This window comes from Arthrobacter sp. MOO21 (assembly GCF_057369995.2).
Genome location: NZ_CM170671.2, coordinates 1416640 through 2328549, shown reverse-complemented (window position 1 = coordinate 2328549; position 911910 = coordinate 1416640). Strand labels below are relative to the sequence as shown.

Below are 911910 nucleotides of genomic sequence, written 5' to 3'. Positions count from 1 at the left end.
TCGACGACGGTGCTTCCGGCCTTCTCATACAGCGCCTTGCGCGCGGTGTGGGTGGCCAGCACGGAGCCGTTGCCCGGCAGGGACAGGCCGATGGCCTCGGTAAGGCAGTTCATGGAGTTGGCGGTGAACATGCCGGAGCAGGAACCGCAGGTGGGGCAGGCGTTCTCTTCGATGAGGTTGATGTCCTCGTCGGAGATCGACTCATCCACCGCGTCGGCGATCGCGTTCACCAGGTCCAGGGAGCGCACGGACCCGTCGGTCAGGGTCACACGGCCGGCCTCCATGGGGCCGCCGGAGACGAACACTACGGGGATGTTCAGGCGCAGGGCAGCCATGAGCATGCCGGGGGTGATCTTGTCGCAGTTGGAGATGCAGACCAGGGCGTCGGCGCAGTGTGCGTTCACCATGTACTCCACGGAGTCGGCGATCAGGTCCCGGGACGGCAGCGAGTAGAGCATGCCGGAGTGCCCCATGGCGATGCCGTCATCCACGGCGATGGTGTTGAACTCGCGCGGCACGGCCCCGGCGGCGAGGATGGCGTCGGAGACGATCCGGCCCACGGGGGCGAGGTGGGTGTGGCCGGGGACGAACTCGGTGAAAGAGTTGGCCACGGCGATGATCGGCTTGCCGATGTCCGAGTTGGCGACGCCGGAGGCGCGCAGCAGTGCGCGGGCTCCGGCCATGTTGCGGCCGTGGGTGACTGTTTTAGAGCGAAGTGCAGGCATGTCTACCATCCTGTCCGCTCCGGGCGAGCCGGGGAAGACGCTCCTGCTACTAGTAGTAGGAGTACCAGAGTAATAGTATTTTGGGGTGAATGAACCCGGACGCCGCAAAGAACTTGGCTTGTTCCTGCGCGCCCGCAGGGACCAGGCGCTGCGGGCCGACTACGGCCTGCCGCCCATAGGCCGCTCCCGTGAGCGGGGGCTGCGGCGCGAGGAGGTCGCTTTCCTGTCCGGGGTGAGTGTCACCTGGTACACCTGGCTGGAGCAGGGCAGGGACATCAGCCCCTCCCGGCAGGTGCTGGAAGCCGTCAGCCGGGCCCTGCACCTTTCGGCCACCGGCCTCGGCTACGTCCTGTCACTCGGTGGCTATGCGTCGGCAGCACCGGCCAGCCCTGCCGCCGATGCCGCGCCGCCGCACATCCAGCGCCTCCTGGATGCCCTGGACCCCAACCCGTCATTCGCGCTGTTTCCCGATTGGGGTGTGGCCGGGTGGAACAAGGCCTATGCTGCGCTCTATCCGAACATCGCCACAGTGGCCCCGGCGGACCGCAACCTTCTGTGGCTGGTGTTCACGGACCCCTACGTGCGGGACCTGCTCCCGGACTGGGAGACCACCAGCAAACGCTTCCTTGCCGAGTTCCGGGCCGAAACGGGGCAGCGCCTGGGCGACCCCGACATCCAGTACCAGGTGGAACGGCTCAAGGAGGCGAGTCCGGAGTTCCGGGCGGGATGGGACCGCTATGACATCCTGGGCTTCGAATCCCGCGAGCGCCTGTTCCACCACCCCGCAGTGGGTGTCCTCCAACTTGAGCACCACCAGGTCTCCCCATCCGACCGGCCGGACCTGCACATCGTGGTCTACACCCCGGCCCTGGGGAGTGACTCCGCCACCCAGATGCAGTCCCTCCTCGCCAAGGCCGGGTAGCAGCAGTTAGGGGATATGGATCCGAAATTAGGGGTTTCTGTCGCGCCAACAAATTAGGGATTGCTTTTGGTGCACTGGCGGCTGACACTGAACGCACCTGGGGACTGGGCTTTCATCTGCGCAATTCCGGGAGCAACAATGCAGGACCATCCAATTCTCCACCGGGACGTCCGCAGCGGAGCCCGCAAGTCCCGGCTCCCGGCTCTGCTGGCAGCACTGGTCCTTGCACTGGCCGCCCTGGTGGTACCGGGTATGGCGTCAGCCGCCACAGGCGATGTCGGGGTTCAGGGCCCCTCCCACTCCGGTACTGGAACACCAACCGGCACCAAGCGGGCCACCAGCACGTTGTGGTTCAACGATGGATCCTGGTGGGGGGTTCTCTGGGATACGTCCAGCCTGAGTTTCCATATCTTCCGGTTCAACTCCGCGACGAGCTCGTGGGCGGATACGGGGGTTGTGGCCGAGACGCGGGCCAACACCCACCATGACGTGCTGTGGGACGGGACGACACTGTTCGTGGCGAGCTACCGGTTCGTCAACGACGGCCTGCCCGCGGAACCAAACTTTCCCACGACGCTGCGGCGTTACAGCTACGACGCGGGCACGAAGAAGTACACGTCGCTGGGTTCATCAACCATCAACAACTACAAGGTTGAGGTCCTGACCATCGACAAGGACTCCACCGGTCGGCTGTGGGCCACATGGCAGCAGGGCAACAGGATTTGGCTGAACGTCACCGGCACGGACGGCAAAACCTGGGGCACGCCGTTCCAGCATCCTTCGTCGATGAGCAACGTGTCCGTGGACGACACATCGGCCGTGATCGCCTTCGGCCCCGGCAAGATGGGCGTGATGTGGAGCCGCCAGGTTGGTGACCCCACCGACGGCATGTACTGGAGCTACCACGCCGATGGCGCATCCAGCACCGCCTGGAGCACTCCGGTGGCTGCGGTGTCGGGGCTGCGCAGCGGCGATGACCACATGAACCTGAAGTGGCTTGACTCCTCCGGCGGCCGGGTATTCGCCGCCGTCAAGACGTCATTCACGTCGTCGGCCCAGCCCCTCATCCAGCTGCTGGCCCTGAGTGGGACCACGTGGGCAGCGCACACGATCGCGCCGGTATCCGAGTGCCCCAACCGGGTGATCGTCCTGGTTGACGAGAGCACGCAGATGCTGCGCACCTTCGCCACCTATCCGAAACCCAGCGGCACAACGAACGCCGGTGTCTGTACCAGTTCGGGCGGCGCGATCTACGAAAAGTCCACCCCGCTGGACAACATTAACTTCACCAGCGCGAAGACCGCCAGGATCGTCGACGCCGACCAGTACGTCCACAACGTGACGTCGACCAAGCAAAACCTCAACAGCGCGGCGCGGGGCACGGCCAACAGCGGCCTGCTGGTGCTGGCCGATGTCAACGCCACGAGCCGCTACTGGCACTACTTCGATCCCAGCACCGGCGGCGGGACCGGTGACACGACGGCCCCGACGGTGACGGGCACAACCCCGGCCAGCGGTGCGACCGGCGTCGCCGTGACAACCAACGTGACCGGAACTTTCTCGGAAGCGATGAATGGCTCGACGATCACTTCAAGCACCTTCACGCTGCAGGCAGGCACGACGACGGTACCGGCCGCCGTGACGTACAGCAGCACGGGCAATGTGGCGACGCTTAACCCCAGTGCGGACCTGGCGGCCGGTACGACGTATACGGCAACGATCAAGGGCGGTTCCAGCGGCGTGAAGGATGCTGCCGGCAACGCGCTCGCGTCTGACAAGACCTGGACCTTCACCACCGCTTCCGCCGGTGGCGGAGGCACGCAGACCGTCACGCTCACGGCCACTGCCGACAGCTACGTCAACAGCGGGGCTACGGGCACGAACTACGGCGCGGGCACCACGCTGGCCGTGGACAACAGCCCGGTGGAGGTGGGGTACCTGAAATTCGACCTGTCGCCCTACGCGGGCAGGACCCTGCAAAGTGCCACGCTCAAGCTGCAGAGCGCCGCGAATGCGTCCACGGGCAAACAGAACGTCAAGCTCGTGGCTGATGACAGCTGGACCGAGGGCGGCATCACGTATAACAACAGGCCGGCACTGGGCACCGTCCTCGGCACCCTTGGACCCACGGCGATCAACACCGGCTACAGCGTTCCGCTGGCTGTCAGCGGCCTGGCCGGCGAGCCCGGCCAGCAGCTGTCACTGGGGATCGATACCGCCAGTACCGACGGGCTGACCCTCAACTCCAGGGAAGCCGGCAGCACGGCGGCGCCCCAGCTTGTCCTGACCTTCAACTAAATGGGCGTTCAACAAGATGGGCGGAGGAGTACAACCCTCAAGATTTGCTCAGTTTATCCGGTAACTGGATAAACCCTCTTCCGTCCGCAATAACAGGCTCCTAGTGTTGGCACACGAGCTTGCCAAGGGGGAAAAATGAACAGCTCAACAGACAGTTCTTCGGAAACCACATGCCCGGATCCACAGCAGGAGGCGGCAGTGCAGCCGCGGGAAATTCCGGCGAAAGACTGGACCTCTACTGATTGCCTTCAGCTCGTGCGGGCGCCGATCCGCTTCACCCGCGCCGACTGGCCCTGACACATTCAGGCCCGACACATTCAGGCCCGGGGACGGGCCACCTGGACCACTGGTATGACTTCGGTGAAGCCATGCGCCCAACACGGCCAGCGCACTGGTCCAGGTTGTTACCTGCCGTTTCAGGCCCGCCGGTTTGCTCCCCGGCGAAGATGCCAGGGATCAGCTGGAGGCGTCCTTCTCGATTTCTTCCGCGAGGTCATCCACTTCCTCGGGGCGGGCCCTGATTCCCGCCTCTTCGAAGCGTTCTTCGAGGACATGGCTGACGTCGTCCTGGACATGGCCCAGTCGGATCTCGTCCCGGACCTCTTCCGCGATGCTCTCCGGCGTCTCGAAGGCCGCCGCGCCAGCCACGTCCTCGGCGCTGTCGATCGGGTCGTTCACGTTGCCGGCTCCGGGATCAGTCATATCCCACCGTTACCCGTCTTGTTCCGGCTGTAAACAAGACGGGCTGCTATGCCACGGCACCTTCGCTGACGCGGGCCGGCTCAAGCGCCGCGCCGGCACCCGGGAACGTCGGGACGGTGATCCTGGCGTGGGTATGGACCTCGTTGACTGTCGCCTTGGTGTGTTCGGCGATCCGTTCCATGGTGGTCACCCACATGCCGTCCATCGCCTTCACCCGCTCGATCAGTCGCTCCAATGCCACAGCCTTCGACGGCCGGCCGGAGATGAAGGGGTGGTTGGTCAGGACGAAGCAGCTGCCTTGGGAGTGGTGGGCCTCGGCTTCAAGGGTCCACATTTCCAGGACCTTCGCCGGGCTCTCGATGACGCCGCTGCCCGTGACGCCGGGGTAGAACGCATACTGCTCCCAGTCATCCAGGGTCCAGTCCACCGGGATCTCCACGATGTCCCGGGGATCATCGGCGGCGACGGCGAAGCGGTAGGGGGCATCGCCGTCGAGCAGGCTTGAATCGTAGAGGAAGCCGCGGTCGGCCAGCAGGCCTGGTGAGTGCCAGTTCAGTTCCCACCACGGCGCCCGGTACCCCACCGGCCGGACCCCGGCCACCTTCGCCAGGGCTTCCAGGCCACGGTCGATGTAGCTGGCCTCGGCGGCGGCGTCGATGCCCTGCATCGGTTCGTGCAGGTAGCCATGGTGGGCCACCTCGTGGCCGCCGTCCACGATCTGCCGCACCACGTCGGGGTAGGACTCGGCGGTGAAGCCGGGGATGAAGAAGGTGGCAAGGATGTCCTGGCGCTCGAGGATCTTGAGCAGCCGCGGCACGGCGATCCTGGGCCCGTAGGACTGGTGGCTCATCAGCGACATCCGCCGCGTGCTGGCGGGATCGTGGGCGATGGTGCAGGACTCGGCGTCGACGTCGAACGTGAAGGACGCGGCGGCCTTGGCACCGTCGGGCCAAGTGATCGGGTGCAGGGCATCGGCAATGGCGGGATGGTTCACGAGGAAATCCTTTCGGCGGGCGCAGTGCGCCCGCCAGGTTTGGGGGAAGAGGAGGTTAGAGGGCGGGCAGGGCAGGCGTGCTGCCGGCCGGCCGGGTCTCTGCAGTCCGGGGCTCCAGGGCGAGGTAGCGGATGTGCTGGCGCGGGCCGAGGATCGCGTAGACGGCGGCGCTGGTCAGGCCGCCGGCCAGCCAGGAGAGGTCCCAGCCGCCGAGTGCGACGGCGATCGGCCCCTGCATGACGGGGATCAGGCCGTACATGAACAGCCATGTGGCGAAGATGCCGGCCAGGAGGGAGACGACGCCCGCCCAGTTCACGCCGGGCAGCCGGTGGGTGCCAACGCCGTCGAACAGCCTTTCCGGGTCGCCGGGCCAGCGCTTGTCCAGCCAGAAGTAGTGCACCAGCATGATCCCGCCCCAGGCGGCCACCCAGGCCACCAGGCCGATCAGCCAGGCGTCCAGCACCGCGGCAAAGTCCTCCTGGAAGATGAAGAAGACGACGGCGGCGAGCGAGAGGACGCCGACGAACAGGTTGAGCTTGCGGCGGCTGATGGAGATGTCCAGTGCCTGGGTGGCGACGGAGAAGGTGTAGATGTTCAGGATGTTGGTGGCGATGGGTCCGTGGAGGACCATCAGCAGCACGGGCAGCGCCATGGCGCCGAAGTTGAGGACGATGAGCTTGCCGGGATCGATTTCGCCGCTGTTGGTGGCCAGGCTGGCGCCGAGGACACCGAGCCACACTACGGGGATGAACTGCCCCAGGACCGAAGCCAGGTAGACCTTCTTTTTAGGGACGCTGGTGCTGACGAACCGGGAATAGTCCGCCGCGTAAGTGAACCAGGTGATGCCCCAGCCGATACCGATGGCGGTCATGACCGCACTCATGGCGGCGATGCGCTCGGAGCCTTCCAGGATCGCACCTGCCGGTCCGGCGTAGCTCCAGTCGATGTCCATGCCGAACCACGCCACCGCTGACATGACGGCCAGGATGAGGATGGTGGGCGGAACAGTCCATTTTTCGAAGGCCGCGATGGCCTTGTAGCCGAACCAGGCGATGGCCACCTGGAGGGCCATGATGAAGGTGGCGACGCCAATCTTCCACGCGTAGTTGGGCGCCTCGGGGTCAACCCAGCCCAGGGTCCCGAAGAGAGCCATGACCAGGTCCAGGATGATCCAGGTGTTGACCGCGCACCAGCCGATGACCAGCATGGCCTGGATCGCGGCTGGCAGGTAATTGCCGCGCCGTCCGAACGCCGCCCGGGCCAGGACCATGCCGGTGGCTCCGGTCTTCTGTCCCAGGAGGACGAAGCAGCCGAAGAGCAGCATGCCGATCAGGTTGCCCAGCACCAGGACGGTGATGGTGTCCGCGAGCCCGAGTCCCAACTGGATACCGAGTGCCCCCAGCACCCAGTTGATCGGCGCCAGGTTGGCACCGGCCCAGATCCAGAACTGGCCGGATACCTTGCGTGTTCGTGCTGATTCCGGGATGGCCTGCAGCCAGGCTTCGTGGTCCACGACGTTGTGGTCCTGTGTGGCCTGGGCAGGTTGCCCGTGCGTTGCTGTTGAAAGCTTTTCTTGCATGGGGGCCTCCGTGAGGTGAATAAGTACCACAAGGCTATGTGGCCCTCATCACAAGCAACAAGATACGATGTGTCGAACAGATTCTCCTAATACGTTACGGAATGTCGTGTCAGTCCTTCTCGGCGAAATACTCGCCCATCCTGCCCTTGCCGCCGCCGACCCCGTGGTCCACCCGCTGGGGGCGGACGCGGGCTCCCAGCCGGTCCGCTGGGTCCACTCCAGCGAAGTGCTGGACATCGCTCCCCTGCTTCGGGGCGGGGAGCTGCTGCTGTGTGGCGGCATCACACTGGCAGCGGCCAGCCCGGCCAAACGCGAGGACTATGTCCGGGAGCTGGCGCAGCGGGGCATCGCAGCCCTCGCGGTTGAGACCGGCGGCGTGCTGCCGGAGATCCCGCCCGCCATGCTGGAAAAGGCCGCGGAGTTCGGCCTGCCGGTGGTGGAGCTGCGCAAGGTCGTGCCGTTCGTGGGCGTCATGCAGGCCATCAACTCCATGCTGGTCAGCGACTCGGTAGGCCACCTGCAGCAGGCGGACGCCGCCACCCGTGCCATGGCTGCCGAGCTTGCCCATGGAGCTTCGCTCGACAAGATCCTGGGCGTGCTCGCCGGCATCACCGGCTCTGCCGTCAAGCTCACCTCCCCCTGGGGCGTCACCATGGGCAGCGCGGTGCCGGAGGGCTGGAGAGATGAGGTGGACGGGGAAGGAACGGCGGACGACGACGATCCAGGGGCGGGCGCGCACGGCGCCTTTTACGCGGTGCCCGGCGGAACGGCCATCACCGTGGACATCCCCGTGCGTGGGGTCCTCATGGGACGGCTCGAAGTGCATGTGCCGGAAGATGCGGACACCGCGCTCGCGCAGGTGGCCGGGGAACGCGCCGTGGACATCCTGGGCCTGGCGCTGCTGCAGCACACGCCTCCCGGGCTGCATGCCCTGGCCGGCGCCGAGCTGATGCGCGCGGTGCTTAACTCCGCGCCGGAGTGGCGCCTGGAGCAGCTGGCTCCCGGCGCCGGCTTTCCTACTGGCTCCCCCGCCGTGGTGGCGGCCATCCATGCCGCCTCACCGCAGGAGCTGCGTGGCGCCGTCGAAAACTTCCTGGGTTCGCGCCGCATCCCCTGCGCCGCCTACCTTGACGACGCCGAACTGGTGGTGATGATCGGACTCCCCTGCACCGGGACGGCCGGCGAGCGGCGGACGCTCCTGGAGTCCCTGCAGGCCCTGGAAGGTGATCACGATGCGGTGATCGCCGTAGGGCCGCCTGCCGGCAGGGTGGCTGAGGCGGCCTGGTCACTCGCGGAGGCGCGCCGGGCCCTGGAAGTGCGGCAGATCCGGCGGCGTAATGCGTCGGCGCGCCGACGGTACCCGGCCCGCGGCCTGGTGGTGATCGATGCGGAAGACGTCGCGGTGGAGAGCCTGGCCCTCACGGTGGTGGACGCTTCGGCGCGGGAAGCGTTTGTCAGCCGGCAGCTGGGGGCCGTCCTGGAGCATGATGCGCAACGGCAGTCCCAGCTGCTGGAGACCCTGCAGGTGTGGCTGGACTCGGGCTGCAACACGGCGCAGTCCGCCCGCGAACTGCACCTGGAGCGGCAGTCGATGCACCACCGCCTGCAGCGGATCTTCGAGTTGTGCGGCGGTGATCCGCGCGGCACCGGGCGGCTCGCGGCGCTGCACCTTGCGGCCCGGCTGGCCGGGCTGCCGTGACAATCGCGTCCGCGACGGGCCGGTCAACCTGTCTTTCGCCAAAATGCCAGACGGGAGTGACCGGGAGCGTGCTACCCGTCAGCACCAACGATGGCGCCGCCCAGCCACTTCTTGACTTGGTCGGGCGCAGCCGTTGTTACCGTCCAGTTCTTGCCGACGTTGACAGCCGTCTGATCCTGAGGCGTCCTCATCGCCAACTGGGCGTCCAAGGATGCATCGTTCGGATACAGGGCCATGCCAATCTCCCCGCAGTACCCCGATGTGGATGCGTACTTCGCATGGTTGGCCAATTCGAGTTCCGGGCACTGAAAGCCTGCTCCTTCCAGCGCCACCCTCAAGTCCTCAAGGGTTTCAAACGTTCCGCCGTCAGCGGGTGGCGCTGACCCGGGCCGGCTTCCCCATGGCCCACTGCAACCAGCTAAGGCCAGGACCACGGCCATCCCTGTCGCGACGACTACGCTGCGCATACTTCTCACAAGTCCCCCTACTGTGATCGGTGTTTTTCCAAGCTATCAGCCCTGTTTTGGGGAAAGTTGCGGCGGATGCACTGCAATGCCGGGCGGCGCCGCGGCTTCTACGGGTGAACGCTGGGCCAGTTGGCCCCCAGTAGCACATTCGAGTGCACGTGGTGTCCGGACTGCGTCGAACGCTTTCCGAATGGTTCTTGTCCTAACTGCGTAGGAGACCTTCGGCGACGTCCTAGGCACCAGCTCAGCGCCTGACTTCATACCTCGTAAGGAGCACGCCGCCGGGAAACGTCTGGGTATTCACCAGGCGGAGGTTCACCCAGTTGTCCAAGGTGGCAAAGAACGGGGTGCCGCCGCCCACCAGAACCGGATGGGTAACCATCGCGTACTCGTCGATCAGCCCGGCCCGCATGGCCGCCGCGGCGAGTGTGGCACCGCCAATGTCCATGGGGCCGCCGTCGCCGGCCTTCAGCCGGGCGATCTCGGTGACCGCATCGCCTGTCACAAGACGGGCGTTCCCGTCAACCGCGCTGATGGTTGAAGAGAAGACCACCTTGGGCATGGCCCGCCAGCGGTGGGCGAACTCCGCCTGCGCCGGCGTGACGCCAGGCTGCTGGTCGGCCGTGGGCCAGTGGGAGCTCATCGTCTCCCAGAGTTTGCGCCCGTACAGCGCCAGGCCCGTCGCCCCCACCCGGTCGGACCACCATTGGAACAGCTCGTCATTTGGCGCACTCCAGCCGAGGTCGTCGCCGGGCGCGGCGATGTAGCCGTCCAGGCTCACGTTCATGGCAAAAATCAGTCTGCGCATGGCGCCAGTCTTCCGTGAGCTTCATCCGGTGTACAGACTTGCCTGCGTCAGCCCGCGGTCCGCCCGCCCAGCCGCGTGGTGACCTTGGCGGCGGCGGCCACGCAGGCCTCGCCCAGGCTCTCGAACTGCTCCTTGGACACCCGGAACCGTGGCGCCGGAATCAGGACGGCTGCCACCACGTCTCCCCGGTGGTCGCGGACGGGCGCGGCAACGCCTACCTCGTCCATGGACGATTCGCCATAGTTGCCGGCCCATCCCCTCCGCCCCACGTCCTGGAGCCTTGCCTCGTAAGCTTCCAGGCCGGCGTCGTCCAGTCCCGGATAGGTGATGGTTCCGCTGCGCAAGAGTTCGCGCACCCGTTCGGCTGGGAGGGTGGACAGGAACACCTGGACGGAGGCGCTCATCGCGTCGCGGTAGCGCGCCCCCAGGGGCGTGGTGTGCTTGATCTGGTGGTGGCTGGCGATCTGCTCCACGCAGACGGCCTCATCGCCGTTCCACAGCATGAGGGCGCTGGTTTCCCCGGTCTGCTCGGCCAGCTGCCGCAGGACGGGGTAGGCGACCCGGCGTTCCTCCATCTCGGCCAGCAGCGGGCCGGCCACGGCGATCAGGCCCAGGCCCAGGCGGAACCGCTTGGTCTCGGGATCCCGTTCCACCAGGTTCTCCTGCTCGAAGGTCGCCAGGATCCGGGAGACGCTGCTTTTGTGCATGCCCACCCGGTTGGCGATTTCCGTGACGCCGAGCAGGGGCTCATCGGCAGTGAAGGTGCGCAGGACGGCGATGGCATTGACGACGACGGAAGCGCCTTTCGCATCCGTCCCGCCGTTGGTGCCGGTTCCGTTGCCGTTGGCGTCTTTGGCTTGTGCAGGAGTCATGGTGGACACCATCTTTCCTCATAAAACGGCGGAAGCGGCGCCACGTGTCCGTGACGCCGCCCTGCCGGTGCTGCTGGTTAGGCCTCGATGATGTTCTTCTCCGGGCCGAACGGGAACTTGGTGATGTTCTCGACAGTGTTGTCCTCGCCGATGACCAGGATGTCGTGCTCGCGGTAGCCGCCGGCGCCCGGCTGGCCGTCCGCCACGGTGATCATCGGTTCCATGGAGACCACCATGCCCGGTTCCAGGACGGTGTCGATGTCCTCGCGCAGTTCCAGGCCGGCTTCGCGGCCGTAGTAGTGGCTGAGGACGCCGAAGGAGTGGCCGTAGCCGAAGGTGCGGTTGGCGAGCAGGCCGTGGCTGATGTAGATCTCGTTGAGTTCGGCGGCGATGTCCTTGCAGACGGCGCCGGGCTTGATGAGTTCCAGGCCGCGGCGGTGCACCTCCACGTTGATGTTCCACAGCTCCAGGGAGCGTTCGTCCGGCTGGCCGAGGAAGAGGGTGCGCTCCAGGGCGGTGTAGTAGCCGGAGGTCATGGGGAAGCAGTTGAGCGAGAGGATGTCGCCCTTCTGCAGCTTCCGTGTGGTGGCCCAGTTGTGGGCGCCGTCGGTGTTGATGCCGGACTGGAACCACACCCAGGTGTCGCGGACCTCGCGGTGGGGGAAGGTCCGGGCGATCTCGTGCACCATGGCCTCGGTGCCGGCGAGGGCCACCTCGTACTCGGTGATGCCCTCGCGGATGGCTTTGCGGATGGCTTCGCCGCCGAGGTCGCCGATGCGGGCTCCGTGCTTGATGACTTCGATTTCCTCGGCGGACTTGATCATGCGCTGGCGCATGGCGTCCTGGGAGACGTCCAGGAGTTCGGCTCCCGGGAAGGCGGCGGCGATCTTCTCGCGCGTCAGGCCCGGAAGGAAGTCGTCCTCGACACCCAGGCGGGCTGCCTTGACGCCGCGCTGGCGCAGCGCCTCCTGCAGGCCGAAGTAGAAGTTGTCGCGGCGCCAGTCGGTGTAGACGATGTTCTCGCCGTAGGAGGTGCGCCACGGCATACCGGCATCGATGTTGGCGGTGACGGTGACGGAGTCATCCGCGGTGACCACCAGGGCGTAGTTGCGGCCGAACGTGGTGTACAGGAAGTCGGAGTAGTACTTGATGCCGTGGTAGCTGGTCAGGATGACGGCATCCAGGTCCTTGGCGGCCATGATCTGCCGCAGTCCGCCCAGGCGGCGCTCGAACTCTGCGTCGGAGAACGTGAGCTTGCCCTTGGAACCGTTGTGCAGGACCTTAAGGCGCTCGAGCTCTGCGATGGAGGATGCGTTGTCGGCGGTGATAGTCACGTAAGTGTGCCTTTCTGGGTGTGGTTGGGTTCCAGCGCCGCTGTGTCTGCGGCGCTGCTGGTTGTGATGTGAAGGATGGTGAAGGGGGCCTGGCGGCAGGTCAGACGTGCTTGAGCGGCTTGCGTGAGGTTTCCGCGGCGAACAGCACGGCTATCAGGGACACCACCGACGCCGCCACCAGGTACCAGCCGGGAGCAAGCTTGCTCTGGGTCAGGCCGATCAGCAGGGTGGCCATGAAGGGTGCGGTACCGCCGAACAGGGCATTGGAAAGGTTGAAGCTGACCGCGAATCCGCTGTAGCGGACCTTGGTGGGGAAGAGCTCGGCCAGGAAGCTGGGCAGCGTTCCGTCGTTGAGGGTGAGCATGCCGCCCAGCAGGATCTGGACCAGCACGATGACCAGGAAGTTGCCGGTGTCCAGCAGCATGAAGGCCGGAACCGTCAGCAGCATGAACAGCACGGAGGCGGTGATCAGCATCCGTTTGCGGCCGAACCGGTCCGAGGCCATGCCGGTGAGGAAGATGAAGCCGATGTAGCTGGCCAGGGCGATGGTGGTGGCAAGGAAGGATTCGGTGGAGCCGAAGCCCAGTTCCGCCGAAAGGTAGGTGGGCATGTAGCTGAGGATGACGTAGAAGCCGACGGCGTTGAGCAGCACGGCCCCGCAGGCGATCACCAGCTGCTTCCGGTAGGTCCGGAACATATCGAACACCGGCGCCTTGACGGCCTGGTCCTCCTCCGCCGCCAGGGCACGGAACGCGGGGGTGTCCTCGAGCTTGGTGCGAATGTACCGGCCGATCAGGCCCATGGGGGCGGCGAGCAGGAACGGCAGCCGCCAGCCCCAGTCATGCAGCTGTTCGGCGCTGAGGACGGAGCTGAGCAGTGCCGCGATCAGCGAGCCGAGGAGCAGCCCGGCGGCGGTGCTGGCAGGCACGACGGCGGCATAGAGTCCGCGCCGGTTGGCCGGGGCGTACTCCACCAGGAAGGCGGAGGCTCCGGCGTACTCGCCGGCTGCCGAGAATCCCTGGACGATGCGGACCAGCAGCAGCAGGACCGGTGCCAGGAGGCCGATGGTGGCGTAGCCGGGGATGAGGGCGATGCAGAAGGTAGAGACGGACATGATGACGATCGAGAGCGACAGGGCCTTGCGCCTGCCGACCTTGTCGCCGATGTGGCCCCAGACGAAGCCGCCCAGCGGCCGGACGAAGAAGGAAATGGCGAAGACCGCGAAGGTTGCCAGCAGCGCGGTCTGCCGGTCTGCCTCCGGGAAGAAGACCGAGGAGATGACGGCGGCAAGGTAGCCGTAGACGGCGTAGTCGAACCATTCGACGAAATTGCCGATGAAGCTGGCCGTGACCACCCGGCGCCGTACATCTTTGCTGGGCACGTCGTAGCTGGGCGCTTCTTTGCTGGGCATGGCGCTGTCAGCGCCGGCGGGGGCAAGGCCGCTGGCGCCATCGGCAATGGCTCCTGCCCCGGGAAGGTTTGATTCGGTGCGCATGTAACCACCAGTGAGAGTTGGAGTTGCAGAGATTGCAACGTGGTTGTCTCAACATAGGTCGTGATACGCGCCACAGTCAAGGGCTTTTCGAGTAATCGCACGCAATATTTCCAGCCCGAGACTGCGCAGGGAAGCACTGCGGGGCCACTTCGCCCGATCAGCGTACCAAGTTGCAAGAGAAGCAACATCGTTGAGATAGGCGAGAGATCCTGACGTAAGTCTGGAACGGAAAGGGACACGCATCCAAGCAAGAAACAGGCCCAATGGCACAGGCCCCGATCGCCCCCGCGCGTGCATACTTGCGGCATGGACGACCACACAGCGCGAAAACCCGACCGGATCCTTCTGGCGATTGTCGGCGTAGTGGCTGTGCTGGTGGTAGTGGCGCTGGCCGTCGTCTTCTCCCGGGGCGGACCGGCCCCGCTGGATGAGGCCAGCCCCGCGGGGGTGGTCCAGCGGTACAGCGCCGCGGTGATCGACGGCGATACTGCCACCGCAGACTCCTACCTCACCGACGCCGCCCGGAGCACGTGCCGCGGTTCCTACCCGGGGGCGCCACGGCCCACGCGGATTGTGCTGATTTCGACGACGGAGCGCGCCGATACTGCCACGGTGAGGGTCTCGCTGGTCCAGACGTCCCCGGGCGGCCCCTTCGGTTCGTCCGAGTATGAGTCGGAGGATGCCTTCTCCCTCATCAAGGTCAACGGAAAGTGGATGGTGGACCAGGTGCCCTACCCGCTGATGTCCTGCACGGGAATGCCGGTGAAGCAATGACGTCCCAAGTCGCCACCACTCCCCCGGGGGCGCCCGCCGGCGGAACACTGGCGTCCCTGCGCCGCCTGATCCTGTACGTCCTGCTGTTCGCCCTGGTGGTGATAGCGGCCACTGGCCTCAGCGGGCTGCTGGAGCGGCTGTTCACCTCCGCCTCCGTCCTGGTGTCCGGTGGCGTGGCCGGGCTCGCGCTGTCCCTGGCTTTCACGCTGATCGGCGGCCCGCTGGCGCTCCTGCTGTGGTGGTTTGTGTGGCGGCGGCTGGACGACGAGTCGGAGCGGACCGCGGCCGGGTGGGGCTTCTACCTGACCGGGATGTACGCATTCTCGCTGATCCTCTTCACTACTTCATTCCTGAATGTCGCTTCGTCCTTGATCGGCACGCAGAAACCGGCATGGCAGTCGCCCCTGGCCAACGGACTGGTCTGGGCAGGCATCTGGCTGTGGCACCGGTGGATGTGGAAGCACCCCGCCAAACCGTCTACCCACCTGGAGGACGTGCGCGCCGTCGTCGGGTCCGTCTTTGGCCTGCTGCTGGGCGCAGGCGCAGGGATTGCCGCCCTCAGCGCCCTGCTCGACGTCGCCATCCGAGGCTTCCCGCTGACCGCAGCCGTGGAACCGTGGTGGTCACCGGTGCTGCGGTCAGTGGTGTGGGCGGCCGGCGGAACCGTGGTGTGGTGGTGGCACTGGTTCCGCGAAGGCGGCCGCCGCTTCCAGACGGGCCTGGTGGACGCCGCCATGATCGCCGCGGGCATCTTCCTTGCCGGCGCCGCGGCCCTGGGCGGCCTGGGCGTGGTGCTGTTCGTGCTCCTGCGGCTCGCCTTCGACCGCAGCGACCCGGAAAACCTGCTGCTGGAACCCCTGGCCCCCGCCATTGCCTCGGCGCTGATCGGCACCCTGGTGTGGCGCTACCACCGCGCCGCATCTGCGTCCCGTTCCACCAGGACCAGGCGCGCCAGCCTCCTGGTGACCTCTGCCGTCGCGCTGGCGGCAGCCGCGTCCGGCGTGGGCGTGGTGGTCAACGCCCTCCTGGCCGCCATAGTGTCCCCGCTGGCCGGCAGCGCCACCCGCACCCTGCTCCTCGGCGGCATCAGTTCCCTCGTGGTGGGCGGCCCCGTGTGGTGGCTGGCGTGGAAGCCGCGGCACCAACCGCGGACTGCCGCCGAGATCCCGCCGGGCCGCCGCGTGTACCTCGTGGCATTCTTTGGCGTCAGCGCAGTAGTAGCGCTCATCTCGCTGCTGGTGATTGGCTACCGGCTCTTCGAGTTCCTGCTCGGCGACGTCTCCGGCGGCAGCGTCATCGACCGGATCCGGGCACCGCTGGGGCTGCTGGTGGCGGCCGGACTTGTCGCCGGGTACCACTTTGCCCTGTGGCGGCACGACCGGGCACTGCTGGCAGCAGAGGCCCCTGCGGGCAGGCGGGTGATTGAGCGCCTCACGCTGGTCTGCCCGCGCCCTGCGACTGTTGCCGACTCCGAGGCACTGGTGCGGGGCGTCGCCGAGGCGGTCGGCGGGGCCAAGGTGACGGCCTGGTGGCGGGCGGACGACGGCGGAACGGCACCTGTTGTGCCTTCACCCGGAAAAGTGCCACCAAGTGCGGCAGCACCTGTGGCGGCGCCGCCGGGTGCCGCGGCAGCGGACAGCGCATTAGAACCGGCGCCGTCCCCAGGTGCGGCAGACGTCGTCCGGCGCGTGGTGGCGGCGGTTGACGGTGCCGCGCTGGACGGCGCGCGCCACGTCCTGGTGGTCCTCGGACCGGGCGCCGGTGCGGAAGTCATCCCATTGGCGGGCGGCGAGCGCAGCCGCTAGGGACCAGTGTCAGCGGACGACGGCGGGCGCGTCCCGCCGTCGTCCGTCCTGCAACGCGTCAGGAGACTCCGGCGAGGACCCCGTCGATGCGCGCCAGCAGGCCAGGCCAGCCATTGCCCATACCCTCGATGGCCTGCCGCCCCATGGGTGTGTCCAGGCGGAAGCCTGCATGTTCGTGGTGGAGGACGGTGCCGCCGTCGACCGGCTCCAGCCGCCAGGTGATGGTGGTGTCCAGCATGCCCTCGGAAAAGAGGAAACTGATGGAGGTGCCTGGTTCGACGGTGAGGACTTCGCACTGCTGCTGGCCCCAGGCGCCCATGTCCATGGTGAAGCGGTGGCCGACCACCGAGGCGATGTCTCCCGGCGCCCACCAGCGGGCCAGCAGTTCGGGCGTCGTCAGCGCGGCCCAGACCGCCGGGGCGGGGTGCGGGAAGCGGCGTTCGAGCCGGATGGCGTTCTCGGTCATGTCGGTTTCTCCTCGTCCAAAAGGTCTGCCAGGGCATCCAGCCGCTGGTTCCAGTAGTGCTCGAAGTGCTTCACCCAGCCGCCGATTTCAGCGAGGGCGGCGGGCTGGAGGTGGTACACCCGGTTCCTGCCCCGCCGCTCCTCCCGGACCAGCCCCGCTTCACGGAGCACGCCGAGGTGCTCGGACGCCGCCGGGCGGCTGAGGTCCAGCAGGCCGGTCAGCTCTCCGGCCGTCCGTGGTCCTTGCCGCAGCTCGTCCAGGATGGTGCGCCGCGCCGGGTTGGACACGGCGGCGAAGACATTGTTGAGCACGCAGTGCAGTATATGTCGGAAATTTCCGACGCATCAACGGGAACTGGATTTCACCGGCCCCGTACACACATCGGATGGTCCCACGCGAGTCTAGCCGGGCCACAGCGGCGGGATTAGGCTAGGCGGATGTTGACTATCGGAACGATCGTCCTCGGCGTCAATGACGTCGCCGCCGCTACAAACTTCTGGAACGCCGCCCTGGGCTATGTGCCGCGGGAGCCGGGTGACGAAACGTGGGTGACCCTTGCCCCGGCGTCGGGACCCGGAGCCCACCTCTCACTCATGCTGAGCGAAACCCCGGCCCAGGACCACCCGCGGATCCACCTGGACCTGTATGCGGACGACCAGGCAGCCGAGGTGGAGCGGCTGGTCTCGCTCGGCGCCAAACGCGTGGACTGGGACCTCTACCCGGAAGATCCCGACTTCGTGGTGCTGGAGGATCCGGACGGCAACCGGTTCTGCGTGATCGACAAGAGCCCGCGGTAGCACTGCAGACAGTTCAAGGAGGAACCGCCATGGAAGTCGTCACCATCGAAACGCCGCAGTTGGGCGACCGCACGTACCTTGTCCACGACGGCGAGGTTGGCGTGGTGATCGATCCGCAGCGGGACACGGACCGGGTGGATAAGGCCATCGCCGACGCCGGCGTCAGGATCACGCACGTGGCGGAAACGCACATTCACAACGACTACGTCACCGGCGGCCTGCAGCTGGCCCGGGACCACAACGCCGCCTACCTGGTCAGCGCGGAGGACAAGGTCCCCTACGAGCGCCAGCCGATATCGGACGGGGACACCGTCCAGGTGGGGCGGATGGTTCTCAAGGCCGTGGCAACCCCGGGGCACACCCACCACCACCTTTCCTACATCGTCACGGACGGCGACCGGCAGGCCGTGTTCTCCGGGGGCAGCCTGCTGTACGGCTCGGTGGGCCGCACCGACCTGGTCAGCGAGGAGGACACCGTGCCGCTCACCCACCATCAGTACGCCTCGGTGCGCAGGCTGGCGGAGGAAGCGGGCGGAGATGCCGGGCTCTACCCCACCCACGGATTCGGGTCCTTCTGCTCCTCGGGCCCGGCCAGCGGAGCGGAGTCCTCCACCATTGGCGAGCAGTTGGCTGAGAACCACGCCCTCACGGACCCCGACGAGGAGCACTTTGTCCGCGAACTGATCCACAATCTCACGGCCTACCCCTCCTATTACGCGCACATGGCCCCGATCAACCTGGCAGGCCCCACGCCGCCGGACCTGGAGCTGCCCGGGTCCTTGGCCGGGGATGAGCTCGCCGCCCGGCTGGAGCGGGGCGAGTGGGTGGTGGACCTGAGGAACCGCATCGCCTTTGCCGGCAACCACCTGAGCGGCAGCGTCAGCTTCGAGTACGGCGACGGCACCCAGTTCACCGCTTTCCTGGGATGGGTGCTGCCATGGAACGAGAAGCTGACGCTCGTCGGCGAGCGGCAGGACGTGGAGGACGCCATCCGTGACCTCTCCCGCATCGGTATCGACAACCCTGATACCGCCATCGGTGCCGGACCTGCTGAGCTGGCTCCCCGGGCCGCCACCTCTTCCTACCAGAGTGTGGGCTGGAAGGAAGTGCTGCAAAAGCCTCGGGAGGACACCGTCCTCGACGTCCGGCGGACTGACGAGTATGAAGACTCCCACATCCAGGACGCCGTGAACATCCCCCTCCATGAGCTGCTCGGGCGGATGGACGAGGTTCCGCCCGGGCGGCTTTGGGTGCACTGCGGGTCCGGATACCGCTCCGCGGTGGCGGCGAGCCTCCTGCAGCGCGCCGGCCGGGACGTAGTCCATGTTGACGGCAGCTTCCATCGTGCGAAGAAGGCCGGGCTCGCACTGGTGGGACAAGAGTAGGAAGCGGACGACGGCGGGTGGGCGCCCGCCGTCGTCCGTTTCCCGGGACGTTGGGCCCTACGTTAGGAGTGAGCGGCTTGGCAAAGTGGTGAGGGCCAGATCCGGACACCACGAGGAGGCCGATAATGGCCAGGATCTACATTCCGTACGGGACCACCGAGGGCCAGACGGCGAGGATCGCCGACTTCATTGCGGACGTGGTCCGCGCACACGGTCACGAGGCCGACGCCGTGGACATCAGGGACGCGGGGGACACGATTCCCGCTGGTTGCGACGCCGTGATGGTCGGGGCATCAGTCCACATGGGCAAGCACGAGGACTACGTCAAGGACTTCGTCCAAAAGAACCGGGAAGCCCTGGACCGGCTCCCGTCCGCCCTGTTCTCCGTCAGCATGGCCGCCCACGGTGACACCGAGAACGCCGAAAACCAGGTCGAGGCGTTTGAACAGGAGACGGGCTGGCGGCCGGCCCAGGTGGGGCTGTTCGGCGGCGCGCTGCTGTACACGCAGTACGGGTTCATCAAGCGCCTGGTCATGAAGAAGATCGCCGCCGACAAGGGCTTCGGTGACACGGATACGTCCCGGGACTACGTGTACACCGAGTGGGACGGGGTGAAGCGGTTCGCGGAGGATTTCCTGGGGCGGCTGTAGCAGTGGTGGCCGTCGGTCCGGCGCTGGTGTCCGGCAGCCGCCGTCGCCCGTTTGCGTGTCGCTCCATGGTGTGGTCCCCGGTAGCCGGTGTTGCTGGCACACTGGCCCAATGAACACGGCACTCACCCCTTCGCGCCGGCCCGGCATCCGTGCCGCGATGTTTGTTGATTTCGACAATGTCTTCACAGGCCTGCAGGCCTTGGACCCGCAGGCGGCAAAGCGGTTCGCGGAGGATCCCAAACACTGGGCTGACGCGCTGTCCGGCGGCGGATCCGGCGAGGGGGCCCGGCGGTTCCTGATCCGCAACTGCTACCTGAACCCCATGGTGTACTCGAAGTACCGCACATATTGGACCCGCGCCGGATTCCGGGTGATCGATTGTCCCTCGCTGACGCAACGTGGAAAGAGCAGCACGGACATCAACCTGGTGCTCGACGCCATGGACGCCCTCTCCGGAAGCGGCGGCATCGAGGAATTCTTCATCGCCTCGGCCGACGCCGACTTCACATCCCTGATCCAGCGGTTCCGCGCGGCCGACCGGATGACCACCGTCATCGCTGCCGGTGCAGTCGCCTTCGCCTACCGGGAGATGGCGGACCACGTGGTGGAGTCGCATGATTTCGTGGCGATCCTCAACGGCACCACGGCCGAACCGGTGCACGCTGTTGCTTCCGGGAAGCAGCCGGAGGCGGCGACGGCAGCCAAAACGAAGGCAAGAACCTTGTCGCCAGCCATCCGCGAGGTGGCAGAGTTCGTCCGGACCGCCCCTGGTCCAGTGGTGGGAGCGATGGTTGCCCACCGGGCGCTCACGGCCGACCCTTCGCTGAAGACGGACTGGGGCGGCTTCGGAAAGTTTGGAACGTGGGTATCCCAGATCGGCAAGAACGTCGAGTATTCGGCGGCGCAGGGCGGCTGGGTCTGGGACTCGAAGCGGTTCTCGCTCGACGATGTTCCGGTCCCCGCCGACGTCCAGCAGGGCGTCGAGGAGCGGGTCACCCGGGTGACGGACGTGCCGGCGCTTTCCGCAGCCCAGTTCCGGCAGATCTTCGAGGCCATGGCTGAACGGCTGCGGGAGCATCCACCCCTGAGCCGGACCGAACTGTCCCGCCAGGTGCGGGACGATTGCGTCAGTGCCGGTCACCCGGTCTCGCGCAGTGCCGTCAGCTTTGTCCTGCAGGGCCTCGCCTACGCCAACTTCCAGCTCACTGACCAGGCGACGGCGCAGGAGTTGGCGGCAGCATGGACCCAGAACGTGGAAGAACTCTGCCGCGTGGCACTGCTGGAATTCGACGCCGCAGAAAAGCAGGCCGTCCGCCGCTGGGCCAGCGGCGGACTCCTGGACAGCTGATCCCGCCGCACCCCAGGCAGCCGGTACATTGGTGGCGATGATTTCCATTGAGAGGGACAATCCCGCACGCGCCGATGTCCACCAGCTCTTGAGTGAGCACCTGGCGGACATGTTCGCCACCTCGCCAGCGGAAAGCGTCCACGCCCTGGACCACTCCGCGCTGTCCGCGCCGTCGATCACGTTCTGGACGGCGCGCGAGGACGGGGAGCTGCTGGGGTGCGGTGCGCTAAAGCTTTTCGATGCGCAGGGTGACGCGGCCCCGTATGGCGAGATCAAGTCGATGCGCACCGCTTCAGACGCGCGGGGACGCGGTGTAGCCACCCTGGTCCTCCGGCACATCCTGGGCGACGCCCGGACCCGGGGCTTCGAACGCGTCCGCCTGGAGACCGGCACCGAGGACTACTTCGCTCCCGCACGGCGCCTCTATGCGCGGCACGGCTTCACTGAGTGCGCGCCGTTCGGCGGCTACGTCCTGGATCCCAACAGCGTCTTCATGGAGCTGCGCCTCCCCCGGAGCCGGCCCCGACCGATGATTTCGGGACTCGAACCTGTCGCACAGCAGCAATACGCTCTGCCAAACAGATCCTGACGTCGCAGGAATCCCACACCGGCAGCATGCGCTACCGCACTTAGAGTACGTTGCGTTTCCTAATATGGAGGCGTACCGTGGGCCCATGGACCGCGGCGGCCGCATTCCCAGACAAGTGCGTCGTGCCCTGCCGGCGCTTATGCTCGTCATGTTCCTGGGGGCACTGGACCAGACTGCCGTGGCGTCCGCCTTGCCGGAAATCGCCGGGGAACTGGGCCGCCCGGAGCATATATCGCTGATCGCCGGGGCGTACTTTGCCGCGGCAACGGTGGCCATGCCTGCTGCAGGGTATCTGGGTGACCGTTTGGGTCAGCGCCCGGTGCTGCTCGGCGGGCTGGCAGTCTTTGTTCTCGGGGCGTTGTTGTGCGCCTTCGTGACGGGTGTTCCCGAGTTGGTAGCGTTCCGTGTCGTTCAGGGCCTTGGCGGCGGGACGCTGATGCTCGGCGCGCAGGCTACGCTTGGTGAACTTGTCAGTCCCCGCGAACGCGGCCGATACCTTGGCCTGCTCGGCATCGCGTTTATGGCCGCGTCGGTCATCGGGCCGTTGGCTGGCGGGGCGGCGGCCGAGTACGGCTCGTGGCGGTGGATCTTCCTTGGTTATGTTCCGCTCGCTGCGTCGGCCGCATACGCAATCCTGCGCGGCGTCAGGTTCCTGCCACCGTCCCCGCGTGCCGGCAGGACAGGGTTCTTGGCCCTGCCAAGGGACCGGGCGTTTGTGCTTGCCGTTGCTGTGAGTTTCCTCCTCGGTTTTGCAATGTTCTCTTTCATCGCCTATTTGCCCTCATACCTGCAGCTCGCTCTTAGCCTTTCCGCGACATCCGCCGGCCTGGTGCTTTTACTGCTCATGGTTACGCTACTGGTCGCGGCCATCACTTCGGGTGGCCTGGTCAGCCGCACGGGCCGTTACCGGACCTTTCCTATTGCGGGGACGCTGCTGGCAAGCGTCGGTCAAGGGATCCTCGCTGTGCTCGGCCCGGCCGGCGGACTCCCGGCCGTGATCGCGGCCGTTGCCCTGACGGGCACCGGCGTGGGCTTGACGATGCAGATCATGGTCGCGGTGGCTCAGAACGCGGCGACCCGCGATACCCTTGGCGTCGTGACAGCCGCCGTCGCGTTTCTGCGCCAGGGCGGTGCTGCGGCCGGCGTCACCGGCCTGGGCGCGGCCCTCACTGCAGGATTCACGGCCCGGCTGTCCGCTGAGGCAGCCGTGGCGCTCGGCAGCCGCGCAGGCTCCCTTGACCCGGCTTCCCTCACGGTCCTGCCTCCGGGGCTGGCGGATGACGTCTCGTCCGCTTTTGGCGCGGCTTTTCCCGCTGTGGCTACCGCGACCGCGGCTGTGCTCTCGGCGTCCTTCGTCCTGACCCTGTTCCTGCCCGAACGCGAGCTGCGCACCGAGGCCTTCGCTGAAGGCCACAGCCACAGACCCGGAGACCGTCATGCCTGAGCCGATCATCAGTCCTCTCGCGTCCCTGGGCGCGGCCGACATTCCCCTTGCCGGCGGAAAGGGTGCCAACCTCGGCGAACTCATCCGTGCGGGCTTTCCGGTCCCCGAGGGATTCGTCGTCACCACGGCCGCGTATACGATGATGGCCGACCGCGCCGGACTCGGCATGCTTCTGGAACAGTCCCGGGCGGAAGGGATGTCCCCCCACGCTTCCGCCGCTCGGCTCCGCGAGGCGGTAAAGGCTGCCGGCCTGCCGGCGGACGCGCGCCTCGCCGTCGCCCACTCATACGACAAGCTGGGAGGCGGACCAGTCGCAGTGCGCTCCAGCGCGACCGCCGAAGACCTGGCCGGCGCCGCCTTCGCCGGCCAGCAGGACACCTTCCTCAACGTCATCGGCCACAATGCTGTCCTCGACGCCGTCCTGGACTGCTGGGCGTCACTGTGGACAGACCGGGCGGTCACCTACCGTGAGCACGCCGGCATCGACCACGCCGGGGTGAGCATCGCCGTCGTGGTGCAGCGGCTCGTACGGGCCGAAACAGCGGGTGTGCTGTTCAGCGCGAACCCCGTAACGGGCGAACGGAACCACGCCGTGGTGGACGCGGCTGCCGGGCTCGGCGAGGCCGTCGTTTCGGGCCTGGTCACACCAGAGCATTGGCTCCTTGGTCCCGACGGACGAGTCATCGAACACGTGGCCGGTGGCCGTGGGACGGCGGTCCGGGCAGCCGCCTCGGGCGGCACCGTCATCGAACACAGTCCGGACGCCGGGAACACTGCCACGCCACTGCTGACACCGGCCCAGCTCGGTGACCTGCATCAACTGGCGAGGAGGGCCGAAAAGCACTTCGGCAAGCCCCAGGACATCGAATGGGCCCTCGCGGACGGCCGCGTGTGGCTCGTCCAATCCCGCCCGCTGACCGGGTTGCCGCCCCAGCCGCCGCGGCTCAACCGGTTCCAGCGCCGCGTCATCGGCCCCCTGTTCCTCGAGATGTTCCAGCTGCGCCCCTATCCGCTCGACGTCACGGGATGGCTGCGCCTCGGCATCGTGGAGATGCTGGACCGGATGACCGCCAGCGTAGGGATCGCCTTCCCGGACGTGTCAGAGCTCCTGCCCGAGGAGGACGGAGTCGTCGTCCAGCTCGTGCCCCCGGTACCGAGGCCCACGCTGCGTATCCTGACCGCACCGGCCTCCCTCATCGCCCGGGTTCGCCGCTACGACGTCCGCCGCTGGACCGATGACCCCCGCCTAGCCGCGTTCCTCGCCGAGATCCGGCGCCTTGAGAACGCCGACCTCGGCGCGCTGCCGTGGCGAGGGGTCGTCGGCGCCGCCAAGGACGCCCTCGCCGCGCTGTCCCTCATCGCCGACCTGCGGGTATCGTACCTGCCGGGATCCTTCCTGCCGCAGGTCCCGCTGCGGCTTGCCCTCATGGTTCTCGGCCGACGAAACCTCGGCCCCCTGCTGGTTGCCGTCGCCCCAACACGGACCAGCGTTGCCAATCAGGCACTCACTGCCCTCGCCCGCCAGGCCGCCGCGGACCCGGAACTCTCCCGCGCTCTTGTCAACGACCCACTCCCGTCAGTCCTCGAACGCATCCGCACAGAACAGCGCTTCACGCAATTCCGTAGCGGCTTCGAGACCTTCCTGGCAGAATTCGGCCACCGCGAAACTGTCAGCGTCGCTATCTCAAGCGCCCCCACGTGGCGGGACACACCCGACACCGTGCTTGGAATCGTACGTGCGCTCATGGGAGCCGCCCCTGCCGCCGAGACGGACCAGACAGAACAAGCTCTTGCCGCACTGCGTAAGCACCCACTCCTGCGCGCCATACCGCCGCTGCGGGGTGCGCTGCTCGACGCCGTCGAACGTTCCCGTGCAGGACTGGCATTCCGCGAGGACACACACTTCTACGCCACCATGGTTCTCCCGCCCCTGCGCAGCGCTCTCTCGGAACTTGGCCGCCGGCTGGCCACCGCAGGAGTTCTCGACGCCCGCGACGACATCTGGCACCTCACCTTCGACGAACTCGCCGCCATCACCGACGACGGCACGCTCACTGGGTGGGTGCACGACGCGTACCGGCCACTCGTTACCGCCCGGAAAGAAAAACGCCGCAGCCTGGAGCAGTTCCCCCTACTGGACCCCCAGCTCCTATTCGCAGACCGTCACACCACCGAAGGCGCACTCGTCTCCGGCACACCCGCCGGCCGCGGCCGAGTGCCCGGACCAGTCTGCGTGGTCCGGGGACCGGAAGAGTTCGGCAAACTCGTCACAGGCGATATCCTCGTCTGTCCCTACACCAACCCATCCTGGACGCCCCTGTTCCAGCGCGCCGCCGCCGTTGTGGTTGACACTGGCGGCCCGGGATCCCACGCGGCCATCGTCGCACGCGAGTACGGTATCCCGGCCATCATGGGTACCGGGCACGGGACCACGGTGCTCAACGACGGCCAACACGTCATCGTCGACGGCTCGGCCGGCGCCGTGTTTGAAGGTGAAACGCCGTGACCTCTCCCGCGTCCGAACGTTCCGTCGGCCACGACCACCGGAGCCTGCCCCGACGCCGCGGAGCCACCCTCACCCAGGCAATCTTCCGCGCCGTCCTGACGATTGTCGCCGAGGAAGGCTATGCAGCGCTGACAATGGAAGGCATCGCCGCACGAGCGGGGACCGGCAAAACAAGCCTCTACCGCCGCTGGGACAGCCTCGCGGCACTCGTATACGACGCCGCGCGCGACGCCATGCCCCGCCCCGGGCAGCTGCCAGACACGGGAAGCCTTCGCGGGGACGCACTGGCCGTCTTCACGCTCGCCGCGGAGCAACTGCGCGGACCCATCGGCCTGGCGCTGCGCGGCGTTCTCGGCGACGCTCTCCGTGACCCAGACCAGGCTGGGCTCGGGGCCATCAGCCGCGGCAGCGCACTGGAAATGATGCGCACCATCGCCGAACGTGCCGCCGCACGCGGCGAATGCCCGGCCTCAACCCTAACCGAACGCCGCCTGGACGCCGGACCAGCACTGCTGCGGCAGCGCTTCCTCCTCGGACCCAGCCGCCTCGATACCGAATACCTCGAAGAAATCGTCGACGAAGTCGTCATACCCCTGCTCACCCGTCACGACTAACTCCACACCCATGTGATGAGCTCGTTGACGGAACGTAGAAGCATCCCTGCCTAGACTTCACCACGCCAGCCGCCGGTCTCCGTGCCGCGCGATTCAATGAAGTCCTTGAACTTCCGCATGTCGGCCTTGACCTGCATCTCATCGATCTTCAGCGCTGCGCCTGCCTTCTCAGTGGCGGTTTCCGGAGCCCATTCGAAGTGGACTTTGACCTTCGTATGGCCGGCATCCAGCGGAGTGAACCGAATGATGCCGGCGTGGGACTTGCCGTCGATGCTGCGCCAGGCGATCCGGTCATCCGGCTCCTGGTCAACGATTTCGGTATCGAATTCCCGCCGGACACCGCCCACGTTGGTCACCCAGTGGTTGGTGGTGTCGGTCAGCTGGGTGACGGTTTCCACCCCGGACATGAACTGCGGAAAGGATTCGAACTGGGTCCACTGGTTGTACGCGGTCCGGACGGGAACTGCGACTTCAACGGTCTCTTCGACCTCTTGAACGTGTGCCATCTGCTTCCTCCTCCATGACGGACGGCCGCAGGATCGGACCGGCAGCACTGGCCATCCTGCCAGTCAGGCAGCCGCCACCTTTGCACGATAGATCCGGCTGCCACCCGTGTCCAGACCTTATGCGCGCCGTAGGCTACTGGGTAGGCCGGACACTGAAGACGGCCCCGGGCCTCGAAGGGAACATCGAGTGGACAGTAGTGCTGGTGACTGGTTCTTAAGTAGCGCCGAGCGGGGAAATGCGGCCACCGGCGTCCATGCCGGAGGTGCCGGATCCACGTCCTGGTCAGAGGGCAACCTTGTCCGGCCCCTGGTTCATGGCGCCGCCTACTTCGCCCGGCTGCATGAGGAGTTGTCCGCCCTGAACGCCGGGGACCGGGTGTGGTTCACCGACTGGCGTGGCGACGGCGACGAGCGGCTTACGGAGGACGGGCCCACCATCGGCGGGCTGTTGGCAGAGTTGGCACGAGCCGGTGTGGAAGTGCGCGGCCTGGTCTGGCGATCCCACGGAGAGCGCATCTCCGCACCCATGAGCGGCCGGTCCAATGAGCTGCTCAGCAAGCAGATCAATGACGCCGGCGGTGAGGTGCTGCTGGACCAGCGGGTCCGGCTCTTCGGCTGCCATCACCAGAAACTGGTGGTCATCCGCCGCCGTGACGACCCTTCCCGGGACGTCGCGTTCGTGGGCGGGATCGACCTCTCCCACAGCCGCCGCGACGACGCCGGCCACGAGGGGGACCCGCAGGCGGTGGACATGGATCCCCGGTACGGAAAGCGGCCTCCGTGGCACGACGCCGCCCTCGAGCTTCGCGGCCCGGTGGTGGCAGATGTGCTGGAGTTGTTCGCGGAAAGGTGGAACGACCCCCATCCCCTGGACCGGCGCACGCCGTACCGGATGCTGCTGCAGCGCCTTGCGGACATGCCCCGGCACCCCAAGCCCCTGCCCGAAACGGCGCCGCCACCGCCGCCTGCCGGCCCCCACGCCGTGCAACTGCTGCGCACCTACGGCGTGAAGCATCCACCGTTCCCCTTCGCCCCGGGCGGTGAGCGGAGCATTGCCCGGGCCTACACGAAGGCCTTCGCCCAGGCACGCTCACTGATCTACATCGAGGACCAGTACCTGTGGTCGGCCGAGGTGGCCGAAGGAATCGCCGCGGCCCTTGAACAGAACCCGAAGCTGAACGTGATCGCCGTGGTTCCCCGATACCCGGACTCCGACGGTCCGCTCGGAGGGCCGCCCAAGCGGATGGGGCAGCTGCGTGCCATCGAAAGGGTGCGCCGCGTTGCCCCCGATCGGTTCGGTGTCTTCAACCTGGAGAACAAGGCCGGGACGCCGATCTATGTCCACGCCAAAATCTGCATCATCGATGACGCCTGGTTCACCATCGGGTCTGACAACTTCAACCGCCGGTCCTGGACCGCCGACAGTGAGTTGACCTGCGCGGTGGTCGATACCACTGTTGTTCCGGAGGAAGCGTCCAGTGCCGGTCCCCACGCTTCCCGGCCGTTGCCGCACGCGCTGCGGCTCCAACTCTGGTCCGAACACCTGGGGCTGGACCAGGACGACCCCCAGCTCCACGCCCCGGGGAACTGGCTCGCGTTGTGGAATGCCGCCGCCGATGCCTTGGACCAGTGGCATGAAGCCAACGATAGCTCGCCCCGCCCCAAGGGCCAGGTGCGGCATCACAGGCCGAAACCCGTCACGTCCCTTCAACGCCTGTGGGCCAATCCCCTCAACCGGCTTGTCATCGACCCGGACGGCCGCCCCCGCAAGATGCGCGGCACCACGCGGTTCTAGGCGGGGCCGGGTTCCCACTCCTTCCGCAAAAGGAAAGCGGACGACGGCGGGTGGGCGCCCGCCGTCGTCCGCTTCCCTTGGGTGCCTAGGAGCTGAAGGGGACCTTTTCCCAGCTCAGGATGTCCGCGCCCTTGGCGCTGTTGGCCGCCACCGTGAAGCGGACGTAGTCCACGGCGTTGCCGGCGCCGTCCACGGTGATGCGCTGCAGGTTGTCCGCGGCCGGCGAACCGTAGATGTCCAGCCAGGGCGAGCCCGCCTCGAGGGGCTGGTTCTCGGCGAAAACGTGGCTGTCACCGTTGATCAGGTAGACGGGGGCGTCGAAGCTGTTGGTCTCCTCGACGATTGCCCGCACAATCTCGCGGAAGCCGGAGACAGCCGCGGGATCCGCGGTTGCTGCCTCGAGCAGCGAGGGATCGAACATGTCCGCCTGCTGCATGAGAACCACCGCGCGGTCGTTGCTGCGGCGGGCGTCCGCGAAGGTCCGGCGGATCTGGGCGATCACAGCGTCCGTTCGGTGCTCCACCTCAGCCAGCTGCTCAGGGGTGGCCGTGGTCTTGCCCAGCCCGGTCCACGGGAGGAGGGAGTTGTTGCTGCCTTGGATGTTCAGGACGGAGAAGGCAACGCGGTTCTGGGTGAAGCGGACATCCTCGGGGAGGCCCAGGTTTGCCTGGCTTTTGACGGGCATGGTGGCGCCAAGCGTCTTGCCGGGTTCGTTGAAGAAGACTTCCCGCAGCTTGTCCAGCCGCTCCAGCGGGTTGTAGGCGCCATTGTTGGTTCGGTGGCAGTCCACCCACTCGTTGTCGCCGGGCGTGTAGACCAGCGGGTGCGAGAAGGTGTCGAACTGGTCGCGGATGTAGGAGAAGTACTCGTCGGAACAGACGGAGGAGCCGTTCTTGATATCGCCCACGTGTGCTACAAACTTCAGGTCCTTGTCTGCGTTCAGGTCCTGAACGCGGGATGGGAACTTGGCGATCTCGGCGGCGCCGTAGGGGATGTCGCCGATGGCGGCGAAGGTGAAGGCCTGGCCGCTGCCACTGCTGCTGTCGCGTGTGCCGTCTGCGGCGGTGTCGGCGAAGGCGGGCTGGGATGCGAGGAGGCCCAACGCCAGGGTGAGCGCCGCCGTCGTACTTTTCACTGTCTTTGAAGGCATGGGGATGCTCTTTCCGGTGGGGTTAGGCGCCGCGGGCGGTGAGGAACTGCTGGAGGCCGGCGAGGTCGTCGGTGTTGATGTGGTCCACTCCGGCGTCGGCGAGTTCGGTCCACACCGCATCACGGGCGTCGCCGGGCTGGTCCGGGGTGGCCCAGAAGCGGACGCGGTAGCCGTTGGCGTGTGCGGTCTCGACGTATGCGTGCAGCTTGGCCCGCTCCAGCTCCGGCATGGGGCCGACGCCCTGCCAGGTGAAGAGCTTGGTCCAGTTGTTGCTGACCAGCGGCATCAGGCTGGCGGGCATCCCGGACGTGAGGTCGCTGGCGCGTCCGTCGTAGAAGCTGAAGCGCTTGTCCTGCGCCTGCATGGTGGCCAGCGGGCGGTTGCCGCTGATGACGGCGGTGACGGGGCCGGTTTTGACGTTGCCGTTGGTATAGCGGCTCATGATGTCGTGGTGCTCCGCCAGTTCCTGTTCGATGGCGGCGTAGGTGGACTCGCCCTCGCTCTTGATGTCGATCAGGAGCTGCAGGCTGCCGTCCCACTGCGGGTAGACGCTGTGGCCGGGCTGGCTGCGGACCAGGTCCTCCAGCGGATCGAGGTAGAGGCTTTCCAGGGTGACGCCCTGCTTGGCGTCGGCGAGGTCGTGGGCCACGCGGAGTTCCCCGTCCACCAGCCACACATCCGCCTCGACGCTGGTGAAGCCGTGCTCCAGGGCGTCGAACAGCGGGCGGTCATGCTCGTAGTCGTTGTGGGCATGCGCCCCGGCAAGGGGCTGGCCGACGACGACGGGCGCCGGCTTGGGTGCCTCAGCCTGGGCTTGGGCGGGGACTGCTGCTGTCCCGGCCAAGGAGGCAAGAAGGGTGGCAACGGCGAGGGTGCTTTTTACGAACACGGAGTACTCCTGGTACCTCGGGGATTTCTTGCCCTGCCGTGGCGGCCGGGCGGAAGGGTGCGTGAAAAGACTGGTCGACCCGCAGAAACGGTTCGCGGCTTAGTGGTTGCTGGCTGGTAAACGAGAGGGAACAACCTCATGGGGCGCGAGTGAGTTCGGCCTGTTTATGGGTATGGCGGCTGGGGAGGGTCTACCGGCGCGCAGCGCAGCAGAACAGCGCAGCAGAACAACGGCGGACGCACGCCCAGGCTGCGTCCATGCCTCCCTTGAGCTGCAAGGCCTCCCCTGACATGAAATGGGGAAGCTGCATCCCTAACAGGCAATGAGGTAGTCCACGATCACTGCTTCCAGAGGGCTGGTCTCTTCCGGTAGGCACCCCGGCGGCCAAATTGTCGGTTCCCGGTCCAGCTGCTCGGCGTTGTACTTGCGGCCGGTGGGTGAGATCCAGGCGGGTGGCTCGTTTTTGGTGGCCGGCCCGGGCGTCCAGCCTGTTCGATGTTTGAGTCGATGGTGTTTGGGGCACAGCTGACCCAAGTTGCTGATCCCGGTGGATCCCCCGTGCTCCCAGGCGTTGAGATGGTCCGCTTCGTTGTCCTGGCTGCGGTTGCTGCAGCCGGGGAAGGTGCATTTCCCATCGCGCATCCGCAGCCACCGCTTCAACGATTCCGGGAGCCGGTAGCTGGTGCGGCCAATTTCCAGCGGCGCCCCGTCGCGGGGATCCACCAGAACCCGGTAGAACGAACCGGCACCGTCCGCGACAAGCTTGCGTGCCATCGACGCCGGGATCGGCCCGTAACCATCAAGCTCTGCGGGCTCCTCCGTGACGCCGAGGGCGGAAAAGACCGGGACCGTGACCAGCACATCCGCTTTGAGGGACGGCCCGGACCCGGAGGAGTGGCCGGAATTCCCCAGCAGCCGCTCTGCCGCTACGTCCGCCTTGATCTGTGTCAGGGTCCGCGGCTCATTCGGGCCCTGCATCCCACGCGCCAGGGCGGACGTCCTGTTCCAGATGGCACAGGCCTTATCCGCGGCCAGGTACAGCGAAACCCAAGCCATCCCGTTGCGGTCCGGCGAGTACTCCATCCGCCGGTCCTCAACCGACTTCGCGTGCCTGGCCTCAAGGGACTCCGGATGGTGGCGTTCCCGCCAGGCACGCACCTTCCGCCGGAAGCGGGCCGGCACCAACTCCCCCGGCGCGGCACCCCTGGCCGCGTTCGGCGCCTCCGGGTCCAGGAAGTGAGCCTCCAGCGCAGCGGCGCCGGCAATGCCCATCCCGGTGGTTTCATCGACGATGATCCGGGCGTGCTGCCAGGAAATCTTGCCGGCGTGCAAGGCATCCAGCGCCGCCGGCAAGGACGTGGTCAGCGCGTGCGCCTCCCCCAAAAGTGCGGACGCGGCACGTTCCCCGACGGTCAGAGCGCAGGCAACCTCCGCCACCAGGCTCATTTCGCGCGCTGACGACTCGTAGGCAGTTTTCGCCGGCTCCTCCAGCGCGTCCACTGCCTGTGCATAGTTCGCCAACAACCGGACTTTTGCTGCGGCAGTGACGGCTTCAATCCGGGCCACAACTGCCAGCCCGTCCAAGCACGAACCGGCAACAGCCCGCAAGGGATCCGCATCAGCATTGCGGGCACCCCGCTCCGAGGCGTCCGGCGAACACGCCAGGATGGCGGCAAGCTCGTCAGTCAGCCGGGCGAGGGATGTGACGGCAGCGGCCAACCCGGCCTTGCCTCCTCTGTCCAGAACCGCGCTGGTTTCCATAACCAAACCCTGTCATGAGGGTCTGACATTGTGACTTCGGCTGCCCGCACTGGCCAATGCGGGCAGCCTTGGGCCCGCCATCCCCCCGCCGTGCAGTTCATTGGGCAGGCGAAGATCGATCCGGGCATTGGCGCGGTCATCAGGCTGCAGCCTGCGACGCGGCCGGCCTTCAACATCAGCCCCAGCCTGACCATGCTGCTGAAGGCCCCGCTGCTCAGGGCCCAGCTGCTGAAGAAGATCGGCTGGAACATCATTCCGGCGGACACCCAGGCAGAAAATCCAATCAGCCAGCGCTTCGGCTTTGAGCGCCAGACCGGCAGGACCGCCGCCGCATGCCCGCGCGGAATGGCATCACTCCTGGCGGAAGGCTGAAATGCCCGTGACCCGCTGGCCCAGGATCAGGGTATGGACCTCGTCCGTACCCTCATACGTTCGCACCGATTCAAGGTTGTTTGCATGCCGCAACGGCGAGTAGTCCAAGGTGATTCCGTTTCCCCCAAGGATGGTGCGCGCCTCACGGCAGATGGCAATGGCCTCCCGGACGTTGTTCAGCTTTCCTACGGAGATCTGCACCAGCTCAAGCGTCCCGGCGTCCTTCAGACGCCCTGTATGGAGCGCCAACAGCGTTCCCTTATGGATTTCCAGCAGCATGTTCACCAGCTTTTCTTGTGTGAGCTGGTAACCCGCGAGGGGCTTGCCGAACTGGAGCCGGTCCTGGGCATAGGCGAGAGCGGTTTCGTACGAGTCCCTCGCGGCGCCCATGGCACCCCAGATGATTCCGTAGCGGGCTTCATTAAGGCACGAGAACGGGCCGCTGAGCCCGCGGGCGCCGGGCAGGAGTGCAGAGGACGGCAGCCGCACCTCATCCAGGGCGATGTCACATTGGATTGAGGCACGCATGGACAGCTTGGAGTCGATGGGCGTCGCGGTGAAGCCGGGGGTGTCCGTCGGGACGATGAACCCGCGGATCCCCTCAGCGGTGTTGGCCCAGATGACCGCAATCTGGGCCACGGAGGCAAGCCCGATCCAGCGCTTTGCCCCGTTGATGACCCAACCGCCGTCTCCGTCGGGTGCCGCAAATGTCGCCATGCTGGAAGGATCGGAGCCGGCTGTCGGTTCGGTAAGTCCGAAGCAGCCGATCTTCTCGCCCCGCGCCATCGCGGGCAGGTGCTCGTTCCGCTGCTCCTCGGACCCCCACTTGTGGATGGCACTCATGGCCAGGGAACCCTGGACGCTGACGAAGGTCCGAAGCCCAGAGTCGCCGGCTTCCAACTCCATGGCGGCGAGGCCGTACTCGACGGCGCTGCGGCCTGGGCACCCGTAACCCTTCAGGTGCATCCCGAGGACCCCCAACTTCCCAAGCTCGGGAACAAGCTCGAGCGGGAAGCGGGCGTCCTCGTACCAGCCGGCAATGTTGGGCCGGATCCGTTCATCCACAAAGTTACGGACAGTGCTGCGCAACTCCAGTTCCGCAGGGGTCAGGAGGCTGTCGAGGTTGAGCACGTCGTCGAAGACCAGGGCGGGTGCGGGTGCGGGTGCGGTTACGGTCACAGTGGTTCTCCTGGCAGGTCAAGGGGCGGCTGGCGTCGGAACGGGCGTGATATGCACCACCCGGTGACCTGAACCACTGTGCCAGTCCGATTGCCCTCCGATCCAATACCTAATAATGGTTCCGCTTATGCCCCATATGCATCAATCAACGGTCAGTCCGGCGACGGAAGGACCTCTTCCGAGAGCCGAAGGACCTCGCGCAGCGCCGGGCTGGTGTTGTCCTTCCGCCAGACCAGCCGCAGTTGGATGGCGTCAGCCGGGTCTTCAAGGGGAAGGAACACGACACCCGGGTGGCTGAAGTTTTCCGGCACGGAGGAAACTGTCAGGGCGACACCGATCTCGGCTGCCACCAGCGCCATAAGCGTCTGGGAGTCCGGCGCCACCTGGGCGATCTCCACGACGTATCCCGCGGCGCTGGAGAGCCGCCGAAGGTTGTCATGGAGGATGGCGCCCGGGTGCTCCGGCAACGTGACGAACGGCTGCCCCGCGAGGTCTGCCATGCGAAGCGAAGCTTGACCGCTGAGAGGGTGGCTTTCATACAGAGCTACGACAAGGCGCTCGTTGGCCACGATCCTCGAATCGAGGACAGCAGGTATGAAATTCCAGCGGCCCAGGCCGATTTCCATGGCCCCGCCCATGACCTTGTCCATGGCCGGAAGGGCGAAGTTGGAGCTGGACAGCTCGAAGTCGATTCCGGGGTGTACTTCCCGGACCCGCTTGGCGAGCCTGCCAACCATCACATGCGAGGAAACCCCGGCAAAGGCGACCCGCACGCGCCCGGTTTCGCCGCGGCCCACTGAGGCAACCGCGAGGCGGCCGCGGCGGCACCCTTCCAGAATCTCGCGTGCTGGGCCGATAAGCGCCTCACCCGCGGCCGTCAACTGCACCGTCCGGGTGCTGCGAATGAACAGCGGCGCCTTCAGCTCATGCTCAAGCCGCTGGATGGACCGGCTCAGCGGCGGCTGAGCCATGTGGAGCCGACGCGCGGCCCTGCCGAAATGCAGTTCCTCGGCTACGGCGAGAAAGGCCCGGATCTGGTGTATCTCCACTCCCCGCTCAGCTCCTGCCGGGGTAAACGTCGTTGTTCATAAGCCCAACATACAGAAGGGAGACCCAGCTGACATTGATGGCGTTGAGGTATCAGTCCGGCACCCAATGTGTATTGGACGCGAATCAGTCCGCTTGGGAGGGTAGGTGATGCAGACCACAAAGCGGAGGAAGCAGATGACACAACCGATCAACGAACCGGGTTCCAGCGGACATAGTCGTCCCGCTGGCGGTGACGACAATCCTGCAGGTGACGTCCTGGGCCGGGCCAGCGCGGGTCCCCTCGCCGGTGTTGTGGTGGCAGATTTCAGCAGGGTGCTGGCCGGCCCGTACGCCACCATGCTCCTGGCTGACATGGGCGCCACGGTGATCAAGGTCGAGGGACCTGAGGGTGACGACACCCGCACGTATATGCCCCCTGTACGGGACGGCGAGGCCACGTTCTTCCTCGCGGTTAACCGCAACAAGCATTCCATTGCCCTGGACCTGAAAGACCCGGAGGACCTCAACGTTGCGCGTTCCCTGATCGCCAGCGCTGATGTCATGATCGAGAATTTCAAGCCCGGCAACATGGCGCGGCTGGGCTTGGATTACGCGTCCGCGGCCGAACTGAACCCGGACATTATCTATGCTTCCATCACTGGGTTCGGTACCGGAGCGGGCGCACATATTCCGGGGTATGACCTGTTGGTACAGGCCGCTTCGGGGATGATGAGCCTTACCGGGGACCAGGACACCCAACCGTACCGGGCAGGCATCGCGCTGTTCGATGTCATCACAGGCCTGCACGCTGCCATCGGCATCCTGGGGGCACTACACCACAAGGACCGGACCGGCGAGGGTCAGCTGGTGGAACTGAACCTGCTGACCTCGGCCCTGTCCGGCATGGTGAACCAGTCTGCAGCCTACGTAACGGGCGGTGTAGTACCGACCAGGATGGGGAACGAACATCCCAGCATGTATCCATACGCTCCGATGCAGACCGGGGACGGCACCATCATCATCGCGACGGGAAATGATGCCCAGTTCGTCCGGCTGTGCGAGGCGCTGGGGATTCCCGGAGTCGCCCGTGATCCAAAGTTCGTCACAACGCTGCAGCGCAACGCCAACCGTAACGAGCTGCGCGGCATCCTCCACGCCCAGCTGGCTGGCCAGTCAGCCGACGAATGGTTCCGTGAGCTCTCCTCGGCAGGGCTGCCCTGCGCGCCGATCCAGGATGTCCGCGGCGGTGTGGAGCTCGCTGAACAGCTGGGGCTGAACCCGGTAGTGATGGCTGGCGACGGGCCCCGGAAGATACCCACGGTCCGCCATCCTGTCGAATATTCCCTTACGCCGGTGGACTATTCGCTCGCACCCCCGGGATTGAACGAAAGCTCCCGCTTGGTGCGGGACTGGCTACTCCATCGGAAAGCCTTGGTCGATGCCTGAAACCTACCGGACCCGAGTCTGCCCACGCTGGTCCGACCAGGACCTCAACGGGCACGTCAACCACGCCGCCGTCGTCACTCTCCTGGAGGAGTCAAGAATCAAATGGCGGTCTTCGATGCCGGGAATACGCCGAGCCGAGGCGACCCCCACGGTGGTAGCCAGCCTCGAAGTGAACTATCGGCGGCCAGTCCACCACGGCGCAGACCTGGAGGTTGAACTCGCTGTGACCAGGATCGGCACGAGTTCGTTCAGCCTGGAATTCAGGGGCAGCCAATACGGGGAGGTCGCCGTCGACGGCCGTACCGTGCTGGTTTCGGTCCAGCCGGACACTGGCAAGTCCCGGCCCCTGGCGGAACACGAGCGTCACTGGCTCACCCTTTTCCAGCCTTCACATGGAACTACAGACCCGCAGGGCAAACAGGTCCCCGATCACACACCACTGGAGCTCACTCAATGACACCCGAAACGGCCGCGAACGGCACCGATTTTTACCTCATGGACGATTTCCTCAGCGCTGAGGACCGGGCGCTCCGGCTGAAAGTCCGCGCCTTCGTCGACAAAGACCTGCTGCCGGTCATCAACGGCTATTGGGAACGTGCCGAGTTCCCCTTCGAACTTGTACCCAAACTTGCCGGGCTCGGCATCGTCGGAACAACCATTCAGGGCTACGGATGCCCTGGGCTAAGCCGGCTTGCCGCGGGGATTATCGCCGCCGAGGTGTCCCGCGGCGACGGTTCCGTCAACACCTTCCTCGGCGTCCAGTCCGGACTGGCGATGGGAACCATCAACATGCTCGGCAGCGAGGAGCAAAAGCAGCGCTGGCTCCCTTCCATGGCCGCCCTTGGCAAGATCGGCGCCTTCGCCCTGACCGAACCCGAGCACGGGTCTGACTCGGTGGCGCTCGAAACCAGCGCACGGCGCGATGGGGACAGCTACATCATCAACGGGCGCAAACGCTGGATCGGCAACGCCAGCATGGCCGACGTCGTCATCATCTTTGCCCGCGACGAAGCGGATGCCAAGGTCAAGGCGTTCGTGATGGAGCGTAACGAGGACGGCAGCTTTCCAGAGGGGTATTCCACCGAAGTCATCACCGGCAAGATTGGCAAGCGGGCGATCCTCCAACCGGACATCACCCTCGAGAACCTTCGGGTCCCTGCATCCAACCGACTCACGGAATGCCATTCGTTCAAGGACGTCACCAGGGTCCTCACTTCCACACGCAGCGGCGCGTCCTGGGAGTCCTACGGCCACGCAATGGCCGCATACGAGATCGCAGTGGACTACGCGAAGACCCGCCAGCAGTTCGGCAAACCAATCGGCAGTTTCCAGCTGGTGCAGAACAAGCTGGCCAACATGCTTGCAGAACTGACAGCCATGCAGCTGATCTGCTTTCGCCTTGCTGTGCTGGCCGAGGACGGCCGTATGACTGGGCCCATGGCCTCCATGGCCAAGATGCACACGGCCCGGAAAGCCCGCTGGATCTGTTCAGAGGCACGGGACATGCTCGGCGGCAACGGCATGCTGCTGGAGAACCACGTGGCGAGGCACATGACCGACATGGAGGTCGTCTCCACCTATGAGGGCACGGACTCGATCCAATCCCTTCTTGTTGGTCGCGAGATCACCGGCCTCTCCGCCTTCAGCTAGCTCCCGGGCGGGCCCGACCCGGGCTTGCCAAAGCACGCTCCAAACACCAGCAAAGGAAACGTCATGAGCAATTTCACCAACCGGGTGGCAGTAGTCACTGGAGGGGCACAGGGGATCGGCGCAGCCACCGCGCTGAAACTGGCCAGTGGCGGCGCCACTGTCGCCGTCCTGGACCTCAACGAGGACCGCGCCAAGGACACCGCACAGCGTATCTCGGACCACAAGGACGTCGTGGCGGCGGGCGGAAAGGCCGTTGCCGCCCGCTGCGACGTCACGGATGAGGCAGCCGTAGACCGGGTATTCGATGACATCCACCGGGAATTCGGCCGGCTGGACATCCTGGTCAACAACGCCGGGATCACCCGCGACAACATGTTCTTCAAGATGGAGCGGCAGGATTGGGATTCGGTCCTGGCCACCAACCTCACCAGCGCCTACCTCTGCACGCGCGCTGCCCAGCGCTACATGGTTCCGGCCAAGTACGGCAAGATCGTCTCGCTCAGCAGCCGCAGCGCGCTGGGCAACCGTGGCCAGGCCAACTACGCGGCTGCAAAGGCCGGCATCCAGGGCCTGACCGCGACGCTCGCCATCGAACTTGGTCCGTTCAACATCACGGTCAATGCGGTGGCGCCGGGATACATCGCCACCTCAATGACTGCCGCAACGGCAGAGCGGGTGGGGGCCAGCCCGGCCGAGCACCAGCAGGCGGTGGCGGAGCGAACCCCACTGGGACGTGTAGGCCAGCCGGAGGAAGTGGCAGGGGCCGTGGCTTTCTTCGCCGGTGACGACTCCTCTTACATCTCCGGCCAGACCCTTTACATCAACGGCGGGGCCCGCTGATGCCCGAGGCATTCCTCGTCGGGGGCGTCCGCACCCCGGTGGGCCGTCACGGCGGCGTGCTCGCCACTGTCCGTCCCGACGACATGGCCGCGCTTGTGCTTCAGGCCGCAGTGGACAGGGCCGGCGTCGATCCTGCCACCGTTGACGAGGTCATCCTCGGCTGTGTTAACCAGGCCGGTGAGGACAACCGTAACGTTGCCCGGATGGCCGCACTGCTGGCCGGGTTCCCGCACGCCGTACCGGCCGTGACCGTCAACAGGCTCTGTGCCTCCGGGCTGACCGCCATCAGCATGGCGGCGCAGTCGGTGCGCAACGGTGACGCCGACCTTGTGGTGGCCGGCGGCGTAGAGTCCATGACCCGCGCGCCGTGGGTGATGGCAAAACCGGAGAAGCCCTACTCCAAACCGGGTGAACTCGCGGACACCTCAATCGGTGCGCGGTTTGTTAACCCGCGGATGGAGTCGGGGGCACTGTTTTCCATGCCCGAAACGGCAGAAGAGGTAGCGAAGCGGGAGGGGATTTCCCGTGCCGACGCGGACAGCTTTGCACTGCGCTCGCACAACCTGGCTGTGGCGGCGATCGACGCCGGCCGTTTCAGCGACGAGATAGTCCCGGTTCCGGTCACGGGCAGGCGGGGCGAAGTCTCGCTGGTGGACACCGATGAGGGACCCAGGCGCGGGTCAACCGCTGATGCCTTGGCCGCCCTCCGGCCGATCGTGGCGCCCCGCGGAGTGGTCACCGCTGGCAACTCCAGTTCCCTCAACGACGGCGCATCAGCTGTATTGGTCGCCAGCGGCGAGGCCGTGGAGCGCTACGGGCTCACGCCCCGGGCCCGCATCGTGACCAGCCAAGCGGCCGGTGTCGCTCCGGACGTAATGGGCATCGGCCCGGTGCCTGCGACGCAAAAGGCCCTGGCCAAGGCGCGCTGGGACCTGGCCGAGGTGGGCGCCGTCGAACTCAACGAGGCGTTCGCAGCGCAGGCGCTGGCCTGCATGCGGCTACTCGGAATGGATGCGGGAACCGTCAACAACGACGGCGGTGCGATCGCCCTGGGCCATCCCTTGGGGTCCTCCGGGTCACGGATCGTGGTCACGTTGCTGGGCCGGATGGAACGCGAAAACGCCAACCGCGGCCTGGCCACCATGTGCGTGGGCCTGGGCCAGGGCGTCGCCATGCTGCTGGAGAGGGTTTAGATGAGACTGTTCAAGGACGCCGCCGAGCTGGCCACCATGGCTGGCCAGGAAATCGGGGTGAGTGGATGGCACACCCTGGACCAATCCCAGATCCAGGCTTTCGCCGACGCCACCCTGGACCAACAATGGATACACACGGACCCGGAGCTGGCAGCAGGCGGACCCTTCGGCGCCACGGTTGCCCACGGCTACCTCAGCTTGTCGCTGCTGCCATACCTGGCCGGCCAGGTATACCGGGTCGACGGGGCCGCAATGATCATCAACTACGGTCTGAACAAGGTAAGGTTCCCGGCGCCGGCCAGGGTCAACTCACGCATCAGGGACCGGCTGACACTGGCCTCGGTGAGCGAGACAGCCAATGGGCGGCAGCTGCAGTTCAATCACCTGATCGAACTGGAAGGCTCGCAAAAGCCTGCCTGCATAGCGGAGACTGTCTCCCTGCTCCCGAACTGAACTGCCCTTGAAGACCTTGCACCACCATCCGAACAACGACGTTTGCCTCCGGGCCTGCCGACAGGCTCTACACAAGGGAGAAACCCCATGGTCACAGAAAACCCGAACCTGAAGTATGCCGCCGCTGAGCCGCAGGGCCTGGCATCGGAGCTGCAGGTAACGCCGGCTGAACTGCGCCGCACATCCATTTCGTCGTTCCTTGGTTCCGCCTTGGAATACATGGACTTTACGCTCTACACCCTGGCGGCAGCGCTGGTCTTCGGGCCGCTCTTCTTCCCCAACACGGACCCGGCGATGGCACTGATGGCGAGCTTTGCCGCGTTCGGTTCCGGGTTTCTCGTCCGGCCCCTGGGCGGAATCTACTTCGGCTACCTTGGGGACAAGTATGGGCGGAAATCCGTCCTGGTCATCACCGTGGGGATGATGGGTATCGCCACCTTGGGAATGGGTCTGTTGCCCACCTTTGCCCAGATCGGGGTCGCGGCCCCAATCCTCCTGGTGCTCCTGCGGCTTATCCAGGGCTTCGGCGCGGGCGCGGAGCTATCCGGGGCCTCGCTGCTGCTGGTGGAATCCGCTCCTTCCGGTAAGCGCGGCTTTTACGGCGCCGTGGTGGCACTGGGAACGGCGACCGGCGTGCTCCTGGCAAGCGGACTGTGGTTGCTGCTCTCACAGATGCCCAAGGACGAGTTCCTTGCCTGGGGATGGCGTATTCCCTTCCTGCTCAGCGTCGGTACCACCCTAGTGGCGCTCTACCTTCGTCGCAGCGTGAGCGAATCACCGGTCTTCGAGGCGGTCAAGGCGCGGCGTGCCGCGGCACGTCTGGAAGCCAGGCAGCAAAGCATCTGGCGGGACGCCGCGGATGCCAAAAAGGCCTTCCTCGTCTCACTGGGTATCAAACTCGGCGAAAACGGTTCGGTCTACCTCGTCAAGGGCTTCCTGATCGGCTGGACGGTATCGGTGGTGAAAATGGACGCAAACCTCGTCACCACCGGTGTAACACTCGGCTCCGTCCTGGGCGTGGCCACAGTCTTGCTGACCGGGAAGCTCACTGACCGATTCGGCCGCCGCAGGGTCTGGCTCTGGCTCTCCGGATTCCAGTTCGCCTTTACGATTCCCGCGATGCTGATGATCGAAACGCGTAACCCGGTGCTGGTGGCCCTGGTCTTCGTCATCTTCGTTGGCGGTCCACTGCCGAATTTGTACGGCGTGGAGTCAACCTGGCTGGTGGAAATGTTCGGGTCCAAACGCCGCTTTTCGTTCATGACCACGGTCAAGGAAATCGGCGCCGTCCTGTCCGGCGGTCTCGGCCCCATCATTGCAGCCAGCGTCGTTGCTGCGACCGGGCCTGGCTGGGTCCCGGTAGCCGGAATCCTCATGGCCTACGCTGCGATCGGTATTGTGGCAGGGTTCTTTGCGCCGGAAACCAGGGGCCGGGACCTCAATGCGGAGGCCGACGCGTTCTAAGTCAACGGAGCGAGCGGGCGACGGCGGGAGATCCCCGCCGTCGCCCGCATTCGTTTGCGAGGAGGAGGCTAATCCCCGTCTCTCGCGGCTTGGGCGTCGTCCGTCGGCTATCGGCGTCCTGAACCGAGGGGCTGCGTGAAAAGATTGGCCGACCTGGCTGATACGGAGTGAGGCCCGGTCGCTGAGTTGTAGACGAGATGATCGCGAAGTTCGCCCCGCGATCATGGCCCTGAGTGAGAACCGGCTGCCCGTTGGGCCGACTCGCAGCGAACGGACGACGGCGGGTGGGACCGGAGTCGTCCACATTCGTTTTATGCGGACGGGGTTCAATTCCCCCGGTCTGCCTGGCTGGTTATCGTTGAGGAAGTCTCCGGCATGACGGTAGCCATCAAGCGGTTGCGTGTAAATGTCGCCGATCGGATGTAGGTTTTGCTTCATCAGCTCGAACTGCCGCCGGACACGAAGCTGTGTCCGGGTAAGGGCCTTACTGGGGGTAAGACATGGAATTTGCAGAAAAGCTTTCAGCGCTGGCGGCAAAGGTGCGTCAACAGCGGGGTGTAATTCAAACGGAAGAGGCAACGAAGAACGCCTTCGTGATGCCCTTCATCTCGACGATTCTCGGCTATGACGTATTCAATCCTTTGGAGGTTGTCCCCGAGTTCATCGCCGACGTTGGGCTCAAGAAGGGCGAGAAGATCGACTACGCGATCGTTAAGGACGGCGAAGTCCAGATTCTGATCGAGTGCAAGAAGTCCACAGAGCCGGTGAAGATCGAGCACGCATCGCAGCTTTTCCGGTACTTTGCCGTCACCAATGCTCGGATCGCCATTCTCACCAACGGAGAGGTCTACCAGTTCTTCACGGATCTGGACGCACCTAACCGAATGGATGCGAAACCATTCCTCGTGCTTGATTTGAACGACATCGACCAATCGCTTATCCCGGAACTCCAGAAACTCTCCAAGGACGTCTTCGACCTGGACTCGATCATCAGCGCGGCCGGTGAACTGAAATACATCGGCGAGCTGAAACGAACGCTGGCTGCACAGTTCAAGGAACCCGAGGATGAATGGGTCAAGTTCCTGACGGCGAGAGTTTACTCAGGACCCTATACGCAAAAAGTTCGGGAGCAGTTCACAACACTGGTCGGGAAGGCCACCAAGCAATTCCTCAATGACCAGGTGAACGAGCGGCTGAAGAAGGCTTTGGGCAACCCCGGCTTCCCGCAAACTGAAGACACAACGGTTCCGGCCGCGGTCACCAGCACGCCCGTTGCCGAAGCTGATCTCGCTGAAGCCGATGCGTTGGAGACAACACTTGAGGAAATCGAGGGCTACCAAATTGTGAGGGCAATTGTCTGCAGCGAGGTCAAGCCAGTCCGTGTGGCGCAGCGTGACGCGAAGTCCTACTTTGCGGTGCTGCTCGACGACAACAACCGCAAGCCCATTGCCCGTCTCCACTTCAACCGGACGCAGAAGTACCTAGGAATCTTCAATGACAGCAAGGAAGAGACTCGGGTGCCCATCAACTCACTAGAGGAAATCTATGAGCACACCGAAACGCTCCGAGCGACCGTGAAGAGCTACCTCTGACTGCCGCGCCAACCGACCTCGATCGTATCGTCTCCTTCCAAGGAGCTTGCGCCGTTTCCAAGGCCGGTCTAAACCTCCGCCACCGGTGCCGCGAACTGGGCCTCGTACAGCCGCGCGTAGGCCCCGCCGGCAGCCAGTAGCGAAGCGTGCGTCCCCTGCTCCACGATCTGGCCGTTCTCCATCACCAGGATGAGGTCGGCGTCGCGGATCGTGGACAGGCGGTGCGCGATCACAAAGGACGTCCGATCGCTCCGCAAAGCACTCATGGCCTTCTGCACCAGCACCTCGGTGCGGGTGTCCACCGACGACGTCGCCTCATCGAGAATCAAAACAGACGGCTGTGCCAGGAAGGCCCGCGCAATCGTTAACAGCTGCTTCTCACCGGCCGACACGTTGGACCCCTCATCATCCAGCACCGTGTCGTACCCCTCGGGCAGGGATTTCACGAACCGGTCCACATACGTTGCCCGCGCGGCCTCCAGGACTTCGGAAGAAGAAGCAGTGGGCCGCCCGTACGCGATGTTGTCCCGGATGGTCCCGCCGAACAGCCACGTATCCTGCAGCACCATGCCCATCCGCGAGCGCAGGTCGTGCCGGGTCATGGTGGTGATGTCCACCCCGTCCAGCGTGATGCGGCCGCCGTCCAGCTCGTAGAACCGCATCATCAGGTTCACCAGCGTCGTCTTGCCCGCCCCGGTCGGCCCCACGATCGCCACCGTCTGCCCCGGCTCCGCCACGAGAGACAACCCCGAAATCAGCGGCTTGTCCGGCGAATACGAGAACGACACGTCCTCAAACACCAACCGCCCCCGCGCACGCCCGTCCGGACTCTGCAAAATGGCAGGATCCGCGGACTGCTCCTCAGTATCCAGCAGCTCGAACACCCGCTCGGCGGACGCAACGCCGGACTGCAGCAGGTTCGCCATCGACCCCAGCTGCGCCAGCGGCTGCGTGAACTGCCGCGAGTACTGGATGAACGCCTGCACATCGCCCAGCTGCATGGCCCCGGACGCCACCTGCAGGCCGCCCACCACCGCAATCCCCACGTACACCAGGTTCCCGATGAACGTCATGGCCGGCATGATCAGCCCGGAAATGAACTGCGCCCCGAAGCTCGCCTCATACAGCTCGGCGTTCTTCTGCCGGAACCGCTCCCCCACCTCGCGCTGCCGGCCGAACACCTTCACCAGCGCGTGCCCGGTGTACGTCTCCTCGATCTGCCCGTTCAGCTCGCCCGTGTTGGTCCACTGCTGCACGAACAGCTTCTGCGAGCGCTTGGCAATCAGCGTGGTGATTCCCAATGTCAGTGGAACGGTCACCAGCGCGATCAGCGCCAGCGTGGGCGACAGGATGAACATCATCACCAGCACGCCCAGCACCGTCAGCACCGACGTCACCGCCTGGCTGATGGACTGCTGCAGGCTCTGCGAAATGTTGTCCACATCGTTGGTCACGCGGCTGAGCAGCTCTCCGCGCTGGATCGTGTCGAAGTACCGCAGCGGCAGCCGGTTGATCTTGGCCTCAATCTGCTCGCGCAGCCCGAACACCGTCCGCTGCACCACCCCGTTCAGCACATACGCTGTCCCCCACATGAACGCCGACCCCAGCACGTACAGCACCAGTGCCCACGTCAGCACACTGCCCAGCGCGGCAAAGTCGATCCCCTGCCCCGGCGTCAGCGTCATCGCGCTGAGCATGTCAGCCTTCTGGTTCTCCCCCGATGCCCGCAGCATCGCAATCAGCTGCGCCTGCGTCATCCCCGGCGGCAGCTGCTTGGACACCACCCCGGCGAAAATCAGGTTGGTACCCTCGCCCAGCAGCCGCGGCCCGATCACCTGCAGCACCACGCCCGCCACGGCCATGAGCAGCACCAGCATCAGCCACATCCGCTCCGGCCGCAGGGTACCAAGCAGTCGTTTGGCGGAGGCGCTGAAGTTCATCGCCTTCTCCGCCGGGACGTTCATCCCGGCGAAAGGTCCGCCGTGCCCCGGGCCGCCGCGCGGCCTTGGAATGCGTACGACGGCGGCCTGGCCGGGTCCGGCGGCAGGCCCGGCTTTGGTGCCGCGTGCGGGAGGGGTACCCGGGCGATGTGCGCTCATACCGTCTCCTCCGCCGCCAGCTGGGACGAGACAATCTCCCGGTACGTCGCGGAACTCTCCAGCAGCTCCCGGTGCGTTCCGTGCGCAACGATCCTGCCGTCGTCGAGCACTAATATCTGGTCCGCATCCACGATGCTGGACACGCGCTGGGCGATGACCACCATGGTGGCCCCCGCGATGTTGCGCTTGAGGGCCTGCCGCAGCCGGGCATCGGTGCCGGTGTCCAGCGAGGAGAAGGAGTCGTCAAAAATGTAGAGCTCGGGCCGCTTCACCAGTGCCCGGGCGATGGCCAGCCGCTGCCGCTGGCCGCCGGAAACGTTCGTGCCGCCCTGCGAGATGGGCGCGTCCAGCCCCTCCTCCATCCGCTCCACGAAGTCCCGCGCCTGGGCGATCTCGAGTGCGGTCCACAGCTCGTCCTCCGTAGCGTCCGGGTTGCCGTACAGCAGGTTGCTGCGCACGGTGCCGGAGAAGAGGTAGGGCCGCTGCGGCACCAGGCCGATGTGCCCCCAGAGCAGGTCCGGGTCCAGGTCCCGGACGTCCACGCCATCCATCAGGACCGCCCCGGAGGTGACGTCGAAGAGCCGCGGCATCAGGTTCACCAGGGTGGTCTTGCCCGACCCCGTGCTGCCGATGATCGCCGTCGTCTCCCCCGCGCGGGCGGTGAAGCTGATCCCGGCCAGGACCGGATGCTCGGCACCCGGGTAGGCGAATCCGACGTCGCGCATTTCAAGCTCGCCGCGCCGCACCGCGCTGCTGACCGGGTTAGCCGGCGGCACCACGCTGGAACTGGTGCCCAGCACCTCGCCGATCCGGTCCGCGGACACCGACGCCCGCGGGATCATCACCGCCATGAACGTGGCCATCATGACGGACATCAGGATCTGCATCAGGTAGCTCAGGAACGCGATCAGGGTGCCCACCTGCATGGACCCGTCCTCGATCCGGAAGGCGCCGAACCAGATCACGGCCACGCTGGAGACGTTCAGGATCAGCATGACCGTGGGGAACATCAGCGCCATCAGCCGGCCGGCGCGGAGGGCAACGTCCGTGACGTCGGTGTTGGCCCCGGCGAACCGCTCCGTCTCCATGTCCTCGCGCACGAACGCCCGCACCACCCGGATGCCGGTGAGCTGCTCGCGCAGGACGCGGTTCACGGTGTCGATCCGGGCCTGCATTTTGCGGAACAGCGGCACCATCCGCGTAACGATAAGGCCGACGGCGATGAGCAGCACCGGGACGCACACGGCAATGAGCCACGAAAGCTGGGCGTCCTGCCGGATGGCCATGATCACCCCGCCGATGCTGAGCATGGGCGCGGCCACCATGAGCGTGGCGGACATCAGCACCAGCTGCTGGACCTGCTGGACGTCGTTGGTGGAACGGGTGATCAGGCTGGGCGCGCCGAACCTGGTGACTTCCTGCTCCGAGAACCCGCCCACCCGTTCGAAGATGGCGCCGCGCAGGTCCCGGCCCAGGCCCATCGCGGCCTTCGCCCCGAAGTACACGGCGATCACCGCGCAGGCGATCTGGGCCAGCGTGATCAGCAGCATGACGCTGCCGGTGGACAGGATGTATCCGGTGTCGCCCCGGGCCACACCCTGGTCGATGATGTCCGCGTTCAGGGTGGGCAGGTACAGCGACGCGATGGACTGCGCCAATTGGAAAATGACGACGGCGACCAGCAGCGCGCGGTGCGGCCGCAGGTATTCGACAAGCAGCTTCCAGAGCATGGGCGGCTCCAACGTGACGGGGTGTCCACAAAACCTGTGCGAAGGTCAGTGTACGTCCGGGAGCTGGGGTTTAACCGGCGCTTTCTCAGGGAAACCTATAGGTTCGCTGGCGGCGTACGAGGGCAGCTGCAGCTACAGCCCCGGCGCTTCTCCCAGCTCCGCACGGAGCTGGGACAAGCGAGCGTAGGCGTCGTCGCGGTAGGCGAGGAGGGCTGCCTTTTCTGCGGGGTCGATGTCGAGGAAGCCGTGGCCGCTCTTCAGCCCGATATTGCCTTCGTTGACAGTGGCGACGAGGGCCTCCGGGGCGGCGAACCGTTCACCGTATGCCTTCTCCAGGGTGCGGTATGCGGACTCGTACACGTCCAGTCCTGCCATGTCGCCGATGGCGAAGGGGCCGAACAAGGCCAGGCGGAATCCGAACGTATTGCTGACCACGGCATCGATCTGGTCTGGTTTCGCAACGCCTTCTTCAACGATCCGGGCCGCCTCCTTGTACAGCGCGAACTGAAGCCTGTTCGCGACGAACCCCGGTGTGTCCGCCACCCTGGCCGGTGCCTTGCCCAGGCTGCGGATGAGCTCTTCGGCGCGGTCGAGGACAGCCGGGTCGGTGTCCTGGCCGGGAATGAGTTCGACGCCGGGGATGAACGGGGCGGGGTTCATCCAGTGGACGCCCAGGAATCGCTCCGGATGCGTCACTGACACCGCGAGGTCACCGATGGGGATGGCGGAGGTGTTCGTTCCGATGATCGCGTGGGGCGGTGCGGCGGCCGAGACCCTGCGAAGGATCATGGCTTTAAGGTCCGGCTTTTCCGGTACTGCCTCAGCGATGTAGTCCGCCGCTGCTACTGCCTCCTCGGTGCTCGCGGCCGCGACGAGGTTCCCCTCGATGATCTTCGCAGCCCCCTCGGGCAGGAGTCCGTTGGCCTCAAACTCCCGGGCCTGCTGCACAAGCCGGACGCGGGCACCTTCTGCCGTTTCGCCGTCGACATCGCCCAGCATGACGTGGTAGCCGTGCAGGGCCAGCACCTGGGCCATTCCGCCGCCCATATAGCCGCACCCCACGACGGCGGTGGTTGAAATGGTGTCTCTGGTGGTCATGAACGTACTCCTCGGAAGTATTTGCTGGGCAGCGGAACGCAGAAGGGGCCTATCAGCGGATGGTGTAGCCGCCGTCGATGGCCAGGGTGTGTCCTGTGATCAGTGAAGCGGCATCGCTCAGGAGAAACGCCACGGCCCCGGCGATGTCCTCCGGTTCCCCGAAGCGGCCGATGGGGATCCTGGACAGGAGTTCGGCTGCCCAGTCGGGGCGGCTGAGGGTGGAGGCGGTCAGTTCCGTGCGCACGAAGGTGGGTGCGACGGCGTTGACGCGGATTCCGGCCTGGGCCCACTCCAGGGCAAGGATCTTGGTGAGGTGGATCAGGCCGGCCTTGCTGGTGCCGTAGGCAGCCCGTTCCTCGATTCCGACGATTCCCGCCTGCGACGCAACGTTGACGATCGCCCCCTGAGTTCCGTTTTCTATCCAGTGGCGGGCCAGTGCTGTGGTCAGGAAGAAGCTGCCTTTGAGGTTGGTGTCAAAGACGGTGTCCCAGTCTTCCGTTGTCAACTCGAGCGCGGGTTTGGGTACGTTGACGCCGGCATTGTTGACAAGCAGGTCGATGCCACCGCTTTCCTGCATGAGGTCGTCGGCGAATTCGAGGATTTTCGCGGGTTCCCTGACGTCAACGGGAAAGGCGGGAGTCCCGTAGCGTTCACTGATGAGGCGTGCGCTTTCGGCGTCACGGCTGGTTCCGTAGACAGTCGCGCCGGACTCGGCAAGGCCATCGGCGATGGCCTTGCCGAGTCCGCGGGCTGCTCCGGTAACCAGTGCTTTCTTGCCGTCCAGGCGGAAATCAGGCACCGGTTCTTCCTAGTTGCCGAAGGTGTGGTCCGACCAGGGCAGGGTGGTGCCGCGGTACTTCGCCGCACGGACGTCGCCGGACCGTGCATGTCCTTCGAACCGTTCCACCCGGGCGGCACGTCCGCAGAGCTCTCCGAAGAAGGCGCTGGATTCGGTGTTGGTCACTTCCTGGTAGGTGACGGTGCGCAGGTACTTACCGACCCAGAGGCCGCCCGTGTAGCGTGCGGCGCCGCGGGTGGGCAACACGTGGTTGGTCCCGATGACCTTGTCGCCGTAGGAGACGCAGGTTCCTTCGCCCAGGAACAGCGCACCGTAGTCGTGCATCTTCTCCAGAGCTTCACGGGGGTTCTCGGTGAGAATCTGTACGTGTTCGTAGGCGTACTCGTCCGCCAGGACGTAGGCGTCGTCAAGGGTTTCCACGACGTGGACGGCACCCCAGTCACGCCATGCCGCACCCGCGTAGTCGCGCGTCGGCATGTCCACGAGGATCGTGTCGATGTGCTCAATGACCTTCCGGCCCAGCTCTTCGCTGGTGGTGATCAGGACTGCGGGTGAGTCGGGCCCGTGTTCGGCCTGGGAGAGAAGGTCGACGGCGACGATGAACGGATCCGCGTGCTCGTCGGCAACAACCAAAACTTCAGTGGGTCCGGCGAAGAGATCGATGCCGACTTCGCCGAAGAGCTGGCGCTTGGCTTCGGCGACGAAGGCGTTGCCGGGTCCGGCCAGCATGTTGACCGGCTTGATGGTCTCGGTGCCGATGGCAAGGGCGGCCACCGCCTGGATGCCGCCGAGCAGGTAGATCTCATCGGCGCCGGCAAGGTACATTGCCGCGACCGTGGCGTCGGGGACCTCGCCCTGGATGAGCGGGGTGCAGGCAGCCACACGTTCAACGCCGGCGACCTTGGCGGTGATGATGGTCATGTGCGCGCTGGCCAGCAGGGGGTACTTTCCACCGGGAATGTAGGCACCGGCAGCCTGGACTGGAACGTTCTTCTGGCCAAGGAATACGCCCGGAAGAGTTTCAATTTCGAAGTCGGTCAGTGATTCACGCTGCTTCTGCGCCATGACCCGGACCTGCTCTTGGACAAACTTGATGTCCTCAATGGTCTGTTCGGGAACACGGGCCAGGATTTCCTCGAGCTGCTCCTTATTGAGCAGGAATGACTCGGGCGCGTACTTGTCGAACTTCTCCGAGTATTCGCGGACTGCCGCGTCGCCGCGTTCACGGATGTCCGCGATGACGCCTTCAACGGTGGCGCGCACCTCGGGAGTACTGCCCCGGTTCACGCTGTTCTGCGCCGGCTCTTTCAACATCATGGAGTTCACGGCCGAGCTGGTTGCTGTTGTGACGGTCATGAGCAATACCTTCCATCTTCATCGATGGGCGACTTATGGAGCGCCCCGGACCAGGCCAGCAGGCCTGCATGGGAAATGAGTGTATACGTATGCATCGGTCACGGCAAGACGTTGTCCTGTTGTCATGTTTACGTATACACTCCATGGCACGAGGTAGCTGTTGTGGCTGCCGTCACTGTCCGGTCGAAGACAAAGGAGTCTCATAGTGAGCACCCCCACGACAACCGCAGCCCCACCCGCTATTGATCCGAAGATGCGCCGCAAGGCCCTGGTTTCATCAGTTCTGGGCAGCTGCATCGAGTGGTACGACTTTTACGTTTACGGCGTCGCCGCTGCCATCATCCTGAACAGCCAGTTCTTCCCGAACGCGAGCCCCTTCGTGGGCATCCTGCTCTCCTTCAGCACGTACGCCATCGGCTTCGCGGCCCGCCCCATCGGCGGCTTCATCTTTGCCCACTTCGGTGACCGCCTGGGCCGGAAGAAAATGCTCATGATGACGCTGGGCCTGATGGGCGGCGGCACCTTCCTTATTGGCTGCCTGCCCAACTTCGCCACCATCGGCATGGCCGCACCGATCCTGCTGGTGCTCCTGCGCATTGTCCAGGGCATCGGCGTCGGCGGTGAATGGGGCGGAGCAGCCCTCATGGCAACCGAGTTCGCCCCTGCAAAGCGCCGAGGCTTCTTCGGCTCCTGGCCGCAGATCGGCGTACCGGCAGGAACACTCCTGGCCAACGGGGCCTTCTACATCATGGGCTTCCTGATCTCGCCGGAGGCTTTCATTTCGTGGGGCTGGCGCATCCCGTTCCTCATCTCGATCCTGCTGGTAGTGCTCTCCTTCTACATCCGCAGCAAGGTGGACGAATCCCCCGCGTTCGAGGAAATCAAGCGCAAGGGTGAGATCGAGAAGATGCCCGTGGTCAAGGTCATCAAGACCCGTCCGCTGACCATCCTCAAGGTCATCATGATGCGCTTCGCCGAAAACGCGAACTACTACATCTACACCACCTTCCTGCTCGCCTACGGTCCCGCGGTACTGCTGGAAAAGAACACCATCCTGCTGGCCACCATGATCATGGCCGGTTTGGGCGTCTTCTCAATCCCGTTCTGGGGCTGGGTATCAGACCGCTGGGGCCGCCGCTACACGGTCATCGCCGGCGCCGCCACGATGCTCCTGATGGCGTTCCCCTTCTTCTGGGCCGTCCAGACCGGTGACTTCTTCATGGTTCTGCTTGTCCTGATCCTGACCTGCAACGTTGGGCGCGACCTCTGCTACTCCGTGGAACCGGCCTACTTCACCGAACTCTTCGAACCGAAGCTCCGTTACTCCGGGGCCTCGGTCGGCCCCCAGGTGGCAGCCGTCTTCGCCGGTGGATTCGCCCCGCTGATCGCCACCGCGCTGATCGGCCCGGAGTTCGACCGCTACTGGCTCGTCGCCCTCTACATGGTGGTCACGTCCGTCATTACCATTGTTGGCGCTCTCTGGTCGCCGGAAACCGCCCCCCAGGTTCGGCTCCGCAAGGGCCTCAGCGCGGAACACGATCCCACAACATCCCGCTAATGAACCGGCTCCGCCGGCACCTTCCGCAGCGGCCTCGAGCCGGATGCGGGAGGGTGCCGGCAGCCGTCATTGGCTAGTCTGAAAGCCCGCACGAATGCCGCCAACAAGGAAAAGAGGACGGAACAGATGGTGACGAGCCGCGACGTCGCAGAACTGGCTGGAGTCTCCCAGGCGACTGTCTCCCGGGTCATGTCCTCGTCCCCCAAGCTGTCCGCTGCAACCCGGGCCCGGGTGCAGGCCGCCATGGAGACCCTGGGCTACGTCCCCCATGCCGGGGCCCAGGCCATGAAAACCAGGCGCACGAACACCATCGGCGTCGTGGTGGCAGACCTTAATAACCCTTTCTACTCGGAGGCCCTGGACGAACTCACCCGGGAGCTCGATACCTCCGGTTTCCGGGTGGTCATCTGGAACGCGGGCGGCGGCAGCCACCAGGACGCGCTGAAGGCCATCAGGGAGCACGCAGTGGACGGCGTCATCTTCACAACCGCTACCGAGGACTCCGTCGAGCTGCAGGCAGCGATTGAAAAGAACAGCCCCATCGTCCTGATCAACCGGGTGGTGGAAGGGCTCGACTGCGACCAGGTCACCAGCAGCAATGCCGACGGCGGCGCGGCCGTCGCTGACTATCTGCTGGCCAACGGCAAAACCCGCGTGGCGTTCATCGGCGGCTTCGAAACCGCAAGTACCACCCGTGAACGTGGACGCGGCTTCCTGGACAGGATGGCCGAACAGGGACAGCCGGTGCCCGAACACCTCCGCTTCAACGGCCAGTTTTCCCATGACATCGCGGCGCAGATCATGAACAGGCTGCTCTCGCGGTCCGACCGTCCACAGGCTATTTTCTGCGCCAATGACCTGATGGCTTTCGGCGCCCTGGACGCCCTGCGCGCCCATCAGATATCGGCGGAGCAGTGCTGGGTCATCGGCTACGACGACGTCGACATGGCGGCTTGGGATTCCTTCAGCCTCACCACCGTCCGCCAGCCAAGCCGTGAGATGGCGCGAATAGGAGCCCGCATGATGGTTGAACGGATCATCACCCCCGGGCAACCGGCGCGCCAAGTAGTTTTCCCCTGCGAACTGATTGTCCGCGGAAGCGCGCGCCAGCTCTGAGGCAGCGGAGTGGCCACCATGCGCGGGCCCTCCTCCGGTCACGCCACGGCGGTGGTTCGCTGGCGGCGTAGGAGGGTGCTCCACTGTCACTCCCCCGTGGTCAAATAGGAGGGTTGACCGGCTGCCCGAGTCCAACCGCGGCCTCGGCCCAACGGAAGGAAGAAGCACATGACCGATAGCCAAGAGCATCCTGGGATTCCTACCCCTGCAAGCGCGCAGGGCGTGGACCAGAAGGCTGGGGGCGGGTGCCCGTGGCCCCATGGCAGTGCCGACAGTGCCACCGCCCACGGCAGCGAAAGCGAAAACCCGGCCATCGATTCACCGCAGCCCAAGGGACACCGGCCGCGGACCAACCAGGACTGGTGGCCCAACCAACTGGACCTCTCCGTGCTCCACGTGCACGGCCAGGCAAGCAACCCGCTCGGCCCCGGCTTCAGCTACCGCGAGGAATTCCAGAAGCTCGACGTCGAAGCCCTCAAGCAGGACATCACCCAGGTCCTCACCACCTCCCAGGACTGGTGGCCGGCGGACTTTGGCCACTACGGCGGCCTGATGATCCGCCTGAGCTGGCACGCCGCCGGCACTTACCGCGTCCACGACGGCCGCGGCGGAGCAGGCGACGGCAGCCAGCGGTTCGCGCCGCTGAACAGCTGGCCAGACAACGCCAACCTGGACAAGGCCCGGCGCCTGCTGTGGCCGGTGAAGCAGAAGTACGGCCAGAAGGTTTCCTGGGCCGACCTGCTGGTCCTCGCGGGCAACGTCGCCCTTGAGTCCATGGGCTTCAAGACCTTCGGATTCGCCTTCGGCCGCGAGGACGTGTGGGAGCCGGAGCAGATTTTCTGGGGTCCCGAGGATGCCTGGCTGGGCGATGAGCGCTATGTCGCCGAGGGCAAGATGGCGGACGACGTCGGCGCCACGGAAATGGGCCTCATCTACGTCAACCCCGAGGGCCCCATGGGCAACCCGGACCCGGTGGCCGCTGCTGCGTTCATCCGCGAGACCTTCAAGCGGATGGCGATGAACGACGAGGAGACGTTCGCGCTGATCGCCGGCGGCCACACGTTCGGCAAGACCCACGGCGCGGCCCCGGCCGATGCGCACGTGGGCCCCGAACCGGAAGCGGCGGACCTCGAGGCGCAGGGTTTGGGCTGGCTCAGCAACTACGGCACCGGCAACGGAGGCGACACCATCACGTCCGGCCTGGAGGTCACCTGGACGGACAAGCCCACGCAGTGGAGCAACCGGTTCCTGGAGATCCTGTTCGAATACGAGTGGGAACTGGTCAAGAGCCCCGGCGGCGCCAACCAGTGGGTGGCCAAGGACGCGCCGGAGATCATCCCGGACGCCCACGACCCCAACAAGAAGCACCGCCCCACGATGCTGACCACCGACCTGTCGCTGCGCTTCGACCCCACCTACGAGAAGATCGGCCGCCGCTTCCTGGCGAGCCCGGACGAGTTCGCCCTGGCCTTCGCCAAGGCCTGGTACAAGCTGCTGCACCGCGACATGGGTCCGGTGGGCCCGCACATGCTTGGCCCCTGGGTGCCCGAGGCGCAGCTGTGGCAGGACCCGGTCCCCGCCGTCGACCACGAACTGATCGACGAGCAGGACATCGCCTCGCTGAAGGCAAAACTGCTGGACTCCGGCCTGACCATCCCGCAGCTCGCCGGCACGGCCTGGACATCGGCGGCCACCTACCGCAAGACCGACAAGCGCGGCGGCGCGAACGGTGCCCGGATCCGGCTGGAACCGCAGCGCAGCTGGGAGGCCCACGAACCGGAGCAGCTCTCTGCAGTTCTTCCCGTGCTTGAACGGGTGCAGGAGGAGTTCAACTCCGCGCAGGCCAACGGCAAGAAGGTGTCGCTCGCGGACCTGATCGTCCTCGGCGGCGCGGCCGCGGTGGAGAAGGCGGCGGCCGACGCCGGGTTCCCCGTCACAGTGCCGTTCCGCCCGGGCCGGACCGATGCAGCACAGGAGCAGACCGACGTCGAATCCTTCCGGTACCTGCAGCCGCGCGCTGACGGGTTCCGCAACTACCTCCGCGCCGGGGAGAAGCTGCAGCCGGAAACCCTCCTGCTGGACAAGGCGTACATGCTGGACCTCTCCGCGCCGGAAATGACGGCGCTCTTGGGCGGCATGCGTGCGCTCGGCACCAACGTGGGCGGCTCCAGCCACGGCGTCCTGACGGACAAGCCGCAGGTCCTGACGAACGACTTCTTCGTCAACCTGCTCTCGCCGGGCACCAAGTGGAAGGCCTCCGAGTCCGAGGAGAACGTCTACGAGATCACCGACGTCTCCACCGGTGAACTGAAGTGGACCGCAACCCCCGTGGACCTGGTCTTCGGCTCCAACTCGCAGCTGCGGGCCCTGGCCGAGGTCTACGCGAGCGAGGACGCCAGGGAGAAGTTCGTCAACGACTTCGTGGCTGCCTGGGCCAAGGTCATGGAGCTGGACCGCTTCGACCTGAACTGATCGGCAAGGTGATACCGGGCCGGCCGCACTCCTCCAGCCGGCCCGGTATTGCCGCACCGCGGAACCAAAGTCTTCACATACGATCTTTGGATGGCCCATCTCATCACTCCGGACCCTGCACTGCATTCCTCCTGGCTGCGGGGGACTGACGAATTCAAAGGGGCACATCTTGACGGCGCCGGCGCGGAAGGATGGCCGCTGGAAGACCTCAGGGACCCCCAGGTCTTTCGCCGCTTCGTCGAGGTCCTGCTCAAGGACGCCCTCCCGGAGACGGTGCGGAAGCACGGCTACGTACCGTGCACCTATCTCTGGATCGTGGAGGACGACTCGTTCCTGGGTTCGCTGGCCATCAGGCACAGGCTGAATGACTACCTCCTTAACGAAGGTGGCCACATCGGTTACAGCGTCGTGCCCTCGGCACGGCGACGCGGCCATGCGGCAAAAGCGCTGGCAGACGCGCTTCCGCTGGCACGGGCATTAGGGATCGAGCGGGTTCTCCTGACCTGCGACGAGGACAATGCCGGCTCGCGCGCAACGATCGAAAAGAACGGCGGCCTTTACGAGGACAGCCGCAACGGTAAGCGCCGCTATTGGATCGATACAGCCGAGCGGGAAGCGCATACCGGATGATCACCGAACACGCGCTGCTTCCGGTCATCCCCGGCCAGGAAGGGGACTTCGAGACCGCGTTCAACCAGGCCCGGACCATCATCGCGTCGATGCCGGGCTTTATCTCGTTGCGGTTGTCCCGGTCCATCGAATCCCCCAACACGTACCTGCTGATCGTGGAATGGGAGACGTTGGAGGACCACACCATCGGATTCCGTTGCTCCCCGGAGTACCAGCGGTGGCGCGGGCTGCTGCACCACTTCTATGAACCGTTTCCGGTAGTGGAGCACTACCGCATGGTGAGCTCCACCGAGCTCTGAGGTGTCTGGGGATTGGGGCGAAGCCCCCACGCGAGTCATGCTCCAGCGCGGGGGCTTCTGTTGCTTCCGTGTTCGGGGGAACAAAGTGGAAACAGGAAAAACTTACCGGCCAGTAGGCCTGCGACATTTCCGTTTCGCCCCATCTTGGCCAATCTTGATCGAACCTTGAGGCAGCCGGGGAACGAAGGGGAACTGTTAAGCCCCCGGCCCTGCGTTGGCGTCAGGATCCTCTTCGGGTTCAAAGGTGTTGGGCTCGGCGCCATCGGAAATCCCGACGCCGTCCTTGCCGCCGGGGATCCCGCCGTCGGCCTTGCCTTTGCCGGATCCTTCGATGCCGGCCGCACCCTCCTGCGGCTCGTCCTCCGGCAGTGAGTCAGGTGAATTGATGGACATCGCTCCTCCTCCGTTAGCTGGGCCTCCACGCTAACAGCCCCGGATGCAAAAGGCGCCGGAAGAGGCAGGGATTTTCCGTCCCCCGATTCAGCTAACTGCCGGCTGCCGCGGCCCGCTGCTGCCTTAGGATGTAGCGCTGCAGCTTTCCCGACGGCGTTTTCGGCAGGTCCGCCACAAAGTGGATGCGGCGCGGATAGGCGTGCGCCGCGAACTGCGTCTTGACCATGGCCTGCAGTTCGGCCACCAGGGCATCGCTGCCGGTGGTCCCGTCCGCCAGGACAACATACGCCTCAAGGACTTCTCCGCGCAGTTCGTCCGGAGCACCCACCACAGCGGTTTCCAGGACCGCCGGATGAGTGGACAGGACACTCTCCACATCGAACGGGCCAATCCGGTAGCCGGCCATGATAATCACGTCGTCATCGCGGGAGGAGAAGAAGTAGTAGCCGTCCGCGTCCACCATGCCGGCGTCCCCCGTCAGGTACCACGTGCCGTCGTCACTGAATCTTTCGGCGGTCTTCTCCGGCGCATCCTGGTATCCCCTGAACCACATCATGGGACTTCCGGCCACGTTGACGGCCACGCGGCCCAGCTCACCCGGCCCGGCCGGCTCGTCGGCATTGCCCTTGAGGACCGCGCAGCTCCACCCCGGCAGCGGGCGGCCCATGGATCCTGGCCTCAGCTCCGTCCGCACGTCGTCATGCCAGGCGTTGATGATCATCATCCCGTGTTCGGTCTGTCCGTAGTGATCCCGCACCGGCACGCCCAGCACCTCCCGGGCCCAGCTGATCACCTCCGGGGTCAGCGGTTCGCCCGCAGATGAGGCACGCCGAAGGTGGAAAGGGCCCGTTCCGGCGTCGGCTTTCGCGCGCATGGTGCGGTACACGGTAGGAGCAGCCGCGAAGTTGGTGACGGAGAATGCCTCCAGCACTTTGAAGCTCAGTTCCGGGGAGAAACCGGGGCGTAGCAGGAGGTTCCGCCGGCCGGCCGCCATGGGACCGAGGATCCCGTAGTACAGGCCGTACGCCCAGCCGGGGTCTGCGGCGTTCCAGAAGACGTCCTCTTCACTGACGTCCAGGCCCAGTTCGACGTACTGGCGGAACGCCGCCAACGCCCGGACCGGCACCGGCACACCCTTGGGGGCGCCAGTGGTCCCGGACGTGAAGATCAGCACCAGGGCACCGTCCCCTCCCACGGTTTCGGACGCAATCCCGGGTTGCTGCCTGGCCAGCAGCGGCGTAAGCGCCAGGTCCGGATGGGCGGCTTCTTCACCGGCAACTACGACGACGGCGCCGGTTTCCTGGATTTTCGCCCGCTGGTTGGCGTCGGTGATCACAGCCTTTGCGCCGGAGGCTGTGAGGCGGAGTTCGATGGCCGGCCACGCAAAGGCTGTAAACAATGGAACGTGGACCGCCCCACGCCGCCAAATCGCCAGGAGCATGACCACCAAGTCCGCCGACTTTCCCATCAGGGTGGCCACCGCGTCTCCCGGACCAACCCCAAGCTCAGCCAGGGCAGCCGCTCCACGTTCGGAGCGCTCCCGGAGCTCGCCGTAGGTAATGTCCTCCGAAGAGAGGTCGGCTTCAACCACGGTGAAGGCAACGGCGCCGGGATCGTGGCTGTCGCAGAGGAGCTCGGCCGCGCAGGCGTCCGGTGCACCGTAGGTGGCGAGAAGGGCATCGACGGCTGGAACCGGACGGGACATTCATTCTCCTTTGAACAGTTGGCTTGCGAACAGCGGCAGCTAAAAACAACGGCACCGAGGAACAGCGGCCTCCGCAAGCACAGTGGAACAAACCTACTGCAATGCGATGGCCGTCACACGCCGCGTCCCGCCGTCGTGCGCCCACAGGTCACCCTTTGGCGCCCGGCGGCCGGATAATCCGCCGCTGGGTTGCCGCGGCTATGGCGGCCGTCCGGTTGTCCACGCCGAGCTTGCCGTAGATGTGCACCAGGTGGGTCTTGACGGTGGCTTCGGAAATGAAGACCTGTTTGGCGATGGCACGGTTGGACAGCCCCGTGGCCAGCAGCTCCAGCAACTGCACTTCGCGCGGCGTCAAGGACATGCCCGGGTTGCTGATCCGGTCCATCAGCAACGCCGCCGCCCGCGGTGCCAGGACCGTCCCGCCCGCCGCGGCCTGCAGGACGGCCTGCCGGAGGTGTTCGGGCGGTGCGTCCTTCAACATGTAGCCGCTGGCCCCGGCTTCCACCGCGGCGAGGATGTCCGCATCGGTGTCGTAGGTGGTGAGGATCAGCACGGGCGGAGGAGCATCAAGCTTCCGGATGGCGGCCGTGGCAGTGACGCCGTCCATCCCCTCCCCCATCTGCAGGTCCATGAGCACAACGTCCACGGGCTCGCCAAGCGCTGCCAGCCGCGCCAGTTCCTTCAGAGCCGCTTTGCCGTCGGCGGCCTCCGCGGCAATGGAAATGCCTTCGATTCCGGTGAGCATGGCGCGCAGACCGGCGCGGACCACAGGATGGTCGTCAACCAGCAGGACCCGGACCTCACTCATGGGACCCGTCCAGCGGCAGCCGGATGCCCACCACGGTGCCCTCACCGGGCGCGGATTCCACCGTCAGCGCCCCGTCCAACGCCGTGACGCGCTCCTGCAGCGAGTGCAGCCCGAACCCGCTGCCGTCCGCTGCGTGAGCGGCACCATCCGCAGCGGAGGGGTCAAAGCCTGTGCCGTCGTCGTAAATGTCCATGGTCACCCCGGTTCCCAGGAAGGCAAGGGTGACGACGGCGTTCGCGGCCCGGGCGTGTTCGCGGACGTTGGCGAGGCTCGCCTGCGCCGCGCGCAGCAGGGCGACACGGACGGGCTGGGGCAGCTCCTGCGGCTCGCCGTCCACTTCGAGGCGGCAGCGCAGCGGCTGCCCGGACGCGGCGGCACCGGTTTCCGTCGCTGCACACAGCCGGCGCAGGGCCTCCACCAGCGAGGTCCCCTCCAGCTGCGGCGAGGACAGGCCGCGGACAAAGCTGCGTGCCTCGGCCAGGTTGTCCGCCGCGGTTTGCTGCACCAAAGCCAGCCGGGAGGAGGCCGTGGCGGTGTCCCCGTCGGCGAGGGACTGCCCGGCAGCCCTCCCCAGCAGCACAATGCTGGACAACCCCTGCGCGAGGGTGTCGTGGATTTCACGGGCAAGCCGCTCCCGCTCGGCCAGCATGCCGGCCTCATGCTGGGAGCGGGCCAGTTCCTCCCGCGTGCGGCGCAGCTCGTCCGCCGCACGCCGCTGGTTTTCGGCCTCCCGGTAGAGGGCGGCGTAGGCGAGCCCGGTGATCACCGAGAAGACGGCACCCAGCAGCGGCCCCACGACCGCGGCGGCGTGCGGGACGGGGGTGCCGCTCATGGCCCACTGCGAGGCGATGACGGCCAGGGTCATCAGCGCAATCGTCAACAGCGCGGCGCGGCGCGGCAGCAGGTGCAGGTGGAGGAAGAAGATGGGGAAGGCCAGCCAGGCGAAGTCCGCGCTCCCGGCAAGCAGGAAAACCCACAGTGCCGTGACCAGTGCCAGCCACAGCAGGCCGTAACGGCGGGGGTTGAAGGTGATGCCGCCTTCGGCATGGCGCTTTTCCAGGACAGTCCCGGCCAGGTAGACAGCGGCAAGGACGACGGCGGCGCCGGCCCGCACCCAGCGCAAGGAACCTCCGGCCATCAGCATGCGGACCAGCGCCACGGCCAGGAGTATGGCGAATCCGGTGTGCAGGGTGACCCGCAGGATGCGAAGGATCGCCGCCGAGGACGCATTTTCCAGTGCGTTCAGTGGCTCCCTCGCCGGAACGCCGGCGGCCGTCGTCAAAGGTGGCGGCAAGGGCGTGGCAGGCATTTCATCAGCTTATGCCGGGAGCGGTTCCCGGGGATCAATCAAATGGTGGACTTCGCGCTCAACCCTTCCATCCCCGCGGATCAACCGTATCCGCGATGGAGCCGCGGACGCCCGCGGGAAGAGTGGAAGGACGAAGAGAATCCACCCCTGTTGAGAGAAGAACAACGTGTTCCTGGCAATCCGCGATATCCGCTTCGCCAAAGGCCGCTTCGCCATGATGGGCGGCGTCGTAGCCCTCATCACCCTCTTGCTCGTCATGCTGACCGGCCTGACGGCGGGCCTGGCCGAGCAGTCGACGTCCGCCATCGGCAAGCTGGGCGCAGCAGCCGACAAACCGGTGGACACCATCGCCTTCGGAGCCCCCGGAAGCGCCACCCCCAAGGCGTCATACACGGAAAGCTCCGTCACGGCCGCGCAGGTGGACAGCTGGAAGGACCAGCCCGGCGTCCAGTCCGCCGAGCCGCTGGGCATCTCCCAGACCCGGGCGCAGGCCCCGGATGGGTCCGGGACGGCGAACGTGGCAGTGTTCGGTATCTTGCCGGGCAGCCAGCTGGCGCCGGTTGAAGTGCCCGCAGGCACCGCCGTTCTGGGGTCCTCGGTGGCAGAGGCATTGTCGGTAGGCCAGGGGGACAAGGTGTCCCTGGGCGGCGTGGAGCTATCCGTCGCTGCCGTGGTGCCGGACCAGTGGTACGCCCACACCAGCGTGGTGTGGACAGCCCTGCCCGCGTGGGCCAAGGCGGCACACGTGTCCGACGGCGGCCAGCTGGCCACCGTCGTCGCCGTCACATACGCGGACGGGGCCACGGTGGACAGCGCCGCCGCGAACGGTGCGGCAAACACCGTGAGCGAGTCCCGCACCGGTTCCTTCCAGGCCCTGGGTTCCTTCAAAAGCGAAAACGGTTCCCTAGCCCTGATGCAGGCCTTCCTGTACGGGATCTCCTCACTGGTGATCGTGGCGTTCCTGACCGTCTGGACCATCCAGCGCACGCGCGACATCGCCGTCCTGAAAGCCATGGGCGCCCCCGGCTCCTACATCCTCCGGGACGCCATCACCCAGGCTGCCATCGTGCTGGCAGCGGGCGCCGTCGTCGGAGGGGCCGTCGGTGTGGCGGCGGGGTTCTTTGCTGCCCAGGCCGCCCCCTTCCAGCTGAGCCTGGCCACCACGGCGCTACCCGTCGTCGGGATTGTCGCCCTGGGACTCGCCGGCGCCGCCCTCGCCGTCCGCCGCGCCACCAAGGTCGACGCGCTCCTGGCGCTCGGCGGCAACTAGTACCCCACCCCCTTGAAAGGAAAGTTCCCGATGTCCACCCCCGCTCCCCTGTCACTGGTCAACGTCACCCTCGAATATCCGGACGGCGGCGGGACCACCACTGCCCTGGACCGGGTCAACCTCACGGCCCATGCAGGCAAGGTCGTCTCACTCGTAGGGCCTTCCGGCTCCGGCAAATCGAGCCTGCTGGCCGTTGCCGCCACGCTGGTCCGCCCCACCCGCGGGCAGGTCGTCATCGACGGCACCGATACCGCGGGCCTCAAGGAAAAGGAACTCGCGGCGCTGCGGCGGGAAAAGGTGGGCATCATCTTCCAACAGCCCAACCTGCTCCCCTCGCTGACCGCCGTCGAGCAGCTCATCATCAGCGACCACCTGCGCGGGAAGCCCGCCAAGGCTGCCCGGGTGAAGGCCGCCGAACTGCTGGACATCGTGGGACTCTCCTCAAGCACGGGCAAGCTGCCGCACCAGCTCTCCGGCGGCCAGCGCCAGCGCGTCAACATCGCCCGGGCGCTCATGGGCAGTCCCAAAGTGCTGCTGGTGGACGAGCCGACGGCGGCGCTGGACCACGAGCGCAGCGAATCTGTGGTCCGGTTGCTCCGGCAGGTGACCAGCGAATTTTCGGTGGCCACGGTGATGGTCACGCATGACACGGAGTTCGTTCCCCTGACCGATGTGGTGGCCACCATGCGGGACGGCCGGCTCGCGGCGCCGGTCCTCACCAGCGCATAATCAGCCCAGGTGGTGCACGGTGAACGCCGTCAGGAAGCCCACGGCCGCCGTCAGCCCGGTGAGGTTGTGGTGCTCCTCGAAGGCCTCCGGAATCATGGTGTCCGCCAGCATGGCCAGGATGCCGCCGGCGGCCACCGAGGTAATAAATGCCACCAGTTCTTCGGGCGCATCCTCCAGTGCCACGTATCCCAGCAGCGCCGCCAGCCCGCTGAGCAGCGCAATGCTCCCCCACAGGCCGAACACGTAGCCCGCACTCCGTCCGGCTTTCTTCATGCCCGCCGTCCCCGAGAGCCCCTCCGGTACGTTCGAGATGAAGACGGCGGCCAGCATGGCAGGACTCACCGCTCCCCCCGCCAGCAGCCCCACGCCAAGGACCACGGATTCCGGGACACCGTCCAGCAGCGCCCCGACGGCGATCGCGGTGCCGCTGCCCGGGTTGTCCTGCTCCGAGGGCTGCTGGCCCCCGGACCGCTTGCGGTGCTTGGCCCCCGCCCGGGACAGCAGCACGTTGGCCCCCACATACACCACCGCCCCGGCCAGGAAGCCGGCCACCGTGGGCCACAGGCCACCGCCCTTCACGGCCTCATCCACGAGTTCGAACGCAAGGGCCGAGATCAGCACCCCGGCCCCGAACGCCATGATGGTGGACACGACTTTGGAAGGGATCGACCACCGCCAGGACACAGCCGATCCCAGGACCAGGGCCGCGCCGGCGCCAGTGCCCCATACGAGTGACATTAACCAAGTAGGCATAAGCCTTCCGTCCCCAGCTCCGCAGGAATGAAACAACGGCCGGTCAGCTGGAGGCTGCCGACCCGTCAAGACGCCAGAATATTCCCGTCATCCCCCACGCGCAGAATTGATGGGATCTTGCGGCAAACCTTGCGGCACCTAGAACTTGCACGCGCACGCTGGAGCCATCAGACAAACCAGCTTGGGGAGCAGGAAGTCATGGGACACCAAACAGCCTTGGACAGCGAAGTCACAACCATCGGCGGCGTGCTGACGGACCAGCGGCCGCTGGATTTTCACACCTTGGGGCTGGCGGGCTGCATCGACCGGCTCACCGCGCCCCTGCGCCACCGAGGGACGTCGGTCCACTGGGATACTCCACACTGGGGCATCGAGATCCCGGCGGACTGCGCGTCCCTCCTCTACCAGTCCGCCCGCGAGGCACTCAGCAACGCCTACAAATACTCCGCCGCGTCCTCGCTTAACATCCAGCTGGCCGCCGTTGACCACGGCATCCGCCTTGTAGTGTCCGACGACGGCACGGGCTTTGACAGCCAGCGCGCCACGTGCGGGCGGCACCACGGCTACGGACTGCGCCTTATGTCGGTGGCCGTCCAGGAGGCCGGCGGTTCCGTGGACATCTCCTCCGCCCCGGGCAACGGCACCAGCGTCACGGTGACGCTGCCCCTGGACTGATCCCGGCCCCCTGGTCCACGAACCAGAGCCCACACACTCGGATGCCCGCCGTTGCTGGGACGGCGGGCATCCGTATGCCTACCGGGACAGTTTGGCCGAATCCGGCTGCAGGTCGCCGATGTGGCCCGGTGCGTTCGCAGCCAGGACACGCGCCACGAACGCCGCGTACTCCTCCATGTAGTGCCCCAGGAACTTGGCGGTGGACTCATCCTTGACCTCGCCGTCGTCCCCGAAAGCGGCGGGATCGTACTTGACGTACGCCTCCGGGGCATTCAGCTGCGGGGCGTCCAGGAAGCTCAGGACAGCACGCATGGAGGACTGCATGACGGCCGTGCCGATGCTGCCCGGGGATGCCCCGATGATGCCCGTGGGCTTGCGCGCGAAGGAGTTGGTGCCCCACGGGCGCGAACCCCAGTCGATGGCATTCTTCAGCGCGCCGGGAATGGAACGGTTGTATTCGGGGGAAACGAACAGGATGCCATCCGCGGCTGCGATGGCATCCTTGAGGGCGCGCCCCTCGGGCGGAAAATCGGCGTCGTAGTCGTAGCTGTACAACGGTAGGTCCCTGATGGGGATCTCGATGAACTCCAGTTCCTCCGGTGCGAGTTTGATCAAGGCGTTGGCCAGGACCCTGTTGATGGAGCCCTTCGCCAGGCTGCCCACGAAGTACCCGATCTTGTACGTTGCCATGCGTGTTCCTTTCCAACAGCCGGAGCACGCCGGCTGGCTGTACGGTGACTGGAAACAGCACCGCCCCCGGAACGGGAGTGGTGCGCACTGCCTCCCCAGTCCAACACAGACAGCCCTCCCCGGCCAGAGCAGGAGCAAAGGCGGGAAGTGCTTGACAGGCCACGCGCCTGGGCGCTGAATGATGGGTAGCGCAACCCCCCAGGCTCTTTAAGGAGCAGCCATGACCGAAGACCATTCACGGGACGACGACGACCGGGTCCACGCCGAATCACCCGCAGAAGGCGATCCCGATGCGGACCCGGCCGACATCCGGGTGCACAGCCAGGACCCCGCCGAAGGACCGGACGACGACGGGGCCGAAGCGAAAAGCTAGCTCCTCCGTTCAGTGCCGGCTTCGTTGCGTCCCAGCACGAAACCGAGGACGATCATCGCCACGCCCAGTACGGCATGGAGCCAGTTGTCCGCAGTGTTGACCGGGATGAAGTTGGCCGCCGATGCCTGGTCGATCAACAGGCCGTAAAGCCAGATCACCAGGTACACGACGCCGCCGCCGAGCAGGAAGTACCTGGACTGGGCTGCGGTCCGGCCCATGATCAGGCCCGCCGCGCCGAAGAGCAGGTGGACAATGTTGTGCAGGATGGACACCTGGAAGACACCCAGCAGCAGGGCGCCGGAGGCGTTACCCGCGAAGGCCAGCTGCGAGTAGTTCGTAGTGACGCCGGGAATGAATCCCAGGATGCCCACAAGGGCGAAGACCCCGCCGGAAACAAGGGCGGTGAGTTCGATTGCAGTGCGGTGGTGGCTCGCGCCAACGCCGGGATGCGCTGATGACGCAGACATTTTTGCTTCCTCAATGTGGTGCGGTGCTGGTTATGCGTACTCGGCGGATGCCGAAATGCAGTTAGCCCCGTTCCTGCAGCATTGCCTCGTACAGTTCCAGCTTCAACTCCCGCGCTGCGCGGATTAAGAGTCTTTGGTCCCGAGGTTTTTCCTGTGCGGCCAATCTTCTGGTCCGCCCTTGCGGCACATCCGCCTGCGGACTAGTTTGAAACGTATCAGAAAACGCTTTCAAACAGCGGGCACAAGACAACGGAGTTGAAGCACATGGCGGAAACGCTCATCAGGTGGATCGACGGCGGGGCACCGGCAGGGATCAGCGGCGGAACCACGTGGGGCATGCCCTTCGCGCGCGGAACAGTCAGCGGGTCAGGCAGCCTGGCGGTGCAGGATGCCGACGGCAAACCCGTCACCAGCCAGGCGTGGCCCTTGGCCACGTGGCCGGACGGGTCCCTGAAGTGGGCGGGCATTGCGCTCGGCGCCACGGACGCACCCTCCGGCAGCTACCACGTGACGTTCGACGGCGGCGCGGCACCTTCCGGAGCCAGCCAGCCGGCGTCGTCCACTGCCCGGGTCACCGTCACCGAAGGTGCCGGCGCCCTCACGGTGGACACCGGCACCCTGCAGATGGAGATCAACCGCAGCGGCAGCACCCTGTTCAGCAGCCTTTCCCGGGACGGCCGGGAAGTTGCCCGCGACGCCCGGCTGGTCAGCCTGCTGCAGGACGGCGTCCCCGAGGGCGCCGGGACTGCACGCCGTGACGCTTTCACCGGCGAGGTCACCCACGTCGCCGTCGAACAGGACGGGCCGGTCCGCGCCGTGGTCCGGCTGGAAGGCCGGCACCGCCCGGATGCGCCCGGCGGCGGGCGGGAGTGGCTGCCCTTCGTGGTCCGGTTCTACTTCTACGCCAACGCCCGCAGCGTACGGATGGTCCACTCCTTCATCTGGGACGGCGACGCGGAGCGCGACTTCCTGGCCGGCCTCGGCGTCCGTTTCACCGTCCCGCTCGAGGCCGACCTGCATGACCGGCACGTGCGCATCGCCGGGGCCGACGGCGGTTTCCTCACCGAAGCCGTCCGCGGCCTGACCGGACTGCGGCGCGATCCGGGCACGGAAGTCCGCGAGGCCCAGATTGCAGGCAGGGCGACCCCCCCGCCCGAAACCTGGAACCCGGAGGTTTCCGAACGGCTGCACCTCATCCCCACCTGGGGCGACTACACCCTCGCCCAGCTCACCGCGGACGGTTTCGAGCTGCGCAAGCGCACGGCTCCAGGCCACGGGTGGGTGGGTATTTCCGGCGGGACCCGGTCGGCCGGGTTCTGCGCGTTGAGCGATACCCGCGGCGGGCTGGGCGTGGGCATCAAGGACTTCTGGCAGTCGCACCCCGGGCAGCTGGACATCCGCGGCGCGGCCGGCAGCGATGCCACCCTCACCGCCTGGCTCTACTCGCCGGAAGCGCAGCCCATGGACCTGCGTTTCTACCACGACGGCCTGGGCCAGGACACGTTCGAGGAGCAGCTTGAGGGACTGGAAATCACCTACGAGGACTACGAGCCGGGCTTCGGCAATGCAACCGGCATTGCCCGCACATCTGAGTTAACTCTCTTCGCCTATGACAGCACCCCGCCCACCGAAAGCCTGGCAGGCGATGCCGCAGCCGCCGCCACACCGGCCCTGCTGCAGGCCACGCCGGAGTACCTGCACTCGGCGGGCATTTTCGGCGACTGGGATCCGGTGGACCGCAGCACTCCGGCCCGGGCCAGGCTGGAGGACCGGCTGGACTTCCTCTTCGATTTCTACGCCGGGCAGGTGGAACAGCGCCGGTGGTACGGGTTCTGGAACTACGGCGACGTGATGCACACCTACGATTTCGAACGGCACGTGTGGCGCTATGACGTGGGCGGCTACGCGTGGGACAACTCCGAACTCTCCCCCGACCTCTGGCTCTGGTACTCCTACCTAAGGTCCGGCCGGGCGGACATCTTCAGGTTCGCAGAGGCCATGACCCGGCACACCGGCGAGGTTGACGTCTACCACCTGGGCCCGTGGAAAGGCCTGGGGTCCCGGCACAACGTCCAGCACTGGGGCTGCAGCGCCAAGCAGCTGCGGATCAGCACCCCCGCCTACCGCCGTTTCTACTACTACCTGACGGCGGATGAGCGCACCGGCGACCTCCTGGCCGAACTGGTGGACAGCGACCAGAACTTCCTGGGCCTGGACCCCGTACGCAAAGTCCGTCCCGACGCAGACACCTACCGCCCCGACCGCGGCGCGTTGGGCGTGGGGCTGGGAACCGACTGGGGTTCGCTCGCGGCAACCTGGCTCACTGACTGGGAACGAACCGGCAACCCGCGGTCCCGCGACCGGCTGCTGGGCACCATGGCGGACATCGGCGCCCTGAAGTACGGCTTCCTCACTGGCGAAGCGCTGTACGACCTGGATAAGGGCAGGTTCGGCACGGGCAGGGAGCTGATCCAGGTCTCGCACCTCAGCGCCGTGTTCGGGCTGGTGGAGATCTGCAGCGAGCTGGTGGACCTGGTGGACGATCCGGACTTCGAAAGGGCCTGGCTGCAGTACTGCCGGCTGTTCCTGGCAACGCCGGAGGAACAGGCAGAGGCTGTTGGCCAGCCGCTGGAGGGCATCCACCTCATCCAGGCGCACAGCAGGCTCACCGCGTATGCCGCGGCCCGGCTGGAGGATCCGGAGCTGGCCGCGCGGGCGTGGGAAAGCTTCGCCGAGGGCGGGGAGCACCTGAACCACGACTCGGCCTTCACGTTGCGGAAGATCGAGCCGCCGCATGTGCTGCTGCCGGTGGACGAGGCCCCCACCGTCTCCACCAATGACACCGCCCAGTTCGGGCTCGCGGTCATCCAGAACCTGGCACTGGTGGGCAAGCACCTGCGCTGACCCTGCCCCTGAATGACCCGCGACGGCGGCACCTGGCCCTTTCACCAAGGCCGCGTGCCGCCGTCGTGCGTTGATGCCTCCCCGCTGAACCGGCAACGGGTTGGGCTCTGGAAACATGCGCGACCAAAAGGTATGTTGGTAAGCATGCTGATGATTTTTACCGAACCATCAGCTTTCCGGTAACACAGCGAAGGAGACGTTATGAGCACGAAGGTGGAAAAACGCATTCTGGTGAACGTTCCGGTGAGCACGGCTTACAACCAGTGGACCCAGTTCGAGGAATTCCCACACTTCATGGGCGGCGTGAAGAGCGTGACGCAGCTCAGCGACGACCGGCTGGAGTGGGTGGCCGAGATCGGCGGCGTCCGCCGGCAGTGGGAAGCAAAGATCCTTGAGCAGGTCCCGGACCGCAAGGTTGCCTGGGCCGCCACGGAAGGCGCCACGAATGCCGGCGCCGTGGAATTCGAGGACGTGGGCGGAGGCCAGACGTCGCTGCGGCTGACGCTCGAATACGAGCCCGAAGGTTTGATTGAGAAGGTGGGCGACAAGCTCAACGTCGTGGACCGGCAGGCCGAGGCTGACCTGCAGCGGTTCAAGGAGTTCATTGAGGACGAAGGCTACGCGAGCGGTGCATGGCGCGGCGCCGTCAACCCGGGCGCGACGGTTGGATCGCCCGGCGTGGAGCACGCAGGGGCATCCCTGGGCGGCTCCGGCAAGGCCGGCGTTTCCGGCAAGATGGCTGCCGGCCTTGGCGTGGCGGCCGCAGCCGGCGCTGCGGCGGCAATGGCCGCCAGCGGCAACAAGGACAAGGACGACACCCGCGACGTGACGGTCACGGAAACCACCCCGGTGGCACCGGCGGAACCTGTTGTTCCGGCCGAACCGCTGACCACGGGGGCCACCACCGGCGCCGCATGGACAGAATCGGAGACCCCCGCGGCAAGCACGACGCCGGCGTCGGGCTCAATCGGCGACCTGGACGACGGCCGGATCGGCCACCCGTTCGACCAGACCAACGGCCTGGTGGACGCCACGGGCGAGTCCGACGAAACCCTGGAAGGCGAGAACCTGAGCGCCGGCGAGCGGCGCGAGGACGACCGCCGGTCCGACGGCGGACTGCCGCCAGTGGGCGGCAACCTCGGCGGGCACTAAGCCGGCCGGAGCGACCCCGCCGGATCGGCCCCGGCTTTAGCCGGTGAATGCCAAAGCGCCGCCCGCCTCTCCCCCGAGGCGGGCGGCGCTTTCGCGTCAACGGGAATGAACTACTTCGCGTCACCCGCATAGAACACAGACGGCATGGCCGGGGCCTGCATGTCCTGGCCGATGAAGAAACTGGGGTGCGGCGGCTGGTTGTAGCCCACGGTCTCCCGGGCAACGCCCGTCCGGTACATGGGATCGTGCATCAGGGTGCGGAGCCGGACCTCGGTGGGCGAGGTGGTGGTGTAGATCCGCAGTTCGGTGCTGTCAGCCGACGGAAAGATCAGTTCCTCACGCCAGTCGCCGAGGAGGTCCGCCTGGAGCGACGGGTTGCCCTTGGTGTGGTTGTTGGTGCGGGCACCGTCGGCCGTCAGGAGCCGGTCGCTGGTCTGGGTTTCCCAGTTCCACTTGGAAATGGTGGGCACGCCCATGCCTGCCGCGGCATCGAAGTCGTGGTCCACGATTTCCCGGAGGAGGTCGCCGTCCCACCAGGCCATGAAGTTGGCCGCCGGGATCTTGTCCCCGATCCGCTCGCCCTTGGCGGACATGAGGTAGCCCACCGGCGAGTTCCACGCGGCGTCGCCGCCCACGGCCCAGCTCTCGGAGCCCGGGAAGCGCGGGTCGATGTCGCCGGTGGCGCCGCGGCCGGTGTCCTTGACGGCGGGGATGCTCCAGAGCACCTCGCCAGTGGCGGAGTCACGGAACGTGGCGCCGCGGTTGCCGCTGGCGGACATGCTCTCGTGCACCGCGAACGTCTCCAGCCCCGGGCGGGACGGGTCGAGGTCGCCGGTGTGGATGGCGTCGCCGTGGCCGAGCCTGGTGTTGTACAGGGGGGTTCCGTCGTCGTCGATGGTCATGGAGCCGAAGACGAACTCGTCCTTGCCGTCCTGGTCCACATCCGCCACGGACAGGTTGTGGTTGCCCTGCCCCTTGTACTCGGCGCCCGCCGCGTCGGAGTCGAACTTCCAGCGCTTGGCCAGCTTGCCGTTCACCAGGTCGTAGGTGACCAGGACGGTGCGGGTGTAGTAGCCGCGGCTGAACATCATGGAGGGGTGTTCGCCGTCGAGGTAGGCCACGCCCGCGAGGAAGCGGTCCACCCGGTTGCCGTAGCTGTCGCCCCACGCGGACACGGTGCCGCGCGGCGGGTCATAGGGGACGGTGTCCATGATGGTGCCGCTGGCACCGTTGAAGACCGTGAGGAATTCCGGACCGGACAGCACATAGCCGGCGCTGGTGCGGTAGTCCGCTGCAGGATCACCGATCACCGTGCCCGCCGCGTCGGTAGTGCCGTCCGCGGTCTTGAACGCCACCTCGGCCTTGCCGTCGCCGTCGAAGTCGTAGGCCAGCATCTGGGTGTAGTGGGCGCCGGCGCGGATGTTGCGGCCCAGGTCGATGCGCCACAGCTTGGTGCCGTCCATCTTGTAGGCGTCCACGTAGACGTTGCCGGTGTAGCCGGACTTGGAATTGTCCTGCGCATTGGTGGGGTTCCAGAGCTGGATGATTTCGTAGGTGCCGTCGCCGTCCAGGTCAGCGACGCTGGAGTCATTGGCGGTGTAGCTGTAGGCCTGCCCTGCGGGGGTGACGCCGTCGGCCGGCTTGTCCAGCTTGATGGGCAGGTAGTTCTGCGCCAACGGGCTGAATTCTGCAGTCAGTTTGTCCTGCCCGTTGCCGTTCCCCACGGTCTTGATGACGTACTTGGAGTCCGCCGTCCCTGCGGGATCCACATAGGTGGTGGTATTCCGGATGGGCTCGTCGGTGATCTGGACGCCGTCCCGGATGACGTGGAAGCCCACGCTGTCCCTGTCCAGGCCCAGCATCCGCCAGCCGAGGCTGACACCTTGGTCCGTCAGCACTGCGACGGGCGCGCGGTCCAGGTTTTCCACCTGGCGCTTGAGTTGCGATTGCGTGGCCGCTCCGTTCGCAGCGGGATTGGGTTGACCGGGGTCGGCCGCAGCGAGGGGAACACCGGTGAACACCAGTGCTGCCGCCGTCAGCGTGGCTGCGGCCCCGGCGGGCGCAGCCTTCCATGCCCGGCCTGCGCGGTTTCTCAAGGAACACATTGAGGGGTTTGCCAAAAGAACATCTCCTTTGATGCGGCGGCAGCTGAGTCTGCCACACAACAGTTTGGAACGTTTCAAATACGCGGCGACAATTCCCCTTGATGAGTGATTGACAGTGGGACCCGCCGCGCGTAGAAAGCGCTTTCCGCCCTCTAGGTTTACCAGCGCCTGACAATCCCGGTCAAGGCTTTGACCGAAAGTAATTGGGAGAAATTGTTCAAATGCGTTTGCTTGTGCTCACATTGCAGCCAGCACTGCCGGCGCTACTTCGCCGCCACCGCCTGCAGCAGCGGCACAGTCCTGGCGGGCATCACTTCCACCAGGGACATCGCCGTACTGGTGCGGACGACGCCGGCAATCGCCAGCATCGCATTGGTCACCCGGTGCAGGTCGGCAGGGTCTTTCGCGGCCACCTTTGCGAGCAGGTCGGCATCGCCCGTGGTGGCGTGCATCTCGATGATTTCTGGAATGTCCTGCAGCGCGGCCACGGCGGCATCGCTGGAGGACTGGCTGATGGAGATGGAGATGAAAGCGGTCAACGGAAGGCCCAAGGCTGCGGTGCTGACGCGCTGGCTGAACGGGGCCAGGCTTCCGTCGTTCACCAGCCGGCGCAACCTGGCGTGGATGGTATTGCGTGCCACACCCAGCGACCTCGACAGGGACAGGACGGTCGCCTGGGGGTCGCGGTCCAGTGTGAGGAGGATCTCTGCGTCAAGGGCGTCAATGAGGTGCATACTGAGCATTTTGCCACCAGGCAACGTCACAGTACCCGGATCTGTCCTACTGGGGAAGGCTGTGTTGCGCAGACGTCCTGCCTTGCCCCACCATGCTGTGCATGACCAGCACCCTTCCCGAAACCGCCGTACCCGAAGTGCGTGCCGCCGTCGCCCAGCTCCCCGCCTACGTGGCTGGCAGGAGCGCGCAGACTGAGCTGACCGCGGCCCTGGCCTCAAACGAAAGCCACTTCACTCCCCTGCCCTCGGTGGTGGAGGCGATCACCGCCGAGGCCGGCCGCATCCACCGCTACCCCAGCATGGGTGCCGTGGAGGCACGGGAAGCAATCGCGCAGCATCACGGCGTCGACGCCGATGAAGTTGCCGCCGGGCCGGGAAGCTCCGGTGTGCTGCAGCAGATCATCTCAGCGGTGTGCGGACATGGCGACGAAGTGGTGTTCGCCTGGCGGTCCTTCGAGGCGTACCCCATCCTGGTGGCTGTGGCCGGTGCGGTCTCCGTCCGCGTGCCGCTGCTGGCGGACGAACACCACGACCTCGATGCCATGGCCGCGGCGATCACGGACCGGACGCGCCTCGTGATCCTGTGCTCGCCCAACAACCCCACCGGCGTGTCCATCAGCGGGGATACGCTGGAGCGCTTCCTGCGGTCCGTGCCGCCGCGGGTGCTCGTGGTACTGGACGAGGCCTACATCGAATTCCAGCGCGGCCCGGGCGTGGACGCACTGGACTTCTACCGCCGCTACCCCAACCTCTGCATCCTGCGCACCTTCTCGAAGGCCTACGGGCTGGCAGGACTGCGGGTCGGCTACGCCATCGCGCGGCCTGGCATCGCCGAGGGCCTGCGCCGTACCGCCGTGCCGTTCGGCGTCAACAGGATGGCGCAGGCTGCCGCGGTTGCGTCGCTGGCCGCCGGGGAGGAAATCCGTGAGCGGACCGATGCGGTGGCTGCGGAACGGACACGGGTTCTCGAAGCCCTCCGCGGGTACGGCTGGAACGTACCCGACAGCCAGGCGAACTTCTACTGGCTTCGCGCTTCCGACGAGCTCCGGGAACGGCTCCTCGCCGCCCTCGGCGAGGCCGACATCCTGGCCCGCGGCTACGCCGTGGACGGTGTCCGGATCACGCTCGCCGACCCCGAGACCAACAACAGGGTCCTGGCTGTCCTGGCCGACCGCGGGCGGTTCGGGCTTGCATCAGGCGCAGGGCAATGAGCACCGCCGTTACACCCGTTGCAGAAACCACGACGGCGGCAGGCGCCGCGCCGCCGTCGGCCGTCCGACATTCCGTGGTGGAGGATGTCCTGGGCATCCTGACCGGCACGTTCGCCGCCTCACTGGGGCTGTTCCTGCTCAAGTCCAGCGCCGCCGTCACGGGTGGAACCGCCGGCCTGGCACTGCTGCTCAGCTACACCGTTCCACTGCCGTTCGGCGTCATCTTCTTCGGGGTGAACCTGCCGTTCTTCGGGCTGGCCCTCTGGAAGAAGGGCTGGAACTTCGCCCTTCGGACCGGCGCCGCCATCGCCCTGGTCTCAGTAATGGCCAGCCTGCACCCCGCCGCGCTCGGGTCGCTGCACATTGACCCCCTGTACGGTGTGCTGGGCGGAAACCTGCTGGCCGGCGTCGGGCTGCTGATCCTGTTCCGGCACAAGTCCAGCCTGGGCGGCTTCAACATCCTTGCCCTGCTGCTGCAGGAGAAACTGAAGTGGCGGGCCGGCTACGTGCAGATGGTGCTGGATGTGGCCATAGTGCTGGCCGCGCTGGCCCTGGTTCCGCCACTGATGGTCCTGCTGTCCGCGGCCGGCGCCACCCTGCTGAACCTCATCCTCGCGCTGAACCACCGGCCCGGACGCTATCTGGGAAAGTAGCCGCACGAGGGCCGGTTTATTCCCCAAAAGTGCCTGAAATATCCGCGCGAAGGCCGCTGTTGCCGCCCATATGACAACAATCGGAATCATCGGTGCAGGACATATCGGAAGCCAGGTTGCCCGGAAGGCGGTGGAACTGGGCTATGACGTGGTCATCAGCAACTCCCGCGGGCCGGAAACCCTGACGGACCTGGTGGCGGAACTTGGCCCGAAGGCACGGGCGGCCACCGCCGCCGAAGCGGGAGCCGCAGGCGACTTCGCCGTGGTCACGGTGCCGCTGAAGAACTACAAGGACATTCCGGTGGAGCCCCTCGCCGGCAAGATCGTCATCGACACGAACAACTACTACTGGGAGCGGGACGGCCGCATCCCCGCCCTGGACAACGGCGAGGCCACCACGTCAGGGCTGCTGCAGGAGCACCTCCCCGATTCCAAGGTGGCCAAGGGCTTCAACCACATCATGGCCAGGGACATCACCACCGACGGAAGCCCCGCCGGGACCGAGGACCGGCGCGCGCTGGCCACCGCCAGCGACTACCCGGAAGCGGCCGAACTGGTAACCCGGCTGTACGACGAGTTCGGCTTCGATACCGTGGACGTCGGCCCGCTCTCCGAGAGTTGGCGCGTGGAGCGGGACCGCCCGGCCTACGTGAAGCGGCAGACCGCCGGGGAGCTGAAGGACAACCTGGCGAAAGCGACGCGCACCATCTGACGCTGCCGCCCACGAAACTGGCCGGCAGTCCATACTGCCGGCCAGTTTCGCCCTCAAAGGTCCGGGCCGGGTTAAAGGTCGGGGTCGTGCGCGGGAACCAGGACCACCTCGAACGGGCTCGGCGGCTGGTTGAACTGGGCGTTCACTGCGGCCAGCGTGTTCCCGAACCGGGCCACGGTGGTGGGCACGTTGAAGTCCGGGCTCTTAATGGTGTCCCTCAGGACACCCGAGGACAGGTCGCTGGTCAGGTCGATGCGGGCGATCTGGTTCAGCATGTTCTGGACCGCCCACACGTCATCGCCATGCACCAGGATGCCGTCCACGAACGGGACGCTGACACCCTTGATCACAGCGCTCCTGCCCGTCTTCGGATTGACGGTGTACAGCGCTCCATTCGTGGAATGCGCAACGATGAGCGTCTTGCCGTTCCTGGTCGCGGCGATGCCGTTGAGGTTGAAGCCCTGCGTGAGTTCGGCGGCCGGGCCGCTCAGCTTGAGGGTCTGGACCTTGCCGAGTTTGCCGCCGTCACCCACGGGCAGGAAGTAGAGTTCGGCGGCCATCGAGTTGGTGAACCACGCCCCGTCCCCGGTCAGCGTGACGTCATTGATGAACCCCGACCCCAGTTTGACGTCCGCCACGGACTTGCCGGTGTCCGTGTTGTAGACGAACGCCTTGCCGGTGCCTGCGCCCGCAACGAACAGCAGGTCGTTGCAGGTGTCGGCCTTCATGCCGGCGGCGGCACGGCCCGCGGGTGCGTCAATGAAGCGAGTGGCCGTGCCTTTGCGGATGTCTCCGCGGAAAATGTCGCCGGTGGTGAGCTCGCCCGCATAGAAAGTCTTCCCCTCGCCCGCCGCGATGCCCTCGGCGGAGGTGGCGCCGTCGAGCTCTATGACGCCGGAAGGCGGGTCCGCCAGGGCCGGAAGGGCCGTGGGGAGAAGCAAGGCAAAGCCGGCCACAAGTCCCGCTGCGGCCCGCCGTCGTACTGATCGGCGCATGCTGGTTCCTTAGTCTGGTGCTGATGCGCGCGGGGCCCATCTGCGGCAGCTCCGCACGATTGGTGTTGCCAGTTTAAGCTCTGCAGAAAGGCCCGCGAAGGCATCGGGCTACCTAATCTGCTTACAATCGGAACCTCTGACCACTACCGAGGGACCCATGAAGAAATTCGCCACAGCCCTGTTTGCCGCCGGCCTCGTAGCTTCCGCCACGGCCTGCTCCGCTTCCCACCAACTGACCACCGCTGAGACCTGCGAGCGGATCCAGGCCGTTGTGTCGAACCCCGCCAACAACGCCGGCAAGACGGGCATGAACAACCTCGCCAACCAGATCCGCCCCATCCACGTGGTGGCCTCGGACGACCTCAAGCCCGCCCTGGCGTCCATCCTTGCCTACACGGACGAGCAGGCCAAGGAAAACCCGGACAAGGAGAAGCTGGCCGACCTCCAGTCCGGTTACCAGGAAGCCGGCAGCACCTACACCAAGTTCTGCCAGGCTGCCGGCTAGGACCCTTCGTTGAACGGACCGGGCGCTCTGCTTTGCGGGCGCCCGGTCCCTTTTCCGATGGCCTAGAGCGTTGCCGGGTCCGTGTTGGCGCCACAGAGGATGACGGCAACGCGTTCATCCTCCGCCGGCACATACACGCCTGACCTGAGCGCCGCGTAGGCTGCCGCGGCACCGTGCTCGACGACGATCCGGTAGTCGTTCCACAACGCGGAGCGCGCGGCGGTGATGTCCGCGTCGGAGACCAGGACGCTTTCGACGCCGCAGCGGACCGCGACGGAGAAGCCGATGCCGCCTATGCGGCGGGCCCCCAGGGAGTCCGCGGCAACGCCCGCCACAGCGACGTCCACAGGCTCCCCTGCCGCCAGCGCGGCGTGCAAGGTGGGGGCCGATTCCGGTTCCACGGCCACCACTTTGGCGAAACCTTCGACCGCAGCGGCAACGCCTGCCATCAGCCCGCCACCGCCCACGGCCACAAGGATGGTGTCCACGTCCGGAACCTGTTCGAGCAACTCGGAGCCCACGGTTCCGGCACCGGCAGCAATCTCGGGCTGGTCATAGGCATGGCAGTAAACCGCCCCGCTTTCCTCGGCGTGCACAATGGCGGCCTGGTAGGCGGCGGCATATTCGGCGCCGCCCTGGACTACGGTGGCACCGATCGCCTTCAGCTTGGCGACTTTGACGGCCGGGGCCGCTTCGGGGACGAAGACGGTGGCCGGCACCCCGAGCTGCCTGGCTGCATAGGCGTTGGCGAGCCCTGCGTTGCCGCCCGATGCCACCACCACGCCCACGTCCGCCCTTAGTTCCCCTCGCTCCTTGCTCGCCAGGATCCGGTTAAGCGCGCCCCGGGCCTTGAATGTTCCGGTGTGCTGCATGAATTCGCATTTGAACCACACCTGTCCCGGTCCGGTTCCGCTGTCTGCCGCCAGCACCGGTGTCCTGCGGAGAAGGCCGGCGGTCCGCTGCGCGGCCTGGTCAATATCGGCGCGGGTGAGCATGGTCAGACTTCGTCATCCCAGGTTCCGGACTCCTCCACGGCCTCTTCCGGCTTGTGCTCCTGACCCGCTGCGCCGCCTCCAACATATGACGCCGGCACGGTGCCGGCTGCATGGGCCTGCTGTTCCTCGCGAATGTTCGCTGCACCGGGCTGCTCGGGGTGCTGGCCGGACTGCGGCGCCTTCCTGGCAGCGTCCTTCGCCTCGTCCGGGTCGCCGGGCCCGCGAAGGTCTGCGGCGTTCTGGGGATCGTCACTGGAAACGGTCATGGTCCTGCCTTTCACCTGGGAACTGCCTTGCATGGCCGGGCGTGCACCCGGTCCGCTTTCCACCCTACGGTCTACAGGTAATCCGCTGCCCGTTCCCGGGCGATTTCCAACAGGGTTGAGTGGAAGGCGACCTCGGCCGGGGCGTAGACCTTGTCCTGCCGCTGCGCCAGGAGCACCCGGCGCAGCGGGGCTGCCTCCCCCAGGCTGAGGATCCGTACGTCCGGGTGCTGGAGTGCCACAGCGGTCTTGGGAACCATGGCCACCCCCATTCCCACGCTGACCATGGCCTGGGCTTCCTGGTAGTCGTTGGCCTGGAAGGCAATGGCGGGTTCGAACCCGGCGTCGTGGGCCGACCGCTGCAGTACCTCCACCACAGGGTGGGCCTCCGCGCGGACGATCCATGATTCGTTGCGCAGGTCCGCCATGCTCACCTCTTCCCGTTCGGCGAGCCGGTGCCCGCGGGCCACAAGCACCACGGTGCTTTCACGGAACACTTCGGTGACCCGGATGGCGTCGTCATGGAAGGGGTTCCAGGGGTAGTCCCACAGCAGGCACAATCCGGTCACCCCGGACTCCAGGTCTGCCACGAGCTCATCGAACCGCGCGCTTCGCAGCGACAGTCCAATGGCGGGGTAGCGTTTCTTGAATGCCCGGATGACAAGCGGCAGGAAGGACCCGGCCAGGGTGGGGAACGTACCCACCGTGAGGGATCCCCGCTTGAGGCCGGCGAGTTGGTTCAGGTCGGCCTGGGCTGCCCGCATCTGCCGCACGATCTTCCGTGCATGGGCTGCGAGCATTTGGCCCGCCTCCGTGGGCACAACGCCACGGGAGCGGCGGTTGAGCAGGGGTTGGCCCACTTCCTGCTCCAGCTTGCGCAGCTGTTGCGAGACTGCGGAGGGACTGTACAGGCGCAGGTCGGCGGCGGCGGTAATGGACCCCTGTTCCACCACCTCCATCAGCAGCGAGAGGCGCCTGATGTCAAACAAATAGTCGTCGTCTTCCTGAAGCATCGCTTAACCCTCCTGCTGGATTGTTGAATCACCTGCAGGATCAGTGCAAGGACCTGGGAAAACAGCCAAAAATCCGGGGAACCGGCCGGCATTTTTGCCTTCGCTCACCCTCTGTTGCAAGTGATTGAAGCAATCCTACAACCCTCTACAAGTATCGAACATTGTCTTAATTTGTGAGCTGGCTCATTCTCGATGTAGGCGCCCCAGAGGAAACCAGGCACAAGGAGATGTGGGACAACAATGAGGTTTGAAGCGGAATGGATGCGCGGCGGCACCAGCAAGTGCTGGGTGTTTGAGGCTGGGCACCTCCAGGAAGGCGGCGTCGGCCTGGACGTGTTGCTGCCCCGCCTGTTCGGGAGCCCCGACTCCCGCCAGATCGACGGGGTGGGCGGAGCGACGTCCACTACCAGCAAGGCAGTGATCCTGCACCGCCCGGCCGAGGACGGTGTGGACATCGAGTTCACCTTCGCCCAGGTGGGCATCGAAGAGGCCGCCGTGGACTGGGGCAGCAACTGCGGCAACTGCTCCGCGGTGGTGGGACTGTACGCCATCGAGAAGGGGTGGGTGGTTCCCACCGGGGACGTCACCCGGATTGTCACGCGCAACACCAACACGGGCCAGATCATCGTGCAGCGCGTGGCCACGCCCAACGGCGGCCTGCCGGACTCCCCCGCCGCGGAGATGCCCGGAGTCCCCTTCCCGGGCCACCTCGTGGGGCTCGGCTTCCAGGATCCGGCCGGCAAGACCACCGGGGCGCTGCTGCCCACCGGTGCTTCAACCGATGTGATCACAGCCGGCGGGACGCGCTGGACAGTCTCCATGGTGGATGCAGGAGCTCCCGTTGTGATGGTCCAGGCCGGGGAACTGGGCCTTGACACGGGCCGCTACGACAGCTGGCAGGCGGGCGTGGAGCAACAGCTCGGCACGCTGGAACAGATCCGCCGGCAGGCAGCGGTCCGGATGGGACTGGCTCCCACCACTGCGGCAGCGGCACGCGCCATCCCCAAGGTCGCCATCGTTGGCCCGCGGACCGACGCGGACCCGGCATGCGATATCAACGTCATGATGCTCTCGATGGGCAAGCCCCATCCCGCCTTGGCCATTACCGGCAGCATCGCACTGACACTGGCCGCCCGCACGCCCGGCACGGTGCTTAACGTCCTGACTGTTGACGCCACTGGAAGCACGCTGCGCCTCCGCACTCCCGCCGGGGTGATCGAGACCTGGAGCGAGGAGCACGCCGGAAGCCTGCTCGTCGGGGTCGACCGCACCGCCCGCACCATCGCCACCACCATCATCCATCTGCCCGAGGTGACCGGCAGCGACGTCGCCGCTTCCCTCGCGGGCGCTACCCTTTGAGGAGCCCATCATGACTAAGACCCTTCTGACCAAGGATGCGGAGCGCACCGCTGCGCCCGTAAACGACACACTGGACGAGCGTCCCGCACGGACTTCCTCCCGGCGCCGTATCCTGCTGTGGACGGTGGCCGGCGTGGCCATCCTGGCTGTAATTGCCCTGTTCTTCGGCGGCGGCATCTTCAACCAGGCTGCCGCCACGAGTTCGGAGCCGACCATGACAGCCACCCAGATCATTCCGCTGGTCATCCTTGTGGTGATGTTCGTCGTCGCCACCAAGTGGCCGCTGAACATTGGTGTGATGGGGCTCGTGGCCTCGTTCGGCGTCGGCTACTTCATGCTGGGGATGTCGGACAAGCAGATCCTCGAGGAATTCCCCGCCAGCATTGTCCTGACCATTATCGGTGTCACCTACTTCTTCAGCATGGCCCAGCGCAACGGCACCATCGACATCATCGTCAAGGGCTGCGTGCGCATGGTCCGCGGCAAGACGCTGTTGCTTCCGTGGGTGTTCTTCCTGATCGCAGCGGCACTGACCGCGCTGGGCACCTTCTCGCCGGCTGCCATCGCGCTGCTGGCTCCCGCGGCCATCGGGTTCGCCTACGAGTCCCGCATCCACCCGGTGGTCATGGGCGCCTTCATCATCAACGGTGCCCACGCCGGCGGCTTCTCCCCGCTGTCCGTGGCCGGCGTGCTGGTTCACAACATTGCCCTGAAGAACGACTTCCCGATCTCCCAGGGCGGCCTGTTCCTGGCCAGCTTCGCCCTGAACCTTATTCTCTCCGTGCTGACGATCATCGTGTTCGCCCTGATCGGCAAGCTGCGTGACGGCGCCAGCGGCGTGCACGTGGATATCGACACGTCCTCCGCCGGCCGCCCCCACGGCCAGCAGATCCTGACGCTGGCACTGATCGCCGCGATGCTGGTGTGCACCTTGGGCTTCCGCATGCCGATTGGCTTCGTTGCCCTTTCCGCCGGCCTGCTCCTTGCCTTCATCAACATCAAGGAGCACAAGACCTTCATTGGCGGCATCTCATGGTCCACCGTCCTGCTGGTTGCAGGCATGATCACCTACGTATCCCTGCTGGAGCACGTGGGCGTCATCGATACCCTCGCCGAGCAGGCCCTGGCCCTGGGTGCGCCGCTGCTGATCGCCCTGGTCCTGTGCTACGTGATCGGCGTCGGTTCCGCCTTCGCATCGTCCACGGCCCTGCTGACCGCGTTCATTCCCCTCGCCGGCCCGCTGCTGGCCACGAGCTCCCTCAGCGCCTCCGGAACCGTTGCCGCGCTGGCCATCGCGGCCACCGTCGTCGACGTCTCCCCCTTCTCCACCGACGGTGCGCTGGTGGTGGCCAACGCCCGCGACGACGACCGGCAGCGCGTGTACAAGCAGCTCATGTTCTACGCAGGTGGCGTGGTCCTGGTGGCCCCGGCACTGGCATGGGCACTGCTGGTTCCCACCGGCATCATGTAGGCACCTGCCCAGCAGTGAATCGACGGCCCGTCGGCGAAAGCCGGCGGGCCGTTGCCGTGGCGGCACTCTGTGCCGAAGGTGGGCAACTGCGTGGCCACGTTCGTCGTCTCCAAGTGGGAGGGCCAGTTCGACCGCAACGTCATGCTGCGCGCCTTTAGGGGCGAGATCACCAACCACGATTCGGCGATCCTGCTGGGCAAGGAAGAGGATTTCGAGGGCCAGGAGCTCGAGCGGCTCAGTGCGGGACAGGATCCGTCGCCGAAGTTCCGCGGCGCACCCACCCCCGAGATGGTCACCGAGCTTCCCGTCGTCAACAGCAACCGCGTGGGACTCGGCAGCAAACCCGAGTAGGCACCCCACAACGCAGAAAGGGAGGGGCAGGACCAGAAGGTCCTGCCCCTCCCTTTTTAGCCCCCGCTACCGGGAAGCGCTCGGAGACGGCGAAGTCCCCACTCCGGAGGACATCGTCGGCGAAGCCGTGGACGAGGCCGTGGACGTGGCACTCGGGGAGGATGTGCCCATTGAACCGCCGGAAGAGCTGGTGGCGGTGGAGGTTGCGCCGCCCCCTGCCTTCGCCAACACATCGTTGATGAGGTTCTCAAGCTCCTTCTGGTCCTTGTCACCCAGGTCGGTGCCGCTCTTGGTGGCAACCACCAGCAAGCGTCCCTGGGCGGCGGAAACCTGCATCAGCTTCTGCTGGTTGTCCCCGCTCCGGGTGCTGACGGTGCCGAACGTCTTGTCCGCGTCGGTCTCCGCCTTCAGTTCTTCGCTGGAAACGTCGTACTTCTGGCCGAGTGCAGACACCGAGAACTTTGCGCACTGGCCCATCTTGCCGCTGATGTCCTCCAGGGTCTTCACCGCATCCGGGCCGCTGCCGCCGGACTGTGCGGAGAGCGTGCGGGGCTGGTTGCCCTGGGAGAGCGCGACGGCGACGTCACCGTTCTCCACTTTGTCCAGCAGGCCAGCGGTCGCGATGTCCTTGCACTCCTTCGGATCGATGGTTGCGGTACTCATCAGCAGGTTGGCGATGTTCCCGCCCTGGTCCACCTGCTCCTTCGAGTAGAGCTTCAGCTCGTTGCCGTCATCGTCCTTCATGCCCGAGATGAGGTTGCGGAGCTCGTCCTCGGAGTACACCTTGGCTTCGGCGGTCTTGCTGGCGGACGCGGAAGCCGTCGCCGTACCGGAAGGGCTCGCGGAGCCGCCGCCACCTCCCGAGCAGCCGGCCAGGGCCAGCAGGGCCGCGGTCATCATGCCAAGCGCGGAAACTTTTCGCATCAGGTCAACCTCCAGAATTAGAAAGCATGCTTAGTGTTTCCACTGTAAAGGGTTACCGGGCAGACGCAAATAGCAGGGGAACCATATTTGGGCGCGTTCCGAAGGCGAAGGCACATCACCAGCAGCCGCAATGGCGCATCGCGTCCGGAACGGCCTCATGTGGAATAATCCGAGAAAGTGGTCCTAACCGGACCGCTCCAGACAAGGGAAGGGCTGGGATGTCCGCCACACCAGGGAGCACGGCGCAGGCGGCAACCGCGCCCATCAACAACTCACAGATCCCTAAGCATGAACAACTCCGCCTCATCATCCTTAAGCTCGCCAAGGAAGAACTCGAGCCCGGGGCCCGGCTACCCAGCGAACGGACCCTCATGGACGCCTATGGCGTCAGCCGCATCACCGTGCGGGCCGCGATCGGCCGACTGGTCAATGAGGGGCACCTGGTGCGCGTCCCCGCCAAGGGCACTTTCGTGGCAGACTCGCCCGTCCAGTCCACCCTGCACCTCGCCTCGTTCACACAGGAGATGGAGGCGCTGGGCCACGTTCCCAGCACCGTGGTTCTGGTGGCCGAGCACGCCGCAGCCCCGGAGGACACAGCGGATGCGCTCAGCCTTGCTCCGGGCGCGGAAGCGTACCACCTTAAGCGCCTCCGCCTTGCGGACGGCCGGCCGGTAAGCGTGGACGACGCCTGGTACAACCCCCAGCATGCGCCGGGACTGCTGGATATCGATCTCACCGGCTCGGTCTACAAGGCCCTGGCCGCACAGTTTGGGCACCAGATCGACCGGGCACGCCAAAGCGTCCGGTCCGAGGGAGCCCCGGCTGATGTCGGGGCGCTCCTCGGAACTGGAACAGGGGCACCGGTACTCGCGTTTGACCGCGTGTCCTACTCAGGCGCCCTGGCCATCGAGCATTCGCGCTCCTGGTACCGCTCGGACCGCTACTCACTCACCATGGAAGTCAGGCTGTAACCGGCGTCAGCCGAGCGAAAACAGCAAAGCGCCCGTTGCCACCGTTCCGGCGGCCAGCAGGGTGGCGGCGTCCGGCTTTGTATCCAGGACGACGACGGGACTCACCATCGAGTAGCCCGCGGCCAGGGCTGCGGTGGGGTCGACATGCATGACAGGCTCGCCCGCTGCAACGGTGTCACCTTGGGCCACCAAAAGCTTGAAACCTTCACCCTTGAGCTTGACGGTGTCGATGCCCACGTGCGTAAGGACGCCCCGGCCCGACGACTCAACCACCACGAAGGCGTGGGGCAGGAGCTTGACCACTTTCCCCGCTACGGGGGAGACGACGTCGAACGCCACACCCGCCGGGGGTTCCACCGCCGCGCCGGAACCCACCATTTGGCCGGCGAAGACGGGATCCGGCACATCGGACAGCGGAACCACGGACCCGCCGATCGGGGCATGGACCATCAAGGACTGCGCCACTAGAGGAGGTCCTCGATGTCCTCGGCGAGGGTGTCCGCCTCGGGGCCAACAATCACCTGCACGGCGGTGCCGGCCGCCAGGACGCCATGGGCTCCGGCAGCCTTGAGGGATGCTTCATTCACCAGCGATGAATCTTTGACTTCAGTGCGAAGCCGCGTGATGCACGCCTCTACTTCCACGATGTTCCCGGCCCCACCCAGGCCTTCAATGATCTTTTCTGCTTTGGACATTGCTGCCCTTCCTGCCGGTGCCCGCACGGAGCACATCCTCCAAAACCCCGGCCGGCGGCCTGGGGTACGACCAATGATGGCTTCATCTGCCGCCGGCCAGCTTGCCCTGGAGGGAATATCCGTTCCTTGACAGCGACCGTGGGATGAATCACACTGAACTGGTCATAACCAGACAGTACCGGCTGGAACCGCTCTTCCACAAGCCCCCACCCATACCCCGCAGAGGTGCAATCATGACAACTTCCGAGACCACAGCCCTGGCGCCAGAAAAGAAGCCAAACAGGGTCTTCGCCACACTCCAGCGGCTGGGCCGCTGCCTCATGCTCCCCATCGCCGTCCTTCCCGCCGCCGGCATCCTGCTGCGCATCGGCCAGGCCGACCTGCTCGGCGCGATCCCCGGCTTCGAAGGCGGCGCCGCCGTCATCTCCGCGGCCGGCAACGCAGTCTTCACCTGGCTGCCGCTCATCTTCGCAGTCGGTATCGCCGTTGGCTGGGCCAAGAAGGCGGACGGCTCCACCGCCCTCGCGGCAGTAGTGGGATACATGGTGATCGACGGGGTCTTCAAGGCCATGTCGCCGCTGGTCCTGGCCAGCCAGCTGGACCCGGCCGGCAAGCCGGCCATGATCAACTACGGCGTCCTCGCCGGAATCGTGGTCGGCCTGCTGTCGGCCGGGCTATGGCAGCGGTTCTACCGCACCAAGCTGCCCGACTTCCTCGGTTTCTTCAGCGGCCGGCGCCTGGTGCCCATCCTGACGTCCGTGACCAGCCTGGTGGCCGGCGTCGTCCTGGCCCTCCTGTACCCGCTCTTCAACGCCGGCCTTTCCGCAGTCGGCCAGGCCGTGGCGGGCAACGCCGTGGTGGGTGGCGGTGTCTACGGGTTCGCCAACCGCATGCTGATCCCTGCCGGCCTCCACCACATCCTGAACTCCGGCGTCTGGTTCCTCATCGGCGACTACACCGATGCGTCCGGGCACCTTGTCCGCGGCGACCTGAACCGCTTCTTCGCCGGCGACCCCAGCGCGGGCATCTTCATGGCCGGATTCTTCCCCATCATGATGTTCGGCCTGCCCGCCGCGGCCCTGGCCATCTGGCGCCACGCCAAGCCCTCACAGAAGAAGATCGTTGGCGGCATCATGCTCTCCACCGCACTCACCGCCTTCTTCACCGGCATCACGGAACCGCTCGAGTACTCCTTCATGTTCGTTGCTTTCCCGCTCTACATCGTCCACGCCGCACTGACCGGCACCTCCATGGCCCTGGTGAACGCGCTGGGCATCCACCACGGCTTCACGTTCTCCGCCGGCCTGATCGACTTCGTCCTCAACTTCGGCAAAGCGCAAAACGCATGGCTGCTGATTCCCATTGGCCTGGGATACGCCGTGGTGTACTACTTCCTCTTTTCCTTCGTCATCAAGCGCTGGAACCTGCGCACGCCCGGACGTGAGGACGATGAAGTCACGGTGGAAACCGAAGCCGCGAAGTAACCCGCCCGGGCAACAGACCTCCAACCGAAAGCACATCCAGCATGGAAATCATCATCCTTCCCACCCCTGACGACGTGGCACGCACGGCCGCGGACGCCATCGAGGAGCAGGTCCGGCGCGGGCCGTCCGTCCTGGGACTGGCCACCGGCTCCACACCCCTGGGCACCTACCAGGAGCTCATCCGGCGGCACCAGGAAGACGGACTGAGCTTCGCCGCCGCGCAGGCCTTCCTGCTGGACGAGTACGTGGGCCTGCCGGCGGCGCATCCGCAGTCCTACCACTCGTTCATCCGGAAGGAGTTCACCGAAAGCGTGGATTTCGGCGACGGTACAGTGCACGGATTGGACGGCCTGGCAGGCGATCCCGCGGCCGAGGCGGCCCGGTACGAGGCCCGGATCGCGGCTGCAGGCGGGGTGGATATCCAGGTCCTGGGCATCGGCACGGATGGCCATGTGGGCTTCAACGAGCCCATGTCCTCGCTCGCCTCCCGCACGCGGATCAAGACCCTGACCCGGCAGACCCGCCAGGACAATGCCCGTTTCTTTACTGCCGTGGAGGATGTCCCGGACCATGTGCTGACGCAGGGGCTGGGAACCATCCGGGAGGCACGGCACCTGCTGCTGCTCGCGATGGGCGAGGCCAAGGCAGAGGCGGTGGCTGCCGCCGTCGAAGGTCCCGTCGCGGCCGTGTGCCCGGCTTCTGCCCTGCAACTGCACCCGCACGTTTCCGTACTCGTGGACGAGGCCGCGGCCTCGCGGCTCGCCCACCGCGGGTACTACCAGGACACGTTCGGCCGGAAGCCGGCATGGCAGGGACTCTGAGCACCAGCCGGCTGCCCACGGCCACGGTCCCGCAGCTGGAGCTTGCGGTGGAAAACAGCGACGGAGTCCGGCTGGCCGCCGCCGTTGGCGCCGCCCGCGTGGAACTGTGCGCCGCGTTGGCAGAGACAGGGGGCATCACGCCGGGGACCGGCGCAGTGGAGCAGGCGTGCAGCCTGGGCTTTCCCATCCATGTCCTGGTGCGGCCACGGCCGGGAAACTTCACCTATTCCGCCCCCGAACTGGACGTGATTGAGCGGGACGCCACCGCCGTTGTGCGTGCCGGCGCTGCGGGCGTCGTGGTTGGTGTGTTGTCGCCCGACGGCGGCCCGGACGTTTCAGCCATCCGGCGCATCGTGCAGGCCGTGCGGTCGCTGCGGCCCGATGCCGAGGTCACGTTCCACCGCGCGTTCGACGCAGCCCTGGCGTCCGGCGTGGATCCGGCGGCGGCCCTGTCCCGGCTGGAGCAGGCCGGCGTGGACCGGGTCCTGACCAGCGGTGGCGGCCCCGACTGCGCTGCAGGCCTGGAGATGCTGCGCCGGCTTGTGGAAGAGGGACGCCGGCACGCGCCCACCGTACAGATCATGGCCGGCGGGGGTGTGACCCTGGGGCTGGTACCGTCGCTGCTTCAAGCGGGTGTCCATGCCGTGCACACCTCGGCGCGCCTCCGGCACAGTGGCGCTTCGGGCGGGGGCCGGGCCGGCGCAGCAGACCCCGGCCTGGCCGCACGGATGGCCGCCGCCGTCGCCGCTGGAGCATCGATGACGGAAGGGGTGTAGCAGTGGGCAATGAACTGGCTCTTCGGGGACGGATCGTCTCAGCCTCGCTGGACATTGCGGACGGGGTCTTGGCGGTCGACGGCGGGCTGGTCACCTTCGCCGGGCCGGCGTCGGATTTTCCCGGGGTGCTTCCAGCGGAAGCACCGGCCGGCCGGGTCCTGGTCCCGGGGCTGGTGGACCTGCACTGCCATGGCGCTTACGGTTCGGACTTCTCGGAAGGCTCATTGGACGGTGCGAAGCGGGCGGCGCACTACCTGCACAGCCGGGGAACCACCACCATGGTGGCCAGCCTGGTCACGGGAAAGCCAGCGGACCTGGTGCGGAACCTAACGATGCTGCGGGAGCTGACGGGCCTGGGGCTGATTGCAGGATCCCACTTGGAGGGACCGTTCCTCTCCTCGCTGCAGTGCGGTGCCCACGACCCCGGGCTCCTGTTGGAACCCGACATGGCAGTGGTGGCGGAACTGCTCGGTGCGGCGGGCCCGTCCCTCGCGTCCATGACGGTGGCGGCCGAACTTCCCGGCGCCGCCGGACTGGTGGAACTCCTCGTTTCCCGCGGAATCGTTCCGTCGCTGGGGCACACGGCGGCGGACCATACGACGGCGGCGGCGTTCCTTGCGAAGGCAGCCGCGGGCCTGGGTGCGCCAGGACATTCCACCGGCAGGCACCGGCCCACGGTCACCCACCTGTTCAATGCGATGCCTCCCCTTCACCACCGCTCCCCCGGGCCGGTGTCGGCCAGCCTCGATGCGGCGCGGGCAGGAACGGCAGTGGTGGAACTGATCGGTGACGGCGTCCACCTGGCACCAGAGACCGTCAAGCTCGTGTTCGATCTGGTGGGACCGGACAACATTGCCTTGGTCACCGACTCCATGGCTGCCACCGGCCTCGCCGACGGCAGGTACCGTCTGGGCTCCCTGGCGGTGACAGTGGACCAGGGGGTTGCCCGGGTGGATGGCACCGGTGCAATCGCCGGTGGAACCGCGACCCTGCTGGACGTTGTCCGGGCCACCGTTGCCGCCGGCGTTCCGCTTCGTGACGCCGTGGTGTCCGCGTCAGCAGTCCCAGCCTCCGTCCTGGGAATCGCCGCGCGGGTGGGTGACCTGCGCGAAGGGATGCGGGCCGACGTCGTGGTCCTTGACCGGGACCTGAACCTGGCCGGGGTGCTGCGCGGAGGGAAATGGGCCGCCGCACCCTCCTGACCTCTGCCGGCTCCAGCTTTGAATGTCAGTGCCTCGATGGATGATGTTCGTATGGGAATCAGCGGCGGCGCAGTGAGCGGTTCAGGGGCGGGGATGGAGGGTGTTCATGCCTCTGTTGCTGCCCTTGATGCACTGTTCCTGGAGGAGGCTGCGCTTTCCTCCGCTGGCGCCGACGGTGCTGGCTCCGGTGTGGATGTGTTGCAGCGGCAGTACGGGATCCGGCTGGAGCGGCTGGCCGGGTACTCGAAGCTGGAGGCAATGATTGCCGCCGCTAAAGCGCAGGACGCGGCCGATTCCATCGCGATCCAGCAGGCGATGACGCCTCCGGAGGCGTCCGTGCCGGAGCGCACCTACGCGGAAATGTCCGCGGTGGAGGAGATCGCCGGGGTCCTGACCATCAGCTCGGCAGCCGCAGGGGCGTTCGTCCACCAGTCGCAGCAGGTCTGCTCGCTGCCGCCGGTCATGGACGCGCTGGCCGCCGGGGCGGTGTCGTGGCAGCAGGTCGTCGTGGATGAAACCGAGGGCCTCAGCCCTGCCGGTGCGGCCTCGTTGGTGGCGCACTTCTTCGACCCCGACGCCCCGAACCCTGCCCGCGGAGCCGCCCCCGGCGAACTTGTGCCGTCACGGTTCCGGGCCAAGGCCCGCGCCTGGCGCGAACGGCACCACCCCGAATCGATCGAGACCCGCCACACCAAAGGAGCCGCCGACCGGCGGATGGAATACCGGCCCGACCGGGACGGCATGGCCCGGGTGACGCTCTACCTCCCCGGCGACACCGCCTCAGCGATCTGGAACCGCACCACCGCCACCGCCCGCGGCCTCCAAGGACCCGACGAACCACGCACCATCACCCAACTCCGCCCCGACATCGCCGCCAGCCTGCTCCTCGGCGCCGGAAGCTCGCTCCACTCGGACAACGCAGACCCCGGCCAGGTCCCCGTCCCGAGGGCGGATGTGCTGGTGATGGTTCCGGTGTTATCCCTCCTCGGCCTCACCGACGAACCCGCCGAACTCGACGGCCACGGGCCGATCCCCGCCTCCATGGCACTCAAACTGATCGCCGACGGCGCCGACTCCTTCTACCGCGTCCTCGTCGACCCCCGCGACGGCGCACCCCTGGAAATCGGCCGCAGAAGCTACCGGCTCCCCGAGACCATCAAACGCTGGATCAGGATGCGCGACCGCAAATGCACCTTCCCCGGCTGCACCAACCCATCACTGGACAACGACACCGACCACCTCACCGCCTGGCACAACGGCGGAGAAACCGGCGCCTCCAACCTGGGACAGCTGTGCCCCAAGCACCACCGCCTCAAACACACCAGCGGCTGGACCCCCACCCCCGCCACCACGAATGAACCACCCGGCTGGACCTCACCCACCGGCCGCACCTACACAGCCGAACAACACGACAGAGAACCAACCCACTGGCCCCCGGGGATACTGCCAGGGAAACGAAGCCTCCTGGAAGAAGCACTCTTGGAGCAGCTCGCCTCGTGACAGGGCTCCTGCCGCCCTTTGCCACATCAACGCTCCTACGGCTGCACGCCCCTCTTGGCCAGCAGCCCGACGAGCCTTTCCCATGCGGCCTTGGGCGCCCCCGCCCGCTGGCCCAGCCGTTTCCGTTGCCTGCGCCTCCCCGCGGCCAGCCCCCGCAACCGCGGAGCAACAGCTATGGCCAGCGGCTGTCCATGGCCTGGCGCCAGCAGGGCGGGGCCGAGGTTGGCGAGCGAAGCGATGGACTCCACCGCGGCCTTCCAGTTCCAGGTGGTGTAGCGCGGCGGACCCGCCAGGTCGGGCGTTCCCAGCAGGATCCCCTGGAGGGTGTTCAGGTTGACGGTCACCACCGCGTCGCCGGTAATCAGGACCCGGTCGCTGGAACGCCAGTAGGCAACATGGCCTGGGGTGTGCCCGGGTGCGGAGACGGCGGCCCACCCAGGCATCCCCTGTACTTCGCCGCGGGCGCCCAATGGACGCACGACATCGGAAATGTCACCGGCAGCCTCGATCCCGCGCCGCCTCCGTGCAGGCAGCAGGCGCATCAGTGGCGCGGTGATCCATCGGTCCAACGGCATTGAGGACTCAGGAAGATACTTCCCGGCGGCCATCGGCAGCTCCGCAGGATGGACGTACACCGGCACCTCCCACAACCGGGACAAGGCGCCTGCACCGCCGGAGTGGTCGGGATGGATGTGCGTCAGCGCTATCGCGACTGGTTTTGCATCGGGCCCGAGCAAACGCTCCACTGCCCGGCGTACCGGTTCCGCAGTGCCCGCCCATCCAGTGTCCACCAGCATCCAGGCAGGGCCGGAACGCACCACGTACAGGTTCGAAGCCATCGGCCCCCTGCCTGCGGTGAGGAGAAAGACGCCGGGAGCGATCTCGCGGGGTTCACTGACACGCATCATCGTGGTCCCGCTTCCCTTACGACGCCCATGGCTGGCCCTTTCCGTGGCCGCCCTTATCGGAATTCGAGGACTCGGACGGGGCCAATCCCGGCCGGACTGTTGATGGCGGCCGTCGCAGGAGCAGCGCGGAAGCAATCACAATCCAGATCAGCGGGGGGAAGTTGGCGATGACCACCGGCCCCCACCCGGCAGCGTTATAGAAACCAGTGGGTTCGGCCGGACCGGCATACATCGAAGGCACGGCCGCCGCACAGAGCAGCACTGCCCCGTAGGCCACCCATCGGGTCCATGATGGCAGGACGCGTGCAGAGGCTGCTCCGTATCCCGCGGAACCAATAAAGAGGGCGGTAATCGTGAAGGCCACGGAGCTGTTGTAGATGAGGACGTAGCCCATGGTCAACGCCCTGTTGACGGAAGGGTCGGGTTCCGGCGCCTGGGCGTCGAGAGCGAGGCCGCCTTCGAAACCGTTGGCTACCAGCGTCACCCCCAGCCAGACCGACATGGAGGCCATCACCAGCGATGCTGCCCAGCCGTGGAGGGGATCCGCACGGCGGATCAGGTGCGCCAGTCCTGCGGCGAAAACCATACCCGATGCATACAGGAAAAGGTCCAGCAGCACCCGGGTGAAGATGACATTCCGCAACCGCAGCGCCTCTGCGGAGTCGGCTGCACCGTCATACATCCCAATCGATGGATCCTGCATGAGATAGAGCGGGAACTGGGCCAATGAAAAGGCCACCATTCCCAGGCCTGTCCATCCTGCAAGTCTTCGAACGCCCCCGTCTGTCATGACTTCCCACGTCCTCACTGGTGGCCGTGCAGTCACGCCACAGGGTGGCGGATAAGCGTCCGCAGCTTCTCCGGCGCGCTGCGGCGCGGGTCGCCCAGGTAGATCTCATGGTGCCGCCCCCTGACTTTGAGCCCCGCCGCTGTTATGGCCGCATCGAGCCTGGCGATCGTGGGACCTTCGTCGGCGTAGGGACCAACGTGCAGTGTCTGCGCACAGCGGCCTTCTTCCCATCGTTCAAAGCCCAGCAGGTCCAGCGCCGGCAGTGCCTTGGGCCTGGAATCCTGCACCGCCCGCTTGAGCAACGCTTCGTCGATAGGCTCGGGCTGCACCATCATGGCCTGCCACCGCCACGATTCCCGCCCACCGGACATGCCCGCGAAGCCGGCAGCGACGGCTTCGACAGGCTCCCCCTGGGCCGGATCGTCAAACCACCACAGGGCCTCGAGGGGCATCATCTTCGTGACGGCGCCGGACTCCTTCTTCACGCGGAAGTGCGCCGCATAACTGATGGTGAAGAGCGCCTGCAGAGCTTCGGCGAACGCCGGCCGATTGGGGTCGCCCTCGCCGCGCACCACCGCGTAAAGGAGCATGGGAACGTCAACGAAGTCAACGGATCCCTTGCGCGCCTTGTAGAGGTCTGCGGTGTCCTGCCGAAGATTGCTCACGGTGCATGCACTCCCTTGGACCCCGCCCTGGACCCAGTGTGACGCGGCACCACCACAGCCAGTAGGGCCGAACGGCCTTTCTACCCGTCCGCGCCGGGAAGGCACACCTCGACGACGTCGCCGCTCACCCGGGTTTCGAAACGCGGCTGCCTGGACGTCGCGGGTCCGGCCTTCACTTCGCCGGTGCGCAGCGAAAAGGTGCTCCGGTGCCAGGGGCAGACGACGCACGGGTCCCCGCCGTCGTCCTTGATCTTGCCTTCGTGCAGCGGCCCGGAAAGGTGGCTGCAGACGTCGGACAGCACGTCCACCGTGTCTCCGTCGCGGTGCACCAGCAGGGGGATCCCCGCCACGTCACGCTTCTGCAGCTCGCCCTGGGGCAGCTCCGACAGCGGTGCGAGAGGGTGCCAGCCGGACGGGAAGCGGTGCGGGATTTCCTCGCTGTGGTTCACGCCGGCCGCCTGCCGGTAGGTGAGGTGGCCGCCCAGGAATCCACCGGCACTCACTGTTGCCAGCCCCAGGTACGCCAGCACCTTCCCACTGCCCTGGCTTCCCCGGGCCCGCTGCACCAACGAGGCAACATACAGGCTGGTTGCCGTCACGTTGGCGGCGGCGTGCACCAGTCCAACCCGCTGCTGCTGCGGGTGCAGCTGCGACCAGTCGGTAAAGCCGGCCAGCGCGGCCGGCAACACGCTCGCGGTTCCCACGCCGATCAACAGCCCCGCAGCCTTTTCACCTCCCGGGACGGCGTCGAGCACGCCGGCGGAAACCCAGGCGCCGATCGGCACCTGGACCGCAAGCGGGTGCACGGGGTGACCAATGGGAACGCCGTGCAGGACATCGCGTGCCCAGCGGGCAGGAACCACCTTCTTGACGATCTTCCGGACGCTCTTGGCCAACGGGTCGAGCCATTCAGCGTCCTCGAAACGGGTGACGAGCTCAAGTGCAGGCAACGGTTTCATGTGTCCCCCTTACCCCGTTTGCCGCGATCCACTCGCACGCCGCAACAACCTAACTCAGCGGCGAGCCCAGGACGGTAAACCGGTGGCCGCCATTCTCGCCGGACAGCAGGGGCTTGGCCTCGGCAATGGCCGCCCGCGTGCTGTCCAGTTGGAGGGAGGCCTGGTGCGCTTCGGCGGATTCCCAGAGCTCGCAGACGAACACGGTGTCCGGCACGTCGTCGTTGATCCCCACTTCGTATTGCAGGCACCCCGCTTCCCTGAGCCCGGGTTTGGGCCGGAGGAGGATGGCGACGAGTGCGTCGCGCTGCCCGGGCTTTGTTCCAAGGGTTCCCACATTCGCAAAGGTCATAGGGAAAGTCTGCGGCAAGGCCCCGACAATTTGGGGAAGGCTACCGGGCCGCCACGGGCGAAGCAGGTGTGGGCTCGGCGGGTACGGCCTGCCCGGATGAACGTTCGGCGCCGGCTGGGGCCTCCGAGGACACGGCTCCATCCATTGCAACTGCAGAGTCCCCCGCAAAGGCGCGGAGCATGGCGCTACGGTCGAGCTGGCCTTCCCATTTGGCCACCACGAACGTGGCCACGCAGTTGCCCAGCAGGTTCACCACCACGCGCATGGAGTCCATCAGCCGGTCGGCACCCAGGAGCAGCGCGACGCCGGCCACCGGGAAGATGCCCAGGGCACCTGCGGTGGCGGACAGGGCGAGGAAGGCGGAGCCGGGTACCCCTGCCATGCCCTTGGAGGTCAGCATCAGCACGCCGAGGGCCGCGAGCTGCTGGCCCAGGTCGAGATTATAACCGAAGGCCTGGGCCAGGAAGAGCAGCGAGATGGAAAGGTACAGGGCGGCACCGTCCAGGTTGAAGGAGTACCCGGTGGGAACCACCAGGCCCGTGGTGGCGCGGGAGCAGCCGGCATTGGTCAGCTTGGTCATGATCCGCGGCAGCACGGACTCCGTGGACGCCGTGCCGAGGGCCAGCAGGAATTCCTCCCGCGTGTACTTCATGAACTGCCAGAGCGGCACCCGCGGGTAAGCCCACGCCACCACGAACAGCAGCCCGATGAACACCACCGCGGCGCCGTAGCAGGCGGCGATCAGCAGAGCGTACGTGCCCAGGGAACCAAGCCCGTACTGGCCGATAATGAACGCCATGGCGCCGAACGCGCCAACCGGTGCCATCCGCATGACCCAGCCCATGATCCTGTAGAACAGTTCAAGCACGGTCTCCAGCAGTGTGATCACCGGCAGGCAGCGTTCACGTCCGACGACGACGATCGCGGCCCCGAAGAACACGGAGAAACAGAGGACCTGCAGGAGGCTGTTGCTGGCGAATGCGCCCACCACGCTGGTGGGGATGATCCCCAGCAGGAAGGTGCCGGCATCCTTCGGCGGGGCCGTGGAGGTTTTGGCGTTGAGGGCGTCCTGGGACAGGCTGGCGGGGTCGATATTAAGGCCCGCGCCCGGCTGCACCAGGTTTCCCACCACCAGGCCGAATACCAGCGCGAACATCGTCGCGGCGGTGAAATAGGCCAAGGCCTTGATACCCACCCGGCCGACGGCCTTGACGTCGCTGACCGCCGCGATGCCGGTGACGATCACCAGGAAGATCAGCGGGGCGATGATCATCTTGATCAGCTGGATGAACCCGTCACCAAGGGGGCGCAGTCCTGCGCCGAGATCCGGCCAGAGATGGCCGATCACGATGCCTGCGATGACCGCCAGCATGATCTGGAAGAAAAGGGACTTGTACATCGGTTTCCTGCGCGCCGCGGGGCCGGATTGCGGAGCGGGTGCTGTGGCTATGGTGTTCATGCCGGGGCCTGTTCGTTGAGGGACTGGCGGCACAGTAGTGCCGCAGGGTCGTGAGCAACAGTAGGAAGGCCATGTTTCCGGAAAGATAAATCCGCAATGCGGAACTATTAAGTTGACCGGGAGCGCTTTCCTGGAACCGGTGAGCGGGACTGATCCAGCAGGAATAGCAGGGCACCGCAAGTCTTGAAGAATACCCACAGGTAGGGTAGGCACCCCTCTGGCATCCCCCCAAATACAGTCGGATGATTAAACAACCGGATGCCCATAGATAAAGGGATCCGGAGCCGAAGCCGCCCCCTCTGCCGGGCGCGCTGTTTGAAATGGGACGGGCAGGCGGCGCCGCCGCACTGGTCTATCACAACACGCTCATCACTCGACCGCCTCAAGCCTGCCCGCAAAGGTATTCGCATCCTTTGAGGAGCAACAAGATGTCCAACACCCCAATGAACCGGTCAACCAGGGCAAAGATCACCCTGGTTCCAGTCCTTTCCCTGGGCCTGCTCGGGGCTTCCGCGGCAATGGCCGCGCCTGCCAGCGCGGAAACGAGCCGCTACGGCTGTACGGTGGACCCGCTGGATCCAAAGGACCTCCACGGCGACGACGTCGACTTCAGTATCAAGGTCGACTGCAACGGCGAAAAGACCGTCGAGATCCGCCAGCGCGTCTACGAGGACGAGCGAGGTCATCACGACGACGACCTCCTCGCCAAACGGCTGGTCACCGTTGACTTTGATCGTCACGACGACGCAAGGACTCTTCACTACCGGGTCGATGTCGGCGACCATCACCGCAAGGGTGAAGAGGTCTACCAACTCGTGTCGTTCCGGGTGCAAAACCACGGCGGACACTGGTCTGACTGGACCGCATGGGAGAAAAGCGCCGTAGTGGAAGTGGACCATCACGGGCATTAAGCGTTTTACCCCGCGCAAAGCGGGAGCCAGTGGCACCGCCTCTGGCTCCCGCTTTGTCGTTGCTTCAGTCCGCGGCGGCACCCAGGCTTCCGGCATGCACGACGGCGCCACTCGCCGTCGTATCTTCATTCAGCATCCAGCCCACCCGCTTGACCGTCCGGAGCATCACCACACTCTCGACGATGTCGATGCCGGGGACCTTCTGTTGCAGCGCCAGCTCCGCGGACATGACATCCGCGAGCGTGTGCAGCCACATGATGATCACGAAGTTGGTGGGGCCTGTGGTGGAGGCGCTGAGCCGGACGTTGCTGATGGTGCGGATTCCGGCGGCCGCCGCCTCGTGCTGTCCGGCCGGCACGTTGACGAACCACTGGCAGGTCACCGGGAACGAGGAATAGCGCTGGGCTATTTCGCACCGGAACGAAAGGATCCCGCTGGCCAGCACCCGGTTCAGCTGGCGCTGGACGGTGGCCGGATGGCGGCCCAGGCCCCGTGCGATCTCCGCCGCGGTGGCCCGGCCGTCCCGGGCCAGGAACGGCAGCAGGTCCAGGTGGCTCTCCGGCAGCTGGCCGGCAGCCGCCTTCGCCTCCTCCGCGACGGCCTGGGGTCCGAGGGTCCGCAATGTTGCGAGTTGGGCCCGGCTCAGGACGTTCAGCCGCCAGTCGTCCCCGCTGCTGTGCAGCCGCGTGCACAGGGCCACCTGATACTTGGTCAGGCCCTCAATCGCCTTGAGCCGGGAAATGATCTTTTCGCTGAACTCCTCCAGCGAGCGCGTGATCACTGTCAGCATCAGGTCCCGGTTGCTGGCCGCCTCCTCCACGGTAACGATCTCCGGGACGGCGGCGAGCTGGGCGGTGACGCTTTCCCTGCGGTTCATCTCGCAGTCCACTGCCACAAAGGCGAGGAGCATTTGGCGCGGATCCCCGGCCAGGTGCGCCGTAACCCAGGCGGAGCCACCGGATTTCAGCCGTTCCCAGCGGGCGGCAAGGGTGGTGGCGTGGACATCCAGCACCTTGGCCGCATCCGCCCATCCGATCCGCGGCGATGCCTGCAGGACCTGGATCAGGGCAAGGTCCTCCTCAGCGAGCTCCAAAGCCGCCCCCACGATGTGCACGGATCCTGATCATGAGCCTGCTTTGCAGCATAATTCCTGCGCTTTCGCGGATTGTGAACCACACCACTTCAGAATAGTCCACAAGCCCTGATGCCGACTGCCGAGGAGTACACGTGCCCATTGCCGACGATGCCAAAGACCTGCAGGAAGACCTCACCCGCCTGCGCCACGACCTGCACCGGCAGCCCGAAATCGGCCTCCACCTCCCCCGCACGCAGGAAAGGGTCCTGCAGGCGCTCGACGGTCTTCCGTATGAGGTCACCCTGGGAAAGGAAACGACGTCGGTCACCGCGGTCCTGCGCGGAGGCAACCCGGGCGGCACTGCCCACGGCGACAGGAACGGCGCTGCCCCCGCCGTCCTGCTCCGTGCCGACATGGACGGGCTGCCCGTCCAGGAAAAGACCGGTGTCGACTTCACGTCCCAGGCGGACGGCGCCATGCACGCCTGTGGCCACGACCTGCACACCTCCATGCTTGCCGGAGCCGCCACCCTCCTGGCCGAGAAGAAGCACCTGCTGCAGGGCGACGTCGTCCTGATGTTCCAGCCCGGCGAGGAAGGGTTCGACGGCGCCAGCTACATGCTGCGCGAAGGCGTCCTCGACGCCGCCGGACCCCGCGTCCAGGCCGCCTACGGCATGCACGTCTTCTCCTCGCTGGAACCGCACGGCACCTTCTGCACCAAGCCCGGCGTCATGCTCAGCTCCTCCGACGGGCTTGAGGTCACAGTGCTCGGTGCCGGCGGCCACGGCTCCGCGCCGCACTCCGCCAAGGACCCCGTCACCGTTGCCGCAGAGATGGTGACTGCCTTGCAGGTCATGGTCACCCGGCAGTTCAACATGTTCGATCCCGTGGTCCTGTCCGTGGGGGTGCTGCACGCCGGTACCAAACGCAATGTCATCCCGGAGTCGGCCAGGATCGAGGCCACCATCCGGACATTCTCCGAAGCATCGCGGGTGAAGATGATGGAGGCCGTCCCGCGCCTGCTCAAGGGAATTGCCGCGGCGCACGGGGTGGAGGTAGCCGTCGACTACCTGCAGGAATACCCGCTCACCATCACCGACGAGGACGAAACGCACACCGCCGAAAAGGTGATTACGGAGCTCTTCGGCGAGCGCCGCCTCTCACGCTGGGCCACGCCGCTGAGCGGGTCCGAGGACTTTTCCCGGGTGCTGGCCGAGGTGCCCGGCACGTTCGTCGGGCTCAGCGCCGTCGCCCCGGGCGGGGACCCGGCCACATCGCCGTTCAACCACTCCCCGTACGCAACGTTCGACGACGGCGTGCTGGCTGACGGGGCAGCACTCTACGCCGAACTCGCTGTTTCCCGGCTGGCCGCGCTTTCGCAGGCCTCCTGACCATGGGCAGCACACCGAAGGGCGGCAGCGCCGCCGCCCGTCCCACCCCAGACGAAACAACACCCAGGAAGAAGATCATGTCAGTCACAGCAACCACGCCACAGACTGGACGCATGTCCACTGCGAAGACCATCGTCGGCACCGGCATCGGAAACGCCGTTGAATGGTACGACTGGGCCATCTACGCCACGTTTACCCCGTTCATCGCCAGCCAGCTCTTCAGCAAGCAGGATCCGGCGTCGGCCGTGCTCTCCACCCTCGCGATTTTCGCCGTCGGTTTCGTGGCACGCCCCTTCGGCGGCTTCCTGTTTGGCTGGATCGGCGACCGGGTGGGCCGGAAAGCGTCGATGACCCTCGCCGTCGGGCTCGCCTCGCTGGGCAGCCTGATGATCGGCATCGCGCCTACGTTCGCCAGCGTTGGTGCGTTCGCCTCACTGATGCTGCTGGTGGCCCGGCTTGTCCAGGGCCTGGCGCACGGCGGCGAACTGCCGTCGTCGCAGACATACCTCTCCGAAATGGCACCCAAGGAGCACCGCGGGTTCTGGGCCACCCTGATCTACACGTCGGGGACGGTGGGCATCCTGTTCGGCACACTGCTGGGCGCGGTCCTCAACATGGCCCTGAGCACCGAGGCAATGAACGCCTGGGGCTGGCGGATTCCGTTCCTGATCGGCGCCGCGATGGGGCTGTACGCGCTGATCATGCGGTCCCGCCTGCACGAGACGGAGGCCTTCGAGGGTGAGGCCCTGGCGGAGAAGCGCGCTCCCATCTGGCCGCAGATTGTCCGCCACCGCAAGCAGGCGCTGCAGGTGATCGGCCTGACTGTCGGCCTCACCGTCATCTACTACATCTGGGGCGTCGTGGCACCGAGCTACGCCACCACCGCACTGAAGATCGACCGCGGCGAGGCGCTGTGGGCCGGCGTAGTCGCCAATATCGTGTTCATCGCCGCCCTGCCGGCGTGGGGCAAGCTGTCGGACCGGATCGGACGCAAGAAGGTGCTGTTGGCCGGCGCCGTCGGCTCGGCGGTGTTCCACTTCCCCATGACCTTGCTGCTGAAGGATTCCGCCTGGCAGCTGGCGGTCTCCATGTCCGTGATGCTGGTCTTCATCGCCGCGAGCGCCGCCATTGTGCCGGCCGTCTATGCCGAGCTGTTCCCGACGTCGATCCGTACCGTGGGCGTGGGCGTGCCGTACTCCATCTGCGTGGCACTGTTCGGCGGGACCGCGCCGTACCTGCAGCAGTGGCTTGGCTCCTCGCTGGGGGCGCCGCAGGTGTTCAACGTGTACGCAGTGCTGCTGCTGGCGGTCAGCGCGGTCTTCGTGTTCACCATTCCCGAAACCAAGGGGAAGGACCTGCAGCACTAGGTTCTCCACAGCGACGACGGGCTCCGCACCTGGTCTGGTGCGGAGCCCGTCGTCGCTGTTCTTTTTTCATTCGCGTCCGGCGCTGGACCGCGGCTAGGAGGCCATGTCGCCGTCGTTTTTCGCCGGCGGCTGGGCGGCGGCGTGGCTGCCACCCTCCGCATGGCTGTCCTTCGCCTTGGCCTTGTTGGACGGCAGTGCCTTGAGCAACGGCGTCAGGACGGCCATGACGATGCCGCCCCAAAGAACCCCGAGCACCGCGGAGCAGAGGGTGTTGACGAGCCAGGCAAGGAAGCCGCCCGCCACGGGAATTCCGGCGAACGGGTGCTCGAGGGCGTGGACCAGGTCGTACGGCGCGTGCCAGCCGAGATCGTGCGATCCCTGCAGCATGATGTGGCCGCCCACCCAGAGCATGGCGATCGTCCCGATGAAGGTGATGGCACCCAGCACGGCAGGCATCCCCCGGACCAGCATTTCGCCAAAGCGCTGGGAGCTTGCCGAGTCCTTGGCGGCAAGGTGCATGCCGACGTCGTCCATTTTCACGATGAGGGCGACGGCGCCGTAGACGGCCACGGTGATCACTATCGCCACGACGACCAGGATCAGCGCCCGGACCCACAGGGAGGCATCGGGAACCTCGTTCATGGCGATCACCATGATCTCGCAGGACAGGATGAAGTCGGTGGTGATGGCGCCCTTTACGACTTTGGATTCGGCGTCGGCGCCCCGGTCCACGGCAGGCGAGTCTTCGTCGGCCTCGTGGTGGCCGCGCAGTTTGTGCCAGACCTTCTCCGCGCCCTCGTAGCAGAGGTAGGTGCCGCCCAGCATGAGGATGAACGGGATGATCCAGGGGATGACGGCGCTGATCAGCAGCAGTGCCGGCAGGATGATCAGCAGCTTGTTCCGCAGTGAGCCCCAGAAGATCTTCTTGATCATCGGCAGTTCGCGGGACGGGTCGGCCCCGGACACGTACTGGGGCGTGACCGCGGCGTCGTCAATCACCACGCCCGCCGCCTTGGTGCCGGCCTTGGCTGCCCCGGCGGCCACATCATCCACCGATGCGGCTGCGATGCGCGCCAAGGCGGCGATGTCGTCGAGCAAGGCTACGAGGCCGCCGCTCACTGGTTCGCTCCGCAGTGCCCGGAGGTTGATGGCGTCACTTGAAGGTCTCGGTCGAGGCGCATGATTGGCATGCTCGGAGTATATGTTGGCCGCCCGACCTGCCGGCTTCCCAGCAGCGCCCCCACCCGCCCTCCCCTTGACTCCCCCGCCCCACGTTCCCTACACTTTTCATAAAGCAGAATCTAAATTCCACAAAGCGGAAACGGTCAAGATGCCGGAAGCAAGGGAAGATAGATCAAAGCCCCTCCCTCGGAAGGACCTACGATGACGTACACAGTGAACTGCTCGATCCTCCTCACGGAGCTGCCCCTGCTCGAGCGTCCCGCCGCAGCCAAGGCAGCAGGCTTCGACGCCGTCGAGTTCTGGTGGCCCTTCGAAACCTCGGTCCCCGCGGACAGCGAAATCACCAAGTTCGAGAACGCCATCACGGACGCCGGCGTCCAGCTCACCGGCCTGAACTTCAACGCGGGCAACATGCCCGGCGGTGACCGCGGCCTGGTCTCCTGGAAGGGCCGCTGCTCCGAGTTCAATGACAACATCGACGTGGTGGCCGGCATCGGTGAACGCCTGGGCTGCAAGGCCTTCAACGCGCTCTACGGCAACCGACAGGACGAGTTCACCCCCGAAGAGCAGGACGAGCTCGCCGCCAAGAACCTTGCGGCAGCTGCCGAAGGCGTCGCCCGCATCGGCGGCACCGTCCTCCTCGAACCCGTCAGCGGCGCACCCAAGTATCCGCTCCTGACCGCGGACGACGCACTCAAGGTCATCGCCCGCGTCAAGGCCGAGGCCGGCGTCGGCAACATCAAGCTCCTCGCCGACTTCTACCACCTGGCAGTCAACGGCGACGACGTTGAAGCCGTCATCGAAAACCATGCCAAGGACTTCGGCCACATCCAGATCGCCGACAACCCCGGCCGCGGCGCCCCCGGCACCGGCACCCTCCCGCTCGGCGAATGGATCGCCCGCAGCCGCGAACTCGGCTACGAAGGCTACATCGGCCTCGAGTACAAGGAACCGCAGGAGACGGCCTTCAGCTGGGCCATCCGCGAGCGCATCAGCCGCTGAAAACGGCCACCAACGCCCCCACAGACTTTCCAGAAAGAAGAACCATCATGAGCAACGTTGCAGTTATCGGCCTCGGAATCATGGGCCTGCCCATGGCCATCAACCTGGTCAAGGCCGGCCACACCGTCACCGGCTTCAACCGCAGCCAGGACAAGATCGACAAGCTGGTCTCCGAAGGCGGCAAGGGCGCCTCCAGCATCGCTGACGCGGTCAAGGATGCCGACGTCGTCATCACCATGGTGCCGGACTCCCCCGACGTCGAGGGCGTAGTCAGCGGCAAGGACGGCGTCTTCGCCAACGCCAAGCAGGGCACCCTGTGGATCGACGCCTCCAGCATCCGCCCCGACGTGGCAAAGCGCCTCTCCGACGAAGCCCGCGAAGCCGGCATCCGCCCCCTCGACGCTCCGGTCTCCGGCGGTGAACAGGGCGCCATCGACGCCGTCCTCTCCATCATGGTCGGCGGCGACAAGGCGGACTTCGACGACGCCCAGGACGTCCTGAACGCCGTGGGCAAGACCATCGTCCACGTGGGCCCCTCCGGCTCCGGCCAGACCGTCAAGGCTGCAAACCAGCTGATCGTCGCCGTCAACATTGAGGTCCTCGGCGAGGCCATCGCCTTCCTTGAGGCCTACGGCGTGGACACCGACGCAGCCCTCAAGGTCCTCGGCGGCGGCCTGGCCGGCTCCAAGGTCCTGGACCAGAAGGGCCAGAAGATGCTGGACCGCAACTTCGACCCCGGCTTCCGCTTGGCCCTGCACCACAAGGACCTGGGCATTGTCACCTCCGCCGCCCGCGAAGCCAACGTCGCTATCCCCCTCGGCGCCGTCGTCGCTCAGCTCGTCGCCGCCACCGTCAACCAGGGCGACGGCGCACTGGACCACTCCGGACTCTTCAAGCAGGTCCTCCAGCTCAGCGGCAGGAAGTAGGAGCAGCCCCGCCAAAACGGGGCACTTCGACACAGACACGCCGGCCGCCGTCGTCAATTACGACGGCGGCCACCCCCAAAGTGCCCCACCACAAGTCGTGGGGGTACTTCAGCACACCCAAAAACACCCAGACTTCGCCCCCAAAGGGGCACAACAAGGAGCACCCCATGAGCAAGATGCGTACCGTTGATGCAGCGGTGGCCATCCTGGAAAAGGAAGGCGCCATCGAGGCGTTCGGCCTGCCAGGCGCCGCCATCAACCCCTTCTACTCCGCAATGCGCGCCCACGGCGGCATCCGCCACACCCTGGCCCGCCACGTTGAAGGCGCCAGCCACATGGCCGACGGCTTCAGCCGCGCCAAGGACGGCAACATCGGCATCTGCATCGGCACCTCCGGCCCCGCCGGCACCGACATGATCACCGGCCTCTACGCCGCGTGGGCCGACTCCATCCCCATGCTCTGCATCACCGGCCAGGCTCCAGTTGCCAAGCTGCACAAGGAAGACTTCCAGGCCGTGGACATCGAGTCCATCGCCAAGCCCGTCACTAAGATGGCCATGACCATCCTGGAGCCCGGCCAGGTTCCCGGCGCCTTCCAGAAGGCCTTCCAGCTGATGCGCTCCGGCCGCCCCGGCCCCGTGCTGCTGGACCTGCCCATCGACGTGCAGATGGCCGAGATCGAATTCGACATCGACACCTACGAGCCCCTGCCCATCGAAAAGCCCAAGGCCTCCCGCAAGCAGCTGGAGAAGGCCCTGGACATGCTCCTGGCCGCCAAGCACCCACTGATCGTGGCCGGCGGCGGCATCATCAACGCCGGCGCCTCCGCGCAGCTGGTGGAACTGGCCGAGACCCTGAACGTTCCGGTCATCCCCACCCTGATGGGCTGGGGCACCATCCCGGACGACCACCAGCTCATGGCCGGCATGGTGGGCCTGCAGACCTCCCACCGCTACGGCAACGAGAACTACCTGCAGTCCGACTTCGTGATCGGCATCGGCAACCGCTGGGCCAATCGCCACACCGGCGGCCTGGAGACCTACACCGCCGGCCGCAAGTTCGTGCACATCGATATCGAGCCCACCCAGATCGGCCGCGTGTTCTCCCCGGACCTGGGCATCGCGTCCGACGCCGGCGCGGCGCTGGCCGGGCTGGTGGAGCTCGCCAAGGAACGGGCTGCTGCCGGGTCCCTGCCGGATTACAGCGCCTGGGTTGCCGAATGCCAGGACCGCAAGGCCTCCCTGCACCGCAAGACGCACTTTGAGAACATCCCCATCAAGCCGCAGCGCGTGTACGAGGAGATGAACAAGTCCTTCGGCCGCGACACCACCTACGTGTCCACCATCGGCCTGTCCCAGATCGCCGGCGCGCAGATGCTGCACGTTTTCGGCCCGCGCAAGTGGATCAACGCCGGCCAGGCAGGCCCGCTGGGCTGGACCGCCCCGGCCGCGCTCGGCGTGGCACGTTCCAACCCGGACGAGACCGTGGTGGCCCTCTCCGGCGACTACGACTTCCAGTTCATGATCGAAGAGCTGGCCGTGGGCGCGCAGTTCAACCTGCCGTACATCCACGTGGTGGTAAACAACTCCTACCTGGGCCTGATCCGCCAGTCCCAGCGCGGGTTCAACATGGAACAGAACGTGTCCCTGGCCTTCGAGAACATCAACAGCTCGCACCTGTCCGAGGACACCCGCGGCTACGGCGTGGACCACCTGAAGGTGGCCGAGGGCCTGGGCTGCAAGGCCGTCCGCGTGGAGGACCCCAATGACCTCGCCGCCGCGTTCGACAAGGCCAAGGCCCTGATGGGCGAGTTCCAGGTTCCCGTGGTGGTCGAAGTGATCCTGGAAAAGGTCACCAACATCTCCATGGGCGTGGAAATCAACGCCGTGAACGAGTTCGAGGAACTGGCCGAAACCGCCGCCGACGCCCCCACCGCCATCCTGGCACTGCAGGGCTAACCATGCGGATCGTGATTGCTCCGGATAAGTTCAAGGGATCGCTGTCCGCCCCGGAGGTGTGCAGCCACCTGGAAAAGGGCCTGCAGCGCGCGGCCGGTACGGCACACAACAGCAACCTTGAGGTGGTCCGGATTCCGGTGGCCGACGGCGGCGAGGGCACCCTTGACGCCGCCGTCGGCTCCGGCTTCACCCGGCGCACGGCAACGGTGACCGGTCCGACCGGTGAACCCGTCGAGGCCGAGTTCGCCGTACGCGGCCATGAGGCTGTCATCGAGATGGCGACGGCGTCGGGGCTTGCCCTGGTGCCAAGCGTCCGGAAGGGCAGCCGCCCGGACTCCGCAGACGCCGCAGCCGCCTCCAGCCTGGGCACCGGGCAGCTCATCCGGGCTGCGCTCGACGCCGGCTGCCGGCGGATCGTGCTCGGCGTTGGCGGCAGTGCCAACACCGACGGCGGCGCGGGGCTCCTCCAGGGTCTCGGCGCCAGGTTCCTGGACGCCCGGAACAACGAACTGCCACCCGGCGGAGCGGCGCTGGCGAACCTGCACAGCATCGACTTCACCGACTTTGAACCCCGCCTGGTGGACACCCGCTTCGTGCTGGCATCCGACGTCGACAACCCCCTGCTGGGCGCACAGGGCGCCGCGGCGGTTTTCGGCCCGCAGAAGGGTGCCACCCCACAAGACGTCGGCATGCTCGACGCCGCCCTGGCCAGGTTTGTCGAAGTCCTGGCCAGGGAAATCGGATTCCGCGCCGTCAAGGCAGCGGAGGCTCCCGGAGCCGGCGCGGCAGGCGGCGTGGGCTACGCCGCCATCGCTGTCCTGGCCGCAACACGGCGGCCGGGAATCGACGTCGTCCTCGAATTCACCGGGCTGGCCGACCGCCTGGCCGGCGCAGACCTCGTGGTCACCGGCGAAGGCAGCCTCGATGAGCAAAGCCTGCTCGGAAAGACCCCGATGGGCGTTGCCCGGGCAGCAGCCGCGCAGGGCGTCCCGGTGGTCGCCGTCTGCGGCCGGACCACCCTCGGGCAAAGCCAGGCAGCGGCCGCCGGATTCGAAGACGTCTACGCTTTGACCGAACTCGAAAGCGATGTAAACAGGTGCATAGCAGAGGCCGGACAGCTTCTGGAACAGCTCGGCACCCAGATCAGCGGGAGGTTGGCAGCCAACAGGCTGTCCCGCACCCCAAGCACCAAGGAGGACCTCCGTGTCTGAAGAACGTTTTGACCTCGTCATCCGGGGCCGGCGCATCCTGACCACCGCCGGGATCGCCCCGCGCGAGGTGGGAGTCCGCAACGGCAAGATCGTGGCCATCGAACCGCTGGGCAATGGCCTGGCCGGTGCCGAAATCATCGAACTCGCCGACGACGAGACCCTGCTTCCCGGCCTGGTGGACACCCACGTCCACGTCAACGAGCCCGGCCGCACCGAGTGGGAGGGCTTCGCGTCCGCCACCCGTGCCGCGGCAGCCGGCGGTGTCACCACCATCATCGACATGCCGCTGAACTCCGTCCCGCCCACTACCACCGTGGAAAACCTCAAGCTCAAGCGTGAGGTGGCCGAGGACCAGGCGTTCATCGACGTCGGATTCTGGGGCGGCGCCATCCCCGGCAACAAGGCGGACCTCCGCCCCCTGCACGATGAAGGCGTGTTCGGCTTCAAGTGCTTCCTCCTGCACTCCGGCGTGGACGAGTTCCCGCACCTGGACGCGGACGAGATGGAAGAGGACATGGCCGAGCTGAAGTCCTTCGACTCGCTCATGATCGTCCATGCAGAGGACTCACACGCCATCGACCGCGCCCCGCACCCGGGCGGCGACCACTACTCCACCTTCCTGGCCTCCCGCCCCCGCGGCGCCGAGAACAAGGCCATCGCCGAGGTCATCGAGCGGGCCCGCTGGACCGGCGCACGTGCGCACATCCTGCACCTGTCGTCGTCGGATGCCCTGCCCATGATCGCCTCCGCAAAGCGTGACGGCGTCAAGCTCACCGTGGAGACCTGCCCGCACTACCTGACGCTGATGGCCGAGGAAATCCCGGACGGCGCCACCGCCTACAAGTGCTGCCCGCCCATCCGCGAGGCCTCCAACCGGGAACTGCTGTGGCAGGGCCTGCTGGACGGCACCATCGACTGCATCGTCTCGGACCACTCCCCCTCCACGCTGGACCTGAAGGACCTGGAGAACGGCGACTTCGCCGTGGCTTGGGGCGGCGTTTCCTCGCTGCAGCTGGGCCTGTCCCTGATCTGGAGCGAGGCACGGCATCGCGGTATCCCGCTGGAGCAGGTGGTGTCCTGGATGGCCGAAAAGCCGGCCAACCTGGCCCGCCTCACTAACAAGGGCCAGCTGGCGCTCGGCTATGACGCCGATTTCGCCGTCTTCGCCCCGGACGAGGCCTTCGTGGTGGATGTTTCCAAGCTCAAGCACAAGAACCCCATCACCCCGTACGACGGCAAGACCCTGGCCGGCGTGGTCCGCAAGACTTTCCTGTGCGGCGCCGTGGTGGACGGCCAGACCCCAACGGGCAAGCTGATCCGCCGCGGCGGCGTATAGGACGCGCCATGGCTGTGGAAGCCCATCACCCCAGGGGCGTGCACCGGAGTCCTGTGCACGCCAAACGGGCAGCGGCACGGGGCCTGGCACTGTGGGTGGTTCCAGCCGAAGGAACCAGCCCCGAAGTCCTGCGCCACGCCGCCCAAATGGTCCTTGCGAGGGCCCTCGAAACTGCTCCGGAGGCGGAAGTCCACTGGCCTGCCGCCGGAGCCCCCACGGCCGGGTTCTCCGCCACGGAAGGAGCCGCAGCCGACTCCTCTCGCGCTTCTTCCATCGCGGAGAACCCCGGCGCAACTGATGCCGACGGCGGCACCCACCTGCCGCCGTCGGCCGGCCCCGTCAGCACCATGGCCGTGGACCTGGCCGCCGAGATGGTCCTGCTCGACGGCCAGCCGGTGCCCCTGACCGGCGTCGAGTACAAGGTGCTCCGCTACCTGGTGACCCACCTGTCCCGTACCGTTGCACGCGAGGAACTGCAGGAGTTCCTCGAGTCGCTGGATTTCCCGGGCGCAACCGCCCGGGCCATCGACGTCTACGTAGGGCGGGTCCGCCGGAAGCTGGGCAACGCCCGGCACGCCGTTGCCACCGTCCGCGGCGGCGGCTACCAGTTTGTCCCCGGGCCCCACGCGGTTGTCCGGGGACCGGCGGAATACTGCATATGACGCGGGAGTTGTATCTCTAAGCGGCAACCCGCTTCACTAGATGTTTGGCCATCACTGACCGAGTCTTTCAAAGGAACGCCATGAGCCCCACCCTGACCACCAAACTCCAGCCCGGCACCCCGGCTCCTGAGTTCACCCTCCGGGACGCCCAGGGCCGGGAAACCTCCTTGGCCGATTACCGTGGCAAGAACGTCATCGTGTACTTCTACCCGAAGGCCGCCACCCCCGGATGCACCACCGAGGCCTGCGACTTCCGCGACAGCCTGGCCTCCCTGCAGGGCAAGGGCTACGAAGTTGTCGGCATCTCCCCCGACGCCCCCGAGGCCCTGGCCGGTTTCACGGACGACTTTTCCCTGACCTTCCCGCTGCTCTCCGACCCCGACCACGCGGTCGCCCTGGCCTACGGCGCCTGGGGCGAAAAGCTGGTCAACGGCGAAATCCATGAAGGGATCGTCCGCTCCACGGTTGTGGTGGACCCCGACGGCAACGTCACCCTAGCCCAGTACCAGGTCCAGGCCGACGGCCACGTCGCCGTCCTGAAGGAAGCCCTGGGACTCTAACGCTCCATGACATCCTGCAGCGTTTCCCCGGATGCCCCAGCACATAATGCTGGGGCATCCGGCGTTAACCACCGGCCTTGGCCTCTGCCGGCGCTTCCGCATACGAAGCGGAAACCCGGCGGTAGACCGGGGTCAGGAAAGCCAGCAGGGCGGCGGCAACCATGATGATCCCCGCCACCAGGAACACCAGGGCGATTCCGCGGGAGGTGCCTTCCCCCAGCAGCGGCGCCAGGAGCGCTGCGCCGTCCGCCGACCGTGCGTACGGAATGATCCAGAACTGGGCAACCGGGGCGATGAGGAACGCCGTGACTGGCGCCGCGGCGGACTCGAAGGCCATGGCGAAGCCAAACACGCGGCCCTGTTTCGGCAGCGGCACCACCCGCTGGATCACGGTTTGCTCGGCCGCCTCCACAAACGGGACCAGCACCAGGTACAGCCAGATCCCGAGGATGTAGAGCCACGCCCACTCCCGCAGCGTAAAGACCGCTCCAAGGACCCCCATGGCCGCCACCGCAAGCAGCAGGGTGCGCAGGGGGTTGGCGCCCAGCCCGAATTTGCCAATCAGGGCACCACCGATGATGAACCCGGTGGATCCGACCGCAAAGACGGCGCCCCACATTTCCACGGAGAACATCTCCAACCCGTACGGATCCATCAGTGCCATGTAGACGCCGCCGATGAAGTTGTTGAACGTCGAAAACAGGATCAGCGCGAACAGCCCGGAAATGGCAAGCACTGCCGTGAACGAGCCGCGCAGGTCGAATCCGCCGTGGGCGTCCGTTGCCGCCACGCGCACTTCCTCGGGCATCCGGAGGGTGAGCAGGTGCGCGAAGGCCGCGGCCGTGAGGACCAGCGCGACGACGATGGTCCAGCCCATTCCCAACAACCCTACCGACAGTCCGGACAGCAGGGAGGTCACAATGAACATCAGCCCCTGCACCATCCCCACCAGCCCGTTGGCGTTGGCGCGGCGGTCCGGCTCGATGAGGATGGTGACGGTTGTCGACAAGGCGATGTTCCGCATGTTCTCCACTACTGCGCCGACAAGGATGACCAACGTGAAAATCCAGAACCAGGGACGCCCCAGGTCCAGCAACGACGCCGCAGGCGTGAGCAGGAACATGACCCCGGACAGCACGAACATCACCAGGCTGAAGCCGGCCGCGAAGCGCATCACGGCCAGCTTGCGGCAGCGGTCCACGAAGGTGCCGAAACTGACGCTCGACAGGGCAATCAGGAGCATGTACGCGCCGCCCACCACTCCGGTGGCGATCACGTTGCGTGTCTCCAGGTAAAGCCAGAAAGTCAGTGCGAACCACAGGTAGCTGGTGGTGATGTTGGCCAGGGCGGTGTTCACCAGGATGCTGGTGAAGGTGCGTGAACGCTCGGCCGGGGTACGTGGCAAGGTGCCGGCAGTATCGGGATCCGCAGCGGTCCTGCCCGGTTCCTGCTGGGTCATGGGTCCCAGTGTAGTGAGGCACAACCTGGGCCAACAGGGTGGAAACTGGACTGACCGGCTTGCACTGTTACCAGCGAGGAAGGGAAGCCATGGCGGACGAAACGTGGGACAACGGGACCGACCCGTGCCTCCTGCTGCTGTTGACCTCGGTCTTCGGAACCGGCCCCGATGCCACCATGGAGCTCACCGTGGTGGTTGACGGTACGGTCATTTCCGGCTCGGTGGTGTCGGAGCGGGCGTGGACGCAGCGGCAGAACGACCAGGTGCGGATCGGCAGCTGGGCCATCGCCGGCACCCTCGACGCCTGGGACTCCAGGGCGGTCGAACAGAGGGCGGATGACGCCGGTCCGCTGACCGGGGAACAGTACCGGTACATCCATTTCCTGGGGCCTGTGCTGCTTTCGGGTGGAACCAGGGTGCCGCTGCAGGCAACCAGGGTTGATCTCCGCAGAGTCGCCGCATGGAGCATCGGCCGGGTCCCAGAGGATTAGGAGTGCAGCATGGCGATTGAGGTGCGCCCGGCAACGGCCTTCGAGGACGTAGCCACGATGGTGGGCCCGAAGCGCCCCGACGCCACCGTCTGCTGGTGCCTGAGCTACCGGATACCCTCCAAGCTGAACGTCTCACTGCGCGGGGCCGAGCGCGGGCAACTGGTGAGGCAGCTGGTTGCGCAGGATCCGCCGCCCGGGGTTTTGGCGTACGACGGCGGCGAAGTAGTTGGGTGGGCAGCGGTCCACCCGCGTGCGGACACCAGTTTCGCCCGGAACCGCAGGATTCCCCACGTGGACGGGCAGGATGCCTGGTCCGTGTGGTGCCTGCGGGTCCGCCCCGGCCACCGCGGCCAGGGCATCTCGCACAGGCTGCTGGCGGGGGCCGTCGAGTTTGCCCGCTCCTACGGTGCGCCGGCCATCGAGGGCTACCCGGTGGACAACCGCGGCAGCAAGGTGGACCTCACCATGGCCTACGTGGGCACCCGCAAACTCTTCGAGGACGCAGGCTTCACCAAGGCTGCCGACACCGAATCCGTATTGAATGGTTTTCCCCGCGTGCTGATGCGGCTGGACCTCCAGCAGCGGCCTGAGCTGGGCTAGCATCGGACCCATGGCAATCCAACGCATGGACCACGTGGGCATCGTGGTGACTGACATGGCTGCCGCAACAGCCTTCTTCGTGGAGCTCGGCCTCACGCCGGTGGGCAGCGGAGAAGTGGAGGGCGCCTGGGTGGACCGCATCATTGGGGTCGACGGGGTCCGGTCCGAGATCGCCATGCTGGAGACCCCGGATGGCCGGTCACGGCTTGAGCTCAGCAGCTTCCACACGCCGCCAACTCCCGACGGCGACCCGCAGGCCCCCGCCAACGTCCCGGGCCTGCGCCATGTCTGCTTCGCCGTGGACGACGTCGAGGACACCGTCACCCGGCTGAAAGCGCACGGCGGCGAGCTGGTGGGCAGCATCGAACGGTACGGGGACGTCTTCAGGCTCTGCTACGTCCGCGGCCCGGAGGGCATCATCGTCGAACTCGCCGAAGAAATCGGCTGATTCAGCACCAGGCGGAGAGGGCTCACTTCCGGCGCCAGTACTTGCCCCAGTCAACTTCCATGGCCCACAGCGCAAGGAGCAGCGCGTCCATGGTCATCAGCCCCGCCAAAAGGTACGCCCAACCTGCCAAAGAACCCACTGCAATCTCCTGACCTGGTATCCCCCAGCCAATCGATTGCTGCTAAGTGTGGCACTTAAACCGCCGGTACGGAACGCCTTCCGGCAGCTGTGTGGAAAAGATCCTCGAACCTGTGGTGCGCCTCGGTCTCCAGCTTGAGCCGGCGGGTCAGCTTTTCCACCTGCCGCGACATTTCCTCCCCTACCGGGAGCCTGTCTCCGGGCCAGCTGGACAACTCCCGCGATTCCGCGAGTGCGTGCTCCAGGTCCCTGGCCGCTGCGCGGACCTTCCGGGAATGGAAGTAGAGGCGAAGCAGCGCCCTGGCTTTCTCCACTCCGGTCCTCTTGAGTTGTTCCATCGCCTCCCCGCCTTCCCCAAGCAGTGCAGCTTCCGGTGCGGTCGTCGTCGAGCCCTGCTTGGAAGCCGTTCGCTTCCCTTCGAGTGTCCCCGCAGTTCCTCAACGTCCTGGCAAGCAGGTGCAAAGATTTCCACAAGATATTCGGAGCAGTGAATGGCCAGGTTTCCCAGTTTTGGCGGCCCGGCCTGGTGCCGGCCCGGTCCGGTTACCTGCTGTACGCTCTTGACACGGGCCGCGGCCCTGTTCTTGAATATTACGTATGCTGAAATAACAGTTCCATGATGCGGAAGCCTGCCGCCCTTTGCCGGTTCAGGCGCCGAGTCTCCCGGCCTCCGCATAGCCGTCACCATGGATGCCAGCAGACCGAGGAATGAGCCAGCATGCAGCTTGCCGAATTCAACGCGGCAGATCCCGCCGCGGCCAGGGCCACCCTGCGCCCATGCATTGATATCACCAGGTGGGTGGATGCCGTGGCAGAGGCCCGGCCTTTCGCAAACCGGAACGAACTCTTGGAGTTCGCGGCCAACGCCGCCAATCCCTTCACGTCCGCCGAGGTGGAAGCTGCCATGGCACACCATCCCCGCATTGGGGAGCGTCCGACGGCGGCAAGCACCGAGGCGTCCATGTCGCGTTCGGAGCAGGCCGGGGTGGACCCGGCAGATGCCGCAGCGGCCGACGCCCTGGCCCGGGGCAACCGGGAGTACGAGGAGAAGTTCGGCCGGGTCTTTTTGATCCGCGCCGCCGGCCGCACCGCGCCGGAGATCCTGGAGGCCCTGGATACCCGGCTCTCCAATTCCCCTGAAGACGAAGACACCATCGTGGCGCAGCAACTGCGTGAGATTGCCGTACTGCGGCTCGAAGGACTGATCAGCGAATGAGCGTTTCACACGTCACCACCCATATCCTCGACACCGGTGCCGGGCGCCCGGCGGCGGGTGTCGCCGTCGTGCTTTCAACAAACGACGGCGGCACCTGGCGTGAGCTGGCAGCGTCCACCACGGACTCGGACGGGCGGGCGAAGGACCTGGGTCCGGAGCGGCTGGAACCGGGCCACTACAAACTGAACTTCGCCACCGGCAGCTACTACGCCGGCCTGCAGACGCAGACGTTCTTCCCCGAAGTGGACCTGGTCTTCGAAGTCACCGGCCCCGAGCACTACCACGTGCCGCTGCTTTTGAGCCCCTTTGCCTACTCCACCTACCGGGGCAGTTAGCAGGCCTTCCGGCCGGTTGAAAGCCACCCGGGTTAACGCAATGTCACCGCCGTCACAGTTCCCGGCATAGGATCAGGAAGTATGGCTCCTAAAAATGAACCGGAATCCGATACCGACAGTGAAGGCGGCCAGTCCGGCGGCGTGCAATCCGTGGAGCGTGCCCTCACCGTCCTGGAAATCCTGGCAAGGGAGGGTCATGCCGGCGTCAGCGAAATTGCCGAGGAGATGGGGATCCACAAATCCACCGTCTCTAGGCTGATGGGGTCCCTGGTGACCCGGGAGATGGTCCACCAGAACAGCGAGCGCGGCAAGTACCAGCTTGGCTTTGGGATCCTGCGCCTCGCCAGCTCCATTCCCGGCCGGCTCAGCCTGGTCCACGAAGCCCGGCCGGTACTGGAAAGCCTGGCCGAGGAGTTCAAGGAAACCGTCAACCTGGCTGTCCTGCGCTCGAACTACGCCGTGAACGTGGACCAGGCGATGGGACCTTCCACGCTGGCCACCTACGACTGGGTGGGAAGCCTGACACCGCTGCACGCCACGTCCAGCGGAAAGGTCCTCCTGGCGGCGCTGGAAGCAGACGAGCGTGAGCGCATCCTAAAGGAAACCGGCTTGCCCTCCCGCACCTCGCGCACCATCACCAGCCGGAAGGAACTGGATGCCCAACTCCTCGAGATTGGCGCCAAGGGCTACGCCGTGGTGCGTGAGGAGTTCGAAATCGGCCTGAATGCCGTGGCCGTGCCCGTCTACAACCACCAGGGCAACGTGATCGGCGCCCTCAGCATCTCCGGGCCCGCATTCCGATTCGACCCGGAAAAGATTCCGGGCCTGCTGGAATCACTGAAGGAAGCCGGGCTCCAAGCCAGCGCCAACATGGGCTACACCGTCAGGTAATAACGCAGATGACCCCCGGGCCGGGCCCGGGGGTCATCTGCGCTCATCAGTGCTTCAGTTCGCTGCGGCCACCGCGGGCTCATTGCGCTCGACCGTGACGGCCCGCTCCTCCAGCGGCGGGGTGTCGGCGGTGATGCCCAGCCGGACATCGCCGGACAACGGCGCGTCGCCCACCTTCTCCTGCACCCAGTCGTGGAAAGCCCCAATGTGGTGCTCGCTGGGGACCAGCACACCACCCTTGGCGTAGGTCTTCGAGGCCATTCCCGGCTGGCAGCGTTCGCAGGCGTCGAAGTCCTGCATGTTGACGCGGTGGAACAGCTCAACAGAGGCGGAGACGTCCTTTCCGCTTTCGACGACGGACGGCAGGTACAGCCAGTCGCACTCGACAATGGTGTGGTCCGCCGCCAGCGGGAACATGCGGTGGATGATCACATGGTCCGGTACGAGGTTCACGAACACGGTGGGTTTGATAGTGATGGCGTAGTAGCGGCGGTCCTGGTCCTCGCCCACGCCGGGGATGATGTCCAGGCCCTCGGACCCGTCCACCGTGAAGCCCTTGATGTCCTCGCCGAACTCGGCGCCGTGGCCCACGAAGTACTGTGCCGCCAGACCGTCGGCGAACTCGGGCAGGACCTCGGTCAGTTCCGGGTGGATGGTGGCGCAGTGGTAGCACTCCATGAAGTTCTCGATGATGAGCTTCCAGTTGGCCTTCACGTCGTACTTGATCCGCCGGCCCAGGCTCAGGTTGGCCACGTCGTAGCCCTCGATGGCTTTGAGGTCGCCGAGGCGCTCCTCGATGGCGCCCATGACGTCCTCTTCGAACGACGGCGGCTCCCCCGCCAGGCACACCCAGACGTAGCCCAGGTACTCGCGGACGTGGACCTTGGCCAGGCCATACTCGTCACGGTCGATGTCCGGCATCTTGGTCAGGTTCGGCGCCGCGATGAGCTTGCCCTCGAAGTCGTAGGTCCAGGCGTGGTACGGGCACTGGAACGAGCGGGCTGCTTCGCCTTGCTCTTCCATGCAGAGCTTCACGCCGCGGTGGCGGCAGATGTTGTAGAAGGCTCGGATCTGGCCCTTGCGGGTGCGGCTGATCAGGACGCTTTCGCGGCCGATCTGGACGGTCCGCCAGGCCCCGGCCTTGTCCAGGTCCGAGGAACGGATGGCGCAGAACCACATCTGTTCGAAGATCCGCTCCTGTTCGGCCCGGAACAACCCCTCATCCACGTACGTCGATCCCGGCAGCGTGGGGATCAGGCTTGGGGTGGTTACTTCTATGGTCAACGTTCCTCCTCAAAAACCCATGCGCCAGTGCATGGGAACGTTTGGTATTTCGAAACTCTGGAAACCGCGGCAGCGGCCTCAGGAAGCTGTTGCCAGCAGCGGTGCCGGCTTCGTGGCCGCGGCCGAGAGGCTGCGGCGCCACCTGGTGAACAGGCGGGGCTGGTCCATGCCGAGGACCGCCACGGGCGTTTCGCCCCTGTAATAGACCGCCAGGAAGTTGTGTTCCTCCGGGTCCCCGGCTTCGATGACCAGCCGGTCGTACCCTGCGGAATGGCCTGCGAACTGGATCTTCACGCCGTGCTGCTCAGACCAGAAGTAGGGCGGCTTGACCGGCTGCTCCGGAGCGTCGGCGTCGGCGTCGAGCAAAGCCTGGACCGCAACGGCGGGGCGCTCCAGTGCGCCCGTCCAGTGCTCCACCCGGCGGTGCTCACCCAGGGTGAGTTCGAACCAGTTCGCGCAGTCACCGACCGCGACGATGCCCGGCGCCGTGGTGCGCCCCATGGCGTCGCACAGCACGCCGTTGCGCAGTTCGACGCCGGAGCCCTCCAGCCACTCGACGTTGGGCTGGGCACCGATCCCGACAAGGACGACGTCGGCCGGGAGGTTGCGCCCGTCAGCGAGCCGCAGGGCGGTGGCATGGCCGTCTTCGATGGCGAAGGATTCGATCTCCGCACCGCAGATCAGGTCAACCTTCCTGGCGGTGTGGAGCTTTGCCACCGTAGCACCCATGTCCTCGCCCAGCTGCGGGGCAAACGGAACCCGGGCGTAGTCGACCATGGTGACGTCCATGCCGCGCGAGGCAGCCACCGAGGCAGCCTCGGCGCCGATGAATCCGGCGCCGATGATGACCATCCTGTTCCCTGCGACAAGTTTTGGTGCCAGGCCTTCGGCGTCGGCGATGGTCCGCAGGTAGGAGACGTTGTCCAGCCCTTCGAGGGCCGGCAGTTTACGGGAGCGGGCACCTGTGGCAATAACGATGCCGTCGGCGGCCAGGCTCCGCCCGTCCGAGAGCGTGATGGTGCGGCTGGCAGCATCCAGGCCCACCGCGCTGACGCCGAGGATCCATTCTGCATCGAGTCCGTCGTCAGGTGTTTCCAGGAACAGGTCCTCCGCGGTGATGGCACCGAGGAGGAAATCTTTGGACAAAGGGGGCCTGTCGTACGGACGGTGCTGTTCATCGCCGATGATGACCAGCCGCCCGCCAAAGCCCTGGGCGCGGGCAGCCCGGGCGGCCGAAAGTCCGGCCAGGGAGGCTCCCACGATCGCAAGCGTCTGCATAGTTTCCCTTCAAAATCTCTCTTTGCGCAACAGAGAGCGCCATATGCAACAGCGTGGTGGACCACTTGAGGTGTGTCAAGAGGTTCGGGCCCTATGACACCCTTGACTTTCAAAGTGACGTACCGCACTCTTGTTGCTTAGCGCGAACTCTGTTGATCTTTGCGGAACACCTCCCCCATAGGGCTCACGACCCTGCCCCGCTGGCAAAACGGCTTGGCGGCAATTCATCCCCGGATTGCGCTGCCCGACGCCCAGCACTAAACGCAAGCCCATGGACTAGCCAAAGGACCCGCTTTCATGGCCATCAATAGTGAACTGACCTCCCCGAAGCCCAAGGTGCCGCCGTCAGACGGCGTTCCCCCCGAGCCGCTGGACACCGATCAAGGGGAAGCGACGGCGGCCCTTCCCGCCGTCAACGAACACGAGCAGATCCTGGAGGAACTGCGGCTGAGTAACAGGGAACAGGCCCTTACCCAGCGCCGCAACCTGAAACTGACGCTCGACAAAGCAACATTCGGCATCACGGGTGTCATCGCCCTCGCCTTCGTGGTGTGGGGGTTCGCCGACAAGGACGGCCTGGCCACCACTTCCAAGGACGCCCTGGCCTGGGTGATGGAATACACCGGCTGGCTCTTCATGGTCCTCGCCTCGCTGTTCGTCGTCTTCGTCCTGTGGCTGGCGCTGGGCAAATTCGGCAACATTCCGCTGGGCAAGGACGGCGAAAAGCCCGAATTCCGCACGGTTTCATGGATCGCCATGATGTTTGCCGCCGGAATGGGCATCGGCCTGATGTTCTACGGCGTAGCCGAGCCGCTGTACCACTTCGTCTCTCCCCCGCCGGGAACCGTTGACGGCCGCACCCCCGCAGCCATCCAAACGGCCATGGCCACGTCCATCTTCCACTGGACCCTCCACCCCTGGGCCATGTACGCCGTCGTAGGCATCGCCATGGCATACGGCACCTACCGGCTGGGCCGCCGGCAGCTGATCTCGGCCGCCTTCACGTCATTGTTCGGAATCAGGACGGTTGAGGGGCCGGTGGGCAAGGTCATCAATATTCTGGCCATTTTCGCTACGCTCTTCGGCACCGCCGCCTCCCTTGGCCTGGGTGCCCTGCAGATCGGCAGCGGCTTCACCTCCAACGGCTGGACAGGCGAGATCGGCACTCCGGTTCTGGTGGGCATCGTTGCAATCCTGACAGCATGCTTCATCGCGTCCGCGGTGTCCGGCATCAGCCGCGGCATCCAGTGGCTGTCCAACGTCAACATGGTCCTCGCCGTCGTCCTGGCCGCCATCGTCTTCGTGGCAGGGCCCACCCTCTTCATCCTCAACCTCATCCCCTCGGCGGTGGGCGACTACCTGAGGGACCTGGCCGAAATGTCCTCCCGCACCGAAGCGGTGGGCGATGAAGCCCTCCGCACCTGGATGTCGGGCTGGACCATCTTCTACTGGGCCTGGTGGATTTCATGGACGCCCTTCGTCGGCATGTTCATCGCCCGGATCAGCCGCGGCCGGACCATCCGCCAGTTCGTCACCGGCGTCCTGCTGGTCCCGAGCATCGTCAGCGTGATCTGGTTCGGCATCTTCGGCGGCACGGCCTTCCACATCCAGCAGGAAGCGGACAAAGCGGGCACACCGGGCCTGATGACCGTCACCGACGGCAAGGCCACCATCGATTTCGACGGCGCCCTGTTCAACCTGGTGAAGAACCTCCCCCTGCCCGGGTGGATGATTGCGGCCGTGATCGTCCTGGCCATGGTGCTGGTGGCCATCTTCTTCATCACCGGCGCCGACTCCGCCTCCCTGATCATGGCGTCACTGAGCTCCAACGGCAGCTCCGACCCCAAGCGGGCCCTGGTGATCTTCTGGGGAGCACTGACCGGCGCAGTGGCCGCCGTCATGCTCCTCGCGGGCGGCGACGAGCCGTCCGAGGCCCTGTCCGGCCTGCAACGGATCACCATCGTGGCAGCCCTGCCGTTCGTCATCGTCATGCTCCTGCTCTGCTTCGCCCTTGCCAAGGACCTTCGGCGCGATCCGCTGTCCCTGCGCCGCCGGCTGGCGGATTCCGTGGTGGAGCGGGCCATCCGCACGGGAGTTGAGCAGCACCGCGGGGTCCAGTTTGACCTCGTGACCAAGCACGAGTGCGCTGACGGATGCCCCGACGGGACGCCCTGCCCGGGCGCAGGCCCGGACCTGGAGAAGGGCGCGGCACGGTAGCGCAACTTTCAGGCAAAGCTTTGGCCCCCGGCGCGTCTGCCCGGGGGCCAAAGCCGTTAAAGGTGCGCCTAAACCGCGGCGAGGCATTCCTGCAGCGGGTTGGGGGCAACAGGTTCCGGGGACGCTGCCGCCGGCGCCTCAATCCGCACGCGTCCGACGGCGGCGAGCACCTCCCCGAACACCGGATCCGGATCGAGGCGGCTGAGTTCTTCCGCGAGGCAGTCACGCAGGCTGGGGCGGGGAAGGGAGATCCGCTGGGCCCTCTGCCCGGGCAGGCTCAGTTCCGTGGCCGCCAGCCCCGGGCGGACAAGCCGGATTTCGCCCTCACGCAGGATGAGCCGGACGCAGCGAAGGCCGGTGCCGGTTGGGCCCTCCCGCCTGGCAACGGGAACATCCAGGGCGGCGCCAAGCCAGGCAGCCATGAGCAGCGGGCTGGGTGAATCAGCGGCCCCCTCGACCTCAGCGGCGAGCACGGAGGACGCGTCCACCTGGTCCAGTGCGGCTGCGAGTTGGATGCGCCAGTTGGTCAGGCGTGTCCAGGCGAGGTCGGTATCACCGGCCTTGTAGGTCCGGTGGATGCGTTCGAGGGCGGCCTGGGGGTCGGGCTCGTTCGCGGAGTCGGTGATCCGGCGGTGCGCGATCGCGCCGATGGTGGTTTCGCAGGCGTTCTGCGGGGCGCGGTGCGGCCACCAGGCCACGATGGGTGCGTCGGGGAGCAGCAGGGCGGCGACGAGGGATTCGGATTCGTGCGCGAGTTGGCCGTAGCCGCCCAGCACGATCACCTCCGACGCGCCGGCGTCCCCGCCGACCCGGATCTGGGCGTCGAGCCGGTCCGTGTGGTCCTTGCCGGCGTCGGCGAGGACGATGATCCGGCAGGGGTGTTCGCGGGAGGCGTCGTTCGCGGCCTCGATCGCTTCTTCCTCCAGCCCCGACTTCGTGACCACGACCAGGGTCAGGACCCGGCCCAGTGCGGTCACGCCGCCCTGCTCGCGCAGGGCCATCAGTTCCTTGGAGACCTTCGAGGTGGTGGTATCGGGCAGATTAACGATCATGGCGACCTTCCTGCTGCGGCTGCAGCGTATGGCTTGAGTACGCGGAACGCGCAACAGCGGCCCCACCTGTAGAGGTGGAGCCGCCGTCCCGTTGCGAGGAGGGTAAGGGGGTCAGTTGATGGCGGCCTGGAGTTCCTTGGCTGCCAATGCAGGGTCGGAAGCCCCGTAGATGGCGCCGCCGGCCACGGCAACATCAGCTCCTGCAGCCTGGACTGCTGCGATGGTGCTGACGTTCACGCCGCCTGCCACGGAGAAGGGCACCTGCGATTCTTCGCCCGCGCGGAGGAGTCCGTTAAGGTCGAAGCCGGGCTTTGCCTGCTCGTCCAGGCCTGCGTGCATCTCCACGAACTTGGCGCCCAGGGCGCGGACTTCCTTGGCGCGGGAGGCCTTGTCGGCAACGCCGATCAGGTCCACGACGATGCCCTTGCTGTGCGCCTTTGCGGCCTTGACGGCGCCTGCGATCGTGGAGTCATCCGCGGATCCGAGCACGGTGACCAGGTCGGCTCCGGCCTTGAAGGCGATGTCGGCTTCGAGTTCGCCGGCGTCCATGGTCTTCATGTCGGCGAAGACCAGCTTGTCCGGGTGGGCCTCCTTGATTGCGGTAATGGCTGAGAGCCCCTCGGCCTTGATCAGCGGGGTGCCCAGTTCGATGATGTCGACGTATTCGGCCACCTTGCCGGCCAGCTCGAGGGCGTCCTCAACGGTGAGGAGGTCGATGGCTACCTGGAGTTTCATGGTTCTTCTTTCTATTGGGTTTGTCCGAAGGACGGGAAATTGCTGGAAAGGCCTATTCGAGGTTGGCGTGGCGCAGCCACAACTGCTCGGCCGGGATGTCGGCGTTGTCCCACAGTGTCTGGAACACCGCTTCCGTTGCCACGAAGAGCACCTGCTCGAACAGGCTCCCGGAGTACTGGCGGGAGACGCCGGAGCCGTGGTCGGTCTTTTGCTGGGCGGGGAGCACCACGACGGCGTCAGCCAGGCCCGCAAGCACGGAGCCGGGGTTGGCGGTGAAGGCTACGATCCTTGCCTCCGCCCTTGCGGCGGTCTCTGCGGCCTTCACGACCCCCGCGGTGCTGCCGGAGCCCGACGCCACGAGCAGAAGGTCGCCCTTCCGGATGGCAGGCGTAGTGGTGTCTCCGGCCACGTGGACCACAAGGCCCAGGTGCATCAGCCGCATCGCGGCCATCCTCAACACCAGGCCGCTTCGGCCCGCCCCCGCCACGAAGACGCGGTCGGCGTTCTCCAGCATTGCGGCGGCCTGGCGCAGCCTGTCCGGGCTGATGTTGGCCGCGGTGTCCGCGATCTCCCCCAAAACCAGGGAGATATTGCCCGTGATGGCTTCGCCGGTTGCTTCCACGCCGGGAGCGGTCAGAACGGTTGAGTCCATGTCTCCTCCTTGTTCTTGTTCCTGGCATCCATCGTCCCGAAACCGCGGGGTAGGTGAAACGCCAATTCGGGGTGGTTTTCAACCACCCATTCGGGTAGGTGAGGAGTCAACCTTCGCGTATCCTGTTCGGCATGACTGAGAGCACCCCGCCCGTTCGGCTGGTTCACGAGTTCCCCGGGCCCGCCCTCCCCTGGCCCCTGCTCCGCGCGGTGGCCCGGATCGCGGATGCGCCGCTGTCCGCCATTGCCGAACGGCTGCGCGAAGCCGTCCTCCCCTACACCGGGGGCGATGCGCTGGTGATCTTCACTGAGGAGTGCACCGGGCGCCCGCAGAAGAAGGCAGGCGACGAAGAGGTGGTGGCCCGGGTATCGATCGGCGAACTCCAGCAGCTGCGCGGCCTGGTGGCCGGTGACGGGCCCTGGACGGGAACGGCACAGATCGCAGGCACGCAACGGCAGGCCTTCGCCCTGAAGTACGCGCCCAGCAATGCCCTGCTCGTCATTACCTACTCCGTGACGGCCAGCGGACGGCAGCAGGCCGTGGACGTGGAGCTCATGGACCTGGCGCTCGTGTCATATCTCTGGGAAATGGCAGCACGCCGCATCCAGGAGAAGGTGAAGGATGCGCCGCCGTCCTACCTGCTGGAGTCACGGGCAGCCTCCGCGGAGCGGATCAGGGTCACCAGCGAGCTCGTGGATCTGCATTCGACAACCCTTGAAACCATTCTGGCGGCAGCACGGTCCGGCTCCCTGGATGACGCAACGGCACGGGCCACGGTCAGTGACGCGGCCGCCAAGGCGCTGGTGGAGCTGCGCACGCACAACGACCAGACAGCGGAACTGGTGCAGGAACCGGTGGCCACCGCTTTCGAGCGGCTGCGCGAGGACCTGCGTCCGCTGACGCGGTTCAGCGGAATCGACGTGCAGTTCATCGAGCCCCCCTTGAACGGCAGGGCGCTGCCCGGGGAAGTGGCCATCGCGGCGCGCGCCATTGTGCGCGGGCTGCTGCTGGCCATGATGGAGCAGCCGGAGGTCCGGCGGGTGCGCACGCAGTGGGACTGCGACGGCGAGAACCTGCTGGTCAACGTCCGGGATGACGGGCGGGGCGGGCTGTCGGCGGACGCCCCGAACATGGAACGGCTGCAGCGAAGGGTGCAGGCACTGGATGGCCGCATGGAAGTCGACCTCATGCCGGGGTGGGGTGCGGACATTTCCGTCACGCTGCCCCTGGATCCGCCCGCTTCCCCGGTGGACGTCTCGGGTTGGAACCTCGCGGCCCGGGAACTTGAGGTGCTCCAGCTGCTCGCCGGCGGCCAGCGCAACCGGAGCATCGCCGCCGCGCTGAACATCAGCGAGAACACGGTCAAGTTCCACGTACGGAACGTGTTCAGGAAGCTGGGCGTGGCCTCCAGGACTGAAGCCATAGCGCTGGCCCACACCCACGGACTGCGCTAGGACGCCACTGCGTTGCTGGCGAAGGGACGGGTCATACCCAGATCTGGTAGCCCGACGACTTGTCGAAGACGCGTCGGGTGCTGATGCCCTCGGCCGCTATCCAGAGCACGGAATCGTCCTCCGTCGCCTGGTCGACTACCCCGCTGGCCACATGCTCTCCAAGCAGCCACACCTCGACGGTGTGGCCGGGGAGGCGGCCCCAGTCGCCCCGCAGGCCGAGGGTCTTCTTCGTGTTGCGGCCGCCCGTGCTGACCTCTCCGAGGTCGCTGGCAGCACGCGGGGCATCAAAGGTTGCCTGTGAATCCACTGGTCTCTCCGTTCGCCGGCGCCATCGCCGCTCAACCAACACTGATATTTGATTGATATATCAATACTGGCTTTCGAGTATGAGCCAGGTCACACCACGTGTCAACAGCAGGATGGGAAAGCGGCCGCAGCCTAGGTGTATTGACCTGAGAGGTTGGTGACGCGGCTGGCCGGTGGCTGACCGTTGAGTGAGGTGTGGCCTCGATGATGATTGTAGTGATGGAGCCAGTCGGCGAGAGCGGCAACACGCTCGGCCTCTGAGGCGTAGGGACGGGCGTAGGCCCATTCGTCGAGCATGGTGCGGTTGTAGCGCTCGACTTTGCCGTTTGTCTGAGGCCTGTAGGGTCGGGTGCGTTTGTGCTTGATGTCCGGGCCCAGAGCGTCTTTGAATGCGTAGGAGCGGTAGCAGGATCCGTTATCGGTCAGGACCCGTTTGACAGTGATCCCGTGGGACTCGAAGTAGGCATTGGCGCGTTCCCAGAATCCGGCCGCAGTGTCCTTTTTCTCATCGGTCAGGATCTCCGTGTAGGCGAGCCTGGAGTGATCATCGACGGCGTTGTGCAAGAAGGCGTGACCCGGTCTCCGGTTTGCCGCGGTACCGGTCTTGTTCCGGTTTCCGGCGGCCCTGCCGACACTGCGGTGTCCGCCGCCGTCAGGGATCCGTCCAAGTTTCTTGATGTCGACGTGGACCAGGTCCCCGGGGCTGTGGTGCTCGTACCGGCGAATCACCCGGCCCGTGGCCCGGTCCATCCACGCCAGCCTCGCCAGCCCAAACCGGGACAGCACCCGGTGCACCGTGGAGGGGTGAATGCCCAGCAGATAGCCGATCCGTGCCGGGCCCCAGCGCCGGTTGACTCTGATCGCGACGATCCGCCGCTCCCGCCGCGTGGAGGTCCGACGCGGGGAGTTGATGGGCCGGCTGGAGCGATCACCCATCCCGTGCTCCCCGTGCTCCCGGTAACGGGCCGCCCACCGCGCTGCGGTCGTCACGGACACCTGGAACCGCTCAGCAGCACGGCGCAGCGGCCACCCGTCATCGACGATGCACCGGGCCAGCCGGAGCCGTCCCTTCGGCGTCAGAAGCGCGTTAGCATGGGACATTGAAGACCTCCTTGTGGATCGGACTCTTAGACAAGCCCCACTCCACTTGGAGGTCTTCTTTTTGTCACCTAACCACGCCGCATGTTCCTAACCTCCGTGGTCAATACACCTAGGCGTTGAAGAGCGCCCCGCGCACCGCGTGCTCGAATCCGCTCACGTGGGCCTTGGCCAGCTCCGCAGCCCGCTCCTCGTCCCCGTCGATAACGGCGCGGAGCAGGTCGAGGTGTTCGCGGACGTGGTGGGACAAGTCCGGCAGCCGGTCGATCACCATGCACCAGATCCGCGTGGCGAGGTTGTCGTAGCGGATCAGGATGTCCTCGAGGTGGGGGTTGGCGGCGGCGGCGTAGATGCCCTGGTGTACACGGGCGTCCAGCTGCAGCGTCTCGGTTACCGTTGCGGCCGCGACATCGAATGCCTCGACCTTCTCGAGCGTGGCACGCAGCTCCGCCCTAACCGCAGGGGAGGCCACGCGGGCCGCGCGCGCGGCCGCGAGGGGCTCCAGCTGCGCCCTGATTTCGGAGATGAAGGAGAGGTCGGTGACGTCAACCCGCGTGGCGAACGTCCCCCGCCGGGGGTAGGTCTTCACCAGGCGGTCCAGCTCCAGGCGCTTCAGTGCTTCACGCACAGGCGTCCGCCCCACGCCCAGGTTCTTCGCGAGGAGCTCATCATTCAGCAGCTCGCCGGGCTTTATTTCAAGCGTCAGCAACCAGTCACGGATGCTTTCGTAGGCGACGTCCGCCAGCGACTTCCTGCCCGCGTCGTCCGCCACTGCCAAAGCTTCGAATGCCATATGGAGCCCCTTTCTTCGCAAACCAGAAAAAACTATTGACCTCGCCTGGGGACCAGTATACGCTGGCACCCAATCTAATATATCAGTTCGGTGCTTTCGAATATATCTAGAAGGAGGAGGGACATGACCCTCATCGAAGCAGCTTCAGCAACCACCACCCTGCCGGTGCTCAAGGAAGAGCAGGCGCAGAAGTTCGTGCTGACCCTGTCCTGCAAGGAGCAGGCAGGCATCATGCAGGCCGTGACCACGTTCCTCTTCGAGCGTGGCTTCAACATCGACGAACACCAGCAGTTCGACGACAGCCTCCGCGAAACCCTGCACCTGCGCACCGCGTTCTCCGGCTCCCCCAACTACACCCCGGCCATGCTGGAAGAAGAATTCGCGTCCATCGCCAGCCGGTTCGACATGAAGTTCAGCTTCCACGACCAGACCCAGCAGCGCGTTTTGGTCATGGTCTCCAAGTTCGGCCACTGCCTCAACGACCTCATCTTCCGCTGGCGCGGCGGCACCCTCGGCGGCGAGCTGGTCCTGGTGGTCTCCAACCACGAGACCCACCGCGCCATGGCCGAGGCCGCCGGATTGCCCTTCATCCACATCCCGGTGACTGCGGACACCAAGGCGGACGCCGAGCGCCGGCTGCTGGAACTGGTGGAGGAGTACAACGTGGACCTCGTGGTCCTGGCCCGCTACATGCAGGTGCTCTCCGACGACCTCTGCCGCTCACTGGAAGGACGGGCCATCAACATCCACCACTCCTTCCTTCCCGGGTTCAAGGGCGCACGCCCCTACCACCAGGCCTATGACCGGGGCGTCAAGCTCGTAGGTGCCACAGCCCACTACGTCACCGCCGACCTGGACGAGGGCCCGATCATCGAACAGGAAGTCATCCGCGTGGACCACAGCTACGGCCCCACAGCGCTGTCCACCGTGGGCCAGGACGCCGAGGCACTCGCCCTCTCCCGCGCCGTCCGCTGGCACTGCCAGCACCGCGTGCTTCTGGACCAGACCAGCACCGTGGTGTTCCGGTAAACCGCCCGCCCGTAGCAGACACAACACGTAAAGCAGCAGGAGATACCCACATGGAATCGTCGCCACGCATTGTCATCATCGGAGCCGGGATCGTCGGTACGAACCTGGCGGATGAACTCGTCACCCGGGGCTGGAACAACATCACGGTCCTGGACCAGGGCCCCCTCAACATGCCTGGGGGTTCCACGTCCCACGCCCCCGGCCTGGTCTTCCAGACCAACCCCTCCAAGTCCATGGCGCTCTTTGCCAAGTACACCGTGGAGAAGCTGCTGTCCCTGACTGAGGACGGCGTCAGCTGCTTCAACCAGGTGGGCGGCCTGGAGGTTGCCACCACCGAAACCCGCCTCGCCGACCTCAAGCGCAAGCTCGGCTACGCGTCCTCGTGGGGCATCGAGGGCTCCATCCTCTCCGCCGCAGAGTGCAAGGAGCTCTACCCCCTTATTAACGAGGACCGGATCCTCGGCGGCCTGCACGTCCCCAGCGACGGGCTCGCCAGCGCCGCCCGCGCCGTCCAGCTGCTGATCAAGCGCACCGAGGCCGCCGGCGTCAAGTACATCGGCAACACCGAGGTCACCGGAATCGAGCAGTCCGGCCGCCGCGTCACCGGCGTCCAGACGCCCGACGGCGTGATCCCGGCAGACATCGTTGTCTCCTGCGCCGGCTTCTGGGGCGCCAAGGTCGGTGAACTGATCGGCATGTCCGTGCCGCTCCTGCCGCTGGCGCACCAGTACGTCAAGACCACCCCGGTTCCGGCGCAGCAGGGCAAGAATGAACTGCCCAACGGTGCGCAGCTGCCCATCCTCCGCCACCAGGACCAGGACCTCTACTACCGCGAGCACGGCGACCGCTACGGCATCGGCTCCTACGCCCACAAGCCGATGCCCGTGGACCTGGACGAACTCGGCAGCTTCAAGCCGAACGAGATCAGCGAGCACAACATGCCGTCCCGGCTGGACTTCACGGTGGAGGACTTCCTCCCGGCATGGGAAGCCACCAAGCAGTTGCTCCCGGCCCTGCGCGAAAGCGAGATTGAGGACGGCTTCAACGGCATCTTCTCCTTCACCCCGGATGGCGGCTCACTGGTTGGCGAGTCCAAGGAACTGGACGGCTTCTTCGTGGCTGAGGCAGTCTGGGTCACCCACTCCGCCGGCATCGCCCGCGCCGTGGCCGAGCTCCTCGTGGACGGCAAGTCCAGCATCGACCTGGGCGACTGCGACATCCACCGCTTCGAGGATGTCCAGCTGACGCCCGAATACGTCAGTGAGACCTCGCAGCAGAACTTCGTGGAGATCTACGACGTCCTGCACCCGCTGCAGCCCAAGCTCTCCCCGCGAAACCTCCGCGTTTCACCCTTCCACGCCCGGCACAAGGAACTGGGCGGCTACTTCCTGGAAGGCGCCGGCTGGGAACGGCCCTACTGGTTCGAGGCGAACGCTGACCTGCTCAAGGAGATGCCCGCCGAATGGCAGCCACCAGCCCGTGATGCCTGGTCCGGCATGTTCAGTTCCCCCATCGCCGCGGCCGAGGCATGGAAGACGCGTACCGCCGTCGCCATGTACGACATGACCCCGCTCAAGCGCCTCGAAATCTCCGGACCCGGCGCACTGAAGCTGCTGCAGGAACTCACCACGGCCGACCTGAACAAGAAGCCGGGCGCCGTTACCTACACGCTGCTGCTGGACCACGCCGGCGGTGTCCGAAGCGACATCACCGTGGCCCGCCTGGATGAGCAGACCTTCCAGCTGGGCGCCAACGGCAACATCGACACCGCCTACTTCGAACGCGCCGCCCGGCACCAGACCGAAAGCGGCAGCGCCGGCGACTGGGTCCAGGTCCGCGATACCACCGGCGGCACGTGCTGCATCGGCCTGTGGGGCCCGCTCGCCCGCGACCTCGTCAGCACCGTCAGCAGTGACGACTTCTCCAACGACGGCCTGAAGTACTTCCGTTCCAAGAAGGTGGTCATCGGCGGAGTCCCGGTCACCGCCATGCGCCTGTCCTATGTTGGCGAGCTCGGCTGGGAACTGTACACCAGCGCCGACAACGGCCAGCGCCTTTGGGATGCGTTGTGGAAGGCCGGCCAGCCGTTCGGCGTCATTGCCGCCGGCCGTGCGGCATTCAGCTCGCTCCGCCTGGAGAAGGGCTACCGCTCCTGGGGTACGGACATGACCACCGAGCACGACCCCTTCGAGGCAGGCCTGGGCTTCGCAGTCAAGATGGCCAAGGACAACTTCGTCGGGAAGGCGGCCCTGGAAGGCCGCACCGAGGAGAACTCGGCACGCCGCCTGCGCTGCCTGACGGTCGACGACGGCCGCAGCCTGGTGCTGGGCAAGGAACCGGTGTTCTACAAGGACCAGGCGGTCGGCTACGTCACCAGCGCAGCGTACGGCTACACGGTCAAGAAGCCCATCGCCTACTCCTACCTGCCCGCCGAGGTGTCCATCGGCGACTCCGTGGAGATCGAGTACTTCGGGCGCCGGATCGTGGCCACGGTCACCCAGGACCCCCTGTACGACCCCACCATGACCAGGCTCCGCGGGTAGAGGGCCATGATCAGCTCAGAAACAATCGCAAGCTACCTCGCCCGGCTGGCCGCCAAGCAGCCGACGCCGGGCGGCGGGGCCGCCGCCGCGCTCCATGCCGCCCAGGGCGCCGCCCTGGTGGCAATGGTGGCGCGCTACACCACGGGCAACAAGTACGAACAGCACGCCCCGCTGGTGCGGCGCATCACCCAGGCCGCCGACGACCTCGTCGTTGAGGCACTCCGCCTGGCTGACGCGGACGAACACGCCTTCCAGGCAGTCATCGACTCCTACAAGCTCCCCTCCGACACGGAGGAGCTCAAGGCCGCCCGCGCCGCCGGAATCCAGTCCGCGCTCACCCAGGCGGCACGGACCCCGGCGGAACTCATCACCGTCGCCGGGTCGGTAGTGGACCTCGCGACGGAACTGTTCGACGTGGCCAACGCCAACGTCATCAGCGACGTCGCCGCAGCAGCCGATGCCGCGCGGGCAGCCGTAACCACGGCACGCGTCAACATCGACATCAACGTGGTGGCCATCAAAGACCCCGAAGCCCGCAGCCTGCTGGCCGGGCAGACGGACGGCATTGAGGAAAAAGTGGTCATGGCGGCAGACGCCCTTTCGGCCCGCGTCCGGGAAAGGATCCTTGGTTGAACACCGCAGTGCTTTCCGGAAAACCCCTGGCCGCCCTGTTCCAACAGGAGGTCCAGGAGCAGGTCCGGTCGCTTGAACTGGACGGCGTCCGGCCAGTGGTGGCCGTGGTCATGGCCACCGCCGACGAGTCAACGCACTGGTACGTCCGCTCCATTGAGCGGGCAGCGGAGCGCGCCGGGGTCGGCTGCCGGATCATCGACCTGGGCCATGACGCCACGGAGCCGGTGCTGGCCAGCGTGCTGCGGGACCTCAGCGCCGAACCGTCAGTGAACGGCATCATCCTGCAGACTCCGCTGCCACCGGGCGTCCGGACCGACAGCCTGGTGGGCCTCATCGCCCCGGAAAAGGACATCGACGGCGCCAATCCCCTGAGCCTGGGACGCCTCGCCGTCGGGCAGCCGGCCTTCGCACCCGCCACGGCCCGCGCCGTCGTCGAAATCCTGGACCATTACCAGGTGCCCGTGGCGGGGAAAAGCGTGGTGGTCGTTGGACGCTCCGCCGTGGTGGGCAAGCCGCTGTCCCTCCTGCTGCTGGGGCGCGACGCCGCGGTGACGGTCTGCCATTCCAGGTCGGGCCCTTTGGAGCGGTACACGAAGGACGCCGACGTCGTGGTGGTGGCCGCGGGGCGTGCCGGGCTGCTGACCGGCAGCCACGTCTCCTCCGGGACCGTGGTGGTCGACGTCGGCACGAACGTCCTTCCCGACGGTTCACTCGTGGGTGATGTGGATGAAGCCAGCGTCACCGGCACGGCAGCAGCGCTCACCCCGGTGCCCGGCGGCGTCGGCTCCGTCACGACGGCGCTGCTGCTCCTGCACACCGTGGAGGCTGCCCGCCGCCAATCGTCTTCCCTGCCGGTGCAGGCGCAGCCTGTGGGATCCGGTGCCCTCGAGGCCCAGGTCCTGTAAGCCGCGGGCTAGGGAAGGCACAGCGTTAGCAACGGGTGTCCCGTTTTCCGTGAAAGGTGCTTCGATGGGCCTAAGACCTGGGGAGGTATTCCTCATCGAAGCACCGTTTTCGGAAAACGGGGCCCCGCGGCCGGCAGCATGCCGGCGAATCGACAAGGAGGGGGCCCGGATGCCTGCCAATGGACTGACAGCCACCGCTTCCACGAGCGCAGCCGGACCGGATCCCGTCCGGGAACGGGGCTGCGTCCCGTGGTCCGAAGCGCGCCACATAGCCTTCGGCTCCGCCGGTCCGCTCCGGCCCGTCGCCGTCCCGCTCGCGGAAGCCGTGGGACGGACCTTGACCCGGGATGTCACGGCGCGCCAGGACCTGCCGCACTATGCCTCGTCTGCCATGGACGGCTGGGCCGTGAACGGGCCGGGCCCGTGGCTGCTGGCTGGACCCGGCCAGCATGTGCCCCCGCCCACCGCAGCCGACCGGTTCCTGCCCGCGAACAGTGCCGCCGTGATTGCCACCGGCGGCCTGGTGCCGCACGGCGCCGATGCCGTCCTCCGGAAGGAAAGCGGCCTGGCCACACGGGACCCCAACGGCAACCACGTCCTCACGCTCCGCCCGGATACGAAGCCTGGAGAGCCGGGCGCCGGCCAGCATATCCGGCCTGCCGGGCAGGAAGCCCGCTCCGGCGAGGTGCTCCTGCCGGCGGGAACCGTCCTCAATCCGGCCCACGTGGCCCTGGCTGCTGCGGCGGGGCACGACACCCTGGAGGTACGCGCCCGGGCCGCTGTCGCCGTCGTACTGACCGGGGCTGAAGTGGTCACACAGGGCCTTCCTGTGCCCGGACAGGTCCGGGACACGTTTGGTCCCCAGCTCGGCAACGTGGTGTCCCTGCTGGGCGGTGTTGCCGGCAGCCCGCAACGGATCGGCGACTCCTTCGGCGAGTGGCTGGACGCCCTGGACGGCACGGCGACGTCGCAGGGTGGGTGCGCGGATGTCATCATCACCACGGGCGGCACCGGGAAGTCCGGTACCGACCATTTCCGTACCGCGGTCGACGCCCTGGGCGGGCAGCTGCTGGTGGACGGCATCGCGATGCGTCCCGGCCATCCGGCGGTGCTCGCCGGACTTCCCGACGGCCGGTTCGTGATCGGCCTGCCCGGGAATCCCCTGGCAGCCATGATGGCGATGCTCACCCTCGGGGCACCCCTGCTGGCATCGCTTGGGGGCGGAGACCTGCCTCCGATGCACCTGGTGATGTCCGGCTGCGACATCGAAGGGGACAAAGGAAGGACACGCCTGCTCCCCTGCCGGTTCCTGTCCGGCCTTGCGTTCCCGGTCCAGCACGCCGGCCCCGGCATGATGCGGGGCCTTGCGTGGGCGGACGCCGTGATGGCTGTCCCTCCGCAGGGCGTCGAATCGGGTGAACCCGTTACCGTGCTGCCCCTTCCCTGGACCACACAGGCAGAAACCATAACTATGCCCCCGGGGCAAGGACGGAACACCGCATGGCACGAATGATCCAACGCCGGAAGATCCACCGCTTCCGTCTCGATGACACCGGCACCGAATATCCGGTCAGGTTCAAGGAGGACGTGCTCGCCGCGGAAGAGCCCCTCGAGATCCGTATTAACGGCAGCTCCTTCGCCGTGACGATGCGGACGCCGGGAGAGGACTTCGACCTGGTTGCGGGTTTCCTTGTCTCCGAGGGCGTGGTCCGCCACGCGTCCGAGCTGACCTCCCTGCGCTTCTGCGCCGGCACCCGGGAGGGCGAGCAGACGTTCAATGTCGTCGACGCCCAGCTCCGTCCGGACGTGGCCCTCCCCGATACCAAGCGGAACGTGTACACCTCGAGTTCCTGCGGTATTTGCGGCACGGAATCCATTGACGCCGTCCGGAAGACGCAGCACTTCGACCCGTCTCAGGATGCCGTCCAGATACCCCTTGATGCCCTTGCCGGGCTCCCGGAACGGCTCAGGGAGGCCCAGGCGGTGTTCGACAAGACGGGCGGGGTGCACGCGGCCGGCCTGTTCCGGGCGGACGGGCCGGAACCGGAACTGTTGTGCCTGCGCGAGGACGTGGGCCGGCATAATGCCGTGGACAAGGTGGTGGGCTGGGCGCTCAGGGAGGGGCTGCTGCCGCTCCGCGGCACGGTCCTGCAAGTTTCGGGCAGGGCCTCGTTCGAACTTGTCCAGAAGGCGGCGCTGGCCGGAATCCCGGTCCTCTCCGCAGTCAGTGCCCCCTCAAGCCTCGCGGCCGACCTCGCCGCCGAAACCGGCGTGACGCTGGTGGGCTTCAACCGCGGCCACAGCCTCAATGTCTACGCGGGCCGGGAACGGCTGGCCAGGCCACGCCCGGCGGTCTCCATCCCCGCCTAAAGCACAGGTGTCAAAGCCACGGACCCGTCGCGCGCTGCGACAGATTGTGGCCGTCTCCCTATCCGAACGGGTGGGGCTTCCGGCATGCCCCGGACCTGAAAGCAAGGACGCTTACATACTTCCTCCGCAGGAGGTCATGTTCTTGACTTTGGGTGTGAGCTGGCGCACGATTTTGTTGCATAAAGCGAACGCTGTTGATCATCACGGAACGAATTTCACCCGGGACAAGCTCCTCTCGTCCCCCGGACTTTCGCAGTGATGATTCCCGGAACATACGAACGAATTCACCCATGGCCGAGCCGAAGGGGAGCCCTTGTTCGCGCATTGGCCGCACGGCGTTGCCAGCATGCATGCTGCGGCGTTAAATCACTAAAGGAAACTGTTTATGACAATCAAAGGTGGCAGCACCATCGATCAAAGCAGTGGGGAGCGCCGGAACCTGGGAGCGACGACGAAGTCATCTCCCAACGTCCACGAGGCCTCAGAAGAGACCAGCTCCACGTTCAAACGCCGCTTCATGGTGCGGCTTGTTGCTGTCTTCATCGGCGGGATGTTCCTCGATGGTTACATCCTCGGAATCATCGGCCCCGTCACCGGATCCATGCGGTCAGATCTCCAGCTCGACGCACTATCGCTGGGCATGATCGCTGCGGGCCCGCTGGCTGGTATCTTCGTCGGCTCTCCGCTGGCTGGCTGGGCTACAGACAAGTTCGGACGCAAGCCCATGTTCCTCGTGGACATGGGCCTGTTCCTGGCCGCCTCAGCGGCCCAGTTCTTCGTAACCTCTGGAGACGGAGCCGTAATCCAGCTGGCCCTCATCCGGTTCTTCATGGGCGTGGCGATCGGCGGTGAGTACTCAATCGGCGGGCCATTGCTGTCAGAGTTCTCCCCGCCCAAGCTCCGCGGGCGGTTGCTCGGGCTGACCCTGATCGCCTGGTACGTCGGTTTCATGATGGCATTCATCGTCGGCACGCTCCTGCACGACGCGGGCACCCCATGGCGCGTGGTCATCGGCACGAGCACGATCATCGCCTTTATTCTGTTCCTCGCCCGCATGGGCCTCCCGGAATCGCCGAGCTGGCTCATTACGAAGGGACGGCACAAGGAAGCACTCGCGATCGCACGCAGATACGTCGAATCGCCCCAGATGCACGACAGCATCACCGGAGAGATGGATCTGAGGATGATCCAGGAGGCCCAGGCCGCGGAGAGTGGGACCAAAATCAAGAACGCCTCCTTCGGAATGCTGTTCTCGACGCAGTACTGGCGCGCCACCCTCTTCACTGCAGGTTTTTGGTTCTGCGCGGTCACTCCGTACTTCGCGATCGCGACCTTCGCCGACGAGGTGCTCAACCAATTCGGCTTCGGCGGCGGCTGGGCCGGTGGAGTCGGCCTGTCCGCACTTGCGGTCGCGGGCGTTGTCACCAGCGTGCTTCTGATTGACAGGCTCGGCCGCCGGATCCTCACCGTGCCCGGGCAGTGGCTCTGCGCCGGCATCCTGCTGGTCATCGGAGTATGGGGGAACGCACCGGCGATCCTCGTACTCGTCCTGTTTCTCGCCTTCTCCTTCTTCAATGCCGGCTACACCACGATGACCCAGGTCTATCCGGCCGAGGTATTCCCAGGCCACCTGCGCGGCGTCGGCATGGGCTTCGCCGCGTCCTTCAGCCGCATCGGGGCCGCACTCGGCACCTTCGCCCTGCCATGGGCGATCGCCAACATCGGCATGGGCGCAACCATGGTCGTGGCGGCCGCCGTCGCACTGCTCGGCGCAGTCCTCTCGCAATGGCTCGCGCCTGAGACGAAGGGGCGCACCCTCGCCGAGATTTCAGCAGACTTCTCCCACTGACACCGTGGCTGCCTAGTCACGTCGACTCAGAGCCAAGCATCCAGAGGAGGCCTTCGCCGCAACAGCGGTGGAGGCCTCCTCTGCGTCCAGCACGTCTGCGCCGGACCCAGAAACGCACTGAAACAGTAACGGCAGCTGACGCAACAATGCAGGAAAGCCTTGACATCTGATGTGAGCTGCGCCACCGTGTTGCATATAGTGATGCGCGTTGCTCATAGCGAAGCAAACGAAAGCACCAAAAAAGACGCACCCGCTCAGAAAACTTGAGGTACTCCCCATGCACGAGGCCTGCCCGCTCAGTGAACTGGCACCAGGTGAAGCCCTGCGGCTCAACACCTCCCCGCCGATCGCGGTATTCCACACCGAAGAGGGCGAACTCTTCGCCCTCGACGACACCTGCACGCACCAGGACGCCTCCCTGGCCGACGGCTGGGTTGAGGACTGCTGGGTGGAGTGCCCCCTGCACGCATCCAAGTTCAACCTTCGGGATGGAAGCGTTGACTCACCGCCCGCCAAACTGCCGGTCCGCTCCCACGAGGTGACCGTCGTCAACGGCATGATCATGGTCAACGAGTCCACCGACGCGCCCAACCTGCCGCCCGGGCTGACCGTCCACGGACACGTCTAGCCCAGAAACTTCCGTACAGCCGGATCCCAGCAGCCAACCAGGAGAACCAAGAACCATGAGCGCATCACCCCGCGTCGTCATCATCGGAGCCGGCATCGTCGGCACCAACCTCGCCGACGAGCTTTCCAGCCGCGGCTGGACCAACATCACCGTGGTCGAACAGGGGCCGCTGGAACTTGCCGGCGGATCCACCTCGCATGCGCCGGGCCTGGTGTTCCAGACCAACCCGTCCAAGACCATGACGGAGTTCGCAACCTACACCGTGAACAAGCTGCTCTCCCTCAGCGCGGAGGGAGTCTCCTGCTTCAACCAGCTTGGCGGCCTGGAACTGGCAACCACCGAGACCCGGCTCGAGGACCTGAAGCGCAAGCTGGGTTACGCCACCTCCTGGGGTGTTGAGGGCCGGCTGATCGACGCGGACGAATGCGAAAAGCTCTGGCCGCTGCTCAACCCGGGCTCCCTGGCGGACGGCCGCAGCATCCTGGGCGGACTCTACGTCCCCTCGGACGGCCTGGCCTCAGCGGCACGCGCGGTTCAGCTCCTCATCAGCAAGGCCAAGGCAGCCGGCGTGACTTTCCGCGGCTCCACGGCGGTGACGGGCATCGAGCAGGCCGGCGGCAAGGTCACTGGTGTGCAAACGTCCGACGGCGTGATCCCGGCTGACATCGTGGTGTCCTGCGCCGGGTTCTGGGGCCGCGAGCTGGGCAAGATGATCGGGCTGAGCGTGCCGCTGCTGCCGCTGGCGCACCAGTACGCCAAGACCACCCCGGTGGAGGCACTGCGCGGCGTCAACGCACTGCCCAACGGGGCCAGCAAACCCATCCTGCGCTACCAGGACCGGGACCTGTACTTCCGTGAGCACGGCAACCGGATCGGCATCGGCAGCTACGCCCACCGCCCCCTGCCCGTGGATATGGACAGGCTGCCCCGGGTGGGCGCTGCCGAGATGTCCGACCAGAACATGCCGTCCAGGCTGGACTTCACCCTGGAAGATTTCGCTCCTGCCTGGGAGGACTGCCAGGACCTGCTCCCGGCGCTGCATTCAACCCAGATCAACGACGCGTTCAACGGCATCTTCTCCTTCACCCCGGACGGCGGCCCGCTGATGGGAGAGGCGCCGGACCTTGAGGGCTTCTTCGTGGCCGAGGCTGTCTGGGTGACGCACTCCGCCGGCGTTGCAAAAGCCATGGCTGAACTCCTCATCGACGGCCAGCCGCAGACCGACCTGCACGGCTGCGAGCTGACCCGTTTCGAGAAGGTTCAGACCTCAGACTCCTACGTCAGCGAGACCTCGCAGCAGAACTTCGTGGAGATCTACGACGTGATGCACCCGCTGCAGCCCAGGGAATCCCCACGGGACCTGCGCGTGAGCCCGTTCAATGTCCGCCAGAAGGAGCTCGGCGCGTTCTTCCTGGAGTCCGCAGCCTGGGAGCGTCCGCACTGGTTCGAAGCCAACCGCGGGCTCCTTGCGGAACTGCCGGCCGAGTGGCAGGCGCCGGAGCGGGACGAGTGGTCCGCCATGTTCCACTCCCCCATATCCGCCGCCGAAGCGTGGAAGACGCGTACCGCCGTCGGACTTTTCGACATGACGCCGCTGAAGCGGCTCTCCGTGGTGGGTCCGGGCGCGCAGGCGCTGCTGCACCGGCTCAGCACGGGCAACATCGCCAAGAAGCCCGGCGCCGTGACGTACTGCCTGTTGCTGGAGCACGACGGCGGCATCCGCAGTGATGTGACCGTGGCCAGGCTCGCGGAGGAAGAGTTCCAGCTGGGCGTCAACAGCAACGTTGACTTCGACTACCTCCGGGTGGAGGCCCGCCGCCAGTCGGCAGCGGACCCCGCGCAGTGGGTCCATGTCACCGACATCACCGGCAGCACCTGCTGCATCGGCCTGTGGGGCCCGCTGGCTCGCGAGGTCATCGGCAAGGTCAGCACGGACGACTTGAGCAACGAGGGCCTCAAGTACTTCCGCACCAAGGAGATCTCGGTAGGCGGCATCCCCGTCACGGCCATGCGGCTCTCCTACGTGGGCGAACTCGGCTGGGAGCTCTACACCACGGCCGAATATGGGCTGAAGCTCTGGGACCTGCTGTTCGAGGCCGGCCAGGAGCACGGCATCATCGCCGCCGGCCGCGGCGCCTTCAACAGCATGCGGCTTGAGAAGGGCTACCGGCTGTGGGGCACGGACATGACGTCCGAGCACCACCCGTACGAGTGCGGCCTGGGCTTCTCCGTGGCCAAGGACAAGACCGGGTTCGTTGGTTCTGAGGCCCTGGCGAAGCGCAAGGAGCAGCCCGCCGCGCGTGCGCTGCGCTGCCTGACGGTCGACGACGGCACGTCAGTCGTGCTGGGCAAGGAACCCGTGTACGTGAACGGCTCGGCTGCCGGGTACGTGACGAGTGCCGCTTACGGCTACACCGTGCGCAAGCCGATCGCCTACGCCTGGCTGCCGTCCGCCGTCGAGATCGGGGACTCTGTGGAGATCGAGTACTTCGGGCGCCGCGTGGCGGCGACTGTGACCGCCGAACCGCTCGTGGATCCCGGCATGGAGCGCCTCCGCGGCTGACCTGCCCCGGGGTTGAACCCGTCAAAACCTGGGTGGTTGGGCCTGCTTGAGACCGGCAGGCCCAACCACCCTTTTTGGTGTCTGCGGAATGGCGACGAGTTGGTGTGGAAACCGCCGACATAGACTCCCGTCAGTAACTACGGCACTGGGGGATGCATGATGTTCGGCAGGAAGCGCATGTGCGGGATGTGCGGGGAAACTGTGGCGGCGCACGATAGGGATGTCCGGTTCCGTTTACCGGATCCCGTGTTGGAGAGCCCGCGACCGCACCGCGCCGAGGACAGCTGGCTCAGCGACCCGGACCCCAACAAGGCCACGCTCATGCAGATCCCGAACATCAGCCCGTTCGTCCGAGCCCTGCTTCCCATCAAGTTGCAGGGTGGGCACGAGTTCCGGTTCGGGGTTTGGATTGCCATCCACCCCAATGACCTCCAGCACGCCTGCAGAGTGTGGAACGCGCCCGAGTATGCCGACCTGAAACTTACCGGGTACCTGGCCAACAGGATCGTGCCATGGGGCCTGTTCGCGGTGCCGGTGAATTTGGCTGTCCTCAACGTGGACCAGACTCCATATTGTGTGTCCAGCCCGAACGAGGAGTTGGACGACGTGCTGACCAGGGTGTGGCCACATGACATTCTGGCGTCACTGCCGTGATTCAGCAGCGCCCGGGCCGCCGCCCTTGGACGTTCGCCGCGGTCTGCGTGATGGTGACCTCGCTGACGCTCCTGTTGTTCGGCCCGTCCCTGGGTCCTCCCGTTCCTGGGTCAGTGATCCAGCTGCTGCCTTGGTATGTTGCGGCGTACCTGCTGATCGGGGCGTGCATCTTCGGGCCGCCCGGAAAGGTGCCGTCCCTCCGGCAAGCGGTGGTGTTCCTGCTGCCAGGCGCCCTGCTTGTGCCGCTGGCATTGCTGAACGTCGGCTTCTGGGCAGGCGGCTGGCTGCTGGGGCTTCCGGCGTGGGGGCTGCTGTTGAGCCGGTGGACGCCGGAGAACCGGCTCCGCGCCCTGGACCTGCTGAAGTTCCTGGGCCTGCTGGTGCTGGGCCTGACAATCTTCACGTTCAACGTGATCTACCCGGTCTTCAGCCTCGGCTTGTTCCTGCTCCCGTTCGTCCCCCTGCTCCGGCTGGCGTACCCCGGGTACCAGGCGAGGCGGCTGCAGGCGGCTGTGGAGGTCATCCTGGCCATGGCCGCCGTCGTGGTTGCCTTTGCCGTTCCCACCCCCGAAGGGTCCTGGTCCTCGCCGTCGACATACGCGGGAGGGGCAGCGACGGCAGGACTCATGATTGCGTACTGGGCCTGGCGCCTCCCCCGCCGTTCCCGCCGGGTGCAGCGCCATGACGGAGCCGTCGTTTAGCTCCGATCTCCCCTGCCGGTGAAAGGTCCGGCCGCTCCTCTTAATGTCAGACCCTCCCCCGATGATTAGTTCATGGGGAAAGCAGCGGTGGCCAAGGCTTATGCGGATATCCGTGGTGCCTTTGCTGTGCTTCATGCCGAGGTGGAGGGGCACGGTCTTGAGCCGTTCTCGCCGGCTGATCCGTTGGCGGGGCTCGCCGATGGTTGCCTGGATGTTCTTGCCGGGGCCCGTCAGGTGGAGGCGGGGTTCGCTGGGTTGAAGGCGAAGGCCGCGGTGAGGTACTCGGACAGTGCCCACGCTGTTGCCGGGCTGGACGCTTCGGTGCAGGCGCAGGAGATGGCCGTCGCGGCCGAGATCGGGTGTGTGCTGTCCCTGGGGCCGCGGGCCGCGTCGTCGTTCCTGGCCGCCTCCCACGCCCTTGCCACCACGCTGCCCAGGACCCTTGCGGCCCTGGACGCCGGGGACCTGTCGTGGCAGCACGCCCTGGCCATGGTCGACGAGACGGCCAGCCTTGATGCCGCCGGTGCTGCCGCACTGGAAGGGCACTTCCTGGACCCGGGCGCCCCGGACCCGGCACGGGGCTGCCCGGCCGGGAAGATGCCCGCGCACCGGTTCAGGGCCAAGGCAAGGATTTGGCGGGAACGCCACCATGCCGAGAGCATCGAAATCCGCCACGCCAAGTCTGTGGCGGATCGGCGGGTGGAGTTCCGGCCGGACCAGGACGGGATGGCCTGGCTCTCCGCACACCTGCCCGCCCACCAAGCCTTGGCCGGCTGGAACCGGCTCACCGCCCTCGCCCGGAGCATGCAGGGCCCCGACGAGCCCCGCAGCATGCCCCAGCTCCGGGCCGACACCTTCGCCGACGCGATCCTGGGCAGCGGCACCGCAACCGGGGATGTTGAAGACGGTGAAGCAGCACATGTCCCATCGCCACGGATCCAAGCGCAGGTGCTGGTCACCGTCCCGGTGTCCTCGCTGATGGGATTGACCGATGAACCAGCCATGCTCGACGGCTACGGGCCCATCCCGCCGTCCATGGCCAGGCAACTCGTCGCCAACGGCGCCAGCTCCTTCTACCGGGTGTTGGTGGATCCGCGGGACGGGGCGCCGCTGGAGATTGGGCGGACGAGTTACCGTGTGACCGGTGCGATGCGGGCCTGGTTGAGGATGCGGGACGGCAAATGCCCTTTCCCGGGGTGCAGCAACAACTCCCTGGACAACGACGCCGACCATATCCTTGCCTGGGCCAACGGCGGCACTACCGGGATCTCGAACCTGGGACAACCCTGCCGAAAACACCACAAACTCCGGCACAGCACCGGCTGGACACCCACCCCGGCCACCAGGAACGAACCACCCGGCTGGACCTCACCCACCGGCCGCCACTACACGTCCGAACACCAGGATTGGGAACCACCACGATGGCCTGCCTTACAGGCCCGGGACCACGCGCCGGGGGAACGTCCTCCTGTCGCTGTTCCCGATCTGGTCCACTCCAGGCTTTCCCCGGCGGAAGATTGGCTGGAGTGGGTCCTGCACGGCCCATCCGCTTGACACTGCACCGGTAGCACAGCGCTGCCGCAGGCCTTGCAGGATCTCTGTTGCCGGTGTTTGGCTGTTGGCATGGCTGATGAAGAGGTATCCAAGAACGTTCCTTCCGACGAGCACCTGCGGCGGGATGTCGCACCCGGGTCGGAGGGGGAAGCCCAGGACCCACAGGACGGGCAGTTTGCCCCCGGTCAAACGAATGCCGGCCAGCAGGTGTCGGGGCTTGCCTCGGCCAGCGGTTATGGCAAGGACCTGGATCCGGAGGCCGAGCACGACGGAAACAACCCTGGTTAGGCCGTAACGACGGAAGAGCGCCCCCGCCTCCCCGCTGTTATCCAGCCGGGGACGCAGGGGCGCTCTGTCGCGCCATCTACACGCTGGCCTGCAGCAATCCTGCCTCTTCGGCCACCGCTTCCCCGCCCTTGTGGGGTTCGAAGCGGACGAACATGGCTTTGAAGCCGGGGGTGTTGGAGATGCGGGCCACGTTCTCCTTGTGGACCAGGGCGTTGGCCTCGGGGAAGTACGCCGCGGCGCAGCCCTTGGCAGTCGGGTAGGCCACCAGGCGGAACTTGTCCGCGCGGCGGTCCACGCCCTGGAAGGTGCTGACCACGTCCACGAGCTCCCGGTCCTGGAAGCCGGATTCGGCAAGGTCCTCGGGGTGGATCAGGATGACGCGGCGGCCGTCCGAGATGCCGCGGTAGCGGTCGTCCAGGCCGTAGAACGTGGTGTTGTACTGGTCGTGGCTGCGGATGGTCTGCAGCACCAGGTGCCCGGGCGGCGGGGTCAGGTACTCCAGCGGGCTGACGGTGAACCGGCCGCGGCCGATGTCCGTGGCGAAGGACCGGGTGTCGCGCGGCGGGTTGGGCAGCACGAAGCCGTTCTTGGTCCGGACGCGGGCGTTGAAGTCCTCGAAGCCGGGCAGGACGCGGGCGATGTGGTCGCGGATCACATCGTAGTCCTCGGCCATGCCCCGCCAGTCCACCGGGTGCTCCGGACCGAAGGTGGCCTCGGCCATCCGCGCCACGATCACGGGCTCGGCGAGCAGGTGCTCGGAGACCGGGGTCAGCCGCCCCTGCGTGGAGTGGACCACGGACATGGAATCCTCCACGGACAGGAACTGTGCGCCCTTGGGGTGTTTGTCGTCCTTGTCCGTCCGGCCCAGGGTGGGCAGGATCAGCGACGTCCGGCCATGCACCACATGCGAGCGGTTGGGCTTGGTGCTGATGTGCACGGTCAGCCCGATCCGCTGCATCCCGGCCTCCAAAGCCTCGGTGTCCGAGCAGGCGAGCGAGAAGTTGCCGCCCATCGAGACGAACACGTCCACCTCGTCGCGCTCGAACGCCTCCATCGACTCCACCGCGTCAAACCCGTGGTGGCGCGGGGAGGTGATGCCGAACTCGTTGTCCAAAGCCGTGAGGAGCCATTCCTTCGGCTTTTCCCAGATGCCCATGGTCCGGTCGCCCTGCACGTTCGAGTGCCCGCGCACCGGGCAGGCGCCGGCACCGGGCTTGCCGAAGTTGCCTTGCAGCAGCAGGACGTTGACCATCTCCTTGATGGTGTCGACCGAGTGCGGCTGCTGCGTCACGCCCAGGGCCCAGCAGAAAATCGAGGCCTTGGACGCCACCAGCATCCCGGCCACTTTCTCGATCTGCGCCCTCGTCAGGCCGGTTGCCTTTTCCGTCTCGTCCCAGTCCAAGGTGCGGCGGGCCTCGCGGTAGGCATCGAACCCGTCCGTCTGGGCGGCGATGAAGGAATGGTCGACGACGGTCCCCGGGTTTTGTTCCTCGGCTTCGAGCAGCAGGTGGCCGAGTGCCTGGAACAGTGCCAGGTCGCCGCCGACCTTGATCTGCAGGTACTCATCTGCCAGCGGCGTTCCGCCACCCACCACGCCGGAGAGCGTCTGGGGGTCCCGGAAGTTGAACAGCCCGGCCTCGGGCAGCGGGTTCACGGCCACCACCTTGCCGCCCTTGTCCTTGCACTCCTTCAAAGCCGACAGCATGCGGGGGTGGTTCGTGCCGGGGTTCTGGCCCACAACGAAGATGAGTTCGGCGTCGTGGATGTCGTCCAGGGACACCGTGCCCTTGCCGATTCCGATGGTCGGGTTCAGTGCCGAGCCGGAGGACTCGTGGCACATGTTGGAGCAGTCCGGCAGGTTGTTGGTGCCCAGCGACCGGGCGAACAGCTGGTACAGGAAGGCGGTCTCGTTGGCGGTGCGGCCGGACGTGTAGAAGACGCACCGGTCAGGGGTGCTGGCTCGGATGTGCTCGCCGATCAGCTCGAACGCGTCATTCCAGGAAATGGGCGAGTAGTGCGTCTCGCCTTCCCGGATCACCACCGGTTCGGAAAGCCGGCCCTGGTTGCCGAGCCAGTATTCCGTCTTCGTGGACAGCTCCGCGATCGAGTGCTTGGCCCAGAACTCGGCACCCACGGTGCGCAGGGTGTTCTCCTCGGCCACCGCCTTGGCGCCGTTTTCGCAGAACTCGGCGGTCTTGCGCTTCTTGTCCGATTCCGGCCAGGCGCAGCCCGGGCAGTCGAACCCGCCACGCTGGTTGAGGCGGAGCAACGAATGGGCCGTGCGGGCCACTCCCGCCTGGGCCACGGCGCGCTCCAGGGCCACCATGACGGCCTTGACGCCCGCGGCCTCGGTTTTGGGCTTGTGGACCTCGAGCTTGTCCTCGTTGATGTCCGCAACGGGTGCGGGCTGCTTACCGAACTTCATCGTTCCAACTTCCTTACGGGCATGGATTTCTTCAATCGGCAGGAAGGGCGCGCCAGGGCGTCCCGGCGCGCCCCTCCCGGCACACTCTGATGCTGTGGTTTGGCTACTGCGGGACCTTTGCCAGCGTTTCCTGCTCTGCGGCGATGGTGGTGCTGTCGCCGTGGCCGGTGCGGACCACCGTTTCCGCAGGCAGCGTCAGGAGCCGCTCGCGGATGGAGGCAAGGATGGTCGGGTAGTCGCTGTAGGACCGGCCGGTGGCACCCGGGCCGCCGTTGAACAGCGTGTCCCCGGTGAAGACCGTTCCTTCGCTTTCCAGGTAGAAGCACGTGGATCCCGGGGAGTGCCCGGGCGTGTGGATGGCGCGCAGCGTTGCCCCGCCCACTTCGAACACGTCACCGTCGGAGTGGTAGCGGTCCGGCTTGGCATCCGGATAGACCTGCTCCCACAACACCAAATCTTCGGAGTTCAGGTAGATCGGCGCGCCCAGGGCGTCGGCGACCCCGCGGGCGGCACCGATGTGGTCATTGTGCGCGTGCGTGAGCAGGATGGCCTTGACCTTGCGGCCTCTGACCTGGTTGATGATCGCGGCGGCATCGTGGGGCGCGTCGATGACCACGCATTCCTCATCATTACCAATGATCCAGACGTTGTTGTCCACGTCCCAGGTGCCGCCGTCGAGCGAAAACGTTCCCGAGGTGACCAGGTTCTCGATGGTGACCGCCATTAGATTTCCACCACCGAACGCAGGACCTTGCCCTCGTGCATCTTGTCGAAGGCCTCCTCCACCTGGTCGATGGTGATGCGCTCGGAAACGAACGCGTCCAGGTCCAGGTTGCCCTGCTTGTAGTGCGACACGAGCATGGGGAAGTCGCGGGACGGCAGGCAGTCGCCGTACCAGGAAGACTTCAGGGAGCCGCCGCGGCCAAAGACGTCCAGCAGCGGCAGTTCCAGCTTCATCTCCGGCGTCGGGACACCGACCAGGACCACGCGGCCGGCAAGGTCGCGGGCGTAGAACGCCTGCTTATAGGTTTCGGGACGGCCGACGGCGTCAATCACCACGTCCGCTCCAAAGCCTCCGGTGAGGGCGCGGATGGCTTCCACCGCGTCCTCCTGCTTGGAGTTGATCCCGTGGGTGGCGCCCAGGGACTTGGCCATCCCGATCTTGTTGTCGTCGATGTCCACGGCGATGATCGTCGTCGCGCCCGCCAGCCTGGCCCCTGCGATCGCGGCGATGCCCACGCCGCCGCAGCCGATCACTGCCACGGACTCGCCGCGCTTGACCTCGCCGGTGTTGATCGCCGCGCCGATGCCGGCCATGATGCCGCAGCCCAGCAGGCCCACGGCGGCAGCGTCAACATCCGGGTCCACTTTGGTGCACTGTCCGGCGGCTACCAGGGTCTTTTCCGCGAACGCACCGATGCCCAGCGCCGGGGAAAGTTCCGTGCCGTCCTCGAGGGTCATTTTCTGGGTGGCGTTGTGGGTGTTGAAGCAGTACTGCGGCTGGCCCTTGGCGCAGGCGCGGCACTCACCGCACACCGCGCGCCAGTTCAGGATGACCCGGTCACCGGGCGCCACGGAGGTAACGTCCGGGCCGACGGCGCTGACAACGCCGGTGGCCTCGTGGCCCAGCAGGTAGGGGAAGTCGTCGCCGATGCCGCCCTGCTTGTAGTGCAGGTCCGTGTGGCAGACGCCGCAGGTGATGATGTCCACCAGCGCCTCCCCGGGACCCGGATCCGGAACCAGGATGGTCTCCAGTGAAACCGGGGCGTTCTTCTCCCGGACGATGACTGCTTGAACCTTATGAACCATTGTTCTGTGTTCCTTTCCTGGACCTTGGCAGCCCGATGAGTCGGCAATCCGTGCCAATCTAGCTGACGCACCTGTTCGACGCTGCCGCAGTCCAGACATGACGATTAGCCCAATTGCGCATTACACAACACGGTGCGCATGGTGCTACTTGAAAATATGTCAGCGGCCACACTCGATGTCAATAGATATATCAGTTGCAGGCCAGTGATGCGTTGGACTCCGCTGCCGTGTCCGGTGGCAGTAGGCTGGATGGCATGGCTTTTGAAGAACACCCTGCCGAGCGGCGCGAGGTTAGCGTCCGGCGGGCGCCCAAATACGTCCCGTTCCTTATCCTGGGTGGTTTGGTGGGTGTGGTGGCTGCGGCCATAGTGGCCTACGCGCTGCCGGGCGACGCAAGTTTCGACCCCGGCGCAGTCTTCGGTTTCTTCATGGTGATGTTCGCCGCCGGCGGGGCGATCCTGGGTGCCGTGCTCGCCCTGGTCCTGGACCGCCGCAGCGTCAAGCGGCAGCAGCGCGCCGTGGTGGAAGCGGTTCCCGATTCGGAGCCGGACACCGATCCCCAGGCCTAGCGGGTCACAAACCGGCGGCCGCAAAAGTCATACCGCATGTCGTGAGATAATCGACCAGTGGCACGCGGCGATGGAAAACTTTCCCATGATCTTCTCCCCGGCGAAAAAGGCCCGCAGGACGCTTGCGGCGTCTTCGGCGTCTGGGCACCGGGCGAAGAAGTAGCAAAACTTACCTATTACGGGCTGTATGCTCTGCAGCACCGTGGTCAGGAGTCGGCTGGTATAGCTACCAGCGACGGCAAGCGGATCAACGTCTACAAGGACATGGGACTCGTATCCCAGGTCTTCGACGAGACCACGCTGAACACCCTGACCGGGCACCTGGCCGTGGGCCACTGCCGGTATTCCACCACCGGCGCCAGCCACTGGGCCAACGCCCAGCCCACGCTGGGCGCCACCGCAACGGGAACCGTGGCCCTGGCCCACAACGGCAACCTCACCAACACCGCCGAACTAAACGCGATGATCCAGGAGCGCAACGGCGGCAACCTGACCGGTGAGATGAAGCAGGGCAACACCTCGGACACCGCCCTGGTCACGGCACTGCTGGAGGGCGAGCCGGGCAAGACCCTCGAAGAGACCGCCACCGAACTGCTGCCCAAGATCAAGGGCGGGTTCTGCTTCGTCTTCATGGACGAAGGCACCCTCTACGCCGCACGCGACACCTTCGGCATCCGCCCACTGGTCCTGGGGCGGCTGGAGCGGGGCTGGGTGGTCGCCTCGGAGCAGTCCGCACTCGCCACCGTCGGCGCCAGCTTCATCCGCGAGATCGAGCCCGGCGAATTCATTGCCATCGACGAAGAGGGCGTTCGCACCAAGCGCTTCGCGGACCCGACGCCGGCTGGCTGCGTCTTCGAGTACGTCTACCTGGCGCGGCCGGACGCAGCCATTGCGGGCCGCTCCGTGTACGAGTCCCGTGTGGAGATGGGCCGCCAGTTGGCCCGGGAAAACACCCAGGCGGCGGACATCGTCATTCCCGTCCCGGAATCCGGAACTCCCGCAGCGGTGGGTTATGCCGAGGAATCCGGCATCCCCTTCGCCCACGGCTTCGTCAAGAACTCGTACGTGGGCCGCACGTTCATCCAGCCGTCGCAGACCCTGCGCCAGCTGGGCATCCGGCTCAAGCTCAACGCGCTGGAGTCCGTGATCCGCGGCAAGCGCGTGGTGGTGGTGGACGATTCCATCGTCCGCGGCAACACCCAGCGCGCCATCGTCCGGATGCTCCGCGAAGCGGGCGCCGCCGCCGTCCACGTCAAGATTTCCTCCCCGCCCGTCCAGTGGCCGTGCTTCTACGGCATCGACTTCGCCTCCCGGGCTGAGCTCATCGCCAACGGTGCCACCATCGAGGAGATCTCGCAGGCGATCGGCGCCGACTCGCTGGCTTACATCTCCGAGGACGGCATGATCGGCGCCACCCGGCAGCCGCGGGAGCGCCTCTGCACCGCCTGCTTCACGGGCAAGTACCCCATCAAGCTCCCGGACGCCGACAAGCTGGGCAAGAACCTGCTGGAGCGCCCCGACTCTGTCGGAAAGGCCGCCGGCCTGAAGCCCTCGCCCTCCGCGCTCCCCGGCGAGACCGCCGCCCTGGCCGTTGACGCCACGGAGGATCCGGCAGAAAAAGCCGGCGCCACCGGCTGCGATCCCGGGCCGGACTCCGAATTCGAGAACCTGCTGACCGAAGCCGACCTCGTGCCCGACGTGCACGCCGCCACCAGCGCCGACAAGAAGGACTCCGTATGACTTCCGCTACCCCCGCCGCAGAGAACTCCGGCATCACCTACGCCTCCGCAGGCGTTGACGTTGAAGCCGGGGACCGCGCCGTCGAGCTCATGAAGGATGCCGTCAAGGCAACCCACAACTCCTCGGTGATCGGCGGGGTGGGCGGCTTCGCCGGCCTCTACGACGTCTCCAAGCTGCTGACGTACAAGAGGCCCCTGCTGGCCACGTCCACGGACGGCGTCGGCACGAAGGTGGCCATTGCCCAGGCCATGGACATCCACGACACCATCGGCTTCGACCTGGTGGGCATGGTGGTGGACGACATCGTGGTGGTGGGCGCCGAGCCGCTGTACATGACTGACTACATTGCCTGCGGCAAGGTAGTGCCCGAGCGCATCGCCGGCATTGTCCGCGGCATCGCCTCGGCCTGCTCCGTCGCCGGCACGGCACTGGTGGGCGGTGAAACCGCCGAGCACCCCGGCCTGCTGGGCGAGCACGAATACGACGTTGCCGGTGCCGCCACCGGCGTGGTGGAAGCCGACGCCCTGCTGGGTCCGGACCGCGTCCGCGCCGGCGACGTGGTGATCGGCATGGCCTCCTCCGGCCTGCACTCCAACGGCTACTCCCTGGTCCGCCGCGTGATCAACCACGCCGGCTGGGCACTGGACCGCCAGGTCTCCGAGCTGGGCCGCACCCTGGGTGAGGAACTCCTGGAGCCCACCCGCGTCTACGCGGCCGACTGCCTGGACCTCGCCCGCACCTTCCCGGTGAACTCCGGGGCTGCCGTCCACGGCTTCAGCCATGTCACCGGCGGCGGGCTTGCGGCCAACCTGGCACGCGTCCTCCCGCAGGGCCTGGTGGCCACCGTGGACCGCGCCACCTGGGAGCTGCCGGCCATCTTCAAGCTGGTGTCCGAACTGGGCAACGTCCCACTGGCGGACCTCGAACGCACCCTGAACCTCGGGGTGGGCATGGTGGCCATCGTGTCCCCCGAAGCCGCTGATGCCGCCGTCGCGCGTCTGAACGAACGCGGGCTGCCGTCCTGGATCATGGGCACGGTCACCGAGGATTCAGACTCCATCCTGAAGTCCGGCCCGGATTACGTGCAGGGTGCCAAGGGCGTGGATGGCGGCGCCGTCCGCCTGGTCAACGCCTACGCGTAAAGCCCTAAGCGCCTCGGGTCCCCGCCGTTTGGCGGGGACCCGACGTCTTTAAGCGACCTGGATGAGGCTGAGGACACCGCCCTGCGGATCCCGAATGGTGGCCAGGGAGCCGTCAGCCGGCTGCTCGTCCGGCTCCACGAGTACTTCGCCCCCGGCCTGGATCGCGGCGTCAGCTGCGCTGCGGACATCGGCCACGCCGAAGTAGATCTGCCAGCCGGCTTCGTCGCCCTCTTCTGCAGGAACAACGCCAGCCACCTCGCGGCCGTTGATGAGCAGCGTGCTGTAGCTGCCGCCATCGTCCTGCGGATATTCGGTGACCTCGTGCCCGAACAGCTGCTGGAAGAAGCCGACGGCGGCCTGCGGCTCGGGCGTCAAAAGTTCCGCCCAGGCCAGCGCACCGGGCTCGTTGAAAAGTTGGCTTCCGCAGTGCGTTCCGGCCTGCCAGATGCCGGTGGTCCCGCCGCCGGGCGGGGCGAGGAAGGCCAGCACGCCGGTGTCGCCCACCTTCTCCGGCCCGAACTGGACCTCGCCGCCGGTGTGGACGGCATCCTCCAGCAGGGCCGCAGCATCCGTGGCCGCGAAGTAGACGTTCCACTGGGCAGGCGTTCCAGCCCGCTGCAGGGGACCCTGGGGAGCGATGGTGGCAACCAGCCGGCCATCCCTGAAGGCCTGCGCATAACGGCGGCCGTCCGGGGTGGGAAAGTCCTCGTAGGTCCAGCCGAACAGCCGGCCATAAAAGTCTTTCGCGGCGGCAACGTCAGGAGCCTGCAGGTCAGCCCAGCAGGGCTCGCCGTTGGCGTAGTTGGTACGGACAGTCATCCGGTCAGGCTACCAGCGTCAAACCCTGGGCGCCCGGGTTAAACCGGCGGGCGCAGCCTGCAACAACGACTAACCGATGCGACGGTGGTCTACCTCGTCGTCATCGTCATCCAAATCATCCGCGTACTTGTCCACGTAAGCCGAATAGTCCGGTTCAACCGGTTCATTCGAGTAACGGCTCGTTGAACGACTGCCCGGGCCCGTCAGCTCACGCTGAAGTGCCGAGTAGTCAGTGTTCGGGGAGTAGTACTTAATATCCCGAGCCTGCTTGGTAGCTTTTGCCTTTTGACGGCCGCGCCCCATGGCGTGACCCCCTTTTGTACTTGGACCGGAGGTGGTCACCTTGGCGATCGGTGAGGCCCCGGAATGTTTGGTCAATTTGTCGTACACCTAGATTACATGCTTTCGGCGGCCCCCGCTTGCCAGCACGGGGCCCGGGCGCCGTCGTGGGGTACCATGACGCACCTCCGCCCGCGGGATTCCGGCTTTTTTCTTCGGTAGAGTCACTTAAGAACTGCCGATTTTGGCCGGCTTTCCGGCGAGCCGCGGAACGAAACCAGGAGATCCACGCCCGTGAACCACCAGGACATCCCGCCAAAGCCCGCGTCCCCGCCAACGGGAGGCATGCCCCGGGTCCACGGCGCGGGCGACGGACCGGTACCAGCGCCCGCGTCGGTCACCTGGTCCCAGCCGCACCCCGACCCCGGGCAGCCCCAGCCTGCACACAGGGGGCCCGCACTCTGGAAGGCGCTGTTCGCCGTCGTCATCCTGGCCGTTGTTGCCGGGCTGGTGTGGCTGGCCCTGTGGCTGAACGCGGACTCCGGCCAGGACCTGGCGGCGCCAGAGGCTTCCGGCGTGCTGCAGACCACCGCCACCCCGGCCGCCACTCCCCTGCCCCTGCCGCGGGACGGCGTGGCGCCTGCGCAGTACTCCCTGGGCGACTGCTTCAAGGACTTCGATCCCGAAGCCCTGGCGTCCTCCCTGGTGCCGTGCGACACGGGCCACTCGGCGCAGTTGGTGGCCGTGTTCCACTACCCCGGGGAGGCCGCGTACCCGGGGGCGGAGGCCTTGAAGGCCAAGGCGCTGGAGGCCTGCCAGGCGGCCAGGCTGGGCCCCGCGGCCAACCAGTACCAGCTCAACTTCCAGCGCAGTTTTCCCAGCAGCACCAGCTGGGAATCGGGCGACCGCCGTGTGGACTGCTACGTTACGGCCGATGGCGGCAACGTCATTAACGCAAGCGTGCTGCCCTGACGGCCATCCCGCCGGGGCAGCACTCCTGCATTAGGTGACGCGTTAGTCCTTCCGCCGCACCGACAGGCCCGAGGTGGGGGTACCCGTCAGGGCGTCGACGTTCCCATTGGTCAGCTCGTCCAGGTCGGCTGCGGTATCAACCAGGACGGTGTCGCCGTCGCTGATCTCGCCGGCCAGGATGCCCTTGGCCAGCCGGTCGCCGATCTCCCGCTGCACCAGGCGGCGCAGCGGCCGGGCGCCGTAGGCCGGGTCGTAGCCGGACAGTGCCAGCCACGCCTTCGCCCCGTCCGTGACCTCCAGGCTGAGGCGCCGTTCGCGCAGCCGCCGGCCCAGCTCGGCCACGTGCAGCTCCACGATATGCCCCAGTTCCTCCATCGACAGCGCATCGAACAGCACTACCTCATCGAGCCGGTTAAGGAACTCCGGCTTGAAGGACGCGTTCACGGTGGCCATGACGGCACTCCGCTTGGCCTCGGCGTCCAAGGTCTGGTCCACCAGGAACTGGCTGCCCAGGTTCGAGGTGAGCACCAGGATCACGTTGCGGAAGTCCACGGTGCGGCCCTGCCCGTCGGTGAGCCGGCCGTCGTCGAGCACCTGCAGGAGGATGTCGAAGACCTCGGGGTGGGCCTTTTCCACCTCGTCCAGCAGCACCACGGAGTACGGGCGGCGGCGGACGGCCTCGGTCAGCTGGCCGCCCTCCTCGTACCCGACGTATCCCGGAGGCGCACCGACCAGCCTGGCCACGGAGTGCTTCTCGCCGTACTCGGACATGTCGATGCGCACCATGGCTCGTTCATCGTCGAACAGGAAGTCCGCCAGCGCCTTGGCCAGCTCGGTCTTGCCGACGCCGGTGGGGCCCAGGAACAGGAACGAACCTGTGGGCCGGTTGGGGTCGCTGATGCCTGCCCGCGCACGGCGGACGGCATCGGAGACAGCAGCCACGGCCTTGGACTGGCCGATGAGCCGCCTGCCCAGCTCCTCCTCCATGTGCAGCAGCTTCTGGCTTTCGCCCTGCAGCATCCGGCCGGCGGGGATTCCGGTCCAGGCGGAAATCACCTCGGCGATATCCTCCGCCGTCACTTCCTCGGCCACCATCTGGGCCGGCTTCTCCCCCACCGCCGCCTCGGCTTCGGCAGCGGCGTTCAGCTCGCGCTCGAGGGCGGGGATTTCGCCGTAGAGGATCCGGGAGGCAGCCTCCAGGTCGCCCTCACGCTGCGCCTTGTCCGCGGCGGAGCGCAGCTCGTCCAGCTTCGCCTTCAGGTCGCCCACCCGGTTAAGGCCTGCCTTTTCGGCCTCCCAGCGCGCGTTCAGCGCCGAGAGCTCCTCTTCCTTGTCAGCCTTGTCGGCACGCAGTGCAGCCAGCCGCTCCACCGAAGCGGGGTCGGATTCCCCGGACAGGGCCAGCTCCTCCATGGTGAGCCGGTCCACCTGCCGGCGCAGCTGGTCAATCTCCTCCGGGGCGGAGTCGATCTCCATGCGCAGCCGGGAGGCGGCCTCGTCCACCAGGTCGATCGCCTTGTCCGGCAGCTGGCGGCCGGAAATGTAGCGGTTGGAGAGAGTTGCGGCGGCCACCAGGGCGGAATCCGCGATGGACACCTTGTGGTGCGCCTCGTAGCGCTCCTTGAGGCCGCGGAGGATGCCGATGGTGTCCTCCACGCTGGGCTCGCCGACGTAGACCTGCTGGAAGCGGCGTTCCAGGGCCGCGTCCTTTTCGATGTTTTCGCGGTATTCGTCCAGCGTGGTGGCCCCGATCAACCGGAGTTCGCCGCGGGCCAGCATGGGCTTGAGCATATTGCCGGCGTCCATGGAGGAGTCCCCGGTGGCGCCGGCACCGACCACGGTGTGGATCTCGTCGATGAAGGTGACGATCTGGCCTTCCGAGCCCTTGATCTCCTCAAGGACCGCTTTCAGCCGCTCCTCGAACTCACCGCGGTACTTCGCGCCCGCAACCATGGAGCCGAGGTCCAGGGAGATCAGCGTCTTGCCGCGCAGGCTTTCGGGGACGTCGCCCGCCACCATCCGCTGCGCGAGCCCTTCCACGACGGCGGTCTTGCCCACGCCCGGTTCGCCGATCAGTACCGGATTGTTCTTGGTGCGCCGGGACAGGACCTGGACGACGCGCCTGATTTCGGAGTCACGGCCAATCACGGGGTCAAGCTTGCCCGAGCGCGCCATCGCGGTGAGGTCCGTGCCGTACTTCTCAAGCGCCTGGAAAGTGTTCTCGGGGTCGGGACTGTCCACCTTGCGGTCGCCGCGGACACCGGGGAGCGCGGCGAGCAGCGCCTCGCGCGAGGCGCCGGCATCGCGCAGCAGGCGTGCAGCGGCCTCGTTGCCGGCCGAGATGCCAATCAGGAGAACCTCGGTGGACACGAAGCTGTCCCCCAGCCGGTCCGCCTCTTCCTTCGCATGCTGGATGGCCTGGAGGGCCGGGCGGGACAGCTGCGCCTGCTGGCTGGAGCCGCCGGAGGTGGCAGGCAGGGCCTTGATGGCGCTGCTGGCCTGGACGCTGACCGCGTCGGGATCGGCCCCGGTGGCGCGGAGCAGTGCGACGGCGACGCCCTCCCGCTGGTCCATCAGCGCCTTGAGGAGGTGGGCCGGTTCCACCTGGGGGTTTCCCGCCGTCGAGGCGTTCATCGCCGCGGCAGAAAGAGCCTCCTGGCTCTTGGTGGTGAATTTGACGTCCAAAGAGAGCTCCTTTCGGGGGCTTGTTGACTAAGTTGAGTGTACTACGCTCAACTTTGCCGGACGAGGTTCACTAGCCATGTTTGCCCACGGCGAAACAGCTGTCCAGAGCCGGAAGTCCCGCCGGGGTTCCCCGCACCTGCATGGATGCCGTGCTGCCAGCTTCGCCTACGTCCCGTACACGGACACGGCGGCCGCCTTGACCACGAAGTGCACGGTCATTCCAGGGACCAGCGCGAGGTCCGCGGAAGCGGCAGGCGTGATGTCGGCCGCGAGGCCGCCGGCCCGGACGCGGACCTGGTCGCCGTGCGGCTCAAGGTCGGTGATGGTCACCGGGAAGGAATTGCGCGGGCTGCCGTGGGCGTCGTCCAGGAAGACAGATACTGCCGACGGCGGGAAGACGGCGACGCCGGGGCTGCCCGGCGTGGGCGTCAGGTCGGGTTCCCCGGGGCCAGGTTCCGGGTCTTCGGCATGCCCGGAGATCTCCAGGCCGCCGGCGGTCCGCACCCCGGCAGCGTCCAGGACCCCGGGCACGAAGTTCAGTCCGGCCAGGCCGGCGGCGAACCGGCTGCGGGGACGCTCCAGCACCTCCCGGGTGGGGCCTTCCTCGGCGATCTTCCCGTCTTCCAGGATGACCACCCTGTCGGCGAGCATCAGCGCGTCCAGGACGTCGTGGGTGACGATGATGGCCTGCCTTCCCGCGAGGACGCGCTTGAAGAGGCGGCGCAGCAGCGGGGCCGAGTGGATGTCCAATGCTGCGAGGGGTTCATCGAGCAGGAGGAGTGCGGGGTCTGCGGCGAGCGCCCGGGCCACGGCCACGCGCTGGGCCTGGCCGCCGGAGAGTTGGGCGGGTCGGCGCCCGGCGAGGTCTTCGACGCCCACTTCCGCCAGCCAGCGCGCGGCCCGCTCCTTGGCGGCATGCTTGCCGGTGCCGGTGCTGCGGGGCCCGAACGCCACGTTGTCCGCGGCGTTCAAGTGCGGGAAGAGCAACGGTTCCTGGGCCAGCAGGGCGGTGCCGCGAAGGTGCGGGGGCGTCCAGGCCTGCTTGCCGCCGCCTGCTTCATGGCCAAGACGGAACAGGGTCCTGCCGTTGAGTTCGGCCCGGCCGCTGTCCGGCCGCAGTAGGCCGGCAATGCTCGACAACAGGGTGGACTTGCCCGCGCCGTTGGGTCCCATGACCGCCACGGTTTCCCCCGGCCGCACCGTCAGCGCCACGTCGAAACCCCGCCCTGCCACGACTGCCTGGTAGGACAACGTCACGTGACGTTCCCTCCTGCCGGCGCCGCCGTCGTCCGTCCTGAGCCGGTCCGGGCTGCGGCAGGGCGGCGGTACGCGAGGGCAACCACCGCAACGGCGACGGCCACCAGCACCAGGGACAGCGCGACGGCGGCGTCCGGGTCTGTTTCGCGCTGCAGGTAGATCTCCAGCGGCAGGGTCCGGGTGACCCCCTGCAGGCTGCCGGCGAAGGTCAGCGTGGCGCCGAACTCGCCGAGGCTGCGGGCGAAGGACAGGACCGCGCCGGACGCCAGGCCCGGCAGGACAAGCGGAAGCGTGACGCGCCGGAACACGATGCCCGGCGGCGCGCCCAGGGTGGCCGCAACCGCCTCATAGCGGGATCCGGACGTCCGCAGCGCTCCTTCCAGGCTCACCACCAGGAACGGCAGCGCAACAAAGGTCTGCGCCAGCACAACCGCGGTGGTGGAGAAGGCGATCTGCAGGCCGAGCACGTCCAGGGTCCGGCCCAGCAGCCCCTGCCGGCCAAACGTGTAAAGCAGTGCGATGCCGCCCACCACCGGCGGAAGGACCAGCGGCAGGAGCACCAGCGAGCGCAGCAGGCCCTGCAGCCGGAACGTGTCCCGGGCAAGGACCACGGCCAGCGGCACGCCGAGCACGATGCACAGGACGGTGCTGGCCGCAGAGGTCCGCAGGCTCAGCGCCAGCGCCGTCAGCGACGATTCGGACGTCACGAGCGGGACGAAGTGTGTCCAGTCCACCCGCAGGACCATGGCCAGCAGCGGGAGGACCACGACGACGGCGGCAACGACCGCCAAAGCCCGGACCCAGCCCGGGATCGCGGTATAGGCGTGCGGGGTGCTGCCGGGTGGCATCATTTGCCCTGGCCGGACGCGTCCGCCGGGCCGAATCCGGCCGCCGCCAGGACTTTTTGGCCTTCCGCGCCGGTGACCAGGTCCAGGAAGGCCTGCGCGGTTGCCTTGTTCCGGCTCGTGGTGGTCGCGACGATCGGGTAGGTGTTGACGGCGTCCCGCGACTCCGCGAAACCGATACCCGCGACCTTGCCTCCGGCGGCGTTGATGTCCGTGGCGTAGACCAGGCCGGCATCTGCCTCGGCGGAAGTGACCTTGCCCAGCACGTCGGTGACCGCGTTTTCCTCACTCACGGGCCTGAGTTCCAGGCCGGCAGCGTCCGCCACCTTGGCCGCTGCGGCCCCGCATGGAACCTGCCTGGCGCAGGTGACGAGCTTGACGCCCGGGCGCGCCAGGTCCTTCAGCGATCCGATGCCGGCGGGGTTGCCGGGCGGCACGGCGATGGCGAGGGTGTTGGTGGCGAAATTCCGCGGTGTGCCGTCGGCAAGGCCGGCGTCCTGCAGCTTCTGCATGTTGGCCGCGTCGGCCGACGCGAAGACGTCCGCAGGGGCGCCCTGGCCGATCTGGCCCACGAGGTCCGAGGATCCTGCAAAGCTCAAAGTGACGGAGCTTCCCGGGTTGGCAGCCTCGAAGGCATGCGCGAGTTCGGTGAAGGTGCCTTTGAGGGACGCGGCCGCAAAGACGGTGATGGTGCCGGCCGGCCTCGCGCCAGTGCGCTCATCCGCACCCGCCGTGGTGCCGCCCGCCGGGGCGCACCCGGTGAGCACGGCCGGCAGGAGTGCGCCTGCGGCAAGGACGGCAGCAAGTGCCCTGGCCCTGGCGGTGGGGATGGGCAGCCGTGTCATGCGCGACCGCATCATGCCCGGCCCTTGGGCGATTCGATGATGACTGTTGTCGCCTTGACCACGGCGGTGGCCACCGAGCCCGGTTCCAGCCCAAGGTCGCGCACCGCTTCGCTACTCATCAGCGATACAACGCGGAAGGGGCCGCACTGCAGTTCCACCTGCGCCATGACCTTGTCCGCGACGACGTTGGTGACAAGGCCGACGAACCGGTTGCGCGCCGAGCTGCCGCCACGTTGCGGGTCCTCGGGCAATTGCGCGAGCTTCCGGGCATGGTTGGCCAGCTCAAGGCCGTCCACGGCCAGCCTGCCGGACTCGTCGCGCCGGGGTGCCAGGGTTCCCTGGTCCGTCCACCGGCGCACGGTATCGTCACTGACGCCCAGAAAACGGGCGGCTTCGGAAACGCGGATCAGGGCCATGCTGGGATCCTAACCCGCAGATGCGGAAAAGAACCAGCACTTTACGCCGTAAACGAGGAACCCCACACCTTGCCGGTGGTTGCCGGGGATACGGCACTAGACTTCCTTCCGTGGCCATCTACATCGATCCCCCGCTGTGGCCCGCCCACGGAACGCACTTTTCGCACATGGTCTCAGACAGCTCCCTCGAGGAACTGCACGCCTTCGCTGCGGCCGCGGGAATTCCTGGGCGGGCATTCGACGGCGACCATTACGACGTACCGGAACGCCGCCTCGGCGAGCTCGTGGCGGCCGGGGCAATTGCCGTGGAAGGCAGGGTCCTGGTCCGCAAACTGATCGCGAGCGGACTGCGGATCCCGGCCCGGCGGCGGAACAAGTCGCTGAAGGTTCCCCTGTTGAACCGGTGGGAGGCCCTCATCCCCGGCCACGATGCCCTGTTCCTGGACCTGCTGGACCGGTGGAGCGAACCACACCGCCACTACCACGGCTGCACGCACCTGCTTTCGGTATTGGAGGCCCTGGACCTGCTCACCGAACCTGCCGAACCGCCGCGGACCGTGCTGCTGGCGGCGTGGTTCCACGACGCCGTGTACCGCGGCGCCGCCGGCCAGGACGAGGAGGAATCTGCCCGCCTGGCGGAAGAACGCCTGGCGCAAGCCGGATTGCCGGAGGCAGAGGTGTCCGAAGTGGCCCGGCTGGTCCGCCTCACCTCCGACCACCGGCCGGAAGCAGGTGACGACGACGGCGCCCTCCTCTGCGATGCCGACCTTTCCGTCCTCGGCGGCGAACCGGAGGAATACGCCCGCTACGTTGCCGCCGTCCGGAAGGACTACGCGCACATTGGCGACGCCGACTTCGCTGCCGGCCGGGCCGCCGTCGTCCGCCACCTGCTGGAACTGGACCCGCTCTTCCACCATCCGCGTGCCAGGGAACTCTGGACGGACGCGGCCCGCCGCAACCTGGAAGGCGAACTGTCGTGAACGCACCACAATCCAACCCGCGCCACACGTATTCGGCGAACGCCGCGCACCGGCAGCTTCCCTTCGAGGTCCGGCTGGACTGGGGGCTGGAGGGTGCCCGGACCATTGCACCGGGCGCGGACATCGCGGTGGTGGTGGATGTCCTGTCCTTCGGAACCTGTGTCAGCGTGGCCCTCGACCAGGGCGTCGAGGTCTTCCCGTACCCCTGGAGGGACACCAGCGCTGAAGACTTCGCCGCGCACCACCATGCACAACTCGCCGGGCCGCGGGACGGAGGCGGCCTCAGCCTCTCGCCGGCGAGTATCCGGGGCGCCGGACCGCTGGAACGGCTGGTCCTGCCTTCCCCGAACGGGGCGGAGCTGTGCCACGCGCTGGCAGGCGAAGTGCCGTTGGTAGCCGTGGCCTGCCTGCGCAACGCGGCCGCAACGGCGGACTGGGTGGCCGCGAACCTTCCCGGCGACGCCGTGGTGGCGGTGGTCGCCGCCGGGGAGCGGTGGCCGGACCGCACGCTGCGCCCCGCGGTCGAGGACCAGATCGGCGCGGGGGCGGTTATCGCCGGGCTGGTGGCTGCGGGCAAGGGCGGCTATGAGGCTGGGGACGGCAGGCACGGGTACGCTCCCGAGGCGGTGGCTGCCATGGCTGTTTTCGAGGCCTCCGAGCCGCGGTTGCGTGAACTTCTGCACCACTGTTCCAGCGGCCGGGAACTGTCAGGCGGGGGTTATGCGGCTGACGTGGACATCGCCGCCGAACTGGATGACAGCGATTCGGTGGCCATCCTGCGGGGCGGGGCATTCCGTCCTGTAGCCTTCGCTTCCGGGGCGGAGCCGGCCGGTTCCTAGCGGTAGCTCCTGACCGGGTAGTTGCTGGCAAACGGGGTGCTGGTGGGTACGATCTGCTTGCCCAGCGGCATCAGGGACACCGGAATCAGCTTGAGGTTGGCGATGGCCAGCGGGATGCCAATGATGGTCACCGCCATGGCAAACGCCGTCAGGACGTGCCCGATGGCGATCCAGATGCCCGCGACCAGCAGCCAGATCACGTTGCCCAGCAGGGAGAAGACTCCGCTGCCGCCGGGTTTGTCCACCACCATCCGGCCGAAGGGCCACAGCGTGTAGGCAGCGATCCGGAACGAGGCGATGCCCCACGGAATGGTCACGATCAGCAGGCAGCAGACCACGCCCGCGAGGAAATAGCCCAGGGCCAGCCAGAAGCCGCCGAAAACCAGCCAGATGATGTTCAGGAGTGTCTTCATGGAGCCATTCTGCCCCCAGCCACCGACAAAACACGTCCCCAGGCCAAAAGATGGGGGACTCCCCTGATCCTGCCCTGGCTTGACCCTGGGCTGGGAGGCGCCTTGGAGGCGCCGCCGGCCTAAACGGTGGCGGCCGCCTTCGCTGCTTCCACGAACGCCCGGATCTTTGCCAGGTCCTTGACCCCGCGGGAAGCCTCCACGCCGGAGGAGACATCCACGCCCCAGGCGTGGGCCGCTGCCGACGCCCGGCCCACGTTCCCCGGCTCCAAGCCGCCCGCAAGCAGCCACTTCCGGCCCTGGAGGACAGGCAGGGAGGCCACTGAGGCGTAGTCCCAGGATTCCCCCGACCCCGGAACCGCCGCGTCAATCAGGAGCAGGTCCTCGCCCCAGTCCTCGAACTCCTCCGGAGCGGCACCGATGGTGACCGCCCTGATCAGCTTCATGCCGGCGTCGTGCACTGTTGCCACGTCCGCCCGGTACCGTTGCCCGTGCAGCTGGATCCACTCCAGGCCCGCGGCGCGGGCGATGGCGACGGCGTCCGCCACCGGCTCGTCGCGGAACACGCCGATGGGCAAAACACCCTCGGGCACCCCTGCCAGCAGGGCGGCGGCCTGCGACGGCGAAACCACGCGCGGGCTGGCGGTGAGGACGAACCCCACGGCATCCGCCCCGGCGTCCACCGCTTCGCGGACTGATTCGGGCGTGCTGAGACCACACACTTTGACGAACATTCCCGGGCTCCTTCAGGCTGTTTTCGTGTTGACCCCCCGCAGGAGAGTAGCAGGGACCGGGCTGAACCGGCGACGCCGGACCACAGCCGGGGAACTAGGCTGGCCAGATGGAGATCATCCGTTTCGCAGAGCTCAAGGCAGAACCGTGGCGCAACGGCGGGGGCGTGACCAGGGAGATTGCCCGGCAGGGTTCGGCGGACGGCGGCTGGGACTGGCGGGTGAGCATCGCGGATGTGACGAAGGCGGGCGACTTTTCGCCGTTCCCGGGGATGGAGCGGGTACTGACCGTCGTCGAGGGCGATTTGCTGCTGCTCACCGTGGACGGTTCCGAACAGCCGGTGGAAAAGTTCCGTCCCTACAGATTCGACGGCGGCGCGGCCACCTCGGCGAAGCTCCCCACCGGGGACGTCAGGGACCTTAACGTCATCACGCGAAAGGGTGCCTTCAAGGGCTTCACCTCCATCATCGAGCTGTCCAGGAAACGCGCGCACCCTGTCTTCGAAGGGCAGCTGGCAGTGCTGCTGCAGGGACAGGCGACGGCCAGCGAAGGGGACGCGGACCCCGTGGAGCTGGAGCGCTACGACGCCGTGGCCGGTTCCGATCAGCGCTCCCCCGAAATCCTGGGCCGCGGCTTCCTGGCCGTGGTGTCCATCGACGCGGTCATGCCGGAGGACTGAAGGGCCGAACCGGCACCACGGCACCGCTCCGGCGTGCTTCCTCGGCCGCGAAAACAACCGCGTGGCTGACGAGGGATTCCTCCAGCCCGGAGACGATACCGGACCAGTCCCCGGTTCCCAGGGCGGCCACCCAGGCCTCCACGAGTCCCCGGTCCCCGCCTTCGTGCTTCTCGCCCCTGACGCTGGGCTCAGATGCCGGCACCTCGTGCACGGCAGTTGTCCCGGTCAGGAAGTCGTAAACGGAGATGGTCCCCGCTTCGATGGAGATCTCGCCGTGGCTGCCGAAGATCCTGGTCCGGCGCGGCCCGGCGGCGGTGAACGCGGTGGCAGTCAAGGCGGCCGTCGTCCCGTCCTCGTATTCGATGTTCACCACCTGGTGGTCCACCACGTCGTTGTCCGAGGAGTAGACACAGCGGCCGTAGGGACCCGTGGCCAGTGCGTGCCACAGCGAGTCCCGGTTCCCGCCGGGGTCCACCACGTCGGCAAAATATGCCCGTGCCGAATCGGTCTCGGTGTTGCCTTCCGGGCGGCCGGGGCCGTAGATCCTGACGGCCGAGTAGGGGCAGCCGGGTTCCGCCGGACAGTCGGTGCAGCGCCCGGACGCGCCCTCCGGCGCCTCGCCGGGCCGGAAGTGGGTCAGCCGGCCGAACGAGGACACCCGGGCCGGCCTGCTGCCGATGATGAACGAGAGCCAGTCGACGTCGTGCGTGCATTTTGCCAGCAGGAAGGGGCTGGACTGGTCCTCCCGGCGCCAGTTCCCCCGGACGTAGGAATGCGCGAAGTGCCAGAATCCCACCGGTTCCAGGTGCTGGACGGAGATGATCCGCCCCACCGCACCCCCGGAGAGGAGCTGCCGCAGCAGCTCAGTCAGCCGCGTGTACCGCAGGACGTGGCAGACCACGGCGCTGGCCCCGGACGTGCGGGCCAGGCGTTCAAGCTCCCCGCAGCCGGCAGGATCGACGGCGACGGGTTTCTCAAGGAGGATGGGGTAACCGTGGGCTGCGGCGGCAGCGAAGGGCGCCAGGTGCTCGCGGTCCGGCGTGGCGATGATGATGCCGTCAGCGGGAAGGCCCGCAGCAAGCATCGCCTGCCAGTCCTCGAAAGTCCCGTCCGCCGGAACCCCGAGTTCGGCTGCGAGGCCTTCGCGCAACGGGCGCCGCGGCTCGGCCAGCCCCACCACCACGGCCCGGCCGGTGGCGGCGGCAAGACGTGCATACGCAGAACCCCGCGCTCCCGCTCCGGCGATAAGGAGCCGCACGGGACGTCCGGAGGCAGCGGGCGGCGGCACACCACCCACCGGCCTAGCCGTTCCCGGAATCCGCGAGCCATTCCAGTGCGACTGCCGCCGTCCAGGACTGGTCCATGCTGCCGAGCGGCTCGCCGGTGAAGGGCTCGTAGTATTCCGCGTAGTGGCCTTCCATCAGCTGCGCCAGGGAGGCCTCCCGCAGCCTCCGGTACCGTTCCTCATCGCCGCGCCGCAGCAGGCAGCTGGCAAGGTACCAGTTCATGACGGGCCACACGGGTCCGCGCCAGTACTGCCGGGGCTTCAGCCCTTCATAGGTGGTGGACGTGGAGGCCGGCAGCGGGAAGGCGAGGCGCGGGTCCCCGGTCCAGTCCGGGCCCTCGAAGAGTTCCAGCTGCCGCTCCAGCAGGGGGCCGCCGGCAGTGGAGATGAGCGGTGCAAACCCTGCCATGGTGGGCAGCCCGATCCATTCCCCCGTCAGCACGTCCCGGTCGCGCGCCAGCCCGGTGCGGGGGTCAACGGTGGAATCCACTCCTTCGCGGAACTCCGCGGCCCACTGCCGCAACCGGGATGCCTCTTCCGGCTGGCCGATTTGCTCCGCCAGCACCGCGAGGTCCTCGTTGGCGGCAGCGAAGATGGCGGACATGAAGACGTCCTTGACCTGGAATGCCATGACTTCGGGCAGCCGGGCGTCGTCGAACCGCACGTCGGCCATTTGCTGGACCAGCCAAAGGTACCGGCTGTATTCCTCATCGCTGGGCCGCTGGCTGGTGTCAGTGACCTTGAGGGTGTCGGTGCGCACGAACGGCTCCATCTCCCCTGGGTGCACCCGGGAATAGGGGCCGTCGAAGCGCGGGGAGTTGTCCATCCCGGATTCCCATCCGTGATAGATGGTCAGCAGGCCCGAGCCGTCGCCGCCGCGGCTGCTCCGCAGCCAGGCGTGCCACCGGATCCAGTGGGGCAGGGTGCGGCGCACGAAGCCGTCCGCAAGCCGGGCGTCTTCGCCGCCCGCCGCCGTCGCGCGTTCCACGATGCGCCGCAGCATGGTGGCATGCACGGGTGGCTGGCAGATGCCGCTTGACTGCACCCCTTCGGGTGAGGCGCCCCGGGTTCCCCAGCGTTCGACGTCTGGAAAGTAGCCGGGGACGTCGGAGAACACGATATGCGGGATCATCCCGCTCTCCCACTGCGCGGCGAGGAGGTAATCGAGTTCCTGCAGCGCCCGGGCCACGCTCACAGTCGACAGGCCGGTGGCCACGAAGGCGGCGTCCCAGCTCCACATGTGGGGGTAGAGGTTGGGCGCGGCGGTAACCATCGTGCCGAGGTCATTGGCGGCGAGGACGTCCCTGGCCCTGCGGCCAAGGTCCTCAAGGTCCGGAACCGGGTAGGCCTCTTCGCGGGCCGGGGTCATGCCGTCAGCCCCAGCTGCGTCTCCGTGTCGAAGAAGCGAAGGGCGGCGGGGTCGAACCGCAGCCCGACCTTGTCCCCCGAGGAAACCCGCACCGTCGACGGGACCTGCACCTTGACTGTCTGCCCGCCCAGGTCCACGGTCAGCAGCGTTGCGTGCCCAAGTGGTTCCACCACCTCCACCACAGCGTCCAGGGAACCTTCGGTGCCGCGTTCGGCAATGGCTATGTTCTCCGCCCGGATGCCCACCATCACCGGGCTCCCGCCGGTGCGGGCCGCCGCCCGCGCCAGGAATTCCGGGGCTTCAGTGTTCTGGCCGGCGACTTCAAGGGCGCCCTGCTGCGTGATCCGGCCGTCCAGGAAGTTCATCGGAGGTGAGCCGATGAACCCACCCACGAACCGGTCCGCCGGCTCTTCGTAGACCGTAAGGGGGCTGCCCAGCTGGGCGATCTGCCCCTTCTTCATCACGGCGACCCGGTCCGAAAGGCTCATGGCCTCCACCTGGTCGTGGGTGACGTACAGCGTGGTGGACCCCAGCTGCTGGACGATCTTCTTCAGCTCGGCCCTGAAGTCCAGGCGCAGGAGGGCATCGAGGTTGGACAGGGGTTCGTCCATGAGCAGCACGTCGGCGTCCATGACGATGGCCCTGGCCACGGCGACACGCTGCCGCTGCCCGCCCGAAAGCTGCGCCGGGTACCGGTCCAGGTAGGGGCTCAGCTGCAGGAGGTCCGCTGCCCAGGCCACTTTCCGTTCGATCTCCTCCCGCGGGAGCTTCTTCATCATCAGCCCGAAGGCGATGTTGGTCCGGACCATGCGGTGCGGAAACACGGCATACGACTGGAACACCATGGAAAGGTTCCGGTCCTGCGGAGGCAGGTAGGTCACGTCCCTGCCCCCGATGGCGATGCTGCCCTGGTCCGGAAAGTCCAGGCCCGCCACCATGCGGAGCAGGGTGGTCTTTCCGCAGCCGGAGGGCCCCAGCAGCACCATGAACTCGCCCTCGGCCACGTCGAGGGAGACATTGTTCGTGGCCAGCTCCGTGCTGCCCGGGTAGGTCTTGTGCAGGCCCTTGATGGAAATGTCAGCCATTGGACGGCCTCTCTGGGACGCTTTCAGCGGATGGTGGAGCCCCACATGTTGGTGAGGTAGCGGCGCATGAAGAAAATGAAGATCAGAGCCGGGATCACCAGCAGGAAGCCGCCGGCGAAACGGTAGGCCAGCGGCGATTCGGCGAGCGAACTGAGGACCTGGGCCGGCAGGGTGCGCTGGTTCAGTGTCAGGATCGACGCGCCCAGGACTTCATTCCAGGACATAACGAACGTGAAGATCGAGGCGGCGGCGATGCCCGGTATGGCCATGGGCAGGACCACTCTGAGGAAGGCCTGCACAGGGCTGCAGCCGAAGATCCGTGCCGCTTCCTCCACGTCGCGGGGAACACCGAGGAATACGGAGGCGGTAATCAGGATGGTGGTGGGCAGCGCCAGAGCTGTGTGGAGCAGAACGACGGCGAGCACGCTGTCATACAGCCCCGTCTGCAGGAAGAGCTGGGCCAGCGGCACGGACAGGACAACGATCGGCAGGGCGCGGGTGAACAGCAGGAAGAGCTGGTAGGGATCCCTGCCGCGGAACGCGAACCGGGCCACCGCGTAGCCTGCAGGAACACCTATGAGCAGCGACAGCACGAGGGTGAACACGCCCACCTGGACCGAATTGAGCAGACCGCCCAGGATGCCCGTGGACTGCAGGAAGGTCTGCATGGTCTCGGTTGAAAAGTTGTCCGGGATGAAGCTGAGCGGGAAATTCTGCAGGGACTGCCGGCTGGACATGGCGGCCAGCGCGATCAGGTAGATGGGCAGCGCCATGAACAGGGTGATCAGGATGCAGGCCACCTGCAGCAGCACGCGGTTGCGGCGCCGGCGTGCCAGCGGCCGGCGGTCCACCCCCGGCTCCGGCCCGCCGGTTCCGACAGCGGCTTTGGACGTCGTCGCGTGGCTCATCGCGCGGCCTCCGTCTGGTCCCTCAGGAGTTTCAGGTAGCCCACCGCGGTCACCATGGACACGGCCATGACCACCAGGGCCAGCGCCGACGCCACGTTGGGATCCTGCAGTCCCGTGTACCAGCGGTAGGTCTCGCCAACCACCAGCGGGAAGTTCTGGCCGGTGAGGGCCAGCGCAACGGCGAAGGTCTGGAAAGCAAGGATGGTGCGCAGGATCAGGGCGGTCTGAAGGCTGGGACGCAGCAGAGGCAGGGTCACATGCCAGAGCCGGCTCCAGAAGTTGGCGCCGAAAACGCCCGCTGCCTCCTCATAATCCTTCGGGATGGACTGGAGCCCCGCCACCACGATCACGAACACCAGCGAGGTGGCACGCCAGACCTCCGCGATCAGCACCGCGCCGAACATTGACGGGTAGTTGTCGTAGGCGAGCCAGGAAACCGGGTCCAACCCGAACGAAGCCAGGAGGGAGTTGAGGTAGCCCCGGTCGGTGAACACCGTCAGCCAGACCAGGCCGGCGGCAAGGTCGCTGACTGCCAGGGGGATGGCCCAGATGTAGAAGTAGGCCGCGGAACCCCGCGGTTTGGCCCGGATCAGCAGCGCCATGGCAAGTGCCAGGACGAACTGGATGGGGATCATCACCACTATCAGCAGCAGCGTGTTTCCCACGGAGGACCAGAAGTAGGGGTCCTGCGCCATCCGGGTGAAGTTGGCAGTGGTCAATCCCTCAGGCCCGCCGAACGCCTGCAGGATACCGCTGACCATCGGCCAGCCGAAGAGCAGCGTCATAAAAACGATCGACGGGGCGATCAGCAGCAGCGCCGCGGAGTTCGTCTTCCTCCTGGGTGCACGGACTTTCTGGCCGGGCGCGGGAACGTTCGGCCTGGCTGTGGTAGGTGCATCCGGGGTTGCCATCATGCCACCTTGCAGGGATTCATCTTGGGATCGGGTGCCCAGCATGGCACGTTGAGGGCGTCCATGATCTTTGCCAGTTCCGCACCCTGCTGGTCCAGAGTGGCCCTGACGTCCGAATTGTTCAGGCAGATCTCCTGGAAGCAGTTCTTGAACAGCTGGGAGACCTGCGGGTCCTTGTCGCCCAGGCCCACCGGGGGAAGGGCGAGCAGGGCATCGGAGGCCTCTTGCTGGGCCTTGACGGCTTTCGCTTCAAGGGCCACCCCGCCCGGGAGGTCGCCACCTATATCCGTTTTCACCACGGGGAAGAAAGCGTTGGACTTCAGTGTCGCGATCTGCGCCTCAGGCTTGGACAGCGCCTTGATGACCTCGAACGCCTTGTCCTTCTCGGGTGACCCCTTCGGCACCGCCATGCCGCCAACGATCAGGAGGTAGCCCCTGCCCTTTGGCCCGGAGGGCGCCGGAACCATCTGCCAGTCGTCCGGCTTGTCCTTGACCGCGTTGATGAGGCGCGCCACGTGGTCCCATGCCACCAGCACCTCGCCGTTGGCCAGGGGCTCCTGCATGAAGTCGTAGTTGGCGGAGGCGGGATTCATATTGGCCCAGAGCTCGCGCATGTAGGTCCACGCGTTGACGGCGTCCTGGTTGCGGAACGTGGTGATCTGTCCCCCTGTGAAGCTGGGAAGCAGGAAGCCCTGGTAGAAGCGGTGGTGCAGGCCCTTGGGCCCGGCAGGCATGCCGAACACTGGCCGCCCGCTGGCCTCTTTGGCCGCCTTGGCCCACGCCAGGTACTGGTCATAGGTCAATTTGTTGACATCGGCCCCGGATGGCAGCCACTGCAGCGCCTTCTTGTTGATGGCCAGCACGTAGGTTGCCTGGATCCAGGGGATGTAGCGGGGAACGTCGGTGCCGAGCTTGGCCAGCTCCGTCACGTCCTTGGAGTAGCCCGCCGAGGACAGCTCGCTCATGAGCGAACTGAGGTCCTCCAGCTGGGAGGCAAACGGGGCGAGGTCGCCGTGTAGTCCGCCGGCAATCCCCACCTCGACTTTTCCGGCCGCGAGCTGGGACTTGAGGGTGGTGTTGAACACGCCCGTATCAACGGGGTTGTAGGCCACGTTGATGTCACCGGTGAATTTCTTCAGCGTCTCTTCGTACTTCTGGCGCTCCTCCACGGGGGAGAACTGCGTGGAGAGGAAGCTGACGGAGCCTTTGCCTCCGCTTCCACTGGTATTCACCCCGCAGGCTGCAAGCACAGGGCCGGCAGCCAAAACCGTGAGGCCCCCCTTCAACAAGGTTCGCCGGCTGACGTCATGTTGCGCGGAAACTGACATTAGAGCCTCCTGGGTGAAGGGCTGCTAGGGTTTTTGTCTGATGATCGATCATAATTGTGTGATCTGGAACACGTCAATCACGGGCCCTTAATACCGGGCCCGCCCGCCCTCAGCGAAGAAGGAGCGGCTTTCGCATGACCCAGTCGAGAACGCTTGTAGGTGGTCCGGGCCAACCTCCCGCGGGGTTGGCCACCAGGGCCGGCGATCTTCTCCAGCTGCTCCGGTCAAAGGCAACGGGCTACAGCCGGTCGGACCTGCTGGAGATCACCGGCATGGCGCGGTCCACGCTGTATGAGCGGCTGGACGCGCTTTTCGCCGCAGGCCTCGTCTACGAATCCACCCCGCTGCGCTCACAGCGGGGCAGGCCGCCCCGGGCCCTGCGATTCGACGACCGCAACAAGCTGGTGGTGTGCATCGAAATCGGGCACACCCATGCCGGCATCCATCTGCTGTCGCTCGGCCGGGAGATCGTTGCCGCCGCCCGGGTGCCCGTGGACATCAGGGAATCGCAGGAGGCCGTGGCCGGCCAGGCCATCGAGGTGGCCCTTCGCCTGCTCGACGGCCGGCAGGCGGTAGGAGCCGGGGTGGGCCTGCCCGCGCCCGTGGACCCCCTGCACCGCCTGGGACTTGGGCGCACCGTCCTGGCCCACTGGGACCTGCAGCGCCTTCAGGAAGCCATGGAAGCGATGCTCGACTGCCCTGTCCTGCTGGAAAATGATGCGCGCTCCATGGCCGTCGGGGAGGTCCGGGATCCCCTTGAATCCCTCGTTGCCGTGAAAGTCAGCACCGGCATCGGCTCCGGAATCATCGTCCGGGGTGCCCTGGTCCGGGGCGCCCACGGCGCCGCAGGGGATATCGGCCATGTCCGCATTCCGGAAGCGTCCGGCCACCGCTGCCGCTGCGGCAGGGACGGCTGCCTCGCAGCAGTGGCATCAGGGCGGGCACTGCTGGCAGCCCCGCAGTTGGCGAAATACCGGACGCTGCGGCAGCTCGTTGACGCCTGCGGCAGCGATCCGGCCGTGGGTGCTGCCGTCACGGAAGCTGGACGGCTGCTGGGCCGTGCGCTCGCGGCCACGGTGTCTACCCTCAACCCTGGACGGCTGGCCGTTGGCGGCCTCGTGGGCGTGCTGCCGGACTTCCTTGCCGCGTGCCGGCGGCAAATCCTGGAGGACGCCTTCGAACCGTCCCTGGTGGACCTTGAGATCGTCCCGGCGGACAGCCGGACAGCCACTGCTGTTGGGCTCTGCCGGCTCGTGGAGGAGAGCCTGTACGCGCCCGAGCGGATTGAACAGTTGCTGTCGCAGCGGACCGCTTAATGCGCCCGTGCTGGAGTCCCTGGTGACCTTGGGCACCACCGGTGGCCGCTCGCCGTCGTGCGTTGCTACGCTGGAATCCAAGGCTCGCACCCGAGCCTCCGGACGACGGTTCAGTACCCGGCACGCGACAAGACTGGCCAAAGGAACTCGTCATGCCGTGGATCATCCTCCTTCTTTCCGGGGCGCTGGAAGCCGTCTGGGCTGCAGCGCTGCACCGGACCGCCCAGGTTACGGGCCGCCGCCGGCTCGCGCCCGCAGCCCTGTTCCTCGTGGCGGTCGCCGCCAGCACCGGCGGCCTCGCCTTCGCCATGCGGACTATTCCCACCGGGACCGCCTACGCGGTGTGGGTGGGGGTCGGCGTGGTCCTGACCTCCGCCTACGCGATGGCTGCCAGGGTGGAACGCCCGACGGCGGCGCGGCTGCTGTTGCTGTCCGGCATCGCCGCGTGCGTGGTTGGCCTGAAGGTGGTGGCGTGATGCGTGCAGTTTCCTGGCTGGTGCTCCTGGCCTCGGCCGTCCTCGAGGCAGTCTGGGCCACGGCCCTTGGCCTGTCAGACGGCTTAACCCGGCCCCTGCCCGCCGTGGTGTTTGCCGTCACCGCAGCGCTGAGCATGCTGGGCCTGGGCCTGGCCATCCGCAGCATTCCCCTGGGCACGGCGTACGCCGTGTGGGTGGGCATCGGCGCCGCACTGACCGTGGGATGGGCCATGGCCGCCGGAACCGAGCCTTTCAGCGTGGTCAAGCTGCTGTTCATCGCCGGAATCGTGGGCTGCGCGGCAGGCCTGAAGGCGCTCCCGGCGGGAAAGGCCGGCCGGGAGCCCCACGCGACAACGGATACGGCCCGGACCGGCGCACACTAGGCTTTTGCCATGGACTCCCCCGAGATCACCCAGGCGATGGCCGCGCTCCGGAGCAGGGTCATGCCCGGGACCCGCACCATCCTGGGCATCGCCGGCGCCCCCGGGTCCGGCAAGTCCACCTTCGCGGCCTGGATCCAGCAGCAGTTCACCCCGGGAACTTCCGTGGTGGTCCCGATGGACGGCTTCCACCTGGGCAATGCGGTCATCGAGGGCACCCTGCTGCGGCAACGCAAAGGCGCCATCGACACGTTCGACGGCGGCGGCTACCTTTCGCTGCTGCGGCGGCTGGCCGCACGGGACGAGGCGGTGGTGTACGCCCCGGAGTTCCGGCGCACCCTGGACGAACCGGTGGCCGCCTCCATCGCTGTCCCGGCTGACGTGCCGCTGGTGATCACGGAGGGCAACTATCTGCTGGCGGACCAGGAGCCCTGGAAAGAGGTGCGGGCGCAGCTGGACGAGGTCTGGTTCCTCGAAACGCCGCCCGAACTCCGCCTGAAGCGGCTGGTGGACCGCCACGTATCCTTCGGCATGGACCGGGTGGCAGCCCACGCCTGGGCCACCGGCCCCGACGAAGCCAACGCCGTACTGATCCAGGCCACGCGCCCGGGCGCGGACCGCGTCCTCCCCTGGCGATAGACCATCTTTTGCAGGAGCAGGAAACGAACAGGAGCACCTATGGCAAACGCACCAACTGACCACGGCAACACTGTCCAACTCGGTGACGGGCTGGCAGTCAGCCCACTGGGCTTCGGCGGCATGGCCCTCACCCCTGTCTACGGCGAGGTGGATCCCGCGGAGGCGCTCCGGACACTGCATCACGCCGTCGACGCCGGCGTCAGCTTCATCGACACCGCGGACATCTACGGCGGGGGCAGCAACGAGGAACTGATTTCCCAGCTCCTCAAGCAGCGCCGCGGCGAGGTCGAGCTGGCCACCAAGTTCGCGCTGGTGGGCACGCCAACGGACGGCTACACGGACATCCGCGGCGACGCCGCCTACGTCCGGGAGGCGGTGGACCGGAGCCTGCAGCGGCTGGGCACCGACGTGATCGATCTGTACTACATGCACCGCCGCGACGTCAGGGTCCCCATCGAGGAGACCGTGGGGGCCATGGCGGAGCTGGTGCAGCAGGGCAAGGTCAAGCACCTGGGCCTGTCCGAAGTGACCGCCCGGGAGCTTGAGGACGCGGCAGCGGTCCACCCGATCGCCGCGGTTCAGAGCGAATGGTCCATCTGGAGCCGGGACGTGGAACGCAACGTAGTTCCCGCGGCGATGAGCCTCGGCGTGGGATTTGTCCCGTACTCCCCCCTGGGCCGCGGCTTCCTCACCGGCACCGTTGACACCGCGAGCCTGGGTGAGAAGGACTTCCGGCGGAATATCCCCCGCTTCGCCCCCGATGCCGCCAGCGCCAACCAGGCGGTGGTGGACGCCATCAAATCCGTGTCGGACCAGCTGCAGGCGACGCCCGCGCAGGTGGCCCTGGCGTGGCTGCTGGCCCAGGGCAGGCGGCTCGGCCTGCCGGTCGTCCCCATCCCCGGCACGCGCAAAGCGTCCCGGATCGACGAAAACCTGGGTGCCCTGGCTTTGCACATGACCCCGGCGCACCTGGAGGCGCTCGACGCAGCCTCGGACGCCGTCGTCGGCTCCCGCTCCGCCGACCCCAACTGGGTGTCGCAGGGACGGGAATAAGCCGTCTGTCCAGGACCCCACCCCTCAACAACGCCAAGGAGAGCCCCATGCCTGCCATCGTCCACTTCGAAGTCCAGATCGACCCCGCCCGCCGCGACGACGCCGCCGAGTACCTGTCCGAAACCCTTGCCGCCACCCGTGCCTGGCCTGGCAACCAGGGCATCGAAGCGCTCGTTGACGACGCCGATCCCTGCCACATCCTGGTGGTGGAAACCTGGGCCACCGCGCAGGACCACGACGAATACGCTGCCTGGCGGAAGACCCCGGAGGGGCAGAACAGGCTGCGCGACGTCCTGGCCGAACCGCCGTCCAAGCAGGTCTACTCGGAAACCATGCCACTCGACCTGCAGGCAGCCCGGGACTGAAGCCCATGGACACACTTCTGTACGACCTGCCGGCCATCACCATCCGCAGCATCTCCGTCAGCGAAATGGACAACAACGTGTACCTGCTGACCGCCAAGGAGAGCGGCGCGCAGGTGCTGATTGATGCCGCTGACGACCTGCCAGCCATCCGGCAGCTGCTCGCGGACGGCGCCGGCGACACCGGCGCGCCGGCGCACCTCGCCGTCGTCGCCACCACTCACCAGCACTGGGACCACGTGCGGGCCCTGAAGGAACTGGTGGCGGCAACCGGGGCGCAGACCGCTGCCGGAGCGGACGACGCCGATGCGCTGCCGGTCCCGGTGGACGTGCGGCTTGGGCACGGGGAGAAGGTAGCCGTGGACGGCTTTGAGCTCACTGCGGTCCACCTGCGCGGCCACACACCGGGCTCGATCGCGTTCGTATACCAGGACGCGGACGGGCCTGCGCACATTTTCTCCGGGGATTCGCTGTTCCCGGGCGGGGTGGGCAACACCCAGAAGGACCCGGAGCGTTTCGCCCAGCTCCTGTCCGACGTGACCGGGCGGCTGTTCGGCACGTACCCGGACACCGCCGTCGTGCATCCCGGGCACGGCAAGCCCACCACCCTCGGTGCCGAGCGGCCGCACCTTGAGGAGTGGCGCGCCCGCGGCTGGTAGCAGCTGAAAGCACAAAAAGGCGGGCTCAACCGTATGGTTGAGCCCGCCTTTTCAGTGGCTAGCGGCCGCGGCGCTCGTTCGACGCCGGCGCGGACGCGCGGCGGGGGCCGCTGCGCGCGGGACGGCCGGAGCCGTTGCCGGAACCGCCGCTGCCCGAGCCGTAGGAGCCACCCGAGGTTCCGGCGGTGTTGGAGGACCAGACAGCCTTTGAACCGCCGGTGGCACCTGCAGCTGCACGCTGCCCGGTGGCCGGGCGGCCGCTGCGCTGGCCACCGCCTGAGGCGGGGCGGCCGCTCGACGCCGGGCGGCCGGTTCCGCCGCGGGGGGCGGCGCTGCGGGTGATGCGGGAGTCGCCGCGACCCTCTGCTGCACGTCCGTCCGATCCGCGGCCGGCCGATGAGCGGCCACCTGCCGCGGGGACGTCGTTCCGGTGGGTGCCGGCGGCGGTTCCCCGGCCGCGGGCGTTGCGGCGGGCAGCAGCTGCTGCCACAGCACGGTCCTCGTTCTGCTCCGCATTGCGGTCGAATGCTGCCCGGGCTTCCGTGCGGCCCTCGAAGGCGACAGCCCGGCGCTCGGCGCGGGGGACATCGGTGCGGGCGGGTTCAGCCGATACCTTGCCGCGTCCGCCACGTCCACCACGACCTCCGGCTGACGGTGCAGCCTGGCGGCGTGCACGCTTGCGCTCGGCGTTGGCACCGGTGGAGGTGCCGCCGCCCTGCTTGGGGCCCTTGGCGGCCAGCAGCGCGGCGCGGGTGCGGGGGTCGACCTTTTCGGCAATGTCACCGACGAGTTCGGCCACGATGGGCGAGCTGGCCGTGACGCGTTCGAAGCTGACGTCAACGCCGGCGGCCTTCATGAGCTTCTTCACGTCGGCCTGCTGCTCCGGCAGGGTCAGCGTGACCACGGTGCCGTCGGAGCCGGCACGCGCGGTGCGGCCGGAACGGTGCAGGTAGGCCTTGTGCTCGGTGGGCGGATCCACGTGGATGACCAGCTCGACGTCGTCAACGTGCACACCGCGGGCGGCGACGTCGGTGGCCACCAGGACGCGGACGTCGCCGTTGGAGAACTCGGCGAGGTTGCGGTCGCGGGCGTTCTGCGACAGGTTGCCGTGCAGGTCAACGGCGGGGATGCCGGCGTCGGTGAGGGTCTTGGCCAGCTTGCGGGCGTGGTGCTTGGTCCGCATGAAGAGGACGCGGCGGCCGGCACCGGAGGCGAGCTCCACGATCAGCTGCTTCTTGACGGTCTGGTCGTTCACCACGAGCACGTGGTGTTCCATGGTGGTCACCGCTGCCTGCGGGTCATCCACGGAGTGCGTCAGCGGGTTGGACAGGTAGCGCTGGACGATCTTGTCCACGCCGTTGTCCAGGGTGGCGGAGAAGAGCAGGCGCTGGCCCTGGCTGGGGGTCATGTCCATGAGCTTCTTGACCACCGGCAGGAAGCCGAGGTCCGCCATGTGGTCCGCCTCGTCAAGGACCGTGATCTCCACGGCCTCCAGGGTGAGGATGCGCTGGCGGATGAGGTCCTCCAGCCGGCCGGGGCAGGCAATGACAATGTCGATGCCGGCACGCAGCGCCTTTTCCTGCCGCGCCTGGGAGATGCCGCCGTAGATCACGGTGGTGTTCAGCCCGGCGGCCTTTGCGAGCGGCTCAATGGTGGCGTTGATCTGCGTGGCCAGTTCACGGGTGGGTGCCAGGACCAGGCCCATGGGGCGGCCGGGCTTGCGGAAGTACTTGGCTTCCCGCTCAGCGAGTCTTGCTACAAGCGGGATAGCGAAAGCAATGGTTTTGCCGGATCCGGTCCGGCCGCGGCCCAGGACGTCACGACCGGAGAGCGTGTCCGGAAGGGTCTTCACCTGGATGGGAAACGGTTCAACGATTCCCTGCGCGGAAAGGGTGTCTGCAAGGGCCTTGGGAGTACCGAGGGCAGCAAAAGTAGTCATGTAGTTTTTACGGTCTTTCTGGCGGTATCCGGGCGGATATCGGCCCCCGATGCCGGTTGGACCAGGGGTTTCGCCGAAGAAAAGTCAGGTGGTCAACCGTGCCGCTGCAAATAAGGACAGCCGGCTGGGACCAAATGGAACGCGTTCATCGACGCAGGATGTGCCTCTCACATGAAGAAAGCCCACTCCCTGGAAAGGATCTCCAGATCAGGAGCAGGCGGCATCACTGCACATCAAGTTCCTCCAGTCTAGCATCCCGGCGCCGCTGCCCCCTCCTTCAGCTCCCGGCCGTTGCCTTCGGCAGTGCCGCGGGGCAGGCTGGACGCATGAGCGAAGAAGCGGCGCACCAGCATGCCATGCACGACGACGGCCCCTCACCTGACGGAGGAAATGGCGGCATCAGCGCCGCTTCCGCCTGGGACGAGCGGTACCGCACCAAGCCCCGGCTGTGGAGCGGCAAACCAAACCCGCAGCTGGTGCGGGAGGCGGGCGGCCTGAGGCCGGGCAAGGCGCTGGAACTTGGCTGCGGCGAAGGTGCGGACGCGATCTGGCTGGCGCAGCAGGGCTGGACGGTCACCGCCGTCGACGTTTCCGCGGTGGCGCTGGACCGGGCCCGGTCCCATGAGCTGGCCGAGCTGGCGCGCGAGAGCGTGCTGGCGTCGGAGGACAATATCGAAAGCCGGATCTCCTGGCAGCAGGCCGACCTGGAGCAGTGGCGGCCGGAGGGAACCTACGAGCTGGTGACCTCCCAGTTCCTGCACTCGCAGGAGCTCGACTGGCGGATTCCGCTGCGGACCGCGGCGGCGGCGGTCAAGCCCGGCGGCACCCTGCTGGTGGTGGGCCACCATCCGGACCGGTTGCCGCCGTGGGGCGCCGGGCACATGCACGGGGACATGTTCTATACCGGCGATGACCTGGTGCGGGAGCTGGGGCTGGGCGGCCCCGAATGGCAGCTGGAAGTCCTCACCACCCGTGAACGGCCCGTGACGGGTCCCGAAGGGCAGGAGGCCACCATCGCCGACGTCGTGCTGCGGGCCACGCGTCTTCCCTAACTGCGGGTGGTGACCCGCGGCGCAACCAGCACCGCGGCGGCGCCTATCACCGCGGTAAGCCCGAAGACGCCCGCGAAGGACTGGACCGACGTCGTAAATGCCGCAAAGACGATGCCGGTGGCGGCCAGTGAAAGCGCCCCGCCCAGGGAGTCGGAGATGGACATCGCGGAACTGTTGAAGCCTTCGTCCTCCTTGCTGGAGAGGGCCAGCGTCATCACGCTCAGGCGCGGGTAGAGCAGGCCCATCCCGCCGCCGGCGAGGGCCCAGCCGGCGATCGCCAGTGCGGCCGGCCAGTGCAGCGCCGTGGTGGCCAGGGCCAGCAGGACGGCGGCCAGGACCATCACGGATCCGGTCCGCACTGCAGACTGGTGCGGCAGCCTGGTGCCCAGCCGCCCCTGCACCGCGGCGGCGCCGGCCCAGGCCAGCGCCCCGCCCGTGAGGGTCAGGCCTGCCAGGGACGGCGGTAAGGCGTACTGGTCGATCAGCAGGTAGGGCAGGTAGACCTCGGCACCGAAGAAGGACGCCGATGCAAGCCCGCGGGCCAGGATCACGCTCGGCAGGCCGCGCCGGGCCGCGAGGGTCCCTGCGGGCACGAGCGGGCGGACCGCCAGCAGGGCCAGGACGACGGCGGCGACGGCCAGGACGGCGGTGGCGGCCGGGACCGCCGGAACGCGCACCTCGGCCGAGAGGTTCAGGCCCAGGACGGCGAGCGCTGCCAGGACGGCCCAGCCGAGCCGGTCCAGGGCCCACGGGACGGCGGGTGCGCTGGCCCGCTCCATCCCGCGCAGCAGCGGCACAATCATGGCCAGGGCGGGGACCACCAGCCCCACGACGCCCAGGAACACCCAGTGCCAGCTGAAGACCTGCGCCACCAGCCCGGCGGCGAATGGCCCCACCAGCGACGGGACCACCCAGGCGGCCGAGAAGGCGGCGAAGATCTTGGGGTGCAGCGGCCCCGGGTAGAAGCGCGCCACCAGAACGTACAGCGCCACGGTGAGGGCGCCGCCGCCAAGCCCCTGCACCAGACGGCCGGCGACGAGCACCGGCATGGACACGGCGGTGCCGTCGATCAGCAGGCCCAGCGCGAAGAGGCCCACCGAGACGTACAGCGGTTTGGCCGGCCCTCGACGGTCGGACCAGTTGCCGGCCCCCACCATTCCGATCACGCCGGTGGCCAGCGGCCCCGCGAAGGCAAGCGCGTAGAGGCTCCCGCCGTTCAACTCCCGGCTGACCAGCGGCATGATGGTGGTAACGGCGAGGGATTCAAAGGCGGCCAGGAACACCAGGGCGCAGGTACCAACGGTCACCCAGAGGTACGGCGCCCGGAAGATCCCTGCGGCGGGATGGGTGGCTGGAAGGGTGGAGTCCCGCACTCCGGCTCCTAGTCCACGTACCGGGCGCGGCCGGAGCGGTAGCCGAACACGGCGGCCAGCAGGCCCACCACCGTGAACAGGATTCCGGCCGGCACGAACGATCCGGTGGCCTGGTGCAGTTGCCCCACCATCAAGGTCCCCGCGGAGCCCACTCCGTAGCCCACGCCCTGCATCATGCCCGAGAGGTGCGCGGCCGTGTGGCCGTCACGGGTGCGCAGCATGATCAGTGTCAGGGCGGCGGCAGTGAGGCTTCCCTGGCCCAGTCCCAGCAGCCCGGCCCACACCCACACCAGGTCCAGGGGTCCCAGGATGCTCAGCACGAAACCGCTGCCGGTCATCAGGGCCACCACGGTGTTGATGGCCCGCTGGTCCCGGAACCTGGCCGCCAGCGCCGGCGCGAACAGTGAGCCCAGCATCTGCAGCACGATGCAGACGGCCACGATGAGCCCGGCCGTCGCACCGTCCACGCCGCGTTCGCGCAGGATCGGCGCCAGCCACGCGAAACCGCTGAACGACATCATGGCCTGCAGCACCATGAAGATGGTCACCTGCCAGGCCACGGACGACCGCCACACATTCACGCCGTCCCTGACCGCCTGGTGCCGGATGCTTCCCTGGCGTACAGCCACGGGCAGGAAAAGGACAAGCACGACGCCGGCAGGAACCGCCCAGATCCACAGCGCTGCCGTCCACTCCCCCGTCGCCGTGTAGACCGGATAGGTGAAGCCGGCACCCAGCGCGGCGGACGCACAGATGGCGGTCGTGTACAGGCCGCCCATCAGGCCGAGCCGGTGGGGGAAGTCGCGCTTCACCAGGCCCGGGAGGAGGACGTTGCACAGGGCGATGGCGGCACCGCAGGCTGCCGTGCCCGCGAGGAGCGCAGGCAGGTGCCCGGCACCTCCGCCCATCGCTGCCCCGAAGTCCACCGGACGCAGCAGCAGTCCAGATGTCAGCAATGCCATGGCGCCCAGCAGCACCCGCTCTGCGCCGAACCGGCGGGCCAGGACCGGGGCCAGCGGGGCGAACACGCCCAGGAGCGTCACTGGCACGGTAGTCAGCACCACCACGGACCAGCCCGGCAGCCCGGCCTGGGAGGCCACCTCCGGCAGGACAGCGGAGAAACTGGAAAAGACGCTGCGCAGGTTCAGCCCGATCAGGATCAGGCACACGCCCAGGTAAGCGAGGGCCCGCCGGCTGCCGACGCGGGTGGGTCCAGCGGGGGGAAGCTCATCAATTTCGGCATCCACCAGTGTGCCGGGATCCACCAGGCTGCTGCCCGTCCGGGCCCGGCCCTGGCCGTCTTCGAAGACAGCCCCCCGCCGTTGGTTCCCTGGCCCGGCATTCGTTGCGTCCATCATCCGCCCATTCTCGCAGGCGAGCGCAGGCGGGGTTTTCCACATACGGCAGGACGTACCTTCTGGTGCCCGGCCAGCCTTCCTACGTTGGAACCAGCAGCCGCGGCGGGCCTGTACCGCCGCACCGATCGAAGGAGCGCCATGGAAACCACCCCGCCGCAGGAACCCCGCCCCGCACCCCCGGGGGACTTTCGGGACGCGCCCGGGCAGCAGCAGGAGGGTGCCCCCGCGAACAAGGGACCAACCAGCCTGGTCCTGGCGATCCTTGCCCCGTTAAGCATGTTCCTCACCGGGCCGTTCGCGGGACTGGCGATGCTGCTGACCCATGGGGACAATGGGTACTCCCGGACACCATGGGTGGCTCCCCTCGTGCTGTTCAGCTTCCCCCTCCTCTTTGGCACGCTCGCCCTCCGGCTGGCCTTGCCTGCCTTGAAAGGATCACCGCGGAACTCCGGCAACTGGTCCGCCGCGGCAGTTTCCCTGTGCATTTGCGGCCTGGTATTTGTCCTCGCCCTGGGCCCTGCGCTCAGCCTCATGGGCCTTTTCTGACCGGCTGCTCATCGAGCATCCTTCCGGCGCTATTCTGGAAAGGATGAGCGAATCCCCGGAAAACCCCCAGCAGCCGCATGTCCCGAGGCCCGTCACGCCCGGGACCCAGGCTTCCTTCGGCACCTACGGCGGGCGGCCGGTCAGCTTCGTGCGCCGCGGCACCCGGCTGCAGGGACGCCGGCAGGCAGCCTGGGCCGAACACGCCGAGCGCTGGGCGGTCGACGTTCCGCGGCACGTGGCCAACACCTCCGTCCACCCCGACTACACATTCGACGCCGCGGCCGAGTTTGGCCGCGAGGCACCGCTCATCGTGGAGATCGGTTCCGGCCTGGGCGACGCGATCTGCCACGCCGCCGAGCAGAACCCCGGCACCAACTTCCTGGCCGTCGAGGTGTACACCCCCGGACTGGCCAACACCATCATCAAGATCAACAACCGCGGCCTGGACAACGTGCGGGTTGTCGAGGCCAACGCCCCCGAAGTCCTGGCCACCATGCTGCCGGAGGGCTCGGTCACCGAACTCTGGGTGTTCTTCCCGGACCCCTGGCACAAGTCCCGGCACCACAAGCGCCGCCTCATCCAGCCTGAATTCGTCCAGCTGGCCGCACGCGTGCTGAAGCCGGGCGGACTGTTCCGGATCGCCACGGACTGGTCCAATTACGCCATCCACGTCCGCGATGTCATGACCGGCTCCGCGGAGTTTGAGAACCTGCACACCGGCGAGCGCCGCGGCCCGGAAAGCCCGCTGACCCACGTGTGGCAGTCCGGCGTCGAATCGGTCGTGGGCGGCGCGCCGGTACGCGAGGGCCGTGCACCGGTCAGCACCGGGCATACAGGACCCAACGAAGGGGTGGACGAGACCGGCGGCTGGGCTCCCCGGTTCGAAGGCAGGATCCGGACCAGCTTTGAGGCCAAGGCCCACGAGGCCGGGCGCCTGATCTTCGACCTCTGCTACCGCCGCCGCTGACGTCGCTGCCCTGCCACATCGGCCGGTCCTGCTGGGCCGGCGGTCCAGGGGGCGGGCGGTTCAGGGGGCCGGCGGTTCAGGGGGCGGCCCAGGAGGCTGTTCAGCCGACGCTGATGCCCGCGACGATCCCTTTGAGCATGCCCAGCCGCGGCTCGGCTTCGGCGTCCAGGTATGGCCAGATGACCACCACGCCGATGAAGCGCCCGCTTTCCCACACACCAACGGTGGCCGCCACCTTCGCCGCCCCGTCGCCGTCGTCATATCCCACCACGACGGCGTACGCGGCTTTGCCGGGCAGGTCCAGCTCGCCCTCGGCCAGGAGGGTGCCGGCGCGCTCCTCGAGGTAGAAGCCGGACATCAGGTGCGCCCAGCCGTTGGCCTGCGGCGCATCCTGCACCGAGGTGTCGTCCTTGATGACGGTGACCAGGACACCGCCCAGCAGCCCGAACTGTTCACTGTTGGGCCCGGCCGTGGAGTCTTCCAGGACCTGCGTGTGCTCGGGGAAATCGGCGGTGAAGCCCAGCGGGGATTCGATGTGCACTGACATTGGTTCAGAGCCTCTCGAGCTTGGTGTCGTTGGGGACTTTATAGTACGTGGACACGTTGGTGGTGGCCTGGTTCTCGGTCTTGACGTCCACCTCGCCGACCTTCACGTCGAACCCGGCCTCATTGGTGGCGGTCACCACGGAATTGACCTGGACGGTGGCGGACCCTGCCTCGTACAGCTTGGCCGCATCGCGGGCGGCGCCGGCCTCGTTCCCCAGCGCAACATTGCGCAGGTAGCTGTCGATGACCGGCTGGTTCCCGGGCGAGTAGTCGATGTCGATCCTGACCGTGCCCTGGGTCCCGGCCGTAACCGTGGAATCGAACTTGGCGGCCTCGGTCTTCACGCCGGACGTGACGCCCTGGGCCACCGTCCCATCCATGGACACGGAGACGGAGTCGATGTTGTTGCCCTTGTCCAGGTTGACCTGCAGCCCGCCCTTGCCGGAAGCCTCGAAGACCCGGCCATCCAGGTTGAGCTTGCCCTGGGCGGAGACCTCGCCGCTGGCGGTGGACGTGCCGTCCGTCAGGTTCCGTTCGTAGGCCAGGTCAAGCTTCGCCCCTCCGGACGCCGTCCCGGCCTCGCCGGAGGCTTCCAGCGAGAAGGTTCCCTTGGCCTTGTCGGTCTGCCCGGTGGAACCGTTGTCGTTCGCGGCATCATTGATGGTGTCCAGGATGTAGCCGGGCGGGTTGCCGGCCACGTCCTTGATCTCGCCGATGCTGTCCGGCGGGAGGTCCCGGTACATCTGCTCCCGGGCAGCCATGGCTTCCTCCACGCTGGCGAACTGGTACTCGCGCGAGACTTCTCCGGTGAGGGTGGCCCCCGCCGTGCCGGTGGTGTCGTTGACGCCCAGGCCCATGTTTCCGTAGACCTTCATGGTTGCGGATCCGTCAGCGTTTTCCACCACCTCGGTTCCCACTTCGGCCCCGCCGTGGACCCAGGCCACCCGGGCTTCAATGGACGCTTTGCCGGTCTCGGAATAGACCGGGATGTCTGCCCGGGCCAACTCCTGGAGGTGCTCTTTGGCGAGCCTCTGCGCGGCGGCGGGGATGCCGCCGTCCATCCGCATGAGGTCTTCGGCGAAGGGGCCGTCGCTGCCCTCGCCCTCAATCAGGTACTTCCGGTCCGCAGCCGACAGGCTGTCCCACCATTTGGCCTGCTCCTCGGGGCTGGCATGCAGCATCCGGTCCAGGCCGGTTTCCAGTTCCTTCCGGTGCTCGGCCGCCTCCTGCGCGGCCTCGGCCTTCTCCTGCAGCCACTCCCTGGCCTGGGACGCCAGCGAGGTGAGCCGGTCCCAGGTGCTGCTTGGGGAACTTCCGGAATTGGCGGTGGAGGCCTTTTCCTGCTCGTCGGCGTGCTTCAGGAGGATCTTCGAGTTCTGCCGCAGGCTGGCGACCACCTTGTCCAGGCTGGGCCTGTGGCTCCCGGTCCATTCCTGCCGGAAGAGGTCACCGTCGCGTCCCTTCCACGGTGCCGACTGGATCTGGCTTTGCAGGGAACCTGCACGGCTGCTCAGCAGGGCCGCTGCCTGCTCGGCCGCCTTGGCCAGCGCCCGCAACTGGCTGGTGTCAGCGCCGTAAAAAGTCATGGTGTCCCCCGGAGAAGTGTGCGGTGCGTTTCGATCACTGGTCTTTATGGTGGCATAGGCACCATGTGGCGGCGATGGGGAACCCTCCCCATGCTGTCCCGGCGCAGGCGCCCGTGGCACGATTACCTGTATAACAAGGGCACGCACTCCAGCGCAGCCGCGCATGTCCAAAAGGAAATGACGATCAAAAAGGAATTGAAGCAGGTCGTTGACACGGCCGAGGACCTCACGAATTCCCGTACCCTCGAGGTTCTTGCCAGGACCGGTTTTGCGGTCAGCGGCATCCTGCACCTGCTCGTGGGTGCCATAGCCATCCGGCTGGCAGCGGGTGGCACGGGCAGCGCGGATTTCAGCGGCGCGGTGGCCGAACTGGCCACCATGCCCGTTGGTCCGTTCCTGCTGTGGGGCAGCTTCGGCGCCTGCGCCGCGCTGTCGCTCTGGCAGGCCGGTGATGCGATCTTCGACTTCAACCACCAAGCGACCAAGACAAAGATCAAGAACAAAGCAAAGGCCAGCCTGCAGGCGATCGTGTACGGCGTCCTTGCCCTGACCCTGTGGCACTTCGCCACAGGCACCGGGACGGGCGGAGACAACCGCAAGGCCGCCAGCGACTTCACCGTCTCCATGATGGAAGCGCCCGGCGGGGTGGCGCTGCTGGTCCTGGTCGGCCTTGCCGTCGCCGTTACGGGCGTGGCCTACGGCATGCGGGGGCCAAGGAAGTCATTCGAGAAACAGCTGCGGATGCCGGAGCGCGGTGCGGCCCGGGTGGCGGTGACGAGTCTTGGCGTGGCCGGTTACCTGGCGAAAGGGATGGTCCTGCTGCTGACCGGCCTGCTGATCGTCATCGCCACGATCAAAGAGCATCCGGAGGATTCCACGGGACTGGACGGGGGCCTTCGGGCCCTCCGCGACCAGCCGCTGGGTCCATATCTCCTCGCAGCAGTGGGGGCCGGGCTGGTCTGCTATGGCGCCTACATGATCATGCGCGCCCGGTTGGCCAGAATGACCAAGTAACCGCCCGCGCGGTGGCTAGGGTGGGAACATGCCCCAGGTACGTGCCGAACGCCTCATCCGGATCGATCCGGAGACAGCCTTCGCCCTTTCCCAGACCACAGGCGGTTTCCGGCTCAAGTGGGACCCCTTCATCTCCGCGCAGGGCTTCCTGGACGGGGCGGAAGCGGCGGGCAAGGGCGTCCGCACCCGGACCAGGTCGCGGCTGGGCCTGGTCATGGTCAGCGAGTATGTTTCCTATGCCCCGCCTCGGAACGTGGGCATGACCATGGTGGCCGGGCCGTGGTTCTTCGCCAACTTCGGCGGCGGCTGGCGTTTCACGGCGGACGACGGCGGCACGCGGGCAGTCTGGAAGTACACCTTTTCGTGCCAGCCGGCTTTGCTGCGGCCTGTGATGGAGTGGGTCGGTGCCCGGCTGCTGGGGCATGAGATCGAACGGCGGATCGAGGCGTTCGCCCGCGCATGCGAGGACGACGCCCTGCTGGCGGAGTTCCGGGCGCTCAACCCCTAGGACCACCGGGCAGCTAGGGAACGGCGATCACGGCCACCGCGCGCTGGGTGCCGTCCCGCAGTTCGACGCTCGAGATGCTGGCGAGCTGGATGGGCGTTGCCCCGGTGATCTTGACCTTTCCGCTGGGGGTGGCTGTCCAGGCGCAGGCACGGTCCTCGCCGCCGGCCCGGTCCCGGACCCACAGCGACAACGTGCCCTGGGACGGCAGGCTGCTCCCGCTGACCGCCAGTTCGGTGCCCCAGGTCTTCCTGGCCATGTCGATATTGACCTGCAGCCCGCTGCCGGCAGCCACGGAGTAGGTGGCATCCGGCTGCGGCGGACGGACGAGCAACGGGCCCACGGCAAGGCCCACTGCCAGGCACGCAGCGGCGACGGCCCCGGCAAGCGCCGCCCACCGCCGTCGTACTTTCCGGCGCCGGCGTGCCAGTTCATCGAAAAGCTGCACGGGGACGCTGGCCGGGACTGCCCCGCTGCCGCCGGAAGCGGGAGTGAGGGCCACGGCGTCCGGCACGGGAAGGGCGTCCAGCAGCATGGGAACTTTCTCCAGCACCGCCAGTTCCTTCCGGCAGGCAGCACAAGCCTGCAGGTGGGATTCGAACAGTGCGGCGTCTGCCGCGTCCAGGCCGCCCAGCACGTAGGCACCCATCAGGTAGTGCGGGTCTGCCGTGTTCACCGTTCCACCCCCATCTCGTCCAGGACGGTGCGCAGTGCCCGCAGGGCGTAGAACGCCCGGGACTTGACCGTTCCGGCGGGAATGTTGAGCTGGACCGCGGCCTCGTTAACGGTAAAGCGGCGGTAGTGCAGGGCCACCAGGACCTCGCGGTGCTCCCTGCTCAAACGCAGCAGTGCCTCCTCCATCAGGACCCGGTTGAGCAGCTCGTCGGCGCGCTCCACCACATCGGCGGGGTCGGTGAGGCCGCTTTCCAGCGCCTCGTGCGGGCGGCGCTGGCTCCGCCGGTAATTGTCGATCATGATGTTCCTGGCCGTTCGGTACAGATAGCTGCGGAAGCTGCCAGTGATGTCCGGGGCATGCTGCCAGACCCGCAGGACGGTTTCCTGCACCACGTCCTCGGCTATCTGGGGGTCGCGGGTGGCGCCCAGCACAAAGCGGCGCAGGGCATCGCCGTGCTCGCGGTAGATGGCCTCCACCACGTTCTCGTCGAGTGGCATGCCACTCCTCCCGTTCCCGTGCCTGCGTCCTGTGCTGGTAGACGCCGGGCAGCCCGAAATGGTTCACCGTGGCAGGCTTCCATTGACCGGGGCCGCACTGAACCATTCTTCACCCGGGAGCGTCGTATGGTTAGCGTCCGGCGATCCGACGCCGGGCCCCCAGCCCAGGAGTACACCATGAAGAAAACCATCGGGGCAGGATTTGCCGTCCTGGCCCTGGCGACGGCCCTGGCCGCCTGCGGCAGCAACAGCGGAACCACCACGGCCAGCAGCCCGGCCGCCAGTACCGCGGCGGCCAGGGGCACTGCCTCCCCGACAGCAGCGGCGTCCGGGTCCGGATCCGCGCAAGCCAGCGCAGCGGCTGAGCTGATGACGGCGTCCTCGTCGGCGGGCACCATCGTGGTGGATGCGAAGGGTATGAGCGTCTACTTCTTCACGAAGGATACGAAGGATTCCGGGACGAGTGCCTGCACGGGCGCGTGCCTGGTGCAGTGGCCTCCTGTGACCACCACGTCCGCAACACCCAGCGCGTCGGGGGTGACCGGAACCTTGGGCACCATCACGACTCCTGACGGCAAGAAGCAGGTGACCCTCAACGGCATGCCGCTGTACTACTTCGCCAAGGACACCAAGGCGGGCGACGTCCTGGGCCAGGGCGTCAACAACGTCTGGTACCTCGCGAATCCTTCCGGTGACATGATCAAGCCGGCAGGCGGCCAGACCTACTGACGCTGCCTTCGGGCAGCGGCACTACCGCAGCGGAACGTCCGGGATTTTGCTGGGCAGCGGCATCTCCGTCGGGGCGGGAACGGGCAGCTTCGGGGCCTCATCGAGGCCCTTCCTGACGTCCTCCGCGACGGAGCCCGGCGTTGTCGGCTGCGCGGGGTTCTTCCCGCCCGGTTGTCCGTGCGTGGGAGCATTGCCCGGCCGGCCCGGCGCGGTCGACGGCGCCCCGGCAGCGGGGGCCGGCGCGGTTGCCGTGGCGGTGGGGACGGCGTCCGGGCTCGTTGACGGCGCCGGGGCAGCCGGACGGGGAGCCGGCACATCGCCGCCGGTGCTTCCCGTGGGCGCTGCGGAGGTACCGGTAACGAACGACGTGACGGCCTGGTTCAGCTGGGCGAAGGAGTCGCGGAGGCCCTGGTCGGAGGCGACGGCGACCGCACCGCCGGCGGCGAGCGAGGCAGCCACCGACAACGTGGTCAGGGTGATGCGGCGCTTCGCCCTGCGGCGGGCGGCCAGTTCGTCGGCCGGGCGTCCAGCATGGCGCATGGCGGCGGGTTCGGCGGTGGCCGGTTCCACGACCTGCAGGTCGACGGCGGTCAGCGTTGCCGTTGCCGGGCTGGCGGCGCGGGCAGTGCCGGCACCGGCCATCAGCGCGGCGACGTCGGCAGACGGCGCGGGCGCCTGCGCTGCCAGCCCACGCAGCTGGAGCAGTGCGGGACGGAGCTGGCCGTCGTCGTCCAGGTCCGCTTCGAGCAGGAGCTGGTCAACGAACCGGTCGTTGCGGGAGCCTGCGGTGTCACTCATTGTTCGCCTGGTTTCTTTTGAGCGTTTGTGCCTTGAGGTTTTGGAGGGCCCTGCGCTGGAGCTGCTTGACGGCTCCGGCACTCTTGCCCATGATGGCGGCCACCTGGTCGATGGACAGGTCGGCCACGACGCGAAGGGCCAGGACCTCCTGGTGTTCCTCGCTGAGTCCTTCCAGCATGGCTTCCGCGCCGCTGGCCAGTTCGACGGCAAGGTCCTCTGCGGAGGGCGTGGTCCGGCCGTCCGTCAGGGGGTCATACGGGGTGAGCTGCGGCCGGCGTTCCAGCCGGCGGTAGTGATCCACCATGCGGGCGTGGGCAATCGAGAAGAGCAGCGATTTGGCGCCCTGCACTCCGCCGGTGAGGCTGCCGATTCTGGGGTAAAAAGCCAGGAAAACGTCCTGGGTGACGGCCTCGGGATCATCGAGCCCGCGCGCCTTGAGGTACCCCTGTACCGGGCCGGCGAAGGTGCGGTAGGCAGCGTCGAACAACACGGCCGGATCCGTCCCGGCCGCGTCGTCGAATATGTCAATCTCGTCCTGGGCCAAAGTGTCCAGCACCAGCGGCTCCTCCATCGCGGGGGGGCGCATGCCGCTCCCGGTTTCCGGCGCGGACTGCCCACCCCCATGGTTTTTCCGGCTGCCTCGTTGCGGGTCTTTCCGGGCTGCTGCCCGGCTGCCTGGACTGCGGCTGCAGCCGCAGTCCAGACTAGGCCAACTGTCTTAGCGGACAGAAACCGACGGAGCGTGGACCGCGTTGCCCCCGGCCGGAACAGCAGGCACGGCAGGAACGGCGGGTTCGCCGTCGACGCCCGGAACGGCAGGAACAGCCGGAACCGCGGGGGCGGACGGAACAGCCGGAACCTCGGGACGCTCAACCTTTGCGGAGGCGGAGCCCTTCGCTTCGGCGCTGCCCTTGGCGGCGGCCTCAGCCTTGGCTACGACATCGGTGCAGTAGCTCTCGATGTTCGCGTCACCCTTGGCGGCGATGGACAGCGAGGAAAACGCCTTGGAGGAAGCGTCCAGGCCGCCGTTGGTGTACGCGGTGCAGAGGCCCAGGGCGGCGGGACCGGCGGCGTCCACTGCGGTGTTGGCGTCAGCGGAGGCCGAGGTGCTGGCGGTGGCCCCGCTTTCGGAAGCCTCTGCCGTGGCGCCGGTCTCTGCTTCTGCAGTCGCGGTGGCGGTTGCGGTGGCGTCGGCTGCGGCCTCGGCTGCCTGCTTCGGGGCCGGGGCTCCAAAGAGTTCGTGGGCGGTCTGCTGGGCTTCGGTGGGGAGGACACCCGAGACAGCGGCGGCACCGGTGCCTCCTACAGCCAGGGTTCCTGCTGCCAGGACTCCAGCGGCAACTTTGCTGGTGGCGAGAACGGTGAACACAGACATCTTTACTTCTCCAAACCTTGACGACACGTCCTACTGGATCCGGCTGGCGGACCCATCACCTGCTATATCGCCCCGGACCCCGCAAAGGTTACGGCCGGCAGGGATTCAGTCGATGAACGCGTCCGCAAGCAGGTCCGCGACCACCCTGGCCCGGCGCTCCTCCAGGTCCGGGATCCGGGCGGCCAGGTGCTGGATGTAGGCGCCCACTTCTTCGTCGTCGAGGACCAGCAGGTCCGCCTGCCGGCACAGCCAGGCCGCGTTGAGCGCGGTGATGTTTTCACGTTCCAGCAGTTCCTCGAACTCGCCGTCGAGCTCCTCCATCCGGAGGACGCCGTCGGGAACGTCTCCCCGCTCGTCCGGTGTGCCGTCCAGGTAGTGCACGGCATCTTCGTCGGACAGGCTGTCGTACGCCTCGACCGTGCGGTTGAAGAGGTCCAGGTGGGCGGCCGCCCCCATGCCCGCCATGCCTTCCCGGATCAGGGTGTCCGTCTCCGCGCGGTCCCCTGCGGTGAAGACGTACTGCGCGAACCCGCCCTCCAGCGCCTGGCTGAGGTAGAAATCCACGTAGTAGCTGCGGACTGCCGCCGGGGACATCTCCTCCAGGTGCAGGAGGGCGGCATGCATGGCGTCCACCACGCTGACGTTGGCCGCCACCGCTTCCTCGCTGCCGGCTTCGACGCTGCTGCTGGTCAGGACGACGGGCTGCTGGCTGGTGATCATGGGAATCCTTACTGCTGGTACTGGTGGCGCTGTGGACGCCTTCACGGTACGGCCGCCAGTTCACGCCAGTGCTGGAGAAAAAATGAACGCCAGGCGAAGTTTCCGGGTCCGTTGGGGAACCTCCGGCGGCAGGCGGCGCGGCCATGGGCTGCCGCCCGGCGAACTAAGATGGATCAGATAACCACCCACCGGACCCGGCTCCGCCGTGGCCTGCTGAAAGTAGCGTTCCATGCCAACCCAACCGGACGAAAGTGCGGCCCTGGCAATACAGACTCCCGCGATCAACGACCGCTCCCTCGCGGCCGGGCTGGCCTATGCCATGGCCAGCCGCGTCTCGGGGATGTCGTTCGACGCCGGGACGGGGCTGATGCTGGGCAAGGTCCGGGGAGGCGCGGACGTTCCGTACTCCACCACGGCCAAGCTGGTCCGGCGCGGGGGCGGCTGGAGCTGCACCGTAGGCGTGTGCAGCTGCCCGGTCCGCAAGGACTGCAAACACGTGGCGGCACTGCTCTTCGCGGCGGAGGACAACCCGGCCATCCGCGTCCAGTTGCTTACTCCGTCGGCGTCAACCCAGGTGTCCCACGCGCCCTCCGCAGCCCTTGCGGACTGGGAACAGGCACTGAGCCCGCTGATCTCCCAGCCCGGTACCACGCCCTCGGCCGCCGGGGTTCCCCTGGCGCTGCAGTTCGAGATTGAAGAACCGCCGCCGCACTTTTCCTACACCGGCCGCCGGGATCCGGTCCGCGGCGTCCGCCAGCTCAAGGTCCGGCCCGTCATCATGGGCGCCAAGGGCAAGTGGATCCGCGGCGACGTTTCCTGGAACACCCTGAGTTACCTGAATTTCCGGCGCGAATCGAACCAGGCGCATGTTGAGTGGCTGCAGGAGTTCCTGGCCGGCCATTCCTCCTCCGCCAGCCGGATGCACAACTCCGCCGGACTGTGGCTGGGCCTGAACTCCTACGCGGGGAAGAACCTCTGGGGCCTGCTGTCCGATGCCAAAAAGATCGGACTCGCCCTGGTCCACTCGCGCGGCAGCGAACCGGTCCGGCTCGCGGAGGCCCCCGCCGCCGTCGGGCTTTCCCTGAGCCGGTACGGCACGCCCGTGGCCGAACCGGGCAGCGCGGAAGGCGGTGCCGCCGCACCCTCCCCGGCAACGTCCGACGGCGGGCTGGAGCTGGCGCCGACCATCACCGTTGAGGGCGAAGAGGTTGATCCGGCATCCGTGGGGACGATCGGCCGCCCGGCCCACGGCATCTTCTTCACCACGGGGGAGGCCTCGCTCCCCGGGGTGCCCGACCCCGACGGCCTCATCACCCTGGCGCCGCTGGAGAGCGGGCTCAGCGCGGAGCTGCTGGCGTTCGTCACGGCCGGGAGCCACCTGCATATTCCAGCCAAGGATGAGACGCGCTTCCTCACCAATTTCTATCCCAAGCTCAAGCAGACCGCCCGGGTCAGCGCGCGGGACGAGTCCGTGGAGCTGCCGGAGCTAGCTGTTCCCACCCTGTCCCTGCTGGCCAACTACGGGGCTGACCACCGGGTCCGGCTGCATTGGGAGTGGCACTACAAGACCGGCAAGCTGGTCACGGCGCAGCCCCTGTGGCGGCATCCCGGCGACGCCGGCTACCGCGACGACACTGCGGAATCCCGCATCCTGGAAGGCGTCGGCCAGCCGTGGGAGGTGGTGGCCGCCCTGGGCGAATCCGCTACCGGCGGCTGGGGTACGCCCCGGCTGGCGGCATCGGCCGAGCTGACGGGCCTGGACACGCTGGCGTTCACCGAGGAAGTGCTGCCGCGCCTGCGCGAGGCCCCGGACGTCGAGGTGGAGACGGCGGGCGACATCGCCGACTACCGGGAGGCCGGGGAAGCCCCCGTGGTCTCCATCTCCACCAAGGCCACCGAGCAGCGCGACTGGTTCGACCTCGGCATCCAGATTTCCCTGGAAGGCCAGCCGGTCTCCTTCGCCGCGGTGTTTTCCGCCCTCGCCGCCGGCCAGACCAAGATGCTGCTGCCCAGCGGCGCCTACTTTTCACTGGACCTGCCGGACCTGCACCAGCTGCAGGCGCTCATTGAGGAGGCCCGCTCGCTGCAGGACAACAAGGACGCGCCGCTGCAGATCAGCCGCTTCCAGGCAGGGCTGTGGGACGAACTGGCGCAGCTGGGCATCGTCGACCAGCAGGCGGCAGCCTGGCGGTCGGCGGTGGGCGGGCTCCTGGAAGGCGGCACCGACGGGCTGCCACTGCCAGCGTCCCTGAACGCCGAGCTGCGGCCGTACCAGCTGGAGGGCTACAACTGGCTCTCCTTCCTCTACAAGCACGGCCTGGGCGGCGTCCTCGCGGACGACATGGGCCTCGGCAAGACTGTCCAGGCGCTGGCACTGATGTGCGCGGCGAAGGAACTGGCCGTTGAGACTGCCGCGGCGGCCGCGCCAAAGGACCACTCCTTCGAAAACCACGCCGACGGCGGTGCTGCCGCCACGTCCGCAGGCCGGCCCGCCGCCGTCGCGCCTTTCCTGGTGGTGGCCCCCACCAGCGTGGTGGGCAACTGGGCCCTCGAAGCCGCCCGGTTCGCCCCCGGCCTCACCGTCCGGACTGTCGGTGAGACGTTCGGCAAGAGCGGGCTGGACCCGGTGGAGTCCCTGGGCGGGGCCGACGTCGTCATCACCTCCTATGCCCTGTTCCGCATCGACTACGACTCCTATGCCTCCCTGGGCTGGGCGGGCCTGGTCCTGGACGAGGCCCAGTTCGTGAAGAACCACCAGTCCAAGGCCTACCAGTGCGCGCGGAAGCTGCCGGCTGCATTCAAGCTGGCCATCACCGGCACACCGCTGGAGAACAACCTCATGGAGTTCTGGGCGCTCACGTCCATCGTGGCTCCCGGCCTGTTCTCCAGCCCCAAGCGGTTCGCGGAGTACTACCAGAAGCCCGTGGAGAAGAACGGCGACAAGGGGCAGCTGGAGAAGCTGCGGCGCCGGGTCCGCCCGCTGATGATGCGGCGCACCAAGGACCAGGTGATCAAGGACCTGCCGCCCAAGCAGGAGCAGGTCCTGGAAGTGGTGCTCAACCCGCGGCACCAGAAGGTCTACCAGACGCACCTGCAGCGCGAGCGGCAAAAGATCCTGGGCCTGATCGAGGACGTCAACAAGAACCGGTTCACGATTTTCCAGTCGCTGACGCTGCTGCGGCAGCTCAGCCTGGACGTCTCGCTGGTGGACCCCGCGCTGTCCGCCGTCCGGTCCAGCAAGCTGGACGTCCTGTTCGAGCAGCTCGAGGACCTGGTGGCCGAGGGGCACCGGGCGCTGATCTTCAGCCAGTTCACCGGGTTTTTGGGGAAGGTGCGCGAGCGGCTGGACGAGGAGCAGATCGAATACTGCTACCTCGACGGCGGCACGCGGAACCGTGCCGACGTGGTCAGCGAGTTCAAGAACGGCAGCGCTCCGGTGTTCCTCATTTCGCTGAAGGCCGGCGGTTTTGGGCTCAACCTCACGGAGGCCGACTACGTCTTCCTGCTCGATCCCTGGTGGAACCCGGCCTCCGAGGCGCAGGCGGTGGACCGGACGCACCGGATCGGCCAGGCGCGCAACGTGATGGTGTACCGGCTGGTCGCGAAGGACACCATTGAGGAAAAGGTCATGGCACTGAAGACCCGGAAGTCGCAGCTCTTCGCGGACGTCATGGAAGGCGACGCCCTGGCCGGCGGAGCCATCACGGCCGAGGACCTTGCCGGGCTGTTCAAGGAGTAGTACCGGGCGGGGTTTTCGATGCGGTGCTGCAAATTCGACGCGCAGGTTCCCTGTCGCGGCCCATATATCCGCAGCGCCAGGGAATTTGTGCAGCGCAAAGGCATTCACGCGTCGAAAAGAGCAATCTATGCTCGCCCGGAACGGAACTGCCGGCAACCCTGTGGGCGCCCGACGTCGTCCGCGTTGGGGACCAATGGATCATGTACCTCACGGTCCTCGGCGGCAGGCGGACCGACTGGACCGGCAGCGCCGGGATCGTCCAGTTCGCGAGCCGGGACCTGGAGACCTGGGAGTACCTGGGCCGCATCGACCTGGACTCGCCGCGGGTGATCGACGCCGCCGTGGCCCGGTGCGGGGACGGCCGGTACCGGCTCTGGTACAAGGACGAGTCCCGCGGCTCCAACACCTGCAGCGCAGTGAGCGATACCCCGGAGGACCCGTCGTCGTGGAACCTGGAAGGCATGGTTATTCCGGGCCGCCCGCACGAAGGGCCCAAGGTCTTCCGGCTCGGCGGCGGCTACTGGATGATCGTGGACGAATGGCGCGGCCAGGCCGTGTACCGTTCGGACGACGGCGCCGGGAACTGGACACGGCAGGACCACCTGGGCGGGCTGATCCTCACGGCGCCGGAGAGCGTGGACGGAAGGCCCGTCGTCGGGCGCCATGCGGACGTGGTGCCCCTTGCGGACACTCGAACGTCCGACGGCGGTACGCAGCGTGCGCTGCTGGTCTACTTCACGCACCCCTACTGGGGCGGCGAGGAGATCGACAGGATGGAGCCGGATCCGCGGACCCGCCTCAGCCATGTCCGTGCAGCGGTGCTGGAGGTGCGGGACGGCATCCTGGTGTGCATCGAGCACTGAGAACAGTGGAGCACTGAGTGCCGGGGCGGAACGTCGTCGGGCACAACGAAGGGCCAAACCCTGGAACTATAAGCCGGCGGCTGCCGGCACCGGTCCAAGGTCTGGCCCTGACTCGTGCGCTGGGACCCGGGTGTGCACCCCAGGTTTGTTGCACCCCAGGCTCCTGCACCGGGCGCCGCCCCCAGCAGGCGGGCGCCCGGCGGCTTGGAGGGTCTAGATCCGCTGCGGTGAGCCCAGTTCCACCGGGTCCTCGTCCGTCAGGTAGGCCAGCTCGGAGTGCGCTGCGAGGTCGATGCCGCGCAGTTCATCCTCGGGCTTGATGCGCAGGCCAATGGTCTTGTCCAGGATCTTGGCCAGGACCCAGGTGATGCCGAAGGAGTAGACCAGCACCGTGACGGTGGCGAGTGACTGCACGCCCAGCAGTTCGAAACCGCCGCCGTAGAACAGGCCGCTGACGGCATTGGGTGCTGCGTCCGTGGCGAAGAGGCCGATCAGCAGGGTGCCCAGGATGCCTCCCACCAGGTGGACACCGACGACGTCGAGCGAGTCATCAAAGCCGAGCCGGAACTTCAGCTCGATGGCGAGCGAGCAGACAGCACCGGCGATGGCGCCGATGGCCAGGGCACCGAGCGGGCTGACCGCGCCACAGGCGGGGGTAATGGCCACCAGGGCGGAGATCAGGCCGGATGCGGCACCCATGCTGGTGGCTGCGCCATGGCGCACCCGCTCCACGAGGGCCCACGCAAGGAGGCCTGCGGAAGCTGCCACCGCGGTGTTCAGGAAGACCACCGACGCCGACTGGCCGGCGGAGAGTGCGGAGCCGGCGTTGAAGCCAAACCAGCCCACCCACAGCAGGCCTGCGCCCACCAGCACCAGCGGCCGGCTGTGCGGCTTGGCGTGCTCCACCTTGGGCCAGCCGGAGCTCTTGCCCAGGACCAGCGCCAGGGCCAGGGCTGCGGCGCCGGCGTTCATGTGCACCGCGGTGCCGCCGGCGAAGTCGATGGCCTTGATGCCGTTGGCAATCCAGCCCCCCACCGAGCTGCCGTCCGCCGAGTTGAAGGCGAACACCCAGTGCGCGATGGGGAAGTAGACAATGGTGGCCCAGATGCCGGCGAACAGCATCCAGGCGCCGAACTTCATGCGTCCGGCAGCGGCTCCGGCTACCAGCGCCGTGGTGACGCAGGCGAAGAACAGCTGGAACGCGGCAAACAGAATGACCGGGATGGACGCCCCCTCGTCCGCGGCCAGCAGCTGCCCCATGCCGGGGAACTCGGTGACGTCACCGATGAGTCCCAGGCCGCCCACGGAGTTGCCGAAGGCCATGGAGTAACCGAACAGCGCCCAAAGCACTGCAACGAGGCTGGCTCCGCCGAAGCACATCATCATCATGTTGAGGATGCGGCGCGAGCCCACCATGCCCCCATAAAACAGGGCCAGGGCGGGGATCATCATGCAGACCAGCGCCGAGCTGGCCAAAATCCAAGCGACATTTCCCGAATCCATGGGAAACCCCTTTCAAGATGCGAAGAGAGAACGGTAAGTTGCCGCCAGGGCCGCTCCGTGGAGGGACGTGGACGGAGGGGCCACGTTCAGCGGAGGGGCGGCTGTTGCCGTCTGGTTCCAACTGTATGGCGGCTATTTTTGGGTGGGTTTCGGCTGTGTTAAATGGTGGTTTCAGTCATCCACACGCCAGTCCCAGGCGCCCCGCGGGACGCTTGCCGGACAGCCTTCTTCAGCGGCCCGGACCCGGGCATTGGACTGCGCGCCACGGCGGGGCCAAAGGATGCTCCGCTGGCGGCCACGCTCTTGCCCGGCGGACGGCCGCTAAGCTGAAACCGCCCAGCGAAACGGGGCAGCTACGGCCACCGGCCGCGGAAGGATAAAGGGAAATGGCGCGAGCGACAGTCCAGGACGTTGCCAGAACGGCGGGCGTGTCCGTCGGTACCGTCTCCCGGGTCCTGAACGGCAGCCCGGCAGTGAGTGCGTCGAGCAAGGAAAAAGTCACCGCAGCCGTGCGGCAGCTCAACTACCGCCCCCTGGCCTCGGCACGCGACCTGCGCCGCGACCGCACCATGCGCATCCTGGCGCTTGCCAAGAACCTGAACTCGCCGGTCATCAGCGAAGCCTTCCGGGGGGTCAGCGACGCTGCCGCACTTTCCGGGTATGTCAGCCTCATCGCCCCTACGGCCGGTGACCCGGAACGTGAACAGCAGCTGGTGGACATGCTTCGGAACGGGTCCGTGGACGGCCTGGTGATGTTCTCCCCCACGATGCCGGACGAGGACATTGCGGACATGGCCGAACAGCAGAGCGTTGTCCAGGTCTGCGAGATTGCCAACGCCGACGCCGCCTTCGGGGTTGCCATCGACGACCGGCAGGCTGCCGTGGACATCACCCGGCACCTGATCCGGACGGGCGCCCAGCGCCTGGCAATGATCGGCAACCGGGCGGCCCGCTCCGGGCGCCTGCGTGAGGAAGGCTTCCGCCAGGCAGCCGCTGAGGCAGGCCTGCCGCCCGACCAGATCCTGTTTTTCGAAGGAGACTTCGATTTCCGCACCGGCCGGGCCCAGGCCATGGACCTCCTGAAGGCGGATCCGCTTCCCGACGCCGTGTTCTGCGGCAGCGATACCGTGGCCGCAGGTTGCGTGCGGGCAATTACCGACGCCGGGTTGCGGGTCCCTGACGACATCGCCGTGGTGGGGTTTGACGATTCCGTGCAGGCGGAAATGTGCGTGCCGGAGCTGACCACCATCAGGCAGCCGGCCTACGAGATGGGCCGCCTCGCCTTCGAGGCACTCCTCGCCCGGATGACCACGCCGGGGCCGCACCGCAGGGGCAGGATGTTCCTCCCCCACAAACTGGTGATCAGGGACTCCACCAACAACTGATGGAGGGTTGACAGGCCAACGTGGCCCCTGTCACACTTCTGTGGAATCGATTCCAAAGTTACCGCGATGACTTCGAGCATCATTTTTGGAATCGATTCCACCGTCATCGAAAGAAGCCAGCCAGGCAAAGAAGCCGCGCTTAGGGCCTGCGGTCAGTACTGCACCGCCGCGCCCTTGCGCTTCCCCACAGACCCCCAAAGGAGCCACTTGTGGATTTGATTCGACGTTCTTCCGCGTTCCAGGAGGACACCGCACCGCTTGCAACCGGGACTGCTCCCGGCGCCGGTAACCAGCGACGCGCGCGCACCGCCGCTGCCGTGGCCGCAGCCGTCGCCGTGGGCCTGCTGCTCAGCGGATGCGGCGGCGGCGCGGCCCCGCAGGGGGCGGACCAGCCGGCGGCCGCCGATCCGGCGTCCGCAGACTCCGCCGCCGGGAACCTCACCGTCTGCGGCGGAAAAGACGCCTCCGGCATTTACAAGGGCACCACGGAGGCGTTCACCGCGGCGAACGGCAAGGTCACCGCCAAGTACACCGAGATCGGGGCGACCACCGACGAAGCCCGCACCCAGGCCGTGCAGAGGCTCGAGGGCAAGTCCACCGAATGCGATATCTTCCTCACCGACGTCATTTGGACGTCCGAATTCGCGTCCCAGGGCTGGCTCCTGGACCAGACCAAACTCGTCGAGGCCAACAAGGAACGCCTCATCCCCTCCACCGTCGAGACCACCAAGTACGAGGACAAGTACTGGGCCTCGCCGTTCTTCACCAACGCAGGGCTCATCTACTACCAGAAGGACAAGGTAGCCAAGCCCGAAACATGGCAGCAGCTCTACAGCGAGGCGGCCAAGGCACCGGGCAACAGCTTCGTCTACCAGGGCAAGCAGTACGAGGGCCTCACCGTGAACTTCCTCGAGATGCTCTACAGCGCCGGCGGAGAAGTGCTGGACGACAAGGGAGAAGTCCGGATCGACTCGCCGGAAAGCCGGAAGGTGCTGGACTTCATGGTGAAGGGCCTCAAGGAGGGCTCGGCAGACCGCGCGGTGCTGACCTACAACGAGGACCCGGCACGCCTGGCCTATGAGTCCGGCAACTTCGGTTACCAGCGCAACTGGCCCCACGTCTACCGCCTCCTCAACGCCACCCCGCTGGCCGGCACCTTCGGAGTGGCTCCGCTTCCGGCCTGGGAAGGCGGCAAGGCGTCCGGCGTCCTTGGCGGGTGGAACCTCGCCATCTCGGCGCACTCCACCAACAAGGCCGCCGCCGTGGCCTTCATCAACTTCGCCACCACCCCGGACTGGCAGAAGCACGTGGCCATGGACTTCTCCCAGGCCCCGGTCAACGAGGACGCCTACTCCGACGCGGGCGTCCTGGCGAAGATGCCGTTTGCCACCGAACTGCTGGCTTCCGTCAAGGGTGCCAAGCCGCGCCCGATCTCCCCGGTCTACCCGCAGATTTCCCAGGCGATCTACAAGAACGTCTACGCCGTCCTGTCCGGTACTGCCTCCACGGAGGACGCGGTTAAGGCGATGGCCGGGGAGATCAAGGCCGCAAAGGCGAGCTTCTGACCATGGCTGTCAAGTTCCTTTCCCCGGGCAGCGGGGTGTCCGGTCGCGGCGTGAACGGCCGCGACCGGGCGGAGCGGCGCCTCGCCGTCCGGATGGCCGCCCCGTCCCTGGTCCTGATGGCGCTGGTGGCTGCGGTTCCCATCGGATATGCGCTCTGGCTGTCGCTGAACCAGTACAGCGTCCGCACCGCGGGCCTGTCGCGTTTCGTCGGCCTGGAGAACTACGTCAGCGCCCTCACAGGCCCCCACTGGTGGGCCGCCTTCGGCCAGACGTTCCTGTTCGCGGGGCTCTCGGTCTCGCTGGAGCTGGTGCTCGGCACGGCCATGGCCCTGCTGCTGAACCTCGCTTTCCGGGGCCGGGCGCTGCTGCGCACCGTGGTGCTCCTGCCGTACGCAGTCGTGACCGTGGTCAGCGCGATCACCTGGGAAACGATGTTCCAACCCAATCTGGGCCTGGTCACCAACGTTCTCTCCATGCTGGGCTTGCCCGGCGGTGACGTCGTGTGGCTGGGTGAGCGCGGTTATGCGATGGCCGTGATCGTCCTTGCCGATATCTGGAAGACCACGCCGTTCGCGGCGCTGATCATCCTGGCCGGCCTGCAGGTCATCCCGGCCGAGACCTACGAGGCCGCGGAACTCGATGGTGCCAGCAAGTGGCAGGCGTTCATCGGCATCACCCTGCCCCTCCTGCGGCCGGCAATTGTGCTTGCGGCGATCTTCCGCACCATGGACGCACTGCGCGTCTTCGACCTTCCGTTCGTGCTGACCCGGGGAGCCAACGGCACCGAGTCCATGTCCATGCTGGCCTACACCCAACTGCGCGAAAACCGGCTGGTGGGCGAAGGGTCGGCGCTGTCCATCCTGACCTTCCTTACCGTCATGGCCGTGTCGGTGGTCTACATCCGCTTCGCCGGAGGGAACATTCGGGACGTCGCCAAGGAGGAACAATGAGCATCCTGACCGCACAACGGACGACGACGGCACAGGCCCCTCTGCGTAAGGCACCGAAAAGGCGGCTCCGCGGAGAAGCAAAACTGCACCCGGTGGTCTGGGTCTTCGTGGTGGCCGTGATGGGCTTCTCGCTCATCCCCTTCTACTGGCTGGTCAACACCTCGCTCAAGACCGGCCCCAGCCTGTCCAAGGGCGAACTCTTCCCGAGCCAGCCCACCATCGGGAACTACCTGGCGGTGTTCCAGAACCCGGAATTCCTCCTGGCCCTGCGCAACTCGGTGATCATCGCCGTCGTCACCACCACCGTGGCGCTGGTGTTCGCGTCCTTCGCCGCCTATGCCCTCGCCAGGCTCAAGATGCGCCGCAAGGCGCTGATCCTGACCCTGATCCTCTCGGTGACCACGTTCCCGGCCATCGCCATCGCGGCCCCGATCTTCTCGATCTGGCGCGAGATCGGGCTGTACGACACCCTGCTGGGCCTCATCATCCCGAAGCTGACTTTCGCCTTGCCGCTGGCCATCTACACCCTGACCTCCTTCTTCAGGGAGATCCCGCGCGAGCTTGAGGAATCGGCCTACATGGACGGGGCCACGCCGTTCATGGCCTTCCGGAAAGTCATTTTGCCCCTGGCTGTCCCGGGCCTGGCGACCACGGCAATCCTCGTGTTCATCTCGGTATGGAATGAATTCCTGCTGGCCGTCACCCTCACCACGTCGCCCGAGGCCCGACCCGTTCCCGTGGCGATCGCATTCTTCAGCGGCACCAGCGAGTTCGACCAGCCGCTGGGCACCATCAGTGCGGCATCGGTGATCATCACCGTCCCGCTGGTCATCCTTGTGCTCCTTTGCCAAAGGCGTATCGTGTCCGGCATGACTGCCGGTGCCGTCAAAGGCTGAGGAAAACCCGCACCCACACACCAGTACCACCACACAAGAAAAGGAATATGCGTGAACAACGAGCAGTCCCCCAGCCAGCGGCCGGCCACCCCAGGAGAAGCCCCGTCCCGGGAGTTGAGGGTGGGCGTGGTCGGCATCGGCTGGGCCGGCCAGCAGCACCTGAAGGCCTACCACGACCTTGACGGGGTCCGGATCGTGTCGCTGGCAGGCATGGAGCAGGAACTCCGGGACAGCCTGCAGGCGGAATACTCCATTCCGAATGCCTTCGCCGACTGGAACGACATGCTGGACCACGGCGGCCTGGACGCCATCAGCGTGGCAGTGCCCACCTTCCTGCACGCCCCCATCGCCATTGCGGCACTCGAACGGGGAATTCATGTGCTGAGCGAAAAGCCCATCGCCCGCAACGCCATCGAAGGCCAGGCCATGGTGGACGCGGCACGCAAGGCCGGCCGCGTCCTGGACGTCGCGTTCAACCACCGCCGCCGCGGCGACATCCAGGCCCTCAAGGAAGTCATCGACGACGGCGGGCTGGGCCGGCCGTACTACGCCAAGGCATCCTGGCTCCGCCGCTCGGGCATTCCCACCCTGGGAAGCTGGTTCACCAACCCGGAGCTTGCCGGCGGCGGACCGCTGGCGGACATTGGTGTCCACGCACTGGACTACGCCCTGCACCTGCTCGGCGAACCGAAGGTGCTGGCTGTCTCCGCCGCCACCCACTCGGAGCTCGGCCCGCAGGGCAGGGGCGGTGGAAGCCGCTACACGGCGCAGGCCACCAGCCACGCCTTCGAGGTCGAGGACTTTGCCTCTGCATTCCTACGGCTCGAAGGCGGCCGGACCCTGCTCCTGGAGGCGGCCTGGGCAACGTACCGGGAAACGGACGACCTGCTCGATTTCACGATTTACGGCACCGACGGCGGCGCCGAGCTGAAGGTGCAGGGCGCTCCGTTCCCGCCGGTTGGCCAGCTCCGGGTGTTCACGGACAAGGACGGCGAATCCGCCGACTACGTGCCGACCGTGCTACCAGGCCGCGCCCACGACGCGGTGGTGGAAGACTTCGTGACCGCAGTGCGCGGCGGTGCACAGGAATGGGCCAGGCATGACGGCTCCCTGGCGCTTTACCGGGCACAGATCATCGACGCGTGCTACCAGTCCGCGCTGGAGCAGAGGGAGGTTCGACTCTAATGAACGGCAAACTGAGGATCCGGGTCTGGAATGAAGGCCGCCACGAAGCCATCAACGAGCCGTCCCACATCGGCGAGATCTACCCTGACGGCATCCACGGCGCCATCGCCGCGGGACTGCGTTCCCACCTTCCGGACGCGGACATCACGACGGCGGTCCTCGCCACGGACGAGGAGCACGGACTGGCCGAGGAGGTGCTCGCCGACACGGACGTCCTGCTCTGGTGGGGCCACATGGCGCACGCCGAGGTGAGCGACGCCGTCGTCGAACGCGTCCACCGGCACGTGCTCGGCGGCATGGGGCTGATCGTGCTCCACTCGGGGCACTTCGCGAAGATCTTCACCAAACTGCTGGGCACCAGCTGCTCGCTGGCCTGGCGGAACGAAGGGGAACGCGAGCTGGTGTGGACCGTGAAGCCGTCGCACCCCATCGCCGAGGGCGTGGACAGCCCCATCGTCATCCCCGAGCAGGAAATGTACGGTGAGCTGTTCGACATCCCGGACCCCGACGACCTGATCTTCATCAGCTCCTTCGCAGGCGGCGAGGTGTTCCGGTCCGGCGTCACCTTCACCCGCGGCAAGGGCCGCATCTTCTACTTCAGCCCCGGGGACCAGGAGTACCCCGTGTACCACCACCCGCAGGTCCAGCGGGTCCTGGCCAACGGCGTGAAGTGGGCCGCGCAGCCCGGGCTGGACCGCTCGGCCCCCGCCGTGACGAACCCTGCCCGGGAGTGGTTCCAGGAGTAACAGCATCATTGACATCGGGTGCCGGTAAGCGCACATTGGGATCGTTGCCACGCAAGGTCCGGCAGGCTCTGGACGGGCACATCCCGCCCTGCCGGACCATTTCCCGGAGCGGCTCAGCGCGCTTGGGTATGAATTTCATAACCACTCCCTCGTGAGGAGCCAGAAATGCCTGCAGTAACGGTCAAGGACCTTGAGTCCAAGTCCTTCAACGAGCCCGACGAAAAGCGCCGCCCGCCCATGACCCAGGTCGACGTCGTCACGCTCGGCGGCACCACGCTGGGCCGGTTCACCTTCGAGCCCGGCTGGCGCTGGTCGGAAACAGTCAAGACGGTGGTCCATACGGACAGCTGCCAGGTCAACCACCTGGGCTTCTGCACCGCCGGGACCCTGACAGTACAGCTCGTCGATGGCAGCCAGATGACTATCCGTGCCGGCGACGCCTATTCGATTCCGGCAGGCCATGATGCGTGGGTGGAGAACGACGAAACGTTCGTCGGCTACGAGGTCATGAGCGCGGCCGAGTTCGCCAAGCCCGCCTGAGCCGCGGGGGGAAAGCCAGGCCGCAGCAGGAAAGGGAGGCCCTCAAAGCCTCCCTTTCCTGCTGCTGCGGCCCTACCGTTGAGGAGAACACAACGATCGGAGAGCAATGAAAGTCACCGTCATCGGCGGCAGCGGCCACATCGGTTCGTTCCTGGTTCCCCGGCTGGTCCGGGCCGGCCATGAGGTCACCAACATCAGCCGCGGCTCCCATAAGCCCTATGCCGATGCCCCTGAATGGCAGCAGGTGCACCAGGTCACGGCAGACCGGCAGCAGGAAGACCGGGACGGGACGTTCGCGGACCGGGTGGCCGGACTGAAAGCGGAGGCCGTGGTGGACCTTGTCTGTTTCACCCTCGACTCGGCAACATCACTGGTGCACCGGCTCCGCGGCGAGGTGGGGCACCTGCTGCACTGCGGCTCCATCTGGCGGTACGGCCAGAGCCTGAAGCTGCCCATCAGGGAAGGATCGGGATCGGCAGCGGAGCCCTTTGGCGAGTACGGCGTCCAGAAGAACAGGATCGCCCTGATGCTCCAGGAGGAAACTGCCGGCGGCGGGCTGGCCACGACTTCGCTGCATCCCGGCCACATCGTAGGCCCCGGCTGGCACCCCATCGGCCCGCTGGGAAACCTCGACCCTGCCGTCTGGCAGACCCTCTCCTCCGGCCAGCCGCTGCGGATACCGGGCAGCGGCGCCGAACTGATGCACCACGTGCATGCCGATGATGTTGCCCAGGCTTTCGAGAAGGCCATCGCCCGGCGGGAGGAGGCGTCCGGCGAGGACTTCAACATCGTCGCCCCGACGGCGCTGACGGTCCGCGGCTATGCTGACATCGCCGCCGCCTGGTTCGGGCACGCGGCGATCCTGGAATCGGTTCCGTGGGACCGGTTCCGCGAAAACACCTCACGGGAGTATGCGGAGTCCTCCTGGGGCCACCTCTACCGCAGCCACTGCTTCAGCATCGACAAGGCAGTGTCCGTGCTGGGCTACGCGCCCCGCTATGAGCCCGAGCAGGCCATCTTCGAGTCCATCCAGTGGCTGCTGGACCACGACCAGCTGCACGTCGCCCGCCCTCTCGGCGTCGCCGCAGGCTAAGTCAGGTCCGGGCAGTTGCAGGCCGCCGCAGCCGGGCCACCAGCGTGGCGGCGAACAGCGCGGTCGCCAGTTCCAGGGCGAGGACCAGCAGCAGTTGGGTGCTGCCGGCGCCAGCAACAGCGGACGACGGCGGCGCCCCGCCGTGGGTGTGTCCAGCACCGCCCGCGCTGAGCAGCAGGACCGCGTGCAGGGCGGCCATGGCCAGGGCAGCAGCGGTCACCTGGTGCAGCGCGGCCACCCGGCTGTGCCGCCAGACATGGACGGCGCAGGGGAAGCAGATCGCGGCGAGCGCCACCATCAGGAGGCCCAGCCAGAGGCCGTGGTGTCCTGAAACGGCCAGCCACAGGTGAGCCGCGCAGGACACGGCGGTGACCACGGCGACCACCCGCGGGTGCAGGACGGGACCGCCCGCGCGGACCCGTCCTGCCGCCGTCGTACTCTGTACCGGGAAACTCTGTACCGGGAAACTCTGTGCCGGGAAACTCTGTGCCGGGACAGGGGCGGCGCTAGTGGCAGCCACCGCTGCCGCCCTCGCTGTGGCAGGAGGACGCCTGCTGGTTCGGGTTGGCCGGGACGTCCAGGACGGGGCTGCGGTCGAAGAAACCCTCGGGCCGGAGCTTGAAGCCAACGGTGTCCACCGGCATGATCGGCCAGTCCTCCACCCGCGGGAAGTGCGTCAGGCCGAAGGTGTGCCACACGACGATGTCCTGGCCGTCGATGTCCCGGTCCTGCGCCACGTATGCCGGCAGGCCGGCGCCGCCCGCGTGCTGGTTCACGAAGTCCCCCGTGGGGTAGCGCTCCTCCTCCGCGAACCGGGTGACCCACAGATCCTTGGTGGCAAAGGCTGCGCGGCGGGCGATGGACGAGTCCGGGTCCGCCAGCAGCGTGGGCTGGTTGTGGGAGTGCAGCTTGTAGCCCACGGGCTCGCCCAGCCGGTTGCGGGATTCAGGGTTGGAGATGATCCAGGTGCGGCCTGCGCGGGCATCGGCTTCCCGGACCCCCTCGGATTCGCGCGCCAGGACAGTCCGTCTCCGGGTAAAGGCGTTGCCGCGCTCGTTGCCGGGGCCCATGGCCTGCCGGACCACATCCTCCTCTTCCACGCGGTTGGCGAACCCGTCGATGGCCATGTCCAGCCGAGCGCTGAAAAGGTGCTGGTGGAAGGGTGCGCCCAGTCCCGGGGCGAGCTGGGAGATGTTGTCCGAGCCGCCCTCCGGGAACGCCGAGGTGAACACGATGCCGGTGGCCTTGGCTTCGAATTCGATGGTGCCGTCCAGGTAGAGGTACCAGTAGAAGCCGTAGTCGTAGTTGCCGATGGTGGTGAAGAAGGAGATCACCAGGCGGCGGTTGCGGCGGGTGTAGGTGACGCCGCTCCACAGGTCGGAGTGCTTGGAGAGGATGCTCCAGTCCTCCTCGTGCATGCAGATGCCGTTGCGGATTTCGCGCGGGTTGCCGAAGGCGTCGCTGATGACGGGGCTGAGGTAGGTGATCTCGCCCAGGCAGTCGCAGCCGAGCTCCAGCGAGTTGGCATACTGGCCCACCAGGTATTCACCGGTGTCGAAGTAGTTCTGCCAGGAACGGACCGGCGACGGGTCGCCGTACGGGACCACCATTTCGGCGATGGAGGCGCGGTTGACGATGGGCCGCTTCCGCCCGCCGTCCTCGAACGCGAGGTTGTGCAGGACGACGCCTTCGCGCACATCGAAGCCGACGTCCACGCTCCACTTTTCCCACTCGACGTGGTTCCCGCCCGTGACGGTGAAGCTGGGGCCTTCAGGCTGGGTGATGCTGATCGGCTTCTGGGTGGTGCGGACCGGGCCGGCCAGGTCCGGGTCCGTGTAGTTGCCGTGCTCGGCGGGGATGGGCATGGCGCCGAGGTCGATCACCTGGGTGACTTCCTTGCTGACCACGTCCACGTACGCCACGAGGCCGTCCACCGGGTGAGCCCAGGCGCTGTCTTCCGGGAACTCCTGGACGAAGGCCAGTCCGCGCAGGATGCGGCGGCCCTTCTCCTCTCCGTACTCGAAAACGCCGGCGGACAGCGGCGCCACGCGGACCTTTTCCACGTCCAGGTTCCGCTCTGCGAGCGCCGTGAGCCAGCGCCCATCGGTGGCCAGGAGTGACTCCACCACCTCGAACTCCTCCTCCAGGACCGGCAGCTCGCCGGTCACCGCGGTGTCGAGTACGACGGCGGAGTCCACCTTCCGGCGTCCCACGGAGACGACGACGTCACGCGGCGCTGCCCCGGAGACGTCGTGGATGAAGACGCGGAAGCGGCGGTCCGTGTCCTCCGGAGCCGTGCCGCGGGCCGGGTCCAGCAGGCCCAGGTAGGCGATCCGATGCTGCGGGCCAAGGTGGCCTTCCTCCTGCAGGATGGAGCGCACCTCATGGATCTCGGCGGCCGTGGCAAGGCTGACGGCGGAGGCGGTGCCGGTGCCGGTGCCGGTGCCGGTGCCGGTGGGAGCGTCAGTTGGAGCAAGCGTCATGGGAGAACCTTTGTCCGGGCCGTTTCCGGCCACTGGGTTTATTTTCTATAGTTGTAGAGAATAAACGTCCGTAACATGGCTCACAAGAGTCTGAGCGAAAATATTTTCCGGGGAGTGGCCAGCGGTGCCGAAAATAGTTGACCATGACGAGCGGCGCCTGGAGCTGGTGGATGCCACGTGGCGCATCATCGCCCGGAACGGCCTCGAGGGCGCCACCATGCGGGAGATCGCCATGGAGGCCGGGTTCGCCAATGGCGCATTGAAGCCCTACTTTCCCACCAAGGACACGCTGCTGGAATTCGCCTTCGGCCACGTGTTCAACCGGACCAACCAGCGGATTGCCGAGGTCACGCGGGGCAAATCCGGCATGGACGCCCTTCGCGCCTTTTGCCTGGAGGTCCTGCCGTTGGACGAGGAGCGCATCAACGAGGCCCGGATCGTCATCCCCTTCTGGCAGAAGGGGGTCAACGATCCCCAAAAGGCCGAAATACACCGGCAGTCCATGGAGGAGTGGCTGGCCGCCATCCGCGGCCACCTCGCCGAGGCGCGGGACGCAGGCGAGGTGCTTGCCGCCGTCGACGATTCCCTGCTGGCGGGCCAGCTGCTGAACATGATGCTTGGCGCGCAGATCGAAGCGGCCCTCGCCCCGGCAGGCCAGACCAACTTTGGCCACGACGCCCAGCTGGAGGGGTACCTCGCCCTCCTGGGCCGCCCCTGACCCCCTGGGGTTTTGCGCAGCGATCCAGGCGTCAGGGGCCTTGAAGTCCGCATCGCTGCCCAAAAATTCCGGCGGATTGAGGCACATAAACAGAAAGCATGCTTAGTATGGAGGGGTCAGGCTCTGGCTTTGGCCAGGGAGAGCACCACTACAAGGAGCAGCTCCATGGGTTTGGATGACAAGATCGAAAACGCCGCAGAGAAGCTCGGCGGCAAGGGCAAGGAAGCCGCCGGTGCGGCATCGGGCGACGAGAGCCTGAGGGCCGAAGGCCAGACCGACCAGTCCAAGGCGGACCTGAAGCAGGCCGGCGAAAAGGTCAAGGACGCGTTCAAGCGCGACTGATTGGCCAACGCTTGATGGGCGCAGACCCCGTGGGGGCTGCGCCCATCGGCGTGTTCAGGGGTGGTTGCCGGCTGCTTCTTCGGGGCCGGGGCGTTTCACCGTGGCACGCAATTCCTGCAGCAGCTGCAGCTGCTCTGCATTGATGTTCATCAGCATTTCGATGTGGGCAGCGGCGCGCACATCCGTTTCGTAGTCGTGTTGCGCCATTGCCGACGCAATCGCATCCTGCCGCTTGGCGGCGATAAGCAGGATGGCGCCCTGCAGGCCTGCCAGCATGGACAGGAAGAGGTTCAGCAGGATGTACGGGTAGGGGTCCCACGCGTTTGCGGCCAGGACGAAGGAATTCACCGCCGCCCACAACCCCATGAAGCCCACAAAGATGCCCACGAACGGCCAGCTGCCCATCCCGTTCCGCAACGTGTCCGCCGCCCGGTCGCCCGCGCTGAGCCCGGCCTTGTGCCGGTGGTGCCAGTTAACTTTGATCTCCGCCATGGGCCCAGAATAAGTCCTGGAGGTTAGTGGATCAGTCCCGAAACCAGGTTGATGGTGGTGGCCAGGACGATCGCGCCCAGCAGATACGACAGCAGGGCCTGCCGCAGGACCGTTCCGCGGATTGCCCTGGTTTTGAGGTCGGTGTCCGAGACTTGGAACGTCATGCCCACCGTGAAGGCCAGGTAGGCGAAATCGGCGTAGCGCGGAGGCGCGTCCTCGTTGAAATCCACGCCTGTCCGGTCCCGGTAGTAGATGGCGGCGTAGCGCAGGGTGAAGAGCGTGTGGACCAGGAACCAGGACAGGGCAATACTGCCCAGGGCCATCGCAACAATGACGTCCTTCCTGGACCCCTGGGCGCCGGACGCCTCACCCAGGATCAGCGCGACTCCGGCGAAGCTGGCCACCGTGGCGGTGAGGACAAGGACATCCGAGAATACCCGGCCAGGGTCTTCCCGCCGTGCATGCGCCGCGGTTGCCGCCGGATCAAGCGGGGCAATAACGCTCCACACCCAGACCAGGTAGGTGGCCGAGGCGGCGGCCCAGCCGGCGGCGGGCGCATAAACCCAGTTGCCAAGGGTGCCCACCAGCGCCGCGGCCAGCAGGCCGACGCCGAGCATCACCAGCAACCGCAGGATGGAACGGTGCGTGCGGGAGTCAAAGTCGTGGCGGCGTTCTTCGGAGGCCGCGCTGGGGTTCATTGGCGGAGCATGGCACGGCAAGCTTGGGCTTGGCTGGGAGGAAGACGAATTCTTTTTTCGCCAAGTGTTGAAAAAAGACCGCCGGCGTCCTACCCTGAATGGACTGTGTCCGGGGACACAGTCGGGGGGAACGTCACGTGGCAACCCAGCGCGAGGAACATCGATGGCAGCATCAGTCTTATCCGGGGCAACGGCCCCGCACACCACGCAGGAACTCACCACCAGCATTGCTGCGTCCTTTGACCACTGGAAGCACCTGGTGGCCGAGTCGTTTGTGCCCCTTGCTGCGCGGACGGAGGACGTGGACGGATTCCGGGGCCGGATGCGCGCCCGGGTGCTGGACCGGATGTCCATCGTGGAAGTCACCGCCACCTCGCACGAAGTCCACCGCACGCCGGCGCTCATCGCCCAGGCCCACGAGCGCTATTTCAAGCTGAACCTGCAACTGGAGGGGACCGGGCTGCTCATCCAGGACAACCGGGAGGCCGTCCTCCGGCCCGGCGATCTCGCCATCTACGACACCAGCCGGCCCTACACCCTCGCGTTCGAGGACAGCACCCGGATCATGGTCCTCATGTTCCCCTGCGAGGCGCTTTCCCTGCCCACCGATTACGTTGGCCAACTCGCGGCAGTGCGCATGGCCGGAAGTGGGGGCCTGAGCGGAATCGTCGGCCAGTTCATCCGGCAGCTGTCCGGAGACCTGGACATCCTGAAGGGCCCCAGCGGCTCCCGGCTGGCAGCGAATGCCCTGGACCTGGTGTCCACCATGCTGCATGCGGAAATGGACATCAGCCCTGACCGGATGAAGCCCCAGGCGCTACTGGCCGTCTCCATCCGCGAATACATCGAAGCCAACCTCTCCGATCCCCTGCTTTCGCCAGCCGGCATCGCCGCGGCCCACTTCATCTCCACGCGCCACCTCCACAACGTCTTCCACGAATCCGGGAGCACGGTGGCCAGCTGGATCCGGACCCAGCGGCTGGAGGGCGCCCGCCGGGAACTCCGGGACCCCCTGCACGCCGGAAAGTCCGTGGGTGCGGTAGCAGCCCGCTGGGGAATCCTGGACGCAGCGCACTTCAGCCGCACGTTCCGGGACGCCTTCGGCGTATCACCGAGCGAATGGCGCCGGGGCGCCTGACCCGGGCCGGACAGCCGGCGCCACGGACCGGTCCCGCCAGACCAAACCCTGTCAGATCAGGCCCTGTCAGACCCGGCCCTGTCAGACCCGGCACTGTCAGATCAGGCCTGTCAGATCAGGCCCTGCGCCAGCATGGCATCGGCCACCTTCACGAACCCGCCAATGTTCGCCCCCAGGACATAGTTGCCGGGCTCGCCGTACTCCTCGGCGGTGGCAGCACAGCGGCGGTGGATCCCCACCATAATGTCGGTGAGCCGTTCCTCCGTGTGCTCGAAGGACCATGAATCGCGGCTGGCGTTCTGCTGCATCTCCAGGGCGGAGGTGGCCACTCCGCCGGCGTTGGCTGCCTTGCCGGGCCCGAACAGCACGCCCGCCTCCTGGAACACGGCCACGGCGTCCCGGGTGGAGGGCATGTTCGCCCCTTCGCCGACCGCGAGCAGGCCGTTGCGCACCAACCTGGCGGCAGCATCGCCGTCGAGCTCGTTCTGCGTGGCGCACGGCAGCGCAACGGCCGCGTCGACGTCCCATACGGAACCGCCGTCCACGTAGGCGACACCGGCACGCCGTTCGGCATAGTCCTTCAGACGGCCCCGCTCCACTTCCTTCACCTCCCGGAGGAGCCCGACGTCGATCCCTGCTTCATCCACCACGTAGCCTGACGAGTCGGAGCACGCCACCACCGTGGCGCCAAGGGTTTGCGCCTTGGCGATGGCATTGATGGCCACGTTGCCGGAGCCGGAAACAACGACGCGCCGGCCGTCAAAGGAGGTGCCGCGCGTTTTCAGCATTTCCTCGGTGAAGATGACGGCGCCAAAGCCGGTGGCCTCGGGGCGGACCAGCGATCCGCCCCAGGAGATGCCCTTGCCCGTCAGCACCCCGGATTCGTACCGGTTGGTGATGCGCTTGTACTGGCCGAAGAGGTAGCCGATTTCGCGGCCGCCCACACCGATGTCCCCCGCCGGCACGTCGGTGTATTCGCCGATGTGCCGGTACAGCTCAGTCATGAAGGACTGGCAGAACCGCATCACCTCGGCGTCGCTGCGGCCGCGGGGGTCGAAGTCGGAGCCACCCTTGCCGCCGCCGATGGGCATGCCGGTGAGGGCGTTCTTGAAGATCTGCTCGAAGCCGAGGAACTTGACGATGCCCAGATAGACGGAGGGGTGGAAGCGCAGGCCACCCTTGTAGGGCCCCAGTGCGGAGTTGAACTCCACGCGGAAGCCGCGGTTGATCTGCACGCGGCTGGCATCGTCGGTCCACGGCACCCGGAAAATGATCTGGCGCTCAGGCTCGCAGAGCCGCTCGAGTATGGCGGCCTCCAGGAATTCGGGGTGCCGGTCATGGACGGGTCCCAGGCTTTCGAAGACCTCCACCACTGCCTGGTGGAACTCTGCCTCACCGGGGTTCCGTGCGAGGACCGTATCCCTGATGGCTTCGAGCCGCGCGTCCATAACTGTTCCTTACCTCTGGGCTGGACCAGGGGCGGACGCCGCAAAGGCCCCGTTGCCCCGATTGGTTTAGTCTTCAACCTATCGGATTACGACCGGCCAGCAATAAGTACGGCCGTCGCTATCCCGCTAATATCCGTATTATGACAGAAAAATTCCACCTCGCGAGAACCGGTGTTGGTTGCCCGGTCCGGCAGGGGACCCGCTGATGGCCTACATCTGCCTTTTGCTCTCCGGCGCCGCGCTGCTGGTCAACGGGCTCGCCACCCTGGGGCGCCTCCCCCGCCGCGACGCCGCCGTCTGCAGCCTTGTGGTCGGCGGCACCCAACTGGTGCTCGGCGTCGTCCATCTCTCCTCGGGCACTGCCGCCACGGCCGCACTGCTCACCGCCGCCGGCATGTTCCTGTTCGGACTGACGTACCTCTATGCCGGGCTGGACGTCCTGCTGGGGCTGGGCTCCCGGGGCCTCGGCTGGTTCTGCGGGATGGTGGCGCTGTTCGGACTGCTGCTTGCAGGGGCCTGGTCCGCAACCGACCCGCTGCTCGCCATGCTGTGGGTGGGCTGGTCGGTCCTGTGGGCGCTGCTCTTCGCGTCCATGGCCCTTGGCGTCCACCGCCTGGAGCCCTTCACCGGCTGGGCGGTGGTCCTCGCCAGCCCGGTCACCGCGACCATTCCGGCGTTCCTGGGGCTTGCTGGAATCTGGCCCCGCGCGGTGGAGGCGGCAGGGCTGGCTGCCGTGTTACTGGCGGGCATGTTCCTGGCAGCACGCGCGCTGGCCCGGCGCGGAGGTGGTGTTCCGCGCCGGGCCAGTCCGGCCCTGCCGGGGGCAGGGGAAGCAGTCACGCCTAGCTGAGCACGTGGCCCAGGGCGGCGGCATGGTGCCGGCGCTCGACCCCGGACTCCACCAGCACACCGGCCACGAAGACCACCGGCACGGCTGCCAGCAGGGCGGTGGCCGTCTCCGCGCTGCCGCCGATCAGGGCGGTGAAGTTGCTGACCACCAGGAACAGGACCCACGCGAGGAGCGCCGCCGCCATTACGGGTGCAATCCTGGTCTGCCAGAGCTGGGCGCCGGCACGTTCGCGGCGGAAGAAGCTGACCACGGCCGCCGAGCACAGCATGTACAGCACCAGCAGTGCCGCCACGGCGAGCCCGCTGAACCAGGAAAAGAGTGTCAGGACCGGGTCCAGGGCAAGGATGGCAAAAGGAAGCACCAGTACGACGGCGGCAGCGGACTGGATCCAGGCGGCCACGGCGGGTGCGCGGTGCCGGTTGGTCCGGGCCAGGACGGCGGGCATGGAACCCTGCAGGGCCAGGGAGTGCAGGTAGCGGTTGATGCCGTTATGGAACGCGATGATGCCCGCCAGCAGTGACGTGACCAGCAGGATGCCCGCCACGACGCCGGCCCAGGGTCCGAACAGTTCCACCAGGGGTCCGATCACGAACGAGGTGGCGTCGCCCGATTCGAGGGCTGCGCCGGCGGCACCCATCACCTGGGACGGGCCGTAGTAGCTGACCAGCATCCAGGAGATGAAGGCAAAGAAGACGGAAATCACGCCGACGGAGAGGTAGGTGGCGCGGGCCACCGTCCGCTGCGGGTCCTTCGCTTCGGCGGAATAGATGGCGGTGGATTCGAACCCGAACATCGAGGCCACGGCAAACATGATGGCAACCCCAGGCGCGCCGGCGCCGATCGCCTCCGGCGAGAAGGAGCCGGCAACGCTGATGCCCTCGGGACCGCCGCCGCTGAACAGGACGGTGAAACCGAACAGCAGCAGGATGGCCACCTCGAGTCCCACCAGCAGGGCCAGGACGCGGGCACCGAGTTCGATGTTCAGCGAGCCGAGCACCTGGACGCCTGCCATGGTGGCAAGGGCAAGGAGCCACCACGGCACCTCCAGGCCGGCGGATGCCAGCAGCCCGGAAAATGCTGCTCCATACAGTCCGTACATGGCGGCCTGCACCGTGTTGTAGGCCAGCAGCGCCAGCCACGCGGCGCCCGCGCCGGTCTTCCTGCCGAACGCCGCCGTGACGTAGGCATAGAAGGCGCCGTTGGCCTGGATCCTGCGGCTCATGGCCACAAAACCCACGGCGAAGATCACAATGACCACGCCGACGATCAGGTACGCGCCGGGCGCACCGGCCCCGTTGCCGAGCGCTGCCGCCAGCGGCGAGGCGCCCACAATCCCCGTCAGGGGCGCCTGGGCCGAGAGGACGAAGAAGAGGATGCCCAGCACGCCGACACTGCCGGCGCGGAGGGCGGTTGAATGCTCCTTGGCCGGAGCGTCAGTGGTCCGGGGCTCGGAATTCGAAATACTCATTTGATCCTTCTTAACGGTCATGAGTTGGGGAAAATTGCCGTGAATCCACCTTCGCAGCGGGGCGGCGGCGCGCTTTGTCCACCAGCGCGCAGTTGTTGTCGGTCAGCGCAGGGGGGATTGTTGCAGCGCGGCTTCCCGGGTGGCGGGGGTGAGAAGTGATGCGGCGTCCAAGGCCGCTTCCATGCCGCTTTCAATGGCGCCGTCGATGAATCCGCCCCAGCCGTTGGCAAGGTCTGAGCCGGCAAAGAGGACGTTGCCGTGCGCTGACTGCAGCGCGGCCAGATGGTTGGTAAGGAACCCGGTCCGGTGCATCGGCCAGGTCTCCCCCGCCAGCGGGTCCGCCACCCAGTCGTGCGTTGCGACGTCCACAACCTCCACCCCGGGCAGCAGCCGGGCTAACTGCGCCTGCACTGCCGCTGCGTCCGACGCATCGATTTTTGTTGCGTCCGGGCCGAAGCCGACGACGATGGTGTCGCCGTCGAGCGTGTATTCGGTTTGGAAGAAGTTCAGCGGCCAGTCCGCACGGCCCAGCGCAACAAAGGGCGCGTGCTCGCCGCGAAGCCGAATCCACACCTTGACGCCCCTGGAGACCTGGCCCAGCCGCGCCCCCTCAGCCTTGGCGGACGGCAGCGGCGGTTCGAAAGCGACGCGCTCCAGGACGTGGAGGGGAACGGTGACAATGGCTGTCTTTGCGCTCAGCCTCCGTCCGTCGGTGCCGCGGACGGTGACCGTGCCGCCGTCGTCCGCTATGCCCGCCACGGTGAAACCGAAGTCAATGGCGGCACCGGCGTCCTGGAGCATGGCGTCCGCGAGCGCTGCCGTTCCCCCGTGGATCTTGTAGGTGGCACATGCCTCGAAATTGACGGCCCAGTCGCCATTCGTCAATGCCACCCAGCGGAGGGCCTGGGTCAGCGCCGCGTCCTCGAGGGGACCGTTGAAGTTCAGGGCCCAAAAGGATTCGAGGATGTCGCGGGCCGTCCCGGCCGGGAATTGATCCCGGATCCGGTCCTGCACGGAGACATGGTCGATTTCCTTGAAGGCATCGGTGGCCAAGGGCCGGAACGGCTGGGGGAAGAAGGCGCGCGACTCCTTGACGAACTGCCCGTTGAATTCGCCGATGAGATCCAGCAGGGTTCCCGGCGCACCTTCCCGACGCCCGCCGTCGGCCCACCAGAAGGCGCGTTCCGGCTCAGGGCTGGCCACGGTGCCAATGCCGTAGCGCTTCAACTCGGCCCAGACATACGGCTGCGTCCAGTGGACCCATGTACCGCCGATCTCCAACTCACGGCCCAGCCGGTGGTCCAACCAGGTCCGGCCGCCAATCCGGTCACGGGCTTCGACGATGCGGACGGCCAGGCCCTGGCGGATGAGCTCACGGGCAGCGGTAAGGCCGGCGAATCCGGCGCCCACGATGACGACGTCAAGGTTCTGCTCCCTGGCGCTGTTTTCCTGTTCCATGGCGCTGTTTTCCTGTTCCATCGGGCAGTGCCCTACGAGTAGACGAAGAATTCGACGGTGGGGGCGAGGACGGTCCACCAGGTGCGGGCGCCCTTGTTGAAGGACGCGGCGCCTCCGGCCGTGAGGTCGTGGATGTCCCCGCCGTCCACCTCGATGCGAAGGTGGCCTTCGATGATGTGGATGGTTTCATCGGCCTCGATCAGCAGGTCGAAAGGCTCGGGCGCTTCGGCGGGACTGACGTGCCAGTAGCCGCAGGCCAAGGCGGGACGGTCGCCTTCCCCGAAGCGGCGGACCCACTGGACCTGGCCAAGCTCAAAAGGTTCATTCCTGGCCGGATCAAGGGAGGAGGACGTGGTGAAGGGAGGCGTCATTGCCATGGGTGGCTCCAGGTGGGAAGGGCCGGCGGCTGCCGGGATTGAATGGTGATGGCGCCGGGCCTGTGATCGGCATCACGACGTGAAAGACATCTAAGCAATTGCTTAGTTTTAAGTCAAGAGGCCCGGTCCGGTGCATCTCCGCTGGCTAGAATCGTCGTCATGACGCCTTCCGCCGCCCGCAGCGCTTCCTCCTCGAAATACGGCACAGGCAGGGAAGCGCTCCTGCGGGCCGTGGTGGACGTTGTGGCGCAGAAGGGTCTGCGGGGACTCACGTTCCGTGCCGTCGCAGAGGCTGCCGGGGTCAACAACAGCCTGGTGGCGCACCATTTCGGGACGCGGGATGCCCTGATCGCCGCAGCACTGCAATGGTCCTCCGAGCAATCAATCGCCGCCTCACGGCTGCGGGATGCGGCGGAGAACGGAGGCACTTTCACCGAGGCGCTGCTGGAACTGCTGCTTGAGGATCCCGGGCTTCAGGCATTCCAGTACGAGATGATCCTCGAGGCACGCCGCCGGCCCGAACTGGCCGGCCCGGTGGCCCAGCTGTACGAGAGCTACGTGGAGGCCCTGTCCGAGGGGCTGCAGGCCTTTGGCGTCAAGGGAGACGTGCGGGTGGTTGCCCGCACACTGTTCGCCGCACTGGACGGACTGGTCCTGCAGTATCTTGCCGGGGTGGGACGGGACGAGATCGCCGCCGCACTGGAGGAAGTGCATCAGGTGGTGCTCCTCCGGCGGGAGGGCAGCGGGAGCACAGCGGCCGGATAGCCCCGGCTGGCAGGCACAACAAAAGCGCGGCCGGCTGCCCGCAAGGGCAATCGGCCGCGCCGTGATATGAAGTTTGTTCCCTACCGGAGCACCACGGTGCGGTTGCCCTGCAGGATGACCCGGCCTTCGCAGTGCCACTTCACGGCGTTGGACAGGGCCTTGCATTCGGTGTCGCGGCCGGCCGCCACCAGGTCCTCGGGGCCGTAGGTGTGGTCCACGTCCACCACCTGCTGGGAGATGATGGGCCCCTCGTCCAGCTCCGCGTTGACGTAGTGCGCGGTGGCGCCCACGGTCTTGACGCCACGGGCATACGCCTGGTGGTAGGGCTTGGCGCCCTTGAAGCTGGGCAGGAAGGAGTGGTGGATGTTGATGGCCCGGCCGTCCAGCTTCCGGGTCAGGTCGTCGCTGAGCACCTGCATGTAGCGGGCCAGCACCACCAGCTCCACGTCCAGCCCGTCCACCAGTTCCATCAGTTTGGCCTCTGCCTCAGGCTTGGTGGCCGCCGTGACCGGGATGTGGTGGAAGGGGAAGCCGTGCCACTCCACCAGGGCCTGGTGGTCCGTGTGGTTGGACACCACCGCCACTACGTCCACCGGCAACTCCCCGATCCGGGCCCGGAAGAGCAGGTCGTTGAGGCAGTGCCCGAACTTGGACACCATGATCAGCACGCGGCGCTTGGAGCCGTGCCGTTCCAGCTGCCACCGCATGCCGAACTTGCCGGCCACGGGGGCGAAGGAGGAACGGAGCGTCTCCAGTGTGGACTCGTCCCCCTCGGAGACGAAGTGCACGCGCATGAAGAAGTGGCCCTCGGTGCGCTCACCGAACTGCTTGTTGTCGATGATGTCGCAGCCGTGCTCCAGCAGGAAGCCGGAGACGGCGTGGACAATGCCCGGCCCTTCCGGACAGTCCAGGGTCAGGACGTGCTCCACGGTGGTGGGCACCTTCACTGCAGGGGTATCAGTTTCAGTAACAGTCATGGTTTCAGCACTCGATCACGTTCACGGCGAGGCCTCCTCGGGAGGTTTCCTTGTACTTGGTCTTCATGTCGGCTCCGGTGTCGCGCATGGTCTTGATGGCCTTGTCCAGCGAGACCTTGTGGCTGCCGTCCCCGTGCAGGGCCAGCCGGGCCGCGTTGATCGCCTTCACGCTGGCGATCGCGTTCCGCTCGATGCAGGGAATCTGCACCAGCCCGCCCACGGGATCGCAGGTCAGGCCGAGGTTGTGCTCGATCCCCACTTCCGCGGCGTTCTCCACCTGCGCGGGCGTTCCGCCGAGCACCTCGCAGAGCCCGGCAGCGGCCATCGAACAGGCCGAACCAACCTCGCCCTGGCAGCCCACTTCGGCGCCGGAGATGGAGGCGTTCGTTTTGAAGAGGATTCCGACGGCGGCCGCCGCCAGCAGGAAGCGGACCACGCCGTCGTCGTCGGCGCCCGGAACGAACTTCATGTAGTAGTGCAGGACGGCCGGCACGATCCCGGCAGCCCCGTTGGTGGGGGCGGTGACGATCCGGCCGCCGGCCGCGTTCTCCTCGTTCACGGCCAGCGCGAAGAGGTTGACCCATTCCATGGCGTGGAGCGCGTCGGTGCCGGCGGAGTCCTGGGAAAGGGTTTTGTAGAGAGCCGGCGCGCGCCTGGGCACTTTCAGGCCGCCGGGCAGGATGCCTTCGGCGTTGCAGCCGTTCTGCACGCACTCCTTCATCACCGCCCACAGCCCCAGCAGTTGCTCGCGGAGTTCGGCCTCGCTGCGCCAGGTCAGCTCGTTGGCGAGCATGACGTCGGAGATGGACATGCCTTCACGGCTGCAGATCTGCAGGAGTTCGTCCGCCGTGGAGAAGGGGTAGGGCAGCTCGGTGTCGTCGGCCACGACCTTGTCCGCGCCCCGGGCGTCGCCGTCCACCACGAAGCCGCCGCCGATCGAGTAGAAGCTCCGCTCGCTCAGGACGGCCCCGGTGTGGTCGAACGCCCGGAAGGTCATGCCGTTGGGGTGCGCGGGAAGGGACTTGCGGCGGTGGAGCACCACGTCCTCTTCCCAGTTGAAGCCCACCCGGTGGGTGCCTGCGATATGCAGCTCGGCGTCCAGGGCGGCGGCGGCCACCTGGTCATCGGCCGTGAACGTGTTGACGGTTTCCGGTTCCAGGCCCTGCAGTCCCAGGACCACGGCCTTGTCGGAGCCGTGGCCGCGTCCGGTCGCGCCGAGGGAGCCGAAAAGTTCCGACTGGACACGCACGGTGGCCGCCAGCTGCCCGTCGCCCTTCAGCCCGTCGGCGAAGAGCTTGGCCGCCCGCATCGGGCCCACCGTGTGTGACGACGAGGGCCCGATGCCAACAGAGAACAGGTCAAGGACGCTGAGCGCCATCAGGGGACCTCTGGCGAGGCGTACTCCCGCATGGCGTCCAGCAGCCACCGGCCCAGGAATTCGGCGAAGGATGCCCGGGGGAAGATCCGGAAGCTCTCTTCGCCGGTCTTCCACAGGACGGCCGGGATGTTCGCGATCTCCGTGGAGAAAGCGGTGCCGGCCTTGAACACCCGGGGGTGCAGGTCCAGCGAGCAGCCCTTTTCCAGGACGGCGCGGGCCCGGGGGCCGGTGAGTTCGAACGTGGTGCGGTTGGCGGAGAGGTCCACCACCTGGCCGGCGTCGCCTCCGAGGGCATCCCGGAGCGCCTGGATGAGGTCGCCGCCCAGGGACTCGTGGGCCTCGGTGGGTGCCACCACCAGGAACTCGGAGGGGCCCAGCCACAGGACGGACGTGTCGCCGTTGCCGACGACGCCCCCGCACTGTGCGGGCAGGCCGCCGGTGACGCCGGCCAGCCGCGCTGCCGCGTCCGAGCCTGCGTCCGCCCGGAGCCCCACCATGGTCAGGAAGGGAACTTCGGCGATCTCAACGGCGCCGGCCAGGGAGCATGCAGCGAATGCTTCCGCCAGCTGCCTGGCGGGGCTGATGCGGGCTGCGAGGTTCTTGTCTGCCGGGGTCTTTGCGGCGGCGGGGGAAGCTGCTGTCTCAGCCATCTTTGCGGGTCCCTTCGGGGTCAAAAAGCACTGTCTCTGCCACAACCACGTCCACCAGCTGGTCGCCGGCGGCTGCCACCAGCGTTTCGCCGATGCGGTTGCGTCCGTTCTTGATCAGGGCCAGGCCGAACGACCGGCCCAGCGCTGCACTGTGGTAGCTGGAGGTCACGAAGCCTTCCATCGGCACCGGACCGTAGGCCGGGTTGGTGGAGCGGCCCTTTTCCACGAGCTGGGTGCCTTCGGGCAGCCGGAGCGTGCCGTCCACGGGGAGGACGCTGACCAGGTGCTTGCGGTCCTCCCGCTGCGCGTCCACCCGGGAGTAGGAGCGCTTGCCGATGAAGTCCTTGGCCTTGGAGACGATCCACTCCATGCCGGCGTCCTGCGGGGTGACCGTGCCGTCGGTGTCCTGACCTACGATCGGGTAGCCCTTCTCGGCGCGGAGCACGTGCATGGTCTCGGTGCCGTACGGGGTGATGTTGAACTCGGCACCGGCAGCCGCCACGGCTTCCCAGGTGTTGAGCCCGTACCAGGCCGGGACGTTGATTTCGTAGGCGAGTTCGCCGGAGAACGAGATCCGGCAGATCCGGGCCCGCACGCCGGAGGCGAGGGTGGTTTCGCGGAAGGTCATGAACGGGAAGGCTTCGGCGTCCAGGCCGCCGTTGGCTGCCAGTTCCGGCGCCACCTTGGCGATGACCTCGCGGGACTTGGGCCCGACGACGGCAATGGTGCTCCACTGCTCGGTCACCGAGGTGCACTTCACGTCCAGTTCCGGCCACTCGGTCTGCAGCCATTCCTCCAGCCAGTCCAGCACCTTGGCGGCACCGCCGGTGGTGGTGGTCATGAAGAAGGTCTCGTCGTCCAGGCGGAGGGTCACGCCGTCGTCGAAGATCATGCCGTCCGGGCTGCACATGACGCCGTAGCGTGCCGAGCCGGGGGCGAGCTTCTTGAACGCGTTGGTGTACATCCGGTTCAGGAACTCGCCCGCGTCCTTGCCGCGGATCTCGATCTTGCCGAGGGTGGTGGCGTCCATGAAGCCCACGGACTCGCGGACGGCGGCGCATTCGCGCAGCACGGCAGCGTCCATGTCCTCCCCGTCCTGGGGGTAGTACCAGGGCCGCTTCCACTGTCCTACGTCCTCGAACAGCGCGCCCTTGGCGACGTGCCAGGGGTGGATCGAGGTGATGCGCGCGGGGTCGAACAGTTCGCCGCGCTGGCGTCCGGCCAGTGCCGCGAAGGCCACCGGGGTGAACGGTGCGCGGTAGGTGGTGGTGCCGATGTCGCCGATGCCCCGGGAAGCTTCGCCGGCCGTCCGCAGGGCGGCGGCGATCACGCCGATGGCATTGACGCCGGAGGTCTTGCCCTGGTCATTAGCGGTGCTGATGGAGGTGTACCGCTTCACGTGCTCCACGGAGCGCATGCCGGCGCCGGTGGAGCGCAGCACATCCGCTACCGACTGGTCGCGCTGGAAGTCGACGAAGTGGTGGTGCCAGTCGTCCGGGGTGCCGTTTTCGCCGGGCACCAGCCACAGCTGCCGGGTAGGGGCGGAGGCTTTCGGCTCACCAAACACGGAAGGCTCGACGGCGGACGCGAACCCGGCAGCGATGGCCGCCCTTGCGCCGGCGGAGATACCCTCGGCCACGCAGTCGGCGGTGGCGAAGGAGCCGCGGCCGGAGCCGATGGTCTGCTGGTTGGGCACTTCGGTGCTGGGCACGAACGCGGCCAGGTCCTCGTCCCAGCGCAGCTTGCCCTGCCGCTGCGAGTGCAGGTGGACCAGCGGGCTCCAGCCGCCGGACACTGCCAGCAGGTCGGCGGCGATCTGTTCGACGCCCGAGGTGAGCTCGCCGTCGTCGTTGATGCTGCGGACGGTGACGCCGTCCACGCGGCCGTCGTTGCCTGCAGAGGTGTTGGCCACCGCGCTGCCGATCAGCACACGGAGGCCGGATTCTACGGCGGCGGTTGCCACGGCGGTGAGCTGCGGACGGGCGTCCACGACGGCTGCGACCTTGACGCCGGCGGCGGCGAGGTCTGCAGCGACGGCGTAGGCGCTGTCGTTGGTGGTGCTGATGACCACGCGCTTGCCCGCGGCCACGGCGTACCGGTTGAGGTAGGTGCGTACGGCCGAGGCGAGCATGATGCCCGGACGGTCGTTGTTCTCGAACACCAGGGGACGCTCGTGGGCGCCGGGCGCCAGCACCACCTGGTTGGCACGGATGTGCCAAATCCGCTGGCGGGAGACGCCGGGAGCTGCGGGGCTGGAGAGGTGGTCGGTGCGGTTCTGGACGGCAATGACGTAGTTGGCGTCGTAGGCGCCGAACGCGGTGGTGCGGTTCAGGACGGTGGATTCCGCGCCGGACACCAGCTCGGCTTCGACATCGGCGACCCACTCGAGGGCGGGCTTGCCCTCGATGGTCTCGGCCAGGCCGGGAGCCGTGGAACCGGAAAGCAGGGAGCCGCCGAGTTCGGGCTGGTCGTCCAGGAGCATGACGCGGGCGCCGGTGCGGACGGCTTCGCGGGCTGCGGCGAGGCCTGCGGGGCCACCGCCGATCACCAGGACGTCGGTGTGGACGTACTTCTTGTCGTACTCGGCGCGGTCGTCGGCGGGGTCGAGCTTGCCCAGGCCGTTGAGCTGAGTGGCCTTCAGGCCGTCCACGAGCGAGACGGTGGTGGACGGGAGCATGGATTCGGCGACGTGGCCGGGGAAGCGGGCTTCCACGCGGACCAGGGCGTTGGCTTCTTCCACACCGGCGGACATGATGCCGCGGGCGCGGTCCTCGTAGAGCGAGTTGCCGGCGGCGATGTGGCCGTTGGCGAGCAGGGCCGAGGCCAGCGTGTCACCGGGGTGGCCGGTGAATTCCTCGCCGTCCACCGTGAAGCGCCAGGAGATGGTGCGGTCGATGCGGCCGCCGGTAGCCAGGCGGGCGTTCTGGGAAGTCACTTGGTCGCTCCTTCCGGGGCGGTGGTGGTCAAGGTGCTTGTGGTGGAAGTGCTGGGTCCAGCGGTTCCCGTGGTGGTGCTGTCAGGAGCCGTGCTGGCGGTTCCGGTTTCGGGCGTGGCCCTGGAGGAACTGTCGGGCCGCGGCGTCCCCATCGGGTAGATGGCCTGGATGTCGTAGCTGACGGTGTCGCGGAGCATGTTGAACCACTGGCGGCAGCCGGTGCTGTGGACCCAGCGCTCGGCGAAGATGCCCTTGGGGTTCTCGCGGTAGAAGAGGTAGCGGGACCACTCCGTGTCGCTCAGCTCGTTCGGGTTCTCCGGGTAGGGGACGTGGGCCTGTCCGCCGTAGTGGAATTCGGTTTCGTCCCGCGGGCCGCAGTTGGGGCATGGGATCAGCAGCATGTGCGTTAGTCCTTTTCTGGTGGCGGACGGCTAGTGGGCCACGGCGGCGGCGCCGTGTTCGTCGATGAGGGCGCCGGTTTCGAAGCGTTCCAGCGAGAACGGCTCGTTCAGCTTGTGCGGGGCGCCGGTGGCGATGGTGTGCGCGAAGGTCATACCGGCGGCGGGCGTGCCCTTGAACCCGCCGGTACCCCAGCCGCAGTTCACGAACATGTTCTCCACCGGAGTGGTGCCCACGATCGGCGAAGCGTCCATGGTGGTGTCCACGATGCCGCCCCAGGTCCGGAGCACGTGGGCCCGGGCAAAGATGGGGAAGAGTTCGACGGCGGCCGCCATCTGCTGCTCGATCACGTGGAAGGAGCCGCGCTGGCCGTAGCCGTTGTAGGAGTCCACGCCGGCACCCATGACCAGTTCGCCCTTGTGCGCCTGCGAGACGTAGACGTGGACGTGGTTGGACATGACCACGGTGGGGTGGACGGGCTCGTGCAGTTCGGACACCAGTGCCTGCAGCGGGTGGGACTGGATGGGCAGCTGGAAGCCTGCCATCTCCGCCAGGACCGAGCTGTGGCCGGCGGCGGCCAGGCCCACCTTTTCGGTGTGGATGGTGCCGCGGTTGGTCTTCACGCCCACCACGCGGTTGCCGTCCTTGAGGAAGCCGGTCACCTCGCAGTTCTGGATGATGTCCACGCCCATTTCGTCGCACTTGCGGGCGAAGGCCCACGCCACGTGGTCGTGCTTGGCGATGCCGGCGCGGGGCTGGTAGGTGGCGCCCATGACCGGGTAGCGGATGTCGTCGCGGATGTTGAGGATGGGGCAGAGTTCCTTGACCTGCTGGGGGTCCAGCCATTCGGCGTCCACGCCGTTGAGCTTGTTGGCGCCCACGCGGCGGATGCTTTCGCGGACGTCGCCCAGGGTGTGGGCCAGGTTCATCACGCCGCGCTGGCTGAACAGGAAGTCGTATTCGAGTTCCTCGGGCAGGATCTCCCACAGCTTCAGGGCGTGCTCGTAGATGGCCGCGCTCTCGTCCCAGAGGTAGTTGGAGCGGATGATGGTGGTGTTGCGGGCCATGTTGCCGCCGGCGAGCCAGCCCTTTTCCAGGATGGCGATGTTGGTCATCCCGTGGTTCTTGGCCAGGAAGTAGGCCGTGGCCAGGCCGTGCCCGCCGCCGCCGACGATCACGGCGTCGTAGGAGGACTTGGGTTCCGGGTTGCGCCAGAGGAAATCCGGGTGCTCGGGGAGGAGGTCTGCGCTCACTGGGCTGCTCCAATCAGGTCTGCCTCGGCTTCGGCCAGGCTGGCATCGGCGGTGAGGTGCGGGTAGAGGGGGAACTTTTCGGCCAGGGCCGTCACGCGTGCGCGGAGTTCGACGGCGGTGTCCCCGGGCAGTGTGCCGGTGGACGCCGAGGCGATGAGCGCCGTCGCGATGATGTCCGCGACCTCGGTGAACTCGGCGGCACCGAAGCCGCGGGCGGCCAGGGCGGGGGTGCCGATCCGCAGGCCCGAGGAAACCATCGGCGGGCGGGGATCGAACGGGACGGCGTTGCGGTTGACCGTGATGCCGATCTTGTGCAGGGCGTCCTCGCCCTGCTGGCCGTCGAGTTCGGAGTTGCGCAGGTCAACCAGGACCAGGTGGACATCGGTGCCGCCGTTGACCACGGAGATGCCGGCGGCCTGGACGTCGTCCTGCAGGAGCCGCTCAGCCAGCAGCTGCGCACCCTGCAGGACACGCTCCTGGCGCTCCTTGAATTCGGGGGCGGCGGCGAGCTTGAACGCCACGGCCTTGGCGGCGACCACGTGCTCCAGCGGCCCGCCCTGCTGGCCGGGGAACACGGCGCTGTTGATCTTCTTGGCGTATTCCTCCTTCGCCAGGATCACGCCGCCACGGGGGCCGCCGAGGGTTTTGTGGGTGGTGGTGGTGACCACGTCGGCGTAGGGGACGGGGTTGGGGTGCAGGCCGGCTGCAACGAGGCCGGCGAAGTGGGCCATGTCCACCATCAGGTAGGCGCCCACGAGGTCGGCGATGCGGCGGAACTCGGCGAAGTCCAGCTGGCGGGAGTAGGCCGACCAGCCGGCCACGATCAGCTTGGGCTTGTGCTCCAGGGCCAGGGCTTCCACCTCTGCCATGTCGATGCGGAGGTCCTCCTCGCGGACGTGGTACGGGACCACGTTGTAGAGCTTGCCGGAGAAGTTGATCTTCATGCCGTGGGTGAGGTGGCCGCCGTGGGCCAGGGACAGGCCCAGGATGGTGTCGCCCGGGTTCAGCAGGGCGAACATGGCGGCGGCGTTGGCCTGCGCGCCGGAGTGCGGCTGGACGTTGGCGAATTCGGCGCCGAACAGTGCCTTCACGCGGTCGATGGCCAGCTGCTCGATGACGTCCACGTGCTCGCAGCCGCCGTAGTAGCGCTTGCCCGGGTAGCCCTCGGCGTACTTGTTGGTCAGGACCGAGCCCTGGGCCTCCATCACTGCCGACGGAGCGAAGTTCTCCGAGGCAATCATTTCCAGCGTGGACTGCTGGCGGTGCAGTTCCTGTGCAACGGCGGCGGCGACGTCGGCGTCCACCGTGGCGAGCGAGGCGTTCAGTACGTCCTGCATTGTTCTCCTTCAAAGCCCTTCGGAGTTACTGATCCATAACTGATCTGTAACTGATATATTAGAACTGACGTAATAGTATGTTGCAGATCACGTCGCAGTCAATAGCTACCTTGGGAGCCCTCGAAATGAGCGTCACACTCGAGAACCACCTCGTCGGGGACGGGGACCTTTCGCTCGCCGAGCAGGCCTACCGGCACCTTCGGGACCGCCTCATCATGCTCGACATCCGGCCGGGTGAGGCGATCAACGACGGCAAGATCGCCACGGACCTCGGCATCGGCCGCACGCCGGTGCGCGAAGCGCTCAAGCGCCTGGAAAGCGACCACCTCGTGGTCTCGTATCCAAGGCGCGGAACCTTTGCCACCGTCGTCGACATCACCGAACTCGCGGACGTCTCGGAACTGCGCGAATCCCTGGAACCCCTTGCCGCGCGGCGTGCGGCCAAGCTGGCGACGCCGGCGCTGCGGGCCGAGATCCGGGCGACGGCCAAGGCGATTGCCGGCATGGACCCGGGCGATGACCCCTACGACCTGATGCGCTACGACATCAAGGTGCACCGCCTGATCTACCGGGCGGCGGCAAATGCCCACCTCGAGGACGTCCTGATCCGCTACGACAACCTGGCCACGCGCATCTGGTGCATGGTGCTGGAGAAGGTGCCTTCCGTGGCGGAGCACATCGCCGAGCACGTGGAACTGCTGGAGGCCGTGGCCGACGGCGATTCCGAGCGGGCGGGCAAGCTGGCCCTGGAGCACGTCAGCAGCTTCGAGCAGGCCATCCGCAACGTCCTCTAGCCCACCGGCGCGCCAGGCCTCCCCCGCACCCAGGGGTCAGGAACGCGCGGCCCTGGGGAGGAACGCCATGGGCTCACGCCTGATCCGCATGAGCGCGGACTCGATGGCCCCCTGGACCACCACCTCCGCCCCGAGCGTGCTCGCAACCAGGGACGGGAGGGGCAGTCCGGAGTCCGTGGGGAGCAGACTGCGCGCATGCTCCAGGACGGGCCCGATGGCGCTTGAGATCCCGCCCGCGATGACCACCCGCTCAATGTCGAGCAAACTGGAGAGCACCACGGCGATCCGGGCCAGGCGTGCGCCCAGCCGGTCAATAATGTCCCCTGCCAGCGGATCCCCCTCGCGGGCTGCCTGGAACACGTCCTCCGCCTGGATCCCCTCCTCGGGAAGGCGACGCAGTGACGTGGTTCCGCCGTAGGAATGGATGCCCTTGCGTGCCCACTTACGCGCAAGCGCCCCCAGCCCGTCCGAGCCTCCTTCGTCGGGTACGAGCTTGCTGTCGAACACATCCAGGAACCGCATTTCGCCGGCGCCGCCCTGGCGCCCCCGCAGCAGGCGTCCGTCCACGATCAGGCCGGCGCCAAACCGCTCCCCCGACAAGAGGGTTGCAACGTTGGCGGACGGTTCCTGCGCCTGCTCCGCAATGGCGGCGAGGTTGGCGTCATTCTCGACGATGACAGTGCCGGGAAGGGCAGGGGCGAAACCGGAATTCATCAGCTGCCAGAATTCGCCTCCCTCCGGGGACATGCCCTCGGCATCCACCGGCGCGGGCACGCCGACCACCGTGAGCAGGACGTCATCATCCCCGCACCCCGCATCCGCCAGCGCCTGGCCGATCAACTCCCGTGCGCTTGCAACACGCCCGGCACGTCCCAGCGCGTGCGAGTCGATGCTTTTGCGGCGCTTGCCAAGCCCGCGGCCGCGCAGGTCCGTAACGAGGGTGGTGAGATAGCCTTCGCCGGCATCCAGCCCCACAACCACGCCTGCAGCTTCGCGCAGTTGGTAGCGGCGCGCCGGCCGGCCTTTGGGCGCAGGCCCGGCGTCGCCGCCGTCGCTTACTTCCTCAAGCCATCCCGCGCCAACAAGGCCGTCGCAAACGCCCAGCACCGTCGCGCGCGTCAGCCCGGTCGCGGCCATGGCCTCCCCCGCCGTGAACACTTGCTCCTGGAGGGCGAAGCGCAGCAGTGCCTCCGAGTTGATCTGCCGTAACAGTTGGGTCGAGCTCGCCGTAGTTCCGTCCACCCCTTGACGATAGCCCCTGCGTCCCCCATCCTCGTATAGGACCTAAATATAAGATCCAAATAAATTCTCTTTCGAAAGCCCTTAGGAGCCGATGTTGCCACCTTTGACGCCTGCAGGGACGCGAGTCTCCCGACGCACTTTCCTCGCCGCAGCCGGGGGTGCGCTGGCCGCTTTCGGCCTGGCCGGGTGCTCCCCGGCAGGCACCAGGCCCACCATTACGTTCCACCAGTCCAAACCTGAAGCGGTTCCGTATTTCCGCGACCTGGCGGCCAAATTCACCGAATCCCAGGACCGGTTCCGCGTCCTGCACGATATGGCAACCAACCTCTCCGCCAGCTTCGTCCGCAGCAGTCCCCCCGATCTTGGCTGCCTCAACTACAACCTGGAGATGGCCCGGTTCATGGAGCGCGGGGCGCTCTCGGACCTTTCCGACCTCCCCGAAGCAGCCTCCATCCGGGACGACGTGCTGGACCTGACAAACTGGTATCCCACCTACGCCGGCCGGACAAGCGTCATCCCCTACTCGGTCATGGCGGCCTCGGTCATCTACAACCGCCGCATCTTTGCAGAGCACGGCCTCACTGTCCCCACCACCTGGGACGAACTCGTCGAGGTGTGTGAGCGGTTGAAGGCAGCCGGCGTAACTCCCATCTACGGGACCTTCCGCGATCCATGGACAGTGGCGCAGGGCCTGTTCGACTACACCGTGGGCGGCATGGTCGACGTCCGCGGCTTCTACAAGAAGATGCACGAAATTGGCGAGGACGTCGGGCCGGATTCCGAAGTGTCATTCCAGAAGACCATGCTGGAACCGGTGCAGCGCATGGTCCAGTTGACGAAGTACGTCAACCCCGATGCCTCCAGCCGGGGCTACGGTGATGGCAACACCGCCATGGCGCAGGGACAGGCGGCCATGTACTTCCAAGGGCCGTGGGCCTTCGGGGAAATCGAAAAGGCAGGCACTGACCTGGACCTCGGCACCTTCCCCCTGCCCATGACCGCCGACCCCGCCGACCTGAAGGTCCGCGTGAACATCGACCTCTCGCTCTGGGTCCCCGAGGTCTCGAACGGCCAGGAAGGGGCGCGCGCCTTCCTGCAGTACCTTTTGCAGCCGGAGGTCCAGAACCCCTACAACGCCAAGTTCCTGGGGTTCGGTACGGTCAAGGACGCTCCCCCGGTCACCGACCCGCGGATCGTCGAGATGCAGAAGTACTACGACGAGGGCCGTTTCTACATGGGCGCCTCCCAGTTCATCCCGAACACTATCCCGGCCGCCAACTACATCCAGTCGATCATCGGGGGCGCCGACCCCGAGGGCACGCTGCGCCGGATGGACGCCGACTGGGCGCGCCTGGCCTTCCGGGCGTAACCACACTTCCGATCTGATGCACGAAACGAGGACCCACCCATGTCATCAATGACGAAACCTTCCACCAGAACGGTGGTGCCCCCCGAGGCAGCGCCCAAAGCGGCAAGGGCCCGCAAGAGCCGGGTCGACCCGCTGTACTACTTCTTCCTGTTCCCTTCGCTGGCGATTTTCACGCTGGCCGTGACGCTTCCGGCCGTGCTCGGATTCGTCTACAGCTTTACCAACTCCGTGGGCTTCGGCGACTTCGAGTTCATTGGCATCCGCAACTTCATCGCGGTTTTCCGTGACGAAGGAATCCTCGGCGCCTACGGATTCACGCTCGCCTTTTCGCTCGTGACCGTCGTCGTCGTGAATATCCTGGCTTTCCTGCTGGCCCTGGGACTGACCTCCCGGGTCCGCTTCCGCACTGCGCTGCGCACGGTGTTCGTGATCCCGATGGTGATCTCGGGCATCGTCATCGCGTTTGTCTTCCAGTATCTCTTCTCGAACTCGCTGCCCCTGCTGGGCAAGGGCATGGGAATCGAACCGCTCGCCTCAAGCATCCTTGCCAACCCCGACCTCGCCTGGCTGGCGATCGTCTTCGTCACGGCGTGGCAGTCGATTCCGAGTGCCATGCTGATCTACATTGCCGGGCTCCTCACGGTCCCGGCGGAGGTCTACGAGGCGAGCTCCATCGACGGTGCAACGCCCTGGCACAACCTGCGGCACATCACCCTGCCGCTCGTTGCCGGGTACGCCGTGATCAACACGGTGCTCGGTTTCAAGAACTACCTCAACGCCTACGACATCATCGTGGGCCTGACCGACGGCGGCCCCGGCGTTGCCACCCGCAGCGTCGCCATGGCGATCTTCCGCGGCTTCGAAGGCGGCGACTACGCCTACCAGATGGCCAATGCCGTGGTCTTCTTCCTCATCAGCATTGCCATCGCACTCATCCAGCTCCGCTTCACCCGTGGCAAAGGAGGGATCGCATGAGCAACGCGACCCGCACCGTCCCCGCAGAACCAACCACCTCAGGACCAATCACCGCAGGACCGGCCGCCGGAAAGCGCCGGATCCGCACGGGACAGGAACGCACGAACTGGCCGGCAACAGCCATCCTGGCCGCCTGTACGCTCGCCGTGCTCGTCCCTCTGTACGTCACCATCAGCATGGCGTTCAAGACCACCGGCCAGGCGGTCGACGGCAACGCGTTCTCCTTGCCGAGCCCCCTGAGCTTCGACAGTTTCGTCCAGGCCTGGACACTGACCAACTTCCCCCGGGGCTTCGCGATCTCGGTGTTCGTGTCTGTGACCGCAGTCATCGGGGAGATCGTCGTCTCGGCGCTGGCAGCCTACGCGATCGTCCGCAACTGGGACCGCCGGCTCTTCCGCTGGTCGTTCTTCTACCTGCTCGCGGCCATGTTCATTCCGTTCCCGGTGGTGGCGCTCCCGCAAATCCAACTCACGGGGCTCGTGGGGCTTGATAATCCGCTCGGCGTGGCGATCCTGCATATCGTCTTTGCCCTGGCGTTCAACACGATGCTGTTTACCGCGTTCCTGCGCTCCATCCCCCTGGAGCTGGAGGAAAGCATGCGCATGGACGGCGCCGGCACCTGGCAGGTGTTTTGGCGGCTCATCTTCCCGTTGCTCGGACCCATGAGCGCAACGGTCGGCATCTTTGCCTTCATCGCCTCCTGGAACGACTTCATGATGCCCTCGCTCATCATTTCCGACCCGGAAATGCAGACCATCCCGGTGCTGCAAAAGATCTTCCAGACGCAGTTCAGCAACAGCTACAACGTCGCCTTTGCCTCTTACCTCATGGCGATGGCGCCGGCCATCGTCGTCTACCTGTTTACCCAGCGCTGGGTGATGTCCGGCCTCACCCAGGGGGCCGTCAAGTAGTGACCCCGCGCCCAGCCCTCGCCCTGCACCAAGAACCGAAGGAACCAATCTTGCCCACCACCGCCACCATGGCAACCCGCACCGACGCACTCCGGATGGACGATCCCACCTGGTGGCGCCAGGCGTCCGTGTACCAGATCTACCCCCGCAGCTTCGCGGATTCCAACGGCGATGGAATGGGAGATATCAACGGCATCACCGTAAAGGTCCCGTACCTGAGGGAACTGGGCATCGACGCCGTCTGGCTGAGCCCCTTCTACCCCTCCGCCCTGGCCGACGGCGGCTACGACGTGGACGACTACCGCAACGTGGACCCGCGGCTGGGCACGCTGGAGGACTTCGATGCGATGGCCAAGGCCCTGCACGATGCGGGCATCAAGCTGATCGTGGACATCGTGCCCAACCACTCCTCGGACCGCCACGAATGGTTCCGCGAAGCCCTCGCCGCGCCCAGGGGCTCCGCCGCCCGTGACCGCTACGTCTTCCGTGACGGGCTGGGCGAAAACGGTGAACTGCCGCCGTCGGACTGGGTCTCGGTGTTCGGCGGCCCGGCGTGGGAGCGCATTACCGAACCGGACGGCACCCCCGGCCAGTGGTACATGCATATTTTCGCCAAGGAACAGCCCGACTTTAACTGGGACAACCGGGAGGTCCGGGAGGACTTCCTGTCGACGCTGCGCTTCTGGTCCGACCGCGGCGTGGACGGCTTCCGCATCGACGTCGCCCACGCACTGACCAAGAACCTCGAAGAAACCCTGCCCACCACGGCAGACCTTGAGGCCCAGGGCGAGGCGCTGTACCTCGAAGGCCGGCACCCCTACTGGGACCGTGACGAAGTCCACGAGATCTATGCCGAGTGGCGCAAGCTGTTCAACGAATACACCCCGCCGCGGACCGCCGTCGCCGAAGCCTGGGTGCACGCGGACCGCCGCGCCCGCTACGCGAGCCCGGAGGGACTGGGCCAGGCCTTCAACTTCGACCTGCTGCAGGCTGACTTCGACGCCGCCCAGTTCCGGACGATCATCACCAAGAACCTCGCCGAGGCTGAAGCGTCGGGTGCTTCGTCCACCTGGGTGTTCTCCAACCACGACGTCGTCCGGCATGCCACCCGCTATGGGCTTCCTGCGTCCGAAGATTCGGCCGAGGGCATCATGGCGGGGCAGGCGGGCAAGCAGTGGCTGCTGGCCGGAGGCAGGCAGGAGGACGTCGACGTCGAACTCGGCCTGCGCCGGGCCCGTGCCGCGTCCCTGCTGATGTTCGCCCTGCCCGGCTCCGCGTACCTGTACCAGGGCGAGGAACTGGGCCTGCAGGAAGTAGGCTGCGAAATCCCCGATTCCGAGCGCCAGGACCCGGCCTTCTTCCGGAACAAGGGCGTGGACATCGGCCGCGACGGCTGCCGCGTCCCGCTGCCCTGGACCTCCGGCGGCGCATCCTTCGGCTTCGGGGCCGGCGCCTCCCACCTGCCCCAGCCGGCATGGTTTGCGGGCAGCTCGGTGGAGGCCCAGGAAGGACAGGTGGGCTCCACCCTGTCCCTCTACCGGCGGGCAATGGCCCTGCGGTCGCAGCTGCAGACAGCTGAAGCGCTGGAGTGGCTGGAGACCGGCCGTGATGACGTCGTGGCCTTCCGCCGTCCCAACGGCTGGACTTCCGTGACGAACTTCGGCACCGAAGCCTTCGAACTGCCCGCCGGTGAGGTGCTGGTCTCCAGTTCACCGCTGGAGGCAGGCAGCCTGCCAGGCGCTGCCACCGCGTGGCTCCGGTGACCGCCAGCCCCGAAGCCGCGGCGGGACCGGGTTTCCGGATCGGGATCGATGTTGGCGGGACGTGGATCAAGGGCGCACTCGTCGACCTTGCCGGCGGCGCCCCTGCCGGGCCAGTCCGCCGCCTCCAGACACCGCCCGGCGGCAGCGTGGAGGCCGTTGCAGACACCATGGACCGGCTCGTCGCTGAGCTCGAAGCCGAGAGCCCTGGGGCTGCGGACGGTGCTGTGGGCATCGCCATCCCCTCGATTGTCCAGCGGGGAGTGGCGAGGTCAGCGGCAAACATGGACCGCGGCTGGATCGGGCTCGACGTCCAGTCCTACCTGCGGTCCCGGCTTGGGCGGCCCGTCTGCGTCGTGAATGACGCCGACGCCGCCGGCATGGCCGAAGCCCATTACGGCGCCGGCGCAGCCAAGCAGGGCGTTGTCCTGGTCCTGACCCTGGGAACGGGCATCGGGTCTGCACTGATCGTCGACGGCAGGCTGGTACCCAACTTCGAGCTGGGCCACTTGGAAGTGGGCGGCTCCAAGGCGGAATCCCGGGCATCAGCCGTCGTCCGTGAAAACGAAGGGCTCGACTGGGTGGAGTACGCGGACCGGCTGCAGCAGTACCTCTCGCATGTGGAGTTCCTGTTCTCGCCGGACCTCATCATCATCGGCGGGGGAATTTCAGCCTGCAGCATCGAATACCTGCCCCGCCTGTCACTGCGCACCAGGGTCGTTCCGGCGAGCCTGGAAAACTCGGCGGGCGTGGTGGGCGCGGCCCTGCAGGCAACCGCCGGCTGGACATAATTCATTCAAAACCCCTGAAGTGTGACGTGGAATACTTCAGTACAAGTGCCGCCGGACGCGCCGGCGGCGGCCGGAAGGGGCTGTGGCATGCAGGGAACCGTTAACGAGGACGAAGAAGCGCGCCAGCATGTGCTGTCCGCGTTGGCAGGGGAACGCGGCCTCGGCCTCGCAGCGGATCCGGACTTTGACCGGCGCCTGGCGGAACACTTTCCCACCCTCCGCAGCCTCTTCCATTCGCTGTACGGCGACCGGACGGACTGGCTGGAGCAGCTGTCCGCCCTGGTGGTCCAGAGCGCGCGGTCCTGGCAGGAGCGCCCGCAGGAGCTGAAGGCCCTGGACGCCGAGCGGGAAGGCAACCCGGACTGGTTCCAGTCCAACGGCATGCTGGGCGGGGTCTGCTACGTGGACCGCTATGCCGAAAGCCTGGAAGGAGTACGGGCGCGGATCCCTTACTTCAAGGAACTCGGCCTCACCTACCTGCACCTGATGCCCCTGTTCCTGGCACCCGAGCCGCACTCCGACGGCGGCTACGCGGTATCCAGCTACCGGCAGGTCAACCCCAAGCTGGGGACCATGGACCAGCTGCGGTCGCTGGCCGCGGAACTGCGCAGCAACGGCATCAGCCTGGTGGTGGACTTCATCTTCAACCACACCTCGGACGAGCACGAGTGGGCGCGGAAGGCTGCTGCAGGAGACCCGGAGTACAGCGACTACTACTGGATCTTCCCGGACCGCACCATGCCGGATGCCTTTGAAGGGAACGTGCGGGAAATCTTCCCCGAAAACCACCCGGGGTCCTTCATCCAGATGGCGGACGGCCGCTGGGTCTGGGCCACGTTCCACACCTACCAGTGGGACCTGAACTACTCCAACCCGGACGTCTTCCGGGCCATGGCGGGCGAGATGCTGTTCCTGGCCAACCAGGGCGTGGACATCCTGCGCATGGACGCCGTGGCCTTCATCTGGAAACAGCTGGGCACTCCCTGCGAGAACCTGCCGCAGGCCCACACGCTGCTGCGGGCCTTCAACGCCGTGTGCCGACTGGCGGCGCCGTCGCTGCTGTTCAAGTCCGAAGCCATCGTGCACCCGGACGAGGTGGCCCTCTACATCGACCCCGCCGAATGCCAGCTTTCCTACAACCCGCTGCAGATGGCGCTGATCTGGGAGTCCCTGGCCACCCGGGACGTCTCCCTCCTGGCCCAGGCGCTGGAACGCCGGCACAACATCCCGGACGGCACGGCCTGGGTGAACTATGTGCGCAGCCACGACGACATCGGCTGGACCTTCGCGGACGAGGACGCCGCCGAGCTGGGTATCAACGGCTTCGACCACCGGCGGTTCCTGAACTCTTTCTACGTGAACCGCTTCCCCGGCAGCTTCGCCCGTGGGGTGCCCTTCCAGGACAATCCCAAGACAGGTGACTGCAGGATTTCAGGCACGACGGCGTCGCTGTGCGGCATGGAGGTCAACCCGGCGGAGGCGGTGGAACGGATCCTCCTGGCCCATTCGGTGCCGTTCAGCACCGGCGGCGTCCCGCTGCTGTACCTGGGCGACGAGGTGGGCCAGGTCAATGACTACGCCTACGCCTCCGAACCGGGGCACGAGGCTGACAGCAGGTGGGTGCACCGGCCGCACTTCCCCGCCGAACAGTACGCCCGCCGCGATGACCCCGCCACGCCGGAAGGCGCGGTGTACGCGGGCCTGAAGCGGATGATCGAGGTCCGGGCCAACACCCCGGAACTGGCCGGGACCACGCTGGTGGACTTTGCCACGAACAACAGCTCGGTGCTCGGGTACCAGCGGCCAGGGGACCCGGCCGGCGTCGACAGCACCATCCTGGCCCTGGCCAACTTCGGTGACTCGCCCCAGACCCTGCCCCCGGATACCTTCGGCGGGTACTCGCCTGCCGCCGTCGACCTTCTCTCCGAAGCGGCCCTGGACCTGGCCGACGGCGTCACGCTGCTCCCCCGCCAGTACCTCTGGCTGCGCGTCACGCCCAAGTAAGCAGCGCCAAGTGCCGTTTTGACGGCTCATAACGACACTTGGCGCCACCCAGTTGGGCCACCGGGGGCGGCGCGTGAAACCATACGGACCATGGCCTCCAAGATTGCGTACCAGGGTGAGCCCGGCGCCAACTCCAATATCGCGTGTCAGCAGATGTTCCCGGACATGGACAGCGTCCCATGCGCCAGCTTCGAGGACGCGTTCGAGCTGGTAAGCAGCGGCGAGGCGGAGCTGGCCATGATCCCGATCGAGAACTCCATTGCCGGGCGGGTGGCGGACATCCACATCCTGCTCCCGCAGTCCAACCTGCAGATCGTGGGTGAATACTTCCTGCCCATCCACTTCGACCTGCTGGGCATTCCTGGCAGCACCATCGAAGGCGCCACCGAAGTCCACAGCCATATCCACGCGCTGGGCCAGTGCCGGAAGCTCATCCGCGACCACGGCCTCAAGCCGGTGATTGCCGGTGACACCGCTGGATCTGCCCGTGAAGTGGCCGAGTGGAACGATCCGCGCAAGCTCTCCCTCGCTCCGCCGCTCGCCGCGCAGATCTACGGCCTGGAGGTCCTTGCGTCCCGGGTTGAGGACGATCCCTCCAACACCACCCGCTTCGTGGTCCTGGCCCGGGAAACGGCGCTGCCGACCCGGGAGGAACTTCCCGGACCGGCAGTCACCAGCTTTGTGTTCCGCGTCCGCAACGTCCCCTCCGCCCTGTACAAGGCGCTCGGGGGTTTCGCCACCAACGGCGTGAACATGACGCGGCTGGAGAGCTACATGGTGGGCAACGAATTTGCCGCCACCATGTTCATGGCGGATGTGGAAGGCCACCCCGAGGACCTGCCGCTGAAGCTGGCCCTCGAGGAACTGGACTTCTTCACCACCGAGGTGCGGATCCTCGGCGTCTACCCGGCGGCGGACTACCGGGCGGCGGCCGCCACGGCCTGACGCGGCTGCGCGGGTGCGGCCTTCAGCAGCGGCCCGAAGAACGCACCGAGCTCCGCGGTTGCCGTCAGCGGCAGGACGTTGGCCACGTACTGGTCCGGGCGGACCACCACCACAACGCCGTTCCGGTCCAGGCCCCGCAGGTCGAAAATATCGGACTTGGGGTCGGTGGCGTACACCTTTTCGTAGTCGGTGAGCTTGAACGGGCCCACCTGCGGTTTGAAGACGGCGGGCACGGCGCCGATGTCGACGCCGGTATGCGGCTGCTGGTAGATGACTTTCAGGTCGAACCACGCGTCCAGGTCCGCGCCGGCAGGGGTGGCGGCCAGCGGGGACTCAGGCGACTTGGCAAACCACTCGGCGAGCATATCGGTGGCCGAGTTGGTGCCGGGCAGGGCGGGGTCCGCGAAGACGTAGATCCGCCAGCGGCCGTCAGCCGTTGCGTGATGGCCCAGGTGGATGGGGTTGGTGTCGCCCACGCGGACCACAGGCGCGGACTTGAAGCGTTTGCCCACGGGGAACCCGGCGGCCAGGTCCTGGTGCCCGGCGCTGCCGACGATCAGGGACGGGGCGTACTGGGTCATGAATCCGGCAGGGAACTCCGCGGTGCGCACGTAGAAGTCTTCGAGGTCCGAGGGGTGCTCGAAGTCCTCCGGCTTCTTGGCCATCATGGTTGACCACTCCTTGTCGAAGTCGATCAGGTTCTTGGCCACCACCTGCCGCTCTTCGGAGTAGGTCGTCAGCAGGCTTTCCGGGCTGCGGCCCTCCAGGACGTGCCCCAGCTTCCAGGCGATGTTGAACCCGTCCTGCATGGAGACGTTCATGCCCTGGCCGGCCTTGGCGCTGTGCGTGTGGCAGGCGTCGCCGGTGATGAAGACGCGCGGGGTGCGGGTTCCGCGGTCCTGCGGCAGCACATCGTCGAACCTGTCCGTGAGCCGGTGGCCCACCTCGTAGACGCTGTGCCAGGCTACGTTGCGGACGTCCAGGGTGTACGGGTGGAGGATCTCATTGGCCTTGGCGATGATTTCCTCGATGCTGGTGTTCCGGACGGCGTGGTGGGTGGCCGGATCCACCTCGCCCAGGTCCACGTACATGCGGAACAGGTGGCCGCCCTCGCGGGGGATCAGCAGGATGCTGCCTTTTTCACCTTGTATGGCGCACTTGGTGCGGATGTCGGGGAAGTCGGTGACGGCGAGGGTGTCCATCACGCCCCAGGCGTGGTTGGCCTGGTCGCCGGCAAGCGTGCAGCCGATCGCCTGGCGCACCTTGCTGCGGGCGCCGTCTGCGCCGACCACATACTTGGCCCGGACAATGCGCTCCTGCCCCTCCTTCGGGCCCGCGGTGTGCCGGAGCGTCACGGTCACCGGGTAGTCGCCCGCGCCGGTAACCTCGAGGCCTTCGAAATCGTAGCCATAGTCGGGCTTCAGGCGGGTTGGCGAGTTGGCCGCAAACTCCGCGAAGTAGTCCAGCACGCGGGCCTGGTTGACGATCAGGTGCGGGAATTCGCTGATGCCTGTCTCATCGTCCACGGCACGGGCAGCCCTGACGATGTTCGCGCGGTTGGCGGGGTCCGGCTTCCAGAAGGCCATCTCGGTGATCCGGTAGGCCTCTGCGATGATCCGCTCCGCGAAGCCGAAGGCCTGGAAGGTCTCGACGCTGCGGGCCTGGATGCCGTCGGCCTGGCCGATGGCCAGGCGGCCGGGGCGGCGCTCGATGATGCGGGTGGTCACGCTGGGAAACATGGACAGCTGCGCGGCGGCAAGCATCCCCGCCGGGCCGCTGCCCACGATGAGCACGTCCACTTCCTCAGGAAGCTCCTCGGGGCGGTCAAGGCCGACGCCGGCGGCCGGAAGGACGCGGGGGTCACCGGATACATATCCGTGGTGGTGGAACTGCACGGGTTTTCCTCACTTCGTTGTGGATGACTAAGCAATGTGTTCTATATCAGAACACTTGATTCGATAATCGAAAACTGGGAACTTGATTTCCACTGTACGCCGGATGTGACGCGTGCGACAAGTGGCTCCTTCCCCATCGGAAAACTCCGGAAAATCAGGGGGTTGACGGATGCCGCGAATCTGGGGATAGTGATCGTATACGATTTCGTACCTGATGAGGAGATGCTTTGGAGCAGGTCAACGGCGACACCCTGGCAGCAGCGCGCAAGGTGATCGCGGTGCACGTCAACTACCCCAGCCGGGCTGCCCAGCGCGGCCGCACCCCGGCCCAGCCGTCCTACTTCCTCAAGCCTTCCAGCTCGTTGGCAACCAGCGGGAGCGCTGTGGAGCGGCCGGCCGGTTGCGAGCTGCTCGGCTTCGAGGGCGAGATCGCCTTGGTGATCGGCAAGGCCGCCCGCCGCGTTTCGATCGAGGATGCCTGGAGCCACGTCGCCGCCGTCACGGCGAGCAACGACCTCGGCGTCTACGACCTTCGCTGGGCTGACAAGGGCTCCAACCTCCGGTCCAAGGGCGGCGACGGTTTCACCCCGGTGGGCCCGGCACTTATTCCGGCAGACGCCGTCGACCCTTCCCAACTGCGCATCCGCACCTGGCACAACGGCCGCCTTGTCCAGGATGACACCACCAAGGACCTGCTTTTCCCGTTCGCCCTGCTGGTGGCGGACCTGTCCCAGCTGCTCACGCTCGAAGAAGGCGACATCATCCTCACCGGCACCCCGGCCGGCGCTTCGGTCGCAAAGCCCGGAGACGTGCTGGAGGTTGAGGTGGGCACCGTTGATGGGGCCCTGTCCACGGGCCGCCTGGTCACCAGGGTGGAGGAGGGCACGACGGCGTTCGCCGACTTTGGTGCCCGGCCCAAGGTTGATGACCTGCAGCGGGAGGAGGCCTACGGATCCCGCGAAGCCGCCGGGCTTCCGGCAGTGGCCACTGCCCTCTCCCCCGAGCTGAAGGCCAAGCTCGAATCGGTGGCCACCGCCACGCTGTCGTCGCAGATGCGCAAGCGCGGCCTGAACAACGTGAGCATCGACGGGCTGCAGGCCACCCGCCCGGACCGCCGAGTGGTGGGCCTGGCCCGGACCCTTCGCTACGTTCCCAACCGCGAGGACCTGTTCAAGACCCACGGCGGCGGGTTCAACGCCCAGAAGCGCGCCATCGATTCCGTCAACGAGGGCGAAATCCTGGTCATGGAGGCCCGCGGCGAGAAGGGCACCGGCACTGTGGGTGACATCCTGGCCCTGCGCGCCCAGGTCCGCGGCGCGGCAGCCATCATCACCGACGGCGGCGTCCGCGACTACTCAGCCGTAGCGGACCTGGACATGCCCACCTACTTCGCCAACCCGCACCCCGCGGTGCTTGGCCGGCGCCACATCCCCTGGGACACGGACATCACTATCGCCTGCGGCGGCGCCACCGTGCAGCCCGGCGACATCATCGTGGCAGATTCCGACGGCATCCTGGTGATCCCGCCGGCCATCGCAGAAGAACTGGCGGACGACTGCATCCAGCAGGAAAAGGAAGAGGCCTTCATCTTCGAGATGGTCAGGCAGGGCAACAGCGTGGACGGCCTCTACCCGATGAACGCCGAGTGGCAGAAGAGGTACGCGGAGTGGGAACGCATGGGAAGCAAGACCAATGACTGAGACCCTTGCGGTGGCCGGCAGCAAGGCCGAACAGGCGTACCAGGCCGTGAAGGCACGGATCGTCGAAGGCAGTTACACCCCCGGCTACCGGCTGGTCCTGGGCTCGATCGCCAAGGACCTCGGCTTCAGCGTGGTCCCCGTCCGCGAGGCCATCCGGCGGTTGGAGGCCGAGGGCCTGGTGACCTTCGAACGGAATGTCGGCGCCACGGTAGCCGGGATCGATCCCACCGAATACCTCTACACCATGCAGACCCTGAGCATCGTGGAGGGCGCCGCCACCGCGTTGTCGGCGCCGCTGATCGATCCTGCGGCCATCGCCCGGGCCCGGGCCGTGAACGAAGACATGCGGAAGTGCCTGGACCACTTCGATCCCGTCCGCTTCACGCAGCTCAACCAGGACTTCCACAGCGTCCTGTTCGAGCACTGCCCCAACCCGCACATCCTGGACCTGGTGCACCGCGGCTGGAACCGGCTCGCCGCGCTCCGGTCCTCCACGTTCCGCTTCGTCCCCGGCCGCGCCCGGGACTCGGTGGAGGAACACGAGAACCTGCTGAAGCTCATCGAAACCGGAGCCGACGCCGACACGATCGAAAAAGCAGCCCGCCAGCACCGAACGGCCACCCTGGACGCGTATCTGGCCCAAACCACCTAAAACGCAACGCCAAGACCACTTGTACGAATAGAACGCAGTAAGGACTTCAACGATGACGACCTCAGTAGAAACCAGCAAGCACTACGTTCCCGAGGACTTGCCCTCCCACATCCAGCACTACATCAACGGCCGGTTCGTTGACTCGGTCTCCGGGAAGACGTTCGACGTCCTGGACCCGGTGTCCAACCGGAACTACGCCACCGCCGCGGCCGGGCAAAAGGAGGACATCGACCTCGCCGTCGCCGCCGCCCGCGAAGCGTTCACCAACGGCCCGTGGCCCAGGATGAAGCCGCGTGAACGCGCCCGCGTCCTTAACCGGATCGCCGACGCCGTGGAGGCCCAGGAAGCCCGGCTCGCCGAACTGGAAACCTTCGACACCGGCCTGCCGATCACCCAGGCCAAGGGCCAGGCACTGCGTGCGGCGGAGAATTTCCGGTTCTTCGCCGACCTGATCGTGGCCCAGTTCGACGATGCCATGAAGGTCCCCGGCTCGCAGATCAACTACGTGAACCGCAAGCCGATCGGCGTGGCCGGCCTGATCACCCCGTGGAACACACCCTTCATGCTCGAGTCCTGGAAATTGGCCCCGGCCCTGGCTACCGGCAACACCGTGGTCCTCAAGCCCGCCGAGTTCACCCCGCTCTCCGCCTCCCTGTGGGCCACCATCTTCAAGGACGCCGGGCTGCCGGACGGCGTCTTCAACCTGGTCAACGGCCTCGGTGAGGAAGCAGGCGACGCGCTGGTCAAGCACCCGGACGTGCCGCTGATCTCCTTCACCGGGGAGACCACCACGGGCCAGACGATCTTCCGGAATGCCGCAGCGAACCTGAAGGGCCTGTCCATGGAACTGGGCGGCAAGTCCCCCTGCGTCGTCTTTGCCGACGCCGACCTGGACGCCGCCATCGATTCCGCCCTGTTCGGCGTCTTCTCCCTCAACGGCGAGCGCTGCACGGCAGGCTCGCGGATCCTCGTGGAACGCGCCATCTACGACGAGTTCTGCGAGAAGTACGCCGCCCGGGCGAAGAACATCGTGGTCGGCGATCCCCACGACCCCAAAACGCAGGTGGGTGCCCTGGTCCACCCGGAGCACTACGAGAAAGTGGCCTCCTACGTGGAGATCGGCAAGTCCGAGGGCAGGCTCCTGGCTGGCGGCGGCCGCCCGGACCACCTGCCCGAAGGCAACTACATCGCACCCACGGTGTTTGCCGACGTCGCCCCCGAGGCCCGGATCTTCCAGGAGGAAATCTTCGGACCCGTCGTGGCCATCACCCCGTTTGAGAACGACGACGAGGCCCTCGCCCTGGCCAACAACACCAAGTACGGTCTCGCCGCCTACATCTGGACGCAGAACCTGACCCGGGCGCACAACTTCTCGCAGAACGTCGAAGCCGGCATGGTGTGGCTGAACAGCCACAACGTCCGCGACCTGCGCACCCCGTTCGGTGGCGTCAAGGCCTCCGGCCTGGGCCACGAGGGCGGCTACCGCTCCATCGATTTCTACACCGACCAGCAGGCCGTGCACATCACGCTCGGCAGCGTCCACACCCCCAAGTTCGGCAGCATCGAAGACTCTGCCGCCAACGAGGGCTAATTTCCTTCCCCTTACCTGCTCAAAGAAGAGAGACTCCAATGACCAATTTCGTCCCCACCCCCACCGTCCCTGCTCCGGACATCGTCCGCTGCGCCTACATGGAGATCGTCGTCACCGACCTCGCCAGGTCCCGGGAGTTTTACGTGGATGTCCTGGGCCTGCACGTCACCGAAGAGGACGAGAACGCGATCTACCTGCGCTCCCTGGAGGAGTTCATCCACCACAACCTGGTGCTGCGCAAGGGACCCGTCGCCGCCGTCGCCGCCTTCGCCTACCGGGTGAAGTCCCCGGCCGAGGTGGACGCCGCCGAGGCCTACTACAAGGAGCTCGGCTGCCGGGTGGAGCGCCGCAAGGACGGCTTCACCAAGGGCATCGGCGACTCCGTCCGCGTCGAGGACCCCCTGGGCTTCCCTTACGAGTTCTTCTACGAGGTGGAGCACGTGGAGCGCCTCACCCAGCGCTACGACCTCTACTCCGCCGGTGAACTGGTTCGGCTGGACCACTTCAACCAGGTCACCCCGGATGTCCCCAAGGGCCGGGCGTACCTGGAGGACCTGGGCTTCCGCGTCTCCGAGGACATCAAGGACTCCGACGGCGTCACCTACGCCGCGTGGATGCACCGCAAGCAGACCGTCCACGACACCGCCCTGACCGGCGGCAACGGCCCGCGCATGCACCACGTGGCCTTCGCCACGCACGAGAAGCACAACATCATCCAGATCTGCGACAAGATGGGCGCCCTGCGCATCAGCGACAGGATCGAACGCGGCCCCGGCCGGCACGGGGTGTCCAACGCGTTCTACCTCTACATCCTGGACCCGGACGGGCACCGCATCGAGATCTACACCCAGGACTACTACACCGGCGACCCCGACAACCCCACCATCACCTGGGACGTCCACGACAACCAGCGCCGCGACTGGTGGGGCAACCCCGTGGTCCCCTCCTGGTACACCGAAGCCTCCCTCGTCCTGGACCTCGACGGCAACCCGCAGCCGGTCATCGTCCGCGAAGAAAAGTCCGAGATGGCGGTGACCGTGGGGGCCGACGGCTTCTCCTACACCCGCAAGGACGGCTCGCCCGAAGGCGACCGGACCGGCTTCAAACTGGGAGTCCAGGTCTAGCCATGCTGGAGCCCAAGACGATTGAGGCCATCGCGGACGAGCTGGTGGAAGCCGGCCGCACCCGCACCCCTGTCCCCCGCCTGACCGCCCGCTACCCGGACATGACCGTGGAGGACTCCTACGCGGTGCAGCAGCTGTGGCGGCGCCGGAACGAGGAAGCCGGCCGGACACTGGTGGGGCGCAAGATCGGCCTCACGTCCAAGGCCATGCAGGCTGCCACCGGCATCACCGAACCTGACTACGGCGCCATCTTCGATGACATGGTGCTGGAGACCGGCTGCTCCGTGCCTTGGGACCTGTACACGCACCCGCGGGTGGAGGTGGAACTGGCGTTCGTGCTGAAGGACGGGCTCAAGGGCCCCGGCGTGACCATCTTCGATGTCCTCAAGGCCACCGACTACGTGGTTCCGGCCCTGGAGATCCTGGATTCCAGGATCGAGATGGAGGGCCGGACCATCGTGGACACCATCTCGGACAACGCCGCGATGGGCGCCATGGTGATCGGCGGCAACCCGGTCAAACCCGATGCTGTGGACCTGCGCTGGGTTTCCGCCATCCTGTACAAGAACCAGACCGTGGAGGAAACCGGAGTGGCGGCCGGCGTGCTGGACCACCCCGCCAACGGCGTGCACTGGCTCGCGAACAAGATCGCCGCCCACGGCGACTGCCTGAAGGCCGGGGACATCATCCTTGCGGGCTCCTTCACCCGGCCCCTGTGGGTTTACAAGGGTGACACCGTCCACGCCGACTACGGACCCCTCGGGAGTGTCACATGCCGTTTCGAATAGAAGATACCTTCCGGTCCGCCCTGGCCGCGGAAAAGCAAAAAGGTAGCGCGGGCCGGCCGCTGGCCGGCATGTGGGTGTGCTCCGGCAGCCCGCTGGTCGCCGAACTCTGTGCCGGGTCCGGCCTGGACTGGCTGCTGGTGGATGCCGAACACAGCCCCAACGGACTCGAATCCATCCTGGCCCAGCTCCAGGCCATCCACGGCTATCCCGTGCACATCCTGGTCCGGCCGCCTGTGAACGACACCGTGGTGATCAAGCAGTACCTGGACCTGGGCGTGCAGAACCTGCTGATCCCCATGGTCAATTCTGTGGCTGAGGCCGAGGCCGCCGTGGCTGCCACCCGCTACCCGCCGCAGGGCGTCCGCGGCGTGGGCTCCGCTCTTGCCCGGGCGGCCCGCTGGAACCGGGTCCCGGACTACCTCGCCCGGGCCAACGAAACCATCGCCGTCACCGTCCAAATCGAATCCACCTCCGCCGTCGAGGCCGTGGAGGACATCCTCAAGGTCGACGGCGTGGACGCCGTGTTCGTCGGACCGTCAGACCTCGCCGCCTCCATGGGCCTGCTGGGACAGCAGGAACACGCCGAGGTGCGTGCCGCCGTCGAACACTGCCTCGCCGCAGCCAAAACGGCCGGCAAACCTGCCGGCGTGAACGCCTTCAACCCGGACACCGCAGAGCATTACCTCGCGAAGGGCGCCAGCTTCATCCTGGTCGGAGCCGACGTCGCACTCCTGGCCCGCGGCTCCGAAGCCCTGGCCGCGAAGTACATCAAACCTGCTGACGGCGACGCCCGCGCCAGCTACTGACCAACTTTTAGGACTTATGCAATGACAGTCACGTCTACGGTTTCCCCTGCCCTCGCACCGGAGCGCGAGGCTTCCCTGCTCGCCTCGGTGCCCACCGGACTGCTGATCAATGGTGAGTGGCAGGAGGCGTCCGACGGCGGCACGTTCGACGTCCACGATCCCGCCACCGGGGAGGTACTCGCCACCCTCGCCTCCGCCACCAGCGGTGACGCCATCGCCGCACTGGACGCCGCCGACGCCGCCCAGGCCTCCTGGGCCCGCACCGCGCCCCGGGTCCGGTCCGAGATCCTGCGCCGCGCCTTCGACCTCGTCACCGAACGCGCCGAAGACTTCGCCCTGCTGATGACCCTGGAAATGGGCAAACCCCTGGCTGAAGCCCGCGGCGAAGTCACCTACGGGGCCGAATTCCTGCGCTGGTTCGCCGAGGAAACCGTCCGCGACTACGGCCGCTACCTCACCACACCCGAAGGCAAGAACAAGATCCTCGTCCAGCACAAACCCGTCGGGCCCTGCCTGCTCATCACCCCCTGGAACTTCCCGCTGGCCATGGCCACCCGCAAGGTCGCCCCCGCCGTCGCCGCCGGCTGCACCATGGTCCTCAAACCCGCCAAGCTCACCCCGCTCACCGCGCAGTACTTCGCGCAGACCATGCTCGACGCCGGCCTGCCCGCCGGGGTCCTGAACGTCGTCGCCTCCTCCTCCGCCTCCGGGATTTCCGGGCCGCTGCTCAAGGACTCCCGGCTGCGGAAGGTCTCCTTTACCGGGTCCACCCCCGTCGGCAAGCGCCTCATGGCCGACGCCGCCCAAAACGTCCTGCGCACCTCGATGGAACTCGGCGGGAACGCACCGTTTATCGTGTTCGAAGACGCCGACATCGACAAGGCAGTCGAAGGCGCCATGGCGGCGAAGATGCGGAACATGGGCGAAGCCTGCACCGCCGCCAACCGGTTCTTGGTGCACGAAACCGTCGCCCAGGAATTCACCCGCAAGTTCGCCGCTGCCATGGGGGCACTAACCACGGGCCGCGGCACCGATCCCAGTGCACAGGTCGGGCCCCTGATCGACGGGGGCGCCCGCGACGACGTGCATAACCTGGTCACCGCGGCAGTGGATGCCGGGGCTATTGCCGTCACCGGCGGCGCCCCCGTGGACGGACCCGGCTACTTCTACCAGCCCACCGTCCTCGCCAACGTCCCCAACAACGCCGCAATCCTCGGCCAGGAAATCTTCGGACCCGTCGCCCCGGTCACCACCTTCAGCACCGAGCAAGAGGCCATCAAGCTCGCCAACAGCACCGAGTACGGCCTCGCGTCCTACCTCTACAGCCGCGACGTCAACAGACTCCTCCGCGTCGCGGAACAGATCGAATTCGGCATGGTCGGCTTCAACGCCGGCGTCATCTCGAACGCCGCGGCACCCTTCGGCGGCGTCAAACAATCAGGGCTCGGCCGCGAAGGCGGCACCGAAGGCATCGCCGAATACACCACCACCCAATACATCGGCATCAACGACCCCTACGCAGGCTGACCGCCGGGAATAAGCACGGGCACCTGCTGCCCGGGCTGGCCCAGTTTTAGCGGCGGGAATCCCGGAAACCCGGGGTTCCCGCCGCTATTCGGCCTCCAAAAGTGGGCCAGTGCGGCACCGGCTGGTTCAGCCGACGCGGGTGTAGCTGATGTCCGTCTTCCCCGCCGGGGCGGTGGAAAGTGTCACGTACGTGCCCTGGGCCTTGCTGGCATTCCCGGGCAGGGCTCCGGGCAGGGCTCCGGGCAGCGAGACGTAGCTGCCCTCAAGCCGGGGCGGAACCTCCGAGCCTGCGGGCATGGAGACGTAGCTGCCTCCCCGGGGGGTGTAGGGGGCCTCTTCAGCGAGGTAGGACTGCAAAGTCATGGTGTTTCTCCCTGTTTCTCGGAGTGGCGGCGACCGAATTCCCACACCCGTGCGGCCACGGTCCAGGACGGGGCCTGGTTCTGGCTGCTGGGTGTTTGGTGGTATTGGCTGCTTGGATCCGGGGAGGGATTCACCGGCGGTGTTCGAGGGCTGCGCCGGCCTGACGTCGATTGTAGGGTCTAACCTGACAAGTTCACAATAAGGTGTCCGATTTTTTACGCCGTTCCCTCTCCGCCAACAGTCCTGCGCACAAAGACAAGAGCCGGGCCATGCCGTAAACCACACTGGGAGCAACCCGCTACGCCGACCGGCTGGCGTCCTTGCTACTCGAAGTGGAGTATCCCTTGGAAACCTACGATGCACTTCTCGCGTCCATTGCCCCCGCACCCGGCACCGGCCGGACCATCCTTGACCCGGCAACCGGCGAAGCCGTCGGCGAGGCCCCCATCCACAACCTCGACTTCCTTGAGGAGGCGGTCACGGCGGCCGTCGCCGCCCAGCCCGCCTGGGCTGCCCTGGGCCACGACGCCCGGTCCGCCGCGCTCCTCAAAGCAGCCGACGCCGTCGAACGCTCCGCCGAGGAACTCGCCCGGCTGCTCTCCCGCGAGCAGGGCAAGCCGCTGAACGGCCCCAACGCCCGCTTCGAAGTGGGCGCCTGCGTCGCGTGGCTCCGCGCCACCGCCAGCCTGCCGCTGGAACCGGAAACCATTGTGGACGACGGCGAAACCCGCGCCGAACTGCACTACCGGCCCATCGGGGTGGTGGGCGCGATTGGTCCGTGGAACTGGCCCATGATGATCGCCGTCTGGCAGCTCGCCCCCGCCCTGCGGATGGGCAACGCCGTAGTGGTCAAGCCCTCCGGGAACACTCCGCTGTCCGTCCTGGCGCTGGTCAGGGTCCTCAACGAGGAGCTCCCCGAGGGCATCCTCTCGGTGGTCTCCTGCGGCCGCGAGGTGGGCGCCCGGCTCACGGACCACCCGGCGATCGGCAAGATCATGTTCACCGGTTCCACCGCCGGCGGCCGCGCCATCATCAAGTCCTCCGCAGACACCGTCAAGCGGCTCACGCTGGAACTCGGCGGGAACGACGCCGGCATCGTCCTGCCCGACGCCGACCCCAAGGCCATCGCGCAGGACATTTTCTGGGGCGCCTTCCTGAACACCGGCCAGACCTGCGCCGCCCTCAAGCGCCTCTACGTCCACGACAGCATCTACGACGCCGTCTGCGAGGAACTCACCGCCGTGGCCAAAGCGATGCCGATGGGCAACGGCCTGGACGAGAACAACGTCCTGGGCCCGCTGCAGAACCAGGCACAGTACGACGTCGTGGCGAACCTCGTGGAGGCAGCGAAGGCTTCCGGAGCCCGCGTCCTCCTCGGTGGAAACCCCGACACCAGCCAGCCCGGCTACTTCTACCCCACCACGCTGGTGGCCGACATCGACAACGACAACCCGCTGGTGGCCGAGGAACAGTTCGGTCCGGCCCTGCCGATCATCCGGTACAGCACCGTCGACGAGGCCGTGGAGAAGGCGAACGGGCTGGACGTCGGCCTCGGCGCCTCGGTCTGGTCCCCCGACCTGGCGGCCGCCCGTGAGGTCGCCGCACGGATCCAGGCCGGCACAGTGTGGATCAACCGGCACGGCGCGGTCGATCCCCGCATCCCCTTCGGCGGAGCCAAGCAGTCCGGCTACGGCGTCGAGTTCGGCGTCGAGGGCCTGAAGGCGCTCGGCGTCCCGCAGGTCATCAACGGCTGACGTTCCGCCGGCAGGCGGCTTCTGCCGTCCGGGCCGCCGCTACCCCATCGCCGGGGCGGCGGCGGTCCGGCCGGAGAACTGCCGGCGGGCCCAGCGCGCGAGCTTCCTGCCCTTGCCCTTCCACCAGTTGTCCTCGTCCTGGTCGTGGTGGAACCGGAAGACGATGGCCACGAGCACGAACATACCCATCACCACGTCAATCCAGGAAGCCAGAACCAGTGCGATGAAGACTGTCAGGGCGTTGGCCATAATGGACGGGATGGCCAGTGTGCGGAACACCGTGCTGGCCACATAACGCCGGTGCGACCGCGGGACGGACAGCTCCCGCACCATGTCGAAGCAGACGCATACCACCACGACGGTCTGCCCAATGGCCAGGAGGACCTGGCCTGGAATTGAGCCGCTGAACGCGGCCACCGCTTCCATCCCGGGGCTCATGGCCGGTCCTTGGGATGGAGACTTTTGCTGAGATCCTTAAACACGGAAAACCCCCAGAACTTGTGGAACCACCGCCGCTGATCCGGCGATGGTTCCATTCAAGTTTTGGGGGCCTTTTGGGTCACGAGTAGTGGGTACTCAGTTTTTTCCGGGTTGGCGGGGGCAGGTACTTGCTGGCCTGCGCCTGCTCGTTGGTGCCTATTGACCGATCGCCCGCGGCCGCCACAGCACCACGGCCTGCGACCGGGGCCGTGGCCGCTGGCCCCGGGCCAGGCTCACCACGTCTCCGGCGGCGCCCGCGGCGAAGATGCGGGAATCGAACGCCTGCGGCCGGCGGCCCAGTTCCTCGGTCAGCTCGGCCACCCGGCTTTGGAGCGCGGCCACTTGGTTCTCGAGTTCCAGGATGCGCTTGATCCCCTCCAGCGACACGCCCTCCTGCGACAGCCGCTGCACTTCACGCAGCATGTTCACGTCGCGCTGGGAGTAGCGCCGGGACTTCCCGGGGGCGCGGCTGGGCTTGACGATGCCCAGCCGGTCGTACTGCCGCAGCGTCTGCGGGTGCATGTCCGCCAGCTCAGCCGCCACGGAGATCACGAAGATGGGCTGGTCAGCATTGATGTCCACGGCTCACCTCCGCTCCTAGAGCCGGGCCTTGGCTGCCAAGCCCTCACGGACGTCGGCCGACGACGTGGCTTCGGCAAAGGCCTTCACCGCGGCTTCGGCGTCCTTGTTGAGGTTCTTGGGAACCGCGACGTCGATGGTGACCAGAAGGTCGCCGGTGGCCTTGGACGTCTTCACACCCTTGCCCTTGACCCGCAGCGTACGGCCCGACGGCGTCCCCGCCGGAACACGCACCTTCACCTTGTCGCCGTCGATCGTTGGCACCTCGATGTCGGCGCCCAAAGCAGCCTCCGGGAAGGTGACGGGAACATGGATGCGCAGGTTGTCGCCGTCGCGCGTGTAAAAAGCGTGGGGCTGGACGGAGACGGACACCACCAGGTCGCCATTGCCGGCAGCACCGGGCTGCCCCTTGCCGCGGACGCGGACCTTCTGGCCGTCCTTGATGCCGGCCGGCACCCGGACGTCGATGACCTCGCCGCTCGGTTCCCGCAGGCCGATGGTGGTCCCGCGGATGGAGCCGGCGAAGGAAATGGTCGTGGAGGCGGTCCGGTCGGCTCCCTTCTGCGGCGTGCGCTGGAATCCGGCGCTTCCGCCGAACCCACCGAAGAGGTCGGCGAACTCGGGCGGGATGCCGCCGCCCGCGGGGTTGAAGCCGCCGGCATGGCGTCCGGTGTTGCCCGTGAACAGGCCGCCGAACATGTCCTCGAACCCGGCGTTGCCGCCGCCGGCACCGCCGGGGGCGAACCGGGCACCGCTGCCCATGGCCCGGATGGCGTCGTACTGCTGGCGCTCGTCTGGATCGGAAAGCACAGAATAAGCCTCGGAGATGTCCTTGAACTTCTTCTCGGAAGCAGCGTTTCCCGCGTTGGTGTCAGGGTGGTGCTGCCGCGCAAGCTTCCGGTAGGCCTTCTTGATGTCGGCGTCGGAAGCGTCCTTGGCAACACCAAGGATCTTGTAAAAGTCCTTGTCCACCCAATCCTGGCTAGCCAATGGCGTTTCCTTTCTTGTACAAACCTGAGTTTCCGGCTGGGCAACGCTCCGCTGGATAGGGGGCCGTGCCCGCTCCGCGGTGCCCGCCACGCCGCGGCCCCCTATCCAGCTGCGCTTCGCTTGCTCCCACCTTAGGTGAGACGAGCGCTGAGCGACGGACGGATAAGGGGGCCCGGGAGTGGCATCGGGCCTGCCGGAGCTGGGTGGCTGAGGATCGCAGATCCTCAGCCACCCAGCGTAGGGGCGGGGCCCCCTTGTCCGTTCGGCGCGCCTTATGGAGGAACTAAGCCGGGACCGCCACAATTACCTGGGCTGCGCGGAGGACGCGTTCGCCCGACTTGTAGCCGGAGCGCAGCACCTGGCTGACGGTGTCAACCTCGATGTCCTCGCCGGGCTGCTGGATCAGGGCCTCGTGGATCGTGGGATCGAACTCCACTCCGGTCTCGTTGATGCGGACCAGGCCGTAGGTCTTCAGCGCGTTCTCCAGTTTGGTGGCGATCGCGGCGAAGGGACCGTCGGTGAGGTCGCCGTGCTGCCGGGCGGCGTCGACGTCGTCCAGGACCGGAAGCAGCGAGTTCAGGACGCCGATGACGGCCATTTCCCCTGCCACGGCGCGGTCGCGTTCCACGCGCTTGCGGTAGTTGACGTACTCGGCCTGGAGGCGGAGCAGGTCGTTGCGCAGTTCGGCTGCTTCGGCGTTGCCGGCAGCTCCCGCCGGAGCCCCCTGGGCCACGGATTCCTCGGCCGGCACTTCCATGCCGTTGAGGATCTCCTCGGCCTGGGCAAGCGCGTCGCCGTCGGAATCCGCCGCTCCGGCCTGGGCGCCGGCCCCGGGGGCAGTGTTTCCGCCTTCAGCGTGACTACCCTCCGGGTGCCGGGCCTGCCCGGTCACCGGGTCAACCTTGCGGTGGTCCCGGATGACCGGCTCCTGGCCGTTGCCCTGCTCGTTCTGCCGGTTCGCGGATGTGTTGTGCTCTTCCTCGTTACCGTGGTGCGGCATGGCTACTTCTTCGCTTCGTCTTCGTCGATGATCTCGGCGTCGACGATGTCTTCGTCAGCCTTGCCGCCTGCGGGAGCGCCTGCGGCACCTTCGGCACCGGCAGCGCCTGCACCGTCCGGCGAACCGGCCTGGGCGTAGATGGCTTCGCCGAGCTTGGTCTGGGAAGCCTGCAGCTTCTCGAATGCGGACTTCACAGCGGCGTCGTCGGTGCCTTCGAGGGCCTTCTTGAGGCTGTCGACGTCGGCCTGGACCTCGGTCTTGACCTCCTCGGGCAGCTTGTCCGCGTTGTCGGCGATCAGCTTGTCCACGGAGTAGGCCAGCTGCTCCGCCGTGTTGCGGGTGTCGGTCGCCTCGCGGCGGGCCTTGTCCTCGGCTGCGTGCTCCTCGGCGTCACGGACCATGCGGTCGATGTCTTCCTTGGAGAGGCTGGAGCCGCCCGTGATGGTCATGGACTGTTCCTTGCCGGTGCCCTTGTCCTTCGCGGAGACGTGGACGATGCCGTTGGCGTCGATGTCGAAGGTGACCTCGACCTGGGGGACGCCGCGCGGGGCCGGAGCGATGCCCGTCAGCTCGAACGTGCCCAGCGGTTTGTTGTCGCGGGTGAACTCACGCTCGCCCTGGAAGACCTGGATGGCCACGGACGGCTGGTTGTCGTCAGCGGTGGTGAAGGTCTCGGACCGCTTGGTGGGGATGGCGGTGTTGCGCTCGATCAGGTGCGTCATCACGCCACCCTTGGTTTCGATGCCGAGGGACAGCGGGGTGACGTCGATCAGCAGGACGTCCTTGCGCTCGCCCTTCAGCACACCGGCCTGCAGGGCTGCGCCCACGGCAACGACCTCGTCGGGGTTGACGCCCTTGTTGGGCTCCTTGCCCCCGGCCAGTTCCTTCACCAGCTCGGAGACGGCGGGCATACGGGTGGAGCCACCCACCAGCACGATGTGGTTGATGTCGGAGAGCTTGATGCCAGCTTCCTTGATGACGTCGTGGAACGGCTTCTTGGTGCGCTCGAGCAGGTCCTTGGTGAGGTCCTGGAACTTGGCGCGGGTCAGCTGCTCATCCAGGTGGACCGGGCCGTCGGGGGTGACGGAGAGGTACTGGAGCGAAACGTTGGTGCTGGAGGAGGAGGAGAGTTCCTTCTTGGCCTGCTCGGCAGCTTCGCGGAGGCGCTGCAGTGCGATCTTGTCCTTGGAGAGGTCGATGCCCTTGACCTTGAGCTGGTTCAGCAGGTAGTCAACGACGCGCTGGTCCCAGTCGTCACCGCCCAGGCGGTTGTCACCGGCGGTGGCGCGGACCTGGATGGTGGAGAAGTTGTCTTCGTCCTTGCCGACTTCCAGCAGGGAGACGTCGAAGGTGCCGCCACCGAGGTCGAAGACCAGGATGAGTTCGTCTTCCTTGCCCTTGTCCAGGCCGTAGGCGAGTGCTGCGGCGGTGGGCTCGTTGACGATGCGCAGGACGTTCAGGCCCGCGATTTCACCGGCTTCCTTGGTGGCCTGGCGCTCGGCGTCGTTGAAGTAGGCCGGGACGGTGATGACAGCGTCGGTGACCTTTTCACCCAGGTAGCTCTCGGCGTCGTTCTTCAGCTTCATGAGGATACGCGCGGAGATTTCCTGCGGGGTGTACTTCTTGCCGTCGATGTCCACCTTCCAGTCGGTGCCCATGTGGCGCTTGACCGAAGCGATGGTGCGCTCGATGTTGTTGACGGCCTGGCGCTTGGCGATTTCGCCAACCAGGACCTCGCCGGACTTGGAGAATGCAACCACCGACGGCGTGGTGCGGCCACCCTCGGCGTTGGCAATAACGGTGGGCTCGCCACCTTCGAGAACGGAGACGACGGAGTTGGTGGTTCCGAGGTCGATACCTACTGCACGTGACATGTGTTGCTTCCTTCTTTCCTTGGAAACTGGTTGGCGCCCAGAGTGATTGAGCGTTCTGCACTCAACTTTACTCAGGGCGCCAACGATGTCAACCCAAACTTGAGCGAAGGTGACTCAACTTTGCGGTGGCGGTCGGTCAGCGGGGATGGTTTTCCCCTGCATCACGGGGATTGGGGGAGCATGGGGCACGACGGCGGCTGGCCAGTTCGCTGCTGGAGAACCTGCCGCCGGGCTTCTTACCTGCCGGTATCCGGATCCCCGTGGAGGGGGCCGCGCTCTTCGGGAGTTGCCTGCACCTGCCCGTCGGTGAGCCCCTCCCGGACAGCGCCCTCCGTCCGCTCGGCGTCCGTGGCACCCGCGTCGCCGTAATCGCCCTCCGGATATTCGCCGTCGGCCAGGTTGTCCGCGGGGACATTGACGCGGCCGGCGTCCCCGTAGTCGCCGTCCACGTACTGCCCGCCCTCGCCCTCCATACCAGGAGCGGCATCGTCCCTGCGGGGTTCTTCGGCTGCGGATTCAGGATATTCAGTCATGGTGATCTCTCCTTCGAGGCTCCGCGTCCATGCGGGCGCACTGGCAGTCTACCGAGCGGGGATTTCGGCCAACAGGGGTTCTGCAGGCGCCGTTTCCGGGGTCCTGCCCAGCTTGCCGGGCCACCAGATCCTGGGCCCAATGTCGTACGCCAGGGCCGGCACCAGCAGCGAGCGCACCAGCACGGTGTCCAGCAGCACGCCGAACGCCACGATGAACGCGAGCTGCACCAGGAACATGATGGGGATGACGCCCAGGGCGGCGAAGGTTGCGGCCAGCACCACGCCTGCGGAGGTGATGACGCCGCCGGTGACGCTGAGGCCGCGGAGGATGCCGGGCCGGGTGCCGTGCTTGAGGGACTCCTCGCGGACCCGGCTCATCAGGAAGATGTTGTAGTCCACGCCCAGCGCCACCAGGAAGACGAAGCCGAACAGCGGAACGGTGGCGTCGGCGCCGGGGAAACCGAAGAGGTTATTGAACACGAGGGCCGAAACACCGAGCGCGGCGGCGTAGGACAACACCACGGAGAGCACCAGCAGGATCGGGGCCACGATGGAGCGCAGCAGCAGCATCAGGATGAACAGGATCACCACGAGGACCACCGGGATGATGACCACCAGGTCGTGCTGGGCCGTCGTATTGGTGTCCAGCGCCGTGGCGGTCACGCCGCCCACCAGGGCACCGGGATCAACGGCTTTCACCTCCGTGCGCAGGGCCTTGATGGTCTCCTCCGCCTCCAGCGAGTCGGCCGCATCGTTCAAGATGGCATTGATGAGCACCTTCCCGTCCCGGACGTCCGGAGCGGTGGGGGCACCGGGGGCTCCGGCGATGGGCACGCTGCCCTGGCCGAGCAGGTAAGCCTCGCCCACGCCGTCGTCCGCTTTCACCCGGTCCAGCACCTGCGCTGCCTTGCCCTGGTCTGCAACCACGACGGCGGGGCTGCCGCTGCCGGCGTCGAAGTGGCGGGCCAGTGCGTCCTGGCCGTCCACGGCGTTGGAGGCGGTGAGGATGACGTCGGTTTGCGGCACGCCGTTGGCCTTGAGCTGGAGCAGGCCGCCGGCGGCTGCCACCAGGAGCAGGACCGAGGCAACCCATACCGTCCGGGGCCGCCGGGCAACCAGGGAACCGGTGGCGCGCCACAGGCCCTTTTGGCCTTCCAGGCCTGTGACCAGCTCCGGCTCGCGCTGGTCGGCCGGGACCAGCCTGGGACGGAACGGCCAGAAGGCTGCGCGGCCGAGCAGGGCCATCAGTGCGGGCAGCAGGGTGAGTGCGGCGAAAAGTGCGCACAGGATGCCGGCGGCCGCGACGGGGCCCAGGGCCCTGTTGGAATTGAGGTCTGAGAAGAGCAGGCACAGGAGCGCGATGATCACCGTTGCGCCGGAAGCCAGGATGGGCTCGAAGGAAGCTTTCCAGGCAGTCAGGACGGCGGCCGTGCGGTTGGTCGTGTGGGTGAGGGCTTCACGGAATCGCGCCACGAACAGCAGCGCGTAGTCGGTTGCCGCACCGATCACGAGGATGGAGAGGATGCCCTGGCTTTGGCCGTTCAGCTGGATCCAGCCGGCCTTGGCCATGCCGAAGACCAGCAGGATGGCCGCGCAGAGGGCGAAGACGGAGGTCAGCAGCACCATGATGGGCAGCAGCAGGGACCGGTAGACGACCAGGAGGATCACAAACACCGCGGACAGGGCAACGAGCAGGAGGATGCCGTCGATGCCGCCGAAAGCGGACGTGAGGTCGGCGGCCAGACCAGCCGGGCCGGTGACGAAGGTCTGGGTCCCTTCCGGGGCTGCCTCGTTGACCGCATCTCGGAGTTCCTTGACCGCTTCCTTGATCTCATCGGAGGAGCCGATCGGGACCACGAACTGCACAGCCTTGGCGTCCTTCGACGGTATCGGCCCGATCACCGCGCTGCCCAGCTTGAGGTCCTCAAGGCTCGTTTTCAGCGCTGCCAGCTCCCCCAGCTGCGCCGGAGTGAAGGCTTGGCTGTTCTCGATGACGATGATGCCCGGAACCTCGTCGGAGTCGCGGAACTTCGCCTGCCAGTCCTGCGCTTCGGTGGCCTCGGCGCTGGCGGGCAGGAAGGACGCCTGGTCGTTGGACGAGACTTCCTCCAACCGGCCGAAGGTGGGGCCTCCGACGCCGGCAAGCCCCAGCCAGGTCAGCACCAGGATGGCGGGGACCAGCCAGCGCAGCCAGAAGGGAGCACGCTCTTTGCCAGCTTTTGTGCGATTCATGATGCCTTCCATGCGGGAGAATACGGAGTAATATTTGTTCCATCATAGATTATCTCCAGCATAGAGATAAGTGGCTGACGAGCTTTTTTGAATGTCCTCCTGTCCGAGGGCAGGGCTGCAGTAATATCCCTCAGGACGCCCGAAGCAATCCACGGGCCGCAAACCAGGAATCGTCGGGGAGGTGGGCATGGCACGCGAAAAGTCACCGGACTCATCAACGGCCGCGGCATCGGCCGCCCCCGGGGGGCCGTCCCATCCGTTGCTCCGCCTCCTCCAGGAGTTCACCATGGAGGCCAACCGCTACGTTGATGCCGCCGGCGGCCGGAAGGACATGCACCGCACGGACATGAACGCCCTGGCCGTCATCATGCGCCACACTGCCGCGGGCAGCGAGGTGACTCCCGGCGTCCTGCGCAGGGAACTGAACCTGAGCTCCCCGGCCACCACCGCCTTGATCGACCGCCTGGACAGCTCCGGGCACATCGTGCGGGAACGGAACAGCACCGACCGGCGCCAGGTCCAGCTGAAGATGACCCCCAAGGCGTTCCAGGAGGGCGGTGCGATTTTCGCCCCCTTGGCGCAGCACATGGGAAGCGCCATGGCCGCCTTCTCCGATGAGGAACTGGAAACCGTCACCCGGTTCATCACGGCCATGGTGGAGGCTACCGTGGCGGCAAGGACGGAATCCGACTAGGTCGCATGGGTAAGGAGTAGCGTTTGGCTATGAGCGCCGAGCAGCCTGAAGATGACGTCTATACGCATGGCCACCACGAGTCCGTGGTCCGCGCCCATGCCGCGAGGACGGCCGAGAATTCCGCAGCGTTCGTCCTCCCCTACCTCACGCCCGGGTCCAGCCTGCTCGACGTCGGATGCGGGCCAGGCAGCATTACCTGCGACTTCGCCGCCTTGGTCAGCCCCGGCAAAGTCACCGGGTTGGACCGCTCACCCGACATCATCGTCCAGGCGCAGGCGCTCGCCGTCGAGCGCGAGGTGGGCAACGTGGAATTCGTGGCCGGAAACATCTACGACCTCGACTTCGCGGACGAAACGTTCGACGTCGTCCATGCACATCAGGTACTCCAGCACCTGACCGACCCGGTCGAGGCCCTGCGGGAGATGCGGCGCGTAGCCAAGCCCGGCGGCATCGTCGCCGTCCGCGACGCCGATTTCCATGGCATGAGCTGGTACCCCGCCATCCCCGAGCTGGACGAGTGGATGGACCTGTACCAGCGGATCGCGCGGCGCAACGGAGCGGAGCCCGACGCCGGTCGGCGCCTGGTCAGCTGGGCCCAGGCCGCGGGTTTCACCGATGTTGCCCCCACCAGCAGCAACTGGCTTTACGCCACCGCCCAGCAGCGCCGCTGGCAGGCGCGGGTATGGGGTGAACGGGTCCTGCATTCGGCGTTCGCCGAGCAGGCCCTGGAGTACGGTTTTGCCAGCCCGGCCGACCTCGCCCGGATCTCCGCCGGCTGGCACCGCTGGGGATCCACCGACGACGGCTGGTTCCTGATCCCGAACGGCGAGGTCATCGCCCGGGCTTGACCGTTGTCCACATAGGCGCGTGTGACTGTACCGATGTTTTCGCCCCGCACCTTAGCCTCGGAGCATGATCATCCAAGCAGGCTTTGACCTCGAATTCCTTGCCCGTCTGCTGATAGCCCCCGAAGGGGAAATCCTGCCCAGGCTCGTCTTGATCGAGCTCGACGCGGAGATGCAGTTTGCGGACATCAAGGTTGCCAGCTGCCAATTCGATGGGAGCCTCGAGCCCCATTTCGACACGATCCTGGAGCATTTGGACCCGGACACCACCCGGTACTTCGCCATCGCCCACGCCGGAGGATGGGAGTGCACCGACTCCGTCCATGCGCGGGTGCTCGCGGAAGCTGATGCATTGCGGGACATGGCCCTTGCGCGCGGGTTCCTCATGATCGGCCATTTTGGCCTCGACGAGGACGGGTACCTTTCCAACGGGCCCCACTATTACTTTGACCGCTACCACCTGGGCCTGCCGTGCACCATGGATCACTGGGTGCATTCCAAGCATGGAAAATGTGGCTGAGGGACGGACACAGGCAGCCCGGTAAGATTGTCCAGTGCAATTTTCCCTGTGGCTGGCGTTGGCCGGCGCCGGCGCCCTGATCAGCTTCACCCCCGGAGCCGGGGCCATCAACACCATGAGCAATTCGCTCAACGCCGGGTTCCGCCGGTCCATCTGGGGGATCCTGGGGCAACAGGCAGCACTGGTTGTGCACGTGCTGATAGTCGCATTGGGCGTCGGAGTGCTTGTGGCGAGCTCCCCTGTTGCATTCAACGTCATCCGGTATGCGGGAGCGGCCTACCTGGTGTACCTGGGCATCCGGCAGTTCCTCAGCAAACCCGCCGTGGAGCAGGAGCAGGCCGCAGCCCTGCGCAACGAGCCCGCCTGGTCCATCTTCCGCCGCGGCTTTTGGGTGAACCTGCTGAACCCCAAGGCGATCGTCTTCTTCCTCGCCTTCACTCCCCAGTTCATCCGGCCGGAACAATCCCTGGTCACGCAGTACGCCGTCCTCACGGCAACCATTGTGGTCATCGACATCCTGGTGATGTGGTTCTTCTTCGCGGCGGCAGCCAGGTCCTTCCACCGCTTCACCAGCACAGAACGGGGCCAGCGTGTCCTCAGCAGGGTCTTCGGGGCGCTGTTTGTCGCCGTTGGGGTCCTGTTGGCCCTGATCCACTAGAACCACCGTAAAGGCCTGCCCCGCGAAGGCCACACCAAATTGTCAAGTACCCTTGTTATTCCAAGTCATGCATCTTTACAAAGATGTAAATCATTGTGAACCTCCCGCTAGCCAAGGGACATTCCAGCGCTCATGCTTAGTTCCATGAACTCAACGTCGAGCCCATACCGCGTCATCACCGTCTGCACGGGCAACATCTGCCGGTCCCCCATGGCCGAGCTGATGCTCGCCGCGGCGCTGGAACGCGAAGGGCTGGACGGACTGGTGACAGTCGATTCGGCCGGCACCACCGGGTACGAGGCCGGGCGCCCCATCGACCCACGGGCGGCCCGCAGGCTCGCCGTCACCCAGCTGACCTCCGTGCACCACATTGCGCGTGAGTGGGAGCACGAATGGTTCCGCGAGCGCGACCTGATTCTGGCGCTGGACATCGACCACTTCGCCTGGCTCAGTGAAGCCGCTCCTGACCAGGAGTCCCTGGACAAGATCCGCATGCTGCGAAGTTTCGACCCCGCCATGGCAGACAAGGACCGGCTGGACCAGGGCATCGAAGACCCCTGGTACGGCGGCCACTCGGACTTCGACACCGTCTGGCACCAGATCCACGCCGCGCTGCCGGGGCTGGTCCGCCACATCAAGGCGGCAGTCCTGGAGAAATCGCAGCTCCAGCCCCAGGCGCTATAGAACAGCGGCACCCGCGGATGAAAGCGTGCGGGGGAAACCGGTACGCTCTAGTCCATGAATCCAGCGCCCGTCATTATCGCCATCGACGGGCGCTCCGGCGCAGGTAAGACCACCCTCGCCATCGAACTCGCAGCCCGCCTCCGCGCGCACCACAAGGTCTCCCTGTTCCACCTTGAGGACATCTACCCGGGCTGGAACGGGTTGGCGGCCGGCGTCGAACGGTACGTCTCCACCGTCCTGGCCCCGCTAAGCCGGGGCGGGGCGGCCAGTTGGACCAGCTGGGACTGGGAGAACCATTACGACGGCGATACGCGCGTGACGCTGCCCGCCGAGATCGTGATCGTGGAGGGCGTGGGGGCCGCAGCGGAGGCGGCCCGGCCGCTGCTGAGCGCCGTCGTCTGGGCTGAATCTCCCGACGAAGTCCGGCGCGTCCGCGCGCTGGCCCGCGACGGCGAAACCTACGAGCCGTACTGGGACCAGTGGGCCGCGCAGGAGGAAGAGTGGCTGGGCCAGGACGACGTCCCCGGCCACGCCGACCTGCGGGTCCAGAACCTTGCTGACGGGTCCGCACCGGCCGACCTCCTGCGGCTCCTCCCCTACCTGCCCGCGCTGGCGCCCATCCTCGCCCCCGAACTGTCCGCCCGCCGTGGCCTCTGCCTCCGCGCTGAGCGCCTGAACGCCGCACCTGACGCCCCGTCACTGTTCCAGTCCCTGTATGGAGGCTCGGGCAACGCGGTCTGGCTGGATTCCTCCAACGCCGGCGCGGCCAACCAGCAGGTCGAGCCGGACGGGTACGCCGCTGCCGCCGGGCGCAGCCGCTTCAGCATCATGGCGGACGATGGCGGCCTATTCGGGCAGTTCGTAACGCACCGCGCCGGCGAAAGCCTGGTCAGCGCAGGCTCGGCGACGGCGAAAGTCACCGGGCCTTTCTTCCGCTGGCTGGACACGGTGTGGGGCCGCCGGGCGGTCCGGACCCCCGAGGGCTACCCCGGCCAGTTCACCCTTGGCTGGCTCGGCTGCCTGGGCTACGAACTCAAACGCGAAAGCGGCGGCAGCGACCTTTCCGCCGCCACCCCGGACGCCGCGCTGATCTTCGCCGGCCGGGCCGTCGTCCTGGACCACGCTGCAGGCGACACCTGGCTCCTGGCATTGGAGGCCCCGGATGCCGGGGAGTGGCTCGGCGAAGCCAAAGCGGCGGTGGAAGCGGCAACCGGCACCAAGGCTGGCGCCGAAGCCGGCGGCAGCACCGGCGTCGTGCATACCCCAGTGCCGACGTTCCGCAGCCGGGACACGGGCGCCGGCTACCGGCAGAAGATCGCCGAAGCCCAGCACGAGATTTCCGAGGGCAACACCTACGAGGTCTGCCTGACCACCACGCTCGAAGCCCGCATTCCGGCGGACTCGCTGGACCCTTGGGACACGTACCTGGCCCTGCGGCGCAGGAACCCGGCCCCGTTTGCCAGCTACCTGCGCCTGGGAAGCCTCACCGTGGCCAGCACGTCGCCGGAGCGGTTTTTGAAGATAGCGTCCGACGGCAGCATGCGCGCCGAACCGATCAAGGGCACCCGCCGCCGGGCTGCAGACCCCGGCGAGGACGAACAGCTGCGCACGGACCTGGCAACGTCCCTGAAGGACAGGGCCGAGAACATCATGATCGTGGACCTGCTGCGCAACGACCTCAGCCACTTCGCGGTCCCGGGATCGGTGACGGTGAGCCGGCTGTGCGCCATCGAGAGCTACGCCACCGTCCACCAGATGGTCAGCACCATCGATGCCCGCCTGCTGCCCGGTTCCCCGCGCGCCGAAGCCGTGGCAGCGTGTTTCCCGGCCGGCTCGATGACCGGGGCGCCGAAGATCAGCACCATGGCCATCCTGGACCGCCTGGAAGCCGGACCCCGGGGAAGCTACTCGGGCGCCATCGGCTACTTTTCGCTCAACGCGGCCACGGACCTCGCCGTCGCCATCCGGACCCTGGTGATCAACGACGGCGGCGACGGAACCGTGGAACTCTCGCTCGGCGTCGGCGGTGCCATCACCGCCGATTCGGTCCCGGACGACGAGTACGAGGAAATCCGCACCAAAGCGTTCGGCGTGCTCTCCACCCTGGGCGCAACGTTCCCGGACGAATGAACCCGGCGTTGGTTTAGACGGGCGCTGGTTTAGAAAGACCCCGCCCGGGGTACTCTTCTGACTTCGACCCGCTCAAGCCATGCGGCGGCCCCCTGAGTGTTCCCGCCAGAGTGAGGTTTGCCGCGTGACGGATCCCTGCCCGCCCCATGACACCGGCCAGCGGCCGCACCGCAGCTTCAAGTACGTCCTGATGCTTGGTGCCCTGGCCGCCCTTCCTGCGGTCACCACCGACATGTACCTGCCTTCCCTCCCCGCCGTGGTGGATGACCTCGAAACCAGCCAGGCCGCCGCCCAGCTCACGTTGTCCGGGACCCTCCTCGGCGGCGGGATCGGCCAGCTCGTGATCGGCCCGTTTTCGGACAGGTTCGGACGGCGGCTGCCCCTGTTCATCGGCATCGCACTGCACGTGGCCATCTCGCTGCTGTGTTCCGTGACGCCGAACATTGAAACACTGACCGTGCTGCGCGTACTCCAGGGATTCTTCAACGCGGCCGCGGCGGTAGTGGCACTTGCCGTCATCCGGGACCGTTTCACCGGTTCCGCTGCCGCCCGGCTGCTGTCCCGGCTGATGCTGGTGGTCGGCGTTGCACCGCTCTTCGCCCCCACCGTGGGCCAGGCCGTCGCCGGGTTCTGGAACTGGCGTGCCGTCTTTTACGCGCTGGCGCTCATCGGGCTGGTCCTGGTGGCGATCGTCTGGAAGTTCATGCCAGAGACACTCCCGGCCGACAGGCGCTCCCCGGGCCGCCCCCGGCACGTGGGCGGCGCGTACTGGTCCCTGCTGCGCGACAGGCACTTCATGGCCCTGGCCATCATCCCCGGGCTCGGGCTGGCCCTGATCATGAGCTACGTTGTGGGGTCGCCGTTCGTCTTCCAAAACGAGTACGGCTTCAGCGGGCAGCAGTTTGCCCTCGCCTTCGCCCTGAACGGTGCAGCGCTCGTACTCTCGGCGCAGCTCAACGCCGCGTTGGTGCGGAAATTCCCCCCGGTGCGCCTCCTGCGGACCGCCCTCCTGGTCCAGCTGGGCTTTGCCCTGCTGCTGCTGGCCGTGGTGGCCACGGGTGCCGGCGGTGCCTTCGGCCTGATGGCAGGCCTGTGGCTTGTCCTGGCCGCCCAGGGCATGATCCCGGCAAACGCCTCCGTGTTGGCCCTGCACAACTACGGCCACATGGCAGGGACGGCGGCGGCGGTCATCGGAGCTTTGCAGTCCGGTGTGGCGGGGCTGGTGAGCCCATTGGTGGGGCTGCTGGGCGGGCATGCCCTGTCCATGGCCGGGGTCATGATCGGCAGCTGCGCCCTGGCAGTGACTGCCCTCGCCGCCGGAACTCCTGCCTACCGGAAGGGCGGGTGGACGGAATACGCGGAGCGCGACGACGACCGGAGGGTAGGTGCCGACGGCTAGGTCCGCCGGAGCGTCCCCAACCGTTCCCGGACGGTGCTACTGGACGGTTGCCGTCAGCCGGGCCACGTTGTCCACGTAACGGGCGGCGAGGGGACGCTTCCGCCACTCGGCCAGCTTGAGCTCATGCGAGATGTCACGGTACGTATCCTCCACGGCCCGCATCTTGTTGACGATGTCCTCGCCCAGGAGCATCACGGACACCTCCAGGTTCAGCGAGAAGGAGCGCATGTCCATATTGCTGGAGCCAAGGACCGCCACCTCGTCATCGATGGTGAAGTGCTTGGCATGCAGCACGAACGGGGCCTTGTACAGGTAGATCCGGACACCGGCTTCGAGGAGGGCCTCGTAGTAGGACTGCTGGGCATGGTGGACCAGGAACTGATCACCTTTTTCCGACACGAAGAGTTCCACGTCCACGCCACGCTGTGCTGCCGTGGTGATCGCGTACAGCAGGGAGTCGTCCGGGACGAAGTAGGGGCTGCAGATTGAGATCCGGTGCTGGGCGGAGTAGATCAGTGTGTTGAAGAGCCGCAGGTTGTTCTCGGTGATGAACCCGGGACCGCTGGGGACCACCTGTGCAGTGACTGTGCCGGGATGCGGGTCGGACGGCAGCTGCAGCTGGTGTTCCAGCGACTCATCGGTTTCACCCAGCCAGTCGGTGGCGAACACGACGTTCAGGGTGGTGACGATGGGTCCGCGCAGGCAGGCCATCAGCTCCACCCATTCGCGCCCGGCCTTGCGGTGCCGGGGGTTGTTGTACGAGGGCTCGATCAGGTTCTGGGAGCCGGTGAAGGCCACCTCGCCGTCCACCACCATGATCTTGCGGTGGTTCCGGAGGTCGGGCCGGCGCCACTGGCCGTGGATGGGCAGCAGGGGCAGCATGCGCTTCCACTGGATCTTTCCGGCCCTCAGGCGCTTGAGCAGGTTCTTGTAGCCCTTGATGCGGAGCGTGCCGATGTGGTCGAACAGGAGGCGCACTTCCACACCCCGCTCGGCCGCTTCCTCCATGGCCGTGATCAGGTCGTCGGTGACGTGGTCCGTGCTCATGATGTAGAACTCGGCGTTGACGTACTTCTTCGCCTTCCGGACAGCCTGCGTCATGGCCAGGATGGAGTCAGGATAGCCGGGGATGAGGTCTACCGAGTTTCCGTCCACCATGGGCAGCGAGCCCAGCCTGCGGTTCAGTTCCGCCGCGGACTTCACCCATTCGGGGCCGGGATAGTCGCTTTCGACATCCGAGAGCGCGGTGATCCCGGCCCGCACCCGGTTGTTGACCAGCTGCTGCTGCGCCCGGCGGCGGCTGGAGAGCCGGAAGTTGCCGAACAGCAGGAACAGGACGATGCCCACGAAGGGCACGAAGAAGATCCCCAGCAGCCATGCCATCGCCGTGGTGGGGCGCCTGTTGCCGGGAATGATGCCCAACGCCAGGACCCTGATGGCGAGGTCGGCGATGCCCAGCAGCACCACAACCCACATCGGGGCAGTACCGGCTAGCGAAAACGGCCACAACACGTCAAGAACCCCCGGGAAGATCGGGTTCCGGCGGGCGGATCCGGCCGGCACACTGTGCCCAGCTTATCCGCGGCGCCCCACTAAGCTGGTGCCATGAGCTCAGCAGCCCCCGTGGCCCTTGTCTTCCTTGACCCCGCCTTCCCGGATGGCCGCGTCGCTGACGCATCCAAACCCCAGCTGCTGGTCACGGATCTGGGCGTCACGCGCGGCGACGGCGTCTTCGAAACCATGCTGGCCGTGGGCGGAACGGTACGGAAGATGCCGGCCCACCTGGACAGGCTTGCGGGGTCCGCAGAGGCCCTGGACCTGGTGGTCCCCGGGCGGGACGCGTGGCAGCGGGCCATTGCCACCGCTGTTAACGGCCACCGGTCCGAGCACCCGCCAACCGATCCCGCCACTGACGAGCTGGTGGTCAAGCTCGTGGTGACCCGCGGCGCCGAGGGCGCGGCCGCCCCCACTTCCTGGGTGCAGGTCTCCCCTGCCGGGGAGGCCGGGCGCCGCCAGCGCGAGACGGGCATTGACGTCATCCTCCTGGACCGGGGCTACGACAGTGACGTGGCAGAACGGGCGCCCTGGCTGCTCCTGGGCGCCAAGACGCTTTCCTACGCAGTGAACATGGCGGCGCTGCGCCACGCCCACAAGCAGGGCGCCGACGACGTCATCTTCCTGTCCTCCGATGGCCGCGTCCTGGAGGGCCCCACCTCCACGGTGCTGCTCGCGCATGTGGAAAAATCCGACGACGGCACCTCCGTGAAGCGCCTCATCACGCCCCGGCTGGACAGCGGCATCCTGCCGGGCACCTCCCAGGGCGCCCTGTTCACCGCCGCCAAAGCGGCCGGCTGGGAGCTGGGGTACGGCCCCCTGGAACCGCAGGACCTTTTCGATGCCGACGCGGTGTGGCTGATCTCCAGCGTCCGCCTGCTGGCCCCCGTCAACCGGATCGATGGCAAGGAGATCGGCACCCCCTCAGTCCAGAAAGAGCTGACCGCCGAATTGAGCGGGCTGTTCGCCGGCATCCACTAGGCGCAGGCGGGCCCGCCACGGGTCTTTTCCCTGTTCGGCATCACCCGTAAGGTGTGGACCATGGACTCGCAAAACCTGCCCATCGAAAAACTCTCCTTCGACGACTGCTGGGAACTTCTCGACGGCGACACCGTGGGCCGGCTGGCCATCGTGGTTGACGGCCACCCCGAAATCTTCCCGGTGAACTACGTTGTCCATCGGCGGAGCATCGTCTTCCGCACGGCCGCGGGGACGAAGCTCTGGGGCGCAAAGATGGAGCGGCCGGCAGCGCTGGAAATCGACGGCTACGATTCCGCCACGGAGCTCGCGTGGAGCGTGGTGGTGCGGGGTGAGACGGAGATCCTCGAGGAGCAGGCGGACCGGGATGCCGTGGACAGTCTTGGACTGGAGCCCTGGCAGCCGGGCGAAAAGGCCAATTACGTCAGGTTGAACGCGAAGGCCATGACCGGGAGGCGGTTCAAGGTCAACCGGCCGGATGTCTGGAACACCCGCCTGCAGGACAGGCGCCGCGCGTCGTTCGAGTAGCCGTGCCTCAGGCGCCGGAACCCGCCGTCTCCCGGGTGAGCTGCGCTTCCAGTCCGGACAGCAGGATCGCGAGCCCCTGCTCCAGCTCTGCCTCGCCGTCGTATTCCGCGAGGGCAGGGGCCAGGGCGCGGAGCCACGGAAAGTCCTTTGCGGGCAGGCGGTGGAGGCCCAGGCGCAGGAGCGCTTCGTTCTCCCCCGGATCCACCACGAACTCCTGAAGTTCGTTGAGGATGTGCCCGTAGAGGAAGCCGTAGTAGGCGCGGTAGACGTGGAGTGCGTCGGCAGGCTCGAATCCCGCCGCCACCAGCAGGGACAGGATCTGTTCCAGTGGCCTCAGGGTGCCCAGCGGCCGGAGGCCCAGCGGAGTGGAAAGGGGCCGCGTCACCAGCAAGGGCACTGCGTTGGGGTGCCGGAGCGCTTGCCGGCGCAGGCTGTGGGCAATCTTCCGAAGCTGCGCCTTCCAGTCCGGGTCCGAGGGCTCGATGGACAGGTCATCGAGAACAAGCTCCGCCACGCCGTCGAGCAAGGCGGCGCGGTTTTGGGCGTAGCGGTAAAGGCTCATGGGATCCCGGCCGAGTTCCAGCCCCAGCCGGCGCATGCTCAGCGCTTCCAGCCCTTCGGCATCCACCAGTTCGAGGGCTTTGGCCAGGACAATGTCCCTGCTCAGCCTGCTTTTCGGTTGGCCGCTCCTGGGGGTATCGGCGGAAGTCATCGCGTGGTCCTCATTGCCGGGCCGCCGTCCCACGGTAACTGGGAGGGTTGCCTCATATCTGGTCTACGGGTAAAGTCTACAGTGTAGACACCGTGGTGACAGCACTCTGTGCTCCCCTGAATTTTCCGGGGGATGCAACTACACAATCCTTGCCCGCAGTGCAGGGCATCGAGGCTCGCCGCTGTAGCCTACCGGCGGCACAGTGCACCGAGCGAAGGGAGCCGTCATGGCACATTCGCAGTTCGACCAGTTCCTCCAGGAAGCCACCTACGTCGACCAGGCGTCAGAATCCGCCCTCGACCGGGACCGGTTGTTTGGCCTGTACATGAGCTGGTGCTTCATCAACCAGCAGGTACCCGGGGCCGAATCCAGCTTCTGGTCAGCCATGAATAACAGGATGCCGGCAGGCCGCAAGGGCGTGCGGATGACGGGGCCGGCCGCTGCCGACTACATCGTCACCACGTATCCCGAACTCGTGTAGGCCTTACGGGGACTACATCCGGCCGCCTGATGACCGGGAAATGGACATGAATGCTGTGGTGCCGCAGGCGCCGCAGCATTTTCATGCCCGGCCGAAAGATGCGCATGCGCGTCCCCGGCCCGGGGTGCCGCTCAATTACGGAACATGACGACGGCGGCGATGCGGCTGCGCGCGTCAGATGTTACGTTTTTGGGGAGTAATGAGTACCGGCGTTAAGCCCTGACTGGCCGGTCGGCAACCCTCCCTTTCGCGGCGGGGTGCCTCAGGTGAATACTCGGCATATCGACCGATTCGAGCTGCAAGCGTGAGAGAAGGAGATCCGTCGTGCCTGACGCACCCGCCCCTGAAGAAAAGCTGTCCTACCGCCTGATTACAGGCCCGGACGACCGATCATTCTGTGAACGGATCTCCGCTGCCCTGGACGAGGGGTATGTGCTGCACGGCAGCCCGGCGGCCACCTTCAACGGCAGCAGCGTCATCGTCGCCCAGGCAGTGGTCCTGCCGGCCGCGATCGCTTCCGCAGACGCCGCCGTGGCCACCGCCGTGGATGAACTTGACGGCGAATTTGAGGGCGAGTTCGACGGCGAGGGCCACGCATGAGCTACGCAGGAGACCTGACACCGCAGGAAGCCTGGGCCAAGCTCGAGCAGGGCGCCATCCTGGTGGATGTCCGCACCGAGGGCGAATGGGCCCACATCGGCATCCCGGATACCAAGGCCACGGACAACGACCCGCTCTTCATCCAGTGGACCTTCCGGGGCGGCATCCCCAACCCCGACTTCGTGAAGGACCTCAAGGAGCAGGCACCCGAGGACCCGTCCGCGGAACTGGTGTTCCTGTGCCGCTCCGGCCAGCGGTCCGTCGCCGCTGCCATTGCCGCCACCCAGGCCGGCTTCACCTCGTACAACGTGCTGGAAGGCTTCGAGGGGGAGCCGGACCGCTACGGCGAACGGACCGTCAACGGCTGGAAGAACCGCGGCCTGCCCACCAACCTCGGAAAGAACTAAGTGACCTTCAACCCAGATGCCTCCGGCTGGAGCGCCGACACCCAGGCCGTCCGCGGCGGACTCGACCGCACCAACTTCCAGGAAACGTCCGAGGCCATCTTCCTGAACTCCGGGTTCGTCTACGAATCGGCGGCGGCGGCAGAACGCGCCTTCACGGGCGAGGATGAACGGTTCGTCTACTCCCGCTACGGCAACCCCTCCGTGGCAACCTTCCAGGAACGGCTCCGCCTGCTGGAAGGCACCGAGGCATGCTTTGCGACGGCGTCGGGCATGTCCGCGGTCTTCACCGCCCTGGGTGCCCTGCTGGCCGCCGGTGACCGTGTTGTTGCCGCCCGCTCGCTGTTCGGCTCCTGCTTCGTCATCCTGAATGAGATCCTCCCCAGATGGGGCGTGGAAACCGTCTTCGTGGACGGCCCCGACCTGGACCAGTGGCGCGAAGCCCTGTCCAAGCCCACCACCGCCGTGTTCTTCGAATCACCCTCCAACCCGATGCAGGAAATCGTGGACATCGCGGCCGTGAGCGAACTGGCGCACGCCGCGGGCGCCAAGGTGGTGGCCGACAACGTCTTCGCCACTCCCCTGCTGCAGCGCTGCGGGGACCTCGGCGCGGACGTCATCGTCTACTCCGGCACCAAGCACATCGACGGCCAGGGCCGTGTGATGGGTGGTGCCATCCTGGGCACCAAGGAATTCATCGACGGCCCCGTGAAGCAGCTGATGCGCCACACCGGTCCCGCACTTTCCCCGTTCAACGCCTGGGTGCTGACCAAGGGGCTGGAAACCATGGGCCTGCGCGTCAACCACTCGTCCGCCACCGCACTCCGGCTCGCCGAGTGGCTGGAGCAACAGCCGGCCGTGAGCTGGGTGAAGTATCCGCTGCTGAAGTCCCACCCGCAGTACGACCTGGCGGCGAAGCAGATGAGCGCCGGCGGCACCGTCCTCACGCTGGAACTGGCGCCCTCTGCGGGCCGGTCCGGCAAGGAGGCCGCGTTCGCGCTGCTGGACGGGCTGCGCATCATCGACATCTCCAATAACCTTGGCGACTCCAAGTCCCTTATCACGCACCCGGCCACCACCACGCACCGGGCCATGGGGCCGGAGGGGCGCGCTGCCATCGGACTAAGCGACGGCGTGGTCCGCCTCTCCGTGGGGCTTGAGGATGCGGATGACCTCATCCGCGACTTGGAACAGGCGCTGAAGCAGATCTAGATTCCGGCGCTATTCCGCACTTTAATAAGCAGCGGACGCGAAGGAGGCAAGCCGTGGGCCAGACACAGCCGTATGCCAGGGCGGGAGCGGTGAGCACCGCGGCGGGCGTGTGCTGGCTGCTGGGAATCGCGATGGTGGGCAATGTCCACGCCACCAAGAGTGCGGAGCAGCGGCTGGCAATGCTGGAGCGCCACCGCGGCCTCTGGACGCTGGGGCAGTTCCTAGCGGCGGCAGGAACGGCGGCGGCACCCCTGGGATTCGTGCGGCTTGCCCGGCGGCTGCGGCAGGAAGCAGGCAACGCGGGATCAGAAACCGGGCCTGCCCGGGCCGGACAACTGGCGACCGTCGCCGCTGCCGCCCTGCTGGCGGGCAGCCCCCTGTTCGTTTGGGCCCTCGCCGTCCGCGCCGCGGACATCGAGAAATTTGCCTATCGGAGGGGCACTGCCTGGCCCTTCCTGGCGTACGCCAGCCTTCAGACCTGCGGCGTCGGCCTGCTGGGGGCGGCACTGCAGGCCTCCCCGCTCAAAGGCGGGACCGGGCTGAGCGCCGCTGCCAGTGCACCGGTTTTTGCCGGCATCCTCCTGCGCTACAAGGACATTCCGCCGTTCGTGTTCTACCTGATGCAGATCGCGGTCGGCGTGAAGCTCCTTCGCTTCAAGGGAGCCCCCGGGGACGGCTAGGGCTGGCGCACCCGCAGCAGTTCCGGGGCCGCCTCCACCTCCGCGAGATCCAGCGCCCCCCGCATCGTTACGTTGACGGCCTGCCGCACCACGGCACCGAACCCCATGTCCTCCGGCGGCGGCCCCGCCAATGCCTTGTCGCGGGCACGGCGCTGTTCAGCCGCCCCGGTCCCGCGCGCGATGATGTCCTCGATCCCCTGGCGCGCCAAAGCAAGCTCGCCCTGCTCATCCAGCACCGGCGCCAGGTAATCGACCAGAGAGCGGACGACATCCGTGGCAGGCGCGGGGCGGAAGTTCCCGAAGTCCAGAAGCTCGCCGCTGAGTCCGGCGCTGCTGGCCTGCCACGAAGCCATCCGCAGCAGCACGGTGGGAACGGGCGCCGGATCAACCTCCTGGCGCCATTCCCTGCTCGCGGACTCCACCAACGCCCGGACCAGCACGGCGATGAGGCCGGCGTCCTCGGCGCGGAGGCACACATCGGCCACCCGCACTTCCACGGTGGGATGGCTGCGGGACAGACGGGCGTCGAAATACAGCATCCCCTCATCGAGCATGACGCCGGTGTCCAGCAGGCGCGTGACCACCCGTCGGTAGGCGGCGTAGGTTCCGTAAATGCCCGTGGGACCGGCCGTAGGCCAACGGTTCCAGGCCTGCGTGCGGTAGCTTTCGAAACCGGTGGGCACGCCGTTCCAGAACGGAGAGTTGGCGCTCAGGGCTGTCAGTACAGCGAGCTTGTCCCGGATGCGGTCCAGGACGGCCACGCCTTCCTCCGGGGACTCAATGTAGGTGTGGACGTGGAAGCCGCAGGTGAGCTGTTCCTGGGCGGTAAGGCCGAAGCGCTCCAGCATCCTCGCGTAGCGGGCGTCCGGGGTGGTGTGGGTGGTGGACGCGACGGGCGACGTGGCCAGGGCGGCCACCCTCGCGTCATGCTTCCGGGCCGCCTGGTCGGCGAGTGTACGGCCTGCCCGGATCTGTTCGAGCAGTTGCCCATATTCCAAGCAGGGCCGGGTCTGCGTCTCAATCTGCTCCAGCTTGAGCTCGGCACTCAAGCCCATCTCGTCGTCGTAATCCGCCTGCTTCCCGGCATGATGCACCGCCGGCCGCGTGGGGACGTCATCCGCCGCTTCTGAACGCCCCGCAAGGAGTGCGTCAGCCAGGGCAAGCGGTTCTCCGGACTCCGGATCAACGATCAGGAGTTCTTCCTCGACGCCGAATGTACGCATATGTTCATTCTGCTGCAGCGGCGGTGGAAGTGAAGCAGCCCCGCCCTTCATGACGAACCGTTAATGGTCAGTCCTGGAAGTACTCCACCTTGGCTCCGATGGTGTTCAGCCGTTCGGCCAGGTCCTCGTAGCCACGCTCGATCACGTAGATGTTCCGCAGTTCGGACACGCCCCTTGCCGCGAGCATGGCCAGCAGCAGGCAGGCGGCCGGTCGCAGCGCCGGCGGGCAGCCCACCTCTGCCGCACGCCAGCGGGTGGGGCCGTTGACGTAGATGCGGTGCGGATCCAGCAACTGCACCTGCGCGCCCAGCCTGTTCAGCTCTGTCAGGTAGATCGCCCGGTTCTCGTACACCCAGTCGTGGATCATCGTCTGGCCGGTGGCGTTCGCGGCGATCACCGCGAAGAACGGCAGGTTGTCGATGTTCAGCCCGGGGAACGGCATGGGGTGGATCTTGTCCTCGGGCGCCTTCAGCTCAGAGGGCTTGGTGGTCACATCGACCAGCCGGGTGCGGCCGTTGCGCGCCATGTACTCCTCGGAGACCTCCAGCTGCTGGCCCATCTGGCCCAGCGTGGCGAGCTCGATCTCCATGAACTCGATGGGTACGCGGCGGACCGTCACCTCCGAGTTGGTGACGATGCCCGCGGTGATGAGGCTCATGGCCTCGATGGGGTCCTCGGAGGGGAAATACTCGATCTCGGCGTCGATGACCGGGCGCCCCGTGATCTTCAGGGTGGTGGTGCCCACGCCCTCGATGGTGACGCCGAGCATCTGGAGGTAGAAGCACAGGTCCTGCACCATGTAGTTGGGGCTGGCGTTGCGGATCACGGTGGTTCCCGGACGGTGGGCGGCCGCCATGATCGCATTCTCGGTGACCGTGTCGCCGCGTTCGGTAAGGACGAAGGAGCGGTCCCGGGTATCGGCCGGCGGCGCCTGCACAGTGTAGAAACCCGCGCTGGCCTCCACCGAAAGCCCAAACTGGCGCAGCGCCTGCATGTGCGGCTCCACGGTGCGGGTACCCAGGTCGCAGCCACCGGCGTAGGGCAGCCGGTACTCCCTGGACTCGTCCAGCAGCGGCCCCAGCAGCATGATGACGCTGCGGGTGCGGCGTGCCGCGTCAACGTCCATGGCGTCCAGGTCAAGGACTGCCGGGCGGCGCAGGCGGAGGTCGGTATCGTTAAGCCACGTGCATTCGACGCCGATGCTCGTCAGCACCTCGACGATGCGGTTGACCTCCTCGATGCGGGCGAGGCGGCGGAGCACCGTGGTGCCGCGGTTGATCAGGCTGGCGCACAGCAGCGCCACACCTGCGTTCTTGCTGCTGTTCACGTCCACGGCGCCGGACAGGGTGCGTCCACCCTCCACGCGCAGGTGGGTCATCTGCGGCTTGCCCACGTTGACGATGCTCCGCTCGAAGATGTTCTCCAGCCGCTGGATCATCTTCAGGCTCAGGTTCTGCTTGCCCTGCTCCATCCTGGCGACAGCACTTTGGCTGGTGCCGAGTTCGGCGGCGAGCTGGCCCTGGGTCCAGCCCTTCTCGCTCCGGGCGTCCCTGAGCATGGCGGCAACGTGTTCGGCGGTTTCCTGCGTCATGACACAAATATATCATTTATGAGTTATCCCGGCGCCCCGACGCGACCGGAGAGCAACAAGGAGTCAGGTACTACCCGGTAGATGCGATAGGCTGCCGCACTAGCTGCCGAGCCAGACCATGTTCCACGTCCCCGCGGATACAGCGGCCGCCAGGGCAAGCCCGGCCACCAGGACACCGCCGGCGAGCACCCACGCGTCCAGTGCGCTGTAGGTGGATTCTCGGGCCCAGGTCCGCGGCCCGCCCCCGAATCCCCTGGCCTCCATGGTCACCGCCAGCCGGGACGCACGGCGGATCGCCTGCACCAGCAGGCCGAAGCTTTGCCCCAGCGTTGCCTTTACGCGCTGGGCCACGTTGCCGCGGGAGCCAACGCCACGGGCCCGGCGGGCCATGCCGATGGTCTGCCATTCCTCAGCCATCAGGCCCACCAGGCGCATCGCGGCCAGGGTTCCCAGGACGAAGCGGTGCGGCAGCCGCGCCTTTTGCGCCAGCGCGTCGGCGAGGTCCGTGGGATCGGTGCAGCTCATGAGCAGCACCGCGGGAAGCGCGATGGCGAACCCGCGGAGTAAAAACCCGATCCCCAGCTGCAGGGACCCCTCGCTCATGCTCCAGATGCCGACGTCGAGCAGGATCCGCCCGCTGTCCGGAGCCAGGATGGAGGTGCTCCAGCCCCCGACGGCGGCGGCGAGGATGAGCGGCCAGCCGCGCTGCCACAACAGGGACGGCGTCAGGCCGGCAAGCGGGAACAGGAGCACTTCGAACACCAGGGCCACCGAGGCGGAGACCCAGTCGATGGACAGCGCCAGGACCGCCGTAATGAGCACGACGGCGGCGAACTTGCTCAGCGGGTTGGCCCGGGTCAGGAGCGCGTGGTTGCCGCGCAGGGTGAGTTGCTGCCTCATGGCGCCACCGCTTCCGCCGCGGCCATCCGCAGTTCGGCCCCGCCCAGGGCGGCGGTGAACTCGGCATCGTGCGTTACGGAGACCACCGCGGTGCCGGCGTCCAGTAGTTCGGACAGGAACGATGCCAGCTCCGCCCAGGTGTTGGCGTCCTGGCCGAAGGTGGGCTCGTCCAGCACCAGGACCTGCGGGCTGGCGGCCAGGACGGTGGCTACGGACAGCCGCCGCTTCTCGCCGCCGGACAGGGTGTACGGGTTGGCATCCACCAGGGCGGTCAGCCGGAGCCGCTCCAGCAGCTCGTCCACCCGTTCCCCGCCGTGGCCCAGGTGGCGTGGGCCGAAGCGCAGTTCATCGAGCACCTTGCCCGTCACGAACTGGTGCTCCGGCTCCTGGAACACGGTGCCAACCCGCGAAATCAGCTGTTCGGCCTTCCACTTGTACGGATCGATGCCCGCGCCGCGGCTGAGGTCCAGCGTGGCGGACACCGTCCCTGCCACCGGTTCCAGCAGGCCGGCGAGCGTCAGGGCGAAGGTCGATTTTCCGGCACCGTTGGGCCCGGTGATGGCCAGCGCCTGCCCCGCCCGGACCTGGGCCGTGAGGCCTTCCTGGACCGGGACCGGCGGCACCTTCCGGAAGCCGCTGCGGCGCGGACGCTCGCGGGAAACGGCAAGCTGCTCGGCGGCCAGCAGAAGGTTGCCCGCCCCCGCGGCCGGAACTGCCGCACGGCTTCGGGTTGCCGGTACGTAACCGGGCACCCAGACTCCCGCGGCAGCGAGCATGGTCCGGGCCTCTGCAAGGACGCGGTCCGGCGGCCCGTCCAGGAGTACGGCATCCTCAGCGGCGGAGCCGGGCTGCAGGACCACGATCCGGTCCACGACGTCCTTCCACACGGATACCCGGTGTTCCACCACCACCAGCGTGGCCCCGGTCTTGTCGAGGCAGCGAGCGACGGCGTCGCGGACTTCCAGCACTCCGTCCGGGTCCAGGTTGGCGGTGGGTTCGTCCAGCAGGATCAGTCCGGGGCGCATGGCAAGGATGCCGGCCAGCGCGAGGCGCTGCTTCTGCCCGCCGGACAAGGCCGACGTCGGGTGGTCCAGCGGAAGGTGGGCAAGCCCGACGTCGTCCAGCGCCTCGTGTACGCGCGCCCAGATGGCGTCGCGGGGCACCGCGAGGTTCTCGGCGCCGAAGGCGGCGTCGTCACCCAGCCGCGACAGGACCACCTGGGTCTCCGGGTCCTGCTGCATCAGCCCGGCATGGCCGCGCCGGGCGCGCGGGGACTCCCCGTCGACCAGCAGCGAACCCGCCTCGTCGGCATCCCCGGCCTCGCCGTCGTCATTCACATCCCCCAGCACCCCGGCAAGGGCATGCAGGAGCGTGGACTTTCCGGCGCCGGAGGGACCCAGCAGGAGCACGCGCTCCCCCGGGCTGATGTCAAGGTTGAGGGCGTTGACGGCCGGCTTGGACCTGCCGGCATGCCGCCAGCCCCAGCCTCGGGCGGTGATGGCGGCAGGCCTGGCGGGAGCCCCGGCGTCCTGGGAAGCGGCGGGCATCAGGAGAAGACGGGCTCCGTTGCGGCCTTGCGCGAGGCGAAGGAGCTCAGGACCCCGGTGCGGGCCAAGCCGCGGGTCGCGATCCAGGACAGCGCGCCGGCGATGATGGCTCCGGAGACCATGCAGAAGACGATGTAGGCCAGCTTGTCCGCGCCGGAGTAGGCGATGTTCCAGCCCCAGGGCGCGAAGGAGTCGTTCAGGCCGCAGAAGAGGCCGGATGCCGCACCGGCCAGCAGGGACACGGGCAGGTTGAACTTGCGGTAGACGAAGATCGCGAAGACGATCTCCGCGCCCAGGCCCTGGACGAAGCCGGAGAACAGGACGGACGTGCCGTACTGCGAACCCATGAGGAGTTCACCGGTGGCTGCCACGGTTTCGCAGAACAGCGCAGCTCCGGGCTTGCGGATGATCAGCATCCCCAGGACACCCGGGATCATCCAGCCGCCGGCGATGAGGCCGGTCAGGGGCGGGTAGGCCGCGTTCATCGGCACGGATACTGCGGCCGCGCCCTGGGACCAGGCCCAGAAAATGACGCCGCCGGCGATGGCGACGAGGGCCGCCACCACGATGTCCACGACGCGCCAGGACTTGCTGGTGGTCTTCTTGATTGCTGCTGTGCTCATGTGATCCTCCTGGGTAACAGGAGGGGAAAGCGCGGCAATCCGGCGTTGAGTGCCGTTGCCAATCACTTCGAGAACTCGACTCCCTTGCGCCGGTACTAACCGGATCAGGTTCGAGGGTCTGCGGCGGTCCGCACTCTCAGCGCCCACCTGCGGTTCCCCGGCCTGGCCGGGATGCCGACGGCGGCGCTCCCCTGTCGTTGTAAATGGTGGTTTTGGTTCAATTCAGGCGTGTATTTCAGCCCTTGCGGGCGTGGTCAAGTTTACACCTGGCGAGGGGTAGATTGTGGGGCATGAGTGCCAATCCGCCGCATGTGACCGAGTTCGATCCGGATTCCCTCGACACGCAGCCCGAAGGGTCCCTGGAGGCGTTGATCGCCCGCGTCGAAGCGGAGGTCCGGGAGCTGCAGTTCCCCGGGTTTTCCCCGGATGACGCCCTGAACCTTGGCCTCCTCCTCGTGGAACTGGGCAAGGAGCGGGACCATCCCATCGCCATCGACATCACCAAGGGCGATCAAGTCCTCTTCCATGTCGCACTGCCGGGCGCCACGCCTGACAACGGCCACTGGATCCGGGCCAAGCAGCGCACCGCCGCACGGTACGAGGTGCCGTCGCTCCTGGTGGGCCTGCGGGGCCGGCTGGGCGGCGGCCGGATAGAAGACAACGCCTGGTTCGACCAGTCCCGCTACGCCGCGCACGGGGGTGCCTTCCCCATCTTCGTCACGGGAGTGGGAGCGGTGGCAACCGTCGCCGTTTCCGGGCTGCCCCAGGTGCAGGACCACGACCTGGTGGTGGAAGCCCTCCGGGACGTCCTTGGCTCGGCGCTGGAGGTGTAGCTGCCGCTCATTCGTCGAAGTGCGTGGTGATCCCGGCACCCGCGGCCACCGACTCGACGATGGACTGGGCCAGCTCCCGCCGCAGCGGCAACGTAACCGGGCCAGCGGTGTTCCTGCGCGGTGTCCGGCACCAGAACGCTCCGCATCTCCCCCATGACCGTCAGGCACGGTCCCTCCCGGAAAGCGTTCTGCAGTTCATCCCCGGTTCCCGCATGGCTTTAATTACTAAGCCATGCTTACTATATTCCTCCCGGGTTTCGAGGAGGACACGGCCTGGCAGCGCCAGGCACAGGCTCCCCCGCGTTCGTTCCCGGCATCGGCGCGGCAGACCAAGGAGCACCATGAGAATCCCGGAAACCAGAGGACCCGTCAGCAGCGCCCTGTTCAAAGTCCTGGTGCAGGCGCCGGCTTCCTCCGCGGCTGACCTGGACGCACTGCACGCCATGGTGGCGGGACAGCTGGCCCTGGCCGGGGACATCATTGGCCACGAGGACATCCAGCTCTCCCTCTTCAGCCTTTACGAACTCCACTACTCAGGCCTCGACGGCGTCGCCGACGACTGGGAGTGGGAGCCTGGACTGATCCGGATCCGGCGGATGATCGAGGAGCCCTTCGAAAAGGCGCTCCGTGAGGCCGCGCGGAAGGTCGGCCGGGAACACGGCGTTCCGGCCACCGGCGCCTTCACCGGGAGCCGGGTGCCCGGTGGCAATCCAACCAGCGACGACGTCGCCCGGATCCTCTTCGACCTTGCTGCCAGCGACACCGGCCCGAGTGTCTCGCGCTACGTGGCCAGGAAGGCGTCGCTGGAGCAGCTGAAGGAGTTCCTGGTGCACAAATCGGTGTACCAGCTGAAGGAAGCCGATCCGCATACCTGGGCCATTCCCCGCCTCACTGGCCGCGCCAAGGCCGCGCTCGTGGAAATCCAGGCGGACGAGTACGGGGGCGGCCGGCCAGAACGGATGCACAGTGCCCTGTTTGCCCGCACCATGCGCGGCATCGGACTGGATGACTCCTACGGCGCGTACGTTGACGCCGTCCCAGCGGTCTCCCTCGCTTCGGTCAACCTGATGTCGCTGTGCGGATTGAACCGGCGGCTCCGCGGCGCCATCACCGGCCACCTGGCCATCTACGAGATGACGTCCTCCCAGCCCAACCGCTTTTACGGCAACGGCTTCCGCCGCCACGGTTTCGATGCCGGCGTCACGCACTACTTCGATGAACATGTGGAAGCCGACGCCGTGCACGAACAGATCGCCGGCCGGGACCTGGCAGGTGGGCTGGTGGAGGCCGAGCCGGAACTCCTGGGGGATGTCTTGTTCGGTGCCACGGCGGTCATGGCCATCGACAGCCGGCTGTCGGCCCACCTGCTGGGCTCCTGGGAGTCCGGGAAATCATCGCTGCGGGCGGCAGTGCCCGTGGCGGCATGACGCCGCGGCCGCGGCAGGACGCCGAGTACATCCTTCCCCTGCGCTGGGCCGACGAACCCGAGGCCCTGGAATCCGGGAGGCCGAACTCCGGCTGCGCCACCGCGGCAAAGCCCACGCCCGAACCACAGAGGAGCAAATGTGAACCAGGAGCAGCCGGAAACCACGGAAAACGGCGCCGGGGAACCGGCCGCCAGTTCCATTGTGGTGTGCCCCGACGGGCCACTGATTGTCAGGGGCGAGTTTGAGATCGTCACTCCCTCCGGCGGCCCGGTGCCCCGCGACCGCAAAACCGTGGCGTTGTGCCGGTGCGGGGCCTCGGCCATCAAGCCCTACTGCGACGGAACCCACAAGATGATCAAGTTCCGCACGGAGCGCCCCGCGGGATAGGCCACGGCGGGCGGGCCTACCCGGGCGCGCCCGGGTGTACGGCTAGGCTGGAGGCAGTCCGCTTTCCGCTGTCAAGGAGTACTGGGAATGAACCTTTTCATCAAGCTGCTCGGGACCGGGGTGAGCCTCCTCGCAGGCCTGGCCGGAACCAAGCTGGTCAACGGCATCTGGGAAAAGACCACCGGGCAGAAGGCGCCCACCGGCAAGAACGAGGACGTCCCAACGAGCCTGCGTTCGGCCCTGACCTTCGCGTTGATCTCGGCATCGGTCAGCGCCATCATCCAGGTCCTGGCCAACCGCGGCACCCAGCGCGCCATCGCCCGCTTCGCCAAGAGCCAGGACATCGTCTAGGAACTAGCGCGTGCCGCCATCGTCGGAGCTGTCCTTCCGGGCAGCCTCGGCGGCGGCTTTCTGCACTACGGCTTCAAGCTCGTCCGCGCTGAGCAGCTCCCGGTGCAGGTGCTTGGTGCGGTAGCCCGCCCGGCCCACCATGTGTGCGGACACGGGGACGGTGAGGAGCTGGAAGATCCAGGCCACCAGCAGCACCGGCCACACCCACCAGGTCCGCAGCTGCAGGCCGATGGCTGCCAGGAGCAGGAACAGGCCCAGGACCTGGGGCTTGGTGGCTGCGTGCATTCGGGACATCAGGTCGGGGAAGCGCAGCAGGCCGATGGCGGCCGCCAGGGACATCAGTGCACCGACCACCATGAAGACGGCGGAGGCCAGGTCAACCCAGCCGTCCGGACCGGAAAAGTCAGGATTCATTGGGGTCCACCCTCCGGTCGGCAACGAAACGGGCCACCGTGACGGACCCGATGAAACCGATGATGGAAATGGCCACCACCAGCATGAGGTTGTTCAGGTGCCGGTTCACCGCCATATCGATGCACAGGGCGCCGCCCAGGATGGCCAGCAGCACGTCGGCGGCGAGCACCCGGTCCAGCAGCGAGGGGCCGCGGGCGATCCTGATGATCGCTCCGGCGGCAGCCAGGGAGAAGATGGCGGCGGTCACCGCCAGGACTGCGTCCATCACGCGACTGCCTCCTTTCGGACGGCTTCGAGTTCCTCCGGCGTGCCCATGATCCGGATCAGGCCGGCCTCGATGGACCGCACCTCGTTCCGCAGGCTTTCCACGTCCTCGCGGGAGGTGATGTTGATGGCGTGCAGGTACAGGGTGGACGTTGACCTGTCCACCTCCACCACGAGGGATCCGGGAATCAGGGAGATCACGTGCCCCGTGGCGGTGACCAGCAGGTCCTGGTGGCTGCGCAGCCGGACAGCGACGATGGCATTGGTCACCTTTGGCCCTCGGACCACGGCAAGGTAGAACACCTGCGCGCTGGCCACCACCACCTTGCCGAGGAACACCACGGCGAAGGGCACTGCATACAGGATGTTGAACCGGCCGCTGAGCTCCACCGGCGGAAGGTAGAACAGCCGCGCGACGCCCACCGCCAGCAGCGCGCCGAACAGGAGGTTGCCAGGGCTGAAGTCCTGCCACAGGGCCCCCCACACAACCACCAGCCACACCAGCAGCGGCAGCTCCTGGCGCAGGGAAATCCGTTGCCGGCTCATCGTCCTCCTCCCACCACAGGGGCGGCAGGAACGGGGGATCCGTCGCCGAGGACCGCCTGGATGTACGGGGCCCGGTCCAGCATGTCCCGTGCCGCGTGGCCGGACAGCTCGAACAGCGGCCCGGCGAAAACGGTCAGGGCAACCCCGATGACCACCAGGCCCATGGTCGAGCCCACCATGGTGCGCGGCAGCAGCGTCACCGTGTCGTTGGGCTTGGCTCCGGGACCGGAAACCCTCGCCGCCGGTGCGGCAAGGAGCACCGGATCCGGATGCTCGGCGTCGGTGGGCCGGCGCCAGAACGCGCGGTTCCAGACCCGGGCGACGGCCAACAGGGTCAGGAGGCTGGTGACCACGCCGCCGACCACCAGGGCATAGGCAAGCGGCGTCCCCAGTTCCACGCCGGCCTGCAGCAGGCCCACCTTGCCCAGGAACCCGGAAAAGGGCGGAATCCCGGCGAGGTTCATGGCGGGGACGAAGAACAGCAGGGCCAGCAGGGGAGAGAGCTTGGCCAGGCCGCCCAGCCGGTCCACGGAGGAGCTGCCTCCCCGCCGCTCGATCAGGCCGGTCACCAGGAAGAGGCTGGTCTGGATGGTGATGTGGTGGGCCACGTAGAAGACGGCCGCGGCCAGTCCGGCGGCGGAGGACATGGCCAGCCCAAACACCATGTAGCCGATATGGCTGACCAGGGTGAACGAGAGGAGACGCTTGATGTCGCTTTGCGCCAGCGCACCCAGAATGCCCACCACCATGGTGAGCAGTGCCGCCACCATCAGGGGCGTGTTCAGGGCATCGCCCGGGAACAGCAGCGTCTCGGTCCGGACCATCGCATATACGCCCACCTTGGTGAGCAGGCCCGCGAACACGGCGGTGACCGGGGCAGGGGCCGTGGGGTACGAGTCCGGGAGCCAGAAGGACAGCGGGAACACCGCGGCCTTGATGCCGAACGCCACCAGCAGCATGACGTGCAGCAGGGTCCTGGTGCCCTGGTCCAGTTCGCCCAGCTTCATGGCGAGGTCGGCCATGTTGACGGTCCCCGTGGCGCCGTAGACCATGGCGATGGCGATCAGGAACAGCACAGAGGACACCACGGACACCACCACGTAGGTCACGCCGGCCCGGATGCGCGGCCCGGTGCCGCCCAGCGTCATCAGCACGTAGCTTGCCGTCAGCAGGATCTCGAAGCCCACGTAGAGGTTGAAGAGGTCGCCGGACAGGAAGGCGTTGGACACCCCCGCCACCAGGATCAGGTAGGTGGGGTGGAAGATCGAGACCGGGGCATCCTGGTCGCCGTCGGCCATGCCCTGCCCGGTGGCGTACACCAGCACGGCCAGGCTCACCGCGGAGGAAACCACCAGCATCAGCGAGGAGAACTGGTCCACCACCATCACGATGCCCCAGGGCGGCAGCCAGCCGCCGATGGTCACTGCGGCGGTCCCGCTCTCCCACGCCGAGGCCAGCAGCAGGCATTCAAGCGCCAGGGTCAGGGACAGCAGCGCGATGCTGACCGCGCGCTGGGCGCGGGAGTGCCGGATCAGCAGGAAGGTCAGGGCGGCGCCCAGGATGGGAAGTACGACGGCGAGCGGAGCCAGGGCTGCGATGTTCACTGTCCGCCTCCTTCCGGGCTGGCTTCCATCGGGCGGGGATCGACGTTGAGTGATCCGGGCTGTTCCTCCGCCGCGGCGTCCTCGGCGGGCATTTCGCGGGCGCCCGCCGTGACTGTTGCCAGCGGAAACTCGGACGTCTCGGCCGGGACCTCGGCGTCGTCCTCGGCGTCGAAGCTGGGGGTTTCGGCCACCCGGAGGTCTTCCACGTCGTCCTGGATGTCGTCCTGGCGCGCCAGCACCCAGGTGCGGTAGATGATGCCGAGCATGAACGCCGTGACGGCGAAGGAGATCACGATCGACGTCAGGATCAGGGCCTGCGGCAGTGGGTCGTTGTAGTCCTGGGCCGCGATGTCCTTGGAGAACAGCGGGGCCAGGCCCGCGTAGCCGCCGGTTGCCAGGATCAGCAGGTTGGTGGCGTTGGCCAGCAGCATCAGCCCCAGCAGCACACGGGTCAGGCTGCGCTCGAGGATCAGGTAGATTCCGCACGCGTACAGGGCACCCATGACGATCAGGAGGGTCAGGTTGATGCTCATGCTTTGCCCTTTGCGGTGGTCTCGGCAGGCATCCCGCCCGGTTCCTCTTCCTGTTGCAATACTGGTGCGGCTTCGCCCTGGTGCCCCGAGCCTGCTGAGCGTTCCTCGAAATGCTCGTCGATTTCGGCGCCGAGGCTCCGCAGGACGTCCAGCACCAGGCCGACCACCACGATGTACACGCCGATGTCGAAGATGGTGGAGGTGACGAACTTGATGTCCCCGAACACCGGAAGCCAGATTTCGATGATGGCGGACTGGAACACCTGGCCGCCCAGCAGCAGGGGCATTACGCCGGACACGGCTGCCAGTGCCAGGCCGGAACCCAGCAGGGCGCCGGCGCTCAGGGGCGCGGCCTCCCGGAGTTCGAACCGGCCGCCGGCCAGGTAACGCATGGTGAGGGCCAGGCCCGCGGTGAGCCCGCCCGCGAAGCCGCCGCCGGGCAGGTTGTGGCCGGCCAGCAGCAGGTAAAGCGAGAAGATGATCATCGAGTGGAAGATCAGCCGGGTGACCACTTCGAAGATGATGGACCGCCGTTCCGGGGCCAGCGTGCGTCCGGCCACGATCCAGGGGTCGCGCGCCGCGGCCGCGAACTTCCGGCTGACGGCCAGCGCTGCGCCGTCGCGGGAGCCGGGATCCACCCCGTGGAAGCGGCCCACGGTGCCCTCGGCAACGGACGCGGAGGACTGCAGCCGCTTACCGCGGCCGCGCACGAAGATCAGGCTTGCCACGCCGGTGGCGGCGAGCGCCAGGACGCTGATTTCCCCGAAGGTGTCCCAGGCGCGGATGTCCACCAGGGTCACGTTGACCACGTTCAGCCCGCCGCCGCCTTCGTAGGCCAGCTGCGGAAACTGCAGTGATACGGGAATGGCGGTGCGGGCGCCCATGGCGAAGATCGCGGCGAACACCATGGTCACGCCGAACCCCAGCCCGATGATCACGCGCAGCACCCGGTACTTGCCGCCGGTACGGTCGCGGAGTTCAGCGGGAAGGCTGCGCATGGCCAGCACGAACGCCACCAGGATGATGGTCTCCACGAGCATCTGGGTCAGGGCCAGGTCCGGGGCGCCCTGGAGGGCGAACAGCAGCGCGATGCCGTAGCCGGTGACGGACACCATCAGCACGGCAAGGAAGCGTTTGTTGGCCCGGACGGCGGCTAGGGCTCCGATGACGATTCCCACGCCGGCCACCAGCTGCAGCGGGGAGTTGGGATCCACCAGGTAGATGTCCGCCGGCAGGTCCTTGCGGGCCAGCAGGATCACGGAGAGCGGCAGCACGAACGCCACGCTGAGGATCACGGCAAGGTAGTAGTACAGCGAACCGCGCTGGGTGCGGCCGGTGATCCAGACGGCGGCGTCGTCCAGCGCGCCGATGGTGAGCTGGTAGGCGCGGTCGCCGTCCACCCACGCGGGGACCAGGGACTGCGCGCGGGCCACCGCGCTGCGCCAAAAGTACATGGCGGCGCCCAGGACGAAGGTGACGGCCGTCAGCCCAAGCGCGGGGGTGAAGCCGTGCCACAGCGCAAGGTGGCCGGCCTGCTCACCGGGAGTGCCGGCGTCGGGCGCTGTGGAGGCGAACAGCGCCGCGTACGGCTGGATCCACGCGTCAGCGGGCACCGGCCAGAGCCCGTACACGATGGTGAGGAGGCTGAGGATGGCGGGAGCGGCGAGGAAGGAGGGCCTGATGGCCTTGAACGGAGTGGGTTCCACTCCCGGCTTGAGGGCGAACGCGCCCCACATGAAGCGGGCGCTGTAGGCGAAGGTGAGGACGGAGCCCAGCACCAGGCCAACCAGGACCACCATGCCCCAGGGGCCGGACTGCGCGTCTTTGGCATGGTGCACGAACGCTTCCAGCACCGATTCCTTGGCCACGAAACCGCCCATCAGGGGAACGCCCGCCATGGACGCGGCACCGATGGCAGCCACGATGCCCAGCGCGCGCGAGGAGCGGAAGACGCCGGAGAGCTTCCGGACGTCCCGGGTGCCGGACTGGTGGTCAATGATGCCCACTACCAGGAAGAGCGTCGCCTTGAACAGGCCGTGGGCCAGCAGCATGGCCAGGCCGGCCAGCGCGGCGTCCGGCGTTCCCAGGCCCACCGCCATGGTGAGGAAGCCAAGCTGGCTGACGGTGCCGTAGGCGAGGATGAGCTTGATGTCGGTCTGCCGCAGCGCCCGGTAGCCGCCTACCAGCATGGTGGCCAGGCCCAGCCCCAGGACCACGGGCTGCCAGTACAGCGTCTCCGAGAACCCCGGGGCCAGGCGCGCCACCAGGTAGATGCCGGCCTTGACCATTGCGGCGGCGTGCAGGTAGGCGCTGACAGGGGTGGGTGCGGCCATGGCGCCTGGCAGCCAGAAGTGGAACGGGACCAGTGCGGACTTGGTGATGGCACCGACCAGGATGAGTACGACGGCGGCGCCTGCCACCGCGCCGTCCGTCCCGGCAGCCAGCGTGGAGGCCTGGTCCAGGATGCTGGAGATGCGGTAGGTTCCGGCGGCATGGCCGAGCATGATGAGGCCCACCAGCATCGCCAGGCCGCCCGCCGTGGTGACCATCAGGGCCTGCAATGCGGACCGGCGGGCCGCCAGCCGGGTTCGGGCAAAGCCGATCAGGAGGTAGGACAGGATGGTGGTCAGTTCCCAGAAGATGAACAGCAGCAGGAGGTCATCCGCCACCACCAGGCCGAACATGGCACCGGCGAAGGCCAGCAGCTGGGCGCCGAACGCGCCAAGATCCTGGTCCTTCTTTTTGAAGTAGCGTGCGCAGTACACCAGCACCAGGGAACCGACGCCGAGGACCAGCAGGGACATGACCCAGGCCAGCGCGTCCATCCGGAAAGCGAGCTCGAGACGCAGCCCGGGAATCCACTCGAAGACCTCTGCCACCGCCCCGGATCCGGAATAGACGGGGCCGTGCTGGAAGAGGAGCCACCCGAAGGACGCCGCGGGAACGGCGGCCAGTGCGTAGAAGGCGTTCCGCCCCCAGGCCCTGAAGAGGAAGGGCACCAGGACAGCCACCGAAAAGTGCACGGCAAGGACTGTTATCACTGGTGTCTCCGCAACGTCAGGGATTCGATTGTCAAAAGTTGGAGCAGGCGGCAAAAAAGTTGGATCCGGGAGAGGCCAGTTTATCAAGGCTCCTGCGCTGCCTGCCGCGCCGGGGCCCCCGCAAGCCGGTGAATTCCCCGGCGTCAGGGGCCCGGCGTCCGCCAGGTGTTCGCCACGGGCGGATACTATGCAGCCTATGAACAGCGCCAGCGCTCCCGGGGCGATGCGGCCCGCCTCGGAACTCGAAGCCGGAACCCCCTCCACCAGGGGGCAGGTCCTGGCCTGGGCCTCCTGGGACTGGGGATCCGCCGCCTTCAACGCCGTGATGACCACCTTTGTCTTCACCGTGTACCTGACGTCCAGCGCCTTCGGCGGCGAGGACAGCGCCTCGGCGGTCCTGGGTGCGGCCCTGGCGGTGGCCGGCTTCGCCATCGCACTGCTGGCACCGGTCACCGGCCAGCGTTCGGATGCCGGGGGGCGGCGCAAGCTGTGGCTGGGGGTCAACTCCGCCGCCGTCGCCGTCCTCACGGGACTGTGCTTCTTCGTGTTCCCGCGGCCGGAATTCCTGCTCCTTGGCGTATCCCTGATCGCATTGGGCAACGTCTTCTTCGAATTCGCCGGCGTCAACTACAACGCCATGCTCGCCCAGGTCTCCACGCCGCGGAACATCGGAAAGGTCAGCGGCCTTGGCTGGGGCGCCGGCTACCTGGGCGGCATCGTGGCCCTCCTGGCCGTCCTGCAGCTCTTCGTCCAGCCGGTTTTCCAGTGGTTCGGCGCGTCCACCCAGGACAGCCTCAACATCCGGCTGGTGGCTGTCTTCTCCGCCCTGTGGTTCTTTGTCTTCGCGCTCCCTGTCCTCTTCGCGGTCCCCGAACTGCCGCGGACCCCGCAGGCCCGGCGCCTCGGATTCCTGGCCAGCTACGGCCTCCTGTTCCGGCGGATCAAGGCGATCTACGCCACCAGCCCGCACACCATCTACTTCCTGCTGGCCAGCGCCGTGTTCCGTGACGGCCTGGCCGCTGTCTTCACCTTCGGCGGCATCATCGCGGCCGGGACCTTCGGCTTCACGCTGTCGCAGGTCATTTTCTTCGCCATCTTCGGGAACGTCGTGGCGGCCGTCGGCGCCGTGGCCGGCGGCTTCCTGGACGACAAGGTGGGCCCGAAGGCCGTGATCGCAGGCTCCCTGGCGGGACTGCTCGTGGCCGGCACCGCGATCCTGCTCCTGGGCAACGGCACCTACACCTTCTTGGGCATGGACTGGGCCGGCAGCACCACGTTCTGGGTGTTCGGGCTGTTCCTCTGCCTGTTCGTGGGCCCCGCCCAGTCATCCTCCCGCGCCTACCTCGCCCGGCTCGCCCCGCACGGTGAGTCAGGCGAACTCTTCGGGCTGTACGCGACCACCGGCCGCGCGGTCAGTTTCCTGGCACCGGCCCTGTTTACCTTGTGCATCACCGTGGCCACACCGCTGGTGCCGGCAGGAGAGGCGCAGCGCTGGGGCATCCTGGGGATCATGGCGGTGCTCCTGGCCGGGCTCCTGGTCCTGCTGCCGGTGAAATCGCCGGACAAAGCCCCGATTGCGGTGGTTCCCGTCAGCTGACGGCGCGGCTGTTCGCCCTTGGAACACACCCCCGCCAGGTCTTGCCCGGCAGACTAGGCTGGAACCATGAACGTGGAAGAAACCAACCTTCCGGGCCTCGGCCGGCGCAAGGACTTCATGACAGCCTCCGGCCGCCGGATCGGCGTCGTGGAGCGGTGGGAAGGCCAGACGGAACTCATCGTTTCCACCTGGGACGACCCCGATACCTGCCAGGCGTCGATCCCGCTGACCAGCGACGAAGCCGCCACCCTCGGGAACCTCCTGGGCGGCCAGCACCTGGCCATGAAACTCACGGAAGAGCACAAGGACGTGCCCGGCATCGTCACCCGGCAGTTCTCCATCGCCGCGGATTCCCCGTTCCAGAACCAGCCCATGGGCAAGGCCTGCATCCGTACCCGGTGCGGCGTCTCAATCGTGGCAATCATGCGCGAAGGTGAGGTCCTGCCCTCGCCGGGGCCCGACGTCGTGCTCCACCCCGGCGACCTCTTGGTGGCGGTGGGTACCCAGGAAGGCCTCGACTCGGCTGCCAATATCCTGCGCCACGGCTAAATCCCATGGACCCGTTGGCCCTGACCCTCATCGAACTGGGGGCCGTTGTGTTCTGCCTCGGCCTCCTGGCCCGGCTGGCCGGACGGATCGGAATGTCCCCCATCCCGCTCTACCTCCTGGGCGGCCTGGCGTTTGGCGCTGGCGGCATCGTCAAGCTCGAAGGTATGCACGAGTTCGCACATCTCTCCGGCGAAATCGGCGTCATCCTCCTGCTGCTCATGCTCGGACTGGAATATACGGCCGCTGAGCTGTTCACGGGGCTGCGCCGCTCGTGGCAGGCCGGCGTCCTTGACCTGGTCCTGAACTTCGTCCCGGGCGCAGCACTTGCCCTGACCCTGCACTGGGGTTTCGTCGGCGCCATGGTGATGGGCGGGGTCACGTACATTTCCTCGTCCGGCATCGCCGCGAAGGTCATCACGGACCTGGGCCGGTTGGGCAACCGCGAAACGCCCGTGGTGCTGTCCATCCTGGTGTTCGAGGACCTCGCCATGGCCGTTTACCTGCCCATCCTCACGGCCACCCTCGCAGGCGTAAGTTTCCTGGGCGGCCTGACCACCGTGGGAATCGCCCTGGCCGTGGTGAGCCTGGTCCTGATGGTAGCGCTGCGGCACGGGCACCACGTCTCCAAGGCCGTCCACAGCGAAAACTCCGAGGTCTTCCTGCTCAACGTCCTCGGGGCGGCCCTGCTGGTGGCGGGCGCGGCGTCCGCGATGCAGGTGTCCGCCGCGGTGGGCGCCTTCATGCTGGGCATCGCCATTTCCGGGTCCACGGCGCACAGCGCCACGCGCATCCTTGAACCCCTGCGGGACCTGTTCGCGGCCATCTTCTTCGTGGCCTTCGGGCTCAACACCGATCCCGCCACCATCCCGCCGGTACTCGGCTGGGCGCTGGTCCTGGCGGTAGCCACGGCGGCCACCAAGATGGCCACCGGCATCTGGGCGGCAAAGCGCGCCGGGATTGCCCGGCCGGGCCGCTTCCGTGCCGGCGCCGCACTCGTGGCCCGCGGCGAATTCTCGATAGTCATCGCCGGCCTGGCCGTGGCCTCGGGAGCGGTCCCGCGCGAACTCGCGGCACTGGCCACCACCTATGTGCTGATCATGGCCGTGATGGGCCCGCTGGCCGCCCGCTACGTGGAACCGCTGACCAAGGCATTCGCCAGGAAGCCGGCGGTCGCCGCGCAGGCGTAATGCCCGGCTAGATGCTGGTGCGGTGGAAGTTCAGGTGGCTGCGGCTGGCGGTGGGACCGCGCTGGCCCTGGTAGCGGTTGCCGTACTCGCCCTGGCCGTAGGGGAACTCCGCGGCGGAACTCAGCCGGAAGAAGCACAGCTGGCCAATCTTCATGCCCGGCCACAGCTTGATGGGCAGGGTGGCCATGTTGGAGAGCTCAAGGGTCACGTGGCCGGAGAAACCGGGGTCGATGAAGCCGGCCGTGGAGTGCGTCAGCAGTCCCAGGCGGCCCAGGGAGGACTTGCCTTCCAGGCGGGCGGCGATGTCATCGGGCAGGGTGACCGTCTCGTACGTTGAACCCAGGACAAATTCCCCGGGGTGCAGGATGAAGGCCTCGTCCTGCTCCACTTCCACCAGGCGCGTCAGCTCGGGCTGCTCCTGGGCGGGGTCGATGTGCGCGTACTTGTGGTTGTCGAACAGCCGGAAGAATTTGTCGATCCGGACATCCACCGACGACGGCTGCACCATCGCGGGTTCGAAGGGTTCCAGCACGATCCGCTGGGAGTCAATTTCGGCACGAATGTCGCGGTCAGAGATCAGCACCGTCCCAAATTACCGTATCGGTTATCCCCAACCCCATTTTCCCGTTGTTGCTGTAGCCCACTGGGGCTAATGTTGCCAGTGATAGCCGCCGGATGGTCTCCCGGATGGCATAACAGAGCTGGGGATGTTGTGAATAGATTGGTTGCACCCTCTTTTATTGGCGTGCTCTGTGCGTTGGCGCTGGTCTCGACGTCCGCCTCCGCACCGCTGCAGACGCTCCATGGCGAGCCGGCCGGAGCGCAGGGCATCTCCCTGGCGGCACCGATAGTGAACGGCGACGGCACGGCCGCGGGCAGTACAGGGTCAGCGATGGCGCCGCTCTCTCCGGCCGTGGACCCGGACATCCTGGCCGCCCAGCCGGGCGTTCCAGTCCCTGCCGGCCCGGGCACGACGGAAGCCGCAGCCCCGGCTCCCGGGCCATCCGCCCCGGCGCCGGCACCGACGACACCGCTGGCCACCACAACGGAGGCCGCACCCCCGGCCCCCGAAACAGTGTCCATTCCTCCGCTGTGGGCACCGGACAACGAACTGGCATCACCTCCCACGCCCCGGCTGGCCGCCCCGGAATCCGCCACGGGAGTTCCCACCACGGAAGCCCTCGTTCCCGACAGCAACGCGGCAGCCATCCTCACCGTGTTCACCAAGATCAACGAGTACCGGGTGGCCAACGGGCTGAACAAGGTGAAGTACCACCCCACCGTGGCTGGCATGTCGCAGGAGTGGTCGGACAGCATCGCCACCCGAGAGGTGATCGAGCACCGGGCCAGCTTCTGGACCGACCCGCGCGCGCTGAACCCCACCAACGGCGCCGGCGAGGTGATCGCCATCCGCACGGACCGTGATGCCGCCCAGCTGGTGGAGTGGTGGAAGGGTTCCCCGGGCCACAACGCGATGCTGCTGGATCCCCGCTTCAATGTGATGGGCGCCGGCATTTCCTACACCAACTCCACCTACCAGATCTGGGGGGTGGTGAACTTCTTCGGCTACACCACGCTGCCGGCCGGCACCCTCGACTCCCCGGGCGGCCCGGGGTCCGGCACGGCTTTCCCGGCGCCGCCGCCCAGCCTCTGCGACGCCCCCGTCAAGCACATGCCGCCCACCCTGAACCTTTCGGCCGCCGCCATCACCGGCCCGGCAGACCTTGTCTCGGTGGACTCCGCAGGGCAGCTTCTGAACCGGGCGTCCACCGGGCCCCGTACCTACGCCGCCGCGAAAGTGATCGGCTCGGGCTTCACCGGCGCCAAGGAAGTCTTCGTGACCGACTGGGACCGGGACGGGGCGTACGACGTCCTCACCCAGTGGACCAACGGCAACCTGACCCTGCACCGCGGCGTTGCCACCGGAGGGTTCCAGGCACCGGTCACCCTCGGCGCGGGCGGGTGGAACACGCTGACTCTGGCCGTGGGCGGCTGGTGCGCGAACAACAGGATGCCCCAGATCCTGGCATTGGACGGCTACGGAAACCTGTTCCTTTACCCGAACAAGGGAACCGGGGACCTCGCCGAGCGCGCAACAGTGGCCACCGGCATTTCCGCTTCCCGGCTGTCCATGGTGGATTACGACGCCGACGGGTTCCAGGACCTCCTGGCCCTCAGGGCGGACGGTTACGTGCAGCTGTACCGCGGCTGGGGCACCACGGCGCTGCGGGCCGAGACCCGCCCCACCGTGGCCACCGGCTGGACGGACGTTACCGGCATCCGGCCGCTGCGGAGTGCTACCGGCCTGAACTCCACGGGCGTGGCCCTGCGCAGGGCCAACGACGTAGTGCAGTACTGGGACCTGACCGGCGGAAGCCTCGCATCGCCGTCGACCATTGCCGGTCCCTGGGCCGGGCAGCGGCTGGCGCAATAAGCGCCGCGGTACGGTTCCGGATCAGACGGCGGGCTCCAGTTCCAGCACGTCCTTGAGCCGGTCAAGCTGGGCAACATCGGAGCTGACCCGGCGCTGGAGCATCCCGTTCAGGAAACTGAAGCGGTCGAAGAAACCGAACCGTCCCTCGCGCCTGGCCTCCAGGGCGAACCGGACCCGGGTTCCTGCATCTTCCGTGCTGAGGTAGTAACCGCCCCAGCGGGTGGCCGGCCCGGAAACAATGTGGAACCGGATTTCGGCGCCTGGCCGGGCATTGGTGATCTCCAGCTCCGCGGGGATACTCAGCCCGGAGCGGCCTGCCACCATCTTCCGGTACACGGCGCCCACGGTTTCAGCCTGGCCCCGGGCCAGCTTCACGCTGCGGACGTCGTCGCGCCAGAGGGGGAGGTTGGTGGCGTCCAGGAGGAATTGGTACACAGCCATGGCGTCGCGCTCTATGAGGACCTCGTGCTCTGCGATTGCCATGAAGATAGTTCCTGTTGTTGACGTCGGCGGCCGCAATAGCCTCCTCCCCCAATGCGGTGGCTACCCGGCGATCAGGTTAGCCAGCGCCCAACCTCCGCACCTAGCCGGCACCGCCGACGTTACTGAAGAGTTACTGGATGACGCCGCGGATGACAGGACACGCAGCATGCGCCAGCGGGATGGGCGGGGCAGCCGCCATATCTGCGCTAAGCTAAGTTCTGCCCCGCGCGAGCGGCGGCAGCGCGGCTGTAGCTCAATGGTAGAGCGCTAGCTTCCCAAGCTTGATACGCGGGTTCGATTCCCGTCAGCCGCTCCAATTCCGTCCGTGGTCCAGGCGCCCGCTGTCCCGCGGATAATTAGCTGCACGGGTGTACTGTCAGTAGTCAGGAACCATTTTTCGGTTCCGCTACAGGAGCAACCATGGCTGACAAGTCCCCGCGTCAAACGGCATCAAAAAAGTCCGGCAAGTCCATCAAGGAAAAGCGCGCTGAGAAGAAGGCCGCAGCAGCGCCGGCCAGCTCCCTGGACATCACGTCCACCAAGGCCGCAAAGAAGAAGTGAGTGGCCAACAGACCCGGCTGAGCCTGGGCGTCCTGGCCTCCACGCGCAAACCGGACGAGCGCCGCGTACCCATCCATCCCCTGCACTTCGAACGGATCGCACCCGACATCCGGGAGCGCATCATCCTGGAGCAGGGCTACGGCGAACGTTTCGGTGTCCCGGACAGCCAGCTCTCCACGCTGGTGGGCCGAATGGCGGCGAGGGATGAGCTGTTGGCGGCGGCCGACGTCGTACTCCTGCCCAAGCCGCAGCCGGAAGACCTCGCCGACCTGCGTGACGGGCAGGTCCTCTGGGGCTGGCCGCACTGTGTCCAGGACCGTGCCATCACGCAATTGGCCATCGACAAGAAGCTGACGCTCATCGCCTTCGAGGCCATGAACCACTGGGCCAGCGACGGCGGTTTCGGCCTGCACGTGTTCCACAAGAACAACGAACTGGCCGGATACTGTTCGGTCCTGCATGCGCTGGCGCTGACCGGTTCCACCGGGGACTACGGGCGCCGCCTGAGCGCCGTCGTGATCGGTTTTGGCGCCACGGCCCGTGGGGCTGTGACGGCACTGAACGCTCACGGCATCCACGACGTCCAGGTGCTCACGAACCGCGGTGTCGCCGCAGTGGGCGCACCGATCCACTCGGTGAACATCGTGCAGTTTGACCACGACGCCGAAGCCCCCTTCCTGAGCCAGGTCATCACCGAACGGGGCCGGGTTCCGCTGGCACCGTTCCTCGCCGAGAGCGACATCGTGGTCAATTGCACCCTGCAGGACCCGAACAACCCGCTGACATACCTGAGGACAGAGGATCTCGCGGCCTTCAGCCCGGGCAGCCTCATTGTTGATGTTTCCTGCGACGAGGGCATGGGCTTCAGCTGGGCACGGACCACCACGTTCGCCGATCCGATGTTCACCGTGGGTGAGCACATCAACTACTACGCGGTGGACCACAGCCCCTCGTACCTCTGGAACTCGTCCAGTTGGGAGATCAGCCAGGCCCTGCAGCCGTTCCTCGAAACGGTGATGGGCGGTCCGGCGGCGTGGGACGGCAACGACACCATAGCGCGGGCCATAGAGATCCGTGATGGTGTCATCCGGAATGAAGCCGTGCTGCAGTTCCAGGAGCGCAGCCCGGCGTATCCCCACCTGGCGTTGCAGCCGGCCGCAGTCTAAGGACCCGGCCCTCAGGCGCCGGCGTGCCGGCTGACGATCCTCAGCGGGCGCCGGCACTTGAGGTCCATTCGGAGTTTCAGCCCGCCCTTGCGTGCCAGGATCGCAGCAACGGTCATGGCCGCCAGGGCGGGAACGCCGCCTGACACCAGCAGGGCCGCATGCGGATCAGCGTGCTCGGCGATCCAGCCGAGCATGGGGCCGCCCAGCGCCTGGCCGCCGATCAGCACCATGATGTACAGGCTCATCACGCGTCCACGGATCGCCATGTTGGAGCTCACCTGCACCAGCTGGTTGGATCCGGTCAGGAACATCAGGCACCAGAAGCCGGACAGCACCATCACCGCACCAAACGACGCCATCGACGGCGCCAGCACCGCCAGGCACAGCATCAGCCCATACATTCCGGCGCAGAACACCACGGACCGCAGCCGAAGCTGCCGGCGGCGGGTGGATGCCACCGCGCCGGACAGCGCCCCGAGGGCCACCAGGGCGTTGAGCAGGCCGTAGCCGCCCGCGCCGGCGTAGAAGACGTGGTCCGCGAAGGCGGCAAGCACCACCGGCAGGCTCATGGCGAACACCGAAATAAACCCGGCCATCAGCCAGGGCCAGTAGATGGTGGGCTTGCTGAGTGCGTAGCGCAGCCCCTCGCGGAGCATGCCCTTGCTCTTGGGCGCCGGGGCGCTGACGTGGAGCTGGTCCTTGCGCAGGATCAGCAGCATCGTCACCGTGGAGCAGCAGGCCACGGCATTGGCGGCAAAGGCCCACCCCGCCCCCACCGCGGTCAGGAGCAGGCCCGCAAGCGCCGGGCCGATCAGGCCCCCCAGCTGGAACGTGGTGGAGTTGACGCTGATGGCGTTGCGCAGGTACTTCGGCCCGACGAGTTCGTTGACGAACACCTGCCGGGCGGGCTGGTCAAGGACAGTGACCAGCCCGAGCACCAGGGCGATGGCGTAGACGTGCCATACCTGGATGGCGCCCGTGAGGGCCAGGGTGGCCAGCGCCGCGGCGAGGATGGCCGCCATGGCCTGGCACAGGATGAGGATCTTCCGCTTGGCGAACCGGTCAGCGATCATGCCGCCCCACGGGCCCAGCACCAGGGACGGCAGGAACTGCAGCGCCACGGTGAAGCCCACGGCCGTCACAGATCCCGAGAGCTGGAGCACCAGCCAGTCCTGGGCAATGCGCTGCATCCAGAGGGCAATGACTGCGATGAAATGTCCCACGACGAAGATCCGGAAGTTGGGCACCTTCAGCGAGATGAAGGTATGCCGCCACGGCAGGCGCTCCGCGACGACCGGCAGCGGCTGGGTCCGGTGGTCCGGCGGCGCGGAGCCCGCCGCGTCGATGACTGGTTGGGAGACGGAGGCCGACGAAGGCGGTGGGGGTGCCACAGGGATGTCCTCAAGATTGCGGGCGGTCTGGGATGTCCTTAACGCTAGGGTGGCGGAAGAAGATTATGGAGAGGTATGGTCCCTATAACTAGTATTGCGAACCGCAATACTCCTCTCGACAACGGAGCCCATATGTTTGAGCCCGCGCAGCTGCGGTCCTTCCTCGCCGTCGCCGACACCCTGAGCTTCACCAAGGCGGCGGAGCGGCTGGGTCTGGCCCAGCCCACCATCAGCCAGCACATCCGCAAGCTCGAAGCAGCGGCGAAGCGCACCCTGATCAGCCGGGACACGCGGGACGTCCGGCTGACGGATAACGGCGATGCGATGGCCGGGTTCGCCCGGACCATCCTGTCGGCACACGACGCCGCCGCCCGCTACTTCTCCGGCTCGGCCATGCGCGGGCGCCTCCGGTTCGGCACGGCTGACGACCTCGCCATCACCGGGCTGCCGCGGATCCTGCGGGAATTCCGGCAAATCTACCCACAGATCAACCTTGAACTCACCGTGGGGCAGAGCGACCAGCTTTACCGCAAGCTCAACGCCGGGCAGCTGGACCTGGTGTTCGTCAAGTGGGTGGCGGGCGCCAAGGACGGCACCGTGGTCCAGCACGATTCCTTCTCCTGGGTGGGGCTGGAGCAGACCACGCTCGACCCCGGCACGCCGGTGCCGCTGATCGCCTACCCCTCCCCCAGCCTTAGCCGGAAGCTTGCCATCGATGCGCTCGAAGCCCATGGCAGGACGTGGCGGATCACCTGCACCACACGGCAGATCAGCGGGGTGCTCGCCGCCGTCCGCGCAGGCATTGGCGTTGCCGTCATGCCGACATCGCTGGTGCCCGAGGACCTGAAGATCATCACCCGCCGCTTTGACCTTCCGGCGGTGGGGGACGTGGACTTTACGCTGATCCGCAACCCACTGGCCAACACCGAGGTGATCGACGCGCTGACCCAGTCAATCGTTGGAAGGACAATTAACCGGCAAACTTAACCCTCCAACACCGAAATATCCAGCATTTCGACATGTTAGGGGGTCCGTGTCCATTGATAGGGGAAACGGTATCCCCTATGCTGGGTTTTCCAAGGGTCAAGCAGCAGGCCGGTTCTACAAACAGGCGCGCCCCGTAGGGGGCTCCGGCGCCTGGGACAGGCAGCCAATGACGACAGCCAGGAACACCCATCTCAGCACTGCGCACGCGCGCCCGCTTTCTTCAGCACGGCCGTCCACCCGCCAGGCAAACCTCGGCGCCGGACATGCCACCGCGGACTCCGGCTACGTAGGTAAGCCAACCTGCGACAAGTGCCGCACCGACGAATTCGTCTACCTCGAGACCTACATTCCGCCGACCTACCGACGGGACGGAAGCGTAGCAACGCTGGGTGAAGTCGCCTACACCTGCACCCGCTGCGAGGATTTCTCCGCCCACAGCGTCCCCGTTACGTGGACGCCGCCGGGCTGGTACCTGGGCTAGGGATCAATCAGGAAAGCCGGGCAGCCACCATGTGGTGGCTGCCCGGCTTTCCCTGTTCCCGGAGCTAGATCAGTGCATCCGAGAGGTGGTTCGGGGTGCCGAACCGGTGGGCGGTGATGCTGACGGCTTGCTCGTGCAGGAACGGCAGCAGTTCCACGCGGCCGGCCTCAGTGACCGGGTGGGCGTAGACGGCGAGGTCCGGGCGGCCACCGGTGGCCTCGGCAAGCGCGGAAGCGTCGCCGCCGATGAGGCGGATGCGCGCACCGGACAGCTTCCCCGCGGCGGCAAGGTGTCCCGCCGAAGCCAGCCAGCCGGCGTCGGACTCCACCGTCACGTCGATGTCCAGCCCGGTCAGCACGGAGCGGAACTGCGCGGGAAGTTCGACGGCGGTGGACACGGTCAGAGCCGAGCCCGCCAGCACGCCGGCGGCCACGGTCCGGACGAGGTGCGCCAGCGGCGCGCCTTCGGAGAGGCGGATGGTGACGGGCAGGTTCCGGTAGCGGAAGATGTTGCGTTCCGCGCCCAGGCCGGAGACGTCCTTGGCGGTGCCGAACTCCGCCGCCCAGGCCTCGGCGTCGGATGCCAGGGCCCGCTGGACGGACTCAAGTTCGGCCGGCTGCAGGGCGGAGCCGGCCGCGTTCAGGAGGCGCCGCACACCGGCGTGGGTCACGGATGCCGTGGCCGTGCCCGTGGCAGGAGCCCAGTCACCGAGACCCGCGAGGTAGTTCGGGCCGCCCGCTTTGGTCCCGGCGCCGACTGCGGACTTCTTCCAGCCGCCGAACGGCTGGCGTTGCACGATTGCACCGGTGATGCCGCGGTTGACGTAAAGGTTGCCGGCCTGGATGGAGTCCAGCCAGATGCCCAGTTCCTCGGAGTTGAGCGAGTGCAGGCCTGCTGTAAGGCCGTATTCGATCTGGTTCTGGATGTCGATGGCCTCTTCCAGGGTGTCGGCGGTCATCACGCCCAGGACGGGGCCGAAGAACTCGGTGAGGTGGAAGTAGGAACCGCGCTTGACGCCGTAGCGCACGCCCGGGCTCCAGAGCCGGCCGGTGCCATCGAGCTGCTTCGGTTCGACGGCCCAGTCCTCGCCCTCGCCCAGGGTGGTCAGGGCGTTGAGGAGCTTGCCGCCGGCCGGTTCGATGATCGGGCCCATCTGGCTGGTGGGATCCTGCGGGTAGCCCACCTTCAGCGAGGTGACGGCGTCGATCAGCTGGTTGTGGAACCGCTTGGACTTGGCCACCGAGTCCACCAGGATCACCAGCGAGGCGGCGGAGCACTTCTGGCCGGCGTGACCGAACGCGGAGTAGGCCACGTCCTTCGCCGCAAGGTCCAGGTCGGCGCTGGGGGTGACGATGATGGCGTTCTTGCCGCTGGTTTCGGCCAGGAGCGGCAGGTCCTTGCGGAAGGAACGGAACAGTTCGGCGGTTTCGTAACCGCCGGTGAGGATCACGCGGTCCACGGCAGGGTGGCTGATCAGCTGCTTGCCGAGCTCCCGCTCGCCCAGCTGCACCATGGTGAGGACATCCTTGGGCACACCGGCCTCCCACAGCGCCTCGACCATCACGGCGCCGCTGCGGGCGGCCTGCTTCGCAGGCTTGATGACGACGGCGGAGCCGGCGGCGAGTGCCGCAAGGGTGGACCCTGCCGGGATGGCGACCGGGAAGTTCCACGGCGGGGTGACAACGGTGAGCTTGGCTGGGACGAACGTGGCGCCGTCGACCGTGTCCAGCTTGCGCGCGGACTCGGCGTAGTAATGGGCGAAGTCGACGGCCTCGCTGACTTCGGGGTCGCCCTGGTCGATGGTCTTGCCGGTCTCGCTGGCCATCACCTCGAGGAGGTCGGCGCGGCGGGCCTCCAGGATGTCGCCGGCGCGGTGCAGGATCTCTGCGCGCTCGTTGCCGGAGAGCTTGCCCCAGGCCTTGCCCTTTTCCACAGCGGTTGCGATGGCGGTGTTCAGCCTCGCTTCGTCATTGATGAAGGCGGCCTTGACTGAGGCGTTGCCCAGCGTGGAGGACGGCACACGCCCCAGGATGGCCCGGCCCCAGTCACGGTTGGCGGGAAGCGCGGGATCCGTGTCCGGGGTGTTCCGGAAGCCGGTGTGCGGCATGGGCTCAGGCGGAAGGCTGCGGTCCTGCCGGCGGTTGGGCAGCGGCACGCTGTTGTCCAGGGCCTCCAGCGAGGAGAGGAACCGCTGCTTTTCGCGCTCGAACAGCCCTTCGTTTTCGCTGAGTTCGAACACGGCGGACATGAAGTTGTCCTGGCTGGCGCCCTCTTCCAGGCGGCGGATCAGGTAGGCGATGGCGACATCGAACTCGGAAGGGTGCACCACCGGCGTGTAGAGCAGCAGGGAACCGACGTCCTTCTTCACGGCTTCGGCCTGGCCCTGCGCCATGCCCAGCAGCATTTCGAACTCGATACTCTGCTGTGCGGTATCCGCGATGCCGCGCTGCTTGGCCAGCAGCCAGGCGAAGGCGATGTCGAACAGGTTGTGGCCGGCCACGCCGATCCGGATGTTTTTGATCCGCTCGGGGTGCAGGGCGTAGTTGATGACGCTCTTGTAGCTGGTGTCCGAGTCCTGCTTGGTGCCCCAGGTGGCCAGGGGCCACTCGTGGAGCGAGGCTTCCACCTGTTCCATGGGCAGGTTGGCGCCCTTGACCACGCGGACCTTGATGCCGGCGCCGCCGTTGGCGCGGCGCCGCGCGGCCCAGTCCTGCAGCCGGATCATGGCGGACAGCGCGTCCGGGAGGTAGGCCTGGAGCACGATGCCGGCCTCGAGGTTCTTGAACTCGGGCTTGTCCAGGATCCTGGTGAAGACCGCGATGGTCATGTCCAGGTCCTTGTACTCCTCCATGTCCAGGTTGATGAACTTGGGCTGGGGGAACGAGTTGGCGCGCTGGAACAGCGGGGTGAGCTTTTCGACGACGTGTTCCACGGCCTCATCGAAGGCCCAGGCGGAGTGCGGGGCAACGGTGGAGGAGACCTTGATGGAGACATAGTCGACGTCGGGGCGGGCCAGCAGGGTGTGCGTGCCCTCGAGCCGGCGGGAGGCTTCATGCTCGCCGAGCACCGCCTCGCCCAGGAGGTTGACGTTGAGCTTGATGCCGTCCTTCCTGATCTTGGCGATGGCCGGGCCCAGCTTGGCGTCCGTAGCGTCAACGATCAGGTGGCCCACCATTTCGCGGAGCACCTTGCGCGCGATGGGGATGACCACCTGCGGCATGACCGGGGCCATGGTGCCGCCGAGCGCAACGGCGCTGCGCATGTACCAGGGCAGGAAGGCGGGAACCTGGGGGGCAAGCTTTGCCAGGTTGCGGGCGGCGACGTTCAGGTCCTCGGGGCGGACCACGCCGTCCACGAATCCCACCGTGAACTCCAGGCCGTTGGGGTCCTTCAGCACGCCGGCCAGCTGCTGGGCGGAGGCGTCCACGGGAACCTTGGCGGCCTCGGTGAGCCAGTGGCGGACAAGGGTGACTGCTTCGTCGGCGAGCGCCTTTGCCTGGGGGACGTCGACGTCGACCGTCTGCGGGGTGGCCGCCTTGGCGACTGCCGGTTCCATTGCAACGTGGGTCATGGTTTTCCCGATTCTTTCTCGCTGTGGGAGGGGTCTTTCCACCAGTATGAGCTTCCGCTCACATAAGATAAAGCGATCTTTTCCAACCAATACAGGTTAGGAAAACCGATGTTTTGAGCCTCCCCTTTAACGTCCGACGGCAGGCCCTCCGCCTCCCCCGGATGCCCTATCACTTTTGGTTCCTAAGACGGCCGTTTAGGGACCAAAAGTGATAGAGCAACGGGTTAGGGGGCGGAGGACCTGCCGTGAGGGAGGTTATCCAGGTGGTGCGGGAGTCGGCGTCAGGAGAGCGGGCGGTGCAGCTCCGCGAGTTCCTGGTGGCGGGGGCTGTCGGGGTTCATCAGGGAGTGCTTGCGCCCATACCCGAAGTAGATGGCCAAACCGATGATCAGCCACACCACGAACCGCAGCCAGGTCTCCCAGTGCAACTGGAGCATCAGGAAGCCAGAGGCCAGGACGCCGAATGCAGGGACCAGCGGCATCAGGGGCAGGCGGAACGTGCGCGGCGTGTCCGGGCGCTTGTACCGGAAGATGATCACGGACAGGCAGACGACGACGAACGCGGCCAGGATGCCGATGTTGGTCAGGTCCGCGACTTCCTTGATGGGGAAGACCCCGGCGAGGAACGCGGAGGCGACGCCTGCGATCCAGGTGACCCGCTGCGGTGTGCCGTGGCGGTCGGTCTTGGCGAACCAGCCGGGGAGCAGGCCATCGCGGCTCATCGAGAACCAGACGCGGGTGACGCCCAGGAGGAAGGTCAACATCACGGTGAGGATGGACAGCACGGCGAACACGGAGATGATGGTGGCGATGACGGGCAGGCCCACAGAGGTGAAGGCAGAGGCGAAGCCGGCCTTGGGATCAATGTCCTTGTAATTCTGCATGCCGGTGAGCACCAGGGTGGCGGCCACGTAGAGCAGCATGGCGATGATGAGCGAGAGCACGATGGCCTTGGGCATGTGCTTCTTGCCCTCCTTGGCCTCCTCGGCCGCGGTGCTCATGGCGTCGTACCCGAACACGGCAAAGAAGACGGTGGCGGAACCTGCAACCACGGGGCCGAAGCCGCTGGGCATGAACGGGTTGTAGTTGTTGGTGTCGATGTAGAAGACGCCGAGTCCGATGATGAAGAGGATCAGGACCACCTTGATGGCGACGGCCACGAGTTCGAAGCGGCCGAAGGCCTTGGTGCCGCGGGACAGGATCCAGGTCACCAGGAGGCAGACCAGGATGGCGGGGATGTTGACGATCCCGCCCTTGCCCTCGTCCACCGTGGAGGTCATCCAGGCAGGCATGTGGATGCCGATGCCGGCAAGGAAGGCGTCAAGGTAGCCGGAGATGCCGATGGCCACCACCGCAACGATGGCGATGTATTCGAGCAGCAGGTCCCAGCCGATGAACCATCCGATCACCTCGCCCAGCGCCACATAACCGTAGGTGTAGGCAGAGCCGGCGCGCGGAATCATGCCCGCGAACTCCGCGTAGGACAGTGCCGCCGCCGCGGAGGCGAGGCCTGCGATCAGGAAGGAAATCAGCACCGCGGGCCCCACTCCCGGGTTGCCTTCACTGCCCGCGGCCACCAGCCCCGCGAGGGAGAAGATGCCGACGCCGATGATGCCGCCGACGCCGATGGCGGTGAGCTGCCACAGCCCGAGGGACTTGAAAAGACCGCTGTGTTTGTTCTCTTCCTCGATGTCATCAATAGGCTTGCGCCGCATGATCGATTGGCTCAAATCTTTACTGCTCATCAGGAACTCCTGCTTTGGGGTGCGACCCCGCCGCGGCACGCCAAGAAACTGGCTGTGACGGGGGTAACTCGGTTCCAACAGTATGCGTGGGCGGTTGCGTTAGATAAAGTGACTACTTCTAACCTATATTCGTTAGTTTCAGTTAGGAATTCGCCATGCTCGACGTGCGCCGGCTCCGCCTGCTTCGGGAACTCAGCATCCGGGGGACGCTCGCGGAAGTGGCGGAGGCACTGCAGTACAGCCCGTCGTCAGTATCGCAGCAGCTCGCCCTGCTGGAGAAGGAAGTGGGCGTGGAACTGCTCCGGAAGACCGGCCGCCGGGTGCAGTTGACGCCGCAGGCCGAGGTGCTCGTGGCGCACACGGCGCAGCTTCTGGAAACCATGGAGCAGGCGGAGGCCGACCTCGCGGCATCGCTCACCACTGTCACCGGAACCGTGAAGATCGCCGTGTTCCAGTCGGCCGCGCTGGCCCTGATGCCCGACACCCTGACCCGCATGGCAACGGCTTATCCCGAGGTCCGGATTGAGATGATCCAGCGCGAGCCCGAAACGGCGCTGCACGAGACCTGGGCCCGGGATTTCGACCTGGTGATCGCCGAACAGTACCCGGGGCACGCCGCCCCCCGGTACCCGGAACTGGACCGGATCAAGCTCACCACCGACGCGATCAGGCTGGCCGTTCCCCCGGCGGCCGCCGGCGGTGCCGGGATCCGTTCGCTGGCGGACACTGCCGACCTCGCCTGGGTCATGGAACCCCGCGGCGCAGCCTCGCGCCACTGGGCAGAGCAGGCATGCCGCAGTGCCGGGTTCGAACCGGATGTCCGTTTCGAAACCGCGGACCTGCAGGCCCAGGCCCGCCTGATTGAGTCAGGCAATGCCGTGGCCCTGATGCCGGACCTGGTGTGGACCGGGCGCGGCACCACCGCCCAGTTGCTGGAGCTTCCGGGCAAGCCGCACCGGACCATCTTCACGTCGGTACGCCGCTCCGGCGCGCAGCGCCCGGCCATCCTGGCGGCGCGGGAAACCCTCGCAGCAGCCGCGGCGGCAGTGGCGGGGAACGACGCCGGGTGACGGGCCGCCGTCGTACCTGTCCTTCCGTGCGCCATGGGACCGCCGGTCACCGCGCAGGCGCGTCACGGGAAGCCCAAGTGTTTCCTGCGTCACTGCGGTCCTGGGGACCCGGGGCTAGACTGGTGCCGTTATGAATCGAACAATGTTCAAGTCCAAAATCCACCGGGCCACCGTCACGCACGCCGACCTGCACTATGTAGGTTCGGTCACCGTTGACCTGGACCTGCTGGAGGCCGCGGACATCCTGCCCGGCGAGCTGGTCTCCATTGTCGACATCACCAACGGCGCCCGCCTGGAAACGTACACCATCGCCGGTGAGCGCGGTTCCGGCGTCATCGGCATCAACGGTGCCGCAGCGCACCTGATGCACGAGAATGACCTCGTCATCCTGATCACCTACGCGCAGATGACCACCGAGGAAGCAAAGGCCTACCAGCCCAAAGTGGTCCATGTGGACGAAAACAACAAGGTGATCCAGCTGGGCAACGACCCCGCCGAGGGCTTTACGCCCGGCATGATGCGCCCGCCTTTCGCGCTCAACAACGCCGCACTCTGAACCCGGAGCGTGAACCCCGGTAGACACTTCCTCCATGCCCGGGGAGGAATACCTTGCTAGGAGTGCTGGCCGGTTTCTTCGTGGTGTGGTGCATCATCCTGGTGGGGTGGTTCGTGGGCCGGCGCAGGATCCTTGGAGACCATGCCCGGCCCGTGCTCAGCGGCCTTACCTTCTTCGTGGCCAGCCCGGCGCTGCTTTTTGAAACCCTCAGCAAGGCCCGCCTGCAGGAAGTGTTCGCCGAACCCCTGCTGGTGACCGCGGTGGCTGCCAGCGCCACGGCCTTGATCTTCTTCGTCCTGGCCAGGTTCTGGCTGAAGCGCGCCTTGCCCGAATCGCTGATGTCCGCCATGTCCGCGTCGCTGGCAAACTCGGCCAACCTTGGTATTCCCATTGCGGTATATGTCCTGGGCGATGCCAGCTATGTGGCGCCGTTGCTGATCTTCCAGCTGGCCTTCTTCACACCCATGTTCCTGATGATCCTGGATTCCAGCACCAGTGCCCACCGGACTACTCCCTTGGGCTTCCTCCTGATGATCCTGCGCAACCCCATGATCGTCGGCTCGGGCCTGGGGCTGCTGGTGGCCGGCACGGGCTTCCAGGTCCCGGCGCTGGTGATGGAGCCGATCCACCTGATTGGCGGCGCGGCCATTCCGGCGATGCTGATCGCGTTCGGCATGAGCCTGAACGGTACCCGTCCGCTGCAGGCCTCGGCCGGGCGGCGGCTGGACACCCTGCTGGCCAGTGGATTCAAGCTCGCTGTGCAGCCCGCCCTCGCCTACCTTTTCGCACGCTTCGCCCTGGGGATGGACGGCCACGCGCTGTTCGCGGTGGTGGTTACCTCCTCCCTGCCCACGGCCCAGAACGTTTTCGTGGCGGCCAGCCGGTACCAGACCGGCCTGACCGTCGCCAAGGACACCGTGCTGATCACCACCGTGGTGGCAGTGCCGGCGATGATCGGCGTCGCGCTTTTGCTGGCATAACTGTTTGCGTAACCGCAGCTTGGAGGGCTGATGACTACTGTTCTGGACACCGTGGTGATCGGCGGCGGGGCCATGGGCTCGGCTGCCGCCTGGGCGCTGTCCCGCCGCGGCCGCGAGGTGACGCTCGTGGAGCAGTTCGGCCCCGGGCACAAGATCGGCGCTTCGCACGGCGCCACCCGGAACCTGAACCCCGGGTACCACCAGCCTGAGTACGTGGCCATGCTGGCCGAGGGCCTGGCGCTGTGGGAGGAGCTGGAGCAGGAAAGCGGCGAGCAGTTGCTGGCGCGCACCGGCATCGTCAACCACGGCGCCAACCCGCACTTTGCAGATGTTGCCGCCGCCCTCACCTCCGCCGGTATCCGGGCGGAATTCCTGGACCCGGCCGAGGCAGGCGAGCGCTGGCGCGGCATCCGCTTCGACCAGCAGGTCCTCCACATGCCCGACGGCGGCCAGCTCAACCCCGAAGCAGCATTGCCCGCCTTCCAGCGGCTGGCCGCTGCCCGCGGCGCCGGGATCAGGCACCACACCAAGGTGGTGGGCTTCGAGATGCACGACGACGGCGTGCGGCTGACGCTCGAATCCGCTGCAGGCACCGAAGTGGTCACCGCAGCGCAGGCCGTGGTGACTGCCGGCGGCTGGACGGAGAAACTGCTGGGCAGGGCCCGCGGCAAAGAGGCAGGCGAAATCCGGATCCCGCAACTGACGGTCACGCAGGAGCAGCCCGCGCACTTCCGGATCACGGACACCGGCGCGGTGTGGCCCGGGTTCAACCACTACCCCGGGCCGGACTACCAGGGCTGGTACTCCCCCGTGTACGGCATGCAGACGCCCGGCGAGGGCATCAAGGCGGGCTGGCACGGAGTAGGACCCGTGGTGGACCCGGACCACCGCGATTTCCTGCCGGAACCCGCGCAGCTCGCGGCCCTGCAGGACTACGCCCGGCAGTGGCTGCCGGGCGTGGACGCCGACTCGTTCGAGGCCATCAGCTGCACGTACACCACCACCCCGGACGAGGACTTCATCCTGGACCGGGTGGGGCCCGTGGTCATCGGGGCAGGGTTCTCCGGGCACGGCTTCAAGTTCACACCGGTGATCGGGCGGATCCTGGCGGACCTGGCCACCGGGACCCGGCCCGCGCCGGAGATTTTCCGGGCGTCCCGCTAGCTCTGCAGCTAGCGGGAGCTCGGCGGCTTCGGGGCTGCGGCCGCAGGTTTGTCCCCGGCTGCCTCGCCAATCTGGCCAGCCTGTTCCAGCGTCCCGGCTTTCACGGCGGGCATGGCCAGCACCGCCGCCACCGTGAGCAGGCCGGCCACCAGGGCGGCCAGGAACACGGCACTGGAGGCGGCAACAACCGCTGAGGGGTTCCCGTTGCCGCCGGCGCCGCCGTAGATCGAGTTGGCCACGGCACCGAACACGGCGACGCCCAGGGCGCTGCCGATGGAACGGGCGAACATGTTGGTGCTGGTCACCACGCCACGTTCATGCCACGGAACGCTGGACTGGGCGGAAATGAGGGTGGGGGTGGCCAGCAGGCCCAGGCCGAGCCCGACGACGAAGCAGCTGAGCGCGATCAGCACCACGTTGGGTGCGCCCGCCGTCAGCGACAGGATCAGCAGGCCCGCAACCGCGATGGCGACGCCGATCAGGGCGGTGGCCTTGAACCCGATCCGGAGGTAGAACTTTCCGGCCTGGGAGGCGCTGAGTGGCCAGCCGAGGGTCAGGGCCGCGAGGGCCAGCCCGGCGACCAGCGGGGAGGAGGACAGCGCGCCCTCAAGGAACGTGGGCACGTACGAGGTCAGCCCGATCATGACGGCGCCAACGCCGAAGGACACGAGCGCAGTGGTGGCCAGCAAGCGCCGGGAGACCACCCAGGAGGGCAGGACGGGCTCCGCTGCGCGCCGCTCCACAAGCAGGAACGCGGCCAGCAGCAGGGCGCCGACGATGAAGATGCCATAGCTGACGGGAGAATCCCATGCCCAGGCCTGGCCGCCCTGGAGGGCGCCGAGGATCAGCAGGCCCAGCGAGCCGGCCAGCAGGGCAGCACCCGCGTAATCCACCTTGTGCCGGGCCCGTTCCACGTTCTCGTGGAGGGTCCGGACCAGCATCCATCCCGCCAGCAGGCAAAGCGGCACGTTGACCAGGAAGATGCCGCGCCAGATGCCCAGGGCCGAGAAGACACCGCCCAGGCTGGGGCCCACCACGGAGGAGATGGCCCACACGCTGGCCAGGTAGCCCTGGACCTTGGCGCGTTCCTCCAGCGAGTAGATGTCGCCGGCGATGGTGATGGAGACCGGGAGGACTGCCCCGGCACCCAGTCCCTGCAGGGCCCGGAAGGCGATCAGGGAGGGCATGCTCCAGGCAACGCCGCACAGCACCGAGCCGAGCAGGAACAGCCCGATGCCGGTGAGGATGATCGGCTTGCGGCCGGCCATGTCGGAGAGCTTGCCGTAGATGGGCACGGACACCGCCTGCGCCAGCAGGTAGGCGGAAAAGAGCCAGGGGAAGCTTGAGAAGCCGCCGATGTCATGGACGATGGACGGGACGGCAGTGGCCACGATGGTGGAATCGATGGCCACGAGCCCGGTGGACAGCATGAGGGCGATGAGGATGGGCCCGCGTTCGGACCGGAATCCCACGCCTTGTTTAGCGTCAGCCATGTCAGACAGCCACCAGCCCTGCGGCCTGGGCCAGCAGTTCCACGGAGCGCAGCCGGCCCTCGGTGCCGGTGCTCTGGTGCGCCACGATGAGTTCGTCGGCGTCGGCGTGCTTGCCGAATTCCGTCAGGTATTCCATGACGACGTCGGGCGTCCCCACTGCCGAGTAGCGCATCATTTGTGACACGTGCTGCCCCTGCGGCGAGTCGAGGACCATGTCCGCCTCGTCGTCCGTGAATTCCCGGCCGCCGCCGAAGAAGAGGGAGACACGGGCACGCTTGGTGGCCAGCATCATGTCCTGCGCCTCGGATGCGGAGTCGGCGGCGATGACGTTGACGCCGGCGATGACGTACGGCGCGTCGAGCTGGGCGGACGGCTTGAACTCGCGGCGGTAGATGGCCACGGCGTCCTGCAGCGCCGCCGGGGCAAAGTGCGAGGCGAAGGCGTAGGGCAGGCCCAGCTGGGCGGCCAGGCGGGCACCGAAGAGGGACGAGCCAAGGATGTAGAGCGGAACGTTGGTTCCCTTGCCGGGGGTGGCTTCAACTCCCTGGATGCGGGTGGGACCGGTGAGGTAGCCCTGCAGTTCCAGGACGTCCTGCGGGAAGCTGTCGGCGGACATCGGGTCGCGGCGGAGCGCCCGCATGGTGTTCTGGTCGCTGCCGGGAGCACGTCCCAGGCCCAGGTCGATCCGGCCGGGGTGCAGGGTTTCCAGGGTGCCGAACTGTTCGGCGATGGTCAGCGGCGAATGGTTGGGGAGCATGATCCCGCCGGCGCCCAGTCGGATGGATTCGGTGTGTGCCGCAACATGGGCGATCAGGACGCTGGTGGCCGAGGAAGCGATGGAGGACATGTTGTGGTGTTCGGCGTACCAGACCCGCCGGTAGCCCAGCTTTTCGGCCTTTTGCGCCATGGCCACGCTGCCCGCGAAGCTCTCCGCCGCCGTCTGGCCTTTGCCGATGGTTGCCAGGTCAAGGATGGAGAGGGGAAGAGTCACGTCAGGTGCCGGCCTTTCAGGAACGTTGCGTAGTGTGTTGCCGGCCGGATTAAGGCGGGCACTTGGTGCATAACGACGGCGGCCCCCGGCTTATTTCTGTGATCTGCGGAATACTCAGCCTACTGATGATGTTGCCGCCCCTATGAGCCCAGAGACAACGAACCAGCTGGAACTGTCCACAACTATCGACCTGAAGGACCTCGGAACCGTGCACCGGCTCGGTTTTGGCGCCATGCGCATCGTCGGCGACGGGGTGTGGGGCGAGCCCGCGGACCGCCAGGCCGCCGTGGCCGTGGTGCGCCGCGCCGTCGAACTCGGTGTCGACTTCATCGACACCGCCGACTCCTACGGCCCCAACATCAGCGAGGAAATCATCGCCGAGGCCCTGCACCCGTACAAGGAAGGGTTGAAGATCGCCACGAAGGTGGGCTTCACCCGCACCGGTCCGAACAGGTGGGTTCCCGTGGGCCGGCCTGAATACCTCCGCCAGCAGACCGAGCTGAGCCTGCGCAAGCTCAAGGTGGACGCCCTGGACCTGCTGCAGCTGCACCGGATCGACCCGAAGGTGGACCGCGAGGAGCAGTTCGGCGTGCTGCGCGAACTCCAGGACGAAGGCAAGGTCCGTGCCTTGGGCCTGTCGCAGGTGGGCGTTGAGGAACTCGAAGCGGCCGGAAAGCATTTCACCGTGTCCACCGTCCAGAACCGCTACAACCTCACCGACCGAAGCTCCGGGGACGTGCTGCGCTACTGCGAGGAGAACGGCATCGGGTTCATCCCGTGGGCGCCCATTTCCGCCGGCGAACTCGCGCAGCCCGGCGGTCCGCTGGATGCCGCTGCCAAGCGGCTGGGCGCCACTGCCTCGCAGGTTGCCCTCGCCTGGCTGCTGCGCCGCTCGCCGGTGATGATGCCGATTCCGGGTACCGGTTCCGTGCAGCACCTTGAAGAGAACATGGCCGCCGCCGGCATCACGCTCGACGACGACACGTATGCCGGGCTTGAAGCCGCCGGCAGGTAGAGAACGAGCAAGACAGAGAAACAACAGTCAGGAGAAACAGTTATGGCAAACATCCTTATGGTCGTCTCGGCGGCGGATTCCCTCACCATGAAGGACGGCAGCGAACACCCCACAGGCTACTGGGCTGAAGAGCTGGTGGTGGCCCACCAGACCCTGGCCGGGGCCGGCAACACCGTCCACATCGCAACTCCCGGCGGCAGGAAGCCCACCGTCGACCAGGTGAGCCTGGCGGCCGAGTCGGCAGGTGGCGAGGAGCGGGCGCAAGGCTTCAAGGACTACCTGGCCAAGATCGATAACGAGCTGGCGCACCCGCTGGTCCTGGCCGACGTCGACGTTGCCGGCTACGACGCCGTGGTGATGCCCGGCGGCCACGGCCCCATGGCCGATCTCTACAAGGACGCCGACCTGGGCCGGTTGCTGGTGGCCGCTGACGGCGCCGGCAAGGTCATCGCGCCGTTCTGCCACGGCCCTGCCGGGCTGCTGAGCGCAACGGCCGACGACGGCGGGTTCCCTTTCAGGGGCCGCCGCCTCACGGTCTTCAGCAACGAAGAGGAACTGGGCGGCGGGACCGGCGAGAACACGCCGTGGATGGTGGAGGACGCGCTGAAGGAGAAGGGCGCCGTCGTCGAAAACTCCGCTGCCTGGTCCTCCAACGTGGTGCGGGACGGCAACCTCATTACCGGCCAGAACCCCCAGTCCAGCGAGGACGTGGCCAAGGAAGTCCTCAAGGCACTGTCCTGAGTTTGACGTCAACGCAGTAGAAGAGGGGACCAGCCATGGGCTGGTCCCCTCCCTTGTGGCGCACGACGTTGGGCGCCGCGCTGCCTGCTACTTCAGTTTGAAGTTGGCACTGATGGAGCTTCCGTCGTTCGCCGTCATGGTCAGCGTGTAGCAGCTGCCGGCCACGGTGGGCGTCTTCCAGTTGTAGATGAACTGGCCGGAGGTGGCGTCGTACCGCAGCGATGTGTTGCCCGTGGCGGTGGTTTCAATGTCGTCCACCGGGCTCAGGAGCGAGCACGTCACCTGCTTCGTAGTGAACTTGGCCAGGGCCGGATCGGTCAGTTCGGTGTCGCCTGCGAAGATCTCGAACTTGGCCGGAACGGTGCTGCCGTTCTTGACCGTGTTCAGCACACCGTTCATGTCGACCGGCTGGTAGAAGCCCTTCAACGTCCAGGCCTTGACCGTGTAGGACTGCGTCACCGTGGTGGTGTTGCCAGCCAGGTCTTTAGCCGTTGCCGTGAGGGTGTGCGGGCCAACTGCAGAACTGTAGCCATCGACCACGCAGCTCCCCGCGAGGCCCGAAACGCTGTCCGATGCGGTGCAGGTGGGTTTCGCGGCGGTGGCGCCGAAGTAGCTGTCGGCGACGACGGAGTCGAAGGAAACGGTCGGAGCAGTCTTGTCGATCTTGAAGGTATGCGACGCCGCACCCGCGGCAGTGGTGTTGCCGGCGACGTCGCTGAACGCGGGGCTCAGGACCTCAACCTCGCCTTCACCGTCGGTGGTTGCCGTCCGGGTAGCCGTGGCCGGCCCCGATGTTGCGTCGGTGCCGGTGAAAGTGGCAACCACGTCACTGCGGTACCAGCCGTTTGTGCCTTCAAGTCCCGCTGCACTGCTGTAGCCGACGGACGGCGCAGTCTTGTCGATCTTGAAGGTCTGCGTCATCGCACCTGCGGCTGTGGTGTTGCCGGCGATGTCGGTGAATGCCGGGCTGTCTACCTTAACCGCGGCACCCTCACCGGAGGAGGTCACGGCCTGCGTTGCCGCCAGCAGCCCGGAGGTGGCGTCGGTTCCGGTGAAGGTGGCCTCGACGTCGGAGAGGTACCATCCGTCGTTGCCCTGGGTGCCGGTCCCGCCGCTTGCAGCGACAGTGGGTGCTGTTGCATCCTTCCCCAGGTTCACGGTCTGGGTGGCAGCAGTTCCGCCGGAGCTGCTCGCGGAGCAGCTGAAGTCGGTTGCCACGAGATCGGCGGTGATGTCCTGGTCCTGGCACCCGGTCAGCTGCAGGGTGCTGGGAGAATCCTGTTCGGTGACGATCCAATGCAGGGCCACCGGGCTCTTGTACCAGCCGTTGGAACCGTCCGGGATGGCGGGTGACAGCGTGTAGGAGATCTCCGGGGCCGACCCGTCGGTGATGTTGTACGTGACGGAACTGCTGGCGGTGAGGCCGCCCTGGTCCGTGTAGGTGCAGGAAACCGTCTGGGAACCGACACCGCCTGCCGCGTCGGTTCCCGAAATGGCGCTCAGCGTTGCCCCGAAAGTGCTGGCGCCGTCTTCAGTGTCCGAAACGCTGCAGAGAGCCGCTGGGACTGATCCCTTGACGTAGGAAGCACCCGCCGTCACCCCCGTGATGTTCAGGACCGGCGCGGTGTTGGAAGGTGCCGCGGCTGCCACGTTGACGGTGAACGTGGCGGGCGCGAGGTTGAAGGTGCCGCCGGTGTTGTTGCTGACCTGGCTGGCACTCACGGTGGCAGTACCGGCCCCCACCGGTGTGATGGTCAGGGTCTTCGTGTCCCCACAGGATGTGAACGTGACGCTCGAAGGTGACACGGTAGCGACGGCTGTGTTGCTGGAGGCGAGGTTCAGCGAAAGCGTTGTGGAACCCGTCAGGTTGCAACCGTTCTTGATGTCGTTCGTGGGGGCGACCGCGAGCGTCGTGGTCCCGTTCGCACCGCCCGCGTTCAGCGGCAGCACCTCCGCGGTTGAGTCGATGCTGCCGTCAAGGTTGTTGAAGATGTCGTCCGCGAAAGCCACCCCACCGCCTGTCAGCAGCAGGCTTCCCACCGCGACCGCCGCGGCTGTTTTGGTGCTGGTTCGCCTGAGCAGGCCCGTCCCCCCAGCAGTCGTTTTCCCACCTGGCGAATGATTCATGTGTATGCCTCCCTCATGGCTTACGGCCCACCCGGACCGCAACGTACTTCACCGTAAGTTGGGGGATGGGCGGAGAACACGCGTAATGACCACCTGTCTTTCCTCCGTGAGTACTCGTTTTCTGCTGGATCCGTGGCGGTGGCGTGGGCGGACTGGCCGCTGGGCGGCGGGTCGGCAAAGTATGAGGCCGTGCTGTCCGACGCAACCGTCACCGGCGCACGGAAGGAAAAGTCCGAACTGAACCCGGCGGGGAACGTCGTCCGTTCACCAGGCCGGCAGTGCGGGCACCGGGCCCGTCGCCTCAAGACCCCCGGCATCGCCGCGCGCCAGCCACTTCAGAAGCCCCTCCCGGTCAGACTCCACCCGCAGGCCGCCGTCACCGATGACCCATTCATCGCGTTCCTCGGTCACCAGCGTCATCCCCGGCGCTCCCTTGGCACGCAGCGCACGCACCACGGCCTCGATGGCATTCAACAGCGAATCCGGGTCAGCCTCCTCGATGGTCCAGGCAGTGTCCAGGTCATGGTGGTGCACCACCACCTCCGCAATCCGGAGCGCAACGATGGACGTGGCCGGCAGTTCCCGGCCAGCCACCCGCACTTCCGTTGCCGCAAGGTCCCCGGTCAGCCGCGAGGCTTCAACCGCGAACTGAACGGCCGATTCCCGGACTTCAGCCAGGAGTTCCTCCTGCGGCAGGGCAGCAAGGGCGGCGATAGCCTCCGACCGTGCTTCACGGGAAGCGTAGAGCTGGCGTTCCTCCCCGGAGTCGGCCCAGTCGATCAGCCCCACCAGGGCACGTCCACTGGATGCGACGTGGGCGATGACGTGGGCACGGGTCCACCCTTCACAGAGCGAAGGAGCAGCCAACTCATCATCGGACAAGGAGGAGACCGTGGCCAGGAACATTTCCGTCTCCCGGCCCAGGCGGGACAGGTCTGCGTGCAGGCGCGCTGGATTGATCATCACGCCAGCCTAACCGCGGCGCCACGGCGCCGGCCATCGTTATCGCACCCCTGTTTCATACCGGCAGCATATGGACTAAGACACCGCCCCAACCACCGCCGGAATGGGGTTCCGTTGGCGTGGTTGAGGCCTGTCCCCGCTGGATTCATTGAGCCAGCCGTCACCTTTGATATGCGGATGCCGCCCAATGCACCCCCGGCAGGAAACCCGGCATTTGCCTCATATGTTCCACGTCACATTGCCTGTCAGGCTGGGTTGCCGAGGCCGCAGACCGGATTCCTCCGGATGCCGCAACGCCTTCACATACACCCCCGAAAGGACATGGGACCATGACGCTGCCCCACCCACATTCCACGATCTCCGGAGATCCGGGGAAGGAAGCCCGCACAGCCAACTGGGTGGCTTTCATAATTTGCGCGGCCCTCCTGTTCGATGGCTATGACCTGGTGGTCTATGGCACGGTCCTTCCCGGCCTGCTGGCGGACGCCGGCCAAATAGGGCACTTCGATGCGGCCACCGCCGGGCTCCTCGGGTCCTGGGCACTGATCGGCGTGCTGGTGGGGTCGCTGGCATGCGGGGCCATCGGGGACTTCTTCGGCCGCCGCCGACTGATGCTCGCGGGCATCGCCTGGTTCTCCCTGGGCATGTTTGCTACCGCACTGGCCACAAACGTGGCCGCCTTCGGCGCCCTGCGGTTTGCCACCGGACTGGGGCTGGGCGTCGTGATCGCCAGCGCCGGGGCCACGATGGCCGAGTTCGCCCCTGCGGGACGGCGGCAATTCTACAACGCGATTGTGTACTCCGGCGTCCCCGCGGGCGGCGTGCTGGCGTCCGTCCTGGGCATCGCCTTCCTGGACAGCATCGGCTGGCGCGGGCTCTTCATCATTGGATCCCTGCCCCTCCTGGTCATCCTGCCAATCGCGTGGCGAAAGCTGCCGGAATCCCCGCGGTGGCTGATGGCCTGTGGCCGGGAAGAGGAAGCCCTGGCTGCTGCATGGCGCACCGGGGTACCGCTCGCCGAGGAACAGGTGATCCGCCAGGTTGGTGCCGCGCCGCGGAAGTCCGGCTTCGCCGCCGTCTTCTCCCGCCAGTTCGCCGTCGCATCCATCCTGCTGGGCCTGATGTCATTCTGCGGACTCCTGCTGACGTACGGCCTCAACACCTGGTTGCCCAAGATCATGGAAGGCTACGGATATGGCAGGACCTATGCCCTGTTCTTCCCGCTGGCCCTGAACCTTGGCGCCGTGGTGGGCGGACTGGCCGCGTCCCGGATGGCGGACCGGAACGGACCGCAGCGGGTCATCGCTGCCACGTTTGCCCTCGCCACCATTTCCCTGGGATTGATGACGTTCAGCTTCCCGCTGCCGCTGCTCTTCGCCTTCATCGCCACCGCCGGCGTGGGAACGCTGGGAACCCAGGTGCTGGTCTACGGCTTCCAGTCCAACTACTTCACCACCAATGCCCGGGCCGCCGGCGTCGCCTGGTGCGCCAGCGTGGGCCGCCTCGGCGGCGTACTGGGTCCGATCATCGGCGGCTGGCTGGCAGCCGCCGGCATCGGCGGGGCCACAGCCTTCTACCTCTACGGGGCGGTGGCCCTGCTCGGCGCCGCCGTGACCATCCTGGTGCCGCGCCAGCACCGTCTGGAGAAGGCGGCGGACGTCGGCCTGGAACAACCCGATTACGTCGGAAAAGTATCTTAGTGCGGCCCTTTAGGGTTACTCTATGAATCAATGAGGCCGCGCTGTGCCTCATCCCGATTGGTTGGAGAGGCGGCACCGCAATGGAGATCCGGCAGCTGAACTACTTCATTGCGGTGGCGGAAGAGCGCCATTTCGGCAGGGCAGCCAAGCGCCTGCACATGGCGCAGCCGCCCCTCTCGCAGCAGATCCGCCAGCTGGAGGACCAGCTCGGCGTCCAGCTTCTCAACCGCACCACCCGCCGGGTGGATCTGACGGCGGCGGGGCAGCTCCTGCTGGACCGCGGCCGCCAGATCGTCAACGACGTCGAAACGCTCCGGGCAGATGTCTACCAGGTGGGCAAGGGCGCCACCGGCGTCCTCCGGGTGGGGTTCTCGGGGTCCGCGACCTACGGCGTCATGCCCCGGATTGCGCGCCTCAGCAAACAGCTCCTGCCAGGCTTGTCGCTGGCGCTGAACGGGGAAATGCTGACGCCATCCATGGAAGCGGGCCTTCGGAACGGGACCCTGGACGCGGCACTGCTGCGTCCCCCCGTTGCGTCCGAGGAGATCGACTACCGCGTCGTCACCCAGGAACCGCTCGTCGTCGCGCTTCCCTCCTTCAGTGCCCTTGCGGTGGACCGGCCCGTGGCCATGCACGAACTGCAGGACCAGGACTTCATCGCCTACTCGCCTGAGTCCGTGCTGAACCGTATTACCTCGGACCTCTGCCGCCAGGCGGGCTTCCAGCCGCGGATCACGCAGGTGGTGGGCGAGACCTCCACGATGCTGGCGTTCGTGGCCGCGGGCGGCGGCATCGCCGTCATGCCGTCCAGCGTGCGCGCTTTCCAGCTTGAAGGGGTCGCGTACCGGGAGATCGACAATGCTCCTCCGGTGGAACTCGCCGTCGCCTGGCTGCGCGGCCACCGCTCGGCCCTCCTCCAAAACTTCCTGGACATCGTGGCCACGGCAACGTCTGACGCGTCAGCTCCTGCCGCTACCCACACTCCTGTTGATGAAAGGCTTCTCCCATCATGAAGATCGCAGCCATCGAGGCGATCCCGTACTCGATACCGTACCGCCACCCGCTCCATTTCGCTTCCGGGTCCGTTCACGAGGCCGACCATGTCCTGGTCCGCGTCCACACCGATGACGGCCTGGCAGGCACTGCAGACACTCCACCCCGCCCCTACACCTACGGCGAAACGCAGAAGTCCATCGTCGCGGTGGTTGAGGACGTCTTCGCCCCGCAACTGCTAGGCACTGACATCTTTGACCGGGAGAAGATCCAGGCGGTCATGGCCCGGACGGTACACAACCAGACCGCCAAGGGCGCGGTGGACATCGCCGTGTGGGACGTCATCGGCAAGACCCTGGGGCAGCCCGTCACCAAACTGCTGGGTGGCTACACAGACTCCCTTCGGGTATCCCACATGCTCGGATTCAAGCCCGCCCAGGAACTCCTTGAACTGGCCCTGGAGTTCCGGGAGACCTACGGCATCAACACCTTCAAGCTCAAGACCGGTCGCCGTCCGCTGCACCTCGACATCGATGCCGCCAGGGTGCTGCGGCAAGGCCTGGGCGAAGACGCCGAGCTGTACATGGACGCCAACCGCGGCTGGACTGCCAACGAGGCTGCCGAGGTGCTGCGGCGCACCGCCGATCTTGGCCTGCAGTTCCTCGAAGAGCCCGACGACGCCCGCGAGATCCTGGGCCGCCGCCGCCTGGTCACCAACTCCCCCATCCCCATTGCCGCGGATGAGTCCGCCGCCAACCTCGGCGAGGCCGCCCGGGAAATCCTCACCGGCGGGGCGAACCTCCTGGCCGTCAAGACCGCCCGGTCCGGCTTCACCGAAGGCGCCAAGATCGTGGGAATGGCCGAGGGCATGGGCATCGATGTCTACATCGGCAACCAGATCGATACCCAGGTGGGCACCGTGGCCTCCGTGGTGTTCGGCGCAGCCTTCGCCCACACCGCCAAACGGGCTGCAGAGCTGTCCAACTTCCTGGACATGTCCGATGACCTGCTGGCCCAGCCGCTGGCCATCACGGGCGGCCAGATCCACGTTCCCGAAGGTCCCGGCGTGGGCACGGACGTGGACGACGACAAGCTCGCCCGCTACCGCACCAACTGACAATATCCCTTCCACCGAGAGGCCATCGATGAAGTACCTGGTTCACATGGACGTCAAACTGCCCGCCGGCATGCCTGCCGAAGAAGCCGCCGGAATCAAGGCCAGGGAGAAGGCCTACTCCCAGGAGCTGCAGCGTGCCGGCAAATGGCCCGAGATCTGGCGCGTGGTGGGCGAGTATGCCAACTACTCCATCTTCGACGTCGAGTCGAATGACGAACTGCACGGGATCCTGCAAGACCTTCCGCTGTTCCCGTACATGGACATCACGGTGGTTCCGCTGGCCAAGCACCCTTCTGACGTCAAGTAGGCAGCAGTCCCCGCGGCGTTCCGGGTCACTCCTTGACCCGGAACGCGGCAGCGAGTTCGCTGCGGGACCGGATTCCCATCTTCCGGTATAGCCGCGTTAGGTGGTACTGGACCGTCTTTTCGGCCAGGAACAGTGCCCGGGCGGCTTCCTTGTTCGTGGCGCCCGCAGCCACCAGTTCGGCGACAGCCTGTTCCTGCGCGGTGAGCTGGAGATGGTGGCTGCCCACCGAGGAGAGCACCGGATCGGCCGGGTCCGGCAGGTTCCCCACGTCCAGGCCCGTTGCCTTCAGCTCGCGGTCACACCGTTCCACGTACGTGGCCGCGCCGAGGGTGTCATACAGGTCGCGGGCCGCGCGCAGCACCGATGAGGCCAGGCGCCGCTTGCCCGCCCGGCGCATGCTTTGCCCGAACGCGAAACTTATCCGTGCCCGCAGATAGGGGCGGTTGAGTCCCCGGAGGTGTCCCAGCGCCGCCTCGAAGTGTTCCCGTGCCGTGTCCGGATCCCCCTGAGCGGCCAACAGCCGTCCCCTCGCCCACGCCATGCGGGCCAGGTCGGAAGGGACTTCGCGTTCGCGGTGCACTCCTTCGAAAGCGGCGAGGAACGATTCGGCCTCATCGAGCTTGTCGGTCATGACCAGCGCGTTGACGTAGGTGTCCTGCCACGGCCAGAAGGACACCCGCTGATCAGTCCAGGGATCCAGGTCCGCAAGGGGCTGCAGGGCGGCCAGCGCACTTTCGTAGTCCGCCCGGGCCTCGTGGAAACGGGCGCGGGCCAGGCTGGCCGGGACCTGCATGGCCCGGTAGGTGCCCGGCTGCACCGCGGCCTGGGAGACGTAGTACCGCGCACGGTCCCAGTCGCCCCGCATGGACCACAGCTCGGCCGCCGTCCAATACAGCAGCGGCCGGATCAGCGGCATCCGCGAAGTCTCCAGCCGCACGCTTGCCCGCGCGATAGTTGCGGCGGCGGCATCCCAGTCGCCCAGCACAAGGTGGGTGCGGGCCAGCCAGGCCTCGGCCCACAGGGAGATCCGCAGAGATCCGCCGCGGTACTCGGTAGGGGCCGCCGACTCAAAATTCACCAGCGCCGACTCCGCATTATCCAAGCGGAGGGCCAGCCAACCGGCACCCATCTGGACCCGCTGCTTCTGGGCATTCTCGGCCGCCTGGGCGGAGGCCCGCTGGTAGGAGGCCTCGGCGTCCGCTATCCGTCCCTGGGCATAGAGGCCCAACCCGTAGATGGCCTCCGACTCGATGTGCGCCGGGGTTCCGGGCTCCGTGAGCGCCATGGCCCGCTCGGCCCAGCCGGTAATCATCGGGCCGTCCCAGCAGGCCACCCCGTGCAGCACGAACCGCTGCGCTACCTGTGCCGCCGCGGCGGGTTCGTGCTGTGGATTGCTGGTGCGCCAGGCCATCTCCAGTTGGCTTTCGGCGCTGTCATTTTGGCCGGACACGGTGGACAGGTACCCCAGGACCGAGGAGCGCAGGGGCGACGGCGGCAGGGCATCTACGGCCCCGGCCCACGCCTGCGCCTGCGCCACATTGCCGGAGCCAACCAGGGCGTCGACGGCCCTGAGGAGCCGGAGGTTGCGGTCGCGGATGTCGGGGGACAGCCGCGAGGCGGAGAACAGCGCGGTGGAGGCATCCTGCCACGCCCCAACCGTGGCCTGCCGCCGCGCGAACTCTTCCAACTCGGCGGCCAGGGTTTCGTCTGCGGCCGGGGTGGCGGCTACACGGTGGCCCAACTGTTCGCCCTCGGACTGGACGGCCTCGGCGGCTACCCGGTGCAGGGCAATGCGCCGGCTCGGGACGATCTGTTCGTACACAGCCTCTGCCGCGCCGGGTTCCAGGAACACGACGGCGGAGCGGGACTGGTCCACGGACAGTCCCAGCAACCCGGCCCGGTGCCCCTCGTCGAGTGCCGCCATGACGGATTCCAGGCCAGCCACCCGGGCCACCTCTGCCAGGCCCGCGCCGGGGCCAAGCACCGATGCGGCCTCCGCAGCGGCCACCAAGGCAGGGGACGCGGCAGCCAGGACACTGCGGACCCTGGCGCGCACCCTGGAGGTGGGCCGCAGGGATGGGAACCACGACTGCCACGTTTCCGGAGGCAGCTCGCGGAGCAGCTCCACGATGGACTGGGCAATCCCGCCGGTGTGCGCCACCAGGCCGTGGGCCGCCGTCGCGCTGAGGTCCAGGCCGAACAGGCTCCGCGCCACGTCCTGGACCTGCTGCGGCGAGAGGGGTTCCAGCGGAATGCGGACCACCTGGTGGCCGGTGAGGAAGTCGAGCACCCCGGCGGGGACGCGCGGGGCGTCCATGGGGTTGAGGGTCAGCAGGAACAGGACCCGTTTGTCGTGCAGCCTGCGCATGACAAAGGTGAGGATGCGCAGGCTTTCCACGTCGAGTTTGTGGACGTCGTCGACGGCGACCACCACGCTGCCGTGCGTCTGCAGTCCTTCGAGATGGGTGCTGAGGGTTGCGGCGTAGTTGATCACCTGGGCGGGTGTCAAGGAGGCGACCGGCCCCGCCTCCCTGGCCGGGCCGCCGTCGTAATCCTTCGCTGTGCGCAGTGGCAGGGTCCGCATGAGCTGGGAATAGCCCGCGAGGGCGAACTGTGCCTCCCAGTCGTCCCCCATGGCGGACAGCACGCGGACGCCGCGGGCTGACGTCCGGCAGTGGTCCAGGAAGAGCTCCAGGAGGGCGGTCTTGCCGGACCCGGAGGGCCCGGTGAGGACCACCGTTTCCACCGTGCCCTTGCGAACGGTCCGGAGGGTTTCCAGCAGCTGCTCGAAGACGCCGGCGCGGCCAGCCAGCGGGAAATCCTCAGCCGTGTCGCCCTGGGTGGAGCCCGCCGTCATGGCTGCAATCCTACCGGAGCGGCCTGGGCGCCCCCCATGGCGTGCATCCACCGGATGCACTAGCCCAGGTCGCCGCCGGCCACCGGAAGGATGCTCCCGGTCAGATAGGACGCCTCGTCCGACGCCAGAAACACGATGGGCGCCGCCTGCTCATCCAAGGTGCCGTAGCGCTTCATGAACGAGGAGTCCACCGTCTGGTCGACAATGGCCTGATACCAGTCCTTCTCGATGGCGGATTCGGCTTCCGGCCCGCGCTTGACCTTGCGCGGCGGGGCCTCGGTGCCACCCGGGGCGGTGGCCACCACGCGGATGCCGTTCCCGGCAACCTCCATGGCCAGCGACTGGGTCAGCGCATTGACGCCGCCTTTCGCCGCTGCGTAGGGCACCCGGTGCATCCCCCGGGTGGCCACAGACGAGACGTTCACGATCGTGCCGGAGCCCTGCTCCATCATGACCGGCAGTACTGCCCGGCAGGTCCAGAGCGTGGGAAAGAGCGAGCGGCGGATTTCCTTCTCGATCTTGTCCTCGTCGTACTCCTGGTAGGGGCGGGCCCAGATGGTGCCGCCCACGTTGTTGACCAGCACGTCCACGCGCCCGTGGGCCGCGAGCGCGGCCTTGACGGCCTGGGTGGCGCCGGCGAAGGTCTCCAGGTCCGCGGTGACCGACGTTGCCGAGCCGCGGGAGCCCGATGTCCTGGCGGCCTCACCGATGCTGCGGGCAATGTCGTGGACCAGGTCCGCGCGGTCCACCAGGACCACTGCGCCGCCTTCGGCGCCGATGCGTTCCGCCACCTTCTGCCCGATCCCCTGGGCAGCCCCGGTAATGACGGCGACCTTGCCGCCGAACCTGCCGGGGGTCACGTATTGTCCGGCGTACGGTACAGCCATCAGAGGGCAGCCTTGGCGTCGATGGCACGTGCCATAGTTTCCTTTGCATCATGGGCGTGCGCTGTGATGACGGCGCGAAGGTGGTCCTTGTCGCCGCGTTCGAAGGCGTTCACTATCTCAAGGTGGTCCTGGGTGACGCGCTCGAAGATCGGCGTGCCGGCTTCGAAGGCCGCGGCCATCTGGGCGTGGACGTCCAAGCGCCGGTAGGACTCCAGGAGCATCGGGTTGTCACAGACCATGAAGAGGTACTCGTGGAATTCCTCGTTGGTGCGTGCAAACTCGTCGGGATCGGTGATGTTCCCGTCCTGCACCGAGCCGGTGGTGGCTTCGGCCAGGCGGCGGAACTGGCGCAGCTGCTCCTCGCTGAGCCTTCCCAGCAGCAGTTCGCTGACCGCAAGCTCCAGGCCCATGCGGGCGTCAAGCTGGGCGAAGCTGTCCTCCTTGCGGAAATCCAGCCGGCCGGTCTCCAGCGAGGACACCGCTTCCCCGCGGGTCATGGTGTCGCCGTCGGCCTGGATCTTTTCCACCGGAGCCGGGGCACCCGTTTCGGCGTCGCCTCCGGTGGTTTCCTTCGGTGCGAAGCGCTCGAAGTAGAAATTGGCGGGCTGGATGCCCTCGGTGTCCAGCCACTTGGAGACGGCGTTGACCATGGGCGGCGGGCCGCAGAGGTAGATGTCCACGTCACCGTCGTTGAGGTGCTTCGGTTCGATGATCTGGGTGACGTAGCCGGTGTGGGGGGCGGAGGTGCCGGGCTCGGAGGCGATGTAGTCCCAGGTGAAGCCGGGCAGCTTCGCCTCGTACGCCCGGAGCCAGTCAAGGCCCACGATGTCCGCTTCCCGGGTGAGCCCATAGATCAGGTGGACCGGGCCGGCGGGCGGCTTTTCGGAGAGCTTCTCCAGGATCGACAGGAGTGGGGCCAGCCCGGTGCCGCCTGCCAGGAGCAGCAGGGGCCGCTTGGGCTCGCGGAGGAAGAATGATCCGTAGGGGCCGGTGAATTCGATGGAGTCGCCCACGGCGGCGCGGTCGCGCAAGTATTCGGACATGGCGCCCTGCGGGGTGACACGCACCATGAAAGAGGCGTCCTGGACCTCGGGGCCGCTGCTGAAGGAGTAGGACCGCTCGGCGTCGGTGCCGGGGACCTTGAGGTTGACGTACTGTCCGGGGAGGAAGGCCAGCGCATCCCGGTTGTCCACCTCCAGGGTGAAGGACACGGTGGTGTCGGTGTGCCGGTTGAGTTCCTTGATGGTGGAGCTGAAGCTGGCCGCTGCCGTCTTCGCTGACTCCGACGTGGCCGGGATCTGGATGGCCAGGTCGGACTCCGGAACGGCCTGGCACGTCAGCAGGTAGCCCTTGTCCAGCTCCTCCTCCGTCATGGCGTCGTCGATGAAGTCACCGGGGTCGAAGGAACCGGAATCGCAGAACGCCTTACACGTGCCGCAGGCGCCGTCGCGGCAGTCCGACGGGATGTTGATGCGCGCCTTGTAGGCGGCGTCCATGACGGTCTCATAGTCACCGACCTTGATGACTTTGGTGACGCCGTCTTCGAAGCTGAGGGCTACTTTGTGGCCCATGGGGTCCTCCTGGCTGGGTGGGCGCGTCGCCGCGTCCCGGGATATGTTCTGGCGTGCCCGCGGGCACGGGAGTGGAACCTGCCGTGCGGCGCCCGAAACCACGGGCACCGGTCCGGGCAGGTCAGATCATGTAGACGTCCACCACGTGGTGGATGTAGTCGTTCTTCAGGACCACCTTCTTCTTCAGGATCACCGGCTGCGCGCCGGAAAGGTCCACCGTGTAGTAGCTGGTGCCGAAGTAGGTGTCGGTCGTGTTGTAGCGGAAGTACAGGGTGAACCAGTTGAACCGCACGTCCACCTTGCCGCCGTCGTTCGCCAACACCTCGACGTCGGTGATGTTGTGGCCCGTGCGTGGCTCGGGGAGGGAGGTTGCCGAAGACCTGTCGGTCTTGATCCGGAACACCCGGTCCTCGATGCCGCCGCGGTTGTCGTAGTAGATCAGGGATATTTCGTTCTGGGGATCCTGCGTCAGCTGGTCGTCCACGTCCCAGGCCGGCATCCAGAACTCGGAGTCCGGGTGGTAGCACTCAAGCCATTCATCGAACTGGCGGTCGTCCAGGAGGCGGGCTTCCCGGTAGAGGAACGCCCTCACGGTTTCGAGGGTGGCAATCTCGTCGGCGGACTTCAGGACCGGGGCGGTGTGGGTCAGGTTGGTCATGGGTATGCGCTCTCTGTGGTTCGGGTGGGCTTTGTCAGGCGGTAACGGGAACGGCGTCCAGCGCGGACCGCTCCTCTTCCTCCGCCAGGGCCCGGTCCATGACTTCCTTCCAGTACCCGTGCTGGATGGGGTAGAGCCCTTCATCTTCCGTGCGCACGCCGGAGGCGATCACCCGGGTCATGCCCAGGGCCTGGGCCTGCTCGTCCGGGCCGGTGATCTCGTGGGCGGAGCCGCGGGTCATGTCGTTCCACGGGGCGCTGGTGGCCCAGTAGGTCTTGTTGCAGGAGCGGAATTCCTCCAGGTCGTCCGGCGTGGCCATGCCGGTGGCGTTGAAGAAGTCCTCGTACTGGCGGATCCGCTTGGAACGGTTCTCCTGCGATTCGCCCTTGGGCGCGATGCAGTAAATAGTCACCTCGGTCTGGTCCGCCGAGATCGGCCGGAAGTGCCTGATCTGCGAGGAGAACTGGTCCATGATGTAGACGTTCGGGTACAGGCATAGGTTGCGCGAGATGTTGATCATGAAGTTCGCCATCTCCTCGCCGTACTTGGCCACCAGTTCGTCGCGGCGGTCCCAGAGCGGGCGGTCCTGGGGGTTGGTCCATTCCTGCCACAGCAGCAGGTGCCCGTGGTCGTAGGAGTAGAAGCCGCCCTTGACCTTGCCCCACTTGCCGGCGTCCATGGCCTTGGTCTTGTTGGCAGAGTCTCCGGCGCTGCGGCGGGCCGTGGTGGCAGCGTAGTTCCAGTGCACGGCGGTGACGTGGTAGCCGTCCGCCCCGTTTTCCGCCTGCACCTTCCAGTTGCCGTCATAGGTGTACGTAGAGGAACCGCGCAGCACTTCAAGGCCTTCGGGTGACTGGTCGACGATCGAGTCGATGACCTTGGTGGCATCACCCAGGTGCTCCTCAAGAGGGAGCACGTCAGCCTTCAGCGAACCGAACAGGAAGCCGCGGTAGGACTCGAAACGGGCCACCTTGGTGAGGTCGTGCGAGCCCTCCTTGTTGAAGGTCTCGGGGTAGCCGGCGTTGCGGGAGTCCTTGACCTTCAGCAGCTCGCCGGAGTTCTTGAAGGTCCAGCCGTGGAACGGGCAGGTGAAGGTGGTGCGGTTGTCCGTCTTGCGGCGGCACAGCATGGCGCCGCGGTGCGAACAGGCGTTGACGAGGCAGTTCAGCTTCCCGTCCTTGTCCCGGGTGATCATCACGGGGGTGCGTCCGATGTACGTGGTGAAGTAATCGCCCACGTGGGGAATCTGCGACTCGTGGGCGAGGTACACCCAGTTGCCCTCGAAGATGTGCTTCATCTCAAGCTCGAAGATCTCCTGGTCGGTGAAGATCTCGCGCTTGGCCCGGATAATGCCGTTTTCACGGTCGTCGATCACGGCGTCGGCAAGGACCTCGCGGGCATGGATCAGGTTCTCGGTCATGGCGTGCTCCCTCATTGGAGATTGCTGGACGGATGGTCGGGAGGTCCAGCCGGGGACGAAAACTCCCCACAGCGGACGTTGTCCAGCAATTCTTCACGCTCGTGATTGGTCTCACATCAGGTAAATACCTAGGTTCCACCAAGGGTGTCTTTATGTACAGATAAAGACAAAAAAGGAGCCTAGTTGATATTTGTAGCGTCCTTATCACCGTGCCTACGATTGAGACCGAGATCACGCGGTGCGGCGCCGGCAGAACACCAGCCCCCGCAGCCCGCGTCGGGTGCAGGAGCCCTTCCTGTCCCCATTCAATGAGGAAGGTGGACATCGTCATGACCCAAGCCCCAACGGACAGCCGCACGGAAAACGAGGGCACCGCCGTCGAAGCAGGCACCAAGGCAACCGAGCGGTTCGCAGCGTCCGGCAAGCTCGCCAGGGTGGATGTGCCCAAGGAACGAGTCAGCCTGCTGGCCGGCGCGCTGATCAAAGCCGCCAACGACATCGTCGTCGAACACCAGGTCACCTACGAGGAGTACAACGCACTCAAGGCCTGGCTCATCAAGGTGGGCATGGACGGGGAATGGCCGCTGTTCCTCGACGTGTGGCTTGAGCACACCGTGGAGGACGTCAACTCCCAGGACCGCCCCGGCACCGTAGGCACCATCGAGGGCCCGTACTACGTTCCCGGCTCCCCGGAGCTTCAGACCCCCGCCACGGTTGAAATGCGCGACGGCGAGGAGGGCACCCCGCTGCGTTTCAGCGGTCAGTTCACCGACACGGAGGGCAACCCCATTCAGGGCGCCCAGGTGGAGATCTGGCACGCCGACGCCGCAGGCTTCTACTCCCAATACGCCCCCGGCCTGCCCGAGTGGCTTTTTCGGGCCACCGTCAAAGCGTCCGATGACGGACGGTTTGAGATCAACACCATGCGGCCGGCGCCCTACCAGATCCCCACGGACGGCGCGTGCGGGCAGCTGATCAGCGCCGCGGGATGGCACGCCTGGCGTCCGGCGCACATCCATATCAAGGTGTCCGCGCCGGGCTACGAGCCGGTCACCCAGCAGCTGTACTTTCCCGGCGACCCCCACAACGCGGACGACATCGCTTCGGCGGTCAAGCCTGAACTGATGCTTGACCCCCGCCCCCGTACCGATGGAAAGGGCGAGGAAGTAGTTTATGACTACGTCCTCGCCAAGCAGGGCCAGAAGAAGTAGCACGCAAACTGGGAGACACCCCGCATGGAGGCGCTCCGGAGCTGATGCTTCGGAGCGCCTCCGGTTTCCCGTCCAGCCAGGAGCCCCGATGAGCCATCCCCGCCGCCACCCGGCCGCCACACGCGGCGGGGCAGCCGAGCCGACGCCGGAACCCTTGCTGGAACGCCCCGGCGTCCGCCCCGCCGGCCCGCGCCGGATTCTTCGCGACCTGGGACTGCCCTATGTCTCCAACGGGGCGATTGGACTCATCTTCGCGGCATCAGGACCCATCGCCGTCACCCTGGCCGTGGGGACGGCTGGCGGCCTGACCCAGGACCAGCTGTCGTCCTGGGTTTTTGGCATTCTTTTCTCGGGCGGCGCGGCGACCCTCCTGATGTCGCTCATTTACCGGCAGCCCCTGGGCTTCGCCTGGTCCATTCCCGGCACGGTACTCCTGGGACCTTCCCTTCAGCACCTGGCTTTCGCGGAAGTAGTAGGGGCGTTCTTTACGTCCGGGGTACTGATCCTCGCCCTGGGTGCCACCGGGGTGGTGCGCAGGGCCATGGCGCTGGTGCCCATGCCGATTGTGATGGCCATGGTTGCTGCGGTGTTCCTGAAGTTCGGCACCGACATCGTCGCCGCCACCCAGGACAACCCGGCCGTAGCTGTACCGATGGTGGCCGCATTCCTGGTCCTCACCGCGGTTCCTGCAGCTGGAAGGTTCCTGCCGCCGGTCCTGGGCACCCTCGTGGCAGGCTGCGTTGCCGTGGCGGCGAGCGGCCAGTTCAACCTTTCGCCCGGCGGAGCACTCATGGCCACCCCGGTTTTCACGATTCCCGAGTTCACCTGGGCCGCCCAGCTCGAGCTGGTGGTTCCCCTGGCCCTGACCGTACTGTTTGTTCAAAACGGCCAGGGCATTGCTGTCCTTCGCGCTGCCGGCCATCAGCCGCCGGTCAATGCCTTCGCCATTGCTTCCGGCGCGTTTTCGGTGCTGAACGCCGGATTCGGCGCCGTTTCGGCGTGCGTTACCGGCCCCACCAACGCCCTTCTGACATCGTCAGGGAGCCGGCAGCGCCAATACACGGCTGCCGTTGCGTACGGCCTCATGGCCCTGGTGTTCGCAGCGTTTGCCCCCACGTTGACCCGGCTGATGCTGGCCGCGCCGAAGGAGTTTGTGCTGGCACTGGGCGGTATCGCGATGCTGCGGGCCCTCCAGCAAGCCTTCGTCACCGCCTTCGCAACCAACTTCACCCTGGGCTCGCTGGTGACCTTCGTGGTGACCATCTCCGGCATGAACCTCTTCAACATCCATGCGGCCTTCTGGGGCCTGGTCATCGGTTACGCCGTGTCCCGCCTGCTGGAGCCCACACACCACACCGGGCTGTAAGGCCGCCGGGCGTGTGCGCAATTACGTCCCCCCGGCGGGGATTCTTCTGCGTCAGCGCGGGTCCGGCTCAACCGCCCACGCCAGCCGGTGCAGGAACGTGGCGGTCCTGCTCCTGAAAGCCCGCCATGCAAGGCACGTCCGGGCCGGCTGTGTGACGATTTGCGGCGCGTCGGGCTGCGCGCTTCTGCTTCTGCCGATAGCGCCGGCAAATAAAAGGGCCATGAGGCTCGCGCTTTCCATCGTGCTCCAAGCTGTACAGACATCAGGGTGTGTGCACAGAACGTGCCCTGCGGAAGAACGCTTCAAACACTGCCGGCAGGCAGGGGTTCCGATTCCGAAAATGGGTTCCTGGCCGGTTAGGCAATAGTCTGGCCAGATGGGGACCAATACCGTGAACTCCGGCGAACAGCTCGACAGGCAGTCGCGCATTCTTGACGCAGCGATGGATCTGCTGTCCCGCCACGGTATTGCCGGCGTCAGCATGCGGGCCGTGGCGCGCGAGGCGGGCGTGGCACTGGGCCTGGTCAACTACTACTACGACGACAAAACCACGCTGATCCGGGCAGCCCTGGGCCGCGTGGACGAACACGACCTCCTGCTCGTCGCCCCCGACCCGTCACTGTCCCCCGAGGAGCAACTCCGCAAGGCGCTCCGGCGGGTGGCAGGCGCGGACCTGCTCACCACGCGCTACCTGTCCCTGCGCCTGCATCTTTGGGCGCTGGCCCAGGCCGATGAAGATTATGCGCAGATCAACGCTGCCGCCTTTGACCGGTACATCGACGGGCTCGCGGCCCTGGTGTCAAGCGCCAATCCGGATCTGCCCTGGAACGCCTGCAGGGAGCGGGCCTCGGACATCGTGGTCATCCAGAACGGCATGTGGCTGACGGCGCTGCTCGGGGTGGACAAGGCCTCCATTCAACGAAGTATTGCGCGGACGGAAGAGATTGCCTTCGCGCCGACCGGGGATCCCCTCCCGGGCAAAAGCGCCACGGACGGCGAACCGCACCAGCCCTGAACGCACGCCGGCAAGGCAACCTTAACGCCATAAAGATCTTTGAACAAGTGTTCAAGAAATCTATTGAACACTCGTTCAAAGTGCATTACTGTCCTCGGTATGACTTACGCCACACCAGCGCAGGACGTCACCCGAGGCGCTGAAACCAAAGCAGCAACCACCCTGTTCATCAACGGCTCGTGGGAACCCGCGGCATCCGGAGCCGTCCGCGAAATCCGGAACCCTGCCGATGGTGAACTGGTCGCCACAGTCTCCGAGGCCGGCCGGGAAGACGCAGAGCGCGCGATTGCCGCGGCGCGGAAAGCGTTCGACTCGGGCGCCTGGTCCAGCGTCCCGGCACCGGAGCGCGGCGCGTTCCTCCTGAAGGTCGCCGCCGGGCTGCGGGAACGCCGGGAGAAGTTCGCCCGCGCCGAATCGCTGGATACCGGCAAGCGGATGGTCGAAAGCCGGATCGACATGGACGACATCGCGGCCTGCTTCGAATACTTCGGCAGGCTCGCGGGCCAGCAGGCGGGCCGGATCGTCGACGCCGGGAACGCCGACGTCGTCAGCAGGATCGTGTACGAGCCCGTCGGCGTCTGCGGCCTGATCACGCCCTGGAACTACCCCCTGCTCCAGGCTGCGTGGAAGATCGCCCCCGCGCTGGCCGCCGGCTGCACGTTCGTCCTCAAGCCCTCAGAACTGACCCCGTCCACCAGCATCCTTGCCATGCAGCTGCTGCAGGACCTCGGCCTGCCGGACGGCGTCGCCAACCTCGTCACCGGCGCCGGGGCCCAGGCGGGCGCACCGCTCTCGGAACACCCCGACGTCGACCTTGTGTCCTTCACCGGTGGGCTGGAAACCGGCAAGCGCATCGCCGCGGCGGCCGCCGGCACCGTCAAGAAGGTGGCGCTGGAGCTCGGTGGCAAGAACCCCAACGTGGTGTTCGCCGACGCGGACTTCGACGCCGCCGTCGACAATGCCCTCAACGGCGCGTTCGTCCACTCCGGCCAGGTGTGCTCGGCCGGGGCACGGCTGGTGGTGGAGGAATCCATCGCCGAACGCTTCGTCGCCGAGCTGGTCCGCCGGGCCAAAAACATCCGGCTGGGCGGCCCGTTCGACGACGCCGCCGAAACCGGTCCGCTGATCTCCGCGGCGCACCGCGACAAGGTGCACGCCTACGTGCAGCGCGGCATCCAGGAGGGCGCGCGGCTGCGTACCGGCGGCGTGGCACCTGAAGGAGAGAAGTACGACGCCGGCTTCTACTACCAGCCGACCGTCCTGGACCAGGTGCAGCGGGGGATGTCCGTGGTCACCGACGAGGCGTTCGGCCCGGTGGTCACCGTGGAGACCTTCCGCACGGAGGACGAGGCCGTGGCCACCGCCAACGACACCATCTACGGCCTGGCCGGCGCCGTCTGGACGCAGGACGCCGGCCGGGCGCAGCGCGTGGCCGGCCGGCTGCGGCACGGCACCATCTGGATCAATGACTACCATCCCTACCTCCCCCAGGCCGAGTGGGGCGGCTTCGGCCAGTCCGGCGTCGGCCGCGAGCTGGGCCCCACGGGCCTGGCCGAATACCAGGAAGCCAAGCACATCTACCAGAACACCAGCCCGCAGGTCACCGGCTGGTTCGCTGACAACGGCAAGGAGAGCTAGATGCACTACGACAACATTGACGACGTCACCGACCGCGGGTTCGACTACGTCGTCATCGGCGGCGGGTCCGCGGGGGCGGCAGTTGCAGCGCGGTTGAGCGAGGACCCGGAGGTGACCGTGGCCCTCGTCGAGGCGGGCCCGGACGACCGGAACCTGCCCGAGATCCTGCAGCTGGACCGCTGGATGGAGCTGCTGGAATCCGGCTACGACTGGGACTACCCGGTGGAACCGCAGGAGAACGGCAACTCCTTCATGCGCCACGCCCGCGCCAAGGTCATGGGCGGCTGCTCCAGCCACAACTCCTGCATCGCTTTCTGGGCTCCCCGGGAGGACCTGGACGAATGGGAGGCCAAATACGGCGCCACCGGCTGGAACGCCGACGCCGCATGGCCCCTGTACAAGAGGCTGGAAACCAACGAGGACGCCGGACCGGACGCACCCCACCATGGGGACTCAGGCCCCGTGCACCTGATGAACGTGCCCCCGGTGGATCCTGCCGGCGTCGCGCTTTTGGACGCCTGCGAACAGTCAGGCATCCCCCGCGCGAAGTTCAACTCCGGCACCACTGTCATCAACGGCGCCAACTTCTTCCAGATCAACCGCCGCGCGGACGGCACCCGCGCCTCCAGCTCGGTCTCCTACATCCACCCGATCATCGACCGCCCCAACTTCACGCTGCTGACCGGCCTTCGCGCCCGGCAGCTGGTCTTTGATGCGGACAAGCGCTGCACCGGCGTGGACGTGGTGGACGGGGCGTTCGGCCGCACCCACCGTCTCACCGCATACCAGGAAGTCATCGTCTCCACCGGCGCCATCGACTCCCCCAAGCTGCTCATGCTCTCCGGCATCGGCCCGGCAGCGCACCTCGCCGCGCACGGCATCGAGGTGCTGGCGGACTCCCCCGGCGTGGGCGAGAACCTGCAGGACCATCCCGAAGGCGTGGTCCAGTTCGAGGCCAAGCAGCCCATGGTGCAGACGTCCACCCAGTGGTGGGAAATCGGCATCTTCACCCCCACCGAGGACGGCCTGGACCGCCCCGACCTGATGATGCACTACGGCTCGGTCCCCTTCGACATGAACACGCTGCGGCACGGCTACCCCACCACGGAGAACGGCTTCAGCCTTACCCCGAACGTGACGCACGCCCGCTCGCGCGGCACGGTCCGGCTGCGCAGCCGCGATTTCCGCGACAAGCCCATGGTTGACCCGCGCTACTTCACGGACCCCGAAGGCCACGACATGCGCGTTATGGTGGCCGGCATCCGCAAGGCCCGTGAAATCGCCGCCCAGCCCGCCATGGCCGAATGGACCGGCCGCGAACTCTCGCCCGGCGTCGGGGCGCAGACCGATGAGGAACTGCAGGACTACATCCGCAAGACCCACAACACGGTCTACCACCCCGTCGGCACGGTCCGGATGGGCGCGTACGACGACGACATGTCGCCGCTTGACCCCGAGCTGCGCGTGAAGGGAGTCACCGGACTCCGCGTCGCCGATGCGTCCGTCATGCCCGAACACGTCACCGTCAACCCCAACATCACCGTCATGATGATCGGCGAGCACTGCGCCGATTTGATCCGCGCCGGCAGGACAGGAGAAACCACGACGGCGGAGCTCGAGCTCAGCGCATCGCCCGCCTAGGCACCAAACAGCAAGCCCCTTTCCGCAAGACGCCCGGCGTTCACCAGGCAACGCCGGGCCACCACCCCCTTTTTGACCTTCTCCGCACCCCAGGGCGGCCGGTCCCATCGTGCTTTTCTGATCTAGGAGTCCATATTGGAACCCAGCAAGAGTATTGATTCAAGCGGCATGGACGAATTTGGCTACACCCAGACGCTGGACCGAAGCATCGGCAAGTTTGCCAGCTTCGCCGCAGGCGTCAGCTACATCTCCATCCTCACCGGTGTTTTCCAGCTGTTCTACTTTGGCTTTTCCATGGCCGGCCCGGCGTACGCCTGGTCCTGGCCCATCGTGTTCGTCGGCCAGCTGATGGTGGCCCTCTGCTTTGCCGAACTTGCCGGCCGCTATCCCGTGGCCGGTTCCGTCTACAACTGGGCCAAGCGCCTGGCATCCGGGACGTCGTCCTGGCTGGCCGGATGGCTGCTGCTGTTGTCCTCCATCATGGCCTTGGGCTCGGTGGCCCTGGCCCTGCAGATCACCCTCCCGCAGCTCTGGTCCGGCTTCCAGTTCATCGGTGACGGCACCGGCCCCTATGACTTCGCCATGAACGGCGTGGTCCTGGCAACGATCATGATCACCATCTCCACGCTCATCAACGCGTTCGGCGTGAAGCTGATGACCCGGATCAACAGCATCGGCGTCTTCGTGGAACTGATCGCGGCCGTGCTGCTGATCCTGGCCTTGGGCTGGCACGTGGTCCGCGGACCGGAGGTCTTCTTCGACACCGCCGGCTTCGGCGAGGGCCACGACCTCGGCTTCTTCGGCGTCTTCCTGATCGGCGCCATGGCCTCCGGCTATGTGATGTACGGCTTCGATACGGCCAGCTCCCTGGGCGAGGAAACCAAGGACCCCAAGCGCACCGCGCCCAAGGCCATCCTCCGCGCCGTCACGGCCTCGTTCATCCTGGGCGGCCTGATCCTGCTCTTCGGCATCCTGGCCGCACCGGACCTCACGGACCCGGCAGTGGGGGCTGCCGACGGCGGCCTGCAGCACATCGTGCTCTCCGTCCTGGGCGGTCCTTTCGGCAAGGCTTTCCTGGCCTGCATCGTCGTCGCCGTGGTGGTCTGCACCCTGGCCGTGCACGCCGCCGCCATCCGCATGATGTTCGCCATGGCCCGCGACAACAACCTGCCGTTCAGCCGCCAGCTCAGCAAGGTGGACCCTGTCCGCAGGACCCCCACCGTCGCCGCGATCGTCATTGGCGTCATGGCCGTCATCCCGCTGCTGGTCAACGTCATGCAGCCCGCCATCTTCACCATCCTGTCCAGCATCAGCATCGTCCTGATCTACCTGTCCTACCTGCTGGTCACGGTCCCCCTGCTGCGCAAGCGGCTCCAGAAGAAGTGGCCCCTGCTGGACCAGAATTCCCAGGCGGGATTCAGCACCGGTAAGTGGGGGCTGCCGGTGAACATCCTCGCGGTCCTCTGGGGCGGTGCCATGACAGTGAACCTGGTCTGGCCCCGGCCCGAGATCTACAACTCGGTGCCGCCCTTCGAGTGGTACCTGCAGTGGGGCGGCGTGATCTTCGTTGCCGCCGTGGTGATTGGCGGCGCGCTGCTCTACCGGCTGAAGATCCGGCACCAGACCGGGGTGCTCGCCGAGCATGCCGCCGCCGTCGCCGCCCACCCGTCGTCACGTTCTGCCAGGCCGGACGCTGCGGCTGGACCTGACGCTCCGGTAGAGCACCACATGGCGGACGTGAAGGTCCCATAAGGCTGCTGCTGCAGCAGGGTCCGCTGCAGCAGCTCATTTCAAGGGAAGGGTCGACGACGGCAGCCGCGCCGTCGCCGGCCCTTTCCCCTGCACACACGACTCCTTGGCGTCACACAAGGCGGCGGCATCCGGCCGTGGGGGCGCAACGGCCTACCCTTGACAAGTGACATTGACTAAGATCCGGACCGCCGCCGCGAGCACCTTCGCCGCCGCAGGTCTCCTGCTGACCCTCGCCGCCTGCTCCACGCCGGCCGCCACCCAGTCCACTTCCTCTGCAGCCGCCTCCACGGCCGCGGCTTCAACCAGCGCCGCCTCGTCCAGCACCTCCTCCGGCCCCTGCGCCGGCGTGAAGGTCATCGTCGATTCGGCTTCACTGAAGCAGTCAGCCGCCGACACGTCCGTCTGCGTGCCCGTGGACGCCACCACCCCGGCAGCCAAGGTCCTCGAAGAGGCGAAGGTGAAGATCGAGGGCACCGCTAAGTACCCCACGAGCTTCGCGTGCCGCGTCAACGGTGTGCCCGCTGCGGACTTCGACATCAAGCACAAGGGTGGCACTATCCGCGAAGCGTGCGATGACAAAAACACTGTTTCTTATTGGGCCCTCTGGGTGAAGCCCGCCGCCGGCACGTGGGCCTACGCCCAAGAAGGCCTGGACAGCCTCAAGCTCAACCCCGGCGAGAGCCTTGAACTGCTCTACACGGTGGACAACGAACCGGCCGCGCCCACGGCATGACCTTCCGATCCGCGCCGCTGCGCGCCGGCGCCGTTCTCGCCGTCGTGTTCATCGCGGCGCGGGTCGTCTACCGCGTCCTCTTCAACGGGGCAGGCATCGGCGCGCCGCTCCTGCTCAACCTGGCGCCAATCCGCCTGCCGGCCCCGTACGCCCATGTGGTCCTCCTCGGTCCGGTCACGGCACCGGGCCTGTGGGCTGCGGTCCTGTCCGCCCTGCCGATTGCGGCGACCATCCTCGCGTTCGGCCTGCTCAACGCCTGGGTGGATGTGGCCCGCGGCTTCACCCGACTGGCCCGGGGCGGCCCCCTGCAGGGCATTGCGCGCATGCTTGTGGTGGCATGGGCGGCGCTCCCTGCACTGTCCGACGCCGTCACGTCCGTCCGCCTGGCCTTCCGGCTGCGGGGTGAGCGCTTCGGGCCCCGGGCCCTGGTTCCCGTGCTCGAACGCACGCTTGAACACGCCAGCCGCGTTGCCGCCGCCCTGGAGCTGCGCGGATTCGGCAGCCGGGGTTCGGCGGTCCCCGACGGCAACGCGCCGCTCCTGGTCCGCGACGCCCAGTTCAGGATTGGGGACGCCTGGCTGCGCGTCGATGCCTTCAGCCCGCCGGCCGGGCAGGTTTCGGTCATCACCGGCGCCACCGGCTCCGGGAAGTCCACCATCCTGCGTGGCATCGCGGGGCTGCTTTCGCATGTGGATGGTGGCCAGATCGCGGGAACCGTCCGCGTCGGCGGCATGGACCGCGCCGGTGTGCCGCCGCGCGATACGGCAGGCCTGATCGGCGTCGTCCTGCAGAATCCGCGGGCCGCGTTCGCCACCACCCGCGTCCGGGACGAGATCGCGCTGGCACTCGACCTGCGCGGGGTGCCATCCGTTGACTCCAGGGCCCGCGTTCAGGAAGTGGCGGAGAGCATCGGGGTGTGCGCCCTGCTGGACCGGAACCTCAGCACCCTCTCGGCTGGTGAAGCAACCCTCGTGGCCATCGCGGCCGCCGTCGTGAACCAGCCGGCCTTGCTCCTGGTGGACGAACCCCTGGCCGACCTCGACACCGCGGCCCGCGGCCGCGTCACCGCGGTACTTGACGCCCTGGCCCGGGACGCCGGAGTGTGCGTCATCGTGGCCGAGCACCGTGCGCACGCCTTGGCGCCCGTGGCTGATTCCTGGTGGACCATCGAAGCGCACTCTTTGGTGCCGGGGGCTGCGCCCTCCGCCCCGGCCGCCGAGGTTGTGCGTGCCACGCCAGTTCCCGGCCCCGAACGGCCGGCCGTCCTGACGGCAACGAACCTTTCTGTCCACCGCGAGGGCAGTCCGCTCGTGCGCGACGCCTCCGTAACCCTGCACCGCGGTGAGGTGGTGGCCCTGGTGGGGCCCAACGGTGCCGGGAAGTCGTCGCTCCTGGTGGCGCTCGCCCTGGGCAAAGGGACGCGCAGGAACGGCAGGCGCAGAAGAACGGACGACGGCGGAACGATCGACGGCGGCCGGGTCACCCTGGTGCCCGACGCCTCGGACGACCTCTTCACCCGGGACACGGTGGCAGGAGAACTGAAGGCGGCGGAACGGCGGCTGCAGCGCAGCAAAAACGGCGCTGCGATTGCGGCCGGTTCCGCAACTGCCCGCCTTGCCCGGCTGCGCGGAGCGGCGGGAATGCCCACCGGCCACGAGCACCCCCGGGACCTGTCCGCCGGGGAACGCAGGATCCTTGCCATCACGCTGCAGACCATGGACGCTCCGGACGTTCTCCTGATCGATGAGCCCACCAGGGGACTGGATCCTGCGGCCCGGGACGCCGTCTCCTCGGCGCTGCGGACCGCAGCGGAGGACGGTGCGGCTGTCCTGGTCGCCACGCACGACCTCGATTTCGCTCACAGCCTGGGCGCCCGGATCCTCCCGATGCGTGGCGGCGTAGCCCCTTCATCCGAGACGCCTCCTGCCCCAGAGCCGTTCGTCCCGTCTGCCCGGCCCGCGCCTGGGGACCCCACACCAACGGGCGAGCGCGAACCGGCAGAGGCTGCGGGTGCGCAGACCCAGCCCCGGCCCCGGATGCCCCGTTCCGTGGAGCTCACCCTGCTTGCCACGGCCAACCTCGTGGCCCTCGCAGCATTCTGCTGGCCGCTGCTGGCCGCGGCACTCCCCCAGGACGCGGCCGCCGCAACCCCGTACGCAGCCCTCGCGATCGCACCCGTGGCAGCTGTCGCCGTCGTGCTTTCCCTGGACGGATCCGTCCGCTCGGCACACATGGTCGCGTTGCTCGGCGTGCTGGCTGCCGTCGGTTCCGCCGTTCGGGTGGCGAGCACCGGCGTCGGCGGCGTGGAGGCCGTCTTCATCCTGTTGATCCTTGCCGGCCGGGCGTTCGGTGCCCGCTTCGGGCTGCTGCTCGGCGCCGCCACCATCGCCGTGTCCAGCGCGCTGTGGGGCGGCATCGGGCCGTGGACGCCGTTCCAGATCTTCGCCTGCGCGTGGGTGGGCGCCGGAGCCGGACTGCTGCCCCGCCGGGTGCGCGGCAAAGCCGAGCTGTGGATGCTGGCGGGCTACGGCATCGTTGCGTCCTACCTCTTCGGGCTGCTGCTGAACCTGTGGTTCTGGCCCTTCGCGGTGGGCGGCGGCACGGGGATCTCCTATGTGCCGGGCGCGCCGCTGGGCACCAACCTCAGCAGCTTCGTGCTGTACTCACTGCTGACGTCGACGGCGGGCTGGGACACGTTGCGTGCCGTCACCACGGTGATCGGCATCGCCGTGGTGGGCCGGGCAATCCTTGCCGCGCTGCGGCGGGTGAAGCCGGTGTCCGCGGGGACGTTCAGCATCGACGGGCGGTCCCAGCACACCGCGCACGGCGAATCGGTGCCGGGAAAACCGGCCGATGCCCATCGGTGATGACGGGTTGCCATAAAGTACTGAATTTGTGACACTGATGTCCTCTGTTCCCCAGTGTTAGGCGATCTTGTGACGGGCATTTCAGGTTTCGCGACGCAGTCCGCGCGCTGACACTTTCCTGATGCCCTAAGGGCCCGGCAAGTCTCAGCGCTTCTTCCGCTGAAACCACCCGGAGCCCCATGCCTTTCCATGGCTTTCCTTTTCCTGCACTGAATTTCGGCCACCCTGCACGGCTTGGGGTTGCTGCCCACGCGCCCTGGCACGCTTCCGCGGCAGCCCGTCCCCCGTAGGACTTCCCGCGCGTTCCACACCTGACCGTTTTGGCGAACCGCGGCCCGGCCGCCCGGCATTTTCTTTTGGGAGCACCATGCTTACATCACATACTCCATCCGTCGTCCTCACGAACCTCCATTTCCAGTGGCCGGACGGATCCCCGGCTCTGTCTGGGATCTCCGGCAGTCTCGGGCCGGGAAAGACCGGGGTGGTGGGAACCAACGGATCCGGCAAGTCCACCCTGCTGCGCCTGATAGCAGGGAGGTTGATGCCCACCGCCGGCACCATCACCACGGGCGGAGAGGTTGGCTACCTGCCCCAGACGCTCACGCTGCGCCGCGATGCCACGCTGATGGAACTGCTGGGAATCAAGGCCAAGGTTTCGGCCCTGCGCGCCATCGAATCCGGCGACGCGGCGGTGGAGCACTTCGATGTCTTGGGTGACGACTGGGACATCGAAGCCCGCGCGGATGAATCGCTACAGGCGATAGGGCTGTCCGGCGCCGGCCTGGACCGGAGCGTGGGTGAGCTGTCCGGCGGGGAGGCGATGCTGGCAGCCATCAGCGGGCTGAGGATCCGGCGGACGCCCATCACGCTGTTGGATGAACCGACCAACAACTTGGACCGGGATGCCCGTTGGGCACTGGGCCGGATGCTGGGTGACTGGCCGGGAAGCGTGCTGGTGGTCAGCCATGACCTGGCACTGCTGGAGCTTATGGACGAAACGGCAGAGCTGTATGAGGGAGGGCTCACGGTGTTCGGCGGGCCCTACAGCGAGTGGCGGGCCTACATGGACGACCAGCAGGCCGCTGCGGCGCAGGCCACCCGGGCAGCCGAACAGCAGGTGAAAAAGGAAAAGCGCCAGAAGCAGGAGGCGGAGACCAAGCTGGCCAGCCGCGCCAGGGCAGGCCAGAAGAGCTATGAGAACAAGAAGGGGTCCAAGATACTGATGAACCAACGGGCCTCCGATGCCCAGGTGGCGGCAGGAAAAATGCGCTCCGGAATGGATTCCAGGGTCCAGGTGGCCCAGGATGCCCTGGAGGCCGCCGCTTCCCGGGTGCGCGAGGAGGAACGGATATCGGTGGATCTTCCCGACCCGCAGGTCCCGCGCAGCCGACGGATCGCGGAACTGTGGGGCACCAACCGGTCCTACGTTGTTCAGGGCCCCGAACGGGTGGCGATTATCGGCCCGAACGGAGTCGGCAAGACCACGCTCCTGGAGAAGCTGGTGGGTTGCCTGCCGTGCACCGACGGTGAAGCCGGCGGAAGCCTCCTGACGGACCGGGCCGGATACCTGCGCCAGCGGCTCGATGGGCTCAGGGAAGAGGCAACCACGCTCGAAAACGTCCAGGACGCCGCTCCGGCGGTGCCTCCCGGTGAAATCCGGAACCGGTTGGCGCGGTTCCTTCTGCGCGGGGACAACGTGAACCGGCCGGTGCGGACGCTCTCCGGCGGTGAGCGGTTCCGGGTCTCCCTGGCGCGGCTGCTGTTCTCGGACCCGCCGGCACAGGTGCTGATCCTGGATGAGCCAACCAACAACCTGGACCTTCGGAGCGTTGACCAGTTGGTGGAGTCACTCGCAGCGTATCGGGGCGCAGTAATTGTGGTCAGTCACGATGATGCGTTCCTGGACCGGCTGGACCTGGACCTCATCCTCAGCCTGGACCGCGATGGTTCGTTAACCCAGCTGGCCTCGCTGCCGGGCGGGGAATGACAGGGAGGCGGCCCCGGAGTGCAAGTTTGTGCCGCTCCGGGGCTTGCCCGAGTCACACCTTGAAGTACTTCGCCTCCGGGTGGTGGAACACGAACGCGTCGGTGGACTGTTCGGGGTGCAGCATCAGCTCGTCGCTGAGGATCACGCCCATGCGCTCGGGCTTCAGCAGCTCCGTTACCTTGCGGCGGTCCTCCATGTCCGGGCAGGCCGGGTAGCCGAGGGAGAAGCGCGCACCGCGGTAGTCGAGCTTGAAGTACCCTGCCGTGTCCTTCGGCTCCTCGGCGGCGAAGCCGAGCTCCTTGCGGATCCGGGCGTGCCAGAACTCGGCAAGCGCCTCGGTGAGCTGCATGACCAGGCCGTTGAGCTCGTAGTAGTCGCGGTACTGGTTGGCGGCGAACATCTTGGAGGTGAACTCCTCGATCTTCGAGCCGGCGGTGACCAGCTGGACCGGCAGCACGTCGATCTGCCCGGACTCGCGCGACTTCACGAAGTCGGCCAGGCACAGGTGCCGGTCGCGGCGCTGGCGCGGGAAGTCGAAGCGCAGGCGGTCGGTGCCGATAGGGCCGCCTGAACCACCGTCGGGGGCGAGCAGGCCCGGGGTGCCGAGGACGCCGTCGGAATCCTCGCCGTGGTGCAGCACCACCACCTGTTCGCCTTCGGAGACCACGGGGAAGTAGCCGTAGGCGACGGAGGCGTCGAGCATGCCTTCGCCCAGGATGCGGTCCAGCCAGTAGCGCAGGCGCGGCCGGCCCTCGCGTTCCACCAGCTCCTCGTAGGAGGCGCCGTCCTCGCCGCGGCCGGGTTTGAGGCCCCACTGACCCATGAAGGTGGCGCGCTCGTCGAGGAACGCGGAGTAGTCGTGGAGCGAGACGCCCCGGACGATGCGCGTGCCCCAGAACGGCGGCACGGGGACTGGGTTGTCGGTGGCGACGTCGGAGCGGCCGGGCATGGCCTCGGGCTCGGTGACCGTGAACTTGGCGCCGCCCTTGTGGATGCGCTTCTTCAGTGGCGGCAGGCCGACGTCGTCCGGCGACTCGCCGCGGGCCACGCGGACCAGCGGCTCCATGAGGGAGAGGCCTTCGAAGGCGTCCTTGGCATAGCGGACCACGCCGTCGAACTGCTCAGCGAGGTCCTGCTCCACGTAGGCGCGGGTCAGGGCTGCGCCGCCCAGGATGACCGGCCACTTCTTGGCCAGGCCTCGGGACTGCAGCTCGGCGAGGTTCTCCTTCATCACCACGGTGGATTTGACCAGCAGGCCGGACATGCCGATCACGTCGGCGTCGTGCTCCTCCGCTGCGGCGATGATCTCGGCAATGCCCTGCTTGATGCCGATGTTGACCACTTTGTAGCCGTTGTTGGTGAGGATGATGTCCACTAGGTTCTTGCCGATGTCATGCACGTCGCCGCGGACGGTGGCGATCACCATGGTGCCCTTGCCGGACGAATCCGACTTCTCCATGTGCGGCTCCAGCAGGGCGACGGCGTTCTTCATCACCTCGGCGGACTGCAGCACGAACGGCAGCTGCATCTCGCCCGCGCCGAAGCGCTCGCCCACCACCTTCATGCCCTCGAGCAGGTGGTCATTGATGATGCCGAGCGGGGTCATCCCCTCGCTGCGGGCCAGGTCCAGGTCCTCTTCCAGGCCCTTGCCTTCGCCGTCGATGATGCGCCGTTCCAGGCGGGCGCCCGTGGGCAGCGCAGCGAGCTCAGCGGCGCGCTGGTCCTTGAGGGCAGCCGTGTCGACGCCGGCAAAGAGGTCCAGCATGCTGGCGAGCGGATCGTAGGTGGTGTTGCCGTCCGCGTCGTATTCGCGGCGGTCCCAGACCAGGTCAAGGGCCACCTTGCGCTGCTCCTCCGGGATCGAGGCGAGCGGGACGATCTTGGCGGCGTCGATGATGCCGCTGGTCAGGCCCGCCTGGACGGCCTCGTGCAGGAACACGGAGTTCAGGACGATGCGCGCGGCCGGGTTCAGGCCGAAGGACACGTTGGAGACGCCGAGCGTGGTGTTGATGCCGGGGTATTTCGCGGTGATCTGGCGGATGGCCTCGATGGTTTCGATGCCGTCCCGGCGGGTTTCCTCCTGTCCGGTGGCGACCGGGAAGGTGAGGCAGTCGACGATGATGTCCTCGACGCGCATGCCCCACTCGCCCACCAGGGAGTCGACGAGGCGGGAGGCGATGGCCACCTTGCCCTCGGTGGTGCGTGCCTGGCCCTCTTCGTTGATGGTCAGGGCGATGACGGCGGTGCCGTGTTCCTTCACGAGCGGCATGATGCGGGCGAAGCGGCTGTTGGGGCCGTCGCCGTCCTCGTAGTTGACGGAGTTGACCACGGGGCGGCCGCCGATGAGTTCCAGGCCGGCCTGGAGCACGGGCGGTTCGGTGGAGTCGATGACGAGCGGGAGGGTGGACGCGGACGCGAACCGGGAGACGATCTCCTTGATGTCGGCCACGCCGTCGCGGCCCACGTAGTCCACGCAGACGTCCAGCAGGTGCGCACCGACCCGGATCTGTTCGCGGGCGATGTCGACGCAGTCATCCCAGCGCTCTTCGAGCATCGCCTGGCGGAAGGCCTTGGAACCGTTGGCGTTGGTGCGCTCACCGATGGCGAGGTAGGCCGACTCCTGGTCGAAGTTCACGTGCTGGTAGAGGGAGGCGACGCCGGCCTCACGTTCGGTGGGGACGCGGGCGGGGCCGCTGCTCGCTTTCGTCTCGCGGCTGCGGAAGGGCGCAAGGCGTTCGACGACGGCGGCCATGTGTTCCGGCGTCGTACCGCAGCAGCCGCCCACCAGGCCCAGGCCGAATTCGCGCACGAACTGCTCGTGTGCGGTGGCGAGTTCCGTGGGGGTGAGCGGGTAGTGCGCGCCGTTCGCGCCGAGGATGGGCAGGCCGGCGTTGGGCATGCAGGCGATGGCCACGGAGGACTGCTTGGAGAGGTGGCGGAGGTGCTCGCTCATCTCGTCCGGGCCGGTGGCGCAGTTCAGGCCGATGGCGTCGACGCCGAGCGGTTCCAGGGCGGTAAGGGCGGCGCCGATTTCGGAGCCCATGAGCATGGTTCCGGTGGTCTCGACCGTCACCTCCACGAAGATGGGGAGGCGGATGCCGCGGGAGACGATGGCCTGCTTGCAGCCGTTGACGGCGGCCTTTGTCTGCAGGAGGTCCTGGCTCGTTTCGATGAGGAAGGCGTCCGCGCCGCCGTCGATGAGGCCCTCGGCCTGCAGGGCGAAGGTCTGCTTGAGGTAGTCGTAACTGGTGTGGCCGAGGCTGGGGAGCTTGGTGCCGGGGCCCATGGAGCCGAGGACCCAGCGCATGCGGCCGTCTGTTTCTTCCGCAGCCTCTGCCCGCTCGCGGGCGATCTTCGCGCCTTTCAGTGCGAGCTCGGCGATGCGGTCGTCGATGCCGTAGTCGGAGAGGTTGGACCAGTTGGCGCCGAAGGTGTTGGTTTCGACGGCGTCGATGCCGGTGGCGAAGTAGGCGTCATGGATGTCCGCGATGACATCCGGGCGGGTGTCATTGAGGATCTCGTTGCAGCCTTCAAGGTTTTGGAAGTCCGTCTCGAGCGACAGGTCCCGGCCCTGCAGCATGGTGCCCATGGCGCCGTCGGCGATAACCACCCGGTGGTTTACTGCGTCCAGGAGTTCCTGGGAACGGGCGGGGCGTGGGACGGACTCGATGTCCAGTGCGAAACGAGGCATTTAAACAGGTTACGGGCGGGACCCCGAAACATTGCTTCGTATTTCCGTGTGCTACGCCTTGTGGGATAGTACGACGGCGGGCGGTGGCGTTGGGTGCGCGGCCTATGCCGGTGCCCAGCCCAGGGCCGGGCCCAACTTACCGGCCATGTCGGTGAGGATCTGCACGTAGTCTTCGTGGTCGAAGCTGAAAGGCAGGGCGAAGGCCACCTCCTCCACCTCCCGGAATCCCGCGTGGGCATAGAGCTGCTCTGCGATGTCCTCGCTGCTGCCGATGATGTCCGGGGCGAACAGCATGCCCTTGGGGCCCTGGGGCGCCTTGGTTCGTGGCGTGCGTTCGTCGACGTAGCGCTGGTACTTCTCCCGCTGGCTTTGTGACGCGGAATCGGTGGGGATCACCACCAAGCCCTGCGATACCCGGGCCTGGGCATGTCCTGACGCTGCCGCCGCGGCTTTGAAGGCGCGGATCTGCGACTGCTGGATGGCGGCGAAGTCGGGCTCCTCATCTTTTTCGGGGAAGACCACGCTGCTGGAGAGCAGGTTGAAGCCGTTGGCCCCGGCCCATTCGGCGGACTTCCTGCTGGCCGCTCCGTACCAGAGACGGCCGCGCAGCCCGGTCGAGTGCGGCTCGACGCGGCTGGAGAATTCCTCTACCACGCCTTGTTTACCGGAAAAGTCCCTGATGGGCTCCCCGGCGATCATGCGGGCCAGCCGTTCCACGCGGGCGTAGCTGAAGTCCTCCCGGTCGGCAGAATCCGGGTACAGCCCGTGCTTCACGGTGCCGTAGTGCATGGGTTCACCCACGCTGACGCCCGGATTGATGCGTCCGCCAGCGAGCAGGTCCACGGTGGCCAGGTCCTCGGCCAGGCGAAGCGGGTTTTCCCAGCCCATCGGCGTCACGGCGGTGCCCAGTTCGATCCGCGACGTGCGCTGGCTGGCGGCGGCCATTACCGCAACCGGAGACGAGATGCCGAACTGGAGGTGGCGGTGGCGGAGCCAGGCGCTGTCGAAGCCGAGCTGCTCGCCCAGTTCGATGATCCGCAGGGTCGATTCGTGGCCTTCGGCCGGGTTGGCGGGGTCGAACAGGCCGATGGTGAGGAAGCCGAGCTTGCGCAGGGGGCGTGCGGTCTCAGGCATCTGGGATTCCTCCGGATCTTGGAGTTCGGCTGGTACCCAGATTATGCGCACCGGCGGTCAGTGCGTGGAGCGTGTGTCGAACGTAGCGGCCGATTCGCGCAGGAGGCGCGCGACGGTGTCGACGGGAAGGCTGGTGGGCCGCCGTCGGTCATACCGGCGCAGGACGATGCGCCGTGTTCCCAGGCCGGGAACGTCGAGGACTTCCACCCCGTCCTGGACGACGCCGGCAAGCGCGAGGGTGGGGACGATGGCGACACCTTCCCCGGCGGCGACGAGCGCCAGCGCGGTCAGGGTGTCCGCGTACTGGTGCACGGTCTCCACCTGAGTGCCCGTGGACCTGCTCAGCCGTCCAAGCACTGCAACGTTGGCGGCGGAGGGCTCGACGCCCAGCCACGGGAGCGGCAGGCGGCCAAGGTCGATGTTTTCGGTGGAGAGCAGGGCGCCGGAGGGGACCACCAGTTTCCAGGGCTCGTCCAGGAGCGGCTCCTCGATCAGGCCCGGGGCGAGCGCACGCTGCTCGGCCGTCGTCGAATCCAGCTCGACCACGACGGCGTCGAGCTGGCGCTGGCGCAGGAGCCGCATCAGGACGGGGAAATCGTCTTCGACGGCATGGATGCGCAACTGCGGGTACTGCTTGCGCCACCCGGGAAGGCGCGGAATTACCACCGTGCGTACGAAGCTGGTGAACCCGCCGATGCGCACGACGCCCTCAACCTGGGCCCCGCTTTCCATCCGAGCCAGGGCGACGCTGAGGGCGCGTTCGATCTCTTCACCGGCTTCCGCCATGGCGAGTCCGGCAGGCGTCAGGAGCGAGCCCTTGGGGGTGCGGACCACCAGGGCGTGGCCCGTTTCGTCTTCCAGCTTGTTGAGCTGCTGGGACACCGCCGAAGCCGTAACGCCCAATTCATCGGCAGCCGCGAGAACCCCGCCTGCACGGGCAACTGCAAGGAGAACACTCAGTCGACGGGGATCGATGCTCATGTTAAGCAGTTCTAAACCACACCTGGAGCAAAATTCAATTGAACTTAAGCAGGGCGCGGCCCCACCATGGCACTTGGGACGCGGGAATCGATATTGGAAGGACGGACATGGAACTGCTGTGGGAAGTTGCTGGTTGGGGCGGTGCGGTGACTATTTTGAGCGCTTTCCTGGCTGTCTCCATGGGGTGGATCAAGGCCGGCAAGGGCTTCCAGTCCGCGAACCTCGTGGGCGCCTGCGCCTTCATCGTCAATGGCGCCTTTCACGGTGCATGGCCGTCCGTGGTCACGAATGTCGCATGGTTCCTCATCTCCGCTGTTGCGCTCTTCCGTATGCGCGCAGGCAGGAAATCGACGGTTGGCGAGGCCGCCCCGGCGCAGCTTCCCGGCGTTCCGGACACTACGGGCCAGTTGGCCGTCGTCGAACGGACCCCAGCAGCTGGCTGCGCCTAGATACTCCCTCGGGATCTGCGCTAGTCTTCCTTGGCTTCTTCCAGGACCGCCCGCGCGGCTGCCACGTCGCGAAGGTCGGGCAGGTACTTCTCCTTCTCTTCGATCCTGCGGCGGTAGAAGTCATGGGCAGCTTGTTTCGTAGTGCCCAGCGCTTCGCCGATCTGGGCCCACGTGGCTCCGGCCTCACGCGCGGACTTGATGACGTACCAGCGCCTGGCCGTCAGCAGTTCGACGGCCTGTGCGTTCGCGCGCAGCGCCTCCAACGCCGCGACTTCCCGCACTTCCGTCAGGAACTGCGCCGCCGAGACCCGGGCCTGGTCACTGCCGATCGCAGACGTTTCCCGCCAGGTCTCGCCGCGGTTGAAGTCCTCCCACACCCTGAGCAACTCGTGGATGTCACCGCTGTTCAACGCCTGTTCCACCGACCCTGCATCATCAGTCATGAGGTCAAGCTAGATTGACCTCCGCGCCGGGTCAAGGACAGGCGTGCGGGTCAGGCGGGCGTCAGGTTGGTGGATCCACGGAAAGGGCGCAGGCCGCAAGGAGGAGCACCGAGCTTCGGTGCCGGGGTAAGCGGCTGCCGGAAGTTTCGCCCGTGGGGCTGCAAACGCCGCCGGCGCCAGGCACATGTCGGCTATGTGGCCCATTCCGGCGTATTCACGGACGTCCCGGATCCCCGCAACGGCCGACTGCTTATCAGGGAACGGGCGTGACGTTGCCATCACCGTCCCGTCCGGAGCCGTAATTCTGAACCTGAAGTTCGAGTCTTCGTCGTTGAAGAGTTCGAACATTCCTGCCATGAGGTCTCCTCCCGCTGGGCCGCCGTCGGCCTTGTACTTGCCGCCGGAACAGGAGCACTGCGTCGGGCTGCCATCCGGACGGTCTGGTGAAAAGCGCGTTCGCTAAACCTACGCCGCGGCCGGGTTACCTGTCAGTAGAACTTTTCGCCGGCATACGCAAACAGACAGGTTGGCGGGCGGCGTCACTATGGACCAAGGAACACTGTGACTGGTCAACCCGAATGGTGGGGTTCGCCCCATCTGCGGGACCCCTGGCTGATGCAGATCCAGAGTTCACTTCCCATGCGTAATCCTTCAAAGTCTTCTGAGGCGGTCCCGCAGACCGCGTGAGTGCGGCTCCACGCTGTTAGGCGGCGGGCCAACGGTTGAACCAACGTTTCTCCGGCCGGGGACCCCGCGCCCGAAACGCATGAGACAAAAACCTTGACGGCGTTGTCCGCACTCGGGTTAGGCTCACCAAGAGCCAGCGACGGCGCCGGCACGGGAGGAAGATATGTCACTGCAGGAAATCGAGTTCACCTCCGCCAACGGCCGCGACACCATCCAGGCGTGGGTCTACGAACCCATCGGACAGCCCAAGGCCATCGTGCAGCTGATCCACGGGCTCGGCGAACACTCCCGCCGCTACCTCCACCTCATCTCCACCCTGGTGGACGCCGGCGTCACCGTGGTGGCGGGCGACCACTCCGGTCACGGGCGCACGGCGATGCAGCAGGGCACCTGGGGCGACGCCGGCGAGGACGCGGCCAGCGTGGTGGTCGCCGACGAGGTCACCCTTCAAGCCAAGGCAAGAGAAGCACTCCCCCACCTTCCGTACATCGTGTTCGGGCACAGCTGGGGATCCATGATCGCGCGCGGCCTGGCCACGGACCCCCTGGCGCAGCTGTCCGGCCTGATTCTCTGCGGAATCGCTGCCCAGATGCGGGGCATCGAAAAGATGGTCGACCGGCCGGAACTGGCCCGGCTTGCCTCCGGCGAGCGCGCCGCGGAGCCGGCGCCCCAGGAGCTGGTGGCCCAGCTGTTCGACGGCTTCCTGGGCCGCTTCGGGGAAGACGCCGGTCCCACCGCCTGGGTGGCACTCGACGCGGACGTCGTCACCGACCACGGGAGGGACCCCTTCAACAACTTCGGCGCACCGCTCAGTGCCCGCTTCCTGCAGGGCTTCGTGGACCTCTACGACCAAGTCAACTCCGACGACTGGTACAAACAGCTCCCCGCGGAACTCCCCGTCCTGATCCTCGCCGGCGACCAGGACCCCGTCACCAACTACGGCGAAGGGGCCTACCACGTGGCCAACCGCCTGGCAGATTCGGGCCACGCGGACGTCCGCACCCGCGTCTTCCCCGGCGTCCGCCACGAGGTGCACAACGAACCCACCACCCGCGCCGAAACCGAACGCGAGACGGTCGAGTTCATCCAGCGCGTAGCCGGCAGCTGACGGTCCCCGAAGCACCTCCAGCAAAAGGTACGACGGCGGCACTCACCGCGCCGCCGTCGTCGTACCTTCCAGCAAAGCTGGTCCCGACCTGGTCGCCGGCGCGTGGTAACTTCTTGCCCCATGGAATGTGTCGTGCTGTACACCGTGCGTGAGGGCGTCGATCGCTCCCGGATCATGGAGGCCTACCCACGCCACAAGGCCTATTACGAGGCATTCCGCGCCGACGGCGGCGGCCTCTTGGCTCTCGGCCCATTCCAGGATCCCGACCCTGCCGCCAGCTCCATGGGGATTTTCACGTCCCGGCAGGAAGCGGAACGGTTCGTCGCCGCAGACCCTTTCGTGACCGAAGGGCTGGCCGAGCCGCGGCTCCTGGAGTGGAACGCCGTGCACCTCGGGTAGCAAAAGCTACCTGCGGTCCGCTGTCTCCCCCGGCCGGCGGCGGGAGCGCCGTGCAAACGTGGGCCCAGCGGGCGGCGGGATTTTGGCAAGGTCGGCGCCCGGCCGCCGCCGGCGCAATTCCAGCGCCAGCGCCTCCTGCCCGCGGGCCATCGCCCACCGATGGTTCGCGGCAAAGGCCGGCTTGAGCAGCCAACCCAGCCGCCACAGCAGCGGTTTCGCGGCGCTGACCCGCCAGTCATAGGTAACCACTGTTTCGGGCCCGTGCTGTTCGAACGTCCAGCGCCCGGTGCCGTTGAGGTCGCCGCGGGCCGAGAGCGCAAAACCCTGCTCGGTGACGGGCTCGGTGAGGGTGAGCTGCCACTTGAGCGTGTAGGGAAGCCAGCCTTTGGTGTGGAGGAAGAACGCCGTGCCGGTGCCGTCCGGATTTCCTGGTTTCCGGGGCTCGACAGCCAGGTACACGGATGGCCACCATCGGGGAAGCGCGCCGGCGTCGCCCAGGACCTCCACCACCTCGCGCGGCGTCCCGGCCACGCGCCACACGGTCAGGAATTCGTACTCGGTGCCGCCTTTCGAGTCGCCGCCCATGGCTGCCTCCGGGGCAGGGTTGAATCAGTGGACCCACAGTACTCACGCCGGTGCCCCTGGTCAACGGCAGAATTGCGCCGGCGGCACCCCCGCGCAGCGCCGCATCAGATGGTCACATTGAGTCCCGCCGTGTAGCCGGCAGCAGCGGAACCGGTCATCGTTGCCAGCTGGTAGATGCCGCCGTCGTTCCCGAACACGTTGTCCGACTTGAGCGTGGTGCGGGTCATGTTCGTGACACTGCGTTCGTACCCGGGGGTGGCGTAGACGTCGTCGCAGGCCGCCTGCGGCAGGGCGATCTGGGAGACGGCCAATACCTGCCCTGCAGCAGTTGCATTGTTCATCGACTCGAACACCTCGAAGTGGATGTGCGGCCAGCGCCCGGAGTAGGCGGCCGGGAAGATCGACATGAAGGTGACCTGCCCGTTGGCATCCGCCTCCTGCACGCCGCGGAGGTAGTTTTCGTTCTTCAGGCTCGAGTCGTACATCGAGTACTTCCCGTCCCGGTCGCAGTGCCACGCGTAGACAGCCGCTCCGGCCATCGGGGTGCAGCCGTTGGCATTATCCAGGAGGGTCAGCGTGAACGTCAGCGGAACACCCTCCGCCTTGGCGGACGCGGCCCCGAAGCTCGAGGTGATGTCCCGGCGCACCACTCCGGACGCTTCCAGGACGTTAGGGCCGTTGGAGCCGTCGCCGGGGTAGGGGCCCGCGGTTTCCTGCGGGATTTCCACGCCGCACTCGGCGATGGCCCGGGTCAGGGTCGGAGCGGCTGTGGCGGCGGCCGTGGCAGAGACAGCCGACGACGACGCTGCGGCTGTTGTCGAGGTTGTTGCCGGCGAGGTGGAGCCCGAATTTCCGGCTGGCGTGCAGGCGGCGAGCGCGGCAACAGCGCCGCCAGCGCCAAGGAACAGTCCTAGGGACCTGCGGCTTAGCAGGGTGTTCAGGTCGAACTCCAGCCCCCGGTCGTGGTTGGGATGCGGCTGGTCGGCGTCGGGCTGGCGGGGTGTGCGTGAAGTAGTCATGGACCTATGAGACCGCATGGCCCTATGCCTGCGGTTGGTGCGCTCTGTGCGGCGGCTGTGGAAGAGCAAGGTGGGGCAGACTCATTGGAACCTGCCCCACCTCTTGCGCCAGCTAATGTCCCTGCGCCCGACTTTCGGGTTTCCTGTTGCGATGGAGTATGCAGGAACATCGGCCGGCGGGCTTGGTGAGGGATGCTGCCAGGCCGCTCGTGCGGCCTAGAGCGTCCTGGGGTCTTCGGCGTACATCTTCAACCTGATGGCCAAGGCCTCCGACATGTGGCGGGCGGCGATGTCCCCCGCGCGCCCGGGATCGGCGCCCTCGATGGCGGCAAGCAGTTCGGCGTAGTCCGCCAGCACCACCGGCCACCTGCCGGGGTAGGTCAGCGTGGTGAGGGTGTACCGGCGCACCTGCTGGTCCAGGCGTTCCAGCAGTCCAATGAGCGACGGACTGTGCGTGGCGCGCCACAGCTGCGCGTGGAAGGCGCGGTTGGTTTCGGCGAGCGCCCGGCCGTCGTTGGGGTCCAACTGCTGCATCTGCGCCAGCAGCCCCGTGAGCAATTGGCGGTCCAGGGCGGTCGCCTTGACGGCGGCCTTGGCAGCTGCGGCCTGCTCCAGGATGATCCTCGACTCATAGATGTCGATGATCTCCTCAGCCGAATGCGTACGGACAACCACCGCTTTTCCGCGCCTTTCGACCAGCCCGTCCTGTTCCAGCCGCTGCAGCGCCTCCCGTACGGGCGTCCTCGAGGCACCATAGCGTTCGGTGAGCTTGGCCTCCGTGAGCGGCTCGTCAGGAGCAAAGACACTGGCGAGAACATCCTCGCGAAGCCGCTGGTGGATGGGACTGGCCACTTTTTCCTCTTTTCCGTTACTGGTTGGGACTACTGTCCGGGTGGGTGCCTTACGCGATGGAGCCGGCCCGGCGCCCGAAGACTGCCCCTGCCGCAAGACCGGAGCCGCCGGGGTAGTTGCCGCTGAACAGTCCGCCCAGCGCTTCCCCACAGGCATAGAGCCCTTCAAGCGGCTGCGCCTCTGCGGTCAGTACTCGGCCCCAGGTATCAGTTTTGAGGCCTCCGAAGGTGAAGGTGATGCCGCAGGTAACGGGGAAGGCGTAGAACGGTCCAGTGGAGATGCTGCGGGCCCAGTTGCTTTTCGGCGGCTGGGTATCGGCCCGGCGCCCGTCCTTGACGTTGGGGTCGAACGGTGCGCTCTCAGCGATCGAATTGTTGAAGCTCCGCACCGTCTCCTCCAGGCCCCCGGGGTTGATCCCGGCTTTCTGGGCCAGCTCTGCCAGGGTCGGTGCGGTGACCACCGAAACCCCCGGCATGTCGTACTCCTCGGCCCGCAGCATAGGGCGGGAAGAAGCGTCAAAGATCTGGAAAGCGGCCGATCCCGGCTGAGCCAGGATGTCGCGGCCGTACTTCGCGTAGGTGTAGTTGCGGTAGTCGGCGCCTTCGTCCACGAACCGCTTGCCCTCGCTGTTCACCACGATGCCCAGCGGGTACCCGCCGCGGGTGAGCTGGTTGGTGAGCTCCAGGTTGCTCTGGTTGTCCGGGTGCCAGGCATCCCAGGCCACGCTGTGGCAGGTGGACCAGTCGCCACCCCTGGCCGCGCCGGCGTCCAATGCGGCGAGGATCATCTCCCCCGTGTTGCCCGGCGTGCCGCGGACTTTCGCGTTCTGCCAGCCCTCCCCCAGATGCCGGCGGCGCAGTTCCGGGGAGGCTTCAAAACCTCCCGAGGCAAGGATGACCGACTCGGCCCGGAACTCGCCCTCTCCCGATGACGTCCGGCAGCTGACCCCGCACACCCGGCCGTCTTCCCGGATGAGCCCCGTGGCCGCGCAGTCATAGACCACCTCAACACCCATGCGCTCCGCCGCTGCCCGGTGGTCGGCCATGAGCCCCTTTCCGCCGCCCACGTTGCCCACGTGCAGTCCGCCCCAGAACAGGTAGCCGCCGTCCTCGGTCCGGTAGGCCTGCCGTTCGTACATCAGGCGGTACTTGAGTCCCATGCCCTGGAGCCAGCGCAGCGTCGGGTTGCTTTCGGTGACCAGGACCTCGGAGAGCTCGGGGTCGTTGCGCCCTTCAGAAACCTTGGACAGATCGGCAAGGTATTCAGCTGCGGTATAGGCGGGGACCTCGCTGGCGGCGTGCCGCTCATCAGGTTCCACAAATTCGATGAGTTCCTGAAGCCCGTCATGGGAGATGCGCGTGGCCCCGGCGGTGTAGAAGCTGTTGCCTCCCGAGGCGGCCTCCTGCGCCTTCTCCAGCAGGACAACTTTGCGGCCGCGCTCAGCGGCTGCAAGTGCTGCCGCAAATCCGGCGTTGCCGCCGCCCACTACCAAAACGTCGCTCTTGATCATCATCAATCTCCTCAGCTCCATCGCTGTACACGATTGTATACATAAGTATGCCGTCGCATGCAATAGCGTGTTTTGGGGGCGTTGAGCCGGGGTGGTACCGGAATCCGGCCGCTACCCCAGGCGGGGGCTGCTGATTTCCTGGGCGTCGATGTACATCTGGATGCGGATGTTCTTTGCCTCGTCCATATGGGCGCTGGCGATGCGGCCGGCCTCCTCGGCGTTCCGTGCGCGGATGGCCACCAGCAACTCCTCGTGCTCCTTCAGCACGCGGTCCCAGCGCTCCTTGGTGGAGAGCGTGGTGCCGGGGTAGCGGATGAAGTGGACCAGGATCCGGTCCAGCAGGTCAAGGAGGGCGGCACTGTGGCTGGCCGCCCAGATGCGCTCATGGAACGTGCGGTTGGCGGCGGCCAGTTCAGCCGGAGTGGCAGCATCAAAATCAAGGGTGACCATGGCCTGGTGCGCGCGGTCGATCAGCATCAGGTCCATGTCCGTGTGCCGGAGAGCCGCAGTTTTTGCGGCCGCCTCCTCCAGGAAGGTCCGCACCTCATAGAGGTCCAGCATCTCCTCCGGACGGTACTCCCGCACCTGCATGCGTGAACCGTAGCGCTCCACGAGCCCCTCGGTTTCAAGGCGCCGCAAGGCTTCCCTGATGGGCGTCCGGGAGACGTTGTACTTCTTGGCCAGGGCGCTTTCGACGAGCTGGGCACGGGGAGGCAGCTCCTGCGAGATGATGGCGTTCCTGATCATCAGGTAGGGGCTTGTCTCTGGTTGCGACGCCACGGGCGGCCTCCGGTCTTCATGGAAACAAGCGGCAGGACGCGCCGGCGCCATACCTTTAGCCGCAATTCTAACGCACTGCATACCGTTTGGGCGCGCTGTGAACACCGTGCCCGATTTTCCGCACACCGTCTCATTCAGCAAGGCACCCAGACCGCCGCGTCGGTATTCATATTCAAATGACTGTTGCTTAACTCACATCAACGGTATACCGTTTGTGACCAACGCCATACAGCAGAGCAATTACCGGATTCCGGTTTGCTCAGCTTTGAACATTTACCCGGTAGCTGCACACGCCGGCTGGGGTACTTCAGGAGAACCAATGACGCTTCTATTCAGGGAAGAGCCGCAGGCCGGCACCCTCCCGGTCACCCCGGTCCCGGCCACCCTGGTCCGTGGCGGAACCAGCAAGTGCTGGATCTTCCGGGACGAGGACCTTCCGGCTGATGCCCTGGAGACGGACCGTCTCCTCATCCGCACCTTCGGGTCGCCGGACCTCCGCCAGATCGATGGCGTAGGCGGCGCCTCGTCAACCACCAGCAAGGCGATCACCGTGGCCGGTACCGGCCCGGACGGAACGGTGCGCTACCGGTTCGCGCAGGTGGCCATCGATAAGCCGGCGGTTGAATGGGCCAGCAACTGCGGCAACTGCGCGACCGCACTCGGCCTGTACGCATTGCATGCCGGGCTCGTCGCTCCCACCGGAGAGGTCACCCGGGTCCCCATTCTGAACACGATGACCGGTCTGCGCCTCGTTTGCGAGATCCCCACACCGGGGGCACAGGTACCGGCCTACGGCGGGCGGCGCCTGGATGGCCAGCACTACCCAGGGGTCCCCATCGACGTCATCTTCCAGAAGGCCTCCTGGTCCAGCTACGGAGCACAGTTCCCTACAGGCAACACCGTCGATGACATCGAGGTCGACGGGAAGCGGTACCGGGCGACACTGATCGACGCCGGCGCCCCGGCTGCGCTCTTCGACGCACAGGACCTGGGACTGGACGCAACCGGCAGCGAGGAAGCCCTGGAGGCACTGGTCCGGATCGCCCCGCAGCTGCGCGCAGCGGCCGCCCGCAGGATGGGCCTGCCGGAGAATCTCACATCCATTCCGAAGGTGGGCATCGTGGGGCCTCCGCCCGTAGGCGCAACCGGCGTCTCGGCCCGGATGATCTCGATGACCGCGCTGCACCCCGCCATCGGCCTCACCAGCGCCGTCGCGGTCGCTGCCGCTTCGGGCACAACAGGCAGCGTGGTGCAGCGCAGCGTAGTTCCGGCGGCGGAGCCCGGACTCCTTATCCACTTACTGAAAGGCAAGACGGCGCTGGCATTGGATGCAGCCGATCCCGCTGAAGTCTCCTTTCAACGCTCGGCCCGCGTGATCAGCGAAAGCACCATCCTGGTGCCCAGTGACTGAAGAAACCCCTACCGGAAAAACCCAGCCAAGGAATCAGCCATGAAAATCAGCATTCAGAACCTGCAGCTGAAGTACGGAAGCTTCACTGCCATCGAAAACCTCAACCTCGACATTGAAGACGGGGAGGCCCTGGTCCTCCTGGGCCAGTCCGGCTGCGGCAAGACCAGCACGATGCGGTGCATCGCCGGCCTGGAGGAGCCCACCTCGGGGCGGATCATCATCGACGACGTTGTGGTCTTCGACTCCGAAAAGGGCATCAACCTGCCCCCGAACAAGCGCAACGTCGGCATGGTCTTCCAGTCCTATGCGGTGTGGCCGCACATGACGGTGGCCCAGAACGTTGCCTATTCGCTGAAACAGAAAAAGCTCTCCAAGAGCGAAATCGATGAGCGCGTCATGGAAGCCCTTACGCTGGTGGGTCTGGAGCCGTACGCCGACCGCGGTGCCAGCCTGCTCAGCGGCGGCCAGATGCAGCGCGTCGCCCTGGCGCGCAGCCTGGTCATGCGGCCCAGCGTGCTCATGCTCGACGAACCGCTCTCCAACCTCGACGCCCGCCTGCGCGACCGGCTCCGGGTTGAGCTGCGTGAGATCCAGCTCCAGCTGGGGCTCACCTGCGTGTACGTCACCCACGACCAGCACGAAGCCTTTGCCTTGGCAGACCGCATCGCCCTGCTCCAGGGTGGCCGGATCGTGCAGATGGGCGCCCCGCAGCACATGTACGAAGCACCCGCCAGCGCCTCGATCGCCCACTTCCTGGGCGTCTCCAACATCATGGACTGCACGCCGGAGAGCACCGCGGCGGGAACCACCACCGCACGCCTTGCCGACAGCGGGCTCACTGTCCAGTCGGCGCAGCAGACCGGCGAGACAGGGACATCCCCCAAGGTCTGCATCCGGGCCGAGGACCTGCAGATCACCGCAGCACCGGCAGAGCACCCCAACTCGTGGCCGGGAACGGTCCGGGTAGCGGGATTCCAGGGCAACGACATCCGGTACGCAATCCAACTGGAATCCGGGCCCGAGCTGGACGCGCTGGGCGGACTCAAGCGCGGCGAACAGCACAAGGTCGGGGACCGCGTGTGGGTGACCGTCAACCCCCGTGAGGTCCAGATCCTGCCGGCCGAGGTCCTCGCATGAGCCTCAAGACCGTAGCGACCAGCCGTGCCGAGACGCGCCCGGCACCGAAGCCCACGCCCAAAGACTACCGCTCTGCCCGTACCGTTGCGGGCCTGCGCAAGAACACGCCCGGCCTGATCGTCCTGCTCATCCTCGGCATCCTCATCGTCCTTCCGCTTGCGCTGGTCCTGCTGGCTGCCTTCTCCGACAGCGTTCCGCGGCCGGGCAGCATCTCCCTGGGCGGCCTGACGCTGTCCAACCTGGCCCTGCTGGCCACCCCGGAAGCACTTGGCGCCCTGGCCAACTCGCTCATGGTGGGAGCAGGCTCAGCCATCATCGCCCTGCTGATCGGGGCGTTCCTGGCCTTTGTCTGCGCCCGCTCCGACGCGCCGTGGCGGAAGTTCATCTTCTTCATCGGCATGGCGCCGATGTTCATCCCGGCCCTGGTGGGTGCACTGGCCTGGTCCCTGCTGTGCTCGCCCAGCGCCGGCTACATCAACATCTTCCTCCGGGACCTGGGCATTGATGCCGCAATCAATATTTACAGCCTTCCGGGCCTGGTGTTCGTGCTGGGAATCTTCTACGCCCCGTACGCCTTCCTGCTGCTGCACAGCTCGCTGTCGATGATGAACGCCGACCTCGAAGAAGCAGCAACCGTCCACGGCGCTCCGCTACGCACCATGCTGCGGACCGTCACCCTCCCCCTGGCCCTGCCGGCCATCCTGGGTTCCGCGGTGCTGGTCTTCGCGCTGACCATGGAAAACTTCCCGGTGGCCCAGGTCATCGGCAACCCCGCCGGCGTGGACACGCTGCCCACCTATATCTACCGCCTCATGAGCGCCACACCGGCCAAGAGCAACCAGGCTGCCAGTGTTGCGGTCATCCTGACCGTTGCGCTGATGGCCGTGACCCTCGTCCAGCAGCGCATCATCAACAAGCGCAAATTCACCACCATGACCGGCAAGGGCAACCGTCCCCGCCAGGTCCCGCTACGCAAGATGCGCTGGCCCTTCACCATCCTGGCCCTGGCCTACTTCGCGGTCTCGGTGGTGCTGCCCATGCTCGCGCTGCTGGCCGCGTCGATGCAGGCCACCCCGTTCGTGTCCTCGATGTCGCAGCTGCTGGAAGCGAATGCCCTCAGCTTCGCCAAGCTGGGCGAGGTCCTGGGATCCAACGACTTCCAGCTCGCCCTGAAGAACAGCGTCCTGGTGGCCCTGATCGCAGCCTTCGCCGGCACCACCCTCAGCTTCATCGCCTCCTACATCCGCTACCGCACCAAGTCCAAGGTGGGACGCCTGATCGAACTGGTGGCCATGACCCCCCTCGCCGTCCCCGCCATCGTCATGGGCATCGGACTGCTCTGGACCTGGCTGCTGCTGCCGCTGCCCATCTATGGCACCCTGGCGATCCTCGCCGTCGCCTGCGTTGCAGTGTTCATGCCCCAGGGCTACCGCGGCGTCTCCGCGTCCATGCTCCAGATGGACCAGGACCTCGAGGACAGCGCGGTCATGCTCGGCGCCGGACGGACCAGGTCCGTCCTGGACGTCACCCTGCCCCTGATGCGCGTGGGCATCATGTCCTCCTTCCTGCTGTTCCTCATGCTGTCCATGCGTGAGCTCAGCGCCTCCATCTTCCTCTTCACCTCCAACACCCGGATCCTGTCCATCCTCGTGTTCGACAACTTCGACAACGGCCAGAGCCAGGCAGCTGCAGCCGTCAGCGTCCTGTACTGCCTGGTCATCGGAATCCTCGCCGTCATCGCCCAAAAAGTCGGCGGCGAACGCAAGACCAAGAACTGACCTCACACCCACCTTTGAAAGGGACACCCACAATGAAGTTAGCGTCCAAGCTCCCCGCCATCACCGCCGCAGGGGTACTCCTGGCCCTCAGCCTGACCGGCTGCGGAAGCGCCGCCCCGAGCGCCGGCGTGGTGACAGCCACCGCCGCCGTTAACACGGACAACGGCCTGGTGATCAACGGCGAATCCATCGCTGACAAGGCCACCTACGAGAAGGCCAAGACCCAGACGCTGTCCCTCTACTCCGGCTACACCGATTCCTCCGAAAGCGCCCTGGTGGACGCCTTCACCAAGGACACCGGCATCAAGGTCAACGTCGTCCGGCTCACTCCGAACAAACTGTCCGAACGCGTGCTCTCCGAACAGGGGGCCGGCAAACTCAGCGCCGACGTCATCCGCACGTCCGACTACCGGATTGCCAAGTCCATGGAGGATGCCAAGGTCTGGAAGGCCTATGACGTCCCCGGCGCCTCGGCACTCAAGGACGTTTCCGTGGACGGCGGCCAGTTCACCCGCATGTTCAACTCCGTCTACACCCTGGGCTACAACACCCAGCTGGTGAAGGAAGCCGATGCCCCCAAGTCCTGGGCGGATGCCGTCGGCGGCAAGTGGCAGGGCAAGCTGGGCATCGTCCAGGGCGGTTCGGGCGGCAGCACCGCTGCGCTGAACCGGTTCATGGAAACCAAGATGGGCGGTGACTACTTCGCCACATACGCGGCACAGAAGCCCAAGATCTACGACTCCCTGGGCGCTGAAGCCACCGCCCTGGCCCGCGGCGAAGTAGCCGTCGGCACGGTCACCATCAGCGGCACCAACATCTCGGCCGTCCAGGACAAGGCCCCGGTCAAGTTCATCGTCCCGGAGGAAGGACTCGTCTCCTACGACTACTACCTGGGCATGACCGGCACCGCCACGAACGTGGAAGCCGCGAAGGTCTTCATGAACTACAACCTTTCCAAGCAGGGCCAGCAGGTCTTCGCGCAGATCGGTGAATACCCGGTCCGCACCGACGTGGCACCGCCGACGATCATGGGCGTAACCCTCCCCGCAGTTGATTCCGGCAAGGTCTACCGGATGCAGAACAGCGACGCCGTCACCTACGGCAAAGACGACCTGGCCAAGTGGAACCAGGTGTTCGGCTACACCAAGTAAATCCGCCTTCCCGTGTCCGGGGACCCGGCCGCCGCCGGGTCCCCAGACACGGTTTTTTCATCCCCAAGGAGCCCCGTGACCGCCTCGCACGCACCCGCACTTCCGGTGCCCCGGAACACCTCCTCCCTGCTGGTCCTCCGGAACGGGGCAACCGTCGTCGAACTCGGCGACACCACCCGTGCCAGCTACGTCGCGTCAATGCGCAAGAGCCTGCTCTCGATCCTGTTCGGGATCCAGGTGGCGGCGGGCCGGGTCAGCCTTGACGCCACGCTCGGCGACCTTGCCATAGATGACGTTGGGGGCCTGCTGCCGATCGAACGGACGGCGCGGCTCCGTGACCTCCTGACGTCGCGTTCGGGCGTCTACCATCCGCCCTCCAGTCCGGGGAGCGATGAGCATGCGTTCCCCGCCCGCGGAACGCGGACGCCGGGGCAGTACTTCCTGTATAACAACTGGGATTTCAACGCCGCGGGCGGCATCTTCGAGAAGATCAGCGGCCTGACCGTCTTCGAAGCGTTCGAAAAGCACCTGGCCGGCCCGCTGGGGTTTGAAGACTTCGAGTCCACACGCCAGCTCATGCTCGGCGACGCCGCCAAGTCCGCTTTTCCGGCCTACCACCTGTTTCTCTCCGCCCGGGACCTGGCCAGAATAGGGCTGCTGATGACTGCTGAAGGATGGTGGGAGGGCCGGCAGCTCGTCCCCCGGGAGTGGATCAGGAAGAGCGTGTCCACCCATGTCAGGCGCGCGGACATGGCACCAGCCACCGGTTTTGGCAACTGCGATTACGGCTATCTATGGTGGCTGCCGCGGGAGGGGCAACCGGAGTGGGAGGGGGCCTTCCTGGCAGCGGGAAACTACGGCCAGTTCCTGCTGGTACTGCCCGCCCTTGGCAGTGTCATAGTGCACCGGCGGTTTGTGAGCGACCGCTTTGCCATCGCCCGGAACACCCGCGTGCCGGCGGCTTCAACGGAACCACCGGCGCCCGTGACCCACGCAGAGTTCATGGCGCTCGCCCGCGCACTCGTCAACGGTCCCCTGTCCCGGTAGCCGGCGGCAGGAAGGACGCGCACGACGACGGCGCCCTCCTTTGTCAGGAAGCCTGGCCCTTCGCAATGGACCGGAACACCTTCGTTGCCTGCTGCGCGGCGGGGCTCAGCCTCCGGTTTTCCAGGTGGGCAAGGAGGATGCGCCGCTTCGGGGCCCCGGCGAGCGGGACCGCCACCACGTCAGGGCGGAGGGCGGTCAGCGCGAGCCTGGGTGCCAGGGCGATGCCGATACCAGCAGCCACCATGCCTTGGGTCTCCTGGTAATCGTTGGCTGCGAAGGCGATCCGCGGCTCGAACCCGGCGTCACGGCAAACCCGGCGGAGGACGTCGGCCACGGGGTGTTCGTCCCGCACCACCCATTCCTGGTCGCTCAACGAACCGATGCGGACAGAACCCAGTCTCGCAAGGGGATGGTTCCGCTGTACCAGCAAAACTGTGGGGTCGTTCGTCAGCCTGACCAGGGTCAGGTCAGGGTCCTCGATCTGCTGCCAGGGATAGTCCCACAGAAGTGTCAGTTCGATTTCCCGCCGCCGCAACCGTTCCAGCAGGCCGTCGCGGCGGGCGCTGACCACGGTCACTGCCACCTCCGGGTAGCGGGCGCGGAACGCCAGCACCACGTCCGGCATCAAAGAGGCTCCGCCAGTGGGGAAGGTTCCCAGGCGCAACTGGCCCCGCCGAAGCCCCGCGAACTCCCCCATTTCGGCACGGGCAGCCTCAACGGTCCTGTCGATGTCATCGGCGTAGTGCAGAAGGGCGTGTCCCGCTTCGGTGAGGACCACGCCGCGGGGGTGGCGCTCGATGAGGACCACCCCCATCTCCTGCTCAAGCTTGGCTATCTGCTGTGAGACCGCTGATGTGGTGAACGAAAGGACCGCAGCAGCCGATGTAAGGGAACCTGACCGGCCCACCTCGCGGAGCACGTGGAGCCGGTGGAGATCGAGGAGTGCCATGGCCTGAGTTTAGCAAAAGTAGATAGTTGTCCATCTATTTGTGATTGTGCTGAAGCCTCACATCCCGGATCGTAGAAGTACAAGGTGCTGTGAAGTAGGGCACCTGCGAGTTATGAGGGAGAAATACAGTGGGACTCCGAGGACATTGGTACCGGGGCGGCACGAGCAAGTGCTGGCTCTTCGATGCCAAAGACGTGGCCCTCCACGCACCCACCCGCGAGGAGATCCCCGCACTGCTGTCAGCCGCCTTCGGCGCAGCGGACGCGCGGCAGCTGGACGGCGTCGGAGGCGGAACCTCCACCACCTCAAAGGCTGCCGTCATCTGGGCCACCCCTGGTGCCGAGGCAGACCTTGACTACCTTTTCGCCCAGGTGGGTATCGGTGACCCTACCGTTGAGCTGGGTTCCAACTGCGGCAACTGCGCCACCGCCATTGCCTTGTTCGCAGTACAGTCCGGCATCGTTGCGGCCCGGGACGGAATGACCAAGGTCCGCATGCGCCACGTGAGTTCCGGCGCGGTCCTCAGCGGAACTGTTCCCACCCCCGGCGCCCACGTTCCCAGGTCAGGCCTGGCCAGGGTCCCGGGCAGCAGCGCTGCCGGTGTTCCCGTCAGCCTCTCGTTCCACGGCCCCTGGGGCCAGAACACGGGCGCTCTCCTCCCTACCGGCAACACCGTGGACCAGCTCCAGGTGGACGGCAGGACGCTCACCGCCACAATGGTGGACGCCGGCGCCCCCGCCGTGCTCCTCCCGGCCGACCAGGCCGGCGTCGATCTCTCCTCCATGGCGGACGGCCTCACCGGGCAGCTGCCCGTCCTTATCGCGGCACGGGCGTCGGCAGGCCTGGTCATGGGGCTGCGGAAGCCTGAAGATCCGCCGCAGAACGCCGTCCCGAAAGTCGGCGTCGTGGCTCCTGCCGGTGACTACATCGCGGCGGACGGAACAACCGTCACCGCCGACAGCCACGACGTGCGGGTGCGGATGCTGTCCATGCTCGCGCCCCACCCTGCAATCGGCCTCACCTCCGCCGTGGCAGTTGCCCTCGCAGCCTCGCTGCCATCATCGGTGGTGGCCAACGCTGCAGGCCAACCCTCCACCGGCGCCGGAAGCCCCCGGGTACTTCGGATAGGAACGCCCGCGGGCGTGATCACCGCCGACATCATCTCCGACGACACCGGCGCCGTCAGCGAAGTGGCCCTCCACCGGGCGGCCCGCCACATCGCCACTGCGGACATCGACGTGGCCCCGGCCGCAGAGCTGTCCGCCTAAACCCCCCTATCTCTTTGCCCCATCATTAAGGGGCCGCACCAACCAGGAAGTTGTTCAATGAAGATCAAATCCATCCTCGGACACCTGTATGTCCAGGTACTCATCGGAGTCGCCCTCGGCGTCGTTGTGGGCGCACTGTGGCCGGACCTCGGCTCGTCCCTCAAGCCCATCGGCGACGGCTTCGTGAAGCTCGTGAAGTTCATGATCGCTCCGATCGTGTTCTGCACCATCGTCGGCGGGATCACGTCCCTGCGCGACACCAAGAAGGTCGGCCCCACCCTGGTCCGTTCACTCGGCTTGTTCTACACCCTGACGGCACTGGCCCTGGCCCTGGGCCTGGCCGCGGTGATGCTGTTCCAGCCCGGGGCCGGGATGCACATCGACCCCGCCCACCTCGACTCCTCGGTCGCCGAGAAGTACACCACGAAGCTGCCCAGCAGCAACCCTGTGGACTTCATCCTGAGCATCATCCCCACCACGTTCGTCGGCGCCTTCGCCGACGGTGAAGTCCTGCCCGTGCTGGTCATTGCAATGCTGTGCGGATTCGCCTTCAGCAGGCTCGGCGCGCCGGGCCAGCACGCACTGAACGTCGTCAACAGCTTCAACAAGCTGCTCTTCATCATGTTCGGCTACATCATGAAGGTTGCCCCGCTGGGAGCCTTCGGGGCCATGGCATTCACCGTTGGCAAGTACGGCGCCCACTCCATCGGAAACCTCGGAATGCTGATCCTTTCCTTCTACGCCGCATGCATCGTCTTCGTGGTGGTCGGCCTCGGCATCCTGGCGAAGGTGACAGGGTTCAGCCTCTGGCAGATCCTCCGTTACTTCAAGGACGAATTCCTCATTGTCCTCGCCACATCCTCCAGCGAACCTGTGCTGCCGCGCCTGCTGGCCAAGCTCGAACGCGTCGGCTGCGCCCGCAGCGTCGTGGGCCTCGTGGTCCCCACCGGCTACTCCTTCAACCTCACCGGCACGGCCATCTACCTCACGCTCGCCTCCATGTTCATCGCGCAGGCCTGCGACATCCACCTCAGCTGGGGCCAGATCCTGCTGATGCTGGGCATGATGCTGCTGACTTCCAAGGGCGCGGCCGGCGTCACCGGCAGCGGTTTCGTGGCCCTGGTGGCCACCCTGACGGTCATGCCCACCCTTCCCGTCGTCGGCGTCGCCCTCATCGTTGGCATCGACCGCTTCATGAGCGAGGCCCGCGCCCTCACCAGCACGGTCTGCAACATCGTCTCCTGCGTGGCCATCGCCAAATGGCAGGGTGAGCTGGACATGGGCAAGCTCCGCTCCGAGCTCCAGGCGGGCTTCGTGCCCACCGAAGCGGAAAAGGTGCAGCTCGCCGAACCGGCCCTGGCCCACTAGCCGGCCGCCAGGCCACCAACCCCAGTGTTTGCCCGGGAACCCGCAGGGTCCCGGGCAAACACTTGCAAGGGGCACGACTCACCACCCCCACGGAAAGGACCCGAAAAATGAGTAACCGTCAAACGGAGCAGGAAACAGAAGACTGCGAAGCGGGCACCTGCTTCTACTGCCAAGGTCCTGAAACCGACTAGTGGCAACCTGACGGCGAACTAACCGGCCCGGGTCCGGCGCAGGCCGGGGTGCCGCCGCTAAGCTGGCGCCATGGCCACCAAAACCACAGCAGAGAAGCTTGCCACCATCCAGAAGGGCTATGCGCTGGAAGGCGCCACCATCGAGCTGGGAGCCGCCATCATCGACGGCGAGCTCCACAAGGACGCGCCGGTGCGGCTGCCGCTGGCCATGATGAACCGGCACGGACTGGTGGCTGGCGCGACCGGTACCGGCAAGACCGTAACGCTGCACATGATGGCCGAACAGCTGTCCACCGCCGGCGTCCCCGTATTCCTGGCCGACATCAAGGGTGACCTCTCCGGCCTGGCGACGGCCGCCGTCGGAAGTGAGAAGCTCAAGGCCCGCACGGACAGCATCGGCCAGCCGTGGGAAGGCAAGGCGTTTCCGGTGGAGTTCCTGGCGCTGGGCGGTGATGGCAACGGAGTCCCGGTCCGCGCCACGGTGACCTCGTTCGGTCCCATACTGCTCTCGCGCATCATGGAACTGAACGACACGCAGGAATCCAGCCTGCAGCTGGTGTTCTACTTCGCGGACAAGAACGGCCTGGAGCTGATCGACCTCAAGGACCTCCGCGCCGTCATCCAGTTCCTCACGTCGGACGAAGGCAAGGACCAGCTCGAGGAACTCGGCGGCCTGTCCAAGGCAACCGCGGGCGTGATCCTCCGGGAGCTCGTGAACCTGGAAGCGCAGGGGCTGGAGAAGTTTTTCGGGGAACCGGAGTTCGATACCGCCGAGCTGCTGCGCACCGCCCCGGATGGCCGCGGCGTGGTCACCTGCCTGGAACTGCCCACCCTGCAGACCAAGCCGATGCTGTTCTCCACCTTCCTGATGTGGCTGCTGGCCGACCTGTTCGAGGACCTCCCCGAGGCCGGCGACCTGGACAAGCCCAAGCTGGTGTTCTTCCTGGACGAGGCGCACCTGCTGTTCAACGGCGCTACCGAGGCCTTCCTGGACGCGATCACCACCACCGTCCGGCTGATCCGGTCCAAGGGCGTGGGCATCTTCTTTGTCACCCAGACACCCAAGGATGTTCCCGCCGACGTGCTGGGCCAGCTGGCCAACCGGGTACAGCACGCCCTGCGCGCCTTCACCCCGGAGGACGCCAAGGCGCTCAAGGCCACGGTGTCCACGTTCCCGCTCAGCGACTACGACCTTGAGGAAACACTGACATCCGCGGGCATCGGCGAAGCCGTCATCACCGTCATGAACGAGAAGGGTGCACCCACTCCCGTGGCCCTCACCCGGCTCCGCGCGCCGGAATCTGTGATGGGCCCGAGTGAGGAGGGACTGGTCCGCAGCACCGTTGCCGGCTCTGCGCTGCTCGGGAAGTACGGGACCTCCGTGGACAACGTCTCGGCGTACGAGAAGCTCACCGGCAAGGCCGCGGCACCCACCGGTCCGGCAGCACCTGAACCCGCGGATGCCGGCGCGCCGGCCACTCCGGGCACGTACGACGTCGACGCCGAAGCCCGGCGGATCGAGGAGGAGATCCTGGGCCGGCCCAGCAGCAGGCCGGCAAGCGTTCCTGTACCCACGCCCCAGGAACCCGAACCGCAATACACCGAACCGCGTGGCCCGGCTCCCCGGGACTCCGCTCCCCGGGCCAAGGCGCCGAAGGCTCCCCGGGCGCCGCGCACCCGCCAGCCGCAGTCGGCACCGGACGGGATGATGGGCGATCTCGGGGCTGTGCTTGGCGGTGCACTCGGCGGCGGACTGAAGAGCATGGCGCGTTCCATGGGTACCCAGCTCGGACGGGAACTGCTCCGCGGAGTGTTCGGCACGTCATCCCGGCGCCGCCGCCGCTGACCTGAACCAGTACTTGGCCGGCGCCCGCGAAAGGGGACGCTGAAGGCCCTTCCTGCTCCCGCCGTCGTGCATTAGGGGTGTGGTAACCGCGGAACCAGGGGAGACGCCAACTTCAGTGTGCCGTCGCAGTGACGTTACTGTAAGAAACGTGCAGATGAGTCAAGCGTTGGTGAGGATTGCAGCCGGATGGCTGCTGGGCCTCATGCTTGCCATCGCCGGAGCCGTCGTGGCCATCAACGTGGTGAACCGGACAGTGGCCAGTCCCCAGCAGCCGGTGCGGGAGTACCTGGACGCCTTGCGGGCCGGCGACGGCGGGCGTGCTCTGGGGCTGCTGCGGGCCGCCGTGCCGCCCAGCAACGCCGCCATGCTCGACGGCCCCGGGTTGCAGACTGCCGCTTCCCGCCTCTCGAACGTGAACATCGGAGACCCGGAGGAACGCCCCGGCAACCAGGTGATGGTGCCGCTGGAGTACACGATCGACGGCAGCCGGCTCCGCACAGAGTTCCTGCTGCAGAAGACCGGCACCGAATGGATCTTCTTCAACACCTGGGCATTCGTCCCGTCCAGGCTGCCCACAGTGGACATGACCGTGGTCAACGGAAACGAAGCCACCGTCAACGGCGTTCCGGTGAACATGCCCAGCGGCCGCAACTCCTTTGCCGTGTTCTACCCGGGCGAATACGAAGCAGCCCTTGACGGCGAGTACTTTTCCGCCCCCGCCACCCGGGCCACGGTGACCTCGAAGGACACCCCGGTGGCCCCGCTCAACCTGCTGACCCAGGCCACGGACCGGCTGAAGAACGACGTGTCGGCCAAGGTACGGGAATTCCTGGACGGCTGCGCGGCCGAGGCCGTCAAGGAACAGAAGCTCCAGCCCGACTGCCCCTTCTATTACGCCAGCAACAACAGGGTCCAGGACGGCACCATCAAATGGACCGTGACCGAGTATCCGGGCGTCTCGGTGGAGCCGTTCGACGGCCGCTGGGTGGTGGCGCCGCTGGACGGGAAGGCCAGGGTGGAAGCGCTCCAGCAGAACGCGTTTACCGGAGCGTGGTACCCGCTGGACGAAGAGGTGGATTTCAGCTTCACCACGCGCCTCGACGTCTCGGGGGATACCATCAAGGTCACCCCGGTCCTGAGCTTCTAGGCCCCGCGCGTCAAACTGGCCCAGTTCTTGGCCTCAGCTTGGGGTTCTACCCGTACCTCTAGTCCCGATGGCTCCGAAAACTGGGCTGCTTTGGCTGCGGCCACCGCAGCGAACCCCTTGCCAGCACCTCGCGAACCTGCGCCAGGACGGATTCGGGCGCGTAGACAACGTCGTCGTAGAAGAACCTGAGTACCGGCAGGCCCTGACGCATTGCGGCATTGTCCCTGCGGCGGTCCTTCTTGAACTGGCGAGGCTCAAGGTGGAAGGCGATCCCATCGATCTCCACAATGAGAAATCCCTCCAGCAGAAAGTCAACGCGCCCAATGCCGTTGATCCACACTTGGGTCTCGGTTGATATTCCGGCGTCCCTGAACAGCACCCGGGCCAGCGTCTCCAGTAGGGAGTCTGCGCCGCGCTCCACTTTTGACAGCACGGTCCGTGCCTTGCCGCACCGCTTCCCATCCAAGTAACGGAGAAGCTGATCCGGGTTGATGTCCCAACGGTTATAGGCGCACTCCACCATCACCAAAGACTCAAGTTCAGGCAGGCAGAGCAGCGCGTGAAGCAGGACATCGGGAAGTGCTGCAAGGGTCCGGTGACGCGGCTGTTGTGTAAGGGGAAGGCGGTGGCTGACACAGCGGACGGTACTTCTTCCGTTGCTTTGCCAGTAGTGAGGCCGCGTTGCTGGCCGAAGCTGCCAGAGGCCGTACTTCGGTGCGGCGGAAGTGCACGTCACCAAGCCGCTCGCAAGACCGGCAGCCACCAGTTCCGCATCGGCCCCCGGAACGGCCAGCAGCCCGTGCTGCAACCGGACCACCGAGCCGCTCCGGATAGCCCGGCGAAGCTCCGTCTCGGTGCCACCAGCCGCCAGCACGTCGCGCCGCAGCAGCACTCCTCCGGCGGACTCGAGGATGTCTATGGGGTCCATCAGGCTACATTGGCGGGCATCGGGAGCTGACGGCAGGCATAACGCAGGCTATGTGGAGAAGGGGCCGTACACACTGGCCCAGTTTTGGCCCCGCAGAAACGGAACTGGCCCGGTCTTCAGGCTTCCGAAGCTTGAAAACCGGGCCAGTTCAGCAAACCGCCGGCTCAGTCCATCCCGCGGAGGTCCAGGACCAGTTCGGTGTCACCGTCGGCCTGCAGGACCACGGGGATGCCCCAGTCCTGCTGGTAGAGGTGGCAGGCGGCGTGGTCCGGGATCTCGCCGTCCTCGGTTTCGGGTCCGTCGCAGGCGGCAGCGCGGGCGGTGATGTGCAGGACGCCCTCGGGAACGTCCGGGGACAGCTCCAGGGTGCGCAGCAGCCCCACCGAGGTTCCGCCGCCGGCCGCCAGGAGCTCAGGCGGGGTGGACGAGATCTTCAACTGGGTGGGATCGCCCCACCGGTCGTCGAGCTTCTGGCCGGTGGGTGCCGTGAAGCGCACCGTCAGTTCCAGCGCGCCGGGTGCCACGGGGCTCTTGGGCCGGTGGGTTTGGGATGCGCCTTCGTCCACCTGCTGCGCTTCCTTGGGGATGGGCACGTACACCAGCTGGTGCTGGTTCGCCTCCACCACCACCAGCAGCGGCTCCGACCCGGCGGAGTGGGTGTGGTCCACGATCACGTCGGACGGCTCGGCGAGCCCGCGGGCGAGCGTGGACACGGTCCGGGACGTTGGGTCGTAGCGTCGCACGGCGCCGTTGTAGGTGTCGGCGATCGCCACGGACCCGTCGGGGAGCACGGTCACCCCGAGCGGGTGCTGCAGCCGGGCCTCGGCGGCCGGTCCGTCCCGGAAACCGAAGTCGAACAGCCCCTTGCCCACGGCCGACTCGACCGTGACAGTGCCGTCGTCGCCAACGGCCAGCTTGCGAAGCGCGGACGTCTCGGAGTCCGCCACCCAGATGTTGCCGTCGGCGTCCTCGGCCAGGCCGGAGGGCTGGGCGAACCAGGACTCGTGGGCCGCACCGTCGAGCAGGCCCTCGAGGCCGTTGCCTGCCACGATGGCCACGTCACCGGAGACGGGGTCGAAGCTGAAGATCTGGTGCGTGCCGGCCATGGCCACCACCACGGCACCCAGCTTGCGGGACCACACCAGGTCCCACGGCGAGCTGAGGGAAACCTCAAGGGGGTGTCCGCCCAGGCGGCCGGTGAAGCCCGCCGCGTCCTCGTCCACGCGTGCCGGGCCGGTCTCGAGCAGTCGCTGGATCCCGTTGCCTGCCAGGGTGGAGGCCTTGCCGTCGCTGAGGGACAGCCCGCGGAGGCGGTGGTTCACGGAGTCGGCTATGACGACGTCGTAGCCCACCTTCGCTGCCACTTCTTCCGGCAGCAGCACCAGGCCTTGGGGCTCGTTGAACTGTGCGGTGGCGGCGTCGCCGGCGGCCGGGCCATCGGCGTAGCCTTTGGTGCCCGAGCCGAAGGTTCCCAGGACAGTGTGGAAGTCCGTGCCGAGCTCCACGAGGCGGTGGTGGCCGGTGTCGGTGACCAGCCAGGAACCCTTGTCCGCAGGGTCCGCCACCGCGGCGCCTGCCGCTGGGCCGCCGTCGGACGCTCCCTCTGTTGCGGTGGAGCCGCGTCCCGGGGGCAGGAAGAGCGCCTTGCCGGGGAAGCGCAGGGTGCCGGACGTGGCCTCCGGCGCCACGTAGGGCCCGGTTCCGCGGTGAAGCGTGCCCTTGGCCTCGTGTTCGGCGATGAGTTCGGGGATCAGCACCGCCAGGCCGTCAGCGTGGCCTTCACCGGACAGGTGCGCAACGATGTAGCCCTCAGGGTCGATGACCACCAGTGTGGGCCATGCACGGGCGGTGTACGCCTTCCAGGTGTCCAGCTCGGGGTCGTCCAGCACCGGGTGGTGGATTTCGTAGCGTTCAACCGCAGCCGCCAGGGCCACCGGGTCCGCCTCATGCTCGAACTTGGGTGAGTGGACGCCAACGGTCACCAGGACGTCCGAGTACTGCTCCTCCAGCGGCCGCAGCTCATCCAGGACATGGAGGCAGTTGATGCAGCAGAAGGTCCAGAAGTCCAGCAACACGATCTTGCCGCGCAGGGCTTCCAGGTCCAGCGACTTGCCGCCGGTGTTCAACCAGTTGCGGCCCACCAGTTCGGAGGCCCGGACCCGGGCATGGTTGCGTACGGTTTCGCTCATTAGCGTCCTTCCAGCTTGTTGCGTTCAGCCAGCCTGGCGTCGCGTTCGGCCAATTTGGCAAACATATCGTTGTAAGCGGCAAGATCGGCGTCGTTATTCCTGTCCGCCGCCCGGTCCACGCGTTTGGTTTCCCGCTGGTCCGACCTCGACCACATGATGGCGACGCCGATCGCCACCAGCAGCGTGGGCACTTCACCGATGCCCCAGGCCACCGCGCCGCCCATTTGCTGGTCGACGAGGGCGGACGGCCCCCACGCCCGGCCGAGGTTGCCGAAGTAGTCCGCGGCCAGCAGCCCGGTCCCGCCCATGATGGAGACGCCGAAGAAGGCGTGGAAGCCCATGGTGGCAAGGAGCAGGAGCAGCCGCATGGGGTACGGCGCCCGGCGCGGCAGCGGGTCAGTGCCGATCATGCTGAGCACGAAGATGTAACCCGTGAGCAGGAAGTGCAGGTTCATCAGCTCGTGGCCCACGTGCTCGCGCATCGCAAAGCCGAACAGGTCCGAGTAGTAGAACAGGACAATCGAGCCGGCAAAGTTGGCGGCCGCAAACAGCGGATGGGTGACCAGCTGGGAGAACTTCGAGTGCACGAACACGAGCAGCCATTCCCGCGCTCCCCGCGATCCGTCGCGGCGGGCCGGCAGGGCGCGCAGGGCAAGGGTCACCGGAGCACCCAGCACCAGGAAGATCGGGGCCACCATGGTCAGCGCCATGTGGTCCACCATGTGCGCGGAAAACAGGATGCGGCCATAGACCGACGGCGGACCGGACGTGATGTAGGTCAGCACCACCAGGCCAATGACCCAGTTAAGGGACCGGAACCACTGCCAGGTATCGCCGCGGCGGCGGACCTTGGCCACGCCCAGGAAGTAGGCAACCAGGCCGAAGAGCGCCACCGCCACCCAGAGCCAGTCCAGCCGCCACTCGGTGAGCCAGCGTTGTGGAGTAAGTTCCGGCGGAAGGTCGTAGCCGCTGAGGATGAAGGCGGGCGACGCGTCCGGCGCCGGTTCCGTTGGCTGCGGCGGGGCCGAGCGGCCCAGCGCGACGGCGATGCCGGACGTGGCGCCCATGATGAGGAGCTCGGCCGCGATCAGCTGCCACAGGACCCGCCGGGCCGACATGGTGGAGCCCTTGAGTCCCAGCTGCGGGATGACCCACTGCCGGTGCATGAACCCGATGCCGCCCAGGACTACGGCGGCCGCGGTCTTGGCCAGGATCAGCTGGCCGTAGGCCGAGCCGAAAAGGTCCGACCAGCTGGTGACGCGGATGCTGGCGTTGATGATGCCGGACGCAAAGACCAGCACGAACGCGAAGCCCGCCAAGGTGGAGAAGCGCCGCAGGGTGGGTTCGGTGATGTCCGTTGCCGCGCCTGCCTTCGGGCCGGCCAGGATCCCGGACAGCAGGGCCAGGATGACGATGCCGCCCACCCAAGTGCTGACGCCCACCAGGTGCAAGCCCAGGGAGTTGATGGCACCTTCGTGGTCCGAGGAGCTTGAGGAGTGGCCTATGAGCGCTGTGGGGACCAGGCCGATGAGTGCCAGGACCAGTGTCAGGGCGAGGCCGCCGAGTGACCTGACGCCGAACAGCGCGGTGGTGACGACGGCGGCGATGATGGTCACGGTGAGCCAGGCCCGGCCCGTCTCGATGTCCGTCATGAAGTACACCAGGGCCTGGGTGAACGCGGGGTCCCCGGAGAGGCTCTGCCCCGCCACGTCCGCGTAGGTGAAGACCAGGACGGCGATCGCGGACAAGGTCCAGACTGCGCCGGCGGCTGCCGCCACGGCCAGCACCCGGGTGAAGGCAGGATGCTCCGGGGCTTCACTGCCCTCCGCTGCTGCCCTGTCCCGGCTGCGGGCAGCCAGGTTCTTAGGGAGGATTCCGACCGCGAAGATCAGCCCGCCAATGACCGTGGCCAGGGAAACGTTATGGATGGCCTTGCTGATGGGCAGGCCCCAGCGGACCAGCGCTCCCGGATCAGAGACACCGCGGGCTGCCGCGGCACCGGAGAAGAGCAGCGCAGCAGCGAGGGCCACGAAGACTGCTGCCAGGCCGGCAACCTGCCAGGGGGTCCGGATTCCGAGGGGGCCGCCGTCCCGGGCCGTAGATCCCTGGCCCGGACCGGACTGGGGCTGGGGGGAACGTGGTTTTGCGGCAGAAGACACCATTCCATTGTCCGCCACCACCGCCCGGGCGGCGAATCGGGCTTAAAGACAAAAGGAGCGGCAACCCGTGGGTTGCCGCTCCTTGTTCCGCCTGCTGTCTGCGGGCGGAAGGAAGTCCTACTTCTTGGAAACTGCAGCCTTCAGCTTGGAACCGGCGGTCAGCTTGACGCTGTGGCCCGCTGCGATCTGGATGGTTTCGCCGGTCTGCGGGTTGCGGCCGGTGCGGGCAGCGCGGTCGGTGCGCTCGACGGCGAGCCAGCCCGGGATGGTGATCTTTTCGCCGGCGGCGACAGAAGTCTCGAAAACCTCGAACAGTGCGTCGAGGACGGAGTTGACGGCTGCCTGGCTGGTGCCGGCCTTGCCAGCTACCTCTGCAACAAGTTCACTACGGTTCTTAGCCATTGATGTCCTCCTGGACGGTTATGTTTCTGGAGCCTGCACGCGGCATGCGCGCAAGCCACTGTTCGAAAACTTACCAGCTTGGACCCTTCCGGTCCGCAAATTCCGCGTGTTTCCGCGACTTTTTGAGCTTAATCACGAGATTTTGGGGGATATCTCCCTCCCCGGAGGACAGCCGGATGCGTAATCGCTTCCTGCGGGTTGCCGGGCCTGTTTAAATGTGGGAGGCCCCAACCGTGTGGTTGGGGCCTCGACCATTGGTGTGTGTCCGGCGGTGTCCTACTCTCCCACACCCTCCCGGGTGCAGTACCATCGGCGCTGTGGGTCTTAGCTTCCGGGTTCGGAATGGGACCGGGCGTTTCCCCCACGCTATGACCGCCGTAACCCTTGTACCCGTCCCCCTTGGTTGCGGGGGGGTGGGAAGACTGTGGTTACAACATCCCTGCCCTTTTGGGGGCAGGTAGTGGTGTTATTCAATTGTGTGGTTCCTGGCTGTGCAACCCGGTGGTTGGGGGTTGTTGGTTGGGAACCACATAGTGGACGCAAGCAGAATGTGTTTCTGTGTGGTGTAAGTTGTTGGCCTATTAGTACCGGTCAGCTTCACGAGTCGTTAGTCCTCGCTTCCACATCCGGCCTATCAACCCAGTGGTCTGGCTGGGGGCCTCTCACACATAAATGTGTATGGAAATCTCATCTTGAAGCGAGCTTCCCGCTTAGATGCTTTCAGCGGTTATCCCATCCGAACGTAGCTAATCAGCGGTGCACTTGGCAGTACAACTGACACACCAGAGGTTCGTCCGTCCCGGTCCTCTCGTACTAAGGACAGCCCTTCTCAAATTTCCTGCGCGCGCAGCGGATAGGGACCGAACTGTCTCACGACGTTCTAAACCCAGCTCGCGTACCGCTTTAATGGGCGAACAGCCCAACCCTTGGGACCTACTCCAGCCCCAGGATGCGACGAGCCGACATCGAGGTGCCAAACCATGCCGTCGATATGGACTCTTGGGCAAGATCAGCCTGTTATCCCCGAGGTACCTTTTATCCGTTGAGCGACGGCCATTCCACAATGTACCGCCGGATCACTAGTCCCGACTTTCGTCCCTGCTCGAGATGTCTCTCTCACAGTCAAGCTCCCTTGTGCACTTACACTCGACACCTGATTGCCAACCAGGCTGAGGGAACCTTTGGGCGCCTCCGTTACTTTTTAGGAGGCAACCGCCCCAGTTAAACTACCCATCAGGCACTGTCCCTGACCCGGATTACGGGCCGAAGTTAGATGTCCAAAGTGACCAGAGTGGTATTTCAACGATGACTCCACCCGAACTGGCGTCCGGGCTTCAACGTCTCCCACCTATCCTACACAAGCCACTCCGAACACCAATACCAAACTATAGTAAAGGTCTCGGGGTCTTTCCGTCCTGCTGCGCGTAACGAGCATCTTTACTCGTACTGCAATTTCGCCGAGTTTATGGTTGAGACAGCGGGGAAGTCGTTACTCCATTCGTGCAGGTCGGAACTTACCCGACAAGGAATTTCGCTACCTTAGGATGGTTATAGTTACCACCGCCGTTTACTGGGGCTTAAATTCTCAGCTTCGCCGTGAGGCTAACCGGTCCTCTTAACCTTCCAGCACCGGGCAGGAGTCAGTCCGTATACATCGTCTTGCGACTTCGCACGGACCTGTGTTTTTAGTAAACAGTCGCTTCCCCCTGGTCTCTGCGGCCCCGATCCCCTCCCGGACGCGCAGTCCGTTCAAGGTTGGGGCCCCCCTTCTCCCGAAGTTACGGGGGCATTTTGCCGAGTTCCTTAACCATAATTCTCTCGATCGCCTTGGTATTCTCTACCTGATCACCTGTGTCGGTTTGGGGTACGGGCGGCTAAAACCTCGCGTCGATGCTTTTCTCGGCAGCATAGGATCACCAAATCCCCCCATACGGGGGTCCCATCAGATCTCAGGCATCATGAACAGCGGATTTGCCTACCGTTCGCCCTACATCCTTAGACCGGGACAACCATCGCCCGGCTCGGCTACCTTCCTGCGTCACACCTGTTAATACGCTTGCCTCCCGGGATCAGGTCCTGCGCTCCACCAAAACCCTTCACCCACAAGGGGTGTCGGGCAGGTTTCGGGCAGTTAGTATCCCCCGCTCAGCATGGGCGGTTTTTCGCCGGTACGGGAATATCAACCCGTTGTCCATCGACTACGCCTGTCGGCCTCGCCTTAGGTCCCGACTTACCCAGGGCAGATTAGCTTGACCCTGGAACCCTTGATCATTCGGCGGACGGGTTTCTCACCCGTCTTTCGCTACTCATGCCTGCATTCTCACTCGTGTAGGCTCCACCGCTGGTTTACACCGCGACTTCACCGCCCACACGACGCTCCCCTACCCATCCACACTCCTGAACCACAAAGGCTTAGAGATATGTGTGAATGCCACAACTTCGGCGGTGTACTTGAGCCCCGCTACATTGTCGGCGCGGAATCACTTGACCAGTGAGCTATTACGCACTCTTTTAAGGGTGGCTGCTTCTAAGCCAACCTCCTGGTTGTCTGGGCAACTCCACATCCTTTCCCACTTAGCACACGCTTAGGGGCCTTAGTTGGTGGTCTGGGCTGTTTCCCTCTCGACTATGAAGCTTATCCCCCACAGTCTCACTGCTGCGCTCTCACTTACCGGCATTCGGAGTTTGGCTGACGTCAGTAACCTTGTAGGGCCCATTAGCCATCCAGTAGCTCTACCTCCGGTAAGAAACACGCAACGCTGCACCTAAATGCATTTCGGGGAGAACCAGCTATCACGAAGTTTGATTGGCCTTTCACCCCTACCCACAGCTCATCCCCTCCATTTTCAACTGAAGTGGGTTCGGTCCTCCACGACGTCTTACCGTCGCTTCAACCTGGCCATGGGTAGATCACTTCGCTTCGGGTCTAGATCACGCCACTCACACGCCCTATTCAGACTCGCTTTCGCTACGGCTGCCCCACACGGGTTAACCTCGCGACGTAACACTAACTCGCAGGCTCATTCTTCAAAAGGCACGCCGTCACAGCTACAAGGCTGCTCCGACGGATTGTAAGCACACGGTTTCAGGTACTGTTTCACTCCCCTCCCGGGGTACTTTTCACCTTTCCCTCACGGTACTGGTCCGCTATCGGTCATTAGGGAGTATTTAGGCTTATCAGGTGGTCCTGACAGATTCGCACGGGATTTCTCGGGCCCCGTACTACTTGGGATACTCTCACAGGCGGCACAAACGCATTACGGTTACGGGACTAACACCCTCTCTGGCCGGCCTTTCAAAACCGTTCACCTATGCGCGCACATCACACCCCACCAGCCCGGCAGAACTGGTATGGAAAGTCCCACAACCCCGACCATGCAACGCCCGCCGGCTATCACACATGGAACGGTTTAGCCTGATCCGCGTTCGCTCGCCACTACTAACGGAATCACTATTGTTTTCTCTTCCTGCGGGTACTGAGATGTTTCACTTCCCCGCGTTCCCCCCACGCACCCTATGTGTTCAGGTACGGGTCACCAAGTCACTCGCGCGCTTGGCGGGGTTTCCCCATTCGGACACCCTGGGATCACAGTCCGGTTATCGACTCCCCCAGGCTTATCGCAGATTCCTACGTCCTTCATCGGCTCCTAATGCCAAGGCATCCACCGTGTGCTCTTAAAAACTTGACCACAAAGATCAAAAACAAAAAACACTCGAGAGAACCACAGAAACCGTCCCGCGCACCACAACCCCCACAAGGAGAGCCACAGCACACGAACCAGATCCAGGTTCATAATCTTGGAAATTGCTTCTTATACAAGATGCTCGCGTCCACTATGTAGTTCTCAAACAACAACCCCACACCACACACCCCACACACCAACCCCCCAAAAGGGAGCCAAACATGAGTGAAGCGTCGCGGCAGGGAAACCAGAAACAAAAGCCCCACACAACAACCCCCACCAGGAGAGCCGCCACATGGTCCTGTTGCCTCAGGACCCAACAGTGTGCCATAACCAACCACCAGGAAACCCGCCCCACCGTTCCAGAACCACAAATGATTCGTACTAGAGAAGAACAAGACACCCAGTGCCCGGCAAATTCGTTGATATTCCACCCATGAGCACCCGCCGCAGAACAGACGCCTGCGCAACGGGCTTGCTTCCTGACAACACCACACCACCAACATGCGTTCGCGATGGGTTGTTGTAGGTGCTCCTTAGAAAGGAGGTGATCCAGCCGCACCTTCCGGTACGGCTACCTTGTTACGACTTAGTCCCAATCGCCAGTCCCACCTTCGACAGCTCCCTCCCACAAGGGGTTAGGCCACCGGCTTCGGGTGTTACCAACTTTCGTGACTTGACGGGCGGTGTGTACAAGGCCCGGGAACGTATTCACCGCAGCGTTGCTGATCTGCGATTACTAGCGACTCCGACTTCATGGGGTCGAGTTGCAGACCCCAATCCGAACTGAGACCGGCTTTTTGGGATTAGCTCCACCTCACAGTATCGCAACCCTTTGTACCGGCCATTGTAGCATGCGTGAAGCCCAAGACATAAGGGGCATGATGATTTGACGTCGTCCCCACCTTCCTCCGAGTTGACCCCGGCAGTCTCCTATGAGTCCCCGGCCGAACCGCTGGCAACATAGAACGAGGGTTGCGCTCGTTGCGGGACTTAACCCAACATCTCACGACACGAGCTGACGACAACCATGCACCACCTGTAAACCGGCCCCAAAGGGGAAACCACATTTCTGCGGCGGTCCGGTCCATGTCAAGCCTTGGTAAGGTTCTTCGCGTTGCATCGAATTAATCCGCATGCTCCGCCGCTTGTGCGGGCCCCCGTCAATTCCTTTGAGTTTTAGCCTTGCGGCCGTACTCCCCAGGCGGGGCACTTAATGCGTTAGCTACGGCGCGGAAAACGTGGAATGTCCCCCACACCTAGTGCCCAACGTTTACGGCATGGACTACCAGGGTATCTAATCCTGTTCGCTCCCCATGCTTTCGCTCCTCAGCGTCAGTTAATGCCCAGAGACCTGCCTTCGCCATCGGTGTTCCTCCTGATATCTGCGCATTTCACCGCTACACCAGGAATTCCAGTCTCCCCTACATCACTCTAGTCTGCCCGTACCCACCGCAGATCCGGAGTTGAGCCCCGGACTTTCACGGCAGACGCGACAAACCGCCTACGAGCTCTTTACGCCCAATAATTCCGGATAACGCTTGCGCCCTACGTATTACCGCGGCTGCTGGCACGTAGTTAGCCGGCGCTTCTTCTGCAGGTACCGTCACTTACGCTTCTTCCCTACTGAAAGAGGTTTACAACCCGAAGGCCGTCATCCCTCACGCGGCGTCGCTGCATCAGGCTTGCGCCCATTGTGCAATATTCCCCACTGCTGCCTCCCGTAGGAGTCTGGGCCGTGTCTCAGTCCCAGTGTGGCCGGTCACCCTCTCAGGCCGGCTACCCGTCGTCGCCTTGGTAGGCCATTACCCCACCAACAAGCTGATAGGCCGCGAGTCCATCCAAAACCACAAAAGCTTTCCACCAACCACCATGCGATGGAAGGTCATATCCGGTATTAGACCCAGTTTCCCAGGCTTATCCCAGAGTCAAGGGCAGGTTACTCACGTGTTACTCACCCGTTCGCCACTAATCCACCCACAAGTGGGCATCATCGTTCGACTTGCATGTGTTAAGCACGCCGCCAGCGTTCATCCTGAGCCAGGATCAAACTCTCCGTTGAAGTAAAACAAAAACAGACACAACCAAGAACCACGGAAATAACGCGGAACCAGGCTGCACAAAATTTGAAACCAGCTAAAAAACCATGCCAACCACGGGGTGGCGGCACAGCAAATTCAACCAATTCATAAAAAATCGGTATCAACAAACATGGCACACTATTGAGTTCTCAAACAACAGACACACCCAGCACCACCCAAACCAAACATTCAGGATCGCTCCGGAGCAACTTTCCAAACTTACCCGACCCACCAGCACTTGGCAAATCCACGTTTCCGCGACCACCAACACCAGGATCAGCCCCACCCACACAACAGCACGCTCAAAAGCGAACCATTTTCCAGGCCGTTCAGAAGGGGGTTTGGCCGCTATTTTTCCGCTTCAGCGGCGGCGACTCAGAAAACAATACACGCCCCACAACCCCACCGCAAATCCACCTTTCGGGGCGGGAGGTGCCGCCCAAAACCCCGGAATCACAGGGTGTTTGGCGGCATATCCTCCCCGAAAACGCACCCGGTGTCCGGATACGTGCTGCTATGGAGTGGCTCACATCCGGCGGGACCCAGTCAGCACCCGCAGCGTCACTTCGAAGTCAGCCTCACGGGGTGTGAGCCTGTACCGATCCAGGACGCCGGGCCCGCAGGCCGCGGTCCCAACGCCGCGCATCTGATGATCCACATAGACGTAGCTTCGCCCGTCGGGGACCAGGTCGGAGCGGTGGGCAGCGGACTCCAGGACGGCAAGACTGTAGGGCCGCACCGTCAGGGCAAACGGCTTACCGGAAATCTCGAGAGTCCCGCCCCCTGTTTCGAGGACCGCGGAACGGACGCCGGAGCGTGCCCCGGACTCCTGGGGCCGGACGTAGTCAACATCCAGGTCAGCGAGGGGCAGTTCGAACCAGCCGGCACGCGTGCCCTGGCCCGTATCCGGATAACTCTGGTGCGGGCCTTGGCCGAACCAGCGCACCGTGGAGGTCGGCTGGCCCAACACGAACTCCAGGCCGATCCGCGCCCATTCCACCTCGAAGCCGGCATTGGCCCAGGTTCCCACGGGCCGGACCTGGGTGCGCAGCGTCAATGCACCCTGGCCGCTGGTCCAGACGTAATCCACCAGTACGCCGAACTGCTTGTCCGCCGCACCCATCCGCGTCCGCACCCGAAGGCACTCCCCGCCGTCGGGCGCCTGTTCTGCGCTGATGCCCAGCAGGCGGGTATGGAGCCGGTCAAGCCCGGCGTCCTTCCACTGGGCCGCAAGCGACCGGGGATCAGCGCCGCCCCACTCCCTGCCGAGGTCGTTGTCGGTGGGCGGCCACCACAGGACGAGGCCCAGCTTCTCAACGGGAATGCCGCCAATGGACACGGGCATTCCGGTGAACCGGCTGAAGACTGCTTGGCCCAGGCGGACTTCACTGCCCGCAGCCTCCACGAGGTCCAGGGCCGGGGCCGGCATGTCTGCCGCTCCATGGCGGACACCCTGCCCCCAGGCGACTTCGTGACCGGCGGCAGCCCAGGTGCTGTCAGCCGCCAGGACGGCACTGACGGTGAGGGCCGCGGACCCATCCCCGGGCAGCCCCTGTACGTAGCCGGCAACGCTTGCCGGGAGCACCACTGCCGCCTCCGACTGCGCTGCCAACGGCGGAACATCCACCGTTCCTTCAAGCCGCGTGCCGTCGTCGTCCGCCACCTTGTACTGGAAGCTGAAGGCTGAGGTGTCCGCAAAGTCCTGGCCGTTCCGCAGCCGGAAGCCCGTCCAGTCCGGCGCGACCTCGATGTGCAGCGGTTCAATGACCTTCTTGAAATCCAGCAGCCCGGGCCGGGGTTTGCGGTTGGCATCCACCAGGCCGTCCGTGACGAAATTCCCGTCGTGGACTTCCTCACCGAAGTCACCGCCGTAGGCGAACTGTTCGCCGCCGCCGGAAGCCGGGACGGTGATTCCGTGTTCCAGCCATTCCCACACAAAGCCGCCCATCAGGCGGGGATACTTTGTGAACAGGTCCTGGTATTCGCTCATCCCGCCGGGCCCGTTGCCCATGGCGTGAACATATTCGCACAGCACGAACGGCATGGCGCGGCGGCGGGCGTCCAGGGCCGCGTCCTCGAGGGCAGGCTCAATGCCCTGCCCGATCAGCTCTGTTTCGGCCTGGCTCGCGTACATGCGGGAGTAGACGTCAACATGGGCTGAGGTCCAGTCTCCCTCGTAGTGGATGGGGCGTGAGGGATCGCGGTCCTTGGCCCAGCGGGACATCGCGGCGAGGTTCCGGCCGGTGCCTGCCTCGTTGCCCAGGGACCACATGATCACCGAAGCGTGGTTCTTGTCCCGTTCCACCGTCCGGCGCATACGGTCCAGCAGGGCAGGTTCCCACTGCGGATCGTCACTCGGGTTCTGGGCCCATCCGGCGCTCTCGAAGCCGTGGGTTTCCAGGTCGCACTCCAGCACCACGTAGAACCCCAGCTGGTCCGCCAAGGCAAGGAATTCCGGGTGGGGCGGGTAGTGGGAAGTTCGGATGGCGTTGATGTTGTGCTGCTTCATCAGCCGCAGCTCCGCCTCCACCACGTCGCGGGGCGCCACCCGGCCCAGCCGGGGGTGGTGTTCGTGCCGGTTCACGCCACGCAGCAGGATGCGCCTGCCGTTGACCTTGAACTGGGCATCCTCGATGGTGATGCTGCGGAAGCCCACCTGCAAGGAAACGGTCTCGCCGGGCGTGCTGACGGTTGCCTCGTACAGCCGCGGATTTTCGGCAGACCAGGGTTCCACGGCGGCGAGCGTGGCTGCCTCGCTTGCGTGCAGTTCCAGGCCAAGTTCGGGAACACGTACGACGGCGTCAACGGGCTTCCCGCCGCGGGTCGCCTCGACGCGGAGGACGCCCTGGCCGGATTGATGGTGGTAGTCAGCGTGGACAAAGACGTCGTCGATGCCCTCCTCGGGGCGGGCCTGCAGGGTGACGTCCCGGAAGATGCCCGGCAGCCACCACATGTCCTGGTCTTCAACGTAGCTTGCGGCCGAGAACTGGGCCACCCGCAGGGCCAAGGTGTTGGTTCCCGGGACCAGGACGCCGGAAACGTCGAACTCGTGCGGCAGCCTGCTCCCCCGCGTGGTGCCCAGTTCCACGCCGTTCAGCCACACGGTGCCGGCAGAGTCGATGCCGTCGAACCGCAGGAGCGCGTGCGGGAAGTACTCCGGGCCGGCCTCGAAGGTCACCACGTGGTCGCCCACCGGATTGTGCTCCGGCACGTGCGGCGGCTCCACCGCGAAGGGGAACTGCACGTTGGTGTAGGCGGGCGCACCGTACCCATGCAGGGGCCAGCTTGAGGGGACGGGAAGGGATGTAAACCCGTCCAGGTCCCCGCCGCGCTGCCACCCGTCTCCCGGAGCAGTGCGGATACCGTCGCTCAACCGGAACTGCCACTCGCCGTTGAGCAGCAGCTTCGGAGCATCGGTGGCCAGGAAGGCCCGAGGGGGAAGACTCCCTCTGCCTGGCCCGGGGCACTCGAGCTCGCGGACTTCGTCAGCACCGAGCTCGAGGCTCCGTGATGGCCTGGTGCGGGCTGCTACTGCGTGCGAAACGGGGGTGCGAACTGGCATGGATCGTCCTTCGGGGCTGGTTTCGGGGACATGGACGTGAACGTTCACGTATCGGCCTCAAGCCTAACCTTTCCCGTGGTGTTTGAGTAGGGGATCAGGCGGATTGGCGGCGCACCAGGGTGTGCAGCAGCACGAGTCGCGCCTCTTCGCTGCCTGCCTCCAAAGAGCCGGACAGCAGTCCGTCCAAGAGGTCGACGGCGGCACGCCCCACCGCACGCAGGTCCAGGGAGAGGGTGGTCAGCTCGGGGGTCAGAAGTTCTCCGAGCGGGATCCCGTCCATGCCGATGACCGGGCAGTCGCCGGGAACGGCACGCCCCGCTTCCTGCAGCGCCTTCAAGGCTCCGGCCGCCATCAGGTCATTGAACGCCAGGAGCCCGTCAATCTCCTCCTGGGCGGCGAGGAGCGTGGCAACCACTGCCTTGGCGCCGGCGGCGGAGGTGCTGGCTTCGCACCGACGCAGCTGGACCCCCAGGCCTTCCGCCACCGCCGCAGCCGCAGCTCCGCGGCCGGCCGAGGGGCGACCCTGGTCCGAGTCCAGGTACGCGATATTCCGGCACCCCAGTGAAACGAGGTGGTTTAGGGCGAGCCGGGCGGCATGATGGTAGTCAAAGGAGATCGTACCTGCGGACCGTCCGGCAGGATGGTCAAGGCTGACGACGGGACGCCGGCCCATCATTTCCTGCGCCATCTCCGACTCCCTGCCGAGGTAGCCGATGAGGGCGTCCACTTGGGGTGCGAGCCGCTCAGCAGCGTCGAGCGCGCTGCCGGTTCCATGCCCGTAGTCGTCCACCACCACGTTCCAGCCACGGTTTGTGGCTGCTTCGACGACGCTGGAAGCGAAAGCGGGGAAATACGGGTTGGTGAGGTCGGGGATGGCGAGGCCTACGGAGATGCGGGCTCCCTGGACCAGGCCTTTCGCGAAGCGGCTGGGCGTGTATCCCAGCTCAGTTGCCAGTCTCCGCACACGTTCCCGCGTGTCCTGGCTGATGCCGGCCATGTCATTCATGGCCCGAGTCACGGTCTGCCGCGATACGCCTGCTGCGGCCGCAACGTCCAGGATGGTGGCACGTTTGCCCGTGGGGCCCTGGCGTCGGGAGGTCATAGAGCGTAAGTGTAGGCTCCGTTCCCGCAGTTGCTCTATTCGACCCATAGGGGCTCTTCGCGGTCCGTAGTGAATCGGCCCGCTGAAGGGCGGTGGCGCGTGCCCGGAAAGGGGCCGGTGTTTGGTAGTGGGTGTTCGCCGTTTTGGTGGGTGGTGTTTAAATGTGGGAGGCCCCAACCGTGTGGTTGGGGCCTCGACCATTGGTGTGTGTCCGGCGGTGTCCTACTCTCCCACACCCTCCCGGGTGCAGTACCATCGGCGCTGTGGGTCTTAGCTTCCGGGTTCGGAATGGGACCGGGCGTTTCCCCCACGCTATGACCGCCGTAACCCTTGTACCCGTCCCCCCCTTGGTTGCGGGGGGGTGGGAAGACTGTGGTTACAACATCCCTGCCCTTTTGGGGGCAGGTAGTGGTGTTATTCAATTGTGTGGTTCCTGGCTGTGCAACCCGGTGGTTGGGGGTTGTTGGTTGGGAACCACATAGTGGACGCAAGCAGAATGTGTTTCTGTGTGGTGTAAGTTGTTGGCCTATTAGTACCGGTCAGCTTCACGAGTCGTTAGTCCTCGCTTCCACATCCGGCCTATCAACCCAGTGGTCTGGCTGGGGGCCTCTCACACATAAATGTGTATGGAAATCTCATCTTGAAGCGAGCTTCCCGCTTAGATGCTTTCAGCGGTTATCCCATCCGAACGTAGCTAATCAGCGGTGCACTTGGCAGTACAACTGACACACCAGAGGTTCGTCCGTCCCGGTCCTCTCGTACTAAGGACAGCCCTTCTCAAATTTCCTGCGCGCGCAGCGGATAGGGACCGAACTGTCTCACGACGTTCTAAACCCAGCTCGCGTACCGCTTTAATGGGCGAACAGCCCAACCCTTGGGACCTACTCCAGCCCCAGGATGCGACGAGCCGACATCGAGGTGCCAAACCATGCCGTCGATATGGACTCTTGGGCAAGATCAGCCTGTTATCCCCGAGGTACCTTTTATCCGTTGAGCGACGGCCATTCCACAATGTACCGCCGGATCACTAGTCCCGACTTTCGTCCCTGCTCGAGATGTCTCTCTCACAGTCAAGCTCCCTTGTGCACTTACACTCGACACCTGATTGCCAACCAGGCTGAGGGAACCTTTGGGCGCCTCCGTTACTTTTTAGGAGGCAACCGCCCCAGTTAAACTACCCATCAGGCACTGTCCCTGACCCGGATTACGGGCCGAAGTTAGATGTCCAAAGTGACCAGAGTGGTATTTCAACGATGACTCCACCCGAACTGGCGTCCGGGCTTCAACGTCTCCCACCTATCCTACACAAGCCACTCCGAACACCAATACCAAACTATAGTAAAGGTCTCGGGGTCTTTCCGTCCTGCTGCGCGTAACGAGCATCTTTACTCGTACTGCAATTTCGCCGAGTTTATGGTTGAGACAGCGGGGAAGTCGTTACTCCATTCGTGCAGGTCGGAACTTACCCGACAAGGAATTTCGCTACCTTAGGATGGTTATAGTTACCACCGCCGTTTACTGGGGCTTAAATTCTCAGCTTCGCCGTGAGGCTAACCGGTCCTCTTAACCTTCCAGCACCGGGCAGGAGTCAGTCCGTATACATCGTCTTGCGACTTCGCACGGACCTGTGTTTTTAGTAAACAGTCGCTTCCCCCTGGTCTCTGCGGCCCCGATCCCCTCCCGGACGCGCAGTCCGTTCAAGGTTGGGGCCCCCCTTCTCCCGAAGTTACGGGGGCATTTTGCCGAGTTCCTTAACCATAATTCTCTCGATCGCCTTGGTATTCTCTACCTGATCACCTGTGTCGGTTTGGGGTACGGGCGGCTAAAACCTCGCGTCGATGCTTTTCTCGGCAGCATAGGATCACCAAATCCCCCCATACGGGGGTCCCATCAGATCTCAGGCATCATGAACAGCGGATTTGCCTACCGTTCGCCCTACATCCTTAGACCGGGACAACCATCGCCCGGCTCGGCTACCTTCCTGCGTCACACCTGTTAATACGCTTGCCTCCCGGGATCAGGTCCTGCGCTCCACCAAAACCCTTCACCCACAAGGGGTGTCGGGCAGGTTTCGGGCAGTTAGTATCCCCCGCTCAGCATGGGCGGTTTTTCGCCGGTACGGGAATATCAACCCGTTGTCCATCGACTACGCCTGTCGGCCTCGCCTTAGGTCCCGACTTACCCAGGGCAGATTAGCTTGACCCTGGAACCCTTGATCATTCGGCGGACGGGTTTCTCACCCGTCTTTCGCTACTCATGCCTGCATTCTCACTCGTGTAGGCTCCACCGCTGGTTTACACCGCGACTTCACCGCCCACACGACGCTCCCCTACCCATCCACACTCCTGAACCACAAAGGCTTAGAGATATGTGTGAATGCCACAACTTCGGCGGTGTACTTGAGCCCCGCTACATTGTCGGCGCGGAATCACTTGACCAGTGAGCTATTACGCACTCTTTTAAGGGTGGCTGCTTCTAAGCCAACCTCCTGGTTGTCTGGGCAACTCCACATCCTTTCCCACTTAGCACACGCTTAGGGGCCTTAGTTGGTGGTCTGGGCTGTTTCCCTCTCGACTATGAAGCTTATCCCCCACAGTCTCACTGCTGCGCTCTCACTTACCGGCATTCGGAGTTTGGCTGACGTCAGTAACCTTGTAGGGCCCATTAGCCATCCAGTAGCTCTACCTCCGATAAGAAACACGCAACGCTGCACCTAAATGCATTTCGGGGAGAACCAGCTATCACGAAGTTTGATTGGCCTTTCACCCCTACCCACAGCTCATCCCCTCCATTTTCAACTGAAGTGGGTTCGGTCCTCCACGACGTCTTACCGTCGCTTCAACCTGGCCATGGGTAGATCACTTCGCTTCGGGTCTAGATCACGCCACTCACACGCCCTATTCAGACTCGCTTTCGCTACGGCTGCCCCACACGGGTTAACCTCGCGACGTAACACTAACTCGCAGGCTCATTCTTCAAAAGGCACGCCGTCACAGCTACAAGGCTGCTCCGACGGATTGTAAGCACACGGTTTCAGGTACTGTTTCACTCCCCTCCCGGGGTACTTTTCACCTTTCCCTCACGGTACTGGTCCGCTATCGGTCATTAGGGAGTATTTAGGCTTATCAGGTGGTCCTGACAGATTCGCACGGGATTTCTCGGGCCCCGTACTACTTGGGATACTCTCACAGGCGGCACAAACGCATTACGGTTACGGGACTAACACCCTCTCTGGCCGGCCTTTCAAAACCGTTCACCTATGCGCGCACATCACACCCCACCAGCCCGGCAGAACTGGTATGGAAAGTCCCACAACCCCGACCATGCAACGCCCGCCGGCTATCACACATGGAACGGTTTAGCCTGATCCGCGTTCGCTCGCCACTACTAACGGAATCACTATTGTTTTCTCTTCCTGCGGGTACTGAGATGTTTCACTTCCCCGCGTTCCCCCCACGCACCCTATGTGTTCAGGTACGGGTCACCAAGTCACTCGCGCGCTTGGCGGGGTTTCCCCATTCGGACACCCTGGGATCACAGTCCGGTTATCGACTCCCCCAGGCTTATCGCAGATTCCTACGTCCTTCATCGGCTCCTAATGCCAAGGCATCCACCGTGTGCTCTTAAAAACTTGACCACAAAGATCAAAAACAAAAAACACTCGAGAGAACCACAAAAACTGTCCCGCGCACCCACAGGGCACACGAACCAGATCCAGGTTCATAATCTTGGAAATTGCTTCTTATACAAGATGCTCGCGTCCACTATGTAGTTCTCAAACAACAACCCCACACCACACACCCCACACACCAACCCCCCAAAAGGGAGCCAAACATGAGTGAAGCGTCGCGGCAGGGAAACCAGAAACAAAAGCCCCACACAACAACCCCCACCAGGAGAGCCGCCACATGGTCCTGTTGCCTCAGGACCCAACAGTGTGCCATAACCAACCACCAGGAAACCCGCCCCACCGTTCCAGAACCACAAATGATTCGTACTAGAGAAGAACAAGACACCCAGTGCCCGGCAAATTCGTTGATATTCCACCCATGAGCACCCGCCGCAGAACAGACGCCTGCGCAACGGGCTTGCTTCCTGACAACACCACACCACCAACATGCGTTCGCGATGGGTTGTTGTAGGTGCTCCTTAGAAAGGAGGTGATCCAGCCGCACCTTCCGGTACGGCTACCTTGTTACGACTTAGTCCCAATCGCCAGTCCCACCTTCGACAGCTCCCTCCCACAAGGGGTTAGGCCACCGGCTTCGGGTGTTACCAACTTTCGTGACTTGACGGGCGGTGTGTACAAGGCCCGGGAACGTATTCACCGCAGCGTTGCTGATCTGCGATTACTAGCGACTCCGACTTCATGGGGTCGAGTTGCAGACCCCAATCCGAACTGAGACCGGCTTTTTGGGATTAGCTCCACCTCACAGTATCGCAACCCTTTGTACCGGCCATTGTAGCATGCGTGAAGCCCAAGACATAAGGGGCATGATGATTTGACGTCGTCCCCACCTTCCTCCGAGTTGACCCCGGCAGTCTCCTATGAGTCCCCGGCCGAACCGCTGGCAACATAGAACGAGGGTTGCGCTCGTTGCGGGACTTAACCCAACATCTCACGACACGAGCTGACGACAACCATGCACCACCTGTAAACCGGCCCCAAAGGGGAAACCACATTTCTGCGGCGGTCCGGTCCATGTCAAGCCTTGGTAAGGTTCTTCGCGTTGCATCGAATTAATCCGCATGCTCCGCCGCTTGTGCGGGCCCCCGTCAATTCCTTTGAGTTTTAGCCTTGCGGCCGTACTCCCCAGGCGGGGCACTTAATGCGTTAGCTACGGCGCGGAAAACGTGGAATGTCCCCCACACCTAGTGCCCAACGTTTACGGCATGGACTACCAGGGTATCTAATCCTGTTCGCTCCCCATGCTTTCGCTCCTCAGCGTCAGTTAATGCCCAGAGACCTGCCTTCGCCATCGGTGTTCCTCCTGATATCTGCGCATTTCACCGCTACACCAGGAATTCCAGTCTCCCCTACATCACTCTAGTCTGCCCGTACCCACCGCAGATCCGGAGTTGAGCCCCGGACTTTCACGGCAGACGCGACAAACCGCCTACGAGCTCTTTACGCCCAATAATTCCGGATAACGCTTGCGCCCTACGTATTACCGCGGCTGCTGGCACGTAGTTAGCCGGCGCTTCTTCTGCAGGTACCGTCACTTTCGCTTCTTCCCTACTGAAAGAGGTTTACAACCCGAAGGCCGTCATCCCTCACGCGGCGTCGCTGCATCAGGCTTGCGCCCATTGTGCAATATTCCCCACTGCTGCCTCCCGTAGGAGTCTGGGCCGTGTCTCAGTCCCAGTGTGGCCGGTCACCCTCTCAGGCCGGCTACCCGTCGTCGCCTTGGTAGGCCATTACCCCACCAACAAGCTGATAGGCCGCGAGTCCATCCAAAACCACAAAAGCTTTCCACCAACCACCATGCGATGGAAGGTCATATCCGGTATTAGACCCAGTTTCCCAGGCTTATCCCAGAGTCAAGGGCAGGTTACTCACGTGTTACTCACCCGTTCGCCACTAATCCACCCACAAGTGGGCATCATCGTTCGACTTGCATGTGTTAAGCACGCCGCCAGCGTTCATCCTGAGCCAGGATCAAACTCTCCGTTGAAAACAAACAGACACAACCAAAACCAGTGGAAATAACACCAGAAAAGGCTGCACAAAATTTGAAACCAGCTAAAAAACCATGCCAACCACGGGGTGGCGGCACAGCAAATTCAACCAATTCATAAAAAATCGGTATCAACAAACATGGCACACTATTGAGTTCTCAAACAACAGACACACCCGGCACCACCCAAACCAAACATTCAGGATCGCTCCGGAGCAACTTTCCAAACTTACCCGACCCACCGTCCCGATGCAAATCCATCTTTCAGGATTCGTACCGGCAGGAGGACCGTCCCCGCCACTTTCCAGCGCCCTAAAGAGCAACCAGTTTTCGGCTTATTTTTTGGGGTTTTGGCCGCCCGGGTTACCAGCTCTTCGCTGTCTCCCTCGCGGCGACTTAGAAAACAATACACCCACTCGGGGGCGGCCGCAAATCCCCCTCCCAGGACCGCGAAACCCCCGGAATCCCGGGGCAGGGGCGGCCATCGGGGCACCTCCCCGGCCTCCCGCCGTCGAACTTCCCTCCCGTGTCCTGCACCACAGCCCGGAACCAACTCAAGCAGTCGGCTGACAAGCGGCGCGGCCGCGGCGTTAAACACAAAGAGCCGGCAACCGTATGGTTGCCGGCTCTTTCAAGCAGCTGGGATCAGCAGGGGCTGATTACCAGGAAGACTTGGTGATGCCCGGGAGTTCACCCTTGTGGGCCATGTCGCGGAAGCGGACACGGGAGATGCCGAACTTCTGGAAGGTACCGCGGGGACGGCCGTCGATGATGTCGCGGTTACGCAGACGGATCGGGGACGCGTTGCGGGGCAGCTTCTGCAGGCCCAGACGGGCTGCTTCGCGTGCTTCGTCGGTTGCGTTTTCGTCAACCAGGGTCTTCTTCAGTTCGAGGCGCTTGGCAGCGTAACGCTCAACGATGACCTTGCGCTGCTCGTTGCGAGCAATCTTGGACTTCTTAGCCATGTTTAGCGCTCCTCTCGGAATTCGACGTGCTGGCGGATCTTGGGGTCGTACTTCTTCAGGACCATGCGGTCCGGGTCGTTACGACGGTTCTTGCGGGTTACGTAGGTGTAACCCGTGCCCGCAGTCGACTTGAGCTTGATGATGGGACGTACGTCCTTGTCCTTAGCCACTAGAGCTTCACCCCACGAGCGAGAATGTCGGCGACGACAACGTCGATGCCGCGCACGTCGATGGTCTTGATGCCCTTTGCAGAAACCTGCAGCGTGACATTACGGCGCAGGGACGGAACCCAGTAGCGCTTCTTCTGAATGTTCGGATCGAACCGACGCTTGTTGCGGCGGTGCGAGTGCGAAATGCTGTGCCCAAAGCCCGGCTCGGCCCCGGTCACTTGGCAGTGTGCTGCCATGACTTCTCCTCAAGAATTGAAAGTAATGATCCGCATATCTGCTGCTGGACCATGCTGCCAAGTGCGACCCACAGAATGTACGGGCAACGGTTAGTTACGCAACTTGAGCCCCTAACTACCGGCCACCCTGGAGAAAAATACCGGGCAACCGGAGCAATTGCGCACGCTCCGCGCACTTAGCGCCTACCAAGTCTACGAGTTGACGCAATTAAAGACCAATCGGGACCGGTATGGGTGTATAAGCACTGCCGAAGATCACAGCAACAGACCGTCCCTCCTCACAGGAAAACGAAAGCTTCGGGGCGGATCTTTGATGCATGAACACAAAGCTCCTGCCGGCATCACCGGCCGCAAGCCGCTCCGGCCGCCCGGAGCTTTCACCCACGAAACGGCAAGCACGCGGCTGGTTTGATCGCCAATACCGGCAGCGCATGCTGCGCACCGACCTCCTTACGGTCATCGCCTGGGCGTCGGTGGCCGCTTCGGTCGCCCTCTGGCTGGCCGACGGCGGTGCTGCCGCCACCACTACGGTGGCCGAGGCTTTCACTGCGGCCGGGATCGTGGCTGGCCTGGTTGGCATGGATCTGGTCCTCCTGATGCTGCTCCTGGCGGCAAGGATTCCGTTCGTTGACCGCACCATCGGCCACGACCGTGCCCTGGAGTTCCACGGCAAGCTGGGGAAACCCTCCCTTTACCTGCTCCTGGCACATGGTGTCCTGCTCATCATCGGGTACGGCCTGGCCGAAGGACTGGACCCGGTCAGCGAGGCCGTCAACCTCTGGATCCAGGTGCCCGACATGTGGCTGGCGTTCGTTTCCATGGCGCTGTTCATCGCCGTCGTCGTAACGTCCCTCGTGGCTGTCCGCCGCCGCTTCCCCTACGAGTTCTGGTACGTGGTCCACCTCCTGACCTATGCCGCCGTTGCCACCTCGATCCCCCACCAGTTCAGTGTGGGCGGCCTTTTTGCCGCGGGCACCTGGCAGCGCTGGTACTGGCTGGCCATCTGCATCTACACCGGCGCGGCCTTGGTGTACTTCCGGATCCTGGAGCCGGTGCTGGCCACGGCACGGCACCAGCTGACTGTGGCCCGCGTGGAGGCAGTGGCACCCGGCGTGGTGAACATTGTGATGCGGGGCCGGAAGCTGGACGAGTTGGCGGGAACAGGCGGGCGCTTCTTCATCTGGCGCTTCCTGGCCCCGGGAATGTGGTGGCACCCCCACCCGTTCAGCCTGTCCGCGGAGCCCGTCTTCAACGGTCCGGCCGGCGAGGGGACGCTGCGGGTCACCGTACGCAACCTCGGCAACGGCTCCGCCCAGCTGCTCAAGCTCCGGAAGGGAACCAAAGTGGCACTCGAGGGCCCTTACGGCCTGCTCAGCACGGCGGCCAGGACCAAGAACAAGGTGGTGATGATCGGCGCGGGCATCGGCATCACACCGCTGCGGGCGCTGCTGGAAACCACGCCGTTCGCTTCGGGCGAGGCCACGGTCCTGCTGCGCGGGCACACGGACCGGGAGCTGTACCTGAGCCGCGAAATCCTCGACCTTTGCCAAGCCCGGGGTGTCCGGCTCTTCCACCTCACGGGGCGGCGGTCCCCCACCAATTCCAGGTCCCGCTCCAATTCCAGGTCCCGCACCAATTCCATCTGGCTTCCCGAGGATGCCGTGCGGAACGGTTACAGCCTCACGTCCTACGTCCCGGACATTGCCGACGCGGACGTCTACGTCTGCGGCCCGGCCGCCTGGGCGGAGAACGTCATCGCGGATGCCGTGCAAGCCGGCGTTCGCGAGGAACAGATCCATCACGAAAGGTTTGACTGGTGAAAATACGCGGAGCAGTTGCAGCGGCCCTGGCCTCCGCCGGCATCCTCCTGGCCGGCTGGCAGGCCGGAACCCAGGTGCACGGCATCAGCACTGTCACGTCAAGCACGACGGCGACAGGCACCAAGGGTTCGGCGGGTACAGGTTCGGCGGGTACAGGTTCGCCGGGCACAGGTTCGACGGGCACAGGTTCGACGGGCACAGGCACCACGGGTTCCGTGGGCTCCTCCGGGACGGGTTCGTCCGGGACCTCGAACTCCTCGGCGTCCGGCACGTACACGGGAACGGCGGTCCAGACCAGGTTCGGCGCCGTCCAGGTTCAGATCACGGTGTCGAACGGCAAGATCACCGAGGTCACACCCCTCCAGCTGACCGATACGGACGGCAGGTCGATCCAGATCAGCAACCGTGCAGCACCCCTGCTCCGCAGCAAGGTCCTTGCCGCGCAGTCGGCCAATGTCCAGACCGTCAGCGGTGCCACCATCACCAGCAGGGCCTACCTCAGCTCGCTCCAGGCAGCCATCGATGCAGCGAACCTCTGAACCCCGCGTGCAGGAAGCCCGCGTCCCGGTCCTTAAGGCCCGCACCTTCGAGTGCATGGGAACGGTCATCAGCCTCACCCTCGCGGCGGACGCTGTGGTGCAAGGGCAGCCAGCCTCGGACGAGCTTACTGCCGCCACCGCCGTCGTCGAACGCCTCTTCCGGGGCCTGGACGAAACCTTCAGCCTCTACCGCCCGGACTCCGAGGCGAGCATGTTGGCACGCGGGGAGCTGGCGTTGCGCGACGCATCGGAGCAGATGCGTGAGCGATACGCCGAGGCGCATGGGTGGCGGCTGCGGACCGACGGCGCGTTCACCCCGGAACGTCCCGACGGCGTCCTGGACCTCTCGGGGCTGATCAAGGGCCACGCTATCCGCGAGGCGGGAACATCGCTGCTGGCGCTGGGCCGCCGTGACTGGTGCCTCAACGCCGGCGGGGACGTCCTGGTCAGCGGGTCGCCGCGCCCCGGCAGCGCCGAGCCGTGGTACGCCGGCATCGTGGATCCGGCGGACCGCCGCACCCTGGTTACCGGCTACCCGCTCGGCGGCAACACCCGGCACAGTGCGCTTGCCACCTCGGGCTCGGCCGAACGTGGCGAGCACATCTGGCGGGTGGGAGGCGGGCCCGGGTTCGTCCAGGTCTCCGTGGCTGCGGCGGACATCGTCACCGCGGACATCCTGGCCACGGCGATCGTGTCCGGCGGAGCCCCCACGCTGGACCTCGCCGCGGATACCTGGGATGTCGCCATCCTGGCGGTGCACCAGGACGGGTCCCTGCTGGCAACCCCGGGCTTCCGGCAGGCCTGACCACCCGGCAAAAAAGGAACCGCTACAGCCGGGTGAACTGCGGGTATTTGGGCTGCAGGTTGTCCCCGGACGACTTGCCGGTGATGCGGCGGACCACCCACGGCGCCGCGTATTCCCGGAACCACTGTGCGTTGGCGCGGAGGGCCTCGGCCCCGCTCAGTTCCGGCACCGGGGTCATGGGCGGGACATTGATGGAGTGGTCGTACTTGAGCACCTCGAGCACGCGCTTGGCCATGTTGGCATGGCCGGCGGCGGACATGTGCATCCGGTCGTGCGCCCACATGCCCCAGTCGTAGTACTCGCTGAAGCGCCAGTAGTCCACCAGCAGCGCCCCGTGGTCGCCGGCGATACCCCGGACCAGTTCGTTGTAGATCGCCGTCCGGCCGCGCATGGTGCCGAAGACCTTGGAGCCCCGCGCGTCGAAGCCGGTGAACATGACCACCGTGGCGCCGGTGGCAGCGAGCTTGGCGACGGCGTCGTTGTACTCCACCAGCAGGTCGTCGATGTCCACGCGGGGGCGGAGGATGTCATTGGCGCCGGCGTAGATGCTCACCAGCGTGGGTTGAAGCGCGACGGCGGCATCCACCTGCTCAGCCAGGATCTGGCGGAGCTTCCTGCCGCGGATGGCGAGGTTGGCGTACCCGAATCCGGGATCAGCGGCGCTGAGCTGCTCCGCGACCCGGTCCGCCCAGCCGCGGACGCCGTTGGGACGCGCGGGATCGTCGTCGCCGACCCCTTCGGTGAATGAGTCGCCAAGGGCCACGAACCGGGAAGTGAAATCCATGCGGTTAGTTTGCCATCCGTTGCCGGGAGCAACCAATCGGGAGGTCAGGCCTGGGTTTCCCGAAGGATCCAGTGGTCCCTGTCCAGGCGGCCCACCACTTTTTCGCCGATCCGTGCCAGGTCCAGCACATCCTGCTCCGTCAGGGCGTCAAGGAACAGGTTGCGGACGTCCTCCACGTGTCCCGGCGCCAGCCCGACGATGGTTGCCATGCCTTCCTCGGTGAGGTGGGCGGTGGTGACCCGCGCGTCGGACGGGTGCGGGCGGCGTTCAACCCAGCCGCGCTTCTGCAGCTTGGTCACCACGTGGGAGAGCCGCGACAGGGAGGCGCTGCTGCGGGCGGCCAGCTCACTCATGGGCAGGAACCGGCCCTCCGCCTCGGACAGCATGGCCAGGACGGTGTAGTCGAAGAGCGACAGCTTGCCCGCTGCGTGCAGCTTGGTGTCCAGGGCCGCGGGAAGCAGGGTGTTGATGCTGACCAGGGCCAGCCAGGCTCGGCGTTCGTCAGCGTTGAGCCAGCGGGGTTCGGTCATGGCCACTATTCTACGATTGATCCTTCAAGCAGCCTGGCCCCCGGCCGGTAGGCTGGCTGCATGTATGTTGTCTCCCTGACCTACCGGGTTCCCCAGGACATCGTCGACTTCCATAACGGCGCGCACATGGCCTGGCTGCAGAAGGCATTCGACGACGGCGTGTTCATCGCCGCCGGCCGCAAGATTCCCCGCACCGGAGGCCTGCTGCTCTCCCAGGCTGACCGCGCCACCCTGGATGCGAGCATCGCGCAGGACCCGTTCTACAGCAACGGGGTCGCGGACTTCGAGGTGGTGGAGTTCCATGCCGGCCGTGTGGCGCCGGGGTTTGAGAACCTGCTGGACACCCCGCCGCAGCCTGCCCCCTAACGCACCGGGCCGCCGTCGTACATTCCTGCGGCCAGCTTCCTCAGCCCGCCTTTCCGCGGGACCTTCACCGGCTGGGGCCAGCGCGGGGTGAGGGTGTCCCCCAGCGTCACGCCGCGGAGCTTGCGGCCGAACAGCGGCAGGACCCAGTCGTGGACCCAGCGCCGCTGGCGCCGCTCCCACTCGCGCAGGCCGAGCCGCTGCGGTGGTTTCCAGTCCTTGGGCCGGATCTTGTGCGGCACCCCCAACTGGTCCAGGACCTGGCCGGCCAGGTACTTGTGGCCCGCCTTGGACATGTGGAGCCGGTCCGAGTCCCACATCCGCCGGTCATGGAAGGCGTCCAGGCACCAGTAGTCCACCAGCACCGCCCCGTACTTCTCCGCAATGGTCCGGACCTGCTGGTTGTAGAAGGCGTTGCGTTTCTTCAAGGGCTCCAGCAGTGCCGAGACCTTGACGTCGAATCCGGTGAACAGGACCAGCGTGGCGCCTGTCCCGGCAAGGCGGGCAACGAGTTTTTCGTAGTCCGCCATCAGGGCCGCCATGTCCGTCTTCAGGTCGAGGATGTCGTTGCCGCCGGCGTAGAGCGTGATGAGCGCAGGCTTCATCTGCAGCGCCGGTTCCAGCTGTTCGTCAATGATGTGCCGCAGCCGCTTGCTCCTGATGGCCAGGTTCGCGTACTTCCAGCCCGGCTGCGCCTTGGCCAGTTTCTCCGCAACACGGTCGGCCCATCCGCGGACCCCGTTGGGCAGCCGCTCGTCCCGGTCCCCCACGCCTTCGGTAAAGGAGTCGCCAAGGGCTACAAACACCCGCCGCCCGGACACGGGAAGCAGGGATTCGGAGGACACGGGCCCAAACTAACGGGCCAGGGAAAAGCAAGGGCGACGGCGGGATGAACAGTGGGTGCCTACCCTTCGGCTTTGCCCTGCCGCCAGTAGCCCATGAAGGCAACCTGCTTCCGGTCGATGCCGACGTCCCGCACGAGGTACCTCCGCAGGTCCTTGATGGTCCCGGCCTCGCCGGCCATCCAGGCGTAGAAGGGCAGCGCACCGGCGGGCTTTTCGGGGTTCCTGGTGGCCTGGATGTCGGAGGCTTCCATCCGGGCGGGCGTCTCCCAGAGGATGTCTTCGTCCACGTTGACGTCCTCGGGCTCGGGGCCCGCACCGCCGTCGGCCGCTTTGATGCCAACCCAGCCCGGCACGGGGACCGCGTTGCGCACGGCCTCCTGCAGCAGCTGGCCGTGCGGGCGGGATTGGCCGATCGCGGCGCCCCGGGCAAGCCAGGTGATGTCGATGTCGGCGGGCGAAGCCAGTTCCTGGAAGTCGCCTGCTTCGGGGACTTCCAGGAAGGCGTGCCCGCTCATGTACGGCGGCAGGCTCTCAAGGATGGCGGAGATGGCCGGGACGGCGGTTTCGTCGCCGGCGAGCAGGATGCGCTGCGCCAGCCCGGGCCGCCATTCGATGCCTGAGTAGGTCTCTGCGGTGACGCAGTGCGCGGCCCTGTTGTTGGGGCCGATGATGGTGATGGCATCGCCGGGTTTGGCGTTCAACGCCCAGTTCGCGGCGGGACCGCCGTTACCGCGGTCATCGAAGTGCATGACGAAATCCAGGTCGATCTCCGGGTAGACAGCATCCAGCCGGGCCTGGCGGACGGTGTAGGTGCGCATGGAACCGCGGACGGCCGGGTCCATGGCCAGCCATTCGCGGTACCAGCTGGAGGAGGCCATCTCGAAGACCGGCAGCGGCAGCGCGGAGCCGTCTTCCGCGAGGGACGGGATCATGAGTTTGACGCGCAGGTCCAGGGTGTCGCCGTGCACCCCGAAATCCCGCAACGAGTAGCCGCCGAAGGTGATCCGGCGGAAGTTCGGGCTCAGTTCCCGGACCGAGGTCACGGTGACGTCGAACGCCAGGGTCATGGGTTCAGTTGTCATGGGTTCAGCGGCAGTGTGTTCCCGGGTCTTCATGAAACGAGCTCCAGTTCTATAGCGGGGACGTGGTGGCGGCCGATGGGAATAACCAGGGGTGTTCCGGACACGGGATCCGGGATGACCCGGGACTCAAGGTTGAAGACGCTGCGGACGAGGTCTTCTGTGACCACTTCACGCGGGGAGCCCGCAGCCACCACGGCGCCGGCCTTCATGGCGATCACGTGGTCTGCATAACGCGCGGCGAGGTTGAGGTCGTGCAGCACGATGGCCACCGTCGTGCCGCGCTGACGGTTCAAATCCGTGACGAGGTCCAGGACCTCCACCTGGTGTGCAAGGTCCAGGTACGTGGTGGGTTCATCGAGCAGCAGTACGTCGGTTTCCTGTGCCAGAGCCATGGCGATCCAGACGCGCTGCCGCTGGCCGCCGGAGAGTTCGTCAACGTCGCGCCCGGCGAGGTCCAGCGTTTCGGTGGCCTCCAGCGCGCGCTGCACGGCGGCGTCGTCTTTTTCGCTCCAGCTTCGGAACAGGCCCTGGTGCGGGTAACGGCCCCGCCCCACCAGGTCCCGGACGGTGATGCCGTCCGGCGCGGTGGGGTGCTGCGGCAGCAAGCCCAGGGTGCGGGCAAGTTCACGTGCGGGGCGGGAGTGGATGTCCCTGCCGTCGAGGGTTACCGCGCCCCCGGCCGGCTTGAGGAGCCGGGACAGGCCGCGGAGCAGGGTTGACTTCCCGCAGGCGTTGGCGCCCACGATCATGGTCACGCGGCCTTCGGGGATTTCGGTGTTGAGGCCCTCCACCACGCAGCGCTGGTCGTATTTCAGCGTCAGGTCCTCGGCGGTCAGAACTGCCACGTCAGGCATCCTTTCGGTTGGCCGTGACCAGCAGCCACAGCAGGAACGGGGCGCCGAGCGCGCCGGTAACGACGCCGACCGGCAGCACGGTGCCGCCCAGCAGCAAGGGGGCAACGTTTGCGGCGAAGTAATCCGCCGCAAGGACAATCAGGGCACCCACCAGGGCCGACGCCGGCAGGCTGGCTTTGCCGGTGAAGCGGCGGGCAATGGGCCCGGCCAGGAAGGCGACGAACGAGACCGGCCCGGCAGCCGCCGTCGCCACTGCCGCAAGGGTGACGGCGACGACGACCAGGGCGAGGCGCGCGGCGTTGACCCGGATGCCCAGACTGGCTGCGGTGTCGTCGCCCAGTTCCAGGATGCGCAGCGGCCCGGCAATGACGGCGACGGCGGGAAGCAGGACCCCCAGTGCAAGGAACAGGATGCCGGCGCGGTCCCAGTTGGCGGAGTTCAGGGACCCGTTGAGCCAGACCAGGGCATCGGCCGCCGTCCGGATGTCCGCGCGGGTCATCAGGAAGCTGACCACCGCCTGCAGCGCGGCCGCGATGCCAACGCCGGCCAGGACCAACCGGTTTCCGGCGGCATTCCCGCGGGCTGTACCGCCGCTGGAAAGCGCGTAGATCAGGGCTGCCACGGCCAGGGCACCGGCCATTGCCGCGCCCGAAACGGCAACCCCGGCCGCGCCGAAAATGACGATCGCAACCACCGCGCCGGCACTGGCCCCGTAGCTGATGCCGATGACGTCCGGGCTGGCGAGCGGGTTGCGGAGCATGGTCTGGAACAGGGCACCGGCCAGGCCGAAAGCAGTCCCGATCATGGCCCCGACGACGGCCCGGGGAAGTTTGTCCTGCATCACGATGAAGCTCGCACCGGGGATTCCGGGGCCGCCCGTCAGGTGGTTGGCGACGATCGTGAAAAAGTCGGGGATGGTCACCGTGTAGCTGCCCAGCAGGACGGACACGAAAAACATCAGCACGGCGCCGGCAGCCAGCACAGCCGTCCGGCTCACCGGAACCAGCCATCGTTGCCCTATCACTTTTGGTCCTTTAGGGGTCGTTTTGGCAGCCATACCTGATAGAGCAACACGGGTCACAGGCCTGCCCCCTTCCCGCGGCGGATCAGCCAGACGAATACCGGGGCACCGACCAGTGCGGTCATGATGCCGGCCGGAACCTCACCCGGCAGCAGCACCACCCGTCCGACGATGTCCGCACCAAGGAGCAGCACCGGGGCAGCAACCAGGGAGAAGGGCAGGATCCAGCGGTAATCGGGGCCGGTGAGGAACCGGACCGCGTGCGGAATGACCAGGCCGACGAAGCCGATGGGACCTGCCAGCGCGGTGGCCGAACCGCAGAGCAGGACGATCCCCAGGGCGGTAACGGCGCGGGAGAGGCCGACGCGCTGGCCAAGCCCGCGGGCAATGTCGTCCCCCAGGGCCAGGCCGTTGAGGATCCGGCCGGCCATCAGCACGATGAGCGCGCCACCGGCCAGGAACGGCAGCGCCGGCAGGATCACCGGCCAGTCGCGCCCGGCGATTCCGCCCACCTGCCAGAAACGGAACCGGTCGAGGGTGTCCTGGCTGGAGACCAGGATGACGTTCATGAGCGAGTACAGTCCGGCGCTCAGTGCCGCTCCCGCCAGCGCCAGCTTCACCGGGGTTGCGCCCTCCCTGCCCAGCGAGGCAACGAGGTACACCACGACGGCGGCAGCGGCAGCGCCGAGGAACGCGAACCAGATGTAGCCGGAAAAGGTCGCCACGCCGAAGACATGGATTCCCGTGACCACTGCCAGGGCGGCTCCGGCGTTGACCCCGATGATGCCGGGATCCGCAAGGGGGTTGCGGGCCACGCCCTGCATTGCCGCGCCGGCGAGGCCCAGGGCGCCGCCGGCCAGCAGGCCAAGGACGGTACGCGGAATCCTGGCGTGGACCACGGCGTGGTCTCCGTTGGCAGGGTCGAAGGCGGTAAGGGCCTGCCACACGGCGGCCAGGGAAACGTCCCGGGCTCCCACGGCCAGCGAAGCGCCGGCCAAAAGCGCCAGCACGACGACGGCGGCGGTCAGCCAGGCGGCCCGCTTCCTTCCGGAAGCGGTGCTGGTGAGGCGCCCACCGGGAACGTGGCCCGGCACCCCGGCGCCCGCGCGCCCGGCGGGACGCGCCGTCGTCGTACTCTGCGTCATGGAGGTGTGCCTACTTCACGGCGTCCGCTGCGGTGGCCAGCTGCGGCAGGAACGTATCCAGGGACCACGGCAGGCTCAAGGGCGAGGATGCAGAGATGGAAAGGGTCAGGGTGTTGTCAGAGTCCGCGACCAGGGCGCCGTTCTTGATGGCGGGGATCTGGCCGAGCAGCGGATCAGCCTTGATGGCGTCCGCGGTGGAGGCATCGGGAACCCACGTCACGAAGATGTCGGACTGCAGTTCGTTGGCCTTTTCCGCGGACCACGGGATATAGAACTCCTTGGAGCCCTTGGAGTTGTCGGTGACCACCGGGGCCAGCGTCATGCCGATTTCGCTGAGGAAACGGGGCCGGTTGTCGTTGGCGGTGTAGACATTCACGCCGTCACCCTTGGCAGGTTCGAGGTTGCCGTAAATGAAGCTCTTGCCCTCGATCTGCGGGAACTTGCCCACCTTGTCCTTGATGGTGGCTTCGGTATCGGAAACCAGCTTGGCCGCCTCCGCTTCCTTACCGAGGGCTTTGCCGATGATGGTGGTGGAGTCCTGCCATGAGGTGCCATAGGCCACCTCGGGATGGGCAACCACGGGGGCGATCTCGCTGAGCTTCTTGTAGTCCTCTTCGGTGAGGCCGGAGTAGGCCGCGAGGATGACGTCCGGGCTGAGCTTGGCGATCTCGGTGAAGTTGATGCCGTCGGCCTCTGAGTACTGGACCGGTGCCTTGGCGGAGCCGAAACCGGCGCCCAGCTTTTCGAGGGCGTCGTCCTTCCAGGGGGTGGAGCCCTTGCCGTTGCCGCCCCACTCATTCTTGGGAACCCCGACCGGGACCACGCCGAGGGCAATGGCGACGTCGTCGTTGACCCAGGAGACGGTGGCAACACGGGTGGGCTGCTTCCCGATGGTCGTCTTGCCGAATACATGCTCGATGGTGACGGGGAACTGCGCGCTGCCGGTGCTGGCGGTGGTTGCCTCCGTCGAGGAGGCCGCTCCCGTGGAGCAGGCCGAGAGCGTCATTGCTGCTGCGGCGAGGATGGCCGCAGCTTTGCCCGCTGAGGAAAACAGGGTGCGGCGGGTGGAGATGGGGCCTGGGAAGAGGGGCGAAGTCACGGAGCTCCTTAAGTGGGTGGGGCAAACTTAAGTAAGGCTAACCTATCCAAATCACTATTACGCAAGGTTTATGTCACGTAATAGCGGTCGGGTGACGAAGAGCACACCGGGGTCGCACCCTGGTCCCCGGTCCTTGGACAGGTGGCGCCGGATGCGGCAGGATGGCTTTGCCTGTCCGCGCAAAACCAGCCGGGCTGCTGAATAGGGATTGGGTACCAGGAACAATGCGCACGCAGAAGGCCGTTCCGGCCGCCGCTGCCATGGAGAGCGGGGTGGCCGCTTTGGCCTGCTCCGCGGAGCTTGACTGACTCCTCGCTGCCTCGCCCGCCGTCGGGCCCCACACCTTTCACGAAAGTTCAGCCATGCAATCAGCCACGCCCCAACAGATCCGCTCATCCTTCATCAACGCCAGCCGCTCCGAGGCCGCCAAGCTCACGCTGCCCAAGGACTTCGACTCCCTGGACTGGGAAAGCCTCGACTTCCTTGGCTGGCGGGATGCGAAAATGCCGCTGCGCGGCTACCTGGTGGTCCCCGGACCGAAAGGCCTGACCGGCATCATGCTGCGCGCCCCGGAAGGCGGGGCCAGGAAGAACCGCTCCGTGCTCTGCGAGCTGTGCCGGGACGTCTTCTCCAAGGAGGACGTCCTGCTCTGGGTTGCCCGGCGCGCGGGTCAGCCGGGACGCGACGGCAACACGGTGGGCACCCTCATCTGCGCCGACTTCCTCTGCTGCGCCAACGTACGCAAGGAACCGCCGGCCAGTGAAATCAACCCGGACCCGGCCGTCGTCGTCAAGCGCCAGATCCTGGGCCTGCAGGACCGGACGGACCAGTTCCTTTCCCGGGTGCGGGGAAGGTAAGGCGCAGGGCGGCTTGCCGCTCAGCAGTAGGTGAAGCTCATCAGCAGTGCCTTCAAGGCCTGGCCTTCGCTGCCCCAGTACCACGCTTTCGCCTCCTCATCGTTGGCGAACGGTGCCCCGGTGAACAGCACGTCGGCCGTCAGCATGCGGGGGCCGAGCATGATGAGCCCGTACTGCACCTTCCCGTCCGGCGCGACGGGAAGTCCCGGCGTAAGCCCCATCCGGTACTGGACGCCGCCGTCAACGTGGTCCACATAGAACGACGAATGCGGCGTGGGGACAGACCGTCCCAGCAGTCCCGGCACCGGGTCCGCCTCAAGGACGAACCTGGTGGCGGGACCGCCCGTGGCGTCCCCCACCTCGCTGTAGTAAATATTCACGCGCCCTTTGCCGGCGGCATCGTGGACAGTCACCGTTTCCACCGGGGGCGACACCAGGACCTGCTCATGCTCGACGTGCCAGCCCTCCGGGTAGGCGAAGGACAACCGGCCGTCCGGGAAGGTGTAAGTCACCATCCCCGCGGGAGCAGGCAGGGCAGATGAGGTGGCGGCAGGAACGATGGAGGGAGGGTCGCCCGCCGCGGCTGCCTGGACGGCAGGCCCTGCCGGCAGCCCGCCGCTCCCCGCATCCGAAGCGCAGCCTGTCAGGGACAGTGCCGCCGCCGCAGTGGTGGACGCCAGAAGGAAGGCTGCAGGCTTTGGAGGGCGCAAGGGGGTGCCTTTCAAGAGGACGCCATCGTTCTCTCGGGAAACAGCGCGGACCCAGCATCCCGCAGTACCTAGGGGATTTTGTCAGGCGAGGTGAATTGGTACCGCCCAGAGTGGCACACCGAAAAAGCCGGCCGCCATATCCCGGGCGATAAATCCATCAATTTGTTATAGGGCTTTCAGCGCAGGACGATGTCCACCGGGTTCGCCTCAGAACGCCACGCGCCCTCCCCGCCCGTCCGGGGACGGATCACCGGTGCCGTAAGGACGCCGGAGCGGTTGGTGCGGCGGTCACGGAGGATTTCGGTGACGGAACCCAGGTGCCGGGACAGGTCGATCACGTTTTCCGGCGCGGCCAGCAACAGCTGGAACCCGAATTCGTGCAGCGCTTTGATGCCGGCACCGGCGAACTCCTCCGACGCGAGCACGAAGGCTTCATCCATCATCACCGTGCCGTAGGTGGTGAAGCCCTGCTCGGCGATCCCCAGCTGGTAGCTCAGCGCCGCTGCCATGATGAACGCCGTGAACCGCTGCCGCTCGCCGCCGGACATGGAGCCGGTGTCCGCGTGCATGAACACCTCGGTCTTCTTGCCGCCACGGGAACCTGTGACTTCACGGTGCTCCTTGCACTGGATGAAGAGGTGTCCGCGGACGTCGAGCACCTCGGCCCGCCAGCGCCGGTCCTCGGGGGCCTGGGACCCGAGTCGCTTGACCAGGGTTTCCAGGGACTTGTAGCGCGCGGTGAGTTCGGCGTCGTCGTCCCTGCCCGCGGAATCCACCTTGGCGGAGTCCGCCTTGGCCGGGCGGGTGTGCCGGGCTTTCAGCGCGTTCTGGATGGCGTCCTTGAACTGTTTGGCCGTGGGCGGCAGCGTCTGCTTGATGTCCAGTTCCAGGTAGCTGCCCTCGTGGAAGTTGACCTGGGACAGGATGCCGTTCAGGGGAAGGATGCGGCTGGTAATGGAGCGGCGTTCCTCGTCCAGCAGGTGCAGCAGGGTGCTGAAGGATTCGTGCGTGCGCTGGTTGAAGAACTGCCGGAACTCTGCCTCCTGGGCGGGCAGGCCGTCGTTGACGATCGCGTGGTAGCGGGCCTCGAACTCGCTGGCGGCACCGATGCTGGTGCCGTGGTCCGCCGAGATGGCGCTTCCCCACTCCCTCACGAAGCCTTCGAAGATGCGCGTGAGCCGCTCGGCGGTGGCCTGGCCGCGGGACTCGGCGGCGTGCAGGTCGCCCAGCAGTGCGGTCCGCACCCGGTGGGCGAGGTTGTCCAGTTCGTGCATTTCGGTCACGTCGCCGAATTCCGCGAAGTATGGTTCCAACGCGGTGACGGTGGCGTCCGACGGCGGCGCCTGGGCCAGGCGGTTCCGTGCGGCTTCCAGCAGGCTGTCCGCTGCCGTCAGCTGCCGGTCCAGAGCCTTGTATTCGCTCTGCAGGACGGCGGCGGACTCGGTGCTGGACTGGTGCTTCTGACGGACGTCCTCGATGGTGGCACGCAGCGGCTCCAGGTCCGCCTGCGCGGCAAGGGCGTCCTTGAGCCGCTGCTCGATCCGCGCGAGTTCGTCCGCGGCAACCGCTGCCGACACCTGTTCCCAGGGACGGTCGTCTTCCGCGATCCGCCGCAGCGCGTCGAGCTGCCGGCTCATGCCCTGGTGTGAGTCCTCGCGGCTCTGCGCCAGCTCGGCGGCCTTGGCCACTTCCTGGCGGAGATCCTCCACCTGGCCGGCCACGAGTTCCAGCTTGGCGGCGTTGTCGAAGCCCAGCACGTAGTCCTGGCGGCTGGTGAACCGGTCATCCTTCTCCACGGTGTGCCGGTTGCGCTTGACGACGCCGCCCAGGCTCAGGCCCTTGTCCAGGGCGGCCAGCTCGTCCGGGTCCTCCACACAGGGGTACGCGAAGTCCAGGGCGATCCGTTCGCGCACCCATTCGCCCGCCTCAGCAGCCGCACCGGAGGCGAGGATGTCCAGTTTGGTGAGCAGGTCGCCGTCGCGCACGTCCTCCACGGCGAGCGCACCGCCGGCGAGCGGCTTGGAGACGTCCACTGCCCGCAGCGCGCCGCGGACGTTGTGGCCGTTGAGGTACCGGGTGACGGCGCCGAAGTGCTCGCCCGGGACCAGCAAGGTGGTGGCCAGGCTGCGGAGTGCGCGCTCGGCGGCGGGGCGCCACCGTTCCTGGCCGTCGGCGAGGTCCATGAGTTCGCCGGCGAACGGCATGCGGTCCTCGGGGATGCCGGTTGCGGCGGCGATCGCGGCGCGGTTTTCAATGCTCGACGGCGGCAGCAGGGACTTGCGCGTCTTCAGCGAGATGAGTTCCTGCTCAGCCGCGGCCAGCTCCCGTTTCCGGCTCGCGTGCGCGTCGAACGCCTCGAACCTCAGCTCCTGCAGGGCCTGCGAATCATCCTTCAGCTCGGCGGACCGGGCCGCCGCCTGCTCGTGCGCCTGCTCCCAGCCCGCGGCGCTCCACTCAAGCTGCAGCCCGGCGTCGGCCAGTGCCTGCTGCGCCGCCTCCTCCACCTGCCGGCGGAGCTTCAGCCCCACCCGGGCGTTCTCCAGCGATTGCTCGATCGCGGAGATCGCGTTGCCGCCCTGGCTGTTGTAGTCCGTTTCCAGCTGCCGCAGCTCCTTGGCCAGGCCATCCCGGACCGCGCGCTCGGCGCCAAGTTCCTTGGCTTTCGCCTGCGCCAGCTCCTTGAAACGCGCCAGCGTCTTCTGGTGCACGGTGACGGCCAGCTTCTGCTTGTACGCCTCGAACTCCTCGCCCACCAGCTCCCGGAGCCGGTTCGCATCCAGGAGCGACTGCGCGTACTCCCGGTTCAGGCCCGGCACCGGGGCCAGCTGGTCGCGCTGCTGCCGGACGTCTTCCAGCCGCTGGCGGATGGACATCAGGTTGCTGAACTCCTCCACCACGTCGTCCGCGGCGGCCAGTGTGGCGGGGGCGTCGAGGACCTGGTCACGGAAGAAGGTGTTGACGCTGCCGCCCAGGCCCTTGCCGGCCTGGATCACGCGCAGCAGGGGCAGCGCCTGGTCCGAGCTGATCCCCAGCAGGCGCCGGAACCGTTCGGCGAACGCCTTGTGGACGTCGAACACCTGGGCGTGCGGGAAGATCGTCTCCAGCGCTCCCTTGGTGAAGCGCTTGTCGGCGATCCCCTCGACCGCCTCCAGGTCCAGGGGCACGTTGTCGATCAGGTAGAACCGGCCCACGCTCGACTCCGTCCCGTTCTTGGGCAGGTCGAACAGCGCCGAGACCGTCACCCTGGTCCCGGCGGCGTTGTCGAACGTCAGGGCGACGGCGGACCAGGTTGCGCCGGGGCGCTGGAACGCACTGGCCGAGCCCTCGCCCACGGCCTTGTCCCCCACCTTGCCGCGCATATAGGTGAACGTGGTCCGCTTGTCCTCAACGGCCCCTGAACGCTGGGCAGCCGCCTCATTGGACCGCGGCCGGGCGTCGAACACCCGCAGCATCGCGTCGAACAGGGTGGACTTTCCCACGCCCGAGTTTCCCGTCAGCAGCGTCCCGTTCCGGTCCACGTGCATCGTGTGGGCCCCGTGGAACGTTCCCCAGTTGACCACCTGCACCAGCGCAAGCCGCATCTGTCCCGGGTTTACCACCTCACCCAGCGGAAGCATGCTCGGGATACTCATTTGGCGCCCTCCGTGTCGTCGTTGTCGTCCCCGGCATCGGCAGGTTCAACTGCCGTCCCGGACTCCAGGTCCAGCAACGGCTCTGTTCCTGACTGGTCTGCCGATGCGGCTACCAGGGCCTCGATGTGGGCCGGGATGTCGCCGATGTTTTCGAATGGCAGGGCCAGGGGCAGGGCGTTGGAGATGGTGTAGACGTCGTCCAGGCCCGTGGGGAGCAGGAGCTGGCGGGCCAGGAGCTTGGTGATGGCCCGGGTCACCACGTCCGAGTCACGGAGGGCGTCCTGCTGCCCGGCGGGCTGGTAGTGCGCCACCAGCTCCGTGATTTCCTCGCGCGTGATGGTGGGATCGGTCTGGGCAGTGACGTGCCGGTCCAGGAGAAGGCGGAGCCTCAGCAGCACGATGGTTTCCACCCGGCTGAGGGCACGCTGCTGGCGCAGGATGCTGGACCGGATGTTGCCGCCGATCACGTCCGGATCCACCGGGCGAAGCACGGCGATCTTCCGCTCATGGTCCAGCTGCAAAGCAAGGAACAGCTCGGAGAGGCGGCTGCGCAGGATCACCTGGTTGTCCAGGAGCACAGTCCAGAGCTTCTCGTCCCGGCCGCCGTCGATGTACGGGCCCTTGAGGAGCTTCACCAGCGCCTGCCGGACCTTCATCGGCAGCACCCCGGTGTCGCCCGGGAACAGCGCGGCACCGTCGACGAACGTGTCCCGCGGGGTTACTCCCGCAATGGAGCCCGGCTTTGGTTCGCTGGCCTCAACGTCCGGCTGGTCCGGCGCGCCGGCCGTCGTCGTCATCTCTTCAGTCATCGGAATCCTTTGCGAGCGTGACCACCGGCAGGTAGGCCCTGCGGATGGAGCCGTCTATCTGTTCAAAGTCCAGGCCCGCAAAGTCACTGCGGTTGAATTCGGCCCCGGCGTGCAGGGCCTCCGACAGGAGGGCGCGGATGGTGTTGATGTGCTGCTCTTCCGGCGGCACCTGCTGCCAAGCGTCCGCAAGGGTGGTAGCCCCGGCCAGGGCCGCGCGGACCACGTCCGGCCGCGCCTTGCCCGTCCGCGGCGAGCGCACACGGTCGGAGTCGGTGAACGCGATGGGGTCCGCCAGCCGGGGCGGCGCCGCGAATTCGTCCGGATCGAACAGCTTGAGCATGGACAGCGACTCGAACCCCGCGTTGAACAGCACCGGACCGGGAACCAGGCCCGGGCGTTCGCGCTCGTACGGGAGGGACCGGATGGCCTGCTCGGCTTCCCGCAGGACCTGCCGGAGCCGGACTGACTGGCGGAAGTCGTCGCTCTGGACGTAAGTGTTGAGGCTCTCGCTGAGCTTGCCGTAGATGCGCTGGATCTGGCTGTGCTGCTGCCGGAGCTCAGCCACCAGGTTCTTCAGTGTTTCGCGGTCCTCGGGCGACAGGTCATCGGCGAACTGCCGGCTGAGGACCTCGCCGATGGCGGACCGGAATCTCAGCTGCTGCTGCGGGTCCTCCAGGAAGGCGGTGAAGGACCGGAACGTCCTGCCCTCCGGGCTTTGCCGGAGCCGCTTGTCAGCTTCCAGCACCTGGGCCATCGTGGCGCCCTTGGTCAGTGATTCCTCGATGATCTGGTTGCGGAGTTCACCCACCAGCTCCTCGATCCGGTCACGCATCTTCTTGTAGTCGGCGGGAAGGCTCGCGGCGAGGTCGAGGATGTTTCCGGCGGCTTCCACCGCTTCGTCGTCGTCGAGCAGGCCGTCGAACTCGCCGCTGCTGATGTCCTCGATCAGCTGCTGCCGCTCTTCGATCTCCTCTTCCAGGGCCTCTAGGCGGGCGCTCTGGTCCGGGTTGGTTTCGTTGGCGAGCTTCTCCACGTCACCCAGGAGCGTGCCCAGCCGGGAACCGTTCAGGGTGGACCGCTCGCTCGAGAGGCTGTCCAGGAACGCAAGCACCCGCGCGGCCGGCTCCGTGACCTCGTAGACAATCTGGCCCGACTGGTTCCGGCGCGTCAGGAACTGGCGGCGGGTCCACTCGTCGCCGAACGACTTTCCGTTCGCCCCGCCTCCCAGCCCCGGGTCCTGGCGACGGAGCTCCTCAAGGAAGGAATCGACGTCGGCGTGGAATTCCTCAAGCGGCAACTGAGGCCGGGTGCGGGTGAAGGATGCCTGCAGCACCGCGATCACCCAGGGCGCCGAACGCGTCAAAGCCCACGCTGGTCCCTTGGTGAGGAGTTCAAGGTCCCGGAGCCGGGCGCTGATGGCGTCAGCGGACGACCTGGCTGAGCGGGGCACACACTCTCCTTGGGCTGGTAACGGGGGCTGGGCAGGGTCCGGGCAAAGGTCCGGGCAAAGGACGGACCGTCAAACTGCCAACTACAAGGTTAACGCAGGCGCCGCGACCGCCCCGTGACCTACTAAGCGGTAGTATCTCGATCCCGTATCAACCGGCGCACGCGCGCGTGGCAGCTATGGCTGGGCGCGTCGGTGTCCCCCTACGCTTCTGCTACTGATCTTCAACACAGCAGTCATTCACCACAGCAACGTCGCAGCAGGGGGATTCATGCAGTTTGATCTGAGCGCCGTGGAAACATCCACGCTCGTCTTTATCGGCACATTGGCCATCGCGGCAGTCCTGGCCGCGTTCGTCCTCGTGGCCGGGCTGGTTGCCCTGGTCCTGCTGGGTGCCGGCAAGCTGACCTGGATGGCCATAGCCAATACGCTCCTCGCGGTGGTCCACGGCATCAATGCCGGCTGGGAGAGGCTGGTCCGCCGGGCTGCGTCGGTGGACCGCTCCGGCGATTTCCAGCCCCAACCATCCCCTAGCACCGGAACCTACCCGCGGGTAATCTTGAGGGACAGCTGAAGGGTTCTCCAACCCGGCGGATCCATGGCTACACCGGCCAATCCGGCCAAGGAGATAACCCATGAGCTCCGTGACTGACAGCCAGGCCAAAGACGCCCCGGCTGAAGAAATCCCCGTTCCTGCCGGCAACATCGGCGCGGCTGCCACCGCCGAGGACGCGCGGGCCGTCGCCGAAGCGGCCCGGGAGTCCGGCTGGGACCGGCCGAGCTTCGCCAAGGGCCTTTACCTTGGCAGCTTCGACCTCGGCCTGGTCCACCGCTGGCCTGCGGCCGACCCCCTGTCCGTGGAGCGGGGCGAGAAGTTCATGGCCCGCCTCACCGAGTACGCCCGCACGATGGACGGGAGCGTCATCGAGCGCGCGGCACAGATCCCGGACGCGTACATCAAGGGCCTCGCCGACCTCGGGGTGTTCGGCATGAAGATCCCCGAAGAATACGGCGGCCTGGGTTTGTCCCTGGTGTACTACGGCCGTGCACTGGCACTGCTCGGCAGCGTCCACCCCAGCCTCGGCGCACTCATCTCCGCCCACCAGTCCATCGGCGTCCCCGAGCCGGTCAAGGTCTTCGGCACCCCGGCGCAGAAGCGCGAATACCTCCCCCGCTGCGCCGCCGGTGCTGTCACCGCGTTCCTCCTCACCGAACCGGACGTGGGCAGCGACCCCGCCCGGATGGGCAGCACGGCAACGCCCACGGACGACGGCGACGCTTACCTCCTGGACGGCGTGAAGCTTTGGACCACCAACGGGGTGATCGCGGAACTGGTGGTGGTGATGGCCTTGGTCCCCGCCCACACCGACGCGGATGGAACCAAGCACAAGGGCGGCATCAGCGCGTTCGTGGTGGAGATGGATTCCCCGGGCATCACGGTGGAGAACCGGAATGCCTTCATGGGGCTGCGCGGTATCGAAAACGGCGTGACCCGCTTCCACCAGGTGCGGGTCCCGGCCGCGAACCGGCTGGGCCGCGAAGGGCAGGGCCTGAAGATCGCCCTCACCACCCTCAACACCGGCCGGCTTGCCTTGCCGGCCCTCTGCGTGGCGTCCGGCCGGTGGAGCCTTAAGATTGCCCGCGAGTGGTCCAACGCCCGCACCCAGTGGGGCCGGCCAGTGGGTGAACACGAAGCCGTGGGCAAGAAGATCGCCTTCATCGCAGCCTCGGCCTTTGCACTCGACGCCGTCTTCGAGCTCTCGGCCGAACTTGCCGATGCGGGACAGAAGGACGTCCGGATCGAAGCTGCACTGGCCAAACTCTGGGCCACGGAGATCAGCTGCCTCATTGCGGACGAGCTGGTGCAGATCCGCGGTGGTCGCGGCTTCGAGACGGCCGAATCGCTGGCGGCGCGCGGGGAGCGCGCGGTGCCGGCGGAGCAGCAGCTGCGGGATCTGCGGATCAACAGGATCTTCGAGGGGTCATCGGAGATCATGCGCTTGCTGATTGCCCGGGAAGCCGTAGATGCGCACCTGGCCGCCGCGGGCGACCTTGCGTCCCTCGATGCCAGCCTGGCAGACAAAGCGAAGGCCGCCGTCGGCGCTTCCGGCTTTTACGCCAGGTGGCTGCCCAAGCTGGTGGCGGGGGCGGGCATGGACCCGCGCTCCTACAACGAATTCGGCCGGCTCGCCAAGCACCTGCGTTTTGTCGAACGCTCATCGCGGCGGCTGGCACGGCAGACCTTCTATGGCATGGGCAGGTGGCAGGCGAAGCTGGAACGGAAACAGGCCTTCCTGGGCCGCGTGGTGGACATCGGCGCCGAGCTCTTCGCCATGACTGCCTGCTGCGTCCGTGCGGAGATGCTCCTGAAGACGGCACCCGAAAAGGGCGCCAGCGCCTACGAGCTCGCGGAGGCCTACTGCGAACAGGCCCGTGTGCGCGTGGACGAATACTTCGACCGGCTGTGGCGGAACACCGACGACGCCGACCATGAGCTGACCCGCAAGGTCCTCGCCGGGGAGTACACCTGGCTGGAGGCGGGAGTCCTGGACCCGTCCGAGGGCACCGGCCCCTGGATCGCGGATGCTTCCCCGGGCCCCTCCAGGAAGGAGGACCTGCACCGGAAGTACCGGTAAAACCGCAGGTCACAACATAGTAAGCACGCTTGCTATCGCCCCGCGCGGGTGGTTGAGTGGTTCACATGAGCAGCTCAACGGACCCAGAGAACCTGCCTCCCCGCCGTCATCGGGAGGACGAAACCCCCCGGAGCGGAAGCAACCGTGCAGCGGACGCGGACGATGCCGCCACCCGCTCGTTCGACCAGGCCCCTGCGCGTTCAGGCGACCGCGGCGACTACTACCCCGAGCCAACGGCCGAGCGGGCATACGAGCCCGCCCCCACCGCCGCGGCACCCGTCGCGGACCGGGGGCTGGCTGACCGGGAAACTGCCGTCGCACGCCAAAGGGAACGCTTTGGCGGCATCAAGGCTGGCTCGGCCTTCTTCGGCTGGCTCACCGCCACCGGCATGGCAGTGCTGCTGACCGCGTTGGTGGCAGCAGCCGGAACGGCAGTGGGCCTTGCCAGCAACACGGACGTCAACGAGGCCGTGAACCAGGCGGCCCAGAACACTGGAACGGTGGGGCTGGTAGGCATCATCGTCCTGCTGGTGATCCTGTTCCTGTCCTACTACTGCGGCGGCTATGTGGCCGGACGGATGGCACGGTTCAACGGTGCCAAACAGGGCCTGATGGTATGGATCTGGGCACTCATCGCTGCGATCCTGGTTGCCGTGCTTGGCATGGTGGCCGGCCAGCAGTTCAACGTCCTGGCGAGCCTGAACAGCTTCCCGCGCATCCCCATCAACGAGGGGCAGTTGACCACCACCAGCATCATCGCCGCCGTCGTGGTTGCCGCGGTGGCCCTGGTCGGCGCGGTGTTGGGCGGCCTGGCGGGCATGCGGTTCCACCGCAAGGTGGACCGTGCGGGCTTCACACCGGACAGCGAATACTACGACGACGACAAGTAGTCAGGCCCGGACGTCGCCGTCCACATACAGCCAGCGGCCGCGGTCCCGGACAAACCTGCTGGCCTCGTGGAGGAACCCGCGCTCCCTCCCGTGCCGGTAGTGGGCCTTGAACTCGACCGTTCCCTCTGTGTCGAAGGGACCACCCCCGCTGGTGGACAGGATGTCCAGGCGCCGCCACTCCATCTCCGGGTCCAGTTGGAGGTCGCGGGGAGCCGTCGCCGGATGATGGGTGCGCAGCAGGTAGTCCTCGTCAAGAAGGGCAAACGCTGAGTAGCGGGAGCGCATGAGCTGCTCCGCCGTTGCTGCCTCCGCCTGTCCTGAGTGGAACCGTCCGCAGCAGTCCTGGTACTGCTCCCCGGACAGGCACACGCAGTTGTCCTGCCCTTCAATGGTTGTCATACCCGGATGCTGTCATATCCGGTAACAGCTTTGCTACAACCCCCCATGGCCGGGCCGTGCGGGCGGCACCACGAAGCAAAAATCCGTATGGTGGAGAAGGAGCTTCGCCCCACGGCCTGATGCGCCGGGTGCGGGTCCAGGATGACGGGAGAGAGGAGAGAGTACGTGGAGCAACCGGACACTCTCGTCCTCAACCTGACCTTCCTCGGCACCGTGGGCCTGGCACTGATGATGTTTTTCATCCTCTTCCTGCTGGGGGTCGTCACCCTGGTCCTGGCGGGACTGGGCCGCTTGGCGGCCGTCGTGCTGATGGCCCTGTTCGGCAGGCGTCCCATGGGCCGGTCCCGGGACACTGCGGGCAGCCCGGCCGGCCCTGCCACACCCCGGCGGCCGTTCCGGAAACGGGCTGCGGCGTTGAAGCCGGACCGGCTGGCAAGGTCGCTCCGCACCGCCGTCGAACGCCACCCAACGCTTGCCCCCCGCCGTGAACCCCCCGTGCTCGCGGAGGACTGGGCCTCGGCTGTGGCCGATGCCGACGCCCGCGCAATCGCGAGGGCGCGCGCCGCGGCACCGGAAATCAAGCTTTCAGTGCGCGACCTCCCCGACCCTTCCGTGCCTGCCGAGAAGGTGGCGGAGGTCGCCCCGTTGGTCGAATCCGCGCTGCATAACCAGCGGGCGCCCCAGGAGCTGCCCCGGTCCTTCAAGAAGCCGCAGCCGCCCCACCCGCTCGCACCGCTCGATACTGGCTCGCTGGTTTCGCTCTCCGCTCCGCAGGCGATCAAGGAGCAGGCACAGGAACGGAACGGAACAAAGCCCTTACCCTGAGCAACTATCTGGGTTAGCGTGAACATATGGAATTCAGATACCTCGGAAACAGCGGCTTCAAAGTCTCGGAAATCACGTTCGGCAACTGGCTCACCCACGGTTCTCAGGTGGAAAACGACGTTGCCACCCAGTGCGTGCGGGCGGCCCTCGACGCCGGGATCAGCACGTTCGACACGGCGGACGTCTACGCCAACACGGCAGCGGAAACGGTTTTGGGCGAGGCCTTGAAGGGCGAGCGCCGCGAATCCCTGGAAATCTTCACCAAGGTGTTCGGCCCCACCGGGCCCAAGGGCAAGAACGATCTTGGCCTTTCCCGCAAGCACATCATGGAGTCCATCAATGGTTCGCTGCGCCGGCTGCAGACGGACTACGTGGACCTCTACCAGGCCCACAGGTACGACTTCGAAACGCCGCTGGAAGAGACCATGCAGGCCTTCGCGGATATCGTCCGGCAGGGCAAGGCCCTCTACATCGGTGTCAGCGAATGGACCGCGGACCAGCTCCGTGAAGGCCACAAGCTGTCGAAGGAACTCGGCTTCCAGCTCATTTCCAACCAGCCCCAGTACTCCATGCTCTGGCGCGTCATCGAAGCCGAAGTGGTCCCGGCGTCGGAAGAGCTGGGCGTCTCCCAGATCGTCTGGTCCCCCATGGCACAGGGCGTCCTCAGCGGCAAGTACCTGCCAGGCCAGCCAGCCCCCGAGGGCAGCCGCGCCACTGATGAAAAGGGCGGCGCCAAGATGATCGAACGCTGGATGCGCGACGACGTCCTGGCAGGCGTGCAGGAACTGAAACCAATTGCGCAGGAAGCCGGGCTCTCCATGCCGCAGCTCGCCGTCGCCTGGGTGCTGCAGAACCCCAACGTGGCGTCGGCCATTATTGGTGCGTCCCGCCCGGAGCAGATCGCGGACAGCGTGGGCGCGGCCGGAGTGAAGCTGGAAGCGGAGGTCCTGAAGAGGATCGACGAGGCCATCGGTTCCCTGGCGGAGCGCGACCCCGCCCAGACCAAATCGCCGGCCACCCGGGAAGCCTGAGTGGCGCTGCCCGGACTTGCCGTCACCGGATCCACCGGCGGGCTGGGCGGGATGGTGGCGCGGCACGTAGCCGCATCCGGTTCCGCCCAGCGCCTGCTGGTGCGTGACGCTGCCCGGGCCCCCGAACTTGATGGGGCGTCCGCAGTTGTCTGCAGTTATGGGGACGGGGCCGCCGCCCGCCAGGCGCTGGACGGGGTGGAGGTCCTGTTCATGGTGTCCGCGGCTGAAGCCGAGGACCGGCTGCAGCAGCACTATGCGTTCGTGGACGCCGCCGCGGCAGCGGGCGTGGAGCATGTGGTGTACACGTCCTTTTACGGTGCCGCACCGGACGCCACCTTCACCCTCGCCCGTGACCACTACGCCACCGAGGAGCGCATCAAGGCTTCCGGGATGGACTTCACGTTCCTCCGGGACAATTTCTATCTCGACTTCCTGCCGCTGCTGGCCGGAGAGGACGGCGTGATCCGGGGCCCGGCCGGGGACGGCGTGTTCTCCGGAGTGGCCCGGGAGGATGTTGCCCGCTGCGCCCACGCCGTACTGCGCGACCCGGCCGTGCATAAGGGGAAGACCTACAACCTGACCGGCCCCGAGGAACTGACCCTGGCGAGGGCTGCGGAGATCCTCGCCACGGGGACCGGGCGGTCTGTCAGCTACCACCCCGAAACGGTCGGGGAAGCCTATGCATCACGGGCCTCCTACGGTGCTCCGCAGTGGCAGCTGGATGCGTGGGGCAGCACGTACACGGCGATGGCCGCGGGCGAGATGGCCGGGCTTTCCCCTGACGTGCACGGGCTGACGGGCGACGACCCCATCAGCCTGGCGGAGTTCCTGACCCGGCCCGTTTTGTAGCGGCGAACCTGTGATGTCCGGGGCCGCTGTTACGCTGGCTTCGTCATCATCCGGCCCGTCATGGGCGGGCATAAATATTGGGGGACCATGAAAAACCTTTTCGACCTTTCATTTACCAGGTTCGTGTCGCCGTCGATCGCCAAGATCGTCTACATCCTGATCATGATCGGCCTGGCTGTCACCTACCTTGTCTTCGTCATCGCCGCCTTTGCCTCGAGGCAGCCCGTGATGGGGTTCCTGGTGCTGCTGGTCATAGGACCGCTGTTTGTCCTGATCTACCTGGCGCTGGCGCGAATTGGCCTCGAATCGCTGATCGCCGGGATCCGGACGGCTGAAAACACGGCGGAACTGGTCCGGCTGCAGGGCGGTCCGTCCTCCGGCGCGCCAAGCTACGCCAGCGGTGCACCGCAGTACCCGTACGGACAGGCGCCGGGCAACGCCAACCCGGGTTCCTCCCCGTCCGGTTACAACTATCCGCAGGGCTACGAACCGCCCGCAGCCCCGCCGGCAGGCTGACAAGGTTTCCGCCGGCAGGCTGACAAGGTCCCGGGGATAGATGAGGCGTTGACGGGTCTGCAGGGCCAGGCGTAAACCTGTGGCAGGGCACTATCCCCATCCACAGACCAGAATCGCAGCGCCATGTCCTACACCGATCAGCACCCCACCGTCAGCAGCACGCCGGCCACTCCACCGGCACCCCAAAGTCCCGCCGCCGGCACCACTCCGGCGGCGGGAGCGGCGGGCATCACGCCGGAGGAACTACAGCTCTCGGCGCGCAACCATTCCATGCCGCTGGAGGCGCTCCGGCGGGACGTGACGCCGCCGGGTCTCCACTATGTGCTGACCCATTTCGACATCCCGGACATCGACGGAGACTCCTGGCATTTGCGGATCAATGGTGCGGTGGAGCGTGCTCTGGAACTGAGCATGGCCGCGCTTCGCAGGGACCCGGCCATCACTGTCCCGGTCACCCTTGAATGCGCAGGAAACGGCCGGTCACTCCTGGACCCAAGGCCGCTTAGCCAGCCCTGGGTGCTGGAGGCGGTGGGAACGGCCCACTGGACCGGCGTTCCCCTGGCCTACCTCCTGGGGAAAGCAGGGGTGCTGCCCAATGCCACGGAGGTCGTCTTTACCGGGACCGACGCGGGGGTGCAGGGCGGCGTTGCCCAGAAGTACGCGCGGAGCCTGCCGATCCGGGAAGCGCTGCGTCCCGACGTCGTCCTTGCCTATGAGATGAACGGGGGCGAACTGCCGCCCCAGCACGGATACCCGCTGCGGCTGGTTGTCCCCGGGTGGTACGGCATGGCCAGCGTCAAGTGGCTCGAATCCATCGAGGTGGTCACGGCGCCGTTCACCGGTTACCAGCAGCAGGTCGCCTACCGTTACCAGGACTCCGAGGACGACGCCGGGCGGCCCGTTTCCCGGATCCGCGTGCGTTCGCTGATGGTCCCGCCGGGAATCCCCGACTTCTTCACCCGGCGCCGGGTTCTCCGCCCCGGTCCCGTGCTGCTGCAGGGCAGGGCGTGGTCCGGGGAAGGTGCAGTCACGGCCGTAGAGGTGGGAATCGACGGCAGTTGGCTCCCCGCCCAACTGGACAAGCCGGCGGGTGGCTACGCCTGGCGGAAATGGACACTGCCGTGGGTTGCCGAGCCCGGCGAGCATGTCCTCGCCTGCCGCGCCACCGACATCACCGGTGCCACGCAGCCCCTCGAGCAGAACTGGAATTACCAAGGGATGGGCAACAACGTGGTGCAGCGCGTGAACGTGACGGTCGAAGGCAGCTGATCCGGCGCCGGGGCTATACTCGGTGCCAATCATGACGAGCCTTCCTACCGCCCCAGCCAGTGTCCGAATCGATGCCTGGTTGTGGGCAATCCGCGCCTACAAGACCCGTTCTGCCGCCACCGCCGCATGCCGGGCCGGGCATGTACGCCTGAACGGCAGCCCGTCGAAGGCCTCGGCGACCCTGGTAACCGGTGATACCGTAACCGTCCGCATGCCGGGCTACGAGCGCATCCTCGAAGTGAGGCGCCTCATTGCCAAGCGCGTGGGGGCTGAGGCAGCGTCCCACTGCTTCACGGACCATACGCCGCCGCGGCCCCTTGCCCCGGCACTTGGGCTCCCCCAGCGCGACCGGGGCACCGGCCGGCCAACCAAGAAGGATCGCCGCGAGATGGAGCGCCTCCGCGGCACGGTCTAGGTGCTGACGGCTTCAATCCCGCCCCTGGATCGTTAAGTACGACGGCGGGTGGCTGGCTTTTGGAGGCCTGCGGTCTTCCTTGGGTGTTTGCCGGAGCCGTTTTCCACATAGGGGTTGGGGGTGGCTGCCATTGTCAGAGGGTGCTGGAAGACTTTGGTTATGGAAGCGGTTTTGGGGACGGTGGCAGTGCAGCAGGCGGTGCAATGCGCCGAACTGTCCGCTGTTGGTGCCACTCCAAACCCACCCGCCGCCCCTTGCATTAGGGATGTCCTGAAGCTGCTGGCTCGTGTTCCTTTGGCTGCTGACGGCGCGGGAATGATGGACCAGATGCGCGCGCTGGAGGACCTGAAATGCCTGGCAGGTGCCCGGCAGGCGGGGCTTGCCGTGGCCTTCGACGCCGATCAGCGGCGGGGGCAGGCTGCAGCGGGGGTGCCAGTCGATGAGCTGGGTGCAGGGGTCGCGGCGCAGATCGCGCTCGCGCGGCGGGAGTCCCCGGCCCGCGGTTCCCGGCTGCTGGGCCTGGCTAAAACCCTCACCGGGATGCCGCATACGTTCGACGCTTTTCGGGCCGGCCGGTTGAATGAGTGGCGGGCAACGCTGGTCGTGAAGGAAACCATCTGCCTGTCGGCCGGGGACCGGGCCGCGGTGGACGAGGAACTCGCCGCCGACACCGGCACCCTCGACGGCGCCGGCGACAAGGCCATCATCGCCGCGGTCCGTGCCGCGGCGTACCGGCGGGACCCCGCCTCTGTTGCCAAGCGTGCGGCCCGGGCGGTGGGCGAGCGGTGCGTGAGCCTGCGCCCGGCCCCTGACACCATGACCTACCTCACCGCCCTGCTGCCCGTCGCCCAGGGCGTCGCCACCTACGCCGCCCTCGCCCGGGACGCCGACACCGCCCGCTCGGCAGGGGACGACCGGTCCCGGGGGCAGGTCATGGCCGACACCCTGGTCGAACGCGTCACCGGCACCCCCGGCGGCATCACCGGGGTCGAGATCCAGCTCGTCATGACCGACCGCACCCTCCTGCAGGCAGACGCCGAACCCGCAAGGCTCCCCGGCTACGGCACCGTCCCCGCAACGGTAGCCCGCGACCTCACCCTCACCGGCAAGAGCGAAGCCGGCCCTCAAGACCTGGATCTCTTTCTCCGCAGGCTCTACACCGCCCCCGGCACCGGGGAACTTGTCGCGATGGACTCCAAGGCCCGGCTCTTCCCGGCAGGATTGAAACGCTTCCTCCAGATTCGGGACGACACCTGCCGCACCCCCTACTGCGACGCACCGATCCGGCACCACGACCACGTCGCCTCCTGGCAGGGAGGCGGCCCCACTGTTGCGTCCAACGGCCAGGGCCTCTGCGAAGCCTGCAACCACACCAAGGAAACCCTGGGCTGGACCGCCAAACCAGAACCAGGCCCGCGGCACACAGTCAAAACCACCACCCCCACCGGACACACCCACCGGTCAACAGCACCTCCCCTTCCGGGCACTGCACTCCTGCCAGCGACCACGGCAGCTGTCCCGCCGACTGCCCGAAGCCGTCGTCGCACCTGCGATGCCCAAGGAACAAAGTCGCGCCAACGCGCCCCAGCCCGGGATCCGGCAGGGCGCGCGCCAGGAACACCGCTCCCACCAGCGCTGATGCGCTAAACGCCGCGGGATTAGGGGCGCCCCTAATATTGCCCCTGCCCACCCCTGCCCCGGGGAGCGTAAAGTGGCATCGGACGCCTGATTCTGGACGCCTCGCTGCTTAGGGAGAGATCGTGACGATTGATTGGGACGAAAAAAAGGCCCTGCTACAGGAACCAAACATTGCCAAAGTGACGCAGCTTTGCGATGAACTGATGGAAAAGAAGCCCGGCTCCACCGTCCCCTATATCGACCCCGTCCACGACGAAGATGAGTGCAGGATCATCAGTCTCCACCCGAGCCCCGGCAAGGGCACCGAGTCCGGATTCGTCTCCCATAACAACGACGACGAAGCCGCCCGCCGCGCCACCCAGATCTACGAACTGGCCGAACTCGATCCCCGCTACGTGATGCCGTGGAACGCATACCCTTGGGTCCGGGAAAGCGGCAGCCCGTCGGCACTAAGCGTCCAGGAAAAGACGGACGGCCTCCGGCCCTTCCGCCAGTTCCTCAAAATAAACGCCCGTGTCTCTGCGGTCATCGCCCACGGCACGGATGCGTCCACCTTCCTGACACTGTTCGAAAAGACGTACCACTCGTCGCTGAAGAACGCGGGAATCAAGATCTACAAGGCAACCGCACTGGGTGGCAGGGCGTTTGCCGTCTCCGAGGCCAAACAGGAAGAGCTCCTCGCTAAGAGCGTGGAGGTCTACCGGGACGCCATGCAGCGCGCCGGTATCCAGCACCTGTAAACCATGGCCTGCGCTGCGTTCCTGCCATAGCTGCCGGGAGCAGCGTGTTATCCCTCGAACATCCGTCGGCGGTGCTTCAGCTCTTTGGCCCATGCCCTGGTGACCATCTCCGGGAACGGTGAGCCGCCGTCGTGGTTCCCTTTGGCGCCAGTTGCGGCGGCGAAGGCCGTCCCTGCCTGAAGGTCGGCAAGCAACGGCCCCGACGCCGCCAGGGCCAGCTCGGCCACCTTCGCTGCGGCGCGCGCCGGAAGTCCCAGCCCCGCCGCCCAGCCCAGGAAGTGGCGGCGAGAGATGCCCGTCCGTTTGCCGTCAAGGGTCAGCGCCAGCGTCTTGTCGCCGTAAACGACGGTGGAAGGGATGTCATACACCGGCGCGACGGTCCATTCCCCATGCGGCTGCTGCACCATGGACAGGTTCTTGGCGTGGAGGTCGCCGTTGCCGCTCAACCACGCAAAGGCCACCTGGATGGCGAGGTTCCGCAGGGCCGGCAGCGGCGCGGCACAGTGATCAGCCAAAGCACGGCAGACCTGTCCGTAGCCCACGTTGTACTTGTCCGCCGGGTAGAGCTTGAGTACTTGGGCGGCGTCTTCGACAGCCAAACGCTGAACCTCGTCCGCTCCCCCGCCGGGCAACGGAACCCTGTCGAAGCGCTCCACCAGCAGGCCCGGCCGCCCGCCTATGTCCCGGATAAGCTCCACCCGGCTTAACGGGATCCGCAGTTTGGCCGCGTAACGGAACATCACCAGTTCGTTCTCCACCACGTGCGGAAATTCGGGGGCATTGAGTTTAAGGATGTACCGCCGCCCTGCGCGGGCAACGGGTACCGAAATCATTCCCGCGGACAATTTGTCCTGCACCCCTGCCAGTGCCACCGGGTCAATCAGGTCCGGGTCACCCAGAAGCTGGTCGAAATCAACGGGCTGTTTCGGGTCCAGTTCCACTGCATGCTCGTCCGTCTCCAGCGGCTCCCCGTGCCCCACGATCTGTACGTCACCCACAGGATTTGCGCCTGCTGCGATGAGCAGGGACAGGTCGTCGTCGGCGCTGGTCTTGATGGAGCGCCGCAGCGCGTTCAGGCGGCGGCCTTCCGGCAGCAGCCCGGTGAAGTAGGGCGGGGCTGCCCCCGAGGCAGAGAAGACAGGCTCGCCTGTCAGCGGCAGGGAGCTTGCGACGGCGGGCCCATTCGCAGCGAGGTACGACGGCAGGTAACTGAACTTCGTGCCGCCGTCGTGCCGCTCCAGCCGCGCGGCCAAAACGCCGGCCTTGTAAATGTCCGCAACCCGGTGCCTCACGAGCCGGCTCCGTCCTGGCCGCCCGGCGGCTGTGCAACGCGGGAGGCCTGGCTGGCGCGGCCGGTGACCTGCAGCTCAAGGCCCAGGGTTCCCAGCACCGCCACCAGCGAGTCGAGCTGGATGCTGGGCTTGCCCTGCTCGACGAACCGCACGAAGCGCTCAGACACCCCTGCCATGTCCGCAAGGTCGCGCTGGGTGAGGCGCAAGGATGCCCGCCGCGCCCGAACTTCTGCTGCCAGCCGCTTCGGCAACTCGTCCATATCCGTCAATACCACCCGCCTATAGGCACGAACGTGCCGATTATCCCGCTTAATAAGCGTACCGACGATGGAACCCGCAGTAAAGCACGCCGTTCGGCACGAACGTGCCGGGTCACAGGAAAGACTGCCTCGTCAAATCGGGCCCGCCCCAGCCGCCTCACAGGTTCCTTTCAGGCAGACAGGCCCATACTCAAGGGAGTACCCGTACCCCGAAAGAACCACACCATGCCCTCCCCAAGACCCCACCCAGATGCACCGCCCGGCCCGGAAGTTCCTGAGGTCCGGATGGCCGCCCTGCCGCAGCTCCGGCACTGGATCGCGGTACCCCTGCTGGCCGCCGTCCTGATCGCCGCCGCCGGTTTGGCGCTGCGGTTCATCCCGGCCCTGACCGCCTCCGACATGGCCGTCGATGCCGAGCTGAGCCATGACCACACTCCGCCCCTGACCGGCATTGCCCTCTTCATCAACGTGGTTTTCAGCCCGCCCGGGGGCGTGGTGATGATCGCGGCCCTCTGCCTGTACCTGCTGCTGGTGCGGCGAAGCCCCGTGAACGCGGTGGCCACAGGAATGGTGGCGGCCGGGGGCTGGGTCAGCAGTGAGCTTTTCAAGGTAGTGGTGGCGCGGCACAGGCCGGATTCCACTGCCCTGTTCAACCCGCTGATCCCCGAGCCCGGCACGGACAGCTTCCCCAGTGGCCACACAGCCCTGGCGGCGGCCCTCGCCATCGCCATCTTCCTGCTGGCGCGCGGCACCCGGTGGCAGCGCACCGCCGTCGTCCTGGGTGTGCTCCTTGTGGTGGCGGTGGCTCTCTCCCGCATCTACCTGGGCGTGCACTACCCCACCGACGTCGTGGCGTCCTTCCTTACGGCAGCAACCGGAGCGGCGTTCGTTACCGGCCTCTGGAACCGGTTCGGCCTGGCCATGCTCGGCCGGATCCCGTTCCTGGCGAAGCTTGGTCCCGTCCCGGCGCCGCAGGCTTAAACTTGCTGCCATGACGGCCTTCATCGATGGCCTCCTGAACGTCAGCCCCCTGGTGGCGTACATCGCCGTCTTCTGCCTGGTGTTCGCCGAAGACGCCTTGTTTGTCGGCTTCGTCATCCCGGGCGAAACGGCAGCCGTGCTGGGCGGCGTGGTGGCCAGCCGTGGCGAAGTGCAACTCTTTCCCATGATGGGCCTGGTGGTCACGGCAGCCATCGTGGGGGACAGCGCCGGATACGAGGTGGGAAAACACCTGGGCCAGCGCATCATCACCTCCCGGCCACTGGCCCGCCACCAGGAAAGGCTGGAAAATGCGCAGGACTTCCTGCGCCGCAAGGGAGGCTCGGCCGTCTTCCTGGGCCGCTTCACAGCGTTCTTCCGCGCCGTCATGCCCGCGCTGGCCGGCACGTCGCGCATGCCCTACGGACGGTTCCTCGCCTTCAACGCGGCAGGCGGCCTGGCCTGGGGTGCCGGCTTTGTCCTGCTGGGCTTTTTGGCGGGCAACTCCTATGAAGCCGTTGCCCAGGCAGCAGGCCGGGACATCGCCGTCGTGGTTGCCGTGCTGGCGGTGGCCGGACTTATCGCCTGGCACTTCCGTTCCCGCCGGCGGCGGCAGCGCCGGGGTGCGGCCAGCCGGCCGGAGAGATAGGAAGTTTGACACACACTGTGACCGGTGCCATATTTAAAGCGTGAACCTGTCAGACAGCCGGACAGCAGGACAGCCTGCAGCCCGCCCCCTCGCCCGGCTGAGTGCCGCCGAGGCGGTGTTCAACGCTATCCGGACAGACATCGAGTCGGGCGTCATCCCGGTCGGAAGCAAACTTAGCTCCGAGGCCGTCCTCTCGCAGGAGTACGGCGTGAGCCGTTCGGTGATCCGTGAAGCCCTCCGCTCCTGCACTGCGTTGGGACTGACCGTCACCAGGACGGGCAGGGGAACTTTTGTGGTCGCCAGCAAGGTGGCCAACGACCTGACCCTGGGACAGTACTCGGCGCGCGACCTCACCGAGGCCCGGCCACACATCGAGGTGCCCGCCGCCGGGCTTGCCGCGCAACGGCGCACCCCGGAGGAACTGGAAACCCTCCGCGACGTCGTGGCTGCCATGTCCACCGAAACCGACCCCGAATCATGGGTTGCCATGGATTCGACCTTCCACGCCACGATTGCCCGCGCCAGCGGCAACAAGGTCTTCGCCAGCGTTGTGGCGGACATCCGTGATGCCCTGGCCCACCAGTCCGAGACGCTGAACATGGTGGCGGACCGACAGCACGCCTCGGACGTGGAACACCAGGAAATCCTTGCCGCCATCGAGGCCGGCTCCGCGGCGGACGCCCGCGCCGCCATGGCCCGGCACCTGGAAGCCGTGGGCGTTGCCCTGGACTCCATCCTCAACAACTGACCGCACGCAAGACCCAGCCATCCAACTTCCCAAGGACGCCATGCCCTCCCCTGCGTTTTCCGCTGCCTCCACTGCTGATCCGGCCGTACTGGCCCTGCCGCAGCACACACCCTTGGTGGCCGCCGTCCGCGACGGCCTGGTGGAGAGCGTCCACTACGGTTCGGCCATCGCCCTCGGCCCTGACGGCACAGCAGCTGCCGCAGCCGGCGATCCGCAGGCGGCTTTCTACCCCCGCTCTTCGCTGAAGCCGTTGCAGGCCGTCGCCATGGTCCGCGCCGGACTGAAGCTCCCCGCCGACCTCCTGGCCCTCGCCGCCGCCAGCCACTCCGGCGCCGCGGCGCACCGCGACGGCGCACTGCGCATCCTCGAACTGCACGGGCTCGCCGCCTCAGACCTCGGCAACAGCACCGACCTCCCCTATGGCACCGGCGAGCGCGAAGACTGGCTGCGCAGCGGCGGCAGCGCAACGCAAATCACCCAGAACTGCTCCGGCAAGCACGCCGCCATGGTGGCCACCTGCGCCATCAACGGATGGCCCGTGCAGGGCTACCTGCACCCCACACACCCGCTGCAGCAGCTCGTGGCCCGCACCGTCACCGAGGTGACCGGCGAACAGCCCGCAGCCCTGAGCACCGACGGCTGCGGCACGCCCCTGTTCGCGCTGACCCTGCACGGCATGGCCCGCGCGTTCGGCCGGCTCGCCCACGCGGCCGCCTCCGCTGGAAAGGACGACGGCGCCATTGCTTCGACCAGCCCGGAAGCCGCCGTCGGCCTCGCCATGCAGCGGCACCCGGAGATGGTGGCCGGCGAGGGCCGCGACGTCACCGACCTGATGCGCCTGCTGCCCGGCTCCGTGGCCAAAGACGGCTTCGAGGGCGTCCAGCTGGTGGGCCTGGCCGACGGCAGCGCCGTGGCCGTGAAGATTTCCGACGGCGGCGACCGCGCCCGGATGCCGGCCACCGTGCGCATGCTCGAAGCCCTCGGCCAGGAGACAGACGAACTGGCCGGCATCGCCACCGCCCCCGTGCTGGGCGGGGGCCACGAGGTGGGCCGGTTGCAGGCCACCGACTTCCTGAACCACAACACCCTGTCCGCACCCGTCAACGAAGCCCTGTAAGGACACCATGACCACCATCGAAACAGCTGTACCCGCACAGGTCCGCTCCGAGCACGACCTGCTCGGGGACCGCGACGTACCGGCGCACGCCTACTGGGGCGTGCACACCCTCCGCGCCGTGGAGAACTTCCCCATTACAGGACAAAAACTGTCCTCCAACATGCACCTGGTCCGGGGCCTTGCCGCCGTGAAGCTGGCCGCCGCCCGCACCAACCGCGAGCTCGGCCTGCTGGACGCCGAGCGCGCCGATGCCATCGAACAGGCATGCCACGACGTGCTCGCCGGCCGCCTGGCCGACCAGTTCGTGGTGGACGTCGTCCAGGGCGGCGCCGGGAAGTCGTCGAACATGAACGCCAACGAGGTCATCGCCAACCGAGCGCTGGAAATCCTGGGCCACCCCAAGGGCGACTACGGCCGGCTGCACCCCAACGACCACGTCAACCTCAGCCAGTCCACCAACGACGTGTACCCCACCGCAGTCAAGCTGGGCACCATCTTCGCCGCCCGGGAACTGCTCGCAGCCCTTGAAGAACTCGAGGACGCCTGCGCTGCCAAGGCCCTGGAATTCCGCACCGTGGTGAAGATGGGGCGTACCCAGCTGCAGGACGCCGTCCCCATGACCCTGGGCCAGGAGTTCGGCAGCTACGCCGTCACCATCGGCGAGGACCGGCTCCGCCTGGCGGAGGCAGAGCTGCTGATCCACGAGATCAACCTCGGCGCCACAGCAATCGGCACCGGGCTGAACGCCCCGGCCGGCTACGCCGAAACAGCCTGCCGGCACCTCGCTGAGGTCACCGGGCTGCCCCTCGTGACCGCCGTCGACCTCATCGAAGCCACCCAGGACGTTGGAGCGTTCGTGCACCTGTCCGGCGTGCTGAAGCGCGTTGCGGTCAAACTGTCCAAGATCTGCAACGACCTCCGCCTGCTCTCTTCAGGTCCGCGCGCCGGCTTCAACGAAATCAACCTGCCGGCCGTGCAGTCCGGGTCCTCGATCATGCCCGGCAAGATCAACCCGGTGATCCCGGAAGTGGTCTCCCAGGTGGCCTACGAAGTCATCGGCAACGACGTCACCATCACCATGGCCGCCGAAGCGGGGCAGCTGCAGCTCAACGCCTTCGAACCGATCATCGTCCACAGCCTCCACAAGAGCATCTCCCACCTGGAGGCAGCCTGCCGCACCCTCACGGCCCGCTGCATCCGGGGAATCACCGCCAACACAGAACACCTGCGCCGCACCGTGGAGCAGTCCATCGGCCTGGTGACCGCACTGAATCCCCACCTCGGCTACGCCACCGCCACTGCCATCGCGCAGGAAGCACTTGCCACCGGCAAGGGTGTGGCGGAACTGGTCCTGGAACACGGGCTCCTCACCGATGCCCAGCTCCAGGAACTCCTGAGCCCCGAACGCCTGGCCAACCTCAGCAAGTAGTCCCCACCCGCCCCCTGGCCTCGCAAGCTCGGCCAGGGAACCCGGCGGGCGTGGGCCCACCACCACCACCCCCCGTTTGTAAGGACACTCCCCAATGACAAACACCCCCCTTCCAGACCACGTGATTGACGGTGGTCACGCGCACGCGTCCGAGACCTCCCTCCACGCCGAGGACAAGGGCTACCACAAGAACCTCAAGCCCCGGCAGATCCAGATGATCGCGATCGGCGGCGCTATCGGTACCGGCCTGTTCCTGGGCGCCGGCGGGCGCCTCAATGCAGCGGGCCCGTCCCTGGTCATCGCGTACGCGGTGTGCGGGTTCTTCGCGTTCCTGATCCTGCGTGCCCTGGGCGAACTGGTGCTGCACCGGCCCTCCTCGGGCTCGTTCGTCTCCTACGCCCGCGAATTCTTCGGCGAAAAGGCCGCGTTCGTCTCCGGCTGGTTCTACTGGATCAACTGGGCCACCACCACCATCGTGGACATCACCGCGGCCGCCCTCTACATGCACTTCTTCGGCAACTACATCCCCTGGATGGCCGACGTCCCGCAGTGGGCCTGGGCACTGACCGCCCTCGTCGTCGTCCTTGCCCTGAATCTGGTCTCCGTGAAGGTCTTCGGCGAAATGGAATTCTGGTTCGCCCTGATCAAGGTCGCCGCCCTGGTCGCCTTCCTTATCATCGGCACCTACTTCGTCATTTTCGGCACCCCCGTGGACGGCCAGCAGGTCGGCATCAGCCTCCTGTCCGATAACGGCGGCATCTTCCCCAACGGCCTGCTGCCCATGATCATCCTCATGCAGGGCGTCCTGTTCGCCTACGCCTCCATCGAACTCGTCGGCACCGCCGCCGGCGAAACCGAAAACCCCGAAAAGATCATGCCCAAGGCCATCAACTCCGTGGTCTTCCGCATCGCCGTGTTCTACGTCGGCTCCGTGATCCTGCTCGCCCTGCTGCTGCCGTTCACGTCCTACCAGAAGGGCGTCAGCCCCTTCGTGACGTTCTTCGGCTCCATCGGCGTCCAGGGCGTGGACGTCATCATGAACCTCGTGGTCCTCACCGCCGCCCTGTCCTCCCTGAACGCCGGGCTCTACTCCACGGGCCGGATCCTGCGCTCCATGTCCGTCAACGGCTCGGCCCCCAAGTTCGCCTCCCGCATGAACAAGGCAGGCGTCCCCTACGGCGGCATCGCCATCACCGCCGTGGTGTCCCTCCTGGGCGTCCCGCTGAACTACCTCGTCCCCGCCGAGGCGTTCGAAATCGTCCTGAACATCGCCTCCGTCGGCATCATCATGACCTGGGCCACGATCGTCCTGTGCCAGATCCAGCTCAAGCGCTGGGCAGACAAGGGCTGGGTGGAGCGCCCCTCGTTCCGCATGTTCGGCGCCCCCTACACCGGCTACCTCTCCCTGCTCTTCCTCATCGGCGTGCTGGTCATGGTCTTCATCGATTCACCGCTCACCATGCTCGTGACGGCCATCGCCTCCGCCCTCATGGTCATTGGCTGGTACGCCTGCCGGACCCGCATCCGCGAAATTGCCGAAACCCGCGAAGGCTTCACCGGAATGTCACCGGTGGTCGCCAACGCGCCGGCTGAGACCTTCAAGAAGTAACTGCCTTAAACGTCCGACGGCGGCACCTGGGTTCTGGAACAAACCAGCCCAGGTGCCGCCGTCGGGGTTTAACGGTGGTCTTCTCCCGTCACTTTGCCGGCTTCACCACCATGGCCGATCCGCCGCCGCGCCTGACCGGTTCCGCGGCCGCCAGGACCTGTCCATCCTTCAGGAACTCGATGGCCGTTGCCGCCCCAATCTCCGAGGCGGATGAGAACGAGTCGCCCGACGGGGTGAACTCGTGGCCGAAGCGGGAGGTCAGTGCGGCCCCGTACTTGTCAATGAAGGCCGGTTCGGCAGTGACCTTCGCGGTGTTCCGCTGTGCTGCGCGGGGTGCAGCGATGGCGTCCGGGATGCTCATGCCCAGGTCAATGCGGTTCACCAGCGTCTGCAGGACGGTGGTGATGATGGTGGAACCGCCCGGGGAACCCAGCGCCAGGAACGGCTTGTCGTCCTTCAGCAGGATCGTCGGGGACATGGACGAACGCGGGCGCTTGCCGGGCTCGATCCGGTTGGGGTCGATTGCGCTGTAGACGGTGGAGAAGTCGGTCAGCTCGTTGTTGAGCAGGAACCCGCGGCCGGGAACAACAATGCCGGAGCCGCCCGTCTGCTCGATGGTCAGCGTGTACTCCACCACGTTGCCCCACTTGTCCGAGACGGTCATGTTGGTGGTGGAGATGTTCTCCGTGTCCTTCTCGTCCGGGAGCGCGGCGGGATCCACGGGGCAGGTGCCGTCATACGACTTCACGTCACCGGCCGCCACCGGCTTCGTCGCTGCGTGCGCGGGATCGAGCCCGCAGGCACGCTCCTTGCCGAAAATGGGATCCGTCAGGGCCTTGGTGGGAACATCCACGAAGGCGGGGTCGCCAACGTACGCGGCCCTGTCCGCGAAGGCCAGGGCGCTGGCCTCGAGGTAGTGGTGAAGGACGGCAGGCTTGTCCTTCTTCAGGTCCGGCAGGTCGAACACGTCCAGGATGTTCAGCGACTCACCCACCGTGGTGCCGCCGCTGCTGGAGGGTGCCATGCCGTAGACGTCGTAGCCGCGGTAGTTCACGTGGGTGGGGGCCTGGTCCAGGGCCTTGTAGTTGGCAAGGTCCTTCGCCGTCATGGAACCCACCGGAACGGGGAGTTTGGTGTCCGGGGACTTCGGGGGCGCCTGGACAGTCTTGGCGATCTCGTCGGCGAGCGGGCCCGTGTAGAAAGCGTCCATGCCCTTACGCGCCAGCAGGCGGTACGTGTCCGCCAGGTCGTGGTTCTTGAACACCGAACCCACTTCCGGGAGCTGCCCGCCCGGGAGGTAGAGGTCCTTGGTGGACGTGAACGCCTCAAAGCGGACCTGGTTGTCCTTGGTCTGGCTGCGGAAGGTATCGTCCACCACGAAGCCGCGGTCGGCCACCTTGATGGCGGGTTTCAGGGCGTCCCCGAGGCTGATGCTGCCCCAGCGCTCCAGGGCGCGTTCCCAGGTGGCAGGCGTCCCCGGGACCCCCACCGAGACGCCGCTGGTCACCAGCTCCGGCGTGAAGTTGTAGGCCTTGCCCGTGGCAGGATCGATGAAGGCATCGTGCCGGATGCCCGCGGGTGCCGTCTCCCGGCCATCGATGGTGCTGACTTTCCGGGACTTTGCGTCGTAGTAGACGAAGTAGCCGCCCCCGCCGATGCCGGCGGAGTACGGCTCGGTCACCCCCAGGGTGGCTGCGGCGGCGACGGCAGCGTCCACGGCGTTCCCGCCCTTGCGCAGGACGTCGATGGCTGCCGCTGACGCTTCCGGGTCCACGGTACTGACGGCGCCACCGTAGCCGGTGGCGGTGGGCTCCTTGTCGGTTTGCCGTTCATCGGCAAAGGCCGGGCTGATGGCCCCGGTGGTCACGCTCACCGTCAATGCGGCGGTCAGGGCTGCGAGCCGGCGTCCGAAATGTGGCATGGTGGCTCCTAAGAGGGGTTTGAGTGATGTGGGCCACGCTACTCTTCAGGTGGGACACACTCAACGGCCGGCGGTACGCGCCGCGGGAAGGGGTACGCCATGCCAGGATCCAAGCTTGCGGTGGTGGGGGCGGGGAGTGTCGGCACCTCACTGGCGTACGCTGCCCTGATCCGCGGTTCTGCCAGCAACATCGCGTTGTTCGACGTCAACGCGCCTAAGGCCGAGGCCGAGGCGCTCGACCTTGCCCACGGCAGCCAGTTCGCGGCAGCCTCCGCCTCGGTCAGCGGCGGCGGGGACATCGCCGTGACGGAAGGGGCCGACGTCGTCGTCATTACGGCAGGTGCCAAGCAAAACCCGGGCCAGAGCCGCCTGGACCTGGCCGGCACCAATGTCCGCATCCTGGAGCAGCTGATGCCACAGCTGCTGGAGCAGGCACCCGATGCCGTCTATGTCCTGGTGACCAACCCCTGCGACGTCCTCACCGTGGCCGCGCAGCGCATTTCAGGGCTGCCCACCGAACGGATCTTCTCCTCGGGCACGGTCCTGGACACCTCCCGGCTGCGGTGGCTGCTCGCCCGGCGCGCAGGCGTGTCCGTGGCAAGCGTCCACGCCAGCATGGTGGGCGAGCACGGCGATACCGAGTTCCCGCTGTGGTCCGGCGCCACGATCGGCCCCGTTCCCATCCGTGACTGGACGGACGGCGGCGGCGGCGAACGGATCTTCACACCCGGCTACCTCACCGAAACCGCGCGTGAAGTCACGCAGGCCGCGTACAAGGTCATCGCCGGCAAGGGCGCCACGAACTACGCGATCGGGCTCTCCGGTGCCCGGATCGTGGAGGCGCTCCTGCGCGACGACAACGCCGTCCTGCCAGTCTCCACGGTGCTGTCCGGGCAGTACGGCATCTCGGGCGTGGCGCTGTCCCTTCCCAGCATCGTGGGGCGCGGGGGCGTTCGCCGCGTCCTGGACACACCCATGGACGACGGCGAACTGGCGGCACTGCAGCATTCCGCCAACACGTTACGGAACACCATGGCCACGTTGGGGCTTTGAACGCGCGTCACGCAACGCCGCCGCAACCTCGCGCGGCGGCGGTTCGCATAAGCTCACAGAAGCGCACGCTGAACGGCTCAACGACGAACCAACAGGAGTAACGCATGACCAACTGGCGGATCAGGGATTTCCACTCGGCGGACCTGGACGGGATCCTGCACCTGTGGGAGACCCTCAAGGCGAACAATGTGGAACCGGTCTATGCCCTCTCCGAGGTGCTCGCGTCCTGCGAAAAGGACCACGCGGTGGTGGCGGTGCTGGGCGAGCAGGTGGTGGGCGCCGCCGTCGGCCGTGCTGCCCACGACCAGGGCTGGATCGTCTTCCTGGCCACCCTCCCTGAGTACCGGGGCCGCGGGATCGGCACCTCACTGCTCGCCGCCGTCGAAAACCGCATGGCGCCGCACGGGCTGAACAAGCTCTCCGCCCTGATGCCGGAATCGGAGACCCGGGTGGAGGCATTCCTGGGCCGCGGTTTCGCCTTGAAGAAGAACCTGCGGTACTTCGAGCGCACCATTCCCGTCCAGCGCCAGGAGCTTGGTGCCCTGGGCCAGCTGGGCGGCAGGGTCCTCGCCCGCGACCTGTGGGAGAACGTCGCCGGGATGCGCCGGGAAAAGGAACTGTTGGAGCGCCGCTTGGTGCTCCCCCTTGCCGAGGCGGACCTCGCGGACGAATTCGGTGTGGTGCCGCCGCGCGCCGTCGTCCTTTTCGGGCCCCCGGGCACCGGCAAGACTACCTTCGCCAAAGCCATCGCTTCCCGCCTGGAATGGCCGTTCGTGGAGGTGTTTCCGTCCCGGCTGGCGGCCGATCCGCAGGGCCTGGCCGGCGCACTCCGGGAGACGTTCCTGGAAATCGCCGAGCTCGAACACGCGGTGGTGTTCATCGACGAGGTGGAGGAAATCGCCTCCCAGCGCGCGGGGGATCCGCCGTCGCCGCTGCAGGGCGTCACCAACGAGCTGCTGAAGATCATCCCCGCGTTCCGCGAGCAGCCCGGCCGGCTGCTGGTGTGCGCCACGAACTTCATCCGTGCCCTGGACTCCGCGTTCCTGCGCCATGGCCGGTTCGATTACGTGATCCCGATCGGCCTGCCCGACCGGCAGGCGCGTGAGGCGATGTGGCAGCGGTTCATTCCCGCGCCGGTGGTGGATGACGTGGATGTGGAACTGTTGGTGGAACGCACGGAGGGTTTCTCCCCGGCGGACATCGAGTACGCGGCCCGCAGTGCCTCCCAGCGGGCGTTGGAGAAAGCAGTGTACGACGACGGCGGGCTGGCGTCCGGGGGCGAGGTTTCCGTTCGGGAGGCCGTGCGGAAGGGGCCCTCCACCCAGGATTACCTGGACGCGATCGGCGATACCCGGACCACGGTGAGCGAACAGGTCCACCAGGACTTCCTCGAAGACATCGACGCCCTGGGACGCGTCTGACCCGGATATCTTTGAGGCATGTCCTCCAACCCCCTCAGGCATGCCCTGGCCCGCATGGCCGGCCCGGACCGTGTGGTCACGGCTGTCGCCGCGGGGGTACTGGCGCTGCTCGCCGGCGCCGTCGGCATCGCGGCGGCGGGCGCCTCGGTCCCGGTTGCGCTGATGGTCATCGTCCTGGCCGTTGCTGCCTCCGTCGTCGTCGACGAACGCCGCGGGGCTATTGCTTCCCGTACCCGCTGACGGCAAGGGGATGCCATTCCCACGGTTCCCTCGGGAGGCTCGCAGGGTTAAACGCGGGCAGGGCGTGCTCCAAGGTCCCGGCGGGCAGGCCCAGGGATGCGAGGAGCCGGTCCCGGACCTCCTCCACCCGGACTCCGGTCCGCGCGAGGTCGGCGAGCGTCACCGCGCCGTCGCGCTTGGCCAGCCGTACGCCGTCATGGTTCACCACCAGGGGCACGTGCGCGTATTCCGGAACGGGAATATTCAAAAGGGACGCGAGGTAGGCCTGGCGCGGCGTGGACGGTAGCAGGTCGTCGCCGCGGACCACCTGGTCTATGCCTTGCGCGGCATCATCCACCACCACAGCGAGGTTGTAGGCGGTCACGCCATCATTGCGCCGCAGCACGAAGTCGTCCACGACGCCCGTGAAGTCACCATGGAGGACGTCGTGGACGGTGAATTCCGCAACGCGGGCGCGCAGGCGGAGTGCCGCGGGCCTCGTGGAGCGCTTGAATTCCAGTTCGGCGGGTTCGAGGTTGCGGCAGGTTCCGGGGTAGGCGCCCTGCGGGGCGTGGGGCGCCGACGCCGCCTCCTGGATCTCCCGGCGCGTGCAGAAGCATTCGTAGGTGAGTCCGGCTTCCTCCAGCCGGGCGATTGCCGCTGCATAGAGCTGGCCGCGGTCCGTCTGGCGGACGGCCTCACCGTCCCAGGTCACCCCGATTGCCTGCAGGTCGCGAAGCTGCTCCGCCTCCGCCCCGGCGCGTGCACGGTCCAGGTCCTCCACCCGCAGCAGGAACTTCCGGCCCGTGGAGCGGGCGAAGAGCCAGGCAAGGATGGCGGTGCGGAGGTTCCCAACGTGCAGCTCGCCGGAGGGACTGGGGGCGAAGCGGCCGGCGGAGGTCATGGATCCACCTTAGGCGGAACAACACAAGAGCCCCTCAGCTACCGATGACTCCGGAAAATGCCGACGTCGGTAGCTCAGGGGCTCTTGCCGTGTGGTGCGGAATGACAATGCGTGAACAAGAGTCAATCAGCGGCGGCATCCTTGCGGGAAACCTGTTCCAGGGACCGGGTGGTGTGCCGGGGCTCCTGTAGCCTGCGGGAGCCGGCGGTAGCCTGCATCCCTTGTTGCCAACATTTGAGCAGTACTCCTACAGTTGGTGCAACCGGACCCTGTCCAACTGGTCAATCTGATTGGTTCGGGCGCCCATTGACGACAGGAAATGATCACATTGCAGGTACTGGACCCGACTGACAAGCGCATCCTCGCAGCGCTGGACGACGATCCCCGCATGCCCATCATGGTGCTCGCGCAGAAGCTGGGCCTGGCCCGCGGAACCGTCCAGTCGCGCCTGGAGCGGATGATGGCATCAGGTGCCCTGCGCGCCAACAGCAGCAGGGTGGTCCCGGCAGCGCTGGGACGCGGCGTGGCTGCAGCGGTGAGCGCAGAGTTGGACCAAAGCCACCTCAACGAGGCCATCGCCGCACTGCGCGAGATCCCCGAGGTCCTGGAATGCCATGCCCCCGCGGGGGACACCGACCTGCTGATCCGCGTGGTGGCCACCAGCCCGGATGACCTGTACCGGGTGTCCGAGGAGATCCGGCTCTGCCCAGGCATCGTGCGCACGTCCACCAGCATGTTCCTGCGGGAGGTCATTCCCTACCGCACCACCGGCCTGCTCAGCGACGGGGCGGACCGGGCCGGCCCTGGATAGCTCTCCCCATCGTCGAGGCCAGCCATCCCGGCTAGGCTGGCAGGGGAGATCCTAACGGGGGGAAACACATGGCGGGGAACTTTTACGGCGGCGACGTGGCGCAGCTCCGGCAGCTCGCCAAGGAGCTGACCGGCAGCGCCAACCGGCTCAACGCTTTGGGCCAGCAGCTCAGCAGCAGCATCAGTTCCGGACTGTGGAAAGGGCGCGACGCCGAGAGGTTCCGCAGCGAGTGGACTTCTTCCCACGCCAAGCTGCTGAGGTCGGCCACGGCAGGGCTGGAATCGGCCTCCAAGGCGCTGTTGGCCAACGCGGACGAGCAGGAGAAGGCCAGCTCCCGGGGATCCGGCGGCGGGGCAGGCGGACCAGGAGGATCGGGCGCGGGCCCCTCCGGCGGCACGGCCCAGGACCTCACCGACACCCTGGCCCCCATGACGCCGGCAGAACGCCTCCAGTACCTCCAAAGCGACGAATTCAAACAGTGGGCGCTGGCTCATCCCGATGCTGCCAAGGCTGCCCTGGATGCGGCCGCCGACTCAGGGCTCATCGCTAAGAAGTCCCCCGTTTACGCGGATTTCCTGGGCTCGTACTGGAACAACCAGGCCATGCGGCAGATGGGAATCGACCCTTCGGACTGGGACACCGCCAAGGGCACGGAATACAACTGGGACACCATCCGGAGCGTCTACGACTTCTACGGCCAGGCCTACCTCGCCAACCCGGACCTCCAGTGGGCAGGCATGGCCAATATGATCGGCCCATCCTTCGCGGGTGGATTCCGGGATATGGCCATGCTCCGGGACCTGGCACAACAGATCACGGACAACCCTGCCTCGGACATACCCCTGCCGGTCCTGGACCAGCTGGAGCAGCTGGCCGGCATGACCGACCAGGAAATCCGCTACTACGAAACCAGCATGCTGGACATGAACAAGGAGATCTTCCTTGACCAGGCACGCCAGCACCAGGCCTACCTCAGCGGCGGCATCGACGAGATCAACCGGCTCCGCGACTCCGGCGCCATTGATCCGGACACGGCCCGGGCGTGGGCTGACATCGACTCCGGCGACCCCGCCCGCGTGCAGGAGGGAAACACCGTGCTGCTGTACCGCGAGCAGAACGACATCATCGCGGACGATTACGACAACATGCGCGGCCATCCCGGCGGCGAAGCCGTTACGTACATGGTGACGCTCGCCGGCGAGCCCTCCATTCCCGGCGCGAGGAGCTACCCGGAGGTGTTCCCGTACAGCTTCAGCGTCGAAAGCCCGGGCCCGGAGAACATCCCCTTCACCTCATGGGACAACCCCGCCCAGTTCCGCACCGACTTCACCACCGGATTCCCCGACGGCAACATTGCCAATGCCGACCAACGCTGGGAGCTGATCCGGCAGGACACGCTTCCGGCCTACCAGCACCTGCTGGCCAGCGATCCGGACCGCGCCGCGCAGATCATCGGCTCGGACTTCGACGGCCGCGTGGACCAGTACCGGCCCACCAACAACATTCCGCAGATCATGGACCGGTTCCTGGACGGATTCGACGCGGAGGTCCACCAGTGACCCCGGCGCCTGCAGTCCTTGCCCTTCTTGCTGCCCTTGCCCTGGCGGGCTGCTCGCCTGCCACCCCACCACCTGCCAGCCCGTCCGCCACCCCACCTTCCGCAGGGAGCACCGTGAAAACTTCCGAATTCTCCACCCTCGATGCCGCCGGCGTGGACGCCATCCGGGACAGCATGACCGCGCGCCTGGACATGAGGTCCGGAACGCTGCAGAAGGCGGCCGTCAGGTTGACCGATGACAGCTTCGGTCCCGAAATCAACACGCGGGACACCGGGAAGATTTCGTTGACCATCGCCGGCCCGTCCGGCGACATCTCGGCCGAAACTGACCGCATCCGCTTCAACACCACGCAGTCACGGCCGGACTTCCGCGAGGTGACCTACTTCCTGACGGCCTCTTCACTGGAGGAGTACATCGGCCTCATCAGGGACGGCGTGGCGAAGTACGGCATCGACCCCGAGTCGGCCGAGGGGTGGATCAGCAGCGCGGAGGGCAACCCCGGCACCAAGAGCGACTTTTCCATCACCTCCGGCACCAGCACGGGCCTTGAGGTGAATTACGACCTTCGGTACGACGGCAGCAAGGACACCCAGGTCATCATCGTGCACGTCCATCCGCTGGCGTAGCCGGCCCCGGCCGCCTGGCTGTCATACCTACACCGGCGGCCCGGCGTTGGACTTCAGGTTCTTCATCACCAGGGTGGACGTCAGCCGCTCCACCCCGGGCAGGGATGTCAGCTCGGTGTCGTAGAAGCGCTGGTATGCCGGGAGGTCCTCGGCAATGGCCTTCAGCAGGTAGTCCGGCGATCCGAACAGCCGCTGCGCCTCCACGATGTTGGGATTGTCCGCAACGCGGTTCTCGAAGATCTCCATCGTGGGCCGGTCCACCTGCCGGAGCGTAACGAAGACAATCGCCTCGAACCCCAGGCCCACGGCGGCAGGATCGACGTCCGCCTTGTACCCGCGGATCACGCCTGACTGTTCCAGGTCGCGCAGCCGGCGGTGGCACGGCGCCACGGTCAGGCCCACCTTCCCGGCAAGCGCGGTGGCAGTCATCCGGCCGTCCTCCTGCAGGTGCCGCAAAATATTCCTGTCGATTGCATCAATCACGCAATAAACATACTGCCTAAACGGTGAGGCGGGCGAAAAAAGGACAGCACTTCTGGCCCGGTTCTCCCTATGGTTGCTCCTGAGAGCCCTTCGACAGGAGAAACCCGATGAATCCGCAGCTGTTCCTGGCCTTCCTGGTGGTGGCCGCAGCCCTTGCCTGCACGCCCGGCGTCGACTGGGCCTACACCATCGCGGCGGGCCTCCGGCAGCGGAGTTTCATTCCGGCCGTGGCCGGGCTCTGCGGCGGCTATGTCCTCCACACCGTCCTGCTGGTGGCAGGGCTGGCCGCGGTGCTCGCCGGCATGCCCGGAGTCCTGGCCTGGATCACGCTGGCTGGTGCGGCCTACCTGTTGTGGCTTGGGGTGGGCACGCTCCGGTCCTGGCGGGGGGCCAGCTTCAGTGCGGCCGCGGCCACCGGCAACGGCACCCAACTGCGGACATTCCTGCAGGGCATGGGCACCAGCGGCATCAACCCGAAGGGCCTGCTCTTCTATGTTGCCCTCATTCCGCAGTTCGTCAGCGCCGACGCCGCCTTGCCCGTTCCGGTGCAGTCAGGCCTGCTGGGCATGACGTTCGTGGCACTGGCGGCCCTGGTGTACACGGTGGTGGCACTTCTCTCCCGCAACCTGCTGCACAGCAGGCCCGGGGCTGCCCGGGCAGTGACCTTGGCCAGCGGCATCATCATGGTGGCGCTGGGCGCTGTGCTCCTCGGTGAGCAGCTGCTTCCGTTCCTGGCTGGCCGCTCCTAGTCCCCGCTGAGCTCCTTCCAGTCCTGCTCCCAGATCCGGCGCATTTCCTCGTCCTTGCGGATAGGCGCCGGCGCTTCCAGCTCGCGCTGCGGTTCCGGGTCGCCGCGGCGGCGTCCCCAGTCGCGCGGGTTCAGGGACCGGCGGCTTGCTTCGAGCACCAGCAGCGCCCGGTCCGTCAGGGCGTCGTTCCGCAGTGCCAGGTGCGTCTTGCGGCGGCGCAGGACCTCGGCGATGGCCTGGTGCGCAGCATCCAGCCGGCCTTCCCTGCGCAGCGCGCGGGCGCGGACCAACAGCAGGGCGGCGGAGAGATCGTCCGCGTTCAGCAGGCCTTCCGTCCAGTCGATCACCGTGCGGCTGCGGCCCAGGGCGAGGGCAAGGGAGCAGCGTGCCAGCGCCATGGGGAGCGACGGCGGCAGGCCCGCCAGTGCGTCCAGCGCAGCTTCCGTGCGCCCGGTTTCGCGCAGCGAGTGGGCCAGGGCCAGGAACACCGATTCCTCGCTGAACAGGACCGGAATTTCCACCCGCTCGGCCAGCTCGATCCTCGTGACGATCCTGGTGAGGTAGGTGGACGAGTAGCGGTTGGCTTCCTCGTCATTTCTGGTGGTGAGCCCGCGCTGGAGGAGTTCGGAGGCGCGCAGGTAGCCACCGTGCTTGTAGGCGAGCAGCCCGGCCATCAGGTAGCAGAGCCCCGCCCAGCCGGGGTAGGCGCGCGCCAGGGTGATGAGCCGCTCGGGTTCGCGGCTGGTGAAGACTGCCTCGTGCACGGCTTTGGCAGGCTTGGGCAGGAGCCGCTTGAGCCGGGGCACTTCGCCGTCGATGGACAGCAGCGCCGGGTTGCGTCCGCCAAGAACTCCGTTCAGCAGGCCGCCCACCCCGCCGGCAAGGTCATGGACCGGCGTGCGCAGCTGTGCCTGGCCAAAAGGCGTGAGGTCCCGGCTGTCCCAGTAGATCGGTGCGGTGTCCCCGGCGGTCATCTCTCCATGCTAGCCGGGACGATCCGTCACGTCCGCGCCATGAACCATTCGGTAAAGGACCTGGCGCGGCCGGAGCCGTCGAACGTGATGACCCACAGGTTGTCGTAGGTGGGCCGGCCGCCGGAGTACGTCGTGACACCCTTGACGAAGGCCGTGTCGCCGTCGGCCCCGAGCAGCTCCCAGCTGAACGTCCAGTCGGCCGGTTCGTCGCGGGCGGCGAGCCAGCCCGCAACAATCCCGTCCTGGCCCTCCCAGGGCTCGGGGTCATGGGGCCGGGTCTCGTAGACCGCGTCAGGGGTGAAGAGGGCACGGATGCCCCCGGCATCGTTGCTGGTCCACGCCGCCTGGTATTTGGCCATCCAGGCGTGGACCGTTTCGCGGGCAAGGTCCCGGGCTGAAGCTGGGTGGGTCATGCCTTGGTTTTACCCGCGGGCGGCCCCGCGCGCAACGCATTCAGCCGTTGGCCGCGGCAATCCACACCCCAATGACCCAGGTGCTTGCCGCAAGGCATGCCAGCCCAAACTCGGCGAGCATCCCCAGGCCGGTGGCTTTCAGCGCTGCCCAGCTGGAGCGCGCCGCCGTCGAAAGGTTCCTGGTGCGGAGGAACTCGCCGGCCAGCAGGCCGGCGGTAAACCCGGCAAAAAGCCCCACCACCGGGATGATGAACATCCCCACCGCGCCGGCAACCAAGGCCACCACGATGCTGCGGCTGGGAATGGCGTGCTGCTTGAGTTTCCTGCCGGTGAGGACGGCGCTGGCCGCCATGCCTGCGGCGACAAAGACCATGGCAACCGCAAAGACCACCCATCCTGCCGTCCCGGCGCCGCCCCAGATGGCCCACGCCAGCAGGCTCACGCCGATCAGGACGCTTCCCGGAAGGACGGGGATGATGGTGCCGGCCACGCCCACCAGGATCGCCAGGCCACACAGGATGGTCACCACTGTCTCGGAACTCATGGCCCCAGTCTAGGGGCCGGACTTAACGCGCTCCCCTGCTTGGAACGCGCGGCGGCGCCTCCTTCCGCAAGGAGGCGCCGCCGTCGTGGTTTCCGCTGGGAAGTGCTACTCCGCTTCCGCGGCGGCTGCCACCGCTGCGGTGACGGCCGGAGCCACGCGCGGGTCCAGCGGGCTGGGCACGATGTAGTCGGCCGAGAGGTCCTCGGCCGCCAGTTCGGCGATCGCCCGGGCGGCTGCCAGCTTCATGGCCGGCGTGATGCGGCGGGCACCGGCATCCAGTGCGCCGCGGAAGATGCCGGGGAACGCCAGGACGTTGTTGATCTGGTTGGGGAAGTCGCTGCGCCCGGTGGCCACCACGGCGGCGTACTTCACGGCAACCTCGGGCAGGACCTCCGGATCCGGGTTCGAGAGCGCGAAGACGATGGCGTCCTCGTTCATCGAGGCCAAGTGCGCCTCATCCAGCTTGGACGAGGAGACGCCGATGAAGACGTCGGCTCCGGCCAGCGCCTCGGCAGGACCGCCTGCCAGGCGGCGGGGGTTGCTGCGGACGGCGATATCGGCCTTCTTGCTGGCCGGGTCCGCGGCAAGGTCCTCGCGGGTGGTGTTGATGATGCCACGGGAGTCCAGCAGGACGACGTCGCTGATGCCGGCCGCCAGCAGGATTTCGGCGACGGCGATGCCGGCGGCACCTGCACCGGAAACCACTACCTTGAGGCCCTCAAGTCCGCGCCCGGTCACCTTGGCGGCGTTGGTCAGCGCGGCGAGGGCCACGACGGCGGTGCCGTGCTGGTCGTCGTGCATGACCGGGCAATCCAGTGCCTCGATCAGCTTTTCCTCGAGCTCGAAGCAGCGGGGGGCGGAGATGTCCTCCAGGTTGACGGCACCGAAGCTGGGGCGCAGCCGGACCAGGGTCTCCACGATCTCGTCCACGTCGGTGGTGTTCAGCACCAGCGGAATGGAGTCGAGGTCGCCGAAGGTCTTGAACAGCGCGGACTTGCCTTCCATCACGGGCAGGGAGGCGCTGGCGCCGATGTTGCCCAGGCCCAGGACGGCCGTGCCGTCGCTGACGACGACCACCAGGCGCTCGGCCCACGTGAGGGTGCGCGCGAGTTCGGGCTTGGCGTGGATGGCGCGGCTGACCTCCGCAACGCCGGGCGTGTAGGCGATGGAGAGGTCGCGCTTGTTGGACAGCGGGGCGGTGGTGCCGATGGTCAGCTTGCCGCCCTGGTGCGCGCCGAAGATCTCGTCTTCGGTCAGCGGGGCGGTAGCGGAATCGTCAATGGCGGTGATTGCGTCAATGGACACGTCGTTGTCTCCTGGTGCTCGCCGTGGGCACACGGCTCATGGGGCCCGGGCCCGGCCGGGCCCAAGCGTGGGAAATGGTGCGACAGGAAACCCAGGGGTGGCGGGTCCGTGGGAACGCTGGGGATGTTCACTCCCTGTTGCTCCGGTGGCACCATCGTAGGCAAGCCCGGCAGCCCGGCGGGCCGGAGACGACATCACACACCCGCGCCAAAACGTTTAATCACCGCTTCTAGTGACGCGGGTCACGCCATTATGGACGATTTAATGGGCTATTGGTCTAGACCGATTACGCGCTTTTGGTGAGTGTTAACCCTGCTTCCGCAGCGGGTGACAACCGTGCGCACGCCTTTTTCAGGTCTTCCTCGGCCTCAAACAGGGACAGCCGGCGGTTCCGGACGGACTGGACCAGACCAGTGACGGTCAGGAGCAGCACCCGGGCTCCCACCGCATCGCCGCTGGCTCCGAAGACCAGCTTTTCGCTGAACGCGTCGATCTCGCGCAGGAGCTCGGTGGTGTCCCGGTCCGGAACGTATACGCCCCGGCTCAGGCACTGTTCCACCGCCGGCTGCATGACCCGCATATGGAAAATCTCCATCAGCAGGCCGGACAGGGCACGCCCCCGGAACCGGGCGGAGGAACCCGCGGCACCCGTCTGCAGCTCATCGAGCTGGTGCCGGTACAGGGCGAGCATCAGGTGCGTAGGCGAGGGAAAGTACCGGTAGAGGGTGCCCAGCGGAACGTCTGCCTTCCCGGCCACTGCGGACAACTCCACCGAGTCGAGCCCCTTGCGGGCGAACCCCGCCGCGGTATCGAGGATCCGCGCATACCGGAGACGCTGGCGGGGAGCGGAAGGCCTGGCGGCCATGGGCGGATGATCTGAAAAAGTCTCGGGCATCAGCATTCCGGGGTTGTCTGGTAGGGGCCTGCTGCCTGGAGCGCCCCCATCCATACCGCCCTGCAGTCCGCCTCAACTATACGCCACACGCCCGTGACCTCATTCGTCAGCAGCCTTACGGCCGGGCGGCGGGGATGTCAGTCCACGCCCTTGATCTTGACCACGAAGACGGCGCCGAGCAGGCCGATGACCGCGGCCGTGAGGAACAGCGTCCGGTAACCTCCCCACTGCGTGACGGCCAACAGCGCCAGCCCCGGGGCAACCACCTGGGGCAGGGAGTTGGCCACGTTGATCACGCCCATATCCTTACCGCGGCTCACGGCGAACGGCAGGACCTGGGTCAGCAGCGCGAAGTCCACCGCGAGGTAGGCCCCGAAGCCGATACCCAGGACGGCGGCTCCGGCAAGCGCCCCGGGCCAGACCGGGAAGAACGCCATGATGGCCCCGGCCATGGCGATGGTGGCGGAGGAACCGATCACGAACGGCTTCCGCTTCCCTGCCCGGTCGCTCCACGGCCCCGCGAGCACTGCGGTAATCATCACCATCACGGCATAGATTCCCGTCAGGACCAGCACCCCTGTGGCAGGATCCCCGTACCCGATGACGTCCCGCAGGAAGAAGAGCAGGTACACGATGGTGAGCTGGTTGCCCACGTTGACCAGGAAGCGGGTGAGCCAGGCCCAGGCGAAATCGGGGTAGATGAAGGGACTGATCCAAAAGCCCTTGATGAAGACCCGGGGCCGGAACACCTCCAGCTCCGACTTCGGCAGGGCGGGGTCATTGCGGTGGAACAGGTAGGGCAGCACGGACAGCAGCAGCGCAGCCGCACACAGCCAGTAACCCAACAGGAAGTCCCCGGACACCACCGCACCAAAGACGGCGCCGGTGAGGATGCCCAGCGTCTGGCCCATCGCAGCAAGTCCCCCCACGCTGCCGCGCTGGATGACGGGCACCCTGTCGGGGACGGCAGCGGTAATGGCCGCGTAGGCGGCATTGGCGCCCAGCTGCACCAGGCACCAGAAGAGCACCATCAGCGCCACAACGGTGGAGAAGGACATGGCCACGAGTGCGGCCGTGGCCAGGACGGCCCCGGCCAGAACCCAGGGGGCCCGGCGGCCGAAGCGGGATGTGGTGCGGTCCGACAGGGCGCCGAAGAGCGGATTGGCCACCAGGGACACGGCCGCCCCGCAGGCAGTCACCAGCGACAGGATCGCTTCTTTGCTGGGGGCATCGATGCTGATCGCCTGCTGGCCGATGAAGACATTGATGGGGCCGAAGAAGGCCGCGTTGATGCCCACGTTGACCAGGACCAGTCCGGTGACCCAGCGCGCGGTGACCTTTTGTGTGGGCTCGGCGAGCGCCGCCGTCGTGCTTGTGCCATCCGAGGTGCCGTCCGGGGCGGCGGGCGTATCTGGCAGACTCATTGGCTTGGCTCCCCCTGGTGCGGCCGGTTGGCGGTGGAACCAGACTATCGTGGGCGCTAAGGGGCCGTCCGTGGACGTGGCTCCCGCAGTCCGTCCAGCCGTACTCCAAGGTCCGCCGTACAAAGGAGAACCACATGAGCGCACCCACGCCAGCCCAAGGCGCCGGCATCAACACCGCAGACCTCTACGACGAGCGCGGCGATGAACTGGCCTCCGTGTCGCTGCAGTTCCAGTCCCTGGGTGGCCGCACACACTTCAGCGGTCCGGTGCGGACCATCCGCTGTTTCCAGGACAATGCGCTGGTGAAATCCACGCTCGGCTCGCCCGGGAACGGCGCGGTGCTGGTGGTGGACGGCGGCGGATCGCTGGGGACCGCGCTGATGGGGGACATGATTGCCGAAAGCGCCGTGGCGAACGGCTGGGCCGGCGTCGTTATCAATGGCGCCATCCGTGACCGGGTGGCCATCGCGCAGCTGGACCTCGGAGTCAAGGCCCTGGGCAGCAACCCGAAGAAGAGCCTGAAGGCCGGCGCGGGCGAGGTCGACGTGGACGTGGTGATCGACGGCGTGACCTTCCGCCCCGGAGCCACTGTCTGGTGCGACCCGGACGGCATCCTCGTGGAGCCCTAAGGGAACAACCCGCAGTCAGGGGAATAGAAAGAGCAGGTAAGATAGTTACTGAAAGCAACTATCGCTGCTGATTTCCTTTTCTTCCCCTTGGAGCACCCATGTCCAAAGCCACTGCCGCGCCCGGCGCAGGAGAGACGCTGACCCGGCGCCAGATCGTCACCGTGATGGTGGGCCTGATGCTGGGCATGTTCCTGGCATCGCTCGACCAGACGATCGTGTCCACGTCCATCTACACCATCGCCAATGACCTGGACGGGCTTTCGCTCCAGGCCTGGGCCACCACGGCGTACCTCATCACGTCCACGGTCAGCACCCCGCTCTACGGCAAGCTGAGCGATATCTTTGGCCGCCGCCCGCTGTACCTGGCAGCCATCGCCATCTTCCTGGTGGGCTCGCTCTACGCGGGGTCGGTGCATTCCATGACCGAACTGGCCGTGGCCCGCGGCATCCAGGGCCTGGGCGCCGGCGGCCTGCTGGCCCTGGCGCTGACCATCATCGGCGACATCGTGTCCCTCAAGGACCGGGCCAAGTTCCAGGGCTACTTCATGTCCGTCTTCGGAATCTCCTCGGTCCTCGGCCCGGTGGTGGGCGGCGCCTTCGCCGGTTCCGCCAACATCCTGGGCTTTGACGGCTGGCGCTGGGTGTTCTTCATCAACCTGCCCATCGGCCTTGCCGCGTTGGTGGTGGTGTTCCTGTTCCTGCACCTGCCCGCCAAGCACCTGAAGCAGAAGATCGACTACTGGGGCGCCGCCGCCATCACCGTGGCCATCGTTCCGCTCCTCCTCGTGGCCGAGCAGGGCCGCAGCTGGGGCTGGGCGTCCACCAACTCGTTCCTCTGCTACGGCCTGGGCGTGGTGGGCATCGCCTGGTTCCTGCTGGCCGAGAAGCGTGCCGGGGACTATGCCCTGATCCCCCTGCGGCTCTTCCACAACCTCACGTTCGGGCTGTCGTCGCTGCTGAACTTCATCATCGGCATCGGCATGTTCGGTGCCATCGCCATGCTGCCGATGTACCTGCAGCTGGTCAAGGGGCTCACCCCCACCGAGGCAGGCCTGATGATGATCACCTTCACCGTGGGCATCCTGTTCGGTTCCATCACCGCCGGCCGCACCATCTCCGCCTCGGGCACGTTCCGCATCTTCCCCATCATGGGCACCGGCATCCTCACCGCCGCCGCCATCGTGATGGGCCTGTCCCTGCAGGTGGACACCGCCCTGTGGGTTCCGGGCCTCATCGCCGTCTTCTTCGGCGTCGGCCTCGGCTTCTGCATGCAGCCGCTCACCCTGGCCATGCAAACGTCTGTTCCGCCGCGCGACATGGGCGTGGGCACGTCCTCCGCGGCCTTCTTCCGCTCCATGGGCGGCGCGGTGGGAACCGCCGTCTTCATCTCCATGCTCTTCAGCATGGCCGCCGACAGGATTGCGGACGGCATGAAGGCCGCCGCCACGGATCCGGCCTACCTGGCCGTCCTCAAGGACCCTGCAGTGGCGTCAGACCCCGCCAACGCGAAGCTGTACGACTTCTTCAAGAACGGCGCGTCCAACGACTCCCTGAATGACACCAGCTGGCTCCACACCGCCAACGGCACGCTGACCCGCCCCATCACCGAGGGATTCGCCGGTGCCATCGACACCGTGATGCTGACCGCGGCCGCGCTGACCGGCCTGGCGTTCCTCATCAGTTTCGCCCTCCCGCGGAAGAAGCTGACGGACCAGAAGGCCTCGCCGCAGGACACTGCCGCGGCCATCGCCCACTAGAAAACCCAATCTCCTCTGCTGCGCGTCAGGGGAGGCAGCCGCCTGATGTGCAGGACGCCGAGTGGATCGAGGCGCCGTGACGTGCCACACTGTTAGGCGCGTGTGCGCCGGCTCTCTGGCCGGTACCGCAGCCGACGACGTCCGCACCGCATCCATCAAACCCAAGACCCAGGGAGAACCATGCCCACTGCACAGGAGCAGACAACCACCGGGATACCGCGGCGGGTGATCTGGCTGGCGCTCGCGGGGGCGGTGGGCGGGTTCCTCTTCGGCTTCGACTCGTCCGTGGTCAACGGCGCGGTGGATGCCATGAAGGAGGAATTCGCGCTCTCCGAGGCGGTGACCGGCTTCGCCGTGGCCATCGCGCTGCTGGGCTGCGCGGCCGGCGCATTCCTTGCCGGCAAGGTGGCCGACCGCCACGGCCGCGTGCCCGCCATGAAGTTGGGCGCGCTGCTTTTCCTGGTCAGTGCCCTGGGCACCGGTTTCGCCTTCGGCATTTGGGACCTGGTGTTCTGGCGCCTGGTGGGCGGGCTGGGCATCGGCCTGGCCTCCGTGATCGCCCCGGCCTACATCTCCGAGATTTCCCCCCGGCAGGTCCGCGGGCGGCTGGCCTCGCTGCAGCAGCTGGCGATCACCACCGGTATCTTCGCCGCGCTGCTGTCCGACGCGCTCCTGGCCACGTCCGCGGGCGGCGCGGACCAAAGGTTCTGGCTCGGCATTGAAGCGTGGCGGTGGATGTTCCTCGCGGCAGCAGCGCCCGCCGTCGTGTACGGCTGGATAGCCTTCACCCTGCCCGAGTCCCCGCGGTTCCTGGTGTTCAAGGGCAAGGAAGACGAAGCCCGGAAGGTCTTCGACTCCATTGCACCGGCCGAAGACACCGACCGGCACATCCGCGAAATCCAGGAAGCCATCGAGGAAGACAAGCTGGCCGGCCAGAAGGGATCCCTCCGCGGCAAGACCTTCGGCCTGCAGGCAGTGGTGTGGGTGGGCATCATCCTGTCCGTGCTGCAGCAGTTCGTGGGGATCAACGTGATCTTCTACTACTCCACCACCCTGTGGAAGGCCGTGGGGTTCCTGGAGAAGGACTCACTGGCCATCTCCGTGGCAACCTCCGTCACCAACATCCTGGTGACCCTGGTGGCCATCGCCCTGGTGGACCGCGTTGGCCGCCGGCCCATCCTGCTCGCGGGATCGGTAGGCATGGCGGTGTCCCTGGGCGCCATGGCCCTGGCGTTCTCCTCCGCCACCGGATCGGGTGACAACATCACCCTGCCGGGTGCCTGGGGTCCCGTGGCGCTCGTGGCCGCCAACATCTTCGTGGTGAGCTTCGGCGCGTCCTGGGGGCCGCTCGTGTGGGTGCTCCTGGGAGAGATCTTCCCGTCCCGGATCCGCGCCCGTGCCCTTGGCCTGGCCGCTGCCGCGCAGTGGGTGGCCAACTTTGTGATCACCCTCAGCTTCCCGGTGATGGCCTCCGGTTCACTGCCGCTGACTTACGCCATGTACGCCCTGTTCGCAGTGGCGTCCTTCTTCTTCGTCATGTTCAAGGTGCCGGAGACCAACGGCATGTCCCTGGAGCAGGCCGAGACCCTGTTCGTGCCCAAGGGTTCCGCGAAGGCCTAGCAACGCCCCATCACGTTCCGCAGTAAAACAGCAAACCCTCCATCAGGTGATGGAGGGTTTGCTGTTTTCGCCTGGCAGGACGCTGTTACACCACGTGCGGTTCGTGCGCGGCGAGGTACGAGCGGCCGCCGAAGGCGATGGCAATGGCAACGAACATGGCCGCGGCACCGGCGAAGAACGGCACCTGCGGGCCGAAGTGCTCGCCCAGCTGGGCCGCCGCAAACGGGGCCAGCGCCCCGCCCATCCAGCGGACGAAGTTGTAGCCGGAGGAGGCCACGGGGCGCGGGGAGTCGGAGACACCCATGGCCAGTTCCGTATAGATGGTGTTGTTGACGCCGAGCAGGGCGCCCGCCACGATGACCAGCACGACGACGGCAGGCACCGAGTGCCCGGCCGCCAGCCCCAGCCCGGCCAGGTCCAGCAAGAGCAGGAACAGCGTGCCGGTGAGCACCTTCACGGCACCGAAACGGTTCTGCAGGACCGGCGCGACGAAGACGGAGAAGACGGCCACGGCAACGCCCCAGCCGAAGAAGACTCCGCCGATGCCGTAGGCGTCCATGCCGAGGATGAACGGGGTGAAAGCCAGGATGGTGAAGAAGCCGTAGTTGTAGAACAGGCTGCTCGCCGCCGTCGTGCGCAGTCCCCTGTGGCCCAGCGCCAGGAGGGGGTCGCGGAGGCGCACCTTGCGTTCAGGCAGGGGGGTCCCGGGCAGCAGCGCGATGAGGGCGATGAAGGCTGCAGCCATGAGGACGGCGGTGCCGAAAAACGGTGCGCGCCACTGCCAGCCGCCCAGGAGGGCACCCAGGAGCGGGCCAAGGGAGATGCCCAGGCCGAGGGCCGCCTCGTAGAGGATGATGGCCGTCCCGGCGCCGCCGCTGGCGACGCCCACGATCACGGCCAGGGCGGTGGCCACGAAGAGGGCGTTGCCGAGGCCCCAGCCGGCGCGGAAGCCCACGAGCTCCCCGACGCTGCCGGACAGCCCGGAGAGCGAGGCGAAGACCACGATGATGGCCAGCCCGATCAGCAGGGTCCGCTTGCCTCCGATCCGGGAGGAGACAAAGCCGGTGATCAGCATGGCCACCGCGGTGACCAGGAAGTAGCTGGTGAAGAGCAGGGACACCTCGCTGGGGCTGGCGTCCAGATTGGTGGCAATGGCAGGCAGGATCGGGTCCACCAGCCCGATGCCCATGAAGGCAAAGACGGCGGCGAGGGCTGTGGCCCACACCGCCTTCGGCTGCTTCAGGATAGAGGCCTTTTCGGCCTTGAGGGTGTTCTCTGGTGCCTGCAGGGTTTCTGCCAGCTGGCCGTCCATGGAGGGTGCTCCTAGTTGTCGGGGGGAGTCAGTTCTGGGCTGCGTTGATGATTTTGCTGATGACGGGCAGCGCTGCCGCCAGCGCGGTCCGGTCCGTGTCCGTGAGGGTGCTGAGGATCCCGGCCATCACCTCGTTGCGCCGCTGGTTTGCGGACTCGACGGCGGCGCGCCCTTCAGCGGTCAGGACCACCCGCACGGCACGCGAGTCCGCGGGATCCGGCTCGCGGCGGGCCAGCCCGGCCCGCTCGAGCTTGATGATCTGTTCCGTGGCGCTGGGCACGCGGACGCCGAGGTTCCGGGCGATTTCGCCCACGCGCTGGCCGTCGCCGAGCAGCATCTTGAGGGTGCTGAGCTGCGCGGCGCTGAGCTCGCCGTCGGCATCGAGGCGCCGGACGAGGTAGACGCTGTGGCGGAGGGCTTCGCGGAACCCGCTGGCGAGCTCCTGCAGTTCTGCATCTTTCATCATTAGGTACCCTAACATTTAGGGTACCTAACGGTCAACGGTCAAAGAGCCAGCTTCATCCCGACGTGGCTCGCTTCGAAACCCATGCGCCCGTAGAACCGCTGCGCCGCGGTACGGCTGGCGTGGGTGGTCAACTGCAGCAGGCTGCAGCCGCGGCGCCGGGACTCGTCGATGGCCCACTGCACCATCAGTTTTCCGATGCCCTGCCCGCGCAGCGCCCCGGCCACCCGCACGCCCTCGAGCTGCGAACGCCAGGCGCCCTGGCGCGAGATGCCGGGAAGGAAACTCAGCTGGAACGTGGCCACCACCGCACCCGCTTCTTCCCCCTGCGGCACTAGCTCCCCCACGAGGAGCAGGTGGGCCGGATCGGCGTCGATGGCGTCAAAGGCGTGCTCATAGGGGGCCATGTCCGCGCCGTACTCCCGCGCGGCGCCCATCGCATCATCGGCGAGCAGCCGGACGATGGCGGGCAGGTCCACCCGGGTGGCGTGCCGGAGGAGGAAGGTCCCGCCGTCGGCGCCGGCAGCGAGCAAGGAACGCGTGGTGTCTGGTTCGGGGCTCACGTGCCCAGCCTGCCACACAAAAGGACGACGCCGGCACTTGCGGAAAGTGCCGGCGTCGTCCTGTGCGGTACGTCGTCTTCGCGGTGGCGGGTCAGGCGGAGGTGCTCGCCAGTTCTGCCTGCCGCTCCTCCACGAGGGTGGACACGGCGCTGAACAGCGGGTGCTCCGGCTCCAGCCCCGTGATCTTCGCCGTGGCGTCGGCCGGACTGTTGGAGCCCAGGATGCCGGCGAGTTCCGTGGCCTCGGCGTCGGCAGGGTCGTTGAAGCGCAGGGCTGCGGCAATGGCACCCAGCAGTGCCTCCGGAACCACTCCGCGTTCAGCCAGTTCCGCGGCCGGTCCGATGAACCGCTCGTGCCGGCTCAGTTTGCGCAGCGGCGCCCTGCCCACCCGGTTGACCGTATCCGGCAGGTGCGGGTTGGAGAACCGGACCAGGATCTTCTGGACATACGCCTCCTGCTCATCGTTGCTGAAGCCGTGCTTTGCCACGAGGAGCTGCTTGGTCTCCTCCAGCACCGCCCGCACATCCTCGGCGACATCCTGGTCCGCCATGGCCTCGGAGATCTTCTCCAGCCCTGCCTCGAAACCGAAGTAGGCGGCCGAGGCGTGGCCCGTGTTCACCGTGAAGAGCTTCCGCTCGATGTAGGGCGAGAGGTCGTCCACGAACGTGGCTCCCGGGATCACCGGCGCGGCATCACCGAAGGGCGTGCGGTCGATGACCCACTCGTAGAACGTTTCCACCGTGACGTCCAGGCCCTGGCCGGGTTCCTGGTTGGGCACGATCCGGTCCACCGCGGTGTTCGCGAACACCACCTTGCCGTCCAGGGCGCCGGCGGCGGCCCCCGGCTGGGCCGCCACCTCCTTGGCCAGGATGTCCGTGGCGTTGATGGCGTTCTCGCAGGCCATCACCTGCAACGGCGCCAGCCCGGGCTCCCGCGCCACGATACCCCGGGCGATGACGGGCGCAACGAACTTGAGGATGTGGGGACCCACCGCGGTGGTGACGATGTCCGCCGTCGCGATCTCCGAGACCAGCTCCGCTTCCTGGGCAGTGGAATTCAGGGCGCGGAAGTTGTCCACTGTCCGCACGGCGGGGTTCTCCCCCACCTCGTGCACGGCGTAGCTGTCGGCTGCCGCCAGCTGGGCGATGAGTCCCTCCGCGACGTCGGCAAACACTACCTCGTACCCGGCATCATGCAGGAGCAGGCCCACGAAGCCGCGGCCGATGTTGCCGGCACCGAAATGTACTGCCTTCACTATGCGTTGACCTTTCCGAAGAGTTCGAGGACTTCATCCTCAGAGGTGGCGGCCTCAAGCCGGGCGACCTGCTCCTTGTTGGTGAAGACCTTGGCGATGGAGGACAGGATGTGCAGGTGCTCGTTGTTGATGCCCGCGACGCCCACCACGAACTTCACCTCCTTGCCGTTCCAGTCAATGCCCTCCGGGTAGCGGATCACGGACACCGCGGACTTGCGGATGTGGTCCTTGGCGGCGTTGGTGCCGTGCGGGATGGCGAGGAAGCTGCCCATGTAGGTTGACACTGACGCTTCCCGCTCGTGCATCGCTGCGATGTAGCCTTCGTCCACCGCGCCGCGGGCCAGCAGGAGCCGGCCGGCTTCGTCGATGGCGGCGTCGCGCGTGGTGGCGGACCCGTTCAGGACCACGCTCTCCCGTGCCAGGACCTCACCGCCGGCCGGTGCAGTTGCTGCGGCGGCCGGGGCGGGCGCCGCGTCCACCGGGGCGGAGGCGGAGGCCCCACCCGGCGTGCCCGCTCCGGCGTCCGGTCCTTCGGTTGCCGTGGCGCCTTCGGTGTTGCTTTCCCGGACCAGTTCGACAATCTCGTCATACCGCGGGCTGCTCATGAAGTTGTCCACCGAGTAGTGCACGGCGCTGGAAGTGGCCGGCTTGGCGCGCTCGGTCAGGTCCTGGTGCGTGATGACCACGTCGTACGTGTCGGTGAGGTTGGCGATCGAGGCGTTGGTGACCTTGACGTCCGGGAAGCCGGCCGCCTTGATCTTGTTCCGCAGCACCGAGGCGCCCATGGCGCTGGAGCCCATGCCGGCGTCGCACGCAAAGACGATGTTGCGCACGGGTCCGGCGAGGACGCCCACGCCGCCCTGGCCGGCGGCACCCGCTCCGGCTCCGGCTCCTGTGAGCGTAGAGGCAACGGAACTCTTCTTGCCCTTCATCGCTTCCATGCGGGACGTGGCGTCTCCGAGGTCAACCTCGTCGCTGTGCTTGGTGGTGCGCAGGATGACCGAGGAGACCAGGAAGGACACGGTGGCCGCCAGCACCACGGAGAGGATCACGCCGAAGTAGCTGTCACGGGAGGTCTGGGCCAGCACGGCGAAGATGGATCCCGGGGCTGCCGGGGCCACCAGGCCGGAGTTGGTGATGGCCAGCGTGGCGATGCCGGTCATGCCGCCGGCGATCGCGCCCAGGATCAGCATCGGGCGCATCAGGACGTACGGGAAGTAGATTTCATGGATGCCGCCGAGGAACTGGATGATGGCGGCACCGGGAGCGGAGGCCTTGGCCGCACCGCGTCCGAAGAACATGTACGCGAGCAGGATGCCCAGGCCGGGGCCGGGGTTGGCTTCCAACAGGAAGAGGATGGATTTGCCCTGCTCGAGCGACTGCTGGACGCCCAACGGAGTGAGCACGCCGTGGTTGATGGCGTTGTTCAGGAACAGGACCTTGGCGGGTTCGATGAAGATGCTGGTCAGCGGCAGCAGGCCGTTGCTCACCAGGAACTTCACAAAGTTGCCTGCCGCCTCGCTGAAGGCCGTGACCACCGGCGATATACCGTAGAACCCCAGCAACGCCAGCAGCGCGCCCCAGATGCCCGCGGAGAAGTTGTTGACCAGCATCTCGAAGCCGGGGCGGATCTTGCCGTCCCAGATGGAGTCGATCTTCTTCATGGTCCAGCCACCCAGCGGACCCATGATCATGGCGCCGATGAACATGGGAATGCCGGCACCGACGATCACACCCATGGTGCCGATGGCGCCCACCACGCCGCCGCGGACGTCGTAGACCATCTTGCCGCCGGTGTAGCCGATCAGCAGGGGCAGCAGGTAGGTGATCATGGGGCCTACGAGGCCGATGTTGGGCTTTCCGCCGGTCTCGCCGAAACCACCCAGCTGCGGAACGGGCAGCCAGCCCTTCTCAATGAACAGGGCGGTGATGATGCCCCAGGCGATGAAGGCGCCGATGTTGGGCATGATCATGCCGGACAGGAAGGTCCCGAACTTCTGGACGTGGACCCTGGCGCTGGTGCGCGGCTTTGCAACTGTCTCTGTTGCCATGTGATTTCCTAACCGTCATTCCTGCTGCTCCGCAGGATGGTCCGATAGATACGACGACGTACTGCTGGGTGGAGCGGATGGTGCTTTGGTGGTGTGCCGGGTCAGCCGGCCGGGCTGGTGGAGATCCGGTGCAGCCATTCGAGGAAAAGTTTGAGTTCCGAGCTCGAGAGCTGGTCAGAGTGCGAAGCCTGAAGTGCGGCGTTCAGGGCGATCGCTGCCACCACCACCGAGGATTTCCCGGTGGACTCCGGAGCCGGGCCACTGGCCGGCTCGGCGGACACCGCGAAGATCATGGCATCCCTGGTCATGGTGGACAGTTCAAGGTTGCGTTCGGAGGCGGGCTCCGCAATCAGCATCAGCGTCACGCCCACGTTGGCCGCCAGGATGGACCTGGCCGCTTCCCTGGGCTGGACGTTGAGCTGGCCCGCCGCCGCTGCCTTGTTCAGCATCTCCTCCATCAGCGCCTCGGCATCTGCCACGATGGCCAGCGGCTTTCCGGGCGGATGTTGCCGAACATCACCAGGTACAGTTCCGGCTGGTTCAAGCCGAACTGGACGTGGTTGTCCCACATTCTCCGGATGTCCTCAAGCGGCTGCCCGGAGGGGGCGAAGTCCCTTTCGCCCGCGACATATTCCTCAAACCCCGCGGCGACGACGGCGTCAAACAGACCTTCCTTGTCACCGAAGTGGTGGTAGAGCGTGGGCGCCGAAACCCCCGCCAGCTGGGTGATCTGGCGGGTGGAAACGGGCGCCCCGGCGGACTTGGCCAACAATTCCGCGGCCGCACGGAGCAGCCGCATTTTGGCGGGAAGCTGGCCATCCAAACTCATAACCGCTACCCTAGCACCTATAGCATTGCTATATGAACTGAATCACATACAATTTTTTCAGGCACGTTTCCCGCCCCCGGACGTAGCAGTCCCCCGGCGGTTCCGGCATGGCGCCGGCGATCCGGCGGGCCTGGCAAACCGGCAGAGAATGAGGACCTTCAGTGCAGAACTTCCCAGGAGTAGGCGTCAGCCCAGGCCGCGTCATCGGCACCGTCCGGCAGATGCCCAAACCGATCAGCGAACCTGCCGCCGGTGAACAGCTGGCCGCGGGCACCACCGCCGAGGAAGCCACCGCAGCATTGAAGGCAGCCTCCCAGGCTGTCCACGACGAGCTGAAGGCGCGTGCCGCGCACGCCACCGGGGACGGCAAGGCCGTCCTGGAGGCAACAGCCCTGATGGCCAAGGACACCATGCTGATCAAGGGTGCCGCCAAGCTTGTTGCCCGCGGCGCCTCCGCCGAGCGGGCCATCTGGGAGTCCGGTTCCTCCGTCTCTGAAATGCTGCACAACCTGGGTGGCTACATGGCCGAACGCGCCACGGACGTCCTGGACGTGCGCGCCCGGATCGTGGCCGAACTGCGCGGCGTTCCTGCACCGGGCATCCCGGCTTCGGCCACCCCATTCATCCTGGTGGCCGATGACCTGGCCCCCGCTGACACCGCAACCCTGGACCCCAACAAGGTCCTGGCCCTTGTCACCGCCGGCGGCGGCCCCCAGTCGCACACCGCCATCATTGCCCGTTCGCTCGGCCTGCCCGCCGTCGTCGCCGCTGTAGGGGTGGATGACATCGCGGACGGCACCGAGGTGTTTGTTGATGGCGCGGCAGGCACGGTCACGGCTGAACCCGACGACTCCCTGCGCGCCGCAGCGGAGGCGTGGGCAGCCACAGCCTCACTGCTGTCCGAATTCACCGGCACGGGCACGACGGCGGACGGCCACGAAGTGCCGCTGCTCGCCAACGTGGGCGGCGGCAAGGACGCCGAGGCTGCAGCCAAGCTCGGCGCCCAGGGCGTGGGCCTGTTCCGCACCGAATTCTGCTTCCTGGAGCGGGACACCGAACCTTCCGTGGAGGAGCAGGCCGCAGCGTACAAGAGCGTTTTCGATGCCTTCCCCGGCAAGAAGGTCGTCCTGCGCACGCTGGATGCCGGGGCGGACAAGCCCCTGCCGTTCCTGACCGACTCCACCGAGCCCAACCCGGCCCTGGGCGTCCGCGGCTACCGGACCGACTTCACCACGCCGGGCGTCCTGGACCGCCAGCTGGAGGCCATCGCCCTGGCAGCGAACCAGTCCGAAGCGGACGTCTGGGTCATGGCGCCGATGATTTCCACCGCCGAGGAAGCTGCCCGGTTTGCCTCCATGTGCGCCGACGCCGGGATCAAGACCCCCGGGGTCATGGTGGAGGTCCCCTCCGCGGCCCTCACCGCGGAATCGATCCTCCGCGAGGTGGGTTTCGCGAGCCTGGGCACCAACGACCTGACGCAGTACGCCATGGCTGCCGACCGCCAGCTGGGCCCGCTCGCCAACCTCAACACCCCGTGGCAGCCTGCGGTGCTGCGGCTCGTCGGGCTCACGGTTGAAGGATCGCGGGCCGAAGGCCACAACAAGCCCGTGGGCGTCTGCGGCGAGGCGGCCGCCGACCCCGCCCTCGCCGTCGTCCTCACCGGCCTGGGCGTCACCACGCTCTCCATGACGGCCCGCTCCCTGGCCGCCGTGGCCGCGGTCCTGAAAACGGTCACCCTGCCCGAAGCCCAGGAACTGGCCAAGCTGGCCCTGTCCGCACCCAGCGCCACCGAGGCGCGGGCATGGGTCCGGGAAAAGCTGCCTGTCCTGGACGAGCTGGGGCTGTAACCCAACAGGCGGGCCAAGGCCGGCCGCGCCGCGGGATAGGCTACGTCCATGGCACTGATAGCCCCCCGGGTCACGGCCGGCCTCCCTGCCGGCGAGGCGAGCAGCCTCGCGCGCGCCCTCGCGGACAGCAACGACATCACCGTCTTCGTGGACGGCACGGTCCACCGCCTGCCTGCCCAGGCGAGGGACGCCGTCGTGGACCTCCTTTCCCGGCTCAGCCGCGGCGAAACGGTGACGGTCAGCAGCGTCGAGGAAATGCTCACCACCTCGCAGGCAGCCGAGCTGGCAGGGATCTCGCACACCTACCTGCGCAACATGACGGACCGCGGTGAGATCCCGGTGGAGTACCGCGGCTCGCACCGCCGTATCCGGACGGCTGACATCATGGCGTGGCTCGAGAAGCAGAAGATAGCCGAACAGAAGCGCAAGCAGGGCAAGAACGCCGGGGTCGACGCCGGCACGGGAGCTTAGTGCATACCTCATCGGCCTGGGGGCGCCGGAACGACGCTGAGCTGCACTCCGCCGAGGTGGAGGCCCACGGTTTCACAGGCCGGATCCTTTGGACCGACGGCACCCCGGCCCCGGGACTGGACGCAGCGGCGGCTGCGGCAGTTCCGGCCTACATCCTGGTCCACGGCATCGGCGTTTCCCACCGCTACCTTCGCCGGCTGCACCTTGAGCTGTCGCGCACCGCCCCGACGTACTCCGTCGACCTGCCTGGTTTCGCCGGAACACCCCGTCCCGGCCGCCAGCTTTCCGTGGCGGACTACGGCACCTTCATCGCCCAGGCGCTGAAGGCCAACGGCATCCGTTCCTACATCCTGGTGGGCCATTCCATGGGCGTGCAGTTTGCCATCGAGGCCGCACTCCATGCGCCGGCGCAGGCGCAGAAACTGGTGCTCATGGGCCCGGTGGTGGATGAGCGGCACAGAAGCGTCAGCCGCCAGGCGCTGGCGCTGTCCCTGGACGCCCTCCTGCGGGAGAGCGCGGGGTCCAACTGGATAGTGTTCTCGGACTACTTCCGGTGCGGGCCGCGCTGGTACTTCACCGAGCTTCCCGTCATGATGGCCTACCCCACGGAAAAGCGGCTGGCCGGAATCGACGTGCCCGTGCTGGTCCTGCGGGGTAGCCGGGACCAGGTGGCCGGCCCGGAATGGTCGATGCGGCTTTCCAGCGCTGTGCCGCAGGGGCGGTTCGTGGAGATCCCGGGCGCCGGCCACGTGGTCCAGCACCTGCGGCCGCGGGAGGTTGCGGAGGCCATCGGGGCTTTTGCGGCTATTCCCGCAGTGCAGGGCTGACCTCAGTGCAGGGCTGACCTCAGATCCTGGGCCGGCTGGCCCAGCGCCGCATCTTGAGCGCGGCGTGCAGTTCCAGGCGGACCATGCCCTTCAGCGGATCCACCCCCAGCAGCTGGCGGATCCGGCCCAGCCTGTTATAGATGCTGCTGCGGTGCAGGTGGAGCTTGGTGGCCACGTCCTGGACTGCGCCGTCGTTGTCGTACAGCAGTTCCAGGACGGGGATGAGCTCATTGTTGCGGTCATGGTCCTCAAGCATCCGGAAGTAGACGGAGCCGGAATCCGCCCAGGCCCCCACCCCTCCCCCGGCCGAGGCCAGCAGCTGGTACACGCCAATGGACCGGCAGTCCACCAGTTCGCCGAGCTGGGGATCGACGGCGGCCGCCTGGGCTGCCACCCGAGACTGGCGGTAGGCCTCGGACAGCTGGCGGGTTTTCGCGAACCCCTCACTGATCCCCAGGATGATCCGGTGCACGGGGCGGCCGGACCGCTTGGCCAGTTCCAGCTGGTAGTGGACCAGGAGCTGGGCGTGGTTGGCCCGGCCGGTGGATTCGCGGAACAGCACCACCGAGTGGGTTTCGGTGCCCGCACTGAACAGGGCCGCGTCCATGCCCACGGTTGCCTGGAGCGCTGTTGACCGGTGGATCAGGGTGGACGCGATGGGGTCCGGACCGCTGGCCCAGCCGTCGGCATCGAGCACCGTGACCATCTGCCACGGGCCGCGGCCCTGGACTTCCTTCCAGCCCGCTACGGCAGCCACGGCATTGGGCTCGCCGGCACACGCTGAGAGGAATTCCCGCTCCCGGCCCCGCCGGAATTCTGATTCGGCAGTGTTGGAGTCCAGCAGGAGCCCAGAAAGCAGCTCAAGCTCGTGGTTGACGGCAGGCAGCTGGGTGAGGATCGCCGTCGGGCTTTCCTCCGCGGAGTCCTGCTGCACCCACAGGTAGCCAACGCGGAAGCCGCGCACCATCAGAGGCACGCACACCCTGCCCAGCATGCCCAGGTCTGGGTTCGCCGGTACCACCACGGGGCGCACAGCCGTGGCAATGCCGTGCGACAGCTGCCAGGCACTCACGTCCGCAGGGACCTTCTTGCTCAGCAGGAAGTTCACGCGCACCCGGTCGGCGTGGGACTGGTTGGAGCTGTAGGCCAGCAGCAGCCCGTCCAGGTCCTCGAGCGACAGGCCCCGGCCCAGCTTTTGCGCCACCTGTTCCACGAGCTCTTCCACACCCTGCTGCTGCATGCGCCCACATTACTGCCTGCGGCGCAGGCCGGACGAACGGACAGCAGGCGACACTTGCCGCCCCAGGACTCGACGAATGTCGAGCCGGGCGGTGAAAAACCCGCGGAATGACGCGGTTTTCGCTCCCCACCTCCGAAATCATCGTGTTGGCTGGCTCACAGCCGGATTTATCGTTGAAACACGAAATCCTTCCATCTTTCCGGCCCACCGGCCCAGAACCTGGAGCACACGATGATCATCGGCGTCCCCAAAGAAATCAAGAACAACGAATTCCGGGTGGCCATCACCGCCGCCGGCGTCCACGAGTTCCGCACCCACGGCCACACCGTCCTGGTGGAACGCGGCGCGGGCCTGGGGTCCGGCATCACGGACGAGGAATACGCCATCGCAGGCGCCGAGATCATCAATGAGGCGGATGACGTCTGGGGCCGCGCGGACATGGTGATGAAGGTCAAGGAGCCCATCAAGGCCGAATACCACCGCTTCCGCAAGGGCCTGATCCTCTTCACCTACCTGCACCTGGCGGCCGAGCCCGAACTGACCCGCGAGCTCATCAACTCCGGCGTCACCGCCATCGCCTACGAGACGGTGCAGGAAGGCCGCAGCCTGCCGCTGCTGGCCCCCATGTCCGAGGTTGCCGGCCGGCTTTCCGTCCAGGTTGGCGCCTCTTCCCTCATGGCACCTGCCGGCGGCAAGGGCGTGCTGCTGGGCGGCGTGCCCGGCGTCCGCCCCGCCAAGGTTGTCGTCCTGGGCGCCGGCGTGGCCGGCACCAACGCTGCAGCCATGGCCCTGGGCCTGGGTGCCGACGTGACCATCCTGGACATCAACATCAACCGCCTCCGCGACCTCGACGCCCAGTACCAGGGCCGGCTGAAGACCGTTGCGTCCAACAAGTACGAGATCGAGAAGTCAGTGGTGGATGCCGATCTGGTTATCGGATCTGTGCTGATCCCCGGCGCCAAGGCCCCCAAGCTGGTCACCAACGACCTCGTAGCCCGGATGAAGCCCGGCTCGGTCCTGGTGGACATCGCAGTGGACCAGGGCGGCTGCTTCGAGGACACCCACCCCACCACGCACCAGGAACCCACGTACAAGGTGCACAACACCATCTTCTACTGCGTGGCCAACATGCCCGGCGCCGTCCCCAACACGTCGACCTACGCGCTGACCAACGTCACCCTGCGCTACGCCGTTGCACTGGCAAACCTGGGCGTCAAGGCCGCCTTCGACCGCGACCCCGCCCTGGCCGCCGGCCTCAACATCGCCGCGGGCCACGTGGCACACCACTCCGTGTCCGAGGCCCACAACCTGCCCCTCGTTGCCGACTGGCACGAACTGGTTTCGGCCTAGTCCCATCCATCGATTGCTCCGTAGCTGTCCTTTTGTACCCCCAAAACGGCAGTTAGGGAGCAATCGATTGGTTCTTAGCCAGGTCGCGGGCAGCCTCGATGATCTTCAGGACCTCGACCGCGTCCTCGGGGTTTACCGGGAGGGGCAGGGCTGACGCTGTTCCGCCGTCGAGGATCTTCTCCGCCAGGATCCGGTAGAACTCGGGGTAGTTTCCGCGTTCAGTGGGCAGGGCTGCGAGGTGCCCGTCGCGGCCCAGCAGCCCTGCCCATTCCCGCGCCTCAACACCGTAGTCCGCATCGAGGGGACTGCCGCCGGCCGCGACGTAGGGCTCCTGCGGGTCCACCCCGTTCTTGGTGAAGCCGCCCACCGAACCCAGCACCCGGAACCGCGGGCCCTGCTGGGCGCACAGCATGTTCATTGCCAGGTGGCTGGTTACCCCGGATTCGTGCCGCAAAACCAGGAACACATCGTCGTCCGCGCGCTCGTCGGACCTGCGGGCGCGCAACTCGGCGTGCACCACCTGGGCAGGGCCAAAAAGCTGCAGCGCCTGGTCGATCAGGTGGCTGCCCAGGTCGAAAAGCGCACCGCCTCCATCCGCGGCCGTCGCCCTGGCCTTCCAGGCCTTGGTGATCGTGGGTGACCAGCGCTCCAACCGCGACTCAAACCTGGTGACATTGCCCAGGGCCTGGGCGGCCAGGAGCTTCCGCAGGGTCAGGAAGTCCCCGTCCCACCGCCTGTTGTGGAACACCGTCAGTACCCGGCCAAGCTGCTCGGCGAGTCCGATCAGTTCCTGGCCCTCCTTGCTGGTGACGGCGAACGGCTTGTCCACCACTACATCCAACCCCGCCTCCAACGCCGCCTTGGCGTACGGATAGTGCGTTGCGGGCGGCGTGCCCAGCACAATGAGGTCGAGGCCGTCTGCCCGCCGGAGGACAGCGTCCGCGTCGCGCACCACGTCAACGTCCGGAAGCCGCGCCAGGGCGGCCTTCTGCCGTTCGGCGTCGGACGTGGCAACCACCTTAAGCGCGTAGCTGTCGTTCGCCGCGATGAGCGGCGCGTGGAAGACGCTGCCGGACAGCCCGTAGCCGACGACGGCGGTGCGGATAGTGCGGGGTGCAGCTTCAGTCCCGGTCATGGAAGCAACGCTACCCCCGGTCCGGCAGTCTTAAACGGTCCGGCAGTCCTAAACAGCGAGCCGGCACCCCCTGTGGCCAGGAGGTGCCGGCTTCCGTTATGCGGCTGGCGCTATCAGCCGGCGGCTACTTCTTTTCCCAGCCGATGGTGGTCCAGTCCGGCACCTGTGAGTTGCTCTGGAACAGGGAGGGGCCGTAGTTGGCCAGGCCGGAGCGGACGAAGGAGATCTGCGGGCCGTTCATCACCACGCCCATGGAGAAGTACTTCGCCATGTGCTCCTTCTCCACGTCCATCGCAGCCTTGTTGCGTGCCGCATTGTCCTCAATGGAGGCAAGGTCCGCGATCTTCTTGTCCAGCTCGGCATCGCCCAGCTTGTTCTCGTTGGTCTTGGAGTCGTAGTACTGCTTGACGGCGTCCGTGGCGTCCGCGCCCACCGTGTAGCCGGAGACGCTCATGTCGAACTCGCGGGAACCGAGGACCTTGCCGAAGTCGGCGGAGGCGCGCTGGTCGATGCCCACGTCCATGCCGCCTGCCTGGAGCTGCTTCTGCAGGGTCTGGGTGAACGCGAGGGTGGTGGGGTCGTCCCCGAAATTGCTGATCTTGAAGGCAGCCGGCTTGCCGTCCTTCTCCATGATGCCGTTGGCGTTGGCCGTGTAGCCGGCGTCGGTGAGGACCTTCTTGGCGGCGTCCGGCCCCGTTTCCTTGACCGGGTAGTTGTCCTGGTAGTACTCGGAGAACGGCAGCAGCATCATGGAACCGGAGCTCGGCTCCTCCCAGTTAAGGCCGTTGAAGCGCACCTTGCGCAGCGCCTCGCGGTCCACTGCGGCGAAGATGGCCTTGCGGACTGCAACGTCGGTGATGCGCTGGGCGTTCAGGTTCATGCCGCCGGCGAAGAGACGCTGGCCGCGGCGGATGTCGGAATCCTTGGTGCCGTCCAGCTGCTTGTAGAGGGAGATGGTGTTGGCGGACATGGCGTCGATCTCGCCGTTCTTGAACGCGGCGATCTGCGCGCTGGTTTCCAGCTGGCGGAAGGTCACGTTTGCCAGGACCGGTTTGGCGCCCCACCACTTGTCATTCGGCACCAGGGTCACGGTCTTCGCGGCCGTGTCGTACTGGTCAAGTTTGAAGGGGCCGGCCATCCACTCGGGGTGCAGGTTGCCGTTGAAGCCTTCGTTGAAGATCTCCGGGGTGTTAACGGCGGGGTGGATGAGTCCGAAGAAGAGCGAATCCACAGGGAAGACCGGGCGGCTGGTCTTGACGATGACTTCCTTGTCGTTGCTTCCCGCCTCGACGGAGTCAACGAACTCGTAGGCACCGGAGCTGACGATGTCGTAGCCGGCGTCGGGGCTCTTGAGGATGTTCCAGGTGTTCTTGAAGGCCTTGACGTCGATGGGGGTGCCGTCGTTGTAGGTGGCCTTGGGGTTCACCTTGATGGTGATGGTCTGCTTGCCGTCCTTGACTTCGCTGTCCACCGACTCGCAGAAGTCCTTGTTGGGGGTGACCTTGCCCTTGAAGTCCACCTTCCAGCAGCCGCCGATGCCGCCACTGTTCATGGCAACCGGGTTCATGGGAACCTGCAGGGCAGAGTTGTCCGCGCTGTTGCCGTTGTTGGAGAACCCGTTGAAGTCCGGCCCGATGTTGCCCAGCGGAAGGGTGACCTTGCCGCCCTGCTGAAGATCCGCGGCGGGCTTCTCGTTGATGCTGATGAGCTTGGACAGGTCGCTGCCTGCCTCCTGCCCCTTGGCCGTTTCGGGGCCGCTGGCACCGCCACCGCCGCACGCTGTCAGCGCCAGGGCCGCAGCAACGGCTGCAGCTCCGCCGATCCTGTTCAGTTTCCTCATGGTTTTCCCTTCATTGGTGCGAGTGGTGGTGCTTGTGGGGCTGAAAAATCTAGGGTGCATGGTTCTCCGCCGGTTCGTGGACCACCAGCATGTCCTCATCCAGTGCGCCGTCCGGGAAGAAGCACGCGAACCGCTGGTCGTACGGGTGTACGGGGGCATTCTGCAGGGCCTGCGCGGCCGCTGAAGGCCTGACGGACTCCAACGGCGGTTCCAGGCTGAGGCACTTTTCCTGCTTCGCCGGCGGCAGCGCGGCGAAGACAGGGCAACGGGTGGCGAAGTTGCAGCCCTTGGGCGCCTGCAGAGGCGACGGGAGGTCACCCTGGAGGATGATGCGCTCCCGGGTCCGTTCCAGCCGCGGGTCGGGCACCGGGATTGCCGAGAGGAGCGCCCGGGTGTAGGGGTGGCGCGGGTTGTCAAAGACCCTGTCCACCTCGCCGATTTCCACGATCTTCCCGAGGTACATTACGGCCACCCGGTTCGAAATGTGGCGGACCACCGAGAGATCGTGCGCCACCAGCAGGTAGCTCAGGCCGAGTTCCGCGCGGAGGTGGTCCAGGAGGTTGATCACGCCGGCCTGGACCGAAACATCCAGGGCCGAGACGGGTTCGTCCAGGACCACCAGCTTGGGGTTGACGGCCAGTGCCCGCGCTATCCCGATGCGCTGCCGCTGCCCGCCGGAAAACTGGTTGGGGAAGCGGTTGACGTGGTCCGGCTGCAGGCCCACGAGCTTCATCAGCTCCATGATCCGCGTCCTGATGGCCGCCCGGTCCATGCCGGCGTTCTGCAGGGGCTCGGCGAGGACTTCGTACACGGTGAACCGCGGGTCCAGGGCGCCGGTGGGGTCCTGGAACACCATCTGGAGTTCCCGCCGCATCCTTGACTTGGTCCTCGCGTCCGCCGCCTGCTTGTTGCTGAGGCCGCCTATCACCACCTCGCCGTCCTGGTCCTGGTGGAACTCCATGATCTCCAGCAGGGTGGTGGTCTTGCCGGAACCCGATTCGCCCACGATGGAGAAACATTCGCCTTCGCGGATGTCGAAGCTCACGCCGTCCACGGCCTTGACGGTACCGATCCTGCGTTTGATCAGCGCACCCCTGGTCAGCGGGAAGTGCTTCGTCACGTCCTTGAGCTGCAACACGGTGGTCCGCTCGGCCCGGGGAACCGCGTCGAAGCGGGACACCGGCACGGGCGGGGCCGCGAACACGTCGTGGACATCCACGTCCCCGCCCAGGGCGTCGGATTTGATGCAGGCGGCACTGTGCAGTCCCTGGCCGTCGACGGATGCCAGGGCGGGTTCGCCATCAAGGCATGCGTCCGAGGCCAGCGGGCAGCGGGGCGCGAACGAGCATCCCGTGGGAGGAAGGAGCAGGTTCGGGGGCATGCCTTCGATGGGAACGAGCGAAGACTTTTCCGCCACGTCCACGCGCGGCACGGCTCCGAGCAGCCCCATGGTGTACGGCATCCGCGGGTCGTAGTAGATATCGTCCACGGCACCGGTCTCCACGGGCTTGCCCGCGTACATGACCATGATGTCGTCCGCCATCCCGGCAACCACGCCGAGATCGTGAGTGATCATGACGACGGCGGCCCCGGTCTCCTCCTGGGCGGTATGCAGCACCTCAAGCACCTGGGCCTGGATCGTGACGTCCAGTGCCGTCGTCGGCTCATCCGCAATGAGGACACGCGGGTTGTTGGCGATGGCGATCGCGATCATCACGCGCTGCCGCATGCCGCCGGAGAACTCGTGCGGGAAGGCACGCAGCCTGTCCTTGGGGCTGGGGATACCCACCATGGCCAAAAGTTCGACGGCGCGCGCCTCCTTGGCTTTCCGGCTCATGGCCGGATGGTGGATGGTCAGCGCTTCGATGATTTGGGTGCCGACGGTAAAGACGGGGGTGAGGGAGGACAGCGGGTCCTGGAAGACCATGGCGAGTTCATTGCCGCGGTACTCGCACATGGCCTTGTCGCTCAGTCCCAGCAGTTCGCGGCCCTTGAGGCGGACGGAGCCGGAAACCTCGGCCGTGGACGGGAGGAGGCCCATGATGGCCAGGGAGGTGACCGACTTGCCCGAGCCTGATTCACCCACGATTCCCAGGGTCTTGCCGGGCATCAGGTCGAAGTCGACGCCACGTACGGCGTGGACCACACCATTCTCTGAATTGAAGCGCACGTTCAGGTCACGGACCGATAGTAGTGCGTCGGCAGGGGCGTGCAACCCTGCCACATGCAGGCGCTCCACCTCCGGCCGTGCTGGTCCCGTGGCTCCGGTGGTGGTTTCGCTGCTCATGCCGTCTTCTTTTCCGCGCGGGTTTTCCGGATCTTGGCCTGCCGTGCCTTGCCGGTGGAACTGGAGCTGGGGTCGAAGGCATCGCGCAGGCCGTCGTTCATCATGGCCAGTGAACCCGTCAGCAGGAACATGACAGTGAGCGGAACCCAGAACATCCAGGGGAATGTCTGGACCTGGGAGGTGGCGCCTCCGATCAGCACCCCGAGGCTTACGTCCGGGACTTTGATGCCGATGCCGATGAAGGAGAAGGCAACTTCGGCAAGGATCGCCGCGGTGACGCCCCGCGTGATGTCCAGGATCAGGAGCGATCCGATGTTCGGCACGAGGTGGCGCCAGACGATGCGCCGCGGCGGTACGCCCATGTACTGGGCCGCCTTGACGAAGTCCCGCTGCATCAGGGACATGGACATGGAACGGATCAAGCGGGCGGTGCCCATCCAGCTGAAGACCAGCAGGACGATGATGAGCAGCAGCCAGGACGGAAGGTCGCGTTTCAAGCCCGCGCCGCCGCCGCTGGTGGCAACGGCCACCACCAGGAGCGCCGGCATCATGATCAAGGCCTCCAGGACGAACAGCATCACCTTGTCCACCTTGCCGCCGAAGTAGGCCATGGTGCAGCCGTAGACGGCGGCGATCAGGACCGAGACGAGGCCCACCACAAGGCCGATCAGGATGGAGATCCTGGTGCCTTCGACCGTCATGGCGTAGAGGTCGATGCCGGCTTGGGAGGTGCCGAGGAAGTGCCCGGCGGACGGCGGCATCCCGATGTTGAAGGGGTCGATGGTTTCCTTGTCCCAGGGAGTGAAAAACCCGCCGATGAACGAGAAAAGAGTCAGGACCAGGAAGATGGCCAGGCCGGCCACCGCTGTCTTGTTCCGGAGGAAGCGGCGGAAAATGATGGTGGATTTTCCGATGACGACGTCGGCGCTTTCCAGGTGCGCGTCCTGGGCGACGGCTGCCGGGTCGACGGCGTTCAGGTTGGTCATTGCTACTGCACCCGCACTCTCGGGTCGACAAGCGTGGTGGCGAAGTCCGCCAGGATGGCGCCGATGGCGAAGATGACGGAGCCGTAAGCGAGCGTGGCCGTGGCGGCGTTGACGTCCTGCAGCGAGATGGCGTCGATGCTCCAGGAGCCGACGCCGGGCCAGGCGAAGATCTTTTCGGCGAAGAAGCCGCCGGCAAAGATGGCCGGGATGGTGAAGGCGATGCTTTGGGCGACCGGGATGAATGAGACCCGGAGCGCGTGCCGGGCGATCGCCTGGTTCCGGCTCAGGCCCTTGGCACGTGCGGTCCGGACGAAGTCGGCGTTGACGTTATCCAGCAGGTACTGGCGCTGCGCAATCTGGTAGGCGCCCCAGCCCACGAGGGTGATGGCGAGGGTGGGCACGACGTAGTGCGCCAACAGGTCAACGAACTGGGGCCACCCGGGCGATATGCCCGGGGTGGAGATGCCGGTGACGAAAAAGATGCGGCTGCCCACGGTCTCGTTGATGTTGATGGCGCCCAGCTGCACCAGGAAGTAGGCGATGGGGGCCGGGACGATGTAGGCCAGGTAGCTGTAGGAGGTGATGGCCCGGTCCTGGAATTTGTACTGGCGGGCCGCCGAGTAGACGCCAAGTGCGACGCCGATGACCAGGGTCAGGATGATCGATGCCAGGAAGAGCCGGGTGGAGATCCAGATCCGGTCACCGAATTCGGCGTTGATATAGGCCCCGTTGGGGCTCCGGCCCCAGTCCCACCGGGTCACGATGCCGGTGAGCCAGTCGACGTACCGTTCCCACGGGCTCAGGTCCGGGTCCAGCCCTTTGAGGCGCATGGAATTGGCTACCTGCTCCGGGGTGGGCCGGGGAATGCGTTCTTGTTCCAGCAGCGCCGGCTTGAGCGAACTGACGGCCAGGAAGTATCCGGCCGAGGTGGTCAGGAAAATCATGACCAGGTACGTGATGCCGCGCTTTGCGAGGTACTTGAGCATGGCGCGCTATTTCTCCGGCAGCGCCGCCGGGTGCCGAACGGAGGAACACCCCGGTGTCCGCTGGTATGCCATGCCGCTGGCCAACTCAACCATCACTGCTGGATCCTTCCGTCTCCCCCGGACAAGCACGGATTGTGCCGCCTCACCGGGTCCTGTACCAGCGGGTAGCTGGCCTCCCGCAGCCCAAGGGCCGGTCCTGGTGGACTATGTCGCGGGTCACATTCCAGAGGAAACTATCACAAGCCCCAGCCCGAAAAGCGCGGTAATCCCCTGAAATCCGGCGCGCCGTATCAGATCGTTATGAATAGTTCTGTGAAGTTGGTGTGACTGGACGCGGGGAGCTCCAGGCGCGTAATCTACCCGCCGCCCACCACTCGTGTGACAAGATCCCGCCACGAGGCGGCGAGCTGTGCGCTTGTCACGCCATGCTCCCGGACAAGGTGCAGGAGCCGCCCGGGGTCCAGCGTCGCAGTCAGGGAACCGGCCATGAGCCAGGGATCGGAGGATCCAAAACGGGCCTCCCGGAGCAGCATTTCGACATGCCTGTTCCAGAGTGCCGCGGCGGGCACCTCGAAACGGCCCCGCGACGCAACTTCGGCGGCAAGCACAAGATCCCCGTACGCGACGACGTACGCGATCCGTTCAGTCCCAAAAGCAACAAGGCGGTCAAGCGCGGGGGCGCCAGGGCCCAGCGGTGGAGGCCCAAAGAGGAAGCGGGACTGGAAGGCGGCCTCTGACTCGTTGAGCAGCGTCAGCATCAGGCCCGCCCGGCTTCCGAAGCGGCGGAAAACCGTTCCCTTGCCCACCCCCGCCCGCTCCGCCAGCCGGTCCATGGTGAGCCCTTCGGCCCCGCACTCGTCAATCAACTCCCGGGCAGCCGCCACCAGGCGCTCCCGGTTCCGGGCGGCATCGCTGCGTTCGGCGGGCGCGGCCGGGCCGGTTCCCGGCCGCATTGGGATCAGGCTCACAAAAACAGTGTAGCCGCGGGGAATAGAACCGGACTACGGTCCGTTTAGTCTGGTGAAGGCCTGAAAAGCCTGAAATTTTGTTCGTCCCGCGGCCCGCCGCGGCCCTACCCAGGAGCCTCAATGACCAAGAGCACCGTACTTACCCTCGTCGGCAGCCTTCGTGCCGAATCCACCAACCAGAAGCTTGCCGAAGCGATCCAGCTCAACGCCCCCGAGCAGGTGGATGTGGTGATCCACGAAAGCCTCGGCAACATCCCGTTCTACAACGAAGACATCGACGTCGACGGCCAGGTACCTGCCGCCGCAGCCGCCCTGCGCGCCGCAGCCAACGAGGCGGACACCATCCTGCTCGTGACCCCTGAACACAATGGCACCGTTCCGGCCGCGCTGAAGAACGCCATCGACTGGCTGTCGCGCCCCTTCGGCGCGGGTGCGCTGGCAGGCAAGCCCACCGCCGTCGTCGGCACCGCCTTTGGACAGTACGGAGGCGTTTGGGCCCAGGACGAGGCCCGCAAGGCCGTGGGTATCGCCGGCGCCGAGGTGCTCGGGGACGTTAAGCTTGCCGTCCCCGGCTCCATGGTCCGCTTCGCGGAGATCCACCCTAAGGACGACGCCGAGATCGTGGAGCAGATCAAGGGCATCTTCGACGCCCTCGCCGCTTCCAGCCCCGCAGCCTGACCCACCACCTCCAGTGCCCGGTACGCCATGGCGTGCCGGGCACTGGAGCATCCGGGACGGTCCGTGACCAACTCTTGTCCCAACCGGTACCTGCCAGACATCCATGCGGGAGGCGGGGACCGTAGCGTTAATCGCCTCAAGTTCCCGGGAGCGGATTGCGGTGCAGGATGGCAGACGGATGGAACCGGCAGGCATACGCGGCCGGCCTGCTGGCTGCGTCCGCCTGCCTGGCCCTGCCCGTTGCGCTCGGCGGCTGCACGGGCCAGCCCCCGCTAGAGCCGGGGACTTCTTCCAGCCCGGCGGCAGCGGGCCTCCGTGGCGCGGCGCCGTCCGTCACGGCAGTTCCCGCCGCTCCACAGGCCTCCCCCGAAGGCAGGCTTGTCGGCAGCGGCGGCCCGGGCACCGCATCAACCCGGCCCGTGACTGCGTACTACGTGCTTCCGGCCGACGGCGGCAGCCGCGGCGTCCGCTTCGGCTGCAATGACAGCCTGGTAGCGCTTCCCACGACCGGTCCCGCATCCGGTGACGCACTCGCCTCATCGGTGTCCGCCCTGCTGGCCAGCCCGCAAGCGCCGCAAGCCACCGGCACCGCATTGCCCCGGCTGTACAACGCGCTGGCAGGCTCGCGGCTGACCTTCCTCTCCGGCAGCTTCGACGGCACCACGGTAACTCTCTACCTGACGGGATCACTGCGGCCGGACAGCCCCTGCGACGCGCCCCGCATCGAGGCGCAACTGACGCAGACGGCGGTGGCGGCGGTGGGTGCCATCCGCGCCGATATCCACGTCAACGGGCAGAGCCTTGCGGACGCCCTCAAGGTGAAGTAGTCCCAACAACAGGTGAGCAATCAACAACAGTCGTTGCTTTTTAGGCAACTAACAGCTGTATCCTGTGGGTGTGAGCCACGAAACACTTGATGCCGCGGCAGGCACGCTGCCAGCCGAAGCCATTGATGCCATCGAACGCGCCGCCACCTCGGCCCACCGCCATGAGGAACTGTTCTCCGAACGGGCGGCCAACATCCGGCAGTCTGCCGTGCGGGATGTCTTCGACATCTCGCTCCGCCCCGGGCTGGTTTCACTGGCCGGCGGCAGCCCCTACCTCCAGTCGCTGCCGATGGAACGCTTGGCCGCAACGGCTGCCAAAATCATTTCCGAAGACGGGCTGACGGCGCTGCAGTACGGCCCGGGGCAGGGAACCGAAGAACTGCGCACGCAGATCTGCGAGGTAATGGCCGCGGAGGGCATCAGGGACGCCTCGCCCCGCAACGTGGTGATCACGGCTGGTTCCCAGTCCGCGCAGGACGTCGCAACCAAACTGTTCTGCAACCCGGGCGACGTGGTACTGGTGGAGGACCCCACCTACGTTGGCGCCCTGAACACCTTCGAGTCCTACCAGGTCCAGGTGGTAACAGTTGAAATGGACGGGTACGGACTGGTCCCCGAACTGCTCGAAGCCCGGATTGCCGCGCTCCAGCTCGCCGGCAAGAGCATCAAGTTCCTCTACACCATCCCCAACTTCAACAACCCTTCCGGGATCACGCTGGCCAGGGAGCGCCGCCAGCAAATAGTGGACATATGCCGCCGTGCGAATATTTTGATCCTTGAGGACAATCCCTACGGGCTGCTGCGCTTCGAAGGCCAGCCACTTGCCCCCCTCCGGGCGGACAATCCCGACGACGTCATTTACCTGGGTTCCTTTTCCAAAATCTTTGCCCCCGGGCTGCGGATCGGATGGGCACTCGTGCCTGAGCACCTGCAGCGGCGCTACTACCTTGCCGCGGAATCGGTGACGCTCTGCCCGCCGGCCCTGAACCAGATGATGGTCTCCGCTTACCTCCGTGACTACGACTGGAAGGGCCAGATCGAGACCTACCGCGGGCTATACGCCGAACGCTGCCGCGCCATGCTCGCCGCCCTCAAGGAATACATGCCCGCCGGAACCACGTGGACCACCCCGCAGGGCGGGTTCTTCGTCTGGGTGACGCTGCCGGAGGGCATTGACACGTATCCACTGCTGCACAAGGCGATCGACGCCGGAGTGGTGTTTATCCCCGGCGCCGCCTTCACGCCGTCGGACGAGCCGTCCAACAAGCTCCGGCTGGCCTTCAGCGCCGTGGGCCCGGAAGCAATCACCGAAGGGGTGCGCCGACTGGCGCCGGTGCTTCAGGAAGCCATGGCCGCCCTGTAGCGTAAGCCTCACGATTGCCGTAAACCGAGCAAAGGAGCATGCATATGGCCGGAATTATCGTTGTGGGCGTTGACGGCAGCCAAACCGCAAAGAAGGCGGCCGAGTCCGCCTGGGACCTTGCCGCGGCTCTTGGTGCCTCGCTGCACGTGGTGTCGGCCTTCGACAGCGACCGGACAGAGGTGTTCGGCAGCGGATCCGACCAGTGGATCGTTTCGGATGCGGACGCCGCCGAACAGGTTGCGAGGACAGTGGCGGAATCACTCGGCCGGGACATCACGGTGACCTACACCGCCGCGCGGGGTCGGCCGGCGGACGCCCTCATCAAGGAAGCCGTCCGCATGGACGCCAGGATCATCGTGGTGGGAAACCGCCGGATGCACGGCATCGGCCGTGTGCTGGGAAGCGTGGCCAACAGCGTCGCCCACAACGCTCCCTGCGACGTCTACATCGCCAACACGTACGACGCCGACTGAGAGTTGCGCCGGACACTCCCCCTGGTGGTGCGAATCGCTGAGGGGGGTGTCCGTTCTCACGCCTATATCACCAATTCAGCTGCAGGCGCAACGATAAAATTGGATAGGCCCCAAAGGCGTGGACATCCGAAATCCACCGCCACCAAAGGGGCTTTTGACTTGATCACCCTCCAGCGCCGCCAGCTCGTAGGCCACGACATCCTCCTCGCACGCCACGGCAACCACATCAGCTCCATGCGCGTGGACCGCAGCAACGACCGCGTGGTGGCCCTGCTCGATGACGGCAGCCTGGACAGCGCCCCCAACCTCATCGCTCCGAACCTCCAGCTTCCGCACACCGTCCGCAGTGTCCTGCGCGAGGACTGGAAGCTCCTGACCGCGTGGGCGGGCATGGCGGGCGGCATGGGCGTCCTGATGACCGCAGCTGCAGTGTTGCTGGGGACCACGGCAGACCCGGCCATCCTCGAGGCGTTCGCCGCCTACTCCACGTTCTAGGGCTCCCACCCTCCCGAGGCTTCCCGGGCCCGTCAACCGACCAGCCAGCCCTTCAACAGCCACCAAATTCCGGCCATCACCAGGCCCCCGAAGAGCGATCCGGCCACTACCTGCGCCACGGAATGTGCGCGCAGGACCACCCGGGACCAGCCGACGGCCGGGACCAGCAGCAGTAACGGCGCCCATGCAGCCCCGAGCATCAATACGGCGACCACCGCCGAGCAGGAGATGGCGGCGGCGTGGCCGCTCATTTTCCAGAACGGGCTGACGGCGGCCAGCACCGCCACTCCCCCTACGACTGCCAGCACCATGGCGACCACGCTCTGCGGTGCCCCCACCGCAGACAGCACCAGCAATCCCAGCGCGATGCAGCCCAGTGCCATCAAAAGCACCGGCGCCCGCTGCTTCCTGTCGCTGACATGGTGGTCCGTGACCTTGCCCCGCCTGACCAGGATCAGGAGCAGGAAAAGGGGAAGCACGCACACGAACAGCGCCGCCAGCGCGCCGTAGCCGACAGTTCCGGGGAAACCCGGCTCCGGCAGGGAGCTGATCAAAAGCTGGATGCTGACCACCACCGGCGGCTGGAACGCTTCCGTCAGCCACCTGGCCGTGAGGTTCTTGGTGCGGACCGTTCCGCCGATGGCCACCGCCTAGTCCAGCAGGAGCGCGGGCTCTTCCAGGATGGCCGCGACATCGGCCATGAAGCGGGCAGACAGATCACCATCCACAACGCGGTGGTCGAACGATCCGCCAAGCGTGGTGATCCAGCGCGGAATGACCTCGCCGTCAAGGACCCAGGGCTTTTGCTTGATGGTGCCGAAGGCCACGATGGCCACCTCGCCCGGGTTGATGATGGGCGTGCCGGTATCGATGCCCAGCGCCCCGATGTTGGTGATGGTGAGGGTTCCGCCCTGCATCTCGGCGGGCTGGGTCTTCCCGGCCCTGGCAGTGGTGGCCAGGTTGTTCAGCGCCAGCGCAAGTTCCTTCAGGGACAGGTCCTGGGCGTTTTTGATGTTGGGGACCATGAGGCCGCGCGGGGTTGCCGCGGCGATGCCCAGGTTCATGAAGTGCTTGACCTGGATCTCGGCCGTCCCGTCTGCGTTGTCCACCCAGGCGGCGTTGACGCTGGGGTTCCGGGCGGCGGCCCAGATGACGGCCTTGGCCAGGATGAGAAGCGGTGAGACCTTGATGCCTTCGAAGTCGCGGGAAGACTTGAGCCGCTTGACGAACTCCATGGTGCGGCTGGCGTCAACATCCACGAAGATGCTCACGTGCGGCGCGGCGAAAGCCGATTCCACCATCGCCTTGGCCGTGGCTTTGCGGACGCCCTTGACCGGGATCCGCTCCACCCGCTGGTCCTGCGGCTTCCCGGCCTTGCCCCAGAAGCCGTCGGCCTTGTCCAGTTCCGCGTCGCGCTGGGCCTGGTAGCTCACCAGGTCCTCCCGCGTCACCTCGCCGCGCGAGCCCGTGGCCACCACGTCGGCAAGGTCGATGCCCAGGTCGCGGGCGATCTTGCGGACCGGCGGTTTGGCCAGGACGCGGTTGACCAGCCCCGTAATGGAAGCGCCAAGGGTAGGCCGGTTGTCGACGGCGGCGGCAGCCTCTGCGGGCGCTGCGGCCTGCGCGGGGGCCTGGGTGACTTCGGCCGCGGAATGGGGCTGCACCGGTTCCACCTCCGGGGCGTTCACGGACACGGCCGCGGCGGGCGTTGCCTTCCGCGGGCGCCGCTTGACGGCGTCGGCCTTGGGACCCGAGCCCACCAGCGGACCACCCGCCGGGGCGCTTTCCTGGGCATTGTCCTGTGCGCCGCCGTCGGGCAGCTTGCCGTAAAGAGGCTGCACTTCCGGTACCGGCGGCTGGGCCTTCTGTACTGGCGGTGCAGCTACTTCCGGCGCGCGGACGTCAGCTGGCGTCGGGTCGCCGGAGATGTCGTCGTTGACGCTGATGATGGCGGTGCCGACGTCGATGGTCACCCCTTCCTGCACCAGGAGTTCGCTGACGGTCCCGGCAAACGGGGACGGCAGTTCCACGATCGACTTGGCGGTTTCGATCTCGCAGAGGACGTCATTGATGGCGACAGCGTCGCCCGGCTTGACCTTCCAGGAGACGATTTCGGCCTCTGTAAGGCCCTCGCCGACGTCGGGCAGGTTGAACTTATTAAGGGTCATGGTGTCCTCAGTAGGAGAGGGCGCGGTCCAGCGCCTCCAGGATGCGGTCGATGTCGGGAAGGTAGTCTTCCTCCACCTTGGCAACGGGATAGGGCATGTGGAAGCCGCCAACGCGGATCACGGGTGCCTCCAGTGAGTGGAAGGCGCGCTCACTGATGCGGGCCGCGATCTCCCCGCCGATGCCGCCGAACGTGGGGGCTTCGTGGGCAACGATCAGCCTGCCGGTCTTCTGCACCGAGGCCGTGACGGTATCGAAGTCGATGGGCGAGATGGAGCGAAGGTCGATGACTTCAACGCTCCTGCCGTCCTCTTCCGCGGCGTTGGCCCCGGCAAGGGCCACGGGGACCAGCGGGCCGTAGGCCACGATGGTGGCGTCGGTGCCCTCACGCAGGACGTGTGCCTTGAAGGGATCGGCTGATGGACCCGGGCCGTCAACATCGACCTCCCCCTTGAGCCAGTAGCGGCGCTTCGGTTCAAAGACAATGACCGGATCCTGGCACTCCACGGCCTGCTGGATCATCCAGTAGGCGTCGTGCGGATTGGACGGGGTAATGATGCGCACACCGGCGGTGTGGGCGAACAGCGCTTCGGGTGATTCGGAATGGTGCTCCACCGAGCCGATGCCCCCGCCGTATGGGATGCGGATGACGACAGGAACCGTCAGGTTGCCGTTGCTGCGTGCGTGCATCTTGGCCAGCTGCGTGGTGATCTGGTTAAACCCGGGGAAGACGAAACCGTCGAACTGGATCTCGCACACAGGGCTGTACCCGCGCAGGGCCAGGCCGATGGCCGTGCCGATGATGCCGGATTCGGCCAGCGGGGTATCCACCACACGGTCAGGGCCGAACTCGCCGATCAGCCCGTCAGTGACGCGATAGACACCTCCCAGGGGGCCGATATCCTCGCCCATGAGGAGCGCCTTCGGGTTGGCGGCCAGGGTGGCCCGCAGGCCCTCGTTGATGGCCTTCGCAATGGTCATCGTTGTCATCAGTGGCCTGCCTTTGCTGCCTGCGCGGCGGTCTCTTCCTCGCCGGCGAATCCCGCAGCGTATTCCTCGAACCATGCCAGTTCCTCGGCCACCAGCGGGTGTGCTTCGGCGTAGACGTTGGCGAAGGCCTGCCGGATGTCCGGGTTCTCAAGATCATGTGCGGTGCGCCGGACGTAGGCGGCGAGCTCATCGCCGTCGGCCTTGACCTTGGCGAAGAAAGCGTCGTCAGCCAGGGCCTCCGCACGCAGGTACTTCTCAAGCCGGGAGAGCGGATCCTTGGCCCGCCACGCGTCTTCTTCGTCGGAGTGGCGGTACTTGGTGGGATCGTCGGCAGTGGTGTGGGCACCAACCCGGTAGGTGAAGGCCTCGATCAGGACCGGGCCCTTGCCCTGGCGGGCGTGTTCCAGAGCCCATTCAGTGACGGCGTGCACCGCGATGACGTCGTTGCCGTCCACGCGGATGCCGGGAAAGCCGTAGCCCTTGGCCCGGTTGGACAGCGGAACCCGGGTCTGGACGTTGGTGGGCACGGAAATGGCCCAGTGGTTGTTCTGGCAGAAGAAGACCACGGGCGCGTTGTAGGAGGACGCGAAGACCATTGATTCGTGGACGTCGCCTTCCGAGCTGGCACCGTCGCCGAAGTAGGCAATGACGGCGGCGTCCGGCTCGTTGCCGCCCGGACCGGCCAACTTCTGGTCGCGCTGGATTCCCATCGCGTAGCCCACCGCATGCAGCGTCTGCGCGGCCAGGACCAGGGTGTAGAGGTGGAAGTTGGTTTCCCTGGGGTTCCAGCCGCCGTTGGACACGCCGCGGAACTGGCGGAGCAGCTCGGCCAGGTCAACGTTGCGGGTCAGGGCCACGCCGTGTTCACGGTAGGTGGGGAAGATGTAGTCCTGCGGCTGGCTGGCCCTGCCGGAACCGATCTGGGCGGCTTCCTGGCCCGTCAGCGGCACCCACAGTGCAAGCTGGCCCTGGCGCTGGAGGGCGGTGGCTTCGATGTCGAAGCGGCGGATGGCGGCCATGTCGGCGTAGAGTCCCCGCAGGGCTTCCGGCGTGAGCTTGTCCGCATAGTCGCTGAACAGCGGATCGGTGCCCAATTTCCCGTCCGGGCCGAGCAGCTGCACCATCTGGGCCGTGGGATCACCCATGACGGCCTCAGCGTCAGCCTCCCGCTGGTCGTCTACCGCTGTTCCGTCGAACTCGGTGGAAGGCAGATGAGTGCCCATACCGTCTCCTCGCTTGCCGCATCCGATGCAATGCAAATGTCGCTGGGATATATGCCTCAACGGGAATACATTCCCGGCAAGGCATATACAATGGCTTACTGATCCTAACTTTATCTTCGGTAAGTAGCGGAAGGGCTACTTGTTAAGCGCTAGGAAGTGGCGGACGCCTTTGTATAGTCGGCACACAATTGGAGGAAGCGGCTGTTGGCCTCCACTTCCCCGATGCTCACCCTGACGCCCTCTCCCGGAAACGCCCTCACCGACAGCGCCTGCGCCGCCGCCAGCTCTGCGAACGCGGCGCTTTCAGCACCGAGCGCCAGCCACACAAAGTTGCCCTGGGCGTCCGGTACGTCCCACCCGATCTCCCGCAGCCCACTGGCAACGCGCTCCCGCTCATCGACGAGCCTTTGTACCCTTTCCACAACCTGGGCATAATTCTGCAGCGACACGACCGCTGCTTTTTCCGCAATTTGGGACACCGCGAACGGTGTTGCGGCCACCCGCAGGTACTGGGTCAGTTCCGGGTGGGAGACGCTGTAGCCCACCCGGAGTCCTGCCAGGCCGTGTGCTTTGGAAAAGGTCCGCAGCACCACCACGTTGGGGTACTTGCGGTAGAGCGAGATTCCGTCCAAAGCGTCCCCAGCACGGACGAATTCCTGGTATGCCTCGTCGATCACCACCACCACGTCGGCCGGGACGGACCGGATAAATGCTTCGGTCTCGGCCGTCTTCAGGGCCGGACCGGTGGGGTTGTTGGGTGTGCAGAGAAGGATCACCTTCGTCCGGGCACTGACGGCGGCCGCCATGGCGTCGAGGTCATGCCTGCCGTCTGTTGTGACCGGGATCCGGACACTTTCCGCGCCCGCCAGTCCCACGCTGATGGGGTAGGCCTCGAATGACCGCCACGCATAGATGACCTCGTCCGCCTTGCCGTCCTCGTTCTGTCCAGCGAACGCAGCGAGGATCTGGTTCAGCGCGCCCAGGCTGCCCGCTCCGGTAACGATGTCCTCCGCGGGCACGTCGAGGAAGTCGGCGAGCGCGGCACGCAGCTTGCTGCTCAACGGGTCGGGGTAGCGGTTGAAGTCCGTCTGGCTGGCGATGGCCTCAACGACGGCGGGAATCGGGGGCAACGGGTTCTCGTTCGAGGACAGCTTGTAGCTGGCCATTCCCTCGACGTCCGCGGGGGGCTTGCCCGCAGCGTAACGTGGCAGCCGGTCCAGCACCGGGCGCGGCGCGATTCCGCCTGCCCTGGTCTCAGATGGGGTCATGGCCACTAGCCTAGTGGCATGGGTTCGCTTATTCTCCGGATCGTCGTCAACGCCGCAGCCCTCTGGGTGGCCAGCTGGATCTTGCCTGGGATGGACATCTCGAGCACTGCAACATCCGACGCCGTGGCCAGGTCCGGCATCTCGCAGGACGCGGATACGATCGACATCATCCTCGCCTATCTCTTCATCGGCCTCATCTTCGGCGTGGTCAATGCCTTCGTGCGGCCGCTGGTCAGGCTCCTTGCGCTGCCGATCACCATCCTGACGCTGGGGCTGTTCGCCATCGTCATCAACGCCGCCATGCTGTACCTGACCGCGTGGCTCAGCAGTTACACGCCCATCCACCTCAGCATCGATTCCTTCTTCTGGACGGCGGTGCTGGCAGCGATCATCATTTCCCTGGTCTCGCTGGTGGCAGGATTGCTGCCGGGCGGCCGGCGTTGACCCGCGCAACCGGAGCCTGCCCGCCCAAGTAGGAGTAGGCACAGAATCGGGTACACCTCCGCCTTGTTCCCCCCGATAGCCGCCAAAATTCCAGTACCAGCCACCCATGACCCCTCAAGGCCACGCTTCCTAGGCTGCTTCCCGTGGGCCACCGAAGTGCCCATTGCTGTCAGTTACGGAAGCTCGGGGTCGAAGAATGAAGCCGGTAAGAATCCTGGTCGCTGCCTGCCTGCTGTTCGCCCTGCAGGTGGGCCCGGCGAGCGCAGACGCAGAAACAGCCGCCGCGCCCACGGAAGCGGTTCTCGGCAATGACATCTCCTGGCCCCAGTGCGGCGGTGAGTTGCCTGCACCCCCGGCGTTCGCGATTGTCGGAGTGAACGGGGGGAGGCCCGACACGATGAACCCGTGCCTGGCTGAGCAGCTGGCCTGGGCGGACCGCACCCCGGCTGCAACGGGGGGCACACCGGCTGACGTGTATGTGAACACCGCGGCAACGGGGCCTGTTGAGACCCCGTGGTGGCCGGCTGCCAACACCTACCTGGGCAATGCCATCAGAAACCCCTACGGAATGTGCGACGGTAGTGCGTCCCCGGCCTGTGCCTACGTCCATGGGTACGCCATGGCCTTCAATGACGTCGTGATCTTGAAGGAAGCGGGTGGCTACACAGTGGGCCGCATGTGGTGGCTGGACGTCGAAACGGGAAACAGCTGGTTATCGGACAAGACCGCGAACGCAGCGGAACTGGAAGGCATGACCGATTACCTGGTGGGCGCCGGCGCAGAGGTAGGCATCTATTCCACGGGGTACCAGTTCGGTGGGATTGCAGGCGAAATCGCCCCCGCCAGCAGCCTCTACAGGCTCAAGAACTGGCTGGCGGGTGCAGAATCTGCATCCTCTGCCCAGGAGTACTGCGCGGCCGACCCCCTCACGCCCGGGGCGACCGTCACGACCACCCAGTTCACCGCAGGGAACCTCGACTACAACTACCGGTGCCCCGCAGCCGCGCAGCCACCGGCCCCGCAGCCCGTCCCGCAGCCGGTGCAGAGCCGCTTCGAAGCCTACGCCGAGATGCACGCGGCCCAGATCTCCTGAACCCGGCCTTGCTCTGCCCCTCACTTGGCGCCGGGTTGCGGCCGCCCGGAGAAGGGGTCCCTGCGGTCCATGGGAACAGGTGGCGGTGGCGTCTTCGATAAGGAGAAGCGCGTGGCGGTGGCGGCGCTGCCGGCACCAAGCACGGCGCCCAGCACGGCCGTGGACTGCATCAGTGAAGGGTCTGTACTCCCTGCCACGAGGCGCCCGGCCTCCTCGTATCCGTCGAGCCGGTGCCCGGGGCCCAGCCCGGCGTCCTCCCCTCCACGGACATAGAGGTCGTTGGTCATGGTGACCGTGACCTGGTTCCTGGCATCCCGGTTCGGCATACCGTCGCTGCCCGGCACCCAGTCGGTGCGGTGCTCCAGGTGCAACGTACTGACGCCTGGTGGAGGTGTAATGCGTGAAATAGGTGATCCGGCGGTCAGCACGTACTTCATGCCGTACTCGTCCTGGAACCGCTCGTCGGCTGCAAGGTTCATGGCGTGGATCCCACCCTGGCTGTAACCGACGGCGACCACGTCTGCGCCCCGCTCCGCACCGGCGTCCCGAAGCGCCCGGAGGACAGCAGCGTTGACGTGCTCAGAATTGCTGCCCAGCCCATCGACTATCCCACCCAGATCGAACGGGTTGGTGCCCTCGTCGGCATCATTGATTTGGGTACCGGGAACGAGGACGATATAGGCCTTCTTTCCGTCGTTATCCACTTGGATAACCTCGATGAAGCCGCTGCCGCGTTCCTCAAGCAGCCTGACCCGCTCCAGCAGCCCTGCCGGCGAAGCGTCGAGATGCAGTGCCATGCTTTCTTCCTGTTTGACGGCAACCGTGCCCGTGCGAAGCCCTGGATCAGCCCATTCAAGCAGTGGCTTGATCGTGGGAAGTCCAGTGACGGCGTTTCCCGCCAGCATTTCGGTGGCAGCGCCGTTCAGGAATCCTGTCCGCCAGAAGTCCACGTGCTTTTGCATCTCCACCGAGGGCGGCGAAGTACCCAGGGTCCGCAAATGGCGGACCCTTTCCTCAGCCAGTTCATACTCGAACCGGCAGCCCCGGATATGGCTGCTGATCCGCTGCAACTCCAGCCTGGCGCTTTGGACGGCGTCCCGGGCGTCACCCACGACGGTAAGCGCCGCGGTTCCGGTGCTCCGCGGCTCATTCTGGTGCGCGCCCAGGTCGCGCCAAGCGTTGAAGACCTCGGCCTCCACATTCGCGAGCTGTTCGGCGAGGGCGTCCAGTTTGCGTGCACCAACGTCCAGTTCCTCCAGCTGGACGGTAATCCCACCCACACCGCCCCTGACCGTCAGGTTGCCGTCGGGGGCCGGGGGCGAGACACGGATGGGGCCGCCGGAGCCTGATGGGGTTATTTCGGCCATCAGGGCCGGCCGCCATAGGAGCAGTCGGACGTCAACGCCGCGCGGGCGTGCGCGGCAACTGCCACCGAGGCCTCGTGCAGCCGATCCACTGCCCGGCGCACCGCTACTGCCTGCAGACTGACTGCATCCCGATAGGCCTGTCCGGCAGGAGACTGCCACTCCAGCATCTGGATCTCCCGGAACCGATTGAGGACTTCCTCGGTCCGGCCGGCGCATCGCGCCAACCTCGCCGCCAACTCCTGGACCGCAACGCTGGTGTCCAGCCCTCCGCCCCAGATCCCGTCCGCCAGGTCGTTTGCCATGCCGCACCCCCGCCGCTGCCCGGACTGCTGCTCGTCGCGCCGCAGTCCCCGTGTTTCCACGCTAGGGAGGACATCGGCGGCAGGTAAGCACCGCCGTCGGCTATGTGGACAAGTAACGTGGAATCCGGCGCTTAAGGCCCCGCCGGACTTCGTGAAAGAATCAGCACATGCCTGAAACTGCCGCCACAGCTGACACCCGTACGCCCTCAGGACGCCTGGCCCTCGCCGCGTCGCCCGAAAAAATCGCGCTGGGGCCGCTGGACGGCCGGTACCAGGCCGCCGTCGCCCCGCTTGTGGACTACCTGTCGGAGGCAGCGCTGAACCGCGACCGCGTGGCCGTCGAAGTCGAGTGGCTCATCCATCTGACCAGCAACAGCGTCCTTCCCGGCGCCGGCCCCCTGACCGGGGAGCAGCAGGACCAGCTCCGCGCCATCGTCACCGAATTCGACGCCGCCTCCGTGGCCGAACTCGCCGAAATCGAGGCCGTCACCGTGCACGACGTCAAGGCCGTCGAGTACTACATCGGCCGGCGCCTGCCGGCGATCGGGATCGAAAACCTGACCGCCATGGTCCACTTCGGCTGCACCTCCGAAGACATCAACAACCTGTCCTACGCGCTTGGCATCAAGGGTGCCGTTGAGGACGTATGGCTCCCGGCAGCCCGCAACCTCGTGGCCCAAATCAGCAAAATGGCGCAGGACAACCGCGCGGTGCCCATGCTGTCCCGCACCCACGGCCAGCCTGCCACCCCCACCACCCTGGGCAAGGAACTGGCCGTCATCGCGCACCGCCTTACCCGCCAGCTGGACCGCATCGCCAAAACGGAGTACCTGGGCAAGATCAACGGCGCCACCGGCACTTACGCCGCGCACGTGGCCTCCGTTCCCGGCGCCGACTGGCAGCAGGTGTCCAAGTCGTTCGTCGAGGGACTCGGCCTCACCTGGAACCCGCTGACCACGCAGATCGAGAGCCACGACTGGCAGGCGGAGCTGTACGCGGACGTCGCGCGGTTCAACCGCATCCTCCACAACGTCTGCACCGACATCTGGAGCTACATCTCCATCGGCTACTTCGCGCAGATCCCGGTGGCCGGCGCTACGGGCTCGTCCACCATGCCGCACAAGGTCAACCCGATCCGCTTCGAGAACGCCGAAGCCAACCTCGAGATCTCCTCCGGCCTCCTGGACGTCCTGGGTTCCACACTGGTGACCTCCCGCTGGCAGCGAGACCTCACCGACTCCTCCAGCCAGCGCAACATCGGCGTCGCTTTCGGCCACTCCCTCCTGGCCATCTCCAATGTGGCCAAGGGCCTGGAACGCCTGGACGTTGCCGAGGACGTGCTCGCCGGGGACCTGGACACCAACTGGGAAGTCCTGGGCGAGGCGATCCAGATGGTCATGCGCGCGGAGGCGATCGCCGGCGTCGAGGGCATGGAAAACCCCTACGAGCGGCTCAAGGACCTCACCCGCGGCCACCGCGTGGACGCCGCCCGCATGCAGGAATTCGTGCAGAGCCTCGGCCTGTCCGCGGAGGCGGAAGCCCGCCTGCTGGCCCTGACGCCGGGCAAGTACACGGGCATCGCGGACCAGTTGGTGGACCACCTGAAGTAGAGGCCCCCAGCAAAGCAGGGAGTACGACGTCGGCGCCGGGCTCTTCGGGGCCCGGCGCCTTGCCGCGGGGCTGGCAGCGCCGGTGGCAGCGGCGGTGTCTCGGCGCGTCATTCCGCCCGAGCCGAAGGTGGGAAACTGGGGAGCATGAAGTTGCTGCTTATCCGCCACGGCGAAACCCCGGGCAACGTTCTGGGGCAGCTGGACACCGCCCACCCCGGACCCGGCCTGACCGAGCTGGGCGGCCGCCAGGCCGAAGCCATGGCCCGGTCCCTTGCCAATGAGCCCATCGAAGCCCTGTATGCCTCCACGCTGATCAGGACGCAGATCACCGCCGAACCCCTGGCCCGCCTGCACACCCTGGACGTCACGGTGCTGGACGGCCTGCATGAAATCGAAGCGGGCTCCCTGGAGAAGCTGACGGACCACGAAGCCCACAAGCGCTACATGGGCACGGTCATCGCCTGGGCCGCCGGCGACCTGGACCGGCGCATGCCCGCGGGGCCGGACGGCCACGCATTCTTCGAACGCTTTGACGCGGCCATTGCGCACGTCGCCGAGCAGGCTTCGCACCGCCGCCACGGTACCGTCGCCGTCGTCAGCCACGGCGCCGCCATCCGCACGTGGGCCGGGTTGCGCGCCGAAGGAGCAGACCACGACTTTGCAGCCCGCCACGTCCTGGCCAACACGGGAATTGTGGCGCTGGAAGGCAGCCCCGCTGCCGGCTGGACATTGATCCACTGGGATGGAAGCCCCGTGGGCGGTCTGGCCCTGGCCGACCCCACCGCGGAAGATCCCACAGGCAAGGCCGTGACCGGACCCTAAACCCGCTGCCGGTGCCGGCGCGCGGGAAACACCGGCATCGTCCGGCAAGGCCGCGCCTCCCGGACTTCGGGCACGGGAGGCATGAGCTGCGCTGCCATGTCGGCCGCCTCAGCCGCCGTCGGCCGCCGGCTTCCCTCCATTGCCGTGAGGGCCCGCAGGAATCCGCTCCAGCCGCCCAGATGGTCCGGCACCTCCGGGGACCGCAGGGTCCGGGCAACCAAGGACTCGATGGCGGTGCCCGGGAACGCCTTGGACCCGGTGAGAAGCTCCAGCAGGACCAGGCCCGTGGCGTACACATCCCACGAAGGGTCTGCCACGCCGCCCGAGGCCTGTTCGGGACTCATGTAGTGCACCGTGCCGGAGGAGATCCCGGGCTCGGGCGCCGCTCCCACCGCCGCAGCGATTCCAAAGTCGATGATCCGCACCGGGCTCCTGCGCAGGCCGCTGAGCATCAGGTTGGCCGGTTTGATGTCCCGGTGCACCAGCCCGGCGGAATGCAGGTGTGCGAGACCGCTGAACAGGCCCCGGGCCCATCCGGCAACCTCGCCTGGACCCGGCCTCCGGGTACGCACTGTCTCGGCAAGGCTGACCCCCAGGGCAAGCTCCTGCGCCAGGAAGGGCCGGCCGGAAAAGGCCCCGCCGGCGGGCATGCTCCCCGCGGCGATGAACCGGACGATGGACGGGTGGTCAAGGCCTGCCAGGATGGCGGCCTCATTCCGGATTCTTTCCTGCCGCCTGCGCCCGTCCCCGGCTGCTACTTTGATGGCCGTATCGGGCCCCCCTGCCAGGTCCACGGCACGGAAGACCTCTGCCGCGGATCCCCGCCCCAGCCGTTCCCTCAACCGGAAGCGCCCCCCAACGACTTCCGCTGCGTCCTTGCCGCCCGCCTCGAGTGCCGGTTCAGCCGTCACCAGCCCGACCGCGCTCATGCGGCAGCAACCGCTGCCGGAACGTCATCCTGCGGCGCAGTGGTGCCGTCCAGGATAGAAGAAATCAACAGCGCAGTCCTGTGATGCAGGCAGGAGCGATTGGTGAGGAAATCAATCGGCGGAACTTCGGCAAAAGAAACCAACACACTCACGACTCCGTTGGAAAGCAACTTTGGGATAATCGTAAGCTTACATATAACTAGGCGAACTAGCTAGCCGGACTAGATACTTTTTTTCCTTCGCGCTGCTCCACGGTTTCCAAGGCCTGCGTCATGCGCTGCAGGAAATCGATCACCGTCCTGGCTTCTTCGGCGCTGAGCGACTCGGAGACGGACATCATGCGCCGGTGCATCGCGCCCAGCGTCTCCCGAACCTCGTTATCCGACTCAACAGTGGGAATGACCACTACCGAGCGGCGGTCGGAGGGGTGGGCTTCGCGGCGGACGTGGCCGCTGGCAACAAGCCTGTCGATCAGCGAGGTGGTGGAGGCGCTGGTGATGTTGAGGAAATGGCTCAGGTCCTTGGGTACCACCTGCTTGCCCGACGCCTGGGCGCGCAACAGGTAGCGCAGCGCCAGGATATCCGTCTCGCCCATGCCCATCGAGTCCCGGGTGGAGCGCCGGATGGCCGTCTCGGCCGAGCGGTAGTCGCGCAGCGCCTTCAGGACGGCGGCGCTGTAGTCCAACTGCCCGTCGGGTCCATACCAGTAACCGGATCCCTCGTTGCCTGTGAACACCATGGAATCAGTCTAGACCAGCTGATAACTAGACCGCCAAGTGACTTGGATCGTCCGGAGGTTCTCTGCTGTTCCTCAGTGCTTACCCCGGAGAAACACCCCCGTAACCGCCTCCTTCTAGCCTTGGAAGGCATATCCCTCCGGCGAATCGAGGCAGGCATGCAGACCAATCCGCGTCTCAACATCAGGCAAGTTCCCTGGTCCAACCCGGTGGGGGCCGACCTCCGCCGCGCGCAGCAGGCCGAACTCGACGCGCGCTTCGGCAGCACCGACCACGAGCCCGGCCCGCCGCCGTCGGGCGCCGACTGCGCCGTCTTCCTGGTGGCCTACGACAAGGGGTCGGGACAGCCGGTAGGCTGCGGCGGCCTGCGCCTGCTGGACGCGGCGACGGCAGAAATCAAGCGCCTGTATGTCCTGCCGTACACCCGCGGCTCAGGCGTGGCCAGCTCCATCCTTGCAGCGCTTGAGGCGGAAGCCTTCAAGCAGGGCATCACCCGCATCAAGGCGGAAGCCGGCTCCGCCCAACCGGACGGCCGGAACTTCTACGAGAATTCGGGCTTCGAGGCCATACCCAACTTCGGCCCGTACATCGGTGTGCAGCACTCCCACTGCTACGCGAAAAGCATCAACGCCCGCACGGCGGCCCACACGGCCATGGCATAGCGTCAACGCCGCCCGCGCCGCAGGCCGTCACACTCCGAGGGCCTGCGGTGCGTTCGGCTAATCTCGGCCTATGGAAACAGCAGACATCACCTTCCGGACGCGCAAATGGGTCCGTCCCGAGGACCTGAACGCCAACGGGACACTCTTCGGCGGCAGCCTGCTGAAGTGGATTGACGAAGAAGCCGCCATCTACGCCATCCTGCAACTGGGCAACGGACGCGCCGTCACCAAGTACATCTCGGAAATCAACTTCGTCAGCTCCGCCGTCCAGGGCGACCTCGTCGAAATGGGCCTCACAGCCACGCGCTTTGGCCGGACATCACTGACCATGCGGGCGGAGGTCCGCAACATGATCACGCGGCAAAGCATCCTCACCATCGAGGAGATCGTATTCGTTAATCTCAACTCCGAGGGAAAGCCCGAGCCGCACGGCTACACGGAGATCACCTACGACCGGGACCGCATCCCGACGCACCACCTTACGGAAACCGCCGTTAAGGACTGAACACTCCACAACTGATGCTGAAGGATTGACGACGGCGGCACTGGGCTTCCGCCGTCGTCAATCCTTCCGCCTGACCCGTAGTGATGTGTTGCAGCGTCCGCAGGTCAGCCGCTGCTGCTGTTGACGACGGCGGCACGCGGCCGCCGCTGACGGGCAAGGCTGAGCAGGCGGTCACGGAAGGGCTGGGCTCGTTCGGCCATCGCGATCCGGTTGAGGACGGCCGAGACCCCGCACACTGCCTGGCTCCGGAGGCGGCGGCGACGGTCATAGGCGCGCAGCGCCTGGTCTTCCGGGAGCGTGTTGAGGAGCTCCGCCAGCGTCACAGCATCCACCAGCGACTCACAGGCGCCGCGGCCCAGGTTCGGGGTCATGGCGTGGGCGGCGTCGCCGATCAGCGCGGTCCGGCCGCGCACGTAGGAACGAAGATAGGGAGCTGTCCAGAGCCGCTGCACCAGGGAGCCCTCGGGGGTTGCGGCTGCCAGCACCTCCCGCATGGCGGGCGCGTGGCCGGCGAAGCGCTCCCGGGCCTGGTCCAGCACTGACGCCACATCGATCCCGTAGGGGCCGAGGCCAGACCGGTAGCCGGCATACCAGAGGGTGCCGGTCCGGGCCGCGGCAATGCCGAACAGGTCCCCGCGGCCCCAGTACTCACCCACCGCGTCCTGGTTGACGGGGGAGGGCAGGATCCCCCGCAGGGCAAGGTATGGCGTGAGCCGCGCCGCGGTGCCGGCACCCCAGACCTCGCGGCGCACCACGCTGTGGACGCCGTCTGCCCCGACTACCAGGCCGCCGCCACCCGGTACGTGCTGAACGTTGTCCGTCACGCGCCGCACCGTCGCCGGGACGGCGGAGTCCAGGAGCTGCAGCAAGTCGATCCGGGAGATGGCGAACATGGCGCCGGCATCGACGGTTGCCCAGGGTTCGCCGGCGCCATTGCGGATCGAGCCGCTGCCGATCACCGGGCTGGCTGCCCTGGCCTCCTCCAGCACTCCCAGCCGCGCCAGCGCGCGTTGGGCCGTGGGCCACATCCCCAGCGCGGTTCCCACAGTGGGCAGTCCGGGCCGCTTCTCGTGGATGGTTACCTCGAACCGGTCCGGGTCCAGGCAGGCAGCCAATGCCAGTCCGGCAATTCCTCCGCCAACGATCGTGATCGTCTCCATGGCGGCAATTTTACTACTTTTGTAGTGCAATGGAAGGGCGTTATTAGACTGGGGTCATGCCTGACCGCCGAACCCAACTCCTTGACGCCGCACTGGCGGTAGTGGCGGACAGGGGACTGAAGGGGCTCACCCACCGGGCCGTTGATGCGGCGGCCGGAGTCGCCGAGGGGACCACGTCCAACTACTACCGCAGCCGCAGCACCCTCGTGGAGGCGGTGCTGGAGCGCCTGCTGCAGCTGGACGGCGCGCTTTTCCAGGATTCCGGGCCCGCCGGTCCGCCCCGCGACGTTGGCGAACTCGCCGAACAACTGGCAGGCCTGGTGCTGGCGCTGGCCGGAGAGCACGCGGGCCTCACCCGTGCGCGCCTGGCCTTTTCGCTGGACCACCCCGGGTCCGTCACTGCGGGCCATCTGCTGCTGGTGCGCAACCTGGAGCTGGCACTGACTGCCCTGGGGGTGGCGGATGCAGCAGCGCGCGCCCGCGATGTGGCGGACTACGGCGACGGGCTCCTGCTGCACCTGCTCACCGTCCGGCGGAATGAAAGCCCGGACCCTGCTGCCATTGCCGCGGGGTTCCGGCGGCTGCTGCTGGCGCCGTGAAAGCAGGCCCCAGCCCCGCCGTCGTGCTCTTCGAAGCCACCTAGGAGGAGGCGGGCCAGCCGGTGTAGGCCTCGGCGAGATAGGCCATGCCGTGCCGGGACGAGACCACGGAGTTGAGTTCACCGAGCTGGCGGGCGCGGGAGAAATCGTCCGCGTCGGCCGGGGTGTGCAGCATGGTGGTCATCCAGTAGGAGAACTGCTGGGCCTTCCAGACCCTGGCCAGGGCGCGGTCGCTGTAAGTGTCCAGGAGCGCGTCCGTGCCGGAATTGTAGTGGTTGTCCAGCCCCTCGAAGAGGACCTTGACGTCGTTGATGGCCAGGTTCAGGCCCTTCGCGCCGGTGGGGGGCACCGTGTGCGCGGCGTCGCCGGCGAGGAACAGGTTGCCGTACCGCATGGGGGTGTGGACGAAGCTGCGGAACGGCAGCACCATCTTTTCCAGGACCGGGCCTTCCTTCAGCTCGAAGCCGTTGCCGTTGACCCGGCTGCGGAATTCAGCCCAGATACGCTCGTCATCCCACTCAGCCACGTTCTCCCTGGGATCGCACTGGAAGTACATCCGCTGCACGGTTTCCGTCCGCTGGCTGATCAGGGCGAAGCCGTTGGCGGAGTTGGCGTAAATCAGCTCGTCCGCACTGCGCGGCGCCTCCGCGAGGATGCCGAACCAGGCGAAGGGGTATTCGTGGAAGTACCACTTGCGGTGGGCCTCAGGGATCTGGAACCGGCAGTGGCTGCGGGAACCGTCGGCTCCCACCAGGAAGTCGGCCTGGATCTCGAATTCGACGCCGTCCGCGTCCGTGAACCAGACTTTCGGCTTGCCCTCCAGGTCATGCACTGTGGTGTCCGTGACGCTGTAGCGGACGTCGCCGCCGTCGGCCTTCCTGCGCGCCGCGAGGTCGAGGAACACGTCCGTCTGCGGGTACAGCCACACCGACTCCCCCACCAGGTCCTTGAAGTCGATGCGATGGCTTTCTCCGTTGAAGCGCAGCTCAATGCCGTCGTGCCGGTCACCGTCGCGCAGCACCCGGTCCGAGACGCCGCTGTCCACCAGCAGGTTCACGGTACCGTGCTCGAGGATGCCGGCACGGACGGTTTCGGCGATCTCCTTGTGGCTCCGGACCTCGATGACCACCGATTCGATGCCGGCGTTGGCCAGGAGGTGGGACAGCATGAGCCCTGCAGGGCCGCCGCCCATGATGGCCACCTGTGTGGAAATGGTTTTGCGTGCCATGGTTCTTCTCGCTTCGTTGCGGGCCCCGGAGGGGCGGGATTGGTCTGGCATCCAGTGTGCGGGCCGCGCCGTGACTGCCGTTACACCAATTCCGTTGAACGGATCAGGAATCCGCAAGCTGCCGGGCGATGCCACGTGCCGCGGTCTGGAGCGCGGGCACCAGTGCCTGCAGCCGCATCTCGCGCAGGGGAACCACGACGCCGAGCGAGGCCACGGCGCGCTTCCTGCGGTTGAGGACGGGGACGGCAATGCCCCAGGTGTCCGGATCCACGACGCCTTTCAACTGCGCAAAGCCCTGGTGTGCGGCTTCGCCCAGCAGCACGCGGACGGCGTCCGTGGTGATTTTGCCGGCAGGGTCCGCGAACTGCTCAAGGTAGTCATTCTGGACGGCCTTCTCCTGATGTGCCATCAGTGCCAGGCCCGCCGACGAGACATGGACCGGCATGCGGCCCGCAACCTGCGCGCGGTTGGCCACCGACCCGCGCCGGGAGAGGCGCTCAACGAAGAGCGCCTCCCAGCCGTCCAGCACGGCCATGTTCACATTCTGGTTGAGGACCTGCTGGATATCCTCCATAAAGGGCATGGCCGCCTGGCGCAGGGCAAGCGTGGGGGAGGTACGGTTCACGAGTTCCCAGAGCCTCAGGCCGGGCCGCACCATGCCGCCCGGTGACGCTTCGAGCAGGCCGTGCGCGGCGAGCTGGCCCACCAGCCGGTGGGTGGTGGTGAGCGGCAGGCCTGCCCGCTGGGCAAGCTCGCTGAGCTGCAGGGCGTTGACATCCTGGGGAAAGGCGGAAATCAGCCGGACGATGCGGTCCACCACCGAATCGCCGGAGGGGGAGTTGGCCAGGACGGTCACCTGCTTCCGTTGAATGGGAAAAGTTGTCCCAGATTACACCCCCTAGTGATACAAACCTCATTGGGGATTTGGGTGACGCTGCCCAAACCACCAAGGCAAAGCAGCCCGCCGCCCGAACTCCTGGAAGATACGCCGAGGTATTTCTATGTCATTTGCGCCATCTCAACACCGTTCCAAGTGGCCGGTCTGGCTTTGCTGGCTGGCAATGGTCCTTGACGGATTTGACCTGGTGGTGCTGGGCACCGTCATACCTACGCTGATCAAGACCCACGACCTTGGTTTCGACGCCGTGGGCGCCACGTGGGCCGCCACCATCTCGCTGGTCGGCGTTGGCGCCGGCGCCCTGTTCATCGCCCCGTTGTCAGACCGCTTTGGCCGGCGCCGCCTCCTGGTGGCGTGCGTCCTGTGGTTTTCGATCTTCACCATTGCCGTGGTGTTCGCACCTAACGTCGCGGTGTTCTGCGTCTTCCGGCTTCTGGCCGGACTGGGCCTGGGAGCATGCCTCCCGGCCGCCCTGGCCTACATGAACGACTATGCTCCGGCAGGTGCCGCCGGGAAGTCCACCACACGCACAATGACCGGCTACCACGCCGGCGCCGTGGCCACGTCCTTCCTTGCCCTGATGCTGATCCCGGACTGGCGGATGATGTTCATCGTGGGCGGCCTCGCAGGCTTCGCTCTGGCACCCTTCCTGTGGTTCAAGCTCCCGGAGACCCTCCCTTCCGCCGCGGGGCAAGAACCGGCCGCAGCCCGCGCAAGCTTCCGGGACCTGGCACGGAAGCCGTACCCCCTGGTGGCGCTGGCCATCGCGGCGGCATCCTTCATGGGCCTCCTCCTGGTCTACGGCCTGAACACCTGGCTTCCGCAGTTGATGGCCGGCGCGGGCTACACGGTCAGCACCGGCCTGGTCCTCCTGCTGGTGCTCAACGTCGGCGCCGTGGTGGGCCTGGTGATCGCAGGGATTTTGGCTGACAAGCACGGCACAAAGCGGGTGGTGCTGCTGTGGTTCGGGCTCTCCGCCGTATTCCTGGCGGTCCTAAGCGTCAAGATCCAAAGCGAACTGCTGCTCAACGCGGCAGTCTTTGTCACGGGCGTATTCGTGTTCAGCGCACAGGTGCTGGTCTACGCCTGGGTCAGCCAGCTGTTCCCGGCGGCCCTCCGCGCCACAGCCCTGGGCTTCGCCGCCGGAGTGGGCCGGCTCGGAGCAATCATGGGTCCTGCCGTCACGGGAGCGCTCGTTGCTGCCAACATCGCCTACCCCTGGGGTTTCTACGTCTTTGCAGCCGCTGCCGCCACCGCCGTAGTGGCACTGGCAGCAGTGCCGCACACCATCCGCGCGGTCCGGACGGTGAAGGCGGTCAGGCCGCCGTCGTAACCTGGTCCGGCCTGCTCCGCACACGCCGCCACGCGCCGGGCGCCAGGACCACGGCGATGCCGACGGCGGCACCAATGACCGTCTCGATGATCCGGTCGCGGAGCAGGACGGCAGGGGACGCGGGAACCACCAGGAGCGTGGAGACCAGGGCAAGGGGCGTGACGAAGACCTGGGCCAGGAGGTACTGGCGGATGATGAACATTTCCGCGCCGAACTGGCACAGTGCCATGACCAGCACCGTCTGCCAGGGCTGCAGCCCCACCAGCAGTACCGCTGCCAGGACCAGCAGGCCCAGGACCGTTCCGATGATCCTTTGGATGCCGCGGCGCACCCGGTGCCGCGTGCTGTGCCCGACGAGCGGGACCACAGCCGCCACCATGGCCCAGTAGTTGTGGCCGAACCCCAGGGACTCCCCGGCCCAGGTGGCCAGGGAGCCGGCAAGCCCGGCAGCCCCGAGGTAGCCCAAGCCTTCAAGCCACGCCGCCCGCTTCTCGGCGGGCGTCCGGCGGATGCGTGGCGGCCTGGTCCACGGGGTCCGGTGGCTGGGCAGCACCCGGGACGAAAACCCGACGAGCAGGCAGAACACGGTGGTGAGGACGGCGGCCAGCATGCCCTGCCACAATGGCGGCTGGTTGGGAATGGACGCGATGGCTGCAAAGGCGAAGATATGGAACAGGGAGCCGGCAGGACGCAGGCGCAGCCACGAGATGGCCACCGAGCAACCACCGGCCACGAGGGTGGTGGCCAGGACAAGCAGCCAGGTGTTCGTCCCCGCGTCCAGGCCCCACGCCTGGCCCATCCTCGCCGCGAGCGCCGCCAGGAGGATGACCAGCAGCATCAGCAGGCCGGCCCGAAGCTGCAGCACGAAGCGCACGCCGTGCGGCTCCCCACGGCCGTAGATCCCCGTGAAGGCGCCGAACGACGCGAAGATCGCCAGGTCGAGGCGGCCCAGGAGCAGCAGTGTGATCAGCGGGACGAAGACGCCCACCGCGCATCTCAGCGCCGGATGGTGGTCTTTGTTGCCGGGGGCAATGCTGAACATCTCGGCCATCATCTTCAAGGGGTAACAGCGCCTTCCTGCAGGGGTGGATTCCGGTGGCGGCCGCGCTGACGTTCCTGCCCTAAATCTTACGGGGCGGGCGCCGGAAGCAGGGCCCCGCGTTCCCATGAATGGAATCGGCAGGCAACGCAGCCGAAACAGCACGCCACAATGCTTGAGTCATGAAGCCCCGTACACGGAACGCGCCCACGGCCGAACTGCGCTGCGAAGTCTGCGGGCTGATGCCCGAACCGCCCAGGACCCGGCAGACCATGGCCACCATCGCGGCGATGCTTCCCGTCGAACTGCTGGTCCACGCCTTGATAGTGGAGGCTCACCTTCCCTACGTGGCCAAGGTCCTGGTGTTGACGCTCACTGCGACGGTCCTGGCGATCTGGGTGGCGGAGCCGTCCGCCGCGCGCCTCCTGCGCGGCTGGCTGCATGCTCCGGCGCTCCGGCACAGGAAGCGGCTGGCGGCAGCACCGGCCCTGTGGCGGGCACGGGCAGTGCTCCGGGACCAGCCTGGCGCACTGCAGCGGATCACCCGGGCGCTGGCGCGTCTGGACACCAATATCCTCAGCATCCACGTCCACCCGGTGCCGGGCGGGGTCCTGGATGAGTTTGTCCTCTCAGCCCCGGGCCTGGTGGGAGAGCGTGAGCTGCTGGGTGCACTGCTCGACGGCGGCGGCCGCACCCCGCACGTTTGGCCCACCACGGCCTTGGCCATGGCCGACGGGCAGACCCGGGCGCTGAGCCTCGCGGCGCGGATCGCTGCCGCCCCGGACGAACTGCCCCTGGCGGTGGCCGAGCTGCTGCACGCAAGGATCGTGCCGCCGTCGGACGCGGGCAGCAAAGAGCCCGACGACGGGACGCGCCTTAAGATCCCCACCGCCTGGCACGGCCCCATCACCTTTTCCCGGCCGGGCGAACCGTTCACCCCGGCGGAGTCGGCCCGGGCCCACCGGCTTGCCGAGTTGGCTGAAACTATGTCTTATTGGCCGGCCGGGTCCCCAGCAGCACGTTGAGCCCCTATTCCACTAGGACAAGGGCGGTCAGGCCCACCGAGGGCGGAGGAGCCCCACCACCGGCTGCGTACCCTCGCGGTGCAGTCACAATCCGTTTCTTCGCAGACCCTGCGGCAAGTTGGGGCCAACCCCTTGACAGTGGCTTGGCTCACTTCTACCTTTGTTTTTGGGATCCCAAATTGGGATCCCAAAATTGAAGCCCCGCCGGATGCTCCGGAACATCCCTGACGGCAACTTTCCAGCCAAGGGCGGACCCGCCCCGCGCACTGCCTTCCACATTGCCATTCGCTACCATTCCCCGTAACTTCCCCGTGAAGGAGAAGCTGTGTCCATCCCAAACACTGAAACAACGGCCACGCCCGACGAAGCCACGCCAAGCCCCACCGGAACAACCGGAAAGGACGGCACGCAACGGCGCACCGCCGTCCGCTGGCGCCTGTTCCTGCTGCTGCTGGTCCTCGTGTCCGTCAACTACATCGACCGGGGATCCATCTCCGTCGCACTGCCCATCATCCAAAAGGAATTCAACCTCCCCCCCGAACTCGTGGGCCTGCTGCTGTCGGCCTTCTTCTGGACCTACGCGCTCATGCAGGTTCCCGTGGGCTGGCTGATCGACAGGTTCGGTCCGCGCAAGGTCATGACGGCCTCCTGCGTCGGCTGGGGGGCTGCCACTGCGGCGTCCGGCATGGCCGGCGGCTTCCTGAGCATGTTCATCGCCCGGCTCGGCATCGGCGTGACCGAGGCCGGCGTCATGCCGGCCGGCGGAAAGCTCAACGCCATCTGGATGCACAAGTCCGAACGCGGACGCGGCGCCACCATCCTGGATGCCGGCGCTCCCCTGGGTGCCGGACTTGGCGGCATCATCATCGCCGGACTCATCGCGGCCACCGGCAGCTGGCGCTGGTCCTTCGTCATCGCCGGTGCCGCCACCGTCCTCATGGGCATCGCCGTCTGGTGGTACGTCAGGGACAACCCCCGCGAGCACCGGGGCGTGAACGACGCCGAGGCCGCCTACATCGAGGCATCGCACGCCGCCGAGGACGCCGAGGCGGCCATGGACGGCAGCCAGGGTAAGCGCGGCCTGCTCCCCTACCTCAAGTTCCGCTCCTTCTGGGCCATGTGCCTGGGCTGGCTCGGGTTCAACGGCGTCTTTTACGGCCTGCTGACCTGGGGGCCGCTGTACCTGTCCCAGGCCAAGGGCTTCGACCTGAAGACGATTGGCTGGTCCACCCTGGTGATCTTCGGTGCCGGGTTCGTCGGCGAAATCCTTGGCGGCACCATCGCCGACAAGTGGCGCGCGTCCGGAGCCTCCGCCAACCTCGTGATGCGCACCCTCCTGGGCATCTCCAGCGCCGTGGTGATTGGCGGCCTGGTGGGCGTCACCGTGGTTCCTGACTCCACCACCGCCGTGGTCCTGCTCTCCGTGGTCCTGTTCTTCCTGCGCTGGGTAGGCCTGTTCTGGAGCATCCCCTCCATCCTGGGCGGCCGCACCAACGCCGGCGTCCTCGGCGGAGCCATGAACCTCAGCGGCAACATCTCCGGCTTCGTCACCCCCATCGTCGTCGGCCTGATTGTCGGGGCCACCGGTTCCTACACCTGGGCGCTGCTCTACTTCGTGGGTTCCGCGGTGATCATGGGCGTCTCAGTCCTGACCCTCAACTACAACAAGCGGCTTCCTGTCTAAGCTGACCCTCGCAGGGAAACTTGCAGACAACGCCCCCGCAGCCGGGGGCAGTGCCACACAAAATCCGAATGGAGCACCATGCTGACCGCAGAAGAGACCCAGGACAAGGACCGCCCCCTCCGCGAGACTGTCCGGGACACCCTCCGCACCCGGATTTTCGAAGGGCACTACGCTCCCGGCACGCGGCTGGTGGAACGCGACCTGGCAGCCGAATTCTCCGTATCGCGGCTGCCGGTCCGCGAGGCCCTGCGCATGCTCCGCCAGGAGGGTCTTATCAGCGACCGCGGCGCACGCGGGGCGGAAGTGAGCAGCCTCAGCCCCAAGGACGTGGAGGACCTCTTCGACGTCCGCCAATCCCTGGAGGTGCTGGCCTGCCGGCTCGCGGCCAAGCGGGCCACCGCCGACGACCTCGCCTACCTCAAGGGGCTGCTGGACGACGCAGAGGGCTTCCTCGCCAAGGGGGCGGTGATGGAGGCCCACCGCTCCAACAGCGAATTCCACGACGCCATCACCGGCATCGCCGACAACAACTTCCTCAAATCCGCCCTGGAGCCGCTGCAGGGCCGCATGCACTGGCTGTTCCGCCACGTCAGCGACCTGCCCGAACTCATCCGCGAACACCGCGAGCTCTACGCCGCCATCGCCAGCGGCGACCCGGACCGGGCGGCCGCCCAGTCCGCGTCCCACATCGGGAAGTACCGGGAACAGTTCCCCGAGGACTTCCAGAAGACCGAACCAGAATTCCACCGGAAGAGAAAATGAAACTCCTGGTCATCAACCCCAACATCAGCGACGATGTCACGGCCCTGATCGAAGCCGAAGCGCTCCGGTCCGCCGCCCCCGGCACGGAGCTGGTACTCCGGACCGCCGGCCACGGCGTCGAATACATCGAAACCCGCTTCGAATCCCTCATCGCCGCGGGGGCGGTGGCCGAGGTCATCGCCGAACACACCCGCCCCGGAGCGGCTCCCGTGGACGCCATCGTGGTGGCAGCCTTCGGCGATCCTGGCATGCCGGCCCTGAAGGAGCTCGCAGCGGTGCCCGTTATCGGCATCACCGAGGCCGCGCTGTGCGCAGCAGCGCTGCAGGGGCACCGCTTCTCCATCATTGCCATCTCCGACCGGATCAAACCCTGGTACCGCGAATGCGTGGAAGGATTCGGCCTGGCCGGCCGGCTCGCCTCCATCCGCTCCATCAACGAATCCCTCAACGGCATCGGCGCCGTCCAGCAGGACTTCAAGGAAACCCTCCTGGCACTCAGCCTGCAGGCCGTCACCGAGGACGGCGCCGACGTCGTCATCCTGGCAGGTGCCCCGCTCGCCGGACTGGCCCGGGACCTGCGCGGCCGGATCCCCGTCCCCGTGGTGGACGGAATCTCCGCGGGCGTCCGCATGGCGGAGGCAGTGGCCGGGCTGCAGTCCGGCCCCCACCGCGCCGGCGCTTTCGCCGCACCCCCCGCCAAGGACCGCAAGGGCCTGTCCGGCAACCTGGAGGCGGCATTGGCCGCCCGCCAGGAGAACGCCGCCCTGCCCCAGCCCTCCGCCTGATCCAGACTTCAACCATCCAAGGAGGACACCGATGTCCAACCAGCCAGAACTCGTCATTTCCAACGCCACGGTGGTCAACAGCTCCGGCCGCCAGGCAGCACACATCGTGGTGCAAAACGGGCGCATCGCCGCCCTCCTCGACGCCGCCCAACCGGCGCCTGCCGCGGACCGCACCATCGACGCGACCGGCAAGCTCGTCATTCCCGGCGGCGTGGACGGGCACTGCCACGTGGCCCAGGTGACCGGGCGCTTCCGCACCCTTGACGACTACCGGACCACATCCACCGCCGCGCTGTGGGGCGGCACCACCACCATCATCGACTTCGGCATCCCCCGGGATGCGCAGGAAACCCCCCTGGCCGCCGTCCTGCACAAGAAGGAACTGGCCACCGACTCCCGCTGCGACGTGGCCCTCCACGGGGCCGTGATCAGCTGGGACGAAACAGTCCCCTGGCAGCTTGAGCAGCTGGCCGCCGAGGGCGTGCGCTCGGTGAAGATGTACACCACCAACCGCGGGACCACCATGGCCGACGGGGACACGATCCTGAAAGTCATGCGGGAAATGGCCAGGCTGGACGGCCTCACCTACATCCACGCCGAACACGACCCCATCATCACGGACTGCACCGAGCAGCACGCGCAGGACGGCCGGATCGGCATCGAACACCTGCACCGGACCCGGCCCGAACTGGCCGAAGAAATCTCGGTCAAGGAAACCCTGGCCCTGGCCGAATACACGGGTGCACCCGTGTACTTCGTTCACCAGTCAACCCCCGGCGCGGTGGACCTGGTGTCCGAAGCCCGGACACGCGGCCTCGAAGCCTTCTCCGAAACCTGCCCGCACTATGTCACGCTGGACGACTCCGTCTACTCCTCGGCCTTCCCGGAATGGTTCGCCTGCTGCCCGCCCATGCGCAACCCCGAAACGGTGGCCGCCCTCAAGGAACGCCTGGCCGCCGGCGCCATCCACACCATCTCCTCCGACCATTCCTGCTACGACCTCTCCCAGAAGCGCGAACGCACCGACGACGTGCGCTTCATGCCCCACGGCCTGCCCGGCGTGGAAACCCGGATGCCCGTCACGTTCACGGCGATGACCGCCGCCGGCGCCACGGTGGAACAGTTCGTCAGCGCCTTCGCCGCCGAACCGGCCCGGATCAACGCCCTGCCCGGCAAGGGCGTGATCGCCGAAGGGTTCGACGCCGACCTGGTGGTTTTCGATCCCGCCGAGGAACGCACCGTGGACGGCAGCGCACTTCACATGGGAACGGACTTCTCACCCTTCGACGGCAAGGCACTCACCGGCTGGCCCGCCGTCGTGGTTTCCAATGGCCGGGTGGTCCTGGACGCAGACGGCTTCCACGACCCCGGAGCCGCAGGGCGGTTCGTGGCCCGCAACGGTTTCCGGCAGCACCAGTCCGCCGCCGCCGAAGCCGCCCACCTGCCCGCCGCCATCTCCTAGGAGCACCGCATGCCCGCAACCACACGCCCCTTCCGTATCGGCATGATCGTGCCGTCCTCCAACACCTGCCTAGAACCGCAGACCTACCGCATCCTCGGCGCACGCACCGACGTTACGGTGCACTTCACCCGGATCCCTGTCACCCGCATCGCCCTGGATGACTCCTCCGACCGGCAGTTCGATCCCGCCGTCATGCGCGAAGCGGCAAAGCTGCTGGCGACGGCGGACGTGGACGTGATTGCCTGGAACGGCACCTCGGGTTCCTGGCTGGGAGCCGCACACGACCACGAACTGGCCGCCGAAATCAGTGGCGCCACCGGCATCCCGGCCACCACCTCCACCCTGGCCTACCTTGAGGCCTTCCGGATCTTCGGCACCGAGCGGATCGGGCTGTTCACCCCCTACACGGAGGACGTGAACCGCCAGGTCATCGCTTCCTATGAGCGCGAAGGCATCAAGACCGTGGACCACCGGGCACTGGACCTGAGCGACAACGAGTCCTTCGCCCGGGTCACCGACGACGAGATGCGCCCCGGCTCCCTGGAACTCGCAGCCGCCTCACCCGATGCCCTGGTGTACCTCTGCACCAACCTCTACGGGGCCAACATCACGGCGGAGGTCGAGGAAAGCACTGGAGTGCCCGTTCTGGATTCGGTGGCAGTCACCCTCTGGCATGCGCTGAAGCTGGCCGGCGCGCCGCTGCTGGAACCGCGCTGGGGCAGGCTGCTGGGCTGAACAACGCTGCCCGGCGGACTACATCCGCAGCGTGAGGGCGCCGGGCTCCATGGTCATCCGGACGTGCTTGTTCTCGCCCTCGTGGTCGCCGTCCAGCTGGTAGTTGTCGTTGTGCTCCAGGGTGATCTCCACCGTCTTGCCCTGGAAGTACTCCACGGCGGTGTCCTTGGTCTTCCCCTTGCCGACGATGCCGGCCAGCACGGACAGCCAGCCCAGCTTGCCGTGGTGGGGGGCGAGGACGGCGATGTCCAGCAGGCCGTCGTCAATCTTGGCCTCCGGGAAGATTTCCAGGCCGCCCTGGACCTTGCCGCAGTTGCCCACCATCACGCTGCGGACTCCCCGGTGGACAACCCTCTTGCCGTCGATCAGCACGGTGGCCTTGACCGGTTTTCCGGGCAGGTTCCGGATCCCGGCATCGACGTAGGCCAGCCAGCCCACCTTGTGCTTCAGTTCCTGGTTCGTGTCCGCCATGATGGTGGCGTCGTAGCCCATTCCAGCCATCACCAGGAACACCTGGTCCTTGTCCGGGTCGCTCCGGCGGGCGCGGACCACGTCGATCTTCCGTTCCGTGCCCACCAGGGCTCCGGACAGGGCTCCGTCGAAGTCGGTCACGTCGATGCCCAGGTTGCGGGCCAGCAGGTTCCCCGTGCCCAGCGGCAGCAGTCCCATGGGAATATCCCCGCCGGCAAGGACTTCGGCGACACAGCGGACGGTGCCGTCGCCGCCGGCCGCGATGATGAGGTCCGCCCCCTGGGCCAGCGCCTCCTTGGCCTGCCCGACGCCGGGGTCCTCCTCCGTGGTCTCGAACCACAGGGTTTCGCCCCAGCCGTTTTCCTCACAGTGCTTGGCCATGAGTTCGCGCACGTCGATATCCACCGTCTTTGCGGGATTGATGACCACGGCGGCACGTTTGGGCGAAGGGGAACTGGTGTCAGTCATGGCGTCCTCTGATGGCGGATTGAAAGCAAGCTTCTGAAAGAAGGGTAACCCGCCGCGGGTGCGGTTCCGGACTACAAGGCCTTGACCGCACCCAGCACCTGGGCCAGGGAGTCCTTCGCGTCCCCGAACAGCAGCGAGGTCTGCGGTTCATACAGCAGGTCGTTCTCGATGCCGGCAAAACCCGGCCGCATGGAGCGTTTGAGGAACACCACCTGCCGTGCCTGCGCCACCTCCAGGATGGGCATCCCGTAAATGGGCGAGCCGGATGAGGTCTTGGCTGCCGGGTTCACCACATCATTGGCCCCCACCACCAGGACCACATCAGTCGTCTTGAACTCCGGGTTGATGTCGCCCATCTCCTTGAGCGATTCGTAGGGCACGTTCGCCTCCGCCAGGAGCACATTCATGTGCCCCGGCATACGTCCGGCCACCGGGTGGATGGCGAAGTCCACGTCGACTCCCCGCGCTGTAAGGGCCTGCGCCAACTCCGCCGCAGTGTGCTGCCCCTGGGCCACGGCCAGCCCGTAGCCGGGCACGATGATAACCCGCTGGGCGTATCCCAGCAGGACTGCCACGTCCTCAGGCGAGGACGAACGGACCGGGCGCTCGCTCACGGCCGTGGAGCCCGCCGTCGAACCTCCCCGGAAGGCGCCGAACAGGATGCCCGCCACGCTCCGCCCCATGGCCGCCGCCATGGCGCGGGTGAGGATGGTACCGGACGCGCCCACCAGGGTGCCGGCCACCACCAGCAGCACGTTGCCCAGCACCACGCCGGACGCCGCGACCGCCAGGCCCGTGAAGGCGTTCAGCAGCGAGATGACGATGGGTACGTCCGCGCCGCCCACCGGCAGCACCAGCAGGACGCCGGCCGCCAGCCCCAGGAGCAGCAGCAGGCCCGCGAGCACCGGCGAACCGGCCAGGACCACGGCCACACCGCAGGCCACCGCGGCGAGCAGCACCAGTGCCATCACCACCGGAAGTCCCGGGAACACCACGGGCCGGGTGGTCATCAGCTCCTGCAGTTTGGCGAACGTCACCGCGGAGCCTGCAAAGGACACCGCCCCCACGAGCAGCGTGAACACGATGGCCAGCCGGACCCAGGGATTGTCCGTGTGTCCCAGTTCCAGGAGGGCCACCAGGGCAGCGGCACCACCGCCGACGCCGTTGAACAGCGCCACCAACTGCGGCATCTGGGTCATTTTCACGCGCCTGGCCACGGGCGCCGCGACCGCGCTGCCCACCGCGATGGCGCCCAGGATCCACGGAATGTTGTCCATCCGGACGGACAGGAAGACGGTAATGACGGCGATCAGGGCACCGAGGGCGCCCACCAGGTTCCCCCGCCGGGCAGTGCGCGGGGAGCTGAGCCCGCGCAGCGCCAGGATGAAGCAGACCGCGGCCGCGAGGTACAGCAGGGAGGTCCAGACGGGGTCGAGGAGGCTCATTTGCCGCCTGCCTTCCGGGCGGCGGCCGCCTGGCCCGCGTCCTTCCTGGCATGGAACATGTGCAGCATCCGGTCCGTCACCACGAACCCGCCCACCAGGTTGGCGGTGGCGAGGACGACGGCGAGCAGCGCCACGGCCAGGACCAGCGGCTCCGCGGCCTGGCCGGCCACGATGATGGCGCCCACCAGGATGATGCCGTGGATGGCGTTGGCGCCGGACATCAGCGGCGTGTGCAGGGTGCTGGACACCTTGGACACCACCTCGAAGCCGACGAACACCGCCAGCACCGTCACCGTCAGCAGGGCAATGCCGTCCATCAGAGCGCTCCTTCCCGTGCCGTGGCCGCCGCCCGTTCAGCAAGCAGCGCGGCCGTGGGCTGGTGCCGCACTGCGCCGTCATGCGTCAGGCAGGCACCGGCCACCACTTCGTCGTCGAAATTCAGGGTGAGTGCGCTGTCGCGGACCAGCAGGGACAGCAGGTTGGCCACGTTCTTGGCGTAGAGCCGGGAGGCGTCCGACGCCATGGCCGAGGCCGGGTCCTTCAGGCCCACCAGGGTGACAGTCCCGGTGCCGTCGGCGGTGGGGATCGGGATGTCCTGGCCGGGCACCGATCCCTCCACGTTGCCGCCGGACTCCGCGGCGAGGTCGACGACGACCGATCCCGTACGCATGCCCTGCACCATCTCGCGGGTCACCAAAAGGGGTGCGGGGCGCCCGGGGACTGCCGCCGTCGTAATCAAAACGTCCGCCTGCGCCACGTGGGGTGCCAGCAGCTGCCGCTGGCGGGTCCCGGCGTCGGAACTCAGCTGCCGGGCGTAGCCGCCGGCGGCCTCCGCCGTCTCAAGGTCCAGCCGGATGAAGGTGCCGCCCATCGAGGCCACCTCATCCGCCGAGGCGGGCCGAATGTCGTTGGCGAAGACCCGCGCACCCAGCCGCTTGGCGGTGCCGATGGCCTGCAGCCCGGCCACGCCGGCCCCGAGGACCAGTACCCGTGCCGGCGGAACCGTGCCGGCCGCCGTCATGTAGAGCGGAAAGAACCGGGGCAGCCGGATGGCCGCTTCAAGGACACAGCGGTAGCCGGCCACCAGCGCCTGGGAGCTGAGTGCGTCCATGGACTGGGCGCGCGAGATGCGGGGCACGAGTTCCAGGGCGAAGGACGTGACGCCGGCGTCCGCGAGCGCCTGCACGGTGGGCAGTTCGGACGACGGCGACGCGAGGCCAACCGTCACGGCTCCCCGCGGGAGTGCCGCGGCCATGTTCGGGTCCAGGGGGCGGACATGGGCCAGGACGTCGATGGCCCGGGGGTCCAGTTGGGGGACGATGGCCGCGCCGGCCTGCCGGTAGTCCAGGTCGGGGTGCCCGGCGGCCTCCCCGGCGCCGGCCTCCACCAGCACCTCCAGGCCCATGCCCGCCAGCTGCTTCACCGTATCCGGGGTGGCGGCAACGCGCCGTTCGCCCTCCCGCCGTTCCCGCGGAATGCCCAGTTTCACCCGCCGACTCCCCTTCCTGACGAGCGCGGCGGCGGCTCTGCTGCACGCGCTGGCTTGAGTCTAGATCGCCGGGGACTGCTGCGGGAGTGGGGCGGCGGGCTTGGTGGCAAACAGTTATCTGCTGCCGCGGACCGGGCCGCCGTAATCGAGGGCGATCCGCCGCGCGGCCTCCAGCAGCCGGGGAAGGACCGATGCTTCGATGTCCTGGGCCGCGGCGCGGTGGGTCTGCAGGGAGACGTTGGCCGCGGCCACCACCTCGTTTCCCCGCCGCACGGGCACGGCCACGCCGCGCAGGCCTTCCTCGAGTTCCTGGGAAACCATGGACCAGCCCTTGATGCGGGCCGCTTCGACTTCGGTCCGCAGGTCCTCAACGCTGCCGATGGAGTGGTCGGTGAAGCGGTGCAGCTGGACCGTGCGGAGGTACTCCTCGAGCCGCGCCGGGGGCAGTCCGGCGAGGAGCACCCTGCCCATGGAGGTGGCCCAGGCCGGGAACCGCGTGCCCACGGTGATCGATACGCTCAGCAGCCGCGGCGACGGCACGCAGGCGACGTAGACCACGTCGGCGCCGTCGAGGATGCAGAGGGCAGTGGTTTCGTTCAGCTCCTCGGCCAGTTCCTTCAGGTGCGGCTCCGCCACTCCGGGCAAGGTGAGGCTGGCAAGGTAGGCGCGGCCGACGTCCAGCGACCGGGCGGTCAGTTCAAAGGCCTGGCCTTCGGCACGGAGGTAACCAAGATCCGCCAGGGTCAGCAGGAACCGGCGCGCAGAGGCACGGGTCATGTCGGTCCGGGCAGCGACCTGCGACACGGTAAGCCGCGGCTGGTCGGGGGTGAAGGCGAGCAGCACGTCGAAGGCCTTCTCAACCGACTTCACAAAGTAGGCTGCCTGCTCCTCCATGGGCACTGTGGTTCCTCTCCCGACGGTTTGGCGCACCCGTACAGGTCCGCCGGGCTCCAGCGCCTGTCCGATCATATCGCCGCCCGGAGCCGCTCCAGCGTCTGCTGCAGCAGCACCCGGGCCTGTCCGTCGAGCCCCAGGAGGGGCACCATGGCTACGGCCTGCTCACGGAGGTGGTCCCATCCGTCCACGGACCGGATGCCCAGCTCACGGGCCCGGGCAACGCTCGCCGTGGTGTGGCCCGCATAGACGAAGTCGTACAGGACGGCGTCTGGAGCAAGGGGCTTCCCGCCCCAGGCCGGCGCATCAGAGGCGTCCTTGCCGATGGGGGTGGCATTGACCACCAATGACACATCGCGGGCCAGGTCCTGCGCCTGCTGCCAGGTGACGTTGCGCGCGTCAACGCCGAGACTGCCGGCAAGAGCCAGCAACTCCTCCGCGGCGCGGGGATCGCGGTCCGTGATGGAGACGGTGCCAACGTTTCCACTGAGTGCCACCAGGACTGCCCTGGCAGCTCCCCCGGCCCCGAGCAGCAGGGCATGGCGCTGGAACTGCCGGCCCAGCAGCACACTCACCGCCGTGATGTCGGTGTTGTGGCCCACCAGCTCACCCGCCTGCCGGACCAGCAGGTTGCAGGCGCCACTTCGCCGGACGGCATCCGTTGCCCCATCCGCTGTTTCCGCCGCCCAGTGCTTGTGCGGCATGGTGACGTTGGCGGCGACGATCCCGGGATCCAGGAGCCTGCGGCGGACTCCTGCCAGGTCACCCCCTGGTGGAACGTCCCACGCTTCGTAGGTCCAGCCGCTGCCGAGTTTCTGCAGTACGGGGTTCCACAGGCCCGGGGACATCGCCTTGGAGGCGGCTGAGCCAACCAGGACCAGGCGGGAAGCTTCCGTGGAGGGTTCCATTGGTGCACCTTTCGCGGGACGGCATTGTGATTGGTGTCACCAGCTAGTATCCTCTTTTCAGACGCATTTCGCACACCCGTTCGGTATGCGTACAAATTAGGAAAAATATCCCCACCTTCAGCGTGGAAGGAACCCCACCATGACCAACATCGCAGCAGGAGCCCAGGCCCAGTCCACGCCTGAGGCACAGCGCCAGCTCAAGCGCGCCAAGAAAGCAGCGCTGGCCGCCTTCCTTGGCGGCGCCCTGGAGTATTACGACTTCTTCATTTACGCCACTGCCGCCTCCCTGGTCTTCTCGAAGATCTTCTTCCCGGGGGGCGACCCAACCGTGGCCCTGATCGCGTCCTTCGCCACGTTCGGCGTCGCGTACGTGGCCCGCCCGTTCGGCGCGGTGGTGTTCGGCCACCTCGGCGACAAGATCGGCCGCAAGAACACCCTGGTGCTCACCCTCGTCCTGATGGGCAGTGCCACGTTCCTCATCGGCGTCCTGCCCGACTTCAACACGGCCAGCTACTGGGCCCCCGCGCTGCTGGTGGTGCTTCGCCTGATGCAGGGCCTGTCGGCCGGGGCCGAGACAGCAGGCGCCTCGGCACTCTCCACCGAGGAAGCACCTGAAGGCCGCCGCGGGTTCTTCGCCAGCTTCGCAATGAGCGGCATCTCCGCCGGCATCGTCCTGGCTTCCTTGGCGTTCCTGCCCGTCGCTGCCATGAGCGAGGCCGACCGGCTCGCCTGGGGCTGGCGGATCCCGTTCTGGCTCTCCCTCGTCGTGCTCATCGTCGCGTACCTGGTGCGCCGTTCGCTGGAGGAGCCGGAAGTCTTCGAGGAGAAGCACGACCACGGCGAACTGGTGAAACTTCCCTTCGCCAAGATGTTCCAGACCCACCCGGCGCAGTTCTTCCAGGTGGCGCTGATGTCCTTCGAGACCGTCACCAACACGTTCATGCAGTCGTTCGGCCTCGCCTACGCTGTCTCAGTGGGCGTTCCCGCCTCCACCATGCTCTGGGTCAGCATCCTGGGCAACGTCCTGGCCATCGCCAGCCAGCCGCTCATGGCCAGGCTGTCCGATACCTTCGGCCGCCGGCCCATCTTCATCGGCGGCGTCCTGGGCTCCGGCGCCATGATCTTCGTGTACTTCTCGGTGATCTCCACGGGGAACATCCCGATGATCTTCCTGACCAGCACCCTGATCACCGCCGGAACCTACGCCATGTCCAACGCGATCTACCCGGCGTGGTTCTCCGAGCTCTTCAACGTCAAGGTGCGCTACTCCGGCATGGCGATCGGGCTCCAGATCGGCATCCTCTGCGCCGGATTCACTCCGCTGCTGGGCACCGCCCTGGTCGGCGCCGAGAAGGCAAACTGGGGCCCGGCCGCCTGGATCGTGGCCGCGTCGTCGATCCTAGCCGTGATCGGTGCGCTGTGGGCCCGCGAAACCGCCAAGACGCCGCTGCGCGAGTTGGGCAACCACGTGCGGTAGCAGCGCCGGTACGGGATAAGCCGGTACGGGATAAAAGGAAAGGAACGACGGCGGGAAGCACCCGCCGTCGTTCCTTTCCTTTTTTCGCCGTGCCCGGACGTACCGGGCTGCGCAGTGAAGTTCTGGCTCGCTGCGCGGGGACTGCCCCTGCGCAGTGAAGGCCGGGCAGGCTGCGCGACCCGGAACTCCTAGCCGCGGGCGGTGAGGTCCGCCGAGATGAGGGCCGCCGTCGCCTTGATCTCCTGCGCCACGGATGCCAGGTAGGCGTCCGGATCCGGCTTGGCCTCCACGGACTGGGCCTGCAGGGACACGTTCACCGCTGCCACCACCTTGGGTCCGTCGTACACGGGAGCGGCAACCGACATCAGGCCCAGTTCCAGTTCCTGGTCCAGCACGCACCACCCCTGTGCCCGTACGGTGTCCAGGACGGCCAGCAACTCCGGCACGCTTCCCAGGGCGCGGGGAGTGAGCGCCTTGATCTCCGCAGCCGCCAGGTACGCCTTGAGGTCCGCGGGCGGAAGTGCCGCGAGCAGCACCCGGCCCATCGACGTGGCGTAGGCCGGGAAGCGGGTGCCCACGGTGATGCCGATGGTCATGATCCGACGCGTGGTCACGCGGGCGATGTAGGCGATGTCCGTGCCGTCGAGGACGGCGGCGGACGTGGATTCGCCGAGCTTGAGGGACAGTTCCTCCAGGTGCGGCTGGGCCAGTTGGGGAAGTGACAGCCCCGAGAGGTAGGCGTAGCCCAATTGCAGTACCTTGGCGGTCAGCGCGAACGTCTTGCCGTCCGTCCGGACATAGCCCAGCTCCACCAGCGTGTGCAGGAACCGGCGGGCGGTGGCGCGCGTGAGTCCTGTGCGGGCGGCCACTTCGGACAGCGTCATGACCGGACGCTCGGCGTCGAAGGCCCGGATCACCGCCAGGCCCCGGGCGAGCGACTGGACGTACTGGTCGCTGGCCTGCGGGGCGGTCTGGGTATCGGTACCTGCGGCGTCGGTCATGGTTACCAATCCTAGGGCCCGGCGTCAGGCCGCCGCGGCGGCCTTGAGCGGGACGGGCACCAGTTCCTGGAGTTCCTCCAGGGTGCAGCCGAAGGTTTCGCGGACGGTGACGCCCTCGGGCCCGGTGAGGAAGACGCCTTTGTCGGTGTAGACGCGGGTGACGCAACCGACGCCGGTGACCGGGTAGGTGCAGGCCTCGACGATCTTGGACGCGCCTTCGCGGGTCAGGAGTGTCATCATGACGAAGACGTCCTTGGCGCCGGTGGCCAGGTCCATGGCACCGCCGACGGCGGGAATCGCCCCGGGTGCGCCGGTGTGCCAGTTGGCCAAGTCACCGTTGGCGGAGACCTGGAAGGCGCCCAGGACGCAGATGTCCAGGTGCCCGCCGCGCATGATCGCGAACGAGTCCGCGTGGTGGAAGTAAGACGCCCCGGGGAGCTCGGTCACGGGGATCTTGCCGGCGTTGATGAGGTCCTCGTCGATCTGGTCGCCCGTGGCTTCCGGACCCATGCCGAGCATGCCGTTCTCGGTGTGCAGGGTGATGTTCTGTTCCTCGGTCAGGTAATTGGACACCAGGGTGGGCTGCCCGATGCCGAGGTTCACGAACGAACCCGGCGCGATGTCCTTCGCTACCAGGCGGGCGAGGTCATCCCGGCCCAGCGGGGTCTCGGAGCTCTTGATGCTGGTTTCGGTGAGGCTCATCTCAGGCCACCTTCGGGTTGGTGTTTGCAGCGGGGCTGCCGCTGCCGGCAACTTTGACGATGGTGTTGACGTAGATTCCCGGAGTCACCACGTTCTCGGGGTCCAGCCCGCCGGTGGGGACGATCTCGGAGACCTGGGCGATGGTGTGCTTCGCGGCAGCGGCCATGATCGGGCCGAAGTTCCGGGCGGTCTTGCGGTACACCAGGTTGCCCTTGCCGTCCGCCTTCAGGGCCTTGATCAGGGCGACGTCGGCGTGGATGGGGGTCTCGAAGACCTGGCCGCGGCCGTCGATGATCCGGGTTTCCTTGCCCTCGGCGAGCATGGTGCCGTAGCCCGTGGGGGTGAAGAACCCGCCGATCCCGGCACCGGCCGCGCGGATCCGCTCGGCCAGGTTGCCCTGCGGAACGAGTTCGAGTTCAATTTCGCCGGCCTTGTACTTGGCGTCGAAGTGCCAGGAATCGGACTGCCGCGGGAAGGAGCAGATCATCTTCTTCACCCGGCCTTCCTTGATCAGCAGCGCCAGGCCCTGGTCGCCCTGGCCGGCGTTGTTGTTCACCACGGTCAGGTCCGTGGCGCCGCATTCGAGCAGCGCATCGATCAGTTCGAACGGCTGGCCGGCGTTGCCGAACCCGCCGATCATCACGGTGGCTCCGTCCTTGATTTCGGCCACGGCGGCCTGGACAGAATTTACAAAATTCAGCATTTTCCTAGCCCTTCACGCCAGCAGTTACATTTTCGAGGACAACGGCCAGGCCCTGGCCCACCCCGATGCAGATCGCGGCCACGCCCCACCGTTCGCCGGAGGCCTGGAGGGACCGGGCCAGGGTGCCCAGGATCCGGGTGCCGGACGCGCCCAGCGGGTGGCCCATGGCGATGGCACCGCCGTGCCGGTTCACGATGGAGTGGTCGATGCCCCAGGCGTTGATGCAGGCCAGCGACTGGGCGGCGAAGGCTTCGTTAAGTTCGACGGCGCCCACCTGGTCCCAGCCGATGCCCGCCTTTGCGAGGGCCTTGTTCGCCGCCTCAACGGGGGCGTAGCCGAAGTACTGGGGGTCGTTGGCATGCGCCCCGCGCCCGGCGATGCGGGCCAGCGGGTCCAGCCCGAGCAGCCCGGCGGCAGCCTCGCTGCCCACCCAGGCCGCGGAGGCGCCGTCGGACAATGGGGACGCGTTGCCCGCGGTGACCGTGCCGTCCTCCGTCCGGAAAACGGTCTTCAGCCCGGCCAGCTTCTCCGCCGAAGAGCCGGGGCGGATGCCCTCGTCCCGCACCAGGTCGGTGCCCGGCACGGGGGTGACGAGGTTGTCGTAGAACCCCTCGTCCCAGGCCGCGGCCGAGAGGTTGTGGGAGTTCGCGGCGAACTCGTCCTGCGCCTCGCGGGTCACGCCGTACTTCTCGCGCAGCCGCTCGGTGGCCTCGCCCAGCGAAATGGTCCACTCCTTCGGCATCGCCTTGTTCACCAGCCGCCAGCCAAGGGTGGTGGATGCCAGGGTCAGGTCCCCGGCCGGGTACGGCTTCTCGGTCTTGGGCAGCACCCACGGCGCACGGGACATCGACTCGGCGCCGCCAACCAGCACCAGGTCGGCGTCGCCGGCGTTGATCTGGCGCGAGGCGATGATCGCCGCATCCAGCGAAGACCCGCACAACCGGTTCACCGTGGTGCCCGGAATCGACACCGGCAGGCCGGCCAGCAGGGTGCCCATCCGGGCCACGTTGCGGTTCTCCTCGCCGGCACCGTTCGCGTTGCCAAACACCACCTCATCAATCCGCTCCGGATCAAGCCCCGGTGCACGCTGCACCGACTCCCTGATCACGTGCGCGGCAAGGTCATCCGGGCGGACCGCTGCAAGGCCGGAGCCGAACTTGCCGAAGGGGGTGCGCACGGCGTCGTACACAAAAGCCTGGTTCATGAAGGTGTATCCATTTCTTTGAAGACCTGCTGGGCGGTCTTGAAGGCGGTGTTGGCGGAGGGGACTCCGCAGTAGATGGCGGTCTGCAGCAGGATTTCCCTGATCTCGTCCCTGCTGAGGCCGTTGCGGAGGGCGGCGCGGATATGCATGGCCAGCTCCTCCCAGTGGCCGTGGGCCACCATGGCGGTGATCGTGACGGCGGAACGCATCTGCCGGGTCAGGCCGGGCCTGGTCCAAATGCCGCCCCACGCGATGCGGGTGATCATGTCCTGGAAGTCGCCGGTGAACTCGTCCTTGTTGGCGTTGGCCCGGTCCACGTGCGCGTCGCCGAGCACCTCGCGCCGGACCACCATGCCGCCGTCGTAAATCTCCTGGCTGGTGGCGCCGGGCTGGACCACACCGTTCCGTGAGGTGTCAGAGCTCATTTGGCGGCCGCCCGCGACTCGGCCCAGGCCATCAGGCTGCGCATCAGGTCCGCGACATGCCCGGGCGCCTCCGCCGGGGCAAGGTGCGAAATACCCTCCACGGTCACCGCCGTGGCGGTGCCGCCCCCGGCGGTGATGCCTGCCGCCACTTCCTCAGCCATGGCCGGGGTGGCCACGCCGTCCAGTGCCCCCGCGATCACCTGCGTGGGGGCCTGAATGCTGCCGAGCTCCTGGCGGACATCGAACGCCGCCAGGGCCTCACAGCAGAAGGCGTAGCTGAAGCGGTCGGCGTCGCGCAGGGAGTGCAGGAGCCGGCTGCTGAATTCGGGCTCGCGTTCCATAAAGCCAGGGGCGAACCAGCGCTGCGCGGATCCCTGGATCATCACGGGGGTCCCCTGGGCGCGGACGGTTTCGGCGCGCTCCAGCCAAGCCTCGGGCGTGCTGATCTTTGCGCCGCTGTTCTGCACGGACAGGCTTTTCAGCCGCTCCCCGTGCTTGATGCCCAGCTGCAGGCCGACGGCGCCGCCCAGCGAAACACCGGCGTAGTGGAAGTCTTCGCCGGGGGCGATGGAATCGACCAGGTCGACGACGACGCCGGCGAGCGCGGCGACGTCGAACGATTCCGTGGCGGCGGGCGAGACGCCGTGGCCGGGCAGGTCCCAGGCCACCACGTCGTAGTCGTTGCCGAGCAGGGACGCCACGCGGTTCCACAGGATTGAAGAAGTGCCCAGGGAGGGTCCCACCACCAGCAGGGGGTGGTCGCCCAGGGGTCGCTGGGGTGACAGCAGCGCTGCCTTCAGGGCCGGTTTAGCCACGGGAATCTCCGTTCGCGTCGGTAGGTGCAACAAAGTCGGGAAAAGCCGCCAGGATGCGGTGGGAAATTTCCGCAGCCTGGCCGAGGTAGCTGGCGGGGTCCAGGAGTTCCTCCAGCCGGGCGTCAGGGACGAGGGCGGCGGGGACCGTTTCGCGCAGCAGCTTGCGGTAGGTGGCGGCCTGCCCGGAGGCAGGCGCCTGCAGGGTCCGGTCCACCACGTCCTGCAGCTGCTGCTTGCCCGTGCGGCCGTCCGTCTCCGCCAGGAGCGGGGCGACGGCGGCGCCAACGCCCTCGGCAAGCAGCAGGGGGCCGGCGAGGTCCAGGTTGCGGCGCATGGCGTCCGGGAACACCTGCAGCCCCCCGGCAAGTTCGCGGATGAGGCCGGCGGCCCCGAGGGAGAGCGCCAGCAGCTGGCGCAGGGCGGGCCACTCGGTGTGCCAGGCCCCGTCCGGGCGCTCATCGTTGAAGCTGGCGGCTGCGAGGTGCAGTTGGGCCGCCAGGTGGGGTGCCTGCAGCGCGGCGCTGCGGACCAGGACGGACAGCACCGGGTTCTGCTTCTGCGGCATGGCGGAGGAGACGCCGCGTCCGGCAACCTTCGGCTCGGCCACTTCCCCCACCTCGGGACGGCTGAGGAAGAGGACGTCAGCGGCGATCTTGCCGAAGGCGTCCAGCACGGACGCCAGGGCGTTGCCGAGGCAGGTGACGGCCAGCCGGTTGGTGTGCCACGGCGCCGCCGCAGGGTCGAGGCCAAGCTGGGATGCCAGGGCGTCCGCCAGTGAAAATGGCGTCGCCCGCGAACCCTCGGTCAGCACCGTTCCGGCCGCGAGTGTTCCCGCCGCGCCGCCGAACTGGACCGGGAAGTCCAGGGCCGCAAGCTGCCGGCCTGCGGCGGCCACGCCGTGGAACCACTGCGCGGCCCGCAGCCCGAACGTGAAGGGAAGCGAATGCTGGGCCAGGCTCCTGCCCACGCACAGCGTGCCCCCATGCTGGGCCGCCAGGGCGGCGAGCGCCGTCGTGGTGCCTTTCAGGTCCGCCAGCACGGCGTGCACCGTGTTGCGGGCCAGCAGCATCAGGGCGGTGTCGAGCACGTCCTGGCTGGTCAGGGAGGTATGGACGGCCTTTCCGGCGCCCACCCCGGCGGTGTCCAGCGCGGCCACCTTCTTCCGGAGGTCCGCCAGCAGCGGGATCACCGGGTTGCCGCCGCCCTGGGCGCGCAGCGCGATATCGGCCAGGTCGTAGCGGCCCGCTTCGGCAGCGGAGGCGACGACGGCGGCGGAACCGGCAGGTGCCAGGCCGGCCCGTTCCAGCACGGCGGCCCAGCCGGACTCGACGGCGAGGATGGCCGCGAGCACTGCCCGGTCCCCCGTCAGCGCCGCCACCAGGGGTGACGCTGAGACGGGACTGAGCAGGCCGGCGTCGGCCTCCTCCGCGAACGCGCGCAGATCTCCCAGGGCGGCGGCGTGGGTCACTGGAAGTCCAGGAAGACCGTCTCGTCCCCGCCCTGGAGACGGATGTCCCAGGTGAGGCCGCCGTCGGGGTCGCGGCGGGCGATCAGCGTGCTGCGGCGCTCGGGATCGAGCGAGCTGAGCAGCGGGTCGTTGGCCAGGGCCTCGGTGTCCTCCGGCAGGTAGATGCGGGTGAACAGCCGGTTGGTGAGGCCGCGGGCAAAGAGCGCCACGGAGATGAACGGCGCAGCGCCCGGTTTCGTGGGGCCAGGGTTGACGGTGGTGAAGGTGAAGACGCCGGAGTTGCCGACGGCGCCGCGGCCCCAGCCAGTGAAGGTGTAGCCGTCGCGGACCAGGGAACCGGTGCGCTGGACAATGTTGCCTTTGGCGTCCGGCTGCCAGATTTCCAGGATGGCGTCCGGGATGGTGTGGCCGGCGCCGTCATAGACCGTGCCCTGCAGGCGGATGGAACCGGGCGAGCCCGGGGCCAGGAGCTCGTTGTCCTTCTCGAACGGAAGGGCGTAGCCGTAGAACGGACCGACCGTCTGTCCGGGGGTGGGTACCAGTTTGGTGCTCATCTCTACTCCTCATCCCCGGCGTCGCCGTATGCTTCGTTTTCGGTCCAGGTCCGCTTGGGACCGGTCAGGACGATGTCCCAGTTGTAGCCCAGCGCCCACTCGGGCTCGGTGAGGCTGTGGTCGTAGGTGGCCACCAGCCGGTCGCGCGCGTCCTGGTCCACGATGGTCTGGTAGATGGGGTCCAGCGGGAAGAGCTGGTCGCCGGGGAAGTACATCTGGGTGATGATGCGCTGGGTGAACTCGGTGCCGAACAGCGAGAAGTGGATATGCGCCGGACGCCAGGCGTTGAGGTGGTTCTTCCAGGGGTACGCGCCGGGCTTGATGGTGGTGAACCGGTAGGAGCCGTCCGGGCCGGTGATGCAGCGGCCGATGCCCGTGAAGTTGGGATCGATCGGGGCCGGGTGCTGGTCGCGCTTGTGGATGTAGCGGCCGGAGGCGTTGGCCTGCCAGATCTCCACGAGCTGCCCGGCCACGGGGCGGCCGTCGCCGTCCAGGACCCTGCCGGCCACGATGATCCGCTCGCCCTGGGGCTCGCCGTTGTGCTGGATGGTCAGGTCCGATTCCAGCGCGTGCACGTCCTGGTGCCCGAACGCCGGCGAGTACAGCTCGATGGTTTCCGGGTCGGCGTGCTGCAGGCTCTTGGTGGGGTGGCGCAGGATGCTGCTGCGGTACGGCGGGTAGTCCAGCCGCGGCTGGGTCTCCGGCTGGGCACCGTCCTTGAGCGCGCGCCGGTAGGCCTCGCCCAGCGCGTTGATTTCCGCGCTCAGGTCCGCTTGGGACTCCGCGGCGGCGTCCAGGGGCGCGTGCGCTGCCTTGGGCTCTGCGGGCGGCACGAGCTCCTCCGATTCAAGCTCTGCGGTGACGTCTTTTGGCACGGCGGGCTCCTTTTCTTGGTGGCGTGGGTGGGTTTGGTGGCGTTAGGACGAAGGCCGGCTGCGGTGCAGGGAGTCGTACTGGACGGCGTGCCGGACCGGGGCATTGGGGGCGCCGTAACCGTCGTAGCTGCCGCGCCGCTCCACCATTTCGAAGAACACACTGCCCACGGTGGCGGTGTAGAAATGGAGGAATTCGCCGTCGGCGTCCCGGTCGTACAGCAGGTTGAGCTCCTGGAGGGTGGCCAGGAAACCCGGTTCAAGGTCGAAGCGGGCGTCCAGGTCCTCGTAGTAGTTGGCCGGGATCTGCAGGAACTCAAGGCCGCGGCCGCGGGCGGAGCGTGCCGTGGCCACCAGGTCCGTGACGGCGAAGGCGATGTGCTCCTGGTACGTCTGGCGGGCCGGCGCCTGCTGGACCGGAGCCAGGTTCAGGACCAGCCGCACCGCGCCGTCGGAGGTCTGCATGACCTGCGAGCGCACCAGTCCGCTGGGGCTGGGAACTTCGGCGAACGGCTGCGGATCCAGGGCCAGGGCGCTGGTGTAGAAGAGGACGGCCTCGTCGAAGTGCTGCCACGGCTGGGCAAGGTTGACGTGGTCGATCACCGCGCTGGCTCCCGCCGACGGGTGTTCCAGCCCTTCCCCGAACTCCCGTGTCCAGGCCGCGGTGCCGTCCGGGCTGCCCTGGCAGAGGAAGATTTCGGTGGAGTCCGGGGCGCAGATGCCCTGGAAGACTTCCTCGTCCGCCTGGACCTTGCGGGCCACCACGGGGGCCTTGAGCTGCTGGGCCCGGGCGGAGGCAATCACGGGGGAATCGACGTCGAACCCCAGCGCGGCGATCGCGGGCTCGGCGTGCTGCGCCGCCTGTTCGTTGATGATGACGCGCGCCTGGCCCATGGTCCACAGCTGGACGTCCTTGGTGCGGTGCCGGCCCTCGAACGCGAAGCCGAGCTGGCCCAGGAGCTTCTCCAGCTGCGCGGTGTCGTCCGCCTTCACTTCGGCGAAGTTAAAGCCTGCGGGCTCGCTGACCTTGGGCAGCGTGGCCAGCTCCATCGGATAACGACGGCGGAGCGCGCCGCCGGCGTCAACGGCACCACCGGCCGCGTTCCCGGCGAGCCACTTGGCGCTCTGCTCCTCCAGCCAGATGAGCGAGCGCATGGCGTCCACGGCCGTCCGCTCCACGTCCGACTGGCGGAAGACGTCATTGAAGACCTCAAGGGAGACCGGGCCGCTGTAGCCTGCCCGGACCACGTGGCCCATGAACTTGGCCAGCTCAAACTGGCCTTCGCCGGGGAACACGCGGTAGTGCCGGCTCCAGGACAGGACGTCCATGGAGAGCTTGGGGGCATCGGCCACCTGGACGAAGAAGATCTTCTCCGGGTTGAACGCCTCAATGTGGGAGGTCTCCCAGTCGCGCGACAGGATGTGGAAGGAGTCAAGGCAGGTGCCCAGGTTGGGGTGGTCCACCATTTCCACCAGCCGGTAGGCGTGCTCGTAGTCGTTGACGTACTTGCCCCAGGCCAGGGCTTCGTAGGCCACCTTGACGCCGTGGTCGCCCGCCAGGTTGGCGAGCTGTGCCAGCTGTTCGGCGCGGAGGCCGTCGTCGTCGATGGTGGCAGTGGCAACGTTGGAGCAGACCAGGATGGTGTCCATGCCCAGGCGCGACATGAGCTTGAACTTGGCCTCGGCCCGGCGGAGGTTGGCCTTGAGCAGGTCCGGGGTGACGCCGTCGAAATCGCGGAACGGCTGGTAGAGGTCAAGGCCCAGGCCCAGGTCTGCGGCCATGCTCCGCACCTGCTCCGGGCTGAGCGGCGAGGTGACCAGGTCCTGTTCAAAGATCTCGATGCCGTCGAAGCCCGCGATGGCGCAGGCCTGCATCTTTTCCTTCAGGGTGCCGGACAGGCAGACGGTGGCGATTCCGGTGCGCATCAGGCGGCCACCTCCTCGGCGGCGACGAGCTCCAGGAAGTGGCTGCGCATGCGGTCCGGGTCGGCGTCCAGGCCGGTGAAAATGCGGAAGGCGTCGGCGGCCTGGCCCACAGCCATCCGGCCGCCGTCCAGGACGTCGCAGCCCTTGGCGCGGGCGCCGCGGACCAGCTCGGTCTCGATGGGGCGGTAGACGATGTCGGCCACCCAGTGCCGGGACTCGAGCAAGTCCAGGTCCAGCGGAACGCCCGGGTGGGCAGCCATGCCCACCGGGGTGCAGTGCACCAGACCGTCGGCGAGGGGCATCAGCTGCGGCAGCTCCGCCGTCGTGCCCGCTGTTACGGTGCGGTCCGGGAACAAGCCGGCCAGTTCGGCGGCCCGCGCCGCCGCCCGTGCGGGGTCCATGTCGACCAGGTCCAGGCGGCGGACGCCGGCGGTGAGCAGGGCGTAGGCGACGGCGGACCCCGCGCCGCCGGCGCCGAGCTGCACCACGCGGCCCAGGTCCGCCCCGGGCAGGCCGGATGCCAGGGCGGCGGCGAAGCCGGAGAAGTCGGTGTTGTGGCCGATGAAGCGGCCCTCCCGGATGACCACCGTGTTGACGGCACCCAGGCGGCGGGCGTCGGCGGAGATTTCGTCCAGGTGCTCCAGGACCAGCTGCTTGCAGGGGTGGGTGATGTTGAGCCCGTTGAAGCCCAGGGTGCGTGCGCTCTGCAGGATGCTGCCCACGGCGTCGCCCCCTAGTCCCAGTTCCAGCAGGTCGATGGGGCGGTAAAGGTAGCGCAGGCCCTGCACGTCACCTTCCCGTTCGTGCATGGGCGGCGTGAGCGACGGCGTGACGCCGTCTCCAACCAGTCCCACGAGGTAGGACTCAGTTCGAATACTCATCCGTGCAGCTCCTTTGGTAACGGCACCGGGAGCCCGAATTGCGGAAGGCGTGCCGGTGATAGGGATTACAGTACAGCAAATGTTCACTTCTCGCACTAGTGTTCTAGATGCGAACATAATATTTTGCGCGGCATCTGTTGCTAGCCGCGCTGCGGCAGGCGGGCGGCCAGTTCGGCGGCGGCCTCCTGGAGGACCGGGACGTGGGCCTCGAGCTCCTCCAGGCCCATGCGGAAGACGGGGACGGCAGTCGCAAGCGACGCAAAGGCATGGCCCTGGCTGTTGAGCACGGGCACCGCCACCGCACGCATGCCCGCCTCGTTCTCCTCGTCCATGACGGCGTACCCGCGTCGGCGCACTTCCTCGATCTCCGCCCGGAAGGCGCCGCGGTCCGTGATCGACTTCTCGGCCAGGCGTTCCAGTGGAAGCTCATTCAGCAGGCGCTCCCGTTCCTCATCCTCGGCGAACGCCACCAGGGCTTTGCCGACGGCGGTGGTGGACAGGGAGCCCAGGTGGCCGGGGTCGCTGGTCACTCGGAAGGTCTGGGGGCCATCCACCTTACTGACGGTCAGGTGGTGCAGACCGTCGCGGACACTGAGGATGGTGGCCTCGCCGGTCTGCTCGGTGACCCTGCGCAGGATGGGCATGGCGGTTCCGGCGAAACCATGATGGTTGGACACCCGCTGGCCCAGCTGGAAGACCCGCAGGCCCAGGTGGTACCGGCGGCCGTCGGGCTCGTAGTCGACGAAGCCGTCGCGGGTCAGCGACCCGAGCAACCGGTACGTGGTGCTGAACGGCAGTTCCGCCCGGCGGGAGATCTCCGCGGCACTGGCGCCGCGCGGCTCGTCGCCCAGGAGGACCAGCAGGCCCAGGGCCTTGCCCACCATGTCCGTACGCTCGGCGGGACGTGCGCCCACCTTGGCTTCCGGGGGCATGGCGTTCACGGGCTCTGCGGCGGCGGGGGCAGCAACAGCGGATTCTTCATTGGCCGCTGTGGTTTGGTTCACACTCATGGTTCGATATTGCCACAATGTGAGAGCTATTTCTAGATCGTGATTATTTTCTTGACAGGTGACTGCCCTCACAGTCATAGTTTCTTTATCGCGCAAGTAGCTCCCACCATGTGGCTACTGACGCCGGGTCTCTTCCGGACTCCAGCCGCACCGCGCCCCGCCCGCACCAAGGCAGCGGCGGCTGCGACCCCAGATCCATCGCGACAATGTCGTCACACCAAAGGAACACCATGAGCCAGACACTTCCGTCCACCGGGGCGGGTGCCCTCACCTCTGCCGGGACGCCCAGGAAGGCGGCCCTCGCCAGCTTCCTGGGCAGCGCCGTCGAATACTATGACTTCTTCATCTTCGGCTCCGCCGCGGCGCTGATCTTCCCCACCGTCTTCTTCCCCAACGCCGATGCCAACGCCGCCATCATGTCCTTCGCAACCTTCGGGTTCGCCTACGTGGCCCGGCCCATCGGCGCCATCATCCTGGGCCACTTCGGTGACCGGGTGGGCCGCCGGAAGGTCCTGATGTTCACCCTGCTGCTCATGGGTGCCTCCACCTTCGTGATCGGCTGCCTCCCGGACTTCCACACGGTTGGCTGGTGGGCTCCGGCACTCCTGGTGCTGGCCCGCCTCTGCCAGGGCCTCTCCGCCGCCGGCGAGCAGGCCGGCGCCTCCTCCATGACCCTGGAGCACGCCCCGGACAACCGCCGCTCCTTCTTCACGTCCTGGACCCTCACCGGCACCCAGGGCGGGCAAATCCTCGCCGCCCTGGTGTTCATCCCCGTCCTGGCCCTGCCGGACGAGATCAAGTTCGGCATCGGCTGGCGCATCCCGTTCTGGCTCAGCGCCGCCGTCGTCGTCGTGGCGTTCCTCATCCGACGCACGCTCCACGAGCCGCCCGCCTTCGAGGAAGCCCGCAAGAACGCCGACATCGCCAAGCTCCCCGTGGCCGACCTGCTCAAAGGCCACTGGCGCGACGTCCTCCGCGTCATCTGCTGCGCCTTCATCGCCGCCGTCTCCACCGTGTTCGGCACCCTGGCCATCAGCTACGCCAAGACCGTAGCCGGCGTGGACGGGACCACTACGCTGTGGCTGGTGGTGGGCGCCAACCTGGTGGCCCTGGGCACGCAGCCGCTCTTCGGAATGCTCGCAGACAGGATCGGCCGCAAGCCCGTCTTCATCTACGGGGCCCTGGCCAGCGCGGCGCTGACCCCTCTGTTCCTGCTCAGCCTGGAGTCCGGCAGCGTCCCGCTGATGTTCCTGGCCGCCATCGGCATGTTCTCCGGCGGTTACGCAGCCGCCAACGCCGTCTGGCCGTCCTTCTACGCCGAGATGTTCAGCACCAAGGTCCGCTTCTCCGGCCTGGCCATCGGCACGCAGCTGGGCTTCCTGATGGCAGGGTTCGCCCCGGCGATCGTGGCGGCCATGGGCGGCATCAAGCCCGGCGGCTGGGTGCAGATCAGCATCTTCACGGCCATCATCTGCGCCGTTGCAGCAGTCTCGGCCCTGACCGCCAGGGAGTCCTTCCGGACCCCCACCAAGGAGCTCGGCCTGAAGTAGGCCTCCAGCGCGTACGTTCCTGCCCGGTTACTTCGCAGAAAAAGCCCGCCGCCTCCCGGAAAATCCAGGGGTGGCGGGCTTTTTCCATGCCGCGGCGCCGGGCCCGCCACCCACCAACTGGGCAGGAAGGCACGGTGGCGAACGGCGACGCCCTACCCCCGGCCGGCCTCCAGCACCGAAGCCAGGTCAAAGTTCACCGGCTCCTCCAGCTGCTCGTAAGTACAGGATTCCGGGTCCCGGTCCGGCCGCCAGCGGTTGAACTGCGCCGTGTGGCGGAACCGCTCCCCCTCCATATGGTCGTACCGGACCTCCACCACCAGTTCGGGCCGCAGCGGAACGAAGGACAGGTCCTTCCCGGCGCTCCAGCGGCTTCCTTCGGCGTTGCGGGGCGTCCGTTCGCCCTCCTCCTGCTTGGCCCAGGACCAGGGGTGGTTGTCGAAGTCCGTTACCAGCGGCTGCAGCTGCTCGAACAGCTCCTGGCGCTTCTTCATCGGGAAGGCACCAATGACACCCACGCTGGCCAGGCCGCCGTCGTCCTTGTACAGCCCCAGCAGCAGCGAACCGACGGCGTCCGGCCCGCTCTTGTGCAACCGGTAGCCGGCCACCACGCAATCGGCCGTGCGCTCATGCTTGACCTTGAACATCACGCGCTTGTCCGGCTCGTACCTGCCGTCCAGGCGCTTGGCCACGATGCCGTCCAGCCCCGCCCCCTCGAACTGCTCGAACCACTGCGCCGCGGTGCCCTTGTCCGTGGTGGCGGCGGTCAGGTGGACGGGTGCCTTGCTGGCCGCGAGCGCCTTTTCCAGCGCCTTCCGGCGTTCCGCGAAGGGCCTGCCCGTGTAGTCATCGTCATCCAGGGCCAGGAGATCGAACGCCACGAAACTGGCCGGGGTCTGCTGGGCCAGCAACTTCACCCGGCTGGCCGCTGGGTGGATGCGCTGCTGCAGGGCGTCGAAATCCAGCCGGTCCCCGGAAGCGCCCACCAGGATGATCTCGCCGTCCACGACGCACCGCAGCGGAAGGTTCTCCTTGAGGGCCTCCACCAGTTCGGGGAAGTAGCGGGTCATGGGTTTTTCGTTGCGGCTGCCGATCTCCAGGTCATCGCCGTCACGGAAGATGATGGACCGGAAGCCATCCCATTTGGGCTCGTAGCTGAGGGCCCCGCTTCCCGGGATGCCGTCAATGCCGCTGACGGCCTTGGCGAGCATGGGCGGGACGGGCGGCATCACGGGAAGTTCCATGTGCCCATTCTTGCCCGGCAGGTGTCCGGGCGGTAGGGCGGCGCGCCCGGCTTCAGGCCGCCAGCAGCCATACAATCAGCACCAGCACCGGGGCGGCCGCCGCGGTGGAAAGCAGGATGGTTTCGCGCGCCACGGCCACGCCGCGTCCGTACTGGCTGGCGAAGAGGAACACGTTCTGCGCCGAGGGCAGCGCCGCCATCAGCACCACGCCCAGGAGCATGCGGTGGTCCAGGTTGAACAGGAAGCGGCCGACGACGAACGCCAGCGCCGGCATCACTGCGGACTTGAGTGCCGTGGCAGTAAGGATTTCGGCCGTGTGTCCGCCGCTTCGAAGCATCCTGGTTCCGTGCAGCGACATGCCGAAGGCGAGCAGCACGACGGGAACGGCGGCGCCGCCCAGGAGCGTCAGGGGCGCCATCACCGGGGCGGGAAGCTGCACGTGGAAGGCTGCGAGGACCACACCGAGCAGCGAGGCAATGATCATGGGGTTGCGGAAGGGCTGGGTCAGCATCAGGCGGGGCGCGAACCGGCCTGCCGCGGAAAAGTCCAGCAGGGTCAGGACCAGCGGGGCGAACAGCAGGAGCTGGACCAGCAGCACCGGGGCCACGGGGGTGGCGTCACCCAGGGCGTACAGGGTGATGGGGATGCCGATGTTGTTGGCGTTGACGTAGGAACCCGCCATGGCCCCGACCGCCGTTTCGGCCAATGGCCGGGGGAACCAGATCCGGCTGGCCGCAACGTACAGCAGCGCGGTGACCGCAGCCGTGATCATGGCAAGCGGAACGTAGGCGGAAAAGACCACGGACAGGTCGGATTTGAGCACCACCGTGAAGAGCAGCACGGGGTTGGTGATGAAGAAGGCGGTCCTGGTCAGCGCAGAAATGGTGGACTCGCCGCCCAGCCCGCAGCGTGCGGCAACATAGCCCACCGCAATGACGACGCCGATCACAGCCAGCCCGATCAGCACACCGCCCACAAGAGGTACTTCCTTCCACTTCCGCTGCCTGCGCAGGCCTTCGGCGAAGCGCAGTAGTACAAGTCATAAACTTATCCGACAAGTGAGGGCAGGCGGCGTTGCGCCGCGTCCGGACCGGAAAACCCCGGGACCCTCGACACAGTACCTGCCCGGACGGTAGAGGTTAACGATGGTTACTGTCGGATTTCACGCATCGCATGAACAGATCAGCCCTGGCCAGCTGCTCAAGGACGTCCAGCACGCCGAGCGCGCGGGCTTCGACGCGGCCATGTGCTCGGACCACATCGAGCCCTGGTCCGCACGGCAGGGACACTCCGGCTTCGCCTGGTCCTGGCTGGGCGCGGCGCTGGCCACCACCGGCCTGCGGTTCGGCGTGGTGACCGCGCCCGGCCAGCGCTACCACCCGGCCATCATCGCCCACGCCTCAGCGACGCTGGCCTCCATGTTCCCGGGCAGGTTCTGGTTCGCCCCCGGCAGCGGCGAGAACATGAATGAGCACGTCACGGGGGACCCCTGGCCGCCGAAGGACGTCCGGCAGCGCCGGCTGGAGGAGTGCGTGGACGTGATCCGTCGGCTGCACCGCGGCGAGGAGGTCACCCACCGGGGCCTGGTCACCGTGGAGCAGGCGCGGATCTGGGATGTCCTCGGTTCCCCGCCGCCGCTCATTGCGCCCGCCATCAGCGTGGACACTGCCAGGAGGGCTGCGGCCTGGGCTGATGGGCTGGTGACCATCAACCAGCCGGCGGCGAAGCTTCGGGACATGCTCTCCGCCTACCGGGAGGCCGGCGGCAAGGGGAAGGCGGTGCTGCAGGTCCACCTGTCCTGGGCCGGCCGCGAGGAGGCGGCGGCAGCGATCGCGCTGGACCAGTGGCGGACCAACACGTTCGCCCCGCCCGTCCCCTGGGACCTGCCCACCGCAGGGCATTTCGACGGCGTCGCCGCGCATGTGCGCGAGGAACAGGTCCGGGCCTCGGTCAACGTCTCGGCCAGTCTTGCCCGGCACGTTGAGTGGCTGTCCGAATACGTGGAGCTGGGCTTCGACGAGCTGTACCTGCACTTCGTGGGGCAGGAGCAGGCGCCCTTCATCGATGCGTTCGCCGCCGACGTGCTCCCGCAGCTGCGCACCCCCGGAAGCACCCCTTCCGGCACCGCCGCGGAACCGCAACTGGCGGCGGCGGCTGCCAACCCGGCGTCGGACGCTTCCGCATGAGGATCGCCGAGACCTCCGACCTGTGGTGGAAGAACGCCGTCATCTATTGCCTGGATGTGGAGACGTTCTTTGACGACGACGGCGACGGCACCGGCGATTTCGCCGGCCTCACCCAGCGCGTGGACTACCTCGCCGCCCTGGGCGTGACCTGCATCTGGCTGATGCCGTTCTACCCGTCGCCGGACCGGGACGACGGCTACGACGTCACCGACTTCTTCAACGTGGACCGGCGGCTCGGCACCCTGGGTGACCTGGTGGAGTTCATCCGCGCCGCCAAGGACCGGGGCATGCGGGTCATCGCAGACTTCGTGGTGAACCACACCTCCGACCACCACCCCTGGTTCATTGAGGCCCGGAAATCGACCGACAACCCCTACCGCGACTTCTACGTGTGGCGGCAGGACACTCCCCCGGACACGTCCTCCGAGGTGGTGTTCCCCGGGGAGGAGAACTCGCTGTGGACGCAGGACGAAGCCACGGGCGAGTGGTATTTGCACATGTTCGCCAAGTACCAGCCGGACCTGAACGTGACCAACCCGCAGGTAAGGGACCAGATCGCCAAGGCCATGGGGCTCTGGCTGGAGCTGGGGCTGGACGGTTTCCGGCTGGACGCCGTGCCGTTCTTCCTGGAGACCCGCGGTGAGCCAAAGGACCGGGCCGCCAACATCGACCCCCACGCCTACCTCAGCGCCCTGCGCAGCTTCGTCAACCGCCGCAACGGCAGCGCCGTGCTGCTGGGCGAGGTGAACCTGCCCTACAAGGAGCAGCTGGAGTACTTCGGCGGTCGGGAGGGCAACGAGCTGAACATGCAGTTCGACTTCATGTCGATGCAGCATATCTACCTGTCCCTGGCCAGGCAGGACGCGCGGCCGCTGGCGGAGACGCTCAAGAGCCGCCCGCCCATCCACCCGGACAACCAATGGGCCATGTTCGTGCGGAACCATGATGAGCTCACCCTGGACAAGCTCAGCGACGGCGAGCGCCAGGAGGTCTTTGCCGCGTTCGGGCCGGAGAAGAACATGCAGATCTACGGCCGGGGCCTGCGGCGGAGGCTGCCTCCAATGCTGGGCGGGGACCAGGAGCGCCTGCGGATGGTGTACTCGCTGATGTTCTCCCTCCCCGGCACGCCTGTGCTCTTCTACGGTGAGGAACTGGGCATGGGCGAGGACCTGCGGCAGAAGGGCCGGGCCGCGGTGCGGACGCCCATGCAGTGGAGCAACGAAAAGAACGGCGGCTTCTCCAGCGCCAAGGCATCGGACCTGGTGGCGCCCCTGGTGCGGGGCGGGTACGGGCCGGAGAACGTCAACGCCGCGGCGGGCAAGCGGGACCCGGAATCGCTGTTCTACTTCATGGCCACGCTGATCGCGCGCTACCGCGAGGCGCCGGAGCTGGGGTGGGGCGCGTTCGAGATCATCGACCAGCCGGAACCGGCGGTGTTCGCCCATACGTGCAGTTCCGACGGCGGCACGCTGGTGCTGTTGCACAACCTCGGCGAGGATCCGGTGAAAGTCAGTGGAAGGGTGGGACCGGAGGACGGTCCGCGCCAGGCCTACCGGAACGCCATGCTGCTGGACCTGTTCGACGGCGGCAACGCACCCCTGGAGCCCGACGGCAGCTTCCAGGTGGAACTGGGGCGCTACGGCTACCGCTGGTGCCGGGTGCACCGCAAAGGCGACCGGCTGGCACCGTAGGAGGCGCCCGTCGTCCGGGTGTGAAAAAATCAACCATGCGCCCCATGCAGCACTCCAGCAAACTCCAGAACGTCCGGTACGAGCTCCGGGGGCCGATCCTCCAGGCAGCCAAGAACATGGAGGCCGAAGGACACCGGATCCTGAAGATGAACCTCGGGGACACGGCGCCGTTCGGCCTGGAAGCGCCGGAGTCCGTGGTGGTGGACATGATCCACCACCTGCGCGGCGCCCAAGGCTACAGCGACTCGAAGGGCATCTTCACCGCGAGGACAGCGATCTCGCAGTACTACCAGACCCGCGGCCTGATGAACATCGGGGTCGAGGACATCGTGATCGGCAACGGCGTCAGCGAACTGATCTCCATGTGCCTGCAGGCGTTCATGGAAAACGGCGACCAGATCCTGGTCCCCGCCCCGGACTACCCTCTGTGGACCGCCGCCGTGACCCTCACCGGCGGCAAGCCCGTGCACTACCTCTGCGATGAGGCGGAGAACTGGTGGCCGGACATGGCCGATGTGGAAGCAAAGATCACCAGCCGCACCAAGGGCATCGTGATCATCAATCCGAACAATCCCACCGGTGCCGTCTACCCGCGCCACATCCTTGAACAGTTCGCGGCCCTGGCGCGAAAGCACAACCTGGTGCTGTTCTCCGACGAGATCTACGAGAAGGTGCTGTACGAAGACGCCAAGCATATCCACACTGCCGCCGTGGCCGAGGACGTGTGCTGCCTGACCTTCAGCGGCCTGTCCAAGGCCTACCGGATGCCCGGCTACCGCGCGGGCTGGGTGGCCATCACAGGGCCGCTGGCCGCCACCGCCGCCTACCGGGAGGGCCTGGAGCTGCTGGCCTCGCTGCGCCTGTGCGCCAACGTTCCTGCCCAGCACGCGATCCAGACCTGCCTCGGCGGCTACCAAAGCATCGAGGCGCTGGTGAAGCCGGGCGGCCGGCTGCGCGAGCAACGGGACCTGGCGCACAAGCTCCTGACTGCCATTCCCGGCGTGACGTGCGTCCCGGCATCGGGGGCCATGTACCTGTTCCCCAGGCTGGACCCGGAGCTCTACCCCATCGACAGCGACGAACAGTTTGTCCTGGACCTCCTGCAGGACCAGAAGATCCTGGTCTCCCACGGCTCCGCCTTCAACTGGCCCACGCCGGACCATTTCCGCTTCGTCATCCTGCCGTCGGTGCGGGAGATCGAGGAAGCGGTCCGCCGGATCTCCACGTTCCTGGCCGCCTACCGCAACCGCGGCGCGGCCTACGAGCTGGAAACAGTGGCGGATTGAAGAACTAACCGGTCCCTAACAGCGGGGAAACCGGTACGCAACATTGCGCCGCCACACTGGTAGTGCAGGCAAGAGCCGGCACCAGCCCCAGCCAGGAGGCCCCGCCATGTTGAAGAAAGCGACCACGCATGTAACCAGAGTCCGCGCCCTGGACCAGCTCCGCCGCGGTGACGAAATCGAAGCCCGCCTCTCCGTGGGCCCCTCGTACGACGACGTCGTGATCCGCCGCGGCAGCGTCCAGGAGACCGCGCCGGGCATCGGCGTCGTCTGGATCCTGGACCGCCTCACCGGCCTGCGCAAGGCAATCAATACCGACGAATGCAGCGTGTGGCGCGTCGCCTGAGCGCCACCCGTCCCGGCCTCTGCCCTGGTTGCCATGGCGGCGGGCGTAGTCAGTAAGGACTGCCCGCCGCCTGACAGCCCCCTTTCCCGCCTTCAGCCGCCGGCCACCGACTGGATCACCAGGACTTCCTGTCCCGGTTCCACCTCGGTCTCCAGGCCTTTCAGCCGCCGCACCTCGTCCCCGCCGACGTAAATGTTGACGAACCGCCGCAGGGCGCCGGTCTCGTCCCGCAGCCGCCGGCCCAGGACTGCGTACTCCGCGGCAACAGCATCAAGCAGCTCCCGCACCGTCATTGGGCCGCCGGCGGGTGCAGTCAGTACGGACTGCCCGCCGGCCAGGGGCTGCAGCACGCTGGGAAGCACCAGCGAAACCTCAGGCACCGGCAACCACGGCCGCCCTGACACACAGGACATCCGGCAGGTGGGACGCCACCTCCGCGAACGTTCCGCCCTCATCCGCGCTGGCGTAGACGCTTCCGCCCCGGGTACCGAAGTACACTCCGGCCGGTTCCGCCGCATCCACCGATGCCGCGTCCCGAAGGATGCTGTTGTATTCATGCTCCGGGAGACCGGTGCTGAGCCGCGTCCAGGTTTCGCCTGCGTCCTCCGTGCGGTGGACGGCGAGCTTCCCGTCCGGCGGAATGCGTTCGCCGTCTGCCTTCAGCGGAATGACCCACGCGGTGCCGGCCCGGCGGGGATGGGCCAGCATCACGAAACCGAAGTCCGCTGGGAGGCCCTCCGCGATCGACGTCCACGTGTCCGCGTTGTCGTCGGTGCGGTAGACGCCGTGGTGGTTCTGGGCGTACAGCCGCCCGTCCGCAGCCGCGTCCGCGGCAATCTTGTGGACGCACTGGCCGAACTCCGGATTCGGGTCCGGCATGAAGTAGGCGGAGATGCCGCGGTTGCGCGCCTCCCAGGAGGTGCCGGCATCGAGCGAACGGTAGACGCCGCCGGTGCTCATGGCGACGTGGACAGTTTCCCCGTCCGGGTGGACCACGATCGAATGGGCCGCCGCACCGCCGTAGCCGGCACCCCATTCGCTGCGGTGGGGATGGTCCCACAGGCCGCGGTTCAGCTCGAAGTGTTCGCCGCCGTCGGTGGACTTCCAGACGGAAATGGGTTCGGCTCCGGCCCACACCACTCCGGGGCGGGAACCGGCGTCCGGATAGATCTGCCAAACCCGCTCCAGCGCCGCGCCGGTGTCCTCGGGGAACTTGATGGCGCCCTGCTCGGGCTCCGTCCAGGTGGCGCCCAGGTCGTCCGAGTGCGCGACGGTTGGTCCCCAGTGCGGGCTGCGGACACCCACCAGGATCCGGGTGCGGCCTTCCCTGGTGTCGATCCCAATGCTGGGAATCTCCGACATCAGGAAGTGGGGCCCGGTGAAGGACCACGCCCGCCGGTCCTGGCTGGTAGCCAGCCACAGTCCTTTTTTGGTGCCAATTGCCAGGAGAAATTTCGCCGCCGTTGCCATGCGCACCATGCAACCACCGCTGCGGGCTGGCCGCAACGGTTTTCAGGGCCTATCCCTGGCAGGCAGTCAGTCCACGAACTCCGACTGCGTCTGGATGAAGTCCCAGTCCGCAGTGGTCAGCGCCGCGGCCGGGTTGTCCGGATGCGGTCCGCCGGCCTCTGCAATGCCCTGCAGCACTGCCAGCGGCAATTCCTCCGCATAGAGGTTCTCCCGCAGCCACTCCTTGGTGGGGAGGTCCAGGTCCAGCCACCACATGAAAATTTCCACGAGCCACCCGCCTTCCGTCACCTTCAACGTTAGGCGCGGGCATGGTGGTGGACAAGGTCCGGCCGGCAGGAACAGGTAGCCAGCGCGGCGTTTAGGGTACCGGCAAGTGACCCGGCCTGCCCGGCGCCGGAAAAAGACGAGTATTCCCTACTCGCGACTGCTTCAGGGGGCGCCCCTAGCCTGAAACCTCAAGCAAGCTGACCGTGTTGCTGGGGCCCACGGCACAACCGCCGCCGCCCCGCCTGCAGGGTCCGTTTCACCACAAATCTGGGGAGAAAAACATGAAACGCACCATGGCAACACTAGGGGCGGTGGGCCTGGCGGCACTGGCCGTCGCGGCGCCCGCCATCGCAGATGCCAACAACAAGACGTTCTGCCACGCGATCGGAAACGGCTACCTCACCGTCACCATTGATGACTCCGGCTTCAACGGCCACGACACACATCCCAATGACATCATTCCCCCTGGCCCTGGGATGCCGGACGGCCTGAACTGGAGCGCCGGCAAAGCCACGCTCGCCAACGGCTGCCAGGCTCCGGCGGTGGTGGTTCCACCCGCCGTCGTCACGCCTCCGGCCACCTCCCCGGCGACGCCGCCTGCCGAACAGCAGCCCGCCGTCGTCGATCCCCCGGCGGCGTCCCCGCCCGCGGAAACACCCGTGGTCGAGTCGGCTCCGGTTCAATCGCCTGCGGCGGTCGAACCCGCGGCAGCCCCTGCCCAGCAGGCAGCCGCCCAGGTTCCTGCCGCGCAGAAAGCTCCGGCCGCGCAGAAAGCTCCGGCCGTGCAGAAGGCTCCGGCCGGGCAGCAGGCAGCAGCGGCCCCGGCCGCAAAAGCCGTCGTGGGAACGAACGAGGGATACAACGCGCAGACCGCGGTGGGTGGCCAGGACGCCCCGCCCGCCTGGCTCGCCGGCGTGGGAGCCCTGGCTGCCGCGGGCGCGGCGGTGGCCGTCCGCCGCAGGTCCCCCTCGCCTCACACCGCCGGCTAGGGCACCGAAACTGCCACCACGCGTGGCCCGTCGACAAGGAAGGCGTCCTGCCAGTGCCCGGCAGGGCGCCTTCCTTCCACCTCCCGCCCGGGGCGTCAGGAGCACGATGACCAAGGAACGCAGCAAACACGCGGCTGCCCAATCCCGGCGCTGGCGCCGTTGGAACGGCGGCGATCTCGCAATCCTTTTCTGCGGCGTGCTCGCCTTCCTGTTGTTCACCTTCGGCGCTCCCTTGTTCCATCAGCCGCAGCCGGCACCGCAGGATACCCGGGCGGCAGCGAGCTCCCGCTTCACTGACGCTGCTCCGGCGGCCACCGTTCCATCAGTGGAGGCCGCAACGCCCACCGGCGCAGCGCCCACCGGCGCAGCGCCCACGGGCCTGGCGGCCGCGGGCCAGGCGGCAGGGCCTGAAGCGGTGCTCCCGCCGGCAGCACCTCCCGTCCGCATCTACTACCCGTCCGCCGCGTTCGACGTCGTTGTCCACCCGCTGGACGTCGATGGCACCGCCCAGTCCAGCCGGACCATCGAGCCGCCCGCCACGAAGGACGGCTACTGGCTGACCGCGTTCGGTGTCCCGGGCAGCGGGTCCGGCAACACCACGTACGTCATCGGCCACAGCTGGGAAGGCGCGGATGCGCCCTTCAACCACCTCAGTTCGGCAGCGGCGGCCGGCGACCAATTCGACGTCGCCACGGCGGCCGGCACCATCAGCTACCGCGTTGAAAGCGTCAGTACCTACGACAAATCCAGCCTCAAGGACAGCCCCGTCTGGGACATGGTGCCCAACCGGCTGGTCCTCATCAGCTGCTTCACGGAGGACCCGTGGGGCAGGAACGTAGTAGTAACCGCATACCCGTCTGCTTCCTAGCCGCGAGCGCTGAAGCACCTGTTCACGCAGCCCCCCGGGGCGGAAAATGGGCGTCATGACATCCGATCACTTCAAGGGCAAGCCGCTGCTGGTGGGCATCATGCCCCGGCAGCACCCGGAAGTCCTGCAGGCCGCGGCCGGGCTTGCTGCCGGATTGGGCGCGCCGATGGTGTGCGCCTATGTGGACGAAGCCAGCTATCTGGTGGACTGGGACCCGGCCCGCTCCGCGCACCGGCTGTCGCTGCGGCGGGACGCAGGAGTGGAGGAACTTCGGACCCTGACCACGGGGCTGGAGGCACAAATCCAGGATGCACTCGAGGCGGCCGCGCCCAGGGGTCCGGCTGTCGAGTGGACGCTGCGGACCCTCAGCGGCGATCCCGCCCGGTCACTGGGCCGGCTCGCGGCGGAAGTGGAAGCGCCGATGATCATCGTGGGAACCTCCGAACGCGGTTTTTCCCACCGCCTGTCAGAGGCGCTGAACGGGTCGGTGGGCGCCTGGCTGAGCCACCACCAAAGCAGGCCGGTGCTGGTGGTTCCCTACCACAGGGCCGCCCCTGGGGACCGGCGTTGACCAGCATGTCCCCCGCGTCCGGCGACTGGAAGGACCCTTTTTCCGGGCCTCTGAAAGTAAAGCGAAAGTAGTTATTCGCGGTGCTGGCGGACCGCCCTGCCAGCCCGTAAGCTAAATCCAGCAGGCCCGGACCACCAGCGGTGGAAGCCGGAAATGCCCAAGAGCTGCTCCGGAGTGCGTATCCCCCAATAACGCACTCCGGAGCTTTTTTGTGCTCCGCGCATGAATACCCCTAGGGGGTACTTGCGCTTATACCCTATAGGGGTATACGTTGACTGCATGAGCGCTACCGAAGAAGCAGCCCTGCAGGCCCCAGCCCCGCCGGCGCAGGAACCTCAAGCGGCGGAGCACGGATACACAGGCAACAAGGACGCGTACCTGCGGCGGCTGAAACGCATTGAGGGGCAGGTGCGCGGCATTGCCCGCATGGTCGATGAGGACAAGTACTGCATCGACATCCTCACCCAGGTCTCCGCCGTCACCAAGGCGCTGCACGCGGTCAGCCTCGGCCTCGTCGAGGAGCACATCGGCCATTGCGTGGTCGGTGCGGCCTCGGAGCCGGACCCGGAAGCCCGTGCCGAAGCCATCGACGCCAAAGTCAAGGAAGCTGCCGACGCCATCGGCCGGCTGCTCCGCTGAAACCCACCACCCGCAGCAGGCAACCGCCGGCTCTGAATGAAGGAGAAATCCGTGAGCACCACCTCCCCCACCACCACAACCGTCAGCGTTTCCGGCATGACCTGCGGCCACTGCGTCTCGGCAGTCACCGAGGAACTCGAAGCGCTGGAAGGCGTTGAAGCGGTGGACGTCGAGCTGAACGCCGGAGCCATCTCCACTGTCACCATCACGTCCAGCAAGGACCTCGCACCTTCGGAGATCGGCGAGGCCGTCGCGGAGGCGGGCTACCTCGTGGTCGCCAGCGAGGCCTAGCCGCCCGCTCGACCCGGAGGAACCAATCGACACGGAAGCTGACATGACCCACCAGGAACTACTGCATCCGCCCGGCACCAGGGTGGTGGAACTCGATATCGAGGGCATGACGTGCGCCTCCTGCGTGAACCGCGTGGAGAAGAAACTCGGCAAGCTTGACGGCGTGGCCGCCACCGTCAACTTGCCGCTGGAGTCCGCCTACGTCACCGCCCCGGCAGGCATCACCGACGAGCAGCTGGTGGATACGGTCAACGCGGCGGGCTACAAGGCGAGCGTCCGCACGCCGCACCCACCCGTCGAAGAGAGGGCACCTGCAGCGGCAGCGGTCCCCGCCACGAAACTCCGCCCGCGCCTGATCGTCGCCGCAGTGCTGACGGTCCCGGTGTTCCTGGTCTCCATGCTCCCCGCTTTCCAGTTTCCCAACTGGGGATGGGCGGCAGCTGTCCTTGCGCTTCCGGTGGTGACCTGGGCCGCCTGGCCATTCCACCGGGCGGCGGCCATCAACGCCCGGCACCTGGCATCCACGATGGACACCCTGGTATCCATCGGCGTGACGGCCGCCTACCTGTTCTCCGCCTGGCAACTGGCAGCCGATCCCGGGATGACCCGGCACCCCGGCATGGAAGGCATGGAAACCGGCGGCCTCTACTTCGAAGTGGCAGCAGTCGTCACCACCTTCCTGCTCCTTGGCAGGTACCTCGAGGCCAACGCCAAGCAGAAAGCCGGCGATGCCCTCCAGGCCCTGCTGCACCTGGGAGCGAAGGATGCCACCGTACTGCGTTCCGGCGGTGAGGTAACCATTCCCGCGGACCTGCTGCAGGTGGACGACGTGCTGGTAGTGCGTCCGGGCGGGAAGATCGCCACCGACGGCGTCGTCATCGACGGCAACTCCGCCGTGGACGCCTCCCTGGTCACCGGCGAATCCGTACCGGTCGAGGTGGGGCCGGGCAGCAGGGTCACAGGCGCCACCATCAACACCTCCGGCCGCCTGCTGGTCAGGGCCACCCGGGTGGGCGCCGAAACCACCCTGGCCCAGATGGCACGCCTGGTATCCGAGGCCCAAACCGGCAAGGCACCCATCGCCCGCCTCGCAGACCGGGTCAGCTCAGTCTTCGTTCCGGTGGTCCTGGCCATCGCCGCGGTGACGTTCGTCCTCTGGCTCCTGTTCCCCGGCGCAGGCACCGGCAGCGGACACTTGCAGCAGGCCTTCACCGCCGCCGTCGCCGTCCTGGTCATCGCCTGCCCCTGCGCCCTCGGCCTGGCCACCCCGGTGGGCCTCCTGACCGGCACCGGGCGCGGGGCCCAGCTGGGCATCCTGATCAAGGGCCCCCAGGTCCTGGAGGACACGCGGACCGTGGACACCATCCTGCTCGACAAGACCGGGACCGTGACCACCGGGGTCCTCGCCGTGGACAGCACCCTAACGTTCGACGGCTTCCAGGAGCGGGAAGTCCTCCGGCTTGCCGGTAGCGTTGAGGCCGCCTCGGAGCATCCGGTGGCACGGGCCATCGCCGCGGCCGCCGGGGAATCAGCCGACGACGGCGGCCCCTTGCCTTCCGTGCAGGGCTTCAGTTCCGCGCCGGGCGGCGGCGTGTCGGGAACCGTGGAGGGCAGGACCGTCCTCGCAGGCCGCCTCGGCTGGCTGGAGCAGAACGGGATCACCCCGGAGCCAGGCCACCGGGCCGCCCTCGCCGCGGCGGAAAAATCCGGCGCCACGGCCATCTGCGTTGCCGTGGCGGGGAAGCCTGCCGGAATTATCAGCCTGCGTGACACCGTGAAGGACGGTTCCGCTGCCGCCGTTGCCCGCCTGAAGTCGCTGGGGCTGCGGCCCATCCTGTTGACCGGAGACAATGCTGCCGTCGCCGTGCAGGTGGCTGCCGCCGTCGGAATCGCTCCGGAGGATGTCTATGCCGGCGTCCTGCCCGAGGGGAAGGTGGAGGCGGTGCGGAGGCTGCAGGCCGCCGGCGCCACCGTGGCCATGGCCGGGGACGGCGTCAACGATGCGGCTGCCCTGGCGCAGGCTGACCTTGGCATCGCCATGGGGTCCGGAACCGACGTCGCCATCGAAGCGGCGGACCTCACCGTGATGGGCAACAACCTGGCGCAGGTGGCACAGGCCATCGAGCTGTCCCGGCGGACCTTGGGCACCATCAAGACCAACCTGTTCTGGGCCTTCTTCTACAACGCGGTGGGCATCCCGGTGGCCGCCCTGGGCCTGCTCAACCCCATGATCGCAGGCGGAGCGATGGCTGCCAGTTCCGTGCTCGTGGTAGCCAACTCCCTGCGGCTGCGCAGCTTCGGGAAGCCGCAGGGCTGAGCCTCAGGCCGCGCCGTACCGCACCGCGGCGCGCGCCCGGGCCTTGGCAGCCTCGGCCTCCCGGTCCTTCGGTGGCGCCTGCGTCACGAGGGAGTCCAGCAGGTGCTGGGTGATGTGTGCGATCTCGTGTACCGCCTCGTCGAAAGCCTCCTGGTTGGCCTTGGACGGCTTGGTACTGCCGCTGATCTTCCGGACGTACTGCAGCGCTGCGGCATGCACTTCCTCGGAGGTGGCGTGGGGTTCAAAGTTGTGGAGGGTTCGGATATTCCGGCACATACCGCCATGCTAGGCTCTTCCGACGCCTGGAATCGACCCCTCCTCCCGTCCCGTCACCGGGACCGTTCATGGGGAGTCCGGCATGGGCAGGGGTGCCCATCGACACTCTTTCGGACGCCGGGGTAGGTTTTAGGCAATGGATCTTCCGGATAGGCCGGGAGGCCGCTGGGGATGCCGACCTGGTTCGGATCCACTACCTAACAAGGAGAAACTGATGGCTATTTGGGGTGCAGACGTTGAGCAGCTTCGCCAGCTCGGCAGCAAGCTTCAGGCAGGTGCGTCCGAGATCGAGACGCAGAAGTCCACTCTCACCAAGGTTCTGAGCGGCACCGACTGGAAGGGCCCGGACGCGGACAAGTTCCGCCAGGAATGGTCCGGTACCCACACCACCATGCTGACCAAGGTTGCCGAAGCCCTGAAGGACGCCGGCGCACAGGCCAAGCGCAACGCCGAGCAGCAGAGCCAGGCCTCCCAGGGCTAACGCCTTCGCGGCAGGACTGCCGCCGCCAGGGGTCCGGGCACCGCAAGGTGCCCGGACCCCTGGCTTTTAAAGGGATGACCCGCCTGGAACGCGGCGGCCGGGCCTAAGGGACGGGTTCGACGTCGTTCGCGTGTTCCAGCGGGGACGCCGCCTGGAGAGCCGCCGCAGCTCCGCCCGCTGCCGCAGCTGCGCTCCGCAGCTCGTCGAGCCGGACCAGGATGACCCCGCCCACGATAAGCACGCCGCCGAGCAGCTGGATGGGGCCCGGCAGCTCGCCAAGCAGCAGCCACGCCCACAGGACGGCGAAAAGGACTTCCGTCAGGGATACGAAGGATGCCACCTTGGAACCGAGGGCCCGGGCGGCCATGATGCCCGAGACGTAGGCCAGGACGGTGGCCAGGACCACCAGCCCCGCGAGGGAGACCCACCATGGCGTGGTCCATGGCCCCAGCCTGGTGTCCGCCGTGCTGAACGCCATGGGGAGCAGACCCGTGGCGCCGGCAAGCCACATGACCAGGGCGCCAACCATCAGCCCGCCGGAGGCCAGCACGATAGGTGGCAGGGTGTCGTTCTCCTTGGCGGTGATGAAGAAGTAGATGGCCAGGCAAACGGCCGCCGCGGCGCCCCAAAGGACACCCACCAGGTCCACCTTGACCGCGCCCGTCAGGTCCAGCACCAGCACCAGGCCAGCCAGGGACAGCAGCGTTCCGCCGAAGGTCAGCACCCGGGGCCGCTTACGGCTGGCCGCCCAAAGCCACAGGACGATGATCACCGGCGCCAGGTACTCAAGGAGCAGCGCGACGCCCACGGACAGCCGGGCCACCGCGTTGAAGTAGAACAGCTGGCACGCCGCCACCCCGATGACCCCGAACAGCAGGATGGTGATCCAGTTGTTCCGCAACTGGTGCCAGCGGCCGCGGAGGGCGTACCCGGCCGGAATGGCAAGGATCAGGGCTGCCCCCGTGAGCCGGGCGGTGACTGCCGCACCCGGCGACCAGCCGGTTTCCAGGAGGGCCTTGGCGAAGGAGCCCGAAAGGCCGAAGACTGCGGACGAGAAGAGCGCGATGCCAAGGCCGGACGCGAGGACGCTGCGCTGCGCGCTGGGGACGCCGGGGTGATGGGTGTGGCTGTTGTTGGCGGCAGGCACCGTCGCCTCCTGTCAGGAGTAAAGTGGGGTAATGGTCATGACAGTACGCCCCCGCCCAGTAAGGAGTCAACATGGTCTTTGCCCCTGACACCGAGGTGGCATTGCGGACGGTGGTGAACCTGGTCAATTCCGCGGCGAACGGCAGGGAAGGCCTGCGTTCGGTGGCCGATCTTGACGCGTTCCTGGCAGCCGAGGGCTTCAGCGGCGGCCGGACCCGGGATGCCGCCGAACTGGAAAGCGTCCGGCAGTTGCGGGCGGTGCTGGCAGCAGCATGGACGGCCGGCGAGGACGCCGCGGTGGAAACCGTGAACAGGGTGCTGCGGGATGCCCGCGCGCTGCCGCAGCTGGTGAAGCACGACGGCTGGGACTGGCACCTGCACGCCACTGCCCCGGAAGCACCACTGGCGGACCGGATGGGAACGGAGGCGGCCATGGCGCTGGCTGACGTCATTCGCAGCAAGGAGATGGACCGGCTGCGTACCTGCGAATCCGAGGACTGCAACGCGGCGGTGCTGGACTTGAGCCGCAACCGCTCCAGGCGTTACTGCGACACCGGCAACTGCGCCAACCGGGCGCACGTGGCAGCTTACCGCGCCAGGCAGGCGGCGGCCGGATAGTTTGCGGGAGGGGCGGCCCCCGGGCGTCCTAGCGTTCGGGGTCGCCGTCCGCGCCGTCACCAGGCACAGGCGGGTTCTGGCTGCCCGCCGCACCGAAACCGTGCGTCGACTTCGGGCTGGAACTCAGGTTGACTCCCGATCCCTTGCCAAGATGTTCGGCGTTTTCCTTGTGGCTCATCGACAGCATGGCTGCAATCACCAGCGTGACGATGAAGGCGATGCCGGCGGCGGTGAAAGCCAGGTCAAAGCGGGGGGCGCGCGCGCTTCCCCCCGAAGCGAAAACCAGGACTGCCACAAAGGCGGCGACGGCCCAGAATGCGGAAAACATCAGCGGCCCCTTCACCGAGGTCCGCAGCTTGCGCGGTTTTCCTGGATGCTGGTCAGCCACGATGGTTCCTTCCTGGAGGCGGCGTGCAGCCGGCCTGGTGTTGCGGATGAGCGGTGGCGCCTCCGAAATTTCTACAGAAAGTAGAACGGCACCCCTCCTAGTTTACGGCTTTCCGGGCACGGGCCGGGCATCGTGCCGCAGGGTCAGTCCGGAAAGCACCCACAGGACGCCGGAAATGATGGCCCCGCCTCCCGCGACGCCAAGGAGGGCGTGGGCGCCGAGTCCAATGAAGAACGGCAGCAGCACGGCCGTTCCAATCCCGACCACCCCGGAAGCAATCCAGTCCCGGGCCAGGACATGGCCTCCCCTGCAGCGCAGCCCGCAGGCCAGTTCGAGGACTCCTGCCACACCCAGGCCCAGCGCAGCTATCACACCGAACAGCAGGTCGGTGTGCAGCAGGGCCACCACTACCCCGGCACCGGCGAGGGCCGATCCTGCGGCGGACAGCATCTTGCCGGCCGGAGACTTCTGTCCCAGGCCTGCGGCAGGGATGCTCCGGATGGCCAATAGGCCGGTGGCCAGCAGGTAGAGGCCGCCGGCCCAGCCCATGACCTCAACGGAGGGCGAGGTCCAAAAAACGGTGACGGCGCCGAATACCAGGGCCGCGGCTGCGCGGAGCAGGACCGGCTTCCAGAGGTCGGTGCGGTGGGCGGTTCCGGGAGCAGCGCCCGCCGGTGTCAATGGTTGCGTCACCGCTCCAGTTTAGTGGCGGCGCCTGGAACGTCGAACCGGTGACCGCCGTTCGCAACCTCAGGCGGATCCCAGCACCATCCACCGGTCGGACCGCGCGCGCAGGCCCAGGGTGCAGGCACGGGCGGCCATGTAGCCAATTCCGAAGGCCACCCAAAGCCATCCAAGCCCGGCCGCGCCGGCTGCACCGGAGACGGCCACCGCAGCAAGCAACGGGGCATAGAACGCAAGGTTCACCAGCCCCGCCAGTGCCAGGTACCGCGCGTCTCCGGCGCCAATCAGCACGCCGTCCAGGACAAAGACGTACCCGGCGACGGGCTGCCCGGCCGCCAGCACCCACAGTGCCACAGCCAGGACCCACTGCACCTGCGGATCGGAGGTAAAAAGGGCGCCGGCGGAGGGGGCCAGCACCGCGAGCAGCAGCCCGGTCACGACGCCGAAGCCCGCACCCCAACGGACCATGGTCCGGGTCAGCAGCCGCGCCCTTGCTGCATTGGAGGCGCCCAGTTCTTTCCCGATCAGCGCCTGCGCCGCGATGGCCAGGGCATCGAGGGCGAAGGCAAGGAAGGAGAAAATGGTCATGGCCAGCTGGTGGGCGGCGAGGTTGACCTCGCCCTGGGCCGTGGCCACCAGCACCGTGGCAAGGATAGCCGCCCGCAGGCTGAGGGTGCGCAGCATCAGCCAGGACCCCACGCGCGCCATGCTGCGGATGCCGCGCCAACTGGGCAAGAGGCTGACGCCGTGGCGGGCCGCATTCCGGCGCACCATGACCACGTAGACGGCCGCCATGGCCCACTGCGCAAGGCTGGTGCCCGCAGCCGAACCGGCGACGGACCAACCCAGGCCGTACACAAGCCAGAGGTTCAACACGATGTTGACGCCGAACCCTGCCGTAGCCACCACCAAGGGAGTCCTGGTGTCCTGCAGGCCCCGCAACACCCCGGTGCCGGCAAAGATCAACAGCATGGCCACCAGTCCCGGCATGGACCACCGGAAGTAATCCACGGCGAATACCCGCACGCTGCCCTGGGCACCCAGCAGGCCGATCAGCGGTTCCGCCGCCAGGAAGCCCGCCGTCGCAAGGAACACGCCCAGCAGCAGCGCCAGCCAGACGCCGTCGCGCCCGGCGGCGAGTGCCTTCCCCACCTGCCCCTCACCGATGGCCCGCGCTACGGCGGGAGTGGTGGAGTAGGCCAGGAAGACCATAAGTCCGACGACGGTCTGCAGCACAGCTGAGGCAAGTCCCACACCCGCCAGCTGGGCCACGCCAAGATGGCCCACAATGGCGGAGTCGGCGAGGAGGAAGAGCGGCTCGGCCACCAGGGCGCCGAAGGCGGGGACGGCGAGGCGCAGTATCTCGCGGGCAGGCGTCCGGGTGGCAGGCGCAGCGGCAGGAGGCGGCAGTTGGGACACGCTGCCAGCTTATCGGCGCTTCCTGGCCGCCGCCCGCCGGGCAGGGGTCCCGCGCCTGGCATGACGAATCCCACACGTGAAATAGTTGACTCTTCAACTATTGGCGCGGGAGAGTTGTCCTATGAACCAGTCACGACTTACCACCACCGCACTCACTGCCCTTCGCGTCGTCCTGGGCTTCCTCTTCGCAGCCCACGGGTGGCAGAAGTTCAATGAATGGACCATTGCCGGAACGCAGGCCTCCTTCGCCAAGATGGGCGTACCCGCCGCTGAGGCCGTGGCCCCCGCAGTCGCCGTCCTGGAACTGGCGGGCGGGGTGGCACTGATTCTGGGCATCCTCACCCGGGTGGTTGCCGCACTCCTCGTCCTGGATATGCTGGGCGCCCTGGTCCTGGTGCACGCATCCGCGGGTGTCTTCGCCGCGGCCGGCGGCTACGAGCTCGTCCTGCTCCTGGCCGCAGCCTCCTTCGCACTCGCACTCACCGGCCCGGGCCGCCTTTCCGTCGACCGCGCCCTCTTCGGCCGCAGCAACTCCCGGCTGGCAGTCCTCGCCTAACCGTCCCCCCAACCCGCCCGACGGCGGCCGGCCACCCAAAGTGTCCGGCCGCCGTCGGAATTTAAGCGGCAATTATCCGATCCGGCCGTTCTGTTGCGGGCCCAACCGGCAGGTAACAGAAGCCATCAGTATGATCGCAGCATGACTGAGACCGGGCGCCCCAACTCCGTGACCCTCCGCTTCCTGGCCGCCCCCACGGATGTGGGGCACAGCGGGTCGGTAGACGCGGGCACCGTCCTGGAGTGGGTGGACAAGGCCGCCTACGCGGCAGCGGTCGGATGGGCCAAGTCCTACTGCGTCACCGCATACGTGGGCAACATCCACTTCGCCGACCCCGTCAACAGCGGCGACATGGTGGAGGTCGAAGCCACCATCGTGTACACCGGCCGGTCCTCCATGCACATCCAGACAGTGGTGTCCTCGGGCGACCCCAAGGGCGGCCCGGCCACCATGCGCAGCCAGTGCATGGTGATCTTCGTGGCGGTGGGCGAGGACGGCAAACCCATCCCCGTGCCCCAGTTCGAGCCTGCCACCCCGGCGGAGATTGAGCAGCGCGACCACGCCCTGGCCCGCATCAAGGTCCGGGAGCAGATCGTGGAAGCCATGAAGCGCCAGGAATATACCGATGCCGGAACCGCAGAGCGCGTGACGCTGAGGTTCATGGCTGCACCCACCGACGTCAACTGGGGCGGCAAGGTCCATGGCGGCATCGTGATGAAGTGGATTGACGAGGCCGCGTACGTCTGCGCATCCCGGTACTGCGGCAGGGACACCGTTGCCGTATTTTCCGGTGGGGTCCGCTTCTACCGGCCGCTGCTGATCGGCCACGTGGTGGAGGTGGAGGCGCGCCTCGTCTACACCGGAACCAAAGGCATGCATATCGCCGTACATGTCCGCTCGGGCGACCCGAAGGGTCGTGAACTCAACCTGACCACCTACTGCCTCACGGTGATGGTGGCCCGCGACGAGGAAGGAACCTCCGTGCCGGTGCCCGCGTGGGTGCCGGTCAGCGAGGAGGACAAGCGGCTCCACGCCCATGCCCGCGAACTACTCGAAATCCGGGGCACGGCGCCCGGGAACCGGCTGCCCAACCACCTGCTGGCGCAGGCGGCGGCTGCCGGCACCCCGACCGACGCAGCCTAGAAGCCTCCGCCGCCGCCGGCATCGCCCGCCATATTGGCAAAGCGGGAATAGTGGCCCTGGAACGCCACCACGATGTCCTTGGTGGGACCGTTACGGTGCTTGGCCACCAGGATGTCCGCTTCTCCCGCGCGGGGGGATTCTTTGTCGTAGACGTCCTCGCGGTGGAGCAGGATCACCATGTCCGCGTCCTGCTCAATGGAACCGGATTCGCGGAGATCGGAAACCATGGGCCTCTTGTCAGAGCGCTGCTCCGAACCACGGTTCAGCTGGGAAAGAGCGATCACCGGCACCTGGAGTTCCTTGGCCAGGAGCTTGAGCGCACGGGAGAATTCCGAAACTTCCTGCTGGCGGGACTCCACCTTCTTGCCCGAGCTCATCAGCTGCAGGTAGTCGAGGATCACCAGCTTGAGGTCGTGCTGCTGCTTCAGCCGGCGGCACTTGGCCCGGATTTCCATCAGCGACATATTCGGGCTGTCGTCGATGAACAGAGGAGCGTCGTTCATCCGGCCCATGGTGGTGGCGATCTTGGACCACTGCTCGTCCTTGATGGTTCCCTTGCGGAGGTCCTGGAGGCCAATGGTGGCTTCCGCGGAGAGCAGTCGCATCGCGATCTCGTTCCGGCCCATTTCCAGCGAGAACATCACCGTGGACAGGTTGTTCTTGATGGCGGCGGACCGGGCAAAGTCCAGCGCGAAGGTGGACTTGCCCACGGCCGGACGGGCGGCGATGACAATCATCTGGCCGGGGTGCAGCCCGTGGGTGAGTTCGTCCAGTTCATAAAATCCCGTGGGGACGCCGGTCATGCCTTCGCCTCGATGGCCGGACGCCTCGATCTCGTCCACGGTGGACTCCATGACGTCCTTCAGCACCACGTAGTCTTCCGCGGTGCGGCGCTCGGCCACGGCGTACACCTCCGCCTGCGCCTGGTTGACGAGGTCCTCCACCTCGCCGTCGGAGCCGTAGCCCAGCTGGACGATTTTGGTTCCGGCGTTCACGAGGCGCCGCAGGACGGCCCGCTCCGCGACGATCTCGGCGTAGTAGCCGGCATTCGCAGCGGTGGGGACGGTCTGGATCAGTTCGTGCAGGTAGGCGGGGCCGCCGATCCTGTTGATCTCGGCCCGCTTGGTCAGTTCGTCCGAGACCGTAACGGCATCGGCAGGCTCACCACGTCCGTAAAGGTCGATGATGGCCTCGTAGATGGTCTCGTGGGCCGGGCGGTAGAAGTCCTGTCCCCGGAGAATCTCCACGACGTCGGCAATGGCATCTTTGGAAAGCATCATGCCGCCAAGGACCGACTGTTCGGCAGCGATGTCCTGCGGTGGTTTCCGGCTGGCGTCCGATCCGCGGGTTGCCTCGACAGGGTCCAGATGCGCGATTGACAAAGCTGCCGTCCTCAATTTGTACCGGGTCCTGGCGGCCCCGGTGATGATCCATCCCGTTCCCAAAGCTCCGCCCGGTCACCGGACTTCGCCACCTGTCCACATCTACCGGAAGGCTCCGACATCGGTGCCGAAAGGCGGTCCGCGTCCAGGCCGAACAGGGTTATCCCCAGTGTCCACAGCTTTTCCACAGGGGAGCGGGCGGCCGTGCGCGAGAGCCCTGAACAGAGCCGCCTACGCGTACCGCCGACCCCGGAGAACAGGTACCCCGCTACGCTAGCCGCCCCGTGTCGAACGGCAAAGCCCGACTGTCCACGGGACTGTGGATAACCTGTGCAGTATGTGGCATAGCTTGTGCACAGCCTGTGGGGAAGCCTGTGGAAAGTAAAATTCTTTTGTGACCGGGACGCCGCTGACCAGCTGAAACATCATCACCAGCATGTGGAGTAAATATTTCTTCCGGGGAATTTCATCCACAGCCGGGCGGAGGGTTCGGGCGGCCCCTGCCAGGCGTTGTGCCTTTACCAGCGATTTTGGCGGGGCCGTGGTGTTGATCATATTCGGCAGCAGGAGCATGACCGCGCTGTCCCCGGCCTATGTACGAAGCAGTGAATATTGCTGTGGATAACCTGGAACTGGAATAAGCTCTAAGTATGGGCGATCTACTGCTGGTGTTGTTGCCTGCGGTGGTACTGGCGGCGATCCTGTGGGGACTGGCCACGGCCCTCCGGCCGCGGGGCACCGGCATGTCCGAGGCCGACAAATACCAGCGCGAACTCGCCGAGCGGGCGGCAAGCCATTATGCTGCCCAAGTCCAGGCCGCCATGGCCGCGCGGGCCCGACTGGAGCCAGGCAGCCACCCCGGCGGCGCGCAGCGGCGGACCACCGGCCTGCAGGACCATTCGCGGGCGGATAGCCCGGCAATTTACCCGGACCTGGCTGCGGCCAGGAAGCACACAGAACGGTACTGAACAATGGAATCCCTCGTGGTCCCGGTCCTGATCCTTCTCGCCGTGATGGCGGCGGTCCTCTTGGCATACCGTGGCATCGCCAACCGCAAGGCTTCGCGCAGCGCGGCGCCCGTCGAACCGGCGCCCACGCCGCAGGAGGCAGCGAGGGCAGCGGCAGCAAAGCTGTCGGAGGATGAACACCGGCGGCTGTATGCCCTGATCGCGCAGGGCCAGGCGATGGCAGCCATCAAGCTGTACTACGAAGCCACCGGCGAGGGGCTGCGCGCTTCGCGGGACGCCGTGGGCGCCCTGGCTGCCCACCCCCAGCCATACCGGACCCCCGAGGCCGCGCCGGTCCCGGACGACGATGACGATGAACCGCAGCGCTTTCCGTACCGCTACCGGGCCATCGCCAGCAAGGGCGACGTGACCCGCGAGGTGAGCAGCAACATGCTGAACGATGAAATCTACGGCAGGATCCGCACCCTTGCCCGCAGCGGGGATACCGAGGCCGCCGCCAACGCACTGACCCGGCACTCGGACATCTCGCTGAAGCAGGCGCGGGAGTTCATTGCCCTGCTGGACGACTAGAGGGCTGGAGCGCTAGCGGGATCCGGCGATTCCCGCCAGCAGCTGCTCGAAGGGCAAGGATTCCAAGGGTGCCGGCTTGCGGCCGGGCTGCGCCCCTTCAAGAAGCCTGGTGAACTCGCCCGCGGCCCGCTCGATGCGGTCTGCCAGTGATGCCCCGTCTTCTTCGGAGGTGCCCCAGTCCTGCGGTCCGGCGAAAACGCCGGTAGGTGCCATCCGTGTGCGCAGGTAGCTGAACAGCGGCCGGAGGGCGTAGTCCAGGACCATCTGGTGGCGGTCCGTGCCGCCGGTGGCACCCAGCAGGACCGCCTTGCCATCCAGGGACTTGGGATCCAGGACGTCAATGAAGGACTTGAAGAGGCCGCTGTACGAGGCACTGAATACAGGGGTCACGGCGATGATTCCGTCCGATGCGTCCACGGCCGCGATGACCTCCGCGAGGCGCGGCCCGGCGTAACCGGTGACAAAGTTGTTGGCGATGTCTACGGCCAGATCCCGCAGTTCCACTACTTCCACTGCTGCCTCGTAGCCGGCGGCCTTGAGCTGGCGCTCTGCCGAGGCTCCAAGCTGGTCCGCCAGCAGGCGGCTGGATGACGGTACGCCAAGTCCGGCTGAGAGGACGGTGATGCGGCGGGTTTCCATGACGTTCTCCTGGTGCTCTTTGAGTTCAGCTATATGCATTTGCATCTATACTCCTGAACTTCCCCTGCCGCCCGGATATTCCCGAACGGCAAATCAGAGCAGCACGCTTCCTTTGATGCAGGTTGTTGAGTGGCCCCCTACCCAGATGTCTCCGCCCCCGGCTTCGACATGGATGCGCCCCGAGCGCCCCAGGACGGTGCCCTGCGAGGCCACGTAGCACTCAGGGGCCCTGCCGCTGCCGATCAGCCACTGCGCCGCACCCGCGTTGAAACTGCCTGTCACAGGATCCTCCACCAACGCTTCACCGGGCAGGAACGTGCGGACCTCAAAGTCGGCATCCGCGCCGGGCTCGTGCGGGGCGAGCACCCCGACCTTGAGGTTTCCCAAAGCAGCCGTATCCGGATCGATGGCCAGGACCTGCTCCGCGGACTCCAGCAGGACGCCAATCCACTCCGGACCGTTGACCAGCCAGGACGAGTCCACGATGTCGCCGGCAGCCAGGCCGAGCCCCTCCGCCACCTGCTGCCGCTCCTGCTCACCAAGTGCGCCGAAGCGGGTGAGGGGCGGGGCAGCGAAGGCAAGGCGGCCGCCGTCGTGCTTAATCCGGACCAGGCCCGCGCCACACTCCTGCACCACGTAGCCGTCGGTTCGGGGCACTCCCCCGGCCTCCAGCCAGGTGTGCGCCGAGCCCAAAGTGGGGTGGCCAGCGAACGGAAACTCCTCTGAACCGGTGAAGATGCGGACCCGGTAATCCGCCCGGGAGTCCTCCGGCGGAAGGAGGAACGTGGTTTCGGACAGGTTGGTCCAGTTGGCGAAGTGCTGCATCGTCGCTGTATCCAGGCCCTGGCCATCGAGCACGACGGCCAGCGGATTGCCGCGGTAGGCCTGCGGGGAGAAGACATCAACCTGGTGGAAGGGACGGCTGCGGGGGATCGTTCGGTTCACCGGTGCAGGCTACCACCGAAAAAACGAAAGACCCCCGCCACCGGATACCGGCAACGGGGGTCTTGACGTGCAGCGCGGAAACTACTTCCCGGCGACGACGTTCAGTTCGATCACGGCGGCAACGTCAGCGTGGAGGCGGACGTTGGCCTGGTAGGAACCGACCGACTTGATGTGGGCCGGCAGTTCCACCTTGCGCTTGTCGATCTTGCCAAGGCCTGCGGCCTCAACAGCGTCGGCAACGTCGCCCTGCTTGACGGTGCCGAACAGGCGGCCGGACTCGCCGGCCTTGACGACCAGCTTGACCGGCTTGGCGGACAGTGCAGCGGCCTGCTTCTGAGCATCTTCCAGGGAAGCGTGCTCGCGGGCGGCGCGGGCAGCCTTGATGGACTCAACCTGCTTCTCGCCACCCTTGGACCAGGTCAGGGCGAAGTTGCGGGGCAGCAGGTAGTTACGTGCGTAACCGTCCTTGACCTCGACAACATCGCCAGCAGCACCGAGACCGGTAACCTCGTGGGTCAGAATGAGCTTTGCCATGTTAGTTAATCCCTTCCTTAGCCGCGGCCAGCGCCGGAGTAAGGCAGCAGAGCAACTTCGCGGGCGTTCTTGATTGCCTGGGCGATCTTGCGCTGTTCCTGCACCGTAACGCCAGTGACGCGACGGGCGCGGATCTTGCCGCGGTCGGAGATGAACTTGCGCAGCAATGCTACGTCCTTGTAGTCGATGACAGTGATGTCAGCGGCCTTCAAGGGGTTGGACTTTGGTTTGGGCTTACGGAGTTCAGCCTTAGCCATCGTGGAGCTCCTATTCTAGGGAGCCCGTGGATATTGATCCACGGGATGGTGGTGGTCCGACGGCGGAAACCGCTTTGGGTGCGTTCAGCACCCCGGCAGTCCCGGCACCGGGCCTTTGTTTGGGTTTAGAAGGGAGGTTCGGAATCGGGGCCGTTGCCCCAGCCGCCTGCGTTGGACACCCCGGGCGTGGCCCAGGGATCGTCCTGTGCAGCCTGCTGGTTGCCGCCGCCCCAGCCTCCACCGGAGTTGCCACCCTGGTTGCCAGAGTTGCCGCCTCCGAAGCCACCGCCGCTGTTGCCGCCGCCGAAGCCACCCTGGCCCCCGCCGGAGCGCTGGGTGCGGTTGACCTTGGCGTTGGCGTAGCGCAGGCTCGGGCCGATCTCGTCGACCTCAAGCTCGATGACGGTGCGCTTTTCGCCTTCTTTTGTTTCGTAGGAACGGCTCTTCAGGCGGCCGGTTACGATGACCCGCATTCCCTTGGTGAGGGATTCGGCAACGTTCTCGGCTGCTTCACGCCACACCGCGGCGCGGAGGAACAGGGTTTCCCCGTCCTTCCACTCGTTGGACTGGCGATCAAAGGTGCGTGGAGTGGAAGCGATGGTGAAGTTCGCTACCGCGGAACCTGACGGTGTGAACCGCAATTCCGGGTCATTGGTGAGGTTACCGATGACCGTAATGGTGGTCTCGCCTGCCATCTACTGCCTCCTTGTTCGATCCTGGGTGAAGAGTGCGTGTCCTGCGGGGTAAAGAATGAAAGTGGATGCTGAATTACTCAGCAACAACCTTCTGCTCTTCGGGGCGGGTGATCTTGGTGCGCATGATGGTCTCGTTAAGAGACAGCTGGCGGTCAAGTTCCTTGGCGGTTTCCGGCTTGGCGGTGAAGTTCACCACGGCGTAGATACCTTCGGACTTCTTCTTGATGTCGTAAGCCAGACGGCGACGGCCCCAGATGTCAACCTTCTCGATGGTTCCACCATCGTTGGTGATGACGTTCAGGAACTTCTGAAGCGACGGCTCAACGGTACGCTCTTCGACCTCGGGGTCGATGATTACCATCAATTCGTAAGGACGCATATGTGAACCCACCTCCTTTGGGCTAAGCGGTTACGGCATTTCCGTAACAGGAGGTTCATTTGCGTGCCGGGCGGCGCCCCGTCCCGGAACGGGAGCTGGACGCAGCACAGACTTCACTATCTTAGTGCATGCCGCCCGGTTAGGCGATTCGCACTTGACTCAAGGCTAGCGGCGGAGGTATCTGCCCCGTCTCCCTGTCGCGGCCTATGTGGAAAACCCCGCAGCGGCCGACCCCGCAACTCCCTAGTGGTTGCGGACCCGAAAGACCCTATTGTCCCGGAGGAATCGGGGAGTCTAAGTTGGCCGTAAACGCGGGGCGGCTGGGGGCCTCCTGATCGATTCCCTCCTGCACGCAAGGTGGACAAGATGCCCAAAGCAAAGACCCCCGCAGCCGTCATTGCCCAATCCTTGGCCCTGGCAGTTGCCCTGCTCGTGAGCCTGATTGCGGCCGTCAGCAGCGCCCAGGCCGCCGAGAACTACGGATATCAGAGCATCAGTTACTCCGGTGTGGCCAACGCGCCTACCTCGGACAAGCCCCAGAGCAAGCTCTGGTGGAACGATGGCACGTGGTGGGCGGACATGTGGGCCACGGGAAGCGGTTGGCACATCTTCCGCCTCGACAGGGCAACCCACGCATGGGTGGATACCGGCATCCTCAACGACAACCGCAGCAACACGCTGGCGGACACGCTGTGGGACGGCAACAAGCTGTACATCGCCTCGCACGTTGTCACGGTATCGGGTGACTCGAGTACCAAGCCATCGGTCTCCGGCCAGCCCGCCAAGCTTTACCGGTACAGCTATGCTTCGGGCAAATACACGCTGGACTCCGGGTTTCCCACCACTATCACCAACAACAGCAGCGAGTCGATGACCATCGACAAGGACACCACGGGGGCAATCTGGGCCACGTGGACCCAGGTGTCGGGAAGCTCCACCTCCGGCTACACCAGCAGCGTCTACGTGAACGCATCCGCCCCGGGCGGTACCAGCTGGGGAACGCCCTTTGTCCTGCCCGTGGCGGATCCAAACCCGGCGCCTGATGATATCTCCGCCGTCGTCGCCTTCGGGAAAAACAAGATCGGGGTGATGTGGAGCGACCACAGTTCCAACGCCGTCTACTGGGCCACCCGCACCGACGGAACCTCCCCCACGGCGGCATCATCCTGGAACTTCCAGCCTGCGGTCCAGGGCAAGGGCCAGGCGGATGACCACTTGAACATCAAGGCCCTCATCGCCGACACGGCGGGACGTGTCTACGCCGCAGTGAAGACGAGCCTGAATGACATCTCGACCGACAAAACCCTTCCGGAGCTGCAACTGCTGGTGTTCAAGCCGGGGACGGGCTCCTTCACCAAGTCGACCATCGCCACCATTGCTGACTGCGTCACCCGGCCGCAAATACTGCTGGACACCGCAAACAACCTGGTCAGGGCGTTCTACACGGGACCGTCCACGTCCGTATCCGGCTGCGCGTATTCGGGCATACCAGGCAGTATCTACGAAAAGACTGCCTCCATGGACAACCCCGTCTTCGGCAGCGGCCGTGGAACCCCGGTCATCCAAGACGGGGCATCGGCCAACATGAACGATGTCACCACCACCAAACAGAGCGTAAACGCCACCACTGGCGTCGTGGTCATGGCCAGCAACAAGGCCACGCAACGTTACTGGTACTCGGACCGGCCGCTGGGAACGGCACCCTCGCCGTCGCCCTCCCCCTCCCCGTCCCCGTCACCCTCGCCGTCGCCGTCCCCCTCGCCCTCACCGTCTCCAACAGGGGCCATCAGCGTAGTGGGCTCGGCCAGTAACTATTCCGGCACTGCCACCACCATTACGCTGACCAAGCCTTCGGCAGCAGCCGCCGGCGACGTCCTGGTCGCATCCTTCACCGCAGACCAGAACCCCTCGATCAGTACTGCCCCCGCCGGGTGGACGGCAATCGTCAACGGGCTCAAGATCAGCACCGGAGCCAAGATGTTTTCGTACTACCACGTCGTCGGAACCGGTGATGGGTCCTCCTATTCCTGGACCACCAGCCCGTCGGTGAAGTGGGGCGGTGGCATCACGGCCTACCGCGGCGTCAACACCACCACCCCCCTGGACAGTGGCGTGGCAACCAAGGTGGACGCCACCTACTCGGCCACCAGCATCACAGTCCCTGGGATCACCACCGCGAGCAACGGCGCCCTCCTGATTGGCGGCGTGGGGTTCGACAGCGGCAACCCCGCCGCGACACCACCCAGCGGATGGACTGAACGCTACGAGGCTGCAGGCGGGCAGGTGGCAGAGCAGGCCGACAAGCCGCAGACCACCGCCGGTGCCAGTGGCACCGCCACGTGGACCCTTTCAAGCTCCAAGGGAGTCGGAGCCTGGCAGACGGCATTGAAACCCGCCAGTTGAGCAACCCGTAAAAACTCCATGCGGGCTGCGTTGCCACTACGGCGGCGTAGCGCGCACGTTCTTGTGAACCCTGCGGTCCAGCCCCTGGACCATTGCAGGTACCCGCAATTTCCACATTCTTCCCCCCGCACACCCACACGCGGACGGACCTGACGGAGCCACGTCCGTCACGGGCGGAATAGCTTGGCAGCGTACGGCAAAAGCGGCAAGCAGCAACGAGAGAAACCGCCGGAAAAGGGAGCAACCATGGCAAAAGAAGAGGTCCCGCAAACTGACTGGACCCTGCCAGGTCCCTTTACCGCGCCTGCCCGTCCGCAACATCAACCTCCAGGAGGGATAGCTCAGTTGAGTAACCAGGATATTGCCGCTGGCAACGAGGGATCCGGGGCCGGCCTTGGCCTGAGGGACTATGCCCGGATAGCCCGGACCTACTGGAAGTTCATCACCGTGGTGACCCTGGTCTTCACCGTGGCAGCAATGGCGTGGAGCTCCATGCGGCCCCGTGTTTATGCCGCCGAGGCCAGCGCCGTGGTGGTCGCATCCGGAACGGATAGTGTCAGCAGCCTCCTGGCCGGGGACACGCTCGCCAAGGCCAGGGCCAAAAACTACAAGTCCCTGGCTGAATCGCGGCTCGTTGCGGACAACGTCAGCGCTGCCACGGGGGTGAAGATGACGGGCGCCGAACTGCTGGACTCCGTCAGTGTCAATGTTCCCCGTGACACTGCCGAAATCCGAATCCACGCCGAGTCTCCCGACGCGACCACTGCGCAGAAAATCGCTGACGCCTGGGTCGCCGAGCTGGGCAAGCAGGTTCAAGAGAGGGAAAAGGCCTCTGCCACTGCGGCAGCAGCAGGCCAGCCCGCGCCTGCCGCGGTACCGCCGCTTTCCCTGGTTTCTTTGGACGCGGCCACCGTTCCCACGGCTCCCGTCTCTCCCGGCGTTGGCTTGTCCACGGTTTCCGGTGCGCTCATGGGCCTCCTTCTCGGCTACGTCTCCGCACTCCTGCGGCACCGCCTGGACCGGCGGGTCCGCACTGCAGCAGAGGTTGAGCAGCTCTTCGCCGTGCCGGTGATTGGGGCGCTTCCGGTCGATGCCGCGCTGCAAGGTGGCGACAAAGTGTTGGAGAGCCCGTCGCGCAAGCCCGGTGCATACGGGCAAAACCCCGCATTCGCTGAAGCACTGCGTGAACTGCGCACCAATTTGACCTTCCTCGACGTGGACAACCCGCCCCGGATCATCGTCGTCACGAGTTCTGTGAGCGGGGAAGGCAAATCAACCATCGCCGCCAACCTCGCGTCGGCCATGGCGGCAGCAGGCGAGGACGTCGTCGTCGTCGATGGAGACCTCAGGCACCCCAGCCTTGCCCGTATCTTCGGAGTGGTTCCGGGCATCGGCATCACTGACATACTGACCGGAAAAGCGCGGGTGGACGACGTTCTCCAGCAACGGAGCGACCTGCCCAACCTGCGGATCCTGGGAGCCGGCCGGATTCCGCCGAACCCGAGCGAGCTTCTGAGCTCGCGGTCAATGAAGCAGCTGATCGGTTCCCTGTCGGAGAGGGGCGTTGTCATTATTGACGCTCCCCCGCTGCTCCCGGTCACCGACGCCGTGCTCCTGGCACGCGTCGCGGACGGTGCCATTGTGGTGGTCAGGGCCGGCCGGACGACGAAGGAACAGCTCTCGAAGTCCCTTGGAAACCTTCGTAGGGTCAGTGCGGGCGTTCTCGGCACACTGCTGAACTGTATGCCGGCAAAAGAATTCGACGGTTACTCGTACTACACGCCGGAGCCGGAACCCGCCAATGCAGCCGTTCCCAAAGGTCCGGATGTTGCACCGCGTGCACGGCGGCGGGAGCTTCCTTCCCCCGTCTCCGAAGCGGGCGAAGACACCTTGAGCAGGAGTGGCTCTTCATCCTAGGCGGCACATCCCCTGTCCGCCCGCGATTCCCCCCGCTTCCGGCCGGCAGTACCGAACGCAGCAGCACTGTCTGACGAAACTTACGAAGGAGAACGAATGTCCAGGTCGGTTGTGGTCATCGGGACGCGCGGCTACCCGAGCTATTACGGTGGCTTTGAGACTGCCGTGCGGCGCTTGGCACCGTTTCTTGCCGACGCCGGATGGGACGTCAATGTGTACTGCCGGCCCGGCCAGACCAAAGACGAAGACGCCGACCGGGACCCACGCGTGCGAACCACGACCACTGTGGGGCTGGAGAGCAAGTCGCTGAGCACCCTCTCCTTCGGTTTGTCCTCGGTTCTTCACGCAGTCTGGCAGAAGCCCCAGGTTGCATTGGTGATGAACGTGGCCAATGGCTTTTTCCTTCCGCTCCTCAAGCTTCGGGGAATACCCACTGTGGTAAATGTGGATGGAATTGAATGGGAACGCGCCAAATGGAGCCGTTTCGCAAAGTTCGTATTCCGGCAGGGGGCGCGGCTGACGGCGCGTTACGGCACCATCCTGATCAGCGACTCGCGCGAAATCCAACGCCGCTGGAAACAAGACTTTGGCCGGGACAGCGTCTTCATTCCCTATGGAGCGAACCTCGAAAGTCCACGTGAAGTCGTGCCGGGCCTGCAACCGGATTCCTACGTGCTGATGGTTGCCCGGTTTGTTCCCGAAAACACTGTTTCCGAGTTCTTCCAGGCGGCCGAAGTCCTCGCCGAGCAGCATCCAGTGGTCATCGTCGGTTCCAGTGGCTACGGCGGAACGCTGGACGAAGCCGCACAACGCCTGGGCGAGCACGCCAACGTCCAGTGGCTTGGCCACGTCAGTGACGACCAGAAGCTCCTGTCGCTCTGGCACCATGCGGGCGTCTACTTCCATGGCCACAGCGTGGGGGGAACGAACCCGGCACTGGTCCAGGCGATGGCATGCGGGGCGCCCGTTGTAGCGCGGCATACCCCCTACAACGCCGAGGTCCTGACAACGGAGGAACACCTGGTGTCACCGGACCCCGCAGCCATTGAGCAGGCATTGCGCCGGATGTTGAACGACCAGGACTTGAGGGCCAAGGCCAGGGCAGCAAACAGGGAACGGGCGGCGGTGCACTACAACTGGGAAGATGTTTGCACGGGTTATGAACTGACGCTCCAGGAAGCGATCCTGGCCGGGAAGAGGAGCCGACGGGGGGCACGGAAGTGACCTTTGGACTCCGGACAAACGGAATTCAAGTTCCCCGCCCTGCCCCGGCCGGGTGTCCGCGGGTCATTGTGGTAAACCCGCTGGGTATGGCGCTCAGCCATTACACCGCTGCCTTGGTGCAGCATCTGTCTGATGCAGGAATTGAGTCAGAACAGCTTTCTGTTCTCGAGCCCTCACAATCCGGAAAAAGCCGGCTGCACTGGCTGGCAGCCTATTCGCGGCTGCTCATGTCCGCGGGGCGGCAGGCACGCAAGGCGCACGCGCCTGGGAAGGTCCTTCTCACGTGGCCGGTACTCGGTTTCCTGGATCTCCTGATGGTCAAGGCCCTGTGTGGCAGCTCGGGAATCGTCATCTATCACGACCCGCGGCCACTCGTCCGCTCGGTAGGCAGCAGCCGTGCTGTCGCCCGCGCGGTGCGGCTGGTCCGGAACCGGCCCGCCACCGTGGTGCACAGCAAGGAAGCAGCGAAGGCCATGGAGGACGTGGGACTGGGGGATGGCCTCACGGTGCTGCCCCATCCGATGTTTCCTGCCACCGCTGCGGCCGGCGAGCCCGCGCCCGTCCATGGGACAGACACCAGGCCGCGTGTCCGAGTACTCGGCCAGTACAAGGCTGACCGGGACGTTGGCCTGCTCGAGTCGTTGGCGGGCAGGCTTGGCTCGAAGTACCAGCTCGACGTGGTTGGCCGCGGCTGGCCGGACGTGAAGGGCTGGAACGTCGACGCGCGCTTCGTCTCCGAGGCGGAACTCGATGAACTTATTGCAACCAGTGGCGCCATACTCATCCCGTACAAGCGGTTCTACCAAAGCGGGATCGCCGTCCGGGCACTCGAACGGGCCGTTCCGATAGTGGGGCGGGCCGGGACGAGCCTGCGGGAACTGTACGGGCTGCAATCCCGTCTCCTGGTTCCGGAGGCCGGGGGCGCGCCAGGGACGGAGCCGGAAGTCGAAGCGTGGGCCTCCGCGATTGAACATGCCCTGGAACACGGAAGAACCGAAGCAGCGCTGGCCGCACAACGCTTCCACGAGGAGGCAACCAGGGGCTGGGCTTCCCTCGGCCCGCGCCCCTCTTCCCGATAGCCCGACCCTCCTTCGCGCGGTCCGGCTTCCTTCGCTACAGCCTGGCCTGATTCGCGCAGCCCGCTGCCTTCCAGTCGTGCTTCGTAGTCGTGGATAACCATCAAGGATTGTCCCCACCCATGGGTACGGCCAGGAAGCGAGCGGTAGGGCCAGGAGCGAGCTCTCCGACTTGATGTCCGTGAATTGGTGCCCGACGCGGCCTGGGCCGATGGATGGGTGGATTGCCGACTCCGGATCCGCTGTCTCCGGTTGTCCGGACCGGAACGCGACGTGCCGTTCGCGGCGCAGGAGGTGGGCGGTGGTGGAGCGGAATTTGCTGTGGGGAGGTTGCCCTACAGGTGCTGCAGTGCCTGGCCACCCGGGGCGCTGTACGACGGCGGCGCCTGCCGCGGCGTCCTGAGGCCGAGGACTGCGCCTGCGGCCAGCCAAAGAACCGGAGTCGACGCAATCGACGAGGCGGATTCGGACGAAGCCACGGCCAGGACGAAGGCAATCGTGAGCCAGACCGCAAGGCTCGCACCCCTCGGCACCCGGCGGAGCAGCTTCCAGATGCGGACAGTGAGCAGCAGTACCGCGATGATGATAGGCCAGCCCAGCCAGGCGAAATAAAGGCCCAGGAGGCTCTCGCTGCCCACGCCGGTGGACGCTCCTTCCAGTGCCGCCTGGTACCCGGTGGTGCCGAAGCCCAGCCCAAGGGGCGACTGCAGGCCCAGCATGAGGCCGGAGAACAGTCCGTCTGAGTGGCTCGCCGTATTGCCTTGCTCAACGAATGTCGAGAAGAGGTAGCCGCCAAGTCCGATGCCCACGAGCAGGCCGGCGTATTTGCCGATTCTTACCCAGATCAGATAGACCAGCGTCACTACGAGGAAGATCAGGATGCCGGCCCGGGCGTAGGCGAAGAAGAGGGACAAGCCAATTGCTGCCAACATGCCGATCCGGGCGAAACCACGGAGCTTCGCGACGGCGGCAAATGCTGCCAGCCCCAGCAGGAAGCCCATAACCGGCGGGTTCATGAAGGGGCCACCCGGGCGGAGGGCCGCTTCGCCATCAGAGACGCCATCCGCGAAATATGCGGGTGGAAGCCCCATCCTCATTCCTTTCGGGTTGCCGCCAACAACGTTCAGGTAGTACCAGGCGGGATCAATCAGCGGAGCCTGCTTGATCTCCTCTACGATGACCCACGCCACTGTCAGGGCGCCGAAAACCAGCAGCCAGCTGACCACCTTGGACCACTGGATGAGGTCCCGGTACACGTAGCCTGCGAAGACGAGCCCCAGGGGCATGAGTACCTGCCGCGCCTGGGCGATGCCGATTCCACTGTCCGGAGAACGCATGAACCCAATAGCGACGAACAGGACCAAAAGCAACAGCAGCCCAAGGGCCCTTTGCAGCCGCCTGTCCGAAGCGGTGAAAGCCCTGATGACGGCGGCCAGAACCAGGACGGCGACCGGAACGTCATCAACGTATTGGAAAGCACTCGAATGGGTGAGGCTGAGCAGGGGCGCCTGGGACCACCCTGCGGCGATCACCAGCCCGATAAGCACATGGTAGGAGCGCCCCAGGATCAGCGCGAGACTGATCAGTGCCAAGGCGACCACAAGGGAAAGCAATTGCACGGGTTGGTCGCTCCTCTGCTTATCGGTCATGACGCCCAGGTGGCTTCAAGAGGCCCGAAGCGGCCTGGCGTCGCGGCGAATGGTCCGCACTTTCACCGTAGGTGCACGGCGAGGCCGCCACTAGGCCAACCCCGGCCGGTTTGTGGGTATCCGCATGACGTCTGCGGACGGGCGGTCCCGCCATTGCAGGGAACTACAAGGACTGAAGATCCTTCCCGGTGCAGAGAGCGGCGGCGACTGCGTTCCTCCAGTACGCGACGAAAGGCGCAACAGCCTCGCGGGCATCACGTTCCCTGCGCAGCACCGCGATCTGGTTTCCAAGGCGGTCAAGGACGGCGGGGTCCGTAATGGTCTTGTATGCGGCTTCTGCAAGCGCCGGAACCGAGGCGGGTACCACCACGAGGCCCCCCGCCCTGGCGGCTTCCCCCAAAGTCCCGGCGTCAAAACCGATCACCGGAGTGCCATAGGCAAAGGCCCGGGAAACCACGCCCGATGCCGGCAGCATCTGCCCGTAAAAGCGGCTCGTCTTGTCGTAAGGCAGCAGGATGGCCCGCACGGATTCAAAAAAAGCGTCCTCCTGGGCACCCTCAACAGCACCAAGGATGGTAACTCCAGGCACGGGAGGAAGTTTCTCCGTTCCGCGGCCGGCAACAATGACTTCCACATCGCGGGGAATTCCGTGGCGCAGCTCAACGAGCCTTTCAAACCCTTTGCCCTTGGCTGCGTGGCCATAAAGTCCGACGGCGAGCGGCCGGTCCGGGAGCGGCGCAAGAGAAGGCCTGGGCGGGACGAAATGTACCGCGGGCATCACCGGAGAGCCCGGGAAAGTCTGCCGGAGCGCGCCGGCTCCGACCTCGCTGAGCGCGAAAAGGGCGGTGTTCCGCAGCAGCAGCCTTTCCAGCCATGCGCTGAGGGGACGAAGCGGCAGGTGAATTCCGTGCTGGAGAAGTTTGCTCTTCGCGACCGGCTTCAGCCGGAAGGGCCACCAGACCGCCCATGGGGGGTCGTGGACGGTTGCCGTGGTGATGACACTGACGCCGCGGCCGGCGAGGAGCCAAAAAGGAGCCAGCGACGCCGCGGACAACTCGAAGTGGAGTACCACCGGGCCGCGGGACAGGGACTTGCCTATCTCCGCGGAGAGCTGTTTCCGGTAGCGGAACAAATCAAGAATCCCGGCGCTGCCCGGGCCAAAGGTTCTGACCTCGCGATAGGAGGAAAACAGCGGGGCGGCAGCGGCGGCAAATTCCCCTGCATAATCTCCGACCCCGCCGGAATTCTCCTGCGGCGCGACAAGAATGAGGGTTGCCGGAATTGGCTCATTGTTATTTATGGGAACTGCGTCTGCTTTGTTCACGATTCTCCGCATACGCCAAAAGACGGTAATTTCGGGGGAAACTAATCCTGGTCAAGTTTATCCGGCGGCAGCGCGCACCGGCAGTGTGCGGGACCGGTTATGGGGAAAACCCCTAATCCCACAAACATTTCCCCGTCCGGGCCCCCGGGCCGCACATCGGCAGTAGTCTGCTGCAATGTGGCCACAGGAAGGCTCCGAACCATGACCAACGTCGCCGGTGGACTTGCCCGCGTCGGCTTCCGGGGAGCCGTCTGGCAAGGGCTCGCGCTCATCTCCGGCAAGGGCATCGTGCTCCTCACGACGATCGTGCTGGCGCGCCTCCTATCGCCGGAACAGTACGGCCTCGTGGCTGCGGCGCTGGTCCTCATGGCCTACATGGAGACCATCGCCGACGCCGGCGTGGCCCAGGCCCTGGTTTACCTGCCTGCCTCGGCGGTGGCGGCGCGCTCAGCGCTGCTCGTTTCGGTGGTTCTGGGTGCAGGCCTTGCGGTCCTGGCCATTATCGCTGCGCCCTGGATCGGCGGGCTGTTCCAGCTGCCCGACGTCGAACCCCTGGTGAGGGTGTTGGCCATCTCCCTGCTCGCCACCGCACTTGGGGCCGTCCCGGAAGCGCTGCTCCGGCGCGACCTGCAATTCAAGAAGCTGGCCGTGGCGCCCGTCTGCCGGGCACTGACCACAGGTGCCGTCAGCCTCACCCTCGCCTTCGCGGGTTATGGAGCTTTCTCCCTGGCAGCCGGCACTGCAAGCGGATCGGTTGCCTATGCTGCCACGTGTTGGTTCCTGATCCGGCGCGACGCCCCGTGGCAGCTCTGGCGGGTAGCGAAGGACGCGATCCGCGCCACCCTCAAGTTCGGCGTCCCGGTGGCCGGCAGCAATCTGCTGGCCCGGCTGATTTTCGACATCGACTACGTGATCATTGCCTCGGTACTGGGTGCACAGGCCCTTGGTTACTACACCCTGGCCTTCCGACTCCCTGAAGCGCTGATCATCAATGTCTTCTTTGTGCTTTCCACTGTCCTGTTTCCCCTCTATACGCAGGTGCAGGACCAGCCGGGACGCCTGCGTGAAGGCTACCTGAAGGGTGTGCGGATCCAGTCCCTCTACGGGATGACGTCCGGCGTTGGCCTCGCGGTCCTGGCACCGGTGATTGTCCCCCTGGTGTTTGGTTCAAAGTGGACTGACTCAGTGGTGCCGCTGGTGTTCCTGTCCCTGTATGCCGCGGCTCGCTCCCTGGGGGCCGGCGCCAACGACGTGTACAAGGCCATCGGCCGTCCGGGACTGTCCATCACCTTCTCCAGCGTCAGGTTGGCAGTGTTGGTGCCGGTCCTGATCCTGTCCACCCAGTGGGGCATCGTCGGCGTCGCATGTGCGCAGATGGCCACGGCAGTGCTGTTTGCCTTCGGCATGCAGGCGGTGGCGGCAAGGGTCCTGGGAATAGGAGCGCGGGCCCTGCTCCGCGCAATCCTGCCTGCGCTGGCGTGCAGCCTCGCGGTGGTCCTGGCGGGACTGGAAATCCTCCTGCTGCCCTACCTTGGCGGCCTGCCCACCGCCGCTTTGGTACTGGTCACCTCGGTGGCTGCCGTCTACCTCGTCCTGCGCCTGGGCTTTGCGTCACTCCACGACGAGCTGGTGGTCCTCCTCCGCCGTCGCTGACGGGGCCGCTGTTGGACCGGCGGCGCAAGGCCCAGAATTTTTACCAGGAATTCGGCAGGGATCAGCGCGGCGTCCAGGCCGTCACAGCGTGCCGCCAAAGCCAGAAGTCACGGTCAGCGGTGACTGCCGCCTGCAGGTGCCCGGGGTCGCCGCCGTACGTCCCCTCGCCGTTGAGCCGGTAGGCGAGAGTGGCCGCCGAACGCGCCCACGTGGCGATGACCAGGTAGGGAAGCAGCCCGGTGTCCACGTTCCGGAGCCTGAGGTGCTCCGTCACCGACGACACCGCCCATCCGCCGGGACTGAAGGCGTTGTTGAAGGCCTGGAGCTGGAGCTGGCGTGATGACAACGCCTGCTCCCGCGACTGGCCGACGTACTGCAAATAGAAGATCAGGTCATGGGCCGGCAACCCGTCGATGCGGGAACGCTCCCAGTCAACAACCTGAAGGCGGCCGTCGGGCTGGAGAAACAAGTTCTGGTAGCTGAGGTCGCCGTGTTCCACCACGGCCGGAAGCTGCTCCGCCCGCAATGGCGCCAACGCCTGGTGTGTGAGGTCGACGAGGGCGGCCACTTCCGTCTGCCCCGGGAACAGCGAGGCAAGCGCAGCCAAGGGACGGCCTACCGTGCGCTCGTACCAATCCGGGTTTTCCGCGACCGGCCTGGTGCAGGGCAAGCCGGCGACGAAATCCATCCCGGCCTGTACTGCCCTGGCGAAGTCTTCCACAACCCTCCGGGGCTCCAACAGATCGCCGCCGACGGCCGTTTCGATGAGCACTGTCTGTCCGCCGACGTCCAGCACCCCGACTACTTCCGGAGCACCTTGCCCCGACCCCACGCCCAAGGACTTGAGCTCAAGGAGCACGTCAGCCTCTTTCCGTACGCTGGCGTTGTCCCCGGGTTGGCGGGGGACTTTGACTACCAGCGTCGGGCGGGCCGCACCTTCAGCAAAGACCAGCGCCACAACGTGCCGTGACGTGACGAACTGCGGTGTCAGCAGGAGGGTGGTCCACTTCCGGGGAACGCCGAACCGGGCAAGCCCAAGATCCCCGTAATGGTCGGCAAGCAGCTGGTCAATGTAGTTCACACGGAGTCCTTCCCGGGGGCTGCCTCCGGCCACCGACCGATTACCGTTCCGGCTGGAGCGGCGACATCGAACAGTCCCAGGGTCAATGCCAGGCCGGCCACTGCAGCTTTGGCCTTGCCAAAACGGGCGCCCGAGTAATGGGCCAAGGTATCCCGGACGGCGGCCACTGACGCCGTGGGCACCAGGCGTTCCGGTCCTTCGAACCTGGGCACATGCCAATAGACGGCCACGTCTTCAAAACCCAGTTTCTCCATGGCCCGCTTCCACCCCGCAAGGGTACGCGGGCCGGAACGTGTTCCGAACGAGCGCTGCACCTGCACGCACACCCATCCGTTGGGGCGCAGGGAGGCCGCGGCCACTTCGACCAGGGCGAGGTCCGGCCGGGACAGCAGCACGGTATCGAGATCGGGCACCGCCGCCGGCTCTTTGCCGGCTTCGATGCTGCGGGCGGCAGGATCCAGCAGGCTGATGGCTGCTACTGCCTCGGGGCTGATCCTGCCGCCGTAACCAACTTTCCCTGTTTTGCCCTGGGGAAGCAGGAAGCGCCAGTCCATCAGCATCCACTGGTGCAGGGGAATGGGGTCGGGGTCTGCCGGCCCCGCCGTCTTTTCGCCGCTTACTACCTTCCAGAGAAGTTCGGACGCCTTGCGTCGAACCTGGGATTCGGACTCACTGGCATCGATGATGCGCGCCGCGGGAAGGTGTGCTGCCAGCTCCAGGTAGGCGTTCCGCCACTCCTCGAGTACCCCGGGGCTGTGTTCGCCTTTGCGTGCGTACATCACCTCGCCGGGCACATCAAGCACCAGGACAAGGTCCGGCCGCGGTTGGACGTACAGCGCCAGGCCATCTGAGAGCCTCCGCAGCCGGCTCTTCGCCTGCCCGCCGCCAAGCATCCCGTCCTGGGCCAGCCGGTCCAGGAGCACCAGCCTCCCCCGCAGGGACTGGTACCTCGCCGTGAATCCCCCTCGAAGGATGCGGAACACCTTCCTGCCGAGGATGCCGCCCGGGACCTTTGCGATCCACTGGTCGGAAGGGCTGCTGGCCCAGAGGCCCATGTAGACGTATGACGAGGGCAGCGGGCAATGGGAGCGCAGGCCGTGGAGCAGCGTCGTTTTGCCGGCTCCATCCGGGGCAAGGACCCCGATGACAGGCCCCGCCCCCTGGAGCCGCGGGCCAACACGCCGCAGGGCATGGTGGGCCAGGGCGACCAGCCTGGGCGGGCGCGCACTCCCCCGCCACCGGGACTTCATCCCCGCGGCGATTGCAGGCACCTCATGGAACCTGCCGGACTGCAACACATCCAGAAGGGCTGCGGCGGTTCCTTTCCCCAGTTTGCGGTCCACAAAGGCCGCCACAGGGTCCGTGGCCGATGCCAGGACGCGGGCGGCCCTCGCAGCTTCCACTCTTCCGGGGGCTATTTCGCCCTTGTCCAGGACCAGGTGCAGGATGTGGAGCCAGGCCTGGTCAGCGGGGTCCGGCAGCCACAAGGGACCCAGACGGACCCTCCGCCGCAGGCAACCCTCCGCAAGCCCCGTGCCAAGTTCCTGGAACCGCCCGAAACTGATGTCCGAAACAATGTCGAGCTTGAGCCAAAGATCGTCGCCGGGAAAGTACCGGAAGTAGAAGCGGTGGCTGCCGTGGCCCAAGGCCCGGACGCGGCGGAACCCCACGCCGTCAAGAAGGTCGTCCAGGCCGCGCACCATTTCCCGGGGAACAAGGATGTCCACGTCCCCTGCAGGGCGGAGCAAATCATTCTCGCCCCTCAGCACCACCCATGGCAGGCCGGTGCTTTCCAAAGCCGCCAGCGCTGCTTCCAGGCCGCGGTGCACCTTCGGGATGGGCCGGCCATCCTGGACCGGCCGACGTCCGCCATTCAATTCCGCCTTGGTAAATGAGGCCGGCAGGTGGGGAGACACTGACAATTTACTCACCCTTCATGACAGTCCGAAACACGGAAACACGCAGGTGTCCCGCCGGCGCAGCGGCCGTTCCGGGAGACTATGCCCACGCTGCTCCAGTATCACGAGTAGAAGGTACTCACTTTTTCGGCAGGTGGGTTCCCGCACTACGCAGGTAAGGGGCCTCCCGGCGGCAATCAGGGCTGGCACGGGGATGTGCGCATGCAGCAAACCATTAGGTAGGGGAGTGCGGGAACAGCGGGGCTTAGGTAGGTAGGGGCATGCCCCGGCATCTTGAGCAAAAGCGGGGGCGATCTTGAGCAAATCCAAAGCAGGATCGTATGGCGCGGCTTTCATTTTCGCGGCTATATTCTCATCTACGGCTGGGTACCGTGCCCGAGGCAGTACGCTGAGGGCCCCCGCCCTGAAGGTTATTCACCTGACTTCCAGGACGGTGAGCTCGCTTTTTAAAACGGGCTGTGTCGAAAACTACAACCGAAAGAATGCCGGTCTCCTTCTTCGAGAATTGGGGACCCATGTCTTTATTAGGCCGAAACAAGGAATTGGATCGGGTCCTGTCCGTAATCCGCGGACCCAAGGACGCCGCCTTGGCAGTCACCGGCGGACATGGGGTGGGGAAGTCCGCGTTGCTTTCAGAAATTCCCACACTCTCCGAATACCGGACGGTCTTCCTGGGAGCCACCGCATTCGAATCGGACTGGCCCCTGTCCGGATTGACCGCCCTCCTCAACGCCATGGACGATCCCGTACTCAACAGGATTTCGGATGAGCTGCTGCGCGACGCGGCCGGAACCCTGGATGTGCCGGCGATCTCCTCACTGCTCCTCAACGGCCTGCACCAGCGCTCATCCGCCCGGACCGTCATCGTGATCGACGACGCCGACCAGCTGGATCCGTGCAGCCAGGCGGTCATCGGATTCCTTGCCCGCCGCCTGGCGGGAACCGACATCGCCTTGGTCGTTTGCCTGCGCGATGATAACCCGGCCAGTCCGTTCAGCGGCCTGCCCGTGCTGTGCCTTCAGCCGCTGAACTACAGCGATACCGTAAGGATGTTGGAGGCCATCCCCACCAAGCAGGCAACGACTGCTGTTGCACACGCCGTAGCCGCCGCCAGCCGCGGAAACCCGCTCGCCGCCGTCGAACTCCACAGCCGGCTCCTGGAGCGGCACGCGGAGGGCAAATTCGCGCTCCCGGTCCCGTTGCCCTGCAAGGGCAGCTTTGAGGCGGAATTCGCCTTGCTTGTCGGCGGACTCAGCGCACCCGCCCGTCACCTCCTGGACATCCTGTCCCTTTCGTACCGGAGCGACATCCCCAGCCTCGAAAAGGTCATGCCGGACGTCTGGGCAGGCCTGGACGAACTGCTGACCCGCGGGATAGTCCGCCGGACGGGCCCGTATGTCGGAATCCGGGACCAGCTGCTGCGGGGCTACATTTTTGCCTCCATGACGCCGGCCGTCCGGACGGCCAGCCACCGCGCCTTGGCGGAAGCCTCGGCAGACACCGATCCCTACGCCCGCAGGTGGCACCTCAGTTTCACGGCGTTGGAACGCCAGACACCCTTCGGCCTGCTTCGCCACGCCGTGGACCTGATACGGGGCGGCGAGGTGGCTTTCGCCGTCGAATACGTGGAACGTGCATTGAGCATCAATCCCTGGGAGGCGGAAACGGCAGCCCGGCTGGCCACCGTAGCTGAGCTGCTGTTCAACCGCGGGGAGTTCGTCTACGCCAGGCGCTACCTGGAGTGGGCCCAACGGATTACCCGGAACCCCGCCCTGATCCTGAGGCTGACGGGCCTCTCCTTTGAGATCGACTTCATTCAAGGGGCTGCAGTGCGTTCAAGCATGGTGCTGCGCCTGGTGAAGGAATTCGGCCAACACGACCCGTCCTTCGCCGCGAACCTCCTGGCAGTCGCTGCCATCTACTATGCCGAGCGGTGGGAACTGGCCGACGCACGCGAACTGCTTGGCTATGCCAAAAACTTCCAGGATTCCGCATCCGCGGCCTGCCTGGAGATCGAAGGACAGGCGGAGCTGCTGACCGAATGCATCAGCGGCAGCAGCGAACACCTGGGCCGCAAGCACAACCCGGAAGGCGAAAGCAGCCTTGCCGCACTCCTGGTCCAGGGCCGGGCACTCAGCTACGCGGAGCGCTATGACCACGCACAGGAAATCTTTGCCCGGGTCCGTGCCTCCCAGGAATCCGCGCATGCCAACTGGCGGGAAACCGCACTGTTCCTGGCGGCGGACAACGAGATCAGGGCCGGAAACATCAGGGCAGCAGTCAAGCTGATCGATGAACTGGAGGTCCGCGAACCACAGCTTAAGTACCTGCGCGGCATGCGGCATGTCTTCCGCGTCTGGAAGGCGCACGCGCTGGGCGACGAGGCCCTGGCCCACACGTATGCGGCCGAGGCCCAACGCCACGCCGGCGCGGACAGCCACCCCGCAGTCACGGCGCAGCTTGCGGCATGGCAGGGCCACTTCGCCCTGCTCCGGGGCGATCTCGCCGAGTCGCTTGCCCAACTGTCGCGGGCAGCCGAAATTGGCCTGCGCTTCAGCAGTCCCACGCTGCTGCGGTGCGACGCGGACCTCGTCGAAGTACTGGTCCGGCTGGGACGCCACCGCGAGGCCACGCAGGCACTGGTGAACCTCGAGAGCCGCTCCGTGGGCCTGCGGTCCCCGTGGCTGATGGCTGCGGTTGCCCGCAGCCGCGCGATCCTTGCCGACGGGGAGCAATCACTGCAGCTGTTCGCCCAGGCACTGGAGGGACGGAATGCACGCGATTCCCTGCTGGAGCGGGCCAGGACCATGCTGGCCTACGCAGAACGGCTGAAGGCCCTGGGCCGGCTGCGGGATGCCCGCGACGGGATGTTGCGGGCGAAGGTCATGTTCGACGAGATCGGCGCTGACGCGTGGGTCCAGCAGGTGGATGCCTTGCTGCTCGATGAAAGGGTGGAGGCCCCAAGCCAGCAGGGGAACCCTGCCCTGCTGCTCCTCGCCGACCATGAACGCGTGCTGGCGAAAATGGTTGCCCGCGGAATGCGGAACAAAGAAATCGCGGCCACGCTCTTCGTTTCGGTGCGGACCGTGGAAGTACGGCTGACGGCCATTTACCGCAAACTCGGAGTTGAATCGCGGGCCCAGCTGACGGCCCTCGCGGCGAGCAAGGCAAAACCCGTCATGGAGCCGTACGTACTGCCTGTTCTCTGAGTGCAGCCGCAGCTTCTGGTGCAATCCGCATTTTCCACAATGTTCCTTGGCGGGGCCCACAAGCCGGCCGCCGAAACACTGCTCACCTTGTTTTCCGTAGCTAGTTTTGACTCACAGTCACAAGACCGGTGGACACACCGTAAGGGGTTACCTTGGCAGAAGTACCCATTACCCGACAGCGGCGCCCCATCCCATGGCGCACGATTCCGTACGAGGCGAAGCCCTCCCTGATCGCGGGCAGCCTTGCAGGGGAGCGTCCCGTCCCGGCAGTGCGGCCCGGCCCGGCCCGGCCGGCCAGTGTCCTCGCCCCGGCCCTGAACCGCAAAGCGTCAGCCGACTGGATCTCCACGCACATCAACCTCCTGCGGGTGACCGACTCCCTGATGGTGGCGGGTGCGGTGTTCCTGGGTTCCATGGCCGCCGGTGGCGGAACACTCCTTGACGGAACCAGCGCGGGACCGGCGGCCGCGGTGGCGGTCATCTGGATGGCCGCCCTGGAAATCAACAGGACCCGGGATTCCAAGGTCCTGGGCGTCGGGGCCGACGAGTACAAGCGCGTGGCTGCCGCAACGTTCCGGGTTTTCGGTTTGCTGGCGATGGCCGCCGTCGTGTTCTCGATCAATGGCGGCTCCGCCCTCGTGACCGTATCGCTGCCCCTGGGGATCACTGCCTTGACCGCCAACCGCTGGCTGTTCCGCCGCCGGCTGGCAACCGAGAAGGCCAAGGGCCGGCACCTGTCCCGCGCCATCGTGGTGGGTGAGCCTGAGGACGTGCGGTACGTGGTCCACCAGATCAGGAAGAAGTCAGGGCCCGTCTACCAGATCCTGGGTGTCTGCCTGCCAGGCTCCCGCCGGGGGGCAAAGTTGCGGGTGGACGATGAGATCGTTCCCGTCCTCTCCTCAACCGATGACATCCCCAGGACGGCCAGGCTGGCGACGGCGGACTCCGTGATCATTGCCGGCCCCCTTCCGGGCGGGAACCGGTTCATCCGTGAGCTGGGGTGGCAGCTGGAGGAGTGCTCAGCGGAAATGGTGCTGGCGGCAACCCTGACGAACGTTGCAGGGCCGAGGATCCATTGGCGGCCGGTGGAAGGCCTTCCGCTGATGCACGTCGACATCCCGCAGTACTCGGGTGGAAAACACATCCTCAAGCGGGTGGTGGACGTGGCCCTTGCCGGCTGTGCGCTGCTGGTCCTGTCGCCGGTGCTCCTGCTCCTGGCCGCCATCGTGCGCCGGGACAGCCCGGGCCCCGTCCTGTTCCGGCAGGAACGCGTCGGAAAAGACGGCCGGACGTTCGGGATGTACAAGTTCCGGTCCATGGTGGTGGACGCCGAAGAACGCCTGGCACACCTGAACACCAGCAACGAGGGCGCAGGCGTGCTGTTCAAGATGCGTGAAGACCCGCGGGTGACTAAATGCGGACGGTGGATGCGGAAGTACTCGCTGGACGAGCTGCCGCAGCTTTGGAACGTCTTTACGGGCGACATGAGCCTGGTGGGTCCGCGCCCGCCCCTTGCCCGCGAAGTCAACGGCTACGAGCGCCACACCCACAGGCGCCTCCTGATCAAGCCAGGCCTCACCGGCCTTTGGCAGATCAACGGACGGTCTGATCTTTCCTGGGACGAAGCGGTGCGGCTGGACCTGTACTACGTCGAGAACTGGTCAATCGCCGGGGACCTGCTGATCCTGTGGCGGACCTTCCGTGCGGTGGTCCAGCCCTCCGGCGCTTACTGAGGTATTGAGGAAGAGGAAGCCATGGAGCCCTGGGAAAGTACTTTCAGCCTGGTCCACTTAGTGCCGCGCAAACTCCGGGCCGCGGTGGTGGGTACAGGATCGCGTGGCGCCGGCCTGGCCAAAGCTTTCCAGGCCAGTCCGGACTGGGAACTGGTGGCGGTCTGCGACGCGGATCCCCTCAGGGCCACCCGGCTTTCGCGCAAGCTGGATGATGTTCCAAGCTTTGCGGCGATTGACGAACTCCTGGACTGCGTCGACCTGGACGCGGTGGTGATCGCTACCTCCCACCGTGCCCTTTACGGGACCGTGATGACCGCGCTGCGCGCCGGTAAACACGTCCTGGTGGAAGAACTGCTCGCCGACAGCCTCGAACGTGGACGCGAAATGGCGGCGGAAGCGGAAAGCGAAAGCGTAGTGCTCATGGCCAAGAGCGCGGCCTCCTTCGACCCGGCCGTGCAACGGATGCAGAAAGTGATGGACAGCGACGCCCTCGGCGAGATCCTGTTCATCGAGGCCCGGCGGTCCGAAACCGGACTGGCCCGGGCCGACCGTGACGTGTTCTGGGACCTGTCCCCGGACAGCCTTGCAGTCCTGGACCACGTGCTCCCGGGCGGCCTCAACCCCTGGAGTGTGTCAGCCTTTGGAGGGGACCCGCTGGGCACCGGCCGCGACTGCGTGGGCCACGTGTATTTCAGGCTTCCCAATGACGCGCCGGTGCATCTGCACATCAACAGGTTGAGCCATGTGAAGAGCCACCGGCTGGTCATCGCAGGCACCCGGCTTACGCTGGCCTGGGATGGCATGCTGGTCCAGGAGCGGCTTCGCCTCCTCAACCCCGGACCGTTGGGCGGACAGCCCCGCACCGCACCCTATTGGGCAGAACCCATCCTGCTCCAACAAGAGGACGAGGAAGTGCCGGTGTCGGTGCTGGACGCCGAGAACCGTGCCCGGCTGGCCACTGAGCTTGCCCACTGCATCCGCGGCCAGCGGAAAGCAGGCTCTGCCACTGCGCCGGGACTGCGCGTGCTGTCAGTCCTTGAGGCCGCCACCCGGAGCCGGGCCCGGGACGGGCAGGCATCCGCCGCTGTTGCGCCGCCACCGGACGGCCAGGAAACCGCCGGAACCGGGCATAAGAGCACTTTGTGGTCCACGTGAAGGAAAATACCGGCCCCCATCCTGCTCCTCCCAAGAAAGTTGGTGCCCCGTGGCCACGGAATCCGTCGTCGCCCGCATAGAAGTCACGAAGCCGTGGCTGGGGCAGGAGGAAGCCCACGCCCTTGCCGATGTCGTCTATTCGGGTTGCGTAACCCAGGGCCCGAAGGTCAAGGAGTTCGAGGCAGGCTTTGCACTCGCCCACGGTGCCCGTTTCGCGGTGGCCACGTCAAGCTTCACAACAGCCCTGCACCTGGCCCTGGTGGTGGCGGGGATAGGTCCGGGCGACGACGTGGTGGTGCCTTCCTTGACCTTCATCGCCGCGGCCAACGCGGTGACCTATGTGGGTGCCCGTCCGGTCTTCTGCGACGTCGACCCCGCCACGGGGAACGTGACCGCGGAAACCATCCATGCCGCCCTGACCCTGGACACCCGCGCGGTGATCGTGGTGGACCAGGCAGGGGTTCCGGTGGACCTGGATCCGATCCGGGCATTGTGCGACCGCCATGAGATCACGGTGATCGAAGATGCAGCCTGCGCCGCGGGTTCGCGGTATAAAGGCAGGCCGGTGGGCGCCGGAGCAGATGTGGCTGTCTGGTCCTTCCATCAAAGCCACATACTGACCACCGGTGAAGGCGGCATGCTCACCACCCGCAGGGCCGACTGGGCAGTCCGTGCCCGCACCCTCCGGGAACATTCAAGCAACCTGGCCGTCCTGGACAGTGGGGAATCGTGCCTGTCACCACGGGAAGTCTGCCTGGAAGTCGGCTTCGACTACCGCATGACGGACCTCCAGGCGGCCGTCGGCATAGTGCAACTGAAGCGCCTGCCGGAAATGGTGGAGCGGCGCCGAAAGATCGCCGGCACGTACATTGAGGCACTGGCAGGCCTGAAAGGTTTGCGGATTGTCTCCGATCCGCCCTACGGCACCACCAATTTCCAGTCCTTATGGCTGGAAGTCCTGCCAACGTTCCCCGCCACCCGGGAAACGCTGCTGGGAAGGCTCGCCGAAGCGGGAATCACCGGCCGCCGGGGGCCCTATGCGGCCCACCGCCAGCCGGCCTATCGGTGGCGGGACACCGGCAATGCCTCGCTCCGGGGCACCGAGCGGCTGAGCGACCGCACCCTGGTGCTCCCGGTATTCCATGAAATCGACACGGCCAGCATCAACCGGGTCATCAACGCAATCAGGAACACGGCCCACCCGGTGGGCTCGTGAGCGAGCTGATCCTCGTTGCAGCGAGCGGCCTTGCCCGCGAAGTCCTTGCCATGGTGCGCGGCAGCGGCCAGTACGACGTTGTGGGCTTGCTGGACGATGACGAGGAGATGGCCGGCGTCACGGTGGACGGGGCCCCGGTCCTGGGGACCATCGATGACGCCACCAAATACACGCACGCCTTCCTGCTGGTGTGCCTGGCGTCCAGCAAGGAGCGCGAATCCGTGGTGCAGCACCTGGCCTCCCTGGGGATCCAGGAGTCGCGGTACGCCACCGCCGTCGATCCCTCCGTGCAGTACCCGGAGGGCTGCCGGATCGGGCGCGGCAGCATCCTGATGCGCAACGTGACGCTCACTGCTGCCGTGACGCTGGGTGCGCACGTGGTGGCCATGCCCTCGGTGACGTTTTCGTACGACGACGACGTATCGGACTTTGCGACGTTCGCTGCGGGAGTTTCGCTGGGCGGCGGCGTCCGGGTGGGGAGGGCTGCCTACCTGGGCTTGAACTCCAGCGTCCGGGAAAGGACGTCCGTGGGGGATTACGCCACCATTGGAATGGGCGCGGCGGTCCTGAGCAACGTGCCCGACGGCGAAACCTGGGTTGGTGTTCCCGCCCACCAGATCGACCACGACGTGTTCAACTACCGCAGGGCCCGCTAGGGCTGCGCCACGGGTGTGGACTAGAGCCTGGTACGGAAGAACAGCTCCGTGACGGTGGACAGGCGCAGGGGATCCTCCACCCCGCACAGTTCCCGGGCCGAGTGCATGGAGAGCAGCGGCACGCCCACGTCCACCGTCCGGATGCCCAGGCGGGTTGCCGTCAGCGGTCCAATGGTCGAACCGCAGGGCATGGTGTTGTTGGAGACGAATTCCTGGTAAGGCACACCCGACTCAGCGCAGAGCCGCGCCCAGAACGCCGCCCCAAAGGCATCCGTGGCATAGCGCTGGTTGGCATTGATCTTCAGCAGCGGGCCGCCATTCAGGACGGGATGGTTGGCGGGGTCGTGCCGCTCGGCATAGTTCGGATGGACCGCGTGGCCGGCGTCGGCTGACAGGCAGAACGACGCCGCCAGGGCCTGCCGCCGTTCGCCCAGCGTCGCGCCGAGGCCGTCGGAGATGCGCACCAGCACGTCCTCGAGGATGGGCCCGCAGGCACCGGAGCGTGAATTGGAACCGATTTCCTCATGGTCGAAGGCGGCAAGCACGGCAATGGGGCCCCCCGCCGAAGCCCCGGAACCGGAAGCGTGCGCGATGAGCGCCGCAAGGCCGGCGTGGGTGGCGGAAAGGTTGTCCAGCCGCCCGGACGCGAAGAACTCCCCCTTGCCGCCGAAAACCGCTGGTGCCTGCGTGTCTGCAATGACGACGTCGTACCCGCCAATCTGTGCCGGGTCCACGTCCGCGCCCTCCACGGAGGAAGCCAGGACGGCGAGCAGGTCGGCGCCGGCAGGGTCACCAAGCCCCCACACCGGATTCATGTGCCGCTGTTTGTCCAGGGTGAGCCCGTCGTTGACGGCCCGGTCCAGGTGGATCGCCAGCTGCGGGAACCGGAGCAGGGGTCCGGTGGCTGCCAGGTGTTCCGTTCCGTCCAGCATCACCAGCCGACCGGCGAGCCGCAGTTCCCGGTCAAGCCAGGAATTCAGCAGCGGCCCGCCGTACACCTCCACGCCGGCCTGGAGCCAGCCGTAGGCCCCGGTGGTGGGCTTGGGCTTGAGCTTGAAGGACGGCGAATCCGTGTGGGCGCCGAGGATGTTGAATCCGGTGGCCGGACCGGCGCCCTCGGGGACAACCCATGCGATGAGGGCGCCGTCACGGATCACGAAGAACCGGCCCGCCCCGCCTTCCCACGGCTGCAGCTCGTCCAGCCGGATGAACCCGGCTTCCTCGAGCCGCCTGCCGCCCTCGGAGGCAGCGTGGAAGCTCGACGGCGACGCGGTGACGTAGGTGCCAAGGTCGCGGACGTGGTCTGCAGCGGAGGAAGGCAAAGGCATGGTCCCGAGTCTAGCGCCGGGCTTCCTCCGCCGGGGTTCCGGCGGTTGCCACAGCCGGCTGGGCGGTGCCCTTCCGGCGGTACCGGAAGACTCCCATGCCCACCACGACGGCCGCCAGCGCCAGGGAGAGCAGCAGCGACTCGCGGGTGGACTCAACGATGACCATGCCGATCAGCAGGGCCACGATGCTGATGATGGCGGCCCAGGTGAGGTAGGGGAAAAGCCACATCTTCAACTGCAGGTCGTTGCCTGCCGCGCCCATCCGGCGGCGGAGGATCAGCTGGGAGGCGGAGATGACCAGCCAGACGAACAGGGCGATCGCACCGGAGGTGTTGACCAGGAACAGGAAGACCGTGTCGGGAGCGATGTAGTTCAGGCCCACCGTGACAAAGCCGACCACGGTGGAGGCCAGCACAGCGGCGGCGGGGACGCCACGGCCGGAGATGCGGGTCCACGAGCGGGGTGCGTCCCCGCGGGTCGAGAGCGAGAAAAGCATGCGGCTGGCGGTATACAGGCCGGAGTTGAGGCAGGAAAGGACCGAGGTCAGCACCACGACGTCCATGATCGTGCCGGCACCGGGAATGCCGAACAGCTCGATGACTGCAACGTAGGGGCTCTTGGCCACGGAGGCGGAGTTCCACGGCAGCAGGGTGACCACCACGGCGATGGAGCCGATGTAGAAAACGAGGATGCGCCAGACTGTGGACTTTACGGCCTTCTTCACCGCGTCCACCGGGTTCACGGATTCGCCGGCGGCGATGGTGGCGATTTCCGCGCCGAAGAAGGAGAAGACGACGACGAGGATGCCGGCCAAAACTGCGCCCGGGCCGTTGGGCATGAAGCCCCCGTTGTCCAGCAGGTTACTCAGGCCGGGGGCCGGAACGCCGGGGATGAGGCCCAGGATGGCGGCGGCGCCGAAGATCAGGAAGAGGACGATCGCCGCGACCTTGATGGATGCGAACCAGAACTCGAACTCGCCGTAGGACTTCACGGATCCGAGGTTGGTGAGCGTCAGCAGCACCATGAGGACAAGGGCCCACACCCACTGGTCGATGCCGGGAACCCACCGGTGCATGATCGCTGCACCTGCGGTGGCCTCGATGCCCAGGACGATGATCCAGAACCAGGCATAGAGCCAGCCGATGCTGAACCCTGCCCAGCGGCCCAGCGCCTTGTCTGCGTAAGTGGAAAAGGATCCTGTTTCCGGGTTCGCTGCCGCCATCTCGCCCAGCATGCGCATCACCAGGATGACCACAAGGCCGGCGGCAGCGTAGGCGATAAGGATGCCGGGTCCGGCCTGCTGGATCGCGGCCCCCGAGCCGACAAAGAGTCCTGCACCGATGACGCCGGCAATGGCGATCATCGACAGGTGCCTGGGTTTCAGGGATTTGGAGAGTTGTTGGTCTTGCATGGGAGCGCCGTCCTGTTGGGGAATAGCCTGGGGAGGCAGGGGGTCTGGGGCGGTGTGGCCACTTCGGGCAGGCCGTGTGGTGCGCCACATCGTCGTTTTACCCTAGGTCCGTCCCCGGGCGCCAGGCTTTGTGCGATTCTCCAGATCTGGTGACGACCAACAGGACGGGACTCCAAGCAGGAGGCGTAATAGGCAAGATAAGTTGCTCAGCAGGCACATTTGTAATGTGCCGGAAACCACGGGAGGCTTACACGTCCCGCCGTTTCAGCAGCACTGCGGCGAGCAGCAGCGGAACCACCACCCACGCTCCGAGGACCAGGGCAGCCTCCCAGGCTTCCAGCGTGTCCGGCACATGTTCAGCGGCCGTGAGCGGGTCGACGGTATTGCCCGGCAGGTACTTCCGGGCCTCCTTGAAGAAGTCGCCGGGAATGAGCTGGAACGCGATGGGTGCCACAAAGAAGATGCCCACCAGGCTCATGATGCCGCCGGCCGAATTGCGGATCAGCGTCCCCAGGGCCATGCCAATGGCAGCCACGGCCGCCACATAGACGCTGTTGACCAGGAGCAGCTTGACCGACTGGGAACTTCCCGGGTCCAGCTGCAGGCCGTAGTTATCCAGGATGGGCACGGCCACCAGGCCCGCTACCCAGGTGGACACCGCCGTGACCACGAACGACGTCACCATGACCACCACGAGTTTGGCGGCAAAGGCAGGCAGGCGCCGGGGTACAGCCGCGAAGGTTGACCGTGCCATCCCGGTGGTGAATTCCGAGCTCATCAGGAGGACGCCGAGCGAGCCCAGGATCAGCTGCGCGAAGGCGATGCCGGACGTGGGAACACTGACCGCGAGGTCGCCGCCCTGTGCTGCCATCCGGGCCGCCGCCTGCGGGTCGCGGGTCGCGGCATCCGCGAACTGGCCCGTGCCCCAGGCGGAAAGTGCACCGAATCCCACCATCACCACTGCGGTCGAGGCGAGGAGGATCAGGGTGGAGAGGAGGCTCCGGAATTTGATGACCTCGGAGTTGAGCACCCGCAGGAAAGTGGGGCCGGGAAGATGCTGGGTACCGCTTCGGGAGGACATGCTGCTGTTCGATGGCGCCGGTTCGCGCGGGGACATGGGTTCGGTGGTGGTTGAGCTCATTTGGTTGCCTCCGCCGCGGGCAGCGAGTGGTATTCGACGTCGTCCTTGGTCAGTTCCATGTATGCCTCCTCAAGGCTGGCCACCAGGGGCGTGAGTTCGTAGACAATGATCTGGTTGTCCATGGCGGTCCTGGCGATTGTCCTGGGGTCCAGGCCCGTGACCTCCAGCAGGTCCTGCTCCTGGTGGGCAACAGAGGCCCCCCGGCCTGCGAGAAGCTGGTTAAGGCGGACCGGCTCATCCGTGCGGACCTTCGTGCGCGCCTGGCCCTTGCCGGTGATGATGTCCTGGATGGGGGCATCGGCAATCACCCGCCCCCGGCCGATGACGATCAGGTGGTCGGCCGTCTGGGCCATTTCACTCATCAGGTGGCTGGAAAGGAAGACGGTCCGTCCCTGGGCAGCCAGGTAGCGCACCAGGTTGCGCACCCACACCACACCCTCCGGATCGAGTCCGTTGACGGGTTCGTCAAGGATGAGCGTCTGCGGGTCCCCGAGCAGCGCGGCGGCGATCCCGAGCCGCTGGCCCATGCCCAGCGAAAAGCCGCCGGCCTTCTTGCGGGCCACCGCTTCGAGGCCGGTCATTTCGATGACTTCATGCACCCTGGACTTGGGGATGCTGTGCGTGGCCGCCATGGCCAGGAGGTGGTTGTAGGCGCTGCGGCTGGTGTGGACGGCTTTGGCATCAAGCAGTGCCCCAACCTCCCGCAGCGGGGCCCTGTGCCGGACGTACGGCAGGCCGTTCACGGTGACGGAGCCCGACGTCGGCCGGTCCAGTCCCATGATCATGCGCATCGTTGTCGATTTCCCTGCACCGTTCGGGCCCAGGAAGCCGGTCACCTGGCCGGCCCTGACGGTGAAGCTGACCCCGGCCACGGCGGTTTTTGCGCCGTAGACCTTGGTCAGCCCGTTTGCCTCAATCATGAAGGATCCTTTGGACGGCAGCGCATGGCTGCGGAAGACGTTCGGGCGGAATGCACTTCCCACGCTACCGAGGCCGCCGGCGCTTGTGGGCCGGTTTCAGGGATGATTCAGGGGCGAATCAGGGTTGTCCGCCACGTGATGGGCTTCAGGGGTGTGGCGAGTAGTAGGCCAATGCCTTGGGCCGCACGCTGTAGGCCACGCTGCGCACCCCGGCCAGCGCTTCGCCGTCGACCGCCAGGGCCATGGGTGCGCCGCCGGCGTCTATCCGGACGTCTTTCGCCTCCCTGAGGTGCGTGATGCGGGAGTCCGCCACCGTTCCGGTCAGCACGGCCCACAACAGCCGGATCCTGGCGAAGGATTCGTCGGCCGTGATCAACCGGACGTCCAGGAGGCCGTCGTCCATGACGGGCCGGAGGAGGGGCGCGTGGTCACGGGGGTAGTAGCGCCCACGCCCCAGGTAGGCGATCCACACCTTGTGCCGTTTCCCGTCGACGGTCAAGGTGGTCGGGGTCCCTGCGGCGAAGGTCCGGAACATCGCCACCACGCCCGCCAGCGGTTTGCCGAGGGCCTGCTGCAGGTGTTCGCGGCGCCGCACGAAGTTGGGGTAGAGGCCGATGCTTGAGGTGTTCAGCATGATCAGTTCGGAGATTTCGGGGTTTTCGGCCAGGCCGCGTTCTGCGGTGACCACGCCGACGTCGGCCAGGGCGGCGTCGCCGTTGGTCGCCGCCGCCACTGCTTCCTTCAGGCTGCCGGTGCCGGCGTCGCGGGCGAAATGGTTCAGGGTTCCGCCGGGCAGCACCAGTAGGGGGATGGACCGTTCGACGGCGGCCGCGGCGGCGGCACCGACGGTCCCGTCGCCGCCCCAGACACCGAGGGCACGGGTACCGGGGGCATCGGCGGTGGCCGCTATCTCCTCCAGCAAATCCTCATCCGGATGCACGGTGTTAATATGCGCCTTTGGGAATACCTCCCGCAGCGCGTCGGCGGTTTCCTCTGTGAAGGAGCCGCCAAGGGTGTTGACCACAATGCTCAGGCCGTCGCCCTCGGGAAGCTTGGGGGCGTCGGTCCACGTCCGCGCAGCCTGCGGAAAGGGCGGGCGGACCGGCCACCAGTGGCGCGTTACCAGGGCAGCGCCTGCCCCGATGGCTGACCCGAAAAGGACATCGGAGGGCCAGTGGGCCCCCGTATGCACGCGGGAGTACGCAACCCCGGCGGCCGCAGGCGCCAGGGCTGCCCCGAGGGCAGGACGCACCAGGCCTGCCCCCACGGCAAAAGCTACCGCCGAGGCCGAGTGTCCGGACGGCATGGAGGAGCTCTTGGGCTGCGGATGGACGAACCGGAAGACCGGCAGGTGTTCGGGCAACGGCCGGGTCCGGGGGAGCAGCGTCTTGAAGATCCCGTTGGTCACCGCGGAGGCCACTGCCTGGGCGATCAGGCCATGCAGCGCGGCCCGGCGGGTCTTGCCGGGGAAAAGCGCCATGAGGGCGGCCACCGCCATCCAGAGTTTGCCATGGTTCGCGGAGGCGGAAAGCCGCCGGAAGAAGTCATCATGGCCGCCACCGGGCAGCCTGGAAACATGCCTCAAGAGGTATCTGTCCAAGCGGCCAATCCACCGGTGGGCGCCGCGCCGGGTGCTCTGCATGTGAACACCCTAACCCCATGGCCGCGTAGTCCTAGGCCGCGTCGGCCGCCTGTTCAACTTTCAGCGGTTTCGCTGCGCCGGCCAGCAGCAGTGCCACCAGGATGGGGACCATGATGGCCAGCAGGGCGGTATGGATTCCTGTCAGGTCGCCGAGGTAGCCAAGTAACGGCGGGCCGGCGAGGAAAGAAACATACCCAAGAGTGGATACAACAGAGACCCGTGCGGCTGCGTGGCGGGGATCATCCGCGGCTGCCGACATGCCCATCGGGAAGGCCAATGCAGCGCCTACGCCCCACAGGGCCGCACCCACCGCCGCAAGCCAGGTGTTGCTGGCGAGGACGAACAGGCCCAGGCCTGCCGCGGCGGCGGCCATGCTTGCCCGCAGGACGGCAGAGCGGCCGAACCTGTCGATGACGCGGCCCCCGAGGAAGCGCATCGCCGTCATGGCCAGGACGAAGAGCGCGAACATGAGCGCCCCGGTTGATTCCGAGGTTCCGAGGCCATCCACTGAGGCCTTGGCAATCCAGTCGTTGCCCGCGCCCTCTGTGAGGGTGGCGCCAAGGACCACCAGGCCAATGAGGATGGTGCGGGCATCGCGCCACGCCGATGGGCCCTTCGCGGGCTTCGGTTCACCCTCCGCCGGCGCCGCGGCAGCGATGTGGGGCAGGAAGAAGCGGGGGGCGGCCAGTGCCACCACCACCACTACCGCTGCTATCGCCACCAGGTGCAGCGGAAGGTCCACTCCGAGGTTCGACAGGCCGGCACCCACCAGCGCCCCTACGAACGCACCGCCGCTGAACGCGGCGTGGAACTGGGGCATGACCGTCCGCCGGAGCTTGTGTTCGACGTCGGCCCCTTCGATGTTTTGCGCCACGTCCCAGAGTCCGATGCCAATGCCAAAGAAGAACAGGGACACGGCCGTTCCGGGGATGGACGTGGCGGAGAGCGACATGGCGATGCCCACTCCTGCTGCGGCTGCCAGGAGGCCGGCAAAGCGGACGGTGTTGGCGGTACCGATCCTGCCGACCACCAGCCCGGCAGTGGGCAGCGCCAGGAGCGAGCCCACGGCTGTGCACAGCAGCAGGGTGCCCATTTGGCCTGACGTGATCTGCAGTGTTTGCGTCACCGCGGGGATGCGTGCCGCCCAGCTGGCGAAAACGAGTCCGTTGATGCCAAAGACCACGAAGGTGGCTACCGCCGCGGCTTTGATGCCCGCATGCTGGTCCGTTCCGGTGTTGGTGCTCATACGTTGACTACTTCCACAGAGTATCGGTCGAGTTGGGCGAGTTCTTCGGTGCTGAACGTCCGGTCCGTGACCACAACATCCACCCGGTCGAGGCCGGAGACCAGCGCGCGGGCGTGTGCGTGCCATTTTGCCGCGGAGGCCGCAAGGATGACTCGTGCCGCGGATTCCAGGCCGGCGCGCTTTACCGCCGCGTCATCCAGGTCATGGGCCAGCAGCCCGTCCTTTCCGTCAACTGCGCAGGGCGTGACCACGGCGGTCTCGAAGCGCAGCGACCGGATGTTGGATTCGGCAAGGGGTCCGCGGAAGCACAGTTCACCGGGCACCAGGCCGCCGCCCGGAAGCAGCAGTGCGGGGCGCACGCCCAACGCGTTGCCTCCAGCGCCTGCGGCGTTCAGCGCCTGAAGGGACATCGGCATCAGCGTCAGTTCCCTGCCGGCCAAGGCGCGGGCAACCTCGGTAGCCGTGCTGCCGCTGTCCAGCCACACCTGTTCCCGGTCCCGAATCAGGTGGCACACGGCAGCTGCGATGCGCTTCTTGGCCCCTTGGTCCTCCAGTTCGCGCTGGCCGTACCCCGGATTTTCCCCGCCGCCGATCAGGCTTTTCGCTCCGCCGTGGATCCGGCGCAGGACGCCGCGGGCGGCAAGCACCTCCAGGTCGCGGCGGATGGTGGCGCCGGACGCGCTGCAGGCACGCATCAGGTCCTCTACGCTCGCCTCCGACTGGCGCCGAAGGACTTCGGCAATCAGGCGGTGCCGCTCATCGGTCTTCATGATCAAATGATAGCAATCAATGAACATTTGATCATGAATGGAGGAGTGATGTTCAGCGGGCCCGCTGGACGCGCTGTTCGTCCCACACGGGGTCGGCGGACTCGTACACCTTCCCGTCGGACCCGAACACCAGGAACCGGTCGAAGGTCCGGGCAAACCAGCGGTCGTGGGTGACTGCCAGGACGGTTCCCTCAAAGTGGTCGATGGCCCGTTCCAGGGCTTCCGCGGAGTGCAGGTCCAGGTTGTCCGTTGGCTCGTCCAGCAGCAGCAGCGTGGCACCGCTGAGCTGCAGGAGCAGGATCTGGAACCGCGCCTGCTGGCCGCCGGACAGCGACTCATACTTCTGTTCCGACTGGCCCGCGAGGCCATAACCGTCCAGGGCGCCTGCCGCCGCCTCGCGGCCCAGCCCCGAACGGTGCTCATCACCGCGGTGCAGGATTTCCAGCAGCGTCTTGCCCAGGAGATCGGGGCGGACGTGCGTCTGGGCGAAGAACCCGGGCCTGATCCGCGCCCCCAGCTTGACGGTCCCCTCGTGCGGAACTTCCGCAATCTCCACATCGGAGACGGGCAGGTGCTCGCGCTCCGGATCCGTGCCGCCGGTGGCCAGCAGCCGCAGGAAGTGTGACTTTCCGGAACCGTTGGAGCCCAGGACGCCCACCCTGTCGCCGAACCAGATTTCGGTGGAGAAGGCTTTCATCAGCCCGCTGAGTTCCAAGCGTTCCGCCACGATGGCCCGCTTGGCGGTCCGGCCGCCCTTGAGCCGCATCTGCACGTTCTGCTCGATGGGCAGCGCCTCCGGCGGCCCTGCCTCAAGGAACTTCGCGAGGCGGGTCTGGGCCGCGTGGTACCGGTTGGCCATGTCGGAGCGGAACGCGGCCTTGTTCTTGTACATGTTGACGAGTTCCTTGAGCTTGATGTGCTCCTCGTCCCAGCGCTTGCGCAGCTCCTCGAACCGGGCGTTCCGGTCCGCCCGCGCCTCCACGTAGGAGGCGAATCCCCCGCCGTGGATCCATGCGGCGGCACCGTTGATGCCGGGCTCGAGCGTCACGATCCGCCCTGCCGCGTTGTTCAGCAGTTCCCTGTCGTGGCTGATGAAGAAGACGGTCTTCCGGGACTCATTCAGCTTGTCCTCGAGCCAGCGCTTTCCCGGGACATCAAGGTAGTTGTCCGGTTCGTCGAGCAGGAGGAGGTCATCGGGGCCTGCGAACAGCGCCTCGAGCACCAGCCGCTTCTGCTCACCGCCGGAGAGGCTCGACGCCGGGCGGTGCTGTGCGCGGTCGAACGGCAGTCCCAGCGCGGCCATGCAGACCTCGTCCCAGACGGTCTCCACGTCGTAGCCGCCGGCGTCGCCCCAGTCCACGATGGCCTGGGCGTACCGCATCTGGGTGGGCTCGTCGTCGTGCTCCATCATGGCCAGCTCGGCATCATCAACTTCACGGGCAGCTGCCGCAAGGGCCGGGGGAGCGGCGGACACCAGGAGGTCACGGACCGTGGACCCGTCCCGGACCTGGCCCACGAACTGGCGCATGATGCCCATGTTCCCGGAGCGGCCAATGACTCCCTCATCCGGCAGGAGGTCGCCGGCGATGATCCGGAACAGCGTGGTCTTGCCGGTGCCGTTGGGCCCGATCAGGGCAGTTTTGGTGCCGTCCGGGACCTTGAAGGTCACCCCGTTGAGCAGCTGGGTGCCGTCTGAGAGGAAGTAGTCGATGCCGGAAACGTCAATATGGGCCACGGACTCCATCTTCCCACGCCCCGCCCCCGGAGTCTTTGTCCACGCACGCGGCCACAGCAGCGCTCAAGTCCGCATGCGTGGACAGGAGCTCTAGCCGGCGGCGGTGAGGAACTGCTTCAGCAGCGGCCCGGACGTGGTGGCACCCAGGCCGCCGTCCTCCACGAACACCGCCACGGCCAAATCGCCGTGGACTGCCACGATCCAGGCGTGGGTCTTGGGCGGATTTTCGGTGCCGAACTCGGCGGTTCCGGTCTTGGCGCCGACGGGTTCGCCCGGCACGCTGGCGAGGAACCCGGCGTGCCCGGACGTGACCACCGCGCGCATCATGTCCCCCAGCGATGTGGCCTCGGCTGCCGTGATCGGTTTGTCCGATGCGGTGGAGGGCGCTTCCGCGGTGGCCGTGGCTGACGGTTTGGCTGCCGGCGCGGTGGACCCTGCGGTCGTTCCGGCGGCGGGAGCACCGGCGTCGGGGTTCAGGACAAGCTGCGCCGAGACCGGGGCGCCCTTCGCAACAGAGCCTGCCATGATGGCCGCGGCCAGCGGGGAGAGCAGCACCTTGCCCTGACCGATCATGGACGCGGCATGTTCGGTTCCCTCGGCCTGGCCCGGGACCGAGCCGAGGAACGCTTCGGCACCGAGCCTGGGCGCTTCGACGGCGACCCCCATGGAGGTGGCGGCGGCTTCAAGCTGCGACTGCGAAACGGCGTCGCGCTGGGAGATGAAGGCCGTGTTGCAGGAGTGCGCGAAGGCGTCCCGCAGCGTTACCGACCCCAGGGAGGTTTCCGGATAGCCCTCGGAGTTCTTGAAGGTGCGCCCGTCCACGGTAAGCGTGGGGGTGCACTGGACGGTGGAGTCCGGCGTCATCCCGTTGCGGAACATGGCGAGCGAATCAACCATCTTGAAGATGGAGCCAGGCGCGTACTGACCCAGCATGGCCGTGTTGTAGCCGTTGCTGCCGGGGCCGGACGCGGCTGCGAGGACGGCGCCGCTGGAAGGGCGGAGGGCCACAATGGCCGACGCCGGCCCAACACCTTCAAGGGTGCTTTCGGCCAGTGCCTGGAGCCGGGGGTCCAGGGTGGTCTTCAGCGGTGTGCCGGGCTTGGGTGCCACTTCGAAAAGGACGCGCCGGGGGTCGGTTGCCGAGGACTGGATCTGTTCCCGTGTCAGGTCCGCCCGCTGGGCACGGATAACGACGGCGTCCGTGCCGCGCAGCTGCTTGTCATACTGTTGCTGGAGCCCACCGATGCCCGTGACGTCACCGGCGGCCAGGGCACCACCGGACGCTTCGATCTGTTCCGCCGTCGCTTCGCCCACGGAGCCGAGGACGGCGCGGGCGAACGTCCTGCTCGGGGCCAGGGGGATGGATGCGGGAATGGCGCGTGCGCCGGGAATCGCCTGGATCTGCTCATTGGTGATGGTCCGGCCCTCCTCGCGGAGGGTGATGGCAGAAACAAACGCCTGCGCTCCGGCTGCCTTGACCTGCTGGACGTAGCCGGCCGGGTCCACTCCCACCAACGCGGCCAGTTTGCCGGCCGAATCGGCAGGGTCCGCCGTTCCGAGCTGGGGCTTGTCGATTCCCACATTCACCACTGGGCGGTAGGTCACCAGCTGCGCATCGCCGGCACCCAGGATGTCGGCACGCGGGGGAGACTGGGATCCTTTGGTCACGATCTCGCTGTCGGCAAGGCCGGGAACCAGAATGGCCGGTTCCCAGAGCGCCAGCCATTTATCGCCCGACTTCTTGAATTTCGCCGATACCGTGTACTTCCACTCGGCGTCGCCGAATTTCCAGCTGTAGGCCAGCGGCGCGGACGCGTTGTCGCCGTCGAGGGTGGGCTCTCCGGCCTGGACGGCGGGCTTCTGCGGGTCCAGGGACGCGAACACCGCGTGCAACTGTTCGTTGGCTGCGGCGGCGTCCTTGCCGTCGAAGGCCACAGTTCCCACGTCCAGCGCCGAGACGGCGGTGGCGAGCTGCTGTGCCGCTGCTTCCGCTCCGGATTTTCCGTCATCGCAGGACACCAGGGTTGTGCCCACAATGAGCGCGGCTAAGGCAAGCGAAAGTTTTGTTGATTTCCCCATCGCGCCATTATCCCCCGGCGCGTGGTCAGCCGATGCCCAGACCCGGTACCGGCAGCTTGAAGATGTCTTTGAGCGCGTATGTGGCGGCGTGCAGGCCAGGCATGCCGGTCACTCCGGGTCCGGGCGGCGTGGAGGAGGAACAGAGGTACACACCCAGCAGCGGCGTCCGCCAGGGAACGGGGGAGGCCACCGGCTTCTGGACCAGCCCGCGGACGTCCATGATCCCCGCGCTGAAGTCGCCGCCGATGTAGTTCCGGTTGTACTGGGACAGCTGGGCGGCCGTGATGGCGTGCGACTCCACCACGAGGTCACGGAATCCGGGGGCGAAGCGTTCCAGCTGTGCGGTGATCTCCTTTGTCATGTCCTTCGTTGAGCCGGCAGGGACATGGCAATAGGTCCAGAGGGTGTGCCGGCCGCCGGGCGCGCGGCTGGGGTCGAAACGGGACGGCTGTGCCACCAGCACGTAGGGCTGTTCGGGATGGCGTCCTGCGCTGACCTCATTCTCCGACCGCGCCAGTTCAGCCCTGGTTCCACCGACGTGGACGGTGCCGGCATCGGCGAGTTCGGGGGCCTGCCACGGAACCGGTCCGGACAGGATGAAGTCCACCTTGCAGGATCCATTCCCGTAGCGGAAGGCTTCCAGGGCCCGCCGGTAGTGGTCCGGGAGGGAATCCCCTGCCATGTCCACCAGCCCGCGGGGCGCGACGTCCAGGAGCGTGGCCCGGGTGGCGGGGAGCTGCTCCAGCCGGTCGATCGGGGTTCCGGTGTGGATGGTTCCCCCGTGGGCGCGGATATCGTCCGCAAGCGCTGCAGCGATGGTGGCGGAACCGCCGCGCGGAATGGGCCAGCCCGCGGCATGCCCCAGGGCGCCGAGCATGAGCCCGGCACCCGATGCGGCGAGGGACGGCAGGTGGGAAACGGCGTGGGCAGCCACACCGCTCAGCAGTGCCGGGGCGTACTGTTCGCGGAACCGGACGTTCCACATACTCGTCCCTTGCTCCAGGGTCCGCAGGCCGTATGCCAGGGCAACCAGCGGATTGCGGGGTATCCGCAGGAGCTGGTTCTGCGTGAAGTCCATGACGTCGTCGATGTTCCGGACCAGCGGTTCCATGAGCCGCCGGTAGGCCGGTCCGTCGCGGCCCAGGCCTGCGGCGGTCCGGTCCAGCGATGTGTAGGCCAATGCCGCCCGGCCGCCGTCCAGGGGCGAACCAAAGGACACCTCCGGCGTGATGAGGTCTATCCGGCGGGGCAGCTCGAAGGCACGGAAGAAGGGGGACGCCAGCGCCATGGGATGCACCGCGGAGCAGACGTCATGGAAGTGCCCGGGCTGCATCAGCTCGGAGGTCCGCGTGCCGCCGCCAATGCTTTGTGCGGCCTCGAAGACCTCCACGGACAGTCCGGCGCGTGCCATGACGGCTGCCGCGGCGAGACCATTGGGTCCGGATCCCACGACGGCGACATCAGGCATGGGAGCTTGCCTTCGGCGAAAGCGGTGGCCGTCCTGCGCGAAGGAGGATCCGGTCGGGCGCGTTGGCGAATGGTCCGCCGTGGGGGTCGTCCAGGTGGTGGCGGCGGATGGGGTCGTAGGAGGGATCGTAGATGTCCCACGTGACCCGGGCCATGAGGTAGCCCACCGCGAACATGTGCGCGGCAACGGCAAGGACGTAGTAGGGCATGTCCAGGTTGTGTTGGGAAGAGCCGGCGCTGGTCACTTGTCCAAGGTACATCCAGATCGCTGCCCAATGGAGGCCTTCGATTCCCTGCCAGATGAGGAAGTCGCGCCACCGCGGCCTTGCCAGGGCAAGCAGCGGGACAAGCCACACCACGTACTGCGGCGAATAGACCTTGCTGGTGAGGATGAAGGCGGCAACGACCAGGAAGGCAAGCTGCGCCAGCCGTGGGCGGCGGGGAGCGGTCAGGGCCACGGCCGCTATGGCAAGGCATGCGGCAGCGAAGCACACGGCCGACAGTAGGCTGACGGAGTCGGCACCGAGGCGCGACCATCCAAGCCTGCCGGCCACCAGGTCGTAGGCGAACCAGGCCGAACTGTACCCGGCACCGCGCTCGGCGCTGTACTGGAAAAAGTATGCCCACCCTGCGGGGTTGGCTGAGGCGAATGGCAGGTTGACCAGCAGCCAGGTGGCGCCGGTACTGCCGGCCGTGGCCACCAGGGGCCGCCACCGGCCGGTGCGGATGGCCAGGAGCAGGATGGCCCCCAGGACCAGCAGGGGGTAGAGCTTGGTTGCGGTGCCCAGGCCGATGAGGACGCCTGCAGCCAGGGGGCGGTCCCGGGCGAAGAAGTACATGCCCCATGCGAGCAGGCAGGCGGCCCAGAGGTCCCAGTTGATGGTCCCTGCCAGCACCAGTCCAGGGGCCACTGCCACCATCGCGGCATCCCACGGCCGCCGGCCGGGCATGCGGGCTACAGCCAGGACGGTGGCCATCGCCACCGCAGCGAGCAGCAGGACGTTGATATCGAAATAGGCCAGGGCGCGGGCGTCGATGTCTCCGCCCGGCACCAGCCAGGACGTCACGCCCGCGATCAGCGCGATGAGCACCGGGTATTCGAACTGGCTGCCGCGGCCGAGGATGGGGAAGGTTCCCCCGGCGATGCCCCGGTTCCGGAACAGTTCGGGAAAGTCCGAGTAGCACGTGGCGTAGAACTGCGTCGGCGTCTCCCAGCCGTTGGCCCGGCAATAACCTTTCAGCAGGATTCCCACCAGGGCTGCCATGGCCGTAAGGACAATGAGGATCCGCTCCACGGTGAAGATCCCAGGGGACACCAGTCCGGGCTCGGACCTCTTTCCCAGCGGACCGCCGAGGACTTCGGTGAAATTCCGCAGCAGGACATCGCTGCGGCTGGGAACCACGATCCGGGACCGTCGTCCACTCTCCGGCGGCTGGGTCTGGTGCATGGAATCGAGCTTACAGCCGGCCCCGGTTCCGGACCCGGGGCCGGCTGTAAGCGCAGCCCGCCGAGCTCTGGTGCATGAGCACGAAAACGTCGTTCCGGTGCTGCTCGAGCAAAGCGACGTTGAGGGAACTGCGGCGCTGCAGTGGGCGGGACAGAAGTCCAATGATCTTCCGCATCAGAGGGACACCTCCTTTCTTTGATAATTGGGCAGCGAAAATTGCGCGGCGGATTAGCACCGCGATTAGTCGCACAAATACGGCTAATTACGGCGCGGGGATCCTCAGGAAGGGAAATAGGGAAATTGCGCGCGGACACAATTACGGAAAGGGAAATATCCCGGGAGCCAGGAGTGGACTGCCGCAATGCCCGGGCATCCGGACACAGGCCCGTTCGGACACGAAGCGGGCGCTACAGCAGTGGCAGTTCCAGTGAGGTCAACGGGAGAGCCCGGAAATCCCGGCTGTGGCGGGAGCCCGCTTGCCGGCGCGTGTTAGCGGCGTCGCGGCGCGCGGAGAATCCTCCGGGAGCCGGAATTGACCGAAGCCACGCGCGCCGGACCAGCAAAGGCCGGGAAGGCATTGATGATGGCATTCCATTCGCCAGTCAAAGTCATCATTTTCCCAACCTCCTTTTCTGCGGTCCGCTGCATGGTGTGCATTGCGGTCAACGGACCCCGGCACAATGCTTCGGGGTCAGGAATAAAGGTACCGCAGAATTACCGGCAGAGCCAGCAATTCCCGGAGAAAAAGCAAAAAGAAACAGAAAAGGGGATTTCAGAGGCCCCAACGCACAATGGCGGGCGTCTTCTTGTCCCAGCCGAGGGTGCATACCTTGGCCGTGCCCAGGATGAAGTGCCGCCCTTCCGTGGCGGGCAGCTCCAGCCACCGCGCGGTGAGAATGCGGGAGAAATGGCCGTGCGCCACGATCAGCACGTTGTCCATGCCGGATTCCAGGACGCGGCCAATGATCTTGTCCGCCCTCGCGGCCACCTCGTCCAGCGTCTCGCCGTTGGGAACCCCATGCGTCCAGATCAGGTAGTCGGGGTTGTCCTTGCGGATCAGGTCCGAACTGATGCCCTCATAGTCCCCGTAGTTCCACTCCACGGCGAGGGGCTCGTGCCGGGCGTCGGGAAAGCCTGCGAGCTCGGCGGTGCGCCGTGCACGCCGCAGGGGGGAGGTGAGCACCAGGTCGAAGTCGACGTTGTCCAGCACCTTCCGGGCCTCCACCGCCTGCTGTTCGCCTTCCACGGTCAGCGGCAGGTCCGTGAGGCCGGTGTACTGCCCGCTCTTGGACCACTCGGTTTCACCGTGCCGGAGGATCCAGAGCTGGGGGCGCGGTGCGAAGGCGGCGTTGGTCACTTGGACTCCTCGGTGGAAGGTTCGACGGCGGCAGGAACGGTCCCTGCGTCCGGTGCGGCAGGTGCAGATTCAGGTTGTTCGGCCCACCAGCGGAGCAGGCGCGCCTCCGCTTCCCCGAGGGGCAGGGGCCCGTACTCCATCCGTTCATTAAGGAGGAACTTGTAGGCGCGGCCCACCAGCGGCCCCGGCTTCAGGCCGAGCAGCTCCATGATCCGGGCGCCGTCCAGGTCCGGGCGCACGGCGTCCAGGGATTCCTGTTCACGGAGGGCTGCGATGCGGGACTCGAGGTCGTCGTAGGCGAAGGACAGGCGCTCGGCCTTGCGCTGGTTGCGGGTGGTCACGTCGGAACGGGTGAGCCGGTGCAGGCGCTCCAGCAGGGGACCGGCGTCGGTGACGTACCGCCGGACCGCGGAATCGCTCCACCCGGCGTCGCCGTAGCCGTAGAAGCGCATGTGGAGCTCCACAAGCCGGGCAACGGCCTTGGTGGTGTCGTTGTCGAAGCGCAGCGCCTTCATCCGTTTGGTGGTGAGTTTGGCCCCCACCATGTCGTGGTGGCGGAAGCTCACCGCGCCGCCCGGTTCGAAACGTCGCGTCGCCGGCTTCCCGACGTCGTGCATCAACGCTGCAAAGCGCAGCACGAAGTCCGGCCCGGGCACGGGCCCCTCCGCGCCGGTTTCCAGCTCGGCCGCCTGTTCCAGGACCTGGAGGGAGTGCTGGTAGACGTCCTTGTGCCGGTGGTGCTCGTCGGACTCGAGGCGGAGGGCGGAGACTTCGGGCAGCACATGCTCGGCCAGCCCCGTTTCCACCAGGAGGTCGATTCCTGTCCGCGGCCGGGCGCCGCAGACCAGTTTGACCAGTTCATCCCTCACCCGCTCCGCGGAAATGATCTTGATGCGGTCCGCCATGCCCGTCATGGCCTCACGGACGTCGTCCCGGACAGAGACACCCAGCTGCGAAGCGAACCGGGCGGCACGCATCATCCGCAGGGGATCGTCGGAGAAGGACTCCTCCGGTGCGCCCGGCGTGGCCAGCACGGAGGCGTGCAGGTCCCGGACGCCCCCGAACGGATCCACCAGCTCCATGGACGGCAGCTTCAGTGCCATGGCGTTAATGGTGAAGTCACGCCGCAGCAGGTCATCGGCCAGGGAAGAGCCGAAGGCCACCACCGGCTTGCGGGAGTCGGGATCGTAGGCTTCGGCGCGGTACGTGGTGATCTCGATCTGGAACCCCGCCTTGCGCATGCCGATGGTCCCGAATGCCCGGCCAATCTCCCAGAAATTGTCCGCCCACTTCTTGATCAGCGCCACGGTCTGGTCCGGGGTGGCGTCGGTGGTGAAGTCAAGGTCCGGCGAGGTCCGGCCCAGGAAGAGGTCACGCACGGGCCCGCCCACAAGGGACAACTCATGGCCGGCATCCACGAAGCGCTGCCCGAGCTCCAGGACCACCGGGGCCACCTTGAAGTCGACAGTATGGGAATCAATCTTGTGATGTGCGTGCGCCATAGTTCCTTAAGCTTGGCAGAAACCAGCGCCGCGGCAGTCCAAAAAGCTGCCAGGATCGGCGTTCTTTCCATTACGTCCCGCAAAGTGCGTCATATGCCGTCCATGTTGGTGTCATGTTCCGGTCATCATGAAGGGGCAACTGTCGTTAGAGTGGACTCCATGGCCCATCCAGTACCGAGCGCTCCCGGCAGGAGGACAAACGCACCATTGCCGTCGGCAATCGGTGCGCACGTCGCCCCTGCCCAGCAGTCGGCACCGGCATCGCTGCCCACGGTCGAGGAAGTCTCCGCCGGCGGCGTCGTGGTGGACACCTCCGACGCCGAGCTGCGGGTTGCGATCATCGCCCGCCTTAATCGCGGCGGACGGCTCGAGTGGTGCCTGCCCAAGGGGCATCCGGAGGGCAAGGAAAACAACGAAGAGGCTGCGGTTCGGGAGATTGCCGAGGAAACCGGCATCGAAGGCAGCATCCTGGCGCCCCTTGGCAGTATCGACTACTGGTTCACCGTCAGCGGCCACCGTGTCCACAAGACCGTGCACCATTACCTCCTGCGTGCCACCGGGGGAGAACTGACCATCGAAAACGATCCCGACCAGGAAGCCGTGGACGTGGCATGGGTGCCCATCCAGGAACTGGCCCGGAAGCTGTCATTCCCCAACGAGCGCCGCATCGCAGACCTCGCCCGCGAGGTCCTGCCCGGACACCTCTAGAAGGCCCACACCGCCGTCGTTGCCGTGTAAAGCGTTGGCGGGTGAGACGATGAACTCGATGTCAGCTACCAACTTCCCTTCCGACAGGTCCGGCCGGCCGGACGACGCGGCACCCGACGGCGTCCCCCCGGAACCGGCCTCACCGGACATTGCCCAGCCCGCGGCTGCGGGCGCCAGCGAGACGCGTTCCAGCGCCATCATGGCTGCCGGGACGCTCGTGTCCCGCTTCCTGGGCTTCGGCAAGACCTGGATGCTCGGTACCGCCCTCGGCCTGGGATCAACGGTCAACGACACCTTCATCAACGCCAACAACCTGCCCAACCTGATCTTCCTCCTGGTGGCCGGCGGCGTCTTCAATGCCGTGCTGGTGCCGCAGATCATCAAAGCCAGCAAGGCGCCGGACCGGGGAGCCGACTACATCAGCCGGCTGCTGACGCTGGCCGTCCTGCTCCTCCTGGGCCTCACTGCACTGGTGACCCTGGCAGCGCCGGCGGTCATTGAGCTGACAACGCAGGGCTATTCGCCGCAGCAGAAGGCACTGGCGGTCACCTTCGCGTTCTGGTGCCTGCCGCAGATCTTCTTCTACGGCCTCTATGCCCTGCTCACGCAGGTCCTGAACGCCAATGGCGCTTTTGGCCCTGCAATGTGGGCCCCCATCCTGAACAACGTGGTGGCGATCGCCGGCCTGGGCATGTTCATCTGGATTTTCGGCACCAACGAGTTCAATCCACACACTTTGGACAACTGGGGCAGCACGCAGACACTTTTCGTCGCCGGCTTCTCCACCATCGGCGTGCTGTCCCAGACGGCCATCCTGATGGTTCCCGTGATGCGGCTGAAGCTCGGACTCCGCCCCCGTTTCGGCTGGCGCGGCGTGGGACTGGGCCACGCAGCCAGGCTGAGCGTGTGGACGCTCCTGACCGCCGCCGTCGGCCAGCTGGCGTTCCTGTATGTCATGCGCATCGCCACCATTCCCGGCGCCGAACGCATCCGGCTGCAGCAGGCGGGCGACCCGTCCGCCGCCACCCTTCCCGGCAACGCGGTGCTGGAGGTGGCCAGCCAGCTGTACCTGCTGCCGCACTCGATCATCGCCCTGTCCCTGGCCACGGTCCTGTTCAACCGCATGACCCGCGCATCCCAGGACGGCAACCGGGCGGAACTGCGCGACGCGCTCTCGCACGGCCTGCGGACCATGGCCGTTGCCACGGTTTTTGGCGCCCTGGCGCTGTTTGCGCTGGCCGGTCCGCTGGGGATGTTCTTCTCCGGCGGCCTGCGCCAGGACGGCGTGATGCTGGCACAGACGCTCACGATCCTTGCGCTCAGCACCCCCTTCATGAGCGCCAACTTCATGATGTCCCGCGTCTTCTATGCCAACGAAGATGCGCGCACGCCGTTCTACGTCCAGCTGCTGCTGGCCGTCGTATACGTGGCTGGCGCCTTCGCCATCCAGTTCCTCCCGGTCAACCAGATCATTTACGCCATCGCCGTCCTCTATATGGCGGGCAACATCCTCTCGGTGGTCATCAGCGCGTTCTTCCTCCGGCGCATGCTGGGCCATTTGGACGGCGCGCGGATCGCCAACTCCTACATCCGGATGGGGTACGCAGCCCTGGGCTCGGCGATCGCCGGCGCGGGCGCCCTCTGGCTCATGGGCAGCTATAGCCCGGACGGCTTTGCCTGGCAGAACCGGATCACCGCGCTGGTGACCGTCATCGTGGTTGGGCCCGTCATGCTGGTGGTCTACTTCTTCCTGCTCAAGCTGTTCCGGGTCTCCGAACTGCGCGACCTGCTGCGCCCGCTCCTGGGACGGCTGGGCCGCGGCCGCCAGGACGGACCCTCGGATGCCGGGACCCCGCCGTCGTCCGCCCCCGTCCACGCCGGCGCGGAACGGGGGCCGCGTGCAGAGCGGGCCACCACGTCGGTGGACACAGGCCTGATTCCCCGCATTTCCGGCGAATTCGACGCCGTTTCCTTCCGTGCGGGCCCGGATCCGGAGCGCGGTGCGGGGCGCCAGGAAACGTACGACGACGGCACGCGCCACGGTGCCGACGACGCCTACCTGCCGGCGGAGGACCAGCCCAGCACCGCCCGCGGTGGGCTGCTCCGCGAGCAGATCCCGCTTCCAGGGCGCCGCACGTTCCAGGGGAAGGCCGGGGAAAACCCGCATTTCAAGTCTCGGCGCAGGCGGAAGAAGTGATACGCGGGCGGTTTCGGAACCGTCTTCTCCACGGCCGTCCGGGCCGGATCGGCTAGGATCGAACAGGTACAGGGGTAGTTGCATTCAGGGTTAGCCGCACGCGGGACCTGAACGGCGGTTGCATCATCCAAGCCGGCAATTCCGGACAGCCTAGGAGGAACACGTGTCCAACCCGATCGATGTCGGATCAGTACTTGGCGGCCGCTATAAGGTCACAGCCACGGTATTGGCCTCGCACGACCACGATCTGGTGCTGGATGGTGTGGACCAGGTCCTCAACCGCCCGGTCAGCATCCTGGTTGCCGGACCGGAAAACACCGAACAGGTCGCGCAGAGCGCCCGGGAAGTTGCCACCGGCGAACGTCCCGGCACCGTGCAGGTCCTGGACCTGGGAGTCACCGAGGCCGCTACCTACCTGATCACCAACCACACCTCCGCCGCTGACCTGCTGGATCTCGTGGTGGCCACCAACCCTCCCTATGTTGAGCCGTTCTTCACTGACACCCTGGGCAGCGAAATCTTCGGCCAACCGCGCTCCCATGAGCCCGAGCCCTACGACGACGAAGACAACGTCGAGGCCGGTTACATCAACTACCAGGACAGCCACCCCAGCCAGGTTGATCCTTACCGTTCTTCTCCTGCTGCGCCTCCCCGGCCTCCCGTCCGTCCTGCTGCAGCGGCCGCCGGCGGAGTTGCCGCAGGTGCTGCCGCCGGCGCAGGTGCCGCTTCGGCTGCGGCCAGGTCGGGAGCCGGCGCATCGCGGGTCGATCCCGATGCCACAGCAGCCCAGCCTGTGCAGTATGCCGCCGATGACACCGCTTCCGCGGCGCGCTCCGGTTCCGGTTCGGGTTCCGATTCGGGGCAAGTGGACACCGGACCTGTGGAAACCGGCCCGGTGCGCGCTGCTGGTCCTCTGGACACTGGAACGCCCTCCGGCGCGCCTGCCGGGGACCGTCCAAGCGCCGAACAGGCCAGTGCCACAGGGAAGCCGAAGGTTTCCCTGTGGTCGGATGACGATTACGCGCAGGCGGGGGATCAGGACCACTACGAGGATATCGACGACGAACGTGATTCCCAGCCGGTCAAGGGCAAGTCGGCACTCTTTGCCCGGACTGCAACCCCCGCGGCGGCCGGCGTCACCTTTGCGGACCACGACGATGACCGCGATGAGTCCGGGACGCAGCCACGTTCCATGCGGTGGCTGGTGGGCGGCCTCCTCGCTGTTGTGCTCATTGCCGGCCTGATTTTCGCTGTCACCAACCTGGGCAGCCTGTTCACCCCCGAACCGCAGGCCAAGGCTACTTCCCCGGTCACTAACGCGCCGCAGGCTTCCGCGCCCGCAAGCCAGGCCCCCCAGTCCGCGCCGCCCGCAGCACCGCCGGCGATCGAAAGCGTCAGCCGACAGGGGAACTTCGACTTCGCAGCCACCTTCGACCGGGATCTGGTCAAGGCCTACGACGGCAACGCGGCCAGCTACTGGTCGGACATGGAGTTCGCCACTGAGAACTGGGGCGGTTTGGCCCCGCAGGGTGTGCAACTCGTGGTGAAGCTGAAGGCCCCTGCACCAGTGTCCTCGGTTACGCTTTCCCAGCTCGGTGGGTCGGGCGGAAACATCACCGTCTACACCAATGACCAGCCTTCATTGGATGGTGCCAAGACTGTGGGGACCAACAGCTTTACGTCCACCGAACTGAACATCCCCGTGGGGGAGCCCGTTAAGGCACAGTACGTGATTGTTTCCATCAATTCGCTTCCCAAGCTCGCCGCGCCGAAGACGCGCTACGGATACGGCCTCCGCCTGGCGGAGATCAAGGTCCAGTAGCGCTCTTCGACCTTTGCAGGCTCAGTGGCCGTTGCCGTGCAGGCGACGGCCACTTTTGTGACCGACCACGCTTGTGCGCTCTGTTACCTCCGGGCCAAACGTACGCCTTGGGGACTGTAATCTGGGAAGGGCGCCCGGCAGACGGTCCTCCCGTGCCGTCTCTGACGGATCCCTTGCTTGGGCGCTGGAATATTCAGCATGCAGCCGCAGTTGTGCCATGTGGCCGGCCTCCACCTGGAGGCGAGTCGAACAAGGAAGAGGTTCACCGTCCAGTGACCATCGCAGAAAGCACGGCGTCCGACGTACGTGATGTCATCATCGTGGGCTCGGGCCCGGCAGGCTACACGGCGGCCGTCTACACCGCCCGCGCCAACCTCAAACCACTGCTGTTCGCAGGATCGGTCACCGCCGGCGGTGAGTTGATGAACACCACCGACGTGGAGAACTACCCTGGATTCCCTGAGGGGATCATGGGCCCGGACCTGATGGAGAACTTCGAAAAGCAGGCGGCCCGCTTCGGCACGGACATCCAGTTCGAGGACGTCACCGCACTCGAACTCGAAGGACCGGTCAAGTCCGTCACGATCGGCACTGGCGAAACCTTCAAGGCCAAGGCAATCATTCTCTCCACCGGCTCGGCGTACCGCGAACTGGGCTTGCCCAATGAAAAGCGCCTTTCCGGCCACGGCGTCAGCTGGTGTGCAACCTGCGACGGTTTCTTTTTCAAGGATCAGGACATCGCCGTCATCGGCGGGGGAGACTCGGCGATGGAGGAGGCATTGTTCCTCACCAAGTTCGCCAAGTCCGTGACGGTTGTACACCGCCGGGACACGCTGAAGGCCTCCAAGATCATGGCCGACCGGGCACTGGCTCACGAGAAGATCAATTTCGTGTGGAACAGCACAGTTGACGATGTCCTGGGTGTGGACAAGGTCACCGGTTTGCGACTCAAGAATCTTGTGGATGGAAACTTGACCGAGTTGTCCGTGACCGGTGTGTTCGTGGCCATCGGCAATGATCCCCGCACGGACCTCGTCAAGGATGTTTTGGACCTGACGCCCGAGGGAACCATCGCAGTGGAGGGCCGCAGCTCCAGGACCAGCGTCCCGGGTGTCTTTGCAGCTGGTGATGTTGTCGATCCCACCTACCGCCAAGCCATCACTGCCTCCGGCTCAGGTTGTGTGGCGGCCATTGACGTCGAGCACTACCTCGCCGACCTGCACGCATAGTCCGCGCTACTGATATCGAAAAGAAAGAGAAGGTCATGAGCAACGCAAAAGACGTAACTGATGCAAGTTTCGGAACCGATGTGCTGTCGTCCGAAAAGCCCGTCATCGTCGATTTCTGGGCTGAATGGTGCGGTCCATGCCGCAAGCTTGGCCCCATCCTCGATGAGATTTCCGTTGAGTACGGTGAGAAGGTCGACGTCGTCAAGGTCAATGTCGATGACAACCCTGCTATCGCCGCGGAGTACGGCATCACCTCCATTCCCGCCGTGTACCTCTTCCAGGGTGGCGAAGTGAAGAACACGGTAATCGGTGCTAAGCCGAAGCAGTTCTTCGAAAAGGAATTTGCTGACGTCCTCTCCTAGGAGTTTCCCCGGAGTAGCCAGGATCAGATCCTGTTTTCGACGTGGCCACCGCTCGACAAGCGGTGGCCACGTCTTTTTTTGACCACATAGCGTCGTCTCGAGCCGTGGACGAAGTCCGGATGCGCGTCGATGTTTCACGTGAAACGGCTGGGGAATAGCTGTAGATGGGGATGGGCACCATCCCCATTGACCATTCCATCCCCAGTCCGGAGGCTAATCCACCGGCGCAGTTGCGAGTGAACCGCTCGCGACCTTGACTCGCATACCCGCCGCTCGTTTCCGCCGCCTCCTGATAGACACAGCTACTGACCGGCATTCAAAAACCACCAGCCGGCGTAGCCCATGGACCACCTACGCCTCGGCCCTGCGACCCATCCCCATTTGATCCGCAATGACGTAACCGCGACCAACGCAGCGTCGCACTCACTTCCAAGAAGTCAGTTGCACCCCGGAGTGTCCGCCGCGCGTGACTGGACGTCCACCGCTGAAAGCAGAGCACGCTCCAGGCTGCCCACCGTTTCACGTGAAACATATGCGCGGTGCGGTACAGAACGAAGATGGTGTCCAACACCGCAGAACTCCGTCATGTCGGACTTTTTCAGCCTTGCGCTCGTGACTTTTATCTGATGCGCTGCCCTGGCATCAATGACCAACTGTTCACGAGATCCAGTCGCGCCCCACTCCGCCGCCCGAGGGTACAGCGCCTTCAAGCTCCCATTCACTAAGACAACGTGAAAGCTGCCGCAACATAGATCCCTTTGACGGGAAAGCTCACGGCCTAGGCGGTGCGTCGGAACCCGGATACACATCTATCGGATACACACAGCGCAGCACGGCACATACGGTTGCTGCGTCACCTATCCGAAGGGTAGCGGGGCGTTAGGGCAATCCTTGCGCTCCGGCTTTCACCCGCGACAAAGTTCTTCTACCTGCAAACTCTTCCTCAAAGTTTGGGTTTGAACAGCAGGGTTCACCCTTTACGCGTCCATCCAGGAAGGAGGAGGGCGGGCTCGGGACGAGCGGGTGGTCCGACCGAAAGCAGAAGTAACAGGGCCAGGAAAGACATGTGACCTCACAACCGGGCTCGATCTATTCAACAGGGCGCCTACCGCGCAGCAGCGCCTGAAGATAGTCGCCCCTTGTCCGACTGGACCATGATGCCAGTAGACGATGCCTAGCGTGCTCAGACCGGAAGCCACCTGAAGATGAGCAATGCACCCGCAGTAGAATCACGTTCCCCCTAGCACCAGCCGCGCGGCAACCCAGCCCAGGAGGGCTACTCATCAAGCCGTTCACCAGCGTTTCACGTGAAACGTATCGGCCCTTGAAGGGACGTGAATGACATGTGCTTCCGTCCTCTACTTTGCTGCCAGCGCCGGCCGATGGAACGCGTCAGCAGACCTAACACTGATCCAGCCCGTGGCCAGCACGCAACACGGCCTTGACAACCGTTCGCCTCTTCGCAGAGCACCGATGCCCGCGAGACCGCCCAGGGGGATGATAGGACCGCCGGAAGGGGTAGGCTGAAGGGCGCAACTATTGCGCGGGCATGGATCGTCATTGCAGCAGCGGTGAACTGACCATGTTAGCTGGGCAGCATCAGAGGGCACACTGCAGCTCCGCACCTGCGGCTCGAAGGCGGGCGGCAGCGGTCGCATTGGTTCGATCAAACGGACCGGCCCGTCCTACTCTGAGCCAGCCCATGGGCGTGCCCGCAGCAATAGGGGCGGCAATAGGCCGGTGCAGGTCGTCTGGGGTCCGGGCGTGGACACAGAGCATTCGACTCGGTCATCCCTCCCCAGCTGGCAGGTAGGTCCTAACACGGGGGGATCATCGCCAGGGTACACGCGACTGCACGCGTGGAGGAGTATGGAGCTCAGGCGCGAACAGCATAGAGTGTGGAACTCGGGAGATCGCGTGTGAACTTACCCACAAGATATCCACAGATCGGCCAGCGTATTATCCCCAAAGTTATCCACAGGCGCAGTGGTCCGCGAGAAGCGGATTCAAAGCGACCTCCAACGGTACACGTGCCTAGGGGCTGGTGGCCCGCGCAGGGCGGCAGCTCTTGTACCCCCGGCTAGTCCAATGCTTGGGATGTTGTCGGGGTGGAAGGCCGCCGTGAATTCAACCTCGGGCGCTAGTTCGGTGAGGCTCGAGGCCCGAATTGCCTCTCCGGCTGTTTCACGTGAAACACGATAGGGGATTTCGTTCGGACTTCTGATAGTACGCCGGAGGACCGGCAGATGGGTTGGTAGTAGGTCTAGTTGGACCGCTAGCTGCATCGGCCACGGTCTTATGCACACCTTTATCCACAGCGTTATCCACCGGCGTATTCATCTGTGTGGATGGAAGATTCCCGGCATCCGGCACCGTCGTGGTCCCGGATACCCGCCCCTTCAGAACCCACGGGGACAAACAAACCGCCCGAGGTCTGAGCGAAGTGCGTCCGTGCCTGGCACTGTACACCTAAGACGACAAGCAGTTCGACTGCAGGCGACAGTAGCACCCACGCCTCACACCATTGGCCTGAGGACTGCTTCAGCCTCTCGTCGCGGTGGGCTGTTCATCCCTGGTCAGAGCGCTGGCGAACTTCCGTAGGCGTCGGCGGCCGTGCGACCAGGGCAGCCGTCCAACGAGCCAGCGAAGAGAGCCAGCCGTTCTACGATGCGTTTCCCTTCTCACGTCGACTGGGGGATTAGCATTCCGCCACCTTCATCATCCCTCACACACCGGGCCCGCCCCCTCGATCTGCAGGAGGGCCGTGGCAACGGCCGCGAGGCCAGGCACCACGCGTACGCGGATCTACCGCTGCGACCACGCCAAGGGTCCGTGGCCTCCAGAGTTTCGTCCTCCGTCGCGCACCCCAGGTAGCGGCCCCTACGGCTGCATTGCCGCCGTGCTATCCACCACGTGGGGGCACGGCGAGACTGTCATACTCCCTCGGCGTTAGCCTGAACCAAGCCGGCACAGCAGCTGACACCACATGCCACCCCTCCGGTCGAAGAACAACCCACGGAAAGGGCGTGGGGGAGCATGCCCGAGGAAGGGACTATTGCTGTTGAATGGTGCGGGTGTAAAGCCGCACGCCAAGAATAGTTACCCGCCCTGGAAGGCACGTGGGCGGACTGCTTGCAGCCAGCCGGCACTACGTTCGCGTCCATGGGCGATGCGGAATGGCCCTGTCATGTGATGACGGAGAGTATGCCTGCGTCCATCGATGATTGCACAGAATCCTCGCGCAGCTTATCGGACGGCGCGCCCGAGTTTCACGTGAAACATGTGCGGCGATACTCGTCCGCGGCTTCAACATGGACAGCGAGCACTCCCGGACGATGCTGCTGCGGGCGGCCATCCAGTTATCGCCGGAGCAGGGATCCGAAGACGGATGCGCACCTGGTGTCTACTTCCTGCACTTCGCAGGAGCGAGGACCCAAGGATAGTTGAAGCGGATCCACAGCGCAGCGCCCCAAGCATTGTTTGCTCCTGCGCACTCGGATTGCGGAGCCCAGGAGCAACTGCCACAGGCAATGATCCAGGCATATCCAGCTGATGATGATGCAGACCGATGTGCCCTCGTCTCGCTGCCAACCGCAAGCGGGCTGTTCAAACCCGCATTGTGCCACCTCCACCAAAGCACGAGGACCGAGGGCGAGATATGGTCGTCAAGCAGTTTTCCCGGAAACGGGCGGTGCGCACAGGGCCATTGCGCGGCAAAGCCAGCAGTGAACTTATGTTTCACGTGAAACGCCAGGATCACTAACGTCGAGGCCGCCCCCAGTGGCTTCTAGCCCCCACTCGTTTCACGTGAAACAGAGACTGGAAGTCCATCCAAAGGTGCACCTTGCAACGTACAAGCCGACCGAAATGGTCCGGCGCCTCCGCTACACCGGCTGATAGCCACAACGCCCATAGACGCAAAGCACAAAAGGGGCTTACCGACACCACGCAAGGGCCTAAACGAAGAGCGCGCAGCGCCCCATTTCAGCATTTTCTACCTCCAACAAGGCCCATTCTGACGTGCCCGGGCAATTTACGGAGCATCCGAAGGCCCAAGACAGACGACCGGGCACAGTGATCCAATGCAGGCTATAGAAGAAGTGGCAGAACTAAGTGCGGCAAAGTGCCCAAGAGCAGGGCACCCAGCGGCCATGCTCAAGTGAATTGCAGACCCAAATACAGTGGTCTCCGGCGGTCAGGCCCGTACGCCCGCCCTCGGCGCGGCAGATAACACCAGCAACCGTGGCGTTTTTGAGCTGCATGCGGGTGCGCGAAGAGACTCACCGGCTCCAGTGCCACAGTACGCACTCACACAAATACGCAGGAGAAGGCCGATTCGTGATGAACCAGCCCTCGGGGCGGCACTGCAGCGCCTGGAACGGTGGACTCCGGAGCTCTTTGCGGATGCGGCAAGACTCTCACTGGTTCCTCTGCCACATTAGTCATCACCACAACACAAAAGAGAGCTGATCCGTGATGACTCAGCCCTCTTTTGGTCGAAGTCAGTTAGTTAGTGGATCCGGGTGCCAACACGTCCATAATCCGGTTCAGGTCTTCAACACTCGCGAACTCGATGCTCACCTTGCCCTTTCGGACGCCAAGCGAAATCTTGACGTTGGTATCCAACCGGTCAGACAAGGAAGAAGCCAAATAATCGAGACGCTCATGGCGAGCACCGGGTCTGGGGATGTTGTTCTTGGCCGGCTTCGCTGGATCCTGGTAAAGAGTAACTGCTTCCTCGGTGGCACGAACGGACATGCCCTCAGCAACGATCTTCTGCGCCAGCCGCTCCATAGCGGCTGCATCAGGAAGCGACAGTAAAGCGCGCGCATGGCCTGCAGAGAGCACACCTGCGGCGACGCGGCGCTGCACCAGGGGCGGAAGCTTGAGCAACCGGAGCGTGTTTGAAACCTGCGGCCGGGAGCGGCCAATCCTATCTGCCAGCTGTTCGTGCGTGGTACCGAAGTCCTCGAGGAGCTGCTGGTATGCCGCTGCCTCTTCCAAGGGGTTCAGCTGGCTGCGGTGGAGGTTTTCGAGGAGTGCGTCGCGCAGGAGGTCATCGTCGGTGGTGTCCCTGATGATGGCGGGGATCGTGTCCAGCCCGGCGGCCTGGACAGCACGCCAACGGCGCTCACCCATGACCAGCTCGTACGGCTCACTACCGTCTTCGGTTGATGTACGAACAACAATCGGCTGGAGGACGCCGATTTCCCGTACGGAATGCACCAGTTCAGCCATGTCGTCTTCGTCGAAGACATTTCTGGGCTGCTTCCTGTTCGGGTGGATGTCACTGACAGAAATTTCAGCGAAGCGTGCCCCGGGAACTTCCACCAGTTCGACACCCCCGTCCGTCTCCCCGGCAGATTCAAGGGGATCGCCAGGAGCCGGTGCTGCCGCTGCAGCCGCCGTCGCGGCCTGCTCCGCCGCTGGGACCGTAGACGGTCCGTTCATTGAGGCAGTAGCGGATTCCTTTGCGGCTGTGTCAGGGGCAACAGCGTCACCAGCCGCAGCCGCAGGCTCCTGCGGCTTCTCCGCGGCAGCTTTTGCACCTGCCGCAGTAGCAGCGGGTTTCGAGACGGCGCGCTTGGTTGCCGCGGGCTTGGACTTCGAAGCTGTGGACTGTTTTGCAGCGGACGGACGCTGGTCAGGAGACGGGCTCTGCTTCACGTCGTCCTTGGACCCATCAGCTGCCGGCGGCTGCTCCGCCGGCTCGGACTTCCTGCGGCCCTCTGGGAAGAAGAGATCCACCGGCCGCGATACCGCTCCGCCATTGCCTGCACCAGTGGTTGCGGCGGAACTTGGAATCAGCGCGCCAAGACCGCGGCCTAGGCCCCGTCGCTTCTCGCTCATGGGTAAATCCCTCCAGTGGTAGAGCCAGGCCCAAGCCGGGCTCCGGGCGTTGCAGTTTTGAAGATTTTAGCGTTCCGCTATTTCAGCAGCGGCTTCCAGGTAGGAAAGCGCACCGCTGGACGACGGGTCGTAGGTCATGACGGTCTGCTGGTAGCTGGGTGCCTCGGAAATACGCACCGAACGCGGAACGACTGCTGAAAGTACCTGCTCGGGGAAGTGCTGACGGACCTCCGCGGCAACCTGCGCGGCAAGGTTTGTCCGGCCGTCATACATCGTCAGGAGAATCGTGGAGACAACGAGGTCCGCATTGAGATGCTTCTGGATCATCTCGATGTTCTTGAGGAGCTGGCTCAGTCCTTCCAGCGCATAGTACTCGCACTGGATGGGGATCAGTACCTCACTGGCGGCACAGAAGGCATTGACGGTCAGGAGACCGAGGCTGGGCGGGCAGTCGATGAAGATGTAGTCGAGACGCTCTTCACCATTTTTCTCACGCGTCTTTGCATAGACATCGATGGCCCGGCGGAGCCGCTGCTCACGCGCCACCAGCGAAACAAGCTCTATCTCGGCGCCCGCGAGGTGGATCGTCGCAGGCGCGCAAATGAGGTTACCGATGTCCGGGCAGGGGGCAACAACATCAGCCAGCGCGACGTCGTTGATCAGCACGTCGTAGATGCTGTCCACGTCCGCGTGGTGTTCGATTCCCAGGGCAGTGGAAGCGTTTCCCTGCGGGTCAATGTCGATAACCAGGACGTTGAGTCCGGCCGTGGCAAGGGCTGCGGCGATATTGACCGTGGTGGTGGTTTTACCCACGCCGCCCTTCTGGTTGGAGACAGTGAAGATGCGGGTCTTCTCTGGCCGGGGGAGCTTCCGCCCCATGAGGCGCTCCCGGCGCCTCGTTTCATGGGCGAGTTCCCGCGCAATTGGGCTGGAGTCATCGATGGCATCAATGACGTTAGAGCGCCCACCAGAGGTTGTTTCACGTGAAACAGCAACGGCTGAAGAAGGAGACGCAACTGATTTCGGGTGAACTCCAGAGCGCGCTGGAACCATGCCCAAGCCAGCGACAGAACGTGCCGACCCCAATGACACAAACGGCGGGATCCGTTGTGCGGAGGCTTCACTACTGGTCACTGGGGCACACTCACTCTCGTTCAGCCAATTTTGCTGCCGTTGTCTAGCCTAACTGCTTCGGCCCGCTGACCGGCGTCAGCGGGACCGCATTAGGACTTCTTTTGGGACTTGTTTACAACGATGCGAACCACTGTGGTGGGCTCCTCCAGAAGCTCTTCACCGACAGTGATGACGGACGTCTCTACTCCGCCCAGCTTACGGATGACCTTCGCTGCCTTATCGATTTCCTCTGCAGCGCTGCGGCCCTTGATGGCCACTACTTCACCGTGGCCGGCAAGGAGCGGAATGGTCATTCCGGCCAGGTTGGTCAACGCAGACACGGCGCGCGCGGTCACCACGTCCGCCTCCACATGTCCGACGGCGAGCTCAGCCCGGGTGCGCATCACAGTGACGTTGTCCAGGCCCAGGTCATCAACCACTTCCTGGAGCCAGATCACCCTGCGCTCCAGGGGTTCGATAAGCGTCAGTTCGAGGTCAGGCCGTGCGATGGCAAGGCACAGCCCGGGCAGCCCGGCGCCGCTTCCGACGTCCGCCACATGGCTTCCGTGGGCGATCTCGATCTGGATCACCGCACAGTTCAGCACGTGTCGGCTCCACAGCCGCGGGATTTCCCGGGGCCCGATCAGGCCGCGTTCGGTTCCCGAAGTGGCCAGATGCTCGACGTACCGCTTGGCAAGTTCCAGGCGGTCGCCGAAGATCTTCTCAGCAGCGCGGAGTTCTGCTGCCGTGATGTCAACCATGATCAGCAATCTCTAGTTGGCGGATACAACAATGTGGCGTGCGGCGCCTTCGCCCTCGGACTCGCTGACCAGGCCGAGGTCGGCCACGGCGTCGTGCACGATCTTCCGTTCGTAGGCGCTCATCGGCTCAAGGGCCACCGACTTGCCTGTTTCCCTGACGGATGCGGCGGCGTCCTCGGCGATCTTCTGAAGGTGGCCGGAACGTTCCTTGCGGTAGCCGTTGATGTCCAGGACAAGCCGTGAACGGTTTTCGGTAGCGGAAAGTACAGCAAGGCGGGTGAGTTCCTGGAGGGCTTCCAGTACCTCGCCATCCTCGCCCACCAGGCCTTCGAGTCCCTCAGCTTCCTCGTCGGCGACGATGGAGATGTAGGTGCGCCCGTTGCGGACCTCGATGTCGATGTCGCCGTCGATGTCGGCGATGTCCAGCAGTTCCTCCAGGTAGTCGGCAGCAATGTCCCCCTCTTCCTCGAGGCGGCTTACGGCGGAAACCTTGGCGCCGGCGGAGGAGGCGGAATCCACGGACTCGTCCTGGTCTTCGATCTCTTCGGAAAAGGCGTGCTCAGTGCTCTCGGCTGACATTACTTCTTCTTCCTGTTCTTGCGCTGGGGCTGGACGCGCTGGCCCTTGGTCTGGATGGCTGTGGCCCCTGCTGCTTCCGGTGCCTCGTCCTTCTTGCCAGACAGGATGGAAAGGGCAGGCAGGCCCTTGGCCGCGCGGCGCTCGGCGAGGGCCTTGGCTGCGGGGGAACCGGGCGTTGGCATGCGGCGGATCACGAAGAACTGCTGGCCCATGGTCCACAGGTTGGTGGTGGTCCAGTAGATCAGGACACCGATGGGGAAGTTGATGCCGCCGACGCCGAAGACGATCGGCAGGATGTACAGCATCATCTTCTGCTGGCGCATGAACGGGCTGGCCATGGCTTCTTCAGACATGTTCTTGGCCATGATCTGCTTCTGGGTGATGAACTGCGAGGCCGTCATGGCGAGGATCATGATGATCGACAGCACCACCACGGCGACGTTGCCGGCACCGCCATGCAGCAGGGCCGCGGACAACGGGGCCCCAAAAATGCTCGACGCGTCGAACTCGACAACCTGCTCGTGGCTCATCGCCCCGATGCCTTCGCCCTGTTCCTTCGCTCCTGAAATACCGGACAGCACCTGGAACAGCGCGAAGAAGAACGGCATCTGGATCAGCATGGGAAGGCAGGCCGAGAACGGGTTGGTCCCGTGCTTCTTGTACATGGCCATCTGTTCCTGGGCCATGGCCTGGCGGGACAGCTGGTCGGTCTTGCCCTTGTACTTGTCCTGCAGCTTCTTCAGGTCCGGCTGCAGGAGCTGCATGCCGCGCTGTGCCTTGATCTGCTTGACGAATACCGGGATCAATGCGGCGCGGATGACCAGCACCAGTCCAATGATGGACAGCGTCCAGGTCCAGCCGTTCGCGGCGGGCATGCCGATGGCGCTCAGGCCATCGTGGAATCCAATCATGATGATGGAAACCAGCCACTTGAACGGGGCCATGATTGTTCCAAAGAAGTCCATACTTATCCCTATTCGTCAGGCCGCACTGCGGCCTTCTTCATCAGTCCGATCAACCAGGTACTTGTCCGGGTTGTTCAGCACAACAATTGTGGGGGTCTGGCCGGCCGGCCATTCCCGGCGGCCGGCGGGGACGTGGTCCACGCCGCCGGCGTTCCATGGGTGGCAGTGGCCAAGGCGCCGCAGCGCGAGCCAGCTTCCCTTGACGGCGCCGTGGACGGTGACCGCTTCAAGGGCATACGCCGAGCAAGAGGGGAAGAACCTGCAGACCGGGCCGTACAAGGGCGAAACCACCTTGCGGTAGGCCATCAGCAGAAGAATGAGGATGTTCCGGGGCAGGTTCCAGAGGAACCTGCCGACGGCTGCGGGCACAGTGCGGAAACGGGCGACGACGGCGGTGGCGTTAGGCACGCTGTGTCCCCTCCTGTGTTGTACCGGTCGAACCAGTGGCGGCAGCCCGTAAAGAACGGCCGGCCAGCCGGTTCTGTGTAGTTTCCAGTGCTGCGTTGTAGTCGGCCGACAGCTGATCCCAGCTGGCGGAGGCTGACGCGGGCAGTGCCCTCACCACAATCGCAAGCCCAGTTGCATGGCCACGAAGTGAGGCAGCAGCCGCTTCCCTCAGTCTCCTCTTAACGAGGTTCCTGGTGACAGCGTTCCCTACGCTCTTGGAAACGATAAACCCGATCCGGCTGGGTTCGTCGGCAGCAATGGCTGCCGCATATAACACTACGTTCCGGCGTCCATTGCGGACACCGGAACGTACGGTTGTTGAAAAATCGGTTGCAGTCCTCAGGCGGTTGCGGGCGGCCAGCACCTTAAACTCGCAAAGGGATGTCTACCGACAAGTCAGTTATTTAGGCCGAAAGCTCGGTGCGGCCCTTGCCACGGCGGGCTGCCAGGATGGCGCGGCCGGCACGGGTACGCATACGAAGGCGGAAGCCGTGCTTCTTGGCTCGACGGCGGTTATTCGGCTGAAAAGTCCGCTTGCTCACGTTAGTTACTCCAGTGGATCAAAGGTGCGCCCACCCGATCAGTATGGGGAAGAACTGGCCGACGCTAAGTTTTGTATATGCACGCTTCCCCCGACTGCCCAGGCGCGCTGCGACTGGACGGTTCAGATGGGGCCAAAAAGCGGACACAAAGGACTTCACAACGTTAGGGCAATTGACGGTGCCGAGTCAAACCGGAACCGCCCCCGGGCGCTGTCCCCAACTGTTCCTAAGTTGTCCCCACAGCCTGTGGATGAAGTGGCTCACAGGCCCGCTTGGGAAACCACACCCGTGTAATTATCCACAGCCGGATAGCCAGCTATCTTCTAGGCTTTTCATCCCCTAGAGTGTCCCAGTAGCCGATTATCCACGGGCTGTGCATAAGCCTGTGGATTAAGCTGGGCCAGCACCCTGGTTCCGGACTTGGGGCTGCAGGCAATGCAGGCACAGCAAGTTTTGAGGGAACCGATTGATGACAGTAGACGAAGCCAACCACGCCAATACTGTCGGAAGTTCCTGGCGCCGCGTTGTGAGCCTGCTGGAGCAGGACCACCGCGTTTCACCGCGGCAGCGCGGCTTTGTCATCCTTGCCCAGGCCCAGGGCCTGATCGGTTCCACCCTCCTGGTGGCCGTCCCCAACGAGCTCACCCGGGAAGTACTCCAGACGCAGGTCAAGGACGCCCTTGACGATGCCCTGCACAACGTCTTCTCCGAGGACATCCGTTGCGCCATCGATGTCGACACCGACCTTGTTCCGATTCACGAAGAGCCGGAGCCCGTCGTCGAGCCTTCCTTTGCGCCGGACCAGCTGATCGAGCAGAAGCCGCAGCCCATGCTGCCCAGCACCTCGCACGAATTCGGCCGGCTGAACCCCAAGTACGTTTTCGATACCTTCGTCATTGGTTCCTCGAACCGGTTTGCCCACGCCGCTGCCGTGGCAGTGGCCGAAGCACCTGCCAAGGCCTACAACCCGTTGTTCATTTACGGCGACTCGGGGCTGGGCAAGACGCACCTGCTGCATGCAATCGGGCACTACGCGCGCAGGCTGTACAGCGGCATCCGTGTCCGCTACGTCAACTCCGAAGAGTTCACCAACGACTTCATCAACTCCATCCGTGACGATGAAGGTGCCAGCTTCAAGACCACGTACCGGAACGTGGACGTACTGCTCATCGATGACATCCAGTTCCTCGCCGGCAAGGACCGGACCCTGGAAGAGTTCTTCCACACCTTCAACTCCCTGCACAACAACAACAAGCAGGTGGTCATCACCTCGGACCAGCCCCCCAAGCTGCTGGCAGGGTTCGAGGACCGGATGAAGTCCCGCTTCGAGTGGGGCCTGCTGACCGACATCCAGCCGCCGGAACTCGAAACGCGTATCGCCATCCTGCGCAAGAAAGCCCTCAGCGAAGGGCTTTCGGCGCCCGATGACGCGCTTGAGTACATCGCTTCGAAGATCTCCAGCAATATTCGTGAACTTGAAGGTGCCCTGATCCGTGTCACCGCGTTCGCCAGCCTGAACCGGCAGCCGGTTGATGTTGCCCTGGCGGAGATGGTCCTGAAGGACCTCATCACCGACGACGGAGCGGAGGAGATCACGTCCAGCCAGATCCTCCAGCAGACGGCGGACTACTTCAAACTCAGCATGGAGGAACTCTGCAGCAAGTCGCGGACCAGGACCTTGGTGACGGCCCGGCAGATCGCGATGTACCTCTGCCGTGAACTGACGGACATGTCACTGCCGAAGATCGGACAGGAACTCGGCGGCCGCGACCACACCACCGTCATCCACGCTGACCGGAAAATCCGTGAACTCATGGCTGAGCGCCGTGTGATCTACAACCAGGTGACTGAGCTGACCAACCGGATTAAGCAGCAACAGCGCGACTCCTGAATCCACATCGGACCGCGCACTCTATACCTTATTAACAGGGACATGTGGATAAGCCTGTGGATACTTAAGGGGACAAGCGCGGTTAATGGGCTTAAAACCCTTAAGCCGTCTGTGGATCGTTAAAAACCGGCTTTCGCGTTGTCCCCATCCACACCCTGTTTAAAACCCAGGAAACGCACACTCCGTGAACAGGGCTTAACCCCGGATCCATGCGGCAGGACCGAGTTATCCACAGTTTCCACAGCAGTTATTAACACTACGAATCCCAAAAAATCGAAATCCCTCAAACAACAAGATCGATCCGCACGCCTCCCGTGTGGGCCTGCCCGGCCCCCTGAAGGGCCGGGCCGGTGTTTGGGGGATGGGTTAATCCCGGATCTTCCGGCTAAGCTGTCAGCAGCGCTCCCATCCTTGGGTTTTCGTGTGGTTTCCGCCTGTGCGGACCATGCACCAACCGGGGCGCCGGCAAGATTTTCCGGAGTTTCCCCGCGAAGTTCGGCGGGTTTACATGGCAACAGCAATGAAAGGCGGCACCCTTCCGTGAAGTTCAGAGTCGATCGGGACGTCCTGGCAGAAGCCGTTACCTGGACAGCCCGTTCCTTGTCTCCGCGGCCGCCGGTGCCAGTCCTTTCCGGCCTCCTCCTCAAGGCCGAAGCCGGAACCGTCAGCCTTTCCAGCTTCGATTACGAAACGTCCGCGCGCCTTGAGATAGCCGCGGACATCCGTGACGAAGGCACCATCCTCGTCTCCGGACGACTGCTCGCCGACATCTGCCGCAGCCTGCCTTCAGCACCCGTCGACGTCGAAACCGACGGCAACAAGGTCACCCTCACCTGCCGCCGAAGCAGTTTCCACCTCGCCACCATGCCCGAGGCGGAATACCCTCCGCTGCCCGCGCTCCCCGCCATCAGCGGAACGGTTCCGGGCGATGCCTTCGCCCAGGCCGTGTCGCAGGTGATCATCGCCGCCAGCAAGGACGACACCCTTCCGATCCTCACCGGTGTGCGGATGGAGATCGAGGACGACCTGATCACCCTCCTCGCCACGGACCGCTACCGGCTCGCGATGCGGGAAGTGCCGTGGAAGCCCGTCACGCCCGGCGTTTCCACCAGCGCCCTGGTCAAGGCCAAAACCCTCAACGAAGTCGCCAAGACCCTGGGCAACAGCGGCGATATCAGCCTCGCCCTATCCGATGACGACAGCCGGCTGATCGGATTCGAAAGCGGCGGCCGGACCACCACCTCCCTGCTGGTGGACGGTGATTACCCCAAGATCCGGTCGCTCTTCCCCGAATCGACACCCATCCACGCCACCGTGCAGACCCAGGAACTGGTGGAGGCCGTCCGCCGTGTCTCGCTGGTGGCCGAACGGAACACCCCCGTCCGGCTCGCCTTCACAGCCGGCCTGCTGAACCTGGACGCCGGCACCGGCGAGGATGCCCAAGCCTCTGAGGAGCTGGAAGCGCAGCTTTCCGGGGACGACATCACGGTGGCCTTCAACCCGCACTACCTGGTGGAAGGCCTCAGCGTGATCGAGACCAAATTCGTCCGGTTCTCGTTCACCACCGCACCCAAGCCGGCCATGATCACGGCACAGGCTGATGCCGACGGCGAAGACCAGGACGACTACCGCTACCTGGTGATGCCTGTCCGCCTGCCCAACTAGTCCCCATCGGCTCCCAGCCTTCGCAAGCTTAGGCCGGGCCCCTCGCCGATAGGGGCCCACCCATCGGCTCCCTTCCCAACCAGCGCAGGAAAGAGTTCCACCCATGCACATTGGACTGATTGGCCTAGGAAAAATGGGATTCAACATGCGCGAACGGCTGCGCAAGGGCGGTGTGGAGGTCACCGGCTACGACCGGAACCCCGACGTCACCGATGCCGCCAGCGTGGATGAGCTGATTTCCGCGGTCCCGGCGCCCAGAATCGTCTGGGTGATGGTCCCTTCCGGCCCGATTACGGACGCCGTCATCACCGAACTCAGCGAAAAACTGGAACCGGGAGACCTCGTCATCGACGGCGGAAATTCCCGCTTCACCGAAGACCAGAAACACGGCGAACTGCTCACAGCCAAGGGCATCCGCTTCGCGGACTGCGGTGTATCCGGCGGGGTCTGGGGACTGCAGAACGGCTATGGCCTGATGGCCGGCGGGGACGCAGCGGACATTGAACGCGCGCTGCCCGTTTTTGATGCCCTGCGTCCGGAGGGCGAACGGGCGGACAGCTTTGTGCACGTCGGCGGCATCGGCGCCGGGCACTACGCCAAGATGGTGCACAACGGCATCGAATACGGGCTGATGCAGGCATACGCCGAAGGATACGAGCTGCTTGCAGCCAAGGACATCGTCACCGATCTTCCGGGAACCTTCCGTGCCTGGCAGAAAGGCACTGTTGTGCGGTCCTGGCTGCTTGACCTCATGGTGAAGGCCCTCGACGAGGACCCAGGCCTGGCGTCCATCGACGACTACGTGGAGGACTCCGGTGAAGGTCGCTGGACTGTTGAAGAGGCCATTGCCAACGCTGTTCCGGCACCGGCCATCACCGCCGCGCTGTTCGCACGGTTCGCGTCCCGGGAAGACACCTCGCCTGCCATGAAGATGGTGTCTGCGCTGCGCCACCAGTTCGGTGGCCATGCCACCCGTCCCGCCAAGTAGTACCCACCGGGGGCGTCCGACGCCCCCAGAATTGCCGAAATCTCCGTGTATCTGGAACACCTCTCCCTGACCGACTTCCGCAGCTACGCCCAGGTCGACCTCGCCCTGGGCCCCGGCGTGACGGTCCTGGTGGGCTACAACGGCATCGGCAAAACCAACCTCATGGAAGCCATCGGCTACCTAGCCACGCTCAGTTCCCACCGGGTCAGCTCGGACGCCCCCCTCCTGCGGTTTGGCACGGAGAGGGCACTCGTCCGCGCGCGGCTGGTGCGCGGCACCCAGACCACGGTGCTTGAACTGGAAATCAACGCCGGCCGCGCCAACCGGGGGCGCATCAACCGCAGCAACCCGGTCCGGGCACGCGACCTTCTCGGCATCTGCCAGACTGTGCTTTTCGCCCCTGAAGACCTGGCCCTGGTCAAGGGGGATCCCTCCAACCGCCGCCGTTTCCTTGACGAACTGCTCGCCAGCCTCATCCCGCACCACGCTGCCACCCGCGCGGACTACGACCGGGTCCTGAAGCAGCGCAACGCCCTCCTCAAGTCGGCCAGGGCCGGGAAATTCACGTCCGCGCACGAGGCAACCCTTGATGTCTGGGACCAGCACATGGCCAAAGCCGGTGCGGAATTGCTGCATGCACGCCTTGAACTGGTGGAGCGGCTGCGGCCGCACCTCGCGCGCGCCTATGCCGGGTTGACGGATGAGTCCAAGCCCGCTGACGCCACCTACCGGTCCACGCTCCAGAACCAGATGGACGACGACGGCGTTCCAACCGGAGGTGCCACGCGCACCGCCGTTGCGGGTGCGTCCAGCGAAAAGGAAGACCTTCGGCTCCTCTCGGTTGAGCAGCTGACCGGGAGGTATGTCCAGGCCTTCGCCGACTCCCGAAAAAAGGAACTTGAACGCGGCATTTCGCTTGTGGGACCGCACCGCGACGACCTGGAACTGACGCTCGGCCAGGCCCCCGCGAAAGGTTACGCCTCCCATGGCGAAACCTGGTCCATGTGCCTTTCCCTTCGGCTGGCGTCCTACTACGTGATGCTCGACGATGCCAGGACCGGCGGTTCCGCGCCCATCCTGATCCTCGACGACGTCTTTGCCGAGCTGGATGTGCAGCGGCGGCGTAAACTGGCGGCTATAGTCTCCGGCGCGGAACAGGTCCTGGTGACCGCCGCCGTCGACGCCGACATTCCGGAAGAACTGTCCGGGCGGCGGGTGAGGGTCATCCCGGGAGGTATCGATGAGCAGGGACAGTGACGCTTCCGGCGGACTGCAGCCGGGCCGCGAACCTGACAACATCGACGCCCCGCAGGCTGCGCTCAACAGGGTACGGGAGGCTGCCGCCGCACGCGGGGAAATCCGCCGGAAAGCGCCGGGGCCGGGATCACAAAAGGCCAAGCGCGGGATCCGTGATACCCGCGGCTTCAGTCAATTCCATGCCACGGGCCGGGACCCGCTGGGACTGGGCAAGGTTGTGGGCCGCCTGGTGGCCGAGCGGGGCTGGTCCTCGCCAGTCGCCGTCGGATCCGTCATGGCCGAGTGGGCCACTTTGGTGGGTCCGGACATCTCCGCGCACTGCACGCCCGAAAGCTTTACCGGCACCACGCTGCACGTGCGCTGCGACTCCACCGCCTGGGCGACGCAACTGAGGCTGCTTAGCACCAGCCTGCTGGAGAAGTTCCGCCGTGAGCTGGGCGACGGCGTCGTCACCACCATCCAGGTATTGGGTCCGGCGGCACCCAGCTGGCGCAAGGGTGGGCGCAGCGTCAATGGCCGTGGCCCGCGGGACACGTACGGATAAACTTTGCCGGGTCTTGAAACTGCGCCCAACGGCGTGTAGAGGCCTGCAAGGCCCGGAGCGTGTATAGGCACCCGGAGACCCCACCGCTGGGCCGCCCTAGGCGCGCCCCAGAGCCTCGGACAGCCATGTTGGCCGCCGCCCACGGCCCCGGAATGCGGGGATATCGGGCTGTTCGCGGTAGAATTGTCGCAGATAACTGGGCGCGGGTAAAACGTTGACTGAGTCCGTTTTCCGCGCGTATCCGCACGCGGAGAGTGGATCACCAAAACCGTCAGCGAGTCACCGGCGCCATAAGTTTGTGCCTGTTGGCGGGTGGCCTTTCCGTGTGGAGGGGAAACACCGGCCGGCCATCATCGAGAACAGAGGAGTCGACAGCGCCTGTGGCTAACGACAATACAGACATTCTGGCAGCTGAAACCGCAGTTGAGGATGGCCGCACCCCCGATACGGCGGGATCCCCAACTCCCCGGGAGTACGGCGCCAGTGACATCACTGTCCTGGAAGGCCTCGAAGCTGTCCGGAAACGGCCCGGCATGTACATCGGCTCCACCGGACCCCGTGGCCTCCACCACCTGGTCTACGAAGTGGTGGACAACTCCGTTGACGAGGCCTTGGCCGGTTACTGCAGCCACATCGAAGTAGTGTTGCAGGCTGATGGCGGCGTCAAGGTAGTCGATGATGGCCGCGGGATTCCAGTGGACATGCACCCCACAGAGCACAAACCCACTGTCGAAGTGGTGATGACCATCCTGCACGCCGGCGGCAAGTTCGGCGGCGGCGGCTACGCTGTCTCCGGCGGCCTGCACGGTGTGGGCATCTCCGTCGTCAACGCACTTTCCAGCCGGGTGGACACGGAAGTCCGCCGGCAGGGGCACGTGTGGCGGATGTCCTTCGCCAACGGGGGCAAGCCCCAGGGCAGCCTGGTCAAGGGCGAAGAGACGGACGCCACCGGCACCACCCAGGTTTTCTACCCGGATCCGGCCATCTTCGAGAGCACCGAGTTCGATTTCGAGACGCTGCGCGCCCGCTTCCAGCAGATGGCATTCCTCAACAAGGGCCTGCGCATCACCCTCACGGATGAACGCGACCCGGCCACCGACGAGGCAGACGCCGATCTCGACCTTGACGAGCTGGTCACCGAGGGTGAGGTCAAGGCCGAACACCGCACCGTGGTGTACCAGTACAACGAAGGCCTCCTGGACTACGTCAAGCACCTGAACTCCGGCAAGAAGGTGGAGGTTGTCCACGAGGACGTCATCGCCTTCGAAACTGAGGACACCGAGCGCCGCATCGCCCTGGAAATGGCAATGCAGTGGACCAGCGCCTACTCCGAGAGCGTGCACACCTACGCCAACACCATTAATACCCATGAGGGCGGGACCCACGAAGAGGGTTTCCGCGCCGCCCTGACGTCCCTGATCAACAGGTACGCCCGGGAAAAGGGCATTATCAAGGAGAAGGACGACAACCTCACCGGTGACGACATCCGCGAAGGCCTGACCGCTGTCATCTCGGTCAAGCTGTCCGAGCCGCAGTTCGAAGGCCAGACCAAGACCAAGCTGGGCAATTCCGAGGTGAAGGGCTTTGTCCAGCGCGTGGTCACCGACGGCCTGGGTGACTGGCTGGAGCGCAACCCCGGCCCTGCCCGGGACGTGATCCGCAAAGCCATTTCCGCCGCCCAGGCCAGGATGGCGGCACGGAAAGCCCGCGACAACGCCCGGCGCAAGAGCCCATTGGAGTCCTTTGGCATGCCAGGCAAGCTCTCCGACTGCTCCTCCAAGGACCCGGAGAAGTGCGAGGTCTACATCGTGGAGGGTGACTCGGCCGGCGGATCCGCCAAGCGTGGCCGGAACCCGGAAACACAGGCCATCCTGCCGCTGCGAGGCAAGATCCTGAACGTGGAGCGTGCCCGGCTGGACAAAGCCTTGGGCAACGCCGAGGTCCAGTCGATGATCACTGCGTTCGGCACCGGCATTGGAGAGGACTTCGACCTCGCCAAGCTGCGATACCACAAGATCGTCCTGATGGCCGATGCCGACGTGGATGGCCAGCACATCACGACCTTGCTGATGACCTTGCTGTTCCGCTACATGCGTCCCCTGATTGAGAACGGCTATGTGTACCTGGCGCAGCCGCCGCTCTACCGGATCAAGTGGTCCAATGCCCCGCACGACTACGTCTACAGCGACCGCGAACGCGACGCGAAACTGGTGGCTGGCCAGGCGGCGGGACGCCGCATCCCCAAGGACAACGGCATCCAGCGCTACAAGGGACTGGGCGAGATGGACTACACCGAGCTCTGGGACACCACCATGGACCCGGACCACCGCACGCTGCTGCAGGTAACCATGGACGACGCCCTCGCAGCCGACCAGATCTTCTCCGTCCTCATGGGGGAAGACGTGGAATCACGCCGTAACTTCATCCAGCAGAACGCCAAGGACGTCAGGTTCCTCGATATCTAAGGCCCCGCCTAAGTATTCGGAACCCGGCATATACCTGAAACGGAAAGTACATAATGAGCGACGAAACACCCGAGACCCCCGCCCCCGCCGGGGATCCGGACACCGTTCTTGAGGGCGACGTGCTGATCGACCGCGTGGAGCAGGTGGACCTGCAGACGGAAATGCAGCGGTCCTACCTGGACTACGCCATGGCGGTCATCGTCGGACGAGCCCTTCCCGACGTCCGCGACGGCCTGAAGCCCGTACACCGCCGCGTCCTGTACGCAATGTTCGATGGCGGCTACCGGCCCGACCGGTCCTTCAACAAATGCGCCCGCGTGGTGGGCGAGGTCATGGGCCAGTACCACCCGCACGGCGACACGGCGATCTACGACGCCCTGGTGCGCCTCATCCAGGACTGGACCATGCGGTACCCGCTGGCGCTGGGCCAGGGCAACTTCGGGTCCCCCGGCAACGACGGTGCGGCCGCCCCCCGGTACACCGAAACCAAGATGGCCCCGCTGGCCATGGAGATGGTCCGCGACATCGACGAGGAAACCGTCGATTTCCAGGACAACTACGACGGCAAGAACCAGGAACCCACCATCCTGCCCGCCAGGTTCCCCAACCTGCTGGTCAACGGTTCCTCCGGCATCGCCGTGGGCATGGCCACCAACATCCCGCCGCATAACCTGCGCGAAGTGGCCGACGGCGTCCAGTGGTACCTGGCCAATCCGGGCGCCAGCCGCGAGGAGCTGCTCGAGGAACTCCTGCTCCGGGTCAAGGGACCTGATTTCCCCACCGGTGCCACCATCCTGGGCCACAAGGGCATCGAGGACGCCTACCGCACCGGACGCGGTTCGGTCACCATGCGTGCCGTGGTGGCCGTCGAGGAACTGCAGGGCCGCACCTGCCTCGTGGTGACCGAACTTCCGTACCAGGCCAACCCGGACAACCTGGCCATCAAGATCGCCGAACTGGTCAAGGACGGCAAGATCCAGGGCATCGCCGATCTCCGCGATGAGACTTCGGGCCGCACCGGCCAGCGCCTGGTGATCGTGCTGAAGCGCGACGCCGTGCCCAAGGTGGTGCTCAACAATCTCTACAAGCACACCGAACTCCAGAGCAACTTCTCCGCGAACATGCTGGCCATCGTGGACGGCGTGCCCCGGACCCTGAGCCTGGACGCGTTCATCCGCCACTGGGTGACGCACCAGATGGACGTCATCGCCCGCCGCACCCGGTACCGGCTGCGGAAGGCGGAGGAGGAAGCACACATCCTCCGCGCCCTGCTGAAGGCACTGGACATGCTGGACGAGGTTATTGCCCTCATCCGTGCATCCAGCACCACCGAGACCGCCCGTGACGGACTGATGGAGCTGCTGGACATCGATGAGCTGCAGGCGCGGGCCATCCTTGACATGCAGCTGCGCCGGCTCGCCGCGCTGGAACGCCAGCGCATCCAGGAAAAGCATGCCGAACTCGAAGCCCTGATCTCCGAATACAAGGAGATCCTCGCTTCGGAGCAGCGCCAGCGCGGGATCATCAGCACCGAACTCGGTGAGATCGTCGAAAAACATGGCGACGACCGCCGCACGAAGATCCTCATGGGCTATGACGGGGACATGTCCATGGAGGACCTCATCCCCGAAGAGGAGATGGTGGTCACCATCACCCGCGGCGGCTACGTCAAGAGGACCCGCAGCGACAACTACCGTTCGCAACAGCGCGGCGGCAAGGGCATCAAGGGTGCCCAGCTGCGCGGCGACGACGTCGTGGAGCACTTCTTCGTCACCACCACGCACCACTGGCTGCTGTTCTTCACCAACCTCGGACGCGTGTACCGCGCCAAGGCGTACGAGCTGATGGAGGCGGGCCGCGACGCCAAGGGCCAGCACGTTGCCAACCTGCTGGCATTCCAGCCCGACGAACACATCGCCCAGGTCCTGGACCTCCGGGACTACCAGCAGGCTCCTTACCTTGTCCTGGCCACCAAGAACGGGCTGGTGAAGAAGACCCGGCTGGAGGACTACGACACCAACCGCTCCGCCGGGGTCATCGCCATCAACCTGCGCGACGGCGACGAACTGGTCTCCGCCCAGCTGGTCTCGGAGACCGACGACCTGCTGCTGGTGTCCCGCAAGGGGCAGTCCATCCGCTTCACCGCGAGCGAGGACGCGCTGCGCCCCATGGGGCGGGCCACATCGGGCGTCACCGGCATGAAGTTCCGTGAGGACGACGAACTGCTCGCTGCCAACGTGGTGACTGACGGTTCCTTCGTCTTCATCGTCACGGAGGGCGGCTATGCCAAGCGCACTGCGGTGGAGGAATACCGGCTGCAGGGCCGTGGCGGGCTGGGCATCAAGGTTGCCAAGCTTGCGGAGGAACGTGGCGACCTGGTGGGCGCCCTCATCGTCCAGGAAGAAGACGAGGTCCTGGTGGTCATGGAAGGCGGCAAGGTTGTCCGCTCTTCCGTCGCCGGGGTGCCCGCCAAGGGACGTGACACCATGGGCGTCATCTTCGCGAAGCCGGACAAGAACGACCGGATCATCGAGGTGGCGCGCAACAGCGAACGCGGCCTCGAGGACGAGGAATCGTCCGGCGATGACGTAACGTTGGCTGAAGATGGCGGGCCCGCTGGGGACTCCGCCGCGCCAGCAATGGCAGAAGAATCACCGGCCATTGAGTCAGAGGACGCCTCGGGCGACGCTGAGCCGAACGAAGACAACACGGAGGTAACGAGTGAGTAATTCCGACTCATTTCCCAAGCCGAACAGCACCGTTCCCGGTGGGGACCGGCCCTCAGCGGCACCCCGCGTGAACGCCCCCGTCCGTCCGCAGCAGCGTCCGGCAGCCCCTGCGGGTGTACCCGGCCAGCGTCCGGCTGCGCCGGCACAGCGGCCGCAGCAGGGTGAGCGTCCCGTCCAGCCCGGCCAGCGGCCGGTGGCAGGACAGCCCGGCCACCGCCCGCCGGCGGCAGGACAGCGCCCCGCGGGAGCGCCCTCCGGCCAGGGAAGCACCGGCCAGGGCACTCCGGGGCTTGTCAAGCCTGCGCCGAAGGCCAAGGTCCGCCGGGCCCGGCTGCTGATCAGCAAGGTGGATCCGTGGTCAGTCCTGAAGATGGCGTTCCTGCTCTCCGTGGCGTTGGGGATCGTTACCGTGGTGGCCGCCATCGTCCTGTGGACGGTCCTGGACCTGACAGGCATCTTCGACCAGGTGGACAGCCTGCTCGGAACGCTGGCCGGATCCGAAAGCGGAGGCTTTGAGCTGAAGAAGGTGGCGTCCCTGGGTCAGGTGGCATCCTTCGCCACCATCATCGCCGTCGTCAACGTAGTCCTGCTGACGGCGCTGTCCATGCTGTCCGCGGTTCTTTACAACATCGCGGCCACCTTGGTGGGTGGCATCGGCGTGACCCTCACCGACGATTAGGATCCGGTTCCACCGGTCCACGGCCGGTGGAAACGCCCGATTTGAGATCGGGCCGGGATGTGCTGTAAAGTCATGTCTCGGCCCGATGAGGCATCGGGGCGTATAGCTCAGGCGGTTAGAGCGCTTCGCTGATAACGAAGAGGTCCCAGGTTCAAGTCCTGGTACGCCCACGGAACCTGTGCAGGTTTCAAACGGAGGTCAGGTTCGGATTCGTCCGTGGCCCGGGCCGGAACGGGGAGCATGTGAAGAAGTTGCTTGTAGTAGCAGCGGCGATCGCAGGTGTCCTGCTCTACCGGAAGGCACAGGAATCCGAAGCCCGGAAAACAGTCTGGAGCCAGTCGACCGACGCGGTGGACTAGGCCGGATACCCGGTTTGGAAGCTGGTCAAAGGCCTCCAGGATTCAGGGTATGATGGACGGGTTGCTTCTTATGGGGGCATGGCGCAATTGGTAGCGCACCTGCTTTGCAAGCAGGGGGTTCGGGGTTCGAGTCCCCGTGCCTCCACCATAGGAAAGTCCCGGTCAGCGGAAACGCGGGCCGGGACTTTTGCTTTCCATCTCCCACCGGGCCGGCCAACAGGGGTATGCAATGAATTTCTTCTTCGCGGCCCTCGGAGTCCTCGGCGTTGCTTCGTCCGGCCCGTTGATTGCAGCCACCCTCGGCGCCACCAGTGTGAGCGCCCTCGCCATCGCCTTCTGGCGCAACGCCATCGCGGCGGCCGTCATGGCCACTCCAACCCTGGTGCGGGAGCCGGGACAGTTCCGCAGGATAAACCGCCACGAGTTCCGCTGGTCCTTCGTGGCCGCCATCGCCCTGGCCCTGCACTTCGCCTGCTTCATCACCTCCCTGCAACTGACCTCCGTTGCCGCTGCCACAGCCCTGGTCTGCCTCCAGTCAGCCTGGATCGCGGTCTTCCAGCTCATCCGAGGAACCCGGCACCGCTGGCAGGTCCTGGCGGGCCTGGGCATCGCCTTCGGCGGCGTGGTCGCCATCACCGGGTTCGACCTTGGCTCCTCGTCCCAGGCGCTGCTGGGCGACCTGCTGGCCTTGGCGGGCGGTGCCCTGGCGGGCCTCTACACCCTGGCGGGTGGCAAAGCCCGGCAGAGCATGACCACGGGGACATACACCACGCTCTGCTACGGAATGTGCGCCGCCTTCGTTGCGGTCATGGCTGTACTGTCAGGGCAGCCACTGGCGGGCTTCGAGGCCGCTGGCTGGCTGGGCATTGCGGCGATCACTGTCTGTGCCCAACTGGTGGGCCACACCGCATTCAACCACCTGCTGGCCACCATGAGCCCGCTTCTCGTTTCGATGATCATCCTGCTCGAAATCCCGGGCGCCGCGCTGCTCGCCGCCCTGTTCCTGCACGAGACACTCCCTGCGGGGACCTACGCCGGACTCGGCCTGATCCTGGCTGGACTCGCCGTCGTCGTTCTTGGCCAAAGGAGCGGCAGGGGCAACAGGCGCGGAACGGCACCCGGGGAAGAACCGCCGTCGGACCGTCCGCTTGTGGAGCTCGGTACGGACTGAAGGCTACTGTCCGCCGCGGCGGACGGGCTGCGCCGTATTGACGGTGTGGATTGCGCGCAGGAGCTTGGCCGGGAAATACACCGAGAAGAACACCACCATGGGGGCCTTCAGCGCCATCTTCCGGACGTTGTGGGCCTTGTACGTCCGGTCGAACCGGGTGACGTAATAGCGGTAGTCGCGCGGTGAATCCTCCAGCCGCCGTGCAGACATGCCGGAGACCATTTGCGGGCAGTAGCGGACCGGAAGGTCGTGGTCGGCCAGGTGCAGGGACAAGTCGATGTCCTCGTGCATCTCGTCCTTCTCGTCCCGGCAGGTCTCGTCCCTGATGGCCTCCCACGCACTGGCGCGCAGGGCCATGTTGGAGCCGAACAGGAAGTGGTACTGGTGCTTGGCCAGCTTCAGCATGAGCTGGCGCATTTTGTCGTCCGCTTTGAGGCCGAACCGTCGCATTGGCATGTCGTAGTAGACCACCGGGCCGGTGGCAGCCTGGACGGCGGGGTCTGCGAAGGCCTTCTGCACCTGCTCCACCCAGTCCGGCTCCAGGACGGAGTCGGCGTCGATGCGGCCGAGGATGTCCCCGGTGGCATTGTCCAGGCCGAAGTTGCGGGTGGGAATCAGGCCCTGTTCCTTGTCCTGGCTCAGCAGGAGGATGCGGCTCTCGGGGTACTCGAGCTGCATTTGCCGGACAATGGCGGCGGTGCGGTCCTTGGAGAGGTTGTCCACCACGACGATCTCGTGGGCCGGAACGGACTGGTATATGGCAGCGATGAGGCACTGCCGGATGACGCTCTCCTCGTTGTACGCCGGGATGACGATGGATACGCGGAGCTGCACGGCTGCGTCGTTCAAGGCATCCCCAGAGTTAGGTTGGCTGGCATCAGTTCAAATCTAGCATCCGCGCCTTTCCCGCCGGCGAAGCGCAGGCACGCAAAAGGGGCCCCGCCGAAGCGGAGCCCCTGGCAGTAGCGGTGACTAGGCTTCGCTGGTGCCCTTGTCGTTGTTGCCGATGTTGGAAGCGATGTTCCTGGTGGCCGTCTTGGCGTCGGTGGCTACGTCAGAGGTGCCCTCGGCTGCATCCTCTGCCACGTGCTTTGCCTTGTCAGCGGTTTCGGAGGACTTTTCCGTGGTGGCATCGGCGGCGTCAGTGGCCTTGTCAGCAGCAGCACCGGCAGCAGAACCAGCAGCAGCTCCGGCTTTGTCAGCGGTTCCGGCCGTCTCTTCCTTCACGTCGCTGACAGTGGTGGCCGGCACCGGAGCGGGCGTCGGGGTGACGGGCGAGGGGGTCTTCCACGGGTCTTCCACCGGCTTGGAGGCCTTCCACGCGGCCACGCCGGCGGCAACTGCCGCAGCGACGACACCGAAGACCAGCCAGCCGCGCTTCTTGGGCTTTTCGGGCTGGGCAAGCTGAACGCCAACGGTCCGGCCTGCCTCGGTGGCAGCTGCCTTCAGCTGGGTGCCGGTGGCCTGGGCCTGTTCCTGGAGGGCATGGACGAGTCCTACGTCGCCCAGCTTCTGCGCTACTGCGTCCACCCGGGCCGGTGTGTTCTCAAGGGTGCGGTGCACTGCCTCCGAAGCGGCACCGATCTGGTCCGAGAGACGGGGCAGGTATTCCACCACCACACGGTCACGGGCGTTGAGGACAACCGGGGTTGCCTTGTCCAGGGCTTCGTGCAGCTTGGGCGATGCGCCCTCCACAACGTCATTGATCCTGGGGGCCAGGTGGGCCAGCCCGTCCTGGATACGCGGCGTCACCGTGGCCACGCCGTCAGCCAGGTTGTGCGCCGCGGACTTGAGCCCTTCCTGGATCTTGGGAGAGGCGGTATCCAGGCCGTGCTGGAGCCGCGGAACCGCCCACTCCACGGCGGCTTCCACGCGCGGAGCCGCCCAATCCTTGGCATTTTCCACCGCACTGGTGACCGACTGCTCAAGGTCACGGGCAATACGATCCGATTTCTTCACAACTACCTCCCGATTAATGTGACGGTTCTGTCGCTAGCCTACGTGTCCAGATCTTCACGGGCTATTCACTCTGCGGATTTTAGGGAGATTTCACCCAGCGCGGAACTGCTGCCGCAGCCAGCCCTGCCCATAGGTGCCATGGAAGAATGGGCCCTATGACTGCCATCGCAACTGCAAAAGCAACCATCCACACCAGCCTCGGCGACATCGTGGTTAACCTGTTCGGGAACCACGCCCCCAAGACGGTCAAGAACTTCATCGGCCTCGCCACCGGCGAGCAGGCGTGGACCCACCCGGAGACCGGCGAGGACAAGACCGGAACCCCGTTGTACAACGGGACGATCTTCCACCGGATCATCAAGGACTTCATGATCCAGGCCGGCGATCCCCTGGGCCGCGGTACGGGCGGACCCGGCTACCGCTTCGATGACGAAATCCACCCGGAGCTCAGCTTCAACCAGCCCTACAAGCTGGCCATGGCCAACGCCGGCATCCAGATGGGCAAGGGAACCAACGGGTCACAGTTCTTCATCACCACCATCCCCACGGACTGGCTCCAGGGCAAGCACACCATCTTCGGTGAAGTGGCTGACGATGAATCCAAGAAGGTGGTGGACGCAATCGAGGGTGTCCGTACCGGCATGGGCGACCGTCCCGTCGAGGACGTCACCATCAACAGCATCGACATCGAAAAGCTGTAACGTCCGGGCATGAGTTACGGAATTCCGTCGGCTGAGCCGTCCGCCCAGGTTCCGGTGTGCCCGCGGCACCCGGACCGGCCCTCGTACGTGCGCTGCCAGCGTTGCGGCAGGCCGGCATGCCCCGAGTGCCAGCGGGCGGCCGCCGTCGGATTCCAGTGCATTGACTGCGTCAACGAAACGCAGCGGACGACGCCGGAGGTACGGACGGTCTATGGCGGCGCCGTCGCCACGGGCCGGCCTTTGGTGACGTTCGGCATCATTGCCGCCTGCGCGGTGCTGTACGTGCTGCAGTGGCTGGTCCCAAATGATGCGATCTACCAGAGTTTGGGCTTCGCGAACGTGTACGCGGAGCCGCGCTGGGGCGAGTTCGAGCCCTGGCGGATGCTGACCTCTGCCTTCCTGCATTCGCAAGGCTTCATCCTGCACATCGCCCTCAACATGTACATGCTCTGGGTGTTCGGCCAGGCCCTGGAGCCGCTCCTGGGGCGGCTGCGGTTCCTGGTGCTCTACCTGGTGTCGGCATTTGGCGGCTCAGTGGGCTATCTTCTCCTCACACCGCTTTATGCACCCGGCCAGCCATTGTATGGAGTGGTGGGTGCGTCCGGAGCGATCTTCGGCCTGTTTGGTGCCATGCTCCTCATCCAGCGCCACCGCGGCGGGGACACGCGCCAGCTCTGGGTACTCATTGCCATCAACGGAGTCATCGGCTTCCTGATCCCCCAGATCGCCTGGCAGGCGCACTTGGGCGGCCTGATTGCAGGCGGCCTGTGCGCCGCGGTCTTTGCCTATACCCCGCGCGGCCGCAGGCAGGGACTTATCCAGGCCCTCGGCGTCGCAGCGCTTCTGGCGCTGCTCGTTGCGGTGAGCTGGGTCCGCGTAACCCTCTAGCATTTCCCTGGCGGATTCGGCCTCACGCATGACCCCGGTACCGGAAGGTACCGGGGTTTTCGTTTTCCACAGCTGTTTTCCACAGTGTTAATAACTTACATGCCTGTAGTTCTTGAAGGTTCTGGCCCTGATCCCCGGCGGGGCGTGCTGGCGTCTCCAGCACCAGGCGTTTTTTCCACATCTGTGGATAACCTGTGGGGATACTGGTGTGCGTAAGTGGATAAACCGGCGGTTCGGCCCAGGGATGTGGATATTCCGGCGTGTGAACGGAAGATCAGGGACGTTCTGCCCTGTACAGAGGTCCCTTTCAACAAGTTATGCACACTGTTAATAACTCACAGCCCTGTAGTTAGCCCGGGCAAAGATGCCGCGAGACTAGGCAGGAACCGCACGGGGTGCGCTCTTTCCCCGAGGTTTCCCACAGCTGTGGATAAGTTGTGGGTATTGCGATGTTGGTAAGTGGATAAGCGTTCCCCATCCGGGACGGGCGAGATCCTAAGATGGTTACCTGCCACCTCAGGATCGACACGAAGGACCGCCGTGACGCGCACAACCGAGCACCTCTATCTCGACAAGCAGCACCCGGCCTTGTGGAAGGCCATGAGTGCACTGGGACTTCAGGTGCAGGGAGCCGCAGAAGAGGCAGGCATTGGCAGCGGTCTGCTGGAACTCCTCAACGTGCGCATTTCGCAGATCAACGGCTGCGCCTACTGCCTGGACCTCCATGTCCGCAAGGCCAGCGAGGCCGGCGAGACGGCGCAGCGGCTGGCGGTGCTGCCGGCATGGCGGGACACGGCCTTGTTCACGGACAGGGAGCGGGCTGCCCTGGCCCTCGTGGAAAGCATTACGGAGCTGCCGGACCAGCAGTCCAGGGAACGGGAGGAGGCGTTCGCCCGCGAGTGCCTTTCCGCCGAGGAGTATTCCGCCGTGAGTTGGCTGGCCGTGACCATGAATGCCTTCAACCGTGTCTCCATCACCAGCCACCACCCGGTCCGGCGCAACCGTCCCTGAGTTTCGGGGCGCAGAACCTGCCTTATCCACAGGTATTCCACACTGTTAATAACCGCATGGCGGGGGCAGGTTTCCCGTGCCGGGTCGGTGGCAGGCCGGGCGGCGGGTGGAATGCCGGAGTCCGTGGAAAGTTCTCCACAATGTGGATAACTTTCCCAACAGCTGGGGACAACCCGGGCGGGCGCGGCGGCTGGGACCGCGCGGGACAGTCAGGACGGCCAGATCCCGGACGATCCGCGCCGGTGGCTCGCCAGCAGGTGGGTATCCACGATCCCCACTGCTTCCATCAGGGCGAACATCGTGGTGGGTCCCACAAAGGAAAAGCCCCTCTTCCGCAACGCCTTGGACAGGGCGATGGATTCCGGGGATTGCGTGGGGATGTCGGCGGGCCGCACCGGCGCCGGCGTACTGGCCGGGCGGAAACTCCACACGAAATCCACCAGTCCGCCATCACCGCGGAGATCGAGCGTGGCCTGCGCATTCCTGATCGTCGCGGCGATCTTGAGGCGGTTCCTGATAATGCCTGCGTCCTGCATCAGGCGGTCAACGTCCGCTTCGCCATAGCGCGCCACGGCCTCGGGGTCGAAGTCCGCGAACGCGGCGCGGAAGGCAGGGCGCTTGCGCAGTATGGTGGCCCAGGACAGGCCTGCCTGGAAACCCTCCAGGCAGATGCGTTCGTAGAGCCCCTGCTCGTCGGTGACGGGCAAGCCCCATTCATGGTCGTAGTAGGCGCGCATGAGGGGATCGGTGGAAGCCCAGGCGGGCCGGGCGAGGCCGTCCTCGCCCACAATGACGCCAACGGGATCGGGAGCCAGTTGGATCCTCCTTGAAGCGGCGGGAACAGCAGGAGCCAGGCTAGGAACGCCAGCGGGTGGTCATCAGGAAGCCGATGATGGCGATGCCGAAGCCAGCCACGATGTTCCAGGACTGCCATGCCTGGACCGGGAAGCGCCCCTCGCTGATGTAGAACGTGATGATCCAGAAGAGCCCGATGATCATCAGTCCGAACATCACAGGCTTGAACCAGACCGGGTTGGGCTTGTAGGCCTGGGGGGCAGCCGGCTCGGCGGTGCTGGCGGTCTTCTTGCGCGGCTTTGACTCGGGCACTGGCTCTCCTTGGCGGGCTGGGCAAGCTCGGCGTCCCGGGCTTGATATCCTGCAAGAAGGAAGTTGCCAGCGGTCTGCGCGATCTTGGTCAAATCTGGATTCTTACTAGCAGCCAATTCTAGCGGCAGTTCATGGGCAGCAAGTGCCCAGCCTTAACGTCCGAGGAGAGCGCGTGGTATTGCAGGAGAAGGCAGTGCGTACTGCCGCCCCGGCACCGCGCCGCGCCTTGCTCCACGGTACAGTCCAGGTGCTGGGTGAGCTGCTCATCACCGCTGGGATTATCCTCCTGCTCTTCGTCGCGTGGCAGTTGTGGTGGACCAACGTCGAGTCGGATGCCAGGCAGAGCCAGGTCATTAGGGAATTCGCCCAGGACCTGGCCGCCCCTGCCACCACTGAACCGGCGCCCGGCGCCACAACTCCGCCGGCCGCTGCCGAGGACTTCGGCAAGCCCGTGGTGGGAACGGCCCCCGGGCATGCCGGAACGATCGGCATCATGTACATCCCCAGGTTCGGCCCCAGCTACACCAGGCCCATTGTGCAGGGAACCAGCCAGGACGTCCTGGACACCCTGGGCCTGGGGCATTACAGCAACACGGCCATGCCGGGTGCGGTAGGAAACTTCGCTGTGGCAGGCCACCGGCAGACACATGGTGCCGTGCTGGACAACATCCACACCCTGGTACCGGGCGACAAGATCTACGTACAGACAAAGGACGGCTTCTACGTCTACGTCTTCCGCAACAACCAGATAGTGTTGCCCTCGCGCACCGACGTCCTTGAACCGGTACCGATGCAGCCCGGTGTTGCCCCCACCGAAAGCTACCTCACCATGACCAGTTGCAACCCCCGCTTCGGCGCCGAAGAGCGCATCATCGCCTACGCCCTGCTGGATAGCTGGCGTCCCGGATCGGCCGGACCGCCGGCCGAAATCGCGGCGCAGGTGGCAGCGGCAACGGGACGGAGTTGAGCATGTACGCCTGGATCTTCCGCCACCTCCCTGGGCCGCTTTGGCTGCGGATCGTCTTCGCACTGGTACTCATTGCCGTTGCACTGGTATTGATGGTCCAGTTCCTTTTCCCCTGGATGTCACACCTCACCCCATTCACCGACTCAACGATTGGTTCCGCAGACCAGCCATGACAACCAAGATCCTGGTAGTGGATAACTACGACAGCTTCGTCTACACCCTGGTGGGCTACCTCCAGGAACTCGGCGCCGAAACCACCGTGGTCCGCAATGACGACGTCACGCTGGCCGAGGCCATTGAACTGGCCAGCACCCGCGACGGCGTCCTGATCTCCCCGGGCCCTGGCAATCCCGCCGAAGCCGGCGTCTGCATCGAACTGATCAAGTGGTGCGGCGAGCACAGCGTTCCCATGTTCGGCGTGTGCCTGGGCCACCAGGCCCTGGCGGAGGCTTTCGGTGGCAAGGTGACGCACGCCCCCGAACTCATGCATGGGAAGACGTCGCTGGTGGAACACATCGGCACCAGCGTCTTCGCCGGCCTGCCCTCCCCCATCACCGCCACCCGCTACCACTCCCTGGCGGCCGTGCGGGATTCCATCCCCGATGTCCTGGAAGTGACGGCACAGACCGCATCCGGCGTGGTCATGGGCCTGCAGCACCGGACCGCACCCCTCTGCGGCGTGCAGTTCCACCCCGAATCAGTGCTGACCGAGGGCGGCTACCAGATGCTGGGCAACTGGCTGGAGTCGCTCGGCATGAAGGGTGCCGCCGCCCGCGCGGCGAGGCTGAGCCCGCTCATCCAGCACTGAGCCCGCTCGTTAATCAAAAGCAGATCAGGCGGGCCTGCCAAGGCCCGCCTCTGTCAGCCCTTCTTCGTTGACGTCGGCGTCGGGGTCGGCGTCGGGGTTGGCGTGGGTGTTGGCGACGGCGGTGCCTTGGCCACCACGACGGTGACGGTCTTACCCTGCTCCACCGCGGCGTTGACGGGCTCACTTTGGTCGGTCACCCTGCCGGGCTCCACCTGCGAGTTCTCCACCTCGATCACTGCCGGTACCAGGCCCAGCTCCTTGAGTGCGGCCTCCGCCTCTTCCCGGGTCCGGCCGCGCAGCTCCGGAACCGCCACCTTTCCGGTGGAGACCACGAGCTCGACCGTTGTTCCTACACCAACGCTCTGCCCCGGGGCAGGGCTGGTGGTGATGACGATCCCGGCCGGGACGGTAGCGCTGTTCGCCGTCGTGGTGGAGGGAGCCCCCACCAGCCCCACTTGCCGCAGGATGTCGCGCGCAGCCGCTTCCGTCTTCCCTGGAAGGCTGTCCGGGACCTTCACGGAGCTGGGGCCCTCGGAAATGTTCAGCACCACTTCGGCGCCGGGATCCAAGGTGGCACCGGCCGCCGGATCTGTTCCGATGGCTGTTCCTTTGGGGACGGTGTCGTTTTGCGAGCGGGCGATCTTGGGCTTCAGGTTCGCGTTGTACAGTTCCTGCAGGGCGGCGGTCTCGGTCATGGCGGCCACCGCAGGTATCTGCACCTTTGGCGGCGGCGGCGCGGGGCGGTTGACCGTGGCGTACAGCCACAGTCCGGCGCCCGCAAGCACCAGGAGCGTGAAGACCACCAGGGTGGCAATCCACGCACGACGTCGGGAATTCCGCCGGGCGTTCCGCTCACCATCCGGCCGCAGTCCAAGGGGCTCCGACTCCGCCGCGGTGCGCCCGTCCAGTCCATTCGCGGGAACCAGCGGTCCGTCGTCGTCATGGAACATGGTTGCAGCGGTCAAGATGCCGGTGGGCGCATCATCCGGGACGCCGGCGCCAGTGGCGGCAAGAGCCTCAGTGGCCGGGGCCGGGGGTGCGGGAACGTGGTCGTTGGGGTCGGTGGGGGTTTCCGATGCGGGAAGGGCAGGAACGGCAACTCCGGCCCGGGCGGCCCGCAGGGCGCGGCGGAAGGCAGCGGCATCCTGGAAGCGGTCATCGCGGTTCTTCTGCAGCGCCTTGGCAATCACGCTGTCCAGCGCGGGCGACACGTCAGGGTTGAGGCTGCTGGCCGGTTCCGCAATTTCGCGCACGTGCTGGTACGCCACCGACACCGGGCTGTCGCCGATGAAAGGCGGCCGCGAGGTCAGCATTTCGTAGAGCAGGCAGGCGGCGGAGTAGAGGTCGCTGCGGGCGTCCACGGTTTCGCCCCGGGCCTGTTCCGGCGACAGGTATTGGGCGGTGCCCACCACCGCCTGTGTCTGGGTCATCGTGGCCGAGGAATCGGCGATGGCGCGGGCGATCCCGAAGTCCATCACTTTCACCGAATTGGTGCCCTCGCAGTACATCACGTTGGCAGGCTTGATGTCCCGGTGCACGATCCCGGCTTTGTGGCTGTACTCCAGTGCGCCGAGCACGCCCAGGCAGTAGTCGATCGCCTGCCCGATGCTTACCTCGTTCGCGCGGATCAGGTCGCGGAGGGTCCGGCCCTCCACGTATTCCATCACGATGTACGGCACGCGGACATCCTCGCCGGAGCCGTCATGGACCAGGTGCTCACCGGTGTCGAAGATGGCAACAATCGAGGGATGGTTCAGCGCAGCAACCGCCTGCGCCTCCCGCTTGAACCGTGCCTGGAACTGGGGGTCCCTGGCCATATCCGGGCGGAGCAGCTTGATGGCGACCGTGCGGCCCAGCCGGGTGTCGGTGCCGCGGTAGACATCGGCCATGCCGCCCCGGCCGATGAGGCCGCCCAGCTCGTACCGGCCGCTCAGGATGCGCCGGTTATCCACCGGCAGGCTGTCCTCCCGGTGCAACGGTGTGCGTGGTGACTCATTCACTGGTGATCCCGGCGCTTAGGGCGTGCAGGCTGCAGGCGTTCCGGGCACCTGGCCGGGGGCGCAGGTTGGCAGCGGCGAAAGGGGGGTGGGACCCGCCTGGGAGGATGTTGTGGGCGTAGGGGTGGGTGCCGTCGTGGTGGGCGCAGGTTTGGGGGCTGTCGCATAAACGACGGTAATGAGCGAACCCTTGGGAACTGTTCCAGTGGGGTTCAGTTCCAGAACGGTACCGGGGGCGTCCGTAGCGCTTTCCTGCGGCAGGACAGTCACCTGAAGTCCCAATCGTTCAAGCTGTGTCCGTACCTGTTGAACATCCTTGCCGAGGTAGCCGGCTGCCACAACGCTGACCGTGTCCTGTGTGGGGGTTGGGGTGGGCGTCGGCGTGCTCCGGGTCTGGGTGGGTGTTGCCGACTGGGTGGTCCGTGTGGGGCTTGCCGACGTCGCCGACGCACTGCCGGTGGTGGTGCCGGCCGTGGGATTGCCGGATGGCGAGAAAAGGCCCAGCTGGCTCAGGAGGAAGCCCGCCAGGGCGAACAGCAACAGCAGGATCAGCGCCACCAGGGGCCAGGTCCATGGGCTGCGGCCCTTGCGCCGCGGCTCGTCCGCCGGCCCGTCGTCGTACGTTTCCTCTTCCTGGTCCCAGCTCTTCTCGGCCGCCATCGCGTTGGCCCGGGCAAGCGGTCCCTGGGGTGCATCCCCTTCAGCGGCGGAGGCACCTGCGGCACCCGCAGCCATCCCGGCGGCGGCACCTGCTGCCCCGGCCCCGAGCACCGGGAGGGCCGACGTGGCGGTGGGGGTGTCCCGCTGCGCGCCGATGACACCGGTGGGGGCGGTGGTGGTATCCACCGGGGCGGTGATTGGGCCTGTGTCGGCATCAAAAAGGAGCATGCCGGGGACGGCGGCGCGGGCGGCACCGATGTCGCCGTTGCGGATGGCTTCAGCGGCCTCGGCCAGCTTGATGGCATTGGCCGGCCGGTCTTTTGGATCCTTGGCCAGCATGGACATCAGGAGCGCGCGGACGGGGGCGGGCAAGGACTCCGACAGCGGCGGCGGCGCGTCATTTACCTGGGCAAGGGCGATGGCGATTTGTGACTCACCGGAGAAGGGCCGGTGGCCCGACAGGCACTCGTACCCGATGACGCCCAGGGAATAGATGTCGGACGAACCCGTGGCAGTCTGTCCGGTCGCCTGCTCGGGTGCAAGATACTGGGCGGTCCCCATCACCTGTCCGGTTTGCGTGAGCGGCACCTGGTCCGCCAAACGGGCAATGCCGAAGTCGGTGACCTTGACCCGTCCGTCGGGGGTGATCAGCAGGTTGCCGGGCTTCACGTCCCGGTGGACCAGGCCCTGCGCATGCGCCACCGACAACGCGCGGGCGGTCTGCGCGATGATCGACAGCGTGCGGTCCGGCGAGAGTACCTGCTCGTGCTCAATGATGCTGCTCAGCGGCTGGCCGGGCACCAGTTCCATGACCAGGTACGCGGAGCCCTCCTCTTCGCCGTAGTCGAAGACATTGGCAATTCCCACATGGTTCAGCAGTGCGGTGTGGCGGGCCTCCGCCCGGAAGCGCTGGAGGAAGCCGGGGTCGCCCGTGTATTCCTCCTTCAGCACCTTGATCGCGACGATGCGGCCGAGGACGAGGTCTTTGGCTTTCCAGACTTCCCCCATGCCGCCGATCGCGATCCGTGTGGTCAGCTGGAATCTGCCGCCGAGGGTGATTCCGGTTGTAGGCCTCACTTATTCAACACCGCCTCAAAAATCTTCTTCGCGTTCGGACTGGTCAGCTGTGCGCCGGTGGTGATGTTCACGCCCTCCATGACGATCGTGACACTCACCTGCGGATTGTTTGCGGGGGCAAAGCCCGTGAACCAGGAGTTGTTGGTTCCGTTCCCAAGTTCTGCCGTTCCTGTCTTGCCCGCGACCTGGACGCCCGGGACCGCCGCACCCTTGGCAATGCCCTCACTGACGGCGCTGGCCATCCATTCCGTGATCTGGCTGGCGATCTGCGGGGTGGTGGACGTGCGCAGCTGCTGCGGCTGCGGTTCGTCGATCACGCGAAGGTCCGGGGAACGCAGGGTCTTGATGAGCTTCGGCTGCATCTGGACGCCGCCGTTGGCGATGGCGGAGGTCATCATGTTGATCTGCAGCGGCGTGGCGCGGACGTCCTTCTGCCCGATGGCCGACTGCGCCAGTCCCGGCGCGTCCAGGTTGTCCGGGAACCCGTTGCCCTGGGCGTGGCCCAGCTTCAGCTGGTCGCCCACCGGTTCGCCGAAACCGAACTTCTTGGCCTGCTCCGCGATCGCGTCGCGGCCAAGGTCCAGCGCAATGCTGGCGAAGGGCGTGTTGCAGGACTGCTGGAGGGCGAAGGCAAAGCCCGCCGTGTCCCGGGTGTAGCAGTTGCCGCCCGCGTAGTTGGGCAGCTTGTACTGGATCCCGTCGAAGGGCATCTCGGCAGGGTTCGGGAGCACGCTGTCCTTGTTGTACTTCCCGGAGGCAAGCGCAGCCGCGGTGTCCACGAGTTTGAAGACGGAACCGGGGGCCAGCAGTTCACCGGTGGGCCCGCTGACGTTCTGGTTCAAATTGATGCCCGGCACCTTCACCAGCTCGTTGATATTGGCGCTCTCGGCGGCCGCATCCTGGGTGGCCACGAGGTTCGGGTTGTAGGACGGCTTGGACACCATGGCCAGGATGGCCCCGGTCTTGGGGTTCGTCACCACGATCGAGCCCCGCTGGCCGTCGGGGATCAGGTTGTAGGCAAGCTGCTGGATCTGGGGATCGATGGTGAGTTCCACCGACGCGCCCTTGGGCTGGTTTCCGAGGAAGAGCTGCCCCACGCGGTCCAGGAACAACTGGTCGGAGTCTCCGGCCAGCTCGGAGCCCATGCTTTGCTCCAGGCCGGTGGCGCCGTAGTTCTTGGAGAAGTAGCCGGTGAGCCCGGCATACAGTTCCGGCTGCGGGTACGTGCGCTGGAACTTGCACGTCTCGGAGCCAGTCTCCACCGACTCGGCAACTGGGCTACCGCCTACGATGATGGCGCCGCGGTCATTGCAGTAATTCTGCAGGATGGCGCGCTGGTTCAGCGGATTGGTCTTGAGATCGTCCGCTCCCACTACCTGTACAAAACTGATGGCGCCGAAGAGCAGCGCGAACATGGCGACGGCCGCCACCCACGAGTGCCTGATTGCCTGGTTCACGCCTGCTTCACCACCTCGGTTGGAGTGTCAATGCCGGTTGCCGCTGCAGCCCCCGCCGGAGGCAGCGGGGTGGTGTCCACCGGGCCGCGGGCAGCATGGGAGATCAACAGGAGCAGTCCCACGATGATCCAGTTGGCCAGCAGCGAGGAGCCGCCGGCCGCCAGGAACGGCGTGGTGAGGCCGGTCAAAGGGATGAGCCGGGTGACGCCGCCGATGACCACGAAGCATTGCAGGGCCACCGCGAAGGACAGGCCGCAGGCGAGCAGTTTTCCGAAGGCGTCGCGCGTGCCCAGGGCGGCGCGGAATCCACGGGTGAAGAAGAGCAGGTAGAGCAGGACGACGGCGAACAGCCCGATCAGGCCCAGTTCCTCGCCGAGTGAGGCGATGATCATGTCGCTGTTGGCAAACGGCACCAGGTCCGGACGGCCCTGGCCGAGGCCGGTTCCCACCAGCCCGCCATTGGCCATGCCAAAGAGTCCTTCGATGACCTGCCGGCTGCCGGTTTCGTAGACTTCGGGCGAAAAAGCGTTGAGCCAGCCGTAGACGCGCTGCTGGACGTGGGAGAACACCTGGGCTGCCACGAAGCCGCCGCCAAGGATCAGGGCAAGGCCGATGACCACCCAGCTGATGCGGCTGGTGGCCACGTAGATCATGACGATGAAGAGACCGAAGAACAGCACGGAGGAGCCCAGGTCGCGCTGGAAAATAAGGACACCGATGCTGACCAGCCAGGCGGTGATCATGGGTCCCATGTCCTTGAACCGGGGAAACTGCAGGGGGCCGACCTTGCGGCCGGCCAGCAGGATGAGGTCCCGGTTGGAGGAAAGATACCCGGCAAAGAATATGGCCAGCGTAATCTTGGCGACCTCGCCCGGCTGGAACGTCATGGGCCCGAACCGGATCCACACGCGGGCACCAAGGATTTCCCCGGCGCTGATTCCGGGGACAAGTGGCAGGATCAGCAGCAAGGCGCTGGCAGCAAGGGATATGAAGGTGAACCGGCGCAGCACGCGGTGGTCCTTGAGGAAGAACACGACGGCGATCGCCACGGCCATGGCGACCAGGGTCCACCGGAGCTGGTTGTTGCCTGTGTCGTCACCGGGAGCGTCGAGCCGGTGGATCATCGCAAGGCCCAGGCCGTTGAGGGCCACCACGATGGGAAGTATTACGGGGTCGGCATATTTGGCACGGAACCGGAGGACGGCGTGGAAGGCCAGCGTGGCTGCCGCCAGCAGGCTGGACTGGAACCAGAAGTCTGAATCGAACGCCTTCTCCGCGTCGACACCCACCAGCATGTTGGCGCCTATCCCCACGGCCAGGGCGAGGATCAGCAGCGCGAGCTCCACGTTGCGGCGAGGCTTGGGCATGGTGTTTACCTGGCTCATTTGGCCGCCTCGCAGGTGATGGTAGGTGTGGGGGAAGGAGTCGGTGCCGGTGTGGCGGACGCATCCGGAGCGGGCGGCGGTGCGGCGCTGGCTGCCGGGGAGGCCCCGGCTGACGCGGAGGCCGACGGCGTGGGGCATTCCTGCTCCGGCGAGGTGGTTCCCGTAAGTTCCAGGTTCTTCACGATCCGCTGTGCATCGTAGAGATCGTTGGCGGGCACCGTCTGGCGGACGCGCTGCTGGGAGAACGGTGGAAGCGAATCCATCCGGATCTCCGTCACGGCTTCGAGGGAGGAAAGCTGGATGGGGCCCAGCCGCTGGGAAACACCGTTATAGATGGCCACCCGGGAATCAAACTCGCCGATGTAATAGCGGGTCTGGGTCCACGCGTACCCAAGCCAAAGGCCCACGGCCACCACCACGAGTACCGCTGCGGCGATGGACCATGCCACCCAACGCCGGGGACGCAGCGGCACCAGGGCATCGGCCGGGTCGCCGGCCGGTTCGGCCTTGTGCGTGAGGAGGGTGGCTGCACGCCGGGCCACGGTGCGGCCGGCAACGGTGGGGATGGAGCCGGATTCGGCGGCCGCAGCTGCAGCACCGACAAGATGGTGCGGGCGGGAGGCCAGTTCTTCCCGCAGGACCTCGGCGGAGAGATGCTCACCGAGGTGGGGATCGGTGCTGCCGGGTTCCGATGAACCGGAATCCCCGCCCTTGCCGGGCGCGGCGTCCGCGGTTTCCTGGCCGGAGGGTTCGGCGGACTTCTCCGCGTCGCCCGTCGCTTGGTCTGCCGGCTTCCGGCCACCCGCCGGTCCCGCCGCAGTGTCCTTCGTGGCGGGCGGCACCTCCGCCGCGGCAGCGGGCTTGCTGCCCTGCACGGGCGCAATGATCTCGACGGCGGCCGTGCTGATGTCGTCGGGCGTTTCTTCGGCGATGTCCACCATTACCACGGTGACGTTGTCCGGGGCGCCCGCTTCAAGCGTCAGTTCCACCAGGGTCTCGGCGCACTCTGCCAGGTCCCTGGTCTCCCGGACTGTCCGCTCCACGGCGTGCCCGGCGACGTAGTTCAGCCCGTCGGAGCAGAGGAGCCAGCGGTCGCCCCGCTTCACGTCCAGCGTGTCCAGGTCCAGTTCAGGGCTGGCGTCGACGTCGCCCAGGACGCGCATCAGGACGTTCTTGTGCGGATGCGTCTCGGCTTCCTCAGGCTTGAGCCGGCCTTCGTCGATCAGGCGCTGGACGAAGGTGTGGTCCACGCTGATCTGCTTGAATTCGCCGTCCCGGAGGCGGTAGGCACGGGAATCACCGATGTGTGCGAAGTGCAGCTTCCCTTCCGCCAGCAGTAGGGCTGTGACGGTGGTTCCCATCCCGGCCAGTTTGGGATTGATGTGCACAAGCTCGGAGAGCAGGGAGTTCGCGGTCTGGATCTCGTCAGCGAGGGTGGTGGAGGCTTCGCCTTCATAGTCCGCCCGGTCCAGGTGGATCATGTCCAGGACCGTGGCCGCGGAAGCTACGTCACCGCCCGCGTGGCCGCCCATGCCATCGGCCACCACGGCGAGATGGCGCCCCGCATAGGCCGAATCATCGTTCTTCGAGCGGATCCGGCCCACGTGGGAGCGCGCCGCGAAGCGCATGATAAGGGGCCGCTCTCCGGGCTTGGATCCGGGTGCGGGGTTCTCGGTGGCCGCCACGGTCACGGCCTCAATTCAATGACCGTCTTGCCGATTCTTACGGGCACCCCTGGCTCGACCGGCAGGGCACGGGTAAGTTGCTGGTCTCCCAGATAGGTTCCGTTGGTGGAGCCGAGGTCCTCGATGAACCAGCGGCTGCCCTGGGGAAAGAGCCTGGCGTGACGGCCGGAGGCATAGTCGTCCTCCAGCACGAGGGTTGCTTCCTGGGCTCGCCCCAGCAGGATTGGGCTCGCGGCCAGCGGAAGGGTCCTGCCCTTGAGCGGGCCTTCCACTACCACCAGTTGCCGGGCCTGCTGCTTCACGGGCGTCTGCGGCGGCTCGGCAAGTTCAGGGTTACGCCGCACCTGGCGCGCGGACGGGGCGCCCGCGGCTGCCTTGCGGCCCACCATGAGGTCGCGCCGCATGGCGGAGACGATGCTGAAGATGAGCACCCACAGGAGCAGCAGGAAGCCAAACCGCAGGGCGGTGATGGTCAGGTCGCTCATGCGTGGCCACCCGGGCTCGCGGGAAGCAGGCGGAAGATGATCTTTGTCCGTCCCATCGTGATGGTGGAGCCGTCAGTGAGCTCAGTACTTCCCGAAACCCGCTGGCCGTTGACGTAGCTGCCGTTGGTGGAGCCGAGGTCCACGGCGCTGGTAACGCCGTTGTCCGTGCGGATCTCGAGGTGGCGGCGGGATACGCCGGTGTCTTCGACGTGGATGTCGGCCTCCGAGGACCGGCCGAGGATGATGGAGGGCGCGTTCAGCGAATAGCGCTGCCCTTCGATGTCCAACACCGGCTGAAGCCTGACCGGCCGGCGGTTTGGTGCCGCTGGCACGTTGGGCCGGGGCTGGGCGGCCCCGCTGCCCTGCGACTTTTCGGTGGCGGAGGCAATCTCGAAATCCCCGGGCCGCAGCCCGCTGTCGCGGCGGAAGGAGATCCGGACTGGTCCCTGCAGCGTGTACCCCTGGCCGCGGACGTGGTTGATCACCACGTCGCAAAGTTCCTCGGCGAGGGGGGTTCCCCATTCCTGGGCACGCTTGAAGTCGTCATCGCTGAGCTGGACGTCGAAAACATTCGGCACGAGGGTGCGCCCGGCGGCTACGGTGAGGGCCTTGTGGTCCACTTCCCGGCGGAGCCTGCTGGCGACCTCCACGGGTTCAACCTGGGCCTTGGACCCGGTGGAGAAGACACCGCGGACGGCCTTTTCAATGCCGCGTTCCACCTTGTCAAGCAGACCCATGGTCCTTCTCCTTTCCCCCCGGCTCCGGGGCAGTATCCGTTGGGGGCCAGCACCTGCATGGCAGTCCGACACCGTGCGGTGTCCCTGCAGGCGGCAGCCACTCTTACATCCGATACTACTGTCCAGCCCTGTGAATGGCCTTAATCCGCAACGGGCACGCATTGGTAAAGGTTCGGATACATCTGGCTTCCAGGGGGTCCTGCGGGCATGCGGCGCGTGGCTGCGGGCACGGATTCCATCCTGTTTCCACGGGGTGCCGGACACCTCCCGGCGGCCGATTGGTAATTTGCCGCAGATGTCCGTTATGCTTGATCTCGCTGCTTTTACGAGGCGCGGAACCGGGAAATAGGGCCGGCTGAGTGGAAGAAGTTGCGCGCGAGTGGCGGAACGGCAGACGCGCTGGCTTCAGGTGCCAGTGTCCGAAAGGGCGTGGGGGTTCAAATCCCCCCTCGCGCACGCACATGAAAGAGCCCCGGTCTTCGGATCGGGGCTCTTTTGCGTTTGCATCCTCGGTCAGTGGCTTGTTCGCGGATCAGGTGCCTAGAAGGCTGGGTTTCGCGAACAAGGTGAGGAGGCGACGGCGGCCGGGGGCCTAAGCCGGCGGGCGCGCCGAAGCCTTGAACCGGCGTCGTGAGTTTGCCAGATGGCTGCGCATGGCCGCCGCGGCTGCGGCCTCGTCCCCGTCCGCGATGGCGTCCAGGATGGACCGGTGCTCCTGCACCACCTGGTCGAAGTGGTCGCGGGCATAGTGTTCGTCCCCGGTCATCAGCCGGGCGCGCGGCATGGCGATCATGGTCTGGCCCAAGGACGCCAGGCAATCTGAGTAATAGGGGTTGCCGGACGCCGTGGCCACGGCGCGGTGGAACTCGAAGTCCGCCTTCATGGCCTGGGCGGGGTGCCCGGCGCTTTCGGTGAAGGCTTCCAGTGCCGTGCCCACCGCCCGCAGTTGCCGTTCCGTACGGTTGCGGGCAGCCAGGGCCGCGGCTTCGGTCTCCACCCCCATGCGGAACGCCAGCAGGTGCAGCCTGTCCTCGGTGGTGGCCACCGGACGGGCCCCCGGTGCCGCCGCAGGCCCGTCGGTGGGGGGAGTGAGGGCGAAACTGCCGCGGCCCCGCTCGGTCTCCACCAGTCCCTCCGCCTGCAGCCGGGTCAGGGCGGCACGCACCACGGTCCGGCTGACGCCGAACTCGCTGATCAGCGTGTTCTCGCTGGGAAGCTTCTCGCCCGGCTGGATGACGCCGTCGACGATGCGGTTGCGAAGGTCGGCGGCGAGGTCCGCAGTGAGGTTCCGGCTCATGGTTCCAAGGTTACGGCGTCAACGTTAGGCGCCGAACTCCACGCTCTCGGTGGTCCAGGCGCGGGCCTGGTCGCTGAGGGTGACGCCGAGGCCGGGACGGTCCGGGACGATCATCCGGCCGTCCTTGGTTTCCAGGCGTTCGTTGAACAGGGGGTCCAGCCAGTCGAAGTGTTCCACCCAGGGCTCGCGCGGGTAGGCGGCCGCGAGGTGCAGGTGGATCTCCATCGCGAAGTGCGGTGCCAGTCCCAACCCCCGTTCGTCAGCGAGGGCGGCGAGGCGGAGGAACTGGGTGATGCCGCCGACGCGCGGTGCGTCCGGCTGGATGATGTCGCAGCCGTTCGCAGCGATGAGGCCCTTGTGTTCTGCCACGGAAGCGAGCATTTCCCCGGTGGCAATGGGGGTGTCCAGGACTTGGGCAAGATGCGCGTGGCCCTCGAAGTCATAGGCGTCCAGGGGCTCTTCGATCCAGACCAGGTTGAACTCCTCGAGTTGGCGGCCCATCCGCAGGGCGGTGGCGCGGTCCCATTGCTGGTTGGCGTCCACCATGAGCGGCACGTCCGGACCGATGTGTTCGCGGATGCCGGCCACGCGGCGCAGGTCCTCCTTGCTGTCCGGGAGGCCCACCTTGATCTTGATGCCGCCGATGCCTTCCTCGATGGACTGCGAGGCGCGGGCCTTCACCTCGTCAAGGGTGGCGTTGAGGAAGCCGCCGGAGGTGTTGTAGGTCCGCACGGAATCACGGTAGGAGCCCAGGAACTTGGCCAGCGGCAGTCCGGCGCGCCTGGCCTTGAGGTCGTACAAAGCGATGTCGACGGCGGCGAGGGCCTGCGTGGCGACGCCGGACCGGCCCACGGAGGCGCCGGCCCAAAGCAGCTTGGTGTAGATCCGGGCGATGTCGTTGGGATCCTCACCGAGAAGGCCTTCGGCGACTTCCTTGGCGTGGGCGTACTGCGCCGGGCCGCCGGCGCGCTTGGAGTAGCTGAAGCCGATGCCGCTGTGGCCCAGCTCGGTGGTGATCTCGGCGAAAAGGAAGACCACCTCGGTCATGGGCTTCTGCCGGCCGGTGAAGACCTTGGCGTCGCTGATGGGGACGGTGAGGGGCAGCCGGGCGGTGGACAGTTTGACGTGCCGGATCAGGTCGACGGTGCTCATGGATTCTCCTAGGGGCGGGACTGGGCTCCTTCGCCCACACTCTTAGGATATAAGTCTATAACTTGTATTACAAGTATTCGGCCCTGCCCCGCAGTGCACCCAGTCCGGAGACGAGGGCGTCCAGCCCCATGCTGAAGGCGGTGTCCGCCTGGCGGCCCCCCTCCTTCCCGGCCTGTCCGGCCGCACCTGAAGCTGCCGAACTGTGGACGGCGGCCGTGAAGTGGGGGGTGGAATCCGCCATGGATCCCGATTCAAAGATGTCTTCGGGGGCGGTGACGTCGTAGGCGGACCCGAAAATGAAGGACTCCAGCGCCACGATGGCGGGCACGATCCTTTCCTGCGGAAACCCCGCGTCCGAAAATCCCTTGCTCACGGTTTCGTACATCGCCAGGGTTTGCGGTGCGTCCGTGACCGGCAGGACGGCGATCACGGGGATCAGCGGGGTGTGTTCGGCAAAGACGTCGCGGTAGCTCCAGGCCCAGGTCCGGACGGCGTCCTCCCACGGCCCGGCTTCGAAGCCGGAGACATCCACCAGGGACATCAGGTGGTCCTCCACCAGGAGCAGTACGTCCTGCTTGGATGCCACGTGGTTATACAGGGCTGAGGGCGCCACATCCAGCGCCTTGGCCAGGGCGGCCATGGTCAGTCCCTCATACCCCTTGCGGCTCACCAGCTCCAGTGCGGCGACGGTAATCCCGGCCTTGTCCAGGAGTGAAGCCGAGGGCCGTCCTGCCCGCCTTCTCTGTGCACTGCCATTGCTGGTGGATCGTCCTGTCGCGGCTGGTACTGCCGGCATTGCCGCCCTTTCGTTGGTGGTCTCCAGCATTATTCCATCCGGGACTTCCGCTCCCGGCGGGCACGGGCTATAGTTCTAATAAATGAATGGCATTCATTTAGTGGTCCCCGTCACCCGATGGGCCGCAGAGAGGACATCATGCTGAACCTGAACCGCGACGTTGTGGTCGTTGGAGCCGGGCCCTCCGGGCTGACTGCCGCGCGTGAACTGAAGAAGGCCGGCCTCACGGTCGCCGTCCTTGAAGCCCGTGACCGCGTGGGCGGGCGCACCTGGACGGACACCGTCGACGGGGCCATGCTGGAAATCGGCGGCCAGTGGGTTTCCCCGGACCAGACCGCCCTCCTGGAGCTGCTGCAGGAATTGAATCTGGAGACCTACCCGCGGTACCGCGAGGGTGAGTCCATTTACATCGGCACGGACGGCGTGCCCGTGCGTTACACCGGCGACTCATTCCCGGTCGACCCGGCCACCGCCGTCGAAATGGACCGCCTGGTGGCCCTCCTGGACGGACTCGCCGCCGAGATCGGACCCACTGAGCCCTGGGCGCACCCCAAGGCGCGCGAACTGGACACCATCTCCTTCCACCACTGGCTTCGGCAGAACTCGGCCAACGAGGAAGCCTGCAGGAACATCGGCCTTTTCATTGCCGGCGGCATGTTGACGAAGCCCGCCCACGCCTTCTCCGCCCTGCAGGCCGTCCTGATGGCAGCCTCCGCGGGGTCCTTCACCCACCTGACGGACGAGGACTTCATCCTGGACCGCCGCGTGGTGGGCGGGATGCAGCAGGTCTCGCTGCTGCAGGCGCGCGAGCTGGGTGACGACGTCGTCCTCGACTCTCCGGTGCGCACCATCAACTGGGAGCCGGATACCGACGGCGGCTACCGCGTGAGCGCTGTCTCGGACCGCGCCACCGTCAACGCCCGGTTCGTCATCATGGCGGTGCCGCCCAACCTCTACTCCCGCGTCTCCTTTAACCCGCCGCTGCCCCGCCGCCAGCACCAGATGCACCAGCACCAGTCCCTGGGCCTGGTCATCAAGGTCCACGCCGTCTACGGCACCCCCTTCTGGCGGGACAAGGGGCTGTCCGGCACCTGCTTCGGCGCCGACGCCCTGGTGCAGGAGGTCTACGACAACACCAACCACGGGGATCCGCGCGGCACCCTGGTGGGCTTCGTCTCGGATGAGAAGGCCGACGCCATGTTCGAGCTCTCGGCCGAGGACCGGAGGAAGGCCATCCTGGAATCGATCGCGGGCTACCTCGGCGGCGAGGCACTGGCCCCGGAGGTCTACTACGAATCCGACTGGGGCTCGGAGGAATGGACCCGCGGCGCCTATGCATCCAGCTATGACCTCGGTGGCCTGCACCGCTACGGCAAGGACCAGCACGCCCCGGTCGGCCCCATCTACTGGTCCTGCTCCGACCTTGCAGCCGAGGGGTACCAGCACGTGGACGGTGCCATCCGGATGGGCCGCCTGACTGCTGCCCGCATCGTGGAACTAGCGAAGGTGCCGGTGGCAGCCGGCTGGTAAATAAGCATGCTTACTAATAGGCTGGCGACGGGGAGCGTCCCCGACTTTCGACGAACGAGGTGAGGCATGACTGACGCACAGAGCATCAGCAAGGTTACTGAAATCATCAACGATTCCAGGATCGGGATGGTCACCACCATCAACGAAGAAGGCGCCCTCGTCAGCCGGCCGCTGGCCGTCCAGGAGGTAAAGGACGACGGCGACATGTGGTTCTTCACCGGGCTCAGCACCTCGCAGGTGGCGCACGTCCGCAGGGACTCCCGGGTAAACGTCGCCTTCGGCAAGAACACGGAGTGGGTTTCCGTGGCCGGCACCGCCCAGGTGGTCACCGACCGGGCCAAGATCCACGAGCTGTGGAACCAGGCGGTGGAGGCCTGGTTCCCGGACGGTCCGGACACCCCGGAGGTGTGCCTGCTGCACATCCACTCCGACTCCGCCGAGTACTGGACCAGCCCGGGCGGAACGGCGGCAACGGTCCTGCAATGGGTCAAGTCCAAGGTGACGCACAGCCGCATGAGCGTGGGCGAAAGCGGCACCGTGGAACTGTAATACCCGATGTTGAAAGGGGCGGGGCGGCTAAGGCTGCGCCGCCTTTTTCAATGCCTGAAGCACTGCCGGCAGCAGCACGCCATTGCGCCCCCACACCGGATCAAGGATCTCCACATACCAGGAGTCCGCGAGCAGGAGGGCCAAGGCGTCATTTGTTTCCTCCGCCCAGTCCCGGATCTGCTCCTCCTCCACGGGGTTTTCGCTCGAGCCAAGAACTGTGGTGACCTCCGTCCCCGCAATGGTCACCGGAATGGCAGCGCTGCTGGCCTCGCCGGGGGCATGGGCCACGGTCACCAGCTCGGTGCGGGTGGAAAGGGCCAGGAGTTCCGCCGCAGTGGCGGCACTGCAAAACCCCGTGACGTATTCCCGCTGGGCCCCGGCATCGGCGAGGATGCCGGGCTGTGATTCCCTGGTGAAAAAGCCGTTCCGGTTCAGTTCCGCCAGCGCTGCGGCAAGGGGCCCGGTTTCGGCGTCGAAGGCGGGCGCGAAATGTCCGGGCTGGTACGAGCTGCCACCCTCCAGCCAGCGGGCGGTCAGCTCGCCGGCCCCTTCAAGGGTGGTGGCCTGCCGCCACACCCCGCGGTCCTCCAGCAGCCGGCCGTACTGGTCATGGGCCGGAAATTCCTCAGGCTTCATCCTGGGATGCTATCGCCGGCCGCCCGGCCGGTTCCACCGCTGCCGACACAGCAGTTAACGTCAGGCCTGCCCAGCCGCCCGGGCCGGCGGGATCCCTGCCGCCCGTTCCGCCGCGGCGAGGGACGCGGCCAGGCTGCCGACGGCGTCCGGGTAGCCCTGGTGGGGAACGGTGCGCAGCTCGTCTGCCTTGCGCATTGCTTTGATCAGGGCGGACGTCTCCGGGAGCCGCACATCCATGAGCGCCGGATAGTCGATGCTGGAGGCCGGGTCCAGTTCATAGCGGCGCCACCGGACCATCAGTTCGTCGTGCCTCGCCCGGGCAACCTGGTGTGCCGCGAGCTCCCGGCGGTGCTCACGCCTGGCGCTGCGCCGGGCCAGGAACCGGGGGGTGACCCGGTAGGCGGCAATGCCGGAAGCGCCGGCCGCCCCGGCCAGGACCAGTCCCGCCCACGGCGAGAACAGTGCGGGGATCAGCAGAGCAGGAAGGGCCACGCACGCACCGAGGAACAGGTCCCAAAACAGCTGGTCCGTACGCTCCGGTTCCCCGTCTTTGGGAGCCAGGGCCCGCCGTCGTACAACAAAGACGGTGGCGGCCACGCTGGCAACCAGCACCGGACCACACACCAGGACTGCCCACGCACCGTGAAGCAGGCCCTGTACCAAAGACTCGGCCACGCCTGACACCCTGCACCTCCAGCGCCCGTTATTCCCATCGACACCCGGCACCGGCCGGTAACGCCGGACTGGTCCTTCCATTGCACCCCCTTCAAGGCGGAGCGTCAATGGCGGCAATTTGATAACTCAGCGACTGCGAACCGGCCCCGGGCGGACGGTAGCGTAGGGCCATGAGACTGAAAATGTGCAGCATCCATGTCCAGGATCCCGCCGCCGCCCACGCGTTCTACACAGGAACCCTGGGCTTCGACACGCTCATGGCCATGCCTGAGTACAACCTCTACATCATCAAGGACCCGGGCGCGGACGACAGCTCCGTAGGGTTGCTTCTTGAGCCCAGCGACAACCCGATCGGCGCGAACTACATGAACGCCGTGCGCGAGGCCGGCCTGCCCGCCATTGTCTTCGGGGTCCCGGACGTCCAGGCAGAGTATGACCGGCTGGTTGCAGCCGGTGTCAGCTTCAAGACTCCGCCCACCACGGATCCGTTTGGCACCAGCGCTGTGTTCGACGACGGCTGCGGCAACTACGTCCAGATCCACCAGGACTGAGGGCCCGGGATACAACAGAAGCTTGTTCGCGCGTCCGGACGTTCAAGGTCCTGACAGGCGAACAAGCTTCTGAAACGCGCCTGCGGCCTACTTGGCCTGGGCGCGATCCTTCTTTGCCGCCTTCTGCGCAGCCTCTTCCTTGACCCGCTGGGCTTCGGCGCGGACGGCCGCATGCGTGGCGCGCTCGGTCACCAGCCACTGCGGGGGAGCCTGCAGCAGAGCGGTGATTTCCGCCGTCGTCAGTGCTTCTTCCACGCCGCCGCGCGCAAGGCCGCTGATGGACACGTTCAGCTTCTGCGCCACCACGGGGCGCGGATGCGGGCCGTTGCGGCGGAGCTCGGCCAGCCATTCCGGCGGGTTGGCCTGGAGTTCGGCGAATTCCTCACGGGTAATGGTCGAATCCTGGAACTCCTGCGGCGTTGCCGGCAGGTAGATGCCAAGTTTCTTGGCAACGGTGGCCGGCTTCATGGACTGGGAGTTTGCAGAGGTCATGCTTCAAGGGTATCCGGGCGGCGGGTACTGTGAAGACGTGCCAGCCGACGATACCCCTGCAGCAGACAACGACGCCGCGTCTGCCGAGGCAGCCCCCCGCGAACTGCGAATCGCCTACGTTTCCGGCGTTACGCCCGGCAAGTGGATCCGCCGTTGGGAGGAACGGATGCCGCATATACCTTTAAAGGCATTCATGGTGGACGACGGCGATGCCCAGCTTGAGTCCGTCCACGCCGGAACTGCCGACATGGGCTTCGTGCGGCTCCCCGTCGAGCGGGAAGGCCTCAGCGTTATTCCCCTGTACGAGGAGCAGCCCGTGGTGGTTGCCCCCAAGGGCCATGAGATCTCGGTGTTCGAGGAAGTGGCGCTCGAGGACCTGGAACAGGAAGCGTTCCTGGACGTTCCTGCCCTGGGCGGAGCACTGCCGGCCCTTGAGGTGGTCGCCGCCGGGGCCGGACTGGTGATCCTTCCCATGCCCGTCGCGCGGCACTTCAACGTCAAGGACACCGTGGCCCGCAGGCTCACCGGGGCGGCCGGAACCGAAATCGCGCTGGTCTGGCCCAGCGACTCCACCGATGAGGTGCTCGAGGAGTTCATCGGGATCGTCCGTGGCCGGACGGCCCAAAGCTCCCGCCAGCCCTCGGCGCAGCCGGCAAAGGTGAAAAAGGAACCTAAACCGGACCGCCGCGGCCCAGCACCAAAAAAGGCCCCGAAAGTTGCGCAGCGGTACGCACCCAACCCGGACAAGGGCAGGGGCAAGGGTTCCCGCAAGAAAGGCAAACGCTAAGCCAGGAAGCTCCCCGGAGCCAAGGGTCCAGGGACGCGGCACGGCCGGCCCCGCCTTTGCGGAGCCGGCTGTGCCAGTTTTGCCCTGGTTTAGGTGTTTTGGACGTTGTCTTTGGCGTCGGTGGCGCGGTCTTTGACGTCGGTGGCGGCCATTTGGCCTTCGGCTTTGACGTTTTGGGCGGCGTCGGTGGCGGTGGCTTTGACGTTTTCCATGGCTTCCTGGGCTGGTTCCTTGAGGTCCTGGGCCATGTTTTTGGCGGCGTCGGTGAGTTCGTGGGCCAGGGGCTGGGCTGCGGTTTTGAGTTGGTCCGCGGCTTCGCGTTCTTTCTGGCTTGGCGGGATCAGGGAGGAGACGAGCAGGCCGGCGCCGAAGGCGATCAGGCCGGCGGCCAGGGGGTTGCCCTGGGTTTTGGCTTTGACCTGGTCGGGGGTGTGGGAGACGGCGTGGCCGGCGTCGGTGAGTTTGGCCGAGACGGTGTCTTTGGCGTCGTGGAGGCTGTCTCCGGCGTTGTGCAGGGCGTTGGTGGTGTGGCCTGCGCCGGTGGTGGTGGTGGCGGTGTCGGCTGCGCCCATGATTTTCTCCTTGACTCCGGTGACGGCGTCGCGGACCTTGTCGGTCTGGCGGTGGACGATGTTGGACGGGGTGACCTTGTCGGCGACGGCGTCCACGTTGGTGCCCAGGCGGGCACGGGTGGCTTCTATGTCTGCGCGGATGACGTCGGGGTTCTCGCTCATCGGTTTACCTCACCTGGTTTTAGGGTTGGGGGGATTTCGGAGAGTGTTTCGCTGGTTTGGGGCAGGCCTTTGATCTCTTTGAGTTCCTTGCGGCCGATGCTGGCCAGGACGGCGGCGGTGATGGCCCAGATGACGGCGACGATCAGCGCGGCCCAGCCCAGGGGCATGAGGGCGCCGAGGGCGAACATCAGGGCCAGGGAGAGGAAGAGCAGGACGAAGTGTCCGCCGACGCCGGCGCCGGCGAGCATGCCGGCGCCTTTCCCGGCGCGGGTGGCTGACTGCTTGGCTTCGGCCTTGGCCAGTTCCACTTCCTGGCGCATCAGGGTGGACAGGTCCCGGGTGACGTCCCCGAGCAGTTCGCCCAGCGAGGCGGTATCGGCCTTCAGATGCGCCGCACTCGGCGGCGTCTCAGGAATCTGGCTGCTCACAGCTGGCGCCCTTCCCTCGGTCCGCCCGTGCCGAACGGCTCCTCGCCGGGGGCGTAGACGCCGTTCTCGGCGCGGTAGGGATCGTCCTCGTACCGCAGGGGCGTATCTTCGGCGGTGCCGGCCGGCAAAGTGCTGGTGGAGACAGGTGGTGCGCTGCTGACGACCGGTTCGTCGAAGAGGTCGTCCGTGCCGGCCGCATAGACGGTTTCATTGTGGATCGGAGCCACCGGCGCGGAGTGCCTGGGCTGCGGCTGCTGCGTCCGGGCAGCCTGGACCTGCCCCTGGGCTTCGGGGGCTCCGGCGGTGAGGCCGCGGGTGAGGCGCCCGGCGAGGACGCCGGCGCCGGCGGCGAGGAGCAGGAAGGTGCCGGGGCGGTTGCGGGCAAACCGCTGGACTTCAGTGAGCAGATCGCCCGGTTCGCGGTTTTCCAGCCAGGTGGCCATGGACGAGGTGCGCTCGGCGGCCTGGCGGATCAGGTCGCCGGCGACGCCCTGCTGGTCAGGGGCGCTGGCCATGCTGTGCAGCTGGCTGGAGATGTTGCGGATGCCTTCGGCCGCCTTCTGCTGCTGGGTGCCGGCCTGGCTGGTCAACCCCGCGCGGGCCTGGTGCAGCAGGTCCTGCGCGCCGGCCTTTGCCTCGGAAGCAACATTCGCGGCTTCCTCTTTCGCCGTCTGGGCAACGTTCTGGGCGGCGGATGCGGCCTCCCCGGCTACGTTCGAGGCTTCTTCCTTGGCGGCCTGCGTCTTGGAGTTCCCTGCTGCATCCAATGGGTAAGCGGCGTGCTGCGGGCTTACTCCTGCTTCGCCATAGGACTGTGTGCCGTAGGGGTCAGTGGTGGCGGGGGTGGGAGTCTGGGGCCATTGGTTCTCTGTCATCTTCGCTCTCTTTCAGAAAGGGTTAGCTGGCGATCAAGAACCAGCAGTGCTGGCAACTTAGTAAGCAAGGTTACTAATTAGATACTAAGCACACTTTCCATTTCGATTGCAAGGGATGCCGCACTCTTTTCCCATCGGCACGACGCGGGCGGACGCACCGGGTGGATAGTAAGCCTACTTGCAAATATGATGCTAAGCATGCTTATTGTAGAAGGGTAGCGACGCATGAAGGGGTCACACCCGTACTTCGCCCACTACAGGAAGGCCGCGGCCGATGACCAGCAATCTCGATCCGGATGCCCGGAGCAGCTACCGCCTGATTACTTTGGCGGCGCGCCTGATCCAGCGGCGGCAGGACGATGCCCTGGCGCCGCTTGGATTGACCCGCGCCGCCGTTATCGCCCTGGAGGGGCTGACGGACGGACCACTGAACCAGGAGCAGCTCGCCGACACCATCCGCGTCCAAAGCCAGACGTTGGGCCGGGTCCTGACCAGGCTGGAAGCGGCCGGACTTATCACCAGGACCCGCCAGGCAAGCGACCGGAGGCAACTGAAGGTCGAGCTGACAGAGGCGGGCGCGAGGGCCGTCGACGCAGCCAGGCAGGCGGAGATCAACGCCTATCCGGATGATCCCGAAATCGCCTGGAAGGCCCTCCGCGACGAGCTGACCAAATTCGTGCGTGCCGTACCGCTCAACCGTGATACCGGCGTTGTCCCTTTTGTGGCGCCCGAACATCGGGCCGGACACCGGCCCCAGCCGGGCCGGTCAAGTGGCCTGCGGGCCAGCGATCAGCCCCACCAGAGTTGACGCAATCCAGAAGCGGGGCCGGCCCATGCCGGCCGGCCCCGCTTCTCTGCTACCCGTTGTCCTGTTGGCCTTCCTCCAGCAAACCGCGTTGGGCCAGGTCCGCCTCCTCCGCGGCTTCGGGCGGAAGGGGGTCGGTGGCCGGCGGGACGTCGCTGGGTGCATAGTCGGCCAGTCCTGCCGCTACCCTTTCCTGCTCGGCCGCCTTCTGGTACACGTCGTCGTCAAATTCTTCGGGCATCTTGCCGTGCCCGGTGCGGGTCGGGTTCGGAAGTGCGTCTTCCTCCGGGACCATCACGCTCCCCAGGACGTCATCAGTGTTTTCATCTGCAGTACTCATGGTGCACCTTCCCTTCGGTAGCTTTCCTGCTTGGCAGGGCGCTTAGGACTCCGGTACCTGGGGCCCCGTGGACCAGCGCAGCACGGCCGCGGCATCCGCGCCGTCGGGCAGGACCGGTCCGGGAACCAGAAGGACCTCGGCATCTGTCAATGCAGCCGCCCGCAGCAGTGCCGCGGGTGCGGGAACCTTTCCCAGAATGCCTGCAGCCAACGTCTCTTCTTCGCCCAGGGCAACCCACGGTTCGGCGTCCAGGGCCAGCAAGGTCCGCTCGGACAGGGCCGCATCATCCAGGATCAGGACCTCGGCCTGCGCCTGCTGCAACGCGTGGACCACGGCCCCGATGCCGACGGCCGACTCCGGGTTCCCCTGGCCCTCCTGCACGGCCAGCCGGTCCATCACATCCTGCTGCCCGGCAGCCCAAAGTTCAGCCACCCGCTGGTTGACCTGGTCCTCGAGGTTGGCGCTGTCCGCCCCGGCGGTGTGGGTGTGGGAATCCACTTCGGACACGAGCGCCCGGCTCGCATCGGACAGCTGGTCCCGGACCAACCCCCGGGCGCGGATGTCGCCGGCGAGGACAATCAGGCGGGCGCCGCTGGCCCTGGCCACCCTGTCTATTTCTCCTGCCACTTCATCCGCATTACGGCGCCAGACATCCTCCGTGTGGTGCTGGAATCGCAGTTCCGACCAGCCGCCACCATGGAACTTGTGGACGTGTTCGGTTTCGCCCTCCACCTCCTGGACAGCGGCGGGTCCGCCGGCGCCGGCGCGGTACAACCGGATTTCACCGTGCTCCCGGCTTACTTCCGCCACGACGTAGGGGAACTCTCCAGGGCGGTGCTTGACCACGGGCAACAGGTCCGGGACCGGGCTGACCAGCACGCGCTCCGGCAACACCTGCCTTCCCGGCAGCACTTCATTGAGTACGGCCCTGCCCTGGTGCACCAGGACATAGCGGGTAACCGGGGCGGGAACCCCCGCCGCGGGCTTGAGTGCCTGCTCCATGGCGTCCATGTCCGCCGCAGTTGCGCCCTGGGCTTCGAGCTGCGCGCGCACGTTTCCCGGCCTGACGTCGCCGGCCTCCAGCGTGTCCACTGTTCCGGTTCCGGCGTCGACGTACGCCGTGCACCAGGGTCCGGCCAGGCGGCACAGGTCCGCATATGCCTTCAGGCTGGAGCCGCTGTTGGTGCTGCCTCGTTCTGCCATGACGATCTCCTTCGCGCGTGAGTGGTATCACAGGCTCTTGTCCGTCATTTCAAGGTAGTACTCGAGGACTGCAGGCTGAAGGGGCTTCCGTCCCCTTCCTTGTCACTCCCGGCAGGCGTCCTTAAGGGCCTTGACCGAGTCAGCGGGCACCTGGTCGCCGGATGCCGCAATCTCGCCCAACGGCGTCGTAATTTCCACCGGAACCCCGGCCGTCCGCGCGGCAGAAACGAGCCCTGCCAGCGCCTGCTTGTCCTCCACGCTGACCAGTCCGTCCTGGATGACCGCGCAAATCTGCCGGTTGACTTCCTGTGCGGCGGCGGAGGCGGCCTTGGATGCGGCGTCGCTTGCCGCATTTCCGGCCGCTTCCCCGGCCGCGCCGCAGCCGGTCAGCAGCAGGATGGATGTGGCAAACAGGACGGCGAGGCGGCGGGTCATGATCCCCAGCCTACCGGGGCACTGCCACACCCAGGATGCTGTCCAGCAGCCCGTTCCGGAATTTCCCTTCCGGATCGCCGGCCGCTGCAAACGAACGGAAGTCGGCGAAGCGGGGGTAGAGCTTCTCCCAGTCATAGCCGCCTGGGGAGAAGAGCTTGCCCCAGTGCGGACGTGCGCCGAAGGGCCGCAATGCAGCTTCCAGCTCCGGAAGGAAAGCCTCGACCTCACGCTGCAGCGGCTTCCAGGTGAAATGCAGTGCGACGCTCTGTTGCCGGTAGAACGGACTCAGCCAGAACTCATCGGCCGCACCCGTGCGGACCTCCGAAACGAAGAGCAGGGGCGCAAGCCGGTCCGCGAGGGCCCGGACCGCCTGCAGGGCGGCTGGGGCGTGTGCCAGGGGGAGGATGAACTCGCTTTGCAGTTCTTCCCCCTTGCTCGGGGTGAACTCATGGCGGAAGTGCGGCAACCGGTCCAGCCACAGCCCGGGCTCGTCCAGCTGCAGGGTGCAGTTCTCCGCAGACATGTCGGGCAGCGGATGCCGCGGACGCTGGGCCGGGGTGGCACCAAAGAACTCCTGGAGCGGCGGTTCCCCATCCAGGGCCTTGAGCCAGACCTGGCTGATCGTCTCCCCGGCATAGTCCGTGAAGAGGCTGACGCTGTAGGCGCTGGAAAGTATGGCGTTGAGTTTCTCCAGGGCGCGTTCCCACGGCAGGTCCTCCAGGACCCGCTGGCGCATCCGGAAGCTGGGACGCACCGCCAGTTCCAGGCCGGTCACGATGCCCAGGGCACCGAGGCCCACCACGCTGGCAAGGAAATCCCCGCCGTCCGCCCGCGAGAGGGTCACCTGTTCCCCGGAGGCCCTGACCAGGTCGATCGACTCGACCGCACCGGCAAGGGAAGGGTTGTTGACGCCGGAGCCGTGGGTGCCGGTCTGCACCGCACCCGCCACCGAAATGTGCGGCAGCGAGGCCAGGTTGTGGATGGCAAAGCCGGACTTCTCGAGAACCCGGCACAGCGCCCCGTAGCTCACCCCGCCGCTGAGGCGCACGGTTTTACGGTCCCGGTCCAGGTCCACCTGCTGCGGCAGGGCATCCAGCAGGACGTGGACCCCGTCCGTGTCACCCACGGTGTTGAAGGAGTGCCGGGACCCGAGCGCCTTGATCCGGTCTGAGCGGGCCACCAGCTCTGCCAGTTCAGCCACGGACTCCGGCCGCTGGATGTCGGCCGAGGCGTATTCAAGGTTTCCTGCCCAGTTCTTCATTGAGTGTGGCTTTCGGGTCGGGTTGGCGTTCGGGTCCCTCCTATGTCAGCGCTCACAACCACACCTGTCAAGGAGTTTCCACTTGTTGGGCGGCCGCTCCTCAGGCTCCGGGGGACCGCTCCGGGGCTGTGGTGCGGGGCGGCGGGACGCGGCGGCTCCCGGTTGCCTCGAAGGCCGCCGCCAGATGCAGCAGGTGGGTGTCGCTGTAGGCCCGGCCGGCAATGGTCAGGCCCACGGGCATGTGGATGTCACGTGCGATACCCATCGGAACGGTGACCGTTGGGATACCGAGATGGCGGGGGACGAGGTTCCCGTTGGACACCCACACGCCGTTCCGCCATGCCAGGTCGGCGGAGGCTTCTTTCGTGTCCGCATCAGCCGGACCGATGTCTGCGGCGGCAGGAAACACCACGGCGTCCAGGCCCAGCCGGTCCATCCATTCCTCCAGGTCCACCCGGCGCGTCTCCTCGAGCCCCTTCAGCCCTTCTTCAAGGTGGGGGATGTCCGTCAGCCCCGGTACTCCGTGTTCCCGGATCCATGCGGGATAGTCGCCGATGTCGTCGTCGAATCCGTCGTACCGGTCCGGCACCGATCCCGACGGGGCCGGGAAGATCGCGGCGCCGTCCACGTCCGCCAGACGGTTGAGCGCGGGGTCCCCATTGGCCTCAAGGAAGTCGTTCCACGCCCACGCCGAGAGGTCCACGATCTCGCGCCGGAGGTACTCAGCGGACACCAGTCCGCGCGTGGCGATGGTGGGCGCACCCGGACGGTCGCCTTCGTAGTTGGACACCACCGGAAAATCGACGTCCACCACTTCGGCGCCCGCGGCTTCGAGGTCCCGGCGCGCTGCCTCCCACAGTTCGATGATGGAGGCGCGGGTTTCGATGCGTTGTCCCGTGGGGCCGCCGATACCCGGTGCCGCCGCCGTCCCGGCCTCCGTGTCCGCGTTGACGTACATGCGGGGGATGCCCAGGCGTTTGCCCGCCAGCACACCTTTGGCTGCAGCAGCGTCGGGGACGGCCAGGTCAAGGTACGACGGCGGCCGGACCGCGGATGCCGGGGGGACCGGGATCCACGGCTGGACGCGCCAAAAATCCCCGCGCGCCTCGGGATCGTCCGCCACCACGGCGTCCAGGACTTCCAGGAGGTCCGGCATGGTCCGGGCATGGGGAACCACCACGTCCATGGTGGGCACCAGCGGCCAGTTGCCGCGAACGGAGATGACGCCCCGGGAGGGAGTGTAGGCGCACAGGGCATTGTTCGACGCCGGAGCGCGTCCGGAGGACCAGGTTTCCTCCGCCAGGCCAAAGGCAGCAAAGCTCGCAGCCGTCGCGGTGCCTGAGCCGTTGGAGGATCCGGAAGCGAAAGCAGCCGTGAGGAAATCCGCGCTGTAGGGGCTCTCAGCCCTGCCATATACCCCGCGCTGCATACCTCCGTTGGCCATCGGCGGCATGTTGGTCAGCCCGAGCAGGACGGCCCCGCCAGCGCGCAGCCGTTCGATGGTGAAGGCGTCCTTCTGCGCCACCAAGTCCTTGAAGGCGGGCGAACCCGCAGCAACGGTAAGCCCGCGCGCCTGGTAGCTGTCCTTGGCTGTATAGGGAATGCCGTCCAGGGGGCCCAAGGTGAAACCCGCGGCACGGCGCCGGTCGGAAGCCTGCGCCTCCGCCATGGCTTCCGGATTCATCACGACTAGCGAGTTGAGGCATATGCCGGAGGAGTCATACTTCTCTATGCGCTCCAGGTACAGGCGCACCAGCTCTTCGCTGGTTACCTCGCCTGTTTCCAGGGCCGCCCGGAGCCGGGCGATGCCCGCCTCCACCACGTTGAATGTGCCCGGAGCAGCCTGCGTCCGGGTCTGCTCGGCGAGCCTCATGCTGCGCCTCCTGCCGCTGCCGCCGGCTGCTGCTGCGTGATGCAGTGTATGCCCCCGCCGAAGGCGAAGATGTCGCGGGCATCAACCAGTTCCACAGTCCGGCCCGGGTACGCGCGTTCAAGGATGCCCTCGGCGATGGCGTCGTTGGGGTCGTCGAAGCTGCAGAGCACCACAACATTGTTGGCCACGTAGTGGTTGATGTAGGACCAGTCCACGAACCCTTCGTCGTCCTTAAGAACCGTGGGGGCGGGGACGTCGATGACGCGCAGGGGCCGGTCCCGGGCATCCAGTTGGCCGGCCAGGACAGCCTTCAGTTGGAGGTAGACGGCGTGGTCCGGGTGGGCGGGGTCGTCCTGACGGTGCAGCAGGATGGTGCCCGGCCCGGCGAAGGCGGCCACGATGTCCACGTGGCCGCGGGTCCCGAACTCGCCGTAGTCGCGGGTGAGCCCGCGCGGAAGCCAGATCGCCTTGCTGGTTCCAAGGGCTGCGTGGATTTCGGCCTCGACCGAGGCCTTGGTGGCTCCCGGGTTGCGTCCTGGATCAAGCTGGACTGTCTCGGTGAGGAGGACGGTCCCCTCGCCGTCGACATGGAACCCGCCGCCCTCATTGACCAGCTGGCTGGACCGGACGGGAGTCGCGGCTTCCGCTGCGACGGCTCCCGCCACCAGGCGGTCCTTGTCCCAGGCGGCCCAGTCCTGCGCGCCCCATCCATTGAAGATCCAATCGACGGCGGCCAGCGAACCGTCCGCCCGGTGCGTGAACGTAGGGCCGCTGTCCCGCAGCCACGCGTCGTCCAAGGGCACCTCGACCACCGTGATGCCGTCGCCCAGCCATTCCCGGGCGGTCGTGGCATCACGCGGATCCGCTACTACCGTGACGGGTTCATAGCGGGCGATGGTCCGGGCCACCCGGGTCCAGGCTGTCCGTGCACGGTCGAGGGTGGGGCTTCCCACGCTGCCGAAGGTTTCATTGGGTGGCGGAAAGGCCATCCAGGTCCGCTGGTGGGCCTCCCACTCGGCGGGCATGCGGTGTGCGGGAGCGGCGGAAGCCTGGGAGGGGGCGGCGCTGCCCTCTGCAATGGTCGAATAAATGAATGCCATTCATTTAGTATGGACAGCGTTGTGGCTTCGCGCAAGAGGTTTCGCCTGGTTACTCCCCGGCAGGCCGGTCCACAGCCGCCAGGATGGCCCGGGCCAGTTCAGCCGGCCGGGTGAACTGCGGCCAGTGGCCAGTGGGCAGGTCCACGTACTCCACGTCCCGGATCCGGGCCAACTCCGCCACATAGGGGTGTTTAGCCGCGATCCACTCCCGGAGCGTCGCGGACGGGAACTCACAGGCGATCACCGTGGCCGGAACCTCGTAGCGGCGCTCGTCGTGCAGGTGCTGTGGGCCGTACGCCACCCCGCGGGGCTCAGGTACGGCGCGGGCGCGGAACGCCTGCCGGAGCCCGTCGTCGAGGTCCAGGAGGTCGGCATCGTCGAAACTGTCCCAGGGCGGGAGCGGCACGTCGTCGCCATCAGCCTGCAGTTCATCGTTGATGACCCCGCCTTCACCCAACGGGCCACTGTCCACGTAGATCGCCCGCAGTACCCTGTCCGGCCGCGCATCCACTGCACCGTGGATGATCGCGCCCCCGCCGGAATGGCCCACCAGGACCACCTTCCCGGGGGTGGCGTCCACGGCCTCCACCACGGCGTCGATGTGGTCCTGCAAGGTGATGCCCGCGCGCTTGGCATCCACCGACTCCTTCCCTGGAAGCGTCAGGGGGTGCGGGCGGTGGCCGGCCGCCTCCAGGGCCGGGGTCACGTCCTCCCAGGATGAAGCGTCCAGCCAGAAACCGGGAACCAGGATGATGTCCATGACCGAACCCTACTCCGCGGCCCCGCCACGGCGTCAGCGCCGCCGTTTACGGTCCTTGCCCGCGGCCCTTTCCAGCCGTTCAACGCCCTCGCGCTCTGCCCAGCGATGCGACTTCCCTGCAGAGACCACCTTCTGGTGCCACTCCCGCTGGTAGGCCCGCTGCGCGGCGACGTCCGAACGCCGCGCCAGCGATGCCAGTTCGCGCTGCATCTTCAGGTAGGAGTTCCAGCGGCGCTCCGGGAGGAGCCCGGCATCGATGGCTTCCCGGACTGCACAGCCGGGCTCGCTGTGGTGTGCACAGTCCGCGAACCGGCACCGTCCAGCCAGCTCCTCCACGTCGCCGAACATTTCGCCCAGCCCGTCCTCGGCGTCGAACAGCCCGAAGCCGCGCACGCCGGGGGTGTCCATCAGCACCGTTCCGTTGGCGAGCGGCACCAATTCCCGCGACGTGGTGGTGTGCTTGCCCTTGAAGTCGCCGGACCGGACTTCGCCCGTGTGCTGGACGTCGCTGCCCACCAGGGCGTTGATGAGGGTCGATTTTCCTGCGCCGGAGGGGCCGAGGAGCACAACGGTTCCGCCGGGCGGTATGTGCCCCAGCAGTTCGTCGATGCCGTCGCCGCTTTCGGCGGACGTGGTGACCACCTCCACGCCGGCGGCCTGCAGGATGACTTTCCCGACGACGTCGTCCGCCACCTGGGCCAGGTCCGCCTTGGTAATGACCACCAGCGGGGTGGCACCGGAATTCCACGCGGCCACCAGCGTGCGCTCCAGCCGGTTGTGCGTGAGGGGCCGGTCTACGGGCACCACCACGCCTACCGTGTCCATGTTCGCGGCGAGGACCTGCTCGGCCGATGAGTCCTCGAACGCCCGTTTCCGGCTGAGCGCGGACACGCGCGGCAGGACGGCCAGGATCTGCCGGTCGCCGGCGCGGTTGGGCCCGGTCCAGACCCAGTCCCCGGTCACCGGAACGTCTCCGCTCAACGGGTAGGGCAGGTGCAGGAGTCCGTCATTGACTGCGACGAGCAGCAGGTTGCGGTCCACGCGGACCACCCGTCCGCGTCCGGTGGCTCCGGCGCAGGGGTTCTGATCGAAGTGGTGGGCGACGGCGGGGGTGTAGCCATAAGCGGCCGGGCCGCCGGTTGATCGGGTTTTTTCAGTGTTGTCCAGGGCGTGGCCTGAAGAGTTGTGCACGATGGTTTCCTTGCGCAGGTTCCCCGGGTGCCATAACGCTATGGCGGACAGCTGCCGTTCAGGCGTGTGCAGCCGGGAGGAGGGTTGATGTGGTGGATGCGGGGCGCCCAGGGCGCGCGGCAACTACAGTCATCAAAACCACCTCCCTTCCCTCGCGGGGTTCCCGTTCTCCCGCCGGGAACGGCAGGGCGGAACCGCCACCCACTCTAGTGCCCGCCGCCGTCGGGCACCAGAGTCTGGCGCGGAAAAGCGGCTACGCGCTGGTGGCGTCCTGCACCTCGCCCACCAGCTCCTCGATGATGTCCTCGAGGAAGAGCATCCCGGTGGTCCTGCCGTCGGCGTCGAACACGCGGGCCACGTGGGCTCCGGTCCGCCGCATCGAGGCCAGCGCGTCCTCAAGGTCCGCGCCGGCAAATGCCGAGGCCAGGCGCCGGACGCGCTTGGCGGGGACCGGCCGGTGGAACTTCCCGGCAGTGGTGAGGTCCATGACGTCCTTGAGGTGCAGGTAGCCGTCCGGCTCACCCGTGCTGTTGGTGAGGATATAGCGGGAGTATCCGTGTCCTGCCACGGCCTGCTGGATGTCCGCCGGGCTGGAGGTCGTGGGCAGCAGCACCATGTCCGCCATGGGCACCTGGACGTCGGCCACCGTCTTGACAGTGAACTCGAAAGCGTTGGTCAGGGTGCCGGTGGTGTCCGTCAGCATGCCGTCCCGGGTGGACTGCTCCACGATGGTGGCTACTTCATCCAGCGTGTACGCACTGGTCGCCTCGTCCTTGGGCTCCACGCGGAAGAGCCGGAGGATGGAGTTGGCAATTCCGTTCAGCGTCCAGATCACCGGCTTGAAGACCCTGGCCACCATGACCAGCGGCGGGGCAAGCAGGAGGGCTGCACGCGTGGGGACTGAGAAAGAAATATTCTTGGGCACCATTTCGCCCACCACCACGTGCAGGAACGTCACCAGCAGCAGCGCCACCACGAAGGCCACGACGCCGATCGCCTCCGCCGGGAGGGACGTCAGGCCAAGCGGGACTTCCAGCAGGTGGTGGATGGCCGGTTCGGAGACGTTGAGGATGACCAGGGAACAGACGGTAATGCCCAGCTGGCTGGTGGCCAGCATGAGGGTGGCGTGCTCCATGGCCCACAACGTGGTTTTCGCGGCCTTGCTGCCGGCCTCGGCCCTGGGTTCGATCTGGGAGCGGCGCGCGGAAATGACGGCGAACTCGGCACCCACGAAGAAGCCGTTCACCAAAAGGAGCACCACCAGCCAGATGATGCCGGGAAGGTATTCACTCATGCGTCAGCTCCTGGGTCAGGCTGTCGATGATCCGGTCGTGCGGGCTCCGCCGCGGTTCGCCGGACGCGGAGGGGGTGAAGCGCAGCCGTTCCACGTGCATGCCGGCCACGCGCTCCACGCGGAGGGTGCCGCCGTCGACCTCCACTTCGTCGCCCAGCTCGGGCAGGCGGTCCAGCCGGTCCGTGACGAACCCGCCCACGGTGTCGTACTCGTCCCCGTCGGGGACCTCGATGCCGGTGCGGTCCAGCAGTTCGTCCGGCCGCAGCGCGGCGTCGAACGTGACGGAACGGCCCAAGCGCACAACGCTGGCCCGCGCCCGGTCGTGTTCGTCCTCGAGCTCGCCCACGATCTCCTCCACCAGGTCCTCCAGCGTGACGATCCCGGCGGTGCCGCCGTGCTCATCGGAGACGATGGCCACCTGCAGCCCCTGCTTGCGAAGCAGGTTCAGCAGGGTGTCAGCGCCCATGGATTCGGGGACCCGCAGCGGCTCGATCATGAGCTCCCCCGCGGTGACGGCGGCGCGCTGTTCAAGGTTCACGGCGAACGCCTGCTTGACATGCAGGAGGCCCAGCACGTCATCCCGGTCCCGCCCGATCACGGGAAACCGGGAGTAGCCGGTGGCCGTGGCCAGGGCAACGATGTCCTCCGCGGTGTCCGCGAGGCTGACGGCGGCCATCCGGACGCGCGGGGTCATGACGTCCGCGGCGCTGTACTCGGAGAACCGGAGGGTGCGGCGCAGCAGGGTGGCGTGGTCCAGGTCCAGGACGCCTTCGACGGCGGAGCGGCGCACCAGGGAGCTTAGCTCCTCTGCGCTGCGGGCACCGGAAAGCTCCTCCTTGGGCTCGATGCCGAACCCGCGGATGATCCTGTTGGCGGTGTTGTTGAAGAGCAGGATCACGGGCTTGAACACGGCCGTGAAGAGGGCCTGGAAGGGAACCACCATCTTGGCGGTGGCCAGCGGCAGGGCCAGGGCGAAGTTCTTGGGCACCAGTTCGCCGACCACCATCGAAAAGACCGTGGCCAGGAAGATGCCGGCCACGGAGCCGACGGCGGGGACCAGGGCTTCAGCCACCCCTGCGGACTGCAGCGGGCCGCTGAGCATCCGGCTGATGGCCGGTTCAAAGGTGTAGCCCGTCAGGAGCGTGGTCAGCGTGATGCCCAGCTGCGCACCCGAGAGGTGGGTGGACGTGATTTTCAGGGCTTTGATGGTGGGGCCCAGGCGTTTCTCGCCGCGGGCCTGGCGGGCTTCGAGGTCATGCCGGTCCAGGTTCACCAGGGCGAACTCCGAGGCGACGAAGAAGCCGGTGCCGACGGTCAGGACCAGGCCGGTGCCCAGCATGATCCATTCATACATTGGGGCGCCCCTCTCCTGTGGTGGCCGGAATTCCGGTCAGGCGGCAGAGGGGCCAGGGCATATGTGAGGGAGGGTCGTCCATATCCGGTACAACTCCGGGGCCGGCGGGGGAGTTCCCCGGTGGTGTCAGAACGGACGTTCCAGCGCCCTGCGCTGGCGTGCGGAAAGGGAGGAGATGTAACCGCAGTTGGTGCACGTGATGCGGAATTTCCGGGACACTGTGAGCACGGGGATGAAGAAGAGCGTGAACCTGGTGGCCTGCTCCTCCAGCATGTGGTGGACGAAGGCGCCGCAGTTGCGGCAGGTGGCGGCGCGGCCCTGCAGGGCCTTGGAGACTGTCTTGAAGCCAAAGAGAAGGAGCATGGCGGCCCTTTCGTGGTCCTGTGCTTAACCTCCACCCTAGGGGAGTTTGACCGCCTGTCCCCAGGGGTAGGAATGCTTCTGCACGCTGTGGGTGGAATGCGATACTTGCCGGGGACACATCCGGGCGTTGGGGGGACTTGCGGGAGATGGTTCTGGATACGGCAACCCTGCGCATTGCTTTCGCCCTGATGGCCCTGGTGCTGGTGGTGCTCTTCTACTTTTCCGCTTACCGGGCGACTCGCTCGCCGTACGCCGCGTGGTGGTGTGGCGCGCTCCTGTTCTTCCTCACCGGGTCCGGTTGCTTCCTGCTGGACGGCACCCCCCACCAGGTGTGGGCCAACCCGCTGGGGAACACGCTGCTGGTGCACGGCGGGGTTGCGGTCTGGGCGGGAGCGCGCTCACTGCGTACGGTGCCGCCGCCGAAGTGGGCCTTCACGGGCATTCCGCTGGTGACATTGGTTGCCTCCCTCCTGGACCACCCCGCCACCAACACCTGGTCCGGCGGGGCAGTGTTCCTCGCCGCCATGAGCCTCACCCTCGGGTTGACCTCCCGGGAATTATGGCGCCTGGAGCCGGGCTACTCGCGGGTCAGGATCCCCCTGGCGGCTGCTGCTGCGGGCGTTGCCTTCTTCTACTTCTTCCGCTGGCTGGTCTTCCTGGTGGAGGGCCAGGACGGTCAGGTCTTCACCACGGTCTTTGGTTCGGCCATCACCACCTTGGTGACCATGGTGCTCCTGGTGGTGGTGTCCTTCAGCATGGCGGCGCTGAGCACTGAGCAGCAGACGCGCGCCCTGCGCGTGGTGGCAACCCGGGACGACCTGACCGGCCTGCTGAACCGCAAAGCGTTCCTGGACCTCGCGGCGGAACGACTGGCCGACCCCAGCGTTACCCGGGGCTCCGGCGCACTGATCCTTGCCGACCTCGACCACTTCAAGAGGGTCAACGATACGTACGGCCACGCGGCCGGGGATTTCGCGTTGCAGGCTTTTGCCGAGGCCTGCACTGCCACGGTGCGTTCCACGGACCTGACCGGGCGGTACGGCGGCGAGGAGTTTGTCATCCTTGTCCCCGGGGCCAGTGCGGAGCGGGCCGAAACGATCGCCGGGGAAATCAGCAGGCGCCTGGCCGCCGCGGACACGCCGGCAGGCATTGAGATGCCTACGGTGAGCTACGGCATTGCGGCGTACGACGGCGGGACCTCCGACGTGGACCGGCTCGTCGCGTCGGCGGATGCGGCTTTGTACGTGGCCAAGTCCCGCGGCAGGAACCGTGCCGTCCGCAGCGACGGGTCGCATTAGCGCGGCACGGCTCCAAGGCCGGTTACTTCGACGGGAGAGCTCCAGCCTGTTCCGCCAAGGCGGTCAGCGGGACGCTTGCCGGCCGGTCAACGGTGCTTTGGACCGCTACCGTCATGCCGCTGTGCGCGGCCTTGAGGACAGATTCCATGACCTCAAGGACGTGGTAGGCCAGGGCGCCGCCGGCCCGGGGTTCCCCGCCTTCCGGGGTTGAGGCGAGATCCGCGATGCCGAACCCCCGCCCGGAATCCACGTACCCGGCGGATACGGGAAGGGTCTCCCAGTCCTCGGCGCCGAGGGAGAAGAGCTGGACGTCGCCGTCGAAGTGGTTGGGGTCCGGCACCACCAGCGATCCGCGTTCACCATGGATTTCGATGTTGGGGGACTTGGACTTCACCGCGTCGAAGCTCATGAAGAGGGTCGAGAGCGCGCCGGAGGCGTGGACCAGGATGCCCGTGACGTGGGAGTCGATGTTCACCGGCACCTTCTCACCCTGCCGCGGGCCGGATCCGATGGTCCGCTCGCTGCGGGTGTGGCTTGCCGCGCCCAGCACCGACACCACGGGGCCCAGCAGGGTCACCAGGGCGGTGACGTAGTAGGGGCCCATGTCCAGGAGGGGACCGCCGCCGGGCTGGTAGTAGAAGTCCGGGTTCGGGTGCCAGCGCTCGTGGCCCGGGGTCACCATGGTGGCCGAGGCCGAGATGGGGGCGCCGATCAGTCCGTCATCGATCGCCTTGCGCGCAGTCTGGATGCCGGTGCCCAGCACTGTGTCAGGGGCACAGCCGACGGCGACGCCCGCCTGGCGCGCTGCCACCAGCACCTGGCGTGCTTCCTCCGTTGTGGCCGCCAGCGGCTTTTCGCCGTACACGCTCTTTCCGGCCGCGATGGCCTTCAGCGCAACCTCGGCGTGGGCGGCGGGAATGGTCAGGTTGAGAACCAGGTCGACATCGTCCGCCGCGAGCAGTTCCTCGACGGACAGGGCACGGACTCCTTCATAGTCGTCGGCCACAGCCTGGGCACGGGCCGGGTCGAGGTCGGCCACGGCCACCAGCCGGACCTGGTCCAGCCGCCGGAAGTTGGTGAGGTACTGGGCGATGATGGCTCCGCAGCCAATGATTCCGACGTTCAACGGCTTGCCCACAGCAGGCCCCTTTCGATGATGGTGCGTACGTTCTGGTCCTGCAGGATTTCCACCCGGTGTCCCGGCGTGCAGACGAAGATGCGGCCCTTGCCCCACTGGCGGGTCCAGATGGCGGGGGAGGTAACTTCCCGGTGCCACGGGTCCCACTCCCGGACTTTCTGGGTGGTGGTGGCGAGGACGTCGATGTAGTCGTCCGCCAGGACCCAGTACTGCTCGGTGACCAGGTCGAAGTCCTGGATGCCCTGTGTGATGGGGTGCTCTGCGGCGGCAGGCAGCATGTTGACGGTGTACGGTACGTAGTTGTCCGACTGCTCGCCGATGCACTCGTCCGGGTGCTTCCCGGGGTGGCAGGCGAACTGTCCGCCGATCAGGTGCAGGTAGTCGGAGGTGTTCCGGTAGGAATCGGCGATCCCGCCGTGCCATCCTGCCAGGCCGGTACCGTTCTCCACGGCTGCCCGCAGTCCGGCGAACTCGTCCTTTTCGATGGTGCTCATGGTCATGCACTGCATGATCAGGTCCACCCCCGCCATGTACCCCGCGTCGGCGTAGACCTTGGGGGACTCCTCCACCCGGACGTCGTAGCCGTTGTCCTTGAGGTAGGGGATGAAAAGCTCCGTGGCCTCGTAGGGCTGGTGGCCGTCCCAGCCGCCGCGGACGACCAGGGCATTCTTACGTTCTGACATTGGGTTCCTTTTGTTTGGCTCCCGGCCTTGACCGGGGAAGTGTGGGTCAGCGGCTGGCGAAGGCGGCGTCGAAGGCTGCGGCCGGCGGCGCGATGCGGGCCAGCTCCCGCACCATGGCCAGGGCCTGCGGGGCTCCGACGAGCCGGTCCATTCCGGCGTCCTCCCATTCGATGCTGGTGGGTCCTTCGTAGCCGATGGCGTTCAGGGTCCGGAAGATGCGGTTCCACTGCACGTCGCCGTGCCCTGCCGTGACAAAGTCCCAGCCGCGGCGGGGATCCGCCCAGGCAAGGTGCGAGCCGAGGCGGCCGTTGCGGCCATCCAGCTGGCGGACCGATTCCTTGACGTGGACATGGAAGATCTTGTCCGCGAAGTCCTGCAGGAACATGACGGGATCCAGGTCCTGCCAGATGAAGTGCGAGGGGTCGAAGTTCAGGCCGAAGCTCTCGCGGTGCCCGATGGTTTCCAGGGTCCGCTTGGCGGTCCAGTAGTCGTAGGCGATTTCGGACGGGTGGACTTCGAGGGCGAACCGCACCCCCACTTCGTCAAAGACGTCGAGGATGGGGTTCCACCGGTCCGCAAAGTCCTGGTAGCCGGCGTCGATCATTTCCTGGGAGGCAGGCGGGAACATGGCCACCGCCTTCCAGATGGAGGAACCAGTGAACCCCGTCACCGTTTTCACCCCGAGGCGGGCGGCCGCCCGGGCAGTGTCCTTCATGGCCTCGGCCGCCCGGCGGCGTACGCCCTCAGGCTCGCCGTTGCCCCAGACCTCCGCCGACAGGATGCCCTGGTGGCGTTCATCGATGGGGTCGTCACACACGGCCTGGCCGGTCAGGTGGTTGGCGATGGCGAACACCTGGAGGTTGTTCTTTTCAAGGATGTCCAGCCGGCCCTGGAGGTAGTTGTCGTCCTCCGCTGCCCGGCGCGGGTCCAGGTGGTCGCCCCAGCAAGCGATCTCCAGGCCGTCGAAGCCCCACTCGCCGGCGAGCCGCGCTACCTCCTCGAACGGCAGGTCGGCCCATTGGCCGGTGAAGAGCGTGATTGGTCGTGTCATCATTGTTCCTTGGTCGCTTGAAGCTGGTCATTGCCTTTGCAGAGCACTGCTCAGACCTTTTGCCACTGGCTGGAATTTGCTGCGCTGGATTCCACTGCTGCGAGGACCCGCTGCACCTGCAGGGCGTCCGCGAAGGACGGTTCCGGCTGGCGGCCTTCACCGATGGCGGTGACGAGGTCCACCACCTGGTGGGTGAACCCGTGCTCGTACCCCAGGCCGTGCCCGGTGGGCCACCAGTTGCCGACGTAGGGGTGCTCAGGTTCGGTGACGAAGATCCGGCGGAAGCCGGCGTCCGGGGATTCGGCGGCGTCGTAAAAGGACAGGACGTTCATGTCCTCGAAGTCGAAGGCCAGGGATCCTCTGGTGCCGTTGACCTCCAGGCGCATGGCGTTCTTCCTGCCCAGGGCGTACCGCGTTGCCTCGAAGACGCCGATCGCACCCGCCGAAGCGCCGCCGTCGAACTTCGCGCTGAAGATGGCCGCATCATCTACGGTGACCTTTCCGCGCGCGGCGTCGCTGCTGAGGTCGCCGTGCCCGCCGAGGCCCACCAGGTCGCCGGCCAGGGGGCGCTCGGGAACAAACGTCTCCAGCAGCGCAGACACGCCACTGATGTTCTGGCCCGTGACCCACTGCGCGGCGTCGATGCTGTGTGCTCCGATGTCGCCCAGCGAACCGGAGCCGGACTTGCTCTTGTCCAGCCGCCAGGTCATGGGGGCGTTGGCGTCGGTGAGCCAGTCCTGCAGGTACTGGGCGCGCACGTGCCGGATTTCGCCCAGCCTGCCCTGGTCCACGAACCGCTTGGCCAGGGCCAGCGCAGGGGTGCGGCGGTAGCTGAAGCCGCACATGGAGAAGACACCGTTCTTTGCGGCGGTCTCCGCGGCGTGCGTCATCCTTTCGGCCTCCTCCACGGAGTTGGCCAGCGGCTTCTCGCACAGCACGTGCTTGCCCGCTTCGAGGGCGGCAACGGCAATTTCGGCGTGCGTGTTGCCGGGCGTGCAGATGTCGATGAGGTCGATGTCGTCGCGTTCGATCAGGCGCCGCCAGTCGGTCTCAACCGAGTCCCAGCCGAGCTTGTCTGCTGCGGCGCGGACGCCGTCGGCGTTCCTGCCGGCCACAGCGGTCAGCTGTGGCTGCAGGGGCAGGTCGAAGAACCGCGGCGCGGTGCGCCAGGCGTGGGAGTGGGCTGCACCCATGAAGGCGTAGCCCACCATGCCGACCCGCAGGGGTTGTGCGGTGGTCATGTCGAAAGGTCCTTTCTGTAAATCCCGGTGTTACTTGCTGAAGCCGGCGGTCAGGCCTGCCAGCAGCTGGCGCCGGCCGATGACGTACAGCACCAGGATGGGCAGGGTGCTGAGCACCACGGAGGCGAGCACGGCCGGGATGTTGACGCTGAACTCACCCTGGAAGGTCCACAGGCCCAGGGGCAGGACCCGCAGGCCGGGGCTTTGGGTGAGGACCAGCGGAAGCAGGAATCCGTTCCAGACGTGCAGGCCGTTGTAGATGGCAACGGTCACGATGGCCGGGCGGGTGAGGGGCAAGGCGAGCCGCCACATGGTCTGCCACTCGCTGCACCCGTCCAGCCTCATGGACTCGAACAGTTCGTTCGGGACGTCGCGGATGAAGTTGGACAGGATCAGCACTGTCAGCGGGATGGCAAAGGCTATGGACGGCAGCATCAGGGCCAGCAGGCTGTCATACAGATTGAGCCGGATGATCATCAGGTAGATGGGGATGATCGTGGCCTGCAGCGGAATGGCCAGGCCCATGAGGAACATGCCGTTGACCAGCTTCAGGAACCTGCCGCCGCCCCGGACGATGGCGAACGAGGCCATGAAGGAAATCAGCACGGTGGGGATCACGGAACCGAGCGTGACGATGGCGCTGTTCATGAAGTACTGGGCGAAATCCGCCTCGAGGACCAGTTGGTAGTTCTCCAGCGTTGGCTCCGTGGGCAGGGCCAGTGGATTCTGGCCGAAGTAGCCGGCCTGCGTTTTGAGGCTGGTGATCACCACGTAGTAGATCGGCAGGATGATGATGGCCAGCCAAAGCCAGCCGCCCAGGCCGCCGGGGATGTTGAGCCGCCTCAGCCGCTGACCCATTCCCCGGCTGGTGGCCGCGGAGCCGCCGAGCGAAGCGGTCCGGGCCTCCTGCGCATTGCTTTTCAGGACGGTACTCACCCTACAAACCTTCCAATTGGCTGCCCTGCTTGTCCTTGCCTCCAAGGCGCTGGAGGAACAAGGCAAGTGCAAGGCCGATGATGACGAGAATGACGGCGATGACGCTGGCCGGGCCCATGAGGTTGGCGCGGAAACCCCTCAGGTACATGTCCAGGGCCAGGATCCGGGTGGAGTTGCCCGGTCCGCCGCCGGTCAGGACGAAGATCAGGTCGAAGTAGGTCAAGGAACCCACCACCATCAGCGTGGAGGAAGTGATGATGGTGTACTTCAACTGCGGCAGGGTGATGTGGAAGAACTGCTTGATGGTTCCGGCCCCGTCGATCTGGGCTGCCTCGTAGAGGGACTTCGGGATCTGCCGCACGCCACCTTGGTAGATGAGCGTGTGGAACGGCACGAACTGCCAGGCGATGACGAAAATGACCAGGCCGAGGGCGAGCTGCGGGACACCCAGCCAGTCCTGCGCCAAGAATGGAAGCCCAAGGCCGGTTGCCAAGCCGAAGTTGGGATCCAGCAAGGCCTTGAAGGCAATGGCCACCGCAGCGGATGAGAGCAGCAGCGGGAGGAAGTACAGCACGGCCAGGGCGGCCCGGTAGCGCTGGCTTCCCGCCGTGAAGACGCCCAGCAGGAGGCTGATGGGAGTCTGCACGAGCCATGAGACGATCATGATCAGGAAGGTCAGGCCCAGGGCGTTGTACAGCCCGGGATCAGCGAGGACGGAGAACCAGTTGTCCAGGCCCGCCGCCCCGATGGCACCGATGCCGTCCCAGCTGGTGAAGCTGAGGATGAGCACTCCGGCCAGCGGGATGACGGCGAACACCAGGAAGAAAAACAGCGCAGGAATCGTCAGCCACGCCAGGGCGGCCTTGCGCTGTTCAGTGTGCTGGGAGTCAGTGCCCCTGACGGCAGCCTTGGGCGCGGCGGAGACGGCGTTACTCATTTGCCCAGGGTGGCATTCATGTTCTCGGCAAACTGCTGGGGCGTGATCGACTTCAGGAAGAGCTGGTCGATGTTGTTCAGCAGGGCCTCCGCGGCGGTGGGGCTCAGAGCCTGGTCCCAGGACTGCTGGAAGTTCGGGGCATTCTTGGCCAGGTCGTAGACGAAGTTCAGGAACTCCTTGTCCGGCGACGTGTTGAGCTTGTCCTCGATGCCGTTGACGATGGGCACTGAACCGGAGTTGATGTAAGCCTCGACAACCGTGTCGGTCAGGATGCCGTCCTTGAAGAACTTCTTGGCGGACTCCTTTTCCTTGTCGCTGGCCTTGGAGGAGATCGACATGTACGAGGCGGGGTTACCCACGCCGTTCTTCGGATCGCCCTTGCCGCCGGCGACGGTGGGGAAGTGGACAAAGCCCAGTTTCCCGTCCTGCACGAAGTTCTGGCCGGCCTTCTTCATGGCGCCGTAGGTCCACGAACCGTGGAGCATCATGGCTGCCTTGCCCGAGAACAGCAGGGCCTGGTCTGCCTGGGAGTCTGCGGTGATGGAGGAGAAGCCCTTGATGAAGCCGTCGGCGGAGACGAGTTCCTGGATCTTGGTGCCGGTCTCGATTACAGCCGGGTCCAGCCAGGCATTGGGCTTGCCCTCGAAGATGCCCTTGAAAACCTCAGCGCCGCCAATGCGGTCCAGCAGGTACTCCAGCCACATCATGGAGGTCCAGCGGGACTGTCCGCCCAGGGAGAAGGGTGCAACGCCCATGCCATTGAACGTCTTGACGAGCGACATGATGTCATCCCACGTCTTGGGCGGCTGGACGCCGGCCTTCTGGAAGAGCTCCTTGTTATAGAACAGGACGATCGGGGCCACGTACTGGTTGGGCAGGGCGTAGATTTTGCCGTTGACGGTGGCTGCACCGAACGAGGACGGGAAGAGCTTCTTCTTCAGGTCGGGGTTCTGGTCGAACCAGGCGGTCAGGTCCTCAACCTGGTTGGCTTCCGCGTAGGTCTTCAGGCCACCGCCGCCCCAGCCGTAGATGATGGTGGGCGCCTGGTTGGCGCCGATGGCGGTCTTGATCTTGGTCTTGTACGCGTCGTTCTGGAAAAAGGTGACAGTGATCTTGTCGGCCGGGTTGGCCGAGTTGAAGGCATCTACGGCCTTCTGCATGGTGGTCTGGTTCGGCTCGCCGGTCAGGTACCACATGCTGGCGCCGCCGCCGCCACTGCTGGCCGCGCCCGGCCCGGAAGTGCCGCAGGCCGAGGTGGCGGCCACCGCAAAGGGAGTCAGCGCAGCAAGGGCGAGGAAAGAGCGGCGCGAGGTCTGGGGTTGCTTCATTGCTTCTCCATGTGAATTCTGCTGTCGAGGATGCGGGTGACAGCTCCGACCCTTAGTTCGAAACATTTCGAACAGTGATTTAAGTCACGCTGTAAACTAAAACCCCAAAAAGGCCTGCGGTCAAGGGGGATCGTAGAGGATATTTTGCAGCTCTCGCGGCCTTCTGGGCTTTCCTTGACCCGCCATGCCCGGGTTCTGCACAATGGAGCTTCCTCGAACTTCGAAAGATTGCGAACTGATGACGACAAAATCGCCGGAGCGAACCAAACCAACGCTCGCCAGTGTCGCCAGGCAGGCGGGGGTTTCGGCGCCGACGGTCTCGAAAGTGGTGAACGGCCGTGACGACGTCGCCCCGGAAACACGGGCCCGGATCCTGGCGGTGTTGGAGCAGGCGGGTTATCAGTCACCTCTTCAGCGACGGGCCGCTGCCGAAAACGGAACTGTGGTTGAGGTAGTCATCGATGTCCTGGACTCCGCCTACACCATCGAGGTCCTCAACGGCATCCTGCAGTCCGCCGCCGCTGCCGACGTCGAAATCCTTGTCAGCGTGACCGGCCAGTCCGTCCCCGGCCGGCGCAGCCCGGAACGCCGCGCCCAGAGGATGATGGAAGAGGGCCGGACGGGGATGATCGTGGTCACGTCGGCCTTCAGCGAAGCGCAACTGCACGCTTTCCGCCGGCGCCAGATTCCCGTCGTCGTCATTGATCCGCTCAATCCGCCGTCCGCCGACGTCGTCAGTGTGGGCGCCACCAACTGGGCCGGCGGCAAGGCGGCGACCGAACACCTGCTGGGGCTTGGCCACCGCCGTATCGCCTACATCGGCGGCATCGAGGGCTCTGAATGCAACCAGGCCCGGCTTCACGGGTACATGGCCGCGCTTATGGCCCAGGGCATCAAGGTGGACCCGCAGTACATCGTGTCCGGTGGCCGGTTCCGGACCGAGAGCGGGGTCAACGGGTTCAGGGAGCTGCTAAAACTTGACCGCCTCCCCACGGCCATCTTCGCCGGCAGCGACACGATTGCCTTGGGTGTCCTCAGCGAAGCACGGCGTCATGGGATCCGGATTCCCGAAGACATCAGCCTGATCGGTTTTGACGGCACAAGCCAGGGTGAACAGTCGGTTCCCTCCCTGAGTTCAGTCGCCCAGCCGCTGGAGGAGATGGGGCGGGCTGCCCTGAGGTCCCTGCTGCGGCAGGCTCGGGGGGAAGTCCTCGATTCCCACCGCGTTGAGCTGGCCACGCAGGTCATTGTCCGCGAATCTACCGCCCCGCCGGCTGGCTGAACTTTCCGTTTGGCGGTGGCCATGCCATCAAAGAGAGACGTCAACGCATGAAAATCACGAACCTCGACACCGTGGTCGTCGACTTCTACAGAACGAACCTCGTTTTCGTCCGGCTGAGTACCGACTCGGGCTTCACCGGCGTTGCTGAGGCCACCCTCGAGGGCCAGGAGCACGCGGTGCGCGGCGCCGTTGCCGTGCTCGCAGACGCCGTCCGCGGCAAGGATCCCACGAGGATCAGTCAAACGATCTACGAACTGAATAGGGATGCCTACTGGCGGGGTGGGCCCGTGTCGTCGACAGCGCTTAGTGCACTTGAGATGGCGATGTGGGATGTTTCGGCCCGCGCTCTGGGCGTGCCTGTCCATCGGATGCTCGGTGGACAGGTTCGGGACAGGGTCCGCGCCTACGCCAACGGCTGGTTCTCCGGAGCAAAGACGCCTGATGAATTTGCCGAGGCAGCGGTACATACAGTTGCACAAGGCTTCCGCGGACTGAAATGGGATCCGTTCGAGGCGGCAGACCTTACTTTGGGGCCAGGTGACCTTCGGCGCATGCTTGAGCCCGTGGCCGCTGTGCGGGAGGCCGTGGGAGACGATGTGGAGCTCTTCATCGAAGGGCATGGCCGGTTCGACGTCCCCACCGCCATCCGGGTAGCCCGCGGGATCGAACAGTTCCAGCCGGTATTTTTCGAAGAACCCTGCCCGCCGGACAGCCTTGATGCGCTTATTGAGGTCCGTTCCAAATCCCCTGTTGCGATCGCCGCGGGAGAGCGCTGGATGGGACGGAACACCTTCATTCCCGCCCTGGCAGGCAAGGCAGTGGACTACATCCAGCCCGATGTCACGCACGCCGGCGGCCTGCTGGAACTTTCGTTCATCTCCACGCTTGCCGCGGCGCATTACGTCCCGTTCGCACCGCACAACCCGAGTGGGCCACTCAGTACGGCGGCAACTCTGCAGTTGGGCGCTGCGCTGCCGAACTTCCGGTACCTGGAGATCATGGCAACGGACGTGCCTTGGCGCAGTGAGATCTCCAGCGAACGGCTCCAGCTGACGGAGGAGGGCGACATTCTTATCCCCGAAGGCGTCGGCCTGGGCATCGAACTCGACTTCGAGGCCATAGCGGAGCATCCCTACACTCCGCACCCCATGCGGATCTTCAATGACGCGGTTGCCGACATCCGGCCGCCGGATGCGCGGTCCTACTTCAACCTTGAGCCTGTGACGGCGAACCCGGCGGCGGGTCACGGGACGGCAAGTCCTTTGCGCTGACTTGGCGGGCATTCGCCGCTCGAGCATCGGCAGCGGAAGACAGCAACACCCGCGATCGTTGATTCCACCAGGCATGAGGGCAAGTACCTGAGCCTGACCTTTGATGACGGCCCCGACCCGGTCAACACGCCCAAGCTCCTGGCTGTTCTGCAGAAGCACCACGTCAAAGCCACCTTTTGCCTTTGGGGCGACCATGTAAAGCAGCACCCGGAAATTGTCCGCATGATTGCCGACCAGGGCCACACGCTCTGCAACCACACCATGCATCACGACGACATGGGCCTCTGGAACACCGAGGCCATCAGGGCGGATCTTGAGGAAACCAGCGCGGTCGTCCGCGACGCCGTCCCCCGTGCTGACATTAATTACTTCCGGGCGCCATACGGCAGCTGGGGCCGGACGCCTGAGGTAGCGGCCGGGATGGGCATGCAACCCCTCGGCTGGGCCACGGCGATCGGCGACTGGGAACCGCCGGGAACTGCGGAGCTGGTCCGCCGCCTGCGGGAAGGCATCACCCCTGGGGGAGTTGTCCTGCTTCACGACGGCGGCGGGGACCGGACGCAGACCATAGAGGCGGTTGACCAGATCATTCCGGAGCTAAAGTCCGAGGGGTGGCGCTTTGACAGGCCTGCCCGCCGCGGTTAGGCCCCACCAGGGCCCCGTGGTCAATTGAGCCTGGCTCCGGCCCTCCGGCTCAGTGGATCCTCTGCCGCTTCCCGGCACGGCCCCACAGACCCGCGCCGCACCAAGGTGGCCGTGAACTGTGCGGGGGCGGCAGGTGGCTGCCCTTCCATCTGCCGGATCAGTGCCTTGGCCGCGGCCACGCCCATGTTGTAGACGGGCTGCGCGATGACGGTAAGGGGCGGGGTGGTGAGCCTGGTCCAGGCAAAGTCGTCGTACATCAGGAATGAAACATCCGCTGGAATGGACAGGCCGAGCTCCTGGATTGCCTCCACCACGCTGAGGGCGATCAGGCCGTCTGAAGCCACCACGGCAGTGGCCTGGTCCGGGCCGCGGAGCACTTCACGGGTGATGCTGCGGATGGAGTCCTCGTCGCCGGCGTTCAGCCTGACAAGGTCCTCCGGGAAGGGCAGCCCGGACTCCAGGAACGCTTGCCGCATTCCCTCAATGCGGTCGGCTATCTGGGATGACTCGAGGGTCATCCCCGGCGTATAGGGAGCGTCCGTCCGCAACGTCGAAATAAAGGCGATCCGCCGGTGTCCGGCGTCGAGCAGGTACTGGGTCGCTTCCCGCGAAATCCTTGCCATGTCAACGGCCATGGTCTCCACCGGCATGTCCCCGGCGGTGCGGTCGATGAAGACCAGGGGCCGTCCGGACCGGTGCACCTCCTGGAGGTGTCCGGTGTCCACGGATGACGCCGGGGCCACGATGAGCCCGTCCACGCGCTTGTCCAATAGGACCCGGACGGCGTCCACCTCCGCAGCACGGTCCTCGTCGGTATTGACCAGGATGACGTTGTAGCCGGCCTTCTTTGCGGTGTCGGTGATCCCGCGTGTGGCAAGCCCGAAGTGCGGGTTTTCGATATCGCCCACCACGACGCCGATGGTGTGCGACTTCCCGGTATTCATGCTCCGGGCAAGCTCATTGGGCCGGTACGAAAGCTCCTCCGCGGCGGCAAGGACGCGCTCACGCACGTCATCGCTGACGGCGCCGTAATTGCCGAGGGCGCGCGCGGCCTGCGCCTTGGAGACCCGGGCAGCCTTTGCGACGTCGGCAACGGTTACGTCCCGCCGCCTCGCTCCTTCAGCCTTCATCTTCACCTTTCGAAGGGGTTGTTGACGGCCCCTGTGACTTCCGCTACATTTCTATCCATCGATGTGAGTCCGGTCTCAATCCTACGGGGTGAGACCGGACTCAACAAGAACATCGGCGACTTTCTTCGGCGGCCCTGACAGCACCGCCTCCCCACCAACGATTGGACAACGCTGTGAAGAAAAAGAATTTCCGCCCGGCAGGAATTGCCGCGGCAGCACTGGCCGCCGTACTGGCGCTTTCGGGCTGCAGCTCAACCTCCGCGGCCTCCACCACGGAGAACAACCCGTACGGCCTGATCCAGCCGGGCACCATCCGGGTGGCCAGCCTCGGTGACTCCAAGCCGTACACATTCGCCGACGCCTCGGGTAACTTCACCGGCTTCGACGTCGAACTCTTCAAGGACGTGGCCCACCGGGCCGGCGTGGACAATGTCGTCTTCACCGGCCAGGACTTCTCAGGTCTCCTTGCGGCAGTTGCCAACGGACAGTTCGACGCCGGCGTCGCGGCGATCGGCATCACGGACAAGCGCAAGGAAACCGTGGACTTCTCGGACGGCTACCTCGCGGGGTACCTGACGGTCATCACCACCAAGACCTCGGGCATCACGAGCGCCGACGGGCTGGCCGGAAAGCGCCTGGGCGTAGTCCAGGGCACCCTCCAGGAGGCCTACGCGGTGAAGAACTTCACGTCCGCCAGCCTGGTCCGCTTCCCGGACAACAACACCGCCATCGCGGCGGTCAACAGTGGAACAGTTGACGCCCACTTCCTCGACTACGAGGCAGCCAAGGCCTATGAGGAGCAGCACGGCCTGGTCAGCGCCGCGGACATCCCGTCCTTCGACGCACCCGCCGGCTTCGCTGTTGCCAAGGGCAAGACCGCGTTCAGGGAAGCCCTGAACAAGGGACTCGCCGCAGCCATGGAGGACGGCACGTGGAAGAAGCTCTACCAGAAGTGGTTCCCGGGCTCCCCGATGCCTGAGCAGTACCTGCCCAAGGCCGAGCAGACGGCCTCGCCCGCGCCGAGCAAGTAAGCCGGCAAGTAAGCCCGGCACGTAAACCTTCGGGCGCAAAGCCGGGCGGGCTGCACTGCGCGCCCGCCCGGCACTCCCTAACCCACAACGTCTGAGAGCAACCATGGACTGGCTCAACACCATCATCCGTACCTTCTTCGACTTCGGCGCGATGGCCGAGGTCCTGCCCCAACTCCTGGCGGTCGGCCTGCTGAACACGCTGATCATCTCCATCGCCGCCACCGTCCTTGGCACGGTGCTCGGTATGGTGGTGGCCGTCATGGGCATCTCCCCGTCCAAATGGCTGCGGGTACCGGCCCGCATCTACACCGACCTCTTCCGCGGCCTGCCCGCCATCCTCACCATCCTGCTGATCGGCCAGGGCTTCGCCCGCCTCAGCCAGTCAATCTTCGGCCCGTCGCCCTACCCTCTGGGGATCATCGCCCTGAGCCTGATCGCCAGCGCCTACATCGGCGAAATCTTCCGCGCCGGCATCCTCAGCGTGGACAAGGGCCAGGGCGAAGCCTGCCGTGCGCTGGGCATGAGCTACGCCAAGTCCATGGCGCTGGTGGTGGTGCCGCAGGGTGTCCGCCGGGTGCTTCCGGCCCTGGTGAACCAGTTCATCGCCATCGTCAAGGACTCCTCGCTGGTCTACTTCTTGGGCCTGCTGGTCACGGAACGCGAACTCTTCCGCGTAGGCCAGGATGCCGCCGTCCTCTCCGGCAACCTCTCGCCCCTGGTGGCCGCCGGCGTCCTTTACCTGGTGATCACCGTCCCGCTGACCCATCTCGTGAACCACTTCGACAACAAGTTCCGCACCGGCCGCCGCCGCCCCGCACCGCCCACCAGCGGCCTGAAGGAAGTCAAGGAACTGGACGCGGCCTCGCCGCTGACCACCGGGAGCAACACATGAACACGCCAGCCACCACCACGAACACCACCAGCCCGGACCAAAAGACGTTCCACGGCTCGTCCCTGGAACTGCGCAACCTCACCATGGCCTACGGCGACATCAAGGTACTGCGCAACGTGAGCCTTACCGTGGCACCGGGCACCACCACCTGCATCATCGGCCCCTCGGGATCCGGAAAATCCACCCTGCTCCGCGGCATCAACCGGCTGCACGAACCTCAAAGCGGCGATGTGCTTCTGGCCGGCGAAAGCACCCTGGGCGCCAACCCGGACACCCTGCGGACCCGGATCGGCATGGTCTTCCAGCATTTCAACCTCTTCCCCGACCACACCGCCGAAGAAAACGTCGCCCTGGCACTCTGGAGCGTCAAGGGAATGCCCAAGGCCCAGGCCATGGACAAGGCGCGCCAACGCCTGGCCGAGGTAGGACTCGCCGAACGCGCCGACCACCGCCCCCGCGACCTGTCCGGCGGCCAGCAGCAACGCGTCGCCATCGCCCGGGCACTGGCCATGGAGCCGGAAGTGATGCTCTTCGACGAGGCCACCAGCGCCCTGGACCCCGAGTTGGTCAAAGGCGTCCTGAACCTCATGGCAGGCCTCGGTGCGCGCGGCATGACCATGGTGGTGGTCACGCACGAGATGGGCTTCGCCCGCAAAGTCGCCGACCAGGTGGTCTTCATGGACGAAGGCGAAGTCGTCGAAGCCGGCACCCCCGCCCAACTCTTCGACAACCCCCGCAGCGAACGCCTCCAGCGCTTCCTCTCCGAGGTGCTCTGATGGGAACCGTCGCAGCCGCACCCCTCCGGACCGCCGTCGTCGGCTTTGGGATCTCCGGCAAGGTCTTCCACGCGCCGCTGATCGCCGCCAACCCGGAGTTCTCGCTGGACGTGATCGTCACGGCCCGGCCCGAGCGCGCCGCGGAGGCGGCACGGCTCTACCCGCAGGCACGGATTGTCGGGACCCCTGAGGAACTTTTCGCCCTCGCCGGGGACCTCGACCTGGTCATCCTCGGCACCCCGCCCCACACCCACTACGGGCTTGCGGCCACTGCCATCGCCCACGGCCTGCACGTGGTGGTGGACAAGCCTTTCGTGCCCACAACCGCCCTGGGCGAGGAGCTGGTCAGCAGGGCGTCCGACGGCGGGGTGCAGCTCACGGTGTTCCAGAACCGCCGGTGGGATGCCGACTTCCTGACCCTCCAAAAAGTCCTGGCCTCCGGTGCCCTCGGGGACGTCCGGAGCTTCGAATCGCGGTTCGAATGGTGGCGGCCGGAAGGCTTCGGCAACTGGCGGGATACGGTGTCCCTCGCCGAAGGCGGTGGCATCCTCAATGACCTTGGTGCCCACCTGATCGACCAGGCCATCCAGCTGTTCGGCCCGGTGGAACGGAGCTACGGCGAGACGGCCAACCGCGGTCCCCACCCGGACGCGGCCGACACCGAGGCGTTCGTGTCACTGCTGCACGAGTCGGGTGTCCGCTCCCGGCTGTGGATGAACGGGATGGCCGCCCAGGTGGGCCCGCGCTTCCACGTCCTCGGCTCCGAGGCCGGGTACACCAAGTGGGGACTGGACGGCCAGGAACCTGCCCTCGCAGCCGGGATACCGCCGTCGGACCCTGCGTACGGCGTGGACTCCCAGGAGCGTTGGGGGCTCCTGGGAGTGGACGGCAGCACTGCGCCCGTACCCGCCGAACGCGGCGACTACCCGAAGTTCTACGTGCAGCTGGCCGCCGCCCTCCGCGGGAACGGCCCGCTGCCCGTCGACCCCGCCGGGCCGCTCGAGGTGCTGAAGGTCATCGAAGGCATCCACGCCCTGGCCTGACGCCCCGCCCGGGATCTTTTTCCGAAGGGCGCACCGTTTGCGCCCGAACCCACCCATCTTCCAGAGAAAGAGACGAACCATGTCCTCTGCAGCACCTGCCAAGCGTGTCGCCGTCATTGGCGGCGGCATCCTGGGCGTTTCCACCGCCGTGCACCTGCTCCGCGAGGGAGCCTCCGTGATCCTGCTGACTGAGCGCGGCCTGGCCAGCGAAGCCAGCGGGCGCTCGCTGTCCTGGCTCAACTCGGCAGGTGAGCGGTCCGCCCCGTACCACCAGCTCCGGGTTGCAGGCGTGGACCGCTACCGCACGCTCTTCGCCTCCGATCCCAGCCGGGAATGGCTCCAGTTCGGCGGCGGCCTCATGTGGAACGCCGCGGGCCAAAGTGAAGCCACCAAGGCACGGCACGCCTTTGAGAAGTCGATTGGCTATGACTCCAGGCTGCTTGCCCCTGAAGACATCACCTCAGCCACCCCCGGTATTGATTCCAGCGCCGTCCCGGAGAACGCCATCTTCAACCCGGGCGAAGGCTGGGTCAGCCTGCCGGACCTGATCGACTTCCTGATGGAGGAGTTCCACGCCCGCGGCGGCGAACTCGTGCTCAACGCCGGAAAGGCCTCCGTCATGGTGGAGGGCGGCCGCACGGCGGGCGTGGAGACCGCGTCCGGCGGAACCTACCCGGCCGACGCCGTCCTGGTGGCCTGCGGCGCAGCGACGCCCGCCGTCGTCGAGCCCCTGGGTGTACGCATCCCCAATGGTTCCCCCGTGTCCATGCTGGTGGTGACCAAGCAGGTGCAGCATGACGTGACGGCGGTGATGAACACGCCGCGCGCCGCGCTCCGGCCCAACCCGGGCGGCACGTTCGCACTGGACCACGACTGGTATGAGGAGCACATCACCGAGCACGCGGACGGCTCCTTCAGCATCCCGGACGAGGTGGTGCAGGAACTGGCGGACGAGGCTTCCAAGCTGGTGGCCGGCAACCCGGAACTCAAGCCGGCCTCCTGGAAGATGGGCTACAAGCCGATCCCCGGCGACGGCGAACCGGTCCTGGGCGAGCTGGGCCAGGTGCCCGGCTGCTTCGTTGCCTTCACGCACTCCGGCGCCACCCTGGGCCTCATCGCCGGCGAACTCCTTGCCGGCGAGATCCTGACCGGCAGGAAGCACCCCATGCTGGCCACCTTCCGGCCCGGGCGCTTCTCCTAGCCCGCACGGTAAAGGCGGGACCGCGCACTCCGGTCCCGCCTTTAACGTGCCGCCCGTCGCTTAGGCGCCGAGGTGACCGGTGAGCCCGGCGGTGGAAGCCGGTGCTGCGCTCGTCGAGGCCTTCGATGCTCACCGTGGCCCCGTGGCTTCCGTATTTCGTTTCGATGGAGTCGAGGGCGGCGACCGTTGAGGCGTCCCAGATCTGGGCGCGGCTGAGGTCGATCGTCACCGAGCGGGGGTCGTCGGCGTACGCGAAATGCTCGACGAGGTCGTTGCTGCTTCCGAAGAACAGCGGCCCCACCACCTGGTAGCGCACGCTTTCACCGTCGGCTGCCAAGGTCCGGTCAACGGTGATCACATGCGCCACCCGGCGTGCGAACAGCACCATCGCGAGGACGACGCCGACCAGGACTCCGTAGGCGAGGTTTCCCGTGAGGACCACGACGGCGACCGTGACGGCCATGACGAGCGTCTCCGGCAGGGGCATCCGCTTCAGGGTGGACGGCTTCACGCTGTGCCAGTCGACGGTGGTCACGGCGACCACCATCATGACCGCGGCCAGGGCCACCATGGGGATCTGGCCCATGATCGAGCTGAGCCCCGTCACCAGGACCAGCAGGAACAGCCCGGCCACGACCGTCGAAAGGCGGGTGCGGGCCTGGCCGGTCTTCACGTTGAGGACGGTCTGGCCGATCATGGCGCAGCCGGCGATGCCGCCGTAGAAGCCGGCGAAGATGTTCGAGACTCCCAGGGCCCAGGACTCGCGGCCCTTGTGGGACGGCGTGTCGGTGATGTCGTCCACGAGTTTGGCCGTCAGGAGCGTTTCCATGAGGCCGACGAACGCCACGCTCAGCGCGGTGGGCAGGATCAGCTGGAAGGTGGCGGGGTCAAGCGGAACCAGGAACGGGGTGATGCCAGGCATCCTGCCCGTGAGCGGGCCCTCATCCGCGACGTTGGGAACGGACAGCCCGGCGATGATGGTGATGGCCGTGACGACGACGATCGCAACCAGCGGCGACGGAACCACCCTGGTGAAGCGCGGCAGGATGAAGATGATCGCCAGCGTGGCAGCGAACAGGGCGTAGGCGAGCCAGGGGACGTTGAGCACGTGCGGCACCTGCGCCACGAAGATCAGCACGCCCAGGGCGTTGACGAACCCGATCATCACCGAGCGCGGGATAAACCGCATGAGGCGGGCAAGGCCGGCACATCCGAAAACCACCTGGATCACGCCGGCAAGGAGCACCGTAGGCAGGACATACTCGACGCCGTGTTCGTGCACGAGCGGGGCGATGACGAGGGCCACGGAGCCGGCGGCGGCAGTCACCACGCCCGGCCGTCCGCCAAGGACCGACATCGCCAGGGCCAGCACGATGGAGGCGACAAGGCTCACCATCGGATCCACCCCGGCCACGATCGAGAACGAAATGACTTCCGGGACCAGGGCGAGGGTGGTCACCAGCCCGGCGAAGACCTCGCGGGAAAGCTGCCGGGGAGAGCGCAGTGCGGTCAGGACGGTGATGGGCTGCCGGACGGGGCGGGGACGGTCGGCGACGGCCATGGAGCGGCTCCAGGGACTTGGCTCTGGCGGGAAGAGCGGTGGGCAAGGTGATTGCGCGCCACGATGCGCACGTGTCCAGCCCTGCCATGGAAGGCAATTGGGTGGAGAAAGAATGCAGCGGAGACTCCTGCTTGCACAGGCAACATTACCCTGACGCGGCATCGTGCCGGCCGCGGCCCCCGGCAGCTGGAAAGCCGGCTGATAAAATGGCCGGGTTGCGCAGGGCGGCCGGGTGCTGGTCCAGCCAGCGCCGTATCAACGTAGGGGACCAGACGAACATCATGACGGCAGGCGGGTCACACCTCGGGACTTCGGAGAGCCAGGCCGGCGTGCCGGGACAACCCTCCGGAACCGGCAAGCGCCGCGCCTACGTTGCCGTCATCGAAGGTTTTATCGGCTCCCTGATGATGTTCATCGGCTCCATCGGAACCGGCTGGATCGCCAACGGCTCGCCCATGATCCGCCAGCCGGTTGTGATCGCGCTCCGCACCGAAGGCTGGGGCGTGGCCGTGTCCACCGTCCTGCTGACGGCAGGCGCCATGCTGCTCATCCGTTCCTGGCTGCGTCTTGGCCAGCGGCTGGGGGACTGGGGAGCGTCGTCGCTGCGCAACGTGGTGGTCGCCATTTCCGCCTGGTCCCTGCCGCTGGTGTTCTGCGTCCCCGTCTTCTCCCGCGATGTCTATGCCTATACAGGCCAGGGCCGGCTGGTGATGGAGGGCCAGGACCCGTACCACGTGGGCATCTCCACCCTGAGCAACTGGTTCTCGCTGGGCGCGGACCCCGCCTGGGCCGAGGCGAGGACGCCGTACGGGCCGTACTTCCTCTGGCTGGCGCGGGCGGTGGTCGGGATCACCGGCGCCCAGCCAGACGCCTCCGTACTGCTGTTCCGCCTCCTGGCCGGAATCGGCGTCCTCCTCTGCGTCATCTATATCCCCAAGCTGGCGGAACTGCACGGCATCAACGGCGCACGGGCACTGTGGATCTCCGTGGCCAACCCGCTGTTCCTGATCAGCTTCATCGCCAGCGCGCACAACGACGCACTCATGGTGGGCCTCGCCGTCGCCGGCGTCTACCTCGCCGCCACGCGCCGCCACCTGCTCGGCATCCTCCTGGTCACGGCGTCCATCGGCATCAAACCCATCACCGTGCTGCTGCTGCCGTTCATCGGCCTCATGTGGGCGGGCCCGTCGGCCTCCTGGCTGCGCAGGTTCCTGATGTGGGGTGCGACGGCGGGAATCAGCTTCGGCGTCCTGGCGCTCAGCGGAGTGCCGTACAACCTGGGCATGGGCTGGACCTGGGCGATCATGGACCCGACCCCCGGATACACGGGCTATTCGCCCTCAGGGTTCCTGGGCCAGCAGGTGGAGGTCCTGGCCAACGCCCTGGGCCTGCCCGGCGGGACCCTTGCCACGTGGCTGCGGACCGGCATGAAGTGGACTGCCATCGGGCTGGTGCTGCTGCTGATGTTCCGCGGCGACTACTCCCGCGTGGTGCGCCGCATGGCGTTGGCGTTCACCGCCGTCGTGATGCTTTCACCCATCATCCAGCCCTGGTACATCCTGTGGTTCCTGCCGTTCCTGGCCGTGACCGGGATCCGGGATGACTGGCAGATCCGGTCGCTGTACGTGGGTGTGACGTTCTTCGTGGTGTTCGGAGCCCAGGACCAGCTCTCCGTCTGGTCCTTCGTGGAATTGCCCGTGGACGCGTCCTCCCTGGCGTTCTTCACCGCCCTGGCCTTCACGTTCTACCTTCTGGTCCTGGACGTGCACACGCGCAAGCTGCTCATCGAGGGCAAGCCGCTGGACCTGGCCCGCCGGGGCTGGCGCTGGGCAGCGGAACACACCGCAGCCCGCCGGGCAGATGCGGCGCGCCGCGCTGATGCCGCACGGTCCGCCGTCGACCGCTCCGAAAGCCGCTAGGCTCCCGCCGGCACCTGCGCCGGCGCCTTCCGGCCCAGCTCCGCCGTCCGCTTCACCGACCACCAGAGCAGCACCACCAGCAGGACATTGCGCGTGGTGAGGATGGCGGCCATGACCGGGTGGGCGTGGATCAGCGGGGTGTAGAACAGCGGGTAGATCACGAACGTGGTCACCGCGATGCCCATGAGCAGGGCCGCCGGGACCTTCCAGCGTTCCCAGTCGTGCGTGAGGCCTGCAATGATCACCGGCGCGAGCCAGATGATGAACTGCGGCGAGCCCACCTTGTTGAACACGATGAACGCGGTGACCATCATCAGCGCACCTTCGAGGAAGAGTTCCTCGCGCTCGGCGCCGCGGCGCATCGCCCGGAACAGCAGGATGGCGGCAACGGCGGCGGCGAGGACCAGCAGCGGCTGCATGAGGAACGCCGCGGTGCCGGCCCCGGGCCCGTAGACCTCGGTGGAGTTGATGGCCGTGTTGTCCGCCATCTTCGAGCCGGCGATGTGGAATACGCTCAGCCACACCCAGGGGGTGGAGAACGTGGCTTCGAGCTGCATCCCCCGCTCGCCCTGGTTCAGCAGGAAGTCCATGATGTGCGGCAGGCCGCCGGACAGCCACGTGCCCAGGGCCACGACGGCGGTGACGGCCGCGCCGGCGAGCACCACCTGGATCCGCCTGTGGCTGGCAATGACGATGGGCACCAGGACCGCGGCGGGCCACACCTTGATCCAGGTGGCGATGCTCAGCAGGGTGCCGGCCACCACGGGCCGCTCGGCCGCGTACAGCAGCGCGATCAGCACGATGGGGGCGGTGATGCCCTCCACCCGGGCAAAGCTGAGGTAGCCCATGAAGACCGTGAAGAACAGCCACCACCAGGCCGGGGCAATGCCCGCCACCTTCCGGGGCCCACGGGTCAGGTAGAGCAGGCCGACGGCGTTGAGCGCCGTAATGATCAGGAACCACACCAGCAGGTACAGGCTTGGTCCGGCGATATTCGCGAGGAAGATCGGGATTTGGGCCAGCACCGGGTAGACCCAGGGGCTGATCTTGCCGGTCAGGTCCGCCGGGTTGTAGCCGGCCATGGCCCACTGCCGGTACTGCTCGGTGTCGCTGAACGTGTCGCCGTTCAGGAAGAAGGAGGCCATCCAGCCCAGGAAGTACAGATGGACGACGGCGAAGCCCCACCACACGCTGGATGGGCGGGCAAACCAGTCCACCACTTTTGCCGGGAGGAGTTTGGTGCGGACCGTCACCAGGCGGTCAAAGAACCTCGTGGAAATCTTAGGACTCCTTGAGCGCAGGGGCGGGTGCGGCGGTCTTCTTGCCCAGCGAGTACAGGCGCCGGACGCTCCACAGGAACAACACCACCAGCAGGACGTTGCGGATGGTCAGCACCAGCGCCATCCAGGGGTTGTTGTGGCTGAGGGCGTCGTAGAAGAGGGGGTAGATGAAGTACGTGGCCACGGCGATGGCGATCAGCATCAGCGCCGGTACGCGCCATTCGCGCCAGCTGTGCGCCAGGCCGACTGCCACGGCGGGGCCCAGCCACACCATGAACTGGGGGGAACCCACCTTGTTGAAGACGACGAAGGCGGCGGCCAGGGCGAGGGCGCCGGCCAGGAGCAGCTCGGTCCGGTCCACCCCGCCGGCCACCTTGTGCTGCTTGCCGTTGTGGAGGGCCCAGAAGGCCAGGCCTGCCACCACCAGGGCGGCCAGGACCAGGAGCGGCTGCATCAGCACGGACATGGTGGCGGTGCCGGGCCCGTCCACCTGCATGGAGTTGATGTCCGTGTTCATGTACATCCGGGAGCCGCCCACGTTCAGGACGGAAAGCCAGAGCCAGGGGGTGGTGAAGGTCGCTTCGAGCTGCATCCCGCGGTCGCCCTGCTGGGTGAGGAAGTTCAGCAGTTTGGGGACGCTGCCCAGTGCCGCTGCCAGCGCGACGACGCCCGCCGTCGTCGCGATTCCTGCCAGCACCACCAGCAGCCGGTTCTTTACGACGGCGAAGAGGGCCAGCATGATGGCCGCAGGCCAGACCTTCACCCACGTGCCGATGGCCAGCAGCACGGAGGCGATGAAGGGGCGTCCCACGCCGTAGGCCAGGGCCACCAGGACCAGCGGGGCGGTCAGGCCGTCCACGCGGGCGAATCCCAGCCAGCCCATCAGGAAGGTGAACGCAAGCCACCACCAGCCGGCGGGGATGGCGCTGGCATTCCGGCCGCGTTCTGTCAGCTTCAGCAGCGCCCAGCCGTTGAGGAGGGTGGTCATGAGGACCCAGAGGAAGAAGAACGGCCCCGGACCGCCAAGACCGGCGATGGCCATCGGGATCAGCGCCAGGATGGGGTAGACCCAGGGACTGGGGCCGCCCCGCAGGTTGGCGTCGTTGAAGCCGGCCATGGCCCAGTCGCGGTAGATGAAGGTGTCGCTGAAGGCCTCCCCGCGCAGGGAGAGCGACGCGGCAAAGATAAGGAAGACGAGGTGCACCACGATGAAGCCGCCCAGCAGGCCGCGTCCGGTGTTCAGTGCGGCACGCACCTTGGCCGGGAGGATGACGTTGCGGATCCGGGTCAGATTGCCGAAGAAAGCGTCGGTGGAGATGGCGGAATCCTTGTCAGGTCGTTGCACAGTCAGCGGGCGCGCAAATGGCTTGGGTCATGCCGCGAAGGCGGGTCTTGGGGGCTTTGGAGGCCCTGAAAAACCGGCTTCCGCTCCCGTTCAACTCTAATTGACGGCACCTTCCCGCCAGTAATTGTCAGGACAAAAAGGTCTCCCCGTGCGCTGACCTGCGGTTTTTATCTAAAGTTGCTGGCCGTTAAATGCTCAGGCACCATGGTCCGAGGCACCAAGGTGCCTCACCGCCTAAGCAGCCAGGGGGAGCGCGTGGCGGCGTACTGCCCACCTAACCCCTGAAAGAAACAAGGCAAGACCCATGAATTTTCCGCTGACCCTTACCGTGTCCGACCGCCAGAGCATGGACAGCGAGCTTGAGGCCGCCGTCTCCGCCGCCAAGGCCCACGCCCTGATCAGCAAGCGCCACGGCATCCTGGTGACCCGCCACGGCGCGAACGAGTTCACGGTGGACCTCAGCGACGCTGTGCCCTTCGGCCTCACCCGCGAACACCAGGCCTGGTAGGCCCTGCTCCGGGCCTAACTGCCGGAGCCGTCGCCTTCCCCGGACACACGTCCGCTGCGCTGTTGCAGCCGGTCGATGTGCTTTGATGCCTCAGCCTTGCTGAGGTCCGCGGGAAGTTCCTCCCCTGCCTCCCGGGCCAGCGTATCGAGGTAGCTGCGCTGTGCCGCCGTCATCGGTTCATCACCGGTCACCCAGTCTTCAGGGTCGCGGTTGAGCCCTGCGTCCGGCTCAGGGGTAGGGCTGCCGAGTGTTTCCTGGTTGTTGTCGCTCATCCCACGAGTCTAGGACGGACCTCCGACATTCCGCAGAGCTGTCCGGGCAGGCGCGGACGCGCCCACCCGGACAGCCCGGGCCTCACTTCATGGACTTCTCTGCGGGCGGCAGCCCGTCGTGGCTGCCCGCCCTGCGCCACAAGGGCTGCAGCGACTCAAGTTCCTCTGCGGTGGCATTCCGGAACGGCGGAACTGCGGGCGCCGGCGGCTCGGGGCGGCTGCCAGTGCGCCGCGTGGCGAGAAGGCTCGCCCCAATGGAAATACCCAGGATTGCCGTGATCACGGCGAGGGAAACCGGCGTCGGGATGTAGTAGACGTCAATCTTCAGCGCCATTTTTACGCCGACCCAGATCAGCACCAGCGCCAGGCCGGCTTTCAAGTACACGAAGCGGTGGATGAGGTCGGCCAGCAGGAAATACATCGCGCGCAGTCCGAGGATCGCGAACGCGTTGGCGGTGAAGACCAGGAAGACCTCGTCCGTGACGGCGAAGATGGCCGGAATCGAGTCGACGGCAAAGATGATGTCCGTGACCTCCACCAGCACCAGGACCGCCAACAGGGGAGTGGCCAGCAGTGCGCCGTTCTTCCGGATGAGGAAACGCTGGCCGTGGAAAGCGTCCGTCATGGGGACGTGGCGCCGGAACAGCTGCAAGGCCCGTGATTTCGCCGGGTCGATGTGCTCGTCCCGCTGCCTGAGCATCCGGTACCCGGTGAACAGCAGGAACGCCGCGAACAGGTACAGGACCCAGCCGGTGCTGGCGATGATGGCCGCACCGGCCGCGATGAACAGGCCGCGGAACACCAGCGCCCCCAGCACGCCGAAGAAGAGGACCCTGTGCTGGTACTCGCGGGGGACGGCAAAGAACGTGAAGATGATGGCCCAAACAAAGACGTTGTCCACGGCGAGCGACTTCTCGATAAGGTATCCGGCGAAATACTGCTGCCCGAATTCAGCGCCATAGAGGATCCAGACAAGGCCGCCGAAAGCGACTCCGAACAGCACCCAGACTGCGGACCATGCTGCGGCCTCGCGGACGGTGATGACGTGTGCGCGCCGGTGGGCGACAAGGTCGACGGCGAGCATCAGGAGGATGAATCCGATGACCGCGAACCACATCCAAAGGGGAACGTTCAAGGGGCACCTGCTTCCAGTCAGTGACTACCAACTGGAGGTCTCTCCCGGCCATCGACTGGCCCGCCCACCGGAAGGCTCAGGGGCCTCCGTACTGACGATGGGCTGGAGTGGGGATACTCCCCTCCGTATCAATAGGGTACAGAATCTTCCGTGCCTTGGGGAGTGGGAAAGGGGCAAAAGCTTGCGGGATAGCGCGTGCCGTTGACGTAACGCACATCACCTTCTATATTTAGTGAATCGATTCAAGAGCTGAGGCTCCAGGCCTCCCGGGCCACATGGGGCGCAGACACAGCCAGGAACACTTGCTGAATCCAGCGGTTCCGGTTCCTTGCCAATGAAGACGAAGGACACAAGCACATGAGCACCACCACAACCCGCGTCCCGGCCAGCCAGGAAGCCGGCACCGGTTCGCGGGATCCGAGGAAGGCTGCGATGAGCGGCTGGATCGGCAGCGCCCTCGAGTACTACGACTTCGCGCTGTATTCGCTGGCCGCGACGCTGATCTTTCCCGCAATCTTCTTCCCGTCCGAGAATCCGACGGTCGGAATCATCGCCTCCCTGGCCACCTACGCCGTCGGCTATGTCTCCCGGCCGGTCGGCGCCGTCGTCCTGGGTGCCTACGGCGACCGGCACGGGCGCAAGAAGGTGCTCGTGTTCGCCATGCTCCTGATGGGCTTTGCCACCTTCGCAGTCGGGCTCCTACCCACCTACGGGCAGGTGGGCATTCTCGCCCCCGCACTCCTGGTGATCCTCCGCCTGATCCAGGGCTTCGCCGTTGCCGGCGAGCTCGGCGGGGCCAGCGCCATGATCGTCGAGCACTCTCCCGACGCCAGGCGCGGCTTCTTTGCGAGCTTCAGCCTGCAGGGCACCCAGGTGGGCTCGATCCTGGCCACCACCGTCCTGCTGCCGCTCGCTGCCGTACTCCCGGCCGAGCAGTTCGGCGCCTGGGGCTGGCGCATCCCGTTCCTGCTCAGCGCGGCCGTGATCCTGGCCGGGTACTTCATCCGGCGCCGGGTGCAGGAACCGCCCGCCTACGTGGCGCAGTCCGGAACCGCCGATACCACCCGCCGCTTCCCGCTCGTGGACCTCCTGCGCACCCGCCCCGGAGTCCTGGTCCGGTGCATCCTCATGACCTTCACCAACGTGATCGGCATGGCCACCCTGATCTTCGGCGTCTCCTACGCCACCCAGAAGGGCTACGGCAACGGCTTCTCCAGCAGTGAGTTCCTCTGGGTGACCCTGGTGGCCAATATCGCGGCCGTCGTGACCATCCCCCTGTTTGGGGCACTGTCCGACAGGATCGGCCGGCGCACGCTCATGGCTGGCGGTGGCGTCGTAGGCGGCCTGCTGGTGGGCGGGTACCTGTGGGCCATCGAGCAGGGAAGCCTGCCGCTCGTCTTCGCCTGCGTCGTGGTGGTGCAGGGCATCTTCTTCCAGATGTGGAACGCCACCTTCGCCACCTTCTTCCAGGAGCAGTTCCCCATGCGGATCCGGGTGACCGGCTTCGCGGTGTCGCAGAACATCGGACTGATGATCGCGTCGTTCTTCCCGAGTATCTTTACCGCGATCGCACCTCCGGGTTCCACCAACGTTCCACTGACCATCGGCCTGGCGACGCTCGGCATTTGCCTCGTCTCCGCGGTGGCCACCCTGACGTCCCCGGACACCAGGGGCAAGTCGCTGGAGGACCTCGAGCTGCAGAAGGCGCGGACCGGCGCCCAGCGCGGACTCCAATAGAGACACAAAGGGAGGGTCAGCAGTTCAAACTTGAACCGCTGACCCTCCCTTTGCGTGCCGCTGCACCCGCGGAACGGGCATTACTTGTATAGATGTATACAAGTATGATGGCTGGCGGAGGTATTGCATGCCAGACGCACCCGCCCGGAACACCGGCGCCCACTTTGTCTACGCCGAACTGAAGCGGCAGATCCTGAACCTGGAACTGAAGCCGGGAGAGCGGATCTACGAGCCTGCCATGGCGGCGGCGCTGCAGGTCAGCCGCACGCCGCTGCGCGAGGCCATCCGGCGGCTCATCTCGGAGGGCCTCCTGGAACAGCAGCCCACGGGCGGGGTGCTGGTGCCTGGGCTGGATGAGGCGGCGATCTCAGAACTTTACGAGGTCCGGGCAGCGATGGAAGCCCTCATGGCCGGCAACGCCTGCGTGAAGGCGACGCCGGACGATATCGAGGCCCTCCGCGGCATCCTGGAGCGCAACGCAGCCATGGTGAAATTCGCTGACGATGCGATGCACCAAGGTATGGCGCTGCATGCAAAGATCGCCGCCATCGCCGGAAACTCCTGGGCGCGGCGCTTCCACGGCCAGATCTCCAGCCACATGGAGCGTTACCGGCACTTCACCAACAGCACTCAGGAACGCAGGGACCAGGCGCTGGCCCAGCACCGGGCCCTGGTCGAAGCGCTGGCCGGCGACGACCCGGACAAAGCCGCCAAGCTGGCTTTCGACCACGTCATGGGCGCCCGCGATGCCGCGGTCCGTGCCATGTCCGGCAACACCGCAGCCGGTGACACCGTGGCCAGCCCGTGATCGGTGAACTCGGGCGCCCCTCGGCCACTGCCCTCCTGGTCCATTCCGCCCTGATCCAGGCCGTCACCTTCCTGGTCCGGCCCGCCGCCACCTACCGCGCCCTCGAACTGGACGTCCCCGGATTCGCCCTCGGCCTGCTGGCGGCCAGCTATGCCGTCTTCCCCCTGTTGCTCGCCGTCCCCACGGGCGGCCTGGTGGACCGCCTGGGTGAGCGCAGGCTGATGGCGACCGGGTCCGCCGTCGTCCTTGCCTGCTCTGCCTTCCTGCTGCTCTGGGGCTCGTCGATCGCCGCCCTGGTCATCGGGACGGCGCTGCTGGGCGCCGGGCAGCTGGCGTGCGTGGTGGGGCAGCAGGCGGTGGTGGCCAACAATTCGGGTGCGGGCCGGATGGACTCCTCCTTCGGATACCTGACCTTCGCCGCCTCCCTGGGGCAGGCCCTCGGTCCGCTGGCGATTTCGATGGTGGGAGGGGCCTCTGTCCGTCCCGATACGCAGGCGATCTTCCTGCTCTCCGTCATCATGGGCCTGGTGCTCTTCGCCACCACCTTCCTTGTATCGGCCCAGGTCAGCGGCGGGAAACGAAACGCAGTTTCGGCCGGCAGCAACGGCAGCGCGGTGTCGCTGCTGAAGGCTCCCGGCGTCGCCCGGGCACTCGCCACCAGCGCCACGGTCCTGGCCGTGGTCGACCTGACCATGGTCTACCTCCCCGCGCTCGGAGCCGACCGCGGGCTCACCGCGGCAACGGTCGGCGCCATGTTGACCGTCCGCGCCGTCTTCTCGATGGTTTCCCGGCTCCTGCTGGGCCGGGTTTCCCGCAGGATCGGCCGGATGAGGCTGCTGGTGGCGAGCCTTGCCCTGTCCACGGTGGCACTGGCCGCGGCAGCGATCCCCATGCCGGCGTGGCTGCTGTTCGTGGTCATGGCCGTACTCGGGCTGGGACTTGGCATCGGCCAGCCCCTGACCATGTCCTGGCTTTCCGCGCAGGCCCCCGCCGGGCAGCGCGGACGGGCACTTGCCCTCCGGCTCGCCGGGAACCGCGTGGGCCAGGTGGTCCTGCCCAGCGCCATCGGAGTCGTGGCGGCAGGGCTCGGTGCGGGCGGTGTATTCCTGGCCTCTGCGGCCGTGGTGTGCGGGACGCTCCTGCTGCTCCGCGGCGTGCAGCTGGACTGACGGCGCCGTTGGGCCAGTCCTGCCAGCGGGACGGGCTCAGTAGACGGAACCCTCGAGGAGTTCGGAGAGCCGGCTCGCGGCACGGCGCAGTTCCGGAACGTTGGCTTTGATCTTTTCCTCGGTCGTCGCCTCCGCTGGGCAGTTCAAGGCCATTGATTCGTTGGCGCGGCCGGCTCTGTTCGTCAATGCCACCCCTACGGAGAGCACGCCAACCACGCGCTCATTCGCAGAATAGGCGTAGTCACATCCAGGCTCGGGCAGCCGTGACTTCAGTTCCTCAACCGTGAACCCCTGCTCCTCGTGGCCGGAGGCGATAGCGGCCGCTACCACCTGCTGGAGTTCGGCATCAGTGGCGCCCGCGATCAGGATCTTTCCGGCCGCGCCGCGAGTCAGGGGCAGGCGTTTACCCAAGGGCAGGTCATACTGCATGGGCGCTTTGCCTTGAACCCGCGCTACCAGGATCCGCTCAAACCCGAGGCGGGTGTGCAGGGAAACAGACATTCCGGTCTGGGTCGCGAGCTGCTGCAGGACCGGTCGTCCCGCAACCGCCAAGGGATCGTTTTCGAGGAAACTCTTTGCCGCCGGCAGGACGGCGGGACCGATCCGGTACGACTTGTCCGTCTGGCTGACCATCCCGAAATCCTGCAGCACCCGCAGGATCCGCAGCGTGGTGGGCAGGCTCATGCCGCAATTCCGCGCCAGGTCACTGAGCCGCTGCGGCCGTTCGGCCCTCTGCAGTTCCGCGAAGACCTCCATGGCCCTTGAGAGGGAGCGCATGTTCGAGGACTTGGCGCCCTCTTCTGCCGGACCGGGCGTGGTGGAAGTCGTCGTCGCCATTCTTTCATTCTATGTAAGTTCCTCGCGCTTGACAGCGCCTGTGTCTCCTGTCACTATTTCTCAGTACGCAATATAGTTTCATTCTATGAAACGCAATGACGCACAGTGAAAAGGATCCCAATGACAACGGAGTCAGTCGCGACGAAACCCCCGAGTACCGTGCGGGTGGCCGCCACTGTGCTGGCAGGCATCGGCGCTTTTGCAGCCGTCGGCACGTATGTCCTGGTCAGTTCAGTCGGCCTTGGACTGTGGACTTCCCTCGGCCCGGGTCCCGGCCTGTTCCCCTTCGCCATGGGTGCCGTCCTCGTGGCCATGGCGCTCCTCTGGCTGCTCCAGGAACTCCGCAACCCCAGCGAAACCGCACCCGGAATCGACCGCGGACTGGTGGTCGGCGTCGTCGCCAGCCTCGTGGTCCTTGCAGCCGTCATGGACCTGCTCGGCTTCCAGCTGAGCATGTTCGCGTTCCTGCTGTACCACCTGAAAATTCGCGGGCGCAGGACCTGGGTGTCCGCGCTGATCATCGCGGTGGCCGGAAGCTTTGGAGCGTTCTATGCCTTCAATTACGGCCTGAACGTCGCGCTGCCGGTGTCCGCCCTGCCCTTCCTTAACGCGATCGGACTCTAGACGTGGATACCCTCAACGAACTCCTCAACGGCTTCGCGGCTGCCATGACCTGGCAGAACCTGCTGTTCGCCTTCCTCGGCTGCCTGCTGGGCACCATCATCGGCGTGCTGCCCGGCATCGGGCCGGTTGCAGGCGTTGCCCTGCTCATCCCGCTCACCCTCAACATGGACGCCACCGGGGCGATCATCATGCTGTGTGCCATCTTCTACGGCACCGCCTACGGGGGAACCATCACCAGCGTGCTGCTGAACACCCCGGGAGAAGCAGCCTCCGCGATCACCACCATTGACGGCTACGCCATGACCAAGATCGGCAAGGCCGGCGCCGCCTTGACGATTGCCGCCGTCGGATCCTTCGTTGGCGGCACCATAGCCACCTTGGGCCTGGTGGCCGCAGCCAAGCCCCTGGGTGAGCTCGGCCTGCTGGTGGGCCCGCCGGAGTTCTTTGCGCTGATGGTGGTGGGCATCTCGCTCCTCGTGGCGCTGGCAGGGAAATCGATGGTCAAGGCCATCATCTCCGGTGCCCTGGGCCTGCTGATTTCCATGGTGGGCATCGACCCCGTGGCCGGCGCCCCGCGCTTCACCTTCGGCATGGACCGGCTCCTGGACGGCGTCAGCTTCGTGGCCGTGATCGTGGGCGTCTTCGGCCTCTCCGAACTTTTGTCCTACCGCAAGGGCGACCAGCCGGCAGCGGTGCACGCGCCCAACCTGCGCTCGCTGCTGCCCACCGGCAGGGAATGGCTCCGCAGCGCCCCGGCGATGGCCCGCGGCACCGGCATCGGCTTCGGCCTGGGCCTCATCCCGGGCATGACCGGCTCCGTCTCTTCGCTCCTGTCCTACGGTGCGGAGAAGAAGTTCTCCCGCAACCGCCACGAATTGGGCAAGGGCGCCATCGAAGGCGTGGCCAGCCCCGAGACGGCCAACAACGCCCACGCCAACGCGGCCCTGATCCCGCTGTTCACCCTCGGCATCCCGGCCTCACCCACCATCGCCGTGCTGATGGGCGCCTTCCTGCAGCAGGGCCTCACCCCGGGACCCACCCTCTTCACCGAGAACTCCGAGATCGCCTGGGCCATTATCGCCAGCCTCTTCATCGGCAACCTGATCCTGCTCCTGCTCAATGTCCCGCTCGTGGGGCTCTGGACCTCCATCCTCCGCGTCCCGTCGTCGATCCTCAACGCCCTGATCCTGCTCTTCATGGTCATCGGCGCCTACACCATCAACTTCAGCGTCTTCGATGTCTTCGTGATGATCGGCTTCGGCCTCCTCGGCGTGGCCCTCCGGCACCTGGACATCCCGCTGGCACCCATGGTGCTCACGCTGGTCCTTGGCCCGCTGATGGAACGGTCCCTGCGCGAGTCCCTCGAGATTTCCCAGGGCGACTTCAGCATTTTCACCAGCCGTCCCATCTCCGCGGTCCTGATCGGCCTGGGCCTGCTGATCGTCTTCAGCCCGCTGCTGAAGCTCCGCAAGCCCAAGGCCCTGAACGAAGACCCCGAAACCTAAACCCCAATTCGCATCCCCACCTTCAAAGGAGAAGAACCATGAAAACCCGTATGCGCCTTGCTGCCGCCCTTGCCGCGGCATCCCTGATTGGCCTGACCGGCTGCGGTGCCAACCCCGGAGCCACCGGAGCAGCCGGCGCGGCCGGCAGCGACTTCCCAAAGAAGGGCAAGTCGATCGACCTCATCGTGGCCTTCGGTTCCGGCGGCGCCGTGGACACGGCGGCACGGCTCATCCAGCCGGTCCTCGAAAAGGAACTCGGCACCAACGTCGAGGTCATCAACAAGCCCGGCGCCGGCGGCCAAATCGGCTACACCCAGCTCACCAGTGCCAAGCCGGACGGCTACACGATCGGTGCCACCGGTTCGCCGTCGGTGGTGGTTTCACCGCTGGACCCGTCCCGCGGCGCCAAGTACACCCGCGAAAGCTTCCAGCCCCTGGGCCGGCAGGTCATCGACCCCACAGTCATCGCCGTCCAGCCGGACAGCCCGTACCAGACGCTGAAGGAGCTCCTCGACGCCGCCAAGGCCAACCCGAAGTCCATGACCGCCAGCACCGCCGGACTCCAGACGGGTGAACACTTCGCCCTGGCCCAGATCCAGGAGGAGACCGGTTCGGAGTTCGCGCCGGTCCACTTCTCGGAGGGGGCCTCACAGGCCACTACCGCCTTCCTGGGCAAGCACGTGGAGGTCCTGGTGGCCAACGTCAGCGACGTGAACGACCTCAGCAAGCAGGGCAAGGCGCGGGTGCTGGGCGTCATGTCCGGGGAGCGCGCACCCTCCCTGCCGGATGTCCCCACCTTCAAGGAATCCGGCTACGACATGACGGCGGGAACGGCCCGCGGCTACTCCGCCCCGGCCGGCCTGCCCGACGACGTGGCCAAGAAGCTCGAGGCCGCCATCCAGAAGGCCATCGAGGACCCCGCCGTGGTGAAGAAGATGCAGGACCTGGGCCTGCAGACCAGCTACCTGAACGGTGCCGACTACCAGACGTTCTGGGCAGGCCAGGAAGGGGACTTCAAGAAGGTCCTTCCGCTGGTCCAGAAAAAAGACTGACCCCTGCCCCACCTGAACGGAAAGATCCATCATGACGACTCCAGCCATTGACGCCACAGACGCGGACTTTGCGCGCCCCGAACGGGACATCATCGACCGGCTCGCCAAGCTGCCCGCAGCCAACATCGGCGACGCCATGGACCGACTCGGCGTTGCGGACTCAGCCATCCAGGCCGTCTGGCCGGGAGCGAAGCTCGCCGGGCCGGCGTTCACCGTGTGGACCCGGCCCGGCGACAACAAGGGCATCCACCAGGCCCTGCAGCAGGCCCGTCCCGGAGACGTCATCGTGGTGGCCGGTGGCGGCGATGAATCACGCGCCCTCCTCGGCGAACTGATCGGCGAGCGTGCCATCAACCTCGGCGTGGCCGGCTTCGCCCTGGACGGAGCAGCGCGCGACGCCGAGGCGCTGGGTGAGATTGGCATGCCGGTCTTCGCGAGGGCTACTTCGCCCGCCGGTCCCTACAAGGACGGCCCGTTCAGGCTGGGAACGGCAGTCGCCTTCGGCGGGGTTCCCGTTCTGCCGGGCGATGTCATTGTCGGTGATTCGGACGGCGTGGTGGTCATCCCCCGGGAGCAGGCCGCCGCCGTCGCCGAGGCTGCCGAAGCAGTCTTCGCTGACGAGGCAAACCGCCGCCAGGCCATCGTCGCCGCCCGCAATTGAACCTGAACAGTTCCAGAGAAAGAACAGAGCAAACCATGACAGCGTGCACCGTCATTGGCCTCGGCGAAGCCGGAGCCACCTACGCCGCGGCACTGACCGCGGCAGGCCACACGGTCACCGGCTTCGACCCGGTGGCCGCCACCACCCCGGACGGCGTCGCCCGGGCCGCAACGGCGGCGGAAGCCTGTGAAGGCGCGGACATCGTCCTCGTCATGACCGGTGCTGCCGCCGCCCGCAGCGTGGCGGAGGAGTGCTTGCCGGTCCTCGGCGCCGGCAGCGTCTACGCCGACTTCACCTCGTCGTCGCCCGGCGTCATGCAGGAGCTCGGGCAGCTTCCCAGCAAAGCCGGCTTCGCCGACGTCGCCATCCTTGGCCCGGTGTCGGCACTGGGGGAAAAGACGCCGCTGATGGTCAGCGGCCCGGGAGCGCAGGCTGTGGCAGATTTGCTGCGCCCGCTGGGTGTCGACGTCGAAATCACCGAAGGCGGGCCGGGCGCGGCCATGGCTCACAAACTGCTCCGCAGTGTCCTGATGAAAGGCCTGGCAGCCGTGGTCGTCGAAGCCGTCAACGCCGGAAAAGCCGCAGGACTGGAAGAATGGATCCGCGGCCAGATCGCCAGCCAGCTCGCCGGCGACGGCCAGGCCGTCATCGACCGGTTCCTGACCGGCACCCCCAAGCACGCGCTCCGCCGGTCACGGGAGATGCAGGAGACTGCCGCCTACCTTTCCGAGCTCGGGGTGCACTCGGAAATGACCGCCGCGTCTGCCGCCGCACATGCGCGCATCGCCGAGCAGGACTCCGCGCCGGTGTTGCGCTGACCGCACGGTCGGACAGAATCAATGAAGAGGACTGTTTTGGCTAACCGCGCAAAGAACCGCACCGCAACGTCAGGAGCATGGACATGACCGGCGTCTGGGCCCTGGGGGCATACCTGGCCGCCATCCTGCTCTGGACCACTCTGATCAAGCGCAGCGTGGGGGAAGCCATGATCCTGGGATTCCTGGTGGTGCTCCCGTTCACGGGTGCCGCCGCCGCGCAGGTCGGCTGGTCGGCGCTCTATTCGGCGGCGACCGACGAAATTGTGTACGCCACCATGGCATTCGTGTTCATGGGCTACCTGCTGGACACGGGCGGCGTCCTGGACCGGCTGATCGACCTGCTCAACTCGCTCATCGGCGGGGTCAAGGGGGGTCCGGCCTGGGTTTCCACAGTGGCCTCCGCAGGCCTCGGCGGTGTGGTGCACAACCAGGCCGCCATCGCCGCCACAGTGGGCTCGGTGACCATCCCGTGGATGGAAAAGTCCAAACTGGACAAGCCGGCCGCGGCCACCCTGGTGGCGGGCAACGCCGGGATGGGCATCACCTTCCCTTTCAGCGCCTCCATGTTCGTCCTGGTCGGCTCCGCTACTGTTGGACCCCTCCTGAACATCAACGACCTCGTCATCCCCCTGTTGTTCGGCGGCCTCTGGTGCTTCCTGCACCGCCTCATCGTCACCTGGCTGCTGATCCGCAAGAGCGGGATGGCCCCGCTCGACCCGGCCCACCGGTTGTCCTTGCGGGTCGCCCTTGGCCAAGGCTGGGCCACACTCCTGCTGTTCGTCGTCGTCGCCATCCCCCTGGTCATCACCTCCGGCTTCCTCACGCCGGTACTCTCGGACTGGACCGGCGGCGACGTCAGCAAGTCCGTCAGCGTGATCGTCTGGATTCCCGTGGTCCTGCTCATCACCGGCGCGCTGCTGGGCCGGAAGCAACTGCCGCGCACCGGCCGCGACTGGGGCAACCTGCTGCAGGGCTCGGCCCCGCGGTTCGGAATCGTCGGCGTCACGGTGCTCTTTGCCTTCGCCGGAGCCAACGCCCTCGCCGCCACGGGCCTCCCCAAGCAAATGACGGCCCTGCTGAACGGGATGAATCTTCCCCTCTGGCTGCTCGCCATCCTCATCGGGTTGATCGTCATCGCCGTTGCAGCCCCCCTTTCGGCCACGGCAACCATGGCCGCCGTTGGCACGGTGGGCGTGGCAGCCCTTGTCGCGGCCGGCGTTCCGGCCACCACCGCCGCTGTCGCCGTCCTGGTCTTTTCCTCCTGCGAAGCCGCGGTTCCACCCGGCGGTGCACCGCTGTATGTGGCCTGCGGCATCGCGGACGTCAATCCCATCAAGACCTTTGCCCGCCTGCTCACGCACTACGCCCTGCCCCTGCTGGTCATCGGCGTGCTGATCATTCTTGGCATCCTGCCAATCTAAGGAATCACCCATGAACACACTTCGGCGGGTTACCGAACACGTCTTCGTGATCACCCTCGCAGCACTTCTCCTCGGCGGCGTGCTGTTTGTTGCCGGACAGGCCGTCGGCCTCGTGGCCGGTCGGGGCGAGTGGCTCCAGTTCTTCAACGAAGTCATCAAACCGCCCGTCTGCATCGCGGCCTCCATCTGCGCTGTGGCAGGGTTCCTGCTCAGCTACAAGCGGCCACAAAAACAGGCGACGCAGCACCAGGAAGCCACCACGCGATGACCGGGCACGCACCGTTTCCGAGCTTCGCCGGTCTACTGGAGCGGGACGGCGCCCTGGCGGGAACATCCTGGGGGCTGTTTCCGGAACCGGAACGCGGCATGCCGTCCTTCATCACGCCCGCTGCCATCCTGGAAGCCAGGAACAGCATCCGGACGGGGACGGTCTTCGGCCTCGACTACCCCGCGGACGCATTCGACCCCGGGATGTCCCTCAAACGAAGCGCCCCACGGCACACCATCTACTCCTCCCACCCGGCGCACCGCGACGACTACCTTGACGGGTACTACCTGCAGGGCTCCACGCAGATTGACGGACTTCGGCACCGGAGGGCGGACGACGTCGGGTTTTACAACGGCACAGCCGATGACCGGATCACTGAGGGGACGCCGCACCTGGGGATCCAGGAATGGGCGGAACACCCCATCACCGGCAGGGGCGTCCTGGTGGACCTGGACGGCTTCCGGAACAGCCTGGGGGAGCCCATTGACCACGCGGCCGGCGAGCCCCTGACCCTGGACCTGGTCCAGGCCGCCATGGAATCCCAGTCCCTCGCTGCCCTCCCCGGAGACATCCTTATGCTCCACACCGGGTGGTGCGAGTGGTTCCTTGCCCTTGATCCCGCGGAGAAGCAACGCATCCGCGAGAGCCGCAAGGCATCAGGCGTGGCCCAGTCGCGGGATTTTGTCGCGTGGGCATGGGACAACCGGTTTGCGGTGGTCGCGGCCGACAACTTCGCCTTCGAATGCCTGCCGGCCGTTCCCGAAAGCCCCTACCGGAGTTCGGCTCCCAACGACCACGGGATGATGCACCAGCAACTCCTGGCGAAACTCGGCCTGCCCCTTGGGGAATTGTGGAAACTCGGGCCCCTTGCGCGGCACATGCGGACAACCGGCAGCTGGGATTCTTTCGTCACCATCAAGCCGCTGAACATCACCGGAGGCACCGGCTCCCCGGCCAACGCCACCGCCGTCGTATGAAGGATCACAGGATGACCAAGGTAATTGTCGTAGGAGTGGACGGCACCGAGAGCGCCCAGCGTGCTGCGGAAACAGCTGCGGACCTGGCCTCGGCCCTGGGAACCACGCTGCATGTGGTGACTGCGTTCCCAGGGGACCGCGCCGAAGTCCTCGGCCTGGGCAATGTCGACAGGGCGTTTTCGGAAGAACGGTACGCGGAAAAGGTGGCACGGGAATCGGCAGATGGCATCAGGTCGGGCCAGCTTCAGGTGGAGCACTTCGCAGTCCGCGGCGCGGCAGCCAAAGCCTTGATCCAGCACGCGGAGGAACACAACGCCCATATGATCGTCGTGGGCAGCCGGCGTATGAGCGGGATCGGCCGGGTCCTGGGCAGTGTGGCGAACAGCGTGGCGCACAGTGCACCGTGCGAAGTTTATATAGCCAAGACTGATTAGCGGCGGCCGAGCTACGGCAGCCTCGACGGCCGCAGCAGGCTCGGCTCTCCCGCCCGGGCGGGATCCAGCGGCACCGGGCTGACCAGCACGGCCGGCCCGCGGTGCAGGAAGCCGCTGGAGAGGGCCCGGCAGCGGATGCCGCCCCGCCCCCGCATGGCCGGGTGCGCCCCGGGGGCCAGCATTTCGTTCATCCACGCGCACGGCTGGGCGTGCCGGCCGCCACGGAAGCCCACAATGGACCCGCCCGATTCCAATGCGAAATCCTGCCCCAGCAGCGGGGCCAGCTGCGCGCCGCGGAGGACCACGTTCCGGCGGGTCAGCAGGGGGTCGAAGGGCGTGGCGCCGAGCTCGGCCGCGATGGCCTCAAGGGATTCGACGGCGAACAGGGTCACCGCGGCGTCCATGTGCGCGGCCTTGCCGAAGAACCGGTCGCCCACGATGCCCTTGCCGGCGACCACCTCCGCCTGCCCGGCGTCGGTGGTGGGCATGTCGGCGGCGCCGTCCCGGGCGCGGCCGAAGTAGGCGTGCGCGGGGGAGACCAGCAGGTGCAGGATCTCGACGTCGTACCGGTAGTTTTCGGGCATACCCCTACAGTAGGCGCGGGTTCAGGCACCCACATACGCCGCCAGGTGCTGCCCGGTGAGCGTGGCGCGCCCTGCCACCAGGTCAGCCGGCGTGCCCTCGAAAACGATGCTGCCGCCGTCGTGCCCTGCTCCCGGGCCGATGTCGATGATCCAGTCGCCATGTGCCATTACCGCCTGGTGGTGCTCGATGACGATGACGGACTTCCCGGAGTCAACCAGCCGGTCCAGCAGGCCCAGCAGTTGTTCGACGTCCGCCAGGTGCAGGCCGACGGTGGGCTCGTCCAGGATGTAGATGTCCCCGGCTTCGGCCATCTGCGTGGCCAGCTTGAGCCGCTGGCGCTCGCCGCCGGACAGGGTGGTCAGCGGCTGGCCCAGGGAGATGTAGCCCAGGCCCACGTCCGCGAGGCGTTCGAGGATCCTGTGCGCCGCGGGCGTTTTGGCCTCGCCCTCGGCAAAATAGGTGAGCGCCGCCTCCACCGGCATGTCCAGCACGTCGGCGATATTCTTCCCGTCCAGGGTGTACTCGAGGACGGCGGCCTGGAAGCGGCGCCCCTCGCAGTCCTCGCAGGTGGACTCGACCGTGGCCATCACCCCGAGTTCGGTGAAGATGACGCCGGCGCCATTGCATGTGGGGCAGGCGCCCTCGGAGTTGGAGCTGAAGAGCGCAGGCTTCACGCCGTTGGCCTTGGCGAAGGCCTTGCGGATGGGCTCCAGCAGCCCGGTGTAGGTGGCGGGGTTGCTGCGCCGCGACCCCTTGATGGCGCCCTGGTCGATCACGATCACGCCCTCCCGCCTGGCCAGCGATCCGTGGATCAGCGAGCTCTTCCCGGACCCGGCCACGCCCGTCACCACGCACAGCACGCCCAACGGCACGTCGACGTCGACGTCGCGCAGGTTGTTCGTGGATGCCCCGCGGACCTCGAGCGCCCCGGTGGCCGCCCGCACAGACTCCTTGAGCCGGGCCCGGTCGTCCAGGTGCCGCCCGGTGATGGTGCCGCTGGAACGCAGCCCGTCGACGTCGCCCTCAAAGACAATCTCGCCGCCGCCGGTTCCGGCACCGGGGCCGAGGTCGACGACGTGGTCGGCAATGGCGATCATCTCCGGTTTGTGCTCCACCACCAGGACGGTGTTGCCTTTGTCCCGCAGCTGCAGCAGGAGGGTGTTCATCCGCTCGATGTCGTGCGGGTGCAGGCCGATGCTGGGCTCGTCGAAAACGTAGGTGACGTCGGTAAGGGAGGAACCCAGGTGGCGGATCATCTTGGTGCGCTGCGCTTCGCCGCCGGACAGCGTGCCGGCCGGACGGTCCAGGGAGAGGTAGCCAAGGCCGATCTCCGCAAAGGAATCCAGCAGGTCCCGCAGCCCGGCGAGCAGTGGCCGGACCGATGGCTCGTCGAGGTCGCGGATCCACTGCGCCAGGTCGCTGATCTGCATGGTGCACAGGTCAGCGATGTTCTTGCCGTTGATCCGCGATTTGAGCACCTCCGGGGTCAGCCGGGTTCCGCCGCAGGCGGGGCACACGGCGAAGGTGACGGCGCGCTCCACGAACCGCTTCACGTGCGGCTGCATGGCCTCCACGTCCTTGGACAGCATGGACTTCTGGATCTTGGGGATGATGCCTTCGAAGGTGAGGTTGACGCCCTCCACCTTGATCTTGGTGGGTTCGGCGTACAGCATCGTGTCCAGCTGCTTCGCGGTGAATTTGGCGATCGGTTTGTCCATCGGCAGGCCCATGCCTTCGAACAGGCGCCCGTACCAGCCGTCCATCGAGTAGCCGGGGACGGTGAGCGCGCCTTCATTCAGGGACTTGGACTCGTCGTACAGCGCCTTCCTGTCGATGTCGCTGACGTTCCCCATCCCCTCGCAGCGCGGGCACATGCCGCCCAGGTAGGTCACCTCGCGGACCACGTTCTTCTCCACCCGGCCGCCCTTTTCCGTGCTCATGATGCCGCTGGCCTTGCGGGTGGGGACGTTGAAGGAGAAGGCGGTGGGCGGACCGACGTACGGTTGGCCCAGGCGGCTGAACAGGATCCGCAGCATGGCATTGGCGTCGGTGGCGGTGCCCACGGTGGAGCGCGGATTGGCGCCCATCCGCTCCTGGTCCACGATGATGGCCGTGGTCAGTCCCTCCAGCCGGTCCACATCCGGGCGGGCCAGGCTGGGCATGAACCCCTGCACGAAGGCGCTGTAGGTCTCGTTGATCAGGCGCTGCGACTCGGCGGCGATGGTGGCGAACACCAGGGAGCTCTTGCCGGAGCCGGACACGCCCGTGAAGGCGGTGAGGCGGCGCTTCGGCAGCTCGAGGCTGATGTCCTTGAGGTTGTTCTCCCGTGCGCCCTGGACCCGGATCAGGTCATGGGTGTCGGCGATGTGCACCTGCTTGGTCTCCAGGTCTGCGTCCGTGCTCAAGGTGTCCCCCTTCTCGTGGGCGGCACCGAAGGCAGGCTGCGCTCGCAGCCTCCCTCCGGCGTCGTCCGATATATACGTTGCTGTTTATATGCCTAAGGCTGCTGGTTGATGCGGACCGTGTTGCCGGCCGGGTCGCGGAAGGCGCAGTCGCGGATGCCGTAGGGCTGGTCGATGGGTTCCTGCACGACGTCGGCCCCGGTCGCCTCCACCTTGGCGAAGGCAGCGTCAACGTCGGGGGAGGAGAGGACGATGGTGGCATAGGTGCCCTTGGCCATCATTTCGGTGATGGTGCGGCGCTCGTCATCGGTGATTCCGGGGTCCACGGCCGGCGGGTGCAGGACGATGGAGACGTCCTTCTGGCCGGCGGGGCCCACGGTGATCCAGCGCATGGTGCCGCGCCCCACGTCGTTGCGGACTTCGAAGCCCAGGGCGTCGCGGTAGAAGGCCAGCGAGGCGTCGGGATCGGTGGCGGGGAGGAAGGTTGAGGAAATGTTGATGTCCATGCCAGTCATGCTAGTAACGGCTCATGGGCGGGCGCTTCTCGATTCCTGACCGGTCTGGTGACCTGCTTCGCCACGCACGCCGGGATTCCCGCGGTCGACTCCGCTGCCTCTTGTTTGTAGACGCTCGGCGGCATGCCCACCAGCTCGCTGAACCGCGTACTGAAGGTTCCCAGCGAGGAACAGCCGACAGCGAAGCACACCTCCGTGACGTTGAGGTCGCCTTTGCGGAGGAGTGCCATGGCGCGCTCGATGCGGCGCGTCATGAGGTAGCTGTAGGGCGATTCGCCGTACGCGAGTTTGAACCGGCGGCTGAAGTGGCCGGCGGACATGTGGACCTCCCTGGCCAGCGATTCGACGTCCAGCGGTTGCGCGTACTCCCGGTCCATCCGGTCCTTCACGCGGCGGAGCTCTCTGAGTTCGCGGAGGTAGGCGTCCGGAGTTGTCGTGGAAGTCACATCTCAGATCGTGCTACGCGGCGAAGGTGATGTCCAGAGCACGATAGGATTGGCCTGCCGGACAGCAGTCCTCGCCCGAACAGGGCTCGAGTAAACGCAGCATCCGGCAAACCAAACCCTTAAATCACCTGCAAAATCCCTGCCCAATTGCTGTGCGCAGGTCACCCTTGAAAGGACGCCATGGAACTGCTGTGGGAAATCGCCGGCTGGGCAGGCGCGGTTGCGATCCTCAGTGCGTATCTGGCTGTTTCCATGGGCTGGCTGAAGGCAGGGAAGGGCTTCCAAACGGCAAACCTGTTCGGCTCCGTGGCCTTCATCATCAACGGAACCCTGCACGGAGCCTGGCCGTCCGTGGCCACCAATGTCGCCTGGTTCCTCATCTCGGCTGTGGCACTGGTCCGCATGCGATCCGAAAACACCTCGCCTGCGCCCGCAGAGGCCGGCCAGGTCCAGTACCCCGGCATTCCGGACACCACCGGCCAGATGGCTGTTGTCGAGGCCTTCACCGGTTCCCTGCCCGTCGTGTCCCCGGCGGCCGTTGTGTCCCCGGTCGCCGTCGTCGGTGACGGGCCCCGCCTGGCGCTGTAGCCAGCCGGCAACGCGTACGACGGCGGGCCGGCGTTCCTTCGGAATGCCGGCCCGTTTCCTCTGGGTGTGACCTTTCATTACCTGCGGAGGGTGTTGCGCTCGTCACATCCATTTGCTTCTGCGGTGCACTCCTGACCAACCTTGCATCACATCTTTTACAGCGCTTGTCAGCGCGTGCCCAACGGAGGAGCACCACCTATGACTGACGTTCTCTGGTTTTCTGACCTCGGCCTGTCCGACCTCGACCAGGTTGGCGGCAAGAACGCATCGCTCGGAGAAATGGTCCGGAATCTTGCCTCAGCAGGGGTTAAAGTACCGGGCGGTTTCGCCACCACAGCAGACGCTTACCGACGGTTCCTTGGCGAGTCCGGCCTCGACAGCCGGATTGAAGAAATCCTCGACGGCCTGGACAGCGGCGATGTGGCCGCTTTGACCGTGGCCGGTAAGCAGATCCGCGACCTCATCCGCAACACCCCCTTCCAGCCCGAATTCGAGGAGCAGATCCGGTCCGCCTACGACCGCCTGACCGCCGAGCACGGCGGCGATGTTTCCTGGGCGGTGCGCTCCAGCGCCACGGCCGAGGACCTGCCGGACGCCTCGTTCGCGGGGCAGCAGGAGACGTTCCTGAACATCCGCGGCGTGGAGAACATCCTGCTCGCCATCAAGGACGTCTTCGCCTCGCTCTACAACGACAGGGCCATCGCCTACCGGGTGCACCATGGCTTCACCCACTCGGAAGTGGCACTCTCGGCGGGCATCCAGCGCATGGTGCGCTCCGACGTCGGCGCTTCCGGTGTCATGTTCACCATGGACACCGAATCCGGCTTCAACGACGCCGTCTTCATCACCTCGTCCTACGGCCTCGGCGAGGCCGTGGTCCAGGGCGCCGTGAACCCGGACGAGTTCTACGTGCACAAGCCGGCCCTGGCGGCCGGCCGTCCTGCCGTGCTCAAGCGCGGCCTGGGCGAGAAGGCCGTGCAGATGACCTACACCGACTCCAGCGAGGTGGGCAGGACCGTGGACTTCGTCCCCGTCCCGCAGGACCTGCGCCGCCGCTTCAGCCTGACCGACGCCGAAGTCGAGCAGCTTGCCCGCCATGCGCTGGCCATCGAGGCGCACTATGGCCGTCCGATGGACATCGAATGGGGCAAGGACGGCGTGGACGGGGAGCTGTACATCCTGCAGGCCCGTCCCGAGACCGTGGAGTCGCGGAAGGTGTCCGGCAAGATCTCCCGCTACACCCTCAGCGAGCGTTCGGCCGTCCTGGCCGAGGGCCGTGCCATTGGCCAGCGCATCGGCGCCGGGCAGGTTCGCGTGCTCACCTCAATCGACCAGATGGCCTCGTTCCAGACCGGCGACGTCCTGGTGGCGAACATGACGGACCCGGACTGGGAACCGATCATGAAGAAGGCCGCCGCGATCGTGACCGACCGCGGCGGACGCACCTGCCACGCGGCGATCATTGCCCGCGAGCTTGGCATTCCGGCCGTCGTCGGCACCGGCAATGCTTCCCGGGTCCTGAAGGACGGCACCCCGGTGACCGTGTCCTGCGCCGAGGGCGAGGCAGGCTTTGTGTACGAGGGCCTGCTGGACTACACGCTGCACGAGACCAGCCTGGACACCATGCCGCCGCCGCCGGTGAAGATCATGATGAACGTGGGCACCCCGGAGCAGGCCTTCAGCTTCGCCAAGCTGCCTCACCACGGTGTTGGCCTGGCCCGCCTGGAGTTCATCATCAACCGCCAGATCGGCATCCACCCCAACGCCCTGCTGGCCGTGGCCGGCGAGATCGAACGCCCGGCGTCCCTCTCGGACTACACGGTGCGCCAGATCCGCGAGAAGACCGCAGCCTACGACGGGCCGCGGGAGTATTACGTGAAGCGCCTGGCCGAGGGCATCTCCACCATCGCCGCGGCCTTCGCGCCGGAACCGGTGATTATCCGGATGTCCGACTTCAAGTCCAACGAGTACGCCAACCTGCTGGGCGGCCCGGCGTTCGAACCGTCGGAGGAGAACCCGATGATCGGGTACCGGGGCGCCTCCCGGTATCTTTCGGATTCGTTCCGGCAGGCGTTCGAGTTGGAATGCGAAGCCCTGAAGTACGTGCGCAACGAGATGGGCCTGACCAACATCAAGCTCATGGTCCCGTTCGTCCGTACCCTCGATGAGGCCCGCGGCGTCACCGAGCTGCTCGCGGCCAACGGGCTGCGCCGGGGCGAGAACGGGCTGGAAATCGTAATGATGTGTGAGCTCCCCGCCAACGCGCTGCTCGCCGACGAGTTCCTGGAGTACTTCGACGGCTTCTCGATCGGATCCAACGACCTGACTCAGCTCACCCTGGGCCTGGACCGTGACTCGGCGCTGGTGGCCGAGGGCTTCGACGAGCGGAACCCGGCCGTCATCAAGCTCCTCGAGATGGCCATTTCCGCATGCCGGGCCAAGGGCCGGTACGTGGGGATCTGCGGCCAGGGCCCCAGCGACCACCCGGACTTCGCCGAGTGGCTGCTGGAACAGGGCATCAGCTCCATCTCGCTGAACCCCGACGCCGTCACCGACACCTGGCTGCGCTTGGCCCGCGCCGGCAACCGGTCCGCCGTCTAAGTGGCAGACGCCCACTTGAGTGACGCTGTGGGGGCGGGCAACCCGTCCGCCCCCACGGTGTTCTTTCTTTCCGACAGCACCGGCATCACGGCCGAGACGCTCGGCAACACCCTGCTGACCCAGTTCCCCGCCGGGCGGCTGGAACGCCGGACGATCCCGTTCATCACCACGGTGGAGCAGGCGCAAGAGGTGGTGGCCGTGATCGACGAGCTCGCGGCCGCGGGGCCGAGGCCGATCATCTTCTCCACCACGGTCGGCCAGGACATCCGGGCCGTGCTGTCCCGGAGCCGGGGGCACTTCTTCGACCTGTTCGGCGCGCACATCGGCCAGCTGGAGCAGGTCCTCCACGCCTCGGCCAGCGGCGTGCCCGGCCAGGCGCACGGCGTGGGCGACGCGGTGCGCTACCAGTCGCGCATGGCCGCCGTCGAATACGCCATAGAGCACGACGACGGGCAGTCACTGCGTGCGCTGGAACGCGCCGAGCTGATCCTCATCGCGCCGTCGCGCTGCGGCAAGACGCCGACCACCATGTACCTGGCGCTGCAGCACGGCATCCTCGCCGCCAACTTCCCGCTGGTTGAGGAAGACTTCGCCAGCATGTCCCTGCCCAAACCCCTGCAGCCGTTCGTGCACAAGTGTTTCGGGCTGACTTCCCTGCCCGTCAGACTGAGCCAGATCCGCCAGGAACGCCGCCCGGGGAGCAATTACGCTTCGCTTAACCAGTGCACTTTCGAGCTGCGCAACGCCGAGGACATGTACCGGGTCAACAGGATTCCTTTCGTGAACTCCGCCTCCATGTCCGTGGAGGAGATTTCCGCGACCGTGCTGCAGCGGATGCAACTGCACCACTGAGGTTGTGCTTCTCTAAGCTGTGCGGGCTCGGGCATGTCAGGTTGAGGTCTATGACTTCCCTCGTTCCATGTCTGAAAACGCCAAATTTGACCCTAACCTGACGCTTCCTTGGCTGGTTCCTGACGTCAGTTTGGGCTGTGCCCTAACTGGAGAGGAGACTGCCCGCGAGTCAGGTTTTTGGGCAAGACCACTCCGCCTACCCACGATGCCGCGTTCCCCACAACTTCGATCAGGCTGATCCTACAGCGTCATTAACAGACTCCAATAGTTCGAATTGATGTGCACGCGTACCAGTAACCAGACTCGGGTATTTGGCACCATGAGCTCTGGCTGAGGGCGCCAATTCAAACACAAGAGTCCAGAGAGTTTTTCTTCCGTGCAGTAGTGGCATGGTCTCGCCTTGCTCTAGATAGCGAAACGGCGCTGGGTCCCCGTCCGGCCTCCACCAACCACTCAGCGGTGCCAGGTCACCGGTTGTCGCAGTGGAGCACACGTCCTGGTGCTGTTGCACTTGGTGTTCATTAGTTGGCGTCATGGTCCTTGATGTTCCTAAACATGAGCTCACTTATTTAAAGGTCCGTGATAGTCCCAAGACCCCATACCCCTGGTTTTAGTGATCCTAGGGGGACCTATTGGCGCTAGGCATGCACCAACAGAGTCTTTCCCTAGAGCACGATTCCGAGGCTAGCTGCGCAGAAGTTTCCGAAACGAGTCCCTTCTCAATGCCGCTAACCAAGCCGCAGTGCGCAGAGCTGAAACCATGAACTGCGGTCGTTTTTTCTCAACCGACAGCGGGGGTCCCTGCTGCTGCACCCTTTGTCCACGTAACCTGCACCTCGGCTAGGTCAAGTAACCGGCGCCCCCCCCATTCAGATCGTCCATGATCCAGAACATCCCATGGTCCGGTGCTATATCCGTCACCCGCCCGCGGTGCACGAGCGCCCCCCCTGCGAGTCGCGGCGATCTCATCTCCAGGCGATAGATCAACGCAGGAGTTGACCGGAACTTCTTCCGTTTCTCGCACCAGTTTCTCCTTTGGCATGTATTCATTGACTAAGGACGGTGAAAGACACCGTCCTGCAGGGACAGATGCTTCTTTACGCCAGATATTCCCGTAGCGGGACGCATCGTGGTGTAAGGGATTGCAGACCCAGCGCATTGATCCCAATCGACAGCCGACAGCTGTTCCGTGTGTGGCTCAGGCGGGAATAATAACCACAGCGACACGGGCCTTCCCGGGAGCTCGCTGATCCGGGAATCAGGCCAGCATTCTTTAAACCCTTGATGATTCCTGCGGTTGGCCACTCTCTTGTCATCAACGCCGGCGTCCTGCTACAGCCTCTGAGCGTCCACTGCCGATGGCCGGTTCCGCTGGCCCCAAAGTCAAATGATATCGAGGAAATTTCCCCTGGACGGAAGATCATGGCGCGGTATCTGGGATTGCTGCTGATTGCTCATAACCAGTTTCCAGTTACTAGGCCCACCGTTGGCTGATGGCATGATGCTCCCCTCAGTGATGAAGTAGGGGTTTTCAACGTCATTGAACGGCGCCCACCATCCGTTTGCCGGGCAGTGGTCACCGGTCCGCGCGCTGTGAGACATTCGAACGTTACGCATCAGGGGGGCCGTCAGTTGGAGTCGCTTTTTCATGTTCTTCCCTATGAAGTGAATCTTTTTCCTGTTAGCGAGTTGGGGGTAGTGGGGGCTAGGCCGGAACCAGTTCGCGCCAGTCCTTCACGAGGGGCAGGTTGTGTGCCCCGGACACCGAACGGTGGCCAACGTGGCCTGCGGCGATGTTCAGGCCCGCAGCGAGGGCGGGGTCGCGATCGAACGCTGCTTTGACGCCCAGGTTGGCGAGGGCCACCGCGTAGCGCAGGGTGACGTTGGTCAGGGCGTACGTGGAGGTATTCGGTACCGCACCAGGCATGTTGGCCACGCAGTAGAAGATGGTGTTGTGCACCTTGTACGTGGGTTCCTGGTGCGTGGTGGGGCGGGTGTCCTCGAAGCAGCCACCCTGATCCACGGCGATATCCACCAGGACCGAGCCCGGCTTCATGCGGGCCACCAGATCGTTGGTCACCAGCTTGGGGGCCTTGGCGCCGGGGATCAGGACCGAGCCGATCACCAGGTCAGCGTCCACCACTGACTTTTCGATCTCATACTTGTTGGATGCCACCGTCTTGAGCCGGCCCTGGTATTGGGCATCCAGCTCGCGGAGGCGGTGGATGTCGATATCCATGATGGTCACGTCGGCGCCGAGGCCCAGGGCCATGGCCGCTGCATTGGTGCCTGCAACACCTGCACCCAACACGACCACCTTGGCGGGGCGGACGCCGGGAACGCCGCCCAGCAAGACGCCCTTGCCGCCGGCGGGGGCCATCAGTGAGGAGGCGCCTACCTGGACGGAGAGGCGGCCGGCCACCTCGGACATGGGCGCCAGGAGTGGCAGGCTGCGGCCCTCCTGGACAGTTTCATAGGCGATGGCGGTGACGCCGGAGTTGATGAGCTCGCGGGTGAGTTCGGGCTCGGCCGCGAGGTGGAGGTAGGTGAAGAGGATCAGGTCCTTGCGGAACCGGTGGTACTCGGCCTTGATGGGTTCCTTGACCTTCATGACCATGTCCGCGCGGGCCCAGACGTCGTCTGCCTCGTTAACGATCTCGGCACCGGCAATGGAGTATTCCTCATCGGTGATGCCCGAACCGAGTCCCGCCCCGCGCTCCACCAGGATCGTGTGTCCATGGGTGCGGAACTCGTGGACGCCGGCGGCGGTGATGGCCACCCGGAACTCGTTGTTCTTAATTTCTGCGGGAACACCAATGATCATTTCGTAACTCCAATCCAAACTCTGCTTAAGGCCCGAGCCTGTCCCTTTGACGGGCTCCTCGACACCCTTGCAGAATCGTACATTCGTATTGTTGACAATGCTACATCATTATCTTAGGTTTGTGTAACACAGCTCACAGGGCGGTTGTCCTGATTTAGCGCCGGCGAGGCCGGGCGAATGGAGAAGAAATGAGAAGCAACATCACACGGCGGAACCTCCTTCGAGGTGCTGGCACAGCCGCTCTCGGAGTGACGGTCGCTGGTTGGATAACCAGCTGCTCCAGTGTTCCCGCTGGTAACCCGGCAACGGGTGCGACGAGCAACCTGCTGGAAACTGCAAAGGCGCAGGGCTTCATCCGAGTAGGCATCGCCAATGAGCCGCCTTATACACAGGTCAGCCCGGACGGTAAGGTCACAGGATGCGAACCCGACGTCTTGCGGGCAGTCTGTAAGCGCCTGGGAATCGACGAGGTTCAGGGCATCATCACACCCTATGAGTCCATGATCCCCGGACTGAATGCCAACCGCTGGGACGTGATCGCAGCCGGCCTGTTCATGAAGCAGTCACGATGCTCGCAGATTCTTTACTCCGAGCCAGTCATTGTTTCTACCGAATCCTTCGCCACGCCCAAGGGCAATCCGAAAAGCATCCTCACGATCGCTGACATCATCGCAGATCCCGCTTTGCGTATCGCCGTTCTCCCCGGTGGATTTGAAGAAGGAGTTCTCAAGGCGGCTAACGTTCCTGCCAACCAGCAGGTTAAGGTCAATGACGGTCGAAGCGGCCTCGAAGCGCTGAAGGCAAACCGCGCGGACGCTTTCATGCTTCCCACGCTGTCGCTGAAGTCTCTGGCCGAGAGTGACAATAGCTTTGACATCACAGCACCGATTGAAGATGCGCCGCGCACTGGCTCGGGAGCAGCTTTCCGTCAGGGCGATACGTCCTTCCATGAGGCCTACAACAAGGAGCTTGCGGCATTCAAGGCCACGCCGGAGTTCGGGGAGATCCTCACCAAGTGGGGCTTCGATTCAACCGTCGTTGAAGGCGTAACTGCTGAGGAACTATGCAAGACCGAAGGCTGATCACCCCTGGAGTGGGAGGGGGCACCGAGTGAATGCTGTTATCGAGTACGCGCCCCTGCTGTGGCAGGGTTTGCTAACTACCCTGATGGTGACGGTGCTTGGGGGTGCACTGTGCTTGGTAGTAGCCTTCGCCGCAGGTCTGGCCCGCCTGTCCCGGCACCGAATCCTCCGGTGGCCTGCCGGCGTCTTCATCGAGGTGTTCCGCGGAACGTCCCTGCTGGTGCAGATGTTTTGGTTGTTTTTCGCACTGCCGTTTTTCGGAATTCAGCTCCACCCGCTGACAGCTGCAGTCCTGGCACTAGGCCTCAACGAGGGGGCCTATGCCGCCGAAGTGGTCCGCGGTGCCATCGCCAGCCGAGCCAAGGGGCAGACAGAAGCCTGCATCGCCCTGGGCATGGAACCCGCGTTAAGGCTTCGCAGAATCATCATCCCGCAGTCCATCCCTGCCATGCTCCCACCGTTTGGCAATGTAATGGTGGACCTGTTGAAGAACACGTCGCTCGTTTCGCTGGTCACGGTAGCGGATCTGACCTTTAGCGCCCAGATGATTCGAAGCACGACTGGGCAGACGACTGCAATCTTCACCACAATCCTGGTGATGTACTTTGTTTTGTCCTACCTGCTGACTCTGCTCACAGCTTGGCTGGAGAAGCGTTTCGCGCTTGACCGCAAAGCCCTGACTCTGCAGAAAAAGGAAAACATTCTCATGAAGGTGGGTGCAGCATGATTTGGGATAATGCGTTTGCGATATCAATACTCCCGATCCTGTTGCAGGGGCTGTGGACCACGGTCCATATAACTGTCGTGGGAACTCTGCTCGCAGCCGGGCTCGGTCTTGTCTTCGCTGTTCTCCGACGGCTTGCCATTCCCGTGCTGTCAAAGGTCATTGCCTTCCTGGTCGTGTTTGTCCGCGGTACTCCGCTGTTGGTGCAGGCCTACGTTGCCTTCTTCGTGCTCCCTTCCTATGGCATAAGCTTCGATGCACTCACAACCGGCATCGTGGTGATCGGCGTGAACTACAGCGCCTATATGGCCGAGGTCTACCGCAGCGGCATCCAAGGTGTCCCCAAGGGGCAGTGGGAAGCGGCGACAGCATTAAGCCTTCCCGGGACCCGCACCTGGGGCCGAATTGTCCTGCCGCAGGCAATCCGCACCGTCGTCCCGATGCTTGGCAACTACCTCATCCAGATGTTCAAGGATTCAGCAGTCCTATCCGCAATTACCGTGGTTGAACTTATGGCCACCGCCCAGGCAATTGGAAGCTCCAACTTCCGTTATCTGGAGCCACTCACCCTCGCAGCTCTGCTGTTCCTTGCAGTAAGCTACCCAGCCTCCCGGCTCGTCAATAGATTGGAGCGGCGCTATGCGCCCCAGCACTGAACCCCAACCCCGGACTTCGGGCGTTGCTCTGCCTCCGGATCCCATCATTCGGTTCGAAAATGTCAGCAAGAACTGGGGAACGAACCATGTCCTGAAATCACTCAACTTCGATGTCGCACCCGGAGAGAAAGTGTCCATCATCGGCCCTTCCGGTTCGGGAAAAACCACCATCCTTCGTATCTTGATGACACTCGAAACCCCCAGCGAAGGAAAAGTGACTGTGGATGGGGACACCCTCTGGGACGTCAGCCTCGGCCAAAAAGTCAGGGAAACCAGACAATTGCGCGAGACCCGCAAGAAAATTGGCATGGTCTTCCAGCAGTTCAACCTGTTCCCGCATATGACTGCAATGGAAAACATCATCGAAGCACCTATCCACGTTCTCGGCATGAACAAAGCCGAGGCACGCGAACGCGCTGCGGAGCTGCTGAACCTGGTGGGCCTGGGCAAGCACATGAACCACACCCCACCGCAGATGTCCGGCGGACAGCAGCAACGCGTAGCCATTGCCCGGGCATTGGCGATGCGGCCGAAAGTACTGCTCTTTGACGAGCCCACATCAGCGCTGGACCCCGAACTCATCGGTGAAGTCCTGAACGTCATCCGGAACCTGGCCCACACCACGGACATGACCATGCTTATGGTCACGCATGAGATGCGCTTTGCGGAGGAAATCTCGGATCGGGTCGTGATGTTCGACAACGGCGCCGCCGTGGAAAGCGGGCCGCCGGCTCAGATTTTCAAGGACCCACAGCAGGAGCGGACCAGGAGTTTTCTTCGGGCTGTTCTGCAGCACTGAGTCAGGCGTTGCGGAGGCTGGCAATCAGCGATATCTCCACGGGTGCACCGTCGGGAAGGCTGGCCACACCGACAGCTGCGCGGGCGGGACGACCTTGCTCTCCGAAATAGGAAACCAACACCTCCGACGCCCCGTTCATGACCAGCGGGTGGTCGGTGAAGTTGCTTCCGGCAGCCACATAGCCGGTCATTGAGACGATCTCCCCGATACGGTCCAGCCCACCGGCGTGGGCGGCAAGCGACGCCAGGCAGTTCAGTACAGCGGTGGCGGCCGCGGACTGCCCTTCCTCAACGGTGAGCTCCTCGCCGATACGCCCGCTGTATTCCAGATGGTTTTGTACAGACGAGGTGTGGCCGGCCGTGTAAAGCACTCCGCCCAGCTCGCGCACGGGCACGTAGTTTCCGGCGGGAGTTGGGGTGGGAGGCAGCTGAGGGGGTGTGTTTTGTTTTTTATCCATAAGCAGACATTGTAGACAATAGAACAAACGTGAGAAAGTGGTGTATGACACTCGAACCCAACTCAACTTTGGCGCCCGTTGCTGATCCGCCGGGTCCCCAGGCGTGGCACGACATCGGCGTCGTGTGCCCCTTCGATATGGCGCTCGACCATGAACTTTGGCGCTGGATGCCCGCGGGGGTGAACCTCATTTTTACCCGTACCCCGTACTACGACGAGCCCGTAGGCCTGGACATGGCAGAAGAAATCAGCGATCTGGCCGAAATTCAGGATGCGGTCCGCAGCGTGATGGCTATTAGCCCGGTTGTAGTTACTTACGCCTGCACCTCCGGCAGCTTTGTCCACGGGGTAGAGGGCGCCAGGAATCTTTCCAGCGCCATGGCCGCCGCCGGCGCCCCGGCCGCGATCACCACATCCGAAGGCCTGCTGATGGCTCTGGATGCATTGGGCGTATCAAAGGTGGCCGTGGCTACGCCCTACCTTGCGGAGCTGACCACTCGCCTATCATCCTTTCTTGAACAAGGCGGGAAGTCCGTAGTCTCCCAAAAGGGCCTGGGGCTGGACCGGAATATATGGAAGGTCCCATATGCCGCCACCTGCGATCTGATCCGCAAGGCGGATGCACCGGATGCCGAGGCTATTTTTGTCAGCTGCACAAACTTGCCCACCTATGACGTCATCGCGTACATGGAGCGCGAACTTGGAAAGCCGGTGATCACCGCTAACCAGGTCACGGCGTGGAGTGCGCTGCGGCTGCTCGGCCGTGACGCCGTCGGGCCAGGCCAGGCCCTCCTGGCGGCGCCCAGAGAATAATCCTGCAGTCGCCTAGCAAAGAAGGCCTCCTGACCGTTGTATTGACGGTCAGGAGGCCTTCTGCTTGCCGGAATCAACTGCTGCGGAACAGTGTGCCCAATTGGTCCGAGTGCACAGACCGGCCAGCGAGCTGCAGTCCATACCAAGCAGTCACTTGATTGGCGGTCAGGACAGTCTTTCCAAGGACTGACTCCAGCTCGTTGAGCCAGCGAACGGTATGAAGGGCTGTGTCCGGGATCAGGACTGCTTCGGCGTCAGGGGCGTTCGCGCTCCGGGCGAGCTCGATCACCCCGTCATGGTCCAGCTCGCCGGCGTCCTCGCCGGAGGCGATGTCATGGGAGGCAAGGTCCAGGACCTGGATGTCCTGATGACCGAGAAGCTTCACGAAGTGGCGGGAAACGTCATCGGGATAGGTCGCCGAAATGGAGACCCTGGAGATGCCCAGGTGCTTCAATGCCGCCGCAAAGGCCAGCGAAGTGGAGGACGTCGGAACATTGATGACGTCCTGAATTTCGCGCACCTGCTGATGCGCGCCCTCCCAGCCGAAAACGAAGCTGCCAGAGGTGCATGCCCACATGACAGCATCGGGACTGTACTTGCGCGAGATCTCACTGGCGCCCTCCAACAGCCGTTCAGGCTTGCCAAGGTCCAGCAGGGCCTGGACCTCGTGGGTGGTAATTTCATCGGGTCCGCCCACAGAGGTATGGACCACAGGAAGATGGACGTCCTTACCGAGGACCGATTCAAGGTAGGGGTATTCATCTTCGGCGCTGTGACCCGGGTAAAGCATTCCAATGGTTGTCATCGTGTCTCCTCGTAGCGCATCAGGGGCAGAAGGTGTGTCCATCACTGCACGAATAGCATACGTTCGATTGTCTACAATCGGAAGATGCTGCGCTACGGTGGAATCGGGCGCTCTTACTTCGCTGCGCGCGGAGTAAAATGTTAAATTGTCAACTATAAGACATGGGTGCGCATCAGCGAATCTACTGATGACTCTGGCCAGAAGTCTGGTGGAGTTTCACTGCAGCAAGGATGGAGAGCCGAATGAAAAGGGGAGCCCTGGACCCGGTCGTGCAGGAGTCCACGCCGGCGATTATTGCCCGTCGGATCCGTGATGCAATTGCCCGTGGCGATTTCGCTCCCGGCATTCAACTTGGTGAAGCGGAGCTCGCCAAGGAGCTGGGAGTCAGCCGGGGCCCCCTGCGGGAGGCCATGCAGCGGCTCACGCAGGAAGGACTACTGGTCAGCCACCGGAACAGGGGTCTCTTTGTCGTAACCATGGACGAGGACGATTTTCGGGATGTGTACTTGGCCCGCACCGCGGTTGAGGCCGCCGCCATCAGCCGCGTGGCCAGCACGAATCCTGAGGGCAATGCGGCCAAGCTAATGGAAGCAGTGCACGCCATGGAGGACACGGCGGATTCCCCCAACAGCGAAGCCATGACCGAAGCGGACATGAGCTTCCATGCCCTCCTGGTTGAACTTGCCGGCAGTCCCCGCCTCAAGAGGATGCACGACACTCTCCTGACTGAGACGCGGATGTGCCTTAATGCCCTGAAAAGTACCTACCATACGGCTGATCGGCGCATCGCTGAGCATAAGGGGATCGCGGAGGCCATCTCCCGGGGGGATGCAGACCTTGCCGAAAAGCTCATGGCGGAGCACATGGACGACGCGCTGATGCGGCTGGTCCCCTAGGCGTTCTCCAGGCCTCCCGACGTTCTCCTGAAAGTACGCGCCGCCTCTTGAAGTGAGCAAACACCAGGGGTCGGAGTTCTCTACTGAACCGGCTTCAGACGTTTGGCAAGAACACCTTCTGCGGCAGAATTGCAGCAGTGAGTGGGTTCAAATGTTGCTTGCCGGACAGCTGTTGGATGAGCCCGGCGGCGGTTACGTCATGCAGTTTGCTGTCGTGGTTGCTGGCGACACTGTAAAGGAATGTTCATGGCTTCCGCTTGCGGACCGGGCAAGGCCTGAGACTTCCAGCAGAACTCGGAAGGGAAAGCCAGCCTTGAAAGCGACCAGGGCCCGTACCTTCACCGTGGCTTTCTGCCCTCCAGCCCGTAATGCCCAAGCCGCAGCCCTTCCGCCCACAGGTCCTGTCTCCTGATGCAGACGTTCCAGTTCGGGACTCCTCAGGGTGGCGGGCGGCGCGCTTCTTGGATCTGCCTCTTGCTTAGACCGCAACACGTCCGCGCCGTCCCGCGAACGAATACACGGATCCCTCGTCATGAGCAGGGCGAGGATAAGCCGGCTTCGCCCGGCGATATCCGGGGCAAGTTCCCCGGCAGCAACCGTCATAACCAGTACGAGCACGAGCTCGAGTAAGTACGACTAACTTGTCCGCTCACTCGCACTGGCCTCGCTACCATCCTCGTCCGCGATCCCCTTCTGAAATACGCTAACGCCGCGTTTCCGTTGAACCACCGCGACCGCGGACACGTCCTCGAAGTCTCCTATTGTCAACAATGGGACATTAGGGGTAGTGTGATGAGAGATACATTTGCTCTCTATCGAGGATTGTCATGTCTAACGCACAACCACACGGCACCGGCGCCGGAGCGGGGTTCACAGGTCCAGACGAAACGTCCCGGGAAGGCAAGAAGGTACTTCACCGGGCCATCGGGGCCTCAGCTATGGGCAACGCCACCGAATGGTTTGATTACGGCGTCTATGCAGTAGCAGCAACCTACATAACTGCCAATTTTTTCCCGGGCGAAGGCGCTATGGGAACAGTATGGACGCTGGCCACCTTCGCACTGTCGTTCCTGGTACGTCCCCTTGGTGGGCTGTTCTGGGGTCCCTTGGGAGACCGAATCGGGCGCAAACGGGTCCTGGCGCTGACCATCATCCTGATGGCAGGTTCAACGTTTGCGATCGGACTTCTGCCGACTCATTCGATGGCTGGCTGGCTGGCCCCGGCCCTGTTGATTTTGTTGCGCATGCTCCAAGGCTTTTCCACCGGCGGTGAATACGGCGGCGCGGCTACATTTATGGCCGAATACGCACCGGACAAGAAGCGCGGCTTCTACGGAAGCTTCCTCGAGTTCGGCACTTTGGGCGGTTTCGCCCTGGGCTCTCTTATTGTCCTGCTCTGCAGCCTCATCTTGGGCAACGACGCCATGACCGAATGGGGCTGGCGGCTGCCGTTCCTTATTGCAGGCCCAATGGGAATCATCGGCATGTACCTGCGGAACAAGCTTGAAGACACTCCAGTCTTCCGTGAACTAGAGGCCAGCGGCGAGCTGGAACCGGCCACCAGCACTGCCCTGAAAGACCTGATCCGCAACTACTGGCGTCCAATGCTGATCATGGCCGGCCTTGTCATTCCGCTGAACTTGGTCAACTACACCCTGCTCACGTACATGCCCACCTACCTTGAGGGAACGGTGGGTATGGATGCCAATACTGTGCTGACCCTGATGTTTGTCGGTCAATTGGCCATGATGCTTATGATCCCCTTGGCCGGTGCCCGCTCAGACAAGATCGGGCGTAAGCCGATGTGGTTCTTCTCGCTGACAGGTCTGTTCGTCCTAGCCATCCCCATGTACATGATCATGGCAAATGGCTTCTGGTTTGCGATGCTTGGCTTCGCCGTCCTGGGCCTGTTGTATCTTCCGCAACTGGCCACCATCTCGGCCACCTTCCCGGCAATGTTTCCCACCCAGGTGCGTTACGCCGGTTTCGCCATCACCTACAACGTCAGCACGGCCCTCTTTGGTGGAACTGCCCCCATGGTCAACGAACTCCTGATCAATGCCACAGGGAACGTTCTGATGCCAGCGTTCTACATGATGGCTGCCTGCCTGGTGGGCCTCGTGGCCGTCTGGAAGATGCCGGAGACCGCCGGAACATCGTTGCGGAACATGAAAATTCCCGGGATCAAGAAGGTGCACATCCCGCGCCGGCTGGAAGGGTAGTCCACTCACGACCGGGCGGGCTTTTAGAAGCCCCCGTTGGTTCCTTAACCAGGAGCCAACGGGGGCTTTAGTCTGGGTTCCTGTACCTGCTGCCGACTTCCGGGCTATGGGCCGGCATGGGTGCTACGCCGGCTTCGCTCGTCCTGAAGCCGTCGAGGACATAACGCTGTCTTCCTGGTTGGCCTCGTCGCGGTCTGGAAGACGCCAAAGATCGCCGAAGCATCGCTGTGGAACATGAAAGCTCTCGCTCTCGGAATCATGAAGGGTGGTACCACCCGCATCGGCTGGAAGGGTACCCACATCACGATGGGCCGGACAGCAGAAAGCCCCCTTGATTCCTAAACCAGGAAGCCAGCGGTGGCATTTGTCCCAGTGCTAGCACCTGCTGAACGCTTTCTCCGCTGTGTTCGCCACCGTGTATCGCCTCAGTGCCACAACAACGTTGGCTCGGGCGCTCTTGGTGGAACGGGCCAGATGTCAATGGCCTTCTGATCATTGCCACAGGGAACGTCCTGAAGCCGCCGTACTACATAGTGGCTGCCTGTCTAGTGGGCTTTGTCGCAGTCGGGAAAGTGCCGGAGACCGCCCGAGCACCGCTGCGGAACATGAAAATTTCCGCGATCACGAAGGCAACCCTGTCCCGCCTCGGCTGGAAGAGTAGTTCATGGCATGATGATCGACTGCAGAAAGCCCCCGTTGGTTCCTGAACCAGGAACCAACGGGGGCTTTCTTGGGCTGAGCTACTTCGTGCTGTGAGCTCGGGGGCGTGCGGGGCGCTCCGTGCCCCAAGCGGCTGCCTTCTCGTACGCTTGCGCGGCGCGGAGCACTTTGCGGTCCGCGTGGCGTGGGCCGACGATTTGCAGCCCCGCGGGCAATCCTGCTTCCGTGAAGCCGCAAGGGACGCTGATGGCGGGCTGCTGAGTCATATTGAACGGGTACGTGTACGGCGTCCAGCTGGTCCAGTTCGGAGAATGCCAGGCTTCAGGTGCATCCCTATCCCGGGGAAAGGCCGTTATGGGCAGTGTCGGGGTCAGCAGGAGATCGTAGGTCTCGTGAAACAAACCCATCTTCACTCCCAAATCCATCCGCACTGCGGTGGCGTCCAGGAAGTCCGAGGCAGTCAGATCGCCCTGTTCCTCAATGGAGCGGCGCAGCCCGGGATCCACCTTGGTGATGGCGTCCGGGCCGTAAGCCTCCAGGACCTTCGCCGCCCCGGCGAACCAAAGGACATGGAAGGCCTCAACGGGATCGTAAATACCCGGATCCACTTCCTCGATGATCGCGCCGGCGTTGGCCAGTACGTCAACTGCAGCCCTGACCAGCCGCTCGACTTCCGGATCGTTGGTGCCAAATCCCAGCGTGGGTGAAAACGCGATCCGCATGCCCTTCACGCCGTCATTAAGGCCCTCAAGGAAGGACCTGGCAGGCGTGGGAAGGGCTGACCAGTCACGTGCATCAAAGCCCGTAATGACGTCAAGCAGCAATGCCGTGTCTTCCACGGTGCGGGTCATGGGGCCTGCATGTGCCAAGGTGCCAAACGGACTGGCCGGGAACATGGGAACGAGGCCATATGTCGGCTTGATGGCAACCGTCCCGGTGAAGGCGGCCGGGATGCGGACAGAGCCCCCGCCATCAGTCCCGACGGACCAGGGGCCCATGCCCAGGCCAACGGCAGTGGCGCTGCCGCCGCTCGAGCCGCCCGATGTGAGGCCTGCCGCCCGGGGGTTCCCGGTGGATCCGTGCCGCAACGAATCGGTGACGCCTTTCCACGCGAACTCCGGGGTAGTGGTCTTGCCGATCAGCACGGCACCGGTCTCCCGCAGCCTGGCAACGCAAGGCGCATCCTGGTCCCACGCTGCGTCGGCGTTAATGAGGTTGGTGCCGCGGAGCGTGGGCCGGCCGCGTGTGTAGAAGATGTCTTTGATGGAGGTCGGGACGCCGTCACCGGGTCCCAGGGGCTGGTCCTTGCGCCACCTCCCTTCCGATTCGCGTGCTTCCTGCAATGCCGTCTCGGCTTCAACCGAGACAAAAGCATTGACGTCCTTGTTCGCCGCTTCAATGACATCAAGGGCAGCCTGGGTGGCATCCACAGGGGAGATCGTGCCCTCGCGGTAGCCCGCCAACAGCTCAGCCGCTGTCAGATCGGTCAGATCACTCATTTCGTTTCCTCCTGCTGGCCACTGCGTCTATGCGTAGTAGGTGCGTGGAACCAGAATCGACGTATTAACCCTCTCGCACCTTTCGACCCAAAGCTCTCTCACCTTTCCATTGGTGAGGAAAGGTGAGAGAGCCGTCAGGTGGGGCTGCGGATGAAGAGAGGGTTGGAATTTTTATTGGAAAGGTCTTAGAGGCTGCGGTCAGACGCGGGGGATGGCCATGTATTTGATCTCCAGGAACTCATCCAGGCCGACCTTGCCGCCTTCGCGGCCCAGGCCGGAGGCCTTAATACCGCCGAACGGAGCTGCCGGGTTGGACACGATACCGGTGTTCAGACCCACCATGCCCACCTCAAGTTCATCGCCGACGCGGAAGGCGCGGTCCAGGTCTTGGGTGAATACGTAGCTGGCAAGGCCCCACGGGGTGTCGTTGGCCAGCCGGACCACTTCCTCTTCCGTGTCGAAGGGGATGACCGGAGCCACCGGGCCGAAGATTTCTTCGCTCATCAGAGCCGCGTCGGAACTGACATCGGACAGCACTGTGGGGGAGTAGAAGTAGCCGTTGCCCTCGGGACGGGAACCGCCGCAGACCACGGTGGCGCCCTTGGAAACGGCATCATCGACCAGCTCCTGGACCTTGTTCAGCGCCTTCTCCTCAACCAGGGGTCCGACGTCCGTGCCTTCCACTGCGCCGTCGCCCACCTTCAGATCCCCCAGGCGCTTGGCGAGGCGGGCGGAGAAGTCGGCTGCAACGGAGCGCTGGACAAAGATCCGGTTGGCGGCGGTGCAAGCCTCACCCATGTTCCGCATCTTGGCAGCGAACGCACCTTCCACCGCGCGGTCCAGGTCCGCGTCTTCAAACACGATGAGGGGTGCGTTCCCGCCCAGCTCCATTGAGGAGCGCATGACGTTTTTGGCAGCCTGTTCCAGAAGACGAATGCCCACGCCGGTGGATCCGGTGAAGCTGACCTTGCGGGCAATGCCGCTTTCCATCCATGGTGTCACCACGTCAGAGGCCTTAGTGGTGGTTACCACGTTCAGCACGCCCTTGGGCAGGCCGGCCTCTATCAGGATGTCCGCCAGCGCCAGCGATGACAGCGGCGTGAGGTTGGCCGGTTTGAAGACCATGGTGCAGCCCGCGGCGATTGCGGGGCCGATCTTTCGGGTGCCCATAGCCAACGGGAAGTTCCATGGCGTCACCAAGACGCAAGGTCCGACGGGTTCCTTCGAGACGAGGATACGGTTCTTGCCGTCGCCGGTGGTGGTCAGATCTCCGCCGATACGGACAGCTTCCTCTGAAAACCAGCGGAAGAACTCAGCGGCGTAGGCCACCTCGCCTTTGGCCTCAGCAAAGGGCTTGCCCATTTCCGTGGTCATGATTAAAGCAAGTTCGTCCTGGCGGGCCATGATCAGGTCGAAGGCACGGCGCAGGATCTCGCTGCGCTCCCGGGGCGGGGTTTTGGCCCACTGTTTCTGTGCACGTCCGGCGGTTTCAATGGCACGGCGTGCGTCTTCGGGGCCCCCGTCAGCGACACTGGCGATGACTTCCTCGGTGGCGGGATTGATGACATTGAACCGGGCACCGGAAGCTGCTTCGGCCCATTCTCCGTCAATGTAGAGGTTCGTGCTGACCTTGGCGACGGCGTCGAGCGCCTTTTGCGAGGTCCGGGAGGCGGCTGCCTGGATGCTCATGATGGATCCTTTTCTAGGTTGGAAGGGAGTGGCTGGTGGCTGTGCTCGGAGTTCACTGCCGATTTTTCGGCGGGGTCCAGTAGTTGGGCAAGGTGACGGCCCGGCCTGGAGTTATCAATCTGCTTTACCTGCATGGCGCAGGAGAATCCGTCCGTGAGGATCACGGTATTGGAGTCGGTCTGGCGCAAGGCCGGGGCCAACGCCTGCTCTGCCACCAGCATGCTGACGTCGTAGTGCTCCTTTTCGAAGCCAAAGTTGCCGGCGACGCCGCAGCAGCCGGTGGCATCCACTACGCTGTCCACACCCACGGCTTTGAGTGCAGCGCGCTGAACGCCGGCTCCGAACACGGAGTATTCATGGCAGTGCGTTTGCAGCACCACTTGCTCCGGAAGGGGTTGGGTCGGCGCCGGTTTCCAACCTGCCTGGGCGAGCTCTTCGATGTGTGTCGCAAAGCTCCGCACCCGGGCAGCAACCCGGCGGGCCTGGTCCGTGTGGACCAGTTCGGGAAGGTCCTTGCGCAGCGCCGCCGCGCAGCTGGGTTCCACCACCACGATGGGCCGATCGGTCCCGTCATCCAATGCCACCGCTGCCTCGGCCATCAACTTTTTGGCGGTGTCCAGCTGACCGGTGGATATCCAGGTCAGGCCGCAGCAGGCGTCAGCTGAGCATTCCACAGAACCTGCACCGGCCAGGACGCGAGCAGCGGAACCGGCCACCTCCGGACGGAACCCGCGGGTAAACGTGTCCACAAACAGCACAACACCGTTGACGGCCGGAGCAATGCCACCGTTGGAGTTTGTTACTGGTCCGATGCCGGCAGCCGCTACTTCGCGGCGCCACTCGCCTGCTCCGGCGAAGCGTGGCATTGCCCGCCGGGTGGTGAGTCCGCCCAAGGCGGATGCGACCTTGGCCAGTGGGGTGGACATCACAGCGTTGACAAGTGGCGCGGTGCGGCCCGTGATCTTAAGCCACCGAGGAAGCCAGCCCAGTGAGAAGTGGGACATCGGGCGGAGTTTGCCCTTGTAGTAATGGGAGAAGAACTCGGACTTATAGGTGGCCATGTCAACGCCCGTGGGACAGTCGCTGGAGCAGGCCTTGCAGGACAAACATAGGTCAAGGGCCTCGCGGACCTCCTCGGACTTCCAACCTTCCTCCATGGTGCGGGCGCCGCGGACCATTTCCTGGAGCACCCGGGACCGGCCACGGGTGGAGTCCTTCTCGTCCTTCGTGGCGCGGTAGCTGGGGCACATCACGCCGCCCGCGTCCGTGCGGCAGCGGCCTACGCCTATGCAGCTTTGAACCGCGTGGATCCACGGATCCGTCCCGCTGCCGGTAGAGGTTTCGGGCGTGTCGGTCTCGGTGGTCGAGCCGCCACCGGCTGTGATGGGGCGAAGGTCGAAGGTGGTGCGCCACTGCCGCTCGGGGATGCCTTGGAGTGCCAGGTTAGCGTCCATGGGGTCAGGTTCGGTGAGGGACCCGGGATTAAGGATTTGTGCCGGGTCCCAGGTGCGCCGGTATGTGGTGAAGGCTGCCAGCATACGCGGCGAGTACATCAGCGGCAGCAATTCCGAGCGTGCCCTGCCGTCGCCGTGCTCGCCGGAGAGCGAGCCGCCGTGGCGGACCACCAGTTGGGCAGCTTCCTTGGTGAAGCCGCGGAATACGGCGCGGCCGGCCTGCGTGCGCAGGTCGTAGGTGATGCGGATATGCATGCAACCGGCACCGAAGTGGCCGTACATAACGCCCGTCAGATCATGGCGGGCCAGGAGTTCGCGGAAGTCCGAAAGATAGTCCGCGAGGTTCTCAGGGGCGACCGCCGAGTCCTCCCACCCTGGCCAGGACTCACCACCCGTGGAGAGGCGAGCGGAGAGCCCGGCGCCGTCCTCGCGGACCCGCCACAGAGCCGCTCGTTCCTGGAGGTCCGGCACCATGCGCCCATCCACCAGGCGGCCGTTTTCCCTGAGCCGTGCCAACAACCGGTCAGCTTCTGCCCGGACCTGGCCCGGGTTCTCGCCGTCCAGGTCCACGTACAGCCAGGCCTTTCCTTCGGGCAAGCCCGTTACTGAGCCCTTGCCGCGGCGGAAACGCATAGTGTCCACAATCGCCTCGTCGATACCTTCGACGGCGGCCGGGGAAAACTCCAGAATAGTCATGATGTCACGGGCAGCGTCGACGACGTCCGCATAACCCAAACACACCAGCAGGGCGCTGGCTGGTTTTGGGACGAGCTTCATCCGCGCGCCCACAATGATGGCGCAGGTTCCCTCGGAACCTGCGAGGGCGCGAGCGATGTTGAACCCGTTTTCCGGGAGCAGGTTGGCCAGGTGGTAGCCGGAGACTTGCCGCTGGATCCGTTCGAGTTCCAGGCGGAACTCGGACAAGTGGCTGTGGGCCAGTTCCTTAAAGGAGGCGGTCAATGCACCGGCACGTGCTGCCGAGGCATTGTCCTCAGGATCGGTGGCACGCAACCCCGTGGCGGTGGCGGTCAGGCGGGCGCCGTCGGAGGTGACGACATCGATCTCCACTACGTGGTCAGATATCCGGCCATAGCGGACGGAGTGGTTGCCGCACGCATCATTGCCCAGAGAGCCGCCCACGGTGGCGCGGTTCTTGGAGGACGGGTCCGGGGCGAAGGTGTACCGGTTGCCCGTGGCCTTTTCCACCTCCCGGGAGAGGACGGCGAGCACCACCCCGGGGTCGACGCTTACGGTCCCGGTAGCTTCGTCGATCTCGTGGACAACGTTCATGTGCCGGGAGAAGTCCAGTATCACGCCTGGACCCATGGCGTTGCCGGCCATGGAGGTCCCGCCGCCGCGCCCAATTAGCGGCGTTGCGGTTTCACGGCAGGCAGCAACAACCGCGACGACGTCCTCAACCGTCCGTGGAAACACTACGGCAAGTGGTGCTACCCGGTAGTTGGAAGCGTCATAGGAGTATTCCGCGAGGCGGCGCGGCGAGCTGTCGGCGGCCACGCCTGCCCATGCCAGACGTGCTAGCACAGCAGGGGAACCGGCAACTGGTGCACCGGTCCGGCGGGTACCCGTTGCCGGTCCTGCGGGGGAGCGAACAGCATCAATCATGGCGGGGCTCAGGATCCAGTGGAAACGGTTACGGCTGCGGTGACGGTGGCGATGGCGTTTTCGAAGCGTTCGAGGCCGGTGGTGATTTCTTCGGCGGTGACGATGAGGGCGGGGATGAGGCGGACGACGTTGCCGGCGGGTCCGCAGGTGAGTGTGAGCAGGCCGTGGTTGGTGGTGGCCTGTTGGACTGCTGCTGCGGTTGCGGCGTCGGGGGTGCCGTCTTCGGTGGTGAATTCGATGCCTTGCATCAGGCCTTTACCGCGCACATCGCCGATGACGGGGAAGCGGGCCTGGATGTCTTTGAGTCCGGTCTGGAGCTGCTCGCCGCGGATCCGGGAGTTCTCGACGAGCCCTTCGTCGCGGACGACATCGAGGGTGGCGACGCCGGCGGCGGCAGAGACAGCGTTCCCGCCGTAGGTTCCGCCCTGGGACCCGGGCCAGCCTTTGGACATCAGCTCGGTGGAGGCGGCTATGGCGGAGATCGGGAACCCGGAGGCGATGCCCTTGGCGGTGATCAGGATGTCCGGGGTTGCGGTGGAGTACTGGTGTCCCCAGAACTTGCCCATCCGGCCCACGCCTGCCTGGACTTCATCGAAGATCAGCTGGATGCCGTGCCGGTCGGCGCGTTCGCGCAGTCCTTCCAGGAACGCCGCCGGGGTGGGCAGGTATCCGCCGTCACCGAGGGCCGGTTCGATCAGGAACGCTGCAGTATCGTTAGGCGCGGTCCGGGTCTGGAACAGGTAGTCCAGTTCCTTCAACGCGAATTCCACCGCGGCCGCCTCATCCCAGCCGTAGCGGTAGGCGTACGGGAAGACGGACATGTGCACCCCGGACATCAGGGGGGAGAAACCGGCAGAGAACTTCGTTCCGGCAGTGGTCAGCGACGCCGCCGCCACCGTCCGGCCATGGAAACCGCCCTGGAACACGACAATGTTCGGCCGGCCCGTGGCCATCCTCGCCAAGCGGATCGCGGCCTCAACGGCCTCCGATCCGGAATTGGCGTAAAACACCGAATCCAGGCCTTCGGGCAGTACCTCACCAAGCTTCTCGGTCAGCGCCAGCAAGGGCTTGTGCATCACCGTGGTGTACTGGGCGTGGATGATCTTCCCCACCTGCTCGCGGGCAGCCTCCACTACCCGCGGATGGCAATGACCCGTGCTCGTCACACCGATGCCGGTAGTGAAATCAAGATACGACTTTCCATCAGTCGCATGAATCCAGCTGCCAAGGGCATGATCAACAACCAGCGGGGTCGCTTGCTTCAGAAGAGGGCTAAGAGAAGTCATGCATCCAATGATGCGCATCACATCATCCTATTGTCAACAATCGGCAGATTGGGTTAGGGTGAAGAGGTGGATACAACGACCAAGCCAGCCATCACGCCCCGCCCAAAGATCGTCATTCTGACGGCGGAGGGCGTTGTTCCTCCCCATAATCTGGAGACCCTTCGATCGCGCGCCGATGTGGTTATGACCGATGCAGCTGGGCTGGCCGAGGCACTGCCCGGAGCGGAGGTCCTATTCCTTTGGGACTTCTTCTCCACTGCATTGCGTGACGCTTGGGAGCATGCTGACTCGGTGCGCTGGGTGCACGTCGCGGCTGCCGGCGTGGATTCGCTGCTCTTTGACGAGCTGCGGAATTCGGAGGTTTTAGTTACCAACGCCCACGGGGCCTTCGATGGATCAATTGCAGAGTTTGTGCTCGCCTCGATCCTGGCTCATGACAAGCAACTGCATACCAGTAAAGATCTGCAGAACCAGAAGGTCTGGAAGCACCGCGAGGTCCAGCGGACTGCCAGACAGAACGCCCTGATCGTTGGTACCGGGGGAATCGGCCGGGCCACTGCCAAGCTGCTGAAAGCGGTGGGCCTGAATGTTATCGGCGCTGGACGAACTGTGCGCAGCTACGACGCGGACTTCAACGAGGTAGTGGCCAGCGAGGACCTCGTCAGCCACGCCGGCTGGGCAGACCACCTGGTGCTGATTGCACCCTTGACCAGGGATACCCGTGGGATCCTGAGCAGTTCGGTGCTGGCGGCGATGAAGCCTTCCGCCCATGTTGTGAACGTGGGGCGGGGTGCCCTCGTGGACGAAGACGCTTTGGTGGAAGCCCTCCGGGCCGGCAGTATTGCTGCGGCATCACTGGACGTCTTTCACGTCGAACCGCTGCCAGGCGACCATCCTTTTTGGAGCATGAACAACGTCCATATTTCCGCTCATATGTGCGGAGATGTCGTGGGCTGGCGAGAAACCCTCGCGGACCAGTTCGCAGCGAATCTGGATCGCTGGCTCCAAAGCGAGCCACTTCTCAACCAGGTGGACAAAAAACTGGGGTACGTTACAAAATAGCCTCCACCTGAGGGGCAGGTGCCCACATGATGCTACTGGCGGAGCCTGTTCTCCGAGGGGGCCGCAAGTCCCTGGCAACAGCAGTGCTCGGGGGGATCATCAGCGGTGTCGGCATGCCCGGCTCCTGCTGTTCAGTTTGGTGGAAGAGCTCCTTTTTCGCCGCAGCCCCTAACTGGTTCTCAACAGTTCTGGAGCACAGCACTCCCTGAAACCATGGCCAGTCGCAGGTGGCACTTTGGAATTGGCAGCGCTGCGGCGTGTGCCGACGTGAGAGGCGGGCGCGTGCCAACGTAAGACATGGATTTGCTCCCTATGTGGAACGGGATTTCGCCACAAATCTATTGCGTCCGGAGGTCTACTTCTTCCCATCACCCCCTGAGCGTCCCTAATTCATGGGGCCGACCCAACGTGGACCCCTATCACCGGTCCTTTCCGCGCACTACTTCCTGAGCGACTGCGCGATCTGTTGCATGATCGTGGGGTCGGAGAGCGTGGTGGCGTCGCCGGGGTCGCGGCCTTCGGCGACGTCCTTGAGGAGGCGGCGCATGATTTTGCCGGAGCGGGTCTTGGGCAGTTCGGGGACCACCAGGATGTTCTTGGGTTTGGCGATGGGGCCGATTTCCTTGCCGACGTGGTTGCGGAGTTCCTGGACGATTTCGTCTCCGGAGTCCACGGCGTCGCCGCGGAGGATGACGAACGCGACGACAGCCTGGCCGGTGGTTTCGTCCGCGGCTCCCACGACGGCGGCCTCGGCCACGGCGGGGTGGGAGACCAGGGCGGATTCGATCTCGGTGGTGGAGAGCCGGTGCCCGGAGACGTTCATGACGTCATCCACCCGGCCGAGGAGCCAGATGTCGCCGTCCTCGTCCTTCTTGGCGCCGTCGCCGGCGAAGTACATGGTTTCGAACCGGGACCAGTAGGTGTCCTTGAACCGTTGCGGGTCGCCCCAGATTCCCCGGAGCATGGCCGGCCAGGGTTCGCGGATGACCAGGAAGCCGCCGTGCCCGTTGGGGACGGACTGGCCCATGTCATCCACGACGTCCACGGCAATGCCTGGCAGCGGCACCTGGGCGGAGCCCGGCTTGGTGGCCGTAACCCCGGGGAGCGGGGCAATCATCTGCGCCCCGGTTTCGGTCTGCCACCAGGTGTCCACAATGGGTGCCTTGTCGCCGCCGATGACCTTGCGGTACCACATCCACGCCTCGGGGTTGATCGGTTCGCCCACAGAGCCCAGCACCCGCAGGGAGGAAAGATCGTACTTTGCCGGGATCTCCGCGCCCCACTTCATGAAGGTACGGATGGCGGTGGGGGCGGTGTAGAGGATGGAGACCTTGTACTTCTCCACGATCTCCCACCAGCGGCCCTGGTGCGGGGAGTCCGGGGTGCCCTCGTACATGACCTGGGTGGCGCCGTTGATGAGCGGCGCGTAGGCGACGTAGGAGTGCCCGGTGACCCAGCCGACGTCGGCCGTGCACCAGTACACGTCCGTTTCGGGATGCAGGTCAAAGACTGCCCTGTGGGTGTAGGCGGTCTGGGTGAGGTACCCGCCGGTGGTGTGCAGGATGCCCTTGGGCTTTCCGGTGGTGCCGGACGTGTAGAGGATGTACAGCGGGTGCTCCGAATCATGGCCCACAGCGGTGTGCTCGGCGGAGGCAGCGTCCACGGTGTCCGCCCACCAGTGGTCCCGGCCTTCGGTCCAGTCCACGTCCTGGCCGTTGCGCTTGACCACCACCACGTTCTGCACCGTGTGGCCATCGTGCGCCAGGGCCTCGTCCACGGCCGCCTTCAGCGGGCTCGGCTTGCCGCGGCGGTAGGTTCCGTCGGCCGTGACCACCAGCTTGGCCTCGGCATCCTCGATGCGGGACCGCAGCGCGTCGGCGGAGAACCCGCCGAACACCACCGAGTGCACGGCGCCGATCCGGGCGCACGCCAGCAGCGTGATCACCGCTTCGGGGATCATCGGCAGGTACACCGCCACCCGGTCGCCCTTGGCCACGCCCAGGGACTCGAACGCGTTCGCTGCCTTCTTCACCTCATCGGTCAGTTGCGCATAGGTGTAGGTGCGGGTGTCACCCGGTTCGCCTTCGAAGTAGATGGCCACCCTGTCCCCGCGGCCGTTCTCCACGTGCCGGTCCAGCGCGTTGTACGCTGCGTTGACCTCCCCGCCCACAAACCACTTGGCGAACGGCGGATTGGACCAGTCCAGCGCCTCGTCGAAATCCTTGCTCCAGGTCAGCAGCTCCCGCGCCTGCCTGGCCCAAAAAGCCGGCCGGTCCGCCTCGGCCTTCTGATACTCAGCCGCGGTGACCACAGCGTTCGCAGCGAACTCCGACGAAGGCGGAAAGGCGAAAGGGGCGGCGGGCGCCGGGTGCAGCGGGTCCTCGTGGACTGATTCTGTGGTAGACACGTATGTCCTTTCGAACATAAAGGGGGTTACCAGCCGCGTTCGGCGAGGCGGTGCGGCTGCGGGATTTCGTCGACGTTGATGCCCACCATCGCTTCACCCAGGCCGCGGGAGGCCTTGGCGAGGACATCGGGATCGTCGAAGAAGGTCGTGGCCTTCACGACGGCGGCCGCGCGCTGGGCGGGATTGCCGGACTTGAAGATACCCGAACCGACAAACACGCCGTCCGCGCCGAGCTGCATCATCATGGCAGCGTCGGACGGGGTGGCGATGCCGCCGGCGGTGAACAGGACCACGGGGAGCTTGCCGGCAGCGGCAACTTCCCTGACCAATTCGTACGGGGCCTGCAGTTCCTTGGCCGCGACATAGAGCTCGTCCTCGGGCAGCGCAGCGAGCTTGGCGATCTCCGAGCGGATCTGGCGCATGTGCCCGGTCGCGTTGGACACATCCCCGGTGCCGGCCTCGCCCTTGGAGCGGATCATCGCCGCGCCCTCGTTGATGCGGCGCAACGCCTCACCGAGGTTGGTGGCACCGCAGACGAAGGGAACGGTGTACTTCCACTTGTCGATGTGGTTGACATAGTCGGCCGGGGTCAGGACCTCGGACTCGTCAATGTAGTCCACGCCCAGGGACTGCAGGACCTGGGCTTCGACGAAGTGGCCGATCCTGGCCTTGGCCATGACCGGAATGGAGACGGCGTCGATGATCTGGTCGATCATGTCTGGATCGGACATCCGGGACACGCCGCCCTGGGCACGGATATCGGCCGGAACGCGTTCCAGCGCCATCACAGCAACAGCACCGGCATCTTCGGCAATGCGGGCCTGTTCGACGTTGACGACGTCCATGATGACGCCGCCCTTGAGCATCTCAGCCATGCCCCGCTTCACGCGGCCGCTGCCCGTGACCCTGTCGTATGCCACTTGTTCGCCGTGGAGCATGAGTATCGCCTTACATGTACGAGGTAGATTGTTGACAATAATACACTGCCACCAGCCGTAGCGCATCTTTTGGACACCAAGGCAGTTTGGTAGGATTGTTGACAACTGTGATCCTACCCACATAGTCTCAACGCGACCTATATAAGCACCGTGCACCTGCGGCGTGCACTAAAGGAAGACAGGCAGAAACATGGCTCGTTACATCAACATCACTCTCGAGAAGCGGGGAGTGACCTGCAAGGCGGTCCTACTCGACGACGTTGCGCCCCGCACGAGCAATGCAGTCTGGGACGCTCTACCACTAAGCAGCCAGGTATTCCATGGGAAGTATGCCCGTAATGAGATATACAACCTCGTCCCGGCTTTCGCTCCTAAGGAGCCCGGCGCCGAGAACACCACGGTGACGCCGATTCCCGGCGACGTCTGCTACTTCACGTTCACGTCCAATGACCTGAAGACGCCTTCGCACGGGTACGAGGCGGACTCAGGGACTGATGAAGTCCAGACCATCGTCGACCTCGCCGTTTTCTACGGGCGGAACAACCTGCTGCTCAACGGCGACACGGGTTGGGTTCCCGGAAACGTCTTTGCCACCATTGTTGAAGGCCTGGATGAGATGGCGGCGGCTTGCCAGGATATCTGGATGGGCGGTGCCCGGGATGAGACGTTAACCTACAGCCGCGCTGAGGACTCTGAATAGCCACCCCCAAGAAACGACGAAGAACGGCCGAGGGCGCTACATGCCGTCGGCCGTTCTTCGTTTTACGTCAGCTATGCCCGTGCCTGAGGCACATGAGTGCATAGGCGCGGGCCGCCGCCACAAGCTCTGCGATCTTCACTGATTCATTGACCTGATGGGCCTGGTCGTTGAGTCCGCCGGGCCCCATAACGATGGTGGGGACGCCGAGGTCACGGGCAATGAAGCCACCATCACAGGCTGCGGTCCAGCCCGTCACGGCACTGTCTACGCCGGCATCGGCCAGGGCGGCCACTGAGTTAGCCACCAGGGGGTGGACCTCAGGGGTGCGGAAGCCCGGCATGTCCATGATGACCTTTGCTTCCACCGTGATGCCGTCCGTATCAATGCCTGCGCCGTTGATCTGGCCAAGGAGCTGGTCAAGGATCACTTGGGCGTTCTCATCGGGCATGAGCCGGCGGTCCAGGGAGACGGTGCATTCGGCTGCCACCATGGATGTTCCCGTGCCGCCGCGGATGAGGCCTGTGTTCCAGCTTCCGGCACCAAGGAGCGGATCCATTGCCGATTGGAGTCGGGCGTGATCCGCGCGGACCAGATCTAGAATCCTCGCCGCGGAGTCGATGGCGTTGCGCCCATCAGCGGGACGCCCCGAATGTGCGGATTTGCCAGTGATTTTTAGCTCGATGTAGCTGTCGCCACGGCAACCGATAACCGTTTCCAGGTCGGTGGGTTCGGCGACAACGCACCCTGAGTAGGAAAAATGAGGATCCGCCAGCGCTGCCGGCGTGTAGGCCCGAATGCCAATACCCAAGTCCTCTTCGTCCACAGTGCAGGCCAGCGCGGCGTTGCCGCGCAACTCCGCGCCCGCGTCCTTGAGGGCCTTCAAAGCTATAAGGACCGCGGCCAACCCGCCCTTCATGTCCGTGGAGCCGCGGCCGAACAGCCGTCCGTCCCGCACGTACGGCGCAAACGGCGGCTGCTCCCAACCGCTACCGGCGGGCACCACGTCGGAGTGGCCCAGAAACAGCAGCCCCGGCTGAGGTCCGCCCGGCAGGACGGCGGTGAAGTTGGGACGTCCCGGCGCGACGGTCTGGGCCGACACGTCAAGGCCTGCATCCAAGCTAAAGCTTTTCATGACCGCCACTGTTGCTTCTTCGGTGCCACCAGGGTTTTCGCCGCCGGCTGCCACCAGCGCTGTGGTCAGTGAGACGAGCTCCGCTTCGTTTATTAGGTCCAGGACCTTCTGTTCGAGGTTCTTGCCCGCAGAATCCTGCTGGCTATCCTGCCCGAGAGCAGCGGTTTTCACGCGCTGGCTCCCTCTTCCAGGGCCGCGAGCTCACGGTCCATCGCACGGCGGAGGCGGATGATGCCTTCCTCTGCCCGCTCGGGAGTGGTGGACGCGAAGCAGAGCCGCAGCGCGTCCCCAAATTTTCCGCTGGCGGACAGTGCCGGCCCAGGGATGAAGGCGACTCCCTCCGCCAGCGCCGTCTCGAAGAGCTTGCTCGTGTTGATCCTCGCGTCTTCGCCTTGGAGGGTGAGCCAGAGAAAGAATCCACCTTCGGGGTCAGTGGTGGTGATCCTGCTGCCGAGATTGCGGTGCAGGCTTTCCTGCATGGCGTCCTTACGCCTCTTGTACTCCGAGCGCAGGCCGGCAAGATGGTTGTCCAGGCCGCCGCGACGGATGAATTCGGCCACGATGTGCTGGGCAGGGACGTTGGTGCAGGTGTCCATCGCCTGCTTGGCATTGATAACCAACTGGCGCAGGGACGGATCAGTGTCAACCCAGCCCACCCGCAGCCCCGGGGCCAGGATCTTGGAGAACGTCCGGACGGAAAAGAGCAGTGGATCACCGGGGCTCAACGCCTGGAAGGAGGGCAGATCCTCACCCTGAAAACGGAGCAGGCCATACGGGTCATCGTCGATGATGACGGCATTCCACTCGTGGGCCAGCTCCAGCAGCTGGTGGCGGCGGGACAGCGTGAGGGTGACACCGGACGGGTTCTGGAAATTGGGGATGGTGTAGATGGCCTTGGGGGTACGGCCAGCAGCTGCTACCAGATCCGGAAGGGCCTCGACGATGAGACCGTTCTGGTCCATAGGCGCCTCAAGCAGCTCGGCCCCGTAGCTCAGGGCGGTGCCGCTGCCGTTGGTGTAGGTGGGACTCTCAACAATCACCAGGTCGCCAGGGTTGATGAAGATCTTGCAGGCCAGGTCAAGACCCTGCATTCCGCCGGCGGTGATCGTGACGCGCTCCTCGACGGTAGGGTCAGAGGTGCCAGCCAGGTACTCCACGAGGGCTTTCAACAGCACCGGCTCGCCTTCGGTGGCGCCGTAGGTCAGGGAGCTGTGGTCCATGACCTTGTCGGCGATGTCCCGGAATTCTTCCAGCGGCACGGCCTCGTCAGCGGGCGAGCCCATGGCAAACCGGACAATGTCATGCGTCTGGGCTGCCAACAGGGACGTGCTGGAGTCGATGACCGAACCGACCAGGCCGACAGCTCGGTCTGCTAAGGGAAGGGCAGCGGGGGAACGGGTCCCAAAGTGGTTGATCGTCATGGCTAGGCGCCTTTCTGGATGAGGTCACGGGGGAAGCTGGTGAAGGTTTCCACGCCGTCGGCAGTGACGCGGATGGATTCTGAGAGTTCGTAGCCGTAGTTATCCATCCACATGCCGCCGATCAAGTGAAAGGTCATGTTCTCCGCAAGGATGGATTCATCCTCGGAGCGGATGGAGATAGTGCGCTCGCCCCAATCCGGCGGATAACCGACGCCAATCGAGTAACCGATGCGGGAGGGCTTTTCCAGGCCGTACTTGGCCAATGTCCAGTTCCAGGCCCGTGCCAGTTCGCGGACGGGGACACCGGGCTGCACTTCGGTCAGCACCGCGTTAAGGCCGTCCGCGACGGCGTCCGCCAGCTTTTCCAGACGTTCCGGCTTCTTGCCGAGCACCATGGTACGCGCCAGGGGTGTGTGGTAGCGCTTGTGGGCACCGGCCAGTTCGATGACCACGGCCTGATTCACCTCGAAGCGGTCCTCGCTCCAGGTCAGGTGAGGGGTGTCCGCTGCTTCGCCTGTGGGGAGCATAGGCACGATGGCCGGGTAATCTCCGCCTACCCCTCCTGCGCCTTTGATCTGGGCTTCGCTGATGGCTGCGGCGGCATCACACTGACGGACGCCCACATCGATCGTCTCGACGGCGGCCTGCATGGCAGCCATGCAGACCTGCGCCGCTCCGCGCATCAGCTGGATCTCGGCCGGGGACTTGATCGAGCGGACCCAGTTGACTAGCTCAAAGCTGTCCACCAGGGACCACTCCGGGATCGCATTAAGCAAGGAGCGGTAGGCCTTGGGGGAGAAGAAGTGGGAATCCATTTCCAGGCCCACGCACCCCTTCGCCGCCGGGGCTATAAGGAAGCGCTCACGCAGGGCGAAGGCCACCCAGTCGAAAGGATGGACATGCGGTCGGTGTACGTACTGCTCCGGGTAACCGATGATGCAGTCCTGGGGAAGCCATGTGGTACGGAAGGCGCCGCCCGCGTCCATTGCCCGCGTAAAGAGGAGCATGGGTCCGCTCGCCGGCACAAAAACCAGCTGCGGGGTATAAAAGGACCAGGCGTTGTAGCCAGTGAGATAGTAAATATTGGCTGGATCAGTGACCAGCAGGGCGCCCAAGCCTTGCTTTTCCATCCGCAACCGTACGCCAGCTAGACGCGCCGCGTACTCCTCTTCGCTGAAGAGCAAAGCACACCTCCAATGGGGCTTAGTAGATTGTCTACAATGTAGCCCTGTGGGAGGAATCACACAAATCTGCCGGGATGGAGCAGCAACAACAACACTCTAACGTTTGATTGTTGACAATAGGATGATGTGATGCGCATCATTGGATGCATGACTTCTCTTAGCCCTCTTCTGAAGCAAGCGACCCCGCTGGTTGTTGATCATGCCCTTGGCAGCTGGATTCATGCGACTGATGGAAAGTCGTATCTTGATTTCACTACCGGCATCGGTGTGACGAGCACGGGTCATTGCCATCCGCGGGTAGTGGAGGCTGCCCGCGAGCAGGTGGGGAAGATCATCCACGCCCAGTACACCACGGTGATGCACAAGCCCTTGCTGGCGCTGACCGAGAAGCTTGGTGAGGTACTGCCCGAAGGCCTGGATTCGGTGTTTTACGCCAATTCCGGATCGGAGGCCGTTGAGGCCGCGATCCGCTTGGCGAGGATGGCCACGGGCCGGCCGAACATTGTCGTGTTCCAGGGCGGTTTCCATGGCCGGACGGTGGCGGCGGCGTCGCTGACCACTGCCGGAACGAAGTTCTCTGCCGGTTTCTCCCCCCTGATGTCCGGGGTGCACATGTCCGTCTTCCCGTACGCCTACCGCTACGGCTGGGATGAGGCGGCCGCGGTGGAATTCGCGTTGAAGGAACTGGACTACCTGTTCCAGACCCGGACCGCGCCTAACGATACTGCAGCGTTCCTGATCGAACCGGCCCTCGGTGACGGCGGATACCTGCCCACCCCGGCGGCGTTCCTGGAAGGACTGCGCGAACGCGCCGACCGGCACGGCATCCAGCTGATCTTCGATGAAGTCCAGGCAGGCGTGGGCCGGATGGGCAAGTTCTGGGGACACCAGTACTCCACCGCAACCCCGGACATCCTGATCACCGCCAAGGGCATCGCCTCCGGGTTCCCGATCTCCGCCATAGCCGCCTCCACCGAGCTGATGTCCAAAGGCTGGCCCGGGTCCCAGGGCGGAACCTACGGCGGGAACGCTGTCTCTGCCGCCGCCGGCGTCGCCACCCTCGATGTCGTCCGCGACGAAGGGCTCGTCGAGAACTCCCGGATCCGCGGCGAGCAGCTCCAGACCGGACTCAAAGACATCCAGGCCCGCTTCCCCGTCATCGGCGATGTGCGCGGTAAAGGCCTGATGCAAGGCATCGAATTCACCACCGAAGACGGCACCCCCGACGCCGCAACCGCAGCAGCAGTCCAACAGGCCACCACCAACCACGGCCTGCTCACACTCACCTGCGGACCCGCCGGCAACGTCGTCCGCCTCATCCCCGCCCTCATCGTCACCGCCGAAGAAATCACCACCGGCCTCGAACGCTTCGAAAACGCCATCGCCACCGTCACCGCAGCCGCTCCTGTTCTGGCAGGAAGGTAGTCATGCAAGGTCTCTCCAGCACCGGCCGTGACAATGCAGACCCTCGACGGGTGTAGATCAAGAACGCCCTTCAGGTACTAGATTTAGCGGATTGCGTCGCGGACCCGCAGGTACCTGCATGTGATCAAACTGGTGTCCGGAATACCTTTCGGTCTCTTTGCTGTTGATTCCATGCTGGCAGGTCGACCTGACAGCATGGAATCAAGACGGCCAGGGCGTGGCCAGCGATTGCTGGATTCCCGGCGAGCAGGTACAGGCTCATGAACCGCCAGTTTGCCGTAGCTATAAGCGAATTAGCCAAGGGATTCCGGTTCTCGGTGTCTTTCCGATCCATTTGCCGGAATTTCTTCACGGGGATGAAGCATAAGCCTGCCCCGCCGCACCGCGGAGGTTTTCGGACCCGTGAACTGCACTGAACGTTTGTGTTTCTCCAGAATCTTGGGCAAGCACCGCTGGCCGGGCTGGAGCCCGAAACTTCCATCCGAAAGGGCCTACTGATGGTGTTCACAAGCGGTACGGGCACCAGTCGGCGGCAGTCACGAGGCGTTATCAGCTTGGCGGGAGCCGCTGGTGGCGCATTTGCAAGCTTCTATTGCTTCTACTCCGGCGCGCCGCTCATCTATACCACCGCCCGGGAACCTGCAGGGGTGGTAGTGGGAGTACTGATGGTGGTTGTGGTCCTCATCCAGCCTTTTGTCCTGGCAATAGGCCCTTGGACGCGGAACCGTGCCCGGGTGGTCAGGATGTCATTGCTGGCCATTGCCGCCGGACTGGCCGCGTTGCCCTTCGGAGTCCTCTGGCCAGGCCTAATCCTCCTAGGGGTCGGGTTTGGGGTCTTCGTGGTAACCGCCACAGCATGGGCCAAGGAGCTCGCCGCCCCGGAACATGTGGGCTGGGCATTAGGCGTCTACGGCTTCGGTTCAGCAATCGGTGGTGCTGTTGGAGCGCCCGTCGGGCTCCTCCTGGCCGCGCGTTTCGGTGCATCGGGTGTGGTCCTGGGAGGGACAGTGTTCGCTCTCCTGGCAGTCCTGCCTGTGCTGGCTGTGGCCAAGAACATCGCCTACAACGGGCCGGCGCACCTGGCACGGCTGAATTCGCCGGCATCTCCGATCACCGACGGCGTATCATCGGGTGTTGGTCTCCCAAACGTGGCCGCCGTCCTCGTGGTGCTGGTGATCCTGGCAGTCCACCTGCTGGCCGTCGTTCTGTATGCCGCCGTGCTCTCCTCGGCGGCGTCCCTGGTCACGGGGACAACTGCTATCGCTGCTGTGTTGGCGGTTTTCGCAATCCAGAGCACTGTCGCGCTCGGACGCCTGGCCAGTGGGGCGTTGTGCGATCACTCATCAGCTGTCGGCACCGCTGCCAGCGCGGCCGTTCTGTTGGTGATTTCCGTCGCCTGCTTCGCCGTCCCCGGTTCAACCCCGCTGGTAAAGATCGGAGCCAGCGCCGCGGTCGGCGCTGGAGCAGGCATGATCCAGACTGCCGCATTGACACTAATGATGCGGCGTGCGCAAACGCCGGCCCGGACAGAGCAAGTGAGTGCCGCCTGGAACATCGCTTTCGACCTCGGTCTGGGCGCCGGAGCAGTCATCGCCAGTATCATGACCCTTGCCTGATCGCCTTAGGACACTCCAGGCTGCAAACCCGTCGTCAATTCCTTGCCGCCCACCTACCTTCCGACCTCGGAGTCCGCTGCCGACAGCCGCAACCCACGCTTTCGGGCGTGAACAGCATGAGCTCCTCACATGCGTACTGACGGACGTACCCGATCCGCTTTCCGGTCACTGGCTCCTCCAAACCTCACTCTGCCAAGTTGAGTTCAGCTCGCCCTAAGATGAGGTTTAGAGGTCAAGCCTGTCAGCCATGCTCGTCCAGTTAGCTTGTGCCCTGCAACCCACTGGCTCCTCGATGAGTAATGCACTGAAAGTGGAGCACGCCCGGGCTGTCTTGGGCCGCTCCCCCGCCTATTTTCATTCGCCGATAATGGATATTCCGTCAACTTGGCACGGCCGGCAAACCCGTGCGTGCTGACCACACGGCCGGAACTGGAGCCCCTCTGAGCTGGGGTCAATTCAGGTTATCCACGGCTGGAAGTAGGAGCCGTTGGGGTAGGTCCCTGGAAGCAGTAGCGATGGATAACTTATAGGAATTGTCCACGGCCGTGGGCGGAAGCAGCACACTTCATCATGGGGGAGGGGAGAACCAACTCCCACCGTTTTACATGCGGCACGGACACGTTTGTCAGGTTTGGGTGTACCCAATCTGGTCGGGTTCGGAGTGGACCGATCGACCTCTTTACCTTGGGCGCTGTTGCTGAACGGGAGGGGGACCGCAATAGGAACGGCCCTTTTCAGGTGCGTGAGAGCCGTGCGAGGACCGCATCTAGACCTTCGCCCACCGCGGTGAAGGTGCCTTGCGAGGTGAGGTGCTTTGCGAATTGTTCGTTGAGGCCTCCTTCTGTCGTGTGCGCGCGGGCCAGGGTACTGAAATCGACGTCTGTAGTGTCCATTTCCTCAGACAGTTCCCTGAATGTGGCGGCGACGTATCGACGGGCATCTCTGCCGGCCACTCCATGGGCAGCGAGCCAGTCGGCGATGGTGCCGAGGTAGTGAAAGTAGGCTTCTACGGTCGCCGATGCCGCAGAAACTGCTTCGTATGCGAGTTCATCGGTAAGTTCCAATCGCCCGCCGAGTCTGTCGTAGAGGTCGCGTGCAGCTTCCGTAGAGGGGTAGATCGGCGTAACGCTGGATCGTGTGGCTACTGCTGGCGCGGGGATGCTTCGTGCGATGTCCTTGGCAGGTAGACCAGGTTTTGCAGGACGGTCAGGTTTACCCCTGCCATGGCACTGACGACTCCCTGGGTTTTTCGAAATGCCAGTGGCCCGAGCACTTCCTGTGCCTGGTGCGGTAGTACGCACAAAACGATCACGTCGCTCTGGTCGACGACCTCTTGGTTGGTTGAAGCAATCGTGACTGTTCGGAAACGTGCGGCGAGATCACTGGAACGCGTTTGGCTGCGCGGTGACAGCACCACCTGTGGGGGTTCCCTGACGTCTTCACACAGGCCCGTGACGATCGCGGAGGCAATAGACCCGACGCCGATTATTCCGAAGACCGTCATTAGGAGGAGGTCCTTTCAAGAAGAGAAGGTCGTTGCAGAATCAGGGCATGGCTTGGGCGCTGTGGTGCCCAAGCGGGTTATGCCTGCTGCTTTGCGGGTTTCATGGCGGCGCGTATTTGGGCTGCAACCCGTTCTCCTTCGGAGTAGGCCCCATGGGTGCCGGCGGTCTCCGAGGTATAGTCGCCGGCGAAGTGCAGCCATCCGACGGGGTGCTGGAGTTCGGGACGGGCTGATGCCCGTTCCGGGCTGAGCAGGGCGAAACAGTGTTGCCAGGTTTGGGCGTGCACGCCGAGCACCCGGCCGCGAAGCTCGGGAGCCACCGTGTACACGTCCTCCATCCAGTCCATGATGTGTTCCTCGTTGTCAGCAAACCCAGGCAGGTAGCCCGACGAATTTCCGTAGCAGGTCAGCTGGAGGATGTTCGCCTTGCGTGTCTCCTCGGTACCTCCTGGAATGGGGTTGATGATGGCGTCAAAGGGCATGCCGACCGTCACGATGAAGGCCCAGTCCCTGAGCTTGGGCAGCCCTTCAATATCGGCGACGATGTTGAGCGTGGTGCTGCCTGGACTTGCTACCTTTTTCAGTGCTGCAGTCTTCCAGTCCGGCAGGCTCTTGACGATGTCGGGAACCACCGGGGCGGGGACGGCCAGCACAACGTGCTTGGCCGTGAGCTTCTGCAGGCCTTCCTCACCGGTGACGGTGACCTCGTAGAGCTGTTCTTCGAGCGGGACCACGTTCGTGACGTGGGTGTTGCAGCGCAGTGTGTGGTTGGGAAGGTGTTTGAGCAGTGCCCGGGGTATGGCTTGCATGCCTGCCAGCGCGAATAGGCGGTTGTTCTTCTCTCGGGCGAGGTAGCTGGCGAAGTAGCGGAGGGCGTACTTGGCGGAGAGGTTGGCCGGATCACCTACTGCGCCGCCCCGGATGGCTGTGGTGATGATGTCCTGGACGGCCGGCTGCAGGCCGATCAGGCGTTCAGCTACGGTCTCTTCCGATAGCTTGCCCAGTTCGCCGGCAGGTGTCCGGGCAGATACATAGTCCTGGTATTCCGTGAGGGAAGCATCAATGAATTTCAGGAGTTCTGTCTTTTCGGACTCGCTGATATTGAGGCCGGCTACAACGTCTTCATTGGTTCTGGCCACAACGGTCTTGCCGTTGACGTGAATCCCGTAGGTTTCCGGGATGAACGGAACGGTAGCGATTCCCAGCTCGTTGACGAGCTCTTCGGTTTTGGTGTCTTTGTAGACAAACATGGCACCGGAATTGGCGGCGGTTCCGGCGAGGGGGACCGTGTGTGCCCTGCCGCCAATGTCAGGGCCGGACTCCAGGATGAGGACGTCCAGGCCAGTGTCCCGCAGATGGTACGCGGTGCTGAGTCCCGCCGCGCCGGCTCCGACAATGATCACGTCATGCAATATGGGCTCCTGATGAAATTCTGACTCGAGACTTGGTGTGGGTGCTTACGGCAGGCGCGGGTTCAGTCCGCGTCGTAGGTGTTGGCGATGTAGACGTCGCAGGGGGCGTTGTGGGCAACGCTGTTGGCCACGCTTCCGAGGACCCGTCCGATGCCCTGCATGCGGCGGTTGCCCACCACGATCATGCGTGCTTCTTTGCCGATCGCTTCCCTGATGATGGCATCGGCTGGCCTGCCGTGCGCTGCGGAATAGGTGATGTTGATGTCCCCGCCCAGGGTGTCCGCGACTGCCCGGGCGACGTGTTCGGCCTTGTCTGCGTCTGATACGAGCCATTTGTTGCTGCCGCTGCCGAACACCTGCGAGCGTTCGCTGTCGAAGGCCGAGACCACGTGAAGGGTTGCTCCCAGCGCCGATGCCAGGTCCCTTGCGGCCTCTGCTGCCTTCCTGGCCGTTGGGCTGCCGTCCACCCCCACAATGATGGTTCCGCTCATGTGCATGCTCCTTTGCTTGCTTTGCTTTCAAACTCCGATGTAGGGCCCCAAGGGGACGCCGCATAGGGCGGCGCCGGAGAAGACATTCCGGCGCCGCCCTGTGCGAGAGGTGTCGGTTTAGAGTTCGGTGGGTGCCCCCGGCTCGCCGACGGAGGGGTCAATGCCGTACTTCTCGAGGATCTTCTTGATGGTTCCGTCTTCACGGAGCTTCTTGATGTCCTCGTCCAATGCCTTGCCGAGAGTGTCATTGTCCAGGCTGGAGGGCAGCATGACCTGGCCGACCGCGGCGAACTGGGGGACGTTCGGGTTGGGCTTGACGGCGATCACCTGTGCGCCCTCGATGGGGGCGTCCTTGAACCGGTACTTGGCGGATGCTGCTGACGCGACGAGGGCGTCGATGCGTCCGGCTTTCAGGTCCGAGTAGATGGATTCGTCGTCCTGGTAGATCTTGAACTTGTCGCCAAGCCACTTGGACATGCTGTCGTTCCAGAGGTTGCCGGCGACCGAGCCTACGACTTTGCCCTGAAGGTCGTCGCTGGTCAGGCCCTTGGTGGAGACGATGGCCTGTGGGTCGCTCCACAGCGGGGTGCTGAGGTAGACGATCTTGGTGCGTTCCTTGGTGCGCAGCCAGTTTCCCGATCCGATGTCCACGCGCTTGGCCTGCACGGACGGGATGACTGCTCCTGCACCGCCGGAAGTGCTGACGGTGAGCTTGAGGCATTCGAGCTTCGCGATCTCGTTGATCAGGTCGCCTTCCATGCCGGTGACGTTGTCGCCCTGCAGGATCGTGGCGGGTGCGTAGTCGTAGCTCGCGACGCTGAGCTCGCCCTGGTTGATGGTTTTAAGGTCTGTGTGGGCGGCCTTGCAGTCGCTTGAGCTGCTGGCTGTGTTGGTGCCGCCGCAGGCGGAGAGGCTGATGGCGAGCAGACCGGCGGCGGTGCCGGCCGAAAGCGCGCGCACGAGAGTACGGGACATGGTTTTCTCTTTCTTGTTGAGCTGGTGGGGTGAATCCCCGGGGATGGATGGAAAGGTTTAGTTGCGTTGCAGGTGCCGTCCGAGGCGTTGTTCCAGGATCCGGACGAGGCCGAGGAAGACAAGGGTGAGGGATCCGTAGACGATGGCGGTGAGGGTGTAGACGCTGAGGTATTGGAAGGTGATGGATCCGATTTCGAAGGCTTTGGACATCAGTTCGGGTACGGCGATCACGAAGGCTAGGGCGCTGCCTTGGAAGATCAGGACGGCGAGTCCGGCCAGTGGCGGGGTGGAGATCCGCAGTGCCTGAGGGAGAATGATGAGCCGGAAGCCGGTCCAGCCGCGCAGCCCTGAGGTCAGTGCCGCTTCCCGTTGTCCCAGGGGTACCGCCGCGATCCCGGCCCGGAAGTACTCCGAGGCGTAAGCGCCGGTGTTCCAGCTCAGCGCTATGACCGCTGTGGTGAACGACGTCAGGGTAATGCCGGCGTCGGGGAGGCTGAAATACATCAGGTACAACAGCACCAGGGCTGGAAGGCCGCGACCGATCTCCACGAAGAAGAATGAGATCCACTGCAGGGGCGCGATTTTCGCGGCGGCCATGACAGCAAACAGCAGGCCGAGCGGGAAGCCGAAGAGCAGCGACAGCCCGGTCAACTGGAGGCTGATCATGAGGCCCGGAGTGAGGGCGGGCATCCAAGCGAGCCATTGGGTGAAGATGTCCATCACGCCACTCCGATCTTCCTGCGCAGCGTGAGGTCGACCCGCCGGGAGATGAGGGCGACGATGAGGCTGATGACGATGTACAGGGCACCGGCGACGACGAATGACAGCAGGCCTTCGTGCGTCTGCTTGGCGCTTTGCTGCGCGTAGTAGGTGATCTCACGCACGCCGATAGTGGAGGCCAGGGCAGAGTCCTTCAGCAGACCGATCCCATAGGTGGCGATCGCGGGCAGCGCGACCCGGAACGCCTGCGGTGTGATGATATGCCCCACCGTGGTGACCGAGCTCAGGCCGAGCGCGTGGGCCGCCTCACGTTGACCGTCCGGGATGCTCAGCAGTCCCGAGCGGTAGATCTCGGCCATGAACGCCGAGGCGATGACTGAGAACCCGATAATTGCGGCTTGGATGGTGGTCAGCCTCAGTGCGAACTGGGGCAAGCCGAAGTAGATCAGGAACAACCAGGTGATCGGTGGGATGACCCTGACCAGGTTGATGTACAGGGTGGCGATAGCCCGAATGGGAGCTATCGGTGAGCGGGCAGCGCCGACGAGCACCAGGCCGATGATGCCGCCGAACAGTAGTGATGCGCCGGTGACGTAGAGGGTGAGTCCAACGCCCTGGACGATCGAGGACAGCAGTTGCGTGATCATCCCCGTCTCACCTGTCCAGTACGGCTTTGAGGAACTGCCGGGTGCGTTCGTTCTCTGGGTCAGACATCACTTGGTGGCTGGGTCCGATTTCCAGCACGCCGCCGTTGCCCATGACCATGATGCGGTTTGAGACGTCCCGGGCGAAGTGCATCTCGTGCGTGACCACAAGCATGGTCATGCCTTCGTCGGCCAGGTCACGCATGACGGCGAGGACTTCCAGGCCGATCTCGGGATCCAGAGCCGAAGTGGGCTCGTCGAAGAGCATCACCTTCGGGGACAACGCCAGGGCCCGGGCGATCGCGATGCGCTGCTGCTGGCCTCCGGAAAGGCGGGCAGGATAGGCCTTGGCCTTCTCGGGGAGGCCCACCCGCTTCAGCAGCCGGTTGGCGACCTCTTCGGCCTGCTCCTTGCTCGATCCCAGCACCTTGCGCTGTGGCAGGGTGATGTTCTCCATGACGGTGAGGTGCGGGAACAGGTTGAAGCTTTGGAAGACCATTCCGGTGACCCGGCGAAGGTGATCAAGGCTGGCCTTGTCCGGCAGCTTCCCGCCGGCCACGACGTGGGCCCCGCCGATGGAGATTTCGCCCTCGGTGGGGGTCTCCAGGTAGTTCAGGCAGCGCAGGAAGGTGCTCTTGCCAGCCCCTGAGGGGCCGATGATGGAGACAACTTCACCTTCGTTCATGGTCAGATTTACATCCGACAACACGCGAGTTGCCCCGTAGCTCTTGCCGAGTCCGGAGACCACGACGCCTCCAGAGAGCGCGAGCCGGGGAGCTTTCGTGCCAAAGCTTAAGCCCATCTTCGTTTCCTTCAAGTAGCGGACGCCTTGACCCTGAGAGTCGGTCCAAGCTGGGTTTTCAGGGGAGCGTGACTTGCTGATCGCCGGTAACAGTGCTTGCCGGCTTGTGGTCTAAGTCACTGTAGCCAGCCCGCTGCGCCCTGTCTAGATCTGTGATCACATTTCTTTGCCGAAGAGGCTTCCCGGTCCTACGCATCGCCCGACTGCCCCACGTTCCCAATCCGGATAGGGGACGTCCTGCGGGGACGTCCTGCCCGGGCAGGCGCCGCAGCGCCACACCCGCGCCCGCCATCGAACGGATCACACTGAGCCGTCGCCGCGCTCCGCCCCCGGCGTGATGCCGCCGGTCCGGACCGGCGGGAGCGGTGCCCTCACTTCATATCGTCTAAGACCAGCCCAGGGAGAACGTGGCCGGGCCGTCCAGGCAATAGCGTAGCCAGCCCACCCGTGCAAGGTGGCCTGTCCCCTGGTATCCCGGCAGGCCTACCGGGGGATATCAGGCTCTAAGCAGAGCTCTGGTCGGCCAGGCGGGCCTTGATCCGTTCGCTGGCGTCCAGGAGGGAGGCACTGTTTACTGCCGCCGCCGCAGTCGGATCGCTGTTGCGGGCAGCGGTAATGAGATCCTGCTGGTACCGCCACAGCGAGTCGTCGTTACCGTTGTCGAGCGAGCCCTGGGCGCCCACGATCTTGTAGGCGCGGCACTGTTGCCACAGGCTCCTGATCATCTGGAGCAGCACCGGGTTGCCGGCGGCCTGGTACAGGATGGCCAGCATTGCCTCGTCATGGTCCAGCGTGGGGATGACCTGCCGCTCGTCGATCGCCTTGCGCATGAGGTCGTACTCGGCCTGCATACGGTCGCAGTCCTCCGGGCTGACGTTTTCGCTGCCCAGTCGCGCCGCTTCGGTTTCCAGCAGCCGCCGAACGTCGTAGACGTGGATCAGCTCCTCGAAGGTTAAGGTCTTGACCACCGCACCCTTGTGCGGCTCACGCTCGGCGAGCCCGATCTCCTCCAGCCGCCGGATCGCCTCACGGACAGGCATGACACTCGTCCCTACTTGCTCGGCCAGGTCGCGCACCTTGAGGCGGGAACCGGAGGGAAGGTCTCCGCTCAGAATCGCGGCGCGGATCATCGAATAAACCTGATCGGTCAGCAAGGTGGGTTCTGCGCGCTGGGATATGACCACAGATCAAATATACGGGTGAGCCGGGAGGGCTCCGCCTTGGTCTGCCCGGCCAGTCCAAAAGATTTTACCGTAACCCCCTTGTTTGATTTGTGATCACATCCTATGGTGGTTTGTGTCACAACGCTTGGATCCCACCTGGGGGAGGGACGCGAGGTTTGGCCTGGTACTCAGCCAATGACGGCAGGTACCTGAAGAGACTTATCTCCTTCTGGTGATCCGCAGAGAGCCACCATTTCCGCAAGGAACCCGGGCGTGCGGTCGCCAACATATCAGCATCAACACAGCTAGGAATGGGAATCATGAAAGACGCAGTTATCGTCGGTGGTGGCCTGGCCGGACTTTCCGCAGCTTGGCGGCTCCGGCACTGGGACACGGTAGTCCTGGAGTCCGGAGACCGGGTCGGCGGTCGCATCCGCTCCGAACGCCGGGGTGACTACTGGCTGAACTGGGGCGGGCACGTCTTCGCCGGTGCCGGATCATCCACCGATGCGCTGCTCAACGAAGTCGGCGTCATGGCCGTCCAGATCCCGGGGTCCCTGCAGGGCCTGTCGATGAACGGAAAGTTCATCAAGAAGGGCCACATCGCCACCTATCCCTTGCGCATCCCGATGTCCCTCTCCTCCCGGGTCGACACCTTCCGCGCCGGACTGAAGGTGGTCAGCGGAGTGGCGAAGTACACCGGGGTGGTCCGGAAGCGTGCGGGGGAGTCCGGTGCCATGCGGCAGCAGCGCATCTACGACTTCGAGAACAACACCTCCTTCCAGGACTTCGTCGGCAACCTCTCCGAAGACGCCGCTGCCCTGTTCAAGACCACCGTCACCCGCTCTGCCGGTGACATGGACCAGATTTCCGCCGGCGCAGGCATCGGTTACTTCAGCCTGGTCCTCGGATTCGGCCAGGGCCTCAGCCGGGGCATCGTCGGTGGCCCGTCCACGCTGACCGAGTCCATCGCAGCCGCCATGGGCAGTGACCGTATCGAACTCGGCGCCGTGGTCCACGAAGTTGTCCATAAAAAGGAATCCGTGCTGGTCCGGTACCGCCAGGATGGCGTTGACCGCGAAGTTGAGGCGCGCACCGTTGTCCTGGCCACCACCGCCGACGTGTCGCACAAGGTCGGTGTGGATCTTCCGGAGGACCTGCGCGGGGCATTGAGCCAGATCAAGTACGGCCCGCACGTCAGCACCGCTTTCCTCACCAACGAAACCACCGCAAAACCCTGGGACGACATTTACGCCATCGCAGCTCCCAAGCGCTCCTTCGCGATCGCCCTGAACCAGGCCAGCATCGTCCGCGGCACCGAATCCGTCCGCAAGCCCGGGGGCAGCTTCATGACGTTCTCCCCGGCAAGCCTGGGCAAGGCCCTGCTGGAGAAGAGCGAAGAGGAAGTCATCAAGACCCACCTCACCGACCTTGACCAGGTTCTGGGCCACGGCTTCGCCGACAGCGTCGTGGAAGCCAAGGTGGACCGGTGGAAGAACGCTTCCCCTTACTGCTTCCCGGGCCGCGCCAAGATCCAGTCCACCCTCATGCGGGGAGCCGACCGCGTCTTCCTGGCCGGCGACTACCTGGGCACCCTCTACACCGAAAGCTCCATCACCACCGGGTTCTCCGCAGCACAGGAAGCCGCCAGCGTCCTGGCCACCCAGCGCCAGGCACCGCACCAGTCCGGACTGTCCGTCGTCGCCTGACCCCCAAACCACTGACCACACCCACGAACTTCCCTAAGGAACCATTCATGTCGCAGAACCTCCGCGGTGTTCTCACCGCCCTCTCCACGCCCTTCAACCAGGACGAAACCATCGATGTCGAAACCCTCCGCCGCATCGTGGACCGCTCCATCGACGCCGGTGTCGACGGCGTGGTTGCCGCAGGCTCCACTGGTGAGGTCGGCGCCCTGTCCTCGGAGGAACGGCTACTGCTCATCGAGACCGTCATCAAGCAGGCCAACGGCCGCGTACCTGTCATTGCGAACACGGGTGCCACGTCCACCGCCGAGGCCATCCGCCTGTCCCAGGCCGCCGAGAAGCTCGGCGCGGACGTGCTCATGCTGATCACCCCGTACTACGAGCCGCTGTCCCTGGACGAGACCGTCACCTACATCAAGGACGTGGCCAACTCCGTCACGATCCCGGTGATGCTCTACAACATCCCTGCCGTTACCGGCGTGAACCTGGACCCGGCCACCGTCCGTGCCCTCGCCGAGGAAGTGGAGAACATCCGCTACATCAAGGACTCCAGCGCCAACTGGGAGCAGGCACTGCAGCTGATCCACCACCACTCCGACGTCATCGGCACCTTCATCGGCTGGGACGTCTACCTCTACAGCGCTCTTGTCGAAGGCGCGGCCGGCGTCATGGCAGGCACCGCCAACGTGGTCCCCAACGAAATCGTTGCCGTTAGCCGCAGCATCGCCGATGGTGACCTGCAAGGCGCGCTGGACCAGTGGAAGAAGGTGTATCCGGTCATCGATGCCCTGCTCTCCGTGCCATTCATCCCCGCAGTCAAGGTCGGCCTGACCCTCCAGGGTCTTACCGCCGGCGTGCCCAAGCGGCCCACGGCAGAGCTCAGCGCCGAGGACCACGCCCGCGTCGAGCAGGCACTCTCCGCCCTCTACCAGACGGTGGCATAGCAATGAGCACGACCAAGACCTCACCGTTCACAGTTGTACGGGCAGAAAACACTCCTGCCCCGTCCCTTCCACCCTTTGGCCAGTTCATTGGCGGCGCGTTTGCTCCGTCCACCTCGGACGAAAAGGTCGACGTCGTCAACCCGGCCACCGAGGAAGTCCTCACCCAGGTGCCCGCCGGTTCCGTCGAGGACGTCGACGCTGCCGTCGCTGCCGCAGTCGCTGCCAAGGCAGCGTGGGCGGCGACAACGCCCAAGGAGCGCGCGGCCGTCCTGCTGCGGATCGCGGACATCATCGAATCCAACCGGGAACTGTTCGAGACCCTGGAATCCGCCAACACCGGCAAGACGGCGATGGTGGCCGAGGACGACATCTCCAGCGCCATCGACACCTTCCGGTTTTCCGCCGGCGCAGCCCGTGCCTACAACACCCTGGGCGCGGACGACTACGCCGAGAACCACACCTCGGTGATCTTCCGCGAACCCGTGGGCGTCGTCGGGGTGATTACGCCCTGGAACTACCCGCTGCTGATGGCTGCCTGGAAGATCGCCCCCATCCTCGGCGCCGGCAACACCCTGGTGCTCAAGCCCTCAGAACAGACACCCCTGACAACGCTCAAACTCGCAGAGCTCATCGCCGATGAAGTGCCCGCCGGTGTGGTGAACATTGTCACCGGGCCCGGACGGGTGGTGGGCAACAGGCTCGCCGAGCACCCGGATGTCGACCTCGTGGCCATCACCGGAAGCGTCGGCAGCGGCCAGAAGGTCGCCGCAAGCGCCTCATCCTCGGTAAAGCGCGTGCACCTGGAACTCGGTGGCAAGGCCCCCGTCGTGGTCTTCGCCGACGCCGACCTTCAAGCCGCCGCCGAGGGCGTGCGTTCGGCAGGGTTCTGGAACGGCGGCCAGGAATGCGGCGCCGCCTGCCGCGTCCTGGTGCACGAATCGGTTGCCGAGAAGTTCACCGAACTCCTCGTCCGGGAAGTCAGCGACATCTCCATCGGCACCCCAGGTACCGGAGGCGACGTCGAAATCGGCTCCATGATCTCCGGCGCCCATTACGAGCGCGTACTGGCCGCACTCGAGGACATCCGCAAGGACGGCCTGACCATCGCCGTGGGCGGCAACGCCATCGACGGGCCCGGCTACTTCATCGAACCCACCGTGGTCACCAACGTCCCCGCGGGTGCCGCGATCGCCAGCAACGAGATCTTCGGCCCGGTGGTATCCGTGGAGACCTTCAGCACCGACGAAGAAGCTGTGACCCGCGCCAACGAGACCATCTACGGCCTCGCGGCATCCGTGTGGACCAAGGACAGTGCCCGGTCACTGACCGTGCCGCGGCAGCTGGACTTCGGCACGGTCTGGGTCAACTCGCACCTGGTCATCGCCACCGAGATGCCCTGGGGCGGCTTCAAGGGCTCAGGCTACGGACGGGACCTCTCCAGCTACGCCCTTGACGACTTCTCCCGCACCAAGCACGTCATGTACAACCGCGGATAAGGCCAGGTCGACAATGTCCCAACGCCAACTTCTCAAAGAAGCGAACAAGGCGAACCCCTCTGTCCTTCCCAGGTCGCCAGGAGTGATCATGTCTTCCATGAAGAACCAAACGGCCCACAAGGCTGTTGCATCAGCGGCCAGCAAACGACGGTTCCTGATCAGAATGGTCACTGTCCTGATCGGCGGAATGGTGCTGGACGGCTACGTCCTGGGTATCATCGGTCCGGTGTCGGGGACCATGGCCCAGGACCTGCACCTAACGGCCCTGTGGCAGGGCCTCATCGCCGCCGCCGCCCTTGTCGGCATCCTGATCGGATCACCTATCGGTGGATGGGCCTCCGATAAGTGGGGCCGCAAGCCGATCTTCATGTTCGACATCGGAATTTTCGCCATCGCCTCGGGAATGCAGTTCTTCGTCGACTCACCGGTATTGCTCGTTGTGGTCCGCCTGCTGATGGGAATCGCGATCGGCACCGAATATGCCGTGGGCTGGCCCCTGATGGCTGAGTTCTCACCCTCCCACCTGCGCGGACGCCTGATGGCCGCCATGGGGATTGCCTGGTACGGCGGCTTCATGGTCGCATTCCTGACCGGTCACCTGCTCAGCACATACACGCAGCTGAGCTGGAACTTCATCCTCGGCACGAGCACCTTCATCGCAGTGGCCATCTTCCTCGCCCGGCTCGGAATGCCCGAGTCACCACGTTGGCTGTGGAGCGTTGGACGCAAGGACGACGCCCGTTCCCTCGCTGCTAAATACATGCCCGAGGACGCACTCGAGGACGTCCAGAACGAAGACGTCCGCAAGGGCAGCTTCGGGATGCTGTTCTCCAAAGAATACTGGCGGTCAACACTGTTCATCTCGGGCTTCTGGTTCTGCGCCGTGACACCCTACTTCGCGATCGCCACATTCGCAGACAGCGTCCTGGACCAATACGGACTCTCGGGCGGCCTCGCAGGCGGAGTCGGCCTTTCCGCCGTCGCCCTTGCAGGCGTGATCGTCACCTTCCTGCTGATCGAAAAGATTGGCCGACGTGCCCTGACCGTCCCGCCGCAATGGTTGTGCGCCATTGTCCTGGCAATCATTGGGCTCTGGGCCGGTGCGCCGGCCATCATCGTGCTGATCCTGTTCCTGGTCTTTTCATTCTTCAACGCCGGATACAACACGTTGACGAACGTCTACCCGGGTGAGGTCCTCCCGACCGAAATCCGCGGAATCGGAACAGGCTTCGCGGCTGCCGTCAGCCGGGTCGGGGCAGGCATCGGCACCTTCCTGCTTCCGATATCAATGCAGAACCTTGGACCAGGTCCCACCATGCTGATCGCAGCCGGGGTCGCATTCGCCGGAGCCGCGTTGTCCCAGTGGCTCGCCCCGGAAACCAAGGGCAAAACGCTCACGGAAGCGGCCGCCGGGTACGCACACTAGCTACGACCGCCTCCACGCCGGCCGCTTTCCCTTCTTCTGTATGAGCTTGCCCCGAGGTATCGGGGCAAGCTCATACAGAAGACCATGACGACTCAATAACGAACAGGAACCTGAGCTTTGGACAAGCGACGCATCAAAGACTGGACGATCCTCCCCGGGGCAAGTGTCGAGATCCGCCAGCTGGGGACCAGCGTTTGCAGCGGCTATGTAGACGCAGTTACTGACGACGGGAAAATCCTCTGGGTCAGCTCTCCTGCACAAAACCGCAGGCTCTTCGAAAAGGCTGATTTCTACGAGGCCTGGGCAGCGGAGGACCGAGACGGTTTCCATTACGAAGTCACCAAGAGCCTCGAAAATGCAGATGAAGTATCGGCGGAGTAAGCCCCAGACTAGTTCGAGCGTTCGTTCACCATTCCGGGCCGTGCGGCATCAGCAGGCTATGCGGAACATGCCGCCCGCGGCGGCTCAATGACGGCGAGCTGGCCGGTAGTGTCCGGAACGCCGGGAAGTTGCACCGGCGGCGCTTCGCCGGAAGCCGCACCATAGTCCGCACGCATCCGAAAGAGTGCGACAGCGGAAATCAGGAACCAAGCGACGTTCGTGGCAACGGAAGGCCAAGCTCCATGGAAGGCGCTGTTAATGATGAATGCGCAGGCACCCACGAGGTTCGCACTCTGGAATGCCCGCCCGGTCTTCAGCCAGCCCATAGACACGGCGAGGTACGCTCCGAGTATCGCGACGGCGCCAGCCCAACCGGCAACTTCCCAAACCAGTTCCATCTTGCCCCTTCCGTAATCGTTACCTGGCAATTGTCCGGGGCCCAAGAGATGTAGTTCAATTGCATTCTTCTGAAGACCTCGTTTAGGAATGCTTAACATGGATCTGGACCCCCGCCGGCTACTTGTGCTTCTGGCCGTCGCCCGGACCGGGGGCATCCTCGCAGCTGCCGACGAGCTGCGCCTGACGCCATCCGCCGTGTCCCAGCAGATCAACAAATTGGAGCGCGAAACGGGCCACGCGCTGGTGGTACGTACTCCGAAAGGCTCAGCGTTGACCCCCGCAGGCGTAGCGATTGCGGAAGCCGGCGAAGAAATCGAACGCGCGCTCAGCGTGGCCCAGGCCCGAATGGAGGGCGGCGCCGAAGTGGCCGGCGAGGTGAGGGTGGGCGGCTTTACAAGCTTCATTCGGACACTGGTGATTCCACGTCTCCCCGAATGGCGGAATCAGTACCCCCAGCTAAAGATCCGCATCATCGAGGACGATTTCCCGGCGTTGATGCGGCTGCTGCGTCAACGCCAGCTTGACGCAGTGGTGGTCGAATTGGATTCGACCACGGCCGCACAGCTTTCACTCGGCGCCGGCATGATCGAGGAACCACTGCTAGACGAACCCTGGAAGCTGGTAGTCCCCTCCGGAGCACTGTTTAGCACCGAAAACGTGGACCTTGGTCGCCTGCCGCTCCCGTGGCTTGGGGTGGACTCCTCAGCCGCAAACTCCACGGTACTCGGAAGGCTTCGCCAGTCGACTGGCGCCAACATTGAGACAGTGCACCAGTACCAGGAAACCCTAACGGCCCTCGCGCTGGTCGCTGCCGGCGAGGGAGTGGCCATTGTGCCCACCCTGGCGCTGGCCGGCGTTGTCCATGACGGCGTCGAGATCTTGGACATCCCCGGCCTGGGGACGCGTCGCATCGTTCTGCGACGGCTTGACGGCCGCCAGCGTAACAGCACGCCGGTGGATACCGTCGCCCGGCTGCTGCGCGAATCAGCCGCGGCCTTCGATACGCGGTCGGCGTCCTGACAGGCGCCGATTATCCCACCCCCTCTGGAAATGCGCCCATATCTCCGCAGTCCCGTTCGTTGCAAACGGCGGTTGCGGGACCAGGGCTAAGCCTCCTGGCCGGGGGAGAACGCGCTAATGAAGGTGGGAAATGACCCCGCTTGGCGCCCCTCCCCCGGCTATTTCAGAGAGCCGATAATGGAAATTCCGTCAACTGTGCGATTTGGCTGGTGGACTTCAGAACATGATCTGAAGTAGTGTTGAGTCATGAGCGCAGCAGTCACTTCCCGAACGACTTTCCAGTCTTCCGAGCTAAGCCGTGCTTCCGCTGAGGCCTTTGCGGCTGCAGCAGATCACCCGATTCAGATCACGCGTCGTGATGGCGAGTCTCTCATTCTGATGTCGGAGAGCGCTGATCGGGAACGCGCTGCTCTCCTTGAGCTGGCCGCGCAGTTGATTGCCGTAACTACCAGCAGCGAGGGAACGCTGGCCACCCGGATGAGTGATCGGTTTCCGTGGATGCTTGCCTTGAGCGAGGCAGACCGAGAAGCGTGCTCCACTGAAATTGTGGCGGCGGCGCGTGCGTCTTTTGCCACTAACCAGCCTCATTTGGCGGTCGCGGAATTAAATGCGTGGCGTGAGACGGCAACTGCTATCGCTGCCGGCCTTGGCGGGGAAACTATCGAATGGCTTGACAGTGCCGAAGCTGTCGAGCGCCCCTGAGGGATGGCGAAGAATGAAAAGGTCGAGAGGCCGACTAAGAAGAGTGAGTATGAGCTTCGGTTCGCGTCGGTGCAGGCTAAACGCGGCTGGACGGACCTTAAAGCCACGACCAAGAACGCGCTGGTGGATTCATGGGACTTCCTGACGCGGACACCGCAACTGACGACACCGACCAACTACCGACTGCGTGGTGAGCTGGGCCGCATATCGCGAGACGGTATTACCCACGACAGGTGGCAGCACAAGCCCACCCTGAAAGGTGATGCGCGCATCTGGTTTTACGTCGTGGGCCAAGTTGTTTACCTGGAACAGGTCCACACGAGCCATCCAAACGAAACGAAGTCCTAGCAGTCAGACATCAACGAGGCCGCCGAATTTTCTGCGGGCAGCGGTTGGAAGCCTCCGCGAATCGGCGGCCGGATCCGAAGCGCAATGTGTGAACGAGAGGCCGGTTGCTGCTAATGAGGTGGATCAGCTCAAGACTAACTTCGAGGGCCGCTGCGCCGCACTCGTCCAGTACGAGCAATCAGAGGCGATGCTCGGCTTCTGTGTCAGAGTGGCGGCGGAACCCCAATTAATTGACATCGGCTCATCATGTTCTCAGACTTCACCCTGACAATCGGAGCGGAAGAAGACTGGCCCATTTAGGCTAACAATCGTCCAAATAGCCAGAATAATCGGGCTACTGGAAAGAGGTTCGTCCGCGGGGCGGGCGATGTCACCACTTGCCGACGGACAGGTGTCTGAGCACAAAGGGGTGCTCCACCGACAGCCGAGTTCTCCCTTGTCAAATGCCCTAGACGTCAGGTTGGGGTGTACCTCAGCTTGGCTAAAGCTTTACATGCGGCAAAGTGGCCGAGGCTCATCACGGGGTTTGGGTTTCCGGTCCCGGGCGACTCGTTGCGAGAGGCGTGCCCGGGACCGGAAGTTCAGGATGAAGCGTGGGTTTCCCGTTTAGTTCTTTTCGGGTTGGCCGTCGATGAGTCGGTCGACGTTCCAAGGGTTGGCGTCCTGCACGGGCGCAGGGCGCAGCTCCTCGGGGAAGTTCTGGTAGGACACCGGACGGAGGAAACGGTGGATGGCCAGGGTTCCCACCGACGTGGTTTTGGAGTCGGAGGTGGCGGGGTAGGGCCCACCGTGCACCATGGCGTGTCCTACTTCAACACCGGTCGGCCAGCCGTTGATGATGATTCTGCCTACTTTGCGTTCCAGCGCCGGGATGAGGGGAGCGGCGGCACCGTAGTCAGCTTCGGTGAGGTGCAGTGATGCAGTCAGTTGGCCGTCGAGCTTGTTGGTGGCCTCGATCAGGTCTTCAATGTTCTTGTACCGGACAACCAGGCTGGCCGCGCCAAAGATTTCTTCGTGCAGGACTTTGTTGGTGGTGAACGCGTCCAGGTCAGCGCCGAAGACTGCAGGGGCCGGGGCGTTGGCGGTCGGGCCCTGCTTGCCGCGGCCGATGAGCTCTACTTCCGGTACTGCTTCAAGGGTCTTGTAGCCGTGTTCCCAGGCGGATGCGATACCGCCGCTGAGCATTGTCTGGCCGGAAAGGGCTGTCACGGCTGCGGTGACAGCTGCTGCGAAGCGTTCTCCTGCCTCTCCGGCGGGGGCGAAGACCAGGCCGGGGGAGGTGCAGAGCTGTCCTGAGCTGCCGGTTACTGAGGCAACGTATTGCTGGGCGAGGGTTTCTATGTCTCCGGCCAGCGCGCCGGGGAAGATGTAAACGGGGTTGATCGAGGACATCTCGGCGTAGACCGGGATGGGTTCGGGCCTCGCGGCGGCGGTGCGCATGAGCGCGGTGCCGCCACTGCGCGAGCCTGTGAAGCCTACGGCTTTGATGGCGGGGTCGGCGACGAGTGCTTGACCGATACTTGCTCCCGACCCATAGACGAGGGAGAACACTCCGGGGTGCAGGCCGAGGTCGCGGACAGCTTTGACGATGGCTTGGCCGACGAGCTCGGCCGTGCCGGGGTGTGCGTTATGGGCTTTGACGATGACAGGGCATCCAGCGGCGAACGCGGAGGCGGTGTCACCGCCAGCTACCGAGAAGGCGAGCGGGAAGTTACTGGCCCCAAAGACGGCGACGGGTCCGAGTGGAATCTGGCGAAGCCTGAGGTCCGGCCGGGGCAGGGGAGCCCGGTCGGGGAGTGCAGGATCGATCCGGACGCCGCGGTAATCGCCTTGGCGAACAACTTCGGCGAACAGGCGCAGCTGACCGGTGGTGCGGGCGCGTTCGCCCCGCAGCCGTTCGATGCCCAGCCCCGTTTCGGTGGACGCGCGTTCGAGCAGTTCCTCACCGATTGCTTCGATGTTTTCTGCGATGGTGTCCAGGAACCGGGCATGCAGTTCGGGTTCCAGAGTGCTGAAGGAATCGAAAGCTTCGGTTGCGGCTTCGGTAGCACTCTTGAGCTGATCTTCGCTGATCAGGGTGTATTGGGGCTGCAACTGCTCGTCGGTAGCCGGGTTGATCCCGTGGGTGGTGCCGTTGGACCCGGGTATGGTTTCCCCGGCAATTAGCGAGTGTCCGTTGAGAGTCATGATCACGCCTCCTGGGCGGTGGGAAGTGCGGGTCAGGGTTGCCGTAGCCCGGTATGGAGCTATGGCGCGTGGTTGGCCGTGTTGGGCTTAGGCGTTGCCGGGGCCCAGGTGCCAGATGTTCAGGGCTGCGAGGAGTTCGCGTGGATCCCAGACGACCCATTCTTCGGCGAGGAGGTCGTTTTCGAAGCGGAGGAAGGATGCGCCGGTAACGGTGATACTGCGTCCGGTTGCGGGGACGTCCATGAAGTCGCCCTGGTGTGTTCCCTGGGTTTGCCAGTGGATCGCTGCGGTGTCTGCGTCTTCGACGATGTGCAGGATGTCGGTCGTCATGTCAGGGAAGGCGGCGTGCATGGCTTCGATGGTCTTGCGCAGCTGTGCGTAGTCTTCGCTGCCGGACTTGGACCGGCGCACGTAGTTCGGTGCGATCAGTTGTTCGAAGGTGGCGAGGTCTCCGCCGCCCCAGCCCTTGTTCCAGGCATCCAGGATTGTTTGTTTGCGGCTCATGATGCACTCCTTGCTGGCGCGGTTTCGGATGCCGCGGGGGCGGCTGATTCCGGGACCGGGATCTCGATGGGCTGGTATTGGCCGAACTTGCCGCCGCGGAACAGCAGCGCGTTGCCGGTTCCTTCCGACATGTTCGTCACGGCACCGACCACCATGTAGTGGTCGCCGACGACTACTTCTGCAGTCACGTGGCAGTCGATGTAGGCCGTGGCTCCCTCCAGGTGGGGGGTGCCGAGGGGGCCGGGGGTGCAAGGCAGGCCCTCGAACTTCTGGGGCCCTTTGCGGGACAGTGACTTGCAGATGGCGATTTGGTCATCCGACAGGATGTTCGCGGTGAACTTCTGCAGTTTGCGCAGCTTGGGCCAGCTGGAGGAGGACTTGTCCACGCAGAACATGACCAGGGGCGGGTCCAGAGAGAGGGACTGAAAGGTGCCGACGACCAGGCCGAGCTTTTCATCATCGTCATTGATGCCGGTGATGGCGGTGACGCCGGTGGGCAGTTTGCCCAGGATCTGGCGGTAGATCGCCGGGGTGATGTCGTTGTCCGGCGTCTTTTCTGTGGTGGGGGTGATATCCATGTCTGGGTGTCCTTGCGAAGGAAAGGGCGCAGTGCTGGGTGCGCGGTTCAAGCGGTTTCGCGGAAGCTTCCGAAGCGGCCGCCGTGGAAGATGAGCGGGGCCGAAGCCCGCTCAGCGGGTGTCATGTCCAGGACACTGGCGATGACGACGATGTGGTCCCCGGCCGTGAACTGCTGTTCAACGCGGCAATCGAACCAGGCAAGGGAGCCGTGCAGGTGCGGGGTGCCCCACGCGGACTCCGACCAGCCGACAGAGTTGAGCTTGTCCTCTCCCTTGGCGGACAGGGCCCGGCAGACCTGCTGCTGGTCCTCGGCGAGCAGGCTGACGCTGAAGGTCCCGGCCTGAGAGATCTTGGGCCAGCTGGTGGAGGAGTGCATCACGCTGAAGGTCACCAGCGCCGGCTCCATGGACAGGGACGCGAACGTTCCCACGATCATGCCGTTCTGGGCGGCGGTCACCGGGTCGGTGGAGCAGAGGGCTGCGACACCGGTGGGCAGGTGCCGCATGACGGCGCGGTAGGTGTCGGAGTCGATGGTCCTGGGCGCAATGGCGGTGGCGGTCATGACTGTTCCTTCAGTTCCTCGTGGACGTTGCGGCTGGCGCGCAGGCCGGATTCGATGGCGCCGTCGAAGAAGCCCGCCCAGATGTTGGCGATGTCTCCGCTGGCGAAATGCAGGGCGCCTTCGCTGGCCTGCTGCGCAGCGTGGTATTTGGTTAGCTGGCCGGGGCGCTGGACCAGCCAGGTTTCCTCGGCGTAGGGGTCTTCGCCCCACTTGTGCCCGGTGACTTCGATGACTTCAAGGTCGTCACGCCATACCTTGATGGCTTCCTGGACCTGCTCTTTACTGGTGACGTCGATCCGGTTGCCGTCGGCGCCGAAGCCGACCAGGACCGCGTCGGTGTCGGTAACGAACTCGGTCCGGATCACTGACAGGGGCTTGTCCTGTGCGGAGTAGGCAAAAAATGGCTTGATCGGACCTTTGACCCGGATCCAGGCCTTGACGCCCTGGGACGCGGTCTTTTCCCGGCTCGGGGCCAGCTTGCCCTCGGACAGGGCAGGCTGGAAATTAAGCTTGTGCAGGATGTTCACCGGCAGGGTGATGACAACCTTTTTCGCCTGGATCTCCTGGCCTTCGCCGTAGGCGATCGTGGCGCCGTTGCTGTCGTGTCGAACGCTGGTGACGGGGGCTTCGAAGCGGATGTCTGCGTTGGTGTCCGCTGCGATTGCCTTGGGGAGGGTGTCATTTCCGGCCTTGATGCGGTAGATCGCCGAGGCTTCGTGCATGAGGTGCCAGTGTCCTGAGGCACCAGCGGTCCAGCGCAGGGCGTTGACGTAGGCGCACTGGTCGAGCGGGGCGTTGAAGTGGCCCACCCAGGCGGCCTCGTTGGCATTGCGCTCGTCCTCGGACAGGTCCAGCTTGTCCAGCATTTCCTGCAGGTTGTACTGATCAACCTCGGCAAGGTTATCCACCGTCAGAGGTGCATCCGGCCGGGGCAGCCACTTCACGGTGTCCTCGAGCAGCCGGGTCATGCCCGGATCAATCAGGGCCATGAAGTCATCCAGGTTGCCGCGGCGCACTTCGTCACCGGCCAGCCAGTAGGTTTCCTCCGAGCGCGGGCCGCGGGAGACCTCAAGTCCGTAGCGGGTGACTTCGGCCCAGACATGCGGCTGAGTCCAGTGCAGCCAGTTGCCGCCGAGCTCGAGTTTCTGTCCCAGGCGGTCCTCGGTCCACAGGCGGCCGCCAATCCGGTCCCGGGCTTCCAGGACAACGACTTTGTGGCCGCGGTTGCAGAGTTCGCGTGCGGTGATGAGGCCGGCGAGGCCGGCACCGATGACGACGACGTCAGTTTGTTCAGTCATTGCAAAATCCTTTGGTGTTAATTCCGTTGGCGCAGCGTCCCTTAGCGGGCCGCGTCGCTCAAGTGCTGGGCGCGCTGTGCCGTGGCGGGGTGGCCTTCGAGGGTGTATTTCTGGCCGAAGAGCTTTTCCCGCAGGGTGACCGGTGCCTGGTTTTCGTCCCGGACCGGGGCGATGATGCCCTGGGCGCGCAGTTCGGGCAGGGCCAGTTCGATGAAGTCTTCCCAGCCGCCGGGCTTGGTGGTGTAGCTGAGGTTGATGCCGTCGATGTCGGCTTCGTCGCGCCAGCGGCGCAGTTCTGCGGCGACGGTTTCGGGGGAACCGATGATGGTAGAACCGGTGCCGCCGACGGCGAGAAACTCTGCGATCTGGCGGGGGGTCCAGTCCCGGTCGGGGTCTGCCTTGGAGAACATGTCCACCATGGACTGGCCGGCCTTCGTGCCGACGGAGCGCAGGGGAGTGTCGAGCTCGTACTCGGACATGTCGATGCCGGTCCAGCCGCTGAAACGGGCGAGGACTGCGTCGATGGGCGCGTTGTCCACGGCCTTTTGGTACTTCGCCTGGGCTTCTTCGTCGGTGGGTGCCACCACGACGGTGAGGAGGATGACGATTTTGACGTCGCGGGGGTCGCGGCCGGCGTCGGCCACGGCCTGGCGGAGCTTGGCAACGGTGCGCTTGGCTCCCTCCACGGAGGTGCTCTGGATGAACACGGCTTCGGCGTGCTTGCCGCCGAATTCCATGCCGCGGGATGAGGATCCGGCCTGGAACAGCACGGGGGTCCGCTGAGGCGAGGGCTCGCAGAGGCCAAAGCCGGGGACGGTGAAGTGTTCACCGGAGTGGTTGATCGGGTGCACCTTGGCGGGATCGATGTAGGTCGCCGATTCGGCGTCGCGGACCACGGCGTCCTCTTCGAAGGAGCTTTCCCAGAGCTTGTAGACGACGTCCATGTACTCATCGGCCATGTCGTAGCGCTCGGCGGGGGTTAGCTGCTGTTCCTTGCCAAGGTTGCGGGCGGCGGCCTCGGAGTAAGAGGTCACGATGTTCCAGCCGACACGTCCTGCGGTGAGGTGGTCCAGGGTGCTGAACTTGCGGGCCAGCAGGTAGGGCGGCTCGTAGGTGGCCGAGACGGTGACGCCGAAGTTCAGGTGCTTGGTGACAGCTGCCATGCCGCTGATCAGCACAGTGGGGTCGTTGATGGGGAACTGTGCCGCGTCGCGCAGGGCGGCGTCACCGTTACCGCGGTAGACGTCGTGGTAGCCGACGTTGTCGGCGAAGAAAATCCCGTCGAAGCCGGCGTTTTCCAGCATCTGGGCGATGCCGGTCCAGTACTGCAGATCGGTGTAGCGGTAGCCCTGGTCCCGTTCGTCGCGCCAGGACCCGGAGGTCAGGTGGGACGGGGCGAAGACGTCAAAAGCGAAGAGGCTCAAAGGTTCGTTTTTCATGGCAGCAGTGCTTCCTTGGACTCGTGCCGGACTATGCCGTGGAGGAGATTTCGACGTTCATTTTATGAACACTGCGTTCAGTTTGGAGTGTAAGCCACCTCACTGTCAAGGCCCCTGGGTGAGAGGGATGAAACATAACAGTCGCTATTGACAGCCAATGTGGCGCATGCCATATTTTGACCACGACGTTCGAATTTTGAACGATCTCGGGCCCTTCCAGAGGCCCCCAATTCGCCCCAGGTGCTTCTCCGCCCGGCGGTTCCTCCATTCCAGACAGCACGATCCACAAGGAAGTCCATCGTGAATTCATCTGCAACACCGATCTCCGGACCATCGCTACGCTCGGACCAGTCCTACGATCCGCGGAAACGGCGGTTCCTGTACCGGCTGAGCGCCATCATCGCCGGCGGTATGTTCATCGACGGGTTCATTCTCGGTGGCATCGGATTGGTGATGCCCGCTCTGACCGCCGACCTAGGGCTCTCCGCCGTGTGGCAGGGCCTGATCGGCGCCTCCGCTCTGATCGGCATTTTCTTCGGTGGACCCATCGGCGGTTACCTTGCCGACAAAATCGGGCGCAAGCCCATGTTCATCGTCGACCTGGCAATCTTCCTGGTCGGCTCGGCCGCCCAGTTCTTCGTTGCCGAGCCCTGGCACCTCTTTGTCATCCGCCTCGTCATGGGCATGGCAATCGGCGCCGACTACGCCATCGGCTGGCCCCTGCTGGCTGAGTTCTCACCCGCTCAGCTGCGCGGCAAACTCCTGGCCTTCCAGGAAGTTGCCTGGTACGTCGGCTACCTGCTGTCCTACGCCCTCGGGTACTTCATGTCCTCGGCAATCCACGCCGACTGGCGGATCATTCTCGGCATGAGCACCATCCCGTCCCTGATCGTCTTCCTGCTGCGTCTCGGCACTCCCGAATCCCCCCGCTGGCTGCTGAGCAAGGGGCGCGTCGAAGAGGGCATGGCCGTAGCCAAGGAATACATGGAAGAAGTCGACATCGCGGAGATGCTAAACGAAAAGCAGGGCACGACAAGCTTCGGCAAGCTGTTCTCCCCGCAGTACATCAAATCCACGGTCTTCGTCTGCATGTACTGGGTCTGCAACGTCACGCCCTACTTCGCCATCGCCACGTTCGCCCCGATCGTGCTTGAAAGCCTCGGGGTTGAAGACGGACTCGCCGGGGCCCTGCTGCTCAACGGGGTCGTCGTCGCCGGTTCCCTGCTGTCCATGTTCCTCATCGAACGCGTAGGCCGTCGCAAACTCGCCATCCCCCCGATGTGGATCGCCGCCATCGCCCTGGTCGTGATCGGCCTGTTCGCCCACGTCTCGCCCATCATCATCCTGGTCTGCTTCATGATCTTCTCCTTCTTCAACGCCGTCTCGACCGCGCTGACCGGCGTCTACCCGGGAGAGGTCTTCCCGACCGAAATCCGCGGCGCGGGCGTAGGCTTCGCAACCGCTTTCTCCCGCATCGGCGCCGCCATCGGAACCTTCATCCTTCCGATGTCCGTCGCCGGCCTGGGCGTAGGCGCCACGATGCTCATCGCCGCCGGCATCTGCGTCCTGGGCGCGGTCATTTCCCAGTACCTGGCACCCGAAACGAAGGGACTTAGCCTCGGCGCAGCCTCCGCACCCCTGGGCAAAGCCGCGGTCTCCTAACTTCACCTCCAACTACTGATGCCTGGCCGGCACCCGGCCAGGCATCAGTCATCATGACTGCCCATACACCCAGATCTGCAGAGGACCATCATGAACACGTACGTTGCACGCGGGCACTCAAGCCGACAGGTAACACCGCCCCTGACCCTCAACGACGGCGGCACCCATCCGGGCGCCTGGATCAGCCTGCGAGACTCCCTGGTCATTGACGTTCTCGCCGCGGCGGGATTCGACTGGATCTGCGTCGACAGCCAACACGGCGGCCCCGAAACATCCGAACTCCAGCCCCTGATCGAGGCCGCCCACCTGGGCGGCGTCCCCTGCCTCATCCGGGTACCGGGCCATGACACGGCCACCATCACACGCGTGCTGGACGCAGGCGCGGCCGGAATTATCTTCCCAACCGTGGAGGACGCCGCAACGGCCGCAGCATTAGGCGCCGCCACCCGCTTCGCACCGCGCGGAGCGCGCAGCTACGGGCCCACACGGCTGCGCCCCTGGCAACCCACGCCCGATCCCGGAAATCCCATGGACGACGCCCGGTGCATCCTGATGGTCGAGACAGCGGCAGGTTTGGCCAACCTCGACGACATCCTGGCCACCGGACCGGACGCCATCTTCGTCGGCCCCTACGACCTCTCCCTCAGCCTTGGCATCACCTTCGAAGAACTTACCGGCGAAGGCCCTGACGGGATCCTCGCAGATATCGCCCGCCGCTGCAGCGCCGCCGGCATCACACCCGGCATCTACGCAGGCGAACTGGAGCTGGCCGACACCATGAAATCACTTGGCTTCCGCTTCATGCCCACGGCCACCGACACCGGGCTACTGGCCGCGGCAGCACACACCGCCGTCCTAGCCTCCACACCGTTGAAGGCAGAAAAAGCAGTCATCTGAACCACCAAAACCTCACCAGCCGCGCCTGCCCGCCGAGCACTGCTCTCTGATGTCACCATGCCCTGTGCATCTGCATCCTCCTGGTGGCCCCGACTCACTCGGGCCCACCAGGAGGCTGCATTTAATGGATAAGACCAGCCCCTACCTGCAAGATCCCTCCGTGTGGCGTCCTTCATGCCAAGAAGCTCAGCCGCAGCGCGGAGCCTTGCCCGCGCCATGAAGACCGAGACGACAAGCGCCGGCGGTTCCGCAAGGACCTGATGCCCACGTTACGGCACGCTCCTACTGAACGTCCCGTTCGAAACCACGGGGAAGAGCATAGGATGGGTTCAGACACCAGTCAGGGCGGCGTGCGCCCTGACACGCGAACCGAATCGGGGACCGGTATGGCAACGGAAACAGACGTCGACGTGCAGGCGGCAGTGGCGGATGAAGAGCAGGCGGCCGCGGCCAGCGACGCCGTGGACCTCACCAACAAGTCAGTCGTCAAGGCCACTGTCCTGCTCACTGAGCTCGGACGCCACCGCAAAGGCATCACCGTCACCGAGCTGGCGCAAGCGGCGGGAATGACCCGCCCCACCGCGTTCCGCCTGCTCCTGAGCCTGGAACAGACAGGCTTCGTCGACCGCGTGGACAACCGTTACATGCTCGGATGGCAGATGGCCCGGCTCGGTCGCCTCGCCGACCCCTACACGGGTGCCGTCGCCCGGATCCAGCCCATCCTTGACGAGTGCGCAACCACCCTCAACGAAACCATCAGCTTCGCGATGGTCCGAAGCGAAACGACGTATGACGTCATCGCCGAAGCATCCGGTTCGCGCTACCTGAATGCCTCGCACCTTTATGTGGGCGGAAATTACCCGGCCCATGCCAGCGCCACCGGCAAGCTCCTCCTGTCCGAACTCACCGATGACGAAATCGCCGCGAGCCTTCCGGACAAACTCGAGTCATTCACCACCCGGACCATCACCAACCGGAAAGCCCTCCTAAAGGAGATCCGCGACGTCCGGTCCAACGGCTATGCCGTCATTGACGAGGAACTTGAAGAAGGCCTTTTCGCCGTCGCCTACCCCGTACGTGACGATGCGGACGCGCTCATTGGCGTGCTCGCCGCCCAGGGTCCCGTCCAGCGCTTCCGGTCCGAAAAGCTGCAGGAAGCCATCGAAGCACTGCGTCAGGCTGCCGCTGAAGTGGCCAAAGCCCTCTCCTAAGCGCCGACCACACGGGACGCTTCCGCCATTGCAAGCAGTGTCTCCACCGACGGGTACTTCCACTCCACATACCGCACAGGGACACCAATGCGCTCCGCGACTACCCTGTGCGTGACCGCCCCTGGTCCATGACGCCGGGCCATTTCACTGACACAGGCAATTAGCGCCTCCGTTGTGCGCTCGTGCCTGTCCCGAATGATTTCGGCCACCGGCCGGCGGGGCTTTCGCTTCGGCAGCTGGCGCCGGTACTTCATCGTCACTCCATCAGGTCTCACGGCTTACGCCGCAACTATTGAACGTGGCGTTCATTTAGTGAACACTTATTTATTGTGTCCCCGATCACGTACCCGACGCAAACGGGCGCACGACCTAGCCACAGGAAATGGAGCACAAGGATGTATCGTCACCCAATCACCACCCGCACCCGCCGCAGCGTTGTCGCGAACAGGCCCGCGCCCGATTGGTCCCAGCTCTCAAAAAATGATGCGGTACAAGTGGCCCGCAGGGACGGCACGGTAACAACCGGCCGTATCGACATGGTGGCCCTGGACCGCAAAATCTTTTGGATCATCCAGGACGGCGGACTCGGGAGGGTCATGGTCTGCAGCGCCGACCGGCCACAAGTCACCGTCATCGCCCCGCGAAAAATACAGAATAAAGCTTGCCCTCCGACGTGAGGCGTGCCACAATCATTCTACGTTCATCTTTTGAACGTCACGTTCATTCTTAAGGAAAATGGCAGTGACCGTCATTGAAACACGGCCGTTTCAATGACCCTGCATAGAAGGGAAGATCTCATGTCAATCTCTCTCGGCCATCGGGCCATCTTCAACGCATTCGGCCACCGCCACACCGCCATCCGGCCCGTCACTGTGGCCGCACCTTCCCCCAGGAAAGACGCAGACGTACCGTCCACAGAAGGGACAGGGGAGTTGAAGTGCTCCCCATGGGAGGGTCTCTATCTTGACCAGGCACAACCGGTAACGGAAGCGCCCCAGGCCGCGACCCACCGGGAGCTTGAGTCGTTCCTTGCCAGCCTGATGTACGGCGAGTAGGTCAAGGCCCAAGCCCTTGAGCACCCTGTTGTACACCGAAGCCGCGGCAGGATCTGTCCAGGCATCCGCAGAAGACGACTGCGACTCCAACAACTGCTTCTATTGCACCAGCCCCGAAACGGACTAAGCCGAAGCGGTATGGCAAACCCTGCCCCAACGACAACTTAGGAAAACCATGCAGCTCGAAGGCTCAATAGCACTGGTCACCGGCGGGGGACAAGGCATAGGCCGGGGCATCACCGAGTGCTTCCTGAACGAGGGCGCCCAGGTCGCCGTGGTCCAGAGGCGTCCGCTGGACCGGGAACTCGATAGCCATCCCGCTGTTCTCGGTATCCAAGCAGACCTCACCGACCCCGCCGTGATCCCGGCCATCATCCAGCAAACCGTTGGCCGCTTCGGTGGCCTTGACGTACTGGTTAATAACGCCGGCATCATGTTCGAGCGAAGCGTCTCCGATATTCAGGCGGACGAATGGGACCGGATGATCGCGCTGAACATGCGCGCGCCACTGTTCCTCACGCAGGCCGTCCTGCCGCACATGCGCAAACGAGGCGGCGGATCCATCATCAACATCGGTTCCATCGAAGGTCTGGCCGCCAACCCCGAGCACACCGTCTACTGCGCTTCCAAGGCCGGGATACACGGGCTCACGAAGGCCCTGGCAATCGACCTGGGCGCTGACAACATCCGCTGCAACGCCATAGCCCCGGGCTGGATTACCTCAGAACTCAGCGAAATATATTTGGCATCCCAACCAGACCCAGCCGCCGCACGCGAGGCCCTGCATGAATTGCATCCGGCCGGACGACTCGGAGAACCCGCCGACATAGGCAACCTCGCCGTCTTTCTGGCAAGTAATCGAGCAGGTTTCCTCACCGGTGGGGTCATCACCCTCGACGGCGGCAGGACAGCGAAACTGCCGCTGCCGTTCTGACCGCACCGCCCACCACCGACGACAAGGAAACACCACAGAACGATGAGCGCCGAAGCACAAATTCTCCGTTCCCTAAGCACCCTGTCCTTCCCGGACCTCGTCGAGAAAGCAACAGCGGTCAATGGATCTAAACCAAAAGATGCCACCGATAACGCATTGACGATCAACGCAAGCCTGGTCGACCTCGGATTCTGGGAGTGCTCTCCAGGCAGCTTCAAGACTGCCCGCAATGGCGTCAATGAAGTGATCTTCGTGCTCGAGGGCAAAGGCACTCTCGTTTCGGATACCGGTGAACGGGTGGACCACAAAGCTGGCGATATCGTGCTAATTCCGAATGGCTGGAGCGGTGTATGGGAGATTCACGAGCACTTCAAGAAGCAGTACGTCACCATGTCCGTTTAAGCCGCCCTTGTCCTGCAGTTGCGCACTTGGCCGGGGTCATTTGCGGGCAAACCAGGCCCATAAAGGTTCGATCGCAGCCCTAAAAGCCAGATCCCCTCAAACGCCGATAATGGAGATTCCGTCAAGTTGCGTGGGTTGGTAATCCCACACCTTGGCGTGCGTCGGGCTGTTAGGACCAGAGTGGGGATGTGGCCCAGTGAGGCGGGGCTCCAATATGCGAGATGGGGAGTAGCTGAACATCAGGATATGAGCGCAAGACGGCGGGAAGGAGCTGGAGGCGACCTACATTGAGTGTCTGCAGCATGTGCTGGATGAGGGTGAGCTGGCCGAAGGTCCGGTTCATCTCTTGGCGGGCATGATCAAGTCCAGGCAATTGGCCGACGTTTGGGAGTTTAGGCTTTAGTGCGTGGACCTTGTTGAAGAGTCTTCCGTGGTGGGCGCAAATGTTTCTCAGGACGTTGAGTGACTTCATCCAAGACTCGAGCTGTGGGGCGGTAAGGCCAAACATGTCCGCGATGTCGTCTTGGATCTGTCGGGGTGAGAAACCATACAGGTAGGTGAGTGCTCCCCAGTCGAGGATTTCAACGGCTGCCCATACGGGAAGAGTGCCACCGTACTTGGCATGATGGTGCTTGACGAAGTCCTCCTTAGAATCAGCCAGGCTCTTCTTGTACCGCTGCATCCATGTGGCATAGGAGGTGCCCTGGCCTGCCCTCGGTCCAAGAAGCGCCGGCTTGAGGTGGGCGCATTCGTCGATCGTTCCTAGGGCATGTCCGAGTAATGCCCGCAATGCCAACTCGATCGGTGTGAGGGAGGCGAAGGTCGCTGTTCGGAGACTGGCATCAAAGCTATAAAGCCTTACGACGTCAGTGAATGTTGTTCCGGCGTAGAAGCTGTCGTCCCGGCCTGCAGGTCCCTGGCACCTGAATGAATACCAATAGCCGCTCAAGCGGTAGTAGTTGATGTGCTGTAGCTGCTGGATAGCAGCTTCCCTATCCGCGATGCCCATCCCTCGGGAGGCTAGGAGGTCGACCTGCTCCGCGTAGGTCTTGTAGGCCTTAACGTGTGCGGGCAACTGAGCCTCCTGCTCAGGGAAAGTGAAGACCGGCCCTGGACCTACCGAAGTAGGCGGAACCGGTCGTAGTGCCTTGACTATACCGGTTTTCCGAATGCGGCTCCAGTCGAAGCAGCAGCTGTCAGGTGCGCCGGCGTCAGAATAGCGTGAGATTCCAATTCTATGACAACGGCTCATGACGTTCTTAGACTTCATGCTGACAGCCATCGGGCGCGGCGAAGCTTGGCTGGTGAAGCCCCGAACAGTCGAAGCCTCTCAAAGGAACTGTAAGTAGTGAAACGCGCTGCTGAAGTGCGCCTGCTTTGACTTGGACCTGAACCCAGAACAATTGGGTGCCCTGTCCACGCTCCAAATCCTCCCTTGTCAGACGGCTATGCACGTCAGGTTGGGGTGTACTTCCAGCTGACAGATGGACCTCCAACCGCACGACAAAAAGGCTGAGCACTTTGAGACCTGTGGGCCATCGAGTGCGGGTTATGAGGCCGTCATGGTTGGCTGCGATGCTTCTGAACAGGGCAATGACAGCCCTTACCCGAGCAAGACGTTGCAACTCGCGCGGAACTACAAGCCAGTGCTTGCGGAGTACCGCGACATCGTCTTTCAATACGCGCGTGAGACGTGGATCTGCGTCGGCCATATAGAGAGGCTGCCGGAGCGGGAAGCCCCGGGTTCTGCCCCTGGATTTAGCGGTCACTGTCAGTCAGGTGAGGGGCATGAAGAGAACGGTGTAGACCCCGAGCACTGCCAGGATGAGCACACTGGCGGCTACTGCTGCCGTCGATGCAATGTCCGGGGCCATTCTTTCGTGTTCGATGCCGCGAACGGCGCGGTGGAGGCGGCGCTTGCGGGTGAGGTTGATGGCCAAGGCGGTGAGGACGGCGCCGGCGACGAGGGTGCCGGCGAACCAGCCGTGGTGTGGCATCCAGCGGAGAAAGACGGCGGCGGCGACCACCATGGACAGTGTGGTGCGGCCCCAGGCGAGGTCCGTGCGTTCCGGTTGCACGCCGGGGTCGCCGTGCCGTGGGGAATTGATCTGTGCCTGCACGGTCAGGCGGTGCGGATGAGGACGAAGACGATCAAGGCGGCCGCGACGAGCGCGGCCCCGGTGCCGAGGATGGGGGCGATCCAGGGCAGCGGCAGGGGAATCTTGTGCCGCATGGCACGTTCGACGTTCAGCCAGCGGAAGAACGATCCGCCGCCGATGATGAGGGCGAGTACGAGCAGGAGCACCGCCATGGTGCGCCGCAGTTCCGGACCGAAGAGATCGGCCATGAAGGCTTCGACGGCGACGCCGCCGGCGAGCAGGGCCAGGGACGTGCGGATCCAGGCCAGGAAGGTGCGTTCGTTGGCGAGGGTGAACCGGGGGTCCGGCTCGGTTCCCCCGCTAAGGATCCGGGCGGAGAGACCGCTGAGTTCACCGCGGTTTCCGGGGTCTGCATCTTCCACTTGTGTTTCCTTGTTGTCGAGGGTGATGGCTTCAGCTCAGGGCTATGGTGCGAAAGCCCAGGTTGCCGGAGGACGATTCGGGGGTGTTGGAGGTGCGTGCTGCGACGCGGTAGCGGTTGCAGTAGGAGTCGTGGCAGAGGTAGGAGCCACCGCGCATGACGCGTCCGGCGCCGATGGTGGGTCCTTGCGGGTTGTGGCTGGGGGAGTTGCGGTAGTACTTGGGCAGGAACCAGTCCGCGCACCATTCCCACACGTTGCCGGCCATCTCATACAGCCCGTAGCCGTTGGGCGGGAAGGACCGGACGGGGGCAGTGCCGGTGTGGCCATCCTCCTGAGTGTTGGCTGTGGGGAAGGTGCCTTGCCAGATGTTGCAGCGGTGTTCTCCGTCCGGGGTGAGCTCGTTGCCCCAGGCGTAGCGCATTCCGTCCAGACCGCCGCGTGCGGCGTATTCCCATTCGGCTTCGGTGGGAAGCCGGCGGCCGGTCCATCGGCAGTAGGCCAGGGCATCGTTATGGGACACGTGCACGACTGGGTGGTCCGGAATGTCCTGCCAGTTCGAGTTTGGCCCGGTGGGGTGGGCCCAGTCGGCACCGCGGATGTTCAGCCACCAGGGCGCTCCGGCGGCGGTTCCGAGGATGTCCTGCCCGGTGGCGGTGGAGAGCAGGTGGAACACGGCGGAGGAGCCGTACTGCTCAGCTTCCGTGCGGTAGCCGGTGGCTCCGATGAAGGCCGCGAACATGTTGTTGGTGACGGTAGTCGCATCGATCCGGAAGGCGTCCAGACTGACGTCATGGACAGGCGCCTCCCCGTCGTTTGGGTAGCCTTCCCGGAATGCATCGCCCATGGCGAATGTCCCCCCGGGAATTTCGATGCTGTGGGGGGGCTCCTGCGCGCTCAGGCCAGCGCTGTGGGAGGATCTGGCCTGAGCAGCCCCCGGCTGCAGCGGTGACCGGGACGGTGTACAGCACCCCTTCGCCTCGCCGGTCGTGAAGGGGACGCCGCCGGATAGGTCTTGTGTGGAGTCAGTGATAGGCAGGTTCATATTTCCTCCATGAGTCGGGCTGATTCCCGAAGTGGTGGGCCCTGAGGCGTTTGGCTCGGTCCGTTGCCGCTGCAGGATGGCCTTGCCGACGGGGGCGAGGCCACCCTGCAGCGGGACTGGGCTCAGACGCTTGCGGGAATGTGCTCTTCACTTGGCGCCATTGTCTTGGATTCCCCGGCGATGAGTTCAGCTGCCCGTTCTCCGATCATATACACGGTGAGGTTGGGGTTAACCGTAACGAGTTCGGGCATCACCGAGGCGTCCACAACGCGGAGGCCTGTGACGCCCTTGACCCGCAGCTCGGGGTCAAGCGGGGACATCTCGTCGTCGACGGCGCCCATGCGGACCGTTCCGGCGGGGTGGTAGACGGTGTTGTGTGTGCGCCGGATGTAGTCCTGGATCTGCTCGTCAGTCTGGACGCCCGCTCCGGGGAAGAGCTCCTCGCCGGCCCACTCCGCAAGCGGAGTCTGGGACACGATCTCCCGTGCCTTGCGCAGACCGGCGGTCATGATCCGCAGGTCATATCCTTCCGGGTCGGTGAAGTAGCGCGGATCAACCCGCGGCTTGTCCCGGTAATCCCGTGAGCGAAGGCGCACGGTTCCCCTGGAACGGGCGTGCGTGACGTTCGGGGTCAGGCAGAACACGTTGTCGGCTGTGGGGTAGCCCTGCCGGAAGGTGTGCATGTCGAAGTTGACGGTGCCGTAGTGCATCATGAGGTCCGGCCGGTCGAGGCCGTCGTCGATTTGGGCGAAAACCCCGATTTCCCACCACTGGGTCGATTCGGTGACCATCGGTTTCTTGGCCTGCCATTGGATGACGGCCTCGGGGTGGTCCTGGAGATTGGCGCCGACCCCGGGCGCATCTACGAGGATCTCCACCCCCACCTCGCTCAGGTGCTTCGACGGGCCGATTCCTGAGAGCATCAGCAGCTTGGGGGAGTCGATGGCCCCGGCGGAGACGATGACTTCGCGGGAGGCCCTGACTGTCCTGGGGGCGCCGAAGGCGCTGTCGACCACGTCGACGCCGACGCACCGCTTGCTGTCGTCGAAGACCAACCGGGTGGCGTGGGTGGAGTCGAGGATCACGAGGTTTTCACGGTCTGCGGCAGGGTGCAGGTAGGACACCGATGAGGATGCCCGCTTCCCGTCTTCTGTGGCGTTGATCTGGAGGAAGTTGCTGCCCTGGGTCACAGTCTTGCCGGCATTGAATTTGGCGCGGGGGATCCCGGCGGCCTCGGCTGCCTCCAGCAGTGCCACACCGCAGGGATCTGCCGGGGGCACGTTGCGCAGCCGCACCGGGCCGTCGTGGCCGTGGTGGTCGCCCTCGTCGGCGTTGTTTTCGATTTTCTGGTAGATCCGGAAGGCCATTTCGGCGTTCCAGCCTGCGGCGCCGTACTTGGATTCCCATTCGTCGATGTCTTCTGCCGGTGCCCAGAACGCGATGCACGAGTTGTGCGAGGAGCACCCGCCCAGGACCTTGGCGCGGGCCATCCGCATGAATGAGTTTCCGTTCTCCTGTTCCTCGATCGGGTAGTCCCAGTCGTAGCCGGATTCCAGCAGTTCCATCCAGCGGTTGAGGGTGAGTACTTCGTCGATGCCTTCGTCCCGGGGGCCGGCCTCGATTAGGGCCACCCGGACTGTCGGGTCTTCGCTCAGGCGGGCCGCGACCACGGCGCCAGCCGATCCCGCACCTATCACTACATAGTCAAAATTCTGCTCTTTTGCGCCGTTCAACAAATTTTCCTTTCTGGGTGTGCCGTTAGCCTGCGGTTCGTCGTGTGTCGTCGCCATTAGCAGGGGAACCAGCCGGTGACAGCGGGTCGCAGGTTCTGGTAGACGTGCTTGATTTCCTGGTACTCGGCCAAGCCTGTGGGGCCAAGCTCGCGGCCGGTCCCGGACTGCTTCATTCCGCCCCATTCGGCCTGGGGCAGGTAGGGGTGGAAATCGTTGATCCAGATGGTGCCGTGGCGCAAACGGCCCGCCACCCGTTGGGAGCGTCCGGCGTCCTGGGTCCACACTGCACCGGCCAGCCCGTAGATCGTGTCGTTGGCGAGGGTTACCGCCTCGTCTTCGGTGGTGAAGGTTTCGACGGTGAGGACCGGGCCGAATGCCTCTTCCGTGAGTACGCTCATGCCGCTGTGCACGTTGTCCAGGACTGTGGGGTGGTAGTAGTACCCGTCTTTGAGTTCGCCGGTTCCCTTCCGCCCGCCGCAGCGCAGCCGTGCTCCTTCTGCCAGACCTGCTTCCACGTACGCGGCGACCTTGTCGCGGTGTGCGGCCGAGATCAAGGGCCCGGCGTCGGCGTCGGTGTCGAAGGGCCCGCCGAGGCGGATGTTTTGGGCGCGGCGCACCAGCTCGATAACAAAGGCCTCTGCTACGGATTCCTCGACGATCAGGCGGGCGCCGGCGGAGCAGACCTGCCCTGAATGGACGAAGGCGGCGTTGAGGGCGTTGTCGACGGCGGCATCGAAGTCGGCGTCCGCGAAGACGACGTTGGGATTTTTCCCTCCCAGTTCCAGCGCTACTTTCTTGACGGTCTCTGCCGCCTGGACAGCGATCTTCTTGCCGGTGGCCAGGCCGCCGGTGAATGAGATCAGGTCTACGTCCGGGTGGCTTGCCAGCGGCGCTCCGACGACGGCTCCCGGACCCAGGACGAGGTTCGCCACCCCCGGTGGCAGGCCTACTTCGTCCAGGACCTGCATGAGCAGTATCGCCGTGTGCGGGGTGAGCTCTGCGGGCTTGAGGATGAAGGTGTTTCCGGCGGCCAAGGCCGGTGCGACCTTCCATGCGGCCTGCAGGAGGGGATAGTTCCAGGGCGTGATGAGGCCGCATACTCCGACGGGTTCGTGGACGATTCTGCTGACGACGTCGGGACGACCGGCGTCGACCACCCGGCCTGCCTGCTGTCCTGCGAGTTTGCCGAAGTAGGTGAAGCATGCGGCGACGTCGTCCATATCGATCTCTGATTCGACCAGGCGCTTACCCGTGTCCAGGGACTCCGCCCGGGCGAATTCGTCCCTGCGTTCCCGAAGGCGGCGCGCCACGGCCAGCAGAAGGCCTCCGCGTTCAGGCTCCGGCACCGAGGACCAGAGACCCGCGTCATGGGCTGCTTTGGCTGCCTGGATCGCGGAGATGGTGTCGGCTTCCCCGGCCTCAGCAACGAGCCCGACTGCAGACCCGTCTGCCGGGCAGGTGATGGGGCGTGTCTTTCCTGACTGCGGGGCGACCCATCGGCCGCCGATGAACAGGGTTTCCGTTCCGGCAGGGGTTCCTTCGGCTATTAATAGCTCAGGTTCGGCGTGTGGTGATTTCTCGCCCAGATACGTTTCAGACATTATGTTGTCCTTCATCTTCATAAAATTGGTCCCCGGGAGGGCGCAGTGTTGCGGTGCCCCGGGGAGAGGCACTGGTGGCGGGTGCCGGGCCCGGACAAGGGTTGGTTAGGTCCGGGCCCTGCGCTGCCCATGGGGGAGAGGGACACTCTCCTCCCGCCGCTGGGTTACTGGTGGGCCAGTGCCATGCGCTGACGGTCTGCGGCCGTGAGGTGCTGGTCGTGGCCCTCGTCGCGCAGGTCGATGCGCACGGTGTGGATAGTGCCGGTGAACGCATTGTCGACCGGAAGGTAGTCGTCGGTGACCGGTGTGCCGCGGTCGACGCCGATGTTGAGGGTCTCATCGAAGGAGAAGTAGTAGGCCGTGGTCTGCTCTACCCTGCCCTTGCCGACGATCTTGCCATCAGCGGCGAGCCGGATTTCCGCGCCCTTGCCGATGCCGCCGCCGTCGTACTGGAATTCCAGGGTGACTTCCTGGGTTCCCGGCACGAGGAGCTCGTCTGAGCGGACGATGTAGAGGTCCCGTCCGTAGCAGTTGTGGGCGTAGCTGAGCCGCCCGTTCGCCACGTAGAGGGACCAGCCGCCGAAGCGGCCTCCCTGCGCTATCAGGACACCTTCGGCGCCGCCGTCGGGGACGTCAACCCGCGCGGTGACAGTATGTGACCTGTTCTTCACGTTCAGGGTCGTTTCTTCGGTGAAGCGTCCCATGCCGGCCCGATAAGTCACCGATGTCCGGTCGCCGAGGAGGTCGATCCGTCCGGCAACCTCGGGGTTTTCCCGCTCCGTCACCCGGTCATCGAGCGGGAACACGTTGTACTTGCTGGCCTCGATCAGGAACAGCTGCTGCAGCTCCCGCAGCTTCTCCGGGTACTTGTCGGCGAGGTTGTGTGCCTGGCTCCAGTCGGTCCCGATGTCGTAGAGCTCCCAGACATCCTCGTCGAAGGAGGGCAGGCCTTCCGGGACCATTTCCCAGGGTGTGCCGTGGCGGGTCACTGCCGTCCAGCCCTCGTGGTAGATGCTGCGGTTACCGCACATCTCGAAGTACTGGGTGCGCCTGCGGTCTGCAGCTTCCGGGGAGTTGAAGGTGTAGACCATGCTGGTGCCCTCTATAGGCTGCTGGGTCACGCCGTTGACCGTGACCGGGTGCGGGATCCCGGCTGCTTCGAAGATGGTCGGGGCGATGTCGATGACGTGGTGGTACTGGTGCCGTATGCCGCCGCCTTGGCGGATTCCGTTGCCCCAGCGCATGATCATGCCATCGCGGGTCCCCCCCAAGTGCGAAGCGACCTGCTTGGTCCACTGGTAGGGGGTGTTCATGGCCAGCGCCCACCCGACAGGGTAGATGGCATATGTGGTCGCGTCACCGAGGGCGTCGAGTTCCTGGGCCATCGCCGCGGTGCTGTCTTTGAAGCCGTGGCCCACCAGATGCTCGCGCATTGTGCCTTCAATGCCGCCCTCACCGGAAGCACCGTTGTCGCCCAGGATGTAGATGAAGAGGGTGTTGTCCAGTTCGCCAAGTTCGTCCAGGGCATCAACGAAGCGCCCCACCTGGGTGTCCGTGTGTTCGGCGAATCCGGCGTAGGTTTCCATGAAGGCGGCGGCTACCTGGTGCTCGGTGTCGCCCAGTTCATCCCAGTGCGGTACGACATCGGCCCATGGGCTCAGCTCGGCGGATTCGGGGACAACGCCCAGTTCCTTCTGCCGGGCCAGGGTCACCTCGCGTTGGGCGTCCCAGCCCTGGTCGAAGCGGCCGCGGTACTTGTCCTTCCACTCGGGAGCGACGTGGAACGGCCCGTGGGTGGCGCCAAAGGCGATATAGCTGAAGAACGGTTTCTCCGGGGTGAGGGTCTTCTGGGTCTGGACCCAATTGATAGCCTGGTCGACCAGGTCTTCTGAGAGATGGTAGCCGTCTTCGGGCCGGCGTGTCGGCTCGATCGGGGTTGTGCCGTCGAAGAGCTGCGGGTACCAGTGGTTCATCTCTGCGCCCATGAATCCGTAGAACTTATCGAAGCCCTCGCCGACGGGCCACCGGTCAAACGGCCCGGACGGGCTGACTTCCCGGGGCGGGGTCTGGTGCCACTTGCCGAACGCGCCCGTGCTGTAGCCGTTCTGGCTCAGTGTCTGGGCGATCGTGGCGGCGCTGGCCGGGCGGAATCCGGTGTATCCGGGGGCTGAGGTGCTCATCTCGGTGGTGACACCCATCCCGACGGAGTGGTGATTCCTGCCCGTCATCAGGGCCTGGCGGGTCGGTGAGCACAGGGCGGTGACGTGGAAGCGGCTGTAGCGCAGCCCTTCTTCGGACAGTTTTTCCGCCGTTGGCATCTCGCAGGGACCGCCGAAGGCACTCGAGGCTCCGAAGCCCATGTCATCGATGAGGACGACCACCACGTTGGGGGCGCCGTCCGGTGCCTGAAGAGGGGCGACGGGGGTGAAGGGTGCCTCTTGCTGATGGATTCCCATTGCCGCGGTGACCGGCTGGCTTCTCCTGGCCGGGATGGGGAGGATGTCTCGGATTTCATTCATCGTATTCTTGCTCCTGTCGTAGGGCTGATGCGGGGCAGTCGTGCGGGAGGTTCAGAGGTCCGAGCCGACTTTGGGGGTTGTGGTCGGTGTCAGGGGCGGAACGACGTCGATGGCGCCGGTCTCTTCCAGCGAGCGGCTCCGGGTTTCTTCTGCCCACGCGATGCAGGCGAGGAAGCCGATGAAGGTGATGCCGGCTCCGATGAGCATGGTTGCCGAGGTTCCGAGGGTTATCAGTGAGACCGGGACGAGGAAAGTGCCCACGGCGGCCCCGAATCGTGTCAGGGCGACCGCGACGCCGACAGCTGCGGCACGGATCCTGGTCGGGAACAGCTCGTTGGGGTAGGCCCATTCCAGGATGCTGGGACCGCCGGAGAAGAGGGCGTAGAGGCTGAAGAAGGCCACGATGAGGGGGCCGGGTGCGTTGGTCCACAGTCCGAGTGCGATCAGGGGGAGCACCATGAGTCCGAAGGACCAGATGATTGTTTTGCGGCGGCCAATGGTTTCCAGGAGCTTCATCGCGGGCACGCACCCGAGCGCGAACACCAGGTTGATGACCGCTGTTCCGAGGTTGGCGAGGTTGCCTGCGCCCATGCCCAGTGAGCCGAGCAGTTGCGGGCCGAAGGTGAGCAGTGCGAACAGGGGGATGATGGCGCAGGTGAAGAAGATGATGATGAACAGCATGCGGCGCAGGTAGATGCCACGGAAAAGGTCGATGACGTTGCCACGGGATTCCCCGGTAAGGGGCAGGCTGCCGGTCAGCTCTTCGGCGGTTACGCGGACGTGGAGGGAGTTTTCGATGACGCGGCGTGCTTCGTCGACGCGTCCGGCGCCTACCAGCCACCGGGGGGATTCGGGCGTGCCGATGCGGAGCAGGAAAACGATGAGTGCCAGGATCGCTCCGCTGCCCAGCATCCAGCGCCAGCCGTCGCTGCCCATGAATTCGTTGATCAGGTAACCCACGAGGTAGGCCAGGGATGCGCCGATGTACCAAATGATGATCACCGCGCTGAACATTCCGGCCCGCCGTTTCCGAGGGAGCCATTCAGAGAGCAGTGAGGTCGCGATCGGGTAGTCCGCGGCGATGGCGGCGCCGATGATGAACCGCAGTGCGATCAGCTGCCAGGCTTCGGTAGCGACTACCGAAAGGGCCGAGGCGACGACGAGCACGAGCAGGTCGAGGGTGTACATGGGCTTGCGGCCGATGCGGTCGGTGAGAGGCCCGCAAATCAGGCCACCGAAGAACATCCCGATAAGGGAGGCCACCCCAATCGTTGCTTCAACGCCCGTGTCCAGGTGCATGTGGCCGGTGATCCCAGGCAATGCGATCCCCACGATAGCGAGCAGGTAGCCGTCAAGCAGTGGGCCGCCTGAACATGCGGCCGTGAGTTTGCGATGGAAACCCCGGACAGGTGCATCATCAACAGCAGTAAAACTCATGGATTTGATCCTCAAAAATAGTTGTTACGTGCGCCTCTTGAACCGCTCAGGCACAGCGGTCAAGGACAGGCGGACCGGGAAATTACTTTTCGATCAGGCCTTTCATCACGGCCCCGTTCAGCGAGGTTGGTTCACTGAGGTCGAGGGCAAGAATTGACGCGTTATCCTCATTCGCTCCATTGCGAAGTGAGCGGCTGCTTTGACCCAACCGGATAAAGCGTCCTGTGCAGGCCGTGCGGGGCAAAGACGGAGAGTCGGGAACGAGGCACTCTGCATCTTCCTGCCTCCTTTGTCATTGCCAATGCATGGAAGGAATTCATTCAGCGCTTACAGAAATGCAAGGGTTACCTCACTTCTGTTCGCGATTCGCACGAGGTTGCGTTCTCCGCAACTTCCGCTTTTAGTGTTACTTGGATCACCCAGCGCGTCAAGAGTTTTACGCAAGTTGGAAGCTTGTTTCTTCCAGGCAGCAAGGCCTCCTGCGGCTGCGGCAAGGGTGGCTTCGCTGGGAGAGAAGCTTTGTGAGCTTCGCGTGCGGCTCAAATCTGAACACGTGCTGTCGTCGTGCTGATCGACGAAGCGTTTCCGGCGGCTACGGCGGTTTTGCGCCTCGTCCCTTCAGCCTGCAAACGCTGTCGCAGGTGACTGTTTCAGGCGGCGTCGGTGACAGGATCTGCGATCCGCCCAGCCTGCCGCGGGACTGCTGGAGCTGTGCTCGTGGCGGGATCCCCCACACATGATCCTGCAACCTAAAAGCCAACAAGGAAGGTATGTCCGTGCGACTGTGAGCCGGGAGCACGAGATCTGAGAGTATGAAGACATGGCTATTCCAGCGCAGGTTGAGTCGAACGCAAACGCAGAGCTTCAGGGCGGGAGCCTGCAGTCAGTTGACCGGGCAATCGCCGTTCTGCGGATTCTGGCCCGCACCGGCAGTGCCGGCGTGACGGAAGTCGCTGAGGAAATGGGAGTGCACAAGTCCACGATTTCCCGGCTTCTTAAAGCACTGGAAGCACAGGGAATGGCACAGGCTAGCGGGCGGGGAAAGTATCAGCTGGGACTTGGCATCCTGCACCTGGCCAACGCCATACCGGTCCGACTGGATCTGACAAGGGAAGCCCGCCCTGTCCTCAAAGCCCTCGCCGCCGAATTCGGGGAAACCGTCAATTTGGCGGTTTTGAGTTCGAACCACGTCGTTAACATCGACGAAGCCTTCGGTCCTTCCACGCTCGCTGCCACAGAGAACTGGATGGGCCGCCTGACACCCATTCACGCCACATCAAGCGGAAAAGTGTTCCTCGCATCGCTCTCATCCGCACAGCGCAATCGCATTTTGAATGATTTGGGCATGCCCGCCGTGACAAGGCAGACCATCACCTCCCGCGACGAGCTGGAGGCGCAACTCCTGGAAATAGCGACATCCGGGTACGCCACGGTGCATGGAGAACTGGAGGACGGACTGAACGGCATCGCCGTTCCAATCCGAGGTCACGAGGGTAGTGTCATTGGAACCGTCAGCATCTCTGGCCCGTCCTTCAGGTTCGAACCTGAAAAGATCCCCGGATTGATCCAAGAGCTCAAACAGGCCGCCCAGGAAATCAGCGAAAAAATGGGATACGTGCACGTTCCCGTGCATAAGTGAACCGACGAACGGCCGGCGCGTTATCAGCTGGGTCGGCGTGGTCGCTGCCATGCCTGCGGCATACATGCTGTTGGATACGACGAGCGCGGCGACATTCACAGACTCAAAGCACCTGGTCTGGGAGAACCCGGAAATTGTCCTGTGCCGTTCTCGAGCTACTTCTACTCCCGTTGTGCGAACGCCTGTGAGGATTGTCGTGGCTGGTCCGGGATTGGCTGGCAGAGTAGGTTCCGGCCGTTCCTCCGGCGTGTGGTTGTGACTCATCTGAACGCTTGGCCCCCGTTGGGTGCCCTGTTATCGACTTGTCCGGCCGTAGGTGGGCGGCCGGCACCTGCCCGGCCCACCTCGGTGACTTGATCAGAAGATTGTCCGCTCCCGCGCGGGGGCGTGGCTCGTCACAGTGCTGTTCCGAAGTGACCTCTACCCGGGACTGGTACCGGCCCGTAACGGCCTGACCATGTCCGCGAAATGAGGAAGGTGCCAGAACCGCTATGACTATCGTTGCGTATTCCCATCCGTTTGTCGTGGGTGTCGACACCCACGCCCGGAAGCACGCCTTCGCCATCATCGCCGCGGCGAACGGCGAACGGATCGAAAACCGGGAGTTCCCAGCGACGGGCGCCGGGATCAACCGCGCCATTGCTTGGGTTGCGCGTCGCACCGAGGCCGATCTGGCTACTCTATGGGTGATTGAAGGCGCGGCAAGCTGGAACGCTTGCTGTCACGTTGGCGTGCTCTATCTGGGGTCCTAAGGGTCGGCAGGACGCCAAGCTGGCCACTACGTTTCCACCGTCTCAGGCTCTGCGCGTCCCCCAAGTTCGTGAAAATTGTGGACATTCCCGGGAAGGGCACATTCCTCCCCGCAAAACGTGAGAAGCAGGATGATATGCTCCGCGTCTCATCAAGGAAGCGGTCCCGGATACCAGGCCGGGGCCGCTTCCCCACGAGTTATTGACTGGTGGCTGGATATCAGATCGCCACTGTCACGACAGCGCGGAACAGATGTCGAACGTGCGCCCGCTGTTGACAACGGTGCTGATCAGAGTCCCATCAGCGGCCAGGGTGAAAGTAACCTTGCCGTTGTAGACCGTGGTCGATGGCCCACCTGGATCGGTGGGGAAGAGAAGGAGCGTCCCGAATCCCGTGATCTGGAACGTCGTGATGTCACCGCTTGTCGCCGTCTTGGTGACGGAGCCTTTCGTGTCGAACGTGACGGATTTGAGTATGTTTCCTTTCTTGTCCACGGCATTGAACGTGATTGTTGTTCCGCTTCCTGCGGTGATGGTGTAGATCACGCCGTCTTTCACGCGCGTTTGGCGTAGTGCTTGGTTGCCGCCAGAGATGGTAAGGGAAACGTCGAAATTCGGACATGCCGGGAAAGGGCCGATAGTTTCCTGGGCGGTGGCCACCTGTGGGGCGGACAAGGTTAGGCCAGCGAGTAGGGCCGCTGACACGAGCGCCCGCAAAATCTTTTTCATGATTGTTCCTCAGCAGTGCGTAAAAGCTGCGATTGTGGATCCGCCAATCCCCAGCAGATGGCGATGTGCATGCCTCCATTGGCACGCGATACCGAGACGTCTGAAGCATCCCGTTTGAGGGACGACGAACGTCTGTACGTTCTCTGGCCGCTTCATCGCGGCGACCACATCGGGAGCTTAGTATTTCGACTGCCGCCCCGTCACCCCTATTTAGGGGGCCGACAGGGGCGGTTTCCCAAGGTTTTTCCAAGGTGGCGTGACTTGAGGAGTATTTCCCGGCGATATCCCTCGATGGTCGCCGACACTCCCGGAGGCTCAGACACGCCGGAAGTGTCCGGTGGATAACGCTGACGCACTTCTGCGCAGGTCCCTGATCCGGTCCGGGTCAGGCTGTGGACATGCTGTGCCTAGTGGTCCCGCTGGTGTGTCCGGCTGCCCAAAAGTGTCAGCGCCCCGCGACTACGATGGTCACCCAATTCGAAGGAGCAGGTGGTCTCAGGTGAATGAAAAAGGCAGCGGCAAAGCGACACGGGTCCAGACCAGGTCTACGACCCCCAGGACGACTACCCCTCCTTCTGCATCAACGCCGCCCTGGCCGTCGTTGCCGACCAGCAGGCAGGCGTGCACGCCCTGGGCATCGTGCTGGGCGGCTCCGGTAACGGTGAGCAGATCGCCGCCAACAAGGTCAAAGGCGTACGTGCCGCCCTCGCATGGAACCTCTCCACCGCCACCCTCGCCCGCGAGCACAACGACGCAAACGTAGTGGCGGTCGGCGGACGCCAGCACACCGTGGAGGAAGCCACCGAACTGATCGAGGCGTTCCTCGCCGAACCCTTCAGCAACGACGAACGCCACATTCGAAGGATCCGCAAAATAGCGGCCTACGAAGCCGGGCCCACCAGCATGACGCCATGATCGCGAATGGATACAAAACTGCTTCTGACATACGAACACGCCTAACTCCTCGATTGGCCGCGGGAAGTTCGTAGCAACTAGTTCTACTCCGGTGCTTAAAAGAGCCGATAATGGATATTCCGTCAACCTACTCGCGGAGGTATTGGCGGAGTCCCGGGATTGCGAAGTCCACTTTGCCGTAGCCGGCGGACTCGATCAGGCCCGCAGAGATGAGCCTGTTCCGGTATTTGGAAATGACGTTGGGCTTGGCTTTGAGGATGGCGCCGATCTGGCCGGCGGCAGAGGGTCCGTCTTGGGCGGCCATGGCGTCGAGGAACTCGCGGTCTCTGTCCGAGATGTCCGACAGTGCTGACTCGACGACTACTAAGGTGTTCCGTCGTTGGGCGGCAGCGATTCCACGCTGAACGTTGGTCTGGTCCAGTTTCCATCCTGCCTTGTCGGCTTCGAGCCAGAGGTAGTAGCCCACCAGTTGGATCAGGAAGGGATACCCCTCCGTGGCTTCGGCGGCCTTTTGGATGAGGTCGGGGGAGATGCTGATGCCTCCCTGGTTGAAGAGCTCGCTGTACGATGCGGTGACTTCGGCGATGGCTGCTTCGTGGAGATTGATCCTGTCGGCCCGCCGAAGGAAGGTGGCCACTCCTTCGTTAAGGAGGTCGGACACGGCTGATGGCAAGCCGGCGAAAATCAGGCCGATCGGCAGCCCGTCGCGGATGAAGTGCTGGACGTCGGCAGCCAGTTGGGCAATTTCTGTCCTGTCGACGGCATGGATCTCGTCGATGGTGATGATCAGTCCTGTGCCTTGGGCGTCCAGCAGGCGCAGCAGTTCGTTCCCGGTCCGGCGCCAGTCCACGGACCGTTCCGGAGGGAGCTGGGTTGTCAGTCCGAACCCGGCTGCGGAGAAGGCGGTGATCTTCCGGGACGGAGGCCCGTCCCCGAGTTCGTCAAGGAGGCGGAGCATGTCGTCGCCAACTCCGGCGAGGAAACCTGGGGTGGCTGTCCGGGAGATCACGGCCCACCCCTGATTTCGGGCGATACCTTCGGCTTCGCTCAACATGACCGTCTTGCCGATGCCTCTGGAGCCAGTGATGATGGTCAAGAGCCCAGGGGCTCCGGAACCCTGCTGCAGGCCATACTCGAACTCGTCGAGCAGCCCGGCCCGCCCGACCAGCTCGGGAGGCGTAGCTCCGGCCGTCGGCTTGAAGGGATTCTGCACCGCACCCTCCTCGGGTGAAACTGGGTGAAACTGGTGAAAGTGGTGAAACTCCTGCCACGATAACCAGCCTCTCGACCAGAAGCAAGACGGTCCAGGGGAGGCGGTAGTATCGGGGCCATTCAGGTCGTCCCACCGGCCGGGGAACCTGCCATCGGTTGCCCACTCCCAACCGCTCCATGCCTGAGGGGCGCACGGATTGGCGGCTGCTGGCCGCCAAGTCATGCATCAATCGCTCTGGCCCTACGTCCTCCGGTTTTCATCCCGGCACCGCCGCTCCGTGTGTGGCGTCAGAATAGTGCGAAATTCCGTTTTATTGACGGTGGCTCATGATGTTCTTAGATCCCACCCTGACAGTCGGAAGGGAAGGAAACGGGGTGGGGTAGTTCGAGAAGAGTCAAATAGTCCAAAGAATCTGGACTTGATGACGTCCCGTTTGGGGCAGGGGGTGGAGATGTCACATGTCGTGGCTGGACGGGCCCCTGAGAACAAGCAGGAACTCCGCCCACAGGCCTAACCCCTCCCTGCTCAGGCGGTTTTGACATCAGGTTGGGGTGTGCTTCAATGACGAGGCGCCCTTGAGCTACACCATCTGGACCATGAGGTGCGAGCCGTTGGCCGTTGAAGCTTGAGTGCACATCTGGTCCCCCCGACACGATCGCTGTCAGTTCCAGATACGGCGAATGTACGTTCCTGGTTGTTGTTCTACAACGCGCCGGCTGTGGGCTCCGTCCTGCATCAGCCACAGTAGAGATCCGTCGGCCATGACAGCTTCGACCCGCCCGCGGTCGGTCACGCTGCCGTGAGTGTGAACTTCGACGTCCTGGTTGGTCAGCACAGTCCAGTCGTCAACAGGCTGCCACGGTGCGAAAGAGTGGGTGTTTGTTTGGTCTTGATTCGGCGTCGTGCTTGTTTGCATGTCGTCCTCGAGCTTCATTGCAGCAGACGCTGAGCAGCTTTGTGACGGGGAGCATAGCGTTCGCGAATAATGTTTGTCTTTTGAGTGTTAGCCGAACAGGACGGCCGCTTCGTCGTAACGCTTCTGCGGGACGGTCTTGAGCTGACCCAGAGCTTCATGGAAGTTGACGTGCTGGATGTCCGTTCCCTTTAGGGCCACCATGGTGCCCCAGTAGCCTTCAACGACGGAGTCGATGGCCGCCATCCCGAGGCGGGTGGCCAGAACCCGGTCGAAGGCGGAGGGGACGCCGCCGCGCTGGATATGGCCCAGGATGGTGGCGCGGGTTTCAATGCCAGTCCGGGCTTCCAGCTCAGGTGCGAGCTGCTCGGCGATGCCGCCCAGGCGGGGACGGCCGAAGGTGTCCAGGCCACGCTCGGAATAAGCCCCGTCCATATGTTCGGGAATGAAGCCTTCTGCGACGACCACCAGGGGTGCGCGGCCACGGTGGCGGGCTTCCTTTACCCATTGGGTGATCTGGTTGATGCTGACTTTTTGTTCGGGGATGAGGATGGCGTGGGCGCCGGCGGCCATTCCGGCGTGCAGCGCGATCCAGCCCACGTGGCGGCCCATCACTTCGGCGATCATGCACCGGTGGTGGGACTCGCCGGTGGTCCGCAGCCGGTCGATGGCCTCGGTAGCGATCTGCACGGCGGTGTCGAAACCAAAGGTGTAGTCAGTGGCGTCGAGGTCGTTATCCACGGTCTTCGGAACACCGACGATTTTCAGGCCGACGTCAGTGAGGCGCTTGGCCGCGGCCAGGGTACCTTCACCGCCGATCGCGATCATCGCCTCGACGCCCAGGCGGTCCAGGTGGGCCTTGATGACCTCGGGGCCACCGCCATTTTCGAACGGATTGGTGCGCGAGGTGCCCAGGATGGTGCCGCCCTGCTTGGCGATGCCGCGGACCATGGTGCGGGGGATGTCGATGATGTCGCCCTCCACCACGCCGCGCCATCCGTCGAGGAAGCCGACGAACTCGTGTCCGTGGATGGCGATGCCTTTCAGCACGGCGCCGCGGATGACCGCGTTCAATCCGGGGCAGTCGCCACCGCTGGTGAAGATTCCAATTTTCATGCGTAATTCCTAGAGTTGCCGTGTTGGAAGGGGGTCCATCAGAAAAGCCCGATACAGCCATAAGGCTGATTCGACTTATCGCCTTCTCGTATTACCAGGTAGTTTGTTCGTAGCTCATGCCGCAGGGAACATCGGGGTCGAGGCGTACGATGACAGTCCCCGGAGCCGTCCGAGTCACCAGAATTCCCTGCCTCCGATTTCTCGCGCAAACAGCGAGTTCTTGGACGGCGGCCTCGACAGCTGCATCCAAACGGGTTCGTGTGTGCACATGAACGGTGATGGAATCGTGTTGGATGCGTTCGTGCTCGTGGAAGTCCGTGCAGGTGGAGTTCTCTGTCTGCATTTATCCACTGCTCCTACAGTTCATTTTCGGCGGGATATATAGCCTTGGGGGTTGTTTTTCTGCCAGCGCCAGTGGTCTTCACACATCTGGTCCACGGTCTTGGTGGTGGACCAGCTCAGGTCAGCCAGAGCGGAGCTGGAGTCGGCCCAGAACGCGGGCAGGTCTCCCGCGCGGCGGCCGGTGATCTCGTAAGGGATGGGCCTACCCACCGCCTTTTCGAACGAGCGCAGGACCTCCAGGACGGAAGAGCCCTTGCCGGAGCCGAGGTTCCAGCGGAAGACGCCGGTGCTTCCGGCGATGTAGTTCAGCGCCGCGACGTGTCCTTCGGCGAGGTCCACCACGTGGATGTAGTCGCGCAGGCAGGTGCCGTCGGGGGTGTCGTAGTCGCCCCCGAAGACTATGAGCTTGTCGCGGCGGCCCACGGCCACTTGGGCGATGAACGGCACCAGATTGTTGGGGATACCCTGCGGGTCCTCGCCAATCCGTCCGGATGGGTGTGCACCCACCGGGTTGAAATAGCGCAGCAGGGCTATGTGCCAGCGCGGGTCGGCAGCGCCGAGGTCGGAGAGGATGTCCTCGATCTGTTCCTTGGTGCGCCCGTAGGGGTTGTTGGCCCCGATCTCCATCTTTTCCACATAGGGGATGGGGTTGCGTTCGCCGTAGACGGTGGCGGAGGAGCTGAAGACGATGGAGCGGACGTCATGCCTGTCCATGACGCGGATCAGGTTCAGAGTGCCTACAAGGTTGTTGTAGTAGTACTTCAACGGCTCCCGCACAGATTTGCCCACCGCTTTGAGGCCAGCGAAGTGGATGACGGCGTCGATGGCTGCGCCGGCAAAGACCTTGTCGATGGCTGCCTCGTTCACGAGGTCGACGTGGTGGAACTCTGCGGTCTTGCCGCTGAGTTCCGCTACGCGGCGCAGCGATTCCTCGCTGGAGTTGACCAGGTTGTCGATGACGACCACGTCGTGGCCGGCTTCCTGCAGGGAAAGAACGGTGTGGGAACCGATATAGCCCGTGCCCCCTGTGACCAGGATTTTCATGAGCGGGTGTGGGTTGGGTTGGCTGGTATCGCTTCGATGTTCCAGCTCGCGGTATGACTCTGCCCCGGGAGGAGGACTATGAGGTCTGTCCTGGTGTTGAAGGCATTAGGCGGACAGGTCATTGGTTCTACTGCCAGGCCGGCTCTGCTGGATTCCGCATCTGGGAGGTCGGCTGTGTGTATCTGCACCCAGGGGCAGTCCCGACCCCATGTCATCGAAGTTCCGGACCCGTCCCATGTAGTCAGGCGTGCGGTTGAGTAACCTTCGTTGTCACGTACGAGATCAGTGAAGGCATGGTCGAGTGTTATGGAACCGATGGGGCGGGGGGCAACAAAGTCGTAGTGTCGGTCCTCTGAAACGTCGCTAACTCCTGTAGGTATCAAAAGGTCCGGGGTGACTTGCTGCACTTTTCGTGCGGGCAGCTCGAGAATCCAGTCGTCGACCCGGCCCTCCCCGGCGACCAAGTATGGGTGCCCGGCGGCCCCGTAAGGTGCTGAGCCGGGGCCGGTGTTGGTGGCTGTAACAGTGGTGTGCAGCCCGGAAAAGTCCAGCTGGTAGGACACCTGTACGTCCAGGCGGAAGGGGTAACCGCTCCTCGCTTGAACGACGGTGGACAGAATGGCCGAGGACTCGTCGGATTTAACCGGGCACCAGTCTTCCCAGGCCAATAGGCCATGAAGTGCGTGGCCCCGGCTCGGTTCGTTGATACCGAGCTGGTATTCCACGCCTTCGAATTCATACCGTCCCGCGATAACCCTGTTAGGCCAAGGCACCAATACTGCCCCTCGGTAGGCGGGGCGGACCTGATGTTCCGAAAAGGGGAGAATCAGGTCCCTGCCGTTGTAGCGCAAGGAGCGTAACGATGCACCGACGCTGGCTATTTCGGCGGTGTAGGGGCCGCAGCGCAGCGTGGTCTGCCTACCTGAGATCGGAACGGTATCGGCGCTCATCCTGGACATCACGAGGCTGGTCATTCGGAGGCCGCCAGGCGGAAGGTGAGCGTCCGCGCCTCCGGCGCCAAGGCGGACTCGGGCCAGACATCCGGGCCACACGAGCGAGTGCCGAGCCCGTGCTGGGCCGCGTCGAGGTATAACCATGAACGCGTGGCCGCGGGCAGCTCATGCGGGTGCCGGGCCGCGGCGAGCTCCTGGGCCGTGTACCGGCTCAGGGTGAAGCCCGGCAGGCGGCCCCGCGAGTCCGCGAACGCGTCTACCCGTACCCACGGCTCCGAGCCCCGGAGCAGGTCGAGGGAGCGCATACCTCCGCGGTGACCGGTCTCCTGCGGGCACGCATACGGCACGGCGAGCTGATCGATCCCGGCTGCGTACCGTCCCACAAGCGCGGCTTCGAGGCTGTCAGGGTAGGACTCGTGCGGTCCCAGCCCGAACCATGACGCCGCGTCCACGTCGGCGGGCAGCCCGAACCGCACACCGACACGGGGCCACACACCGTCCCAATCGGAGGATGGCAGAATGTCCACCCGCAGCCACAAACCTTCGGGGTCGAGAATCCATTGCTCCTCGACGGTGACGGTGCGCACCTGGTCCGCCGCGGCGTACCGGGTGCGCACGCGGAGGGCACGGTCATCGAGCACTTCGACTGCCTCAACACGCCCGTGCAGCCGGTCCAGACCGGCCGCGTGCCAACGCGCTGCCGACGAAGGCCCGGGAGCTCCTACACCCGGGATGCCGTCTGCGTCTGGTGCCCAAGGGTCGGTGTCGATGTATCCGCCCCGGGATTCGCCGCGGTCATTGTCCGTGGGCGCCCGGAACAGCTCAAGCCGGGGCCCATCCACAGGGAGGCCAGCGAGTGTAACGAGCCGCCCTTCATCGAAGACTGCCGGCCCGAGCTCCAGGAGCCCGGCGCCTTCTCCCGGCCGCCAATTTCCGCCCAGGAGCCCGGCTGCAAACGGCAGCGGGCGCCTCGCGGGCGACGCGAGGCGGCCCTGCGCTGAGGCGACTTCGTGCCCGGAATGCGCCCACCCGGCATCCTGCTCGAGGACCGCCTCGACGGTCACCCATACCTCTCCAGTGCATCCCTCGGCGGACACCGGAAGGGGGACCGCGGCCGAGGCGCCAGGGGTGAGTGGGCCGCCGTCGAGCCCATCGACGGCGAGCTCACCGGAGGCGACTGGTTCGCCGTCGTCCTCGATCCGCCAGCGAAAGACCATGTCTCCCAGATCCGCGCTGTGTCGCAGGTTGGTCACCCGTATAAAGGGCTTGCCGCCCGGCTCGAGCCCGTCAAAGGCAAGTCTCACGGGCGCCACGACGGTCTTGAACTCATATAGTCCCGGCGAGGGCGTGGAGTCGGAGAGGATGAGGCCGTCGAGCACGAAGTTGCCGTCATGGATTTCCTCGCCGAAGTCGCCGCCGTAGGCGAAGTATTCGGTGCCGTCCGCGGTACGGGCGGCGATACCGTGGTCGCGCCACTCCCAGACGAACCCGCCGTGCAGCCGCGGGTATTTCGCGATGAGGTCCTCGTACAGCGATATGTTCCCGGGCCCGTTGCCCATTGCGTGGACGTACTCGCACAGAATAAACGGCTTGGTCCGCTGCCGCGCCCCCTCGGCAGGGGAGCAGCCCAGCAGCGGTGTGGTGTCGCCGTCGCGGCCGATTGTCTCCACCTCGGGCAGTGTCGCGTACATGCGGGAGTACACGTCGGTGTACGCGCCGGCGTAGTCGTTCTCGTAGTGGACTGGTCTGCCCGCATCCCGTGCATGCACCCACGCGGACATAGCGGCGAGATTCTGTCCTGTGCCGGACTCGTTGCCGAGGGACCACATGACGATCGAGGGACGGTTCTTGTCCCGCTCCACGGTCCGTTCGATCCGGTCAAGGAGCGCCTCGCGCCACATCGGCTCGTCGCTCGGGTTCCGGGCCCAGCCGTGCCGCTCGAACCCGTGCGTTTCGAGGTCGCACTCGAGGATTACCCAGAAGCCCATCTCGTCCGCGAGCTCGAGCAGTCGCGGGTGGGGCGGGTAGTGGCTGGTACGGATTGCGTTGACGTTGGAGCGCTTCATGAGCGCGAGGTCCTCGCGGGCGAAGTCCTCGTCGAAGACGCGGCCGAGCGTGGGGTGGGTCTCGTGGCGATTGACACCGTGGAACACCACTTTGCGTCCGTTGACCAGAAATTGGTCTCCCACGATTTCTACGGTGCGGAAGCCGATCCGCAGTGACACCGTCTCGGCCTTGCTGGCCACGGTCGCATCGTAGAGCCGCGGGGTTTCGGCGGTCCAGGGCTCGACGGCAGAAACAGGTACCGGTGCAACATCACCGGGATTGGCCCACTCGACGTCGATGCCGAGCTCGGGTACGCGGAGGCGAACAGGGTACGACGATGCCGGCGCTTTCACTTCCGGTTCCAGGGTCCCCGCCCCGTCGTTGTAGCCGGTCCGGAGCCACACGTCCTCGATGCCATCGGCCGGGCGGGACAAGAGGGTCACCGATCGGAAAATTCCCGGCAGCCACCACTGGTCTTGGTCTTCGAGGTAGCTGGAAGCGGACCATTGATGGACGCGGACTGCGATGGTGTTGGTACCTGTGCTGACGGCGTCGGTGACGTCGAACTCCTGGGCGAGGCGACTTCCGGCGCCCCATCCGATCTCTGTGCCGTTGACCCATACCTTGTACCGGGATTCGACGCCGTCAAAGCGCAGGACGACGCGGCTCTCGCCGCCTGTGTCGTCGGCCTTCCAGCCGTCGGGCAGCTCGAACGTACGGCGATAGTCCCCGGTGGGGTTTTCGTCGGGGACGAACGGCGGGTCGATTGGGAACGGGAACTGCACGTTCGTGTAGATCGGGCGGCCGTACGATCCGTCGCCCTGGAGCACCCAGTGGGAGGGTACGGTCAGCGACGCCCACGAAGAGTCGTCGTACTCCGCAGCGGCCATCGCCTCCGCGGCCTCCCCCGGGGACAGCACCCCACGCCCGCCGGGTGTTCCGGGGACTCCCTTGAGGAGTCGGAATCGCCATTGCCCGTCGAGGGACAGGGACGGGGCGTCGGTGTGAAGCCAGGAACGGGCCGGTTCTCGCCGTCCTTCTCCCGGGCCCGGGTCGGTGACGTAGGCGGTGGAGGCTGTGGCCTCCGCTGGACGGGGGCTCATTTGACGGCTCCTTCTGTGAGGCCTCCACGCCAGAAGCGCTGAAGGACGATCATGGCGATGGCGAGCGGGATGACAGACAGCAGTACGCCGCCGGTGGTCAGCTGGTAGAACTCCGGGAGCCGGTCTGCCTGGCTAAGCCAGTTATTCAGACCTACCGTGATGGGGAACAGCTTCGAGTCGGAGAGCATCACGAGCGGCAGGAAGTAGTTGTTCCAGATGCCCACGAGCTGGAACAAGAACACCGTCACCAGGGCGGGAGTGAGAACCCGCAGCCCCACGGAGTGGAAGATGCGAAGTTCGCCCGCGCCGTCGATTCGCGCAGCCTCCAACAGCGCCGGATCCACTGTTGCCTGCGCATAAACCCGACACAGAAACAGGCCAAACGGCGAGACGAGTGAGGGCAACAGGACGCTCCAGTACGTGTTGGCGATGCCGAGCTGGCTGAAGAACAGAAACAGGGGCAGGGCTGTGGCGGTGCCGGGGACGAGGACGCCTCCGAGGACGAGCCCGAAGATGAGACTGTTGCCCCGGAAGTTGTACTTGGCCAAGGCGTAGCCGCCAGCAGCGGCGAAGTACGTCGCGGCCAATGCGCCAACCCCTGCATACAGAATTGAGTTGAGGAACCAGCGCACAAAGACGCCGTCCCCGTAGGAGAGGACGTTCGCCAGGTTGTCCCATAGGACGAAATTAGGCGCGAACAAGAAACCGTTGGTCGCGAACAGGTCTCCGCTGGTCTTGGTCGCAGCGACCACCACCCAATAGACCGGGACCAGGAAGTAGAGCGCGGCTACGACAAGCAGCCCCGTGACAAGAATCGTTGTGGAGCCCGGGCGTCGGCGCCGCGTCACAGGTGGCTCCCCGGCGACGCTCTGGGGCCGGCGAAGGGTGGGAGTGGCAGTCATGAGGACTTCCTGTTCGTGAACCGGAGGAAGGTGAAGGAGAGGATGAAGGCCGCGAGGGCAATGAGCACGGCCTGGGCTGCGGCGACGTTGTAGTCGTTGTATGCAAAGGCAGTGGTGTAGGCGGAGAGGTTCGGGGTGTATTGGCTGTCGACGGCCGGAGCCACAGTCTGAAGGACTTGCGCCTCGGCGAAAAGTTGAAGCGTGCCGATGATCGAGAACACCGTTGTGAGCACGAGAGCGGGCCGGATAAGCGGCAGCTGAATGGTCCACGCGACACGGAAGGGCCCGGCACCGTCCACGCGCGCAGCTTCATATATCTCGCCGGGGATCGACTTAAGCTGGGCTATGACGATGAGCATGTTGTAGCCCGTGTAGCTCCACGTAACGATGTTGGCGATGGACCACAGCACGGTATCCGGGCCAAGGAAGTTCACGGTGAGGCCCACAGACCCGGCCGCGTCCACCAGCGGGCTCAGGCCCGGGACGTAAAGAAACGACCAGAGGATGGTCGCGATGACACCTGGCACGCCGTAAGGCATGAAATACGCGGCGCGGAAGAAACCGGGCCACTTAGCCGAGGCTGACTCCAGCAGGAGCGCAAGAACCGTACAAAGGGCGATCATGACAGGGACCTGGACCATACCGAAGAGCAGCACCCGGCCGATCGAGGCGACAAAGCTTCCGTCTCCGAGTGCGCGGGCATAGTTTTCGAAACCCGCAAACCCGGAGTGGACGCCCGTTTCGCCGAAGAGGCCACTGCGGGTCACTTTTGTGAAGCTTGAACCGACCGCAGCGATGATCGGGAAGATGAACGTGAGGGCGAAGAGTGCCAGGAAGGGTGCGAGCAGGATCCAGGGTGCGCTGGTGACGGCACGACGCTGTTGCCTTGCCCGGTCACGGCCCTCCCGCCTGGGTACTGCCGGATGTGCTGTTTCTGCAGCGATGCTCATGCCTGCTCCTTCCTAATCGTCAGGCCCTTGTTCCTGAAGGCGGTCATGATCTGTTGCTCGGCAGCCACTACGGTGTCGACGAAGCTCGTGCCCGATGCCTTACGACGAAACCCGTCGCTCAAAATGTTGAAGGACTGCGTGGTGACGGGCCACCAAGACCAGTCCATGTTCTGCGACTTACTCGCTGGCACGATGACGTTCTGGTTGTAGTTTTGCCCCCCGAAAAAGTCGGATGGCTTCTCACGCGTGGCACCGATCATGCCCGGCACGGGCGACCATCCGATGCCACTGTTGGCGATCTCGGCGTCGATGCCGGCCTGAGTGGACGTCATCCAGACAGCGAACTCAAGGGCCTCGCGGGGGTGTTTGCTGTTAGCCAGGACAGCCGCGGTAGACCCGCCAAGGTAACTCGACCCATATCCCGTTGAGTCCCAGATGGGCATAGGCGCCACACGCCACTTTCTAGCTCCGCCGCTGACGCTCTGTACAAGCGCATCGGCCCAGCTGCCGCTCGTTAGTGAGGCGACCTCCCCGCTCGAGGCCGCCGCGTACCAGCCGGGAGTAAAGGGGCCGTAAGCGGTAGTAACGATGCCGTCATCGATGGCCCGGTCAAAGAACCGCGCGACCTTCAGCGTTGAATCGTCAGTCATGTTGATGACCCATCCATCCTCGGCTGGACGCAGCCAGCGGGCACCAACCTGCGCGGCAAAAGACACGAAGTAGGAGGTGTCCGCGAGGGAGAAACAGTCGATATAAGCGTCGACACTGCGCAGCTCCTGCCCGACGGCTGCCCACTCCTCCCACGTCGCTGGGGCAGAGGCGCCTACTTTAGCCAAGACGTCCGGGCGGTAGAACGTGGCCATTGGCCCCGAATCCTGGGGGATGCCGTAGACACCGCCGGAGAAACTCACCTGGCTCCACAGTGCGGGGTCGTAACGGTTCGCATAGTCACGGGCACCGTAGCGCGAGAGATCCACGAGCCCGTTGACGAGCATGAACTCGGGGACCGTGCGCATTTCAACCTGCGCTAGGTCAGGGCCGCCGCCGGCCGCTAGCGCGGCGTAAAGCTTGGAGTACCCGCCGCGGTTGCCGCTGGGGATCCATACGGTCTCGACCTGGACGTTCGGGTGGCTGGCGTTCCAGATGTCAGCAACCTTCTGGACGTTCTTGAGCCAGGACCAGTACGTGAGGGTCACTTTCTCACCGGCACTGGCGGCAGGAATTGCAGGTGCGGTATTGACGGAAACAGTTCCCGGAGTGGCGCATCCGGTGAGAAGGGTGAGGGCGGAGGCGCCGAGCCCACCGCAAAGGAGTTGTCGTCGTGTCAAAGATGGCATGAGTCCCACTTCGTTATGGTCAGCGCCGCGGACGCGGCACCGGAGCCGGATGGCCCGACGTGACAAGGCTAACATGAAACCCGAGTGAATGCTCGGGTTTCGTGAAATTAGACTGGATTCTATGACTAAGAAGGCGAACGCACGCTCAGGACCGCGCGGCCCCTACGCCAAGACCGCTGAGCGTCAACGGCAAATTCTTGAAGCTGCGGTAGAGGTCTTCGGGTCACGGGGTTACAACGGCGGCAGTATCCAGGACGTTGCGGACCGGGCAGGGATTAGTCAGACGACACTCCTGCACCATTTCCCCACCAAAGCGCAGCTGCTTGTTGCGGTGCTCGAGTACCGTGACCGGATATCTACGAGCACCCCGGGAACACGGGAGCGATTTGCCGAAACCATCGTGCGGCAGGCGGAGCACAATGAAGGGCTTCCCCACCTCGTAGAGCTCTACTCCGTACTCTCCGGGGAAGCCACAACTGAGGACCACCCCGCCCGTAACTACTTCGTCCAGCGCTTCGCCCGCCTCCGGAAGGAATACAGCGGGGAACTGCGGTATCTGGCGAGCATTGGCCGGCTCAGGCCGGGCGTCGACCCTGATGTCGCGGGACCTACCATCGTGGCTCTATGGGAAGGAATTCAAACCGAGTGGCTCCTCAATCCTGACACCGTGGACGTGCCCGGCATCCTCAAGGGCTACCTCGATCTGATCCTGGTGCCGGAAGAAGACGCAGGGTGGTCATCTGGTCCGGGGACCCCCATGGAAGCGCTGAATACACTCTGAGGACGGTGCTTCAGTCATCGATTGCCGGCAGAGGCCCCGCCGCCCCCGACACGGTCCACGCAAAGAGCCGATAATGGAGATTCCGTCAAGCTAGCGCCACAATGGCTACTGCACATGGACGGCGCAGCCGGGGGAGGGCTTAGGAGAGTTTAGCCTGGCGGAGGTACTGGTAGACCGTTTCCCGGCTGATCCCAAAATCACGGGCAAGGAGGGCCTTTGGAACACCGCTGCCGGCGCGCTGAACGAGTTCGGCCGCCCGTTCTGGGGTGAGCGTCTTTTTCCGTCCTTTGTAGGCGCCGCGCTGCTTGGCCAGCGCGATCCCTTCCCGCTGGCGTTCCCTAATGAGGGAGCGTTCGAATTCAGCAAAGGCTCCCATAACGGAGAGCATGAGGTTTGCCATGGGGGAGTCCTCGCCGGTGAAGACCAGGCTTTCTTTGACGAACTCCACCCGCACACCTTTGCGCGTGAGGTTTTGGACCAGAGCGCGCAGGTCATCGAGGTTCCGGGCCAGCCGGTCCATGCTGTGAACCACCACGGTGTCCCCGTGCCGGGCAAACCGCAGCAACTCCGTAAGCTCTGGCCTCGCGGTGTCCCTGCCGGAGGCCTTGTCCGTGAAGACCCGGTCCAGGACCTGTCCTTCCAGCTGGCGTTTCTCATTCTGATCCAGGGTGCTCACGCGCACGTACCCGATCCGCTGTCCGGCCACTGATCGCCTCCAACCTTGAACCCGTCAGGTTGAGTTCTAGGCTTCTCTCAGAAAGAAGTCAAGACCAGCCGCCGAATTTGTCAGGTTGGGGTGTGCTTCAGGCCCACAGGACGGGCTAGCCTACGGCGTGCGGAATTCTGAGTCGTGTGCCGTCTAGCTTGTCGAGCAGGTGGTATCCACCCAGCGCTGGATCAGTTCAGCCGCGCCCGGCACAGCTTGGTTTTCATGGACGAGAACGCCGTCCATGTCGGTGAGCCAGCATTCGATCTCACTGCCGTTGCGGGAGGAGCGGGACCAGTTGCGATTGCCGTTGGTGGGGGAGAGCGCCGGGCTGTTCTGATCCCTGTCCCGTGACAGGTTCCTCGGTGCTGCTTTGGGCATGGGCCTACCCCCTTTTTGACGGGTCGGGTGGGATGGGTGGCGATGTCAGTTTCGGGCAGTATCATCCCGGGGGAGGGCTGCCCTGCAGTGCCTGCAGGGCAGCCCTGGTGACGTAGGTGTCAGGCCTGCAGGCGTGACAGGGAGTCTTTTGCCTCGGCGGTGACAGCTTCCGCGGTGATGCCGAATTCCTGGAACAGGCGCTTGTAATCGGCGGAGGCGCCGTAGTGCTCGAGGCTGATGGAGCGTCCGGCGTCGCCGACGAACTCCTTCCAGCCCAGGGCCAGACCGGCTTCGACCGAGACGCGGGCCTTGACCGCTGCCGGCAGGACTGCCTCGCGGTAGGCGGCGTCCTGCTTGTTGAACCACTCAACGCACGGCATGGACACCACGCGGGTGGCGATGCCCTCGGCCTGCAGCGCTTCGCGGGCCTGCACGGCGAGCTGGACTTCCGAGCCGGTGCCGATCAGGATCACCTGGGCGTCCACGGTCTGGCCGTCCTTGGACGCCTCGGCCAGTACGTAACCGCCCTTGGCCACACCTGCGGTGGATGCGAAGGTGTCGCCGGTGGCGTCGCCGTCGCCGCGCTCCCAGGTGGGGATGGTCTGGCGGGTCAGGACGATGCCTGCCGGGTTTTCGTGGTTGGCGAGCATGGCCTTCCATGCTGCCGCGACTTCGTTGGCGTCACCGGGACGGACGACGTCCAGGCCCGGGATGGCGCGCAGGGAGGCCAGCTGCTCCACCGGCTGGTGGGTGGGGCCGTCTTCGCCGAGGCCGATGGAGTCGTGCGTCCAGACGTACAGGGACGGGACACCCATGAGGGCACCGAGGCGGATGGCCGGGCGCTGGTAGTCGCTGAAGATCAGGAACGTGCCCGAGAACGCGCGGGTCTTGCCGTGCAGGGCGATGCCGTTCACGATCGAGGCGGCGGCGTGCTCGCGGATGCCGAAGTGCAGTACCCGGCCGTAGGGGTTGCCGGACCAGGCGTCCGTCTGCTTGGACGCGGGAACGAACGACGGCGAGCCTTCGATGGTGGTGTTGTTCGATTCCGCGAGGTCGGCCGAGCCGCCCCACAGTTCGGGCAGGACCGGGCCGAGTGCGTTCAGCACCTTGCCCGATGCGGCACGGGTGGAGACGTCCTTGCCGGCGGGGAAGACGGGCAGGGCTGCGTGGACGCCTTCGGGAAGTTCCTTGGCCTCGACACGCTCGAGCAGGGCAGCGGCCTCGGGGTTGGCGGACTGCCAGGCGTTGAAGGACTCTTCCCAGGCCTTGCGGGCGTGGGCGCCGCGGTCAACGACGGCGCGGGCGTGGGCCAGCACGTCCTCGTCCACCTCGAAGGACTTCTCCGGGTCGAAGCCCAGGACTTCCTTCAGGGCGGCGACTTCCTCCGAGCCCAGGGCAGAGCCGTGGATCTTGCCGGTGTTCTGCTTCTTGGGCGCCGGGTAGCCGATGATCGTGCGCAGCGAGACGATGGACGGCTTGGACGTTTCAGCCTTCGCTGCCAGCAGCGCCGAGTACAGCTCCTGGACGTCTTCCTTGTATTCGCCGGTCCGGGTCCAGTCCACGCGCTGGGTGTGCCAGCCGTAGGCCTCGTAGCGCTTCAGGACATCTTCGGTGAAGGCGATGTCGGTGTCGTCTTCGATGGAGATGTGGTTCTCATCGTAGACAACAACTAAGTTGCCCAGTTCCTGGTGGCCTGCAAGCGAGGAAGCCTCGGAAGTAACGCCTTCCTGCAGGTCGCCGTCGGACGCGATGACCCAGATGGTGTGGTCGAAGGGGCTGGTACCCGGAGCGGCGTCGGCGTCGAACAAGCCGCGCATCCGGCGCTGGGAGTACGCGAAGCCCACCGAAGACGCCAGGCCCTGGCCCAGCGGGCCCGTGGTGATTTCCACGCCGGCCGTGTGCTTGTACTCAGGGTGGCCCGGGGTCAGTGAACCCCAGGTGCGCAGCGCCTGCAGGTCCTTCAGTTGCAGGCCGTAGCCGGAAAGGAAGAGCTGGATGTACAGCGTCAGGGACGTGTGCCCGGGGGACAGGATGAACCGGTCACGGCCGATCCAGTCCGGGTCCCGCGGGTCGTGGCGCATCAGTTTCTGGAACAAGAGGTAGGCAGCCGGAGCCAGGCTCATCGCCGTTCCGGGGTGGCCATTGCCCACCTTCTCCACGGCGTCCGCAGCCAGGACGCGGATAGTGTCCACCGCGCGCCGGTCTAGGTGTATTGACCACGGAGGTTAGGAACATGCGGCGTGGTTAGGTGACAAAAAGAAGACCTCCAAGTGGAGTGGGGCTTGTCTAAGAGTCCGATCCACAAGGAGGTCTTCAATGTCCCATGCTAACGCGCTTCTGACGCCGAAGGGACGGCTCCGGCTGGCCCGGTGCATCGTCGATGACGGGTGGCCGCTGCGCCGTGCTGCTGAGCGATTCCAGGTGTCCGTGACGACCGCAGCGCGGTGGGCGGCCCGTTACCGGGAGCACGGGGAGCACGGGATGGGTGATCGCTCCAGCCGGCCCATCAACTCCCCGCGTCGGACCTCCACGCGGCGGGAGCGGCGGATCGTCGCGATCAGGGTCAACCGGCGCTGGGGCCCGGCACGGATCGGCTATCTGCTGGGCATTCACCCCTCCACGGTGCACCGGGTGCTGTCCCGGTTTGGGCTGGCGAGGCTGGCGTGGATGGACCGGGCCACGGGCCGGGTGGTTCGCCGGTACGAGCACCACAGCCCCGGGGACCTGGTCCACGTCGACATCAAGAAACTTGGACGGATCCCTGACGGCGGCGGACACCGCAGTGTCGGCAGGGCCGCCGGAAACCGGAACAAGACCGGTACCGCGGCGAACCGGAGACCGGGTCACGCCTTCTTGCACAACGCCGTCGATGATCACTCCAGGCTCGCCTACACGGAGATCCTGACCGATGAGAAAAAGGACACTGCGGCCGGATTCTGGGAACGCGCCAATGCCTACTTCGAGTCCCACGGGATCACTGTCAAACGGGTCCTGACCGATAACGGATCCTGCTACCGCTCCTACGCATTCAAAGACGCTCTGGGCCCGGACATCAAGCACAAACGCACCCGACCCTACAGGCCTCAGACAAACGGCAAAGTCGAGCGCTACAACCGCACCATGCTCGACGAATGGGCCTACGCCCGTCCCTACGCCTCAGAGGCCGAGCGTGTTGCCGCTTTCGCCGACTGGCTCCATCATTACAATCATCATCGAGGCCACACCTCACTCAACGGTCAGCCACCGGCCAGCCGCGTCACCAACCTCTCAGGTCAATACATCTAGGTCGGTCCAGGACAGTTCACCCGTCCGGGAATCGGATTCTTCAATTACAAGGCTCGGCACTGAAGGGCGCCCTCTCTACTGGCGTTCGTTGTTACTGAGTTAGTCTTCGTAGCCGCAGATCGCCGCGACCTTGTCTGCTGAGGCACTGCTTTCGTCGAAGGTGTAGCCGACCCATTCCTTCGTAAGGCGGCGGGCCAGCTCGAGTCCGATGACGCGCTGGCCCATGCATAGGACCTGCGCGTTGTTGCTCAGAATGGCACGTTCTACGGAAAACGAATCATGGGCGGTCACGGCCCGCACGCCTTTGACCTTGTTCGCCGCGATCGCTACGCCGAGGCCGGTGCCGCACACTAAAAGTGCCCGATCTGCCGCGCCATCAGCCACCATCCGGGCGGCCTGAACCGCTATGTGGGGGTATGCGGTATGCCCGTCGGCGGCTACGCCGACATCGAGGACGTCTGCTACGAGGCCATGAGCCTCCAGGTCGTTTTTGAGAGTCTCCTTGTAGTCAAAGCCTGCGTCGTCGCAACCGACAACAATTCTGAGTTTTCCAGTCATGGGAGGTTGATCCTTCGATCTAGGTTTTGGAGATGGAGGTCAGGAGGCCGTGGCGCTGACGGGCAGTTTGGCCAGCCCGCTCACCAGGAGCGCAAAGGAAGTTGCGCCGGCGTCGGGTGTGCCTAGGGACTTCTCAGCCAGAGGGCGGGCGCGGCCGAGCTTTGGCGTTAGCAGGGCGGTCATTTCCGCCTTTTGAGTAGCCACCGCTGCTGCCGCCCGCCACGCCGCAGCAAGAGGAGTTCTTCTTTCGATGCCTGCGCTGAGTTCTTCGACGAATGGCAGCATCGCGTCCACCAAGGTCTTGTCGCCGATGCTGGCGCGGCCCAGATCCAGGATTGCAGCGGAGAATGACCGCACTGCCGTGACGAGGTCCTTGTCAGTGTATGCGGTCCTGCTGTCTGTCAGGGACCGCCCGGCGGCCTCGAGAGCTGCTCCCCAAAGAACACCCGAGGTTCCGCCAGCGCGTTCCGCCCAGCTTTGACCGGCTGACTGCAAAAGCCATCCGGCCCCTGCGCCGCCGTCGTAGGCGATTCTCGCTGCGGCAAGTGCGGCATCGATGCCTTTCACCATGCCCCGGCCGTGGTCGCCGTCGCCGGCCACCGCATCGATTTCTCCGAGTCGGACCTCGTCAGCATGGAGAATTCGGGCCATGCTTTCCAAAGCATCGACGGTTTTCCCTGCAAGGAACCGTGCGGCTGGGGTTGCATCCGGAATCGTTTTGGATTCCTGGATTTCCTTGCTGCTGTCTTGAGCGAAACCACTGATCGCTGCAATGGGGGCTTTCTGCTTCCTGAAGGCAGGAGTGTAGGTGTCTGCGGTCCAAAACGTCTCGAGCTGTTCGTCCAGCCACATCAGTGTGAGTGAAACACCGCCCATATCCATGCTGGTCACGAGTTCCCCCACCTCTGGGTCGACTACTTCCAGGTCCGCTTCCCGTAGCAGCTTCGACACCGATCCCCAGAGGAGGAACAGCTCTTCGTATTTGGTAGTGCCGAGTCCGTTGAGGATCGCCGCTACTCGCTTGCCGGCACCACCGGGTGCGGCTTCCAGGAGGGAGTCCACCAGCAGGCGGGCGAGATCTGCTGCTGGCGGCATCTGCATGTCGCGGATGCCGGGCTCACCATGTATTCCGAGTCCCAGACCCAATTGGTTTTCTGCGACCGTAAAAAGCGGCCGGTCTGCCCCCGGCAGCGTGCAACCGGAAAATGCCACACCGATGGTCCTGGTGGTTGCGTTGGCGGTGCGCCCCGCCTGTTCAACACCGTCCAGGTCCAGCCCCGCGGCAGCTGCAGCACCGAGAACCTTAAAGACGGAGAAGTCTCCAGCGATCCCACGCCGTTTGTCTTCCTCGACGGCCGATGCGATGTCGTCAGTAACCACCACGATCCGGGTATCGATGCCTTCTTTGCGGAGGCGCTCCGCGGCGATTCCGAAATTCATGTTGTCCCCGGCGTAATTGCCGAACGTCAGGATGACCCCCCTGCCCTGATGCGCGGCCTTTGCCACCGAATAGACCTGGGCCGCCGAAGGCGATGTGAAGATGTTGCCGACGACAGCGCCCGTCGCGAAACCCTGCCCGACCAGACCTACGAAGGCCGGGTAGTGGCCGGAGCCGCCGCCGACGACCACCGCTACTTGGGGTTCGCCGGTACGCAGTGCCACTGCACCGCCAGGCACTCCGCGTAGCCGGTCCGCGTAAAGGTCAAGGAAGCCGGCGAACTGCTCCTCTGCGAATTCCGCGGGGTCGTTGAAAATCCTGGTCATGGTGTTGCTCCAAAAGCTCGAGATCTGGTGTGTTGTTAGTGGTGGCGGGTTCCGGCTGTGTCGGCCGGGACCCGCAGGAAGGTGGTGAGGATGAAAGCCACGCCGTAGAGCGCCACAAAGGCCCAAACCACGCCGGCGTTTCCGCCCCATGGCAGGACAGCGGCCACTACCGCTGCTCCGAGGAAGGCTGCCCCGCCGGCAGCTGTGGTGTACATGGCCATGGCAGCACCCTTGTGATCGGGAGTCAGCGCGGGCATGATAGCGCCCATCGGGACGAAGCCCGCCAGTAGGATTCCAAAGGCCACGCCAGCCAGGACGGACAGCCAGTAGCCCCAGTCCGAGCCCGGTTCCACGAGATGGGGAACGTACCACCAGGCCAGCAGTCCAACTGCTGAACCCACCACACCGAACCAGCGGACGGTGCGCTGCCATCCCCACTTGTCGCCGATGGCGCCGAAGAGGGCGTTGAAGGCGATGTTGGATGCGTAGACAATGACTGTCATCATCAACCACTGGGTCTGTGACCATCCCAATTCGCCGCCGATCACACTTGGCAGGATCACGAACATACCGTACTGGGGCGCGGTGTTGATGAGCCGGACGATGAAGCCCATGAGGATTTTGGGTTCGCGCGCCAGGAGGCGGATACCGCCGGAAAGGACTTCCGCTGTCGACTCCCCTGGGGGAGCGAGACGTTGGGTGCCCCGCTGCTCCTTGACGCCCAACCAAGCGATAAGGAAACCAAGGGTCACCAGACCGATCGAGGCGGCCATTGTCAGCGCTTCACCGGTCCGACCCCCGCCAAAGACCGGGATGAAGGTCAGCGCAAACAGCGAGCCAAAGGTGGGCAGCCCACCAGTGAACATGACGTAGAACCAGCCCACTGCAGTACCGTTGCTCTTCCTCGGGGCAACTGTGTTGATCCAGACGAGGAATGCGAAAGCAAAGAGCGGGTAGCCGAGCCCGCGGAGGAAGTAGCTGGCCATGATGCCGGCGGTGAAGCCCGCATTCAAACTAACCAGGAACAGCACCTCGAATAGGACCCAAGCTGCAAAGCCGAGCGCCATGACGCGCCGCGGACCGATCAGATCCGAAAGGGCACCGGACAGATAGGACGCGAGCGTGACGGCCACGCCGTACATGGTGATGATAGTGGGGGCCAGCATGGCCTGCCCGCCTAGCGCGCCAGCCATGTGGGGTGCAATGAAGTTCGATTCGACGCCGTTGCCGGTCATGAAGACCAGGACTCCGAGGAACCCCCAGCGGAGGGAGTGCGGAATGCCGATCCGGTCAAGCAGCCTTTCCCGCGAAGCTACAGCGGGCGTGGCAAATGTACTCATGGAAAACGCCTTTGTTTTGAGGGGCAGGTGTGGTTCAGCTTCCATGGGGGCTGCAGCGATGGCCCCCGGGCCGCTTGAGTTAGCGGGCGGAACCGGGAAGGATGGAGACTTTAACGGAGGCGCCGGTGGTGTCTCCTACGAGATCCAGCGCGTCCTGGAACCGGTCGAGGGGAAACTGGTGTGTGCAGATCTCATCCATCGGAAGGATGCCTGACTCGATCATCTTGATAGCAGCAGGCCAGCAGTGAGGCCCGAGGTGGGCGCCGCGGACATCCAGCTCCTTGTCATCGCTAATGATGGACCAGTCCACGGAAACGTCTGATCCGAAGACCGAGTACTCCACGTAAGTTCCGAGCTTGCGCAGCAAATTCAGGCCCTGGCCTACGGCCGAGGGATGGCCGGTTCCTTCTATGTAGACGTCCGCGCCGTAGCCGTCGGTCATATCCTTGACCAGCTTGACGGCGTCCTCGCGTCCCACATTGATGACGACGTCGGCACCGCACTTACGGGCAAGGTCCAATTTCGTGTCAGACATGTCCAAGGCAACCACCGTGAGTGGGCTCTTGGCTTTTGCTCCGGCAATCATGCCAAGGCCAATCGGGCCGCAGCCGGCAATTACCACAACGTCATTGAACTGGATGTTGGCGCGCTCTACCGCATGCAGGGAGCAGGACAGCGGTTCGGCGAACGCTGCGTGCTCCGGGGCGAGTTCCTTGGACACCTTGTGAGCTCTGGCGTTGGGCGGCACCACCAGGTATTCGGCCATGGCCCCGTTGTAGTTGCGGAAGCCGAACATGTCGTGCGGCCCGCACATCCAGTACTGGCCACGCTGGCAGTACCGGCACGCTTCGCAGGGCACGATCTGCTCGCAGGCGATCCTGTCGCCGAGTGTGAGCCCGTGATGGGCGAGGGCGGCCTCGCCGCCGCTAACGATGGTTCCTACGAACTCGTGGCCCGGTGTCACTTCCTTCTGTGCCCACGCGGGGCGGTTTTCATCGCCCCAGAACTTCGCTGCGCCGTGGTAGCACTTGAGGTCACTGGCGCAGACGCCAACCGCCTCAACTTTCATCAGCAACTCATCCTCAGCCGGGACCGGGGTTGCCACCTCCTCCAAGGTGTAGTTCTCCGGTCCGTGACAAATGACTGCTTGCATCGCTGCCGGTACTGCAACGTGCTTTTCCACTTCTTCTGCGTAAGTGCTTGACATGGTTCCCTCCTTGGAACGTGTGACGTGCGTCAATAACCCAAGCTTGACGACGTGCTGAACAAATGTCAAGAACAAAATTTCTGAGAGCGGCCGTTGTGAAATTTTGTTCTGGGACCGATTACTATTGAGGCATAGGCATCTGCTGTGGAATGGAGGAATGGGGGATCGCATGTCGGAAGCCGCACTCGCTCCGGTTGGTACGAGCAGTAAGTTTCCGCTGGAAACGATTTATCAGGCTGCCCGGATGTACTATGTCGAAGACGCAAACCAAGTTAAAATTGCCCAATCACTCGACGTCTCAAGACCTACAGTGAGCCGCCTGCTGGCCGAGGCACGCCGCATAGGCATGGTCCGCATTGAAGTGGTAGATCCCGCCGCGACGACATCTAAGTCGTTGGCCATCGAACTCGCCGATGCGTTATCGATCCAGCAGGTCTACTTGGCCGACGGAGATCAGTCGCGACGCCTCCGCGGGGGTCTGCTGCCCCTGGTCTTCGAGGCCATCTCCGACATGGCTCTTGCCCCCGGCGACGTCCTGCTCGCATCATCCGGACGCACAATCTACGAGCTCAGCCAAGCGCCGCTACCGAAGCTTCCAGGCGTAATCGTTGCCCCCTCCGTGGGGGGACAGACAGAGCCGGAGCCCTGGTACCAAACAAATGAAATTGCCCGTGCGATTGCCGAACACACAGGCGCCCAGCCCGCTTTTCTCTGGACCCAGGCTCTGCCCTCGCCGGAGATGCATGAGTTCCTTCAGCGGGACCCGGACTTCCAAAGGATTAAGCGGTTGTGGGAGTCAGCAAAGGGTGCGCTTCTCGGCATCGGCGCGCCTCCCACCACGCGAAGCTCGATTTCACGATTTATCCCGAAAGACGATGATTCGCTTTCTCGCGCAGTTGGGGATATCTGCTTGAACTTCTACGACGTCCACGGCAAGCAAATTGCCTTCCCTGGAAGTGACCGAATCGTCTCAACCTCCGAAGAGAACCTACGAGCCATCCCCCATACGGTCGGTGTGGCGGTTGGCGCCGAAAAGGCCACAAGCATAGTGGGTGCAGCACGCGCCGGATACTACCGCAAGCTGGTGACCGACTCGCATACAGCGAGGGCCGCCTTGGATTACATCAGAACAGCATAACCGGGGGCCATCCGGCCTACCACGTGGTGTCTTTCTCCTGCCACCGGGCCAGGAAGTGCATATGTTCGCGGTTGGCAGGATACAAGCTGAGGTACTGCTGGTAGAGGTCCTCATAGACAGCGCCGGTTCGAGGGTCTGGCTCCACAATCCGAGCAGTTTGCATCCAATCAGTGTCGGGGCCCACACAGCCGGTACCCACCGCCGCCATCAAGGCATCCCCGTAGCTCGCGCCTATCGTCACTTTCGGCACTATCTGAGGCCGTCCTGAAATATCGCTGACAATCTGTGCCCATAGCCCTGCTTTTAGCCCTCCACCAACGGCGAGAAGGCGCGTGATCGGTTCTCCCGCCTGCTCGACCAGATCCAGCATCTGCCGCAAACCATAAGAGATCCCTTCGAGCCCGGCACGGAGCAGGTGCCCGCGTCCATGCCGAAGGGTTAATCCAGTAATCATTCCGCGTGCGTCAGGGTCAAGGAGTGGCGTGCGTTCGCCGGCGAAATAAGGCAGCAAGAGAAGGCCCTCCGCTCCGGCTGGCGTCGCGGCTGCCTCAGAAAAAAGTTCTCCCATATCTGCTCCGCCGAAAAGGCGCTGCAGCCAAGTCAGCAGGCTTCCAGATGTGGCCATACCCCCGGACAGCGTAATGGAGCCAGGCTCCACGCCGGGAGCGACCCACAGCTTGGGATGACTTCGGAGCGCCTCGAGGCGTTGAACGAAAAACATGGTGGACCCGTACATCAGCATGGTGTCCCCTGCTCGGCGGACACCCGCACTGTATGCCTCCACCCAGGCGTCCACCGTTCCGGCACACACCGGTATCCCAACCGGGATCCCAGTCAACTCCTGCGCTCCCCGGGTGACCGTCCCTGCGACCTCGGCTGGCCACAATAGCCGTGGAAGGGGAAGATGACCGGCAACCGCCCGGGCGCGTTCAGTGATCCATTCGAGCCGGTGAATGTCGTAAAGGGGATCACACTGGCTGGCCGTGGGGTGGTCCAGGACGTACTCGCCTGTCAGCCGCTGAACCAAGAAGGAACTGCAGGAAAACCAATACCTGGCAGCAGAAAAGACGGCCGGCTCGTTCCTAGCAATCCAGCGGAGCTTCGGACCAACCGATTGTGACGACAGGTCTTTCCCCCCACTAGCAACGATCGCTGTTTTCCCCAACTCCTCGTTTAGGTCTCCTATGTCCTGGGTCGCCCTCGTGTCCACTCCATATAGAATCGCTGGCCGGAGTGGAGCAAAGTCCCCGTCGGTAACGACCAGACATGGTCCCATACCGCTGACGGCAACACCGAACACGCCCTTTGCGTCGTTACGGGCGAACAGCTCACCACAGAGCTGCTGAACCTCCGCCCACCAAGTTTCTTCAGCAAGCATCTCAGCCCAACCGGCGCGCGGCAGGGAGATCGTGTGGTGGACGATTGCGGTATCGATGATCGACCCGTCAGAAGTGACGAGAACGGCTTTGCTGCTACCCGTTCCTATATCGATTCCGAGGAACAACCGCCGTCACCTTCCCTAGGGCTCCAGCCCTCTTTCCCAGGCACCACCGGTGCCCCAAGCGCCATCCTATCCCCGGCACCAGACCCGGCCACTGCAGCGGGCGCATCCGCTGGCAACTCCTTTGCAGCCCAGCCCTGCCCGTTTTGAAACGCCGATAACGGATATTCTGTAAATCTAACGGCTGTGCGGTCCATGGCGATTTGACGGCCAGGCAGGGGAGCGGATCACTCAAACTTTGCGTTGCGGAGGTACTGGTAGACAGTCTCCCTGCTTATCCCGTAATCACGGGCAAGGAGTGCTTTCGGAACACCGGTGTTTGCGCGTTGAACGAGTTCGGCTGCCCGGTCGGGTGTGAGGGTCTTCTTCCGTCCTTTGTAGGCCCCGCGCTGCTTGGCCAGAGCGATGCCTTCCCGCTGGCGTTCCCTGATGAGGGAGCGTTCGAATTCGGCGAAGGCACCCATGACGGACAGCATGAGGTTGGCCATGGGGGAGTCCTCGCCGGTGAAGACCAGGCTCTCCTTGACGAACTCCACCCGCACACCTTTGCGCGTGAGGCCCTGCACAAGGGCCCGCAGGTCATCCAGGTTGCGGGCGAGCCGGTCCATACTGTGAACCACGACTGTGTCCCCGTCCCGGGCGAACCGCAGCAGTTCGGTCAGTTGTGGTCTGGCTGTGTCCCGGCCGGAGGCCTTGTCCGTGAAGACCCGCTCCAGTACCTGGCCTTCGAGCTGGCGTTTCTCATTCTGGTCAAGAGTGCTTACTCGGACGTACCCGATTCGTTGTCCTGCCACCGCCGCCTCCAACCATCGTCCTGTCAGGTTGAGTCTTAGGCTCCTCTCAAAAGAATGCCAGGACAAGGTGTCCAGGTCATCTGGGTGGGGTGTACCGCACATAGACAGGCGGTCATGATTGGGGCGCCGGCAACGATCGTCCTTGGAGAGTCACCCATTAGGAATAACCTGGGGGAGTGGGCCGACCAGTAACTCTTGGCCCGCCCCCGAAGGAGGCTGGGTGTGGGAGACGGCTAGTTTTCCTTGGCTTCTTCCAGGACCGCTTTCAGCAGGTTCTTTGCAATCCATGTCGGCAAGGTTCAAGGTCTACGCCTCTAGCTGGCTGTAGGAGGTGTGCAACCCCGGGAACATGGCGGGACGGCTGACGGCACAAGTGTCGTTATGAAAGAAGACATCTAAGTTCGGCCTACGATCACTGAATGACCAATGAGCCGCAGCAGCCCATCGACCAGCCTCGGACACGAGAGCCTTGGGCTTTCCGAACGTTTGCAATCGCGGCCACAGAAACAACGGTCTTGCTGCTGGAGAAGGCGCTGGACTGGTTACGCCAGCTCGGGAAGACGGATAACTCCACAGTCACACTATTGCCGTTGACTCCTCGCTACGATGCCGAGAAGCACGGCGTTTACTTTTATGCTCTTGAGCACGCCCTCGCATCTCGCACAGAGCCCGTTCTGAACGTAGCGCTCACGGGAAGCTACGGAGTGGGCAAGAGCAGTATCCTCGAGGAGCTCGCGCGACGTCATAGCCGCAAGGTCATCTCGATCTCGCTGTCGACGCTCGGATTTCCCGACGCACCGGACATGGAAGCATCGGCGGGGACGGATTCGACCACAAAGACGAACCGGATTCAGAAGGAGATCGTCAAACAACTGCTTTATAGCCAGGATCCGGTGAAGATGCCTGGTTCACGTTATCGGCGGATGACGCGATTCCGGTTCTTGCCGGAGCTCGGCCTTTCTGCATTGCTGTCAGTGCCTATCACCCTAGTCTTCTACCTGACCGGGTGGACGGAGTCGCTTTCGAAGCTCATTCCGCTGCCGGCCGAGTGGGCCCTGCTGATTCACGGTTTAGTCTTCACCACGGCAGTGTCGCTGACCATGGCGTTCCGATCTGTGTTTCACAACCGTATCCAAATTGACAAGATCACAGCTGGGTCGGCAACGATTTCTTTGTCAGCGAAGTCAACTACCTATTTCGATGAGTACCTCGACGAGATCGTCTATTTCTTTGAGATCATCAAGCGTGACATTGTCATCTTCGAGGACATCGACAGGTTTGACGACGCCCACATCTTCGAGACTCTGCGGTCCCTTAACGGCATCCTCAATGGCGCCCAGCAGCTCAAGCGCCGACGCATCCAATTCGTCTACGCCATCAAGGACAGCATCTTTGATGAGCTCGGCGCCCGGGGCGCGAAAGAAGAACTTGACGCTGCCAACAAGCAGCCCACAGCGCCGCGCCATGAGGATGCAGCGGAAGCTGAGGTTGCTCGCGCCAATCGTACGAAGTTCTTCGACCTAGTCATCCCAGTCGTACCGTTTATCACCCACCGGAGCGCACGCGACCTTATCGTCGACACGATGAAGGATATCGACTCCGACATATCTAATGACCTCATTGATATGGCAGCCCGCCATGTCGCAGACATGCGCCTTATCAAGAATGTCCGCAACGAGTTCGCGATCTTCAAAAGCCAGGTCATCGACACAGGCGATCTTGACCTCGAGCACGACAAGCTCTTCGCAATGATGCTCTACAAGAGCACGCATCTGTCCGACTTTGAACTCATCAAGCTCGGCAAGAGCAACATTGACAGGCTCTACCAAGATTCACGTGAGCTGGTTTCAACCAATATTTATGCATTGAGTACGAAAATCCGCCGTAACCGCGCGGCACGGTCGAAGGCCCGAGTAAGCGCCGAGCAAAGCACCATCCTCGGAGTCGCGCTCTTAAAGCTCATTAAGGTTAAATTGTGGGAGCTGCAAGGCCAACAAATTCAGTCGTTCGCACTTAACCAGAAGCCGGTTTCAGAGAGTGCTCTTAGTTCTGCAGGATTCTGGGACGAACTCGCAGCGTCAGACGGAAAACTATCCGTCACGTTTTACCATCCGAGCTGGGGGAATCGCACGCTCACCCTAACCCGAGCCGACATTGCGGACGAATTGGACGAACCGATCAGCAGCAAGGCCTGGGTGGAGGCGGAACAAGCACGCCTTGATGGCGAGATAAGGCAGGCTCTGTCCGACCGGGAGTTCCTCACACACGCAGACATGAGCACCCTAATGGGTCGGAACGAAACTCTGGAGCGAGACGGGAAAAGCCTAACGTTCGCACAACTGGCGCAGCAGCAACTCAAATCGGAACTCGCCGAGCAGCTCGTGGCGGCAGGCTACGTCGATCGAAACTTCACTTTATACACGTCAACCTTCCACGGTGAGCGAATCAGCGCTAACGCAACCAACTTCATGATGAAGAACATCGAGCCAAACGTGACCGATATGTTCTTCACTCTGACCGGTGACGACGTCGATGCCATCATTCACGAGAAGGGTCAGGCAATTCTCCGAGAGCGGTCGGCATACAACATCAGTGTCCTCGACCGACTCTTGTACGCAGCGCCCGAAGCCGCAGACATCCTCACAGGACAATTGAGGAAAAATGGCGACGCGGAGCGAGAGTTTCTCCTTGCCTACCTCGAGGGAGGCCAAAACCGAGAAGCCCTCGTCCGAGACCTTGCGGGAAAGTGGCCGAACCTGTTCACCCTGCTGATCACAGACGCGCAGTTCGACGAACAGACGGGCCAGCAGTTGGTAAACGCCGCACTTCTTTCACTCAGTAGCGATGTCGAGTATGTCTTCAACGCTGATACCCGAAACTACATTCTCGGCAGCTACGCCAAGCTCAGCGCATTTACCGATGACGACACGACTCAGGCACAGGCTTCCCGCATCGGCGCCCTCATCAAGATGGCAGGGATGAAACTTCCGCTGATCGGCCCGCTTGGCGAGAATGTTTTTACTGTAATCGTTGCGGAGGGGAGCTACGACCTCACCCGGGAAAACCTTCGCGCGGCACTCGCCTCTGAGCATGGCCTAAATCTCGACGCGATCGCGCAAGCTAGTCGCCCGATTTACAACCGGGTTCTCTCGGACCTTCCCGGCTACCTCGCTGCGCTCCACGAGAACGAATCCACCGTAGTCGGTGTCGATCTGTTCGTTGACACCATCAAGGATGTCAGCGAGGCCGCCGAAGACTACCTTCCAGATGTCATCGCAAGGGCCGCCGAAAATTGTCTCGTAACCGAGTTGGCCGACGTACCGCCAACATCATGGCCGTCACTTGCCAAAGGGCTACGCTTCCCGGCCACTTTCACGAACGTCCAAGCCTACATTCAGCAGCACGGAGTCGACTTAGCTCTCGCAGGAGTGCTTGAAAACGCCGGAAAAATCGACGCTAGGGATGGCGCCGAGGAGGCCACAAAGGTGGAGGTTGCCTTGGCTATCATGCGGGCCAAGAATGAGATCCCATCCGCACGTTTCCGAGCGCGACTTGCAGGCACGCTTCAGCTCGATGACTACATCCCCGCCTCGATGGTTCCCTCGGAGCCTGGTGGACTTATCGGTTACCTCATTGGTGAGAACGTCATCGCCGACGACTCCGATACTTTCGCCGCCATCAAGATGACCGACTCGGTTGGCCTCGTTTTAGCAATCAGCAAATCGCGGGATTTTGCGTCCTTTATGACACCCGCTCAGGTGACCCCACATGTCGCTACCATCATCAGCAGCAAGGTCGTTCCGGTTGCAGTAAAGGACGCCCTCGTCGACCGATTCGATGAGTTCACCGATGGTGCGTCGCGAGTTGCCTTGGCTGACGTCGCAACCTATGCATTGAAACGCGACAAAGTTCTCGCCTTTACCGATGTCGCACGCCTAGCCGATGAAGGAATCGAGGCAAGCATCGTGCTCCCGCTCTTGCAAACTCACCTTTCGTCCCTGACGCTCTCCCAGCTCGGCCCTGTCCTGAGCGCACTCGGCGGGAAGTATTCGGAACTCAGCGAAGCCAACGGCAAGCGTCCGTCAATCCCGAACACCGACAGCCACCAAGCTTTGGCCGATTATCTCCGCACGCAGGGAGTCGTCAGCTCAGTGGAGGACCGGGGGACCGAGCTTAGGGTCAACATGCGTAGGCGCCAGCCCTAGACCAATAGATCTTGCCCGTAGATCTTGGCTAAGGCAGTTGTCGTTGGAGCGTCGGAACAACGGTGCAACCGTGCACGTTGCAGTGTCGTCAGAAAAGCACCACACCAAGCGAAAGAATCGAGAAGCACCTTCGTGGCAACCGATTACGACGAAGTCCGTTCCGACGTCAAGGAGTCTCAGGACAGCTCCCTGGAGGCCCTGAAGTCCGCCAGCGCCCCGGACGCCCGCAGCGTCGTCACCGAACTCGATGAAGCAGATGCCCTCGACGAGGGGCTGACCCCGGGCGGGGAAATCGTCTCCGAGGAACTCGTTGTCCAGGTCATCCCGCAAGGCAAGGATGAATTCACCTGTTCATCCTGCTTCCTCGTCCGGCACCGGTCCCAGCTGGCCCGGGAGAGCAACGGCCAGTCGTACTGCGTCGAGTGCGAGGGCTGACAGTCTCAAAGCCGGTTAGAGGCCGCCGGTCACACCTACATGGGGAAGGGGACAATCTTGCATCTGATGCAATACGCAGGGTTCAGCTTTACATAAGACCAATTATCGGCTCTTAACCACCGGAGTAGAAGTAGCTGCGAGAATGCCCGGCCGTTGGCCGTATTGGATGTTCCCGCATGTCAGAAGCGGCATTGCTTCGAAGCGCACCGCGTCGAAACTCCCCGGGTTTGCCGCCCTAAGCGCCTAAAGCTATAGGTTTCCTGGTATCTAATGCGCGACGACACGCCTGTTGTCACCGTCCATGACTCAGCAGTCGTCGACGATCTTGCCGACCACGCCTCCGATAGCGGCGCCCACAGCGGCTCCGCCCGCACCTCCAAAGTAACCACCGATGACTGCGCCAGCACCGGCGAGGGTGCCTTGCCAGTTACCGCCCGACTTTTTGAAGACCACCATCGACCCGCCCGGTTCGCCGCCATCGCCGGACACGTAGGACCCGACCGCGCCGGAAGCATAGGCGAGAGCAACCGGACTCGCGTTTCCTTTGACCAGGAGCTCCTCATACGCCTTCTTGACTTCCTGATATGCCTTTTCAGCGTCGTGCTTCCCGGCAGTCGCGGCGTGGCCGAGCTCGCAAATATGGCTCAGGACAGGCAACTCCTTTTCGGTGATGAAATTGAGCTCATGAAGCTTGGCCAGCACAATTTTGTCGGCTTTGAGGCGGTCGCCACCGGCCTCGGCCATGATTCGTTTAACTTCCCTGGACACGGCGCTTTGCATCTCGTAGACGCCGATTCCGCTAAAGGATTCCAAGCTGCTCATTGGAAACGCCCTCCTGTTCGATGATCAACTTCCGTCATGCAGGCAACCAACATCGGGACCTCACCCCCCAACCGCGGTTTGAGCCAGCCGCTCGGCCCCATCAGCTAAGGCCTCCCGGAGCGGTCCTTCCCCGAGCCGGGATGCGTAAGATGCGAACACGGTTGCGCCGACGACCCTGGCGCTGTTCACGTGCAAGGGGTCGAGGTGGGGACCATCGGTTGGTCCCGGCCCGGGCCACGGGAAGGGCCATTTGCGGGGCCACGGCGTGCCGCACCAGTCATCTATCAGTTCACCCACCAGGCGTACGGGATCATCGCCGCGGATGTCGGCCTCGACCGCAAGCCGCACCAACTCGCGTGCCATCAATCCGGCTTCCAGCTGCAACCTCTCCTCCATCTCCTTCGGAGGCAGCGGCTGAGGGTTCAGGGCGACAGTATCGAATCTTTGCCGAATCAAGGGGCCATGTGGATGAATTGCATCCCATATTGCCGGGTGAATGCGCGCTATGTGACCGAGCAGAGTGCCGTAGTTCATGACCATCCTCCAAGACGAACGAACGGGCCGGACGCCAGGTGAGACGTCGAGCACTCCTGTCCGCCACGCTGCTCGCACCCCCAAACGGACCGGCTCGACATTCTCCAACGTCCTGCCACTGATGCAGCCCCGAACCTAGCCGTGGAGGCGTTACTGCAGCGTTACTCCCGTCCCGCAGGCGTGGACTCGGCCAGCCGCGAGTTTGTTGGATGCCCCCGGTAGAGTCAGAAGAAAAGGTCAGACATCTTAGGGAGAAGTTCATGACAACCACTCTGGCCGTCCTGGGAACCGGGATCATGGGCGCCGGCATGGCGCGCAACCTCGCCAAAACGGGCCTCGATGTGCGCGTGTGGAACCGCAACAGGGACCGGGCGGAACCGCTGGCGGAGGCAGGAGTGGTCATTGCGAATTCTCCCGCCGAGGCCGTCGCGGGCGCAGGCGTTGTGCTGACCATGCTCTTCGACGAGGCCGCGGTCGCCGAGGTTATGGCCGAGGCCCTGCCCGCTATGCCGAAAGGATCAATATGGGTCCAGAGCGGGACGCTCGGACTGGAAGCAACGGAGCGGCTGGCCGCCCACGCGGCTGCTGCCGGCATCGAGTTCGTCGACGCCCCCGTCATGGGGACCAAGCAGCCCGCGGAGGAAGGGAAGCTCATCATTCTTGCGGCCGGGCCAGGCCGGGTACGCGCCGCTCTTGAACCGGTCTTTGAGGCCATCGCTGCACGCACCGTCTGGGTGGGTGAGCGCCCGGGCGACGGGCACCGGCTCAAGCTGGTGGCGAACGCCTGGGTGGTCTCCCTCGTCGCGGCCGCAGCGCAGTCCATCGACCTCGCCGCACGCCTCGGCCTGGACCCCCAGCTCTTCCTGGACACGATCGCCGGCGGCGCCTCGGACAGCCAGTACGCCCAGACGAAGGGCCGGGCCATGCTCGGCGGCAACCTCGCCGCCAGCTTCCCGCTCGAAGGTGCCGCGAAGGACACCCAGCTCATCCTCGAAGCGATGGAGCAGTCCGGAACCCGCCCGGACCTCATGCAGGCAGTCGCGGGACTGTACGCCGATGCGCTCGCTGCCGGGCATGGCGGGGACGACCTCGCCGCCGTCGTGACGGCGTTCCGCCGCGGCCACGAGGCGGGGTAGCCTACTTCTTCGTCAGCCGGTACCGCTCGATCTGCCGCAGCCGCCGCAGGAGGCTGTCGCGCCGCGGGTGCGGGACGGCGTCGGCTGCTTCGGCGGTGAGGTCGATGTGCTTGGTGCCGTACTGCCACAGCAGCAGGTCATCCATCAGCCGGTCCGGGCCGGGGGAGTAGCGGTGGTCCAGGGCCCTGCGGACCTCTGTGATGCGGTTGGCACTGAGCAAACCGGCCAGCTGTACCGTCTGGTTGAGCCCGTGGGCGGCCAGGAGTTCGGCGGCCCAGCCCCAGTCGTCGTCCACCTTGCGGTCCACGTGCGGGAGCAGTGTGCGCCACACGTCCCGGATCCGGTTCGGCGTGAGCGGGGCCGCGCCCTCACCCTCCGTATCCCAGAAGCTTCGCACTTCCTCGTACCGTTCGTGCAGGTCCGCGAACGCTGACTCCACCGTCTCCAGCATTGCCGCGGTGGCCGTGAACTGCCGGTCGAAGTGCGGCGTCCAGGCCCTGGGGTCCTCGGCCTTGAACCGGATGTCGTGCTCAATTTCGCTCCACGCGTGGGCGAAGATGGTGCGGATCTGGCACTCGAAAAAGTAGCTGCCGTTGGGCTGCAGGTCCGGGTTGAAGACCTGCTGGTACTCCTTCACGGCTTCGTTCTGGATGGTCCGCAGGATCAGGTGCCGGCTCGAGTACCCGTACGTGCCGGACTCGATGGACCCGATGTCCTTCTCCCGGTCGCCGCGGCAGTCGAACAGCTGCCGCTGGCGCTTGATGATGTTGGCCACCGCGGCATTCTCCGCCGGCAGTTTGGTGATCACGCGGATGCCCACCATGTCATTGAGCGTCCGGAACGGATCCGGGAACTTCAGCAGCCGCGGCCCGCCCGGCTCCAGCGGCTCCTCGGTGCGGGAGATCTTCTCCTTGAACGATTCCACCGTCTTGGTCCGTCCGGTGACGAACAGCGGCGTCACCTCGGTGTCCTTGAGCATGTCGCGCAGGACCAGCAGGACGTCCCTGGTGACCAGCTTCAGGGCAGGCCGGACGCGCTCGTAGATCTCCACGTTGTGCTGCACGGACTCGCGCAGCGTTGCGTCCAGGCTTTCCCAGTTACTCGGCATAATCCCAAGCTTACGGCGGGGGTCCGACAGGAAGCCTTACGTTTCGTTCGACGTCGACCCGCGCACCACCAGCGAACTCTCCAGGGTCAGTTCCTCCTGCGCCAGAGCCTGCCCCTCCATCAGCCGGCGCAGCTGCTCCCCGGCCTTCAGTCCCAGCAGCTCTGCGGGCAGGTGCACACTCGTCAGGCCCGGGCTGCTGGTGGCGGAGTACGGCAGGTCATCGAACCCGGCCACCGCCAGCTGCTGCGGAATGCGGAGCCCCTCCACGCGCGCTTCCTGCAGCACACCGTAGGCATGGGTGTCGGTGGCGCAGACGACGGCGGTCACCCCCGCGCGCTGCCAGTCCGGCCAGGCGTCGGCGAAGGCAGCCGCGGCGGCGCCGACGTCGATGGTGGTGGCCGGAATGTGGTCCGGGTCCACCGCCATTCCCCGCGCGGCGGCCTCGGCAAGGAACGCATCGCGGCGGATGGTGAACGTAGCCGTCCCGGTCACGCTGTCCAGGTACGCCACGCGTTCGTGGCCCGCTCCGGCCAGGTGCGCCGCCAGCTCCCGGGCGCCGTGCGCAACGTCCAGGTTCACCGCCGGCGCGTACTTTTCCAGGCCGGGCGCGTCCAGCAGGACGAGCGGGCCTGCAACGGACAGGTCCGCCAGGAATCCGGCGTTCGGCGCGTCAACCAGCAGCCCCGCCGGTCGAAGGGACATCAGCTTCCGGACGTCGTCGGCCTTGGGGAACTCGCCGGAATCCGTGACAGACAGTAACAGCTGGTAGTTCGGCCCCAACGATTCCCGTACCCCGCCGATCACCTTGGCGAAGAAGGGGTTGGAAATGTCCGGCGCCACCAGGATCACGATCGAACTGACGCCTTTGGCCAGCGAACTGCCGATGCCGTCCACCACGTAGCCGAGTTCGGCGATGGCCTCCCGCACCCGGGAGATGTTGTCCTCGGACACGCGGCCCGCAGTCTTGCCGTTGGCCACCAGGGACACCGTGGCCACCGAAACCCCTGCCCGGGCGGCCACCATGGCTGCCGTGATCCGGCGGGGCCGGGCCCGCTGCTGCACCTGTTCCCCGGAATCCATACTTCGATCCTAGTCGCCGCACGGCTCTCCAGGAGCGGCAGGGCATCAAGCGTTTGACGTGCGGCAACACCAAGCCAACGTTAAGCGTTTGACGTAACGCACGAAACCCTGCCATGATCACTCCCGGAATACTGAACCCCTGCCTCCCGGGCAGGCCCCAATGACGTGGAGCACCATCGTGGAACCCAATCCCCAAGCGAACCAGCAAGAACCCCGGAAGATCATCCTGGACTGCGACCCCGGCCATGATGACGCCGTGGCCCTCCTGCTGGCACACGGCAACCCCAACATCGAACTGCTGGCCGTCACTACGGTGGTGGGCAACCAGACCCTCGAAAAAGTCACCCGCAACGCCCTGGCCGTCGGCACCATCGCCGGCGTCACCGGCGTCCCCTTCGCCGCCGGTTGCCCCCGCCCCCTCGTCCGCAGCATCGAAACCGCGCCGGACATCCACGGCGACAGCGGCATGGACGGCCCGGAACTCCCGCCGTCGAAAATCGAACTGGACCCGCGCCACGCGGTCGACCTCATCATCGACACCGTCATGGCGCACGAACCCGGCACCGTCACCCTCGTCCCCACCGCCGGCCTGACCAACATCGCCATGGCCGCCCGCAAGGAACCGCGCATCGTGGACCGCGTCAAGGAAGTGGTCCTCATGGGCGGCGGCTACCACGTGGGCAACTGGAGCGCCGTGGCCGAGTTCAACATCATCATCGACCCCGAGGCCGCGCACATCGTCTTCAACGAGAAGTGGCCCGTGGTGATGGTGGGCCTGGACCTCACGCACCAGGCGCTGGCCACCCCGGACGTCGTGGAAAAGATCGCCGCCATCGGCACCACGCCGGCTAAATTCGTCACCGAGTTGATGGACTTCTTCGCCCACACCTACAAGGACGCCCAGGGCTTCGACTACCCGCCCGTCCACGACCCCTGCGCCGTCGCCTACGTCATCGACCCCGGCATCGTCAGCACCCGCAAGGTGCCGGTCAATATCGAACTCCAGGGCAGCCTCACCCTGGGCATGACCGTCGCCGACTTCCGCGCCCCGGCGCCGGCCGACTGCCACACCAGCGTGGCCGTGGACCTGGACCAGGCACGGTTCTGGGAGCTGGTCACCGACGCGCTGGTACGCATCGGCGAACCGGGCACCGGCGACATGAACAACAAAGGCAACGCGTCCGACGTCGAGCTTAACGAAGGTGCCCGGCTCACCGCAGGAGGGGTCAAGTAGATGACGACCGCAACCCTGGCTGAAACCAAGACCGGCCGCGGCAACACCGCCGCCCTCATGACGGCGCTGCTGGCGGCCTGCGTGGCCTTCCAGCTCAACGCCTCCATGCTCAGCCCCGCCCTGGTGACCATGGGTGAGGAACTCAGGACCGACCAGGCCGTCATTGGCCTCTCCCAGACCTGGTTCTTCACCGCCGCCGCACTGTTCTCCCTGTTCCTGCCCCGGCTCAGCGACATCGTGGGCCGCAGAAAGGTCTTGGTGGGCATGATGCTGCTGATGGCCGTCGGCTCCGTCATCGCCGCCGTTGCGCCGGACGTCACCTGGCTCTTCGTGGGCCGCATCATCCAGGGCGTGAGCGGCCCCACCGTCCCGCTCTGCCTGATCATGCTGCGCTCCGCCGTCAGCAACCCCCGCAAGTACGGCACCCTGATGGGCCTCATCACCGCTGTCAACGGCGGTGTGGCCGGCGTCGATTCGTTTGTGGGCGGCTACTTCGCCGAGCACTTCGGCTTCCGCAGCATCTTCTGGCTCATGGTGGTCCTGGCCGTCGCGGCCACCGCCCTCATCCTGTTCCTCGCCGCCGAGAGCAGGCCGGCCGCCGGTACACGGATGGACTGGCCGGGCGTGTTCTTCATCGTCGTGGCCGTCGGCGCACTGCTGACCGCCCTGAACGAGGGCGCCAAGCTCGTTGCCGGATTTAACCCAGGCGTGCTGCTCCTTAGCCTGGTGCTGGTGCTCGTTTCAGCCGTGGCGTTCTTCGCCTTCTGGCGCACCGAACAGCGTGCCGCCCAGCCCATGGTGGAAACCCTGCACCTGCGCCAGCGTTCCACCTGGGCGCCGCTGCTCACCACCACGCTGACCATGACCGGCATCTTCGCCGTGATCAACGGCATTGTCCCCGCCTACGTGCAGGCCGCCGCTCCCGGCTTCGGCGTCGGCCCCACCGAGATGTCGCTGATCATCCTCACCCCGTACGCCCTGCTTGGCTGGGTGGTTGGTCCGCTCAGCGGAAAGCTGGCGCCCCTCCTCGGCTACACCAAGGTGCTGCGCATCGGCCTGCTGGGCAGCATCGCCGCGCTCGCCGTCGTCGCGTTCCTGGGCCTGGACAGCCTGCCGATGATGGTCGCCGGCACGGTCTTGCTGGGCATCATGTACGCCGGTACGGTCAACATCATGCTCAACGGACTCGGCGTTGTCCTCTCGCCCGCCGGCAACCCCGGCTTCCTGCCCGGCATGAACGCCGGCGCCTTCAACCTGGGCGCGGGCCTGAGCTTCCTCATCCTGCCCGCCGTGCTGGTGGCGACAACCTCACTCGGCGACGCGAAGGCCTCGTACCTCACCGTCGTGCTCGTCGGCCTTGCCCTGACCGTCGCCGCGTTCGCCGCGTCGCTGCTGATCCCCAAGCCCGTTGAAGCTGAGGTGGACGCATGAGTGCCGCGGCTTCCGGCAGCACTTCTCACGCCAGCACAGGCCGGATCGTCGTCGTCGGCTCCCTCAATGCCGACCTGACGATCTACTGCGAACGCCTTCCGCAGCCGGGCGAGACGGTGCACGGCAACGGGTTCGCCGTGAACCCCGGCGGCAAGAGCGCCAACCAGGCCGTGGCTGCGGGCCGGCTGGGCGGGCACGTGAGCCTGGTGGGTGCCGTGGGCGATGATCCCCACGGCGACATGCTCCTGGCGTCCGTGGCCGGCGCGGGCGTGGACGTAGGGCATGTGCGGACCTCCAGCGAGCCCACCGGTGTTGCCGTGATCGCCGTCGACGCCGGCGGTGAGAACAACATCATCATTTCCGCCGGTGCCAACGGGACGCTGTCCCCGAAGGACGTCGCGGAGGCCGCCGATGTGCTGGAGGCCGCCGCCGTGGTGAGCCTCTGCCTGGAAGTCGGCACGGAGACGGTGCTGGCCGCGGCGCAGGCAGGGCATGACGCCGGCGCGCAGGTTTTGCTGAACCTCTCGCCGTATGCGGAGATTCCCTCAGGGCTGGCCGGGTTGACCGACGTCCTGCTGGTGAACGCCCACGAGGCCGCGCTGTTCCTGGGTTCTTCGGTTCCGGGGGCCGACGCGCCCGCCGACAACTGGGATGCCGTGCGGGAGCGGTTTGCTGGGCGCGGCATCGAGCAGGTTGTGGTGACCTTGGGCTCGAAGGGTTCCGTGGTGCTGGACTCGCAGGCCCCCGCGGAAAGCCGCGTCACCTTCGTCCAGCCCACCACGGTTTCCGCAGTGGACACCACCGGCGCCGGGGATGCCTTCACCGGAGCGGTGGCCGTGCGGCTGGCCGCCGGTGATGCGCTCGCCGATGCCGCGGCGTTCGCTTCCGTGGCCGCGGCGATGGCGACCACCCGCAAAGGCACCCAGGCGGCATACCCGGAAGCGGCCGACGTCGAACGCCACCTCCGCACGTCCTAGCAGCGGATGAGCCTAAGCGTGCGCCCGGACCTGCACTGAGGCCCGTTCCACCGGCGGGCAGTGGATGCGGGCCGGCCCGTCGGCGGCGGCGTCGATCCCCAGCAGCATCCGCACGCCCGCGGCCCCCAGTTCGTAGTGCGGCAATGCCACCGTGGACAGCGGCGGGCGGAGGTGCGCGGCGATGACCTCCTGGTTGTCGAAGCCCACCACCGCCATATCGTCCGGGATGGACAGGCCGCGCTCGCGGAGGCCGTCGTACAGGCCCATCGCCATCCGGTCGTTGTAGCAGTACACCGCGGAGGCTCCGCGCTTCAGCAACCCGGCGGTAGCCAGGTAGCCGCCCTCCTGGTCCGGATAAGCCTCCATCACCAGGTCCGGGTCGAACGGGATGCCCGCATTCTCCAGCGCCTCCCGGTACCCCTGCAGCCGCCCGTCCTTGGCCGGGGCCGGAATGGTGGCGTTGATGAAGGCGATCCGCCGGTGGCCGTGGGCCAGGAGGATTTCCGTGGCGGAGCGGCCGCCCTGGACCTCGTCCGGGACCACCGCGCGTGCCCCCTGCTCGCCGGAGAAGCAGTTCACCAGCACAAAGTCCGCTTCCCGCAGCGGTGCGGGGACATCGGTCTGGCGGTGGAACCACGTGGAGTACAGGATCCCCCGCACCTTGTACTCCAGCATCATGCTGATGGCGTCCCGCTCCAGCTCGCTGTTCCCCTCGGTGTTGGCGATCAGGAGCGCGTAGCCGTGCTTCCACGCTTCATCCTGGGCGCCGTGGATAATCTGGCCGGCGAAAGGGGTGGTGGCGACGCCGTCGGCCACCAGCCCAATGAACTTCGAGGTTCCGCTGACCAGGGTCTTCGCCATCGCGTTGGGCCGGTAGCCCAGGGCACGGATGGCGTCCTTGACCCGCTGGCGGGTTTCCTCCGCGATCCGGGCGTCCTTCTTCTTGTTGACCACCAGGGACACAGTGGCCGTTGACACTCCGGCGGCTTCCGCCACTTCGCGGAGGGTCACCGGATGGGCCCGCTCCGGCGCTTTCGGCGAGGGGCTGCCCGGCCCGGCCGCGGACTGATCCGCGGCATTCTCCTTTGAACTCATCTGCCCTCCTTCAGGAGTATATCCAGCGGCCGGCGTGTCATCCCTTGGTCGCCCCGCTTTCAAGGCCCTGGATCATGGCCTTGTTGAGCACCAGGAACACCAGCAGCAGCGGGGTGATGGTGACGCACACGGCGGCGAACGTGGCCGTCCAGTCCACCTTGCCCATGGCGCCGATGTAGTTCTGCAGGCCCAAGGGGATGGTCTTCAGCTCCTCGGACAGGACAAAGGTGTTGGCGAAGATGAAGTCGTTCCAGATGAAGATGCTGTTGACCAGCACCACGGTGACCACCGTGTTCAGGGACAGCGGCAGCGTGATCAGCCCGAAGATCCGGTACGGTCCCGCCCCGTCCAGGGACGCGGCCTCGTACGTTTCCTTGGGGATGTACTCATAGAAAGAGGAGAACAGGTACACGGACATGGGCAGGGAGAACCCGGCCAGCGGGATGATCATCGACTGGTAGGTGTCCAGCAGGTCCACCTTCGAGTAGTCGATGAACAGCGGGACCAGGGCGATCTGGACCGGCACGATGATGCCGATCAGGAACAGCCCACGGACCAGTTTGCTGAACCGGAAGCCCAGCACCTGGATGGCGTAGGCGGCCATCATGCCCAGCAGGACGATCAGGACGTTCGCGCCCATGGTCACCACGAAGCTGTTGAGGATGTTCTGTCCCAGGTTGCCGGTCTCAAACGCCCTGGCGTAGTTCTCCCACGTCAGTGAGCCGGGCAGGGCGAACGGGTCCCCGGTGGCGAAGTCGTGCTCGCTGCGCAGGCTGGTGAGGAACAGCCACGCGAGCGGGTACACCTGCACGATCACGATCAGCATGACCAGCACGCGGGACAAGGTGTGGAACAGGTCCGGGCGGCGCTTGCGGCGCCGGGGAGCCGGCCTGGACGGTACGGCGGCGGATGGCCGGGTGGGCGGAGCTGCCTGGATGGTCATGCGTCTGCCTTCCGCTTGAGCAGGAACAGGATGAGGCCGACGGCCACGAGGCACTCGACCACGATGAACACCGAGATGGTGCTCGCGTAACCGAAGTCCGTGCTGGTGAATGCCGTCTTGTACATGTAGGTGGTGAGCAGCTCGGAGGACTGTCCCGGGCCGCCGTTGGTCATCAGGTAGGGGATGTCGAAGCCCCGCAGGCCGTAGGTGGTGGCCATGATGGTGGTGGTGATCCAGACCGGGCGGATATAGGGGAAGCGGATCTTGGTGAACAGGGTCCACCGGGAGGCGCCATCCAGGACCGCCGCCTCCTCCAGTTCCTTGGGCACCGCGAGCAGCGCCGCATAGATGATGAGCATGTAGAGCCCGGTGAAGCGCCAGCCTTCAGGTGCCGAGACGGCGGCCAGCACCGTGTTCACGTCCGAGAGCCAGGGGCGTTCCAGGCTGCCCAGGCCAACCCACGCGAACAGCTGGTTGAGCAGGCCCACCGGCTCCAGCGAGTAGATCCGCACGAACAGGAAGGCGATGGCCACCGTGGAGATCACGGCCGGCAGCAGGTAGAGGGTCTTGACCAGTTCCCGGCCCCGGCGGAGCGAGGTGAGGAGGCTGGCCACCACCAGGGCGCCGCCGAGCTGCAGGACCAGGCAGATGGCCAGGTAGACCAGGGCGTTCGCGAAGGCCCGCCAGAAGATGTCGTCACCGGTGAACATCCGGAGGTAGTTGGCCAGGCCCACGAACTCCATGTCGCTGATGCCGTTCCACGAAAAGAAGCTCAGGAACAGGGACTGGAGGATGGGGAACAGGACCGCTGCGCCGTAGAGCAGCAGCGGCGGGAGCAGGAAGACCAGGACGGAGGTCCTCGATCTGTTGGGAAGCATCCGGGTGGGTTGCATGGCGGGGCCTTTCGGGCGGGGGAGCGCTGGGATCCCCCGCCGCGGTGGTTGCTGGTTACTTGAAGAACTTCGGGGCGTTCTGGGCGATGGTGTTGTCCATCGTTTCGGTGAACTGCTGGGGCGTGATCTCGCCCTGCACCAGGAGGACGAGCTCCTGCTGCAGCCGGGTGTTGGTGGTGGGGTCCAGCTGGGTGTCCCACGGCATGGCCTGCTTGGAGCCGAGGTCCTTGGCCTGGTCCAGGGCCTTCCGGTACAGCGGGGTGGCATTGGCCGGGACGGTAGTCTCGACGTCGGTGGTGGGGGAAAGGGCGCCGGTGGCCGCGTATTCAGCGGGGTACTTCTCCAGGGCGAACTTTAGGAAGTCGCTCACCAGCGGGTCGTAGGTCTTGGCGTTCACGGCCATGCCGATGCCCGACGGCGAGACGAACTCGTTCGCCGCCGTCACCGATCCGGCGGTGGTGGGCAGGGTGAAGAAGTCGACGTCGTTGCGGACGGCGGGGTTCAGCTTGTCGGTGGCCAGGCTGGACAGCTCCCACGTGCCGATGTTGTACATGGCCGCCTGTCCGGACGTGAACTGGTTCTGCGCGTCGGAGTAGCCCTGGGCGGAGAAGCCGTCCTGGAAGCACTTGGCCTTGCCCAGTTCCGCCATCCAGTTGACGGTTTTCTGGCCCGCGGCGTCCGCGAACTTGGCTTCGCCCTTCTTCAGTTTCTGCACAAACTCCGGGCCGGCCGCGCGGAACGGCTGGTAGGCGACGTACCGTTCCAGCGGCCACTGGTCCTGGCCATCGATGGCGATGGGCGTGACGCCGGCGCTGCGCAGGGCGGTGCACATGGCCGGGATGTCGTCGAGCGACTTCGGCACTGACACGCCGGCCTTGGCGAACAGGGCCTTGTTGTACCAGATGTATTCGAGCTCGTACTGGAACGGCACCATGTACAGCGAACCGTCGTCGAAGCGCTGGTAGTCCAGGGCGCCGGGGCGGTATTTGTCGTAGATTCCCAGCGTCTTCAGGAGCTTTTCGGCGTCGAGCATCTTGCCCTGCTTGGCCAGCTGCTGCGCGAACGGCGTTGCGTCGGTGTCGAACAGTTCGGGCAGCTTATTGGCGGCGGCAAGGGTCTCGAGCTTCTGGATGTAGGAGGGCCGGTCCGGGGTGGTGATCAGGTTCAGCGCGAAGCCCGGGTGGTCCTTGGCGTAGTCGTCGGCCAGCTTCTTCATGATGTTGATGACGGCGCCGTCGGCGGGCCGCGACAGCAGCCAGGAGATCTCCCGGGGCTTGATCTCGCCGGTGGGGGCCACGTTGGAGGAATTGGTGGAGCCTCCGCCCCCGCAGCCGGTGAGGGCAAGGGCGGCAACAGCTGCGACGGCGGCAGCGCGGAACAGGTTTTTCATAGCGGCAATCTCCCTTGATTGGAGCGGATCTTTGGGTGGGTCGGGTGGATCGGAAAGGTGGTATTCAGTTGTCGGTGCGCTTGCGTACTTCGAAATCGGTGATAGTGACTGAGCCTTCGCCGGCGAAGACGCCTATTCCGCCGGTGGGAAGGTCATAGATCCGGGTGCTGAGGGCCACCTGGCGGTCCACGACGGCGACGCACAGGTCCCCGTCGACCACCACTTCCAGCGTGTGGGGGCCCGGAGGCAGGTGGCAGGGGCGTTCGAGCTCGACGGCGAACGGGACGTCTCCGGAGACATGCCACTGGGCGTCACCGGTGACGGCGCGGGGCCATCGGTCGAAGACCATGCGGCCACGCTTCGGTTCGAGCCGGACGATGTAGGAGTGGTCACCGTCCGGGGTGGCGCGCAGCAGCATCCCGCATTCGGTGGTGCCGGGCTCGATGTCCAGCACTGCCCGGGCGTAGAACTGCGTGGGCATGTCGTCGTCCGGGACGACGGCCGTGTACCCGTCCGGGACGTCCAGCCGGAGGGGCAGGCTTTCGGAGAGGGGCTGGCCGCCCACCTTCAGGGGCACCCCGTCCCAGAAGCTGTCCACCAGCTCGTCAGCAAAGCCGAACGCCAACGTCCCGTCGGCGTTCTGCCGCGCCTCCAAAACGGCCATGGTGCCCGCCCACTGCCAGGCGCCGTCGTCGGAATTCCCTTCCTTGCTGGCAATCCAGCCGAAGAAGAAGCGGCGGCCGTCCCGCTCCGCGGTCTTTGAGGCGTAGAAAGCGCGCCCGTCGATGCTGTCCAGGACGGGGACCGTCCAGGGGCCCGTGGGACTCTTGGCCATGCGGTACCGGGTGGTGAAGGTTTCGGAGAATTCGGAATAGACCATGTACCACCAGCCACCCCACTGGAAGACATCCGGGCATTCGTGGGTGATGTAGCGGCGGGGATCCCAGAAGGGCTCCGTGTGCGTCCATGCCATGAGGTCGGTGGAGACGCATTGCGCGATCACGCCGCGGCGCCTTTCCGGGCCTTCCGAGTGCCGGGCGGCCAGGAGCATGCGCCACAGGCCGGCGTCCTCGTCGCGGAAGACGAAGGGGTCCCGCCAGTCCGCCGACTCGTATCCGTCCGGGGCACCGAAGGTGAGTTCCGGGTGTTTGGTCCAGGTGCCCATGCCGTCCGTGCTGGTGGCGTGCATGACCAACTGCAACGGCAGCCCGTCCGCCCCCAGGCGGGCGGGATTTTGGCCGGTGTAGAAGAGGTGGTGGATGCCGGACTCGTCGGTGACGATGCTGCCGGTGTAGCAGTTGAAATCCGGATCCTCGGTGGTTCCGTGGGGGAGGGCCACGCCATGGTCCTGGAACTGGATGAGGTCCTTGGTGGTGACCAGGTTCCACGCGGTGCCCGGTTTGGGCTCGCCGCGGACCTCGTGGAGGTAGAACAGCTGGAACTCCCCGTCTTTCTGGAAGGGGATCAGGTCGCCCACCCAGGCATCGGCGGGCTGGAAGAAGACTGGATAGCTCATCGGCGTTGATGTCTTTCTGCTAAAGCGTTTGATCACCACGAAGGTAGCGCGGAAAAGCCTGGTGATCAAGCGTTTTAGCAAAGATATTTTTCAGTTGCGGCCGGGAGGTTCCCATTTTGCTGAAAAGCTTGACCGGTCCGGCAGGCCCCGGGTATCTTCTCCTGCTTAAGCGCTTAATCAACAGAAGGATTCCGCGGGACCAGAGAGGGTTCCGCCGATCCCGGGCGCCCGGCGATGACGCCATCCCATGAGAGGAAGTCGATGATGACCCATGCCGTATCCCGCCGCCATGTCCTGCAGGGCACCGGAGCAGGAGCCCTCGCCCTGCTCGGCAGCGCCACCAGGCGCCCCGCCCCTGCCAAAGCGCAGAATTCCCTGCGTGCGCACTTCCATATGACGCCACCGTCGGGCTGGCTCTGCGATCCGCAGCGCCCGGTGTACGTTGGTGGCGCCCACCACCTGTACTACCTGCACTCCAGCACCAACAACGGGCAGGGCGGCTGGGACCACGCCACCACCACGGACGGAGTGGCCTTCAGCCACCAGGGCGTCGCGTTGCCGCTGCAGCCGGCCTTTCCCGTCTGGTCCGGATCGGCAGTGGTGGACACCGCCAATTGCGCGGGCTTCGGCGCGGGTGCCATCATCGCGCTCGCCACCCAGCCCACGGACGGGATCCGCAAGTACCAGGAGCAGTATCTTTACTGGTCAACCGACGGCGGATACACTTTCACCGCCCTGCCGGCTCCGGTGATTCCCAATACTGACGGGCGGGCTGCCACCACGCAGGCGGAGATCGACAACGCGGAGTGGTTCCGCGACCCGAAGATCCACTGGGATGCGGCCCGCAACGAGTGGGTGTGCGTCATCGGACGTGCCCGGTATGCCGCCTTCTACACGTCTGCCAACCTGCGGGACTGGCAACTGCAGCGCAATTTCGACTATCCGAACCACGCGCTGGGGGGCATCGAGTGCCCCGACCTCTTCGAGATGACAGCCGGCGACGGGACGCGGCACTGGGTGCTTGGCGCCAGCATGGATGCCTACAGCATTGGGCTGCCCATGACCTACGCCTACTGGACGGGGACGTGGGACGGCGGCCAGTTCCTCGCCGACGACGTGGACAACCCGCAGTGGCTGGACTGGGGCTGGGACTGGTACGCGGCGGTGACGTGGCCCTCGCCGGAGGACCCGGACACGCGGCGGTATGCGGTGGCCTGGATGAACAACTGGAAGTACGCTGCCCGCGATGTGCCCACCGACGCCACCGACGGGTACAACGGGCAGAACTCGATCGTCCGGGAGCTGCGGCTGGAACGCCAGCCAGGCGGCTGGTACAGCCTCCTGAGCACTCCGGTTGCCGCGCTCGCCGGGTATGCCACCTCCACCACGGTGCTCCCCGACCGGACAGTGGATGGAAGCGCCGTCCTGCCGTGGAGTGGCCGGGCCTACGAGCTGGAGCTTGATATCTCCTGGGACGCAGCCGCCAACGTGGGGGTGTCCGTGGGCCGCTCCGCGGACGGGTCGCGGCACACGAACATCGGCAAGTACGGAGCCGACCTGTATGTGGACCGGGCCCCCTCGGACCTGGCCGGGTACTCGCTGGTGCCGCACACACAGGCCGCGGCTCCCATTGATCCGGCTGCCCGGTCGGTGCACCTGCGCATCTTCGTGGACATGCAAAGCGTGGAAGTGTTCGTCAACGGCGGGCATACCGTGCTCTCACAGCAGGTGCATTTTGCCGACGGCGACACCGGAATCTCCTTCTACACAGACGGCGGTCCCGCGACCTTCTCCGGAATCACCATCAGGGAATTCGCGGCGACTGTCGCCTGACCGCGTTAGCCCAGCCCGTCCAGCGTCACGCCTGTGTGCTCCGCGAGCTGCGCCAGCAGTGCATCCTGGAACCTTGGGTCGGTGGCTGCCGGGTGCGGCTTTTGCCGGTGCTGGTGGTACCAATAGCCGCCGCTGGCCAGCGCGGCCGGGTCGTCGCTGGTGGCCAGCCACTCCTGCGTGCGGTGGCCCAGTTCCAGGTTGTCCGGTGCTGACCGGCCGCCCATCCTCGTGGGCACCCAGCCGGGGTCGACGGCGTTGCTGGCGACGTGCGGCACCAGCCGGGCCACCGCTGCCGACAGGGCAGTGACGTGCAGCTTCGTGGTGGAGTAGGAGGCCGTCGTCGTCCGTCCTGACCAGTCCAGGCCGTCCAGGCCGGTGTCCCCGCCGCGGTGCATGCCGCTGCTCAGGTAGATGCAGCCGGCGCGGCCCGGGGATGAGGGCGGTCAGCAGGTACGGGGCGACGACGTTGACCGGCAGCAGGGCCGGGCCGTCCAGGATTCCCGCGTTGTGGATGACCGCGTCGATACCGCCGATCCCGTTGGCCTCGTCTGCGATCTGACGGAGCTCCTCCAGCAGCGCGAGGTCCCCGATGAGGCACTGCGCACCCTGGTCCAGCAGGTGTTGCACGGCGGGGATCCGCCGGGAAGACCGTGCGTGCACGATCACCTCGTGCCCGTCCCGCAGGAGCGACGCCGCGGCCGCCCGGCCCAGGCCGTCGGTGGATCCGGTGATGAAGACCCGTGCCATGCGCAGCCCTCCTGTTCGTGGATGTGACCCCACGCTACTCCAGGACCGGCTCAAGGCCGTTTCCGGCGAAGGAACAGCGTCAGCAGTACCCCGAAGGCCAGGAACAACAGGCCCACTGCCAGCTTCCCGGTATCGACGCCGGCGCCTCCCGGCCCGCCGTCAGCTGCGTTGGCGGCGGCACCACCCAAGACCAAGAGGCCGCCTGCGAAAGCGGTACCGAGCAGGCACGTACGGATGTTGCGATGCATCATGGGAAGTTCTCCTGAAAGTTGGTTTGGGCCGGCTGTGCAGCCCGGGAATCGGCTCGTATCCCGCGATCAAGGGACGCGGGTAAGGGCCTCAACTAGTCAGGAGAAGAACCGGGGTCGAAGGACACCGGTGCGGGGGGAGCGAGCAAACGGCCTTGGGCGGCGGTGCCAGCCACTGCAGCAGGGAATCGATGCGGGCAGATCCAAGCAGGCGCCGCGGGGTCATTGCCACCGGATGGGTTGCTTCCGCCAGCGGCACCGGGCACGGCAGGCGACGGGTCCGACGGCGTGCGGGACGGGGCGTCGCCCGGGCCCGCCCCTGGGGCCAGGGCCGTTGCGGCTCCAGGCCTCAGCCGCGGGTCGCAGGCAAAGCCGGTGTTGGGCATGCGGTGGCTGGGGGAAGGGGCGACGATTTCGGGGCCGGCATTCGCCGGCTGCGGTTCGGCCGCCCGGGAAGGCGGGTCCCCACCCGGCAGCGGGATGCCGGCAGGAAGGGCAGGCGCCGCCGCCGGGGGAGCTGCCGGGGTGACCGCGGGCAGGGGGACAGCGTTGATGACCGGGTCAAGGACAGGCTGAAGGGGTTCGAGGACTGCGCCGGCAACGGGAACAGCGGTCCCCACTGTCCCGCCGACGATGCGGTCCGCGGCGTCAACGGTGTCCACGGAGGGGTCCACCACTGCCGCCACCGTTCCTGCCGGCACGGCGGTGTTGGCCGCCGGAACAGTCTGCACCAGCTGGTCGTCCACACCGGTGCCCGGTTCTGCTGCCGCCGGTTCCAGGACGTCCCCGGCCTGATGGGTGGCGGTGCTGCTGACTGAGCTCCACGTGGATCCGGCAGCTTCCAGGAGTGGGTCGCCGGAGGTGGATGAGTCGGCCGACGCGCCCGTGGCGGACAGGGCCACCCACGAGGCAGCGGCGGCCACGGCGATCAGCAGGGGGCGAAGGAAGGCCCAAGCGCTGAGTTTTGACTTCACTTAGTACGCCTCCCCCAGGCTTAGGTGCAATCAGTGCTATCCACCATAGGCGCAGGTCAGAGGCAGAGTCCAAGCGGCTGGACTAACAGGGAACGTGGCCCCCAGTGCCCGGCACAGGTCAGGCGGCGTCCGTCGGGGCAGCGCGGTGGTCGATGTCTGCGGCCAGGGTGTCGATGCGGTCCATGGCCGCGTTGAGTTTTTCGACGGCGGCCCACAGCTCCGGCTGCTGCTCCCGGACCTGCTCCAGGCTGGTTCCGGCCGAGCGGAGCGACCCGAGGTCGAAGCTGACATTGGTGCGTGCACCTGCCACCGCGGCACGGAGGGCGCCGAAGGCGACGACGACGTCTGCAACCAGCGCACGGTTGCCGTTGGTTGCGAGCCAGGCGAGGTCGTCAATGGCCTCGATGGCGCGTTCGCCCAGGACCGCGGAGGAGGCGGCGGCATCCAGGGAGGCGTTGCGGATGGCTTCATCCCGCTCCGGCCCCGGCTCAAGGCGGAACGCCGCCCCGAACGCTTTGGAGGCGGACGCATCGTCATCAGCCAGTCGCAGGGCTTCCCGGCGCAGCGCCCGGGCGCGGTCCCGGATCCGGCGCGGCCCCCCGCCGTCGTCCCTGCCGCTGTCTTCGCTGTAGCCGGCGACCATCGAGGTCAGCGACGCCGCCACCGCCAGCATCAGGCCCGTGCCTGCCCCGCCGCCGGGCGACCCCGTGGACTCCGCCAGCGCGCGCGTCCATTCCTCAACCGTCGAATCCTGGGTGGTCACTTCAGGCTTATCCATAAGAGGAAGCGTGCCCACACATGCCCCCAGCTAAACGCCGGACGGACAAGAAGGCTACGTCCCGCGCAAACTGGCCCAGTTTTCGGCGCCCTGACCCCGAAAGTCCGGGGCATCTTCGCCGGTCCGGCCGATAAAGTGGGCCACTGTGACGCAACGCCACCGCTATGACTACGGCCCCGACCCCAGCCAGTGGGGCGAACTGTTCCTGCCGGACGTTCCAGCCGGAGCCACGCACCACGGCGTCGTGGTGGTGATCCACGGCGGCTATTGGCGCTCCACGTACGGTGCAGAGCTGGGCGAGCCGCTGGCGGGAGACCTGGCGGAACACGGCATGGCTGCCTGGAACCTGGAGTACCGCCGGGCGGGCAACGGCGGGGGCTGGCCGGGCACGTTCCGGGACATCCTCGCGGGCATCGATAAGCTCGCCGCGCTCGCGGAACCGCACGCGCTGGACCTGGGCAAAGTGGTGGCGCTGGGGCACTCTGCCGGCGGCCACCTGGCGGTCTGGGCGGCAGGGCGGGGCCGGTTGGGTGAGCTGGCCGGGGAGCTCCAGGACCTTGACGACGGCGTCCGCCCCACCGGGGTGGTGAGCCAGTCCGGCGTCCTTAACCTGGCCGAGGCCGAACGCCTGAACCTCAGCAATGGCGCGGTGGCCAACCTGCTGGGCGGCCCGTCGTCGGAATTCCCCGAACGGTACCGCTGCGCCGACCCCATGGCCGCGCTGCCGCTGGACGTTCCGGTCTACGCCGTCCATGCCGAGGACGACGAGGACGTGCCGCCCAGCATGTCCACCACGTACGTGGACGCCAGCCGCGCAGGTGGCGTGCCGGCGGAGCTGGTCCTGGTTCCGGGCGACCATTTCTCCCTGATCGACATCACCGCCGAAGCATATGTGACGTGCCGGGAGCTGGTGGGACGGCTGCTGCGCTGACACGAACTGCTGGCGCGGGCCTGTTTCTGGCAGAGTATGACCATGCTCACAGTAATTGGCGAAGGCCTTGTCGACGTTGTCCAGCGCGCCTCCGGGATCGAGGCCCATGTGGGCGGCAGCCCGCTCAACGTCGCGGTGGGCCTGGCCCGGCTTGACCACCCCGTGCAGTTCATCGGCCGCTACGGTCGCGACGCCTACGGGGACGCCGTTGCCGCGCACCTGCGGTCCAGTTCCGTGATGCTGCCGGTTCCGCCGGATGAACTGCCCACGAGCGTGGCCACCGCACTGATTGACGACGACGGCGCCGCCACCTACACCTTCGACCTCGCCTGGGAACTTCCCGGCCTCACGGACCGGATCGGCTTCATGCTGCAGGGCACCACCCTGCTGCACACCGGCTCCATCGCCACGATGCTGGCGCCTGGCGCCACCGAGGTGCTGGCCGCCGTCGAATACGCCCACCCGTCCGCCACCGTCAGCTTCGACCCCAACTGCCGGCCCAGCATCATCACGGACGTGGATTATGCGCGGCGGCAAGCCGAGAAGTTCGTGGCGCTCTCCGACGTGGTCAAGGCCTCCGACGAGGACCTCGCCTGGCTCTACCCCGGGCAGGACGTGCTGGATTCGGCACGCAAATGGCTGGCCATGGGCGGTGAGGAAGGGCCGGCGCTGGTGGTGGTCACCCGCGGCGCGGACGGCCCGTGGGGCGCCTGCCGGGCCGGTGAAGCCTCCGTACCCGCGCCCACAGTGGAGGTGGCCGACACGGTAGGCGCGGGCGACTCGTTCATGGCGGCGCTGCTGTCCGGCCTGGTGGACCGCGAACTGGACGGGGCGCAGAACCGGCAGGACCTCCGGGAAATCCCCGTCGAGGCCCTGGCCGAGCTCCTGGAGCACGCTGCCCGCGCGGCGGCGGTCACGGTGTCCAGGCCTGGCGCCAACCCGCCCACGCGCGCCGAGCTGCACGGGGTGGTGGCCGAAGAGGGCTAGGGGACTCCCCTCACCCCTCGTGGTTGTAGTACGGCCACGGCAGGAACCGGCGCTCGCCGCGGCGGTCCGGTCCTTCGAGCGTCACCTTGCCCATGGCGGCCCACTCCACACCGCGGGGGAACATCCGGATGAACTCGATCCGCCGGAACGTGTCGATGTCGTGCCCGATGGTGATCGTGAAGCTGCGGCCTTCCCCGTAGTTGTTGATCCACGCGAGGGGCTGCTGCGTGTTGATGCCGGGAAGCCTGCCCAAGTCCCCGTCCGGGATGTCCACTGGGTAATGCGGCATGGGCCAAACCGGTGCGCTCTTGTACGACTCGACGTCGTCGAACACTGAGAGGAGCACCTCCGCGCCGTCGTACATTTGCACTCCGGTCAGGATGTCATCACCGGTCACGGTCCAAGTATCGCTAATGCCCTCGGTGATCGGGTGCCGCGGCTCCGCGGTCTGCAGCAGGGCCTCACCCCACGGCCGCGGCCGAAGCCCGGTGGGCACGCTGAGCTTGGCGCCCCGCATGACGTTGTACTCCTCGGGGTAGCCCCAGTCGTCCTCCTGGACGGCTGAACCGTGAAACCATACGATGCCCTTCCCGTCCTCGCGGACGAACTTCAGCAGGGCGGCGTCGGTCTCCGCACCGAAACCCACTGCCTTCTCGTGGTAGCCGTTCCGGCCCTCGAACACCACCAGGACCACGTCGTACTTGTCGATGACGTTTGCGCCCAGCCCCCGAGGGTCCTCCACCACACGGACGTGGAACCGGCCGGTGTCCTCAAGGATGCTGGTGAGCCACTGGTTGTGGGCCCGGAAACTGCGGAATTCGTTGTCGTGTTCCCGTGTCATGTGCCCGGACAGGATGAGTGCCTTCAACTTCTCGGCCACTGCTGCCTCGTTTCTCTTTATCAGCGGAAGTTTAGACGGAAGTCTACATACTTTAGTTGGAAATAGACATAATGATTGCTACGATCGCTTTGCCCCTACAGAGAGGAAGCAACGATGCTTCTCGAGAGAGACCTCATCCAATCCACCGGCTTCCGCAATGTCACCGAGAGCGGGCGCGTCACCGGCTTCCAGTTCCGTGTCCGGATGCCCTCATACCGCGGCATGGCTGCGTCCCTGATCGACGGGGTGGCCGTCCGTGTGGACGGGCTGGTCGACGTCGGACCCGACATCCCGTTGTGGACTCTCGGCGGGCGCACCTACACCCTGCAGCAGCTCCGGGAGAGCGACGGCGTCCGTTGGCCGCTGGAGGAAGCTGCGCTGATCACCGTTCCGCTCGACGGGGGCCTGCCGCAGGGAGTCCACGAACTCACCATCGAGCTGCGGCTGCGGATGTCCTATATCCCGGAGGAGCACCAGCCCACGATCCACCGCGTCAGCCGCAAGGTCACGCTGGCTCCCGAAGGCGCCGAGGGAACATTTCGCTACGGCGTCTCCCTCTACAGCTACATGGGTGACTACGGCACCGTCCTGGACCTGGAAACCGCGTTGGCCCACGTGGCAGACATCGGTGCCACCGGCGTCGAAATCCTGGGCGAGGGGCACATCCCCAGCTATCCGGAACCATCCGCCGCCTGGATCGACAACTGGTTCAGCCTGCTCGAGAAATACTCCCTGGAGCCCACCAACTACGGATCCTGGATCGACACCCGGCTGCACCCGGGACGGAGGATGACCGTTGCGGAGGGCGCCGAGGCGCTGCAGCGCGACCTGCGCCTTGCCCACCGGCTTGGCTTCGGCTTTGTGCGCCCCAAGATCGGCGTGGTGTCCAGCGACCTGGTCCCGGACCCCATCTGGACCGAGTCCGTGGAACGCTCCCTCGGCCTGGCGCACGACCTGGGAATCATCATCTGCCCCGAAATCCACTCACCCACGCCCATCAAGCACCCCGTCGTGGACGACTACATCAGCCTGATCGAACGGACCGGAACCAAGAACTTTGGGCTGCTCATCGATACCGGGATCTTCCAGGACCGGCCCATCCCGCTGCGGGAAGGGGAAACCCGCGAGACCCGCCCCGCCTTCCTGGACGGTATCGGCGTCGACCCCGCCGACTTTGCGGACATTGCCCAGTATGTGGTGTTCATCCAGGCCAAGTTCCACGACATCGACGAGCAGCTGGAGGACCAGCAGATCCCCTGGCTTCCGGTGTTGAAGGCGCTCAAGGACTCCGGCTACACCGGCTATCTCTCCAGCGAGTACGAAGGCGATCGCACCCCCTGGCGGGCCATTGAGCAGGTGCGGCGCCAGCACGCCCTGATCCGGCGCATCACGTCCAAACTCGCCTGACCCATCCCCCTCCCAGTAGAGAGAATCACCATGCCCAACGGACTTCTTGACGAATCCAGCCTCCGGACCCACCCGGACGGACTCGCCCTGGCCCTGACGCTGCCGTGGTACCGGAGCCTGTGGCTTTCCTCGGTTTCCAGCGTGCGGCTCACCCTCGACGGCCAGGAGATTGGCAGCGGGCAGCTTTCCTTTGAGCTGGCCGGTACCCGGTACGCGCTGGAAGACCTGCCGGCGCAGAGCGAAACCTTGTGGTACCTCCAGGAGCATCCGCTGCTCATCGTCCGCCGTGACCAGCCCGCTGCCCTCGGTGAGCGCCACACTGTCCAGCTCATTGGTGAACTGCGCCTGCCGTACATGCAGATTGCACCCGGCCAGGACGGCGGTCCGGGCATGTACGTCCCCAACTTCGTCAACCAGACACTGGAGCTCACGGTCACGGACCAGCCGGTGCCCGCGCCGGCATTGACTGCTGCCGTCACGCCTCCGCCGCCCAAAGCTGACGCAGACCCGTTCTCCCTGGGCCTGACCTTGTATTCGGCAAGCGCCGAGTTCCGCGCCGGCTGGTATGACTTCGACGGCCTGCTGAACCGCGTGGCGGAACTGGGCATCGGTCCAGGCATCGAGATCGTGGCCTCCCAGGTGCTTCCCGACTATCCGAACGTGACGGAGGAGTTCACCCGGTCCTGGCAGGAGGCCTTCGATAAGCACGGCTTCACCGCCAGCTCCTTCGGCGCCAACCTGGACATGGGCCGGCGCCGCGACCGCGACATGACTCCGGATGAGGAATATGAGTTCACCGAGACCCTCTTCCATGGCGCCAAGAAACTCGGCTTCCCGCTGGTCCGCATCCAAAGCGCCAAGCCGGACCTGCTGCGCCGCCTCCTGCCGCTGGCGGAGAAGCTGGAGCTCAAACTGGCCTACGAGATCCACGCGCCCCTCGGGCCCAATTCCCCGGAAATCCTGAAGGTCCGTGACGTCTACGCGGAGCTCGATTCGCCGCTGCTGGGGTTCGTGGCGGACTTCTCTTCCACCATGCACAGCATGTCTCCGACGCTTCTGCGCGCCGTCCGCCGGGCCGGGCTGGACGACGAAGCTGTCCGGACATTGCAGGTCATCTGGGGAACCGACGCGCCCATGCGGGCCCGGCAGGAGGAGTTCATCAGGTACCTGCGGGCCCGTGACTTCGATCCGGCACGCCTTGGTTCCTTCGCGCATCTGGCCTTCAACATGCAAGGCCATGTCAGTCCGACGGAGTGGGCGGACATCATGCCCCAGATCCTGCACGTCCACGCCAAGTTCTACGACATCGACCAGCACGGCAATGAGCCGGCAATCGACTATCCGGAGCTGGTGCGAGTGTTCGTCGAGGGTGGTTACCGCGGCTATTGGTCCAGTGAGTGGGAGGGCCACGCTTTTGCGGAACTGGGTGAGGTGGATCCACTGCTGCTGGTCCGCAAGCAGCATGACCTTATCCGGAAGAGCATGCGTTCGGTGCCGGCTTCCGCCTGATCCCCTGGACGGAAAAGGAGCCCGGCCGGGCACTGCCTGGCCGGGTCGGTTGCTTACTGCGCGTCTTTGGCTGTTGACGCTGCAACAATGCCGGCTGCCTCCTTGAAGAGGGCCCTCATCCACTCGTGCTCGGAGTCCCGGTCGTGGCTGGGGTGCCACCACAGGGCATTGACCAAGGGCGTCGCGTCGAAGGGCAGCGGCAGGACCCTTATGCCGTCCAACTGCAGGGCAATGGGCGCGAGGGCGGCCTGGATAAGCCCTATCCGCTGCGTGCCCAGCACGAAGTGGGGAAGGGACAGGAAGCTTTCAACGGCAACTTCGACGCGCGGTTCAATGCCGAGTTGCTGGATTTGGCGCTGCGCCGACGTGAAAGCGGACCGCGACTGGAAAGTCATCACCCACGGAAGTTCGGCAACGTTTTCCATGGTGATGCGTTCGCCCACTGCCTCATTGAACGAGGAAACAACGGCCATCCAGCCGTCCCGCCACAAGTCCTGGTAGGGGAGGCCGCTCAGGAAGCCGTGCGGTATCACCATCCCGTCCACTGCGCGCAGGCGGTTTGTGGCGTCCTCCACTACCAGCGGGTTGTGCAGCATGAACCGGAAACGGACCCCAGGCGCGCGCTGGGCGGCCAGCCCGGAGACCACCCGTCCAATGGTGCTGAACCCGTAGTCGGAGCCGTAGATGGCGAATTCGCGTTCTGATTCCCCCGGCTCCCACGACGCCTGGCTCTCGAAAACGCGGCGCGCAGCCTCCAGGGCAGCCGTGGTGTGTTCGGCCAGCCGGAGCGCGAAAGGCGTCAGCTCATAGGCATTGCCGCGGCGGGCCAGGATGGGGTCGCCGAAATGGGTGCGGAGCCGTGCCAGCGACGCGCTCAGGGCCGGCTGGCTTAAATGGAGGCGCTCCGCCGCCCTGGTGACACTGCGTTCGGTAATCAGCGCATCCAGCGAGATCAGCAGGTTCAGGTCAAGCCGCGCGAGCGGGGCGTAGTTGGTCACTGATGGGTCTTTCGGTCGTGAAGCACGTCACCACAGTTTATTAGCGGAATCAATGCAGCTACCGGTCCCTATTACCGCTACTAATGCTGCCGCCGTCTCTCGACCCCGCACGGTTACGCAGACCCCCGTCAAACTTATGTCTGTCATAGCAAAGACTTATGTGCTTTTCCTGCACATCTCCTTCATACTGATGAGTGACCGGGATCACCGCTCCCGGATGTTCTTCGACAACGAAGTCTGAAAGGCTGAACATGACACAGCACCGACGCTCCCTGGGCCTGAAGGTTGCCGGCGCCCTCGCCGTCCCCACCCTGGCTGCCCTGGCCCTCACCGGCTGCTCCTCTCCTGCTGAAAGCGCCAGCTCGTCGGGCAGCAAGGAGTTTTCGCTCTCCTTCGCCACCTCCAACACGATCGAAAGCCCGTTTCAGAAGCTGGGCGAGGACTACATGAAGGCGCACCCGGACGTAAAGATTACGTTCAACCCGCAGCCTAACGACTCCTATGACCAGACCCTCCGGACGCAGCTCCAGGCGGGCAACGCCTCCGACGTCGTGGTCACCTCCCCTGGTGCAGGCCAGGGGCGCAGCATCCTGCCGCTCGCTGAAGCCGGTTTCCTGGAGCCGTTGGACGACGCAGCCAAGAAGCTGCTCCCGGCCGGAAGCGACAGCACCTTCGGAAAAGATGGCAAGGTCTACGGCCAGGCAACCGAAATTACGGTGGCTGCCCTTGTCACCAATGAGGCCGCGGTCAAGGCCGCCGGTGAGTTCCCCGCGGACTTCGCAGCTTTGGAAGACCAGTGCAAGTCTTTGGACGCATCCGGCAAGTCGCTCTTTGCCATCGCCGGCGCGGCCCCGCCCAACACTGGCCTGATGGCCATGTCCCTGGCAGCCACGCGCGTTTACGCGGAAGACCCCAAATGGAATGAAAAGCGCGCCGCCAAGGAAGTGACCTTCGCCGGATCCGATGGCTGGAAGTCCGCCCTGGAAGCGGTCAACACCCTCAAGGACGCCGGCTGCTTCCAGAAGGGCGCTGCCGGTGCCGGTTTCGACGCCATTACCAAGGGCCTTGCCGGTGGCACATCAGTGGCAGGCTTCATCCCGGCTCCCAGCTGGAAGCAGCTGCAGTCCGCCGCGGCTGGCACCGACTTCGCCGTGCGCGCACTTCCGGCGGAAAAGGGCTCGGGCAAGGACTACGTGTACGCCAGCGCCAACTACGCCTTCTCCATCAACGCAGCCTCCAAGAACAAGGACGCCGCCAAGGCATTCCTGGACTGGGCAGCCCAGCCGGAGCAGACCAAGGCCTTCGCCGAAATCGATGGCGCCCTCCCCGTCAGCGGGCTGGACAAGTACGACTTCGCCAGCGGCGCCTACAAGAACGTTGGCGACCTGATCAAGAACGGCAAGTACAGCCCCCTGCCGAACATTGAGTGGCCCAACTCCGCCGTCTACGACGCGCTGGCCACCGGCGTGCAGGGCATCATCACCGGCCAGAAGACCCCTGACCAGGTGCTGCAGGCCATGGACGCGGCCTGGGGACAGTAAGCGTTCTTCACCACCTACGTTCCGACATGACTCAAAGGGACAAGCAAGGAATACCATGACTGCGACGATGCAACCCAAGAGCGAAGCAGCTGAAGCACCCCGGCGAGGCAGGCGCACCCCGGGGGCGGGAAACGGCACCCGCTCCCGGGGCCGCGGCCTGGAATTCGGACACTGGTGGTGGGCTCTGCCGGGCATCGCCCTGGTATTTGCCATCCACTACGTGGCCACCGGCATTGGCGGCTTCTTCGCCTTCACCAACTGGACGGGCATCGGCGCGTTCAAGGTCACGGGCTGGGCCAACTTCGAAGCCATCTTCAAGGACCCCACCAAGCTCGGGGCCCTCTCCAATACCCTTTTCCTCGCCTTCGGCTCGGTCCTGCTGGGCAACATTGCAGGGCTGATCATCGCCTTGGGGCTGAACCGCTTGATCAAGACGCGCTACATCCTCCGGACCCTCTTTTTCATGCCCGTGGTGCTCAGCCCGCTGGCTACGGCCTACATCTGGAAATACATCTTCGACTTCGACGGTCCGCTCAACGCCTTCCTCATTGCGATCGGCGCAGGCGACCAGGCCAAGCCGTGGCTGGCCGACCCGCAGTGGGCCATCTGGACTGTCCTGGTGGTGCTGGTCTGGTCCTCCACCGGCTTTGCCATGGTCATCTTCATGGCCGGCCTTGCCGGCGTCCCCGTTGAAGTGGAAGAAGCGGCGGCCATCGACGGCGCCAACCTGTGGCAGCGGTTCCGCAACGTGACGCTCCCGGCAATCCGCCCCGCCGTCGCGATCGCCACCACGCTGGGAATCGTCCAGGGGCTGCGCGTTTTCGACCCCATCATGGCGCTCACCGGCGGCGGACCAGCCGGGGCTACGGAAACACTGGCCACCCAGGTTTACAAGCAGGCATTCGCGCTCGGGAACTTCGGCGGCGGTGCCGCCCTGGCACTGGTGCTGGCCGCCATCATCCTGATCTTCGCCGTGATCCAGCAGCGGCTGACGCGCTCCAACCCTGAGGACTAAGCAATGTTCCGCTACACGAAGCTCACCCTCCTGCGCGAAATCGGCCTCTGGGCGCTCGCCTTGCTGTTCCTCGCGCCCTTCTACTTCCTTGTCACCACTGCACTGAAGCCGGCCAGCGAACTGTTCACCACTTCGGCCCTGGCCCCGCCTGTCCACCCCGACTTCAGCAATTTCGTCGCAGTCCTGTCCGCCAAGGGAAACTCCAACGTAGTGATGGGCCTGGTCAACAGCGTCATCATCACCGCCGGCAGCATCCTGGGGCTCGTGGCCCTCGGGTCCATCACGGGCTACGTCATCTCCCGCAGTACCCGACGCTGGAGCAAGGCCGCCTACTACCTCTTCCTGGTCGCCATCATCCTTCCGGGCCAGCTTGGGGCCGTTCCGCTGTATATGGGGGCGCGGGCCCTTGGCCTCACGGGCTCGGCCTGGGGCCTGATCATCCTCTACACGGGCATGCTGCTGCCACTGTCCATCTTCCTGTACTCCAACTTCTTCCGCGGACTCGGTACGGACTTTGAGGAAGCGGCAACGATCGACGGCGCCACCAGGTCGCAGATCTTCTCCAAGGTGGTGTTCCCCATGATGGCCCCTGCCACCGGAACGGTCACCATCTTCGCCGGCCTGATCGTGTGGAATGACTTCTTCACGTCACTGATCTTCCTGGGCGGTTCGGCCAACCAGACCCTGCCGGTGGCCATGTACTACTACATCGGCTCGCTGGTGTCGCAGTGGAATTCGATCTTCGCCATCGTGATCGTGTCCATGATTCCCATCCTGGCGCTGTTCCTGTTCGCGCAGAAGCGCTTCATCCAGGGCTTCTCAGGCGGCCTGAAGGGCTAAGAACCACCTGTCATCCTGCGCCCCCGGGTGCTTGCCCTGGCCAAACACGCCCAAAAAACGGAAGCCCGGGGCAATGCAGCCGAACATCCTTCAACACATCATCCAACTTCAGGAGTCACCTATGTACCAGCTCGCTCCCAACATCGACCTTCTCTTCTCCGAGGCGGGCACCGACGCCGCAGACCGCGTCCGCGCCGCCGCAGCCGCCGGCTTCGACGCCGTGGAAATGTGGGGACCCACCGGCAAGGACATTCCGGCCCTCAAGGACGCCCTCCAGGAAACCGGTGTCCAGCTGACCGCCCAACTGGCGGAGCCGCGGATGCAGTTCATGATCCCGCCCAAGGACCACGCCCCTTTCTTTGCCGGACTGGATGCCGGCGTGGAGGTGGCACAGCAGCTCTGCTGCCCCCGCATCGTGGTGGGCAGCGGCACGGGCTTTGGCGGCCGGAAACGCCAGGACCAGCTGGATGAGCTGATCGAGATCTTCACCAAAGGCACGGCCCACATCGAAGGGTCCGGCATCACCCTGGTCCTCGAACCGGTCAACATCAGGGTGGACCACCCGGGCGCCCTCCTGGACCGGACCGCGGAGGCCGTTTATGTCGCCAAGGGCGTCAACTCACCCAACTTCGGAGTCCTCTACGACCTCTACCACTCCACTGTGGAGGGAGAAGACGTGGCCGCCGAACTCGCCAACGCCGGGGACCTGGTCAAATACGTCCAGATCGCCGACGCCCCCGGCCGCGGCGAGCCGGGCTCCGGCTCCATCGACTGGTCCGCCCGGCTCTCCGACCTGCGGAACAGCGGCTACACCGGCCCCATCGGCCTTGAGTACTACCCCACGATCGAGTCGGCAAAGTCGGTGCGCCGCATCCAGGAACTGGTGGCGGGCCGGTGAGCAGCAACCGGTACCCCGCCGCTGTCGATGTTGCCATCGTCGGCAGTGGGCCCACAGCCTCGGCCTACGCCCGGATCCTGAGCGAGGAAGCGCCTGGCGCCACCATCGCCATGTTCGAGGTGGGCCCCACCGTCAGCAACCCGCCCGGCGCACACGTCAAGAACATCGAGGACCCCGAGCGCCGCACTCTTGCCCAGCGCGCATCGGAAGGGCCCGGTGCAGGGGCTGAAACTGTCAATTCTCCCGGCGCCGTCAAGAGCGGGGAACGTCGCGCCCGGCCCGGAACGTACCTGCTGCAGGACGGCTACGCCTTCCCCGGCGAGGACGGGATGCCTGTCGCTGCCATGTCCAGCAACGTGGGCGGAATGGCCGCCCACTGGACGGCGGCCTGCCCCCGGCCCGGAGGGAACGAAAGAATCCCGTTCCTGCCGGACCTGGACGGGCTCCTTGACGACGCCGGCCGCCTCCTGGGCGTCACCACGCACGCCTTCGACGGCGCCCCCTTTTCGGATCTGGTCCGCGAACGCCTCGCCGCGGCGGTGGACAACGGCCGGAAGCCGGCCTTCCGCGTCCAGCCGATGCCCCTTGCTGTCCACCGTCGGGAGGACGGCGGCCTCGTCTGGTCAGGGTCCGACGTCGTGATGGGGGACGTGACCCGCGAAAACCCCCAGTTTGAGCTCTTTGACGAGTCGCTCGTCACCCGCATCCTGGTGGAGGACGGCGCCGCCGCCGGCGTCGAGGTCCGGGACCGCCGCAGCGGTGAGACCCGCCGGGTGGCCGCCCGGTACGTCGTGGTGGGCGGGGACGCCCTCCGCACACCGCAGCTGTTGTGGGCTTCCGGGATCCGTCCAGGTGCCCTGGGCCGCTACCTCAATGACCAGGCGCAGGTGGTGTTTGCGAGCCGGCTCCGTGGCGTAACGGCGCCGGAGGGGACGGCCGCCGCGGATGGTGCCCTCCGCGAGCAAAGCGGGGTGGCCTGGGTTCCCTACACCGACGAGGCGCCCTTCCATGGCCAGATCATGCAGCTGGACGCCTCGCCCATCCCGCTGGCCGAGGACGATCCCATTGTCCCGGGATCGATCGTGGGGTTGGGCCTGTTCTGCGCCAAGGACCTGCAGCGGGAGGACCGGGTGGCGTTCGACGACGGCGCCTTGGACAGCTACGGGATGCCCGCCATGCGTATCCACTACCGCCTCACAGGGCGTGACCATGAGGTGCTCGAGCGGGCCAAACGGGAGATTGTCCGCCTGGGCAAGGCTGTGGGCGAACCGCTCGATGAGCACCCCTTCGTCCTCCCTCCCGGCGCGTCCCTGCACTACCAGGGCACCACGCGCATGGGGGAGTACGACGACGGCGAGAGCGTCTGCTCGCCGGACAGCGAGGTGTGGCAGGTACCCGGCCTCTTCGTGGCCGGCAATGGCGTCATCCCCACCGCCACCGCGTGCAACCCCACCCTGACATCCTTAGCGCTCGCCGTTCGCGGCGCCCGAAAAGTCGCAGAAAACCTCAATAACGCTTTACTTATGTCTGATTCAGGCAATAGAGTGAGTAAATCATGAAGAAGGGGCAACGCATGCCGCAGACAAGGAGGTCTCGATGATTGCCGACCGCATTATCGAGCAAGGAACACTCACCACGCAGGATGGCAGGACGGCCGTCGAAGTCCGCATTCCCTGGTACCGGGCCCTGCCGGGCTCCTGCATCGCCGGGGCCGCACTGACCGTTGACGGCGTCGCCGCGCCCGGTGATTCGCTCCGCTGGACCATGAACAACCGCACGTTCAGCTTTGAGGAGCTCGTGAACGAGACCGGCGAGTGGTGGTTCCCGCTCGATTCGGCAGTGCTGTCCGGCGACGTTCCCGTCCGCGATGACCAGGCGGAGCACGAGGTCCGGGTGGACCTGAAGCTCTACATCCCGTACATCATCACCGACCACGGCGTGCTGCACATCGAAGAGCACGACACCAAGACCATGAAGGCGGCACAGCGATGACCAGCCTCGGCACGCCCATCCAGGGCGTCACCCTCTACAGCTTTACGCGGGCCTTCCACGGCCGGCAGTACGACCTCGACGGCCTGATCCGCAAGGTGGCGGCTGAGGGCTTCGGCCCGGGCCTTGAAGTCATCGGCTTCTCCAGCCTCCGCGGCTTCCCGGACCGCATCGACGACGCGTTCGTGGGCCGGTTCCGCGACCTGGTGGCCGAGGTGGACCTGGTCCCCACGTCCCTGGCAGTGAACGTGGACACCGGCATCCGCCGTGACCGGCTCATGAACCATGACGAGCTGGTCGAATACATGCGCAAGCAGATCGAGGTGGCCTCACGGCTCGGTTTCCCGATCGCCCGCGTCCAGATCTCGCTGACCCCGGACGCCATGGAGAGCCTGCTGCCCGTCGCCGAACAGTACGGCGTCACCCTGGCTTTGGAAGTGCACGCGGACCAGCACGGCGCCCACGAACGCGTGCTGGCCCTGCGCGACCGGTACGAAAAACTGGACTCGCCGCTGCTGGGCTTCACCGCGGACTGGGGCGCCACCGTCACCGGATTCGCACCCTCCCTCCTGGAGGCGTACAGGCGCCGCGGTGCCTCCGAGGACCTGCTCCGGCAGGTCGTTGACCTCTGGAACGGCTTCTATGCCGAAGGCCCGCCCAACACCCAGAAGGTGCACGGCGAACGCTTCGGTGCCTTCATCGCCCTGGCTGCCCGGAACGGCAGGCCGGACCTGGGCATCGACTTCGGCATCAACGGAACGGGGCTTTTCGGTCCTGCGCCGCTGGACACCTGGCTGGAAATCATGCCCTGGGTCCGCCACGTCCACGGCAAGTTCTTCGGCATCGACGAAAACGGTGAAGAGCCCTCGGTTCCGGTCCGCGGCCTGGTCCGGCAGCTGGTGGAGAACGGGTACTCCGGTGCCATCTCCAGCGAATACGAGGGCTGGCACTGGAACAACTGGCAGGACCCGTTCGAGATCATCCGCGGCGAACAGGCCATCCAGCGCTCGGCAGCAGCCGACGCGGGTTCCGCCATGATCACCGACGCCGCCAAAGCCCGCCGCATCCTCAACAGCCACCTCGCACAGCCCGTCCGCGGCTAACAGAAACGGAAAATACGACATGTCAGAAGGAATCGCCGGCTCGGGAATCGAGCTTGGCATCACCCTTTACTCCCTCACCTCCGAATTTGCCGCCGGGCTCTACACGCCGGAGACGCTGATCAAGGCGGTAGCCGACGAAGGCCTCGGCCCCGGGGTCGAATTCAACATCGCGCAGATGCTGCGCACCTACCCCGATGTCGACAACGACTTCGTGAAACTGTGGCGCGACAGCATGGACCGCTACGGGCTCACCCCCAGCGCCGTGGGCACCAACCTGGACATGGGCCGCCGCAAGGACCGCGACATGACCCCGGACGAGGAATACGACTTCTTCGCACGCCAGCTGAAGACGGCGAACACCCTCGGCTTCCACAAGATCGTCATCCGCTCCGCCGGGAAGGAGCTGCTGCGCCGGCTGCTTCCGCTGGCAGAGAAGTACGACCAGAAGCTCGGCTACGAGATCCACGCCCCGCAGGGTCCGAACGATCCCAAGATCCTCCAGATCCGTGAGATGTACGCCGAACTCGGCAGCGAGCGGCTGGGCTTCACGGCCGACTTCAGCTCCACCATGCACAGCCTCTCACCCACCCTGTTCCGCACGCTGACCCAGATGGGCCTGCCGGAGGAACACTTCGCCGTCATGCAGGATATCTGGCGCAAACCCCTGCCCATGCAGGAGCGCAACCAGGAGTTCGAGGACTACCTGCGGGAGAACAACTTCGACCCCGCCCGGCTGGGTCCGTTCACCCGCCTGGCGTTCAACATGCACGGCCTGGTCCCGCCGGAGGAATGGCTGGACATCATGCCGCAGATGTTCCATGTGCATGCAAAGTTCTACGACATTGACGGGAACGGCAACGAGCCTGCCATGGACATTCCCCGCATTGTGCGGCAGTTCGTCAAGGGCGGCTACCAGGGCTTCCTGTCCAGTGAGTGGGAAGGCCACGCCTTCGCCGACCTCGGCGAGTCCGATCCCATCGACCTGGTCAAGAAACAGCATGCCCTGATGCGTCAGGCCATCGAAGACGCCGTCGTTCCGGCCTAGGGGAGGTGCAATGTCTGCCATCGATACCGACCTCGCCGCCGAGGTGGAGCGCCTGCGCGATGAACTCGCCGAGGCCCTGAAACTGGCCCGCCGGGTCAACGACCGCGGTGAGATTGAAAACCTGTTCAACCGCTACATGTACCTGCACAATGCCTTCGAGGATGAGCAGATCATCCCGCTGTGGGTGAAGCCCGGCACGCCCGGCATCCGCGCCAGGTACACCAATGCCGGCCAGTACACGGAGTACGACAGCGTCATCCGCTACCACCAGGGCCGCCCGCGGCCGGAAGGCAAGCTGATCCTGCACTACACCACCACCCCGGTCATCGAAGTGGCTGCCGACGGCGAAACCGCCAAGGGTGTCTGGATCATGACCGGCAACGAGTCCGGCCTGACGGACCCCGAGGTGGCCAAGGACAGCCCGGACTACATGTATTCACCCGGCGAGGTCCAGGGCAAGAAGGTTTGGGCCCACTGGGTCTGGTGCAAATACGCCGTGGACTTCCTGCGCCAGGACGGCGAATGGAAGATCTGGAAGTTCCGCTGCTACGAGCTGCTGCGGGCCCCGTTCGAGGAAAACTGGATCAGCTTCGCTGAGAAGAACCAGCATGCCTTCGCCCTGGACCTGATGTACTTCGGCGACGACGGCAAGCCGGTGTTCATGCCGCCCGCCGATGAAGCCGTGCCCAGGGAATACCACCCGTACAGCCCCTCCGCCCGGCAGACGCTCGATCCACTGCCGCCTGTACCCCACGACACCTTCGTCGATACGTTCAAGTAAGGAAAGCCCATGGCAACTCATAACTCCCTGTTCCAGGACACCGATGTCCGCAGGCACCCCGAGGGCATCGCCGTGTCGGTGCAACTGCCCTGGTACCGCAGCCTCTGGCTCTCCGCGGTCGACGACGTCGCCGCAACAGTCAACGGCGTGGAGATCCCCAAGGCGGCCCTCCGCTTCGAACTCCAAGGCAAGTCCTACAGCATCACGGAACTTCCCGAGCAGTGGGAAACCCTGTGGTTCGTGGCGGACAAGCCGGACATCATCATCCCGCTGGACCGCATACCCGACGCCGGGGAAGAAATCGACGTCGAAGTGATCCTCACGCTCCGCCTGCTCTACATGCAGATCGCACCCATGCGCTACGTCGGAAACCGGGTGGCGGTTGACCGCAAGGTCGTCCTGGCATGAACACCCTGCGCGTGGCCATGATCGGCTACGGCTTTATGGGTGCCGCCCACTCCCAGGGCTGGCGCACCGCTCCGCGCGTCTTCGACCTCCCGGCCGAGCCGGAAATGGCGGTGGTGGTGGGCCGGAACGCGGAGGCGGTGGCGGCGGCTGCACACAAGTGGGGCTGGGCTGAGTCGGCCACCGACTGGCGCGAGGTGATCGCGCGGGACGATATCGACGTCGTCGACATTGTCACCCCGGGGGACTCGCATGCGGAGATAGCGATCGCGGCACTCGAGGCCGGAAAGCACGTCCTGTGCGAGAAACCGCTGGCCAACACGGTGGCCGAAGCCGAAGCAATGGCCGAGGCCGCCGGGCGGGCCGCCGCCCGCGGTGTCCGGGCGATGGTGGGCTTCACCTACCGCCGCGTTCCTGCCGTCACGTTCCTGCGGAGCCTCATCGCCGAAGGCGTCGTGGGCACCATCAACCAGGTGCGTGCCTCCTACCGGCAGGACTGGCTGGTGGACCCGGAGATGCCCCTGGCGTGGCGCCTGCAAAAGGAACACGCCGGATCCGGGGCGCTGGGTGACATCGGAGCCCACGCCATTGACCTGGCCCAGTTCGTCACCGGGCTGAACCTGGAAAAGGTGTCCGGCACCATCGACACCATCGTGAAGGAACGGCCGCTTTTGGATTCAGGCAGCGGCCTGTCCGGCACTGCCGGGGCCGGCAAGGGCCAAGTGACGGTGGACGACATCGCGATCTTCACAGGGCGCTTCGAATCCGGTGCGCTGGCATCGTTCGAGGCCTCCCGCTTTGCCACCGGCCGGAAGAACGCGCTGCAGATCGAGGTTTCCGGTGACAAGGGCGCGTTGGCCTTCGACCTGGAGGACCTCAACAGCGTCCAGTTCTACGACCGCACGGTGCCGGCGGACCGCCAGGGTTTCCGGAAGATCCTTGTCACCGAAGCCGAGCATCCCTACGTGTCCGGGTGGTGGCCGGCCGGCCACATGCTCGGCTACGAACACGGCTTCTCCCACCAGGTCAAGGACCTCGTGGAGGGCATCGCGGGCGGCACCGATCCGCATCCCACGTTCGCTGACGGGCTGAGGGTGCAGCGGGTACTCGACGCCGTCGAGCGCAGTTCCGAAAATGATTCCGCCTGGACACGCGTCGCCGCCGGCGTTCCCGTCCAGGCTGGTTAGGAGGGGAAACATGGCACGACCAATCACCTTGTTCACCGGCCAGTGGGCCGACCTGCCGTTCGAGGAAGTGGCCCGGCTCGCCGGCGAATGGGGCTACGACGGGCTGGAAATCGCCTGCTGGGGCGACCACCTGGACCCGTGGCGCTGGGACGACGACGCTTACGTGCAGGGCAAGCTCGACGTCCTGGAACGCCACGGCCTCAAGGTGTGGACCATCTCCAACCACCTCAAGGGCCAGGCCGTGTGCGATGACCCCATCGACGAACGGCACCGCGGCATCCTCCCGGACGTGGTGTGGGGCGACGGCGATCCTGAAGGAGTCCGCCGCCGTGCCGCCGAGGAGCTGAAGAACACCGCCCGGCTCGCCGCGAAGCTGGGAGTCAAGACGGTGACAGGCTTCACCGGCTCGTCCATCTGGAAGTACGTGGCCATGTTCCCGCCCGCCTCGGAAAAGATGGTCGACGCCGGCTACCAGGACTTCGCCGACCGCTGGAACCCCATCCTCGACGTCTTTGACGAGGTGGGCGTCCGGTTCGCCCATGAAGTGCACCCGTCCGAGATCGCGTACGACTACTGGACCACACAGCGCGCCCTGGAGGCCATCGGGCACCGCGAGGCCTTTGGCCTGAACTGGGATCCGAGCCACATGGTGTGGCAGGACATCGATCCCGTGGGATTCCTGTGGGACTTCCGGGACCGCATATACCACGTGCACTGCAAGGACACGAAGAAGCGGCTGGCCAACGGCCGCAACGGCCGGCTGTCATCCCACCTCGCGTGGGCTGATCCGCGCCGCGGCTGGGACTTCATCTCCACCGGCCACGGCGACGTCCCCTGGGAAGATGCCTTCCGGATGCTGAATTCGATCGGCTACCGCGGCCCGCTGTCCGTGGAGTGGGAGGATGCCGGAATGGACCGCCTGGAAGGTGCTCCCGAGGCGCTGGCCTTCGTGCGCCGGCTCTCCAGCTATGAGCCCTCCGCAGCGGCGTTCGACGCCGCCTTCAGCACCAAGTAGCAGCCCACGGCAGAACGGCCGGTCCTGGAATTCCAGGGCCGGCCGTTGTTGGGTTCGGCGCGGGTCAGGCCGCCGTACTGGTTCCGACAGGCTGGACCAACGCCTCCGCCGCCAGGGCCAGGTGCTGCCGTGTCGTCTCCGTGGGGTCCTCCCGGAGCCACTCGTGGCCGCCCCACTCGCTGGTGAGCGTGCCGCTGAAGCCATGACGGCGCAGGAGGCCGCCCAGGTCCCGCAGGGGCTGCGAAACCCGCCCGCCGTCGTCGTCCAGGTCCCAGAACTTCAGGTGGAAGGCACCCACCAGGGGGAGGATGCCTTGCAGGTCCGCGGCGTCGCTGCGGCCGAAGCGGATGAGCAGGTTCATAAAGAGGGTGTGGATCCGTGGCGGCACGTTCCCGGAGCGGAGCAGTGCCGTGACGGCGTCGTGAGTTGCCGGGTCACGCCAGTCCCCCTCCAGGCGCGACATCAGGTCCGGGGAAATGCCGCCCCGGCGCAGCTCTTCAAGGTAGGTGACGGGCAGGGCCGGCATCAGCATGCTGATGTCCACCAGCACCCGGACGTGGTCGTCTGCGAGCCCGGTGATCGCCTCCAGGGCGGGCCCGACGGCGGGACTTGCCGGAGCCTGCTGGCCCTGGATCTCTTCGTACAGCACCAGGTCAAGCTCGTGCAGCAAGGGCTGCAGCAGTGTCAGCAGTTCCGGTCCCGCCTGCCCGATGGGGAGCCTGATCCCGTGTGCTCCTGCCCGGTGGGCGGCCAGCAGCTGGGGGACCAGGAAGTCCAGGCGCTCCTGCAGGGAGCGGCGTTGGGTAGGAGACGTGAAGTCGTCAAGGCTGGCGCCAACGATGCTGATGCGGCCGCCGTTGGCCGCCAGGGACGTCCGCAGCCCATCCACCTCGTCATTCTGCGGGGCGGGAAAGGACCGCCACACCAGCCCGGGTTCGAGCTCAATGGTTTTCACCACGGAGTCAGCGATACCGATGACGATGTCCGGGGCAGTTTGGCGTGCGGCGATGATGTCCGGGGTCCAGTTGAAGGAGCTGGCGCAGAGAGTCCAGTTGCCGGGAATTTCGGGAGCCATAGGCGTCTTCCCCTTTATGCCTGTTAATGACAAACTTATGTCAAATTTAGGATAAAGGATGGGGGCCATGTTGGAAACCGCCTTGCGGGACGATGCATTGACCGCCGCAGCCGGAGGCTTTGAGCTCCGTCTCGGCCTCCCGTGGATCCGCTCCATGCCGCTCTCCAGCGTTGCCGGCCTCTCAGTGGGGATCGACGGCGTTCCGATGGCGCCCGGGGAGATGGCGGTGGTGCTCGGTTCCCGGTACGTTCACCCTGATGCCCTGCAGGCGGAGTCCGGTTGGTGGTTCGTGCAGGACAGGCTGGTCCTGGCCGGCAGGCGCAAACTTTCCCGCGGGCACCATGACGTTGCCATCGATTTCCAGCTGATGGTGCCCTACCTGCAGGCGCGGCCCGGCTTCCCGCTGGTCCTGCCGTTCCATTGGGAGGCCCGGCTTCACCTGGACGGGGCGAAGATATCCAGTGTTTCCCGGGATGTGGCCTGAGCAGTCGCCGCGGACTAGGCGGGGACGGCGGTACGTTCCGGTGACGGTCGGCCCTCGGCGAACCAGCGCGGGAAGGTGACGTCAAACAGCTGCTCACGGGCCAGTTCGGCTCCACCGCGCAATGGCTCCCGCTCATCGTTCACCGAGAGGGTGATGGTGAGGTCCCGGGTAGCCAGCGGCAGGGAGAGTTCGTAAACCCGCTGCCGAACTTCGGCCAGGAATACCTCGCCGGCGGAGGCGATGGCGCCGCCGATGACAATGACGCCGGGGTTGAACATGTTCACCAGTGCCGAGATGGTTTCGCCCGCTACCCGCGCCGACTTCTGGATCAGCGTGATGGCCAGCGAGTCTCCCGCCTGGGCCGCGAGGGTAATGTCCTCAAACGACAGCGCACCCTTTTTTGCCGGCGCGGCCAGGGAGGTGGCGACGCCCTCTTCGATCGCTTGCCGGGCATCCCTCACCAGGGCCCAGCCGCCAGCCACTGCCTCCAGGCAGCCGGTCTTGCCGCAACGGCACTGCACGTTGGAGTCCGAAACCCGAACATGGCCAATGTCGCCGGCAGCCCCGTTGGCGCCACGGTGGATCCTGCCCTTGGAGAGCAGGCCCGCACCGACTCCGGAACCGATCTTGCAGTAGATGAGGTCCACGAAGGCGTCGCGCCGGCGGGCGCGCTCACCAAGCGCCAGCAGGTTGGAATCGTTGTCCACCCATACCGGCGCGTTGAAGCGCTCCTCAAACGGCGTCCGTACGTCGAAGCCGTTCCAGCCGGGCATGATCGGCGGCGCCACCGGTTGTCCCGTCGTGAAGTCGACGGGGCCGGGAAGTCCCACCACCACGGCCCATGCGGGCACCTTGGGGTGTTTCTTGAGCACATCGTCGACAAGGGCCATAACGGCGTCGATGGTTTTTTCGGGTCCCTGGGCGATGTCCCAGGTGCGGTGTGCGTGGTCCACAATGTCGCCGTCGAGAGCGGCGATGCCCACCCGGATGTGGGCCGCTCCCAGGGCACAGATGATGATCCGCCCCTGCTCAGCGCGGAAACGCAGTGTGCGCGGCGCGCGGCCGCCGGAGGAGGCGCCGAAGTCTCCCTCGCCGAGGAAGCCGATCGAGATGGCCTGGTCCACGCGCTGGCTGACGACACCCCTGCCCAGTCCAGTGACCTTGCCGATTTCGGGGCGAGTGGTGGCCTCGCCCGTTCGCACCAGATTAACGATCCGAAGCAGGCTCGTCACTTCATCCGTCTGCGCTCCAAAGCGGAGGGTGGAGTCTGTCGTCATGGCAACAATTCTCACACACGGGGACCTACTAATGCGCCGATTTCCCGAGACTATAGCTAAAACCTTTCTAACTTATGAATAATAAAGACATAAGAAGGGGGCGACGATGCCTTGGAACGTAGGAATTCTGGGAGCCGGCCCGGGCGTTGCGGCCCTCCACCTGCCGGTCCTGGGGCGTCTCGCGGATCTTTTCACCGTGGTGCATGTTGCGGATGCGGGGAGCGGGCGCGCCCGCATCCTGGCCGAGCGGGTGGATGCGCGCTGGTCCGAGGGGGACGCGGATCTGCTGGCTGATCCGGCCGTGGAAGCGGTGGTGATCTGCAGCCCGCCTGGTGAGCATGCACGACAGATCCTGGCGGCGCTGGCCTCTGGCAAGCGCGCCATTTTCTGTGAGAAGCCGTTGGCCATCACCAGGCAGGAGGCGGAGGACGCCGTCTCGGCCTGCCGGGCAGCCGGAGCCGTCCTCCTGGTGGGGACAAACCACCTGTTTGATGCCGCGTGGGGGCAGGCCAAGCACCACCTGATGGCCCTCGGAAGCAAGGTGCAGGCCATCACCGTGACCCTGGCGCTTCCGCCGAACGACAGGTACCACCGGTTGGTGGCCGAGGGTGGTCCCTTCCAGGCTGTGCGGCGGGGCTTGCCGGACCTCAAGGATCCGGCTTTGGCGGCCGGCGTCCTCCGGCAGTTGCTGACCGGCCTTGCTGTTCACGATCTTCCCGCAGTGCGCGACGTCGCACCGGGCATTGATGAAGTGGTTTACGCAAGGCTGGTGCCGCCGGTTGGCTATCTGGTGGGGTACCGGGCTGGCGGAGTACTGGTCCAGTTGGCGCTCACCATGCTCCCGGCGGGGCCCGATGCCGTGTGGCGAATGTGTATCACCACGTCGCACGACCGCATCGAAGTCGACTTTCCGCCTGCCTTTGTCCATGCCGGCAGCGCTGCCGCCCGGGTGCGAAGCACAGATGGGCATTGGACGGAGTACCGGCGCGATCCGGAAGACGGTTATCTGGCCGAATGGCGCCTGTTTGCCTCACTTCTTCAGGGGAGTGCTCCGGTGGAGTACGACGAACTGTTGGCCGACTCGCACTATGCGATTGATCTGGCAGACGCTGCCGCAGCCAAGTTCCTGGAAGGGATGCCTTGATGGACCGGGTGCCCGTCTTTGCCGCAGTGCCTGACTATGCGGCTGCCATTTCGGAGCTTCCCATCAGCGCAGGGCCCACCGATGACAGCGAGGGGGCGGTAGTTGTTGTCCCCGGGTCCGGCGACTGGTGGAACGCCCTAGTGGAGGCCCGGGACGCGGGAGCTGCGGCGGTGGTGCTTGCCGATCCCCGGGTGCTTCCGCGGGGAGCCGCAGGCGCTCACCCGTGGTCCGGCGGCGTGGCAGTGATCGTTGAGCGTCCCCGCCTGCGTCCCGATGTTGTTGCTGATGCGCTGCGCGCAAGGCGCGGCAGCCCGCCGCGCCTCATCACTGTTGAATGTGCGGGGCTGGCCGCCGCGTTGGACGGCCTCATCCTCGACGGTTTTGGCTGGGCGCGTTTCCTTGCCGGGGGGCCCTTGACGTTTCGGACAGGTCTTGCCGCCCCGCAGGGCAGGATCGCGCTCCTGGATCGTGAGGACCCGGCAGGGCCGGGCAGCCGAGGCTCTCTTCCTGCCACGCTGGCAGGCAGCTCCATCGGCGGACTGCATCCCGGCGGCCTGCTCCAGGTGCTGGCCCTCGGGGAGGTGCGGACAGAAATTACCGTGGACCAGCCGGCAGGCCTGACCCGGGTGGAGACCTGCACTGAAGAAGGGGCGCTGAGGGCTCCGTGGCGCTACGAATCCTCTGCGCGTCTGGCGCTCCGCAGGGCCATCGAAGCCTGCTCATCGAATGAACCGGTGGCGGACCTGGGCGAGTTCCTTGAGGACATGGCTTTGGCGCAGAATCTTCTGGGCTGCTGAAGGGTGATGGGACATGTCAATTCCAGACATTCTTATGTTGTTTTTAGACCAAAGTTTCGCTAGGGTGGGAATCGGCGCCGGGGTCCCGCCGGACCCGTTCTCCGTCGTGATGGTTCGCCGGAGGCACACCACGTCGCGTCGACGGCCCGATCGTTCGGGCAGATCACAATGCATCTATCACCTGTAAGACTCCGCCTCCTCGTTGCCTCCCTGCTGACCGTCTCCTTCCTCGGAGCGTTGGACCACACTGTGGTCTCCACCTCCCTGGCCACCATCGCCGGCGAACTGGGCGCCTTAACCCTGATGAGTTGGGTGGTGGTGGGGTACACGCTCGCCAGCACCGTGCTGCTGCCCGTGCTGGGCAAGCTCGGAGACGTACTCGGCGCCCGCCGGATCTTCCTCGCATCACTGGTGGTGTTCCTGGCCGCTTCACTTGCCTGCGGCTTCGCCACGGACATGGCGTGGCTCATCGCCGCCCGGGTCCTGCAGGGCATGAGCTCGGCGGGCCTGCAGCTGATGTCGCAGACCATCATTGCCCGCGTCACCACCCAGCGCGAACGGCCACGGTACATGGCGGTCATCGGAGCCGCTTTCCCGATTGCCATCCTGGTGGGCCCCGTCCTCGGCGGCGCCATAACCGATTACTGGGGCTGGCAGTGGGTCTTCTGGATCAATATCCCGGTCGGCGTAGCGGCACTTGCCCTCGCACTGGTCGCCGTTCCGCACCTCGAGCCCGGCCCGATGCCCCGCCGCTTCGATGTGGCCGGGGCGGCCGTCTTCACGATCGCCCTGGTGGCGCTGGTACTCGCCGCCACCTGGGCCACCGGGCGGAGCAGCGGCCCTGCCACGGCAGGCGCGCTGGCGGTGAGCATCGCCGGCTTCATTGCCTTCTTTTTCATTGAGCGGCATGCAGCAGAGCCCATCGTCCCGCTTCACTTCTTCGCCGACCGGACGATCGCTGCGGGCCTGGCACTCTCGGCGATTATCGGCGTCGGACTCTTCTCCATTACCGCCTATCTGCCCACCTATTTCCAGATGGCGTACCGGACCACCGCCACCGTCTCCGGCCTGGTGCCCATCGCCACCGTCTTCGGCATGCTGGCCAGCAACCTGTTCACCGGCTGGCTCGCCAGCCGGACCGGGAAGTACCGCGTCTTCCCGATCCTGGGAACCTCGATGGGGGCGGCCGGGCTTTTGGTGATGGCCCTGCTTCCGGCCGGACTGCCGCTGTGGGCTCCGATGCTGGTGATGGCGGTAGTGGGAATGGGCACAGGGGCGTTCATGAGCCTGATCGTGGCAGTGGTCCAGGGCGCTGCCCCGGCCAGCCATACCGGCAGCATCACCGCCACCATCAACCTGGTGCGGCAGGTGGGGTCAACGGTGGCGACGGCGGTGATCGGCGGGGTGATCGGCTCCAATGTTGCGGGGGCCCTGCCGGCAGGCCTTGACGCCTCCACGCTGACGCCGCAATCGGTCCACGCCGCGGCGCCAGCGGTCCAGGCAAGCGTCGCCCAGCTCTACAGCTCCGTCTTTACGCCCATCTTCATCGCCCTGGCCACCGCCTATGCCCTGGGAATCGCCGCAGCAGTCCTGCTCCCGCACGGCCGCCTCTCCGACGAACCCGTTTCCGCTCCACATGCACCGTCCGAATCCCTCCCGGCCTGATTTCAAAGGAGACATCATGTCCCATCCCACCATTGCCATCGTTGGCAGCGGACCCATCGGTTCCACCTATGCACGCGTGCTCCTGGAGCAGGTCCCCTCGGCCCGGGTGGTGATGTTCGAGGCCGGACCGCAGCTGACCGCGGTACCCGGCGAGAGCGTCCGCAACATTCCGGACCCTGCGGAGAAGGCCCGCGCCCGGGAGATGTCCCAGGGGCCCCAGGCCGGCGCCTTCCGGGAATCACTCGGCATCCCGGCCGGAACCGTCACCGAGGGCATGTTCACCGCCCGGCAAGGCACGCACCTCCTGGACTTCGGGGGAGCGGGCTCCGCCCACGCCTCCTCCTTCCCGGCAGCGGCTGCGGCCACCAATGTGGGCGGCCAGGGCGCGCACTGGACCTGCGCGACGCCGTCGCCCGCCTTCAGCGAGAAGATCCCCTTCATCGCAGATGACGAATGGGACGGGCTGGTTGAGGACGCCAAACGGCTGCTGCACGTCCACGGCGCGGCGTTTGCTGACTCGAAGGTCGGGGAGGCCATCCGGTCCCTCCTGGACGAGGAGTTCGGGGTGGAACTGCCCGAAGGCTACGGCGTGGGCACCCTACCAGTGGCCGGGGATCCGCAGCCTGACGGGTCCGTGCGCTGGGCGGGCGCCGACGTCGTCCTCGGCCCGCTGATCGATCAGGACAGCCCGCTGTCCCGGCGGTTCGAACTCCGTGACCTCACCCTGGTCCGCCGCGTGGAGCTGAACGGACAACGCGTCACCGGTGTCACCGTCCAGGACCTCCGCACCAGGGAGACGTCCTTCGTGGCGGCGGACATCGTCGTGGTGGCCGCCGACGCCTTCCGCTCTCCGCAGCTCCTGTGGGCCTCGGGCGTCCGGCCGGCGGCGCTTGGGCACTACCTGACCGAACACCCGGTGGTGATCTCCACGGTGGCGCTCGACGCCGAAAAGATGCAGCGTTATGCCACGGAGGAGGACTTGCAGGCCGAACTGGCCCGGCGGGCGCAGAATCCTGCGGACCCGGTAGCGGCAGTGAACCGCATTCCGTTCTCAGAGCCTGAGCACCCGTTCTCGGTGCAGGTGATGTACACCGAGACCACCCCGTTCCCCATGGAGCCGGGCACGCCGTACTCCGGGAACCGCTGGGGCTACGTCAACATGGGCTACGGCATGCGCAAGCACCCCCGCTACGAGGACGCCGTCACCTTCGACGACAACGAACCGGACTACCGCGGCTTCCCCAACATGACCATCGAGTATGCGCTGACGGAGCGGGAAGAAAAGGAGATCGCCGAGGCCACCGAGCGGTTGCGGCGCGCGGGCAAGGCGCTGGGCGTTTTCGTGGCCGAGCCCCGCCTCATGCCCAACGGTTCCAGCCTGCATTACCAGGGCACCATGCGCATGGGGGAGACCGACGACGGCACGTCCGTGGCGGATCCGTGGTCCCGGGTCTGGGGTTACGAGAACCTCGTGGTGGGCGGCAACGCGCTGATTCCGACAGCGACGGCCATGAACCCGACGCTGATGAGCGTGGCCATCGCCGTCCGCGGGGCCCGGAAGGTTGCACAGGAGCTTGGATCAAAGAGCACCTGAAACCGTGGGTGGGCTGGCTGGTTATCCACGCCCCTGGAAGCCGGGGGCATGGATAACCTGTGGGTATGAAGAACCTGGACCTGAACCTGCTGCCCCACCTGCAGGTCCTCCTGGAGTTACGGAACATCACCAGGGCGGCGGAGCGGCTCCAGCTGAGCCAGCCGGCCACCAGCGCGGCGATGTCCAGGCTCCGGCGCCATTTCGACGACGAACTCCTGGTCCGCAACGGCCGCACCTATGACCTCACGCCTTTTGCGCAGTCGCTGGTCCCGCTGGTTGATGAAGCGATGCTCCACATCCAGCGGGCCACGCGCGTCAGGTCCGGGTTTGATCCGGCCAGCAGCGAGCGGGAGTTCGTCATCGCGGCGTCGGACTATGCGGCGGCGCTGATCGTTGGGCCGCTGCGCGGGATCCTCCGCAAAGAGGCCCCCGGGGTCTCGGTGGATTTCGTGCCCACGGCGAAGTCCGGCATCCAGGGCCAGATGGCCGATTACTCCAAGATCGACCTGCTCGTGGGGCCCACTGGCTACCAGATGCAGGGAGCCAGCAAGCCGGTGTTCCGCGACAGCTTCGTTGCCATCGCCGATGCCGGAAACCCCTTGCTGCAGCAGCCCCGCCTGACCCTGGCGGACCTGACAGCCGTGCCCCACGCCGTCGGCTATTTCGGCGAGGGCATCAGCACTCCGGCGGACAAGCTGTTTGAGTCCAGGGGCATCCAGCGGCGCGTGGCGGCGGTAGTGGCCGGTTTCTTGTCGCTGCCGCTCCTGGTCGAAGGGACGGACCTGGTGGCGCTGGTCCCGCGGATGCTTGCGGCCCGGGCCCAGCGGGGTGCGGACATTGCCGTGCTGGAGTTCTCCGACGACGCCGAAGTTTCCCTGGTGGAGGCGATGTACTGGCACCCGTCCCAGGCGGAGGACCCGGCCAGCATCTGGCTGCGCTCCGTAGTCCAGCGTTCCTGCGCCCGGCTGCATGAGCTCTTCCCCGTCAGCGCCCACCCGCTGACCATCCACACGGCGGATACCACGTAGACCCAAGGACGTGTTCCGCTCCCGGCCCATCCCTGCGAAAGTCGAGGAAACACGCCTTCGGAAGGACTCTTGATGCCCGTCACCAGCCAGCGCCTGGCCGGCAAAACCGCCGTGATCACCGGAACGGCCAGCGGCCAGGGCAGGGCAGCGGCGCTCGCCTTCGCCGGGGCAGGGGCTTTTGTGGTGGGCTGCGACATGGACGACGACGGCGCCGCGGCCACGGTCGCGGCCGTCACCGAAGCCGGCGGCCGGATGAGCAGCAGCCGGGTGGACCTCACGGATGAGCCAGCCGTGGCCGGGTGGGCGTCAGACGTGGCCGCGCAGCACGGCCAGGTCCATATCCTCTACGCCAACGCGGCTGTCACCCGTTTCGCCCCGGTGGAGCAGCTCACCTTTGCCGACTGGAAGTGGAACGTTGAACACGAAATGGACGTCGTGTTCCTGCCCGTCATGTACTTCTGGCCACAGCTGATCCAGGCGCAGAACGCCGCCATCGTGCTGGTGGGTTCCACGGCAGGGGTCACCGGGTCCATGACCAACGGACGGCTGGCGCACACCGCCACGAAGGGTGCCGTGGTGGCGATGACAAAGCAGCTTGCGGCCGAGGGGGCGCCCCACGGACTGCGGGTTAATGCGGTCAGCCCCGGGATGATCCGGACCGCCGCTACGGAAGGGAACCTGCTCGCTCCCGACCACCGGATGCGGACCATCGCCGGCAGCATCCCGCTGGGCCGGATTGGCTCGCCGGAAGAGGTGGCCAAGTGCGCGCTGTTCCTGGCCTCCGACGAAGCCTCGTACGTCACCGGCGCGAACCTGATGGTCGACGGCGGCTGGTCGGCGGTGCTGCCGGGCTGACTTTCGGGGTCAGCGGAGGGCGTCGGAGATGGACTTGGCTCCGCCATGCGATGACTGGCCGCCGTCCACCGGAATCCCGGCGCCCGTCACAAAGGATGAGAGCGGGCTAAGCAGGAAGAGTACGACGCCGGCCACCTCCTCCACGGTTCCGGTCCGGCCCAGCGGGGTCTCGGCGAGGGTGGCCTGCCGGAACGCGGGCTTGGCACCCGCCGTCATGGGCGTTTCGATGAAGCCAGGGTGGACCATGTTCACCCTGATTCCGCGTGGCCCGAGCTCCATGGCCGCCACCTGGGAGAGCCCGCGAAGTGCCCACTTGCTGGCGGTGTAGGCCACCGGATAGTGCGCCGTCAGGCCGGCTACGGAGCCCACATTCACAATCGAAGCACCCCTGCGCATCAGCGGCGCCAACGCCTGGATGCCCAGCAGGCTGCCGGCCACGTTCACCTCGTAGACCTTTTGCAGGTCCGCCACGGAAGCGTCCAGGAGACGGCTGCGTTGGGTGATCCCGGCGTTGTTGACCAGACCGTCCACCTGCCAGCCCTGGGACCGGATCCAGAAAGCCAGTGCTGACCAGCCCACCTCGTCACTGACGTCCAGCTGCCGGTACAGCAAGGATCGCCCGGGACTCGCGGGCACGCCGGCCAGTGCGGCAGCATCAGCCAGCCCGGCAGGCATGTCTGCCGCCAGGTCCGTGGCGATGACCCGCGCTCCGGCCTCGGCCAACAGTCGCGCTTCCGCGGCACCCTGCCCCTGGCCGGCGCCGGTGACCACCACGGTCCGGCCCTCAAGCTGGAGGGAAACCACCCTAGGTTCCTGAAGGAACCGCGGAGACAACCCGGTTGCGGGGGCGGACCAGGGCAGCCACCCGGGTAACGGCTTCGCGCCGTTCACCCACGGTGTTTTCGATGGCGCCGATGCCTTCGACGGTCATGCGGACCACGTCGCCGGTTTTCAGCGGCGGGGGAGTCTGGGCTCCGTTGCGGCCCCAGAGCTCAGCCAGGCAGCCGCTGCCGCAGGTGCCCGAGCCCAGCACATCGCCGGGCCGCACCACCGAATCCTGCGAGGCGTAGGCGACGAGTTCGGCGAACGGCCAGCCCATATTGGACAGCAGGTCCTGCCCGATCTGTTCGCCGTTGACCTCCACGGCCATGGAGATCGGCAGGAAGCCCTCGGCGTCATGCCTGTCCTCGAATTCGTCAGCGGTGACGATCCAGGGTCCCAGGGTGTTGGAGAAGTCCTTGCCCTTGCATGGGCCCAGGCTGACCTTCATCTCCCGCCGCTGCAGATCGCGGGCGGACCAGTCGTTGAGGATGGTGTAGCCGAAGATGTGCCGGTGCGCCTGTTCGGCGGTCAGGTTCCGGCCGTCACTGCCGGGAACGCGTCCGACGACGGCGGCCACCTCGGTCTCGAAGTCCAGGTCCGTGCAGCCCGCCGGAATACCAATCACCTCGCCCGTGCCTGTGACCGTATGCGGGTTGGTGAAATAGAACGTCGGCGCCTCGTACCATTCGGGCACCACGCCGGCTGCGCCGTCGATGCTCTTCCGGACGCCTTCGACGTGTTCCTCGAAGGCCACGAAGTCCCGGATGGTGGCAGGTGCCAGCGGGGCGAGCAGCTGCACGTCCGCCAGCGGAACAGCGGCGCCGGAACCGATGGTCCGGCGTGCGACCTCCAGCGTGTCCTCAAGTCCGGCGTCCAGCAGTTTCTGCACGTCCTCGCCCGCCGGCAGCGGGTAGCAGGCGCCGCCGTCAACAAAGCCGGACTGCATCCCGCCGTCGTGGTTCCAACGGGCAATCTTGACCATGAGAGCCTCCTTAGGCAGTGCGGCTGGCGGTGCGGACGGATGCGGGCGTGATGCCCAGGGCGGCGGCGTTTCCGGCCAGTACCCGGGCTTTGTCCTGCCCGGGCAGCTGCGCCTCAACTACCTCGTTGACGGGGTTATCCGAGCCCATGTCGAACGGATAATCGGACCCGAGCAGCACCCGCTCCGGCCCCGCGGCGGCCACAAGCGCCCGCAGCTCAGCGGGGCTGTGGACCAGCGAGTCGAAGTACAGCTTCTTCAGGTAGGACGACGGCGGCTCGGCGCACCCGTGTGCCTCCGGCCGGACCCGCCAGGCACGATCGGACCGGCCCAGGGTGGTGGGCAGGTAGCCGCCGCCGTGCGCCGCCAGGACCTTGAGGCCCGGGTGCCGGTCCAGGACACCGGAGAAGATCAGATGCGACAGCGCCACCGCATTTTCCGCCGGCTGGGAAACCGTGTTGGCGAGGTAAAAGCGGTCCAGCCGCTCATCCAGCGAGCAGCCGAACGGGTGCAGGAACACCACGGCACCCAGCTCTTCGGCCCGGGACCAGAACGGGTCCAGCCTCGGATCGGACAGCTCAACGGTGCTGCGCTCCATGCCGGGGGTGGCGGCGAACGAGCCGATCTCCACGCCAAGCAGCCCGCACTCGAGTACGGCGTGCTCCAGGGCTTCGACCATCAGGCCGGGATGCTGGAGCGGGACCAGGCCCAGGCCGTTGAGCCTCTCCGGGGCGCGGTCCACAAACCCGCAGACCGCCCGGTTGGCCGCCTGGGCCAGCTGCAGGGCGAGCTCTTCGCCGGCGAAGTAGTAGAAGTGCGACGGCGACGGTGAGACCAGCTGCACGTCCACCCCTTGGGCGTCCATGTCCGCGAGCCGGCGGTCAAGGTCCGTCAGCTGCGGCCAGCGCTCCTTGATCATCTTCCCCGAAGCCGCCATGGATTCCGGCCCGTTGCGCCGCACCTCAAGAGCCTGCTGCGCGCCGAAGCCCGCCGGATCGGCCTCGGCCACGAGTTGCTGCAGTGCCGGGAGCAGGATGTGGGCGTGGACGTCGACCACAGGGCTGTGGTCAGGGCGCGTGCTCATGCGGGTTCCTTCAGCATGGTGGAGAGGCCGTGCATCAGGCCCGGCACATCGGCGTCTCGGACGCCGTCGAGCATCCACTGGCCCAGCTGGACGGAGGCGTTAACCACGGTCCTGGCCCGGTCCAGGCGCCGGTCCGTGAACTCCTTCCAGAGGGTTTCGGTAAGGTCGTCGGCCTTGATCAGCAGCTCGGCCAGGACCACTGCGTCCTCCAGTGCCATTGCGGCACCCTGTGCAACGGTTGGAGGGCAGCTGTGGGCGGCGTCGCCGATGATCACGGTGCGGCCCCGGTTCCACGGGCCGTCCACCAGGTGGGTGGTAAACCACGTGTAGTTGATACGGGCGCTGTGGTCCAGATTGGCGCGGATTTCGTTCCACGGGCCACCATACGCCGCAGCGAGTTCGGTCATGATGCGGGGGCCGTCCTCCTGCTTGCGCTCCTGGGCCTTCTCCACCAGGTAGGCGTAGATGGTGTCCGGGCCCGTGGGGCAGTAGCCGGCGATGAAGCAGGGGCCGCCGTAGGTCAGGTCCGTGCGGACCACTTCCTCGGGCCGTTCCACGAAAGCGCGCCAAATGCCCATGCCGGTGGGCCGGGGCTCGACGTCGATGCCGATCGCTTTGCGGACGGCGGAGTGCAGGCCGTCGGCGCCGATCACGAGGTCGTAGGTGGCGCTGCCGCCGTCGGCGGTGCTTACGGTGACGGAAACGCCGTCGTCCGTTATCCCGGTGACCGCCTTGCCGTAGCTGATGCGCGCGCCTGCCTGCTCCGCGCGTTCGCGAAGGATGGCGGTGAGGTCGGGGCGGAACATGCCCATGGTGGCGGGAAGGTCGTCGCCGCCGGTGCGGATGTCCTCGAGGACGGCGATGACGGTTCCCTCCGGATTGGGAGCACGCAGGCCAAGGGTGCTGAAGCCATAGCCCTTCGCCTCCACCTTGTCCCAGACGCCCAGCTGGCGGAGCACCCGCAGGGCGTTGCCCTGCAGGGTGATGCCGGACCCCAGGGTCTGCGGGGCGTCCGCTTTTTCCAGGATTTCTACCTTCACTCCTGCTTCGGCCAGGAGGATGGCGGCGGCCAGGCCGGCGGCTCCCGCCCCAACGATTCCGACGTTCTGTACTGCTGCCATCGCTGACTCCTTTGTATTGACGGCGTTACTGCTGATTCTTGTAGTGAAGTTACCGGACTGGCTTTACCGGACGGCGATCGGGTTGACCGGTGATCCAACGGCGCCGGTGATGGGCAGCGGTGCTGCGGTGAGCAGGAAGTCGTACCTGCCGTCCGACGCGCACGCTGCAGCCAGTGCATCCGGGTCCCACATTTCGCCGAGGAACAGGCCGAGGTTGGGAATGGCGATCTGGTGGAGGGGCTGGAAGGCGCCGTCGAATTCGTTGGGACGGACCTCGAAGCCCCAGGTGTCCGTGGCGATCCCGGCTATTTCGCTGCGGTGCAGCCAGGGTGCGGTGCTGAAGGACAGGCCGGGGGCTGAACCGCCGGCGTAGTCTCCCCAGCCGTCGCGCCGGACGCGGCTGTACTGGCCGGTCCGGATCACCACGATGTCACCGCGCCGGACCTCGGAGCTGGGCCCCTGCAGGTCGATGGTCCGCTGGAGGTGTCCGGGGGTGATCGCGAATCCGTCCGGCAGTTCGCCGTCGCTGCGTCCCAGTTCGGGACCGAGCGCGCGTCCGACGTCGAGCAGGACACCGCGGGTGACGATCTTGGCCGCCGCGGTTTCGATGCCGGTCACCAGGTCGCCTTCGGAGGTGACCACGTCCCCGGCGGCGCGGCCGTTCCAGGCCTTGCCCTGGTCGAAGATGTGGCCCAGGCCGTCCCACTGGGTGGAACACTGCAGGGGCATGGCAATCACGTCGTCGGCACCGCCGAAGCCATGCGGGAAGCCCTGGTTGCCGCGCTCGGCATCCACCCCCGTGTCCGTCATGGTGTGCACCGGGTTGGTACGCCGGCGCCAGCCCTTTTGCGGGCCATTGGTGTCGAAGGGCTGGGACAGCGAGAACGCCTCCCCGGTCTTCACGAGGGCCGCTGCTTCGACGCGTTTTCCGGCGTCGATGAAGTTCAGGGTGCCCAGGACGTCGTCCGCGCCCCAACGGCCCCAGTTGTTGTGGGCCGCTGCCACGGCGCGGATGCTGCCCAGCGGGTCTTCACGCCGGACAACCGGGGAATCAACTGATTCCCCGGTGCCGGTTGCAGTGTCCTGTGTGGTCACGGCTTGCTGCTTTCGGTGGTGGTTTCGTCCTTGCAGTGGATGAGCTGGGTACCCAGCCCGGTGATGGTGCCTTCCATAACGTCGCCGTCCTGGAGCAGGCGGCCCCAGTGCTGTCCGTTGCCGGCGGGGCTGCCGGTGAGGACCAGGTCGCCCGGCCGCAGCGGCATGATCTGGGAGGCTTCGCTGACCAGCTTGGCCACCCCGAAGATCATGTCGGACGTAGATTCGTCCTGCATGGCCTTGCCGTTGAGCTTGAGCGTCACCTGCACGTCCTGGGGGTCGCCGAAGAACTTGGCGGGCACCAGGAGCGGCCCGGTGGGCAGGAAGCCGGGGGCGTTCTTGGCGCGGTACCAGTCCGAGCCGATGGCGGGCATGTCCTTGCGGAAAACGTACTCGCGGGTGGTGATGTCATTGACCATGGTGTAGCCGAACACGTACTCCAGGGCCTCCTCGGGGGTGACCCGGAACGCCGTCTTCCCGATCACTGCCGCAAGTTCCAGTTCCCAGTCGTGGGACTTTGAGTAGGCAGGCAGGACGAGGTCGTCCGTGGCCGACGCGATCGCCGTCGGAAGCCCGATGAAGAAGTACGGCGTGCCTTGGCCGGCGCGCTTGTCCATCATGGCCGCGGTCCTGGCGCGCACTTCCTCCTCGTCCTCGCCCGGTTCGCGGTGGGCGGCGGCGAGGTCGATGACGTGCTTGCGGTAGTTCGCGCCGGTCTGGAGGACCTGCGCGGGTTCCACCGGGGCAAGGATGTCGACGTCGGCAAGCGCCAGGCCGGTGTCCCCGCCTGCGGAGGCGGCCAGTGCGTCCAGCTGGCTTTCGGCGGTGTCCCAGTGCTCGATCAGCGAGTTGATGTCGCCGTCCAGGGGGAGGACCCGCTGGCCGGCCAGCAGGCCCGCCCGGGCCTTGCCGTCGCCGCCCTCCTGGAACCGGACCAGTGCATACGATGCTTCGATCATGGTGGCTTAGCCCCGGCCGTGCTTGGCGTACGGGTTCAGCAGGGCTTCCTTCATCTCGGGTGAGGCGCCTTCCTCGGTGGCGGTGAAGCCTTCGGCGGGCGGGAAGGATTCCGTCATGGAGTGCGGCATGGCGCCGTTCTTGTAGAAGTTGTTGGAGCCCTCGGATGGGTGCCAGGTGTTGGCTTCCCAGTCCGGGACGTAGTTGCGATAGCCGCCGGAGTTCAGCTCCACGCGCAGGCCGGACGGCTCGCGGAAGTAGAGGAAGTTCTGCTCGCCCACGCCGTGGATGGAGGGGCCGTATTCCATGGGGGTGCCGTTTTCCATCATCACGTCGGCGGTGCGGAGCAGGTCCTCGGTGGTGTCCACCCAGAAGGCGATGTGGTTGACGCGGCCGGGACGGCTGGAGGTGTCGAGGACAACGCCGAGGTCGTGGGACTTTTCGTTGGTGGTGAGGACGGAGAAGACGGTGATGGGGGCTTCGTCCAGGTCCACGAAGGCCATCACCCTGAAGCCCAGGGCCTCGTTGTACCATTTGGCGAAACCGCGGACGTCCGAGGCGGCCACCGTGACGTGGTCGAGGAACCGGGGGGCGGCGGCGTGGCTGCTGCGGCGCTCCGGCCGGTCCGGGTAGGTGGACTCGAAACCGGGCTCTGCCACGAACTTGTCCACGTCGTAGAAGAGGCGCATGTGGTGGCCGTACGGACCGGTGAATTCGTAGGCCTTGCCGTAGCCGTGGCCGCCGGCGGTCCAGGTGCCCTGCACGCCGGTTGCTTCGATGCGCTGGGCTGCGGCTTCCAGGGCTGCCTGGGAGTTGGTGCGCCAGGCCATCCGGCCCAGGGACGCTTCGGGGCCTTCGGTGACGACGAGGCTGTAGCGGTAGTAGTCGCCCCAGCAGCGCAGGTAGACGTTGCCGTCCACCCGGTCGACGATGCGCATGCCGAACTTTTCCTCGTAGAACCTGGCGGAGGCTTCGACGTCCGGGCTGGTGATCTCGAGGTGGGCAAGATGGGAGAGGGGAGTTTCCACGATGAAGTCCTTCTGGTTACTGGCTGCTGGGTGTTGGTGCAGGTCCTGTAACTACTGTGAGGCGCTTCATATATTCGGGGAAGACGACCTTTTCGATATCAAGTATCTGCCCCGCTGATACATCGAGAAGTGACGCTCTCTCACTTGATGCACCTTAACCGCCAACGCCCTCCCACTTTCTTGTGGAGAGTGGGAGAGCGTTGCCGGGGGCTACTCCTTGCCGCGCCCAGCGGCAGAAGTCTTCCCACTCGAGACGCTGTTGAGGGCGCGGAGGTCGAAAATGCCGCTGATGTCGGCCTGCTTAGTGGTGCCGGCAGTTACGCCGTCGGCCAGGAGCTTTTGGTAGGTCCCGGCCAGCGGGTCCACGGTGAACACGATGTTCTTCAGCGACCGGGCGATCACGTCAGCCTTCAGTTCGGCACCGGCAGCTTCCTTCAGTGCTGCGTTGATAACGGTGGCCTTCTCGCCCTCGGCGGCATTGTTCAGCCACTCAACCGACTTCACGTGGCCCTTCAGCAGTGCCTTGACGGTGTCCGGGTGGTCGGCAGCGAACTTCTGGTTCACGATCAGGATGGTGGTGGGGAACTCGCCGGGCTTTCCGGACAGCGAACCGTCCCACAGATCCTTCTCGTCCACCAGCACCTTGGCGCCGGCGGTCAGCACCAGGCGGGAGGCCCACGGTTCAGGCAACCACGCGCCGTCAAGCTTTCCGTCCTGGAACAGCTTTGAGGGTCTGGGCGTTCTCGGTGGGGTTGATGGCCACGTCGCCGCTGCCGTCCACGTTGGTCTTGTATCCCCGCGCGGTGAGCCAGGCGCGGAGCGCTACGTCCTGCGTGCCGCCAAGCTGCGGGGAGGCCAGGGTCCTGCCCATGAGGTCGGCCGCGGAATTGATATCCGGCTTGACCACCAGCTGGGCGCCGCCGGCAGCAGCGCCGGCGATGATGTTGACCGACTCGCCGCCGCTCTTGACGAACGAGTTGATGGCCGGGTTGGGGCCGATGTAGGTGGCGTCAATGGCGCCGGCGTTCAGGGCCTCGATGGCGGCGGGACCGGCGTTGAACACCTGGGTACTCAGCTTGGTGTCACCAAGCTCGTCCGCAATGAAGCCCTTGCTGACTCCTACGAGGGCCGGGGCGTGGGTGACGTTGCCGAAGTAGCCGAGCTTCAGTTCGGCTGCCGGGTTGCCGGAGGGTGCGGTGTCCTCGACGGTGGCGGCAGCGGGAGTGCCGCCACTGTTCACGCTGGCAGCGATGGCTGCCCCGCCCCCTACGAGGGCAAGGAGGACGGCGGCAATGCCGATCTTCTGGCCCAGGGGACGCTTGGGTTTGTTGGACTGCCCGGCCACGATGCGGGTTGAACCTTGCTGGTTTTGGGGACTGTTGTCCTGCGGATTGCTCACGGAATTCCTTTGCTGGGGCGGATGCTGAGACGAGATTACGGAGCACCCAGTGGCCCCACAATCACCCGTGTAGCAGGCGTTCACCGGACGACGCGAACGCTCAACGCGGCGTCCCGGAGCGTCAAAAAACGTCGCGCGGCGTCTTCGTCCGGGAGCGGCAAGCTGCCTGTCATCCCAGATGGAAGCCGCCAGCGGGGCCCGGCCGTGATTTGTTCGGCGTATCGATGGGTACGTACGCGGCATGGGGGCTTTCGAAAACTAATCAAGGAGACGCTCATGCTGCTTTGGATCGCTATTATCATCGCCGTTCTCTGGCTTCTCGGACTGCTCGCGAACATCGGCGGCGGCCTGATCCACATCCTTCTGGTCGTCGCGGTGGTCGTCCTGATCTTCCACTTCCTTCGGGGAAGGTCCCGCGTCTAGGCGTGGACAGCGTCCCCGCCGCTGGCCCGTGCGCCGGCGGCGGGGATGCCATCGCTTCAGGCGGCCTTCACGCTTCAGGCCGCCTTCACCAAGGGCAGTTCGTCCCAGCGCGTGGTGTACCGCGGCGAGCACATGTCCCGTTTCATGGTCCAGTCCAGGCTGGACCTGATGCCTGCATAGCCCAGCCCGATTGAGCCGCGCCCAAAGCGGCGGCTCACGTCCTCGAGCAGCGGTCCGATGCGGCGCTCCTCATGCCGGTTCTCGAACGGCTCCAGCGGCGGCTGGTTGCCGGTGGGCCGCAGGTCCGTGAGCATCAGGCCGGCCTTGGCGTACTTGAGCCCGTCCCGGATGCTCGGCAGCAGCGCATGGGCGGCCTTGGTCAGCAGAAGCGGGTCTGCGGTGGGCATTGGAAGGGAAACGCACACGGACGGATAAGCCTGTTCGTGGTTCCTGAACGGCGACGTGGCAGCGTACGCGGTCAGGACTTTTGCCTGGAGTCCGTGCTTCGAGAGCCTGGCGCTGGCCTGCTGCCCGTAGATGCTGAGCACCTCGCGCAGGCCTGCGGCGGTGGTCACCGGTGTGGCGAAGGAGCGGGAGAAGATCAGCTGGTCACGGCCGATGCGTTCCTCCTCCATGGGAATGCAGGCAGTGCCGCGCAGTTCCAGGACCGTGCGCATCAGCACCACGGAGAACTTGTCCCTGATCGCTACCGGGTCGGCGCGGACAAGGTCCAGCACGGTGAAGATGCCTATGCCGTTCAGGCGTTTGGAGAGCCGGCCGGCGATGCCCCAGATCTCGGCCACGGGCAGCCGGGCCATCAGCCCGTCCCGCGCCTCAGGCGGGACGCAGTCCCAGAGGCAGACGCCGCCGAACGCGGCATTGTTCTTGGCCCATTTGTTGCAGAGCTTGGCGAGGGTCTTGGTGGGGGCGATTCCCACGCAGACCGGCACCCCCACGCTGCGCCGGACGGCATCCTTCATCCTGCGCCCCAGGGCCAGCAGCTGGTCCGGTTCACCTTTGACGCCCAGGAACGCCTCATCGATGCTGTAAACCTCCAGCCACGCCGAGTACCTGCCCAGCAGTTCCATTACCCGGGCACTGATGTCGCCGTACAGCTCGTAGTTGCTGGACCTGGCCACCAGCCCCCACTCCTTGGCCCGGGGCGCGAGCTTGAACCAGGGCTCGCCCGTGGCAATGCCAAGCGCTTTGGCCTCCGGGGACCGGGTCACGGCGCAGCCATCGTTGTTGGACAGCACCACCAGTGGCCGGCCCTCCAGGGACGGATCGAACGCACGCTCCGCGGAGGCGTAGAAGCAGTTGACGTCCACATGGGCGATCTGCGGCATCTGCCGCATGATGGCAGGCCTGGCCATTAGCGGCACTCACACATGGTGCAGGCACCTGGTGGCGACGCCCCAGATGGTCAGCTCGGACAGTGCGGCGACCCGGATGTCCGGATACTTCGGGTTCTCCGCCTGCAGGATGACGCCGGTGGGCGTGATCCGCAGGCGTTTGACCGTCAGCTCGCCGTCGAGGACCGCAACCACCACCGAACCGTCCTTGGGTTCCAGTGCCCGGTTCACGATCAGCTCATCACCGTCGCTGATTCCGGCGCCTTCCATGGAACTTCCGGTCACCCTCACCACGTAGGTGCTGGTGATGTCCTTGATGAGGTGCGCGTTCAGGTCGATCCGGCCGTCGAAGTAGTCCTGTGCGGGGGAGGGAAACCCTGCCGCGACAGCCACCGGGGAGATCAGCACCGAGAACAACGAGGCGCCCGCATCTATCACGCGGGGACCGATAATAACGCCCACAACACACCTTTATTCGAAAATATGTTCGATAAGTTCAGTGTAGCTCCGTGCGCTGACAACGGGGACCCCGGGCCAGCCACGAAATGGATACAGGCACGCCGAGGCGGACGGGGCATCCAAGGGCTAGGCTGGGACCACTTCAGCTTTGGGGGAAAGCGGATGCGGTTCGTTAAGTCCTGGTTGGTTCCGGCAGTGCTGCTCAGTGCCTTGACCGGGTGCGGGTACAGCGGCCCGCCTGAGGGCGTGGGCACGCCCCGGACGGAGGGCGGCACGGCCCCGCCGCCCGTCACGGGAAACTCCAAGGCGCCCGGCGCGGATCCGCGGGAATTGGAGTTGGAAGAGATGCGGAACTGGTCCGCACAACAGCTACAACCCGCCGTGCCCGGCCAGTTCGCCGGTTCCACCAGCTCCAACACCACCGTCAGCTTCGGTTTTGCCGCACAGCCGGGCAGCTATGACGTGCACTTCACCTGCGACGGGCCCGCGGACACCCAACTGTCGCTCGCCAGCGACGCCGGGGCCGAGGTCCTCGCCCCGGTGCAGGTTCCCTGCGATGGGCACGTCTTCAAGACCCAGGTGGCGCTCGCCGCCCAGGGGGTGGAGTTCATCATGAGCCCCGGCGAGGGCGCGGAGGGCAGGTACGCGTTCAGGCTGGTTCCGGAACGGCAGGAGGTACCCGCCACGCTGCTCCAAAGCGGCGGCCAGAAGGCCATCGTCCATTCGGGACAGTGGTCAGCCCCGCGTGTGCCGGCCCGGCTCAGTGGAACCTTGGGCAACGACGGCGCCGGCTGCGTTGTCCTTCAGGCGGAGGGCGGTGACGACTACACGCTGATCTTCCCCGAAGGAACCCGGTTCGACGGCGAAACACTGGTCATGCCCGCCGGCCCGCCGCTGCCCGCGGGAAGCCGCATATCGGTCGGGGGCACCCGCGTGGCCGCGAACGAGAGCCTGAGCATGTGCCTGAACTACAGCCGGCTCCTCTCCGTGGAAACAGCCACCGTCCTTCCCTGACCCCGGACCGCCCTGTCCGGCCATCGTCCACGGTGCTTCGTTGGAACGCGCGACGGCGGCTGAACCCCACGTAGACTTGCAGGATGCGGCTGGTTGCAAGCGATATCGACGGAACGATCCTCGGGCATGACGGAAAAATCAGCCCCCGCACCGTCCGCGCCTTCCACGCCTGCCGGGACGCCGGCGTCGAACTCGTCTTCGTCACCGGCCTGCCGCCGCGGTGGCTGCACCCGCTCGAGGAGCAGCTGGGCCACACGGGCCGCGTGATCTGTTCCAACGGCGCAGTGGTCTGGGACCTGGAGGCGGACCGCCTGGTCTCCGCCCGCACCCTCGCCCTCGACGCCGTCCTGGAGACCCGCCGCATCATCAAGAAGCTCCGCCCCGCCGCGCTGTTCGCCGCCGAGACGCTCACCGGCTTCCACCTCGAACCCGGCTTCATCGAGAACGAGTCCAGCGAGTTGCTGGCCGAATTCACTCCGGCCCCGCTGGCGGAAACCCTGGCCAACGACGATTCCGTGGTGAAATTCCTCGCGATCGTCCGCGACGGCACGCCGGACGAATTCCTCGCCGAGGTGGGTCCCGCCGTCGAGCACCTGGCCGCCGCCACCCACTCCTCGCCCGGTGTCGCCATGCTGGAACTGTCCCTGCCCGGGGTCAACAAGGCCGTGACGCTGGCGCAGTACGCAGCCGGCCTGGGCATCGACGCCGCGGACGTGGTGGCTTTCGGCGACATGCCCAACGACATTGAAATGCTCCGCTGGGCCGGTCACGGCTACGCAATGGCCAGCGGCCATCCGGACGCCATCCGGGCGGCGGACCGGCAGGCGCCGCACTTTGACGACGACGGCGTAGCCCAGGTTCTCGAGGCCCGGCTCGCCGCCCTCGGGGTCCAGTTTTCCTGATTCTTCCAGCTGGCGCTCACCTGGCGTTTACCTTCGCCCCGTAGCGTGCAGCGGAGCAGGCACCTCTCCTGCGGCTCATAGGGGGTTACCGATGGCAAGGAATGCAAGGCACCAGGCGGCGGACGCCCCGCTGCGCAAAGAAACGCCCGCCCCGCACTGGAAGCAGCTGCGCCAGGGCGACCGGGTCCGCGTCCTGCTCTCTCCGGGCTTTGCGGCGGGCGGCACCGTGGACACCATCACCGCGGACCACACGGCGGTCTGGGTCCACCTCGACGGCGGCCGCGGCCGCACGCTGCTGCACTGTGCCGATGGTGTGGACATCGTTCCCTGCGGAGAGACCGGCTGCCGGGACTGATTGCTGCTGCCGGCGTTGCAGGTGCGGGGTACGCTCGCAGTGTGACCCTGCCCTTCTTCCAGCATCCGGACGACGACGGCCGGCGGCTTCCGATCGCCATGGCCCACCGCGGGTTTTCCACGGAGGGGCTGGAAAATTCCATGGCGGCGTTCCGCGCCGGTGCCGGCCTGGGCTTCCGGTACCTGGAAACTGACGTGCACACAACGGCCGACGGCGTGCTGCTGCTTTTCCACGACGAGACGCTGGACCGCGTCACGGACGGCCGCGGCAGGGTCGCGGAGCTGGCGGCCGCGGACGTGGCGCGGGCCAGGATCAGCGGCCGCGAGCCCATTCCGACGTTCGACGAGTTGGTCACGGAACTCCCCGACGCCCGGTTGAACCTCGACGTCAAGGACTGGGGCTCGGTCCGCAGCACCGCCGCGGCCATCGAGCGGCACCAGGTGCACCACCGGGTGCTCGTCGCGAGCTTTTCGGACCGGCGGCGGCGGGCGGTGCTGAAGCTCCTCAGCCAGCCGGTGGCATCATCCGCGGGGGTGGCCTCCAACGCCCTGTTCACGGTTTTGGGGCCGCTGCTTCCCGGCCCGCTGTTCCGGCCGCTGATGCGACGGGTCCTCCGGGACGTCCACGCCCTGCAGGTGCCCATGCGCTACGGGCGCATCCCCGTGGTAACCCCGGGGTTCATCCGGCGGGCGCATGCCCTGGAGCTGGTGGTGCACGTCTGGACGATCAACGACGCCCAAGAGATGCACCGCCTGCTGCACCTGGGCGTGGACGGCATCGTCACGGACCGGGCGGACCTGCTCCGTGAAGTGCTCATGCAGCGGGGCGAGTGGCCCGGCCGGCCATCCGCCTGAATCCGGGTGGATCTCCGCGAAGCGGACCATAGACCTCCCGGCTAATCCCCGACCTGGCCGGTTCTGCGCCGCGGCAGGCCTACCCACGTCCCGTGCTGGTTGACGGGTCCTGGTCGCCCTCGGAGGGATCGGCCCGCAGCTCATCCGGGTTGCTCTCCGGAAGTCCGCCCGACCCCGCGACGCTGCCTCCGGCCGACCCGGCCCCGCCGACAGGTGCGGTGGCCTCTCCGGCCAGGGCGCCGTCGTCGTTCCCTGCGTCTGTGCCTGTTTCATCAGCGTCCCCGCCCAGCGGACTGCTCGACACCGGACCGGGTGCCGCGCCCGCCTTCAGGCCGGGCGCCTTCTGCTTCTCCGCCTCCATGGCGTTCGAGCCCTCGCTCAGGGACGAGTGGACTTCGACGTCGTCATTGGGGTCCGCCGGATCGGGAACGTCCAGTTTCTCCGTGGGCTTGGATGTCCCGGCCAGATCCTCCATGGCGTTCTCTGCTGCCTTGCCGATGCTGTCGCCGATTCCCATGTGACTGCTCCTTCCGAGATCACCGGCCGTCGCCCCAGCGGCGCACGGCCTGCTCCTCCAGAATTATCAGCATGCTTACAATTAGTCCAGAGCTGGGGCACTGGACCGCAGCCGGAGAGGAAGGACGGAAGCACCGTGAGCACTTACCATCCGGAAAATGATCCGGCGAACCCTGACCGGCCAGGCAGGGACGACGTCGGCGCCGCCCAGTCCGACCTCGAGCGGCAGCGCAGCACGGAAGCGGGCGGCTCGCCCAACCCCGATCCGGCCGAAGGCAACATCACGGGCCTGGAACCGGGCGGGGGAGTGCCCCCAGGGGAGACGCCGCCGGCGGAGGACCAGATGAGCCGGGACCAGGGCCACTCCGAATAGGTCGCCACCGCGGGCGGGGGCTTGCCGCTCCCGCCTGCGTTACGTCAGGATTCGTTGCCCTGCCGGACGGTCCTCGACTCATCGGGGCCGGGAAGGTGCCGCTTGAGCCCGTCCAGGTCCAGCTTGCTGTTCCAGTTTGCCCAGTCCTCGGGCCGCACCGAGGGGCGGCCCAGGAGGTAGCCCTGCCCGGCGCTGACACCCAGTTCCGTGAGGACCCGGAGTTCGCCCACGGTTTCGATGCCTTCGGCGACGAGCGTGATGCCGATCTGGTCCGTGAAGTCGACCAGGCAGGCAGCCAGTGCGTGCTGCAGTCCATCGGTGTCGACGTCGCCAATGACGTTGCGGCCCACCTTGAGGAAGTCGGGCCGCAGGTGGAGCATCCGGCTGAGCGCGCCCGCTCCGGTGTGGGTGTCGTCCACTGCGATCCGCAGCCCCCGCTCGCGCAGCGGATTAATGGCGGAGATAAACTGCAGGTACTCCTCTTCGGGAATGTCCTCGGTCAATTCGAGGACCACCCGGCTAATGGGGAGTTCGATATGGTCGAATAACTCGGGAAGCCGTGGGTCCAGGCAGGACGTCGGGGAAATGTTGAGGGACACGTACAGGTCCCCGGGCAGGTTGCGCGCGGCGGCGGCGGCCGACCCCAAAGCCGAGAATTCCAGGTTGGCGCCCAGGCCCACCGCATTCGCCTCGGCAAACCACAACTCGGCGGCAGCGCCGTCGTCGCTGACGAAACGCGAAAGGGCTTCTGCCCCCACCACACCTTTTCCTTCCAGGCCGTAAATGGGCTGGAAGGCGGTCATCAGCATCTGGTTCTCCAGCAGGGCGCTGATGCGGGACATGCTGCGGATGGCATCAAGCTGCTCCGCGACCTGCGGCGGCAGGGCGGGGGTCGACAGGCGCATGTCCCGGGCGGTCTCCGGTGTCCCCGCGGCATCGGCGTCGCTGCGGCGGGACTCCAGGAGGTACTCCAGCAGTGCCCGTTCAGGCACGCCGGGATTCTCATCGAGGCTGTTGCTCAGGCGCTGCCGGACAGCGGCTCCCGCGGGATCCGTATCCGCCAACACGGCGGCAATAATTCCCCACGCCTGTACTCGAACCGACATTAGCTACGCCCCCAGTTGACGAAGTAATGACCCTATGGCCCAATTAATGTTCAAATTTCCAAACGCCCTATAAGTCCGGTGTTACTGCTCGCCCTGATTTCCGCGGCGACGAAAACCAGACACCGCATGTTGATCGTATATCGGCCGAACTAAAAGCGCAGTAGTTTGTGCGCTACTGGTTAGCGCTCTCCGGCTGGCCCGCCAGCAGGGCGGGAATCTGCCCGGGGGGCACCGGCCGGCTGAAGTAGTATCCCTGGGCACTGAGGCACCCCAGGCCGCGAAGGATCTCTGCCTGCTCCGCCGTCTCCACGCCTTCCCACACCGCCTCCAGGCCGCAGGCGCGCACCAACTGCAGGACCGCGGCTACGAGTGCCGGCTGGCTGGGATCCGTATCCAGCCCGGCGATCAGCGACCGGTCAACCTTGACCCTGTCCACGGGAAGCCGGCGGAGGTAGCTGATGGACGAGTATCCCGTGCCGAAATCGTCGATCTCTATCCCGACCCCCAGCCCCCGGAGGCCGCCCAGTGAGTAGCGGTCCAGCTCGTTGCCCCTGACGATGGCCACTTCCGTCAGCTCCAGGACTACCTGGTGGGGCTTCACTCCGGTTTCCTGCAGTACGTTGCGCACGTCCTCGATGAACTGCAGGCTCTGCAGGTCCGTGGCGGAGATGTTGATGCGCACCGAGAAGCGCTGGTCCACCAAGGAGGCATCGATCCAGGCCCGCAGCTGCTTCACCGCCGTCCGGAGGACCCAATGGCCAAGATCGGAAATCAGGCCCGCTTCCTCGGCAAGCGGGATGAATTCGTCCGGCATGATGAAGCCGCGGGTGGGGTGGTCCCAGCGGACCAGCGCCTCCACCCCCTCGATCCTTCCGCTGGCAAGCTCCACGACAGGCTGGTAGTACAGCGTCAGGCCGTCGTCCTTGATGGCTGCCCGCAGGTCCTCCACCAACTGGCTCCGGAGGCGCCGCATCAGCAGCAGGCCCGGCTCGAAACGGTGCAGCCGGTTCTGGCCTTCTGCCTTGGACGCGTACATGGCGACGTCGGCCTGCATGAGCATGTCCTCGGGGCTCTGGCCGTCATCGGCAATGCTGAGCCCGATGCTGGCTCCGCAGCGCACGCTCCTGCCCGGCAGCTCAATGGGGTCGCTCAGGGCGGCCGAGATGCGCGATGCCACGATGGCCGCCTGGTCCACCGACGCCGACGGCATGACGATCGCGAATTCGTCACCGCCCAGCCGGGCCACGACGTCCGACTCCCGCACCGCGCTGCGGAGCCTTTCGCCCACCGTCACCAGGACCTGGTCCCCGCCGGTGTGCCCCATGCTGTCGTTGATGGACTTGAAGCCATCCAGGTCAATCAGCAGGATGGCGGGCCCCTCATCCGGGGCAGCCTCATCCGGCGCGGACTGGCCTGCCAGGGCGGTCCTCAGCGCCTCGATCAGCGCCGAACGGTTGGCCAGGCCGGTAAGCGGGTCCTGCATGGCCATCTTCTGCATTTCCAGGTGTGCCTCGTGCAGGAGCTGGGTGCGGACCTGGACGCGCTGCTCCAGCTCCTGGTAGATGATCTGCAGGTCTTCCGCCAGTAGATTGGTGCCCATGATGATGGCATCGAGTTCGTCCCGGGCGGGGGAGACCTCGATCCGGGAGGTCAGGTCTCCGGAGGCAAGCCGGACTATGCCTTCCAGCAGCTGGGAAAGCCGGGGGTCGTCGTCGGCAAACATCGGCTGTCCTCCTGCCCGCCTAGTTGGACTGGATGCGGTCAGTACCCAGTGGAAGGCTGACCGTGACTGTGGTGCCCCCGCCGAGTGTGGAGGCCACGTTTATCTGGCCGCCGTGGCGGTCCACAATATCCTTGGAGATGGCCAGGCCCAGCCCGGTTCCCGGGATGGCGCCGGACATGGCGTTGGAGGCCCGGTAGAACCGGGTGAACACGTGGTCGATCTCGTCGCTCGAGATGCCGATGCCGGTATCGGCCACCCGGACGGTGGCCCACCGGGAACCGTCCGGCGCGGCATGCGATTCGCTGCCCACCTCGATCCGTCCCCCGCTGGGCGTGAACTTGATGGCGTTGGACACCAGGTTGGTGAACACCTGCTGCAGCTGCACTTCATCCCCGAGGATCTGCGGATCCTCCGGCAGGGGATCCACATCGATGGTGACGTTCTGCAGCGTGGCAAGGGGGCGCAGTGCCGCAGCCACCAGGTCCAGGGTCTGTCCCAGGTGCACGGGGGCCAGGTGCATGGGACCGTCGTCCGGCCCGTGGCGCGACACGCTGAGCATGTCCTCCACGAGCGTCCGGAGCCGTTCCGTATTGCGGACCACGATGTCCAGCATCTGGTGGACCTCCTGTGACACCGGGTGCTGGGTGCTTTCCTGGATCATGTCCAGGTACGCCATGATCGAGGTCAGCGGGGTGCGCAGTTCGTGGTTCACGGTGGCCAGGAAGTCGGTCTTGGCTTTGTCGAGCTCCCGCAGCCGCTTCACCACCTGTTGCTGGCTGCTGATCAGGTGGCTTTGGATCAGCCCGTAAGCGGCGTTGCCCGCGACGTGCTGGATGAGACCAAGCTCGGCGTCGGACCAGCTCCGGGGCCGGTCCATCATTGCGATCCAGATGATGCCGAGGGACGAGTTGCCTTCCCCGATCGGGACGGCCAGCGTCGAGACCGCGCCCGCAACCGCTGCGGCGGGCTTGTCGTGGGGGCGGCCCTGCGCTTCGTGGCCGTCCGCGGACAGCGTTTCCGTCCCGGCCCAAAGGGCGTCCGCCATCTGCCGGGCTTCCTCTTCGCCGGGAAGGGCGTCCTGGTCCAGTTCCGGCAGTCCGGGCCTTCGCCAGGTGGCCAGGATCGGGGGCACCCTGGGGTCTTCGAAGGTGGCCAGGACCACGTGGTCGGCCCGGAACGTCCGGCCGAAACCGGCGACGACATGATCGGCGATTTCCTGGGGGTCGTTGGTGGCGCGGACCGCTGCGGACACTTCGCGCAGCTGCTCCCGAAGGCCCTCGGCCTCCTGCCGGGACGCCCGTCGCCGGGCCGCCTGATCGATCAGCACAGTGGCGCGGTGCACCAGCTCCCTGGGTACCGGCGGCTTGGTAATGCAGTCGTGGATGCCCGGAGGGTTGGCAGCCTCGATCTCCGCCGGGCTGTCCAGGTCCACCATCACCAGGACGGGGGCCGTCGACTTGACTGCCGCCAGGAAGGCGTCGGCCACGATGACAGACGGCTCGGCGTCCAGGAGCAAGGCGGCAAGGCTATCAGTGTCCCGGGCTTCGAGGACGGTATAGCCGGCGTCACGCAGTGCCTCGGCGTTGACTGCCAGGCGCCGGGGGTCCGGATCAGCCACGAGCGCTGTGCGCGGAGCGCGTACCTCATTCGGCACAGCCGTCACAGTGCCCCCTTCCCTCCCAGTTGTCTACATTCTAGGGGGATGCGGCCCCTGCGGTTCCATAGATCCAGCGGCGAATCGGGTCCGGGAAGGGCGCGCGGCGTAATATGGCGCTGATCCAACGGCTGCCCGGCCCTGGAACATATATTTGAGCGGTGCCCACCCCAGCAAAACCCCCGGTGCCCACCTGGCAGAAGTTCCTGATACTCCCCAAGATCATCAGGCTCGCCCGGCACGCCCCGAAGGACCGGCACACGGCCTGGGACCGCTACTGGGCGGGCATAACCGCGACGGGCGAAGACAGCGAGGTGCTGTGGGACTCCGGCAGCGACTCCGAGTTCCTGGGCTACAAGGACACCCTCCTGCGCTACCTGGATCCCCGGCGTTCCATCGTTGATGCCGGCTGCGGCCACGGCAGCTTCACCCGGGCGCTCGCCGGGATCTTTCCCCAAGCCATCGGCGTCGACGTTTCGGAACACGCCGTGGCCCGGGCCCGGTCCGAGTCCCGGGGCATCGGCAACGTCAGCTTCGACGTCCGCGACCTGACGGCCCCCGGGGCGGGTGCCGCGCTGGCGGCGGCAGGGTTTGTGGACGACGGCGGGGCCAACGTTTTCATCCGGGGCGTGCTGCACGTGCTGGACGACGACGACCAGGCGGCACTGGTGGAAAACCTCAAGGCCGTCGCCGGGTCCGGGGGCACGGTGTTCATGGCAGAAACCAACTTCCAGGGAAATCCGCTGGAATACGTCTCCCACCTCGGTGCAACCACGCACGGTATTCCGGCGCCCCTGGAACTGGCCATCCGCGGGCTGCCCATGCCCGGCCGGTTTGGTCCCGAAGAGCGCCAACGGGTGTTCCCGGCGTCGGCGTGGGAACTGCTTGAAGACGGCGATGTTGCCATCCGGACCAACCCGGTGACCGGCGTTGCGGGGCAGGACCGCGTCCCCGGCTACTACGCAGTGGTCCGTCCGCTGCCCTAGTACCCCCCGCAGAACCACACACTTCCCCGCACGCTCCCCGCACAGTACCGCTGTGCCCCTTGACACGCGGCCTGACCGGGAGGCTACATGGTAAGTAGACTTACTAAGTGGCAGGGAAAGGACGGTGCCGTGGCGCGGGACATAGGGAAACAACACCGGCGAAACGGGCAAAGACGGGGATGACGCAGGGCGACCACCTCGGAGGGCTGCGCATCGACTTTGGCGCGACGACGACAAGCTCCGCCATCTCAGCTGGGAGGAGCGGTTTGACACCTTCGACTCCCGGAAACTGAATTTCATCTACCAGGAACAACGCAGCGACGGCACGCAATCGAACTTCTTCCGGCTGGAGAACCCCAACCGCGAAGACGCCTGAGCCGCACCGCCCCAACACTCGACACGGGCACCGGCCACCCCCGGCGCCCTTCAGTCGACCGTTGGCGCAAGACCTACAGGAAACCCCATGAGCAATCTCATCCCGTCCGGCGCACTTCGCCGGATGCTGCTGCCGCCCACCTACGGCCGGCACGTCACCCCCGCCAGCGAATTCACCATCCTCTCAGTGGAGGTCTGGGCCTCAGGACTGGTGGTTAATGTCCATCTGGCGTCAGAAGGCGCACCCGCGCCCCGGCTGATTCTGGAGGACCACTTCGGCACCAAATATTCGCTGCAGGAATCCGCCGTCGTCGATTCCCGGAACCTGCAGGTCTTCACCCCGTCAGTGCCTCCGGGCACCAGGAGCCTCACCATCCGGGCCGCGGACGACCCCGGGCGTCCCGTGGTGACTTTCGCCGTGCCGATGATGGCAGTTCCGGACGCGCCTTCCGTTGCCGCCGTACCGGAGGCGCCCGCCGCACGGGAAGCAGCGGGCCTGCCCGATGAGGCGCCCTACCAGCCGGAACTCCGCCGCCCAGCTTGATCCAACCGAAAGGCAGCACCATGCCAGAAACCAGCAACTTCGCGCCCACCACCGCCATTGTCACCGGTTCGGACTCGGGAATCGGAAAAGCCACCGCCGTCGCACTCGCCCGGGCCGGAATGGACGTGGGCGTCACCTGGCACTCCGACAAAGCCGGGGCGGAAGCCACGGCCGAAGAAATCCGGGGCGTGGGCCGCAAGGCCGTGGTCCGGCAGCTGGACACCACCGAACTCACGGCGGCGGCAGGCGTGATCGATGGGCTTGCGGGCGAACTGGGCGGCGTGGACGTCTTCGTCAATAACGCCGGCACGGGTGAAGGCACCAGATTCCTGGACCTGGATATCGACGGCTGGATGCGTACCCTGGACACCAACCTCAACGGCGCCTTCGTCTGCCTGCAGGCCGCAGCCCGGCGCATGGTGAAGGCGGGCAACGGCGGCAGGCTGATAGCGGTGTCCAGCGTGCACGAGTTCCAGCCCCGGGTTGGCTCATCCGCCTACGACGCCTCGAAGCACGGCCTGGGCGGCCTGATGAAGACCCTCGCCCTGGAGCTCGGTGCCCACGGCATCACGGCCAACACCGTCGCCCCCGGCGAAATTGCCACCCCGATGACCGGGCAGGAGGACCAGGACCCGACGATGACGGAGCGGCCGGGTGTGCCGCTGGGCCGGCCCGGCAACGCCTGGGAAATTGCCGACGTCATCGCCTTCCTCGCTTCCCCGGCATCCAGCTACGTCACGGGTGCCGCCTGGGTTGTGGACGGTGGAATGCTGCAAATGGGACCGCAGGCGGGGTCCCATATCACCAGCAACGACTGGCGCGAGGTTTAGAGCGCCCACAGTCTCAGACCCCAAGGCCATCGGCCCTCGTCCGCATGACGGATCCGGCAAGCGCTTTCCTGTACCGGGCTGGCATGATGGAACGCATGCGCATTCTTATCGCTCCGGACAAATTCAAGGGCTCCCTCACGGCCGCCGAGGCCGCCGCCGCGATGGCGGAAGGCGCACTGCGCGTGTACCCGGATGCCGTTACCACCCAGTTCCCCATTGCCGACGGCGGCGAGGGCACCTTGGAGGCAGCGGTCGCCGCAGGCTATGAGGAACGGCTCAACGCCGTAGTGGGACCGATCCTCGCCCCCACGGGTGCGGCCTGGGCCATCCGCAAGGCCGGGGACGGCAAGGTCACCGCGGTGATCGAGACCGCGCAGGCCTCGGGGCTGGCGGACATGGAACCGACGCCGGCCAATGCCCTGCGCGCGCATTCCTACGGCTGCGGGCAGCTGATTGCCGCCGCCCTGGACGCCGGGGCCACGGAGATCGTGCTGGGACTGGGCGGCTCGGCCATGACGGACGGCGGCAGCGGAGCGCTGCGCGCCCTCGGCCTGAAGCCCTTGGACGCCGCCGGGAACGTGGTGCCGCTCGGAGGGGGGTCGCTTGCGGAGATCGTTTCGCTGGACACCAGCGGACTTGATCCGCGCCTGGCGGCAACCACCTTCCGTATTGCCGTCGACGTCCGCAACCCGCTGTACGGGCCCTCCGGTGCCGCCCACGTCTTCTCCCCGCAAAAGGGCGCGGACCAGGAGGGGGAGGAGCTGCTCGACGCCGGGCTGCGCAACTGGGCGTCCATCCTGCGGGAAGTGACGGGCCGGGACGTGAACGTCCCGGGCGCGGGCGCCGCCGGTGGCTTCCCGGCGTCGTTCCTTGCCTTCACCAGCGCCACGTTGGAAGGGGGCTTCGCACTCGTGGCGGGCCTGACCGGCCTGGCCGGGCAGCTGTCCGGCGCGGACCTGGTGATCACCGGCGAAGGCTCCATGGATTCCCAGTCGCTCACCGGCAAGGCTCCCATCGCGCTCGCCGACGCCGCCCGGGAGCTGGGCATCCCGGTCATCGTGGTGGCCGGCCGGATCCTCGTGACCCTCGAGGACCTGGCCGGGCATGGGGTGGTGGCCGCCGCGCAGCTGCTGGATGTCGCCGCAAGCCCCGAAGACGCCGTCGCCAACGCCGGCAAGTACCTGGCCTGGGCAACCAGCCAGGTACTTGAAGGGGCCTAGCCGTACAACTAGCCGACGATTGTGGTGTTACGGCGCCGCCGGAAGACCAGGACCGCAATCACCACCAGCACAGCGATTCCGCCGATGACCCAAGGGGCGTAGTTCACGCGCGTCGATTCGTTCTGCGCTGATTCGCCGGTGCCCGGGTTGGCGGGGCCGGTGGACGCGGTGTCGCCCGGGGACGGCGTGGGGGAGGTTCCCAGGGCGGCGTGGGCAGGGGCGGCCTGGCCGGCGGCGGTTCCTGCCGGCGCTGCCCCCGCGGCGACGGCGGGCAGGGCCGGGGCGGTCAGGAGCAGCAGCGCCAAAAGTACGGTTCGGACAAGGGCTCGCATACAGTTTCTCCTCTTGGTCGGCCGGGCCTCAGGCGCCGGTCTCGTAGTGGGGTTCTGCAACGGGTTTCGATTCCGGGGACCCCTTTTCCCGGAGGTAGACCGAGGCGCCCACCAGGACGGCGACGGCCAGGAATTCGCTTTGCCAGTTCTGGAAGGACTCGAACCAGAAACGGCTGGTGCCGAGGTATTGCAGGAAGCTGATGGTGGGCTCGCCGTGGCTCTGCTGGTCCTGGTTGTACTCGTCCACGCCGCCGGCGGCGTGCAGGAGGAACGAGGCCAGGAACAGCACGAAGAACAGGATCGACAGGGAGTGCTCGTAAAGCTTGAGGATTGCGCCGCCGCGCCTTGCCGGCCACGGTGACGCGCTGCTGAGCTTGGCCTCGCGCGGATCCTCGTCCTGCGGTGCCTTCCTGCCCATGGGCTTGGACTCCGAGGAGCCCTTTTGGAACAGGAACACCGTCAGGACCACGTACATGGCCATCTGCAGGAACTCCGATTCCCAGTTTTCGAATGTGGCCTCCACGAAGGCGCCCGTGGTGAGGAACTGCAGAACCGGGACCGCCGGCTCCCCGTGGGCCTGCTGGTCCTCGCTGTAGGATGCGGCTCCGGAGAGGATCATCCCGACGAAGAACGCCAGGAACAGGCCCAGGTTCGCCAGCAGCAGCCCGTGCTCTTTGGCCCATTTGCGCATGATTTACTCCTTGCCCGGCAGTGAAGAGTGGGTCTTGTTGTTGGCCCGCTTGTTCAGGTGCAGGGGAACAAAAACCAGCAGGACCACCAGGACGCCCAGAAGTGCCCCGCCCGCGGTCATCCCCGCCGACCGGCCCGCGGTCACGTCAAACACGAGCGCGGCCGTTCCGGTGCTGAGCAGTGCGATCCCGGCAAGGGCGATCTTGGTGATGGCATCGGCGCTGGAAACCAGGGTTTCCTTGAGCCGCTTCCGGAACAGCCTGCGGTGCACGCTGACCGGCAAAAGAATGAAGGCCGTGGTCAAGGCGGCGACCACCACGTTGATGAGGTACAGGTTGACCTGGAAATCGTCCAGTTCCTCGAACCGCTGCTGGAAAGGCAGCGTCAGCAGGAACCCTGCCAGGATCTGCACCCCCGTCTGCAGCACCCGCAGTTCCTGCAGCAGCTCCGCCCAGTTGCGGTCCAGCTGCTCCTCGCGGGTTTCATTGCGTCCCGACTTGCCCGTGTAGTCCTCCACCTCGGACATCGCCCTCCTTCCTCAGCGGCCAGACCGTGTCCCTTCTTTCTACTCCCCCCGTACCCAGAAACAAGGCCGTCCGTTGCGCGCCCGGCATCATTTGGTAAGTTTACTGATTATTGCCCGTGCCGGTGGACTTAGTCCTTCGGCCGGGATAGCTTCGAAGGGCCGGAGCACGGGCGCTTCTCAACCGACACAGGCAGGCGGACTATGAGCGACACGGACAAGCAGACAGACCAGCCGAAGGACCCGCGCGGCGGCTACCACTCGGGGCCTTTCCCGGAACAGGAACAGAAGCAGCCAGGCCTGACCGCGCCGATGGACCCCAAGCCGGACCACGGGGAACTCAGCTATGAGGGCCACGGCAAACTCAACGGCAAAGCAGCGCTGATCACCGGCGGCGACTCCGGCATTGGCAAGGCCGCGGCCATCGCCTTCGCGAGGGAAGGGGCCGACGTCGCCATCTCCTACCTGCCGGAGGAGGAAGACGACGCCCAGGACACCGCCGAATGGATCAGGAAGGCTGGCCAGGGCGCGCTGCTGCTGCCGGGGGACGGACGCGAGGAGGAATTCAGCACCAGCATCGTGGAGCAGGCCGTCTCCGAGTTCGGCCGCCTCGACGTGCTGGTCCTGAATGCGGCCTACCAGAAGAACCGCGAAAGCCTGGAAACCCTTGCCACAGAGGAATTCGACCGGGTCTTCCGGACCAACCTCTACTCCCTGCTCTGGACCGCACGCGCCGCGGTACCGCACCTCAAGGCCGGGGCGTCCATCATCACCACGGCATCGATCCAGGCTTTCAACCCCTCGCCCGGACTCATCGACTACGCCATGACCAAGGCGGCGCAGGTGGCCTTCACCAAGGCCCTGGCCCAGGAACTCGGCCCCAAGGGGATCCGCGTCAACGCCGTGGCCCCGGGCCCCATCTGGACGCCGTTGATCCCGGCCACCGAGTGGCCGGACAAACTGCCTAAGTTCGGCCAGGACACGCCGCTGGAACGTGCCGGCCAGCCTGCGGAGCTCGCGGCGGCCTACGTGCTGCTCGCCTCCGAGGACGGCTCCTACATCTCCGGCGCGGTCCTTCCCGTCACGGGCGGCAAGGGACTCTAGGCAGGAACACCAGACCAGCAACACCGGCAACCCACAACAGGAGGAAGCATGACGCAGGAAAACCAGCAGGCTGAACCCGAGACGGCTCCGGGCGGCTACGGCACCCCCACCGCCGAGCAGGAGGCAGCAGGAACGCAGGGCGGCCAGGGCCAGTCCGGCGGCGCCGAGACGAACGAACCCCAGGCCGGGGCGGGCCAGGAGCAGGTGCCCCACGACATGGACGTCCCCTCAAGCGCGGCGGAGATCGACGAATCGAACGATGACTCCAAGGGGTCGGCGCCGGTCTCCTCCGAATCTGGCCAGGAGGCTGCAGGCATCCCCGACGGCAGCGGGAACGATCTTCCGAAGGAGGAATCGCCGAACGACGAAGACGAAAGCTTCGACGCCGGATAATCGCCGGTAGCGCGCCAAGGCCCCCGCGCCCGCAGCCACGCCGGCAGCAGGATCGGGGGCCTTTTGCCGCACGCGGATACCCGCCATGCTGCCGGCATATATCCAGCCCTGTTGGGTACAGGACAGGACGAAACCGATTCGCTGGCCCCGGCGCCCCTTCCGTGCGTTGCGCCTTCCCGGGGCCGGACCCGATGCAAGGAGGGTGGGCTGTGAGCAGGAGAACTTCGGAACAGTGGGCACGGCGGCAGGACCGGCCCGGTAACGTGGCCGTGGACGTGCTGGTGCCCACCTGCAACCGGCCGGCAGAGCTTGCCGTCACCCTTGCCGGCCTGGCCGGGCAAGCGGAGCCCGCGTTCGCCGTCGTCATCAGTGACCAGTCAGCGGGCCAGCCGGCCTGGGAACACCCCGCCGCGGCCGCCATGGTCAGGGTGCTCGAAGCCCAAGGCCGTCCCGTCACCCGGCACCGCCACCTGCCGCGGCGCGGGCTCGCAGAACAGCGCCAGTTCCTGCTGGAGCAGTCCACGGCGGACCAATGCCTCTTCCTGGACGACGACGTCTGGTTGGAGCCCGGTGCCCTGGAACGGCTAAGCCAGGCCCTGGCCAAGCTCGAGTGCGGTTTCGTGGGAATGGCGCCGCAGGGCCTGTCCTTCCTGGACGACCACAGGCCGGAACAGGCGGCAACCTTCACGGCCTGGGAGGGGCCCGTGACCCCGGAGCGGGTCCGCCCGGGCAGTGCCGAATTCGAGCATTGGCCGCTGCACAATGCCGCCAACCTCAGCCACCTCAGCGCCGAACTCGACCTGCAGCCGGGCCAGTGGGTGCCCTACCACGTGGCATGGCTGGGCGGCTGCGTGCTGTACCGCCGCGAGGCGCTGCTCGACGCCGGCGGGTTCAGTTTCTGGACCAGCCTGCCCGCCGACCATGCGGGCGAGGATGTCGTGGCCCAGTGGCAGGTCATGGAACGGTTCGGCGGGGCGGGCATCCTCCCCTCGGGCGCCGTCCACCTCGAATCCCCCACCACCGTGACGGACCGGCGGGTGGAGGCGTACGACGTCGTCCTCAAGCAGGAGTCGGTCTGACCCGCTCTCGGTCTGACCCCGCCCCGGTAGGGGCCCCCTGCCGGAGGTTCAGTCCTTGCTGCTGAAGGCGGCGTCGAAGCTGGTTTGGGAGGCGGGGAAGTCGTATTTTTTGAGGTTGGCGAGGGCTTCGGGGGCGCCGTGGAGCCGGTCCATGCCGGCGTCTTCCCATTCGATGCTGATGGGGCCGGTGTAGCCGATGGCGGCCAGGGCGCGGAAGGATGCTTCCCAGGGGACGTCGCCGCGGCCTGCGGAGACGAAGTCCCAGCCGCGGCGGGGGTCGCCCCAGGGCAGGTGGGAGCCGAGGACGGTGTTGCGTCCGGTTTGGCGGACCTTGGTGTCCTTGCAGTCCACGTGGTAGATCCGGTCCTTGAAGTCCCAGATGAAGGAGACGGGGTCGATGCCCTGCCACATCATGTGGGAGGGGTCCCAGTTCAGCCCGAACGCTTCGCGGTGGCCGATCGCTTCGAGGGTGCGGACGGTGGTCCAGTAGTCGTAGGCGATTTCGGAGGGGTGGACTTCATGGGCGAACTTCACGCCGTTTTCGTCGAAGACGTCCAGGATGGGGTTCCAGCGGTCGGCGAAGTCCTGGTAGCCAGCGTCGATGACCTTTTCCGGGACGGGCGGGAACATGGCGACGTACTGCCAGATGGAGGAGCCGGTGAACCCGACGACGGTGTCCACGCCGAGGGCTTTGGCGAGCCTGGCGGTGTGCTTCATTTCCTCGGCAGCCCGTTGGCGGACGCCTTCGGGGTCGCCGTCGCCCCAGACCTTGGAGCGCACGATGGCCTGGTGGCGGAAGTCGATGGGGTCATCGCAGACAGCCTGGCCGGTGAGGTGGTTGGAGATGGCCCAGACGTTGAGGTTGTACTTGTCCAGGATGGCGAGTTTGGAGTCGACGTAGCCGGGTTCGTCCCAGCGCCAGGCGTCCAGGTGGTCGCCGGAGACGGCGATTTCCAGGCCGTCGTAGCCCCAGCCGGAGGCCAGTTTGGCGACTTCCTCGAAGGGCAGGTCGGCCCACTGGCCGGTGAACAGGGTGAACGGGCGGGGCATGTCAGGCTCCTTGCGGGGTGGTTCCGGTGGATGGTGTGGGGGAGGGCAGCCGGACGAGGGCGCTTTTGGCCGCTGCTGATTCCTCCACCGCGTTGAGGATGTACTGGACCTTCAGGCCTTCTTCGAACGACGGCGAGGGCTGGGTTCCGCCCTTGATGGCCGTGAGGAAGTCGCGGACCTGGTGGGTGAAGGTGTGTTCCCAGCCGATGATGTGCCCCTGGGGCCACCAGGCCGCAAGGTAGGGGTGCTCGGGTTCGTTGACGAGGATCCGCCGGAAACCTTGCTCCCTGGCGGGTGCTGTGGCGTCCAGGAAGCCGAGCTCGTTCAGGTTCTCCAGGTCGAAGAGGATGGTGCCCTTGTCGCCGTAGACCTCGATCTGCAGGGAGTTCTTCCTGCCGGTGGCCGCCCGGGAAACCTCCACTGAGGCGACCGCCCCGGAGGCGAGGGACAGCGTGGCCCAGGCGGCGTCGTCGACCGTTACCTCTTCCATACCGCCCTTGCCGGGGCGGCGGTCCACGAAGGTGTTCAGCCGGCCGGAGACCTCGGTGACCTGGTCGCCCAGGAGGAACAGGACCTGGTCGATGGCGTGGCTGGCGATGTCGCCGAGCGCGCCGGAGCCGGCGGTTTCCTTGCGCAGACGCCAGGTCATGGGGGCCTGGGCGTCCGCGAGCCAGTCCTGCAGGTAGGCAGCGCGGACGTGCCGGACGGTGCCCAGGCGGCCTTCGGCGATCAGTTCCTTCGCGAGGGCCAGTGCGGGGACGCGGCGGTAGTTGAAGCCGATCATCGACTGGATCCCCCTAGCGCGGGCCTTGGCCGCCGCCGCGGTCATGAGCTCGGCTTCTGCCAGCGTGTTGGCCAGCGGCTTTTCCACCAGGACGTGCTTGCCTGCCTCCAGCGCGGCAACGGCGATCTCGGCGTGCATCCAGCCCGGGGCGCAAATGTCCACGATGTCGATGTCGTCCCGGATGATGACGGTGCGCCAGTCCGTGGCCGACTCGGCCCAGCCGTACTTTCCCGCAGCGTCGGCCACGGCGGTGGCGTCCCGGCCCACGAGGACTTTCTGCTCGAAGGCCGGGACGTCGAAGAAGCTGGCCACGTTCCGCCACGCGTTGGAGTGGGCTTTGCCCATGAAGGCGTAACCGATGGCGGCCACCCCCAGCGGGCGGGTGGCCTGGGGTTCGGTCGGGTGTGCGGGGGTGGTCATAGTGGCTTCCTGCGTGCTTCCTGCTTGCTGGGCTGGTTTTGCTGGATCAGATGGTGACGGTTTCCGGTGCCCAGTCCTCGGGGAGGGCCGCGGCTGCCGGTGCCGAGCTTTCGACGTCGACGAACCTGCCGGAGTCGATGGATTCGCTGATGGAGACCATGGTGTCCAGGACGTGGTAGGCGAGGTCTCCGGTGGCGCGGTGCGGGACACCGGCCCGGAGGGAGCGCGCCATGTCCAGCACGCCCATGCCGCGGCCGTTGGCGGGTCCGGTGGCGGTGATGGTGGTCCAGTCCTCGTCGCCGGCGCGCCAGAGCCTGATGTCGCCGGTGAAGTAGTTGGGGTCCGGCAGCGAGAGGGTGGCCTCGGTGCCGGTGATTTCCACGAAGCCCATCCGGGTCCGGGGGGATTCGAAGGAGAAGACGCTGTGCGAAGAGGCGCCGGACTCGAACTGGGCCATCGCGGAGACGTGGGTGGGCACCTCGACGGTGAACTCCTCCCCGGCCTTGGGGCCGGAGCCGATGACGCGGACCTCCTTGGCCTTGGAGCCGACGGCGGCCACCTTGCGGATGGACCCAAACGCCTGGACGAGTGTGGTGAGGTAGTACGGGCCCATGTCGAACAGCGGACCGGCGCCGTGCTGAAAGAGGAATGCCGGGTTCGGGTGCCAGGATTCCGGGCCGGGGGTCTGGAACGTGGTCATCGCCGTCAGCGGCGTGCCGATGTCCCCGCGCTGGATCAGCCGCAGCGCCGTCTGGATGCCGGCGCCGAGGAAGGTGTCCGGGGCGCAGCCCAGGCGGATGCCGGCGGAGTCGGCGGTCTTGAGCAGGCCCAGGCCGGACTCCCTGTCCAGGCTGAAGGGCTTCTCGGTCCAGACATGCTTGCCGGCGTTGACCGCGGCGGTGGCCACCTCCACGTGCGCGGCGGGGATGGTGAGGTTGACGATGATTTCGACGTCGGGGTGGTTCAGGGCCTTGTCCACCCCGCCCCATTCGGCGATGCCGTATTCCTTGGCGCGGGCCTCGGCGGCCTCCTCGAAGAGGTCGGCGATGACGTGGACTTTCAGGTCCGGGAAGGCGGTGAGGTTGTCCAGGTACTGCTTGCTGATGACTCCGGCGCCGATGACGCCGACGCCCACCGGTCCTTTGCGTGTAGGGGGTGCTGCGGGGGTGCTCACGCGGTGGCTCCTTCAGCGGTGGTTGGCTGCGTTGTTGAGGAAGGCCAGGCTCTCGGCGATGCCCTCAAAGATGTCACCGGAGTAATCGTCGAACTCCACGACGCCCACTTCGAGGGACTTTGCCGCGGCGATGACGTCCAGGACCGGTACCTTGCCCTGGCCCGCCGGCTGCTGGGCCTTGTTGTCCCTGGTCAACGGGCCGTCCTTGATGTGGATGAACTTCACCCGGTCACCGAGCTTGGCGAGGATGTCCACCGGGTCCTGGCCGCCGACGGCCACCCAGTAGGTATCCACCTCCAGGACCAGTTCCGGGTCCAGCAGGCTTTCAAAGTACTCCAGCGCGGTGCGGCCCTCAACGATGGACTCCAGTTCCCAGGCGTGGTTGTGGTAGCCCACGCGGATGCCATAGTCGGCGCCTTTCTTCGCCGCTGCGTTGAGCTTTGCGGCCGTGGCCTGGATGTCTTCGGCCTTCTGCCAGTGTTCCGCCGGCAGGTACGGGTCGATCACGGTGGTGATGCCCAGTTCCTTCGCCGCAGTGAAGATCTCGTCCTGGTCCTGGGCCATCAGCGGAGCGTGGCCGGACGGAGCCGTGAGGCCGTTCTCCTTGAGGGCGGCACCCAGTTCCTTCGCCGTGGCCACGAAGTTGTAGGGCTCCACCTGGGTGTATCCGATTTCGGCCACTTTCCTGATGGTGCCGGGAAGGTCCTCGGAGATGGCGTTGCGGAGCGTGTACAGCTGCAGTGAGTAGGACATCGGTTTCCTTTGCGGACTAGTTTGCTTCGAGCAGCGGGGTCAGGCGCTGGCGGGTGGTCTCCCGTACAGGATCACTGCGGCTGATGCCCGGCATTCCTCCCGCGGATGTGTGCAGTCCATCACAACCTAGGGCGACTTTTACCGCGCGTCAAGCAAAAGTTGTTTGTCGCGTGTCACAGTTCTGTCGGAATGACAGCAGGAAGTAGGGGTGTTATGACTTAGACATGACTCAAGCGACGGGTAAGCAGGCCGCGAAAGACGCCGACGTCGGCAGCCTGTCGCGTGCGGGGGATCTCTTCCAGCTCCTGCGTGACGGCAAAGCCCGGACGCGTGCCGAGCTGGCACTGACCACCGGCCTCGCCCGCTCCACCGTCGCTTCCCGGATCGATGCACTCATGTCCTCCGGCCTCGTCGGTCCTGCCGGCGAGGCGCTTTCCAGCGGCGGCAGGCCGCCGTCGCGCTTTGCCTTCAACCCCTCCGCCCGCCTGGTGCTGGCCGTGGATGTGGGGGCCACCCACGTGGTCATTGCCGTCACGGACCTCGGCGGAAAGATCCTGGCCGAGCACCGGCTCGAGCAGCAGGTGGCTGAGGGGCCGGAAGCGGTCCTCGACCAGGTGGTGGCGCAGGGCAAGGAGCTGCTGGCGTCCGTGGGACGCAGCGTCGGCGAACTCGCAGGGATCGGCATCGGACTGCCCGGGCCCGTGGAGCACGACTCCGGCAAGCCGGTGAAACCGCCTATCATGCCGGGCTGGGACGGGTTCGACGTCGTCAGCTACGTCCAGCGGTCACTCCCGGTCCATGTGCTGGTGGACAACGACGTCAACATCATGGCGTTGGGGGAGCAGACGGCGCATTGGCCCGGGCACGGCAACCTCTTCTTCGTGAAGGTGGCCACGGGCGTGGGCTCCGGCATCATCAGCAGCGGCGAACTGCAACGCGGTGCCAACGGCACGGCCGGCGACCTGGGGCACGTGCAGGTAGCCCGGGGCGGGGATGTCCTGTGTGCCTGCGGCAACTACGGGTGCCTGGAAGCGCTGGCGTCCGGGCCCGCCGTCGCCCGTTTCCTGCAGGGGCAGGGGCTGGATGTTGCCAAGGGCGCGGACGTGCTCCGGCTCGCCGCCGACGGAAACCTGCAGGCCATCCAGGCGCTGCGCCAGGCAGGCCGGGACATCGGCGAGGTACTGGCCACCGTGGTGAACCTGCTCAACCCGTCCGTCATCGTGGTGGGCGGCAGCATGGGGGAAACCGGTGAGCACCTCGTGGCCGGCATCCGAGAGGTGGTGTACCGCCGCTCACCGCCGCTGGCCACCTCCCACCTGCGCATCAGCGTCTCCCGTGCGGGCGCCCAGGCGGCGGTCCTCGGGGCGAGCCAGCTGGTGACCCGGCACGTCCTCTCGCCTGCCGTCATCGAAGCCACGCTGGCCGGTGCCATGGCGGGCTGACGCCCGGGCCTGCTGACCCGGGCGCCGGCGCTGGCCTTAAGCTTCGGCCTCCGGCTCAGGCGCCTCGGTCAGCAGCAGCGCGGTACCGCCGTAGGCCGGCAGTTCGAGGAAGAAGCTGTGCAGGTCGTCCACCTGCCCCACCGTCCCGCCCGAGAACAGGTCCTTGACGTTGGCCCCGGACGGCAGTTCGTTGGACTGGATGCTCCCGGCGATGTCCTGGCCGGAGAAGTTCAGCGCCGTGACCTGCAGGGAACCGTCCTTAAGCCGGTTGACCAGCACCAGTGCCCCGCGGTTGGAGACCTCGGGAACATCCAGCAGCGTGCCCGTGGCGATGCCGTTGTCCTCCCGCACGGCAAGGATCCGCTGCAGCCGCCGGGCGAACGAGTCCGGGTCCTTCAGCTGCTCGGGCAGCGGCCCGTAGAGGCTCCGCGCGCGTGGCATTCCTGCCGAGGACGTGGTGGCGTCCGGGCTGGTCCCCATGAGGTCGTGGGCGCCGCGGTTGATCCACCGGGTATCACCCTGGGCGGTCAATTCCCGAACGCTGCTGCGGTCCAGGGCCATGATGCCTGTGAGGTCCCAGCCGGACAGTGCGAAGACGCCCGGCTGCAGGGCGTTGTACATCGCCAGGAGCAGGTGGACATCCCGGATCTGGGCTTCCTGCTCCGGCGTGACGGTGGCCGGGTCCTTGATGCCCAGGGCCGCCATGATGAAGCTGACCGTGGTGCAGGCGATGCCGTTGGTGGTGAACACGGCGTTGTACGGCCCGTTCTCGCCCGTCAGCCGCTCGCGCAGGGTCTGCTGGACCTGTTCCGCGAGTTCCCCGCCTGTGAGTTCCTCCCCGTTGAGTTCGAACATCTCGTCCCGGTGTCCTGCGGCGAAGTGCAGGAGCTCATAGGTGAGTTCGTCATGGTTCTGGAGGGCGTGGACCAGCGAGGCCTGGTCCACCCCGATCTCCATCGACAGGCGCAGCGTGAGCCGCAGGAATTCGGTATCCGCCGTGACCAGGGAGTAGTGGTACGCGGGCCGCGTGATGAAGTCATAGGAGAGGTCCGGGCCTGATTCGGAGGTCGCCTTGATGTCGTCGATGGTGAGGTTCAGCTCCTGGAAGGAGAACCCGCCCACCTTGCGGATCATGGAGCCGATCAGCTGGTTGGCTGCCTCGGACAGCGGGTGGCCTTCAGACCAGCCGGGCTGTTCCTCGGCGCTCTTTTCCACGCCCAGGAACCCATTGGCGTCCAGCCGGAGTGCGCCCGTGCCCAAGTCCACCAGGGAGTGCAGCGCGTCGCCCACCACCAGCCGCATGCCGGCGAAAGTGGGGTCCAGCCAGTTGATGGAGGGCTGGCCGGCCTTGAAGTAGTGCAGGTAGACCCAGCGGCGGGTCTTTCCGGTGGTGTCCACGATGGGCCGGGTGGCACTCCAGTTGGTCTCCTTCACGCCGGGCTCGTAGAAGATGACCCGCTGCAGCCTGCCGATGATGTAGCCGGCTTTCTGCAGCGCCTGCTCGGAATCGGGGCTGAGGTTGACCGAGTCCGCACCCTCCGGGACGTCCGGAAGCAGGTTCCAGTCCTCTTCCGGAATGTCCACCATGTGGTAGATCCCGGGATAGTCCCGGAAGTTCATCTCGGCCAGCCGGAAGTCCGCGCCCTTGCCGGTGTGCCCAGGGACGATGTCGTCAATGACCGTGCCCTCGTGCTCGGCAGCCACCTCGCACATCCGGCGGAACTCGTCCTCCGTGCCGAAGACGGGATCGATGGCCATGCTGATGCGGTCGAAGTGACCGTCCACGCTCGGCGTGTGGGACCAGCCGCTGATGCCGCCGGCCAGTTTCACTGGTCCGGTGTGGATCCCCCGGATCCCAATTTCACGGAAGGCTTTCCACATTTCCGGATCGCCCAGGGCGGAGAGGAACGACTGGCCGGTACGGGTGATGAAGGACAGCGGGTAGGCCGTGAACCACACGGAGGCGCGTTCGACGGCGGCCCGCGGATTCGGGTGGGCGTAGGAGTTCTGCCACATGCTGGCCTGGCCGGACAGCTGCCGGGCCAGGGTGTTCGCATCTCCGAGCATCGCCTGGTTGCGCAGCCACTCCACGTACGCGGCGTTCCGTCCGTCGAATTCAAAGGACGGCCGGTCGCCCACAAACTGGCGGCGGCGCGCGATGGGCCTCAGGGCCTTCGGGCGGGCTGCGAAAAACTGTTCATCGAAAGTGGCGTCCAGCTCCGCGGCCGGTTCGGCCGCGTTCTGGTCCACTTCCCCATTACCTGCGGCGGCATCCGATTCAGAAATGCGCTCGCTGGTATCAGGCTCCCGCATAAGCTCCTCTTTCCCTTGCTCGTTTCCGTGCTGGCGTGGATGCTTCCAAACCCCCGTCCACGCAAACCGTACCCATGTGAACAGGGACTATTCGGCGTTCCCTCTCCCGATGCTACTGCCCGGGCCCGTGGCGGAAGCAAGCGTGCCGGGTGCGGCGTGGCCGCAGGACCCGAATCCCCCAATTCCCCCAATTGATGGATTCACGCACCTCCACGCGCTTTCCGGACGTATTCTTAGAAATAGGTTTTGCAGTAGGCCGAAGCGCTTTCAACCAAGGCTGGAACATGGCCGCTGAACCTTCGGGGCAGGTTGGCTGGGGACCGCTTCCAGTTCCACCGGAGCCGGTTTACGACAGCAAGGATGTCGAAACCTACCTCTGGGAAGTCGCTCATGACTTCATGAGGGACATCAAGGGTGACCGCCGCAGCATCGGCTGGGCTGCCACCCTCTTCCGGCTTGGAAAAGCGCGCACGCTTGCGGCCAGCACGGAACAGGCGCGCGAGGCGGACCGGGAACAGTGCTCCTTCGCCGACGGCCCGCTCATGGAGGCGCTGCGCAGCGGGGAGTTCGTGGTGGTCTCGGACCTCAGCCGCGACCGGCGGTGGCCCGGTTATGCCAGCGCAGCCGCCGGCCACGGCGTGCAGTCCCTGCTCGCGGTCCCCATCCTCAGCGAAGGCGCAACCAGCGCCGCCATCACTCTCTACGCACCCGTGCCGCACGCCTTCAACAGTGATGACCTGCTGGCAAGCCAAAACTACGCGCGCCAGATGGCCCGGGCCCTGCGCGTCCTGGTCCGCGTGGCCCAACGCGCCGAAACGACGGCGGGCATCGCCGTCGTCCAAAGCTCCCTGGTCCTGGTGGACCTGGCGGTGCGCAGCCTGATGAATGAATACGGCCTCACCCGGGAGGGCGCGCTGCGGTTCCTGCAGACGCAGGCACTGCACCACGAGGTTGACCTCCGGGACGCGGCCTTGAACATTGTCGCCCCGGGCGGGTTGAACCCGGGCGGGTTGAACCCGGGCGGCGGGCAGCCTCCGGGGCCGGGGCAGGAAAAGTACGACGGCGTCACGGAGCTTCCGCGGCCGTCGGCGGCGGGGCGGGACCTTCCAACCGGAACGTCGCTCCGCAAGGACGGTGCGGCGGAGGCAGAACCCCCGCCCGCCGCGGAAGGGAGGACGGCATGACCATCGAGAAACAGGACTTGCGGGCCGGCGCGGACGCGCCCGGCCACCCCTGGCACCGGTTCGTTGCCTTGGGGGACTCTTACACGGAAGGGGTGGGCGACCCTGAGCCGCGCAGCCTTGGCGGCCTTCGTGGCTGGGCTGACCGGGTGGCCGAGGAGCTGACCGCCGGGCAGGCGGATTTCGCGTACGCCAACCTGGCCATCCGCGGCCTGCTGCTGCGGCAGATCCTTGACGGGCAACTGGCCGCGGCGCTGGCACTGAAACCGGACCTGGTGGCCATGGCGGCCGGCGGCAACGACATCATCTTCCGGCACGGCGACCCCGACAAGCTTGCGGAAAAACTGGACCAGGCAATTGGCACCCTGGCAGCCACGGGGGCCACCGTGCTCCTGTTCGCGGGCCCGGACTGGGGCAACACCCCGGTCTTCAGCACCATCCGCGGACGTGTGGCCATCTACAACGAGCACCTGCATACGATCGGTGCACGGCACCACGCCGTCATGGTGGACCTGTGGTGCCTCCCCGAACTCCAGCACGCGCGCATGTGGGACCCGGACCGGCTGCACCTGTCCCCGCTGGGCCACCACGCCGTGGCCGTGGCAACCCTCAACGCGTTGGGCGTGCCGCACACGCTCGAGCCGCTGCAGCCGCGGCCGCTTCCCGCGCAGGGGTGGAAGCACGCCAGGGCCGAAGACCTGGTGTGGGTGCGGCAATACTTCGTCCCCTGGGTCCTGAAACAGCTGCGCCCGCACCCGGCAGCGGTTTCGCTGGCGGCAAAGCGGCCGCAGCCCGGACCGGTGTTCGGACTGGGCCGCCCGGGCCCCTTCCCGGCCGCGCACCCGGCCCTGGCTCCAGCCACCATAAAGACGGGCACCCAGGGGGCCGGTACAGCTCGAGGCAGGGGCCAGGTGATGGGCGACGTCGCCTGAGCGGGACTCAGCGCTTCTTCGGAGCCCGCTTGGCGGCAGCGTTCATCGCTGCCTTGACGGCCGGCGGCAGCCCGGACTGCTCGGTTTCCGGCTCGGCCACGCTGCCGCGCGCCCTCGCGATGGCGCGCATCCCGTGGTAGACCACCAGGGCTGCTGCGGATCCGAGGGCGATGCCGTTGAACTTGAGGTCGCCAACGGTCCAGGTGTAATCAGCAATGCCGATCACCAGGGCCACCGCGGCGGTAGTCAGGTTCACCGGGTTGGAGAAGTTCACCTTGTTCTGCACCCAGATCTTCACGCCCAGCACGCCGATCATGCCGTACAGCATGGTGGCTGCGCCGCCCAGCACGCCCGGCGGGACCGTGGCGATCAGTTCGCCGAATTTCGGCGAGAAGCTCAGCAGGATGGCGAAGATGCCTGCCACCCAATACGCCGCCGTCGAATAGACCTTGGTGGCCGCCATGACGCCGATGTTCTCGGCGTAGGTGGTGGTGCCGGACCCGCCGCCGAAGCCCGCCAGGACCGTGGCGGCGCCGTCGGCCATCAGCGCACGTCCGGAGACGCCGTCGAGATTCTGCCCTGTCATGGCGGCAACGGACTTGACGTGGCCGATGTTCTCGGCCACCAGCACCAGGACCACGGGCACGAAGAGGCCCAGGACGCCGAGGTGGAACTCGGGGGTTTGGAAGTGCGGCAGGCCCACCCAGGCAGCGGCGTCCATCTTGTCGAACTTCACCTCACCGCGGAGCATGGCCACCAGGTATCCCACCACCACGCCCACCAGGATGCTGAGCCGGCCCAGGATCCCGCGGAACAGGACGCTGACCAGGATGATGGTTGCCAGGGTGACGACGGCGGTGACCGGCGCGGCGTCGAAGTTCTGCTTGGCTGCCGGGGCAAGGTTCAGGCCGATCAGCGCCACGATGGCGCCGGTGACGATGGGCGGCATGAGCCGGTTGATCCACTCGGCGCCGAACTTCTGCACGACGGCGCCCACCAGCGCCAGGACCACGCCGGCCAGCACCACCCCGCCGAGCGCTCCGGGGACTCCGAACTGCTGCTGTGAGGCCATGATGGGCGCGATGAACGCAAAGCTCGAGCCCAGGTAGCTGGGGATCCGGCCCTTGGTGATCACCAGGAAGAGCAGGGTGCCGATGCCGGAGAAGAACAGCGTGGTGGCCGGGGGCATGCCGGTGATGATGGGAACGAGGAACGTCGCGCCGAACATCGCCACCACGTGCTGCATGCCCACGCCGATGGTGAGGGGCCAGGCCAGCCGCTCGTCCGGTGCCACGACGCCGCCCGGCTTGATGGATTTACCGGTGCCGTGCAGCTTCCATTTGATTCCGAGCATGCTCATGGGAAGGAATGCCTTTCAGGGGGTGCCTCGAGGGGGCGAAGATCAACTCGCTCCAGAATACTCCCCGGCCTCCCGGCCGGATCCTCTGTGGCCAAGGTCACCGGCCGTCACGGGAAGAGGGTCGAAGCGCTTGAAGTTGCAACTATGGAAAGCAACGAGGCCACCCCCGGAAGGCGGGGCGGCGCAGCGAAAGGTACGCAATGACCATTGCCCATGAAGAAGCGGTTATCGATTCGGCAGCCGTCGACGCCATCTTTGCCCAGGCCCGCACCGCCAACTCCTTCACCGGAGAAGTGACCGAGGAGCAGGCCCAGGCGATCTACGAACTCACCAAGTTCGGTCCCACAGCTTTCAACTCCCAGCCGCTGCGCGTCACCTACGTCCGTTCCGACGAGGCCCGCGCCACCCTGGTGGACGCCCTGTCCAAGGGAAACCGCGCCAAGACCGCCTCCGCGCCGCTCGTGGCCATCCTCAGCTATGACACCGACTGGGCCGGCAAGTGGGACAACTTCCTCCCCGGCTACAACGCCCCCAAAGCCATGTACGACGCCGACCCTGAACTGGCCGCCGCCACCGGCAATAACAACGCGCACCTGCAGGCCGGGTACTTCATCCTCGCCGTCCGCTCGCTCGGTTTCGCCGCCGGCCCCATGACCGGCGCGGACTTCAACGCGATCGACGCCGCCTTCTTCCCCGCCGGCGACCAGAAGAGCTTCCTGGTGGTCAATATCGGCCAGCCCGGTGAGGACGCCTGGGGCGAGGCAAAGCCCAAGTTCTCCTACGACGAGGCCGTCCGCACCGTCTAACCCCCCTCCCGGATGCTCTATCACTATTGGTGCTTATTCGCCCCGAATGAGGACCATAAGTGATAGAGCATCTGCGTTTAAGGGGGGAGGTGGGAGACTGTGGCTATGCCCTTGCGGAACCTGATTTTCGTGGCGTTCGTCGAGCCGGTGGCTGGCGACCAGGTGTTCCCGCGCTCGGACTGGCCGCTGCACATCACCCTGGTGAGGTTCGACGTCGGCGCGCCGGCAGGTGCCGACCCCGCCGTATCTGTGGGGGCGCTGGCCGAGGCACCGGCCAGGGCTGCGCTCGGGGCGGGCCTCAGGGTAGGGGAGGACGCGGCCTTCGGGCGGAACGGCTCGGTGCCCGTCAGCCTCGTGGATCCGCACCCGGCCCTGCAGTCGCTGCATGAGGAACTGGTGCAGGTGGTGGCGGGAGTGGGCGGCAGGATCCTGACCCCGCGCCATACCCTGTCCGGCTACCGCCCCCATGTCTCCCACCATGGCACCCCGGGAGCCGGCTTGAAGCGCCTGAACCAGGGCGACGCCGTCGTGCTTGAGCGCATCGCCCTGGTGGATATGGCTCCCGGCGGCGACCACACCATCAGGCGCGTCCTGCGGCTCTGGTCCCGTTAAACACAGATGCTCTATCACTTTTGGTCCTTAACCAGCCCGGTTGGGGACCAAAAGTGATAGAGCATCCGGCGGTTTTCTAGGCGATGACGCTGTCCACGAGGGCCTTGGCCTCGGCCTGTACCTGCTTCAGGTGCTCCTCGCCCTTGAAGGACTCGGCGTAGATCTTGTACACGTCCTCGGTACCGGACGGCCGGGCCGCGAACCAGGCGTTCTCGGTGACGACCTTGAGGCCTCCGATGGACGCGCCATTGCCCGGTGCCTCGGTGAGCTTGGCGGTGATCGCCTCGCCCGCCAGTTCGGTGGCAGTGACGTCCGCAGCGGAGAGCTTGCCCAGCTTGGCCTTCTGCTCACGCGTGGCGGCGGCGTCGATCCTGGCGTAGACGGGGGCGCCGAACTGGTCCGTCAGTCCCTTGTACAGCTGCGACGGCGACTTGCCCGTGACGGCGGTGATTTCGGAGGCCAGGAGGGCCAGCAGGATGCCGTCCTTGTCCGTGGTCCAGACGCTGCCGTCGCGCTTGTTGAAGGAGGCACCGGCGGATTCCTCCCCACCGAACGCCCCCTCGCCGGAGAGCAGGCCGGGCACGAACCACTTGAAGCCCACGGGAACTTCCACGAGCTTTCGGCCCAGGCTTTCGGCCACGCGGTCGATGATCGAGGAGGACACCAGGGTCTTGCCCACCACAGAGTTGGGGTTCCAGCCGCTGCGGTTCCGGTACAGGTAGTCGATGGCGACGGCGAGGTAATGGTTCGGGTTCATCAGCCCGCCGTCGGGGGTCACGATGCCGTGGCGGTCCGCGTCCGCGTCATTGCCGGTGGCGACGTCGAAGGCCGGCTGGCCGGAGGCTGCCGCGTCTGACATCCGCTGGATCAGCGACGCCATCGCGGACGGCGAGGAGCAGTCCATCCGGATCTTCTCGTCCCAGTCCAGGGTCATGAAGGCCCACTGCGGGTCCACCGTGGGATTCACCACGGTGAGGTCGAGGTGGTGCCGCTCAGCGATCTCGCCCCAGTAGTCCACCGAGGCGCCACCCATGGGGTCGGCACCGATCCGCACCCCGGCGTTGCGGATGGCGTCCAGGTCCAGGACGGACGGGAGGTCGTCCACGTAGCTGCTGAGGAAGTCGAACTTGCCCGTGGTGTCCGCGGCCTGGGCATCGGCGAGCGGGATCCGCTTGACGCCGCGCAGCCCGTTTTCGAGCAGCTCGTTGGCGCGGTTGGCGATCCAGCCCGTGGCATCGGAATCTGCCGGGCCGCCGTGCGGGGGGTTGTACTTGAAGCCGCCGTCGGCCGGCGGGTTGTGGCTGGGCGTGACCACGATGCCGTCAGCCTGCGGGGCGCCGGGGGCAGCGTTCCGGTTGTAGGTAAGGATCGCGTGGCTTAGGGCCGGGGTGGGGGTGTAGCCGTGGCGCGCGTCGACGAGGACCTGGACGCCGTTGGCGGCCAGCACCTCCAGAGCCGAGTTCTGTGCCGGCTCACTCAGGGCGTGCGTGTCCTTGGCCAGGAAAAGGGGACCGGTGACACCCTGTGCCGCCCGGTACTCCACGATCGCCTGGGTGATGGCCACGATGTGCAACTCGTTAAAGGACGCCTTGAGGCTGGAGCCCCGGTGCCCGGAGGTGCCGAACACCACGCGCTGGCCGGGATCGGCCAGGTCCGGTGAGATGTCGTAGTACGCGTCAAGGAGCGCAGTGATGTCAACAAGGTCCTGGGGTTGGGCAACTGTACCCGCGCGGCTAGCCATGGCTACAGCATGCCAGAAGCTGGCAGGAGTCAAAACGACGCGCCCAGAATCCGGACCCTGTGACATGCCATGACGTTCGCCAAACAAGTAGTCCACCTGAGTACAGGGCCCGGAAAGTACTTATATACCCGCCGCCCGGCGCGCTGCATACTTTCAAGAAAATCCGGGAAAACCACTGAAGCAACGGACGACGGCGGCCAGCCGCCGCCGTCCCGTCCGGCAGGGAAGCGGGGACGTCCGATGGGGGCAGGAGACGGGGCAGCGGAGCAGTCCAGGCTGGCTGCTGAGAGGGTTGCCAGGCTTAAGCGGCAGCTGGACCAGGCCGAGCGGACCACGAAGGCGTGGGACGCCGGAGCCGTGGGCGAGCGGGTGGTGGCCGACAAGCTCAGCGAGCTGGTCCCGCGCGGCTGGTATGTGCTGCACGATGTCCACTGGCCGGGCCGGCCCAAGGCGAGCCTGGACCACGTCCTGGTGGGCCCTGGCGGCGTCGTGGTGGTGGATTCAAAGAACTGGACCGGCGAGGTGCGGGTGGCATCCGGGGTGCTGTGGCAAGGGCGCTATGCACGGACCCAGGCTGTGGAAGGTGCGCTGGCGCAGTGCGCAGCGGTGGCATCAGTCCTGACGCCGCCGCATCGCCGGCTGGTGCGGCCGCTGATCTGCATGGCAGCGCAGCCTGATCTCTTCGGGATCACCAGTTCCGATGTTGCGGTGGCCGGTTCCCAGCGCCTGGTGGGAGCCATCGAAGCCCTGCCTCCCGTGCTGGACCAGCAGGCCGTGGTGGGAGTTTACGAGCACCTGGGCCAGCAGCTCACCCATGAACAGGAACCCGGCATCACGGCCCTGCGCAACGTGCGGCCCGGAACCGTGGTCCGGCCGGCAGGAGCCCTGCCGCCCGGCGGGCCCCGCCCGGACGCGTCGGGCGGGCCGGCCGCCGGAGTGGACAGGGCCGGGAAACTGGACAGGAGCCGGAACGGCAGTGCCTCCCGGCATCCTGCTGGGCGTGCCCTGCCCAAAGCGGGGCAACCGGCCGGACCAGGAGCACGTGCAGGGTTGGCGGCTTCAGGAGCGGGGGCGGCCGGATCAGGGCGGGCAGTATCAGGGGGCGGGCGCAGCATGAAGGCGCACCAGCACGGCGGCACCAGCGGCGGCAGGCTCGCGCTGCTGGCGGCATTCGTCATTTTTGCCGTGTATATCCTGCCCTACTTGGGCCGCTAGTTCCCCGCAGGTCCTGCCGGGGCCGGCTCGCCGGCGTTCCCTTTCGGCTGCCGGAGCTGCTCTTTCGCGGCGCTGCGGACTGCAGCGGATACCCGGTTGAGCCGTTCCGAATCCAACGTCCACGCCTGCCAGTACAGGGGGACGTCCCCGTAGGCGGCGTCCTCAAGCCGGGCCAGGCCGTTCCCGAGCTCCGGCTTCCCCGCCAGTTGGAGCTCGGGGAGCATTCCCCAGCCCAGGCCCGCCGTGACGGCGGCGAGGAAGCCTTCCGAGGACGGGACGGTATGCGTCGGAGGGGACTGTGCCACGCCTTTGGAATCGAGCAACTGCCGCTGCAGGTTGTCCTTCGCGTTGAACTTCAGGACCGGCATGGCAGCCCAGTCGATGACGCCGGAGGCCGAGTAGCGCCGGACGAGTTCAGGGGTTGCCACCGGCAGGTACCTCATGTGGCCCAGCAGTTCCACCCGGCATCCGCTGACCGGGATGGGGTCGGAGGTGACCGCACCCATCACGGTTCCCTCGCGCAGAAGCTGGCTGCTGTAGCCCTGATCTTCCACGTGGAGGTCAAGGACGGCATCCTCCCAGCCCGCGGCCTGGTGCAGGACCGGGACGAACCAGGTGGCCAGCGAATCGGCGTTGATAGCCAGCGGCAGGTGGGCGCGCGCAGGGGAGACGGCTCCAAGGGCCGCCGACGTTTCCGCCTCCAGCAGCTGCACCTGCCGGGCCATCCGCAGCAGCAGGGACCCGGCGTCGGTGGCTGTGCACGGCAGGCGGCGGCGCACGAGCACCTGGCCCACTGAGGCTTCCAGGGCCTTGATCCGCTGGCTCACGGCCGAAGGCGTGACCCGAAGCAGGTCCGCCGCCGCCTCGAAGGTACCTTCATCGATGACCGCGGTGAGGGCTTTCAGGTGCTCGAGGTTCATGAAGGCATTCTAATGAACCTGAAGAATCCTTTACTTGCCTTATGGCAGCCGCGCTACCTAACGTCGATGGAATGTTGACTGCAGGGATCACGGGACTCCTGACCGGCCTGGCACTGATCGTGGCGATAGGTGCCCAGAACGCGTTCGTGCTGCGGCAGGGGATCCGGCGCGAACACGTGGGCGCCGTGGTGGCTGTCTGCATGGCCGGCGACGCACTGCTCATCGTCGGGGGCACCGCCGGAATCGGGGCGCTCGTGACCCGCTTTCCGGACGCCCTGGAAGTGCTGCGCTGGGCCGGGGCAGCGTATTTGGTGTGGTTCGCCGTGCGGTCGTTCTTGGCGGCCCTGAGACCCTCCGCACTGGCAGAGCAGGCACCCCGCTCAAAGCACTCGGTGGTGGCCACCACGGCGGCCCTGACGTTCCTCAATCCGCACGTCTACCTGGACACCGTGGTGCTGCTGGGCAGCCTGGCCAACCAGCAGGGGGCGGGCCTCCGCTGGACTTTCGCCGGTGGGGCGGTCACGGGCAGCATCCTCTGGTTCTCGGCACTCGGATACGGAGCCCGGGCCCTGGCCGGAATCCTCCGGAGTCCCCGCACCTGGCGCTGGATCGATGCGGGCATCGGTGTGCTGATGGTTGTCCTGGCTATCCGCCTGGTCCTGCACTGACGGCCGGCCCGCGCTGACGTACGCTGGAACCTGAGCTACAGGGGGAGAAGCCATGAGCAACCAGCCGTCCCAATACCCCGAATACCAGCGTCCGGACTACGGGCAGCAGGGGGCGCCGTGGCCCGCCTACCAGCCTCCGGGTGCGTACGGGCAGCAGTCTCCCTATGGGCAGGCCTCCACTTATGGCGGGCCGCCCTATTACGGACAGCCTGCCGGACCGAAGACGCTGAGCATCGCCAGCATGGTCTGCGGCATCGCCTCAGTGATCATGGGGTGGCTGATGCTTCCGCAGGTCGCGGCGATCGTCACCGGGCACCTGGCCCTGCGCCGCGAACCTTCCGGAAAAGGCATGTCCATCGCCGGCCTGGTGCTGGGCTACCTGTGCCTGCTGGGCTGGGGTGCCATGTGGCTGCTGCTCATTGTCGGCCTGGCGCTGGCGGCTTCGAGCGGCACCAGCGGCACCTTCTAGCGGCCCGTCCGCCTCCTGCGCCACCGCCGGCGGGGAGTTGCGGCGCCGGAGTGGCCTGGCTGCGGCTAGCGGAGCAGCTCCACGTCCGAGACAAGTTCAATGTGCGCCAGCATGGCCTTGGCAGCGGCCTCGGGATCCCGGGCCCGGATGGCGTCGGCAATCTTGCGGTGGGAGGCCAGCGACTGCTCCGGCCTGCCTGGCTGGCCCAGGGACTCCATCCGGGTTTCCAGGATCATCTCCGCGATAAAGGCCATCAGCTGGGCCAGTACCGAGGAGTGTGCCGCGGCGGTGATGGCCTGGTGGAAGAGTTCATCCCCCTGCGCGCCGCGGTCGCCGTCGTTGATCTCCCGGGCCATGACCTCCAAGGCGTTGTCGATCGCGGCGAGGTCGTCGTCGGTGCGGCGTTCCGCGGCCAGCGCCGCGAGCTTTCCCTCCAGCGTGCTTCGGGCTTCGACGATTTCCGGCAGCCTGCTCCGGTGTTCGCGCAGCCCCTTGATCACGGACGCCACGCTGGGGCGCCGGGCCAGCACCGCGCCCGTACCGTGCTGCACGTCGATGACACCCAGGACTTCGAGCGCCACCAGTGCCTGGGCCAGAGTGGCGCGGGAGACTCCCAGCCGCTCGGCCAGGTCACGCTCCGCTGGCAGCAGGTCCCCGGGGCGGAGCTGGGCGGACTCGATGTAGGCAAGGATCTGCTCCACCAGCTGTTCGTAAAGCCGCGGCCGCGTTACCCGCTCCAGACCTGCCCGCGCTGTCTTCTCCACAGTTCCTCCCGAGGTTAACCACGAACAGGATACCCCGGGCGGCTATTGACAGATAGACTCACTGTCTAAGAGGCTAGTCCAGTGAGCCAGTAGCTCACGTCACACTTCTTTCTTCCCCAATGGAGGACCAACGATGTCCGCTCCTGTCTTGTCGATCATCATCCTTGCGGCGATGTTCCTGCTCGCCACCGTCCTGCCCCTCAACATGGGCGCCCTTGCCTTCGTGGGGGCATTCCTGCTCGGCGCCGTGGTGCTGGGCATGTCCACCAACGAGATCCTGGCCAACTTCCCGGGTGGCCTCTTCCTCACGATCGTCGGCGTTACCTACCTGTTCGCCATAGCCCAGAATAACGGCACCATCGACCTGCTGGTCCGCGGCGCCGTCAAGCTCGTGGGCAGCCGCGTGGCCCTCATCCCCTGGGTCATGTTCGCCATCACCGCCGTGATCACCGCTGTGGGCGCATTGTCTCCGGCCGCCGTCGCCATCATCGCCCCCATCGCGCTGAGCTTCGCCGGAAAGTACAGGATCAGCCCGCTGCTGATGGGCATGATGGTGATCCACGCGCCCAGGCCGGCGGCTTCTCGCCCATCGCCGTTTATGGCGTCACCGTCAACGGCATCCTTGCCAAGACGGACCTCGCGTTCAGCCCCACCGCGCTGTTCCTCTCAAGCTTCATCTTCAACCTGGTCATCGCGGTGGTGCTCTTTGTGGTCCTGGGCGGCAAGAACCTCATGTCCTCCAAGGTTGGGCACTTCGTAGAGCAGGCAGCCGAGGCCCGGATGGCCGTCAGCGTCGGCGCCAAGGCAGCCGGCGGCGACGTCCCGTTCAAGGGCTCCGGCTCCGGCATGTACGGCCCCCGGGACCCCGCCGGCGACGGCGTCGCCGCCACCAAGGAGCGCAAGGACCGGATCCCGCAGCTGGTCACCATCGCCGGCCTGGTGGTGCTGGCCGTCGTCGCCCTCGGCTTCAAGATGGACGTCGGGTTCGTGTCCATCACCATCGCCATCGTGCTGGCCCTCGTCTCGCCTGCCGCTCAGAAGGGCGCCATCAACAAGATCAGCTGGTCCACCGTGCTGCTGATCTGCGGAATGCTGACGTTCGTCGGGGTGCTGGAGGAAGCCGGCACCATCACATTCGTCTCCGGCGGTGTGGCCGACATGGGGATGCCGCTGCTGGCAGCACTCATCATCTGCTTCATCGGTGCCATCGTCTCCGCGTTTGCATCCTCCACCGCCATCCTGGCCGCCCTTATCCCGCTCGCCGTACCGTTCCTGTCCACCGGTGAGATCGGGGCCATTGGAGTCATCTGTGCCCTCGCCGTGTCCGCCACGATCGTGGACGTTTCGCCCTTCTCCACCAACGGCGCCCTGGTGCTGGCCAACGCCCCCGAAGGCGTGGACAAGGACAGGTTCTACAGGAAGATCCTCGGCTACAGCGGAATCGTCATCGTGGCCGGACCCGTCCTGGCCTGGCTGGCCCTGGTGGTGCCCGGCTGGCTCTAACCGGCGCAACCACAGGCCTGAGAGCCGCCCGTCTTTGAGAAAGGAAACCCGCACATGAGCACCGCCGAAACTTCCCGCAGAGGCCCCCTTGCCGGGCACACCGTCGTCGACCTCAGCCGCGCACTGGCCGGACCGCACGCCGGCATGATGCTGGCGGACCTGGGTGCCCGCGTCATCAAGGTGGAGAACCCGGGAACGGGGGATGATACCCGCGGCTGGGGCCCGCCCTTCGTTGGCCCGGAGGATGACCTGCAGTCCACCTACTTCATGTCCTGCAACCGCAACAAGGAGTCCATCAGCCTGGACCTGAAAAGCGGCGATGGCAAGGCGGTGCTGCGCGGTCTCGTGGAGCGGGCGGACGTGGTCATCGAGAACTTCCGGCCCGGCGTCATGGACCGGCTGGGCTTCTCCACTGCGGCGATGCATCAGCTCAACCCCCGGCTTGTGATCCTGTCCATCACGGGTTTTGGCCATGACGGGCCCGAGTCCCGGCGCAGCGGGTACGACCAGATCCTGCAGGGCGAAGCGGGCCTGATGTCCCTCACTGGGTCCGGCCCGGACGACCCCCAAAGGGTCGGCGTTCCCATCGCGGACCTGCTCTCCGGCATGAACGGGGCGTTCGGCGTCCTGGCCGCGCTGGTGGAGCGGAACCGGACCGGCCAGGGGAAGGTGGTGCGCACCTCGCTGCTGGCATCGCTGATTGGCGTCCACGCTTTCCAGGGCACCAGGACCACGGTCGCTGGTGAAGTGCCGCAGGCCCAGGGCAACCACCACCCGTCCATCGCCCCCTACGGCCTGTTCAACTGCAAGGACGGCAGCGTGCAGATCAGCGTGGGAAGCGAGAAGCTGTGGACCTCGTTCGCTGCGGCCTTTGGCCTGGACCCGGCTGCCCCGGGCTTTGCCAGCAACGCCGAAAGGGTGCGGAACCGCGCGGGGGTGATTGCCGCCGTCGAACGCGTCTTTGCCGGCTACGGCGCGCAGGAGCTGCTGCAAAAACTGAACGACGCCGGGATCCCGGCCGGCAAGGTCCGCTCACTTGACGAGGTGTACGCCTGGGAGCAGGTGGCCTCCCAGGGCCTCGTCGTGGATGTCGAGCACCCGGTGCTGGGCAAGGTGAGCCTGCCCGGGCCGCCGCTGCGGTTCTTCGCGCCCGGCGACACCGCGGAAACCACGCTGACCGGACACGACGCGCCGCCGCTCCTGGACGAGGACGGGCCTGCCATCCGGGAGTGGCTGGGCCTGGCCACGGCCGCTGCAGCCGCGGGGGCCAAGTAGCATGCCGACCACGGAAAGGGTGCGGCACCTGAGCGCCACCGAACTCCTGGACACCGTGGTGGACGAAGGCTCCTTCGTCTCCTGGGACACGCCTCCCGAACAGCCCGCGCTTTCCGAGGACTACGCCCGCGACCTGGCGAAGGCGCGCGAACGCAGCGGCGCCGACGAGTCCGTGCTTACCGGCGCCGGGCTGATCCGCGGCCGCCGGGTGGCGCTGATCGTCAGCGAGTTCTCCTTCCTGGCCGGCTCGATCGGCCACGCTGCGGCGCAACGGATCGTCGCCGCCGTCGAACGCGCCACCGCGGAGGGACTGCCGCTGCTGGCGGGCCCCGCCTCCGGAGGGACGCGGATGCAGGAGGGGACGCTGGCGTTCCTGTCCATGGTGAAAATTACCGGTGCCGTGCGTGCCCACCGGCAGGCGGGCCTGCCCTACCTGGTCTACCTGCGCCACCCCACCACCGGTGGAGTGATGGCGTCCTGGGGTTCACTCGGGCATATCAACGTCGCTGAACCGGGCGCCCTGCTGGGCTTCCTGGGCCCCCGGGTCTACGAAGCCCTCTACGGGGAAGCGTTCCCGGACAACGTGCAGGTGGCGGAGAACCTCTTCAACAGGGGCCTGATCGACGGAGTGGTGGAACCGGCTGACCTGGCCGACCTCGTGGCCCGCGCGCTGGACATGCTGTCCATTACCTGCGGTGACGGGCGGGCCGCGCTTCCGGAACCGGAAACGCTCGCCGTGCGGCCAGCTGCCGTGGAGGCCTGGACGTCGATCGGGATTTCCCGGCGGCAGCGGCGCCCGGACCTGCGCCAACTCCTGAAGTTCGGTGCAAGCGACGCCCTGCCCCTGAACGGAACCGGGCAGGGGGAGAAGGATCCCGGACTGCTGCTGGCGCTGGCGCGCTTCGGCAGCCAGTCCTGCATCGTCCTGGGCCATGCACGGCCGCTGCGCAAGGACGCCGCGGGCATGGGGCCCGGTTCACTGCGCGAGGCGCGCCGCGGCATGAAACTGGCGGAGGAACTGCGGCTGCCGCTGCTCACCGTCATCGACACTGCCGGGGCGGCGCTGTCCCAGGAAGCGGAGGAAGGCGGGCTCGCGGGAGAAATTGCTCGTTCGCTGCATGAACTGATCGGCCTGGAATCGCCGTCGGTGTCCGTGCTGCTGGGCCAGGGCGCCGGCGGAGGGGCGCTCGCGCTGTTGCCGGCGGACCGGACCATCGCTGCCCAGCACAGCTGGCTGTCGCCGTTGCCCCCGGAAGGTGCCAGCGCCATTGTGCACCGGACCACGGCCTTCGCTCCTTCGATGGCCCAGGCTCAAGGGGTGAATGTAGCCTCGCTGTACGCGAACGGCCTGGTGGACCACATCGTGGATGAGCGTGACGATGCCTCCCTGGAGCCACGCGGGTTCTGTGGCCGGATGGCCCGTGCCATCGAATACGAGCTGGGCGCGGTGGCCCGGGTTCCCGTGCCGGAGCTTGTGGCCGCCCGGGCCCGGAAGTTCGGCAACCTGGGCAGCCGGCTCGGCGGTTAGGCGGCAAACGCAGCTGCCGGTGCGGCGGGTGGCCGGGCTGGAGGGGCGGGCCAGGCGGCGCGCCGTACTGGCCCGCCGGGCGGGGCGGGCCGCGGCTGAGCCTAGCCCCGCTGGCGCACGCGTGCCCGGTGGGCGTTGGTGCGCAGTTGCAGGATGCGGGCGCCCCCTGCTGCGGCTACCAGCACGCCCCCGGTCACGGCGGCGATGAACAGGGCCATACCCAGCGGAACGGCGCCCTCGAGGCCCAGGAACTTCACGAGGACCAGTTCCTGGTTCTGCAGGATGAAGATGATCAGCAGGATCAGCAGCACCAGGGCTGCGACGACGGCCGCCCAGATGACGCCGGTGCGTGTGACCTTGCGTTCGGCGGCGGGCGCCGGTGCCGGGCCGGTGCCCGAAACCGGTGCACCCGCTGCCCCGGTGGAGTAGGAAGGCGCGTTGCCGTAGCTTTCAGGCGTGCCGCCAGGTGAAGTTGGCCTGGCCGCCGTGGTGCCCGGTTCGCGCTGCCCGTCGGGTCCTGGCGAATACTGTCCTGCGGTCATGCTCGTCCCCTTTCCCAGAATGCTAAGCATGCTTATTGTGCAACCTTAGCCGTCCGGATTGCGGCAGCACAACGTGCCCGCCGGTCGGGTGGGCAGTCGCAGCAAGGGCGCTCGACCCTGCGGCAGGGCCCCTGCTCCGTTGACGAGCGGACGTGCCCGGGCATGGCGGAAGGGCCCCATCGGAGGCCCTTCCGTAGCTGCAGGCTCAGACCCGCTCCTTGCTCCGCTCGCCGGAGGGGGTGCGGGGCGAAGGCGTCCTGCGCCATTTGGGGAACGCCCAGAACGTAAAGTCCTGCGCCTTGACCCGCGGTTCCGGTGTTTCGACGGGTGTTTCGACCGGAGTCTCAACCGGAGTTTCCTGCTTGGTTTCGGGTTTGCGGCCAGCTTCTTTCCTGATGCCCCACCCGAAGTCCTTGCTGGATGAATAGCACATCACAGACCTCCTTTGGTGACTGCCCTTTAATCGTCCTCCTGATCGGCCTAGGAGTCGAGGTTCCCGGCCACCACTTCCTGCGCCTCCTGCGGCTGATGGAATTCGCACGGTCCGTGGTGGCGCAGCGGGAGCAGGCAGGTCCGGCCGGTCGGCAGGTGGACCAGCGCGCAGCGCCCGGCCATGGCCAGGTCCTCCCTGACATTGGTGTTGCTCAGGTCCGGCCGGGCTTCACCTTCCGATGACGGGTCCTCAGGACTGGGTGCGGGGTGGTCAGGGTTCATCTCGGGCAACTCCTCGTCGGGCTGGTGGCGAGTGGAGGGTGCGGTACCTTTCCAGTCTGCTCCGGCGGGGTTACAGGCGGGTTAATCCGGCGTTAGGTTCAGGTCAACAAGGATGCACGCATCCGACGCTAGTACCCCAACTGGTGCGCCACCTGCAGCAGGAGCACTTCGGAACCCATCGGACCGACCAGCTGGATTCCCATCGGGAGGCCCTGTCCGCCTGCTCCGCCGGTCCAGTGCACGGGAATGGTGATCGCCGGCAGCCCGCACACATTGACCAGCGAGGACCACGGCGCGAATTCGCACTGCCTGCGGTAGTCGCCGTCGGCATCCCCCGGCCAGTGCGCCGACGGCCACCGGTCCCCGCCGTGTTCGGTCCCCGTGAACCAGCCAACGGGCCGCGGAGTCTGGGCCAGGGCCGGCATCAGCAGCAGGTCCCACTGCGCATACTGGGCCACGGTGTCATGCTGGAACTGGCGCAGGAAAGCCAGGGCCTCGGCGAGCTTGGCCGGGCTGCGCTGCTGCGCCCGCCGCCGGAAAGTCCGTGTCAGGGGTGCCAGCAGCGCTTCCCGGGAGGGGCTGATCCGGGCTGCGCCCACCCCTGCAGTCCAGGCGGTGGTGAAGGCGTCCGGGTACCGGTTGTCGTAGCGGATCGATGCATCGCTGAGCCTGTGGCCCGCGTGCTCCAGCAGTGTTTCGCCGGTACGGAGCGCGTCGAGGGCTTCGCGCTCCGGGGTGAAGGGAAAAGTGGTGGCCCAGGGGCTGTCCAGAGTGACGCCGATCCGCAGCCGTGGCGGCGGCTTCCCGATCGCCGCAAGGAATTGGCCGCCGGGTACCAGGGCGTCCATCATCAGGGCGGCGTCCGCCGCGCTCCTGGCCAGCGGCCCGGGCACAACCAGCCGGGCCGGGTCGCCCGCACTTTCCCCGGCAACCACCAGGCCGCGGCCCGGCTTCAACCCCACCAGTCCGCATGCCGCAGCCGGAATACGGACCGATCCGCCGCCGTCGGTCCCGGGCGCGAAGGGCAGCAAGCCGGCCGCTACCGCCGCGGCGCTTCCGCCCGAAGAACCTCCCGAACTCCTGCTCAGGGCGTGGGGATTGCGCGACGGCGGTGCGATGCGGTTTTCGCTGTAGGCCGTCAGGCCGAATTCGGGAACCTGCGTCTTTCCCAGCGTGAGGGCGCCGGATTCCTTGAAGAGGGACACCAGGGGCGCGTCCGCCGGCGCCGGCTTGTGGTCCAGGGCCGCGCTGCCGTGGGTGGTCACCACCCCCGCCACGTCCGTGAGGTCCTTGAAGGCCAAGGGCATGCCGTGCAGCATCGGCAGGTCCTCCGCGGCTGTCATTCGCTGCAGGGAGTCGGCCGCCCGGGCCTGTTCCATGGCGAGGTCCGCCGTGACGGTGATGAAGGCGCCGAGGAGGGGGTTTTCATGCTCAATCCTGGCAAGGAAATGGGTGGTGGCCTCAACCGCTGAGACTTCACCACGCCTCAAATTCTCCCGCAGGGCCACGGCCGAAAGCTCGTGAAGTTCAGTCAAGGATCCGCCATTCCAGGATGTGGCTTCCCGCCGGGACGAATGTCTCCGGGGCAGGCGGGTGGGCGTTCGGCTCAGCGGGCAAGGCAACCTCCTCGGCGCCTCCAGCCTAGCCTGCCCTGCCTCGGCGCCCCCAGGGCGAAACGGCACCCAGCCCAACGGGAAACGGCACCCAGCACAACGGAAGGACTAGGCTTAATGCTGACTCTGATCCGCCACGACAGGACTCCGATGAGCGATTTCCAGACCGTCCCCGTCCACGACATCCCGGCTGACGCCGTCATCCTGGATGTGCGGGAGGACTACGAATGGGTTGCCGGGCACGCCGAAGGCGCCCTCCACATCCCGATGGACCAGATCCCGGCGCGGCTGGGGGAACTCGACCCGGATGAGGACCTCTACGTCATTTGCCGCACCGGCGGCCGCTCGTTCCGCGCCGCGCAGTGGCTGACTGCCCAGGGCTACACCGCCATCAACGTCTCCGGCGGCATGGACCAGTGGCTGGAGGACGGCAAGCCGCTGGTCTCCGACAACGGACTCAAGCCGATGGTCCTTTAGTGCAGCCTGCTCCCACCTACGCCTTCCTGGGGCCTGAAGGAACGTTCACCGAGGCAGCCCTGATGCAGGTTCCCGGCGCCGCGGAGGCCACCCGGGTGCCGGCGTCCAACGTCAATGCTGCGCTGGACCAGGTGCGTTCCGGGTCCGCGGACGCAGCGATGGTCCCCATCGAAAACTCGGTGGAGGGCGGCGTGACAGCCACGCTCGACGCCATCGCCACCGGCCAGGAACTCCGGATTATCCGGGAGGTCCTGGTCCCCATCAGCTTCGTCCTGGTGGCGCGCCCGGGTGTCCGGTTGCAGGACGTGCGGCGGGTCTCCACCCACGGCCATGCCTGGGCGCAATGCCGGCTGTGGATGGACCAGAACATACCCGGGGCGGAATATGTCCCCGGGTCGTCCACCGCGGCCGCGGCCCTGGGCCTGCTGGCGGACGGGAGCCACTATGACGCAGCCATCTGCGCACCGCTGGTGGCCGAGGAGAACCCCGGCCTTGAGGTGCTGGCCGAGAACATCGGTGACAACCCGGGCGCCGTGACCCGCTTCGTCCTGGTCAGCCGGCCCGGCGCGTTGCCTGCCCCCACCGGCGCTGACAAAACCACCCTTGTGGTGCCTCTTCCCGAAGACCGCCCAGGGGCCCTGATGGAGATCCTGGACCAGCTCGCAAGCCGGGGGGTCAACCTCAGCCGCATCGAATCCAGGCCCACCGGGCAGTATCTGGGGCATTACTTCTTCAGCATCGACGCCGAAGGCCACGCCTGCGAGGCGCGTGTGGCCGATGCCTTGGCCGGGCTGCACCGCATCAGCCCGGGGACGCGCTTCCTTGGCTCGTATCCCCGCGCGGACAGGCAGGCCACCGTGGTGGCCGCGCACACGTCCGACGATGCCTTCGCCGCAGCGAGGGCATGGGTTGGGTCCTTGCTCCAAACGGAGTTCTCCGCAGGTGAAAGCGGTTCCGCAGCTTCGCCCACAGCGTAGGCGAATGCCCTTCGGAGTACTTCCGCGGGCTGTGGACAATGCGTATGCTTGCTTGATCCACATGGGGGAGGGCCCCAACGAAGGGAGCGGGTCATGACCAGCAGCACTGACAACGACGGCCAGGGGATGATCGTCAACCCCAAGCCGGCCAAGGAGAACCAGGACTGGGACGGGGACGACGCCGACCGCGCCGACCGCCTGCGCTTCGAAGAGGAGCAGGCCATGATCCGCGAACAGTCCGAGGCCCACGCCGCCGCCAAAGCTGCCGCCCAGGCCGCGAAGGAATCCGGCGCCTGACGCGGCGCCCAACCTGAGCTGCAGCCAGATTAGCGAGCCACCCCGGCACCGCTGGCAATCTCCCCGCGTACCCTTACCAACAGCGACCGCGGCTCCACTTGAACCGTGAGCCGCGTCGCCTCGCCTGCCGTATCGCCGTCGAGCTGGGTAGGCATGGGCTCGGGGCACTTGATCAAAACCTTGCCGGACCGGTAGACGGTCATGATGGGCAGTTTGCCGCTGTGCTTGAACATGATCTTCACGTACATCAGCAGCCAGCCCAGGGCGCTGCGGGGACTCATCACCACCACATCGAGCATGCCGTCGTCGATCATTGCCTGCGGGATGAAATCGATGCCCCCAGGCACGAGGCCGCAATTGGCGAACAGCACGCTGCGGATGTTCCGGACCTGTTCCGGACTATCGTCCAAAGAGATGGACACCTTCTTGCGCCGCCCCGGCAGGTGGCGCATGCCCGCCTCCGTGTAGGCAAGCCAGCCCACGGCCCTCTTCAGGCCGTCGTTCGTGTCGGCGAGGACTTCGGCGTCCATGCCAATGCCGGCAATCACCGTAAACACGTGTTCGGAGTAGGTGCCCGTGCGGGAATTCTCGATGGCCATCCGGGCTGTATCGATGTAGCGCTGGCGGCCGAACAGGGCGGTCTGGATGTTGCCGTGCAGGTCGTTGACGTCCAGGTCCACGTTCCTGGCGAGGAGGTTTCCCGTCCCCAATGGAATGAGGCCCATGGCCACGTTGGTGTGGGCGAGGGCCTCAGCCACCACGCGCACGGTACCGTCGCCGCCGCCCACCAGTACGACGTCGGGCTTTCCCACCAGCGCCGCCTGCATCTGGGTGAAGCCCGGGTCCTCAGCCGTTGTCTCGTAGAAGACCGGTTCGTCCCAGCCGGCAGTGAGGCAGGCCCGCTGGATGGCTGCCTTCGCCTCGTCCGCCCGCGCCTTGATGGGGTTGATCAGGACGGCCACCCGCTGCTGCGCCAGCCCGGAATCGTAGGCTTCCCCGGCCACTGTGCTGCGCATGTGCAGCGCCTTGAGCCGGCGCACACCCCACCAACTGGAGATGGCGAAGGCAAGCGCCACTCCGATCAGCAGGTACAGAATCCAGTCGCTCATGGTGCTTCCACAGTAGCCCGGCGGACGGCGCGCTGGCCCCACCGCCCCAGCCGCCCGCCGTCGTGCACGGTATTGGATACCCTTGTCTGGTGATCGACGTAAAAGACCTCAGCGAAAACCCGGACAAGTTCCGTGCCAGCCAGCGCGCCCGCGGCGCCGACGAATCAGTGGTGGACGCGATCATCTCCGCAAACTCCGCCCGCCGCGAGGCCCTGCTCCGCTTCGAGAACCTCCGCGCGGAGCAGAACGTGTTCGGCAAGAAGGTGGCGAAGGCCAAGGGGGAGGAGAAGCAGGCACTGCTGGCCGAGGTGAAGGAGCTCGCCAACTCGGTCAAGGCTGCCTCCGCGGAAGCCGATGCCGCGCAGACCAAGCAGGAAGAGCTGCTGCGCACCATCCCCAACCTCATCGAGGACGGCGTTCCCGAGGGCGGCGAGGACGACTACGTCGTCGTCAAGACCGTGGGCACGCCCCGCGAGTTCCCCGACTTCGAGCCCCGCGACCACCTGGAGATCGGCGAGCTGATCGGCGCCATCGACATGGAACGCGGCGCCAAGGTTTCCGGCGCCCGCTTCTACTTCCTCAAGGGCGTTGGCGCCCGGCTGGAAATGGCGCTGCTGCAGATGGCCATGGACCAGGCCATCGAGGCCGGCTTCATCCCCATGATCACCCCCACGCTGGTGCGTCCGGAAACCATGCAGGGCACGGGCTTCGATGTAAAGCACGACGCCGAGATCTACCGTCTCGCCGAGGACGACCTTTACCTGGTGGGCACCTCCGAGGTTGCCCTGGCCGGTTACCACGCTGACGAGATCCTCGACTTCTCCGCAGGCCCCATCCGGTACGCCGGCCAGAGCTCCTGCTACCGCCGCGAAGCCGGATCCCACGGCAAGGACACCCGCGGCATTATCCGCGTGCACCAGTTCAACAAAGTGGAGATGTTCATCTACACCACCGTTGAAGAGGCCACCGCGGAGCACCAGCGGCTGCTCGCGTGGGAAGAGGAGATGCTGGCCAAGTGCGAGCTGCCCTACCGTGTGATCGACACTGCCGCCGGCGACCTGGGCATGTCCGCTGCACGCAAGTACGACTGCGAAGCCTGGGTGCCCACCCAGGGCGCGTACCGCGAGCTGACGTCCACCTCCAACTGCACCACGTTCCAGGCCCGCCGCCTGAACATCCGCGAACGCGTGGTCAACGCGGAGGGCGTCTCCAAGGGCACCCGCGCCGTGGCCACCCTGAACGGCACCCTGGCCACCACCCGCTGGATCGTGGCCCTGCTTGAGCACCACCAGAACCCTGACGGCTCGGTCAACGTGCCCAAGGCCCTGCAGAAGTACCTGGGCGGCCTCGAGGTCCTACCGGTCCTGTAGGTTTCGGCCCTGCCTCCGGCGCTCCCGGGCTTGTTCGCGGATCCGCACCATTCACGGTTCTGATCCGCGAACAAGCCTAGGTGGGGCGGCCGCTGTCCACATAGGCGTATCCGCAGGCGCTGTGCGGCACGGTTGGACTGCATGCTGTGGGGATGGAGACACCGCCCGGACTGATCGACACCGCCGCAGTCCTGCGCTCCGGTGCCACTACCGACCGCATTCACCGCGCCTTCAAGGCCGGGCAGCTCGTCCGGATCAGGCGCGGTTTCTACGTCGCTACCGGGGATTGGCTGCGGGCGGTCCCTTCCCAACGCTTCGCGTGGACCACGACGGCGGTTGCCAGGTCGGTCAAGGGTGCGGTTTTGTGCGGGGAAACGGCGGCCCTGGCCAGCGGCCTGCCGACGCTGGGGACGCCGCCCTGCGTGGAGCTTGCCACGGCTCTCCCTGGCCGTAGCGGCGTGCGGAAGTCGCCGCTTTTGGTTCTCGGCGCGGACGAAACTGCCCGGGAGGTGCGGCGCACGCGTTCGTATCCGCTGCGGTACCGGCTCATCACCGGGCTCGAACCGGTGCGGCACGGGGAGTTCCTGTGTTCGGGGCTGATCGAAACCACGGTGGACGTCCTGGCCTCGGCCGGGCTGGACCGGGCCCTCGTACTTGCCGACGGCTTAGCCCGGAAGCTCCTGGCGGACCGAACCCTGGAACCAGGCGCGCCGCTCTTCTCGCTGCCGGCCGTAGCTTCGGGCATAGCTGCCCTTCCGTCAGCGGCTGCCCAGCGCCGTGCCGAGCGGGTAGCCCGCCTGGCCAGCCCGCTGCCGGAGTCCGTCGGGGAGTCCTACAGCCGGGCCGTCTTTGATTTTCTCGAGTTTGAGCAGCCCCTCCTTCAGAAGGTCTTCACGGACAGCGACGGCTTTATCGGCCGGAGCGACTTCTGGTGGCCGCGGCAGGGCGTGGTGGGAGAGTTCGATGGCAAAGGCAAATACGTGCAGGCCGCGCTGCGCGGCGGGATCACCGCGGACGAGGCCGTGTACCGCGAGAAGCTCCGCGAGGACCGGATACGGGCTTTAGGCCACGGCTTTGGCCGCTGGGGATGGGCCGACCTGCAGCATCCGGAGCGGCTCCGGGCCAAACTCCTCGCCGCCGGCCTCCGCCCCGGCACCCGCTGCTAGCTCCAGCGACCCGCCGGTAGCTCCAGCCGGACCCGTCATAAGCTTGTTCGCGGATCCGGGCCTTGAAGGGCGTGTTTTGCGAACAGGCTTATGAGCCCCGGGAGGCACGGCCGCCAGCCAAGGCGCTCCGCCCGAAGGTGCGGGAACCCGCAGTTAACCACCAGTTAGCCAACAGTTCCGTAAAGCTGTGTCCTGCGTCCTAGCGCCTGTCAGTTACCTCTGGTTCACTGTTTCAATGACAACGCTGACTGAAACCTCAGTCGCCGGCAACGATGACCGGCGGGATAACAACCAGAACAACACCAACGCCTTCGCAGGCCGCAACAGCTCCTTCGCCAGCATCGACCAGAAGCTGATGGTCGCGCTGGACGTGGACGGCACCCTGGTGGACCACGACGGCCACATGACGTCGGGCGTTCGGGAAGCAGCGCAGGCGGTGGTCGCCGCCGGGCACGAGGTGATGATCGCCACCGGCCGGTCCCTGAATGCCACGCTTCCCATCATTGAAAAGATCGGCATCGAGCGCGGCTACGCCGTCTGCTGCAACGGCGGCGTGACCCTTCGGCTCCACCCCGGCCTGGAGAACGGCTACGAGGTGATCCACAAGGCCACGTTCGACCCCGCCCCTGCGCTGCGTGCGCTGCGTGAACGGCTTCCGTCCGCCAAGTACGCGCTTGAGGACGCCGACGGCAACTTCCTGTCCACCGAGCGCTTCCAGGACGCCAGCTTCGGCGTGGAGGCCGTGGGCGTTGACTTCCACACCATGCTGGAAGCGACCGCCGTGCGCGTGGTGGTGTTCAGCACCGAAAACACGCCCGAGGAGTTCAACGAGGCCATTGACCATGTGGGCCTCGCCGGGGTGACATACTCCGTGGGCTGGACCGCGTGGCTGGACATCGCCGCCGCAGGTGTGACCAAGGCCAGCGCGCTGGAAAGCCTCCGCCTGAGGCTCGGCATCGAACAGCACCTGACCGTGGCGGTCGGGGACGGACGCAATGACATCGAGATGCTCAGCTGGGCGGGCCGGGGCGTTGCCATGGGCCAGGCTCCGGCCGAGGTCATCGCTGCCGCCGATGAGGTCACCCATTCCGTGTTCGACGACGGCGCCGCCCACGTCCTGCGCAGCCTGCTGTAAGGCGCTGCAGGACGCCCCCCGCTGCCGCGATTCCGGTGCCCGCCCGCGGCCAAGGCAGAATAGAAGCCATGACCCTTACCACGTTCGCCCTCGTCCGCCACGGCCTGCTGTAAGGCGCTGCAGGACGCCCCCCGCTGCCGCGATTCCGGTGCCCGCCCGCGGCCAAGGCAGAATAGAAGCCATGACCCTTACCACGTTCGCCCTCGTCCGCCACGGCCAGACCGACTGGAACGCCGAGCGCCGGCTGCAGGGATCAACCGACATCCCCCTGAACGACGTCGGCCGCGGCCAGGCGCGTGACGCCGTCGCCGTCCTTGCGCCGTACGAATGGGACGCCATCGTCTCCTCGCCCCTGAGCCGCGCCGCCGAAACCGCGGACCTGATCGCCGAAGGCCTGGGCCTGGCAGTGTCGCGCCGTGTCCCGGAACTCACCGAGCGCAGCTTCGGACCGGCCGAGGGGATGCAGGCCGGCCCCGAACTCGATGCCCTGCGCATTCCCGGCGGCTTCAAGGGGGCCGAGAGCGAGGACGAAGCCGCAGACCGCGGCCTGGCTGCGTTGGAGGCCCTCGCGGAGGAGTTCCGCGGCCAACGGCTGCTGGTGGTCACGCACGGGACCCTGCTCCGGGTCAGCCTCAGCCGCGCCACCGGCAAGACCCTGGCCAGCGTGGACAACGCCGTGCTCAACCTGGCCCACCACCACGCCATCGACGGGTGGAACCTGGAGTACTTCAACGGCGAACCCGTGATGGCGGCAACCGGCAGCTAAGCCACGCAGGCCACCAGGCCGGGTTACCCTGCTTCGAGGATCAGTGCCAGCAACCTGGCGGCGGCCGGTCGGGCGGCATGTTCTTCGTTCCACTGGGCGCGGGCCACGGCTTTGCTGACCGCCTGCGTGGTGATGCCCAACTCCTGGGCCACGGCTTTCTGCTGGCCGCGGACTCCGGGGGTAAGCAGGTCCAGCACCCGCCACTCCGCATCGGAGCGTTCACGCACGATGAGGCCCAGCAGCCGCAGCACGGCCTCGGCGTCGTGGGCGACGTCGGCCAGTGGCCCCTCCAC

At 66.1% G+C, this 911910-nt stretch carries 827 protein-coding genes, 4 tRNA genes, 6 rRNA genes, 9 pseudogenes and 3 riboswitches (2 of these 849 cut by a window edge); of the genes and pseudogenes, 417 read left to right on the top strand and 429 right to left on the bottom strand.

What is annotated here, in order from left to right:
- A protein-coding gene (gene ilvD / locus AC2JAJ_RS10760; RefSeq protein WP_486415879.1) for a dihydroxy-acid dehydratase crosses the window boundary here: on the bottom strand, window positions 1-725 show its 5' end (the start). The gene continues 1135 nt to the left of window position 1, outside the view; 725 of the gene's 1860 nt are visible here — the first part of the coding sequence; the start codon lies at window positions 723-725; its stop codon lies off the left edge, out of view.
- Window positions 726-810: 85 nt separating this feature from the next.
- Between ilvD and AC2JAJ_RS10755 the strand changes: the two genes are divergently transcribed.
- Both AC2JAJ_RS10755 and AC2JAJ_RS10750 read left to right on the top strand, forming a co-directional pair.
- A complete protein-coding gene (locus AC2JAJ_RS10755; RefSeq protein WP_486415880.1) occupies window positions 811-1647 on the top strand; it encodes a helix-turn-helix transcriptional regulator in 837 nt (278 codons plus the stop codon).
- A gap of 138 nt (window positions 1648-1785) precedes the next feature.
- Window positions 1786-3945, top strand: coding sequence for an Ig-like domain-containing protein (locus tag AC2JAJ_RS10750; protein WP_486415881.1), 2160 nt, complete (start codon window positions 1786-1788; stop codon window positions 3943-3945).
- 456 nt (window positions 3946-4401) lie between these two features.
- Here the strand turns inward: AC2JAJ_RS10750 and AC2JAJ_RS10745 are convergent, their stop codons facing one another.
- From AC2JAJ_RS10745 to AC2JAJ_RS10735, 3 genes are read right to left on the bottom strand one after another with little or no spacing between them, the layout of a single operon-like run.
- A complete protein-coding gene (locus AC2JAJ_RS10745; protein WP_486415882.1) occupies window positions 4402-4647 on the bottom strand; it encodes a hypothetical protein in 246 nt (81 codons plus the stop codon).
- 46 nt (window positions 4648-4693) lie between these two features.
- Complete coding sequence (locus AC2JAJ_RS10740) at window positions 4694-5641, bottom strand: polysaccharide deacetylase family protein (RefSeq protein ID WP_486415883.1); 948 nt, start codon at window positions 5639-5641, stop codon at window positions 4694-4696.
- Between the two features lie 55 nt (window positions 5642-5696).
- Complete coding sequence (locus tag AC2JAJ_RS10735; RefSeq protein ID WP_486415884.1) at window positions 5697-7220, bottom strand: purine-cytosine permease family protein; 1524 nt, start codon at window positions 7218-7220, stop codon at window positions 5697-5699.
- A gap of 106 nt (window positions 7221-7326) precedes the next feature.
- Between AC2JAJ_RS10735 and AC2JAJ_RS10730 the strand changes: the two genes are divergently transcribed.
- A complete protein-coding gene (locus AC2JAJ_RS10730; RefSeq protein WP_473695903.1) occupies window positions 7327-8919 on the top strand; it encodes a PucR family transcriptional regulator in 1593 nt (530 codons plus the stop codon).
- A gap of 71 nt (window positions 8920-8990) precedes the next feature.
- Here the strand turns inward: AC2JAJ_RS10730 and AC2JAJ_RS10725 are convergent, their stop codons facing one another.
- A complete protein-coding gene (locus tag AC2JAJ_RS10725) occupies window positions 8991-9251 on the bottom strand; it encodes a hypothetical protein (protein ID WP_486415885.1) in 261 nt (86 codons plus the stop codon).
- Window positions 9252-9515: 264 nt separating this feature from the next.
- Between AC2JAJ_RS10725 and AC2JAJ_RS10720 the strand changes: the two genes are divergently transcribed.
- Complete coding sequence (locus AC2JAJ_RS10720) at window positions 9516-9641, top strand: DUF1272 domain-containing protein (protein WP_486415886.1); 126 nt, start codon at window positions 9516-9518, stop codon at window positions 9639-9641.
- Here AC2JAJ_RS10720 and AC2JAJ_RS10715 read toward each other — a convergent pair.
- The 4 genes from AC2JAJ_RS10715 to AC2JAJ_RS10700 all read right to left on the bottom strand — a co-directional run bounded on the left by AC2JAJ_RS10715 (window position 9631) and on the right by AC2JAJ_RS10700 (window position 13811).
- Window positions 9631-10194, bottom strand: a complete 564-nt coding sequence (locus AC2JAJ_RS10715) for a dihydrofolate reductase family protein (RefSeq protein WP_486415887.1) — start codon at window positions 10192-10194, stop codon at window positions 9631-9633. The two genes, AC2JAJ_RS10720 and AC2JAJ_RS10715, sit on opposite strands and share 11 nt — an antisense overlap.
- A 47-nt stretch (window positions 10195-10241) precedes the next feature.
- Complete coding sequence (locus AC2JAJ_RS10710; protein WP_486415888.1) at window positions 10242-11066, bottom strand: IclR family transcriptional regulator; 825 nt, start codon at window positions 11064-11066, stop codon at window positions 10242-10244.
- 77 nt (window positions 11067-11143) lie between these two features.
- Window positions 11144-12400: a M24 family metallopeptidase gene (locus AC2JAJ_RS10705; protein ID WP_221383531.1), complete on the bottom strand. Its 1257-nt coding sequence runs from the start codon at window positions 12398-12400 to the stop codon at window positions 11144-11146.
- 100 nt (window positions 12401-12500) lie between these two features.
- Window positions 12501-13811 carry an MFS transporter gene (locus tag AC2JAJ_RS10700; protein WP_486416704.1) on the bottom strand — a complete coding sequence of 437 codons (1311 nt, stop codon included), beginning with the start codon at window positions 13809-13811 and terminating at the stop codon, window positions 12501-12503.
- 390 nt (window positions 13812-14201) lie between these two features.
- Here AC2JAJ_RS10700 and AC2JAJ_RS10695 point away from each other — a divergent pair, with 390 nt between their 5' ends.
- Complete coding sequence (locus tag AC2JAJ_RS10695) at window positions 14202-14669, top strand: LpqB family beta-propeller domain-containing protein (RefSeq protein WP_486415889.1); 468 nt, start codon at window positions 14202-14204, stop codon at window positions 14667-14669.
- Entirely contained in the window at window positions 14666-16474 is a 1809-nt protein-coding gene (locus AC2JAJ_RS10690) for a DUF5671 domain-containing protein (protein WP_486415890.1), read from the top strand. The genes AC2JAJ_RS10695 and AC2JAJ_RS10690 overlap by 4 nt, the downstream gene beginning before the upstream one ends.
- A gap of 58 nt (window positions 16475-16532) precedes the next feature.
- On the opposite strand, the gene AC2JAJ_RS10685 is transcribed toward AC2JAJ_RS10690, so the two are convergent.
- Together AC2JAJ_RS10685 and AC2JAJ_RS10680 are read right to left on the bottom strand one after the other, a co-directional pair.
- Window positions 16533-16940: an SRPBCC family protein gene (locus AC2JAJ_RS10685; RefSeq protein WP_486415891.1), complete on the bottom strand. Its 408-nt coding sequence runs from the start codon at window positions 16938-16940 to the stop codon at window positions 16533-16535.
- Window positions 16937-17251, bottom strand: a complete 315-nt coding sequence (locus AC2JAJ_RS10680) for an ArsR/SmtB family transcription factor (protein ID WP_486415892.1) — start codon at window positions 17249-17251, stop codon at window positions 16937-16939. Before AC2JAJ_RS10680 ends, AC2JAJ_RS10685 begins: the two co-directional genes overlap by 4 nt.
- A 126-nt stretch (window positions 17252-17377) precedes the next feature.
- Here AC2JAJ_RS10680 and AC2JAJ_RS10675 point away from each other — a divergent pair, with 126 nt between their 5' ends.
- The 8 genes from AC2JAJ_RS10675 to AC2JAJ_RS10640 all read left to right on the top strand — a co-directional run bounded on the left by AC2JAJ_RS10675 (window position 17378) and on the right by AC2JAJ_RS10640 (window position 26273).
- Complete coding sequence (locus tag AC2JAJ_RS10675) at window positions 17378-17737, top strand: VOC family protein (protein WP_486415893.1); 360 nt, start codon at window positions 17378-17380, stop codon at window positions 17735-17737.
- Between the two features lie 29 nt (window positions 17738-17766).
- Window positions 17767-19122, top strand: a complete 1356-nt coding sequence (locus AC2JAJ_RS10670) for a rhodanese-like domain-containing protein (protein WP_486415894.1) — start codon at window positions 17767-17769, stop codon at window positions 19120-19122.
- 125 nt (window positions 19123-19247) lie between these two features.
- The gene (locus tag AC2JAJ_RS10665) at window positions 19248-19772 is read left to right on the top strand and encodes a flavodoxin domain-containing protein (protein ID WP_486415895.1); all 525 of its coding nucleotides are present in this window, start codon (window positions 19248-19250) and stop codon (window positions 19770-19772) included.
- Between the two features lie 109 nt (window positions 19773-19881).
- The gene (locus AC2JAJ_RS10660; RefSeq protein WP_501053110.1) at window positions 19882-21120 is read left to right on the top strand and encodes an NYN domain-containing protein; all 1239 of its coding nucleotides are present in this window, start codon (window positions 19882-19884) and stop codon (window positions 21118-21120) included.
- A 37-nt stretch (window positions 21121-21157) separates the two neighbouring features.
- Window positions 21158-21709: a GNAT family N-acetyltransferase gene (locus tag AC2JAJ_RS10655; RefSeq protein WP_486415898.1), complete on the top strand. Its 552-nt coding sequence runs from the start codon at window positions 21158-21160 to the stop codon at window positions 21707-21709.
- A gap of 85 nt (window positions 21710-21794) precedes the next feature.
- Window positions 21795-23153 (top strand): MFS transporter, encoded by a 1359-nt coding sequence (locus tag AC2JAJ_RS10650; RefSeq protein WP_501053109.1) that lies wholly within the window; start codon window positions 21795-21797, stop codon window positions 23151-23153.
- Complete coding sequence (locus AC2JAJ_RS10645; protein WP_486415900.1) at window positions 23146-25659, top strand: PEP/pyruvate-binding domain-containing protein; 2514 nt, start codon at window positions 23146-23148, stop codon at window positions 25657-25659. The genes AC2JAJ_RS10650 and AC2JAJ_RS10645 overlap by 8 nt, the downstream gene beginning before the upstream one ends.
- Complete coding sequence (locus AC2JAJ_RS10640; protein ID WP_486415901.1) at window positions 25656-26273, top strand: TetR/AcrR family transcriptional regulator; 618 nt, start codon at window positions 25656-25658, stop codon at window positions 26271-26273. The genes AC2JAJ_RS10645 and AC2JAJ_RS10640 overlap by 4 nt, the downstream gene beginning before the upstream one ends.
- A gap of 50 nt (window positions 26274-26323) precedes the next feature.
- Here AC2JAJ_RS10640 and AC2JAJ_RS10635 read toward each other — a convergent pair whose 3' ends face one another.
- Window positions 26324-26779, bottom strand: a complete 456-nt coding sequence (locus AC2JAJ_RS10635) for an SRPBCC family protein (RefSeq protein ID WP_454484575.1) — start codon at window positions 26777-26779, stop codon at window positions 26324-26326.
- 187 nt (window positions 26780-26966) lie between these two features.
- On the opposite strand from AC2JAJ_RS10635, the gene AC2JAJ_RS10630 reads away from it, so the two are divergent.
- Complete coding sequence (locus AC2JAJ_RS10630; protein WP_486415902.1) at window positions 26967-28574, top strand: phospholipase D family protein; 1608 nt, start codon at window positions 26967-26969, stop codon at window positions 28572-28574.
- Between the two features lie 85 nt (window positions 28575-28659).
- Here the strand turns inward: AC2JAJ_RS10630 and AC2JAJ_RS10625 are convergent, their stop codons facing one another.
- The 3 genes from AC2JAJ_RS10625 to AC2JAJ_RS10615 all read right to left on the bottom strand — a co-directional run bounded on the left by AC2JAJ_RS10625 (window position 28660) and on the right by AC2JAJ_RS10615 (window position 32374).
- Complete coding sequence (locus AC2JAJ_RS10625; protein WP_486415903.1) at window positions 28660-29724, bottom strand: hypothetical protein; 1065 nt, start codon at window positions 29722-29724, stop codon at window positions 28660-28662.
- A 22-nt stretch (window positions 29725-29746) separates the two neighbouring features.
- Window positions 29747-30613 (bottom strand): phosphatidylinositol-specific phospholipase C/glycerophosphodiester phosphodiesterase family protein, encoded by an 867-nt coding sequence (locus AC2JAJ_RS10620; protein ID WP_486415904.1) that lies wholly within the window; start codon window positions 30611-30613, stop codon window positions 29747-29749.
- Window positions 30614-30925: 312 nt separating this feature from the next.
- Window positions 30926-32374, bottom strand: a complete 1449-nt coding sequence (locus AC2JAJ_RS10615) for an HNH endonuclease signature motif containing protein (RefSeq protein ID WP_486415905.1) — start codon at window positions 32372-32374, stop codon at window positions 30926-30928.
- A gap of 90 nt (window positions 32375-32464) precedes the next feature.
- On the opposite strand from AC2JAJ_RS10615, the gene AC2JAJ_RS10610 reads away from it, so the two are divergent.
- Window positions 32465-32746 (top strand): hypothetical protein, encoded by a 282-nt coding sequence (locus AC2JAJ_RS10610; protein WP_486415906.1) that lies wholly within the window; start codon window positions 32465-32467, stop codon window positions 32744-32746.
- On the opposite strand, the gene AC2JAJ_RS10605 is transcribed toward AC2JAJ_RS10610, so the two are convergent.
- Together AC2JAJ_RS10605 and AC2JAJ_RS10600 are read right to left on the bottom strand one after the other, a co-directional pair.
- Window positions 32726-33925 (bottom strand): acyl-CoA dehydrogenase family protein, encoded by a 1200-nt coding sequence (locus AC2JAJ_RS10605; RefSeq protein ID WP_486415907.1) that lies wholly within the window; start codon window positions 33923-33925, stop codon window positions 32726-32728. The two genes, AC2JAJ_RS10610 and AC2JAJ_RS10605, sit on opposite strands and share 21 nt — an antisense overlap.
- Window positions 33926-34077: 152 nt before the next feature.
- Window positions 34078-34974, bottom strand: coding sequence for a LysR substrate-binding domain-containing protein (locus AC2JAJ_RS10600; protein ID WP_486415908.1), 897 nt, complete (start codon window positions 34972-34974; stop codon window positions 34078-34080).
- Window positions 34975-35149: 175 nt separating this feature from the next.
- On the opposite strand from AC2JAJ_RS10600, the gene AC2JAJ_RS10595 reads away from it, so the two are divergent.
- The 8 genes from AC2JAJ_RS10595 (at window position 35150) to AC2JAJ_RS10560 (ending at window position 43592) form a co-directional block, all read left to right on the top strand.
- Window positions 35150-36400: a CaiB/BaiF CoA transferase family protein gene (locus AC2JAJ_RS10595; RefSeq protein ID WP_486415909.1), complete on the top strand. Its 1251-nt coding sequence runs from the start codon at window positions 35150-35152 to the stop codon at window positions 36398-36400.
- The gene (locus AC2JAJ_RS10590; RefSeq protein ID WP_221383549.1) at window positions 36393-36857 is read left to right on the top strand and encodes an acyl-CoA thioesterase; all 465 of its coding nucleotides are present in this window, start codon (window positions 36393-36395) and stop codon (window positions 36855-36857) included. The genes AC2JAJ_RS10595 and AC2JAJ_RS10590 overlap by 8 nt, the downstream gene beginning before the upstream one ends.
- The gene (locus AC2JAJ_RS10585; protein WP_486415910.1) at window positions 36854-38050 is read left to right on the top strand and encodes an acyl-CoA dehydrogenase family protein; all 1197 of its coding nucleotides are present in this window, start codon (window positions 36854-36856) and stop codon (window positions 38048-38050) included. The genes AC2JAJ_RS10590 and AC2JAJ_RS10585 overlap by 4 nt, the downstream gene beginning before the upstream one ends.
- 63 nt (window positions 38051-38113) lie before the next feature.
- Window positions 38114-38890, top strand: coding sequence for a 3-oxoacyl-ACP reductase FabG (gene fabG / locus AC2JAJ_RS10580; RefSeq protein WP_486415911.1), 777 nt, complete (start codon window positions 38114-38116; stop codon window positions 38888-38890).
- A complete protein-coding gene (locus AC2JAJ_RS10575; RefSeq protein WP_486415912.1) occupies window positions 38890-40083 on the top strand; it encodes a thiolase family protein in 1194 nt (397 codons plus the stop codon). Before fabG ends, AC2JAJ_RS10575 begins: the two co-directional genes overlap by 1 nt.
- Complete coding sequence (locus AC2JAJ_RS10570; RefSeq protein ID WP_486415913.1) at window positions 40084-40536, top strand: MaoC family dehydratase; 453 nt, start codon at window positions 40084-40086, stop codon at window positions 40534-40536. It abuts the gene before it with no gap.
- Between the two features lie 87 nt (window positions 40537-40623).
- Window positions 40624-42000, top strand: a complete 1377-nt coding sequence (locus tag AC2JAJ_RS10565; protein ID WP_486415914.1) for an MFS transporter — start codon at window positions 40624-40626, stop codon at window positions 41998-42000.
- A 500-nt stretch (window positions 42001-42500) separates the two neighbouring features.
- Entirely contained in the window at window positions 42501-43592 is a 1092-nt protein-coding gene (locus AC2JAJ_RS10560) for a type I restriction endonuclease (RefSeq protein ID WP_486415915.1), read from the top strand.
- Between the two features lie 68 nt (window positions 43593-43660).
- Here AC2JAJ_RS10560 and AC2JAJ_RS10555 read toward each other — a convergent pair whose 3' ends face one another.
- The 5 genes from AC2JAJ_RS10555 to hisD all read right to left on the bottom strand — a co-directional run bounded on the left by AC2JAJ_RS10555 (window position 43661) and on the right by hisD (window position 50674).
- Window positions 43661-45691, bottom strand: coding sequence for an ABC transporter ATP-binding protein (locus AC2JAJ_RS10555; protein WP_486415916.1), 2031 nt, complete (start codon window positions 45689-45691; stop codon window positions 43661-43663).
- A complete protein-coding gene (locus AC2JAJ_RS10550; protein WP_486415917.1) occupies window positions 45688-47421 on the bottom strand; it encodes an ABC transporter ATP-binding protein in 1734 nt (577 codons plus the stop codon). Before AC2JAJ_RS10550 ends, AC2JAJ_RS10555 begins: the two co-directional genes overlap by 4 nt.
- 132 nt (window positions 47422-47553) lie before the next feature.
- Window positions 47554-48519: a 3-hydroxyacyl-CoA dehydrogenase family protein gene (locus tag AC2JAJ_RS10545; protein ID WP_486415918.1), complete on the bottom strand. Its 966-nt coding sequence runs from the start codon at window positions 48517-48519 to the stop codon at window positions 47554-47556.
- Window positions 48520-48571: 52 nt separating this feature from the next.
- The gene (locus AC2JAJ_RS10540; protein ID WP_486415919.1) at window positions 48572-49318 is read right to left on the bottom strand and encodes an SDR family NAD(P)-dependent oxidoreductase; all 747 of its coding nucleotides are present in this window, start codon (window positions 49316-49318) and stop codon (window positions 48572-48574) included.
- Window positions 49319-49327: 9 nt separating this feature from the next.
- Window positions 49328-50674 carry a histidinol dehydrogenase gene (gene hisD / locus AC2JAJ_RS10535; protein ID WP_486415920.1) on the bottom strand — a complete coding sequence of 449 codons (1347 nt, stop codon included), beginning with the start codon at window positions 50672-50674 and terminating at the stop codon, window positions 49328-49330.
- Between the two features lie 205 nt (window positions 50675-50879).
- Between hisD and AC2JAJ_RS10530 the strand changes: the two genes are divergently transcribed.
- The 5 genes from AC2JAJ_RS10530 (at window position 50880) to AC2JAJ_RS10510 (ending at window position 56749) form a co-directional block, all read left to right on the top strand.
- Window positions 50880-52232, top strand: a complete 1353-nt coding sequence (locus AC2JAJ_RS10530) for an MFS transporter (protein ID WP_473695815.1) — start codon at window positions 50880-50882, stop codon at window positions 52230-52232.
- 69 nt (window positions 52233-52301) lie between these two features.
- Complete coding sequence (locus AC2JAJ_RS10525) at window positions 52302-53348, top strand: LacI family DNA-binding transcriptional regulator (RefSeq protein ID WP_486415921.1); 1047 nt, start codon at window positions 52302-52304, stop codon at window positions 53346-53348.
- Window positions 53349-53516: 168 nt separating this feature from the next.
- On the top strand, window positions 53517-55820 hold the full coding sequence (gene katG, locus AC2JAJ_RS10520) for a catalase/peroxidase HPI (protein WP_486415922.1): 2304 nt from the start codon (window positions 53517-53519) through the stop codon (window positions 55818-55820).
- 90 nt (window positions 55821-55910) lie between these two features.
- The gene (locus AC2JAJ_RS10515) at window positions 55911-56450 is read left to right on the top strand and encodes a GNAT family N-acetyltransferase (protein WP_486415923.1); all 540 of its coding nucleotides are present in this window, start codon (window positions 55911-55913) and stop codon (window positions 56448-56450) included.
- The gene (locus tag AC2JAJ_RS10510; RefSeq protein ID WP_221383562.1) at window positions 56447-56749 is read left to right on the top strand and encodes an antibiotic biosynthesis monooxygenase family protein; all 303 of its coding nucleotides are present in this window, start codon (window positions 56447-56449) and stop codon (window positions 56747-56749) included. The genes AC2JAJ_RS10515 and AC2JAJ_RS10510 overlap by 4 nt, the downstream gene beginning before the upstream one ends.
- 195 nt (window positions 56750-56944) lie before the next feature.
- Here AC2JAJ_RS10510 and AC2JAJ_RS10505 read toward each other — a convergent pair whose 3' ends face one another.
- The 4 genes from AC2JAJ_RS10505 to AC2JAJ_RS10490 form a co-directional block, all read right to left on the bottom strand.
- Window positions 56945-57142 carry a hypothetical protein gene (locus AC2JAJ_RS10505; RefSeq protein ID WP_486415924.1) on the bottom strand — a complete coding sequence of 66 codons (198 nt, stop codon included), beginning with the start codon at window positions 57140-57142 and terminating at the stop codon, window positions 56945-56947.
- A gap of 91 nt (window positions 57143-57233) precedes the next feature.
- A complete protein-coding gene (locus AC2JAJ_RS10500; protein WP_486415925.1) occupies window positions 57234-58847 on the bottom strand; it encodes an AMP-binding protein in 1614 nt (537 codons plus the stop codon).
- 148 nt (window positions 58848-58995) lie between these two features.
- Entirely contained in the window at window positions 58996-59655 is a 660-nt protein-coding gene (locus tag AC2JAJ_RS10495) for a response regulator (protein WP_486415926.1), read from the bottom strand.
- Window positions 59648-60964: a sensor histidine kinase gene (locus AC2JAJ_RS10490; protein ID WP_486415927.1), complete on the bottom strand. Its 1317-nt coding sequence runs from the start codon at window positions 60962-60964 to the stop codon at window positions 59648-59650. Before AC2JAJ_RS10490 ends, AC2JAJ_RS10495 begins: the two co-directional genes overlap by 8 nt.
- Before the next feature lie 166 nt (window positions 60965-61130).
- Between AC2JAJ_RS10490 and AC2JAJ_RS10485 the strand changes: the two genes are divergently transcribed.
- Both AC2JAJ_RS10485 and AC2JAJ_RS10480 read left to right on the top strand, forming a co-directional pair.
- Window positions 61131-62234, top strand: a complete 1104-nt coding sequence (locus AC2JAJ_RS10485; RefSeq protein WP_486415928.1) for an ABC transporter permease — start codon at window positions 61131-61133, stop codon at window positions 62232-62234.
- 30 nt (window positions 62235-62264) lie between these two features.
- On the top strand, window positions 62265-62963 hold the full coding sequence (locus tag AC2JAJ_RS10480; RefSeq protein ID WP_486415929.1) for an ABC transporter ATP-binding protein: 699 nt from the start codon (window positions 62265-62267) through the stop codon (window positions 62961-62963).
- Here AC2JAJ_RS10480 and AC2JAJ_RS10475 read toward each other — a convergent pair whose 3' ends face one another.
- Complete coding sequence (locus AC2JAJ_RS10475) at window positions 62964-63716, bottom strand: ZIP family metal transporter (RefSeq protein WP_486415930.1); 753 nt, start codon at window positions 63714-63716, stop codon at window positions 62964-62966. It lies immediately after the preceding gene.
- Window positions 63717-63914: 198 nt separating this feature from the next.
- Here AC2JAJ_RS10475 and AC2JAJ_RS10470 point away from each other — a divergent pair, with 198 nt between their 5' ends.
- Complete coding sequence (locus AC2JAJ_RS10470; RefSeq protein ID WP_221383570.1) at window positions 63915-64391, top strand: sensor histidine kinase; 477 nt, start codon at window positions 63915-63917, stop codon at window positions 64389-64391.
- Window positions 64392-64469: 78 nt separating this feature from the next.
- On the opposite strand, the gene AC2JAJ_RS10465 is transcribed toward AC2JAJ_RS10470, so the two are convergent.
- On the bottom strand, window positions 64470-65081 hold the full coding sequence (locus AC2JAJ_RS10465) for an NADPH-dependent FMN reductase (protein ID WP_486415931.1): 612 nt from the start codon (window positions 65079-65081) through the stop codon (window positions 64470-64472).
- A 220-nt stretch (window positions 65082-65301) separates the two neighbouring features.
- Between AC2JAJ_RS10465 and AC2JAJ_RS10460 the strand changes: the two genes are divergently transcribed.
- Entirely contained in the window at window positions 65302-65454 is a 153-nt protein-coding gene (locus AC2JAJ_RS10460) for a hypothetical protein (RefSeq protein WP_221383572.1), read from the top strand.
- Here AC2JAJ_RS10460 and AC2JAJ_RS10455 read toward each other — a convergent pair.
- A complete protein-coding gene (locus tag AC2JAJ_RS10455) occupies window positions 65451-65921 on the bottom strand; it encodes a DUF4383 domain-containing protein (protein WP_221383573.1) in 471 nt (156 codons plus the stop codon). The two genes, AC2JAJ_RS10460 and AC2JAJ_RS10455, sit on opposite strands and share 4 nt — an antisense overlap.
- 264 nt (window positions 65922-66185) lie before the next feature.
- On the opposite strand from AC2JAJ_RS10455, the gene AC2JAJ_RS10450 reads away from it, so the two are divergent.
- A complete protein-coding gene (locus AC2JAJ_RS10450; protein WP_501053108.1) occupies window positions 66186-68825 on the top strand; it encodes an exo-rhamnogalacturonan lyase family protein in 2640 nt (879 codons plus the stop codon).
- A 201-nt stretch (window positions 68826-69026) separates the two neighbouring features.
- Window positions 69027-69977: an SRPBCC family protein gene (locus tag AC2JAJ_RS10445; RefSeq protein ID WP_486415933.1), complete on the top strand. Its 951-nt coding sequence runs from the start codon at window positions 69027-69029 to the stop codon at window positions 69975-69977.
- Window positions 69978-70087: 110 nt separating this feature from the next.
- On the opposite strand, the gene AC2JAJ_RS10440 is transcribed toward AC2JAJ_RS10445, so the two are convergent.
- Both AC2JAJ_RS10440 and AC2JAJ_RS10435 read right to left on the bottom strand, forming a co-directional pair.
- The gene (locus tag AC2JAJ_RS10440) at window positions 70088-72082 is read right to left on the bottom strand and encodes a rhamnogalacturonan lyase (RefSeq protein WP_486416705.1); all 1995 of its coding nucleotides are present in this window, start codon (window positions 72080-72082) and stop codon (window positions 70088-70090) included.
- A gap of 263 nt (window positions 72083-72345) precedes the next feature.
- The gene (locus tag AC2JAJ_RS10435) at window positions 72346-72825 is read right to left on the bottom strand and encodes an Lrp/AsnC family transcriptional regulator (RefSeq protein ID WP_486415934.1); all 480 of its coding nucleotides are present in this window, start codon (window positions 72823-72825) and stop codon (window positions 72346-72348) included.
- 92 nt (window positions 72826-72917) lie between these two features.
- Here AC2JAJ_RS10435 and hisC (AC2JAJ_RS10430) point away from each other — a divergent pair, with 92 nt between their 5' ends.
- From hisC (AC2JAJ_RS10430) to AC2JAJ_RS10420, 3 genes are all read left to right on the top strand, one after another.
- Window positions 72918-74027 (top strand): histidinol-phosphate transaminase, encoded by a 1110-nt coding sequence (gene hisC, locus AC2JAJ_RS10430; RefSeq protein ID WP_501053107.1) that lies wholly within the window; start codon window positions 72918-72920, stop codon window positions 74025-74027.
- Entirely contained in the window at window positions 74024-74680 is a 657-nt protein-coding gene (locus tag AC2JAJ_RS10425) for a YitT family protein (protein ID WP_486415936.1), read from the top strand. Before hisC (AC2JAJ_RS10430) ends, AC2JAJ_RS10425 begins: the two co-directional genes overlap by 4 nt.
- A gap of 70 nt (window positions 74681-74750) precedes the next feature.
- Window positions 74751-75392, top strand: coding sequence for an NADPH-dependent F420 reductase (locus AC2JAJ_RS10420; RefSeq protein ID WP_486415937.1), 642 nt, complete (start codon window positions 74751-74753; stop codon window positions 75390-75392).
- 71 nt (window positions 75393-75463) lie between these two features.
- Here AC2JAJ_RS10420 and AC2JAJ_RS10415 read toward each other — a convergent pair whose 3' ends face one another.
- Window positions 75464-76387, bottom strand: coding sequence for an NHL repeat-containing protein (locus AC2JAJ_RS10415; protein ID WP_486415938.1), 924 nt, complete (start codon window positions 76385-76387; stop codon window positions 75464-75466).
- Between the two features lie 157 nt (window positions 76388-76544).
- On the opposite strand from AC2JAJ_RS10415, the gene AC2JAJ_RS10410 reads away from it, so the two are divergent.
- Window positions 76545-76892: a hypothetical protein gene (locus AC2JAJ_RS10410; RefSeq protein ID WP_486415939.1), complete on the top strand. Its 348-nt coding sequence runs from the start codon at window positions 76545-76547 to the stop codon at window positions 76890-76892.
- A gap of 62 nt (window positions 76893-76954) precedes the next feature.
- Here the strand turns inward: AC2JAJ_RS10410 and AC2JAJ_RS10405 are convergent, their stop codons facing one another.
- The 3 genes from AC2JAJ_RS10405 to AC2JAJ_RS10395 all read right to left on the bottom strand — a co-directional run bounded on the left by AC2JAJ_RS10405 (window position 76955) and on the right by AC2JAJ_RS10395 (window position 79163).
- Complete coding sequence (locus AC2JAJ_RS10405) at window positions 76955-77887, bottom strand: threonine/serine dehydratase (protein ID WP_486415940.1); 933 nt, start codon at window positions 77885-77887, stop codon at window positions 76955-76957.
- 2 nt (window positions 77888-77889) lie between these two features.
- A complete protein-coding gene (locus AC2JAJ_RS10400) occupies window positions 77890-78153 on the bottom strand; it encodes a hypothetical protein (RefSeq protein ID WP_221383583.1) in 264 nt (87 codons plus the stop codon).
- 71 nt (window positions 78154-78224) lie between these two features.
- Window positions 78225-79163, bottom strand: coding sequence for a LysR family transcriptional regulator (locus tag AC2JAJ_RS10395; RefSeq protein WP_221383584.1), 939 nt, complete (start codon window positions 79161-79163; stop codon window positions 78225-78227).
- A gap of 240 nt (window positions 79164-79403) precedes the next feature.
- Here AC2JAJ_RS10395 and AC2JAJ_RS10390 point away from each other — a divergent pair, with 240 nt between their 5' ends.
- From AC2JAJ_RS10390 to AC2JAJ_RS10380, 3 genes and pseudogenes are all read left to right on the top strand, one after another.
- Window positions 79404-80522: a PrpF domain-containing protein gene (locus AC2JAJ_RS10390; protein ID WP_486415941.1), complete on the top strand. Its 1119-nt coding sequence runs from the start codon at window positions 79404-79406 to the stop codon at window positions 80520-80522.
- 214 nt (window positions 80523-80736) lie between these two features.
- A complete protein-coding gene (locus AC2JAJ_RS10385; RefSeq protein WP_374226132.1) occupies window positions 80737-81993 on the top strand; it encodes an SLC13 family permease in 1257 nt (418 codons plus the stop codon).
- A gap of 78 nt (window positions 81994-82071) precedes the next feature.
- Window positions 82072-82344, top strand: a pseudogene (locus tag AC2JAJ_RS10380) (C4-dicarboxylate transporter DctA); the annotation flags it as partial.
- A 66-nt stretch (window positions 82345-82410) separates the two neighbouring features.
- Here the strand turns inward: AC2JAJ_RS10380 and AC2JAJ_RS10375 are convergent.
- Window positions 82411-83268, bottom strand: coding sequence for a hypothetical protein (locus AC2JAJ_RS10375; protein ID WP_486415942.1), 858 nt, complete (start codon window positions 83266-83268; stop codon window positions 82411-82413).
- A gap of 218 nt (window positions 83269-83486) precedes the next feature.
- Between AC2JAJ_RS10375 and AC2JAJ_RS10370 the strand changes: the two genes are divergently transcribed.
- Complete coding sequence (locus tag AC2JAJ_RS10370; protein WP_486415943.1) at window positions 83487-84239, top strand: GntR family transcriptional regulator; 753 nt, start codon at window positions 83487-83489, stop codon at window positions 84237-84239.
- Window positions 84240-84245: 6 nt separating this feature from the next.
- On the opposite strand, the gene AC2JAJ_RS10365 is transcribed toward AC2JAJ_RS10370, so the two are convergent.
- On the bottom strand, window positions 84246-84704 hold the full coding sequence (locus AC2JAJ_RS10365; protein ID WP_473695757.1) for a PTS sugar transporter subunit IIA: 459 nt from the start codon (window positions 84702-84704) through the stop codon (window positions 84246-84248).
- Window positions 84704-84934, bottom strand: a complete 231-nt coding sequence (locus AC2JAJ_RS10360) for a PTS sugar transporter subunit IIB (protein ID WP_018760887.1) — start codon at window positions 84932-84934, stop codon at window positions 84704-84706. Before AC2JAJ_RS10360 ends, AC2JAJ_RS10365 begins: the two co-directional genes overlap by 1 nt.
- Before the next feature lie 233 nt (window positions 84935-85167).
- Here AC2JAJ_RS10360 and AC2JAJ_RS10355 point away from each other — a divergent pair, with 233 nt between their 5' ends.
- The 5 genes from AC2JAJ_RS10355 to AC2JAJ_RS10335 are packed head-to-tail and all read left to right on the top strand — an operon-like array spanning window position 85168 to window position 90717.
- Entirely contained in the window at window positions 85168-86418 is a 1251-nt protein-coding gene (locus AC2JAJ_RS10355; RefSeq protein WP_486415944.1) for a PTS transporter subunit EIIC, read from the top strand.
- A gap of 41 nt (window positions 86419-86459) precedes the next feature.
- Window positions 86460-87239 carry a glucosamine-6-phosphate deaminase gene (gene nagB / locus AC2JAJ_RS10350; protein WP_486415945.1) on the top strand — a complete coding sequence of 260 codons (780 nt, stop codon included), beginning with the start codon at window positions 86460-86462 and terminating at the stop codon, window positions 87237-87239.
- The gene (locus tag AC2JAJ_RS10345) at window positions 87224-88015 is read left to right on the top strand and encodes a copper homeostasis protein CutC (RefSeq protein WP_486415946.1); all 792 of its coding nucleotides are present in this window, start codon (window positions 87224-87226) and stop codon (window positions 88013-88015) included. Before nagB ends, AC2JAJ_RS10345 begins: the two co-directional genes overlap by 16 nt.
- 2 nt (window positions 88016-88017) lie before the next feature.
- Entirely contained in the window at window positions 88018-89217 is a 1200-nt protein-coding gene (locus AC2JAJ_RS10340; protein WP_486415947.1) for an N-acetylglucosamine-6-phosphate deacetylase, read from the top strand.
- Window positions 89218-89268: 51 nt separating this feature from the next.
- Entirely contained in the window at window positions 89269-90717 is a 1449-nt protein-coding gene (locus AC2JAJ_RS10335) for an HNH endonuclease signature motif containing protein (protein ID WP_486415948.1), read from the top strand.
- Window positions 90718-90752: 35 nt separating this feature from the next.
- Here the strand turns inward: AC2JAJ_RS10335 and AC2JAJ_RS10330 are convergent, their stop codons facing one another.
- The 6 genes from AC2JAJ_RS10330 to AC2JAJ_RS10305 all read right to left on the bottom strand — a co-directional run bounded on the left by AC2JAJ_RS10330 (window position 90753) and on the right by AC2JAJ_RS10305 (window position 95787).
- A complete protein-coding gene (locus tag AC2JAJ_RS10330) occupies window positions 90753-91556 on the bottom strand; it encodes an MBL fold metallo-hydrolase (protein ID WP_486415949.1) in 804 nt (267 codons plus the stop codon).
- Window positions 91557-91641: 85 nt separating this feature from the next.
- Complete coding sequence (locus tag AC2JAJ_RS10325; RefSeq protein ID WP_486415950.1) at window positions 91642-92307, bottom strand: hypothetical protein; 666 nt, start codon at window positions 92305-92307, stop codon at window positions 91642-91644.
- Window positions 92308-92447: 140 nt separating this feature from the next.
- Entirely contained in the window at window positions 92448-93080 is a 633-nt protein-coding gene (locus AC2JAJ_RS10320) for a GyrI-like domain-containing protein (protein WP_486415951.1), read from the bottom strand.
- Window positions 93081-93160: 80 nt separating this feature from the next.
- Window positions 93161-94039, bottom strand: coding sequence for a Rieske (2Fe-2S) protein (locus AC2JAJ_RS10315; protein ID WP_486415952.1), 879 nt, complete (start codon window positions 94037-94039; stop codon window positions 93161-93163).
- A gap of 49 nt (window positions 94040-94088) precedes the next feature.
- Complete coding sequence (locus AC2JAJ_RS10310) at window positions 94089-94388, bottom strand: putative quinol monooxygenase (RefSeq protein ID WP_486415953.1); 300 nt, start codon at window positions 94386-94388, stop codon at window positions 94089-94091.
- A 40-nt stretch (window positions 94389-94428) separates the two neighbouring features.
- Window positions 94429-95787 carry a cation:dicarboxylate symporter family transporter gene (locus AC2JAJ_RS10305; RefSeq protein WP_486415954.1) on the bottom strand — a complete coding sequence of 453 codons (1359 nt, stop codon included), beginning with the start codon at window positions 95785-95787 and terminating at the stop codon, window positions 94429-94431.
- A gap of 488 nt (window positions 95788-96275) precedes the next feature.
- On the opposite strand from AC2JAJ_RS10305, the gene AC2JAJ_RS10300 reads away from it, so the two are divergent.
- Window positions 96276-96758 (top strand): hypothetical protein, encoded by a 483-nt coding sequence (locus AC2JAJ_RS10300; protein ID WP_486415955.1) that lies wholly within the window; start codon window positions 96276-96278, stop codon window positions 96756-96758.
- A gap of 64 nt (window positions 96759-96822) precedes the next feature.
- Here AC2JAJ_RS10300 and AC2JAJ_RS10295 read toward each other — a convergent pair whose 3' ends face one another.
- Window positions 96823-97851, bottom strand: coding sequence for an Lrp/AsnC family transcriptional regulator (locus AC2JAJ_RS10295; protein WP_486416706.1), 1029 nt, complete (start codon window positions 97849-97851; stop codon window positions 96823-96825).
- 134 nt (window positions 97852-97985) lie between these two features.
- Here AC2JAJ_RS10295 and AC2JAJ_RS10290 point away from each other — a divergent pair, with 134 nt between their 5' ends.
- Together AC2JAJ_RS10290 and AC2JAJ_RS10285 are read left to right on the top strand one after the other, a co-directional pair.
- Window positions 97986-99224 carry a M20 metallopeptidase family protein gene (locus tag AC2JAJ_RS10290; RefSeq protein WP_486415956.1) on the top strand — a complete coding sequence of 413 codons (1239 nt, stop codon included), beginning with the start codon at window positions 97986-97988 and terminating at the stop codon, window positions 99222-99224.
- Window positions 99225-99301: 77 nt separating this feature from the next.
- Window positions 99302-100591, top strand: a complete 1290-nt coding sequence (locus AC2JAJ_RS10285; RefSeq protein WP_486415957.1) for an MFS transporter — start codon at window positions 99302-99304, stop codon at window positions 100589-100591.
- Window positions 100592-100684: 93 nt separating this feature from the next.
- On the opposite strand, the gene AC2JAJ_RS10280 is transcribed toward AC2JAJ_RS10285, so the two are convergent.
- Window positions 100685-101710 (bottom strand): DUF808 domain-containing protein, encoded by a 1026-nt coding sequence (locus tag AC2JAJ_RS10280; protein WP_486415958.1) that lies wholly within the window; start codon window positions 101708-101710, stop codon window positions 100685-100687.
- A 264-nt stretch (window positions 101711-101974) separates the two neighbouring features.
- Between AC2JAJ_RS10280 and AC2JAJ_RS10275 the strand changes: the two genes are divergently transcribed.
- The 7 genes from AC2JAJ_RS10275 to bcp all read left to right on the top strand — a co-directional run bounded on the left by AC2JAJ_RS10275 (window position 101975) and on the right by bcp (window position 109428).
- Window positions 101975-102775 carry a hydroxypyruvate isomerase family protein gene (locus AC2JAJ_RS10275; protein WP_486415959.1) on the top strand — a complete coding sequence of 267 codons (801 nt, stop codon included), beginning with the start codon at window positions 101975-101977 and terminating at the stop codon, window positions 102773-102775.
- The gene (locus tag AC2JAJ_RS10270; protein ID WP_473695698.1) at window positions 102664-103701 is read left to right on the top strand and encodes a 2-hydroxy-3-oxopropionate reductase; all 1038 of its coding nucleotides are present in this window, start codon (window positions 102664-102666) and stop codon (window positions 103699-103701) included. Before AC2JAJ_RS10275 ends, AC2JAJ_RS10270 begins: the two co-directional genes overlap by 112 nt.
- 167 nt (window positions 103702-103868) lie before the next feature.
- A complete protein-coding gene (gcl, locus tag AC2JAJ_RS10265) occupies window positions 103869-105659 on the top strand; it encodes a glyoxylate carboligase (protein WP_486415960.1) in 1791 nt (596 codons plus the stop codon).
- A gap of 2 nt (window positions 105660-105661) precedes the next feature.
- Window positions 105662-106870, top strand: a complete 1209-nt coding sequence (locus tag AC2JAJ_RS10260) for a glycerate kinase (protein ID WP_221383612.1) — start codon at window positions 105662-105664, stop codon at window positions 106868-106870.
- Window positions 106863-108206: an allantoinase AllB gene (gene allB / locus AC2JAJ_RS10255; protein ID WP_486415962.1), complete on the top strand. Its 1344-nt coding sequence runs from the start codon at window positions 106863-106865 to the stop codon at window positions 108204-108206. The genes AC2JAJ_RS10260 and allB overlap by 8 nt, the downstream gene beginning before the upstream one ends.
- An 8-nt stretch (window positions 108207-108214) precedes the next feature.
- Window positions 108215-108868: a winged helix-turn-helix domain-containing protein gene (locus AC2JAJ_RS10250; RefSeq protein WP_221383614.1), complete on the top strand. Its 654-nt coding sequence runs from the start codon at window positions 108215-108217 to the stop codon at window positions 108866-108868.
- 80 nt (window positions 108869-108948) lie between these two features.
- A complete protein-coding gene (gene bcp / locus AC2JAJ_RS10245) occupies window positions 108949-109428 on the top strand; it encodes a thioredoxin-dependent thiol peroxidase (protein WP_221383615.1) in 480 nt (159 codons plus the stop codon).
- Between the two features lie 64 nt (window positions 109429-109492).
- On the opposite strand, the gene AC2JAJ_RS10240 is transcribed toward bcp, so the two are convergent.
- Window positions 109493-110887, bottom strand: a complete 1395-nt coding sequence (locus AC2JAJ_RS10240; RefSeq protein WP_486415963.1) for an MFS transporter — start codon at window positions 110885-110887, stop codon at window positions 109493-109495.
- 89 nt (window positions 110888-110976) lie between these two features.
- On the opposite strand from AC2JAJ_RS10240, the gene AC2JAJ_RS10235 reads away from it, so the two are divergent.
- Genes AC2JAJ_RS10235 through AC2JAJ_RS10225 form a run of 3 tightly spaced genes read left to right on the top strand, consistent with a single transcriptional unit; the run spans window position 110977 to window position 112426 of the window.
- Window positions 110977-111378, top strand: coding sequence for a GvpU-like protein (locus AC2JAJ_RS10235; protein WP_486415964.1), 402 nt, complete (start codon window positions 110977-110979; stop codon window positions 111376-111378).
- Between the two features lie 9 nt (window positions 111379-111387).
- On the top strand, window positions 111388-111978 hold the full coding sequence (locus AC2JAJ_RS10230; protein WP_486415965.1) for a GNAT family N-acetyltransferase: 591 nt from the start codon (window positions 111388-111390) through the stop codon (window positions 111976-111978).
- Window positions 111979-111988: 10 nt separating this feature from the next.
- A complete protein-coding gene (locus AC2JAJ_RS10225) occupies window positions 111989-112426 on the top strand; it encodes a VOC family protein (RefSeq protein WP_486415966.1) in 438 nt (145 codons plus the stop codon).
- Window positions 112427-112620: 194 nt separating this feature from the next.
- On the opposite strand, the gene AC2JAJ_RS10220 is transcribed toward AC2JAJ_RS10225, so the two are convergent.
- Entirely contained in the window at window positions 112621-112902 is a 282-nt protein-coding gene (locus AC2JAJ_RS10220; protein ID WP_486415967.1) for a hypothetical protein, read from the bottom strand.
- Window positions 112903-113282: 380 nt separating this feature from the next.
- Between AC2JAJ_RS10220 and uraD the strand changes: the two genes are divergently transcribed.
- The 3 genes from uraD to AC2JAJ_RS10205 all read left to right on the top strand — a co-directional run bounded on the left by uraD (window position 113283) and on the right by AC2JAJ_RS10205 (window position 115006).
- Entirely contained in the window at window positions 113283-113780 is a 498-nt protein-coding gene (gene uraD, locus AC2JAJ_RS10215) for a 2-oxo-4-hydroxy-4-carboxy-5-ureidoimidazoline decarboxylase (RefSeq protein ID WP_221383621.1), read from the top strand.
- Complete coding sequence (uraH, locus tag AC2JAJ_RS10210; RefSeq protein WP_473695675.1) at window positions 113777-114115, top strand: hydroxyisourate hydrolase; 339 nt, start codon at window positions 113777-113779, stop codon at window positions 114113-114115. The genes uraD and uraH overlap by 4 nt, the downstream gene beginning before the upstream one ends.
- A gap of 81 nt (window positions 114116-114196) precedes the next feature.
- On the top strand, window positions 114197-115006 hold the full coding sequence (locus AC2JAJ_RS10205; RefSeq protein WP_486415968.1) for an IclR family transcriptional regulator: 810 nt from the start codon (window positions 114197-114199) through the stop codon (window positions 115004-115006).
- A gap of 54 nt (window positions 115007-115060) precedes the next feature.
- On the opposite strand, the gene AC2JAJ_RS10200 is transcribed toward AC2JAJ_RS10205, so the two are convergent.
- Window positions 115061-116290, bottom strand: a complete 1230-nt coding sequence (locus AC2JAJ_RS10200; protein ID WP_473695673.1) for an aromatic ring-hydroxylating oxygenase subunit alpha — start codon at window positions 116288-116290, stop codon at window positions 115061-115063.
- A gap of 78 nt (window positions 116291-116368) precedes the next feature.
- Window positions 116369-117568, bottom strand: coding sequence for an NAD(P)/FAD-dependent oxidoreductase (locus AC2JAJ_RS10195; RefSeq protein ID WP_486415969.1), 1200 nt, complete (start codon window positions 117566-117568; stop codon window positions 116369-116371).
- Between the two features lie 297 nt (window positions 117569-117865).
- On the opposite strand from AC2JAJ_RS10195, the gene AC2JAJ_RS10190 reads away from it, so the two are divergent.
- Window positions 117866-119785 carry a BCCT family transporter gene (locus AC2JAJ_RS10190; protein ID WP_486415970.1) on the top strand — a complete coding sequence of 640 codons (1920 nt, stop codon included), beginning with the start codon at window positions 117866-117868 and terminating at the stop codon, window positions 119783-119785.
- Window positions 119786-119853: 68 nt separating this feature from the next.
- On the opposite strand, the gene AC2JAJ_RS10185 is transcribed toward AC2JAJ_RS10190, so the two are convergent.
- The 3 genes from AC2JAJ_RS10185 to hxlB form a co-directional block, all read right to left on the bottom strand.
- Window positions 119854-120837: a glucose-6-phosphate dehydrogenase assembly protein OpcA gene (locus tag AC2JAJ_RS10185; protein ID WP_486415971.1), complete on the bottom strand. Its 984-nt coding sequence runs from the start codon at window positions 120835-120837 to the stop codon at window positions 119854-119856.
- A 111-nt stretch (window positions 120838-120948) separates the two neighbouring features.
- Window positions 120949-121572, bottom strand: a complete 624-nt coding sequence (hxlA, locus tag AC2JAJ_RS10180) for a 3-hexulose-6-phosphate synthase (RefSeq protein WP_221383628.1) — start codon at window positions 121570-121572, stop codon at window positions 120949-120951.
- Between the two features lie 52 nt (window positions 121573-121624).
- Window positions 121625-122224, bottom strand: a complete 600-nt coding sequence (gene hxlB / locus AC2JAJ_RS10175) for a 6-phospho-3-hexuloisomerase (protein WP_486415972.1) — start codon at window positions 122222-122224, stop codon at window positions 121625-121627.
- Window positions 122225-122355: 131 nt separating this feature from the next.
- Between hxlB and AC2JAJ_RS10170 the strand changes: the two genes are divergently transcribed.
- Entirely contained in the window at window positions 122356-123678 is a 1323-nt protein-coding gene (locus tag AC2JAJ_RS10170) for a helix-turn-helix transcriptional regulator (protein ID WP_486415973.1), read from the top strand.
- A gap of 31 nt (window positions 123679-123709) precedes the next feature.
- Here the strand turns inward: AC2JAJ_RS10170 and AC2JAJ_RS10165 are convergent, their stop codons facing one another.
- The 3 genes from AC2JAJ_RS10165 to AC2JAJ_RS10155 all read right to left on the bottom strand — a co-directional run bounded on the left by AC2JAJ_RS10165 (window position 123710) and on the right by AC2JAJ_RS10155 (window position 125875).
- On the bottom strand, window positions 123710-123985 hold the full coding sequence (locus AC2JAJ_RS10165; RefSeq protein WP_486415974.1) for a hypothetical protein: 276 nt from the start codon (window positions 123983-123985) through the stop codon (window positions 123710-123712).
- A gap of 131 nt (window positions 123986-124116) precedes the next feature.
- Window positions 124117-125085, bottom strand: a complete 969-nt coding sequence (locus tag AC2JAJ_RS10160) for an IS481 family transposase (RefSeq protein ID WP_486415975.1) — start codon at window positions 125083-125085, stop codon at window positions 124117-124119.
- 109 nt (window positions 125086-125194) lie between these two features.
- Window positions 125195-125875, bottom strand: a complete 681-nt coding sequence (locus AC2JAJ_RS10155; protein ID WP_221383632.1) for a GntR family transcriptional regulator — start codon at window positions 125873-125875, stop codon at window positions 125195-125197.
- A 123-nt stretch (window positions 125876-125998) separates the two neighbouring features.
- On the opposite strand from AC2JAJ_RS10155, the gene purU (AC2JAJ_RS10150) reads away from it, so the two are divergent.
- From purU (AC2JAJ_RS10150) to AC2JAJ_RS10090, 13 genes are all read left to right on the top strand, one after another.
- Window positions 125999-126904, top strand: coding sequence for a formyltetrahydrofolate deformylase (purU, locus tag AC2JAJ_RS10150; RefSeq protein WP_221383633.1), 906 nt, complete (start codon window positions 125999-126001; stop codon window positions 126902-126904).
- A 50-nt stretch (window positions 126905-126954) separates the two neighbouring features.
- On the top strand, window positions 126955-129447 hold the full coding sequence (locus AC2JAJ_RS10145; protein ID WP_486415976.1) for a GcvT family protein: 2493 nt from the start codon (window positions 126955-126957) through the stop codon (window positions 129445-129447).
- Window positions 129448-129453: 6 nt separating this feature from the next.
- Entirely contained in the window at window positions 129454-130080 is a 627-nt protein-coding gene (locus tag AC2JAJ_RS10140) for a cyclodeaminase/cyclohydrolase family protein (protein WP_486415977.1), read from the top strand.
- On the top strand, window positions 130077-130985 hold the full coding sequence (locus AC2JAJ_RS10135; protein WP_486415978.1) for a bifunctional 5,10-methylenetetrahydrofolate dehydrogenase/5,10-methenyltetrahydrofolate cyclohydrolase: 909 nt from the start codon (window positions 130077-130079) through the stop codon (window positions 130983-130985). Before AC2JAJ_RS10140 ends, AC2JAJ_RS10135 begins: the two co-directional genes overlap by 4 nt.
- A 169-nt stretch (window positions 130986-131154) precedes the next feature.
- Window positions 131155-132498: a molybdopterin molybdotransferase MoeA gene (locus AC2JAJ_RS10130; RefSeq protein ID WP_486415979.1), complete on the top strand. Its 1344-nt coding sequence runs from the start codon at window positions 131155-131157 to the stop codon at window positions 132496-132498.
- Window positions 132486-133355 (top strand): formate dehydrogenase accessory sulfurtransferase FdhD, encoded by an 870-nt coding sequence (fdhD, locus tag AC2JAJ_RS10125; RefSeq protein WP_486415980.1) that lies wholly within the window; start codon window positions 132486-132488, stop codon window positions 133353-133355. Before AC2JAJ_RS10130 ends, fdhD begins: the two co-directional genes overlap by 13 nt.
- A 385-nt stretch (window positions 133356-133740) precedes the next feature.
- Entirely contained in the window at window positions 133741-135204 is a 1464-nt protein-coding gene (locus tag AC2JAJ_RS10120) for an MFS transporter (protein ID WP_486415981.1), read from the top strand.
- Between the two features lie 277 nt (window positions 135205-135481).
- A complete protein-coding gene (locus AC2JAJ_RS10115; protein ID WP_221383640.1) occupies window positions 135482-135832 on the top strand; it encodes a bifunctional 3-phenylpropionate/cinnamic acid dioxygenase ferredoxin subunit in 351 nt (116 codons plus the stop codon).
- Between the two features lie 55 nt (window positions 135833-135887).
- Window positions 135888-138395, top strand: coding sequence for a GcvT family protein (locus AC2JAJ_RS10110; protein ID WP_486415982.1), 2508 nt, complete (start codon window positions 135888-135890; stop codon window positions 138393-138395).
- Window positions 138396-138551: 156 nt separating this feature from the next.
- Window positions 138552-139049: a DUF2199 domain-containing protein gene (locus AC2JAJ_RS10105; RefSeq protein WP_501053464.1), complete on the top strand. Its 498-nt coding sequence runs from the start codon at window positions 138552-138554 to the stop codon at window positions 139047-139049.
- A complete protein-coding gene (locus tag AC2JAJ_RS10100; RefSeq protein ID WP_486415984.1) occupies window positions 139046-139750 on the top strand; it encodes a hypothetical protein in 705 nt (234 codons plus the stop codon). The genes AC2JAJ_RS10105 and AC2JAJ_RS10100 overlap by 4 nt, the downstream gene beginning before the upstream one ends.
- A 72-nt stretch (window positions 139751-139822) precedes the next feature.
- Window positions 139823-141304, top strand: coding sequence for an HNH endonuclease signature motif containing protein (locus AC2JAJ_RS10095; RefSeq protein ID WP_486415985.1), 1482 nt, complete (start codon window positions 139823-139825; stop codon window positions 141302-141304).
- A gap of 69 nt (window positions 141305-141373) precedes the next feature.
- Window positions 141374-141592, top strand: a complete 219-nt coding sequence (locus AC2JAJ_RS10090; protein ID WP_486415986.1) for a hypothetical protein — start codon at window positions 141374-141376, stop codon at window positions 141590-141592.
- A 76-nt stretch (window positions 141593-141668) separates the two neighbouring features.
- On the opposite strand, the gene AC2JAJ_RS10085 is transcribed toward AC2JAJ_RS10090, so the two are convergent.
- The 3 genes from AC2JAJ_RS10085 to AC2JAJ_RS10075 all read right to left on the bottom strand — a co-directional run bounded on the left by AC2JAJ_RS10085 (window position 141669) and on the right by AC2JAJ_RS10075 (window position 145826).
- Entirely contained in the window at window positions 141669-144017 is a 2349-nt protein-coding gene (locus AC2JAJ_RS10085) for an FdhF/YdeP family oxidoreductase (RefSeq protein WP_486415987.1), read from the bottom strand.
- 103 nt (window positions 144018-144120) lie between these two features.
- Window positions 144121-144741: an MBL fold metallo-hydrolase gene (locus AC2JAJ_RS10080; protein ID WP_486415988.1), complete on the bottom strand. Its 621-nt coding sequence runs from the start codon at window positions 144739-144741 to the stop codon at window positions 144121-144123.
- Window positions 144741-145826: an S-(hydroxymethyl)mycothiol dehydrogenase gene (locus AC2JAJ_RS10075; RefSeq protein ID WP_486415989.1), complete on the bottom strand. Its 1086-nt coding sequence runs from the start codon at window positions 145824-145826 to the stop codon at window positions 144741-144743. The genes AC2JAJ_RS10080 and AC2JAJ_RS10075 overlap by 1 nt, the downstream gene beginning before the upstream one ends.
- Window positions 145827-146080: 254 nt before the next feature.
- On the opposite strand from AC2JAJ_RS10075, the gene AC2JAJ_RS10070 reads away from it, so the two are divergent.
- The 3 genes from AC2JAJ_RS10070 to purM are packed head-to-tail and all read left to right on the top strand — an operon-like array spanning window position 146081 to window position 149277.
- Window positions 146081-146395, top strand: coding sequence for a hypothetical protein (locus AC2JAJ_RS10070; protein ID WP_221383647.1), 315 nt, complete (start codon window positions 146081-146083; stop codon window positions 146393-146395).
- 57 nt (window positions 146396-146452) lie between these two features.
- Complete coding sequence (gene purF / locus AC2JAJ_RS10065; RefSeq protein ID WP_473695629.1) at window positions 146453-148135, top strand: amidophosphoribosyltransferase; 1683 nt, start codon at window positions 146453-146455, stop codon at window positions 148133-148135.
- The gene (gene purM / locus AC2JAJ_RS10060) at window positions 148132-149277 is read left to right on the top strand and encodes a phosphoribosylformylglycinamidine cyclo-ligase (protein ID WP_221383649.1); all 1146 of its coding nucleotides are present in this window, start codon (window positions 148132-148134) and stop codon (window positions 149275-149277) included. The genes purF and purM overlap by 4 nt, the downstream gene beginning before the upstream one ends.
- Before the next feature lie 48 nt (window positions 149278-149325).
- Here purM and AC2JAJ_RS10055 read toward each other — a convergent pair whose 3' ends face one another.
- Both AC2JAJ_RS10055 and AC2JAJ_RS10050 read right to left on the bottom strand, forming a co-directional pair.
- Entirely contained in the window at window positions 149326-150096 is a 771-nt protein-coding gene (locus AC2JAJ_RS10055; RefSeq protein WP_486415990.1) for a VOC family protein, read from the bottom strand.
- Between the two features lie 69 nt (window positions 150097-150165).
- Entirely contained in the window at window positions 150166-150399 is a 234-nt protein-coding gene (locus AC2JAJ_RS10050; protein WP_221383741.1) for a DUF3073 domain-containing protein, read from the bottom strand.
- 270 nt (window positions 150400-150669) lie between these two features.
- On the opposite strand from AC2JAJ_RS10050, the gene AC2JAJ_RS10045 reads away from it, so the two are divergent.
- Window positions 150670-151347, top strand: a complete 678-nt coding sequence (locus AC2JAJ_RS10045) for a septum formation family protein (RefSeq protein ID WP_486415991.1) — start codon at window positions 150670-150672, stop codon at window positions 151345-151347.
- 42 nt (window positions 151348-151389) lie between these two features.
- Here the strand turns inward: AC2JAJ_RS10045 and clpB are convergent, their stop codons facing one another.
- The 5 genes from clpB to AC2JAJ_RS10020 form a co-directional block, all read right to left on the bottom strand.
- On the bottom strand, window positions 151390-154032 hold the full coding sequence (gene clpB / locus AC2JAJ_RS10040) for an ATP-dependent chaperone ClpB (protein WP_486415992.1): 2643 nt from the start codon (window positions 154030-154032) through the stop codon (window positions 151390-151392).
- A gap of 165 nt (window positions 154033-154197) precedes the next feature.
- The gene (locus tag AC2JAJ_RS10035) at window positions 154198-155289 is read right to left on the bottom strand and encodes a sulfate/molybdate ABC transporter ATP-binding protein (RefSeq protein WP_486415993.1); all 1092 of its coding nucleotides are present in this window, start codon (window positions 155287-155289) and stop codon (window positions 154198-154200) included.
- The gene (locus AC2JAJ_RS10030) at window positions 155286-156140 is read right to left on the bottom strand and encodes an ABC transporter permease (RefSeq protein WP_486415994.1); all 855 of its coding nucleotides are present in this window, start codon (window positions 156138-156140) and stop codon (window positions 155286-155288) included. The genes AC2JAJ_RS10035 and AC2JAJ_RS10030 overlap by 4 nt, the downstream gene beginning before the upstream one ends.
- Window positions 156137-156979 carry a molybdate ABC transporter substrate-binding protein gene (gene modA, locus AC2JAJ_RS10025; RefSeq protein WP_501053463.1) on the bottom strand — a complete coding sequence of 281 codons (843 nt, stop codon included), beginning with the start codon at window positions 156977-156979 and terminating at the stop codon, window positions 156137-156139. Before modA ends, AC2JAJ_RS10030 begins: the two co-directional genes overlap by 4 nt.
- A gap of 11 nt (window positions 156980-156990) precedes the next feature.
- Window positions 156991-157395 carry a TOBE domain-containing protein gene (locus AC2JAJ_RS10020; RefSeq protein WP_221383657.1) on the bottom strand — a complete coding sequence of 135 codons (405 nt, stop codon included), beginning with the start codon at window positions 157393-157395 and terminating at the stop codon, window positions 156991-156993.
- A gap of 110 nt (window positions 157396-157505) precedes the next feature.
- Here AC2JAJ_RS10020 and AC2JAJ_RS10015 point away from each other — a divergent pair, with 110 nt between their 5' ends.
- Both AC2JAJ_RS10015 and AC2JAJ_RS10010 read left to right on the top strand, forming a co-directional pair.
- The gene (locus AC2JAJ_RS10015) at window positions 157506-158375 is read left to right on the top strand and encodes a DUF4031 domain-containing protein (RefSeq protein ID WP_221383658.1); all 870 of its coding nucleotides are present in this window, start codon (window positions 157506-157508) and stop codon (window positions 158373-158375) included.
- Complete coding sequence (locus tag AC2JAJ_RS10010) at window positions 158372-159214, top strand: 2-phosphosulfolactate phosphatase (RefSeq protein WP_486415995.1); 843 nt, start codon at window positions 158372-158374, stop codon at window positions 159212-159214. The genes AC2JAJ_RS10015 and AC2JAJ_RS10010 overlap by 4 nt, the downstream gene beginning before the upstream one ends.
- Here the strand turns inward: AC2JAJ_RS10010 and AC2JAJ_RS10005 are convergent.
- Both AC2JAJ_RS10005 and AC2JAJ_RS10000 read right to left on the bottom strand, forming a co-directional pair.
- Window positions 159211-159627, bottom strand: a complete 417-nt coding sequence (locus AC2JAJ_RS10005) for a YccF domain-containing protein (protein WP_221383660.1) — start codon at window positions 159625-159627, stop codon at window positions 159211-159213. The two genes, AC2JAJ_RS10010 and AC2JAJ_RS10005, sit on opposite strands and share 4 nt — an antisense overlap.
- 119 nt (window positions 159628-159746) lie before the next feature.
- Window positions 159747-160358 carry a phosphoribosylanthranilate isomerase gene (locus tag AC2JAJ_RS10000; protein WP_486415996.1) on the bottom strand — a complete coding sequence of 204 codons (612 nt, stop codon included), beginning with the start codon at window positions 160356-160358 and terminating at the stop codon, window positions 159747-159749.
- Window positions 160359-160465: 107 nt separating this feature from the next.
- On the opposite strand from AC2JAJ_RS10000, the gene AC2JAJ_RS09995 reads away from it, so the two are divergent.
- Entirely contained in the window at window positions 160466-161035 is a 570-nt protein-coding gene (locus AC2JAJ_RS09995; RefSeq protein ID WP_486415997.1) for a HutD/Ves family protein, read from the top strand.
- Here the strand turns inward: AC2JAJ_RS09995 and AC2JAJ_RS09990 are convergent.
- The 6 genes from AC2JAJ_RS09990 to AC2JAJ_RS09965 are packed head-to-tail and all read right to left on the bottom strand — an operon-like array spanning window position 161019 to window position 167825.
- Window positions 161019-162293, bottom strand: coding sequence for a Gfo/Idh/MocA family protein (locus AC2JAJ_RS09990; RefSeq protein WP_486415998.1), 1275 nt, complete (start codon window positions 162291-162293; stop codon window positions 161019-161021). The genes AC2JAJ_RS09995 and AC2JAJ_RS09990 overlap by 17 nt on opposite strands.
- Before the next feature lie 43 nt (window positions 162294-162336).
- Window positions 162337-163689 carry a glucosylglycerate hydrolase gene (gene ggh / locus AC2JAJ_RS09985; RefSeq protein ID WP_486415999.1) on the bottom strand — a complete coding sequence of 451 codons (1353 nt, stop codon included), beginning with the start codon at window positions 163687-163689 and terminating at the stop codon, window positions 162337-162339.
- Complete coding sequence (locus AC2JAJ_RS09980; RefSeq protein ID WP_473695600.1) at window positions 163686-164774, bottom strand: ABC transporter ATP-binding protein; 1089 nt, start codon at window positions 164772-164774, stop codon at window positions 163686-163688. Before AC2JAJ_RS09980 ends, ggh begins: the two co-directional genes overlap by 4 nt.
- A 23-nt stretch (window positions 164775-164797) precedes the next feature.
- Window positions 164798-165682 carry a carbohydrate ABC transporter permease gene (locus AC2JAJ_RS09975; protein ID WP_486416000.1) on the bottom strand — a complete coding sequence of 295 codons (885 nt, stop codon included), beginning with the start codon at window positions 165680-165682 and terminating at the stop codon, window positions 164798-164800.
- On the bottom strand, window positions 165679-166596 hold the full coding sequence (locus tag AC2JAJ_RS09970; RefSeq protein ID WP_486416001.1) for a carbohydrate ABC transporter permease: 918 nt from the start codon (window positions 166594-166596) through the stop codon (window positions 165679-165681). Before AC2JAJ_RS09970 ends, AC2JAJ_RS09975 begins: the two co-directional genes overlap by 4 nt.
- Window positions 166593-167825: an ABC transporter substrate-binding protein gene (locus AC2JAJ_RS09965; RefSeq protein ID WP_486416002.1), complete on the bottom strand. Its 1233-nt coding sequence runs from the start codon at window positions 167823-167825 to the stop codon at window positions 166593-166595. The genes AC2JAJ_RS09970 and AC2JAJ_RS09965 overlap by 4 nt, the downstream gene beginning before the upstream one ends.
- A gap of 230 nt (window positions 167826-168055) precedes the next feature.
- Between AC2JAJ_RS09965 and AC2JAJ_RS09960 the strand changes: the two genes are divergently transcribed.
- The 7 genes from AC2JAJ_RS09960 (at window position 168056) to AC2JAJ_RS09930 (ending at window position 172806) form a co-directional block, all read left to right on the top strand.
- The gene (locus tag AC2JAJ_RS09960; protein ID WP_486416003.1) at window positions 168056-169237 is read left to right on the top strand and encodes an ROK family transcriptional regulator; all 1182 of its coding nucleotides are present in this window, start codon (window positions 168056-168058) and stop codon (window positions 169235-169237) included.
- Window positions 169238-169314: 77 nt separating this feature from the next.
- Window positions 169315-169379: riboswitch (guanidine-III (ykkC-III) riboswitch) on the top strand.
- A gap of 10 nt (window positions 169380-169389) precedes the next feature.
- The gene (locus AC2JAJ_RS09955; protein ID WP_473695590.1) at window positions 169390-169713 is read left to right on the top strand and encodes a DMT family transporter; all 324 of its coding nucleotides are present in this window, start codon (window positions 169390-169392) and stop codon (window positions 169711-169713) included.
- Complete coding sequence (locus tag AC2JAJ_RS09950) at window positions 169713-170096, top strand: DMT family transporter (protein ID WP_486416708.1); 384 nt, start codon at window positions 169713-169715, stop codon at window positions 170094-170096. The genes AC2JAJ_RS09955 and AC2JAJ_RS09950 overlap by 1 nt, the downstream gene beginning before the upstream one ends.
- A 9-nt stretch (window positions 170097-170105) precedes the next feature.
- Entirely contained in the window at window positions 170106-170732 is a 627-nt protein-coding gene (locus tag AC2JAJ_RS09945; RefSeq protein ID WP_473695588.1) for a nucleoside/nucleotide kinase family protein, read from the top strand.
- Window positions 170733-170771: 39 nt separating this feature from the next.
- Window positions 170772-171785 carry an aldo/keto reductase gene (locus AC2JAJ_RS09940; protein ID WP_486416004.1) on the top strand — a complete coding sequence of 338 codons (1014 nt, stop codon included), beginning with the start codon at window positions 170772-170774 and terminating at the stop codon, window positions 171783-171785.
- Between the two features lie 47 nt (window positions 171786-171832).
- A complete protein-coding gene (locus AC2JAJ_RS09935; protein ID WP_473695584.1) occupies window positions 171833-172150 on the top strand; it encodes a putative quinol monooxygenase in 318 nt (105 codons plus the stop codon).
- A gap of 5 nt (window positions 172151-172155) precedes the next feature.
- Complete coding sequence (locus AC2JAJ_RS09930) at window positions 172156-172806, top strand: MBL fold metallo-hydrolase (RefSeq protein ID WP_473695582.1); 651 nt, start codon at window positions 172156-172158, stop codon at window positions 172804-172806.
- A gap of 58 nt (window positions 172807-172864) precedes the next feature.
- Here the strand turns inward: AC2JAJ_RS09930 and AC2JAJ_RS09925 are convergent, their stop codons facing one another.
- Window positions 172865-174745: a DEAD/DEAH box helicase gene (locus AC2JAJ_RS09925; protein WP_486416005.1), complete on the bottom strand. Its 1881-nt coding sequence runs from the start codon at window positions 174743-174745 to the stop codon at window positions 172865-172867.
- 326 nt (window positions 174746-175071) lie between these two features.
- On the opposite strand from AC2JAJ_RS09925, the gene AC2JAJ_RS09920 reads away from it, so the two are divergent.
- Window positions 175072-175797 (top strand): SAM-dependent methyltransferase, encoded by a 726-nt coding sequence (locus AC2JAJ_RS09920; protein WP_221383676.1) that lies wholly within the window; start codon window positions 175072-175074, stop codon window positions 175795-175797.
- On the opposite strand, the gene AC2JAJ_RS09915 is transcribed toward AC2JAJ_RS09920, so the two are convergent.
- Together AC2JAJ_RS09915 and AC2JAJ_RS09910 are read right to left on the bottom strand one after the other, a co-directional pair.
- Window positions 175794-177170, bottom strand: a complete 1377-nt coding sequence (locus AC2JAJ_RS09915; protein ID WP_486416006.1) for an MFS transporter — start codon at window positions 177168-177170, stop codon at window positions 175794-175796. The two genes, AC2JAJ_RS09920 and AC2JAJ_RS09915, sit on opposite strands and share 4 nt — an antisense overlap.
- A gap of 8 nt (window positions 177171-177178) precedes the next feature.
- Window positions 177179-178528 (bottom strand): MFS transporter, encoded by a 1350-nt coding sequence (locus AC2JAJ_RS09910; RefSeq protein WP_501053462.1) that lies wholly within the window; start codon window positions 178526-178528, stop codon window positions 177179-177181.
- Between the two features lie 138 nt (window positions 178529-178666).
- Between AC2JAJ_RS09910 and AC2JAJ_RS09905 the strand changes: the two genes are divergently transcribed.
- Together AC2JAJ_RS09905 and trmB are read left to right on the top strand one after the other, a co-directional pair.
- Window positions 178667-179074: a hypothetical protein gene (locus AC2JAJ_RS09905; protein WP_486416007.1), complete on the top strand. Its 408-nt coding sequence runs from the start codon at window positions 178667-178669 to the stop codon at window positions 179072-179074.
- Between the two features lie 43 nt (window positions 179075-179117).
- Window positions 179118-180041 (top strand): tRNA (guanosine(46)-N7)-methyltransferase TrmB, encoded by a 924-nt coding sequence (trmB, locus tag AC2JAJ_RS09900; RefSeq protein WP_473695572.1) that lies wholly within the window; start codon window positions 179118-179120, stop codon window positions 180039-180041.
- A gap of 100 nt (window positions 180042-180141) precedes the next feature.
- Here trmB and AC2JAJ_RS09895 read toward each other — a convergent pair whose 3' ends face one another.
- Together AC2JAJ_RS09895 and AC2JAJ_RS09890 are read right to left on the bottom strand one after the other, a co-directional pair.
- Window positions 180142-180588, bottom strand: coding sequence for a hypothetical protein (locus AC2JAJ_RS09895; RefSeq protein WP_486416008.1), 447 nt, complete (start codon window positions 180586-180588; stop codon window positions 180142-180144).
- Window positions 180589-180592: 4 nt separating this feature from the next.
- Window positions 180593-182173 carry a fimbrial protein gene (locus AC2JAJ_RS09890; protein ID WP_486416009.1) on the bottom strand — a complete coding sequence of 527 codons (1581 nt, stop codon included), beginning with the start codon at window positions 182171-182173 and terminating at the stop codon, window positions 180593-180595.
- Window positions 182174-182350: 177 nt separating this feature from the next.
- On the opposite strand from AC2JAJ_RS09890, the gene AC2JAJ_RS09885 reads away from it, so the two are divergent.
- Together AC2JAJ_RS09885 and AC2JAJ_RS09880 are read left to right on the top strand one after the other, a co-directional pair.
- Complete coding sequence (locus AC2JAJ_RS09885; protein ID WP_486416010.1) at window positions 182351-183187, top strand: DUF1206 domain-containing protein; 837 nt, start codon at window positions 182351-182353, stop codon at window positions 183185-183187.
- A 28-nt stretch (window positions 183188-183215) separates the two neighbouring features.
- Window positions 183216-183695, top strand: a complete 480-nt coding sequence (locus AC2JAJ_RS09880) for an SRPBCC family protein (protein WP_486416011.1) — start codon at window positions 183216-183218, stop codon at window positions 183693-183695.
- 13 nt (window positions 183696-183708) lie between these two features.
- Here the strand turns inward: AC2JAJ_RS09880 and AC2JAJ_RS09875 are convergent, their stop codons facing one another.
- Entirely contained in the window at window positions 183709-184368 is a 660-nt protein-coding gene (locus AC2JAJ_RS09875; RefSeq protein ID WP_486416012.1) for an anti-sigma factor family protein, read from the bottom strand.
- On the bottom strand, window positions 184365-184865 hold the full coding sequence (locus tag AC2JAJ_RS09870; RefSeq protein WP_221383684.1) for a sigma-70 family RNA polymerase sigma factor: 501 nt from the start codon (window positions 184863-184865) through the stop codon (window positions 184365-184367). The genes AC2JAJ_RS09875 and AC2JAJ_RS09870 overlap by 4 nt, the downstream gene beginning before the upstream one ends.
- 177 nt (window positions 184866-185042) lie before the next feature.
- On the opposite strand from AC2JAJ_RS09870, the gene AC2JAJ_RS09865 reads away from it, so the two are divergent.
- Window positions 185043-185594 carry a COG4315 family predicted lipoprotein gene (locus tag AC2JAJ_RS09865; RefSeq protein ID WP_486416013.1) on the top strand — a complete coding sequence of 184 codons (552 nt, stop codon included), beginning with the start codon at window positions 185043-185045 and terminating at the stop codon, window positions 185592-185594.
- A 21-nt stretch (window positions 185595-185615) separates the two neighbouring features.
- Here the strand turns inward: AC2JAJ_RS09865 and AC2JAJ_RS09860 are convergent, their stop codons facing one another.
- From AC2JAJ_RS09860 to AC2JAJ_RS09845, 4 genes are all read right to left on the bottom strand, one after another.
- Window positions 185616-186392 (bottom strand): hypothetical protein, encoded by a 777-nt coding sequence (locus AC2JAJ_RS09860; protein WP_486416014.1) that lies wholly within the window; start codon window positions 186390-186392, stop codon window positions 185616-185618.
- Window positions 186385-186963 (bottom strand): RNA polymerase sigma factor, encoded by a 579-nt coding sequence (locus AC2JAJ_RS09855; RefSeq protein ID WP_486416709.1) that lies wholly within the window; start codon window positions 186961-186963, stop codon window positions 186385-186387. Before AC2JAJ_RS09855 ends, AC2JAJ_RS09860 begins: the two co-directional genes overlap by 8 nt.
- 147 nt (window positions 186964-187110) lie before the next feature.
- Complete coding sequence (locus AC2JAJ_RS09850) at window positions 187111-187767, bottom strand: protein tyrosine phosphatase (RefSeq protein ID WP_486416015.1); 657 nt, start codon at window positions 187765-187767, stop codon at window positions 187111-187113.
- A 105-nt stretch (window positions 187768-187872) separates the two neighbouring features.
- Complete coding sequence (locus tag AC2JAJ_RS09845; RefSeq protein WP_473695552.1) at window positions 187873-188487, bottom strand: DMP19 family protein; 615 nt, start codon at window positions 188485-188487, stop codon at window positions 187873-187875.
- Window positions 188488-188716: 229 nt separating this feature from the next.
- On the opposite strand from AC2JAJ_RS09845, the gene AC2JAJ_RS09840 reads away from it, so the two are divergent.
- Both AC2JAJ_RS09840 and AC2JAJ_RS09835 read left to right on the top strand, forming a co-directional pair.
- Window positions 188717-192226 (top strand): DEAD/DEAH box helicase, encoded by a 3510-nt coding sequence (locus tag AC2JAJ_RS09840; protein WP_486416017.1) that lies wholly within the window; start codon window positions 188717-188719, stop codon window positions 192224-192226.
- A 200-nt stretch (window positions 192227-192426) separates the two neighbouring features.
- Window positions 192427-193089, top strand: a complete 663-nt coding sequence (locus tag AC2JAJ_RS09835) for a glycoside hydrolase family protein (protein WP_486416018.1) — start codon at window positions 192427-192429, stop codon at window positions 193087-193089.
- A 213-nt stretch (window positions 193090-193302) separates the two neighbouring features.
- Here the strand turns inward: AC2JAJ_RS09835 and AC2JAJ_RS09830 are convergent, their stop codons facing one another.
- Entirely contained in the window at window positions 193303-194592 is a 1290-nt protein-coding gene (locus tag AC2JAJ_RS09830) for an ammonium transporter (RefSeq protein ID WP_221383691.1), read from the bottom strand.
- 386 nt (window positions 194593-194978) lie between these two features.
- Between AC2JAJ_RS09830 and AC2JAJ_RS09825 the strand changes: the two genes are divergently transcribed.
- The 8 genes from AC2JAJ_RS09825 to AC2JAJ_RS09790 all read left to right on the top strand — a co-directional run bounded on the left by AC2JAJ_RS09825 (window position 194979) and on the right by AC2JAJ_RS09790 (window position 202952).
- Window positions 194979-195977: a LacI family DNA-binding transcriptional regulator gene (locus AC2JAJ_RS09825; protein WP_486416019.1), complete on the top strand. Its 999-nt coding sequence runs from the start codon at window positions 194979-194981 to the stop codon at window positions 195975-195977.
- 209 nt (window positions 195978-196186) lie between these two features.
- On the top strand, window positions 196187-197542 hold the full coding sequence (locus tag AC2JAJ_RS09820) for an ABC transporter substrate-binding protein (protein WP_486416020.1): 1356 nt from the start codon (window positions 196187-196189) through the stop codon (window positions 197540-197542).
- 2 nt (window positions 197543-197544) lie between these two features.
- Window positions 197545-198492, top strand: a complete 948-nt coding sequence (locus tag AC2JAJ_RS09815) for a carbohydrate ABC transporter permease (protein ID WP_221383693.1) — start codon at window positions 197545-197547, stop codon at window positions 198490-198492.
- On the top strand, window positions 198489-199388 hold the full coding sequence (locus AC2JAJ_RS09810; RefSeq protein ID WP_221383694.1) for a carbohydrate ABC transporter permease: 900 nt from the start codon (window positions 198489-198491) through the stop codon (window positions 199386-199388). Before AC2JAJ_RS09815 ends, AC2JAJ_RS09810 begins: the two co-directional genes overlap by 4 nt.
- 51 nt (window positions 199389-199439) lie before the next feature.
- Window positions 199440-200573, top strand: a complete 1134-nt coding sequence (locus AC2JAJ_RS09805; RefSeq protein WP_221383695.1) for a Gfo/Idh/MocA family protein — start codon at window positions 199440-199442, stop codon at window positions 200571-200573.
- Complete coding sequence (locus AC2JAJ_RS09800; RefSeq protein ID WP_221383696.1) at window positions 200573-201319, top strand: ThuA domain-containing protein; 747 nt, start codon at window positions 200573-200575, stop codon at window positions 201317-201319. Before AC2JAJ_RS09805 ends, AC2JAJ_RS09800 begins: the two co-directional genes overlap by 1 nt.
- 165 nt (window positions 201320-201484) lie before the next feature.
- Window positions 201485-201859, top strand: a complete 375-nt coding sequence (locus AC2JAJ_RS09795) for a cupin domain-containing protein (RefSeq protein ID WP_486416021.1) — start codon at window positions 201485-201487, stop codon at window positions 201857-201859.
- Window positions 201860-201965: 106 nt separating this feature from the next.
- Window positions 201966-202952 carry an NAD-dependent epimerase/dehydratase family protein gene (locus AC2JAJ_RS09790; RefSeq protein ID WP_486416022.1) on the top strand — a complete coding sequence of 329 codons (987 nt, stop codon included), beginning with the start codon at window positions 201966-201968 and terminating at the stop codon, window positions 202950-202952.
- 1 nt (window position 202953) lies between these two features.
- Here the strand turns inward: AC2JAJ_RS09790 and AC2JAJ_RS09785 are convergent, their stop codons facing one another.
- Window positions 202954-203349 carry a hypothetical protein gene (locus AC2JAJ_RS09785; RefSeq protein WP_486416710.1) on the bottom strand — a complete coding sequence of 132 codons (396 nt, stop codon included), beginning with the start codon at window positions 203347-203349 and terminating at the stop codon, window positions 202954-202956.
- Window positions 203350-203458: 109 nt separating this feature from the next.
- Window positions 203459-205435, bottom strand: a complete 1977-nt coding sequence (locus AC2JAJ_RS09780) for a primary-amine oxidase (RefSeq protein ID WP_486416023.1) — start codon at window positions 205433-205435, stop codon at window positions 203459-203461.
- 124 nt (window positions 205436-205559) lie between these two features.
- Between AC2JAJ_RS09780 and AC2JAJ_RS09775 the strand changes: the two genes are divergently transcribed.
- Together AC2JAJ_RS09775 and AC2JAJ_RS09770 are read left to right on the top strand one after the other, a co-directional pair.
- On the top strand, window positions 205560-206153 hold the full coding sequence (locus AC2JAJ_RS09775) for a TetR/AcrR family transcriptional regulator (protein WP_486416024.1): 594 nt from the start codon (window positions 205560-205562) through the stop codon (window positions 206151-206153).
- A 165-nt stretch (window positions 206154-206318) separates the two neighbouring features.
- A complete protein-coding gene (locus tag AC2JAJ_RS09770; protein WP_454485525.1) occupies window positions 206319-206495 on the top strand; it encodes a CsbD family protein in 177 nt (58 codons plus the stop codon).
- 54 nt (window positions 206496-206549) lie between these two features.
- Here AC2JAJ_RS09770 and AC2JAJ_RS09765 read toward each other — a convergent pair whose 3' ends face one another.
- Together AC2JAJ_RS09765 and AC2JAJ_RS09760 are read right to left on the bottom strand one after the other, a co-directional pair.
- Window positions 206550-206987 carry a DUF1003 domain-containing protein gene (locus tag AC2JAJ_RS09765; protein ID WP_486416025.1) on the bottom strand — a complete coding sequence of 146 codons (438 nt, stop codon included), beginning with the start codon at window positions 206985-206987 and terminating at the stop codon, window positions 206550-206552.
- Window positions 206988-207010: 23 nt separating this feature from the next.
- On the bottom strand, window positions 207011-207685 hold the full coding sequence (locus AC2JAJ_RS09760) for a DUF1345 domain-containing protein (protein ID WP_486416026.1): 675 nt from the start codon (window positions 207683-207685) through the stop codon (window positions 207011-207013).
- Between the two features lie 163 nt (window positions 207686-207848).
- Between AC2JAJ_RS09760 and AC2JAJ_RS09755 the strand changes: the two genes are divergently transcribed.
- Window positions 207849-208823 (top strand): AraC-like ligand-binding domain-containing protein, encoded by a 975-nt coding sequence (locus AC2JAJ_RS09755; protein ID WP_486416027.1) that lies wholly within the window; start codon window positions 207849-207851, stop codon window positions 208821-208823.
- 110 nt (window positions 208824-208933) lie between these two features.
- On the opposite strand, the gene gdhA is transcribed toward AC2JAJ_RS09755, so the two are convergent.
- On the bottom strand, window positions 208934-210271 hold the full coding sequence (gdhA, locus tag AC2JAJ_RS09750) for an NADP-specific glutamate dehydrogenase (protein WP_486416028.1): 1338 nt from the start codon (window positions 210269-210271) through the stop codon (window positions 208934-208936).
- A gap of 205 nt (window positions 210272-210476) precedes the next feature.
- On the opposite strand from gdhA, the gene AC2JAJ_RS09745 reads away from it, so the two are divergent.
- Window positions 210477-211121 carry an AmiS/UreI family transporter gene (locus AC2JAJ_RS09745; protein WP_486416029.1) on the top strand — a complete coding sequence of 215 codons (645 nt, stop codon included), beginning with the start codon at window positions 210477-210479 and terminating at the stop codon, window positions 211119-211121.
- Here AC2JAJ_RS09745 and AC2JAJ_RS09740 read toward each other — a convergent pair.
- From AC2JAJ_RS09740 to AC2JAJ_RS09730, 3 genes are all read right to left on the bottom strand, one after another.
- Window positions 211114-212589 carry an APC family permease gene (locus AC2JAJ_RS09740; protein ID WP_486416030.1) on the bottom strand — a complete coding sequence of 492 codons (1476 nt, stop codon included), beginning with the start codon at window positions 212587-212589 and terminating at the stop codon, window positions 211114-211116. The two genes, AC2JAJ_RS09745 and AC2JAJ_RS09740, sit on opposite strands and share 8 nt — an antisense overlap.
- 102 nt (window positions 212590-212691) lie before the next feature.
- Window positions 212692-214047, bottom strand: a complete 1356-nt coding sequence (locus tag AC2JAJ_RS09735; RefSeq protein ID WP_486416031.1) for a flavin monoamine oxidase family protein — start codon at window positions 214045-214047, stop codon at window positions 212692-212694.
- Window positions 214048-214079: 32 nt separating this feature from the next.
- Window positions 214080-214424: a cupin domain-containing protein gene (locus AC2JAJ_RS09730; protein ID WP_486416032.1), complete on the bottom strand. Its 345-nt coding sequence runs from the start codon at window positions 214422-214424 to the stop codon at window positions 214080-214082.
- 159 nt (window positions 214425-214583) lie between these two features.
- Here AC2JAJ_RS09730 and AC2JAJ_RS09725 point away from each other — a divergent pair, with 159 nt between their 5' ends.
- Window positions 214584-215189, top strand: a complete 606-nt coding sequence (locus AC2JAJ_RS09725; protein WP_501053461.1) for a TetR family transcriptional regulator — start codon at window positions 214584-214586, stop codon at window positions 215187-215189.
- Window positions 215190-215269: 80 nt separating this feature from the next.
- Here the strand turns inward: AC2JAJ_RS09725 and purU (AC2JAJ_RS09720) are convergent, their stop codons facing one another.
- From purU (AC2JAJ_RS09720) to glyA, 7 genes are read right to left on the bottom strand one after another with little or no spacing between them, the layout of a single operon-like run.
- The gene (purU, locus tag AC2JAJ_RS09720; RefSeq protein ID WP_486416034.1) at window positions 215270-216166 is read right to left on the bottom strand and encodes a formyltetrahydrofolate deformylase; all 897 of its coding nucleotides are present in this window, start codon (window positions 216164-216166) and stop codon (window positions 215270-215272) included.
- A 4-nt stretch (window positions 216167-216170) separates the two neighbouring features.
- Entirely contained in the window at window positions 216171-217544 is a 1374-nt protein-coding gene (locus tag AC2JAJ_RS09715) for an L-serine ammonia-lyase (RefSeq protein WP_473695514.1), read from the bottom strand.
- Window positions 217544-218194: a sarcosine oxidase subunit gamma gene (locus AC2JAJ_RS09710; RefSeq protein ID WP_486416035.1), complete on the bottom strand. Its 651-nt coding sequence runs from the start codon at window positions 218192-218194 to the stop codon at window positions 217544-217546. The genes AC2JAJ_RS09715 and AC2JAJ_RS09710 overlap by 1 nt, the downstream gene beginning before the upstream one ends.
- Window positions 218187-221129 (bottom strand): sarcosine oxidase subunit alpha family protein, encoded by a 2943-nt coding sequence (locus tag AC2JAJ_RS09705; RefSeq protein ID WP_486416036.1) that lies wholly within the window; start codon window positions 221127-221129, stop codon window positions 218187-218189. Before AC2JAJ_RS09705 ends, AC2JAJ_RS09710 begins: the two co-directional genes overlap by 8 nt.
- Window positions 221126-221530: a sarcosine oxidase subunit delta gene (locus AC2JAJ_RS09700; protein WP_486416037.1), complete on the bottom strand. Its 405-nt coding sequence runs from the start codon at window positions 221528-221530 to the stop codon at window positions 221126-221128. Before AC2JAJ_RS09700 ends, AC2JAJ_RS09705 begins: the two co-directional genes overlap by 4 nt.
- A gap of 30 nt (window positions 221531-221560) precedes the next feature.
- Window positions 221561-222781 carry a sarcosine oxidase subunit beta family protein gene (locus AC2JAJ_RS09695; RefSeq protein ID WP_221383716.1) on the bottom strand — a complete coding sequence of 407 codons (1221 nt, stop codon included), beginning with the start codon at window positions 222779-222781 and terminating at the stop codon, window positions 221561-221563.
- On the bottom strand, window positions 222778-224118 hold the full coding sequence (glyA, locus tag AC2JAJ_RS09690; RefSeq protein ID WP_221383717.1) for a serine hydroxymethyltransferase: 1341 nt from the start codon (window positions 224116-224118) through the stop codon (window positions 222778-222780). Before glyA ends, AC2JAJ_RS09695 begins: the two co-directional genes overlap by 4 nt.
- A gap of 125 nt (window positions 224119-224243) precedes the next feature.
- Between glyA and AC2JAJ_RS09685 the strand changes: the two genes are divergently transcribed.
- A complete protein-coding gene (locus AC2JAJ_RS09685; RefSeq protein ID WP_221383718.1) occupies window positions 224244-224912 on the top strand; it encodes a GntR family transcriptional regulator in 669 nt (222 codons plus the stop codon).
- A 36-nt stretch (window positions 224913-224948) separates the two neighbouring features.
- On the opposite strand, the gene AC2JAJ_RS09680 is transcribed toward AC2JAJ_RS09685, so the two are convergent.
- The gene (locus AC2JAJ_RS09680) at window positions 224949-226154 is read right to left on the bottom strand and encodes an ROK family transcriptional regulator (RefSeq protein WP_221383719.1); all 1206 of its coding nucleotides are present in this window, start codon (window positions 226152-226154) and stop codon (window positions 224949-224951) included.
- Between the two features lie 91 nt (window positions 226155-226245).
- On the opposite strand from AC2JAJ_RS09680, the gene AC2JAJ_RS09675 reads away from it, so the two are divergent.
- The 7 genes from AC2JAJ_RS09675 (at window position 226246) to AC2JAJ_RS09645 (ending at window position 234909) form a co-directional block, all read left to right on the top strand.
- Window positions 226246-227523, top strand: a complete 1278-nt coding sequence (locus AC2JAJ_RS09675; protein WP_486416039.1) for an ABC transporter substrate-binding protein — start codon at window positions 226246-226248, stop codon at window positions 227521-227523.
- Window positions 227524-227562: 39 nt separating this feature from the next.
- Window positions 227563-228498 (top strand): carbohydrate ABC transporter permease, encoded by a 936-nt coding sequence (locus tag AC2JAJ_RS09670; protein WP_473695498.1) that lies wholly within the window; start codon window positions 227563-227565, stop codon window positions 228496-228498.
- Window positions 228495-229409, top strand: coding sequence for a carbohydrate ABC transporter permease (locus AC2JAJ_RS09665; RefSeq protein ID WP_221383722.1), 915 nt, complete (start codon window positions 228495-228497; stop codon window positions 229407-229409). The genes AC2JAJ_RS09670 and AC2JAJ_RS09665 overlap by 4 nt, the downstream gene beginning before the upstream one ends.
- A gap of 50 nt (window positions 229410-229459) precedes the next feature.
- Window positions 229460-231172 (top strand): glycoside hydrolase family 13 protein, encoded by a 1713-nt coding sequence (locus AC2JAJ_RS09660; RefSeq protein WP_486416041.1) that lies wholly within the window; start codon window positions 229460-229462, stop codon window positions 231170-231172.
- The gene (ppgK, locus tag AC2JAJ_RS09655; RefSeq protein ID WP_486416711.1) at window positions 231169-231960 is read left to right on the top strand and encodes a polyphosphate--glucose phosphotransferase; all 792 of its coding nucleotides are present in this window, start codon (window positions 231169-231171) and stop codon (window positions 231958-231960) included. The genes AC2JAJ_RS09660 and ppgK overlap by 4 nt, the downstream gene beginning before the upstream one ends.
- A gap of 87 nt (window positions 231961-232047) precedes the next feature.
- Complete coding sequence (locus tag AC2JAJ_RS09650; protein WP_486416042.1) at window positions 232048-233964, top strand: amylosucrase; 1917 nt, start codon at window positions 232048-232050, stop codon at window positions 233962-233964.
- A 90-nt stretch (window positions 233965-234054) separates the two neighbouring features.
- Window positions 234055-234909 carry a prephenate dehydratase gene (locus AC2JAJ_RS09645; RefSeq protein ID WP_486416043.1) on the top strand — a complete coding sequence of 285 codons (855 nt, stop codon included), beginning with the start codon at window positions 234055-234057 and terminating at the stop codon, window positions 234907-234909.
- Here the strand turns inward: AC2JAJ_RS09645 and AC2JAJ_RS09640 are convergent.
- The gene (locus AC2JAJ_RS09640) at window positions 234882-236804 is read right to left on the bottom strand and encodes an FAD-binding monooxygenase (protein WP_486416044.1); all 1923 of its coding nucleotides are present in this window, start codon (window positions 236802-236804) and stop codon (window positions 234882-234884) included. The genes AC2JAJ_RS09645 and AC2JAJ_RS09640 overlap by 28 nt on opposite strands.
- Window positions 236805-237031: 227 nt before the next feature.
- On the opposite strand from AC2JAJ_RS09640, the gene AC2JAJ_RS09635 reads away from it, so the two are divergent.
- The 7 genes from AC2JAJ_RS09635 to AC2JAJ_RS09605 are packed head-to-tail and all read left to right on the top strand — an operon-like array spanning window position 237032 to window position 244992.
- Entirely contained in the window at window positions 237032-238504 is a 1473-nt protein-coding gene (locus AC2JAJ_RS09635) for a fumarylacetoacetate hydrolase family protein (protein WP_486416045.1), read from the top strand.
- Window positions 238497-239156, top strand: coding sequence for a GntR family transcriptional regulator (locus AC2JAJ_RS09630; protein WP_486416046.1), 660 nt, complete (start codon window positions 238497-238499; stop codon window positions 239154-239156). Before AC2JAJ_RS09635 ends, AC2JAJ_RS09630 begins: the two co-directional genes overlap by 8 nt.
- Window positions 239157-239208: 52 nt before the next feature.
- The gene (gene hpaE / locus AC2JAJ_RS09625; protein ID WP_486416047.1) at window positions 239209-240747 is read left to right on the top strand and encodes a 5-carboxymethyl-2-hydroxymuconate semialdehyde dehydrogenase; all 1539 of its coding nucleotides are present in this window, start codon (window positions 239209-239211) and stop codon (window positions 240745-240747) included.
- Between the two features lie 38 nt (window positions 240748-240785).
- Window positions 240786-241871, top strand: coding sequence for a 3,4-dihydroxyphenylacetate 2,3-dioxygenase (gene hpaD, locus AC2JAJ_RS09620; protein ID WP_486416048.1), 1086 nt, complete (start codon window positions 240786-240788; stop codon window positions 241869-241871).
- A gap of 2 nt (window positions 241872-241873) precedes the next feature.
- Window positions 241874-242659 carry a 2-oxo-hept-4-ene-1,7-dioate hydratase gene (gene hpaH / locus AC2JAJ_RS09615; protein WP_486416049.1) on the top strand — a complete coding sequence of 262 codons (786 nt, stop codon included), beginning with the start codon at window positions 241874-241876 and terminating at the stop codon, window positions 242657-242659.
- On the top strand, window positions 242644-243465 hold the full coding sequence (locus tag AC2JAJ_RS09610) for an HpcH/HpaI aldolase family protein (protein ID WP_486416050.1): 822 nt from the start codon (window positions 242644-242646) through the stop codon (window positions 243463-243465). Before hpaH ends, AC2JAJ_RS09610 begins: the two co-directional genes overlap by 16 nt.
- Window positions 243466-243486: 21 nt before the next feature.
- On the top strand, window positions 243487-244992 hold the full coding sequence (locus AC2JAJ_RS09605) for an NAD-dependent succinate-semialdehyde dehydrogenase (protein ID WP_486416051.1): 1506 nt from the start codon (window positions 243487-243489) through the stop codon (window positions 244990-244992).
- 126 nt (window positions 244993-245118) lie between these two features.
- Here AC2JAJ_RS09605 and AC2JAJ_RS09600 read toward each other — a convergent pair whose 3' ends face one another.
- On the bottom strand, window positions 245119-245355 hold the full coding sequence (locus AC2JAJ_RS09600; RefSeq protein WP_486416052.1) for a hypothetical protein: 237 nt from the start codon (window positions 245353-245355) through the stop codon (window positions 245119-245121).
- Between the two features lie 344 nt (window positions 245356-245699).
- On the opposite strand from AC2JAJ_RS09600, the gene AC2JAJ_RS09595 reads away from it, so the two are divergent.
- Window positions 245700-247109 carry an aldehyde dehydrogenase family protein gene (locus AC2JAJ_RS09595; RefSeq protein ID WP_486416053.1) on the top strand — a complete coding sequence of 470 codons (1410 nt, stop codon included), beginning with the start codon at window positions 245700-245702 and terminating at the stop codon, window positions 247107-247109.
- 39 nt (window positions 247110-247148) lie between these two features.
- On the opposite strand, the gene AC2JAJ_RS09590 is transcribed toward AC2JAJ_RS09595, so the two are convergent.
- From AC2JAJ_RS09590 to AC2JAJ_RS09560, 7 genes are all read right to left on the bottom strand, one after another.
- Entirely contained in the window at window positions 247149-247535 is a 387-nt protein-coding gene (locus tag AC2JAJ_RS09590; RefSeq protein WP_486416712.1) for a hypothetical protein, read from the bottom strand.
- Between the two features lie 210 nt (window positions 247536-247745).
- Entirely contained in the window at window positions 247746-248171 is a 426-nt protein-coding gene (locus tag AC2JAJ_RS09585) for a heat shock protein transcriptional repressor HspR (RefSeq protein ID WP_221387433.1), read from the bottom strand.
- A 15-nt stretch (window positions 248172-248186) separates the two neighbouring features.
- Window positions 248187-249158, bottom strand: a complete 972-nt coding sequence (locus tag AC2JAJ_RS09580; RefSeq protein WP_221387432.1) for a DnaJ C-terminal domain-containing protein — start codon at window positions 249156-249158, stop codon at window positions 248187-248189.
- Window positions 249159-249441: 283 nt separating this feature from the next.
- Complete coding sequence (locus AC2JAJ_RS09575; protein WP_486416054.1) at window positions 249442-250158, bottom strand: nucleotide exchange factor GrpE; 717 nt, start codon at window positions 250156-250158, stop codon at window positions 249442-249444.
- A gap of 2 nt (window positions 250159-250160) precedes the next feature.
- Window positions 250161-252032: a molecular chaperone DnaK gene (gene dnaK, locus AC2JAJ_RS09570; RefSeq protein ID WP_221387430.1), complete on the bottom strand. Its 1872-nt coding sequence runs from the start codon at window positions 252030-252032 to the stop codon at window positions 250161-250163.
- A gap of 236 nt (window positions 252033-252268) precedes the next feature.
- Window positions 252269-252565: a hypothetical protein gene (locus AC2JAJ_RS09565; RefSeq protein ID WP_221387429.1), complete on the bottom strand. Its 297-nt coding sequence runs from the start codon at window positions 252563-252565 to the stop codon at window positions 252269-252271.
- Window positions 252566-252613: 48 nt separating this feature from the next.
- Window positions 252614-254797 carry an MMPL family transporter gene (locus AC2JAJ_RS09560; RefSeq protein ID WP_486416055.1) on the bottom strand — a complete coding sequence of 728 codons (2184 nt, stop codon included), beginning with the start codon at window positions 254795-254797 and terminating at the stop codon, window positions 252614-252616.
- A 187-nt stretch (window positions 254798-254984) separates the two neighbouring features.
- Between AC2JAJ_RS09560 and AC2JAJ_RS09555 the strand changes: the two genes are divergently transcribed.
- The 7 genes from AC2JAJ_RS09555 (at window position 254985) to AC2JAJ_RS09525 (ending at window position 261727) form a co-directional block, all read left to right on the top strand.
- Window positions 254985-255491 carry a MarR family winged helix-turn-helix transcriptional regulator gene (locus AC2JAJ_RS09555; protein WP_486416056.1) on the top strand — a complete coding sequence of 169 codons (507 nt, stop codon included), beginning with the start codon at window positions 254985-254987 and terminating at the stop codon, window positions 255489-255491.
- 29 nt (window positions 255492-255520) lie between these two features.
- Window positions 255521-256339: a methyltransferase domain-containing protein gene (locus AC2JAJ_RS09550; protein ID WP_473695461.1), complete on the top strand. Its 819-nt coding sequence runs from the start codon at window positions 255521-255523 to the stop codon at window positions 256337-256339.
- Window positions 256340-256403: 64 nt separating this feature from the next.
- The gene (locus AC2JAJ_RS09545) at window positions 256404-256856 is read left to right on the top strand and encodes a hypothetical protein (RefSeq protein ID WP_486416057.1); all 453 of its coding nucleotides are present in this window, start codon (window positions 256404-256406) and stop codon (window positions 256854-256856) included.
- Window positions 256857-256890: 34 nt separating this feature from the next.
- Window positions 256891-257514, top strand: coding sequence for a LysE family transporter (locus AC2JAJ_RS09540; protein WP_221387423.1), 624 nt, complete (start codon window positions 256891-256893; stop codon window positions 257512-257514).
- 144 nt (window positions 257515-257658) lie between these two features.
- Window positions 257659-258198, top strand: a complete 540-nt coding sequence (locus AC2JAJ_RS09535; RefSeq protein WP_486416059.1) for a low molecular weight protein-tyrosine-phosphatase — start codon at window positions 257659-257661, stop codon at window positions 258196-258198.
- Window positions 258199-258252: 54 nt separating this feature from the next.
- The gene (gene pabB / locus AC2JAJ_RS09530) at window positions 258253-260328 is read left to right on the top strand and encodes an aminodeoxychorismate synthase component I (protein ID WP_501053460.1); all 2076 of its coding nucleotides are present in this window, start codon (window positions 258253-258255) and stop codon (window positions 260326-260328) included.
- A 124-nt stretch (window positions 260329-260452) separates the two neighbouring features.
- Entirely contained in the window at window positions 260453-261727 is a 1275-nt protein-coding gene (locus tag AC2JAJ_RS09525) for a multidrug effflux MFS transporter (protein ID WP_486416060.1), read from the top strand.
- Window positions 261728-261763: 36 nt separating this feature from the next.
- Here the strand turns inward: AC2JAJ_RS09525 and cls are convergent, their stop codons facing one another.
- The gene (cls, locus tag AC2JAJ_RS09520) at window positions 261764-263203 is read right to left on the bottom strand and encodes a cardiolipin synthase (protein ID WP_486416061.1); all 1440 of its coding nucleotides are present in this window, start codon (window positions 263201-263203) and stop codon (window positions 261764-261766) included.
- A gap of 129 nt (window positions 263204-263332) precedes the next feature.
- On the opposite strand from cls, the gene AC2JAJ_RS09515 reads away from it, so the two are divergent.
- Window positions 263333-264262, top strand: a complete 930-nt coding sequence (locus AC2JAJ_RS09515; protein ID WP_221387419.1) for an aminodeoxychorismate lyase — start codon at window positions 263333-263335, stop codon at window positions 264260-264262.
- A gap of 60 nt (window positions 264263-264322) precedes the next feature.
- A complete protein-coding gene (locus AC2JAJ_RS09510; protein ID WP_221387418.1) occupies window positions 264323-264787 on the top strand; it encodes a pyridoxamine 5'-phosphate oxidase family protein in 465 nt (154 codons plus the stop codon).
- Between the two features lie 7 nt (window positions 264788-264794).
- Here the strand turns inward: AC2JAJ_RS09510 and AC2JAJ_RS09505 are convergent, their stop codons facing one another.
- Window positions 264795-265499 carry a TetR/AcrR family transcriptional regulator C-terminal domain-containing protein gene (locus tag AC2JAJ_RS09505; RefSeq protein WP_486416062.1) on the bottom strand — a complete coding sequence of 235 codons (705 nt, stop codon included), beginning with the start codon at window positions 265497-265499 and terminating at the stop codon, window positions 264795-264797.
- A 226-nt stretch (window positions 265500-265725) separates the two neighbouring features.
- On the opposite strand from AC2JAJ_RS09505, the gene AC2JAJ_RS09500 reads away from it, so the two are divergent.
- The 5 genes from AC2JAJ_RS09500 to AC2JAJ_RS09480 all read left to right on the top strand — a co-directional run bounded on the left by AC2JAJ_RS09500 (window position 265726) and on the right by AC2JAJ_RS09480 (window position 268876).
- Entirely contained in the window at window positions 265726-265980 is a 255-nt protein-coding gene (locus tag AC2JAJ_RS09500) for a hypothetical protein (protein WP_486416063.1), read from the top strand.
- 195 nt (window positions 265981-266175) lie between these two features.
- Window positions 266176-266291: riboswitch (SAM riboswitch) on the top strand.
- 13 nt (window positions 266292-266304) lie between these two features.
- Window positions 266305-266580, top strand: a complete 276-nt coding sequence (locus tag AC2JAJ_RS09495) for a DUF1737 domain-containing protein (RefSeq protein WP_221387415.1) — start codon at window positions 266305-266307, stop codon at window positions 266578-266580.
- A complete protein-coding gene (locus AC2JAJ_RS09490; RefSeq protein ID WP_221387414.1) occupies window positions 266577-266987 on the top strand; it encodes a rhodanese-like domain-containing protein in 411 nt (136 codons plus the stop codon). Before AC2JAJ_RS09495 ends, AC2JAJ_RS09490 begins: the two co-directional genes overlap by 4 nt.
- Window positions 266988-268196 carry an O-succinylhomoserine sulfhydrylase gene (locus tag AC2JAJ_RS09485; protein WP_221387413.1) on the top strand — a complete coding sequence of 403 codons (1209 nt, stop codon included), beginning with the start codon at window positions 266988-266990 and terminating at the stop codon, window positions 268194-268196.
- Window positions 268197-268249: 53 nt separating this feature from the next.
- Window positions 268250-268876 carry a hypothetical protein gene (locus tag AC2JAJ_RS09480; protein ID WP_486416064.1) on the top strand — a complete coding sequence of 209 codons (627 nt, stop codon included), beginning with the start codon at window positions 268250-268252 and terminating at the stop codon, window positions 268874-268876.
- On the opposite strand, the gene AC2JAJ_RS09475 is transcribed toward AC2JAJ_RS09480, so the two are convergent.
- The 5 genes from AC2JAJ_RS09475 to AC2JAJ_RS09455 form a co-directional block, all read right to left on the bottom strand.
- Entirely contained in the window at window positions 268873-270099 is a 1227-nt protein-coding gene (locus AC2JAJ_RS09475; RefSeq protein ID WP_486416065.1) for a glutamate--cysteine ligase 2, read from the bottom strand. The two genes, AC2JAJ_RS09480 and AC2JAJ_RS09475, sit on opposite strands and share 4 nt — an antisense overlap.
- Window positions 270100-270166: 67 nt before the next feature.
- Window positions 270167-271690 (bottom strand): UDP-N-acetylglucosamine 1-carboxyvinyltransferase, encoded by a 1524-nt coding sequence (locus AC2JAJ_RS09470; RefSeq protein WP_461856001.1) that lies wholly within the window; start codon window positions 271688-271690, stop codon window positions 270167-270169.
- Window positions 271691-271789: 99 nt separating this feature from the next.
- The gene (locus AC2JAJ_RS09465) at window positions 271790-272590 is read right to left on the bottom strand and encodes an energy-coupling factor transporter transmembrane component T family protein (protein ID WP_486416066.1); all 801 of its coding nucleotides are present in this window, start codon (window positions 272588-272590) and stop codon (window positions 271790-271792) included.
- Window positions 272587-274137 carry an ABC transporter ATP-binding protein gene (locus AC2JAJ_RS09460; RefSeq protein WP_486416067.1) on the bottom strand — a complete coding sequence of 517 codons (1551 nt, stop codon included), beginning with the start codon at window positions 274135-274137 and terminating at the stop codon, window positions 272587-272589. The genes AC2JAJ_RS09465 and AC2JAJ_RS09460 overlap by 4 nt, the downstream gene beginning before the upstream one ends.
- Window positions 274137-274760 carry an ECF transporter S component gene (locus AC2JAJ_RS09455; RefSeq protein ID WP_221387407.1) on the bottom strand — a complete coding sequence of 208 codons (624 nt, stop codon included), beginning with the start codon at window positions 274758-274760 and terminating at the stop codon, window positions 274137-274139. Before AC2JAJ_RS09455 ends, AC2JAJ_RS09460 begins: the two co-directional genes overlap by 1 nt.
- 63 nt (window positions 274761-274823) lie before the next feature.
- Window positions 274824-274963: riboswitch (TPP riboswitch) on the bottom strand.
- An 87-nt stretch (window positions 274964-275050) separates the two neighbouring features.
- Here AC2JAJ_RS09455 and AC2JAJ_RS09450 point away from each other — a divergent pair.
- From AC2JAJ_RS09450 to AC2JAJ_RS09435, 4 genes are all read left to right on the top strand, one after another.
- Window positions 275051-275593: a heme-degrading domain-containing protein gene (locus AC2JAJ_RS09450; RefSeq protein WP_486416068.1), complete on the top strand. Its 543-nt coding sequence runs from the start codon at window positions 275051-275053 to the stop codon at window positions 275591-275593.
- Between the two features lie 341 nt (window positions 275594-275934).
- Window positions 275935-277020, top strand: coding sequence for an iron-containing redox enzyme family protein (locus AC2JAJ_RS09445; RefSeq protein WP_486416069.1), 1086 nt, complete (start codon window positions 275935-275937; stop codon window positions 277018-277020).
- 138 nt (window positions 277021-277158) lie between these two features.
- Window positions 277159-277407, top strand: a complete 249-nt coding sequence (locus AC2JAJ_RS09440; RefSeq protein ID WP_221387403.1) for a CDGSH iron-sulfur domain-containing protein — start codon at window positions 277159-277161, stop codon at window positions 277405-277407.
- Window positions 277408-277494: 87 nt separating this feature from the next.
- Window positions 277495-277758, top strand: coding sequence for a DUF4235 domain-containing protein (locus tag AC2JAJ_RS09435; RefSeq protein ID WP_221387402.1), 264 nt, complete (start codon window positions 277495-277497; stop codon window positions 277756-277758).
- Window positions 277759-277761: 3 nt separating this feature from the next.
- On the opposite strand, the gene mnhG is transcribed toward AC2JAJ_RS09435, so the two are convergent.
- The 6 genes from mnhG to AC2JAJ_RS09405 are packed head-to-tail and all read right to left on the bottom strand — an operon-like array spanning window position 277762 to window position 284160.
- Window positions 277762-278172, bottom strand: coding sequence for a monovalent cation/H(+) antiporter subunit G (gene mnhG, locus AC2JAJ_RS09430; RefSeq protein ID WP_473695429.1), 411 nt, complete (start codon window positions 278170-278172; stop codon window positions 277762-277764).
- A complete protein-coding gene (locus AC2JAJ_RS09425) occupies window positions 278162-278440 on the bottom strand; it encodes an MrpF/PhaF family protein (protein ID WP_486416070.1) in 279 nt (92 codons plus the stop codon). The genes mnhG and AC2JAJ_RS09425 overlap by 11 nt, the downstream gene beginning before the upstream one ends.
- Entirely contained in the window at window positions 278437-278982 is a 546-nt protein-coding gene (locus AC2JAJ_RS09420) for a Na+/H+ antiporter subunit E (RefSeq protein WP_486416071.1), read from the bottom strand. Before AC2JAJ_RS09420 ends, AC2JAJ_RS09425 begins: the two co-directional genes overlap by 4 nt.
- Window positions 278979-280586, bottom strand: a complete 1608-nt coding sequence (locus tag AC2JAJ_RS09415; protein ID WP_486416072.1) for a Na+/H+ antiporter subunit D — start codon at window positions 280584-280586, stop codon at window positions 278979-278981. Before AC2JAJ_RS09415 ends, AC2JAJ_RS09420 begins: the two co-directional genes overlap by 4 nt.
- Entirely contained in the window at window positions 280583-281119 is a 537-nt protein-coding gene (locus tag AC2JAJ_RS09410) for a Na(+)/H(+) antiporter subunit C (RefSeq protein WP_221387397.1), read from the bottom strand. The genes AC2JAJ_RS09415 and AC2JAJ_RS09410 overlap by 4 nt, the downstream gene beginning before the upstream one ends.
- The gene (locus AC2JAJ_RS09405) at window positions 281116-284160 is read right to left on the bottom strand and encodes a Na+/H+ antiporter subunit A (protein WP_486416073.1); all 3045 of its coding nucleotides are present in this window, start codon (window positions 284158-284160) and stop codon (window positions 281116-281118) included. Before AC2JAJ_RS09405 ends, AC2JAJ_RS09410 begins: the two co-directional genes overlap by 4 nt.
- 196 nt (window positions 284161-284356) lie before the next feature.
- Between AC2JAJ_RS09405 and AC2JAJ_RS09400 the strand changes: the two genes are divergently transcribed.
- From AC2JAJ_RS09400 to AC2JAJ_RS09390, 3 genes are all read left to right on the top strand, one after another.
- Window positions 284357-285757: an MFS transporter gene (locus tag AC2JAJ_RS09400; protein ID WP_486416074.1), complete on the top strand. Its 1401-nt coding sequence runs from the start codon at window positions 284357-284359 to the stop codon at window positions 285755-285757.
- Window positions 285758-285823: 66 nt separating this feature from the next.
- Window positions 285824-286306, top strand: coding sequence for a cation:proton antiporter regulatory subunit (locus AC2JAJ_RS09395; protein WP_221387394.1), 483 nt, complete (start codon window positions 285824-285826; stop codon window positions 286304-286306).
- A gap of 5 nt (window positions 286307-286311) precedes the next feature.
- On the top strand, window positions 286312-287493 hold the full coding sequence (locus AC2JAJ_RS09390) for a cation:proton antiporter (protein ID WP_221387393.1): 1182 nt from the start codon (window positions 286312-286314) through the stop codon (window positions 287491-287493).
- 7 nt (window positions 287494-287500) lie between these two features.
- On the opposite strand, the gene dcd is transcribed toward AC2JAJ_RS09390, so the two are convergent.
- On the bottom strand, window positions 287501-288076 hold the full coding sequence (gene dcd, locus AC2JAJ_RS09385; RefSeq protein ID WP_221387392.1) for a dCTP deaminase: 576 nt from the start codon (window positions 288074-288076) through the stop codon (window positions 287501-287503).
- 162 nt (window positions 288077-288238) lie between these two features.
- Between dcd and AC2JAJ_RS09380 the strand changes: the two genes are divergently transcribed.
- The gene (locus AC2JAJ_RS09380) at window positions 288239-289927 is read left to right on the top strand and encodes a CAP domain-containing protein (protein WP_486416075.1); all 1689 of its coding nucleotides are present in this window, start codon (window positions 288239-288241) and stop codon (window positions 289925-289927) included.
- A gap of 21 nt (window positions 289928-289948) precedes the next feature.
- On the opposite strand, the gene AC2JAJ_RS09375 is transcribed toward AC2JAJ_RS09380, so the two are convergent.
- Window positions 289949-290410, bottom strand: coding sequence for an SRPBCC family protein (locus tag AC2JAJ_RS09375; RefSeq protein WP_501053459.1), 462 nt, complete (start codon window positions 290408-290410; stop codon window positions 289949-289951).
- Between the two features lie 242 nt (window positions 290411-290652).
- Between AC2JAJ_RS09375 and AC2JAJ_RS09370 the strand changes: the two genes are divergently transcribed.
- The 3 genes from AC2JAJ_RS09370 to AC2JAJ_RS09360 all read left to right on the top strand — a co-directional run bounded on the left by AC2JAJ_RS09370 (window position 290653) and on the right by AC2JAJ_RS09360 (window position 292137).
- Window positions 290653-290726 (top strand) — tRNA-Gly (locus AC2JAJ_RS09370).
- Window positions 290727-290830: 104 nt separating this feature from the next.
- Window positions 290831-290971, top strand: a complete 141-nt coding sequence (locus AC2JAJ_RS09365; RefSeq protein WP_167562169.1) for a hypothetical protein — start codon at window positions 290831-290833, stop codon at window positions 290969-290971.
- Window positions 290968-292137, top strand: a complete 1170-nt coding sequence (locus AC2JAJ_RS09360) for a N(5)-(carboxyethyl)ornithine synthase (protein WP_486416713.1) — start codon at window positions 290968-290970, stop codon at window positions 292135-292137. Before AC2JAJ_RS09365 ends, AC2JAJ_RS09360 begins: the two co-directional genes overlap by 4 nt.
- Before the next feature lie 11 nt (window positions 292138-292148).
- Here AC2JAJ_RS09360 and AC2JAJ_RS09355 read toward each other — a convergent pair whose 3' ends face one another.
- Window positions 292149-293528, bottom strand: a complete 1380-nt coding sequence (locus tag AC2JAJ_RS09355; RefSeq protein WP_501053458.1) for an MFS transporter — start codon at window positions 293526-293528, stop codon at window positions 292149-292151.
- A gap of 132 nt (window positions 293529-293660) precedes the next feature.
- Here AC2JAJ_RS09355 and AC2JAJ_RS09350 point away from each other — a divergent pair, with 132 nt between their 5' ends.
- Both AC2JAJ_RS09350 and AC2JAJ_RS09345 read left to right on the top strand, forming a co-directional pair.
- Window positions 293661-294515, top strand: coding sequence for a LysR substrate-binding domain-containing protein (locus AC2JAJ_RS09350; protein WP_221387388.1), 855 nt, complete (start codon window positions 293661-293663; stop codon window positions 294513-294515).
- A 166-nt stretch (window positions 294516-294681) separates the two neighbouring features.
- Entirely contained in the window at window positions 294682-294996 is a 315-nt protein-coding gene (locus tag AC2JAJ_RS09345) for a hypothetical protein (RefSeq protein WP_221387387.1), read from the top strand.
- A gap of 64 nt (window positions 294997-295060) precedes the next feature.
- Here AC2JAJ_RS09345 and AC2JAJ_RS09340 read toward each other — a convergent pair whose 3' ends face one another.
- Complete coding sequence (locus AC2JAJ_RS09340) at window positions 295061-298567, bottom strand: bifunctional proline dehydrogenase/L-glutamate gamma-semialdehyde dehydrogenase (protein ID WP_486416076.1); 3507 nt, start codon at window positions 298565-298567, stop codon at window positions 295061-295063.
- A gap of 281 nt (window positions 298568-298848) precedes the next feature.
- Complete coding sequence (locus AC2JAJ_RS09335; protein ID WP_473695409.1) at window positions 298849-300312, bottom strand: amino acid permease; 1464 nt, start codon at window positions 300310-300312, stop codon at window positions 298849-298851.
- A 155-nt stretch (window positions 300313-300467) separates the two neighbouring features.
- Between AC2JAJ_RS09335 and AC2JAJ_RS09330 the strand changes: the two genes are divergently transcribed.
- The 4 genes from AC2JAJ_RS09330 to AC2JAJ_RS09315 all read left to right on the top strand — a co-directional run bounded on the left by AC2JAJ_RS09330 (window position 300468) and on the right by AC2JAJ_RS09315 (window position 304082).
- Window positions 300468-301382 (top strand): LysR family transcriptional regulator, encoded by a 915-nt coding sequence (locus AC2JAJ_RS09330; RefSeq protein WP_473695407.1) that lies wholly within the window; start codon window positions 300468-300470, stop codon window positions 301380-301382.
- A gap of 130 nt (window positions 301383-301512) precedes the next feature.
- Window positions 301513-301938 carry an aspartate 1-decarboxylase gene (gene panD, locus AC2JAJ_RS09325; protein ID WP_221387383.1) on the top strand — a complete coding sequence of 142 codons (426 nt, stop codon included), beginning with the start codon at window positions 301513-301515 and terminating at the stop codon, window positions 301936-301938.
- Window positions 301939-301991: 53 nt separating this feature from the next.
- Entirely contained in the window at window positions 301992-302918 is a 927-nt protein-coding gene (locus tag AC2JAJ_RS09320) for an AEC family transporter (protein WP_221387382.1), read from the top strand.
- A 30-nt stretch (window positions 302919-302948) separates the two neighbouring features.
- Complete coding sequence (locus AC2JAJ_RS09315) at window positions 302949-304082, top strand: FAD-dependent oxidoreductase (protein ID WP_486416077.1); 1134 nt, start codon at window positions 302949-302951, stop codon at window positions 304080-304082.
- Window positions 304083-304090: 8 nt separating this feature from the next.
- Here AC2JAJ_RS09315 and AC2JAJ_RS09310 read toward each other — a convergent pair whose 3' ends face one another.
- On the bottom strand, window positions 304091-305575 hold the full coding sequence (locus tag AC2JAJ_RS09310; protein ID WP_486416078.1) for an MFS transporter: 1485 nt from the start codon (window positions 305573-305575) through the stop codon (window positions 304091-304093).
- A gap of 1 nt (window position 305576) precedes the next feature.
- Window positions 305577-306566, bottom strand: coding sequence for an LLM class flavin-dependent oxidoreductase (locus tag AC2JAJ_RS09305; protein ID WP_486416079.1), 990 nt, complete (start codon window positions 306564-306566; stop codon window positions 305577-305579).
- Window positions 306567-306708: 142 nt separating this feature from the next.
- On the opposite strand from AC2JAJ_RS09305, the gene AC2JAJ_RS09300 reads away from it, so the two are divergent.
- Complete coding sequence (locus AC2JAJ_RS09300; protein ID WP_501053457.1) at window positions 306709-307581, top strand: aldo/keto reductase; 873 nt, start codon at window positions 306709-306711, stop codon at window positions 307579-307581.
- Between the two features lie 42 nt (window positions 307582-307623).
- Window positions 307624-308322: a type 1 glutamine amidotransferase domain-containing protein gene (locus AC2JAJ_RS09295; RefSeq protein WP_486416080.1), complete on the top strand. Its 699-nt coding sequence runs from the start codon at window positions 307624-307626 to the stop codon at window positions 308320-308322.
- 87 nt (window positions 308323-308409) lie between these two features.
- Here AC2JAJ_RS09295 and AC2JAJ_RS09290 read toward each other — a convergent pair whose 3' ends face one another.
- Complete coding sequence (locus tag AC2JAJ_RS09290; protein WP_501053456.1) at window positions 308410-310332, bottom strand: PxKF domain-containing protein; 1923 nt, start codon at window positions 310330-310332, stop codon at window positions 308410-308412.
- A 381-nt stretch (window positions 310333-310713) separates the two neighbouring features.
- Window positions 310714-311412: a maleylpyruvate isomerase family mycothiol-dependent enzyme gene (locus tag AC2JAJ_RS09285; protein WP_486416082.1), complete on the bottom strand. Its 699-nt coding sequence runs from the start codon at window positions 311410-311412 to the stop codon at window positions 310714-310716.
- 398 nt (window positions 311413-311810) lie between these two features.
- On the opposite strand from AC2JAJ_RS09285, the gene AC2JAJ_RS09280 reads away from it, so the two are divergent.
- The 4 genes from AC2JAJ_RS09280 (at window position 311811) to catC (ending at window position 315529) form a co-directional block, all read left to right on the top strand.
- Window positions 311811-313112 carry an MFS transporter gene (locus AC2JAJ_RS09280; RefSeq protein ID WP_486416083.1) on the top strand — a complete coding sequence of 434 codons (1302 nt, stop codon included), beginning with the start codon at window positions 311811-311813 and terminating at the stop codon, window positions 313110-313112.
- An 80-nt stretch (window positions 313113-313192) separates the two neighbouring features.
- Entirely contained in the window at window positions 313193-314125 is a 933-nt protein-coding gene (locus tag AC2JAJ_RS09275; protein ID WP_486416084.1) for a LysR substrate-binding domain-containing protein, read from the top strand.
- Window positions 314122-315222: a mandelate racemase/muconate lactonizing enzyme family protein gene (locus tag AC2JAJ_RS09270; RefSeq protein ID WP_486416085.1), complete on the top strand. Its 1101-nt coding sequence runs from the start codon at window positions 314122-314124 to the stop codon at window positions 315220-315222. The genes AC2JAJ_RS09275 and AC2JAJ_RS09270 overlap by 4 nt, the downstream gene beginning before the upstream one ends.
- A 28-nt stretch (window positions 315223-315250) precedes the next feature.
- On the top strand, window positions 315251-315529 hold the full coding sequence (catC, locus tag AC2JAJ_RS09265) for a muconolactone Delta-isomerase (protein ID WP_221387373.1): 279 nt from the start codon (window positions 315251-315253) through the stop codon (window positions 315527-315529).
- Between the two features lie 25 nt (window positions 315530-315554).
- Here catC and AC2JAJ_RS09260 read toward each other — a convergent pair whose 3' ends face one another.
- From AC2JAJ_RS09260 to benA, 5 genes are all read right to left on the bottom strand, one after another.
- Window positions 315555-318386, bottom strand: a complete 2832-nt coding sequence (locus tag AC2JAJ_RS09260) for an AAA family ATPase (protein ID WP_486416086.1) — start codon at window positions 318384-318386, stop codon at window positions 315555-315557.
- Between the two features lie 59 nt (window positions 318387-318445).
- A complete protein-coding gene (locus AC2JAJ_RS09255; protein ID WP_486416087.1) occupies window positions 318446-319273 on the bottom strand; it encodes a 1,6-dihydroxycyclohexa-2,4-diene-1-carboxylate dehydrogenase in 828 nt (275 codons plus the stop codon).
- Window positions 319273-320844 (bottom strand): benzoate 1,2-dioxygenase electron transfer component BenC, encoded by a 1572-nt coding sequence (gene benC, locus AC2JAJ_RS09250; RefSeq protein WP_501053455.1) that lies wholly within the window; start codon window positions 320842-320844, stop codon window positions 319273-319275. The genes AC2JAJ_RS09255 and benC overlap by 1 nt, the downstream gene beginning before the upstream one ends.
- A gap of 121 nt (window positions 320845-320965) precedes the next feature.
- Window positions 320966-321502: a benzoate 1,2-dioxygenase small subunit gene (gene benB, locus AC2JAJ_RS09245; protein WP_221387369.1), complete on the bottom strand. Its 537-nt coding sequence runs from the start codon at window positions 321500-321502 to the stop codon at window positions 320966-320968.
- 34 nt (window positions 321503-321536) lie between these two features.
- Window positions 321537-322922 carry a benzoate 1,2-dioxygenase large subunit gene (gene benA / locus AC2JAJ_RS09240; protein ID WP_486416089.1) on the bottom strand — a complete coding sequence of 462 codons (1386 nt, stop codon included), beginning with the start codon at window positions 322920-322922 and terminating at the stop codon, window positions 321537-321539.
- A gap of 329 nt (window positions 322923-323251) precedes the next feature.
- On the opposite strand from benA, the gene catA reads away from it, so the two are divergent.
- The 9 genes from catA (at window position 323252) to AC2JAJ_RS09195 (ending at window position 337132) form a co-directional block, all read left to right on the top strand.
- Window positions 323252-324133 carry a catechol 1,2-dioxygenase gene (gene catA, locus AC2JAJ_RS09235; RefSeq protein WP_486416090.1) on the top strand — a complete coding sequence of 294 codons (882 nt, stop codon included), beginning with the start codon at window positions 323252-323254 and terminating at the stop codon, window positions 324131-324133.
- An 88-nt stretch (window positions 324134-324221) separates the two neighbouring features.
- On the top strand, window positions 324222-325499 hold the full coding sequence (locus AC2JAJ_RS09230; protein WP_486416091.1) for a benzoate/H(+) symporter BenE family transporter: 1278 nt from the start codon (window positions 324222-324224) through the stop codon (window positions 325497-325499).
- Window positions 325500-325875: 376 nt separating this feature from the next.
- Entirely contained in the window at window positions 325876-326514 is a 639-nt protein-coding gene (locus tag AC2JAJ_RS09225; protein ID WP_486416092.1) for a TetR/AcrR family transcriptional regulator, read from the top strand.
- A gap of 99 nt (window positions 326515-326613) precedes the next feature.
- A complete protein-coding gene (locus tag AC2JAJ_RS09220) occupies window positions 326614-328152 on the top strand; it encodes an aldehyde dehydrogenase family protein (RefSeq protein WP_486416093.1) in 1539 nt (512 codons plus the stop codon).
- Entirely contained in the window at window positions 328153-329793 is a 1641-nt protein-coding gene (locus AC2JAJ_RS09215; RefSeq protein ID WP_486416094.1) for a GMC family oxidoreductase, read from the top strand.
- A 168-nt stretch (window positions 329794-329961) separates the two neighbouring features.
- A complete protein-coding gene (locus tag AC2JAJ_RS09210; protein ID WP_486416095.1) occupies window positions 329962-331545 on the top strand; it encodes an APC family permease in 1584 nt (527 codons plus the stop codon).
- Window positions 331546-331708: 163 nt separating this feature from the next.
- Window positions 331709-332278, top strand: coding sequence for a hypothetical protein (locus AC2JAJ_RS09205; RefSeq protein ID WP_486416096.1), 570 nt, complete (start codon window positions 331709-331711; stop codon window positions 332276-332278).
- Window positions 332275-335145, top strand: a complete 2871-nt coding sequence (locus tag AC2JAJ_RS09200; RefSeq protein ID WP_486416097.1) for an ATP-binding cassette domain-containing protein — start codon at window positions 332275-332277, stop codon at window positions 335143-335145. Before AC2JAJ_RS09205 ends, AC2JAJ_RS09200 begins: the two co-directional genes overlap by 4 nt.
- A gap of 367 nt (window positions 335146-335512) precedes the next feature.
- Window positions 335513-337132 (top strand): ABC-F family ATP-binding cassette domain-containing protein, encoded by a 1620-nt coding sequence (locus tag AC2JAJ_RS09195; protein ID WP_486416098.1) that lies wholly within the window; start codon window positions 335513-335515, stop codon window positions 337130-337132.
- 52 nt (window positions 337133-337184) lie between these two features.
- Here AC2JAJ_RS09195 and metH read toward each other — a convergent pair whose 3' ends face one another.
- The 3 genes from metH to AC2JAJ_RS09180 all read right to left on the bottom strand — a co-directional run bounded on the left by metH (window position 337185) and on the right by AC2JAJ_RS09180 (window position 342938).
- Window positions 337185-340823 (bottom strand): methionine synthase, encoded by a 3639-nt coding sequence (gene metH, locus AC2JAJ_RS09190; protein ID WP_486416099.1) that lies wholly within the window; start codon window positions 340821-340823, stop codon window positions 337185-337187.
- Window positions 340824-340925: 102 nt separating this feature from the next.
- Window positions 340926-341957 carry an LLM class flavin-dependent oxidoreductase gene (locus tag AC2JAJ_RS09185; protein ID WP_486416100.1) on the bottom strand — a complete coding sequence of 344 codons (1032 nt, stop codon included), beginning with the start codon at window positions 341955-341957 and terminating at the stop codon, window positions 340926-340928.
- A gap of 57 nt (window positions 341958-342014) precedes the next feature.
- Window positions 342015-342938 (bottom strand): LysR family transcriptional regulator, encoded by a 924-nt coding sequence (locus AC2JAJ_RS09180; RefSeq protein ID WP_486416101.1) that lies wholly within the window; start codon window positions 342936-342938, stop codon window positions 342015-342017.
- A gap of 107 nt (window positions 342939-343045) precedes the next feature.
- Here AC2JAJ_RS09180 and AC2JAJ_RS09175 point away from each other — a divergent pair, with 107 nt between their 5' ends.
- Entirely contained in the window at window positions 343046-343387 is a 342-nt protein-coding gene (locus AC2JAJ_RS09175; protein ID WP_486416102.1) for a CBU_0592 family membrane protein, read from the top strand.
- A gap of 20 nt (window positions 343388-343407) precedes the next feature.
- On the opposite strand, the gene AC2JAJ_RS09170 is transcribed toward AC2JAJ_RS09175, so the two are convergent.
- Both AC2JAJ_RS09170 and AC2JAJ_RS09165 read right to left on the bottom strand, forming a co-directional pair.
- Window positions 343408-343830, bottom strand: coding sequence for a hypothetical protein (locus tag AC2JAJ_RS09170; RefSeq protein ID WP_221387354.1), 423 nt, complete (start codon window positions 343828-343830; stop codon window positions 343408-343410).
- A 9-nt stretch (window positions 343831-343839) separates the two neighbouring features.
- The gene (locus tag AC2JAJ_RS09165; RefSeq protein ID WP_260323887.1) at window positions 343840-344178 is read right to left on the bottom strand and encodes a YegP family protein; all 339 of its coding nucleotides are present in this window, start codon (window positions 344176-344178) and stop codon (window positions 343840-343842) included.
- A gap of 502 nt (window positions 344179-344680) precedes the next feature.
- On the opposite strand from AC2JAJ_RS09165, the gene AC2JAJ_RS09160 reads away from it, so the two are divergent.
- Together AC2JAJ_RS09160 and AC2JAJ_RS09155 are read left to right on the top strand one after the other, a co-directional pair.
- Window positions 344681-345625, top strand: a complete 945-nt coding sequence (locus AC2JAJ_RS09160) for an alpha/beta fold hydrolase (protein WP_486416103.1) — start codon at window positions 344681-344683, stop codon at window positions 345623-345625.
- Between the two features lie 132 nt (window positions 345626-345757).
- Window positions 345758-346024 (top strand): YciI family protein, encoded by a 267-nt coding sequence (locus AC2JAJ_RS09155; protein ID WP_486416104.1) that lies wholly within the window; start codon window positions 345758-345760, stop codon window positions 346022-346024.
- Window positions 346025-346030: 6 nt separating this feature from the next.
- Here AC2JAJ_RS09155 and AC2JAJ_RS09150 read toward each other — a convergent pair whose 3' ends face one another.
- The 5 genes from AC2JAJ_RS09150 to AC2JAJ_RS09130 all read right to left on the bottom strand — a co-directional run bounded on the left by AC2JAJ_RS09150 (window position 346031) and on the right by AC2JAJ_RS09130 (window position 350770).
- Window positions 346031-346609, bottom strand: a complete 579-nt coding sequence (locus AC2JAJ_RS09150; protein ID WP_486416105.1) for an SRPBCC family protein — start codon at window positions 346607-346609, stop codon at window positions 346031-346033.
- A 104-nt stretch (window positions 346610-346713) separates the two neighbouring features.
- On the bottom strand, window positions 346714-347628 hold the full coding sequence (locus tag AC2JAJ_RS09145) for an intradiol ring-cleavage dioxygenase (RefSeq protein WP_221387349.1): 915 nt from the start codon (window positions 347626-347628) through the stop codon (window positions 346714-346716).
- Window positions 347629-347844: 216 nt separating this feature from the next.
- Complete coding sequence (locus AC2JAJ_RS09140) at window positions 347845-348480, bottom strand: GntR family transcriptional regulator (protein WP_473695334.1); 636 nt, start codon at window positions 348478-348480, stop codon at window positions 347845-347847.
- 49 nt (window positions 348481-348529) lie between these two features.
- The gene (gene tcuA, locus AC2JAJ_RS09135; RefSeq protein WP_221387347.1) at window positions 348530-349993 is read right to left on the bottom strand and encodes an FAD-dependent tricarballylate dehydrogenase TcuA; all 1464 of its coding nucleotides are present in this window, start codon (window positions 349991-349993) and stop codon (window positions 348530-348532) included.
- 108 nt (window positions 349994-350101) lie between these two features.
- Window positions 350102-350770: a GntR family transcriptional regulator gene (locus AC2JAJ_RS09130; RefSeq protein ID WP_224023586.1), complete on the bottom strand. Its 669-nt coding sequence runs from the start codon at window positions 350768-350770 to the stop codon at window positions 350102-350104.
- Between the two features lie 319 nt (window positions 350771-351089).
- On the opposite strand from AC2JAJ_RS09130, the gene AC2JAJ_RS09125 reads away from it, so the two are divergent.
- From AC2JAJ_RS09125 to AC2JAJ_RS09105, 5 genes are all read left to right on the top strand, one after another.
- Window positions 351090-352181 (top strand): PrpF domain-containing protein, encoded by a 1092-nt coding sequence (locus AC2JAJ_RS09125; protein WP_473695328.1) that lies wholly within the window; start codon window positions 351090-351092, stop codon window positions 352179-352181.
- A gap of 39 nt (window positions 352182-352220) precedes the next feature.
- The gene (locus tag AC2JAJ_RS09120) at window positions 352221-353318 is read left to right on the top strand and encodes an ABC transporter ATP-binding protein (RefSeq protein ID WP_221387345.1); all 1098 of its coding nucleotides are present in this window, start codon (window positions 352221-352223) and stop codon (window positions 353316-353318) included.
- Window positions 353315-355096 carry an ABC transporter permease gene (locus AC2JAJ_RS09115; RefSeq protein ID WP_473695326.1) on the top strand — a complete coding sequence of 594 codons (1782 nt, stop codon included), beginning with the start codon at window positions 353315-353317 and terminating at the stop codon, window positions 355094-355096. Before AC2JAJ_RS09120 ends, AC2JAJ_RS09115 begins: the two co-directional genes overlap by 4 nt.
- 32 nt (window positions 355097-355128) lie before the next feature.
- On the top strand, window positions 355129-356247 hold the full coding sequence (locus AC2JAJ_RS09110; RefSeq protein WP_473695324.1) for an ABC transporter substrate-binding protein: 1119 nt from the start codon (window positions 355129-355131) through the stop codon (window positions 356245-356247).
- A gap of 75 nt (window positions 356248-356322) precedes the next feature.
- On the top strand, window positions 356323-357294 hold the full coding sequence (locus tag AC2JAJ_RS09105) for a serine hydrolase domain-containing protein (RefSeq protein ID WP_473695322.1): 972 nt from the start codon (window positions 356323-356325) through the stop codon (window positions 357292-357294).
- 43 nt (window positions 357295-357337) lie between these two features.
- On the opposite strand, the gene AC2JAJ_RS09100 is transcribed toward AC2JAJ_RS09105, so the two are convergent.
- Window positions 357338-358243: a LysR family transcriptional regulator gene (locus AC2JAJ_RS09100; protein ID WP_486416106.1), complete on the bottom strand. Its 906-nt coding sequence runs from the start codon at window positions 358241-358243 to the stop codon at window positions 357338-357340.
- 128 nt (window positions 358244-358371) lie between these two features.
- Here AC2JAJ_RS09100 and AC2JAJ_RS09095 point away from each other — a divergent pair, with 128 nt between their 5' ends.
- The 4 genes from AC2JAJ_RS09095 (at window position 358372) to AC2JAJ_RS09080 (ending at window position 364063) form a co-directional block, all read left to right on the top strand.
- Window positions 358372-359511 carry a PrpF domain-containing protein gene (locus AC2JAJ_RS09095; protein WP_486416107.1) on the top strand — a complete coding sequence of 380 codons (1140 nt, stop codon included), beginning with the start codon at window positions 358372-358374 and terminating at the stop codon, window positions 359509-359511.
- Window positions 359512-359568: 57 nt separating this feature from the next.
- On the top strand, window positions 359569-360879 hold the full coding sequence (gene dctA, locus AC2JAJ_RS09090; RefSeq protein WP_486416108.1) for a C4-dicarboxylate transporter DctA: 1311 nt from the start codon (window positions 359569-359571) through the stop codon (window positions 360877-360879).
- Between the two features lie 261 nt (window positions 360880-361140).
- Window positions 361141-362916: a helicase HerA-like domain-containing protein gene (locus AC2JAJ_RS09085; protein WP_486416109.1), complete on the top strand. Its 1776-nt coding sequence runs from the start codon at window positions 361141-361143 to the stop codon at window positions 362914-362916.
- Window positions 362917-363070: 154 nt separating this feature from the next.
- A complete protein-coding gene (locus AC2JAJ_RS09080) occupies window positions 363071-364063 on the top strand; it encodes a hypothetical protein (RefSeq protein WP_486416110.1) in 993 nt (330 codons plus the stop codon).
- Between the two features lie 58 nt (window positions 364064-364121).
- Here the strand turns inward: AC2JAJ_RS09080 and AC2JAJ_RS09075 are convergent, their stop codons facing one another.
- The 15 genes from AC2JAJ_RS09075 to rpmB all read right to left on the bottom strand — a co-directional run bounded on the left by AC2JAJ_RS09075 (window position 364122) and on the right by rpmB (window position 387218).
- Window positions 364122-364991 (bottom strand): DUF559 domain-containing protein, encoded by an 870-nt coding sequence (locus AC2JAJ_RS09075; protein ID WP_486416111.1) that lies wholly within the window; start codon window positions 364989-364991, stop codon window positions 364122-364124.
- Window positions 364992-365155: 164 nt separating this feature from the next.
- Entirely contained in the window at window positions 365156-367180 is a 2025-nt protein-coding gene (locus AC2JAJ_RS09070; RefSeq protein WP_221387335.1) for an NHL domain-containing thioredoxin family protein, read from the bottom strand.
- Window positions 367180-369342: a bifunctional copper resistance protein CopD/cytochrome c oxidase assembly protein gene (locus AC2JAJ_RS09065; RefSeq protein ID WP_486416112.1), complete on the bottom strand. Its 2163-nt coding sequence runs from the start codon at window positions 369340-369342 to the stop codon at window positions 367180-367182. The genes AC2JAJ_RS09070 and AC2JAJ_RS09065 overlap by 1 nt, the downstream gene beginning before the upstream one ends.
- A gap of 114 nt (window positions 369343-369456) precedes the next feature.
- On the bottom strand, window positions 369457-369741 hold the full coding sequence (locus tag AC2JAJ_RS09060) for an HU family DNA-binding protein (RefSeq protein WP_011693739.1): 285 nt from the start codon (window positions 369739-369741) through the stop codon (window positions 369457-369459).
- 263 nt (window positions 369742-370004) lie between these two features.
- Window positions 370005-370121, bottom strand: a 5S ribosomal RNA gene (gene rrf, locus AC2JAJ_RS09055).
- A 180-nt stretch (window positions 370122-370301) separates the two neighbouring features.
- A 23S ribosomal RNA gene (locus AC2JAJ_RS09050) occupies window positions 370302-373430 on the bottom strand.
- A 534-nt stretch (window positions 373431-373964) separates the two neighbouring features.
- Window positions 373965-375486: ribosomal RNA gene (locus AC2JAJ_RS09045) — 16S ribosomal RNA — on the bottom strand.
- Together the 16S, 23S and 5S rRNA genes form the textbook arrangement of a ribosomal RNA operon.
- Window positions 375487-376031: 545 nt before the next feature.
- Window positions 376032-379067 carry a glycoside hydrolase family 2 TIM barrel-domain containing protein gene (locus AC2JAJ_RS09040; protein ID WP_486416113.1) on the bottom strand — a complete coding sequence of 1012 codons (3036 nt, stop codon included), beginning with the start codon at window positions 379065-379067 and terminating at the stop codon, window positions 376032-376034.
- Window positions 379068-379161: 94 nt separating this feature from the next.
- Window positions 379162-380169 carry a LacI family DNA-binding transcriptional regulator gene (locus AC2JAJ_RS09035; protein WP_486416114.1) on the bottom strand — a complete coding sequence of 336 codons (1008 nt, stop codon included), beginning with the start codon at window positions 380167-380169 and terminating at the stop codon, window positions 379162-379164.
- A 209-nt stretch (window positions 380170-380378) separates the two neighbouring features.
- A 5S ribosomal RNA gene (rrf, locus tag AC2JAJ_RS09030) occupies window positions 380379-380495 on the bottom strand.
- A 182-nt stretch (window positions 380496-380677) separates the two neighbouring features.
- Window positions 380678-383806 (bottom strand): 23S ribosomal RNA (locus AC2JAJ_RS09025).
- A 516-nt stretch (window positions 383807-384322) separates the two neighbouring features.
- Window positions 384323-385844 (bottom strand): 16S ribosomal RNA (locus tag AC2JAJ_RS09020).
- A gap of 662 nt (window positions 385845-386506) precedes the next feature.
- Window positions 386507-386812, bottom strand: a complete 306-nt coding sequence (gene rpsN, locus AC2JAJ_RS09015) for a 30S ribosomal protein S14 (protein WP_009358853.1) — start codon at window positions 386810-386812, stop codon at window positions 386507-386509.
- A gap of 2 nt (window positions 386813-386814) precedes the next feature.
- A complete protein-coding gene (gene rpmG / locus AC2JAJ_RS09010) occupies window positions 386815-386982 on the bottom strand; it encodes a 50S ribosomal protein L33 (protein WP_013602737.1) in 168 nt (55 codons plus the stop codon).
- The gene (gene rpmB / locus AC2JAJ_RS09005) at window positions 386982-387218 is read right to left on the bottom strand and encodes a 50S ribosomal protein L28 (protein WP_003798559.1); all 237 of its coding nucleotides are present in this window, start codon (window positions 387216-387218) and stop codon (window positions 386982-386984) included. Before rpmB ends, rpmG begins: the two co-directional genes overlap by 1 nt.
- A 317-nt stretch (window positions 387219-387535) precedes the next feature.
- On the opposite strand from rpmB, the gene AC2JAJ_RS09000 reads away from it, so the two are divergent.
- The 3 genes from AC2JAJ_RS09000 to AC2JAJ_RS08990 are packed head-to-tail and all read left to right on the top strand — an operon-like array spanning window position 387536 to window position 390382.
- A complete protein-coding gene (locus tag AC2JAJ_RS09000; RefSeq protein ID WP_486416115.1) occupies window positions 387536-389038 on the top strand; it encodes a ferredoxin reductase family protein in 1503 nt (500 codons plus the stop codon).
- Complete coding sequence (locus AC2JAJ_RS08995) at window positions 389035-389577, top strand: FMN-binding protein (RefSeq protein WP_501053454.1); 543 nt, start codon at window positions 389035-389037, stop codon at window positions 389575-389577. The genes AC2JAJ_RS09000 and AC2JAJ_RS08995 overlap by 4 nt, the downstream gene beginning before the upstream one ends.
- A 55-nt stretch (window positions 389578-389632) precedes the next feature.
- Window positions 389633-390382 carry an FAD:protein FMN transferase gene (locus AC2JAJ_RS08990; protein ID WP_486416714.1) on the top strand — a complete coding sequence of 250 codons (750 nt, stop codon included), beginning with the start codon at window positions 389633-389635 and terminating at the stop codon, window positions 390380-390382.
- 22 nt (window positions 390383-390404) lie between these two features.
- On the opposite strand, the gene AC2JAJ_RS08985 is transcribed toward AC2JAJ_RS08990, so the two are convergent.
- Both AC2JAJ_RS08985 and AC2JAJ_RS08980 read right to left on the bottom strand, forming a co-directional pair.
- Window positions 390405-391166, bottom strand: coding sequence for an SGNH/GDSL hydrolase family protein (locus tag AC2JAJ_RS08985; protein WP_486416117.1), 762 nt, complete (start codon window positions 391164-391166; stop codon window positions 390405-390407).
- 44 nt (window positions 391167-391210) lie between these two features.
- On the bottom strand, window positions 391211-391696 hold the full coding sequence (locus AC2JAJ_RS08980) for a MarR family winged helix-turn-helix transcriptional regulator (protein ID WP_221384244.1): 486 nt from the start codon (window positions 391694-391696) through the stop codon (window positions 391211-391213).
- Window positions 391697-391756: 60 nt separating this feature from the next.
- Here AC2JAJ_RS08980 and AC2JAJ_RS08975 point away from each other — a divergent pair, with 60 nt between their 5' ends.
- The gene (locus tag AC2JAJ_RS08975; protein WP_221384245.1) at window positions 391757-392062 is read left to right on the top strand and encodes a YciI family protein; all 306 of its coding nucleotides are present in this window, start codon (window positions 391757-391759) and stop codon (window positions 392060-392062) included.
- Here AC2JAJ_RS08975 and AC2JAJ_RS08970 read toward each other — a convergent pair.
- From AC2JAJ_RS08970 to AC2JAJ_RS08945, 6 genes are all read right to left on the bottom strand, one after another.
- Window positions 392059-392904, bottom strand: coding sequence for an SGNH/GDSL hydrolase family protein (locus tag AC2JAJ_RS08970; protein WP_221384246.1), 846 nt, complete (start codon window positions 392902-392904; stop codon window positions 392059-392061). The two genes, AC2JAJ_RS08975 and AC2JAJ_RS08970, sit on opposite strands and share 4 nt — an antisense overlap.
- Before the next feature lie 59 nt (window positions 392905-392963).
- Window positions 392964-393986, bottom strand: coding sequence for a siderophore-interacting protein (locus AC2JAJ_RS08965; RefSeq protein ID WP_486416118.1), 1023 nt, complete (start codon window positions 393984-393986; stop codon window positions 392964-392966).
- Between the two features lie 29 nt (window positions 393987-394015).
- Entirely contained in the window at window positions 394016-394831 is an 816-nt protein-coding gene (locus AC2JAJ_RS08960; RefSeq protein WP_486416119.1) for an ABC transporter ATP-binding protein, read from the bottom strand.
- A 1-nt stretch (window position 394832) separates the two neighbouring features.
- The gene (locus AC2JAJ_RS08955; RefSeq protein WP_486416715.1) at window positions 394833-395798 is read right to left on the bottom strand and encodes a FecCD family ABC transporter permease; all 966 of its coding nucleotides are present in this window, start codon (window positions 395796-395798) and stop codon (window positions 394833-394835) included.
- Window positions 395799-395917: 119 nt separating this feature from the next.
- Window positions 395918-397006 (bottom strand): FecCD family ABC transporter permease, encoded by a 1089-nt coding sequence (locus AC2JAJ_RS08950; RefSeq protein WP_486416120.1) that lies wholly within the window; start codon window positions 397004-397006, stop codon window positions 395918-395920.
- Window positions 397007-397016: 10 nt separating this feature from the next.
- Window positions 397017-398105 (bottom strand): iron-siderophore ABC transporter substrate-binding protein, encoded by a 1089-nt coding sequence (locus AC2JAJ_RS08945; protein WP_221384251.1) that lies wholly within the window; start codon window positions 398103-398105, stop codon window positions 397017-397019.
- Between the two features lie 362 nt (window positions 398106-398467).
- Between AC2JAJ_RS08945 and AC2JAJ_RS08940 the strand changes: the two genes are divergently transcribed.
- On the top strand, window positions 398468-398962 hold the full coding sequence (locus tag AC2JAJ_RS08940) for an FBP domain-containing protein (RefSeq protein ID WP_486416121.1): 495 nt from the start codon (window positions 398468-398470) through the stop codon (window positions 398960-398962).
- Between the two features lie 20 nt (window positions 398963-398982).
- Here AC2JAJ_RS08940 and AC2JAJ_RS08935 read toward each other — a convergent pair whose 3' ends face one another.
- The 4 genes from AC2JAJ_RS08935 to AC2JAJ_RS08920 form a co-directional block, all read right to left on the bottom strand.
- Window positions 398983-399672: a hypothetical protein gene (locus AC2JAJ_RS08935; RefSeq protein ID WP_486416122.1), complete on the bottom strand. Its 690-nt coding sequence runs from the start codon at window positions 399670-399672 to the stop codon at window positions 398983-398985.
- Window positions 399673-399848: 176 nt separating this feature from the next.
- Window positions 399849-403304 carry an ATP-binding protein gene (locus AC2JAJ_RS08930; RefSeq protein ID WP_486416123.1) on the bottom strand — a complete coding sequence of 1152 codons (3456 nt, stop codon included), beginning with the start codon at window positions 403302-403304 and terminating at the stop codon, window positions 399849-399851.
- Window positions 403301-404113: a DUF4194 domain-containing protein gene (locus AC2JAJ_RS08925; RefSeq protein WP_486416124.1), complete on the bottom strand. Its 813-nt coding sequence runs from the start codon at window positions 404111-404113 to the stop codon at window positions 403301-403303. The genes AC2JAJ_RS08930 and AC2JAJ_RS08925 overlap by 4 nt, the downstream gene beginning before the upstream one ends.
- Window positions 404106-405563, bottom strand: a complete 1458-nt coding sequence (locus AC2JAJ_RS08920) for a DUF3375 family protein (protein ID WP_486416125.1) — start codon at window positions 405561-405563, stop codon at window positions 404106-404108. The genes AC2JAJ_RS08925 and AC2JAJ_RS08920 overlap by 8 nt, the downstream gene beginning before the upstream one ends.
- A gap of 268 nt (window positions 405564-405831) precedes the next feature.
- Here AC2JAJ_RS08920 and AC2JAJ_RS08915 point away from each other — a divergent pair, with 268 nt between their 5' ends.
- From AC2JAJ_RS08915 to AC2JAJ_RS08905, 3 genes are all read left to right on the top strand, one after another.
- Complete coding sequence (locus tag AC2JAJ_RS08915) at window positions 405832-406134, top strand: hypothetical protein (RefSeq protein WP_221384257.1); 303 nt, start codon at window positions 405832-405834, stop codon at window positions 406132-406134.
- A 61-nt stretch (window positions 406135-406195) separates the two neighbouring features.
- The gene (locus AC2JAJ_RS08910) at window positions 406196-408196 is read left to right on the top strand and encodes an acyl-CoA dehydrogenase family protein (protein WP_486416126.1); all 2001 of its coding nucleotides are present in this window, start codon (window positions 406196-406198) and stop codon (window positions 408194-408196) included.
- A gap of 65 nt (window positions 408197-408261) precedes the next feature.
- Window positions 408262-409086: a YrzE family protein gene (locus AC2JAJ_RS08905; protein WP_486416127.1), complete on the top strand. Its 825-nt coding sequence runs from the start codon at window positions 408262-408264 to the stop codon at window positions 409084-409086.
- On the opposite strand, the gene AC2JAJ_RS08900 is transcribed toward AC2JAJ_RS08905, so the two are convergent.
- Window positions 409087-409485: a YchJ family protein gene (locus tag AC2JAJ_RS08900; protein WP_486416128.1), complete on the bottom strand. Its 399-nt coding sequence runs from the start codon at window positions 409483-409485 to the stop codon at window positions 409087-409089.
- Window positions 409486-409650: 165 nt separating this feature from the next.
- On the opposite strand from AC2JAJ_RS08900, the gene AC2JAJ_RS08895 reads away from it, so the two are divergent.
- The 8 genes from AC2JAJ_RS08895 (at window position 409651) to AC2JAJ_RS08860 (ending at window position 416768) form a co-directional block, all read left to right on the top strand.
- Window positions 409651-410310 (top strand): hypothetical protein, encoded by a 660-nt coding sequence (locus AC2JAJ_RS08895; RefSeq protein WP_486416129.1) that lies wholly within the window; start codon window positions 409651-409653, stop codon window positions 410308-410310.
- 26 nt (window positions 410311-410336) lie between these two features.
- Window positions 410337-411341 carry an aldo/keto reductase family protein gene (locus AC2JAJ_RS08890; RefSeq protein ID WP_221384262.1) on the top strand — a complete coding sequence of 335 codons (1005 nt, stop codon included), beginning with the start codon at window positions 410337-410339 and terminating at the stop codon, window positions 411339-411341.
- Window positions 411342-412190 (top strand): SDR family oxidoreductase, encoded by an 849-nt coding sequence (locus AC2JAJ_RS08885; RefSeq protein WP_486416130.1) that lies wholly within the window; start codon window positions 411342-411344, stop codon window positions 412188-412190. It begins immediately after the preceding gene.
- A gap of 87 nt (window positions 412191-412277) precedes the next feature.
- Complete coding sequence (locus AC2JAJ_RS08880; protein WP_221384263.1) at window positions 412278-412706, top strand: DUF4282 domain-containing protein; 429 nt, start codon at window positions 412278-412280, stop codon at window positions 412704-412706.
- A gap of 123 nt (window positions 412707-412829) precedes the next feature.
- Window positions 412830-413975, top strand: a complete 1146-nt coding sequence (locus AC2JAJ_RS08875; protein WP_221384264.1) for a sulfite oxidase — start codon at window positions 412830-412832, stop codon at window positions 413973-413975.
- Window positions 413976-414006: 31 nt separating this feature from the next.
- Window positions 414007-414390 (top strand): RNA-binding S4 domain-containing protein, encoded by a 384-nt coding sequence (locus tag AC2JAJ_RS08870; protein ID WP_221384265.1) that lies wholly within the window; start codon window positions 414007-414009, stop codon window positions 414388-414390.
- A gap of 159 nt (window positions 414391-414549) precedes the next feature.
- Entirely contained in the window at window positions 414550-416037 is a 1488-nt protein-coding gene (locus AC2JAJ_RS08865) for an HNH endonuclease (protein ID WP_486416131.1), read from the top strand.
- A gap of 113 nt (window positions 416038-416150) precedes the next feature.
- Window positions 416151-416768, top strand: a complete 618-nt coding sequence (locus AC2JAJ_RS08860; RefSeq protein ID WP_221384266.1) for a uracil-DNA glycosylase family protein — start codon at window positions 416151-416153, stop codon at window positions 416766-416768.
- A 47-nt stretch (window positions 416769-416815) separates the two neighbouring features.
- On the opposite strand, the gene AC2JAJ_RS08855 is transcribed toward AC2JAJ_RS08860, so the two are convergent.
- The gene (locus AC2JAJ_RS08855; protein ID WP_486416132.1) at window positions 416816-418060 is read right to left on the bottom strand and encodes a type II toxin-antitoxin system HipA family toxin; all 1245 of its coding nucleotides are present in this window, start codon (window positions 418058-418060) and stop codon (window positions 416816-416818) included.
- Window positions 418057-418320, bottom strand: a complete 264-nt coding sequence (locus AC2JAJ_RS08850; protein WP_221384730.1) for a helix-turn-helix transcriptional regulator — start codon at window positions 418318-418320, stop codon at window positions 418057-418059. The genes AC2JAJ_RS08855 and AC2JAJ_RS08850 overlap by 4 nt, the downstream gene beginning before the upstream one ends.
- A 225-nt stretch (window positions 418321-418545) precedes the next feature.
- Here AC2JAJ_RS08850 and AC2JAJ_RS08845 point away from each other — a divergent pair, with 225 nt between their 5' ends.
- The 6 genes from AC2JAJ_RS08845 (at window position 418546) to AC2JAJ_RS08820 (ending at window position 424850) form a co-directional block, all read left to right on the top strand.
- Window positions 418546-419301 carry a phosphatase PAP2 family protein gene (locus AC2JAJ_RS08845; protein WP_260323233.1) on the top strand — a complete coding sequence of 252 codons (756 nt, stop codon included), beginning with the start codon at window positions 418546-418548 and terminating at the stop codon, window positions 419299-419301.
- A 10-nt stretch (window positions 419302-419311) separates the two neighbouring features.
- Window positions 419312-419947, top strand: a complete 636-nt coding sequence (locus AC2JAJ_RS08840; RefSeq protein WP_486416133.1) for a DedA family protein — start codon at window positions 419312-419314, stop codon at window positions 419945-419947.
- A gap of 40 nt (window positions 419948-419987) precedes the next feature.
- Window positions 419988-420695 (top strand): FadR/GntR family transcriptional regulator, encoded by a 708-nt coding sequence (locus tag AC2JAJ_RS08835; RefSeq protein WP_221384269.1) that lies wholly within the window; start codon window positions 419988-419990, stop codon window positions 420693-420695.
- Between the two features lie 40 nt (window positions 420696-420735).
- Window positions 420736-421812, top strand: a complete 1077-nt coding sequence (locus AC2JAJ_RS08830; RefSeq protein ID WP_486416134.1) for an asparaginase — start codon at window positions 420736-420738, stop codon at window positions 421810-421812.
- Between the two features lie 7 nt (window positions 421813-421819).
- On the top strand, window positions 421820-423241 hold the full coding sequence (locus AC2JAJ_RS08825) for an aspartate ammonia-lyase (RefSeq protein WP_486416135.1): 1422 nt from the start codon (window positions 421820-421822) through the stop codon (window positions 423239-423241).
- A gap of 94 nt (window positions 423242-423335) precedes the next feature.
- Entirely contained in the window at window positions 423336-424850 is a 1515-nt protein-coding gene (locus AC2JAJ_RS08820; RefSeq protein ID WP_486416136.1) for an amino acid permease, read from the top strand.
- An 88-nt stretch (window positions 424851-424938) separates the two neighbouring features.
- Here the strand turns inward: AC2JAJ_RS08820 and ggt are convergent, their stop codons facing one another.
- A complete protein-coding gene (ggt, locus tag AC2JAJ_RS08815) occupies window positions 424939-426771 on the bottom strand; it encodes a gamma-glutamyltransferase (RefSeq protein ID WP_486416137.1) in 1833 nt (610 codons plus the stop codon).
- 99 nt (window positions 426772-426870) lie between these two features.
- Between ggt and AC2JAJ_RS08810 the strand changes: the two genes are divergently transcribed.
- The 3 genes from AC2JAJ_RS08810 (at window position 426871) to AC2JAJ_RS08800 (ending at window position 429485) form a co-directional block, all read left to right on the top strand.
- On the top strand, window positions 426871-427824 hold the full coding sequence (locus AC2JAJ_RS08810; RefSeq protein ID WP_486416138.1) for an L-lactate dehydrogenase: 954 nt from the start codon (window positions 426871-426873) through the stop codon (window positions 427822-427824).
- Window positions 427825-427928: 104 nt separating this feature from the next.
- On the top strand, window positions 427929-429245 hold the full coding sequence (locus AC2JAJ_RS08805; RefSeq protein ID WP_221384275.1) for an ATP-binding protein: 1317 nt from the start codon (window positions 427929-427931) through the stop codon (window positions 429243-429245).
- A gap of 18 nt (window positions 429246-429263) precedes the next feature.
- A complete protein-coding gene (locus AC2JAJ_RS08800; protein WP_486416139.1) occupies window positions 429264-429485 on the top strand; it encodes a hypothetical protein in 222 nt (73 codons plus the stop codon).
- Here the strand turns inward: AC2JAJ_RS08800 and gluQRS are convergent.
- Entirely contained in the window at window positions 429463-430368 is a 906-nt protein-coding gene (gene gluQRS / locus AC2JAJ_RS08795; protein ID WP_486416140.1) for a tRNA glutamyl-Q(34) synthetase GluQRS, read from the bottom strand. The genes AC2JAJ_RS08800 and gluQRS overlap by 23 nt on opposite strands.
- A gap of 319 nt (window positions 430369-430687) precedes the next feature.
- Here gluQRS and AC2JAJ_RS08790 point away from each other — a divergent pair, with 319 nt between their 5' ends.
- The 3 genes from AC2JAJ_RS08790 (at window position 430688) to AC2JAJ_RS08780 (ending at window position 433364) form a co-directional block, all read left to right on the top strand.
- Window positions 430688-431179 carry an Lrp/AsnC ligand binding domain-containing protein gene (locus AC2JAJ_RS08790; protein ID WP_501053453.1) on the top strand — a complete coding sequence of 164 codons (492 nt, stop codon included), beginning with the start codon at window positions 430688-430690 and terminating at the stop codon, window positions 431177-431179.
- A 68-nt stretch (window positions 431180-431247) separates the two neighbouring features.
- On the top strand, window positions 431248-432738 hold the full coding sequence (locus tag AC2JAJ_RS08785) for a WXG100 family type VII secretion target (RefSeq protein ID WP_486416142.1): 1491 nt from the start codon (window positions 431248-431250) through the stop codon (window positions 432736-432738).
- Window positions 432714-433364, top strand: a complete 651-nt coding sequence (locus tag AC2JAJ_RS08780) for a hypothetical protein (protein WP_486416716.1) — start codon at window positions 432714-432716, stop codon at window positions 433362-433364. The genes AC2JAJ_RS08785 and AC2JAJ_RS08780 overlap by 25 nt, the downstream gene beginning before the upstream one ends.
- A 27-nt stretch (window positions 433365-433391) precedes the next feature.
- Here AC2JAJ_RS08780 and AC2JAJ_RS08775 read toward each other — a convergent pair whose 3' ends face one another.
- Window positions 433392-433847, bottom strand: coding sequence for an Lrp/AsnC family transcriptional regulator (locus AC2JAJ_RS08775; RefSeq protein WP_486416143.1), 456 nt, complete (start codon window positions 433845-433847; stop codon window positions 433392-433394).
- Window positions 433848-433954: 107 nt separating this feature from the next.
- On the opposite strand from AC2JAJ_RS08775, the gene AC2JAJ_RS08770 reads away from it, so the two are divergent.
- Window positions 433955-434596 (top strand): LysE family translocator, encoded by a 642-nt coding sequence (locus AC2JAJ_RS08770; RefSeq protein WP_486416144.1) that lies wholly within the window; start codon window positions 433955-433957, stop codon window positions 434594-434596.
- Here the strand turns inward: AC2JAJ_RS08770 and AC2JAJ_RS08765 are convergent.
- From AC2JAJ_RS08765 to AC2JAJ_RS08740, 6 genes are all read right to left on the bottom strand, one after another.
- The gene (locus AC2JAJ_RS08765; RefSeq protein WP_486416145.1) at window positions 434593-435570 is read right to left on the bottom strand and encodes a hypothetical protein; all 978 of its coding nucleotides are present in this window, start codon (window positions 435568-435570) and stop codon (window positions 434593-434595) included. The genes AC2JAJ_RS08770 and AC2JAJ_RS08765 overlap by 4 nt on opposite strands.
- Window positions 435571-435596: 26 nt before the next feature.
- Window positions 435597-435983 (bottom strand): nuclear transport factor 2 family protein, encoded by a 387-nt coding sequence (locus tag AC2JAJ_RS08760; RefSeq protein WP_486416146.1) that lies wholly within the window; start codon window positions 435981-435983, stop codon window positions 435597-435599.
- Window positions 435984-436023: 40 nt separating this feature from the next.
- The gene (locus tag AC2JAJ_RS08755; RefSeq protein ID WP_501053452.1) at window positions 436024-436527 is read right to left on the bottom strand and encodes a DUF456 family protein; all 504 of its coding nucleotides are present in this window, start codon (window positions 436525-436527) and stop codon (window positions 436024-436026) included.
- 105 nt (window positions 436528-436632) lie between these two features.
- On the bottom strand, window positions 436633-437832 hold the full coding sequence (locus AC2JAJ_RS08750; RefSeq protein WP_486416148.1) for an NAD(P)-dependent malic enzyme: 1200 nt from the start codon (window positions 437830-437832) through the stop codon (window positions 436633-436635).
- 286 nt (window positions 437833-438118) lie between these two features.
- Window positions 438119-438727 carry a TetR/AcrR family transcriptional regulator gene (locus AC2JAJ_RS08745; protein ID WP_486416149.1) on the bottom strand — a complete coding sequence of 203 codons (609 nt, stop codon included), beginning with the start codon at window positions 438725-438727 and terminating at the stop codon, window positions 438119-438121.
- Between the two features lie 137 nt (window positions 438728-438864).
- Window positions 438865-440151 (bottom strand): MFS transporter, encoded by a 1287-nt coding sequence (locus AC2JAJ_RS08740; RefSeq protein WP_486416150.1) that lies wholly within the window; start codon window positions 440149-440151, stop codon window positions 438865-438867.
- A 134-nt stretch (window positions 440152-440285) separates the two neighbouring features.
- On the opposite strand from AC2JAJ_RS08740, the gene rraA reads away from it, so the two are divergent.
- The 3 genes from rraA to AC2JAJ_RS08725 all read left to right on the top strand — a co-directional run bounded on the left by rraA (window position 440286) and on the right by AC2JAJ_RS08725 (window position 444157).
- On the top strand, window positions 440286-440780 hold the full coding sequence (gene rraA / locus AC2JAJ_RS08735; RefSeq protein WP_221384288.1) for a ribonuclease E activity regulator RraA: 495 nt from the start codon (window positions 440286-440288) through the stop codon (window positions 440778-440780).
- Between the two features lie 98 nt (window positions 440781-440878).
- A complete protein-coding gene (locus AC2JAJ_RS08730; protein ID WP_486416151.1) occupies window positions 440879-442537 on the top strand; it encodes an MDR family MFS transporter in 1659 nt (552 codons plus the stop codon).
- Between the two features lie 180 nt (window positions 442538-442717).
- The gene (locus AC2JAJ_RS08725) at window positions 442718-444157 is read left to right on the top strand and encodes a sugar porter family MFS transporter (protein ID WP_501053451.1); all 1440 of its coding nucleotides are present in this window, start codon (window positions 442718-442720) and stop codon (window positions 444155-444157) included.
- Between the two features lie 85 nt (window positions 444158-444242).
- On the opposite strand, the gene AC2JAJ_RS08720 is transcribed toward AC2JAJ_RS08725, so the two are convergent.
- From AC2JAJ_RS08720 to AC2JAJ_RS08695, 6 genes and pseudogenes are all read right to left on the bottom strand, one after another.
- A complete protein-coding gene (locus tag AC2JAJ_RS08720) occupies window positions 444243-445469 on the bottom strand; it encodes an MFS transporter (RefSeq protein ID WP_486416153.1) in 1227 nt (408 codons plus the stop codon).
- 28 nt (window positions 445470-445497) lie between these two features.
- A complete protein-coding gene (locus AC2JAJ_RS08715) occupies window positions 445498-445935 on the bottom strand; it encodes a MarR family winged helix-turn-helix transcriptional regulator (RefSeq protein WP_260323234.1) in 438 nt (145 codons plus the stop codon).
- Window positions 445936-445973: 38 nt separating this feature from the next.
- On the bottom strand, window positions 445974-446495 hold the full coding sequence (locus AC2JAJ_RS08710; protein WP_486416154.1) for a GNAT family N-acetyltransferase: 522 nt from the start codon (window positions 446493-446495) through the stop codon (window positions 445974-445976).
- A 91-nt stretch (window positions 446496-446586) separates the two neighbouring features.
- A complete protein-coding gene (locus AC2JAJ_RS08705; protein ID WP_486416155.1) occupies window positions 446587-447750 on the bottom strand; it encodes a mannitol-1-phosphate 5-dehydrogenase in 1164 nt (387 codons plus the stop codon).
- Window positions 447750-449801, bottom strand: a complete 2052-nt coding sequence (locus AC2JAJ_RS08700; RefSeq protein ID WP_501053450.1) for a PTS mannitol transporter subunit IICBA — start codon at window positions 449799-449801, stop codon at window positions 447750-447752. The genes AC2JAJ_RS08705 and AC2JAJ_RS08700 overlap by 1 nt, the downstream gene beginning before the upstream one ends.
- A gap of 101 nt (window positions 449802-449902) precedes the next feature.
- Window positions 449903-450630: pseudogene (locus tag AC2JAJ_RS08695) on the bottom strand (TetR/AcrR family transcriptional regulator).
- 161 nt (window positions 450631-450791) lie between these two features.
- On the opposite strand from AC2JAJ_RS08695, the gene ptsP reads away from it, so the two are divergent.
- The 3 genes from ptsP to AC2JAJ_RS08680 are packed head-to-tail and all read left to right on the top strand — an operon-like array spanning window position 450792 to window position 453775.
- Window positions 450792-452477 (top strand): phosphoenolpyruvate--protein phosphotransferase, encoded by a 1686-nt coding sequence (gene ptsP / locus AC2JAJ_RS08690; RefSeq protein ID WP_486416157.1) that lies wholly within the window; start codon window positions 450792-450794, stop codon window positions 452475-452477.
- A 48-nt stretch (window positions 452478-452525) separates the two neighbouring features.
- The gene (locus AC2JAJ_RS08685) at window positions 452526-452948 is read left to right on the top strand and encodes a helix-turn-helix domain-containing protein (RefSeq protein WP_221384297.1); all 423 of its coding nucleotides are present in this window, start codon (window positions 452526-452528) and stop codon (window positions 452946-452948) included.
- Window positions 452948-453775 carry an alpha/beta fold hydrolase gene (locus tag AC2JAJ_RS08680; protein ID WP_486416158.1) on the top strand — a complete coding sequence of 276 codons (828 nt, stop codon included), beginning with the start codon at window positions 452948-452950 and terminating at the stop codon, window positions 453773-453775. Before AC2JAJ_RS08685 ends, AC2JAJ_RS08680 begins: the two co-directional genes overlap by 1 nt.
- Before the next feature lie 19 nt (window positions 453776-453794).
- Here AC2JAJ_RS08680 and AC2JAJ_RS08675 read toward each other — a convergent pair whose 3' ends face one another.
- On the bottom strand, window positions 453795-455015 hold the full coding sequence (locus tag AC2JAJ_RS08675; RefSeq protein WP_221384298.1) for a PucR family transcriptional regulator: 1221 nt from the start codon (window positions 455013-455015) through the stop codon (window positions 453795-453797).
- A gap of 231 nt (window positions 455016-455246) precedes the next feature.
- Between AC2JAJ_RS08675 and ald (AC2JAJ_RS08670) the strand changes: the two genes are divergently transcribed.
- Entirely contained in the window at window positions 455247-456365 is a 1119-nt protein-coding gene (ald, locus tag AC2JAJ_RS08670; protein ID WP_486416159.1) for an alanine dehydrogenase, read from the top strand.
- 52 nt (window positions 456366-456417) lie between these two features.
- On the opposite strand, the gene AC2JAJ_RS08665 is transcribed toward ald (AC2JAJ_RS08670), so the two are convergent.
- The 6 genes from AC2JAJ_RS08665 to AC2JAJ_RS08640 all read right to left on the bottom strand — a co-directional run bounded on the left by AC2JAJ_RS08665 (window position 456418) and on the right by AC2JAJ_RS08640 (window position 464567).
- Complete coding sequence (locus AC2JAJ_RS08665; RefSeq protein ID WP_486416160.1) at window positions 456418-457500, bottom strand: Gfo/Idh/MocA family protein; 1083 nt, start codon at window positions 457498-457500, stop codon at window positions 456418-456420.
- Window positions 457501-457624: 124 nt separating this feature from the next.
- A complete protein-coding gene (locus tag AC2JAJ_RS08660; protein ID WP_486416161.1) occupies window positions 457625-459340 on the bottom strand; it encodes an ABC transporter family substrate-binding protein in 1716 nt (571 codons plus the stop codon).
- Between the two features lie 49 nt (window positions 459341-459389).
- Window positions 459390-461627 carry an ABC transporter ATP-binding protein gene (locus tag AC2JAJ_RS08655; protein ID WP_486416162.1) on the bottom strand — a complete coding sequence of 746 codons (2238 nt, stop codon included), beginning with the start codon at window positions 461625-461627 and terminating at the stop codon, window positions 459390-459392.
- A complete protein-coding gene (locus tag AC2JAJ_RS08650) occupies window positions 461624-462613 on the bottom strand; it encodes an ABC transporter permease (RefSeq protein WP_486416163.1) in 990 nt (329 codons plus the stop codon). Before AC2JAJ_RS08650 ends, AC2JAJ_RS08655 begins: the two co-directional genes overlap by 4 nt.
- 2 nt (window positions 462614-462615) lie before the next feature.
- Window positions 462616-463599 (bottom strand): ABC transporter permease, encoded by a 984-nt coding sequence (locus AC2JAJ_RS08645; protein WP_486416164.1) that lies wholly within the window; start codon window positions 463597-463599, stop codon window positions 462616-462618.
- A gap of 356 nt (window positions 463600-463955) precedes the next feature.
- Entirely contained in the window at window positions 463956-464567 is a 612-nt protein-coding gene (locus AC2JAJ_RS08640; RefSeq protein WP_221384305.1) for a TetR/AcrR family transcriptional regulator, read from the bottom strand.
- Window positions 464568-464687: 120 nt separating this feature from the next.
- Here AC2JAJ_RS08640 and AC2JAJ_RS08635 point away from each other — a divergent pair, with 120 nt between their 5' ends.
- The 5 genes from AC2JAJ_RS08635 to AC2JAJ_RS08615 all read left to right on the top strand — a co-directional run bounded on the left by AC2JAJ_RS08635 (window position 464688) and on the right by AC2JAJ_RS08615 (window position 468403).
- A complete protein-coding gene (locus tag AC2JAJ_RS08635) occupies window positions 464688-465245 on the top strand; it encodes an NAD(P)H-dependent oxidoreductase (protein ID WP_221384306.1) in 558 nt (185 codons plus the stop codon).
- Window positions 465246-465412: 167 nt separating this feature from the next.
- On the top strand, window positions 465413-466072 hold the full coding sequence (locus tag AC2JAJ_RS08630; RefSeq protein WP_486416165.1) for a hypothetical protein: 660 nt from the start codon (window positions 465413-465415) through the stop codon (window positions 466070-466072).
- 70 nt (window positions 466073-466142) lie between these two features.
- Window positions 466143-467435, top strand: coding sequence for an aminotransferase-like domain-containing protein (locus tag AC2JAJ_RS08625; RefSeq protein WP_486416166.1), 1293 nt, complete (start codon window positions 466143-466145; stop codon window positions 467433-467435).
- Window positions 467436-467479: 44 nt separating this feature from the next.
- Window positions 467480-467908, top strand: coding sequence for a universal stress protein (locus AC2JAJ_RS08620; protein ID WP_221384308.1), 429 nt, complete (start codon window positions 467480-467482; stop codon window positions 467906-467908).
- A 159-nt stretch (window positions 467909-468067) separates the two neighbouring features.
- Window positions 468068-468403 carry a hypothetical protein gene (locus AC2JAJ_RS08615; RefSeq protein WP_221384309.1) on the top strand — a complete coding sequence of 112 codons (336 nt, stop codon included), beginning with the start codon at window positions 468068-468070 and terminating at the stop codon, window positions 468401-468403.
- A 32-nt stretch (window positions 468404-468435) separates the two neighbouring features.
- Here the strand turns inward: AC2JAJ_RS08615 and AC2JAJ_RS08610 are convergent, their stop codons facing one another.
- The 5 genes from AC2JAJ_RS08610 to hisC (AC2JAJ_RS08590) all read right to left on the bottom strand — a co-directional run bounded on the left by AC2JAJ_RS08610 (window position 468436) and on the right by hisC (AC2JAJ_RS08590) (window position 474050).
- Window positions 468436-469050, bottom strand: coding sequence for a phosphatase PAP2 family protein (locus AC2JAJ_RS08610; RefSeq protein ID WP_486416167.1), 615 nt, complete (start codon window positions 469048-469050; stop codon window positions 468436-468438).
- A 3-nt stretch (window positions 469051-469053) separates the two neighbouring features.
- Complete coding sequence (locus tag AC2JAJ_RS08605) at window positions 469054-470571, bottom strand: dihydrolipoamide acetyltransferase family protein (protein ID WP_486416168.1); 1518 nt, start codon at window positions 470569-470571, stop codon at window positions 469054-469056.
- 7 nt (window positions 470572-470578) lie between these two features.
- A complete protein-coding gene (locus AC2JAJ_RS08600) occupies window positions 470579-471559 on the bottom strand; it encodes an alpha-ketoacid dehydrogenase subunit beta (RefSeq protein WP_486416169.1) in 981 nt (326 codons plus the stop codon).
- Window positions 471559-472782 carry a pyruvate dehydrogenase (acetyl-transferring) E1 component subunit alpha gene (gene pdhA, locus AC2JAJ_RS08595; protein WP_486416170.1) on the bottom strand — a complete coding sequence of 408 codons (1224 nt, stop codon included), beginning with the start codon at window positions 472780-472782 and terminating at the stop codon, window positions 471559-471561. The genes AC2JAJ_RS08600 and pdhA overlap by 1 nt, the downstream gene beginning before the upstream one ends.
- 149 nt (window positions 472783-472931) lie before the next feature.
- Window positions 472932-474050, bottom strand: a complete 1119-nt coding sequence (hisC, locus tag AC2JAJ_RS08590; protein ID WP_486416171.1) for a histidinol-phosphate transaminase — start codon at window positions 474048-474050, stop codon at window positions 472932-472934.
- 18 nt (window positions 474051-474068) lie between these two features.
- Between hisC (AC2JAJ_RS08590) and AC2JAJ_RS08585 the strand changes: the two genes are divergently transcribed.
- Window positions 474069-474494: a phage holin family protein gene (locus AC2JAJ_RS08585; RefSeq protein WP_486416172.1), complete on the top strand. Its 426-nt coding sequence runs from the start codon at window positions 474069-474071 to the stop codon at window positions 474492-474494.
- Between the two features lie 196 nt (window positions 474495-474690).
- Window positions 474691-475587 (top strand): hypothetical protein, encoded by an 897-nt coding sequence (locus tag AC2JAJ_RS08580; protein ID WP_501053449.1) that lies wholly within the window; start codon window positions 474691-474693, stop codon window positions 475585-475587.
- A 20-nt stretch (window positions 475588-475607) separates the two neighbouring features.
- On the opposite strand, the gene AC2JAJ_RS08575 is transcribed toward AC2JAJ_RS08580, so the two are convergent.
- A complete protein-coding gene (locus tag AC2JAJ_RS08575; protein WP_486416174.1) occupies window positions 475608-476954 on the bottom strand; it encodes an AAA family ATPase in 1347 nt (448 codons plus the stop codon).
- Window positions 476954-477256, bottom strand: a complete 303-nt coding sequence (locus tag AC2JAJ_RS08570; protein ID WP_501053448.1) for a hypothetical protein — start codon at window positions 477254-477256, stop codon at window positions 476954-476956. The genes AC2JAJ_RS08575 and AC2JAJ_RS08570 overlap by 1 nt, the downstream gene beginning before the upstream one ends.
- 167 nt (window positions 477257-477423) lie before the next feature.
- On the opposite strand from AC2JAJ_RS08570, the gene purB reads away from it, so the two are divergent.
- Together purB and AC2JAJ_RS08560 are read left to right on the top strand one after the other, a co-directional pair.
- Entirely contained in the window at window positions 477424-478866 is a 1443-nt protein-coding gene (gene purB, locus AC2JAJ_RS08565) for an adenylosuccinate lyase (RefSeq protein ID WP_221384317.1), read from the top strand.
- A 144-nt stretch (window positions 478867-479010) separates the two neighbouring features.
- The gene (locus AC2JAJ_RS08560; RefSeq protein ID WP_486416176.1) at window positions 479011-479688 is read left to right on the top strand and encodes a histidine phosphatase family protein; all 678 of its coding nucleotides are present in this window, start codon (window positions 479011-479013) and stop codon (window positions 479686-479688) included.
- On the opposite strand, the gene AC2JAJ_RS08555 is transcribed toward AC2JAJ_RS08560, so the two are convergent.
- The 3 genes from AC2JAJ_RS08555 to AC2JAJ_RS08545 are packed head-to-tail and all read right to left on the bottom strand — an operon-like array spanning window position 479685 to window position 481356.
- Window positions 479685-480617 (bottom strand): serine/threonine-protein kinase, encoded by a 933-nt coding sequence (locus tag AC2JAJ_RS08555; protein ID WP_486416177.1) that lies wholly within the window; start codon window positions 480615-480617, stop codon window positions 479685-479687. The genes AC2JAJ_RS08560 and AC2JAJ_RS08555 overlap by 4 nt on opposite strands.
- Complete coding sequence (locus tag AC2JAJ_RS08550; RefSeq protein ID WP_486416178.1) at window positions 480614-480769, bottom strand: hypothetical protein; 156 nt, start codon at window positions 480767-480769, stop codon at window positions 480614-480616. The genes AC2JAJ_RS08555 and AC2JAJ_RS08550 overlap by 4 nt, the downstream gene beginning before the upstream one ends.
- Window positions 480770-480825: 56 nt before the next feature.
- Complete coding sequence (locus AC2JAJ_RS08545; protein ID WP_486416179.1) at window positions 480826-481356, bottom strand: MarR family winged helix-turn-helix transcriptional regulator; 531 nt, start codon at window positions 481354-481356, stop codon at window positions 480826-480828.
- Window positions 481357-481512: 156 nt separating this feature from the next.
- Here AC2JAJ_RS08545 and AC2JAJ_RS08540 point away from each other — a divergent pair, with 156 nt between their 5' ends.
- Window positions 481513-482016 carry a GNAT family N-acetyltransferase gene (locus AC2JAJ_RS08540; RefSeq protein WP_486416180.1) on the top strand — a complete coding sequence of 168 codons (504 nt, stop codon included), beginning with the start codon at window positions 481513-481515 and terminating at the stop codon, window positions 482014-482016.
- Between the two features lie 70 nt (window positions 482017-482086).
- Window positions 482087-482521 carry an acyl-CoA thioesterase gene (locus tag AC2JAJ_RS08535; RefSeq protein ID WP_486416181.1) on the top strand — a complete coding sequence of 145 codons (435 nt, stop codon included), beginning with the start codon at window positions 482087-482089 and terminating at the stop codon, window positions 482519-482521.
- Window positions 482522-482625: 104 nt separating this feature from the next.
- Here the strand turns inward: AC2JAJ_RS08535 and AC2JAJ_RS08530 are convergent, their stop codons facing one another.
- Window positions 482626-483681, bottom strand: a complete 1056-nt coding sequence (locus tag AC2JAJ_RS08530) for an FAD-dependent monooxygenase (protein ID WP_486416182.1) — start codon at window positions 483679-483681, stop codon at window positions 482626-482628.
- Between the two features lie 56 nt (window positions 483682-483737).
- Here AC2JAJ_RS08530 and AC2JAJ_RS08525 point away from each other — a divergent pair, with 56 nt between their 5' ends.
- Window positions 483738-484280, top strand: coding sequence for a TetR/AcrR family transcriptional regulator (locus tag AC2JAJ_RS08525; RefSeq protein ID WP_221384328.1), 543 nt, complete (start codon window positions 483738-483740; stop codon window positions 484278-484280).
- Window positions 484281-484320: 40 nt separating this feature from the next.
- Here AC2JAJ_RS08525 and AC2JAJ_RS08520 read toward each other — a convergent pair whose 3' ends face one another.
- Window positions 484321-485508, bottom strand: a complete 1188-nt coding sequence (locus AC2JAJ_RS08520) for a 4-hydroxybenzoate 3-monooxygenase (protein WP_486416183.1) — start codon at window positions 485506-485508, stop codon at window positions 484321-484323.
- Between the two features lie 103 nt (window positions 485509-485611).
- Window positions 485612-486355 (bottom strand): IclR family transcriptional regulator, encoded by a 744-nt coding sequence (locus AC2JAJ_RS08515; RefSeq protein WP_486416717.1) that lies wholly within the window; start codon window positions 486353-486355, stop codon window positions 485612-485614.
- A 214-nt stretch (window positions 486356-486569) separates the two neighbouring features.
- Between AC2JAJ_RS08515 and AC2JAJ_RS08510 the strand changes: the two genes are divergently transcribed.
- Window positions 486570-487739: an MFS transporter gene (locus AC2JAJ_RS08510; protein ID WP_486416184.1), complete on the top strand. Its 1170-nt coding sequence runs from the start codon at window positions 486570-486572 to the stop codon at window positions 487737-487739.
- Here AC2JAJ_RS08510 and AC2JAJ_RS08505 read toward each other — a convergent pair.
- Entirely contained in the window at window positions 487723-488799 is a 1077-nt protein-coding gene (locus AC2JAJ_RS08505) for an FUSC family protein (RefSeq protein ID WP_221384331.1), read from the bottom strand. The two genes, AC2JAJ_RS08510 and AC2JAJ_RS08505, sit on opposite strands and share 17 nt — an antisense overlap.
- A gap of 161 nt (window positions 488800-488960) precedes the next feature.
- On the opposite strand from AC2JAJ_RS08505, the gene AC2JAJ_RS08500 reads away from it, so the two are divergent.
- The 6 genes from AC2JAJ_RS08500 to AC2JAJ_RS08475 all read left to right on the top strand — a co-directional run bounded on the left by AC2JAJ_RS08500 (window position 488961) and on the right by AC2JAJ_RS08475 (window position 495231).
- Window positions 488961-489803 carry an ACT domain-containing protein gene (locus tag AC2JAJ_RS08500; protein ID WP_486416185.1) on the top strand — a complete coding sequence of 281 codons (843 nt, stop codon included), beginning with the start codon at window positions 488961-488963 and terminating at the stop codon, window positions 489801-489803.
- A 325-nt stretch (window positions 489804-490128) separates the two neighbouring features.
- Window positions 490129-491487, top strand: a complete 1359-nt coding sequence (locus AC2JAJ_RS08495) for an MFS transporter (protein WP_473694095.1) — start codon at window positions 490129-490131, stop codon at window positions 491485-491487.
- Between the two features lie 78 nt (window positions 491488-491565).
- Window positions 491566-492249 (top strand): GntR family transcriptional regulator, encoded by a 684-nt coding sequence (locus AC2JAJ_RS08490; protein WP_221384335.1) that lies wholly within the window; start codon window positions 491566-491568, stop codon window positions 492247-492249.
- Window positions 492246-493034, top strand: a complete 789-nt coding sequence (locus AC2JAJ_RS08485) for an aspartate/glutamate racemase family protein (protein ID WP_486416187.1) — start codon at window positions 492246-492248, stop codon at window positions 493032-493034. Before AC2JAJ_RS08490 ends, AC2JAJ_RS08485 begins: the two co-directional genes overlap by 4 nt.
- A 31-nt stretch (window positions 493035-493065) precedes the next feature.
- Window positions 493066-494496, top strand: coding sequence for an amidohydrolase family protein (locus tag AC2JAJ_RS08480; RefSeq protein WP_486416188.1), 1431 nt, complete (start codon window positions 493066-493068; stop codon window positions 494494-494496).
- Between the two features lie 9 nt (window positions 494497-494505).
- Entirely contained in the window at window positions 494506-495231 is a 726-nt protein-coding gene (locus tag AC2JAJ_RS08475) for a maleate cis-trans isomerase family protein (protein WP_486416189.1), read from the top strand.
- A gap of 18 nt (window positions 495232-495249) precedes the next feature.
- Here AC2JAJ_RS08475 and AC2JAJ_RS08470 read toward each other — a convergent pair whose 3' ends face one another.
- The 6 genes from AC2JAJ_RS08470 to AC2JAJ_RS08445 form a co-directional block, all read right to left on the bottom strand.
- On the bottom strand, window positions 495250-496170 hold the full coding sequence (locus tag AC2JAJ_RS08470; RefSeq protein WP_486416190.1) for a diacylglycerol/lipid kinase family protein: 921 nt from the start codon (window positions 496168-496170) through the stop codon (window positions 495250-495252).
- A 71-nt stretch (window positions 496171-496241) separates the two neighbouring features.
- The gene (locus AC2JAJ_RS08465; RefSeq protein WP_473694106.1) at window positions 496242-497615 is read right to left on the bottom strand and encodes an NAD(P)(+) transhydrogenase (Re/Si-specific) subunit beta; all 1374 of its coding nucleotides are present in this window, start codon (window positions 497613-497615) and stop codon (window positions 496242-496244) included.
- Entirely contained in the window at window positions 497612-497932 is a 321-nt protein-coding gene (locus AC2JAJ_RS08460) for an NAD(P) transhydrogenase subunit alpha part 2 (protein ID WP_486416191.1), read from the bottom strand. Before AC2JAJ_RS08460 ends, AC2JAJ_RS08465 begins: the two co-directional genes overlap by 4 nt.
- Entirely contained in the window at window positions 497932-499104 is a 1173-nt protein-coding gene (locus AC2JAJ_RS08455; protein WP_486416192.1) for a Re/Si-specific NAD(P)(+) transhydrogenase subunit alpha, read from the bottom strand. Before AC2JAJ_RS08455 ends, AC2JAJ_RS08460 begins: the two co-directional genes overlap by 1 nt.
- A 114-nt stretch (window positions 499105-499218) precedes the next feature.
- Window positions 499219-499998 carry an IclR family transcriptional regulator domain-containing protein gene (locus AC2JAJ_RS08450; protein WP_486416193.1) on the bottom strand — a complete coding sequence of 260 codons (780 nt, stop codon included), beginning with the start codon at window positions 499996-499998 and terminating at the stop codon, window positions 499219-499221.
- Between the two features lie 71 nt (window positions 499999-500069).
- Window positions 500070-500906: a shikimate dehydrogenase family protein gene (locus AC2JAJ_RS08445; protein ID WP_486416194.1), complete on the bottom strand. Its 837-nt coding sequence runs from the start codon at window positions 500904-500906 to the stop codon at window positions 500070-500072.
- 139 nt (window positions 500907-501045) lie between these two features.
- Here AC2JAJ_RS08445 and AC2JAJ_RS08440 point away from each other — a divergent pair, with 139 nt between their 5' ends.
- Complete coding sequence (locus tag AC2JAJ_RS08440) at window positions 501046-502383, top strand: MFS transporter (RefSeq protein WP_486416195.1); 1338 nt, start codon at window positions 501046-501048, stop codon at window positions 502381-502383.
- 188 nt (window positions 502384-502571) lie between these two features.
- On the opposite strand, the gene AC2JAJ_RS08435 is transcribed toward AC2JAJ_RS08440, so the two are convergent.
- From AC2JAJ_RS08435 to AC2JAJ_RS08380, 12 genes are all read right to left on the bottom strand, one after another.
- On the bottom strand, window positions 502572-503384 hold the full coding sequence (locus tag AC2JAJ_RS08435; RefSeq protein WP_486416196.1) for an IclR family transcriptional regulator domain-containing protein: 813 nt from the start codon (window positions 503382-503384) through the stop codon (window positions 502572-502574).
- A gap of 24 nt (window positions 503385-503408) precedes the next feature.
- A complete protein-coding gene (locus AC2JAJ_RS08430) occupies window positions 503409-504086 on the bottom strand; it encodes a 3-oxoacid CoA-transferase subunit B (RefSeq protein ID WP_486416197.1) in 678 nt (225 codons plus the stop codon).
- Between the two features lies 1 nt (window position 504087).
- A complete protein-coding gene (locus AC2JAJ_RS08425) occupies window positions 504088-504789 on the bottom strand; it encodes a 3-oxoacid CoA-transferase subunit A (protein WP_486416198.1) in 702 nt (233 codons plus the stop codon).
- A gap of 4 nt (window positions 504790-504793) precedes the next feature.
- Window positions 504794-505993, bottom strand: coding sequence for a thiolase family protein (locus tag AC2JAJ_RS08420; RefSeq protein WP_486416199.1), 1200 nt, complete (start codon window positions 505991-505993; stop codon window positions 504794-504796).
- Window positions 505990-506418 (bottom strand): 4-carboxymuconolactone decarboxylase, encoded by a 429-nt coding sequence (gene pcaC / locus AC2JAJ_RS08415; RefSeq protein WP_486416200.1) that lies wholly within the window; start codon window positions 506416-506418, stop codon window positions 505990-505992. The genes AC2JAJ_RS08420 and pcaC overlap by 4 nt, the downstream gene beginning before the upstream one ends.
- The gene (locus AC2JAJ_RS08410) at window positions 506415-507233 is read right to left on the bottom strand and encodes an alpha/beta fold hydrolase (RefSeq protein ID WP_486416201.1); all 819 of its coding nucleotides are present in this window, start codon (window positions 507231-507233) and stop codon (window positions 506415-506417) included. Before AC2JAJ_RS08410 ends, pcaC begins: the two co-directional genes overlap by 4 nt.
- Entirely contained in the window at window positions 507226-508701 is a 1476-nt protein-coding gene (locus AC2JAJ_RS08405) for a lyase family protein (RefSeq protein WP_486416202.1), read from the bottom strand. The genes AC2JAJ_RS08410 and AC2JAJ_RS08405 overlap by 8 nt, the downstream gene beginning before the upstream one ends.
- Window positions 508698-509255 carry a protocatechuate 3,4-dioxygenase subunit alpha gene (pcaG, locus tag AC2JAJ_RS08400; protein WP_486416203.1) on the bottom strand — a complete coding sequence of 186 codons (558 nt, stop codon included), beginning with the start codon at window positions 509253-509255 and terminating at the stop codon, window positions 508698-508700. The genes AC2JAJ_RS08405 and pcaG overlap by 4 nt, the downstream gene beginning before the upstream one ends.
- 2 nt (window positions 509256-509257) lie before the next feature.
- Entirely contained in the window at window positions 509258-510130 is an 873-nt protein-coding gene (pcaH, locus tag AC2JAJ_RS08395) for a protocatechuate 3,4-dioxygenase subunit beta (RefSeq protein ID WP_221384353.1), read from the bottom strand.
- A 42-nt stretch (window positions 510131-510172) separates the two neighbouring features.
- Window positions 510173-512053 (bottom strand): bifunctional sugar phosphate isomerase/epimerase/4-hydroxyphenylpyruvate dioxygenase family protein, encoded by a 1881-nt coding sequence (locus tag AC2JAJ_RS08390; RefSeq protein WP_486416204.1) that lies wholly within the window; start codon window positions 512051-512053, stop codon window positions 510173-510175.
- A complete protein-coding gene (locus AC2JAJ_RS08385) occupies window positions 512053-512934 on the bottom strand; it encodes a shikimate dehydrogenase (protein WP_486416205.1) in 882 nt (293 codons plus the stop codon). The genes AC2JAJ_RS08390 and AC2JAJ_RS08385 overlap by 1 nt, the downstream gene beginning before the upstream one ends.
- Window positions 512935-513074: 140 nt before the next feature.
- The gene (locus tag AC2JAJ_RS08380; protein ID WP_486416206.1) at window positions 513075-513944 is read right to left on the bottom strand and encodes an IclR family transcriptional regulator; all 870 of its coding nucleotides are present in this window, start codon (window positions 513942-513944) and stop codon (window positions 513075-513077) included.
- Between the two features lie 230 nt (window positions 513945-514174).
- Here AC2JAJ_RS08380 and AC2JAJ_RS08375 point away from each other — a divergent pair, with 230 nt between their 5' ends.
- On the top strand, window positions 514175-515494 hold the full coding sequence (locus tag AC2JAJ_RS08375) for an MFS transporter (protein WP_501053447.1): 1320 nt from the start codon (window positions 514175-514177) through the stop codon (window positions 515492-515494).
- Between the two features lie 152 nt (window positions 515495-515646).
- Here the strand turns inward: AC2JAJ_RS08375 and AC2JAJ_RS08370 are convergent, their stop codons facing one another.
- Both AC2JAJ_RS08370 and AC2JAJ_RS08365 read right to left on the bottom strand, forming a co-directional pair.
- Window positions 515647-516735 (bottom strand): ATP-dependent DNA ligase, encoded by a 1089-nt coding sequence (locus AC2JAJ_RS08370; RefSeq protein ID WP_486416207.1) that lies wholly within the window; start codon window positions 516733-516735, stop codon window positions 515647-515649.
- A 52-nt stretch (window positions 516736-516787) separates the two neighbouring features.
- On the bottom strand, window positions 516788-517711 hold the full coding sequence (locus AC2JAJ_RS08365; RefSeq protein ID WP_486416208.1) for an AEC family transporter: 924 nt from the start codon (window positions 517709-517711) through the stop codon (window positions 516788-516790).
- Window positions 517712-517880: 169 nt separating this feature from the next.
- Here AC2JAJ_RS08365 and AC2JAJ_RS08360 point away from each other — a divergent pair, with 169 nt between their 5' ends.
- The 4 genes from AC2JAJ_RS08360 to AC2JAJ_RS08345 all read left to right on the top strand — a co-directional run bounded on the left by AC2JAJ_RS08360 (window position 517881) and on the right by AC2JAJ_RS08345 (window position 522241).
- Window positions 517881-518921 carry a TIGR03885 family FMN-dependent LLM class oxidoreductase gene (locus tag AC2JAJ_RS08360; RefSeq protein ID WP_486416209.1) on the top strand — a complete coding sequence of 347 codons (1041 nt, stop codon included), beginning with the start codon at window positions 517881-517883 and terminating at the stop codon, window positions 518919-518921.
- Entirely contained in the window at window positions 518918-520612 is a 1695-nt protein-coding gene (locus AC2JAJ_RS08355; protein ID WP_486416210.1) for an alpha-amylase family protein, read from the top strand. The genes AC2JAJ_RS08360 and AC2JAJ_RS08355 overlap by 4 nt, the downstream gene beginning before the upstream one ends.
- A 35-nt stretch (window positions 520613-520647) precedes the next feature.
- Complete coding sequence (locus AC2JAJ_RS08350; RefSeq protein ID WP_221384367.1) at window positions 520648-521898, top strand: pyridoxal phosphate-dependent aminotransferase; 1251 nt, start codon at window positions 520648-520650, stop codon at window positions 521896-521898.
- Window positions 521899-522004: 106 nt separating this feature from the next.
- Entirely contained in the window at window positions 522005-522241 is a 237-nt protein-coding gene (locus AC2JAJ_RS08345) for a hypothetical protein (protein WP_221384368.1), read from the top strand.
- Between the two features lie 92 nt (window positions 522242-522333).
- On the opposite strand, the gene AC2JAJ_RS08340 is transcribed toward AC2JAJ_RS08345, so the two are convergent.
- Genes AC2JAJ_RS08340 through AC2JAJ_RS08330 form a run of 3 tightly spaced genes read right to left on the bottom strand, consistent with a single transcriptional unit; the run spans window position 522334 to window position 523978 of the window.
- A complete protein-coding gene (locus tag AC2JAJ_RS08340; RefSeq protein ID WP_260323248.1) occupies window positions 522334-522654 on the bottom strand; it encodes a MoaD/ThiS family protein in 321 nt (106 codons plus the stop codon).
- Entirely contained in the window at window positions 522614-523720 is a 1107-nt protein-coding gene (locus tag AC2JAJ_RS08335) for a WD40/YVTN/BNR-like repeat-containing protein (protein ID WP_486416211.1), read from the bottom strand. The genes AC2JAJ_RS08340 and AC2JAJ_RS08335 overlap by 41 nt, the downstream gene beginning before the upstream one ends.
- A 57-nt stretch (window positions 523721-523777) precedes the next feature.
- On the bottom strand, window positions 523778-523978 hold the full coding sequence (locus AC2JAJ_RS08330) for a hypothetical protein (protein ID WP_221384371.1): 201 nt from the start codon (window positions 523976-523978) through the stop codon (window positions 523778-523780).
- A gap of 281 nt (window positions 523979-524259) precedes the next feature.
- Here AC2JAJ_RS08330 and AC2JAJ_RS08325 point away from each other — a divergent pair, with 281 nt between their 5' ends.
- The 6 genes from AC2JAJ_RS08325 (at window position 524260) to AC2JAJ_RS08300 (ending at window position 529653) form a co-directional block, all read left to right on the top strand.
- Window positions 524260-524967: a hypothetical protein gene (locus tag AC2JAJ_RS08325; protein ID WP_501053445.1), complete on the top strand. Its 708-nt coding sequence runs from the start codon at window positions 524260-524262 to the stop codon at window positions 524965-524967.
- Window positions 524968-525073: 106 nt separating this feature from the next.
- On the top strand, window positions 525074-525835 hold the full coding sequence (locus AC2JAJ_RS08320) for a class F sortase (RefSeq protein ID WP_486416213.1): 762 nt from the start codon (window positions 525074-525076) through the stop codon (window positions 525833-525835).
- Window positions 525836-525890: 55 nt separating this feature from the next.
- Entirely contained in the window at window positions 525891-526406 is a 516-nt protein-coding gene (locus AC2JAJ_RS08315; protein ID WP_486416214.1) for a universal stress protein, read from the top strand.
- Between the two features lie 279 nt (window positions 526407-526685).
- The gene (locus AC2JAJ_RS08310) at window positions 526686-527045 is read left to right on the top strand and encodes a metal-sensitive transcriptional regulator (RefSeq protein ID WP_486416215.1); all 360 of its coding nucleotides are present in this window, start codon (window positions 526686-526688) and stop codon (window positions 527043-527045) included.
- A gap of 51 nt (window positions 527046-527096) precedes the next feature.
- A complete protein-coding gene (locus AC2JAJ_RS08305) occupies window positions 527097-527336 on the top strand; it encodes a heavy-metal-associated domain-containing protein (RefSeq protein ID WP_486416216.1) in 240 nt (79 codons plus the stop codon).
- 43 nt (window positions 527337-527379) lie between these two features.
- Window positions 527380-529653, top strand: a complete 2274-nt coding sequence (locus AC2JAJ_RS08300) for a heavy metal translocating P-type ATPase (RefSeq protein WP_486416217.1) — start codon at window positions 527380-527382, stop codon at window positions 529651-529653.
- 3 nt (window positions 529654-529656) lie between these two features.
- On the opposite strand, the gene AC2JAJ_RS08295 is transcribed toward AC2JAJ_RS08300, so the two are convergent.
- On the bottom strand, window positions 529657-529929 hold the full coding sequence (locus tag AC2JAJ_RS08295) for a DUF2277 domain-containing protein (RefSeq protein WP_221384378.1): 273 nt from the start codon (window positions 529927-529929) through the stop codon (window positions 529657-529659).
- Between the two features lie 214 nt (window positions 529930-530143).
- On the opposite strand from AC2JAJ_RS08295, the gene AC2JAJ_RS08290 reads away from it, so the two are divergent.
- Complete coding sequence (locus tag AC2JAJ_RS08290) at window positions 530144-530410, top strand: WXG100 family type VII secretion target (RefSeq protein WP_221384379.1); 267 nt, start codon at window positions 530144-530146, stop codon at window positions 530408-530410.
- A gap of 103 nt (window positions 530411-530513) precedes the next feature.
- Here the strand turns inward: AC2JAJ_RS08290 and AC2JAJ_RS08285 are convergent, their stop codons facing one another.
- Entirely contained in the window at window positions 530514-531557 is a 1044-nt protein-coding gene (locus AC2JAJ_RS08285; RefSeq protein WP_486416218.1) for an EamA family transporter, read from the bottom strand.
- A 71-nt stretch (window positions 531558-531628) separates the two neighbouring features.
- On the opposite strand from AC2JAJ_RS08285, the gene AC2JAJ_RS08280 reads away from it, so the two are divergent.
- Window positions 531629-532174, top strand: a complete 546-nt coding sequence (locus AC2JAJ_RS08280; protein ID WP_473694178.1) for a CGNR zinc finger domain-containing protein — start codon at window positions 531629-531631, stop codon at window positions 532172-532174.
- Window positions 532175-532202: 28 nt separating this feature from the next.
- On the opposite strand, the gene AC2JAJ_RS08275 is transcribed toward AC2JAJ_RS08280, so the two are convergent.
- The 3 genes from AC2JAJ_RS08275 to AC2JAJ_RS08265 form a co-directional block, all read right to left on the bottom strand.
- Window positions 532203-532562: a hypothetical protein gene (locus tag AC2JAJ_RS08275; RefSeq protein WP_486416219.1), complete on the bottom strand. Its 360-nt coding sequence runs from the start codon at window positions 532560-532562 to the stop codon at window positions 532203-532205.
- 102 nt (window positions 532563-532664) lie between these two features.
- Window positions 532665-533255, bottom strand: a complete 591-nt coding sequence (locus tag AC2JAJ_RS08270) for a hypothetical protein (protein ID WP_486416220.1) — start codon at window positions 533253-533255, stop codon at window positions 532665-532667.
- Window positions 533256-533312: 57 nt separating this feature from the next.
- The gene (locus AC2JAJ_RS08265) at window positions 533313-534665 is read right to left on the bottom strand and encodes an MATE family efflux transporter (protein ID WP_486416221.1); all 1353 of its coding nucleotides are present in this window, start codon (window positions 534663-534665) and stop codon (window positions 533313-533315) included.
- 121 nt (window positions 534666-534786) lie between these two features.
- On the opposite strand from AC2JAJ_RS08265, the gene AC2JAJ_RS08260 reads away from it, so the two are divergent.
- Window positions 534787-535221 carry a DoxX family protein gene (locus AC2JAJ_RS08260; RefSeq protein ID WP_473694184.1) on the top strand — a complete coding sequence of 145 codons (435 nt, stop codon included), beginning with the start codon at window positions 534787-534789 and terminating at the stop codon, window positions 535219-535221.
- Between the two features lie 141 nt (window positions 535222-535362).
- Complete coding sequence (locus AC2JAJ_RS08255; RefSeq protein WP_486416222.1) at window positions 535363-536364, top strand: acyl-CoA thioesterase; 1002 nt, start codon at window positions 535363-535365, stop codon at window positions 536362-536364.
- Here the strand turns inward: AC2JAJ_RS08255 and dnaB are convergent.
- Window positions 536361-537746, bottom strand: a complete 1386-nt coding sequence (gene dnaB, locus AC2JAJ_RS08250) for a replicative DNA helicase (protein WP_221384386.1) — start codon at window positions 537744-537746, stop codon at window positions 536361-536363. The genes AC2JAJ_RS08255 and dnaB overlap by 4 nt on opposite strands.
- A gap of 650 nt (window positions 537747-538396) precedes the next feature.
- On the opposite strand from dnaB, the gene AC2JAJ_RS08245 reads away from it, so the two are divergent.
- Both AC2JAJ_RS08245 and AC2JAJ_RS08240 read left to right on the top strand, forming a co-directional pair.
- Window positions 538397-538714 carry a hypothetical protein gene (locus tag AC2JAJ_RS08245; protein WP_486416223.1) on the top strand — a complete coding sequence of 106 codons (318 nt, stop codon included), beginning with the start codon at window positions 538397-538399 and terminating at the stop codon, window positions 538712-538714.
- A 3-nt stretch (window positions 538715-538717) separates the two neighbouring features.
- The gene (locus AC2JAJ_RS08240; RefSeq protein ID WP_473694189.1) at window positions 538718-539284 is read left to right on the top strand and encodes a hypothetical protein; all 567 of its coding nucleotides are present in this window, start codon (window positions 538718-538720) and stop codon (window positions 539282-539284) included.
- 12 nt (window positions 539285-539296) lie between these two features.
- Here the strand turns inward: AC2JAJ_RS08240 and AC2JAJ_RS08235 are convergent, their stop codons facing one another.
- The 6 genes from AC2JAJ_RS08235 to rpsF all read right to left on the bottom strand — a co-directional run bounded on the left by AC2JAJ_RS08235 (window position 539297) and on the right by rpsF (window position 542733).
- Window positions 539297-539923 (bottom strand): FMN reductase, encoded by a 627-nt coding sequence (locus tag AC2JAJ_RS08235; RefSeq protein WP_473697601.1) that lies wholly within the window; start codon window positions 539921-539923, stop codon window positions 539297-539299.
- Between the two features lie 93 nt (window positions 539924-540016).
- Window positions 540017-540868 carry a PhzF family phenazine biosynthesis protein gene (locus AC2JAJ_RS08230; protein ID WP_473694191.1) on the bottom strand — a complete coding sequence of 284 codons (852 nt, stop codon included), beginning with the start codon at window positions 540866-540868 and terminating at the stop codon, window positions 540017-540019.
- Between the two features lie 81 nt (window positions 540869-540949).
- Window positions 540950-541402, bottom strand: a complete 453-nt coding sequence (gene rplI, locus AC2JAJ_RS08225) for a 50S ribosomal protein L9 (protein ID WP_221384390.1) — start codon at window positions 541400-541402, stop codon at window positions 540950-540952.
- Window positions 541403-541419: 17 nt separating this feature from the next.
- Window positions 541420-541659 (bottom strand): 30S ribosomal protein S18, encoded by a 240-nt coding sequence (gene rpsR / locus AC2JAJ_RS08220; protein ID WP_003800144.1) that lies wholly within the window; start codon window positions 541657-541659, stop codon window positions 541420-541422.
- Between the two features lie 125 nt (window positions 541660-541784).
- Window positions 541785-542354, bottom strand: a complete 570-nt coding sequence (locus tag AC2JAJ_RS08215) for a single-stranded DNA-binding protein (protein ID WP_221384391.1) — start codon at window positions 542352-542354, stop codon at window positions 541785-541787.
- A gap of 73 nt (window positions 542355-542427) precedes the next feature.
- On the bottom strand, window positions 542428-542733 hold the full coding sequence (gene rpsF / locus AC2JAJ_RS08210; protein ID WP_015939036.1) for a 30S ribosomal protein S6: 306 nt from the start codon (window positions 542731-542733) through the stop codon (window positions 542428-542430).
- Window positions 542734-543099: 366 nt separating this feature from the next.
- On the opposite strand from rpsF, the gene AC2JAJ_RS08205 reads away from it, so the two are divergent.
- The 4 genes from AC2JAJ_RS08205 (at window position 543100) to AC2JAJ_RS08190 (ending at window position 549356) form a co-directional block, all read left to right on the top strand.
- Window positions 543100-545136, top strand: coding sequence for a hypothetical protein (locus AC2JAJ_RS08205; RefSeq protein WP_486416224.1), 2037 nt, complete (start codon window positions 543100-543102; stop codon window positions 545134-545136).
- 345 nt (window positions 545137-545481) lie between these two features.
- A complete protein-coding gene (locus tag AC2JAJ_RS08200) occupies window positions 545482-547053 on the top strand; it encodes a tyrosine-protein kinase domain-containing protein (protein WP_486416225.1) in 1572 nt (523 codons plus the stop codon).
- Between the two features lie 96 nt (window positions 547054-547149).
- Window positions 547150-548277 carry a glycosyltransferase gene (locus tag AC2JAJ_RS08195; protein ID WP_486416226.1) on the top strand — a complete coding sequence of 376 codons (1128 nt, stop codon included), beginning with the start codon at window positions 547150-547152 and terminating at the stop codon, window positions 548275-548277.
- A gap of 314 nt (window positions 548278-548591) precedes the next feature.
- The gene (locus AC2JAJ_RS08190) at window positions 548592-549356 is read left to right on the top strand and encodes a glycosyltransferase family protein (protein ID WP_486416227.1); all 765 of its coding nucleotides are present in this window, start codon (window positions 548592-548594) and stop codon (window positions 549354-549356) included.
- Between the two features lie 332 nt (window positions 549357-549688).
- Here AC2JAJ_RS08190 and AC2JAJ_RS08185 read toward each other — a convergent pair whose 3' ends face one another.
- Entirely contained in the window at window positions 549689-550972 is a 1284-nt protein-coding gene (locus AC2JAJ_RS08185) for a hypothetical protein (RefSeq protein WP_486416228.1), read from the bottom strand.
- A gap of 193 nt (window positions 550973-551165) precedes the next feature.
- Window positions 551166-552326, bottom strand: coding sequence for a glycosyltransferase family 4 protein (locus AC2JAJ_RS08180; RefSeq protein WP_486416229.1), 1161 nt, complete (start codon window positions 552324-552326; stop codon window positions 551166-551168).
- Between the two features lie 201 nt (window positions 552327-552527).
- Here AC2JAJ_RS08180 and AC2JAJ_RS08175 point away from each other — a divergent pair, with 201 nt between their 5' ends.
- Window positions 552528-553979 carry a lipopolysaccharide biosynthesis protein gene (locus AC2JAJ_RS08175; protein ID WP_486416230.1) on the top strand — a complete coding sequence of 484 codons (1452 nt, stop codon included), beginning with the start codon at window positions 552528-552530 and terminating at the stop codon, window positions 553977-553979.
- 61 nt (window positions 553980-554040) lie between these two features.
- Here the strand turns inward: AC2JAJ_RS08175 and AC2JAJ_RS08170 are convergent, their stop codons facing one another.
- Both AC2JAJ_RS08170 and AC2JAJ_RS08165 read right to left on the bottom strand, forming a co-directional pair.
- Complete coding sequence (locus AC2JAJ_RS08170; RefSeq protein ID WP_486416231.1) at window positions 554041-555060, bottom strand: aminoglycoside phosphotransferase family protein; 1020 nt, start codon at window positions 555058-555060, stop codon at window positions 554041-554043.
- Window positions 555057-556937 (bottom strand): hypothetical protein, encoded by a 1881-nt coding sequence (locus tag AC2JAJ_RS08165; RefSeq protein WP_501053444.1) that lies wholly within the window; start codon window positions 556935-556937, stop codon window positions 555057-555059. The genes AC2JAJ_RS08170 and AC2JAJ_RS08165 overlap by 4 nt, the downstream gene beginning before the upstream one ends.
- A 524-nt stretch (window positions 556938-557461) precedes the next feature.
- Between AC2JAJ_RS08165 and AC2JAJ_RS08160 the strand changes: the two genes are divergently transcribed.
- The 5 genes from AC2JAJ_RS08160 to AC2JAJ_RS08140 all read left to right on the top strand — a co-directional run bounded on the left by AC2JAJ_RS08160 (window position 557462) and on the right by AC2JAJ_RS08140 (window position 564948).
- Window positions 557462-560188 carry a LuxR C-terminal-related transcriptional regulator gene (locus AC2JAJ_RS08160; protein WP_501053443.1) on the top strand — a complete coding sequence of 909 codons (2727 nt, stop codon included), beginning with the start codon at window positions 557462-557464 and terminating at the stop codon, window positions 560186-560188.
- A gap of 152 nt (window positions 560189-560340) precedes the next feature.
- Window positions 560341-561921, top strand: a complete 1581-nt coding sequence (locus AC2JAJ_RS08155) for a sugar transferase (protein ID WP_486416233.1) — start codon at window positions 560341-560343, stop codon at window positions 561919-561921.
- A 21-nt stretch (window positions 561922-561942) separates the two neighbouring features.
- Window positions 561943-563076: a Gfo/Idh/MocA family protein gene (locus tag AC2JAJ_RS08150; RefSeq protein ID WP_486416234.1), complete on the top strand. Its 1134-nt coding sequence runs from the start codon at window positions 561943-561945 to the stop codon at window positions 563074-563076.
- A 49-nt stretch (window positions 563077-563125) separates the two neighbouring features.
- Window positions 563126-564292, top strand: a complete 1167-nt coding sequence (locus AC2JAJ_RS08145) for a DegT/DnrJ/EryC1/StrS family aminotransferase (RefSeq protein ID WP_486416235.1) — start codon at window positions 563126-563128, stop codon at window positions 564290-564292.
- Window positions 564289-564948: a NeuD/PglB/VioB family sugar acetyltransferase gene (locus tag AC2JAJ_RS08140; RefSeq protein ID WP_486416236.1), complete on the top strand. Its 660-nt coding sequence runs from the start codon at window positions 564289-564291 to the stop codon at window positions 564946-564948. Before AC2JAJ_RS08145 ends, AC2JAJ_RS08140 begins: the two co-directional genes overlap by 4 nt.
- 20 nt (window positions 564949-564968) lie before the next feature.
- On the opposite strand, the gene AC2JAJ_RS08135 is transcribed toward AC2JAJ_RS08140, so the two are convergent.
- The 14 genes from AC2JAJ_RS08135 to AC2JAJ_RS08070 all read right to left on the bottom strand — a co-directional run bounded on the left by AC2JAJ_RS08135 (window position 564969) and on the right by AC2JAJ_RS08070 (window position 582994).
- Window positions 564969-566276 carry a M18 family aminopeptidase gene (locus AC2JAJ_RS08135; RefSeq protein WP_486416237.1) on the bottom strand — a complete coding sequence of 436 codons (1308 nt, stop codon included), beginning with the start codon at window positions 566274-566276 and terminating at the stop codon, window positions 564969-564971.
- Between the two features lie 10 nt (window positions 566277-566286).
- Window positions 566287-567687, bottom strand: coding sequence for an amino acid permease (locus AC2JAJ_RS08130; protein ID WP_486416238.1), 1401 nt, complete (start codon window positions 567685-567687; stop codon window positions 566287-566289).
- Between the two features lie 247 nt (window positions 567688-567934).
- Window positions 567935-568768, bottom strand: a complete 834-nt coding sequence (locus tag AC2JAJ_RS08125; protein ID WP_486416718.1) for an ABC transporter permease — start codon at window positions 568766-568768, stop codon at window positions 567935-567937.
- A 56-nt stretch (window positions 568769-568824) separates the two neighbouring features.
- Window positions 568825-569748 (bottom strand): ABC transporter ATP-binding protein, encoded by a 924-nt coding sequence (locus AC2JAJ_RS08120; RefSeq protein ID WP_473694225.1) that lies wholly within the window; start codon window positions 569746-569748, stop codon window positions 568825-568827.
- A 145-nt stretch (window positions 569749-569893) separates the two neighbouring features.
- A complete protein-coding gene (locus AC2JAJ_RS08115; RefSeq protein WP_501053442.1) occupies window positions 569894-571390 on the bottom strand; it encodes a phosphatase PAP2 family protein in 1497 nt (498 codons plus the stop codon).
- Between the two features lie 31 nt (window positions 571391-571421).
- Window positions 571422-572636 (bottom strand): MFS transporter, encoded by a 1215-nt coding sequence (locus AC2JAJ_RS08110; RefSeq protein WP_486416239.1) that lies wholly within the window; start codon window positions 572634-572636, stop codon window positions 571422-571424.
- Window positions 572633-573406, bottom strand: a complete 774-nt coding sequence (locus tag AC2JAJ_RS08105) for a DeoR family transcriptional regulator (protein ID WP_501053441.1) — start codon at window positions 573404-573406, stop codon at window positions 572633-572635. Before AC2JAJ_RS08105 ends, AC2JAJ_RS08110 begins: the two co-directional genes overlap by 4 nt.
- A gap of 52 nt (window positions 573407-573458) precedes the next feature.
- Window positions 573459-575141, bottom strand: a complete 1683-nt coding sequence (locus tag AC2JAJ_RS08100; protein ID WP_221384410.1) for an ABC-F family ATP-binding cassette domain-containing protein — start codon at window positions 575139-575141, stop codon at window positions 573459-573461.
- Window positions 575142-575231: 90 nt separating this feature from the next.
- Window positions 575232-577220, bottom strand: coding sequence for a penicillin-binding transpeptidase domain-containing protein (locus tag AC2JAJ_RS08095; protein WP_486416240.1), 1989 nt, complete (start codon window positions 577218-577220; stop codon window positions 575232-575234).
- Window positions 577221-577245: 25 nt separating this feature from the next.
- Window positions 577246-578688: a phytoene desaturase family protein gene (locus AC2JAJ_RS08090; protein WP_486416241.1), complete on the bottom strand. Its 1443-nt coding sequence runs from the start codon at window positions 578686-578688 to the stop codon at window positions 577246-577248.
- A complete protein-coding gene (locus AC2JAJ_RS08085; protein ID WP_486416242.1) occupies window positions 578681-580135 on the bottom strand; it encodes a glycosyltransferase family 87 protein in 1455 nt (484 codons plus the stop codon). The genes AC2JAJ_RS08090 and AC2JAJ_RS08085 overlap by 8 nt, the downstream gene beginning before the upstream one ends.
- A gap of 10 nt (window positions 580136-580145) precedes the next feature.
- A complete protein-coding gene (locus tag AC2JAJ_RS08080) occupies window positions 580146-580310 on the bottom strand; it encodes a hypothetical protein (protein WP_486416243.1) in 165 nt (54 codons plus the stop codon).
- A 597-nt stretch (window positions 580311-580907) separates the two neighbouring features.
- Window positions 580908-581492: a histidine phosphatase family protein gene (locus AC2JAJ_RS08075; protein WP_454485447.1), complete on the bottom strand. Its 585-nt coding sequence runs from the start codon at window positions 581490-581492 to the stop codon at window positions 580908-580910.
- Window positions 581489-582994, bottom strand: coding sequence for a CCA tRNA nucleotidyltransferase (locus tag AC2JAJ_RS08070; RefSeq protein WP_221384415.1), 1506 nt, complete (start codon window positions 582992-582994; stop codon window positions 581489-581491). The genes AC2JAJ_RS08075 and AC2JAJ_RS08070 overlap by 4 nt, the downstream gene beginning before the upstream one ends.
- 207 nt (window positions 582995-583201) lie before the next feature.
- Between AC2JAJ_RS08070 and AC2JAJ_RS08065 the strand changes: the two genes are divergently transcribed.
- The 5 genes from AC2JAJ_RS08065 to trxA all read left to right on the top strand — a co-directional run bounded on the left by AC2JAJ_RS08065 (window position 583202) and on the right by trxA (window position 589312).
- Window positions 583202-583702 carry an NUDIX hydrolase gene (locus AC2JAJ_RS08065; protein WP_175317151.1) on the top strand — a complete coding sequence of 167 codons (501 nt, stop codon included), beginning with the start codon at window positions 583202-583204 and terminating at the stop codon, window positions 583700-583702.
- A 58-nt stretch (window positions 583703-583760) separates the two neighbouring features.
- Window positions 583761-585899, top strand: a complete 2139-nt coding sequence (murJ, locus tag AC2JAJ_RS08060) for a murein biosynthesis integral membrane protein MurJ (protein ID WP_486416244.1) — start codon at window positions 583761-583763, stop codon at window positions 585897-585899.
- 163 nt (window positions 585900-586062) lie between these two features.
- Window positions 586063-587721, top strand: a complete 1659-nt coding sequence (locus AC2JAJ_RS08055; protein ID WP_486416245.1) for an ABC transporter substrate-binding protein — start codon at window positions 586063-586065, stop codon at window positions 587719-587721.
- 272 nt (window positions 587722-587993) lie between these two features.
- On the top strand, window positions 587994-588950 hold the full coding sequence (gene trxB / locus AC2JAJ_RS08050; RefSeq protein ID WP_486416246.1) for a thioredoxin-disulfide reductase: 957 nt from the start codon (window positions 587994-587996) through the stop codon (window positions 588948-588950).
- Window positions 588951-588985: 35 nt separating this feature from the next.
- Window positions 588986-589312: a thioredoxin gene (gene trxA, locus AC2JAJ_RS08045; protein ID WP_015939073.1), complete on the top strand. Its 327-nt coding sequence runs from the start codon at window positions 588986-588988 to the stop codon at window positions 589310-589312.
- A gap of 4506 nt (window positions 589313-593818) precedes the next feature.
- On the opposite strand, the gene AC2JAJ_RS08040 is transcribed toward trxA, so the two are convergent.
- The 8 genes from AC2JAJ_RS08040 to rpmH form a co-directional block, all read right to left on the bottom strand.
- On the bottom strand, window positions 593819-595162 hold the full coding sequence (locus AC2JAJ_RS08040; protein ID WP_486416247.1) for a ParB/RepB/Spo0J family partition protein: 1344 nt from the start codon (window positions 595160-595162) through the stop codon (window positions 593819-593821).
- 66 nt (window positions 595163-595228) lie between these two features.
- On the bottom strand, window positions 595229-596296 hold the full coding sequence (locus AC2JAJ_RS08035; RefSeq protein WP_486416248.1) for a ParA family protein: 1068 nt from the start codon (window positions 596294-596296) through the stop codon (window positions 595229-595231).
- 89 nt (window positions 596297-596385) lie between these two features.
- Window positions 596386-597036, bottom strand: coding sequence for a 16S rRNA (guanine(527)-N(7))-methyltransferase RsmG (gene rsmG, locus AC2JAJ_RS08030; protein ID WP_486416249.1), 651 nt, complete (start codon window positions 597034-597036; stop codon window positions 596386-596388).
- Between the two features lie 12 nt (window positions 597037-597048).
- On the bottom strand, window positions 597049-597615 hold the full coding sequence (locus AC2JAJ_RS08025; protein ID WP_486416250.1) for a Jag family protein: 567 nt from the start codon (window positions 597613-597615) through the stop codon (window positions 597049-597051).
- Window positions 597615-598580, bottom strand: a complete 966-nt coding sequence (gene yidC, locus AC2JAJ_RS08020) for a membrane protein insertase YidC (protein WP_486416251.1) — start codon at window positions 598578-598580, stop codon at window positions 597615-597617. The genes AC2JAJ_RS08025 and yidC overlap by 1 nt, the downstream gene beginning before the upstream one ends.
- A gap of 15 nt (window positions 598581-598595) precedes the next feature.
- Complete coding sequence (gene yidD / locus AC2JAJ_RS08015; RefSeq protein ID WP_221384424.1) at window positions 598596-598988, bottom strand: membrane protein insertion efficiency factor YidD; 393 nt, start codon at window positions 598986-598988, stop codon at window positions 598596-598598.
- The gene (gene rnpA / locus AC2JAJ_RS08010) at window positions 598981-599391 is read right to left on the bottom strand and encodes a ribonuclease P protein component (RefSeq protein WP_221384425.1); all 411 of its coding nucleotides are present in this window, start codon (window positions 599389-599391) and stop codon (window positions 598981-598983) included. The genes yidD and rnpA overlap by 8 nt, the downstream gene beginning before the upstream one ends.
- 40 nt (window positions 599392-599431) lie before the next feature.
- Window positions 599432-599569, bottom strand: coding sequence for a 50S ribosomal protein L34 (gene rpmH, locus AC2JAJ_RS08005; RefSeq protein ID WP_003800212.1), 138 nt, complete (start codon window positions 599567-599569; stop codon window positions 599432-599434).
- A gap of 469 nt (window positions 599570-600038) precedes the next feature.
- On the opposite strand from rpmH, the gene dnaA reads away from it, so the two are divergent.
- The 12 genes and pseudogenes from dnaA (at window position 600039) to AC2JAJ_RS07945 (ending at window position 613317) form a co-directional block, all read left to right on the top strand.
- On the top strand, window positions 600039-601460 hold the full coding sequence (gene dnaA, locus AC2JAJ_RS08000) for a chromosomal replication initiator protein DnaA (protein WP_221384426.1): 1422 nt from the start codon (window positions 600039-600041) through the stop codon (window positions 601458-601460).
- Between the two features lie 540 nt (window positions 601461-602000).
- The gene (gene dnaN, locus AC2JAJ_RS07995; RefSeq protein ID WP_221384427.1) at window positions 602001-603125 is read left to right on the top strand and encodes a DNA polymerase III subunit beta; all 1125 of its coding nucleotides are present in this window, start codon (window positions 602001-602003) and stop codon (window positions 603123-603125) included.
- A 61-nt stretch (window positions 603126-603186) separates the two neighbouring features.
- Window positions 603187-604113, top strand: a pseudogene (gene gnd, locus AC2JAJ_RS07990) (phosphogluconate dehydrogenase (NAD(+)-dependent, decarboxylating)); the annotation flags it as partial.
- A 45-nt stretch (window positions 604114-604158) separates the two neighbouring features.
- Window positions 604159-605370 carry a DNA replication/repair protein RecF gene (recF, locus tag AC2JAJ_RS07985; RefSeq protein ID WP_486416253.1) on the top strand — a complete coding sequence of 404 codons (1212 nt, stop codon included), beginning with the start codon at window positions 604159-604161 and terminating at the stop codon, window positions 605368-605370.
- The gene (locus tag AC2JAJ_RS07980) at window positions 605354-605914 is read left to right on the top strand and encodes a DciA family protein (RefSeq protein ID WP_473694261.1); all 561 of its coding nucleotides are present in this window, start codon (window positions 605354-605356) and stop codon (window positions 605912-605914) included. The genes recF and AC2JAJ_RS07980 overlap by 17 nt, the downstream gene beginning before the upstream one ends.
- A gap of 380 nt (window positions 605915-606294) precedes the next feature.
- On the top strand, window positions 606295-608379 hold the full coding sequence (gene gyrB / locus AC2JAJ_RS07975) for a DNA topoisomerase (ATP-hydrolyzing) subunit B (RefSeq protein WP_221384431.1): 2085 nt from the start codon (window positions 606295-606297) through the stop codon (window positions 608377-608379).
- A 53-nt stretch (window positions 608380-608432) separates the two neighbouring features.
- Complete coding sequence (gyrA, locus tag AC2JAJ_RS07970; protein ID WP_486416254.1) at window positions 608433-611108, top strand: DNA gyrase subunit A; 2676 nt, start codon at window positions 608433-608435, stop codon at window positions 611106-611108.
- Entirely contained in the window at window positions 611101-611787 is a 687-nt protein-coding gene (locus AC2JAJ_RS07965) for a DUF3566 domain-containing protein (RefSeq protein WP_473694267.1), read from the top strand. The genes gyrA and AC2JAJ_RS07965 overlap by 8 nt, the downstream gene beginning before the upstream one ends.
- Before the next feature lie 96 nt (window positions 611788-611883).
- A tRNA-Ile gene (locus tag AC2JAJ_RS07960) sits at window positions 611884-611957 on the top strand.
- A gap of 72 nt (window positions 611958-612029) precedes the next feature.
- The gene (locus AC2JAJ_RS07955) at window positions 612030-612146 is read left to right on the top strand and encodes a DLW-39 family protein (protein WP_486416255.1); all 117 of its coding nucleotides are present in this window, start codon (window positions 612030-612032) and stop codon (window positions 612144-612146) included.
- 72 nt (window positions 612147-612218) lie between these two features.
- Window positions 612219-612294, top strand: a tRNA-Ala gene (locus tag AC2JAJ_RS07950).
- 81 nt (window positions 612295-612375) lie between these two features.
- The gene (locus AC2JAJ_RS07945; protein WP_486416256.1) at window positions 612376-613317 is read left to right on the top strand and encodes a DMT family transporter; all 942 of its coding nucleotides are present in this window, start codon (window positions 612376-612378) and stop codon (window positions 613315-613317) included.
- Window positions 613318-613320: 3 nt separating this feature from the next.
- On the opposite strand, the gene AC2JAJ_RS07940 is transcribed toward AC2JAJ_RS07945, so the two are convergent.
- Both AC2JAJ_RS07940 and AC2JAJ_RS07935 read right to left on the bottom strand, forming a co-directional pair.
- Complete coding sequence (locus AC2JAJ_RS07940) at window positions 613321-614166, bottom strand: glycosyltransferase family 2 protein (protein WP_486416257.1); 846 nt, start codon at window positions 614164-614166, stop codon at window positions 613321-613323.
- 123 nt (window positions 614167-614289) lie between these two features.
- Complete coding sequence (locus AC2JAJ_RS07935) at window positions 614290-615276, bottom strand: hypothetical protein (RefSeq protein WP_486416258.1); 987 nt, start codon at window positions 615274-615276, stop codon at window positions 614290-614292.
- Window positions 615277-615431: 155 nt separating this feature from the next.
- Here AC2JAJ_RS07935 and AC2JAJ_RS07930 point away from each other — a divergent pair, with 155 nt between their 5' ends.
- From AC2JAJ_RS07930 to AC2JAJ_RS07920, 3 genes are all read left to right on the top strand, one after another.
- Window positions 615432-615977 carry a peptidylprolyl isomerase gene (locus AC2JAJ_RS07930; RefSeq protein WP_221384438.1) on the top strand — a complete coding sequence of 182 codons (546 nt, stop codon included), beginning with the start codon at window positions 615432-615434 and terminating at the stop codon, window positions 615975-615977.
- Window positions 615978-615986: 9 nt separating this feature from the next.
- Window positions 615987-616865, top strand: coding sequence for a rhomboid family intramembrane serine protease (locus tag AC2JAJ_RS07925; protein ID WP_221384439.1), 879 nt, complete (start codon window positions 615987-615989; stop codon window positions 616863-616865).
- 600 nt (window positions 616866-617465) lie between these two features.
- Complete coding sequence (locus tag AC2JAJ_RS07920; protein ID WP_221384758.1) at window positions 617466-617876, top strand: carboxymuconolactone decarboxylase family protein; 411 nt, start codon at window positions 617466-617468, stop codon at window positions 617874-617876.
- Window positions 617877-618085: 209 nt separating this feature from the next.
- Here AC2JAJ_RS07920 and AC2JAJ_RS07915 read toward each other — a convergent pair whose 3' ends face one another.
- Both AC2JAJ_RS07915 and AC2JAJ_RS07910 read right to left on the bottom strand, forming a co-directional pair.
- Entirely contained in the window at window positions 618086-618691 is a 606-nt protein-coding gene (locus tag AC2JAJ_RS07915) for a DNA-3-methyladenine glycosylase I (protein ID WP_486416719.1), read from the bottom strand.
- 40 nt (window positions 618692-618731) lie between these two features.
- Window positions 618732-618983 (bottom strand): cell division protein CrgA, encoded by a 252-nt coding sequence (locus AC2JAJ_RS07910; protein WP_221384440.1) that lies wholly within the window; start codon window positions 618981-618983, stop codon window positions 618732-618734.
- Between the two features lie 172 nt (window positions 618984-619155).
- On the opposite strand from AC2JAJ_RS07910, the gene AC2JAJ_RS07905 reads away from it, so the two are divergent.
- On the top strand, window positions 619156-619950 hold the full coding sequence (locus AC2JAJ_RS07905) for a class E sortase (protein ID WP_486416259.1): 795 nt from the start codon (window positions 619156-619158) through the stop codon (window positions 619948-619950).
- 169 nt (window positions 619951-620119) lie between these two features.
- Window positions 620120-620758, top strand: coding sequence for an aminodeoxychorismate/anthranilate synthase component II (locus tag AC2JAJ_RS07900; protein ID WP_486416260.1), 639 nt, complete (start codon window positions 620120-620122; stop codon window positions 620756-620758).
- Window positions 620759-620811: 53 nt separating this feature from the next.
- Here AC2JAJ_RS07900 and pknB read toward each other — a convergent pair whose 3' ends face one another.
- From pknB to AC2JAJ_RS07865, 7 genes are read right to left on the bottom strand one after another with little or no spacing between them, the layout of a single operon-like run.
- Window positions 620812-622758 (bottom strand): Stk1 family PASTA domain-containing Ser/Thr kinase, encoded by a 1947-nt coding sequence (pknB, locus tag AC2JAJ_RS07895; protein WP_486416261.1) that lies wholly within the window; start codon window positions 622756-622758, stop codon window positions 620812-620814.
- Between the two features lie 15 nt (window positions 622759-622773).
- Entirely contained in the window at window positions 622774-624492 is a 1719-nt protein-coding gene (locus AC2JAJ_RS07890) for a serine/threonine-protein kinase (RefSeq protein ID WP_486416262.1), read from the bottom strand.
- Window positions 624489-625949, bottom strand: a complete 1461-nt coding sequence (locus tag AC2JAJ_RS07885; protein WP_486416263.1) for a peptidoglycan D,D-transpeptidase FtsI family protein — start codon at window positions 625947-625949, stop codon at window positions 624489-624491. Before AC2JAJ_RS07885 ends, AC2JAJ_RS07890 begins: the two co-directional genes overlap by 4 nt.
- Entirely contained in the window at window positions 625946-627334 is a 1389-nt protein-coding gene (locus AC2JAJ_RS07880) for an FtsW/RodA/SpoVE family cell cycle protein (RefSeq protein ID WP_486416264.1), read from the bottom strand. The genes AC2JAJ_RS07885 and AC2JAJ_RS07880 overlap by 4 nt, the downstream gene beginning before the upstream one ends.
- A complete protein-coding gene (locus AC2JAJ_RS07875) occupies window positions 627331-629019 on the bottom strand; it encodes a PP2C family protein-serine/threonine phosphatase (protein WP_486416720.1) in 1689 nt (562 codons plus the stop codon). The genes AC2JAJ_RS07880 and AC2JAJ_RS07875 overlap by 4 nt, the downstream gene beginning before the upstream one ends.
- A 2-nt stretch (window positions 629020-629021) precedes the next feature.
- Window positions 629022-629504, bottom strand: a complete 483-nt coding sequence (locus AC2JAJ_RS07870; RefSeq protein ID WP_221384447.1) for an FHA domain-containing protein FhaB/FipA — start codon at window positions 629502-629504, stop codon at window positions 629022-629024.
- Window positions 629501-630241, bottom strand: coding sequence for an FHA domain-containing protein (locus AC2JAJ_RS07865; protein ID WP_486416265.1), 741 nt, complete (start codon window positions 630239-630241; stop codon window positions 629501-629503). The genes AC2JAJ_RS07870 and AC2JAJ_RS07865 overlap by 4 nt, the downstream gene beginning before the upstream one ends.
- A gap of 373 nt (window positions 630242-630614) precedes the next feature.
- On the opposite strand from AC2JAJ_RS07865, the gene AC2JAJ_RS07860 reads away from it, so the two are divergent.
- Window positions 630615-630697 (top strand) — tRNA-Leu (locus tag AC2JAJ_RS07860).
- Between the two features lie 136 nt (window positions 630698-630833).
- Here AC2JAJ_RS07860 and AC2JAJ_RS07855 read toward each other — a convergent pair.
- The 3 genes from AC2JAJ_RS07855 to AC2JAJ_RS07845 all read right to left on the bottom strand — a co-directional run bounded on the left by AC2JAJ_RS07855 (window position 630834) and on the right by AC2JAJ_RS07845 (window position 633486).
- Window positions 630834-631538 (bottom strand): FadR/GntR family transcriptional regulator, encoded by a 705-nt coding sequence (locus AC2JAJ_RS07855; RefSeq protein ID WP_221384449.1) that lies wholly within the window; start codon window positions 631536-631538, stop codon window positions 630834-630836.
- A gap of 24 nt (window positions 631539-631562) precedes the next feature.
- Window positions 631563-632690, bottom strand: coding sequence for an L-talarate/galactarate dehydratase (locus AC2JAJ_RS07850; RefSeq protein ID WP_221384450.1), 1128 nt, complete (start codon window positions 632688-632690; stop codon window positions 631563-631565).
- 67 nt (window positions 632691-632757) lie between these two features.
- Window positions 632758-633486 (bottom strand): TetR/AcrR family transcriptional regulator, encoded by a 729-nt coding sequence (locus tag AC2JAJ_RS07845; RefSeq protein ID WP_486416266.1) that lies wholly within the window; start codon window positions 633484-633486, stop codon window positions 632758-632760.
- A gap of 138 nt (window positions 633487-633624) precedes the next feature.
- On the opposite strand from AC2JAJ_RS07845, the gene AC2JAJ_RS07840 reads away from it, so the two are divergent.
- Together AC2JAJ_RS07840 and AC2JAJ_RS07835 are read left to right on the top strand one after the other, a co-directional pair.
- Complete coding sequence (locus AC2JAJ_RS07840; RefSeq protein ID WP_486416267.1) at window positions 633625-635016, top strand: flavin monoamine oxidase family protein; 1392 nt, start codon at window positions 633625-633627, stop codon at window positions 635014-635016.
- A gap of 66 nt (window positions 635017-635082) precedes the next feature.
- Window positions 635083-635565: a pyridoxamine 5'-phosphate oxidase family protein gene (locus AC2JAJ_RS07835; protein WP_486416268.1), complete on the top strand. Its 483-nt coding sequence runs from the start codon at window positions 635083-635085 to the stop codon at window positions 635563-635565.
- A gap of 27 nt (window positions 635566-635592) precedes the next feature.
- Here the strand turns inward: AC2JAJ_RS07835 and AC2JAJ_RS07830 are convergent, their stop codons facing one another.
- Window positions 635593-636201 carry a DUF6919 domain-containing protein gene (locus tag AC2JAJ_RS07830; protein ID WP_221384454.1) on the bottom strand — a complete coding sequence of 203 codons (609 nt, stop codon included), beginning with the start codon at window positions 636199-636201 and terminating at the stop codon, window positions 635593-635595.
- A 60-nt stretch (window positions 636202-636261) separates the two neighbouring features.
- On the bottom strand, window positions 636262-636876 hold the full coding sequence (locus tag AC2JAJ_RS07825) for a hypothetical protein (RefSeq protein WP_308287825.1): 615 nt from the start codon (window positions 636874-636876) through the stop codon (window positions 636262-636264).
- Window positions 636877-637046: 170 nt separating this feature from the next.
- Between AC2JAJ_RS07825 and AC2JAJ_RS07820 the strand changes: the two genes are divergently transcribed.
- A complete protein-coding gene (locus AC2JAJ_RS07820; RefSeq protein WP_221384456.1) occupies window positions 637047-637427 on the top strand; it encodes a VOC family protein in 381 nt (126 codons plus the stop codon).
- A gap of 87 nt (window positions 637428-637514) precedes the next feature.
- Here the strand turns inward: AC2JAJ_RS07820 and AC2JAJ_RS07815 are convergent, their stop codons facing one another.
- A complete protein-coding gene (locus tag AC2JAJ_RS07815; protein ID WP_221384457.1) occupies window positions 637515-637919 on the bottom strand; it encodes a DUF5997 family protein in 405 nt (134 codons plus the stop codon).
- On the opposite strand from AC2JAJ_RS07815, the gene AC2JAJ_RS07810 reads away from it, so the two are divergent.
- Window positions 637882-638706: a LysR family substrate-binding domain-containing protein gene (locus AC2JAJ_RS07810; RefSeq protein WP_486416271.1), complete on the top strand. Its 825-nt coding sequence runs from the start codon at window positions 637882-637884 to the stop codon at window positions 638704-638706. The two genes, AC2JAJ_RS07815 and AC2JAJ_RS07810, sit on opposite strands and share 38 nt — an antisense overlap.
- An 89-nt stretch (window positions 638707-638795) precedes the next feature.
- Here the strand turns inward: AC2JAJ_RS07810 and AC2JAJ_RS07805 are convergent, their stop codons facing one another.
- From AC2JAJ_RS07805 to AC2JAJ_RS07795, 3 genes are read right to left on the bottom strand one after another with little or no spacing between them, the layout of a single operon-like run.
- Window positions 638796-639440, bottom strand: coding sequence for a DUF3618 domain-containing protein (locus AC2JAJ_RS07805; RefSeq protein ID WP_501053440.1), 645 nt, complete (start codon window positions 639438-639440; stop codon window positions 638796-638798).
- Window positions 639437-639868, bottom strand: a complete 432-nt coding sequence (locus tag AC2JAJ_RS07800) for a phage holin family protein (RefSeq protein ID WP_221384460.1) — start codon at window positions 639866-639868, stop codon at window positions 639437-639439. The genes AC2JAJ_RS07805 and AC2JAJ_RS07800 overlap by 4 nt, the downstream gene beginning before the upstream one ends.
- Window positions 639865-640743 (bottom strand): hypothetical protein, encoded by an 879-nt coding sequence (locus tag AC2JAJ_RS07795; RefSeq protein WP_501053439.1) that lies wholly within the window; start codon window positions 640741-640743, stop codon window positions 639865-639867. The genes AC2JAJ_RS07800 and AC2JAJ_RS07795 overlap by 4 nt, the downstream gene beginning before the upstream one ends.
- A gap of 274 nt (window positions 640744-641017) precedes the next feature.
- Between AC2JAJ_RS07795 and AC2JAJ_RS07790 the strand changes: the two genes are divergently transcribed.
- Entirely contained in the window at window positions 641018-641551 is a 534-nt protein-coding gene (locus AC2JAJ_RS07790) for a MarR family winged helix-turn-helix transcriptional regulator (protein WP_486416274.1), read from the top strand.
- Between the two features lie 49 nt (window positions 641552-641600).
- Here AC2JAJ_RS07790 and AC2JAJ_RS07785 read toward each other — a convergent pair whose 3' ends face one another.
- The 11 genes from AC2JAJ_RS07785 to AC2JAJ_RS07735 form a co-directional block, all read right to left on the bottom strand.
- Entirely contained in the window at window positions 641601-641888 is a 288-nt protein-coding gene (locus tag AC2JAJ_RS07785) for a hypothetical protein (protein WP_486416275.1), read from the bottom strand.
- A 42-nt stretch (window positions 641889-641930) separates the two neighbouring features.
- Window positions 641931-643091, bottom strand: coding sequence for a baeRF2 domain-containing protein (locus tag AC2JAJ_RS07780; protein ID WP_486416276.1), 1161 nt, complete (start codon window positions 643089-643091; stop codon window positions 641931-641933).
- Between the two features lie 102 nt (window positions 643092-643193).
- Window positions 643194-643526, bottom strand: a complete 333-nt coding sequence (locus tag AC2JAJ_RS07775) for a hypothetical protein (RefSeq protein ID WP_486416277.1) — start codon at window positions 643524-643526, stop codon at window positions 643194-643196.
- Between the two features lie 10 nt (window positions 643527-643536).
- Window positions 643537-644787 (bottom strand): D-arabinono-1,4-lactone oxidase, encoded by a 1251-nt coding sequence (locus AC2JAJ_RS07770; protein WP_486416278.1) that lies wholly within the window; start codon window positions 644785-644787, stop codon window positions 643537-643539.
- Between the two features lie 100 nt (window positions 644788-644887).
- On the bottom strand, window positions 644888-646660 hold the full coding sequence (locus AC2JAJ_RS07765; RefSeq protein WP_486416279.1) for an amidase: 1773 nt from the start codon (window positions 646658-646660) through the stop codon (window positions 644888-644890).
- Window positions 646657-647760: an agmatine deiminase family protein gene (locus AC2JAJ_RS07760; RefSeq protein WP_486416280.1), complete on the bottom strand. Its 1104-nt coding sequence runs from the start codon at window positions 647758-647760 to the stop codon at window positions 646657-646659. The genes AC2JAJ_RS07765 and AC2JAJ_RS07760 overlap by 4 nt, the downstream gene beginning before the upstream one ends.
- 49 nt (window positions 647761-647809) lie before the next feature.
- Window positions 647810-648520 carry an alpha/beta fold hydrolase gene (locus AC2JAJ_RS07755; RefSeq protein ID WP_486416281.1) on the bottom strand — a complete coding sequence of 237 codons (711 nt, stop codon included), beginning with the start codon at window positions 648518-648520 and terminating at the stop codon, window positions 647810-647812.
- Between the two features lie 33 nt (window positions 648521-648553).
- Window positions 648554-649711 (bottom strand): ribosome small subunit-dependent GTPase A, encoded by a 1158-nt coding sequence (gene rsgA, locus AC2JAJ_RS07750; RefSeq protein ID WP_486416282.1) that lies wholly within the window; start codon window positions 649709-649711, stop codon window positions 648554-648556.
- A 253-nt stretch (window positions 649712-649964) separates the two neighbouring features.
- A complete protein-coding gene (locus AC2JAJ_RS07745; RefSeq protein ID WP_486416283.1) occupies window positions 649965-651005 on the bottom strand; it encodes a hemolysin family protein in 1041 nt (346 codons plus the stop codon).
- Window positions 650998-652359, bottom strand: coding sequence for a hemolysin family protein (locus AC2JAJ_RS07740; protein WP_486416284.1), 1362 nt, complete (start codon window positions 652357-652359; stop codon window positions 650998-651000). The genes AC2JAJ_RS07745 and AC2JAJ_RS07740 overlap by 8 nt, the downstream gene beginning before the upstream one ends.
- A 126-nt stretch (window positions 652360-652485) precedes the next feature.
- Complete coding sequence (locus AC2JAJ_RS07735) at window positions 652486-652722, bottom strand: zinc-ribbon domain-containing protein (RefSeq protein WP_221384473.1); 237 nt, start codon at window positions 652720-652722, stop codon at window positions 652486-652488.
- A gap of 146 nt (window positions 652723-652868) precedes the next feature.
- Between AC2JAJ_RS07735 and AC2JAJ_RS07730 the strand changes: the two genes are divergently transcribed.
- Window positions 652869-654020, top strand: a complete 1152-nt coding sequence (locus AC2JAJ_RS07730) for a GGDEF domain-containing protein (protein WP_221384474.1) — start codon at window positions 652869-652871, stop codon at window positions 654018-654020.
- A 22-nt stretch (window positions 654021-654042) separates the two neighbouring features.
- Here the strand turns inward: AC2JAJ_RS07730 and AC2JAJ_RS07725 are convergent, their stop codons facing one another.
- Genes AC2JAJ_RS07725 through AC2JAJ_RS07695 form a run of 7 tightly spaced genes read right to left on the bottom strand, consistent with a single transcriptional unit; the run spans window position 654043 to window position 661334 of the window.
- Complete coding sequence (locus tag AC2JAJ_RS07725) at window positions 654043-655158, bottom strand: Gfo/Idh/MocA family protein (protein ID WP_486416285.1); 1116 nt, start codon at window positions 655156-655158, stop codon at window positions 654043-654045.
- The gene (locus AC2JAJ_RS07720) at window positions 655143-655841 is read right to left on the bottom strand and encodes a ThuA domain-containing protein (protein WP_221384476.1); all 699 of its coding nucleotides are present in this window, start codon (window positions 655839-655841) and stop codon (window positions 655143-655145) included. The genes AC2JAJ_RS07725 and AC2JAJ_RS07720 overlap by 16 nt, the downstream gene beginning before the upstream one ends.
- Window positions 655842-655887: 46 nt before the next feature.
- Window positions 655888-656892, bottom strand: coding sequence for a sugar phosphate isomerase/epimerase family protein (locus tag AC2JAJ_RS07715; RefSeq protein WP_221384477.1), 1005 nt, complete (start codon window positions 656890-656892; stop codon window positions 655888-655890).
- Between the two features lie 50 nt (window positions 656893-656942).
- Complete coding sequence (locus AC2JAJ_RS07710; RefSeq protein ID WP_486416286.1) at window positions 656943-658133, bottom strand: Gfo/Idh/MocA family protein; 1191 nt, start codon at window positions 658131-658133, stop codon at window positions 656943-656945.
- A gap of 30 nt (window positions 658134-658163) precedes the next feature.
- Entirely contained in the window at window positions 658164-659069 is a 906-nt protein-coding gene (locus tag AC2JAJ_RS07705) for a carbohydrate ABC transporter permease (RefSeq protein ID WP_486416287.1), read from the bottom strand.
- A gap of 1 nt (window position 659070) precedes the next feature.
- On the bottom strand, window positions 659071-660006 hold the full coding sequence (locus AC2JAJ_RS07700; protein ID WP_486416288.1) for a carbohydrate ABC transporter permease: 936 nt from the start codon (window positions 660004-660006) through the stop codon (window positions 659071-659073).
- On the bottom strand, window positions 660003-661334 hold the full coding sequence (locus AC2JAJ_RS07695; RefSeq protein ID WP_486416289.1) for an extracellular solute-binding protein: 1332 nt from the start codon (window positions 661332-661334) through the stop codon (window positions 660003-660005). The genes AC2JAJ_RS07700 and AC2JAJ_RS07695 overlap by 4 nt, the downstream gene beginning before the upstream one ends.
- Before the next feature lie 238 nt (window positions 661335-661572).
- Between AC2JAJ_RS07695 and AC2JAJ_RS07690 the strand changes: the two genes are divergently transcribed.
- From AC2JAJ_RS07690 to AC2JAJ_RS07680, 3 genes are read left to right on the top strand one after another with little or no spacing between them, the layout of a single operon-like run.
- Complete coding sequence (locus AC2JAJ_RS07690) at window positions 661573-662616, top strand: LacI family DNA-binding transcriptional regulator (RefSeq protein WP_221384482.1); 1044 nt, start codon at window positions 661573-661575, stop codon at window positions 662614-662616.
- 47 nt (window positions 662617-662663) lie between these two features.
- A complete protein-coding gene (locus AC2JAJ_RS07685; protein ID WP_486416290.1) occupies window positions 662664-663887 on the top strand; it encodes a mandelate racemase/muconate lactonizing enzyme family protein in 1224 nt (407 codons plus the stop codon).
- A 54-nt stretch (window positions 663888-663941) separates the two neighbouring features.
- Complete coding sequence (locus AC2JAJ_RS07680) at window positions 663942-664532, top strand: polysaccharide deacetylase family protein (protein WP_486416721.1); 591 nt, start codon at window positions 663942-663944, stop codon at window positions 664530-664532.
- A gap of 20 nt (window positions 664533-664552) precedes the next feature.
- Here the strand turns inward: AC2JAJ_RS07680 and AC2JAJ_RS07675 are convergent, their stop codons facing one another.
- On the bottom strand, window positions 664553-665662 hold the full coding sequence (locus tag AC2JAJ_RS07675) for a LacI family DNA-binding transcriptional regulator (RefSeq protein WP_486416291.1): 1110 nt from the start codon (window positions 665660-665662) through the stop codon (window positions 664553-664555).
- Between the two features lie 173 nt (window positions 665663-665835).
- On the opposite strand from AC2JAJ_RS07675, the gene AC2JAJ_RS07670 reads away from it, so the two are divergent.
- From AC2JAJ_RS07670 to AC2JAJ_RS07650, 5 genes are all read left to right on the top strand, one after another.
- Window positions 665836-666693 (top strand): ABC transporter substrate-binding protein, encoded by an 858-nt coding sequence (locus tag AC2JAJ_RS07670; RefSeq protein ID WP_473694350.1) that lies wholly within the window; start codon window positions 665836-665838, stop codon window positions 666691-666693.
- A gap of 103 nt (window positions 666694-666796) precedes the next feature.
- Window positions 666797-667585: an amino acid ABC transporter permease gene (locus tag AC2JAJ_RS07665; protein ID WP_221384486.1), complete on the top strand. Its 789-nt coding sequence runs from the start codon at window positions 666797-666799 to the stop codon at window positions 667583-667585.
- Entirely contained in the window at window positions 667582-668361 is a 780-nt protein-coding gene (locus tag AC2JAJ_RS07660; RefSeq protein WP_308287827.1) for an amino acid ABC transporter ATP-binding protein, read from the top strand. Before AC2JAJ_RS07665 ends, AC2JAJ_RS07660 begins: the two co-directional genes overlap by 4 nt.
- Complete coding sequence (locus AC2JAJ_RS07655; RefSeq protein ID WP_486416292.1) at window positions 668361-669404, top strand: Gfo/Idh/MocA family protein; 1044 nt, start codon at window positions 668361-668363, stop codon at window positions 669402-669404. The genes AC2JAJ_RS07660 and AC2JAJ_RS07655 overlap by 1 nt, the downstream gene beginning before the upstream one ends.
- 79 nt (window positions 669405-669483) lie before the next feature.
- Window positions 669484-670605: an NAD(P)/FAD-dependent oxidoreductase gene (locus tag AC2JAJ_RS07650; RefSeq protein ID WP_221384488.1), complete on the top strand. Its 1122-nt coding sequence runs from the start codon at window positions 669484-669486 to the stop codon at window positions 670603-670605.
- On the opposite strand, the gene AC2JAJ_RS07645 is transcribed toward AC2JAJ_RS07650, so the two are convergent.
- On the bottom strand, window positions 670517-672166 hold the full coding sequence (locus tag AC2JAJ_RS07645) for a SulP family inorganic anion transporter (protein ID WP_501053436.1): 1650 nt from the start codon (window positions 672164-672166) through the stop codon (window positions 670517-670519). The genes AC2JAJ_RS07650 and AC2JAJ_RS07645 overlap by 89 nt on opposite strands.
- 281 nt (window positions 672167-672447) lie before the next feature.
- Between AC2JAJ_RS07645 and mptB the strand changes: the two genes are divergently transcribed.
- Window positions 672448-674085, top strand: a complete 1638-nt coding sequence (mptB, locus tag AC2JAJ_RS07640; RefSeq protein WP_221384490.1) for a polyprenol phosphomannose-dependent alpha 1,6 mannosyltransferase MptB — start codon at window positions 672448-672450, stop codon at window positions 674083-674085.
- On the opposite strand, the gene AC2JAJ_RS07635 is transcribed toward mptB, so the two are convergent.
- Entirely contained in the window at window positions 674082-675338 is a 1257-nt protein-coding gene (locus AC2JAJ_RS07635; protein ID WP_486416294.1) for a glycosyltransferase 87 family protein, read from the bottom strand. The two genes, mptB and AC2JAJ_RS07635, sit on opposite strands and share 4 nt — an antisense overlap.
- A 28-nt stretch (window positions 675339-675366) precedes the next feature.
- Window positions 675367-676710 carry a glycosyltransferase family 87 protein gene (locus AC2JAJ_RS07630; RefSeq protein WP_486416295.1) on the bottom strand — a complete coding sequence of 448 codons (1344 nt, stop codon included), beginning with the start codon at window positions 676708-676710 and terminating at the stop codon, window positions 675367-675369.
- Window positions 676711-677014: 304 nt separating this feature from the next.
- Here AC2JAJ_RS07630 and AC2JAJ_RS07625 point away from each other — a divergent pair, with 304 nt between their 5' ends.
- A complete protein-coding gene (locus AC2JAJ_RS07625) occupies window positions 677015-677218 on the top strand; it encodes a hypothetical protein (RefSeq protein ID WP_221384492.1) in 204 nt (67 codons plus the stop codon).
- 14 nt (window positions 677219-677232) lie between these two features.
- Here AC2JAJ_RS07625 and AC2JAJ_RS07620 read toward each other — a convergent pair whose 3' ends face one another.
- Both AC2JAJ_RS07620 and AC2JAJ_RS07615 read right to left on the bottom strand, forming a co-directional pair.
- Window positions 677233-677490: a DUF3072 domain-containing protein gene (locus tag AC2JAJ_RS07620; RefSeq protein ID WP_486416296.1), complete on the bottom strand. Its 258-nt coding sequence runs from the start codon at window positions 677488-677490 to the stop codon at window positions 677233-677235.
- Window positions 677491-677572: 82 nt separating this feature from the next.
- On the bottom strand, window positions 677573-678625 hold the full coding sequence (locus tag AC2JAJ_RS07615; RefSeq protein ID WP_486416297.1) for a TerC family protein: 1053 nt from the start codon (window positions 678623-678625) through the stop codon (window positions 677573-677575).
- Between the two features lie 357 nt (window positions 678626-678982).
- On the opposite strand from AC2JAJ_RS07615, the gene AC2JAJ_RS07610 reads away from it, so the two are divergent.
- The 3 genes from AC2JAJ_RS07610 (at window position 678983) to AC2JAJ_RS07600 (ending at window position 682339) form a co-directional block, all read left to right on the top strand.
- Complete coding sequence (locus AC2JAJ_RS07610; RefSeq protein ID WP_486416298.1) at window positions 678983-680362, top strand: MFS transporter; 1380 nt, start codon at window positions 678983-678985, stop codon at window positions 680360-680362.
- Between the two features lie 127 nt (window positions 680363-680489).
- Window positions 680490-681170 (top strand): GntR family transcriptional regulator, encoded by a 681-nt coding sequence (locus AC2JAJ_RS07605; protein ID WP_486416299.1) that lies wholly within the window; start codon window positions 680490-680492, stop codon window positions 681168-681170.
- The gene (locus tag AC2JAJ_RS07600) at window positions 681167-682339 is read left to right on the top strand and encodes an MFS transporter (protein ID WP_486416300.1); all 1173 of its coding nucleotides are present in this window, start codon (window positions 681167-681169) and stop codon (window positions 682337-682339) included. Before AC2JAJ_RS07605 ends, AC2JAJ_RS07600 begins: the two co-directional genes overlap by 4 nt.
- Before the next feature lie 36 nt (window positions 682340-682375).
- Here the strand turns inward: AC2JAJ_RS07600 and AC2JAJ_RS07595 are convergent, their stop codons facing one another.
- Window positions 682376-683176: an IclR family transcriptional regulator gene (locus tag AC2JAJ_RS07595; RefSeq protein ID WP_473694377.1), complete on the bottom strand. Its 801-nt coding sequence runs from the start codon at window positions 683174-683176 to the stop codon at window positions 682376-682378.
- 120 nt (window positions 683177-683296) lie between these two features.
- Here AC2JAJ_RS07595 and AC2JAJ_RS07590 point away from each other — a divergent pair, with 120 nt between their 5' ends.
- From AC2JAJ_RS07590 to AC2JAJ_RS07550, 9 genes are all read left to right on the top strand, one after another.
- On the top strand, window positions 683297-683800 hold the full coding sequence (locus AC2JAJ_RS07590) for a tripartite tricarboxylate transporter TctB family protein (protein WP_486416301.1): 504 nt from the start codon (window positions 683297-683299) through the stop codon (window positions 683798-683800).
- Between the two features lie 2 nt (window positions 683801-683802).
- Window positions 683803-685305 (top strand): tripartite tricarboxylate transporter permease, encoded by a 1503-nt coding sequence (locus AC2JAJ_RS07585; RefSeq protein WP_501053435.1) that lies wholly within the window; start codon window positions 683803-683805, stop codon window positions 685303-685305.
- Window positions 685306-685343: 38 nt separating this feature from the next.
- Window positions 685344-686357, top strand: coding sequence for a tripartite tricarboxylate transporter substrate binding protein (locus AC2JAJ_RS07580; RefSeq protein ID WP_486416303.1), 1014 nt, complete (start codon window positions 685344-685346; stop codon window positions 686355-686357).
- Window positions 686358-686388: 31 nt separating this feature from the next.
- Window positions 686389-687018 (top strand): RraA family protein, encoded by a 630-nt coding sequence (locus AC2JAJ_RS07575; RefSeq protein ID WP_221384502.1) that lies wholly within the window; start codon window positions 686389-686391, stop codon window positions 687016-687018.
- 35 nt (window positions 687019-687053) lie between these two features.
- Window positions 687054-687836 carry an NAD(P)-dependent oxidoreductase gene (locus AC2JAJ_RS07570; RefSeq protein ID WP_486416304.1) on the top strand — a complete coding sequence of 261 codons (783 nt, stop codon included), beginning with the start codon at window positions 687054-687056 and terminating at the stop codon, window positions 687834-687836.
- Window positions 687837-687919: 83 nt separating this feature from the next.
- Window positions 687920-689257 carry a TRAP transporter large permease subunit gene (locus AC2JAJ_RS07565; RefSeq protein WP_486416305.1) on the top strand — a complete coding sequence of 446 codons (1338 nt, stop codon included), beginning with the start codon at window positions 687920-687922 and terminating at the stop codon, window positions 689255-689257.
- A gap of 10 nt (window positions 689258-689267) precedes the next feature.
- On the top strand, window positions 689268-689525 hold the full coding sequence (locus AC2JAJ_RS07560) for a hypothetical protein (RefSeq protein WP_473694385.1): 258 nt from the start codon (window positions 689268-689270) through the stop codon (window positions 689523-689525).
- Window positions 689522-690502 carry a cyclase family protein gene (locus AC2JAJ_RS07555; protein ID WP_486416306.1) on the top strand — a complete coding sequence of 327 codons (981 nt, stop codon included), beginning with the start codon at window positions 689522-689524 and terminating at the stop codon, window positions 690500-690502. The genes AC2JAJ_RS07560 and AC2JAJ_RS07555 overlap by 4 nt, the downstream gene beginning before the upstream one ends.
- 11 nt (window positions 690503-690513) lie before the next feature.
- Window positions 690514-690936: a universal stress protein gene (locus AC2JAJ_RS07550; protein ID WP_486416307.1), complete on the top strand. Its 423-nt coding sequence runs from the start codon at window positions 690514-690516 to the stop codon at window positions 690934-690936.
- A gap of 11 nt (window positions 690937-690947) precedes the next feature.
- On the opposite strand, the gene AC2JAJ_RS07545 is transcribed toward AC2JAJ_RS07550, so the two are convergent.
- The 4 genes from AC2JAJ_RS07545 to AC2JAJ_RS07530 form a co-directional block, all read right to left on the bottom strand.
- Entirely contained in the window at window positions 690948-691520 is a 573-nt protein-coding gene (locus AC2JAJ_RS07545) for an MOSC domain-containing protein (RefSeq protein WP_486416308.1), read from the bottom strand.
- Between the two features lie 21 nt (window positions 691521-691541).
- Window positions 691542-693926 carry an ATP-binding cassette domain-containing protein gene (locus tag AC2JAJ_RS07540; protein ID WP_501053434.1) on the bottom strand — a complete coding sequence of 795 codons (2385 nt, stop codon included), beginning with the start codon at window positions 693924-693926 and terminating at the stop codon, window positions 691542-691544.
- A 92-nt stretch (window positions 693927-694018) separates the two neighbouring features.
- A complete protein-coding gene (locus AC2JAJ_RS07535; protein ID WP_221384510.1) occupies window positions 694019-694438 on the bottom strand; it encodes a VOC family protein in 420 nt (139 codons plus the stop codon).
- Window positions 694435-694815: a helix-turn-helix transcriptional regulator gene (locus AC2JAJ_RS07530; RefSeq protein WP_221384769.1), complete on the bottom strand. Its 381-nt coding sequence runs from the start codon at window positions 694813-694815 to the stop codon at window positions 694435-694437. The genes AC2JAJ_RS07535 and AC2JAJ_RS07530 overlap by 4 nt, the downstream gene beginning before the upstream one ends.
- Before the next feature lie 249 nt (window positions 694816-695064).
- Between AC2JAJ_RS07530 and AC2JAJ_RS07525 the strand changes: the two genes are divergently transcribed.
- From AC2JAJ_RS07525 to AC2JAJ_RS07515, 3 genes are all read left to right on the top strand, one after another.
- Window positions 695065-695472: a CBU_0592 family membrane protein gene (locus tag AC2JAJ_RS07525; RefSeq protein WP_473694393.1), complete on the top strand. Its 408-nt coding sequence runs from the start codon at window positions 695065-695067 to the stop codon at window positions 695470-695472.
- Between the two features lie 198 nt (window positions 695473-695670).
- Window positions 695671-698073, top strand: coding sequence for a phosphoenolpyruvate synthase (ppsA, locus tag AC2JAJ_RS07520; RefSeq protein ID WP_486416309.1), 2403 nt, complete (start codon window positions 695671-695673; stop codon window positions 698071-698073).
- A gap of 15 nt (window positions 698074-698088) precedes the next feature.
- Window positions 698089-698925: a pyruvate, water dikinase regulatory protein gene (locus AC2JAJ_RS07515; RefSeq protein WP_486416310.1), complete on the top strand. Its 837-nt coding sequence runs from the start codon at window positions 698089-698091 to the stop codon at window positions 698923-698925.
- 1705 nt (window positions 698926-700630) lie between these two features.
- Here the strand turns inward: AC2JAJ_RS07515 and ald (AC2JAJ_RS07510) are convergent.
- Window positions 700631-701749: an alanine dehydrogenase gene (ald, locus tag AC2JAJ_RS07510; protein WP_486416311.1), complete on the bottom strand. Its 1119-nt coding sequence runs from the start codon at window positions 701747-701749 to the stop codon at window positions 700631-700633.
- Window positions 701750-701937: 188 nt separating this feature from the next.
- Between ald (AC2JAJ_RS07510) and ehuB the strand changes: the two genes are divergently transcribed.
- The 4 genes from ehuB to ehuA are packed head-to-tail and all read left to right on the top strand — an operon-like array spanning window position 701938 to window position 705010.
- On the top strand, window positions 701938-702831 hold the full coding sequence (ehuB, locus tag AC2JAJ_RS07505) for an ectoine/hydroxyectoine ABC transporter substrate-binding protein EhuB (protein WP_486416312.1): 894 nt from the start codon (window positions 701938-701940) through the stop codon (window positions 702829-702831).
- Between the two features lie 28 nt (window positions 702832-702859).
- The gene (ehuC, locus tag AC2JAJ_RS07500) at window positions 702860-703558 is read left to right on the top strand and encodes an ectoine/hydroxyectoine ABC transporter permease subunit EhuC (RefSeq protein ID WP_321214866.1); all 699 of its coding nucleotides are present in this window, start codon (window positions 702860-702862) and stop codon (window positions 703556-703558) included.
- Window positions 703555-704211, top strand: a complete 657-nt coding sequence (ehuD, locus tag AC2JAJ_RS07495; protein WP_321214867.1) for an ectoine/hydroxyectoine ABC transporter permease subunit EhuD — start codon at window positions 703555-703557, stop codon at window positions 704209-704211. The genes ehuC and ehuD overlap by 4 nt, the downstream gene beginning before the upstream one ends.
- Window positions 704195-705010 carry an ectoine/hydroxyectoine ABC transporter ATP-binding protein EhuA gene (gene ehuA, locus AC2JAJ_RS07490; RefSeq protein WP_217432732.1) on the top strand — a complete coding sequence of 272 codons (816 nt, stop codon included), beginning with the start codon at window positions 704195-704197 and terminating at the stop codon, window positions 705008-705010. The genes ehuD and ehuA overlap by 17 nt, the downstream gene beginning before the upstream one ends.
- A gap of 1 nt (window position 705011) precedes the next feature.
- Here ehuA and AC2JAJ_RS07485 read toward each other — a convergent pair whose 3' ends face one another.
- Window positions 705012-705467 (bottom strand): RidA family protein, encoded by a 456-nt coding sequence (locus AC2JAJ_RS07485; RefSeq protein ID WP_486416314.1) that lies wholly within the window; start codon window positions 705465-705467, stop codon window positions 705012-705014.
- Window positions 705468-705511: 44 nt separating this feature from the next.
- On the opposite strand from AC2JAJ_RS07485, the gene AC2JAJ_RS07480 reads away from it, so the two are divergent.
- Window positions 705512-706279, top strand: a complete 768-nt coding sequence (locus tag AC2JAJ_RS07480; protein ID WP_486416315.1) for a maleate cis-trans isomerase family protein — start codon at window positions 705512-705514, stop codon at window positions 706277-706279.
- 73 nt (window positions 706280-706352) lie between these two features.
- Here AC2JAJ_RS07480 and AC2JAJ_RS07475 read toward each other — a convergent pair whose 3' ends face one another.
- Window positions 706353-707084, bottom strand: a complete 732-nt coding sequence (locus AC2JAJ_RS07475) for a maleate cis-trans isomerase family protein (protein WP_363959270.1) — start codon at window positions 707082-707084, stop codon at window positions 706353-706355.
- Between the two features lie 242 nt (window positions 707085-707326).
- Here AC2JAJ_RS07475 and AC2JAJ_RS07470 point away from each other — a divergent pair, with 242 nt between their 5' ends.
- Together AC2JAJ_RS07470 and AC2JAJ_RS07465 are read left to right on the top strand one after the other, a co-directional pair.
- A complete protein-coding gene (locus tag AC2JAJ_RS07470; RefSeq protein ID WP_363959273.1) occupies window positions 707327-707980 on the top strand; it encodes a GntR family transcriptional regulator in 654 nt (217 codons plus the stop codon).
- A gap of 827 nt (window positions 707981-708807) precedes the next feature.
- A complete protein-coding gene (locus AC2JAJ_RS07465; RefSeq protein ID WP_363959276.1) occupies window positions 708808-710202 on the top strand; it encodes an MFS transporter in 1395 nt (464 codons plus the stop codon).
- A gap of 740 nt (window positions 710203-710942) precedes the next feature.
- Here AC2JAJ_RS07465 and AC2JAJ_RS07460 read toward each other — a convergent pair.
- From AC2JAJ_RS07460 to AC2JAJ_RS07445, 4 genes are all read right to left on the bottom strand, one after another.
- Window positions 710943-712361: an amidase gene (locus AC2JAJ_RS07460; protein ID WP_363959279.1), complete on the bottom strand. Its 1419-nt coding sequence runs from the start codon at window positions 712359-712361 to the stop codon at window positions 710943-710945.
- A 198-nt stretch (window positions 712362-712559) separates the two neighbouring features.
- Window positions 712560-714050 carry an NAD-dependent succinate-semialdehyde dehydrogenase gene (locus AC2JAJ_RS07455; RefSeq protein ID WP_174181001.1) on the bottom strand — a complete coding sequence of 497 codons (1491 nt, stop codon included), beginning with the start codon at window positions 714048-714050 and terminating at the stop codon, window positions 712560-712562.
- Window positions 714047-717127: an FAD-binding and (Fe-S)-binding domain-containing protein gene (locus AC2JAJ_RS07450; protein WP_363959282.1), complete on the bottom strand. Its 3081-nt coding sequence runs from the start codon at window positions 717125-717127 to the stop codon at window positions 714047-714049. The genes AC2JAJ_RS07455 and AC2JAJ_RS07450 overlap by 4 nt, the downstream gene beginning before the upstream one ends.
- Window positions 717128-717135: 8 nt before the next feature.
- Window positions 717136-718413 (bottom strand): aspartate aminotransferase family protein, encoded by a 1278-nt coding sequence (locus AC2JAJ_RS07445; protein WP_321214876.1) that lies wholly within the window; start codon window positions 718411-718413, stop codon window positions 717136-717138.
- 66 nt (window positions 718414-718479) lie between these two features.
- On the opposite strand from AC2JAJ_RS07445, the gene AC2JAJ_RS07440 reads away from it, so the two are divergent.
- Window positions 718480-719475: a D-2-hydroxyacid dehydrogenase gene (locus AC2JAJ_RS07440; RefSeq protein ID WP_363960541.1), complete on the top strand. Its 996-nt coding sequence runs from the start codon at window positions 718480-718482 to the stop codon at window positions 719473-719475.
- 439 nt (window positions 719476-719914) lie between these two features.
- On the opposite strand, the gene acs is transcribed toward AC2JAJ_RS07440, so the two are convergent.
- Together acs and pdxS are read right to left on the bottom strand one after the other, a co-directional pair.
- A complete protein-coding gene (gene acs, locus AC2JAJ_RS07435; protein WP_501053433.1) occupies window positions 719915-721882 on the bottom strand; it encodes an acetate--CoA ligase in 1968 nt (655 codons plus the stop codon).
- 26 nt (window positions 721883-721908) lie between these two features.
- On the bottom strand, window positions 721909-722820 hold the full coding sequence (gene pdxS / locus AC2JAJ_RS07430) for a pyridoxal 5'-phosphate synthase lyase subunit PdxS (RefSeq protein WP_363960496.1): 912 nt from the start codon (window positions 722818-722820) through the stop codon (window positions 721909-721911).
- A gap of 190 nt (window positions 722821-723010) precedes the next feature.
- On the opposite strand from pdxS, the gene AC2JAJ_RS07425 reads away from it, so the two are divergent.
- Window positions 723011-723520: a DUF3830 family protein gene (locus tag AC2JAJ_RS07425; RefSeq protein WP_174182169.1), complete on the top strand. Its 510-nt coding sequence runs from the start codon at window positions 723011-723013 to the stop codon at window positions 723518-723520.
- Between the two features lie 67 nt (window positions 723521-723587).
- Here AC2JAJ_RS07425 and AC2JAJ_RS07420 read toward each other — a convergent pair whose 3' ends face one another.
- Genes AC2JAJ_RS07420 through AC2JAJ_RS07410 form a run of 3 tightly spaced genes read right to left on the bottom strand, consistent with a single transcriptional unit; the run spans window position 723588 to window position 727257 of the window.
- Window positions 723588-724823 carry a M20 family metallopeptidase gene (locus AC2JAJ_RS07420; protein ID WP_363960499.1) on the bottom strand — a complete coding sequence of 412 codons (1236 nt, stop codon included), beginning with the start codon at window positions 724821-724823 and terminating at the stop codon, window positions 723588-723590.
- The gene (locus tag AC2JAJ_RS07415; RefSeq protein ID WP_486416316.1) at window positions 724820-726073 is read right to left on the bottom strand and encodes an aminotransferase-like domain-containing protein; all 1254 of its coding nucleotides are present in this window, start codon (window positions 726071-726073) and stop codon (window positions 724820-724822) included. The genes AC2JAJ_RS07420 and AC2JAJ_RS07415 overlap by 4 nt, the downstream gene beginning before the upstream one ends.
- A gap of 2 nt (window positions 726074-726075) precedes the next feature.
- Window positions 726076-727257, bottom strand: a complete 1182-nt coding sequence (locus AC2JAJ_RS07410) for a M24 family metallopeptidase (RefSeq protein WP_363960502.1) — start codon at window positions 727255-727257, stop codon at window positions 726076-726078.
- Between the two features lie 147 nt (window positions 727258-727404).
- Between AC2JAJ_RS07410 and AC2JAJ_RS07405 the strand changes: the two genes are divergently transcribed.
- Both AC2JAJ_RS07405 and AC2JAJ_RS07400 read left to right on the top strand, forming a co-directional pair.
- Entirely contained in the window at window positions 727405-728682 is a 1278-nt protein-coding gene (locus tag AC2JAJ_RS07405) for an aspartate aminotransferase family protein (protein ID WP_486416317.1), read from the top strand.
- Between the two features lie 497 nt (window positions 728683-729179).
- Entirely contained in the window at window positions 729180-730298 is a 1119-nt protein-coding gene (locus AC2JAJ_RS07400; protein WP_363959129.1) for an MFS transporter, read from the top strand.
- Window positions 730299-731032: 734 nt separating this feature from the next.
- Here the strand turns inward: AC2JAJ_RS07400 and AC2JAJ_RS07395 are convergent.
- The 9 genes from AC2JAJ_RS07395 to AC2JAJ_RS07355 all read right to left on the bottom strand — a co-directional run bounded on the left by AC2JAJ_RS07395 (window position 731033) and on the right by AC2JAJ_RS07355 (window position 738030).
- The gene (locus tag AC2JAJ_RS07395; protein ID WP_486416318.1) at window positions 731033-731362 is read right to left on the bottom strand and encodes a pyrroline-5-carboxylate reductase dimerization domain-containing protein; all 330 of its coding nucleotides are present in this window, start codon (window positions 731360-731362) and stop codon (window positions 731033-731035) included.
- A 77-nt stretch (window positions 731363-731439) separates the two neighbouring features.
- Entirely contained in the window at window positions 731440-731802 is a 363-nt protein-coding gene (locus AC2JAJ_RS07390) for an NAD(P)-binding domain-containing protein (protein WP_486416319.1), read from the bottom strand.
- Window positions 731803-731879: 77 nt separating this feature from the next.
- Entirely contained in the window at window positions 731880-733205 is a 1326-nt protein-coding gene (locus AC2JAJ_RS07385; protein WP_486416320.1) for a flavin monoamine oxidase family protein, read from the bottom strand.
- A 71-nt stretch (window positions 733206-733276) separates the two neighbouring features.
- Entirely contained in the window at window positions 733277-733705 is a 429-nt protein-coding gene (locus tag AC2JAJ_RS07380) for a universal stress protein (protein WP_486416321.1), read from the bottom strand.
- 117 nt (window positions 733706-733822) lie between these two features.
- A complete protein-coding gene (locus AC2JAJ_RS07375) occupies window positions 733823-734680 on the bottom strand; it encodes a substrate-binding periplasmic protein (RefSeq protein ID WP_486416322.1) in 858 nt (285 codons plus the stop codon).
- A gap of 57 nt (window positions 734681-734737) precedes the next feature.
- Complete coding sequence (locus AC2JAJ_RS07370) at window positions 734738-735400, bottom strand: amino acid ABC transporter permease (protein ID WP_486416323.1); 663 nt, start codon at window positions 735398-735400, stop codon at window positions 734738-734740.
- A complete protein-coding gene (locus AC2JAJ_RS07365) occupies window positions 735400-736047 on the bottom strand; it encodes an amino acid ABC transporter permease (protein WP_486416324.1) in 648 nt (215 codons plus the stop codon). Before AC2JAJ_RS07365 ends, AC2JAJ_RS07370 begins: the two co-directional genes overlap by 1 nt.
- Window positions 736048-736054: 7 nt before the next feature.
- Window positions 736055-736846 carry an amino acid ABC transporter ATP-binding protein gene (locus tag AC2JAJ_RS07360; RefSeq protein WP_486416325.1) on the bottom strand — a complete coding sequence of 264 codons (792 nt, stop codon included), beginning with the start codon at window positions 736844-736846 and terminating at the stop codon, window positions 736055-736057.
- Window positions 736847-737349: 503 nt separating this feature from the next.
- Window positions 737350-738030, bottom strand: a complete 681-nt coding sequence (locus AC2JAJ_RS07355; protein WP_486416326.1) for a GntR family transcriptional regulator — start codon at window positions 738028-738030, stop codon at window positions 737350-737352.
- A gap of 299 nt (window positions 738031-738329) precedes the next feature.
- Between AC2JAJ_RS07355 and AC2JAJ_RS07350 the strand changes: the two genes are divergently transcribed.
- The 5 genes from AC2JAJ_RS07350 to AC2JAJ_RS07330 all read left to right on the top strand — a co-directional run bounded on the left by AC2JAJ_RS07350 (window position 738330) and on the right by AC2JAJ_RS07330 (window position 743962).
- Window positions 738330-739718: a protoporphyrinogen/coproporphyrinogen oxidase gene (locus AC2JAJ_RS07350; protein ID WP_486416327.1), complete on the top strand. Its 1389-nt coding sequence runs from the start codon at window positions 738330-738332 to the stop codon at window positions 739716-739718.
- Between the two features lie 47 nt (window positions 739719-739765).
- Window positions 739766-740659: a 4-hydroxy-tetrahydrodipicolinate synthase gene (gene dapA / locus AC2JAJ_RS07345; protein WP_486416328.1), complete on the top strand. Its 894-nt coding sequence runs from the start codon at window positions 739766-739768 to the stop codon at window positions 740657-740659.
- 2 nt (window positions 740660-740661) lie between these two features.
- On the top strand, window positions 740662-742155 hold the full coding sequence (locus tag AC2JAJ_RS07340; RefSeq protein WP_486416329.1) for an aldehyde dehydrogenase family protein: 1494 nt from the start codon (window positions 740662-740664) through the stop codon (window positions 742153-742155).
- An 88-nt stretch (window positions 742156-742243) separates the two neighbouring features.
- On the top strand, window positions 742244-743581 hold the full coding sequence (locus AC2JAJ_RS07335; protein ID WP_486416330.1) for an MFS transporter: 1338 nt from the start codon (window positions 742244-742246) through the stop codon (window positions 743579-743581).
- Window positions 743582-743698: 117 nt separating this feature from the next.
- On the top strand, window positions 743699-743962 hold the full coding sequence (locus tag AC2JAJ_RS07330; protein ID WP_486416331.1) for a hypothetical protein: 264 nt from the start codon (window positions 743699-743701) through the stop codon (window positions 743960-743962).
- A gap of 56 nt (window positions 743963-744018) precedes the next feature.
- Here AC2JAJ_RS07330 and AC2JAJ_RS07325 read toward each other — a convergent pair whose 3' ends face one another.
- On the bottom strand, window positions 744019-744360 hold the full coding sequence (locus AC2JAJ_RS07325) for a CBU_0592 family membrane protein (protein WP_461841999.1): 342 nt from the start codon (window positions 744358-744360) through the stop codon (window positions 744019-744021).
- A gap of 97 nt (window positions 744361-744457) precedes the next feature.
- Here AC2JAJ_RS07325 and AC2JAJ_RS07320 point away from each other — a divergent pair, with 97 nt between their 5' ends.
- From AC2JAJ_RS07320 to AC2JAJ_RS07310, 3 genes are all read left to right on the top strand, one after another.
- A complete protein-coding gene (locus tag AC2JAJ_RS07320) occupies window positions 744458-745381 on the top strand; it encodes a LysR family transcriptional regulator (RefSeq protein WP_486416333.1) in 924 nt (307 codons plus the stop codon).
- 246 nt (window positions 745382-745627) lie between these two features.
- Window positions 745628-746083, top strand: coding sequence for a prevent-host-death protein (locus tag AC2JAJ_RS07315; protein WP_486416334.1), 456 nt, complete (start codon window positions 745628-745630; stop codon window positions 746081-746083).
- 3 nt (window positions 746084-746086) lie between these two features.
- Complete coding sequence (locus AC2JAJ_RS07310) at window positions 746087-746431, top strand: hypothetical protein (protein WP_486416335.1); 345 nt, start codon at window positions 746087-746089, stop codon at window positions 746429-746431.
- A 606-nt stretch (window positions 746432-747037) separates the two neighbouring features.
- Here AC2JAJ_RS07310 and AC2JAJ_RS07305 read toward each other — a convergent pair.
- From AC2JAJ_RS07305 to AC2JAJ_RS07280, 6 genes are all read right to left on the bottom strand, one after another.
- On the bottom strand, window positions 747038-748618 hold the full coding sequence (locus AC2JAJ_RS07305; RefSeq protein ID WP_486416336.1) for an aldehyde dehydrogenase (NADP(+)): 1581 nt from the start codon (window positions 748616-748618) through the stop codon (window positions 747038-747040).
- An 87-nt stretch (window positions 748619-748705) separates the two neighbouring features.
- The gene (locus AC2JAJ_RS07300) at window positions 748706-749122 is read right to left on the bottom strand and encodes an ester cyclase (RefSeq protein WP_486416337.1); all 417 of its coding nucleotides are present in this window, start codon (window positions 749120-749122) and stop codon (window positions 748706-748708) included.
- Window positions 749119-749700, bottom strand: coding sequence for a flavin reductase family protein (locus tag AC2JAJ_RS07295; RefSeq protein ID WP_486416338.1), 582 nt, complete (start codon window positions 749698-749700; stop codon window positions 749119-749121). Before AC2JAJ_RS07295 ends, AC2JAJ_RS07300 begins: the two co-directional genes overlap by 4 nt.
- 47 nt (window positions 749701-749747) lie before the next feature.
- Window positions 749748-750263, bottom strand: coding sequence for a flavin reductase family protein (locus AC2JAJ_RS07290; protein WP_486416339.1), 516 nt, complete (start codon window positions 750261-750263; stop codon window positions 749748-749750).
- Window positions 750260-751561: a flavin monoamine oxidase family protein gene (locus AC2JAJ_RS07285; RefSeq protein ID WP_486416340.1), complete on the bottom strand. Its 1302-nt coding sequence runs from the start codon at window positions 751559-751561 to the stop codon at window positions 750260-750262. The genes AC2JAJ_RS07290 and AC2JAJ_RS07285 overlap by 4 nt, the downstream gene beginning before the upstream one ends.
- Window positions 751562-751602: 41 nt before the next feature.
- Window positions 751603-753000, bottom strand: a complete 1398-nt coding sequence (locus AC2JAJ_RS07280; protein WP_486416341.1) for an LLM class flavin-dependent oxidoreductase — start codon at window positions 752998-753000, stop codon at window positions 751603-751605.
- 300 nt (window positions 753001-753300) lie between these two features.
- On the opposite strand from AC2JAJ_RS07280, the gene AC2JAJ_RS07275 reads away from it, so the two are divergent.
- From AC2JAJ_RS07275 to AC2JAJ_RS07250, 6 genes are all read left to right on the top strand, one after another.
- Window positions 753301-754662, top strand: coding sequence for an MFS transporter (locus AC2JAJ_RS07275; RefSeq protein WP_486416342.1), 1362 nt, complete (start codon window positions 753301-753303; stop codon window positions 754660-754662).
- 90 nt (window positions 754663-754752) lie between these two features.
- A complete protein-coding gene (locus AC2JAJ_RS07270; RefSeq protein ID WP_486416343.1) occupies window positions 754753-755559 on the top strand; it encodes an HpcH/HpaI aldolase family protein in 807 nt (268 codons plus the stop codon).
- Between the two features lie 386 nt (window positions 755560-755945).
- The gene (locus AC2JAJ_RS07265; RefSeq protein ID WP_486416344.1) at window positions 755946-756770 is read left to right on the top strand and encodes an IclR family transcriptional regulator; all 825 of its coding nucleotides are present in this window, start codon (window positions 755946-755948) and stop codon (window positions 756768-756770) included.
- A 797-nt stretch (window positions 756771-757567) separates the two neighbouring features.
- The gene (locus tag AC2JAJ_RS07260) at window positions 757568-757825 is read left to right on the top strand and encodes a hypothetical protein (protein WP_486416345.1); all 258 of its coding nucleotides are present in this window, start codon (window positions 757568-757570) and stop codon (window positions 757823-757825) included.
- Window positions 757826-758000: 175 nt separating this feature from the next.
- Window positions 758001-758759 (top strand): SDR family NAD(P)-dependent oxidoreductase, encoded by a 759-nt coding sequence (locus tag AC2JAJ_RS07255; protein WP_486416346.1) that lies wholly within the window; start codon window positions 758001-758003, stop codon window positions 758757-758759.
- A gap of 42 nt (window positions 758760-758801) precedes the next feature.
- Window positions 758802-759161, top strand: coding sequence for a cupin domain-containing protein (locus tag AC2JAJ_RS07250; protein WP_486416347.1), 360 nt, complete (start codon window positions 758802-758804; stop codon window positions 759159-759161).
- Between the two features lie 169 nt (window positions 759162-759330).
- On the opposite strand, the gene AC2JAJ_RS07245 is transcribed toward AC2JAJ_RS07250, so the two are convergent.
- The 8 genes from AC2JAJ_RS07245 to AC2JAJ_RS07210 form a co-directional block, all read right to left on the bottom strand.
- Window positions 759331-760236: an Abi family protein gene (locus AC2JAJ_RS07245; protein ID WP_486416348.1), complete on the bottom strand. Its 906-nt coding sequence runs from the start codon at window positions 760234-760236 to the stop codon at window positions 759331-759333.
- Between the two features lie 700 nt (window positions 760237-760936).
- Window positions 760937-761281 carry a DUF202 domain-containing protein gene (locus tag AC2JAJ_RS07240; RefSeq protein WP_486416349.1) on the bottom strand — a complete coding sequence of 115 codons (345 nt, stop codon included), beginning with the start codon at window positions 761279-761281 and terminating at the stop codon, window positions 760937-760939.
- Between the two features lie 2 nt (window positions 761282-761283).
- Window positions 761284-761682 carry a YidH family protein gene (locus tag AC2JAJ_RS07235; protein WP_486416350.1) on the bottom strand — a complete coding sequence of 133 codons (399 nt, stop codon included), beginning with the start codon at window positions 761680-761682 and terminating at the stop codon, window positions 761284-761286.
- A 31-nt stretch (window positions 761683-761713) separates the two neighbouring features.
- On the bottom strand, window positions 761714-762712 hold the full coding sequence (locus AC2JAJ_RS07230) for a formylglycine-generating enzyme family protein (RefSeq protein ID WP_486416723.1): 999 nt from the start codon (window positions 762710-762712) through the stop codon (window positions 761714-761716).
- Between the two features lie 134 nt (window positions 762713-762846).
- Window positions 762847-764514, bottom strand: a complete 1668-nt coding sequence (locus AC2JAJ_RS07225) for a GMC family oxidoreductase (protein ID WP_486416351.1) — start codon at window positions 764512-764514, stop codon at window positions 762847-762849.
- On the bottom strand, window positions 764514-766058 hold the full coding sequence (locus AC2JAJ_RS07220) for an aldehyde dehydrogenase family protein (RefSeq protein WP_486416352.1): 1545 nt from the start codon (window positions 766056-766058) through the stop codon (window positions 764514-764516). Before AC2JAJ_RS07220 ends, AC2JAJ_RS07225 begins: the two co-directional genes overlap by 1 nt.
- Before the next feature lie 164 nt (window positions 766059-766222).
- The gene (locus tag AC2JAJ_RS07215) at window positions 766223-768577 is read right to left on the bottom strand and encodes a sulfatase-like hydrolase/transferase (protein WP_486416353.1); all 2355 of its coding nucleotides are present in this window, start codon (window positions 768575-768577) and stop codon (window positions 766223-766225) included.
- Window positions 768578-768628: 51 nt separating this feature from the next.
- Window positions 768629-770014 carry an MFS transporter gene (locus AC2JAJ_RS07210; protein WP_486416354.1) on the bottom strand — a complete coding sequence of 462 codons (1386 nt, stop codon included), beginning with the start codon at window positions 770012-770014 and terminating at the stop codon, window positions 768629-768631.
- A gap of 820 nt (window positions 770015-770834) precedes the next feature.
- On the opposite strand from AC2JAJ_RS07210, the gene AC2JAJ_RS07205 reads away from it, so the two are divergent.
- On the top strand, window positions 770835-771653 hold the full coding sequence (locus AC2JAJ_RS07205; protein ID WP_486416355.1) for an IclR family transcriptional regulator: 819 nt from the start codon (window positions 770835-770837) through the stop codon (window positions 771651-771653).
- A 491-nt stretch (window positions 771654-772144) separates the two neighbouring features.
- Window positions 772145-772369, top strand: a pseudogene (locus AC2JAJ_RS07200) (IS110 family transposase); the annotation flags it as partial.
- Window positions 772370-772636: 267 nt separating this feature from the next.
- On the opposite strand, the gene AC2JAJ_RS07195 reads toward AC2JAJ_RS07200, so the two are convergent.
- Window positions 772637-773131, bottom strand: coding sequence for a hypothetical protein (locus AC2JAJ_RS07195; protein WP_486416356.1), 495 nt, complete (start codon window positions 773129-773131; stop codon window positions 772637-772639).
- Between the two features lie 525 nt (window positions 773132-773656).
- Between AC2JAJ_RS07195 and AC2JAJ_RS07190 the strand changes: the two are divergent.
- Window positions 773657-774046, top strand: a pseudogene (locus AC2JAJ_RS07190) (RpiB/LacA/LacB family sugar-phosphate isomerase); the annotation flags it as partial.
- A gap of 127 nt (window positions 774047-774173) precedes the next feature.
- Here the strand turns inward: AC2JAJ_RS07190 and AC2JAJ_RS07185 are convergent.
- The 9 genes from AC2JAJ_RS07185 to AC2JAJ_RS07145 form a co-directional block, all read right to left on the bottom strand.
- Window positions 774174-775259 carry a DUF8462 domain-containing protein gene (locus AC2JAJ_RS07185; RefSeq protein ID WP_321214885.1) on the bottom strand — a complete coding sequence of 362 codons (1086 nt, stop codon included), beginning with the start codon at window positions 775257-775259 and terminating at the stop codon, window positions 774174-774176.
- Between the two features lie 661 nt (window positions 775260-775920).
- Window positions 775921-776193, bottom strand: coding sequence for a hypothetical protein (locus tag AC2JAJ_RS07180; RefSeq protein WP_454483530.1), 273 nt, complete (start codon window positions 776191-776193; stop codon window positions 775921-775923).
- Window positions 776194-776262: 69 nt separating this feature from the next.
- Window positions 776263-777288, bottom strand: a complete 1026-nt coding sequence (locus tag AC2JAJ_RS07175; protein ID WP_486416357.1) for an ATP-dependent 6-phosphofructokinase — start codon at window positions 777286-777288, stop codon at window positions 776263-776265.
- Between the two features lie 363 nt (window positions 777289-777651).
- A complete protein-coding gene (galE, locus tag AC2JAJ_RS07170; protein WP_486416358.1) occupies window positions 777652-778674 on the bottom strand; it encodes a UDP-glucose 4-epimerase GalE in 1023 nt (340 codons plus the stop codon).
- Window positions 778671-779624 carry an aldose 1-epimerase family protein gene (locus AC2JAJ_RS07165; RefSeq protein WP_028271807.1) on the bottom strand — a complete coding sequence of 318 codons (954 nt, stop codon included), beginning with the start codon at window positions 779622-779624 and terminating at the stop codon, window positions 778671-778673. The genes galE and AC2JAJ_RS07165 overlap by 4 nt, the downstream gene beginning before the upstream one ends.
- A gap of 20 nt (window positions 779625-779644) precedes the next feature.
- Window positions 779645-782776, bottom strand: coding sequence for a glycoside hydrolase family 2 TIM barrel-domain containing protein (locus AC2JAJ_RS07160; RefSeq protein ID WP_174182142.1), 3132 nt, complete (start codon window positions 782774-782776; stop codon window positions 779645-779647).
- A complete protein-coding gene (locus AC2JAJ_RS07155) occupies window positions 782773-783678 on the bottom strand; it encodes an ABC transporter permease subunit (protein WP_501053431.1) in 906 nt (301 codons plus the stop codon). The genes AC2JAJ_RS07160 and AC2JAJ_RS07155 overlap by 4 nt, the downstream gene beginning before the upstream one ends.
- Window positions 783675-784628, bottom strand: coding sequence for a carbohydrate ABC transporter permease (locus AC2JAJ_RS07150; RefSeq protein WP_486416360.1), 954 nt, complete (start codon window positions 784626-784628; stop codon window positions 783675-783677). Before AC2JAJ_RS07150 ends, AC2JAJ_RS07155 begins: the two co-directional genes overlap by 4 nt.
- The gene (locus AC2JAJ_RS07145; RefSeq protein WP_486416361.1) at window positions 784625-785965 is read right to left on the bottom strand and encodes an ABC transporter substrate-binding protein; all 1341 of its coding nucleotides are present in this window, start codon (window positions 785963-785965) and stop codon (window positions 784625-784627) included. Before AC2JAJ_RS07145 ends, AC2JAJ_RS07150 begins: the two co-directional genes overlap by 4 nt.
- Before the next feature lie 121 nt (window positions 785966-786086).
- On the opposite strand from AC2JAJ_RS07145, the gene AC2JAJ_RS07140 reads away from it, so the two are divergent.
- Window positions 786087-786746, top strand: coding sequence for a TetR/AcrR family transcriptional regulator (locus AC2JAJ_RS07140; RefSeq protein ID WP_454483523.1), 660 nt, complete (start codon window positions 786087-786089; stop codon window positions 786744-786746).
- A 139-nt stretch (window positions 786747-786885) separates the two neighbouring features.
- Here the strand turns inward: AC2JAJ_RS07140 and AC2JAJ_RS07135 are convergent, their stop codons facing one another.
- The 3 genes and pseudogenes from AC2JAJ_RS07135 to tkt form a co-directional block, all read right to left on the bottom strand.
- On the bottom strand, window positions 786886-787452 hold the full coding sequence (locus AC2JAJ_RS07135; protein WP_486416362.1) for a recombinase family protein: 567 nt from the start codon (window positions 787450-787452) through the stop codon (window positions 786886-786888).
- Window positions 787453-787620: 168 nt separating this feature from the next.
- A pseudogene (locus AC2JAJ_RS07130) lies at window positions 787621-787719 on the bottom strand (TIGR01457 family HAD-type hydrolase); the annotation flags it as partial.
- 233 nt (window positions 787720-787952) lie between these two features.
- The gene (gene tkt / locus AC2JAJ_RS07125) at window positions 787953-790025 is read right to left on the bottom strand and encodes a transketolase (RefSeq protein ID WP_501053429.1); all 2073 of its coding nucleotides are present in this window, start codon (window positions 790023-790025) and stop codon (window positions 787953-787955) included.
- Window positions 790026-790149: 124 nt separating this feature from the next.
- Here tkt and AC2JAJ_RS07120 point away from each other — a divergent pair, with 124 nt between their 5' ends.
- Window positions 790150-791118: an IS481 family transposase gene (locus tag AC2JAJ_RS07120; protein ID WP_486416363.1), complete on the top strand. Its 969-nt coding sequence runs from the start codon at window positions 790150-790152 to the stop codon at window positions 791116-791118.
- A gap of 99 nt (window positions 791119-791217) precedes the next feature.
- Here AC2JAJ_RS07120 and AC2JAJ_RS07115 read toward each other — a convergent pair whose 3' ends face one another.
- The 4 genes from AC2JAJ_RS07115 to AC2JAJ_RS07100 all read right to left on the bottom strand — a co-directional run bounded on the left by AC2JAJ_RS07115 (window position 791218) and on the right by AC2JAJ_RS07100 (window position 795987).
- Complete coding sequence (locus AC2JAJ_RS07115) at window positions 791218-791676, bottom strand: ribose-5-phosphate isomerase (protein WP_120693643.1); 459 nt, start codon at window positions 791674-791676, stop codon at window positions 791218-791220.
- A 39-nt stretch (window positions 791677-791715) separates the two neighbouring features.
- Window positions 791716-793440: a dihydroxyacetone kinase family protein gene (locus AC2JAJ_RS07110; RefSeq protein WP_120693642.1), complete on the bottom strand. Its 1725-nt coding sequence runs from the start codon at window positions 793438-793440 to the stop codon at window positions 791716-791718.
- Window positions 793441-793475: 35 nt separating this feature from the next.
- The gene (locus AC2JAJ_RS07105) at window positions 793476-794780 is read right to left on the bottom strand and encodes an RbtT/DalT/CsbX family MFS transporter (protein WP_120693641.1); all 1305 of its coding nucleotides are present in this window, start codon (window positions 794778-794780) and stop codon (window positions 793476-793478) included.
- 79 nt (window positions 794781-794859) lie between these two features.
- Window positions 794860-795987, bottom strand: a complete 1128-nt coding sequence (locus AC2JAJ_RS07100; protein ID WP_120693640.1) for a zinc-binding dehydrogenase — start codon at window positions 795985-795987, stop codon at window positions 794860-794862.
- A gap of 169 nt (window positions 795988-796156) precedes the next feature.
- Here AC2JAJ_RS07100 and AC2JAJ_RS07095 point away from each other — a divergent pair, with 169 nt between their 5' ends.
- Window positions 796157-797125 carry a sugar-binding transcriptional regulator gene (locus AC2JAJ_RS07095; protein WP_251421498.1) on the top strand — a complete coding sequence of 323 codons (969 nt, stop codon included), beginning with the start codon at window positions 796157-796159 and terminating at the stop codon, window positions 797123-797125.
- 16 nt (window positions 797126-797141) lie between these two features.
- Here AC2JAJ_RS07095 and AC2JAJ_RS07090 read toward each other — a convergent pair whose 3' ends face one another.
- On the bottom strand, window positions 797142-798629 hold the full coding sequence (locus tag AC2JAJ_RS07090; protein WP_251421501.1) for an FGGY-family carbohydrate kinase: 1488 nt from the start codon (window positions 798627-798629) through the stop codon (window positions 797142-797144).
- A gap of 224 nt (window positions 798630-798853) precedes the next feature.
- Complete coding sequence (locus tag AC2JAJ_RS07085) at window positions 798854-799420, bottom strand: recombinase family protein (RefSeq protein ID WP_486416364.1); 567 nt, start codon at window positions 799418-799420, stop codon at window positions 798854-798856.
- A 419-nt stretch (window positions 799421-799839) separates the two neighbouring features.
- On the opposite strand from AC2JAJ_RS07085, the gene AC2JAJ_RS07080 reads away from it, so the two are divergent.
- Window positions 799840-803625, top strand: coding sequence for a YobI family P-loop NTPase (locus tag AC2JAJ_RS07080; protein WP_486416365.1), 3786 nt, complete (start codon window positions 799840-799842; stop codon window positions 803623-803625).
- Window positions 803626-803757: 132 nt separating this feature from the next.
- Window positions 803758-804060, top strand: coding sequence for a DUF4193 domain-containing protein (locus AC2JAJ_RS07075; RefSeq protein WP_486416366.1), 303 nt, complete (start codon window positions 803758-803760; stop codon window positions 804058-804060).
- Between the two features lie 306 nt (window positions 804061-804366).
- Here the strand turns inward: AC2JAJ_RS07075 and AC2JAJ_RS07070 are convergent, their stop codons facing one another.
- Window positions 804367-804882, bottom strand: a complete 516-nt coding sequence (locus tag AC2JAJ_RS07070) for a hypothetical protein (protein ID WP_486416367.1) — start codon at window positions 804880-804882, stop codon at window positions 804367-804369.
- A gap of 743 nt (window positions 804883-805625) precedes the next feature.
- Here AC2JAJ_RS07070 and AC2JAJ_RS07065 point away from each other — a divergent pair.
- Window positions 805626-806552 (top strand): NAD(P)-dependent oxidoreductase, encoded by a 927-nt coding sequence (locus AC2JAJ_RS07065; RefSeq protein WP_486416368.1) that lies wholly within the window; start codon window positions 805626-805628, stop codon window positions 806550-806552.
- A gap of 1 nt (window position 806553) precedes the next feature.
- Here the strand turns inward: AC2JAJ_RS07065 and AC2JAJ_RS07060 are convergent, their stop codons facing one another.
- Both AC2JAJ_RS07060 and AC2JAJ_RS07055 read right to left on the bottom strand, forming a co-directional pair.
- Window positions 806554-807660: a GTP pyrophosphokinase gene (locus AC2JAJ_RS07060; protein ID WP_486416369.1), complete on the bottom strand. Its 1107-nt coding sequence runs from the start codon at window positions 807658-807660 to the stop codon at window positions 806554-806556.
- A 36-nt stretch (window positions 807661-807696) separates the two neighbouring features.
- Window positions 807697-808683, bottom strand: a complete 987-nt coding sequence (locus AC2JAJ_RS07055; protein ID WP_486416724.1) for a LacI family DNA-binding transcriptional regulator — start codon at window positions 808681-808683, stop codon at window positions 807697-807699.
- Between the two features lie 217 nt (window positions 808684-808900).
- Here AC2JAJ_RS07055 and uriH point away from each other — a divergent pair, with 217 nt between their 5' ends.
- Genes uriH through AC2JAJ_RS07040 form a run of 3 tightly spaced genes read left to right on the top strand, consistent with a single transcriptional unit; the run spans window position 808901 to window position 812382 of the window.
- Window positions 808901-809974, top strand: a complete 1074-nt coding sequence (uriH, locus tag AC2JAJ_RS07050; protein ID WP_486416370.1) for a uridine-preferring nucleoside hydrolase UriH — start codon at window positions 808901-808903, stop codon at window positions 809972-809974.
- Window positions 809975-811405: a uridine transporter UriT gene (uriT, locus tag AC2JAJ_RS07045; protein ID WP_501053428.1), complete on the top strand. Its 1431-nt coding sequence runs from the start codon at window positions 809975-809977 to the stop codon at window positions 811403-811405.
- Window positions 811402-812382: a ribokinase gene (locus AC2JAJ_RS07040; protein ID WP_486416371.1), complete on the top strand. Its 981-nt coding sequence runs from the start codon at window positions 811402-811404 to the stop codon at window positions 812380-812382. The genes uriT and AC2JAJ_RS07040 overlap by 4 nt, the downstream gene beginning before the upstream one ends.
- 12 nt (window positions 812383-812394) lie before the next feature.
- Here the strand turns inward: AC2JAJ_RS07040 and AC2JAJ_RS07035 are convergent, their stop codons facing one another.
- The 5 genes from AC2JAJ_RS07035 to AC2JAJ_RS07015 all read right to left on the bottom strand — a co-directional run bounded on the left by AC2JAJ_RS07035 (window position 812395) and on the right by AC2JAJ_RS07015 (window position 818219).
- A complete protein-coding gene (locus AC2JAJ_RS07035) occupies window positions 812395-813477 on the bottom strand; it encodes a LacI family DNA-binding transcriptional regulator (RefSeq protein WP_486416372.1) in 1083 nt (360 codons plus the stop codon).
- Window positions 813478-813514: 37 nt separating this feature from the next.
- Complete coding sequence (locus tag AC2JAJ_RS07030; protein ID WP_486416373.1) at window positions 813515-814420, bottom strand: carbohydrate ABC transporter permease; 906 nt, start codon at window positions 814418-814420, stop codon at window positions 813515-813517.
- Entirely contained in the window at window positions 814417-815298 is an 882-nt protein-coding gene (locus AC2JAJ_RS07025; protein WP_486416725.1) for a carbohydrate ABC transporter permease, read from the bottom strand. Before AC2JAJ_RS07025 ends, AC2JAJ_RS07030 begins: the two co-directional genes overlap by 4 nt.
- A 70-nt stretch (window positions 815299-815368) precedes the next feature.
- Window positions 815369-816703 carry an extracellular solute-binding protein gene (locus tag AC2JAJ_RS07020; protein WP_501053427.1) on the bottom strand — a complete coding sequence of 445 codons (1335 nt, stop codon included), beginning with the start codon at window positions 816701-816703 and terminating at the stop codon, window positions 815369-815371.
- 64 nt (window positions 816704-816767) lie between these two features.
- Window positions 816768-818219 carry a family 43 glycosylhydrolase gene (locus AC2JAJ_RS07015; RefSeq protein ID WP_486416374.1) on the bottom strand — a complete coding sequence of 484 codons (1452 nt, stop codon included), beginning with the start codon at window positions 818217-818219 and terminating at the stop codon, window positions 816768-816770.
- Window positions 818220-818483: 264 nt separating this feature from the next.
- Here AC2JAJ_RS07015 and AC2JAJ_RS07010 point away from each other — a divergent pair, with 264 nt between their 5' ends.
- Window positions 818484-820052 carry a glycoside hydrolase family 32 protein gene (locus tag AC2JAJ_RS07010; protein WP_486416726.1) on the top strand — a complete coding sequence of 523 codons (1569 nt, stop codon included), beginning with the start codon at window positions 818484-818486 and terminating at the stop codon, window positions 820050-820052.
- A gap of 5 nt (window positions 820053-820057) precedes the next feature.
- Here AC2JAJ_RS07010 and AC2JAJ_RS07005 read toward each other — a convergent pair whose 3' ends face one another.
- The 5 genes and pseudogenes from AC2JAJ_RS07005 to AC2JAJ_RS06985 form a co-directional block, all read right to left on the bottom strand.
- Window positions 820058-820447 (bottom strand): Rossmann-fold NAD(P)-binding domain-containing protein, encoded by a 390-nt coding sequence (locus AC2JAJ_RS07005; RefSeq protein WP_501053488.1) that lies wholly within the window; start codon window positions 820445-820447, stop codon window positions 820058-820060.
- Window positions 820448-820598: 151 nt separating this feature from the next.
- Window positions 820599-820799, bottom strand: a pseudogene (locus tag AC2JAJ_RS07000) (SDR family NAD(P)-dependent oxidoreductase); the annotation flags it as partial.
- Between the two features lie 50 nt (window positions 820800-820849).
- Window positions 820850-821050 (bottom strand): hypothetical protein, encoded by a 201-nt coding sequence (locus AC2JAJ_RS06995; RefSeq protein WP_486416375.1) that lies wholly within the window; start codon window positions 821048-821050, stop codon window positions 820850-820852.
- 92 nt (window positions 821051-821142) lie between these two features.
- Window positions 821143-822021: a hypothetical protein gene (locus tag AC2JAJ_RS06990; protein WP_486416376.1), complete on the bottom strand. Its 879-nt coding sequence runs from the start codon at window positions 822019-822021 to the stop codon at window positions 821143-821145.
- Window positions 822022-822139: 118 nt separating this feature from the next.
- The gene (locus tag AC2JAJ_RS06985) at window positions 822140-822799 is read right to left on the bottom strand and encodes a cyclodeaminase/cyclohydrolase family protein (RefSeq protein WP_486416377.1); all 660 of its coding nucleotides are present in this window, start codon (window positions 822797-822799) and stop codon (window positions 822140-822142) included.
- Between the two features lie 145 nt (window positions 822800-822944).
- On the opposite strand from AC2JAJ_RS06985, the gene AC2JAJ_RS06980 reads away from it, so the two are divergent.
- Window positions 822945-823730 carry an alpha/beta hydrolase gene (locus tag AC2JAJ_RS06980; protein ID WP_486416378.1) on the top strand — a complete coding sequence of 262 codons (786 nt, stop codon included), beginning with the start codon at window positions 822945-822947 and terminating at the stop codon, window positions 823728-823730.
- A gap of 42 nt (window positions 823731-823772) precedes the next feature.
- A complete protein-coding gene (locus tag AC2JAJ_RS06975; RefSeq protein ID WP_486416379.1) occupies window positions 823773-824717 on the top strand; it encodes a carbohydrate kinase family protein in 945 nt (314 codons plus the stop codon).
- A 10-nt stretch (window positions 824718-824727) separates the two neighbouring features.
- On the opposite strand, the gene AC2JAJ_RS06970 is transcribed toward AC2JAJ_RS06975, so the two are convergent.
- Window positions 824728-825597, bottom strand: coding sequence for a ThuA domain-containing protein (locus tag AC2JAJ_RS06970; RefSeq protein WP_486416380.1), 870 nt, complete (start codon window positions 825595-825597; stop codon window positions 824728-824730).
- A gap of 114 nt (window positions 825598-825711) precedes the next feature.
- Here AC2JAJ_RS06970 and AC2JAJ_RS06965 point away from each other — a divergent pair, with 114 nt between their 5' ends.
- Both AC2JAJ_RS06965 and AC2JAJ_RS06960 read left to right on the top strand, forming a co-directional pair.
- Window positions 825712-827004, top strand: coding sequence for a C-glycoside deglycosidase beta subunit domain-containing protein (locus tag AC2JAJ_RS06965; protein WP_486416381.1), 1293 nt, complete (start codon window positions 825712-825714; stop codon window positions 827002-827004).
- Between the two features lie 30 nt (window positions 827005-827034).
- The gene (locus tag AC2JAJ_RS06960; protein ID WP_486416382.1) at window positions 827035-828513 is read left to right on the top strand and encodes a C-glycoside deglycosidase beta subunit domain-containing protein; all 1479 of its coding nucleotides are present in this window, start codon (window positions 827035-827037) and stop codon (window positions 828511-828513) included.
- 53 nt (window positions 828514-828566) lie between these two features.
- On the opposite strand, the gene AC2JAJ_RS06955 is transcribed toward AC2JAJ_RS06960, so the two are convergent.
- Window positions 828567-829511, bottom strand: a complete 945-nt coding sequence (locus tag AC2JAJ_RS06955; RefSeq protein WP_486416383.1) for a LysR family transcriptional regulator — start codon at window positions 829509-829511, stop codon at window positions 828567-828569.
- Between the two features lie 251 nt (window positions 829512-829762).
- Here AC2JAJ_RS06955 and AC2JAJ_RS06950 point away from each other — a divergent pair, with 251 nt between their 5' ends.
- From AC2JAJ_RS06950 to AC2JAJ_RS06895, 12 genes are all read left to right on the top strand, one after another.
- Window positions 829763-831052: an ABC transporter substrate-binding protein gene (locus AC2JAJ_RS06950; RefSeq protein ID WP_486416384.1), complete on the top strand. Its 1290-nt coding sequence runs from the start codon at window positions 829763-829765 to the stop codon at window positions 831050-831052.
- Between the two features lie 55 nt (window positions 831053-831107).
- Complete coding sequence (locus AC2JAJ_RS06945; protein ID WP_486416385.1) at window positions 831108-832067, top strand: carbohydrate ABC transporter permease; 960 nt, start codon at window positions 831108-831110, stop codon at window positions 832065-832067.
- Between the two features lie 3 nt (window positions 832068-832070).
- Window positions 832071-832907, top strand: a complete 837-nt coding sequence (locus AC2JAJ_RS06940) for a carbohydrate ABC transporter permease (protein ID WP_486416386.1) — start codon at window positions 832071-832073, stop codon at window positions 832905-832907.
- Window positions 832908-833028: 121 nt separating this feature from the next.
- On the top strand, window positions 833029-833805 hold the full coding sequence (locus AC2JAJ_RS06935) for a TIM barrel protein (protein ID WP_486416387.1): 777 nt from the start codon (window positions 833029-833031) through the stop codon (window positions 833803-833805).
- Entirely contained in the window at window positions 833802-835364 is a 1563-nt protein-coding gene (carA, locus tag AC2JAJ_RS06930) for a c-glycoside 3-oxidase CarA (protein ID WP_486416388.1), read from the top strand. Before AC2JAJ_RS06935 ends, carA begins: the two co-directional genes overlap by 4 nt.
- Before the next feature lie 37 nt (window positions 835365-835401).
- On the top strand, window positions 835402-835797 hold the full coding sequence (locus AC2JAJ_RS06925) for a C-glycoside deglycosidase beta subunit domain-containing protein (RefSeq protein ID WP_486416389.1): 396 nt from the start codon (window positions 835402-835404) through the stop codon (window positions 835795-835797).
- Window positions 835794-836897: a sugar phosphate isomerase/epimerase family protein gene (locus AC2JAJ_RS06920; protein ID WP_486416390.1), complete on the top strand. Its 1104-nt coding sequence runs from the start codon at window positions 835794-835796 to the stop codon at window positions 836895-836897. The genes AC2JAJ_RS06925 and AC2JAJ_RS06920 overlap by 4 nt, the downstream gene beginning before the upstream one ends.
- 19 nt (window positions 836898-836916) lie before the next feature.
- The gene (locus AC2JAJ_RS06915; RefSeq protein WP_486416391.1) at window positions 836917-837942 is read left to right on the top strand and encodes a sugar phosphate isomerase/epimerase family protein; all 1026 of its coding nucleotides are present in this window, start codon (window positions 836917-836919) and stop codon (window positions 837940-837942) included.
- Window positions 837943-837952: 10 nt separating this feature from the next.
- Window positions 837953-838723: a nuclear transport factor 2 family protein gene (locus AC2JAJ_RS06910; protein ID WP_486416392.1), complete on the top strand. Its 771-nt coding sequence runs from the start codon at window positions 837953-837955 to the stop codon at window positions 838721-838723.
- A gap of 9 nt (window positions 838724-838732) precedes the next feature.
- Window positions 838733-839131 (top strand): C-glycoside deglycosidase beta subunit domain-containing protein, encoded by a 399-nt coding sequence (locus AC2JAJ_RS06905; RefSeq protein WP_486416393.1) that lies wholly within the window; start codon window positions 838733-838735, stop codon window positions 839129-839131.
- On the top strand, window positions 839128-840315 hold the full coding sequence (locus tag AC2JAJ_RS06900; RefSeq protein ID WP_501053426.1) for a Gfo/Idh/MocA family protein: 1188 nt from the start codon (window positions 839128-839130) through the stop codon (window positions 840313-840315). The genes AC2JAJ_RS06905 and AC2JAJ_RS06900 overlap by 4 nt, the downstream gene beginning before the upstream one ends.
- A gap of 10 nt (window positions 840316-840325) precedes the next feature.
- Window positions 840326-841330, top strand: a complete 1005-nt coding sequence (locus AC2JAJ_RS06895) for a sugar phosphate isomerase/epimerase family protein (RefSeq protein ID WP_486416395.1) — start codon at window positions 840326-840328, stop codon at window positions 841328-841330.
- Window positions 841331-841394: 64 nt separating this feature from the next.
- On the opposite strand, the gene AC2JAJ_RS06890 is transcribed toward AC2JAJ_RS06895, so the two are convergent.
- Window positions 841395-842405 carry a restriction endonuclease subunit R gene (locus AC2JAJ_RS06890; protein ID WP_486416396.1) on the bottom strand — a complete coding sequence of 337 codons (1011 nt, stop codon included), beginning with the start codon at window positions 842403-842405 and terminating at the stop codon, window positions 841395-841397.
- 67 nt (window positions 842406-842472) lie between these two features.
- Here AC2JAJ_RS06890 and AC2JAJ_RS06885 point away from each other — a divergent pair, with 67 nt between their 5' ends.
- Window positions 842473-842889: a C-glycoside deglycosidase beta subunit domain-containing protein gene (locus AC2JAJ_RS06885; RefSeq protein ID WP_486416397.1), complete on the top strand. Its 417-nt coding sequence runs from the start codon at window positions 842473-842475 to the stop codon at window positions 842887-842889.
- A gap of 14 nt (window positions 842890-842903) precedes the next feature.
- Here the strand turns inward: AC2JAJ_RS06885 and AC2JAJ_RS06880 are convergent, their stop codons facing one another.
- Complete coding sequence (locus tag AC2JAJ_RS06880) at window positions 842904-844166, bottom strand: ROK family protein (RefSeq protein ID WP_486416398.1); 1263 nt, start codon at window positions 844164-844166, stop codon at window positions 842904-842906.
- A gap of 106 nt (window positions 844167-844272) precedes the next feature.
- On the opposite strand from AC2JAJ_RS06880, the gene AC2JAJ_RS06875 reads away from it, so the two are divergent.
- From AC2JAJ_RS06875 to AC2JAJ_RS06850, 6 genes are all read left to right on the top strand, one after another.
- A complete protein-coding gene (locus AC2JAJ_RS06875) occupies window positions 844273-845310 on the top strand; it encodes a Gfo/Idh/MocA family protein (RefSeq protein WP_486416399.1) in 1038 nt (345 codons plus the stop codon).
- Window positions 845310-846107, top strand: a complete 798-nt coding sequence (locus AC2JAJ_RS06870; RefSeq protein WP_486416400.1) for a hypothetical protein — start codon at window positions 845310-845312, stop codon at window positions 846105-846107. The genes AC2JAJ_RS06875 and AC2JAJ_RS06870 overlap by 1 nt, the downstream gene beginning before the upstream one ends.
- A gap of 168 nt (window positions 846108-846275) precedes the next feature.
- Window positions 846276-847772, top strand: a complete 1497-nt coding sequence (locus tag AC2JAJ_RS06865; RefSeq protein WP_486416401.1) for an MFS transporter — start codon at window positions 846276-846278, stop codon at window positions 847770-847772.
- A 16-nt stretch (window positions 847773-847788) separates the two neighbouring features.
- Window positions 847789-849366, top strand: a complete 1578-nt coding sequence (locus AC2JAJ_RS06860; protein ID WP_486416402.1) for a GMC oxidoreductase — start codon at window positions 847789-847791, stop codon at window positions 849364-849366.
- Between the two features lie 65 nt (window positions 849367-849431).
- The gene (locus AC2JAJ_RS06855) at window positions 849432-850394 is read left to right on the top strand and encodes a LysR family transcriptional regulator (protein WP_486416403.1); all 963 of its coding nucleotides are present in this window, start codon (window positions 849432-849434) and stop codon (window positions 850392-850394) included.
- A gap of 72 nt (window positions 850395-850466) precedes the next feature.
- The gene (locus tag AC2JAJ_RS06850; RefSeq protein ID WP_486416404.1) at window positions 850467-851249 is read left to right on the top strand and encodes an SDR family NAD(P)-dependent oxidoreductase; all 783 of its coding nucleotides are present in this window, start codon (window positions 850467-850469) and stop codon (window positions 851247-851249) included.
- Window positions 851250-851258: 9 nt separating this feature from the next.
- On the opposite strand, the gene AC2JAJ_RS06845 is transcribed toward AC2JAJ_RS06850, so the two are convergent.
- The 8 genes and pseudogenes from AC2JAJ_RS06845 to AC2JAJ_RS06810 all read right to left on the bottom strand — a co-directional run bounded on the left by AC2JAJ_RS06845 (window position 851259) and on the right by AC2JAJ_RS06810 (window position 859734).
- A complete protein-coding gene (locus AC2JAJ_RS06845) occupies window positions 851259-852053 on the bottom strand; it encodes an SDR family NAD(P)-dependent oxidoreductase (protein ID WP_486416405.1) in 795 nt (264 codons plus the stop codon).
- Between the two features lies 1 nt (window position 852054).
- Complete coding sequence (locus tag AC2JAJ_RS06840; RefSeq protein ID WP_486416406.1) at window positions 852055-853053, bottom strand: fumarylacetoacetate hydrolase family protein; 999 nt, start codon at window positions 853051-853053, stop codon at window positions 852055-852057.
- Between the two features lie 10 nt (window positions 853054-853063).
- Window positions 853064-854134, bottom strand: coding sequence for an amidohydrolase family protein (locus AC2JAJ_RS06835; RefSeq protein WP_486416407.1), 1071 nt, complete (start codon window positions 854132-854134; stop codon window positions 853064-853066).
- The gene (locus AC2JAJ_RS06830) at window positions 854131-855255 is read right to left on the bottom strand and encodes an FAD-dependent oxidoreductase (RefSeq protein ID WP_486416408.1); all 1125 of its coding nucleotides are present in this window, start codon (window positions 855253-855255) and stop codon (window positions 854131-854133) included. The genes AC2JAJ_RS06835 and AC2JAJ_RS06830 overlap by 4 nt, the downstream gene beginning before the upstream one ends.
- A 63-nt stretch (window positions 855256-855318) precedes the next feature.
- Window positions 855319-856350, bottom strand: a complete 1032-nt coding sequence (locus tag AC2JAJ_RS06825; RefSeq protein WP_486416409.1) for a cyclase family protein — start codon at window positions 856348-856350, stop codon at window positions 855319-855321.
- Window positions 856347-857309, bottom strand: coding sequence for a fumarylacetoacetate hydrolase family protein (locus tag AC2JAJ_RS06820; RefSeq protein ID WP_486416410.1), 963 nt, complete (start codon window positions 857307-857309; stop codon window positions 856347-856349). The genes AC2JAJ_RS06825 and AC2JAJ_RS06820 overlap by 4 nt, the downstream gene beginning before the upstream one ends.
- Before the next feature lie 6 nt (window positions 857310-857315).
- Window positions 857316-858335, bottom strand: a complete 1020-nt coding sequence (locus AC2JAJ_RS06815; RefSeq protein WP_486416411.1) for a VOC family protein — start codon at window positions 858333-858335, stop codon at window positions 857316-857318.
- 210 nt (window positions 858336-858545) lie between these two features.
- Window positions 858546-859734, bottom strand: a pseudogene (locus AC2JAJ_RS06810) (ABC transporter substrate-binding protein).
- A 276-nt stretch (window positions 859735-860010) separates the two neighbouring features.
- Here AC2JAJ_RS06810 and AC2JAJ_RS06805 point away from each other — a divergent pair.
- Window positions 860011-860157 (top strand): lmo0937 family membrane protein, encoded by a 147-nt coding sequence (locus AC2JAJ_RS06805; protein WP_221384591.1) that lies wholly within the window; start codon window positions 860011-860013, stop codon window positions 860155-860157.
- A gap of 74 nt (window positions 860158-860231) precedes the next feature.
- Here AC2JAJ_RS06805 and AC2JAJ_RS06800 read toward each other — a convergent pair whose 3' ends face one another.
- Window positions 860232-861530, bottom strand: a complete 1299-nt coding sequence (locus AC2JAJ_RS06800; protein ID WP_501053425.1) for a Y-family DNA polymerase — start codon at window positions 861528-861530, stop codon at window positions 860232-860234.
- A 9-nt stretch (window positions 861531-861539) separates the two neighbouring features.
- Entirely contained in the window at window positions 861540-861971 is a 432-nt protein-coding gene (locus AC2JAJ_RS06795) for a LexA family protein (RefSeq protein WP_221384592.1), read from the bottom strand.
- Between the two features lie 159 nt (window positions 861972-862130).
- Here AC2JAJ_RS06795 and AC2JAJ_RS06790 point away from each other — a divergent pair, with 159 nt between their 5' ends.
- The 4 genes from AC2JAJ_RS06790 to AC2JAJ_RS06775 all read left to right on the top strand — a co-directional run bounded on the left by AC2JAJ_RS06790 (window position 862131) and on the right by AC2JAJ_RS06775 (window position 865093).
- On the top strand, window positions 862131-862982 hold the full coding sequence (locus tag AC2JAJ_RS06790) for a hypothetical protein (protein ID WP_486416412.1): 852 nt from the start codon (window positions 862131-862133) through the stop codon (window positions 862980-862982).
- A gap of 83 nt (window positions 862983-863065) precedes the next feature.
- Window positions 863066-863884, top strand: a complete 819-nt coding sequence (locus AC2JAJ_RS06785) for a Cof-type HAD-IIB family hydrolase (RefSeq protein ID WP_501053424.1) — start codon at window positions 863066-863068, stop codon at window positions 863882-863884.
- A 91-nt stretch (window positions 863885-863975) separates the two neighbouring features.
- Window positions 863976-864239, top strand: coding sequence for a hypothetical protein (locus AC2JAJ_RS06780; RefSeq protein ID WP_486416413.1), 264 nt, complete (start codon window positions 863976-863978; stop codon window positions 864237-864239).
- Between the two features lie 41 nt (window positions 864240-864280).
- Entirely contained in the window at window positions 864281-865093 is an 813-nt protein-coding gene (locus AC2JAJ_RS06775; RefSeq protein WP_486416414.1) for a glycerophosphodiester phosphodiesterase family protein, read from the top strand.
- A 79-nt stretch (window positions 865094-865172) separates the two neighbouring features.
- Here AC2JAJ_RS06775 and AC2JAJ_RS06770 read toward each other — a convergent pair whose 3' ends face one another.
- Complete coding sequence (locus AC2JAJ_RS06770) at window positions 865173-865610, bottom strand: hypothetical protein (RefSeq protein WP_486416415.1); 438 nt, start codon at window positions 865608-865610, stop codon at window positions 865173-865175.
- Window positions 865611-865745: 135 nt separating this feature from the next.
- Between AC2JAJ_RS06770 and AC2JAJ_RS06765 the strand changes: the two genes are divergently transcribed.
- Entirely contained in the window at window positions 865746-865982 is a 237-nt protein-coding gene (locus AC2JAJ_RS06765) for a DUF6480 family protein (protein WP_486416416.1), read from the top strand.
- Between the two features lie 44 nt (window positions 865983-866026).
- Here the strand turns inward: AC2JAJ_RS06765 and AC2JAJ_RS06760 are convergent, their stop codons facing one another.
- From AC2JAJ_RS06760 to AC2JAJ_RS06750, 3 genes are all read right to left on the bottom strand, one after another.
- Complete coding sequence (locus AC2JAJ_RS06760) at window positions 866027-867088, bottom strand: EAL domain-containing protein (RefSeq protein WP_486416417.1); 1062 nt, start codon at window positions 867086-867088, stop codon at window positions 866027-866029.
- A gap of 172 nt (window positions 867089-867260) precedes the next feature.
- Entirely contained in the window at window positions 867261-868811 is a 1551-nt protein-coding gene (locus AC2JAJ_RS06755) for a putative bifunctional diguanylate cyclase/phosphodiesterase (protein ID WP_486416418.1), read from the bottom strand.
- 19 nt (window positions 868812-868830) lie between these two features.
- Window positions 868831-870474: an ATP-binding protein gene (locus tag AC2JAJ_RS06750; RefSeq protein WP_486416419.1), complete on the bottom strand. Its 1644-nt coding sequence runs from the start codon at window positions 870472-870474 to the stop codon at window positions 868831-868833.
- A gap of 152 nt (window positions 870475-870626) precedes the next feature.
- Between AC2JAJ_RS06750 and AC2JAJ_RS06745 the strand changes: the two genes are divergently transcribed.
- The 4 genes from AC2JAJ_RS06745 (at window position 870627) to AC2JAJ_RS06730 (ending at window position 874420) form a co-directional block, all read left to right on the top strand.
- The gene (locus AC2JAJ_RS06745; protein WP_486416420.1) at window positions 870627-871451 is read left to right on the top strand and encodes a class I SAM-dependent methyltransferase; all 825 of its coding nucleotides are present in this window, start codon (window positions 870627-870629) and stop codon (window positions 871449-871451) included.
- Window positions 871452-871914: 463 nt separating this feature from the next.
- Complete coding sequence (locus tag AC2JAJ_RS06740; protein WP_221384602.1) at window positions 871915-872370, top strand: hypothetical protein; 456 nt, start codon at window positions 871915-871917, stop codon at window positions 872368-872370.
- 20 nt (window positions 872371-872390) lie between these two features.
- Window positions 872391-873200, top strand: coding sequence for an SDR family oxidoreductase (locus tag AC2JAJ_RS06735; RefSeq protein WP_486416421.1), 810 nt, complete (start codon window positions 872391-872393; stop codon window positions 873198-873200).
- A gap of 95 nt (window positions 873201-873295) precedes the next feature.
- Window positions 873296-874420 (top strand): glycerate kinase, encoded by a 1125-nt coding sequence (locus tag AC2JAJ_RS06730; protein ID WP_473694536.1) that lies wholly within the window; start codon window positions 873296-873298, stop codon window positions 874418-874420.
- 8 nt (window positions 874421-874428) lie between these two features.
- On the opposite strand, the gene AC2JAJ_RS06725 is transcribed toward AC2JAJ_RS06730, so the two are convergent.
- The 3 genes from AC2JAJ_RS06725 to AC2JAJ_RS06715 are packed head-to-tail and all read right to left on the bottom strand — an operon-like array spanning window position 874429 to window position 875968.
- Window positions 874429-874752 carry a LuxR family transcriptional regulator gene (locus tag AC2JAJ_RS06725; RefSeq protein WP_486416422.1) on the bottom strand — a complete coding sequence of 108 codons (324 nt, stop codon included), beginning with the start codon at window positions 874750-874752 and terminating at the stop codon, window positions 874429-874431.
- 28 nt (window positions 874753-874780) lie between these two features.
- Entirely contained in the window at window positions 874781-875443 is a 663-nt protein-coding gene (locus tag AC2JAJ_RS06720) for a DUF6766 family protein (protein ID WP_501053423.1), read from the bottom strand.
- Between the two features lie 3 nt (window positions 875444-875446).
- On the bottom strand, window positions 875447-875968 hold the full coding sequence (locus tag AC2JAJ_RS06715; RefSeq protein ID WP_473694542.1) for a DUF6328 family protein: 522 nt from the start codon (window positions 875966-875968) through the stop codon (window positions 875447-875449).
- A 201-nt stretch (window positions 875969-876169) separates the two neighbouring features.
- On the opposite strand from AC2JAJ_RS06715, the gene AC2JAJ_RS06710 reads away from it, so the two are divergent.
- The 3 genes from AC2JAJ_RS06710 to AC2JAJ_RS06700 all read left to right on the top strand — a co-directional run bounded on the left by AC2JAJ_RS06710 (window position 876170) and on the right by AC2JAJ_RS06700 (window position 878541).
- The gene (locus AC2JAJ_RS06710) at window positions 876170-877069 is read left to right on the top strand and encodes an SDR family oxidoreductase (RefSeq protein ID WP_486416424.1); all 900 of its coding nucleotides are present in this window, start codon (window positions 876170-876172) and stop codon (window positions 877067-877069) included.
- Between the two features lie 48 nt (window positions 877070-877117).
- Entirely contained in the window at window positions 877118-877462 is a 345-nt protein-coding gene (locus AC2JAJ_RS06705; protein WP_486416425.1) for a hypothetical protein, read from the top strand.
- A 209-nt stretch (window positions 877463-877671) separates the two neighbouring features.
- The gene (locus AC2JAJ_RS06700; RefSeq protein WP_486416426.1) at window positions 877672-878541 is read left to right on the top strand and encodes a glycosyltransferase family 2 protein; all 870 of its coding nucleotides are present in this window, start codon (window positions 877672-877674) and stop codon (window positions 878539-878541) included.
- Between the two features lie 48 nt (window positions 878542-878589).
- Here AC2JAJ_RS06700 and AC2JAJ_RS06695 read toward each other — a convergent pair whose 3' ends face one another.
- Genes AC2JAJ_RS06695 through AC2JAJ_RS06680 form a run of 4 tightly spaced genes read right to left on the bottom strand, consistent with a single transcriptional unit; the run spans window position 878590 to window position 882722 of the window.
- Complete coding sequence (locus tag AC2JAJ_RS06695) at window positions 878590-879591, bottom strand: sugar phosphate isomerase/epimerase family protein (RefSeq protein WP_486416427.1); 1002 nt, start codon at window positions 879589-879591, stop codon at window positions 878590-878592.
- 1 nt (window position 879592) lies between these two features.
- Window positions 879593-880795, bottom strand: a complete 1203-nt coding sequence (locus AC2JAJ_RS06690; protein WP_486416428.1) for a Gfo/Idh/MocA family protein — start codon at window positions 880793-880795, stop codon at window positions 879593-879595.
- Window positions 880796-880841: 46 nt separating this feature from the next.
- Window positions 880842-881969: a Gfo/Idh/MocA family protein gene (locus AC2JAJ_RS06685; protein ID WP_486416429.1), complete on the bottom strand. Its 1128-nt coding sequence runs from the start codon at window positions 881967-881969 to the stop codon at window positions 880842-880844.
- 12 nt (window positions 881970-881981) lie between these two features.
- Entirely contained in the window at window positions 881982-882722 is a 741-nt protein-coding gene (locus tag AC2JAJ_RS06680; RefSeq protein WP_486416430.1) for a sugar phosphate isomerase/epimerase family protein, read from the bottom strand.
- 224 nt (window positions 882723-882946) lie between these two features.
- On the opposite strand from AC2JAJ_RS06680, the gene AC2JAJ_RS06675 reads away from it, so the two are divergent.
- Window positions 882947-884164, top strand: a complete 1218-nt coding sequence (locus AC2JAJ_RS06675) for an ROK family transcriptional regulator (RefSeq protein WP_486416431.1) — start codon at window positions 882947-882949, stop codon at window positions 884162-884164.
- Between the two features lie 36 nt (window positions 884165-884200).
- Here the strand turns inward: AC2JAJ_RS06675 and treS are convergent, their stop codons facing one another.
- Window positions 884201-886477 carry a maltose alpha-D-glucosyltransferase gene (treS, locus tag AC2JAJ_RS06670; protein WP_486416432.1) on the bottom strand — a complete coding sequence of 759 codons (2277 nt, stop codon included), beginning with the start codon at window positions 886475-886477 and terminating at the stop codon, window positions 884201-884203.
- A gap of 284 nt (window positions 886478-886761) precedes the next feature.
- Between treS and AC2JAJ_RS06665 the strand changes: the two genes are divergently transcribed.
- Entirely contained in the window at window positions 886762-887661 is a 900-nt protein-coding gene (locus AC2JAJ_RS06665) for a GAF domain-containing protein (protein ID WP_486416433.1), read from the top strand.
- Window positions 887658-888590: an SGNH/GDSL hydrolase family protein gene (locus AC2JAJ_RS06660; RefSeq protein WP_486416434.1), complete on the top strand. Its 933-nt coding sequence runs from the start codon at window positions 887658-887660 to the stop codon at window positions 888588-888590. The genes AC2JAJ_RS06665 and AC2JAJ_RS06660 overlap by 4 nt, the downstream gene beginning before the upstream one ends.
- A gap of 7 nt (window positions 888591-888597) precedes the next feature.
- Here AC2JAJ_RS06660 and AC2JAJ_RS06655 read toward each other — a convergent pair whose 3' ends face one another.
- Window positions 888598-889950: a uracil-xanthine permease family protein gene (locus tag AC2JAJ_RS06655; RefSeq protein ID WP_486416435.1), complete on the bottom strand. Its 1353-nt coding sequence runs from the start codon at window positions 889948-889950 to the stop codon at window positions 888598-888600.
- Window positions 889951-890150: 200 nt separating this feature from the next.
- On the opposite strand from AC2JAJ_RS06655, the gene AC2JAJ_RS06650 reads away from it, so the two are divergent.
- Together AC2JAJ_RS06650 and AC2JAJ_RS06645 are read left to right on the top strand one after the other, a co-directional pair.
- Entirely contained in the window at window positions 890151-890756 is a 606-nt protein-coding gene (locus AC2JAJ_RS06650) for a malonic semialdehyde reductase (RefSeq protein ID WP_501053422.1), read from the top strand.
- Between the two features lie 105 nt (window positions 890757-890861).
- Entirely contained in the window at window positions 890862-891368 is a 507-nt protein-coding gene (locus AC2JAJ_RS06645; RefSeq protein WP_486416436.1) for a hypothetical protein, read from the top strand.
- Between the two features lie 76 nt (window positions 891369-891444).
- Here the strand turns inward: AC2JAJ_RS06645 and pgm are convergent, their stop codons facing one another.
- A complete protein-coding gene (gene pgm, locus AC2JAJ_RS06640) occupies window positions 891445-893109 on the bottom strand; it encodes a phosphoglucomutase (alpha-D-glucose-1,6-bisphosphate-dependent) (protein ID WP_221384622.1) in 1665 nt (554 codons plus the stop codon).
- A gap of 240 nt (window positions 893110-893349) precedes the next feature.
- On the opposite strand from pgm, the gene AC2JAJ_RS06635 reads away from it, so the two are divergent.
- Window positions 893350-894324 carry an NERD domain-containing protein gene (locus AC2JAJ_RS06635; protein ID WP_501053421.1) on the top strand — a complete coding sequence of 325 codons (975 nt, stop codon included), beginning with the start codon at window positions 893350-893352 and terminating at the stop codon, window positions 894322-894324.
- Here the strand turns inward: AC2JAJ_RS06635 and AC2JAJ_RS06630 are convergent.
- Window positions 894321-895244: a LysR family transcriptional regulator ArgP gene (locus AC2JAJ_RS06630; RefSeq protein WP_486416438.1), complete on the bottom strand. Its 924-nt coding sequence runs from the start codon at window positions 895242-895244 to the stop codon at window positions 894321-894323. The genes AC2JAJ_RS06635 and AC2JAJ_RS06630 overlap by 4 nt on opposite strands.
- Before the next feature lie 71 nt (window positions 895245-895315).
- Between AC2JAJ_RS06630 and AC2JAJ_RS06625 the strand changes: the two genes are divergently transcribed.
- Together AC2JAJ_RS06625 and AC2JAJ_RS06620 are read left to right on the top strand one after the other, a co-directional pair.
- Window positions 895316-895912, top strand: coding sequence for a LysE/ArgO family amino acid transporter (locus AC2JAJ_RS06625; protein WP_486416439.1), 597 nt, complete (start codon window positions 895316-895318; stop codon window positions 895910-895912).
- A 52-nt stretch (window positions 895913-895964) separates the two neighbouring features.
- Window positions 895965-896381, top strand: a complete 417-nt coding sequence (locus AC2JAJ_RS06620; protein ID WP_486416440.1) for a DUF4190 domain-containing protein — start codon at window positions 895965-895967, stop codon at window positions 896379-896381.
- Window positions 896382-896446: 65 nt separating this feature from the next.
- Here the strand turns inward: AC2JAJ_RS06620 and AC2JAJ_RS06615 are convergent, their stop codons facing one another.
- Entirely contained in the window at window positions 896447-897145 is a 699-nt protein-coding gene (locus tag AC2JAJ_RS06615; protein ID WP_221384627.1) for a FadR/GntR family transcriptional regulator, read from the bottom strand.
- 133 nt (window positions 897146-897278) lie between these two features.
- Between AC2JAJ_RS06615 and AC2JAJ_RS06610 the strand changes: the two are divergent.
- The 3 genes and pseudogenes from AC2JAJ_RS06610 to AC2JAJ_RS06600 all read left to right on the top strand — a co-directional run bounded on the left by AC2JAJ_RS06610 (window position 897279) and on the right by AC2JAJ_RS06600 (window position 901451).
- Window positions 897279-898648 (top strand): annotated as a pseudogene (locus tag AC2JAJ_RS06610) (SLC13 family permease).
- 54 nt (window positions 898649-898702) lie between these two features.
- Entirely contained in the window at window positions 898703-899923 is a 1221-nt protein-coding gene (locus tag AC2JAJ_RS06605) for a CaiB/BaiF CoA transferase family protein (RefSeq protein ID WP_473694582.1), read from the top strand.
- A gap of 1 nt (window position 899924) precedes the next feature.
- The gene (locus tag AC2JAJ_RS06600) at window positions 899925-901451 is read left to right on the top strand and encodes a carboxyl transferase domain-containing protein (protein ID WP_486416441.1); all 1527 of its coding nucleotides are present in this window, start codon (window positions 899925-899927) and stop codon (window positions 901449-901451) included.
- 101 nt (window positions 901452-901552) lie between these two features.
- Here AC2JAJ_RS06600 and AC2JAJ_RS06595 read toward each other — a convergent pair whose 3' ends face one another.
- The 4 genes from AC2JAJ_RS06595 to AC2JAJ_RS06580 form a co-directional block, all read right to left on the bottom strand.
- Window positions 901553-901993: a LapA family protein gene (locus tag AC2JAJ_RS06595; RefSeq protein ID WP_486416442.1), complete on the bottom strand. Its 441-nt coding sequence runs from the start codon at window positions 901991-901993 to the stop codon at window positions 901553-901555.
- Between the two features lie 205 nt (window positions 901994-902198).
- Window positions 902199-902426, bottom strand: coding sequence for a hypothetical protein (locus tag AC2JAJ_RS06590; protein WP_486416443.1), 228 nt, complete (start codon window positions 902424-902426; stop codon window positions 902199-902201).
- A 47-nt stretch (window positions 902427-902473) separates the two neighbouring features.
- Window positions 902474-902707, bottom strand: coding sequence for a hypothetical protein (locus tag AC2JAJ_RS06585; protein ID WP_221384633.1), 234 nt, complete (start codon window positions 902705-902707; stop codon window positions 902474-902476).
- A gap of 128 nt (window positions 902708-902835) precedes the next feature.
- The gene (locus AC2JAJ_RS06580) at window positions 902836-904242 is read right to left on the bottom strand and encodes an amidase (protein WP_486416444.1); all 1407 of its coding nucleotides are present in this window, start codon (window positions 904240-904242) and stop codon (window positions 902836-902838) included.
- Between the two features lie 228 nt (window positions 904243-904470).
- Here AC2JAJ_RS06580 and AC2JAJ_RS06575 point away from each other — a divergent pair, with 228 nt between their 5' ends.
- The 3 genes from AC2JAJ_RS06575 (at window position 904471) to AC2JAJ_RS06565 (ending at window position 906071) form a co-directional block, all read left to right on the top strand.
- Window positions 904471-904797 carry a rhodanese-like domain-containing protein gene (locus AC2JAJ_RS06575; RefSeq protein WP_221384635.1) on the top strand — a complete coding sequence of 109 codons (327 nt, stop codon included), beginning with the start codon at window positions 904471-904473 and terminating at the stop codon, window positions 904795-904797.
- Window positions 904797-905774, top strand: a complete 978-nt coding sequence (gene pheA / locus AC2JAJ_RS06570) for a prephenate dehydratase (protein WP_486416445.1) — start codon at window positions 904797-904799, stop codon at window positions 905772-905774. Before AC2JAJ_RS06575 ends, pheA begins: the two co-directional genes overlap by 1 nt.
- A 93-nt stretch (window positions 905775-905867) precedes the next feature.
- Window positions 905868-906071 carry a hypothetical protein gene (locus tag AC2JAJ_RS06565; RefSeq protein ID WP_221384637.1) on the top strand — a complete coding sequence of 68 codons (204 nt, stop codon included), beginning with the start codon at window positions 905868-905870 and terminating at the stop codon, window positions 906069-906071.
- A 29-nt stretch (window positions 906072-906100) separates the two neighbouring features.
- Here AC2JAJ_RS06565 and AC2JAJ_RS06560 read toward each other — a convergent pair whose 3' ends face one another.
- Window positions 906101-907180: a diacylglycerol/lipid kinase family protein gene (locus AC2JAJ_RS06560; RefSeq protein ID WP_221384638.1), complete on the bottom strand. Its 1080-nt coding sequence runs from the start codon at window positions 907178-907180 to the stop codon at window positions 906101-906103.
- Between the two features lie 89 nt (window positions 907181-907269).
- On the opposite strand from AC2JAJ_RS06560, the gene serS reads away from it, so the two are divergent.
- The 4 genes from serS to AC2JAJ_RS06540 all read left to right on the top strand — a co-directional run bounded on the left by serS (window position 907270) and on the right by AC2JAJ_RS06540 (window position 911617).
- Window positions 907270-908550: a serine--tRNA ligase gene (gene serS / locus AC2JAJ_RS06555; protein WP_486416446.1), complete on the top strand. Its 1281-nt coding sequence runs from the start codon at window positions 907270-907272 to the stop codon at window positions 908548-908550.
- Between the two features lie 152 nt (window positions 908551-908702).
- Window positions 908703-909716 (top strand): hypothetical protein, encoded by a 1014-nt coding sequence (locus AC2JAJ_RS06550; RefSeq protein WP_486416447.1) that lies wholly within the window; start codon window positions 908703-908705, stop codon window positions 909714-909716.
- A 235-nt stretch (window positions 909717-909951) separates the two neighbouring features.
- Window positions 909952-910851, top strand: a complete 900-nt coding sequence (locus tag AC2JAJ_RS06545; protein ID WP_486416448.1) for an HAD family hydrolase — start codon at window positions 909952-909954, stop codon at window positions 910849-910851.
- A 181-nt stretch (window positions 910852-911032) separates the two neighbouring features.
- On the top strand, window positions 911033-911617 hold the full coding sequence (locus tag AC2JAJ_RS06540; protein ID WP_486416449.1) for a histidine phosphatase family protein: 585 nt from the start codon (window positions 911033-911035) through the stop codon (window positions 911615-911617).
- 23 nt (window positions 911618-911640) lie between these two features.
- On the opposite strand, the gene AC2JAJ_RS06535 is transcribed toward AC2JAJ_RS06540, so the two are convergent.
- Window positions 911641-911910, bottom strand: partial view of a hypothetical protein gene (locus AC2JAJ_RS06535; protein ID WP_486416450.1) — the end only. Its footprint extends 330 nt past the window's final position; the window shows 270 of its 600 coding nt (coding positions 331-600); its start codon lies off the right edge, out of view; it ends in the stop codon at window positions 911641-911643.

Coding starts and splice junctions, on each gene's coding strand:
- AC2JAJ_RS10750 (WP_486415881.1), top strand. CDS start 1,786: ATGCAGGACCATCCAATTCTCCACCGGGACGTCCGCAGCGGAGCCCGC.
- AC2JAJ_RS10745 (WP_486415882.1), bottom strand. CDS start 4,647: ATGACTGATCCCGGAGCCGGCAACGTGAACGACCCGATCGACAGCGCC.
- AC2JAJ_RS10735 (WP_486415884.1), bottom strand. CDS start 7,220: ATGCAAGAAAAGCTTTCAACAGCAACGCACGGGCAACCTGCCCAGGCC.
- AC2JAJ_RS10715 (WP_486415887.1), bottom strand. CDS start 10,194: ATGCGCAGACTGATTTTTGCCATGAACGTGAGCCTGGACGGCTACATC.
- AC2JAJ_RS10710 (WP_486415888.1), bottom strand. CDS start 11,066: ATGACTCCTGCACAAGCCAAAGACGCCAACGGCAACGGAACCGGCACC.
- AC2JAJ_RS10700 (WP_486416704.1), bottom strand. CDS start 13,811: ATGCCCAGCAAAGAAGCGCCCAGCTACGACGTGCCCAGCAAAGATGTA.
- AC2JAJ_RS10695 (WP_486415889.1), top strand. CDS start 14,202: ATGGACGACCACACAGCGCGAAAACCCGACCGGATCCTTCTGGCGATT.
- AC2JAJ_RS10690 (WP_486415890.1), top strand. CDS start 14,666: ATGACGTCCCAAGTCGCCACCACTCCCCCGGGGGCGCCCGCCGGCGGA.
- AC2JAJ_RS10685 (WP_486415891.1), bottom strand. CDS start 16,940: ATGACCGAGAACGCCATCCGGCTCGAACGCCGCTTCCCGCACCCCGCC.
- AC2JAJ_RS10675 (WP_486415893.1), top strand. CDS start 17,378: ATGTTGACTATCGGAACGATCGTCCTCGGCGTCAATGACGTCGCCGCC.
- AC2JAJ_RS10670 (WP_486415894.1), top strand. CDS start 17,767: ATGGAAGTCGTCACCATCGAAACGCCGCAGTTGGGCGACCGCACGTAC.
- AC2JAJ_RS10665 (WP_486415895.1), top strand. CDS start 19,248: ATGGCCAGGATCTACATTCCGTACGGGACCACCGAGGGCCAGACGGCG.
- AC2JAJ_RS10660 (WP_501053110.1), top strand. CDS start 19,882: ATGAACACGGCACTCACCCCTTCGCGCCGGCCCGGCATCCGTGCCGCG.
- AC2JAJ_RS10655 (WP_486415898.1), top strand. CDS start 21,158: ATGATTTCCATTGAGAGGGACAATCCCGCACGCGCCGATGTCCACCAG.
- AC2JAJ_RS10650 (WP_501053109.1), top strand. CDS start 21,795: ATGGACCGCGGCGGCCGCATTCCCAGACAAGTGCGTCGTGCCCTGCCG.
- AC2JAJ_RS10645 (WP_486415900.1), top strand. CDS start 23,146: ATGCCTGAGCCGATCATCAGTCCTCTCGCGTCCCTGGGCGCGGCCGAC.
- AC2JAJ_RS10635 (WP_454484575.1), bottom strand. CDS start 26,779: ATGGCACACGTTCAAGAGGTCGAAGAGACCGTTGAAGTCGCAGTTCCC.
- AC2JAJ_RS10625 (WP_486415903.1), bottom strand. CDS start 29,724: ATGCCTTCAAAGACAGTGAAAAGTACGACGGCGGCGCTCACCCTGGCG.
- AC2JAJ_RS10615 (WP_486415905.1), bottom strand. CDS start 32,374: ATGGAAACCAGCGCGGTTCTGGACAGAGGAGGCAAGGCCGGGTTGGCC.
- AC2JAJ_RS10595 (WP_486415909.1), top strand. CDS start 35,150: ATGACACAACCGATCAACGAACCGGGTTCCAGCGGACATAGTCGTCCC.
- AC2JAJ_RS10590 (WP_221383549.1), top strand. CDS start 36,393: ATGCCTGAAACCTACCGGACCCGAGTCTGCCCACGCTGGTCCGACCAG.
- AC2JAJ_RS10585 (WP_486415910.1), top strand. CDS start 36,854: ATGACACCCGAAACGGCCGCGAACGGCACCGATTTTTACCTCATGGAC.
- fabG (WP_486415911.1), top strand. CDS start 38,114: ATGAGCAATTTCACCAACCGGGTGGCAGTAGTCACTGGAGGGGCACAG.
- AC2JAJ_RS10575 (WP_486415912.1), top strand. CDS start 38,890: ATGCCCGAGGCATTCCTCGTCGGGGGCGTCCGCACCCCGGTGGGCCGT.
- AC2JAJ_RS10570 (WP_486415913.1), top strand. CDS start 40,084: ATGAGACTGTTCAAGGACGCCGCCGAGCTGGCCACCATGGCTGGCCAG.
- AC2JAJ_RS10565 (WP_486415914.1), top strand. CDS start 40,624: ATGGTCACAGAAAACCCGAACCTGAAGTATGCCGCCGCTGAGCCGCAG.
- AC2JAJ_RS10560 (WP_486415915.1), top strand. CDS start 42,501: ATGGAATTTGCAGAAAAGCTTTCAGCGCTGGCGGCAAAGGTGCGTCAA.
- AC2JAJ_RS10555 (WP_486415916.1), bottom strand. CDS start 45,691: ATGAGCGCACATCGCCCGGGTACCCCTCCCGCACGCGGCACCAAAGCC.
- AC2JAJ_RS10550 (WP_486415917.1), bottom strand. CDS start 47,421: ATGCTCTGGAAGCTGCTTGTCGAATACCTGCGGCCGCACCGCGCGCTG.
- AC2JAJ_RS10545 (WP_486415918.1), bottom strand. CDS start 48,519: ATGACCACCAGAGACACCATTTCAACCACCGCCGTCGTGGGGTGCGGC.
- hisD (WP_486415920.1), bottom strand. CDS start 50,674: ATGACCGTCACAACAGCAACCAGCTCGGCCGTGAACTCCATGATGTTG.
- katG (WP_486415922.1), top strand. CDS start 53,517: ATGACCGATAGCCAAGAGCATCCTGGGATTCCTACCCCTGCAAGCGCG.
- AC2JAJ_RS10515 (WP_486415923.1), top strand. CDS start 55,911: ATGGCCCATCTCATCACTCCGGACCCTGCACTGCATTCCTCCTGGCTG.
- AC2JAJ_RS10510 (WP_221383562.1), top strand. CDS start 56,447: ATGATCACCGAACACGCGCTGCTTCCGGTCATCCCCGGCCAGGAAGGG.
- AC2JAJ_RS10505 (WP_486415924.1), bottom strand. CDS start 57,142: ATGTCCATCAATTCACCTGACTCACTGCCGGAGGACGAGCCGCAGGAG.
- AC2JAJ_RS10500 (WP_486415925.1), bottom strand. CDS start 58,847: ATGTCCCGTCCGGTTCCAGCCGTCGATGCCCTTCTCGCCACCTACGGT.
- AC2JAJ_RS10495 (WP_486415926.1), bottom strand. CDS start 59,655: ATGAGTGAGGTCCGGGTCCTGCTGGTTGACGACCATCCTGTGGTCCGC.
- AC2JAJ_RS10490 (WP_486415927.1), bottom strand. CDS start 60,964: ATGCCTGCCACGCCCTTGCCGCCACCTTTGACGACGGCCGCCGGCGTT.
- AC2JAJ_RS10480 (WP_486415929.1), top strand. CDS start 62,265: ATGTCCACCCCCGCTCCCCTGTCACTGGTCAACGTCACCCTCGAATAT.
- AC2JAJ_RS10475 (WP_486415930.1), bottom strand. CDS start 63,716: ATGCCTACTTGGTTAATGTCACTCGTATGGGGCACTGGCGCCGGCGCG.
- AC2JAJ_RS10470 (WP_221383570.1), top strand. CDS start 63,915: ATGGGACACCAAACAGCCTTGGACAGCGAAGTCACAACCATCGGCGGC.
- AC2JAJ_RS10465 (WP_486415931.1), bottom strand. CDS start 65,081: ATGGCAACGTACAAGATCGGGTACTTCGTGGGCAGCCTGGCGAAGGGC.
- AC2JAJ_RS10460 (WP_221383572.1), top strand. CDS start 65,302: ATGACCGAAGACCATTCACGGGACGACGACGACCGGGTCCACGCCGAA.
- AC2JAJ_RS10455 (WP_221383573.1), bottom strand. CDS start 65,921: ATGTCTGCGTCATCAGCGCATCCCGGCGTTGGCGCGAGCCACCACCGC.
- AC2JAJ_RS10450 (WP_501053108.1), top strand. CDS start 66,186: ATGGCGGAAACGCTCATCAGGTGGATCGACGGCGGGGCACCGGCAGGG.
- AC2JAJ_RS10445 (WP_486415933.1), top strand. CDS start 69,027: ATGAGCACGAAGGTGGAAAAACGCATTCTGGTGAACGTTCCGGTGAGC.
- AC2JAJ_RS10440 (WP_486416705.1), bottom strand. CDS start 72,082: ATGTGTTCCTTGAGAAACCGCGCAGGCCGGGCATGGAAGGCTGCGCCC.
- AC2JAJ_RS10435 (WP_486415934.1), bottom strand. CDS start 72,825: ATGCTCAGTATGCACCTCATTGACGCCCTTGACGCAGAGATCCTCCTC.
- hisC (WP_501053107.1), top strand. CDS start 72,918: ATGACCAGCACCCTTCCCGAAACCGCCGTACCCGAAGTGCGTGCCGCC.
- AC2JAJ_RS10425 (WP_486415936.1), top strand. CDS start 74,024: ATGAGCACCGCCGTTACACCCGTTGCAGAAACCACGACGGCGGCAGGC.
- AC2JAJ_RS10420 (WP_486415937.1), top strand. CDS start 74,751: ATGACAACAATCGGAATCATCGGTGCAGGACATATCGGAAGCCAGGTT.
- AC2JAJ_RS10415 (WP_486415938.1), bottom strand. CDS start 76,387: ATGCGCCGATCAGTACGACGGCGGGCCGCAGCGGGACTTGTGGCCGGC.
- AC2JAJ_RS10410 (WP_486415939.1), top strand. CDS start 76,545: ATGAAGAAATTCGCCACAGCCCTGTTTGCCGCCGGCCTCGTAGCTTCC.
- AC2JAJ_RS10405 (WP_486415940.1), bottom strand. CDS start 77,887: ATGCTCACCCGCGCCGATATTGACCAGGCCGCGCAGCGGACCGCCGGC.
- AC2JAJ_RS10400 (WP_221383583.1), bottom strand. CDS start 78,153: ATGACCGTTTCCAGTGACGATCCCCAGAACGCCGCAGACCTTCGCGGG.
- AC2JAJ_RS10395 (WP_221383584.1), bottom strand. CDS start 79,163: ATGCTTCAGGAAGACGACGACTATTTGTTTGACATCAGGCGCCTCTCG.
- AC2JAJ_RS10390 (WP_486415941.1), top strand. CDS start 79,404: ATGAGGTTTGAAGCGGAATGGATGCGCGGCGGCACCAGCAAGTGCTGG.
- AC2JAJ_RS10385 (WP_374226132.1), top strand. CDS start 80,737: ATGACAGCCACCCAGATCATTCCGCTGGTCATCCTTGTGGTGATGTTC.
- AC2JAJ_RS10375 (WP_486415942.1), bottom strand. CDS start 83,268: ATGCGAAAAGTTTCCGCGCTTGGCATGATGACCGCGGCCCTGCTGGCC.
- AC2JAJ_RS10370 (WP_486415943.1), top strand. CDS start 83,487: ATGTCCGCCACACCAGGGAGCACGGCGCAGGCGGCAACCGCGCCCATC.
- AC2JAJ_RS10360 (WP_018760887.1), bottom strand. CDS start 84,934: ATGTCCAAAGCAGAAAAGATCATTGAAGGCCTGGGTGGGGCCGGGAAC.
- AC2JAJ_RS10355 (WP_486415944.1), top strand. CDS start 85,168: ATGACAACTTCCGAGACCACAGCCCTGGCGCCAGAAAAGAAGCCAAAC.
- nagB (WP_486415945.1), top strand. CDS start 86,460: ATGGAAATCATCATCCTTCCCACCCCTGACGACGTGGCACGCACGGCC.
- AC2JAJ_RS10345 (WP_486415946.1), top strand. CDS start 87,224: ATGGCAGGGACTCTGAGCACCAGCCGGCTGCCCACGGCCACGGTCCCG.
- AC2JAJ_RS10335 (WP_486415948.1), top strand. CDS start 89,269: ATGGGAATCAGCGGCGGCGCAGTGAGCGGTTCAGGGGCGGGGATGGAG.
- AC2JAJ_RS10330 (WP_486415949.1), bottom strand. CDS start 91,556: ATGGCTTCGAACCTGTACGTGGTGCGTTCCGGCCCTGCCTGGATGCTG.
- AC2JAJ_RS10325 (WP_486415950.1), bottom strand. CDS start 92,307: ATGTATGACGGTGCAGCCGACTCCGCAGAGGCGCTGCGGTTGCGGAAT.
- AC2JAJ_RS10315 (WP_486415952.1), bottom strand. CDS start 94,039: ATGAAACCGTTGCCTGCACTTGAGCTCGTCACCCGTTTCGAGGACGCT.
- AC2JAJ_RS10310 (WP_486415953.1), bottom strand. CDS start 94,388: ATGACCTTTGCGAATGTGGGAACCCTTGGAACAAAGCCCGGGCAGCGC.
- AC2JAJ_RS10305 (WP_486415954.1), bottom strand. CDS start 95,787: ATGTACAAGTCCCTTTTCTTCCAGATCATGCTGGCGGTCATCGCAGGC.
- AC2JAJ_RS10300 (WP_486415955.1), top strand. CDS start 96,276: ATGTCCAACACCCCAATGAACCGGTCAACCAGGGCAAAGATCACCCTG.
- AC2JAJ_RS10285 (WP_486415957.1), top strand. CDS start 99,302: ATGTCAGTCACAGCAACCACGCCACAGACTGGACGCATGTCCACTGCG.
- AC2JAJ_RS10275 (WP_486415959.1), top strand. CDS start 101,975: ATGACGTACACAGTGAACTGCTCGATCCTCCTCACGGAGCTGCCCCTG.
- AC2JAJ_RS10270 (WP_473695698.1), top strand. CDS start 102,664: ATGGATCGCCCGCAGCCGCGAACTCGGCTACGAAGGCTACATCGGCCT.
- gcl (WP_486415960.1), top strand. CDS start 103,869: ATGAGCAAGATGCGTACCGTTGATGCAGCGGTGGCCATCCTGGAAAAG.
- AC2JAJ_RS10260 (WP_221383612.1), top strand. CDS start 105,662: ATGCGGATCGTGATTGCTCCGGATAAGTTCAAGGGATCGCTGTCCGCC.
- AC2JAJ_RS10250 (WP_221383614.1), top strand. CDS start 108,215: ATGGCTGTGGAAGCCCATCACCCCAGGGGCGTGCACCGGAGTCCTGTG.
- bcp (WP_221383615.1), top strand. CDS start 108,949: ATGAGCCCCACCCTGACCACCAAACTCCAGCCCGGCACCCCGGCTCCT.
- AC2JAJ_RS10240 (WP_486415963.1), bottom strand. CDS start 110,887: ATGACCCAGCAGGAACCGGGCAGGACCGCTGCGGATCCCGATACTGCC.
- AC2JAJ_RS10235 (WP_486415964.1), top strand. CDS start 110,977: ATGGCGGACGAAACGTGGGACAACGGGACCGACCCGTGCCTCCTGCTG.
- AC2JAJ_RS10230 (WP_486415965.1), top strand. CDS start 111,388: ATGGCGATTGAGGTGCGCCCGGCAACGGCCTTCGAGGACGTAGCCACG.
- AC2JAJ_RS10225 (WP_486415966.1), top strand. CDS start 111,989: ATGGCAATCCAACGCATGGACCACGTGGGCATCGTGGTGACTGACATG.
- AC2JAJ_RS10220 (WP_486415967.1), bottom strand. CDS start 112,902: ATGGAACAACTCAAGAGGACCGGAGTGGAGAAAGCCAGGGCGCTGCTT.
- uraD (WP_221383621.1), top strand. CDS start 113,283: ATGCAGCTTGCCGAATTCAACGCGGCAGATCCCGCCGCGGCCAGGGCC.
- uraH (WP_473695675.1), top strand. CDS start 113,777: ATGAGCGTTTCACACGTCACCACCCATATCCTCGACACCGGTGCCGGG.
- AC2JAJ_RS10205 (WP_486415968.1), top strand. CDS start 114,197: ATGGCTCCTAAAAATGAACCGGAATCCGATACCGACAGTGAAGGCGGC.
- AC2JAJ_RS10195 (WP_486415969.1), bottom strand. CDS start 117,568: ATGCAGACGCTTGCGATCGTGGGAGCCTCCCTGGCCGGACTTTCGGCC.
- AC2JAJ_RS10190 (WP_486415970.1), top strand. CDS start 117,866: ATGGCCATCAATAGTGAACTGACCTCCCCGAAGCCCAAGGTGCCGCCG.
- AC2JAJ_RS10185 (WP_486415971.1), bottom strand. CDS start 120,837: ATGATCGTTAATCTGCCCGATACCACCACCTCGAAGGTCTCCAAGGAA.
- hxlA (WP_221383628.1), bottom strand. CDS start 121,572: ATGAAACTCCAGGTAGCCATCGACCTCCTCACCGTTGAGGACGCCCTC.
- hxlB (WP_486415972.1), bottom strand. CDS start 122,224: ATGGACTCAACCGTTCTGACCGCTCCCGGCGTGGAAGCAACCGGCGAA.
- AC2JAJ_RS10170 (WP_486415973.1), top strand. CDS start 122,356: ATGACTGAGAGCACCCCGCCCGTTCGGCTGGTTCACGAGTTCCCCGGG.
- AC2JAJ_RS10160 (WP_486415975.1), bottom strand. CDS start 125,085: ATGTCCCATGCTAACGCGCTTCTGACGCCGAAGGGACGGCTCCGGCTG.
- AC2JAJ_RS10155 (WP_221383632.1), bottom strand. CDS start 125,875: ATGGCATTCGAAGCTTTGGCAGTGGCGGACGACGCGGGCAGGAAGTCG.
- purU (WP_221383633.1), top strand. CDS start 125,999: ATGACCCTCATCGAAGCAGCTTCAGCAACCACCACCCTGCCGGTGCTC.
- AC2JAJ_RS10145 (WP_486415976.1), top strand. CDS start 126,955: ATGGAATCGTCGCCACGCATTGTCATCATCGGAGCCGGGATCGTCGGT.
- AC2JAJ_RS10140 (WP_486415977.1), top strand. CDS start 129,454: ATGATCAGCTCAGAAACAATCGCAAGCTACCTCGCCCGGCTGGCCGCC.
- AC2JAJ_RS10130 (WP_486415979.1), top strand. CDS start 131,155: ATGCCTGCCAATGGACTGACAGCCACCGCTTCCACGAGCGCAGCCGGA.
- fdhD (WP_486415980.1), top strand. CDS start 132,486: ATGGCACGAATGATCCAACGCCGGAAGATCCACCGCTTCCGTCTCGAT.
- AC2JAJ_RS10120 (WP_486415981.1), top strand. CDS start 133,741: ATGACAATCAAAGGTGGCAGCACCATCGATCAAAGCAGTGGGGAGCGC.
- AC2JAJ_RS10115 (WP_221383640.1), top strand. CDS start 135,482: ATGCACGAGGCCTGCCCGCTCAGTGAACTGGCACCAGGTGAAGCCCTG.
- AC2JAJ_RS10110 (WP_486415982.1), top strand. CDS start 135,888: ATGAGCGCATCACCCCGCGTCGTCATCATCGGAGCCGGCATCGTCGGC.
- AC2JAJ_RS10105 (WP_501053464.1), top strand. CDS start 138,552: ATGATGTTCGGCAGGAAGCGCATGTGCGGGATGTGCGGGGAAACTGTG.
- AC2JAJ_RS10095 (WP_486415985.1), top strand. CDS start 139,823: ATGGGGAAAGCAGCGGTGGCCAAGGCTTATGCGGATATCCGTGGTGCC.
- AC2JAJ_RS10090 (WP_486415986.1), top strand. CDS start 141,374: ATGGCTGATGAAGAGGTATCCAAGAACGTTCCTTCCGACGAGCACCTG.
- AC2JAJ_RS10085 (WP_486415987.1), bottom strand. CDS start 144,017: ATGAAGTTCGGTAAGCAGCCCGCACCCGTTGCGGACATCAACGAGGAC.
- AC2JAJ_RS10080 (WP_486415988.1), bottom strand. CDS start 144,741: ATGGCGGTCACCATCGAGAACCTGGTCACCTCGGGAACGTTTTCGCTC.
- AC2JAJ_RS10075 (WP_486415989.1), bottom strand. CDS start 145,826: ATGGTTCATAAGGTTCAAGCAGTCATCGTCCGGGAGAAGAACGCCCCG.
- AC2JAJ_RS10070 (WP_221383647.1), top strand. CDS start 146,081: ATGGCTTTTGAAGAACACCCTGCCGAGCGGCGCGAGGTTAGCGTCCGG.
- purM (WP_221383649.1), top strand. CDS start 148,132: ATGACTTCCGCTACCCCCGCCGCAGAGAACTCCGGCATCACCTACGCC.
- AC2JAJ_RS10055 (WP_486415990.1), bottom strand. CDS start 150,096: ATGACTGTCCGTACCAACTACGCCAACGGCGAGCCCTGCTGGGCTGAC.
- AC2JAJ_RS10050 (WP_221383741.1), bottom strand. CDS start 150,399: ATGGGGCGCGGCCGTCAAAAGGCAAAAGCTACCAAGCAGGCTCGGGAT.
- AC2JAJ_RS10030 (WP_486415994.1), bottom strand. CDS start 156,140: ATGATGCCACCCGGCAGCACCCCGCACGCCTATACCGCGATCCCGGGC.
- modA (WP_501053463.1), bottom strand. CDS start 156,979: ATGACACGGCTGCCCATCCCCACCGCCAGGGCCAGGGCACTTGCTGCC.
- AC2JAJ_RS10020 (WP_221383657.1), bottom strand. CDS start 157,395: ATGGCCCTGATCCGCGTTTCCGAAGCCGCCCGTTTTCTGGGCGTCAGT.
- AC2JAJ_RS10005 (WP_221383660.1), bottom strand. CDS start 159,627: ATGAAGACACTCCTGAACATCATCTGGCTGGTTTTCGGCGGCTTCTGG.
- AC2JAJ_RS10000 (WP_486415996.1), bottom strand. CDS start 160,358: ATGTTCGTCAAAGTGTGTGGTCTCAGCACGCCCGAATCAGTCCGCGAA.
- AC2JAJ_RS09995 (WP_486415997.1), top strand. CDS start 160,466: ATGGAGATCATCCGTTTCGCAGAGCTCAAGGCAGAACCGTGGCGCAAC.
- ggh (WP_486415999.1), bottom strand. CDS start 163,689: ATGACCCCGGCCCGCGAAGAGGCCTACCCGGTTCCGGACCTTGAGGAC.
- AC2JAJ_RS09980 (WP_473695600.1), bottom strand. CDS start 164,774: ATGGCTGACATTTCCATCAAGGGCCTGCACAAGACCTACCCGGGCAGC.
- AC2JAJ_RS09975 (WP_486416000.1), bottom strand. CDS start 165,682: ATGAGCCACGCGACGACGTCCAAAGCCGCTGTCGGAACCGGCGGGCCG.
- AC2JAJ_RS09970 (WP_486416001.1), bottom strand. CDS start 166,596: ATGATGGCAACCCCGGATGCACCTACCACAGCCAGGCCGAACGTTCCC.
- AC2JAJ_RS09960 (WP_486416003.1), top strand. CDS start 168,056: ATGACCCAGTCGAGAACGCTTGTAGGTGGTCCGGGCCAACCTCCCGCG.
- AC2JAJ_RS09955 (WP_473695590.1), top strand. CDS start 169,390: ATGCCGTGGATCATCCTCCTTCTTTCCGGGGCGCTGGAAGCCGTCTGG.
- AC2JAJ_RS09950 (WP_486416708.1), top strand. CDS start 169,713: ATGCGTGCAGTTTCCTGGCTGGTGCTCCTGGCCTCGGCCGTCCTCGAG.
- AC2JAJ_RS09945 (WP_473695588.1), top strand. CDS start 170,106: ATGGACTCCCCCGAGATCACCCAGGCGATGGCCGCGCTCCGGAGCAGG.
- AC2JAJ_RS09940 (WP_486416004.1), top strand. CDS start 170,772: ATGGCAAACGCACCAACTGACCACGGCAACACTGTCCAACTCGGTGAC.
- AC2JAJ_RS09935 (WP_473695584.1), top strand. CDS start 171,833: ATGCCTGCCATCGTCCACTTCGAAGTCCAGATCGACCCCGCCCGCCGC.
- AC2JAJ_RS09930 (WP_473695582.1), top strand. CDS start 172,156: ATGGACACACTTCTGTACGACCTGCCGGCCATCACCATCCGCAGCATC.
- AC2JAJ_RS09925 (WP_486416005.1), bottom strand. CDS start 174,745: ATGACTACTTTTGCTGCCCTCGGTACTCCCAAGGCCCTTGCAGACACC.
- AC2JAJ_RS09920 (WP_221383676.1), top strand. CDS start 175,072: ATGAGCGAAGAAGCGGCGCACCAGCATGCCATGCACGACGACGGCCCC.
- AC2JAJ_RS09910 (WP_501053462.1), bottom strand. CDS start 178,528: ATGATGGACGCAACGAATGCCGGGCCAGGGAACCAACGGCGGGGGGCT.
- AC2JAJ_RS09905 (WP_486416007.1), top strand. CDS start 178,667: ATGGAAACCACCCCGCCGCAGGAACCCCGCCCCGCACCCCCGGGGGAC.
- trmB (WP_473695572.1), top strand. CDS start 179,118: ATGAGCGAATCCCCGGAAAACCCCCAGCAGCCGCATGTCCCGAGGCCC.
- AC2JAJ_RS09895 (WP_486416008.1), bottom strand. CDS start 180,588: ATGTCAGTGCACATCGAATCCCCGCTGGGCTTCACCGCCGATTTCCCC.
- AC2JAJ_RS09890 (WP_486416009.1), bottom strand. CDS start 182,173: ATGACTTTTTACGGCGCTGACACCAGCCAGTTGCGGGCGCTGGCCAAG.
- AC2JAJ_RS09885 (WP_486416010.1), top strand. CDS start 182,351: ATGACGATCAAAAAGGAATTGAAGCAGGTCGTTGACACGGCCGAGGAC.
- AC2JAJ_RS09880 (WP_486416011.1), top strand. CDS start 183,216: ATGCCCCAGGTACGTGCCGAACGCCTCATCCGGATCGATCCGGAGACA.
- AC2JAJ_RS09870 (WP_221383684.1), bottom strand. CDS start 184,865: ATGCCACTCGACGAGAACGTGGTGGAGGCCATCTACCGCGAGCACGGC.
- AC2JAJ_RS09865 (WP_486416013.1), top strand. CDS start 185,043: ATGAAGAAAACCATCGGGGCAGGATTTGCCGTCCTGGCCCTGGCGACG.
- AC2JAJ_RS09860 (WP_486416014.1), bottom strand. CDS start 186,392: ATGAGTGACACCGCAGGCTCCCGCAACGACCGGTTCGTTGACCAGCTC.
- AC2JAJ_RS09855 (WP_486416709.1), bottom strand. CDS start 186,963: ATGGAGGAGCCGCTGGTGCTGGACACTTTGGCCCAGGACGAGATTGAC.
- AC2JAJ_RS09850 (WP_486416015.1), bottom strand. CDS start 187,767: ATGTCTGTGTTCACCGTTCTCGCCACCAGCAAAGTTGCCGCTGGAGTC.
- AC2JAJ_RS09845 (WP_473695552.1), bottom strand. CDS start 188,487: ATGATCACCAGCCAGCAGCCCGTCGTCCTGACCAGCAGCAGCGTCGAA.
- AC2JAJ_RS09840 (WP_486416017.1), top strand. CDS start 188,717: ATGCCAACCCAACCGGACGAAAGTGCGGCCCTGGCAATACAGACTCCC.
- AC2JAJ_RS09835 (WP_486416018.1), top strand. CDS start 192,427: ATGTACCTCACGGTCCTCGGCGGCAGGCGGACCGACTGGACCGGCAGC.
- AC2JAJ_RS09830 (WP_221383691.1), bottom strand. CDS start 194,592: ATGGATTCGGGAAATGTCGCTTGGATTTTGGCCAGCTCGGCGCTGGTC.
- AC2JAJ_RS09825 (WP_486416019.1), top strand. CDS start 194,979: ATGGCGCGAGCGACAGTCCAGGACGTTGCCAGAACGGCGGGCGTGTCC.
- AC2JAJ_RS09815 (WP_221383693.1), top strand. CDS start 197,545: ATGGCTGTCAAGTTCCTTTCCCCGGGCAGCGGGGTGTCCGGTCGCGGC.
- AC2JAJ_RS09810 (WP_221383694.1), top strand. CDS start 198,489: ATGAGCATCCTGACCGCACAACGGACGACGACGGCACAGGCCCCTCTG.
- AC2JAJ_RS09800 (WP_221383696.1), top strand. CDS start 200,573: ATGAACGGCAAACTGAGGATCCGGGTCTGGAATGAAGGCCGCCACGAA.
- AC2JAJ_RS09795 (WP_486416021.1), top strand. CDS start 201,485: ATGCCTGCAGTAACGGTCAAGGACCTTGAGTCCAAGTCCTTCAACGAG.
- AC2JAJ_RS09790 (WP_486416022.1), top strand. CDS start 201,966: ATGAAAGTCACCGTCATCGGCGGCAGCGGCCACATCGGTTCGTTCCTG.
- AC2JAJ_RS09780 (WP_486416023.1), bottom strand. CDS start 205,435: ATGACGCTTGCTCCAACTGACGCTCCCACCGGCACCGGCACCGGCACC.
- AC2JAJ_RS09770 (WP_454485525.1), top strand. CDS start 206,319: ATGGGTTTGGATGACAAGATCGAAAACGCCGCAGAGAAGCTCGGCGGC.
- AC2JAJ_RS09765 (WP_486416025.1), bottom strand. CDS start 206,987: ATGGCGGAGATCAAAGTTAACTGGCACCACCGGCACAAGGCCGGGCTC.
- AC2JAJ_RS09760 (WP_486416026.1), bottom strand. CDS start 207,685: ATGAACCCCAGCGCGGCCTCCGAAGAACGCCGCCACGACTTTGACTCC.
- AC2JAJ_RS09755 (WP_486416027.1), top strand. CDS start 207,849: ATGGCAGCATCAGTCTTATCCGGGGCAACGGCCCCGCACACCACGCAG.
- gdhA (WP_486416028.1), bottom strand. CDS start 210,271: ATGGACGCGCGGCTCGAAGCCATCAGGGATACGGTCCTCGCACGGAAC.
- AC2JAJ_RS09745 (WP_486416029.1), top strand. CDS start 210,477: ATGGCCTACATCTGCCTTTTGCTCTCCGGCGCCGCGCTGCTGGTCAAC.
- AC2JAJ_RS09740 (WP_486416030.1), bottom strand. CDS start 212,589: ATGAGTATTTCGAATTCCGAGCCCCGGACCACTGACGCTCCGGCCAAG.
- AC2JAJ_RS09735 (WP_486416031.1), bottom strand. CDS start 214,047: ATGGAACAGGAAAACAGCGCCAGGGAGCAGAACCTTGACGTCGTCATC.
- AC2JAJ_RS09730 (WP_486416032.1), bottom strand. CDS start 214,424: ATGGCAATGACGCCTCCCTTCACCACGTCCTCCTCCCTTGATCCGGCC.
- AC2JAJ_RS09725 (WP_501053461.1), top strand. CDS start 214,584: ATGACGCCTTCCGCCGCCCGCAGCGCTTCCTCCTCGAAATACGGCACA.
- purU (WP_486416034.1), bottom strand. CDS start 216,166: ATGACTGTTACTGAAACTGATACCCCTGCAGTGAAGGTGCCCACCACC.
- AC2JAJ_RS09715 (WP_473695514.1), bottom strand. CDS start 217,544: ATGGCGCTCAGCGTCCTTGACCTGTTCTCTGTTGGCATCGGGCCCTCG.
- AC2JAJ_RS09710 (WP_486416035.1), bottom strand. CDS start 218,194: ATGGCTGAGACAGCAGCTTCCCCCGCCGCCGCAAAGACCCCGGCAGAC.
- AC2JAJ_RS09700 (WP_486416037.1), bottom strand. CDS start 221,530: ATGCTGCTGATCCCATGCCCCAACTGCGGCCCGCGGGACGAAACCGAA.
- glyA (WP_221383717.1), bottom strand. CDS start 224,118: ATGCAGGACGTACTGAACGCCTCGCTCGCCACGGTGGACGCCGACGTC.
- AC2JAJ_RS09685 (WP_221383718.1), top strand. CDS start 224,244: ATGAGCGTCACACTCGAGAACCACCTCGTCGGGGACGGGGACCTTTCG.
- AC2JAJ_RS09675 (WP_486416039.1), top strand. CDS start 226,246: ATGTTGCCACCTTTGACGCCTGCAGGGACGCGAGTCTCCCGACGCACT.
- AC2JAJ_RS09670 (WP_473695498.1), top strand. CDS start 227,563: ATGTCATCAATGACGAAACCTTCCACCAGAACGGTGGTGCCCCCCGAG.
- AC2JAJ_RS09665 (WP_221383722.1), top strand. CDS start 228,495: ATGAGCAACGCGACCCGCACCGTCCCCGCAGAACCAACCACCTCAGGA.
- AC2JAJ_RS09650 (WP_486416042.1), top strand. CDS start 232,048: ATGCAGGGAACCGTTAACGAGGACGAAGAAGCGCGCCAGCATGTGCTG.
- AC2JAJ_RS09645 (WP_486416043.1), top strand. CDS start 234,055: ATGGCCTCCAAGATTGCGTACCAGGGTGAGCCCGGCGCCAACTCCAAT.
- AC2JAJ_RS09630 (WP_486416046.1), top strand. CDS start 238,497: ATGACTGAGACCCTTGCGGTGGCCGGCAGCAAGGCCGAACAGGCGTAC.
- hpaE (WP_486416047.1), top strand. CDS start 239,209: ATGACGACCTCAGTAGAAACCAGCAAGCACTACGTTCCCGAGGACTTG.
- hpaD (WP_486416048.1), top strand. CDS start 240,786: ATGACCAATTTCGTCCCCACCCCCACCGTCCCTGCTCCGGACATCGTC.
- hpaH (WP_486416049.1), top strand. CDS start 241,874: ATGCTGGAGCCCAAGACGATTGAGGCCATCGCGGACGAGCTGGTGGAA.
- AC2JAJ_RS09610 (WP_486416050.1), top strand. CDS start 242,644: ATGCCGTTTCGAATAGAAGATACCTTCCGGTCCGCCCTGGCCGCGGAA.
- AC2JAJ_RS09605 (WP_486416051.1), top strand. CDS start 243,487: ATGACAGTCACGTCTACGGTTTCCCCTGCCCTCGCACCGGAGCGCGAG.
- AC2JAJ_RS09600 (WP_486416052.1), bottom strand. CDS start 245,355: ATGACTTTGCAGTCCTACCTCGCTGAAGAGGCCCCCTACACCCCCCGG.
- AC2JAJ_RS09590 (WP_486416712.1), bottom strand. CDS start 247,535: ATGGAAGCGGTGGCCGCGTTCAGCGGCTCAATTCCAGGCCAGGTCCTC.
- AC2JAJ_RS09575 (WP_486416054.1), bottom strand. CDS start 250,158: ATGCCGCACCACGGTAACGAGGAAGAGCACAACACATCCGCGAACCGG.
- dnaK (WP_221387430.1), bottom strand. CDS start 252,032: ATGTCACGTGCAGTAGGTATCGACCTCGGAACCACCAACTCCGTCGTC.
- AC2JAJ_RS09565 (WP_221387429.1), bottom strand. CDS start 252,565: ATGACTGAATATCCTGAATCCGCAGCCGAAGAACCCCGCAGGGACGAT.
- AC2JAJ_RS09560 (WP_486416055.1), bottom strand. CDS start 254,797: ATGAATCGCACAAAAGCTGGCAAAGAGCGTGCTCCCTTCTGGCTGCGC.
- AC2JAJ_RS09555 (WP_486416056.1), top strand. CDS start 254,985: ATGGCACGCGAAAAGTCACCGGACTCATCAACGGCCGCGGCATCGGCC.
- AC2JAJ_RS09550 (WP_473695461.1), top strand. CDS start 255,521: ATGAGCGCCGAGCAGCCTGAAGATGACGTCTATACGCATGGCCACCAC.
- AC2JAJ_RS09545 (WP_486416057.1), top strand. CDS start 256,404: ATGATCATCCAAGCAGGCTTTGACCTCGAATTCCTTGCCCGTCTGCTG.
- AC2JAJ_RS09535 (WP_486416059.1), top strand. CDS start 257,659: ATGAACTCAACGTCGAGCCCATACCGCGTCATCACCGTCTGCACGGGC.
- pabB (WP_501053460.1), top strand. CDS start 258,253: ATGAATCCAGCGCCCGTCATTATCGCCATCGACGGGCGCTCCGGCGCA.
- cls (WP_486416061.1), bottom strand. CDS start 263,203: ATGTGGGTTGTGGTGCTGCTGGGCATCGCCGACCTCGCCATCAGGGTC.
- AC2JAJ_RS09515 (WP_221387419.1), top strand. CDS start 263,333: ATGAGCTCAGCAGCCCCCGTGGCCCTTGTCTTCCTTGACCCCGCCTTC.
- AC2JAJ_RS09510 (WP_221387418.1), top strand. CDS start 264,323: ATGGACTCGCAAAACCTGCCCATCGAAAAACTCTCCTTCGACGACTGC.
- AC2JAJ_RS09505 (WP_486416062.1), bottom strand. CDS start 265,499: ATGACTTCCGCCGATACCCCCAGGAGCGGCCAACCGAAAAGCAGGCTG.
- AC2JAJ_RS09500 (WP_486416063.1), top strand. CDS start 265,726: ATGGCACATTCGCAGTTCGACCAGTTCCTCCAGGAAGCCACCTACGTC.
- AC2JAJ_RS09490 (WP_221387414.1), top strand. CDS start 266,577: ATGAGCTACGCAGGAGACCTGACACCGCAGGAAGCCTGGGCCAAGCTC.
- AC2JAJ_RS09475 (WP_486416065.1), bottom strand. CDS start 270,099: ATGCGTACATTCGGCGTCGAGGAAGAACTCCTGATCGTTGATCCGGAG.
- AC2JAJ_RS09470 (WP_461856001.1), bottom strand. CDS start 271,690: ATGACGCAGGAAACCGCCGAACACGTTGCCGCCATGCTCAGGGACGCC.
- AC2JAJ_RS09465 (WP_486416066.1), bottom strand. CDS start 272,590: ATGAGGCAGCAACTCACCCTGCGCGGCAACCACGCGCTCCTGACCCGG.
- AC2JAJ_RS09460 (WP_486416067.1), bottom strand. CDS start 274,137: ATGCCCGCCGCTTCCCAGGACGCCGGGGCTCCCGCCAGGCCTGCCGCC.
- AC2JAJ_RS09455 (WP_221387407.1), bottom strand. CDS start 274,760: ATGAGCACAGCAGCAATCAAGAAGACCACCAGCAAGTCCTGGCGCGTC.
- AC2JAJ_RS09450 (WP_486416068.1), top strand. CDS start 275,051: ATGAGTGCCAATCCGCCGCATGTGACCGAGTTCGATCCGGATTCCCTC.
- AC2JAJ_RS09445 (WP_486416069.1), top strand. CDS start 275,935: ATGAGAATCCCGGAAACCAGAGGACCCGTCAGCAGCGCCCTGTTCAAA.
- AC2JAJ_RS09435 (WP_221387402.1), top strand. CDS start 277,495: ATGAACCTTTTCATCAAGCTGCTCGGGACCGGGGTGAGCCTCCTCGCA.
- mnhG (WP_473695429.1), bottom strand. CDS start 278,172: ATGAATCCTGACTTTTCCGGTCCGGACGGCTGGGTTGACCTGGCCTCC.
- AC2JAJ_RS09420 (WP_486416071.1), bottom strand. CDS start 278,982: ATGAGCCGGCAACGGATTTCCCTGCGCCAGGAGCTGCCGCTGCTGGTG.
- AC2JAJ_RS09410 (WP_221387397.1), bottom strand. CDS start 281,119: ATGAGCATCAACCTGACCCTCCTGATCGTCATGGGTGCCCTGTACGCG.
- AC2JAJ_RS09400 (WP_486416074.1), top strand. CDS start 284,357: ATGAACAGCGCCAGCGCTCCCGGGGCGATGCGGCCCGCCTCGGAACTC.
- AC2JAJ_RS09395 (WP_221387394.1), top strand. CDS start 285,824: ATGAACGTGGAAGAAACCAACCTTCCGGGCCTCGGCCGGCGCAAGGAC.
- AC2JAJ_RS09390 (WP_221387393.1), top strand. CDS start 286,312: ATGGACCCGTTGGCCCTGACCCTCATCGAACTGGGGGCCGTTGTGTTC.
- AC2JAJ_RS09375 (WP_501053459.1), bottom strand. CDS start 290,410: ATGGCAATCGCAGAGCACGAGGTCCTCATAGAGCGCGACGCCATGGCT.
- AC2JAJ_RS09365 (WP_167562169.1), top strand. CDS start 290,831: ATGGCTGACAAGTCCCCGCGTCAAACGGCATCAAAAAAGTCCGGCAAG.
- AC2JAJ_RS09350 (WP_221387388.1), top strand. CDS start 293,661: ATGTTTGAGCCCGCGCAGCTGCGGTCCTTCCTCGCCGTCGCCGACACC.
- AC2JAJ_RS09345 (WP_221387387.1), top strand. CDS start 294,682: ATGACGACAGCCAGGAACACCCATCTCAGCACTGCGCACGCGCGCCCG.
- AC2JAJ_RS09340 (WP_486416076.1), bottom strand. CDS start 298,567: ATGACCCACGTTGCAATGGAACCGGCAGTCGCCAAGGCGGCCACCCCG.
- AC2JAJ_RS09335 (WP_473695409.1), bottom strand. CDS start 300,312: ATGAGCAGTAAAGATTTGAGCCAATCGATCATGCGGCGCAAGCCTATT.
- AC2JAJ_RS09330 (WP_473695407.1), top strand. CDS start 300,468: ATGCTCGACGTGCGCCGGCTCCGCCTGCTTCGGGAACTCAGCATCCGG.
- panD (WP_221387383.1), top strand. CDS start 301,513: ATGAATCGAACAATGTTCAAGTCCAAAATCCACCGGGCCACCGTCACG.
- AC2JAJ_RS09315 (WP_486416077.1), top strand. CDS start 302,949: ATGACTACTGTTCTGGACACCGTGGTGATCGGCGGCGGGGCCATGGGC.
- AC2JAJ_RS09310 (WP_486416078.1), bottom strand. CDS start 305,575: ATGGCTGACGCTAAACAAGGCGTGGGATTCCGGTCCGAACGCGGGCCC.
- AC2JAJ_RS09300 (WP_501053457.1), top strand. CDS start 306,709: ATGAGCCCAGAGACAACGAACCAGCTGGAACTGTCCACAACTATCGAC.
- AC2JAJ_RS09295 (WP_486416080.1), top strand. CDS start 307,624: ATGGCAAACATCCTTATGGTCGTCTCGGCGGCGGATTCCCTCACCATG.
- AC2JAJ_RS09285 (WP_486416082.1), bottom strand. CDS start 311,412: ATGATCAATCCAGCGCGCCTGCACGCAGACCTGTCCCGCCTGGGCCGG.
- AC2JAJ_RS09275 (WP_486416084.1), top strand. CDS start 313,193: ATGGAGATCCGGCAGCTGAACTACTTCATTGCGGTGGCGGAAGAGCGC.
- AC2JAJ_RS09270 (WP_486416085.1), top strand. CDS start 314,122: ATGAAGATCGCAGCCATCGAGGCGATCCCGTACTCGATACCGTACCGC.
- catC (WP_221387373.1), top strand. CDS start 315,251: ATGAAGTACCTGGTTCACATGGACGTCAAACTGCCCGCCGGCATGCCT.
- AC2JAJ_RS09260 (WP_486416086.1), bottom strand. CDS start 318,386: ATGACGGCGGGCTCCACCCAGGGCGACACGGCTGAGGATTTCCCGCTG.
- AC2JAJ_RS09255 (WP_486416087.1), bottom strand. CDS start 319,273: ATGGCTGTACCGTACGCCGGACAATACGTGACCCCCGGCAGGTTCGGC.
- benC (WP_501053455.1), bottom strand. CDS start 320,844: ATGGGCCACAAAGTAGCCCTCAGCTTCGAAGACGGCGTCACCAAAGTC.
- benB (WP_221387369.1), bottom strand. CDS start 321,502: ATGACCAACCTGACCCACACCGCCCCGGTCCTGAAGTCCGCCGACGAG.
- benA (WP_486416089.1), bottom strand. CDS start 322,922: ATGACCGAGAACCTGATCCATGCCCGCGAGGTCCTTGCCGACGCCGTG.
- catA (WP_486416090.1), top strand. CDS start 323,252: ATGACCCAAGCCCCAACGGACAGCCGCACGGAAAACGAGGGCACCGCC.
- AC2JAJ_RS09230 (WP_486416091.1), top strand. CDS start 324,222: ATGAGCCATCCCCGCCGCCACCCGGCCGCCACACGCGGCGGGGCAGCC.
- AC2JAJ_RS09225 (WP_486416092.1), top strand. CDS start 325,876: ATGGGGACCAATACCGTGAACTCCGGCGAACAGCTCGACAGGCAGTCG.
- AC2JAJ_RS09220 (WP_486416093.1), top strand. CDS start 326,614: ATGACTTACGCCACACCAGCGCAGGACGTCACCCGAGGCGCTGAAACC.
- AC2JAJ_RS09215 (WP_486416094.1), top strand. CDS start 328,153: ATGCACTACGACAACATTGACGACGTCACCGACCGCGGGTTCGACTAC.
- AC2JAJ_RS09210 (WP_486416095.1), top strand. CDS start 329,962: ATGGACGAATTTGGCTACACCCAGACGCTGGACCGAAGCATCGGCAAG.
- AC2JAJ_RS09200 (WP_486416097.1), top strand. CDS start 332,275: ATGACCTTCCGATCCGCGCCGCTGCGCGCCGGCGCCGTTCTCGCCGTC.
- AC2JAJ_RS09195 (WP_486416098.1), top strand. CDS start 335,513: ATGCTTACATCACATACTCCATCCGTCGTCCTCACGAACCTCCATTTC.
- metH (WP_486416099.1), bottom strand. CDS start 340,823: ATGCCTCGTTTCGCACTGGACATCGAGTCCGTCCCACGCCCCGCCCGT.
- AC2JAJ_RS09185 (WP_486416100.1), bottom strand. CDS start 341,957: ATGCCTGAGACCGCACGCCCCCTGCGCAAGCTCGGCTTCCTCACCATC.
- AC2JAJ_RS09180 (WP_486416101.1), bottom strand. CDS start 342,938: ATGAGCATCGATCCCCGTCGACTGAGTGTTCTCCTTGCAGTTGCCCGT.
- AC2JAJ_RS09175 (WP_486416102.1), top strand. CDS start 343,046: ATGGAACTGCTGTGGGAAGTTGCTGGTTGGGGCGGTGCGGTGACTATT.
- AC2JAJ_RS09170 (WP_221387354.1), bottom strand. CDS start 343,830: ATGACTGATGATGCAGGGTCGGTGGAACAGGCGTTGAACAGCGGTGAC.
- AC2JAJ_RS09165 (WP_260323887.1), bottom strand. CDS start 344,178: ATGTTCGAACTCTTCAACGACGAAGACTCGAACTTCAGGTTCAGAATT.
- AC2JAJ_RS09160 (WP_486416103.1), top strand. CDS start 344,681: ATGTCACTGCAGGAAATCGAGTTCACCTCCGCCAACGGCCGCGACACC.
- AC2JAJ_RS09150 (WP_486416105.1), bottom strand. CDS start 346,609: ATGGGCGGCGACTCGAAAGGCGGCACCGAGTACGAATTCCTGACCGTG.
- AC2JAJ_RS09145 (WP_221387349.1), bottom strand. CDS start 347,628: ATGACTACTTCACGCACACCCCGCCAGCCCGACGCCGACCAGCCGCAT.
- tcuA (WP_221387347.1), bottom strand. CDS start 349,993: ATGATGATCAAGAGCGACGTTTTGGTAGTGGGCGGCGGCAACGCCGGA.
- AC2JAJ_RS09125 (WP_473695328.1), top strand. CDS start 351,090: ATGACGCTTCTATTCAGGGAAGAGCCGCAGGCCGGCACCCTCCCGGTC.
- AC2JAJ_RS09120 (WP_221387345.1), top strand. CDS start 352,221: ATGAAAATCAGCATTCAGAACCTGCAGCTGAAGTACGGAAGCTTCACT.
- AC2JAJ_RS09115 (WP_473695326.1), top strand. CDS start 353,315: ATGAGCCTCAAGACCGTAGCGACCAGCCGTGCCGAGACGCGCCCGGCA.
- AC2JAJ_RS09110 (WP_473695324.1), top strand. CDS start 355,129: ATGAAGTTAGCGTCCAAGCTCCCCGCCATCACCGCCGCAGGGGTACTC.
- AC2JAJ_RS09100 (WP_486416106.1), bottom strand. CDS start 358,243: ATGGCACTCCTCGATCTCCACCGGCTCCACGTGCTCCGCGAGGTGGGC.
- dctA (WP_486416108.1), top strand. CDS start 359,569: ATGAAGATCAAATCCATCCTCGGACACCTGTATGTCCAGGTACTCATC.
- AC2JAJ_RS09085 (WP_486416109.1), top strand. CDS start 361,141: ATGGCCACCAAAACCACAGCAGAGAAGCTTGCCACCATCCAGAAGGGC.
- AC2JAJ_RS09080 (WP_486416110.1), top strand. CDS start 363,071: ATGAGTCAAGCGTTGGTGAGGATTGCAGCCGGATGGCTGCTGGGCCTC.
- AC2JAJ_RS09075 (WP_486416111.1), bottom strand. CDS start 364,991: ATGGACCCCATAGACATCCTCGAGTCCGCCGGAGGAGTGCTGCTGCGG.
- AC2JAJ_RS09070 (WP_221387335.1), bottom strand. CDS start 367,180: ATGAGCGAAACCGTACGCAACCATGCCCGGGTCCGGGCCTCCGAACTG.
- AC2JAJ_RS09065 (WP_486416112.1), bottom strand. CDS start 369,342: ATGGTGTCTTCTGCCGCAAAACCACGTTCCCCCCAGCCCCAGTCCGGT.
- AC2JAJ_RS09060 (WP_011693739.1), bottom strand. CDS start 369,741: ATGGCTAAGAACCGTAGTGAACTTGTTGCAGAGGTAGCTGGCAAGGCC.
- AC2JAJ_RS09040 (WP_486416113.1), bottom strand. CDS start 379,067: ATGCCAGTTCGCACCCCCGTTTCGCACGCAGTAGCAGCCCGCACCAGG.
- AC2JAJ_RS09035 (WP_486416114.1), bottom strand. CDS start 380,169: ATGACCTCCCGACGCCAGGGCCCCACGGGCAAACGTGCCACCATCCTG.
- rpsN (WP_009358853.1), bottom strand. CDS start 386,812: ATGGCTAAGAAGTCCAAGATTGCTCGCAACGAGCAGCGCAAGGTCATC.
- rpmB (WP_003798559.1), bottom strand. CDS start 387,218: ATGGCAGCACACTGCCAAGTGACCGGGGCCGAGCCGGGCTTTGGGCAC.
- AC2JAJ_RS09000 (WP_486416115.1), top strand. CDS start 387,536: ATGAACACAAAGCTCCTGCCGGCATCACCGGCCGCAAGCCGCTCCGGC.
- AC2JAJ_RS08990 (WP_486416714.1), top strand. CDS start 389,633: ATGGGAACGGTCATCAGCCTCACCCTCGCGGCGGACGCTGTGGTGCAA.
- AC2JAJ_RS08985 (WP_486416117.1), bottom strand. CDS start 391,166: ATGGATTTCACTTCCCGGTTCGTGGCCCTTGGCGACTCATTCACCGAA.
- AC2JAJ_RS08980 (WP_221384244.1), bottom strand. CDS start 391,696: ATGACCGAACCCCGCTGGCTCAACGCTGACGAACGCCGAGCCTGGCTG.
- AC2JAJ_RS08975 (WP_221384245.1), top strand. CDS start 391,757: ATGTATGTTGTCTCCCTGACCTACCGGGTTCCCCAGGACATCGTCGAC.
- AC2JAJ_RS08965 (WP_486416118.1), bottom strand. CDS start 393,986: ATGACAACTGAACCCATGACCCTGGCGTTCGACGTCACCGTGACCTCG.
- AC2JAJ_RS08955 (WP_486416715.1), bottom strand. CDS start 395,798: ATGTTTTTCGTGTCCGTCCTGCTGGGCAGCTACACGGTGACCATCCCC.
- AC2JAJ_RS08950 (WP_486416120.1), bottom strand. CDS start 397,006: ATGACGCAGAGTACGACGACGGCGCGTCCCGCCGGGCGCGCGGGCGCC.
- AC2JAJ_RS08940 (WP_486416121.1), top strand. CDS start 398,468: ATGCAATCAGCCACGCCCCAACAGATCCGCTCATCCTTCATCAACGCC.
- AC2JAJ_RS08930 (WP_486416123.1), bottom strand. CDS start 403,304: ATGAGTATCCCGAGCATGCTTCCGCTGGGTGAGGTGGTAAACCCGGGA.
- AC2JAJ_RS08925 (WP_486416124.1), bottom strand. CDS start 404,113: ATGACTGAAGAGATGACGACGACGGCCGGCGCGCCGGACCAGCCGGAC.
- AC2JAJ_RS08915 (WP_221384257.1), top strand. CDS start 405,832: ATGCAGTTTGATCTGAGCGCCGTGGAAACATCCACGCTCGTCTTTATC.
- AC2JAJ_RS08910 (WP_486416126.1), top strand. CDS start 406,196: ATGAGCTCCGTGACTGACAGCCAGGCCAAAGACGCCCCGGCTGAAGAA.
- AC2JAJ_RS08905 (WP_486416127.1), top strand. CDS start 408,262: ATGAGCAGCTCAACGGACCCAGAGAACCTGCCTCCCCGCCGTCATCGG.
- AC2JAJ_RS08900 (WP_486416128.1), bottom strand. CDS start 409,485: ATGACAACCATTGAAGGGCAGGACAACTGCGTGTGCCTGTCCGGGGAG.
- AC2JAJ_RS08890 (WP_221384262.1), top strand. CDS start 410,337: ATGGAATTCAGATACCTCGGAAACAGCGGCTTCAAAGTCTCGGAAATC.
- AC2JAJ_RS08880 (WP_221384263.1), top strand. CDS start 412,278: ATGAAAAACCTTTTCGACCTTTCATTTACCAGGTTCGTGTCGCCGTCG.
- AC2JAJ_RS08875 (WP_221384264.1), top strand. CDS start 412,830: ATGTCCTACACCGATCAGCACCCCACCGTCAGCAGCACGCCGGCCACT.
- AC2JAJ_RS08870 (WP_221384265.1), top strand. CDS start 414,007: ATGACGAGCCTTCCTACCGCCCCAGCCAGTGTCCGAATCGATGCCTGG.
- AC2JAJ_RS08865 (WP_486416131.1), top strand. CDS start 414,550: ATGGAAGCGGTTTTGGGGACGGTGGCAGTGCAGCAGGCGGTGCAATGC.
- AC2JAJ_RS08850 (WP_221384730.1), bottom strand. CDS start 418,320: ATGGACGAGTTGCCGAAGCGGCTGGCAGCAGAAGTTCGGGCGCGGCGG.
- AC2JAJ_RS08845 (WP_260323233.1), top strand. CDS start 418,546: ATGCCCTCCCCAAGACCCCACCCAGATGCACCGCCCGGCCCGGAAGTT.
- AC2JAJ_RS08840 (WP_486416133.1), top strand. CDS start 419,312: ATGACGGCCTTCATCGATGGCCTCCTGAACGTCAGCCCCCTGGTGGCG.
- AC2JAJ_RS08830 (WP_486416134.1), top strand. CDS start 420,736: ATGCCCTCCCCTGCGTTTTCCGCTGCCTCCACTGCTGATCCGGCCGTA.
- AC2JAJ_RS08825 (WP_486416135.1), top strand. CDS start 421,820: ATGACCACCATCGAAACAGCTGTACCCGCACAGGTCCGCTCCGAGCAC.
- AC2JAJ_RS08820 (WP_486416136.1), top strand. CDS start 423,336: ATGACAAACACCCCCCTTCCAGACCACGTGATTGACGGTGGTCACGCG.
- ggt (WP_486416137.1), bottom strand. CDS start 426,771: ATGCCACATTTCGGACGCCGGCTCGCAGCCCTGACCGCCGCATTGACG.
- AC2JAJ_RS08810 (WP_486416138.1), top strand. CDS start 426,871: ATGCCAGGATCCAAGCTTGCGGTGGTGGGGGCGGGGAGTGTCGGCACC.
- AC2JAJ_RS08805 (WP_221384275.1), top strand. CDS start 427,929: ATGACCAACTGGCGGATCAGGGATTTCCACTCGGCGGACCTGGACGGG.
- AC2JAJ_RS08800 (WP_486416139.1), top strand. CDS start 429,264: ATGTCCTCCAACCCCCTCAGGCATGCCCTGGCCCGCATGGCCGGCCCG.
- gluQRS (WP_486416140.1), bottom strand. CDS start 430,368: ATGACCTCCGCCGGCCGCTTCGCCCCCAGTCCCTCCGGCGAGCTGCAC.
- AC2JAJ_RS08790 (WP_501053453.1), top strand. CDS start 430,688: ATGATCACATTGCAGGTACTGGACCCGACTGACAAGCGCATCCTCGCA.
- AC2JAJ_RS08785 (WP_486416142.1), top strand. CDS start 431,248: ATGGCGGGGAACTTTTACGGCGGCGACGTGGCGCAGCTCCGGCAGCTC.
- AC2JAJ_RS08770 (WP_486416144.1), top strand. CDS start 433,955: ATGAATCCGCAGCTGTTCCTGGCCTTCCTGGTGGTGGCCGCAGCCCTT.
- AC2JAJ_RS08765 (WP_486416145.1), bottom strand. CDS start 435,570: ATGACCGCCGGGGACACCGCACCGATCTACTGGGACAGCCGGGACCTC.
- AC2JAJ_RS08760 (WP_486416146.1), bottom strand. CDS start 435,983: ATGACCCACCCAGCTTCAGCCCGGGACCTTGCCCGCGAAACGGTCCAC.
- AC2JAJ_RS08755 (WP_501053452.1), bottom strand. CDS start 436,527: ATGAGTTCCGAGACAGTGGTGACCATCCTGTGTGGCCTGGCGATCCTG.
- AC2JAJ_RS08745 (WP_486416149.1), bottom strand. CDS start 438,727: ATGCCCGAGACTTTTTCAGATCATCCGCCCATGGCCGCCAGGCCTTCC.
- AC2JAJ_RS08740 (WP_486416150.1), bottom strand. CDS start 440,151: ATGAGTCTGCCAGATACGCCCGCCGCCCCGGACGGCACCTCGGATGGC.
- rraA (WP_221384288.1), top strand. CDS start 440,286: ATGAGCGCACCCACGCCAGCCCAAGGCGCCGGCATCAACACCGCAGAC.
- AC2JAJ_RS08730 (WP_486416151.1), top strand. CDS start 440,879: ATGTCCAAAGCCACTGCCGCGCCCGGCGCAGGAGAGACGCTGACCCGG.
- AC2JAJ_RS08725 (WP_501053451.1), top strand. CDS start 442,718: ATGCCCACTGCACAGGAGCAGACAACCACCGGGATACCGCGGCGGGTG.
- AC2JAJ_RS08720 (WP_486416153.1), bottom strand. CDS start 445,469: ATGGACGGCCAGCTGGCAGAAACCCTGCAGGCACCAGAGAACACCCTC.
- AC2JAJ_RS08715 (WP_260323234.1), bottom strand. CDS start 445,935: ATGATGAAAGATGCAGAACTGCAGGAGCTCGCCAGCGGGTTCCGCGAA.
- AC2JAJ_RS08700 (WP_501053450.1), bottom strand. CDS start 449,801: ATGGCAACAGAGACAGTTGCAAAGCCGCGCACCAGCGCCAGGGTCCAC.
- AC2JAJ_RS08685 (WP_221384297.1), top strand. CDS start 452,526: ATGGCACTGATAGCCCCCCGGGTCACGGCCGGCCTCCCTGCCGGCGAG.
- AC2JAJ_RS08675 (WP_221384298.1), bottom strand. CDS start 455,015: ATGCAGCAGCAGGGTGTGGAAGAGCTCGTGGAACAGGTGGCGCAAAAG.
- ald (WP_486416159.1), top strand. CDS start 455,247: ATGATCATCGGCGTCCCCAAAGAAATCAAGAACAACGAATTCCGGGTG.
- AC2JAJ_RS08665 (WP_486416160.1), bottom strand. CDS start 457,500: ATGACCGGGACTGAAGCTGCACCCCGCACTATCCGCACCGCCGTCGTC.
- AC2JAJ_RS08660 (WP_486416161.1), bottom strand. CDS start 459,340: ATGAGGAAACTGAACAGGATCGGCGGAGCTGCAGCCGTTGCTGCGGCC.
- AC2JAJ_RS08655 (WP_486416162.1), bottom strand. CDS start 461,627: ATGAGCAGCGAAACCACCACCGGAGCCACGGGACCAGCACGGCCGGAG.
- AC2JAJ_RS08650 (WP_486416163.1), bottom strand. CDS start 462,613: ATGACCAACCTGAACGCCGTCGACCCGGCAGCCGTCGCCCAGGACGCG.
- AC2JAJ_RS08645 (WP_486416164.1), bottom strand. CDS start 463,599: ATGCTCAAGTACCTCGCAAAGCGCGGCATCACGTACCTGGTCATGATT.
- AC2JAJ_RS08635 (WP_221384306.1), top strand. CDS start 464,688: ATGACCAAGAGCACCGTACTTACCCTCGTCGGCAGCCTTCGTGCCGAA.
- AC2JAJ_RS08630 (WP_486416165.1), top strand. CDS start 465,413: ATGGCAGACGGATGGAACCGGCAGGCATACGCGGCCGGCCTGCTGGCT.
- AC2JAJ_RS08620 (WP_221384308.1), top strand. CDS start 467,480: ATGGCCGGAATTATCGTTGTGGGCGTTGACGGCAGCCAAACCGCAAAG.
- AC2JAJ_RS08605 (WP_486416168.1), bottom strand. CDS start 470,571: ATGACCCTTAATAAGTTCAACCTGCCCGACGTCGGCGAGGGCCTTACA.
- AC2JAJ_RS08600 (WP_486416169.1), bottom strand. CDS start 471,559: ATGACAACGATGACCATTGCGAAGGCCATCAACGAGGGCCTGCGGGCC.
- pdhA (WP_486416170.1), bottom strand. CDS start 472,782: ATGGGCACTCATCTGCCTTCCACCGAGTTCGACGGAACAGCGGTAGAC.
- hisC (WP_486416171.1), bottom strand. CDS start 474,050: ATGACCCCATCTGAGACCAGGGCAGGCGGAATCGCGCCGCGCCCGGTG.
- AC2JAJ_RS08585 (WP_486416172.1), top strand. CDS start 474,069: ATGGGTTCGCTTATTCTCCGGATCGTCGTCAACGCCGCAGCCCTCTGG.
- AC2JAJ_RS08580 (WP_501053449.1), top strand. CDS start 474,691: ATGAAGCCGGTAAGAATCCTGGTCGCTGCCTGCCTGCTGTTCGCCCTG.
- AC2JAJ_RS08575 (WP_486416174.1), bottom strand. CDS start 476,954: ATGGCCGAAATAACCCCATCAGGCTCCGGCGGCCCCATCCGTGTCTCG.
- AC2JAJ_RS08570 (WP_501053448.1), bottom strand. CDS start 477,256: ATGGCAAACGACCTGGCGGACGGGATCTGGGGCGGAGGGCTGGACACC.
- purB (WP_221384317.1), top strand. CDS start 477,424: ATGCCTGAAACTGCCGCCACAGCTGACACCCGTACGCCCTCAGGACGC.
- AC2JAJ_RS08560 (WP_486416176.1), top strand. CDS start 479,011: ATGAAGTTGCTGCTTATCCGCCACGGCGAAACCCCGGGCAACGTTCTG.
- AC2JAJ_RS08555 (WP_486416177.1), bottom strand. CDS start 480,617: ATGAGCGCGGTCGGGCTGGTGACGGCTGAACCGGCACTCGAGGCGGGC.
- AC2JAJ_RS08545 (WP_486416179.1), bottom strand. CDS start 481,356: ATGGTGTTCACAGGCAACGAGGGATCCGGTTACTGGTATGGACCCGAC.
- AC2JAJ_RS08540 (WP_486416180.1), top strand. CDS start 481,513: ATGCAGACCAATCCGCGTCTCAACATCAGGCAAGTTCCCTGGTCCAAC.
- AC2JAJ_RS08535 (WP_486416181.1), top strand. CDS start 482,087: ATGGAAACAGCAGACATCACCTTCCGGACGCGCAAATGGGTCCGTCCC.
- AC2JAJ_RS08530 (WP_486416182.1), bottom strand. CDS start 483,681: ATGGAGACGATCACGATCGTTGGCGGAGGAATTGCCGGACTGGCATTG.
- AC2JAJ_RS08525 (WP_221384328.1), top strand. CDS start 483,738: ATGCCTGACCGCCGAACCCAACTCCTTGACGCCGCACTGGCGGTAGTG.
- AC2JAJ_RS08520 (WP_486416183.1), bottom strand. CDS start 485,508: ATGGCACGCAAAACCATTTCCACACAGGTGGCCATCATGGGCGGCGGC.
- AC2JAJ_RS08510 (WP_486416184.1), top strand. CDS start 486,570: ATGGTCCTTGACGGATTTGACCTGGTGGTGCTGGGCACCGTCATACCT.
- AC2JAJ_RS08500 (WP_486416185.1), top strand. CDS start 488,961: ATGAAGCCCCGTACACGGAACGCGCCCACGGCCGAACTGCGCTGCGAA.
- AC2JAJ_RS08490 (WP_221384335.1), top strand. CDS start 491,566: ATGCTGACCGCAGAAGAGACCCAGGACAAGGACCGCCCCCTCCGCGAG.
- AC2JAJ_RS08485 (WP_486416187.1), top strand. CDS start 492,246: ATGAAACTCCTGGTCATCAACCCCAACATCAGCGACGATGTCACGGCC.
- AC2JAJ_RS08480 (WP_486416188.1), top strand. CDS start 493,066: ATGTCCAACCAGCCAGAACTCGTCATTTCCAACGCCACGGTGGTCAAC.
- AC2JAJ_RS08475 (WP_486416189.1), top strand. CDS start 494,506: ATGCCCGCAACCACACGCCCCTTCCGTATCGGCATGATCGTGCCGTCC.
- AC2JAJ_RS08470 (WP_486416190.1), bottom strand. CDS start 496,170: ATGACTGACACCAGTTCCCCTTCGCCCAAACGTGCCGCCGTGGTCATC.
- AC2JAJ_RS08465 (WP_473694106.1), bottom strand. CDS start 497,615: ATGAGCCTCCTCGACCCCGTCTGGACCTCCCTGCTGTACCTCGCGGCC.
- AC2JAJ_RS08460 (WP_486416191.1), bottom strand. CDS start 497,932: ATGGACGGCATTGCCCTGCTGACGGTGACGGTGCTGGCGGTGTTCGTC.
- AC2JAJ_RS08450 (WP_486416193.1), bottom strand. CDS start 499,998: ATGGAGGAGCAGGCAGCCTACTTTGTGAAGTCGGTTGAGAAGGCCTTC.
- AC2JAJ_RS08445 (WP_486416194.1), bottom strand. CDS start 500,906: ATGGAACCCTCCACGGAAGCTTCCCGCCTGGTCCTGGTTGGCTCAGCC.
- AC2JAJ_RS08440 (WP_486416195.1), top strand. CDS start 501,046: ATGACCAACATCGCAGCAGGAGCCCAGGCCCAGTCCACGCCTGAGGCA.
- AC2JAJ_RS08435 (WP_486416196.1), bottom strand. CDS start 503,384: ATGACCGACGCCGCAGGTACCGATACCCAGACCGCCCCGCAGGCCAGC.
- AC2JAJ_RS08430 (WP_486416197.1), bottom strand. CDS start 504,086: ATGAGCCTCACCGAAACCAGCATCAAGAGCTCCGAGACCCCGCTGGGC.
- AC2JAJ_RS08425 (WP_486416198.1), bottom strand. CDS start 504,789: ATGCTGAATTTTGTAAATTCTGTCCAGGCCGCCGTGGCCGAAATCAAG.
- AC2JAJ_RS08420 (WP_486416199.1), bottom strand. CDS start 505,993: ATGAACCAGGCTTTTGTGTACGACGCCGTGCGCACCCCCTTCGGCAAG.
- pcaC (WP_486416200.1), bottom strand. CDS start 506,418: ATGAGCTCTGACACCTCACGGAACGGTGTGGTCCAGCCCGGCGCCACC.
- pcaG (WP_486416203.1), bottom strand. CDS start 509,255: ATGAGCACCAAACTGGTACCCACCCCCGGACAGACGGTCGGTCCGTTC.
- AC2JAJ_RS08390 (WP_486416204.1), bottom strand. CDS start 512,053: ATGCGCACCGGAATCGCCACCGTCTGCCTGTCCGGCACCCTGAAGGAA.
- AC2JAJ_RS08385 (WP_486416205.1), bottom strand. CDS start 512,934: ATGAGTATTCGAACTGAGTCCTACCTCGTGGGACTGGTTGGAGACGGC.
- AC2JAJ_RS08380 (WP_486416206.1), bottom strand. CDS start 513,944: ATGAGTGTGAACCAAACCACAGCGGCCAATGAAGAATCCGCTGTTGCT.
- AC2JAJ_RS08375 (WP_501053447.1), top strand. CDS start 514,175: ATGAGCCAGACACTTCCGTCCACCGGGGCGGGTGCCCTCACCTCTGCC.
- AC2JAJ_RS08370 (WP_486416207.1), bottom strand. CDS start 516,735: ATGGAACTTCCCGTGATGCCGCCCGTCCCGCCCATGCTCGCCAAGGCC.
- AC2JAJ_RS08360 (WP_486416209.1), top strand. CDS start 517,881: ATGGTTACTGTCGGATTTCACGCATCGCATGAACAGATCAGCCCTGGC.
- AC2JAJ_RS08355 (WP_486416210.1), top strand. CDS start 518,918: ATGAGGATCGCCGAGACCTCCGACCTGTGGTGGAAGAACGCCGTCATC.
- AC2JAJ_RS08350 (WP_221384367.1), top strand. CDS start 520,648: ATGCGCCCCATGCAGCACTCCAGCAAACTCCAGAACGTCCGGTACGAG.
- AC2JAJ_RS08345 (WP_221384368.1), top strand. CDS start 522,005: ATGTTGAAGAAAGCGACCACGCATGTAACCAGAGTCCGCGCCCTGGAC.
- AC2JAJ_RS08340 (WP_260323248.1), bottom strand. CDS start 522,654: ATGTCCTGTGTGTCAGGGCGGCCGTGGTTGCCGGTGCCTGAGGTTTCG.
- AC2JAJ_RS08335 (WP_486416211.1), bottom strand. CDS start 523,720: ATGGTGCGCATGGCAACGGCGGCGAAATTTCTCCTGGCAATTGGCACC.
- AC2JAJ_RS08325 (WP_501053445.1), top strand. CDS start 524,260: ATGAAACGCACCATGGCAACACTAGGGGCGGTGGGCCTGGCGGCACTG.
- AC2JAJ_RS08320 (WP_486416213.1), top strand. CDS start 525,074: ATGACCAAGGAACGCAGCAAACACGCGGCTGCCCAATCCCGGCGCTGG.
- AC2JAJ_RS08315 (WP_486416214.1), top strand. CDS start 525,891: ATGACATCCGATCACTTCAAGGGCAAGCCGCTGCTGGTGGGCATCATG.
- AC2JAJ_RS08310 (WP_486416215.1), top strand. CDS start 526,686: ATGAGCGCTACCGAAGAAGCAGCCCTGCAGGCCCCAGCCCCGCCGGCG.
- AC2JAJ_RS08300 (WP_486416217.1), top strand. CDS start 527,380: ATGACCCACCAGGAACTACTGCATCCGCCCGGCACCAGGGTGGTGGAA.
- AC2JAJ_RS08295 (WP_221384378.1), bottom strand. CDS start 529,929: ATGTGCCGGAATATCCGAACCCTCCACAACTTTGAACCCCACGCCACC.
- AC2JAJ_RS08290 (WP_221384379.1), top strand. CDS start 530,144: ATGGCTATTTGGGGTGCAGACGTTGAGCAGCTTCGCCAGCTCGGCAGC.
- AC2JAJ_RS08280 (WP_473694178.1), top strand. CDS start 531,629: ATGGTCTTTGCCCCTGACACCGAGGTGGCATTGCGGACGGTGGTGAAC.
- AC2JAJ_RS08260 (WP_473694184.1), top strand. CDS start 534,787: ATGAACCAGTCACGACTTACCACCACCGCACTCACTGCCCTTCGCGTC.
- AC2JAJ_RS08255 (WP_486416222.1), top strand. CDS start 535,363: ATGACTGAGACCGGGCGCCCCAACTCCGTGACCCTCCGCTTCCTGGCC.
- AC2JAJ_RS08245 (WP_486416223.1), top strand. CDS start 538,397: ATGGGCGATCTACTGCTGGTGTTGTTGCCTGCGGTGGTACTGGCGGCG.
- AC2JAJ_RS08240 (WP_473694189.1), top strand. CDS start 538,718: ATGGAATCCCTCGTGGTCCCGGTCCTGATCCTTCTCGCCGTGATGGCG.
- AC2JAJ_RS08235 (WP_473697601.1), bottom strand. CDS start 539,923: ATGGAAACCCGCCGCATCACCGTCCTCTCAGCCGGACTTGGCGTACCG.
- rplI (WP_221384390.1), bottom strand. CDS start 541,402: ATGGCAAAGCTCATTCTGACCCACGAGGTTACCGGTCTCGGTGCTGCT.
- rpsR (WP_003800144.1), bottom strand. CDS start 541,659: ATGGCTAAGGCTGAACTCCGTAAGCCCAAACCAAAGTCCAACCCCTTG.
- AC2JAJ_RS08215 (WP_221384391.1), bottom strand. CDS start 542,354: ATGGCAGGCGAGACCACCATTACGGTCATCGGTAACCTCACCAATGAC.
- rpsF (WP_015939036.1), bottom strand. CDS start 542,733: ATGCGTCCTTACGAATTGATGGTAATCATCGACCCCGAGGTCGAAGAG.
- AC2JAJ_RS08205 (WP_486416224.1), top strand. CDS start 543,100: ATGCCCAAAGCAAAGACCCCCGCAGCCGTCATTGCCCAATCCTTGGCC.
- AC2JAJ_RS08195 (WP_486416226.1), top strand. CDS start 547,150: ATGTCCAGGTCGGTTGTGGTCATCGGGACGCGCGGCTACCCGAGCTAT.
- AC2JAJ_RS08190 (WP_486416227.1), top strand. CDS start 548,592: ATGGTCAAGGCCCTGTGTGGCAGCTCGGGAATCGTCATCTATCACGAC.
- AC2JAJ_RS08175 (WP_486416230.1), top strand. CDS start 552,528: ATGACCAACGTCGCCGGTGGACTTGCCCGCGTCGGCTTCCGGGGAGCC.
- AC2JAJ_RS08160 (WP_501053443.1), top strand. CDS start 557,462: ATGCCGGTCTCCTTCTTCGAGAATTGGGGACCCATGTCTTTATTAGGC.
- AC2JAJ_RS08150 (WP_486416234.1), top strand. CDS start 561,943: ATGGAGCCCTGGGAAAGTACTTTCAGCCTGGTCCACTTAGTGCCGCGC.
- AC2JAJ_RS08135 (WP_486416237.1), bottom strand. CDS start 566,276: ATGCCTTTGCCTTCCTCCGCTGCAGACCACGTCCGCGACCTTGGCACC.
- AC2JAJ_RS08130 (WP_486416238.1), bottom strand. CDS start 567,687: ATGCAAGACCAACAACTCTCCAAATCCCTGAAACCCAGGCACCTGTCG.
- AC2JAJ_RS08125 (WP_486416718.1), bottom strand. CDS start 568,768: ATGTCCTCCCGAAGCGGTACCCAGCATCTTCCCGGCCCCACTTTCCTG.
- AC2JAJ_RS08120 (WP_473694225.1), bottom strand. CDS start 569,748: ATGATTGAGGCAAACGGGCTGACCAAGGTCTACGGCGCAAAAACCGCC.
- AC2JAJ_RS08115 (WP_501053442.1), bottom strand. CDS start 571,390: ATGCAGAGCACCCGGCGCGGCGCCCACCGGTGGATTGGCCGCTTGGAC.
- AC2JAJ_RS08110 (WP_486416239.1), bottom strand. CDS start 572,636: ATGAGCACCAACACCGGAACGGACCAGCATGCGGGCATCAAAGCCGCG.
- AC2JAJ_RS08105 (WP_501053441.1), bottom strand. CDS start 573,406: ATGAAGACCGATGAGCGGCACCGCCTGATTGCCGAAGTCCTTCGGCGC.
- AC2JAJ_RS08095 (WP_486416240.1), bottom strand. CDS start 577,220: ATGGGGAAATCAACAAAACTTTCGCTTGCCTTAGCCGCGCTCATTGTG.
- AC2JAJ_RS08090 (WP_486416241.1), bottom strand. CDS start 578,688: ATGCCTGATGTCGCCGTCGTGGGATCCGGACCCAATGGTCTCGCCGCG.
- AC2JAJ_RS08085 (WP_486416242.1), bottom strand. CDS start 580,135: ATGCACCAGACCCAGCCGCCGGAGAGTGGACGACGGTCCCGGATCGTG.
- AC2JAJ_RS08080 (WP_486416243.1), bottom strand. CDS start 580,310: ATGCGGAAGATCATTGGACTTCTGTCCCGCCCACTGCAGCGCCGCAGT.
- AC2JAJ_RS08070 (WP_221384415.1), bottom strand. CDS start 582,994: ATGGCGCACGCACATCACAAGATTGATTCCCATACTGTCGACTTCAAG.
- murJ (WP_486416244.1), top strand. CDS start 583,761: ATGTCAGCTACCAACTTCCCTTCCGACAGGTCCGGCCGGCCGGACGAC.
- trxA (WP_015939073.1), top strand. CDS start 588,986: ATGAGCAACGCAAAAGACGTAACTGATGCAAGTTTCGGAACCGATGTG.
- AC2JAJ_RS08040 (WP_486416247.1), bottom strand. CDS start 595,162: ATGAGCGAGAAGCGACGGGGCCTAGGCCGCGGTCTTGGCGCGCTGATT.
- rsmG (WP_486416249.1), bottom strand. CDS start 597,036: ATGGTTGACATCACGGCAGCAGAACTCCGCGCTGCTGAGAAGATCTTC.
- AC2JAJ_RS08025 (WP_486416250.1), bottom strand. CDS start 597,615: ATGTCAGCCGAGAGCACTGAGCACGCCTTTTCCGAAGAGATCGAAGAC.
- yidC (WP_486416251.1), bottom strand. CDS start 598,580: ATGGACTTCTTTGGAACAATCATGGCCCCGTTCAAGTGGCTGGTTTCC.
- dnaA (WP_221384426.1), top strand. CDS start 600,039: ATGACAGTAGACGAAGCCAACCACGCCAATACTGTCGGAAGTTCCTGG.
- AC2JAJ_RS07980 (WP_473694261.1), top strand. CDS start 605,354: ATGAGCAGGGACAGTGACGCTTCCGGCGGACTGCAGCCGGGCCGCGAA.
- gyrA (WP_486416254.1), top strand. CDS start 608,433: ATGAGCGACGAAACACCCGAGACCCCCGCCCCCGCCGGGGATCCGGAC.
- AC2JAJ_RS07945 (WP_486416256.1), top strand. CDS start 612,376: ATGAATTTCTTCTTCGCGGCCCTCGGAGTCCTCGGCGTTGCTTCGTCC.
- AC2JAJ_RS07930 (WP_221384438.1), top strand. CDS start 615,432: ATGACTGCCATCGCAACTGCAAAAGCAACCATCCACACCAGCCTCGGC.
- AC2JAJ_RS07925 (WP_221384439.1), top strand. CDS start 615,987: ATGAGTTACGGAATTCCGTCGGCTGAGCCGTCCGCCCAGGTTCCGGTG.
- AC2JAJ_RS07920 (WP_221384758.1), top strand. CDS start 617,466: ATGAGTGCACTGGGACTTCAGGTGCAGGGAGCCGCAGAAGAGGCAGGC.
- AC2JAJ_RS07900 (WP_486416260.1), top strand. CDS start 620,120: ATGACAACCAAGATCCTGGTAGTGGATAACTACGACAGCTTCGTCTAC.
- AC2JAJ_RS07880 (WP_486416264.1), bottom strand. CDS start 627,334: ATGAGCCAGGTAAACACCATGCCCAAGCCTCGCCGCAACGTGGAGCTC.
- AC2JAJ_RS07870 (WP_221384447.1), bottom strand. CDS start 629,504: ATGAGCGACCTGACCATCACCGCCCTGCGGTTTGGCTTCCTGCTGCTC.
- AC2JAJ_RS07865 (WP_486416265.1), bottom strand. CDS start 630,241: ATGGGTCTGCTTGACAAGGTGGAACGCGGCATTGAAAAGGCCGTCCGC.
- AC2JAJ_RS07855 (WP_221384449.1), bottom strand. CDS start 631,538: ATGAGCCGGAACCTCACTGCGGACCTCGCCGCCGACCTTCGCAACCGC.
- AC2JAJ_RS07850 (WP_221384450.1), bottom strand. CDS start 632,690: ATGAGCACCGTCGACCTGATCCGGCACGTCAAACTGTCCACCGCCCGG.
- AC2JAJ_RS07845 (WP_486416266.1), bottom strand. CDS start 633,486: ATGCCGGCAGTACCAGCCGCGACAGGACGATCCACCAGCAATGGCAGT.
- AC2JAJ_RS07840 (WP_486416267.1), top strand. CDS start 633,625: ATGCTGAACCTGAACCGCGACGTTGTGGTCGTTGGAGCCGGGCCCTCC.
- AC2JAJ_RS07835 (WP_486416268.1), top strand. CDS start 635,083: ATGACTGACGCACAGAGCATCAGCAAGGTTACTGAAATCATCAACGAT.
- AC2JAJ_RS07830 (WP_221384454.1), bottom strand. CDS start 636,201: ATGAAGCCTGAGGAATTTCCGGCCCATGACCAGTACGGCCGGCTGCTG.
- AC2JAJ_RS07820 (WP_221384456.1), top strand. CDS start 637,047: ATGAGACTGAAAATGTGCAGCATCCATGTCCAGGATCCCGCCGCCGCC.
- AC2JAJ_RS07815 (WP_221384457.1), bottom strand. CDS start 637,919: ATGACCTCTGCAAACTCCCAGTCCATGAAGCCGGCCACCGTTGCCAAG.
- AC2JAJ_RS07805 (WP_501053440.1), bottom strand. CDS start 639,440: ATGAGCGAGAACCCCGACGTCATCCGCGCAGACATAGAAGCCACCCGT.
- AC2JAJ_RS07795 (WP_501053439.1), bottom strand. CDS start 640,743: ATGACAGAGAACCAATGGCCCCAGACTCCCACCCCCGCCACCACTGAC.
- AC2JAJ_RS07790 (WP_486416274.1), top strand. CDS start 641,018: ATGACCAGCAATCTCGATCCGGATGCCCGGAGCAGCTACCGCCTGATT.
- AC2JAJ_RS07785 (WP_486416275.1), bottom strand. CDS start 641,888: ATGAGTACTGCAGATGAAAACACTGATGACGTCCTGGGGAGCGTGATG.
- AC2JAJ_RS07780 (WP_486416276.1), bottom strand. CDS start 643,091: ATGGCAGAACGAGGCAGCACCAACAGCGGCTCCAGCCTGAAGGCATAT.
- AC2JAJ_RS07775 (WP_486416277.1), bottom strand. CDS start 643,526: ATGACCCGCCGCCTCGCCGTCCTGTTTGCCACATCCATCCTGCTGCTG.
- AC2JAJ_RS07770 (WP_486416278.1), bottom strand. CDS start 644,787: ATGAAGAACTGGGCAGGAAACCTTGAATACGCCTCGGCCGACATCCAG.
- AC2JAJ_RS07765 (WP_486416279.1), bottom strand. CDS start 646,660: ATGAGGCTCGCCGAGCAGACCCGGACGCAGGCTGCTCCGGGCACATTC.
- AC2JAJ_RS07760 (WP_486416280.1), bottom strand. CDS start 647,760: ATGGCATTCATTTATTCGACCATTGCAGAGGGCAGCGCCGCCCCCTCC.
- AC2JAJ_RS07755 (WP_486416281.1), bottom strand. CDS start 648,520: ATGGACATCATCCTGGTTCCCGGTTTCTGGCTGGACGCTTCATCCTGG.
- AC2JAJ_RS07745 (WP_486416283.1), bottom strand. CDS start 651,005: ATGAGTGAATACCTTCCCGGCATCATCTGGCTGGTGGTGCTCCTTTTG.
- AC2JAJ_RS07740 (WP_486416284.1), bottom strand. CDS start 652,359: ATGTATGAATGGATCATGCTGGGCACCGGCCTGGTCCTGACCGTCGGC.
- AC2JAJ_RS07735 (WP_221384473.1), bottom strand. CDS start 652,722: ATGCTCCTTCTCTTTGGCTTCAAGACAGTCTCCAAGGCCCTGCAGGGC.
- AC2JAJ_RS07730 (WP_221384474.1), top strand. CDS start 652,869: ATGGTTCTGGATACGGCAACCCTGCGCATTGCTTTCGCCCTGATGGCC.
- AC2JAJ_RS07720 (WP_221384476.1), bottom strand. CDS start 655,841: ATGTCAGAACGTAAGAATGCCCTGGTCGTCCGCGGCGGCTGGGACGGC.
- AC2JAJ_RS07715 (WP_221384477.1), bottom strand. CDS start 656,892: ATGACACGACCAATCACGCTCTTCACCGGCCAATGGGCCGACCTGCCG.
- AC2JAJ_RS07710 (WP_486416286.1), bottom strand. CDS start 658,133: ATGACCACCGCACAACCCCTGCGGGTCGGCATGGTGGGCTACGCCTTC.
- AC2JAJ_RS07700 (WP_486416288.1), bottom strand. CDS start 660,006: ATGAGTAACGCCGTCTCCGCCGCGCCCAAGGCTGCCGTCAGGGGCACT.
- AC2JAJ_RS07695 (WP_486416289.1), bottom strand. CDS start 661,334: ATGAAGCAACCCCAGACCTCGCGCCGCTCTTTCCTCGCCCTTGCTGCG.
- AC2JAJ_RS07690 (WP_221384482.1), top strand. CDS start 661,573: ATGACGACAAAATCGCCGGAGCGAACCAAACCAACGCTCGCCAGTGTC.
- AC2JAJ_RS07685 (WP_486416290.1), top strand. CDS start 662,664: ATGAAAATCACGAACCTCGACACCGTGGTCGTCGACTTCTACAGAACG.
- AC2JAJ_RS07675 (WP_486416291.1), bottom strand. CDS start 665,662: ATGAAGGCTGAAGGAGCGAGGCGGCGGGACGTAACCGTTGCCGACGTC.
- AC2JAJ_RS07665 (WP_221384486.1), top strand. CDS start 666,797: ATGGACTGGCTCAACACCATCATCCGTACCTTCTTCGACTTCGGCGCG.
- AC2JAJ_RS07660 (WP_308287827.1), top strand. CDS start 667,582: ATGAACACGCCAGCCACCACCACGAACACCACCAGCCCGGACCAAAAG.
- AC2JAJ_RS07655 (WP_486416292.1), top strand. CDS start 668,361: ATGGGAACCGTCGCAGCCGCACCCCTCCGGACCGCCGTCGTCGGCTTT.
- AC2JAJ_RS07650 (WP_221384488.1), top strand. CDS start 669,484: ATGTCCTCTGCAGCACCTGCCAAGCGTGTCGCCGTCATTGGCGGCGGC.
- AC2JAJ_RS07645 (WP_501053436.1), bottom strand. CDS start 672,166: ATGGCCGTCGCCGACCGTCCCCGCCCCGTCCGGCAGCCCATCACCGTC.
- mptB (WP_221384490.1), top strand. CDS start 672,448: ATGACGGCAGGCGGGTCACACCTCGGGACTTCGGAGAGCCAGGCCGGC.
- AC2JAJ_RS07625 (WP_221384492.1), top strand. CDS start 677,015: ATGAATTTTCCGCTGACCCTTACCGTGTCCGACCGCCAGAGCATGGAC.
- AC2JAJ_RS07620 (WP_486416296.1), bottom strand. CDS start 677,490: ATGAGCGACAACAACCAGGAAACACTCGGCAGCCCTACCCCTGAGCCG.
- AC2JAJ_RS07610 (WP_486416298.1), top strand. CDS start 678,983: ATGAGCACCACCACAACCCGCGTCCCGGCCAGCCAGGAAGCCGGCACC.
- AC2JAJ_RS07605 (WP_486416299.1), top strand. CDS start 680,490: ATGCCAGACGCACCCGCCCGGAACACCGGCGCCCACTTTGTCTACGCC.
- AC2JAJ_RS07595 (WP_473694377.1), bottom strand. CDS start 683,176: ATGGCGACGACGACTTCCACCACGCCCGGTCCGGCAGAAGAGGGCGCC.
- AC2JAJ_RS07590 (WP_486416301.1), top strand. CDS start 683,297: ATGACAACGGAGTCAGTCGCGACGAAACCCCCGAGTACCGTGCGGGTG.
- AC2JAJ_RS07580 (WP_486416303.1), top strand. CDS start 685,344: ATGAAAACCCGTATGCGCCTTGCTGCCGCCCTTGCCGCGGCATCCCTG.
- AC2JAJ_RS07575 (WP_221384502.1), top strand. CDS start 686,389: ATGACGACTCCAGCCATTGACGCCACAGACGCGGACTTTGCGCGCCCC.
- AC2JAJ_RS07570 (WP_486416304.1), top strand. CDS start 687,054: ATGACAGCGTGCACCGTCATTGGCCTCGGCGAAGCCGGAGCCACCTAC.
- AC2JAJ_RS07565 (WP_486416305.1), top strand. CDS start 687,920: ATGACCGGCGTCTGGGCCCTGGGGGCATACCTGGCCGCCATCCTGCTC.
- AC2JAJ_RS07560 (WP_473694385.1), top strand. CDS start 689,268: ATGAACACACTTCGGCGGGTTACCGAACACGTCTTCGTGATCACCCTC.
- AC2JAJ_RS07555 (WP_486416306.1), top strand. CDS start 689,522: ATGACCGGGCACGCACCGTTTCCGAGCTTCGCCGGTCTACTGGAGCGG.
- AC2JAJ_RS07550 (WP_486416307.1), top strand. CDS start 690,514: ATGACCAAGGTAATTGTCGTAGGAGTGGACGGCACCGAGAGCGCCCAG.
- AC2JAJ_RS07545 (WP_486416308.1), bottom strand. CDS start 691,520: ATGCCCGAAAACTACCGGTACGACGTCGAGATCCTGCACCTGCTGGTC.
- AC2JAJ_RS07535 (WP_221384510.1), bottom strand. CDS start 694,438: ATGACTGGCATGGACATCAACATTTCCTCAACCTTCCTCCCCGCCACC.
- AC2JAJ_RS07530 (WP_221384769.1), bottom strand. CDS start 694,815: ATGGACCGGGAGTACGCGCAACCGCTGGACGTCGAATCGCTGGCCAGG.
- AC2JAJ_RS07525 (WP_473694393.1), top strand. CDS start 695,065: ATGGAACTGCTGTGGGAAATCGCCGGCTGGGCAGGCGCGGTTGCGATC.
- ppsA (WP_486416309.1), top strand. CDS start 695,671: ATGACTGACGTTCTCTGGTTTTCTGACCTCGGCCTGTCCGACCTCGAC.
- ald (WP_486416311.1), bottom strand. CDS start 701,749: ATGATCATTGGTGTTCCCGCAGAAATTAAGAACAACGAGTTCCGGGTG.
- ehuB (WP_486416312.1), top strand. CDS start 701,938: ATGAGAAGCAACATCACACGGCGGAACCTCCTTCGAGGTGCTGGCACA.
- ehuD (WP_321214867.1), top strand. CDS start 703,555: ATGATTTGGGATAATGCGTTTGCGATATCAATACTCCCGATCCTGTTG.
- ehuA (WP_217432732.1), top strand. CDS start 704,195: ATGCGCCCCAGCACTGAACCCCAACCCCGGACTTCGGGCGTTGCTCTG.
- AC2JAJ_RS07485 (WP_486416314.1), bottom strand. CDS start 705,467: ATGGATAAAAAACAAAACACACCCCCTCAGCTGCCTCCCACCCCAACT.
- AC2JAJ_RS07480 (WP_486416315.1), top strand. CDS start 705,512: ATGACACTCGAACCCAACTCAACTTTGGCGCCCGTTGCTGATCCGCCG.
- AC2JAJ_RS07475 (WP_363959270.1), bottom strand. CDS start 707,084: ATGACAACCATTGGAATGCTTTACCCGGGTCACAGCGCCGAAGATGAA.
- AC2JAJ_RS07470 (WP_363959273.1), top strand. CDS start 707,327: ATGAAAAGGGGAGCCCTGGACCCGGTCGTGCAGGAGTCCACGCCGGCG.
- AC2JAJ_RS07465 (WP_363959276.1), top strand. CDS start 708,808: ATGTCTAACGCACAACCACACGGCACCGGCGCCGGAGCGGGGTTCACA.
- AC2JAJ_RS07460 (WP_363959279.1), bottom strand. CDS start 712,361: ATGAGTGATCTGACCGATCTGACAGCGGCTGAGCTGTTGGCGGGCTAC.
- AC2JAJ_RS07455 (WP_174181001.1), bottom strand. CDS start 714,050: ATGAGCATCCAGGCAGCCGCCTCCCGGACCTCGCAAAAGGCGCTCGAC.
- AC2JAJ_RS07450 (WP_363959282.1), bottom strand. CDS start 717,127: ATGATTGATGCTGTTCGCTCCCCCGCAGGACCGGCAACGGGTACCCGC.
- AC2JAJ_RS07445 (WP_321214876.1), bottom strand. CDS start 718,413: ATGACTTCTCTTAGCCCTCTTCTGAAGCAAGCGACCCCGCTGGTTGTT.
- pdxS (WP_363960496.1), bottom strand. CDS start 722,820: ATGCTCCACGGCGAACAAGTGGCATACGACAGGGTCACGGGCAGCGGC.
- AC2JAJ_RS07425 (WP_174182169.1), top strand. CDS start 723,011: ATGGCTCGTTACATCAACATCACTCTCGAGAAGCGGGGAGTGACCTGC.
- AC2JAJ_RS07415 (WP_486416316.1), bottom strand. CDS start 726,073: ATGACGATCAACCACTTTGGGACCCGTTCCCCCGCTGCCCTTCCCTTA.
- AC2JAJ_RS07405 (WP_486416317.1), top strand. CDS start 727,405: ATGACTTCTCTTAGCCCTCTTCTGAAGCAAGCGACCCCGCTGGTTGTT.
- AC2JAJ_RS07400 (WP_363959129.1), top strand. CDS start 729,180: ATGGTGTTCACAAGCGGTACGGGCACCAGTCGGCGGCAGTCACGAGGC.
- AC2JAJ_RS07390 (WP_486416319.1), bottom strand. CDS start 731,802: ATGACGGTCTTCGGAATAATCGGCGTCGGGTCTATTGCCTCCGCGATC.
- AC2JAJ_RS07380 (WP_486416321.1), bottom strand. CDS start 733,705: ATGAGCGGAACCATCATTGTGGGGGTGGACGGCAGCCCAACGGCCAGG.
- AC2JAJ_RS07375 (WP_486416322.1), bottom strand. CDS start 734,680: ATGTCCCGTACTCTCGTGCGCGCGCTTTCGGCCGGCACCGCCGCCGGT.
- AC2JAJ_RS07370 (WP_486416323.1), bottom strand. CDS start 735,400: ATGGACATCTTCACCCAATGGCTCGCTTGGATGCCCGCCCTCACTCCG.
- AC2JAJ_RS07365 (WP_486416324.1), bottom strand. CDS start 736,047: ATGATCACGCAACTGCTGTCCTCGATCGTCCAGGGCGTTGGACTCACC.
- AC2JAJ_RS07360 (WP_486416325.1), bottom strand. CDS start 736,846: ATGGGCTTAAGCTTTGGCACGAAAGCTCCCCGGCTCGCGCTCTCTGGA.
- AC2JAJ_RS07350 (WP_486416327.1), top strand. CDS start 738,330: ATGAAAGACGCAGTTATCGTCGGTGGTGGCCTGGCCGGACTTTCCGCA.
- dapA (WP_486416328.1), top strand. CDS start 739,766: ATGTCGCAGAACCTCCGCGGTGTTCTCACCGCCCTCTCCACGCCCTTC.
- AC2JAJ_RS07340 (WP_486416329.1), top strand. CDS start 740,662: ATGAGCACGACCAAGACCTCACCGTTCACAGTTGTACGGGCAGAAAAC.
- AC2JAJ_RS07335 (WP_486416330.1), top strand. CDS start 742,244: ATGTCTTCCATGAAGAACCAAACGGCCCACAAGGCTGTTGCATCAGCG.
- AC2JAJ_RS07325 (WP_461841999.1), bottom strand. CDS start 744,360: ATGGAACTGGTTTGGGAAGTTGCCGGTTGGGCTGGCGCCGTCGCGATA.
- AC2JAJ_RS07320 (WP_486416333.1), top strand. CDS start 744,458: ATGGATCTGGACCCCCGCCGGCTACTTGTGCTTCTGGCCGTCGCCCGG.
- AC2JAJ_RS07315 (WP_486416334.1), top strand. CDS start 745,628: ATGAGCGCAGCAGTCACTTCCCGAACGACTTTCCAGTCTTCCGAGCTA.
- AC2JAJ_RS07310 (WP_486416335.1), top strand. CDS start 746,087: ATGGCGAAGAATGAAAAGGTCGAGAGGCCGACTAAGAAGAGTGAGTAT.
- AC2JAJ_RS07305 (WP_486416336.1), bottom strand. CDS start 748,618: ATGACTCTCAACGGACACTCGCTAATTGCCGGGGAAACCATACCCGGG.
- AC2JAJ_RS07300 (WP_486416337.1), bottom strand. CDS start 749,122: ATGAGCCGCAAACAAACAATCCTGGATGCCTGGAACAAGGGCTGGGGC.
- AC2JAJ_RS07295 (WP_486416338.1), bottom strand. CDS start 749,700: ATGGATATCACCCCCACCACAGAAAAGACGCCGGACAACGACATCACC.
- AC2JAJ_RS07290 (WP_486416339.1), bottom strand. CDS start 750,263: ATGACCGCCACCGCCATTGCGCCCAGGACCATCGACTCCGACACCTAC.
- AC2JAJ_RS07285 (WP_486416340.1), bottom strand. CDS start 751,561: ATGACTGAACAAACTGACGTCGTCGTCATCGGTGCCGGCCTCGCCGGC.
- AC2JAJ_RS07280 (WP_486416341.1), bottom strand. CDS start 753,000: ATGAAAAACGAACCTTTGAGCCTCTTCGCTTTTGACGTCTTCGCCCCG.
- AC2JAJ_RS07270 (WP_486416343.1), top strand. CDS start 754,753: ATGAACACGTACGTTGCACGCGGGCACTCAAGCCGACAGGTAACACCG.
- AC2JAJ_RS07265 (WP_486416344.1), top strand. CDS start 755,946: ATGGCAACGGAAACAGACGTCGACGTGCAGGCGGCAGTGGCGGATGAA.
- AC2JAJ_RS07260 (WP_486416345.1), top strand. CDS start 757,568: ATGTCAATCTCTCTCGGCCATCGGGCCATCTTCAACGCATTCGGCCAC.
- AC2JAJ_RS07255 (WP_486416346.1), top strand. CDS start 758,001: ATGCAGCTCGAAGGCTCAATAGCACTGGTCACCGGCGGGGGACAAGGC.
- AC2JAJ_RS07250 (WP_486416347.1), top strand. CDS start 758,802: ATGAGCGCCGAAGCACAAATTCTCCGTTCCCTAAGCACCCTGTCCTTC.
- AC2JAJ_RS07225 (WP_486416351.1), bottom strand. CDS start 764,514: ATGGCGACGACACACGACGAACCGCAGGCTAACGGCACACCCAGAAAG.
- AC2JAJ_RS07220 (WP_486416352.1), bottom strand. CDS start 766,058: ATGTCTGAAACGTATCTGGGCGAGAAATCACCACACGCCGAACCTGAG.
- AC2JAJ_RS07215 (WP_486416353.1), bottom strand. CDS start 768,577: ATGAATGAAATCCGAGACATCCTCCCCATCCCGGCCAGGAGAAGCCAG.
- AC2JAJ_RS07210 (WP_486416354.1), bottom strand. CDS start 770,014: ATGAGTTTTACTGCTGTTGATGATGCACCTGTCCGGGGTTTCCATCGC.
- AC2JAJ_RS07205 (WP_486416355.1), top strand. CDS start 770,835: ATGGCTATTCCAGCGCAGGTTGAGTCGAACGCAAACGCAGAGCTTCAG.
- AC2JAJ_RS07195 (WP_486416356.1), bottom strand. CDS start 773,131: ATGAAAAAGATTTTGCGGGCGCTCGTGTCAGCGGCCCTACTCGCTGGC.
- AC2JAJ_RS07180 (WP_454483530.1), bottom strand. CDS start 776,193: ATGAAGCTCGAGGACGACATGCAAACAAGCACGACGCCGAATCAAGAC.
- AC2JAJ_RS07175 (WP_486416357.1), bottom strand. CDS start 777,288: ATGAAAATTGGAATCTTCACCAGCGGTGGCGACTGCCCCGGATTGAAC.
- galE (WP_486416358.1), bottom strand. CDS start 778,674: ATGAAAATCCTGGTCACAGGGGGCACGGGCTATATCGGTTCCCACACC.
- AC2JAJ_RS07165 (WP_028271807.1), bottom strand. CDS start 779,624: ATGAGCGCCGATACCGTTCCGATCTCAGGTAGGCAGACCACGCTGCGC.
- AC2JAJ_RS07160 (WP_174182142.1), bottom strand. CDS start 782,776: ATGAGCCCCCGTCCAGCGGAGGCCACAGCCTCCACCGCCTACGTCACC.
- AC2JAJ_RS07155 (WP_501053431.1), bottom strand. CDS start 783,678: ATGACTGCCACTCCCACCCTTCGCCGGCCCCAGAGCGTCGCCGGGGAG.
- AC2JAJ_RS07150 (WP_486416360.1), bottom strand. CDS start 784,628: ATGAGCATCGCTGCAGAAACAGCACATCCGGCAGTACCCAGGCGGGAG.
- AC2JAJ_RS07145 (WP_486416361.1), bottom strand. CDS start 785,965: ATGCCATCTTTGACACGACGACAACTCCTTTGCGGTGGGCTCGGCGCC.
- AC2JAJ_RS07140 (WP_454483523.1), top strand. CDS start 786,087: ATGACTAAGAAGGCGAACGCACGCTCAGGACCGCGCGGCCCCTACGCC.
- AC2JAJ_RS07120 (WP_486416363.1), top strand. CDS start 790,150: ATGTCCCATGCTAACGCGCTTCTGACGCCGAAGGGACGGCTCCGGCTG.
- AC2JAJ_RS07115 (WP_120693643.1), bottom strand. CDS start 791,676: ATGACTGGAAAACTCAGAATTGTTGTCGGTTGCGACGACGCAGGCTTT.
- AC2JAJ_RS07110 (WP_120693642.1), bottom strand. CDS start 793,440: ATGACCAGGATTTTCAACGACCCCGCGGAATTCGCAGAGGAGCAGTTC.
- AC2JAJ_RS07105 (WP_120693641.1), bottom strand. CDS start 794,780: ATGAGTACATTTGCCACGCCCGCTGTAGCTTCGCGGGAAAGGCTGCTT.
- AC2JAJ_RS07100 (WP_120693640.1), bottom strand. CDS start 795,987: ATGTCAAGCACTTACGCAGAAGAAGTGGAAAAGCACGTTGCAGTACCG.
- AC2JAJ_RS07095 (WP_251421498.1), top strand. CDS start 796,157: ATGTCGGAAGCCGCACTCGCTCCGGTTGGTACGAGCAGTAAGTTTCCG.
- AC2JAJ_RS07080 (WP_486416365.1), top strand. CDS start 799,840: ATGACCAATGAGCCGCAGCAGCCCATCGACCAGCCTCGGACACGAGAG.
- AC2JAJ_RS07070 (WP_486416367.1), bottom strand. CDS start 804,882: ATGAGCAGCTTGGAATCCTTTAGCGGAATCGGCGTCTACGAGATGCAA.
- AC2JAJ_RS07065 (WP_486416368.1), top strand. CDS start 805,626: ATGCCCCCGGTAGAGTCAGAAGAAAAGGTCAGACATCTTAGGGAGAAG.
- AC2JAJ_RS07060 (WP_486416369.1), bottom strand. CDS start 807,660: ATGCCGAGTAACTGGGAAAGCCTGGACGCAACGCTGCGCGAGTCCGTG.
- AC2JAJ_RS07055 (WP_486416724.1), bottom strand. CDS start 808,683: ATGGTGGCCGCCCGGGCAGGGGTTTCGGTGGCCACGGTGTCCCTGGTG.
- uriH (WP_486416370.1), top strand. CDS start 808,901: ATGACGTGGAGCACCATCGTGGAACCCAATCCCCAAGCGAACCAGCAA.
- uriT (WP_501053428.1), top strand. CDS start 809,975: ATGACGACCGCAACCCTGGCTGAAACCAAGACCGGCCGCGGCAACACC.
- AC2JAJ_RS07040 (WP_486416371.1), top strand. CDS start 811,402: ATGAGTGCCGCGGCTTCCGGCAGCACTTCTCACGCCAGCACAGGCCGG.
- AC2JAJ_RS07035 (WP_486416372.1), bottom strand. CDS start 813,477: ATGAGTTCAAAGGAGAATGCCGCGGATCAGTCCGCGGCCGGGCCGGGC.
- AC2JAJ_RS07030 (WP_486416373.1), bottom strand. CDS start 814,420: ATGACCATCCAGGCAGCTCCGCCCACCCGGCCATCCGCCGCCGTACCG.
- AC2JAJ_RS07025 (WP_486416725.1), bottom strand. CDS start 815,298: ATGCTTCCCAACAGATCGAGGACCTCCGTCCTGGTCTTCCTGCTCCCG.
- AC2JAJ_RS07020 (WP_501053427.1), bottom strand. CDS start 816,703: ATGAAAAACCTGTTCCGCGCTGCCGCCGTCGCAGCTGTTGCCGCCCTT.
- AC2JAJ_RS07015 (WP_486416374.1), bottom strand. CDS start 818,219: ATGAGCTATCCAGTCTTCTTCCAGCCCGCCGATGCCTGGGTGGGCGAC.
- AC2JAJ_RS07010 (WP_486416726.1), top strand. CDS start 818,484: ATGACCCATGCCGTATCCCGCCGCCATGTCCTGCAGGGCACCGGAGCA.
- AC2JAJ_RS07005 (WP_501053488.1), bottom strand. CDS start 820,447: ATGCACCGCGGCGGGGACACCGGCCTGGACGGCCTGGACTGGTCAGGA.
- AC2JAJ_RS06995 (WP_486416375.1), bottom strand. CDS start 821,050: ATGATGCATCGCAACATCCGTACGTGCCTGCTCGGTACCGCTTTCGCA.
- AC2JAJ_RS06985 (WP_486416377.1), bottom strand. CDS start 822,799: ATGGATAAGCCTGAAGTGACCACCCAGGATTCGACGGTTGAGGAATGG.
- AC2JAJ_RS06975 (WP_486416379.1), top strand. CDS start 823,773: ATGCTCACAGTAATTGGCGAAGGCCTTGTCGACGTTGTCCAGCGCGCC.
- AC2JAJ_RS06965 (WP_486416381.1), top strand. CDS start 825,712: ATGCTTCTCGAGAGAGACCTCATCCAATCCACCGGCTTCCGCAATGTC.
- AC2JAJ_RS06960 (WP_486416382.1), top strand. CDS start 827,035: ATGCCCAACGGACTTCTTGACGAATCCAGCCTCCGGACCCACCCGGAC.
- AC2JAJ_RS06950 (WP_486416384.1), top strand. CDS start 829,763: ATGACACAGCACCGACGCTCCCTGGGCCTGAAGGTTGCCGGCGCCCTC.
- AC2JAJ_RS06945 (WP_486416385.1), top strand. CDS start 831,108: ATGACTGCGACGATGCAACCCAAGAGCGAAGCAGCTGAAGCACCCCGG.
- AC2JAJ_RS06940 (WP_486416386.1), top strand. CDS start 832,071: ATGTTCCGCTACACGAAGCTCACCCTCCTGCGCGAAATCGGCCTCTGG.
- AC2JAJ_RS06935 (WP_486416387.1), top strand. CDS start 833,029: ATGTACCAGCTCGCTCCCAACATCGACCTTCTCTTCTCCGAGGCGGGC.
- AC2JAJ_RS06925 (WP_486416389.1), top strand. CDS start 835,402: ATGATTGCCGACCGCATTATCGAGCAAGGAACACTCACCACGCAGGAT.
- AC2JAJ_RS06920 (WP_486416390.1), top strand. CDS start 835,794: ATGACCAGCCTCGGCACGCCCATCCAGGGCGTCACCCTCTACAGCTTT.
- AC2JAJ_RS06915 (WP_486416391.1), top strand. CDS start 836,917: ATGTCAGAAGGAATCGCCGGCTCGGGAATCGAGCTTGGCATCACCCTT.
- AC2JAJ_RS06910 (WP_486416392.1), top strand. CDS start 837,953: ATGTCTGCCATCGATACCGACCTCGCCGCCGAGGTGGAGCGCCTGCGC.
- AC2JAJ_RS06905 (WP_486416393.1), top strand. CDS start 838,733: ATGGCAACTCATAACTCCCTGTTCCAGGACACCGATGTCCGCAGGCAC.
- AC2JAJ_RS06900 (WP_501053426.1), top strand. CDS start 839,128: ATGAACACCCTGCGCGTGGCCATGATCGGCTACGGCTTTATGGGTGCC.
- AC2JAJ_RS06895 (WP_486416395.1), top strand. CDS start 840,326: ATGGCACGACCAATCACCTTGTTCACCGGCCAGTGGGCCGACCTGCCG.
- AC2JAJ_RS06890 (WP_486416396.1), bottom strand. CDS start 842,405: ATGGCTCCCGAAATTCCCGGCAACTGGACTCTCTGCGCCAGCTCCTTC.
- AC2JAJ_RS06885 (WP_486416397.1), top strand. CDS start 842,473: ATGTTGGAAACCGCCTTGCGGGACGATGCATTGACCGCCGCAGCCGGA.
- AC2JAJ_RS06880 (WP_486416398.1), bottom strand. CDS start 844,166: ATGACGACAGACTCCACCCTCCGCTTTGGAGCGCAGACGGATGAAGTG.
- AC2JAJ_RS06875 (WP_486416399.1), top strand. CDS start 844,273: ATGCCTTGGAACGTAGGAATTCTGGGAGCCGGCCCGGGCGTTGCGGCC.
- AC2JAJ_RS06870 (WP_486416400.1), top strand. CDS start 845,310: ATGGACCGGGTGCCCGTCTTTGCCGCAGTGCCTGACTATGCGGCTGCC.
- AC2JAJ_RS06865 (WP_486416401.1), top strand. CDS start 846,276: ATGCATCTATCACCTGTAAGACTCCGCCTCCTCGTTGCCTCCCTGCTG.
- AC2JAJ_RS06860 (WP_486416402.1), top strand. CDS start 847,789: ATGTCCCATCCCACCATTGCCATCGTTGGCAGCGGACCCATCGGTTCC.
- AC2JAJ_RS06855 (WP_486416403.1), top strand. CDS start 849,432: ATGAAGAACCTGGACCTGAACCTGCTGCCCCACCTGCAGGTCCTCCTG.
- AC2JAJ_RS06850 (WP_486416404.1), top strand. CDS start 850,467: ATGCCCGTCACCAGCCAGCGCCTGGCCGGCAAAACCGCCGTGATCACC.
- AC2JAJ_RS06840 (WP_486416406.1), bottom strand. CDS start 853,053: ATGGTCAAGATTGCCCGTTGGAACCACGACGGCGGGATGCAGTCCGGC.
- AC2JAJ_RS06835 (WP_486416407.1), bottom strand. CDS start 854,134: ATGAGCACGCGCCCTGACCACAGCCCTGTGGTCGACGTCCACGCCCAC.
- AC2JAJ_RS06830 (WP_486416408.1), bottom strand. CDS start 855,255: ATGGCAGCAGTACAGAACGTCGGAATCGTTGGGGCGGGAGCCGCCGGC.
- AC2JAJ_RS06820 (WP_486416410.1), bottom strand. CDS start 857,309: ATGATCGAAGCATCGTATGCACTGGTCCGGTTCCAGGAGGGCGGCGAC.
- AC2JAJ_RS06805 (WP_221384591.1), top strand. CDS start 860,011: ATGCTGCTTTGGATCGCTATTATCATCGCCGTTCTCTGGCTTCTCGGA.
- AC2JAJ_RS06800 (WP_501053425.1), bottom strand. CDS start 861,530: ATGGCCAGGCCTGCCATCATGCGGCAGATGCCGCAGATCGCCCATGTG.
- AC2JAJ_RS06790 (WP_486416412.1), top strand. CDS start 862,131: ATGCGGTTCGTTAAGTCCTGGTTGGTTCCGGCAGTGCTGCTCAGTGCC.
- AC2JAJ_RS06785 (WP_501053424.1), top strand. CDS start 863,066: ATGCGGCTGGTTGCAAGCGATATCGACGGAACGATCCTCGGGCATGAC.
- AC2JAJ_RS06780 (WP_486416413.1), top strand. CDS start 863,976: ATGGCAAGGAATGCAAGGCACCAGGCGGCGGACGCCCCGCTGCGCAAA.
- AC2JAJ_RS06770 (WP_486416415.1), bottom strand. CDS start 865,610: ATGGGAATCGGCGACAGCATCGGCAAGGCAGCAGAGAACGCCATGGAG.
- AC2JAJ_RS06760 (WP_486416417.1), bottom strand. CDS start 867,088: ATGTCGGTTCGAGTACAGGCGTGGGGAATTATTGCCGCCGTGTTGGCG.
- AC2JAJ_RS06755 (WP_486416418.1), bottom strand. CDS start 868,811: ATGTTTGCCGACGACGACCCCCGGCTTTCCCAGCTGCTGGAAGGCATA.
- AC2JAJ_RS06740 (WP_221384602.1), top strand. CDS start 871,915: ATGAGCAATCTCATCCCGTCCGGCGCACTTCGCCGGATGCTGCTGCCG.
- AC2JAJ_RS06735 (WP_486416421.1), top strand. CDS start 872,391: ATGCCAGAAACCAGCAACTTCGCGCCCACCACCGCCATTGTCACCGGT.
- AC2JAJ_RS06730 (WP_473694536.1), top strand. CDS start 873,296: ATGCGCATTCTTATCGCTCCGGACAAATTCAAGGGCTCCCTCACGGCC.
- AC2JAJ_RS06725 (WP_486416422.1), bottom strand. CDS start 874,752: ATGCGAGCCCTTGTCCGAACCGTACTTTTGGCGCTGCTGCTCCTGACC.
- AC2JAJ_RS06720 (WP_501053423.1), bottom strand. CDS start 875,443: ATGCGCAAATGGGCCAAAGAGCACGGGCTGCTGCTGGCGAACCTGGGC.
- AC2JAJ_RS06715 (WP_473694542.1), bottom strand. CDS start 875,968: ATGTCCGAGGTGGAGGACTACACGGGCAAGTCGGGACGCAATGAAACC.
- AC2JAJ_RS06710 (WP_486416424.1), top strand. CDS start 876,170: ATGAGCGACACGGACAAGCAGACAGACCAGCCGAAGGACCCGCGCGGC.
- AC2JAJ_RS06705 (WP_486416425.1), top strand. CDS start 877,118: ATGACGCAGGAAAACCAGCAGGCTGAACCCGAGACGGCTCCGGGCGGC.
- AC2JAJ_RS06695 (WP_486416427.1), bottom strand. CDS start 879,591: ATGCCCCGCCCGTTCACCCTGTTCACCGGCCAGTGGGCCGACCTGCCC.
- AC2JAJ_RS06690 (WP_486416428.1), bottom strand. CDS start 880,795: ATGACCACCCCCGCACACCCGACCGAACCCCAGGCCACCCGCCCGCTG.
- AC2JAJ_RS06680 (WP_486416430.1), bottom strand. CDS start 882,722: ATGTCCTACTCACTGCAGCTGTACACGCTCCGCAACGCCATCTCCGAG.
- AC2JAJ_RS06675 (WP_486416431.1), top strand. CDS start 882,947: ATGACTCAAGCGACGGGTAAGCAGGCCGCGAAAGACGCCGACGTCGGC.
- treS (WP_486416432.1), bottom strand. CDS start 886,477: ATGCGGGAGCCTGATACCAGCGAGCGCATTTCTGAATCGGATGCCGCC.
- AC2JAJ_RS06665 (WP_486416433.1), top strand. CDS start 886,762: ATGGCCGCTGAACCTTCGGGGCAGGTTGGCTGGGGACCGCTTCCAGTT.
- AC2JAJ_RS06660 (WP_486416434.1), top strand. CDS start 887,658: ATGACCATCGAGAAACAGGACTTGCGGGCCGGCGCGGACGCGCCCGGC.
- AC2JAJ_RS06655 (WP_486416435.1), bottom strand. CDS start 889,950: ATGAGCATGCTCGGAATCAAATGGAAGCTGCACGGCACCGGTAAATCC.
- AC2JAJ_RS06650 (WP_501053422.1), top strand. CDS start 890,151: ATGACCATTGCCCATGAAGAAGCGGTTATCGATTCGGCAGCCGTCGAC.
- AC2JAJ_RS06645 (WP_486416436.1), top strand. CDS start 890,862: ATGCCCTTGCGGAACCTGATTTTCGTGGCGTTCGTCGAGCCGGTGGCT.
- pgm (WP_221384622.1), bottom strand. CDS start 893,109: ATGGCTAGCCGCGCGGGTACAGTTGCCCAACCCCAGGACCTTGTTGAC.
- AC2JAJ_RS06635 (WP_501053421.1), top strand. CDS start 893,350: ATGGGGGCAGGAGACGGGGCAGCGGAGCAGTCCAGGCTGGCTGCTGAG.
- AC2JAJ_RS06630 (WP_486416438.1), bottom strand. CDS start 895,244: ATGAACCTCGAGCACCTGAAAGCCCTCACCGCGGTCATCGATGAAGGT.
- AC2JAJ_RS06625 (WP_486416439.1), top strand. CDS start 895,316: ATGTTGACTGCAGGGATCACGGGACTCCTGACCGGCCTGGCACTGATC.
- AC2JAJ_RS06620 (WP_486416440.1), top strand. CDS start 895,965: ATGAGCAACCAGCCGTCCCAATACCCCGAATACCAGCGTCCGGACTAC.
- AC2JAJ_RS06605 (WP_473694582.1), top strand. CDS start 898,703: ATGAGCACCGCCGAAACTTCCCGCAGAGGCCCCCTTGCCGGGCACACC.
- AC2JAJ_RS06600 (WP_486416441.1), top strand. CDS start 899,925: ATGCCGACCACGGAAAGGGTGCGGCACCTGAGCGCCACCGAACTCCTG.
- AC2JAJ_RS06595 (WP_486416442.1), bottom strand. CDS start 901,993: ATGACCGCAGGACAGTATTCGCCAGGACCCGACGGGCAGCGCGAACCG.
- AC2JAJ_RS06590 (WP_486416443.1), bottom strand. CDS start 902,426: ATGTGCTATTCATCCAGCAAGGACTTCGGGTGGGGCATCAGGAAAGAA.
- AC2JAJ_RS06585 (WP_221384633.1), bottom strand. CDS start 902,707: ATGAACCCTGACCACCCCGCACCCAGTCCTGAGGACCCGTCATCGGAA.
- AC2JAJ_RS06575 (WP_221384635.1), top strand. CDS start 904,471: ATGAGCGATTTCCAGACCGTCCCCGTCCACGACATCCCGGCTGACGCC.
- AC2JAJ_RS06565 (WP_221384637.1), top strand. CDS start 905,868: ATGACCAGCAGCACTGACAACGACGGCCAGGGGATGATCGTCAACCCC.
- AC2JAJ_RS06560 (WP_221384638.1), bottom strand. CDS start 907,180: ATGAGCGACTGGATTCTGTACCTGCTGATCGGAGTGGCGCTTGCCTTC.
- AC2JAJ_RS06550 (WP_486416447.1), top strand. CDS start 908,703: ATGGAGACACCGCCCGGACTGATCGACACCGCCGCAGTCCTGCGCTCC.
- AC2JAJ_RS06545 (WP_486416448.1), top strand. CDS start 909,952: ATGACAACGCTGACTGAAACCTCAGTCGCCGGCAACGATGACCGGCGG.
- AC2JAJ_RS06540 (WP_486416449.1), top strand. CDS start 911,033: ATGACCCTTACCACGTTCGCCCTCGTCCGCCACGGCCAGACCGACTGG.